General features: G+C 61.1%; 791 protein-coding genes, 3 tRNA genes, 40 pseudogenes and 2 riboswitches (2 of these 836 only partly in view). Of the genes and pseudogenes, 327 read left to right on the top strand and 507 right to left on the bottom strand.

Annotation, left to right across the window (positions count from 1 at the left end; genetic code table 11):
- From ACVW17_RS18020 to ACVW17_RS17950, 15 genes and pseudogenes are all read left to right on the top strand, one after another.
- Positions 1 to 105: the end of a CgeB family protein gene (locus ACVW17_RS18020; RefSeq protein WP_456797749.1), read on the top strand. The gene continues 999 nt to the left of window position 1, outside the view; the window shows 105 of its 1104 coding nt (coding positions 1000-1104); the start codon falls outside the window, past its left edge; its stop codon occupies positions 103 to 105.
- Position 106: 1 nt separating this feature from the next.
- Entirely contained in the window at positions 107 to 895 is a 789-nt protein-coding gene (locus ACVW17_RS18015) for a sugar phosphate nucleotidyltransferase (protein WP_456797748.1), read from the top strand.
- The gene (locus ACVW17_RS18010; protein ID WP_456797747.1) at positions 892 to 1659 is read left to right on the top strand and encodes a TIGR04290 family methyltransferase; all 768 of its coding nucleotides are present in this window, start codon (positions 892 to 894) and stop codon (positions 1657 to 1659) included. The genes ACVW17_RS18015 and ACVW17_RS18010 overlap by 4 nt, the downstream gene beginning before the upstream one ends.
- Positions 1656 to 2610 (top strand): annotated as a pseudogene (locus ACVW17_RS18005) (beta-xylosidase). The gene ACVW17_RS18010 and the pseudogene ACVW17_RS18005 overlap by 4 nt, the downstream one beginning before the upstream one ends.
- Positions 2598 to 3806, top strand: a complete 1209-nt coding sequence (locus ACVW17_RS18000) for a phosphopentomutase (RefSeq protein WP_456797746.1) — start codon at positions 2598 to 2600, stop codon at positions 3804 to 3806. Before ACVW17_RS18005 ends, ACVW17_RS18000 begins: the two are co-directional and overlap by 13 nt.
- A gap of 212 nt (positions 3807 to 4018) precedes the next feature.
- Entirely contained in the window at positions 4019 to 5131 is a 1113-nt protein-coding gene (locus ACVW17_RS17995; protein ID WP_456797745.1) for an NAD-dependent epimerase/dehydratase family protein, read from the top strand.
- Positions 5128 to 6195, top strand: coding sequence for an NAD-dependent epimerase/dehydratase family protein (locus tag ACVW17_RS17990; protein ID WP_456753124.1), 1068 nt, complete (start codon positions 5128 to 5130; stop codon positions 6193 to 6195). Before ACVW17_RS17995 ends, ACVW17_RS17990 begins: the two co-directional genes overlap by 4 nt.
- Positions 6192 to 7478, top strand: coding sequence for a TIGR04295 family B12-binding domain-containing radical SAM protein (locus tag ACVW17_RS17985; protein ID WP_456753123.1), 1287 nt, complete (start codon positions 6192 to 6194; stop codon positions 7476 to 7478). The genes ACVW17_RS17990 and ACVW17_RS17985 overlap by 4 nt, the downstream gene beginning before the upstream one ends.
- A complete protein-coding gene (locus tag ACVW17_RS17980) occupies positions 7475 to 8587 on the top strand; it encodes a glycosyltransferase family 4 protein (RefSeq protein WP_456797744.1) in 1113 nt (370 codons plus the stop codon). Before ACVW17_RS17985 ends, ACVW17_RS17980 begins: the two co-directional genes overlap by 4 nt.
- Complete coding sequence (locus tag ACVW17_RS17975; RefSeq protein WP_456797743.1) at positions 8584 to 9714, top strand: CgeB family protein; 1131 nt, start codon at positions 8584 to 8586, stop codon at positions 9712 to 9714. The genes ACVW17_RS17980 and ACVW17_RS17975 overlap by 4 nt, the downstream gene beginning before the upstream one ends.
- A complete protein-coding gene (locus ACVW17_RS17970) occupies positions 9711 to 10799 on the top strand; it encodes a CgeB family protein (protein ID WP_456797742.1) in 1089 nt (362 codons plus the stop codon). The genes ACVW17_RS17975 and ACVW17_RS17970 overlap by 4 nt, the downstream gene beginning before the upstream one ends.
- Entirely contained in the window at positions 10796 to 11911 is a 1116-nt protein-coding gene (locus ACVW17_RS17965; protein WP_456797741.1) for a CgeB family protein, read from the top strand. The genes ACVW17_RS17970 and ACVW17_RS17965 overlap by 4 nt, the downstream gene beginning before the upstream one ends.
- Positions 11912 to 11921: 10 nt before the next feature.
- Positions 11922 to 12987 (top strand): annotated as a pseudogene (locus ACVW17_RS17960) (UDP-glucuronic acid decarboxylase family protein).
- Complete coding sequence (locus ACVW17_RS17955) at positions 12984 to 13652, top strand: NUDIX domain-containing protein (protein ID WP_456797740.1); 669 nt, start codon at positions 12984 to 12986, stop codon at positions 13650 to 13652. The pseudogene ACVW17_RS17960 and the gene ACVW17_RS17955 overlap by 4 nt, the downstream one beginning before the upstream one ends.
- Before the next feature lie 838 nt (positions 13653 to 14490).
- Positions 14491 to 14961: a hypothetical protein gene (locus tag ACVW17_RS17950; RefSeq protein WP_456753116.1), complete on the top strand. Its 471-nt coding sequence runs from the start codon at positions 14491 to 14493 to the stop codon at positions 14959 to 14961.
- A 263-nt stretch (positions 14962 to 15224) separates the two neighbouring features.
- Here the strand turns inward: ACVW17_RS17950 and ACVW17_RS17945 are convergent, their stop codons facing one another.
- Both ACVW17_RS17945 and ACVW17_RS17940 read right to left on the bottom strand, forming a co-directional pair.
- Positions 15225 to 18212, bottom strand: coding sequence for an FAD-binding and (Fe-S)-binding domain-containing protein (locus ACVW17_RS17945; RefSeq protein WP_456797739.1), 2988 nt, complete (start codon positions 18210 to 18212; stop codon positions 15225 to 15227).
- Positions 18213 to 18392: 180 nt separating this feature from the next.
- Complete coding sequence (locus ACVW17_RS17940; RefSeq protein ID WP_456753114.1) at positions 18393 to 20162, bottom strand: thiamine pyrophosphate-dependent enzyme; 1770 nt, start codon at positions 20160 to 20162, stop codon at positions 18393 to 18395.
- A gap of 136 nt (positions 20163 to 20298) precedes the next feature.
- Between ACVW17_RS17940 and ACVW17_RS17935 the strand changes: the two genes are divergently transcribed.
- Together ACVW17_RS17935 and ACVW17_RS17930 are read left to right on the top strand one after the other, a co-directional pair.
- The gene (locus tag ACVW17_RS17935) at positions 20299 to 20742 is read left to right on the top strand and encodes a PPC domain-containing DNA-binding protein (RefSeq protein WP_456753113.1); all 444 of its coding nucleotides are present in this window, start codon (positions 20299 to 20301) and stop codon (positions 20740 to 20742) included.
- Positions 20742 to 21782, top strand: coding sequence for an SDR family oxidoreductase (locus ACVW17_RS17930; protein WP_456753112.1), 1041 nt, complete (start codon positions 20742 to 20744; stop codon positions 21780 to 21782). The genes ACVW17_RS17935 and ACVW17_RS17930 overlap by 1 nt, the downstream gene beginning before the upstream one ends.
- Before the next feature lie 41 nt (positions 21783 to 21823).
- On the opposite strand, the gene ACVW17_RS17925 is transcribed toward ACVW17_RS17930, so the two are convergent.
- Positions 21824 to 23191, bottom strand: a complete 1368-nt coding sequence (locus ACVW17_RS17925; RefSeq protein WP_456797738.1) for an alpha-hydroxy acid oxidase — start codon at positions 23189 to 23191, stop codon at positions 21824 to 21826.
- A 223-nt stretch (positions 23192 to 23414) separates the two neighbouring features.
- Between ACVW17_RS17925 and ACVW17_RS17920 the strand changes: the two genes are divergently transcribed.
- Positions 23415 to 23852, top strand: coding sequence for a peptidoglycan-binding domain-containing protein (locus ACVW17_RS17920; protein WP_456797737.1), 438 nt, complete (start codon positions 23415 to 23417; stop codon positions 23850 to 23852).
- Positions 23853 to 24041: 189 nt separating this feature from the next.
- Positions 24042 to 24815 carry an SCO family protein gene (locus ACVW17_RS17915; protein ID WP_456753109.1) on the top strand — a complete coding sequence of 258 codons (774 nt, stop codon included), beginning with the start codon at positions 24042 to 24044 and terminating at the stop codon, positions 24813 to 24815.
- Here ACVW17_RS17915 and ACVW17_RS17910 read toward each other — a convergent pair.
- Genes ACVW17_RS17910 through ACVW17_RS17885 form a run of 6 tightly spaced genes read right to left on the bottom strand, consistent with a single transcriptional unit; the run spans position 24781 to position 31812 of the window.
- Complete coding sequence (locus ACVW17_RS17910; protein WP_456753108.1) at positions 24781 to 25854, bottom strand: hypothetical protein; 1074 nt, start codon at positions 25852 to 25854, stop codon at positions 24781 to 24783. The genes ACVW17_RS17915 and ACVW17_RS17910 overlap by 35 nt on opposite strands.
- Positions 25851 to 26381, bottom strand: a complete 531-nt coding sequence (locus ACVW17_RS17905) for a c-type cytochrome (protein WP_456753107.1) — start codon at positions 26379 to 26381, stop codon at positions 25851 to 25853. The genes ACVW17_RS17910 and ACVW17_RS17905 overlap by 4 nt, the downstream gene beginning before the upstream one ends.
- Entirely contained in the window at positions 26378 to 26908 is a 531-nt protein-coding gene (locus ACVW17_RS17900) for a DUF3341 domain-containing protein (RefSeq protein WP_456753106.1), read from the bottom strand. Before ACVW17_RS17900 ends, ACVW17_RS17905 begins: the two co-directional genes overlap by 4 nt.
- Positions 26901 to 28256 carry an NrfD/PsrC family molybdoenzyme membrane anchor subunit gene (gene nrfD, locus ACVW17_RS17895; RefSeq protein WP_456753105.1) on the bottom strand — a complete coding sequence of 452 codons (1356 nt, stop codon included), beginning with the start codon at positions 28254 to 28256 and terminating at the stop codon, positions 26901 to 26903. Before nrfD ends, ACVW17_RS17900 begins: the two co-directional genes overlap by 8 nt.
- Positions 28253 to 31159, bottom strand: a complete 2907-nt coding sequence (locus tag ACVW17_RS17890) for a TAT-variant-translocated molybdopterin oxidoreductase (RefSeq protein WP_456753104.1) — start codon at positions 31157 to 31159, stop codon at positions 28253 to 28255. Before ACVW17_RS17890 ends, nrfD begins: the two co-directional genes overlap by 4 nt.
- On the bottom strand, positions 31156 to 31812 hold the full coding sequence (locus ACVW17_RS17885; RefSeq protein ID WP_456797736.1) for a cytochrome c3 family protein: 657 nt from the start codon (positions 31810 to 31812) through the stop codon (positions 31156 to 31158). Before ACVW17_RS17885 ends, ACVW17_RS17890 begins: the two co-directional genes overlap by 4 nt.
- Before the next feature lie 118 nt (positions 31813 to 31930).
- Between ACVW17_RS17885 and ACVW17_RS17880 the strand changes: the two genes are divergently transcribed.
- The 5 genes from ACVW17_RS17880 to ACVW17_RS17860 are packed head-to-tail and all read left to right on the top strand — an operon-like array spanning position 31931 to position 35776.
- Complete coding sequence (locus ACVW17_RS17880; protein WP_456753102.1) at positions 31931 to 32284, top strand: hypothetical protein; 354 nt, start codon at positions 31931 to 31933, stop codon at positions 32282 to 32284.
- A 40-nt stretch (positions 32285 to 32324) separates the two neighbouring features.
- Entirely contained in the window at positions 32325 to 33263 is a 939-nt protein-coding gene (gene coxB / locus ACVW17_RS17875; RefSeq protein WP_456753101.1) for a cytochrome c oxidase subunit II, read from the top strand.
- Positions 33260 to 34867 (top strand): cytochrome c oxidase subunit I, encoded by a 1608-nt coding sequence (ctaD, locus tag ACVW17_RS17870; protein WP_456797735.1) that lies wholly within the window; start codon positions 33260 to 33262, stop codon positions 34865 to 34867. The genes coxB and ctaD overlap by 4 nt, the downstream gene beginning before the upstream one ends.
- On the top strand, positions 34860 to 35504 hold the full coding sequence (locus tag ACVW17_RS17865; protein ID WP_456753099.1) for a cytochrome c oxidase subunit 3: 645 nt from the start codon (positions 34860 to 34862) through the stop codon (positions 35502 to 35504). The genes ctaD and ACVW17_RS17865 overlap by 8 nt, the downstream gene beginning before the upstream one ends.
- A complete protein-coding gene (locus ACVW17_RS17860; RefSeq protein WP_456753098.1) occupies positions 35501 to 35776 on the top strand; it encodes a cytochrome C oxidase subunit IV family protein in 276 nt (91 codons plus the stop codon). Before ACVW17_RS17865 ends, ACVW17_RS17860 begins: the two co-directional genes overlap by 4 nt.
- Position 35777: 1 nt before the next feature.
- On the opposite strand, the gene ACVW17_RS17855 is transcribed toward ACVW17_RS17860, so the two are convergent.
- The 4 genes from ACVW17_RS17855 to ACVW17_RS17840 all read right to left on the bottom strand — a co-directional run bounded on the left by ACVW17_RS17855 (position 35778) and on the right by ACVW17_RS17840 (position 39959).
- Positions 35778 to 37007: a c-type cytochrome gene (locus ACVW17_RS17855; RefSeq protein WP_456753097.1), complete on the bottom strand. Its 1230-nt coding sequence runs from the start codon at positions 37005 to 37007 to the stop codon at positions 35778 to 35780.
- Positions 37000 to 38778, bottom strand: a complete 1779-nt coding sequence (locus ACVW17_RS17850) for a GMC family oxidoreductase (protein ID WP_456753096.1) — start codon at positions 38776 to 38778, stop codon at positions 37000 to 37002. Before ACVW17_RS17850 ends, ACVW17_RS17855 begins: the two co-directional genes overlap by 8 nt.
- Before the next feature lie 9 nt (positions 38779 to 38787).
- Positions 38788 to 39516, bottom strand: coding sequence for a gluconate 2-dehydrogenase subunit 3 family protein (locus ACVW17_RS17845; protein ID WP_456753095.1), 729 nt, complete (start codon positions 39514 to 39516; stop codon positions 38788 to 38790).
- Positions 39517 to 39755: 239 nt separating this feature from the next.
- Positions 39756 to 39959 (bottom strand): CsbD family protein, encoded by a 204-nt coding sequence (locus ACVW17_RS17840; RefSeq protein WP_456753094.1) that lies wholly within the window; start codon positions 39957 to 39959, stop codon positions 39756 to 39758.
- Positions 39960 to 40174: 215 nt separating this feature from the next.
- Here ACVW17_RS17840 and ACVW17_RS17835 point away from each other — a divergent pair, with 215 nt between their 5' ends.
- The 5 genes from ACVW17_RS17835 (at position 40175) to ACVW17_RS17815 (ending at position 43939) form a co-directional block, all read left to right on the top strand.
- Positions 40175 to 40663 carry a YciE/YciF ferroxidase family protein gene (locus tag ACVW17_RS17835; RefSeq protein ID WP_456753093.1) on the top strand — a complete coding sequence of 163 codons (489 nt, stop codon included), beginning with the start codon at positions 40175 to 40177 and terminating at the stop codon, positions 40661 to 40663.
- Positions 40664 to 40673: 10 nt separating this feature from the next.
- Positions 40674 to 41210: a DUF4142 domain-containing protein gene (locus ACVW17_RS17830; protein ID WP_456756463.1), complete on the top strand. Its 537-nt coding sequence runs from the start codon at positions 40674 to 40676 to the stop codon at positions 41208 to 41210.
- Positions 41211 to 41297: 87 nt separating this feature from the next.
- The gene (locus tag ACVW17_RS17825) at positions 41298 to 42503 is read left to right on the top strand and encodes an MFS transporter (RefSeq protein WP_456753092.1); all 1206 of its coding nucleotides are present in this window, start codon (positions 41298 to 41300) and stop codon (positions 42501 to 42503) included.
- 82 nt (positions 42504 to 42585) lie between these two features.
- Entirely contained in the window at positions 42586 to 43338 is a 753-nt protein-coding gene (locus ACVW17_RS17820; protein ID WP_456753091.1) for a DUF72 domain-containing protein, read from the top strand.
- Positions 43339 to 43507: 169 nt separating this feature from the next.
- Entirely contained in the window at positions 43508 to 43939 is a 432-nt protein-coding gene (locus ACVW17_RS17815) for a CBS domain-containing protein (protein WP_456753090.1), read from the top strand.
- Positions 43940 to 44167: 228 nt separating this feature from the next.
- On the opposite strand, the gene ACVW17_RS17810 is transcribed toward ACVW17_RS17815, so the two are convergent.
- Together ACVW17_RS17810 and ACVW17_RS17805 are read right to left on the bottom strand one after the other, a co-directional pair.
- Positions 44168 to 44323 (bottom strand): hypothetical protein, encoded by a 156-nt coding sequence (locus tag ACVW17_RS17810; protein ID WP_456753089.1) that lies wholly within the window; start codon positions 44321 to 44323, stop codon positions 44168 to 44170.
- Positions 44324 to 44493: 170 nt separating this feature from the next.
- A complete protein-coding gene (locus ACVW17_RS17805; RefSeq protein ID WP_456753088.1) occupies positions 44494 to 44652 on the bottom strand; it encodes a hypothetical protein in 159 nt (52 codons plus the stop codon).
- Between the two features lie 201 nt (positions 44653 to 44853).
- Between ACVW17_RS17805 and ACVW17_RS17800 the strand changes: the two genes are divergently transcribed.
- On the top strand, positions 44854 to 45573 hold the full coding sequence (locus ACVW17_RS17800) for a Crp/Fnr family transcriptional regulator (protein WP_456753087.1): 720 nt from the start codon (positions 44854 to 44856) through the stop codon (positions 45571 to 45573).
- A gap of 257 nt (positions 45574 to 45830) precedes the next feature.
- Here the strand turns inward: ACVW17_RS17800 and ACVW17_RS17795 are convergent, their stop codons facing one another.
- Both ACVW17_RS17795 and ACVW17_RS17790 read right to left on the bottom strand, forming a co-directional pair.
- A complete protein-coding gene (locus ACVW17_RS17795) occupies positions 45831 to 46610 on the bottom strand; it encodes a hypothetical protein (protein WP_456797734.1) in 780 nt (259 codons plus the stop codon).
- Positions 46611 to 46982: 372 nt separating this feature from the next.
- On the bottom strand, positions 46983 to 49289 hold the full coding sequence (locus ACVW17_RS17790; protein ID WP_456753085.1) for an FdhF/YdeP family oxidoreductase: 2307 nt from the start codon (positions 49287 to 49289) through the stop codon (positions 46983 to 46985).
- A gap of 220 nt (positions 49290 to 49509) precedes the next feature.
- Here ACVW17_RS17790 and ACVW17_RS17785 point away from each other — a divergent pair, with 220 nt between their 5' ends.
- Positions 49510 to 50475: an SDR family oxidoreductase gene (locus ACVW17_RS17785; protein ID WP_456753084.1), complete on the top strand. Its 966-nt coding sequence runs from the start codon at positions 49510 to 49512 to the stop codon at positions 50473 to 50475.
- Positions 50476 to 50530: 55 nt separating this feature from the next.
- Here the strand turns inward: ACVW17_RS17785 and ACVW17_RS17780 are convergent, their stop codons facing one another.
- Complete coding sequence (locus ACVW17_RS17780) at positions 50531 to 51607, bottom strand: flavodoxin family protein (protein ID WP_456756462.1); 1077 nt, start codon at positions 51605 to 51607, stop codon at positions 50531 to 50533.
- 261 nt (positions 51608 to 51868) lie between these two features.
- Positions 51869 to 52213, bottom strand: a complete 345-nt coding sequence (locus tag ACVW17_RS17775) for a hypothetical protein (protein ID WP_456753083.1) — start codon at positions 52211 to 52213, stop codon at positions 51869 to 51871.
- A 133-nt stretch (positions 52214 to 52346) separates the two neighbouring features.
- On the opposite strand from ACVW17_RS17775, the gene ACVW17_RS17770 reads away from it, so the two are divergent.
- The 4 genes and pseudogenes from ACVW17_RS17770 (at position 52347) to ACVW17_RS17755 (ending at position 58462) form a co-directional block, all read left to right on the top strand.
- Entirely contained in the window at positions 52347 to 52847 is a 501-nt protein-coding gene (locus tag ACVW17_RS17770; RefSeq protein WP_456753082.1) for a DNA-binding protein, read from the top strand.
- Positions 52848 to 52903: 56 nt separating this feature from the next.
- A pseudogene (locus ACVW17_RS17765) lies at positions 52904 to 55286 on the top strand (phosphoketolase family protein).
- Complete coding sequence (locus ACVW17_RS17760) at positions 55286 to 56452, top strand: acetate/propionate family kinase (RefSeq protein ID WP_456753080.1); 1167 nt, start codon at positions 55286 to 55288, stop codon at positions 56450 to 56452. The pseudogene ACVW17_RS17765 and the gene ACVW17_RS17760 overlap by 1 nt, the downstream one beginning before the upstream one ends.
- A gap of 132 nt (positions 56453 to 56584) precedes the next feature.
- Positions 56585 to 58462 carry a DUF4396 domain-containing protein gene (locus tag ACVW17_RS17755; protein ID WP_456756461.1) on the top strand — a complete coding sequence of 626 codons (1878 nt, stop codon included), beginning with the start codon at positions 56585 to 56587 and terminating at the stop codon, positions 58460 to 58462.
- Between the two features lie 425 nt (positions 58463 to 58887).
- Here ACVW17_RS17755 and ACVW17_RS17750 read toward each other — a convergent pair whose 3' ends face one another.
- The 13 genes and pseudogenes from ACVW17_RS17750 to ACVW17_RS17690 all read right to left on the bottom strand — a co-directional run bounded on the left by ACVW17_RS17750 (position 58888) and on the right by ACVW17_RS17690 (position 69510).
- Positions 58888 to 59220 (bottom strand): hypothetical protein, encoded by a 333-nt coding sequence (locus ACVW17_RS17750; protein ID WP_456753079.1) that lies wholly within the window; start codon positions 59218 to 59220, stop codon positions 58888 to 58890.
- Positions 59221 to 59409: 189 nt separating this feature from the next.
- A complete protein-coding gene (gene dhaK, locus ACVW17_RS17745) occupies positions 59410 to 60393 on the bottom strand; it encodes a dihydroxyacetone kinase subunit DhaK (protein WP_456753078.1) in 984 nt (327 codons plus the stop codon).
- 32 nt (positions 60394 to 60425) lie between these two features.
- On the bottom strand, positions 60426 to 60851 hold the full coding sequence (locus ACVW17_RS17740) for a hypothetical protein (protein WP_456753077.1): 426 nt from the start codon (positions 60849 to 60851) through the stop codon (positions 60426 to 60428).
- A complete protein-coding gene (gene ptsP / locus ACVW17_RS17735) occupies positions 60841 to 62460 on the bottom strand; it encodes a phosphoenolpyruvate--protein phosphotransferase (RefSeq protein ID WP_456753076.1) in 1620 nt (539 codons plus the stop codon). Before ptsP ends, ACVW17_RS17740 begins: the two co-directional genes overlap by 11 nt.
- 1 nt (position 62461) lies before the next feature.
- On the bottom strand, positions 62462 to 62764 hold the full coding sequence (locus ACVW17_RS17730; protein WP_456753075.1) for an HPr family phosphocarrier protein: 303 nt from the start codon (positions 62762 to 62764) through the stop codon (positions 62462 to 62464).
- Positions 62765 to 62795: 31 nt separating this feature from the next.
- Positions 62796 to 63188, bottom strand: a complete 393-nt coding sequence (dhaM, locus tag ACVW17_RS17725; RefSeq protein ID WP_146989240.1) for a dihydroxyacetone kinase phosphoryl donor subunit DhaM — start codon at positions 63186 to 63188, stop codon at positions 62796 to 62798.
- Complete coding sequence (gene dhaL, locus ACVW17_RS17720) at positions 63185 to 63808, bottom strand: dihydroxyacetone kinase subunit DhaL (RefSeq protein ID WP_456753074.1); 624 nt, start codon at positions 63806 to 63808, stop codon at positions 63185 to 63187. The genes dhaM and dhaL overlap by 4 nt, the downstream gene beginning before the upstream one ends.
- Positions 63809 to 63829: 21 nt before the next feature.
- On the bottom strand, positions 63830 to 64855 hold the full coding sequence (locus ACVW17_RS17715; protein WP_456753073.1) for an ABC transporter ATP-binding protein: 1026 nt from the start codon (positions 64853 to 64855) through the stop codon (positions 63830 to 63832).
- Positions 64848 to 65945: an ABC transporter ATP-binding protein gene (locus tag ACVW17_RS17710; RefSeq protein ID WP_456753072.1), complete on the bottom strand. Its 1098-nt coding sequence runs from the start codon at positions 65943 to 65945 to the stop codon at positions 64848 to 64850. Before ACVW17_RS17710 ends, ACVW17_RS17715 begins: the two co-directional genes overlap by 8 nt.
- A gap of 3 nt (positions 65946 to 65948) precedes the next feature.
- Positions 65949 to 66149, bottom strand: coding sequence for a hypothetical protein (locus ACVW17_RS17705; protein WP_456753071.1), 201 nt, complete (start codon positions 66147 to 66149; stop codon positions 65949 to 65951).
- The gene (locus ACVW17_RS17700) at positions 66146 to 67108 is read right to left on the bottom strand and encodes a carbohydrate ABC transporter permease (protein WP_456753070.1); all 963 of its coding nucleotides are present in this window, start codon (positions 67106 to 67108) and stop codon (positions 66146 to 66148) included. Before ACVW17_RS17700 ends, ACVW17_RS17705 begins: the two co-directional genes overlap by 4 nt.
- On the bottom strand, positions 67105 to 68079 hold the full coding sequence (locus tag ACVW17_RS17695) for a carbohydrate ABC transporter permease (protein WP_456753069.1): 975 nt from the start codon (positions 68077 to 68079) through the stop codon (positions 67105 to 67107). The genes ACVW17_RS17700 and ACVW17_RS17695 overlap by 4 nt, the downstream gene beginning before the upstream one ends.
- A 68-nt stretch (positions 68080 to 68147) precedes the next feature.
- A pseudogene (locus tag ACVW17_RS17690) lies at positions 68148 to 69510 on the bottom strand (ABC transporter substrate-binding protein).
- Between the two features lie 84 nt (positions 69511 to 69594).
- On the opposite strand from ACVW17_RS17690, the gene ACVW17_RS17685 reads away from it, so the two are divergent.
- The gene (locus tag ACVW17_RS17685; protein ID WP_456753067.1) at positions 69595 to 69918 is read left to right on the top strand and encodes a hypothetical protein; all 324 of its coding nucleotides are present in this window, start codon (positions 69595 to 69597) and stop codon (positions 69916 to 69918) included.
- Between the two features lie 58 nt (positions 69919 to 69976).
- Here ACVW17_RS17685 and ACVW17_RS17680 read toward each other — a convergent pair whose 3' ends face one another.
- The 10 genes from ACVW17_RS17680 to ACVW17_RS17635 form a co-directional block, all read right to left on the bottom strand.
- Entirely contained in the window at positions 69977 to 71485 is a 1509-nt protein-coding gene (locus tag ACVW17_RS17680) for a glycerol-3-phosphate dehydrogenase (protein WP_456753066.1), read from the bottom strand.
- Positions 71482 to 72228: a class II aldolase/adducin family protein gene (locus ACVW17_RS17675; RefSeq protein WP_456797733.1), complete on the bottom strand. Its 747-nt coding sequence runs from the start codon at positions 72226 to 72228 to the stop codon at positions 71482 to 71484. The genes ACVW17_RS17680 and ACVW17_RS17675 overlap by 4 nt, the downstream gene beginning before the upstream one ends.
- Positions 72229 to 72263: 35 nt before the next feature.
- On the bottom strand, positions 72264 to 73304 hold the full coding sequence (locus ACVW17_RS17670) for a 2-hydroxyacid dehydrogenase (protein ID WP_456753065.1): 1041 nt from the start codon (positions 73302 to 73304) through the stop codon (positions 72264 to 72266).
- A complete protein-coding gene (locus tag ACVW17_RS17665) occupies positions 73297 to 74877 on the bottom strand; it encodes an FGGY family carbohydrate kinase (protein WP_456797732.1) in 1581 nt (526 codons plus the stop codon). The genes ACVW17_RS17670 and ACVW17_RS17665 overlap by 8 nt, the downstream gene beginning before the upstream one ends.
- Positions 74878 to 74879: 2 nt before the next feature.
- On the bottom strand, positions 74880 to 75995 hold the full coding sequence (locus ACVW17_RS17660; RefSeq protein ID WP_456797731.1) for an ABC transporter ATP-binding protein: 1116 nt from the start codon (positions 75993 to 75995) through the stop codon (positions 74880 to 74882).
- A 12-nt stretch (positions 75996 to 76007) separates the two neighbouring features.
- Positions 76008 to 77105 carry an ABC transporter ATP-binding protein gene (locus ACVW17_RS17655; RefSeq protein WP_456797730.1) on the bottom strand — a complete coding sequence of 366 codons (1098 nt, stop codon included), beginning with the start codon at positions 77103 to 77105 and terminating at the stop codon, positions 76008 to 76010.
- 4 nt (positions 77106 to 77109) lie between these two features.
- Positions 77110 to 77967 (bottom strand): carbohydrate ABC transporter permease, encoded by an 858-nt coding sequence (locus ACVW17_RS17650; RefSeq protein ID WP_456753061.1) that lies wholly within the window; start codon positions 77965 to 77967, stop codon positions 77110 to 77112.
- 14 nt (positions 77968 to 77981) lie between these two features.
- Positions 77982 to 78911 carry a carbohydrate ABC transporter permease gene (locus tag ACVW17_RS17645; RefSeq protein ID WP_456756460.1) on the bottom strand — a complete coding sequence of 310 codons (930 nt, stop codon included), beginning with the start codon at positions 78909 to 78911 and terminating at the stop codon, positions 77982 to 77984.
- 117 nt (positions 78912 to 79028) lie between these two features.
- Positions 79029 to 80468 (bottom strand): extracellular solute-binding protein, encoded by a 1440-nt coding sequence (locus ACVW17_RS17640; protein WP_456797729.1) that lies wholly within the window; start codon positions 80466 to 80468, stop codon positions 79029 to 79031.
- A gap of 28 nt (positions 80469 to 80496) precedes the next feature.
- A complete protein-coding gene (locus ACVW17_RS17635; protein WP_456797728.1) occupies positions 80497 to 81513 on the bottom strand; it encodes a sugar-binding transcriptional regulator in 1017 nt (338 codons plus the stop codon).
- A 136-nt stretch (positions 81514 to 81649) separates the two neighbouring features.
- Here ACVW17_RS17635 and ACVW17_RS17630 point away from each other — a divergent pair, with 136 nt between their 5' ends.
- From ACVW17_RS17630 to ACVW17_RS17605, 6 genes are all read left to right on the top strand, one after another.
- A complete protein-coding gene (locus ACVW17_RS17630; RefSeq protein WP_456753058.1) occupies positions 81650 to 82930 on the top strand; it encodes an FGGY-family carbohydrate kinase in 1281 nt (426 codons plus the stop codon).
- A complete protein-coding gene (locus ACVW17_RS17625; RefSeq protein WP_456753057.1) occupies positions 82927 to 83796 on the top strand; it encodes a TIGR01459 family HAD-type hydrolase in 870 nt (289 codons plus the stop codon). The genes ACVW17_RS17630 and ACVW17_RS17625 overlap by 4 nt, the downstream gene beginning before the upstream one ends.
- A 9-nt stretch (positions 83797 to 83805) precedes the next feature.
- Complete coding sequence (locus tag ACVW17_RS17620) at positions 83806 to 84834, top strand: class II aldolase/adducin family protein (RefSeq protein WP_456753056.1); 1029 nt, start codon at positions 83806 to 83808, stop codon at positions 84832 to 84834.
- 225 nt (positions 84835 to 85059) lie between these two features.
- On the top strand, positions 85060 to 86517 hold the full coding sequence (locus ACVW17_RS17615) for an SLC13 family permease (protein ID WP_456797727.1): 1458 nt from the start codon (positions 85060 to 85062) through the stop codon (positions 86515 to 86517).
- 32 nt (positions 86518 to 86549) lie between these two features.
- Positions 86550 to 87827 carry a CaiB/BaiF CoA transferase family protein gene (locus ACVW17_RS17610; RefSeq protein ID WP_456753054.1) on the top strand — a complete coding sequence of 426 codons (1278 nt, stop codon included), beginning with the start codon at positions 86550 to 86552 and terminating at the stop codon, positions 87825 to 87827.
- 22 nt (positions 87828 to 87849) lie between these two features.
- On the top strand, positions 87850 to 88683 hold the full coding sequence (locus ACVW17_RS17605) for a citryl-CoA lyase (RefSeq protein ID WP_456753053.1): 834 nt from the start codon (positions 87850 to 87852) through the stop codon (positions 88681 to 88683).
- Between the two features lie 11 nt (positions 88684 to 88694).
- Here the strand turns inward: ACVW17_RS17605 and ACVW17_RS17600 are convergent, their stop codons facing one another.
- Positions 88695 to 89693, bottom strand: a complete 999-nt coding sequence (locus ACVW17_RS17600) for a LysR family transcriptional regulator (RefSeq protein WP_456797726.1) — start codon at positions 89691 to 89693, stop codon at positions 88695 to 88697.
- Between the two features lie 128 nt (positions 89694 to 89821).
- Between ACVW17_RS17600 and ACVW17_RS17595 the strand changes: the two genes are divergently transcribed.
- Positions 89822 to 91129 (top strand): MFS transporter, encoded by a 1308-nt coding sequence (locus ACVW17_RS17595; RefSeq protein WP_456797725.1) that lies wholly within the window; start codon positions 89822 to 89824, stop codon positions 91127 to 91129.
- Positions 91130 to 91179: 50 nt separating this feature from the next.
- Here ACVW17_RS17595 and ilvA read toward each other — a convergent pair whose 3' ends face one another.
- The 5 genes from ilvA to ACVW17_RS17570 all read right to left on the bottom strand — a co-directional run bounded on the left by ilvA (position 91180) and on the right by ACVW17_RS17570 (position 97929).
- Positions 91180 to 92727, bottom strand: a complete 1548-nt coding sequence (ilvA, locus tag ACVW17_RS17590; protein ID WP_456797724.1) for a threonine ammonia-lyase, biosynthetic — start codon at positions 92725 to 92727, stop codon at positions 91180 to 91182.
- A 138-nt stretch (positions 92728 to 92865) separates the two neighbouring features.
- Positions 92866 to 94056: a M24 family metallopeptidase gene (locus tag ACVW17_RS17585; RefSeq protein ID WP_456797723.1), complete on the bottom strand. Its 1191-nt coding sequence runs from the start codon at positions 94054 to 94056 to the stop codon at positions 92866 to 92868.
- Between the two features lie 19 nt (positions 94057 to 94075).
- Positions 94076 to 95488, bottom strand: a complete 1413-nt coding sequence (locus ACVW17_RS17580) for an MFS transporter (RefSeq protein WP_456797722.1) — start codon at positions 95486 to 95488, stop codon at positions 94076 to 94078.
- An 18-nt stretch (positions 95489 to 95506) separates the two neighbouring features.
- Positions 95507 to 96232 carry an alpha/beta fold hydrolase gene (locus tag ACVW17_RS17575; RefSeq protein ID WP_456797721.1) on the bottom strand — a complete coding sequence of 242 codons (726 nt, stop codon included), beginning with the start codon at positions 96230 to 96232 and terminating at the stop codon, positions 95507 to 95509.
- A 77-nt stretch (positions 96233 to 96309) separates the two neighbouring features.
- Positions 96310 to 97929, bottom strand: coding sequence for an FAD-dependent monooxygenase (locus ACVW17_RS17570; protein WP_456797720.1), 1620 nt, complete (start codon positions 97927 to 97929; stop codon positions 96310 to 96312).
- 109 nt (positions 97930 to 98038) lie between these two features.
- On the opposite strand from ACVW17_RS17570, the gene ACVW17_RS17565 reads away from it, so the two are divergent.
- The 8 genes from ACVW17_RS17565 (at position 98039) to ACVW17_RS17530 (ending at position 104745) form a co-directional block, all read left to right on the top strand.
- Complete coding sequence (locus ACVW17_RS17565; RefSeq protein WP_456797719.1) at positions 98039 to 98935, top strand: LysR family transcriptional regulator; 897 nt, start codon at positions 98039 to 98041, stop codon at positions 98933 to 98935.
- Between the two features lie 177 nt (positions 98936 to 99112).
- Positions 99113 to 100486 (top strand): aromatic ring-hydroxylating oxygenase subunit alpha, encoded by a 1374-nt coding sequence (locus ACVW17_RS17560; protein ID WP_456797718.1) that lies wholly within the window; start codon positions 99113 to 99115, stop codon positions 100484 to 100486.
- Positions 100486 to 101001, top strand: coding sequence for an aromatic-ring-hydroxylating dioxygenase subunit beta (locus tag ACVW17_RS17555; RefSeq protein ID WP_456797717.1), 516 nt, complete (start codon positions 100486 to 100488; stop codon positions 100999 to 101001). Before ACVW17_RS17560 ends, ACVW17_RS17555 begins: the two co-directional genes overlap by 1 nt.
- Positions 101002 to 101009: 8 nt before the next feature.
- Complete coding sequence (locus tag ACVW17_RS17550) at positions 101010 to 101333, top strand: non-heme iron oxygenase ferredoxin subunit (RefSeq protein ID WP_456797716.1); 324 nt, start codon at positions 101010 to 101012, stop codon at positions 101331 to 101333.
- 23 nt (positions 101334 to 101356) lie between these two features.
- Positions 101357 to 102670, top strand: coding sequence for an MFS transporter (locus ACVW17_RS17545; RefSeq protein ID WP_456797715.1), 1314 nt, complete (start codon positions 101357 to 101359; stop codon positions 102668 to 102670).
- Positions 102667 to 103260 carry a MarR family winged helix-turn-helix transcriptional regulator gene (locus ACVW17_RS17540; RefSeq protein WP_456797714.1) on the top strand — a complete coding sequence of 198 codons (594 nt, stop codon included), beginning with the start codon at positions 102667 to 102669 and terminating at the stop codon, positions 103258 to 103260. Before ACVW17_RS17545 ends, ACVW17_RS17540 begins: the two co-directional genes overlap by 4 nt.
- 147 nt (positions 103261 to 103407) lie before the next feature.
- Complete coding sequence (locus ACVW17_RS17535) at positions 103408 to 103689, top strand: hypothetical protein (protein ID WP_021079000.1); 282 nt, start codon at positions 103408 to 103410, stop codon at positions 103687 to 103689.
- 102 nt (positions 103690 to 103791) lie between these two features.
- Positions 103792 to 104745: a helix-turn-helix domain-containing protein gene (locus ACVW17_RS17530; RefSeq protein WP_456797713.1), complete on the top strand. Its 954-nt coding sequence runs from the start codon at positions 103792 to 103794 to the stop codon at positions 104743 to 104745.
- A 17-nt stretch (positions 104746 to 104762) separates the two neighbouring features.
- On the opposite strand, the gene ACVW17_RS17525 is transcribed toward ACVW17_RS17530, so the two are convergent.
- A complete protein-coding gene (locus ACVW17_RS17525) occupies positions 104763 to 105629 on the bottom strand; it encodes a DUF2066 domain-containing protein (RefSeq protein WP_456753038.1) in 867 nt (288 codons plus the stop codon).
- A 203-nt stretch (positions 105630 to 105832) separates the two neighbouring features.
- Here ACVW17_RS17525 and ACVW17_RS17520 point away from each other — a divergent pair, with 203 nt between their 5' ends.
- Complete coding sequence (locus tag ACVW17_RS17520) at positions 105833 to 106846, top strand: zinc-dependent alcohol dehydrogenase family protein (protein WP_456753037.1); 1014 nt, start codon at positions 105833 to 105835, stop codon at positions 106844 to 106846.
- A gap of 18 nt (positions 106847 to 106864) precedes the next feature.
- Here the strand turns inward: ACVW17_RS17520 and ACVW17_RS17515 are convergent, their stop codons facing one another.
- On the bottom strand, positions 106865 to 107638 hold the full coding sequence (locus ACVW17_RS17515; protein WP_456753036.1) for an enoyl-CoA hydratase-related protein: 774 nt from the start codon (positions 107636 to 107638) through the stop codon (positions 106865 to 106867).
- Positions 107639 to 107761: 123 nt separating this feature from the next.
- Between ACVW17_RS17515 and ACVW17_RS17510 the strand changes: the two genes are divergently transcribed.
- Together ACVW17_RS17510 and ACVW17_RS17505 are read left to right on the top strand one after the other, a co-directional pair.
- Positions 107762 to 109351: a gamma-glutamyltransferase gene (locus ACVW17_RS17510; RefSeq protein WP_456797712.1), complete on the top strand. Its 1590-nt coding sequence runs from the start codon at positions 107762 to 107764 to the stop codon at positions 109349 to 109351.
- An 823-nt stretch (positions 109352 to 110174) separates the two neighbouring features.
- Positions 110175 to 110489 carry an NIPSNAP family protein gene (locus tag ACVW17_RS17505; protein WP_456753034.1) on the top strand — a complete coding sequence of 105 codons (315 nt, stop codon included), beginning with the start codon at positions 110175 to 110177 and terminating at the stop codon, positions 110487 to 110489.
- Positions 110490 to 110561: 72 nt separating this feature from the next.
- On the opposite strand, the gene ACVW17_RS17500 is transcribed toward ACVW17_RS17505, so the two are convergent.
- The 4 genes from ACVW17_RS17500 to ACVW17_RS17485 form a co-directional block, all read right to left on the bottom strand.
- Complete coding sequence (locus tag ACVW17_RS17500) at positions 110562 to 111854, bottom strand: NAD(P)/FAD-dependent oxidoreductase (protein ID WP_456753033.1); 1293 nt, start codon at positions 111852 to 111854, stop codon at positions 110562 to 110564.
- Positions 111855 to 111868: 14 nt separating this feature from the next.
- Positions 111869 to 112600: an amino acid ABC transporter ATP-binding protein gene (locus ACVW17_RS17495; RefSeq protein WP_456753032.1), complete on the bottom strand. Its 732-nt coding sequence runs from the start codon at positions 112598 to 112600 to the stop codon at positions 111869 to 111871.
- Complete coding sequence (locus ACVW17_RS17490) at positions 112597 to 113250, bottom strand: amino acid ABC transporter permease (RefSeq protein ID WP_456753031.1); 654 nt, start codon at positions 113248 to 113250, stop codon at positions 112597 to 112599. Before ACVW17_RS17490 ends, ACVW17_RS17495 begins: the two co-directional genes overlap by 4 nt.
- A gap of 184 nt (positions 113251 to 113434) precedes the next feature.
- Positions 113435 to 114202, bottom strand: coding sequence for an ABC transporter substrate-binding protein (locus ACVW17_RS17485; RefSeq protein ID WP_456753030.1), 768 nt, complete (start codon positions 114200 to 114202; stop codon positions 113435 to 113437).
- Positions 114203 to 114366: 164 nt separating this feature from the next.
- On the opposite strand from ACVW17_RS17485, the gene ACVW17_RS17480 reads away from it, so the two are divergent.
- Positions 114367 to 115044, top strand: a complete 678-nt coding sequence (locus ACVW17_RS17480; protein WP_456753029.1) for a cupin domain-containing protein — start codon at positions 114367 to 114369, stop codon at positions 115042 to 115044.
- Between the two features lie 111 nt (positions 115045 to 115155).
- Here the strand turns inward: ACVW17_RS17480 and ACVW17_RS17475 are convergent, their stop codons facing one another.
- From ACVW17_RS17475 to ACVW17_RS17465, 3 genes are read right to left on the bottom strand one after another with little or no spacing between them, the layout of a single operon-like run.
- Complete coding sequence (locus ACVW17_RS17475; protein WP_456797711.1) at positions 115156 to 117423, bottom strand: xanthine dehydrogenase family protein molybdopterin-binding subunit; 2268 nt, start codon at positions 117421 to 117423, stop codon at positions 115156 to 115158.
- 3 nt (positions 117424 to 117426) lie between these two features.
- On the bottom strand, positions 117427 to 118473 hold the full coding sequence (locus ACVW17_RS17470; RefSeq protein WP_456797710.1) for an FAD binding domain-containing protein: 1047 nt from the start codon (positions 118471 to 118473) through the stop codon (positions 117427 to 117429).
- Positions 118470 to 118967 (bottom strand): (2Fe-2S)-binding protein, encoded by a 498-nt coding sequence (locus ACVW17_RS17465; RefSeq protein WP_456797709.1) that lies wholly within the window; start codon positions 118965 to 118967, stop codon positions 118470 to 118472. Before ACVW17_RS17465 ends, ACVW17_RS17470 begins: the two co-directional genes overlap by 4 nt.
- A gap of 153 nt (positions 118968 to 119120) precedes the next feature.
- On the opposite strand from ACVW17_RS17465, the gene ACVW17_RS17460 reads away from it, so the two are divergent.
- Positions 119121 to 119768 carry a TetR/AcrR family transcriptional regulator gene (locus tag ACVW17_RS17460; protein WP_456797708.1) on the top strand — a complete coding sequence of 216 codons (648 nt, stop codon included), beginning with the start codon at positions 119121 to 119123 and terminating at the stop codon, positions 119766 to 119768.
- Between the two features lie 105 nt (positions 119769 to 119873).
- On the opposite strand, the gene ACVW17_RS17455 is transcribed toward ACVW17_RS17460, so the two are convergent.
- Together ACVW17_RS17455 and ACVW17_RS17450 are read right to left on the bottom strand one after the other, a co-directional pair.
- Positions 119874 to 120230: a hypothetical protein gene (locus ACVW17_RS17455; protein ID WP_456797707.1), complete on the bottom strand. Its 357-nt coding sequence runs from the start codon at positions 120228 to 120230 to the stop codon at positions 119874 to 119876.
- Positions 120231 to 120285: 55 nt separating this feature from the next.
- The gene (locus ACVW17_RS17450; RefSeq protein ID WP_456797706.1) at positions 120286 to 120696 is read right to left on the bottom strand and encodes a hypothetical protein; all 411 of its coding nucleotides are present in this window, start codon (positions 120694 to 120696) and stop codon (positions 120286 to 120288) included.
- On the opposite strand from ACVW17_RS17450, the gene ACVW17_RS17445 reads away from it, so the two are divergent.
- The gene (locus tag ACVW17_RS17445; RefSeq protein WP_456797705.1) at positions 120683 to 123817 is read left to right on the top strand and encodes a multidrug efflux RND transporter permease subunit; all 3135 of its coding nucleotides are present in this window, start codon (positions 120683 to 120685) and stop codon (positions 123815 to 123817) included. The two genes, ACVW17_RS17450 and ACVW17_RS17445, sit on opposite strands and share 14 nt — an antisense overlap.
- A 15-nt stretch (positions 123818 to 123832) precedes the next feature.
- Here ACVW17_RS17445 and ACVW17_RS17440 read toward each other — a convergent pair whose 3' ends face one another.
- From ACVW17_RS17440 to ACVW17_RS17430, 3 genes are all read right to left on the bottom strand, one after another.
- The gene (locus ACVW17_RS17440; RefSeq protein WP_456797704.1) at positions 123833 to 124279 is read right to left on the bottom strand and encodes a GNAT family N-acetyltransferase; all 447 of its coding nucleotides are present in this window, start codon (positions 124277 to 124279) and stop codon (positions 123833 to 123835) included.
- 100 nt (positions 124280 to 124379) lie between these two features.
- Complete coding sequence (locus tag ACVW17_RS17435) at positions 124380 to 125645, bottom strand: D-amino acid dehydrogenase (RefSeq protein WP_456797703.1); 1266 nt, start codon at positions 125643 to 125645, stop codon at positions 124380 to 124382.
- Between the two features lie 106 nt (positions 125646 to 125751).
- On the bottom strand, positions 125752 to 127080 hold the full coding sequence (locus ACVW17_RS17430) for an aminotransferase class III-fold pyridoxal phosphate-dependent enzyme (RefSeq protein WP_456797702.1): 1329 nt from the start codon (positions 127078 to 127080) through the stop codon (positions 125752 to 125754).
- 159 nt (positions 127081 to 127239) lie between these two features.
- Here ACVW17_RS17430 and ACVW17_RS17425 point away from each other — a divergent pair, with 159 nt between their 5' ends.
- The 3 genes from ACVW17_RS17425 (at position 127240) to ACVW17_RS17415 (ending at position 129884) form a co-directional block, all read left to right on the top strand.
- Positions 127240 to 127788, top strand: a complete 549-nt coding sequence (locus ACVW17_RS17425; protein ID WP_018273259.1) for a cupin domain-containing protein — start codon at positions 127240 to 127242, stop codon at positions 127786 to 127788.
- 67 nt (positions 127789 to 127855) lie between these two features.
- Positions 127856 to 129382 carry a lysozyme inhibitor LprI family protein gene (locus ACVW17_RS17420; protein WP_456797701.1) on the top strand — a complete coding sequence of 509 codons (1527 nt, stop codon included), beginning with the start codon at positions 127856 to 127858 and terminating at the stop codon, positions 129380 to 129382.
- Positions 129383 to 129479: 97 nt separating this feature from the next.
- Positions 129480 to 129884: a DUF4864 domain-containing protein gene (locus ACVW17_RS17415; RefSeq protein ID WP_456797700.1), complete on the top strand. Its 405-nt coding sequence runs from the start codon at positions 129480 to 129482 to the stop codon at positions 129882 to 129884.
- Here ACVW17_RS17415 and ACVW17_RS17410 read toward each other — a convergent pair.
- The 3 genes from ACVW17_RS17410 to ACVW17_RS17400 form a co-directional block, all read right to left on the bottom strand.
- A complete protein-coding gene (locus ACVW17_RS17410) occupies positions 129862 to 130947 on the bottom strand; it encodes an alpha/beta hydrolase family protein (protein ID WP_456797699.1) in 1086 nt (361 codons plus the stop codon). The genes ACVW17_RS17415 and ACVW17_RS17410 overlap by 23 nt on opposite strands.
- Positions 130948 to 131427: 480 nt before the next feature.
- Positions 131428 to 132048 carry a MarR family winged helix-turn-helix transcriptional regulator gene (locus ACVW17_RS17405; RefSeq protein ID WP_456797698.1) on the bottom strand — a complete coding sequence of 207 codons (621 nt, stop codon included), beginning with the start codon at positions 132046 to 132048 and terminating at the stop codon, positions 131428 to 131430.
- Positions 132049 to 132519: 471 nt separating this feature from the next.
- A complete protein-coding gene (locus ACVW17_RS17400) occupies positions 132520 to 134073 on the bottom strand; it encodes a porin (RefSeq protein WP_456753015.1) in 1554 nt (517 codons plus the stop codon).
- A 145-nt stretch (positions 134074 to 134218) separates the two neighbouring features.
- On the opposite strand from ACVW17_RS17400, the gene ACVW17_RS17395 reads away from it, so the two are divergent.
- On the top strand, positions 134219 to 134878 hold the full coding sequence (locus tag ACVW17_RS17395; RefSeq protein WP_456797697.1) for a MarR family winged helix-turn-helix transcriptional regulator: 660 nt from the start codon (positions 134219 to 134221) through the stop codon (positions 134876 to 134878).
- A 131-nt stretch (positions 134879 to 135009) separates the two neighbouring features.
- On the opposite strand, the gene ACVW17_RS17390 is transcribed toward ACVW17_RS17395, so the two are convergent.
- The gene (locus tag ACVW17_RS17390) at positions 135010 to 136158 is read right to left on the bottom strand and encodes an MFS transporter (protein ID WP_456797696.1); all 1149 of its coding nucleotides are present in this window, start codon (positions 136156 to 136158) and stop codon (positions 135010 to 135012) included.
- A gap of 194 nt (positions 136159 to 136352) precedes the next feature.
- Positions 136353 to 136796, bottom strand: a complete 444-nt coding sequence (locus ACVW17_RS17385; RefSeq protein ID WP_456753012.1) for a hypothetical protein — start codon at positions 136794 to 136796, stop codon at positions 136353 to 136355.
- Between the two features lie 268 nt (positions 136797 to 137064).
- Here ACVW17_RS17385 and ACVW17_RS17380 point away from each other — a divergent pair, with 268 nt between their 5' ends.
- The 4 genes from ACVW17_RS17380 (at position 137065) to ACVW17_RS17365 (ending at position 140669) form a co-directional block, all read left to right on the top strand.
- On the top strand, positions 137065 to 137274 hold the full coding sequence (locus tag ACVW17_RS17380) for a hypothetical protein (protein WP_456753011.1): 210 nt from the start codon (positions 137065 to 137067) through the stop codon (positions 137272 to 137274).
- A gap of 191 nt (positions 137275 to 137465) precedes the next feature.
- Positions 137466 to 137675 (top strand): hypothetical protein, encoded by a 210-nt coding sequence (locus ACVW17_RS17375; RefSeq protein WP_456753010.1) that lies wholly within the window; start codon positions 137466 to 137468, stop codon positions 137673 to 137675.
- A 307-nt stretch (positions 137676 to 137982) separates the two neighbouring features.
- On the top strand, positions 137983 to 140115 hold the full coding sequence (flhA, locus tag ACVW17_RS17370; RefSeq protein WP_456753009.1) for a flagellar biosynthesis protein FlhA: 2133 nt from the start codon (positions 137983 to 137985) through the stop codon (positions 140113 to 140115).
- 353 nt (positions 140116 to 140468) lie between these two features.
- Positions 140469 to 140669 (top strand): hypothetical protein, encoded by a 201-nt coding sequence (locus ACVW17_RS17365; RefSeq protein WP_229188127.1) that lies wholly within the window; start codon positions 140469 to 140471, stop codon positions 140667 to 140669.
- Between the two features lie 313 nt (positions 140670 to 140982).
- Here ACVW17_RS17365 and ACVW17_RS17360 read toward each other — a convergent pair whose 3' ends face one another.
- The 4 genes from ACVW17_RS17360 to fliI all read right to left on the bottom strand — a co-directional run bounded on the left by ACVW17_RS17360 (position 140983) and on the right by fliI (position 144592).
- On the bottom strand, positions 140983 to 141957 hold the full coding sequence (locus ACVW17_RS17360; protein ID WP_456753008.1) for an anti-sigma factor: 975 nt from the start codon (positions 141955 to 141957) through the stop codon (positions 140983 to 140985).
- A gap of 3 nt (positions 141958 to 141960) precedes the next feature.
- Positions 141961 to 142506, bottom strand: coding sequence for a sigma-70 family RNA polymerase sigma factor (locus tag ACVW17_RS17355; RefSeq protein ID WP_456753007.1), 546 nt, complete (start codon positions 142504 to 142506; stop codon positions 141961 to 141963).
- Positions 142507 to 142741: 235 nt separating this feature from the next.
- Complete coding sequence (gene fliJ, locus ACVW17_RS17350; protein ID WP_456753006.1) at positions 142742 to 143161, bottom strand: flagellar export protein FliJ; 420 nt, start codon at positions 143159 to 143161, stop codon at positions 142742 to 142744.
- A gap of 105 nt (positions 143162 to 143266) precedes the next feature.
- On the bottom strand, positions 143267 to 144592 hold the full coding sequence (fliI, locus tag ACVW17_RS17345) for a flagellar protein export ATPase FliI (protein ID WP_456753005.1): 1326 nt from the start codon (positions 144590 to 144592) through the stop codon (positions 143267 to 143269).
- Positions 144593 to 144959: 367 nt separating this feature from the next.
- On the opposite strand from fliI, the gene ctrA reads away from it, so the two are divergent.
- Entirely contained in the window at positions 144960 to 145661 is a 702-nt protein-coding gene (gene ctrA, locus ACVW17_RS17340) for a response regulator transcription factor CtrA (RefSeq protein ID WP_016848562.1), read from the top strand.
- 63 nt (positions 145662 to 145724) lie between these two features.
- Here the strand turns inward: ctrA and ACVW17_RS17335 are convergent, their stop codons facing one another.
- The 3 genes from ACVW17_RS17335 to ACVW17_RS17325 form a co-directional block, all read right to left on the bottom strand.
- Positions 145725 to 147317 (bottom strand): S53 family peptidase, encoded by a 1593-nt coding sequence (locus ACVW17_RS17335; RefSeq protein ID WP_456753004.1) that lies wholly within the window; start codon positions 147315 to 147317, stop codon positions 145725 to 145727.
- 10 nt (positions 147318 to 147327) lie between these two features.
- A complete protein-coding gene (locus tag ACVW17_RS17330; protein ID WP_456753003.1) occupies positions 147328 to 148515 on the bottom strand; it encodes a hypothetical protein in 1188 nt (395 codons plus the stop codon).
- A gap of 70 nt (positions 148516 to 148585) precedes the next feature.
- Entirely contained in the window at positions 148586 to 148945 is a 360-nt protein-coding gene (locus ACVW17_RS17325) for a hypothetical protein (protein ID WP_456753002.1), read from the bottom strand.
- A gap of 109 nt (positions 148946 to 149054) precedes the next feature.
- Between ACVW17_RS17325 and ACVW17_RS17320 the strand changes: the two genes are divergently transcribed.
- From ACVW17_RS17320 to ACVW17_RS17310, 3 genes are read left to right on the top strand one after another with little or no spacing between them, the layout of a single operon-like run.
- A complete protein-coding gene (locus ACVW17_RS17320) occupies positions 149055 to 149459 on the top strand; it encodes a DUF350 domain-containing protein (RefSeq protein ID WP_074132099.1) in 405 nt (134 codons plus the stop codon).
- A 16-nt stretch (positions 149460 to 149475) separates the two neighbouring features.
- Positions 149476 to 149907: a hypothetical protein gene (locus ACVW17_RS17315; RefSeq protein WP_456753001.1), complete on the top strand. Its 432-nt coding sequence runs from the start codon at positions 149476 to 149478 to the stop codon at positions 149905 to 149907.
- A 30-nt stretch (positions 149908 to 149937) separates the two neighbouring features.
- The gene (locus ACVW17_RS17310) at positions 149938 to 151095 is read left to right on the top strand and encodes a glutathionylspermidine synthase family protein (RefSeq protein ID WP_456753000.1); all 1158 of its coding nucleotides are present in this window, start codon (positions 149938 to 149940) and stop codon (positions 151093 to 151095) included.
- A 177-nt stretch (positions 151096 to 151272) separates the two neighbouring features.
- Here the strand turns inward: ACVW17_RS17310 and ACVW17_RS17305 are convergent, their stop codons facing one another.
- The 6 genes from ACVW17_RS17305 to chpT form a co-directional block, all read right to left on the bottom strand.
- Positions 151273 to 152145 carry a CheR family methyltransferase gene (locus ACVW17_RS17305; RefSeq protein ID WP_456752999.1) on the bottom strand — a complete coding sequence of 291 codons (873 nt, stop codon included), beginning with the start codon at positions 152143 to 152145 and terminating at the stop codon, positions 151273 to 151275.
- Positions 152142 to 153308: a protein-glutamate methylesterase/protein-glutamine glutaminase gene (locus tag ACVW17_RS17300; protein WP_456752998.1), complete on the bottom strand. Its 1167-nt coding sequence runs from the start codon at positions 153306 to 153308 to the stop codon at positions 152142 to 152144. Before ACVW17_RS17300 ends, ACVW17_RS17305 begins: the two co-directional genes overlap by 4 nt.
- Before the next feature lie 75 nt (positions 153309 to 153383).
- The gene (locus ACVW17_RS17295) at positions 153384 to 153749 is read right to left on the bottom strand and encodes a response regulator (protein ID WP_021081912.1); all 366 of its coding nucleotides are present in this window, start codon (positions 153747 to 153749) and stop codon (positions 153384 to 153386) included.
- A 51-nt stretch (positions 153750 to 153800) separates the two neighbouring features.
- Complete coding sequence (locus ACVW17_RS17290; protein ID WP_456752997.1) at positions 153801 to 154271, bottom strand: chemotaxis protein CheW; 471 nt, start codon at positions 154269 to 154271, stop codon at positions 153801 to 153803.
- Positions 154272 to 154300: 29 nt separating this feature from the next.
- Positions 154301 to 157030, bottom strand: coding sequence for a hybrid sensor histidine kinase/response regulator (locus ACVW17_RS17285; protein ID WP_456752996.1), 2730 nt, complete (start codon positions 157028 to 157030; stop codon positions 154301 to 154303).
- 204 nt (positions 157031 to 157234) lie between these two features.
- A complete protein-coding gene (gene chpT, locus ACVW17_RS17280) occupies positions 157235 to 157882 on the bottom strand; it encodes a histidine phosphotransferase ChpT (RefSeq protein WP_456752995.1) in 648 nt (215 codons plus the stop codon).
- A 150-nt stretch (positions 157883 to 158032) separates the two neighbouring features.
- On the opposite strand from chpT, the gene cysQ reads away from it, so the two are divergent.
- Positions 158033 to 158860: a 3'(2'),5'-bisphosphate nucleotidase CysQ gene (gene cysQ / locus ACVW17_RS17275; RefSeq protein WP_456752994.1), complete on the top strand. Its 828-nt coding sequence runs from the start codon at positions 158033 to 158035 to the stop codon at positions 158858 to 158860.
- Here the strand turns inward: cysQ and ACVW17_RS17270 are convergent, their stop codons facing one another.
- Entirely contained in the window at positions 158861 to 159325 is a 465-nt protein-coding gene (locus ACVW17_RS17270; protein ID WP_456797695.1) for a YHS domain-containing (seleno)protein, read from the bottom strand.
- Between the two features lie 153 nt (positions 159326 to 159478).
- Here ACVW17_RS17270 and ACVW17_RS17265 point away from each other — a divergent pair, with 153 nt between their 5' ends.
- From ACVW17_RS17265 to ACVW17_RS17250, 4 genes are all read left to right on the top strand, one after another.
- Positions 159479 to 160084: a DUF1134 domain-containing protein gene (locus ACVW17_RS17265; protein ID WP_050420523.1), complete on the top strand. Its 606-nt coding sequence runs from the start codon at positions 159479 to 159481 to the stop codon at positions 160082 to 160084.
- A 166-nt stretch (positions 160085 to 160250) separates the two neighbouring features.
- A complete protein-coding gene (locus ACVW17_RS17260; protein WP_456752993.1) occupies positions 160251 to 161534 on the top strand; it encodes a hypothetical protein in 1284 nt (427 codons plus the stop codon).
- A gap of 110 nt (positions 161535 to 161644) precedes the next feature.
- A tRNA-Val gene (locus ACVW17_RS17255) sits at positions 161645 to 161719 on the top strand.
- 466 nt (positions 161720 to 162185) lie between these two features.
- Positions 162186 to 162347, top strand: coding sequence for a hypothetical protein (locus ACVW17_RS17250; protein WP_456797694.1), 162 nt, complete (start codon positions 162186 to 162188; stop codon positions 162345 to 162347).
- A 316-nt stretch (positions 162348 to 162663) separates the two neighbouring features.
- On the opposite strand, the gene ACVW17_RS17245 is transcribed toward ACVW17_RS17250, so the two are convergent.
- The 4 genes from ACVW17_RS17245 to ACVW17_RS17230 form a co-directional block, all read right to left on the bottom strand.
- The gene (locus ACVW17_RS17245) at positions 162664 to 162906 is read right to left on the bottom strand and encodes a hypothetical protein (protein WP_456797693.1); all 243 of its coding nucleotides are present in this window, start codon (positions 162904 to 162906) and stop codon (positions 162664 to 162666) included.
- Positions 162907 to 163524: 618 nt separating this feature from the next.
- Positions 163525 to 163764 (bottom strand): hypothetical protein, encoded by a 240-nt coding sequence (locus ACVW17_RS17240; RefSeq protein WP_456797692.1) that lies wholly within the window; start codon positions 163762 to 163764, stop codon positions 163525 to 163527.
- A gap of 274 nt (positions 163765 to 164038) precedes the next feature.
- Positions 164039 to 164185, bottom strand: coding sequence for a hypothetical protein (locus ACVW17_RS17235; protein ID WP_456797691.1), 147 nt, complete (start codon positions 164183 to 164185; stop codon positions 164039 to 164041).
- A gap of 164 nt (positions 164186 to 164349) precedes the next feature.
- Entirely contained in the window at positions 164350 to 164535 is a 186-nt protein-coding gene (locus ACVW17_RS17230; RefSeq protein ID WP_456797690.1) for a hypothetical protein, read from the bottom strand.
- A 142-nt stretch (positions 164536 to 164677) separates the two neighbouring features.
- Here ACVW17_RS17230 and ACVW17_RS17225 point away from each other — a divergent pair, with 142 nt between their 5' ends.
- The 6 genes from ACVW17_RS17225 to ACVW17_RS17200 all read left to right on the top strand — a co-directional run bounded on the left by ACVW17_RS17225 (position 164678) and on the right by ACVW17_RS17200 (position 168528).
- A complete protein-coding gene (locus ACVW17_RS17225; RefSeq protein WP_456797689.1) occupies positions 164678 to 165049 on the top strand; it encodes a hypothetical protein in 372 nt (123 codons plus the stop codon).
- A 36-nt stretch (positions 165050 to 165085) separates the two neighbouring features.
- Positions 165086 to 165262: a hypothetical protein gene (locus ACVW17_RS17220; RefSeq protein ID WP_456797688.1), complete on the top strand. Its 177-nt coding sequence runs from the start codon at positions 165086 to 165088 to the stop codon at positions 165260 to 165262.
- Positions 165263 to 165324: 62 nt separating this feature from the next.
- A complete protein-coding gene (locus ACVW17_RS17215; RefSeq protein WP_456752984.1) occupies positions 165325 to 165519 on the top strand; it encodes a hypothetical protein in 195 nt (64 codons plus the stop codon).
- A gap of 45 nt (positions 165520 to 165564) precedes the next feature.
- Positions 165565 to 165819 carry a hypothetical protein gene (locus ACVW17_RS17210; protein ID WP_456797687.1) on the top strand — a complete coding sequence of 85 codons (255 nt, stop codon included), beginning with the start codon at positions 165565 to 165567 and terminating at the stop codon, positions 165817 to 165819.
- Positions 165785 to 166243, top strand: a complete 459-nt coding sequence (locus tag ACVW17_RS17205; protein WP_456797686.1) for a hypothetical protein — start codon at positions 165785 to 165787, stop codon at positions 166241 to 166243. Before ACVW17_RS17210 ends, ACVW17_RS17205 begins: the two co-directional genes overlap by 35 nt.
- 698 nt (positions 166244 to 166941) lie before the next feature.
- Positions 166942 to 168528, top strand: a complete 1587-nt coding sequence (locus tag ACVW17_RS17200) for an acyl-CoA dehydrogenase family protein (protein ID WP_456797685.1) — start codon at positions 166942 to 166944, stop codon at positions 168526 to 168528.
- Positions 168529 to 168866: 338 nt separating this feature from the next.
- On the opposite strand, the gene ACVW17_RS17195 is transcribed toward ACVW17_RS17200, so the two are convergent.
- Positions 168867 to 169937 (bottom strand): cytochrome-c peroxidase, encoded by a 1071-nt coding sequence (locus tag ACVW17_RS17195; protein ID WP_456798984.1) that lies wholly within the window; start codon positions 169935 to 169937, stop codon positions 168867 to 168869.
- A 679-nt stretch (positions 169938 to 170616) separates the two neighbouring features.
- On the bottom strand, positions 170617 to 170862 hold the full coding sequence (locus tag ACVW17_RS17190) for a hypothetical protein (RefSeq protein WP_456797684.1): 246 nt from the start codon (positions 170860 to 170862) through the stop codon (positions 170617 to 170619).
- 763 nt (positions 170863 to 171625) lie between these two features.
- Here ACVW17_RS17190 and ACVW17_RS17185 point away from each other — a divergent pair.
- The 3 genes from ACVW17_RS17185 to ACVW17_RS17175 all read left to right on the top strand — a co-directional run bounded on the left by ACVW17_RS17185 (position 171626) and on the right by ACVW17_RS17175 (position 174786).
- The gene (locus ACVW17_RS17185; protein WP_456797683.1) at positions 171626 to 172255 is read left to right on the top strand and encodes an FMN-binding negative transcriptional regulator; all 630 of its coding nucleotides are present in this window, start codon (positions 171626 to 171628) and stop codon (positions 172253 to 172255) included.
- 685 nt (positions 172256 to 172940) lie between these two features.
- Entirely contained in the window at positions 172941 to 173621 is a 681-nt protein-coding gene (locus ACVW17_RS17180) for an HAD family hydrolase (RefSeq protein ID WP_456797682.1), read from the top strand.
- A 265-nt stretch (positions 173622 to 173886) separates the two neighbouring features.
- Positions 173887 to 174786, top strand: coding sequence for a TauD/TfdA dioxygenase family protein (locus ACVW17_RS17175; protein WP_456797681.1), 900 nt, complete (start codon positions 173887 to 173889; stop codon positions 174784 to 174786).
- A gap of 169 nt (positions 174787 to 174955) precedes the next feature.
- Here ACVW17_RS17175 and ACVW17_RS17170 read toward each other — a convergent pair whose 3' ends face one another.
- From ACVW17_RS17170 to ACVW17_RS17080, 19 genes are all read right to left on the bottom strand, one after another.
- Positions 174956 to 175198 (bottom strand): DUF2274 domain-containing protein, encoded by a 243-nt coding sequence (locus tag ACVW17_RS17170; RefSeq protein ID WP_456752976.1) that lies wholly within the window; start codon positions 175196 to 175198, stop codon positions 174956 to 174958.
- 3 nt (positions 175199 to 175201) lie between these two features.
- Positions 175202 to 176404 carry a TrbI/VirB10 family protein gene (locus tag ACVW17_RS17165; protein ID WP_456797680.1) on the bottom strand — a complete coding sequence of 401 codons (1203 nt, stop codon included), beginning with the start codon at positions 176402 to 176404 and terminating at the stop codon, positions 175202 to 175204.
- Positions 176401 to 177435, bottom strand: coding sequence for a P-type conjugative transfer protein TrbG (trbG, locus tag ACVW17_RS17160; RefSeq protein ID WP_456797679.1), 1035 nt, complete (start codon positions 177433 to 177435; stop codon positions 176401 to 176403). Before trbG (ACVW17_RS17160) ends, ACVW17_RS17165 begins: the two co-directional genes overlap by 4 nt.
- Positions 177432 to 178115: a conjugal transfer protein TrbF gene (gene trbF, locus ACVW17_RS17155; protein ID WP_456797678.1), complete on the bottom strand. Its 684-nt coding sequence runs from the start codon at positions 178113 to 178115 to the stop codon at positions 177432 to 177434. The genes trbG (ACVW17_RS17160) and trbF (ACVW17_RS17155) overlap by 4 nt, the downstream gene beginning before the upstream one ends.
- A gap of 99 nt (positions 178116 to 178214) precedes the next feature.
- The gene (gene trbL / locus ACVW17_RS17150) at positions 178215 to 179441 is read right to left on the bottom strand and encodes a P-type conjugative transfer protein TrbL (protein ID WP_456797677.1); all 1227 of its coding nucleotides are present in this window, start codon (positions 179439 to 179441) and stop codon (positions 178215 to 178217) included.
- Positions 179438 to 179806, bottom strand: a complete 369-nt coding sequence (gene trbK-alt, locus ACVW17_RS17145) for a putative entry exclusion protein TrbK-alt (RefSeq protein ID WP_456797676.1) — start codon at positions 179804 to 179806, stop codon at positions 179438 to 179440. Before trbK-alt (ACVW17_RS17145) ends, trbL (ACVW17_RS17150) begins: the two co-directional genes overlap by 4 nt.
- The gene (trbJ, locus tag ACVW17_RS17140) at positions 179806 to 180534 is read right to left on the bottom strand and encodes a P-type conjugative transfer protein TrbJ (protein ID WP_456797675.1); all 729 of its coding nucleotides are present in this window, start codon (positions 180532 to 180534) and stop codon (positions 179806 to 179808) included. Before trbJ (ACVW17_RS17140) ends, trbK-alt (ACVW17_RS17145) begins: the two co-directional genes overlap by 1 nt.
- Positions 180531 to 182972, bottom strand: coding sequence for a conjugal transfer protein TrbE (gene trbE / locus ACVW17_RS17135; RefSeq protein WP_456797674.1), 2442 nt, complete (start codon positions 182970 to 182972; stop codon positions 180531 to 180533). The genes trbJ (ACVW17_RS17140) and trbE (ACVW17_RS17135) overlap by 4 nt, the downstream gene beginning before the upstream one ends.
- Positions 182973 to 182981: 9 nt before the next feature.
- The gene (locus ACVW17_RS17130) at positions 182982 to 183245 is read right to left on the bottom strand and encodes a VirB3 family type IV secretion system protein (RefSeq protein WP_456797673.1); all 264 of its coding nucleotides are present in this window, start codon (positions 183243 to 183245) and stop codon (positions 182982 to 182984) included.
- The gene (locus ACVW17_RS17125; RefSeq protein WP_456797672.1) at positions 183245 to 183571 is read right to left on the bottom strand and encodes a TrbC/VirB2 family protein; all 327 of its coding nucleotides are present in this window, start codon (positions 183569 to 183571) and stop codon (positions 183245 to 183247) included. The genes ACVW17_RS17130 and ACVW17_RS17125 overlap by 1 nt, the downstream gene beginning before the upstream one ends.
- Position 183572: 1 nt before the next feature.
- Positions 183573 to 184487, bottom strand: coding sequence for a P-type conjugative transfer ATPase TrbB (trbB, locus tag ACVW17_RS17120; RefSeq protein WP_456797671.1), 915 nt, complete (start codon positions 184485 to 184487; stop codon positions 183573 to 183575).
- Positions 184488 to 184716: 229 nt separating this feature from the next.
- Positions 184717 to 186039, bottom strand: coding sequence for an MFS transporter (locus ACVW17_RS17115; RefSeq protein WP_456797670.1), 1323 nt, complete (start codon positions 186037 to 186039; stop codon positions 184717 to 184719).
- Between the two features lie 120 nt (positions 186040 to 186159).
- Entirely contained in the window at positions 186160 to 186585 is a 426-nt protein-coding gene (locus ACVW17_RS17110) for a ribbon-helix-helix domain-containing protein (RefSeq protein WP_456752966.1), read from the bottom strand.
- Between the two features lie 6 nt (positions 186586 to 186591).
- The gene (locus ACVW17_RS17105) at positions 186592 to 188580 is read right to left on the bottom strand and encodes a conjugal transfer protein TraG (protein ID WP_456797669.1); all 1989 of its coding nucleotides are present in this window, start codon (positions 188578 to 188580) and stop codon (positions 186592 to 186594) included.
- 36 nt (positions 188581 to 188616) lie between these two features.
- Positions 188617 to 190380: a relaxase/mobilization nuclease domain-containing protein gene (locus ACVW17_RS17100; RefSeq protein WP_456797668.1), complete on the bottom strand. Its 1764-nt coding sequence runs from the start codon at positions 190378 to 190380 to the stop codon at positions 188617 to 188619.
- Complete coding sequence (locus tag ACVW17_RS17095) at positions 190377 to 190634, bottom strand: hypothetical protein (protein ID WP_456797667.1); 258 nt, start codon at positions 190632 to 190634, stop codon at positions 190377 to 190379. Before ACVW17_RS17095 ends, ACVW17_RS17100 begins: the two co-directional genes overlap by 4 nt.
- Entirely contained in the window at positions 190631 to 191320 is a 690-nt protein-coding gene (locus tag ACVW17_RS17090) for a lytic transglycosylase domain-containing protein (RefSeq protein ID WP_456797666.1), read from the bottom strand. Before ACVW17_RS17090 ends, ACVW17_RS17095 begins: the two co-directional genes overlap by 4 nt.
- 194 nt (positions 191321 to 191514) lie before the next feature.
- Positions 191515 to 192027 carry a S26 family signal peptidase gene (locus tag ACVW17_RS17085; protein WP_456797665.1) on the bottom strand — a complete coding sequence of 171 codons (513 nt, stop codon included), beginning with the start codon at positions 192025 to 192027 and terminating at the stop codon, positions 191515 to 191517.
- The gene (locus ACVW17_RS17080) at positions 192024 to 192488 is read right to left on the bottom strand and encodes a DUF2840 domain-containing protein (RefSeq protein WP_456797664.1); all 465 of its coding nucleotides are present in this window, start codon (positions 192486 to 192488) and stop codon (positions 192024 to 192026) included. The genes ACVW17_RS17085 and ACVW17_RS17080 overlap by 4 nt, the downstream gene beginning before the upstream one ends.
- Positions 192489 to 192934: 446 nt before the next feature.
- Here ACVW17_RS17080 and ACVW17_RS17075 point away from each other — a divergent pair, with 446 nt between their 5' ends.
- On the top strand, positions 192935 to 193237 hold the full coding sequence (locus ACVW17_RS17075) for a hypothetical protein (RefSeq protein WP_456797663.1): 303 nt from the start codon (positions 192935 to 192937) through the stop codon (positions 193235 to 193237).
- 356 nt (positions 193238 to 193593) lie between these two features.
- Here ACVW17_RS17075 and ACVW17_RS17070 read toward each other — a convergent pair.
- The 3 genes and pseudogenes from ACVW17_RS17070 to ACVW17_RS17060 form a co-directional block, all read right to left on the bottom strand.
- Positions 193594 to 194248, bottom strand: a pseudogene (locus tag ACVW17_RS17070) (replication initiator protein A); the annotation flags it as partial.
- Positions 194249 to 194251: 3 nt separating this feature from the next.
- Entirely contained in the window at positions 194252 to 194530 is a 279-nt protein-coding gene (locus ACVW17_RS17065) for a helix-turn-helix transcriptional regulator (protein WP_456752960.1), read from the bottom strand.
- Between the two features lie 832 nt (positions 194531 to 195362).
- Positions 195363 to 195683 (bottom strand): DUF736 domain-containing protein, encoded by a 321-nt coding sequence (locus ACVW17_RS17060; RefSeq protein WP_456797662.1) that lies wholly within the window; start codon positions 195681 to 195683, stop codon positions 195363 to 195365.
- Between the two features lie 393 nt (positions 195684 to 196076).
- Between ACVW17_RS17060 and ACVW17_RS17055 the strand changes: the two are divergent.
- Positions 196077 to 196174, top strand: a pseudogene (locus tag ACVW17_RS17055) (DUF736 family protein); the annotation flags it as partial.
- Positions 196175 to 196286: 112 nt separating this feature from the next.
- Here ACVW17_RS17055 and ACVW17_RS17050 read toward each other — a convergent pair.
- The 7 genes and pseudogenes from ACVW17_RS17050 to ACVW17_RS17020 form a co-directional block, all read right to left on the bottom strand.
- Positions 196287 to 196718, bottom strand: a complete 432-nt coding sequence (locus tag ACVW17_RS17050) for a hypothetical protein (RefSeq protein WP_456797661.1) — start codon at positions 196716 to 196718, stop codon at positions 196287 to 196289.
- A gap of 140 nt (positions 196719 to 196858) precedes the next feature.
- A pseudogene (locus ACVW17_RS17045) lies at positions 196859 to 197777 on the bottom strand (DUF2493 domain-containing protein).
- A 375-nt stretch (positions 197778 to 198152) separates the two neighbouring features.
- Complete coding sequence (locus tag ACVW17_RS17040; protein WP_456797660.1) at positions 198153 to 199214, bottom strand: DUF7146 domain-containing protein; 1062 nt, start codon at positions 199212 to 199214, stop codon at positions 198153 to 198155.
- Positions 199214 to 203539 carry a strawberry notch-like NTP hydrolase domain-containing protein gene (locus tag ACVW17_RS17035; RefSeq protein ID WP_456797659.1) on the bottom strand — a complete coding sequence of 1442 codons (4326 nt, stop codon included), beginning with the start codon at positions 203537 to 203539 and terminating at the stop codon, positions 199214 to 199216. Before ACVW17_RS17035 ends, ACVW17_RS17040 begins: the two co-directional genes overlap by 1 nt.
- Positions 203540 to 204022: 483 nt before the next feature.
- Complete coding sequence (locus tag ACVW17_RS17030; RefSeq protein WP_456797658.1) at positions 204023 to 206149, bottom strand: ParB/RepB/Spo0J family partition protein; 2127 nt, start codon at positions 206147 to 206149, stop codon at positions 204023 to 204025.
- A 373-nt stretch (positions 206150 to 206522) separates the two neighbouring features.
- A complete protein-coding gene (locus ACVW17_RS17025; RefSeq protein ID WP_456797657.1) occupies positions 206523 to 207716 on the bottom strand; it encodes a DUF932 domain-containing protein in 1194 nt (397 codons plus the stop codon).
- Between the two features lie 278 nt (positions 207717 to 207994).
- Positions 207995 to 209527, bottom strand: coding sequence for a Fic family protein (locus tag ACVW17_RS17020; RefSeq protein WP_456798983.1), 1533 nt, complete (start codon positions 209525 to 209527; stop codon positions 207995 to 207997).
- Between the two features lie 231 nt (positions 209528 to 209758).
- Here ACVW17_RS17020 and ACVW17_RS17015 point away from each other — a divergent pair.
- Positions 209759 to 210050 (top strand): annotated as a pseudogene (locus ACVW17_RS17015) (hypothetical protein).
- Between the two features lie 322 nt (positions 210051 to 210372).
- Here ACVW17_RS17015 and ACVW17_RS17010 read toward each other — a convergent pair.
- The 3 genes from ACVW17_RS17010 to ACVW17_RS17000 all read right to left on the bottom strand — a co-directional run bounded on the left by ACVW17_RS17010 (position 210373) and on the right by ACVW17_RS17000 (position 211958).
- Positions 210373 to 210693: a DUF736 domain-containing protein gene (locus ACVW17_RS17010; RefSeq protein WP_456797656.1), complete on the bottom strand. Its 321-nt coding sequence runs from the start codon at positions 210691 to 210693 to the stop codon at positions 210373 to 210375.
- A 601-nt stretch (positions 210694 to 211294) separates the two neighbouring features.
- On the bottom strand, positions 211295 to 211594 hold the full coding sequence (locus ACVW17_RS17005) for a glycine cleavage T C-terminal barrel domain-containing protein (protein ID WP_456798982.1): 300 nt from the start codon (positions 211592 to 211594) through the stop codon (positions 211295 to 211297).
- A complete protein-coding gene (locus ACVW17_RS17000) occupies positions 211566 to 211958 on the bottom strand; it encodes a hypothetical protein (RefSeq protein WP_456798981.1) in 393 nt (130 codons plus the stop codon). Before ACVW17_RS17000 ends, ACVW17_RS17005 begins: the two co-directional genes overlap by 29 nt.
- Before the next feature lie 837 nt (positions 211959 to 212795).
- On the opposite strand from ACVW17_RS17000, the gene ACVW17_RS16995 reads away from it, so the two are divergent.
- Entirely contained in the window at positions 212796 to 213095 is a 300-nt protein-coding gene (locus ACVW17_RS16995; protein WP_456797655.1) for a hypothetical protein, read from the top strand.
- 819 nt (positions 213096 to 213914) lie between these two features.
- On the opposite strand, the gene ACVW17_RS16990 is transcribed toward ACVW17_RS16995, so the two are convergent.
- From ACVW17_RS16990 to ACVW17_RS16865, 26 genes are all read right to left on the bottom strand, one after another.
- Positions 213915 to 215249: a glutamine synthetase family protein gene (locus tag ACVW17_RS16990; RefSeq protein ID WP_456797654.1), complete on the bottom strand. Its 1335-nt coding sequence runs from the start codon at positions 215247 to 215249 to the stop codon at positions 213915 to 213917.
- On the bottom strand, positions 215246 to 216535 hold the full coding sequence (locus ACVW17_RS16985; protein WP_456797653.1) for an ATP-grasp domain-containing protein: 1290 nt from the start codon (positions 216533 to 216535) through the stop codon (positions 215246 to 215248). The genes ACVW17_RS16990 and ACVW17_RS16985 overlap by 4 nt, the downstream gene beginning before the upstream one ends.
- On the bottom strand, positions 216532 to 217401 hold the full coding sequence (locus tag ACVW17_RS16980) for an EamA family transporter (protein WP_456797652.1): 870 nt from the start codon (positions 217399 to 217401) through the stop codon (positions 216532 to 216534). The genes ACVW17_RS16985 and ACVW17_RS16980 overlap by 4 nt, the downstream gene beginning before the upstream one ends.
- A gap of 162 nt (positions 217402 to 217563) precedes the next feature.
- Entirely contained in the window at positions 217564 to 218382 is an 819-nt protein-coding gene (locus ACVW17_RS16975) for a gamma-glutamyl-gamma-aminobutyrate hydrolase family protein (RefSeq protein ID WP_456797651.1), read from the bottom strand.
- Positions 218379 to 219437: a dhydrorhizobitoxine desaturase gene (gene rtxC, locus ACVW17_RS16970; RefSeq protein WP_456797650.1), complete on the bottom strand. Its 1059-nt coding sequence runs from the start codon at positions 219435 to 219437 to the stop codon at positions 218379 to 218381. The genes ACVW17_RS16975 and rtxC overlap by 4 nt, the downstream gene beginning before the upstream one ends.
- A gap of 31 nt (positions 219438 to 219468) precedes the next feature.
- A complete protein-coding gene (locus tag ACVW17_RS16965) occupies positions 219469 to 222048 on the bottom strand; it encodes a 2-aminoethylphosphonate--pyruvate transaminase (protein ID WP_456798980.1) in 2580 nt (859 codons plus the stop codon).
- A 1335-nt stretch (positions 222049 to 223383) separates the two neighbouring features.
- Positions 223384 to 224397 (bottom strand): hypothetical protein, encoded by a 1014-nt coding sequence (locus ACVW17_RS16960; protein ID WP_456797649.1) that lies wholly within the window; start codon positions 224395 to 224397, stop codon positions 223384 to 223386.
- Between the two features lie 844 nt (positions 224398 to 225241).
- Complete coding sequence (locus ACVW17_RS16955; protein WP_456752929.1) at positions 225242 to 225439, bottom strand: hypothetical protein; 198 nt, start codon at positions 225437 to 225439, stop codon at positions 225242 to 225244.
- A 129-nt stretch (positions 225440 to 225568) separates the two neighbouring features.
- A complete protein-coding gene (gene cysN / locus ACVW17_RS16950; RefSeq protein ID WP_456797648.1) occupies positions 225569 to 227455 on the bottom strand; it encodes a sulfate adenylyltransferase subunit CysN in 1887 nt (628 codons plus the stop codon).
- Entirely contained in the window at positions 227455 to 228354 is a 900-nt protein-coding gene (cysD, locus tag ACVW17_RS16945) for a sulfate adenylyltransferase subunit CysD (RefSeq protein ID WP_456798979.1), read from the bottom strand. The genes cysN and cysD overlap by 1 nt, the downstream gene beginning before the upstream one ends.
- Positions 228355 to 228606: 252 nt before the next feature.
- Positions 228607 to 229869: a nodulation protein NoeE gene (gene noeE / locus ACVW17_RS16940; protein WP_456797647.1), complete on the bottom strand. Its 1263-nt coding sequence runs from the start codon at positions 229867 to 229869 to the stop codon at positions 228607 to 228609.
- A 998-nt stretch (positions 229870 to 230867) separates the two neighbouring features.
- Entirely contained in the window at positions 230868 to 231482 is a 615-nt protein-coding gene (locus ACVW17_RS16935; protein WP_456797646.1) for a UPF0149 family protein, read from the bottom strand.
- Positions 231479 to 233029 carry an IS66 family transposase gene (gene tnpC, locus ACVW17_RS16930; RefSeq protein ID WP_456798978.1) on the bottom strand — a complete coding sequence of 517 codons (1551 nt, stop codon included), beginning with the start codon at positions 233027 to 233029 and terminating at the stop codon, positions 231479 to 231481. The genes ACVW17_RS16935 and tnpC (ACVW17_RS16930) overlap by 4 nt, the downstream gene beginning before the upstream one ends.
- Before the next feature lie 50 nt (positions 233030 to 233079).
- Positions 233080 to 233433, bottom strand: coding sequence for an IS66 family insertion sequence element accessory protein TnpB (gene tnpB, locus ACVW17_RS16925; RefSeq protein WP_456797645.1), 354 nt, complete (start codon positions 233431 to 233433; stop codon positions 233080 to 233082).
- The gene (gene tnpA, locus ACVW17_RS16920) at positions 233430 to 233867 is read right to left on the bottom strand and encodes an IS66-like element accessory protein TnpA (RefSeq protein WP_456797644.1); all 438 of its coding nucleotides are present in this window, start codon (positions 233865 to 233867) and stop codon (positions 233430 to 233432) included. Before tnpA (ACVW17_RS16920) ends, tnpB (ACVW17_RS16925) begins: the two co-directional genes overlap by 4 nt.
- 489 nt (positions 233868 to 234356) lie before the next feature.
- Positions 234357 to 234521 carry a hypothetical protein gene (locus tag ACVW17_RS16915; protein WP_456797643.1) on the bottom strand — a complete coding sequence of 55 codons (165 nt, stop codon included), beginning with the start codon at positions 234519 to 234521 and terminating at the stop codon, positions 234357 to 234359.
- Between the two features lie 2324 nt (positions 234522 to 236845).
- Positions 236846 to 237013 (bottom strand): cbb3-type cytochrome oxidase assembly protein CcoS, encoded by a 168-nt coding sequence (gene ccoS / locus ACVW17_RS16910; protein WP_456797642.1) that lies wholly within the window; start codon positions 237011 to 237013, stop codon positions 236846 to 236848.
- Complete coding sequence (locus ACVW17_RS16905) at positions 237013 to 239199, bottom strand: heavy metal translocating P-type ATPase (RefSeq protein WP_456797641.1); 2187 nt, start codon at positions 239197 to 239199, stop codon at positions 237013 to 237015. The genes ccoS and ACVW17_RS16905 overlap by 1 nt, the downstream gene beginning before the upstream one ends.
- A 12-nt stretch (positions 239200 to 239211) precedes the next feature.
- Positions 239212 to 239712 (bottom strand): FixH family protein, encoded by a 501-nt coding sequence (locus tag ACVW17_RS16900; protein ID WP_456797640.1) that lies wholly within the window; start codon positions 239710 to 239712, stop codon positions 239212 to 239214.
- 21 nt (positions 239713 to 239733) lie between these two features.
- Positions 239734 to 241191, bottom strand: coding sequence for a cytochrome c oxidase accessory protein CcoG (gene ccoG, locus ACVW17_RS16895; RefSeq protein WP_456797639.1), 1458 nt, complete (start codon positions 241189 to 241191; stop codon positions 239734 to 239736).
- A gap of 89 nt (positions 241192 to 241280) precedes the next feature.
- Positions 241281 to 242153, bottom strand: coding sequence for a cytochrome-c oxidase, cbb3-type subunit III (gene ccoP / locus ACVW17_RS16890; protein ID WP_456797638.1), 873 nt, complete (start codon positions 242151 to 242153; stop codon positions 241281 to 241283).
- A gap of 6 nt (positions 242154 to 242159) precedes the next feature.
- Positions 242160 to 242324 carry a cbb3-type cytochrome c oxidase subunit 3 gene (locus tag ACVW17_RS16885; protein ID WP_456752919.1) on the bottom strand — a complete coding sequence of 55 codons (165 nt, stop codon included), beginning with the start codon at positions 242322 to 242324 and terminating at the stop codon, positions 242160 to 242162.
- 11 nt (positions 242325 to 242335) lie between these two features.
- Positions 242336 to 243070: a cytochrome-c oxidase, cbb3-type subunit II gene (gene ccoO, locus ACVW17_RS16880; RefSeq protein WP_456797637.1), complete on the bottom strand. Its 735-nt coding sequence runs from the start codon at positions 243068 to 243070 to the stop codon at positions 242336 to 242338.
- Positions 243071 to 243078: 8 nt separating this feature from the next.
- Entirely contained in the window at positions 243079 to 244731 is a 1653-nt protein-coding gene (gene ccoN / locus ACVW17_RS16875; protein WP_456797636.1) for a cytochrome-c oxidase, cbb3-type subunit I, read from the bottom strand.
- Between the two features lie 824 nt (positions 244732 to 245555).
- A complete protein-coding gene (locus tag ACVW17_RS16870; protein WP_456797635.1) occupies positions 245556 to 245783 on the bottom strand; it encodes a hypothetical protein in 228 nt (75 codons plus the stop codon).
- A 479-nt stretch (positions 245784 to 246262) separates the two neighbouring features.
- Positions 246263 to 246604 carry a hypothetical protein gene (locus ACVW17_RS16865; RefSeq protein ID WP_456797634.1) on the bottom strand — a complete coding sequence of 114 codons (342 nt, stop codon included), beginning with the start codon at positions 246602 to 246604 and terminating at the stop codon, positions 246263 to 246265.
- Between the two features lie 345 nt (positions 246605 to 246949).
- Between ACVW17_RS16865 and ACVW17_RS16860 the strand changes: the two genes are divergently transcribed.
- The 7 genes from ACVW17_RS16860 (at position 246950) to hemN (ACVW17_RS16830) (ending at position 254349) form a co-directional block, all read left to right on the top strand.
- Complete coding sequence (locus ACVW17_RS16860) at positions 246950 to 247183, top strand: hypothetical protein (protein WP_456797633.1); 234 nt, start codon at positions 246950 to 246952, stop codon at positions 247181 to 247183.
- A 113-nt stretch (positions 247184 to 247296) separates the two neighbouring features.
- Entirely contained in the window at positions 247297 to 248727 is a 1431-nt protein-coding gene (locus tag ACVW17_RS16855) for a PAS domain S-box protein (protein WP_456797632.1), read from the top strand.
- On the top strand, positions 248724 to 249329 hold the full coding sequence (gene fixJ, locus ACVW17_RS16850; protein WP_456797631.1) for a response regulator FixJ: 606 nt from the start codon (positions 248724 to 248726) through the stop codon (positions 249327 to 249329). Before ACVW17_RS16855 ends, fixJ begins: the two co-directional genes overlap by 4 nt.
- A 355-nt stretch (positions 249330 to 249684) precedes the next feature.
- Positions 249685 to 250515, top strand: coding sequence for a universal stress protein (locus ACVW17_RS16845; protein ID WP_456797630.1), 831 nt, complete (start codon positions 249685 to 249687; stop codon positions 250513 to 250515).
- Between the two features lie 479 nt (positions 250516 to 250994).
- A complete protein-coding gene (locus ACVW17_RS16840) occupies positions 250995 to 251825 on the top strand; it encodes a helix-turn-helix domain-containing protein (RefSeq protein WP_456797629.1) in 831 nt (276 codons plus the stop codon).
- Positions 251822 to 252361, top strand: coding sequence for a hemerythrin domain-containing protein (locus ACVW17_RS16835; RefSeq protein WP_456797628.1), 540 nt, complete (start codon positions 251822 to 251824; stop codon positions 252359 to 252361). The genes ACVW17_RS16840 and ACVW17_RS16835 overlap by 4 nt, the downstream gene beginning before the upstream one ends.
- A 635-nt stretch (positions 252362 to 252996) precedes the next feature.
- Positions 252997 to 254349 carry an oxygen-independent coproporphyrinogen III oxidase gene (hemN, locus tag ACVW17_RS16830; protein ID WP_456797627.1) on the top strand — a complete coding sequence of 451 codons (1353 nt, stop codon included), beginning with the start codon at positions 252997 to 252999 and terminating at the stop codon, positions 254347 to 254349.
- Positions 254350 to 254977: 628 nt separating this feature from the next.
- On the opposite strand, the gene metE is transcribed toward hemN (ACVW17_RS16830), so the two are convergent.
- Positions 254978 to 257323 (bottom strand): 5-methyltetrahydropteroyltriglutamate--homocysteine S-methyltransferase, encoded by a 2346-nt coding sequence (metE, locus tag ACVW17_RS16825; RefSeq protein ID WP_456797626.1) that lies wholly within the window; start codon positions 257321 to 257323, stop codon positions 254978 to 254980.
- 102 nt (positions 257324 to 257425) lie between these two features.
- Positions 257426 to 257624: riboswitch (cobalamin riboswitch) on the bottom strand.
- Positions 257625 to 258912: 1288 nt separating this feature from the next.
- Between metE and ACVW17_RS16820 the strand changes: the two genes are divergently transcribed.
- Positions 258913 to 259758 carry a nodulate formation efficiency C protein gene (locus ACVW17_RS16820; protein WP_456797625.1) on the top strand — a complete coding sequence of 282 codons (846 nt, stop codon included), beginning with the start codon at positions 258913 to 258915 and terminating at the stop codon, positions 259756 to 259758.
- Between the two features lie 536 nt (positions 259759 to 260294).
- Here the strand turns inward: ACVW17_RS16820 and ACVW17_RS16815 are convergent.
- On the bottom strand, positions 260295 to 260477 hold the full coding sequence (locus ACVW17_RS16815; RefSeq protein WP_456752905.1) for a hypothetical protein: 183 nt from the start codon (positions 260475 to 260477) through the stop codon (positions 260295 to 260297).
- Between the two features lie 92 nt (positions 260478 to 260569).
- On the opposite strand from ACVW17_RS16815, the gene ACVW17_RS16810 reads away from it, so the two are divergent.
- The 3 genes from ACVW17_RS16810 (at position 260570) to ACVW17_RS16800 (ending at position 262982) form a co-directional block, all read left to right on the top strand.
- Entirely contained in the window at positions 260570 to 260914 is a 345-nt protein-coding gene (locus ACVW17_RS16810) for a hypothetical protein (RefSeq protein WP_456797624.1), read from the top strand.
- A 584-nt stretch (positions 260915 to 261498) separates the two neighbouring features.
- A complete protein-coding gene (locus ACVW17_RS16805) occupies positions 261499 to 262224 on the top strand; it encodes a thermonuclease family protein (protein ID WP_456797623.1) in 726 nt (241 codons plus the stop codon).
- 47 nt (positions 262225 to 262271) lie between these two features.
- Positions 262272 to 262982: a carbonic anhydrase gene (locus ACVW17_RS16800; RefSeq protein ID WP_456797622.1), complete on the top strand. Its 711-nt coding sequence runs from the start codon at positions 262272 to 262274 to the stop codon at positions 262980 to 262982.
- 1076 nt (positions 262983 to 264058) lie between these two features.
- Here the strand turns inward: ACVW17_RS16800 and ACVW17_RS16795 are convergent.
- Positions 264059 to 265201, bottom strand: coding sequence for an 8-amino-7-oxononanoate synthase (locus tag ACVW17_RS16795; protein WP_456797621.1), 1143 nt, complete (start codon positions 265199 to 265201; stop codon positions 264059 to 264061).
- Positions 265202 to 266203: 1002 nt separating this feature from the next.
- Between ACVW17_RS16795 and ACVW17_RS16790 the strand changes: the two genes are divergently transcribed.
- Positions 266204 to 266527: a hypothetical protein gene (locus ACVW17_RS16790; RefSeq protein ID WP_456797620.1), complete on the top strand. Its 324-nt coding sequence runs from the start codon at positions 266204 to 266206 to the stop codon at positions 266525 to 266527.
- 719 nt (positions 266528 to 267246) lie between these two features.
- Here the strand turns inward: ACVW17_RS16790 and ACVW17_RS16785 are convergent.
- Positions 267247 to 267828: a LabA-like NYN domain-containing protein gene (locus ACVW17_RS16785; protein WP_456797619.1), complete on the bottom strand. Its 582-nt coding sequence runs from the start codon at positions 267826 to 267828 to the stop codon at positions 267247 to 267249.
- A 353-nt stretch (positions 267829 to 268181) separates the two neighbouring features.
- Positions 268182 to 269042, bottom strand: coding sequence for a Crp/Fnr family transcriptional regulator (locus ACVW17_RS16780; protein WP_456797618.1), 861 nt, complete (start codon positions 269040 to 269042; stop codon positions 268182 to 268184).
- Between the two features lie 762 nt (positions 269043 to 269804).
- On the opposite strand from ACVW17_RS16780, the gene ACVW17_RS16775 reads away from it, so the two are divergent.
- The gene (locus ACVW17_RS16775; protein WP_456797617.1) at positions 269805 to 270113 is read left to right on the top strand and encodes a hypothetical protein; all 309 of its coding nucleotides are present in this window, start codon (positions 269805 to 269807) and stop codon (positions 270111 to 270113) included.
- A gap of 1051 nt (positions 270114 to 271164) precedes the next feature.
- Positions 271165 to 272901, top strand: a pseudogene (locus ACVW17_RS16770) (MFS transporter).
- A gap of 197 nt (positions 272902 to 273098) precedes the next feature.
- Here ACVW17_RS16770 and ACVW17_RS16765 read toward each other — a convergent pair.
- A complete protein-coding gene (locus ACVW17_RS16765) occupies positions 273099 to 273272 on the bottom strand; it encodes a hypothetical protein (RefSeq protein WP_456797616.1) in 174 nt (57 codons plus the stop codon).
- Positions 273273 to 274136: 864 nt separating this feature from the next.
- Between ACVW17_RS16765 and ACVW17_RS16760 the strand changes: the two are divergent.
- The 8 genes and pseudogenes from ACVW17_RS16760 to ACVW17_RS16725 all read left to right on the top strand — a co-directional run bounded on the left by ACVW17_RS16760 (position 274137) and on the right by ACVW17_RS16725 (position 285030).
- Positions 274137 to 275256: pseudogene (locus tag ACVW17_RS16760) on the top strand (branched-chain amino acid ABC transporter substrate-binding protein).
- Between the two features lie 1815 nt (positions 275257 to 277071).
- On the top strand, positions 277072 to 277365 hold the full coding sequence (locus ACVW17_RS16755) for a Crp/Fnr family transcriptional regulator (protein WP_456797615.1): 294 nt from the start codon (positions 277072 to 277074) through the stop codon (positions 277363 to 277365).
- A 1216-nt stretch (positions 277366 to 278581) separates the two neighbouring features.
- Positions 278582 to 280096 (top strand): FAD-dependent oxidoreductase, encoded by a 1515-nt coding sequence (locus ACVW17_RS16750; RefSeq protein ID WP_456797614.1) that lies wholly within the window; start codon positions 278582 to 278584, stop codon positions 280094 to 280096.
- Between the two features lie 28 nt (positions 280097 to 280124).
- Positions 280125 to 281084 carry an aminotransferase class III-fold pyridoxal phosphate-dependent enzyme gene (locus tag ACVW17_RS16745; protein WP_456797613.1) on the top strand — a complete coding sequence of 320 codons (960 nt, stop codon included), beginning with the start codon at positions 280125 to 280127 and terminating at the stop codon, positions 281082 to 281084.
- Positions 281047 to 281436 carry a hypothetical protein gene (locus ACVW17_RS16740; RefSeq protein WP_456797612.1) on the top strand — a complete coding sequence of 130 codons (390 nt, stop codon included), beginning with the start codon at positions 281047 to 281049 and terminating at the stop codon, positions 281434 to 281436. The genes ACVW17_RS16745 and ACVW17_RS16740 overlap by 38 nt, the downstream gene beginning before the upstream one ends.
- 29 nt (positions 281437 to 281465) lie before the next feature.
- Positions 281466 to 282407: a sulfotransferase family protein gene (locus tag ACVW17_RS16735; RefSeq protein ID WP_456797611.1), complete on the top strand. Its 942-nt coding sequence runs from the start codon at positions 281466 to 281468 to the stop codon at positions 282405 to 282407.
- Complete coding sequence (locus ACVW17_RS16730; RefSeq protein ID WP_456797610.1) at positions 282404 to 283651, top strand: MFS transporter; 1248 nt, start codon at positions 282404 to 282406, stop codon at positions 283649 to 283651. The genes ACVW17_RS16735 and ACVW17_RS16730 overlap by 4 nt, the downstream gene beginning before the upstream one ends.
- Positions 283652 to 283668: 17 nt before the next feature.
- Positions 283669 to 285030: a condensation domain-containing protein gene (locus ACVW17_RS16725; RefSeq protein ID WP_456797609.1), complete on the top strand. Its 1362-nt coding sequence runs from the start codon at positions 283669 to 283671 to the stop codon at positions 285028 to 285030.
- 1043 nt (positions 285031 to 286073) lie between these two features.
- Here the strand turns inward: ACVW17_RS16725 and ACVW17_RS16720 are convergent.
- Positions 286074 to 286721 carry an FkbM family methyltransferase gene (locus ACVW17_RS16720; protein ID WP_456798977.1) on the bottom strand — a complete coding sequence of 216 codons (648 nt, stop codon included), beginning with the start codon at positions 286719 to 286721 and terminating at the stop codon, positions 286074 to 286076.
- A gap of 482 nt (positions 286722 to 287203) precedes the next feature.
- On the opposite strand from ACVW17_RS16720, the gene groES reads away from it, so the two are divergent.
- Together groES and groL are read left to right on the top strand one after the other, a co-directional pair.
- Positions 287204 to 287518 carry a co-chaperone GroES gene (gene groES, locus ACVW17_RS16715; RefSeq protein ID WP_456797608.1) on the top strand — a complete coding sequence of 105 codons (315 nt, stop codon included), beginning with the start codon at positions 287204 to 287206 and terminating at the stop codon, positions 287516 to 287518.
- An 83-nt stretch (positions 287519 to 287601) separates the two neighbouring features.
- Positions 287602 to 289242 carry a chaperonin GroEL gene (gene groL / locus ACVW17_RS16710; RefSeq protein WP_456752886.1) on the top strand — a complete coding sequence of 547 codons (1641 nt, stop codon included), beginning with the start codon at positions 287602 to 287604 and terminating at the stop codon, positions 289240 to 289242.
- Positions 289243 to 290730: 1488 nt separating this feature from the next.
- On the opposite strand, the gene ACVW17_RS16705 is transcribed toward groL, so the two are convergent.
- The 15 genes from ACVW17_RS16705 to ACVW17_RS16635 form a co-directional block, all read right to left on the bottom strand.
- Positions 290731 to 290943: a hypothetical protein gene (locus ACVW17_RS16705; RefSeq protein WP_456752885.1), complete on the bottom strand. Its 213-nt coding sequence runs from the start codon at positions 290941 to 290943 to the stop codon at positions 290731 to 290733.
- A 295-nt stretch (positions 290944 to 291238) separates the two neighbouring features.
- Complete coding sequence (locus ACVW17_RS16700) at positions 291239 to 291910, bottom strand: hypothetical protein (protein ID WP_456797607.1); 672 nt, start codon at positions 291908 to 291910, stop codon at positions 291239 to 291241.
- Positions 291911 to 291978: 68 nt separating this feature from the next.
- A complete protein-coding gene (alr, locus tag ACVW17_RS16695) occupies positions 291979 to 293151 on the bottom strand; it encodes an alanine racemase (protein WP_456797606.1) in 1173 nt (390 codons plus the stop codon).
- Positions 293152 to 293181: 30 nt separating this feature from the next.
- A complete protein-coding gene (locus ACVW17_RS16690) occupies positions 293182 to 294252 on the bottom strand; it encodes an NAD(P)/FAD-dependent oxidoreductase (RefSeq protein WP_456797605.1) in 1071 nt (356 codons plus the stop codon).
- A complete protein-coding gene (locus tag ACVW17_RS16685; RefSeq protein ID WP_456797604.1) occupies positions 294249 to 294581 on the bottom strand; it encodes a cupin domain-containing protein in 333 nt (110 codons plus the stop codon). Before ACVW17_RS16685 ends, ACVW17_RS16690 begins: the two co-directional genes overlap by 4 nt.
- 56 nt (positions 294582 to 294637) lie before the next feature.
- Positions 294638 to 295948 carry a lysine N(6)-hydroxylase/L-ornithine N(5)-oxygenase family protein gene (locus ACVW17_RS16680; protein ID WP_456797603.1) on the bottom strand — a complete coding sequence of 437 codons (1311 nt, stop codon included), beginning with the start codon at positions 295946 to 295948 and terminating at the stop codon, positions 294638 to 294640.
- Positions 295949 to 295973: 25 nt separating this feature from the next.
- Positions 295974 to 296636, bottom strand: a complete 663-nt coding sequence (locus ACVW17_RS16675; protein ID WP_456798976.1) for a hypothetical protein — start codon at positions 296634 to 296636, stop codon at positions 295974 to 295976.
- 468 nt (positions 296637 to 297104) lie between these two features.
- Positions 297105 to 298847 (bottom strand): class I tRNA ligase family protein, encoded by a 1743-nt coding sequence (locus ACVW17_RS16670; RefSeq protein WP_456798975.1) that lies wholly within the window; start codon positions 298845 to 298847, stop codon positions 297105 to 297107.
- A gap of 750 nt (positions 298848 to 299597) precedes the next feature.
- Complete coding sequence (locus tag ACVW17_RS16665; RefSeq protein WP_456797602.1) at positions 299598 to 299900, bottom strand: hypothetical protein; 303 nt, start codon at positions 299898 to 299900, stop codon at positions 299598 to 299600.
- A complete protein-coding gene (locus tag ACVW17_RS16660) occupies positions 299897 to 307438 on the bottom strand; it encodes a shikimate kinase (RefSeq protein ID WP_456797601.1) in 7542 nt (2513 codons plus the stop codon). The genes ACVW17_RS16665 and ACVW17_RS16660 overlap by 4 nt, the downstream gene beginning before the upstream one ends.
- A gap of 1856 nt (positions 307439 to 309294) precedes the next feature.
- Positions 309295 to 309477, bottom strand: coding sequence for a hypothetical protein (locus ACVW17_RS16655; RefSeq protein WP_456797600.1), 183 nt, complete (start codon positions 309475 to 309477; stop codon positions 309295 to 309297).
- Between the two features lie 354 nt (positions 309478 to 309831).
- Positions 309832 to 310521 carry a YopT-type cysteine protease domain-containing protein gene (locus ACVW17_RS16650; protein ID WP_456798974.1) on the bottom strand — a complete coding sequence of 230 codons (690 nt, stop codon included), beginning with the start codon at positions 310519 to 310521 and terminating at the stop codon, positions 309832 to 309834.
- Positions 310522 to 311146: 625 nt separating this feature from the next.
- Positions 311147 to 311485: a DUF7694 domain-containing protein gene (locus ACVW17_RS16645; RefSeq protein ID WP_456797599.1), complete on the bottom strand. Its 339-nt coding sequence runs from the start codon at positions 311483 to 311485 to the stop codon at positions 311147 to 311149.
- Between the two features lie 63 nt (positions 311486 to 311548).
- Positions 311549 to 311719: a hypothetical protein gene (locus tag ACVW17_RS16640; protein WP_456797598.1), complete on the bottom strand. Its 171-nt coding sequence runs from the start codon at positions 311717 to 311719 to the stop codon at positions 311549 to 311551.
- A gap of 3663 nt (positions 311720 to 315382) precedes the next feature.
- Positions 315383 to 316060 (bottom strand): hypothetical protein, encoded by a 678-nt coding sequence (locus tag ACVW17_RS16635; protein WP_456797597.1) that lies wholly within the window; start codon positions 316058 to 316060, stop codon positions 315383 to 315385.
- A 675-nt stretch (positions 316061 to 316735) separates the two neighbouring features.
- Here ACVW17_RS16635 and trpD point away from each other — a divergent pair.
- From trpD to ACVW17_RS16610, 5 genes are all read left to right on the top strand, one after another.
- A complete protein-coding gene (gene trpD, locus ACVW17_RS16630; protein WP_456797596.1) occupies positions 316736 to 317746 on the top strand; it encodes an anthranilate phosphoribosyltransferase in 1011 nt (336 codons plus the stop codon).
- Between the two features lie 247 nt (positions 317747 to 317993).
- Positions 317994 to 318179, top strand: a complete 186-nt coding sequence (locus ACVW17_RS16625) for a hypothetical protein (RefSeq protein WP_456797595.1) — start codon at positions 317994 to 317996, stop codon at positions 318177 to 318179.
- A 643-nt stretch (positions 318180 to 318822) separates the two neighbouring features.
- Positions 318823 to 319947 carry a M20 family metallopeptidase gene (locus ACVW17_RS16620; RefSeq protein WP_456797594.1) on the top strand — a complete coding sequence of 375 codons (1125 nt, stop codon included), beginning with the start codon at positions 318823 to 318825 and terminating at the stop codon, positions 319945 to 319947.
- A gap of 942 nt (positions 319948 to 320889) precedes the next feature.
- Positions 320890 to 321153, top strand: a complete 264-nt coding sequence (locus tag ACVW17_RS16615) for a hypothetical protein (RefSeq protein WP_456797593.1) — start codon at positions 320890 to 320892, stop codon at positions 321151 to 321153.
- 286 nt (positions 321154 to 321439) lie between these two features.
- On the top strand, positions 321440 to 322756 hold the full coding sequence (locus ACVW17_RS16610) for a preATP grasp domain-containing protein (protein WP_456797592.1): 1317 nt from the start codon (positions 321440 to 321442) through the stop codon (positions 322754 to 322756).
- Between the two features lie 8 nt (positions 322757 to 322764).
- Here ACVW17_RS16610 and eutB read toward each other — a convergent pair.
- Both eutB and hisN read right to left on the bottom strand, forming a co-directional pair.
- Positions 322765 to 323247, bottom strand: a pseudogene (eutB, locus tag ACVW17_RS16605) (ethanolamine ammonia-lyase subunit EutB).
- A 70-nt stretch (positions 323248 to 323317) separates the two neighbouring features.
- A complete protein-coding gene (gene hisN, locus ACVW17_RS16600; RefSeq protein WP_456797591.1) occupies positions 323318 to 324187 on the bottom strand; it encodes a histidinol-phosphatase in 870 nt (289 codons plus the stop codon).
- Between the two features lie 39 nt (positions 324188 to 324226).
- On the opposite strand from hisN, the gene ACVW17_RS16595 reads away from it, so the two are divergent.
- Positions 324227 to 324514, top strand: a complete 288-nt coding sequence (locus ACVW17_RS16595; protein ID WP_456797590.1) for a hypothetical protein — start codon at positions 324227 to 324229, stop codon at positions 324512 to 324514.
- 799 nt (positions 324515 to 325313) lie between these two features.
- Here ACVW17_RS16595 and ACVW17_RS16590 read toward each other — a convergent pair.
- Complete coding sequence (locus tag ACVW17_RS16590; RefSeq protein ID WP_456797589.1) at positions 325314 to 325991, bottom strand: 2OG-Fe(II) oxygenase; 678 nt, start codon at positions 325989 to 325991, stop codon at positions 325314 to 325316.
- A gap of 6 nt (positions 325992 to 325997) precedes the next feature.
- Positions 325998 to 327098 (bottom strand): GFA family protein, encoded by a 1101-nt coding sequence (locus ACVW17_RS16585; RefSeq protein ID WP_456797588.1) that lies wholly within the window; start codon positions 327096 to 327098, stop codon positions 325998 to 326000.
- Between the two features lie 994 nt (positions 327099 to 328092).
- Here ACVW17_RS16585 and tcuC point away from each other — a divergent pair.
- Together tcuC and ACVW17_RS16575 are read left to right on the top strand one after the other, a co-directional pair.
- Positions 328093 to 329436: a tricarballylate/proton symporter TcuC gene (gene tcuC, locus ACVW17_RS16580; RefSeq protein ID WP_456798973.1), complete on the top strand. Its 1344-nt coding sequence runs from the start codon at positions 328093 to 328095 to the stop codon at positions 329434 to 329436.
- Positions 329437 to 330220: 784 nt separating this feature from the next.
- Positions 330221 to 331455, top strand: a pseudogene (locus tag ACVW17_RS16575) (DUF3422 domain-containing protein).
- A gap of 988 nt (positions 331456 to 332443) precedes the next feature.
- On the opposite strand, the pseudogene ACVW17_RS16570 reads toward ACVW17_RS16575, so the two are convergent.
- The 3 genes and pseudogenes from ACVW17_RS16570 to ACVW17_RS16560 form a co-directional block, all read right to left on the bottom strand.
- Positions 332444 to 334636, bottom strand: a pseudogene (locus ACVW17_RS16570) (non-ribosomal peptide synthetase); the annotation flags it as partial.
- Positions 334637 to 335520: 884 nt separating this feature from the next.
- A complete protein-coding gene (locus ACVW17_RS16565; RefSeq protein WP_456797587.1) occupies positions 335521 to 336984 on the bottom strand; it encodes a hypothetical protein in 1464 nt (487 codons plus the stop codon).
- A gap of 643 nt (positions 336985 to 337627) precedes the next feature.
- Positions 337628 to 338470: an electron transfer flavoprotein subunit beta/FixA family protein gene (locus ACVW17_RS16560; RefSeq protein ID WP_456797586.1), complete on the bottom strand. Its 843-nt coding sequence runs from the start codon at positions 338468 to 338470 to the stop codon at positions 337628 to 337630.
- Positions 338471 to 339676: 1206 nt separating this feature from the next.
- On the opposite strand from ACVW17_RS16560, the gene ACVW17_RS16555 reads away from it, so the two are divergent.
- A complete protein-coding gene (locus ACVW17_RS16555) occupies positions 339677 to 339979 on the top strand; it encodes an HU family DNA-binding protein (protein WP_456797585.1) in 303 nt (100 codons plus the stop codon).
- Between the two features lie 926 nt (positions 339980 to 340905).
- Here ACVW17_RS16555 and tnpC (ACVW17_RS16550) read toward each other — a convergent pair.
- From tnpC (ACVW17_RS16550) to tnpA (ACVW17_RS16540), 3 genes are all read right to left on the bottom strand, one after another.
- Positions 340906 to 342366, bottom strand: a complete 1461-nt coding sequence (gene tnpC, locus ACVW17_RS16550) for an IS66 family transposase (RefSeq protein ID WP_456798972.1) — start codon at positions 342364 to 342366, stop codon at positions 340906 to 340908.
- Between the two features lie 122 nt (positions 342367 to 342488).
- Positions 342489 to 342845, bottom strand: a complete 357-nt coding sequence (gene tnpB / locus ACVW17_RS16545; RefSeq protein WP_456798971.1) for an IS66 family insertion sequence element accessory protein TnpB — start codon at positions 342843 to 342845, stop codon at positions 342489 to 342491.
- Entirely contained in the window at positions 342842 to 343273 is a 432-nt protein-coding gene (gene tnpA, locus ACVW17_RS16540) for an IS66-like element accessory protein TnpA (RefSeq protein ID WP_456797584.1), read from the bottom strand. Before tnpA (ACVW17_RS16540) ends, tnpB (ACVW17_RS16545) begins: the two co-directional genes overlap by 4 nt.
- Positions 343274 to 345237: 1964 nt before the next feature.
- Here tnpA (ACVW17_RS16540) and ACVW17_RS16535 point away from each other — a divergent pair.
- Positions 345238 to 345963, top strand: coding sequence for a helix-turn-helix transcriptional regulator (locus ACVW17_RS16535; RefSeq protein WP_456797583.1), 726 nt, complete (start codon positions 345238 to 345240; stop codon positions 345961 to 345963).
- A gap of 688 nt (positions 345964 to 346651) precedes the next feature.
- Here the strand turns inward: ACVW17_RS16535 and nifA are convergent.
- The 4 genes from nifA to ACVW17_RS16515 all read right to left on the bottom strand — a co-directional run bounded on the left by nifA (position 346652) and on the right by ACVW17_RS16515 (position 351073).
- A complete protein-coding gene (nifA, locus tag ACVW17_RS16530) occupies positions 346652 to 348475 on the bottom strand; it encodes a nif-specific transcriptional activator NifA (protein ID WP_456797582.1) in 1824 nt (607 codons plus the stop codon).
- Positions 348476 to 348654: 179 nt separating this feature from the next.
- Positions 348655 to 349491, bottom strand: a complete 837-nt coding sequence (locus ACVW17_RS16525; RefSeq protein ID WP_456797581.1) for an SDR family NAD(P)-dependent oxidoreductase — start codon at positions 349489 to 349491, stop codon at positions 348655 to 348657.
- 974 nt (positions 349492 to 350465) lie between these two features.
- A complete protein-coding gene (locus ACVW17_RS16520; protein ID WP_456797580.1) occupies positions 350466 to 350657 on the bottom strand; it encodes a hypothetical protein in 192 nt (63 codons plus the stop codon).
- Positions 350658 to 350824: 167 nt separating this feature from the next.
- Positions 350825 to 351073, bottom strand: coding sequence for a DUF3551 domain-containing protein (locus ACVW17_RS16515; RefSeq protein ID WP_456797579.1), 249 nt, complete (start codon positions 351071 to 351073; stop codon positions 350825 to 350827).
- 732 nt (positions 351074 to 351805) lie between these two features.
- On the opposite strand from ACVW17_RS16515, the gene ACVW17_RS16510 reads away from it, so the two are divergent.
- From ACVW17_RS16510 to ACVW17_RS16500, 3 genes and pseudogenes are all read left to right on the top strand, one after another.
- Entirely contained in the window at positions 351806 to 353134 is a 1329-nt protein-coding gene (locus tag ACVW17_RS16510; RefSeq protein WP_456797578.1) for a type II toxin-antitoxin system HipA family toxin, read from the top strand.
- Positions 353135 to 353137: 3 nt separating this feature from the next.
- The gene (locus tag ACVW17_RS16505; RefSeq protein WP_456752845.1) at positions 353138 to 353434 is read left to right on the top strand and encodes a helix-turn-helix domain-containing protein; all 297 of its coding nucleotides are present in this window, start codon (positions 353138 to 353140) and stop codon (positions 353432 to 353434) included.
- A pseudogene (locus ACVW17_RS16500) lies at positions 353421 to 353663 on the top strand (transposase); the annotation flags it as partial. The gene ACVW17_RS16505 and the pseudogene ACVW17_RS16500, both read left to right, overlap by 14 nt.
- A gap of 441 nt (positions 353664 to 354104) precedes the next feature.
- On the opposite strand, the gene ACVW17_RS16495 reads toward ACVW17_RS16500, so the two are convergent.
- The 8 genes from ACVW17_RS16495 to ACVW17_RS16460 form a co-directional block, all read right to left on the bottom strand.
- Positions 354105 to 355097 carry a nodulation protein NodZ gene (locus ACVW17_RS16495; protein WP_456797577.1) on the bottom strand — a complete coding sequence of 331 codons (993 nt, stop codon included), beginning with the start codon at positions 355095 to 355097 and terminating at the stop codon, positions 354105 to 354107.
- 533 nt (positions 355098 to 355630) lie between these two features.
- A complete protein-coding gene (locus ACVW17_RS16490) occupies positions 355631 to 356422 on the bottom strand; it encodes an ABC transporter permease (protein WP_456752842.1) in 792 nt (263 codons plus the stop codon).
- A 3-nt stretch (positions 356423 to 356425) separates the two neighbouring features.
- On the bottom strand, positions 356426 to 357346 hold the full coding sequence (gene nodI, locus ACVW17_RS16485; RefSeq protein ID WP_456752841.1) for a nodulation factor ABC transporter ATP-binding protein NodI: 921 nt from the start codon (positions 357344 to 357346) through the stop codon (positions 356426 to 356428).
- A 1-nt stretch (position 357347) separates the two neighbouring features.
- Complete coding sequence (nodU, locus tag ACVW17_RS16480; RefSeq protein WP_456797576.1) at positions 357348 to 359057, bottom strand: nodulation protein NodU; 1710 nt, start codon at positions 359055 to 359057, stop codon at positions 357348 to 357350.
- 13 nt (positions 359058 to 359070) lie between these two features.
- Positions 359071 to 359703: a nodulation methyltransferase NodS gene (gene nodS / locus ACVW17_RS16475; RefSeq protein ID WP_456752839.1), complete on the bottom strand. Its 633-nt coding sequence runs from the start codon at positions 359701 to 359703 to the stop codon at positions 359071 to 359073.
- Between the two features lie 12 nt (positions 359704 to 359715).
- On the bottom strand, positions 359716 to 361086 hold the full coding sequence (gene nodC, locus ACVW17_RS16470) for a chitooligosaccharide synthase NodC (RefSeq protein ID WP_456797575.1): 1371 nt from the start codon (positions 361084 to 361086) through the stop codon (positions 359716 to 359718).
- 15 nt (positions 361087 to 361101) lie between these two features.
- Entirely contained in the window at positions 361102 to 361761 is a 660-nt protein-coding gene (nodB, locus tag ACVW17_RS16465) for a chitooligosaccharide deacetylase NodB (RefSeq protein ID WP_456752837.1), read from the bottom strand.
- On the bottom strand, positions 361758 to 362390 hold the full coding sequence (locus ACVW17_RS16460) for a NodA family N-acyltransferase (protein ID WP_456797574.1): 633 nt from the start codon (positions 362388 to 362390) through the stop codon (positions 361758 to 361760). Before ACVW17_RS16460 ends, nodB begins: the two co-directional genes overlap by 4 nt.
- A gap of 848 nt (positions 362391 to 363238) precedes the next feature.
- On the opposite strand from ACVW17_RS16460, the gene nodD1 reads away from it, so the two are divergent.
- From nodD1 to ACVW17_RS16415, 9 genes and pseudogenes are all read left to right on the top strand, one after another.
- Positions 363239 to 364183 (top strand): transcriptional regulator NodD1, encoded by a 945-nt coding sequence (gene nodD1, locus ACVW17_RS16455; RefSeq protein WP_456797573.1) that lies wholly within the window; start codon positions 363239 to 363241, stop codon positions 364181 to 364183.
- A gap of 638 nt (positions 364184 to 364821) precedes the next feature.
- The gene (nodD2, locus tag ACVW17_RS16450; RefSeq protein WP_456797572.1) at positions 364822 to 365817 is read left to right on the top strand and encodes a transcriptional regulator NodD2; all 996 of its coding nucleotides are present in this window, start codon (positions 364822 to 364824) and stop codon (positions 365815 to 365817) included.
- A gap of 925 nt (positions 365818 to 366742) precedes the next feature.
- Positions 366743 to 367456 (top strand): MerR family transcriptional regulator, encoded by a 714-nt coding sequence (locus ACVW17_RS16445; RefSeq protein WP_456798970.1) that lies wholly within the window; start codon positions 366743 to 366745, stop codon positions 367454 to 367456.
- Between the two features lie 345 nt (positions 367457 to 367801).
- Positions 367802 to 368914 (top strand): branched-chain amino acid ABC transporter substrate-binding protein, encoded by a 1113-nt coding sequence (locus ACVW17_RS16440; RefSeq protein ID WP_456797571.1) that lies wholly within the window; start codon positions 367802 to 367804, stop codon positions 368912 to 368914.
- Positions 368915 to 369500: 586 nt separating this feature from the next.
- Positions 369501 to 369776: a hypothetical protein gene (locus tag ACVW17_RS16435; protein WP_456797570.1), complete on the top strand. Its 276-nt coding sequence runs from the start codon at positions 369501 to 369503 to the stop codon at positions 369774 to 369776.
- Positions 369777 to 369836: 60 nt separating this feature from the next.
- Positions 369837 to 370094 (top strand): annotated as a pseudogene (locus ACVW17_RS16430) (transposase); the annotation flags it as partial.
- 167 nt (positions 370095 to 370261) lie between these two features.
- A complete protein-coding gene (locus ACVW17_RS16425; RefSeq protein WP_456797569.1) occupies positions 370262 to 371290 on the top strand; it encodes an LLM class flavin-dependent oxidoreductase in 1029 nt (342 codons plus the stop codon).
- A gap of 1119 nt (positions 371291 to 372409) precedes the next feature.
- Entirely contained in the window at positions 372410 to 372784 is a 375-nt protein-coding gene (locus ACVW17_RS16420) for a NolY (RefSeq protein ID WP_456797568.1), read from the top strand.
- A gap of 1675 nt (positions 372785 to 374459) precedes the next feature.
- Entirely contained in the window at positions 374460 to 375185 is a 726-nt protein-coding gene (locus ACVW17_RS16415) for an outer membrane protein (protein ID WP_456797567.1), read from the top strand.
- A 322-nt stretch (positions 375186 to 375507) separates the two neighbouring features.
- Here ACVW17_RS16415 and ACVW17_RS16410 read toward each other — a convergent pair whose 3' ends face one another.
- Complete coding sequence (locus tag ACVW17_RS16410; protein ID WP_456797566.1) at positions 375508 to 376317, bottom strand: LuxR family transcriptional regulator; 810 nt, start codon at positions 376315 to 376317, stop codon at positions 375508 to 375510.
- A gap of 50 nt (positions 376318 to 376367) precedes the next feature.
- Positions 376368 to 376520, bottom strand: a complete 153-nt coding sequence (locus ACVW17_RS16405; RefSeq protein WP_456797565.1) for a hypothetical protein — start codon at positions 376518 to 376520, stop codon at positions 376368 to 376370.
- Between the two features lie 1291 nt (positions 376521 to 377811).
- On the opposite strand from ACVW17_RS16405, the gene ACVW17_RS16400 reads away from it, so the two are divergent.
- Together ACVW17_RS16400 and ACVW17_RS16395 are read left to right on the top strand one after the other, a co-directional pair.
- Positions 377812 to 378528: a sulfite exporter TauE/SafE family protein gene (locus ACVW17_RS16400; RefSeq protein WP_456797564.1), complete on the top strand. Its 717-nt coding sequence runs from the start codon at positions 377812 to 377814 to the stop codon at positions 378526 to 378528.
- Positions 378529 to 378842: 314 nt separating this feature from the next.
- Positions 378843 to 379229 (top strand): hypothetical protein, encoded by a 387-nt coding sequence (locus ACVW17_RS16395; RefSeq protein ID WP_456797563.1) that lies wholly within the window; start codon positions 378843 to 378845, stop codon positions 379227 to 379229.
- Positions 379230 to 379642: 413 nt separating this feature from the next.
- On the opposite strand, the gene ACVW17_RS16390 is transcribed toward ACVW17_RS16395, so the two are convergent.
- Together ACVW17_RS16390 and ACVW17_RS16385 are read right to left on the bottom strand one after the other, a co-directional pair.
- A complete protein-coding gene (locus ACVW17_RS16390; protein ID WP_456797562.1) occupies positions 379643 to 379864 on the bottom strand; it encodes a hypothetical protein in 222 nt (73 codons plus the stop codon).
- A gap of 185 nt (positions 379865 to 380049) precedes the next feature.
- On the bottom strand, positions 380050 to 380181 hold the full coding sequence (locus tag ACVW17_RS16385) for a hypothetical protein (protein ID WP_456752821.1): 132 nt from the start codon (positions 380179 to 380181) through the stop codon (positions 380050 to 380052).
- A 478-nt stretch (positions 380182 to 380659) separates the two neighbouring features.
- Between ACVW17_RS16385 and ACVW17_RS16380 the strand changes: the two genes are divergently transcribed.
- The 7 genes and pseudogenes from ACVW17_RS16380 (at position 380660) to hemN (ACVW17_RS16350) (ending at position 386201) form a co-directional block, all read left to right on the top strand.
- The gene (locus ACVW17_RS16380; RefSeq protein WP_456752820.1) at positions 380660 to 381508 is read left to right on the top strand and encodes a type IV toxin-antitoxin system AbiEi family antitoxin domain-containing protein; all 849 of its coding nucleotides are present in this window, start codon (positions 380660 to 380662) and stop codon (positions 381506 to 381508) included.
- Complete coding sequence (locus ACVW17_RS16375) at positions 381505 to 381801, top strand: nucleotidyl transferase AbiEii/AbiGii toxin family protein (RefSeq protein WP_456797561.1); 297 nt, start codon at positions 381505 to 381507, stop codon at positions 381799 to 381801. The genes ACVW17_RS16380 and ACVW17_RS16375 overlap by 4 nt, the downstream gene beginning before the upstream one ends.
- A complete protein-coding gene (locus ACVW17_RS16370; RefSeq protein WP_456797560.1) occupies positions 381753 to 382454 on the top strand; it encodes a nucleotidyl transferase AbiEii/AbiGii toxin family protein in 702 nt (233 codons plus the stop codon). The genes ACVW17_RS16375 and ACVW17_RS16370 overlap by 49 nt, the downstream gene beginning before the upstream one ends.
- Before the next feature lie 75 nt (positions 382455 to 382529).
- Positions 382530 to 383045: a restriction endonuclease gene (locus tag ACVW17_RS16365; protein ID WP_456798969.1), complete on the top strand. Its 516-nt coding sequence runs from the start codon at positions 382530 to 382532 to the stop codon at positions 383043 to 383045.
- Positions 383042 to 383545, top strand: a complete 504-nt coding sequence (locus tag ACVW17_RS16360) for a hypothetical protein (protein WP_456797559.1) — start codon at positions 383042 to 383044, stop codon at positions 383543 to 383545. The genes ACVW17_RS16365 and ACVW17_RS16360 overlap by 4 nt, the downstream gene beginning before the upstream one ends.
- A 341-nt stretch (positions 383546 to 383886) precedes the next feature.
- A complete protein-coding gene (locus ACVW17_RS16355; protein WP_456752818.1) occupies positions 383887 to 384009 on the top strand; it encodes a hypothetical protein in 123 nt (40 codons plus the stop codon).
- A gap of 858 nt (positions 384010 to 384867) precedes the next feature.
- Positions 384868 to 386201: pseudogene (gene hemN, locus ACVW17_RS16350) on the top strand (oxygen-independent coproporphyrinogen III oxidase).
- A gap of 382 nt (positions 386202 to 386583) precedes the next feature.
- On the opposite strand, the gene ACVW17_RS16345 reads toward hemN (ACVW17_RS16350), so the two are convergent.
- Entirely contained in the window at positions 386584 to 387096 is a 513-nt protein-coding gene (locus ACVW17_RS16345) for a hypothetical protein (protein WP_456797558.1), read from the bottom strand.
- Between the two features lie 950 nt (positions 387097 to 388046).
- Between ACVW17_RS16345 and ACVW17_RS16340 the strand changes: the two genes are divergently transcribed.
- Positions 388047 to 389498 (top strand): carbohydrate porin, encoded by a 1452-nt coding sequence (locus tag ACVW17_RS16340; protein WP_456797557.1) that lies wholly within the window; start codon positions 388047 to 388049, stop codon positions 389496 to 389498.
- 156 nt (positions 389499 to 389654) lie between these two features.
- On the opposite strand, the gene nolL is transcribed toward ACVW17_RS16340, so the two are convergent.
- From nolL to ACVW17_RS16320, 4 genes are all read right to left on the bottom strand, one after another.
- Entirely contained in the window at positions 389655 to 390761 is a 1107-nt protein-coding gene (gene nolL / locus ACVW17_RS16335; protein WP_456798968.1) for a nodulation factor fucose acetyltransferase NolL, read from the bottom strand.
- A 657-nt stretch (positions 390762 to 391418) separates the two neighbouring features.
- Positions 391419 to 393635 (bottom strand): hypothetical protein, encoded by a 2217-nt coding sequence (locus ACVW17_RS16330; protein ID WP_456797556.1) that lies wholly within the window; start codon positions 393633 to 393635, stop codon positions 391419 to 391421.
- A 375-nt stretch (positions 393636 to 394010) separates the two neighbouring features.
- Complete coding sequence (locus ACVW17_RS16325; protein WP_456797555.1) at positions 394011 to 394997, bottom strand: pectinesterase family protein; 987 nt, start codon at positions 394995 to 394997, stop codon at positions 394011 to 394013.
- A 262-nt stretch (positions 394998 to 395259) separates the two neighbouring features.
- On the bottom strand, positions 395260 to 396558 hold the full coding sequence (locus ACVW17_RS16320; RefSeq protein ID WP_456797554.1) for a glycoside hydrolase family 28 protein: 1299 nt from the start codon (positions 396556 to 396558) through the stop codon (positions 395260 to 395262).
- Between the two features lie 279 nt (positions 396559 to 396837).
- On the opposite strand from ACVW17_RS16320, the gene ACVW17_RS16315 reads away from it, so the two are divergent.
- The gene (locus tag ACVW17_RS16315; protein ID WP_456797553.1) at positions 396838 to 397056 is read left to right on the top strand and encodes a hypothetical protein; all 219 of its coding nucleotides are present in this window, start codon (positions 396838 to 396840) and stop codon (positions 397054 to 397056) included.
- A gap of 208 nt (positions 397057 to 397264) precedes the next feature.
- On the top strand, positions 397265 to 398134 hold the full coding sequence (locus ACVW17_RS16310) for a LysR family transcriptional regulator (RefSeq protein WP_456797552.1): 870 nt from the start codon (positions 397265 to 397267) through the stop codon (positions 398132 to 398134).
- Positions 398135 to 398319: 185 nt separating this feature from the next.
- On the opposite strand, the gene ACVW17_RS16305 is transcribed toward ACVW17_RS16310, so the two are convergent.
- Positions 398320 to 400083 (bottom strand): hypothetical protein, encoded by a 1764-nt coding sequence (locus ACVW17_RS16305; protein ID WP_456797551.1) that lies wholly within the window; start codon positions 400081 to 400083, stop codon positions 398320 to 398322.
- A gap of 125 nt (positions 400084 to 400208) precedes the next feature.
- On the opposite strand from ACVW17_RS16305, the gene ACVW17_RS16300 reads away from it, so the two are divergent.
- Complete coding sequence (locus ACVW17_RS16300; protein WP_456797550.1) at positions 400209 to 400898, top strand: nodulate formation efficiency C protein; 690 nt, start codon at positions 400209 to 400211, stop codon at positions 400896 to 400898.
- A gap of 10 nt (positions 400899 to 400908) precedes the next feature.
- On the top strand, positions 400909 to 401682 hold the full coding sequence (locus ACVW17_RS16295) for a hypothetical protein (RefSeq protein WP_456797549.1): 774 nt from the start codon (positions 400909 to 400911) through the stop codon (positions 401680 to 401682).
- A gap of 972 nt (positions 401683 to 402654) precedes the next feature.
- Here the strand turns inward: ACVW17_RS16295 and ACVW17_RS16290 are convergent.
- The 13 genes from ACVW17_RS16290 to ACVW17_RS16230 form a co-directional block, all read right to left on the bottom strand.
- The gene (locus tag ACVW17_RS16290; RefSeq protein WP_456797548.1) at positions 402655 to 403965 is read right to left on the bottom strand and encodes a type II toxin-antitoxin system HipA family toxin; all 1311 of its coding nucleotides are present in this window, start codon (positions 403963 to 403965) and stop codon (positions 402655 to 402657) included.
- Positions 403962 to 404255: a helix-turn-helix domain-containing protein gene (locus tag ACVW17_RS16285; protein WP_316397030.1), complete on the bottom strand. Its 294-nt coding sequence runs from the start codon at positions 404253 to 404255 to the stop codon at positions 403962 to 403964. The genes ACVW17_RS16290 and ACVW17_RS16285 overlap by 4 nt, the downstream gene beginning before the upstream one ends.
- 376 nt (positions 404256 to 404631) lie before the next feature.
- Complete coding sequence (locus ACVW17_RS16280; protein ID WP_456797547.1) at positions 404632 to 405534, bottom strand: terpene synthase family protein; 903 nt, start codon at positions 405532 to 405534, stop codon at positions 404632 to 404634.
- A complete protein-coding gene (locus tag ACVW17_RS16275; RefSeq protein ID WP_456797546.1) occupies positions 405531 to 407081 on the bottom strand; it encodes a hypothetical protein in 1551 nt (516 codons plus the stop codon). The genes ACVW17_RS16280 and ACVW17_RS16275 overlap by 4 nt, the downstream gene beginning before the upstream one ends.
- A gap of 211 nt (positions 407082 to 407292) precedes the next feature.
- Positions 407293 to 408300 (bottom strand): polyprenyl synthetase family protein, encoded by a 1008-nt coding sequence (locus ACVW17_RS16270; protein ID WP_456797545.1) that lies wholly within the window; start codon positions 408298 to 408300, stop codon positions 407293 to 407295.
- A 122-nt stretch (positions 408301 to 408422) separates the two neighbouring features.
- Positions 408423 to 409766 carry a cytochrome P450 gene (locus tag ACVW17_RS16265; RefSeq protein WP_456797544.1) on the bottom strand — a complete coding sequence of 448 codons (1344 nt, stop codon included), beginning with the start codon at positions 409764 to 409766 and terminating at the stop codon, positions 408423 to 408425.
- Positions 409766 to 410611, bottom strand: coding sequence for an SDR family oxidoreductase (locus ACVW17_RS16260; protein WP_456798967.1), 846 nt, complete (start codon positions 410609 to 410611; stop codon positions 409766 to 409768). The genes ACVW17_RS16265 and ACVW17_RS16260 overlap by 1 nt, the downstream gene beginning before the upstream one ends.
- Complete coding sequence (locus ACVW17_RS16255) at positions 410598 to 410906, bottom strand: ferredoxin (protein ID WP_456797543.1); 309 nt, start codon at positions 410904 to 410906, stop codon at positions 410598 to 410600. The genes ACVW17_RS16260 and ACVW17_RS16255 overlap by 14 nt, the downstream gene beginning before the upstream one ends.
- A gap of 1 nt (position 410907) precedes the next feature.
- Positions 410908 to 412197: a cytochrome P450 gene (locus ACVW17_RS16250; RefSeq protein WP_456797542.1), complete on the bottom strand. Its 1290-nt coding sequence runs from the start codon at positions 412195 to 412197 to the stop codon at positions 410908 to 410910.
- 95 nt (positions 412198 to 412292) lie between these two features.
- Positions 412293 to 413495: a cytochrome P450 gene (locus tag ACVW17_RS16245; protein ID WP_456797541.1), complete on the bottom strand. Its 1203-nt coding sequence runs from the start codon at positions 413493 to 413495 to the stop codon at positions 412293 to 412295.
- Positions 413496 to 414480: 985 nt separating this feature from the next.
- Positions 414481 to 414879 (bottom strand): hypothetical protein, encoded by a 399-nt coding sequence (locus ACVW17_RS16240; protein ID WP_456797540.1) that lies wholly within the window; start codon positions 414877 to 414879, stop codon positions 414481 to 414483.
- A gap of 267 nt (positions 414880 to 415146) precedes the next feature.
- The gene (locus tag ACVW17_RS16235; protein WP_456797539.1) at positions 415147 to 415563 is read right to left on the bottom strand and encodes a hypothetical protein; all 417 of its coding nucleotides are present in this window, start codon (positions 415561 to 415563) and stop codon (positions 415147 to 415149) included.
- A gap of 581 nt (positions 415564 to 416144) precedes the next feature.
- Positions 416145 to 416351: a cold-shock protein gene (locus tag ACVW17_RS16230; RefSeq protein WP_456797538.1), complete on the bottom strand. Its 207-nt coding sequence runs from the start codon at positions 416349 to 416351 to the stop codon at positions 416145 to 416147.
- 1238 nt (positions 416352 to 417589) lie between these two features.
- Between ACVW17_RS16230 and ACVW17_RS16225 the strand changes: the two genes are divergently transcribed.
- Positions 417590 to 417826: a hypothetical protein gene (locus ACVW17_RS16225; protein ID WP_456797537.1), complete on the top strand. Its 237-nt coding sequence runs from the start codon at positions 417590 to 417592 to the stop codon at positions 417824 to 417826.
- 740 nt (positions 417827 to 418566) lie between these two features.
- On the opposite strand, the gene ACVW17_RS16220 is transcribed toward ACVW17_RS16225, so the two are convergent.
- From ACVW17_RS16220 to ACVW17_RS16200, 5 genes are all read right to left on the bottom strand, one after another.
- On the bottom strand, positions 418567 to 420369 hold the full coding sequence (locus ACVW17_RS16220; RefSeq protein ID WP_456797536.1) for an oleate hydratase: 1803 nt from the start codon (positions 420367 to 420369) through the stop codon (positions 418567 to 418569).
- A gap of 45 nt (positions 420370 to 420414) precedes the next feature.
- A complete protein-coding gene (locus ACVW17_RS16215; RefSeq protein WP_456797535.1) occupies positions 420415 to 421173 on the bottom strand; it encodes a glucose 1-dehydrogenase in 759 nt (252 codons plus the stop codon).
- Between the two features lie 26 nt (positions 421174 to 421199).
- Positions 421200 to 422819 (bottom strand): oleate hydratase, encoded by a 1620-nt coding sequence (locus tag ACVW17_RS16210; protein ID WP_456797534.1) that lies wholly within the window; start codon positions 422817 to 422819, stop codon positions 421200 to 421202.
- Between the two features lie 1023 nt (positions 422820 to 423842).
- Complete coding sequence (locus tag ACVW17_RS16205) at positions 423843 to 424607, bottom strand: hypothetical protein (protein ID WP_456797533.1); 765 nt, start codon at positions 424605 to 424607, stop codon at positions 423843 to 423845.
- A complete protein-coding gene (locus ACVW17_RS16200) occupies positions 424604 to 425407 on the bottom strand; it encodes a nodulate formation efficiency C protein (RefSeq protein ID WP_456797532.1) in 804 nt (267 codons plus the stop codon). Before ACVW17_RS16200 ends, ACVW17_RS16205 begins: the two co-directional genes overlap by 4 nt.
- A 682-nt stretch (positions 425408 to 426089) precedes the next feature.
- Between ACVW17_RS16200 and ACVW17_RS16195 the strand changes: the two genes are divergently transcribed.
- The 3 genes from ACVW17_RS16195 to ACVW17_RS16185 all read left to right on the top strand — a co-directional run bounded on the left by ACVW17_RS16195 (position 426090) and on the right by ACVW17_RS16185 (position 428768).
- A complete protein-coding gene (locus tag ACVW17_RS16195; RefSeq protein ID WP_456797531.1) occupies positions 426090 to 426647 on the top strand; it encodes a hypothetical protein in 558 nt (185 codons plus the stop codon).
- A 47-nt stretch (positions 426648 to 426694) separates the two neighbouring features.
- On the top strand, positions 426695 to 427171 hold the full coding sequence (locus tag ACVW17_RS16190; protein WP_456797530.1) for an HD-GYP domain-containing protein: 477 nt from the start codon (positions 426695 to 426697) through the stop codon (positions 427169 to 427171).
- A gap of 652 nt (positions 427172 to 427823) precedes the next feature.
- Positions 427824 to 428768, top strand: a complete 945-nt coding sequence (locus ACVW17_RS16185; RefSeq protein WP_456797529.1) for a hypothetical protein — start codon at positions 427824 to 427826, stop codon at positions 428766 to 428768.
- Positions 428769 to 429797: 1029 nt separating this feature from the next.
- Here ACVW17_RS16185 and ACVW17_RS16180 read toward each other — a convergent pair.
- Entirely contained in the window at positions 429798 to 429995 is a 198-nt protein-coding gene (locus ACVW17_RS16180; RefSeq protein ID WP_456797528.1) for a hypothetical protein, read from the bottom strand.
- 129 nt (positions 429996 to 430124) lie between these two features.
- On the bottom strand, positions 430125 to 430448 hold the full coding sequence (locus ACVW17_RS16175; protein WP_456797527.1) for a hypothetical protein: 324 nt from the start codon (positions 430446 to 430448) through the stop codon (positions 430125 to 430127).
- A gap of 1258 nt (positions 430449 to 431706) precedes the next feature.
- On the opposite strand from ACVW17_RS16175, the gene ACVW17_RS16170 reads away from it, so the two are divergent.
- From ACVW17_RS16170 to ACVW17_RS16160, 3 genes are all read left to right on the top strand, one after another.
- The gene (locus ACVW17_RS16170) at positions 431707 to 432243 is read left to right on the top strand and encodes a GNAT family N-acetyltransferase (RefSeq protein WP_456797526.1); all 537 of its coding nucleotides are present in this window, start codon (positions 431707 to 431709) and stop codon (positions 432241 to 432243) included.
- A gap of 962 nt (positions 432244 to 433205) precedes the next feature.
- Positions 433206 to 433682 carry a hypothetical protein gene (locus tag ACVW17_RS16165; RefSeq protein ID WP_456797525.1) on the top strand — a complete coding sequence of 159 codons (477 nt, stop codon included), beginning with the start codon at positions 433206 to 433208 and terminating at the stop codon, positions 433680 to 433682.
- 1071 nt (positions 433683 to 434753) lie between these two features.
- Positions 434754 to 435122, top strand: a complete 369-nt coding sequence (locus tag ACVW17_RS16160; RefSeq protein ID WP_456797524.1) for a hypothetical protein — start codon at positions 434754 to 434756, stop codon at positions 435120 to 435122.
- Between the two features lie 1041 nt (positions 435123 to 436163).
- On the opposite strand, the gene ACVW17_RS16155 is transcribed toward ACVW17_RS16160, so the two are convergent.
- The 6 genes from ACVW17_RS16155 to ACVW17_RS16130 form a co-directional block, all read right to left on the bottom strand.
- Positions 436164 to 437207, bottom strand: coding sequence for a cache domain-containing protein (locus ACVW17_RS16155; protein WP_456797523.1), 1044 nt, complete (start codon positions 437205 to 437207; stop codon positions 436164 to 436166).
- Positions 437208 to 437286: 79 nt separating this feature from the next.
- On the bottom strand, positions 437287 to 439167 hold the full coding sequence (locus tag ACVW17_RS16150; RefSeq protein WP_456797522.1) for a glycosyltransferase: 1881 nt from the start codon (positions 439165 to 439167) through the stop codon (positions 437287 to 437289).
- An 89-nt stretch (positions 439168 to 439256) separates the two neighbouring features.
- Positions 439257 to 440462 carry an HlyD family secretion protein gene (locus tag ACVW17_RS16145; RefSeq protein WP_456797521.1) on the bottom strand — a complete coding sequence of 402 codons (1206 nt, stop codon included), beginning with the start codon at positions 440460 to 440462 and terminating at the stop codon, positions 439257 to 439259.
- 1238 nt (positions 440463 to 441700) lie between these two features.
- The gene (locus tag ACVW17_RS16140) at positions 441701 to 443320 is read right to left on the bottom strand and encodes a putative bifunctional diguanylate cyclase/phosphodiesterase (RefSeq protein ID WP_456797520.1); all 1620 of its coding nucleotides are present in this window, start codon (positions 443318 to 443320) and stop codon (positions 441701 to 441703) included.
- Positions 443321 to 443939: 619 nt separating this feature from the next.
- Positions 443940 to 445343, bottom strand: a complete 1404-nt coding sequence (locus ACVW17_RS16135) for a GGDEF domain-containing protein (RefSeq protein ID WP_456797519.1) — start codon at positions 445341 to 445343, stop codon at positions 443940 to 443942.
- A gap of 295 nt (positions 445344 to 445638) precedes the next feature.
- Positions 445639 to 445962: a hypothetical protein gene (locus tag ACVW17_RS16130; protein WP_456797518.1), complete on the bottom strand. Its 324-nt coding sequence runs from the start codon at positions 445960 to 445962 to the stop codon at positions 445639 to 445641.
- 511 nt (positions 445963 to 446473) lie between these two features.
- Between ACVW17_RS16130 and ACVW17_RS16125 the strand changes: the two genes are divergently transcribed.
- A complete protein-coding gene (locus ACVW17_RS16125; RefSeq protein WP_456798966.1) occupies positions 446474 to 446551 on the top strand; it encodes an oleate hydratase in 78 nt (25 codons plus the stop codon).
- 121 nt (positions 446552 to 446672) lie between these two features.
- On the opposite strand, the gene ACVW17_RS16120 is transcribed toward ACVW17_RS16125, so the two are convergent.
- A complete protein-coding gene (locus ACVW17_RS16120) occupies positions 446673 to 446969 on the bottom strand; it encodes a hypothetical protein (RefSeq protein WP_456799038.1) in 297 nt (98 codons plus the stop codon).
- Here ACVW17_RS16120 and ACVW17_RS16115 point away from each other — a divergent pair.
- The 3 genes from ACVW17_RS16115 (at position 446860) to ACVW17_RS16105 (ending at position 448574) form a co-directional block, all read left to right on the top strand.
- Positions 446860 to 447159, top strand: a complete 300-nt coding sequence (locus tag ACVW17_RS16115) for an SDR family NAD(P)-dependent oxidoreductase (RefSeq protein WP_456797517.1) — start codon at positions 446860 to 446862, stop codon at positions 447157 to 447159. The genes ACVW17_RS16120 and ACVW17_RS16115 overlap by 110 nt on opposite strands.
- Positions 447156 to 447350, top strand: a complete 195-nt coding sequence (locus ACVW17_RS16110) for an SDR family oxidoreductase (RefSeq protein WP_456797516.1) — start codon at positions 447156 to 447158, stop codon at positions 447348 to 447350. Before ACVW17_RS16115 ends, ACVW17_RS16110 begins: the two co-directional genes overlap by 4 nt.
- A gap of 99 nt (positions 447351 to 447449) precedes the next feature.
- Positions 447450 to 448574: an oleate hydratase gene (locus ACVW17_RS16105; protein WP_456797515.1), complete on the top strand. Its 1125-nt coding sequence runs from the start codon at positions 447450 to 447452 to the stop codon at positions 448572 to 448574.
- 342 nt (positions 448575 to 448916) lie between these two features.
- Here ACVW17_RS16105 and ACVW17_RS16100 read toward each other — a convergent pair whose 3' ends face one another.
- Positions 448917 to 451595 (bottom strand): hypothetical protein, encoded by a 2679-nt coding sequence (locus tag ACVW17_RS16100; RefSeq protein ID WP_456797514.1) that lies wholly within the window; start codon positions 451593 to 451595, stop codon positions 448917 to 448919.
- Between the two features lie 329 nt (positions 451596 to 451924).
- Positions 451925 to 454333, bottom strand: a complete 2409-nt coding sequence (locus tag ACVW17_RS16095) for a hypothetical protein (protein WP_456797513.1) — start codon at positions 454331 to 454333, stop codon at positions 451925 to 451927.
- Positions 454334 to 454797: 464 nt separating this feature from the next.
- On the opposite strand from ACVW17_RS16095, the gene ACVW17_RS16090 reads away from it, so the two are divergent.
- From ACVW17_RS16090 to ACVW17_RS16060, 7 genes and pseudogenes are all read left to right on the top strand, one after another.
- Positions 454798 to 455373 (top strand): deoxynucleotide monophosphate kinase, encoded by a 576-nt coding sequence (locus tag ACVW17_RS16090; RefSeq protein WP_456797512.1) that lies wholly within the window; start codon positions 454798 to 454800, stop codon positions 455371 to 455373.
- 84 nt (positions 455374 to 455457) lie between these two features.
- On the top strand, positions 455458 to 455967 hold the full coding sequence (locus ACVW17_RS16085; RefSeq protein WP_456797511.1) for a terminase small subunit: 510 nt from the start codon (positions 455458 to 455460) through the stop codon (positions 455965 to 455967).
- A 315-nt stretch (positions 455968 to 456282) separates the two neighbouring features.
- A pseudogene (locus ACVW17_RS16080) lies at positions 456283 to 456579 on the top strand (phage terminase large subunit family protein); the annotation flags it as partial.
- Between the two features lie 71 nt (positions 456580 to 456650).
- Positions 456651 to 456983: a phage terminase large subunit family protein gene (locus ACVW17_RS16075; RefSeq protein WP_456797510.1), complete on the top strand. Its 333-nt coding sequence runs from the start codon at positions 456651 to 456653 to the stop codon at positions 456981 to 456983.
- Positions 456984 to 457149: 166 nt separating this feature from the next.
- Positions 457150 to 457425: pseudogene (locus ACVW17_RS16070) on the top strand (terminase gpA endonuclease subunit); the annotation flags it as partial.
- Complete coding sequence (locus tag ACVW17_RS16065; RefSeq protein WP_456797509.1) at positions 457349 to 457804, top strand: terminase gpA endonuclease subunit; 456 nt, start codon at positions 457349 to 457351, stop codon at positions 457802 to 457804. The pseudogene ACVW17_RS16070 and the gene ACVW17_RS16065, both read left to right, overlap by 77 nt.
- On the top strand, positions 457708 to 458094 hold the full coding sequence (locus ACVW17_RS16060) for a terminase gpA endonuclease subunit (protein WP_456798965.1): 387 nt from the start codon (positions 457708 to 457710) through the stop codon (positions 458092 to 458094). The genes ACVW17_RS16065 and ACVW17_RS16060 overlap by 97 nt, the downstream gene beginning before the upstream one ends.
- A gap of 217 nt (positions 458095 to 458311) precedes the next feature.
- On the opposite strand, the gene ACVW17_RS16055 is transcribed toward ACVW17_RS16060, so the two are convergent.
- A complete protein-coding gene (locus tag ACVW17_RS16055) occupies positions 458312 to 458437 on the bottom strand; it encodes a hypothetical protein (protein WP_456797508.1) in 126 nt (41 codons plus the stop codon).
- A 138-nt stretch (positions 458438 to 458575) separates the two neighbouring features.
- Here ACVW17_RS16055 and ACVW17_RS16050 point away from each other — a divergent pair.
- Positions 458576 to 459324 (top strand): annotated as a pseudogene (locus tag ACVW17_RS16050) (oleate hydratase).
- 132 nt (positions 459325 to 459456) lie between these two features.
- On the opposite strand, the gene ACVW17_RS16045 reads toward ACVW17_RS16050, so the two are convergent.
- The 7 genes and pseudogenes from ACVW17_RS16045 to ACVW17_RS16015 form a co-directional block, all read right to left on the bottom strand.
- On the bottom strand, positions 459457 to 459843 hold the full coding sequence (locus ACVW17_RS16045) for a hypothetical protein (protein ID WP_456797507.1): 387 nt from the start codon (positions 459841 to 459843) through the stop codon (positions 459457 to 459459).
- Between the two features lie 512 nt (positions 459844 to 460355).
- Positions 460356 to 460922 carry a hypothetical protein gene (locus tag ACVW17_RS16040; RefSeq protein ID WP_456797506.1) on the bottom strand — a complete coding sequence of 189 codons (567 nt, stop codon included), beginning with the start codon at positions 460920 to 460922 and terminating at the stop codon, positions 460356 to 460358.
- Between the two features lie 64 nt (positions 460923 to 460986).
- Positions 460987 to 461487, bottom strand: coding sequence for a hypothetical protein (locus ACVW17_RS16035; RefSeq protein WP_456799037.1), 501 nt, complete (start codon positions 461485 to 461487; stop codon positions 460987 to 460989).
- Positions 461488 to 461518: 31 nt separating this feature from the next.
- A pseudogene (locus tag ACVW17_RS16030) lies at positions 461519 to 461749 on the bottom strand (acyltransferase family protein); the annotation flags it as partial.
- A gap of 132 nt (positions 461750 to 461881) precedes the next feature.
- The gene (locus tag ACVW17_RS16025) at positions 461882 to 462217 is read right to left on the bottom strand and encodes a hypothetical protein (RefSeq protein ID WP_456797505.1); all 336 of its coding nucleotides are present in this window, start codon (positions 462215 to 462217) and stop codon (positions 461882 to 461884) included.
- Positions 462218 to 462250: 33 nt separating this feature from the next.
- Positions 462251 to 463060 carry an outer membrane protein gene (locus ACVW17_RS16020; RefSeq protein WP_456797504.1) on the bottom strand — a complete coding sequence of 270 codons (810 nt, stop codon included), beginning with the start codon at positions 463058 to 463060 and terminating at the stop codon, positions 462251 to 462253.
- Between the two features lie 51 nt (positions 463061 to 463111).
- Complete coding sequence (locus ACVW17_RS16015) at positions 463112 to 463570, bottom strand: outer membrane protein (RefSeq protein WP_456797503.1); 459 nt, start codon at positions 463568 to 463570, stop codon at positions 463112 to 463114.
- A gap of 1236 nt (positions 463571 to 464806) precedes the next feature.
- Here ACVW17_RS16015 and ACVW17_RS16010 point away from each other — a divergent pair.
- The 3 genes from ACVW17_RS16010 to ACVW17_RS16000 all read left to right on the top strand — a co-directional run bounded on the left by ACVW17_RS16010 (position 464807) and on the right by ACVW17_RS16000 (position 469512).
- Complete coding sequence (locus ACVW17_RS16010) at positions 464807 to 465022, top strand: hypothetical protein (RefSeq protein ID WP_456797502.1); 216 nt, start codon at positions 464807 to 464809, stop codon at positions 465020 to 465022.
- A gap of 1986 nt (positions 465023 to 467008) precedes the next feature.
- Positions 467009 to 468730 carry an outer membrane protein gene (locus ACVW17_RS16005; RefSeq protein WP_456797501.1) on the top strand — a complete coding sequence of 574 codons (1722 nt, stop codon included), beginning with the start codon at positions 467009 to 467011 and terminating at the stop codon, positions 468728 to 468730.
- 317 nt (positions 468731 to 469047) lie between these two features.
- Positions 469048 to 469512, top strand: a complete 465-nt coding sequence (locus ACVW17_RS16000; RefSeq protein WP_456797500.1) for a hypothetical protein — start codon at positions 469048 to 469050, stop codon at positions 469510 to 469512.
- A 144-nt stretch (positions 469513 to 469656) separates the two neighbouring features.
- On the opposite strand, the gene ACVW17_RS15995 is transcribed toward ACVW17_RS16000, so the two are convergent.
- Positions 469657 to 471198, bottom strand: a complete 1542-nt coding sequence (locus ACVW17_RS15995; RefSeq protein ID WP_456797499.1) for an acyltransferase family protein — start codon at positions 471196 to 471198, stop codon at positions 469657 to 469659.
- 829 nt (positions 471199 to 472027) lie between these two features.
- On the opposite strand from ACVW17_RS15995, the gene ACVW17_RS15990 reads away from it, so the two are divergent.
- The 3 genes from ACVW17_RS15990 to ACVW17_RS15980 all read left to right on the top strand — a co-directional run bounded on the left by ACVW17_RS15990 (position 472028) and on the right by ACVW17_RS15980 (position 476198).
- Positions 472028 to 474268 (top strand): tetratricopeptide repeat protein, encoded by a 2241-nt coding sequence (locus ACVW17_RS15990; RefSeq protein ID WP_456797498.1) that lies wholly within the window; start codon positions 472028 to 472030, stop codon positions 474266 to 474268.
- Positions 474269 to 474637: 369 nt separating this feature from the next.
- Entirely contained in the window at positions 474638 to 475816 is a 1179-nt protein-coding gene (locus ACVW17_RS15985; RefSeq protein ID WP_456797497.1) for a hypothetical protein, read from the top strand.
- 16 nt (positions 475817 to 475832) lie between these two features.
- A complete protein-coding gene (locus ACVW17_RS15980) occupies positions 475833 to 476198 on the top strand; it encodes a DUF3088 domain-containing protein (protein WP_456797496.1) in 366 nt (121 codons plus the stop codon).
- 14 nt (positions 476199 to 476212) lie between these two features.
- Here the strand turns inward: ACVW17_RS15980 and ACVW17_RS15975 are convergent, their stop codons facing one another.
- The 8 genes from ACVW17_RS15975 to ACVW17_RS15940 form a co-directional block, all read right to left on the bottom strand.
- Positions 476213 to 477256, bottom strand: a complete 1044-nt coding sequence (locus ACVW17_RS15975; RefSeq protein ID WP_456797495.1) for a LysR substrate-binding domain-containing protein — start codon at positions 477254 to 477256, stop codon at positions 476213 to 476215.
- Positions 477257 to 477636: 380 nt separating this feature from the next.
- Complete coding sequence (locus ACVW17_RS15970; protein ID WP_456797494.1) at positions 477637 to 479796, bottom strand: prolyl oligopeptidase family serine peptidase; 2160 nt, start codon at positions 479794 to 479796, stop codon at positions 477637 to 477639.
- A 600-nt stretch (positions 479797 to 480396) separates the two neighbouring features.
- A complete protein-coding gene (locus tag ACVW17_RS15965; protein WP_456797493.1) occupies positions 480397 to 481128 on the bottom strand; it encodes a trehalose-6-phosphate synthase in 732 nt (243 codons plus the stop codon).
- 62 nt (positions 481129 to 481190) lie between these two features.
- On the bottom strand, positions 481191 to 481514 hold the full coding sequence (locus tag ACVW17_RS15960; RefSeq protein ID WP_456797492.1) for a hypothetical protein: 324 nt from the start codon (positions 481512 to 481514) through the stop codon (positions 481191 to 481193).
- A 209-nt stretch (positions 481515 to 481723) separates the two neighbouring features.
- Complete coding sequence (locus tag ACVW17_RS15955) at positions 481724 to 482089, bottom strand: hypothetical protein (RefSeq protein WP_456797491.1); 366 nt, start codon at positions 482087 to 482089, stop codon at positions 481724 to 481726.
- Between the two features lie 341 nt (positions 482090 to 482430).
- Positions 482431 to 482781, bottom strand: a complete 351-nt coding sequence (locus ACVW17_RS15950; protein WP_456797490.1) for a hypothetical protein — start codon at positions 482779 to 482781, stop codon at positions 482431 to 482433.
- A gap of 11 nt (positions 482782 to 482792) precedes the next feature.
- On the bottom strand, positions 482793 to 483800 hold the full coding sequence (locus ACVW17_RS15945) for a hypothetical protein (protein WP_456797489.1): 1008 nt from the start codon (positions 483798 to 483800) through the stop codon (positions 482793 to 482795).
- Between the two features lie 1186 nt (positions 483801 to 484986).
- Entirely contained in the window at positions 484987 to 485238 is a 252-nt protein-coding gene (locus ACVW17_RS15940) for a hypothetical protein (protein ID WP_456799036.1), read from the bottom strand.
- Between ACVW17_RS15940 and ACVW17_RS15935 the strand changes: the two genes are divergently transcribed.
- The 3 genes from ACVW17_RS15935 to ACVW17_RS15925 all read left to right on the top strand — a co-directional run bounded on the left by ACVW17_RS15935 (position 485121) and on the right by ACVW17_RS15925 (position 488190).
- A complete protein-coding gene (locus ACVW17_RS15935; protein ID WP_456797488.1) occupies positions 485121 to 485459 on the top strand; it encodes an HNH endonuclease in 339 nt (112 codons plus the stop codon). The genes ACVW17_RS15940 and ACVW17_RS15935 overlap by 118 nt on opposite strands.
- A 1059-nt stretch (positions 485460 to 486518) precedes the next feature.
- Complete coding sequence (locus ACVW17_RS15930; protein WP_456797487.1) at positions 486519 to 486869, top strand: helix-turn-helix domain-containing protein; 351 nt, start codon at positions 486519 to 486521, stop codon at positions 486867 to 486869.
- The gene (locus ACVW17_RS15925; protein WP_456797486.1) at positions 486856 to 488190 is read left to right on the top strand and encodes a type II toxin-antitoxin system HipA family toxin; all 1335 of its coding nucleotides are present in this window, start codon (positions 486856 to 486858) and stop codon (positions 488188 to 488190) included. The genes ACVW17_RS15930 and ACVW17_RS15925 overlap by 14 nt, the downstream gene beginning before the upstream one ends.
- An 839-nt stretch (positions 488191 to 489029) precedes the next feature.
- On the opposite strand, the gene ACVW17_RS15920 is transcribed toward ACVW17_RS15925, so the two are convergent.
- From ACVW17_RS15920 to panD, 3 genes are all read right to left on the bottom strand, one after another.
- Positions 489030 to 490019, bottom strand: a complete 990-nt coding sequence (locus tag ACVW17_RS15920; protein WP_456797485.1) for a DUF4238 domain-containing protein — start codon at positions 490017 to 490019, stop codon at positions 489030 to 489032.
- 382 nt (positions 490020 to 490401) lie between these two features.
- Positions 490402 to 491037, bottom strand: coding sequence for a dethiobiotin synthase (locus ACVW17_RS15915; RefSeq protein ID WP_456797484.1), 636 nt, complete (start codon positions 491035 to 491037; stop codon positions 490402 to 490404).
- Between the two features lie 969 nt (positions 491038 to 492006).
- The gene (gene panD / locus ACVW17_RS15910; RefSeq protein WP_456752619.1) at positions 492007 to 492360 is read right to left on the bottom strand and encodes an aspartate 1-decarboxylase; all 354 of its coding nucleotides are present in this window, start codon (positions 492358 to 492360) and stop codon (positions 492007 to 492009) included.
- A gap of 610 nt (positions 492361 to 492970) precedes the next feature.
- Here panD and ACVW17_RS15905 point away from each other — a divergent pair.
- From ACVW17_RS15905 to ACVW17_RS15895, 3 genes are all read left to right on the top strand, one after another.
- On the top strand, positions 492971 to 493330 hold the full coding sequence (locus ACVW17_RS15905) for a Dabb family protein (RefSeq protein WP_456797483.1): 360 nt from the start codon (positions 492971 to 492973) through the stop codon (positions 493328 to 493330).
- A 115-nt stretch (positions 493331 to 493445) separates the two neighbouring features.
- On the top strand, positions 493446 to 494840 hold the full coding sequence (gene pabB, locus ACVW17_RS15900; protein WP_456797482.1) for an aminodeoxychorismate synthase component I: 1395 nt from the start codon (positions 493446 to 493448) through the stop codon (positions 494838 to 494840).
- A complete protein-coding gene (locus tag ACVW17_RS15895; RefSeq protein WP_456797481.1) occupies positions 494837 to 495421 on the top strand; it encodes an anthranilate synthase component II in 585 nt (194 codons plus the stop codon). The genes pabB and ACVW17_RS15895 overlap by 4 nt, the downstream gene beginning before the upstream one ends.
- 877 nt (positions 495422 to 496298) lie before the next feature.
- Here ACVW17_RS15895 and ACVW17_RS15890 read toward each other — a convergent pair.
- The 14 genes and pseudogenes from ACVW17_RS15890 to ACVW17_RS15825 all read right to left on the bottom strand — a co-directional run bounded on the left by ACVW17_RS15890 (position 496299) and on the right by ACVW17_RS15825 (position 511569).
- Positions 496299 to 496448 carry a hypothetical protein gene (locus ACVW17_RS15890; protein WP_456797480.1) on the bottom strand — a complete coding sequence of 50 codons (150 nt, stop codon included), beginning with the start codon at positions 496446 to 496448 and terminating at the stop codon, positions 496299 to 496301.
- Between the two features lie 305 nt (positions 496449 to 496753).
- Positions 496754 to 497380: a pantoate--beta-alanine ligase gene (locus tag ACVW17_RS15885; RefSeq protein WP_456797479.1), complete on the bottom strand. Its 627-nt coding sequence runs from the start codon at positions 497378 to 497380 to the stop codon at positions 496754 to 496756.
- The gene (locus ACVW17_RS15880; protein ID WP_456797478.1) at positions 497358 to 497636 is read right to left on the bottom strand and encodes a pantoate--beta-alanine ligase; all 279 of its coding nucleotides are present in this window, start codon (positions 497634 to 497636) and stop codon (positions 497358 to 497360) included. Before ACVW17_RS15880 ends, ACVW17_RS15885 begins: the two co-directional genes overlap by 23 nt.
- A gap of 154 nt (positions 497637 to 497790) precedes the next feature.
- Positions 497791 to 499272: a pentapeptide repeat-containing protein gene (locus ACVW17_RS15875; protein ID WP_456797477.1), complete on the bottom strand. Its 1482-nt coding sequence runs from the start codon at positions 499270 to 499272 to the stop codon at positions 497791 to 497793.
- 813 nt (positions 499273 to 500085) lie between these two features.
- Entirely contained in the window at positions 500086 to 501834 is a 1749-nt protein-coding gene (locus tag ACVW17_RS15870) for a dipeptide ABC transporter ATP-binding protein (RefSeq protein ID WP_456797476.1), read from the bottom strand.
- A 52-nt stretch (positions 501835 to 501886) separates the two neighbouring features.
- Positions 501887 to 502684 (bottom strand): ABC transporter permease, encoded by a 798-nt coding sequence (locus ACVW17_RS15865; protein ID WP_456798964.1) that lies wholly within the window; start codon positions 502682 to 502684, stop codon positions 501887 to 501889.
- Between the two features lie 2 nt (positions 502685 to 502686).
- Positions 502687 to 503643 (bottom strand): ABC transporter permease, encoded by a 957-nt coding sequence (locus tag ACVW17_RS15860; RefSeq protein ID WP_456797475.1) that lies wholly within the window; start codon positions 503641 to 503643, stop codon positions 502687 to 502689.
- A gap of 4 nt (positions 503644 to 503647) precedes the next feature.
- The gene (locus ACVW17_RS15855) at positions 503648 to 505336 is read right to left on the bottom strand and encodes an ABC transporter substrate-binding protein (RefSeq protein ID WP_456797474.1); all 1689 of its coding nucleotides are present in this window, start codon (positions 505334 to 505336) and stop codon (positions 503648 to 503650) included.
- 48 nt (positions 505337 to 505384) lie between these two features.
- Positions 505385 to 506707, bottom strand: a complete 1323-nt coding sequence (locus tag ACVW17_RS15850) for an NtaA/DmoA family FMN-dependent monooxygenase (RefSeq protein ID WP_456797473.1) — start codon at positions 506705 to 506707, stop codon at positions 505385 to 505387.
- On the bottom strand, positions 506707 to 507027 hold the full coding sequence (locus ACVW17_RS15845) for a hypothetical protein (protein ID WP_456797472.1): 321 nt from the start codon (positions 507025 to 507027) through the stop codon (positions 506707 to 506709). Before ACVW17_RS15845 ends, ACVW17_RS15850 begins: the two co-directional genes overlap by 1 nt.
- Before the next feature lie 1405 nt (positions 507028 to 508432).
- On the bottom strand, positions 508433 to 508666 hold the full coding sequence (locus ACVW17_RS15840) for a hypothetical protein (protein ID WP_456797471.1): 234 nt from the start codon (positions 508664 to 508666) through the stop codon (positions 508433 to 508435).
- Positions 508667 to 508677: 11 nt separating this feature from the next.
- Positions 508678 to 509580: an amidohydrolase family protein gene (locus ACVW17_RS15835; RefSeq protein WP_456797470.1), complete on the bottom strand. Its 903-nt coding sequence runs from the start codon at positions 509578 to 509580 to the stop codon at positions 508678 to 508680.
- Positions 509581 to 509791: 211 nt separating this feature from the next.
- Positions 509792 to 510788: pseudogene (locus tag ACVW17_RS15830) on the bottom strand (aminotransferase class V-fold PLP-dependent enzyme); the annotation flags it as partial.
- A 208-nt stretch (positions 510789 to 510996) separates the two neighbouring features.
- Positions 510997 to 511569, bottom strand: a complete 573-nt coding sequence (locus ACVW17_RS15825; RefSeq protein ID WP_456797469.1) for a hypothetical protein — start codon at positions 511567 to 511569, stop codon at positions 510997 to 510999.
- 275 nt (positions 511570 to 511844) lie between these two features.
- On the opposite strand from ACVW17_RS15825, the gene ACVW17_RS15820 reads away from it, so the two are divergent.
- Complete coding sequence (locus tag ACVW17_RS15820; RefSeq protein WP_456797468.1) at positions 511845 to 512966, top strand: type III polyketide synthase; 1122 nt, start codon at positions 511845 to 511847, stop codon at positions 512964 to 512966.
- Between the two features lie 159 nt (positions 512967 to 513125).
- On the opposite strand, the gene ACVW17_RS15815 is transcribed toward ACVW17_RS15820, so the two are convergent.
- Positions 513126 to 513446, bottom strand: a complete 321-nt coding sequence (locus ACVW17_RS15815; RefSeq protein ID WP_456756433.1) for an HU family DNA-binding protein — start codon at positions 513444 to 513446, stop codon at positions 513126 to 513128.
- 266 nt (positions 513447 to 513712) lie between these two features.
- Positions 513713 to 514204 (bottom strand): hypothetical protein, encoded by a 492-nt coding sequence (locus ACVW17_RS15810; RefSeq protein WP_456797467.1) that lies wholly within the window; start codon positions 514202 to 514204, stop codon positions 513713 to 513715.
- A gap of 601 nt (positions 514205 to 514805) precedes the next feature.
- Here ACVW17_RS15810 and ACVW17_RS15805 point away from each other — a divergent pair.
- The 4 genes and pseudogenes from ACVW17_RS15805 to ACVW17_RS15790 all read left to right on the top strand — a co-directional run.
- Positions 514806 to 515102 (top strand): hypothetical protein, encoded by a 297-nt coding sequence (locus ACVW17_RS15805; RefSeq protein WP_456797466.1) that lies wholly within the window; start codon positions 514806 to 514808, stop codon positions 515100 to 515102.
- Between the two features lie 833 nt (positions 515103 to 515935).
- Positions 515936 to 516736 carry an ATP-binding cassette domain-containing protein gene (locus ACVW17_RS15800; RefSeq protein ID WP_456797465.1) on the top strand — a complete coding sequence of 267 codons (801 nt, stop codon included), beginning with the start codon at positions 515936 to 515938 and terminating at the stop codon, positions 516734 to 516736.
- Positions 516733 to 517670 (top strand): annotated as a pseudogene (locus ACVW17_RS15795) (ABC transporter permease/substrate-binding protein); the annotation flags it as partial. The gene ACVW17_RS15800 and the pseudogene ACVW17_RS15795, both read left to right, overlap by 4 nt.
- Before the next feature lie 63 nt (positions 517671 to 517733).
- Positions 517734 to 517910, top strand: a pseudogene (locus ACVW17_RS15790) (transposase); the annotation flags it as partial.
- On the opposite strand, the gene ACVW17_RS15785 reads toward ACVW17_RS15790, so the two are convergent.
- From ACVW17_RS15785 to tnpA (ACVW17_RS15770), 4 genes are all read right to left on the bottom strand, one after another.
- Positions 517856 to 518008, bottom strand: a complete 153-nt coding sequence (locus ACVW17_RS15785; RefSeq protein WP_456797464.1) for a hypothetical protein — start codon at positions 518006 to 518008, stop codon at positions 517856 to 517858. The pseudogene ACVW17_RS15790 and the gene ACVW17_RS15785 sit on opposite strands and share 55 nt — an antisense overlap.
- Before the next feature lie 19 nt (positions 518009 to 518027).
- A complete protein-coding gene (tnpC, locus tag ACVW17_RS15780) occupies positions 518028 to 519632 on the bottom strand; it encodes an IS66 family transposase (protein ID WP_456797463.1) in 1605 nt (534 codons plus the stop codon).
- A gap of 73 nt (positions 519633 to 519705) precedes the next feature.
- Positions 519706 to 520059, bottom strand: a complete 354-nt coding sequence (gene tnpB, locus ACVW17_RS15775) for an IS66 family insertion sequence element accessory protein TnpB (RefSeq protein WP_456797462.1) — start codon at positions 520057 to 520059, stop codon at positions 519706 to 519708.
- The gene (gene tnpA, locus ACVW17_RS15770) at positions 520056 to 520427 is read right to left on the bottom strand and encodes an IS66-like element accessory protein TnpA (protein WP_456797461.1); all 372 of its coding nucleotides are present in this window, start codon (positions 520425 to 520427) and stop codon (positions 520056 to 520058) included. The genes tnpB (ACVW17_RS15775) and tnpA (ACVW17_RS15770) overlap by 4 nt, the downstream gene beginning before the upstream one ends.
- Positions 520428 to 520546: 119 nt before the next feature.
- Between tnpA (ACVW17_RS15770) and ACVW17_RS15765 the strand changes: the two are divergent.
- A pseudogene (locus ACVW17_RS15765) lies at positions 520547 to 521165 on the top strand (glycine betaine ABC transporter substrate-binding protein); the annotation flags it as partial.
- Between the two features lie 687 nt (positions 521166 to 521852).
- Here the strand turns inward: ACVW17_RS15765 and ACVW17_RS15760 are convergent.
- The 4 genes from ACVW17_RS15760 to ACVW17_RS15745 form a co-directional block, all read right to left on the bottom strand.
- Complete coding sequence (locus tag ACVW17_RS15760) at positions 521853 to 522677, bottom strand: glycoside hydrolase family 12 protein (RefSeq protein ID WP_456797460.1); 825 nt, start codon at positions 522675 to 522677, stop codon at positions 521853 to 521855.
- An 825-nt stretch (positions 522678 to 523502) separates the two neighbouring features.
- Complete coding sequence (locus tag ACVW17_RS15755; protein WP_456797459.1) at positions 523503 to 524315, bottom strand: prephenate dehydratase; 813 nt, start codon at positions 524313 to 524315, stop codon at positions 523503 to 523505.
- 623 nt (positions 524316 to 524938) lie between these two features.
- The gene (locus ACVW17_RS15750) at positions 524939 to 526471 is read right to left on the bottom strand and encodes a S10 family peptidase (RefSeq protein WP_456797458.1); all 1533 of its coding nucleotides are present in this window, start codon (positions 526469 to 526471) and stop codon (positions 524939 to 524941) included.
- 346 nt (positions 526472 to 526817) lie between these two features.
- Positions 526818 to 527564 carry an alpha/beta fold hydrolase gene (locus ACVW17_RS15745; protein WP_456797457.1) on the bottom strand — a complete coding sequence of 249 codons (747 nt, stop codon included), beginning with the start codon at positions 527562 to 527564 and terminating at the stop codon, positions 526818 to 526820.
- Positions 527565 to 528431: 867 nt separating this feature from the next.
- On the opposite strand from ACVW17_RS15745, the gene ACVW17_RS15740 reads away from it, so the two are divergent.
- Together ACVW17_RS15740 and ACVW17_RS15735 are read left to right on the top strand one after the other, a co-directional pair.
- Positions 528432 to 530135 (top strand): outer membrane beta-barrel protein, encoded by a 1704-nt coding sequence (locus tag ACVW17_RS15740; RefSeq protein ID WP_456797456.1) that lies wholly within the window; start codon positions 528432 to 528434, stop codon positions 530133 to 530135.
- Between the two features lie 460 nt (positions 530136 to 530595).
- Positions 530596 to 532398: an ABC transporter ATP-binding protein gene (locus ACVW17_RS15735; RefSeq protein WP_456797455.1), complete on the top strand. Its 1803-nt coding sequence runs from the start codon at positions 530596 to 530598 to the stop codon at positions 532396 to 532398.
- A 479-nt stretch (positions 532399 to 532877) separates the two neighbouring features.
- Here the strand turns inward: ACVW17_RS15735 and ACVW17_RS15730 are convergent, their stop codons facing one another.
- Positions 532878 to 533249, bottom strand: a complete 372-nt coding sequence (locus tag ACVW17_RS15730; RefSeq protein WP_456798963.1) for a TIGR02301 family protein — start codon at positions 533247 to 533249, stop codon at positions 532878 to 532880.
- Between the two features lie 508 nt (positions 533250 to 533757).
- On the opposite strand from ACVW17_RS15730, the gene ACVW17_RS15725 reads away from it, so the two are divergent.
- A complete protein-coding gene (locus ACVW17_RS15725; protein WP_456797454.1) occupies positions 533758 to 535341 on the top strand; it encodes a citrate-proton symporter in 1584 nt (527 codons plus the stop codon).
- An 897-nt stretch (positions 535342 to 536238) separates the two neighbouring features.
- On the opposite strand, the gene ACVW17_RS15720 is transcribed toward ACVW17_RS15725, so the two are convergent.
- From ACVW17_RS15720 to ACVW17_RS15710, 3 genes are all read right to left on the bottom strand, one after another.
- Entirely contained in the window at positions 536239 to 536640 is a 402-nt protein-coding gene (locus ACVW17_RS15720; RefSeq protein ID WP_456797453.1) for a hypothetical protein, read from the bottom strand.
- 385 nt (positions 536641 to 537025) lie between these two features.
- Positions 537026 to 537232: a hypothetical protein gene (locus ACVW17_RS15715; protein ID WP_456797452.1), complete on the bottom strand. Its 207-nt coding sequence runs from the start codon at positions 537230 to 537232 to the stop codon at positions 537026 to 537028.
- 897 nt (positions 537233 to 538129) lie between these two features.
- On the bottom strand, positions 538130 to 539848 hold the full coding sequence (locus ACVW17_RS15710; protein ID WP_456797451.1) for an NEL-type E3 ubiquitin ligase domain-containing protein: 1719 nt from the start codon (positions 539846 to 539848) through the stop codon (positions 538130 to 538132).
- 728 nt (positions 539849 to 540576) lie between these two features.
- Here ACVW17_RS15710 and nopM point away from each other — a divergent pair.
- Both nopM and ACVW17_RS15700 read left to right on the top strand, forming a co-directional pair.
- Positions 540577 to 542286 (top strand): T3SS effector NEL-type E3 ubiquitin ligase NopM, encoded by a 1710-nt coding sequence (nopM, locus tag ACVW17_RS15705; RefSeq protein WP_456797450.1) that lies wholly within the window; start codon positions 540577 to 540579, stop codon positions 542284 to 542286.
- A 55-nt stretch (positions 542287 to 542341) separates the two neighbouring features.
- Positions 542342 to 542635 carry a hypothetical protein gene (locus tag ACVW17_RS15700; protein WP_456797449.1) on the top strand — a complete coding sequence of 98 codons (294 nt, stop codon included), beginning with the start codon at positions 542342 to 542344 and terminating at the stop codon, positions 542633 to 542635.
- A gap of 460 nt (positions 542636 to 543095) precedes the next feature.
- Here the strand turns inward: ACVW17_RS15700 and ACVW17_RS15695 are convergent, their stop codons facing one another.
- From ACVW17_RS15695 to ACVW17_RS15680, 4 genes are all read right to left on the bottom strand, one after another.
- The gene (locus tag ACVW17_RS15695; RefSeq protein WP_456797448.1) at positions 543096 to 543335 is read right to left on the bottom strand and encodes a hypothetical protein; all 240 of its coding nucleotides are present in this window, start codon (positions 543333 to 543335) and stop codon (positions 543096 to 543098) included.
- 514 nt (positions 543336 to 543849) lie between these two features.
- Positions 543850 to 546099, bottom strand: a complete 2250-nt coding sequence (locus tag ACVW17_RS15690; RefSeq protein WP_456797447.1) for a hypothetical protein — start codon at positions 546097 to 546099, stop codon at positions 543850 to 543852.
- A 633-nt stretch (positions 546100 to 546732) separates the two neighbouring features.
- Positions 546733 to 547113 carry a hypothetical protein gene (locus tag ACVW17_RS15685; RefSeq protein WP_456797446.1) on the bottom strand — a complete coding sequence of 127 codons (381 nt, stop codon included), beginning with the start codon at positions 547111 to 547113 and terminating at the stop codon, positions 546733 to 546735.
- 249 nt (positions 547114 to 547362) lie between these two features.
- Positions 547363 to 548607 (bottom strand): cytochrome P450, encoded by a 1245-nt coding sequence (locus tag ACVW17_RS15680; protein ID WP_456797445.1) that lies wholly within the window; start codon positions 548605 to 548607, stop codon positions 547363 to 547365.
- A gap of 988 nt (positions 548608 to 549595) precedes the next feature.
- Between ACVW17_RS15680 and ACVW17_RS15675 the strand changes: the two genes are divergently transcribed.
- Positions 549596 to 550480 (top strand): SPASM domain-containing protein, encoded by an 885-nt coding sequence (locus tag ACVW17_RS15675; RefSeq protein ID WP_456797444.1) that lies wholly within the window; start codon positions 549596 to 549598, stop codon positions 550478 to 550480.
- Between the two features lie 116 nt (positions 550481 to 550596).
- On the opposite strand, the pseudogene ACVW17_RS15670 reads toward ACVW17_RS15675, so the two are convergent.
- Positions 550597 to 551862 (bottom strand): annotated as a pseudogene (locus ACVW17_RS15670) (NAD(P)/FAD-dependent oxidoreductase).
- A gap of 313 nt (positions 551863 to 552175) precedes the next feature.
- On the opposite strand from ACVW17_RS15670, the gene ACVW17_RS15665 reads away from it, so the two are divergent.
- A complete protein-coding gene (locus ACVW17_RS15665) occupies positions 552176 to 554497 on the top strand; it encodes a hypothetical protein (protein ID WP_456797443.1) in 2322 nt (773 codons plus the stop codon).
- A gap of 561 nt (positions 554498 to 555058) precedes the next feature.
- Positions 555059 to 556225: an acyl-CoA dehydrogenase family protein gene (locus ACVW17_RS15660; RefSeq protein ID WP_456797442.1), complete on the top strand. Its 1167-nt coding sequence runs from the start codon at positions 555059 to 555061 to the stop codon at positions 556223 to 556225.
- A gap of 333 nt (positions 556226 to 556558) precedes the next feature.
- Here the strand turns inward: ACVW17_RS15660 and ACVW17_RS15655 are convergent, their stop codons facing one another.
- Positions 556559 to 556999 carry a VirK family protein gene (locus ACVW17_RS15655; RefSeq protein WP_456797441.1) on the bottom strand — a complete coding sequence of 147 codons (441 nt, stop codon included), beginning with the start codon at positions 556997 to 556999 and terminating at the stop codon, positions 556559 to 556561.
- 171 nt (positions 557000 to 557170) lie between these two features.
- Positions 557171 to 557386 (bottom strand): hypothetical protein, encoded by a 216-nt coding sequence (locus tag ACVW17_RS15650; protein ID WP_456797440.1) that lies wholly within the window; start codon positions 557384 to 557386, stop codon positions 557171 to 557173.
- Positions 557387 to 557693: 307 nt separating this feature from the next.
- Between ACVW17_RS15650 and ACVW17_RS15645 the strand changes: the two genes are divergently transcribed.
- From ACVW17_RS15645 to ACVW17_RS15630, 4 genes are all read left to right on the top strand, one after another.
- Complete coding sequence (locus ACVW17_RS15645; RefSeq protein ID WP_456797439.1) at positions 557694 to 558662, top strand: hypothetical protein; 969 nt, start codon at positions 557694 to 557696, stop codon at positions 558660 to 558662.
- 2059 nt (positions 558663 to 560721) lie between these two features.
- Positions 560722 to 561411: a response regulator transcription factor gene (locus ACVW17_RS15640; protein WP_456797438.1), complete on the top strand. Its 690-nt coding sequence runs from the start codon at positions 560722 to 560724 to the stop codon at positions 561409 to 561411.
- A gap of 28 nt (positions 561412 to 561439) precedes the next feature.
- Positions 561440 to 562894: a type II and III secretion system protein family protein gene (locus ACVW17_RS15635; RefSeq protein ID WP_456798962.1), complete on the top strand. Its 1455-nt coding sequence runs from the start codon at positions 561440 to 561442 to the stop codon at positions 562892 to 562894.
- A gap of 10 nt (positions 562895 to 562904) precedes the next feature.
- On the top strand, positions 562905 to 563570 hold the full coding sequence (locus ACVW17_RS15630; protein ID WP_456797437.1) for a CpaD family pilus assembly lipoprotein: 666 nt from the start codon (positions 562905 to 562907) through the stop codon (positions 563568 to 563570).
- Between the two features lie 236 nt (positions 563571 to 563806).
- On the opposite strand, the gene ACVW17_RS15625 is transcribed toward ACVW17_RS15630, so the two are convergent.
- From ACVW17_RS15625 to ACVW17_RS15575, 11 genes are all read right to left on the bottom strand, one after another.
- Positions 563807 to 564844 carry an EscU/YscU/HrcU family type III secretion system export apparatus switch protein gene (locus ACVW17_RS15625; protein WP_456752573.1) on the bottom strand — a complete coding sequence of 346 codons (1038 nt, stop codon included), beginning with the start codon at positions 564842 to 564844 and terminating at the stop codon, positions 563807 to 563809.
- Positions 564841 to 565662 (bottom strand): type III secretion system export apparatus subunit SctT, encoded by an 822-nt coding sequence (sctT, locus tag ACVW17_RS15620; RefSeq protein WP_456797436.1) that lies wholly within the window; start codon positions 565660 to 565662, stop codon positions 564841 to 564843. The genes ACVW17_RS15625 and sctT overlap by 4 nt, the downstream gene beginning before the upstream one ends.
- A 10-nt stretch (positions 565663 to 565672) precedes the next feature.
- Positions 565673 to 565948, bottom strand: coding sequence for an EscS/YscS/HrcS family type III secretion system export apparatus protein (locus ACVW17_RS15615; RefSeq protein ID WP_456752571.1), 276 nt, complete (start codon positions 565946 to 565948; stop codon positions 565673 to 565675).
- Positions 565949 to 565950: 2 nt separating this feature from the next.
- Positions 565951 to 566616 carry a type III secretion system export apparatus subunit SctR gene (gene sctR, locus ACVW17_RS15610; RefSeq protein ID WP_456797435.1) on the bottom strand — a complete coding sequence of 222 codons (666 nt, stop codon included), beginning with the start codon at positions 566614 to 566616 and terminating at the stop codon, positions 565951 to 565953.
- A complete protein-coding gene (gene sctQ / locus ACVW17_RS15605; protein WP_456798961.1) occupies positions 566609 to 567610 on the bottom strand; it encodes a type III secretion system cytoplasmic ring protein SctQ in 1002 nt (333 codons plus the stop codon). The genes sctR and sctQ overlap by 8 nt, the downstream gene beginning before the upstream one ends.
- A gap of 113 nt (positions 567611 to 567723) precedes the next feature.
- Positions 567724 to 568260 (bottom strand): hypothetical protein, encoded by a 537-nt coding sequence (locus ACVW17_RS15600; protein WP_456797434.1) that lies wholly within the window; start codon positions 568258 to 568260, stop codon positions 567724 to 567726.
- Positions 568236 to 569591: a type III secretion system ATPase SctN gene (gene sctN / locus ACVW17_RS15595; RefSeq protein WP_456797433.1), complete on the bottom strand. Its 1356-nt coding sequence runs from the start codon at positions 569589 to 569591 to the stop codon at positions 568236 to 568238. Before sctN ends, ACVW17_RS15600 begins: the two co-directional genes overlap by 25 nt.
- Positions 569588 to 570211, bottom strand: coding sequence for a type III secretion system stator protein SctL (gene sctL / locus ACVW17_RS15590; protein ID WP_456797432.1), 624 nt, complete (start codon positions 570209 to 570211; stop codon positions 569588 to 569590). Before sctL ends, sctN begins: the two co-directional genes overlap by 4 nt.
- Positions 570208 to 570840 (bottom strand): nodulation protein NolU, encoded by a 633-nt coding sequence (locus ACVW17_RS15585; RefSeq protein ID WP_456797431.1) that lies wholly within the window; start codon positions 570838 to 570840, stop codon positions 570208 to 570210. The genes sctL and ACVW17_RS15585 overlap by 4 nt, the downstream gene beginning before the upstream one ends.
- Before the next feature lie 11 nt (positions 570841 to 570851).
- A complete protein-coding gene (gene sctJ / locus ACVW17_RS15580; protein WP_456798960.1) occupies positions 570852 to 571718 on the bottom strand; it encodes a type III secretion system inner membrane ring lipoprotein SctJ in 867 nt (288 codons plus the stop codon).
- 9 nt (positions 571719 to 571727) lie between these two features.
- Positions 571728 to 572246 (bottom strand): nodulation protein NolB, encoded by a 519-nt coding sequence (locus ACVW17_RS15575; RefSeq protein WP_456797430.1) that lies wholly within the window; start codon positions 572244 to 572246, stop codon positions 571728 to 571730.
- A gap of 194 nt (positions 572247 to 572440) precedes the next feature.
- Between ACVW17_RS15575 and ACVW17_RS15570 the strand changes: the two genes are divergently transcribed.
- Together ACVW17_RS15570 and ACVW17_RS15565 are read left to right on the top strand one after the other, a co-directional pair.
- Positions 572441 to 573124 (top strand): secretin N-terminal domain-containing protein, encoded by a 684-nt coding sequence (locus ACVW17_RS15570; protein WP_456797429.1) that lies wholly within the window; start codon positions 572441 to 572443, stop codon positions 573122 to 573124.
- Positions 573125 to 573434: 310 nt separating this feature from the next.
- A complete protein-coding gene (locus ACVW17_RS15565) occupies positions 573435 to 574232 on the top strand; it encodes a hypothetical protein (protein WP_456797428.1) in 798 nt (265 codons plus the stop codon).
- A 290-nt stretch (positions 574233 to 574522) separates the two neighbouring features.
- Here the strand turns inward: ACVW17_RS15565 and ACVW17_RS15560 are convergent, their stop codons facing one another.
- From ACVW17_RS15560 to ACVW17_RS15545, 4 genes are all read right to left on the bottom strand, one after another.
- Positions 574523 to 575596: a ribonucleotide-diphosphate reductase subunit beta gene (locus tag ACVW17_RS15560; RefSeq protein WP_456797427.1), complete on the bottom strand. Its 1074-nt coding sequence runs from the start codon at positions 575594 to 575596 to the stop codon at positions 574523 to 574525.
- Positions 575587 to 577521, bottom strand: a complete 1935-nt coding sequence (locus ACVW17_RS15555) for a ribonucleoside-diphosphate reductase subunit alpha (RefSeq protein ID WP_456797426.1) — start codon at positions 577519 to 577521, stop codon at positions 575587 to 575589. The genes ACVW17_RS15560 and ACVW17_RS15555 overlap by 10 nt, the downstream gene beginning before the upstream one ends.
- A 103-nt stretch (positions 577522 to 577624) precedes the next feature.
- Positions 577625 to 577841, bottom strand: a riboswitch (cobalamin riboswitch).
- 410 nt (positions 577842 to 578251) lie between these two features.
- The gene (locus ACVW17_RS15550; protein ID WP_456797425.1) at positions 578252 to 579205 is read right to left on the bottom strand and encodes a class I SAM-dependent methyltransferase; all 954 of its coding nucleotides are present in this window, start codon (positions 579203 to 579205) and stop codon (positions 578252 to 578254) included.
- A gap of 190 nt (positions 579206 to 579395) precedes the next feature.
- Entirely contained in the window at positions 579396 to 579902 is a 507-nt protein-coding gene (locus ACVW17_RS15545) for a nodulation protein NolB (protein WP_456797424.1), read from the bottom strand.
- Positions 579903 to 581501: 1599 nt separating this feature from the next.
- Between ACVW17_RS15545 and ACVW17_RS15540 the strand changes: the two genes are divergently transcribed.
- The 7 genes from ACVW17_RS15540 to ACVW17_RS15510 all read left to right on the top strand — a co-directional run bounded on the left by ACVW17_RS15540 (position 581502) and on the right by ACVW17_RS15510 (position 589270).
- The gene (locus tag ACVW17_RS15540) at positions 581502 to 583289 is read left to right on the top strand and encodes an HrpF/NolX family T3SS translocon protein (RefSeq protein ID WP_456797423.1); all 1788 of its coding nucleotides are present in this window, start codon (positions 581502 to 581504) and stop codon (positions 583287 to 583289) included.
- A gap of 990 nt (positions 583290 to 584279) precedes the next feature.
- Entirely contained in the window at positions 584280 to 584513 is a 234-nt protein-coding gene (locus ACVW17_RS15535) for a hypothetical protein (protein ID WP_057018243.1), read from the top strand.
- 116 nt (positions 584514 to 584629) lie between these two features.
- Entirely contained in the window at positions 584630 to 585520 is an 891-nt protein-coding gene (locus ACVW17_RS15530; protein WP_456797422.1) for a SctD/MshK family protein, read from the top strand.
- 33 nt (positions 585521 to 585553) lie between these two features.
- Positions 585554 to 586093 carry a hypothetical protein gene (locus ACVW17_RS15525; protein ID WP_456797421.1) on the top strand — a complete coding sequence of 180 codons (540 nt, stop codon included), beginning with the start codon at positions 585554 to 585556 and terminating at the stop codon, positions 586091 to 586093.
- Positions 586094 to 586113: 20 nt separating this feature from the next.
- On the top strand, positions 586114 to 586521 hold the full coding sequence (gene sctY / locus ACVW17_RS15520) for a type III secretion apparatus assembly chaperone SctY (RefSeq protein WP_456797420.1): 408 nt from the start codon (positions 586114 to 586116) through the stop codon (positions 586519 to 586521).
- 8 nt (positions 586522 to 586529) lie between these two features.
- Positions 586530 to 588647 carry a type III secretion system export apparatus subunit SctV gene (gene sctV / locus ACVW17_RS15515; protein ID WP_456797419.1) on the top strand — a complete coding sequence of 706 codons (2118 nt, stop codon included), beginning with the start codon at positions 586530 to 586532 and terminating at the stop codon, positions 588645 to 588647.
- 215 nt (positions 588648 to 588862) lie between these two features.
- The gene (locus ACVW17_RS15510) at positions 588863 to 589270 is read left to right on the top strand and encodes a tetratricopeptide repeat protein (RefSeq protein ID WP_456797418.1); all 408 of its coding nucleotides are present in this window, start codon (positions 588863 to 588865) and stop codon (positions 589268 to 589270) included.
- A gap of 736 nt (positions 589271 to 590006) precedes the next feature.
- Here ACVW17_RS15510 and ACVW17_RS15505 read toward each other — a convergent pair.
- Entirely contained in the window at positions 590007 to 590327 is a 321-nt protein-coding gene (locus tag ACVW17_RS15505; protein WP_456797417.1) for a hypothetical protein, read from the bottom strand.
- Positions 590328 to 591140: 813 nt separating this feature from the next.
- Here ACVW17_RS15505 and ACVW17_RS15500 point away from each other — a divergent pair.
- The 7 genes and pseudogenes from ACVW17_RS15500 (at position 591141) to ACVW17_RS15470 (ending at position 598015) form a co-directional block, all read left to right on the top strand.
- Positions 591141 to 591851 (top strand): hypothetical protein, encoded by a 711-nt coding sequence (locus tag ACVW17_RS15500; protein WP_456797416.1) that lies wholly within the window; start codon positions 591141 to 591143, stop codon positions 591849 to 591851.
- Positions 591852 to 591968: 117 nt separating this feature from the next.
- Positions 591969 to 593338 (top strand): annotated as a pseudogene (locus ACVW17_RS15495) (M16 family metallopeptidase); the annotation flags it as partial.
- Positions 593339 to 593375: 37 nt separating this feature from the next.
- Complete coding sequence (locus ACVW17_RS15490) at positions 593376 to 593639, top strand: hypothetical protein (RefSeq protein ID WP_456799035.1); 264 nt, start codon at positions 593376 to 593378, stop codon at positions 593637 to 593639.
- Between the two features lie 56 nt (positions 593640 to 593695).
- Positions 593696 to 595060, top strand: coding sequence for a M16 family metallopeptidase (locus ACVW17_RS15485; RefSeq protein WP_456798959.1), 1365 nt, complete (start codon positions 593696 to 593698; stop codon positions 595058 to 595060).
- Between the two features lie 446 nt (positions 595061 to 595506).
- Positions 595507 to 595659: a hypothetical protein gene (locus ACVW17_RS15480; protein ID WP_456752545.1), complete on the top strand. Its 153-nt coding sequence runs from the start codon at positions 595507 to 595509 to the stop codon at positions 595657 to 595659.
- Between the two features lie 826 nt (positions 595660 to 596485).
- Positions 596486 to 597235 carry a hypothetical protein gene (locus ACVW17_RS15475; RefSeq protein WP_456797415.1) on the top strand — a complete coding sequence of 250 codons (750 nt, stop codon included), beginning with the start codon at positions 596486 to 596488 and terminating at the stop codon, positions 597233 to 597235.
- Positions 597236 to 597295: 60 nt separating this feature from the next.
- Positions 597296 to 598015, top strand: coding sequence for a hypothetical protein (locus ACVW17_RS15470; RefSeq protein ID WP_456797414.1), 720 nt, complete (start codon positions 597296 to 597298; stop codon positions 598013 to 598015).
- Between the two features lie 194 nt (positions 598016 to 598209).
- On the opposite strand, the pseudogene ACVW17_RS15465 reads toward ACVW17_RS15470, so the two are convergent.
- Positions 598210 to 598575: pseudogene (locus tag ACVW17_RS15465) on the bottom strand (IS5/IS1182 family transposase); the annotation flags it as partial.
- A 21-nt stretch (positions 598576 to 598596) separates the two neighbouring features.
- The gene (locus ACVW17_RS15460; protein WP_456797413.1) at positions 598597 to 600435 is read right to left on the bottom strand and encodes an NEL-type E3 ubiquitin ligase domain-containing protein; all 1839 of its coding nucleotides are present in this window, start codon (positions 600433 to 600435) and stop codon (positions 598597 to 598599) included.
- 93 nt (positions 600436 to 600528) lie between these two features.
- Here ACVW17_RS15460 and ACVW17_RS15455 point away from each other — a divergent pair, with 93 nt between their 5' ends.
- On the top strand, positions 600529 to 600735 hold the full coding sequence (locus ACVW17_RS15455) for a hypothetical protein (protein ID WP_456797412.1): 207 nt from the start codon (positions 600529 to 600531) through the stop codon (positions 600733 to 600735).
- A gap of 529 nt (positions 600736 to 601264) precedes the next feature.
- Here the strand turns inward: ACVW17_RS15455 and ACVW17_RS15450 are convergent.
- Both ACVW17_RS15450 and ACVW17_RS15445 read right to left on the bottom strand, forming a co-directional pair.
- Complete coding sequence (locus ACVW17_RS15450) at positions 601265 to 601510, bottom strand: hypothetical protein (protein ID WP_456752540.1); 246 nt, start codon at positions 601508 to 601510, stop codon at positions 601265 to 601267.
- Between the two features lie 159 nt (positions 601511 to 601669).
- Positions 601670 to 603298, bottom strand: a complete 1629-nt coding sequence (locus tag ACVW17_RS15445) for a hypothetical protein (RefSeq protein ID WP_456797411.1) — start codon at positions 603296 to 603298, stop codon at positions 601670 to 601672.
- Positions 603299 to 605974: 2676 nt separating this feature from the next.
- Between ACVW17_RS15445 and ACVW17_RS15440 the strand changes: the two genes are divergently transcribed.
- The 7 genes from ACVW17_RS15440 to ACVW17_RS15410 all read left to right on the top strand — a co-directional run bounded on the left by ACVW17_RS15440 (position 605975) and on the right by ACVW17_RS15410 (position 611643).
- Positions 605975 to 606367 (top strand): cytochrome-c peroxidase, encoded by a 393-nt coding sequence (locus ACVW17_RS15440; RefSeq protein WP_456797410.1) that lies wholly within the window; start codon positions 605975 to 605977, stop codon positions 606365 to 606367.
- Entirely contained in the window at positions 606336 to 606890 is a 555-nt protein-coding gene (locus tag ACVW17_RS15435) for a cytochrome-c peroxidase (RefSeq protein WP_456797409.1), read from the top strand. Before ACVW17_RS15440 ends, ACVW17_RS15435 begins: the two co-directional genes overlap by 32 nt.
- A 1158-nt stretch (positions 606891 to 608048) precedes the next feature.
- Positions 608049 to 608279 carry a hypothetical protein gene (locus ACVW17_RS15430; protein ID WP_456797408.1) on the top strand — a complete coding sequence of 77 codons (231 nt, stop codon included), beginning with the start codon at positions 608049 to 608051 and terminating at the stop codon, positions 608277 to 608279.
- Between the two features lie 32 nt (positions 608280 to 608311).
- Complete coding sequence (gene modC / locus ACVW17_RS15425; RefSeq protein ID WP_456797407.1) at positions 608312 to 609508, top strand: molybdenum ABC transporter ATP-binding protein; 1197 nt, start codon at positions 608312 to 608314, stop codon at positions 609506 to 609508.
- Complete coding sequence (locus ACVW17_RS15420; RefSeq protein WP_456797406.1) at positions 609492 to 610163, top strand: DUF2478 domain-containing protein; 672 nt, start codon at positions 609492 to 609494, stop codon at positions 610161 to 610163. Before modC ends, ACVW17_RS15420 begins: the two co-directional genes overlap by 17 nt.
- A gap of 370 nt (positions 610164 to 610533) precedes the next feature.
- Positions 610534 to 611088 carry a peroxiredoxin gene (locus ACVW17_RS15415; protein WP_456752535.1) on the top strand — a complete coding sequence of 185 codons (555 nt, stop codon included), beginning with the start codon at positions 610534 to 610536 and terminating at the stop codon, positions 611086 to 611088.
- A 6-nt stretch (positions 611089 to 611094) separates the two neighbouring features.
- Positions 611095 to 611643, top strand: a complete 549-nt coding sequence (locus tag ACVW17_RS15410) for a carboxymuconolactone decarboxylase family protein (protein WP_456797405.1) — start codon at positions 611095 to 611097, stop codon at positions 611641 to 611643.
- Between the two features lie 221 nt (positions 611644 to 611864).
- Here the strand turns inward: ACVW17_RS15410 and ACVW17_RS15405 are convergent, their stop codons facing one another.
- From ACVW17_RS15405 to nifH, 7 genes are all read right to left on the bottom strand, one after another.
- The gene (locus ACVW17_RS15405) at positions 611865 to 612161 is read right to left on the bottom strand and encodes a ferredoxin family protein (RefSeq protein ID WP_456797404.1); all 297 of its coding nucleotides are present in this window, start codon (positions 612159 to 612161) and stop codon (positions 611865 to 611867) included.
- Between the two features lie 39 nt (positions 612162 to 612200).
- Entirely contained in the window at positions 612201 to 613508 is a 1308-nt protein-coding gene (locus ACVW17_RS15400; RefSeq protein WP_456797403.1) for an FAD-dependent monooxygenase, read from the bottom strand.
- Positions 613509 to 613521: 13 nt separating this feature from the next.
- On the bottom strand, positions 613522 to 614628 hold the full coding sequence (locus ACVW17_RS15395) for an electron transfer flavoprotein subunit alpha/FixB family protein (protein ID WP_456797402.1): 1107 nt from the start codon (positions 614626 to 614628) through the stop codon (positions 613522 to 613524).
- Positions 614629 to 615575: 947 nt separating this feature from the next.
- Positions 615576 to 615890, bottom strand: a complete 315-nt coding sequence (gene nifW, locus ACVW17_RS15390; protein WP_456798958.1) for a nitrogenase stabilizing/protective protein NifW — start codon at positions 615888 to 615890, stop codon at positions 615576 to 615578.
- Between the two features lie 212 nt (positions 615891 to 616102).
- Complete coding sequence (nifV, locus tag ACVW17_RS15385; RefSeq protein ID WP_456798957.1) at positions 616103 to 617290, bottom strand: homocitrate synthase; 1188 nt, start codon at positions 617288 to 617290, stop codon at positions 616103 to 616105.
- 369 nt (positions 617291 to 617659) lie between these two features.
- Positions 617660 to 618376 (bottom strand): nitrogen fixation protein NifQ, encoded by a 717-nt coding sequence (locus ACVW17_RS15380; RefSeq protein ID WP_456797401.1) that lies wholly within the window; start codon positions 618374 to 618376, stop codon positions 617660 to 617662.
- A 148-nt stretch (positions 618377 to 618524) separates the two neighbouring features.
- Entirely contained in the window at positions 618525 to 619409 is an 885-nt protein-coding gene (gene nifH, locus ACVW17_RS15375; RefSeq protein WP_456798956.1) for a nitrogenase iron protein, read from the bottom strand.
- Positions 619410 to 620255: 846 nt separating this feature from the next.
- Here nifH and ACVW17_RS15370 point away from each other — a divergent pair.
- Together ACVW17_RS15370 and ACVW17_RS15365 are read left to right on the top strand one after the other, a co-directional pair.
- Positions 620256 to 620658: pseudogene (locus ACVW17_RS15370) on the top strand (ArsC/Spx/MgsR family protein).
- Between the two features lie 479 nt (positions 620659 to 621137).
- Positions 621138 to 621869, top strand: coding sequence for an OmpW/AlkL family protein (locus ACVW17_RS15365; RefSeq protein WP_456797400.1), 732 nt, complete (start codon positions 621138 to 621140; stop codon positions 621867 to 621869).
- A 532-nt stretch (positions 621870 to 622401) separates the two neighbouring features.
- Here the strand turns inward: ACVW17_RS15365 and ACVW17_RS15360 are convergent.
- Complete coding sequence (locus ACVW17_RS15360; protein WP_057018214.1) at positions 622402 to 622749, bottom strand: (2Fe-2S) ferredoxin domain-containing protein; 348 nt, start codon at positions 622747 to 622749, stop codon at positions 622402 to 622404.
- 192 nt (positions 622750 to 622941) lie between these two features.
- Here ACVW17_RS15360 and ACVW17_RS15355 point away from each other — a divergent pair, with 192 nt between their 5' ends.
- A complete protein-coding gene (locus ACVW17_RS15355; protein ID WP_456797399.1) occupies positions 622942 to 623283 on the top strand; it encodes a hypothetical protein in 342 nt (113 codons plus the stop codon).
- A gap of 401 nt (positions 623284 to 623684) precedes the next feature.
- On the opposite strand, the gene ACVW17_RS15350 is transcribed toward ACVW17_RS15355, so the two are convergent.
- The 11 genes and pseudogenes from ACVW17_RS15350 to ACVW17_RS15300 form a co-directional block, all read right to left on the bottom strand.
- Complete coding sequence (locus ACVW17_RS15350) at positions 623685 to 624146, bottom strand: Rieske (2Fe-2S) protein (protein WP_456798955.1); 462 nt, start codon at positions 624144 to 624146, stop codon at positions 623685 to 623687.
- Positions 624147 to 624645: 499 nt separating this feature from the next.
- A complete protein-coding gene (locus ACVW17_RS15345; protein ID WP_456797398.1) occupies positions 624646 to 625848 on the bottom strand; it encodes a DegT/DnrJ/EryC1/StrS family aminotransferase in 1203 nt (400 codons plus the stop codon).
- Entirely contained in the window at positions 625845 to 626114 is a 270-nt protein-coding gene (locus ACVW17_RS15340; protein WP_456797397.1) for a hypothetical protein, read from the bottom strand. The genes ACVW17_RS15345 and ACVW17_RS15340 overlap by 4 nt, the downstream gene beginning before the upstream one ends.
- A 34-nt stretch (positions 626115 to 626148) precedes the next feature.
- Positions 626149 to 626508, bottom strand: a complete 360-nt coding sequence (locus tag ACVW17_RS15335) for a DUF3024 domain-containing protein (protein WP_456798954.1) — start codon at positions 626506 to 626508, stop codon at positions 626149 to 626151.
- 248 nt (positions 626509 to 626756) lie between these two features.
- On the bottom strand, positions 626757 to 627077 hold the full coding sequence (locus tag ACVW17_RS15330) for a nitrogen fixation protein NifZ (protein ID WP_456797396.1): 321 nt from the start codon (positions 627075 to 627077) through the stop codon (positions 626757 to 626759).
- A 527-nt stretch (positions 627078 to 627604) separates the two neighbouring features.
- Complete coding sequence (locus ACVW17_RS15325) at positions 627605 to 627835, bottom strand: 4Fe-4S binding protein (RefSeq protein WP_456797395.1); 231 nt, start codon at positions 627833 to 627835, stop codon at positions 627605 to 627607.
- Between the two features lie 9 nt (positions 627836 to 627844).
- A complete protein-coding gene (gene nifB / locus ACVW17_RS15320) occupies positions 627845 to 629404 on the bottom strand; it encodes a nitrogenase cofactor biosynthesis protein NifB (RefSeq protein ID WP_456797394.1) in 1560 nt (519 codons plus the stop codon).
- A 350-nt stretch (positions 629405 to 629754) separates the two neighbouring features.
- A pseudogene (locus tag ACVW17_RS15315) lies at positions 629755 to 630619 on the bottom strand (SIR2 family NAD-dependent protein deacylase).
- Complete coding sequence (gene nifT / locus ACVW17_RS15310; RefSeq protein ID WP_069277625.1) at positions 630616 to 630840, bottom strand: putative nitrogen fixation protein NifT; 225 nt, start codon at positions 630838 to 630840, stop codon at positions 630616 to 630618. The pseudogene ACVW17_RS15315 and the gene nifT overlap by 4 nt, the downstream one beginning before the upstream one ends.
- Entirely contained in the window at positions 630837 to 632030 is a 1194-nt protein-coding gene (nifS, locus tag ACVW17_RS15305) for a cysteine desulfurase NifS (RefSeq protein WP_456797393.1), read from the bottom strand. The genes nifT and nifS overlap by 4 nt, the downstream gene beginning before the upstream one ends.
- A 316-nt stretch (positions 632031 to 632346) precedes the next feature.
- Positions 632347 to 632667 (bottom strand): HesB/IscA family protein, encoded by a 321-nt coding sequence (locus ACVW17_RS15300; protein WP_456797392.1) that lies wholly within the window; start codon positions 632665 to 632667, stop codon positions 632347 to 632349.
- Positions 632668 to 632933: 266 nt separating this feature from the next.
- On the opposite strand from ACVW17_RS15300, the gene ACVW17_RS15295 reads away from it, so the two are divergent.
- On the top strand, positions 632934 to 633524 hold the full coding sequence (locus ACVW17_RS15295; protein WP_456797391.1) for a hypothetical protein: 591 nt from the start codon (positions 632934 to 632936) through the stop codon (positions 633522 to 633524).
- A 7-nt stretch (positions 633525 to 633531) separates the two neighbouring features.
- Here ACVW17_RS15295 and ACVW17_RS15290 read toward each other — a convergent pair whose 3' ends face one another.
- The 37 genes and pseudogenes from ACVW17_RS15290 to ACVW17_RS15110 all read right to left on the bottom strand — a co-directional run bounded on the left by ACVW17_RS15290 (position 633532) and on the right by ACVW17_RS15110 (position 672390).
- The gene (locus ACVW17_RS15290) at positions 633532 to 633927 is read right to left on the bottom strand and encodes a Rieske (2Fe-2S) protein (RefSeq protein WP_456798953.1); all 396 of its coding nucleotides are present in this window, start codon (positions 633925 to 633927) and stop codon (positions 633532 to 633534) included.
- A 671-nt stretch (positions 633928 to 634598) separates the two neighbouring features.
- Positions 634599 to 635420 carry a host specificity protein gene (locus ACVW17_RS15285; RefSeq protein ID WP_456797390.1) on the bottom strand — a complete coding sequence of 274 codons (822 nt, stop codon included), beginning with the start codon at positions 635418 to 635420 and terminating at the stop codon, positions 634599 to 634601.
- A gap of 778 nt (positions 635421 to 636198) precedes the next feature.
- Entirely contained in the window at positions 636199 to 636498 is a 300-nt protein-coding gene (gene fdxB, locus ACVW17_RS15280; RefSeq protein ID WP_456752512.1) for a ferredoxin III, nif-specific, read from the bottom strand.
- A 13-nt stretch (positions 636499 to 636511) separates the two neighbouring features.
- Positions 636512 to 636712: a CCE_0567 family metalloprotein gene (locus ACVW17_RS15275; protein WP_456797389.1), complete on the bottom strand. Its 201-nt coding sequence runs from the start codon at positions 636710 to 636712 to the stop codon at positions 636512 to 636514.
- 8 nt (positions 636713 to 636720) lie between these two features.
- On the bottom strand, positions 636721 to 637191 hold the full coding sequence (locus ACVW17_RS15270; RefSeq protein ID WP_456752510.1) for a NifX-associated nitrogen fixation protein: 471 nt from the start codon (positions 637189 to 637191) through the stop codon (positions 636721 to 636723).
- Between the two features lie 6 nt (positions 637192 to 637197).
- Positions 637198 to 637593 (bottom strand): nitrogen fixation protein NifX, encoded by a 396-nt coding sequence (gene nifX / locus ACVW17_RS15265; protein ID WP_456797388.1) that lies wholly within the window; start codon positions 637591 to 637593, stop codon positions 637198 to 637200.
- A complete protein-coding gene (nifN, locus tag ACVW17_RS15260; protein WP_456797387.1) occupies positions 637590 to 638999 on the bottom strand; it encodes a nitrogenase iron-molybdenum cofactor biosynthesis protein NifN in 1410 nt (469 codons plus the stop codon). The genes nifX and nifN overlap by 4 nt, the downstream gene beginning before the upstream one ends.
- 9 nt (positions 639000 to 639008) lie before the next feature.
- On the bottom strand, positions 639009 to 640655 hold the full coding sequence (nifE, locus tag ACVW17_RS15255; protein ID WP_456798952.1) for a nitrogenase iron-molybdenum cofactor biosynthesis protein NifE: 1647 nt from the start codon (positions 640653 to 640655) through the stop codon (positions 639009 to 639011).
- A gap of 124 nt (positions 640656 to 640779) precedes the next feature.
- The gene (gene nifK, locus ACVW17_RS15250) at positions 640780 to 642336 is read right to left on the bottom strand and encodes a nitrogenase molybdenum-iron protein subunit beta (RefSeq protein ID WP_456797386.1); all 1557 of its coding nucleotides are present in this window, start codon (positions 642334 to 642336) and stop codon (positions 640780 to 640782) included.
- Between the two features lie 88 nt (positions 642337 to 642424).
- Positions 642425 to 643927, bottom strand: a complete 1503-nt coding sequence (gene nifD / locus ACVW17_RS15245; protein ID WP_456797385.1) for a nitrogenase molybdenum-iron protein alpha chain — start codon at positions 643925 to 643927, stop codon at positions 642425 to 642427.
- 491 nt (positions 643928 to 644418) lie between these two features.
- Positions 644419 to 645666 (bottom strand): cysteine desulfurase, encoded by a 1248-nt coding sequence (locus tag ACVW17_RS15240; protein WP_456797384.1) that lies wholly within the window; start codon positions 645664 to 645666, stop codon positions 644419 to 644421.
- Positions 645666 to 646985 carry a Fe-S cluster assembly protein SufD gene (sufD, locus tag ACVW17_RS15235; RefSeq protein WP_456797383.1) on the bottom strand — a complete coding sequence of 440 codons (1320 nt, stop codon included), beginning with the start codon at positions 646983 to 646985 and terminating at the stop codon, positions 645666 to 645668. Before sufD ends, ACVW17_RS15240 begins: the two co-directional genes overlap by 1 nt.
- A gap of 19 nt (positions 646986 to 647004) precedes the next feature.
- The gene (sufC, locus tag ACVW17_RS15230; RefSeq protein ID WP_456797382.1) at positions 647005 to 647757 is read right to left on the bottom strand and encodes a Fe-S cluster assembly ATPase SufC; all 753 of its coding nucleotides are present in this window, start codon (positions 647755 to 647757) and stop codon (positions 647005 to 647007) included.
- A 69-nt stretch (positions 647758 to 647826) separates the two neighbouring features.
- Positions 647827 to 649323, bottom strand: a complete 1497-nt coding sequence (gene sufB / locus ACVW17_RS15225; RefSeq protein WP_456797381.1) for a Fe-S cluster assembly protein SufB — start codon at positions 649321 to 649323, stop codon at positions 647827 to 647829.
- Positions 649324 to 649513: 190 nt separating this feature from the next.
- On the bottom strand, positions 649514 to 649708 hold the full coding sequence (locus ACVW17_RS15220; protein WP_456797380.1) for a 4Fe-4S binding protein: 195 nt from the start codon (positions 649706 to 649708) through the stop codon (positions 649514 to 649516).
- 720 nt (positions 649709 to 650428) lie between these two features.
- Positions 650429 to 651541 (bottom strand): alanine dehydrogenase, encoded by a 1113-nt coding sequence (ald, locus tag ACVW17_RS15215; protein ID WP_456797379.1) that lies wholly within the window; start codon positions 651539 to 651541, stop codon positions 650429 to 650431.
- A 202-nt stretch (positions 651542 to 651743) separates the two neighbouring features.
- Positions 651744 to 652790, bottom strand: a complete 1047-nt coding sequence (hypE, locus tag ACVW17_RS15210) for a hydrogenase expression/formation protein HypE (protein WP_456797378.1) — start codon at positions 652788 to 652790, stop codon at positions 651744 to 651746.
- Positions 652787 to 653929 (bottom strand): hydrogenase formation protein HypD, encoded by a 1143-nt coding sequence (hypD, locus tag ACVW17_RS15205; RefSeq protein ID WP_456797377.1) that lies wholly within the window; start codon positions 653927 to 653929, stop codon positions 652787 to 652789. Before hypD ends, hypE begins: the two co-directional genes overlap by 4 nt.
- Positions 653926 to 654162 carry a HypC/HybG/HupF family hydrogenase formation chaperone gene (locus ACVW17_RS15200; protein ID WP_456752498.1) on the bottom strand — a complete coding sequence of 79 codons (237 nt, stop codon included), beginning with the start codon at positions 654160 to 654162 and terminating at the stop codon, positions 653926 to 653928. Before ACVW17_RS15200 ends, hypD begins: the two co-directional genes overlap by 4 nt.
- A gap of 1 nt (position 654163) precedes the next feature.
- Positions 654164 to 656419, bottom strand: coding sequence for a carbamoyltransferase HypF (gene hypF / locus ACVW17_RS15195; protein WP_456797376.1), 2256 nt, complete (start codon positions 656417 to 656419; stop codon positions 654164 to 654166).
- Positions 656416 to 657375 carry a hydrogenase nickel incorporation protein HypB gene (hypB, locus tag ACVW17_RS15190; RefSeq protein ID WP_456797375.1) on the bottom strand — a complete coding sequence of 320 codons (960 nt, stop codon included), beginning with the start codon at positions 657373 to 657375 and terminating at the stop codon, positions 656416 to 656418. Before hypB ends, hypF begins: the two co-directional genes overlap by 4 nt.
- Positions 657375 to 657716, bottom strand: a complete 342-nt coding sequence (hypA, locus tag ACVW17_RS15185; protein WP_456797374.1) for a hydrogenase maturation nickel metallochaperone HypA — start codon at positions 657714 to 657716, stop codon at positions 657375 to 657377. The genes hypB and hypA overlap by 1 nt, the downstream gene beginning before the upstream one ends.
- Positions 657709 to 658800, bottom strand: a complete 1092-nt coding sequence (locus ACVW17_RS15180; protein WP_456797373.1) for a hypothetical protein — start codon at positions 658798 to 658800, stop codon at positions 657709 to 657711. Before ACVW17_RS15180 ends, hypA begins: the two co-directional genes overlap by 8 nt.
- Positions 658797 to 659519: a hypothetical protein gene (locus ACVW17_RS15175; protein WP_456797372.1), complete on the bottom strand. Its 723-nt coding sequence runs from the start codon at positions 659517 to 659519 to the stop codon at positions 658797 to 658799. Before ACVW17_RS15175 ends, ACVW17_RS15180 begins: the two co-directional genes overlap by 4 nt.
- On the bottom strand, positions 659516 to 660379 hold the full coding sequence (locus ACVW17_RS15170; protein WP_456797371.1) for a hydrogenase expression/formation protein: 864 nt from the start codon (positions 660377 to 660379) through the stop codon (positions 659516 to 659518). The genes ACVW17_RS15175 and ACVW17_RS15170 overlap by 4 nt, the downstream gene beginning before the upstream one ends.
- A complete protein-coding gene (locus ACVW17_RS15165; protein ID WP_456797370.1) occupies positions 660376 to 660822 on the bottom strand; it encodes a hypothetical protein in 447 nt (148 codons plus the stop codon). Before ACVW17_RS15165 ends, ACVW17_RS15170 begins: the two co-directional genes overlap by 4 nt.
- 197 nt (positions 660823 to 661019) lie before the next feature.
- Positions 661020 to 661310: a HypC/HybG/HupF family hydrogenase formation chaperone gene (locus ACVW17_RS15160; protein WP_456797369.1), complete on the bottom strand. Its 291-nt coding sequence runs from the start codon at positions 661308 to 661310 to the stop codon at positions 661020 to 661022.
- A gap of 15 nt (positions 661311 to 661325) precedes the next feature.
- On the bottom strand, positions 661326 to 661907 hold the full coding sequence (locus ACVW17_RS15155; protein WP_456797368.1) for a HyaD/HybD family hydrogenase maturation endopeptidase: 582 nt from the start codon (positions 661905 to 661907) through the stop codon (positions 661326 to 661328).
- Between the two features lie 11 nt (positions 661908 to 661918).
- Positions 661919 to 662641 (bottom strand): Ni/Fe-hydrogenase, b-type cytochrome subunit, encoded by a 723-nt coding sequence (gene cybH / locus ACVW17_RS15150; protein ID WP_456797367.1) that lies wholly within the window; start codon positions 662639 to 662641, stop codon positions 661919 to 661921.
- Positions 662631 to 664421 carry a nickel-dependent hydrogenase large subunit gene (locus tag ACVW17_RS15145; RefSeq protein WP_456797366.1) on the bottom strand — a complete coding sequence of 597 codons (1791 nt, stop codon included), beginning with the start codon at positions 664419 to 664421 and terminating at the stop codon, positions 662631 to 662633. Before ACVW17_RS15145 ends, cybH begins: the two co-directional genes overlap by 11 nt.
- 13 nt (positions 664422 to 664434) lie before the next feature.
- Complete coding sequence (locus ACVW17_RS15140; protein ID WP_456797365.1) at positions 664435 to 665535, bottom strand: hydrogenase small subunit; 1101 nt, start codon at positions 665533 to 665535, stop codon at positions 664435 to 664437.
- 344 nt (positions 665536 to 665879) lie between these two features.
- A pseudogene (locus ACVW17_RS15135) lies at positions 665880 to 667143 on the bottom strand (serine hydrolase domain-containing protein).
- Positions 667144 to 667253: 110 nt separating this feature from the next.
- Positions 667254 to 667940: a molybdate ABC transporter permease subunit gene (locus ACVW17_RS15130; protein WP_456797364.1), complete on the bottom strand. Its 687-nt coding sequence runs from the start codon at positions 667938 to 667940 to the stop codon at positions 667254 to 667256.
- Positions 667941 to 669065: 1125 nt separating this feature from the next.
- Positions 669066 to 670047 (bottom strand): annotated as a pseudogene (locus tag ACVW17_RS15125) (PDR/VanB family oxidoreductase).
- Between the two features lie 11 nt (positions 670048 to 670058).
- A pseudogene (locus ACVW17_RS15120) lies at positions 670059 to 670812 on the bottom strand (GntR family transcriptional regulator).
- 3 nt (positions 670813 to 670815) lie between these two features.
- A pseudogene (locus ACVW17_RS15115) lies at positions 670816 to 671867 on the bottom strand (aromatic ring-hydroxylating dioxygenase subunit alpha).
- A 238-nt stretch (positions 671868 to 672105) separates the two neighbouring features.
- Positions 672106 to 672390 carry a helix-turn-helix transcriptional regulator gene (locus ACVW17_RS15110; RefSeq protein ID WP_456797363.1) on the bottom strand — a complete coding sequence of 95 codons (285 nt, stop codon included), beginning with the start codon at positions 672388 to 672390 and terminating at the stop codon, positions 672106 to 672108.
- Positions 672391 to 673415: 1025 nt separating this feature from the next.
- Here ACVW17_RS15110 and dctA point away from each other — a divergent pair.
- Positions 673416 to 674738, top strand: coding sequence for a C4-dicarboxylate transporter DctA (dctA, locus tag ACVW17_RS15105; RefSeq protein WP_456797362.1), 1323 nt, complete (start codon positions 673416 to 673418; stop codon positions 674736 to 674738).
- A 71-nt stretch (positions 674739 to 674809) separates the two neighbouring features.
- Here dctA and ACVW17_RS15100 read toward each other — a convergent pair whose 3' ends face one another.
- Positions 674810 to 675130 (bottom strand): hypothetical protein, encoded by a 321-nt coding sequence (locus ACVW17_RS15100; protein WP_456797361.1) that lies wholly within the window; start codon positions 675128 to 675130, stop codon positions 674810 to 674812.
- Positions 675131 to 675635: 505 nt separating this feature from the next.
- Here ACVW17_RS15100 and ACVW17_RS15095 point away from each other — a divergent pair.
- The 4 genes from ACVW17_RS15095 (at position 675636) to ACVW17_RS15080 (ending at position 680751) form a co-directional block, all read left to right on the top strand.
- On the top strand, positions 675636 to 678308 hold the full coding sequence (locus ACVW17_RS15095) for a PAS domain S-box protein (protein WP_456797360.1): 2673 nt from the start codon (positions 675636 to 675638) through the stop codon (positions 678306 to 678308).
- Complete coding sequence (locus tag ACVW17_RS15090; RefSeq protein WP_456797359.1) at positions 678305 to 678982, top strand: response regulator transcription factor; 678 nt, start codon at positions 678305 to 678307, stop codon at positions 678980 to 678982. Before ACVW17_RS15095 ends, ACVW17_RS15090 begins: the two co-directional genes overlap by 4 nt.
- Before the next feature lie 94 nt (positions 678983 to 679076).
- Positions 679077 to 679463 carry a response regulator transcription factor gene (locus tag ACVW17_RS15085; protein WP_456797358.1) on the top strand — a complete coding sequence of 129 codons (387 nt, stop codon included), beginning with the start codon at positions 679077 to 679079 and terminating at the stop codon, positions 679461 to 679463.
- Between the two features lie 403 nt (positions 679464 to 679866).
- Positions 679867 to 680751, top strand: a complete 885-nt coding sequence (locus ACVW17_RS15080; protein ID WP_456797357.1) for an Effector protein NopP — start codon at positions 679867 to 679869, stop codon at positions 680749 to 680751.
- A 484-nt stretch (positions 680752 to 681235) separates the two neighbouring features.
- On the opposite strand, the gene glmS is transcribed toward ACVW17_RS15080, so the two are convergent.
- Positions 681236 to 683062, bottom strand: a complete 1827-nt coding sequence (glmS, locus tag ACVW17_RS15075) for a glutamine--fructose-6-phosphate transaminase (isomerizing) (protein WP_456798951.1) — start codon at positions 683060 to 683062, stop codon at positions 681236 to 681238.
- A gap of 1367 nt (positions 683063 to 684429) precedes the next feature.
- Here glmS and gmd point away from each other — a divergent pair.
- Both gmd and fcl read left to right on the top strand, forming a co-directional pair.
- Positions 684430 to 685515: a GDP-mannose 4,6-dehydratase gene (gene gmd, locus ACVW17_RS15070; RefSeq protein ID WP_456797356.1), complete on the top strand. Its 1086-nt coding sequence runs from the start codon at positions 684430 to 684432 to the stop codon at positions 685513 to 685515.
- Positions 685487 to 686455, top strand: coding sequence for a GDP-L-fucose synthase (fcl, locus tag ACVW17_RS15065; RefSeq protein ID WP_456797355.1), 969 nt, complete (start codon positions 685487 to 685489; stop codon positions 686453 to 686455). Before gmd ends, fcl begins: the two co-directional genes overlap by 29 nt.
- A 331-nt stretch (positions 686456 to 686786) precedes the next feature.
- Here fcl and ACVW17_RS15060 read toward each other — a convergent pair whose 3' ends face one another.
- The gene (locus ACVW17_RS15060; RefSeq protein ID WP_456798950.1) at positions 686787 to 687926 is read right to left on the bottom strand and encodes an MFS transporter; all 1140 of its coding nucleotides are present in this window, start codon (positions 687924 to 687926) and stop codon (positions 686787 to 686789) included.
- 947 nt (positions 687927 to 688873) lie between these two features.
- Positions 688874 to 689791, bottom strand: a complete 918-nt coding sequence (locus ACVW17_RS15055; protein WP_456797354.1) for a sulfite exporter TauE/SafE family protein — start codon at positions 689789 to 689791, stop codon at positions 688874 to 688876.
- 370 nt (positions 689792 to 690161) lie between these two features.
- Between ACVW17_RS15055 and ACVW17_RS15050 the strand changes: the two genes are divergently transcribed.
- Positions 690162 to 690341 carry a hypothetical protein gene (locus ACVW17_RS15050; protein ID WP_456797353.1) on the top strand — a complete coding sequence of 60 codons (180 nt, stop codon included), beginning with the start codon at positions 690162 to 690164 and terminating at the stop codon, positions 690339 to 690341.
- 164 nt (positions 690342 to 690505) lie between these two features.
- Here ACVW17_RS15050 and ACVW17_RS15045 read toward each other — a convergent pair whose 3' ends face one another.
- Positions 690506 to 693598: an efflux RND transporter permease subunit gene (locus ACVW17_RS15045; protein ID WP_456797352.1), complete on the bottom strand. Its 3093-nt coding sequence runs from the start codon at positions 693596 to 693598 to the stop codon at positions 690506 to 690508.
- An 815-nt stretch (positions 693599 to 694413) separates the two neighbouring features.
- On the opposite strand from ACVW17_RS15045, the gene ACVW17_RS15040 reads away from it, so the two are divergent.
- Positions 694414 to 694489, top strand: a tRNA-Ile gene (locus ACVW17_RS15040).
- 346 nt (positions 694490 to 694835) lie between these two features.
- On the opposite strand, the gene ACVW17_RS15035 is transcribed toward ACVW17_RS15040, so the two are convergent.
- The 10 genes from ACVW17_RS15035 to ACVW17_RS14990 all read right to left on the bottom strand — a co-directional run bounded on the left by ACVW17_RS15035 (position 694836) and on the right by ACVW17_RS14990 (position 708485).
- Positions 694836 to 696539: an amidohydrolase gene (locus ACVW17_RS15035; RefSeq protein ID WP_456797351.1), complete on the bottom strand. Its 1704-nt coding sequence runs from the start codon at positions 696537 to 696539 to the stop codon at positions 694836 to 694838.
- A gap of 96 nt (positions 696540 to 696635) precedes the next feature.
- The gene (locus ACVW17_RS15030; RefSeq protein ID WP_456797350.1) at positions 696636 to 697355 is read right to left on the bottom strand and encodes an SDR family oxidoreductase; all 720 of its coding nucleotides are present in this window, start codon (positions 697353 to 697355) and stop codon (positions 696636 to 696638) included.
- Between the two features lie 32 nt (positions 697356 to 697387).
- On the bottom strand, positions 697388 to 700924 hold the full coding sequence (locus ACVW17_RS15025; RefSeq protein WP_456797349.1) for an indolepyruvate ferredoxin oxidoreductase family protein: 3537 nt from the start codon (positions 700922 to 700924) through the stop codon (positions 697388 to 697390).
- A complete protein-coding gene (locus ACVW17_RS15020) occupies positions 700897 to 701223 on the bottom strand; it encodes a RidA family protein (protein WP_456797348.1) in 327 nt (108 codons plus the stop codon). The genes ACVW17_RS15025 and ACVW17_RS15020 overlap by 28 nt, the downstream gene beginning before the upstream one ends.
- 62 nt (positions 701224 to 701285) lie before the next feature.
- On the bottom strand, positions 701286 to 702134 hold the full coding sequence (locus ACVW17_RS15015) for an alpha/beta fold hydrolase (protein WP_456797347.1): 849 nt from the start codon (positions 702132 to 702134) through the stop codon (positions 701286 to 701288).
- The gene (locus ACVW17_RS15010) at positions 702124 to 703509 is read right to left on the bottom strand and encodes an amidase (protein WP_456797346.1); all 1386 of its coding nucleotides are present in this window, start codon (positions 703507 to 703509) and stop codon (positions 702124 to 702126) included. The genes ACVW17_RS15015 and ACVW17_RS15010 overlap by 11 nt, the downstream gene beginning before the upstream one ends.
- Entirely contained in the window at positions 703499 to 704242 is a 744-nt protein-coding gene (locus ACVW17_RS15005; RefSeq protein ID WP_456797345.1) for an ABC transporter ATP-binding protein, read from the bottom strand. Before ACVW17_RS15005 ends, ACVW17_RS15010 begins: the two co-directional genes overlap by 11 nt.
- A 2-nt stretch (positions 704243 to 704244) precedes the next feature.
- Positions 704245 to 706053 carry a branched-chain amino acid ABC transporter ATP-binding protein/permease gene (locus tag ACVW17_RS15000; protein WP_456797344.1) on the bottom strand — a complete coding sequence of 603 codons (1809 nt, stop codon included), beginning with the start codon at positions 706051 to 706053 and terminating at the stop codon, positions 704245 to 704247.
- Between the two features lies 1 nt (position 706054).
- Entirely contained in the window at positions 706055 to 707083 is a 1029-nt protein-coding gene (locus tag ACVW17_RS14995) for a branched-chain amino acid ABC transporter permease (RefSeq protein ID WP_456797343.1), read from the bottom strand.
- 4 nt (positions 707084 to 707087) lie between these two features.
- On the bottom strand, positions 707088 to 708485 hold the full coding sequence (locus ACVW17_RS14990; protein ID WP_456797342.1) for an ABC transporter substrate-binding protein: 1398 nt from the start codon (positions 708483 to 708485) through the stop codon (positions 707088 to 707090).
- Between ACVW17_RS14990 and ACVW17_RS14985 the strand changes: the two genes are divergently transcribed.
- On the top strand, positions 708469 to 708993 hold the full coding sequence (locus tag ACVW17_RS14985; RefSeq protein WP_456797341.1) for a flavin reductase family protein: 525 nt from the start codon (positions 708469 to 708471) through the stop codon (positions 708991 to 708993). The two genes, ACVW17_RS14990 and ACVW17_RS14985, sit on opposite strands and share 17 nt — an antisense overlap.
- Positions 708994 to 708997: 4 nt before the next feature.
- Here ACVW17_RS14985 and ACVW17_RS14980 read toward each other — a convergent pair whose 3' ends face one another.
- Positions 708998 to 709657: a Crp/Fnr family transcriptional regulator gene (locus ACVW17_RS14980; protein WP_456797340.1), complete on the bottom strand. Its 660-nt coding sequence runs from the start codon at positions 709655 to 709657 to the stop codon at positions 708998 to 709000.
- 25 nt (positions 709658 to 709682) lie between these two features.
- Between ACVW17_RS14980 and ACVW17_RS14975 the strand changes: the two are divergent.
- From ACVW17_RS14975 to ACVW17_RS14965, 3 genes and pseudogenes are all read left to right on the top strand, one after another.
- Positions 709683 to 710054 (top strand): annotated as a pseudogene (locus ACVW17_RS14975) (hypothetical protein); the annotation flags it as partial.
- A gap of 376 nt (positions 710055 to 710430) precedes the next feature.
- Complete coding sequence (locus ACVW17_RS14970; protein ID WP_456797339.1) at positions 710431 to 710994, top strand: hypothetical protein; 564 nt, start codon at positions 710431 to 710433, stop codon at positions 710992 to 710994.
- 28 nt (positions 710995 to 711022) lie between these two features.
- Positions 711023 to 711436, top strand: a complete 414-nt coding sequence (locus ACVW17_RS14965; RefSeq protein WP_456797338.1) for a RidA family protein — start codon at positions 711023 to 711025, stop codon at positions 711434 to 711436.
- A 250-nt stretch (positions 711437 to 711686) separates the two neighbouring features.
- On the opposite strand, the pseudogene ACVW17_RS14960 reads toward ACVW17_RS14965, so the two are convergent.
- Positions 711687 to 712500 (bottom strand): annotated as a pseudogene (locus ACVW17_RS14960) (prephenate dehydratase).
- 342 nt (positions 712501 to 712842) lie between these two features.
- Between ACVW17_RS14960 and ACVW17_RS14955 the strand changes: the two are divergent.
- Positions 712843 to 713091: a phospholipase effector Tle1 domain-containing protein gene (locus ACVW17_RS14955; protein ID WP_456797337.1), complete on the top strand. Its 249-nt coding sequence runs from the start codon at positions 712843 to 712845 to the stop codon at positions 713089 to 713091.
- A 205-nt stretch (positions 713092 to 713296) separates the two neighbouring features.
- Here ACVW17_RS14955 and ACVW17_RS14950 read toward each other — a convergent pair whose 3' ends face one another.
- Positions 713297 to 713569: a hypothetical protein gene (locus ACVW17_RS14950; RefSeq protein ID WP_456797336.1), complete on the bottom strand. Its 273-nt coding sequence runs from the start codon at positions 713567 to 713569 to the stop codon at positions 713297 to 713299.
- A 279-nt stretch (positions 713570 to 713848) separates the two neighbouring features.
- A complete protein-coding gene (locus ACVW17_RS14945; RefSeq protein WP_456797335.1) occupies positions 713849 to 714052 on the bottom strand; it encodes an SANT/Myb-like DNA-binding domain-containing protein in 204 nt (67 codons plus the stop codon).
- Between the two features lie 494 nt (positions 714053 to 714546).
- Here ACVW17_RS14945 and ACVW17_RS14940 point away from each other — a divergent pair, with 494 nt between their 5' ends.
- The 3 genes from ACVW17_RS14940 to ACVW17_RS14930 all read left to right on the top strand — a co-directional run bounded on the left by ACVW17_RS14940 (position 714547) and on the right by ACVW17_RS14930 (position 717696).
- The gene (locus tag ACVW17_RS14940; protein ID WP_456797334.1) at positions 714547 to 715422 is read left to right on the top strand and encodes a sensor histidine kinase; all 876 of its coding nucleotides are present in this window, start codon (positions 714547 to 714549) and stop codon (positions 715420 to 715422) included.
- 117 nt (positions 715423 to 715539) lie between these two features.
- The gene (locus ACVW17_RS14935; RefSeq protein WP_456797333.1) at positions 715540 to 715698 is read left to right on the top strand and encodes a hypothetical protein; all 159 of its coding nucleotides are present in this window, start codon (positions 715540 to 715542) and stop codon (positions 715696 to 715698) included.
- 246 nt (positions 715699 to 715944) lie between these two features.
- Complete coding sequence (locus ACVW17_RS14930; RefSeq protein ID WP_456798949.1) at positions 715945 to 717696, top strand: recombinase family protein; 1752 nt, start codon at positions 715945 to 715947, stop codon at positions 717694 to 717696.
- Here ACVW17_RS14930 and ACVW17_RS14925 read toward each other — a convergent pair.
- The 4 genes from ACVW17_RS14925 to mnmA form a co-directional block, all read right to left on the bottom strand.
- Positions 717653 to 717729: transfer RNA gene (locus tag ACVW17_RS14925), tRNA-Met, on the bottom strand. The genes ACVW17_RS14930 and ACVW17_RS14925 overlap by 44 nt on opposite strands.
- A gap of 116 nt (positions 717730 to 717845) precedes the next feature.
- Complete coding sequence (locus ACVW17_RS14920) at positions 717846 to 718217, bottom strand: hypothetical protein (protein WP_456797332.1); 372 nt, start codon at positions 718215 to 718217, stop codon at positions 717846 to 717848.
- Positions 718218 to 718270: 53 nt separating this feature from the next.
- Positions 718271 to 718909, bottom strand: coding sequence for a class I SAM-dependent methyltransferase (locus ACVW17_RS14915; RefSeq protein WP_456752469.1), 639 nt, complete (start codon positions 718907 to 718909; stop codon positions 718271 to 718273).
- A 75-nt stretch (positions 718910 to 718984) separates the two neighbouring features.
- Positions 718985 to 720181, bottom strand: a complete 1197-nt coding sequence (gene mnmA / locus ACVW17_RS14910) for a tRNA 2-thiouridine(34) synthase MnmA (protein ID WP_456797331.1) — start codon at positions 720179 to 720181, stop codon at positions 718985 to 718987.
- 360 nt (positions 720182 to 720541) lie between these two features.
- Between mnmA and ACVW17_RS14905 the strand changes: the two genes are divergently transcribed.
- The 4 genes from ACVW17_RS14905 (at position 720542) to ACVW17_RS14890 (ending at position 725717) form a co-directional block, all read left to right on the top strand.
- Complete coding sequence (locus tag ACVW17_RS14905; protein WP_456797330.1) at positions 720542 to 722125, top strand: flagellar hook-length control protein FliK; 1584 nt, start codon at positions 720542 to 720544, stop codon at positions 722123 to 722125.
- A gap of 10 nt (positions 722126 to 722135) precedes the next feature.
- On the top strand, positions 722136 to 722855 hold the full coding sequence (locus ACVW17_RS14900; RefSeq protein ID WP_456752466.1) for a flagellar hook assembly protein FlgD: 720 nt from the start codon (positions 722136 to 722138) through the stop codon (positions 722853 to 722855).
- A gap of 1003 nt (positions 722856 to 723858) precedes the next feature.
- Positions 723859 to 724038, top strand: a complete 180-nt coding sequence (locus tag ACVW17_RS14895; protein WP_456752465.1) for a hypothetical protein — start codon at positions 723859 to 723861, stop codon at positions 724036 to 724038.
- A gap of 362 nt (positions 724039 to 724400) precedes the next feature.
- Positions 724401 to 725717, top strand: coding sequence for a TIR domain-containing protein (locus ACVW17_RS14890; RefSeq protein WP_456797329.1), 1317 nt, complete (start codon positions 724401 to 724403; stop codon positions 725715 to 725717).
- Positions 725718 to 725806: 89 nt separating this feature from the next.
- On the opposite strand, the gene ACVW17_RS14885 is transcribed toward ACVW17_RS14890, so the two are convergent.
- Positions 725807 to 726586, bottom strand: coding sequence for an alpha/beta fold hydrolase (locus ACVW17_RS14885; RefSeq protein ID WP_456797328.1), 780 nt, complete (start codon positions 726584 to 726586; stop codon positions 725807 to 725809).
- Positions 726587 to 727082: 496 nt separating this feature from the next.
- Between ACVW17_RS14885 and sciP the strand changes: the two genes are divergently transcribed.
- The 6 genes from sciP (at position 727083) to flbD (ending at position 732683) form a co-directional block, all read left to right on the top strand.
- Positions 727083 to 727358, top strand: coding sequence for a CtrA inhibitor SciP (gene sciP, locus ACVW17_RS14880; RefSeq protein ID WP_002714638.1), 276 nt, complete (start codon positions 727083 to 727085; stop codon positions 727356 to 727358).
- Between the two features lie 174 nt (positions 727359 to 727532).
- Entirely contained in the window at positions 727533 to 729161 is a 1629-nt protein-coding gene (fliF, locus tag ACVW17_RS14875) for a flagellar basal-body MS-ring/collar protein FliF (RefSeq protein ID WP_456752462.1), read from the top strand.
- 1 nt (position 729162) lies between these two features.
- Positions 729163 to 730248, top strand: a complete 1086-nt coding sequence (fliG, locus tag ACVW17_RS14870) for a flagellar motor switch protein FliG (RefSeq protein ID WP_456752461.1) — start codon at positions 729163 to 729165, stop codon at positions 730246 to 730248.
- Positions 730248 to 730871, top strand: a complete 624-nt coding sequence (locus tag ACVW17_RS14865) for a FliH/SctL family protein (RefSeq protein ID WP_456752460.1) — start codon at positions 730248 to 730250, stop codon at positions 730869 to 730871. The genes fliG and ACVW17_RS14865 overlap by 1 nt, the downstream gene beginning before the upstream one ends.
- A 20-nt stretch (positions 730872 to 730891) precedes the next feature.
- Positions 730892 to 731242: a flagellar motor switch protein FliN gene (fliN, locus tag ACVW17_RS14860; protein WP_050631817.1), complete on the top strand. Its 351-nt coding sequence runs from the start codon at positions 730892 to 730894 to the stop codon at positions 731240 to 731242.
- A gap of 55 nt (positions 731243 to 731297) precedes the next feature.
- Complete coding sequence (flbD, locus tag ACVW17_RS14855; protein WP_456752459.1) at positions 731298 to 732683, top strand: sigma-54-dependent transcriptional regulator FlbD; 1386 nt, start codon at positions 731298 to 731300, stop codon at positions 732681 to 732683.
- 41 nt (positions 732684 to 732724) lie between these two features.
- Here flbD and ACVW17_RS14850 read toward each other — a convergent pair whose 3' ends face one another.
- A complete protein-coding gene (locus ACVW17_RS14850) occupies positions 732725 to 732880 on the bottom strand; it encodes a hypothetical protein (protein WP_456752458.1) in 156 nt (51 codons plus the stop codon).
- Positions 732881 to 733149: 269 nt separating this feature from the next.
- Here ACVW17_RS14850 and ACVW17_RS14845 point away from each other — a divergent pair, with 269 nt between their 5' ends.
- Complete coding sequence (locus tag ACVW17_RS14845) at positions 733150 to 733527, top strand: hypothetical protein (RefSeq protein WP_456752457.1); 378 nt, start codon at positions 733150 to 733152, stop codon at positions 733525 to 733527.
- A gap of 26 nt (positions 733528 to 733553) precedes the next feature.
- On the opposite strand, the gene ACVW17_RS14840 is transcribed toward ACVW17_RS14845, so the two are convergent.
- The 7 genes from ACVW17_RS14840 to ACVW17_RS14810 form a co-directional block, all read right to left on the bottom strand.
- The gene (locus ACVW17_RS14840; protein ID WP_456752456.1) at positions 733554 to 734144 is read right to left on the bottom strand and encodes a flavin reductase family protein; all 591 of its coding nucleotides are present in this window, start codon (positions 734142 to 734144) and stop codon (positions 733554 to 733556) included.
- A 7-nt stretch (positions 734145 to 734151) separates the two neighbouring features.
- The gene (locus ACVW17_RS14835; protein WP_456756421.1) at positions 734152 to 734991 is read right to left on the bottom strand and encodes an ATP-binding cassette domain-containing protein; all 840 of its coding nucleotides are present in this window, start codon (positions 734989 to 734991) and stop codon (positions 734152 to 734154) included.
- An 8-nt stretch (positions 734992 to 734999) separates the two neighbouring features.
- Positions 735000 to 735806 carry an ABC transporter permease subunit gene (locus ACVW17_RS14830; RefSeq protein ID WP_456752455.1) on the bottom strand — a complete coding sequence of 269 codons (807 nt, stop codon included), beginning with the start codon at positions 735804 to 735806 and terminating at the stop codon, positions 735000 to 735002.
- Positions 735803 to 736984, bottom strand: coding sequence for an FMNH2-dependent alkanesulfonate monooxygenase (gene ssuD, locus ACVW17_RS14825; RefSeq protein WP_456752454.1), 1182 nt, complete (start codon positions 736982 to 736984; stop codon positions 735803 to 735805). The genes ACVW17_RS14830 and ssuD overlap by 4 nt, the downstream gene beginning before the upstream one ends.
- Positions 736966 to 737919 (bottom strand): sulfonate ABC transporter substrate-binding protein, encoded by a 954-nt coding sequence (locus ACVW17_RS14820; protein ID WP_456752453.1) that lies wholly within the window; start codon positions 737917 to 737919, stop codon positions 736966 to 736968. Before ACVW17_RS14820 ends, ssuD begins: the two co-directional genes overlap by 19 nt.
- Before the next feature lie 62 nt (positions 737920 to 737981).
- The gene (locus tag ACVW17_RS14815; protein WP_456752452.1) at positions 737982 to 738932 is read right to left on the bottom strand and encodes a sulfonate ABC transporter substrate-binding protein; all 951 of its coding nucleotides are present in this window, start codon (positions 738930 to 738932) and stop codon (positions 737982 to 737984) included.
- Between the two features lie 217 nt (positions 738933 to 739149).
- The gene (locus tag ACVW17_RS14810) at positions 739150 to 740355 is read right to left on the bottom strand and encodes an LLM class flavin-dependent oxidoreductase (protein WP_456797327.1); all 1206 of its coding nucleotides are present in this window, start codon (positions 740353 to 740355) and stop codon (positions 739150 to 739152) included.
- 197 nt (positions 740356 to 740552) lie between these two features.
- Between ACVW17_RS14810 and ACVW17_RS14805 the strand changes: the two genes are divergently transcribed.
- The 5 genes from ACVW17_RS14805 (at position 740553) to ACVW17_RS14785 (ending at position 744116) form a co-directional block, all read left to right on the top strand.
- A complete protein-coding gene (locus ACVW17_RS14805) occupies positions 740553 to 741662 on the top strand; it encodes an ATP-dependent DNA helicase (RefSeq protein ID WP_456752450.1) in 1110 nt (369 codons plus the stop codon).
- Between the two features lie 307 nt (positions 741663 to 741969).
- The gene (gene msrA / locus ACVW17_RS14800; protein ID WP_456752449.1) at positions 741970 to 742686 is read left to right on the top strand and encodes a peptide-methionine (S)-S-oxide reductase MsrA; all 717 of its coding nucleotides are present in this window, start codon (positions 741970 to 741972) and stop codon (positions 742684 to 742686) included.
- Between the two features lie 146 nt (positions 742687 to 742832).
- On the top strand, positions 742833 to 743246 hold the full coding sequence (msrB, locus tag ACVW17_RS14795) for a peptide-methionine (R)-S-oxide reductase MsrB (RefSeq protein WP_456752448.1): 414 nt from the start codon (positions 742833 to 742835) through the stop codon (positions 743244 to 743246).
- Positions 743247 to 743437: 191 nt separating this feature from the next.
- Positions 743438 to 743602, top strand: a complete 165-nt coding sequence (locus ACVW17_RS14790) for a DUF3309 family protein (protein WP_016844323.1) — start codon at positions 743438 to 743440, stop codon at positions 743600 to 743602.
- A 223-nt stretch (positions 743603 to 743825) separates the two neighbouring features.
- Positions 743826 to 744116: a hypothetical protein gene (locus ACVW17_RS14785; RefSeq protein ID WP_016844322.1), complete on the top strand. Its 291-nt coding sequence runs from the start codon at positions 743826 to 743828 to the stop codon at positions 744114 to 744116.
- A gap of 123 nt (positions 744117 to 744239) precedes the next feature.
- Here ACVW17_RS14785 and ACVW17_RS14780 read toward each other — a convergent pair whose 3' ends face one another.
- The 6 genes from ACVW17_RS14780 to ACVW17_RS14755 form a co-directional block, all read right to left on the bottom strand.
- On the bottom strand, positions 744240 to 744803 hold the full coding sequence (locus tag ACVW17_RS14780; RefSeq protein WP_456752447.1) for a DUF4112 domain-containing protein: 564 nt from the start codon (positions 744801 to 744803) through the stop codon (positions 744240 to 744242).
- Positions 744804 to 744889: 86 nt separating this feature from the next.
- Positions 744890 to 745258, bottom strand: coding sequence for a Crp/Fnr family transcriptional regulator (locus tag ACVW17_RS14775; RefSeq protein ID WP_456752446.1), 369 nt, complete (start codon positions 745256 to 745258; stop codon positions 744890 to 744892).
- A gap of 57 nt (positions 745259 to 745315) precedes the next feature.
- A complete protein-coding gene (locus ACVW17_RS14770; protein ID WP_456752445.1) occupies positions 745316 to 746938 on the bottom strand; it encodes an inorganic phosphate transporter in 1623 nt (540 codons plus the stop codon).
- Positions 746939 to 747087: 149 nt separating this feature from the next.
- Positions 747088 to 747522 (bottom strand): DUF5413 family protein, encoded by a 435-nt coding sequence (locus tag ACVW17_RS14765; RefSeq protein WP_456752444.1) that lies wholly within the window; start codon positions 747520 to 747522, stop codon positions 747088 to 747090.
- Positions 747523 to 747719: 197 nt separating this feature from the next.
- Positions 747720 to 749273 carry a hypothetical protein gene (locus tag ACVW17_RS14760; RefSeq protein WP_456752443.1) on the bottom strand — a complete coding sequence of 518 codons (1554 nt, stop codon included), beginning with the start codon at positions 749271 to 749273 and terminating at the stop codon, positions 747720 to 747722.
- A gap of 35 nt (positions 749274 to 749308) precedes the next feature.
- The gene (locus ACVW17_RS14755; protein ID WP_456797326.1) at positions 749309 to 750601 is read right to left on the bottom strand and encodes an adenylosuccinate synthase; all 1293 of its coding nucleotides are present in this window, start codon (positions 750599 to 750601) and stop codon (positions 749309 to 749311) included.
- Between the two features lie 350 nt (positions 750602 to 750951).
- Here ACVW17_RS14755 and ybaK point away from each other — a divergent pair, with 350 nt between their 5' ends.
- Positions 750952 to 751434 (top strand): Cys-tRNA(Pro) deacylase, encoded by a 483-nt coding sequence (gene ybaK, locus ACVW17_RS14750; protein WP_456752442.1) that lies wholly within the window; start codon positions 750952 to 750954, stop codon positions 751432 to 751434.
- Between the two features lie 9 nt (positions 751435 to 751443).
- On the opposite strand, the gene ACVW17_RS14745 is transcribed toward ybaK, so the two are convergent.
- Genes ACVW17_RS14745 through ACVW17_RS14735 form a run of 3 tightly spaced genes read right to left on the bottom strand, consistent with a single transcriptional unit; the run spans position 751444 to position 753681 of the window.
- Positions 751444 to 751647 carry a hypothetical protein gene (locus ACVW17_RS14745; RefSeq protein ID WP_456797325.1) on the bottom strand — a complete coding sequence of 68 codons (204 nt, stop codon included), beginning with the start codon at positions 751645 to 751647 and terminating at the stop codon, positions 751444 to 751446.
- A gap of 53 nt (positions 751648 to 751700) precedes the next feature.
- On the bottom strand, positions 751701 to 753065 hold the full coding sequence (locus ACVW17_RS14740) for a cytochrome P450 (RefSeq protein ID WP_456752440.1): 1365 nt from the start codon (positions 753063 to 753065) through the stop codon (positions 751701 to 751703).
- A complete protein-coding gene (locus ACVW17_RS14735) occupies positions 753025 to 753681 on the bottom strand; it encodes an acyl-homoserine-lactone synthase (RefSeq protein ID WP_456752439.1) in 657 nt (218 codons plus the stop codon). Before ACVW17_RS14735 ends, ACVW17_RS14740 begins: the two co-directional genes overlap by 41 nt.
- Before the next feature lie 81 nt (positions 753682 to 753762).
- On the opposite strand from ACVW17_RS14735, the gene ACVW17_RS14730 reads away from it, so the two are divergent.
- The 5 genes from ACVW17_RS14730 to ACVW17_RS14710 all read left to right on the top strand — a co-directional run bounded on the left by ACVW17_RS14730 (position 753763) and on the right by ACVW17_RS14710 (position 758803).
- Entirely contained in the window at positions 753763 to 754536 is a 774-nt protein-coding gene (locus tag ACVW17_RS14730; RefSeq protein WP_456752438.1) for a LuxR family transcriptional regulator, read from the top strand.
- Positions 754537 to 754894: 358 nt separating this feature from the next.
- Positions 754895 to 755278 carry a hypothetical protein gene (locus tag ACVW17_RS14725; RefSeq protein WP_456752437.1) on the top strand — a complete coding sequence of 128 codons (384 nt, stop codon included), beginning with the start codon at positions 754895 to 754897 and terminating at the stop codon, positions 755276 to 755278.
- 177 nt (positions 755279 to 755455) lie between these two features.
- On the top strand, positions 755456 to 756382 hold the full coding sequence (locus tag ACVW17_RS14720) for a DMT family transporter (RefSeq protein ID WP_456752436.1): 927 nt from the start codon (positions 755456 to 755458) through the stop codon (positions 756380 to 756382).
- A gap of 245 nt (positions 756383 to 756627) precedes the next feature.
- Entirely contained in the window at positions 756628 to 757437 is an 810-nt protein-coding gene (locus ACVW17_RS14715) for an MlaD family protein (RefSeq protein ID WP_456752435.1), read from the top strand.
- A 211-nt stretch (positions 757438 to 757648) separates the two neighbouring features.
- On the top strand, positions 757649 to 758803 hold the full coding sequence (locus ACVW17_RS14710) for an alpha-hydroxy acid oxidase (RefSeq protein WP_456756420.1): 1155 nt from the start codon (positions 757649 to 757651) through the stop codon (positions 758801 to 758803).
- Here ACVW17_RS14710 and ACVW17_RS14705 read toward each other — a convergent pair.
- Positions 758800 to 759204 carry a hypothetical protein gene (locus ACVW17_RS14705; protein ID WP_456752434.1) on the bottom strand — a complete coding sequence of 135 codons (405 nt, stop codon included), beginning with the start codon at positions 759202 to 759204 and terminating at the stop codon, positions 758800 to 758802. The two genes, ACVW17_RS14710 and ACVW17_RS14705, sit on opposite strands and share 4 nt — an antisense overlap.
- 74 nt (positions 759205 to 759278) lie before the next feature.
- Between ACVW17_RS14705 and ACVW17_RS14700 the strand changes: the two genes are divergently transcribed.
- Positions 759279 to 759902, top strand: a complete 624-nt coding sequence (locus tag ACVW17_RS14700; protein WP_456752433.1) for a TetR/AcrR family transcriptional regulator — start codon at positions 759279 to 759281, stop codon at positions 759900 to 759902.
- A 304-nt stretch (positions 759903 to 760206) separates the two neighbouring features.
- Here ACVW17_RS14700 and ACVW17_RS14695 read toward each other — a convergent pair whose 3' ends face one another.
- Positions 760207 to 760611: a DUF1330 domain-containing protein gene (locus ACVW17_RS14695; protein ID WP_456752432.1), complete on the bottom strand. Its 405-nt coding sequence runs from the start codon at positions 760609 to 760611 to the stop codon at positions 760207 to 760209.
- 112 nt (positions 760612 to 760723) lie between these two features.
- Between ACVW17_RS14695 and ACVW17_RS14690 the strand changes: the two genes are divergently transcribed.
- Together ACVW17_RS14690 and ACVW17_RS14685 are read left to right on the top strand one after the other, a co-directional pair.
- Complete coding sequence (locus tag ACVW17_RS14690) at positions 760724 to 761569, top strand: metal-dependent phosphohydrolase (protein WP_456752431.1); 846 nt, start codon at positions 760724 to 760726, stop codon at positions 761567 to 761569.
- A 247-nt stretch (positions 761570 to 761816) separates the two neighbouring features.
- Positions 761817 to 762758: a DMT family transporter gene (locus ACVW17_RS14685; RefSeq protein WP_456752430.1), complete on the top strand. Its 942-nt coding sequence runs from the start codon at positions 761817 to 761819 to the stop codon at positions 762756 to 762758.
- On the opposite strand, the gene ACVW17_RS14680 is transcribed toward ACVW17_RS14685, so the two are convergent.
- Positions 762755 to 763711 (bottom strand): LysR family transcriptional regulator, encoded by a 957-nt coding sequence (locus ACVW17_RS14680; RefSeq protein WP_456752429.1) that lies wholly within the window; start codon positions 763709 to 763711, stop codon positions 762755 to 762757. The genes ACVW17_RS14685 and ACVW17_RS14680 overlap by 4 nt on opposite strands.
- 118 nt (positions 763712 to 763829) lie before the next feature.
- Here ACVW17_RS14680 and ACVW17_RS14675 point away from each other — a divergent pair, with 118 nt between their 5' ends.
- On the top strand, positions 763830 to 764213 hold the full coding sequence (locus ACVW17_RS14675) for a nuclear transport factor 2 family protein (RefSeq protein WP_456752428.1): 384 nt from the start codon (positions 763830 to 763832) through the stop codon (positions 764211 to 764213).
- A gap of 374 nt (positions 764214 to 764587) precedes the next feature.
- Here ACVW17_RS14675 and ACVW17_RS14670 read toward each other — a convergent pair whose 3' ends face one another.
- The gene (locus ACVW17_RS14670; RefSeq protein ID WP_456752427.1) at positions 764588 to 766273 is read right to left on the bottom strand and encodes a methyl-accepting chemotaxis protein; all 1686 of its coding nucleotides are present in this window, start codon (positions 766271 to 766273) and stop codon (positions 764588 to 764590) included.
- Between the two features lie 299 nt (positions 766274 to 766572).
- Here ACVW17_RS14670 and ACVW17_RS14665 point away from each other — a divergent pair, with 299 nt between their 5' ends.
- The 4 genes from ACVW17_RS14665 to ACVW17_RS14650 all read left to right on the top strand — a co-directional run bounded on the left by ACVW17_RS14665 (position 766573) and on the right by ACVW17_RS14650 (position 771071).
- Positions 766573 to 767616 carry a C-terminal binding protein gene (locus tag ACVW17_RS14665; protein WP_456752426.1) on the top strand — a complete coding sequence of 348 codons (1044 nt, stop codon included), beginning with the start codon at positions 766573 to 766575 and terminating at the stop codon, positions 767614 to 767616.
- Positions 767617 to 767748: 132 nt separating this feature from the next.
- On the top strand, positions 767749 to 769095 hold the full coding sequence (locus ACVW17_RS14660) for an ABC transporter substrate-binding protein (protein ID WP_456752425.1): 1347 nt from the start codon (positions 767749 to 767751) through the stop codon (positions 769093 to 769095).
- 130 nt (positions 769096 to 769225) lie between these two features.
- Positions 769226 to 770182, top strand: a complete 957-nt coding sequence (locus ACVW17_RS14655; RefSeq protein WP_456752424.1) for a carbohydrate ABC transporter permease — start codon at positions 769226 to 769228, stop codon at positions 770180 to 770182.
- A 46-nt stretch (positions 770183 to 770228) separates the two neighbouring features.
- Positions 770229 to 771071 (top strand): carbohydrate ABC transporter permease, encoded by an 843-nt coding sequence (locus ACVW17_RS14650; RefSeq protein ID WP_371818069.1) that lies wholly within the window; start codon positions 770229 to 770231, stop codon positions 771069 to 771071.
- 21 nt (positions 771072 to 771092) lie between these two features.
- Here ACVW17_RS14650 and ACVW17_RS14645 read toward each other — a convergent pair.
- Positions 771093 to 771429 (bottom strand): annotated as a pseudogene (locus tag ACVW17_RS14645) (antibiotic biosynthesis monooxygenase family protein).
- A 255-nt stretch (positions 771430 to 771684) separates the two neighbouring features.
- On the opposite strand from ACVW17_RS14645, the pseudogene ACVW17_RS14640 reads away from it, so the two are divergent.
- Positions 771685 to 773038 (top strand): annotated as a pseudogene (locus tag ACVW17_RS14640) (esterase-like activity of phytase family protein).
- A gap of 284 nt (positions 773039 to 773322) precedes the next feature.
- Positions 773323 to 773766, top strand: a complete 444-nt coding sequence (locus ACVW17_RS14635) for a hypothetical protein (RefSeq protein ID WP_456752423.1) — start codon at positions 773323 to 773325, stop codon at positions 773764 to 773766.
- Between the two features lie 118 nt (positions 773767 to 773884).
- Here the strand turns inward: ACVW17_RS14635 and ACVW17_RS14630 are convergent, their stop codons facing one another.
- Both ACVW17_RS14630 and ACVW17_RS14625 read right to left on the bottom strand, forming a co-directional pair.
- A complete protein-coding gene (locus ACVW17_RS14630) occupies positions 773885 to 775552 on the bottom strand; it encodes a mucoidy inhibitor MuiA family protein (RefSeq protein ID WP_456752422.1) in 1668 nt (555 codons plus the stop codon).
- 175 nt (positions 775553 to 775727) lie between these two features.
- On the bottom strand, positions 775728 to 777161 hold the full coding sequence (locus ACVW17_RS14625; RefSeq protein WP_456752421.1) for an MFS transporter: 1434 nt from the start codon (positions 777159 to 777161) through the stop codon (positions 775728 to 775730).
- An 84-nt stretch (positions 777162 to 777245) separates the two neighbouring features.
- Between ACVW17_RS14625 and ACVW17_RS14620 the strand changes: the two genes are divergently transcribed.
- The gene (locus ACVW17_RS14620) at positions 777246 to 777704 is read left to right on the top strand and encodes a MarR family winged helix-turn-helix transcriptional regulator (RefSeq protein ID WP_456752420.1); all 459 of its coding nucleotides are present in this window, start codon (positions 777246 to 777248) and stop codon (positions 777702 to 777704) included.
- Positions 777705 to 777776: 72 nt separating this feature from the next.
- On the opposite strand, the gene ACVW17_RS14615 is transcribed toward ACVW17_RS14620, so the two are convergent.
- From ACVW17_RS14615 to ACVW17_RS14560, 12 genes are all read right to left on the bottom strand, one after another.
- Positions 777777 to 778949, bottom strand: a complete 1173-nt coding sequence (locus ACVW17_RS14615; RefSeq protein WP_050423239.1) for a thiolase family protein — start codon at positions 778947 to 778949, stop codon at positions 777777 to 777779.
- A 261-nt stretch (positions 778950 to 779210) separates the two neighbouring features.
- Entirely contained in the window at positions 779211 to 780800 is a 1590-nt protein-coding gene (gene serA, locus ACVW17_RS14610) for a phosphoglycerate dehydrogenase (RefSeq protein WP_456752419.1), read from the bottom strand.
- A 207-nt stretch (positions 780801 to 781007) separates the two neighbouring features.
- Positions 781008 to 782180: a phosphoserine transaminase gene (locus tag ACVW17_RS14605; RefSeq protein WP_456752418.1), complete on the bottom strand. Its 1173-nt coding sequence runs from the start codon at positions 782178 to 782180 to the stop codon at positions 781008 to 781010.
- 78 nt (positions 782181 to 782258) lie between these two features.
- Entirely contained in the window at positions 782259 to 782471 is a 213-nt protein-coding gene (locus tag ACVW17_RS14600; RefSeq protein ID WP_456752417.1) for a hypothetical protein, read from the bottom strand.
- A gap of 167 nt (positions 782472 to 782638) precedes the next feature.
- The gene (locus tag ACVW17_RS14595; RefSeq protein WP_456752416.1) at positions 782639 to 783109 is read right to left on the bottom strand and encodes a GNAT family N-acetyltransferase; all 471 of its coding nucleotides are present in this window, start codon (positions 783107 to 783109) and stop codon (positions 782639 to 782641) included.
- An 18-nt stretch (positions 783110 to 783127) separates the two neighbouring features.
- Positions 783128 to 783718, bottom strand: a complete 591-nt coding sequence (locus tag ACVW17_RS14590) for a glutathione S-transferase family protein (RefSeq protein ID WP_456797324.1) — start codon at positions 783716 to 783718, stop codon at positions 783128 to 783130.
- An 89-nt stretch (positions 783719 to 783807) separates the two neighbouring features.
- Positions 783808 to 784698, bottom strand: coding sequence for an outer membrane protein (locus ACVW17_RS14585; RefSeq protein ID WP_456752414.1), 891 nt, complete (start codon positions 784696 to 784698; stop codon positions 783808 to 783810).
- 191 nt (positions 784699 to 784889) lie between these two features.
- Positions 784890 to 785741 (bottom strand): outer membrane protein, encoded by an 852-nt coding sequence (locus tag ACVW17_RS14580; protein ID WP_456752413.1) that lies wholly within the window; start codon positions 785739 to 785741, stop codon positions 784890 to 784892.
- A 307-nt stretch (positions 785742 to 786048) separates the two neighbouring features.
- Complete coding sequence (locus tag ACVW17_RS14575) at positions 786049 to 787305, bottom strand: MFS transporter (RefSeq protein ID WP_456752412.1); 1257 nt, start codon at positions 787303 to 787305, stop codon at positions 786049 to 786051.
- 231 nt (positions 787306 to 787536) lie between these two features.
- Positions 787537 to 788868, bottom strand: coding sequence for an IS1182 family transposase (locus tag ACVW17_RS14570; RefSeq protein ID WP_456756305.1), 1332 nt, complete (start codon positions 788866 to 788868; stop codon positions 787537 to 787539).
- Between the two features lie 220 nt (positions 788869 to 789088).
- Complete coding sequence (gene glmM / locus ACVW17_RS14565; protein WP_456752411.1) at positions 789089 to 790435, bottom strand: phosphoglucosamine mutase; 1347 nt, start codon at positions 790433 to 790435, stop codon at positions 789089 to 789091.
- Positions 790436 to 790651: 216 nt separating this feature from the next.
- Positions 790652 to 790825, bottom strand: coding sequence for a hypothetical protein (locus ACVW17_RS14560; protein WP_456752410.1), 174 nt, complete (start codon positions 790823 to 790825; stop codon positions 790652 to 790654).
- A 136-nt stretch (positions 790826 to 790961) separates the two neighbouring features.
- Between ACVW17_RS14560 and ACVW17_RS14555 the strand changes: the two genes are divergently transcribed.
- Entirely contained in the window at positions 790962 to 792098 is a 1137-nt protein-coding gene (locus ACVW17_RS14555; RefSeq protein ID WP_456752409.1) for an alpha-hydroxy acid oxidase, read from the top strand.
- Positions 792099 to 792256: 158 nt separating this feature from the next.
- Here ACVW17_RS14555 and ACVW17_RS14550 read toward each other — a convergent pair whose 3' ends face one another.
- The 8 genes from ACVW17_RS14550 to ACVW17_RS14515 form a co-directional block, all read right to left on the bottom strand.
- A complete protein-coding gene (locus tag ACVW17_RS14550) occupies positions 792257 to 792865 on the bottom strand; it encodes a hypothetical protein (RefSeq protein WP_456752408.1) in 609 nt (202 codons plus the stop codon).
- Positions 792866 to 793036: 171 nt separating this feature from the next.
- Positions 793037 to 793615, bottom strand: coding sequence for a hypothetical protein (locus tag ACVW17_RS14545; RefSeq protein ID WP_456756419.1), 579 nt, complete (start codon positions 793613 to 793615; stop codon positions 793037 to 793039).
- A 117-nt stretch (positions 793616 to 793732) separates the two neighbouring features.
- A complete protein-coding gene (locus tag ACVW17_RS14540) occupies positions 793733 to 794575 on the bottom strand; it encodes a shikimate dehydrogenase (RefSeq protein WP_456752407.1) in 843 nt (280 codons plus the stop codon).
- Positions 794576 to 794606: 31 nt separating this feature from the next.
- Positions 794607 to 795248 (bottom strand): YoaK family protein, encoded by a 642-nt coding sequence (locus ACVW17_RS14535; protein ID WP_456752406.1) that lies wholly within the window; start codon positions 795246 to 795248, stop codon positions 794607 to 794609.
- Between the two features lie 202 nt (positions 795249 to 795450).
- Positions 795451 to 797499 carry an elongation factor G gene (locus ACVW17_RS14530; RefSeq protein ID WP_456752405.1) on the bottom strand — a complete coding sequence of 683 codons (2049 nt, stop codon included), beginning with the start codon at positions 797497 to 797499 and terminating at the stop codon, positions 795451 to 795453.
- A gap of 293 nt (positions 797500 to 797792) precedes the next feature.
- Entirely contained in the window at positions 797793 to 798275 is a 483-nt protein-coding gene (locus tag ACVW17_RS14525; RefSeq protein ID WP_456752404.1) for a DUF992 domain-containing protein, read from the bottom strand.
- A 260-nt stretch (positions 798276 to 798535) separates the two neighbouring features.
- Positions 798536 to 799057 carry a DUF992 domain-containing protein gene (locus ACVW17_RS14520; RefSeq protein ID WP_456752403.1) on the bottom strand — a complete coding sequence of 174 codons (522 nt, stop codon included), beginning with the start codon at positions 799055 to 799057 and terminating at the stop codon, positions 798536 to 798538.
- 254 nt (positions 799058 to 799311) lie between these two features.
- Positions 799312 to 800514, bottom strand: coding sequence for a pyridoxal phosphate-dependent aminotransferase (locus ACVW17_RS14515; RefSeq protein ID WP_456752402.1), 1203 nt, complete (start codon positions 800512 to 800514; stop codon positions 799312 to 799314).
- A gap of 633 nt (positions 800515 to 801147) precedes the next feature.
- On the opposite strand from ACVW17_RS14515, the gene ACVW17_RS14510 reads away from it, so the two are divergent.
- From ACVW17_RS14510 to ACVW17_RS14500, 3 genes are all read left to right on the top strand, one after another.
- A complete protein-coding gene (locus ACVW17_RS14510) occupies positions 801148 to 801798 on the top strand; it encodes a glutathione S-transferase family protein (protein ID WP_456756418.1) in 651 nt (216 codons plus the stop codon).
- A gap of 180 nt (positions 801799 to 801978) precedes the next feature.
- Positions 801979 to 802155 carry a hypothetical protein gene (locus ACVW17_RS14505; RefSeq protein ID WP_456752401.1) on the top strand — a complete coding sequence of 59 codons (177 nt, stop codon included), beginning with the start codon at positions 801979 to 801981 and terminating at the stop codon, positions 802153 to 802155.
- 62 nt (positions 802156 to 802217) lie between these two features.
- Complete coding sequence (locus ACVW17_RS14500) at positions 802218 to 802373, top strand: hypothetical protein (RefSeq protein ID WP_456752400.1); 156 nt, start codon at positions 802218 to 802220, stop codon at positions 802371 to 802373.
- A 10-nt stretch (positions 802374 to 802383) separates the two neighbouring features.
- Here the strand turns inward: ACVW17_RS14500 and ACVW17_RS14495 are convergent, their stop codons facing one another.
- Positions 802384 to 802737: a DMT family protein gene (locus tag ACVW17_RS14495; protein WP_456752399.1), complete on the bottom strand. Its 354-nt coding sequence runs from the start codon at positions 802735 to 802737 to the stop codon at positions 802384 to 802386.
- Positions 802738 to 802948: 211 nt separating this feature from the next.
- On the opposite strand from ACVW17_RS14495, the gene ACVW17_RS14490 reads away from it, so the two are divergent.
- Positions 802949 to 803764 carry a PAS domain-containing protein gene (locus tag ACVW17_RS14490; protein WP_456752398.1) on the top strand — a complete coding sequence of 272 codons (816 nt, stop codon included), beginning with the start codon at positions 802949 to 802951 and terminating at the stop codon, positions 803762 to 803764.
- Positions 803765 to 803856: 92 nt separating this feature from the next.
- Positions 803857 to 804318 (top strand): N-acetyltransferase family protein, encoded by a 462-nt coding sequence (locus ACVW17_RS14485; RefSeq protein ID WP_456752397.1) that lies wholly within the window; start codon positions 803857 to 803859, stop codon positions 804316 to 804318.
- 388 nt (positions 804319 to 804706) lie between these two features.
- Here ACVW17_RS14485 and ACVW17_RS14480 read toward each other — a convergent pair whose 3' ends face one another.
- Positions 804707 to 805936 (bottom strand): DUF1501 domain-containing protein, encoded by a 1230-nt coding sequence (locus ACVW17_RS14480; protein WP_456752396.1) that lies wholly within the window; start codon positions 805934 to 805936, stop codon positions 804707 to 804709.
- Positions 805933 to 807504, bottom strand: coding sequence for a DUF1800 domain-containing protein (locus ACVW17_RS14475; protein WP_456752395.1), 1572 nt, complete (start codon positions 807502 to 807504; stop codon positions 805933 to 805935). Before ACVW17_RS14475 ends, ACVW17_RS14480 begins: the two co-directional genes overlap by 4 nt.
- Before the next feature lie 315 nt (positions 807505 to 807819).
- Between ACVW17_RS14475 and ACVW17_RS14470 the strand changes: the two genes are divergently transcribed.
- Positions 807820 to 808494 carry an HAD family hydrolase gene (locus ACVW17_RS14470; RefSeq protein ID WP_456752394.1) on the top strand — a complete coding sequence of 225 codons (675 nt, stop codon included), beginning with the start codon at positions 807820 to 807822 and terminating at the stop codon, positions 808492 to 808494.
- A 27-nt stretch (positions 808495 to 808521) separates the two neighbouring features.
- Here ACVW17_RS14470 and ACVW17_RS14465 read toward each other — a convergent pair whose 3' ends face one another.
- Entirely contained in the window at positions 808522 to 808701 is a 180-nt protein-coding gene (locus ACVW17_RS14465) for a hypothetical protein (protein WP_456752393.1), read from the bottom strand.
- Positions 808702 to 808899: 198 nt separating this feature from the next.
- Here ACVW17_RS14465 and ACVW17_RS14460 point away from each other — a divergent pair, with 198 nt between their 5' ends.
- Entirely contained in the window at positions 808900 to 809112 is a 213-nt protein-coding gene (locus ACVW17_RS14460; RefSeq protein ID WP_456752392.1) for a hypothetical protein, read from the top strand.
- Between the two features lie 381 nt (positions 809113 to 809493).
- Here ACVW17_RS14460 and ACVW17_RS14455 read toward each other — a convergent pair whose 3' ends face one another.
- On the bottom strand, positions 809494 to 810816 hold the full coding sequence (locus ACVW17_RS14455) for a peptidase M15 (protein ID WP_456797323.1): 1323 nt from the start codon (positions 810814 to 810816) through the stop codon (positions 809494 to 809496).
- Between the two features lie 8 nt (positions 810817 to 810824).
- Positions 810825 to 811421, bottom strand: coding sequence for a TetR/AcrR family transcriptional regulator (locus tag ACVW17_RS14450; RefSeq protein ID WP_456752389.1), 597 nt, complete (start codon positions 811419 to 811421; stop codon positions 810825 to 810827).
- A 91-nt stretch (positions 811422 to 811512) separates the two neighbouring features.
- Here ACVW17_RS14450 and ACVW17_RS14445 point away from each other — a divergent pair, with 91 nt between their 5' ends.
- Positions 811513 to 812304, top strand: a complete 792-nt coding sequence (locus ACVW17_RS14445; protein ID WP_456752388.1) for a crotonase/enoyl-CoA hydratase family protein — start codon at positions 811513 to 811515, stop codon at positions 812302 to 812304.
- 112 nt (positions 812305 to 812416) lie between these two features.
- Here ACVW17_RS14445 and ACVW17_RS14440 read toward each other — a convergent pair whose 3' ends face one another.
- Entirely contained in the window at positions 812417 to 813124 is a 708-nt protein-coding gene (locus ACVW17_RS14440; RefSeq protein WP_456752387.1) for a glutathione S-transferase N-terminal domain-containing protein, read from the bottom strand.
- 48 nt (positions 813125 to 813172) lie between these two features.
- Between ACVW17_RS14440 and ACVW17_RS14435 the strand changes: the two genes are divergently transcribed.
- Genes ACVW17_RS14435 through ACVW17_RS14425 form a run of 3 tightly spaced genes read left to right on the top strand, consistent with a single transcriptional unit; the run spans position 813173 to position 815112 of the window.
- On the top strand, positions 813173 to 813310 hold the full coding sequence (locus ACVW17_RS14435) for a hypothetical protein (RefSeq protein ID WP_456752386.1): 138 nt from the start codon (positions 813173 to 813175) through the stop codon (positions 813308 to 813310).
- Between the two features lie 48 nt (positions 813311 to 813358).
- Positions 813359 to 814474, top strand: a complete 1116-nt coding sequence (locus ACVW17_RS14430; RefSeq protein WP_456752385.1) for an MBL fold metallo-hydrolase — start codon at positions 813359 to 813361, stop codon at positions 814472 to 814474.
- An 8-nt stretch (positions 814475 to 814482) separates the two neighbouring features.
- Positions 814483 to 815112 carry an SCO family protein gene (locus tag ACVW17_RS14425; RefSeq protein WP_456752384.1) on the top strand — a complete coding sequence of 210 codons (630 nt, stop codon included), beginning with the start codon at positions 814483 to 814485 and terminating at the stop codon, positions 815110 to 815112.
- A gap of 12 nt (positions 815113 to 815124) precedes the next feature.
- Here ACVW17_RS14425 and ACVW17_RS14420 read toward each other — a convergent pair whose 3' ends face one another.
- Complete coding sequence (locus ACVW17_RS14420; RefSeq protein ID WP_456752383.1) at positions 815125 to 815358, bottom strand: hypothetical protein; 234 nt, start codon at positions 815356 to 815358, stop codon at positions 815125 to 815127.
- Between the two features lie 263 nt (positions 815359 to 815621).
- Here ACVW17_RS14420 and ACVW17_RS14415 point away from each other — a divergent pair, with 263 nt between their 5' ends.
- The 5 genes from ACVW17_RS14415 to uvrB all read left to right on the top strand — a co-directional run bounded on the left by ACVW17_RS14415 (position 815622) and on the right by uvrB (position 821737).
- On the top strand, positions 815622 to 816524 hold the full coding sequence (locus ACVW17_RS14415; protein ID WP_456752382.1) for a LysR substrate-binding domain-containing protein: 903 nt from the start codon (positions 815622 to 815624) through the stop codon (positions 816522 to 816524).
- A complete protein-coding gene (locus ACVW17_RS14410; protein WP_456752381.1) occupies positions 816517 to 817737 on the top strand; it encodes an NAD(P)-binding domain-containing protein in 1221 nt (406 codons plus the stop codon). Before ACVW17_RS14415 ends, ACVW17_RS14410 begins: the two co-directional genes overlap by 8 nt.
- A gap of 358 nt (positions 817738 to 818095) precedes the next feature.
- Positions 818096 to 818332: a hypothetical protein gene (locus tag ACVW17_RS14405; RefSeq protein WP_456752380.1), complete on the top strand. Its 237-nt coding sequence runs from the start codon at positions 818096 to 818098 to the stop codon at positions 818330 to 818332.
- The gene (locus ACVW17_RS14400) at positions 818329 to 818535 is read left to right on the top strand and encodes a hypothetical protein (RefSeq protein ID WP_456752379.1); all 207 of its coding nucleotides are present in this window, start codon (positions 818329 to 818331) and stop codon (positions 818533 to 818535) included. The genes ACVW17_RS14405 and ACVW17_RS14400 overlap by 4 nt, the downstream gene beginning before the upstream one ends.
- A 289-nt stretch (positions 818536 to 818824) precedes the next feature.
- Complete coding sequence (uvrB, locus tag ACVW17_RS14395; protein ID WP_456752378.1) at positions 818825 to 821737, top strand: excinuclease ABC subunit UvrB; 2913 nt, start codon at positions 818825 to 818827, stop codon at positions 821735 to 821737.
- Positions 821738 to 822819: 1082 nt separating this feature from the next.
- Here the strand turns inward: uvrB and ACVW17_RS14390 are convergent.
- From ACVW17_RS14390 to ACVW17_RS14380, 3 genes are all read right to left on the bottom strand, one after another.
- Positions 822820 to 823206 (bottom strand): hypothetical protein, encoded by a 387-nt coding sequence (locus ACVW17_RS14390; protein WP_456752377.1) that lies wholly within the window; start codon positions 823204 to 823206, stop codon positions 822820 to 822822.
- Between the two features lie 875 nt (positions 823207 to 824081).
- Positions 824082 to 824273: a hypothetical protein gene (locus tag ACVW17_RS14385; RefSeq protein WP_456797322.1), complete on the bottom strand. Its 192-nt coding sequence runs from the start codon at positions 824271 to 824273 to the stop codon at positions 824082 to 824084.
- Positions 824274 to 824371: 98 nt separating this feature from the next.
- Positions 824372 to 824611, bottom strand: coding sequence for a hypothetical protein (locus ACVW17_RS14380; RefSeq protein ID WP_456752376.1), 240 nt, complete (start codon positions 824609 to 824611; stop codon positions 824372 to 824374).
- Between the two features lie 195 nt (positions 824612 to 824806).
- Between ACVW17_RS14380 and ACVW17_RS14375 the strand changes: the two genes are divergently transcribed.
- The 7 genes from ACVW17_RS14375 (at position 824807) to ACVW17_RS14345 (ending at position 829551) form a co-directional block, all read left to right on the top strand.
- Entirely contained in the window at positions 824807 to 825598 is a 792-nt protein-coding gene (locus ACVW17_RS14375) for a hypothetical protein (RefSeq protein ID WP_456752375.1), read from the top strand.
- A gap of 448 nt (positions 825599 to 826046) precedes the next feature.
- Positions 826047 to 826490, top strand: a complete 444-nt coding sequence (locus ACVW17_RS14370) for a nuclear transport factor 2 family protein (protein ID WP_456752374.1) — start codon at positions 826047 to 826049, stop codon at positions 826488 to 826490.
- Between the two features lie 123 nt (positions 826491 to 826613).
- The gene (locus tag ACVW17_RS14365) at positions 826614 to 826874 is read left to right on the top strand and encodes a hypothetical protein (RefSeq protein ID WP_456752373.1); all 261 of its coding nucleotides are present in this window, start codon (positions 826614 to 826616) and stop codon (positions 826872 to 826874) included.
- Positions 826875 to 827071: 197 nt separating this feature from the next.
- On the top strand, positions 827072 to 827506 hold the full coding sequence (locus ACVW17_RS14360) for a nuclear transport factor 2 family protein (RefSeq protein WP_456752372.1): 435 nt from the start codon (positions 827072 to 827074) through the stop codon (positions 827504 to 827506).
- Between the two features lie 147 nt (positions 827507 to 827653).
- Entirely contained in the window at positions 827654 to 828610 is a 957-nt protein-coding gene (locus ACVW17_RS14355; protein WP_456752371.1) for a hypothetical protein, read from the top strand.
- A 154-nt stretch (positions 828611 to 828764) separates the two neighbouring features.
- Positions 828765 to 829187, top strand: coding sequence for a hypothetical protein (locus tag ACVW17_RS14350; protein WP_456752370.1), 423 nt, complete (start codon positions 828765 to 828767; stop codon positions 829185 to 829187).
- Between the two features lie 226 nt (positions 829188 to 829413).
- A complete protein-coding gene (locus tag ACVW17_RS14345; protein ID WP_456752369.1) occupies positions 829414 to 829551 on the top strand; it encodes a hypothetical protein in 138 nt (45 codons plus the stop codon).
- Positions 829552 to 829639: 88 nt separating this feature from the next.
- Here the strand turns inward: ACVW17_RS14345 and ACVW17_RS14340 are convergent, their stop codons facing one another.
- The 3 genes from ACVW17_RS14340 to ACVW17_RS14330 form a co-directional block, all read right to left on the bottom strand.
- Positions 829640 to 829783: a hypothetical protein gene (locus ACVW17_RS14340; RefSeq protein WP_024584466.1), complete on the bottom strand. Its 144-nt coding sequence runs from the start codon at positions 829781 to 829783 to the stop codon at positions 829640 to 829642.
- A 171-nt stretch (positions 829784 to 829954) separates the two neighbouring features.
- Positions 829955 to 830437, bottom strand: coding sequence for a MaoC family dehydratase (locus ACVW17_RS14335; RefSeq protein ID WP_456752368.1), 483 nt, complete (start codon positions 830435 to 830437; stop codon positions 829955 to 829957).
- Between the two features lie 8 nt (positions 830438 to 830445).
- Positions 830446 to 830904 (bottom strand): MaoC family dehydratase, encoded by a 459-nt coding sequence (locus ACVW17_RS14330; protein WP_456752367.1) that lies wholly within the window; start codon positions 830902 to 830904, stop codon positions 830446 to 830448.
- A gap of 265 nt (positions 830905 to 831169) precedes the next feature.
- On the opposite strand from ACVW17_RS14330, the gene ACVW17_RS14325 reads away from it, so the two are divergent.
- Positions 831170 to 831466 (top strand): DUF4282 domain-containing protein, encoded by a 297-nt coding sequence (locus ACVW17_RS14325; protein WP_456752366.1) that lies wholly within the window; start codon positions 831170 to 831172, stop codon positions 831464 to 831466.
- A gap of 363 nt (positions 831467 to 831829) precedes the next feature.
- On the opposite strand, the gene ACVW17_RS14320 is transcribed toward ACVW17_RS14325, so the two are convergent.
- From ACVW17_RS14320 to ACVW17_RS14310, 3 genes are all read right to left on the bottom strand, one after another.
- Positions 831830 to 832510, bottom strand: coding sequence for a ParA family protein (locus tag ACVW17_RS14320; protein ID WP_021081815.1), 681 nt, complete (start codon positions 832508 to 832510; stop codon positions 831830 to 831832).
- Positions 832511 to 832690: 180 nt separating this feature from the next.
- Entirely contained in the window at positions 832691 to 833023 is a 333-nt protein-coding gene (locus ACVW17_RS14315) for a hypothetical protein (RefSeq protein WP_456752364.1), read from the bottom strand.
- Positions 833024 to 833181: 158 nt separating this feature from the next.
- Entirely contained in the window at positions 833182 to 833520 is a 339-nt protein-coding gene (locus ACVW17_RS14310) for a hypothetical protein (RefSeq protein ID WP_456752363.1), read from the bottom strand.
- Positions 833521 to 834409: 889 nt separating this feature from the next.
- Between ACVW17_RS14310 and ACVW17_RS14305 the strand changes: the two are divergent.
- From ACVW17_RS14305 to ACVW17_RS14295, 3 genes and pseudogenes are all read left to right on the top strand, one after another.
- A pseudogene (locus tag ACVW17_RS14305) lies at positions 834410 to 834607 on the top strand (DUF7379 domain-containing protein); the annotation flags it as partial.
- A gap of 486 nt (positions 834608 to 835093) precedes the next feature.
- On the top strand, positions 835094 to 839416 hold the full coding sequence (locus tag ACVW17_RS14300) for a CHAT domain-containing protein (protein ID WP_456798948.1): 4323 nt from the start codon (positions 835094 to 835096) through the stop codon (positions 839414 to 839416).
- Between the two features lie 270 nt (positions 839417 to 839686).
- Positions 839687 to 840967, top strand: coding sequence for a tyrosine-type recombinase/integrase (locus ACVW17_RS14295; RefSeq protein WP_456797321.1), 1281 nt, complete (start codon positions 839687 to 839689; stop codon positions 840965 to 840967).
- Between the two features lie 77 nt (positions 840968 to 841044).
- On the opposite strand, the gene ACVW17_RS14290 is transcribed toward ACVW17_RS14295, so the two are convergent.
- The 7 genes from ACVW17_RS14290 to ACVW17_RS14260 form a co-directional block, all read right to left on the bottom strand.
- The gene (locus ACVW17_RS14290; protein ID WP_456797320.1) at positions 841045 to 841605 is read right to left on the bottom strand and encodes an SDR family NAD(P)-dependent oxidoreductase; all 561 of its coding nucleotides are present in this window, start codon (positions 841603 to 841605) and stop codon (positions 841045 to 841047) included.
- 233 nt (positions 841606 to 841838) lie between these two features.
- Positions 841839 to 842228 carry a tautomerase family protein gene (locus ACVW17_RS14285; protein ID WP_456797319.1) on the bottom strand — a complete coding sequence of 130 codons (390 nt, stop codon included), beginning with the start codon at positions 842226 to 842228 and terminating at the stop codon, positions 841839 to 841841.
- A gap of 83 nt (positions 842229 to 842311) precedes the next feature.
- A complete protein-coding gene (locus tag ACVW17_RS14280; protein WP_456797318.1) occupies positions 842312 to 842725 on the bottom strand; it encodes a tautomerase family protein in 414 nt (137 codons plus the stop codon).
- Positions 842726 to 843209: 484 nt separating this feature from the next.
- A complete protein-coding gene (locus ACVW17_RS14275) occupies positions 843210 to 845276 on the bottom strand; it encodes a molybdopterin cofactor-binding domain-containing protein (protein WP_456797317.1) in 2067 nt (688 codons plus the stop codon).
- Between the two features lie 224 nt (positions 845277 to 845500).
- Positions 845501 to 845974 carry a (2Fe-2S)-binding protein gene (locus ACVW17_RS14270; RefSeq protein ID WP_456797316.1) on the bottom strand — a complete coding sequence of 158 codons (474 nt, stop codon included), beginning with the start codon at positions 845972 to 845974 and terminating at the stop codon, positions 845501 to 845503.
- Position 845975: 1 nt separating this feature from the next.
- Entirely contained in the window at positions 845976 to 847340 is a 1365-nt protein-coding gene (locus ACVW17_RS14265; RefSeq protein ID WP_456797315.1) for a c-type cytochrome, read from the bottom strand.
- 20 nt (positions 847341 to 847360) lie between these two features.
- A complete protein-coding gene (locus tag ACVW17_RS14260) occupies positions 847361 to 847654 on the bottom strand; it encodes a hypothetical protein (protein WP_456797314.1) in 294 nt (97 codons plus the stop codon).
- Between the two features lie 309 nt (positions 847655 to 847963).
- Here ACVW17_RS14260 and ACVW17_RS14255 point away from each other — a divergent pair, with 309 nt between their 5' ends.
- Entirely contained in the window at positions 847964 to 848872 is a 909-nt protein-coding gene (locus tag ACVW17_RS14255) for a LysR family transcriptional regulator (protein WP_456797313.1), read from the top strand.
- On the opposite strand, the gene ACVW17_RS14250 is transcribed toward ACVW17_RS14255, so the two are convergent.
- Entirely contained in the window at positions 848869 to 849849 is a 981-nt protein-coding gene (locus ACVW17_RS14250; RefSeq protein ID WP_456797312.1) for a GlxA family transcriptional regulator, read from the bottom strand. The two genes, ACVW17_RS14255 and ACVW17_RS14250, sit on opposite strands and share 4 nt — an antisense overlap.
- A gap of 111 nt (positions 849850 to 849960) precedes the next feature.
- Between ACVW17_RS14250 and ACVW17_RS14245 the strand changes: the two genes are divergently transcribed.
- The 4 genes from ACVW17_RS14245 to ACVW17_RS14230 all read left to right on the top strand — a co-directional run bounded on the left by ACVW17_RS14245 (position 849961) and on the right by ACVW17_RS14230 (position 853540).
- The gene (locus ACVW17_RS14245; RefSeq protein ID WP_456797311.1) at positions 849961 to 850758 is read left to right on the top strand and encodes an SDR family NAD(P)-dependent oxidoreductase; all 798 of its coding nucleotides are present in this window, start codon (positions 849961 to 849963) and stop codon (positions 850756 to 850758) included.
- Between the two features lie 69 nt (positions 850759 to 850827).
- Positions 850828 to 851694: a type 1 glutamine amidotransferase domain-containing protein gene (locus ACVW17_RS14240; protein WP_456797310.1), complete on the top strand. Its 867-nt coding sequence runs from the start codon at positions 850828 to 850830 to the stop codon at positions 851692 to 851694.
- Between the two features lie 97 nt (positions 851695 to 851791).
- Entirely contained in the window at positions 851792 to 852544 is a 753-nt protein-coding gene (locus tag ACVW17_RS14235; RefSeq protein ID WP_456797309.1) for an SDR family NAD(P)-dependent oxidoreductase, read from the top strand.
- A gap of 120 nt (positions 852545 to 852664) precedes the next feature.
- Positions 852665 to 853540 (top strand): NAD(P)-dependent oxidoreductase, encoded by an 876-nt coding sequence (locus tag ACVW17_RS14230; RefSeq protein ID WP_456797308.1) that lies wholly within the window; start codon positions 852665 to 852667, stop codon positions 853538 to 853540.
- Positions 853541 to 854030: 490 nt separating this feature from the next.
- Here ACVW17_RS14230 and ACVW17_RS14225 read toward each other — a convergent pair whose 3' ends face one another.
- Complete coding sequence (locus tag ACVW17_RS14225; RefSeq protein ID WP_456797307.1) at positions 854031 to 854144, bottom strand: hypothetical protein; 114 nt, start codon at positions 854142 to 854144, stop codon at positions 854031 to 854033.
- Between the two features lie 428 nt (positions 854145 to 854572).
- On the bottom strand, positions 854573 to 855460 hold the full coding sequence (locus ACVW17_RS14220; RefSeq protein WP_456797306.1) for a LysR family transcriptional regulator: 888 nt from the start codon (positions 855458 to 855460) through the stop codon (positions 854573 to 854575).
- A 101-nt stretch (positions 855461 to 855561) separates the two neighbouring features.
- Between ACVW17_RS14220 and ACVW17_RS14215 the strand changes: the two genes are divergently transcribed.
- The gene (locus tag ACVW17_RS14215; RefSeq protein ID WP_076829835.1) at positions 855562 to 857061 is read left to right on the top strand and encodes a CoA-acylating methylmalonate-semialdehyde dehydrogenase; all 1500 of its coding nucleotides are present in this window, start codon (positions 855562 to 855564) and stop codon (positions 857059 to 857061) included.
- 69 nt (positions 857062 to 857130) lie between these two features.
- Here ACVW17_RS14215 and ACVW17_RS14210 read toward each other — a convergent pair whose 3' ends face one another.
- Positions 857131 to 857565 (bottom strand): MarR family winged helix-turn-helix transcriptional regulator, encoded by a 435-nt coding sequence (locus ACVW17_RS14210; RefSeq protein ID WP_206601526.1) that lies wholly within the window; start codon positions 857563 to 857565, stop codon positions 857131 to 857133.
- A gap of 237 nt (positions 857566 to 857802) precedes the next feature.
- Between ACVW17_RS14210 and ACVW17_RS14205 the strand changes: the two genes are divergently transcribed.
- The gene (locus ACVW17_RS14205; RefSeq protein ID WP_456797305.1) at positions 857803 to 859479 is read left to right on the top strand and encodes an MFS transporter; all 1677 of its coding nucleotides are present in this window, start codon (positions 857803 to 857805) and stop codon (positions 859477 to 859479) included.
- Positions 859480 to 859593: 114 nt separating this feature from the next.
- Entirely contained in the window at positions 859594 to 860043 is a 450-nt protein-coding gene (locus ACVW17_RS14200) for a tautomerase family protein (RefSeq protein WP_076830070.1), read from the top strand.
- Between the two features lie 200 nt (positions 860044 to 860243).
- On the opposite strand, the gene ACVW17_RS14195 is transcribed toward ACVW17_RS14200, so the two are convergent.
- From ACVW17_RS14195 to ACVW17_RS14175, 5 genes are all read right to left on the bottom strand, one after another.
- Positions 860244 to 860879 carry a TetR/AcrR family transcriptional regulator gene (locus tag ACVW17_RS14195; RefSeq protein ID WP_456797304.1) on the bottom strand — a complete coding sequence of 212 codons (636 nt, stop codon included), beginning with the start codon at positions 860877 to 860879 and terminating at the stop codon, positions 860244 to 860246.
- A gap of 558 nt (positions 860880 to 861437) precedes the next feature.
- The gene (locus tag ACVW17_RS14190) at positions 861438 to 862640 is read right to left on the bottom strand and encodes an alpha/beta hydrolase family protein (RefSeq protein ID WP_456797303.1); all 1203 of its coding nucleotides are present in this window, start codon (positions 862638 to 862640) and stop codon (positions 861438 to 861440) included.
- A gap of 151 nt (positions 862641 to 862791) precedes the next feature.
- The gene (locus ACVW17_RS14185) at positions 862792 to 863250 is read right to left on the bottom strand and encodes a hypothetical protein (protein WP_456797302.1); all 459 of its coding nucleotides are present in this window, start codon (positions 863248 to 863250) and stop codon (positions 862792 to 862794) included.
- 79 nt (positions 863251 to 863329) lie between these two features.
- The gene (locus ACVW17_RS14180; protein ID WP_456797301.1) at positions 863330 to 864430 is read right to left on the bottom strand and encodes an alkene reductase; all 1101 of its coding nucleotides are present in this window, start codon (positions 864428 to 864430) and stop codon (positions 863330 to 863332) included.
- Positions 864430 to 865692, bottom strand: coding sequence for an FAD binding domain-containing protein (locus ACVW17_RS14175; RefSeq protein WP_456798947.1), 1263 nt, complete (start codon positions 865690 to 865692; stop codon positions 864430 to 864432). Before ACVW17_RS14175 ends, ACVW17_RS14180 begins: the two co-directional genes overlap by 1 nt.
- 352 nt (positions 865693 to 866044) lie before the next feature.
- Here ACVW17_RS14175 and ACVW17_RS14170 point away from each other — a divergent pair, with 352 nt between their 5' ends.
- On the top strand, positions 866045 to 866668 hold the full coding sequence (locus ACVW17_RS14170) for a TetR/AcrR family transcriptional regulator (RefSeq protein ID WP_076829817.1): 624 nt from the start codon (positions 866045 to 866047) through the stop codon (positions 866666 to 866668).
- A gap of 357 nt (positions 866669 to 867025) precedes the next feature.
- On the opposite strand, the gene ACVW17_RS14165 is transcribed toward ACVW17_RS14170, so the two are convergent.
- Positions 867026 to 868027 (bottom strand): NmrA family NAD(P)-binding protein, encoded by a 1002-nt coding sequence (locus ACVW17_RS14165; protein ID WP_456797300.1) that lies wholly within the window; start codon positions 868025 to 868027, stop codon positions 867026 to 867028.
- Positions 868028 to 868148: 121 nt separating this feature from the next.
- Between ACVW17_RS14165 and ACVW17_RS14160 the strand changes: the two genes are divergently transcribed.
- A complete protein-coding gene (locus tag ACVW17_RS14160) occupies positions 868149 to 868793 on the top strand; it encodes a TetR/AcrR family transcriptional regulator (protein ID WP_076829811.1) in 645 nt (214 codons plus the stop codon).
- Between the two features lie 461 nt (positions 868794 to 869254).
- Here ACVW17_RS14160 and ACVW17_RS14155 read toward each other — a convergent pair whose 3' ends face one another.
- Together ACVW17_RS14155 and ACVW17_RS14150 are read right to left on the bottom strand one after the other, a co-directional pair.
- A complete protein-coding gene (locus tag ACVW17_RS14155) occupies positions 869255 to 870580 on the bottom strand; it encodes an amidohydrolase (RefSeq protein WP_456797299.1) in 1326 nt (441 codons plus the stop codon).
- A gap of 433 nt (positions 870581 to 871013) precedes the next feature.
- Entirely contained in the window at positions 871014 to 871235 is a 222-nt protein-coding gene (locus ACVW17_RS14150; RefSeq protein ID WP_456797298.1) for a hypothetical protein, read from the bottom strand.
- A 269-nt stretch (positions 871236 to 871504) separates the two neighbouring features.
- On the opposite strand from ACVW17_RS14150, the gene ACVW17_RS14145 reads away from it, so the two are divergent.
- The 3 genes from ACVW17_RS14145 to ACVW17_RS14135 all read left to right on the top strand — a co-directional run bounded on the left by ACVW17_RS14145 (position 871505) and on the right by ACVW17_RS14135 (position 874458).
- Entirely contained in the window at positions 871505 to 872353 is an 849-nt protein-coding gene (locus tag ACVW17_RS14145; RefSeq protein ID WP_456797297.1) for an AraC family transcriptional regulator, read from the top strand.
- Between the two features lie 84 nt (positions 872354 to 872437).
- Positions 872438 to 873373 carry a DMT family transporter gene (locus ACVW17_RS14140; protein ID WP_083715102.1) on the top strand — a complete coding sequence of 312 codons (936 nt, stop codon included), beginning with the start codon at positions 872438 to 872440 and terminating at the stop codon, positions 873371 to 873373.
- 173 nt (positions 873374 to 873546) lie between these two features.
- Complete coding sequence (locus ACVW17_RS14135) at positions 873547 to 874458, top strand: LysR substrate-binding domain-containing protein (protein WP_456797296.1); 912 nt, start codon at positions 873547 to 873549, stop codon at positions 874456 to 874458.
- Here ACVW17_RS14135 and ACVW17_RS14130 read toward each other — a convergent pair.
- The 14 genes from ACVW17_RS14130 to ACVW17_RS14065 all read right to left on the bottom strand — a co-directional run bounded on the left by ACVW17_RS14130 (position 874422) and on the right by ACVW17_RS14065 (position 887223).
- Positions 874422 to 874679, bottom strand: a complete 258-nt coding sequence (locus ACVW17_RS14130) for a DUF2274 domain-containing protein (protein ID WP_456797295.1) — start codon at positions 874677 to 874679, stop codon at positions 874422 to 874424. The two genes, ACVW17_RS14135 and ACVW17_RS14130, sit on opposite strands and share 37 nt — an antisense overlap.
- The gene (locus tag ACVW17_RS14125; protein ID WP_456797294.1) at positions 874676 to 875884 is read right to left on the bottom strand and encodes a TrbI/VirB10 family protein; all 1209 of its coding nucleotides are present in this window, start codon (positions 875882 to 875884) and stop codon (positions 874676 to 874678) included. The genes ACVW17_RS14130 and ACVW17_RS14125 overlap by 4 nt, the downstream gene beginning before the upstream one ends.
- Positions 875875 to 876954, bottom strand: coding sequence for a P-type conjugative transfer protein TrbG (trbG, locus tag ACVW17_RS14120; RefSeq protein ID WP_456797293.1), 1080 nt, complete (start codon positions 876952 to 876954; stop codon positions 875875 to 875877). The genes ACVW17_RS14125 and trbG (ACVW17_RS14120) overlap by 10 nt, the downstream gene beginning before the upstream one ends.
- Positions 876951 to 877640 carry a conjugal transfer protein TrbF gene (gene trbF, locus ACVW17_RS14115; protein ID WP_456797292.1) on the bottom strand — a complete coding sequence of 230 codons (690 nt, stop codon included), beginning with the start codon at positions 877638 to 877640 and terminating at the stop codon, positions 876951 to 876953. The genes trbG (ACVW17_RS14120) and trbF (ACVW17_RS14115) overlap by 4 nt, the downstream gene beginning before the upstream one ends.
- A 3-nt stretch (positions 877641 to 877643) precedes the next feature.
- On the bottom strand, positions 877644 to 879005 hold the full coding sequence (gene trbL / locus ACVW17_RS14110; protein ID WP_456797291.1) for a P-type conjugative transfer protein TrbL: 1362 nt from the start codon (positions 879003 to 879005) through the stop codon (positions 877644 to 877646).
- Positions 879002 to 879322: a putative entry exclusion protein TrbK-alt gene (trbK-alt, locus tag ACVW17_RS14105; RefSeq protein ID WP_456797290.1), complete on the bottom strand. Its 321-nt coding sequence runs from the start codon at positions 879320 to 879322 to the stop codon at positions 879002 to 879004. Before trbK-alt (ACVW17_RS14105) ends, trbL (ACVW17_RS14110) begins: the two co-directional genes overlap by 4 nt.
- A 10-nt stretch (positions 879323 to 879332) precedes the next feature.
- Positions 879333 to 880088, bottom strand: coding sequence for a P-type conjugative transfer protein TrbJ (gene trbJ / locus ACVW17_RS14100; protein ID WP_456797289.1), 756 nt, complete (start codon positions 880086 to 880088; stop codon positions 879333 to 879335).
- Entirely contained in the window at positions 880085 to 882523 is a 2439-nt protein-coding gene (trbE, locus tag ACVW17_RS14095; RefSeq protein ID WP_456797288.1) for a conjugal transfer protein TrbE, read from the bottom strand. The genes trbJ (ACVW17_RS14100) and trbE (ACVW17_RS14095) overlap by 4 nt, the downstream gene beginning before the upstream one ends.
- A gap of 7 nt (positions 882524 to 882530) precedes the next feature.
- Positions 882531 to 882806 (bottom strand): VirB3 family type IV secretion system protein, encoded by a 276-nt coding sequence (locus ACVW17_RS14090; protein WP_456797287.1) that lies wholly within the window; start codon positions 882804 to 882806, stop codon positions 882531 to 882533.
- Complete coding sequence (locus ACVW17_RS14085; protein WP_456797286.1) at positions 882806 to 883147, bottom strand: TrbC/VirB2 family protein; 342 nt, start codon at positions 883145 to 883147, stop codon at positions 882806 to 882808. Before ACVW17_RS14085 ends, ACVW17_RS14090 begins: the two co-directional genes overlap by 1 nt.
- Positions 883144 to 884142: a P-type conjugative transfer ATPase TrbB gene (trbB, locus tag ACVW17_RS14080; protein ID WP_456797285.1), complete on the bottom strand. Its 999-nt coding sequence runs from the start codon at positions 884140 to 884142 to the stop codon at positions 883144 to 883146. The genes ACVW17_RS14085 and trbB (ACVW17_RS14080) overlap by 4 nt, the downstream gene beginning before the upstream one ends.
- Positions 884143 to 884624: 482 nt before the next feature.
- On the bottom strand, positions 884625 to 885035 hold the full coding sequence (locus tag ACVW17_RS14075; protein ID WP_456797284.1) for a hypothetical protein: 411 nt from the start codon (positions 885033 to 885035) through the stop codon (positions 884625 to 884627).
- A 40-nt stretch (positions 885036 to 885075) separates the two neighbouring features.
- Entirely contained in the window at positions 885076 to 886878 is a 1803-nt protein-coding gene (locus ACVW17_RS14070) for a S1 family peptidase (protein ID WP_456797283.1), read from the bottom strand.
- Positions 886879 to 886920: 42 nt separating this feature from the next.
- Complete coding sequence (locus ACVW17_RS14065; RefSeq protein ID WP_456797282.1) at positions 886921 to 887223, bottom strand: CU044_2847 family protein; 303 nt, start codon at positions 887221 to 887223, stop codon at positions 886921 to 886923.
- Between the two features lie 339 nt (positions 887224 to 887562).
- Between ACVW17_RS14065 and ACVW17_RS14060 the strand changes: the two genes are divergently transcribed.
- Both ACVW17_RS14060 and ACVW17_RS14055 read left to right on the top strand, forming a co-directional pair.
- Complete coding sequence (locus ACVW17_RS14060; protein ID WP_456797281.1) at positions 887563 to 888546, top strand: S1/P1 nuclease; 984 nt, start codon at positions 887563 to 887565, stop codon at positions 888544 to 888546.
- A gap of 33 nt (positions 888547 to 888579) precedes the next feature.
- Positions 888580 to 889281 carry an SGNH/GDSL hydrolase family protein gene (locus ACVW17_RS14055; RefSeq protein ID WP_456797280.1) on the top strand — a complete coding sequence of 234 codons (702 nt, stop codon included), beginning with the start codon at positions 888580 to 888582 and terminating at the stop codon, positions 889279 to 889281.
- Between the two features lie 65 nt (positions 889282 to 889346).
- On the opposite strand, the gene ACVW17_RS14050 is transcribed toward ACVW17_RS14055, so the two are convergent.
- The 14 genes from ACVW17_RS14050 to ACVW17_RS13985 form a co-directional block, all read right to left on the bottom strand.
- The gene (locus tag ACVW17_RS14050) at positions 889347 to 889784 is read right to left on the bottom strand and encodes a CopG family transcriptional regulator (protein ID WP_456797279.1); all 438 of its coding nucleotides are present in this window, start codon (positions 889782 to 889784) and stop codon (positions 889347 to 889349) included.
- Between the two features lie 7 nt (positions 889785 to 889791).
- Positions 889792 to 891774 (bottom strand): conjugal transfer protein TraG, encoded by a 1983-nt coding sequence (locus tag ACVW17_RS14045; protein ID WP_456797278.1) that lies wholly within the window; start codon positions 891772 to 891774, stop codon positions 889792 to 889794.
- A gap of 42 nt (positions 891775 to 891816) precedes the next feature.
- Positions 891817 to 893556 carry a relaxase/mobilization nuclease domain-containing protein gene (locus ACVW17_RS14040; protein WP_456798946.1) on the bottom strand — a complete coding sequence of 580 codons (1740 nt, stop codon included), beginning with the start codon at positions 893554 to 893556 and terminating at the stop codon, positions 891817 to 891819.
- 680 nt (positions 893557 to 894236) lie between these two features.
- Positions 894237 to 895145, bottom strand: a complete 909-nt coding sequence (locus ACVW17_RS14035) for a lytic transglycosylase domain-containing protein (RefSeq protein ID WP_456797277.1) — start codon at positions 895143 to 895145, stop codon at positions 894237 to 894239.
- Between the two features lie 4 nt (positions 895146 to 895149).
- Positions 895150 to 895485, bottom strand: a complete 336-nt coding sequence (locus ACVW17_RS14030; RefSeq protein ID WP_456797276.1) for a DUF736 domain-containing protein — start codon at positions 895483 to 895485, stop codon at positions 895150 to 895152.
- A gap of 35 nt (positions 895486 to 895520) precedes the next feature.
- The gene (locus tag ACVW17_RS14025; RefSeq protein ID WP_456797275.1) at positions 895521 to 896066 is read right to left on the bottom strand and encodes a S26 family signal peptidase; all 546 of its coding nucleotides are present in this window, start codon (positions 896064 to 896066) and stop codon (positions 895521 to 895523) included.
- Complete coding sequence (locus tag ACVW17_RS14020) at positions 896063 to 896581, bottom strand: DUF2840 domain-containing protein (protein ID WP_456797274.1); 519 nt, start codon at positions 896579 to 896581, stop codon at positions 896063 to 896065. The genes ACVW17_RS14025 and ACVW17_RS14020 overlap by 4 nt, the downstream gene beginning before the upstream one ends.
- Positions 896578 to 896832, bottom strand: a complete 255-nt coding sequence (locus ACVW17_RS14015; protein WP_157343576.1) for a hypothetical protein — start codon at positions 896830 to 896832, stop codon at positions 896578 to 896580. Before ACVW17_RS14015 ends, ACVW17_RS14020 begins: the two co-directional genes overlap by 4 nt.
- Positions 896829 to 897467 (bottom strand): ParA family partition ATPase, encoded by a 639-nt coding sequence (gene parA, locus ACVW17_RS14010; RefSeq protein ID WP_456797273.1) that lies wholly within the window; start codon positions 897465 to 897467, stop codon positions 896829 to 896831. The genes ACVW17_RS14015 and parA overlap by 4 nt, the downstream gene beginning before the upstream one ends.
- Positions 897464 to 898579, bottom strand: a complete 1116-nt coding sequence (locus tag ACVW17_RS14005) for a replication initiator protein A (RefSeq protein WP_456797272.1) — start codon at positions 898577 to 898579, stop codon at positions 897464 to 897466. The genes parA and ACVW17_RS14005 overlap by 4 nt, the downstream gene beginning before the upstream one ends.
- 14 nt (positions 898580 to 898593) lie before the next feature.
- Positions 898594 to 898845, bottom strand: coding sequence for a helix-turn-helix transcriptional regulator (locus ACVW17_RS14000; RefSeq protein WP_456797271.1), 252 nt, complete (start codon positions 898843 to 898845; stop codon positions 898594 to 898596).
- Between the two features lie 198 nt (positions 898846 to 899043).
- On the bottom strand, positions 899044 to 899559 hold the full coding sequence (locus ACVW17_RS13995) for a DUF2285 domain-containing protein (RefSeq protein WP_456797270.1): 516 nt from the start codon (positions 899557 to 899559) through the stop codon (positions 899044 to 899046).
- Between the two features lie 61 nt (positions 899560 to 899620).
- Positions 899621 to 899830 carry a transcriptional regulator domain-containing protein gene (locus ACVW17_RS13990; protein WP_157343568.1) on the bottom strand — a complete coding sequence of 70 codons (210 nt, stop codon included), beginning with the start codon at positions 899828 to 899830 and terminating at the stop codon, positions 899621 to 899623.
- Positions 899831 to 899946: 116 nt separating this feature from the next.
- Entirely contained in the window at positions 899947 to 900210 is a 264-nt protein-coding gene (locus tag ACVW17_RS13985; RefSeq protein WP_456797269.1) for a DUF2285 domain-containing protein, read from the bottom strand.
- A gap of 231 nt (positions 900211 to 900441) precedes the next feature.
- Between ACVW17_RS13985 and ACVW17_RS13980 the strand changes: the two genes are divergently transcribed.
- The 3 genes from ACVW17_RS13980 (at position 900442) to ACVW17_RS13970 (ending at position 901249) form a co-directional block, all read left to right on the top strand.
- The gene (locus tag ACVW17_RS13980; protein WP_157343564.1) at positions 900442 to 900675 is read left to right on the top strand and encodes a helix-turn-helix domain-containing protein; all 234 of its coding nucleotides are present in this window, start codon (positions 900442 to 900444) and stop codon (positions 900673 to 900675) included.
- 163 nt (positions 900676 to 900838) lie between these two features.
- Positions 900839 to 901036, top strand: a complete 198-nt coding sequence (locus ACVW17_RS13975) for a hypothetical protein (RefSeq protein WP_456797268.1) — start codon at positions 900839 to 900841, stop codon at positions 901034 to 901036.
- Positions 901037 to 901078: 42 nt separating this feature from the next.
- Entirely contained in the window at positions 901079 to 901249 is a 171-nt protein-coding gene (locus tag ACVW17_RS13970) for a hypothetical protein (RefSeq protein WP_456797267.1), read from the top strand.
- A gap of 114 nt (positions 901250 to 901363) precedes the next feature.
- Here ACVW17_RS13970 and ACVW17_RS13965 read toward each other — a convergent pair whose 3' ends face one another.
- Positions 901364 to 901690, bottom strand: a complete 327-nt coding sequence (locus ACVW17_RS13965; RefSeq protein ID WP_456797266.1) for a DUF736 domain-containing protein — start codon at positions 901688 to 901690, stop codon at positions 901364 to 901366.
- Here ACVW17_RS13965 and ACVW17_RS13960 point away from each other — a divergent pair.
- Complete coding sequence (locus tag ACVW17_RS13960) at positions 901680 to 902039, top strand: hypothetical protein (RefSeq protein WP_456797265.1); 360 nt, start codon at positions 901680 to 901682, stop codon at positions 902037 to 902039. The two genes, ACVW17_RS13965 and ACVW17_RS13960, sit on opposite strands and share 11 nt — an antisense overlap.
- Before the next feature lie 261 nt (positions 902040 to 902300).
- Here the strand turns inward: ACVW17_RS13960 and ACVW17_RS13955 are convergent, their stop codons facing one another.
- A complete protein-coding gene (locus tag ACVW17_RS13955; RefSeq protein WP_456797264.1) occupies positions 902301 to 902735 on the bottom strand; it encodes a hypothetical protein in 435 nt (144 codons plus the stop codon).
- 296 nt (positions 902736 to 903031) lie between these two features.
- On the opposite strand from ACVW17_RS13955, the gene ACVW17_RS13950 reads away from it, so the two are divergent.
- Entirely contained in the window at positions 903032 to 903700 is a 669-nt protein-coding gene (locus tag ACVW17_RS13950) for a hypothetical protein (protein WP_456797263.1), read from the top strand.
- Positions 903701 to 903773: 73 nt separating this feature from the next.
- On the opposite strand, the pseudogene ACVW17_RS13945 reads toward ACVW17_RS13950, so the two are convergent.
- Both ACVW17_RS13945 and ACVW17_RS13940 read right to left on the bottom strand, forming a co-directional pair.
- A pseudogene (locus ACVW17_RS13945) lies at positions 903774 to 904055 on the bottom strand (DUF2493 domain-containing protein); the annotation flags it as partial.
- Positions 904054 to 904215, bottom strand: a pseudogene (locus tag ACVW17_RS13940) (DUF7146 domain-containing protein); the annotation flags it as partial. The pseudogenes ACVW17_RS13940 and ACVW17_RS13945, both read right to left, overlap by 2 nt.
- 497 nt (positions 904216 to 904712) lie before the next feature.
- On the opposite strand from ACVW17_RS13940, the gene ACVW17_RS13935 reads away from it, so the two are divergent.
- Positions 904713 to 905651, top strand: coding sequence for a fatty acid desaturase (locus ACVW17_RS13935; RefSeq protein ID WP_456797262.1), 939 nt, complete (start codon positions 904713 to 904715; stop codon positions 905649 to 905651).
- Positions 905652 to 905706: 55 nt separating this feature from the next.
- Positions 905707 to 906996 carry a M20/M25/M40 family metallo-hydrolase gene (locus ACVW17_RS13930; protein WP_456797261.1) on the top strand — a complete coding sequence of 430 codons (1290 nt, stop codon included), beginning with the start codon at positions 905707 to 905709 and terminating at the stop codon, positions 906994 to 906996.
- Positions 906997 to 907295: 299 nt separating this feature from the next.
- On the opposite strand, the gene ACVW17_RS13925 is transcribed toward ACVW17_RS13930, so the two are convergent.
- Complete coding sequence (locus tag ACVW17_RS13925) at positions 907296 to 908381, bottom strand: NmrA family NAD(P)-binding protein (protein WP_076829756.1); 1086 nt, start codon at positions 908379 to 908381, stop codon at positions 907296 to 907298.
- Positions 908382 to 908493: 112 nt separating this feature from the next.
- Between ACVW17_RS13925 and ACVW17_RS13920 the strand changes: the two genes are divergently transcribed.
- Both ACVW17_RS13920 and ACVW17_RS13915 read left to right on the top strand, forming a co-directional pair.
- Positions 908494 to 908988 (top strand): winged helix-turn-helix transcriptional regulator, encoded by a 495-nt coding sequence (locus ACVW17_RS13920; protein WP_076829753.1) that lies wholly within the window; start codon positions 908494 to 908496, stop codon positions 908986 to 908988.
- 497 nt (positions 908989 to 909485) lie between these two features.
- A complete protein-coding gene (locus ACVW17_RS13915) occupies positions 909486 to 910646 on the top strand; it encodes an iron-containing alcohol dehydrogenase (protein ID WP_456798945.1) in 1161 nt (386 codons plus the stop codon).
- Between the two features lie 102 nt (positions 910647 to 910748).
- Here ACVW17_RS13915 and ACVW17_RS13910 read toward each other — a convergent pair whose 3' ends face one another.
- The 7 genes from ACVW17_RS13910 to ACVW17_RS13880 form a co-directional block, all read right to left on the bottom strand.
- Complete coding sequence (locus ACVW17_RS13910; protein ID WP_456797260.1) at positions 910749 to 911333, bottom strand: TetR/AcrR family transcriptional regulator; 585 nt, start codon at positions 911331 to 911333, stop codon at positions 910749 to 910751.
- Between the two features lie 118 nt (positions 911334 to 911451).
- Positions 911452 to 912456 (bottom strand): NAD(P)H-dependent flavin oxidoreductase, encoded by a 1005-nt coding sequence (locus ACVW17_RS13905; protein ID WP_076829750.1) that lies wholly within the window; start codon positions 912454 to 912456, stop codon positions 911452 to 911454.
- A 20-nt stretch (positions 912457 to 912476) separates the two neighbouring features.
- Positions 912477 to 913664 carry an acetyl-CoA C-acyltransferase gene (locus tag ACVW17_RS13900; RefSeq protein WP_456797259.1) on the bottom strand — a complete coding sequence of 396 codons (1188 nt, stop codon included), beginning with the start codon at positions 913662 to 913664 and terminating at the stop codon, positions 912477 to 912479.
- A 15-nt stretch (positions 913665 to 913679) separates the two neighbouring features.
- Positions 913680 to 914810, bottom strand: a complete 1131-nt coding sequence (locus tag ACVW17_RS13895) for an acyl-CoA dehydrogenase family protein (RefSeq protein ID WP_456797258.1) — start codon at positions 914808 to 914810, stop codon at positions 913680 to 913682.
- A 23-nt stretch (positions 914811 to 914833) separates the two neighbouring features.
- A complete protein-coding gene (locus ACVW17_RS13890; RefSeq protein WP_456797257.1) occupies positions 914834 to 916015 on the bottom strand; it encodes an acyl-CoA dehydrogenase family protein in 1182 nt (393 codons plus the stop codon).
- A 12-nt stretch (positions 916016 to 916027) separates the two neighbouring features.
- Positions 916028 to 916762, bottom strand: a complete 735-nt coding sequence (locus tag ACVW17_RS13885) for an SDR family oxidoreductase (RefSeq protein ID WP_456797256.1) — start codon at positions 916760 to 916762, stop codon at positions 916028 to 916030.
- Between the two features lie 193 nt (positions 916763 to 916955).
- Positions 916956 to 917588 carry a DsbA family protein gene (locus ACVW17_RS13880; RefSeq protein ID WP_456797255.1) on the bottom strand — a complete coding sequence of 211 codons (633 nt, stop codon included), beginning with the start codon at positions 917586 to 917588 and terminating at the stop codon, positions 916956 to 916958.
- Between the two features lie 219 nt (positions 917589 to 917807).
- On the opposite strand from ACVW17_RS13880, the gene ACVW17_RS13875 reads away from it, so the two are divergent.
- A complete protein-coding gene (locus ACVW17_RS13875; protein WP_456797254.1) occupies positions 917808 to 918320 on the top strand; it encodes a winged helix-turn-helix transcriptional regulator in 513 nt (170 codons plus the stop codon).
- Positions 918321 to 918335: 15 nt separating this feature from the next.
- On the opposite strand, the gene ACVW17_RS13870 is transcribed toward ACVW17_RS13875, so the two are convergent.
- From ACVW17_RS13870 to ACVW17_RS13855, 4 genes are all read right to left on the bottom strand, one after another.
- Positions 918336 to 920138, bottom strand: a complete 1803-nt coding sequence (locus ACVW17_RS13870) for an AMP-binding protein (protein ID WP_456797253.1) — start codon at positions 920136 to 920138, stop codon at positions 918336 to 918338.
- A gap of 116 nt (positions 920139 to 920254) precedes the next feature.
- Positions 920255 to 921457: an ABC transporter substrate-binding protein gene (locus ACVW17_RS13865; RefSeq protein ID WP_456797252.1), complete on the bottom strand. Its 1203-nt coding sequence runs from the start codon at positions 921455 to 921457 to the stop codon at positions 920255 to 920257.
- 413 nt (positions 921458 to 921870) lie between these two features.
- Entirely contained in the window at positions 921871 to 922209 is a 339-nt protein-coding gene (locus tag ACVW17_RS13860) for a hypothetical protein (protein WP_456797251.1), read from the bottom strand.
- Positions 922206 to 922746: the 3' portion of a DUF2493 domain-containing protein gene (locus ACVW17_RS13855; RefSeq protein ID WP_456797250.1), read on the bottom strand. The gene runs 383 nt beyond the window's last position; 541 of the gene's 924 nt are visible here — the last part of the coding sequence; the start codon falls outside the window, past its right edge — the gene reads right to left on this strand; it ends in the stop codon at positions 922206 to 922208. The genes ACVW17_RS13860 and ACVW17_RS13855 overlap by 4 nt, the downstream gene beginning before the upstream one ends.

Raw genomic sequence — 922746 nt, 5'->3', positions numbered from 1 at the left:
GTCTTGGCTCAACACTCGTCGGAGCGGCGCGCAAGCGAGTTGGTCGCTTTGCTGGAGCAAGCGACGCAACGCGAGATTGATCAACCCGAGCCTATGGAGGCCTGACATGTGGGGCATCGTGCCGGCCGCCGGCCGCGGCAGCCGTATCCAGCCGCTGGCGTTTTCAAAGGAGTTGCTGCCGGTCGGAAGCCGGCATGACAACGGAGCGGATCGTCCCTGCGCTGTGGCGGAATATCTGGTCGAACGGCTGATCCTCGGAGGCGCCGACAAGATCTGCTTCGTCATTGCGCCCGGAAAATCCGACATACTCGAGTATTTCGGCGACCACTACCATACTGCGCAGCTAGCCTATGTCGTCCAGCCCGACGCATCGGGCTTGTGTGACGCTGTCTTCCGGGCGAGCACTGTGGTCGGGGATCGCGAGGACGTCGTGGTCGGCTTACCCGACACGATCTGGTTTCCCAAGACTGCGCTGCGTGCGCTGCCTGAGGTCGATCTCTCGTTCCTTCTGTTTCCTGTCGAACATCCGGAATTTTTCGATGCGGTGGTGCTCGAAGGCGAGCAGGTCCAGGAAATCCAGGTCAAGCGGCCGGATGCGGCGACCAACTGGATCTGGGGCGCCTTTCGGATGTCGGCGGCAAAGTTTCGGGACTTGCGGCAGCTTTGGGGACTGCGCGATCGTCGCGACGAATATTTCGGGACATTGGTGAACGCCTACCTCGCGGCCGGCGGCCGCGGCGTCGGGGTGAAGGCTGGCGATGCTTATGTCGACGTAGGGACCGTCAACGGCTACCGCACGGCGATGGCGCTGCTTTCCGATGGCGCCATCGAAGTCGCGGACCATGGTCGGCCACCTCCACACCCATTAGCGACCAACAAGCGAGGAACTGCATGACGCGTGCTCCGCTCTCCCTGGAAGAAATTCGACAGCGTGTCGATGCACTTGGACCGTGGTTCCACAATCTCGACCTCAACGGGATCAGCACCGCTCCGTCGCATTTTCTTGGAGACTATCCGCGTGTGAAGTGGCTTCACTTCGCCGAAGTGATTCCCGACAATCTCGAAGGCAAGACCGTCCTCGACATCGGCTGCAATGCGGGGTTCTACGCGCTGGAAATGAAGCGCCGCGGCGCCGCGCGCGTACTCGGACTCGATACCGACGAGGAATACCTGGCGCAGGCACGCTTTGCCGCTGAAGTGACTGGCCTCGATATCGAATTTCGCAGGCTCTCGGCCTACGACGTCGGGCAGCTCCGCGAAAGATTCGATCTCGTGATTTTCATGGGAGTCTTGTATCACCTGAGGCACCCACTGCTCGCGCTTGACATGATCCACGAGCACGTCGCGGCTGACCTGCTGTTGTTCCAGTCCATGCAACGTGGCGACAGTGGCGTCGATCACATCGACAGCGACTACGACTTCTGGACGACCGACCAGTTCGACTCGCCCGGCTATCCCAAGCTGCACTTCATCGAGCACAAATATGCCGAAGATCCTACCAACTGGTGGATACCGAACCGCGCCTGCGTGGAAGCCATGCTGCGCAGTTCCGGCTTTTCGATCACTGCCCATCCCGAGGATGAAGTCTACCTCTGCAAACGGCTGGCACAGCGTGAGCCCGGGAGGTGTATCCTTTCAGAAGAGGCTGCCGTGCGATGATCGAAGCGGCAAAGATTTGGAACGAACCAAACAATAAATCGCATTGGGACATATTGCTCGATCCGGATTGGACAAGATTCGCCGAGTTGGCCATCGCCGCGGGCAAGGCCATTCGGAGCGCGCACCCCACATTGCCGAGGGTCCTCGGCGGCATATCGCCGATTGATCCCGGCTTCATGCGCTCCATGCAGGCGCGCGGCGTGCTGGATCAGGTCGATGCGGTGGCGGTTGCACGGCTTCCCGTTGGACTGGAATCTTTGGCAGATCGACCAATGGCCGAGCAAGCTCTCCGAAATTCAGGCCGAAGTCGTCGCGCTTCCCGTCTGGGTAACGGAAGTGGGCGTATCGTCGTTTGGCGCCGAGCAGGTGCAGGCATGGGGCCTCGAGCGCACCGCCGATCTGCTCATCGGCCGCACGCCGCGCATTCACTGGTACAGCCTGTATGATCTGCCGTCGACCTGGGAAGCGACAACCCGGCACAGGGAGGCGGAAGGCTCGTCCTACTACAGGCATTTCCATATGGGCCTACTGCGCGAGGATGGATCGCCCAAGCAGGCTCTCAAGCTCTATGAGCGATACGCGCCGGTTATGGGATTGTGTCAGTGGTTCCACTTCGAGGACCACCGATTGGAGGACGCGGCCAGCTGGATGCGCCGGCTCGGCGTAAGGCATCTGCGAACCGGGCTGTCATGGGCCGATAGCTTTCGCCCCGGCGCGCTCGCCTGGTTCGACCGACAGATGGAGGCGCTCGCCGAGTTCGATGTTACCCTGACATTCTGCTTCACACCGGAACATCGCGGCATCGCATCGCACCACACCAGTCCGCCCCTTGATGCGAACGAGTTCGCCGACTTCTGCGCGCAGATGGTCGAACGCTATTGCGCGAGGACCGGTGTAGCACCGCCCCCAGTGAATGCAGATCCGGAAAGCAAGCCGATATGCGTGCTCTAATCCTCGTGATGGATTCGGTCGGGATTGGGATGAGCCCCGATGCCGAGCTGTATGGCGATGGCGGCGCCGATACGGTCGGTCACATCGCTGAAGCCTGCGCGCGTGGTACGGCCGACAACGATGCTCGCAAAGGTCCGCTTGCAATACCGCATCTGGTCGGCTTGGGACTGGGTCAGGCCTGTCGGCTCGCCACTGGCCGTATTCCGCCGGCGCTCGGCGGACCGGTCCATCCCCTTGCCATGTTCGGCTGCGCCAGCGAGCTTTCGAAGGGCAAGGATACACCCTCGGGGCATTGGGAGATCGCCGGCGTGCCGGTCCCGTTCGACTGGGGCTACTTTCCAAAGATCAAGCCATGCTTCCCACAAGACCTCGTCGAGCGTCTTTGCGAAGAAGCCGGCGTTAGCGGCATCATTGGGAACTGTCATGCCTCTGGCACGGAGATTATCCGCGAACTTGGCGAGCGCCACATGCGCAGCGGCGAGCCGATCTGCTACACGTCTGCCGACAGCGTATTCCAGATTGCCGCCCATGAGCAGACGTTCGGGCTGGAGCGCCTCTATCATGTGTGCGCGGTCGCTCGCCGCCTGGTCGACCGATTCAATATCGGCCGCGTCATTGCCCGCCCCTTCGTCGGTCCAGCGGCCGCGCACTTCAAGCGAACAGCACATCGTCGCGATTTTTCCGTCCCGCCGCCCGAACGGACGGTTCTCGACCTTGCGACCGATGACGGCCGCGATATCGTTTCGATCGGCAAGATCGACGACATTTTCGCGCACCGCGGCACCGGCCGCAACGAGCGCGGCGACGGCAACGATGCGCTGTTCGACTGCACGCTGGATGCGATCAACGATCTCTCGGACGGCGGGCTGCTATTTGCAAATTTCGTCGATTTCGACACGCTCTACGGCCATCGACGTGATGTCGCCGGATATGCCGCCGCACTCGAACAGTTCGACCGTCGCCTGCCCGAATTGCTGGCGCGCCTGAAAGCCGACGATCTGCTGATCATAACTGCCGATCACGGCTGTGATCCCACCTGGAGCGGGACGGACCATACCCGTGAGCAGGTGCCGATCCTGGCGCGAGCGAACGATCGGACGATGGTTATCGGCAGGCGCACCGGCTTCTCGGACATCGCAGCAACCGTTGCGCGCCATCTTGGCCTGCCTGCCGTCACACACGGCACGGCATTCTAGCTTGCGCGCCGTGCGCTTCACCAAGGTTATTGATCCAGGTTAGGCGAAGCATCGTTTGTACATTTCGCAGGAACAAACATTCCCTCCGCGGGCGTCTTTCCTCCAAATGTGATTGGCGCGCGGTCAACCGACCATTTTCGTAGCGTGCTTCCACTCTCATCTCCCGGCCAGACACGCGGTCTGGCCTCATCCCGGATAGGGAGCAACGGCGCATGACTCGTGTTTTGATTACTGGCGGCGCAGGGTTTATCGGCTCGCATGCTGCCGACGCGCTGCTTGCCGCAGGCCACGAGGTCCGGCTGCTGGACAATCTGTCGCCGCAGGTCCATGGCGCGGATGGCGAACGCCCGCCCTACCTGAACAAGGACGCAGACCTTATTGTCGGCGACATCACGGATGGGTGCGCCATTGAGCGCGCGTTACGAGGCGTGGACAAGGTGCTGCATCTGGCTTCATCGGTCGGCGTCGGTCAGAGCATGTATGATATCGCGTCCTATGTCAGGACCAACGAGCTCGGTACGGCGCAGCTGCTCCAGGCTTTGTCGCGGTGCCCCGTGGAGCGTCTGGTCGTCGCTTCCTCGATGAGCGTCTACGGGGAGGGATTGTATCGAGTCGTCGATCATGGCGCCCATGCCGTCGGCGATCGCTCGATCAATCAGCTCCGCGACGGTGAATGGGAGTTGCGAGACGGCGCAGGCCGGAGCCTCGAGCCGGTGCCTACTCCCGAATCCAAGCCCCCATGCCTCAGCTCGATCTATGCCCTGAATAAGTATGCACAGGAACGGATGTGCCTGATCACGGGAAAGGCCTACGGCATCCCGACCGTCGCACTCCGCTTCTTCAACGTATTCGGTCCGCGCCAGGCTCTATCTAATCCCTACACGGGCGTTCTGGCGATCTTCGCCGCGAGGCTGCTTAACAACAGGTCGCCCCTGGTGTTCGAGGACGGACTGCAGCGCCGCGACTTTGTTCATGTTAGCGACGTGGCGCGAGCTTGCAGTCTTGCGCTCGAGTCGAACCACGATTCGTCTATCTTCAACATCGGTTCAGGTCAGAGCCGAACAATCCTGTCCGTCGCAAAGAGCCTCGCCGAGGTCATGGGGCGCACCGATATCGCGCCTGAGATTACCGGAAAACATCGTGTCGGTGACATCCGTCATTGCTTCGCCGATATCGGCAAGGCAGCTGCGGAGCTGCGCTTCACGCCAAGCGTCACCTTCGAGGATGGCCTTGACGAACTGTCCAGTTATCTTGCCGACCAGATCGCCGACGATCATGCCGAGCGAGCTCGCGAAGAATTATCACGCCGGGGCCTCGTGGCATGATGGGCGCACAACAGAACAAGCCCGTGTTGGTAACCGGCGGCTGCGGCTTCATCGGCTGCAACCTTGCTGATCGCCTGGCCGCCCGCGGCGATTCCGTTGCCGTATTTGACAATCTCGCCCGCGTCGGCGTTCGCGAAAACGCGCATTGGCTCAAGTCGCGACATGGTGGGCAGGTTGAGATTGTCGTCGCCGACATCCGCGATCCCATTCCCGTCATCGACGCCGTTCGTGACGCGCGCGCCGTGCTGCACCTCGCGGGCCAAGTGGCCGTTACCGACAGTCTGTCCGATCCAGCGGGCGATTTCGAGACGAACGCGCGCGGGACCGTCAACGTGCTCGAGGCCGTCCGCTTGCACAATCCGGCAGCGCCTGTCCTGTTCGCTTCGACGAACAAGGTCTACGGCCAGCTTGGCGATGAGCGCGGCGTTGCGCGCGTGGACCGGCGCTACGTGCCGGTCGCCGACGGCCTCGCGCAGGGCATCTCTGAAGGCGCGCCGCTCGATTTCTATAGTCCGTACGGCTGCTCGAAAGGAACCGCCGATCAGTATGTCCACGACTACGCCCGGGTGTTCGGGTTGCAAACTGTCGTGATGCGGATGAGCTGCATCTACGGGCCGCGGCAGTTCGGTACCGAAGATCAGGGCTGGATCGCTCATTTCCTCAGAAGCGCGATCGAGAACCGGGCCCTAACGATCTACGGTGACGGATATCAGGTGCGCGACGCGCTGCACGTCAGCGATGCCGCCGAGGCCTGGCTGTCGGCGCTCGATCGGATCGCTATCACTCACGGCTGCGTGTTCAATCTCGGCGGTGGCGCTGCCAACGCGGTAAGCCTCCTGGAACTGATCGATGAGATCGCGCGGCTGATCGGCCGTGAGGTGGAATACGGGTTCGCCGATTGGCGGCCCGGCGACCAGCCCTGGTACGTCACTGACACCACTGCGCTCTCCAAGGCGTTGGGCTGGACGCCAAAGGTCCCGCTGCGCGAGGGCCTGCAGTCGCTGCACGCCTGGCTTGACGGCCGGTTCGGGCCAATCGTCGCACACAAGGAGGCGTCGGCATGACCCGTGTCGCTCTGATCAATCCAAATTGGAATTTCGACGGCAGCATCTATTTCGGCTGTCGCCAGCCTCACTTGCCTATCGAATTCGGCATCTCGGCCCACTACCTGCGCAAAGCCGGACATCCGACGCTGCTGCTCGATGCGCAAATGTTCGACCTTTCGTATCGCGACATCGAGGCCGAGCTCCGGGCCTTCAGGCCTGATCTGATCGCGGTCACCACTGCTCCGACCTACCTTTTCTGGCGCTGTGCGCCGCCCGAGCTGCGCATCCCGCAGGAACTGCTGCTCTCGCTGGTCGGTCTGGCGCCAACACTGGTCGCCGTCGGCCCGCACGGATCGACGACGCCAAGGACGGCGCTGCGCAAACTCGGCGTCGATATTGTCGTGATGGGCGAGTGCGAGCAGGCATTGGTGCGCCTTGCCAACGGTGAACGGGATTTCGCGGGGCTCTGCTTCCTCGACGGCAGAACCGTTCGGGTCAACGGCGGACCGCAGGCGGTCGCCTTCAAGGACCAACCCGCACTGCGATGGCCGGCCGAGATGATCCAGAGTCACCATCACCATCATCACCGCTTCGAGGCGGAACCGGTCGGCCCCGGCGCCGAGGTCGAGGCCTCGCGAGGTTGCCCCTACAACTGCACGTTCTGCGCCAAGGAGAATTTCCGCAATGCTTATCGCCGGCGTCCTGCCGCGACGGTTCTCGACGAGATCGACGGCCTGCGGCGGCACGAGATCGAGTACCTCTACTTTATCGACGAGATCTTCCTGCCGAACGCCGAACTTCTGCACGGGCTGACCTCCCGCGGCATCAAGTTCGGCATCCAGACCCGGATCGACCTCTGGAAGCCCGAGATGCTGGCGCTGCTCGGTCGCGCCGGCTGCGTGTCGATCGAGGCTGGCGTGGAGAGCCTGACGCCGGAGGGCCGCGAGGCGCTGGCCAAGAACTGCAAGATGACAACGGAAGAGCTAGCGGACCGGCTGGTCGAGGCGCGCCGACACGTTCCCTTCGTCCAGGCCAACCTGATCGAGATGCCCGAAGACGATGATCCGGTCGTGCAGCGTTGGCGACGGCAGATGCAGGATGCGGGCATCTGGGCCAACGATCCAGTGCCGATCTATCCTTATCCGGGTTCGCCGGATTACCGAAAGCTCTGGGGCGAGCCGGACGACTTCGCCTGGGAGCGAGCGCACCAGCACTACCTCGCGATATTCGATCGGTTCAGCGACGTCCAGGATGAACGTCCGGTCCCGCTCGCCGCGCTCGAGCTGCAGGTTGCGCCATGACCCGGACTTCGCGCCTCACGGTTATGATGACCACCGATGCCGTTGGCGGCGTCTGGAGCTTTTCGTGCACGCTCGCCACGGCATTGGTCAGCATGGGTGCGGATGTCCACCTCGTCACGCTGGGGCCGCATCCGAGCCCCGAGCAGCGCCGCATGTTGCGCGACTTTCGCGTTCACCTGATCGAGACCGATCTCGCGCTGGAATGGCAGGACCCGGGCGGAATCGACGTACCCAATGCCAAACGCGTACTCGCCGGTCTGGAATCGCATATCCGGCCCGACGTCATTCACGTCAACAGCTTCCGCGAGGCCTCGTTCGAATGGACGGCACCGACAATCGTGGTTGCGCATTCCTGCGCAAATTCGTGGGCGCTCGCGTGCAACGATACGGCCTGGCTCAATGACCCGGCATGGCGGCATTACACCAGGGCAGTCCGGCAGGGCCTTAATGCCGCTAACAGCTGGGTAAGCCCCAGCCGAGCACTACAGCAGGTCATCCGTGAGCTCTACTGCCCAAGCTCCCCCGGCGTCGTGATCTGGAATGGCACGCTGCCTACCTCTCTGCCGACACCCAAGCGCGCCTTTCTGCTGGCCGCCGGACGGTTTTGTGATCGTGCCAAGAACCTCTCGGCTGTCGTCGAGCTCGCACGAGGATTGGAATGGCCGGTGCTGATGGCCGGTCCAACCTCGAGCGAAGTCCCGGCTGGCCCGATTTGGCTCGGGTCGCTTGATTATGATGCGCTGCAGGCGCGCATGAAGCAGGCCGCGATCTTTGTAAGTTTCGCGCTTTATGAACCGTTCGGCCTCGCGGCGCTCGAAGCTGCCTCGGCCGGTTGCGCGCTGGTTCTCTCGGACATTCCGACGTTTCGCGAACTCTGGGATGACGCCGCTCTCTTCGTCGATCCAGCAGATCAACGCGAGCTTAATTGCACGGTGCGCCGGCTGTGCGCCGACTACGATTGGCGCGCACGACTTCAACACGCAGCATACGAGCGGTCGCGGCGTTACTCGTTGGCGCAAATGGCCGGTGCCTATCACGATCTCTATGCCGCTCTGCCGACGGCTCGAATTGCCCAGCCCCACTCGCCTGCCTTGGAGATGATGGCATGAAATGCGTCTTGTTTTGTCATGCACTCACCTCATGCTGGAACAACGGCAATGCGCACTTTCTCCGCGGAATCGCCCGCGAGCTCGATGCGCGCGGGCACGACGTCGTCGTCTACGAGCCGATCGACGGCTGGAGCCGGCTCAACGCGCTTCAGGACGGCGGCGAACGGACTTTCCAGGAAGTGGTCGCTCTGCTGCCCGGAGTCGATATCAGGCAGTATCATCCCGGCTTCGATCTCGAAGGCGCTCTCGATGGCGCGGGACTGGTGATTGTTCACGAGTGGAATCCGCCCGAACTGGTCAAAGCGATAGGTCGGCATCGTGTCCTGACGGGCGACTACACGCTGCTGTTTCACGACACACATCATCGCGCAGTCACCGCGCCGCAGGAACTCGCCCGCTTCGACCTGTCCGGCTTCGATGGCGTGCTAGCCTTTGGCGAAGTCCTACGGGAGATCTATCTCGGGCTCGGGTGGGCTGACCGGGCTTTCACCTGGCACGAAGCCGCCGACACCAGGCTCTATCGGCCGATGCCGCAGATCGCACGACGGAACGATGTGATCTGGATCGGAAACTGGGGAGACGGCGAGCGGGCCGCCGAGCTCATCGAATTCCTGATTGCCCCGGTATCCCAGCTCGGATTGCGCGGCGAAATTCACGGCGTTCGATACTCGTGCGACGCGCTGCGCGTGATCGAGGCCGCCGGCATCGACTATTGCGGTTGGTTGCCGGCGCATCGGGCGCCGGCGGCATTCGCCACCGCACGCGCAACGGTCCATGTGCCGCGCGGCCCTTACGTGCAGGCGCTCCCTGGCATACCGACCATCCGGATGTTCGAGGCGCTCGCCTGCGGCATTCCGATCGTGTCCGCGCCTTGGAGCGACGTCGAGGGCCTGTTCCCGGAAGGCAGCTACCTGAGCGTGACCAAAAGCGATCAAATGCAGGCAGCGCTAAAGGGGCTACTGCACGATCCGGCGCTCGCGCAGGCAATGGCGAACTCAGGCCTTGACGTGATTGCAGAACGGCATACGTGCCGCCATCGCGTCCTTCAGCTGCTCGACATTGTCGAGCATATCCGCGGACCTCGGCGGCAAGTAGCCCAATCGCAGCGGGAAGGAGCGCTCACATGAAAATCTGCTTCTTCGGCTCCAGCCTGGTCTCTTCCTACTGGAATGGCGCCGCCACTTATTACCGCGGCTTGCTCAAGGAACTCGCAGCCCTCGGTCACGATATTACGTTCTTCGAACCTGACGCCTTCCAGCGCCAGCAGCATCGCGACATCGCCGACCCGCCTTGGGCCAAGGTTCTGGTTTATCCGCCGACGTCCGAAGGATGGCAAAGTTCGCTAGAGACTGCCGCGCAGTCCGCCGACCTTCTGATCAAGGCAAGTGGAGTCGGCGTATTCGATGAGGAACTCGAGAATGCGGCCGTCGAGATCCCGTCCCGCGCGATTCGTGTTTATTGGGACGTCGACGCGCCGGCGACGCTCGATGCGATGTCGCAGCAATCGCACCATCATCTGCGCAAGGTGATCCCGCATTACGACCTGGTCCTGACCTATGGCGGCGGTGACGCTGTTGTAGCCTCGTACCGCGCGGCCGGTGCGCGTGATTGCGTTCCGATTTACAATGCCCTGGACACGTCGACGCATTTTCCAGCGCCGGCGAGCCCGAGGTTTGCCTGCGATCTCGGCCTGCTGGCGAACCGCTTACCCGACCGGGAGCAACGGATCGACAGCTTCTTCCTCGAGGTTGCGCGCGCCATGCCGTCAAGGCAGTTCGTGCTGGGCGGCTCGGGCTGGGACAACAAGGACACACCCGCCAACGTGCGCAGCGTCGGTCACGTCGGCACCGGCGATCATAACGCGTTCTTCTGCTCCGGCCTCGCGACGCTGAACGTCAATCGCGAGAGCATGGCGCGGTATGGCTTCTCGCCGCCGACACGCATTTTCGAGGCGGCCGGCGCTGGCGCATGCCTGATTACCGACGACTGGAAGGGCATCGACACCTTCCTGGAGCCGGAACGCGAGGTCCTGATCGCATCGAGCGGCGCCGCCGTCGCCGAGCACCTGGACTCACTAACAAACGATAAGGCGCGCGCAATCGCCTCTCGCGCCAGAGCCCGGATCCTTTCGCACCACACTTATCGGCAGCGCGCGCGCCAGTTCAACACTCTTTTTGCGGAACGAACGATGAGAATCGAGGCAGCGGAATGACTCTCAGCATTGTCGTCATCGGACTATCGGTCACTTCGTCTTGGGGCAACGGTCACGCCACCACCTACCGCGCCCTGATCGAAGCCTTGGCGCAGCGCGATCATCGCGTGACGTTCCTGGAACGGGACATGCCATGGTATCGCGAACATCGCGACCTTGCCAACCCGTCGGCTTGGTCCGTTGAGCTCTATCAGTCACTGCCGGACCTTGCATTCAGATTCGGCAAGCTTATCAAAAGCGCCGACCTCGTGATCGTCGGATCGTACGTTCCCAATGGCATCGCGGTCGCGGATTGGGTGACGACCTACGCCCGGGGCATAACGGCCTTCTACGATATTGATACGCCTGTTACCCTCGCGGGGCTCGATCGAGGCCTGCCATATCTTTCCGCGGCGCTGATCCCGCGATTTGATCTTTATCTGTCGTTCACCGGCGGCCACGTGCCAAGCCATGTCGAGACTGAATATGGCAGCCCGCTCGCGCGCGTCCTCCATTGCAGCGCCGACATTGACATCTATCAGAGCCAGCAGCGGCAGCCGAAGTGGGAACTGGGTTATCTCGGCACTTACAGCCTCGACCGTCAACCGTCGATCGAACGGCTATTGATTGCCCCAGCCCATGCAATGCCGGACTTGCAGTTTGTCGTCGCCGGCTCGCAGTATCCTGACATCAGTTGGCCGGAAAACGTCGCGCGGATCGATCATCTCGCTCCCTCCCTCCATGCGGGATTTTACTCCGAGCAACGCTTCACGCTGAACATCACACGCGCGGACATGCGAGCCATCGGCTTTTCGCCTAGCGTGCGGCTTTTCGAGGCAGCGGCGTGCGGAACGCCGATCATCTCAGATCGCTGGACAGGTATCGAGACGATCCTGGAACCGGAGGCCGAAATATTGCTCGTTGACGACACCAGCGACGTTATTGAGATCCTGCGCGAGATGCCGGACGACGCTCGCCGATCTCTAGGCGCAAGAGCACGCCGGCGCATCCTAAGCGAGCACACCCCGACACATCGAGCACGCCAGCTCGAATCCTATTTTCAGGAGGCGCTTCGTCGGCGGAGACCGGTCGACCGACCAGCCGTCCGTACTAAGCACGCCGTCGAAATCTGAGGAGGATCAATTGACGTACCAAGCACACATCCCGGGCGTGCCGCCTTCACGCACCGTGCTGATCACGGGTGGCGCCGGCTTTATCGGATCGCATCTTTGCGACGCACTCTTGCGGCGCGGAAACCGCGTGATCTGCGTCGACAATCTTTTCACCGGAACGCTCGACAACATCAAGCCGCTTCTGAATCATCCCAAGTTCGACTTCATCCAGCATGATGTCCGCGAAGCCTTGAGCATTCCCGGGGAAGTCGACCAGATCTACAGCCTGGCCTGCCCGGCCTCGCCACGGCATTATCAGCGGGATCCGATCGGCACCATGAAGACATGCGTCATCGGCACCATGAATGTACTCGAGTTGGCTCGACAGAAGACCGCGCGCATCCTGCAGGCTTCGACCAGCGAAGTCTATGGCGACCCTGAGGTGCATCCGCAACCGGAAAGCTATGTCGGTCATGTCAACATGATCGGCCCCCGCGCCTTGCTACGACGAAGGGAAACGCGCGGCGGAGACGCTGATGTTCGACTACCAACGGACCTATGGTGTAGATGTGAAGGTCGCACGCATCTTCAACACCTATGGACCACGCATGCTCGAGAATGACGGACGCGTTGTCTCGAATTTCATCGTCCAGGCGCTGCGCGGCGAACCGATCACGATCTACGGGGAGGGTCGCCAGACGAGAAGCTTCTGCTTCATCGACGATCTCGTCAGGGGACTCGAAATGCTGATGCAGAGTCCGTCAACGGTGACAGGGCCTTGCAACCTCGGCAATCCTCAGGAGATCACCATCGAGGCCATCGCGCGAACGGTTCTTGCATGTACCCAGTCGGCCTCGCCGCTGCGGTTCGAATCGCTCCCGGAAGACGATCCCAAGCGCCGGCAGCCCGTCATCGAAACCGCCGAGCGATTGCTTGGCTGGCGTCCACGCGTCACATTGCAGGAGGGGTTACAGGCGACGATCGCCTACTTCTCGCTCCGCATGGCGACACCTTCTCCCGCGCTGGTGAGCGCGCGTCCGTCGGCGAACTCTGCACGGCGCAGGCGGGCGCAACTGACCCTGGCCGGTCATCAATGACACTGCCAGAGACGGTCTGGATCGGCGACCGCGAACCGCGATCGATCACTGTATCTTCTCCACAGCTGATCGGTCGCGGCTATCGCGACTATCATCGATTTGCCATTGCAGACCGGCGAAGCGCCGAAGCCGGCTTTCCGCTCGAACGCGACGTACTCCGTTCCGGTCGCGTCGTTGGCGTGCTGGCGCTCGACCTTGAGCGCGATGAAGTCGTTCTGACCCGTCAATTTCGGATCGGCGGTCATCTCGCCACCCGACGCAGCGAGATGATCGAGATCGTGGCTGGTCGGGTTGATCCCGACGAGATGCTCGAGTCGGCAGCACGACGCGAGTGCATCGAAGAGATCGGGCTCACGCCGTTGTCGATGCTGCGGCTATTCGACTTCCTGCCGGCGCCAGCTCTAGCTGACGAAGTCATGACGCTCTTCTTGGCTCACATCGATGCCGGTGCAGCGCCTGTTCGGGCGGGTGCATCGTACGAAGGCGAAGACATTGAGGTCGTCCGCTGCCCGATCGGGCAAGCCATTCAACTGATGAAGCGAAACGAAATCCAAAGCGGTCCAACGATCATTGCCCTACAGTGGCTGCAACTGTCATTCGCGTCGCTCCATGATTCGATCCCGCAGCCACACGGCGACGAGGTTTCGAGTTCTGCTCCGCGCTGACGGGCGTGCATGCACTCACAACCAACAGGAATGGTCGGTGAATTTGCCATTCGCACCTACTCGACGATACGCTTTGCCGAAGCACAGCAACGTTCTGACGCAGGTCCGAGGGGAGCTTGATGGGCAACCCTATGCTTGGGCCGCCGCCCGAACGCTGCACTGGGCCCGTCCCCCCGGCAGGGTTATGTGCTACAGAACAAAGCGCGGTCGACTACCTCGCGTAAAAGAGGCACGGATCGCCATGCATCAGCTTATGGCAGCTCGCAGCAAAAGATAAAAAAATTGTGTTCGTTCAACATATTATGCATTTCGACGGTTATCAAATGAGAGCGCCAATCGGAAAACAAACAAGGGAATGAGCAGATGGCTCGCGAGAACGATGGCGCGGCGGGCAATCGTCCATGGCGCTGGGGAACCTCGCCGAGATTTCTGACGTGATCGGCGGCCCGCGAGGATCGCATAGCGACGAAGCGAGGTCGCTTGGCTGAGCACGGCCGGTTAGCCCCTATCCGCGGCAGCGATTGGAATTCGAGTCTCTGGAACGCCTCCGCCGTCCTACTTTCATTCACATATGCTAATGCGGGAACTCTCTGGGTCAGCATCAATCAAGGTTGCCTGTATCCAACACCTCAACCCGGATGTTCAGGCAACGGCCTCAGCACTGGCCTCCGGCCCCCAGAAGTGTTGAGGCCGTTTCGCTGCGCGCATTGGCCGCATGCAGCCATTCCCGCGACGAGGCGATATTCCCGTACCTTCCCGGTGCAATTGGCGCGCGCGGATCGCTATAGAACGCGCAGCGAACCGACACGGTCGGCCGCTTTCAAAGGGCGGACAAACCATGCCGAAGCACTGGTCAACGGAAGAAGAGCGGCGACTGCTCGAACTGCGCGAAAACGGGCTGACATGGATCCGCGTGGCCCGGCTTCTGGGCAGAACCGAAGCCTCGGTCGTGGGCCGCTATCTCAAGCACCTGAAAAACAAGAGGCAGCCGCGCAAAATCGTCTGCAGGCCAAAATTGCGCCTACCATCCCGGAATCCGCTGCTCGAACTTGCTGCAGCGGTGTTGGCCCGAAACAGGCAGCTACGAGCCGAGTTGATCGACAGACGATGGAGAGCCGTGGCACTCGAAAGCCGGCTGCAAGCGCTTAGTGATAACTTAGCCAGAGAAATGCAGCGCGCCAAAGATAACGTCGGCATGCGATCAACCCTCACTGCGGGTTCAGCAGAGCATATTCTCTGTATCACCGTTTCGCGCTCGGTATCCTCAAGCCCGCCGAACGAGAGCGAAATCCTTGTCGACGAATGGTGATCTGCTTGACTCTTCGTCGGGTTTTCACATCACGCGCTCCAGTTGGAAGCAGGAGCGTCAGCACTCTCGCTGGAGTTGCGACGACAACCTCGAGCGGACCGGCAAAGCATGAGCCTCATTGCGTCCGGACGCATTCAAGTATGAAGCGGGTCCAGCGAGCAGGCCGACGATAGGAACGGCGGCACGTGTGAATCGGCACCACATCGAACCGCGAGGGATTTCCGGCTCGGATGGTTTCAGTCCGGATCCTACCTCCGACGACATTATGCTACCGGCCTGGATACGCCAGTCGAGTTCGCCAACAGTTCCGCGACGTGCATCGTCTTCCGGCCAGTGCATTGCTCGATCTGCTCTCGGCAGCTGAACCCGTTGGCCAGAATTGAGGTGCCACTTGGCGCATTCCTGATCCTTGGCAAAAGGGCACGTTCGGCCGCAGTGACGGATAGGTCGTACTTGTCGCGTTCGAATCCGAATGCTCCCGCCATTCCGCAGCATCCTGACTTCATGATCTGATAATCCAATCCAAGGTGATCGAGAACGTGTCGTTCTGCCGACGGCGTGAGCACCGCGTGATGATGGCAGTGAAGCTGCACCAGCGCCGCGCCTGACATTCGGCCGAGTTGCTCGCCCGAGACGTGGCGATCCAGGAACTCGGTGAAGTATAGCATCTGCCGCGACAGCCGTCCGGCGTGCTCGTGGCCTGGAAAGAGGTTCGGCAATTCATCACGGAATGCGCTAACGCACGCCGGTTCAAGGCCAACGATCGGCATACCTGCCCTCGTAGCCGCCGCGAGTGACGCAAATGTGCGTTCCCAAAGCGTCTTGGCACGATCGAGCATACCCCAATCGTAGAGCGGCCGCCCGCAACACAGAATCTTGTCCGGAATCGTCACTGTGAATCCGAGCGCTTCCAGAACCTGCGTCGCCGCTATCGCGGTTTGCGGCCTGAAATAATTGTTGAACGTGTCCGGCCACAGCATGACCCTGTTGCTGCCGGTTCGCTCACCGCGGGCTTGAAACCATTGGACGAAGGATTGGCGAGCATAGCTTGGAATCCTGCGTCGCGGCGAAATTCCTCCGGCCCATTTGGCCGCTGCTGATAGACCTGGCGATTGTAGCACCGTGTTGACCAACCAAGGCATGGTGCTTGCCAGCCGCGACCATTGATGGATCAACCCCATGGAATAGGCGGCGCGCGGACGCATACGCCCCTTGTAGTGATGCGCGCGGAATTCGGCCTTGTAGGTCGCCATATCGACCTGCACTGGGCAGTCCCTCTTGCAGCCCTTGCAGCCAAGGCAAAGATCCAGCGCCTCCTCCACCTCCGAGCTGCGCCACAGGTCGTCGATAGGTCCGCCATGCAGCATCTCGAACAGCAGCCGTGCGCGACCTCGTGTCGAGTGTTTCTCCTCGTTAGTTGCCATGTAGCTCGGACACATCACGCTCTTGTTGCTGTCGCGGCGCCGGCAAGCCCCGACGCCGACGCATCGGCGCGTCGCCTTCGCAAAGCTGTTGTGGTCGTCCCTGTAGGAGAAGTAGGTGGACACATCGGGCGGCTGATAGTTCGGCCCGATCCGCAAATTCGAGGTCGGCGGGAACGGATCAATCACCTTGCCCGGATTCATCCTGCCCGACGGATCCCAGATAGCCTTGAATTCCCGGAACGCCTGCATCAGTTCCGGCCCGTACATCTTCTCCAGCAAACTAGCGCGAGCCTGGCCATCGCCGTGCTCGCCAGACAGCGAACCTCCGTAGCGAACGACGAGATCGGCGGCTTCGTCGAGGAATCGCTGCCAGTTGGCAAGGCCAGCCTCGGTGCGCAGGTCGAACGGCACGCGGCAATGGATGAGGCCATCGCCGAAATGTCCATAAACCGATGCTTCGTAGCCGTGCTTGTGGAAGAGCGTCTTGAGCTCGCGCAAATATCGGCCGAGGTCTTCACGCCGGACGGCGCTATCCTCCCAGCCAGGATGCGATTCCGGAAAGTTCGGCACATGGGCGGTCGCCGCCAGCGCCGCCTCCCGCACTTCCCAGATCTTGGCCTGCTCCTTGTGATCGGCTACCAGCTTCGTAGCGTGCCCGCGTCGCCGAAATTCCTCGGCCAGCGGATTGGCCTTCGCCGTTGCTTCGTCGCGCGTGTCGGCCCCGAACTCCGCGATCAGCCAGCCGCCTCCTGACGGCAGCGCCTTCACATTCTCAGGATGAAGATGCTTCCGCTGGACGAACTCGACCAGCAAGCGGTCGATCCCCTCCAGCCCGATCGGGTTGTAGGGCAACATATCGGTCACGGCATCCGCCGCGAGATAGATGTCCTCGAAGCCGACGATGACAAGTACACGGTATCCCGGGCTGGGCATCAGGTTGAGCCCGGCGCGCAAGACGATTGCACAGGTGCCCTCGGTTCCGACAAGCGCTCGCGCGACGTTGAACCCGCGCTCCGGCATCAGCTCATCCAGATTTTCGTATCCTGACACGCGGCGCGGAATTCTGGGATACTTCGCCAGAATGAGATCGCGGTAACGGCCACGAAATGCATCCAATTGCCGGAATATCTCTGCTCGGCGTCCGCCTGCGGCGAGATGCTGGCGGAATTGCTCCTCGCTGGTCGGGCCGACCTCGAGGCGAACGCCGTCATAGGTGAGGATATCCAGCGAATGGACATTGTCCGAGGTCCGGCCCGCTATCACCGAGTGCACGCCGCACGAATTGTTGCCGATCATGCCGCCGATCGTGTTGTGGTCGTGCGTTGCGGGATCGGGTCCGAAAGTGAGTTGATGGCGTTCGGCTGTCGCGCGCAGATTATCGAGAATACACCCGGGCTCGACCTCGGCAATCCGCGAAACCTCATCGATTGAGATCACGCGGTTGAGGTATTTCGAACAGTCGATCAGGACTGCAAAGTTGCAACCCTGCCCGGCGAGACTTGTCCCACCGCCGCGCATGACGATCGGGGCGTCGAACTTGCGACAAATCTCGAGAGTTGTGGTGACGGCCGCCGCCGAACGCGGGATCACCACGCCGATCGGCACCTGCCGATAGTTCGATGCGTCCGTGGCATAAAGCGCTCGGCTGCCGGCATCGAACCGCACCTCTCCATCGACTGTACCGGCGAGTTCGCGGCCGAGGTCCCCATATTGACCTGGGGGGCGAGGCGCCACTTCCTCGCTGGTGATCCGGCCGCTCGGCGTTCGCTCGATGCGCCGCTGTGAGCCCCGCGCTTTGCGATGGTCGATTTCCAGAGTGTGGCTCATCGAGCCTCCTGTGCTCAGAAACGCGTGGCCCGACCGAGATAGCCATCGGCCAAGGCCACGCCCGCGTCGACAGGGCGAGGCGCGTTGCAGATTTGACTAGGCGGCCGATCGCCACGATGGCCCCCGGATCCCCCGCCATGGGCACCAGAACGCGTACGGTATTCGTCGCCGGCGTTCGGGTCAGATGATCTCGCGGACCACGTCGGACGCCACCGTCAGGGCGATCTTCCCGCCTGCCGGGGTGCCTCGAACCAGCGATTCGGCGAGGTTCTTGAGCTGGCTCATGCTCGCCTTGGGCGGCATCGGCGGCTCGTGCGGATCGACGGTGGCTTCGACCAGCACTGGGCCACGGGTATTCAGGGCCTGATGCAACACTTCGCCACAACGCTTCGGGTCGTCGACGCCAAACGCATTGAGCCCGAAGCCGCGCGCCACGGCAACAAAGTCGATAGGTTGCAGATCGCAGACGTATTCCGGATTGCCCAGAAACACCATCTGCTCCCATTTGATCTGGCCGAGCGTATTGTTCTTGATCACGACGATCTTCACATCGAGGCCATATTTCATGCAGGTTGCGAGCTCGCCCAATAGCATGGTGAGGCCGCCATCGCCGACGAAGGCCACAACCTGCCGCCCCGGATGAGCGACCGCGGCGGCAATCGCATAAGGCAAACCGCAGGCCATGGTCGCGAGATTGCCGGAGCACGAGAACATCATGTTTCCACGTATTACGAGCTGACGTGCGATCCAGGTCGTGATCGTTCCGGAGTCGGTTGTCACGATCGCATCGTCGGACAGCAGCTTGTTGAGCTCATGCGCGACGACCTCAGGCTTCATGGGTTTGTCTTCCCTGGTGCCCCGCTCGGTCATCAGCTGGGTCCATTCCTTCATTCCACTCTGGACTTCCTCCAGGAACGAGCGGTCGTCCCGATAGTTCAGCCGGCGCAGCAGCGCCTGGAGGGACTTGGCGGTGTCGCCGACGAGACCTGCTGCGACGGGATACCGTAAACCGATCCGCTTCGGATCAAGCTCGATTTGGACCGCCTGCGCCTGTCCGGGCTTGGGATAGTACTCAATATAGGGAAACGTGCTGCCGGCGATCAGCAGCGTGTCGCAGGCCTCAATCGCCTCCTGTGCCGGCTTGGTGCCGAGCAGACCGATACCTCCTGCCGAGAATGGACTGTCGTCCGGGATTACGCCTTTGCCCAGCAGCGGCTTGATCACCGGCGCCCCGAGGCGCTCCGCCACGGCCAACACCTCATTGCGTGCGTCAAGCGCGCCGCGGCCGGCGAGAATGGCCGTCTTCTTGCCGGCGTTGAGAATGTCGGCGGCACGGCCGAGTTGCTCGTCACTCGGCGCCTGTGCGGAATGGACCATCAAGTCGGAAACATGACGGGGGATATTGCGCTCCGACTTTCTAGCGGTCTTCACGGGCTGAGACTGCATGTCGACCGGGACCGTCACATGCGCGACACCGCGATAGGCGAGCGCAGATCGACAGGCCAGCTCCATCACGTTCTCGACATGCTGTGGCCCCATGACGCGGCTGTTGTAGACACAGACATCCATGTAAAGCTTGTCGAGTTCCACGTCTTGCTGGGTGAATGTGTGGAGCAGATCGTGGAATTGCAGTCCGGTGATCGCAAGTACCGGCTGCCCATCGAGCTTGGCGTCATAGAGACCGTTGAGGAGATGAATGCCGCCGGGGCCGGACGTTGCGAGGCACACGCCGAGACGGCCGGTCCACTTCGCGTAAGCGCAGGCATTGAATGCTGCCGCCTCCTCATGGCGCACCTGAACGAACTTGATCTGGCCCTGACGCGTCCGCAGCGCTTCGATGATTCCATTGATACCGTCGCCGGGGATGCCAAAGACGGTGTCCACGCCCCAGTCGAGCAGCGTTTCGACCAGCACGTCTGATGCAGTCGGAGATGCCATGGTTTCTTCCATTCCTAGTCGCCCGCTGATCGGAAAACAGAATGCGGCGAGGAGCGTTCCTAGCGACCTCCGGTGAACTGCAGTGGCACCGAGCTTCTGGAACCCTTCCTTGCCGTGCGCTGTTGGCTTCGCAACGGGAGGACGGCACATGCGACACAGGCTTTTGCATGAAAGCAGCGGACAGAAGACCTATGCGGTTATCCTCGATACCGACGAGGAGGTGATGGCGTCGCTCAAACGTTTTGCTGCCGCCGAGAAGGTGCGCGCGGCCCAAATCACGGCCATCGGTGCCTTCCGCGATGCCGTCCTGCTGTACTTCGACTGGAGCAAGAAGGAGTACTTGCGGATTCCGGTCTCGGAACAAGTTGAAGTCGCCTCCATGATCGGAGACGTCGCCGAGGGGCCGTCCGGCGAGGCGGAACTTCACATTCACGTCGTACTCGGCAAGAACGACGGCAGCGCGATGGTCGGACACCTCGGTGAAGCGCACGTGCGGCCGACGCTCGAAGTCATCGTTACGGAAAGCCCCGCTCACTTACGCAAGCGAAAGGATCCGGAAAGCGGCCTCGCCCTCATCCGGCCGGAGGCGTGATGATTCCGATGTCGCGCGCGCTTCGAAATCGCACAGTCGTGATAACGGGCGCATCGGCAGGCGTCGGAAGAGCTGCCGCGCACCGATTCGCCCGCGCCGGCGCGAGGATCGGTCTGATTGCCCGCGACGAAGCTGCCCTGAACGGCGTGAAGGAAGAGATCGAGAGCCTGGGCGGCCGCGGCTTCGTGGCGTCGGCCGACGTTGCGGATGCCGACCAGGTCTTCGCGGCAGCTGATGCCATTGCGCAGCATTTCGGGTCCATCGATATCTGGATCAACGATGCGATGGTCACCGTCTTCTCGCCGGTGTGGGAGGTGACGCCGGCCGAGTTCCAGCGCGTTACCGATGTCACCTATCTTGGTGTCGTCCACGGCACGATGGCCGCCTTGCGCCACATGCGCCCGCGCAATCGTGGCACGATCGTTCAGGTCGGCTCCGCCCTGGCGTTTCGGGGGATTCCGCTGCAAGCCGCCTACAGTGGCGCCAAGCATGCCATCCGCGGCTTCACGAATTCGCTGCGTGCCGAACTCATCCACGCGCGGTCGCACATCAATGTCACGATCGTGGAGCTGCCGGCCGTCAACACGCCGCAGTTCGATTGGGCTCGCACCCATATGGCGCATCAGCCCCGCCCGGTCCCGCCGGTCGTCCAGCCGCACGTCATCGCAGACGCGCTCTATCGCGCGGCTCTGCGCCCGTCGCGGGAATATTGGATTGGCGTCAGCACGCTGGTGGTCATCCTTGCAAATATGCTGGCGCCAGCGCTTTTCGATCACTATCTCGCACATGCGACGGTCGACGGGCAGCAGACCAAATTTCCCGTGGTTCCCTACCGAAAGGACAACCTGTTGGAACCCGTCCGTGACCTGCATCGCACCCGCGGCAGCTTTGGCGACGAGTCACGAGATCACGCGATTCTGATACGAGGAACGATCGCCCGGATCGTTCCGGTCGTCGCAGGCGGCGCCGCGCTCTTGGTGGCGGGTCTGCTGGCCCGTCCACGTTCGCGTCGAGCGCTCCCGGCCCGGCACCGGTGGTAGAAGCCGGTCACGAGCTTGACCATTCGCCAGTGAAGGCGGTCTTAGGTGACCCGTCCCCTATATGCCAGCAGATGCGGCCCGAGTTCGTCAATTCGACTCGCACCGAGCAGCCCCATTGCATCCAACGCCTCCGATTGGAGGATTTCGAATGCACGCAAAGCACCTGAGGTTCCAGCGGCACAGAGGCCATACAGAGGAGCGCGCCCGACCCAAACGGCGTCGGCGCCTAACGCGCAGGCCTTGAGCAGGTCGGTTCCTCTCCGCACTCCACCCGACATGTAAAGTGCGATCTTGTGCCCGACGACATCCCGCGCAAGCGGTAGCAGATCGAGCGGTGAAATCGTCCAGTCCAGTTGCCGGCCGCCATGACTGCTCAGCACGATCCCATCCACGCCACTGTCGCACGCACGGCGCACGTCCTCGAGACAGAGCAGTCCCTTGAGGATGAACGGCTTCTTCCAGCGCCTCCGTATCTTCGCGACAGTATCCCAGCTCAACGACGCCGGCTGATGGGCGCGCACCCAGTTGGAAGCCGCGAAGAAGCTGCGCTGGTCTTTGGGCACGAAGTCGATGATGTTGGCGAAGCTAGGAATCCCGTGCGACAGCGGGTTCCGCGCGAGCCACAGCGGGTGCGCAAGACTTTCGAGGGCCGCGGACGACGACAGCCGCGCTTTTCCGACCTGGTTGCGGCGCTGCCACTCGCGGTCGCCAAAAATCTGCGCATTAGTCGTCAGCACCAGCGCTTCGCAGCCCACCTGGTCGGCACGCTGCAGCAGCTCCTGCCAGATTTCATCTCCGCCAAAAACATAGAGCTGCCACCAGTGGCGTACGCCCGGCGCGGCGCGGGCCACCTCTTCCATCGTGTCATTCGACATCGTGCTTTGCACGAACGGAACGCCGGCACGCGCCGCGGCCTGGGCCAGCATGCAATCCCCATGGGAGCGAAAGATGCCGTTGAGCCCGGTGGGTGAGACCACCAGCGGCATCGCCGCTGAGCGACCGCCGATCTCTGTCGCAAGCGTCCGCTGCGAGACATCGACCAGGGTACGAGGCATCAAGCGCCAATTGGCGAAGGCGCGCTGCTCGCCGTCCATCGCGGCTTCATCCTGCGCCCCACCTTCCAGATATTCGAGCGCAAAGCGCGGCAGCCGCTTATGGCTCATCGCGCGCAGATCGGAGATGGCGACGGCGCGTTGCGGGTTGAAACCGGTATAGTAGCGGCGCGCCGGTGTCCCATCGAGCTGCGCCAACTGCGTGTGTCGATTGGGCTCGCGCCCGGCCGGCCGCGATCGGCGCGCCAGCGCAACGCCGGCAATGCCGCCAGCCAGCCCCGCGACGGCGCACGCCAGCATCTGAATGAGACAACGTTCCGATTTATCGTGAGCAAGGGGCCGATCTGGAGCCTGCATGACAGCCTCAAATTTGCGCGTTCTTGAACAGCGGCGGCCTCTGCTTCGGACCAAGCTTCCTCGCGCTTCGTTTGTTCCTGTTTCCGAAGCCGGCGCGCGACCTTCGCCGATCCTCGGACGTTACGATTTTTTCATCTCGCCCTGGCCCGTGTTCCAGCAACACGCCCGTTCTGCACGCGTTGAACGGCAAGGGCAAACGTCGTGTTCAAGAAGAGGAAGCATCATGAAGAAGTTCGCTGTCGCGCTCCTCGCGACCACCGTCTTGGGCGCTCCGGGCGCCTTCGCTGCATCCGACAATCAGCAGCCACAGCAAAGCAAGCAGATGCAGCAGAACCAAAACGGACAGCAACGCCAGAGCGGCGAGAACGCTCAGAACCAGTCGAGTCAGCAGAATGGTCAGCGGCAAGCGGCCCAAAATGACCAGATGATTTCGCCTGACAGCCTTTCGCGGGGCGAGATTCGGCAGATTCAGCAGGCGCTCGACAAGGACGGCTTCAAGGCTGGCCGGACCGACGGCCGTTGGGGCCACGAAACCGAAAATGCTGTGAAGCAATTCCAGCAGAGCAAGCAGCGCCAAGCGACTGGACAGCTAGACCGGCAGACCGTCGCCAACCTTGGCCTGGACAGCTCGCAGTTCTCGCAACAGAACCAGCACAAGTAAGCCGGCCTCGCCGACTGCGCGGATGAGATCCGCGCAGTCGGTGTAGCAACGGGATACGTGAGTCCCAGGCATATAAGCGCGTGTCACTGGAACCATCTCGGCTATCCGTGCTTCTCTTACGGGAGAGAGCGGTTCACCACAATGCGCGGTCGGCCAGCCACACCGTCAGTTCTCTGGATTTGCGCAGGAGTGTTCGTTGCCCTCGCGAGCCTCGCGCCTAGCGCGCATGCCACGCTCAACGAAACTCAGTTGGAGCAGGTGGGCGTCTCCTCGAAACCGGGCGAGCAATTGCCGCTCGACATGGGGCTCACGAATGAGCTGAACTACACCAAGCCTCTTAGGGCATGGTTGCAGGCGATGCCGACCGTTTGGGTCAGCGCCGATTACACCTGCTCGACGCTTTGCGGACCGCTCCTGTCGATTGTATCTAACGCGCTGGCCGATACCGGACTGCGGGCGGGTGCCGATTTTCGGCTCGTGGTGTTCGGCCTCGACCCAAAGGACACGATCGCGGACGCCCAAGCCATGAAAGCCGAGCAAATCACCACCCGCGGAGCGGTCGCGGACCATGCGACATTCTTGCGAGGAACTCCTGCCGGCGTGAACGAGCTCTTGGCAGCTTTCCATATTCGGACGAGTTATGATAGCGAACGCGATCAATTCGCCCACCCAGTTGCCGCGTTCGTGGTTACGCCCGAGGGCCGCATCTCGCGCGCGCTGTCCGGCCTCGCGATCGATCCCGGAACTCTGCGACTAGCGCTGGTCGAGGCCGGCCGCGGCCACGTCGGTAGCTGGTCGGATCAGGCCCACCTGCTCTGCTACGGCTTCGATCCAGCAACCGGCATCTATACCCTGGCAATCCAGCGAATGCTGACTGGCGCAGTGACGATCACGATGGCCGCGCTCATGGTGCTGGTAGCCCTTCTGATCAGGCGGGGTGGCGCCTCACCCAAGCCGGGCTGAAGAGGCGACCCTCATTGGCCAGCGCCCGGTCGAAAGCCAGCCAGAGCAGCGTTCCAATGAAGAGCACCGCGGCGAGCAGCATCAGCGCCGTCATCAGCGGCGCGATATCGTGGATCGCCGGCAGAATTAGAATGGTGGCTTCGCAGCAGCGCATCAGCAGGGTCAACCCGCAGAGCATCATCAGAGCGCGGGGATCGGAGCGAACCCTCGCGCTCAGCAGGCCGAAGAACGGTAGCACGAACTGGCCGAAGGCCACAGCAGCAAGCAGATATTGCCAGCCCTGCTCCGATCGGGCCTGATACCACGACACCTCGTCCGGGATGTTGCCCGACCAGATCACGATGTACTGCATGGCATGAAGGTAACCCCACAGCAGGATCAGCGAGAGCAGCAGTCCGCTATAGCCGGCGCTGCGTCCCGTCGGGCGTCCCGCGAGCAGACTGACGCCGAGCACAAACGCAAAGCTGCTGAGCAGCGTGAAGCTGAGATAAAGAAGGCCGTAGACCGAGGAATGAAACTCCGGCTCGAGCGATTCCATCCAATCGATGCCGGCGAGCGATACGGTCAAGGCGTAGACGACCAATCCGGTCGACGCCGCACGCACCATGGCGACGTCGTCGCGCCATGCCCGGCGGAGCCAAACCGCAAGCCCGATCCAGAGCCCAAAATAGATCGCGCCGCGCAATATGAGGAACCAGGGTGCAAGATAGTGCGCCTTGAATGATGGCAAACCGCTCGGATCGACCATTGCCGGATAAATCTGCTTCATGAAAGGCAGGACCGGCACCGACGCCAAGGCAATGACTGGCAGCAACCCCGCTGCGGCGACAAATTGCGCGTGCAGCGCTTCGGTCCAGGCGCGACGAACCAGATAGCTGGTCATCCACAGTGCCAGAGCTCCGATCGGAACCGCACCCCACGTCACCCACGCCACGAGATACGCCGATGCGGTGGAACGGCCATCGAGAATAAAGCCGGTCACCAGGGGCAATCCCGTAACGACGAGAACGATCGACCTGATATCGCGGCGCATGCTCATGGCTGCCCCGTGAGCTTGGCGCGCGCGTCCGGCGGAACGTCTTCGATCGAAGTACGGCGGCTCAGCTGCAGGGCGCGGAGATAGGCCACGATGGCCCAGCGGTCCTGGGCTGGCACGCGCGCGGCGTAGGAGTACATCGCGCCATAGCCGTTGGTGATCACGTCGAAGAAGTGCTGATCGTCCGCCGCCACCAACCGGTCGACGTGGTAGCTGGTCGGGTGCGGCATCCCGCGACGAACGATGATGCCATCGCCGTCGCCGCCCGCGCCGTGGCACGGCAAGCAGAAGATCGCAAATCGCTGCCGGCCCCGGTCCAGCAGTTCGGCCGATAGTGCGGGTTTGGTCGTCGCCGCCCTCTCCCGCTCCGGATCGTCGCGCGCCACGGTGTTGGCTGGAGCAGGACGCAATACGCTGCCACGAAACAGTGGCGCCCGGGAATACTCGCTGTATTTCGGCTGCACATCCATATTCTGGTCGCAGGCCGCGAGGGCAAAGGCGAGCGTGACGGTGAACACCGACCTGATCATGGCGGCACGCGCTCCACCGACGCCGCGCCTACGCCGGTCAGGAACGCTGCAGTCGCCCGGTCGTCGAACATTGGGTCCTCACCCTTGATACAAAGGAAGAAGCGGTCCTTGCTGGCGAGGTGGAAGCGCGACGCCGAGAAGACTGGATAGTTGAGCCGCGGCAGGCCGTTCCAGCAGAGCATGGCGACCACCATCGCAAGTGCTGAGAACAGGATAGTCAGCTCGAATGTGACCACGGCGAATGCCGACAACGCGTAGATCGGTCGGCCCCCGACATTCAGGGGATAGTCATAGCTGACGAAAATCTGCATCAAGAGCGCGGTGCCCGCTCCTGCAAAGGCGCCGACCAGGCCGACCACGGAGATCCAGGGATGCGGGATATTCAGGATGCGCGCCAGGCCCTCGACGGGAAACGGCGTAAATGCATCGAGCTTGCGATAGCCGGCGGCGCGCGCGTGCCGTGCGGCGGTCAATAGCGCTTCCGGGCTCTCGAACTCTCCGAGCATTCCGTAGGCGCGCTCAGCCATGATGCGCCTCCGCCTTTTCCTCGTGGAGGAGCTCCTTGGTCTCGAAGACCGAGATCATCGGGATCAGCCGCACGGCGATCAGGAACGGCACCAAGAACAGACCGATCGTGCCAAAATAAGTCGACCAGTCCCAGAAGGTCGGCGTGAACTTGCTCCACGACGACACCAGGAAGTCGCGATAGAGGCTCGTGACCAGGATCATGTCCCGCTCGAGCCACATCCCGACCGCAACCGAGATCGAGATTAGGAGCAGCGCCCAACCGGAGCGCCGCACGCCGCTCCACCACAACGCTTGCAGTGGGACGAAGTTGAACAGCACGGCGCCCCAATAGGTCCAGGCGTAGACACCGGCGACGCGGTCCAGCAGCGTCCGCATCTCGTGCGCCTCGCCCGAGTAGAGCGCATCGAACACCTCGAACACGTAGCCGTAACCGGTCATCAGCCCGGTCGCGAGCAGGACCTTGCCGAGCACATCAAGATGATCGTCGGTGACCAAGTTTTGCAGCCCGAACCAGGAGCGCAGCGCGACAGCGATGATTGCGACCACTGCAAAGCCGGAGAACGCGGCACCCAGCACGAAATACGGCGGGAAGATCGTCGAGTGCCATCCCGGGATCTGCCCGGCTGCGAACAGCAGCGACACCTCGCTGTGAACGGACACAACCAGCGGCACGGCGAGCGCCGCGGTTACCCGATAAGCCTGCGACCAGCGCAGCCAATGTACGGCAGAGCCACGCCAACCGAGCGACGTGATGCCGAAGAAGATCTGCCAGCCCCGTTTGGTCGCGCGGTCGCGCGCGGCGGCAAGGTCCGGGATCAGCCCGGTGTACCAGAACAGCAGAGAGACCGTCAGATAGGTCAGCACCGCCCAGATGTCCCATTCCAGCGGGCTGCGGAACTGCGGCCAGACCCCCATCGTCGCGGGATAGGGAAACATCCAGTAGACGTACCAGGGTCGACCAAGGTGCAGGATCGGGTAGATACCGGCGCAGACAACCGCGAACAGCGTCATGGTCTCCGCGAAGCGGTTCAGCGAGTTGCGCCACTCGCTGCCGGTCAGCAGCAGCAGCGCCGAGATCAGCGTGCCGGCATGACCGATGCCGAGCCACCAGACGTAATTGTGGATCGCAAACGCCCAGTTGACAGGAATGTTGATGCCCCAGATCCCGACGCCACGCGTGAACAGCTCGGTCACCGAGATCACCAGCAGCAACAGCAGAGCGCTCGCCAACGCCATCGCGATCACCCAGCGGCGTTCCGCCGGAAAATGCAGCGGAATGCCAGTGAGCTGGTCGGCGATGCCCCCCATGCTCTGGCGCCTTGGCAGGATGTCGGAACGATCGCTCATCCCTGCCCGCTCCCAGAGCCGTCCTCGCGCCAACGCGCCAGATATGTGGTGCGGGGACGGGTACCGAGTTCTTCGAGCAGGGCATAGTGCCGACCATCGCGCTTCAGCCGCGCCACCTCGGAATTGGGATCGTTGATGTCGCCGAACACGATCGCCTTGGTCGGACAGGCTTGCTGACATGCGGTCACGACCTCGCCGTCGCGCAGTGAACGGCTCTCCCTATCGGCCGTGACATGGGCCGCCTCGATGCGCTGGACGCAATACGTGCACTTCTCCATCACGCCGCGCGAGCGCACCGTCACCTCGGGGTTGTGCGCGGCCTGAGTCGGGGAATCCGCCGGCGCCCGGTAGTCGAAGAAGTTGAAGCGTCTCACCTTGTAGGGGCAATAGCTCGAACAGGTCCTTGTGCCGATGCAACGATTGTAGACCATCTGGTTGAGCCCTTCCGGACTGTGCGTGGTCGCATGCACCGGGCATCCCATCTCGCAGGGCGCGGCCTCGCAATGCATGCATGGCACCGGCTGAAAATAGCTTTTTGGCTCATCGATGCTGCCGTCATAGTACCGGGCGATCCGCAACCAATGCATCTCGCGGCCAACCTTGACCTGCTCGGCCCCCACGACGGGCACGTTGTTCTCAGCCGTGCAGGCTGCCACGCAGGCATTGCAGCCGATGCAGGCGTCGAGATCGATCACCATGCCCCATGCGTTCTCCGAGGACGCCCATTGCGGATAGAAGCTTGCCTGCTCGGACGACGACGACTTCACTGCTTCGCCGGGGCCCACTTCGCGAACGAGATCGAAACCTTCCATGCGGTGGTGCAGCTGCGTCACCGCGAGCGTCTCGGTCCCATCGACCTTCCGCAAGCTGCCCCTGGCGAGCCACAGTTGATCCGCCGGCCGCAACCGGTAGGCATCGTAACCAAGACCGTCGCCAACCCGCCCGGCCCGGGTGCGGCCGTAGCCGAGATAGAGCGCGACCGTATTGCCAGCCTGGCCCGGCATGATCCAGACCGGACCGGTGACACTGCGCTCGCCAATTCGCACCTCCACGTGATCGCCATTGGCGACCGGGATGCGCCTCGCCAGATCGGGAGCGATCGCGACAATATTGCTCCAGGTAACCGTCGTGAGCGGCTTCGGCAGCTCCTGCAGCCAGCCGATATTGGCATACTGGCCATCCCAAATGGTCGGATCAGGCCGGAAAACGATATCGATTTCACCATGCGGCAAGGGCGCGGTAACAGTTCCACTTGCCGGCCGTGCGTCCACAAAGGACGCTGCGCCCTGCACGAAACCATTATGCAGCGCCTGCTTCCAGCGCGTCGAATACGTGTCGCCGAATCTGGCCCGCCAGGTTTCACGGACGGCGGCATCAGAAGCTGGATCGATCTCGCCGAGCAGCATCGCGATGATCTGGTGGATGGTTCTCACGTCGTAGAACGGTGCGATCACCGGCTGGATGATGGTCGTCGTCCCATCGACCGCACGCGCGTCGCTCCAGCTCTCCAGCGCATGCGCCATCGGCAGTTGCCATTCGCAGAGCGTGCCAGTTTCATCGCGCTGCAAGCCGAGATGCAGCGAGGTTCTGACGCGCTGAAGCGCCTCCGCCGCCTTGAGCTCGCCGGGCGCACTGTAGGCCGCATTGCAATCGATCACGATCAGCGAATGGACTTTTCCAGCGTCGATGTCGGAGACAAGCTCCGTGAGCGTCCCGGCGTCCGCCGGACCAGCAATCGGCTCTGTGAACTTCAGAGTCTGCCCGGCATTGCCGAGAGCATCATTGATCCTTGCCACCCAGATGGCTGCCGCCTGTCCTGCGACCGGGCCGGCGACGATCAAGGATTTGCCGCGCGCATTGCCGCAGGCATCAGCCGCGCGCTTGATCCAGTCGCGCTCACGTTCCGTGATCTCGCCCGCGGCGGCGCCCGAAACGCCAAGCGCGTGCGCCAACGCTTCCGCGAGAACGGGCATACGCGAGGCGTCGGCGATCAGCCGGGCAGCAGCAATGGCGCCAGTCGCCGAAGGCACGCTTTCTGCCATGAGCAATCGATTGCCGGGACGATCGCCAAAGCGATGCCGCGATGCTGCCCAGCCCCGCGCATTGCGCACCTGGTCGAGGCCGGGGCCGAGGACATCATCGTCGAGGCTAACGATGACGTCGCATTGTTCCAGCACGTAGTGGAGGTCTAACGGCTTTCCATAAGCGGCGTTGGCGAGCGATCGCTGGGGAGATGTCGCGACGGGAGCATGGAGATGAAGCCGTGCCTTGGGAAATTGCTTCATCAATTCATCGAGCTGTCGCAACAGGGTCGGCGAGGTAATCGGACCGGCCAGCAGTCGCAGCCCCTCGCCTCCGTCCTTGCTGAACCCCTCGCGCAGGACACCGACCGCCGCAACCACGTCGTTCCAGCTCACCGGTTCGCCGCGGCGTGTCGGAGCCTGGGCGCGGTCGGGATCGTAGAGCCCAAGCACTGCGCTCTGCATGAAGATGTCGCTTCGCCCGCCAGTCACGGGGTGGTCGGGATTGCCGTCCAGCTTGGTCGGCCGGCCCGAATAGGTCGTGGCGATCACCGGCTGCGCATAGCCGTCAAGGACGACAGCGGTGGCGTAGCGACGCGGCACTCCGATCGTCGCGTCGTCGGGTTGATCGACATAGGGTAGCGCCGCCACGAACGGACTCTTCTCGCAGCCCGCGAGCCCGGCGAGCGCGAAGGATGCGCCCATCAGCTTGAGGAACTCGCGCCGCGCGGTCGGCGAGAATGTCCGAGCGGCTGGATATTCGGCATCGACGAAGGCCTGGAACGCGGGATCGTGAGAGAGTTCCTCGATGCCCGACCACTGGCGCCGCCCACCGTCCGGCGCGATGGGCTGGTTGTGGTATTGGCGGGCGTTGCGCGTCATCGGTGACACACCGTGCAGTGGGTAAGTTCGCCGAAGCGGATCTTTTCGTGCGCCGCGATGGTCTCGCCCTTGGCGCGAGCATCCGTCGGCGGCACCCATGCCATATCGGTGATGTGCTCCGGCGGCCGCAGCTTCGGTGCCGGGTCGCGATGACAATCCAGGCAAAACTCCATGGTGAATGGCTTGGCGCGATAAGTCAGCGCCATTTGATCGATTCGGCCGTGACAGTCTGCGCATCCAACGCCTTTGGCGATGTGGATGTCATGGCGGAAATAGACGTAGTCCGGAAGCTTGGCGACGCGCGTCCATTGGATCGGTGTGTGGCGGGCAAGGCTTTGCCGGACCGGTTCCAGCATGGGGGCGTTGGTCCAGATCTGCGAATGGCAGGTCATGCAGGTTTCCGTCGGTGGCAAACCGGCCTGGGGGCCGCTCTCGACATTGCTGTGGCAGTAGCGGCAATCGATCCCGAGTTCGCCCGCGTGGTGGCGATGACTGAACGGCACCGGCTGACGTGGGCGGACGCCGGTCGAGGTCATGTAGGACGACCGCGCAAAGCCAATGATGCCAACCGTGCCACCGGCCATCAGCGAAAGACTTCCGACAAGGAACAGCCGCATCCACGCATCGGCGGCGGGTGAAAAGAGCTGAGCCATCCGTGGCCGATCAGCTGGCGGGCACCTGATCGTCAAGCTCGGCTTCGTCGATTGGTTCCTAATCGAGGAACGCCAGGGCCCGCTCGGCATTGACCATGGGCGCGCTAGGACCCGGAACATGGCTCAGACCAGCGGATTCGACTTCGAACGGTCGGACATCGCGACCAATGCCGTCGCCTGGATCGCAGCCGGTCTGGGTGCGTTCGTGCTGATTGTTCCCATCGCAATGCCGCTGATCTTTCCGCAATCGTTACGCCACGCCAGTCCCGCCGCGCGGCCGGCACTGAGCTCAAACGCTCCGCCACTCGAAGTCACCCCATCGGACGAACTCGAACGCGCGCGCCGTGAGGATGCCGAGATGACCGGCAGCTATGGCTGGGTCGATCGCGACCGCGGGATCGTGCGCGTGCCGATCGAGCGCGCCATTGAGATGCTGCTGCGAAAGGGCCTGCCGGGATGGCCTACCGCATGAACTGCGATCTCTCCGCCTTGTCACCGGCGGTGACCTGAGCATGTGGCGCCAGTGGATTCCGTTCTGGCACCCCGGCGTGTCTCCGGAAGGCGGCGACGTCGATCTGCTGTTCGCCGGCCTGTTGATCGCCAGCGCGCTCGTGCTGGGACTGCTGTTCTTCCTGCTAGCGCTGTTCTGCGTACGCTACCGCGCCGGCAACGAGGTCGACCGCGAGAACCACGAGGCCAAGAGCTGGCACTGGGAGGTCAGCTGGACCACGGCGTCCCTGCTCTGCTTTCTCGCGCTGTTTGTCTCGGGCGCCGGCGTCTACTTCGAAATCTACCGCAGGCCACCTGACGAGCTGACGGCTTTCGTGGTCGCCAAACAGTGGATGTGGAAAGTCCAACACCCCGGAGGCCAATCCGAGATCAACGTGTTGCATATGCCGGTCGACCGGCCGATCCGGCTGGTGATGGCCTCGCAGGACGTCATTCACAGCTTCTTCGTTCCCGCGCTCCGGCTGAAGCACGACGTGGTTCCCGGCCGCTATCAGGACCTCGAACTCACCGCGCAGAAGGCCGGGCATTATCACCTGTTCTGTGCCGAATATTGCGGCAGCGCGCATTCCGGAATGACCGGCGAAATCGTGGTGATGGAGCAAGTCGAGTTCGCCGACTGGCTCACGCAGCAGGCGCCTGCGAGCCCGCTCGCGGATGAAGGCGGCGCCCTGTTTCGCGAACTCGGATGCAGCGGCTGTCATAGCGCAGGCAGCAAGATCCATGCTCCGCAGCTGGACGGGGTTTACGGACGCCCGGTGCCGCTGTCCGACGGCAGCACTGTGATTGCCGACGACAAATATATCCGCGATTCCATCCTGCTGCCCCGCAGCCAGATCGCCGCGGGTTACGAGCCCCTGATGCCGTCTTTCGCGGGGAAGGTCACCGAGGACCAGTTGCTTCGTCTGGTCCTCTACATCAAATCGCTGGGTCGAGTGCCATGACCGAACCCGATTACCTCACCGTCCACTACACGCTTCGTTCGTGGTTCTTCACCACCGACCACAAGCGGATCGCGATCCTCTATTTCGCGAGCCTCACCTTCTTCTTCTTCGTCGGCGGCGCGGCAGCGACCGCCATGCGGATCGAGCTTGCCACGCCCCAGGCCGATCTCGTCAGCGACGACACATACAACCGCCTGTTCACCATGCACGGCATCATCATGGTGTGGTTCTTCCTGATCCCGTCGATCCCCAACACGCTCGGCAACTTCATCGTGCCGCTGATGATCGGCGCGCGCGACCTCGCCTTCCCACGGCTGAACCTGCTGAGCTGGTACATCTTCATGCTCGGCGGCAGCGTGACGTTGTTTGCGATCCTGGCCGGCGGCATCGATACCGGATGGACCTTCTACACTCCGTTCTCGACGCTCTATTCCAACAGCTACGTCATGGTCGCCGCAGCAGGCGTCTTCATCGCGGGCTTCTCGTCGATCCTGACCGGGCTCAATTTCATTGTCACCATTCACCGGCTGCGCGCGCCGGGATTGACCTGGTACCGGCTGCCGCTGTTTCTCTGGTCCCTCTACGCGACGTCGGTGATCCTCGTGTTAGCCACTCCGGTACTGGCGATCACGCTGGTGCTGATTGCGGTCGAGCGCTTCTTCGGCGTCGGCTTCTTCGACCCGCGGATCGGTGGCGACCCGTTGCTGTTCCAACATTTGTTCTGGTTCTACTCGCACCCCGCCGTCTACATCATGATCCTGCCCGGAATGGGCGTGATCAACGAGTTGATCTCATGTTTCTCTCGCAAGCAGGTGTTCGGCTACAAATTCGTGGCCTGGGCCAGCCTTGCGATCGCAGCGCTCGGCTTCCTGGTCTGGGGCCACCACATGTTCGTGACCGGGCAATCGCTGCTGGCAAGCCTCGTATTCTCCTTCATGAGCTTCGTCGTCGCCGTCCCCTCGGCGATCAAGGTGTTCAACTGGACCGCCACGCTGCACAAGGGCTCGTTGCGGTTTGACGCGCCGATGCTCTATGCGCTCGCCTTCATCGGTCTGTTCACGATCGGCGGGCTCACCGGCCTGTTCCTCGCCTGCCTTGCCTTCGACGTGCACGCCACCGATACCTATTTCGTGGTCGCGCACTTCCACTACATCATGGTCGGCGGCATGGTGACGGCCTATTTCGGCGGGCTGCATTATTGGTGGCCGAAGATCACGGGCCGGCTCTATTCGGAGTACTTGGCGCGGGCCGCGGCAATCCTGATCTTCCTCGGATTCAATCTGACCTTCTTCCCGCAATTCATCCTCGGCGTGGAAGGCATGCCGCGGCGTTATCATGTCTATCCGCCGGAATTCCAGGTCTGGAACGTATTGTCGTCGGGAGGCGCGACCATCCTGGCCGCCGCCTATCTGCTGCCGCTGTTCTATCTCGGCTATTCCGTTTTCTTCGGCGCGCGCGCGTCGGCAAATCCGTGGGACGCGCCGGGGCTCGAATGGCAGACCTCGTCGCCTCCGCCGGAGCACAATTTCGACGTCCAGCCCGTCGTGACACGTGCGCCCTATCAATACTCCCGCAAGTTCGAAGCGGAGCCGCAGAATGCCTGAGAGTCCCGCCTTTGCACCGCAGTTCACGTCGGTCAGCCATCGCGATGAGTCCGCCGAACTCGGCATGTGGGTCTTCATCGCGACCGAGGTTCTGCTGTTCGGCGGCCTGCTGCTCAGCTATTTCGTCTATCGTCACGCCTATCCACAGGGCTTTGCGGCAGGCAGTCGACACACGGAGATCGCGGTTGGAACGGCCAACACCGCGATCCTGCTCACCTCGAGTTTTCTGGTCGCCTGGGCCGTCGAGATATTCTCGGCGGAGACGCGAAGATTGGCCGCCGGGCTGCTCGCCGGCGCGATCTGTCTCGGGCTCGCCTTCATCGCGCTCAAGGGCTTTGAGTATCATGGCGAGTACGAGGAGCACCTCGTGCCGGGTGTCGACTTCCAATTCAAAGGCGACCTCGCAAACGGTGCTCAACTGTTCTTCATCTTCTACTTCATCGCGACCGCAATCCACGCGCTCCATATGGTCATCGGCATCGGTCTGTTGGCAGTGCTCGCTCTGCTCTGCCGCAATGCCCCTTCGACTCGGCATCGCGCGGCACTGCACAGCGCGGCACTGTACTGGCATTTCGTCGACATCGTCTGGATATTCTTGTTTGCGCTGATCTACCTGCCGGGAAGGTCGACCGCATGACGCAATCCCGCCCCTCGCTCCCACTGGTCGCCGCATGGCTTGGCCTGCTTGGCCTGCTCGCACTGACCGTGACGATCGCCTATGTTCCGCTCGGCAGCGCGAATGCAATCGTCGCCATCGGGATCGGCACCGCCAAGGCGGCCGTGGTCGCCGCCATCTTCATGGAGCTGCGACATCGCGGCGCCCTGACCCTTTTGTTTGCCGGCGCCGGATTGTTCTGGCTCGGCATCCTGCTATGGCTCGGCTTGATGGATTTCCTGACCCGGACCTGAATTAGTTGGTTCTGGCTTGCAGCGCCGCGCGTTCCGTCCTGGCCTGTGCCTCGCTGACGGCCGGCCCCTTGCCCAAATGGTTGCGGACATAGGTGGCAACGGCGGCGACCTGCGCGTTGTTGAGCTGCCAGCCGAACGCCGGCATCGCGGGCCCGGTCGGCTCGCGATCGGTCGCCACGCTCTGCGCACCCTGCAGGATCACCCGCAACACGGTCGTCGGGTCGCCGGTGTCGACGGTTGCCGCGTGCGAGAGATCAGGGATCAGGTTCGGCACGCCGGTGCCGTCGGATTTGTGACAGGCCGAACAGAGGTCCTGATAGATCGCGCCGCCGGCCGTAAGCACCTTTTGGTCAGTCGAACTGTCCACCGCGGCCTTGGGTCCGCTGACGTCCTTGAGATACGTCGCCATCGCCTTGACGTCCTCGTCCTTCAACTTCGAGGTCGAGAGATCGACGACCTCGCCCATCAGGCCGGCGGCCGCGGCAAAGCGATTGTGGCCGGTCTTGAGGTACTGCGCCAGATCGTCCGCGGACCACGATGCAAGCGGCCCCTCTCCACTGGTAATGTCGGGTGCCACCCAACCTTGCAGCGTATAGCCCTGCAAGGACGCTGATGCCTTGTCGCCGCCAAGCAGCGTCTTGGGCGTATGGCAGGCCCCGCAATGGCCCGGCCCCTGCACCAGGTAGGCGCCTCGATTCCAGTCCTGCGATTTGGCAGGGTCGCCGTGAAACTCACCCGGCGCAAAGTACAGCCTGTCCCAGGCGGCCATCATGAACCTGATGTTCAGTGGAAACGGCAGCTTGTTGCTGGCAACGGCATTGCGCGCCGGTGCGATCGTCGAAAGATAGGCGCGAACGTCCTTGACGTCCTGGCGCGACATCCGGGTGAAGTACGGATACGGCATTGCCGGATACAGCCTCTTGCCGTCTCGGCGGATTCCCTGTCGCACCGCCGCATCGAATTCTGCATCGCTCCAGGCGCCGATGCCAGTGTCGCGGTCCGGCGTGATGTTCGGCGCGACCAGTACGCCGAATGGCGTCTCGATCGGTCGGCCGCCGGCGAACGGCTGTCCGCTGCCCGGCATGGTGTGGCAGCTGCCGCAATCGGCGGCATTGGCGAGATAACGGCCGCGCTCGATGGCGGCAAAGTCCTGCGAGCCCGCGCCAATCGCCGCTCCGCCGCTTGCCACCAATGCAGCAGCCATCAGCGCGAGTTGCGGCGGCCTAGGCATCGATCAACTGTCCCGGGCTCTTCAGATACTTGCCGCGGATCGCGTCCGCGGCCCAATAGGCCAGCGCCGCGACCGTGCCGGTCGGATTGTAGCCGGCGTTCTGCGGAAAGGCGCTGGCGCCCAGCACGAACAGATTCGGCACGTCCCAGCTCTGCAAATAGCGGTTCAACGCGCTGGTCGCAGGATCAGTGCCCATGATCGCGCCGCCGCACAGATGCGTGGTCTGATATTTCGTGATGTCGTAAGGCCCTCTGCGGTACTCCTTGTGCACCTGTCGGGCGCCCATCGCCTGGAATATCTCGGCAAACTTGTCGGTCAAGAACCTGTTCTGCTTGATCTCGTTGTCATGGAAATCCATGGTGATACGCCCGAGCGGGCGGCCGAAGCGGTCCTTGTAGGTCGGATCGAGATCGACATAGACATCGCGGTAGCTGTACATGCTGCCGTGCACGCCGGTGCCCGGCTTCAGGGCGCTCTGATAGTTCTCCTTGACCGCCTTCTTCCATTGCGCGCCCCACAGCGGCGTTCCCGGCGGCACCGGGGTGGTCTCGATCGGCCGGCCGTTGGTCTGCACCTGCCCCATATAGCCGCCGCCGACGAAGCCATGCGGCCCGTGATCGAAATTGTCGCCGTTGAATTCGTCGATGCACATCCCGATCGCACCCGATGCGATGAAGGGATTGAAGATAAATCTTGCCGGGTCGAAGAAGCTGACGACATCGGAGATGGTCTGGTGGGTGAAGTTGCGGCCGATCACGCCGCTCTTGGCATTGGGATCGTAGGGTTTGCCAATCCCGGACAGCAGGAGCAGTTGCACATTGAAGATCGTATAGGCCGACAACACCACGAGGTCAGCCGGCTGCTCCCACTCGTTGCCGTCAGTGTCGACGAAGGTGACGCCGGTCGCGCGTTTGCCCGAGCTGTCGCGATCGATCCGTACCACCTCGCTGTTGTCCCGCGCCGAAAAATTCGGCTTGCGGATCAGCGCCGGAAGGATCGTTGTCTGCGGCGAGGCCTTCGAATAGTTGCCGCAGCCGAACCATTCGCAGAAGCCGCAATAGGTGCAGGGTCCGAGCCGAACTCCGAGCGGATTCTGGTAGGCGCGTGACATGTTGCCCGATGGCTGCGGGAACGGCTTGTAGCCGAGGTCGCGGGCTGCCTTGGCGAACAGCGTGGCACCGAACGGCTGGTCCTGCGGCGGATTTGGATAGGGCCTCGATCGCGGTCCCTCGAAGGGATTGCCACCCTCGATGATCTTGCCTTTGACATTGCCAGCCTGCCCCGATGTGCCACACAGATACTCAAACTTGTCGTAATGCGGCTCGAGCTCGTCATAGGGGACGCCCCAGTCCTGGATCGTCATATCCTCGGGCATGAAGTTCGCACCGTAGCGCTCGGTCAGATGCGTGCGCAGCACGAAATCCGACGGCAGAAACCGCCAGGTCTCCGCATTCCAGTGCACGCCGCCGCCCCCGACGCCATTCGGCGGCATGAACGCGCCCCAGCTGCGGATCGGCAGCGCCGTCTGGTTCATCTTGTTGCGGAAGGTGAAGGTGGTTTGGTCCGGACGCAGGAACAGCTCATGACGGATGCGGTAGCGCAGCTCGTCCGCCGCATAACCCGGCGGAAAATCGGTCGCGGTGTTACGCCACGGGCCGCGCTCGATCGCCACCACGTCGAGCCCGGCCTCGGCGAGTTCGTGGGCCATGATCGAGCCGGTCCACCCTAAACCGACGATCACGACATCCTTTCTTGGCAGCTTGCGGGCCATGGTTGGTGCTCAAGATTTTGCAGGTGTCCAGTCGGCGCGGCCGGCAATGCCGACGGGGGGATAGGGATAGCGTTCGTTGTGCCGCTTCACCCAGTCGCGATAGTCGTAACGGATGCCGGGAAAGCCGATCATCTTCCAGCCGACCATGTCGCGGTTGCCGCCATGGATCGGATCCGAGAAGAAGCCTTCCGGCACGTCCTTCAATAGGGCGTCGAAGAACCCCTGCGCATCCACACCGTCGAACTTGGCCTCGCCGGCCTCAATCTTCTTGAGCACCGCGTCCTGCTGATCGGCGCTCAACTCGGCAAATGGCCTGCCGCCCTGGCTTGACCGGCAGAAAGCATCGAGCTCCGCCAGTCCCTTGCGATAGAGCTCGGCATGCGGGGTCTGCGATTGCGGTCCCTGCTCCTTGCTGCCCTTGATGTAGGGACCGAGCATGTATAGACCCTCATTCGCGCCATAGGCGCCCTTAAGCTGACGATCGATGAACACGGCGCAGCCAGCATCTTTGCCACCTGGTGTCTCGGGATCCGGCGGAATGATCCGATCGACGATCGCTTCCATAGCGCGCGCCTCGTCGGCGGTGAAGAATTGCCAGGGGCCCAGCGGCTCGATCGTCGGCACCGACATCGGGTGCGGAGCCCAGGGCACGTGATCGCGGATCAAAGCCGCCCGGCTCAGCGATGTCGTGCTCGCCAAGGAGGCTGCCAGCGAAAGCAGGAATGATCGACGCTGCATGGGGGAAGCCCGTCGCACCCAACCCTTGGCAAACGTGGGCCACTTGCGCCGGTTCCTATGCTGCGGCTTGGTCGGGATACTCCTTTCGGACCATTCTTCATGCCCGCCTTCATGCCCGCGCGCGCCCGCCGACGCCTGTTACTTGCCGGGTCAGCCGCTCGCCCCGTATCAAGCTGCGCCTCGAATTCGGCAGCATGGTACGCAGAGGCCCCGCCAAGGCGGGGCCCCGAATGCGATGCTCACCATTTCTGGCGGCCATACCAGTCGTTCACTTCCCTTGCGGCCTGATCCTTTGCATAGCCGTAGCGCTGCTGCAGACGGCCTTCGAGCTGGTCCTGCTTGCCGGCGATCACGTCGAGGTCGTCGTCGGTAAGCTTGCCCCATTGCTCCTTGACCTTGCCCTTCATCTGCTTCCAGTTGCCTTCGACACGATTCCAGTCCATCGCGGTTCTCCGTTGAAAGATGAGACCATCCAACTGGCCCGCTGAAGCTTCGTTCCGCAGCTGACTTGCGGCAAGACTTCGCAACGAGGCGAGACCTCGTACCACGCCGAACCGAGAGACCCGGCGACGCCTTGTCGCGCCGCAACCAGCGATAGGAACTTGCTCTCCGCAACCGTGTTGAGACGTCCGGACCACCCCAACCCACGGAGCGAGCTATGCCGGAGAAAGACCTCAGCGCCCTTTTCCTCGAAACCCTCAAGGACATTTATTACGCCGAGAAGCAGATCCTCAAGGCGCTGCCGCGCATGGCGAAGGCGGCCGATTCCGACCAGCTGCGCGCTGCCTTCGAGAAGCACCATGACGAAACGGAAGGACAGATCGAGCGGCTCGAGCAGATCTTCGATCTGATGGGCAAGCCCGCGCGCGGCAAGAAGTGCGATGCCATCGAAGGAATCCTCGACGAAGGCAAGGAGATCATGGAGGAGTACGCCGACACGCCCGCGCTCGATGCAGGCCTGCTCTCGGCGGCCCAGGCGGTCGAGCATTACGAGATCGCCCGCTACGGCACTTTGAAGGCCTGGGCCGGCCGGCTCAGCATGAAGGACGCCGTCAAGCTCATCGACCAGACCCTGGCAGAGGAAAAGAAGACCGATGAGACGCTCACCAAGCTCGCGGTCAGCGCCATCAATGCCGAAGCGGCTTGAGGAGCGGGCGATGAAGAGAACCATCATGGCTCTTGCAATGTGCTGTGCTCTGGCCCCGCCGGCGCTGGCGCAATCGGTGAGCGAGAAGACCGGCGTCAATTCCGTGCTTGGCGTTGCACCGAAGACGGCAGACTTCATCAAGGAAGCCGCGACCAGCGATATGCTGGAGATTGAGGCAGCCAAGATCGCCCAGCAGAAGGGCAATGCCGCGGAGAAGAAATTCGCTGATCAGATGGTGACCGACCATACCAAGACCAGTACCGAGTTGAAGGGGTTGGTCAGCGGCGAGATGAAGACGGCATTGCCGACGGGCCTGGACGACAGCTCTCAGAAGAAACTCGACGTGCTGCGCAACACCAAGCCGGACGATTTCGCCAGCGAATATGATCCGATGCAGGTCAGCGCCCACAAGGACGCAGTCTCTCTGTTCGAGCGTTACGCCAAGGGCGGCGACGATTCGAAACTGAAGGACTGGGCCGGAACGACCCTGCCGACACTGCAGCACCATCTCGCGATGGCGCAGGACCTGAATAAGAACCGGAAGTAGCAGGCCGGCGGTGGCCGGTCGTTTCGGTTGGAACGAACGGCCACATGACGGATTGCCTTACCATCCCGGCTTCGTGAGGCAATTCGAATGGCGCAGCTCGACGCCATGCGCACCCAACGAATGGAACTCCGGCATACCGCGGCGCTCGCCGCGGTCGGCATGCTGCTTGGCACGGCCTTCGCTCTCAGTACCCTGATCACGCCGCTATACCTGATCTATCAGAAGGCCTTTGGCTTCTCGCAGATCACCCTGACACTCATCTATGCGGCCTATGCGATCGGCAATATCGCCGCGCTGCTGTTGTTCGGTCGCGTCTCCGACCGCGCAGGCCGGCGGGTGACGGCATTGTCTGCGACCGTGGTGCTGATCGTCGCCGCTTTGGTCTTCCTGTTTGCCGACGGTATCACCTGGCTATATATCGGCCGTGTCCTCAGCGGGCTTGGCATCGGCCTTGCGAGCGGCACCTGCAATGCCTGGCTCGCCGAACTGGTCGGCGAAGCCGAAAAGGGGCGCGCGGCCACCATCGGCACCAGTACCAACTTCATCGGCCTCGGAATTGCTGCACTGCTGTCAGGGCTGCTGGCGCAGTACGCGCCGTGGCCGCTGCAGCTCTCGTTCGTGATCTATCTCGTGGTGGCGTGCGCGGTTGCGGTGCTGATCTGGTTCACCCAGGAGACCGTGCGGAATCCCGATCATGGCCAGATCGAGATGCGGCCGAAATTGGCGCTACCGCGAACGATCCAGGCGCAATTCGTGGCTCCTGCCATCACCGGCTTCGGTTTGATGGCACTGGTCGGCTTCTATGCCTCATTGATGCCCGCGATTCTTTCGCACGATCTTCATATCGAGAACCGCGCTGCCGGCGGAGCACTGTTGTTCGAACTCGCCATTGTCGTTGCGCTGGTCATCGTGGCGACCCAGACGCTTGCCAGCCGGACCTCGATGCTATGGTCGCTCGCGCTGATGATCCCTGCAGCCGCGGCGATCGTGATCGCTCAGGTTTCCGCGTCGCTTTGGGTCATGCTGGCAGCGACTACCATCGTGGCCGTATCCGCCGGGCTGGGTTATCGCGGCAGCCTTCAGGTCGTCAATCAGATCGCGCCCGCCGACCAGCGCGCGGCCGTCGTCTCGACCTATTTCGTGTGCTGCTTCATAGGCAACGCGGTGCCCGTGATTGGTGTCGGCGTGTTGTCGAGCCTCACCGATACGATCGTCGCCGACATCGCATTTTCCGCGACGATCGCGGCTTTCGCGCTGGTCGCGCTGATCTTCGGCGCCATCTACCGACGCTGACCACAGCCGCGGCTGAACTTGTCGTGCGCAAACGCATCAGCAAGTCCTCGACGATGGCTCGATCGGGAGGTTAGATCATCGCATGGCGCGCATCCTGATTGGTACATCCGGCTGGCACTATCGGTCATGGCGCGGTCCGTTTTTTCCCGAGGGATTGCCGCTCAAGCGACAACTCGACTACTACGCTCGCCAGTTCCCGACCACGGAGCTCAATGGCGTCTTCTATCGCACGCCCACGGAGAATGCGGTCGTGGCCTGGCGCGAAGCCACCGATAAGGATTTCGTCTTCGCCTGGAAGGCATCAAAGTTCATCACGCACTGGAAGCGCCTCTCCGATAACTCGATCAACAGTCTCGAATTGTTGGAAGATCGTCTGTCGTTGCTGCGCAACAAGGCCGGCCCGATCCTGTTTCAGCTGCCGCCGAATTTCACGGTTGACGCCGACCGCCTGGCGTCGTTCCTTAAATTGCTGAAACGGCGACGGCGTTACGCCTTTGAATTCCGTCACCCGAGCTGGTACGAGCCGCGCATCCTTAAGACTTTGGCAGCACGCAACATCGCTCTGTGCATATCCGATCACCACGACGCACCCGCGCCCTGGAGGCGCACGGCCGACTTCGTCTACGTCCGCGGCCATGGTCCAGGCGGACAGTACCGCGGCCACTACAGGCCAGCCGAGCTTTCGGAGTGGGCGAAGCGCATCCGGAGCTGGAAGAGGCAGGGATGCGACGTGTATGTCTATTTCGACAACGACCAGAAAAGCGCGGCGCCGGCCGATGCGAAACGCCTGCGCGAATTCCTTGGCTCGGCTGGCCCGCAGCCGGCCGGACGATAGGAGCCAAGCGTTCTGGTCCGTTCGCGGTGATGGACTTGATGCGGCCCCCGCTCGGCGTCCTGACCGGCGTCGCCACCGAGAACGGCAAGTAAACGCCGCACAGAGTTAGGAACGCCGCTCCGGACCGCCTCGTTGGGCCAGTACGCACCAATCAAATGGAGAGGCGATCATGAAAATATCCGACGCAATGACGTCCGAGGTCCAGCTGTGCACTCCCGACGACACGCTCCGCGACGTTGCCGAAGCCATGGGAACGCTGGGAGTTGGCATGCTGCCGGTTGCCGACGATGATCGTCTGGTCGGGATGATCACCGATCGTGATATCGCGGTTCGTGGCATCGGAACGGGCCGCGGCCCGGAGTCACGGGTCGGCGACATCATGACCGCTGAAGTGAAGTATTGTTTCGAGGATCAGGAGATTGAGGACATCGCGCAGAACATGGGAGCGATCCAGGTTCGACGCCTGCCCGTGTTGGACCGTGACAAGCGCCTGGTCGGCATCATTGCGCTCGGAGATATCGCCCAAATCCAGCCGAACGATGGCACAGGTGCGGCTCTGAGCCAGATCTCCCGGCCGACGACCCAACACGCACAATTCTAGCTACCCGATGTTCCATGCTCCGCTTCGCGAATTGGCTCGCGGAGCAGAGCGCTGGTGATGGACCAATGGCCGACTATGTAGCGTGGATTGCAATTGCCGCTGGAATCGTCGCGCTCGTCGCCGCCGCACTGCTTTGGCGCGCCAACTACGTCAGCTCCGATTGAGCTGGATTGAGTCCGATTGAGCTGAACTGACGATTCTCCATTAGCCGATCGCACGGCTTGCTCTTCACGTCTCGTTCCGCTCGTATCGTTCGCGGACGACCTCATCTCCTGTCTGCACCGCCCGTCTGTTGCGGAAGTGATACTGCAGCACTCCGAAAATCAAGGCTGTGAGGAGAACGAAAGCTGCGATGCCATAGATGATTTCCAGGCCCATATCCATCAGTCTTCTCCATGCGTTCCGACCACGAGTTCCCGGTCCGCCCTCACCGGCCGTCGCAACGGTCTAACCACAATCATCGAGCGGCTGACCGGTTTGGTCGATCACAGGCTTATCGTTGACGATCGCGAAGTGAAAGGCTGCCCTTGGGCCAGCCCTTCTGTTCTCGTCCACTATTGCGTGTTCGATTCATGCCATTTTTCCAAGTCGGGCTTCTCGTCTCCGGAGCGCTGTTCCTTTTCGGGATTGCCTTTCCAGGGTTTATCGGTTTGCGCATGTGAACCCCAGTCGTTCGAGCGGCCGGAATCCTGCGTCACAGGCTTTCTATTCATGTCGATCTCCATAGGAACAGAAGCGCAGACGAGGCGATGGGTTCCTAAGCTGCCGCCGGAGGCCGCGCGCAATCTACCGGCTGCCAGGATTCTCGCCTTTCGCACGTAAGGGTTCCGAACTTAACTTATGTAAATCCCACAACTGCGGCGGTTCAATACAAGTCTTCAGAGTTGCCGAGTTCGACGGGCGGGGAGCCGAAGATGCCAATTGATATGATGATCCGCAAGGTCAGGCTTCATACGGCTCTCGCCGAAGAGGACATCGTGGCTCTGCGTTCAATCGTCTCAAGCGTCAAAGAGCTTGGCCCTGGGACATCCATCGTCCAGGAAGGCAGCATCAGTAGCCATTGCTGCGTCATGTTGAGCGGCTTCTCCTACCGCGCGAAAGTCTCGGACGGTGGCAAACGGCAAATCCTGTCGTTTCACATTGCGGGCGACATGCCGGATTTGCATGGAATGCTCCTCAAAAGAATGGATCATGACCTGACCACGCTGACGGACGCGCGCGTCGGCTTTATTGAGCATCGAGCCCTGAGGAAAGTCATCGATGCCCGGCCTGCGGTAGCCGAGGCCTTGTGGCGAGAAACCTTGATTGACGCAGTGCTGTTTCGTGAGTGGATCGTCAGCCTTGGCACGCGCACCGCCGCTGCGCGCATGGCTTACCTTGTCGCTGAACTGCGTCAGCGCCTCGCCGCGATCGATATGGTCGCCGAGGATCAGTTTCGTTTCCCCGTTACGCAGGCGAAACTTGCCGAGGCCCTCGGCTTGAGCACGGTGCACGTTAACCGGGTTCTCCAATCATTTCGGTCTCGCGGCATTCTCGACATCAACGGTCAGCTCGTGACGCTACGCGACATTGAAAAGATCGTCGAAATTGGCGGGTTCAACGAACTGAACTTGCAACTTCCGAATAGCCTCTAGGAGAATACGGATCGGACTTCCGCCATGGCCTCGATGACTTCCCAGTAATCCAGGACGTATCAATATAGGTGAGCCGCCGTCCGGCACATCTCCGAGCAGGCGAGCTAGAGTCGGTAGGCATCGTGCTGACGATCCCGCGGCCTCGATCTTTTCATAGGTATCCCAACGATTCCGGCTCGCAACCACAATCGCGCACGCCGTGCGGACAGGACGCCGCAGTACTGATCACAGAAAGACATCGCGCAGACCGAATTACATCAGACCACCGGCACAGCCGTGGTCGGCCTGCCGCCCATCCACTCCGGCAGCGCGGCACCGTCGCGATGCCTGCCGCCCGCACAGGCCGCGGCCCAGGCGGCGACCGCGCCGAACAGCAGCGCTGCGGCAATCGAGAATGCTAGGATCACCGCACTGCGCCGCGACCGCTGGATGGCGGTTCGGGCATCGCCAATGACGCTGTCGACACGCTTCTCAGCCTCGGCGGCGGCGAGCCCGGTCGCGGCGGCAACCTGCTGGATCAGATAGCTGTGATCCTCGGCGCTGATCCCGCTATGGCCGGAACTGGTCAGTAGAATGCGGCCGGCTTCCGCGCGCTCGTAGCCGATGTCGATATTGGCGGGACGCCGCGCCGATCGATACAGGTGGTCGAGCTCGGTGCTCAGCAACGGCTCCGCGGCCGTCGCGGAGGGGCGGCTCTGGACCACTGGGCGCGCGGCGGACAGGCCGACCAGCGCCACGATCGTCGTCCCCAGAATGACAGCGATCGCCCAGGCTGTCAGGCCATGCAATCCATCGCTGCCCTCGATCATGTCGGACGGTGTCGCTCCGATGATGCGGTGCGCGCGGCCGGCGATATAGCCGCCGACGCCGAAGCTGGCCAGCGCCTGCAGGATCAGATACAGCCCGGACAGCAGAGCAAGCGCCGCCGATGCGTCACGCCATGACGGCGAGCTGGAACTCACGCCCAATCCGAGCGCCGCACCAAATCCGATCAGGATCACCGACAGGGCCGTTGCGACCAGCGCACCGGCGAACACGGGGCTCCATTGCACCCGAAGGCCGGTCCTGCGGTCGGCCGACGCGGCAAGCTCTCGCTCGTTATTCATGATGCGCCTACCGCAATCCGAAGAACGACAATATCGCGAGAATGACGACGATCAGTCCCACCAGATAGATCAGCTGGTTCATGCAAGCCTCCTCAGCTCGAATTCGCCATGACAAGCTGGCCGCCATGCCAAAGTTCCTATGCGGACACGCGGTCAGCAACAAAGCCCAATCTCGCCGGGGAGAGCACGAATAAGCCCCATCGCACAGGCAAAGCCGGATCGCTCCGGTTACACTTGCGCGTTTGCAGTGGAGGCCTCGACGCAGACGGGCTTTTTGACGGCTTTGCCCACGTCTGAGGGACCTCAGGCAGCAGGAGCATCCGCCCTCACCCGCACCGGGATCGATTTCGCCGCCGGTGTCTTCGCCTTCGTCTCGTGATGCCATAGCGGCAACAGCGGATTGCACTCGGGATAGTAGCCGGCGATGCATCCCGGTGGAATGTCATAGGCCACGACGCGCAGCCCGCCAACCTCTCGTGTCACACCATCGCTCGCCGCAGTTGCCAGCGTCACCATCGCGCCTTCCCTCAGCGCAAAGCGGTCGATGTCCCTTGGGTGCATCAACACGACTTGGCGCGAGCCATAGATGCCGCGGAACCGATCATCATAGCTGTAGATCGTCGTGTTGAACTGGCCGTTGCTGCGCAACGTGATCAACTGCACCACGTCGGGGTCGCGCGTTTCCGCCTTTGGATCGCTGGCGAGCGACGTCGGCACAACGAAATTGGCTTTCCCCGTCTTCGTCTTCCATTGCCGTTGACGCGCCGCGAGCGGCCGGTGAAAACCACCGGGTTGCCAGAGCCGTGCGTTGAAGTCGTGGAAGATCTCGGGATAGATCGCCGCGATCGCGTCGCGGATCCGGCTGTAATCGGCCACCCAATCGTCCCAAGGAATACTCGAGCGTCCTGGCGCCGCCGCCTTGGCCAGTTCCGCGATGATCCTCGGCTCCGACAGCAAATGCGGGCTGGCCGGTGCCACCTGGCCTCGGGAGCCATGCATGCAGCCGGTCGAGTCCTCCATCGCCACCGCTTGCCGGCCGCTAGCCTGCTCATCGAACTCGATACGGCCGAGGCACGGCAGAATGAACGACACCTCGCCGTGGACCAGCGCGGAGCGGTTGAGCTTGGTCAGGATGTTGACGGTCAGGCGCAGCTTGCGCCATGCCGGCTCGACCAGCCGATGCTCCGGAACGGCGCGGACCAGATTGCCGCCGAGCAGCACCATCGCCCGCACCGAGCCATCGATCACCTTGGCGCAGGCCTCGACCGTCGTGACACCCCTATTTTCCGGCACGGCGAAGCCGAACTGCTGCTTGATCTTGTCGGCCGGCACCATCGAGGGCTTCTCGGTGATGCCGACGGTCCGTTGCCCCTGGACGTTGGAATGGCCGCGCACCGGAGTGATACCGGCACCGGGCTTTCCGATGTTGCCGCGCATCAACGCCAGGTTGATCAGGGTCTGCACGGTCTCGACGCCTTGCTCGTGCTGCGTCAGGCCCATGCCGTAGATGAACATCACGGCCTTGGCCTGCGCATATACCGCGGCGGCCGCTTCGAGCGCATCCCGCTTCAGGCCGGATCGTTTTTCGATCTCCGACCATTCGCACAGATTCACAGCTTCAGCGAAATCGTCCCAGCCGTGGGTGTGCTCGTTGACGAAGGCCCAATCGATCACAGGATCCTTCGGATCGGCGCGGTCCTCCCGCGCCAGCAGCGCCTTCGCAATGCCCACGATGGCGGCGGTGTCGCCCCTGGACCTGACCTGGTGATATTGCGAGCTTATCCGGGTCGGCGCGTCGGCCAGCATCTCGCCGGGTGCCTGCGGGTTGACGAACTCCTCCAGCCCGCGCTCGCGCAGCGGGTTGAAGGTGACGATCGGCACGCCGCGCCGCGTGGCGTCCTGAAGCTGGTGCAGCATGCGCGGACTTGACGTGCCGACATTCTGCCCGAAGAAGAAGATGCAGTCGGTCTGGTAGAAATCGTCCAGCGTGCAAGTGCCGACCGGAACACCGATGCTCTCCGGCAGCGCCACCGAACTGGTCTCGTGACACATGTTGGAGCTGTCGGGCAGATTGTTGGTACCGTAGGCGCGCGCGAACAGGCCATACATGAAGGACGCCTCGAGCGAGGCGCGGCCGGAGGTGTAGAACACCGCACTATCCGGGTGCAGCGCCCGCAGTTCCCGCCCGATCTCGGCAAAGGCATCTTCCCAGCTGACCGGCACGTATTTGTCGGTCCCCGCGTCCCAACGCATCGGATGGGTCAACCGGCCGGCGGCTTCGAGGTGATGATCATCCCAACTTTCGAGCTCGGTCACGGTCCTTGTCGCAAAAAATTCCGGTGTGACGCGCTTGTGTGTGATCTCCCATGTCGTGGCTTTGGCGCCGTTCTCGCAGAACTCGAACACACGGGGGTCTGCGGGCTTGGCCCAGGCGCAGCTCACGCACATAAAGCCGCCGGTCTTGTTCTGCTGGAACAGAACACGGCTGCCTTTGAACGGGACATGCTCCCGCGTGAGGCTGTTCGCCAGCGATCGCACCGAACCCCAACCACCCGACGGTCCCGAATAGGGCTCGACCTCGAGCGTCTCGCTCAGCCGCTTCCTCGTCATGATCTATCCTTGATGAACTGCGTCCGCGGACGTGACCATTGGCATGTCCGGCAAAAGCTTCACGGATCGACCAATCAAGGTCGGCGATGGTCAAACGTTCCTATCGCGATGGGCTGACTGATGATCGGCTCGTGCGACAGGAACGGTTCAACAGCCTGGGAATTAGCGAGCGATTGACAAAGCCGCATTGCCGGTTCCGCGATAACGACACGAGGCGTCCATGACCGACTCGATAGGAGAACAGCGACCGAGGCGGGCCCTCACGGCCAACACCGGTCTTCGGCGCGGAGCGGAAGCGGGGCACGAAGGCTTGACGGACCCGACCATCCTCCATCCGAAACCACCGTTCCGGAAGCAGTCGCAACCATGGCCGGGTCTTGCGTGCCGGATGGACCCCCGTCCCGATCACGGCGAGACCAGCTACAAGGGGTCGGATCGGCTGGCAGGCCGCAAGGCGCTGATCACCGGCGGCGATTCCGGCATGGGCCGGGCCGCGGCCATCGCGTTTGCGCGCGAGGGCGCCGACGTTGCGATCAACTACTTCCCGAGCGAGCAGCCCGACGCACAGGAGGTCATTGGTCTGATCGAGGCGGCGGGCCGTCGCGGCCTCGCGATCCCCGGCGACATCAGGAGCGAGACCTTCTGTCAGGAGCTGGTGGCGCGCGCCGTCGAGGGGTTGGGCGGTCTCGACATCGTCGTGTGTAACGCTGCCCGCCAGCAGTCACGAGAGTCCATCCTTGATGTCTCATCCGACGACTTCGACGCGACGATGAAGACCAACGTCTACGCCCCGTTCTGGATCATCAAGGCTGCGCTGCCTCACTTGAAGCCCGGCGCATGCATCATTGGGACGACCTCGGAGCAGGCCTACGACCCTTCACCCGAGCTCTACGACTATGCCCAGACCAAAGCCGCAACCATGAACTATGTGAAATCGCTGGCCAAGCAACTCGGCTCGAAGGGAATCCGGGTGAATGGTGTCGCGCCCGGTCCGATCTGGACCCCGCTGCAAGTCTCCGGCGGCGCGTCGATGGAGAAGCTCGAGCAGTTCGGCGGCCAGACGCCGCTCGGTCGTCCCGGCCAACCCGCCGAGCTCGCATCGATCTACGTCCAGCTCGCTGCTGGTGACGCCAGCTATGCGACAGGTCAGGTTTATGGATCGGCTGGCGGATCTGGGCAGCCCTAGCGCTGACGGATGACGTCCTTCCCGGTCCGGGCGCCGATCGGGTTTGACGGGAGCATCACTTCGGAATCGGATCGGAGATATCCGCGCCTGGATTTTCCAGCTTGCCCGCGCGGGCGAGCTGCACGGCGTTTCCGAGCGCACGGGCAACGTTCACGACCTCCTGCTGGAATGCAGCATCCCTGTCGAGCGCCTGGTGTGACGTTGCGTAGGGTTCCATATACCCGACGTAGCCGTCCGCCTCACCGGTGCGCCCGCTCGAGAGGAGACTCATGTCGGTGAGCCAATCTGACAATGATCGACGCAGCGTCTCGGCGCCAACGCTATCCCCATGGACCACGAGGCCGAAATGGCGGCCGGCCAGATGGCGCGGATACGACCAGCCTTTTAGCTCCAGCGCCTTGGCCTCATCAGCTCGCTTGCCGTGCGTCGACGACGGATCCGGATTTCCGCCGTCGGCGCAGACCAGCCGGTCGATCATCGCCTTCAAGCCCGCGGGAGCGTGGTACCAGTTCACCGGTGTAATGATGAGAATTCCGTGGGCCGCCACCCAAAGCGGATAGATGTCGTTCATCCAATCGTCGGTTTGCCCCAGTGAATAGTTCGGGTAGCAGCTGCATGGCCAGTGGCAAAGCGGCATCGCGGTCGCGACGCAGGACTTGCAAGGATGGATCTGCTTGCCGAATTCCGAGGTCAGTCTCGACAGGTCCAGAATATCCACGGCAAGACCCATTTGCCGAAAGACCGGCTCGGCCAATTCGACAAGCCGCCACGTCTTCGACATCTCACCAGGACAGGTGTGGTCACTGCGCGGTGATCCGTTGACGATGAGAATACGCATCGGCTCGTCAACCTTGTCATGACGGCGCTGTGCCTCCAGGATCGCCTGCCGTGCCACCAGCCAGTCGTTCGCGATCTCATAGGACGGATCGGCAAACCCGGGCCCCGCTTGACGCGTCGCCGGCGCTTTGCGCGAATGACTATAGCCGTCCCACGCCGCAGCGACGATCGCATCGACCTCCCGAGTCAACAGCTTGAACGCAGGATCGACGAAGCGACTTCGATACCGCCGCTCAAATTCGTCGCGCGACAGTTTGACAGAAGGCATGCCCTTCCGGACGTCGGGTTGCATCATAGGGGACCAATTATGGTGTCCCGGCATCAATGCGACGGCAACCTCGACCGTTCCAATATCGCGCATGACCATGGCGTTCCGGACCCGATCGTTAGAGACAGTGGAACGCAGCTTGTTTCAACATGAGGAACCTGCTCAAGCAGGCGCGTCAACGACCGGCCACTAATGGGCGCGGTGCGCACCGTACTCCGGCCGAAACCAGCATAGGAACGAGTGCCCCGTGTTGTAGTTGGAGCCAGATCGCGCCGCCAGTATCGATGCTCAAGGCTCCGAGATGAGATTTCCAAGTCGAAGGATGATCCTGGCCGGCGGCGGTGGCTGGCCGAAAACCTCGGATTCCCCACGCCGACCTTCGATCGGATACCCGGAGAGGAACTGTTCATCTTCCGGAGTGAGGTCCCGCCTCCGCTTGCACAAGATGCCGTCGATGGCGCGCGCGCGCATGTGCGGCAAAACATGGTGTTCAAGTTGATGGAGTTGCCGCCAATGGCGTCGCCGGGTGGCCGCGTACGCATCGCCGACACCCGCAACTTTCCGATTTCGACCGACGTCGCTGCGGCACTTGTCGAGGTCGATGCTGGCCGTATGCGCGAGATCCACCGGCATCCGAACGCCGCACGAATTGGTCGCGGCGCATCTGAATATTCAGCGCGGGGTGCTCGACGGACTACGCAGCGACAAGCAGCCCGTCATCTGAACGACATTGCATCATTCCCACAATGAGACGCGGAGACCGTCGATGCCAGAACGCAGGACAATTCAAAAGGCGAAGCAAGACCGGCGCCAGGGCAAGTCTGCAACCACCCAGGCCGGAGAGTTCGTGCACGAGGAGATTCGCAAGGTCCGGCGCGGGCAACACGGAGCGAGATCACCGCAACAGGCGATCGCAATCGGCTTGTCCAAGGCGCGGCGCGCGGGTGTTCCGCTCCGGCCCCCCAAGAAGGGCAAGGCAAAGGCGAAAACCCGCAAGAGCGCCGAATATGCCTATGAGGCAGGTCAAGGCAAGCGGAAGCCCCGCCGCCGGCCCGGTGCTTCGCGTGCCGTATCTCGCGCCCTGAAGCGGGAGCCCCACCGCACAGCATCGCGGTCCGCACTGTCGAAACAGGCACGACAGGCGGCGTCGCACCGCTCGGCCTCGGCGCGCTCGGCCGCCTCCCGCAAGGCAGCCAAGACCAAAGGATCGGCGCGCCGCTCCGCCGCGGCAAAAAAGGCGGCCCGGACGAGGGCGCGTCGACGCTAGGCAACGGTTCAATCGTCTAAGATTGGCCTGCTGATGCTTCTCCAAGGACGCTTCCGATGGACGCCAGCCCACTCGACAAAGCCGACCTGACCGCACTCGACCAGTACTGGCAGGCAGCGAACTACCTATCCGTCGGTCAGATATATCTGCTGGACAATCCGCTTCTGCGAGAGCCGCTGCAACCCGAGCACATCAAGCCACGGCTGCTCGGGCATTGGGGGACAACGCCCGGGCTCAATTTCATCTACGCGCACCTCAATCGCGTCATCAGGGCGCGCGATCTCGACATGATCTACATCTGCGGACCGGGCCACGGCGGACCCGGCATGGTCGCCAACACCTACCTTGAAGGAACCTATTCGGAAATCTATCCGGATATCACGCGTGACAAGGACGGCTTGCGAAAGCTCTTCCGGCAGTTCTCGTTTCCAGGCGGCATTCCGAGCCATGCCGCTCCCGAGACGCCCGGATCTATCCATGAAGGTGGCGAACTCGGGTATTCGTTGCTGCATGCCTACGGGGCGGCCTTTGATAACCCGAACCTCATCGTTGCCTGCGTGATCGGCGATGGGGAAGCCGAGACCGGTCCCCTCGCCGCATCCTGGCATTCGAACAAATTCCTCAACCCGGCGCATGACGGCGCCGTCCTCCCGATCCTGCACCTCAACGGCTACAAAATAGCCAACCCCACGATTTTCGGGCGCATGCGCGACGAAGAGATTGCGGATCTGCTCAAGGGGTATGGCTATGACCCGCTTTTTGTCGAAGGCAGCGATCCCAACGACATGCATCCAAAGATGGCGCGGGCTCTCGACGAGATGCTCGATTGCATCGGCGATATTCAGGATCGAGCCCGCGATCACCAGCGTGGAGGCCGCCCACGCTGGCCGATGATGGTCTTGCGCACTCCGAAGGGATGGACCGGTCCGAAAGAAGTCGATGGCAAGAAGATCGAAGGCTTTTGGCGTGCGCATCAGGTTCCCATCGAAGGGGTCCGAACCAACCGCGCGCATCTCGGGATTCTCGAGACCTGGATGCGGAGCTACCGGCCCGAGGCATTGTTCGACGAGGCTGGCTGCCTGCGCGCCGACCTTCAGGCGCTGGCACCAGCGGGCCCGCGCCGGATGGGCGCCAACCCGCACGCCAACGGCGGAACCCTCAAACGAAAGCTGACGCTTCCAGATTACCGCAGCTACGCAGTCGATCTCGTGTCGCCCGGCTCCCAAATCGGCGAGGCCACGCGGACCGTGGGCGGTTATCTCCGTGATGTCATCGGGCTGAATGCGGCGGACAGGACATTTCGACTGATGGGGCCGGACGAAACCGCCTCGAACCGGCTCGACGCGGTTTTCGAGGCCACCGATCGCGTCTGGATGGAAGACATTGAGCCATTCGACGTGGGCCTTGCCCCCGATGGCCGCGTCATGGAGGTGTTGAGCGAGCATCTGTGTCAGGGCTGGCTCGAGGGCTACCTGCTGACCGGACGCCACGGTCTCTTCAACTGCTACGAAGCGTTCGTTCACATCGTCGATTCCATGTTCAAATCAGCATGCCAAATGGCTCGAGGTCTCTCGCCGCCTGCCCTGGCGGCGACCGATCGCATCGTTGAACTATCTGCTCAGTTCGCATGTCTGGCGTCAGGATCATAATGGATTCACGCATCAGGATCCGGGCTTCGTCGACCTCGTCGCGAACAAGGATGCCGACATCGTTCGCGTCTACTTTCCACCCGATGCGAACACCTTGCTCTGCATCACGGATCACTGTCTCCGCACCTACGATCGTATCAATGTCATCGTCGCCGGGAAGCAGCCGTCGCCGCAATGGCTCTCGATGCAGGAGGCTGAGTCGCACTGCAGGGACGGCATTGGTATCTGGCAATGGGCGACCTCGGAGGGGAGCGATGAACCAGACCTGGTCATGGTCTGCGCCGGCGACATTCCAACGCTCGAGACCCTGGCCGCGGTCAGCCTGCTCCGCGAGGCGATGCCCGATCTGAAGATCCGCGTCGTCAACGTCGTCGACCTGATGACGCTGCAGCCGCGCGAGCAGCACCCGCACGGCCTCTCCGACAAGGAATTCGATCGTCTGTTTACGCGTGATCGACCGGTAATCTTCGCCTATCACGGCTATCCCTATATGATCCACCGCCTGACCTACAATCGCGCCAACCATGACAATATCCACGTGCGCGGCTACCGGGAAAAGGGAACCACGACCACGCCATTCGACATGGTGGTGATGAATGAGCTCGACCGCTTTCATCTCGCGATAGAAGCGGTCGAACGCGTTCCCGGCTTGCAGGCGAAGGCGACCGCGATCCGACAGCTCTGCGAGGCAAAGCTGACCGAGCATCACCGCTATATTCGCGAGCATGGTGAGGACATGCCGGACATCCAGAACTGGCACTGGCGTCCCATCTCCGGGCAGGACGAGTGATGGCCAAGGCAATTCTCGCTCTGAACGCCGGCTCATCGAGTATCAAGTTCGCAGCCTATCGGGCCGATGGAGATGATCCTGGGCTCTCGTTGATTTGCAGAGGGCTTTTCGACCGGCATGCTGCGAGTGCAGGGTTCACCATCAGGGATGCCGCGGGCCGGATACTTGATCAAGCGCGGCCTGCCTCCGATGACCAGGCTGATTCCATTTCCTCGTTGCTTCCGCGGCTGCAACCCATTCTCGGCAAGGACGTCCTGGCTGCGGTCGGACACCGGGTCGTGCACGGAGGCGCGCACTTCTCCGCTCCCGCCCTGATCGAGGGCGACGTGCTGCAACGGCTCGATGCGCTGACGCCGCTGGCGCCACTCCATCAACCTGCCTGCCTTGCTCCGATTCGGGCCCTGCAACAGGCGCGTCCCGACCTTTTGCAAATTGCCTGCTTCGACACTGCATTTCACGGCGATATGCCCTCGGTCTACAAGCGGCTGCCAATTCCGGACGTCGGAGACGGCATTCATCGATATGGATTTCACGGCCTCTCGTTCGAATACGTTGCTACCCGACTTCGCTCCCCCCAACAGCGCACTGTCATCGCGCACCTGGGCAACGGATCGAGCGTATGCGCGCTTCAGAACGGCAGAAGCATCAACACGAGCATGAGCCTCACGCCTCTGGACGGCTTGATGATGGCGACACGGTGCGGAGCCATTGACCCGGGCGTTCTGCTCTACCTGCAGAAGTCGAACAGACTCTCGGTCCAGGAACTCGAGGATATTCTTTATCGTCGATCAGGATTGCTCGGCGTCTCCGGTATTTCCGCCGATATGAGGGCACTTCTCGCGACAACCGAGCCTAACTCGAAACTGGCGGTCGATCAGTTCTGCGCGCGAACGGCGGAGTACGTTGCGGTGATGGCGACTAACCTCGGCGGCCTTGATGTTCTCGTGTTTACCGGCGGCATCGGCGAGAACAGTTCGCGAATTCGTGGCGATATCTGCGCGAGACTTCGCTGGATCGGCATCGAAATCGACGAGATTGAAAATGAGCGGGGCTCGACCACGATTTCCTCGCCCGGTAGCCCGATCGAGGTTCGGAGGATCCCCACGGATGAAGAGGCAATGATCGCCGAGCACACTCTGGTTCTGCTCGCCGGATTGAGCCGATGAGGCCGTCGGCGTGGCCGTCTGCGCTGCGCCTCCATATCGCAACGACCAAGGGCTTCTGGGAGACAAGTTCAGGAATGAGCCCCGGGGGCCGAGTTGCGACAGTGAAGTGACCCCGACCGGAAAGTGATCACGATGATCGCAATGCCCTATGACTATTTTCTGATATCGTGGTTCGCACTCGCCTTCGCTTCGACGGCGTACGTCGCTTACGATCAGTTTGCTGGCAATCCCGAACCTACCGTGATGAAATGGGGCTTCATTCTCATCACGCTCTACATGGGGCCGTTCGGGCTTCTCCTCTATGTCCTGACGGACAAGGAGCCGCGGCCGGGCGAGCATGAGGCATTCACCGCTCCCTTATGGAAGCAGGGCGTCGGCAGCACGATCCATTGCGTCGCGGGCGACGCAACCGGTATCATCCTGGCGGCGGTGATCACCGCATCGCTTGCCCTGCCGATGTGGGTCGACCTGATCGTCGAGTATCTGACAGGGTTCTCGTTTGGCCTGTTCGTCTTCCAGTCGCTCTTCATGAAACGCATGATGGGTGGCAGCTACTGGGACAATGTCAAAGCGAGCTTCATGCCCGAGTTCATCAGCATGAATGCGATGATGGCCGGTATGGCCCCCACGATGAGCACCTTGATGATGGGCCGCGACATGCGCGCGATGGACCCGCTCGAGCTTGTCTTCTGGGGCGTGATGTCAATTGGCGTCATGGTCGGATTCTCGACCGCGTATCCCTTTAACGTCTGGATGGTCAAGAATGGCATCAAGCACGGCCTGATGACCGAGCGCCCGCATGCGAAGCAACAGCAGCACGCACATCAAGACCACAAGCAGCATCGCCACGGCGAACAGCAGAGCGCCGGGCAAGAGCACCGCGGGATGGCTGGCCGAGGCATGAAAAAACAAGCAACGATCGCACAGCAGGCCGCCCTCGCCGCTGTCACGTCATTGCTCCTGATCTCCGGAATGGTCCTGCCGGGCTTCTCGGTCAATCTCGGCCTGAGCGGGCACGATGTCGATGATGCGATCATGCCGCCGGGCATGATCGGTACTTTCGATCTCTCGGGCGATGCGATGAAGGACATGGCGGCCGTCAAGCCGCGGCAGGTCGGCTATGTGGCGCCAGCCGACGCCCGTGGCGACCGGGTGCTGGAGCCGCGGATCGAGAACGGCGTCAAAGTGTTCGATATCGATGCGTCCGTCATTCGCTGGAACATCCTGCCCGATGTCGCGGTGGACGCCTATGCCTACAACCGCCAGATCCCCGGGCCGCGCTTGCAACTCACCGAGGGCGATCACGTCCGGATCAACTTCCACAACAATCTGCCGGAATCGACGACGGTCCACTGGCACGGGCTGATCGTACCGAACGCGATGGACGGCCCGGCCGAGATTACGCAGCCGCCGATTCCGCCGGGTGGCTCGTACACATACGAGTACGAGGTCGGTCAGCACGGAACCTATTTCTATCACAGCCATGATCGCCCGGATCGCCAACAGGCGCTGGGGCTGTATGGCGCGCTGATCATCGCGCCGAAAGATCCGAACTCCGAAGTCGCGGCCGATCTCGACTATGTCGTCCAGTTGCAGGAATGGCTGAAGCGCGAATGGCGCACTTACCCGGCGATGCTGATGGAAGGCGAGATGCCGAACTATTTCACCATCAACGGCAAGGCCTATCCGGCGACCGACACGATATCAATGAAGGTCGGTCAAACCATCAAGGTCAGGTTCATTGGCACCAACAACAATTTCGTGCACCCGATGCATATCCACGGCGGCCCCTTCGAGGTCGTGGCGGTTGACGGGGTGACCCTGAGTGACACCGCGCGTTACCAGGCCGACACAATCAATGTCGGACCAGGGCAGCGTTACGATGTGATCTGGACGGCGCGCAAGCCGGGCAAATGGCTCGTGCATTGTCATATCCCGCATCACACCGAGAATAACAACACCGAGCAGAATGGCGGCGGTGGCTTGATGCTGGTCTTGAACGTTGAATAAGAATCTTCGGGGCATTCGCCTCAAAGCCGCGCGATGGCATCCATTTTCTCGAGAGTTGACGTCTCACATGATCTCGACCATCCCATAGCGTCTGCACCGGGTTTCAGCCACTCCCTCCCGACCTCGTTCCATCATTGAGCGCACCGATGCCCCGGTGCGGAACCTGATGAGGCGAATGATCGCTCCATGCCGCGGCAGAGCAATCGGATCCGGCTACAGCCGCGCCAATCGCGCGGGGGCACGGCATCATTTCGGAATAATAGAATAGTACCGCTGATTTGCCCGCCATGTCAAGTTCCGTGACGAATGCCGGATCGAACACCGGGCTACCGCCCGGCTCCTTTGCATGGGGTTGTTTTCGCTGTTTTGGCCGTGCGCCCCGCGAACGAAGATCGGCGATAACCTCGGCCTGTCGCGGGGCGGATTCAGGCGCGCAGCCGCAGCGAGATCTCGGTGCTGGCGAACGTCCTGTCCGGCGTCAGCACCACCATGTCGACGACGGTCATCGAGCCGGGCTGGCTGTAGACATATTTGACGTGCCAAAGCGGCCCGATATCGGGCGAGATGACAAAATCACCGGATTCGAGCGCCCTGGCGATCGTCCTGACCGCCTCGCTATTCCTGATCGGAAGCGAAAACACCGCGTCCATCAGCGCAGCAAGGCTGACGCCCTCGGCGAGGAAGGCGCGCGCAACATTGTCCCCGTGCGCCTGTCGAAGGGCCGACACGATCGCGGCGACAGCTTCCGGGTTCCTCACGCGACGCGCCTTGTTGAGCAGAGTTCGCCGGCCCTCGACTCAACGGGCTGGCTCCAGGCATCTTATAATGCAGGAAACGGCCCGTTGGTAAGGCTTCCGAAGTGCGATTCGCTGCGGCGATCACGCTTCCGTTGACACGCCTTCAACGGACCGCTCGTCACGGTTCGGTTCAGGATTCGAGAGGCGCGATCACCATTTCAACGCTGCCGTGCGGACCGGGTCGTCCCACAACGCGGCCGTCTCGGCATCGAGCAGGCTCACCGTGAGCGAGCAGCCGGCCATATCCAGCGAGGTGACGTAGCTGCCGACCAGCGAGCGCGCGATGCGCAGCCCGCGCTGCTCGAGCATGCGGCGCGCCGCATTGTACATCAGATAGAGCTCGATCGTCGGCGTGCCGCCGAAGCCGTTGACCAGCAGCAGGGCTTCGGAGCCCGTGGGCGCCGCAAGATCGTCGGCGATGGCGGTCGTCATTTCCGACGCGATCGCGTCGGCGGCTTCGAGCTTGACACGGCGGCGGCCCGGCTCGCCGTGGATGCCGACGCCCACCTCCATCTCGTCCGCACCGAGCGCGAAGGTCGGCGTGCCAGCGGCAGGCACCGTGCAGCTGGTCAGCGCCACGCCCATCGAACGCGTCCGCGCGTTGACGCGCTCGCCGAGCGCCACACAGGTCGCGAGATCGGCGCCCTTCTCAGCGGCCGCGCCGACGATCTTTTCGACGACCAGCGTGCCGGCGACGCCGCGGCGGCCGATGCTGTAGGTCGACTTCTCGACCGCGACATCGTCGTCGGTCACGATGGTGGCGGTGCGGCATTCGGCGATCTCGTCCGCCATCTCGAAATTCATGCGATCGCCGGCATAGTTCTTGACGATGAACAGCACGCCGGCATCGCCCGCGACCGCCTGCGCGGCCTCGACGATCTGGTCCGGCGTCGGCGAGGTGAACACCTGGCCGGGACAGGCGGCATCCAGCATGCCGTGGCCGACGAAGCCGGCATGCAGCGGCTCATGCCCGCTGCCGCCGCCCGAGACCAGCGCGACCTTCCTGCGGTTCAGCTCGCGGCGGCGAACGAATTTGCGCTCGGCGCCCAGCGCGACCAGATCGGCATGCGCGGCCGCAAAGCCGTCGAGGCTCTCTGCGAGAACGTTGTCGACCGCATTGATGAACTTCTTCATGGTGTCCTCCCCGCCTCGTTCGGCGTTTTCGCCTATTTTTCCCGCATGACGGCAATCAGGCGCCGCGTGAACTCCTGCAGCAGCGCGTCGAGCTCGGCATTGCGCTTGGAACTGCCGAGATCCGGCAGATGCAGGGTCAGCGTCCGCTCATGCGAGCCTTCGCTGAGCCGGCCGACGCGGCGCGGATGCGCGCGGGCATAGGCGCGCAAGAAGGCCGTCTTGGCCTGCGGCGGGAAGTGGCAGACATCGAAGATCGTGTTGAGATGCTGCACCGGGATCGGCACCGGATAGGCCGGGTTGCTGATCTGGCTGACGAAGCTGCGGTTCTTGCCGATGGCATGGGCCAGCCGCAGCCGCATGCCGGACGGGCGGCTCTCCAGCACTTCCTTGAAGATGCGCTTGTAGACCGCAACCGCGCCGGCTTCGGGCGCTTCATCGGCCGCCGTGTCAGCCAACACTGCCTCCGCTGCTCAGCCGATCGATGGTCTGCTTGATCTGCGCCAATGCCGAGGCGTTCACCGACAATTCGCGCAGCCCGCAGTTCAAAAGCGCGGGCAGACAGCGCGAATCGCCCGCCATGTCGCCGCACAGGCTGACGCTGACGCCGGCGCGGCGGCCGTGCTCCGCGGTCCGCGCGATCAGTTCGAGCACTGCGGGATGCAGCGGATCCATCAGGGGGGCGAGAGCTCCGTTGGAACGATCGCAGGCCAGCACATATTGCGCGAGATCGTTCGAGCCGATCGAGAAGAAGGCGGCCTTGAAGCTCGAGACCGCCAGGGCCGCCGCCGGGACTTCGACCATGATTCCCAGTTCGGGAAGCATTGCGGCAATGCCGTCCGCCTGCAAGCGCTGCACGGTATCGGCGAACAGCTTCCGCCCCGCCTCGAGCTCGTCGGCCGAGGTCACCATCGGGAACATGACCTTGAGATTGCCGCGTACCGCGGCGCGGGCCAGCGCGCGCAGCTGCACGGCAAAAATCTCCGGCCGCGCCAGGCACAGCCGCAGGCCGCGCACGCCGAGGAACGGATTGGCCTCGCCATCCAGCGTGAAGCCGGGCACCGGCTTGTCGCCACCGGCATCGAAGGTGCGGATCGTCACCGGCCGCTGGCCGGCCCAGCGCAGGACCGCATCATAGGCCTGGAACTGGGTTTCCTCGTCCGGTAGCTCGCTCCGACCGGCGAGCAAGAATTCGGTCCGCATCAGGCCGATGCCGTCGGCATATTGCGCGTCCGCGTGATCGAGGTCGTCGACGCGCTGGATATTGATCAGCAGCTTGATGTGCTCGCCGCGCCACGACGCCGTCGGCCGCCGCAGGATGGCGCGCGCGGATGCCCTGCTCTTGCGATGGCTCTCGCGCCGCTTCTCGAAGATGCGCACCTGCTCGGCGCTGGGATCGAGCTCCAGCGTCGCGCCCTCGCCGTCGAGCAGCGCCGTGGTGCCGGCATCGGGAATGCTGCCGAGCTGGACCACCATCGGGATGCCGCGCGCGCGCGCCAGCATCGCGACATGGCTGGTCGGACTGCCGTGCAGCAGCGCGAGACCGCCGCCGCCGGACCAGTCGATCTCCAGGAAGCGCGACGGCGGCAGGTCGTCGGCACAGACCACGCCGCCGCTCGGAATCTTCAGCGGCTCGCCCGCGTCGCCGCGCAGGATGTGGACCACACGGTCGCGCAAATCCGCAAGGTCCGACGAGCGAGCCTGCAGATACTCATCCTCCGCCGCATTGTACTCCGCGATCTGCTCGTCGAGCGTCGAACGCCATGCGAGGTCGGCCGGGCGCCCCTCGCCGATCGACGCGAAGATCGCCTCGATCAGATCCTCATCCTCCAGCAATGCGACCTGAAACTCGAGGATCTGCGCGGCTTCGCCGCCGGCGCTGGCGGCAAGATCGGCAATCTGCCCGCTTGCGAGATCGATCGCCTTGCGCAGCGCGAGCGCCTCCTCGACCAGCGTGCCGGCGACCCGCTCGCCGCCCGCGCCGGCGTCGACGCGGACGAGCGGACCATGGGCAAAGCCGATCGAGGCGGTCCTGCCGCGGTAAGCCAGTCCTGCAGCGCCGCCCTGCATGCTAGCCCGCTCCATCCGGAAAATCGCTGGCGACCAGATCGACCAGCGCGGCGACGGCAGCCTCGGCATCGCTGCCGGACGCCTTTATCTCGATCGTGCTGCCGTGCGTGGCACGCATCGCCATGATCTTGGCCACGCTCTTGGCATTGATCCACTCCGGTGCACCCGCGACCCGCACCGAGATCTGGGCCTGGAATTTCTTGGCGAGCTTGGTCAGCTTGACCGCGGGGCGCGCATGCATGCCCACCGCGTGCACCAGCCGCACATTGCCGGTGAAAATCTGTTCGTCCGCTTTATCAAGCATGCTCATCATCCATCATCGCTTCGCCGACATCTCAGTCGGCCGAGAGTTCTTCGGCCACCGCCTTGACCTGGGCCAGCGTGCTGCCGCCCGCCGCTTCGGTCGCCGCCATCACGGCGCCCTCGACGATCGGCGCGTTGCAGACGACAACGAGATCGCGCCGCGCAGGCTCCAACATCTCGACCGCCATTTCACTGTTGGTCTCGGCACCGCCGAGATCGACCAGCACCGCGACGCCCTTGGGAGACCAGGCGGCATTGATCGCGTCGATGATCAGCGGCACGCTGGTGCCCAATCCGCCGTCCGGATTGCCGCCACAAAAGGCCACCTTGACCTCGCTGCCGACCATCTGCCGCACCATGTCGGCGGTTCCCTTGGCGATGTCGCTGGAATGCGAAACGATCACGATTCCCACGGTGTCGGTCATGCGCGTGCCTCCAGGCCCGCGCACACCGCCTGCACCAGCACGCAGCTCGACCGCGCGCCGGGATCGACATGCCCGACGCTGCGCGCACCGAGGAACGACGCGCGTCCCTTGGTGGCCTGCATCGGCGCGGTCCGCTCGACCGCCTCGGTCGCGGTGCTGCGCACCCGCGCGATCAGATCCGGCTGGCCGGCCGCCGTCTTCAACGTCTCCAGCACGGGAACCAGCACATCCAGCATCGTCTTCTCGCCAACCTGCGAGCGGCCGCGCGCGCTTACCGCGTTGACGGCGCTGCCGAACACATCGGCGATATCCTCGGGCAGCTGCTTGTCATGCGAGAGCGCCTCGCCCGCGGCCAGAAAGAAGCTGCCATAGAGCGGCCCGGAGGCGCCGCCGACCGTCATCACCAAGGTCTTGCCGATCATCTTGAAGGCCTCGTCGAGCGGCTGCGCCGAGATGACATCGAGTTTGCCGAGCACGGCTTCGCAACCGCGCTTCATGTTGGTCCCGTGGTCGCCGTCGCCGATCGCCTGATCGAGGCTGGTCAGCTCCGGCGCGCTGGCGATGACCTGCTCTGCGGCCGCCTTGACCAACGACTTGAATGTCTCTGATGGCACCGACATCTGTTCGATCCTCTCGCCCCTCTAATGAACCGCAGCGGGAATGCGCTGCCCCGCACGGTCGAAATACAGCGGATGCACGAAGTGCAAATCGACCTCCTGGCCGGCCTGCAGCGGCCGATGCGGATCGGCCAGCGTCACCAGCGTCTCGCCCTTATAGTCCAGGTGAATATGATTCTGCTCGCCAAGGTGCTCGACCCGATGCACGCGGCCGACCATCTGCCCGCCATTGCGCGCAGCGAGCTGAAGATGCTCGGTGCGAATGCCGATCGTCTCGGTTCCCGGCGGCACCATGACATCGGAAAGCAGCCTCGCCGGCAGGAAATTGATCTGCGGCGTGCCGAGCCGCGAAGCGACGTAGCTGCTGGACGGGCTTTCGTAGATCTCCCGCGGCGTGCCGAGCTGAAGCAGCTGTCCGTCCCGGATCACGCCAATGCGCGAGGCCATCGTCATCGCTTCGACCTGATCGTGGGTGACGTAGAGGATCGTGGCGCCGAGCTCGATCTGGATCCGCTTGAGCTCCAGCCGAAGCTCGCTGCGGAGTTTTGCGTCCAGCGAGGACAGCGGCTCATCCATCAGATAGATCGAGGGGTCGCGGACCAGCGCCCGGCCGATCGCCACGCGCTGCATCTCGCCGCCGGACAGCCGGGTGGCGCGGTTATTCAGCTTGCTTGCGATGTGCAGCAGCTCCGCGGTCTGCTCGACCCGCTTGCGGATGATCGGCTCCGCCACCCGCCGCGCCGGCGAGCGCAGCGGAAACGCCAGATTGTCGTAGACCGTGAGATGCGGATACAGCGAATATTGCTGGAACACGAAGGCGATGTCGCGCGAGCCCGGCGGATCGTGCGTCACGTCGCGCCCGTCGATCACGACCGAGCCCGCATCGGGGGTCTCCAAGCCGGTAATCAGCCGCAGTGTCGTGGTCTTGCCGGCGCCGCTCGGTCCGAGCAGCACCAGGAATTCGCCGTCCTTCACCGCCAGCGAGAGGTCGCGGACCGCGTCCACCGCGCCGAAGCGCTTGGTGACGTTGCGCAGGGTGACGTCAGCCATGGCGCAGGCCCTCGTCGCTCGCGGTCCTGATCGCAAGGCCGCTGCCGATGTCGAACAACGCCAGCCGCGCTGCGTTGAATTCGAGGCCGATGGTCTCGCCGATCCGCACCGACGCACTCGACGGTAGCCGCGCCGCGACCCGGCCGTAGGCCGTGTCGACGGTGACGATCTGGGTGGTGCCGAGATATTCCGCGCCGAACACCTCGCCGCGCACGGCGCCGGCGTCGGCGAAGCGGATATGCTCCGGACGGACGCCGAGCGCCAGCGGCGCGTTGGCGCGGTCCTCGCGGATCTCCGGCACCGCAAGCCTGGTTTCGTGGAAAGAGATCGCGCGATCGCCGGAGCGCAAGCCGCCCTCGAAGCGCAGGAAGTTCATCGGCGGCGAGCCGATAAAGTCGGCAACGAACATGCTGGCGGGCCGGTCATAGACCTCCTGCGGCGTGCCGATCTGCTCGACGCGTCCCTTGTTCATGACGGCGATCTGGTCGGCCATCGACATCGCCTCGAGCTGGTCATGCGTGACATAAACCGTGGTCGCCTTGATGCGATCGTGCAGGTCGCGCAATTCGCCGCACATCAGATGGCGGAATTCGGCGTCAAGCGCGCCGAGCGGCTCATCCATCAGGAACGCCTTCGGCCGGCGCACCATGGCGCGCCCGAGCGCGACGCGCTGCCGGTCGCCGCCCGAGAGTTTCGAGGTCTTGCTCGACAGCAGATGCTCGATCCGCAGCATCCGCGCGGTCTCCTGCACCCGCTCGCGAATCTCGCGCCTCGCCATGCCCTGGCACTTCAGCGGGAAGCCGATGTTCTCGCCGACATTCATGTGCGGATAGAGCGCGAACAGCTGGAACACGAAGGCGATGTCGCGGGCGGCAGCGCGGTGGAACGTGACGTCCTCGCCGTCGAGCAGGATCTTGCCTTCGGTCGGCAATTCGAGGCCGGCGATCATGCGCAAGGTGGTGGTCTTGCCGCAGCCGGACGGCCCGAGCATCGCGAAGAACGTGCCGTCGTCGATCGTGAAGGTCGAGCCTTCCACCGCGGTGAACTGATCGAACGACTTGCGCAGGTTTTCGATGCGGATCTGTGCCATGGCCTATTCCGGAAAATGGCTGACGATGACGAAGCCGACCGTGCCAGTCAGGATCGTCACGAAGGAGTAGCTGTAGAGATCGATCGACCACGGCTGCACCAGCATGAAGATGCCGCCTCCGATTAGGGTCATTGCGACGGCCTCCCACGGCCCGCGACGGAACCAGCGCGCTACATAACCTTTGGCAACCACAGAGCCGCTCATTTGCGCACCGCTCCGAAGGTGATGCCGCGCAGCAGATGCCTGCGCAACAGCACGGTGAACATGACGATCGGGACGACGAACAGCGTGGTCGCGGCCGCAACCGCCGGCCAGTCCTGCCCGCCTTCGCCGATGATGAACGGGATGAAGGGCGGCATAGTCTGCGCCTCGCCGCTCGTCAGCAGCACCGCGAACGCATATTCGTTCCACGAGAAGATCAGGCAGAAGATCGCGGTCGCCGCAATGCCGGTAACGGCCTGCGGCAACACCACCTTGCGCAGCGCCTGCAGCCGCGTATAGCCGTCGACCAGCGCTGCCTCCTCGTACTCGCGCGGAATCTCGTCGATGAACCCCTTGAGCAGCCAGACCGCGAGCGAGACGTTCACCGCGGTGTAGAGCAGGATCATGCCGAGCCGCGTGTCGGTCAAATTGAGCTGCCGGTACATCAGATAGATCGGGATCGCCACCGCGACCGGCGGCATCATGCGCGTCGAAAGGATGAAGAACAGCAGATCGTCCGCCAAGGGTATGCGGAAGCGCGAGAATGCGTAGGCCGCGAGCGTGCCGAGGAAGACCGCAAGGAAGGTCGAGCCGAAGCCGATGATCAGCGAGTTGACGAAGCGCGGCACGACTTTCGACGGCCCGGCGATCACCATGTCGCGCTGCCGCACCAGCTTGTCGTACCAGGTCTGTGGCGGCGGCAGCTTGGCAATGAAGTCTGGCGTCTGGCGGGTGCGCACGGTGAACAGGTTGACATAGCCTTCGAGGGTCGGCTCGAAGATCACCTTGGGCGGATAGGCGATGGCATCGCTCTGCGACTTGAAAGCGGTGGCGACGATCCACAGCAGCGGCAGGATCGTGATCACCGCATACAGGATGACGAGACCGCCGGCGAACGCCTTGGCGCACGGCGAGGCCTCGACGATGGAATGCGCGGTGGATCTGGCGGCGGCAGCGGTCATCGTTGCTTCACCTTGTTGAGCGTCTTGACGTAGATGTTGGCGGCACCGAACACGGTCACGAACAGGATGATGGCGAGCGCCGAGGAATAGCCGGTGCGCCACTTCTCGAACGCCGCGCGCTTCAACGAGATCGACACCAGCTCGGTGGTCGAGCCCGGCCCGCCCGAGGTCAGCAGGTTGACCATGTCGAACATCTTGAAATTCTCGATGGCACGGAACAGTACCGCGAGCATCAGGAACGGCACCGTCATCGGCAGCGTGATCGACCAGAACTGCCGCCATGCCGAGGCACGATCGACTTCCGCCGCCTCATAGATGTAATCGGGGATCGAGCGCAGCCCGGCGAGACAGATCAGCATGACGTAGGGCGCCCACATCCAGGTATCGACCAGCACGATGGTCCACGGTGCAAGCGACACCTGCCCGGTCATGCTGAACGAGCTTGGCGGCACGCCGGTAAACAGGCTGATCAGGTAGTTGAACGGACCGATCTGCGGCTGCAGCAGCAACGTCCAGAAATTGCCGACCACCGCCGGCGACAGCATCATCGGCAGCAGGATGATCGTGGTCCAGAAACTGTGGCCGCGAAACTGGCGGTTGATCAACAGCGCCAGGCCGAAGCCCACGACCACCTGCAACGCCACCGACGAGATCACGAACTGCGCCGTGGTCTGCAGCCGGAACCAGACGTCCTCGTCGTTGAGGATGTCGCTGAAATTGTCGAGACCAACGAACCGCAGCGGCAGATAGGACATGCTGAGGTTGAGGTTGGTGAAGGACAGCCGGATCATCCAGATCAGCGGAAAGATATTGATCGCAAGCAGCAGCGCGATCGTCGGCGCGACGAACAGCCAGGCGATGGTCCGATCCGACAGACCGTGGCCGCCCCGGGCGATGCGGGATGTAACAGGCTTGCTCACGCCTGGGATCGTAGCATGATCGGGTTGCAGGATCGTCGTCATCGTGTCCATCAGCTGGCTGGATCGGCTTCCCCGAGATCTAGTCGGGGAAGCCAGTTCAGGTGGAGTGTCGGCGCCTTCTATTGCGAGGAGGCGACTTCCTTGCCCTGCTCCTTGAACACCTTGGTCCAGTCCTTGACCAGGAGATCGAGCGCTTGCTGTGACGTGCCCTTGTCGGCGACGACGTAGTCATGCACCCGCTTCTGCATGTCGAGCAGCAACTGCGCGTAGGACGGCTCGGCCCAGAAGTCCTTGACGATGCCCATCGACTCCAGGAATTGCGGCGCGAACGCCGCGCTCTTCGGGAAGTCGGGCGCATCGACCACCGCCTTGAGAGCGGAGTAACCGCCGATCTGCCACCATTTCTGCTGCACGGCGGGCTGCGCGAACCACTTGATGTAGGTCAGCGCATCGTCCTTGTGGTCGGAGGTTGCCACCACCGAGATGCCCTGCCCGCCGAGCTGGGTGAAGTGCCCCTTCGGACCGGCCGGATTGACGAAGAAGCCGATCTTGTCGCCGCCGACATTCGGATCCTTGTAGAGGCCGGGGAAGAAGGCGAACCAGTTCATCTGCATCGCGACCTGGCCGGACTTGAAGGCATCAAGGCCTTCCTGCATGTAGGCGTTGGTCATGCCGGGCGCCGTGCAGCACTTGTAGAGCTCCTTGTAGAACTCGAGCCCCTTGGCCGCGTCGGCGGAGTTGACGATGCCCTGCATCTGATACGGCTTCTTCGGATTGTCGTAGGCAAAGCCGTAATTGTAGAGCACATTGGTCACGCCCATCGTGATGCCTTCCGAGCCGCGCTCGGTGAAGATGTAGGCGCCCGTAGACCTTCTTGCCGTCGATTTCGCGGCCCTGGAAGAACTCGGCGATCTGCTTGAGCTCGTCATAGGTCTTCGGCGGCGCCAGGTCGCGGCCGTACTTGGCCTTGAACGCGGATTGGATCTCGGGCCGCGAGAACCAGTCCTTGCGGTAGGTCCAGCCCACCGCGTCGGCCATCGCCGGCAGCGCCCAGTAGTTCGGCGTGTTCTTCGGCCACTGCGAGTAGCCGACGACCGTCGCCGGGACGAAGTCGTCCATCGAGATCTTCTCCTTGTCGAAGAAGTCGTTGAGCTTGACGTACCACTTGTTCTCGGCGGCGCCGCCGATCCACTGGCTGTCGCCGATGATCAAATCGCAGAGCTTGCCGTGGGAGTTGAGCTCGTTGAGGAAGCGATCGGCATAGCTCGTCCAGGGCACGAACTCGTACTTCATCTCGATGCCGGATTGCTTGGTGAAGTCCTTGCCCAGCTCGACCAGCGCGTTCGCCGGATCCCATGCCGCCCAGCACAGCGTGAGCTGCTTGCCTTGTGCTGCGGCTTCGCCGCCGCCGAAACCGGCGAGTGCCGCGGCCGCAACAACCGCGGACGCCGCCGTACTGCGTAACCATCCCAGTGTTCGCATATCCATTCCTCCCTATCGTTGAAGCACCTAACCCGCTCGACGCATCCCTGCCGGATCGACGCCGAGGATTTCGAAACCGAGTTGATGAGCGATGCTGGAGGCGAGACAGAGCGTTTCCGGACGTTGGGGTCCGGATCGGCTGGGCTCCTCCCACACATCTGCTCGATGCGCGATGTTTATCGTTTTTGTAATACTAAACGTATTACTAAATTCACGAAGTCGTCAAGCCGGTTTTGCAAGCCCGGCGAAAAGTCGGTCGACACGCGCACAGAAGACGAGCCGATTGCGGTGCAGCAAAGGCCTTTTGGCTCTTTCAAATCCACGCTCACGACGCGCGGCGCATTCGGGCAACCACTGGCGAACAGCGAGGCGCTGTTCGCCATTCTGTTTAATAAATTATTTTACTGAACGTTCAGCGCGCCGTGGTGCATGGCGACGCGTCACGGCATGCGAGGTTTGCGATCGCCTAGAGATAGCTTGCGAATGCGAGCCGCTGCGCCGGTGTCAGATGCAAGCCGTGCTTGGTGCGCCGATCCAGGAAGTCGGCAGGACGTTCCGCCCATTCGTTCTCGCGCAGATACACCGCTTCGCGTTCATAGAAGTCGCCGCCGAAATGACGGCCGAGATCGGTCGCACTGCGGGCCGAACCCAATAGCTCGCGCGCACGCGTGCCATAGAGCCGGGCATAATGACGGACGAGCGTTCGCGGCAGATCGGCATAGGCGCGCGCCAATCCCTTCTCGAAATCAGCGAAGCTGCCGCCGATGTCGCCGCCCGGCAGCGGCCGAATTGCGGTCCAGGCAGGTGACAGCTTCGGGAACCACGGTACGAGGCGCTGCATCGCCTGCTCCGCCAGCCGGCGATAGGTCGTGATCTTGCCGCCGAAGATCGAGAGCAGCGGCGGCGCCCCTTCGGCGCCGTCAACCTCGAACACATAGTCGCGCGTCACGGCCGACGGATTGTCGGCATTGTCGTCGTAGAGCGGCCGAACGCCCGAGAAGGCGTGCACGATCTCGCTCGCCTGCGGCGGCGTCCGGAAATAGCGGCGCAGTACCTGCAACAGATAATCGGTCTCGTCCGCGCCGATCGCGACATCCTCGGCGCGGCCCTGATAGGAAATGTCTGTCGTGCCGACCAGCGCAAGATTATCTTCATAGGGATTGACGAAGATCACCCGGCGATCGGTATTCTGCAGCAGATAGGCCTGCGGCCCGTCCCAGAATTTCGGCACCACGATGTGGCTGCCCTTGACCAGCCGCACGCTCTGCGCCGAGTTCAGCCCGGCCACGCCCTGGATGACATCCTGAACCCACGGCCCGGCGGCGTTGACCAGCGCGCGCGCCCGCACGATCTGCGCGGTGCCGTCGCCGCCCTGCATCTCGAGCCGCCAGGTTTCGCCGTCGCGGCGCGCGCGCACCGCCCGCGTCCGCGGCAGGATGCGGGCGCCGTTCCGCGCCGCATCGATCAGGTTGAGGATCACCAGCCTGCTATCGTCGACCCAGCAGTCCGAATATTCGAAGCCTCGCCGGAATTCCGGATGCAGCGGCGCACCCTCGGGGGACCGCGCCAGATCCAGGCTGCGGCTCGCCGGCAGCTGCTTGCGGCCACCAAGATGGTCGTAGAGCAGCAGCCCGGTGCGGACCAGCCAGGCCGGCCGCTGCTCCGGCGAATGAGGCAGCACGAATCGCATCGGCCAGATTATGTGCGGCGCGGACGCCAGCAGCACCTCACGTTCGATCAGCGCCTCGCGCACCAGGCGGAACTCGTAATATTCGAGATAGCGCAAGCCGCCATGGATCAGCTTGCCGGAACGCGACGAGGTGCCTTCGGCGAAATCGTCCTTCTCGCAGAGCAGCACCTTCAACCCGCGGCCGGCGGCATCGCGGGCAATGCCGGCACCATTGATGCCGCCACCGATGACAGCGACATCGACCAGCCCGTGATCCGTGCCTGCGACCGGCGCAGTGCCCGTCATCGCTTGCTGCTACGCCGTTTCTCGGCGCGGCGCGGCGCCGCCTTGGCCGTCGCGCGAGCCTTGGTTGTCGCGCGAGCCTTGGCGGGCTTCGGCGCCTGCAAGCCGTAGGTCGAGAACCCCTTCGCGGTCTCGGCGATCTCCTCGTCGGTCAGGATGACGCGCGAGTCCAGCGCGAGCGAGAGGTAATACTGCTTCGCGATGGTCTCGAGCTCGACCGCGAGCCACATCGCCTTGTCGAGATTGGCGCCGAGCGCGATCATGCCGTGGTTGGCGAGCAGGCAACCGTTGCGGCCTTCGAGCGCGGCGATCGCGTGATCGGACAATTCCTTGGTGCCGTAGCGCGCATAGCCGGCGCAGCGGATCTCGGTGCCGCCGAACGCCGCCATCATGTAGTGGCAGGCCGGGATCGGCTTGCGCGCGATCGCCAGCACGGTCGCATAGGTCGAGTGGGTGTGGACGATGGCGCCGACATCGGGCCGGGCGCGCGTGATGTCGAGATGGAAGCGCCATTCGGTGGACGGCTGCAGCGGCCCTTCCCAGGCGCCGTATTCGCCCTCGAGCGGCATCGAGGCGATCATCTCCGGCTTCATCGAATCGTAGGGCGTCGCCGACGGCGTGATCAGCATCCGGTCCTTGTAGCGCGCGGAGATGTTGCCCGATGTCCCCTGGTTCAGACCCGACGCGTTCATCCATCGGCACTTGGCAATGATCGCCTCGCGCAATTGTCGTTCCTCACGGGTCATACGGACTGCCTTTCTCTTCAGCACGGCTTGCCTCTTCAGCACGGATTGCGCGGCGGTTCGCCGGCCAGGTAGCGGCGAACCTCCTCGGCCGCCTGCTCGGCGGCCACGGTGACGGTGCGCACGGAGGCGCCGGCGATGTGTGGCGTCAGCGTGACGTTGGGAAGCCGCAACAACGGCCAGTCCGCCGGCACCGGCTCGACGGCGAAGGTGTCGAGCATGGCGCCGCCGAGATGCCCCGATGCCAGCGCATCGTACAGCGCCTCGTAATCGACCAGCGGACCGCGCGCGGTGTTGATCAGGAACGCACCTTGCTTGATCCGCGCCAGCGCGTCGCGTCCGATGAAATGGGTGGTCTCGGGCGTCACCCGCGCATGCAGCGTGACGACGTCGGCGCGGCCGAGCAGTTCGCCGAGCGCGACATGCTCGACGCCGTCATTGCGGTCCTGGGCGCTGAGCTGGACATAGGGATCGGCGACCAGGATCTTGCAGCCGAACGCCTTCAGCAGCTTGACCACACGGCTGCCGATTGCGCCGTAGCCGACAATGCCGACCGTCATCTCGCCGAGCTCGCGCCCGGTGCGGTCGGCGCGATAGAGATCGCCGCGCCATTCGCCGCCGCGCAGCGCCTCATGGCCGCTTCGGATCAAACGGGTCTCGGCGAGAATGGCGCCGATGGTGAACTCCGCCACGGCGCTCGCATTGCGGCCGGGCGTATTGACCACCAGCACATTGTGGTCGCGCGCCGCCTGCATGTCGATATTGACCGGGCCGCCCCGCGACACCGCGATGAATTTCAGCATCGGCAGCCGCTCCAGCATCGATCGCGAGATCGGCGCCAGATGGGTGACGAGCAGTTCGGCGTCGCCGATGAAGTCGATGATCTCGTCCGGCTGCCCCATGAATTCCTTTAGGCCGTCGAGCTTCGAGCCGGCATAGCCGTGCTCCATCGGCTCGTCCGGCCAGGGCTGCTCCAGCGAGCGGATATCGACGCCGTTGCCGCAGGCTGTGCGGATATGCTCGGCGAACACCGAGGGCAGCATGAAGCGGTCGCCGACGATGGCGATGGATTTAGACATGGTCGCCTCCGGCGCGCAGTGCGGCGAGTTGTTTCCAGACCGGTCGCGATGCCAGCCGGGCATCGAGATAGGTCGGGAAGATGCTGGCATAGCGCTTCGCCAGCGCGGCGTCGGGCGATTGTGGCGCACTCAGATGCGGCGCAACCCACCGCTCGGCGCAGGCGCGCATGTCGGGATAGGCGTCGGTCGCGACCGCAGCGATCATTGCAGCGCCCGCGGCACCGGCCTCGGCGCGGCTGCAGATGCGGACGTCGCAATCGAGCGCAGCCCCGAGAATGGCGCCGAGCGCACGGCTCTTCGCCGCGCCGCCGGTGATCCTGAGATCGCGCGGCAGCGACCCCATCGCGGCGTAGCAATCCCGTGCGGCGAAGGCCAGGCCCTCCATCACGCCGCGCATCAGATCGCCATAGCGGTGGCGCGTGCGCAGGCCGAAAAACTGCGCGCTGGCCTCGTGCGCGACGAACGGGCCGCGCTCGCCGGCATCGGAGATGAACGGATGGAACAGCACCTCGCCGGGCCTGGCCCGCAGCACCTGATCGTCGAGCCGGCGGATCAATTCGGCGCGCGTGCGCGTCACGCCTTCCGCCGCCAGCATGTCGCAGGCGAGGTCGAGCATCCAGTCGATGTTCAGCGTCGCCGCCATGTTGGACTGCATCTGGGCATAGTGACCCGGCACCGGGAACGGCATGGTGTAGCCGGTGGCCTCGCGGTTCAGCGTCACCGCGTCTGCGCTAGGCACCAGCCGCATATGCATGCCGGTCGAGCCGATGATGGTGCAGCCGACATCGGGTGACGGATCGTACAGCCCGGCCCCGAGCGCATTGCAGATCACGTCGACATAGCCGAGGCAGACCGGCACGCCTTCCGGCAGGCCGATCTCCATGGCCGCTGCGGCTGAGAGCGGATGCGTCGTCACCGCGCCGTCCACGACCGGCGGGAAGAGATGCGTCAGCTCGGCGATGCCGATCAACCGCGCGGTCTCGGCATCGAAGCCGCGCTTGCGGAATTCACCGCAGGAGAAGGTCGCCTCCGACGGATCGGTGGCGCGCTCACCGGTCAGCAGGAAGTACAGCCAGTCCTTGCAATGGAACGCCGTTGTCGCCCTTGCGATCGTCTCCGGCATATACGCCTGCAGCCAGGCCAGTTGCGGGCCCTGCTGGCAGGCATTGAGCCCGGAGCCGGTGCGGCGGTAGAGCGGCGCGTTGCGCTCGCTGGCGCGAATCTCCTCGACCAGCCGGCCGGCGCGCGAGTCGAGCCACAGCAGCGCCGGTGCAACCGGCCGGCCGTCGTCATCGATCAGCCAGGTGCCGTCGCCCTGCCCGGTCACCGCAATCGCCGCGATCCGTGCTGGCAAGTCGGGCACAGCGTTCGCAAGCGCGCGAATCACTGCGACCGTATCGCTCCAGGTCCGCGCCATGTCCTGCTCGACGTGGCCGCCGGGCGCGCTGCTGTACGCATTCGGCCGCGAGACATCGGCAAGCTGCTCGCCGGCCAGCGTGAACGCCACCGCCTTGATCAGCGAAGTGCCGGCATCGATGCCGATGATGACGTCGCGGCGTGCGGAAGCGGCCATGGTCAGGACACCTCCGCATGACGGATGCAGGTTTCGTCGCGGCCGAAGATGTGCAGGTGACGCGGCTCCAGCGCGAACGGGATCATGTCGCCCGGCCGCGCGGCGACGCGGCCCGGCGTGACCGCGATCAGCATGCGACCGCCGCAATCGCCGGCGACATGCGACTGATCGCCGAGCCACTGGTTGGAGACGACCTTGACCCTGACGTCGCCGGTCCCGACTGCGATCTTCTGCGGACGAATGCCGATCCGCACCCGCGGCGTGCCGGCGAGCGCCTGCGCCGCCTCGCTATCCAGCCCCGCACCACCGATATCGAAGTGCATGTCGGCGCCAACCGACAGGCGGAAGCCGCCATCCGATCGCGCCACGCCAGCGTCGAGCAGGTTCATCGGCGGCTCACCGATGAAGCTCGCGACGAACAGGTTGGCGGGCCGGCCCTTCAGCTCCTTCTCGCTGGCGAACTGCTGCAGCACGCCACCTTCCATCACCGCGATGCGGTCCGCCAGCGCGCTGGCTTCGGTCTGGTCATGGGTCACGAAGATCGCGGTCATGCCACGCTCGGCGAGCAGGCTCTTGATCCGGCCGCGCAGCACCGCGCGCAATTGCGGCTCGAGCTGCCCCATCGGCTCGTCGAGCAGATAGAGATCGGCGTCGCGCACCAGCGCCCGCGCCAGCGACACGCGCTGCTGCTGGCCGCCGGAGATCGCGCGCGGATAGCTGTCGAGGATGTCCTCGATCTCGACCAGACGGGCGATCTCGTCGACCCGACGCGTGACCTCGCCGCGCGGCAGCTGGGCCGACTTCAGCGCGAAGGCGATGTTCTCGCGGACCGTTAGCGGCGGATAGAGCGAATAGCCCTCGAACGCCATCGCGACCCTGCGGCGCGCCGGCGGAAGCTCGTGGATCCGCCGGCCGCCCAGCGCGATCGATCCGGCCGAGACGTCCTCGAACCCCGCGATCATCCGCAAGGTCGAGGTCTTGCCGCAGCCCGACGATCCCAACAGCGCGACGATCTCGCCCTTCTCGACCGCCATGTCGAGCGCGCGCACCGCATGCACCGGCGGCTTGCCGCGGCTCTGGTAGACCTTGTCGATGCCTCGAAGCTCGAGCATGTCCATGACCATCTGCTCCTATGCCGCCCTGAGCCGGTGCGTCTGCCCGATCCTCAGCCCGGTCGCGCGATCGAACAGCATCGCAGCCTCAGGCGCGAAGCGGACGAACACGTGATCGTCGGCCGCGCCTTGCGGGGCATCCGGCGGCAGCGCCGCCAGCCATTCCGTTCCGTCGGCGAGACGGAGCAGCAGCACCGCCTTCTCGTGCATTGGCGTGATCGCGAGGATACGCGCCGGGATGGCGTCGTCGCCGGACGCGGACGACACCGAAAGATCCTCCGGCCGGACGCCAAGCCAGCATGCGCCGGGCGAGGCCAAACCATCGGCGGCCCCGAGCCGCATCCTGGCGCCGGCGACGTCCGCCGACAGCATGCCGTGCTCCGCGACCGGCGAGACCTCGGCGAGGTTGATGGTCGGATCGCCGAACAGCCGCGCGACCGCGACCGACGCCGGCTGGGCGTAGATATCGGCCGGCGTCGCGACCTGGACGAGCCGGCCGTCGATCAGCACTGCGATGCGATCGGCGATCGCCATCGCCTCGCGATAGTCCTGGGTGACGTAGAGCACGGCGGCCGTGCCGCGCCGCAGCAGGTTCGGCAGCTCGAGCCGCATCTCGTAGCGCAGCTTGGCGTCGACGTTGCGCAGGGGATCATCCAGCAGCAGCACGTCCGGATTGCCGATCAACGCGCGGGCCAGCGCCGTTCGCTGCTTCTGCCCGTTCGACAGTTCGCGCGGCGCATGGCCAAGCACGTGCTCGATCTTGAGCAGCCTGCTGATCGCGGCGACGCGGCCCGCAACCTCGCTGCCGCCGCCGCGCAAACCGCTTGCGATGTTGTCGCGGGCGGTCATGTGCGGAAACAACGCAAAATTCTGGAACGCCATTCCGATGCCGCGCCGCTCCGGCGGCGCACCGACGACCGAGCGACCGCCGACCAGGATGTCGCCCTCGTCAGGCTCGAACATGCCCGCGATCATGCGCAGCAGCACGGTCTTGCCGCTACCGGAGGGGCCGAACACCGCGACGATCTCACCGGGTTCGACCGCCAGCGACAATCCGTCCGTGGGGCGTGTCGCACCGAACGCCTTGCTCACCGAATTGATTTCGAGACGCGCCATCGGATCAGCCTTTCACCGCGCCGAGCGAGAGCCCCTCGACCAGGTAGCGCTGCGCATAGAGCGCCAGCAACAGGGTCGGCGTCACCGACAGCACGATCGCCGCCGCGATCTGGCCGTACTGGATTCCCGACGCCGTGACGAACGCGAGCGCGCCCACCGTCACCGGCTGCTTGTCGGCGGAGGCCAGGATCAACGCGAAGACGAAATTGTTCCAGCAGAAGATGAATGACAGCAAGCCTGCCGCGGCGATCCCGGGTCCCGCCAGCGGCACCGCGATCCGGGTGAAGGCCTCGCGCCAGGAATGCCCGGCGAGCCGATAGGCATGCTCGATATCGGGGCTGATGTCCTCGAAATAGCCGCGCACGATCCACAGGATCAGCGGCAGCGCGATCAGCTGATAGACCCAGACGATGCCGAAGTAGGTGTCGTTGAGGCCGAGCTCCTGGTAGTACAGCGACAGCGGCAGCAGCACGAGCAGCGGCGGCGCGAAGCGGAACGACAGCAGCGTGAAGGCGATGGTCTCGCCGAGGCGGAATTTGAAGCGTGCAAAGGCATAGGCCGCCGGCACGCCAAGCAGCAGCGCCAGCAGCACCGCCGCGCTCGACAGCACGACGCTGTTGAACAGATTGCGCATGAAGGAGATCTGCAGATTGCCGGCCGCCGTGCGCAGCTGGCCCGAGATCAGCGCCTCGTAGTTCGCAAGCGTCGGCTCGAACAGGATACGCGGCGGAATCCTCAAGATCTGGTCGTTGTTCTGGAACGACATCATGAAGATCCAGACGATCGGGAACATGAAGAAGATCAGGATCAGCGTGAGCGCCACGCCGCGGAAGATGCGACCGGCAAGGCTGGAATGTTCCATCGTGCCCCTCCCTGTCACGCGTGGCCGTGCGCACGCTCGCGCAACCGCAGCCAGTTCTTGATGAAGATGTTCGACAGGATGTTGGTGATCAGCCAGAGGATCATCAACAGCGCCGCCGACCTGCCGACATTGGTGTACTGGAAGAATTCCAGATAGGCCTGGACCTGGAACACCATCAGCCGGTCGCCCGGCCCGCCCTGCGTCATGGCATAGATGATGTCGAACTGCTGGATCGAATCGAGCAGCCGGAACAGCGACGCCGTGATGATGTAGGGCGCCAGCATCGGCAGCGTGATGCGGAAGAACACGAAGCTCGCCGGCACGCCGTCGAGTGCCGCGGCCTCGAACGGCTGCCGTGGCAGCGAACGCAGGCCTGCCAGCAACAGGATCATGATGAAGGGCGTATAGACCCAGACGTCGACCAGCACGACCGTGAACAGCGCGCTCGACGGATCGGAGGCCCATTTGAAGTCGGTGACGCCGAACAGGCTGACCATGTAGGACAGGATGCCGAAGCCCGGATTGGTCATCAGCTTCCACATCAGCGCGGCGATCGCCGGCGCCGTCATCAGCGGCAGCAGCAGCATGATCGACACCGCATTGTGAAAGCGGGTCGGCCGGCGCAGCAGCAGCGCGATGCCGAGGCCGAGCAGCAGCTCGAGCACGACCGTCAGCACGGTGTAGGTGATCGATATCTGGAACGTATTCCAGAACGCCGGATCGGACAGGAAGTCGATGTAGTTTCCGGCGCCGATGAAACCGCGCAGATAAGGCAGGTTCAGCCGGTAGCGTTGCAGCGAATAGACCGCCGCCGTCACGAACGGAACCAGAATCGCCACGCAGACGAGCAGCGCCGGCAGGCTCAGCAGATAGGGCAACAGGCGCACGCGCGGCTTCGGTTTGGCCGGCGCTGCCTGCGCGTTCGTCGGGAGGGTTTGGACCATGCTCATGATGATAAGAGATCGCGTTCCGCTGGCAAACGCCGCCGGCTCGGATGGGACAAGGGTCCGAGCCGGCGGACGGACGCGGTGCGGGGGATCATGCACCGCGGGTTTGATCGGTCAGCCGAGACCGGCCTGCTTGAGCTGGCGGTTGATGCTGTCGGCGAGCTTGTCGAGCCCCTCGTCGACGCTGACCTCCTTCGCCACCATCTTCTGCAATGAGGCGGCCCATTCCGTCGTCAGGTCGAAGAACAGCGGCTGCGCGGTGAAGTAGATTTTGGCGCCGGGCGACGACATGTCGTGCTGCTCGAGATAGCCCGGATAGGATTTCGCGATGCGGTCGCGGAACTCGGTGTCCTTCCACACCGACGCGCGCACCGGATTGACGAAGTCCATCTTGCGCGCGCCGAACAGGTCGTGCTCGACGGACGCCGCCCACTGCATGAACAGCCACGCCGCATCCTTCTGCTTGGAGAAGGTCGACATCGCGAGCGACCAGATCCAGACGTTCGGGGTCGGCGCCTTGGCGGCCGGATTGGCGGCAAACGGCGCATAGCCGAGATGCCCCTTCTCCTTGTTGTCGCCGCCGTTCATGAAGTAGCCGAGGATGTCGGCATCGAAGATCATGCCGGAGGCGCCGGCGCCGACGTCGGTGCCGACCTGGTACCAGGTATAGGTCGACCAGTTCTTCGGGCCCGAGGTCTGGATCATCTTGACCCATTTGTCGTGGAATTCCTTCGAGGCCTTGGTGTTCATCGCGGCCTTGAGCTTGCCGCCCTCCATCACGAAGTCCTTCTGGCCGAAATTCGAATAGGCCGACAGGAAACCGGGATGGATGGTCGCCCAGGAACGCGAGCCGCGCACGCCGACGCCATAGGGGCCGCCGGCGTCCTTGGTGATCTTGGCCGCGACCTCCAGCATCTCGTCGAGGTTCTTCGGCGGCTTGACGCCGACCTTGTCGAAGATGTTGCGGTTGTAGGTGATGTTGTTGAGCTCATAGCCCCACGGGATGCACCACTGTTTGGCCTTGCCCGAGCCGAGCTCGGAGCCGGCGACGCCGTCCCACGCCGTGGAAGCGCGCAGGCCCGGCAGCACATCGTCCCAGGCGAAGGCCGGGTTGGTCTTGGCCGGATCCTTGATGTAGGTGTTGAGGTCCTCGATCCAGCCCGCCGGACCATAGGTCCAGGTCATGTAGGCGCCGGTCATGAAGGCATCGTACTGGTCCGACTTCGACGACAGCGCCGCCGTCACCTTGTCGAAATAGACGTCCTCCGGGAAGATGTCGTAGGTGACGTTCATGCCGGTGAGCGACTTGAACGCCTCGATGTCGCCGATCATCGCGTCGACGTAAGGATGCTTGTTGAGCAGCAGTTTGACGGTCTTGCCGCTCTGCGTCTTCCAGTTGAAGTCCGCAGCCATCGCCTTCGACATCGATGAGGCGAAAGCGGCGTTTGCGGCGATGCCCGCGATGCCGAGCTTGGCCGCGCCGTCGAGGAGATCGCGGCGGCTGATGCGTTTGGCAGCGTAGGAGTCGAACAGATTCTTCTCGCGATCGAACATGTATTTCCTCTCCTTGTTGACGCTTGTTTTATGTGTCCTTCCGGGTCTTGCTTCTTGTCTTGCCGGATGTGGTCTCCGGCTTGTCTGTTGCGAGCGCCTTTGCGGTCGCCTCGTCGATGATGAGGCCGTGCAGAACGCCGCTGCGCAGCACCCCGCGCAACGCGGTCACCTTGGCCGGCCCGCCGGCGATGGCGACGATGCGGTGCTTCCTGAGATCGGCCATGCTCATCGAGGTGGCGCGCGCCGACAGGTCGGTGTCGAGCACCGCGCCGTCGGCGCTGAAGAAATGCCCGAGCAGGTCGGCACAGGCGCCGACGCGCTTCAGCTCGGCGACCTCGTCCGGCTTGATCATGCCACTCGACACCAGGAAGCCGTCGCGGCTGACCTGGCCGATGCCGACGAACAATAGCGAGGCCTGGCGCGCCAGCGCGAACACGTCGGCGATGCCGAATTGCTGCATCAGCACGGCGCGATCGGCGACCGAATTGGCGAACACCGGCACCGGCAACAGATAGGCTTCCGCGCCGGTGCGCTCGGCGAGGCGATGAATCACGTCGAACGGATTGGCGGCAAATTTCCGCGTCAGTCCGCCGAGCAGCGACACGAACTGCGCATCGCGCGCCGGCGTCTGCGGCATCTGCTCGACCACGGCGGCGAGCGTGCGGCCGTGGCCGACGCCGATCACCTTGTCGTCGCCGCGCTCGAGGATCTGGCGCAGGAAGCTTGCGCCTTCCAGCGCCAGCGCCTTCAGCGGCAGATCGCTCTCGCCGAGATCGGGCGCGACGCGGCAGAACGCAAGCCCGAAACGCTGCGTGAGATCGTTCTCCAGCGCGACGCATTCGGCGACCGGTCCCTCGACGAACACCCGGATCATGCCCTCGCGGCTGGCGCGCGCGATCAGGCGGTGCGCCTTGGTGCTCTGGATGTTGAGGCGGTCGGCGACCTCCGACTGCGTCAATCCTGCCGCGAAATACAGCCAGGCCGCTCGCGTCGCGAGCGACGCCTCGCCGTCGATCACCGGCAGCCTGTCGGGCGGAGGAGCCATGTCCGGAAAAGTCCGCTTGCAAATTTCTTCACGTCCTGCAAAAAATTGCAGAGGCCGAACGGGGCGTCAATCCCCCAAACGTGCTGCAGCGCAACCAATGTCGACGCGCGCCGGCACCAGAGAGCGGTGAAGTCGGATGGGAGGTTTGTATCTCGGCATCGATGTCGGAACCGGCGGCGTGCGCGCCTGCGCGATCGATCCGCAGGCCGGCATCCGCGGCTTCGCATCGGTCGCGATGCCCGCACCGCGCGTCGACGGCAACGCCATCGACCAGAACCCGGAGCTGTGGTGGCAGGCCGCGGAGGCCGCAATCCGCAAGCTCGGCGAGACAGTCGGTCTCGACGACGTCACGCGCATCGTCGTCGACGGCACATCGGGCACGTTGCTGCTGGTCGATGCAGCCGGCCGCCCTTGCTCGCCGGGGCTGATGTACAACGACGCGCGCGCCACGCATGAGGCCGCGCGCGTCGCAGCGGTCGCGCCGCGCGAGAGCGGCGCGCATGGCGCGAGCAGCGCGCTCGCCAAGCTGCTCTATCTCCAGAATGACGGCTATGTCGGCGATGCGCGCCACGCGGTGCACCAGGCGGACTGGATCGCCGGCCGGCTTGCCAACCATCATGGCGTCAGCGACGAGAACAACGCACTGAAGCTCGGCTACGATCCGGTCGCGCGCGCCTGGCCGTCGTGGCTCGACCAGCTCGGCGTGCGTGACGATCTGCTTCCCGAGGTGCTGGAGCCGGGAACGCCGTTTTCCGAGCTGGATCCGCAGATCGCGCGTGCGCTCGGGCTGCCCGCCACGGCTCACGTCGCGGCCGGCACCACCGATGGCGTAGCAGCGTTCATCGCGACCGGTGCCGACCAGCCGGGCGATGCCGTCACCTCGCTCGGCACCACGCTGGTGGTGAAGCAGCTTGCGACCCAGCCGATCTTCGCGGCGGACCAAGGCGTCTATTCCCATCGGCTCGGCGAGCGCTGGCTCGCCGGCGGCGCATCGAACTCCGGCGGCGCCGCGCTGCTGATGCATTTCAGCGCAGATGAGATGGAGCGGCTGACGCCGCAGGTGATACCGGACCAGCCGACCGGGCTCGACTACTATCCGCTGCCCAAACCCGGCGAGCGCTTCCCGATCGCCGATCCGGCGTTGGCCGCGCGGATCACGCCGCGGCCTCCGGAAGATTGCCGTTTCTTCCAGGGCCTGCTCGAAGGCATCGCCGCCGTGGAAGCCCTCGCCTACCGGCAGTTGGCGCGGCTCGGCGCACCGGATCTGCGCCGCGTCATCGGGATCGGCGGCGGCGCGAGGAACGATGCGTGGACCAAGATCAGGCACCGCGTTCTCGGTGTCCCGGTCTCGGTCGCCGAGCAGACCGAAGCAAGCTACGGCGCCGCGCTGCTCGCACTGAACGGAGGTCCGCCATGAAGGCCGATGCGACTGCGATCGCCGGCCTTCACGCCATCGCCGACCGCTTCGATCACGTGCTGCTCGACCAGTGGGGCACCCTGCATGAAGGACTGGCGGTGTTCCCCGCGGCACTGGACTGCGTGGCCAGGCTGCGCGAGGCCGGCAAGCATATCCTGATCCTGTCCAATTCCGGCAAGCGCGCCGGCAGCAACCAACGGCGCCTCGCAGCACTCGGCCTGCCGCCCGAGGCCTATGACGGCGTGCTGTCTTCGGGCGAAGTCACCTGGCGCGGCTTGCATGCGCGCGAGCAGGCGCCCTTTGCCGAGCTCGGCCGCACCTGCTTCCTGATCTCGCGCGATGGTGACCGCTCGATCGTCGACGGCACCGGCCTCACGGTCGCTTCGACCGTCTACGAGGCAGACTTCATCCTGCTCGGCGGGCTCGACGATGATGCGGCGGAGCCCGAGCGTTGGCGCGCGCGATTGACCGCGGCCGCCGCGCGGCACCTGCCGATGCTGTGCGCCAATCCCGACCTCGTGATGTTCGGCGCCGCCGGACTGATTCCAGCGCCGGGCGCGCTCGCCGCGTTCTATCAATCGCTCGGCGGCGCCGTGCTGTTCGTCGGCAAGCCGCATCCACCGATGTTTGCCGCCGCACGCGATCAATTGGGACATCCCCCGCCGGAACGGATCCTCGTCATCGGCGACTCGCTCGACCACGATATCGCCGGCGGACGCACCGCCGGCATGCTGACCCTGCTGATCGGCTCCGGCGCGCACCGCGCATCGCTTGCGCAGACGAGCGATCTGCCGAACGCGATCAAGAGCGTCGCCGGCACAGCGGCGCGCACGCCGCACTGGACGATGGACCATCTGACCTGGTGAGAACAGCCGATGCAACCGCCTGAAACACTCAACGAACTCCGCCGCATGTCGGCGCGCGTCGGCAGGAACATCGAGCTGGTGCAAGGCGCCGGCGGCAACTCGTCGATCAAGGATGGCGACGTGCTGTGGGTGAAGGCCTCGGGCACCTGGCTGGCCGATGCCGAGGACAAGGAGATCTTCGTGCCGGTCGCGCTGTCGGCCGCGCGCGCGGCGCTGACGCAAGGCGACGAGCGCGTGCCGCTCGCGCCTGACGCCGGCACCACGCTGCGCGCCTCGATCGAGACCTCGCTGCATGCGCTGATGCCGCACCGGATCGTGCTGCATGTCCACTCCGTCAACACCATCGCATGGGCGGTGCGGACCGACGCCCGCGATGAATTCGCCCGGCGACTGGATGGGTTGGCATGGCGCTACCTCGACTATCATCACCCGGGGCTGCCGCTCGCCCGCGCCGTCGGCGAGGCCATCGCGCAGGATGCGGTCGACGTCCTGATCCTCGGCAATCACGGCCTGGTGGTCGGCGTAGACACCTGCGACGCTGCGGAGGGTTTGGTCGCCGAGATCGAGCAGCGCCTCGCGCTGGAGCAGCGTCACGCACCGGCAGCCAATCATGACGCGCTTCGAAGCATCTACGCAGGCACGAACTATCGCCTGCCGCGCGATCCTCGCAGCCACGACATTGCCACCGACCGCTACAGCCGCGCGATCGCGACCAGCGGCTCGCTCTATCCCGATCACGTCGTTTTCCTTGGCCCGGGCCTGCCGGTGCTGGAGCAGCACGAGAGCCTGAACGCCATGATCGCGCGGACCGCCGCGAACGGACTACCGCCGCCGGTTGCGCTTCTCGTCCCCGATATCGGCAGCCTGATCCGCGCGGATGCAAGCGACGGCGCGGAAGCCATGCTGAGCTGTCTTGCACTGGTCACGTGTCGGGTGCCCCTGACTGCGCGAGTCCATTACCTGACGGCAGAGAATGAGCATGCGCTGCTGAACTGGGACGCCGAGCGCTATCGCCGGCAACTGACCGCGGATCGCTGATCCGCCAGCCAATAAGTCCTGCGTCAGGCCGAAGCCGCTGAGACCAGGCGCCCGATCGCGACGGCCGCGGTCGCGGCCGGCTGAGCACATTCCCGCCGGTTATCGTCTCCTGAAAACTTGCGATTGGACGCTGGTTCGACCCGCGCGCTAATCCCACCACGAAGCACAAATCAAAAGCCGCGCTGGCAGCGATCCATCGCCGAAAGCTTCGTCAGGGAGAAAACATTGTCAGCTCACGCGCACGCGGAGACCAGCGACGACGCGCCCCGTTCGCTGGAGGCCACGCTGAAGGCGATCGGTGTGCCCCTCGCCCTCGTCGTCGCCGCCGCCATCTGGTTCAGCCCGACTCCGGAGACGCTGTCCTTGCAGGGCCACAAGGCACTGGCGCTGTTCGGCGGCATTTTCGTGCTCTATTTGACCGAAGCGATACCCTTGGCGATCGCCAACCTGATGGTCGTGCCGCTTGCGGTGCTGACCGGAACGGCGCCGCTGCGAACCGCGCTCGACGGCTTTGCCGCCTCGCCGGTGTATCTGATCGTCGGCGCCTTCATCCTCGCGACCGCCATGGTGAGGACCCGGCTTGCCGAGCGCATCACCTACATCATCCTGGCGAAGTTCGGCAGCGCGCCGACGCGGATCACCCTCGGGGTGACGCTGGTCAATATCGCGCTTGCCTTTCTCGTGCCGTCGTCGACGGCGCGTACCGCAATCCTGCTGCCGGAATGCCTCAGCATCCTGACGATCTTCGGCGCAGCCGCCCGCTCGCCATTCACGATCAACCTGCTGCTGACGCTGACGATGACCAACGCGACGATCGGCGCCGGCGTGTTGACGGCGACGGTGCCGAACCCGGTCACGGTCGAGTTCGTCGCCAAGATGAGCGGCCACACAATCACCTATGCCGAATGGCTGCTCTACGGATTCCCTCCGGCGCTGCTGATGACCATGTTCACCTGGTGGGTGATCCAGCGGGTGTTTCCGCCGGAGTTCACCGCCGGCCATGAGCAGGCCGATACACGGATCTCGCAGAACCTCGCTGCGATGGGACGGATGTCGTCCGCCGAGTGGCGCGCTCTGACGGTGTTCGTGCTGGTGACGTGCCTGTGGGCGACGCAGGGGCTGACCGGGCTCGACACCACGGTGGTCTGCCTGATGGGCGCCTGCCTGCTGTTCCTGCCGCGCTTCGGCGTCATGGACTGGAACGACGCCAACAAGGGCGTCTCCTGGCAGGTGCTGCTGATCGCCGGCGGCGGCGTGTCGCTCGGCGATATCCTGCTCAAGACCGGCGCCGCCAACTGGCTGGCCAATTCGATCTTCCACGCGCTTGGCCTCGCCGGTGCATCGGCGCTGGTCGTCATCGTGGTCGTGATGTTCATCGTGCAGTTCATGCACATCATGTTCGTCGGCACGACCGCCATGGCGACCGCGCTGTTGCCGATCATCCTGGCGATGGCAGGCACCGCGGGCGTCAACCCCGTCGCACTGGCGCTGCCGGCCGGCATGATCATCGGCGGTTACCCGCTGCTGATGTTCTACAACACGCTGCCGAACATCCTCGTCTACGGCACCGGCCGGCTGCGCGTCGAGGATTTCCCGCGCGTCGGCGTGATCGTCTGCGTCGTCGCCTGTCTGCTTTATGCCCTGTGCGCCGCGACCTGGTGGCACTGGCTTGGACTTGTCTGATCCCTCAAACATCGTCGTCCGGAGAACATCACATGACACTGCCCCTCGCCGGCATCCGCGTCCTCGATCTTTCGAACGTGCTTGCCGGTCCGTTCTGCGGCTATCAGCTCGCCCGCCTCGGTGCCGAGGTGATCAAGGTCGAGAATCCCAAGGGCGGCGATCTCGCGCGCCGGCTCGGCGCCGATCCGGCGATGGCGAAGCACCTGATGGGCCTGTCGTTCGTCGCTGTCAACGCCGACAAGCAGTCCGTCGCGATCGACTTCAAGGCCGACGACGGCAAGGAGATCTTCCTGCGCCTGGTCGAAACCGCCGACGTCGTTCTGGAGAATTTCCGGCCGAAGGTCATGGAACGGCTGGGGCTCGGCTATGAGGTGCTGGCCAAGCGCAATCCGCGCATCATCTATTGCGCGATCTCGGGCTTCGGCCAGGACGGTCCGTGGGCCGGCCGCCCGGCCTACGATCAGATCGTTCAGGGATTGTCGGGCGTCATGAGCGTCACGGGCGATGCCGACAGCGCGCCCCTGCGCACCGGCTTCCCGATCGCCGACACCATCGCAGGTCTCACCGCATCCTTCGCGATCACGGCCGCCCTCGTCGAACAACGACAGACGGGACGCGGGCGGCAGATCGATGTCTCGCTGCTCGAATCGACCTTGGCCGCGATGGGCTGGGTGGTTTCCAACCACCTCAACGGCAATGTCGATCCGCAGCCGATCGGCAACGAGAACTTCACCGCCGCTCCCTCCGGCACGTTCGCGACGGGTTGCGGACCGCTCAACATCGCGGCCAACGAACAGAAGCAGTTCGAAGCGCTGTGCGACATCGTCGGACGGCCGGAGCTGAAGACCGATCCGCTGTTTCGCGAGCGGCAGTCACGCAAGGACTACCGCGTCGCCTTGAAGCGCGAGCTCGAGGTCGCCCTCGCCGCCAAATCCGCCGCCGAATGGGAAACGCTGTTCAACGCCAAGGGCGTTCCGGCGGGATGCGTTCTGACCGTGCCGCAGGTGCTGAACGAAGCGCAGATCGTCGGCCGCAAGTTCGTCGAGAGCCTGAAGGCCGAGGTCTCGGGTGGCCAGACCATGCGGGTCACGCGCCCCGGCTTCCGGCTCGAGACGGACTATCCGGAACCATCGCCGCCGCCCAGCCTCGGCCAGCACACCGAGAAGTGGCTCGGCCAGCTCGGTTTCACGCGCGACGAGATCCGGGCGCTCGGCGAGCGCGGCGTCGTCGCCATCGACAACCGGCCGACGGTGAAGGAGAGCGCCAGGATACCGGACCTGAAGGCGCGCGCCGAGACTTCGAGCACCTGAGAGGACATCGAGGACAGTTGTCATGACCAATCAAGATCCCGCAGACCTGCTGCAAAAGGCCACCCAGTGGTGGTCGACCGACATCATCGACATGAAGCCCGGCGTGATCCGCTTCCGCGGCTTTCCGATCGAGCAGTTGATCGGCCGGGTGTCGTTCCCGCAAATGATCTGGCTGATGCTGAAGGGCGATCTTCCATCTCCCGAGCAAGGCGCGCTGCTGGAAGCAGCGCTCGTCTCCGCCGTCGATCATGGTCCGCAGGCGCCGTCGATCGCGATCGGACGGATGGCCGTGACCTGTGGCCTTCCGCTCAATGGCGCGATGGCGTCGGCCATCAACGTGCTGGACGACATTCACGGCGGCGCCGGCGAACAATGCATGGAGCTGTACGCCGACATCGCGCGCCGGCAGGATGCGGGCGTCGAGCTGAAGGCGGCCATTCAGCAGGGCCTCGACGCTTTCGCGGCGACGAATGGCAAGATCGTGCCGGGGTTCGGTCACCGCTTTCATCCGGTCGATCCGCGCTCGCCCCGGCTGCTCGAGCTCGTCGACGCCGCACGCAGCAACAACATCGTGTTGGGACGCTTCGCCGAGATCGGCCGCGGCGTCGAGGCCGAGATGCAGCAGCGCAAGGGCCGCAAGATCCCGATGAACATCGACGGCGCGACCGCCGTGATCTATTCGGAGCTCGGCTTTTCGCCTGCGCTGGGCCGCGGCCTGTTCATCCTTTCGCGCTCGGTCGGCATCCTTGCGCATGCCTGGGAGCAATCGCAACAAGGCGGCCGGATCAAGGGACCGATGCCGCCGGGCATTCCCTATCGCTACACCGGCCCTGCTCCCCGGGATTTCGCGAAGTGATCCGATCGCGTTCAGCGGGACTGCCGCACGCGTTTCTGGGCTCGCTCGGTGCGGCTGACCACGATGGCCGGCATGGCGGCTGCGCCATCCGTCATGCCGGGCGGCGTGACTTGCTCGAGGAAGTCGCGCCCCCTGGATTTGAGCAGGCCCACGACCCGTTGCGCGGCCGGCGACAGATAGCCGTCGCGGCGGGTGACGAAGCCCAGCGGCCTGCGCATCGTGGTGGCGTCGATCATCAGGCGGTCGAGCTGGCTGCCCAGCCGAAGCGGATGCAGGTTCCGCGTCGACGTGAAGCTGAGCAGCGCCGTGTCGGCGATCAGCTTGGGCAGCGTCGTGATCGAATTGGTCTCGATCTGCACCGTCGGCGGCGCAAGACCATGCGCTTCGAACACATTATCGAGCCATTGGCGCATAGCGACGGTGCGGGCCGGCAGCACCCATTTCGCGGCAACCAGGTCCTCGATCGCGAGCGGCTTGCCGCACAGCGGGTGGTCCTTTGCCGCGACGACGACGACATCGTCCATGCCGAACGCCTCGTGACTGAACTCCTGCTCGTCGGATGGCAGGATCGGGCCGATCGCAAGATCGAGTGTCCGCTCGCGCAGCGCCGCCCTGACCACGCCGCTCATGCCGATCTGCACCTCGATCGCCAGCCCCGGCGCGTCGGCGATGATGGCGCGGCAGATCTGCGGCAGCAGATACTCGCCCATCGTCGCCCCACAGCCGATGCTGACGCGACCGGCCGCACCGGCAGCGAAATCGGTGACCTCGCGCAGCGACTCTTCCATGGCCTCGCGCATCCGCCGGGCCCGCGCCAGCAGCACTTCGCCGACCCGCGTGAGCGTGATCCCGCGCCCGGTCCGCTCGAACAGGTCGGCACCGACGGCTTCCTCGAGGCGCTGGATGCATTTGGTCAGTGCGGGCTGGGTGCGGCCGAGCTTGTCGGCAGCCCGGCCCATATGACCCAGGTCGGCAATCACCTCGAAATAGGTGAGGTCGCGAAGGTCCACGTCTTCCTCCCGGTTATCGGTTCTTGAACATTAGCGATTGGACCGCTGCCCGCTGTTTCTGGCACTTTTGAACCTAACACAGCCGGGCCCCATCGGGGTAACCGGCCACATGCAGGGAGGATCGGCAGATGACCGAGATCGCGGCCAACGGATCGCTCGCGGAAGGCAATCCGGATGCAGGGTTGCTCGCCAGCGCGCTTGCCAAGAACACCTGGCGCCTGGTCCCGCTGCTCGGCCTCGCCTATCTCTTCAACTATCTCGATCGCACCAGCGTCGGCTTTGCTGCGTTGCAAATGAACAAGGACATCGGCCTCAGCGCCACGCAATTCGGCTCGGGCGCCGGCATCCTGTTCTTCAGCTACTGCCTGCTGGAAGTCCCCAGCAACATGATGATGTACCGGTTCGGTGCCCGGCGCTGGCTCGCCCGCATCATGATCACCTGGGGCCTTGCGGCTGCGGCGACCGCGCTGGCGACGGGACCCTACAGCTTCTACCTGATCCGTTTTCTGCTCGGGGTGTTCGAGGCCGGCTTCTTTCCGGGCGTGATCTGGTACCTCTCGATCTGGTTTCCCGAGAAGCACCGCACCGGCGTGCTGGCCCTGTTCATGGCCGCAACGCCGCTCTCCTCGCTGCTCGGCAGCCCGATCTCGGCGGCGCTGCTCGGGATGGACGGCTTCTGGGGGCTCGCAGGCTGGCAGTGGATGTTCCTGCTCGAAGGCCTGCCGGCCTGCGTGCTCGGCATTCTCTGCCTCGTCCTGCTCGCCGACACGCCCGAGCAGGCGGGGTGGCTCACCCGCGAGGAGCGGCAAGCGTTGCTCGCCGCTCTGGCTAGCGACAAGCACGACAAACCGAAGAAGGATCTATGGGCCGCGATGCAGGATGTGCGGGTGCTGATGCTCACCGCGATCACCTTCGCCTTCACGATCGGTTCTTACGGCATCGGCATCTGGCTGCCGCTGATCCTGAAGAGCCACGGCCTCTCCAACATGCAAGTCGGCTGGCTCTCGGCGATCCCCTATTTGTTCGCGACCATCGGCATGTTGTTCTGGGCGCGTCTCGTCGACCGCAAGGGCCGGAAGATCTACAATCTCGTGGCCGCGTTGATCCTCGGCGCGCTTGGCCTTGCGCTCTCCGTTGTCTTCAGCTCGCTGGTTCCGGCGCTCGCCTGCCTGACGCTGGCGCTGGTCGGCACGATTTCGGCACGCACGGTGTTCTACACGATCCCGCAGAGCTTCCTGACCGGCGCCGCGGCCGCCGGCGGCATCGCGTTCATCAACTCCGTCGGTGCATTCGGCGGCTTTGTGGGCCCTTACATGGTCGGCTTCCTGAAGGACGCGACAGGCTCGTTCAACGCCGGGATGATCGGGATGGCTGCGATCCTCGTGGTGGCGACGGCAATTGCCGGCTCGCTCAAGCTGGTCGCCGGCAAGATGTGAGTATGGCTGGCGAATATCGCCTAGCCGACCAGCCCGTAACACCGGCAGCGTCATCCCTGCTCGGCGGAGAGGAACAGGCGATAGGCCGGATTTTCGCTCTCGTTCCAGTAGGGATAGCCGAGTGCATCGAGCGCTTGCACGAACCGGGCGCGCTCCCCGGGCTTGACCTCGATACCCGCCAAAATGCGTCCGTAGTCGGCGCCGTGATTGCGGTAGTGGAACAGCGAAACGTTCCAGTCGGGCGCCAGGCTCTCGAGGAATTTCAGCAACGCGCCGGGGCGCTCCGGAAATTCGAAGCGATAGATCACTTCGTCCTTGAGCAGCGGGGCGCGGCCGCCCACCATGTAGCGCACATGGTCCTTGGCCATCTCGTTCTCGCTCAGATCCAGGATCGGATAGCCCTCGCGCCGGAGCAGCTCCATCACTTCGCGCTTCTCGGCCTCGCCGCGGCTCAGCGCGATGCCGACGAACAGTTGCGCCGGCGCGGTGGTCTCGGCAAAGCGGTAGTTGAATTCGGTGATGGCCCGCGAGCCGAGGATCCGGATGAAGTGGCGATAGCTGCCCGGCTTCTCCGGCACCGTCACCGCGAGCAGTGCCTCGCGATGTTCGCCGACCTCGGCGCGGTCGGCAATGGTGCGCAGCCGGTCGAAATTCAGATTGGCGCCGCTGTTGACGGCGATCAGGCCGCCGTCGCTCAGCGCGCCGCGCTCGGCATAGGCCTTCAGGCCAGCGAGCGCCAATGCGCCGGAGGGCTCGGCCACCGATCGCACGTCGTCGAAGATATCCTTGATGGCGGCGCACATCGCGTCGGTGTCCACGGTGACGACCTCGTCAAGCAGGTCGCGGCAGAGCCGGAACGTCTCGGCTCCGACCTTGCGCACGGCAACGCCGTCGGCGAACAGCCCGACCTGGTCCAGCGCGACAACGCTGCCCTTGGCGAGCGCCGCCGCCATCGACGCCGCGTCGGCCGGCTCCACGCCGACCACCTTGATCGCGGGATTGAGGAACTTGACGAACGCGGCGACGCCGGCCGCCAGCCCGCCGCCGCCGATCGGCACGAAGATCGCCTCGATCGGATCGGGATGCTGGCGCAGGATCTCCATCCCGACGGTTCCCTGGCCGGCAATCACATCGGGATCGTCGAACGGATGCACGAAGGTCAGGCCGCGCGCAGCCTCGATCTCCCTGGCCTTGGTTTGTGCATCATCGAACGTGTCGCCATGCAGCACAACGTCGCCGCCCAGGCGCCGCACCGCTTCGACCTTGATGGCGGGTGTCGTCCGCGGCATCACGATCGTCGCGGGAATCCCGAGCTTGCGCGCCGACAATGCCACGCCCTGCGCGTGATTGCCCGCCGATGCGCAGATGACGCCCAATTTGCGCTGCGCGTCCGGCAGTCTGACGATCTTGTTGTAGGCGCCGCGCAGCTTGAACGAGAAGATCGGCTGAAAGTCCTCCCGCTTCAGCAGCACGGCGCGCGACAGGCGCTCCGAAAGCCGCGGCATCGGATCGAGCGGCGTCTCGACCGCCACGTCGTAGACGCGGGCGGTCAGGATGCTTTGGGCGTAGTCGCGGAGCGCGTTGTCGGCAGCAGTCATCTCATGTGCTTCTGTCGATGGGGAAGCGATCGATATCGATCGCGTGCATCAGGCTCGAAGCATCGCATGACGGGAGGCCGGAGTGAAGTAGAGACAGCCGGGACAAACACGCCGGTCAATCAGCAGCCTCTGACCGCTTCACCCCGTGAGCCGCGGCGAAATCCACTCCCGGCCATGATCTCCGGGCGCTTCCCAGCCCGATTCCGTGACGATCAGCGTGTCCTCGAGCTTGATGTAGCCGCGCGCCGGATGCAGCAGCGCCGTTTCGATCGAGATGACCATGCCGCAATCGAGCAGCCGGTCGGCGTCATACGGCGCGTAAGGCACCGGGCCGGTCGCGGTCAGGCGCGGCGCTTCGTGACTGACAAGCCCGATGCCGTGTGCGGTGAAGTCGAGCACGGCGCGATGCGGCGACGTTTTCACGGCAGCCTCGCCCGCCGCGATGATGTCGCCACCCAATGCGCCCGGCCGGATCGCGCGCCGGGCCACCTGCTGGATGTCCTCGACCTCCTGCAACAACTCGCGCAACTCGCTGTCAGGCTCACCCAGAATGCCCATGCGGCTGAGGTCGCCGATATAGCCGCGATAGTTTCCTCCGGAATCGATCGAGATCACGTCGCCCTCTTCGAGACGCTGGTTCGACGGCGCGCGGTTATGGCTCTTGCCTGCGGCAATCAGGCAATATTCGAAGACGAGATCACGCTCCTGCTCCTCACGGAGGAGACGAGCCACGACATCGTTCTTGGTCATCCCCGGCGCGCAGGCCTTGAAGGTCGCCATCATCGCATCGACGACCCGTTCGGAAGCTTCGCGGATGAGGTCCAGTTCGGCGGGAGACTTTATGGCGCGGAGGCGCTCAAGCGTGAAGTGGGCCTCGCGGAACGCGACATTGTTAAACCCGGCAAACAGATGATCCCTGGCATCGGCCGGCAGGAAGCTTGCCTCGATGCCGACGCGCTTGGCTGCGCCGCCCAGTTTTCTCACATAATCGATCGCAAGCCCGATCGCATCGATCGTTCCCCAGCTACCTGTCTTGACGATCGGCGTCCATATCCGTCCGAGCTCGTGCTCGAACTTTTCCATGCGGTTGCCGATATAGGCGGAATGTTCCGGACGCCCTTTCTGATAGACGAACACCGGCAGATAGCGGCTGGTGCCGATCGCCTCCATGACGTCGAAGAAGAAGAAACGATATCCGCCGAGCAAGTACTGCACATTGTGACGCGAGGTGACGATCAGGATGTCGAGTCCGGCCTCGTCCATCAGCCGATCGAGTTTTGCGGTGTCGAACGGCGCCGTCGTTGCGATCGTGTCGAGTGCATTGTCCATGGGTTGACCTTCCGTCCTGTCAAGTTGCGGTTTTCGCCGCCAGCGGCTTCGATGTTGCGCCCAAGCCGGCGCTGTCGCCGAACAGCGCCACCGGGCGTCCGTGCGGCTCGACGCCGAGGAACGTGAAGGCAAGCCCGATCAGGAGACCCGCGCCGGCAAGAAAGCAGAACGCCGGCATCACCGCCGCGGCGGTTGCGTTCGGATGCACGAGATTGTCCGCGCCGGCGATCAGCGCGAGACACAGCGGGCCTACGATCTTGCCGACCCCGTTCGAGAGCTGCGCAAGGCCGACCGCGCGTCCCGACAGCTGGACCGGAAATATCTCCGCGGGATAGGGTCCGATGTTCGAAAATCCGCCGTCGAAGAACACGGCACCAACGATCAGGAAGACCAGGAATAGCGGCACCGAGCCGACAAAGTCGTTGTGGAAATAGGCGGCCAGCGCCAGCGAAACCGCGGTGCCGTACCCCATCAACTGCCCGCACGGCTTGCGGCCGATCCGGTGCGCGAGGAAGGCGAAGCCAGTCCGGCCGAGCACGCCGGCGAGGCTGACATAGATGAACATCTTTGCCGCGTCCTGGGGCGCGACGCCAAGCAGCAGCGCCACGATCGTCGGTCCCCACAGGAACACACCGTAATTCGCCGTGCTCGCGCCGAGCCAGATCAGGACCGTCAGCCAGAAGCGGCGCTGCTCGGCGAAGAGATCGGCGAAGGTCGCCGGGTTCGCCGGCGGCAGCGTGGGCAAGGCGACCCCATCGCCGCCGACCCGATAGAGCTTTCGGATGCTGGCCTGGGCCTCGCGCACACGGCCCTTGCTGATCAGCCAGCGCGGCGATTTCGGCATGATGATCACGGTCAGAATCGCGAGGATGATCGGCAGGAAGCCGACCGCCGCCAATCCGCGCCAGCCGACCAGCGGCAGCAGGAAGCTCGCCGTGACCGACGCCGAAAGCACGCCAAAGGCGACAGGGACGACCACGAGGCTTGTCACCAGCGTCCGATGGCGGGTGGGCGCAAATTCAACGATGGCCGGGACTGCCGCCGCGGCGCCGGCGGCAAGGCCGAAGCCGACGAAGAAGCGCAGGATTGCAAACGCAACCCAGCCGTCTTCGGGAATGAACGCGATCGCGCCCGAGGTCATGCCGCAGAGCAGAACGCCTGATATCGCCAGCGGCTTGCGCCCGAAGCGATCCGCGAGGACACCCGCGACGAACGCCCCGAGCATCGCCCCGATGCCGGCGCTCATCAGCATGATCGAGGTTTGCCCGAACGTCAGATGCCACTTCGGCGCCAGCACCGAGACCAGGAATCCGACCACAAAGAAATCGAAGAAATCGACCACGCCGGTGACGGCGAAGATGATGATCGATAGCCAGTAGCGCGTCGTCACCGGCGCTTCGTCGAACGGCACCGCATTCGCCTGCTCGGGCATGGTCTCCCCCTGTTGTTGTCAAGCCGCCTTCTTTTTTGAATTCAGGAATGCCGTCACCGCCTCCGCCACCCGATCGGGGGCCTGGATCGACGCGACGTGGCCGACACCCGCGATGGTCCTGGTCTCGACGCGCGCGAGATCGCGGGCGAGCGCGAATGTCTCCGCATTGGGGATCAGGCAGTCGTCGCCACCCGCCAGCAGAAGCGTCGGGCGATCGAAGCCGGTCAGGTCGGCGGCGACCGGCTGCGCGAGCAACGCGCCGCGTCGCGCCTTCTGGCGGTCGTCGCGGGCCGAACCACGGAAGATGTCGATCAGTTCGGGCCGCGCGCGCAAGTAATCCGGCGGGAAAAAGAACTCCGCAATCTTCGGCGCATTGACGATGGTGTCCGCGCGGTAGGACGCGAGTTTTCGGAAGACATCCGCATTGACGTCCAGCGGGCTTCTGTTGACCTTCCAGGTGCTGCTGAGGATCAGGCGGTCGATCCTGCCGGGATGGCGGGCCGCCAGCACTTGCGCGATCTGCCCGCCCAGCGAGGTCCCGAAGACATGGGCGCGATCGTAGCCGAGCCCGGTGATCAAGGCCGCAGCATCATCTGCCAGATCGGCCAGCGAATAGGATAACGATGGATTCGTGGTGGCGCCGGAATCGCGCTGGTCGTACGCGATCACGGTGAAATCAGCCGCCAACACCGGCACAAGGCCATCGAACATCGAATGGTCGGCCTCACCGCCGTGCAGCAGCACGATCGGCTCGCCACGTCCCATCTTCTCATATGCCGTGACGACGCCGTTGGATTCGAACGATTGCATCGGAGCCCCCGCTAGTGCAGCAGCGTTGAAAGCGCGCCGGCCAACTCCTTCGCCGGGTCCGACGGCAGCCACGGCATCCGCCACGCCACATGACCGTCGGGACGCACCAGCACCGCGCCGCGCATGCCCAATTGGAAACCGTCCGCCGGATCGGCTGACGGCAACTGCTTCAGCGAGAGCGGCAAACGGATCTTCTCCGACACCTGCTTCCCCGCCTCCAGCCACTCGCCGCCGAGCGGCCCCGTGACGACGGTGAACTCCTTGTCGAACCAGTCGAGCGTGGATTTCTTGCGCGACGGCTCGAGCCACATATGCGGAAAGCGCGCCCCGGGACGATCTGTCGGCGTGTAGTAACGGGAGTTCAGCGCCTTCGTGACGGTGCCATCGGGGATCACCGCGCCCTCCTCGTAATTGTGTCCGAGGTTCTGGCCGATGCTGTGCAGATGATTGTCCATGTCGTTGATCCAGAACTTGATCCGGTCCGGATCGCGCGATCGCACGGCGTCGTCGGTCAGACCAAAGCGCAACCGGTTGCCGTAGCTGAAATTGGCGTTGGACTGCGCGATCGGGCGGCGTTCGCTGGAATAACTGTCGAGCAGCTTTTCATCCGCGAGTCCCTTGAGGACGAAGGCGAGTTTCCAGGCGAGATTATGCGCGTCCTGAACACCGGAGTTCAGGCCGAACCCGCCGGTCGGCGGAAAGCGGTGCGCGCAGTCGCCGATCAGAAACACCCGGCCCTTCCGAAAGGTCTCGGCTACCTGCATGCTGACGCGCCAGATCGATCGGTTCAACAGCGTGACGTCGAGATCCGGAATGCCGGCATGGCCGCGCGCGATCTCAACGAACTCCTGATCGGTCCACGGCCGCTCGCGATCGTCCTTGGTCAGGCCGATCTGTGTCACGGTCAGCCAGCGATCCCGGCCATTGGTATTCAGGACGGCGGCGCGCGGCAGATCGGGTGTTTCGGGGACGATGATGAAGCCGGCCGCCTCGCGCGCGATCGGCAGCCGCGACAGATCGGCGCGCCAATATTCATTCGACATCACCGCCAATGTGGACGGTCCGACCATGTCGATCCCGGCGCTGCGGCGGGTCTGGCTGCCCGCACCATCAGCGGCGATCAGATAGGTCGCCGTCCACTGCGTCACCTCACCCGTCTTCTGGCAACGTGTCGTGACGTTGACCCCGCTGTTGCTTTCCTCGAACGATTCACAGGCCGTATTGAACAGGACGGTGGCGTGCCGGGATTTCTCGACCACCCGCAGAATTTCCTCCTCGACGGCGTCCTGGGCGACCAGACTCTTCCAGGCCGGCGTATGACCGACATTCGGTTCGGGACGGGTGCGGCCGAACTCCTGTCCCGCGATGCTGTCGAGGAACACGAACATGTCGGAATTATCCTGCAGGCCGCGGTTGCGGATCGCCTGCTCGATACCCCACTGCCGGAAGATCTCCATGGTGCGGACCCAGCAGCCGCGCGACTTGGGATGATCCGTCGTCGTCGCGCTCTTCTCGACCACCACGCAGTCGATGCCGAAGCGATCGAGCAGCAACGACATCGCCAGCCCAACCGGCCCGCCGCCGGCGATGAATACGGATGTCTGGCGTGCCTCGTCGGTGGCGATGCCCATGCGCGCGTCTCCTCGGTTTGATCGTTGCGAGCAGACTGCTCTCTTTTCGATATCTCACAAGAATATGTTTGATATGGTATCCATCTCAATCTGAGATGGAGCGACCATCATGGACCTGCGGCAGATCCGCTATTTCGTTGCCGTCGCCGAGCGTGGCGGCTTTGCTGCGGCCGCGAGCACATTGAACGTCGCCCAGTCGGCGCTCAGCCGCCACGTCAAGGAGCTCGAAGTCGAATTGGGCGGCGCCCTGCTCGAACGCGGCGCGCGCGGCGTCTCGGTCACGGAATCCGGCAAGGTGCTGCTCGCGCGAGGACGCTGGCTGCTCGGGACGATCGACGACATCAAGGCCGAGGTGCGCACCGAAAACCGCGAGCCCAGCGGCACGGTGCGGATCGGCGCGCCGCCGAGCCTCGGCGATATCCTCTACCCGCCGCTCGCCCAGACATTCGTGAAGCAGTTTCCGCGCGTGTGGCTCGAGTTGAGCGAGGGCCTGACCGAGAATGCATCCGAACGCCTGCTGCGGGGTGAGCTTGATCTGGGAATCGTGACGACGCCGTCGCCCAACGATCACCTCGACTATGAAATGCTGATGACCGAACAGGTGTTCCTGATCGGGCCGCCGCGCGATCCGCTGCTCAAGCGCGGCCGGCTGACCCGCAAGGAGTTCGATGCCCTGCCGGCCGCCGTGGCCCCGCTCAGCCGCAACCCGTTCCCATCGACCATGCTGTGCGCGGTACGCGTCGACAACAGCACCCCGATGAAGCGCATGGTGGCCGCGGGCCTCGGCTACGCCTTGCTGCCGTTCTCCGGCATTCACCAGGAAGTGGCGAGCGGAACGCTATCGGCGGCGCTGTTGCCGTGGATGCGCGCCGAGCGCGTGCTGGCGCTGCCGCGCGGGCGGCCGGTGAGCCGGGCAACGCGGGAAGCGATTGCCGTGCTGAAGACCATCTGCCGCGCGCTGATCGATCAGGGCATCATCCTCACCGCACCGGCGCGCAAGACCTGAACGCTCCCCCCAACTCCGTCCTTCCGGTCGACCAATCATCTTGACCATGGTTGTCATGACAACTATAGAGTCATTCCAAGATTGGCGATCAAGCCGGCTGTTCCCGTCGCGCAAGGACGTGCGAACCGCGAACCGGTCCACCTGGCACAGCCGGTGGCAAGTCGAAGGGAGGACGTGATGAATGCTGCTTCGCAGAACCGCGCGGCCAAGCTGCGGGAGATTTCCCGCCTGATTGACGATCGCCCCGCCGAGCGCATCTTCCAGGTCGATCGCCGGATCTTCACCGATCCCGACGTGTTCGACGCCGAGCTCCGCCATATCTTCGAGGCGACGTGGAATTTCGTCGGCCTGGAATCCCAGGTCGCCCGTCCCAACGATTTCGTCACCACCCATATCGGTCGGCATCCCATCCTGGTGATGCGCAGCGCTGAAGGCAAAATCGGCGCATTCCTCAACACCTGCCGGCACCGCGGAACGATCGTCTGTCCGTTCAAGCAGGGGCGGCAGAAGTTTCACGTCTGCCGCTATCACGGCTGGGCCTACGATTCGAGCGGCCGCAACATCTCGGTGACGGAGGAAGCGAGCGGACAGTATCCGCCGTCCTTTTCGAACCAGAATCACGACCTGCTTCCGGTGGCGCGGCTCGGCTCCTATCGCGGCTTTCTGTTCGCGAGCCTTTCGGCCGATGTTCCGCCGCTGGAAGAATTTCTCGGCGACACCCGCGCCTTCCTCGACCTCATCATCGATCAGAGCGACAGCGGCGAAGTCGAGTTCGTGCCCGGCGCCAGCACGTATACGTTCGATGGAAACTGGAAACTGCAATTCGAGAACGGTCTCGACTACTATCATTTTGCAACCACCCACAGCTCCTACGTCGACATCCTGAAGAAGCGCAACGCCAGCGCCGGGCCGGATGCCGGTTTCACCGTCGAGCCGGAGGGCGAGCAGGAAGGGCAAGGCAGCTTCAGCTTCGATTATGGCCACGCCGTCAACTGGTCGATCAAGCGCACCCAGCTCTATGGCCGGCCGCTCGGCATGGATTCGGCGCGGCTCGATGCCGTGCGGCAGCGCGTCGGCAGCACCCGCGCCAAGTGGATGCTGCGCCAGCGCAACCTCACGATCTTCCCGAACCTGCAGGTGATCGACATCCTGTCGGCGCAGGTGCGCACCTGGCGGCCGCTGGCGCCGGACAAGACCGAGATGGTGTCGCATTGCCTTGCGCCGGTCGGCGAAAGCGCCGCGGCGCGCACGCTGCGCATTCGCAATTACGAAGATTTCTTCAACGCCTCCGGGCTCGCAAGCTCCGACGATAACGTCATGTATGAATTCTGCCAGACCGGCTACGAGGCGACGACCGCCGCGCCAACCCAAGGCTATCTGCGCGGCGTCGCCGAGATCGGCCGCGGCGACAGCGTCCATACGCGCGAGCTCGGCGTAGCCCCATCCGAATGGTCGTTCGGCCCGACAAGCTTCGGCGGCGAGACCAATTTCCATCCCGGCTATCGCGAGTGGCGCAGACTGTTGCAGCGCGCCGCGGGGGAGACGGCGTGATGGCTGGCAGTGCAATCAGGCAAGCAGATGCTCATACGATCGCAGCCGCGACCATCTACCGCGAGGCCCGCCTGCTCGACACCGGCGAATGGACCGATTGGGTCGCCATGTACAGCGAGGACGCCGTCTATTGGGTGCCGGCATGGCTCGACGAATACACCACCACCGGCGATCCCGACACGCAGGTCTCGTTGCTCTATCACGATGCACGGCGCGGGCTGGAAGAGCGGATCGCGCGCATCGAATCGCGCAAATCGATCACGGCGCTGCCGCTGCCGCGCACGGTGCACCAGATCTCGAACCTCGAGGCATCCGAAAGCGGACCCGACGAGATCGTTTGCCACTCGGTGTTCTCGGTCCACGTCTACGACCAGCGCGTCGCCAAGGAACACCTGCGCCACGGGCGCTATCAGCACACGCTGCGGCGTGAAGGCGACACCTGGAAGATCGCACGCAAGGTCATCACGCTGGCCAACGACCGGATTCCGACCGTGCTCGATTTCTACAGCATCTGAGAGGGAACATGACGGATCAGGGGACCTGGCACGAAGCTGCGGCACTCAGCGCGCTGAGCGAAGGCGAGCCGTACGGCATCGAAATCGGCCAACATCACATCGCGCTCTATCGCGTCGGCAATGAATACTACGCCACCAGCAACATCTGCACCCATGCGGAGGCGCTGCTGTCCGACGGCCTGCTGGACGGCTGCGAGATCGAATGCCCGCTGCATATGGGCCGCTTCGACATCCGAACCGGCGAGGCACTGACCAGCCCGGTCGAGATCGACATCCAGACCTATCCGGTCCGCGTGGCAGGCGACCGGCTGGAAGTCTGCCTGCCGGCATAGAACAACAATCGGGGGAAACGGCAATGAGCGAAGTCGTGATGGACAAGGCGGCGATCGCGACCGCCGATCCGGAGATCGAACGCACCGCGATCCGCAAGGTCGCGCTGCGCCTGATGTGGTTCGTGATGGCGATGTACTTCCTGGCCATTCTCGACCGCGGCAACATCTCCTTTGCCGCGCTGCAGATGAACAAGGAGCTCGGGCTCAATGCCGAGAAGTTCGGCATCGCGGTCGGGATCATGTACCTCACCTATTCGATCTTCGAGATCCCGAGCAATCTGATCCTCGCCAAATACGGCGCACGGATCACGCTGACGCGGATCGCGATCCTGTGGGGCATCGCCACGGTGCTGATGGCCTTCACCCAGGGCCCGCTCAGCGTTTATACGTTCCGCGGCTTCCTGGGCTTTGCCGAGTCCGGCCTGTTTCCCGGCGTGATGCTGTTGCTGAGCCTCTGGTTTCCGTTCAGCTACCGCGCCCGCTACAACGCGATGTTCAATTATGCGGTGCCGATTTCCTACATCTTCGCCTCGCTGATCTCGGGCGCGATCCTCGAGCTCAACGGATTTTTCGGCATTTCGGGCTGGAAATGGCTGTTCATCCTGGAAGGCATGCCGCCGATCATCCTGGGGATCGTCGGCATCTTCTACCTGACCGACCGCCCGCAGCAGGCGAGCTGGCTGTCGGCCGCACAGCGCAACTGGCTGACCGGTGCGCTGGAGCGCGACGCCAAGGCGACCGGCGTGGTGCATGCCGAGGGCGTGCTGCGGACCGTCACCAAGCCGATGGTGCTGCTGTTCGGCCTGTGCAATTTCGGCTTGTTCTGCGGGCTGGCCTCGCTGTTCCCCTGGCTGCCGCAGATCATCAAGTCGTTCGGCCTGCCGAATTCGCAGGTCGGCTTCGTCACCGCGATCCCGCCGATCGCCGGGCTGATCGGCATGATCGCGTTGTCGCGCCACTCCGACCATGTCGGCGAACGCTTCCATTATGCGGCGATGACCTTCGTGATCGCGGCCGCGGGCTTCGCGATCGCCGCCTTCTCGACATCGCCCGCCTGGATCATCATCGGGTTCATGGTCGCCAATGTCGGCGTCTACGGCACGCAGGCCGTGTTCTGGACCATCCCGCAGTCCTACATGTCACGGCAGAGCGCGCCGGGCGCGATCGGCCTTGTCAGCACCATCGGAAGCATCGGCGGTGCGACGATCCCGATCGTGATCGGACGCGCCAAGGACGCCTCGGGCAGTTTCACCACCGGATTCCTCGTGGTAACAGGCGTTCTCCTCCTCGCGGCGGTCCTGGTCTTGATCGCCCGCTCCCAGCTCGTGAAAGAATGACAAGCCGGACTGCCACAAGCCGTACCAAGCCCGCTGCCCCGCGCCGCGCCCCGCAGGAGGACGCGCGCTCCGAACTGGTGATCGATTTCGAGCGCTACGTGCCGACCGTGCTGTCGAGCCTGGTCGCGAAGCTGCGCGCCAACGCCAACGCGTTCTTCCCGCAGGCCTATGGCGTGTCGCTGGCGGAGTGGCGGGTGCTGTCGTTCCTCAGGGAGCATGAGCCCGCCAGCGCCTACGACATCTGGACCAACGCGCAGCTCGACAAGGCCGTCGTCAGCCGCGAGACCACGTCGCTGAAGAAGAAGGGACTGATCGAGCTGACCCCGGTTCGCGGCAGCGCCCGGAACCGGACCGAGATCCGGCTCACGGCCGAGGGCGTCGCGCTGCTCGACCGCAGCCTCGACGAAATCCTGCGCCGGCACAGCAACCTCACAGCCGGCCTCGACGCCAAGGCGCTCGATGCCTTCTTCCGTGTCGTCGATCACATCGAGCAGCGCATTCCTCACATGGCCGACCAGCCCGGAGAGACCGTGCCGGCCCACGCACCGGTCAAGCGGATTGCGAAGCGAACGCCGCCGCGCAGCACCTGAAAGCGGCAGGCCGGGACGACGGCGATCGCGCGGATCGAAATACGAGTCACGTGGCGGTGAGTGCACAGGGGAACCGGCCGTAATTTATGTTTCAGTAAGCAAGTTGTAGCAAGAATCGATCAGTGAGTTGCGTATAGGAGACTTCCAGTGATCGACTTTGACGAACTTCGTAGTATCGCCGCGGATGTTCGTATCTTCATCGACGCCTCGGAAGACAAGGGTGGCGCCCTGAAGGCGATCGTCGATGCCTACGACGTCGTTCTCGGCATCTTCCCGGCCGGCCCTGGCATGGATCTTCACGTGGTCAAGGGCAACGAGGTGCTCAACCACATCGCGCAGACCCAGGCCTCGTCGGGCTTCACGCACACCGCCATCGCATTCCAGACTCGCGAGCAGGCTGTTGCACTTGAGCAACTGATGGCGGCGTAGCCACCGGCACCGCGGCCTGGTGAGCCGGCGCGGGGGACACTTTGTGCAGGCTCCAAGCATTTGATATGATTCGGCCAATCGCGCTATATTGCGAGCGTGGATATGGGCGAGCACCTGACGGTTCATACCGGCGAGCTTCATGGCTTCGAGGGACTCCACGATGCCGTGAAAGGCTCGCATGTCGAGGTCATGCAGCTTGAACGCGGCAAGCTGCGCGGCACGCTGTCCCATGTCGGGATCGGCGATTTCTCGCTCAGCATCGGTGCATTCAACGTCGGGGTCCGCACCCAGCGCATCTCGACCGATCCCAAGCTGATCATCGGAATGCTGCTGAACGCCACCGACCGCGTCACGCATTTTGCCTTCGACATGCAGCCGGCCGACGTGCTGGTGATTCCTCCGCTGGTCGAGCATGACGGCGTCTTTCACAAGGCCTCGTCCTATGCGGCGATTCGCTTCGACATGGCCGATCTGCCCGACGTCTTCGGCGGCGAGCCGCGGCTGGCCGATGCCGAGACATGGAGCGCGAAGAACCACTTCCGCGCCGACCCTACCGTCGGCATGGCCGGGGCGGACAGGCTGCCGCAGATCATCGCGCATCTCGCGCGCTATCCGGACGCATTGTCGCAGACGTCGGCCGAATTCTGGAAGCGCGCGATCGTCGATTGCGTGACGGCAACGGTCGTCACCTCGCTGCCGCCGGACGGATCGAGCTATTTGCCGTCGGCGATGAAGCTGGTGCGCGATGTCGAGGACTATCTGCACGCCGCCGGCACCCGCCCGGTCCATGTCTCGGAAATCTGCACCGAGCTGCGGCTGTCGCGACGCAGTCTGCACCGCGCCTTTCACGAGGTGTTCGGCGTCGGCCCGGTGACGTTCCTGCGCTACAAGCGGCTGTGCACGATCCGCTCGATCCTGCGCGAAAGCACGCCGGAGCAAACCACCGTCTCCAAGGTCGCGATCGAACAGGGTTTCATCGAACTCGGCCGCTTCTCGCAATACTACCGCGCGATGTTCGGGGAATATCCGTCGCAAACGCTCGGCTACGCCGGCTAGAGCGTTTTCGCGCAAGCTCATTTCGACCGCCCGGGATCGCCGTTGCCGGACAACACCTGCGCGGCGCCGCCGATGCCGCGGCGGAACGCTTCATCGAAGGTGACGCCGCGGAACTGCCATTTGTAGTCCCGGCCGTGCCAGGCCATCCGCCATTGCGTGACCCAGCCGAGATCGTTGTCGTCCCAGACCAGCCGTCCGATCAGGACGGCCTCGCCGCCCTGCGGCGCGACGATCGCCGCCAGCTTCGCCGGCGGCATCTTCAAGAGCTCGCCTGCGCTGAGGCTGGCGCTCGTCAACGCCGCGGCGGCCGGCAGCACGACGCGCATGCCGCGCTTGCCGGCCGCCGCCGCCAGCGCGTCGCGCTGCAAATCAGATTGCGTGCCGTCCGAACTAACGATGTAATCCTTCGGACCGTGCTGCATCTCGACGAAGATGCCGAGCACCGGACGCTGCGACCGCCACGGCTTGAGGCCGAGCTTGGCGAGAATGCCGTCGATCTTGCTTTCGTCGAAAGCAACCGTCAGGTCGTAGGGCCGGTCGCGGGTGCCCTGCTCGTCATGATGCGGCTTGCCGGCATACTGGTCGTGATAGTCGAAACTGCTGACGAACGCCTTGGCCTTCGATTTGTACGCGGCCAACCTGTGGTCGCCTGCGAGTGCCGGCTGACCGGAGACCTTGATCAGGACGTCCTCGAGGCATGCAGCGAAGCCGATGATCCGGTTCGGCTCACCCTGGCCGGTGACCACGGTCTGCGCCCGATAGAGGCTGTCGTCCGCCGCCATCGCAGCACCGCAACAGATCAACGCGGCGGCAAGCAGCGCTCGAACCATGCCGCGCGCGAGCGCGGCAAGCGGATTGAGTGTCGTCTCAAGCAAGCCTGCCATGGTCACCTCCGCACGGTCGCTGCACCGTCCGGTACAGATTGGCGGTATTTTCCGCGGGCGCCAACACGTTCAGGCATGGGCGCCATTCCATTGGCCCCGCCGCGCGCTCTGGTCACGCGCGGCAAGCCTGACATATGCTGAGCGGATGCACAGCGGCGGTGGTTGCGTCGCCCAAGATGAGAACAGTCAGCAGGAGACGTCCCGTGAAATGCTACGAGTTGCAAGGCCCCGGCGGCGTCGATGCGCTGGCGCTGGTCGACAAGCCGATTCCGCAGGCCGGCCCCGGAGAGGTCCTGGTGCGGCTGAAGGCAGCGACGCTGAACTATCGCGACCTGCTCACGGTCAAGGGCGGCTACGGCTCGCGCCAGAAATTTCCGCTGGTGCCGGTCTCCGACGGCGCCGGTGTGGTCGAGGCGGTCGGCGCCGGCGTAAAGAATTTCGCGCCCGGCGACCGCGTGATCGGCAGCTTCTTCGAAAGCTGGCTCGGCGGCGAGCCGAGCGAGGCGCGGATGCGCGCCGCACTCGGCGGCAGCGTTGACGGCGTGCTGACCGAGTACCGCGTGTTTGCGGCGCATGCGCTGGTGCGCACGCCGGAGCATCTCAGCGACATCGAGGCCGCGGCACTGCCATGCGCCGGGCTCACGGCGTGGAGCGCGGTGGTCAAGCTCGGCGGCATCAAGCCGGGACAGACGGTGCTGACCCAGGGCACCGGCGGCGTCTCGCTGTTCGCGCTGCAATTCGCCAGGATGTGCGGCGCCCGCGTCATCGCGACCTCGTCCAGCGACGCCAAGATCGAGCGGCTCAAGCAACTCGGCGCCGATGTCACGCTCAACTACAAGACCACGCCCGACTGGGGCAAGAAGGCGCGCGAAGTAACCGGGCGCGGCGTCGATCTCGTGGTCGAGGTCGGCGGCGTCGGGACGCTGAACGAGTCGATCCGCGCCACCCGGATCGGCGGCACCATTGCCTTCATCGGCGTGCTTGCCGGTCCCGCCTCGTCCGATTCGCGGCTGCCGCTGATGGTGATGCAGCAGCAACGGCTGCAGGGCGTCACCGTCGGCTCGATCGAGGATCTGCAGGCGCTGTGCGACGGCATCGGCATGCACGGCGTCAAGCCCGTGATCGACAAGGTGTTCGCTTTCGACCAGGTCAAGGATGCGTTCGCCCACATGGCGAGCGGCGCGCATTTCGGCAAGGTCGCGATTGCGATCGGCTAGCGTACCTGCGATCAAGGACTACCTTCCCGTGAACTGGGCCTTGCGCTTCTCGACGAAAGCCTGGCGGCCCTCCTTCGCGTCGGCGCTCTCGCGGATCACCTGCTGCAATTCGATCTCGCGGCGGAACTGGTCGGCATAGCTCGTGTGCTCGCTTTCCTCGAGCAGTTGCCGCGTCGCGACCAGCGCGCGGGTCGGGCCGTCGGCGAGGCGGCCGGCGAGCGCTCTGGCTTCGTCGAGCAGCTTTGCGTCGTCGACGACATCGCGCACCAGGCCCCACTCCTTGGCCCGCTCTGCCGACAGCGGCTCGTTGAGCAGCATCAAATCGAGCGCACGCTGACGGCCGACCAGCCGCGGCAGCAGCCAGGTCGAGCCGAGATCGGGCACCAGGCCGATCCGGCTGAACACCTGGATGAAGCTCGCCGAGCGCGCGGCCAGGATGATGTCGCCGGACATCGCGAGGCTGAAGCCGCCGCCGGCGGCGACGCCGTTGACCGCGACCACCACCGGCGTGCGGCATTCGCGCAAGGCCTGCATCGCCGGCCAATAATGCCTCATCACGCCGATGTAGATGTTGTCGCCGAGCGAGTTGAACGCCTTGAGGTTCTGCCCCGAGCAGAAGCCGCGTCCCGCCCCGGTCAGCACCAGCGCGCGGACGGCAGGATCGATGCTCATCTCGCCGACGGCGCGCGCGAGATCGCCGAGCAATTCCGGCGTCATCGCGTTCAGGCTGGCGGGATCATTCAGCGTCAGAATGCCGACCTTGCCGTCCCGTTCGCGCGTCACACTGCTCATTTTCCTCTCCCTGGAATTGCTTGTTATTGTGCTTATCGTGCCGCTCTATTGCGCTTAATGTGCCATGCTTGGCATGCTACGCCAACGTGCCCCGCCCGCAACAAGAACAGCGAAAGCAACGCCATGTCCGACCAGTTCTCCAACTCGCAAGTGATCCGTAAACCCGCCGTCCAGGCCAAGGGCGGCATCGTCGCGGCGCAGTCGCGCAGGGCGGCCGAGGTCGGCGCGGAGGTATTGGCAGCGGGCGGCGATTGCGTCGACGCGGTCATTGCAACCACCTTCGCGCTCGGCGTGCTGGAGCCGTGGATGAGCGGCGCCGGCGGCGGCGGCGCCATGGTGCTGTACCGCGCCAGGGAGAACCGCGTCGAGGTGATCGACTACGGCATGCGTGCGCCCGACGGCCTGCGCATCGAGGATTATCCGCTGACCGGCGGCGCGGCCTCCGACCTGTTCCCCTGGGCGCGGGTCAAGGACGACCGCAATCTGCACGGTCCCGGCTCGATCGCCGTGCCAGGCGTCGTCGCCGGCATGGAGGAGGCGCATCGCCGCCACGCCAAACTGCCGTGGAAGGAGTTGCTGGCGCCAAGCGTCAGGCTCGCCGGCGAGGGCCTGCTGGTCGATTGGTGGACCACCGCGATGATCGCCAGCTCCGCCGCCGATCTGCGGCGCTATCCCGCGAGCGCCGCGGCCTATCTGCAGGACGGCCTGCCGCCGAGCGCGCCGTGGGGCATCAAGTCCGTGGTCCGCATGCCGCAGGACAGGCTGAAGGCGACGATGGCGCAGCTCGCCGCCGCGGGGCCGCGCGATTTCTACCAGGGCGATCTGGCGCGCAGCATCGCCGACGACATCCAGGCCGCAGGCGGCGCGCTGTCGGTGCGCGATCTCGCGTCGTTCCGCACCCATCTGCGCGAGCCGCTGAAGATCCCCTATCGCGGCGGCACGGTCTATGCGACGCCGGAACTGACCGCGGGTCCGACCATGGCGCGCACGCTCGGCCTGTTGCAGAAGGCGCTCGCGCCGGCGCAGGGCGGGCCGGATGCGGTCGCCTACGCGGCCTATGCCGAAGCGCTGCAAGCCGCCTATCGCGAACGGCTGAAGGACATGGGCGATGTCGACGGCCGCCGCGCGCTCGGGGCCGAGGCGATCGCACCGAGCTGCACCACGCATTTCTCCGCAGTCGACCGCGACGGCAACATGGCCGCAGTGACGCAGACGCTGCTGTCGACCTTCGGATCCAGATTCGTGACGCCGAACACCGGCCTCACCATGAACAACGGCATCATGTGGTTCGATCCGACGCAGGGCGCGCCGAACTCGCTGGCGCCCGGCAAGCGCTGCCTGACCAACTACACGCCCGTGGTGGCGGAAGCCGCCGATGGCCGCCGGCTTGCCGCCGGCGCATCGGGCGGCCGCCGCATCCTGCCTGCGGTGTCGCAGCTGTTGTCGTTCGTGATGGATTTCGGCATGGATCTCGATGCCGCGATCCATCAGCCGCGGATCGACGCCAGCGAGGGCGCTGTGGTGATCGGCGATGTGCGCCTGCCGCAAACCGTGCGTGACGCGCTGCGCGGCCGCTTCGACTATGAGGAGGCGCGCATCCAGACCCAACCGAAGAAGTTCGCCTGCCCCAGCATCGTGCTGCGCGATGGCACCACAAACAGCGGCGCCAGCGAGCCGTTTCATCCGTGGAGCGATGCGGTGGCGGAGGGATGACGACGCTGAGGAAGTTTCTCGATTCAATTGGCCACACTCTCGGTGTCATCACCCGCGAAAGCGGGTGATCCAGTATTCCAGAGGCAGTAATGCTTGAGCCGAGAAGCCGCGGCGTACTGGATCGCCCTCCCGTCTTCGCCAAGGCTTCGACGGGGCTTGCGGTCTTGGGCTCGCCGAAGCTTCAGCGGAGGCGGTGAGCCGGGCGATGACAGTGTGAATGAGGACGCAGGCTTCGCGTTCTCGCGACATCATCTGTCCGAAGTTTTGCATCTCGTTCCGCCCTCCTCTCAGTGAGGGCGCAGGGAAAGCCGGGTGCCGATCGCACCCATGGGCCCCGAGCAAAAGGGTAGAAAGCTCGGGGGTAGGACCACAGGTGTAACCGGAGCAATCCGGCTTTCCCTGCGCGATGGCTTACGGCTTATACGTGCTCTCCCCGGCGAGACTGGGCTTTGTTGTCACCGTCTTCGCAACGCGCGTTCGCGCAATCGGAAGAGACACCTACCACTAGGGCGTCAGGCCTGCACGACTTCGCCGTCCGCCTCATGCGCGTTCGTCAACTGCGCAATCGGCGTCCACCGCATCTCGACCCGCGTTCGTGACGACCGCGAAGCGCCCCTCGATCGGGCGAGACTGGAAATTCATACACCGAATTGTGCTTCGGATAAAGCGAAATATTTTCGCGAACGGTGATTGACAGGTTTTGCTGAGTTGCCCGTCGTGTCGAATGGGCAACACTATCGGGCGAACACCGCTGCGTGGTGAGAACTCCGCCGCTGCGCTATAGTGAGGGGCCCTGGTCAACGATGGATTGGAGCATTGCGGAATGATTACCTGTTACCTGCGCTATGAGGTCAGGCTGGGCAAACTCGCCGAGTTCGAAGCTTACGCTGCCATGTGGCTCGAGCTGCTGCCGCGGTTTGGCGGCATCCATCACGGCTACTTCCTGCCATCAGAAGGCGCAAGCGACGTCGCGTTGGCGATGTTCAGCTTTCCGAGCTTCGCCGCCTACGAGCAGTATCGAAAGGATTCCGCCGCCGATCCCGACGTTCAGAAGGCGATTGCCTTCGCAAAGGAGACCGGCTGCTTCACGCGCTATGATCGGTCGTTCTTCCGGCCGTTGTTTCCGAAGGCGGCTTGAGGTCTGAGACCTGCCGCGCGATCAGTCGCCCCGATCGACCGCGTTGCTCTATCACCTCGCGATGTCCATCGCCTACACCCCGAGCTTGTCCCGCACCCGCCCGGTGAGCACCGCGGCGGTGACGCCGACCCGCCAGAACGCGTGCATCGGCATCGGCTTGATGCCGGTCACCGGCATGTCGATCTCGGCCTTCGGCCCGCCGATCAGGCGGCGGGCGAGTTGCGCGCCCATTGCGGTCGAGAGCGCGACACCGCGGCCGTTGCAGCCAAGCGAGATCAGGAGATTCTCCGCCGGCTCGTGCACATGCGGATAATGATCGGGGGTGATGGCGAGGCGGCTGTTCCAGCCGTGGGTCCAGCTCATGCCCTTGAGCTGCGGCCACAGCCGCTCGGCGTAGCGGATCAGATAGGCGACGTCGGTCGGCTTGCTGATCCAGCGCATCGGACCGCGGCCGCCCATCAATAGCCGGTTGTGCTGGTCGATGCGGTAGTACACCGTGATGTGGCCGCTCTCGTAGAGCACCGGGCGGCCCGGCATGATCGCGCGCGCGATCTCCTCGGGCAGCGGCGCAGTCGCTGCGATCGACGAGAACACCGGCACGATGCTGCGGCGAAGCGCCGGCCAGAGATCATCGGTAAAGCCGTTGGTCGCGAGCAGCACCTTGTCGGCGTGCACGACGGCGCGCGGGGTCTCGATCCGCCAGCGGCCGCCGTCACGGCGCAGCCGCAGCGCCGGCGTCTCGCCATGGACGGCAACGCCCGCCCCGATCGCGGCGCGCGCCAGGCCCCGGGCGTAGCTCAGCGGATGCAGATCGCCGCCGCGGGCATCGAGCATCGCGCAGAGATAGCGATCGCTGCCGGTCATTGCGCGCAGCTCGGCGGCGTCGAGCAGCTTCACCGGCATGCCGCGCCGGATGCACTGCTGCGCCGTCGTCGCGATCGCGGCCGCGCTGGCCTCGTTGTAGGCGGCGCGCAGCGTACCGTTCTGCCGCGCCTCGCACGGAATCTGGTAGCGGCGGATCAGGTCATGCGTGAAGTTCGTGGTGCCGTAGGAGAATTCGATCATGCGGCGGCCGAGATCGGCGCCGAAATCCTCTTCGATCCGGTCGGGGTCGTGCTTCAGCCCGGGATTGGTCTGCCCGCCATTGTTGCCGGAGGCGCCCCAGCCCGGCTCCTGCGCTTCCAGCACGGTGGCGAGCACGCCCTGCTCGGCGAGATGCAGCGCAGTCGACAGACCGGTGAAGCCGCCGCCGACGATCGCGACCGGCACGTTCTTGTCCGACACCAGCGGTGGTGTCGGCGTCGCCTCCACCGCGGTGTCGGCGTAAAGGCTCGGCGGGAGAGGAAGGCGGGTGGAAGCGTTCATTGCAGGAGACCGGATCACAACGGATGCAGCACGCGGCGCAGGAAATCCTGGGTGCGCGGGTGCTGCGGTTGGTTGAGGACGGATTTGGCGGCGCCCTGCTCGACGATGACGCCGCCGTCGATGAACAGCACGCGGTCGGCGACGTCGCGGGCAAAACCCATCTCGTGGGTGACGACGACCATGGTCATGCCGTCGTCGGCGAGCTTGCGCATCACCGACAGCACCTCGCCGACCAGCTCGGGATCCAGCGCGGAGGTCGGCTCGTCGAACAGGATCGCTTTCGGCTGCATCGCCAGCGCCCGCGCGATCGCGACGCGCTGCTGCTGGCCGCCGGAGAGTTTTGGCGGATGCACCTCGGCCTTGTCGGCGAGGCCGACCTGCGCGAGCAGCGCGCGGCCGCGCGCGATCGCCTGCTCGCGCGGCTCCTTCTTCACATAGAGCGGCCCTTCGATGACGTTCTCGAGCGCGGTGCGATGCGGAAACAGGTTGAAGCGCTGGAACACCATCGAGACCTGGGTGCGGATCGCTACGATCGAGCGGTCGTTGCTGTCGACGCGCGCGCCCTCGACGCTGATCTCGCCGCGGTCGTAGCTCTCGAGCCCGTTGATGCAGCGCAGGATGGTCGACTTGCCGGAGCCGGACGGGCCGATGATGCAGACCACCTCGCTCCTGGCGACCGAAGCGGTGATGCCCTTCAGCACCTCGACCTTGCCAAAGCTCTTGTGGACGTCGTTGAGGTCGATCATTTGCGGTTCGCCTTATTCTCGAAGTGCCGAACCAGCAGGATGAGCGGGATGCTCATGGTAAGATACATCAGCGCCACCAGCGTGAACACGCTGGTGTTCTTGAAGGTCGAGGAGGCGATCAGCTTGCCCTGCAATGCGAGCTCGGCGACCGTGATGGTCGAGGCCTGCGAGGAATCCTTCAGCATCATGATCATGATGTTGCCGTAGGGCGGCAGGATGATCCGCACCGCCTGCGGCAGCACCACGCGGCGCATCGTGAGCCACCAGCCCATCCCGATGGTCTGCGCCGCCTCGATCTGGCCCTTGTCGATCGCCTCGATGCCGGCGCGGAAATTTTCCGCCTGATAGGCCGAATAGGCGATGCCGAGCCCGATGATCGCAGCCTGCAACGCCGACAGCGCAATGCCGAAATCCGGCATCACGAAATAGATGTAGAACAGCAGCACGATGATCGGGATGCCGCGGATCACATTGATCAGCGCGGCGCTGAGGCCAACGAAAACGCGGATGCCGGACACCCGCATCAGCGCCCACACCAAGCCGAGCACGGTCGACAGCAGCAGCGAGCCGACGGTGACGACGATGGTCAGCCAGACACCCTGCAACAGGATCGGCACGAACTCGACGGCGTCATGGAAGAATTTTTGCATCGGCTCTACGTATCTGTTCCGTCACCGGCTGAATATTCCGTCGCCCTGAGGAGCGCGCAGCGCGTCTCGAAGGGTCGACGGCCACCGGCCGGGCCGTGCATCCTTCGAGACGCGGCGAAGACGCCGCTCCTCAGGATGAGCGGTCATTGACCTTGCGTAGCCCGGCAGGTTCAGTCGCGCACGCTCACGACGCGCCGCCCTTCTGGCCCCATTTCTCCAGGATCTTCGCGATCGTGCCGTTGGCCTTCAGCTTCGCCAGCGATGCGTTGATCTTGGCGAGCAGTTCGGTGTCGCTCTTGCGCACGCCGATCGCGACGGTACCGACGGTGACCGGCTTGTAGCCGTCGACCAGCCGGACGTCGGCGAAATTGCCCTGCTGCAGATTGTAGGCGAGGATCGGATAATCGGCGAAGCCCGCCTTGAGGCGGCCGGCATTCACATCGCGCAGGATGTCGGGAATGGTGTCGTAGACCTTGACCTCGCTGAACAGCCCGGTCTTCTTCAGCGCGTCGACGAACGCAGTGCCGACCTGGGCGCCGACCACCGTGCCCTTCAGATCCTCCTGCGAGGCGTAAGCCTTGGTGTCGGACTTCGGCACCACGAGGCCCTCGCCATAGGTGTAGACCGGCTCGGAGAAGTCGATCACCTCCTTGCGCGCGGCGGTGGCGAACATCGCGGCGGCGATGATGTCGATCTTGTTCGATGTCAGCGAAGGGATCAGCGCGGAGAACTGCATCGGCTCGATCTGCACGGTAAAGCCGGCATCCTTGCCGATCTCGGTGGCGAGATCGACCATGATGCCCTGGATCGAGTTGGTCTTGGTGTCGAGGAAGGTGAAGGGGATGCCGGTCGGCGTCGATCCGACCTTGAGCACCTGCTGCGCCGGCGACGGCGCGCTCACGGCAAGGGCAAGCGCCGCGACCGCGGCCTGGACGAAACGCTGAAAGGACATCGCACCACCTCCCGAGATCGGCCCCGGTGCCGCTGCGCCCGCTGTGTCAGCGCTTTGGGTTGCGGGCGACGCCGTTCCGGCCTATTTTCACCAATATGAAATTGTGGTCACGAAACCGCGGCCAATGCAAGCGGTTTTCATGCACATGAAGGAAGCGGACTGACGTGAGCGGCAGCAGGAGATTGCGCAAAGGCGCGGCAGCGAAGCCCGTGACAGCCCGCCGCACGGCCAAAAAGCCCGTCAAGAAGCTGGACAAGAAGCCGGCCGAGCCCGCGATGGATCTCGCGGTCGGCCGCCGGATCCGCGACCTGCGCCGCGACAAGGCAATGTCGCTGGAGGCGGTCGCCGCGCGCACCGAGCTGTCGATCGGCTTCGTCAGCCAGATCGAGCGCGGTCTGTCGTCGCCGTCGCTGCGCGTGCTGGCGACGCTCGCCGACGTGCTCGGCGTCGGCATCGCCGCGCTGTTCGGCGCTACGCCGAAAGACGGTGGCGCCGGCGGCGTCGTGACCCGCGAGGTGCAGCGCGCCGAGCTGAAGCTGTGGCGCACCGGCATTTCAAAGCAGCTGCTGAGCCCCGCCGGCAGCGAGAGCCGGCTCAATCTGTTCCTGGTGCATCTCGACCCCGGCGGCAACACCGGCGACGAGTTCTACACCCATGACGGCGAGGAAGCCGGCCTCGTGCTTCAGGGCGAGATGACGCTGACGGTCGACACCGAGACCTGGACGCTGAAGCAAGGCGACAGTTTTAGATTTGCCAGCCGGCGGCCGCATCGCTTCTCCAATCCGGCGCGCGATGCCAAGGCCGTGGTGCTGTGGGTGAATTGCGTGACGGCGGCGGGGTAAGGCCCCACGTCGTCCCGGCGAAGGCTATCCCACGTCGTCCCGGCCTAGTGCGCAATTGCGCACTAGGCCGGGACGACACCTGTTATTGCGGAGCCCTCACGTCACGCCGCATCACCTCAACCCCATCACGACGTCCTCGATCTTGATCGGGAAATTGCGCACGCGGATGCCGGTGGCGTGGAACACGGCGTTGGCGACGGCGCCGGCGCTGCCGGTGATGCCGATCTCGCCGACGCCCTTGATGCCGAGCGGATTGACGTGCGGATCGTGCTCGTCGACCGTGATGACCTCCATCGGCGGCACGTCGACATTCACGGGCACATGATACTCGGCGAGGTTGGCATTGAGGATGCGCCCCGAACGATGGTCCATCACCGCCTCCTCGTGCAGCGCAAAGGAGAGGCCCCAGATCATGCCGCCGCGGAGCTGGCTCGAGACCATCAGCGGATTGATGATGCGGCCGGCGGCGAACGCACCGACCAGCCGGGTGGCGCGGATCTGGCCGAGCTCGGGATCGACCTTGACCTCGGCGAACACCGCGCCATGCGCGTGCATCGCATATTGCGATTGCGCGGCAGGATCGGCCGCGCCGGTGCCGGAGGCCTCGACCTCGGCGACGCCGGCGCGCGCCAGGATCTCGGCATAGCTCTCGCTGCGTGCATCGTCGTCGCGTCGGTGCAGCCGCCCGGCCCGCGCCACCACGCCGGCATTGCCGGCGCCGAACAGCGGCGAGCGCTGGTCCGAGGTCGCAAGCTCGGCGAGTTTTGCGATCACGGCCGCACCGGCATTGTGGATCGCGGCGCCGACCGTTGCGGTATGCGCCGAACCCCCGGCGATGCCGGCATCCGGCAGATCGGAGGTGCCCGAGCGGAACGATATCTGATCGAGATCGAGCGCGAGCGCATCGGCCGAGATCTGCGCCAGTGCGGTCCAGGCGCCCTGCCCCATGTCATGCGCGCCGCTCTCCATCACGCCGCGCCCGTCGGCGCGGATCACGGCGCGGGCATTGCCCTGGAACATCAGCGCCGGGAATGTCGCGGTGCCCATGCCCCAGCCGACCAGAAAGCCGTTGTCGTCGCGCATCTGCCTGGGTTGCAGCGGACGTCCCGCCCAGCCGAAACGTTCGGCCGCTCTCGCGTAGCACTGGCGCAGCGCCTTGGAGGAGAACGGCTTGCCGGTGGTCGGCTCGACCTCGGCGTAGTTCTTCAGCCGGAATTCCAAGGGATCGATGCCGCAGGCGAACGCCGCCTCGTCGATCGCGCTTTCCAGCACGATCGATCCGGTGGCCTCGCCCGGGGCGCGCATGAACAGCGGCGTGCCGGTGTCGACGCGCACCGCTTCATGCGCGGTGCGGATCGCAGGGCTGGCATAGAGCGTGTGCGAGGCGTCGGCGGCGGGCTCGTAGAAATCGTCGAAGCTCGACGTCGTGATGCGCGCCTCGTGATCGATCGCGGTCAAGAGGCCTGCATCGTCGCTGCCGATCCGGATGCGCTGCCTCGTCGCCGAACGATGGCCGACCGGGCCATACATCTGGCTTCGCCGCAGCACCAGCTTGACCGGACGCCCGACCAGCTTCGCCGCCATGACGCCGAGCACCTGCGGCCCGGAGACCAGCCCCTTGGAGCCGAAGCCGCCGCCGAGGAACGGGCTGTTGATGTGGATGTTGCCGGGCGGAATTCCGAACAGCCCGGCGATCCGCATCTGCGCCATCGCCATGCCCTGGCTCGGCGTGTCCAGGAACAGGCGGTCGCCGTCCCACACCGCGACGATCGCGTGCGGCTCCATCGCGTTGTGATATTGCGCCGGCGTCTGGTAGGTCGCATCGATCCGTTTCGAGGCCGCGGCGAAGCCCGCATCGATGTCGCCGTGGCGGACTTCGGCGGGATTGCCGATCCCGACCACCGGCGGCACATAGGCCTCGGTGGCGTCGAGGCCGACGCGTGCGATCTCGACCTGGTAGCGCGGCGACAGCAGCGCCGCGCCTTCGGTGGCGGCCTCCAGCGTCTCGGCGATCACCACCGCGATCGCCTGGTTGGCGTAGCGCACCTCGTCGCTCTGCAGCAGTTCCATGCGGAACGCGAACGGGTTGCCCTTGGCGTCCGGGTCTTCAGCAAGTTCCGGCTTGTGCGCCGGCGTCATCACGTCGATCACGCCGGGATGGCGCTTGGCGGCGGCGACATCGAGCGATTTGACGCGGCCACGCGCGATGCAGCTGGTCGCGATCACGGCATAGACCATGCCGGGCGGATGATTGTCCGCGGCATAACGCGCCTTGCCCGTCACCTTCAGCACGCCTTCGGTGCGGGTCAGCGGCTGGCCGATGTTCGAGCCGTGCCTGAGATGGGCGGGGTCGCGGGTCAGATTGAGTTCAACCGTCATGCGTTACGCTCCTGCAACGGATGAGAAGGGAGAGCCCGGCAGCGCGGCAATGCGGTCCGGCGTGCCTGCGGCGGCAAGGGTGAGCGCGCGCACGACGATACGTTGCGCGAGCTCGATCTTGAAGGCGTTGTCGCCGGACGGTTTTGCCTCCGACAACGCGGCGCGCGCCGCCTCGCGGCAAGCCGCGGCATCGGGCGCAACGCCTGCGAGCACCTGTTCGGCCTCCCGCGAACGCCACGGTTTTGCGGCGACGCCGCCGAGCGCCAGTCGCGCCTCGCGGATCCGGCCGTCCTCGATGCGCAAGCTAGCTGCGGCCGAGACCACGGCGAAGGCATAGGACGTGCGCTCGCGGACCTTGATGTAGCGCGCATGCGCGGCGAAGCTGTTCGCATCGGCCGGCAGCCGCAGCGCGACGATCAAATCGCCCTGCTCCAGCGCGGTCTCGCGCTCCGGCGCATCGCCGGGCAGACGATGCAGCGCCTCCAGCGGCAGCTCGCGCCGGCCGCCCTTGCCCTCGATCTCGACGATCGCATCGAGCGCCACCAGCGGCACGCAGAAATCCGACGGGTGGGTCGCGATGCAGCCCTCGCTCCAGCCGAGCACCGCGTGCAGGCGGTTCTCGCCCTGCAGCGCGTCGCAGCCGGCGCCCGGCCAGCGCCGGTTGCAGGCGCTGCCGGCGTCGTAGAAATAGGCGCAGCGCGTCCGCTGCATCAGGTTGCCGCCGACGGTGGCGGCGTTGCGCAGCTGGGCGGATGCACCTGACAGCAGCGCCTCGGCGACCGCCGGATAGTTGCGCGCGAACTCCGCGTCATGCGCGAGATCGGCGTTGCGCACCAGCGCGCCGATGCGAAGCGAACCGTCGGCGAGACGTTCGATGCGATCGAGCCCGGGCAGATGCGTGACGTCGACCAGGCGGCTCGGCCGGCTGACGCCGCCCTTCATCAGGTCGAGCAGATTGGTGCCGGAGGCGAGATAGCTCGCGCCCTTTTCGGAAGCCGCCGCGATCGCGTCCGCGACATTGGCGGGCCTGACATAATCGAAGTTCATCATGCGGAGCGCCTCTGCCTGCTGGCGGTCATGTTGGATTGGGCCTCGAGCACGGCTTCGGTGATGCCCTGATAGGCGCCGCAGCGGCAGAGATTGCCGCTCATGCATTCGCGCACCCGCTCCGGGTCGGAGCCCGCCTGTCCCTCCTGGATCAGGCCGATGCCGCTCATGATCTGGCCCGGGGTGCAGAAGCCGCACTGGAAGCCGTCATGGGCGATGAAGGCGGCCTGCACCGGATGCAGCTCGCCGCCGCGCGCGACGCCTTCGATCGTGGTGATCTCGGCGCCGTCATGGCTGACGGCAAGCGCGAGGCAGGAATTGATGCGGCGGCCGTCGACCAGGATGGTGCAGGCGCCGCACTGGCCGCGGTCGCATCCCTTCTTGGTTCCGGTGAGGTCGAGCCGCTCGCGCAGCAGGTCCAGCAGCGTGACGCGGGGGTCGTCGAGGACCATTTCCCGACGGACGCCGTTGATGGTGAGACTGAGTGGGAGATTCATGCAAGGCGCTCCGATCCGTGTATGGTCGGGTTGAACCGAGGCAGCGCGAACCCGTGGCCGCCGATCCATGGGTCGGCGCGCCTTGTCAGGCCCGGTGCTGGTCGCCATATACGGAGGCATCCTCCGTTTACAAGGGAGGGGAAAAGAAAAAGGATGGCCGGCTCGTCACCAGAAATTGTCCGCAAGCCGCGCGCCGATGCGGTGCGCAATCGCGAGCGCGTGCTGGAAGCCGCCAAGGCCGTGTTCTCGGCCGGCGGCAGCGAGGCGAGCCTGGAGGCCGTGGCGCGCCATGCCGGCGTTGGCATCGGCACGCTGTATCGCCACTTCCCGACCCGCGAGGCGCTGTATGAGGCGGTCTATCGCCGCGAGGTCGAGCAGCTCGGCGATCTGGCCGAGCAATTGCAGAACGCCCCCGAGCCGGTCGCGGCGCTGCGGCGCTGGCTGCGCGCCAATGTGGAATTCGTCGCCACCAAGAAGGGCATGGTCTCGGCGCTTGCGCTGGTCGCGGCCGGCTCGACCGAGCTGCACGCCTATTCGTTCGATCGCCTGACCAAGGCGATCGGCACCCTGCTCGCGCGCGCGGTCGCAGCCGGCGCGATCCGCGACGACATCAGCGCCGAGGACGTACTGCGCGCGCTGATCGGCATGTGCTACATGCACGACCAGCCGGGCTGGCAGACAAACGCGCTCAGGCTCCTGGATGTGTTCGTGGACGGCTTGCGGGTGCAGCCGGCAGCGAAAGCGGCAGCGGCAAGGCCTGCGAAGAAGGCAGAACGAAAAGCCCCGCGCAAAGCGCGATGACATGAAGTTCAATCGTCATCGCGCTTCAGCTCCTTGTTGGGCATGATCTTTTCGGAAAACCGCTTCGCACTTTTCCGGATCATGCCTGAGGCGGGGCTCTCGCGATCACCGCGGATTGGTCCGCGTTCCGCTGTTGTTGCCCGGCAAGTTCGACGTCCCGGTGCCGGTCGCGGAGTTGTTATTCGGATCGGTCGAGTAATTCGGCGTCGAAGTGTTCGGGCTGTTCATGTTGCCGGTGGTGCTGCCGGGCGGATTGCTCATTCCCGAGCCCGTTCCCATGCCGGTGGTGCCGCCGGTGCCCGAAGAGCCGGTGCCGGTTCCTGTGCCCGAACTTCCCGTTCCCGCGCCCGCACCCGCGCCGCCGGCCGATCCGCCTCCTGAGCCACCACCGCCCTGCGCAAAGGCGAGTGACGTTGATAGCATCATTGCCGCCGCCAACCCGATCGTTGCCAGTTTCTTCATGTGAACTCCTTTCCTGGTTCGAATCGGAGCAACGGGTTCCGCGAGGCCATCGTTCCTAGGCGGTCGGACGCGCGTCCGGCTCCCATGGGACGAGGAACATGACCGGGCTCTCGGCGGCCAGCGCGAGACTGCGTTGGATGAGGCAGAAGAAAGTGTACTTGGCAACACCGCCGGACCAACCAGCTTCTGTAACTATATCGTAATCAGATATATCTTGTGCAACTGCACGGATTCCGACGATTGAACGAAGGTCGAATGGGCCATTTGACGTTTCCATTCGCGCGCCGTCCCTGAGAATGATTATGCTGGCGAAAAACAGGTAGACGCGAAGCTCGGCTCCGCGATCTGCCGATCGGCCATGGCGAGGAAAACGCGCGTTCGCGCTCGAGCTTTCGAGGACGACTCCCGGCATTCGGGAAAAGATGCGCCTGCCGTTCATTTGGATTGCAGAAATGAACGAGAGCATCTCATCTCCGTTTATCCGCTACCCGATCGGCACGTCGCTGCTGATGGCCGGCATTCTGTTCGTCGGCATGGTGGCCTATCCGCTGCTGCCGGTCGCGCCGCTGCCGCAGGTCGACTTTCCGACCATCCAGATCTCCGCGAGCTTGCCCGGCGCCAGCCCTGAAACCATGGCGTCTTCCGTCGCGCAGCCGCTGGAGCGGCAGTTCGCGCAGATTCCAGGCATTGCGCAGATGACCTCGACGAGCTCGCTCGGCTCGACCGCGGTGACCATTCAGTTCGACCTGAACCGCAACATCGACGGCGCCGCTAACGACATCCAGGCCGCGATCAATGCCGCAGGCGGCCAGCTGCCGAAGAACCTGCCCTCGCCGCCGACCTATCGCAAGGTCAATCCGGCGGACTCGCCGATCCTGCTGTTGTCGGCGACCTCGGACACCTTGCCGCTGATCAAGGTGAGCGATGCGGTCGACGCCCAGCTCGGCCAGCAGATCAGCCAGATCTCGGGCGTCGCCCAGGTGTTCATCGGCGGGCAGCAGAAGCCCGCCATCCGCGTGCAGATCGATCCCGCCAAGCTGGTCGCCAAGGGGCTTTCGCTGGAAGACATCCGCAGCCAGATCGCGATCACGACGGTCGACAGTCCGAAGGGCAACATCGACGGCACGACACGCGCCTACACGGTCTACGCCAATGATCAGCTCACGGAGGCCAAGGACTGGAATGATGTCATCGTCGCCTACCGCAACGGCGGCCCGTTGCGGATTCGCGACATCGGCCAAGCCGTCGCCGGGCCGGAAGACATGAAGCAGGCCGCCTGGGCTGACGGCAAACGCGGCGTGTTCCTGGTCATCTTCAAGCAGCCCGGCGCCAATGTCATCGGCACGGTCGACCGGATCAAGGCGCAACTTCCGAGGCTGATCGCCGCGATCCCGCCGGCCATCAAGATCAAGATCATCAGCGATCGGACACTGACCATCCGTGCCGCGGTGGAGGACGTGCAGATCACGCTGCTGATCACCATCGTTCTGGTCGTGATGGTGATCTTCATCTTCCTGCGCAGCTTCTGGGCCACGGTGATTCCCGCCGTCACCGTGCCGCTCGCGCTGCTCGGCGCCTGCGCGCTGATGTGGGTGTTCGGCTATACGCTCGACAACCTGTCGCTGATGGCGCTGACGATTGCGGTCGGATTCGTGGTGGACGACGCCATCGTCATGCTGGAAAACATCACGCGATATGTCGAGCAGGGCATGCGGCCGCTCGCCGCGGCATTCCAGGGCGCCGGCGAGATCGGGTTCACGATCCTGTCGATCAGCATCTCATTGGTCGCGGTGCTGATCCCGCTGCTGTTGATGGGCGGCGTGATCGGCCGCCTGTTCCGCGAGTTCGCGGTGACGCTCGCGATGGCGATCTTCGTTTCACTGGTGGTGTCGCTGACGCTGACGCCGATGATGGCATCGCGCTTCCTGCGTGCGCATGGCGAAGCCAGGCACGGCCGGCTCTACCAATGGAGCGAGGCGGCATTCGACCGGATGCTGCGTGGCTATGAACGCGGGCTCGACCTGGCGCTGCGCTGGAGCCGGACCACGCTGTGCATCTTCTTCGCGACGGTCGCAGTGTCGGTCTACTTGTTCGTGATCATCCCCAAGGGCTTCTTCCCGCAACAGGACAACGGCTTCCTGAACGCCGTCTCGGAGATGGCCCAGGACATCTCGTTTGCCGACATGAAGCAGCATCAGGAGGAGCTCAGCAGGATCGTCCGGGCCGATCCCGCGGTCGAGAGCATGGCTGAGTTCATCGGCGGCGGCGGCACCGCGCTGAACTCGGGCCGCATGTACATCACGCTGAAACCGCACGAAGAGCGCAACGCCAACGCGCAGCAGATCATCGCGCGGCTGCGGCCGAAGCTCGAAGCGGTCGAGGGCGCGCGCCTCTATATGCAGGCGTCGCAGGATGTCCGGCTCGGCGGCCGCGCCACGCGGACGCAATTCGAATACACGCTGCAGGACGCCAACCTCGCCGAGCTGAACGAATGGGCGCCCAAGATCCTGGCAAAAATGAAGACCCTGCCCGAACTGCGCGACGTCGCCACCGACCAGCAGACCGAGGGCACGACGGTGACGATGACCATCGATCGCGACACCGCGTCGCGTTTCGGCATCCAGCCGCAATTGATCGACGACACGCTATACGACGCGTTCGGCCAGCGCCAGGTGGCCCAATACTTCACTCAGCTCAACAGCTACCATGTCATCCTGGAGATCCTCCCCGAACTGCAGGGCAAGCTCGACACGCTCAACAAGCTCTACATCAAGTCACCGACGACGGGCGACGAAGTGCCGCTCTCCGTGTTCGCCAAGTGGACGACGGTTCCGGTGCGCCCGCTCGCGATCGCCCATCAAGGGCAGTTTCCTGCGACCACGATCAGCTTCAATCTCGGGGAAGGCGTCGCGCTCGGCCAGGCGACCGATGCCATTCAGAACGCCGTCGCCGATCTCGGCGCCCCGGCCACGCTCAGTTCAAGCTTCCAGGGCACCGCGCAGGCCTTCCAGCAATCGCTGAGTTCGGTGCCGCTCTTGATCGTGGCCGCACTGGTCGTGGTCTATCTGATCCTCGGCATTCTCTACGAAAGCTATATCCATCCGCTCACGATCCTGTCCACGCTCCCATCGGCCGGGGTCGGTGCTCTGGCGATCCTGATGGCGTTCGGATTCGACTTCAGCCTGATCGCCCTGATCGGCATCATCCTCCTGATCGGGATCGTGAAGAAGAACGGCATCATGATGGTCGACTTCGCGATCGCCGCCGAACGCGAGGAGCATCTGTCGCCGCAGGAATCGATCCGCAAGGCGGCGCTGCTGCGCTTCCGCCCGATCATGATGACGACGATGGCAGCCCTGCTCGGCGGCGTCCCGCTGATGCTGGGCACCGGAACGGGATCGGAAATCCGCCAGCCGCTCGGCTATGCGATGGTCGGCGGCCTGCTCGTGAGCCAGGCACTCACCCTGTTCACCACGCCGGTCGTGTACCTCTATCTCGACCGGCTCTCGAACGCGCTGTCGAACTGGACGGCGAAAAGAACCGACCGCGACGAAGAACCGCCGACGATCAGGAACGCTGCCGAATGACGACTGACGAAGCCATCAACGCGCGCGATAGATATCCGGCCGGAGGATCTCCATGAAACGCGACGGGTTGCCGATCGGCTCGAACCCGAACTGGCTGTACAATCCATGGGCGTCCGAGGTCAGCAGCAGGAAGCGACGCAGGCCCTGCAGGTCCTGATGCTCGACGACGCTGCGCATCAGCCGCTTCGACAGGCCCTTGCCGCGATGGGCTTCGAGGACAAACACGTCGGCGAGCAATGCGAAGGTGGCCTTGTCGGTGACGACACGCGCAAAGCCGACCTGCGCCGTGCCCTGATAGACGCCGAAGCAGAGCGAATTTGCGATCGCGCGCGCCACGGTCGATTTCGGAATGCCCTGCGACCAATAGCTCTCCTGCGCCAGGAAGCTGTGAATGAGCTCGAAGTCGAGGCGCTTTGGATCGGCTGATATCTCGTAGTCGGCAAGCATCTGCGGCATCGGCATTCGCACTTTCCTCTGATCGAGCCACCGTAGCCCGCATGAGCCAACGGGGCGCGCGTTCGCGCAAGCCGTTGGCTCATCCGGGCTACGTTTGATCGAGCCGTTACCCGAACCTGACATCGTAGCGTCTGATCGACAGGTCCTTGGTGTCGATCTCGGGCGTCTTCCCGGAGAGCATGTCGGCCAGCACCCGGCCCGAGCCGCAGGCCATGGTCCAGCCGAGCGTGCCGTGGCCGGTGTTGAGATGCAGATTGGCGTAGCGCGTCGCGCCGATCACCGGCGGGCCGTCCGGCGTCATCGGGCGGAGGCCGCACCAGAACGTCGCCTTGGCGAGATCGCCGCCGCGCGGAAACAGGTCGGTCAGCGAATGATCCAACGTCGCGCGCCGCGCTGCATAGAGCTTGGTCGAATAGCCTGAGATCTCGGCGGTGCCGCCGACGCGGATGCGATCGCCGAGCCGCGTGATCGCGACCTTGTAGCTCTCGTCCATCACGGTCGATTCCGGCGCGCCGGACGCGTCCTTGATCGGTACCGTGATCGAATAGCCTTTCACCGGATAGACCGGCAACGAGATGCCGAGCGGCCGCACCAGATGCGGCGAGTAGCTGCCGAGCGCCAGCACATAGGCGTCCGCGGTCATCACGCCGGCGCTGGTCGCAACGCCGGTGATGCGGGTTGCGTCGGCGTTCAATCCGTCGATGCCGACATTGAAGTTGAAGCGCACGCCGAGCTTCTCGGCTTCCAGCGCCAGGGCCTGCGTGAACATGTGGCAGTCGCCGGTCTCGTCATGCGGCAGGCGCAAGCCGCCGGCGAACTTCTGCTTGACGCCGGCGAGCGCCGGCTCGGCTCTGATGCAGCCCTCGCGGTCGAGCACCTCGAACGGCACGCCGTACTGCTTCAGCACCGCGATGTCGTCGCCGGTGCCATCGAGCTGCGATTGATAACGAAACAGCTGCAACGTGCCCTGTGCGCGCTCGTCGTAGCGGATGCCGATCTCGCTGCGCAGCGCCTGCAGACAGTCGCGGCTGTATTCGGCGATCGGGATCATCCGGCTCTTGTTCACCGCGTAACGCTCCGTGGTGCAGTTGCGCAGCATCTTCAAGAGCCACAGCCACATCACGGGATCGAGCTTCGGGCGGATCACCAGCGGGCCGTGCTTCATCAACAGCCACTTCACCGCCTTCACCGGCACGCCGGGACCAGCCCAGGGCGACGAATAGCCCGGCGAGACCTCGCCGGCATTGGCGAAGGAGGTTTCAAGCGCGGGCTTCGGCTGGCGGTCGATCACCGTCACCTCATGGCCTGCACGCGCGAGATAATAGGCGGAGGTGACGCCGATCACGCCACTGCCGAGAACAAGGACCTTCACTTTTCTTCACATCCTGCAGCGAAAACGCAATCGCCGCTGCGAAACCACTCTGCTTCGCAACGGCGACAGCAATTTGTAGAGCTAGCTAGAAATCAGCTAGCAATTATCAGGCCACGCGCTTGATCGAGTCGCCGAGGATCGAGACGATGTCGTCGATATGCGACTTCTCGACGATCAAAGGCGGCGACAACGCCAGCGAGTCGCCGCTCATGCGGAAGTAAAGACCGCTGTTGAAGCAATCGACCATCACGTCATAGCCGCGCGCGCCGACGACGCCGTCACGCGGCGCGAGTTCGACCGCACCCATCAGGCCCTGGTTGCGGATGTCGACGACGTTCGGCAGGCCCTTCAGCGAATGCAGCGCATCGCGCCAGTAGTCGGCGATCGAAGCGCCGCGGGTCAGGAGACCCTCGTCCTTGTAGATGTCGAGCGTGGCGAGACCCGCCGCGCAGGCCACCGGATGCGCCGAATAGGTGTAGCCGTGGAACAGCTCCATGGCGTTGTCGGGGCCGACCATCAGGCCGTCATGGACCTGGCGGCTGGCGAACACCGCGCCGCACGGCACGGTGCCGTTGGTGATGCCCTTGGCGGTCGTCATCATGTCGGGCGTCACGCCGTAGAAATTGGCGGCGAACGGGGTGCCGAGACGGCCGAAGCCGGTGATGACCTCGTCGAAGATCAGGAGGATGCCGTGCTTGGTGCAGAGCTCGCGCAGGCGCTGCAGATAGCCCTTCGGCGCCGGCAGCACCGCGGTCGAGCCCGGCACGGGCTCGACGATGACGGCCGCGATGGTGTCGGCACCATGCAGCGCGACCATCCGCTCGACATCGTCGGCGAGCTCGGCGCCATGATCCGGCTGGTCCTTGGCGAAGGCGTTGCGGGCGAGATTATGGGTATGGCGGATGTGGTCGACACCGGGCAGATGGGTCGCGAACTGGCGGCGGTTGGCGACCATGCCGCCGACCGACATGCCGCCGAAGCCGACGCCGTGGTAGCCGCGCTCGCGGCCGATCAGGCGGGTGCGGGTCGGCTGGCCGGCGGCGCGGTGATAGGCCAGCGCGATCTTCAGCGCGGTGTCGACCGATTCAGAGCCCGAGTTCGTGAAGAAGATCCGGTCCAGCCCCTTCGGGGCGATCTCGGCGAGACGCTCGGCGAAATCGAACGCCAGCGGGTGGCCCATGTTGAACGAGGGGGCGAAGTCCAGCGTGGAGAGCTGCCGCTCGACCGCGGCCGCGATCTGCGGGCGACCATGACCGGCGTTGACGCACCACAGGCCGGCGGAGCCGTCGATCACCTGCCGGCCGTCGACCGAGGTGTAGTACATGCCCTTGGCGGACGAGAACAGCCGCGGCGCTTTCTTGAACTGCCGGTTGGCCGTGAAGGGCATCCAGAACGAGTCGGTCTTGATGGTGTTCGGAATTTGATGAACGGTCACGGCGGCGCTCCATTATGGGTTTCCATAGTCGGACCACGCTTCCCAGCACTCAACAAGTCCTTTTCTGCCGCAGTACAAGCCATTGATCTTGTTGAGGCGGTCTGCGACTATTTGTTCGATCCGCAACACCTGCAACAGCGGCTTGCCAAGGGAATTGTCATGAGCGTCGATATCGGCGGACGGCTGCGATTCATCCGCGCACGGCACAAGCTGTCGCAGCGCGAGCTCGCCAAGCGCTCCGGCGTCACCAATTCGACGATTTCGCTGATCGAATCCAACCAGATGAACCCGTCGGTCGGCGCGCTGAAGCGGATCCTCGACGGCATCCCGATGGGGCTCGCCGAATTCTTCGCGATCGAGCCGGAGCGGCCGCGCAAGGCGTTCTACCGCGCCGACGAGCTGACCGAGATCGGCAAGAAACCGATCTCCTACCTCCAGATCGGCGACAGCCTGTTCGGACGCGCATTGCAGATCCTGAAAGAGCGCTATGAGCCCGGCAGCGACACCGGGCGGGTGCCGCTGGTGCATGAGGGTGAGGAAGGCGGCATCGTGGTCTCGGGCCGGCTCGAGGTCACCGTCGACGACGAGCGGCGCGTGCTCAACGCCGGCGACGCCTATTATTTCGAGAGCCGCCGCCCGCACCGCTTCCGCTGCATCGGCGCGAAGCCGTGCGAGGTGATCTCGGCCTGCACGCCGCCGACATTTTGAACCCGGCGCGCACGGCCGGCGACCCAAGGCGCAGGGGCCGCATGGCGCGGCCCTGCGGATGACGTCGATGCCTTGTGGTTCACGGCTTGCGGCCGCCGTCGCGGCCATCGCGGTCCTTGCCTCCGGCCCGTCGGCTGCGATGGACGATGATCTGCGCGCCTCGAGCAGCGCACCGACCGCGATCAGGCTGTGCGGCAATAGCGGCGATGACCGGATCAAGACCGCCGACTGCAAGAAGGCCGGCTATGACAGGCTGGTGGCGCAGATCGACAAGGCGTTCGATGCGGCAATCGGCAAGTTGCCGGCCAATGTCAGGCCGCTGCTGAAGCGCGACCAGGCCTGGTTCAACGAGATGATCATCGACGCAGCGGAGGTGCTCACGGACGCCAACGAGGACGAGCTGAAGCAGGCATTTGCCGAGGCGTTGCGACGCCGGGCGGCAGCCCTCAACGGAATCGCATCCGGCCGGCCCGGCCTGTCAGGCACCTGGGTCAATGCCTTCGGCAGCATCACATTGACGCCGGCCGATAATGGCGCCTATCGCCTCGCCGCCGATCTGCGCGGCGATTATGGCGGCGACCGCAAGCGGAGCTGCAAGCTGACCGCCGCGCTGAAGCCGTCGGGGACTGGCTGGCTCGCCGGTCCCGCGGTGATCGAAGCCGACGCCTCCGCCGACAAGGCGAAGACCGACGCAACGGCCGCTCCAGCCAAGCCGCCGTCATTGAAACTGCGCCGCCAAGGCGAGACCCTGCGGATCGTCGGAAGCATCGATGACGAGGATTGGGACGGGCTCAACGACTGCTCTTCGATGTGGCAGATCACCGGCAGCTATTTCGCCGCCGGCAAGGACAACGCATTCGACAAGGCCGACACCGCCTTCGTCGCCCCGACCTTCGACTGCACCAGACCGGAGAGTGCGACCGACGAGGAAATCTGCGCCGACCCTGATCTCGCCGACAACGACCAGCGGCTGAACCGCGCCTGGAAGGCGCTGCAGCCGCGGCTCGACGACGCGACGCGGCGCGCGCTGATCGACGACCAGCGCAACTGGGTGAAGAGCCAGGGCGCGCAATATCCGGAATTCCTGCATCCAGCCTGGAATAAACAGAGCTCGCAGGTCCACTTCACCGTCGACGCACGCGATCACGTCAACGGCTTGCAGCGGGAGCGGCTGGCGCTGCTCGAGGACTTTGACGACAAGCGCAGCGGGCTTGACGGCATCTGGCTCGCCTACAACGCCATCATCAAGGTCTCCACCGACAAGGACGGCACGATGAAGGCGGTGGGATGGAAGTGGGACCAGGGCGACTGGAAGGCCGGCTGCGACTACGAGATGACGGGCAAGATGGTCGGCGGCGCCTTCCGCTCCGACGAGCAGCGCAAGAACCCCGACACGCTGGAGCGCGACCACGCCATGCTGATCGTCAACCGGCAGGACGACGCCTTCGCCAGGAAGCGCACCGGCAAGGACGGCACCGAGGACAGCGCCGACGAGGCAAAATGCAAGCGCCGGCTCGACAACTCCTCGACCGCACGGCTGTTTCCGGCCCGCCCCTCGCCCGACATCGACAATTTCAAGGGCTCGATCCGCTGACGCAGGCAGGCCAGCGCCCTGCCTGCGATCATCTCAACCGACGGAAACCAGCCTGTGATAGGGTGCGTATCTGCCGGTATCCGAGAAGGAGCCCCGCATGCGCGCGATCGCCCTCATTGCCGCCATTCTGTTCGCCCTCGCCGCGCCGGCCATCGCCGACGACCTCAGCGCCGCGCAGGACGTGATCCGCGCCCAGGAGCAGGCGTTCGGCCGCGACGATGCCGCCGGCGCCTATTCCTACGCCGCGCCCGCGATCCGGCAGATCTTTCCGCAGGCCGACATCTTCATGTCGATGGTGCAGAACCAATATGCGCCGGTCTATCGGCACCGGAGCTTCGAGTTCGGCGCGGCGCAGAGCGCGGGCGACCGGATCGCGCAGCGCGTCCACATCGTCGACGCCAACGGCGAGGCGTGGGAGGCGCTTTACACGCTGGAACGGCAGGCGGACGGCAGCCTGAAGATCACCGGCTGCTCGCTGCTCAAGGCCGGCCAGGCGGTGTGATCGCCGGATCGGATCGTTGCGCGAGGCCCTTTCCCGGCCCAAGCCTGTCTTCAAGCCAGTCGAAGATGACCTCATTGGCCAATGTCGGGTTGTCGATATGTCCCTGCATGGCGGCGGTTTCGCCACGCCGGAACAGGATCAAGCTGGCGTCGCGATGGACGCTGCTCAGCTGGTCGCCGAATTTGGCCAGGGCACCCGGCAGCAGCCAGCCGGCTTCACCGGCGGTGACGAGCAACGGGCAGTCGATGCCGCGTGAAATCGCGTTGGCTTCTTCGATCCAGCAGATCTGCCTGTCGTCGCCGATCTGCCGATGGAAGAAACTTCTTTCGTGCAAGTCCCACATTCCGGCGTCGCAAACCGCCGCGGCAAACCGGGCATCGCTGGCCGCCGCACGGGCGACGAGCGAGGAATTGCAGGCATCCGCCACGATGGCGATCCGCGTGCGATCGACGCCGGGCATTTCCGAAAGAAAGTCCAGCACACGGCTCATGGCGGCTTCGAACTTGTGGCCCTCGAGCCGTTCCGGCGGCAACGCCGTCTGGCTACCCAGCAGATCCACCGCGAGCAGCGCGAAGCCGCGCTCGTTGGCGTGAGCAGCGTATTTGGTGATCAATTCTTCCTTGTAGGAGCCCGGCTCGCCGATGCAGACGATGACCGGTCCATCGTCGCGAACAGCCGGCGGCAGGTAGCAGGCCTGAAGCGACAGGTCGTCGGTCCAGGGAATCGAGAGCAGCCGGCCGGCAGGAACGCGGTTCTCCAGGAACTTGAGCGCGCATCGCCGCATGCCGTCGACGGCGCGTTTCAACAGATCGTTAGAGTAGCCGGGAGGTCTCGCGGCGGCGTGAAAGTAAGTCGTGGCGCGAAGCCAGTTGCGACGGGCGGTGATCATGTTGCCGCTCAGCGACGACAATTCGGCCCTCGCCTCGTTCAGCTCCGCGGTCTTGATCCACTCCGCCGACCACGAACTCTCCGAAGCGAGGTCGATCTTGCTGAGGGTCAACCAGCATTCGGAAACCGTCGAGCCGCCCTCCTGGGCGGCGGCCAACAGCTTGATGAACTCCACCGACAGATCCTCGCGATCCGGCCAGGCGGGCCAGCCCTTGTCATCGAACTCGACGCTGCTCGACGAGACGCCATGCGCTTCATGGTGGTCATGCATGTTTCGTCAACTCGTTCGCACCCGGCTCCGCTGCCGGTACGCGTTATCGATACGAGTCCGCCAAATCGCGTCGACGATCCACCGCTTCGGCTGCCGCGCGACGTTGGCGGCGAAATCGCAAACGCCAGTCACCCAGCTCTCCTAAGAAATTATTCCAATGCGGCTTCATATAATTGAAGTAATTCAGCGGCAGCAATCGTCGATATGGCGGCGCAGGAATGCATTGCGCTTATGCCTGAGGGGCCGAATGTTGCCGCAGCAATCATTTGCCTAGTGGATGCTCAATACACCTCCCCTGCGTTGTCCAGCTCGCCTGTCGCGTGTGGCGAACCTGCTCTCGGCGCAGGCACGCTCACGGGATCGCGAGAATTGGTAGGCCGCCGGTCACTCGACTGTGACTCTGCCGCGTAGCCCTACGGACGCGCGACGACATTGCGCCGTTCGATCAGCACCGGACAGCTGGAAAGCGACGGTATTGTTGTCCTTGACGAGGTAGCCTTGCACCGCCAGCGCACGATCGCTCGACTTGATGAATCGCTCGACGAGATCGAGGAAGATCGAGAATTCCTCATCGTTCATGCAATCGAGCCAAACGTCATTGACGTCGGACTGCATCGGCGCGAGCGAGTCGAGAAGGGCGCAGCCGGCCGGCGTGACGGTCAGCTTGGTCCGGCGCCGATCATCCAGATCACCGGCCTTTTCGACCAGCCCCAGCTCGGTCAGGTGCTGGATCGTTTTGGTGACACCCGCGCTGGTCAACCGGAGATACGCAGCGACGGTGACCGGGAAGACGTCGCCGCTGGTCTCGAGATAACGGATCGTGGTCAGGATCGTGTACTGAATGCCGGCGATGCCGGCTTGCGCCGCGTAACCCTGGGTCAGGTGGTGATGGCGCGACGACAACGAATGCAGGCAACCCGTGAGGCGCTGCACTTGCAGCTCGGTCGTCTTCACGGGTCGATCGGTTTGCTGCGCCGAACCAGACGCCGCCGCGGAATGGGCCATCGAAGGTCTGCGGTGGCGGTTCGATCTCGCAATTGCCTTCGGCATACTGTGCCGCACTCCAACCCTAATTAGATGATATAGTCATATAATATTTTGCTCGTATCGCACATCACGATGCGGAGCAGTTTTCGATGCCGGGCTTCACGAGTCCGTGCGCCGCGGCAGCGCGACGGTTTTGCGCCGTGGGATCGGTTCACAGCCCTGAAGCGCGCGCGATTGGATCGCTCAAAATGAAGAACCTCCGGCAGGGCATTGCCGGAGGTTCTGGAGGTTAGTTCATGAAGATGTGTAATGTCTCCTCATCATCACGGCCGGCAGAGCAACCGACGCTTGGTTTGTACATGATAGACTAATGTTAGTAAATCATACAACAGGCTCTTCTTTCAAATTCGGAAGACGCTTTCAAAATCAAAGCCCCGACAGTTTCCCGTCGGGGCTCTGTTTGGCGATCAAGTCCGGATCAGCCGGATATTACCAGTTGCGCTGCGCGCGGAGCAGCAGGGTCAAGGTGTCCTGATCCTTCAGCTCGTACACCGCTGCCGGCTTGCCGATCGAGGCGCTGCCGGGATAGGTGATCGTGCCGGCGTACTTCTGATCGAGGTGGGTGTAGGTCAGGTCTGCCGAGAAGGTCAGGTTCTTGACCGGAGTCCACTGCGTCTGCGTGCCGATCTGCGCAATGTTGTAGTCCGGGTTGCACGAGGTCAAGCCGGCGGTACCGAACACCGCGCCGAACGAACCGCCAACACCGCTGCCGGTTGGTCCGCAGATCGCAGACTTCGCCGTATCGTTGTAGTGAATGCCCGCGTAAGCACCGTAGATGCTGGTGTTCCAGTTGGGGCTCCAGTTATGGATATACGCACCGCGCATGCCCCAGGTCTGGATCAACTGCTGCTGGCCGCCGTTGACGAACACGCTGTCCGGAGCCATGCCAAAGCCGATGCTCTGATAAGCGCCAGGAATGTTGGTCCCGCCGAAGTAGGTGACAGCGCCGGCGATCGACAGATCCTGGATGTTGTAACGGGTTGCACCGTCGGTGTAGACGCCCTGGATGTTGATGGTATCGCCAGGTCCGGTCGGGATGTTCTTGATCGACAAGGCCAGCTGAGCAGCCCAGCCCCACTTGTCGTCCGGATGACCGGTCAACTCGGTGCCGCCATAGTATGCTGCGTGGTTGTCATGCGCCGCGAACGACGCCTGGAACAGGCCCCAGGCCTGGTCGACGCGGAGAGCCGCGACGAGGTCCGGAGAAATCGTGCCGGCATAGTCGCTCGCGCCATACGCACCGAGGGCACCGCTACCGAGCGTACCGAGATTCTGCACGCCAGCCTGATAGTAGGCCGACTGATCCTGAGCCGACAGGGCGAGCGACACGCCGTTGCCGAACTGCGCGGTGTAGGTGAACTGGTTGACACCCGTGACCGTGCCGCCGCCGCCGACGAGACCGTCGAAGTTGTTGCCCGGATAGTTGGTCCACGGCGCCGAGAACTGCGAGACCGCCTTACCGATAGTGAAGCCCGCGAACTGGATAAAGGCGTAGTAGACGCCAAGCGTACCGGCAGCAACGCCGCCCGAGGTCGCGTTGTTCGGAGCGGCCGCCGTTCCGATCGGCGAGTAAACCGTCGCGCCGTTGCCTTGCCCACCGTAGGTGTCCGACGTCCAGCTGAAGGTCAGGTCGACATAGGTGCGAACCACGCCGTACTCGGTCGCGGTGCGGGTGTCGACGTTGAGGTCTTCACGCGAACGCCAGGTGTAGCCGTTGGTGAAGCGATTCTGTGCGCCACCAGCACCTGACGTGTTGCCGGAGGCGTCCGAGTTCGTGTTCGCGAGAACGTCGGCGCGCAAATAGCCGCCCAGCTTGATGCAGGTGTCGGTGCCGGGGATGAAGTAGAAGCCCGGACCATAGAGCGAGCAGACCTTCACGTACTCGACTGCCTTGGCCTTGACCGGAAGGTCGGCCGCCATGGCGCCGCTGCTTGCGACGAGAGTTGCCACCGAGCCCAACAAAAGGCCCTTAACGATCTTCATGCTATCCTCCAAGTGATGCCTTGCACTGCTGGCAAAGCGACAAAAGTTCCCGTTCCCGAAAACCGCTGCCGCGCAGCCATTTTCAAGATGCTCGTGGTCAACTCGGCCACTGCAGGCGTGAGATGGTGGATGCCCCCCATCTACGATGCGGAACAATGCAATTGGGCAGTCACATATTCAACTTATATTAGTTAGTCATTCTATCTTTGTGCACCCCTGTGTCATTCGGGCAACGCATCAACCAACATTTTTGTCAGGCCAGCTTCAAAAATCGCTCGATATCTGTGAAGATGAATTTTTGTTAAGGATGGTCATGACCGAGCGCAGATCGACCGACAAACTGCAAGACGCGGCCGAGCGACTGGCTTGGGAGATCGTCTCGACCAGCATGCGCCTTGAGGAATTGCGCAGCATCTGGGCCAAGATGATCGGAATCACCGGCCCACAATGGATGATCATGACTGTGCTGGCGAATGCCGAGGACCGCAATGTCGGCCTGCCCGTCGGCGCGGTGTCACGGGCGCTACGCGTCGATCAATCGTTCGTGGTGACGCAGTCAAAGCTGCTCGAAAAGAAGAACCTGCTGCGCCGGAAGAGTTCGACCGAGGATGCCCGGGTCGTGAACCTGTCGCTGACCGAGCACGCCAAGAAGCAGATGGCGAACCTGTCTTCGCAGCGCAAGGAATTGAACGAGTTCGTCTATGCCGATCTCGATCTACGTGAATTGCTGCAACTGACGGGCAAGATGGATTCGATCAAGAATCGCCTGGAAAAAGCGATCGCGAAAATCTCGGTCGATCTCTAACCGCTGCGCACTTTTCCGGATCATGGCATTTGCTGGGCATGATCTCCTCGGAAAACCGCCGCGCACTTTTCCGGATCATGCCAGTTGCTTGGGCATGATCTCCTCGGAAAACCGCCGCGCACTTTTCCGGATCATGCCAGTACCAGCCGATGTCGCGCCCGCATCAGCAGCAGCAGGATGATGCTGACATTGAGCAGGTTCCAGGCGAGGCCATTGGCGAAGGCCGCGGCATAGGAGCCGGAGGCGTCGAAGATCACGCCGGAGATCCAGCCGCCGAAGGACATGCCGAACACCGAGGCGAAGATCACGATGCCGATCCGGGTCGCGGCCTCCGAGGCCGGCATCGCCTCGCGCACGATGATGGCGTAGCTCGGCACGATGCCGCCCTGGAACAGGCCGAACATCGCCGAGATGATGTAGAGCGAGGTCAGGCTGTCGAAGAACAGGTAGAACAGCAGCGCCGCGCCCTGCGCGATCGAGCCGATCAGCAGCGTGCGGATGCCGCCGATCCGGTCCGCGAGGAAGCCGGAGCCGATCCGGCTGATGATGCCGAATCCGAGCATCAGCGACAGCATCTCGGCGCCGCGCGCCACGCCGTAGCCGAGATCGCCGCAATAGGCGACGATGTGAACCTGCGGCATCGACATCGCCACGCAGCAGGAGATCGACGCCAGCGACAGGATCGCGGTCAGCGCGTTGGTGGACAGGCGAAGGTCGACGCGCGGCGGCGGCGCGTTGACATGGCTGCGCCGGGTCGCCGCCCCCATCAACACACGGAGCACCATCAGCGCGAGCGTCATTGCGACCGCGGTGAAGATGCCGATCGCGATATGGGTGGTGCGCCAGCCGACACTCTGGATGCCGAAATTGACCAGCGGCGGCCATACCGTGCCGCCAACATAATTGCCGCTGGCGGCGATCGCGACCGCGAGGCCGCGGTAGCGCTCGAACCAGTGCGAGGCTTCCGCCATCAGGGGGCCGAAGGTCGCGGCCGACGACAGGCCGATGGCGAAATGCAGCAGGATGAAGGTCCAGATCGACGGCGCATAGCCGGCGCCGACATAGCCGAGGCCGAGGATGCCGATCCCGGCGCCGATCGCGGCGACGATGCCATAGCGATCGCTGATCTTGCCGGTTACGACCTGGCCGATGCCGAAGCCGAGCATCACCATGGTGAAGGCGAGCGAGGCCGTTCCGCGCGTCGCGCCGAAGTCGGCTTGCACCACCGGCAGCGCCACCACCACCGACCACATGCCGACGCTGCCGAGCGAACCGATCACCACGGCGACGACAAGACGGAGCCATGCCCGACGCGAGTCGGGAATGAATGATGCGACTTCAGGAGAAAATTCAGAAGAAATTGCCACGGCAGCCGGAACTTCGTCGGCATTTGCCTCAAGGTCAAGCGCATTGCCGAGAGATTAGGCATGCAGCAGCAAGGGGACGCGCCGAACTCACCAACGCGTGAAGTGCCTCAATTGCCGTAGTTCGGATCCTGCGCCTGGAACGGGCCGCAGCTCGCGCCGATGCCGAACCGCTGATCGAAATCCACGATGCCGCCGCTGACCGGGATGCGGGTCGGCGGCAGGCCGCGGGTGTACTGGTCGACCGTGACAGATTTCTTGTCGGCGCTCATCGTCACATGCACCGGCTCAAGGCCCTTGCCCTTGTTGAGCTCGGTCAGATCGAGCGTGTAGAAGCCGTCCGCTGTCTTGCCGGCAGCCATGCCGCCATGCGGCGCGAACACGACCGATTGCGGCAGGTAGACCTCCATCAGAACGCCGTTCCCCTTGCAGGAGATCATGCGGATCAGCCAGGTCCGGTCGTCCGGCAGCGTTGCGGCCGATGCCGGCACCGAAAGCAGCGCAATTGCCGCAGTAAGAGCTGCCGTGACGGTTCGTCCGGCCCGGTTCGACATGGAGGCCTCCGGCGGCTGAGTGGCGTTGTTGGCGTTTGGTCGGAGACTGCGCCGCGAAAGTTCAAACGGCGTCGTGCACTGCAGCGGTCGCGACGACCCGATCGACCGGGAATATCGCCCATCGTTCCGCGATCCATGCTGACGAGAAAACTGCTACAATGCGAGCCGGTTCACATTGGCGTCCCGCCACCCGGACCTATCATCCCGCCGGATGGCGCGCAGCTCGCAAGGTATCAGGATCGAAGCGCTTAACTGTCGGAGGGTCATCATGCATTCGTCGTCAGCAGAGTGGTTGCCCGTTGCGTCGGCGCCATCGGACCGGGAGCTCGAGGTCTGTGTCCTCGACTATGATGGCATGGTGCATGCGCTGATGTTCCCCTGCCACCGCGACGGCGCCGCGTGGGTCGACCATGCCGGCAGCAAGCATCCCGACATCCAGCCGACGCATTGGCGCAAATGGATGCCGTCCGCCAACTAGCGCCATCATGACCGGACCGAGACGGCCACCGCCGATCTCGCACCGCTCGTGAAATTGAGCTAGACTTGCCGTGTGAGGTTCAAGGGTGGGCCAGGAGGCTCGTCATGGAATCACACGTGATCCCTTTTGAAAATCGCTGGACCAACGGCAAGCATGCCTGGGAGTAGCATTGCGAGCTCGAATGGCTGGGCGTGCCGGTCGTTCGGACGATGTATTGCGAGCATGAGACGCACCGTCCCAACAAGTCGGCCGTGGTGTTCGATATCCCTGCGGGCTTTGTCCACGACTGGCTGGCCTTCCACGACCGGCGCGACGCCCGGCGGCAATTGCTGTGGCGCGCCAGCGTCATCACGCTCGGCCTGATCGCCGCGTCGGGCGCGGTGCTCGGTGTGCTGAGATAGGCCGCGATCCCGCCCCGGAACAGCCGGACGGTCCGCCCCGCCCTTTCCGGCCGGGAATCCTTAGGCCAATCCCCTGCTCGAACGCCTGCGACGTCCGGCGCGGCCCTTCCACGGCACTTATTAACCCTTTGCTAACCATACACCCGGCAAGAATTGCCGAGTGAAGTCGAGTGTCGTCGAACGCGTCTAACGGGCGGAGATCCCCGTGAACGCCAGCGCGGTGCCTCACTTTCGGAACGGCGGCCCTGCGGCCGTCGCGCAGACGCTTGGCGGCCGCGGCCGCCAGTCGCGGGGGAGAGCGGCTACCATGGTCGACGTCACGGCGGGTCAGGGCACGGCAGGCAAAAGCGGATTGCCGAGCCTCGGCGAGATCGGCGACATCCTCAAGCGCGGCGACCTCGCGCTGGCACTCGGCGTCCTCACCATCCTGGTGGTGCTGATCCTGCCGCTGCCTTCGATCGTGCTCGACCTCTTCCTGGCGGTCTCGATCACGGTCTCGATCCTGATCCTGATGACCTCGCTGTTCATCCAGGCGCCGCTGGAATTCTCCTCGTTCCCGACCATCCTGCTGATCTCGACCATGCTGCGGCTGTCGCTGAACATGGCCTCGACCCGGCTGATCCTGAGCCATGGCCACGAGGGCACGGCTGCTGCCGGCCACGTCATCGAGGCGTTCGGCAATTTCGTGATGGGCGGCAACTTCGTGATCGGCATCATCGTGTTCGCGATCCTGGTGATCGTGAACTTCGTGGTCATCACCAAGGGTTCGGGCCGCATCGCCGAAGTCGCGGCGCGCTTCCAATTGGACTCGATGCCCGGCAAGCAGATGGCGATCGACGCCGACCTGTCCGCCGGCCTGATCGACGAGAAGGCCGCCAAGGAGCGCCGCAAGGCGCTGGAGGACGAGAGCGGCTTCTTCGGCGCGATGGACGGTGCCTCGAAATTCGTCCGCGGCGACGCCATCGCCGGCCTCCTGATCGTCGGCATCAACATCGTCGGCGGCATCATCATCGGCGTCGCCCAGCAGGGCCTCTCCTTCAGCGAAGCCGCCCGCACCTACACCGTGCTGACGGTCGGCGACGGCCTCGTCACCCAGGTGCCGGCGCTGATCGTCTCGACCGCGGCCGGCCTGTTGGTCTCCAAGGCCGGCATCACCGGCGCCGCCGACAAGGCGCTGATGCGCCAGCTCTCCGGCTATCCGCAGGCGCTCGGCATGTCGGCTGGCGTCATGCTGGTGCTGGCGCTGCTGCCGGGCATTCCGACGCTGCCGTTCCTCGCGCTCGGCTCCGGCGCCGCGGTGTTGGCCTGGAACGCGCGCAACCAGAAGCGGGCGGCGAAGGCGGCCGAAACAGCGGCAGCGGCTGCACCGGCTGCGGCCGCGGCCGCCGCCGCTGCCGCCGCGGAGGAGCCGATCGCCGCCGCGCTGAAGATCGACGACCTCAAGATCGAGCTCGGCTACGCGCTGCTGCCGCTGGTCAACGGTCCCGACGGCACCGACCGCCTCACCGAGCAGATCAAGGCGCTGCGCCGCTCGCTTGCGATCGAGATGGGTTTTGTGATGCCGGCGGTGCGCATCCTCGACAACGTCCAGCTCGAGGCCAACAGCTACGTCATCAAGATCAAGGAAGTCGACGCCGGCACCGGTAAGATCTGGCCGAGCCAGTTCATGGTCATGGACCCGGCCGGCAACCAGGTGCAGCTCCCCGGCATCCACACCATGGAGCCTACCTTCGGCCTGCCCGCGACCTGGGTCGACGCCGGCCTGAAGGAAGAGGCCGCGCTGAAGGGCTACACCGTGGTCGATGCCGCCACCGTGCTGTCGACCCATCTGACCGAGCTGCTCAAGACCAACATGGCGGATCTGTTGTCCTATGGCGAGGTGCAGAAGCTCCTGAAGGACCTGCCGAAGGAGCAAGGCGAGCTGATCAAGGACATCGTGCCGAGCCAGGTTACGGTGTCAGGTATCCAGCGCGTGCTGCAATTGCTGCTCGCCGAACGGATCTCGATCCGCGACCTTTCGACCATCCTCGAGGGCATCGCCGATGCGCTGGCGTTCTCGCGCAACCCGGCCACCATGGTCGAGCATGTCCGCGCCCGGCTGGCGCGGCAGATCTGCGCCCAGAACACCTCGCCGAACGGCTATCTGCCGCTGATCGCGCTGTCGGCGCGCTGGGAGCAGGCATTCGCGGAGTCGATCGTGGGCCAGGGCGACGACCGCAGCCTGGCGATGCAGCCCTCGAAACTGTCGGAGTTCATGACCGCGGTGCGCAATGCCTTCGAGCAGGCGGCGCGCGAAGGCGAGGCGCCGGTGCTGGTGACATCGGCCGCGATCCGGCCGTTCGTTCGCTCACTGGTGGAACGGTTCCGCTCGCAGACCACCGTCCTGTCGCAGGCCGAGATCCATCCCCGGGCCCGGCTGAAGACCGTCGGCAGCGTGTAGAGCGTGCGTTCTGATCGGATCGGAACGCTCTAGCGGCCGCAAATCATTTGCGTTTTCGTCTGTGTTTTCTCGCCACAGGCAACTGATTTATGTGGAACGGACCGGATCGGCCCCATCTGGAATGCAACATTCCAGCGTCAGACCAAGCTACTGATATTACAAAGCTTTAGTTCGATCCAGGATTACCAAAGCGTCATTTTTGATCGCGACCGATCACGTCTCATCACGCCCTTGTGATGGCCTCTAGGGAACGGAATCGGCAAATCCTACGTTAGCGAGGCACGAGACGTTGAACCGGGCAACAGACCAGACCGACAGATTTACTGAGAGCAGGAAGGCGGCAGGAGACTTCCATGAACCACTCGATCTACAGCGCTGATCGTACGACGCACCTGAAGATTGTGGTCGTGGCCTTGGTCGCCGGTATCCTGGTCGCTGGTTTCGGCATCTCGGCGCACAATTCGTCGGACGAGGGTTACACCCAGACCGCACGTGTGATGAAGGCCGGTAAGCCGGTCGCGATCACGAGTTCGGGCACGTCGCTGGTCCGCTAACAGGAGAGTTTCACGAATTCACGTGGTGTTCTTTACAGCCCCCCAAAGTCGCTACGTGGATATTTAAGACCCCCAACTACCCCCAAGTTGACTATCGAAAACGCCCGCTCCCCACGGGCGTTTTCTTTTTTGTGCGGATGGTGGGTTCAACGCCGGTGCCGACTGACGGCGCGCACAGCTCTCTCCACGTCATTGCGAGCGTAGCGAAGCAATCCATCGTTCCGCGTGCTGGGTGACCATGGATTGCTTCGCTTCGCTCGCAATGACAACGAATAGCCAATGCCCACGGCCGCGCATGAGGGAGCGGCAACGCCTACCGGGGCGGCGTGTTCGTCCCGCCCGGCACGGTCTCGATCAGCTTGCCGGTGAAGATCGGCGCCGAGGTCGGCTGGCCGTTCGGCGAACCGCCGGCCTGTTCCACCGTCACCGCGTAGGTCGCGCCGTTGACCACGTCGGGGTCGTAGCCCGACAGCACCGGCCGCGCGGTGAACTCATCGGCGCCGATCACGCCGAGCGAGCGCGGCTGCGGCAGCTTGTCGGAGATCAGCCAGAGCTCAAAGCTCTTGCCGGGCTCGGCGGTGGCGCCGACCTTGCGGACGGTAAAGTTCTTGGTCGCGCCGTCGATGGTCATGATGAAGGCAGGCCCGCCATTCGGCCCCTGCAGCAGCGCGACATATTGCGCCGAAGGCGTGAGTGCCGGCGCCGGCGTCTTCACTTCCACGGTCTGGATCCGCGGCTTCGGCCGGATCGCATTCGGCAACGCGTCGGGCTTGTAGATCTGCAGGCCAAGCGTCACCAGCAGTGCCGCCGCGATCGCGGTCGCCGCCGACGCGATACCGCGCCAGCGCCTCACGCGGCCCGCCAGCGCGATCATGTTGGTGCCGTCGTTGACGCCAAAACGCGGCTGGACCGGTGGCCGCCGGATCTCGGCCGGCTGCGGGATTTCTGACGGCCGAGACGGCTCCGGATCGAACGCAGAGCCGAATTCGGGATCGTCGGCAAGCGGCGGCGCTGTCGTCGCGGCCGGCGTCTCCGGCAGCACCAGCGGCGCCTGCGGCGCGCCGGCATGGCCGATCGCCGTCTTGATGTTCTCCCAGACCACCGGACGCGGCTCGACCAGGCCGACCATCTGGTTCAGCGGCCCCAGCCTGAATTCCCAGGCCTGCACCAGCGCGGCGAATTCGCTGTCGACGGCCATCATGGTCTCGACCCGGGTGCGCTCATCGGCATCGAGCGTACCGAGCGCATATTCCGCGGCGAGCGCGATATGGTCTTCGCTAATGGCCATCAATCAGAGTCCAAGACACTCCCGGATATCCATCAGGCTGCGGCGCAGCCAAGTCTTCACCGTGTTCACCGGCGTCTCGAACTTTGCGGCGAGTTGCTCGCGGCTCCAGCCGTTGTAATAGGCGAGCAGCACGAGCTTCTGACGATCCGGCTCCAAACGACCGACGCACTCCAGCAATCGCTTCAACTCTTCCGTCATCTCACGCCGCGCCAGCGGATCGGGCGAGTCGGCGGCAACCTCCGTCGCAGCCGGCTCGTCCTCCAGCGAGGTTTCGCCGCGCTTGCGCACCACGTCGATGGCCCGATTGCGCGCGATCGACGTCATCCACGTGATCGGGGAAGACAGCGCCGGATTGAACTGCCCGGCGCTGTTCCAGATCTTGACGTAAGCCTCCTGAATGACCTCCTCGGCGAGGTCCTGTCGCCGCAAGATACGGAGCACGACACCGAAGAGTTTCGCGCGGGTGGCGACGTACAGCCGCTCGAAGGCGGCCTCATCGCCCTTGGCGACGGCGGCGATCAGCCAGACCAGCTCAGCCGGCGTCAGCATCTTGCGCCCCCCAAGCCCGCCCCCAAGCCTGCATCCCCCATCGCTTCCTTGCCACCCGCGCTGCCGATCATGGTCTGGACCGGTGGTAGCATATTTTGGGACACCGCCATCCGCCAAGTGCGCTGACGAGTGCTGACAAGTGGCTGAGAGGCGGCCGGCTTGTGGACAGTGCCCAGCAAAAAGCCCGGGCGATCGGCCCGGGCTCGCAAATCTGGTCAGCGGAGGGAGCGAGACTTCAGGCGATGACGCCGAGACGGGCCCGCATCAGGCCGATCGAATCCATGTCGGCTTGCTCGCGGGCGCTCTCCTCCGCACGTTCGCGCGCCTGGTCGCGCTCGTCGAGCAGTTCGACCTTCTTCAATTCCTCGAACGCCTCCGACAACAGCGCCTTGGCGTCGTCGAGCTGGGCGCGCAGTTCGTCGGCCGAGCGGGTCAGGTTTTCCCGGCGCTGGATCGCGGCCTTGGCATAGGTGGGATAGGCGAAGTGCGTGGGGTCGTTGATCCCGGCGCGCTCCTGCTCGGTCTGGATCTCGCGCTCGAGTTCGATGGACATGCGCTGGAAGTCGGCGATCATGCCCTCGATCTGGGTAACCCGGCGGCGCTTTTCATCGACCTGAAATTTCTTCAGGCGGATCAGCGTTTCACGTGACTTCATCGACTCATACTCCCCAGAAGTCCCAAATCTGAACGCGGGACAGAGCCGGCTCCCCGCTGGGCCCCGCCGGCATAGCTATGGTCCGGAGATGATGGCCTGACAAAGTTAGCGTTCCGTTTCCAAACCCGACAGGATTTGAGCGAGTTGCCGGTAGCCGTCGCCGAGGCTGGTCGCCTCCTCCTTGGCCTGGCGCAGATAGGCCTCGAGCGGCTCATGCAGCCGGATCGCCTCGTCGACCTCGGGGCTGGAACCCGGCCGGTAGGCGCCGAGCCGGATCAGTTCCTCCATGTCGGAGTAGGTCGCCATCACCTGCCGCGCCTTGTTGATGAAGGGCAGGAAGTTGGGATCGGCCGATTTCGGCATGGTGCGCGAGACCGACTTGAGGATGTTGACCGCGGGGTAGCGGCCGCGCTCGGCGATCGCCCGCTGCATCACGATATGGCCGTCGAGGATGCCGCGCACCGCGTCGGCGATCGGCTCATTGTGATCGTCGCCGTCGACCAGCACCGTGAAGATCGCGGTGATGGTGCCGTTGCCGGTGCCCGGCCCCGCCCGCTCCAGGAGTTTCGGCAATTCGGTGAACACGGTCGGCGTGTAGCCTTTGGCGGTCGGCGGCTCGCCGGCCGAGAGCCCGATCTCGCGCTGCGCCATCGCAAAGCGCGTCACCGAGTCCATCAGGCACAGCACGTCCTGGTCCTCGTCGCGGAAATACTCGGCGATGGCGAGCGTCAGATACGCTGCCTGGCGCCGCATCAGCGCCGGCTCGTCGGAGGTCGCGACCACCACGACGGAGCGCGCCAGGCCCTCCTCGCCGAGATCCTCCTGGAGGAATTCCTGCACCTCGCGGCCGCGTTCGCCGATCAGCCCGATCACCGAGATCGCGGCATCGACATTGCGTGCCAGCATCGACAGCAGCACCGACTTGCCGACGCCGCTTCCGGCGAAGATGCCGAGCCGCTGGCCGCGGCAGCAGGTGAGAAAGGTGTTGAGGCCGCGGACGCCGAGATCGAGCGGCGGACCGACCCGCTTGCGCGAATGCGCCGGCGGCGGCGAGTTGCGGTAGGACATCGGCGAGGCGCCCTGCGGCAGCGGGCCCTTGCCGTCGATCGGCTCGCCCATCGCGTTGACGACGCGGCCGAGCCAGGCGGGCGACGGCCGCACCTGGCTCGCCGCATTGGCGATCACGGCGCGGCAACCGCGCCTGACGCCCTCGAGCCCGCCGAACGGCATCACCACCGCGTTCTCGCCGGAGAAGCCGATCACCTCGGCCGGGATGAAGCGGCCTGCGCCGACGTCGATCACGATGCGGGCACCGACCGACATCGCGTGAATCGGGCCAGCGATCTCGACCATGAGGCCGCGGACGCCGACCACGCGGCCATATATATTGACGCCGTCGATGTCGCCGATCTGCTCCGCGAGCGCCTTCATTGCGAAAACCTTAAGTTTCCGCGATTTTGCTCCAGCCGCTTAACTTCGTGTTTACCCGCATCATTAATCATTGCGTCACTGTCTTTGGTGACTGAGGTCGCTTGCCCATCAGAAGAAGGGCGAGTCGCGAGAGTCGGTTAGGCCCGGCTCTTAATGTGGAATCTGAACGGGCACGGTTAGGAAAAGCTTCTTCTACGCAATATCTTAGGGCGATTCGACAAAAATTGCACGGTTAGAGCTTGCGTGAAGGAATCAGTTTTTGTTAACCATATCTCGTCAGGATCCGAATCAGTTGTTCAAAGGCGTTTTGTGAGTGCCGCAAGTGCGGCCGACCTGACGCCCGGAGCGGCGACTATAGGGGACTGGCATGCGCGTTTTGCTAATTGAAGATGATAGCGCCGTCGCGCAGTCGATCGAATTGATGCTCAAATCCGAGAGTTTCAACGTCTATACGACGGACCTCGGTGAAGAAGGCGTCGATCTCGGCAAGCTTTACGACTACGACATCATCCTGCTCGACCTCAACCTGCCCGACATGTCCGGCTACGACGTGCTCAAGCAGCTCCGGGTCTCGAAGATCAAGACCCCCATTCTGATCCTCTCGGGCCTCGCCGGCATCGAGGATAAGGTCAAGGGTCTCGGCGTCGGCGCCGACGACTACATGACCAAGCCCTTCCACAAGGACGAGCTGGTTGCCCGCATCCACGCGATCGTGCGCCGCTCCAAGGGGCACGCCCAGTCGGTGATCCAGACCGGCGATCTCGTGGTCAATCTCGACACCAAGACGGTCGAGGTCGGCGGCCAGCGCGTGCACCTCACCGGCAAGGAATACCAGATGCTGGAGCTGCTCTCGCTCCGCAAGGGCACCACGCTCACCAAGGAAATGTTCCTCAATCACCTCTACGGCGGCATGGATGAGCCGGAGCTGAAGATCATCGACGTCTTCATCTGCAAGCTCCGCAAGAAGCTCGCCAACGCCTCCGAGGGCCGCAACTTCATCGAGACCGTGTGGGGCCGCGGCTACGTGCTGCGCGAGCCGCACGAGGCCGACGAGCGCATTCCCGCCTGACGCTTTCTACAGCAAACCTCCTCAGCCCCGCCGCAAATGGCGGGGTTTTTGTTTGTGGCGATGTCATGCCACCGGGATCGCGCTCAGGACGGAAACCAGATCCGCCCCCCTGGGAACGCCGAGCCCGGTGCAGGCGCTCCAGCCGGGACCGGCATCGTAACCCTTGCCGCCGACGCGGTTGTTGCCTTGCTGGACCGCACGGAAAGCGCCGGGGTTGGCATAAAGCGCCGAATTGAGCATGCCGATCTGCGCGCCGCGCGCGGCGACCGCGATTGCGACCAGGGCCGCCCATAGCGGTGTCGCGGCGCTGGTCCCGCTCATCGCCATCGCCTGTCCGTTGACGATGATGCGATAGCCCGGATTCGCCGCGGCGGCGCAAGCGACATCCGGGACGCCGCGCCTGACGGCGCCGTCGTTCTGCGACATCGGCAGCGTCAGATGCGACTGATAGTCGGGGACGGGATAGGCGTCGCTGATGCCGCCGCCGGTGCCGATCGCGCCGGCATTCCAGACCGCCTCCGCCGCGCCCGACGCTGCACCTTGGGCAAGCCCGGGCTGCGTGCCGCCGCAGCTCGTCGCATAGGGGCTCGAGGCGGGAAACCAGACATGGAGCTTGCCGTCGGTCAGGCCGCTGGTCGCGAGCTGATCGCCGCTGGCGAACAGCACGCTGACGCGCAAGCGCGCCGCATCGGCCAGCACGGCCTGCATCGCGTCGCGCCCCGGCGCGGTCCAGAATTTCTCGGCGCTGCCCCAGCTCACCGAGATCACCTGCGGCGCGTGCACGTCGTCGAACACCGCCCGATGGATCGCGTCGGTGAGGCCGGCGGCGGAGTTCTCGGCGAAGTAGACCACGATCCTGGCCTTCGGCAGCAGCCCGGCGAGCACCTGGAGATCGAGCGCGAGCTCCTGATCGGCGACATCGTTGCTGCCGAGACCGCCATTGCCGGCCTGCGGCACGTTGACGACATCGGGCGGCTGCCTGTTCATGCCGGCCAGCGCCATCGCGAGGTCACTCTCGAGATAGCCGCCGCCGAGGGCGACGATGCCGACGCAGATCGACGACACGTCGCGATCCAGCGGAATGCCGTAGCGGGCCGCGATGTCGGTCGGCCACAGCCCGTCGCCGCCGCCGGGGTCGGCCTGGGCCCGCGCCAGCGGCGCTCTGGCCCGCAGCGACCGCAGCGGCCGCTGATCGAAGCCGAGGATGGCGCGGGTCCATGGCGCGATCTCGGCAGGCACGGTCAGGCCGCCGACGCGCGCACGGAACTCGCGCGTGCCGTCGCGATAAATCCGAAGCGTCGCGCCGAAGATCTCGGCCATCTGCCGCGCGGTGCCTTGCAGTTCGACCGTGCGCGCGACCGGATCGCTGCGGCCGACAATCAGCCTCCGCGCTTTCGCCAGCCGCACGATGCGGGCGATCGCGGGGGCATGGCTGCGATGGCGCTGCGTCGCAAGCTGGCGCCGGGTGACCGGCTTGGCGAGCCGGGCGAGGTCACCGGCGCTGCCGGGCTGAAACGCGTCCGGCGTGCGCCGCTTCACATAGACCACGATCGAGATCGGTTCATCGGGATCGACATCGCCGACCAGCGTCGCACCGTCAGGCGCAGCGCGGTTGCTGCCGGCCAGCGGAATCCTGTGTTCGCGCGAGCCCGCCATCGGTGCGGCCTCACTTGCCCGCGCACGGGCTCGGCTGTGCGGGTGTCTGCGTATCGTCATAGGCGCAGAACGGGATCGACCAGACGAAGTCCGCCGCGGTCGCGATCCGCGTGAGGCCGGGCTTGCCTTCGAAGATCGGCGGCTGGCCCGAGAACTTCCAGTACCATTCCGGCAGCAGCGGCCCGAGCGGCGCGACCGGGCCGTTGGGGCCGAACGACAGGAAGCCGGCCTGCGACGATGGCGTGCCGTCCGCCTTGAAGGCCGCCCGGCCGTGGCAGGTGATGCAGGACGAGGTGGCGACGAAACCGTCCTCGGTGACGGAATTGCCGAGCCTGATGTCGAGCCCGACATTGTCGACGAAGTCGGCCTGCGAACCCTTCAGGCAGTAATTGCCGTAGACGGGATCGATGTCCGCGCCCGACAACATCGCCGTCAGCGCTGATGTCTTCGCGCAATCCGGATAGCCCTGACCGGCGGTGCGGTTCGACGGCACGAACGCGGTCTGCGCGCCGAAACTGTCGCGACAGCCGATGATGTCGCAGCGGCCCGGATTGAAGCGATGCTCGAATGTCGCCCAGGTCCAGTTCGGCACCTGCTTGCTGATCACATGCATCGAGACCAGCGCGTATTGCACGCCGGCCGCGCTGTTGACGTGATAGAGCTGCGGCACCTGCGCCGCCGTCACCTTGTTGTTGGTGAATTGCGGGATGTCGCTGACCGGCACCCAATTGCCCTTCACCTCGATGGAATCGACCGGGAACGACAGCGCCTTGCCGAACGCGGCCTTCACGCCCGACAGCTTGTAGAGGTTGTTCTGCACGATGAAGTCGAAGGTCGGCTTGTTGTGACGGGTCTCCTCCATCTGGCCCTGCCCGGCGCCGGGCGGCAGCGCCGGCAGCAGGCCGCCGCTCTGCTGCACGCCTTCGCGCGCCACCTGCGGCAGGATCGGCGGGCGCAGCACCAGCGGCGTCGCGGCTGCCGGAAACTGCGGATTGGGCTGGAACAGATCGGTGTCGCTCGCCCAGGTCTCGAATGTCGAATTGCTGCCGCCGGCACGGGTGTTGGCCTGGATGAACAGCTGCCAGGCGACCTGGTCCGGCGCGGTCATCGCCGGGTTCGGCGGCGATTGCGCCGCGGCCGGCAGCGCGGGAAGCAGCAACAGACCACAGACGAGCAGCGTGTCGATCGACCTTCTCATCTTGCTCTCCACATCCGGTTCAAAAAAGCTTGGGGTTCAAGAAAGGCTGGCGTTCAAGAAAGGTTGGGGCTCAAGGTTGGAATCCGTCCCCTATCCAGCTCGCATAGATATCGAGCTGGTCCTGCGACCAGCGGTGACCTGGCGGCATGAAGCCGGACGACAGCGCGGCGAAGACGCGGCGTGCATTGGCGTGATCGGCAAAGTCGTCATTGCCGGCCGGGTCGCCCATCCAGTCGGCGTCGCTGATCCGAACGCCCTTCGCCGCCATGCAGGCGATGTCGCCCGGTCGAAACATCGGGAGGATGTCGTTGCCGAAGCTGGTCGTCATGGCGATCACCGTGCCCATTCGCGACATGAACTTCTGGTTGCATATCGTATAGACGACCATCGCAGCGGCCGCTGTGAAGCGGCTCACACCGCCGCGCAGCAATTTTTCCGTGGCTCGCCACCGGAGCCCACAGGTCACATCGAACCGAAGCTTCGCGAACCGCGACCAATCAGCTATAGGATGGCGATCTAGGGCAATTCGGGCGCATCACATGATCCTGCAATCCCTCGCCGGCCTGCCGGCGTTCCTGGTCTATTTCTGCACGGCGCTGATCGCCGTGGTCGCCTATTTGTTCGTCTACACGCGCGTTACCCCGCACGACGAATTCCAGCTGATCCGCGACAATGATTCCGCGGCGGCGATCGCGCTGGGCCTCAGCCTGCTCGGCTTCGTGCTGCCGGTGGTCAGCGCCATCGCCCACTCGGCCAACGTGATCGACTGCCTGATCTGGAGCATCATCGCGCTGATCGTGCAGATCATCGTCTATTACATCGTGAAGATCCCGGTGCCGAACCTGTCGGCGCGGATCGCCTCCGGCGAAATGGCGGCGGCGATCTGGCTCGGGCTGTCCTCGCTGGCGGCGGGCGCGCTGAACGCGGCCTGCATGATCTACTGAGCCGTTGAGCCGAAGCATGGCGCGCAAACCCAACCCGGAATTCGGCAAGCGGCGGCCGGTCGTGCCGGCGGTGGCGCCGCGGCCGGATCAGCCGTCCAAGCGCTCCAACCATGTCGCGCTGCTGATCATGGGCACGCTTGCGGTCGGCGGCAGCGCCTATGCGCTGATGCCGCGGCAGAATTGCCAACCCGTGCAGCCGGCGCCGCCCGGCGTGACCGCACCGGGGGTCACCGCGCCGGTGCCGCCGCAACCCGGTGCCGATTGCGCGCCGCGCAGTTCATCATCCGGGTCGGGCGGCGGCGGCAGCAGTTCGTCACGCAGCAGCTTCTACAGCGGCGGCTCCTCGTCGAGCGGCGCGTCATCCTCGTCGAGCTCGTCGTCAAGCTCGTCGGTGAGCCGCGGCGGCTTCGGCTCGTTCGCGCATGCGTTCGGCTTCGGTGGCGGCTGATGCGAAGCTGACAAACATCACGGTCCCCTCATGCAACGCATCGCATGCCCCGAACGCGACGATTGGCAGGCCTCCGCCGAAAACGCCGGCTTCACCTTCCACACCATCGACGGCGAACGTTACTGGGACGAGCGCGCCTATTACGCCTTCACGCTCGACGAGATCGAGCGCGACATCGAGGCTCCGACCGGCGAGATCGATGCGATGTGCCTCGAGCTCGCCGGACGCGCGGTCAAGGATGAACAATATCTGCGCCGGCTGAAGATACCGGAGGCGTATTGGGATCTGATCGCGGCGAGCTGGCGCCGCAAGGACCCGAGCCTGTACGGCCGGCTCGACCTCAAATTCAGCGGCAGCGGCCCGGCCAAGCTGCTCGAATACAATGCCGACACGCCGACCTCGATCTTCGAGGCCGCGGTGTTTCAATGGACCTGGCTCGAACAGGCGATCGAACGCCACATCATCCCGAAGCGCGCCGACCAGTTCAACTCGATCCACGAGCGGCTGATCGAGACCTGGAAGACGATCGGCGCCAACCATCCGCTGCATCTCACCGGCCTGACCGGCAACGCCGAGGACGCCGGCACGCTCGCCTATCTCGAGGACACCGCGGCGCAGGCCGGGCTGAAGACCACCCTGCTCGACATCGAACAGATCGGGCTACGCAGCGACAATCAGTTCGTCGATCTCGACGAGATCCCGATCAGGCTCGCGTTCAAGCTCTATCCGTGGGAGTGGATGTTTCACGACGCGTTCGGCAAGAATCTATCGACCGCACCGACGCAGTGGATCGAGCCGCCGTGGAAGGCGATCCTGTCCAACAAGGGCATCCTGCCGCTGTTATGGGAGATGTTCCCGAACCACCCCAATTTGCTGCCGGCCTATTTCGAGGACGACCCGCAGGCCGCGCAGCTCGGCAGCTCGTTCGTGCGCAAGCCGATCTATTCGCGCGAGGGCGCCAACGTCGAGCTGGTCAGCGCCGGCCTCACGCTGGTCGCGGAGCAAGGTCCCTACGGCGCTGAAGGCTTCATCCGCCAGGCGCTGGCGCCGCTGCCGAATTTTTCCGGCCAGTATCCCGTGCTCGGCAGCTGGCTGGTCGACCACACGCCGTGCGGGCTCTCGATCCGCGAAGACGAGAACCCAATCACCGGCAACGCCTCGCGCTTCCTGCCGCACGCGATTTTGTGATTCGTGTTCGTGGAAACGAAGGCAGCTTTTTCACCGTCATCCTGAGGAGCCGCGAAGCGGCGTCTCGAAGGATGCACGGCCCGGCTGGTGGCCGTCGATCCTTCGAGACGCGCGCAAGTGCGCGCTCCTCAAGATGACGGAGCAGACAGCACCGGGCTCGTAGGTCGGAAGATGGGGCTAGCGCGCCGCAGACGCGACCGCCTTCAGCGCATGAACCGCGGCACCGGCGCGCGCGACCGGGACGATGCTCGGCTGATAGAGCCCGCGCCGGTCGGGATAGGGCTTGAACAGGGTCGTGATGCCGACCACCGATTCCGCCGCGCCGAGCGCCAGCACGCCGTCGGGCTCGAGCATTCGTGCGATCTTGCCGAAGATCGCGGCCTTGGTGCGCTGATCGAAATAGATCAGCACATTGCGGCAGAAGATCACGTCGAAGGTGCCGAGATGCGAGAGATCGCCAAGCAGGTTGAGCTGGCGATGCTGCACCATGCCGCGGATGTCGGCGTTGAGCTGCCAGTGCTCGCCCTGCTGCACGAAGTACTTCACCAGCAGCTGGATCGGCAGGCCGCGCTGCACCTCGAACTGGCTGAACAGGCCGGCCTTGGACTTTTCCAGCACCGCCTGCGACAGGTCGGTGGCGACGATCTCGATGCGCCAGCCGGCGAACAGCGCGGTCATTTCCTTCAGCAGCATCGCGATCGAATAGGGCTCCTGCCCGGTCGACGACGCCGCGCACCAGATGCGAAGGCTGCGGCGCGCGGCGCGGGCCTGCGCAAGTGCCGGCAGCACGGCGTCCTTCAGATGGTCGAACGGGATCTTGTCGCGAAAGAAGAAGGTCTCGTTGGTGGTCATCGCTTCGACCACGTCAGACGTCAGCGCCTCGGCGCCGCCCTTCAGCCGCTGCACGAGCTCGGCAATGCCGGCGAGGTTCGACCGGCGCGCCAGGGGCAGCAGGCGGCTTTCGACGAGATATTGCTTGTCGGCGGACAGATCGAGGCCGGAACGCTCTTTCAGCAGCCTACGCAGATACTCATAGTCCAGCGGCGTCACGAACGGTCTCCCGCAAACACGCGAACAAGCTTCGGTGCGATCTGATTGAGCGGCAGCACCGCGGCGCAGATGCCGGCATTGACCGCAGCACCCGGCATGCCCCAGACCACGCTGGTCGCTTCGTCCTGCGCAATCACGCTGCCGCCGGCGGCGACGATGTCCTTGCCGCCGCGCATGCCGTCGGAGCCCATGCCGGTCAGGATCACCGACATGATGCTGCCCTGCCAGACATCGATCGCGGAGGTGAACATCGGATCGACCGCGGGCTTGCAGAAATTGACCGGCGGCCCGTCGTCGAGCGCGATCACCGCATCGATGCCGTGGCGCGCGATGCGCATGTGCCGTCCGCCCGGCGCCAGATAGATCCGGCCCGGCTTGATGCTCTCGCCGTCGATTGCCTCATGCGCCGGCCGCTTGCTGGCGCGCGCCAGATGCTCGGCAAGAATGGTGGTGAAGGTCGGCGGCATGTGCTGGGTGATCAGCACCGGGACGCGGTCGATCACCGGACCGATCTCCGCGACCAGCGACATCAGCGCCTGCGGGCCGCCGGTCGAAGAGCCGATCAGCAGCACCTTCGGTGCCAGCAGGCCGAACGAACGGCGCGCGATCGGAGCCGGTGCGAGATGCGGAGCCGCGGGCGCCACCGTGCGCACCTTGTCGTGACCGGGCGCGAGCGGTGGGCTTGCCGTGGTGTGCGCGGTGCTGCGGCGCGCCTTGGCGCCGAGATGCCGGATCTTCTGGATCAGGTCGTGGCGGAAGATTTCCGCGGCGGTAGCCTCGCGCGTGCTCTCCGGCTTTGGAATGTAATCGGCTGCGCCGAGCGACAATGCCTTCAGGCTGATCTCCGCGTTGCGGCGGGTCAGCGTGGAGGCCATGATGATGACGAGATCGCGCTTCTTCGCGAGCAGCTGCGGCAGCGCCGAGATGCCGTCGAGATCGGGCATCTCGATGTCGAGCACCGCGACATCGGGATTGATGCGTTCGAGCTGGTTGACGGCGTCGAGGCCGGTGCGCAGCGAGGCCACGACCTCCATGTCGGGCTCGGCACCGATCCAGCGCGAGATCATCCCGCGGATCACCACGGAATCGTCGACCACCATCACCCGCACCTTGTCGGTACGGGTCGAGGTCGGGACCGCAGAACTTGTCAACGCAACACTCATGACTTCACCAGCGACGCAACACGACGCACAACAACCGTTGAGCCGAAGGCATCTGCCGCCGGATCGAACAGAAACCTAAATGAGCCCGACTTCCTGGAACTTCGCGGTGACGATGTCCCGGTCGAACGGCTTCATGATGTATTCGTTGGCACCGGCATGCAGCGCGCGGGCGATATGCGCGACGTCATTCTCGGTGGTGCAGAACACGACCTTGGGCTGATCGCCACCGGGCATGCGGCGGAGATTGCCGAGAAACTCGTAGCCGTCCATGACGGGCATGTTCCAGTCGAGCAGCACGGCTTCGGGCATCGCGCGCTTGCAGGCTTCGAGCGCCTTGGCGCCGTCCTCGGCCTCGACGATCGTGAAATCGAGTCCTTCCAGGATGCGGCGGGCGACCTTGCGAATGACGCTTGAGTCATCGACTACAAGACAGGTTCTCATCTGCGACCTCTTCCTCATCCCCGGTGGGATGTTTCAGTTCTTCAGTTCTGCTCACGCCGCCTTGGCGTCGGGCACCAGTTCGAGCACGCGATCGACATCGAGGACGACCATGAGCTGGCCGTCGAGACGGTGGACGCCGCCGGCGAGCTTGGCCATGCGGGGATCGAGGTTGACCGGATTGTCCTCGCGGCTGTCGTCGGGCAGCCGCAGCACCTCGCCGATCTGGTCGATCAGCAGGCCATAGGATTCGCCGCGCTGGTCGACCCCGACCGCCATCGGCGGCTGGCCGTCATCGGCCTTCGGCAGCCCGAGCCGGGCGCGCATGTCGACCACGGTGACGATGCGGCCGCGCAGGTTGAGCACGCCGGCGATCTCGCTGGACGACAGCGGCACCCGCGTCAGCCGCTCCGGCATGAACACGTCCTGGACGCGCGAGATCGGCAGCCCGAACAGCTGGCCGCCGATCACGGCGGTGACGTATTCGGCGACCGCGCCTTCAGTTGTCTCGGTCTTGCTGGTCATCACTTTGTGTTCCTTCAAGCCAAGTCCGATTACGCGGCCCGCCGCATCTCGGCGGTCTGCTCTTTCAGCGCCGCGATCAGCCCGGGACGGTCGAATTTTGCCACGTAGTCGTGGAAGCCGGCCTGCCGGCCGCGCTCGATCGCCGCCGGAGACACCATCGCCGACAGCGCGATGATCGGCAGCTGGTTCAGATTGTGGTCAGATCGGATGTTCTCGGCGAACTCGAAACCGTTCATCTCGGGCATCTCGATGTCGGTCAGCACGACGTCGAAGGCCTGCCCCGAGCGCAGCGCGGCAAGGCCCTCCTGCGCATTCGGCGCGGTCCTGACCTTGTAGCCGGCAGCCTTCAAGACCGGCGCCAGCATGTTGCGGAAGAACGCCGAGTCGTCGACCAGCAGCACCGACTGTGCCGACGCCGACGGGCGCATCTCCTTGCGCGAGAACCAGTCGGCGAACGCCATCGGCAGGAAGTGGCCGACGTCGATCACCTCGGTGGCCTGGCCCTTGATCACCGCCGAGCCCAGAATGCCGTCCTGGGAGCCGGCGACCTCGATATTGAGCCGCTCCTCGACGATGTCGATGATCTCGTCGACCACGAGCCCCATCGAGCGGCCGTCATCGGCGAACACCAGGATCGGCTGCGCGCCCTGGCTTTGCACCTCGACCCCGGCCATCTGCACCAGCGGCATCAGCTGCTCGCGGTACTGCACCATGTAGCGGCCGTTGCTGAGCTCGATCTTGTCGGTTGCGATCTCCTCCAGGCGCGTGACGAGGCCGAGCGGCACCGCCTTGGGCTGGCTGGAGCCGGCGCGGAACACCAGCAACGAAGTCAGCTGCTCGCCGCTTGCGGCATGGGCATTGGCGCTGTCGTCGGCCATGTCATGGGCCGAGGAGCCGGAGGCGCCGAGCGCCTTGGCAATCCCGTTGGGGTCGATGATCATGATCACGGCGCCATCGCCCAAAATGGTGTTCCCGGAGAACATGTCGATGTGCCGCAGCTTGGTCGACATCGGCTTGACCACGATCTCCTCGGTGTGGAACACGCCGTCGACCACGATGCCGAAGGTCTGGCTGCCGACTTGCGTGACCACGATGAAGCCGTTCTCGGCATCTGACGTGGTGGCGCCGTCGTCGATCTTCAGGAGCTTCTTGAGATGGATCAGCGGCAAGAGCTTGTTGCGCAGGCGCAAGACTGCGGTGTCCTTGATCCGCTCGATGCGGTGCTCGGAGTTGGCGCGGGCCCGCACCAGCTCGACCACGGACAGCTGCGGGATGGCAAAACGGTCGCCGCCGGCTTCGACGATCAGCGCGGAGACGATCGCAAGCGTCAGCGGAATCTTGATGGTGACACTGGCGCCCTCGCCGGCCACGCTCTTGATGTCGATGGTGCCGCCGATCTGGTCGATATTGGTGCGCACCACGTCCATGCCGACGCCGCGGCCGGACACCGAGGTCACCTGCGCTGCGGTCGAGAAGCCCGGCGCGAAGATGAACTTGTGGATCTGGGCTTCGGTCATCTTCTCGAGCTCGGCCTCGGTGACGAGGCCGTTCTGGAGCGCCTTGGCCTTGATCCGCTCGGTGTTGAGGCCTCTGCCATTGTCGGCGATGCAGATGATGATGTGGCCGCCTTCGTGATAGGCGGAGAGGCGAATGGTGCCCTGCTCCGGCTTGCCGGCGGCGAGGCGCTCGGCGGTGGTCTCCAGCCCATGGTCGGCGGAGTTGCGCACCATGTGCGTCAGCGGATCCTTGATCAGGTCGAGCACCTGGCGGTCGAGCTCGGTGTCGGCGCCGTGCATCTCCAGCTCGATCTGCTTGCCGAGTTCGCCGGAGAGGTCGCGGACGATGCGCGGCAGCTTCTGCCAGGCATTGCCGATCGGCTGCATCCGCGTCTTCATGACGCCCTCCTGCAGCTCGGCGGTGACGTTGGAGAGCCGCTGCAGCGGCACCTTGAACTCGGTGTCCTCGTTGCGCCTGCTAATCTCCAGCAGCTGGTTGCGGGTCAAGACCAGCTCGGAGACCATGGTCATCAAATGTTCGAGGGTGTCGACATTGACCCGGATCGACTGGTTGGCGATCTTGTCGCCTTCCTGGACGTCGGTCTCGGCGGCCGCCTTGCGGGCCGGCTTCTTTGCGGCTTCCGCGGGCTCGGCGACAGGTGCCGCGGCCACCGGCTTGGCAACCGGCGCCGATGCGGGTGCAGTCACTTCGGTCTCGGTCTCGCGGAAGGCGCGCTCGAGCTCGTCGAGCGAGACCTCGCCCGGACGCAAGGGGCGCTCCAGCGTCTGCACCACCAGCGTGCCTTCGGTCATTGCCGCCTGCACCGACGGGGCGTCGACCACCGGCACATCTTCTTCGGCGACATCAGCAGCCGCCATTGCGGCCATGCCGCGATCGACCATGGCCTCGAGCTGATCGATCAGGTCGCGGTCATTGCCTTCAGGCTCGGCTTCGGTTGCCTCGAGCCCGGCCAGAATCTCCTTGATGCGGTCGATCGAGGACAGGATCAGCGTCACGGCTTCGGCCTTCACCGGCATGCCGTCGCGGAATTTGCCCATCAAGGTCTCGCCGGCATGCGCCAGCGCTTCCAGCCGCGGCAGTCCGAGGAAGCCGCAGGTCCCCTTGATGGTGTGCACAAGGCGGAAGATATTATCCAGGATCTTTGCGTTGTTCGGATCCTGCTCGAACTGCACCAGCTGGTTGTCGACCGTATCCAGGCTCTCGCTGCTCTCCGTCAGGAACTCGCGCAACAGATCGTCCATGAAAACCAACCTTCGAAAAACGCCGAAAACGCAGGCGGCGCGCGACATCGACGCGCCTGACGGAACCGAGGTCAGCTTCTCCGCAAAGCGTTTAAGTTTGGTTGAGTAATTGGAAAAGAACGGGATCAACAAAGAGATAAGGCCGCACGATTGAATCGCGCGGCCGGTCGTAACCTTTGATTAATGATCTCCGCGCGGCCGCGTTCAGGCCGCGGCGACAATGACCTTGTCGCCGTCGAGCGTGAGCGTCACCTTGAGCCCGCAGGCTTCCGCCAACAGGCGCGTGTAGTATGGCTGCACCGCATGCGCATCGACCGTGTTCGCCGAGGTCCCGCTGAGGATATCGACGATGTTCTGCGGCACGCGGGCATTGAGCCCGGCGGAGGTGATCCGGAAGATCGTCGCGTCACCCTCGCCGACCGGATCGACGGTGAGCGTGCCGCCGCGCGGGATGGTCTGCTGTGCGACCACCAGCATGTTCAGCAGCAGCTTGACGCGATTCTTGGGCAGCAGCAGCCGCGGCAAATTCCAGACCAGCGTGACCTTGCCGTCCTCGATGTGCCCCTTCGCCATGTTCTGGGCGTCGCCGAGATCGATCTGGGCGCCGGAGGAACCGGCTGCGCCGAACGCCAGCCGGCAGAACTGCAACCGGGCCGACGCGGTCTTGGCGCTCTTGCGGATCAGATCGAGCGCGAAGTCGCGATCTTCCGGCTTCGGATTGTCGTCGAGGACCTCAAGCCCATTGACGATCGCGCCCACCGGACTGATGAGATCGTGACAGACCTTCGAGCACAGCAGCGCTGCGAGCTCGAGCGCATCGGGAGCGGGACCGGGAGACGAAGTGCCAGACATCAATTGTTTCCTGGAAAGCCGCACGCCGACCGAGGAGTGCGAATCACGCATGCCTGTCGGCTTGATACACCGCGCAGACGGATGCTGCCAGCTTGCGGCGGGACTGGCATCATGATCTCAGGGGAAGACGAACAGGATTGAGACCCGCTCATGAATAAGGCACAATCGGCCACCGTCGACTGCGACAAGGCCGCCACGCTGCTCGGATCGCTGACCGAACTGGTGATCCGGGCCGGTGAGGCGATCCTCGCGGTCAACCGTTCCGCCATGCAGGTCACCGGCAAGAGTGACGGCTCGCCGGTCACCGAGGCCGATCTCGCCGCCGACCACATCATCGTCGAGGGGCTGACACGGCTGGCACCGCATGTCTCGCTGCTGTCGGAGGAGCGCGTCCATCTGGCGACGCCGCCCTACAAGGACAGTTTCTTCCTGATCGATCCGCTCGACGGCACCAAGGAGTTCGTCGCCGGCCGCAATGAATTCACCGTCAATGTGGCGCTGGTCACGCACGGCGTGCCGCTGCTCGGCATCGTCGGTGCGCCGGCACTCGGCTTGATCTGGCGCGGCATCGTCGGCAAGGGCGCCGAGCGGCTGACGCTCGAGGGCAATCAGGTTTCGCAGATCGCGCCGATCAAGACCCGTCGCTGTCCGCCGCGCGGCGCGCCATGGACGGTTGCGGTCAGCCGCTCGCACGGCGATCCGCGCACCGAAGCCTTCATCGACCAACGCGGTGGCGCGGTCCGTGCCGTGCTCGGATCGGCCGTCAAGTTCGGCCGCGTCGCCGAGGGCGAGGTCGACATCTATCCGCGGCTGTCGCCGACGTCGGAATGGGACGTGGCGGCCGGTCATGCGGTGATCGTGGCGGCCGGCGGCAAGGTCACCGATTCGAAGGGCAACCAATTGCATTTCGGACTCGGCCGCGAAGACTTTCTGGTGCCGGAATTCATCGCCTGGGGCGACCCGGCCGCGGCGCCGTGATTACTGTGCGAGGCTTTCTTCCAGCTCCGGCCAACGCGCGGCGGCTTCCTTGAGGAAGCGCGCGGGATCGGCGGCGAAGGCATCGCGGCTGTGTTCCCGGTTGAACAGATAAAGCCTGTTCCCGACCACGGCCCAGAAGCGCGGATTGCCGGCGCAGGTCACGCCCCGCACCAGATCGGTCGGATCGTAGCCGCCGAACTGCGGGCCATAGATTTCCGGATGTGCCACGAACGAGGCGCGGTTGCCCTCGTTGCGGAAGCGCCAGATCGCGCCGCTGTCGGCGGCCTCGAATTCCGGCCGCCCCAAGGTGGCGGCGGCGTCGGTGAAATAGGCGACGGGATCGAATCCCTCGATCGCCAGTCCGGAGTAACGGTTCGTCACCACGCGTTCGGTCGTCGTGGCCTGAACCGGCAAACCGGGGCCGATAGCCGCCAAAATGCCCGCCAACAGGCCGAAAAACGCCATGCCCCGGCACGATCGATATCTTTCCTGCCGTTGTGCCGTCATAGTTGATACCGATAACATCCGAGTCGAGGGGACACTGGGCGCAACCTAGAGCCGTGCCTGTTGGCATCAGGTTAAAGGGCAGCGCCCAGATTTCGATAGCAGGGGTTCTTTATGACTTTCGCATCACGCCTTGCCGCGGTCGCGTTCGCCGCGCTGATGTGCTGGAGCGCAGGGGCGTCCGCGCAGCAGCCCCCACCGCCGCAATATCCGCCGCCGCAGCGTGAGCCGACCCCGTATACTTACGGGCCAGACGAATTGGTCGGCGCCGGACACAAGTTCTTCGGCAACGTCTCGCGCGGGCTCGCCTCGGTGATCGAGCGCGCGGTCAGCCAATGGGGTCTGCCCAACGGCTATGTGCTCGGCGAGGAAGGCTCCGGCGCGTTCGTGGCCGGCCTGCGCTACGGCGAAGGCACGCTCTACACCAAGAACGCCGGCGACCTCCGGGTCTACTGGCAGGGTCCTTCGGTCGGCTTCGACTGGGGCGGCGATGGCGCCCGCACCATGACCCTGGTCTACAACCTGCCATCGACGCAGGCGATCTATCAGCGCTTCGTCGGCATCGACGGCTCGGCCTACATCGTCGGCGGCTTCGGCATGACGGCGCTGACCGCCAACAACATCGTGCTGGTCCCGATTCGCTCGGGCATCGGCCTGCGGCTCGGCGCCAGCGTCGGCTATCTCAAATACACCCCGCGCGCGACCTGGAACCCGTTCTAGGTTACAAGCCCCGCCAGGTTACACACGCCCCCGGCCGGGTGATGCGCCGGAGCGCGCCGGCTCGGTTGGCGATTCACCTTAACGCGGCAAACGGGCTGGCCTTCGGCCGGCCCGCCGTGGCATTGTGATTAACAAATTCTTTCTTCTGTTCTCGGAGTGATCCTTCATGATCGAGCCGATCATGTACGCGGCGATCGGTTTCCTGATCTCGATGCTGTGTGGCCTGATGATCGTGCCGCTGGTGCATAACCGGGCGGTGCGGCTGACCACGCGCCGCATGGAGGCGGCCACCCCGCTGTCGATGGCCGAGATCCAGGCCGACAAGGACCAGCTCCGCGCCGAATTCGCGATGTCCGCCCGCCGGCTCGAGATGAGCGTCGAGCAGCTTAAGAGCAAGACCACGAGCCAGCTCGCCGAGCTCGGCAAGAAGACCGATGCGATCAACCGCATGAAGATCGAGCTCGGCGAGAAGAACGCCGCCATCTTCGCGCTGGAGGCGCGCGAGAAGGCGATGAAGGAACAGCTTCGCGCCACCGAGGAAGAATTCGGCGCCAAGAGCGAGCTGCTGCGCAACGCCGAGCAGGCGCTGACCGACAAGCAGAGCGAGCTCGGCAAGATCAACGCCGAGCTCAGCGACCGCTCGATGGCCGCCGACAGCCGCCAGGTCGAGCTGGTCGCGGTGCGGACCCAGGTCGAGGAATTGAAGAACCGCGTCGGCGATGCCGCCAGGGAATTCGCGGCGACCGAAGCGCGCCTCGCCCAGGAGCGCAGCCAGTCGGAAACCGTGACGCGCGATCTCGCCGAGGCGCGCGGCCGGGTCGAGAATCTGAGCCAGCGTGTCACCGATCTCGACCGCCAGCTGATCGCCCAGGTCAAGGAAGCCGAGATGCTCGGCAACCGCGTCACCGACCTGGAGACGCGGCTTGCGACCCAGGGCAAGCTGCTGGCCGAGCGTGAATTCGAGAACAGCCAGCTCAAGCAGGCCAACGCCGCCGCCGAGCGGACGGTGCAGGAGCTGCGCGAGGAGATCGCCGCAGCAGGCGGCGGCAAATCCTCGGTGCTCGAGAAGCTGCGCCAGGAGAAGGCCGCGGTCGAGGAGCAGCTGCGCACAGCCCGCGACGAGCGCGGCAAGCTGCAGCGCGACATCAACGCGATCCAGCAGCAGGCCGAGAGCTCCTGGGCGACCGAGCGGATGGAGAACGCGCTGCTGCGCGAGCGCATCAACGACATCGCCGCCGAAGTCGCCAAGCTCGCGATCCAGCTCGAGGGCCCCAATTCGGCGATCGAGGCGATGCTGGCGGCGGAGCCGACCGTGCCGGCGAAGACCGCCGCCAAGCCTGCCAATGGCGCCATACCCGGCAGCGGCATGCCCGAAGGCGGCGGGACGCTCGCCGAACGCATCCGGGCGCTGCAGTCCCACGCCTCCCGCGCCCGCCAGCAAGGCGCCTGATTTACGCAGGGTTTGGCTTGACACCCCTACCCGGCACTTCGTAAATCGCACGCTCTGACGAAGCGCCACTTTTCGACCGGCCGGCATCGGCCGTCGGCACGTCAGATCCCGGACGCATAGCTCAGCGGGAGAGCGTTCCCTTCACACGGGAGAGGTCCAAGGTTCGATCCCTTGTGCGTCCACCACTAAGGCAATAAAATCAATAACATATCTAACCGCCTCCCGTAGCATGTGCCCCAGAAATCGCGGGGCACAGCCGGGGCACAGACGCCATCTGATATGTGATCGCACGCTCTCTGCCATCGTCCCGCGCCAGTGCAGTTGCTATCGACCGCGATCGACTCGAAATCGCTGGCGCGGTCCCATTTTCGTCGGCCAAAAGCCGAGCGCGCTCGCGTCCCACGCCTGCGATCGGCAAATTGAGGCCACGAGACGTTTGCCGACAAGAATTACCCGGTGTTCGGGTTGGGGGCGCGATTAACAGCTCATCAGCGGCTGCCGTCATCGCCGAGCCATGGCGCGCGATGAAGGCCGTGCATTTCGGCGTGGAGTTCCGCTGCATGCCAATGAACTTCGTAACCCAACAGCTGAGCAGCTTGATGCCTTGTCAAGGTTTTCCGCGAGCAACAGTTTGCGCGCCTTGCGGTGACGATGTCGGATTCGGCTGTGCTGCCGACCGGCAAGACGCCGTTAGAAATCATCACCGGTTTGAGCGCGGACCTCCGGAACTTCAGCATAGGGCTCAGCTGGCCGATAGGAACAAAGCAGCAAACGAAAAAATCAACAAAAACAACGAAGCTCGATCCGGCTTGACCACTATTATCGCTGTTTGTTCACGGTGTTTCGGCGGTCAATCGGTGGTTGGCGAAGTCCAATCCCGGACACGAGTAGCGGATTTCTACTCCGCAGGTTGCAGGTTCGAATCTGCCGGGATCGCCAGCGGCAAAAGCGGGGCTTGAAATCACGACAGAAAACGCCCCTCAGTTACCCACTTTTTAGAACCTTTGTTCTGGTGGGTAACATTGGCTTGCGGAACATCGCTGCGCGGCCGGCCACCCTGCAGGGCTTCGTCGACCGGCGATCGGGCGGCAATTGAGTTTGTGCCTCGTCTAGCGACGCAAGAATTCGCTCACATAGCTTTCCGGAAGATCGCGACCGGTCGGGTAGCCGAGATCGCTGCGCTGGATTCGACCTTCTTCGCAACGGCGCGGACCAAGGCTCCAGGCGCAAAAATGCGTTTTTCGGCCACCTCAAGCGCGTTCGCCGCTCCGAGGAGCTGCATCTTGTTCTGAGGTTCAGCCTTGGTCGCGAGCTGCTTAAGGCAGCTTGCGGCGTGGTCGAGCCGCATCTGATGGGTGAGGAATTCCGCCACGAAATGACCCTCCTATTTGCAACGGAGGGGAGATAGGCGCGCCCGCCGGCGCGTCCAGTCACCATCCACAGGATTCTCAAGTCCCGCCCCCTACCTACCGGTCATGTCCAAGCCCGTCCTTCAGCCCTGCGTACCGGTCGCTCCAAGACTGTCCCGACCGGCCCAGATTGCTGCCCCGTCAGGCGAAGCGCGACCCAAAACCGTGCGCGTCAGCTCGAAGTCCGGCCTTGGTTGTGGCGATTTCCGTGGATCGTCGAGAGCGCCGTGAAGCTACCGGCGACGCGCTTCGCAGTCGACGGCGAGATCTGCGCGCTCGACGTGCGCGGGATCTCTGATCCTCAACGCCCTGCACTCACCAACCGGAACAACTATATCCTCTGCGATGACACAGGCTGGGTCTGCGAGAACACCAGGACCAACCCTCGGACCGGCCCGCATCCTGTACTTGCGCCGGCGCCCCGTGCCCGGTCCGCAATAGGCCTGACGACGGCGACATGCCGTGGTGCCGCTGGGATTGGCCGTACCCGCGAACGGAACAGGCTGTGACCTAACGCATTGACAATCATCGCAATCGCCCCCTTTAAAGGGTTGGCACTTGTTCCCGTCTCCCATCGGCGGTCATTCGAGCGGCAGAGAAAACGTCGGCAGCGACTTATTGCCCTGCTCGCAACCTCCTCGGCCCTTGGGCGGCATCGGTGAGGCATCCGCGGCGGTCCGGCTCATGAAATGGGTCAGATTGACGCCCGATGACCACTCCACATAGCCAACGACCGCAAAGGCAATCGCTCCCACAGTGACTATACCGAGCACTGAAGTGGTGGCTGCCGCCGACAGGCTTTGGCTGCTAAAAAGCGGCATCACGATTCTCCGATACCGATCTGCCACCCGCCCTTGCGCTAGACCAACTCGCGATCATCGACTGTGAACTGTCTCACATTTCACGCGCTTTTTATGCCAAGGCAGCACTGAAGCCTCACCGGGCAAAACCCGGCCATGGTTGCCGACTGTCATCAACCCGTGGCTTGGTTCGTGCAGGACAATCATGGCTGGGGATTTTAGCGTCCCAGTTCAGGAAGAAAACGCCGCCGGGCGTGTATTTTTGAGACCGGCGGCGTCTTTTCTTAGGATGGCTCTAGGCAAATTGGCCCCGAAGCTCCATCGCCGGCTCGCCGCCGATAAGGTCGATAAGCAGTCGGCGAGCCATCAGCACATGGTGGTCGACGAGGTTATCTTGGTCGCACCATTCATCTCGCAGCGCGCATGCGAGAACGACCGACATCTTCGCCTTCCCGCCGATCGTAGTATGAGCTGGGATGATGGCCCACATTTGCTGTATGAGCTTATCCATCCGATCAAGGTGCTGATAGCTCAGATCAACCAGTCGCTCTCGCTCTTTGGACTCCGGTGGCCTAGACGGCCTGCCACCGCTGCTCCTCGGTGAAATCACTTCTTCATCAAGAAGCCGCTCGGCATGGCGTGCCAAATCTTGTCCAGCCGCTCGATTTCGTCATTGTACGCATTGGCGGCCCCCAAGCGTCGAAGTTTTTCTTCCAAATGCAATAGCATGCTGTCGTCGGACAACGCGAGAGCCGCTGCTGCGGGCACTGCCGCAGCATTGACGCCGGCCACAGCCGCCCGCAACCATTTAGAGAACTGCCGTCGTGTGGTGGTGTTTGGATAGCCTGCATCTCGGGTTCACTCCATGTGTGAGTTAGGGCCGGCTTGGAAGTTCGCGCTTCCGTCCGGCCTGTTTTTGAGATATCCTTAATTCATGGCGAAGCCAATTAGCGATATCTCGAAAGGGCGCGGCCGTCCTAAGACGACCGGCCCAGGAACCGGCATTCTAGTGAAGATGCACGATCCGGAGCTCGAGGCGATTGACGAGTGGATCGAGAAGCAGGCCGATGAGCCTTCCCGCCCCGAGGCGATCCGCAGGCTGCTCCAGATCGCGTTGACGTCGTCAACCGCAGTGCGGCCCAAGACTGAAAGCCAACGCCAGCGCGCTCGCGACATGGCCGGCAAAGCAATCGATAAAGTTGCGGACAGCACTGCCAGTTCGGAGGAGCAAGCCGACCGCAAGCGCCGGCTCGTCAAGGGACCCGAGGAATTCCAAAAGGTACGACGCGATCGAAACCGGAAATGAACCGGCCGAGGCGACCGGACATCGGGGAGACGACAAATGGCTGCTATTTCACTTCTGATCGGTATTTTGATCATCGTGGTTGTGGGGGCGATCTGCTTTTGGGTGATAGATAGGTTCGCGCCGGACGGTCGCCTGGCGCAGCTCCCGAAGCTGCTGGTAGTGCTCGTGTGCCTCGGCGCTATTGTGCAGCGGCTGCTGGCGCTGACCTATTAGGCCCGTCAGGATCGAAACGCCTCTCCGCGCGTTGACTGTTGAGCCCAGGTGGGAGGTCAATAATGATCAACCGAGAACGGCGTACAACGACAGCTGCGGAGCGCGAAGCCCACAAGATATTCAAAGCGGTCAAGCCGAAGGAAGCCATGACCGATTACGCCAAAGAGCAAAAAGCACTCCACGACAATCGAGACCGCCTAAAGGCAGAACGGTTGGCGCGGGAAGCTGAAGCTGCCAACCGCACAAAAGCAGGTTGAGCGTCCGTCCGGGTATCAAGTTTTGGCCTCTCCGCGGAGGGCGACGTGGCCCTGCACTTCCGCCAAGTCGATGCTGAACTGGAGATATGGATCGCGAGCAGCGACGACTATTCATTTGTCATCAGCAACGAGAGCCAGACCGGACCCGGCTTGCATGGAGAGCCGGGTTTTGTTGCATCATATCGCCCCGACTTCCTGAATATGCCTGCGGCTCAAGTGTCCGGATCGCCCTTCAACACGCTCGCTGAAGCCGAGCGGGCCTGCAATGCTTTCCTTGGTCGCCTCATCATTAGGGGATGACTACCGTTATACGCCTTATCTCATTGGCAGTATTGGCAAGCTAGCCCCCGTAAAACCCCCGGCCTACCCTCTACCTCTGGCTGCGGAAGCCTTGCGCCTTCCTCCCGTTGGGGCAACGGACAATGGGAACAATTGTGGATGGGTGATCTTTGCGATCATCGTAGCCATCGCGGCTAATTCCACAGGTCGAAATGGCCTGGGCTGGTTTGTCTTGGCGGTGATTATCTCGCCGTTGCTAGCTTTCGTTCTGCTGGTAGGGATGCCTACGCGCACCAGTGACAGCGGGCCTACGTGGATGGAAAAGCACGAAGGGAAAGCCAGAACGTGTCCGTTCTGCGCCGAATACATTCAACCGACGGCGATTGTTCGCAAGCACTACGGTCGCGATCTCATCACCGAGGGCGCAAAACCCGAGCGAACCTGATTAGGAAGCAAAGTAGCTCCCTCTGAGGCTAGCTTTCGCGCCTCTGCGAGAACCGTTACTCTCCATCTTTTCCCTCCGGGATCACCAGCAAAATGAAACCTTCGCGGCCTCGCGCAGAAATCATTTAGCACCTCGAGCGACGTCGAGCCGCGTTGCGGGCCTCGTGCCAAGGCCACGACAGAGGCGGTGTTTGGGAAGTCGAACGAATTGCGACCGAGGTTTGCAATCTCGTTTTCGATGACGGGGCCAAGATTACTTCCTGGGATCGCCTTGCGCGTTGAGCGATTCACGAGTGTGCGAGAAATGTCCTGCACTTGAGCTGATCACTGTTGAGTTCGTTGGTTTCTATGCGGGATCTTGGGTGACGATCAGGCTGCGTGGTCCGCCGACGCTGGATGGCCTCGATACCATCATTGAATTCGAGACCTGCAATGAGCTTCGGCAATGACCTGTGCTTTGAGCCGGCGCCATCCTTGATGCGGCGATCACGAACTTGAACATCATCAACTCAGCGGCGGTCGGCGATAACGACTCCCTGCAGCATATCGCAAGGCCGCGAACACGCCTTCGATGGGTTAGTCTGCAAGATGCATCTTGTGCCCGCCGCGCAGTCCTGACGATGACTCCCAATCTGGGTAATCTGCATACGCTTCGCCCGCATCTAACTATACCAATGTCTATTCGAGCCAGCCACGAAGATGATTGTCACAACGCACGCGCGCAATCAATCTGCCGTTATGGATATGCACACTCAAGCTCACCCCTTATGCGAGGAGGCGCAGGAGCGCACATCTGACTTTGGTGCAGCTACCACCTTATATTCCCGCTTGATCGATGACCTGAGTCAGTTGAATTTCGCAGACGCGGATGACCGTCGGGCATTCCCTCCGACCCTACACAGCATATTGGCAAGGCATGGGCTATTCGGGCTCACTACACCAACAGAGCACGGTGGGTTAGCTCTTCCTCTGCAAGAGGCCATCGACCTCATCTCCGCGACTGCATCCTTCGATGTCTCAGCTGCCTCTACCCTCGTGATCCATAACTTTCTGGCCCTGCCCTGCATCGAAGCGGCACCGCACATCCCTGAACAAAGGCAGGTCATGTGGGGCGCAACACGCGGCGACCTTTGCGCTTTCGCTTTAACAGAGCCTGGAGCTGGCTCTGCCCCGCGACATATAGAAGCGTCGGCCTTCATGCATGAAGATAGAGTCCGCATCTCTGGCCGCAAAATCTGGATCGGCCTCGCTGACTGGGCTCGTTGGATCGTTTGTTTCGCGCGAGCCGCTGGTCCCAATGCGAAAGGACGGGTCGTTGGCATTCTAGTTGATAGGCAGGCTCCGGGCCTAAAGGTCACGCACGAGCATCGCACCCTCGGTCTGCGCGGCATTATTCAAAACACCCTAGAGTTCCACAATGTCGAGCTGTCGAGCGCTTACGTGCTTTCTCGCGATCAAGACGGCTGGGGAGCAGCAGCATCTAGTATGAACCGCGGGCGCATCGGTGTGGCTGCTATGGGTCTTGGAGCCCTTGAGCGCGCTATTCAGGTCGCGGCCTCATACGCAAGACGTCGTCGACTAGGCAAGCTGCGCATGATCGAGAACAGCTATATCGAGCAGTCATTTGGACAGATGGTGCTCCGACGGGAAGTCGTGAAGGCAATGCTGGGCGCATCCTGCCGACTTGTCTCAGCGCAGGGCGCACCGAACGTCCACCTTGCGTCAGCAACGAAGGTTTTGTCCTCGGAGTGGTGCGGCCTCGTTGCCGATCAATGCGTCCAATTGTTAGGTGGCCGCGGTTACGATGAGGGAACTCCTGTAGCTAAAATCTATCGAGACGCTCGCATTCTCCGCATCTTCGAGGGGCCGACTGAGACGCTCCTATCACATCTCGGCCGCTGCCTTCTCTCTCGAGCCACACGTGACGAAATAGCTGATCTTTTTCTGTCTCTTGATGCGGCACCATTCCACGCTGCTGCAATTGAGGAACTCTCTGGACTCAATGAGACAGATGGCGCCGTACTAATCTATGCGGGTTGGCTCACCACATTAGGACTGGCACAAGCTGTCATGTCTACTGGTTCGTTTTCGGCCTCAGATTGTCTCGCGGCTGACCTCGTCAGTTCCGAACTGAACACCCTCCGTACTCGCAAACCGGCAAGGCTATCTTTCGAAGGCCGCATTCGCGCTAGTAGGACTTTGAATACTTTCCTTCACGACGCAGCGTCTTCCATCCGTTCACCAGTCCTTACAGACGATTACCTCCGATTGGTACAGTATGTTTGAGACCACCCCACGCGAACGGTTCGAAGTGCTGGTGCGAGACGATCCGGAACTCGACAGTAACGAGCTTTCGGTAACGCCGGCGTAGCAGGATTTAGCGATTTTCCTCAGCACAGCATCTCTTCGACGCCAAGCCATCTTGTTGCAAGTCAGAACTCCAGTCCAGGCTTGGGACGAACGCGATGGATGAGAAATTCAAATGCTTCACTGATTTGCGTTGCTGAGGCGAGACGAACTGGGGCGTGTAGTCGCGTGGACAACAACAATTAACACAGTTAGCGACGCGCACATCCTGAATGTCAATGAACCAAGGACGCACGGCATCCGGCTTATCGGTGGTCCTATTTGTCTAGAGAGGGCCGTGGCGTCGCATCGCTCCGCGTGGGCAGTCTCGGATATTCGATCTTGGGCAGCTGCCCAGTTAGCGAATTTAAAAACGCGACAATGTCGTTTTCCTCTTTATCGCTGAGCTTCGCGCCAAGCTGGGTCTCACTCATTACGCCAACCGCTAGCTTAAGGCTCCAGGCGTGGCCCGAATGGAAGTACGGGGCCCGCAACGCGACGTTGCGCAACGGCGCGGCGCGGAAAACGTATTCGTCGCTGGCCACCTTGGTAACCGCAAAACGGCCCTTGTCGGCGGAGGGAAGCAGCGTTCCGTCCGGCTTTTCAACCACGCCGAACGGGAAGTAATCTTGTCCACCGACGTTGATTCCATTGTGGCAAGACGAGCATCCTTTTTCCATGAACAGCTTTAGTCCCGCCTTCTGCTGATCATCGAGAGCATGCGCATCGCCCTTGAGGTACTGATCAAACGGGGCTGCGGGCGTAATCAGAGTCGCTTCGAACGCCTCGATCGCCTTGGCGGAATTGTCAAAGGTGACGGGCCTCGCCTCGTTCGGGAACGCTTTCTGGAACATGACGACATAGTCGGTCATCGAATTCAACGTGTTGAGCACCCTGTCTGGCGTGGCATTCATTTCGACACTCGCCTGGATGGGGCCGGTGGCTTGCGCCTTGAGATCTGCCGCGCGCCCATCCCAGAACTGCGCCACATTGAATACTGCGTTATAGACGGTAGGTGCCCGACGTGGACCCCGCTGCCAGCCATGCCCCACCGACGTTGGACCGGCATCGACGCCGCCCGCGCCAAGGTTATGGCACGTATTGCAGCTAATGACCCCGCTTGCCGATAGCCTCGGATCGAAGAACAGTGTCTTGCCAAGTTCGACCTTTTCGCGGGTGACTGTGTTGTCCTTTAGCGCAGGGACGACCGAAGGAATCGGTTTAAAAGCCTCCCTGGCAGCGCTCATCAAATCGTCAGTTGCGCCAGCTACTGAGGAGACCAGCACCCCAATGCTCAGAACGCACACTTTGTAGACCAGGGAAAGCTTTCGTATCGCTGACTTTTTCATTGCGTGCATTACCAAATTCATAGATGCCGGAAACCGCCGAAAAGCTGCACGCGACCACCCTGCTGGAAAGACACAGTCACCAGAAGGAAAACGCCGCAACGGCAGCCCTCGAAGCCGCGGGCCGCCTCGGGTGCCACCGACGAACAATGGAGAGGCGGTCAACTACAGCGGTTATGATCCAGGATCGCCGAACACGCAGTCTCACAGGCCCATCCCAGCATTTGCTGCCGGTGCAAAGACGTCTGCGTGAGATCTGGGTCGTCGAAGCTGTTGATATCGTCAAAGCAATCCATCCGATTCTCCTCTGCCAGATCTGGGCAAATCAAGCGGCACCTGTCGCCCGTTAGAGACCTTCCCATGCTGTGAGCCTTAGCTGTCGAGAAGCTGACAAGCCCCGGAACAATTCACGATGAGGGTCTTGCACGGCAACTCTCGAGTTAACGCCGTTCGGTTAAGCGATTGACAGCTAACTACGGGGCAACTGAGCGAGCGCAACGCCGCCATTGAGAAGCTCAATCCCATGATGTCCCTCAAGGAACCGGCCTTGAAGGCGAATAGCCGAGCGGCGGCTGTCACGGTGTTCGCGCGATCGGGTGGGGCAGCTTGATGGCTGAGCAGCAACGAATGTTGAGGAACATCGCATTAAGCCGGTTTATCAGCTAGTAGGTAAGTGTCCCTACTAGGTGGGCACGCGCCGTTCGCGCTCAGCCCTATTTGCAGCCCTGAGCCGCTCTCCAATGTACTCAGAGATATCGCTCATCTCAGCCTGCAAGTCGGCTTCGGAAATATCCTGTTCTTTGGCAGCCTCGACAAGTCGCTGCGTGAGTTCGGCCACATCCTGCGACGCGCCGGGAGTCCGATACTGCTCGACGGCGTGAACGCTATTCTCGATCCAGAAGTCGATAAATTCGCGAGCTTTGCTCACTGTATACCCTTAAGCACCAAACCAATGGACCAGCGTTAACCCCAGTAACGGAACGGAGCAAGGCCGTCTTAGCGGCGTCGGCGTATACCAAGGTTTGGCGAAGGCGAGATTTAGGAAGTGACAATCGAGCAGCGGATTGCCGATGAATGAACGTGATCAGAAAACAAAAGAATTGCCGCAATCGCGATAGGCAAAGGCCGAGCAGAACAATTCCTGCGCTGAAAAATAACTCGCTTATGACTCCCCTTCGCCTCGGACACACTGTGCCTTAAATAGAATAGAGTACTTGCCATCGTTCATAACGGGTTGTTCCTCCCGCATTCAGCTCGATTAGATCAAGCTGATCCGAACCTCCGACATTCATAAACTTCGAAGCGCCACGAGAGATATCGAGTTGGCATTGAGGGAGCCGTCGGCTGAGCCAGATGGAAAGTTATCAGCGGCGCTGTCCGCCCTGCTCTCGGTAAGCCGGCTATTGGCAGGTTTAAAGTTGAACGTGGAACGCACCAATCGGTAAGCAGCCCTGCGGCCGCTTGTCCGAGGAAGCTCAGGCGTTCGGAGCGGCGAATGAAAGAGAGCGCCCCATAGATGGCGCGTCATAATTTTGACTTGCTCGGTTACGTCAGCGGGCGATCATGAGGCGGCCAAGCAACGAGCAAGGCGGGGATCCAACGGCGAACTTCCAAGGGGGGCGACTGAAACTGGCAGTTTTCTCGCATATTGGCCTGTGTTTATCTCGACGACGTCTAACCGAGAGCCTTCCATGTACATACCATGCCCTTTTCGAGATGACGACCTCGAGAACATTCGAGCGACAATCCGCTGCGCCCGATTGGCCAACCTGATCACGGCCACGTCGGGTGGGCCCCTTGCGACGCCACTTCCGCTCTTCCTCGATGAGAGCGAAGGCGAGCACGGCACGCTGTACGGGCACCTTGCGAAGCGCAATCCGCAATGGCGCACCGCCACGATCGGAGATGCGATGGCGATCTTTACTGGCCCGGACGCTTACGTGACGCCATCCTGGTATCCCAGTAAACGACAAGCTGAGCATGTGGTGCCGACATGGAATTACATCGCGGTCCATGCCCATGGGCCGATTGAGTTCTTCGAGGATCCCGATCGCCTGCTTGAGATCGTGACGCGCCTGACGAATATCCATGAAACGTCACGCGCGACGCCTTGGGCCGTCAGCGATGCTCCCGTGGATTTCATTGCCGCGCAGTTGCGTGAAATCGTCGGCGTGCGCATCCCGATCACCAGGGTCGAAAGCGCGCGCAAGATGAGCCAAAATCGCCCGATGCCTGACCGCATTGGTGTCGCAACCGGCCTAGCGGCGAGCAAACTGGCGCGAGACCAGGAAGTTGCACCTCTTATCCTAGTTCAGGCCTGAGACGACAATAAGCATGGCCGTTACCAACAGCGGCGGTCGACACATAGCGATCTTACATGTGCAGTTCTCTCGGGAACAGCGGCATCAGTCTAGCCGTTGCGCCGCTCAAGACATTTTTTTCGTCGTCGCATCAGTGGTTGCTGGCGCCAGTATGGATGGACGAAACTTCAGCATTGGCTCCAGTCCTCTCAATGGAAAGTCGTTGAAGCCCCCGACTTTCGATTTAGCCACTCAGGTGGAAGCCCATTCGCCTCACTGGCCGGACAGATGGGACTACCCCAGTATCAATCGCGCCGAACTTCACGAACGGGTCAGTGGGCTCGCACTTACCGCACCTTTTGGACTCTTGTCCTTATTCTGACAGAGGTACAATCTCGTGTAAGGTCCAGTACAGCGCGCCTACCACGCGTTTAGACCGTCGAAAGCCCATTCGGCCTTGATGGCCGGCTGGCATGACCATTGCTTCAAGCAAATCGATCCAGAAATAGAGCCGTCAAAGCAGCAATGCTCACGCTCTCCGCCTCCATCTCGCCTCAGAATCACGGTGCGCCCGTTGAGCTCACTGGCGGGCGTTGCTTCCCCCGACAACTCTGTATGGGCCTAACCCACCAGGACCGCACCGGACCAACAAAACAGCCAGTCTCGAACTCTAGAATATCCCACGACTACTTGCCTAGGTTCACGCATGAAATCCGCCGTTGTATTCGACTGGAATGGCACGCTGCTCGATGATGCCAATGCCGTGCTGCAAACTGTTAATGCAATTTTGAGCCGCTTCGGTCGCGCAACCGTCGATATGCACAGGCTTCGAGAGGAGTTCGAACTCCCTCTTTCGGTTCTTTTCCGCAACCTAGACATGTCGGAAGATGAAATCGAAGTCGTGAATGGTAACGACAGCGCCATTTTCCACGATGCCTACGAATTTTTGGCGCGCAACGCTGCCTTACGTAAAGGCGCACGAAACGTTTTGCTCGCTCTTGATCAGAGATCAGTTCAAACCGTCATCGTTAGCAATCACATTGTTGAACCGATCCGCACACAGGTGCGAAGACTCGGAATCAAGACTCAAATTAGCGATATCTTGGCATTTGAGAGCCGCGCTACCCAGTTTAGGAGCATGAGCAAGCAAGAACGGCTGCGTTTGTATATGCAGGCCAATGATCTATCGCCAGAAAGAACCGTGATCGTAGGTGACATGCCAGTTGAGACTGAGATTGCCCGCAATCTGGGTCTCATTAACATATCAATCACGGGCGGATTTGTTTCCGAAGCGCGCCTGTGCGCGGCAGACCCCGACTACATGATTCAAGACCATCATGAATTATTGCCGGTTTTGCAAAAGCATTGTTTTATTCAGAGCAGTTAAGTGACCATAAGAACTGAAAATCCGCCGTTCGCCCGCTGCTGCTATCCGCTTCGTCTTCACGATCCGATGATATTCGAAGAGGAGATCGAAAACCGAGTTCTTTTACTCGGTCAAACCGCGGATCAAGTCCGATAGCTCGTGTCAGATATCGCGATCCGCTCAGTACCATCTTGCGCCGCATGTTCGGTCTTTCGCCTGGCATGATGCTTGCTGCAGATCACTCGTTAAGAAGGGGCAGGAAACTGAAAGGCCTTGGAAAAACGGCATGAGCACAGCGGCTTTGATCACTGACGTCATTCCTGGCAGCGATGTTGTGAAACGTGCAGCGCGCATCGGTGCCGAAGTCAAAAATATCAAGCTGTCGGGCGATCTACCGAACCACACGATCGCCGCGATTAACAGCTTGTTGCTCGAGCACAAGGTAATCTTCTTTCGCAATCAAGGACATCTCGACGACACCGAGCAGGAGCGCTTTGCCGCTCGTCTCGGAAAGCTAGTGCCGCATCCGATGCTCGGTTCCACCAAGGGAACGACGGCGCTTCTCGAACTAGACTCTACTCGCGGCGGCGGTCGTGCCGATGTCTGGCATGCCGATGGGACTTTCGCCGAAGCCTATCCCAAGATTTTAGTCTTGCGAGCCGTGGTAATGCCGACGTTCGGAGGCGATACCGTGTGGTCGAACACAGCTGCCGCATACCTTGACCTGCCGCCGCCGCTACAACGGCTTGCCGATGAGCTATGGGCTGTTCACAGCAACGTTTTCGATTACGCTGGGATCGCGCGCGTCCGCGACGTCGACAAGAAACACTTTGACGATGTGTTCACCAGCAGGACCTTTGAGACTGAGCATCCCGTCGTGCGTGTCCATCCCGAAACAGGCGAGCGGACGCTAGTGCTCGGCGTCTTGGTGAAGCACTTTATCGGGGTACCAAAATACGACGGACAAAAGCTGTTCGAGCTGTTCCAGTCTCATATCACCGCGCCCGAAAACACAGTGCGGTGGAACTGGTCAGAAGGCGATATCGCGATATGGGATAACCGCGCAACACAACATTACGCGGTCAACGATTACGAGGACCAGCATCGCGTCGTACGTCGGGCCACGATCGATGGTGACGTGCCCGTCAGCGTGGATGGCCGGAGAAGCGTAACGCGCATGAAGTGATCTACGATCAGCGCCCTCGCATCTGAAAGTGGACAGAGCCTGGCTAGCGGAGTTGTTTGGGACGGACGTGGGAACGCTACACGATATCTCGACTGTTAGGGCAAATCGGCAGCCCTAAGTTGACATCGCTGCTATTTAGCGTTCAGCGAAAGCTTCGAGAAACTGAGCATCACTTGCCTTCACCAGCAGCTGGTACGTGGACCTCACGCTTCAGTTTAGAAAACCCCCGATCCGTGGCCATAAAGCGCGCCAGCATGGGCGCGATCAGCTTCGCCGGATCGATACGCTGCCCATTTTCGCGTGCCAGGGCTTCTGCATAGGCGACGAGATCCCTATGCACTAAGGCTGGCAATTCAGTGGTGACCTTGACCGGCTTGTCGTCTGGCAGTGCTCCTATTCTAAGCTTGGGCATCCCCTACCCTCCGTACGGTGCAAGTATGAGGTCGCGATTGACGACGACGCGAATCGGGAAACCAGGTCGCACGGTCAGCGTCGGCTGGATATTGAGACTGCGCCGAACTACCTGCTGTCCAGTCTGGTTCAGTGAGTCCGAGGCGCCGTGCCGCAATGCCTGGATGATCGCGCTGTCGTTGCTGTTGGCGTCCGAGCCGGCACCTAGCTCGGTCCCGACTGCTAGAAACGTCGACAGTGCCGCAGCCTTGAAGAGCTCACCCCAGTGATTGTCGACCTGGTCTTCAAGGCCCGCATATCCAGCTGCGTCAGCGCCAGGCTGCCGCTCGAGAACGATAGAACGTCCATTTGGCATGATCAGTCGGGTCCAGACGAGCAGGACACGTGACTGGCCGAAAGTGACCTGGCTGTCGTAGATTCCGATCAGACGCGCACCTTGAGGCACTAACAAGAACCGACCGGTGGGCGTGTCGTATAAGTTTTCGGTGACCTGCGCCGTTACTTGGCCTGGAAGGTCTGATCGAATCCCGGTGATAAGGGCTCCCGGAATGACCGTCCCAGCCTGCACGATATACGGTGAAGCTGGCCTAGTGATGCGGTCAGGGCTGACCGTACGACGGTCCGCAGGGGCGTTCACGAAGGCAAGCTTGCGGTCCTGACCGTTCTGCGCATATCCATCGTCGCCAGTGCTAGTTGCGCTCGGTGGTACGACGCGCTCGCCTCCAACAGCCGCATCGGCGGACGGACGCACTCCTCCTCCATTGGTCGAAGCGAATAGATGACTGATGCGGGCTGCCTCGGACTCTTGATCTCGGCGCTGCTGGTCCGGATCAGCGCCGATCTGGCCTTGGGCGGCAAGGATCGGTCGACCGAGGTCCCCGGGGAGTGGCGGACCAAGCTGCGGGATTGGCTCGCGCGGAACACCAGCATAGTCCTTCGGCAGCGTCGTAATGCCGTCGGCAACATTGTGGTGGTCGGTACTGTAAAGCTCATCGGCCGCTTGATTGCGGGATCGATTGCTCTGTAGCGACCACAGCACCGCTCCGCCGATGACAAGCATGGCAACTGCGCCCCCTCCGGCCAAGACCTTCCGCGACAACCGCGTCACACGCGGGTGCTCAGCTCTCAAGCGGAAGCTTTCGGACTGCTCCCCTTGTGTCTCCGCCGGAACTGCTTGCCCCTGATCGTTAGCATTCCGAGTGTTCATGACGAGGGCCTCCCGTCGGTCCTCACAATCCTGACCTTCTGCTGATGCTCGCCGCCAAGCCGCAGTTCGGCGGCAGCAAACAGCCGATCGACGATCAATACGTTGCCGTAAGCGCGATAGTTGACGAGTTCGGTCTTGCCGTCTGGACCGATGACGAAGAGCGGAGGCATCTCGCCCTGCACGATGCCTCGCGGGAATTCGACGTAGACCTTGCGGCCATCGTCATATGCGGCGAGCGGCCGCCAGGGAGGACTGTCCCCTTCAATGACATAGCGGGAGATGCGCTGCGCCGGATCCGGAAGAACGGGCTTCAGAGCAGCTGAATGCGACCGTTCGCGTACCGCATCAGGATAGTACCAGGCAACGGATGGCATGTATGGCCGCTCGCGGGAGCGGAGCTCGATCAGGTAAGTGCGCCGGTCAGTATTGACCACCAGATTGGTCTCGATCGAAGCTCGGGTCGGCTTGACCAGGATATGGACGCGTCGTGTATCGCCGCTGCCGCTCAGGGTATCGCCCACGACCCAGCGTACGGTATCTCCGGCCGCGATCGGCCCTGATCCCGTCAACTGTTCTCCCTCCTCGAGCGCGATATCCGTGATCTGCCCCGGTGCGGCGTAAATCTGATAGAGCGCTCCGGGACTGTAGGCGTAGATCTGCGCCGCGTTGAAATACCCGCGCTTGCGCGGTTCGACCCGGGCTGCGCTGTTTGCGGTCTCAACCCGGCTCACGGGTTCAACGTCTTCCCTCCCTCCCAATTTGCCGCCAAGAGCCGGCTTCCAGAGGGGTGGAACGTGAAGTGGTCGCGGCCTGTCGTCGAGAGGCACAGGCGGCGCGGGCACCGAAGGAACTTCAGCGTCATAGCTGATCTCCGGGGGAATGTAGGTCGCGCACCCACCAAGCGCCGAGGAACCAAGCAGCAGAGCAAACAACACTGGTCGCTTCGCGGTCAAGAATTCGGGCCAAGTCGGACCGTCCCCACTGTGCGGGACGGGACGCTTCGAATAAACCTCAGACGGCGTCTTAGTCACTGACTCAACTCCTTTGACCAGTTGATGGCGCGGACGTAGACGCCAAGAGGATTCTTGCGCAGGCGCTCGGCATCCCGCGGCGTTTCGATCACGATGGTGAGAATGGCAGTCCAGCGCTCGGTCGAGCTCAAGGAGCCGTTGTCATAAGTGCGCTCGGACCACGCGACCCGAAAGCTCTCCGACGACGCGCGAATGACGCTCGAGACGTCCACGGAGATTTGGGCCTTACCCAACTTGGCAAGGGGGTCATTGCTGCGCGCATAGTCGTTCAACGCGGCGGCGCCGCGATCGGTCGTAAAATCATAGGCCCGGAGCCAGTTTTGGCGCAGAACGATGCCGTCGGCCGGTAGGCCTCTGACGTCCTCGATGAAGCGCGCCAGATGGTAGGCAATCTGCGCATCAGTGGGTTGATAGTCGATATTAGCCGGCGCAACCCTTTGGGCTTGGCCGAGATGATCGACTTCGACCACCCAGGGTGTGATCGAGCCTTGGCTCGATTGCCAGACAAGACTACCAGCGAGACCGGCTGATAGCATGAGGCAACCGAACGCCATCAAGCGCCAATTTTTGGCCTGCACGCGGGCAGATCCAATGCGTTCGTCCCAAACCTGCGCGGCCTTTTGGTAAGGCGTGATCGGCTCGGGCATGCGCCCGTAGTGTACGGAAGGTCGTTTGAACATCGATAGTTGCCCCTGAGATCAAGTAATCGTTTTCGAGTTGTTCGGTGTCCGCGTTTCAGTCGGCCGCGCAGCGGCTGGCGAAGGCGCAGTGGCTAAGTGTCAGCGCTCTCCTTCAGACAACTCGACGGATGAGCCGCCGCCACCGTGATCACCTGAGCGAACCGCGTGGCTGACTGCCGATGCCCCGTGCCGAATAGTCTCGGCACGCTTCATGCGCCGCGCCCAATCGGGCTGCGCGCCAGCCGAAGTGCTGGCGGCCTGCTCGCTGGTTTGCCCACCTCTACCGAGCGCAGCCGCTGCACGACGCAACGGGCTAATCGCAGCGGAAGCGCCTGCCTCCGCGACGCCGCCAAGGCCGCTGCGGTAGGCGGCGGATGCTCCGCTCATGGCAGCGCCGCCACTACGCGCGGCGCCCGCAATCGCGCCGCCAGCGAGACCAGCACCGCCAGCGGCAACACCTACGCCTGCCGCGACAATGCCACCGGCAGCAAGGCCTGTGCCAACCGCGGCACCGGCACCGAGCTGAGGTCCACCCGACACCAGACCGTTCGCGATACCTGGACCGAAGATACCGAGGCCAAGCAAGGAGAGCGCTGCAAGGACCAGGGTCATCGCGTCTTCGATCGTTGGCTGAGCGCCGCCGAAGCCAGTGGTGAACTGCGAGAATAGGGTCGAGCCAATGCCGACGATGACGGCCAGGACCAGGACCTTGATCCCTGAAGAAATGACGTTACCCAACACCCGCTCTGCCGCGAAGGCAGTCTTGCCAAACAGTCCGAAGGGAATGAGCACGAAGCCGGCCAACGTCGTGAGCTTGAACTCGATCAGGGTGACAAAGAGCTGGATTGCCAGAATAAAAAAGGCGAGCAGCACCACGACCCAGGCGAACAGGAGAACGACGATCTGGACGAAATTCTCGAAGAAGCTGATGTAGCCCATGAGGTTCGAGATCGAATCGAGCAACGGTCGACCGGCATCGAGTCCGACTTGAGCGATTTTTCCAGGTCTCAGGAAATCTGATGCGGACAGGCTCGCACCCGATGCTTTCAGTCCAAGACCGGCAAAGCTCTCGAAGACGATGCGCGCGAGGCTGTTCCAGTTGCCGATAAGGTAGGCGAAGATCCCCACGAAGAGCGTCTTCTTGACGAGGCGCGCGATGATGTCTTCGTCCGGCCCCCAACTCCAGAACAACGCAGCAAGCGTGATGTCGATCGCAGCAAGGGTCGTTGCGAGATATCCGACATCGCCGCTGAGCAGCCCAAAACCGTTGTCGATATAACGCGTGAACGTTTCCAGGAACTGGTCGATGATCCCCGTACCAGTCATGGCTTGCTCGCCTCAGGTGTCGCCAGGTTCGGATATCCCTGCGGAATTCGGCTTTGATCCTTTGGGGCAGGCGTCGTACTGGCCGAGTCATCGTGGCCGGGAACTACAACGCCGTCTTTCTTGCCAAGGAACTGACGCCGGTTTTCGGCCCAAATCTGCTGGCAGTAGCGATAGCCTGCCGTCTCCTCCGGAGTGACGCCGTGGCAGCGTGCGAGGTCAGAGCTGATTGCATCTGTTGTCTGCTCCGCCTTCGGTGCCGGCGGAGAATCGTCTCCGCCACGCAGCTGAATCGTGCAGGCAGCGACGGCCACCAGGCCGATTGTCGTAAGCAGCGACAGCGCCTTAAATACTTTTACATCGGTCATCAGTGGAACATCTGCACATTGGAGGATTGATAGCCCTGTCCTGGCGTCAGGAAACGCCTGAGCTGCTCTCGCCCCTGATCCTGAGCCGAAGCGCGCTGAGCCGCTTCGAGGCTCTGCGCCCTGCCCTGCGCCGCCGCAGCCGCTGTGAGATCGGCAAGTTGTTGCGCTTGAAGCGCGAGGATCTGGTTGCCGGCCTGAGTTGCCTGCAAGGCGCCACTGGCACTCTGGCTCGAGGTTACGAGGGCAGACGTCTGCATGCGATTGTTGTCGAGGTTGCCAACGATGCCGGCCTGGACACGAAGCGCGTCTTGCGTCGCTCCAAAGGAATTCTGCCATCGCGATTGAGCGTTGGAGATCAGCAACTGGCTCGACTGGCTGCTGGTCGCTGGCGCATAGCTTGTCGAGAAGGCATGATCGATCTGCTGCACGTCGTACGCAATGCGCTGGGCCTGGGCCAGCAATTGCTGGGTGCGCTGGATCGATGATTGCAATTGCTGCAGCGACGAATACGGCAGGTTTGCTAGATTCCGTGCCTGATTGATCAGCATCTGTGCCTCGTTCTGCAACGAGGTGATCTGATTATTAATCTGCTGGAGCTCCCGGGCGGCCGTCAGGACATTCTGGACGTAGTTGGTAGGATCGAAGACGATCAGCGCCCGTGCAGGCACCGTGACGCCAAGCAACAGCGCGAAGGCGGCAGTGGTCGCCAATAGGCCAAGAGGTCTCATAGCGATTTCTCCAGATTGACGAGATTGGGGATCAGATCTGTCGCCCAGGCGACGCGACGATGCTGGAGCCAGGCAGGCACGAAGTCGTCGGGTCCATGTTCGGCGATGAGTTGCGTGATGGCGGCCTGGTCTGTCTTGGAAGAGGCCGCGGTAAATGCGAGCGCAACCTCACCAAGGCCGAGTTCGAACATCCGATTGCCCCGACGAGACTGGCAATAGTAATCGCGCTTTGGCGTTGCCCGGCTCAGAAGCTCGACTTGACGGTCATTGAGGCCGAAGCGGCGGTAAATGGCAGTGATCTGCGGTTCGATCGCCCGTTCGTTCGGCAGCAACAAGCGCGTTGGGCAGCTTTCGATGATCGCCGGCGCAATCGCAGAGCCATCAATGTCCGAAAGCGACTGGGTGGCGAAGATGACGGACGCGTTCTTCTTCCGAAGCGTCTTCAGCCATTCACGGAGTTGCCCCGCGAAATGCTCGTCATCGAGGGCAAGCCAACCCTCGTCGACAATCAGGAGTGTCGGCCGGCCATCGAAACGATCACCAATACGATGGAAGAGGTACGCCAGCACGGCCGGCGCCGCACTCGTTCCGATCAAGCCTTCGGTCTCAAACGCCTGAACCGAGGCCTCGCCGAGACGTTCGAATTCGGCATCGAGCAGGCGCCCGGAAGGGCCGCCCAGGCAGTACGGTTGCAAAGCGCGTTTCAGGGAATTCGATTGGAGCAGGACTGAAAGGCCCGTGAGGGTGCGCTCCTCCCTCGGCGCCGAAGCGAGAGATGTCAGCGCTGACCACAGATGATCCTTGACCTCCGGGATGATCTCGACCTTTTCCCGTGCCAGGATCGCGCCGATCCATTCCGTCGCCCATCCCCGCTCGGAAGGATCGTCGATCCAGGCTAGCGGCTGCAGGGCGACGGGATTTTCGTCCCCGTCCGACAAGGCACCACCTAGATCGTGCCAGTCGCCACCCATGGCGAGCGCGGCCGCCCGGATCGAACCACCGAAATCGAACGCGAAGACCTGAGAGTTCGGATAGCGGCGGAATTGCAGCGCCATCAGAGCCAGCAACACGGATTTGCCGGCGCCAGTCGGGCCGACCACGAGGGTGTGGCCGACGTCGCCAACGTGGAGGGAGAAGCGGAACGGCGTTGATCCCTCGGTCCTGCCGAACAACAGAGGCGGGCCTTTGAAGTGGAAGTCCCTCGCCTCGCCCGCCCACACGGCTGACATCGGAATCATGTGGGCTAGGTTAAGAGTTGAAACCGGAGGCTGCCGCACATTACCGTAGACGTGCCCCGGCAGACTGCCGAGCCAGGCTTCGACGGCGTTCACGGTCTCGACCATGCAGGTGAAATCGCGGCCCTGAATGACCTTCTCGACGAGACGGAGCTTTTCATCGGCGGCACCGGCATCTCTGTCCCAGACAGTGATGGTAGCCGTGACAAAGGTCTGTCCGATCTGATCGGACCCCAATTCCTGCAACGCCGCGTCGGCATCAAGCGCCTTGTTGTGGGCGTCGGTATCGAGCAGCGTCGACGCCTCGTTCGTCATGACCTCCTTGAGGATGGCGCCGATGGACTTTCGCTTGGCAAACCACTGCCGGCGGATCTTGGTCAGCAGCTTGGTGGCATCGGTCTTGTCGAGCATGATCGCGCGGGTCGACCACCGATATGAAAACGCCAGCCGATTCAGGTCATCCAGAATTCCCGGGGTCGTCGCCCCCGGAAAGCCCACGATCGTCAGAACCCGAAGATTGGCTGAGCCCAACATCGGTTCTAATCCGCCGGTCAGCGCTTGGTCGGCCAACAGGGCATCGATGTACATCGGAATTTCGGGCACCCGAACGCGGTGACGCTTGGTCGAGACCGTCGAGTGCAGGTAGGTCAGCGTGTCCTGATCATCGAGCCAGGCACATTCGGGCATGAACCCTTCGACGAGTTGAAGCACACGGTTTGTCTGGTCAATAAACCCACGGAGGACCTCGCGCGCGTCGACTCCGACGGTGCGGTCGCGACCCTCGTAAAGCAGTTGCTCTGCCCTGGCGGCCCCTTCCTCTGGAGGCAGATAGAGGAAGGTCAAGAAGTAGCTGGACTCATAGTGCGCGCCCGCCTCCTCGAATTGAGCCCTGCGTTCCGCGTCAACCAGCGCAGACGCGACATCCGGAAAGGTGCTCGGAGGATAGGTCCCCGCAAAATGACGCTGCGCCTCGACGAATACGGCCCAGCCTGATCCCAGGCGACGCAAGGCGTTATTCAGGCGACCGGCGACGCCGACAAGTTCGGCCGGCACCGCGCTCTCGAGGTCAGGCCCCCGGAACTTCGCCGTCCGTTGGAACGAGCCGTCTTTGTTCAGGATGATTCCCTCGTCGACGAGGGCCGCCCAGGGCAGGAAGTCGGCGAGACGCGCGTTGGAATGACGATATTCGGCAAGATTCATCATGACCGAGGCTCAGGTGTTGAGGTGACTGGGAACGCGCAGATGTCGGCGCACCACATCGACAAAGGCGGGATCGCGTTTGGCGGCCCAGACGGCGGCCACGTGGCCGATGAACCAGAGGACAAGACCCGCGATCCAGAGCCGCAATCCGAGCCCCAGGGCTGCCGCAAGCGTGCCATTGACGATCGCAACCGATCGCGGCGCGCCGCCCATCAGGATTGGCTCGGTGAGCGCGCGGTGAACGGGCACGACAAAGCCTGCCACATGATCATCCATCAGATCACCACGCCGCCGCCGAAAGAGAAGAACGACAGGAAGAAGCTCGAGGCGGCAAACGCGATCGACAAACCGAACACGATCTGGATCAGCCTGCGGAAACCACCTGACGAATCGCCGAATGCGAGCGTGAGACCGGTCACCACGATAATGATGACAGCGATGATCTTGGCGACCGGACCTTCAACCGACTGCAAGATCTGATTGAGTGGCTGCTCCCACGGCATGTTCGAGCCAGCCGCCCATGCCGGCGCTGACGTCAAAAGAATCAGCCCGGACGTGGCCAGTGAAGCGACATCTCGACGAAAGCGAAATTGCTGACTCATGTCAGTCTCCTGCTGATGAAAGGTTGTAGTCGCCCGCGGCGCCAAGGCTCGAAACGAGGGCGAGCTCAGCAAGGCGACGGTCAGCGCCGCGGCCCGTAAGGACGGCGACGAGGTTGATTGTCTCAGCGATCAGGGCCCGCGGAACCGTGATGACGGCTTCCTGAATAAGCTGCTCGAGCCGCCGCAGCGCACCGAGCGCGGTGCCCGCATGAATAGTGCCGATGCCACCGGGGTGACCGGTGCCCCAGGCCTTGAGCAGATCGAGTGCTTCCGCACCGCGAACCTCGCCAACCGGGATACGATCAGGACGCAGTCGCAGCGAGGACCGAACGAGATCCGATAGCGTGGCCACGCCATCTTTGGTCCGCAGCGCCACGAGATTGGGCGCATTGCATTGCAGTTCGCGCGTGTCTTCGATCAGAACGACCCGATCGGAGCTCTTTGCCACCTCGGCCAGGAGGGCATTCGTCAGCGTCGTCTTGCCGGTCGATGTCCCGCCGGCGACGAGGATGTTCTTCCGTGCGGCGACCGCGCCCCTCAGGACCTTGGCCTGCTCCGAGGTCATGATCCCCCTGGCGACGTAGTCGTCGAGCGTAAACACGGCCACTGCGGGCTTGCGGATAGCAAAGGCCGGTGCTGCAACGACCGGAGGCAAGAGACCTTCGAAGCGCTCGCCGGTCCCAGGCAATTCGGCCGAGACCCGTGGCGAGCCGGCATGCACCTCGGCACCGACGTGATGCGCTACCAGGCGAACAATGCGCTCGCCATCCGCTGCGGACAAAGTTTCGCCCGTGTCGATCAGGCCATTCAACAACCGGTCGATCCACAACCGCCCATCCGGATTGAGCATCACCTCGATGATCGATTCGTCTTCGAGGTAGCCGGCAATCGCAGAGCCAAGCGCGCTACGCAGCATTCGCGCGCCGCGCGAACTCGCTTCCGATTGAATGGAATGGATTACCACCGTTCGCCCCACCGAATGAGGACATCCAACGAGCGTCCTCATATGGGGATGATTAGAAAAGGCACTGACGGACTTGGCGCAACAAGCGCTTTCGGTAATCGTAGACTGGCGTAGAAAAAGGAAGACTGACGGCTGATATTGGACGGCTACTCAATCGCACCGGTTCGCGATGAGTTATTGCTCACCACTCCGCGTCGTCCGCGGGCACCAGAATGACCGAATCCTCATACAACCCAACTGACTCGACAGCATAGGAAACATCAGCCGGCTTGAAGAAGAGGATTGAACTCATCCACGAAGCGATGGATCGGCGCCAGGGCATCGCGAACCAGACGAACGTCGCGATCTGCATTGCTACGTTGAGACCGAACGCGACTTGATAGGCTTGGAGGGGTCTATGGCCATCATTCGCAGACCATTGCTCCAAGATAAGACCTGTCGCGTATTGTGCCAGAAACGCCCAACCAAAATGCAAAACGTTCAAGGCGCCGTTGGCACGACCGGCAAGCTCCGGCGGAAAGTAATCCGCTATCACCGCGAAGCTGACCACGGTTGCCGTTCCGACAATTGCGACAACAGACCAGGGAAAGATGGATGGCACCGGCGCTCGCAGGATCAAGGCAAACTCGGCTGCAATAAATAGTACTGCAACGATCGCCAATATTGTCTCCGCCCCGATTCCCCTTCGTTTGATGCAATGGACCGTCATTCCGAACAACCAGGCACCACCGCTAAGTACGATTGACATCATGAAAAGCTGTCTGACGAGACTTGCGCGATCAAGCCCCTCCACGTCGGTCAGCCATGGCGATGCCCACAATCCCTGCAGGGACCAGGCCGATCCAATGCAAGTCGCCGACAAAGGGGCCATTCGCCAAAAGCGCCGATCGCCGAAAACGGAGCTAAGAGTGGCGCGCTCTGCTGATGGGACAATGCCTCGCTCAGGCACGACGGCATAGATGAGGATGGCCGTCGCACCGGTAGCGGCCGCTAGGACCTTAAAGAGTTGCCGCCAGCTCATCCAGGCGAGCAGGTGTTCGACGGGGACCGTAGCAGTCACTGCTCCTAGCGATCCCAGCATGACCATGTAGCCGTTCAGCAAGGCGACACGCTCCGGGGGGAGCCAAAGGACGATCGACTTCAATCCTGCGGTCAACGCCGCCGCCACGCCAAGGCCGATCATTGCACGCGCGATCAAAAGCGACAGGAAGCCAGTCGATATGGCGAAGAGTCCGGCGCCCGCTGCGGCAAGCAAGAGCAGAACACTATGGACGCGACGTGGACCAAAGCGATCCAACAATATACCGATGGGGATCTGAGCGGCCGCAAATATTAGGAAATAGACTGACGTAAGCAACCCGAGGTCGGCAGTTCCAAGCCCGGTGTCCGAGTTGAGATGGCTTGCGATCAGAGCGTTGATGGTTCGAAACAGATACGAGAGGTAGTACCCAGCTGCAAAAGGTAGAAAAACGCGCGCGATTTGCCATGCTGGTGAGAATTGCATGCTAGCCCCTCTTGCTGTCAGCTCGTACGAGCCGATAGCGCGACCAGCTTTTCGTCGGGTCGGCTAAATCGCTGCAGTCGCAGGCAGGCGTAGTGAAAAGAAGGATTGGCGAAATGGCAATCAGGTTTCTTCGGCCGGTTCCTGACGGCGAATATCTTCTGGAATCTCGCGCAGAAAGCTTTGCCCTTTTTGCAAACGGCGCCCGAGCGCTTCGACAAATCCTTCAAAACGCTCGCGACCCTTTGCCTGCGCGGCCGCCTGCGCGTCGTTGGGTAGCGGCGGCGTGATCGTTAACCAGAAGCGAATGAAAAGCGCCAAGCTCTCAGCCGTCAGACCGACGTCGCGCTCCAGCCTCTGCATCTGACGCGACAGCCGATCGAGGCGCCGGGCGAACGCCGCCTCCCGCCTGTCCGCTCCATCCGGTGACAGAAACGAAGCGACGGCCGCTTCCACGATCGCAGACCGGGAAAGCTTCTTGCGATCGGCAAGTTCGGAGATCTGTTTCAGCAGCTCTGGCGGGAAGTAGACGTTCATCCGGTCGCGCATGTCGCCTCAGAGCTCCATACCGTCATTCGGGTCCATAGCGGCCTGACGGGCGACACCTCGCATCTGTTGGCGTATGAGCCGGGACTGACGGACCGCATCCTCGTCATCGTCAAGGACGATGGCGAACTCCTCTGCCGGCGTCGGTGCTGTCGTCTCCTTGGCGATCGCGACGTGATCCGGAAGTTCAGGCTCACGACGGAGCCCACTGTTCGCCGTGTCTTGCTCGGCATCCGCAGTTTTGTCAGTTGGGCGTGCCGTCGACTTCAGAGGTCCGAGCGCCGACCATCCGTCCGTTCGCGAGGAACGGCCGGCGCTCGCTGGATCGGGCGGCGGCAGAACCCGCTCGGTGAACCGCCGATCCTCATAGTAGCGAACTTTCTTCGCCCGGATTGGCGGCGTACCCGCCACCATGACGATCTCGTCCATAGGCGGAAGCTGCATGACCTCGCCAGGAGTCAAAAGCGGCCTCGCCGTCTCCTGCCGCGAGACCATCAGGTGACCCAGCCAGGGGTTCAACCTATGCCCGGCGTAGTTCTTCATCGCCCGCATCTCGGTCGCCGTCCCCAAGGCGTCCGACACCCGCTTGGCGGTCCGCTCGTCGTTGGTCGCGAAGCTGACCCGGACGTGGCAGTTGTCGAGGATGGCATTGTTTGGCCCGTAGGCCTTCTCGATCTGATTGAGCGACTGCGCGATCAAGAAGCTCTTGATGCCGTACCCCGCCATGAAGGCGAGTGCGGACTCGAAGAAATCAAGCCGCCCAAGAGCCGGGAACTCGTCGAGCATCATCAGAACTCGATGCCGGCGGTCGCGGGCATGCAGATCCTCGGTCAGACGACGGCCAATCTGGTTCAGCACCAGGCGGATCAACGGCTTGGTGCGCGAGATATCGGAGGGCGGCACCACTAGGTAAAGCGTCGTAGGGCGGCTATCTGCGATCAGATCGGCGATCCGCCAGTCGCAGCGGCAGGTCACCAGAGCCACGACGGGATCACGGTAAAGCCCGAGGAACGACATCGCGGTGGACAAGACGCCGGAGCGTTCGTTCTCGGACTTGTTGAGAAGTTCGCGCGCCGTCGAGGCGACCACGGGATGGGCGCCGTGCTCGCCGAGGTGGGATGTGGTCATCATCGCCTTCAGCGTCGCCTCGATCGGCCGCTTCGGATCGGACAGGAAGCCGGCCACGCCCGCCAAGGTCTTGTCTGCCTCGGCATAGAGGACATGGAGGATGGCGCCGACGAGGAGGGAATGACTGGTCTTCTCCCAATGGTTCCGCTTGTCGAGCGAGCCTTCGGGGTCGACCAGGACGTCGGCCACGTTCTGGACGTCACGAACCTCCCATTCCCCACGCCGGACTTCGAGCAGCGGATTGTAGGCTGTGGACTTCGGGTTGGTGGGGTCGAACAACAGGACGCGGCCATGCCGCGAGCGGAAGCCCGCGGTCAGTTGCCAGTTCTCGCCTTTGATGTCGTGAACGATGGCCGAGCCGGGCCAAGCGAGCAGCGAGGGGACGACCAGACCGACACCCTTGCCGGATCGGGTGGGCGCAAAACACAATACGTGCTCCGGTCCATCATGGCGGAGGTAGTCGCGGTCGAGTTTGCCGAGCACCACACCATCCGGACCAAGAAGTCCCGCTGCTCGGACTTCTTCCACACCAGCCCAGCGCGCCGAACCGTAGGTCGCGACATTCTTGGCTTCACGCGCGCGCCACACCGACATGCCGATCGCCGCCGCGATCGAAACGAAGGTCCCTGACGCGGCAATGAACGCCCCCTCGACAAAGACCTGCGGGGCATAGGCATCAAAGACGAACCACCACCAGAAGAAGATTGGCGGGAAATAGATCTTGAAGCCCAACAGCTCGAACCAGGGCCGCCCAAGCTCCAGTTGCCAGGCGAGCCGCCAGGCCGTCCACTCGGTTGCTCCCCAGATGGCCAGCAAAACGATCAGGCCGACGACGATCACCTGACCCCAGAGGATTTTGGTTCCGGACATCCCGAACATCCTTCCGCAACTGGATTGGAGAGATTGCTAGAGGCCAAGGTCGCGCTTCCGACCAAAGCCCCATTCGATGCCACCGCCGTCCTTCACGACACCAGTGACGTGTTGGCCGAGCTTCTTTTCGAGTTCGCGCGACCAAGGCACGAGCTGGAAACCAAGCCCATTATCGACCATGGCGAAGCGTCCCGAAGTGAGCGTCAGGCGCTGGCGATAGGTGCCCACCACATGCTCCCCGGAAGCGGCATTCACGCGAGGCAGGCCGTTGTCGGCCGAGATTCTAGCGGCCACCTCGTCCAGTTCGCGCCGGCTCAACGCGTTCAGGAGGTCGCGCTGCAGGATGATGCGTTGGCCCTGCCGCCGCGCCAGCCCCTCCTGGATCAGATGCTCGGTACGGGCTTCCATGGCTTCGCGAGTCTCGCGGCCGAAGCCGCCCGTGGCGAGTGGCATGGGATCGCGTTCGACCAGCCGGTGGTCGAGCCAGGTGGCCCCTCTTGCAGTGACCTGCTCGGCAAGATCGAAATCGGAACGGGCTGCGAGCACCATGGTCGGCCGCGGATCGCCGGCTTGACCGAGGCGTCGGACTTCGACGATGCCGCCGGCCCGTGGCGCCTGGTCCAAAGCCTCCAGCCCTCGGAAGCGCACGTGATGGGCGCGCCCGTCCGTTCCGTCGATCAGGGCGTAGGCCTCGCCAGTCAGTTCGTCATGCAACCCGCGGTCGACCAGTCGCCCGATGATCTGGGACGTCGGCTCTCGGCCTTCGATCACGAAGTCGGCAACACCGCGCGCTTCCCCACGTTCGGTAAAGGCGCGATGCATGGTCTTGATGATGTCGCCGCGCATGCCAAGCTCGCGCAGGCTCCGCTCAGCCTCGAGCCCGACCATCCATTCCCCCGGCGCGGCCGATGCGGCAAAGCCCATCTTCTCCAGGTGCTGAAGACGACCGATCATCAGGCGCCGGATCTCGGGATCGGACTGGCCGGGGTTCTCCGGGCGAAGATCGATAGAGCCGGTCTCATCGGCCGCCAGCCGGATCTCCCGATCCAGCCGCGTCCATCGTTCCGCCGTGACTTCTCTCTCCAGTGAATTGCGGATCTCGTGCTCCGGCTTTGGACCCAATTCGATGGCGGCCAGTTCCTCGGCGCGTGAGCGCAGACCCTGGCTGATGTAGTCGCGGGAGATCACGAGATCCGCCCCTTCCTCATCGACTCCCCGAACGAGAAAATGGATGTGGGGATTGTCGGTATTCCAATGATCGACGGCCACCCAGTCGAGCCGTGTGCCGAGATCGGTCTCCATCTGATTGGCAAGGTCGCGGGCAAAGGCCTTCAGGTCGGTCATGTCACCGGCATCCTCTGGCGAGACGATGAACCTGAAATGATGCCGGTCGTCATTGCACCGTTCTGCGAAAGCCGCGCTATCGGCGCGGTCGCTGCCGGCATCGAACATCTCGGCCCGCTCACCACTCCGGGTCACGCCGTCGCGCTTCAGATATGAGAGATGGGCGGTCAGTGGCGCTGAACGGAACGCTCGCCCCTTATGACGAACCACGCGCGCCTTCACCACGACGCGCCGCGTCGGGCTGAACAATCTGGCGCGGCTGAAGGCGAGCCGCCCGCGACCAAACGTCGAGCGCCCATAGGCCGCGGAACGCCCGCCGGCCATTGTCTGACCTGAGGAATGTCCTGCTTTCTTCGCCGCCCGCAGCACCTGGTTGATGAAGCTCTTGGGCTTCGGCGCGCGGGTACTGCGGATGCGCCCAGGCCGAATACGTAGATCGCTGTCGCGCACACTCATGGCAGGGCCTCCGAGTGATCCAAAGTGCGCACGGTGCCGAAAACGCCTTTGATTGCATTCGTTAAAAAGCAAGGCGCGGCACGCGCCGCGACCGACCGGTACGCCAGAACCCAAGCCATGCCAATGGCTTGTGGTTCGACCGGCGAGCCCTTTTTATCTAGCAGTCCAGCTGTCGTGCTTGTGCGCTCTGCTCGTTCTTTCGCCAATTGCTCGCTGTTGCACGCCAGGGCTCGCGAACCTGCCAATATGGTCATTGCGATCCTCCCGCCTCCGACCCAGGGACGAACACACCAACAGGCCGGGGGACCATGGGCGAGACACCGTGCACCGAGATTGCAGCCTTGGCGCCACTCGAAGGCATGAGCTCTGCCGATCGATCGCGCATTCTCGTCCGATCAAACCATGTGACGAACAAAGTTTCAGCCGTGGATGGCTGCCTGGCGGCTCTCCTCGTCGCAGGCATTTCGATGTCAAGCAGAGCTGCAAGCTTTGCCACATACGCTTGCGTCTCGGCTGGCAAAGCGCCGCTCGCAAGAAGTGCTTCATAGCGAGATGGTCCCGCGTTGTACGCCGCAAACATACCTGGCGAGCCATAGCGATCGAGCAATTCACGCAGATACGCAGCCCCAGCCAGAATGTTGTCGTGTGGATCGTAAGGATTGCTGCCTAGATTATAGCGCTTGCGAAGTTCCGCCCAGGTCGCCGGCATGATTTGCATCAGGCCAATTGCGCCCTTGGGCGATTTGGCATGCACGTCTCCCGCGCTTTCGACGCTGAGCACCGAGCGTATCCAGGCTGACGGGATCGCAAAGCGTTGTGCTGCTTCGTCGATGAACCCCGCGAACGAGCGGGTGCCCTGACGGATCGCTGAAACTGCGATCGGCCCGTTCTCGGCTGAAACAGCATCGCCCGATGCGGTCAGTAGGAGCCACAGGGGCATCACACGCGCGACGGATCGAGCCACGCAGGCCACCGTGCTCGGGCCCCTCCAGGGTAAAGCTGCTTCGTGCCAGCCGCTCGGCCGACCTGGACCGCCCCTGCGCGCGTCGAGCTTGATATCGATCGGAACGGAGGAATGGTCCCGCAATGGACCGAACAAAGGAATGGCAAGGTGAACACGTGGAACACGCACGCTCATTCCTCCCGCGTCCAGACTGGGAACGCACGTCCGATTACAGCGGAAGCCGGGATAAATCCAAAATATCGACCGTCCAGGGAGTCGTTGGACTGCCAGTTCATCAGAAAAAGTTCGTCTGTGCCGAGGACGCGACAGCCCTGCCATTTCGGCAGCGGACGGCCGCGTCCGTCGCGATCGCGGGCCTCGCCGACTGCAATCTCATCAACCGAAATCGTGGGGCCGGATCTGCAGACCGTCTGTCCGCGCAGCGCGAGCACCCGTTTAAGCATGGGGACGCCGATGGGCAGGTAGCCGTTAAGGTCGAGGAAGGTCGCAAGCGGCTCTGGCGGCTGAACGGCGACCAGTTCGGTAACCTGGAAGCGCGTTGCCGGTCGTAAGCGATAAAGACCGATTGGCACGCTCTTCGATGCATTCCAGATGTAGAGGGGAAGCGGCTCCAGAGCGACAGTCGCGACCAGCGCAGCTGCGACCCCAAACGTCGTTGTCAACGTCATCAGGCGGTTTCTCATCGCGTCACTCTCCGGCGATGGAGCCACACCTGGTGGCGGGCTTTCGTGTAGGGACGCGGCTTTTCATTGACGGATAGACGGTTGTGGACGTGATGCCAGTGATCTGGAGCGACGTCGGCCGGATCGATGCTGAGCGCCTCGACGGCGTCGATCATCTGCAGCACGCGTTCGACCTTCGGCCACCCGGAGAGCCGCAGCAAAATTTCTCCGCCGGGCTTCACATAGGGCACAGTCGAGCAGCGCTGTCCCGGCGCGACCGAGCGCAAGATGTCGATGCGCGAAATGACCGTACCGAAGTCGTTGGAGGTCCAACGGACAAATGCAAAGATGCTGTCTGGCGCGAATGATAGGACACGCCGATGACGATCAATCTTCCGTTCCTCGACGATACGACCGAACCGAATGCGGTTTTCGATTCGCTTTTCGAGCCACAGCAGTTCCACTTCGGTGAAATCGCTCATGCCGCCGCTCCCCGACGCTCGAACTGGGAGCCGTATGCTTTGAGCGGCGTTAAGCACGCGTGACGCTTCTGAAGGTTAGCAGGACTGGCGCCGCGGCGTTGCCAATCACCTCTCCCGGAGCATTTCTGGGCAATCGGGGTACCGACTTGTGTCCCCTCGCCAGCCGCATTGCGGCGACGGTACCTCGCAATGATTCGCGAACGCAGCGCGCGGCGCGCGCCGGCGACCGACGGTGAAAGCGAACGATGGACCTCCATCCAGGTCCTGACGTGTCGCTGGAGGCGACGAACGTTTGCCTGGTGTATAGTGACGGCAAGCTCGTCCTGGGGACGACGCTTGAGACCGCCCCTGACGCAATCGAGCTGATCCTGCCAGACTGAGGAATCCGCCTCAAGCGCGTCGACCTGGAAGCGTTCTCGTACAGCACATGGCTGTTCACGGCGCTCGTGCAAAAGCGCTTCCCCGTGATTTGCATCGAGGCGCGCCATGCCGAGGCGGCGGTGAACGCGACGTGCCGGAACGACGTCAAAGATATTGCGCAGATGATGCGGACCGGCTGGTTCCGCGCAGTCCACGTCAGGCCGGAGAGCGCGCAAACGTTGCAGGCGCTGCGGGTCGGGCGGACGGCGCTGCTCGTCAAGCTGCTGAATATGGTGAACACGATCCGCGACTCGTTGCGCACGTCCCGGCTCAAGGTCGGCGACATATCGGCAGGCCGCCTTGAGGCTATCAAGCATTGCGCTTGTTAGCCTGACCGCCCATTCTCCAGATTCCCGCATGTGGTGGCCTTGGTGCCAACCACGGATGTCGCCGAGTTCTCCTCGACTAGCGAGCTGCCGCAAAGGAACACAACGAGTGTAATATGGTGACGCCGACGTTGGTGATCGCGCGGTATTATCCGTACGTTCTAGAAACGAGTTGCATCGCAGGAACGCGTCGCGCGTGGGAATGCAAGTGCAAGTGGCATCGCTCCAGGCGTGGCCTACTTGTTCAAAATACAAGGATCCACGATTAGAAGTTGGGGTCTGAAGGTGAGTGAAGTGAGCGCGGTCGTAAAGCGCGGAGAAGCAAGCAATGAAGCTCAATTTCGGCCCTCGACAGCATGTTGGCGCCCACCGCGCTTGCCCAAGAGCGAGTAAAGCCGACGGGCAAGTCCGCCTGTCAGATTGAAATGGGGTACGACCGATCGTCAGCACGAGCCCGTCATCAACCACCCCCGTATGCAACCAAGCAGGCAGGATCAGCTCGAGACCAAATCGACGCTCGTTTACATTGACCGTCTCCTTCCACTCGTTGATCCAGGAGCGACGATACGGTCGCCATTCTGTCGGTTGGCGGAGCGAAGTCTGCACTGTCACAGATCGCGGTCTGTCGAGCCCGGTCTTTAGCCGGTCATATTCCCGCGCGCTGGTATCGCGAGCGACAAAAGTCGAAATCTCGTAACGCGTTGCAGCCATCAGGCGCGACATTCTCAAACCGGCGTCACGGGCTTCGACGATTTGGCGCACGGCCCAGACCGGAATATCTGCATCCGAAATGGCCGCCATGCCGTGTTTCCGCATGGCTTCGACGTGAATTACGATCGCGCCGGCGCAGAAATCGATTGGCACGATGCGATTTGTCTTCACGCGTGAGAAGAACGGATAAGCTATGAGATCCTGCGCATCGCGCGGCGCGAGGTCGCCAGGATGCGCACGAAACGGGGGAATGCGCTCGCGCTCTGAACGGCGGCGGTGCGCCGGGGATTTGCTAACGGACATTGCTTAGCGCCGCTCTTTACCTGCATAAGGAATTGGCGCGTGCCGTTTTGCGGGCAGTACCGTGCCGGCACCGGGATCGGAAGTCGATTTCTTCTTGCCCAGTTCGGCCCAGGCTCTCAGGTCAGCTACTGAGTAGACCACACGCCCACCGATCTTGTGATATTGCGGGCCGGTTCCGTACGTTCGATGTTTCTCCAAAGTGCGGCCGGACAAACTCAAAAAGCGCGCGGCTTCGGACGTTCGTAGGTAACGCTGCGTCTTATCCGCGTACGGATCGGACATTTGAAAAGCTCCGTGATCGTCTGGAGCGCGAACGAGGTTCGTCGCGCGTCGACGGCCACCATCGCGGAGTAGCAGTGCTTAGGGGGATGCCGAAGATGACGGGGTGATTTTCGATACCCCTACAGAAGACCTATTCGTCCTCGCGCCCGGGCCGCAGAAGCTTGCGATAGAAGCCGCCGATCAGCGATTGCGCAGGCGAGCGCGCGGATAACGGAGCTAAGGCGCTTGCCCCTGCTATTTAAACGATTGATCCAAGCTTGGGCTTCGCGCGCTCCCGTTCATCATGCGCCAGAGTAACTGGCTACATATGCCCGTTAGTCGCCTCAAACATCAACTCGGCTGCTTATGACGAGCCGACTACCGGCGGCTCCTTGGACCAGATGCGGTGCTCGACCGAAATCGACACGCAGAACCGCAGTCCAGACATTGGGCGCGACGCACCTGCCCGGCCGCATGATCGAGCCGTAGCCGAGACGCTGATCTTGCGAGATACAGGCGCTGCGGCTGCTGCGATCAAGATCGGCCACGCCTGTCGCGTCGCCGGAGCCGGTGAGATCGTTCGACAACAATAGGAACGATCGTTCGGCTCAGCTCCCGTATAGCGTTGGAAAGGAGATCATGGCCGAAAATCCGCGTCGGAGATACGACGATCTACTTATTACGCAGGAGGAGCGAGCGGGCTTAAGCCGCCCACCGTGCTCGGACAGATTGCTGAAGGGTCGGATCGAACCGGGAGCCTGCTCAAGGCGCCGCGCAGCCTGGCAATCGTAAGCCGCCTCAGGCCGGTTGCGAAGCGCCCCGCCAGATGGCGGGGCGCAGCACTCGGCTCAACTCACTCGCCGTTCTTGCGCGGCCGCGACCAGAGCAGGGTGTAGCCTTCACCGCCTTCGTCGTCGAACAGGTTCGCGTAGATCGGTGCGGTGAAGGAGGGATCGTCGAGCTTGAGCGAGAGGTAATCGCGGCCCTCTTCGGAGCGCTTCGACCAGGCAGCCCCGATCTCGGGCCGGCCCACATAGATGCGGTGGCTGGGGGCGTTGTCGTTGGAGCGGTTGGTCTCGGCGACGATACGGACGCCCTTGGCTTGCAGACTCAGGGTGACGATCTCGCCCTGGAAATCGTTGCCGACTTTCTTGAAGGAACCGATGTTAGCCATGTCACTTCTCCTGTTGTGTTTCGAGCCCGCGACCACCGCGGCCTCGATGGCGATCTAAAGGCCGGGGACGATCGGCGACGCACCCGCTCGGGCCGGAGCGCAGCGGAGGACGCCGTTGTGGCGACTTTCTTGTCTCGCGAGGAATGGGCTTTAGCCCAGGGGAAGAAAGTCGCATCAACGGCGTTGCGGCTCAGACGATCGAGGCGAAGCCGGTCTTCGGCCAGATCAAGCCATCAAGGAGGCCACGTGCGTCCGCGTGCTGAACCGCAATCGCAAGGAGAAGACTGGCGAATCTCGGTTGGGCTGCACAAGATGTTGGAACGATTCAGCGAAGAGAAAGAAACAATCCGCCGCAAAGGGCGGTATCGTCCATGAAAGAACGATCGAGCGCGCGCCACACGCTACCGCATCTATGTGGGCCGGGCCGAGATCGGCGCCGCCTGGTCGAAACACATCGACGAGGGCGCGATTACCTCTCGCTCCAGTCACCTTGACCCGCATTCGATATCGCGATCTACGCGAACCTGTTCGACGAGGAAGCTGACGAAGGATCCCCCCCGCGCGCGGCGGCCGCAAGAACGGTTGAGGCGTTGCTTCACCAGCCTAGCCGACTTTAACAGGCGGGCCTCCGCGAGCAAGAACAGTCAAGCGCATCCACGTCGTGCCGCCAACGCAAAACGCGCCCAGACAGGCGAAGGCCTCACGCCAAGCCAGCGACGGCACCCCGATTCGGGACAGGGCGAACACCACATTGTAGCCGGCCATGGCAGCTGGAACGGCGAATATGGTCGCGATCACAAGGCGCAGCGCCACCGATCGGGTAATAGCGAAAGCGGCCTTACCGGCGGTAAGTGTCAGCGCGCCTGCCGCACTTCCGACAAGCAGTGCGCCGATGACGCCGGCGCCTCCATGGAACGCACTCATCCCGCAAATGAGTGCGACGAAAAACGGCAAGGCATGCACTGCCAGCGCGAACATCGCCCAGCAGAACAAGCCGATGCCGAGCGCATTCAGAATAAGCCCAAGGGCGGGCATGGTGGCGGCTCCATTTGCATGGTTTGCAAGTCGCGCCTTCCACCACCACCACAGCGCAACTTCGGATATACGGTCTGAACGAGGCGGAGTTGCGGCGCGCACAACTCCGCCTTGATGGTTTGGAGACGAGAAGACGGCGCTCACGCGCCGCCGAACCTCCAAACCGGGATGCCCGAAACGCTTCGCCTTGTCGGCAAGGTTGTCCTGAATCCCTGTACCCGGAAAGTGCATGACGCCGATCGGTAACAGTTCGAGCATGGCGTCATTGCGCTTGAAGGGTGCCGCCTTGGCGTGCTTCGTCCAGTCGGGCTTGAAAGCGATCTGGGGCACCTTGCGGGTGGTCGCCCATTTGGAGGCGATCAGTTCGGCCCCTTTGGGCGAGCCGCCATGGACCAGGACCATATCGGGATGCTTGGCATGAACCTTGTCGAGGCGATCCCAGATGAGGCGATGGTCGTTGAAGTCGAGCCCGCCGGTGAGTGCGATCTTCACTCCCTGCGGCAACATGACCTCGGTCTCGGAACGACGCTTGGCGGCGATGAAGTCGCGGGAGTCGATCATCGCTGCGGTGAGCGTGCGGTGGTTGACCAGCGAGCCCGACCGAGGACGCCAGGATGAACCGGTGTGGACTTCAAATCGTTCGATCGCCTGGTCGCGGAAGAGTTCCAAGCAATTTCGGCGCTCGATCAGCGTGGCGCCCTCACCGGTCAGGCGCTCGAGCTCAACCGATCGCACCTCCGATCCGTTCTGCTCTCGCTGGCTCTTGTGCTGCGCTTGTTCATTGTCGTCGAGCTGGCGTTCGATGCGGTCGACGGCACGATGAAACAGGTTGACAGTCGACCAAAGGAGATCGTCGAGGTCCGGCTCAAGCCGCGTATCGCTCAGAGTGGCAACCAAGGCGTCAAACAGATCGACAACGGCGCCGGCGATCATCTTGCCCTCGGGAAGAGGTCTGGGATCTGGCTGGTCGTCGAAGGGACGATAGCCGAAGAGCTGCAATTCGCTCAGGACGTGGTCGGTCGGAGACTGCGCTGGTTCGATGTCGTCGTGGTCGGTCATGGGAAGAGGTCCTTTGCCGGATTGGCCGCGCCCATCGCGGCCTTCGTGGCGATCACTCAGACGGCGGGCGGAACGGGCCGGCACCCGTAAGCGGCTCGTCCGCCGAAGCCCGGCAGGGCGTAGGCGGAAGCGGAGGGCCGAAGCGGCAGCGGAGGATGGCGGAGGCCGGCTATTTTGCTTCGCGATGCAAAGCGCGCGCATCGGATCACTGGCGTGCCTCCCATCGCCTGCGCGCGGCGGAAAATAGCCGGACGCAGCCATTGCCGGCCCGGACCGCTTGCCGTCCGATCGCCCTCTAGAAGGCCGTGGTCGCGTGCTCTTCCGGTATCGGCCTAATCTACGACCGAGCCATCGCGATCATCGAAGGATAGCGGCTTATTCAGCGGCCGGCGTGGGCGAATGGAGGAAGCGGTCGACGTCTTCTGGTACGAGTTGAAGCCGCAACGCTGCTTGGAGGGCCTCGCGGCCGAAGATGTGCAGATCTTCATTGAAGTCGCCCAGCCGAGGCGACAATGCAATCGCTTCAACGCCGGCATCTGCCGCGCGCTGGGTGAGGATAGCCTGTACGGCATCTCCGGCGGCATCGGCGTCGCGGGCGATGTAGAGGCGACGCAGCCCAGACGGCAGCAACATGGCCGACAGGTGATTGGCCGACAACGCGGCGGTCATCGGCAAGGTCGGCAGTACGTAACGCAGCGACAGCATGGTCTCGATGCCCTCGCCGGCAGCGAGCACGTCGTCCACCCGGCCGAAACGCACGGCGTTGCCGAGCAGGTCGCCCATGGCCCGTCGTGGCGTGTCGATCGGAGCCTTGCCGAGCCGGACGCGATCGAAGCCGTCCGGATCGAGCCAGGTGCGATGCACGCCGGAGATCCGCCCGTCGAGATCCGTGACGCAGGCTATCATCGCGGGCCATATTTCGGTTGGCAAATGGTCGTCCGGTCGATAATAACAGCGTGGGTGGAAGCGCAGACTGTCGCCATGGTAGATGCGGGCTATTCCGCGACGCTGCAAATAAGCTTCGACCATCGTACCGTCGATTGGGCTGGACATGGCAAAGAGGCGACGGGCGGCTTCCTGCGATCCGGCCGGCACTGCTGGATCCACGAGTTCCGGGGCAGGTTGTCGCTCGGAACGAGGTAGCATCAGAAAGCGTCTCGCCTCCTCGGCGACTTCGCGAAAGTCTCGCAAGGCCAGACTTTCGCGGATGATGTCGAGGAGGTCACCATGTTCTCCGGTCGCGGCATCGGTCCACTTACCGGCGGGACCTTTCGACGACTGCTGCAGCCGTACGAACAACGAACGCCCCGGCGCGTTGTGGACGTCGCCGACCACCCAATACCGTCCCACCCGCTTGCCATTAGAGAGATAGTGCCTGCATACCGCCTCGGCCTCGCGCGCGAGGCGGCGTGCCAATTCGGAAGGCTCGCGCCGCATCACGCGGCCTCCCGCCCGCCAATGCGCGCAACCGGATAGCTGTCGAGGACCTTCGACAGGATCTCGACACCGCTTGCGTCCGCGGGCACGAACATCCGCAGCTTCCAGGAGATGATCTCGCCAAAGAGCCCATAAGCCCGCAGACGATCGCGCATGGTGTCGTTGAATCCCGACAGCTCGATGCGGGCCGCGCCCATCACCCGAACACGGCGAAGCTGGAGCCCGTCCGCGAGATCGAGGACGATCTGTCCCTCCATCAGCGCCGCAAAGGCGGCGTCCGGCGCCATCGAGGGCGGATCGGCGGCAAGGACGTTCGCGACCCAGGCGGCGGAGACCTTGCGGCCGATGATGCGTTCGCCCGCATCGGTCTGGAGACGATAGACGCGGGTCGATTCGTTCGGCAGCCGCTTCCAGATGGGTAGTAGCAAGCCCGCCACGATGTGGATCGTACTTTCCGAGAACTCCGGTACCTCGGCGAGTTCCGCCAGCCAGGCGGCGGCAAAGCGTTCGCGATCCGCTTCGGCCCAATGGCTTTCCGCAATCATGTCGAGGGCGAGGCTGTGCTGCTCCATCGGCCGTACCAGGCGGATGCGCCGCTCGATCTCACCATCGTCGAGCATGAGACTCGGGGCGGGAAGCTGCACGGCAGCGCGGCCCGAGCGCCCATTGAGCAACAGGATCGCGTAATGGTCGGAACGGCGAGCCAGGGCGTCATCGAGACTGATGGGATGATTGCGCTGGCGCTGGACGATGGTGAGCAGCCGGGTCTCGGCACCAGTGCCGGGGTGGGCGTAGATCGTCCGCCGGTCGGTGACGACAAAGCTCTCGGCGCGGAGCGTTTCCAGTCCAATGTCGTAGGTGCCGGAGCTAACCGCGCCCTCGATCCGAGCAGTCAAAAGCTGATCGAAGGCGGTGAAGAGAATGTTCTGCAGGTCGATGGTGAGCGCCAGCAAACGATTGAGGAACGTCGTGATCGGCGGCAGGTCGTCCCTCAGCCCATTGGCATCAGTCAGCTTCAGGCCGGTCGCATCCTCAAATCTCGCGAGCGAGCAGCCGTCGATCTTGCCTCGCACGAGCAGGACATAGAGTTGACGCAAGGCATCACGCCCGTACTGGCTTTCGAGATTATCCTCTGGCCGGAACAGGCCCTGCCCTCCGGTCTGGCGCTGACCGCGCGTGATGGCGCCCAGTGTGTCGAGCCGACGGGCAATGGTGCTGAGAAAGCGTTTTTCGGCCTTCACGTCGGTCGCGATGGGACGGAACAGCGGCGGCTGCGCCTGATTGGTGCGGTTGGTCCGGCCAAGCCCCTGGATCGCGGCATCGGCCTTCCAGCCGGGCTCGAGCAGGTAATGGACCCGCAACCGTCGATTTCGGGCTGACAGTTCGGCGTGGTAGCTCCTTCCCGTGCCGCCCGCGTCGGAGAACACGAGGATGCGCTTGACGTCATCCATGAAGGCCGTGGTCTCCGCGAGGTTCGCCGAGCCAGCTCGGCTCTCGACCACCAAGCGGTCGTGCGTGCGAACGATGCGGCGCGAACGGCCGGTCACTTCTGCGACAAGTTCGGTCCCGAAACGCTGGATGACCTGATCCAGCGCCCCGGGTACCGGCGGTAGCGATGCGAGCTTTTCGATCAAGCGATCGCGGCGGGAGACGGCATCCCTGCTCTCAACCGGTTGACCATCGCGATAGACAGGCCGCGAGCAAAGATTGCCCTCCGAGTCGGTGAATGGCTCGTAAAGCTGAACCGGGAAGGAATGGGCGAGATAGTCGAGCACATATTCGCGAGGCGTGATGTCGACCTGGACATCGCCCCACTCCTCGGTCGGAATCTCGGCGAGGCGACGCTCCATCAGCGCTTCGCCCGTTGACACGATCTGGATCACGGCGGCATGGCCCGCGTCGAGATCGCGCTCGATCGATCGGATCAGCGAAGGGGTCTTCATCGAGGTCAACAGATGCCCGAAGAAGCGCTGCTTGGCGCTTTCGAAGGCGGATCGCGCCGCCGATTTGGCCTGCCCGTTCAGTGTTCCGGTTTCGCCGGTGATGTTGGCGGCCCGCATCGCCGCGTCGAGATTGTTATGAATGACGCTGAACGCGGCAGCATAGGCATCGTAGATGCGAACCTGCTCCGGCGTCAGCGTGTGCTCGACCAGCTCGTACTCGACGCCCTGATAGGACAGCGAGCGGGCGGCGTAGAGACCGAGCGCTTTAAGATCACGCGCCAGCACCTCCATCGCCGCCACCCCACCCTCCTCGATCGCCTCGACAAACTCGGCGCGGGTGCCGAACGGGAAGTCGGCGCCGCCCCAAAGGCCGAGGCGTTGGGCATAAGCAAGGTTGTGCACCGTGGTGGCGCCCGTCGCCGACACATAGACCACGCGAGCATTCGGCAAGGCGTGCTGGAGCCTCAGCCCGGCGCGCCCCTGCTGAGAGGCCGCCTGGTCGCCGCGCTCGCCTTTGCCCCCGACCGCATTCTGCATGGCGTGGCTCTCGTCGAAGACGATCACTCCGTCGAAGTCGGAGCCCAACCATTCGACGATCTGCCTGACCCGCGAAAGCTTTTCGCCACGCTCGTCGGTGCGTAGCGTGGCATAGGTGGTAAATAGGATGCCCTCCGAAAGCCGGATCGCCGTGCCCTGGCGAAACCGCGACAGGGGCGTAACCAGCAGGCGCTCCATGCCGAGCGCTGACCAGTCGCGCTGCGCATCCTCGATCAGCTTGTCGGATTTGCTGATCCACACCGCACGGCGACGGCCCTTGAGCCAATTGTCGAGCAGGATCCCGGCGACCTGTCGTCCCTTGCCCGCACCGGTGCCATCGCCCAAGAACCAGCCGCGACGGAAGCGGACGGCGTTCTGAGCGCCCTCGCAGGCGGCGGCCACGACATCAAATGTCGCGTCGACCGTCCAGAAGCCTGCCAGCAACTCGGTATGTGCTTCACCAGCATAAATGACGCTCTCGAGCTGGGCGTCCGACAGAAGTCCATCTGCCAACACACGCGACGGCAGATGCGGACGATAGGTCGGCTTCGGTGGCGCGACGGACGCCATCGCCGCGGACTGCACGAGTTCGGTCGGATGCGGGCACGATCCGGGAATAAGGATCGACTGCAACCCATATGTCTCATAAAGGGCATCGGTCAGCCGGGCTTCTTCCGGCGGCGACCACTCGACTGTCCCGTAGTCGAGCTCCAGGCCTTCTGACGCCGCGCTTCCCGAGGTTGACGGTGAACATAGTGCAGCGGCGGCGCTCGATTTCGACTTGGCGGGATGACAACGGCCAAGGTCGATCGCTAGCGACGTCGCAATGGGCAGCCTCGGAGGCACATGCTGGGTCACCCAGTCAAGCAAGGTCCCGACATGGCTCGCCATGCCCAAGGAAGCTGGAAAGACCTTCGGATCAGCCGCCGGCAGCTTGTCGATCACAAGCAGCCTTGTGTCCGTTTGTGTTCCGTGCCTGGCGTACACGGCGCCGTCAATGGCGGCAGAAAATGCCACCCGCCCGCGTTCCTGGAGACGAACAAAGGCTTCCGTCCATGCCGGATTCTCCGGCGCGAGGCTCGCGCCAACGATCGCGACAAGACGCCCGCCATCGCAAAGGCGTGCCAAGGCCGAGGTGATGTGCCGGAGGGCCGCATCTGGCATCGGTCGTTCGACATTCGCCACCGCCGAGAACGGCGGGTTCATCAAGACGACGCTCGGGGCGACGCTCGCATCGAGATGGTCATCGATTTGGGCGGCGTCGAAGCGAGTGACTTCAAGGTTGGCGAAGAGATGATCGAGCAATGTGGCGCGCGCCTCGGCCAACTCGTTCAACACCAAGGCGCCGCCCGAAAGCTCGGCAAAGATAGCGAGCAAGCCCGTCCCCGCGGAGGGCTCGAGAACGCGATCGGCGGGCGTCACGCCCGCCGCCGTAGATGCAACAAGGCCGAGCGAAATCGGCGTCGAGAATTGTTGGAGTGCCTGGCTATGCTCGGAACGCCGCGTGTGGGTCGGCAGACAGCTCGCGATCCTCGCGAGCATCGGCAGCATGGCGGCCGTCGAGCCGGCCCTGGCGCGCATGGCCGGGCCGAACTTGCGCAGGAACAGAACGGTCGCCGCCTCGCAGGCGTCATAGGCGGTCTTCCAGTTCCAGGCGCCGGCCGCGTCCGAGCCGGCGAACGCCGCCTCCATGGCGCTGCGCAGGACGGCGGCATCGATGCGACGGCCGCGTTCGAGCTCGGACAGGAGATTCTGTGCGGCGCGAAGGGCAGCGGAGGTGAGACTTGCAGCGGCACGCATCGAGAGCGGCGCGGCGGCGACGCCGCCGGCGAGAGATTCGGTCATGTCAGTGTCTTTCGGAGAGCGGGAATGGGGCGAGCCGGCTGGCGCTCTCTCTGGACCGTGCCGGCTCAAACCCATCCGGCCGCTCTCTGCCTCTCATGACCCGGCCGCCCCTCACGGTTCGCCCACAACCCTCGGCCGGGCGAACAAGGCGAATGCACCGCCGGCACGGCGTGGGCTGACCCGCCGGCCTCACGGCGTGACCTGAGCGATGAACTCCTCGAGGAGATCGTTGGTGGACTTGCCGAGGATTTGATTGGCCGAGATCACAACGAGCGCGCCGCCAAAACCATCGGCGCGCATACGCTAACAGGCAAAGGAGAAAACGGCCGATACATGCTCCAGCGTCAGCGAGCGCCACACAATGTCCTGAGCGATGAATTCCCGCGCATTGGAAAGCCGAAAGCCCGGCACGAAGCCGGGCGCGAATTGTGAGAATTGCGATGGAAGGCGTGCGGGACGGCCGGAGCCGTCCCGCGATAGGCTTCATTCGGCGGCATCGAGCTGTGGTTCGGCGTCGTCGTCGCTCCCGTCCTCCTGCCCTTGGTTGGCGAGGAATTCGGGGAGCGGGCCAGCCTCCGCCTCCTGTTTCGTTGGCGCGGCGGTGGCGTCGACAAGACGCAGCAACTCCGGCAACCAGCCCGAACCATCGAGAAGACGCTCGGCCTCCTTGGCCATGTCGACCTTCTTCAGGTGATCGATCAATTGCGCGGACGATTCACCTCGTGCCTCCCGCACCGCCTCCAGAATACGAGGCTTGGTGACGCGGCCGAGATAATTATCGACTGTCGGTCTCCAGCCGGACTGAACCATGTCGAGGCCGACGGCGCGTGCCAGCACATCGGCCTGGCGGAGACGAGAGCTGACGCCGTCGGCTAAGACACGGCCCTGATTGTAACGGATGGCCGGCTCATGGACGGCGTTGACCGCAAATGACGCACAGTGAGCGAACAGGGACGCCTGTGCGGCACCGTCAAGGACCGTGAGCGCATCCCACAGGTCGTTCTCGCTCTTGGGCAGCTGCGCCCTCCAGGACTCGTGCCGGGCCTCAACGGCCTTGGCAGACGCGCTTTCCCTGAGCCCGGGGGCTTGAGCGGGAAAGGTCGGCGTGCGCAGTCCGATCTCCAGACACGTGCCGGACGATCCGTGTCGGTAAAAGGCCGTCAGCACGAAATTGTGCAGCACCGCCTGGAACGCGATTGCCGGGTTTTCTGCCAGCGCATCCCGCAATGCCAACGTGCGATGGGCCGTCAGTTCGGTGATGAGCCGATCCGGCAATGGCCGTGCCACATCCTCATCGCCCTCCTCCGACTCGCTCGATGCACCGGCGAGCGAAATCGTCGTAGGCTGGACGAAAGCGCCGGGCTCCCGCCCTTGGGTCAAGGATGCATCGATGCCTCGCTCGCCATCGTCGGCCACAGACACTTCGTCCTCCGGCCGGACATAGCCCCGATCGATGGAAAGTCGCCCTTCGCCATCGATGCTGACGAAGACGCCGGCCCTGGCTATCTGGTCCGGCTCGAAGGCGCCGGGCCGGTCGTTGAACGCTTCGAGCGCCTGCTCGAGTTCGCCGAGCCGGGCGTCGACCTCGTCGGGCAGCTCGTCAGCGCCTTCAAATCTCGTCTGAAGCGCGTCGTATTCCGCCTGGAGAGCATCGAAGCGCGCCTGCTGCTCGGCGGTGAGAGCCGCCGGATCTGCGTCGAGCCGACGGAGACCGTGGTCATGGCCATAGGGAAAGCTGGCGGCGGTGACCTCGATCCAGTTCCAGCCTTCGGCGGCGATCGTCTCAGCTTCTGTCCGCAGCTTCTCAGCCACGAGACGCTCCAGCAAAGCAACATCCTCGAGCCAGCCGCCGCCATCTTCTTCGAACAGATCACGCAGCACCTTGCCGCCGGCCGCTTCATAGGCCGCGAGGCCGACAAATCGGACGCGCTTGTCGGATCCCCGCACCGCGCGCTCGGTCAGAAGACGCCTGATCTGATATGGCTCGTGGTAGCCCGACTTGCTGACGTTCTCCCAGACCTGTTCCTGTCGGTCGTGGTCGTCGGTAACGGAGAACGCCATCAGCTGTTCGAGCGACATACCCTCGTCGGCGTAAACGTCGAGCAGCTTCGGGCAAACCGCCGCAAGCCGCAGCCGCTGCTTCACCACGTTGACCGATACGAAGAAGATGGCGGCGATATCCTCCTCGGACCGCCCTTGCTCAAGTAGGGTGTGGAATGCCCGAAACTGGTCGAGGGGATGAAGCGCGACGCGGTGCACGTTCTCGGCGAGCGAGTCCTCTTCCGCGCTGATCTCGCTACCCATCTCACTGACGATGCAGGGCACTGGCGCGGTCTTCGCCAGACGCTTCTGCGTTACCAAAAGCTCGAGCGCGCGATAACGGCGGCCGCCGGCCGGCACCTCGAACATGCCGGTTTCCTGGCCTTCGCCGTCGAGCACTGGCCTGACGTTGAGACTTTGCAGCAGGGAGCGCCGAGCGATGTCCTCGGCAAGATCCTCGATCGAGATGCCGGCCTTGAGGCGCCGTACATTGTTCTGACTCAAGACGAGTTTGCTGAAGGGAATGTCGCGCGACGGCGACAGCTTGATCTTCTGAACGGCCTTTGCCATGTCAGTTTCTCCGGAACGGGCGGCCGGGAGCCTCTCTCTCGGCCTCCAACCCGTTCGCGAACAGGCCTGCCCTCCTCTCGCTCTCGCTTTTCCAACGAACGATGGCGATGATTGGCGGCCGCCGCGCTGTCGGAAAACTGGATCGCGCCCTCGGATCTTCGTGGGTCTCGATCCCGGATGCCATCGATGACCGGCGGGACCGTCACCCAGTTTGGGCTGAGACGTGGGCGACCGCGCTACCGCCCAAGCCCCGCCGCGGATCGTCGCCCGCGACGGACATGACCGTTTCCGCGAGAGGGCAGCGCGCGAACTCGCGAACCGACCAAGCGCAGACGGGCCAAGCCGGAAAGCGCAATCTCCGGCTCGGCCGAAGTTACGCCACGCGGTCAAGCAACTTCTTGGCCTTGGCTTCCATATCCAGGCGGACATCCTGATGCGGCTTGTCGCGCGCGAGCGCGGTGATGCCCTGCACGAAATCGAAGATGCTTTCAGGGGGGCGGCCTTCCTCCACCAGCACCGCGTCGATCACCTTGCCTGCCTCGGCCTTGGAGAAGCCGCGGCGGCGCAGAAACTCGGTGCGATCTTCGTCGCTGCGTGCCACGATCCGCTCGCGGGCGGCCTTGATGCCGTTGACGAACGGCATGGGTGAGGAGTTGGCGAAGCCTAGCAGTGCGGGGGCTGCCTCGTGAGCAAAGCGGGAGGCTGCGTATTTGGAATGACGAATGGTCATCTCCTCGAAATCTTCCACGCCCCACAGATTGCGATTTTGACAAACCGCACGAAGATAGAAGCTCGCCATGCCGAGCGTCTTCGCGCCGACTTCCGAGTTCCAGCAATAGAAGCCCCGGAAATAGAGGTCGGGCGAGCCGTCCTTGAGACGACCGGCTTCGATCGGGTTCAGGTCATCGACCAGAAACAGGAAAACGTCCCTGTCGGATGCATAGAGGGTCGTCGTGTCCTTGGAAATGTCGACGCGGGGATTGTAGATGCCACTTGACCAGTCGAGCACACCAGGGACCTTCCACCGCGTATCGCCTGTGCCATTGCCAGCGATGCGCTGTACGGCCTCAACCAGCTCGTGGTCGTAGATCCGGCCATAGTCGGGACCGGTGACGGCACGAAGCTCAATCCGCTTATCCTCGGTCTCGAGCGTCTTGATCTGCTCGACCCGATTGGCGGTCAGGCCATATTGCAGGTTGATGGCTGCGAGCGCCGCGGGGAGCTGCCGCAGGTAGGCGGCCGGAGCGCCAACCTGGCTTGCAAGCTGGCCGAAGCTCCAGTGGGTTGGCGCGACTGGCCTGTCCGAGCCGGGCAGCATCAGGGCCAGGCGCTCGGGATCGGCACTCCTTGCTTCGACATGGATGAGCGCGCTATCGACCACGCGCGTGCGGCTGCGGTTCGCGCGATCGCGCACCGTACGGGCCAGGTCGTCGAGCGACAGATAACGTTCATCGGCCGGACGACAGAACCACTCCGAGGACACCCGGCCAACCCGCTCGCCGCGGCTGACATCCACTCTGTAACCGCAGTTGGCGTTGCGGCTGGCATCAACTATCTGCGTATTCATGGGAGCAATCTCCATGACGGGCGCCGGAAGACTCTCCTCCGACCTTCAACCCGTCATGGCCAAGGCCGCTCCCCTCTGCCTCTTCTGTACCGTCAGTCGCCAACGCCCGCGGCCAAGACTCCAACCAAGACCCACGGCATCCAGCCCCGCCGCAGCTTCCCGTCAGGGATGGAAGCCCGAAGGGTGAAAACCCGGCACAAGGCGGGGTTTCAGCGCCAGCCGACAGCCCGGTCCCGCAGGGAGACGGCAATAAACTCAGCAAACGCTTGCAAAGACATCTAACCGGAATCGAAGGCAGCTTGATAAAGCTGCTCGATCTTCGTGACTTCGTCTGGTGTCAACTGGGAGAATTCGTCGTCACGGGCGCGCTTTGACAGTCGCCCGTCATTCTGTTGCAAGAATCCAAGGAGGTTGTTGAGGGTCCGCTCCGGCATGTCGATCATGTTTTCGATGCCCGAGCGGAATCTATCGAAGCTCCGCAAGAAGCGGGTTTCGTTGGGAAGATCCTGTTCGATGGTCCTCTGGACGCATGCGTAGAGAAATTCCGCGTGCAGCGTTGCGTCGAAGAAGCGATAGAAGTCGGCCGTATCGTTCAAGACCTTGACGTTGCCCTGTGGGGTCTGCTCCCATTCGATGCATGGAAGCAATCTACTCGAATAGCTTTCCAGCACCTCCTTGTATTCGCCGATCTTGTCGAGAATGGCTGCTGAAACAGGAAAATGGATCCCGGCAGGATTGAATCCGCGCCGTGCCAGAACATGGTGCATCAGGTATCGGTGCATGCGGCCATTGCCGTCCTCGAACGGGTGGATATACACGAACCCGAAAGCCAGCACGGCGGCGGCGACGACGGGATCAAGCTCGTTTTCCGCCGCCTGATCGAACGCGATCAATCCGCGCGTGAGGGAGGCGATATCCTCGTGACGCGCGCTGATATGGTCCGGAATAGGTCTTTGGGTGTCGCGGTCATGCTCGCCGACGAAGCCGCCTTCGCTACGGAAACCGAGCTTTACGAAGCGCTCGTCGCCAATGACGATCCGCTGCAGGCGCAGCAACTCCGCCTCATCGAGCGGTGCCCGTCCTGCTTCGCCGATGACCTTGCCCCAGCGCTGGATGCGATCCTGCGGCGGTCTCTCGCCTTCGATGACGTAGCTCGACTTCGAATCCTTGCGGAGAAGGAAGGCGGCGGCTCGCGCGAGCAGATCTTTCGGGACCTGGCTCACCACGACGCGGGCGCGCTCCTTGAGGTCCTGTGCAACGAATTCCGTCAGCGCTCTCGTCTTGAACACGAGCGGGCAGAAGTCGGGTGTGCCCGGCAGATTGTTGCGGACGCGATGCCGTATCGAATTTTGCCCGGAGTTCGCAAACTGCAGTTCGGTATCGACGGCATCGACATAGGAGACCTTGTCCGCCGCGGGCAGATTGAGCTCGCGTCCCAACAGCCATTCATAGAGAAACCAGATGCGGCGCGTGTAGAGGCCGGTCGGCGTCTGCTTCACAAGCTCCGCAATCTCGTCCTCGGTCACGGCGAGAAAAAGCCGCTTCAAGATGGCGAGGTCGAGCCCTTCGTTCTTGAGCGCGAAAGTCAGATGTCCCTCAAGCGTCGCGGCAGGCGCATGACGCGGCGTGTAGATGCGCCATCCCCCGTGCTCAAGGAAGCGGTGCTTTGTTCCGATGGCGGAGAGCACGCGCGGGACTGGGACGGACAGCTGGTAGGCGTCAATCAGCGCTGCGTAGCCGGCGGGGATTGCGGCCTCTGGCAGCCTCCGATCATGAAAAATGCTCACGGGACCTGAAAAACTTGGTTGCATTGGCTCGATCCGTGAAAAACGCTCTCGATCGTGAATTTCGTTCGTAATCTTGCCTTCGGGCCGAATCAAGATCCCACGCCACGAAAAACATTCTCATAAGGCACATCTCGTGAAAAATCTTCACAATCTACATTTCACTGCGTCTGCGCCGGGAGCAGGGACAGGGAGCTTGGAGCTGGGAGGCGCCATGTAGGGGCGCGAGCGAATCCCCCCGCCGCCGTTCGACGGGCCATGCGCAAGCTCGGCGCCGACATCCACGACGCCCGCCGGCGTCGGCGGCTGCCGATGGCAGTCGTGGCCAGCGCGCCTTCACATCCCGCTCGACCCTGCAAAGAGTCGAAGCCGGCGATACCAGCGGCAGCATTGGCAACTATGCCGGCGTCCTTCAGGCGCTTGGTCTACTCGACGGTCTGAGCCAGATCGCAGACATCAGCAAGATCGCGTTGGACAGGCACTGGCCAGCGCCGAACTGCCCAAGCATGTCCATCTCAAACGCAAGCCCGGAGCTTCACGTCATGGCTGATTTCGAGGTGCTGCGGCCGCACGTCGTATCGGACTGGCGAGGAGCAATCGCGTTCGCGGCGCGGAGATCATTCTCTTCGAATATGTTGGCGTCATCATACGCGCCCTGTGCCTTCATCGTCAGTCCTCCGCCGCCGACGAGCCTTATCGGATGCACGGTACTCATACGCGCCCGAAGCCTGCGCTCGCCCAGACGCGAATGCGTCGCGCCAGATCGCGCAGTGCATGCGAGTGGCCCATTCAGCGCCGAACGGATTCGTGCTGGCTCGTGCATAGAAAAGAACCCCGCCCGAGACCGGGCGGGGCTCTGAAGGGATCCCGTCTCACTCGCCGTTCTTGCGCGGCCGCGACCAGAGCAGGGTGTAGCCTTCACCGCCTTCGTCGTCGAACAGGTTCGCGTAGATCGGTGCGGTGAAGGAGGGATCGTCGAGCTTGAGCGAGAGGTAATCGCGGCCCTCTTCGGAGCGCTTCGACCAGGCAGCCCCGATCTCGGCCCGGCCCACATAGATGCGGTGGCTGGGGGCGTTGTCGTTGGAGCGGTTGGTCTCGGCGACGATACGGACGCCCCTGGCTTGCAGACTCAGGGTGACGATCTCGCCCTGGAAATCGTTGCCGACTTTCTTGAAGGAACCGATGTTAGCCATGTCACTTCTCCTGTTGTGTTTCGAGCCCGCGACCACCGCGGCCTCGATGGCGATCTGAAGGCCGGGGACGATCGGCGACGCACCCGCTCGGGCCGGAGCGCAGCGGAGGACGCCGTTGTGGCGACTTTCTTGCCTCGCGAGGAATGGGCTTTAGCCCAGGGGAAGAAAGTCGCCTCAACGGCGTTGCGGCTCAGACGATCGAGGCGAAGCCGGTCTTCGGCCAGATCAAGCCATCAAGGAGGCCACGTGCGTCCGCGTGCTGAACCGCAATCGCAAGGAGAAGACTGGCGAATCTCGGTTGGGCTGCACAAGATGTTGGAACGATTCAACGAAGAGAAAGAAACATTCTGCCGCAAAGGGCGGTATCGTCCATAAAGAACATCGAGAACACGCCGCACACCACCGCTACTGGTGGGCCGGGCCGAGATCGGCGCCGCCTGGTCGAAACACACCGACGAAGGCGCGATTACCTCTCGCTCCAGTCACCTTGACCCGCATTCAATATCGCGATCTACGCGAACCTGTTCGACGAGAAAGCTGACGAAGGATCACCCCCGCGCGCGGCGGCCGCAAGAACGGTTGAGGCGGTTGCTTCACCAGCCTAGCCGACTCTAACAGGCGGGCCTCCGCGAGCAAGAACAGTCAAGCGCATTTCGTTGACGTCCCTTACTCGATGGTGGTGGGGATCGTTAAAGGAACGCAGGGATGCGCGTGCGGATACGCGAACGCCGGCGACCTCGACTTCGAACCTAGCGTTCTCGCGAAAGGAGGCGTCAACCGTACCGTCTGGATTATTTATATACCCAAGCCCCGAGCAGGTTCCGATTGTGTGTCCGAACATGCCGGACGGGACGCGGCCGAATAGCTGACCATCACACCAAATCGGCTCGTTGTGATACATCAACATGGCAGGTGCTCAGCGCGACATGGACCATTCTCCGCTTTGGTCCCGCCTTCTTCTGACGCTCCAACGCATCTCGCCCAATGAATTCGTCTGGTTTTGACCACGCCACGGCAAAGCCGAGTCCGCACTCCAATGGAGTATCATCGTCCGTGATGTCATTGCCCCAATGACGATAGCCCTTCTCCATTCGTAGAGAGTTCAACGCATGGTACCCGGCCGAGCGCATGTCGAAAGCCGCGCCCTCCTCCACCAGCAAATCGTACGCGCCTTGAACGAATTCGGTCGGAATATAGAGCTCCCAGCCCAACTCGCCGACATAGCTAATACGACTTGCTCTGACCTTTGCATAGCCGAGGTCAATGACCGGCGATGTTGCGAATGGAAATGCTGAATTGGAAAGATCCGCATCTGTCGGTTCGGCCGGCAGAGCTCTCGTATCGTCGGGGACGTCACGTCCCTACGAACAAATGAATAATTCAAGGCGCGGCTGCGGACGGAATCCTCTGCCGGGACGAGACGGTGATAGCGGAATGACCTTGGAAAGCGCCGCCGACCGCGGCTTCGGTCCGATAGCTCAAATTGCAAAAACCGCTTGAACCTCACGCCACGTCAGGGTGTAGCCTGGAATCTGCTCGCGAGCCTTTCGGTAAGCTTGAGAGACGCGACGCATCGGGACCGGATGTGGCAGCAGCCAAATGACAAAGCAGGCATCATCGAACACTGGCGGACCGTGAATGTTTCTCAATGGATGCACGAAAGAGCATGAAACGCGGTTTCAGCCGCGGCCCTTTCCTGGATCTGCATCCAGCCAGCGCGAAGAACAAGCCCAAGACTTCCCTCGAATCTCGGAGGTAAAGCGATCGCGGGATCACACGTCTCGCTGCCGTCTCATGCGAAACGCTTAGTGTCGAGATGGCAGCGTGGACTTCTACGGATGATTGGGCTGGCCGCAATTTATCAGCCGTGCAACGCTTCCGCTACAATCCTTCAATAGCGCAAGATCGGCAGGATGTGTGCCGCCACACTTAAGATGGTCACTTCCCGAATCCACCCCAAATCTCCTAAACGATGACCACATAGGAGAGAGATTATGTGAAGTCGCACCGTTCGTACTTGAACGCGACCCGAACGGCGCCGGCGGGTGGCGGCATTAAGCCAAGACCGTTCTGTCGCAAGCAAGTCGAACAAGGAGACATGGATGAAACTGGTGAAGACCATCGTAATCGCGGGCGGCATCTCGGCTTTCCTTGCGTACCCTATCATTGCGCAAAGCCTCGCCGCCGACGCCAAGGCTCGCAAAGGCGTGCAAGGTACGAGCCTACAGAGCGACATGAGCGATGATGAGGACCCGTCTCCAAAGCTCAGGGCCTCGGGCCTAAGGATGGGCAGGAAGTCGACCAAGGGCGCAAAGAGCGCAGCCGGCGGCAATCCGCAGGACGAGGACACGCCCAATAACTCCCCGACCAGCAACACGCCAACAAGCGGCAAGCGACACTGACGCGAGGCCCTGTCCGGATAAACCTTCGGTCGCGCTCTGCGGCCGGAGGTTCAGCTCGCATAGCGTCATTTTCCGACTGCAAACGACGAGCACGCGCGTCGATCGCAACTCCCTGATCTTGTCACTGGCCTGTCGGGTAACGAGATGCGTCTTACGCTTGGATCTCGTACGACCGCGTCGTCTTACTGACATACATGTCTGGAAGCTGTCCAAGCGGTCGCTGACCTCGCTGAAAGAAGGCACGTTTTTCTCATCGACCTATCCTTGTCTGGCACGCTGATTGCCCTCCGCGCATGGCTTGATTGCTCAATTCGCCCCAAGCCGGCTCGTCGCGCACCTCCCGCGGGCGGCATCTTCCCGCTGCCTGCACGCTTTGTTGGTCCCGTTCCTGGACCCGCGCTTCACGAGCTCATGCTTTACTCGCGAAAGGGCTGCGCACGTGACTGCGTGGCATGCATGTTGCTGGGAGGAGTCTGGACTTGGCTTCTCATACGTTCGAGCCCCCGGAGACGGCCAAGCCTCCTCCCAGACTAGCGCGGGTGGTCCCCCAAGCCGCCCGCGCGCATTTTCCTTAGCCGCCGCCAAGGACGGACTTGCCGAGGGTGCAGCTCGGATGTGACGGAGTGAGATGAGCCTCGTAGGCCACCAATACGATCCAGGTATCTGCTGATCCGCATCCCGCGATGCGGCTACCATTTGCCGTATAGCGGCGGGATCATTGCATCCTGGCGATCAAAGCTCACGCAGGCACGGCGCGATGCTCGACAGGCCTGCATCGCGACAAGTGGCGGCGGCAATCTTTATACTGTCACAGGGCTACTACACGATCTCGAAGTACCGTCGACGTTCGAATTCGGTAACCCGATGCTGAACCGCCTCCCATTCCCACCTGCGAGAGCAGGAGAACGCTTCAACGAACCTTTCTCCGAAGACATCATTGGCTGCCGGGGACTGCGCAAACCGATAGGTTGCCTCTGACAGGCTTTGAGGCAGTCTATCAGACGGACGGCAGATCTCCGCGCTCGCGTCACCGACGATCGAAGCCTGGAGCGCCGCATTCGTCTCGATACCCAATATGCCGGAACCGACGGCAGATGCGAGGGCAAGATATGGGTTCAGGTCCGCGCCGGGCAGCCTGTATTCGAGGCGATGCGCAGACGGCTCTCCCGGAATAACGCGTACCGCGCAGGAGCGGTTGTCAATTCCCCAACTCGAACAGATTGGCGCCCAGCTGCCAGGTACCAATCTCTTGTAGCTATTGAAGTTCGGCGCAGCCAGCACGCAGAAGTCATTCATGTATTTCAGTTGTCCCGCGATGAATTGCGCCATGAGCTTCGAGACGTTGTGAAGCGCCTCACGGTCGTAAAACGCATTCTGACCATCTGCGGACATCGAGATGTGAATATGGCCGGACTGGCCTGGCCAGTTCTCGGAGACTTTTGCCATGAACGTAGCTATCATGCCTCGGGTTTGCGCCCAGGCCTTTATCATCGACTTTAACATGATTGCTCGATCGGCAGCTTCCAGGGCATCACAATGATGAAGTGATGCTTCGATCACGCCAGGTCCCGTCTCGAAGTGCAGCCCGCTGAGAGGTATTCTGGATTCCTCGCAAAGTGCCAAGATCTCGCCGAACAGATCCTGGTGCGCGAGGGAACGCGCAATCGAGTAGCCGAACGGGCCCCGCGTGAACGGAGCCCATTCGCCAAACGGCTTGTCTTCGATCGTGTCGGCGTTCTCCTTGAACAGCATGAACTCAAACTCGAACCCGGCAGTGCAGTCGTACCCATGGTCAGCAGCCCTTCGCAGGACCCTACGCAGAACACCGCGCGGGCAGACGGCCTCATGCGCGCCCATAAACTCGGCGAGGTAGAGGTAGTGATCGCCGACACAGGATACTGAACGGCCGGTACTTGAGAGGATACGCAGATCGGCGTCCCCAAATGCCGACAGCGGCTTTTGCGTGAAATGCGCCGGAATGACCCGGTCGGAACAATCCCAGGCAAGCACCGCTTCGGAGAACTTGATGACCTTGTCCCCACCCGAGAGATTTTCTCGGAGAACGTGTTTGCCTCGAAGAATGCCATCGAAGTCACTCACGCCGACCATCGCCGCGGCGGCTGAATTCGCGCAACCTACCCGGCTGTCGGTCATTGGTTTGCTTCCTGCGCCACCAAATCGAACACCTGGTTCATCCGCATCGCGCGCAATTGCCGATAATCATCCTCGAGTTGCATCAGGTCGTTATTCACGAGGTACACAATGCCTGGTGTCGATACCAGGTCGATCGTCGGAACCAATTCTTGACCGATCGGAACGAATGCGATGGCGTCCGCGAAGCTCGGGAGCTTGCGGATTTCATCGAGTCCGGAATAACCGGTCACGACGCCGCCCATGTCGGAAATCAGCGAGACACACAGTGCATGAGCCTGCCGCTTGTAGACCCCGCGCCGCCTCATATACTCGGCGAAGCCTTTGGGATCCGCGTAGCGCCAAGCCGTGAGCGTCAAATGGTTATGGCCCAAAGCCATCGTCCGAGCTTTCGCCGACATGGTTCCTTGCAGCCTCGCTCCGAAATCGACCAGAACCGGTCCCCGACCATCGACGATGATCTCGGCATGAGCGGGCCCGTCGGCGATCCGAAGAGCCCGCAATGCACGTACAAGGTAGTCGGACAACTCCTGAACGATTGGCTCCTTGCCACCCAATAACCGCTCGAGTGAGCAGATCGATGACGCGCCCTCGACGGGGACGGTGTCATAGGTCCAGGCCTCCGTGACGAAGGCATCTCCGTCGATCGAGACGGCATTTACGGTATATTGCTGGCCGTTTATCTTTTCCTGTGCGAGCGCCAGTTTATTGAACGCTCCGACCCGGTTCGTCTTCCCGACGATCGCAGTCACGGCGCGCTGAACATCCGCGTCCGTCGAGCAAAAGAACACGTCTTCCGTGCCTGTGCTGTTCAGGGGTTTGATCACGATCTCTTCGAAACTCTCCTCACGCTTCCAGCTTGTGATCTCTCCAGCATTGTCGGACACGATCTGCCTGATCGATCGCACGCCAGCTGAGGCCAACGCTTCGGACAAACGCGACTTGTCGCGCCGGGCGGCCGAAAGGGCGGTCCCATTCGAAGGTAGGCCCAGCTGCTCCGAGATGGAATCGGCGAGCTCAACTCCGGTCTCGCATCCCGCTATGACGAACTCCAGCTCCCTGCCATGGAGAGCCTTAAGGTGATATTCGACGATCTCCTCGAACCCCATGTGCTCGGGCGGACGAATGAACTCATCATACAGATCCGCATCGAAATGCGATTGGAAGATGGCTGGAATCCGTGCAGCCGACATCACATGCACTGTTCCAATCCCGTACCGCTTGAACTCTTCCGGCAGAAATCGGCCAGTCGAATATGCGTCGACGATTACACACTTCCGTTCGTTCATGCGGACCTCCGGTATTGCAGGCAGACGTTGCCGACGGCGACAGTCGTAATGAGAACATTTCCAACGAACGTATGTGGCGAGGGCACGATGCGAGAATCGAAGTATTGAAACAGGAACGTGACGACAGGGGCGGTGGAGAGGACCATGTTGACCGTGAAGGGCTCCACGCGGCGAATGCCCTCCTGGATCAAGAGCAAAGGAACGATGATCGTGGATAGTCCAATCGTTGCGATCGCAAGCCAATGCCGTGAGATCTCGAGCGCAATGGAGGAATGGTCGACCAGTCCCAGCAGCACAAGGATTGTTCCGTAAAACCGATGCGCCAGCACTTGTCGACCGGAAAATCCGCGGTCAAACAGCAATTTGACGAGTATATTCGTCAGGGCGAGCGACAGGCCGGCCACCACTGCCAGGACGATACCGAAGGACGACCGAGCTCCCCACGCCACCCCGGCGTTGCCGGTTGCCGAGATCCAGATCATGTAACCACCGATCGCCGCGATCGTGACGCTCACGACGATATCGGATAGCGGAGGGACGCCCTGCCGCCTGATCAGCGCGTTTAGCCACACCGTCGCGGCGGGCCCTAACGCCACCATGAACGCGACGACGATCGCTGGCTCGGCGTATTTCAGCCCGATAAACAACCCGATCCAGCTCATCGCGGTCACGATATTGAGCGATACAAAAACCAGGAGCGCCGACTTGGCGCCCCGGGCCGTTGCCCCCTCGTGACCTGCCAGGAGATTGAATGTCAGGCACACCGCGGCAAAGGACACAAGGAGAGCGACGAACACATCGGCCTGCTGAAAATACGATGCCGCATAAACCTCGCCTGCCGCGCTCAGGACGACATAAAGCGCCACGAAGAGAACTCCCAGCGCGAAGCGCCCCGTCAATCGCCCGCCCTTCCCCTGCCGGTGGCGCGGCGCAGCGCGCCCCCCGAACCATGCTTGTGCATCGGTTCCCAGAGAGTCGTCCTTCGACCTGGGCGGACCGCGCTTGGTTCGAAACGTCACAATCAGCCTCTAATGTTTCTTGGCGTGGCAATACGCAACGCACGCTTCTCCAAATGCCGTGAACAGCCGCCCGCTCAGGGGATCGGTTGAGACGTGCCATTCGGGGTGCCATTGCACGCCGATTTGCAGCGTCGGCGCGCCAACGACGGAAGCGGCTTCGACCAGACCGTCAGGCGCCCACGCCTCCGGCCTCAGCGCGCTGGCAAGCGCATCTATGCCTTGATTGTGCAGGGAGTTCACTTGCACTTCGGAGGCGCGCGCGATCGGAGAAAGCGCACCGTCGGAGCATACCCTCACGCTGTGCGCGGCATCGTACTGGCGGTCTCTTGGACGATCCGGCTTCTCGGCATGCATCAGGGCACTTCCCAGCCTCCATTCCGCAAGCGATGGATGGAGTGTGCCGCCGAAATAGACGTTAAGCTCCTGCAGCCCGCGGCAGATGCCTAGAATCGGCATTCCGAGCGCGATGGCCCTATCGATGGCTATCGCAGACAGCCTGTCCCGTGGGCGGTCGCGGATACCATCCTCAACATCCTGCTGATCGGCTGCTGGATGGGATGCAGGCGCTTTCAAGACGGCAGGATCAAGATTCGATTCATCTCCCGTCAAGACCAGGCCGTCGAGCGTGTTCATGATCGCCCGGGCAGCATCGCCCCGCGCATCTTCAGCGTCGATCGTCGGCAGTATGACGCACGCCACACCCGCGTGTTGAAGGAGAGCCTTGACGTATTTGCGCCGCAACCAGTCGCGATGCACGCCATCGACCAAAAGACGGTTCGAGGTGACGCCGACCACGGCGCGGGCCTTGTCTGACCGCTGCAATGTCACGCCATCTGCCCCTTTGCACGGCCATCGGCCACCGACTGCTCGTACAAGCGTCGATTTCGCTCCTTCAACTGGGTCATGACACTGGGTTGACCTTGCGGCCCCTTGACGAAGAGGCCTCCCCAGCTCGCGGCAACCTTTGCGTAACCCGGATCCTGCATCCGGATCTTCTGGGCTTTGTGCAAAAGCCAGAACGGGATGCCCGGCGACAAGTGGTGCTCGAGATGGTACTCGTCCAGGTTCTGTCCAAGGATGGCGCGCTCGAGGAAATTCCCTTTCCGATTCCGGGTCAGATAGACGTTCTTCGTTTCGGTCTCGCACATCGGTGAGTGCTCGGCGAGTTCGACAAACCACCCGAGAACCTGAAACGTGGTGAGATAGGGCACGACCCAAAACAGGATCACGATATGGAGCAGCCCAAGAGTATATGATCCGGCCAGGATGCTGATCCAGAAGAGGTAGAAACCATACCTGTCGACAAGTATGCTCGAGCGGCTCTGGTCTTCGGGATCCGCGATCGAAAACCGATTGGTCCAGAGATACTTCAGATAGGCCAGCGTCGCGCCACCAAATATCGGCTTCCAGATGATGTTGAAGGCGTACCGCTCAGGGGGCTGGACGTCGTAGACACCATTGGCCATGAAGAACTTCAGGTCGGGATCCTTCTCCGGGTCGCCGAGATAGGGATGATGCAGATAGACGTGCGAGATTCGGTAGGCCCAGTGGCGCTGGAACAAGGGATAGGCAGCGAAAATAATGCCGAGGACGTAGTTCCAGGTCGTGTTCTTCGCCAGCGTACGGTGAGCCGCATCATGAGCGATCGTCGTCAGACCTCGCTGGTAGGCGCCGATCAGAAGAACGGCGACCGGGTAGAGCCACCAGGAGACGCAGACCGTCGCGAGCGTGCAAGCGGCAATTACAGCGTAATCCTTGGCGATATAGGCGAGCCCGGTTATATTGTCGGGCCTCAGGTCGGAGAGTTGCTTATTGATCTCGCGGCTGAACTGAACAGCCTCATAACGGGACGACCTCAGTTTCCAAGCGTCTGCCTGATTCATGAGAACCTCTTCCTGATGGCCTTACAAGTTGTCAGATTGCGGAAAGCGCCCTGTCCAGGTCGCGCACGATGTCGTCGACATCTTCGATGCCGACGCAAAGTCGGATTGAGCCGCCGAATATTCCGGCGGCCTCGCGCTTCTCCCGTGGAACGGTGGTGTGAGTCGTCGACACAGGATGCGTCACGAGCGTACGGGCATCGCCGACATTCGAAACGTGATACATCAGGTCGACGTTCTGGATGAACTTGCGCCCGGCCTGCTCGTCCTCGACCTCGAACATGACCATCGCACCGTGCCCGTATGCGGGATTGAGCGTCTGGTCGACGGTTTCCTGATCGGCGCCTTCGAACAGCCCCGGGTAGACGACACGGCGTACTTTCGGATGCGCCTTAAGAACATCGGCCACGATCCTGGCATTCGCGCAGTGCTGCTTCATGCGAAGGGGCAGCGTTTCAAGACCCTGGATCAGCTGAAAGCTCGCAAAGGGGGCAATCGCCGCACCGGTATCGCGCAACCAGGTCATGCGAGCTTTCAGGAGAACCTCGCTTTTTCCGAGATCCTCGACATCTTGCAGCGCGTTGCGCCAGATGATTCCGCCATGCGCCTCGTCAGGACTGTTGAACAAGGGAAAGCGAGACGCTCCCCGGTAGCTGAACTTGCCGTTGTCAACGATCAGGCCGCCCAGCGTCGTGCCATGGCCGCAGATGTATTTCGTTGCGGAGTACGTCGTAATCGCAGCACCGAGATCTGACGGCCGGCATACCAACGGCGTCGTAGTATTATCCACGACCAAAGGAACGCCGTGCTTTCGGCCGATCTCGGCCAGCTGTTTGACCGGGAGCGGTATCAGACAGGGGTTTGAAATCACCTCTCCGAACAGGCAGATCGTACGATCATCGATGGCACGCTCGAAAGTCTCGGGCCGTCGAGGGTCTGCTGTCCTGACGCTGATACCAAGACGCTTCAGGGTGTTGTGGAGCAGGTTCCACGTATTGCCATAGAGATACGGCGAGGCGACGACATTGTCCCCCACTTCGCCGCTCGACAGATTGACGATGGCAAGGAAAGTCGCTGCTTGACCAGATGCGACGGCGAGCGAGTCGCGTCCCATATCGACCGCCGCATACCTTCTTTCCAGCGCGCGGGTCGTCGGATTGATGATCCTCGTATAGGTGAACCCATCAGCCTTGACGTTGTAGACGTCGGCAATGTGATTTAGATCGCCATCGAGTTCATAAGCCGTGTTTTGATAGATCGGCACCGCGACAGCTTTCGTCACCGGATCACGTCGGTAGCCCGCGTGCAGCACGGCGGTCTCGGTGGAATATGGAAGCTGCGCGGTCCTTGCGAACTGCGGTGATATCTCGACGCGGCGGCCGCACTCCTTCGCTGGTGCCGACCCGGCCGATGGAGCTGGGCCGGAGCGAAAGTATGTACGAAAGGCACAGCCCAATTGTTCGATCCAACTGGGGTGGATTTCGCCAATGCAACCGACCCGAAAACTCCGCGTCGCGACGTGCAGCTTCGAGTAGACGTAAAGGTTATGGGCCGCAAGATGACGATATAGCCCATCAAATCCTGCCTGATCCACGATTCCGGATGGCGCACTGAAGGCGACGCAGACCGGAGACTGCAAGTCGGCGGACAGCAGCGGAGACACTATGCCTTCGAGTTCCTGGACGAGATCGTCTCTGACCTTCTCGTACCTGCGGCGCCTGGCATCAATGCCCTCGTCCTGCAGAATCTCCAAGGCCTTCGTTGTTGCCTGAACAATGTGGGTGGGCGGCGTCGATCGCCATTCACCTGTACGCTCGAGCGAGAGCCATTGATCTCTCACGTCGAGCACAAATGACCTTGGTTTTTGAACCGCATTTTCCAGCAGCCCGCGAGTCGCGATGACAAACGCCACTCCTGGCGGACCTTCGATGCACTTGTTGCTCGACGTCACCAGGACGTCCGGCCCACCCCTGCTCAGGTCAACGTCAATCGCGCCAACCGAACTCATGCCGTCGACGATCGTCCTGACACCACGCCGCCTCGCCTCCTCTATGATGGCGTCAAGCGGGTTGACTATGCCAGTCGTCGTCTCGCAATGAACAAGACACAGGTGGGTAACACCGGGATTTCGGCTCAGATGCTCGGCAACCACCTGGGGGTCCAGGGGCTCGGTCGCTCGGTTGACAAGCTTGAGCGCCTCGACGCCCCACAGCTGCAGAATCTTGAAAATGCGCTCGCCATAGATGCCGTTTATGCAAACGAGCGGCCTGTCGTCCCTGGACACGAATGACGACAAAGCGGCTTCCATGGCAAAGGAGCCACCTCCCTGAATAGGGACCACCGAATAGCCCTCGGCATTTCCCAGCAGATTGAGCATCAGCCGCCTCATCCGGGCGGTCACCTCCTTGAACTCGCAATCGCGCGATGCGAGATCGAACTGCATCTGGCTCCTGACCGCTGGCGACAGCGACAGTGGACCAGGCGTCAGCAGTGAGCGCTGTCTTGTCACACCATTCCCCCTAAACCGTGTTTCGTCGAAGATTCTGATAGCGCGATGACGCGACCTGACTCCGTTAGGCGCGAGATCCGTCGGCTCATCTGCCACAGCCGTCATGCACGCAACGATTCGAGCGCCCTCGCCAGCTTTCGCTGCAAACCAGGCATGTTGATCGATCGGCTTGCGCACGACCCATGTCCTTCAGACGAATGTTGACGCTCGAACAAAGGTGCACGTCGGAACCATCGCGCACGGACATAGATCCACGCGTGGCGCACCCTGCGAGTTGGTTTGCTGACGCGCCTGATCCTGCGTGAGCCTGAGACTTGGGACAATCGCATACTGTCACTCATTGGAGAATTCCGGACGCTGACGACCTTTGACATCATTTTCAGATCGTACAACTTGACGTTAGGTGCGTTTCAACCCTCTTCCAAACTCTTCTCGTGTGAATTTTTCCTGACGTGCTCGTAAGCGTCCATTGGGAACGGCGACCGAAGGCTGGCCACCGGTTGCAGAAATCAGCAGCAAGCCAGTTGAGAGGATCGTTTCCGATGTTGGGTCGCGTTGGACCGGCGCGGCACGAGAAGAGGAGCCCTCAGACTGAACTCTTGATCGTGATGGCAAGATCGATAGTTGGCCCGTTTCACCGGCAAGACTTCGTCCGGACCAACATCACCAACCCAATGACGCTGGAGCCGCGCCAGCACTCGAAACCGGAAGTAAGCCCTGCTGGCTGGAAGCTGACGCGCCATCGAAAGCATGTGTAAAAGGACTATGATCGGAAGCCGGCAGGCTGTGCGGTGCGATGCCAGACGAGCCGCCTGACCGGGCAAACGCCGCTTAACGAACGCAATCCGCCTGCTGAACCTCCATGACTCATCGGTGTCATCGAGGTTCTGGCCGCAGCCAACGTGGTTCGCACTCATCAGCGTGCGCCATTTGGCGGCCTATCCTGATCACGACCAATTCGTCATCCAGCGGCAAGAAGACGGCTTTCCGGAACCCGCATGACGCTCGCCATCATCGATCGTCTCATCGGGCACGTCACCATTGTCGAGATGAACGTCGAGCGCTGTTGGTGACGGACCGCCCTCCAATGATCGCGGTCCCGGACGGCCGACAATGGGCGCGACATCGAAATTGTCGCTGATTGCCCAACATGGAACGCGACAAGCATTGCGGGAATCACCGCCGCGCCGAGAGGCGGCCGGCTTCTCCGCTTGATGTAGCGGCGGATCGCGCACACCCGCGAGGCCGCCTCCGCAATGCCGTCAATATGGTCCATAGCTGCGGCCTTCTACGGCTTCCGCCGCCTCATCTGGTTGCTGGCGCCCTTGTTGTGCCAGCTGCCCTCCCTATTCGCCGCGCGAACCAGTTCATGCCAGGCTGAGCCCACGTTTTTTCAGGGACGATCGATTGGTGTACCAGTTGCGAGAGGTAGCCCTGTCGTCATAGTCCCTGTGCGACCAGCGCAAGCCGAAGCGCGGCCAGAACGCTGATGTCATTGCGGTGTTCGACGGCGTCCCCCGCCGCTTGCGCGGCCTGTACGAGGGCGACCTCTTTGCGTTCGGTTATTAATTTGTCGGATTCGATTTGGGCCAGCTGCTTTTCACGCTCATTCGCCGGGAGCGCGGCGGCATCGTCGCTGTTCGCATCGATCAGTTCGCTCACCTTTTCGACCAAAGTGTCGCGGAGGAGCCAGCAGAGCAGCCCAATCACGTCAGGAACTTGGCCAGACGCCCTGCCTACAACCCGCGTGCCCGCGCCGAGGACGACAGCCATCAGATTGTGCTCCTGCAGGGTGAACGGCCATTTGATATCACGCGCGTCTTCGTCAATCATAGCCGAGACAGACGGTGCCCCACGTTCCGCCAGTTGCGCGATGAACGCAACAGCATCTCGCTTCTTCGCCTCACTGGGAAACGGCGCATTGCGAATCCGCTCGGCATCGGCTTCGAGCTCGCCAATTCGCAGTCGCAGGCGCCCGAGAGCCTGACTGATCGATTCGCCTCGCTCTAGAATATCCGCCAGCGCGATTGGTGAGACTGAGGCAAGACGCATGCCGGACGGCAGGCCGCTGCGCACCAGAAAGGCCCGGCAGCGGGATGCCAGGCTTTCGCAGTTCCGCATGCGTGCGGCGGCGGCCGCCTCCTGGGTGATAAGGCGACGTAATTTTTCAGCGAGGCTGGCGGCCCGCATGTCGAGGTCACGGATTTGCGCCGCCTCCCTGTCCGTACCGAGGCCTCCCGCAGTACGGGCCAATATCAGCTGTTGGCGGCGGGTCTCGACGCGATGAAGATCGGCACGAGCTGCACGCATCTCCTCCTCAAGCGGCAACCACGATGAGCGCGCATCCGCTGCGCGATGAATAATTGCCTCGAACCGTTGCCGTGCGCCCTCGTCGGGAAGCAGGTCGGCAAGGTTGATTTGAAAGTCACTCTTGAAACCTATCTGGTCATTCACGTGTCGTCTCGCAGCGGTTGTATGTCAGACACCCCGGATTTTCCGGCAATAATCAACCGAACCGGTCCGTGACCCGGATGGAGAACAAAGCAGGATGGAAAATGGGGACCGTCGTTTTGAAGCACGGGAGGCGATGCCGCGTGCGACCGGCGTAATCACCCGCTCACATCAAGTCGCCACATCAGTGCTTCCCAAAAAAGGTGAGACACCGCTGTCGAACCTCGCTACTTGACCAAGGGCGCAGTTTATCAAGTGAAAGTGCGGCGGCAGAGCAATACCGAGTTGTTGGCGTGAGTGAACACGGTCGCAGCCCCGATGACCGCCTCCCCTCGCTTTTGACCTCGATCATTGTATTTGGATTGGATTCGAACACTGAACGTCGAACCCATAACGCTAGGCGAGCCAGCTGACGAGAAGCTGACGCGCGGGCCGTCGGGGCGCCGCTCAGGAGAGCCATGCCATCGCGCTCGCGCCCGTCCAACTTTTTTCGCGCGATACCAGGATCGCGGCCGCGACACCGAGATTTCGATCGGCGCGTTGCGTGACATCAGATAACCGACCGTCCGCCTCGTCCCGAAGAGGTTGGCCAAAACGCAGCAAGTAGCCACCCGACGGTCGCCATACCAGTAACGGGAGGGATCAGAACAAATGCGCGCTTCATAACCTCGCTAAGCAACCGCCGGTTTGCCGGATGCGGGCAGCCCCGGGGGAAGGAGGGATACCTTGATTGATACCCTTATCCTGCGCCGGAGGTCGAGGGCAGATCGTCGAGCCCACTGCGCGGCTCCGCTAGATGAGAGCTCGCCGCGGCACGAGCCCGCAACAAACAGCGTGAAGCGAAAACTCAAGCAACCGGAAGTCGGACTTCTTCTCTGGCCTTTGTCCTGGCGTCGTAGATTCTGACCTGGAGCATGGGACGGCGCTTCTTGAGCTCCTGCGCCCCTGCCCAAGCTCCGTCTCTGGTCGCGAATTCGGTTTTCAATTGACCATCGACTTCAAGCACATAACCAGAAGCTGGCAGGCGAGGAGTGGCTGCGATCATGTTATTCCTTTACGTGATGAGTCCGCTCAATGCCCTTGCCTAATCTGAGTCGCCCTGGCCTGCCAGCACGCTGGTGAGGGGCGTATCCAGGCAATTGATGGCACGAAGCCGATTTGAGAGGAGCGATGACTACTGACCGCCGAGAATCGCGCGCGCGATCAAGACATCGACTACGGCTCGCGCCATTTGTTCAGGGCCCTGCTCCATGGTCTTGAGATGAATTTCTGGTCTTGTCGGCGCTTCGTAGAATGCGTCGATGCCGGTGAAGTTCTTGATCTTGCCCGACTTGGCCTTCGAATATAGACCCTTGGGATCGCGCCGTGCGCATTCTTCGATCGGCGTGTCGACAAAGACTTCGATGAATTCCTTCTGGCCGACCAGGTTGCGCACCATGGCTCGTTCGGCTTCGTAGGGTGAAATGAAGGAACAGATCACGATCAAGCCGCTGTCCACCATCAACTTAGCAACCTCTCCAACGCGCCTGATATTCTCCACGCGATCGGCTTTGGAAAAGCCGAGGTCCGCATTAAGTCCGTGCCGGAGGTTGTCCCCGTCCAGCAGCATGACATGCTGCGACATTGCATACAGCTTTTGATCGACGATGTCGGCAATCGTCGACTTTCCCGCGCCGGACAGCCCGGTGAACCAAATGATGCAAGGCTTCTGGTTCTTGAGGGCGGCCCGCTGCTCTCTTCCGACTGCAAGGGGTTGCCAGGAGATGTTGGCCGCCCGGCGCAGCGGACATACGATCATCCCGGCTGCGACCGTGCGGTTGGTATAACGGTCAATGACGATGAATGATCCGGTCTTGCGGTTCAGCGCGTAAGGATCGAATGCCACAGGCAGCGCGGTTGAGACATTGCAAAATCCGATCTCGTTAAGACCAAGCGTCCGGGTTGCCAGGTGCTCCCGCGTATTGACGTCGATCCGATGGTTGATCGCACTAATGCTGCCGGCCGTCGTCTGCGATCCGATGCGCAGAATGTAATTGCGACCGGCAACGAGCTGGTCCTCATCCATCCAGATCAGATGAGCGGCGAATTGGTCGGTCAGCTCCGGCCGCTCGGTCGGACGCGCCAGGAGATCGCCGCGCCCAATATCGATTTCGTCTTCAAGAGTAATCGTGATTGCATCCCCGGTCTCGGCCCTGGACAGGTCACCGCTATGCGTCACAATCCGCCGGACGCGCGCGGTCCGCCCAGACGCTGCGACAACGATGTCGTCTCCCACCGCGATGCTTCCCGAGGCGACGGACCCGGCATAACCGCGAAAATCCAGGTCGGGCCGGTTTACCCACTGCACCGGAAAGCGGAAGGCCTGCAGGGAGCTGTTGGACTGGATATCGATGCTCTCGAGGTGGCCGAGCAGGCAGGGACCATCGTGCCAGTGAGTGTTGTCGGAGCGATTGACGACATTGTCGCCGTACCTGGCAGAGATCGGGATCGGAACGATCGATTCGAAGCCAAGATCGCCGGCAAAGGCCACATAGTCGGCGACGATCCGATCAAAGGCCTGTTTGCTGTAGTGGACGAGGTCGATCTTGTTCACTGCCACGACGAGATGGCGGATGCCAAGGAGCGAACAGATGAAGGAGTGGCGCCTGGTTTGGACCAGCACGCCCTTGCGGGCATCGATGAGGATGATAGCGAGCTGAGCATTTGAGGCACCCGTCGCCATGTTGCGAGTATACTGCTCGTGGCCAGGCGTATCTGCCACCATAAACGAGCGCCGCTCCGTCGCAAAGAAGCGGTAAGCCACGTCGATCGTGATACCTTGCTCTCGTTCGGCTTCAAGCCCATCGACGAGCAGCGCGAAATCGATCTCACGGCCGGTCGCGCCGTGCTTGGCGCTGTCCCGTTCCAGCGCCGTCAGCTGATCCGTGTAGATCATCTTGCTGTCGTGCAGCAGCCGGCCGATCAAAGTCGATTTGCCGTCATCCACCGAACCGCACGTGATGAATCGCAGCTGATCCTTTGGCTCGGCCTGGACAGATTCCGCTATCGACTTGACAAGCATCAAAAGTAGCCTTCCCGCTTCTTTCTCTCCATCGAAGCGGCTTCATCGGCATCGATCAGGCGGCCCTGGCGCTCAGACACCGTCGCAGTCCGCATCTCTGCGACAATGCCTTCGATCGTCGTCGCATCAGATTCGATAGCCCCGCTCAAAGGATAGCATCCCAGCGTGCGAAAGCGGATCATCCGCATTTGTGGCGTCTCGCCAGGCAGAAGCGGCAATCGCTTGTCGTCGATCATGATCGCCGCGCCATTTCGACGCACGACCGGTCTTTGCTTTGCGAAGTAGAGCGGGACGACCGCGATCTTCTCGCGCATGATGTATTCCCACACGTCGAGCTCAGTCCAGTTTGACATAGCGAAAACGCGCATTGTTTCGCCCTGGCGAATCCGGGTGTTGAACAGGTTCCAGAGCTCCGGCCGCTGATTACGAGGGTCCCATACGTGCCCGGCCGAACGGAAGGAGAGAATCCGCTCTTTTGCGCGGCTCTTTTCCTCATCACGGCGGGCACCGCCGAAAGCCGCATCGAATTCGTGGAGGTCGAGCGCCTGCTTCAGGGCGTCTGTCTTCATCACCCGGGTATGAAGCGCGGAGCCGGAGTCGATCGGATTGATCCCGCGCTCGATGCCCTCATGGTTTACATGGACGATCAGATCAAGGCCGAGCCGCCTGGCTGTCGCATCCCGGAAGCTGATCATCTCGCGGAACTTCCAGGTCGTGTCGACGTGGAGCAGGGGAAAAGGCAACTTTGCGGGATAGAAGGCCTTGATCGCAACGTGCAGCATCACGCTCGAGTCTTTTCCGATCGAGTAAAGCATGACCGGCTTTTTGAACTCGGCGACCACGTCTCGCATGATTTCGATCGATTCAGCTTCGAGACGACGCAGATGTTTGGGCAGCATATGGTGCAGGATCTCTGTTGCTCGCCGGTCTACGGCTGCGGCCATGAGAAATGCCGGGGAGGAAGACCGCTCGCCATGACGCATGGCTCGCCGGAGGGTCAAGTGCAACCTGTGATCCGCCGATCACAGCGCATTCCACCGCTGGTGCGAACGCAACCCGGCGCCTGTCATCCGGCGCGCAGATCGGCTCACTACGGGCTGCCTATTGGCTAAACAATCCAGCGTGTTTTGATCGCAAGCATCCAGATCACCCTAGGGCATATTGAGGGTCTGCTCAAGCCGCGCGACCTCGCCGCGCAAGATCTCAATGGCCACATCACGATCTCGAATGGCATTCAGCACCGCAACGCGCTCAGCTTCCGAGGCCACCAGCACTTGTTGCAACTGAGCTGCCATTGAATTGTCCAGCTGCAGATTCTCCTCGAGGTTGGTGCCCGACAGACCTTGCATCTGCACCATTGATCCGTCGGAACCTACGCTAACGTCCTTTGAAACTTTCGGAACAGTGCGGACAGATTCACCCGTTTGAGGCGGGCCGGACAATGCTTCTACCTTGCTGCTGCGCAAATCCCACCAGGCCCGGAATATCCGACGATACAGTTCGGTTACCTCTCGACCCCGATCCACCACTCCGGCTTGCCGTGCATGCAGCAGGTCCTGCTCGTATCCGAGTTCTGTCAAAAGCTCGGCGCCGACCAGATCGGTAACCGTTTGCATCTCTTCAGGGCTCAATTGGGACTGCCACGCCTTGACAGAGCTTTCGTCGACGGCGCTTCGCTCCAGGATCTTTCGGTCTCCGAAGCTGCTGGATCGAAGATAATCTGCCTGCTCCATCCCCGGCGATGCGACGGCCGCGGGGTCGCAGCCGAGCGCCGTCAATAAGCGGGGCACTTCCTGATCCGGATGCGCCACGAGCGATTCGTATTTTACCAGGTGAGTGCACGGGCGACGGCGATGTGCGGCGAGGCTCGGAAGGCCCAGAACCAGATCGGCGAGTGACGATATGATGTCATCGGGCAGGCGGAGCATGAGCTCGGCGAGAGCAGATACGCTGACAGAATGGGAGATCTCTGCCCGCAATGGGATGCCCCACGTCGATTTCAGTGAAGCTGCGATGGCATAGGGGTTGCGCATCAGGAGGACGTGTGGTGCTTTTGGATAGACCGATTCAAGAAATTCGAGCGCGGTCCAATAGCGCGGTGTCTTGTCTATGATGATGCGCTTGCCCGCTGCTGTCAGGTATTGACTGTACGCAGTATCGGCAAAAGCTCTGCACACCAAGGCGCGATCTATCCGTCCCAAAAATTCAGACGTGGCGGCCTCGATCAGTGAGGGTCCGGCTGGATGTCGCTGATCGACCCTGCCAAATGCCTTAAGTGCCAGCATCAACCAGGGTTCGGGCGGAGCCACAATGTCAGGATGGTGCTGAAGCAAGTGCGCCAGGAGTGTCGTCCCGGATCGTGGAAGGCCGAGAAGAAAGCAGACCGCCGGCGAACGGTCAAAACCACTGCTCATTATTCAAACCTCTTGCTTAGAGGCGAAGCCCAGGCGCGACCCGTTTGATTGAGCGGATCGAGCGAGCAGCGAGATGACTTGAGGCGACCGCTTGCGCAGCACGCATCTACGAGAGCATATTCGTTAGCGACTTTCCTTTGAGACGTGTTGGACTTCGATTGATTTGGCGGGATCACAGAAGTATTTCACACCGGCAATCGCTGTCCGCGTTGTTCATGCAGTTGAGGCGAAGTCAAGGCCCAGCTCAAGCCTACGAAGATTGGCCGCGGACATGGAATGGTTGGTCGTAACTATACGGACGTTTATCGGATAGACGCCCACGCCGATCGACGCGATGCCGCGTACTGGCGCCTGAAAACGTAAATGCGACATGCGCATCGCTGGTGCTCGGCATGGACCAGAACTCGGCAAAATGGCCGACAGGTCGACGAGTGCGGGAGCAGCCAGACCACAATCGCGGAGCCAATGAGCCCCGAACCCAGAGGAGCCATGGCTGTCCTATCATTCGCACGCATCCGGATCTGTCCGAATCGTACCAAGTATTTGATTTGGTTGCTGTTGTTACGGCGTTGTCCTTCCGAAAACTAAGCGCACGACCATCAGAGACGACGCTTCGTAGTCATGCCGACGCTTCCAGTCTTCGAGTTTTTCTTGAAACAGCGCGGACGAAGATGGTTGTGGTCGGTCTGTACCGCCGAAGGCACCCAGGTGATGACGGGCTCAGCACTCAGCCGCTCCGCCGCCAGGTATCAAGCCAACCGCGCGCTGTTTCTATTGCTGCTGAGCGCACCGTATCGCTGTGAAGCTCGAGCTAACCAGCAGGCTCGGCGGCGCACGCTTACACCCAAATCGTAGCCTGCAAAGATCGTCGAGAAACGCGCCACTCGCAGGGTCGCCTATCCTATAAACTGTCGCCTATCCTATAAACCAACGGCCCATCGCGGCGCGCCGGCTCGGATTTTAAATGTAACCGGTATGAGCTCCCACGTCCGGGGTGATCAGCGGGCGCGCGGGTAGCGGATCGGCATCCAGTACTGGCGCAGCGCCTCGACAGCTGCTGGAATATCGGCGTAGGCGTTACGGTGGGTGTCGGGGCTGTTTCGTGGCGGCCCGAGCAGCGGACGGCCTTGATCGTCGCGACAGTGCCGCAGGATGGGCCGCAGCAGGCGGTGATTGACGTTGCTGGCGTCCAGCAACGGCGCCCACGCCGGTAGCCTGAGCCGCATCGCGGCGTAGAACCCCTGGCACCAGGGACGCGCGTCGACATCGCCATTGGCTTCACGCCGGTGCATTGGCGCGAACTGGTTCGGCGCGCTCGAAAGGGTCTGGCTGATCTCGTTGTGTCGCAATGCGACGGCGGAGATCGCCGCGAACTCCGGCGTGTCGCCGTGATTGAACGCATCAGCATCGATGGCGAGCAGCGGGCAGATCCAGTCGAGCGGGCTCATCGACACCGGTCCGGCCACGATCGCGGCGACGTAGCCGTCGAGTATGGGAAGGCTGGTGGCGGCGGGGTGCCGGTCGAGGCGAGGCTGGAGCCATCGCTCGAGCTCCGCAAGGGGCATGGCGGCGGCCGCCATCGACGACGAAGCTTTGCGGCGACGCGGGCTCATGCGGCTCGCCGGTGCGCCGCCTTCCAGTTCCAGGCAAGCAGTTCGTGCAGCTGATGGCTCCTGGTTCGCCCGGACACGATGCGCTCCAGCACGTCGGTGAGATAGGCCTGCGGATCGAGCTCGTGCAGCTTTGCGGTGCTGAGAATCGAGCTCAGGATCGCCCAGCTCTCGGCGCCGCCTTCGCTGCCGCTGAACAATGAGTTGCGTCTTCCAAGGGCAATGGGGCGCATGGAACGCTCGACCGTGTTGCTGTCGACCTCGACGCGGCCGTCGTTGAGGAACAGCGTCAGTCCGGCATAGTGATTGAGCGAGTAGTTGATGGCCTCGGCCAGCTTCGACTGGGAGAAGAGCTGGCCAACCATTGTGGTCAATCGTGCCTTGAGCGCCGCCATCAACGGAGCGGCCCTGGCGCGGCGGACGGCGAGCCGCTGCTCGGCGCTCGAGCCGCGGATCTCGGTCTCGATCGCATAGACCGCCTGCAGGCGTTCGATCACCTCGCGCGCGAACGGCGACTGCGTCGTCTTGAACACCTCGACGAACTTACGTCGGGCATGAGCAAGACAAAAGGCGAGCTGGATCTCGCCGCCATGATCGCGGGCGAACGCCTTGTAGGCGGCATAGCCATCGACCTGCAGAATGCCGGAAAAGTCCGTCAATTGTTCGGCGATCTGCTCCGTGCCGCGGCCGGTCGCGAACACGTAGGCAACCGCCGGCGGCGAAGGTCCGCCCCATGGTCGGTCATCCATGGCATGCGCCCAGAACTGGCAGATGCGGGTCCGATGCAGTCCGGGGTCGAGCACCGGCATCGGCGTCTCGTCGCAGAACACGCGCGGCGCGCTCTGGATCGTCCTCAGCTGAAGCTCATAGAGGCTTTTGAGCCACCAGGCGGTACGCTTCACCCAGCCGGCGAGCGTCGCGCGGTCGAGCTGGATGCCCTGGCCGGCCAAGATCTGCACCTGCCGGTACAGCGGCAGATACCAGGCGAACTTCGAGACCACCACGTGGGCCACGAGAGCCGTCGACGCCATGCCGCTCTCAATCAGGCGCGGCAGCACCTTCGCCTGCACCACGCCGTCGGTGCAGCTGCGGCAGCCGTACTTGGGACGAATTGTCCGCAGCACGCGCAGAATCGCCGGGATCACGTCCAGCACCTCGCTGACGTCCTCGCCGATCTTGTGAAGCCGACCCTGGCAGCACGGGCACGCGGTCGCCTCCGGCTCCAGCACCTGCTCACAGCGCGGCAGATGCCTGGGCAGCGCGCCGATGTTGCGCCGCGCCTTCTTCCGCGGCGGCCTGCCAAGCGGCTTCGCCGCTGCCGCATCGTCGTTGGCAGCGGCAGGTGGCGTGACGCCGGTCTCAAGATCGTCGAGATCAAGCGCGAGCTGCTCGGCCACGAGCGCGGCAAGCCGCTCCGAGCGCTTCCCGAAGATCAGCTCCTTGAGCGTCTGCATCGCCACGCGCAGCTTCTCGTTCTCGGCGTCAAGCGCGAGCACCATCTCGGTCAGAGCCGTCGGATCGGTCGGGAGAGCGTCGGGGCGAATCGTCATGATCAGACGATACAGGCCCACGCGACACGCTCCAGCGAAATCCTCACCTCTCAGCCGACAACGGCCGGCTGCTTCACAGGCTTGGGTGAGACACGCGTCCACTCGAGCCCGTCGACCAGCATCGCGAGCTGCGTCGCACTCAAATGCACCACGCCGTCGCGGATCGGCGGCCAGGTGAAATGCCCTTCGTGCAACCACTTCGTTACAAGCACCATGCCGCTGCCGTCCCACGCCAGCAGCTTCACTCTGTCGGAACGTTTGGAACGGAAAACGAAGACGGTGCCGTCATAAGGACTCGTGTGTAACGCTTCACTCACCAGCGCCGACAGCGTGTGCACCGACTTGCGAAAGTCGACCGGCTGGGACGCCAGCATCACCTTGAGGTCGGGCCGCAGCGCTATCATCGATCGCCTCTGAGCACCGACAGCACCGTGCAAAGCGTCGCAGCATCCACTTCTCCCTCGACGCGAATGCGCGCCCCACTCACCTCGATCTCGACCACCCCACAGGCCCTGGTCAGCGGCGTGGTCACCTCAAAGGGCCTCGCTTGCGCCGACGCTGAGAGCTGGCCGCTCTCGGTGCCAATCTGGATCGGCACGAAGCTCGGTGCCTTGCCGACCACTGTCGTAATCTGGCGTCGCCACACCGTGAGCAGCCCGCGGGAAACGCCGTTGCGCCGCGCCACCTCGGAGATGTTCGTGCCTTCTTCAAAACTCTCCGCCACGATCCGGGCCTTCTCCTCGCCCGTCCATCGTCGCCGCCGGCGCTCCCCGGTGATCACCTCGACACGACGATAGGAGTCACCTTCCTGCCTGGCATCAAGCATGGCATTTACCATCGATCCACCTCCTCCGATCAGCTCATGCCAGGCTCTATCGCGCGGAAGCCCAGCGAGGGCTAGGTGGGTGCCTCATGCCGCTTACTTTTAAATAATCTAGTCTCAGACCGCAATGAAACTTTCTCCACTGTCATCAACCGACGCGCCGATCGCACTAACGAGACAGCTGCATCTGGCACTTAGGCAATCGCGCAAGAAATGGTGGCTTGGCCGCAACTACCAGGCGGCCCTTCAACTACCTCATCAGAGATGCCGGGCGCTGGAGGCCGCTCCACAATCGCGACGCTTCAGTCAGCACGTGAGTGAAAAACTCATCTATCGATCTGCAAATCGATCATCGGTCCTGCGAAGCCACAAAGATCTTGAACGCGGCGCCGATCACGGACACACCTTCTGTCCTCTGTCAGCCAGGCTCTTGTCGGGGCAGCCGCCCGTGACGTCGTAAGCGGCAATCTCTCCTCGATCAGCCAGCTGAGGGCGCTGTCATGTTCATTGCTCTTTCAGCTTGTTGCGTCGTTCAACAAGACGTCCGATTGCTGTCATCGTGTCCCTACGCTCTTTGTGGTTATCCAGTTTTTGCACTTTGCGTTTTAGTTGATCGATCTCCTTGTTGATCCGCTCGATCTCGTTGACAGTGTGATTGGATTGTTTCATGGGCGGCTTCCGGGTTAGCGCTATTCCGAACACGCTCGCTTCGGGTCCTTAGCCGGCTCTATGTTTTCGCTTATGGAGAGCTGCCAGCCGTTCCGCCTCAGCGAGTGCTGCAGCCTTGGTTCTAAATAGACCAACGTCGTGTTCTTGCGTGTCGGGTAGCCAGGCAGGCAAGAACCACCAACCGCCCGGGCGGCAACTAGTGCGGCTCCTAATCGACCCGATGTGTTCGGCTGTAAACCATCCGGGATCGACCCCGTCCTGTTGCCACAAGATGTTCTTGTCGCTCACTGGGTGCCTCAAGAATGTCAACTCGTCGATTTTCTTCGCTCCGGCCGCATTTTAGCCGTTTCCCATAGGACCATGGCAACAAACTGTCGAGCTGGCGGTTCGGGGACTGTTGATGATGCTGGTGCGCACATCGGTGATGTACGCCAGCGGACCTATCTGATTTCGCTTGATGAGGTGGATAGCTCCCGCTCCCGGCGTCATAGCCTAGAAGCGGTCGCGGCGATCGCCTTAAAGGAGATGCCATCGGGTTCATGGGGCGGATGCAAAAGACCGTCCTGTTCTCCAGAAGCTTCGCCGTGAGGAAGTTCTGAGCTTTTTCGCCAAGTTGCTGCCTTGTGTTGTCGTCATGGAAGCATGTCCATCGTCGCATTACTGAGCGGGCAAGATTCGAGCGCTTGGCCATGATACCAAGATGATTCCGGCTTCGTACGTGAAGCCCTATGTCGCGCGCAAAAGAACGACTCTTTGGGCAGCGTGTTTCGCTGATCAACGCAATTCGGAGCCATATGGCGCAATTCGGTGTAATCGCCGCTGCAGGCCCTCAGCAGGTAGGCTCTCTCAAAGAGGATATCCGATCCGGCGACACTGATCCCCGATGCGGTGCGAGCACCGTTGAATATCCTGGCTGACCAGCTCGTCGCCCTAACTGCTCAGAGCAATGCTCTCGAACCTGTGCGGCTCATTGAGCCGAAAATCACTGCGCTTAAAGAGCAGCCGGTGCAACCCAAGCAGAATTCGAACCCTTAGACCGTTCGCGGAAATCCACCAGGCGTATCGCGACACGAATCCAACAGACAATAACTCCAACAAACAATAAGGGCGGCCCGCGAGCCGCCCTACTGTACCAATCGCCAGCGCAGCCAATAAGCTAACGCTGATGTCCCAGTCCAATTCCAAGATGCAAAGCCTTCTGGCGTAGCGCACCCACTGAGCGTTTGGTCATTTTTGATATTTTTATGACCGGGGTCCGAGCCTTTGAATGGACCTTGAGCTCTTTGATATCAGCCTTGGTCCACTCGCGCCGCTTAACGCGTTTCTTACTTGCTTTTTTCACAATGAATGCTCCTTCTGAGAGAAGCGGCTTGTAACATAGATTTATCACAGGGACGACCTAAAAAAGATGCAACGTAAAGCGCGCAAAGATGCAAGCTCGGTCATATCGTCAGAAGATAATCCCTCGGGTATGAATGGCGGCGGTCCGGTTGTAAATTTCGTGTAACTTTATGTGAAGAGACTTCCCATAAAACAGGCGAATGCAGCCCTCCTAATCGACGCACCCCGAGCAGATCATAACAAGCCTCTGAAAAACTCTTGGCAGGCGAATTGCGAGTAGTCTAAGAATTTCCCAGATTAGTACTTTATACAAGCTTGGAGCTATCAACTATCGGATCTCTATGAGACGCGGTCGCGATTTCTTACGAATGGCTCCTGCCACACTTGACGGGCTGCGTCATCCAGCTGCGGAGCCTCGGACTGATCGAGTCAACCAGATCGGAGCTCGTCTTCCATTGCGCCGTCTCGGCTCAACCTATCGGCGGGGTACAATCTTGTCCGAATGAATAGCTTTCACCTCTCTAGACAAAGAAGTGAACGCAGCAAAATCGTTGTTGCGTTCGTGATGGTCTCTTAGAAAGAGAGGCTGCAACCGACGTCGTGATCAACGGCCACCGCTCTTAGTTTAAATCGCGGCGTTCGTAGCCGGCCCGATCCTCGCGGGAGAATGGGACATCGTCAGCCCGATCGATCGTGCGATCGGAGTAACGATAACCGATTAGCTGCAGTGCGCCATGTTAGAAGACGACGGCTTCTGAAGAGACCCGACTATGCTATTGTCGGTCCGGACAAATTGCTCGCCCTGCGGCCGGAAGGGCCACCGAGCAGCCGTTGCTGATCGCGACAGCCTCAAAGGGCTGCTCGCTGTCCGATCGTTGCTACCGCATGCTCAAGCAGTTGCTGCGGTGGACCGGCTGGATGCGCGAGCGAGCACTCTCCTGCAACGCGCACGGCCGCCTCCGCAATGCGCTGGTCCATTTGCACTATTTGGCCCGGCGCCCAGGGCCCGCTGGCTCGTCGTCGGTGATTGCACGCCAGGCTGCTCCGTCGAGATCGTCATACTGGCCACTCGTCAGCGACCACAGAAAGCCCAGCAGGCCGACGAAGCCGAGCGAAAGAGCGAGCGGAACCAGATAGACCAGGACTTCCATCAGGGTACCTCGCTCCTTCGAGCCCGTAGCGCATTGAGCATGACCAGTGCAGACGAACCTGACATTGCTGCAGCGGCAATCAGCGGCGTCACCAGGCCGGCGATCGCAATAGGCACGGCCAGGACATTGTAGACGACAGCAAGCCAGAGATTTTGCCGCATCAGCTGCAGCGCCCTGCGCGAGCCCCTGACCGCCGTCATCACGGGCTGGAGACGCTCACCGAGGAAGATCGCATCCGCGACGGCCTGGCTCATATGGGTAGCGGTAACAGGCGATATCGAAGCATGCGCCGCGGCGAGCGCGGGCGCGTCGTTCAAGCCGTCGCCGACCATCAACACCTTGTACCCCTGGCTGGTCAAACCTTCGATCCGAGCGACCTTGTCCGTCGGTGAGACGTTAGCGCGCCACTCGAGAATGCTGAGCGTCTCGGCCACGCGCCGAACAGCTGGCTCTCGATCCCCCGAAACGATTTCCACCATGATACCGAGGCGTGCGAGACTTGCGACGACCTCGGCCGCGTCTGGTCTTATCCTTTGCCGGATGGCGAAGACATGCTTGGCGTCGCCATGGCTGAACGCGACGACAGAGGACTCGGGATCGCGACACAGGATCTCGTTCGCGAGGCTGTCAGCAGCGCAGAACGAAGGGTGGCCAAGCCGGATCGGCGCGCCTTCATGGTAACCGTGGAGCCCCCGCCCGGGCTCCTCTTCGATATCGGCCAGCGGCTCGCTTACGCCTGCAGCTCGCACGACGGCAGCGGCGATCGGATGGCGGCTCGAGAGCGCCAGCCGGCCCGCCAATTTGACGACCTCGCCGGGAATGGTGGCGAGGTTGGCGACGTCGAGCTCGGGCTGCGTCAGCGTACCGGTTTTGTCGAAGATCACGCGATCCACCTCGGCAATGCGCTCGATCGCATCCCCGGCATTGAGCAGCACGCCGGAACGGAATAGCGCGCCGGAGGCCACGGTCTGCACCGCAGGAATAGCCAGGCCCAGCGCGCAGGGGCAGGTGATGATCAAGACCGCGATCGCATTGACGACCGAATCATGGAATGTTGCGCCGAAGGTCAGCCAACCCAGCATCGTCAGAAACGCCGCTGTGTGAACGATCGGTGCATAGAGCCGCGACGCGCGATCGGCGAGACGCAGATAGCGCGAGCGCGATTGCAAGGCATGATCAAGTAGCCTGGAAATCTCCGCAAGCAGTGTGCCGTCCGAGGCCGTCGCCGCGCGGACGCGCAGGGTGCCTGATCGGACCAATGTGCCGGCGAATACCGCGCTGCCAGGACCAGCAACCGCCGGTAAGGTCTCGCCGGTAATGAGGCTTTGATCGACCTCGGAGTGTCCCTCGATCACATTGCCGTCGACGGTACAGCACTCGCCGGGTCGCACCAGCACGATATCTCCCGGTTTGATCGCCGCCACCGGAACGGTCCTGATCTCGGTGGGGCTTATGAACTTCGCTGCAGTCTCCGCCTTCAGTGCAGCAAGGTTGCTGGCGAAGGCCCGGGTACGCCGCCTCATGTTCTGGTCGAGATAGCGGCCTGCGAGCAGGAAGGCGATCAACATGATCGCCGCATCGAAATAGGCGTGCTCGGCATGGCCGATGGTCTCGACCACCGAAATTGCCAACGCGAGCAGGATCCCGATGCTGATCGGCACGTCCATATTGGTTCCGCGTGCCCGCAGCGCAGCAAAAGCGGAAGAGAAGAACGGTTGCGCGCAATAGGCCGCGGCCGGCAGCACGATCAGCGCGGAGAGCCAATGAAAGAAGTCGCGCTGCTCCGGCAGCATGTCCGAGATATTTCCGGACCATACCGGGATCGACAGCATCATCACGTTCATCGCGGCAAAGGCGGCGACGGCCAGTCGCCGCAGCAAGCTTTGCGCTCTCACCGCCTCCAGCGTCTCCGCATTGTCCCGCTGAAAGGGATACGCCCTATAGCCTAGTTCGGCGAGCCGTTTGACAAATAGCGCCGGGTCGAGCGCTCCTGCCTTCCATTCGAGCGCCAGCCGGCTTTCGGTGAGGTTCACGCGTGCCGAGATCACATCCGGAATACTCGACAGATTGCGCTCGATCTTGCCCATGCAGCCTGCGCAATTGATGCCCTCCACCGCGAGGTCGAGCTGAACGAGGCCGGCGCCAGTCCTCTTCATAAAGTGAGAAAAATCGATCTCTGCCGGCATGGGCATCAACTCTCAGTTCAGGATAATGCGGTTTTTCGATAGGAACAGGCGGCGGCCATCGGCGGCGGCCTCGATGACGAGATCCCACTGCCCCGCGGCGACGCCCACGGCGCTGCCGCGGTAAGTGCCGACATTGGCCTGCGAGACTTCAATCGCCCGATCGGCCCGGCGGTCGACCGGCCGCTCGAGCCGTCCGATGAAACTTATTCCGGTGACAGGCATGCCCGCGCGGTCGCGCGCCTCGATTGCAAGCACGGCTTCGCCGTCCGACTGCCGATTAATATGTACCTGAACCTGCCAATGTCGCTCGTTCTGCTGTCGTGCCGCAATGATCTCGCGGTCATAGGTGAGGCTCGCGCTATAGGCGCTGTCGACCTCTGTCCCCGGCAAGGTCGTGATGGCAAAGCGCATCATCACCAGGTTGGCGCCCATCACGACCGAAAAGAAGGTCAGAATGGCGATCAGGACGAAGCGTCCGGTGATGGGCCGCGCGACGCGAATTGATGCGGTCATGATCAGGTCCGGTCAGTGATCTTAGGGGAGAACGAAATGGTCCATTGCGGAGGCGACCTCGCCAAGGCCAACGTCGGTGACCCGAAACCTCACCGGCATCGAGTGCTCCGACTTGTCGTCGACCGGCGCTGTCAGCAGCACACGCAGCTCCGTCGTACTATCGCGAGCCAAGACGATCATCGGTCGATCCACGGGCCCCGAATCGGCGCCGACGACGTGGACTGACGTTTCGGTCGGCCCATCGACGTCGATCGCGATCACGCGATCGAAGCCGCGCTTGTTGAGCAAGCGCACGGTATAGCCGTTGCGAACCGAGCCGTCGCTGAGCTTGACTGCCACGGGATTACGGTCGTGGAGGATGCTGAGATCGAGCAGAGTTCTAGACGATAGCCCATAGAGCATCACGGCGCAGACGAGCGCGATCAAAGAAGCATAGACAATCGTGCGCGGGCGTACCGGCTTGAATAGCTCCGGCTTGCCGTCCATCCGACGCCGAATATTGATGTCGTTGTCATAGCCGATCAGACCGGTGTTGCGCCCGATCTTCCTCATGACGGCATCGCAAGCGTCAACGCACAGCCCGCACTGGATGCAGCCCATCTGGGCGCCATTGCGGATGTCGATCCCGGTCGGGCAGACCGCCGCGCATTGATTGCAATCGATGCAGTCTCCGACCCGTTCGCCCCGCGCGCGCAGATCGAATGATTTCTTCAATGAGCAGCGCTGCTCGCCACGGTCATATTTGTAGGTGACATTGAGGGCCCATTCATCGGTGAGCGCGGCCTGGATGCGCGGCCAAGGACACATATAAACGCAAACCTGCTCGCGCATGTAGCCGGCCAGCAGATACGTCGAAGCGGTCAGGATCAAAATCCAGATATAGGCGATCGCGGGCGCCTGGAACGTTGACAGATCGCGCACCAAGGTCGGCGCATCGGCGAAGTAGAGCACCCATGCGCCGCCGGTCCACCAAGCGATCATCAACCAGATCGCGTGCTTCAGTAGGCGCTTCGCCGCTACCCTCGCTGTCATTGGGCGTGCGGCGGCCTTCAGCCGATCGCGACGGTCGCCCTCGACCCAACGCTCGACCGCATAGAACAGGTCGGCCCAGACCGTCTGCGGACAGAGATAACCACACCAAATCCGCCCGCCCAGCGCGTTCATCAGGAACAGTGCAATGGCGGCAAGTACGAGCAAGCCGGTGAAGTAATAGAGCTCTTGCGGCCAGAGCTCGATGAAGAAGAAGTAGAACCGCCGGTTCGGAAAATCGAGCAACACCGCCTGCTCGGGAGCACCGGGGCCACGTTCCCAACGCACGAAGGGCAGCAGATAGTAGACGCACAGGCACACCGTCATCAGCCGCCATTTGATGGTGCGGAAAGTGCCGCGGATGCTCTGCGGATAGACCTTCCTGTGGGCTACATAGAGGGGTCCATCCTCGTCGATCACCGGATCATCGCGCGAAACGGTCTTGTTCACGGCGGTTTTCATGCTGACCTTGCATCGGGCGCGGATGGCTCAGGTTGGATCCGAATTAACGGCGCAGCAGATTTTGCGGCGCATCTCGCCTATTGTCCGCCGCCGAGCGAATGCACATAGACGGCAAGTGCCTTGACGGTGACAGGATCGAGCCGCCGGCTCCAAGCCGGCATGATGCCGGCGCGGCCATAGCTGATGGTCTCGATCAGCGTGTCCTCGTCCGAGCCGTACAGCCAAATCCGGTCCGTCAGATTCGGCGCGCCGAGTGCCTGATTGCCCTTGGCGTTCTCGCCATGGCAGACCGCGCAGTTCTCGGCAAAGATCCTTGTGCCGGCCGCAGCATCGAAATTCGCCGCCGTGGTCAGTCCCGACAGCGATCGCACGTAATTAGCTACGGTGCCAATCTCGGTTTTCGTGAGGATGCCGTCACGGCCGAAGGCCAGCATTTGCCCCTCATGCGCCTTCGCATCTCCGGAACGTGCGCCGAACTGGATGGTGTGCAGGATCTGGTCGAGCGATCCGCCCCACAACCAGTCATCGTCATTGAGGTTGGGATACCCTTTGGCACCTGCGCCGCCACTGCCATGACATGGCGCGCAATTGTCGGCGAACACCGTCTTACCGCGCGCGCGGGCCAATGCCAGCAGGGCCGGATCCCTCTCGATCTCGCCAAGAGACGCTTCGCCGAGCACGGCCATCTTCTCGCCGCGCAACTTCTCAAGACTTGCAAGGTCGCTGACTACGCTGGCGCGGGTCGAATAGCCAAACGCACCAGTCGTGTAGCTTGAGACGAGCGGCCAGGCCGGATAAACGACCCAGTAGCCGATCGCCCAAAGGATCGTGGCGTAGAAGCTCAGAATCCACCAGCGCGGCAGTGGCGTGTTGAGTTCCTTTATGCCATCCCATTCGTGCCCGGTCGTGGAGCGGCCGGAGACGTGATCGATGTCGTTGTGCTCGGTCATGATCGGTCAGTCCCGGCGCAGCGGCATGCGCGCCGCAGACTCAAAATGCTTCCTGTTGCGGGGCCACAGCGCGTAAACCACGATGGCTACGAAGATGCCGACGAATAGCGGCGTCCAGAGCGTCACGACGAAGCTTGATGCCAGGTTCTCGATGGAAATAATGGCTTTCATCCGAGGGTCCTTCAGCGCAAATTGGCTTTTTCGTCGTAGAGCTTGAAATCGACCAGCGTGCCCAGCATCTGCAGGTAGGCGACGAGCGCAACGAGTTCGCTCGGATTGCCGGCCCTGCCGTCGAAATGGCGCACAGCCGCCTTCGGATAGCGTTTCTGGAAGGACGCGACGTTTGGTCCGTCGGGATCCAGCTGCGCCTTCAGGTCGGCGACAGCGTTCTTGATCTGGTCCTCGGTATAGGGGACGCCGATCGCCCGATTGGTACGCAGATGCGCGACCATGTCGGTCAGGTCGACCTCCGTGTTCGCCAGTGACGGATAGCCTGGCATCACCGATTGCGGCACGATGGCGCGCGGATTGATCAAATGCGTGACGTGCCATTCATCGGAATATTTCCCGCCGACACGTGCGAGGTCGGGACCGGTCCGCTTCGAGCCCCATTGAAACGGGTGGTCATACATGCTCTCAGCGGCCAGCGAGTAGTGCCCGTAACGCTCGACCTCGTCGCGCAACGGCCGGATCATCTGCGAGTGACAGAGATAGCACCCCTCACGTACGTAGATGTTGCGGCCGGCAAGCTCGAGCGGCGTATACGGCCGCACACCGTCCACCGCCTCGATCGTGCTCTTGAGGTAGAACAGCGGCGTGATCTCGACCAGGCCACCGACGGCTATCACGGCAAGGATGCCAGCGATCAGGATGATCGAGTTTTTCTCAAAGATCTTGTGTCGGTTCCATAGCGACATGCGATGGCCTATTCCGCGCTTTGGAGGGCTCTAGCGTCCTGGATTTGATCGGTTTCCCGCGCATTCACCGTCATCCAGAGATTAGCGACCATGATCAGCGCGCCGATCAGGAACAGTGCGCCACCAGCGGCACGGATGATGTAGAAGGGATGCATGGCCTCGACCGACTCGATGAACGAGTACTCGAGGAAGCCAAGCGAGGTGTAGGCGCGCCACATCAGCCCCTGCAGGATGCCGGACACCCACATCGCGGAGATGTAGAGCACGATCCCGATCGTGGCGATCCAGAAGTGCCAGTTGACGAGCTTGAGGCTGTACAGCTCGCGATTCCAAAGCCAGGGAATCAGACAATACAGCGCACCGAATGATACGAAGCCGACCCAGCCCAACGCGCCCGAATGCACATGGCCGACGGTCCAATCCGTGTAATGACTGAGCGAGTTGACGACCTTGATCGCCATGGTGGGACCTTCGAATGTCGCCATGCCGTAAAAGGCTACGGAAACCACGAGCATACGGAGCACCGGGTCGGTGCGCAGCTTGTCCCAGGCGCCAGAGAGCGTCATCAGACCGTTGATCATGCCGCCCCATGAGGGCATCCACAGCATAATCGAAAACGTCATGCCCAGCGTCTGTGTCCAGTCCGGCAACGCCGTGTAGTGTAGATGGTGCGGGCCGGCCCAGATGTAGAGGAAGATCAGCGCCCAGAAGTGGATGATCGACAGACGATAAGAATAGACAGGACGTTCGGCTCTCTTCGGAATGAAGTAATACATGATCGCCAGGAAACCGGCGGTCAGGAAGAAGCCGACCGCGTTATGGCCGTACCACCACTGGAACATGGCATCCTGCACGCCGCCCCAGGCGATGTAGGATTTCGAGCCTAATACCGACACCGGCAATGCGGGGTTGTTGCCAAGGTGGAGTACCGCAATGGTGACGATAAAGGCGAGATAGAACCAGTTGGCGACGAAGATATGCGGCTCCTTCCGTTTCAACAGCGTCGCCAGGAACACAACGAGATAAGTGACCCAGACGATGGTGAGCCAGAGATCGGCGTACCACTCCGGCTCGGCATATTCCTTCGATTGGGTGACACCGAACAGATAGCCAGTACCCGCGATCAGAATGAAGAAATTATAGCCAACTACCACAAACCATGGCGCAAGATCGCCGGCCAGGCGGGTACGGCAGGTCTTCTGCACGACGTAGAATGAGGTCGCGATGAGCACGTTTCCGCCGAATGCAAAGATCACAGCCGATGTGTGCAGCGGGCGGAGCCGGCCGAAGCTGGTCCAGGGCAAATCAAAATTCAGTGCAGGCCAGGCAAGTTGCGAGGCGATCAATAGACCGACGGAAAAACCCGCAATACCCCAGAACATCGCCAGCACCGAGGCAAATTTGATCGGACCGAGATTGTAGTTCGGTCGGCCATTGATCTGCGCAGGCGGTAGTTGCGCCGGCCGTTCATAGTAGCGATTGAGAATGACGGCTGCGGCGGCAAGACTGGCGGCGGAAGCCAGCAATGCGTGGAAGGTAAACGCAGAATCGTGCCCCATCGCTCCAGCGAAAAAGCAAACGTAGGCCGACACCGCGAATACCGACATCAGGCCTGCTTCACCCATCGTCGTGGATTTCGAGGCTGGGGACGGGCTTGTCATGGCTAGGCCTTCCTTCAAAGCGGCATGCTTGGGGAATTATTTCGGCGAGCTGCGATTTGGGCTCATCGATGACGAACGCGCTGTGGGAGACCGTCATTGACCTCACGGCCGAGCGCGCGCAGCGTGTGTTCGTTGGGGCAGTCTCTCAGCGGATTTCGATACTTCTCTGTCTTGAGATCGGCGGCGCAACGGGCTTTAGCCGGACATAGGCCGCATACCCTCTGCAGATCGCGCAAAACGTCACCATGGCATGCGGCAAGTGCATGTTCGGAAAAGCCGGCACGTGCGAGGCGCTTGCTCAACAGTTCGGAACGGCTCGGACTCCGCGCCAGGGTTCGAAAAGCGGATGTGGACAGATTGAGCTCTCGCGCGATCGCATCGATGTCCTGCGGGCTCAAGTAAGCGAGCTCGGGCGTCCGAGACAGGCTCGCTCGTAACCGGCTGAGCAAACTCCTAAACCGCCCACGACGACCGATATGTGCAGGTTGGCTAACCATGTGTCTTATCCCTCGACACAGCCATAGCTGCTGGAGACAGATTTGTTTTTGACCTGCATCAAATAAGATTAACGTCGAAGCGGATCGTTCGATCCGGATCGTCCTACCGCGGATGGTGCTGGGTCGAGTGGCGCAGCGAGCCGGCTAAACGAGCACCCGGCAAGAGTACGGGCAAGGCCCATTTCGTGTCGCGGCCTGTGTGGGGCGACGGTATTCGCGAGCGCCTTCAAATCGGCGCTCAGAGCGACGTTTTACGAGACAGCGATTAAACTCGCGGATTGACCATCGCGATCAACATTCGAAGGACCCCTGCTGGCCGAACTCGAACTAGCCACCCCATGACGGCGGCAATGCAGGCGGGGTTCGAAGCTCCATCGCATCGGCGAAGATGGTCCAGTCGCGGACACCTTTTTGCTTGCAGAAGTCGGTCTCCGCCTGCTGTGCAGCAGCACTCAGCGACGCCGCATCGACCTTGAACGCCGCCTGACAGGCGCGATGCTCGTGGCCGGTATCGTCACAAACGGTCTTAATGAAGCGAACGTTAAATGAAGGCATGACTACCCTCTTTTCGGTGGGTCTCGTATCCTTGCCTATTCTGGCACTCCCGCCGGGACGGTATTTGATTTGTCTCAATCGGCGGCCCGAATTATGGCCAATCACCTTGGTTTCTACCGAGTGTCGGCGGCCCGGTGTGATTGTCAGCCAGACCTACGCTCCCGTGATCGTGAGCAAGAAAGCCGAACGGCTCCTGTCTCGCTCCTGACGGCCCACCCTGCTGCAGCAACGGCAAAGCCGATGATCAGGCTCGCGGTAGTCAGGGTTTCGATCAGGCCCAGGTTCAGGGCTTCCGCGCCAATGCCTATGGCAGCGATCAGTGCCGGCAAGGCCAGCGACAACGCGAGGCGAACAATCAATTTACCGTCTCCTTTGCGCCTCTCACATCATTGCTGACAAGCGTTGTCACTGTCCGGTGAGCCTGAGGTGTGCTTCAATATTCTCATGATTGCGCGTCATGCATTTTGATTTCCATCAACTCAGCTGCTTTCAGGCTTGTCGGACTGAAGCGCGGCCGGGCGAATCACCCGCGATCGAACATGCTTGCCCATCCTGAGCACTCGCGGCGGCGCGTCGCCATCGGTCGTTCCAGACGCGCGTCGTGCTTTTTTGACCTGGATCAATACTTCATCGGCCAGCTGGCGATAAAAAACACTATTCCCGTCAAGGTCGGACACATGACTCACAGAACGATTTGGCGCCCCATCCTCTTTTCGTGCCCAAATACAGGCGACCGGGTTCAAGGACTGCTGCCGAACGGCCCGGCCGAGCCCGCCAACCAACTGCACCAAATCATCTGCGTCGCTTGCGATGGTGTCCACTTTATCGACCCGAGGACCGGCTCGATGCCCGGAGTCCAGTGCAGCTAGTGACCCGCTCCCAATCAATGCCGTGGCAAGGAGACGAGACGTTCCGCCAACAATGGATGTTCGATATGACAGTCTACGGCAAACTTTGTTCCGGGGGGGCATAATTTCGCAGCCGTCAATCCCGATATTTGGATTGGCAAGTTTTCATGGCCCAACGCAATGGGTTAGACGATGCCTTCGCCGACAGTACAGAGGCGGCGACGGCCGCAATCGAGACCGAACGGCGCGTGTGCAATATTGGGCTGAAGCTGTTCGCGCGGCGGACAAGCGATGTGGTTCGGACTGTCTGGAAGGTGATTGAATTTGTCAGTCGGCGGCGACGAACACCGTCCAGGGTCTAACGGCGACGTGACCTGGGAGCGAATCGAGACGGCGCCCTTTGATCGGGACCTGGAGATTGGCGTGATCGAGGGCAATACCATTCATCGGCTGGTCTTCCCCTGCCGCCGAATCTTCGGCGGCTGGATCAGAGCGACGAGCGGGGAGCACGTCGCTGTGCAGCCCACGCACTGGCGCATTTGGTTCAAATAAAGATCCCGCCTTCCTGCACAATATATCGGCGTAAATCGACACGCGTCTGCCTTCGGTGGCCTGCTGCGGCCAAACGATGTAGGGTCGATCGAATGAGAGGTCTGCCGGCAAATATGTCCGACTACATCTGGTATCGTTATGGCACTGCCGCTGCAGCCGCCGCGCTCGCCCTCGTGCTCCGCGCGGCGCTAAATCCGTATCTCGAGAATCGCTCATTTACGATCATCTACCTTCCGGCAATCGTTTTTGCCGCTTTCGCCGGCGGGCGCGGACCGGCGAGCTTCGCTACCCTGCTCTGTCTTGTCATCAGCGGGGCAGTTCTTGGGAAAGGCCTCATCGCCGTTTCCGCGAACATGATCGATATGGCCGCATTCGTGGTACTTGGTCCCATGCTTGGCTTCATGGGCGACCGGCTGCGGCAGGAATCCGAGCAGGCGCGGTATCGGCAGGCCCATCTGCAGTCGATCCTGGACACCGTACCGGAAGCGATGATCGTGATCGACGAGAAGGGTATCATTCGCTCGTTCAGCGCCGCGGCTGTGCGTTTATTCGGCTGGATCCCGGACGAAGTGGTTGGAAAGAACGTGTCCAGGTTGATGCCGCAGCCGTACCGAGCCGAGCACGATCGCTACATCGAACGTTATCTGACCACCGGCGAACGGCGCATCATTGGCATCGGGCGCATCGTGGTCGGCGAGCGGAGCGACGGCTCGACTTTTCCGATGGAGCTTGCCGTCGGCGAGGCCAAAGTGCGCGGCGAACGCTTCTTCACCGGCTTCATCCGGGACCTGACCGAACGGCGGGCGCAGGAACGCAGGCTACAGGAGCTGCAGTCTGAACTCGTCCATGTGTCGCGGCTGACCGCCATGGGTGAGATGGCATCGTCCATCGCCCATGAAATCAACCAGCCACTCTCCGCCATCACGAATTACATGCGCGGCGCAAAAGTTTTGCTAGCGGCAGAAAAGCCAGACGCCAGCCGCATCGGTGATGCACTCGAACACGCCGTTCAACAGGCACTGCGGGCGGGCGATATCATCAAGCGCCTGCGGGAATTTGTTGCCAAAGGCGAAACACAGCATTCTGTGGAAAATCCGCTCACGCTTCTTGAAGAGGCCGTGGCCCTGGCCCTGCTCGGCGCCAAGGAGCAAGGCGTGCGGGTGACGATGCACAGCGATCGCGATCTGCCTTCCATGATCGTAGACAAGATCCAGATCCAGCAAGTCGCGCTGAACCTGATACGCAACGCGATCGAGGCGATGGCCTCCTGTCCGCGCCGCGAATTGACCGTCGGAGTTGACAAGGTCGACGGTCTCGCCAGGTTCACCGTCGCCGATACGGGTTCCGGCATCAGCCCTGATGTCGCCGACCGCATGTTTCAGCCTTTTGTCACAACAAAGGAGCATGGCATGGGTGTTGGACTGTCAATCTGCCGGACAATCGTCGAATCCCATGGCGGTCACATCGTCGCGCAAGCGAATCCGGGCGGGGGCACGATTTTTCAGTTCACGCTGCCATTTGCGGAGGTCTGTGAAGAAGCATGACCGCGCGGCGCATTCTTGTGATCGACGATGACGCCGCGATGCGGGATTCTCTGGCGTTTCTCCTTGATATTAGCGGTTTCTGGGTGACAACCTACGAGACGGCGCTCGAGTTTCTCAATGACATCGCGAGCGGTCCGGTCGACTGCGTCGTATCGGACATCCGCATGCCGGGCATGAGCGGCCTTGAACTGGTACGCAAGCTGAAGGCCGATCGCATCGACTGTCCGGTCGTGCTGATAACCGGTCATGGCGACGTATCGCTGGCGGTTGAGGCCATGAAGGCGGGTGCGATCGATTTCATCGAGAAGCCGTTTGAGGACGAGGTGCTGTTGCGCGCCATCAACGCGGCCTTGGAAGCGCGACCTGTGAAGCCAGCCGGTGACGCAGCGAAACTGCAGGCGGAAGCCCGCCTTGCGGAGCTCTCTTCGCGCGAGCGTGATGTCCTGCGAGGACTATTAGCCGGGAAGATCAACAAGGTAATCGCGCACGACCTTGGCATCAGCCCACGAACGGTCGAGGTTTACCGCGCCAACCTCATGGCCAAGACCAATGTACGCAGCATGTCCGAGTTGATGCGGATCGCCATTGCCGCCGGACTCTAGCAGGGTCGCGAGCGCGCGCTATAAGCGACGAACGTCGGTTTCGCGGATCTTGGATGAATTTGTCCATGAATGATCCTCGATCGCGTGGGCGCGGAGCGGATTGCCCAGCGAGGACTTGCGCACAGGCCAGGGCCACGGACCTGCGATGTCGGAAATCAAGGCGAGACCCGGCAAAAGATGCACGCGCAAGTCGCGCCGGAGTCCACCCCCATCTTCGACGATGGATCTGCACAAGCTGTCCGTCGCTGCCTTGATCCTGCCTGGACAAACCAACGATCGTACATGTAGCAGATCAAATGCCGGGCCCAGATTTTTACTCCGATGAACAGCAATCCTTTCACGCGCGGAGAACGCAATGTTCGGGAATATATTGGTCCATCTTCCCACGGAGCTCCCGGTTCGGGCTGCGGTGAACGGTTCGATTTCCTTCGCACTGAGCACGGGCGCGCACCTTGACGCTGTGGCAATCGGTTACGAGAGGATCATTGTTCCGCTCGCTGCACTCGGCGGGGCGGCCGTTACTTCGGTCTTTGAAATCGAGCAGGCGCGTGCGCTGGAGCGAGCCGAAGCGGCGCTTCGTATCTTTAATCTGCGGGCAAGGAGCGCCGGCATTTCCTATGCGAGCCGCGCCCTCAGTGCGGTTCCAGCGGAGGCGCGTCGAAGCATCTGCACCAGCGCACGCGTGCACGACATGACTATCGTCACACAGCCTCAGAGCGGCTACGACAGCTATGACAATGTTATTCCCAACGAGATTCTGTTCCAGGCCGGCAAGCCAGTTCTGTATCTGCCAAACGTCCATCGCGCTCTTTCGGCCAGACGGATCGGGATTTACTGGGACGGCAGCCGCCTTGCGGCCCGCGCATTACACGACGCGATGCCGCTGCTGCGCGATGCGGATGCGTTGACCATCATCGCGATCAATTCTGCGCACAAGATTCCGGCGGAATGTTCCACCGATCGCCTGGAACAGTATCTGGCACGGTCAGGGCTTTCCGCAAAGATCGTGTCGCTTCCAGCATCCAAGGCGGCGCACCGTGCGCTCTTGTCGCTTGTCGCCGACGAAAGCCTCGACCTGCTGGTGATGGGCGGATCCGGCCGCTGTCGGCTCCGCGAAAGGCTGCGCGGGGGCCTCTCAGGAGACCTGCTTCGTGCAAACATCATCCCGGTCTTGATGTCGCAGTGAAGGCAAGAATTGGAGACGCGACATCCGGCGGGTTGCGGTCTGAACGCGGTCCATCGGCGCAGGGAAGTGCCGGCCGACCGCCCATCTGAAGGACAGGAGCGCCGTCTGCTGACTTTCGCGGCCCCGCCGCCGCACCATCGAGGCGACGTGTAACCGCTGAGCAGGCGCCGATGTTTACGAACACTGCACCTGCGCTACCGTTCTGAAGGAGCGACGATCTGGTCACCGCCCCCGACGATAATCGAGCTCAAGCTGAACGACCGGTAAACTAGCATGCAGCTTCCCAATTCAAACTAAGCGTGGTCGACTTTAGGCCGTATTCGATCAACCAAAGGGCCGCGCCGCACATATTGGAGAATCCAGCTCTCGGCATACGTATAGATACCTAGTGGGTTCTACTTAGGGGAAACATCCAAATTTTCCAATTCGTTGGAAGCGGCCAATCTGCGTCCTATCGACGTTCGAGGATCGAGTCCGCCATGTACGTACAGGCCGCGAGTATTCACGAGATCAGCCATCCGAGCAGGGTTTTGCGCGGCCAGCCTCGTACTTATGGTCCGTTTGGTATGGTTGCGACCCCCATGCGGTTCGCCCGCAACAGCGAGATCTATGGCGAAGACGAAGCAGCGGAATATCTGTACCAGGTGGTATCGGGTGCTGTCAGAAGCTACAGGATTATGGTGGACGGACGTCGTCAGATTGGTGCGTTTTATTTGCCCGGCGACATCTTCGGCTTTGAGGCCGGAGACAACCATATCTCTTCGGCGGAGGCGGTCTGTGAAACGCACCTTTTGACGGTAAAGCGCAGTGCCCTCATTGGTCGCGCCAGCCACGAGAGCGAGTTCACACGGCAGCTCTGGGACGCGATGGCACTTGAGCTCCGCCGCTTTCAGGAACATGTGATGCTCCTGATCGGCAGCGCTGAAGAGCGTGTTATGGCATTCCTGCTCGATATGTCTCGTCGTGCCACGAAGAACGCTGCGATCGAGCTGCCCATGTCACGGCAGGATGTTGCCGATTATCTCGGTTTGACCATTGAAACCGTCTCACGCACGCTCACTCAACTTGAGCACAATGGCGTGATCGCGCTGCCGACCTTGCGCCGAATCGAACTCCGTAGCGACAAACTGCCCAGCCGCGTTGCGCAGACTGGGCTAAGCTCAAGAGGCGCCGGGGACTACGTAAATTTCCGTGCACCGAACAGCCGGCAACTCGCAGCGCACGGCGGACACCAGAACCTCTGCTTGAGCGATCCAGGGCGGATGGCGGGATCGCCAGCTACATTGTTCCTCCGTGGAGCACCGCAATGATCATCGACTTTTTGCTTCGAGAACATCGCAATATTGATCTGCTTCTGGTCGCCCTCCAACGTGAATTGGAGATTTTTGAGCATGGCATCCGTCCAGACTATGAGGTCATTCGCGCGATTATCAGCTACTTTGAGGTTTACCCGGAGGTGTATCATCATCCTCAGGAAGATCTGGTTTTCTCCAAACTCAGAACTCGTGACCCGGACGCGGCTGCAATCGTCGGCGATCTGGCGCACGAACACCGGGAAGTCATCGACCGCCTGCACCACTTCGCTCGAGCTATTGATGGTATCCTCGCGGATCGTGAACTCGTTCGGCAAGACGTCGGCAACATCGTGCGCGACTTCATATTGCGGGAGCGGCGCCATATGATGTGGGAAGAACGAGATTTCTTCCCCGCCGCCGTCAAGGCTCTATCGGCTGAGGATTGGACCGAAATCGCATCCGCCCGCACCGATGCCGGGGATTTACTATTCAGCAAGACAGCGGAAGCGACATCCGATGCGCTAAGAGCGCATATTGGAGCAAGAAGCTGAAGCCGAAAGGAGCTCAGTCGCGGTTTCGTCCACCAAAGCCGATGGACCGTAGCTGATCGCTGATGTTTCACGATGGAAAGTGGACGTCAGGATCGTTCTTTTGAAATGAAGATGATAATTTTCCCGGCGCCCGCACGCTGCGCACGGCCGGGACGAACTCCGCGGTCGCGTTCCTTCGGTCAGCCGATTGCAAATGACATGGCCGAAATCCATGCGCTCCGGGTCCGGCAGGTTCCATGGCTGAGCGTCGGTAGATGCAAGTGCCAGAGCATGGCTCGGCTTACGCAACACTGATAACGCGCCAGACGAGCCCTACACGGACCTATCAAGATGGCCGGGGGCGGCCACTCGTCGAGCGCTGCGCCGACACGGAGTAGGATCTCAACCGATTGCAGCTTGGTTCGCTGACCGGATTGAATCACCAACGAAATACCGAGGCCCGCGCGGATAGGATGCGGCTCATTGCGACCGGTCAAGCGCTTGATTGCATTCCCAAAGTGCAATGCATAGGCCTCGGGTATGCCCTACCAATTTCGGCTTGATGGCTACGATGGTTGGGCGCGATATTTGAGCCAGCGCAAAGCTTATCTGTTGCGTGTCCGGTAATCGGCCCAAAGAGGAAGAAAGGCATCCGAATGCGACCGGACTTGGCAGAATCCTACGGGCAGCACCGGCTGCCGCGCTACACCAGCTATCCGACGGCCCCCCATTTCTCAGCATCGGTTTGCGAATCCGACTACCGAACCTGGCTCAAGTCGTTGGACGCCCAGCAATCCGCCTCGATCTACGTTCACGTGCCGTTTTGTCGAAGGATGTGCTGGTATTGTGGCTGCCACACATCCGTCGCGAAACGCCAGGAGCCGATCGCGATCTATGCAGCGGGACTGCGGACTGAAGCTTACCTCGTTGCAGAAACCGTTGGTCGACGGCAACCGATCTCTCACATCCACTTCGGGGGTGGTAGCCCGACGATCATGACACCTGAAACATTTGCTGATCTGGTCGGTTCGTTGCGCCATTCCTTCGCTGTCCTGCCTGATGCCGAGATCGCCGTAGAGATCGATCCACGCACGTTGAGCGAGCCGATGGCCGAGGCGCTGGGCTTTTGCGGGGTCAACCGCGCGAGCCTGGGTGTACAGAGCTTCGATCCAGTTGTTCAGCACGGCATCAATCGTCTGCAGAGCTTCGGACAGACCGCGATCTCGGTCGATCGATTACGCCGCGCAGGCGTCGGCCGGATCAATTTCGACCTGCTCTATGGGCTGCCCCTGCAAACGGTCGCTTCGTGCCTGGACACCGTCGCCAAATGCCTCGAGCTTCATCCGGACCGGTTTTCGGCCTTTGGATACGCGCACGTTCCTTCGTTCAAGAGACATCAGCGCAAGATCGATGCGTCCACCCTGCCCGACAGCGTCACGCGCCACCTCCAGTCCGAAACGATCGCGGAAGCTTTGGTCGATGCTGGATACGTTCGGGTGGGCGTCGATCACTTCGCCTTGCCGAACGACAATCTCGCCCAGGCGAGGCAGGAAGGCAGGCTGAGGCGCAACTTCCAGGGCTATACCGACGATTGCGCCGACGTCCTGATTGGTCTGGGAGCCAGCGCCATCGGCCGTATGCAACAGGGGTTTGCCGCGAACGCTGTCTCGACAAAGGACTACCTTGCTCGCATCGCCATGGATCAGCTCGCCGTCGCAAAGGGCTATTTGCTGACCGATGACGATCGCTTCCACGCCGAGCTCATCGAGCGAATCATGTGCGACCTGGCAGTCGATCTTTCCGAGACATCCCGTCGTTACGGCCGGGATCCGAGATTGGCCGTCGTCGATCATTCTCGTCTCGGCAGCCTTATCGCTGACGGCGTCGTGGCGATCGATGATGGCCGGCTCACTGTAGCCCGTGGCGCAGAGTTCCTGGCCCGGAGCGTCGCATCAGTCTTCGACGCTCACCTGCTTCGGTCCGGGGCTACACATAGTCAGGCGGTCTAGCGACCAAGCGGAACCCAGCGTTTCATATCCGAGCTCGGCATCCCCGCAACCGGTGCATGCTTTGGGTGGCGACCAATCGCACCGCTGAAGAACGCGTCGGTTGGTTATCCCGTTCGCCGCCCCGCTGCTGAGCCGCTCATTGGAACGGTCAGATGATGTTTTTTCCGTCGGCAGTATAGTGGCGTTGATCCAGCCCAGCGTTTTCCGGCAGAAACCCGTACCAACGTGCGCGCCTGATGCCGGGCCATGTTAGGGCGGCACTCCGCCCGACGTTGCCCAACCCCGTGCCGCGTTGCGAACGTACACATCGACGACAAACCTTGGTGTAGAATTTTAATCCCGGCCAATATCGACGGCATACCACGGCATAATTGAGCTCCGCTGAGCTTGTGCTTTAACTGGGGTCAGATTCCGGCGGATGTCCTCGCCGTGATCGAACCATCGGCTGGCTTCCCTCCGCCGACGAACGTCGGTGCGATGCATAGCAGCGTCGCTCCTCCCGGACGCACTTCGCCCGGCCGCTAAAGGCGGCCGGGCGTTTTTTCCTTTCCCAAGGCCCCTCACGATTACCGAGCGCGCAAGGCCCCAAAAGCGATCGGTTTCTCGACGAGAGACACCGGGCCGAGGATCAACGGTCGAAGGGAGCGGATCCAGCGCGCAGTTCGCGCGCGGCAGCGACCATGTTGGCCAGTGCTGGGCGGATCTCCTCCCATTTCCGCGTCTTCAGGCCACAGTCCGGATTGACCCAGAGCTGCGAGTCCTGCAGCCGCTTTCGGGCCAAAGCCATGAGTTCCGTCATCTCGCTCGTCTCGGGCACGCGTGGAGAATGGATGTCGTACACGCCCGGCCCGATTTGATTTGGATATTTGTAGTTCCGAAACGCGTCGAGCAATTCCATCTTCGAGCGCGAGGTCTCGATCGAGATGACATCGGCGTCCATTGCGGCAATCGCATCGATGATGTCGTTGAACTCCGAGTAGCACATATGGGTATGAATCTGGGTTTGATCGGCGACGCCCGATGAGCAGATGCGGAAGCAATCCCCGGTCCACTCGAGATAAACCGCCCACTCCGATCGACGCGGTGGCAATCCTTCGCGCAGCGCTGCTTCGTCGATCTGGATCATGGTCGCACCAGCATTCTCGAGATCGCTGACTTCGTCTCGGATCGCGAGCGCAATTTGACGGCAGGCCTCGCTTCTCGGAATATCATCCCGAACAAACGACCAATTCAAAATTGTTACCGGTCCGGTCAACATCGCCTTCATCGGCTTGTTGGTTAGCGATTGCGCGTAGCTCCACCAGTCCACGGTGATCGGCTTCGGCCGCGAGACGTCGCCAAACAGGATCGGTGGCCGGACGCAGCGCGATCCATAGGATTGTACCCAGCCGTTTTTGGTAAACGCGAAGCCGGCGAGTTGCTCGCCGAAGTACTGCACCATGTCATTGCGCTCAAACTCGCCGTGCACGAGGACGTCCAGACCAATGTCCTCCTGCCAACGTACGGCACGCGCAGTCTCTTCCTTGAGGAACGTGTCGTATTGCCCGTCGCTCATGGAGCCTCTCGCGTGCGCCGCGCGGGCACTGCGGACCTCTGCGGTCTGCGGAAACGAGCCGATCGTTGTGGTAGGAAACGCCGGTAGTTTGAAGCGCTCGCGTTGGATCTCGGCACGCCTGACAAATGGACTGGCGCGCCGTCGCGCGGTCTGATTGATCGCACTCATCCGGGCGGCGACATTGGCGTCACGGATCTTCGGCGAAGTTCCGCGGCGGATGGTGACGCGCTCCGATTCCGCGAGAGCGTCGGCGACATTCAGATCGCCTGCGAGTGCCCGTGCCAACGTCGCAAGCTCGCGAATCTTCTGAACCGAGAACGCAACGCAGCTCTTGACGTCGGAAGCAAGCTCCGTTTCGAGCTCAACATCGACCGGCACGTGAAGCAGCGAACAGGATGGGGCGATCTGTACGCGATCCCTGCCGAGTTTCGCAATGGCGGGATCGAGCCGCTGGCGCAGCGCCGATAAATTCGTCCGCCACACATTGCGGCCGTCGATCACGCCGAGTGAGATAACGAGATCACTTCGCCCGGCAGCAATGATCTGGTCCAATAACTCTGCCGCCCGAACCAGATCGACGTGCAGGCCAGCAACAGGTAGGCGCAAGGCCGTGTGAAGATTTTCGCCAAGGCCACCGAAATAGCTGGCGACCATAATCTTGATGGCCGGCCCCTCCTTGACGAGCCGGTCATAGGCATGCAGCAAAGATTTTCTTGTCCCCTCATCGAGATCAAGGACCATGCAGGGCTCGTCAAACTGGACCCAATTCGCCCCGCGTCGGGCCAATTCCTGCAGAACCTCGATATAGACCGGTACCAGGTCATCCAGTAGTGCCAGTGGCTGGAACGCGGGATCAGCACTCTTGCCTAGCTTCAAGAAGGTGACCGGGCCGATCAGGACAGGGCGGGTTTGAAAGCCAAGGGCCTTGGCTTCCTCATACTCCTCGATAGGCTTGCGAGAGGAGAGCCTGAAAGTCTGCCCCCGATGAAATTCCGGGACCATGTAGTGGTAGTTGGTATCGAACCACTTGGTCATCTCCTGCGCGGGTGCGCCATAGCCGCGAGGTCGGTGACCGCAACTCGCATCCTGGCTGTCGCTTTGAGAACCGCGTGCCATGGCGAAATACGTCTTGAGGGAAGCAGGCTCGACTTTCGAGGCATAGACGTCCGGGATGGCGCCGACCATGACACTGGTGTCGAGCACCTGGTCGTATAGCGAGAAATCGTTCGACGGAATGATGGTGACACCGAGGGATTTCTGGCGCGCCCAGTTCGCCGCGCGCAGGCCGGCTGCGTCCTCGAGCAACTGCTGTTCGTTGATTCTTCCGGCCCAATAGCTTTCGAGCGCGAGTTTGAGCTCGCGTCTTGGACCGATGCGCGGCGTTCCGAGCGTGGCAACCGGAAGTGAGAGAAGAGACATACCGTTAACCCCATGTTGGGGGCAAAGGCCATGGCGGACGCAGGCAGGAGACGTCACGCGAGCGACGGCTGCTTGGCGTACCACCGGGACACCCCGCCCGTGGACGAACATATTGTCGGGGCAGGTCTCCTGGCTCGCGGATCATCGCCACTGTCCGGTCTTCCCGAAGCCGCGCGGGCTTCAGTGACTCTGTTGGACAGCGGCTCGCCGCTTACAGTTGCGGGGGCAGCGCCGGCATCACCGGCTTCCCTCTTAGCTCCGGATCAAGCCGAACCGGAGAACCTCGACGACTTCGATTATCGGAAAGACAACTCCGCAGTCAACCTGTCAAAGTGATGCTGTTGACGATACACGGCCACTCTTGATCGCGACGTTGAAGCCACTCTCCAAGCATGGATATCGGGATGACCATCTCCGAGGCGCGTTCGCGTCGGACCGCGTGTCAGATCGTGCAAGAGACGCATGCGGCCTTCGCGATGAAGGTCACGGTGCCGGGACAGGCCGCTCTTCACGCGATCCAGCTTTCGAAGCGCTCATCTAGCACGCTTCGATGCGCCCCCGGTTCTCCACCAACGACCAAGGATCAGCGTGAACAGGCACAATATGCGCAAAATCGGCAGCATACTGAGCGAGCATGTTGATCTACCACCAATCCTGGTAGGCGCCATGCGGATGCTTTTGGCGATACTGCGCAAAGCAAGCATAGTGACTCACCAACGAAAAGAGTAGCCCGTAATGAAAATGGCTGTTTGGAGTGCCCTCGGCGTTTTTGCTGCTGCCGTCTTTACGGTCGGCCTGTTCGGCTGGATAGCAAAGACATTTATGAACCCGGCCGTCAGGCAGATGCTCTCGAGAATGTTGAGCAGCTCAAGCCGAAGCTAGCCCGACCTGAGACTTCCCTTCTTATCCGGTCGATACGACTGCATGGAAGTGCAACTCCCCAATGTTGACTACGACGACGACCACATAGGCGCCCGCTAACGTGTCCTACGCGAGCGACGAATTTCATATCGCTTCGCCTGCGTGACTTTTGAACTTCCTTAGCGCCGATTCCAAATCGCTCGCCGCTGACGAGCGGCTTCGCCGCACTTTCCATCTCCGCAGCAGCGACAACGACCTCCGACCACATGGTTCGATGGCGGCAATCCTGCACCCAACTGTCGTCAGGCTTCCGGCAGCAAGGTTTCCCAACTGCGTTGCTCGAAGATGCAGTGCGTGACAGGAATCAGCCATTAAAGTCGAAAGTCGCCGCGAACAGGCTTAATGGCAACATAAATGAGGTAAGCAGGTCGGGAAGTCGACACAGGCGGCACAAATCTGGTGCCAATTTCCTGGCACGAAGAATGCAAGTCTTCGCTCGCCCAGGCTTCTCCTCCTGGGCAGGTCCAGCATCGCAAGTTGAAGCTTTGGCTGACCACTGAGGTTAGCGGCGCGTGACATCGAGGGACGCGCCTGCTCGCGCGGGACATCAGCAGGTGCTCGCGTCACGTTGCCGCTAACTTCCAACGATCTCGCAGGCACGTTGAAGATTGTCCTCTTTGGAATTGACGCGTGGACGAGAACCAGATGGGCCGGCAGCAATGAAGGGAATGGCTGGAACGCGCGTACTCTGGTTTTGTTTCGCTCGATCGCTGATTTGCCTGGCCGGGCTGGCAGCGACGAACAACAATGTTCGTGCCAACGACAGCGCTCTCGTCGAAAGGGTCAAGTCAACGTGGCGAGCGCAAGACGGCGAGACCATAGAACAAATCATCTCCAAGGTCTCGAAGGTGGCTCACTTCGTCCCTCGCTCGTGGGGAGTAGCCGAAGGGATTGACCGAACAGAGTATGTGTACTTTTCCTGGACCAAGCACCAAGACAACAAATCAGACGAACAGTACGCAATCACTTGGACGATCGCGACCGACGGAACGATCAGACTTGCGTCGCCATATGCAAAGCCGATTGAATTGGGTTGGCGCGCCTTTGCCCTCTCGTTGATTGCCAGTGAAGTCACTGATGGCGAAAGGGACGCAAATCTTCGCTTTCTGCACGATCCTGTTAACTTTAACTTCGTGACGACCGCACGAGGCAAGCTCGGCATTCTTCTGCGGCGCGGCCGCTGCGATATCATTGAGCCCGTTGTGGTGGATTACGTGGCGAAATCGAATGACAAGCCGACAGCGAAGGGTGATCTGTGGCGCGTTTTGCTTTTGGTGAACTGTAAGATTCCCGGCCCCCGCTATTTTACCCACAACGGCGTCATCACTTTCGAGAAGCGCGAAGAACAGGATTGGCAGCCGCAATCTTTCCTTGCCAAGCGTATCGCGGCCTTTCCTCCAGGCTCCTGGTTCGATCGGATCGAGCCAAATGAACGAGAAACAAGAGAGAAGGCGCGAAGGGCCTCAGTCAATGATCGCACGGAGCAAGATCGCGACGCACGCCCTTGGCGCTGAGCAGCTCCGAGCAGCAGCCAAAGCACACGCACTCGGAAGCGTTGACCTGTGCTGATCTGTCTTTGCAACAGACCGGCAGCCTCTCTCGCATCTCGTCACAGGACAAAGGCAGGCAGCACCGTTGCTAGCGGCCCAATCCGCTAGAGAATCGATACCATGACCAGGCGACGACGTGCCAGCTTACGAGAGCCGGCTTGGTCCGGCCCGCACACGTGCGGTGAGCGGACGCAATCTGTGGCGCGGCCATCTCTAAATCCCATGTTGCAGGGGAATTCGCCGGGGCCTCCTGATCAGGCGTGCGCGTAGCGCATCGCCTCAACGCAAAATGGCACCCGCAGGAGCGTGAGCATAGCGACGCCGAAGGCGGCACGCGGGACCGAGTGCAGCGACGAGACCGGTTAAATGGGTACCCGGGAACGGGGCAGTGATAGCGACGCCGTCATTCTTCATGGCGGCGGGCCCCTTTCCCGAGTACCCCCGGCGAGGAGCTCCGCAGCCATCCGCGATGGATGGACCACAGAATGGAGACGGAAGATCTAGATTTCCTCATGTGCATTCGTCTGCGCGTCATAAATCCTGATCTGAAGCATGGGAAAGCGCTTCTTTAATTCTTCTCCACCCGCGCGGGCACCATCTCTCGTGGTAAATTCGGCTTTGAGTCTGCCGTCCACTTCAAGCCCGTAACAAGAGACCGGCAATTCACGGCTGGCTGCAACCATTTCGTTCCTATTGCGCAGTGAGGTGCTTGAGAACGATGCGTACGTGAGTCGCCCAAACTGCACCAGAGCAGGCTGCCTGAGTGCGATGACGCATGTTGTGGATCGATGCCTCGCACTGGCTGCGCCTGGGATGGGAATTCGTCCAGACAGGCGGCGCATTCAAGCCATCGGCTCGACATAGCTGCCCTCCCAGCCTGGGCCACGCGCACCTCGTGCTGAGCTTCGTGGTATCTGCCCTTCCGAATATTCGGGCAATTCAACGCAAGACCGTTGCGCACAAGCAATTCAGCAAGATCCCGCCCGCGACCGAAAAAGTCGTGGCCGTTCCCGCGGCCTGCTGGGCGGCGAGAGAGGGACATCCACCCACGTACATCTTCGTCTCGATCTGGATCTGCTTCGGCAACATGTCTGTTGAAGCTCGCGAGCTTTTCGATTGAGAAGGTAGGCGGCTGGCCGCCGGAATCGGATGCGATCCGTCTCTTTGGGCGGGATGCCTAGATAGCGCGGAGACGTCTGGGACAAATCGGCGCCATCGGGATCGATCCTTCCGGCGATGAGAAGCGGTGGCCCGAAGCGCTCCAATCCGATCGGCCACAGCGCCTCTCGGGGCCGCGCTCCCGACGGGAGTTCGAGAATTCCACCAAGAAGTAGAACGACCGCACCTTCGACGCGTTCGAGGGCTTTGCTATCGCCGACCATTCTACGCGAGAAGATCCGATAACCGACATCCAAATACCTATTCTCCAGATTGCCTGGGCGAGGGCTACGGTGTCGCGGGGCTTGTCGACATCGGATGAGGCGAACCCGTGCCAGCTCTTGGCTCGCCCATACTGGAAGAAATCACTTGAACCTCACGTCACGTCAGGGCGTAGGTTGGAAATCACAACCAAGCTTTCACTAACTGACGTCGAATGATGCAACACAGGTCAAATAACAGACATGGCGCGATCAAGCAGTCGAATGTAGCGACGCCGGATTGCACGTGGTGCTGAGCGGATGGACCAAGAGAAAGGCTGTCGGGATGAAACTGCGCGCAATGATGGCTGCATTGCTCGCGGCCATCGCATCTCCGGCCTGCGCAGCGAAACTCAGCGGCCCTCCGCGCATCGTCGACGGCAATACGATTGAGATCGAGCAAACTAAAATTCGGCTCTCGGGCATCGACGCGCCGGAGACGGATCAGATTTGCCTCGACGCCCATGGTCAGAAATGGACTTGTGGCATAGTTGCTCGCGATGAACTTATCAAGCATTCGAACGGACGAAGTTGGGATTGTCATACCACCGGGCGAGACGAATACGGCAGGTCACTCGGGAGCTGCTTCATCGAAGGCGAGGACGTGAACGCGTGGATGGTACGCTCGGGTTGGGCACTGTCATGGGGTCGAAATATCCATGTCTACGCCGTCTATGAGGTTGTGGCGAGCCATGCCTATGCCGGCCTATGGTCGGGGGCGTTTATCACGCCTTGGGATTGGCGTCGCCGCAACAAGGGAACGATCATCATTGGCGCGAGCTCGGTACCAACCGATGCCCAGGAGCTCCTGCTCGGACCCGCCTTGCTATCGGACCCGCCCTCGCCCGAGTGTCTGATAAAAGGCACCGTGAGCGGCAACGGCGAGCGCATCTATCACTTGCCCGGGCAATTCGGTTACGCACAAATCGACATGACAAAGAAGCAGGGTGAACGCTGGCTCTGCAGCGAAGCGGAAGCTGAAGCCACGGGATGGCGTAAAGCCGCGCGATGAGGCGACACATGCATGCCCACCATTCCCCGAATATATCTAGCGCGCTCATGAAAAAGCCTACGCGTCGGTCACTTTTGCTATCGCTGTTGGCATTTTCGGCGGTTGGCATGCGGCTTGGCGACAACATAGTTGACGCCAAGGAAGCAAAAAGGCCACCCAAGCCGGATAATATCCTTGCGCCGGATGGCGCGCTCAGGCGCCTAGTCGAAGGCAATGACCGGTTTGTCCAAGGCATATCACGAGGCGGCGATTTCAAGCGCGAGCGTCAGGTTTTAGTCGATGGACAAAATCCATATGCGGCGGTTCTGAGCTGCGCCGATTCTCGCATAGCGCCTGAACTTGCCTTCGACAGCGGACTTGGTGACCTATTTGTCTGCCGCCTCGCCGGCAATTTTGCCAACGATGACACGATCGCCAGCATGGAATATGCGGTCGCTGTGCTGAAAACGCCATTGATCCTGGTACTCGGTCACGATCATTGCGGCGCAATAGACGCCACGATCAAGTCGCTCAACGACGACAAGCCGGCGCCAGGACATATTCCGTCCCTCGTCGCTGCGCTTTCGCCTGCGGTACGGGAATCCCGACAGCAAGCCGGTGATGCGTTCGCCAATGCCATCCGGCAGAACGTAATCGATAACGTCAATAAACTTAAATCAGCGGACCCGGTTCTGAAGGCGGCAGTTGAGCAGAACAGACTAAAGGTAGTCGGGGGTCTGTACCGGCTCGACACCGGCAAGGTCGATCTGCTCAACTGACGCCGGCACCTTCGCACTGTCTGAACGTCTAACGCGCCTTCGGTCGAGCCGTAAGCGTAGCTCTGCGGTCCCTTGATTGACGTTTGACGTCAATTTGAGCCGCGTGGCGCGACGCCCGGCTTTCAAAATCCGGACAGTGCGTTGACGGCGGCCTCGAGCGTCTTCCGCTTGGCGACGCTGGGATCGAACTGTTAGGGTCTCCAGAGGCGTATATTTTCATGTCCTGGATGAGTAGGTCGTCGAGGTAGTCGGCGTACCCTGGCGCACCGCAGACGTCCTCGGACAACGACTCGCGGCCTCGAGGAAGTCCCTCCATCGTCGCGTTGTCGAACCATTTTTCGAGTTTGATCATATGGTCCCAGCTGTCGCCGACGCCTTAGAAATAGCGGATCGTCTTGGCGCCTGTCTCTTGAACGATATCGGTGGGCCGCGCCTTGCGGGCATCGGTCGTCCGCGACGGACAGTGTCCGTGCCATCGTTCATGCCCTTACCAACACGAGTGACTGAAGCCACAGAATGCACTTCGATATATAGTCGGATCTAAGCGCGGTCTCGGCGATACGAGATGAATTTGAGCAAAAATATCCTCGCCGGATCATTTGTCATGGAATCGATACACATCGTCCGGTTGAGGGCCCCGGCTCAGCTGGGGCTAAAAATGACATACAGCAGAATTACGACCACGACGGCTGCCCAGCCCGCTGATGTGAGGAACACTGTTGCTCGCGACGGCATCGGATGGTCTCTCTCCTGCATCAACTAACGAAGCGATCGCCGGTCTCGTAAACGCGGTATCGCTGGATCTGTTTTAAGACCATGCTTTGGATCCGGCATAAGCCGTAACTTTCTCGCACGCAATGGCTGCGATCACCGGCTGGAACGCGGTCTTCTGCGCCCTCGCTTACACGCCCTGAGCCTGGCACCTAAGGATCGATGGACTCGTGAGAATGCTACCGGAAACGCCGGTGGCCCGCACAGGTGAGCCTTGCCAATCTGATTTCCAAAGGGCTCCATTTAAAAAGGAGCATCTGCGTGCGTCGGGCGCGCTTTTGACATCAGCCTCATGATGCGCGGCCTCATTGCACCTGTCCCCAGGTCTCTTCGACAAGCGCGTCGATCATGTCGGATACATCATCTTGCCCGACGTTAAGTGTCAGCGAGATCCGCAACCGTGCCGTTCCCACTGGCACCGTTGGCGGCCTAATCCCACGAATATCAAAGCCGCGCGCCTGGAGTGCGGAGGCGAGCCGCATCGCGCGGGCGTTGTCGCCTACAACATAAGGAATGATCTGCGAGTTCGAAGAGCTCGCGCGACCGCACACAACGAGCTGCTGATGTGTAAAGTCGATCAGATCGATCAGACGTCGTTGCCGCTCAGGTTCTTCCTGCAGAATTGAGATTGCCTCGCGTACCGCGACCGCCATCAGCGGTGATGGAGCGGTAGCGAAAATGAATGGACGGCACCGATTGACCATGAAGTCGCGCAATACGCCGGAAGCCGTGACAAGCGCGCCCGCCGCGCCCAGCGCCTTGCCGCAGGTGTGGACCACCAAAAGATTTTCGCGCCCCTCATAGGGCGCGGTGAGCCCCCGTCCCTGCTGGCCGTAAACACCTGTGGCATGAGCCTCGTCCACGACCAGGAACGCCTCGTAGCGCTCGGCGATCGCGACCAGATCTTGAAGCGGCGCGAAGTCTCCGTCCATACTGTAGAGACTCTCCACCACGATCCAGACGCGTCCCGTCCCGCCCTGCGCGCGCCAGTTGCCAATCGTGTCTTGGACCGACTGGGCGTCATTATGGGGGCTTATCCGGACCTGGGCTCGGCCCGCTCGTGCGCCGTCATGAAGGCTGGCATGTACGAGCGAATCGAGGACAAGCAAATCGCCCTGCTGCGGCAACGTCGTCAGAACAGCGAAATTTGCGATGTAACCGCTGCTGAAGAACAGCGCTGTCTGCGCTCGGAAGAACCGCGCGGCGTCAGCTTCGAGAGCTTCGTGCTCCTCGCAATTACCGCGGAGGAGCCGTGACCCACCAGCTCCTATTGGCGTGCCGGCATCCAGCGCGATGCACAGGGCTTTCTTCATACGAGGCGCGCTCGCCAGCGCCAGATAATCGTTTGAAGCAAAATCGGTCCCTGTGCGCGGCTTCAGGCCGCGCAGCTGATCGACTTCGTTCAAGGCTTCCAGGGCTGCGACGTACCCATTGAGCGGCGTATTCATTGATCAATTATCCCTACCGCCCGCAGCAGGGCGCGATCAATCGAGCCTTCGTGGCACGTATGTTGGATTGTGTCACCTGGACGCGACAGACCTGCAAGAAAATCGAATCGCACCGGCCGCAGAACCAGGGCGCCTCCAGTCCATCGACAAGGGGACTGTAGTCCGGCGAACAAGCTGCATGTTCGGCTGGCTCACAATTCAGACCGTCGCGACCAAGCGAGCCATGCTCGCTCAGCGGCATCACTAAACGCGCGTCCTTGACTTCGTTCCATAACGTGAATGAGCCAGCAAAACGAGCGTGCCGGCGCGATCGATCCCCCTCGCGCAGCTATTCGCAGATTGCGTATCCGCATGCGCGCGCAAACTTCGTGCAGAACGGACAAATACGCGTTCGCTCGGCCATCGTGATCGAATTGTATCATAAGTGCGCGTTCTGCACCCCGGCGCTCGCTGGCGCCATACTCAATCTTGGCGCGTCAAATCACCGATCTCCTTGGCACGCGTCACGACAGCCGCGCACCTGCATGTGGCGCGGTCAATCTCATGTTTGGTATCTCAGAATGCATCGTAACAGATGACCGCGCAGATTGTATGATCGTTTCCGTAAATTTAGTCGGCGTGCTGTGCTTGTTCAGATGTCACCAATTGCGCGGTTCAGCCAAAGTGATATGCGAGCGGCCAAATTTATCGTAGACCAGACCACGCCCGAACTTCGTATTCGCAAACGCAGTCGCGCCGTTGCCTGATGCGCATCGCGCCGGAACACGGCTGCCAGCTTTGTACGAAACGGACGAATTCACATTGCTGTCACCGTCGACGTGCTCAAAGGGACCACAAGAGTACATCCTGAAGCGTCCGCGTCATGGTTATCGGACGCGAATAGTCGAGCCGTTCCGCAATGGCGGGCTCAAGCAGTAACAATTGTTAGTGCTCGATACCACGGGGCGGTACAACAATCTTCTACCACCCTGGGGTCCTTCCCGGGCATAGGGGACCGGCGACATGTACGGGTACGTCGAGCGTGCCAACATTGATCGCTATCTCAGCGTGCTCTACAGCACTGACCTTACCCATCATGAGAGACAGACGGTCACGAAGTTGTTGCTCGGCGAGTTGGACAAGCTCCGTCATGACCCCGCGCAGCTAGAGTTTGTCGAAAAGCGCGCCGCGAATGGCCGCGAAAGGGTGAACCACGCCAAGCGCCTGCGTGAATCCTACGCACTCGGCACAACAGAACGTGAAGAATCGGATAGGTTGTTGGTAGACGTCGAAAATCTACAAAGCCTGCTGGATGCTTTCATCGTGGCTTTCTTGCGCGGCATCTAAGACGGCGACTTGATCGTCGAATAACACCGGGTGCGGCGCGAGACGACTTGATCTTCGTCACATCCCCGCCTGTCCATCCGCTTCCAGCTCTGGCTCAGCATGGATCTCCATGGCGGAGGTCGACTTTGCTGACCGCGGCTCTATGTCGTGAACCACGATCCGTGGGATGAAAACCACCGAAATAGGCGCTACAAGGCCGGTTTCTAGCGTCACCTGGGACCAAATTGCATTCAAACATCGCGCTCAGTGAAGACAATGATGCGATGAAAAGCGTCTCGCTGGCGAAATCTAAAATGGTCCAGGAGCAGCACATGGCCTGTCATTTCTGCCGATTGCTTTACCGATTCCGCATGCGCGCATATACTGAAACACTGTTTCGATGTAGCAGGCACGAGAAGCCGAGAAGCAGGAAAGACTCTGGCTGCAGTGCTGCTTGATGAGGCTTGGCAGTGAATTACGACAATCCGACCACTGGTCCGGGGCAGCCGGTGCAGAGCGCGGCCGACGCCATGTTCAGTCCCATCTGAGGATGCGCGAGGGCATGCTGTCGAGAACAGCGCGTTAGGCCGCAACAAGCGCCGCTGATGCCGGCGTTGCGAGCGGATGGCATCGGCATCTACAAACAACATGAACAGGTCCGAGGAGCTGTTGGATGGAGCCGACGCGCCGCTCGGCCTCACGGCCACTTGCCATCAGCCTGGACCGCATCACCGCATGCGCTATTCTGCGCTGGCTGCCTCTGGCTTGCCGGCACCTGTCGTGGGCCCGAGCCGTTCAGTCGGATCGCGCCTCAGCTTCGACTTCAGCTGCGCTAGTTCAATAAATTCGTCCGCCTGCCGGCGAAGCTCGTCTGCGATCATCGGCGGCTGGATCGCAATGGTGGAGATGACGGTGACACTGACGCCGCGGCGCTGCACCGCTTTAACCAACGAACGGAAGTCGGCGTCACCCGAGAATAGGACCATCTGCTCGATATGCTCGGCGAGTTCCATGGCATCGACTGCCAGCTCGATGTTCATGTTGCCCTTCACCTTACGCCGACCGCTAGCGTCGAGGAACTCCTTGGTTGCCTTGGTGACGACGGTGTAGCCGTTATAGTCCAGCCAGTCGATGAGTGGCCGGATCGACGAATACTCCTGATCCTCAGCAATCGCCGTGTAATAGAACGCCCTCAGCAACGGGCCCCGCCTTCGATACTCCTCGAGCAGGCGCTTGTAGTCGATCTCGAAGCCCAGCGCCTTGGAGGTAGCGTGGAGGTTGGGACCGTCGATAAAGAGGGCGAGCTTTTCGAATCGGGACATGATTGCTCCAACTTCCAAAATGGATGCGCGGGACCGCGCAGGTTGCGCCACTAGCCGTCTGCGAGGAAAAAGCTGGAGGATAGCAACCAGGATTCCTTCCAATGCGCCGGGACGAGATCTATGTCGTGCTCATGCGCCGTGGCAACAACCTCGTTACCTATCCAAGCATCTCATTCGGACCTTCAGCCCGAGGATTGACCACCTCCGATCAGGTCTTTGACACATCATGACCGAGCTTATGGTTCCCCAGTCCAAATGCCGCCGTAGCAAACCAGCGCAGCAACCCGGTCATCAGGGGTTGCGAAGGCTGGTGCAGTTGCGGCCCACAATAGAGTCAGCACCTTGTTCCTAAATCACCCAGGCGGGCCTCTCTTAGAGGTTGACGGATGGACTGTCCCAAGGAATCCACTCGTCTCAAGACAATGAACTGAAGAAGCATAAGCGCTCGAGACAAGCTTATAGCAAGAGCATGCCTTTTGCTCGAGGGAGTTGCGATTATCAATCTGCAAAGCGCCGCGCATCTTGCGAATAAGCCCGTGTTCTTCGAATCGGCCGAGCATCTCACGGCGCAATCCGAAGGCTTCGGAAAGATAGTCATAGGTAACCGGCAGCATACGGGCATCCACAGCATCACTTGCCAAACAGAGCCAGGAGGCCAGCCGCTGTTCGCGATCGTGCCGAACTCCGCACAATCCTGCCTGAACGCACTGAAACGTCAGAGCTTGGATGTACCCAAAGAGATGCTTTCGGATCTCAGGGCGTTCCTTTGTCACTCGACGCAAATCCTCGACATGGATCCGCCGCGCGCTTCCGGCAACGAGCGCGACCGATTGATGCGTCGAAAGGTGCCCTCCCCACAAGAATGAAGCGCCGACCACCCCCCGATATCCTACGACTGCCGTTTCCAGCATGCTTCCCGCCGTGACAATTCTCAGCGAAGCGAGACCCGACTCTATGAAGTAGACGTGCTCGACCTGCTTATTCGGCTCATGCCGAGCCATGCCTTTTTTGATGGTGATCGGCTCGAGCGTCTCCCCTATTGCCGCTAGGTCTTGCAAGGAAAGTCGCGCCAGAATCGCATTCTTGACCAAGGGCCGCTCCTTGGGGTCGACCAAGGGAGGCCAAAGCGTCGGCCGCGTGCTGAACGCCCGCTTGTGAGCTGTACTTTTCGAACAGTCCAGCGCGTCGATGACGGCGGGCAGGTGGTCGGCCATGGTCCCTCTCCTGGTGTGCGTTTTTTGTACCCCGCGCGGTGAGTGGCCCCGCCCCGCCCCTGCGGAGATTGAGAGCGGAGCCTGACCCCTTGCCCTAAAGCGGAAAGCCAAGCTGTGCCATAGACTCACGGGCGTTCTGGTCTTCCGCACGTTTACGATGTCGCGCAAGACAGTTTTAGATCGCGACACAACCAGCTCTTTGAAACGCGCATTCTCCAGCTTGCAACGTTCCGGGTGGCAGCCCTCGTCTGTCAATGCCGATGCTTCGCAGAGAACTTGTTGTCACGGTTCAGTCATGTACATCTAGAATCCACGCGGTTAAGAATGCTCCCACAAAGACCGTACGCAAGGTACAAACAATCCAGCTTCTCGACAGAGTGCGTCATCTTGGCCTCAGATCAGGATCATTTCGTGCGATGCTGAGAGCTTGGGACAGTTTCCATGCGCATGGTCAGAACAAAATATTCGCTTGAGCTCGGCTACGCCGGATGTCGGGATGTGGATGAGCCTCGGCAGCATGTGCTACGTCACCGCAAGCAGCTTCGATCGATGCGACGCCTGCGTGGTCTGTGTCGCCGCAAGTAAGACGAGCAATTCCGCGAAATGGCCCAAAAATAACTAAACCATGACCACACGAAGCGGATTTTTATGACAATCGCGCCGTTCGCATTGTTGACGCGATATGACCGGTCCGGTGGAGGCGAATGGCGCGGGGAATCACCGAATCGTTCCGTCGCAAAACAATCAATCCAGGAGACATGGATGAAGTTAGCGAAGACCTCTGTGATCGCATGCGCCCTTACGGCCTTGCTTGCGGGCCCTGTGCTCGCGCAAGGCCTCTCAGCCGATACCAAGGGTCGCAACGGCGCAGAGAGCGTACAGGGCGGCATGAGCGACGATGAGGATTCGTCTCCTGAACCCCGCGCCGCGAGTCAAACGGCCGGCACGAAGTCGACGAAATCGACCAGGGACACCAAGGGTTCAGCGGGCACCACCGGGACCGCCACGCACAAGGGGATAGCCGGCGGCTCCGCAACCAGCGGCGCGCCGACAAGCGGCAAGCATCAATAACGCGCCCCCTCATCGGCAAAACCTCCGGTCGCGCGCTGCGGCCGGAGGTTTTATGCGGCGCCGATGGGCGACCGCCATGCGACACCGGCGCGATCATCGTTCGCGCCTCCTGTGAGAGCGGTGACTATATCCGTCCAGCGAACCGACGGTTGAATGGCATACGTGCTCGTCGGCGCCCCGATGAAATTGGGGCAGGTGATACTGCGCGCTGGCCGGGCCCATTGTCGGCTCAAGGCGACGACCGGCAGGGAAGAGAAGCTCTGCAGAAGACGACAAACGGCGGATCGCGGGATGCGGCGCGAACCGTATGTTGCTGCCTGAATGCCCTGCCACACGCAGGTGCCGAGTAGACATTGAACCGAATGTGCTTGAGCTGGCTGCAGGAACAATACACGCATCTGCTTTGCAGCGCGTAATCGCTCCCAAACCGATGACCACAGCGGGGCTGCGGTTGGACACGTTGTTCCACGTACGGCGCGAAATAGACGCACGGAGGCTCGATCCAGAACCCGATACTCCTGGCGATGGCCTCCAATGCTCCACACTGACGGGAAACCACTTGGCAAGCGATAATAGTCTCCGTCAATCACTGCGCAGCTGAGAACTTCGGCGAGATCGGGTTTCGGTCGTTCGGCTTCTCGCGACGCAAATTGTTTCGCGCTTTAGAGATCCCGCGCGTTTGTCCGATTCGTACAAAGTTTGCAGCTGCCAGCGCAGCCCACTCTATCAATAACACCATGCAAGCAAGTGCGCTGGAGCGAATAGGTATGAGGCAGGCCAAAGATCATTCGATCTTTAGCGTCTGCTGCGGCACGATGAAAGGTGATTCTATTGCTTGGAGAGCACGCCGGTGGTGGAGACTATTCCTGCTTTTTGCGGCGCTGCCTTTGCTGTGAGGCGGAAGGCGACGGAGGCAGTCGATCACTTTCAATCAAACGCGATCGAAGCATCTGATTTCACGGCCACGTCAGGATCTGAACGCGATATCGCGACAGGAACTTCCTTGTGATCCATACCAAGATCAAATCATGGTACATCATCATGAGTTGATATGACCGATTCACCCAAAGCCCAGACGCATAGTGCCGACGGGCATCACGGCGCCGCTGCGGCACGCGACCTTCAGGCGCATCTGGCTTGCGAGCCTCTTGTCTAATGTCGGCATCTTGATTCAAGGCGTTGGTGCCGCCTGGGCTATGACGCAGATGACGTCGTCGGCTGACAAGGTCGCGTTGGTGCAGACTGCACTCTTACTGCCAGTGATGTTGATTTCGATGCCAGCCGGGGCGATCGCGGATATGTATGACCGCCGTATCGTGGCGCTGGCCTCCCTTGGATTGGCGCTCGTCGGGGCGACCGGGTTGACGCTAGTCGCTTGGCTTGGCTTGGCTTGGCTTGGCTTGGCTTGGCCACGCCAAACCTCTTGCTGATGCTTTGCCTCGTTGTCGGCAGTGGTATGGCGCTGATGGGGCCCGCCTGGCAATCGTCGGTTAGTGAACAAGTTCCGCTGGAAGCACAGGTGCCTGCGGCCATCGCACTGAATGGCATCAGCTACAACATTGCGCGGAGTGTAGGTCCGGCAATCGGCGGGGTCGTGGTGGCAACCGGGGGTGCGGTGGCGGCATTTGCGCTCAACACGTTGCTCTATCTGCCGCTGATGATCGCGTTGTTGCTCTGGAAACGTATCAGCACGCCCCCGCGCCTGCCGCCTGAAAGATTGAGCCGGGCGATGGTGTCTGGCGTACGCTATATCAGCAATTCACCATCGATCAAGATTGTGCTCACCCGCAGTCTGGTGACCGGCATCGTTGGCGGTGCAATCACCGCTCTAATGCCGCTGGTAGCACGCGATCTCTTGCATAGCGACGCCCAAACCTACGGCATCATGCTTGGCGCCTTTGGTCTGGGTGCGGTGGTCGGCGCATTGAATATCACCGAACTGCGCCGGCGGTTGAGCGGCGAGGCGGCGATCCGCGCCTGTGCGCTGTCCATGGGCGCGGCAATCGCTGCGGTTGCGCTCAGCCGCGAACCGGTGTTGACCGCAGCAGCACTCGTCCTGGCGGGGGCTGTGTGGATGATGGTGTGGGCGGTATTCAACATTGGGGTGCAGCTGTCGGCGCCGCGCTGGGTGGCCGGACGCTCGCTTGCAGCCTATCAGGCGGCGAGCTCAGGCGGAATTGCCGTCGGCAGCTGGGGTTGGGGCCGTCTGACCGACGCGGCCGGCGTCGAAACCGCGCTGCTGGTGGCGGCCGGCCTGATGCTCGCCTCACCACTCATCGGCCATTGGCTGCCCATGCCCCGTATCGGCGCACGCGGTGAAGAGCCTGAGCCGCTCGCCGATCCCGAGGTACGACTCGCCTTGACCGGACGCAGCGGCCCGCTCGTCGTCGAGATCGAATACCGCGTTGCACAGGAGAATGCGAGAGCGTTTCATAATGTGATGCAAGACGTTCAATTGTCTCGTCAGCGCAACGGCGCCTACGGCTGGTCGATTGCGCGGGATATTGCCGATCCGGAATTGTGGACCGAGCGCTATCACTGTCCGACCTGGCTCGACTACTTGCGTTCGCGGAACCGCTCCACGCGATCGGAACGCACACTAGAGCAGCGGGCCATTCACTTCCACGTCGGCCCTGCGCCGGTACGGGTCCGCCGCATGCTGGAAAGGCCGTTCGGCTCGGTGCGCTCGAACGACGACACGACCGAGCGCGCGACCGGTGAAATGGGAGCGGAAATCGCAAACCCGCCAAAGGCACTCCGTAGCCGGCCGCTCCGCACCATCAAGTGACCCAGCTTGCTGGCAGGGTTGGGCCCGACGACAGCAATCGACGCGCGTCACACGAAAGAAGGTACCCAATATGGACGCTCTGTACATTGCTCTCGCGACAATCTGCAGGAGCGTCGGACCGAGAAAGCGACAATCGCGGGGAGATTTCCGTCGAGAGCGACGAAAGGCCCGGGCTTTTGTCCACTCTTTTTCAAAACTCACGCTTGCTGCACCTTCGGTGGCTTCGTAGTCGGCCAGCCGTACATTTCCAGCATTTTGGCCGCGTCGTCGAGCTGATCCAGCAATACGTCGTGCTCACGACGTGCCGTCGGCAGACACGCGATTTCCCGGGTTACGAACCTCGGTTCCACCCGAGGCGTTTTTCTGGTCATTCCGAAACTCGTTCTGCTCTTCTCCTGCCGAACTTCAACAAAGTACGGCCGAATAACGCCGCAAAAATGCAGCGCAACCCGGGCAACGCAGAAATAGCGCAATCAAAAGCGCATAGCTTGCTTGCGAAACTCAAAGTGACGAACTGCCGCTTCGGTCTCTTCTTAGGTGCATTCGAGGGTGATTCATGGGCAATCATGACCTTGTCTCCGGTAGCCTCCTCGCGCTGACCGCAACCAGCTTCGCGCTACTCTGCTCGAGCTTGCTCGTCTTTGCCTTCATTTGAAGCCGTGCTGGTTGCCTGGCTCGCGCTATCGGGGCGATCAGGCTGTCGGAGCATGAAGTGCTTCTACGCCCCCCAAGGGACAAGGTTCGCACGACCTGAACGACCGTCTCTGCTTTCGGCTCAGCCGAGCGCTTGGTCTCAAGTGGTGGCGCTTCAGACGCGACAAGCTCCGTACGTTCCGGACTGATCTAGTCCTTTCAGAAACGCTCTGTTCAGTTAGTGTCCGGCAAGACAATCCTGCCACTGAGCTTGTGGGCGGTATGGGATCGGACGCGCGGCGAAGATGAGACTGGACGAAGGTTGTGTACGTTCTCGTTGCTTACTCCCGTGCGCGTCGGCTCGTTGCCCTGCGGGAACGACATCGTACTATTTCTGAGCGAGGAGCGGTCTGCCGGCAGCTCCCGAACCTGGTCTCATCAGGTCAAGGTCGGTTCCTGCTCGCTCGTGGCGGTGCAATCGAACGGTTTGATGCGCGATCATGACTTGATATCTGGTTGCTTCCTGGCACTAACCGCCGCCGGGGTCGCCCTGCTCTGCTCGAGCTTACTCGCCGTTGCGTTCACCCTGTGAGGACCGCCCCATGAAATCACTCAAGCTGATCGGCTTTGCACTTGGAGCATCGATTGCAATGTCGACCGCGGCGTTGGCTGAGGAAATCACCATCGCGGTCGCCGGACCAATAACCGGCGGCGAGTCCGCCTTCGGGCGGCAAATGAAGAACGGTGCCGAGATGGCGGTAGAGCAGATCAACGCTTCAGGCGGCGTACTCGGCAAGAAGCTCGCCCTCGACATCGAGGACGATGCCTGCGATCCCAAGCAGGCGCGATCGGTATCGGAAAAGGTCGCTGCCGCTAAGATCCCGTTCGTTGCTGGGCAATTTTGCTCTTCGTCATCGATCCCAGCCTCGGAAGCCTATGCGGATGGCGGTGTGCTGCAGATTACGCCGGCCTCGACCAACCCACTTTTCACCGAGCGCAAGCTATGGAACGTGGCACGCGTCTGCGGCCGCGACGACCAGCAGGGGCAGGTTGCCGCCCGGTACATCACGAAGCACTTCGGCGGCAAGAACATCGCAATTCTGAATGACAAGACCACTTATGGTAAGGGACTCGCCGACGAGACGAAGAAAGCACTCAACAAGGCCGGCATCACTGAGAAGATGTACGAGTCCTATAACAAGGGCGACAAGGATTTCAATGCAATTGTCTCGCGACTGAAGCATGACAATATCGACCTCGTCTATGTCGGCGGCTATCACCAGGAAGCAGGCCTTATCTTGCGCCAGATGCGCGATCAGGGCCTGAAGACCGTACTCATGTCGGGTGACGCCTTGGCCTGACAAGGAATTTGCCTCTATCACCGGCGCAACTGGAGCAGGTACGCTCTTCACCTTCGGACCCGACCCGCGCAAGAAGTCGACAGCAGCTGCGATCGTCGATAAATTCAAGGCCAAGAACATCGATCCCGAAGGCTACACGCTTTATACTTACGCTGCGGTGCAGGTCTGGATGCAAGCCGCAACCAAAGTCGCCACCATCGACCCAAAGAAGGTGATGGACACGATCAAAGCGGGCTCTTGGGACACTGTGATCGGCACACTGGAATACGACGCCAAAGGAGACATCAAGCAGCTCGACTATGTCGTTTATAGGTGGGACGACAAAGGCGGCTACAGCGAGACTGACCCGACCGCATTCTGACGCATCCTGGCGCGAGACATCAAAGTCAGCGTCCCCACGGAGGGTCGGACGGTAATGCCGATTGATTGCTAAGATAGCAAGCTGCGGCCGGAAGAAATTGAATGTCTGAGCTCGGCCTATGCTCGGACCCTGCGCTCGCTCTGCCTGGTTGATTGAGACGATCCTATCGCCGGAATCATCGCAAAAAGGTCATCGAGGTCGGCGTAAGCGGGGTTGGCGATCCAGCGGGGATATCAAAGCGCGCCATCGAGCGGCTTGGTGTCCGCAGACCGCCATCGGTCCAAAGCGGGCACGCCCATGCGCAGTGTTGATCCTATTCCCGGACGCATAGTCTGCCACGGGTTCAATGCTCACGGGCTGGACTAAATGGCAGCTGGTCACTTGGCCCTAGGCAGATCTTTTGTGGCGAGCACGAGAGGTGTCGCTCGCCGGACTGCGGTCATCGGTTTCGGCTTATGGAGAGTTTCGACTATCGGACCGCGCGACGCGCGTTAGCTCAGGCACTCATCGTTCCACGAAGATGCTCGACCGGCAATTACGCGGCCCCGCCCCGTGGAAATCAAGGGCGGGGCCGCTCCCCCCGGGGAGGCCGCGCCGCCGATGACAATTGAAAGTCCAACTGCGATCTTCTGTCATTTATCTCATACGCCCAAGCGATTCACCTAGACCGCGGCTTTCGATCCTCAGTAACTTCCGCGACGTGCCGCAAGACCAGTTGAGAAAGCTGCACAACCAGATCTTTGAGACGCGCTATTTCCTGCCTGCACCGCGCCAACTCACATTCTTCTTCTGTCACTTTCGATACTTCATAGCGGTCCCCAGCCGCATGATTCATGTTGGACCTCAATCCGAGCAGGTAGTCACGAACGACAGCTAAAACATATCGTACCCCCGCACAATGCCAGAAAGCCCGTATTTTTACGTGGATAAACACCGTACGAAACGATCAAACGATATCGCCATCTCGGGTCAGTGTGCCATCGCAGCTACAGATCTGAGCGTATCGTACAGAATCTCCCTGCCTGGCATGAGGGGCCGCGATCGAACTTTGTTCTTCTTCGAGTCCGGGCTTGCGCGGCGACCTCAATTGCCCCCGGCTGATCCGCGATCCACCAACCTGGAAACCATGCTCTATCCTGGGCCGCTTCGATCGCCGCTTCGTTGGGACCTTTCGCGGTCATACTCCATAGTTATCGAAGGCTCTTCGGTGCAGCGGAGGTCCACATCATGCGCGCAGTTCTATCTCGCGAAATGTCCGTTCCTTCCTTGATTGAGCGGTGACCACACTCGCACTCGCACCGACTACGCCGCGCGATTGCATCGCCAACTCCATGGTGGGAATTGAGTTTGTTTGCGATACGAAAGATGTCAGTTGAGCCGACGTCAGCAAAGCCTTCCTGAACATTGACATCTGGTCGCTTTGGGCGACTGCGGCTGTGCTTTGGCGGGATTGCGCTCCCAAGAACGAGCTCGGCTCGAAAACATGTAGCACACCATCAAACGTTTTGCGAATGGCGAGTACTTGGCGCGCCAGGGAGACCGGCCTCTCAGCTGTGGCGTCGTGATCGGTGGCTTTCTGTCTCGTCAAAGAGTGGCGTCCGATCGAAATCAGATAACGTCCTTCTATGTACCGGGGAATATCCTAGATTTGCATACTCTTCACCTGCCGGAAATGGATCGCGATCTCTGCAGCATTGGCACGAGCACTATTGCCCTTGTGCCTCACTCATACCTCAAGGATGTCTCTGCAAGGTCCGCTGGGCTCATTCACGCATTTTGGCGAGAGACGCTGATTCACTCGGCTATCTATCGCGAATGCATCGAAAAGCTTGGCTCCCCAGAGGCGCTGCCTCGACTTTCGCACTTCTTTGCGAGATTGCTGCGCGGCTTGAGCTCGTGGGGCTGCTGGACAATGGTCGCCTTCATGTCCCTTTCACACAGCAAGACATCGCCGATGCATGCGGCCTTTCGACCGTGCATGTAAACCGGACAATCCAGGAGCTTCGGCACAGAAAGCTTATTGAATGGAACGGTCATGCTGTCGATCTTCTTCAGCGCGATCGGCTCGAATTGCTAGCGGAATTCCGCCCCTCATATCTCCTGCGCTGAATTGCCTCGGGTCTGCGCACTCTTCGCGCCAAAGCAAATCGACGAACGCCCCAGTGCCGACCCGCTCCGAATCTATTCGACTTGCAGTCGCGTTTGTCAGGTTGGTGTTGGCTCCAATTATTTGCACGCAGTTGCGGCCTGCGACCAGCCTGAGGTTGCCGTCACGAAGCTTCGTCGCTGTAGAGGCCTCTGCGGAGAGTACGACAAATCGAGCCGGAGAAATCGCTCAATGTTCACGTGGTACAAACCCCATGCACCTAAGCAGATGCGACATGCACCCTTGCGGATCGCGCATTACTTAGCTGCCCGCGAGAGATCGGGTGGATTTTCATGGTGCACGCCGCAGCTCAAGCGACTTGATTCGCACCTAGCGTCACGTTGTAGCATTTCAAAGCAGGACGCGAAGGGTTCCGGGCGATCTGGCGGGGCCGCTCGGCCAGAGGCGTGACAACGATACCCATGAGGTCGACGCTGCTCTAGGAGGATCTTCGAAATCATGCCGATCAGATGAGTGACGATGAACAGATGATCCGGGTGTCCGTGCATTCGGTGAATATCGACTTGGTAAAAGAGAAGCAACACCAGACTATTCGACATCGATCCTTTCTAGAATTTGCGGTGAACGCTTCGCCGCAAACAACCGTCGGCAGCCCTCCCTCTGTCGACGGGAGCTGGCGCGACGCTTAGCAGCCTCGTGCGCCCAGACTGACTTCCGTCCGGCCCTCGAAATGAGGCCGGGCTTTTTTTCCGCATGATGTGCGGCTTTGATGTTCTGCCACCCGGCGCTTGGTGGGTTGCGAAGAATTCGGGAGATTCGATAGCCTTGGTCTGCAAAACGCGAGCCGCATGGCCTTAATCCAAGAAACTCGCGAGCGCCGCTCATCACACCAGGGACGCAGGTTAGCTGGACCGGACAACTGCCTGCCTGATCCCATAATTCTATTCGATGGTCTCGCGGCTTCTGAAGAGCCATTAGTTATATTCATGCGGTTGCGGCTTGGATGGCCTTGAATCGTACGTAACGTCACATTGTACGATCTTGCGGTAGTTCACGATGATACTCGGGAGATGATCAGCTGAGCGAAACCACACCGGACAGTCTTGGGTAATCGTACAACTGCTGCGCGTTCACTACGGCAGCTGTCTCAGGCAGCCGGTCACTGATGAATGGGGCTTTGATTGCGCATCGTCGATATTTGTTGCTAAGGGCGGGATCATGAGGGCCGATATCGTTGATGTATGCGTAATCGGGAGTGGTGCGAGCGGCTCGACCGTTGCTTACGAGATCGCCCAGCACGGTTTGCGAGTGCTCCTCCTCGAGGAAGGTCGGGCGCTTCCTCCCGACGCCTCGCTGGCGAGCGTCCAAGATAGTATGGATACCGCGCTGGTGAAGTCTGCGGAAGATACGTTGACGCCGTTTGGACGTCCTTGGACCGCGTGCGCGCTCGGCGGCGGAATGACTTTGTACGCCGGAATAGCCTTCCGCTATCGGACCACCGATTTTGACGCGCGAGCGCGCGTGGCCGGAGACGCGCTTGACCCTACCTGGCCGATCAATTACGCCGAACTACGTCCGTTTTACGAGGAGCTAGAACGGCGCATGGGAGTGGCCCGCCTGGCCGGCGCAGATCGGTTCGAACCACCGAGCGATCCTCCCGTTCTGCCCCCGCATGATTACAGCGCGAAGGGGCGGCTGATCGCCGATGCCGCCGGGCGCCTCGGCCAGTTACCGTTTCCCACCCCATTGGCTATCAACTCCGTACCCTATCGCGGCCGGCCAGCCTGCCATTGCAACGGAGCTTGCAACGAGCATCTGTGTCCTACCGGCGCGCGGGCCGACGCACGCTCGCCATTCACGGATGTCGCCCTTCCGCCCGGCGCGCTGACAGTTGCACCCGGCAGCAAGGCTGTGCGCATCGACCTGGCTAACGTCAGCCGCGCGGATTCCGTGGAATGGCTGGATACTCTCAGCCGACAACGCGCTCGGATCCGCTGCCGCTGCGTGGTGCTCGCCGGCAATGCAGTGCAGTCTGCCGCCCTGCTGCTAAGGTCGGCTCAGCGGGCGGCGCCCAACGGCATCGGCAACGCCTCCGGCATGGTCGGTAGTGGTATCTCGTTCAAGATCAGCGGCTACGTGTCCGGCAGCACCGCAATAGATGCAATGCCCGCACGCCCCGCCGGCGGCCCATTCTCCACCGTTGCGATTTCCGATCACTACCTGGACGACGAGGCTCCTTCGGGACTCGGCGGAATGATCTACGAAGCAAGTCGGGTTGAGCGCACGGACTGCGACGGGAAAATAACACTACGGCTGCATTTCCTGGCGGCCGACCAGCCGATGCGGAACAATGCGGTCCGACTGGCTACCAGCCTGGACCGGCTGGGTTTGCCGAAGATCATTCTCGATTACCGGACCCATCCGCTGGACATACGTCGATTAGGCTATTTGTGCCGACGTGCGTCGAACGTGCTGTCGGAGGCCGGGGCGAAACAGGTCGAGTATCAGGACTCCAATTATCAGTTTGGCAGCGGACACCTGCATGGTGGCTGCCGTGCCGGTGTCGACCCGACCCAATCCGTGGTCGACCGCTGGGGCCGGGTACATGACATCGACAATCTTTACGTCGCGGATGGCGGCTTCTTTCCCTATTCGGGAGGCGTCAATCCGACATTCACCATTCAGGCGAACGCGTTACGGATCGCTCGAAGAATAGTCACGCAGCTCGCCTAAGGGCATGATTATCAAACGGAGACGGCTCATGTCCATCGCCACCCCGACTGCTCCTGCGGCCGTGACCGACGCGCGCGGATCACCACTACGCCGCGCGCTGCGCGTCACCGCGTCGGAGAAGTGGGATCTCAACAGGCGCTTTCCGGTCGTAATGACGCGCGCTTCGGGTGCGCATGCATGGGACATCAATGGAAGGCAATATGTCGATCTAACCTCCTGTAGTGGAGCTGCGCCGCTAGGAGCCGGATACGAGCCGGTCGTGGAGCACGCAGCCGCCGAGATGCGCCGTACTGGCGGCATATTGCCCGGCCCCCTGTCCGTGCATCGGGTCGAATTGGCGGAGCGGTTGGCGGAGATCTTCCCCGTCGCGGAACGTTCAATGTTCTTCCGCACAGGATCGTGTGCGACCACCGCCGCCGTCCGCCTTGCCCGCGCGTTCACAGGCCTGAACCATGTGCTTACCAGCGGATATCATGGCTGGCACGACTGGCAGTTGCAGGACCGGCCCGAGATGGGGTTGCCCAATCGGGATCGAGACAGCGTGGATTTCCGCTACAATCTGGACTTGCTCGACGAGCTGGCAAGTGTCCAGCGCGTCGCCGCGGTGATCATCACTCCGGAAGTCAACTTCTTTCCGCCCGAATACCATCAGGAATTGCAAAGGCTGGTGCATCGGCACGGCGCCTTGCTCATCCTTGACGAGGTGATGACCGGATTCCGCTACGGCATTGGCGGCTACCACATGGCGGTCGGCCTCACGCCCGACCTGATCACGCTAAGCAAAGGATTGGCCAATTGGAATGGCACTGTCCGCGGTCGCGGGGCGCGCGGACGTGCTCGCCGCCGCCGAGAAGACATACATGGGCAACACTTACCAGCGCGAGGTTACCCCGTTCGCAGCCGCACTGAGCACCCTGCACGCGCTGCGCGACGGGACCGTGCTGGCCCGGATGCGCGAGGTTGGCGATCAACTGATCAAGGGGCTTAACGAGGTCTTCGCCAGACAGCAGGTCGCGGCATGGGCATTCGCCTGGCCGACTATGTTCGATGTCGTATTTGCCAACGCCGAACTTGGCCACGGCTTTTTCCAGGAGATGTGGGCGCGGGGCTTTCTTATGCAGTACGGCGGCCGCTTCATGCCGTCGGCGGCGCTATCCGGCGCCGATGTGCAGGCGGCCATCGAAGCCGCTGGAGAGGCTTTGCCGGCGGCGCTATCCCGCACGGAAAACATCGGCGGCGATCCGGATCCAGTCGCAGCCGCTGTACGGTTCGCCAGGGACCATTTCGTGGCCACTCCGGGGGCGGTTCGGCGCTGGTTCACCGCGCCCGGCTGCGGATGAGCACGCATTTTCCAACGGAGAACACGGCCATGCCGCTGCCCAATCCATTTTCCACATCCCCGGTGCTGCTCGGCGGCGAGAACCGCTCGGGCACCACATTGCTGAGCATCGTGCTGGATTCGCATCTGGATTTGGTAGTCGGACCGGAGATAGACTTCCTCGAACCACTCAATCTCGGTCCGCACGTCTTGCGCGCGATCGACCTGCTGGCGTCCGGCGATTCCCGGGTCGCGGGCATGACCAAAAACACTGTCGACCCGTTCTGGTATGACGGGGTGCATTTCGTGGTCCAGTGCCGCCGCTTCGGCCTCGACTTCGATGACATGCGTGAATTGGTCAGCAAGGTGATGGCCAAGACGGGCGACGATATTGTTTCGTTCGCCGCCCGATGCCGCCTTATCAACGAGATCGGCGAATTGCGTCGAGCACGTAGCGGGGCCCAGCGCTGGGGCTTGAAACTGCAGCGTAAGATCGCCCAGACCGACGACTTCGCCCGGCTGTGGCCACGCGCACATTTCGTTCATATCGTGCGGGACGGCCGCGACGTAGCCGCCTCTCATCTGAATACCGTTCCTGATTGGGGATATCGAACGGTTTCCGATGCCGCGCGCGGTTGGCTCGAAGTGGTGTCCCGGCCGCATCGAATTGCGCCGCCTGACCGTTATCTTGAGGTGCGTTACGAGGATCTTGTAAGCAGTCCCCGTCCCACTCTGGCTCGAATTCTGGACCACCTCGGCCTGCCTTGGGATGAGGCCGTGCTGCGTCACGCTGAATACGAGCACGTATTGTTCGAACAACCGCACGGCCATCCGGCGGCCGAGGCTGCGGGCAGGCCGCTGCACCAGGGCAGGATCGGTCGGCACGTCCAGGATCTGGCGCGAGCCCAGATCGATGAGTTCGAGCAGATCGCGGAAAGTGAGCTGAGCCGACTGGGATATCTGTCGGTTCGCAGCGTGTCTGGCGACGCGTGAGCCGCCCGCGCAATCCCGCTCCGCTGCGCGGACTGCCGCGAAGTTATCTCGCGTTGCTCGTCGGCCAAACTATTTCGCTGCTGGGCTCCAATGTAACCATGCTGGCGCTGCCGCTAACCGCAATCACCTTGCTGGATGCTGGCCCGACGCAAACGGGGCTCCTGCTGGCCTGCGGTCGGGCGCCGTACCTGGTGGTGAGTCTGTTCGCCGGGGTCATCGTGGACCGCCTCCCGTATCGGCAGATCCTTTTGACCGCCAATTTGGCGATGGCGACGACGCTTGCCACGATTCCCTTGTTCGCCCGCCTTGGACATCTTGGACTGGTTCAGTTGTACATGACAAGCATGCTGGTTGGGGTCGCTGCAGTGATCGCCGACGTCGCATATCTGGCGTGCATACCCACCGTTCTGGAGCGCTCCCAGCTGGTTCGGGCGCAGAGTTCATTGGAGCTCAGCCAAGCGGGCGCGATGGCGGCAGGTCCGTTCCTGGCCGGTTGGCTCGTCACCGAATTCTCCGCCCCGTCCGCAATACTGGCGGACTCGGTTTCGTTTCTGGTTGCCGCCGCGTTGCTGTCGCTGGTGCCGATGCGTAGCGGTGGGGGCTCGGAGGCCGCATCGAGCGCGGTGCTCGGCCAAGTGGCAGAGGGGCTGGCGAGCGTGTTCGGCAATCCGATTTTGAGGGCAGTCACGTTGGCCAGCGCGACATTCGTCTTTTGGCACAACGCGTATTCTGCGGTCTTTCTGCTGCATCTGACCAAGGGTCTCGGGTTCGACGCCCGGATCGTCGGCATGGTGCTCGGCATCGGTGCGCTGGGCGGAGTGGTCGGCGCGGCGATCTCCCCGCGGGCGGGCCGGGCAATTGGCCTCGGCCCAATTTTAATGGTTGGTCTGGCAGTGAGCGCCGGAGGAATGGCCGTGACGGCCCTCCTCACCCAACCCTTGTGGGCCGCAGTCGCATGCGTGGCGCTCTCCCAATTCATTCTGTGGATCGGCCAAGGAATTTACAACGTGCAGCAGGTCCCCATTCGATATGTGTTGGTGCCGCAGCACTTGCAGGGCCGGGTCAATGCGAGCATCCGCAGCGTGGTGTGGGGATTGGCCTCATTGGGTGCGCTGGCCGGCGGCGCGGCCGCTGCTGCAACGAGCCTGCGTACCACGTTACTCGTGAGCAGCGTGCTTGGCACGGCCTCGATAGCGTGGATTTTGCGGTCGCCGCTGCGCACCACGCGCAGCTTGCGTCCGTGACTGCGAGGCACCCGCTCATGGACCTCAAAGAGTTCGTCGATCTTGATCGGCGGCCGGGCCGGCTCCTGGTGTGGCGAGTCAACGTCCCAGCTCCTGTCAGGTGGCGCCCTGACCCACGCCGGCCCTCCTATGTTCAAGAGGAACATCTTCGCTCTGCGGACGATGGCCAGCCGGGTTGGCTTGGCGCAGCATTCGAGTTGCCAGGTGAGTTCAACGCCGCCGCGCTACGCAAAGCGATCCTCGGCTGGGTCAACCGGCACGAGGTATTACGCAGCCGCTTGACCAAGGAGGGATCTACAATTCATCGCACAACGATTGATCCAGACGCGGTCGCGCTTGAGAAGACCGTTGAGGGTGAGCAGGTCGATGCCGACGACTTTGCTCAGCTCCTGGAAAAGCTGTTCGACGCGGAGACCAATCCCCTGCGCTGGCCAGCATATGTCTTTGTTACGATCAGCCGGCCGACATCGACGAGCCTCCTGCTCGCCTGCGACCACTCTGTTAGCGATGCCTATTCGATGGCCTTGGTACCGCATGAGATCCGCGAACTGTACACAGCCGCGATCCATGGAGTGGCCCCCCTGCTGGCACCGGTGCACAGCTATCTGGATCACGCCGAGGTCGAGCGAGAGCGACTGACAGGCCTAACCGATGACCATCCCGCGATCGGCCACTGGCGCGAACTGATCGGGGCGAACGGCGGTCAATTACCCGACTTTCCGCTACCATTCGACGTTCCGGAGCGATGCCTGCAGCGCAGCGGGCAAATGTGGCTACTCGATGCGGCTGGGGCATCCGAATTCGATCGCGGCTGCAGGTCTCAGGGCGGAAACGCGGCGACGGGAATATTCGCCTGTCTGGCGCTGGCAGGAAAAACACTGGCGAACCAACGGCAATTCCACGCCGTTGCGCCCTTTCACACTCGGTACGATTTGCCATCGATGCGTTCGGTTGGATGGTATGTCGGGATGAGCCCGGTGAGCTTCCGGGTGGCCGATACGTTGCCCGAAATCCTGCACGCCGCCCGGCTCGAGCTCAAACGCGCCAAGAAAACAGCTCAAGTGCCGTTTTCGAAGGCCATGGAGCTGATCGGCACCACGCTGCGCGACCGCTTTATGGTCTCTTACATGGACAACCGGACGGTGCCCGGGTCGGACTGTTGGCGCCATTGGCGGACGAAGTTTCTGATCAGCCGCAGCTCTGATGCTTGCGAGACGTACCTATGGGTCAGTCGCTGGCAGGACGGGATTTCCGTGAACTTCCGCCATCCTGGCACAGCCACCGCGCGAAGCGCAATGGACCACTATCTTGCTGAAGTGGCTGCGCAGGCTCATCTGATCGGCCGCGCACGTCCACCGCCGCGACGCTCCATCGATTGACGAAGGCAGCTGACAGTTGACCAAGAGCCGCCCGCGCTACAATCAGATCATCCGCGATTGGGTGATCCGAAGCGAGGTCAAATCCGGGAGGTCCGATCAAACCCTACCGGGACCGGTACCTGCAGGGAGGCCGGCGCAAGCATATGCCTATGCGCTCCATCTTCTGGTTTGGACGAACTTCTCACGGATGGCTTGCGAGCGATCAAGATGATCGTGATCAGCCCGACTCGACACAATTCGTATTCCTGAAAGTAACAAACACAGTGCCGACCTGCATGTCGGATTTAGAAACCGATCAACTGCGAGGCAGCATCCCCGTATGCGGTTTTTCCAAATCGGGTTAGACTATGGCACGGCCGTTGCAGGTCTACGTTCAATGAATGGATTCCTTCCTGCATGGAACGGATTTTTTCGCGATTTGTGCTGATGCAAATGTATTGGCAACGTGATGACGCAGAGGCACCCATCGACGATGCTTTCTAACAGCTATCCAGAATACGAGCTGCAGCTGACGAAGACGACCAACGCGCTACCAACCTCACTGGGCGATTGACTTGGGCTGAACAGGACTGCTTCAGCATGCCTTCTGATCGACACAATAAAAGTACTAGGCGCGCAATCGAAGTGGCGAGCCTAAAGGATCTACGAGAACTGACGCAGTTGCTCTGGCATTTATTCAAGACAGTTGACCGGCTTCCCAGAGGGCCAGAGCATGCAGCAGCAGTTCAGACGATCAAGCGCTTAGAGCGTCGGCTGGCGGTTCTGGTTCATGCATCTGAGAAAGCTCGAGCTGCTGGCCCCGGGGTCGCTAGCCCTGCCAGCTCGCCGAATAAATGATTGCCACACGATCAACAAAATCATCGAAAGATCCTACCTATGGAGCATCGCCAAGACCCGCATGGCGACTGGAGATCGTGAAAGAAATGTTCAAAGCGCACCTATCCGGACGACAGCATCGTTGTAATCGGCCGTCGTGCAGCGGCACGCGGGAGATTACGCGGCAAGTCTTACAAGGCTGAATGAGGGCCGGATAGTCGCGGGCGCTAAAAGCGCGTATTCCTGAGCAGGATATCACCTTCCACAGCGCGTGGATAATGGGCCGCCACTTCGAACGACGGCAATAGTTCGAGAATGGCTTGCATCGACAGCTGCCCTTCGTAGAGCTCTCTGTCGCTATATTCCGTGTAGACGAATCGCGTGTTGCTCAAGGTCTGCATGCCGCCGGCGATGACGTCGGCCTCCGCGCCCTGGACATCCATCCAGATGAAATCGACCGTATTCACCTTGGCGTCGCTGCACCAATCGTCCAGCCGTCGGGTTTCAACCGAAAACGGGCGATCGAACCGAACCCAATCATACTCGGTAAGATGGTTTTTCGGCCGGCGTATTGAACCGGAAAGATCCCATTCTTTTGCATCTCCATCCGCATTGCTTGGATGGAAATCGATCGTCCCGTTGCGATCACTGATCGCGATTTCAAGCAGCTTCACCTTCTCGAGGGAAGGACCCAACTTCTGTTTGAAGCGCGCGATCGCCCGAGGGTCCGGCTCAAAGCAGTAAAGCCGAGCTTGTGGGCACAGGGCAAGAAAATGCTGCGTATCGGTTCCGTCATTGCAACCGATATCCAGGATGACCGGATCCGGCTTCTGAAGAAGCGAGATGATGTGCTGATGTACTTCTACAGACGACACAGGTTGTTTTTCCATTGGCGCGGAGATTGGTTGAATTCGTCCTCAAACCCGCAATCACACGGCAGACGCTTCGGCACAACGTATATCAACGTATATTAATTTATACGCTGATCCGATCCCTCAGCGAAATGCCGTCGATATCAACCAGGCCGGCCGCATAGTTGCTCCCCAGCCGAGTTCGTACGAGCAGATTTGGTCGCGGGCCGAGAAAGAAGAACCGCGGAGAAGCTATGGAAAGAGACTGTCGGCGCTCGATTACCGTCAGGTCGCCCTCCTGACGAAACGCAATGTCGGATTCGTAACAGCCTGGGAAGCTGTGTACATGAGAGTGCTTGCTTCCGAACGAACACAGAGCCGGCCAATACGCGATTCAGCAGAACTGCAGGCGGATTACTCTGCTCATCTCTGGCCTGGCTCTTGCAACAGTGGGGCTGTTCACAATGTGCCCATCGTCCACTTGTTCAAATGCTCAGGAGGCCTGCATGAATTTCCGTCCGCTTCACGACCGCGTCGTGGTCAAGCGCATCGACGCTGAAGAGAAGACAGCTGGCGGCATCATCATTCCCGACACAGCCAAGGAAAAGCCCTCGCAAGGCGAAGTCGTCGCGGTTGGCCCAGGCGGACGTGACGACAGCGGTAAGCTGATTCCGATCGATGTGGAGGTCGGCGATCGCGTACTTTTCGGAAAGTGGTCAGGAACCGAGGTCAAGGTCGACGGTCAGGAGCTGTTGATCATGAAGGAGAGCGATATCATGGGCGTTCTCACCGATGTGTTTTCCAAGAAGAAAGCCGCCTAGTCCAGCGCTCCCACCGCTCACCCCCGACGAGCGCCCTGCCGGGCGCACCGCAGGATGAGAAACTACACAGAGGAATTCGATTTATGACAGCCAAGGAAGTCAAATTCGGCGTAGAAGCGCGAGACCGCATGTTGCGTGGTGTCGACATCCTCGCCAATGCCGTGCAGGTCACCCTCGGTCCGAAGGGCCGCAATGTGGTGCTCGAGAAGTCGTTCGGCGCTCCCCGCATTACCAAGGACGGCGTCGCCGTCGCCAAGGAAGTGGAGCTTGAGGAAAAGTTCGAGAATATGGGCGCCCAGATGGTGCGCGAAGTCGCGGCCAAGGCAGCGGACGCGGCCGGCGACGGCACCACCACGGCGACCGTGCTTGCGGCGGCCATCGTGCGCGAAGGCGCAAAGTCGGTTGCCGCCGGCATGAACCCGATGGATCTGAAGCGCGGTATCGACCTCGCGGTCGAAGCCGTCGTGGCCGACCTCCAGAAGAACTCGAAGAAGGTCACCTCGAACGAGGAGATCGCCCAGGTCGGCACCATTTCGGCCAACGGCGATGCCGAGATCGGCAAGTTCCTCGCCGACGCCATGAAGAAGGTCGGCAACGAGGGCGTGATCACGGTCGAGGAAGCCAAGTCGCTCGAGACCGAACTCGACGTCGTCGAGGGCATGCAGTTCGACCGCGGCTACATCTCGCCCTACTTCGTCACCAACGCCGACAAGATGCGCGTTGAGATGGACGACGCCTACATCCTCATCAACGAGAAGAAGCTCTCCTCGCTGAACGAGCTGCTGCCGCTGCTCGAGGCCGTGGTGCAGACCGGCAAGCCGCTGGTCATCGTCGCTGAAGACGTCGAAGGCGAAGCGATCGCCACCCTCGTCGTCAACCGCCTGCGTGGCGGCCTGAAGGTCGCGGCCGTCAAGGCTCCGGGCTTCGGCGATCGCCGCAAGGCCATGCTGCAGGACATCGCGATCCTGACCGGCGGCCAGGCAATCTCGGAAGACCTCGGCATCAAGCTCGAGAACGTCACGCTGCAGATGCTCGGTCGCGCCAAGAAGGTGATGATCGACAAGGAAAACACCACGATCGTCAACGGCGCCGGCAAGAAGGCCGACATCGACGCCCGCGTTGCCCAGATCAAGGCGCAGATCGAGGAAACCACCTCGGACTACGACCGCGAGAAGCTGCAGGAGCGTCTCGCCAAGCTCGCGGGCGGCGTCGCGGTGATCCGCGTCGGCGGCGCGACCGAGGTCGAGGTGAAGGAGCGCAAGGATCGCGTTGATGACGCGATGCATGCGACCCGCGCGGCTGTCGAGGAAGGCATTCTCCCGGGCGGCGGCGTCGCCCTGCTGCGTGCTTCCGAGCAGCTCAAGGGCCTGCGCACCAAGAACGACGACCAGAAGACCGGCGTCGAGATCGTGCGCAAGGCGCTCTCTTGGCCGGCCCGGCAGATCGCGATCAACGCCGGTGAAGATGGCTCGATCGTAGTCGGTAAAGTCCTAGAGCAGGGTGAGTACTCTTACGGCTTCGACGCCCAGACCGGCGAGTACGGCAACCTTGTCTCAAAGGGCATCATCGACCCGACCAAGGTCGTGCGCATCGCCGTCCAGAACGCTTCCTCGGTAGCGGCACTCTTGATCACCACGGAAGCGATGGTTGCCGAGCTGCCGAAGAAGATCGCGCCGGGTCCCGCAATGCCTCCGGGCGGCGGCATGGGCGGCATGGACTTCTAAGGTCCGGCCGCTCAAGGCGATCCACGAAATGCAGAACCCTGGCAGCAATGCCAGGGTTTTTCGACTTCGGCCAGTCTTGCACCCGCGGGGGGCTATTGCCAGCCGGAAGCTGACGGCTGGCCCCGAAAAACCCGACGGCCGACCATTGAGCCATTATATCAGCGCCTAAGTTAGCTAGCCTGACGTCTTCGGGCGCCGCTCGGCCTTGAGCAGAATGAATGGGCATCAGCATAGCGGCGGATGAACCCGTAGTGTATGCTACGGAAAATACGCTGACTGTGCTCCACCGCGTGCCCGAATGCGTTTTGCCGATCACCACCGAATATTGATGACGTTCCATGAGCACATGTCCTCGGATCGCGGGTTTCGGACCTCTCAATTCGAAGCCAACGTTCCAGATCGATCCAGGGATCTGGTGTGTGTCAGCATGTTATCTAGTTGAACTGCGGGGGGCACAGGGCCGCTTAGATGATGGGGTATGAGTTTTGACTAAGGAGCAACTTGCTCGAGACGCCGCAGAGATCTTTCGATTGCTGCGTGCATTTCGATCGATCAAAAATCAAGCCGCGCGGCGCCGCGTTATCGAGGCTGTAGAGGCAATGGTCGAGGGCCGCAGAGCCGACGAAGCTCTGAACGAAGCCGCGAGCGATGTACATTTACTATAGAGTTGCGTTAGCAAGCCGCGGACCTCGACATTCGGGTGGACAACGTTTTCTTCCGAACACGGTGTTTGGCATTGTCGCAGCTATCTGACCAGGACAGTTGTGGCGGCGTGCCAAGATACTTCTCGGGAAAGCAGGGCCATCTGGCGGTGGCCAGGAATAAGTTCGGCTCGGGCGATAGGAAGTCGCTGCGGAGGACACCGCGCTAACGGATACGTCACGAGCGCGCTCGTTACTCGATTTCCTTCAGGCATGGACGATCGATCCGGCTGATCGAGCTTGGGAGAAATAGCGCCGACAAGCTCTCTGGTAGCGCCCTGATTAGCCACAACGCACCAAGATCACGTAAAGAAGCGGCCCACCGAGGGGTTGAAGCTAAGCTCACCGAGCCGCCGGTCGCCGAAATCAGCGGCCGCGCTAGGGCTGAAGAACACGAAATGAAAACAGCTCCCGCTGCGCTCGCATCATCGGAATGCATTTGGGTTCCGCAAATGACGCGTGTGAATCTCGGCCAATACGCGTCAACGTCCTGACGGGTACCCCGATCCTGCCCTTTTGTTTGCTCACCGGTGTCTTCGCGTACATCGGTTTGGACGAGCATGCCAAATCGCGTCCACTCCGCGAAAGCGGGAAATAGTCCCATAAAGCCGCTCGCTATCACTGTAGGCAGGTGCGATCGTTTGGGTTGTTGCAAGCGCTGACGTCTCGTCCGGATCACTGGAAGGCGCTCGCTCGCGAAAGGAGCTTTGGCACTCTCGGCCCGCCAATAAAACGCCGCGAATTTACGGTCGTTCGCAACCTATTTGCAGATCACTCGTTGTAAGTATCAAGCCGGCGTGCCAGCCAAGGTTTTCATCGAGCGACTTAGCGGGAGCTTTCGCCGATGGTAGCCATGGATTCGGACATCTTCGCGGATTTGCTCGCTGACCGAGCGAACGACACGTTTCTTTCGCCAGTTCCTGTTGAGATCGATTGGAATGCAACTGCCTCGAGGAACGACGAGAAGGTCGTTCCGTTCGTTCAGGTAGACGTCGTACATGGAAGTCCTCTCTCCGGCTGAACATAGGCCGAAGCTCAGACTCTTTGGTGACTTGGACGACACAGTCTCGAGAAAGTGCACAAGGGATTTGCACGGAACGCCGAAGGCTGCGCAGTACGATTTCAGCCTCATCGCAAGAAGCGGAGCGAAGCCGAAGCAACACTCCGCGACGCCGCCTCGATCGGCACGAGCCTCAGCTCTCGGTTTGGCACGGCCCTATGCTCGTCGTTGCCTCATTGGGCCGACAAATGACGGTAGCATTCCTTGTTGCTTGTTGCCGCCTGACGTCGACGATCTAACATCTGCGTTCAGCATCTTGACCAGCTATTTCCTGGTGACTCTTCTTGAAATGGAGGAAGTTACAGACATCAAAATATTCTATGTCGTTCAAGCGGAAGCCATACGCCGATACGTGGTTCACGAGAACGATCGGATCGAAAGCGAACGCTTGGAACCCGTTCGAGCAATCTAACCGAACATAGTCATCCGTGCGCACCACCTCCCGAACGGCAATGCCGCAAAGATCATAGTATTCGCGGCGAGCCAATGTTGCCGTCTCGCTCGTCGAAAAAAGCGACAAAGCTAGATCAAATGGCGTTTTACAGACCAGCGTCAGAAAGTCGATCGGCGCATCCATCGTACCAAGAAAATTAAATGGCAGTATGCAAAGCACCCTTTCCTCATATCGGCGCATTATCTCCTCGATCAGCCGTGTTCTTTTGAAGAACTTTCCGGCCTCACAACGGATCACTGCTCCTCTCCTGCTCTTTAACCGGCGCAAACGAGGTGGACTTATATCGATGCCAAGATAATCATTGTCGTCGCTTTTGATGCCGATAAGGCGATAGCCGCTGCAACCTACTTCTATGATCAACTCGTATCGGGTCGCATCCAGGAGATCGAGGTAGAACAGTTTCTCGCGGCGGTGGAATCGACGCACCTCAGCGGTGAAATAGGTCGGACGCATGAGACGTACGCCTTCATCGCCTAGATAAATCGCCCGATTGACTTGCTGGGATCTGCAAGTGGAGGAGTTCACCGGTGCCTCATATCATTTCGTTCGGATGAGACGTAAAGCCTGCGGCATCGCCATCCGATGCCTGTGGTCAATTCATCGCTCAGCATTTTCGCGGATGACGCCATATCTCCAACGGTTTGCTCGGGGCAAATGAGGTCCACCACCGTACCGGGCCGCGTCCAATTCTCGTGCAGGTCAGTTACATCAATGGTAATAACATCCATTGAAACGAACCCGACGATAGGGACGCGACTCCCACATATGAAGACATGCCCCCGATTGCCGAGCGTACGCGGAAATCCATCGGCATAACCAATAGCGGCCGCCGCGATCCGCATCCGCCTCTTCACAGTGTAGGACCTGAAGTAGCCAATGGTTTCTCCGCGCTCGACTACACGGGATTGGATGATTTTCGTTCGTAGACGGACGACTTGCCTTGGTTTGAAATCGGGATCATCGGACGTCGAGAAGCCGAAGATTCCTCCACCGGCTCTTATGAGATCAAAGTGAAATTCATACCCGGCGAGCAATCCCGCCGAATTCGATAAAGAAAGAATCGCATTCGGGAACAAATGGGCAAGTCTGCGAAACCGATTTAGTTGCTCGAGGCAGACCTCGTTTCGCCACTCTGCACAAGCGAGCTGGCTCATGAACAGCACGACAGGCATTTCCGATAACGCGCTTCCATTCCCGGCGATCGTGTGCAGCTCATCAACGGAAAAGCCCAACCGAGACAGGCCCGTGTCGACATGAATTCCTGCTGGCAGCGCACGATTCCGAAGCCGGCAATGCCGAAGCCAAGCCTCCAATTGCTCCCTGCTGTTGAGGATTGGCAGCAAATTGTGCTGCTCGGCCGCCGGCTCCATGCCTGGCATAGCGCCGTGCAGCATATAAATCTTTGCGAACGATGGCACCTCATCGCGGAGGGCAATGCCTTCCTCCACATCGGCTACGAAAAAGTGCGCGCAACCGAGCGAAGCCAGGAAGGGCGCGATCCGTGCCGCGCCAAGACCGTAGGCATCAGCCTTGACAACGGCGCCGCAAGCGCTGCGAGGCGCAAGCGCCTGGCACTTGCGATAATTGGCTTCAATGGCGCTGAGATCGACGATCATGGTCGATCTCGACGTCTCGCGGCCAGCAGCTGCAAGATCATGCTGGGGATCGGCTTCCATACCAATCGTATCTGGCATTCGTCTTCTTATCACGGCACGCCGGCGAACCTATCGGTGGTGAGAATACAGAGATCCTATTGCGTCTTCCGCACACGCGGGCCCGAAGCGAAACCCGTTACCCGCTCCGCCGCCAATGACATACAGTCCGGCGACATCTTGAGCCGGACGAGAGAACGGAACACCATCGTCTGAATAGCAATCGCAAAACACACGCGCTGATGCCACCGCAGGCATGTCCGGGGAAAACCATTTTGCCAGGATTGCGTTGGCTCGCGCCAGATCGTCCGAACTGACCTGCAGCCCGCCGGCGTCAGGCCTCACATCCCATTCTTGCGATGTGAAGCTGAACAGCCAATACCCCTCCTCCATCATGGGAATGAGGAATGCGTAGTCATCGAACAAGCCGATCATTGGACAGTTCGCGGTAGGACGCGCCGCCAAGTGAAGTGCAACGACCTTTTTTACTCGCAATCGCGGCTCGTCCGCGAGATGCGCGCGCAACGGTGATCCTTGAAGCCATGGACCGATTGCCAGAATGGCTCGCCTTGCCGAGCGTTCGGTATCATCAGCGGCCTGAAGAAGGATACGGTTTGACCCCTGCCGTATCCGTTCGATAGATGTGCCCTCGCATATCGAAATTCCCCCGGCTTTGAGCCTTTGGGCCAAATCCTGAAGAATGGAACGGACCGGGCAGTAAGACCCACGATCCAGCATCACGGTCATATCGTCGGGAACCAAAAACCGCGGCAGCGAGGAAAGCCTCTCTGTGAGCGTGAAGGATGCTGATGGGACGGTATCGCCCACGCAATTCATCTGAGCGAGTTCAGTCGGATGACGAGTCAACCAGAACACGTCACAGTTCCGACCATCGGGCCACCGCCCATCGGGATACAGCTCTTGCCAAATCTTCGAACCGCGATTGAACAGGCTTCTTTCCTTTTCATTACGGCCGATGTTGATTTGGATTCCCGGAGCAAATCCACTGGCACCCGCCCCTACCGTCTCTCGTTCGAAGATGACGATTCTGTCCCGAGGACTACTACGCGCTGCAATGAAGGCGGCACTCAGGCCCATGACGCCGGCTCCAATGACCGCCAGGTCATAAATGCTGTCGGTCATCTGGCCCGCTCCCAGGCGATGGACAAAGCACTCAGAACTTCGCTGCCACGATTTTCAAGATAGTGGGTTCGATCTGGCTGCAAAAACACCAGATCGCCTTCCTTAATAGCCAACTCTCCATCATCCGTTATCACCCGACCGTGGCCGCTTGTGATGCGCCAGATCTCGCAGGAAGGATGGGAATGAGGCGTCGACACCGCGAACGGATCCAGTCGGAATTCGATGAGTTCGACGGGACAGGCGGTCTCGGAATCTCGGACGGGTTGCAAGATTACACCAGGACTATAGACCGTCATTTCACCCAAGGTCATCAACTGTGCGTTCTTCATGATATACTCCGAATGACTAAAGGCTGGTCGTGACATGCCGCGGACCCGTTCGCCGGTCAGCAGGAGGTCTCAAGATCAACGCCACCCCACTTGACCGCACCCGTTGCAGGCCCGCAATCGTAAGCTGCGCGGCCGATGATCGAATTGAGGATCAGCGAAGCGCGCCAAGGAACCAGGCTCAGATTTGTATCAGCGATGCCATGTTGAAAGCGTGCGCCGTTTTGGACGTACAAACGACACTTTCCGGGACCGTCAAAGCGCGCCGAGAACTCCCTGTCGACCATGATCTCTTGGGAGCCACCCGGGGCATCCAAGACCGTGAGCCGACCTTCGATCGGCTTTAGAAACGAAGGGATTTCGGTGCGGTAGCCTGTCGCCAAGACGACAATGTCTGCGACATGCTGTGAACAAGTGCCCGTCTGCTGGTGGTGCAAGCGCAAGCGAACGGGAGAGAGCCCGCGCAAGTCTTCAGCCGTCGTGGCCACGCGTATTTCCACATGCTGCGGGTAGGACCGCTTATGAACTTCGCGATCGTACAATGCATTGTAGATAGCGCGCAGTGTCGAGCCATTGACGCCGTCGCTGGCCAATGACTGTCGCTCAAGAATTTCCTTCCGGGCCGCCGCACTCTTGTCAAAGAACCAATCACTATATTGTGGAAAGAACCATTCATTGACAAAAGGACTGTCTTCGAGCGCGAATATGTTTGCGCGGCGCGTCACCCAGGTCAGAGTTGCCAACGAACCGCACGCGCCCCCGAGCAGATGAAGAAATATTTCGGCTCCGCTTTGGCCGCCGCCTACGACCACAACGCGCTTGCCGGAAAGCTCACGCCGCCGCAGGAGAAGGGTGCTCCCGTGAAACACCTCGTTTGGTGGTGCATTACGGCCCCATTCGGGGACAGACGGTACCCTGCCCACGCCAACCACAATCGTACTGGTTTGGTAATTGCGGCAACCCGTTATGATATTGAAGAGCTCGCCGCGCAATTCGACTGCGGTAACGTGCTCGCCAAATCGAATGTTTGGGAGCTTCGCCGCTGCCCAGCGCAAATAGTCTTCAAATTCACTGCGGCCGACACACGCCAGTCCCCGCACAATAGCTTGATAAAGTCGCCGTTTATCACGCAAATAGGCGAGGAAGCTGTATGCGCTCGTCGGATCCGCCGGCGTGACCAGGTCTTTTAGCGGGCTGGTTTGCATGACCGACCCTGCTATGAGCAGGCCGGGATGCCACTTGAGGTTCTCCGAACTCTCGAGGATGTTCAAGGAAACTTCCGGAATTGGAGTTGCGAGCGCTGCCAAGCTCAGATTGGCCGGACCCGCGCCAATCGCGACTACGTCATGGTTATCGCTTTGCTTCGGCATCCCGTGATTCTCCGCAAGAAGCTGGTCAGTGCGTCCGGCCGGCCGAGAACACCTGTGTCGCAAGAATTACCGTATTGGCGACGACAAGCGTCATCATGCTCATCAGAAGATGATCGAAGCTGCTGGCCTTCACGATTTGTCCAGCGATGATCGGAAATCCGAACAGCCCGACGAAGTAGGAAAGCGTGAATACCTGAGACGCAATGGCAAGGGGGGTCCCATCCTGGTCGGCAAGATCGACGGCCATGCTGTTCAGCGTCGAATAGCTTAGACCGTATCCCAGCGCGAACACCATTGTTCCGAAGATGTAGATCGCCGTACTGTCTACATTTACGAAGAGGATCAGCAGTCCGGCAATTGTGCACATGAAGAGCACCGCGATCGTGTGTTCAATGCGGAATTTTCCAATGATCGGCGCCACCGCAAATCGCATGAAAACGGCAGTCAGCGTGAAGACGAGAAAGAACGTGTCGGCAGATTGCGCCCGAGACGCCGCGTAAAGCGTTTGGAACGTGAAAAGACCGGCGAAAACGCATCCCCCTACGCCAATCATGATGATCGGATAGCGCGTGCTCGATCTGAAGACCTCCATCACGCTGTCCAGGGTGAGACCTACATTCGGCGTTCTCGGTTGAGCAGCGTGGGCCACCCTGCTGCCGGCAAACTCGAAAAAGGTCGCGCCGACAATACATGCCGCGGCGAACAGGGCATAAACCGCAATATAGGATCCTGCAGTCTGGCGACGGCGCGCGCGAGAGGAACAGCAAGTCCAATACCCAGCATTTGAGACCCTGAAAGCAGGGTAAGATACTTGATACGAGCCTCAGACCGGACGTGCCTCAGGACTTCGAGCGGCGCCAGCATATAAAAGCCGGACCATCCAACGCCGAGAAAAAATCCACCGAGGTAAGCGAAGAGCGTCGAAGTTGATGCTGATGCGAAACATGCCATCGCGATCGTCATCATCACCGCGGCCGCGCTGATAGTTCGCGTCAAGCCCACTGAATCCGCGACACGGCCGACGACGAGCGAACACAGTATTGTCGCGATCGTACCGGTCGAAATGACGGCGCCAGCGGTCGTGGCGCTCTGCCCAATCGCCCCCAGGGCGTCCACGAGGAAGAAGCTTGAGCCATAGGATGTGGCCAGACTGATACTACCAAGCATGAAAGGGATGGAAACTTCCAAGGGGACTGTACTGGGCAGTTTCTCCGCAGGAGCGATGTTTGCGGCGCGCGTCATGCTGCAATCTTCCCCGCAAGGCATCGTTCAATATCCGCAGCCGCCATCCTGCGCCACCGATCTGCGGTGCGGTCCCGCATCGTTGGAATGAAGGTGTCGATGCACGTGCAGCGACGGGATGTCCATCATGCCCGAGCCAGTGCCACAAGGCTCCTGCTATCTTAGGCATCAGCGGCCAAGCCAATATGCTGAATCCCATAAGCCAAGTGTAAGCGCACTGATGGTCCGACGCGTCGTCAAGATGATCGACCCAATCGATGACCGGTCGCGACGCTTGTGATACGCGCAGATGATCGAGCGAAAGTGCGGCGCACTGTTTCTCGTAGAGCCCATCCAGCGTGACCATCATCGCGCCATCGACGTGACATCCAGCAAGAGCCGGCATCGCGTCGATGGCCTCCGTGCAACGGTCGATGGCCGCAGATGTCTTATCGAGAACAGCATTGTAACGGTGGACCAGTTGCTCTGGCACCAAATCGGTCTCAGCTTCTTCCGGGCAGATTTCGGACAGGTACACTCTAAGTACATCGACGGATATATCTGGAATCCTGGCGATTTCACCTGCCCAGATCACGTGCCCGCGACTGGTCGAGAACTTCGATCCGTTCAGCCGAAGGAAGTGATTAAAGAAAATTCGATCGAACGAGCGAAACGAGTTCTGGCCTAACGCGCATCCAGTAACTCCGACAAGCATCGGAATGGTGTTATCGATACCGGTACCGCCGATGAGAAACGCATCCGACTCGCGCGCAAAAGGACTTGGCTTGCCCGCGTCCTCCGTGTCCTTTTGCCCGCAATAGAGAGAATGAGCGTAGAGCAACGAGGAGTAGCTAAACAGTATCTGCTGGGTGTCGAAATGCTGCGACTTCCAGGCCACCCCGTGGAGTCCCGGCACGGTCAGACGCATCTGCTGTCCTTTGCGCGCGACATAGCGATGTCCTATCTCCAGAAAGCCGGCTTCGATGGCAGTATCGTCCCAAGCTCGTAAAAGCAGGTCCTTTTCCGAAATTGAAAGGAACGCGGAAATATTCTCCGGCCACTCGACAATCCGCCCGCGCCTCGATAACGGATTCAACGCTTCCTCGGGCTCGAAATGATGTCCACACCGTTCGCAGAAGAAGCTACCTGCTGCGGCCAGGCAAACCGGACAAGTGGCACCGAACCAGCCTCCGATGCAGAACCGCTCTTCTCGTGGTGTAGCGGCAGAACCCGCATCGTCCATTGGCAAGTGCACGGCGGGGAAATGCAGCGAGCCCGCTGCAGACAAGGCCCCCATGAGCGCGTTGCCGACCTTCGTAAAGCGCCGCAAATTCCTGCCATACGCCGGATCATCGAAATGATCGAAAGCGATACCTACCGAGGCGAGATCCTCGACGATTTTTGTATGGAAAGCATGGGCTAGGTCGGATGGATCGACGTTCTCACGGGCCGCTCGAACCAGGACATGATTCTCGAAACCGTCGGTCGTCAGCCCCGAACGGACATGATGGCCCGCTCTCTTGAGGTGCTTCTGCACAATATCCATTCTGAGATACGGCCCCGCGGCATGGCCCAGATGTGCTCTGCCATTGGCCGTCAAGTTGACGGGAGATACGTACACATCGACGGGACGCGCATTCGCTACGTTTATCCGTGAGATCGTCGGGCTTCTTCTCATATCCGCACGAGTGACTTTTATGAACAGATATCTGGAGCGTCCAATCTCTGGAAGCACCAGGGCGCACGCGGCTTGCGGGCTCGTGGACGCGATCGGGCTGCGTATTTCCAACTGGGCTTCAGACGTCGAAGACTTGCAACGTTCTGTTCGAGATTCAGTGCAGACGACGCTCTTTCGCTGGATACTCGACGTATCGCTCCACCACAGCTAGCAACATAGGTAATCTCCTGCTGACGCCGTGAATGAAGCAAGCGGCGCGCCAACCGAAGTCGCTGTTCTGCGCGCGTTCTCAGGGCCTAAGTACGTCAGCTTTCCGACATTCGTCACGAATCGCCGGCGCGGCTTCCATATTTCCGACAATGCGTTGAGGGCAGCCCGAGCGCCCTCCGGTCGAGACGTCGGGATCGAACTGCTCGGGGCTGCACGGGCCCGGGCCACTCTCATTGTGCGAATCGTTCAACCAGGGTCCGCGTAGCATCCTTACAATCGGAGCCGTTCTGCTGCTGGGTCATGCGAGCTGACTGCAGCCGGCGCGCAGTCTCTGCGAGCTGTTCGGCAGCGGTGCTGTTGCGCGATCCGGCGGAATCGCAGTGATAAGCAACCACTCGTTCCGGCGCGTGGCGATCCAGCAGGAGTGGCGACCAATGGGCATTGGTCACCTAGACCGTCGTCATTCAATGACAGAAACAAAAGCTGGCTGTGTCGTTGCCATTCTGGTCGTGGACAATGCCCATTGAGGTTTACTGATGATCATTTCGCTGCCAGCAGATGACTTTGTGTGGGCCCAACCAGCCGCGTCTGCGCCGCAAGAAACTGATCATGCCTCTGCAACTGCTCGTGCAGCAGAGCGTAATCGGCCGCGATATCGTGACCTGGCAAATCCGTGGCCCCGTCCACGAAGCCGGCATCGGCCAGGGCTCCCGGGTACAAACCCAGATTTGAAATGTTTGACATCACAAGTCGTACGGTGTCGGCGGAAAATCGAGCACAGATCCGGCACTGCGATGGATGTCTGACCGGGGAGCCGTAGCACTCGATAGTGACGCGGGTCATGGCATCTGCTCCTGCGCAACCGAAGCTCGCGCCCTCACGGCGCTTGAGGCAGCGGGCTCCTCCTTAAGCGAGCCAGATTGCCCAGCGTCTAGCCCGCCGCCGGCGCAGAGATAGCCGTGCAGCTCGCTAAGACAAGCATCCGCGCTCTTGAGTTCCCGCCGATCCTGTGGGGCAATCGTGAGATTGGCGAGCTTATACACAGGATTGCGCTGCTCCATCAGCTTTGTGATCATCTCGTCGCGGTCTGCGGTTTGTATTTTCGGACGGTTGGTGTCGTGTCGCAGGTTGCGCCTGATCACGTCCTCGTTGGTATTAAGCCAGATCGAAACCGCCTTCTCGCCGACACGACGCCGGACTTCTTCGGACATGAAGGCTCCACCACCGGTTGCGAGCACCAGCGGCCCCCGATCGAGCAGCCGGCTGATCTCATTCGCCTCGAGATCCCTGAAATGCGCCTCGCCGTCCTCCGCGAAAATCTTGGTTATGGACTTGCCAGCCTTCGCCTCGATCTCTTTATCGGAGTCGACGAACGTCAGCCCCAGCTGCTTTGCGAGTGCAGGTCCCACAGTGGATTTCCCGGCCCCCATCATGCCAACGAGCACGATCGGGCGGTTGTCGAGGGCGCCCACAATCTCTGTTGCGCGCGCCGACCGCGGTGCGCGTGTGGGCCGGGCCACGTTCGACACACGAGCAGGGCCAGCGCCAACGCTGTTGCCGGCTTTGGCTTCCCAATGGGGGATCTCTGCGGCACCCTCTGGGATCACAACCTCGGTGCACGCCCGTCGCGCGCGCTCCAGGAGTTGCTCGGCTATAGATTCATCCCAGGGCTCTTCGCTCCCTCGCTGTAGCCGTCTGAGCTTCTGCAGCTCCTTGTACGTCACATGATTGTCGAGCTTGGCCTTGTAGCTGTCTGCCGTGTGAAACTCGAGCTCAAAACGGTAACCGCCAGGGGTGGCGAGCACTGTCTTGATGCCAGCGAAGGTCCGCGATCGCGTCCTGAACCAGTTAGTCGTGCTGACCTCGCTATACCCGCTCTCCTCGAACGCTAGAATGGCTTTCTTGAAGGCACGTGTAAAATCCCTGTCAGAGAATTCGAAGACGTGTCGTACAGCGTTGTTGAAAAGCTGGACGCCGGTCTCAGAGCTGGCCTGGATTCCGGTGAGCTCGTCTGTCATTGAGCTTGGCGATCTAAGACGCTTTGCCAAATGGGGCATCTTCACCTCGATGCCGGCACCCTTTAGGGCTTCGGCAACCGACTTTGCGGTCCGGGTGATGTCCTTCTCTTCGGCTTGAGCGCGAGAAGTCTCCATTTGGGCGCGCTGTGCCGCCTCCTCGCGAGTCAACGTGATTGTGGTGGCGACATCTTCGGCAGCAAGCGTTAGAGCCGAGGGTTCGCGCAGAATCCCCCGCTCGGCAGCAAGCTTGATCGAGGCTTGCATGACCGAAGCCGCCAGCGTCGGATTGTCCTTGAGATCCTCCAAGGCCGCATCGACATCGAAACGACCTTGGTTGAGGGTAGCCGCCAAGCTCTTGGTGTATGGAGCCGATTTCAACCCGGGTGTCTGTTGCAGCAGGCGCTGAAGCTGCCTGCTCTTGATCATAAAGGCGTAAGCGCCAGTGTCGGATTTGTAGGCGTCAGTTCCGACCTTGATGCCGATGCTCAGCAGGTTTTTTGCACTTTGCACGAGGTCGTGCGGCATGTAACCATCCGGTCGGGGGTCGATGCGCGTAGGGTAGCGATCGACCAGAAGCTGGACGCGGTCCCGTGGGTGAGCCGTCGCCGGATAGGTCTCGGCTAGCGGCGGAAACAGCTCGCAAAGCTCTTGGCTCATTACGAGCTGTCTTTCATTCGCAGTGGCGGCTGTTTCGGGCGGGAGTTCGGGCGGGACTTGCCGGTCGAGACCTGCGGCCCACGCCTCGAGTTCGGTGAGAAGCAACTCGGCCGTCTCGCGCGCGACGGGATGGTGTGCGAGCTCGATATCGTGCCGCGCCTTCTCGAGCTTGTCCCGGACGTCGTGAGCACTAACCTGTTCCTGCTCCAGGAGGGCGCGGATGTCTCGCTTGAGCTCTCGGTCAATGCCTTCGTACGTGCCGAATATGGCACGTTCGGCAAGCCACTGCCGGGCTTCATGTGATTGAGCCAGAAAACCTCGCTGCAGGCCGGTATAGGTTTCCAGAACGTTCCGCGTGGCGGCGAGAATCTGGCTAGCGCGACCGAAATTATAGCGACCGTCCTCAATCGCGGGGGTATGGGATTTTGGCGGCTTGAGCGAGCGGAGGCCGCGAGCTTGCTCCTCTTGGTCGAATTGCCTGACATGCTCGTAAAGCTGCGGCCGGTCGGCAATGATAATGGCCGTATCGCCATCGAAGTCGCCGTCGAGTTTTTTCTGTTCATCAGGCGGGATGGCAACCAGGGACCCCGGAGCGAAGATCTCAGTAGCCTGCAGGATCCCGATACAATCGAGCGCGCTGTCCGCCGTTACGCGGTCCTTGCCCTTGATCCAGCTCGAATGGCACTTGACGTCCTCGGCGGACATCACCAAGCCACGGTCGGCGAAGTCGGCCGGCCACATTTCATCAGGCACCACGATCAGAAGCCCCTTGGCAAAGAAAGTCGGATCATCGACTGCCAGATCCTCCCCCGACTTCTGCGCGACGTTGAAGCTGTATTGTATGGTCACGCACTGATCGAGAAACGCCGCAGTCGGGTCCCCATCCGCGGCTGACCTGACCCGATCGAAGGCGAACGGACGGAGGTTGGGCTTGTCGTAGGGCGATCGCCCGATCAGCACGCCACCACCGGTCAATGTTTCGCTCTTGAGCCTCGGCACATGCAGACAGCCATCACCGGATGGGATGGCGATGGCGCCCGGACCATTGATGTTCGCGGCTGTCACGACGCGAAACAGCTCCTCCGACGTCAGTTCTTGCTTTACCCGACTCTCAAGCCAGCTCATCGCCTTCTGCCGGGCCTCATCGGCTACTTGCTCGCTGCGCGGATAATGTTGCAAGGCCATCGCTGGCAAGGACGCTCTCGTTCCCTCGGCAAAGGCATGCACGCGGTCAGAACCTTCCTGCTCACCGGCGCGGCGAACAGCTGGCATAAGCTTGGCCAGCGAGGCCCGGATGAAGCCGCAGCCGTCGTGCGGTCGCAATGCAATGGGTCCGTCCGGCCCCCTCAGCTGGAACGGATGCCCCTCGTTCGCAGGGCGGTCCGGTAGCAGCGCCAGTTTGAAGGCGCCTTCCAGCGCGGAGTCGTGGGGTGACAGGCCTTTGATCGCCGGAGGCGCCGCAAAGCCTCTGCGCTGAGTATAATAATAGGCCTCTTTGAAAGGGGCCCACGCGCGCGACAACTGCTCGAATGCTGTACCCGGCGCGGTTTCGGCATAGGGAATCGCCAGCAGCTTTCCCCCCGACGGCTTTGCCTGCTCGTCACGAGTGCGGCTCGCAACTTGAGACACAGTCAATCGTGGCGGCTTTAACCTGCTGCCGCCGAACAGGTCCATCCGGTATGGGATACCGTTCACATTTACCGTACGCGCTAGCATGAATGCGCTCGGGGGTGCCGGGAGTTGTACCGCGACGACGGGTAGGACCCCCGAAGTCAGGCGATGGAAAATCGAATACCGCGTCTCCGGCTCCATGGCCAACGGGCCCCCATGCATGTCCACGACCGGCAGCTGCATCAGTCCCGCCTCACCCTGCGGAGACTTCGGGGCGTGGTCCATGGCTCGCAATACCTGATGCACGTCGAACACCGACGGAGGATGTTGCGCCTGGATCGCCGTCGCATCCTGCTCCATGAACAAGTCCAGCGCGTCCACCGGACTGTCCGCCTCGATCTGCGCAATCAGATTCCAGCTCATGCTGGACAGATCACCTTGAATCAGGTCGCGAGCGCTTGCCAGAATCTCTCTCGTGCCGCGCTGCAGCTCTTTCTGCCTGGCCCGTAAATTTGCCCCGTTGCCCTCGACATAGGGTGACCTGAACAATCTCTCCAGCGCCGCACGGGCCTTGAGCGTCTGATAGATCGATAAAGCGGGGCTCCGGCTCGCAAGGGGCCCACGGATCCGCTCGGCATCGCCCGCGTTCAGATGCGCCTTGATCTTTTGCTCGAGCACGGGCTGAAGATCGTTGAGCACGTTGAGAGCCTGCCTGCGGTGCCAGCGCAGTGGCTTCTCTAGGCTGCGCGCGAGCGGCAGCAGAGCAGCACTCAGATTACCCATGGTTTCGAGGTTGTTCTCGGCGGAAAAACCAGGAGCTGAATGCAATTGAGAGAGCCGACTCAAGCCGGTCGGCGCGAGCAAACCGAGATCATCGAATAGGCCAGCCTTACCCAGCGCCTTGAAAATGTTCGTGATACTCAGAACCTCAGCCTTCGACAGGCGATCATTATCATAGTGCAGGTAGTGGGCGAGCTTGTGCAACCGATCCTTCGGCAGAGCAGCATCCGTAATCTCCCCACTCTCCTCCGCCCTCATGATCGTTCGGGACAGAGCGTTGGCGAGCATGGCCAGTTCAGGCGTGGTGAACACACCAAATCGCTGCGCTCCAGCTCCCAATTCGCGCGCGATGTCCATGGTGGACTGCCAGCATATAGGCTCCTCAGGCCACTTGCTGAAGCCGTTCAGAAGGTTCGCCACTGCCTGTGGAGGGAAATTGGAGAGCTGATGCTGACGGGTTTCCCGGGCGATTGCCATCGTGGCTTTGAGACAATCCTCACTCTCCGGCCATTTGCTGAAGCCGTTCACCAGGTTCGCAAAGTCCTGACTATTGAAATCAGAGAGTGCAACCTCACCGCGCGCGCCGCGGCGGAGGACCTCACCCGCAATGGCAAACGCAGCCTTGCGACAGTCCGGCGCCTCCGGCCACTTGCTGAATCCGTTCACCAGGTTCGTCAATCCCTGGGGGGTAAAATCAGGGAGTTCGGCGCGGTGAAGGACCTCATGCGCGATCGCACAGGTCGCGCCGCGACAGTCCGGCGCGTCCGGCCACTTGCTGAACCCGTTCACTAGGTTTGCCAGTGCCTGCGGAGCAAAATCGAGGAGTTCGGCGCGAAGGACCTCACGCGCGATCGCAAACGTGGCCTCGGGACAGTCCGGCGCGTCCGGCCATTTGCTGAAGCCGTTCACAAGCATCGCCAAGTGCTGGTCGCTAAAATGCCGGGTACCGCGACGAAGGATCTCACCCGCGATCGCAAATGTGGCGCCGCGGCAGGCCGGCGCATTCGGCCATTTGCTGAAGCCGTTCACCAGGTGCGCAAAGTCCCGACGATTGAAACCAGAGAGTGCGAACTCACCGCGCGCGCCGCGGCGAACGACCTCACCCGCGATCGCAACCGTAGCGTCGCCACAGTCCGGCGCGTCAGGCCACTTGCTGAAGCCGTTCACCAGGTTCGCAACCTCCTGCGGAGTAAAATGAGAGAGCTGGGTGCCGCGGCGAAGGACCTCATGCGCGATCGCAGACGTGGCCTCGCGGCAGTCCCGCGCGTCCGGCCACTTGCTGAAACCGTTCACCAGATTGGCGAGGTGCTGGTGGGAAAAATGGGAGAGCTCGGCACGGCGAAGCAGCTCACCCGCGATCGCAAACGTCGCCTCGCGACAGTCCGGCGCGTCCGGCCACTTGCCGAAGCCATTCACCAGGTTCCCCAGCTCCTGCGAAATAAACTGAGAGAGCCGGGCCCTGCGGCGAAGGACCTCACCCGCGATCGCAACCGTTGCGCCGCGACAGTCCGGCGCATCCGCCCACTTGCTCAGCCCATTCACCAGGTTAGCCAGTTCCTGGTAGGTGAATTCAGAGAGCCGGACATGGCGGTCGCGGCGAAGGACCTCACCCGCGATCGCAAACGTGGCGTCGCGCGTATCCGCCTCGTCCGGCCACTTGCTAAAGCCGTTCACCAGGTTGGCCACTTGCTGGTGAGTGAGTTTAGAGAGCGAGGCATAACGGTCGCGGCGAAGGACCTCACCCGCGATCGCAAGCGTAGCGTCACGACAGTCCCGCGCGTCCGGCCATTTGCTGAAGCCGTTCACAAGCATCGCCAAGTGCTGGCTCTCAAAATGCCGGGCGCCGCGGCGCAGGACCTCGCCCGCGATCGCAAACGTCGCATCGAACGAGTCCCGCGCGTCCGACCACTTGATGAAACCGTTCACCAGATTTGCCAGTTCCTGCGGTTTAAAATGGAAGAGCTCGTCGCGGCGAAGGACCTCACCCGCGATCGCAAGCGTAGCGTCACGACAGTGCCGCGCGTCCGGCCATTTGCTGAAGCCGTTCACCAGGTTAGCCAGATTCTGGTGATTGAATTCCGAGAGCCGAGCACGGCGGTCGCGGCGGAGCACCTCACTCGCGATCGCCAACGTGGCCTCGCGCGAGTCCGCCTCGTCCGGCCACTTGCTGAAGCCGCTTACCAGATTCGCCAGTGTCTGCGGCTCAAAACCGGACAGAGCGAACTCACGGCGGCGAAGAACCTCAGACGCGACCGCAAATGTGCCGTCGCGACAGTCTGGCGCGTCCGGCCACTTGCTGAACCCGTTCACAAGCATCGCCAAATGTTTCTGCTCAAAATCAGAGAGCTCGCTGTTGCGGCCGGCACGACGGACCACGCGAGCGATAGCTTCCGTGCCCTCACGAGTTCCCGCCTCCTGCGTCCACTTGCTGAAACCGTTCACCAGCAGCGAGAGATTTTGGCTATTCGCCGCGACAAGTACGTTGGGTTCATCGCGACAAAACTCGGCAATTCTGATGACTCCATTGCGGCATGTCTTCGACTGCTGTTGCCGGCCGAATGATGTCGCGAACAGCGCAAGAGCAGCGGGCTTGAGTTCGCGCAGTAACGTATTGGAAAGCTGCGACACCCGAGATGCCACCGCCTTGCAAGCTTCAACGCCTTCCTGACCGCCGGCCTCGCGAGTCACAGCGTTGCATGCCGTGGCGTGGCCGAAGGATTCCCTGCGGCGGATATCGTCCTCGAAGTGGGTGACAAATTGGCTTCTGAACTGGGCGGCAGCCTTTTGCATAAAGGCCGCATGGATCTTCTTGTCCACCCGCTGCAGCCGCTTGTCGTTTTCCACCACTGCACGTGAGAATTCGGCAATGTCGCGAGCGAAATAAATGGCGTCCAGAGCGGCGTTACATTGCTGTTCTGAAATCGCAGCTTGCGTGCCCTGCGGCGCGACATAATCCAGGCGCCGCCGCTTTGGACCTGCCTCCAGGTCCGATATAGATTGCCCGTGCGAGGAAGAGGCACCTCGTGAACTCCTGGGCTGATCGGCACGGCGGCTCTCGGCGCCAGAACGCGACGAACTTTCTTCCCAATTTGGCGCGCCGCGATCCGCCAAATACCGCAAAGCTGGCTCGTCGACATGCCTATTCGCGGAAGGATCGGTTGACGTGCGGCGTCGGGCATCGCTGGCCGAAGTCGGCCTTCGGGCCGATCCCGCAGCCAGGTCCTGATTTTCAGAGCGCAAGCCCTGCAAGACAGAACTGAACTTCGAGCGATCGTTTCCGCCGCCAAGATCTGCTTCAGGGCTGGACGAGTCCACCTCTGATCCGCGGGCTTCCTTCGCTCTCCAGTCGGCTCTCGTCAAAATCAATCTCCCATGCGAGCTAGAATGCGCCGATTACGACGGTGGCATAGAGGCCCGCGGCGCCGGCCTTAACGACTTTAGTTTCAGAGCGGAGCCCCTTGCCCGCGTCGACAGGACGCCACTCGCCGCTAACCTGACGTGCGAGTCAGTTTTGTACGATTGTGCGCTCTAGCGCCGAAGATATGCCCTGCACCTGACGGAAATCTGATTAGCGTACAGCCGATCGGGATTCATCGGAGTGGTTTCATTGGATTGGCTAAGTCGGATGAGAGTGGTCATAGGCGGTTCGACTTCGCATGCGCGACGCCATTGGGCTGGCCATAACCGGCTGTTGGTCTTCGACGACCGGGCATCAACCGTGTCCGCGCTTTAGGCTGTTTCAGCAGACGAGCTTGTTAGGGATTCGACGGCGTCAATCGGTGGATTCGATTGGTCAGGATCGTCCGGGCTAGTTCCGGGCGCCATTCACAGTGGACTCGCCGCTGATAGTCGGCTTGGTGACATCGATTTTGGCCGCCACGATTTTGTGCCTCGCCCTCGAACTGCCACCCTGGCCGGCATCGAGTTCGTTGAAAGTGGTGTGCCTCGCACACGGGGTCTATGCCCGAGCCGTGCTCCCGGGCCATAAGTGACGGCAATCGGTTGGCGCCTAGACCCGGCTCGACGAGGGTTCCGGCAAAGGTGCTTCGATATCGGATGGTTGATAGTGGGCCACCGGATGCCGAACGACGTATCTGCTGGGTCATGGAGCTTTGCAGTTTCCAGCAGCACACAAAGACGTCGCCGATCGTAAATTTTGCCGTTCGGCCACTTTCAGAGCCGCGAACTTGATCGCTTGATCGGTCGGATTCGCTTAGCAAGTAGCCGCAACCGAAGGCGCGCCTTGCCCGTGGATCTCAAGGTTTTGGCAAATCCAGATCACTCCGTCACGATTTCACCCCGATGGCGATTTCGAGGAATCCATCCACGTCCTCGCCAAGGCTAGCGCGGCACCCAAGATAGCCGCGATCCGCCAGGGGCCGATGCCGTGCACCCGCTGGCGGCGCGGAACAGTTCATTGCTGGGTCTCTGAACGGTCGATAGCTCGAACCGACGGCCGCAAGGCAAGCTCTAGCAAGGCCCGGCTCCGCTGGTTCGACGATGGCCCGGCGCTCTCACGCAGCCCGCCTGAGCCTGACGAATCCTCCATCCATTAACTCGGCATTGTAGGCCCGACCGTTAAGCGCAATGGTTGTTGGGTTGTTCGGGCTAGGCATGAAACCCGTTTCCCGCAGCTTCTCGATTAGGGCTAGCGGCGCCCACTGCTCCGGGAGCGGGAACCCCCTACGCCGGGTCTCCAAAATAAATGCTCCGAAATCTGGTAGGCCCGCCGGCCCAGCTCCAACATTTTGATCCTCCGGAGGGTTATGGATGAGATGCACGGCGTTAGACGGGTCGAGAGCGGCCGTGTAGCGGTGCCCCTGGATCTCATAAGTCATGATCGGCTGATCGGTGTCAGGCAGGAGACCCAAGTGGCCCAGTCTCTCGACCATTCGGCCGGGAGCGGATTGAGAGCCGTGGCCAAACTTCTCGGGAACGGCGAATGAAACATCGTACGCCGTCTCCTCGGGCACGGCGGGCGCGGATGGCCCGGGTTCATTGATGATCCGACTGAATAGATCCTGATCCTCTTGTGTCCAGGTGAACGCTCCTGGAGACCCCGGGGACCCTGGGGATCCCCTGCCATCGATCTGGTTAAAATCCATACAGCTCTCCTTCTGTTTTGAGAACATAATCTCTTGCAGATCCGCCCGGCTTCTACTGTCGCCAGTTCAGTCATAGGCCGCATCAATCGAGAGACGAGAGCCTATGCTAAGAGGCTTGGCTTTCGAAAAGCTGACGAGGGGACAAGCCAAACGCTCGCTGCAATTGTGGATCACGGCAAAGGTGATGTCGCAGATGCGCGCTTCCCGAAACGAAGTCCAGGCCGTTTGTGATTTCTCGAAGCCGAACACGCTTTCAACCAGAGGCTGTGGTTCCTGACGGTTCCTCGCCGACCGCGCCGGAGTGTCAGCATCGCAGCCAGGAACACTAGTAGTCCAAGGAATGCACGAGTTATCCGACGTCCGATATCCGCCGCGAAAGCAAACGGCTGGATGGGGCACCTATCGATGTCGGGCGGCCGCTATGTCAACGCGCTTTCATCGTCGGGGCCGCCATGAGCTCCATTACAGCAAATTTCCGCGAGCTAAAGGAGGACGCAGCTGTCAGCACGCCCCCACTTCAACGTAGCGCGCAGCCGCTCTCGATCCGGCTCCGTTCCGCGAAAATCGGGGAAGGACATCGGAACGCGACTGAGAGCCAGATACTCAGGTCATCCTTTGCGTGACGACCGTCGATATATCATGCCCGTTCAGGTTGCCGTAGCGGTCGGCGAGGCTTTTGAACAGCTCACCCATTTGGTCCGATCGAACGGTAAACTCGCCATAATTCGGATCAAAGAGCGTCGTCACTCCATTCGACGTGGACGTTGCCATAGTGTGTGCACCACCTGCGGCGAAACGTAAGCCAAGCAAATAGATCGACGGGTCCGCGGTAACTTCGTTCACTATCTGGGCAATGCGCGAAGATGAGCCAAACTTGTATCGCGCCTGTTCGTTAGATGGCTCCAAACCCGCTTCGCGCAGCATTGTGCTTTTTGCCTGAAGGTTGTGAGACCCCCCTGCCCTGTCGTTTCGTAACGCAGTCTTGAGATCTTCATACCGCTGCTGCCGCACCGCCGCCGAGGCATGGTTTTCCGCGCCCGGGTGCAGCGCGCCCATTCGGGATGCAGGGCTGCTGTGCTGATTGAGGAGCCACTCCGCCGCCAAACCGACACAGATACCGTTGACGTTGGCCCCAGGCAATTCAGCCGTCCTATATTGAAACAGGGGACGAATCGGCCCTCCCGAAGAGGACGGATTGGAACCCGAGGACAGAGAGGACGTACTCGGGCTCGAAGCCCCCGGGCTGTAAACGTTTGCGTCTGAGGTATGAGGTCTGCTGCAACAGAGTCCCATTCGATCAGACAACTCCTCAGGCGGCAAGCTCTCCCGTTGCACTAACCCGGTAAGCGCTTGTTCAAAGCTGCCACTGTCAACGGACTGACTTGATACGTCGGCCTGATCAGAGCGTATCGATTGGCCACCAACTCGATTATACATGATGGTTCGCCTCTCTTCAGCGTACGTTAGTCAAAAGCGAGTGCGGGATGCTCACGCTCTGCCCACGAATGATATTGCTGTAAGCTGTCGACGAGCTGACGAACTGATAAGCTTTGAAAGAGCTGCCGCACTCGAGCCCGACCATTCGGCAAGCGCACGCTTGGCTCGCCGTTTCCGATTTCAAACGCAGGGCGGCGACCGACAAGCACGCAGTTCTGGCCCGAGTATTTGCCCGTGAACACAAGCATCATTCCGCACGCAATGGAACGGGCTGCTCCAGCATATGAAGCATCTGTTGCGCCACTTTAGAGCACCTCCTGACTGGTGTACGGATATCAGAGGCAGAACTTCCGCGCTCGCGACTGGCGGAAATCCCCGACATGCCCGCCAGCCCCCCCCCCCCCCCCCCCCCCGCCTTCCGGCGGTCCAGAGCAACCTCTCCGCAGTGGCTCACTCTTTCTCCAGCAAATCGTTGCCCTCGTCATGCCATCGCGCTCAATCGTGCGAACACTATTGCCGCTTCGGATGGCTCCAACCCGACAATGCCTACAAAGCTTGCCGGCGGCATCGGAATGTCCCGATGAGTTGGCTTCCACAGATGCAAACAATACCGACTGTTATTGACATACTGCGAATGCGGCGGATGCAATTGCATCACGCATTCTTCTTCGTTCCAAAACAGGTCCTTTACGAAGCACATCTCCTCCCAGTTCGGACAGCGACGCGGCGCTCGAGACAGCGACGTGCTCCCAGCCAGGTCGAACTGATCCACTGATTTTGAGTTCGCATCCGCACGGCCCCTGCACAAGGAACAGGCCATGAGGGCCTGATCCAGGCACACTCGCGAACCGGCCGTCTTTTACCCGGCCGGCCTCCAGCTTCTCTACGATCTGCGCGCGCACGCCCGCTCCTTTGCTTTCCGCATCGCCTTGAAGTCCACGTAGATGACGTTGTCCGGCAGCTGATGAACTGGCGCCAGCTCAGTCCTCAGCGCAGCATTCCAGAACCACTCTTCAGCGAACCATCTGCTGAGGAAGCCGCAGATGTTCATCATTACTCCCCCCTACTATCGGTTTTCGGATGCTCGCATCTTTCGAGAACAAGATGCTTGCTCTCACGGACGCTGCTACACGCCCCGCTCCATGCGAAACGGCCCACAGATGGATTTCCGAGCTCATCGTAACCCGAGGGGCACGCCCGCCGGACAACACCATCACGAGGTCAAGCCTCACGCGCGCCCTGTTGCTTACTGGTGCCAGCAGGCAGACCTTATACCGCCGAACATAGCCGGCCCTAGCAATGGCACATCTGCCTTTGGCCTCTGACCGGTCAAAACAATCGTTTCATTGGCCTGCCCGTTCGGATCATCGGACCGATGTATTCGAACATATGAAGCGCGCCGACAGTGGCCCATCAAATCTTGGCCGATGGATCGATCGTCATCCTGGCAGCTCCCTATGATCGCAACTGATCCGTGCGTGTTCATCTCATGACAGCTCGCAAACAACGTGACAATTCGAGGCGGCGCCTCCGTCCGTGCTGCCATGTTGTACCCGCACCACTTCTCGCCGAGTGTGAAACCGTGCCAATACGTCATCTATGTGACCATGATCGAGCGGCATGAGCGTTAAATGGCCGAGCTCGCGTTAGAACAAGTGCGGCGGGCAGCCCAAGATCTTGGGGCTTATGCCATCGAGTATGTCGAGCGATTCTTCGTAAGGTAGCGGTCAGGGAAGATGACTAGTCCATCTCATCGACTCAACGTCGACCATCGCCGAGCACCTCTAGAGTACCAACAGATGCACCTCTCAACGCACTGTCGCCAGTATAGCGCTGGCGACGCATTCACCCTCCGCCAGTCAGCCGATGTTTGATTTCATGCATCGACGTCGCAAACTCTACTGCGGGCAGCCAATCCGTGACACGGAAGCCGACGAACACCATTTTTTCATCTGTCAAAGGGGAGGCGGCATCTCTCTGGTCATGGCATGCTGATTGCTCCGTGACGAGACACGAAATCAACAAGACGGGCTGTATACCGGCGCCACTTGACGCCGCGACGCAGGTCTTCAATTCGCAAACGCCCCGCCTGAGCTGGCGAAGCACGATTCAAATCACCAAGCCGGATGCCTGTCACGCGGCAAACCGCTCCTTGACGCTCGAGCCTTGAAAGAACGACGCGAACTCATGAGTGATACGAGACCTCTAACGAGATGCCATTCCTCGCGTGCCGGCGCGTCGTGCGGTGAATGATGCATTGGCGCACACCAAAGCGACCCATGACGAGGCATTGCGTCGCTGATTTCGGCTCTTTGCAGGCGCAGCGGCGATGGAACCTGTGGCCGCTGGTCGGGCTGCTCTTACATGCGCTCCTCTGGGCCGGTATTTACTGGATCACTACGGCGTTCCTTTGAGCGAGCGAACCCGATACACCGGCGACGGCCACGAAGAACAAGGTGGCGCGCGCGAGCTTCTCGACGGCTCTTTGGGCCCGCACTGATCCAATCGTGCGGGGGATGGAACAGACGCGCCGTCAGTTTGACAGTTGACTCTGGGTTCTCGGCGAGCCTCAGGGCGATACTTAGCGCAACTACCTGGCAACCCATCGGGGCTCTTCCGACGCGAACGAAATAGCAAACGCAAGAGGACGACATATCAGGGGCGACGAACCGGGCTCGTCTCGCCTCCTGAGATCCCGGCTCCCCACTGTGCAGATCGGCGCACGCTCCATACAAGCCATGCAGTTGGCATGGCCCGAGCGCCGAGCATATCTCCCTGACAATGAAATTGCGAGCCGATCGGCGGGACCGGTTGTCGAAGCAAAGCGATCCCCTACGACTATTAGTCGGGCCAACTATCGTCTGCTATTCTGCCCGCTTGCCAGTCTTGGGCCCGCCGAGCGAGCTTCTCGTATTCCATCGCGATCTTGAGAAGCCTATCTCTGGGTCTTCCGCAAGCGAGTGCTTCCGCTTTCTTTCGCGTTGCTTCAGCTCGGCCCCGCCAGTGATCGGGTTCGTAGAGTTTGCTTTTCGGGTTCATGGTGGTGAGCATGCAATTCGCAGATCAAGGAAATGCGACACCAGAACTCCGCACAAATACGTAAGCGCGACGCCCACGGCCACGGCGCAATCGACAGCAGTATCTTATACGCTGGCGCTCGCGCCGTCCCGGCGCCGCGGAAATCCGTCGTTCAGAGATACGACCTGCCATCTTCCAGCCGATTCCAGCCGAGACGCTCTCACAGCATCAGTGTAGAGGTGTAGGACGTAATATGATCATCCAAAACATCTTGAGCTAGCGGCCCTAAAGAGGCTTGAATCGCACGTCGCGTCAGATTGTACGATCCTCGACAGTTGGGGATTGCCTTCGACAATCTAGCTGCTTCCCAACAGCGATAATGCTCACCCCGGACCGTTTCCGCGGTTAAAAGGTCCCCTTCGCCTGATACAGGGGGACAATCGCAGCCGCATCGACTTGAAAGGATATCATGACTAAAAGCCAGCGGATCGCTTTGTCCTCGCTCTTCAACGCTACCTACTGCGCGATCGCTCTTGCTGCCATATTGTGGGCTGCAATTCCCGCTCCCGGGCATGCGCGCGATCAAGCGCCGACGGGAGAGGAGAAAGTGGCTTGCACGGAGGACGTGTTCCGCCTTTGCAGACACTACATACGGGATCATGTCGCCATCATTTCCTGCCTAAGATCAAAGCAAGCGAGCCTCGGCCGGCAGTGTCGATATGTGATGTCAGGTCGAGACAACGGCATCAAAAAGAGCGATTCGAAGTGAGGATTGACAACTAAGCAACTGCCGTTAGCTCGTCGGTCGAACGGCAGTTCCAGCCCACCCAGGCAATCTGCGAGCATATGAGTGCCGCCGATCGAGAGTGGCACTGGTGCTCGCGGTTGACAGAGGCAGCAGCCTCGGCGCGATTTCCGCATGGACGAATGCAGCATTTTTTCTCCGATACGGGTCTGGTCGCCAATGGCGGTAAAATTGCGAACGCACTCTGCGACCTGCTTTTCTAGTCGCCGAAGCCCCTCTGACACGAGCGAGACTGGCGATTGCGCGGCTGGATCATCCAGAGAGTCCACCATTCGTCGAAGCTCCCCGTAACGGAGCTGGTCTGAGCCAGATGCCGCTCGCTCCTCAATGAAAGCCGACGGCGCGGGTTGATCATTTCGCCAATCCCGAGGCTCCTCTGGGCGAGTACTGGCGCCGTGCGAAGTGCTGTGCTGCGCAGCGGCATCGTCGCGCCCTGGACGCACGATGGGTGCGACGCCCCCCGGTGACCGAAACGTCCGCAGATGTTCCAATGCTCTGACGAGTCTGTTGGCATCAGAGCCCGCGCTGAACTCGTGCACGTCACAACCATCGGTTAGCGACTTGCCGTCCAGCCGAGCAATAATGCTTGGTTTATTCTTTTCAAAGGGCCAACGGCTGAAGCTAATAAGCGAGTTCGCGTGCTTCTTCGCGTTAGATGCGGTCATGCTGCGGCCCTCGATGAGAGCCTCCTTGAGCCGCAAAATATCGGCGGCATCCTCGGGATAAAGAGGCCGCGTGTCGTCAGAACTCCCCCGGATTATAACACCTGCTGAGGCAACCGGCGCTGCTTGGCTATTTCCTCCAGAAGAGGCATCTGCGCCTGGCTGTCGGTGTACCACAACATCTTCCAGATCGTTCAGCCTCCGTCGCTTCGCTGCTGTCGACTGACCAGGGTCATGATACGCCCGAAGGACGGTCACCCCCTGCCTTCATCAATGCGTCCTGAGAGCAAGTATTCACGTAATCAAGCACGGAATTGTCCGCCAGATCGGCCATTTGGCCGTGGGCGCGGAGATCATTGGCCAGTCGCCGAAGTGCCGTAGTATAATATTTAACCGAACTAGACTTTAGGTTTGTCTCAGCCGCGTATTGAGTAATCATGCTATCGATAAGGCTCCTGTCGTCTGTAGATAAATAGGGATGGTGGGGGTCGAAGCCATGGTACGCACGAAGGACGGACACCCCGCTCCTGATTCGTGCGTCTTTCGGAAAATAAGTATTTGCGTGATGGAGCAGGGACTTGTGGTCAGCTAAATCGGTCGTTTGGCCGCGCGCGCGGATATCATTCGCGAGTCGGCGAAGTGCCCGAGTATGATCTCTGACCGTTTCAGGTTTTGGTTTTTTCTGAGCCGCATATTGAGCAATCACGCGGTCGATAAGGTTCCGGTCTTCTATAGACAGATATGGATAGAGGGATTCAGAGCCCCTGCTGACGACGGGAGCGGCTTGGCTTGCCTCGGCCAACCGCTGCTCGAAGTCGCCTTGTCGGGCCTGCCCCATCTGCGGCTCTTCCGAGACCGCGTTCTGCGGCCAAGCTGGTACATTACATGGATCAAAGTCTTGCGAGTCCACGCTACCATCGCCTCCAGGATCATCCGAACAGGGCTCCATACTCGGGCAAGCTTTCGGCAACCTGACGAAGGCCGTGGTCTCCTAACGGTCACACCGGCCAGCACCAACGCCGCCTCGCACAGTGTCCTCTGCCATCGTCGACCACGAGACAGATGCGCTCAATTGCCGTCCGTCGAACGCGTCGCTATGCGACAAACTCGTGTTCTACGCCATGATGACAGTTGGCGCCGCTTGCCCTTGCGAAGGTGTAGTGCGCATCAGATCGGCCGGGTGGCGATACCCGGCGTAGCTGTCGCGATCGTTGTTTCGCCTAAGCAATCGCTCTCCCCGTTGCTGTAGCCCAAACGACACGAATTTATGCCAAGTTGAGGAACGCGCGTTGATCGTCGGTTCGTGTTCCGACGACCCCGTTCTTGGGATGCTTATCGAGTTCGTCGACCGACGATTTCGCGTTGATACGACGCCGAATCGAGAACTTGACCCTCACGTAGCGTCAGGTTGTAGCGTCACCGAATGACCCACATCTTCACTGCCCGTTTCATTCAATGAGGCGCCTGTTCCTCGCGAACGTGCCGCTGCCTGCAAAGCCCGCCGCCACCGATGACATGCCTCCCCAACGAAAGTCCCCGTTGAGCGCAAGCGCCTGAGGTTTGGACAGGGATGGTGTAAAGTTCGATGGAAGCGCTCAAATCGATTATTAGCAAAGTTGCCACCGGCGCGACTCTGACTCGAGAGGAGTCCGCATTGGCATTTGACGGCGTGATGTCGGGCCGCGCGAGCCCCTCGCAGATTGGCGGCTTACTGATGGGATTGAGGGTCCGCGGGGAAACAGTCGAAGAAATCACCGGTGCGGCCTCCGCAATGCGGAAGAGAATGCGGCTCGTCGAGACTGGATGTGACCCAATCTACATCGCCAGCACGAGCGATTCCTCTTTGTGTGCGGTCAACGTGTGGACCTGCGCCTCCTTCATCGTCGCGGGAGCGGGCGTTGCTGTCGCAAAGCACACCAACTGCGCTGCGTCTCCAGGTTCGGGCAATACTGCAGACGTGCTTGCGCGCGTCGGCGTGAAGATCGATCTTGGGCCTGACGCCATTGTGCGTTGTATGCGCGAGGCCGGCATCGGCTTCACGTTTGCATCGACCTGCTATCCGGCAATGCAGCGTGTAAGCCAGATCCGAACCGCGCTTGGCACCCACACTATCTTCAACCTGATTGGACCCCTGTCGAATCCGGCCGAGGTTAAGCGTCAGATTGTCGGGGTCTTCTCTCGTGAATGGGTACAGCCTCTGGCGTACGTATTGAAGAACCTGGGCGCCGACTCGGTGTGGGTGGTTCATGGTTCCGATGGCCTCGATGAGATGACCCTCGCCGGGCCAACCGTTGTTTCCGCGCTTGAGGCGGGTTCAGTCCGCACCTTCGAAGTGACGCCGGAGGACGCCGGATTCCCTCGCTGCCCTAGCGAGGCACAGGATAGCGGCGATGCCGACAACCTCGCGCTGCAAAGCATACTCGATGGCGCACCAGGCCGAATTCGCGACGCCGCACTTTTTACCGCCGCGGCTGCATTGATCGTGGCCGGCCGGGCTTCGACGCTGCAGGAGGGCGTAGGGATGGGGCGAGAATCGCTTGATGGCGGCGCAGCGGCCGCCCGACTTCAGCACCTGATCGCGGTTTCCAACGCGTGACAGTTGAATTCGTCGATTTTCCAATCTTCCGACCGAGGACGACATGCACGAGCGTCAAGAGATTGCAAAGGCTAACGGGCGCCGCTTCCGCGAGGCCTGAGGAGCATGCGGCGCCTACCGGCCTAACTAGCGCAATCCCGTCGAGTGCCTGCGAGAGGTCCCCTCCCTCTTTGGCGAGAGACATTGCAACACCTCGTTGCGTTCTGGCGGCTTCAAAGTGCGCGCTGCGGCTTAAAGGAGATATTCGATGACGGCCCCGCAGGACATGGAAGCTCTCGGCTCTATAGCGATGATCGAACACATCATTCGCAAATTTCGAGAACTGATCGATACAGATAGCTCAATTCCGTCGGAGCTGCGGGGCGCGCTACACGCCACGCTCGACGAGCATCTTCTTGATGCAAAGAAGCGCGTCCTCTTAAAAATGCATTAGCATCAGGCTGCGACCAGAGTTGGAGAGCATCAGGACGGCCCCGACAACCGGATCATCCGCACGGGGTCGCATGAACACTCCAATCCGACCGCAGCCCGCCCCCCCGCTTCATGAGCGATGGGCGGGCTCTTTGCCGGACAGATCGGCGCGCTTTCTCGTTGGCCGCCCCTTAAACACAGGCGGTGGCAGCTCGCATTTCCGCCTGCTATGACTACGCTCCGCGCGTTACCGTCCTACGCATCACCCTGGTGGCCGAGGCTGTTGAGCTGTAGCGGATCTCAATGTGCGTTCGCTTGTGACGCACAATTCCGACATCGCGCATCAATGTCGAACGCGCCAGCAGGCGCCAAAATTGACGCGATGGAAATGCAACTTATGCAAGCATCGAAACAATAGCAACAGCCCCTATTCGCCCCACAATCGCCAGACCACGACAGTTCCTCAAGATCAACTATTGCTTCAACACCTACCAGCTCTGGTAGCTCCGTTATGGGGAGCCGCGTAGCATCATCCGCTGCGGCAAGATCAAGCTCAGAGGTACATCCGACACTTCCACGGCTGCGCCCCTGACGGCTGTCCACGCTGGATCCTGGCGCGATTGAGTGGAACAAGTGATGTACGTCGCATCGGAAGGCATCAGACAATGTCCAGCAACCCGTTCGAAGCCGCGATGATACTCGACGGCATCCACCGCTGGGTCGAGATCGAATCTCCGACGGAGCGGCCAGATCAGGTCAACAAACTTGCTGATCTCGTGGCGGAGGGCTATCGCGACTTGTCCGCTTCCGTTGAGCGCGTGGCGGGACGTGACGATCGAGGCGATCATTTGATCGCGCGCTCGTCCTGGGGCCAGGGCGAGCCAGGCATCCTGGTGCTGAGTCATCTCGACACCGTTCAGCCGATGGGATTCATAAAGCGCCTGCCGTTCAAGGTCGAGGGCGATAAGGCATTTGGGCCCGGCATTTACGACATGAAGGGCGGCGCATATCTCGCTTACCATGCATTTCGGCAGATTTGCGCCGATGATGTCCGCCCGCCGCTAGGCATCACCCACATCTACGTATCCGACGAAGAGATCGGCAGCCCGACTTCGCGAGCGTTAATCGAGGCAGAAGGCCGCAAGGCCAAATATGTGCTTGTGACCGAGCCCGCGCGCGACGGCGGCAAGATCGTCACGGGCCGCAAGGGCATCGCCCGCTTCGACGTTTTTATCAGAGGCACGCCGGCCCACGCCGGCGCGCGTCCCGTAGACGGCTGCAGCGCAATCCGCGAACTCGGCAATGTGATCCAGGCTCTTGAGACGATGAACGATCTTCAGCGCGGGATCACAGTCAACGTCGGTGTGGTCCGCGGCGGCACCAGGCCGAACGTAATCGCCGAGGACGCTTATGCCGAAGTCGACATGCGGGTGCCGACCATGGCTGACGCCCACAAGTTAGTACCGACAATCCTCGGCATTAAGTCGCGCACCAAGGGCGTCACAGTAAAGATCTCAGGCGAATTGACGCGCCCGCCCTATGAGAAGAGCAGCGCCGGCGCGGCGCTTTATCAGCATGCCAAGGAAATCGCAACCGGGCTCGGCTTCAAGCTGCTCGACGTCTTTAGCGGTGGCGGCTCGGACGGCAATTTCACCGCGGCCCATACTGCGACCCTCGACGGCCTGGGTGTCGACGGCAAGGGTGCGCACACGCATTACGAGCAGCTTTACATCTCGTCGATTGAGCCGCGCGCCCGGCTCCTCTATCGCCTCTATCAGACGCTTCAATGATCTCGACCGGCCGCAATTCCGACGCCTACGGACAAAGAGCCAATCGCGCGGTTCGCTCGACGGGCGCAGGATAATGCGCTGCTCTACTATCAGGCGCACTTTATCAAACAGCTCCGCCGGAAATCGGCATCCGTCTCGTCAGCGCGGGATGGATCCGACTGAATCATGCAATGACAGCGCAACGGTCAGAACGAAATCCGCTGCGGCGCTGACATGAGCGAGCCTTGGATCGGGGGAGCACGGATTATCGTCAACAGGCGCTCATCGGCTGCGAATGTATGGCGGCGACCTTCTGACGCAGTCCACGGTACAGAATGCTCTCGATGCCGGAGCCTTCCGCGCTACCCTCAGAGTATTGGCTGACTGATACTGGCAAGCAAAAGGACTTGAATCAGACGTAACGTTAAGTTGTACGATCTCGGCAGTGGCGCGAGGTCTCTTCTGCCGTCGGTCTTGTGAAGGATTGCGAATGTCTGGCTTGATGAGAACCAAGTCACAGTGGTTGATCATGATCCCCATCTCCGAGAACGAAGCGGCCGAGACAGTCGTGCAGCGAGGCCTGATCGCGTTGCGATGTCTCGCAGGTGATCGCAGATGGCCCGGCATTCCAGAAGCGGTACTAACAGGCTGTCTTAGGCTGCCCAATTTGAGGACTCGTGAAATCGGAGGCGATCAACCTAAACCTCGCTTCCGACCTCTTGCAGAGGGCCGTTGCCTCCTAAACCCCGAAACTGACGGCCGGCCACAGTACCGAAAAACAGTCAAGAGGCGGCCTTTGGCTCCGTGCACGCCAACTTCCCGCGCTGGCACGACGTTCTCCTCGCGCGCACGCACGCCAGGCCATGCGGCGGCAGGGATCTTCAAGAAATTCGAGCTGCAAGCGTCGTTCGGCCTGACCGGTGCGACTTCGGAAGAGATTGCCTGGTATTCTGGAGCAGCAAGTTGAAAGAGCCTGATGGCGCCAAACAGGTCCTGCTAGTTGACCATATTGAAGGCCAATGCCGGGCCATTGTCGGCTTCAAAGATGACGATCCGAGATCGGCATATATGTGCGGCGAGCCTGTCTATCAAAGACGAGGCAAGAAGCAGTCATCGTGGTGCGCCTATCACTTCCGGCAGATGCACGCGACCGCCGTCGATCAGCAAGGGGTGACCGATCAAGTGCGTGACATACCAAAACTAACATCGATTGCTCGTAACCCATGACTGCCATCAAGACCACCGCCGTTCTGCAGAGGCCGCGCGCAAATAGCCAGGGTCGCGCTGCAATGACGCGATCGAGGCCTTTTCGACGCGATGCCGAACTTCCATCCAACTACCCTCGAGAGAAACATTCAAGCATACAATTATTAAGCTCGCGAAATATTGGTTCGACGGAATGCGGCACAAAGCCGATTTACGCTCACGGCCTCTGCGCAACGCGCCGCAGCGAGTTCGTCGTTATTCGCATGGCGATCTCTTCTGATCGTGCAAAAGGCCTTGGAGATCGGTATTGCCTCGTATCCTGATCATGAATGCCGGTACGCCACAAATGTCGGGAGAGGGTCTGACAGCGGCTCAAATCTCCTTCACCGCCAACTCGGCTTCGCGCTCGGCATGGTTTGCACAGGAGGACGACCTTATAGTCTCACCGGTAGCCCTCCGGCCGGACTTGTTGTCCTTCATTGGTGAAACGCTTGATTTCGATGCCTCGAGCCTTTCGCTGTTTGTGCCTGAATGCGGCGGCACGGCCAGCGTTCTTGACGACTGCACGCTGCTGTCAAATTCCGTTGTCGAGAGAATCAACAGCCATGTTCGGCAGAAATCGTCCTGGAGAATATATCCATGCTATCCTAGTGAAGGCGTCGCGCGCCTGGCGGCCTTGCTGCGTATTCCGCAGAGCGGGAGCGGATTCGCTCTGCAACGGGGGCCAGATCTATTGAACCGTAAGAGCCACTTCCGTCAATTGGCTACAAGTGTCGGACTCCCGTTGCCAAACGGATGCGTAACCACGAACTCAGACGATCTATTGCGAGCGGTTACGTCGCTGAGGTCTGAGACCGGCAACGTCATCGTCAAGTTGGACAATGGAGCCGGTGGAGTCGGAAACGTTATCCTGACCGCCCATGAGAGTGGTCCACTACCCGGGGCAAGAGATACAAGGCAAGTTACTTGGCCGTCATTTAATCCAGAAGAACTTTGGTCTGAGATGACCACAGCATCGTGCAATACACTGGTCGTGGAATCGTACCACTTGGCCCGGTCTCCCTTCTATCTTGAGTACGAAATCGAGGAGGACGGTTCGATCGGCTTCATCAACAGTGGAAGCATTCGCCTGCGTCGAAGCAGCGACCAATCCGAAAGATCTCTCATTTGGACGGGACTTGAGCTGCCAAGCGATTTGACAAATGAACAATGGCTGGCTGCCCAGACACACGCCTACCGATTTGCGGAGCTCGCGCGAGGCCTCGGATACCGCGGAATGATCAACATCGATGCCATTTTCACGAGCCATGGGCGGCTGCTATTTAACGAGGCGAACGGGCGGTGGGGTGGAGGCTCGGTGTTACACAACATTGCCGTTCGGCTGCTGGGTGTCGACTACTCTGGATTCTACGTCATTTCATCCGTCAGAAATGTTCGATCACGCTCTCTTCAAGCGGCACATGACCGTTTCGTCAAGGAACGCTTTCTGTTCGACCGCACGCGCAAGGATGGTGTGATCCCGCTTGCTGCTGATGAGGATGCAGGCACGGTCGAATGCCTTGCAATTGCGCGCGATCGGGCCGCATCACGCGAGCTACAGCACCGACTATTGACAATGAATTGAACGAGATCTCAACGTGCCTTCTTGCGTCGATTGCGAACTCGCTCGTGTAGCCACTCGCTAGGACTGGTGGCAATCGATGCATAATTTCGTTCATGGGCACGGAGTTTGTAGTCCAGGCAGATGCTATCGCGGATAATTCCGCGAATACGGTATCGTCGCGTGCACGTCGAAATCCGTCCCTTGAGCGCGATCGTCGAGCGGAATGTTGTGACCACTTCCCGCTTCGACGCCACCAAGATCAGATCCTGCAACCGCATGATCTTCGAGAACGCAGGGCATTTCAGACATCAGGCTGGCGCCACCGCCTCAAGCTACCGTTGGGTTTCCGGCTTCAGCAGCCATTCGCGGAACTCGCCGACGGTGAGCGATGAGACGATCGCAAAGGCCGGCGGATCATGTCGATCCAAGATCAGGCGAGAGAGGTCGTCAGTATCGGCCGGAATCAGTTCCCCGGCTAGGAACGCCTTGAGCGACAGATCGGCGAGGGCCATTGGGCCGCAAGCCGCTCGACCGAAACGTCAGCGCCGATGCCGGCTAGCTGATCGTCCGGCCGCTCGGGCGTCACCTTGGCCATCGGATCCCTGGGGTCGGCAAAGCCAACGTCTGTGCCTCCAATGGCTGTCCTGTAGGGCATGATCGTTGGTTATCCCGGATCAAGGCGAGCGCTTCGGCATGAAGCCGCGGCGTTGCGGTCGCTAGGACGCGCCCTTCCGAGTGAATCGAGAGCGGGCATCCCTCCCAATCGGTGATGCAGCCGCCGGCGCCCTGCACGATCGGCACCAGCGCCATGTAGTCATATGGCTGAAGCCCTGTTTCCAGAACGATGTCACAGTGTCCCGACGCAAGCAGGCCATAGATGTAGCAATCGCCGCCGAAGCGGCGCATCCGCGCAGCGCGCGACAACCGCTCGAATGGCACCATCTCGCTTTTGCGGAACATGTCAGGCGATGTCGTGTAGAAGCGCGCTTGGGCGACGCTCTCGCATGTGCTGGTCCGCGCCAATCCATCGCCGAACCGCGCCAAACCGGGCTTTGCCACCCACCGTTCGCCGGTAAAGGGAACGTCGATCACGCCGCAGAACGGCTGCTGCTGATAGGTCAACGCGATCAGCGTGCCGAATAAGGGAAAGCCGCTGATAAAGCTCCTGGTGCCGTCGATCGGGTCGACGATCCAGGTGAACGCGCCGCCCGGCTTGGCTCCGCTCTCCTCGCCGATGATGCCATGCTCCGGAAAGCGCGCCTCGATCCTTTCCCTGAGAAGCAGCTCGACGGCTCGATCGGCGATCGTCACCGGGCTGGCATCCGACTTGGCGACGACATCCAACGGCGTGCGGAAATAGGACAGCACGATGGGCCTGACCGCATCGGCAAGCTCGGCGGCGAATGACAGATAGAAATCGGCATCGTCTGCCGTAACGGCATATCGGGTCATTACAGCGCCTTCAGGAACAACGGCCATCGCGGATCGCGGATGAAGGAGCGCGTCCGCATATGCTTCGAGACGCTGAATTTGCAGAAATCGAAATCCAGCTTCGAGCTCCGGTTCTGCAACATCGTAGTGCTCCACTTGATGTCCGCGAGCGCCTCGTGGACGATGGGACCGCTCCTACGCCTGACAGGAATTGAAAACCTCAACCGCATCGATGCGGCGTGTGCCAAACCGCCCATCCTTCGCGAACGCTCCATTACCCTTCCAGATCAACATGCCCGGCGGCTATTCACCCGCACACGTGATCATCCTCTAAGAAACATCACCTGACCGAGCATGATCGTTAGGATTCCCCAAGCCGTCTTCGCGCCTGACTAACCCAGCCCCCTGACCAAAAGCTGACGGCCGCGATCAATTCCGCGGATTCCGGACCTTTCGCGGGCGTGATCCACCACGATCAACTTAAAACCAGATGCGCCGCAAGCGTCCAACTTGTGAGGGTTTTCCAGCCGCGCAGCCGGTCTCTGTCCAAGCCTCTCCACCAATCGTCGAGACTTAATGGACCTTGCCGCCGTTAGGTTACGGCAGCGGCTGCGAGTTCAAAACTGAAGGGCTGGCCGTCAAAGATAGGGGCGACCTCCCCAACCTCGGTTCGATTTTTGCGATTTCAGCCCCCGCAATGAGGTTGTTGCAATCATGTCCGGAGTTATCCGCATCGGATGGATACGTCGAACACACGTCCTCAATAGCGGCTGTCGCGTGCATCGAAAGCGGCCCCCAATATTGCGTCAGATGACAATGTTACCGAGCGCCCCCTGTGTCTTCTGAAGCCGCCGCCACGAGCGGTTTCCGTCCCGAACGCCACGCCGTCACGCCGACGGTGCAGACCAGGTCGTGCCGTCCTGTTCGTACGGCCGTATGTCCGCCTGTGCCGAGAAGGTGCTTTCCTTCCACACTCGGCGCCCCGTGATTGCTAGGCCAAGCCACGTCAATCCCGGGTTTGACGTTGCCTTTATCAACGAAGGGTGTCAGGCATTGTCAGCATGAGGCGCACCGCAAAATATGGTCTCGGTCCGCAACCGATCCTCTCGGCGGTTCGCCCGTCGTCAAGCCATTCGGCCAATCCGGCTCATAGACTACCAGACGTGCTTTCGATGGTCCTTCGGTTTACGCCGTCGCGTTTTGAACAGAAGTAGACCAGGGATCGGCGCTCACCAGTATGCACAGGTTTCACCTCGTGGCGGAGCTTACACGTTGTGATCAGCACGGCTCCAAATGGCGGTCGGAATACCTGCTGTTCGTAGGCGCTTGGATACACCACGAACTCTCCCCCTTTGAAGTTCTTCGCGAGCTGCACAATCACGGCGTACTCGAAATCGGGGTCGCTCGCAGCATCCAAATGGATGCCAACAAAAGAACCAGGAGGCATCCGATGCATTTGGCATCGGCGAATGACATAGTCTGATGATGCTCCCAATATTTTTTTCAGTGCGAAGCTGCGGTCTTTTCTTTGGAGGAGTTCGACAATCTGCCCCGGGGCTGCACCATCCGCGTTGCTGGGAGGGCGACCCGGCGGGTCTACGCGCACGCGTTTTACGAAGACATTGTGCGAGTCGCCGGCATCTCCCTCCCGCACTTCTTCCTCGGGAATCTCAGTCTGCAGCTGATCAATCCTTGCCAGGTCATCTTGGGTGAACAACGTCTGCGGACCGATCACCACCGTGCCCTTCACCAACAGCTCTATGCGATATTTCGTCAGATGTTCCTCTGAAAGCAGGCGGGCCTTTTCATTCGCTGCGCGCGGCATTCGTGGTCACTCCAAGATGTGATCTTCAAGACGGTATTCCAAGCCGCCTTCGTGCATTGAGCGGAGCGCTTGCTCCCAGTGCTCGCCATCGAAGTCGTCTATTCTTGCGATTTCGATGGCTTTTCTATCCAAACATCGAACATTGACACTGAATCCAGAAGGATCCGATCGCGGCCTATAGAAAGGCTTTACGCCGCAAAACCGACAAAAAGTGTGCCGGGCGATATTCTTGTTGAACTGGTAGGTCGTGAGGGATTCTTCGCCGCGCTCTACGCTGAGCTTGTCGCCAGTCACGAGCAAGTGCAGAAATCCGGACATCCTACAGATTGAACAATTGCATCGAACTACCGGGACCTTTCGCGGCGCGCGCACGCGGAACCTAACGGAACCACAATGGCAGCGGCCACGATGCTCGATCTCCGCTCGGCCACCTGCTTTCCCAGGCGGGAGAATTCGAAGTAGGTCGCGGCACCACTGTACATTGAGCTGATAGGCTTGATTAAACTCGCCCATGAAGCGAACATTGCGGTCGACCGGGACGAGCTCGCGGACGAGCCGGCTTGTCATCTCTCCGTGATATTTCTCTGCCGGATCGTCACCGCCGACATGACTCCGGAAGTATTCGAGATCACCGGCCTGCACATCAAAGATCCTGGTCAAAGTGGACCAGAGTACCTGGATCATTTCCGCAGCATGTAGCTCAAAAGCGACCATGTAGGCGCAACGGATTAGGGGATCTATCGATGACAACCCATCATAGAGGCAATGCAGGTAGCGTTTCGTCGTGGCGCTGTAGTTAGGCTGTATTGTTCGGCCGAGCAATCGCGACGCATCTTTTCTAAGCAGGTTCGAGTGGAAGCTTTCGGTAGCCAGAATTTCGGGTAGCGCCGCCTTGCCGCCCTGGATAACTCGGCCATAGCCGCCGGTCTCATCCCAACAGATGAAATTTGCGACCACGCTGGTCAGCTCAATATCCCTGGTAACGTCCCGATTGTGATGCATGGCGTCGAATATGAGGTCCTTCTGCGAGCCCGCCTGCAGGTACGGGAACGCCTGTGACATCGCCAGGTATTCAGGCAGCAGGCTTACAACCTGTTCTTTGGACATCTCCGCAGCGAATGGATGCGGGCCACACTGAACTCGTGCGTGCTCAGCCAAGTGCTCACAGAATATGTGCGAAGGCTCATCTTGTTTGAATTGAGACGTTTGAGAAGACCTCATTTGGATCCTGTCATGAGGAGAGAACGATCACTCGAGCGAGGGCCATGGGTTAGCAGCGAGATCAAATAGTTCGCTGGTTCGACGCTTTTGGCCGCATCAAATCGTGGCGCCCCCGCCATCTTCGCAGTATCGACGCTTGCCCGATGAGCTTGGCCGGTTCATGAAGGCGTCGGAGAAACGCGCCGTCCGGTCGAAGCGGCGCCGCGCCGGCTTCCGATCCACAAGCAATCCGATGCCGAGAGTAACCTGGGCGCTACTCATCGCTCGCAGAATCGTGGTGAAATACGGCAGCCGCCCGGCTCGCGGGCCTCAAGACCAAAGAGATCACCGCTGGATTTGGCTTGTTCTGCTTGCATTCCGTCGCCGTCCTGTGTTGTTGCATCCTTGCAGCAAATGCCGTGCCAATCCGACACTGCCCCATAAGTTCCGGAGCACGTTGAGAGACCCCTCACGACCGTCCCTCGTTGCAAATGTCTTGAAGCTGACAGGGCTCTGCACGGCGGTCAGAAACCGGACAGCGAAAACAGACACGCTTCCAATCTACAGGACATGGGCTAATAGACTGCCAAAGACTGCTTGAGCAGCGCCGCGTACCCGACCTTATGAACAACCGGCCGTCACGGATGTTTGCCGAACTTCATCTCGAGTCAGGCTAACTCGCGGCCATTTATGCGGAGGAACACTCGTGCTTCCGCCAACACAGCCTGAAAAAACCGTGCACCGATTTGGCGGCCGCCGAAAATATGCCCCAAAGATAGGGCGCCTTCCGGTCGGTCGCTAATGTCTTGAACGACAAAGTCACGGCCTGATTGCAATTGGGCCGGCGTAAGGTTTTGCCGCGACCGGCCTTCGACTGGGAAGGAAACTCGCGGTGTCACAAATGTTCGTTCAGCACGCCTCGGTCAAATCGCGTCTAAATGCGATCCTCCGTGCGACCAGCGGCAATTTCCTCGAGCAGTTCGACTTCTTCCTATTTGGCTTTTACGCGACCGCCATTGGGAACGCTTTTTTCCCCGCAGAGAACGAAACCGCCTCATTGCTTAACACGTTTGGCGTGTTCTGGCTGGGCGCTTTAATGCGTCCGGTGGGCGCGATTGTGCTGGGAGCCTATATAGACAGGATTGGACGTCGCCAAGGCCTGATCATCACCTTGTCGATCATGGCAGTCGGCACTGTGATTATCGCCTTCTGTCCAAGCCATGCGACAATCGGAATTGCCGCTCCCGTTATTGTTCTAGCCGGACGGCTGCTCCAGGGCTTTTCCGCCGGCGTCGAAGTCGGCGGCGTTTCAGTCTATCTGGCGGAGATCGCAACCCCAGGCAATCGTGGTTTCTACACTTCGTTCCAGTCGTCCAGCCAGCAGGTCGCGATCTTTGTCGCGGCGATCGCGGGTTACCTGCTGAACGAATCGATGCCGGTGGAGGCCGTGGCCTCCTGGGGGTGGCGAATTCCCTTCTTTCTTGGTTGTCTTATCATCCCCCTCATCTTCTTCCTTCGTCGAACGCTGGAAGAAACTCCTGAATTTCTGGCGATGAAGAAGCATCCCACAGCAGGCGAAGTTATGGCCTCTGCGCTTGCGAATTGGCGCCCTGTCGTCCTCGGGATGATGATGGCTATGCTGAGCACGGCGACCTTCTATTTCGTTACCGTCTACACGCCCACGTTCGGCAAGACCGTCTTGAAGCTATCCGCCCAGGATGCGCTCTTGGTGACACTCCTGGTCGCCGTGACCAACTTCATCTGGAATCCAATTGGCGGCGCCCTCTCCGACCGTGTTGGCCGCAAGCCAGTTCTACTCGCCATTGCTAGCCTTGCCTTGATAACGGCCTATCCGGCTTTGAATTGGCTGGTAAGCGCCCCCACTTTCGGCAAGATGTTGGCAGTGGCGATGATGTTCTCTTTCTACTTTGGCACCTACAGCGGAACTATGCTGGGCGCCCTGGTCGAGATCGTACCTGCGCATGTGCGCACAACCTGCTTCTCCCTGGCCTTCGCACTCGCGGCCGCCCTGTTTGGTACTTTCACTCCACTTGCCTCGACTTGGCTCATTGAACGAACCAATGACAAGGCTTCGCCCGGGTTCTGGCTGATGTTTGCAGCCGCACTTAGCGTGATCGCTGCACTCTCGATCTATCGAGGAACTTCTAAGCCATCGAAAGCCGCGCAGCCTGTGCGCCCCGAACCGCCCGACAGCGCTTTAGGCGTGCAGGCCGCATCGCGCTAACGTGTTGTTCTCAGTCGCTGACTGCCGGTCTTCGTTCATGACGACCTCATGCGGAGCTCAGCCACGACGCCTGGCAGTCACCTTACAGCGCGTGTAGTATTATTGCCGGGGAATGCTTGACCGCTGAAGAGGGATTCGCAGCCGTTAGTCGGCAGCGGCCGATCGTCGTATCAGCATTCCCCGGCCGAAGCGCGGAGGCAGATTCAGCGCGCAAACCTCCTACGTGAGGACGGCACGGCTGAATGTCGCCGCGTTTCATGTCCGACATCTTTCTCTGACAGTTTTCAACGGGTCATATCGCTGCCAAAAGCACAGCTTTTCGCTCGTTTCGTGCTGGCCCAGATCCTGCATCCCGTCCAATTGCGAGACGAGATGAGCGACGCCAGGATGAGAGTCATGATTGCGCTATTGATTCATTCATCGACGGTGGGGAGCCGGCGACGGCGATTGGCAATGTCACGCGAGCGGAAGAATAAAAGCCGTGCGAACGTCGGTGGTGCCACCGGGCTATTCTGGTGGCAGGTCTACGCTCCACGACACGTGCGCCAACCCATCGACACCAAGCGATATTTGTGCGGGTCGGCTGGCAACCACCGACACTTGGCGCGGCTTGCGCGAATCGGTGCGACTTCGAGCTGACCCACCACGCCGCATTGCGGGCCTGCGCAAATGCAGTTTCTGAAATGAGGGGCTTACAAACGTGCTCGATCGACTGGATCCTCACACTTTCAAGCTGCATCCGCAGCGCGACGTCGTGCTCAACGAGGTGCATGCGCGCCCGTTTATGCAGCTTGTTCCACCATTCAAGGTGATCCACTACGCATTTCTTGCGAAGGACGATGCGGCGCAAGCGATCGCCGCGGCTTCGTCGCATTTTGTCGGGATCGCGACCTTCCCTCACCGCGGCCCTCAGCGAAACATCACCAGATTGCTATCGGACCCGTGACGCTTCGTTGGGAACAGCATGCCGAGTTCGCCACCTTCACATGGATAGTCAGTAGTTCGGCCGATCGCCAGGCGGAGGGCGCCCCGGGCGCGGTTCACTGTCTGATGCGAGCGTTGCGGCAGGGAGGAGGACAATTGCTGGTCGCAATCAAGTTGGATGTAGAGCAAGACGCCTGCCCATTGAGACGAGCCGAGCAACTTTTCGACAAGAGCAGCCTGGCTATGGCCCGCATAAAGGGCGGAGAAAGTGTCATGGCTTCTGATTTTCGCGTTGACCAAAATGGTTTCACCAGGATTCTCGTCTGCGACCTCGGCTTGACACCGCACAATCTCGGCGCATTGGTGCAGCGCCTGCTTGAAGTCGAGACATATCGTCCGCTGGCGCTACTTGGTCTATCGACAGCACTTGAGCTCGGTCCATTCGTGGATCGCATCAATAGACGTCTTGGCGAGGTACTCGAAGAAATGCAGGGCGCGGAGGGATTGAAACTCAACAACCATCTACTTGCCGAACTGACCTCGTTGGCTGCCTCGTTCGAGCGAGGTGCGACCGGAAGCCTGTTTCGGTTCGGCGCCAGCCGAGCCTATTACGAATTGGTCCAATCCCGTTTATCTATCATCGAAGGCAGCGAGATTGCGGACTATCCGACCTGGTCGTCGTTCCTCGCGCGCCGGGTGGCACCTGCGATGCGGACTTGCGACACGACTGCGGATCGCGAGGCAACCCTGTCGGTCAAGCTGGCGCGTGCCGCAGATCTGTTGCGAACCCGCGTTGACGTCGAAATCGAATGCCAGAATCGGGATCTGCTGCACGCTATCAATGAACGCGCCGGGCAGCAGCTTCGGCTGCAATGCACGGTAGAGGGTTTATCAGTCGCGGCGATAGGATATTACGTGGTCAGCCTGTTTGGCTACCTTGCCAAGGGAGCCCATGATGTCGGACTTCATTTAGAGCCCTCTTATCTAACCGCAGGGTCCGTGCCGATCGCAGTCGGTGTGATCTGGCTGGTCAGCTACAATACTCGGAAGAGACATCTCAAGCACCGCGACGAGCCGTCCGCCATGCGCGAGTAAGCACCCGTTTCAGCTATAAACAGGAGAACTTAACGACGTTAATCCCCTTGGCCGCCGGATGCGCTCCCTCGCACCGTCAACAGTGCGCAAACCCGACTTTGGCCCATTGCTGCGGTAGGATCAAAGATGCTGCTGCCGTTTTCCGCAAGCTATCAGCTCGCGGGCGGGATACGACGGCAGCGTGACAGATTATCCCTTCTCCCGAGGCAGTGGACGGACGGGGTGCCGCCAAACTGCATCGCTGAGAATGGCTGCAGGCGACCTCTCCGGATTGGCAGGCGAGACCGTTCGGGTTCGGCGAAGAAAAATCTCGTTCTCGAGGCCAGGTGGTCCTAGCATGGCCGTGTAGTTCACACCCGAAATTGTCAAATTGTCTCCGGCTGAGAAGCGCTGGGCAGCAGCGTCGTGCAGGCGCATTCCTTCTTTGAGGTCTGCCGACGCCCATTGGTCGCCGGGCTGCCGGCCCGTTGGGAGGTACAGCTCTCCATCTCGCACCCCAAGGCTGGGAGCGCACCGCCTCCTATGGTGCGCCTCTGGTGCCGCATCCCACAACGCACGGCAGCGGGACGAACGTTCAAACTGATCGCACCCGTGATGCTCCTATCCGACCTTTGCAAGATATTTCAACAGACATCGTTTCTCATCGCATCGACCACAACGTGCTGCCCTGATCTGCGCAGCGCAGAATTTGGAAAACGAGATGGTGAGGACGCAACAGGCGGCATTAGGCACCTCGAAATCGCAGAGCTAATGCAAGAACTCCTCCCAAGAATGGGAAGTAGTCCATTTATCGCTCGACTGCCGAAGCTCATTGGCTTTTCCAAGTTGACAATCTCCGCCTCAAACACCCCATTCTCGTCATTCGTCCTAACCATGACATCGTGAAACTCCAGGAACTCCCCGGTGCGCCCACATGCGCCCGCAACGTGGCGGCCAGCTCAGCTCCAGCGCCATCCAGCCCATCCGATCGAGCTTCAGGCGCACACTCCACATAGGCCACCAGCCGCTTCTCGCCGGCGCCATCCTGCTGCGCCACCACCACCGCATCGCGCACCCAGGCATGCTCGATGAGCCGCGCCGCAATCTCGCCCGGCTCAATCCGGAAGCCGCGGATCTTCACCTGGTCGTCGTTGCGGCCCAAAAACTCAAGATTGCCGTCCGGCAGATAGCGCGCAACATCCCCGGTCCGGTACAGCCGGTCGCCGCCCACAAATGGGCTGGCGATGAATCGCTCCGCCGTTAGCTCCGGCCGGTTCAGATAGCCGCGCGCAACTCCCGCCCCGCCAATGTAAAGCTCACCCACCGCGCCAAACGGAACGGGCTCACCATGACCATCCAGCAGGCGATCGGACGGCCGATCGGAGGCAATTGCGGCCAGCATGATGGATCAGCCGCGAGATGGTGCTCAGTAACAACGTGGGTTTCCGTGGGCCCATACTGATTTATCAACCTTGCTCTCGGGTGCGTTTTGAAGAACGACCTGATCTCGGGGGTGGCTCGTAATTGCTCACCCGCTGTATAGACTTCCCTCAAAGATGGCAGCAGCGTTCCTCGAGCGCACCAAACTTCGGCAAAATGATTCAAGGCCACGAATGGGAGGAAAAGCCTTTCGATCTCTTCTCTCCACACAAAGTCCAACAACTCGGAGAAATCGGCACGGATCTCTTCACGCACTAGCATGAGTAGGCCGCCGTCCCTCCAGCAACCGAACAATTCCTGGAACGAAACGTCGAAGTTCAAAGTCGTGAACTGAAGTGTACGTCGTTTTAGCGCGTCACACTCCGGCGAGGAGCAAATTCATAAGCGACCTGTGGGGCATTTCCACGCCCTTAGGCATGCCTGACGACCCCGAGGTGTAGATCACATAGGCCAGATGACGCGAGGTCAGCCCAAGCGCGCGCGGGTCCGGATCCGTCGCCGGCAGCGCCGCCCAGGCCGGGCTCGCCGTCGCCAGATCGACCATCGTCAGATCGAGTCGTGCATCGTCGCCCAGCGCCGATCGTCCCGCCGCATCGGCCAGCAACAGGTGGGGCGCCGCATCCTCCAGCACCTGGTGCAGCCGCGCACTCGGATCGGCCGGGTCCAGCGGCAGATAGGCCCCACCCGCCTTCAGGATCGCCAACAGCCCCACCACCATCATCGGACTGCGCTCAAGGCAGATCGCCACCGGCTGATCCGGCGTCACCCCGAGCCCGATCAGATGATGCGCCAGCCGGTTGGCCCGCGCATTGAGCTCGCCATAGCTTACGCGCTGGTCCTGATAGACCACCGCCACCGCATCCGGCGCACGGCGTACCTGGGCCTCGAATAGCTCATGGATGCACTGGTCCGACGGATAGGCCACAGCCGTCCGGTTCAGCTCCTCCAACAGATGCGCCCGCTCAGAGGATGACAAGAGTTCAACCTGCCACACTGGCTGCTGCGCATCGGCCTCCACAGCACACAACAAATTCTGCAAATGCTGTGTCATACGCTCGATCTGATTGGGCTCCAGGCGACTTGCATCAAAGTGCCATCGGAAGCTCCCATCCAGAGCGCCAATTTCGAGCGTTAGCAACTCGCCGGAGCGAGCTATCTCAGAACTGGAGCTCGAAGCCAACTCTTCAGCAGCAGAACAGCTCTCTCCGGTAAACGTAACGCCAACCGGCCAGGGACGGCGCAATCGTAGCGCCTCCACACCGCGCAACGTCGGGCATCGCGCAATAAGATCCCGCGCAAAGGTACTCTGCTCGCTCAGCTGAGCGAGTTCGGCCGCGACCGCCGTGCGCGCCTCTGCAAAAACATTATCGAGGTCGATGGTAATTGCCATCGGCACGACAGAAGCGACGAGCCCCCCGAGCGCTTTCACGCCGGCTCGCGATCCATCCGGCACGGGAGTCCATCCCAATTGAAGCTCTGATTCCCCCGTGATGCGGGCGAGGTAGACCAACCAAGCAGTTAGCAAGAATTCCGCGCGATCACTGGGAGATAACTCAGCCAACGCACTCGGCGTGAGCCAAGCGCTCGACTGCCATGTCGCCGGAGCCCTGCCTTTTAACGACGAAAACGGAAGCTGAACTACCTTGAACTGCTCCAGTCGCTGTCGCCAGAACTCTTCACAAGGTGCCAACAATTCATGGGCAGTTGCTGTGCTCCGCGCCTCAGCTTCGCTTAAGACCGGGAGGCGGTGGCCTATATCCATGCCGGAATTCCTCGCGAGCTTCTGCGCATCCACGGGTCGACCACCGCCGAACCGGACATCAACATCCTCCGTACCTGTCGCCACACGCCAATGGTCGGGGTGATTTCAAGGAGAGAGAGCCCGCAGGTAAGCCCGAGCGGTTAGTCGACACCTCCAAGCATCTGATTGTGACAACGTCATCGTCCCTACATTTGGACAGATTGAGAACGCCTAATCCGAACTCTTTGGCTGCGCCTGCGAAGCGAGATGATCGTCAGAGGGTTATACGCATCTTAAGCAACCGACGTGCCAACGATGTTTGCGCGTGAGTTCCTCAAAGAACAACGCGCCTATGGCCGCACAGAGGAGTTTTGCTGCTCGACTCGAGACATCGATGTTGTGAGCCAGACATAGCTCAAACAATAACACCGACGACAAGGCGACGATCACCGAAACAAGCAACTGCCTGGGCAAAGCTCTCTGCCCGCGAGAAGACCTCTCCTATCGAAGTCGATTGCCCTCAAAATATCGGGCGCTGCAGCATCACCATGGCAATGGCTTGGATGAAACAAGCAAGTTTCATCTACCCGTTTAGACAAGTTGCTGCGATACCCCCATCGTCGCAACAAGCGACCGACGTGCCAATGACGTTTGTGTATTCTCTTGACGAGCCAATGCACCTCCGGCTGCCTGACTGAATACTGCGGTCTTACTGTCTCGGTTTAGGCGAGCGTGGTCGGGTGCCGATCTCCATCGCCACTTTTATCTGCTTCAGCGTCCCTGATAGGTGTGATCCGCACCACGATATTGTCGCCAAGATCGCGTTCTAGGCCTACCAAATCGTTTCTAACGATTCCCATCTTACATCAGTAGCAAGCGTGCAGGTTGCACACGCAGTACTCGAGCTAGAAGTCAAAACCGGAGCTTGAGCCGCCCACATCCCACTGCGGCGAAGGATCTGGTTGATGAACGCTGTCGGTTGGCGAATGTCCGGGTGAAGTAAAGATCTCCAAAAGCTTCGCCGTGTCGAAACTTTCCACTGGCGAGGAGCCGGCTTGACCCATACTCGGCCAAATCTCCACCGGATCGACAATTTGCACCGGCGACAGAGGGGCTGGATCTGGCTGATTCACACTGTCCGATGGGGATCCGACAGATGAAACGAGCATCTCCCGAAGCGTTGCCGTGTTCAAGTTTTCAGCCCGCAACTGATTCGGATCATCCGAGGCATTCCGAAACCCCGCTGAGTTGTGGAGTGGCAGCGAGGGGACCGGTTGATCTTCCAGTAGCCGCCAAAGCTCCTCCGGGTCGAAACTTAAGTCCAGTGACGCGGCGGCCAGATCATCCTCCGCATGCCAAGGGGCGGCCCTACCGGAAGCGCGCTCCGTGTTGCGGTAATCACGAACCATGCCCAGCCCGCTGACAATGCTGCCGTTGCCGGGAAACCGCTCTTTTGCAAGTTTCACCAGCTCCGGATATTCCAAATTGGTGATTCGTTGGCCATCTGCGTTGAGCGCCCCGGCAAACCTGAGAAGATTTTTGACGTAGACGTCGATGGCCTTCTTGGGGCGGGTGCTGGTACGAGCCGCAGCCTCAATGAGGCATTTGTCTTCGACGGCAGGAGCATGATCTTCACGGGCTCGCCGTGCAGCCAAGATACCGGGCTCACGATGCTCGCGAAGCACCTGCAATGCGGCCTCCATCTCATTGTCATTGCCGAACATCCCTTTGGCGTGGGCTAGCAGCGCGTTGTGATCGAGCGCGGCCATCGTTTGCCCCTGCGACTCGAGCGATTTCGCCAGCCTGCGAAGAACACGATCGTACTTCTCCGCGGTGAGCGGTGCCCATCCCCGGCGTGCCGCAGCTGCCTGAACTGCGCTGTCGATCAGACTCTTGTCTTCCGCAGGGGGAACATAATGTCGATCTCCATCGGCCACCTTAGGCTCGCGGTATTTGTGAAGCGCCCCCAAGGCATGGCGCATTTGCTCGTCGGCGGGAAAGTACAACCAAGCGTGGTCAAGCAGGGACGTCTGATCGAGACCGGAAATGGTCTTGCCTCGGGAGACAAGATCATTCCCAAGTTTTCGTAGGGAAAAGGCATAGTTTCGAGCCGTTTGCTCCTGCAGATTCCTGCGCACAGCATCTGTTTCAACTGCCTCTATGAGGCTCTCGTCTTCGCTCGATAGCTGAGGATAGGCGGGCCGTTGGGTATCTCCGGGGACGGCGGCTTCGGCCCCCTCACCTAGCCGCTTCTCAAAATCGGTTTGCGCAGCTTCGATCGGTTGCGACCCCTGAGCTGCCTGCTGTCTCCCCAACAGATGGGAACTTCGCGGATCCGAAGAGAATGGATCGCAGTTGCTCGGGTCCATGGCGGCCTCATTTGTTTTAGGAAACTCAAGAAACGGAGATTACCTGTTACCCGTGACTGCTGATGAAAAGCTGACGAGGCCGATGCCTCTGACGAGGAGCTCGAAAACTACATTCCTTTATGTGCGTCTGGTTTCGCGCGATCCGCTTGATGACCGGCGTGAGGCCCGCCTCAAAGTGACGCAAACGGCTGGACAGCTCGGCAAGACCTGATTGACGGAGGCGGCCGCGATGGCGAATGCCAAGCAGGTGATCCCAATTGCAGTGACGAGATCGCGAGGAATAAGGACCACAAGCTTCACAGCCACGTTCTGGCAGAGCGGGCAGCACCGGGCAGGTTGCGTCATTCTCAGTTAGGACAACAGGTGGCCCGGCGGGGCCGCTTTCGCTTTTGGATCGGCAGTAGATTGCAGCCGCTCGTCTCGACAGCCACCGCGAGCAGCATAAGCCGCCGAGCGCGGAACAGATGACGACTAGCGTGGGACCCGCTCGGTTTCGTCACCTCGGAGCGCGCCGGTGCGAGGATTGCGCCAATCTCGCCTGAATCATCAGCGCCAAGCTCTGCATGCCAACCTTGCACGTCGGAGTGACGAGTGGTGCGAGGCGTTGACGCGCTCGGGAACTTTTTCGCCAGGACTTTCAAGATCAGGCATCGCGGACTAATGCGGCAAGATCGGACTCGAGCTTCGGCTGATGCTTAAAGATTGCGTCAATCAATGCCTGCGCAGGTTGCTCGGCGGCCTCAACCAGTGCCGCTTTCTCGGCGCGCGCAGAGGGCGCGAACACTCGCTTCACGACGGTCGGCGAGCCCTTGAGACCGCATTTGGAGACGTCCTCGACGCCGGCATCGTGCGCGCTCCATTTTACAATCGGCGCACGCGCAGCCCGCAGCGCATCCGCCATTGCACCGCGCCGAATCTGGTTGGTAGCCTCCAGCATGGTGACGAGACAGGGCAGCCTGGTATGCAGCACCTGGACACCACCTTCGGAGCGCCGTTCCGCTTCAATCGTACCCGCCGCGAGATCCAAGGATCTCACCTTGGCGACGTAGGTTAGCTGCAGCACGCCCAGTCGCTTTGCAATGCCGGGTCCGACCTGCGCCGTATCGCCGTCTATAGTCTGTTTGCCGGTAAAGATCAGGTTCGGCGGCCCATATTCCTTGCCAATCTTTCGGATCGCTGTTGCCAGTGCATACGTTGTGGCTAGGGTGTCGGAGCCCGCAAAGCAGCGATCGGTGAGCAGAACGGCACGATCCGCGCCAAAGGTCAGCGCTTTTCGCAAAGAGTCTTCGGCCGATGGCGGCCCCATTGTCAGCACGGTTATCTCCCCACCGAAACGATCGCGCAACTCCAGCGCGGCCTCGAGCGCGAACAGGTCATAGGGGTTAATGATGGTAGGCACGCCCTGGCGCATGATCGTATTGGTCACCGGGTGCACGCGGATCTGCGCTGAATCCGGGACTTGTTTGATGCAGACGACAGTGTGCATGGAGTTGCTCCAAAAAGTTCGACAGCTGCGAACGAAACAGCAAATGTTGTACCATCGTGCTTGTTTTTTGGATTTCTCAGGAGTTACGTATATTTACATGGGACAATGTAGCCCCTTTAGCTCGCTGCTCCAGATGGAGGAACACCGACGCGCGTCGGGGCTGCGACAGCGCCATCCAGCTGCGAATGCCGGGTGACTGATGGCAAAATCGGCTTGCGAGATCACCTCCGCCCGTTAGGCGCCGGCAGAATTGCGATGCAAGCAAATGCCCCCGCTCTGGAGCTCGGCCGGCTCGATTCCCGCATCGTTCTGATACTGCCGCGCTCAAGATGGATCCTTGAGCCAAACATGACTGCAAAGAGGTCGGGGCTGGTGCCGCTCAATATGTCGACCAGCATTTGCAATCATCAAGAAAACCGAGTAAGGGCACGCAGATTCTCGCGTCAGAATGCAAGACCGCGCGTATCCTGCCGACGCGCTGCACTTGACCGCGTTAGCGTTCTTGCGATTCTGGAGCTCCTCCCGTGGAGTTCTCCGAGAGGCCATGGCGCTCGCGCAATGGTCCCATTATGCTGCTGCTTTTCATAATGGCTTCCCGCGTTTTCAAGTCTCTCAGCAAGCGGCATGCCACGCGCGCACACGCCCTCTTAAGCTGCTTACTTTGCTAGAAAAATCATCACGCTCGCGAAGAGCATGAGTCTCGCGGCTTTGATCGCACCGACGTTCAACGCAGCCATAGTTGGATATGCGACACGAACGAAGCGAGGAGCCGGTAGGCCTCTTTCGGCTATCGACGCATCGCCTGGTGACATCCGAAGCTGCACGGTTCTTTTTCGGCCTGACTGCCTTGGGCCTCGTCGTTGGTGAACGCATACAAAAGTCAGCGACAAAAACGAGTTGCGCGGCAAGACATTGGGCTAATGGCTTTCTCCACTATCGATCCCCCGATTGGTGGAAGCGGCTGGCAATACGCGCCGCTTGGCCCAATCGGTCAGGTGAGACACGACCAATTTTCTGACGTATGAACCGGCAAAGCGCCGCATACGGAACTGAGCCTTGTGTTTTGGCTTACGATAGCTTTTAAAGCCATCGCTTCCGGAGCCTGTCCAACGGCCTTGCAATTTGCACGTTGCCGGGCTCAACGTGAGTAGCATCGGCGGAATTCGGGATATTGAAAACGTTCTCCGCCTCGTAGAGGGTTTCATGATGTCCAAGATGACCAAGAGCCGGCTCATTGACGCGATTGCTGATGGTACCCAGCTTCCCAAAGCTGACGTAAGGGCCGTGATTGAGCAACTGGCGATTATAGGCTACAAAGAACTGCATCAGTGCGGAGAGTTCGTCATTCCCGGCATGGTGAAAATGTCCGTTGTGAGCAAACCTCCTACTGAAGCGCGCATCGGCATCAATCCTTTCACGAAGGCACCGATGGAGTTCGCGGCGAAGCCGGCTCGCAAATTCGTTAAGGCATCACCGCTCAAGGTCGCTAAAGACGTATTCGCGGCATAGTTCATCCGTGATGTGCCGCGAATTAACTTTTCGGGTGGCGACGCTCCTCCATTAAGGCCGACCTCAGCGGAGGGCCATTGTCGCATCACTGAAAAACTGGCTCAGTGCCCGCTCAGTTTTCCAGTTATAATTCCGAAACGCGCAGGGACATCTAGGGCGAGTGAAGCAGTACCCGCTCACCCAATGGCGTCAGTGGCGAACCGATTCATGCCCGCGTATTCCAAGCATCAGGCTACACAATAAGTGTCGTTCCGTGTGATGACAGCACGGCTTTGTCGATCTTTGTAGACATTCTCGCGCTTGCCCTACTTTCAATCGCCTTGCGGTTTGCATCCTCGCTGGCAGACCGGGAGTGGCCGCACAGCAATGAGACCTGCTTAGATTACTCACGCGGAACAGTCGCTTCCTGCACGTGTTCGTTCCTCTGCGGCCGTCGACCAGTTCACCAAATTTTAATTGTGCGGCATCTTGTACCACACATGAACTGGCAACTCGCACATTCAGAAGGCCTGCTCTATGCGTGAGGTAAGATCGTGGTTGCGATCTTGTCCAAGGCACGCCGCGGACTGTGAATGATCGAAGCTGAAGAGGGATTATTCGTAAGCGCTGTTCCGAATACACGGGTTCGAGCCGTTAGCTGATCTCTACGTTTTTCGTTTGTGGAGGGCTGCCAGTCGTTCTGCCTCAGCTAGTGCCGCAGTCTTGGTTTTAAAAGGACCAACGTCGTGTTCTTGCGTGTCGGGCAGCCAAGCAGGCAAGAACCACCAACCGCCCGGGCGGTAACTCGCGCTGTTCCTAACCGATCCGATGTGATCGGCTATAAACCAACCAGGATCGACCCCGTCCTGTTGCCACAACATGTTCTTGTCGTTCACTGGGAGCCTCAAGAATGCCGGTTCGTCGATTTTCTTCGCTCAGGCCGGATTCTAGCCGTTTCCGTAGGCCCATGGCAACAAACTGTCGAGCTGGCGGTTCGGGTGACCGTTGACGATCCTGGTGAGCACATCGGTGATGTAGGCCAGCGGGTCGATATGATTCAGCTTACAGGTTTCGACCAGGGAGGCGATGATGGCCCAGTGCTCGGCACCGCCGTCGGAGCCTGCGAACAGCGCATTTTTGCGGTTGAGCGTGATCGGACGGATCGAACGTTCAACGGCATTGTTGTCGAGTTCGATACGTCCATCATCGACGAAGCGTGTCAGGCCCTCCCAGCGTGAGAGCGCATAGCGGATGGCGTCGGCGAGCTTGCCCTTCTGGCTGATCAGGGTGAGCTTTGCTCGTAGCCACTTCTGGAAGTCATCGGCAAGCGGCCAGCTTTTCTGCTGCCGGACGAGGCGCCGCTCTTCGGCGCTGCGGCCGCGGATGTCCTTCTCAATCGCATAGAACTCGGCGATGTGCTTGAGCGCTTCGCTCGCGATGGGGGCCGGGCCAGGGGTTGCGAGCTCATAGAAGTTGCGGCGCATGTGCGACCAGCAGAATGCAAGCTGAACGTCGCCACGCTCGGCGAGCTTGCCATAGCCCGCATAGCCGTCGACCTGCAGAATCCCCTTGAAGCCTGCCAGATGGGCGATTGGTCGATCGGCCTTGCGATCGGGGGCATAGACATAGGCGACGCCCGGCGGATCGGCTCCGCCCCACGGCCGGTCGTCCGCAGCATAGGCCCAGAGCTGGCCGGTCTTGGTGCGCCCTCGACCGGGATCGAGCACCGGCATCGTCGTCTCGTCGGCGAACAGCTTTGGCCGTTGCCTGAGCTTGCCGAGGAGGCGCTCATGTAACGGACGCAGGTGGAAGGCTGCCTGTCCCACCCAATCCGCCAGCGTCGAACGATCGAGCTCAATGCCCTGGCGGGCGTAAATCTGGGACTGCCGGTAGAGCGGCAGGTGATCGGCATATTTGGACACCAGTACCTGGGCGACAGTGGCCTCGGTCGGCAACCCGCCCTCAATCAGCCGCGTCGGGGCCGGTGCCTGCATGACGCCGTCCTCGCAAGCCCGGCAGGCGTATTTGGGACGCCGGGTGACAAGGATCCGGAACTGCGCCGGGACCAGGTCCAACCGCTCGCTTCTGTCCTCGCCGATCCGGTGCAACTCGCCCTGGCAGCAGGGACAGGTCTTCTTGTCGATGTCGATGACGACCTCGATCCGCGGCAGGTGCGCCGGCAAGGCGCCTCGGTTGCCGCGGCGCTTGCGAACCCGAGCCTCACGACCTTCAGGCGCACCAACGCCCTGCGCCGTCTCGCTGTACGCTGCCACCTGCTCGACGTCTTCCAGGCCCAGCAGCATCTGATCTTCCGGCAGCGTCTCTGCCCGCCGGCCAAATCGATGCCGCTGCAATTCCTTGATGATCTGACGCAGCCGTTCGCTCTCGCATCGCTCGGCGAGCAGCATCGCTTTCAGCGTCTCGGGATCGTCAGGCAGGGCGTCGCTCACACCCGATTCAGAGCATATTCGCCATCATCTGGCGACGCGTCCGACGTTCCTGATTCACTTCGCCGCAGCGCTGCCAACAATTATCCAGCTTGCGTCGGCGCCGGAGTCTCCCGTGCTTCATGGACACGCCGCCAGTCGAGCCCCTCCAGCAGTGCCGACAATTGCGCCGCTGACAGGCGCATCACGCCGTCCTCGATCTTCGGCCAGCGGAAGATCCCATCCTCGAGCCGTTTGACGAACAGACACAGGCCTGTTCCGTCCCAGAACACAAGCTTGATCCGATCCGCCCGCTTGGCCCGGAACACATAGACAGCACCCGAGAATGGATCTGCTCCCATGCCCTCGCGCACCAGGGTAGCAAGCCCCTCCATTCCCTTGCGGAAGTCCACCGGTTTGGTCGCCACCATCACTCGAACCGCACCCGACGGACCGATCACCGGCACGCCCTCAGCGCCTGGACGATCGACGCAATCATCGTCGGGTCCGCACCACGGCTGGCCCGGATCGTGATGCCGTCAACTTCGATCTCGATGATCCCGGCATCGGGCTTGCTACGCACCGCTTTGCGCTCGCGCCCAAGAGCGGGCGCCGGCGCCACGGCATCCACCACCGCCGGCACGAACTGTACTTCTTCTATCTCGGAATGACCGCCCGCTGCTTCTCGCAACTGACGGCGCCACCCAAACAACTGCTGCGGCGACAATCCGTGCCGTCGCGCGACCGAGCAGACCGAGTCGCCACTCGCCACGATCTCCGCAACAATCCGCGCCTTGTCTTCGTCGCTCCACTTCCGCCGACGGCCGGCCCCGGTGAAGACCTCAAGCCGGCGCACCGGCTCCGTGATAGCAGTATGCACTGTGTCCATTCTAAGCCTAACGGTCCAAACCGAACCGCAGACTCGCAGATCACCCCGTCACCCGGTAGGTGGCCCCTGAACAGCGCTTACGATTATTCGATGAAACGAGTTACGTTTTCTGTGGTGGCCGCAGCCGCAGCTCTGATTGGCTTGCCTGAAGCAAACGCCGAGTGGACGCGTTGCGCCAAACACGGCCCTTGCCGCACTCCCGTCGCCCCCTGGACCTATGATGGTTGGCAAGGTTCGGTTACTCACCATCGTAGCTTGATCGGTGCACTACCGTGCAGCAACGACGTCTTCGGCGACCCTATCAACAGCTGGAGGGAATGTTTCGTGACAACAAACTGAAAGCACTCCGCCCCGTCTGAGGAGCGTCGCGGCGCATTTGCTGCTAGGCGCGATCACGGCAATCCACTGCAACCGAACGGCTGCTGTCTCGCGGTTCGCGGATAGGCAATTGTCGTCGCTGCGTTTTCAGCAGCGGCTCTCGTGGCTTGGTCTAGTCGTACCCTGAATGCGTCAGCGCAAGTCGCCGTGATCAAGCCGCTCGGCGAACAGGTACATTCACTTCCCGCCGGTGCCGACTCTTAACTGATAGCACTACTGGCAAGGACATTGCTATGGAGATGCGGCACGGAGCAAGGCACGTGTGCGACATCGCCCCAGATGTTGCCAGCGTAAGAGCGTGTAGGCTCGCGATTGGCGACAACGAGGTAGGCATTCCTACAGAATAGACTGGGTTCAAACTTAGGCCGATTCTCCTCCGGTTGAGAACCGACAACGTTACATCGAACCGCGCCCGCATTATCAACCGTAGCCAGTCGCGCGGCGCGGTTCATCCGGTTGGCAATCGCACTATTACGCGCGCATTTGCAAGCGGTGGAAGCATCGACCTCACCTCCCCCTTACGGGCCAGCATCGGCAACCACGGCGGCGTTTCTCAACATGAGACATGTCGATTTTGACAGACGCGTTCCTATCATCTGCCACCGCACGTCCTCGCGCGATGAGGAATGGCTCGGTACCCGAGCAACCCTCGTGCTCGCAGTATACGGCCAGATCATCGGAAGAAGCGGACAGACGGTACTTGACCAGGCTGTGAGAGGGGAACGTTACCTTTTTCCGGATCGGTTCGAAGAGAAGGCAAGGGCTGCAAAGCTACCTTGGTTTGGGCCAACTTATGCGTGGGCTTACGCAAATGGTACGTCGCGTTTTCCTCGAATGTCAGCATTAGCGCAGTGCGTTCGCGATACTCCGGACCCGACTTGCCGGGAAGTCATTGTTTCCAGCTTGTTTTTTACTAGCCCTGCAGTTGGCACGACAGTTGCTGTTGTTAGATTCACGATCTCTCTCCTTTGGAGATGCGCATGCAAAGTATCCTCTGGATCAAGCAGCTCTCGTTACTGTGCGTATCTCCCGTTGCACCTTCAGCGCGGGGATCACCTACGTGGGTTCTGCATGCGCGCTGGACGTCTCCAACGCACCTGCGCAGCAGGCGTCTGGCCATCATGAAACAGTCACCGTGCTGCTCCCGGGCGCGTCCATGAGACCATCCAAGAATGCAGCATCAGCGAACCGCTCACGATCCCGCTCGCAAGGGGAGTAGGAAGAATAACGCTGCTGTTGGGTTCGGCGGCAAATACAGGATTGATGTCTGAACCGTAAAGGCCAAGCGGCGCACCGCCTGGTTCACCAGCGCGCTCTCTCTCCACTGAATCCCGAACCGCGACGTTCAGCATCTCGACGAAGAGCAGGAACAGAAGCCCCGCTCCTTGATGGCACGATTGTGCCGCCACAGCTTGCGGACGGATAACAAACTCCGGGATCGGTGTGACGCAAAGCGACGTGGGCGTCCCTGAGCTCTCATGAAGACAAAAGGTAAGAGTGCAAGCCATGGAACGGAATTTAGCTTCCCCTGAAACAAGCGCCACTCCCCACACTGATAGTCCTGAGTGACCTGCAAGGCTACGATCATGAATCTTTTTAGTTTCACCGAATGCGCAAGCCAGACCCATTCGCTCAGAGCGCTGTTCGATCTCCTGGTAAACTTCGCCACCAAAGAGGGATTCAGTGCAGTTGCCTACGGGACGCTTAATTTCGACGCGCCGCTCCAGCTTAGCGAGTGTCTACCGCCCACAGTGGCTGTGAAGTGGCCACCCGAATGGTGCGACCGATATTTCAAAGGCAAATACCATACGATAGATCCGGTGGTCCGGCGAACACCGACGCTTGCGCAACCGTTCCTTTGGGATCGTCTCGCTGATCACTATCAGCTTCAACCCGACGAGAAACGCGTGCTCGAGGAGGCGAGGGACGCGGGCCTGAAGCATGGAATGAGCGTGCCACTATTTGGTCCATTGGGGCAAGTATCGGTTGCGTCCTTTGCATCACCCTTCGATGACGCTGATCCTCAGAATCGCATCGGCCATCTGAACACACTAGCCTGGCACTTTCACATCGCCTATCGCGAGATTGCTCGCCCCTCTAGCAGTGGCGGTGACAAACGGGTTGCACTTTCACATCGCGAGATCACCTGCCTGCGCTGGGTGAAAGAGGGCAAATCGTCATGGGAAATCGGAAAACTCCTCGGAATCAGCGAGAATACCGTCAATTTTCATATCAAGAACGCGATGCGAAAACTGGGGGCGAGCAGACGGACCCAAGCGGCCTTTACGGCTGATCATCTCAATCTTCTCTGAATTCGTTTAAGGGAGCGACTGACCGACCGGCTAAGATGCTCCGCGATGAACCTCGTAACAGTCTTTGGGCCCCGCGTGTAGGACAGCCCCTTCGACCGGATTTTATCTGCATCGTGAGAAATGCATAGCAGTTGCTCGCGCGAACGCGAGCCGCGCTTGTGTTTACTTCATCATCGCTTCGACCTCTACTCGAAAAGCTCGGCGCGAGGCATCTCGTGAATAGAACATGTGGCCCTCGGAAAAACGCCAAGTTGAACGCGCCGTGCCGAGGGGCGACTGAAAGCCCTGAAGCGCCTCACGGCAAACGCCGGGGACTAAACACCTAGCTCGCTGCTCCAGACGAAAGAATACTGACGCGCGTCGGAGCTGCGACAGCGCCATCCACTACGAGTGCCAGGTGAGTGTCGCCCGGACCGCTTGCGAGATCACGTCCGTTTCCATCCGGCGCGTGTAGATCGCGATGTACACACTGACACCCTGCCCTGGAGCACGGCCGGCTCAATTCCGACGTGGTTCTGATATTCTGCGCTCAAGATGGACCGTCGCATGCCGCCTCACCAAGCCGGCATCTCGAGCAAGCTGATCCTGTCACGCATGGTAATCTGCGCGGCCGAGGGCGGACGCGCCTTCAGATTCGAGCGCATTGGATGCGTCCCCAAACCCATTGTCCTCTCATAGGGACGTGCGTTCAGAACCGTTTGATCTCGATTCCGTACTTCCTTAGCGCGTAGCCAATCTGGCGCGGCGTTAGTCCGAGCAAGCGCGCGGCTTTTGCCTGCACCCAACCAGATTTTTCCATGGCGGCAATGACCCGCTCCCGATCGGCCATCTTTGCGCCGCTTACGAGAACTGTGCCGGCAGGCGCCAGCGAGGCCAGTTCGCTGCGGACGGGCGGGACCAGCGCAGCCGCTTCAGACAGCGAAGTGATCGGCTTGGCCGCCACTGGCACGGTGGGTGCCGACTGGACCGTCGCCTCCTCCGATGTACTCTTCCACAACATCGCGGAAAGGCACTGACCATGACAACATGCAAAGTCATTTCTCACGATCGATGCTCCGGACGACAGGGTCGCTGTGCGCTCGATACAGTTCTCCAGCTCACGGACATTGCCCGGAAAGCCGCAGTTCATCAGCACATCGATCGCACTCGCTTCCAAGGTCAGCGTGCGGCCGTTCTCGTTGTTGAAATTCCTGAGAAACTCTCTGGCCAGCAGCGGAATGTCGCTGCGTCTTTCGCGCAGCGGTGGGAGCAGCAAGGGAACGACGCTGATGCGGTAGTAAAGGTCCGCGCGAAACTCGCTTCTTGCCACAGCCTCTTCAAGGTTCTTGTTGGTCGCAGCTATGACTCGAACATCGACCTTGATAGTCTGGTTGCTGCCGACCCGTTCGAACTCCTGCTCCTGCAGGACGCGCAGCAACTTCGCCTGGAACGGCGCTGAGATCTCGCCGATCTCGTCAAGAAACAACGTGCCTTTGTCAGCAAGCTCGAAGCGCCCCTTGCGCAAGCTGAAAGCGCCAGTAAAAGCACCTTTCTCATGACCGAACAGTTCGGACTCCAGCACCGTCTCAGGGAGTGCCGCGCAATTCAGCTTAACGAACGGCCGCTTGGCCCGAGAAGACGATTCGTGAATGGCCTTGGCTACGAGTTCCTTTCCTGTACCGGATTCGCCGCGCAGCAAAACCGTGCTGTTCGATTTGGCGACGACCGAGATCTTCTCGAGCAGCCCGCGCAACGCCGGGCTATCGCCAATGATCCCATGGATGGGTAGCTTCTTGCGTTCCCGTGGCGGCTGCCTAAGCTCGAACAATTGCTTCTGCAGACGGTCCTTCTCCCCCATCAGCCGCTCGCGGTCGCAGGCGACCAAGCGATGCAGCCTCACTGCTTGTCCCACCAGGTTGGCGATCATGGCAAGCAGCCGCGCATCATAATCAAGCCGGAGGCTCGACCTATCGTCACGGACTCGGTCAACCGTCAAGGTACCCACGACTTTGGGGTCAATCCGGATCGGAACACCGATGAATGATACCGGCATATTTTCCGAGGCACCTAGCACTTCCAGGTCAGCTGCGCTGAACGCCGGTTCGGCTGCCACGTTCTCGGCGACAAGAGGCCTGTCGGTCGCAACGATCTGGTCGATCGCCCTCTGCGGCAGGCGCATCCGGTAGCGCTCGTCGCTGCCTTCGGTCCAACCGGCACCCACCGTGATGTCCGGCATCCCGTCATCGTCGAACAGTGAGACGATACCGTGTCGCATCTGCACGAACGATTGCAGAAGGCCCACTGCGTTGGCCAACGTGACCTCGAGCCGGCAGGGAGCGGTGAGCACCTTCGATATTTCAAAGATGCCGGTCAGCGCGCTTTCGCCCAGCGGCTCGCCCGAGATTGCGCGCTCCGCCTCTGCGTGAGAGGCAGGGCTTTCGCGCGCGGAAGCGATATGCAGCATGAGGCGGTCTCCGTTATCTTGATCATCCTCCCTCTCACTTTGTTCGAGTTTACGGGCTTCGTTTTGCATGTCACGCTCAGTCTAGGGCTACGAGTTGACGAGATGACATAGAAGCGTAACACCTTCATGGCACGACGGTAAATCTACGGTGCCGTGATTTCACTTTTTCGGAATGGGTGGGTGACGTCACGCAGAACAAGAGCTTCAGAGCTGAAACTCAAGACAGCAGCGTTACCAGCTTGCTCGATTCACAGATGTTGCCCACCATTGATCGGCACCTCGGCGCCCGTGACATAGCTTGCGGCATCCGAACATAAGAAGAAGATGACCTTGGCCACTTCGTCGGGCGTACCCACTCGGCATAGCGGAATGTTTGGCACGAGACGCGTTTCCGTATCGGGCGACAACATGTCCGTCCTGATCTCGCCGGGCGCGATCGCGTTCACGCGAATACCATGCGGCGCGTAATCGTGGGCCATTTCGCGTGTGAGGCTCGCAAGCGCAGCTTTCGACGTCGCGTAGGCGCTGCCGGCAAACGGGTGCACCCGCGAACCAGCGATCGATGTCACGTTGACAATCGATCCTGATGCGGCCCTTAATTCGTCAAATAGACCCCGCGCCAGCAGGATCGGAGCCACCAGATTCAAGTGGAACACCCTCATCCAGGTTTCGGTTGACGTCGACAACGAGGTCAGCCGGTCTCCATCGGGCGCCTTCGGCGAGATGCCGGCATTGTTCACTAGCGCGTGCAAAGGTGCGCCCGCCAGCCGCTCCCTAACCTCCGTAATCAAGCGCGGCAGCGCTTGATGATTGCTGAGGTCGGCCTGGACATGATCCTCGCGCCCGGACTCCCACGGGCACCGCTCGCCGTCGAACGGCCGCCGCGCGCAAGAAATGATGCGCCAACCCGCCTCCGAAAACAGCTTGGCGGTGGCATGACCGATTCCACGCGAGGCCCCGGTCAGCAACATCGTCTTTTGTTCACCACGATGGACGCGAGCTTTATCGGCGTGAAAGGGACAGCTCAAATGTGCCTCGGGCAGCGGAGCTCCGACTGGACCGTCATTTGGTAGATCGAAACCCACGCCCGCGTCCTCTCCTGTAGCGCTGGCCAACGCGTAGCAGGATTTGGGCCACTACGATGCACGCAAAGACGCTCCCATTTTGCGTCCTAATGTCGCGCACTCAAAACGCTTGGCGGATTCGAGACACGGTGCGTGCGCTTTGCGACAGCGATGGCGCATCGCCGACACACGCCTGAGTGTGCGCTGTCTACTACTCAGACCAACACTCAGTCGCGCTGTTGTGATCGCCGAACCGAGCAAGGCGAGCGGACGAACAGCTCCGCAACGTGTCGAGGCAACGATGGGTCAGGAAGGCGGAGATGCCCATGGCCGGGTCTTTGCGATCCGAAAACTGACGCGAAGCCGCCATACGTAAGGTATCGCCGCAACGTACACCGACCTCATCGCAGCTGTGAAAAATCAGTCCAAGCCCTCCATCTAGAGCGGTTTCGAATTCGATGCCAACTTATGTGCCAATAGGAGAATATTCTAACCCCTCGGCGCCGCCGGCGCCAAGTGAAGAGAGAGACGTTCGCGGCGAGGCTTCGGCTTCGCTGCGAAATTGCACCAACGAACGAATCATAAATCCGAGACGCAATGCGATGGGCTCGGCTGCAGAGATTGAAGAAGAGCAGTCACCGGCGCCGCCGCCGCGCACCGCGAGGAGGTGCCGAGGAAGATCGAGAACATCGTCTGGGCCAGCGTCGCGGGCCGCTGCCAATATGCCGGCTGTAATAGGCTGCTAATCGGCGACCAAGTCTCCGGAGCGGCGAACGCCAACAGCGCCTACATCGGATAAAGATTATCACGACATGGGAGGGGCGTATGCCTCTCTGATTGTCGAAAGATTAATCGTCGTAGTTGGGAAACGCCAACAAAATTCATCCGTCGTCCCTGCCTCTCGGGCAATCCAAATCGTTCCGAAAGCAGCGATTTCGCGGCGGTAAATGCCCGGACTGGTTTCCGATCCGAGTCATGCCGAATTAGAACCTGCGCTAGGCGATCATCTCCATCCATCTGAAAAACGACGTGGAAAGAGTGCTCGCCGATTTTGACCTCGGGAATCGATATCTACGAATAGAAAGGGCCATATAGTCGCGCGGGGCGATCTTCAAATTTTTTGAGCCAACTGCGGCGATGATTTCCATGCTTTGCATTCCCCAGCGGATGCTCTGCCAGCCGGGCACGTGATGCCTCCGTGGCAACGACCGCCGCACACCAACGAACGACAGCGCGGTGCTACTGCCGATAATGGCGCGGTGTCGCATTCGAACCCACTCTAACCCGGAGACCATTGGCGATTTCTAGGCCTGTCCAGGCTCGGACAGTGCCAGGGCCGCCCTTCCGACATGCACTAGCGATGTCGATCTCTGTATTGCCGCCGCTGCTGGCCAAATGCCGCGCGTGGATTGAGCCCGCACGTCACGTTTCGCCCGGACGCGGATGCGAGGCACTGTGCATGGGTCTGGTACATGCAATCGCCGGGATATCCGACTCCTCTCCCCTGCACGCACCATGGAAAATCCCGAGCGCTCGCCGGAATAACGGTTACGTACCCCGCGATCCCAAACGCCAGAGCGGCAAACGATAGAGACACACGCATTGGTGACTCTTCAGCTCGAAGCCCGATTGTTCCAACGGAGCGAACGATGCGTAGTTCCCCTTAGAAGCTCATTAAAAAGATGGCTTGGGCGGGCTAAGACTCTCAGCTCTAAATTCCCGCGTCGGCGTATGCATGCAGAATTCCCGGCGTTCAAGTGCGTGCTCGTGCCAATGTCACGATACCCTGCCCTACACGACGCATCGATTATCCAATACGCGAACCGCATCACATCCATTTGCACTCAACCTGCTTGCCCAGAGCCTTTTCGGACTCCAGATGCTCAATTTCCGCGACTGCTCGCCGATAGAAGAGGACAAAAACGGGTGTCACTGCATCAACTGTAGCTCGGGGCCCGCTGGCGACTCGCCTTGGTGCAGTGGCTTCCGCGCGTCAGGTCGGGCCATACGCTGGGCGCGGCACCAGATCCCCAAAGATAGGCGAGCGGCAAGTCGCCGGCCGATGGGCGGGCTCGGAGGGGCCGCGGCGACTATGCCGAGATCGACGTTATCCTCAACTATCTGCTGCAGCGGATGGGCGAGGCCAGGCTCAACCAAACTCATTCGAGCCGAGTCCGGCGGGCTCCCAAGCGGCCATGGCGGTACGTGTCCTCGGCGGCCACGTAGCTGACGGGTCGCCCGAGACCATAATCAGGTTCCAATTCTTGTTTATAAGCCCTATAATGGGTTGATTATTGATGTACGGCAGAATAAATAGCCCTTAAAGGGGTCGATTGTGAAGCTTACCGTACAAACGTTTTTGGACGGCACGTGGCATGACGCTGCCGTCGTAACGCTTGCCCAGGCCGAGACTGGGATCGGAAGCCGGTCTTCGGCCGGCTACGAGATGAGCTATTTCTATAAGCACGGAACGACAAAGAATCCGGTTCGCGACCTTCGGGCGTACTCGGTGGCCGCGCCAATCGACCTCGAGGACCGGACGGCGGACACTTGGCCGGCCTTCCTGCTGGATCTGATCCCTCAGGGGAAGCAGGCAGAGCGTATGGCCGCGTTTCTCGGTCTCAAAGCAAGCGATCCAGCGACCCAGATCAAGCTGCTGCTGCGATCGGCCGGCGCTCCAGTTGGCAATCTCCGCATAAAGGAAGCACACGAGGAAGAAGACCAGCGCATCGAAAAGATGGTCCGGATCGGCGTCTCAATGGACGACGTTTTAGCGCGTACAGACCATTTCCTCGCGATGGCGGACGACTTTGCCCTTATCGCCTCCGGCTCCAGCGGTCTTCAGGGCGACTGGCCGAAGGTCGCGCTCACAAAGTCGATGGCGGACGGTCTCTGGTATCCCGATCCGATGGTAGCCGACGATGATGCCGAGGACCATGTGATCGCCAAGTTGCTTCGAAGCGAGGAAGGAATCGACCAGCGGATCCTTCAATCAGAGGCCGCCTATGCGAAGGTCGCAAAGGATTTCGGGTTGCATGTCGAGCGGACCAGCACACACGGCAACGGCGTGCTGGTCGTGCCGAGGTTCGACCGCGGACGAGATTCCAACGGACTGATCCGGTACGGTCAGGAGAGCCTCGTGTCCGCGATCGGCGTCGCGGCGTTCGGGCATCTGGAGAACCACGAAACCTATGTCGCGCAGCTTCAAGAGGTCTCTTCTGACCCGCTCGCGGACACGATCGAATATTTGCGTCGCGACATGCTCAATCTCGCGATGGGCAATCCGGACAACCACGGCAGAAACACCGCGTTGCGCAAGTTCCCCGACGGCCAGGTGCGTCTGTCGCCGCTATTCGATTTCGCGCCGATGCGCATCTCGCTCGCGGGGATCGTGAGGTCCACGAAGTGGGCCTGCATGGCTTTTGCCGGCGGCAGTGACATCGAGCCGGATTGGCGCCTGATCTGCGACGCCGTCGCGAGGCCCGGCGTGCCGGCGGACGATCTCATGGCCGCGCTCGCCGAGAAGGAGGACTTACTTCGCGCGCTGCCTGAGGCGGCGCGCATGTACGGCGTGCCGGACAGCGTCATTGCCAGCGCCGTTGTGCGCGGCGACGATATGGCCGACAAAGTGGCGAGGCTGCGGAATCGACCGACTTACGGATAGACGATGCCGAGGATACGAAAGCCCACTCGGGAAGAGATATGGGATCGCCGCGCCGCGATAAACGAGAAAGCTCGGAGCGCGCGACTGCGGCTGCCAGAAGGCATCGCCGAAATGCGGCATGCGCTCGGACTTTCTCAAGCTGAATTCGCGAAGGCATTTTCACTCACCACTCGACAAGTCTCCGAGATGGAGCGGGGCGGCGCCAATCCGACGGTAGCGACCCTCGAGCGCATAGGTCGCGTATTCGGTTTCCAGATCGGCTTCGTACCGCGCGCAACGCCCCGCGACCTTCATGGTTGAGGTCGGTGACGTCCGCCGCTTTACGAGCCCGCGGCAGTTAATGGCCTATCCGGGCCTTGTACCTTCGGAACGCTCGACCGATGATGCCGTACGCCATGGTGACATCACCAAGACCGGAAATGCCAGAGCGCGCGGGGTTTTGGCTGAGACCGCCTGGACTTACCGCTATCCAGCCAAACTGGGAAAACGAAAGTATTCGCAAGCCGGCACATGCCTGAGGCCGCGCGAGAGATTGCAGCCCCATGGCCGCGCCGATTGGTCCCACGATCACAAGCCAGGACGCTGAATGGTCAGCCCGGCGTCAGCGCGATCCCCAATGTGCTGCTTCGCGCGAGGGCGTGGCCGGCGGCCGCGACGGCACTCGCCGGCTGAACGTCGGACCTTTCGATAACTTAGTCCGTGAGCAGCCACGGAAGGCTATCAGTTTCGATCCCCCCCGTGGCGAAGCCGAAGCCGATTCCACCTGTCTAGCGCGGTGGCAGTACGTTACGGCCACTATCGTCCAGTTCCAGCTTCCGCGAATGCCTTCCGGCCGCCGGATCTTTCTTCTCTCCAGCGCAAGGGGTCGCTGGAGCGTCGGTTTGCGCAAGCAGTTACCGCGCGGAACAATAACGGCAGTACTGCTCGATGCGAAAAGCGGTCATCAGGTCGATAAAACGGGTTACGACGTTCATGAAGCCACGAGCTCTCGTGATGGCTCCTCAATCAAGATCAATCGGTTCGGATCGTTCAAATCGAACTCTATCACGCGCGGCGCACAGAGACGCGCATAGCGTGTGAAGGCGCTCGTCGGGGGAAAACGGATCACGGTGTCGCATCGCCCAAGGAGATACATCTCGATCAGGGCGGAAACGCCGCCCTCGGCTCCGAGGGCCGCACTATGCAAAGGCCCGGCTTGAGGCGCCTGGAAGCGCTTTGGGATCGTGAAAACATCGGGAAACAGTGCCGACACGTTCTCAAGTACGAGCGCGCTGTCCGTGCATAGGAATGCTCTGACCGGTTTCGCATGCGGTAACGCCTTTGCCTTATCAATGGCATCACAGACCTGTCGCAAGGCGCGCTCCGGATCAGCCCAGTAGGGCGCATGCCCCATAATATCTTCGCCGTTGCCGTGCCGAACGTGAATGCCGATCACGCTGTACGGCTCAAAGTGCTCACGGAAGATGGCATCGATCCGCGCCTGCACTTCGGATCGCGGCTTGATGCTCCGAAAGATCTCTCGTTCAGCTTCCTCATCGCAGCGCCACATCAGGCAGGCGTCACATACGACCGTATTTGCATCGCAATCTTGCTCGCTTTGAAACAGTTGATCGAGTTCATCGCGCTCCCGGAAAATCTGCTCATCCGGCCGATAGACGCAGTCGATGGTCGGCCTGTTCCACCATGCCGGGAAGAACGGCCCCGGAAATGAGAGCTCACTGATCTGGTCGTCGCAGATCACCCTTACACCGCCAATCTCTTGAACTGGCTCGAAGAAAGCCGGAAAGGCATTGGTGAACGGTTGATCGAGATAACAGGACCCGCGCCAATCGATGACCAGGTTCCGTCCGGTCCGCTGCGCAAAACGCCAAGCTGCCGCCAACGACCATAGACAGTCGCCTAAACCGGTACGTCGCCGGGAAACAACGAAACGATCATTTTGCGCACTAACAAACATTTGCATTACGTCCCTGCGGGCTCCTGGTTGAGCGGATATCATCGGAAACACCTCACATATGATTTTGGCCGATGTTATGGTCGGCACTTGCGCTGCTCGCGATCTGCGTCGGTAAAACTTCATGGCAGCGCTATCCTCCTAGCGGGTGCTCTCAGCTCTTTTTTCTCTGTTCAGAGCGGTTGCGTCGATATATCCGATTTCAGCCGAATAGCTATTCTGTCCTGACTACCTGAGAACTGGTGGAGTGCTTGACCCGCTTTAGTCGCTGCTGTTCGACGTAGCGGTCACACAGCCATGCCGCACGAGAAGCGTGGTGCCCTCGCCGCGAGACACCTATTGGGCAATCGGGCTCGCTTTCATGGATCCTGTCTGGCTTTCACTCACTTCCCGACCCAACATCGCGCTCTCCATTTTGACCATCTCGGGAAGGCAACCGCCGCTCCACCTTAATCGCCTGTGCCGTCACGATCCGCCACGCTTTCGGTGGCTCCTGCCGCGCTTCGCGCCGCCTGGACCGATGCAGCGAGCCTGTCAATTCGTCAGCGCAGTAGGCGGCGCCGAAACAGTGCCGTCGACATAAAGAAGGGCAGCACCGCGTAAATACAAAGCGCTCCGACATGGACGGCAACGCCGCCGGTGACCGCGCGCTCAAGCATCGCCGGGCGAATGAGATCGACCGAATGTGCGAGCGGCAGCAAGCCTGCGACTTGCTGAAAAGAACTCGGCAGCTGGCTGTTCGGAAAGACCACACCACACAGAAACACCATGGGTGTAATGATGAGCGTCTGGTAAAATACGAAGTAGTCGTAACTTGGCGCAAGAGATATGACGACCATAGCCAGGCTTGCGAAGACAAGACCGGTAAGGCCGACCGTCGGCATCACGTACAAAACGGAAGGCCAGGAAGCGTAACCTAGCACGGCAGCGACTATTCCGATTGCGGTTCCGGCCAGAATGGACTTACTGGCCGCCCAGACCAATTCGCCCAGAACAATATCGCCAAGCGTGAGCTGTGTCGACAGAATCGCTTCCCAGGTGCGATTGGCGCCCATCCGGGCAAAGGTCGCATACATGGTTTCAAAGGTCGCGGATGTCATGGCGCTGGTCGCGACCATGCCCGCCGCCAAAAATGCGATGTACGAGGTCCCCTCAACGCGGCCCACGATTAGCCCGAGACCAAAGCCAAGGCCAAACAGGTTGGTTATTGGATCTGCCAGGTTGCCGAGAACCGATGCAAGTGCGACTTTCCTCCATGCTAGGAAGTTTCGATGCCATACCGCGGTCCAATTGTAGGCGTTGGCGGGCATCAGCGCGGCAAAACTTTCACCCATCTCTCATTTCTCCATCTCGCGTCCGGTTAGCCGCAAAAACACGTCTTCGAGATTCGGCGGCCGCTGCAGAATGCGAAGGCCTGCTCGCCCGCGCAGTTGCACACGTACCTGCTCCGGATATGGCGCATAACAGAACAGCGTCTCTCCACTCACTTCGATGTTCCGCGCGTAAGGCCTGATCAACTCAGCGAGCTCATGTGGATCACCGCCATAGACCTCGATCACGTCGCATCCGATATGCTCGCCGATCAACGCTTCCGGCTTTCCTTCGGCGATCATGCGTCCACTCTCGAGCACGCACAGACGATCACACAGACGTTCCGCTTCTTCCATGAAGTGAGTAGTCAAGAGGATCGTCTTGCCGCGCGAAAGCAGGACACGCAGGCGTTCCCAGATCAGGTGACGGGCGTGCGGATCAAGACCAGTCGTAGGCTCGTCCATCACGAGCAGATGCGGGTCATTGATAAGAGCGCGCGCCAGCGTGAGCCGTCGCTTCATGCCACCTGACAGTGCAGCGGCGCGCACGTCCGCCTTGCTTTCAAGACGCGCAAACTCCAGCAACGAGGGTACGACCGCCTCGATCTTGCTGGCGCTCATGCCGAAGTAACGGCCGAACATCCGCAGATTCTCTCGTACGGTGAACTCGAGTTCAAGGTTATCGAATTGCGGCACTACGCCGATGCGCATACGTGCGACGCGAGCCCGTGCAGGCACAGCTTCGTCAAGGACTGTAATTTTGCCGGCATCCGGCGAGATCATCCCGAGGAGCATACGCGCGATCGTGCTCTTGCCGGCTCCATTCGGCCCGAGCAGGCCGAAGCATTCTCCGCGCGCAACCGAGAACGACAGTTCGTCGACAATGACCTTGCCGCCAAATGACTTTCGTACGCCGGCAAGGTCGATTGCTGCGGTGGACATGTTCATCTTAGGCCGACAGAAGCCGTTCAGCCGACGTTGGCTTTCCTACGGGCGTTCTGGTCCAAAGCAGACCGTCGCACCAAACGTGCTCCACGCGTCCCCATTCGCAGGCGGCGGCGGCATCCGGGAAGAATCCTCGGCCGTTCAGGTTGGCACTCGTATTACAAAGCAGTGGAATGCCCGTGAGCTGCTCAAATTCGACGAGGAGCTGTGCGATCTTGTGCGGAGAGTTGCGGGCGACCGTCTGCAGCCGCGCGGAGCCATCCAGATGGACGACGGCGGGGACCTTATCGCGCCATTCCGCCCGGGTCTGGTGATCGAACAGCATATAAGGATCTGGCGTGCCGGGGCTGAAGATCTCTGGCGCTCGATCCTCCAGGCAAATCGGCGCTACCGGCCGGAAGTGCTCGCGACGCTTGATGTCGTTGAGATGATCTTTCATTGCCGCCGAGGTCGCTGCCGCAAGAATGCTTCTGCCACCCAATGCGCGCGGCCCGAGCTCGGCGCGTCCCGAGAGAAATATCACGGGCTTGTTGTCGGCGAGTATGGCCGCGAGCTCTCGTAGACCGCACGGCGCTGCCTCCCATTCTGACGGAATCTCGCTGGTCTGTAGCGCCGGGCCGCTGTAGACTGACCATTCGAGTGGCCCGAACCCATTTTGCGCTGCCATCGCACCGCAGGCAGCGCCGATCGCCGAGCCGCTGTCATTTGGAAACGGCGGCACCCAGACCTCATCGAACAATCCCGTCGCGCGAAGCGCACTATTCCACTTGATATTGAGCCCACACCCCCCGGCGACACACAGGTTTCTCGCGCCCGGAAGCGACGAGTGCCGCAGCAGAACCATCACGATTTCCCGAACAAGAAGACGCTCAAGGAATACATGAAAGGACGCCAGAACGTCCTCCGCACGCTTGCCCGTCAGGCGCGGCGCGCTCGCCTCGAAAAATTCGTGCACAGCCGCAAGCGACGCCTCCGCATTATTGATATCGGCGCGGTAGCGACGCGCCTGCTCCGTGTCGGCCGCGAAGCGCTTTTCGTAAAGCTCCTGAAACACTGTCACGATGGATTCATCGACAGAGCCGAGCGCGATATAGGCCATCAGCTTGCCGGCGATGCCCAAGTCCCAATTGGTGCGGTTCGGCTGCCTGTAAGGCCCGAAATGAAGGCCCGCGGCAGCATAGGCATGACCGATCATCGGAAACAGGCTCGCGATGAGCCGCGCACCCCGCGGTTCGACATAGTAGAGACGTGGAAAGATACAGCCATCCCACACCAGACAGAACGCAGGTTTTTCGGCGCCGGCAAAGGGGCTGGTGCTATAAGCCGACGCGACGTGGCCCGTCACGTGGGGGTAACTCTTATAGGGAAATACCTTGCCACCGAGGATCAGGCCGTAGCCGTCGACGGAATCAAGAAGGCCCTCGGCGTGCCGCTCGACATATGGCGCCCCTTTCAGCGCGATCGGAACCGCCCCACTCAGGACCTGGAATTGCGACTCGATCTCCCCATCCCAGCCATCGATGACGAACTGATCAATATCTCGAGGGTCAAGGCCGTGTTCGGCCAATGCGAGCACGACTGCATCGAGGTTATCGACGGATTGGTAGCGTGGGCTGTTGGCGCGCTTCTCCTGCTCGGTGCAAAAGACAAGCTTCCCGTCCTCGACGACGGCAATTGCGCCATCGTGTGTTAACTTAATGCCGCAGATGCGCATACGACCCCCTGACCTATTGACCCAAATTTGGTTGTTCTGACGAGTTAGTCGGCTTCCGGAACAGGACGAGCAAACAGTCTTCGTTGACCGACTCAGTGTGGCAATGCAGACGCTCGACCTCGAATAGCTTCTCCTTGAAGAGAGCAATCACCGTTTCCGCGCCGGCCGCATGGCCCCAGCGTTGACACGTGGCATCACGTGCCGATCCGAACACCAGAGCGCCATTTGGTGCAAGCATGCCCGACAGATTGCGGATGGCCGCGTGCATCTCGGCGACGTCCTTGAGGTAGTAGAGAACCTCGGCGACGACGATCAGATCGAACCGCTCAACAGTCGAGAACTGTTTAATGTCGCAGGTTCTCCACCTGATATGTGACCATCTCTTGGTCCGTTGCCGCGCCCGCTCAATCGCCTGTGGCATGACATCCACCACGGTGAGCTGTTGGCAGTGTGGCGCCAGCATTTCGGTGAATGCGCCGGCAGCACATCCGACCTCAAGTGCATGCGCAACATCCCCGTTGCAACGCGAGATCCGGAGCATTTGCGCATAGCGCTCCTGCTCGAACGAATTACTATCGAGACGCCACGGATCGTCGACAGCCAACTCGCGTTCCAGTAGCTGGTAGTTGTTGTTGTCCGGCGTCATAGAGCGTTCAACCTACTTGTAGGCACTCGATCGATCGTGACCACAAATCTCAGTCGCGGCCACGCTCGATGGAAGGTGCGAACGCTCGGACTTGCGAATTGCGCCGGAGCTCGCCCCGCTGCTTGCAGACCTTATTGCGGCGGTCGCGTGCGGGATGACAGCCTTCTTCTCTGCTTCGCTCGTCACAATGACCTTTCGCGACAGCCAGTCGCTATTGCTCAATGTACAAAGCGCATAAGCCTTCAGCGGCAGCAGGAGAAAGATGTTGATGGGTGTGTGGAGCGAGAAGCCGAGAAAACGCAGATCGCGAGCACGGAATGCCGCCACGCTGCAACGGACCATCGTCATTGCCGCAATCGTCAGTACTGTCCACCAGGCCACCGACCCCGCGATGACAAACTGAGTGAATGCAGCCAGCGACGACAAGGCGAGAAGCAAGGGGCCGAGATTTTGTCCGACGACATCCAGCGTAAGATAGCCATCGAGCTCGGGCAGCAAACGCAATGCAAGGAACGTGTCCCGAAAGGTGCTGCGGGCCCAGCGAAGTTGCTGTCGCAGATATGGCCCGAGGCTGTCGGGCACCACGGTGGCCGCGATTGCGTCGGGAACATACTCGGTTCGAAATCCAGCCTTGAGCATCAGGATCGTCAGATGACGATCCTCGCCGAAATCGCTTGGCTTCCCACGGAAGAATTGCGTTTCGTATTGATCAAGCAGCATCGCGAGCGCCGAGCGACGATACATCGCACATGGGCCACAGCAACACATCACCGCACCGAATCGAGCCTGGGCCGCTCGCTCCTCGTTGCAGGCCAGCCAGTATTCCATATCGATCAGCTTGGTCAGCCAGGTTTGGTTGCGATTGCTGGCTACCAACTGCCCCATGGCCGCGCCGACCTCGGGGTGCTGCATCTTCGATACAAGCTTCGTTACCACGTCGGCGGCAAGTATCGTATCCGAGTCAACGTTGAGCACCAGATCGCCGGAAGAACTGCGTATCGCTGCAATCTGCGACTTGCGCTTTCCGACGTTCTTGGCGAGCAAAATAACGCGAAACCTCGAATCGTTCTCGTAGATTTTGTGTACAGGCGCCACAAGGTCGCGATTTGCGGATCCGTCGTCGACCACATGAACTTGCAGCATTCCAGCGTAGTCCTGGCCTGCGAGCGACGCGAGGCATTCAGAGAGCGTATCTGGATCCTCGTTGAAACAGGGCACGATGACATCTACGCTGGGCAGAACCACCTCGGCTTGTCCTGGATCGTCCTGCAGCTGCGAGGTATTGACCGGCTGAGCGTAAAGCGCTTGCGCGCTCTTGTAGACGGTCGAGAGCAGCGCATAAGACGAAACGGCGACAGCGCTGGTTGTAGCGAGCAGATCCATGGGGTGCCAATTTTTTCAGTGAAGTTGAGGAAGCGGATGGATTTCGAACCCGCGCAGCTGCAGTGCCGGAATCAGATATGACAGCGCCCTCACCGTCTGATCACGCGACGTGGCATCCGTGCACGATATCGCCTCATCCGGAGGATATCCGTCGTGCAGGAGCACAATTGCGCCCGGGCGAACGGCCGCCAGCACCGAGTTCACGATGCGATCGACCCCGGGACGTGACCAATCTCTTGGATCGACCGACCAGTGCACAGCTGCGAGGCCTGCCTTGGCTGAGGTAGCGAGCACGTCTTGGGTCCATATGCCGTAGGGGGCCCGCACGTGCCTGGGCAACGCCTGCGGACATGCCGATCGAATGGCCCTGCTTGCCGTTAGCACCTCATCGTGTACCTCGGCCGGCTCGCATCTGGACAGATCCGGATGCGTCATCGTGTGGTTTGCAACCTCGTGCCCTTCGGCGATCATTCGCCGAATGAGTTCAGGCTGGTCGGCCGCATACATGCCGATCACGAAGAACGTCGCCGGCACCCGATGTTGGGTCAGCACATCGAGCACGTCCGGCGTGCAGAATGGGTTGGGCCCATCGTCGAAGGTCAAGTAGACCGAGCGACTTCCGCTGACGCCGCCGTAGTCGCACCGCGCAGCAGATTGGCGGATGAGTTCGTTCACAGCTCGGGCCCGTTGCGATCGATAATCGTTCCGGCCGGCCACTCGCCCATTGAGCGTCCAACCGGGAACACCACCACGAGCACATCTTCGACGCGGATCGGCGACAAATTGGGGTAGACATCTGGCTGGGTGGAACGGACACGAACCCCGGACAAGAGGGTTGCCGCCCCCTGCCTTCCGACCAGCCTGGTAAGATGCTTCTCAAGCGCGGGCCGGACCGTGCCAAAACCGAACGGCACCCCAAGCTCCTGCAGCACAGGAAGCATCACCCGCATCGAGTGGCTGACTCCAAGCCCCTCAAGGTCCGGACGTACGGCATATAGTCCGAGTTCGCCCACGAGAAGGTCGACGCCATCTATCTTGATGAAGCGGCGTAATAGACCGACATGAGCCGCGACGCCGCGCGCGTCGTGACCGATTATCCGGACTTCGGGCCTTGCACCGGCCCAACTCCGATTGCCTTCGAATGGCTGCGCATTGAACGCGCCGGTCGGCCCGTAACTCTTGCGGAAGAAGTCGGCAAGCTCGGCATGATCGGCGAGCTGCAACTCGTGTTCCCAGCGGCGGCTCCACTGGACTTGAGTGCGCGGGGAAGGCGATTCCGCAGTCCTGGATGCAGCAATATTCATGACGGACTTCCCTGCGCCAGTGTGGGTGAGAGCGGAGATGGTCACGTAATCAACTCTCTATTTGCCGAGCCGGTGATCAGTCTGAACTTCGAAGGGATACGACGTCCGCCCTCGGCTCTCCTCGCAGACCCCGCCGGAGCAGAGCGACTCGGAATGCCGCCTCATCACTGGCCATACGACCGCGCAGCTCACGCGCGTCGTTCCGGCCAGTCCATGGTCGACAAATTCCCGGACATCCCAATGAGGGGGTTGGATCGACCAGAGCCTATCTGCACGATGGAGAGGCTGCGCCGCGTCCAGGATCACGATCGGCGCGGCCATATCGGAGGGCTGGGCATCGATGCGTGGGGCCTCATCGAGGGCCCGCCCGGCTGGCACCAGATCAACTTCGGTCCTATGCATCTTCGACACGCCTTGAATTGCGATGGACAGGCGCGCCATTTGGCCAGTCGCCGGAACTGTTTGGCGTCCGCAATCTGCGCACGCCGATTGGTCGTGACACTAAGGTGAGGCTGAGCACGCCCTCAAGTGTACGCGGGTAAACCCCCGATATGGAAAGGGATGAAACGCACATACGAAGGTTTAGCGGGACCGGCCTGGCGTCGCATCGCGTGCTTATCGAACAGAGAAGCGGCGCAACTCGCATGCGGCAGCAACACCCACTGCTCGCACCGATTCGGTGGCCGCTCGCACGTCCAGGAGTTCGTCTTCGAGCTCGCGTGCGACCAGCAGCCATCGTGGTATGCCTAATTCATTTTCCAAACTCATGTTTGCTATCCAATATTCCGCAATTTGGTAAAATCGATTGTTTCGATAGAACACATCCACACGATGGATAGACTCACAAGATGCGGTTCAAGGGACTTGATCTAAACCTTCTCGTTGCGCTCGATGCTCTGATGACCGAGCGCAACCTCACGGCGGCGGCACGCAAAATTAACCTCAGCCAGCCCGCTATGAGCGCCGCAATCGCGCGGCTGCGCAGCTACTTTCGCGATGAATTGTTTACGATGAGGGGTCGCGCGCTCGTCCCGACGCCCGGCGCCGAGGGGCTTGCAGGCCCCGTTCGCGAGGCCCTGCTGCACATCCAACTCTCGATCATCTCTCGTGAAGCATTCGACCCGATTCAGTCGAGCCGACGCTTCAGGGTCATTCTCTCCGATTTCATGACCATCGTTTTTTTTCGGCGGATTGTCGATCGTATCGCGCAGGAGGCGCCCGCGGTGCGTTTCGAATTGCTGCCATTTTCCGATGAGCCTGGTGAGCTGCTCCGCCGCGGCGAGGTCGACTTCCTTATTCTGCCGGAACTGTTCATGTCGAGTTCGCATCCGAAGGCGACGCTATTCGAAGAGACCCTCGTGTGCGTGGGATGCCGCACGAACAAGCAGCTATCACGGCCACTTACTTTCGAGAAATACAATTCAATGGGGCACGTTGCTGCCAAGTTCGGACGGGCGCTGAGGCCCAACCTCGAAGAATGGTTTTTGCTCGAGCACGGCTTGAAAAGACGGATCGAGGTTGTTGTGCAGGGCTTCAGCCTTATTCCGCCCATATTGCTGGATACGGGCCGTATAGGGACAATGCCGTTACGTCTTGCCAGACATTTCGAAAAGCGAATGCCCTTGCGGATCGTGGAGCCACCGCTTCCCCTGCCTTCATTCACCGAGGCAGTGCAGTGGCCTGCGTTCCACAATACCGATCCGGCGAGCATCTGGATGCGGCGAATCTTGCTGGAGGAGGCATCCAACATGGCATCTGGGGGTTGGGAACCCACAGCGCGCAGGCGCAGCTAGCTTCACCACCAGCCCCCCCGCAGTTAAAACAATCATACACGATCATTCGGCGGGCTTTCCGGCTTTCTCATTTCAATGTCACGTACAGCCATTGGCAAAGTGCGCGCGCGAGCCGGCAATGGGCTTGCGGCTCGCGCACGTCATGATTCTCGAAAAATGTCGTTTAGTACGCGTGTACCGCGGGCACGATCCGGCACCGTCGCGGAAGGACCCACTTCGTCGGGTACCATGATATTTGACGAGGCCAATTTAACTGCTTGAATCCGACACTGCGTCAGGTTGTAGCTTCGCCTCCTGACCAACGCTGCGCTGGTGGACGTTAATGGGTTGCATCGGGCGAACTCACGAATATACGCGATAGCCACTTCGGCTGGTCTGTCACTGACAACTCGACCAGGCCGAGTTGTCAGTGTGGCCCAGGATCGACGGAGCTCGATCAGGCTGCCGCCCGACGAGTCCAGAGGTAGGTCGGTGCCCCGGTCGCCCTGCCGGCCACTCTGTGATGATCCGCGAGCTTTCTTTGCGCGATCGCGCCAGACGAACGAAGTTGATTCGGGCGAACCAGTGCTGCCTCTTCAGATGCAGCCGTGGCCGCTCATTGTATGCACCGTAAAGACGATCGCGTCGGATAATTGGATATGCGCTTCAAAGGCCTGGATCTGAATCTTCTCGTTGCCCTCGATGCTCTTATGGCTGAGCGCAGCCTTACCGCAGCGGCACGCAAAATTAACCTCAGCCAGCCAGCCATGAGCGCAGCGGTGGCTCGGCTGCGCTCCTATTTCCGCGATGAGCTGTTTGCAATGAGGGGCCGGGAACTTGTCCCTACCGCACGCGCAGAAGGACTGGCGGCTCCCGTTCGCGAAGCTCTGATGCACATCCAACTCTCCATCATCGCCCGAGACGCGTTCGATCCGGCGCAATCGACCCGGCAATTCAGGATCGGCCTTTCTGACTTCATGACGGTCGTCTTCTTCCGACATGTCGTAGAGCGGGTCGCACGAGAGGCCCCTGCCGTCAGCTTCGAACTGGTGGCGCTCACTGATGAGCACGATGAGCTTCTTCGGCGCGGCGAGGTTGATTTTGTTATCCTTCCGGAACTATTCATGTCCAGCGCGCACCCACGGATAGCCCTGTTCGAGGAGAGGCTGGTGTGCGTTGGCTGCAGCACGAACGGCCTGCTGCAGCGACGGCTTACATTCGACCGATATATGTCAATGGGGCACGTTGCGGTTAAGGTCGGAGTTGCGCGCAAACCTCCCATCGAGGAGTGCTTTTTGCTCGATCGCGCCCTCAACCGACGCATCGACGTTTTCGTGCAGAGCTACGGTATGATCCCGCCCATGCTGGAGGGCACGAGCCGCATAGGGACCATGCCATTCAGGCTCGTTAAGCATTTCGAAAAGATGGCCCCCCTTCGGATTGCCGAGCTTCCGCAGTCATTCCCCACCTTCACCGAGGCGGTCCAATGGCCCGTCCTCCACAACAGCGATCCGGAGAGCATCTGGATGCGAGAGATATTGTTGCAGGAGGCGGCTCGCATGACATCTGTACCTGACGAGTGCTCAATGACCTCGGCCTCGGGACAAGCGGAAACCGACGGACGCTTGGCGAAAGCTGCCTCGCGGTTGTCGTAGGACCTTTGCAGCCTACCGAGTTTACGCATGTTTCGGCAGCTGCCGATTTGGACTTCTCTGCCGACATCCATTCTTTGCTCATGAAAGTCCCGCGGCTTCGCCGGCTGAGCCGCCATCACGACGCTGTCGTGAGGCCTGCACATGAGTATCGCAACCGACATGCGGGCGATGGATCAAGCCGCCCGTCGCATGTTTCTGAGAGGGACGCGCATCAGAGACGAAGCACCATACGCCTGACACTCGCTCAAGCCAGGCGCAACACAACACTGTCTCGCCTGGCAGTTATATATAGATGACTGAGATCGGCTCGGAGTTCGCCGTCTACTCTCAAAGCTAGCAGCTCTCTTGACGCGCGCGGCCGATTTCGTTTTCGCCGAGCCGCAGAGCTCTCACACCGACCGGTTACGGAGGTGGCGAGATTCGCTCGTGCGATTCTAGAGCACCGCGCACCTGTGTTGCCCTGTCGCATCACCTTAAAGTGCATCGCATCTTCATTGCTCTGCGCCGCCGGTCTGACTTCTTTTCGCCCTACCGCGGCCAAACGTCTTGACGACGTGCGCTGCTCTGGCGCAATGACAACAAGGAGCTGAACGTTGGAACAGTGCAGCGGCGTATTCGATCCGGAAGAACTTTCTGTCTTGGGACGCCTCTTTGACAGCGCAATCGCCGCGTTACCGCCATCGATGCGAACTTCTGAAAATCGCGCTGCGGTAGCCAGACTCATCTTGGAGCGTGCAGCGATCGGCGATTCTGGGCTGGCATGCCTGACGAACTTGTTGACCACCATTTCCCCTCAGGGTTGATCGCCAGCCATTCTAAGGATAGTCACCATCTCTTACGCTGGAATAGAAGACGATCCAGCTAGAGCTTTGAAATAGCTTGAATCACACGTGACGTCAGGTTGTAGGCTTTGAAATTGAACAACATGAGCAAAGCTACACCACGTAGGCGTCGATGGCGCATTGGCGAACTTGCAGAGGCGACCGGAGTGACGGTACGCACGCTGCATCATTATGAACATACGGGACTGCTAGCCGCATCAGAACGGACTGACGGCGGTCATCGGATGTACGATCGCGAAAGCGTTCAACGGGTTCATCAGATTCGAGCGCTACGTGAGCTTGGCTTCTCCCTTCATGAGATCCGCAAGGCTATGGAGGGCACGACTTCACTGATTGATCTGCTGCGCAAACATTTGGAGCGAATCGAACTTCAAGTCGCTCGAGCAACCCTGTTGCGAGATCGTTTACGTGACATGACGACGGACAGCGAAATCCAGGTCAGTGTAGACGAGCTGCCTGCCACCTTAGTCGCCATGTCGCGGGTTGAGACGCGTAGTCAAACCTCGCGATGCACCTGTAAGCTGGCCGCCGAGCGCGACGAGAGGTGGTGGCGGATTCGCGACGATCTGCGCGATTGCTTGGATAGAGGCGAACACCCCTGCGGTGAGCGAGCAAAGGCTGTCGCAGTCGCGGCGCGGTTGCTAATCGGCGAAATCGCCGGGGCTGATTCACGCGTTTCCACGATCCTCAAGGTCCTTGCGCGGTTGAGTGCCCCGCGCAGTCTCGCGGGTTGGGACCCCAGTCTCATGCAGTATCTCGATCTCGCCCTTGCCGGCTTGGAAGATCAGCCGTACTGACGAGCCTGGCGCAGGCACGCGCGCGGAATTGTCCCTCGGTCTTTGGCCTTCGGGATGAGAGCCGACGACGCCTCGTAGCACGAGCTCCAGGCGCGGCAGCCGAGTGCGCGGCTGAATCAGAAAACTCTTCGCGCCTGGCCCCAAGAGCCCCCATCGAGGCCATGGTCAGACGCATCCTCAAAAAGAGCTTGAACCGCACGTAACGTCACATTGTAGGCTCTGGTTGCGGTGTGGCCGAGCTGACGCGCACGACTTCGCTCGGCAGCAGCAACCGCATCGTCGTCCGGAGACAAGTCGGACCGCCAACGCAGGCGGCTCACTTCAGGTGAACATTGGAGCTCTACAATGTTGGGTAGGCGCTACGCTTTGGCTGCAAGTGCAGCACTGCTCTTCAGCGCTCTCGGCCCGACCACGCGCGCCTCCGACGTCAATATCGCCGTGGCTGGTCCCATGAGCGGAAGCAGCGCCGCATTTGGCGCACAAATGCGCAATGGAGCGGCTGCCGCCGTCGAGGCCTTGAACGCATCGGGCCAACTTCCAGATAGCAAGCTTATATTGACGGTCGTCGACGACGCATGTGATCCCAAGCAAGCTGTCGCAGTCGCGAACAAGCTCGCAGCAGACCGCGCACGGCTGGTCATTGGTCATTTTTGTTCTTCTTCGTCGATTCCAGCCTCCGATGTCTACGACGAAGCGGGCATCCTTCAAATGTCACCTGGTTCGACAAATCCTCAGCTGACGGAACGCGGTCTTAAGACGGTATTTCGGATCTGCGGCCGAGACGACCAACAGGGGCTCGTTGCAGCTGAGTACATTCACAAAAACTACCGTAACGAGACGATCGCAGTGCTCGATGACAAGAGCACGGCGGGCAAGGGCATTGCCGACGTGGTCGCGGCACAGCTTCAGAGGTCAGGTGAGTCCGTCATTCGACAAAGCTATGTGGCGGGTGAGAAGGACTATGCTGCACTAATCTCAAGAATGAAGAAGGACGGGGTACGGGTCGCCTATATCGGCGGATACCATGCCGAAATTGGACTGATCGTGCGCCAGGCATCGGAAGCGGGTGCCGGCCTCACCATCATGGCGAACGATCCGCTGATGACCTCTGAATTCTGGGCCATTACCAGCAGTGCCGGAAATGGCACGTTGTTCACCTTCATGGACGACCCTACCAAGAAGGCCAACGCGGCAGGCATCGCGGCCACACTCAAAGCTGCCAACCTCTCGGCCGAGGGCTACACGCTTTACGCCTATGCCGCCGTCCAAGCATGGGCAGAGGCGGTGAAGCGGGCCGGCTCGTTCGATGCTCGACGGGTCGCGGACGCCCTTCGTTCGCGCCCGACCGATACCGTAGTCGGCCCAGTTCTGTTTGATTCCAAGGGAGATAACGCAGCCCCTGGCTTTCTCGTTTACCGTTGGCGCGACGGGCATGTTGAAGCCGTCGAACAGAACTGATCGGGGCGATGCGTAGCCTCCCACAATTCAACCCGGGACACAGATGATGAGACACCCTGACGACCTTGGCGCGGCGATACTCGGGTGCTCTCTTGTACTCGCGGCTTTCGGAGCATTTTTTGCGCTCGCTGCGGCGCTCGCACAGCTACCTGACGTCGATCCGCAGGCAGATGAGTTACGGCAGATGATAGACAAATAGTACCCGTGCCAACCCTCGGTGTTGCTAGTTTCGATCAGTTCGATGCTTGCTCTCTTTGGTTCGCCGCATCTTCCTCAAACAAGCCTTCGATGGCTTCTGCGGCGGCTAGGCGAAAGACGGTTCAGTCGCAGAACCTAGCTATGAAATTCGCTTTGCAGGGACAATTTGCGCTATCGAGCGCGCACGCTGAGAAATGCACTTGCGCGCTGCAACCCATGGCCATTGCCGCGCCGCGCGAAACAGCGCGAACTGCGCACGACAAAACGACCAATTGGCCTTGCGGCCAACCCCCTCTTCACGAGACTTGCGTCAAACCTGTCGTCAATGAGACCCCATTGTCGTTAGCCGCCGCCTCAGTCGGAGGCCTGGTGTTGCCCTTGCACAGCAATGCCGGTCTGCAAGGAGCGGATCCACCTGGAGGCGAGCCGCCAAGCCGCCCGCAGCGAGCTGCAAACCGGCGAGATTCGCGCGGCCCGGAATATTTTCAGCGTCAATGCGATCCGCCAAGCCATCGGCGTCCGCATCTTTGGGCGCCGTTTCGTGTTCAAGGACAACCTTCGGCCTATCGGGCCTGAAAGACGGAAAGTTGCAGCAGACTTCATTGAGCTCGAGCCTTCTGGAGCACCTTCCGACCCAGGCTTCGCCCTGGTGCGCGGCAGGTGACCTCTCATTGGGCATTTGCTCCAGCTGGCGAGCAACTCCTGCCGCAAGAGGGGCGGACAAATGAAGCGATCAAGGTTCACGGAAGAGCAGATCATCGCGATATTGAAGGAGCATGAGGCTGGTGCGAAGGCGGCCGACGTCGCTCGCAGACACCGGACCTCTGAAGCGGCGATCTACAATTGGAAAGCCAGGTTTGGCGGAATGGACATTTCCGCGGCCAAGCGATTGAACGCCCTGGAAGAGGAGAACGCGAAGCTAAAGATGCTTCTCGTCGAGCACATGCTCGGTGTGGCGGCGCTTCGCGAGCTCCTGCCAAAGTAGTGGTCAGGGCTCTGGCGATCCTCAGACCCAATCACCTCGTGCAAGCCCCGGGCCACCATACGACAGCGAGCAGATCAAGAGCAGTCAATTACCGGAGAAGCCATCCTTGAGCAAGATGGCATCGGGCAACCCGGGACTCCTGTTCTGAAAGCGGAGATGATCAAGTGAAGAGCAGCCCTCCTTCAAAACTGACGTGCGGAATCTTCGACCATTTGGACGACGACGGCCGGGATATCGCGCGACAATACGAAGATCGCCTCAAGTTGGCGGAGGTCTGCGATTCCCTGGGCTTCTACGCGTATCATCTGGCCGAGCACCATTGCACACCACATGCGAGAGGGCCGTCGCCAAATCTTTTTTTATCTAGCGTCGCGCAACGCACTCGGAGGCTCCGCGTCGGTCCGCTGGTCCTGTTGCTCAATCTCTATCATCCTTTGCGCGCTTTCGAAGAGATCTGCATGCTTGACCAATTGAGCGGCGGCAGGCTTGAACTCGGTATCGGACGCGGTTCGCTGCCGGCCGAATGGGGCTATTTCGGCATCAGCGCGGACGCGGCGCCAGAACGCTACGAGGAAGCCAGCAAAATCCTAAATGCCGCGCTGAAGGGGCACCGGCTATCCTATCACGGACGCTTCTTTGAGCTCAGCGAGATACCTTTGACGATGAGACCTCACCAGCATCCGCATCCGCCGACCTGGATCACGAGCAATCGGACGGAGTCGGCAGAGTGGGCTGCAGCAAATGGCGCCAATCTGGCGTGTCTGGGCCGCTCCTCAGCTGTCCGAAACATTACGGATGCGTTCCGTTCCCAGCGAGCGCGCATTGCGCCCCCGGGCGATCGGGAGCCGTTTCTTGGCCTACTCCGCATGGTCGTGATCGCGCAGTCCGACCGGGACGCCCATGCGGCGGCGGAAACGGCTTATCAACGATGGCTCGAGACCTTCAAATTCGCTTACGAGCTGAATGCCATTCCGACGCCATCTGCCCTACCGCTGACCTTCGATGCAGCGCTCGATAGCGAATTATGCGTCGTCGGAACGCCAGCTTCCGTCCGACGACTCCTTCTTAGCCAGATGGACGAAGCAGGTGCCAACTACCTACTTTGCCAGCTTGCCTTCGGGAACCTTCCATTGGAAGCTTCTCTATACACCGCAACCGCAATCAGATCTGAAATCATCGCTAGCTGTGGCTGACAATCACTATCCGAGCTTGGCAACCAGAGGAGCTGCGCTTCGCGACCTGCATCCATGATCGGCGGTCCTGCGGAACGGGCGAATTCAGAGCCTCTGCCTTGATCGGCAGGAAATCCACAGAGCGATGAGGACACGATCGCATCGATCAGCAGTCATAGCGGTCTGTCTACCGGTATCGTCGGAGGTGACGTTAACCGGCTTCGAGGAGCGACGACATGACAAGCCGGCCCGATTCGCATGCGGTTGGCATTGTGCGTCATCGAAGAACAGATCCGCTTCGATCAAGGGCGCTATCCGCGGGTTGGATGCATCCCATCAAAACTTTCGATTTTACCGGTTTTAACCAAATGTCCCATAGTCGGTCGCCGGTTTCCGGAAAGCTTCGCGAATCACGTGTGACAATGAAACCATTTTGCTTCGAGCATGGTTGCAGGGCGACTCCATCCGCCCATGTCTGCATCCCCAACGACATTCCCTCAGCTCGCAAATCCCGGCATCCGCCCACTTTCGGCTGGATGGCACATCGCAACCTCTCACACGCGATCTACCGCTTAGTCGCCGACCTCATTGTCATCATGCTAAAGGCGTCCCGCGACATTGGCTCTCATATACGCTTAAGGGCTGGGGTCCATGCGTGCGCCGGCTAGAATTCCGACAGGCGGCCTGCGCTCGCAGCCAAGGCGAACCGGACCTATCGCCCTGAACCTCCTGCCCGCGCGATCAACCTGGCGCTGTGACGGCTCGCAGACGATACAGAGCCGTCAGCGATCTGACCGCCCAATTTGCGAGACACATATTCTCAGGCCACGACGAAGCATTGCACTCGATTTGTGTAGCAGGATCGGCCACACAGTATCACTGCGCGATCCACTAAGTTGCCTTTGGCGATCCTTACTGCGCTCGCCGGTTGAGTGCTGCTCGGCACCGGGACCCCTTACTCGCGTCCTGCAGACTTGTACCGTGGTCATCTCATCTCATGCACCGCTCGCGCCTGAACGCTCGCATGGACACGTTCTGCTGGCGCAACCCGTTCTAGCCGCGCACCTGCGGACCTTACGGGACAAACGACGTACCACTTTACTCAGCCTACCCTGCTTTTAATTACTCTGGAGCAACACCGTGGAACTTGACCCTTCCAATTCACGCATAGAAGACCTGACGAACCGCATCGAGCTGCAACTGGACATCGTGACCGCCCTCGTCAGCGAGGACGGTAAGGAGTTAGAAGCGATCAGACTGCTTAATGCACACACAAACGAAATGATAAATGCGGAGCTCGCCCTCGGTCAGCTCGCCGATGCGAGGGTCAGCGGCTGCATTGGCGGCGGGCAGGCAGCGCGGACACCCCGAGACCGCGGCGTCTATCATCCAGAGGACCTTCAGATTTTGGGACGCCTTTTCGATCAAGCGGTGGCGGCCTTGCCAGAAGCTCTGCGCACTCCTGCCAACCGGATAAAGATCGCCATCCTGATTCTCTCGCGTGCGGCGGAGTGAGGTTCTATTTCGACTTTTCCGTCGGTTGACGGCGCGCTCAGGGCCCGATCAGAGTTGGGACAACAACGGCGTGCTGCGGTTCAACGTACCCAGCACCGCAGCAAGCCTCAGATTGGATTTACTTTTGGTCTCGCGGAGCGAGGCGCCGCCACGCTTTTTCCGTTTGCAGCCGTCAGGACCGTTGCCGGATTCGAACGGATGCCGTCGCACCAAGCGATCTTGCTGGGGAAAGGACCCGGTTGCTCCTCGAGCTCAGCTGGGCTTTTCCTGTATCAAGTATTTCATAGCTATAATATTCTATATGCCGCAGCCAGCTCCACGGCGGATAACGAATGAACGCAACGCATGTGACGCCGTCTGTGGTTGAACAGAAGAACGACGGCTACATCGCCGACATATGTCGCAAAGCAACAAGTCCTGTCCAGAACGCATCCAGCACTTAGAAGATGACATCTTACAAAACGGCCATTGTACAAAACGGACAATACTCGGGTTCTAGCGCTTCTTAGCTCGAGGTTGCGGAAAAACATGTGGTGAACGGCCTTTTTTCAGCAACGACTGTTGCGTGGATCGGTCCGGGCCGTTCTCCTGATTTCTTGGACGAGCCGCTACTGACAGCAGGTGATGCGGGCAAGCGGCAGAGAAGCGAGCGACAATAGCATGCTCGCCTTCAAATGAATCAGAATCATTCGAATTGAAGCGCACCACCGCGTTAGGTCATCCGCGCTTCACCAAGCATCTATATGAATTCCCTTGCGGCGCCGAGATCAGCTCGCACGCGAGCCCGCCTAGGGGTCCAACCCTTGCCAGCTGGATCGATCACGGGCGCTCGGTGCTTTGAACAAGTTACTTCTTTATGTTCAGGATATCGCGGGAGTTTGAGATGACTCTGATCTCATCCGAGCAAGTGGAATCGCCAGAGGTTCTCGCAAGCGCCGCATTTGATAAGGCGTGGCGCTTTGTCGAGAAGGACCCGCTCCTGGCGCATAATCACAAGGCAGTGCTTCATAGTCGCTTGCGAGCTTCCCTGGAGTGTTCGATAAGGAATGGCGAACGGAACGCCTTGCATTTGGCAAACGAGGCGATACGCAACTTGCGCGCAGAATTGGCATTTCGACCAAACAGTAAGGTTGCTCCCACTCCACTAGGAACCGAGCGGCAACGCTACAGTTCTCCCTGATCCCGAGCGGCATGTGAGCTATCTCGATATATATCGCGGTCGAGTCTTCCCAGACCATTCCGCTTCGCTGAACCGCGCCCTCGGCTAACGGTTCCGGTACGAAGCTCCTGAGATACCAGTCAGCCAGAGCCATGATCGTAGACGGTCGCGAGACCGTCAACGGCAATGCGAGTTCGTCGCCAGACGGGCTGCGTCGCACCGCAGGCCATCATCAGCAAATCGTTTTCTGGAAAGGAGACGCTCGGCGATTCATCGCTTTCTGTTCATGGAGCGCTGCTTAGTCCGCAGATGACTTCGCCCACTGTTTGTACCTTTCCGTTCGAAGCATCTTGATCAGGTCTATGCATTGCGATGGTTTCCCAGCTCCACAATCTGACGCAGCGTTCGATTCAGCTCATTTCTTCCGAAACGATGTGGTGCCGCAGTTAACAGCAATTCGCGATGATCTTGTTAAGACGCATCGCGCCGGGCGGTATCAAAAGGAACGACACTCGAATGAAGACTTTGCTGATTCTGACTGCAAGCATCGGCGCACTCACTGCCGCCGCTCCCGCATTTGGCGCGGACTTCGCCGCGCAGCCTGTTAACATCAAGGCGGCACCGGCGCCGCTCGTAGCCACAATCAATGACTGGTCCGGCTATTACATCGGCATCAATGGCGGCTGGGGATCGAGCCAGAATTGCTGGGACTTCAATGCCATCACTCCCGAGGGTTGCCATAATTCGACTGGTGCTACCGTCGGCGGCCAGATCGGTTATCGCTGGCAGATCTTCAAAACGGTCTACGGCATTGAAGGTCAAGGCAACTGGGCCGACTTCAGCGGCTCCAATGTCAGCACCGCCTTCCCGGCAGACATCATTGGCACCAAGACAGATGCTTTCGGCTTGCTGACCGGCCATGTCGGCTATGCATTCGATGCCGTGCTGCTCTATGTCAAGGGCGGTGCTGCGGTGACCAGCAACACTTATCACGTCAACTCGGTGGCTACTGGGACCGAAATTGCCAGAAACAACGATGTGCGTTGGGGTGGCGCCCTCGGTGCCGGTATCGAAGTCAGCCTCACTCCGAGCTGGTCGGCTGGCGTCGAGTATGACCATTTGTTCATGCAGGGCAGCAACGTAACCTTTCCAACAGCGGTTGGCGGTGATCGCGTCCACCAGGACGTCGATCTCATCACAGCGCGGCTCAATTACAAATTTGGCCCGGCGTTTGGTCGATAGCGGCCTTCACGCGCTTGCGGTCAATCAGAACCCCGACCGTCGGTCGGGGTTCCTTCTTCAAGCGCTCGTGTCGCATCCATCGATACCTCGCGGGCGGTCGGAACCAGATCATGCTGGAAGTCACAAGGTTACTGGAGCTCCAAGGCCGGCGGTCCAACTCACGATCCGACACGCCGATGGTTGTCGAGCTTCATAATCCGAAGCCGGGCCTGAACAGAGCGTCGTGTGCGTAATTTCGATAAATAATGCGCAGCTGAGGTTTGCCGGAAGCTGCGGCAACAATTCTTAAGCCGGCCGGTGCTTGCTCAAGCGAGTTGGGAATTCAAAGAACATTGAGGCGTGTTGCCAGGACGATCGCCTGGATCCGGTTGGTGGCGCCCAGCTTTCGTATCGCATTCTTGATATGAAAATTGACCGTATTCTCGCTGATTTCCAGGATCATCCCGATTTCCCACGATGATTTTCCTTCCACGACCCATCGCATGCAGCTGATCTCCCGCTGCGATAGTGCCACTTTCTTCTCACCGCCATCGTTGCGGGGACGCGCGATGTCGCCATAGGCGGTGTGAAAGTGCCAGGCCAATGCATTGAGATGACCGATGCGATCCTGAGGATCGGCGTCGTCCGACGGAGATGCAAACGACACCACAGATACTCGGCCCAGCGGCCCAAACAACGGCACGCTCATGCCATGCTTCAGGCCCGCCTCTCTGGCTTCGTCCAGTACGCGTCTCTCGTCAGGTTGAAGACGACAGCGGTCGGCCAGTTGATCCCATAAAAACGGCCTGGAAAGCATCGGCGTCCGCCGGACCACCGGATCGATGGTGTGGTACTTGCGTTTGAAGTATCGCTCGCACCAGTCTGACGGCCATTTCACGGCCACGGTCGGGGGTGGATACTCCGCCAGGCGAAGCGGCTCGACGAAATTGAGGGCGCCGTAAGCAACTTCACTGAAGCCCTCCTCGGTGGCGCAGCTGACAAGAAGCTCGAACAGCGCTCTGAGCGAATGCGTCTGGTTTGCGCATTCAGTAAAGCTAAACAGGTCCGTAACGGGCGGCTCAGGACGCCGATCCAGGTCGCTGTCGCTGCTTTCAATTGTGGTTGTTTCAGGCGGAGTCAAGTTCCGTTCCATGACCTGAATTCCCCGGCTTGCTCTTAGTGAAGTCTGGAGCGCATGCTGCCTCAGATGCCATCCCGAATTCGGTGCGCTACGCCCACTTCGGTGACGTGATCGAACAGCACGACACACACCATGGCGCTCACGTCATTCAATATGATCTGCCCGGCTCGCAGGCCACGCGCCGACGGATTGAAAATCACGCCAGAGACGGCCATGTTGATAGTCTGCGTTCGCGATGCACAATTGACCTGCTGAACCGCCAGTGGCGGAAGGTCGGAGCGCCGGTTTGGCGGGCGTGCGGGCGCTACGGCTTGGGGGCGGTCGGGCGGCTCTCCTAACGGTTCAGTCGGCGGTACGAGCCACCAAGCCCGACCCGCTGCGACGTCAGCATAAATAAGATTCGATTGTGCAAGAGCTATGTCCGGCTCGAGTGAGGCTTCGCTGCGGCCTGACGGCGAGCGCGGGCAGACCCTAGATGCTGAACTTCGCGAGCCAAGCGAGCTAGAGCACGCGAGCCCGCTCGGCGGCTCTGGCTTCGACCTGCGTGGCGACACCGCCGATGCTCTGCTTGCCGACGGAGATGACAAGGGCATCATTTCTCTTCCCCGTCCTGCGCGTTGTTGGCATCGCTTTTCCTCGGCCGGTCCTTCGTTCGTCCACGACGTCGAGGGTGCGGGCGATGAGCAACACGCAGCAGCCGTCGCAAAAGGTGGTTTCCCAGCATCAGCGGACGGCCTCTGAGAGGCTCGGTCGCGTAGGTTCGGCGCGAATAGATCGAAGGGACAAATTGCAACCACGTCAGGGGCGCAACGGGAGATACGCTAAGCCACGAGAGCTGCTTGATGCAGCGGACACTTTGCATGCGCATCTCCATCGGAGAGGACCTGGGTCCGGACCAGCAAGTGCCATACCAACATTTGGATTTCAGAATCCAACCGCGGAATCACCGGCTTGAAAGAGCGGGCGGCGCTGCGTTATCTCGCATTGAAGCGATCATGACATCGGGAGGACATCCGACAGAGCATTTGCGCGAGCCCCGGCACCAGTTGATTTGGATCAAGAAAACTATAGCTCTCACCACAGCCGTCCCGAGACGCTCTTGGCTTTAAACTCGTCAATGCGCTCAGCGCAGCGTCAACACACCGGTAGGAAAACACGGCGAGTGGCCGATCAGCGATGACGAAAAAGCAGGTCAGACGACGTGACAGGTGCAGCGGCTCGGGATGCGACCGTTGACGTCAAGGACGGCCGAGAGCATTGCCCATCTGACCGACCTTGTCCGTCCACCGCCAACTACCAAGGTCTCGCCCTACCCAGTCAACTACAAGGCTTAGCAATTGATGGAGACGATCGCCACATGGCAATCGTGACCGACTATGGGTCCGGCCGCATGCACTCCGACTAAAACTCGGAATGCAAAGCCAACGTCCCGACAGAACGAACAATTGCGCCTCGCCCTAGCGGGCCGTCGCAACCAAGGCGAAGAGCTTTGCCGAGATCGGTGAGATGTTTTCTCTGCTTCTGGCGATCATCTCACTGCTCTATACGACCGTTGGTCAGGCAGGGGGTACTGCATTCCTGGCGCTGATGGCTTTTGCTGGTCTGCCATCGACAGAGATGCGCCCAACGGCGCTTGGTCTCAACATTGTTGTCGCGACTTATTCTACGTGGGTTTTCAACCGCAACAAGGTTGTTGACTGGATAATGCTGCGTCCGCTTCTGCTTTCATCGATGCCAACGGCGCTAGCCGGTGGTCTCATGGTGCTAGAGGAACACATTTACAAGACGCTTACCGGGTTTGTTCTTCTTCTGGCGGGCGGCGTTATGATTGTGCGGCACGGACGCACCGTCGAGCGCGGTTGCGAAACTCCGCTTTGGGGAACCTTGAGCATTGGAGCAGTCACGGGCCTCGTTTCCGGGCTGACCGGCGTGGGCGGCGGAGTGTTTCTCGCCCCCACGCTCATCGCACTGAATTGGGCATCACCTAAGCAGACCGCCGCGCTGTCGCCGCCTTTTATCCTGGCCAACTCCGCTCTCGGCTTCGCCGGAGTTCTTTTCACCGGTCAATTTCCGTCATCGAATCTCGGGCTTTATGCAGTCGCCGCACTGGCGGGCGCAGTGGCAGGAACAGTTATCGGCCTGAAGTGGATGAGCCAGACAACGTTAAGGTTCATCCTGGTGGCGGTTCTGCTCATCGCCGGCATCCAATTGGTTCGCGCTTGAAAATCTTGCGTCTCACTTTTCACAGCGGTCAGGTCGAGGTTCAACATGATGCAAACCGCGGCTGAAATCGAGCTTGAGAATCTGACGCCGTTTCAAAGCCTGCAAGTAGCGATCGAGCAGCATGTCTCAAACCTGGAAAAGCTGTATGGCCGGGCAACGGCGGGGCACATCACCGTTCGGTACCCGGCTAATCGTCACGGACCGGAATGGTCAGTATCAGGTGAGCAGCCAGCTCGCGCTTCCCAACGGGCGGAAGGTCAATGTCGGGCGTGGCATGCGGGTGAGATAGACGGCACGCCGACCTCGCCTCCGTCGTGCACGACGGCTTCAATCAAACGCGCATCCAGCTGCAAAACCGGGAGCACCCGATGATGGGCGCGGGTCAGGCACGCCATCATGAAGGAGAGCCGCTAGGTACGGTCGTGCGCATCGATCCAAGGGGGACATTCGGCGTTCTGAAGAGCGATGAGGGCCATGAGATGTACTTCAATTTAATCAGCGTGTTGGAAGGCCGCGACAATCTCGTTATTGGCTCGCGCGTCAACTATGTCGAGGTGCTGGATGAAGACGGCCTGCAAGCGTTCGCAATCAAACATTTGAGCAGGCCGGCTTATGAGCCTGATGTGGTACCAGCGAGCCCAACCCGCGGCAAGTTATGCGAACGATCGATACGAGGCCATAAACGGCGGGATCGATGGTAGCCGAACGAGCCATCGAGTTCGGCGCGGGCGCGCCATTCCAATTTCCGAGATCCGAATTCAAGCTCGCATATCGGTCCGACTTGCCGGTCTCGATCCTGAAGGCATGCTCGGGAGGGATTTCTCTTCGGGCAAGTCGAGGAGCGCACGTAAATCCGGATCCTCTGCTGCATCAAAACGACGCCTCTCGCGGCAGCGAAGCACTCAATTAGCGATAAAGCTCTCAATATGCCAACCGTGATCGCCCGAAGACTTTTTCCTCTACAGGCGTAACAAGCGTCATCTGGCTAAATTTCGGTGTTGTGGCGATCGGTAACACAGCCGATGTATCATGGCGCCCCTTGGGATTTACATGAATAGGCGCTCAGCGAGAGGCTTCATTCGCTCTCGGCCAAACGGCGCCGGAATTTCCTCGGCTACTTGTCCTTGGAGTTGCCAGTCATGTCCCAGCTGTACCCTACATAATACCGATCCCTCTTCAATTGCACGACGGGGTCGGAGCAGGTATCGGAAATAGCCCGGAGGAAGCGCTCACTGTTCTCGGAGCGAATAAAGCGGGTGCGGCGCAAGGATTGAAACCGGAAATGCCAAAAACCGTCGCAGCGTTCAAATGTCTCAGGCGTGTGCGGATCAGTCATCGGCCTTGATCTCCGTGAGCGAGTAGCTCGTATCGCGCCCTCCCCCCTCGTCTTTCGTAAGGATGCCGCGATTAACGAGCTCATTGATATCGCGCAGCTACGAAGCCCGCCAGACAGGGGTGTCGGGTGATATTTCGGCGCCATCCGGACCCATCACGTGGCACTTGCCGGCGGCGCGCCGGCGACTATTCGAACGCGGGCCAGCAGCCGTCTTCCTCGAGCCGGCCGGTGCGCTGCGTGCAGGTGACTTCGAGCAGCTTTTGGCCGACGTCCTTCCAGACCGCATCCGGACCGTAGAGACGGGTCGCGTCGACCATTCGGATCTCGACGGTCCGGGCGCGGCGGCTGCAGCCGACCCGAAAAACGGTGCCTGTTGATGTCGCAGAGCCGCCGCTTCTGGATGGGATAGGCGGCAGGCCTGGTGTCGGCGCTGACATCGTCCAGGACGGCCTGCCAGTATTCGGGCGGCATCGGGTCGCCCGGACCGATAGCCGGCGATCCGGGTGCGTTTCCGCCGACGGGATGCCTTGCCGCCCATTTCTCGAATTCTTTTCGGCTCGGCATGCGCCAGCTCGCGGGTCGATCGGACATGCGCAAGATAAGAACACAACAAGAACAAGGAGTCGAGCCTGCGGAGTGAGCCGTTGGGCCAGCAGCGACGGAATCATGATTAAAATATATTTCTTGTGGGTTTCTCGAGAGATAACATCATATACATTCTAATCTTTGGGTTGCGCATCTGGAATGATTGGATTAGATTATACTCCATATTCGTCACATGAAAGCAGATATGCCATGAATTTTAATCTAAGGACGCTCGGCGCGGAAGAGGCCAAACTGGTACTGTCGCTTTCGTCCCGCCATGCTTCGACCGTAACGGTCGCGGAGGCGGCCGATCTCCTCGGTGGGGAGAGTCGTGCGCGCGGTGTCCTGCGGCGGCTTCACGATCGGGGTTGGCTGCAGCGCGCGAGCGCCGGCCGATACGTGTTGCTGCCTGCGGAATGGGGCGCCGAGAAGGTCGAGGACTTCGACGTCTACGTGCTCGCTTCGGCGACGGTCGCGTCCGGATACATCGGTTGGTGGGCCGCCGCCGGCCGACACGGCTTCACGACTCAGGTGCCGTCGATCCTTCATGTCGCCACCGAGCGCCAACTCGCCCCGCGCGAGATACAGGGCACCGAGGTCCGCTACGTCAAGCTGACGGCGAAGAAGTTCTTCGGGTGGCAGGACATGGATTCGTTCGGCCGGACGTTCCGGATCTCGAACCCGGAGAAGACGATCGTCGACTGCGTCGATCGGCCGGATCTCTGCGGGGGCCTCGTCGAACTGACGCGCATCGTCGCGGCCGGCACGCATTCGGTGTCCGAGGACGCGTTGGTGGATTGCGCCCTGCGCGTCGGGTCGGTTTCGACCTGCCAGCGGCTGGGCTACCTGCTCGACCTCGTCGCGCCGTCCTACCTATCGAAGGCCGAACGCGAGCGGATGCGCGGCTTCATTCCGCCTTCCGCCCGATCGATCGTAGGCCGGGACCGGGCGCACGAGGACGACGTGGGTTACGTCCGCGACTGGGGATTGCTGGTCCATGCCAGCCAGTCCGACCTGCTCGCCGAAGTGCCGCAGTCTTCACGGAGTCCGGGACCATGAGCTCCTTCTTCGACAATCCCGCCTCGCTTCAGAAGGCCGCCGCTCTGCTCGGCGCGCGCCGCGTCGACTACGTCGAGATCGACGTCATCTTGACGCACCTGCTTCAGCGCATGAGCGAAGCCGGCCTGATGGATCATCTGGTGTTCAAGGGCGGCACCATGCTGAGGAAGATGATCTTCGGCCAGACCGGTCGTCTGTCGACGGACCTGGACTTCGTCGTCCGCTCGGCGTCGAGGCCGACGACATGGCGCTCGAGATCGCTTCCGTCTTCGCTGACGACTATCGAGGAATGAAATTCGGTCTGGACCTGAAGGATGTCGACAAGACGCAGGGCGCCTGCCGGGCGAACCCGCGCTGCATGACGAGGGCGACTCCGTCGGGCCACGTCATCAAGATCGAGGTGAGCTATCGCGCAGATCCGATCCTGCGACCGGTCGCGATGCCGCACCTGAAGCAGCCGTATTTCTCCGAACTTGGCTTCGAACCGGTTGCTATCCCCTGCCTGCAGCTCGAAGAGGCCGCGGCTGAGAAGATCAGGGCCGCCTTCCAGCGGCCGAAGATCCGCGACCTCCACGACCTGCAGCAGCTGCGCAAGCAGAGGTTCGATCCCGAGTTGGTGCGCCGGATGGCCGTCCTGAAAATCTGGGAATCGCCGGAGGGGCGCTCGTTCGAGCCCTTCGCGTTCGACACCTTCGTGGCGCGCATGCAGCGGCGGATCGAGGAAGGCAGATACGAAGAGGGCGACCTCAAGGGTCTGCTTCGCCGGGAGGATAGCGTCGACCTCAAGCGGATGGTCGCCGACGTCTCCGATACGTACGCGTTCCTCCGGAACCTGACGGCGGACGAGCTTACGTTGACCGCCGACCAGTACAAGAAGGAAGCCGGACGCTACGAAGTCTGTCGCGACGCAGTCAGGGAGGCCGATGCCGCTACTCCGGAGATATAGGAGGGCTCGCGCCGGATTCGGGGCGGGGAGTCCGATCGCAGTCGGGACGACGATGATGGTACGATTTCCGAGTTGGTGAAGGATTGGGGCGGCTTCGAAGAATTCGGCCTCATGCTGTTCAAGAACTCTTCCGACGTGACGGTCGAGCGCAACGTCACGCTCTACGGGCGTTCGGTAGCGCCGCGCGTCGTCGACATCCTCATCCGCCAGCGGACCCCGCCGACGTCGGAGATCCGGACCATCATCGAGTGCAAGTACCTGAACAGGAAAGTCGAGCGGACGGAACTCGACGCGCTGCGGACTGCCATCAACGAGACCCAGTGCCACAAGGGCGTCATCTTGTCGCGCGTCGGCTTCCAGAAGGGCACGATCGCCGCGGCCAAGGAACTCGACATCGATCTCTTCACCGTCCGCGATTTCAAGGCGTCCGAGCTTGCGGCCGACTCGTCGTTCGACACCGTTGTCCTCCTCGTTCACCTCGGATTCGGCGACGTCTCGGTGGATTGTCCGGCTCTCGCCGAGCCCCCTGGATCGTCCTCGGCGCAAATCCGACCGAGAGCATCATCTCTCTTGCGGACAGCGGCACCATGACGCTCGAGGCATTTCTGCTGCAGATGGCCAGGAACGGCGTCGAAAGCCATCTGCCCAAGGGCACCGTCCGGTTCGAAGGAAAGGAAGTCGATTGCACCATGTCTGCGGTGCGGGAAATCGTCGTGCAGGCGGCCGAAGGCACGCCGATTCCCGCCACCTTCGACATGGATACGATCGTTCGGCATCCGCATCTCGCAGGTAATCCTATCGTACGAGGACCTGAACGACTTTCTGTTCAGGGTCGCGGTCGAGGATTGCGTTTCCAATTCCGTCTACAGGGCCGCGCGGAAGAAGGATGCGCCGGCGACGTCGTTCGAGAGGCTGGACGCCTCTGCGGTCGAACCGAGATTTCAGGGCACGATTCTCGCGGCACGTTTTTGCCGTTCTCGGAATTCGACGGCCTCGCACCCGGCGACCCGTCGAGGCTCGACGGACGTTCGGCCCGCGATTCCGAGACCATCGCTTCCGTCAGGGAGATACTCGCCGGCCGGCGGCTCTGACCGCTACGGAAGAACCGCTCGACGGCTTCGTAGGTGCGCACGCGCTTCAGGTACGTGACCAGAGAGGTGCGGGTCTACTGATCCGCCCTCCCGCACGATCTCGAACACATCATCCAATGAATCACGCTCGCCGGTTGGCGGCGAGTACCTCTTTCAACAGCCTGCTAGAAGGAGCAGAAAAGGCCCGCTTCCGCCAGGCCGACAATCAGAGTTCGCGGAGAACGAGGCCTTCCTCCTGAGCGACACAACCGCGCGCTGTACGCCGACGCCTATGAGCGCAGCAGGGCACTCTACCACGCTGCAAGCCAATCGTTGTTGGTCGATGATGTCGGCGAGCCTGGATGAGCGCATCGTTCCTAACCTCGTCGCACACCAATGCTGGAGACATCCTGCGCTCGATGCCGGTTGGCACCGAGACCGACGCGATGATCGATGCTTCCTTGGCGGACTACGTCAAGCAGTGAGAGCCGCAGGGGCGTCGGATTGATGCGGGACATTGCTGACGAGACCCGAATTGCACAATTGCGCGGCTCTTGCGAGAATCGATAACCGCAAGCGATCGCAAGAAACAGGCGAAATGAAGTGCAGAACCGCAGCAGAAATATATCGGAGATAGTGTCGAGCTCGCCTTCGCGGTCACTAGCGCCTGAAACCTGGTTGTGGAGAGCCACTTGTCTTCGGCGAGGAGTCGCCTACGAGCCAAGGCGCCCCGACGCACTTGCCGGGCTTGGAAGTGCGCCGGGCCCGCCCCAACATCATCAGTACATCCGTGACGATGCTCGCGGCAATGAGACAACCAGCGTGGCGGAATTGAGGCCCATCCATTCTTTTGCAGTGGCGTCCAAAATGGTTTCGTGCGGCTCCAAAGGTCTTGAATCTCACGTAGCGTCAAGTTCTATGATCTCGCACTTGTGTCGGCGTCATCCAACAGCAACTTGCTGTCGCATGGCATCGCCAGCCGGACGCATCCTGCTCGCGGCATTTCATCCGCCTGGCGAGGAAAAGGAGCGACACGCCTCTCGGCCCATCGACCCCACTGAATAGTCCCAAGCCTTGCGAAGTTCTTGCGCGCAGGTTGGTCGGAAGACCGTCTGGCGGCTATTGATCATGGGCATGCGAGAAGTTCATCCTTCCGAGGAGCATTCAAATGATTGCCCGTGGATGTCTCTCACGCCAACCTCCGTCCCTGACAGCGGTGGCAATGATATCGAGAACGTGATCGGGATTTTCACGACCAGGTTTGGCCGAGTTGACATAACGCAAAGACACAGGAGAGCGCATAGTTCAGCTTCAGATCGGAATGAGCATGGGAACGTCAAGCCTTGCAGACCGCACTCCTGAACAAGTATTGCGATGCTCGCCTGCCTTGGTACACCATCTATCCAACTGTGCCGGATTTCTCCACGGCGATCGGCGCCAATACTTATGAGACATGGTTGAGGTGCGGCTGCCGCCCGATGAACCCGTATCGCTCTATCTCCACGTTCCTTTCTGCCAGTCGATCTGCTGGTACTGCGGCTTTCCCACGAGCGTTGTTCGCAGCGAGCGGCCGGTTCGCAATTATTTGGCGGCGCTGCGGGAGGAGATTCGTTTGGTTGCAGACCAACTGCCGCGCGCCCTGCCCGTCTGCGACGTGCATTTCGGCGGCGGGCCGACCAGCATTGCGGCGGTCGATTTTCTGGCTCTGATGGAGCTGCTACACCGCTATTTTGCCTTCAGTAAGTCGCTTGCTGTCGCCATCGAAATCGACCCGCGCGCGTTCACGACCGAGATGGCGGAAGCCTTGGGGGCGGCCGGCGTGAACCGCGCGAGCATCGGCGTGCAAAGCTTCGATCCCGTGGTCCAAAAGGCGGTCAACCGGCTCCAAAGCGAGGATCACGTGGCTTCTGCGGTCGAAAGCCTTCGCCAGCATGGAACAGGCCGCATCAACCTCGACCTGCTCTTCGGACTGCCACATCAGACGGTGCAGTCCTGTGTGGACTCGGCGAGGACGGCCGTGGCCATGCGGCCCGACCGGCTCGCAGTTTTCGGCTACGCCCACGTTCCCTCCTATATGAAACGTCAGCGCCGGATCGATGACGCGGCGCTGCCTGACAACATTGCCCGCGCCGACCAAGCCGCGGCCGTCGCAGCTACGCTGGTCTCCGCCGGCTACCACCAAATCGGGCTCGACCATTTCGCCTTGCCGGACGACGAGCTGGCGCTGGCCCAGAAAGCCGGTCGGCTGCGCCGCAACTCGTTGGGCTATTCGGCCGACACCTGCAAAAGCGTGATCGGCTTTGGTCCGTCAGCCATCGGCCGTCTCGGTGACGGCTACGTCCAGAACGAGCTCGCAACTGCTTCCTATGACCAGCACATCAGAGCGGGTCGCCTGGCTATTTCGAAAGGCCACCTTCTCACTGAGGAAGATCGGCTGCGGGCTGCAATCATCGAGCGCTTGATGTGCGATTTGCAGGTCGACGTGCCGGCACTATGTGCCGCCCACGGATTTGATCCGATCGCTTTTCTTGATTCAGCTGACCGCTTGGAAGTGCTCCCTGAGGACGGGATAGTAGAGATCCAGGACGGTTTCATCCGCGTCAAGCAGGAGTACCGTTTTGTCATCCGCGCTGTGGCTGCCGCATTCGATGCTCATCTCGACCGCACACCCTATTAGCAAAGCCATCCATGTGAGCAGATCGAAAGCATGGCAATCCTCGCGAACGAGAGTGATCTGAAGAAGCGCCGCAGGCAGACGGTTGAAGGGAAGATCTAAATTCGGTTCATGCCGAGAGATGCGGATCGAAATAAGGGAGGCATCTTTGCCTGGCTCGGAGATATTGAGAAAACTTGCTCGCACGCCGACTAATGCGGCACCGTTTTTTTATCGCCAGGTTGAGGCGTAGACGTGCCCACGGGAAGATCAGCCGCTCGCGCCTCCAAGGTCGGCAGCCGCGAACAATGCGATTAGTTCACGATACCAATCGTCGGGTAGAATATTTGCAAATCCGACATTTTGTATCGAACGTGGCCGGCTGCCCGCGCAGGGGCCTGAGGCTTCAAGGCTTGCCCGTCTTCTGTCCTGCGATCACTGGTGCACCTCCGACGGAAACAGGCCCCTGTGGTTTGGACCTCTCGACGCGCATCCGGGCCCGACTCGAAGCAGCTTGTGCCGGCGAAGAAGAAATAACGGAGGGGTTGGAAGGGACAGGTGCTGGAATCTGCAAGGAATCAATCCGCGAAGTCAGCACCGTGATGTGATCCGAGATCCCTTTAAGGTCCTTCCGCTGAGCATCGATGAGGCGGCTGAGTTCTGCAATATCCTCGCTCGCCTTCTGCTGCGCCCAACGTATCTCGATCATGGATGTCCTGTCCTCCGGTGATAGGCCCGCCGCCGAATCGGCGAACCCGGCTGGCGGCGTCTCGACAAACCCTGCGAGGCTCCCTCCAAAATGGGCTGCGGCTGAACACAAGCCGACGAGGACAACCAGAAACATCAAACCCCCGCGAATGCGTCCTGACGTGCCGTATAATAACGGCCGCAACTCCGAAGCGGCCGCCTGATCAATCATCTCCATTGTCCCCTACCCGACCGCCCCGTTTCGACTGGCTTGTTTCCTTGACGCGAGAGCTGGCTGAACTCACTGCTCCCAGCAAACCGCGACCGCGACAACGTCATTCTTCGCAAATCGCTGGCTCCGAGGAAGCGATCATGTGCGATCACGTTACGCGAGCTCCTGCGTCACGGTGGCCAGCGGTAGACATACTTCTCTTCTTCATCGGTTATGGTGCAGCATTTTCGCATCATTCAAGAGAACCTTGCAGGTTTTCTCACCTTGCCGGCCGTTGATGTGAACCGACCGCTATTTCCCTTCCAGATCTGCCTCTCGCCTTTCCGTGCTGCAAAGACCGGCAACTTCACGGCCGACCGCTGCACAAGGCGCACCAGCTGGCGCTCAAGCTATCTCGCCATTGGAGCGGCAAGCGTTGGACATGGCCAACTACCAATTCCAGCAGGTTGATCGAGACGACGGACACATGGCAAGCGTGGCCTACCAACGCCGCGCGTCAGAGGTCTAGGGAGTCGGAATGCATCACAGATTTTCCGCGCCGACGGAGCGGGCGGGCTCATCAACTGTTTGCCCACAGCCACCAAGGTAACTCGAAGCCGGATTGCTCCGATCTCCTGGGCAAATCATGGACGTTGGGACACGATCTGTGCGCGCACAGATTAGAGATGACCTCGCCGGGATTACGAACCTCCTGCCCGTGCGGCGGCGCGCCGCGCCTCAGAGGCCAGTGCTTGGGATGCCGCTCTGGCCATCGAGGCCGGCTTTCAATCCGTTCATGGCTCGCAAGAGAGGACACGAAGTACACTGTGGGTGATTGCATTGTTGCGGCGACGACGCCTCAAACATCTTTGGCTACCGCCGCACTTTCCTGCAGCTTGCGATCAAGCGAGACGCAGCGGCGCCTTACCGCCGCACTTTCGCTCGTGGCTTGTCTGGCTGGCACGCCTGTCTTGGCACAAACTGCCGACGAGCCTGATGCCAAGAGCAACTCCGCGGCACAAGCTATCAGGAGGAGAACGCCGACAGTCCACGACATGGGCACAAAGCTCCGGATCGGCGCGGTCAATGAGCCAGTTCAACTTCGCGCCTCGGCGCTGGCATCAGCTCCCAACCCGCCTCTCGTCAAGCGCGGCGGCTCCGATCGGGGTGCCCAGACGCGAACGCAAAAATGGATTGGTCCCTTCGCACGCTTCGATACTTTCCGGGAAAAAGGGATCTGGCTCAACATACCCGGCCCTGCCGACACGGTTGATCAGGACAAGAGCGGCGTTAGATCCGCGCTGGCAGACGTTGGCATCGGCTATATCGGCTGGACGCACAACATCTTTGCAAACAACCAGCTGCCGAATGCGGCTAGAACCAGCATCGCCAACCAGCTCTACATGGGGCAGAATCCGACGTTTGCTACGGCGAATTTCCTGATCGTCACTTATGATCTCAGCCGGCTTGGCATTCCCGATGGCCAGATTGTCGTGGGTGCCGAGCAGCAATACTGGACATGGAAGCGCCCGGGGCCGGATCGAGTGGGATTGAATACACTCGCCTATTATCAAACCTTCCTCGACAGGACGTTCGAACTCAAATTTGGCTATCTCCGAAATGCGAACGAGTTCACCGGCACGTTGTTCGCAGGCATTTCAGGATCGAATATGTACACCTTATTCCAAGCCGGGATGAGCACCAACGCCGCGCCGACTCCCGCCGTCAACCTGAAGTACAATCTTGATGACTACCTGTACAACAAAGTCTCCGTGCAGCGCTCCATCAGTCCAGATGGTCCTTATGCCGAAATAACGGAGAATCCGACCGGCCTGAACTGGAGCACGGCCAATGCAGGCATTCTTTTCGTTGATGAATTTGGTTACAAGCGCAAGGCCGCTCCGGGGGTTCCTGACACGTGGCTGCGGGCGGGCGTCGGTTTCAACAACAGCCGTTACAAGAATTTGGCAGATCCGGATCAGCAAAGGCAGAGCGGGAATAACTTTCATTACATCGCTGCTGACAGGCAGCTCTGGCAGAGTGACGTCGAGAGGACGCCATCTCGCGGCATCTATGGCGGATTCTCGATCATGGGAGCTCCACCTGATCTCAACAGGATCAGCCAATATTACGAGCTTCGTCTGTATGCGAAAGGACCTTTTGATAGCCGGCCCACTGATCTGATCGGTCTCGTCGCCAGCAACACCGCCTGGAGCAAGTTTGCAGTGGATGCTGCTTTAGCAAAAGGAGAGCTTGCGCATCGCGACACCACTGCAGTTACGGGGACATACACCGCCCATCTCGCTTCAGGTATATATGCAACGCTCGGACTGTCATACGTGCATAACCCGACGAGCGTCACGCACACGCCCCAACCGGAACACGCCCTCAATCTGTTGGTGTCCACGCTGATATTCTTCTAGTTCACCGAGGACGCACACCAGTTCGGCTTGCCGCCCCGGGCTCGTTAAAACTATGTGCTACTTCTGTCAGCCGCCGGCTGGAGGTTGCCAGGGAGCCGACCAGAAGGTGGCTTTCCAATGACGGGGCACCTCCTGACCAATTTCGGCGAGCTTTACCTACGCGCGGGCTGACTCGCAAGGGCGAGGTGACGTTCCTAGAATGAACTGAGACAGATAGGGAATGTCGCGCACTGTTCGGCGCACCACTAGCGTGACGAGAACAATCGCTCCGCCTAAAAGTCCCGCCTCAGCCAACCTGGTTGCGAGATTCGGCAGTTCCACGTACTGCATCAAATCCATGAGGCGAAATATCGTCCCCTGAATCAAGTACAGCACCAGCGTGCTCTGTCCCATTTCCATGGCGATAAAGCGGACCACTCGATTTGAGCGGCCAAGTCTCCAGCACTGCAGGAATAACTCAATCATGATCGCCGAGGCAGCTGCAGAGCCGAAAAACATCAGAAGCACGTTCTTCGCCGACTGCACATCCTGGACCAGGGCGAGATTGTTGTAGACGTAAGTGTCTTTGCGCCAGGCCAGAAAACACACCAGCGCCACTATGGACAGAGACAGGATCAAGAGCACTTTGTAAGAGCGCGTTATGCTCATCCACCAGTCTCTCGACCGCGCAACCGAGAAGCCGAGGCAGAAGAACGGGTAAGTATATTTTATAAGGGGAAATATCGAGAATGTCAGAGGCGCAAGCACGACCGGTACGACTGATACGAACAGGATCCAGGGCGTGCAACGATCGAAGATCGAAAGGATCTTTACGAGAAGAAAGCAAACGAACGCTGCCCAGATAAACCAGTATGCGCCGGCGGCATCATTTAGAAACAGCAGAATCTCGCTTTTTAGGTCAGGTGCGGGCGGAAGCAAGGCAAGCTTTGCTATCTCCAGGAGAGCGCACCAAAATAGCATGGGCAGCAAGAGCTGCATCGCCCGATCGCCAACCGCTTGCGTCAACGACTTTCGCGACAATGCGCCGCAAGAAAGATATCCGCTTATCGCCATAAAGAGAGGCATGTGGAACATGTAGATCCATTTGAAGCATGGCGAATCCCAGAAGCCTTCATCTCGGTAGAGGATGTACTGGATCAGGTGACCGACGATCACCAAAACGATCAACACTCCCTTGGCGAAATCCAAAGCAAGATCGCGATCGTTGACCTCTGGCGTACGAGGCACAGCCGATCCGGTTACATTTGGAGATGCATCAATCATTTGCTGCTGCGGCTTGGCTCCAGGGAGTTCGATCCAAGCGATGATCGTGGAGGCAATTGCCACCTGGAGAGCGCCCGAATAGCGGGCTGGATGCAAATGTTCAATTATATGCAGGTGGGTGATCCGTATAAAGAAAGAGGGAGCGAGCTATACGAGCGTTTGCTGGTTCAAGCCCACCTCACTTCTGTCGGCTCGCCGGACCGAGCGTCACCTTAAATGGAGGCGTCGAGCGAAAGAGGTGATTGCAACGCACTGCAAGGCCCCTCAACTGCGGCAAGCCCGGCTCCAGCATGAAGTCAAAGTCTCAGCGAAATTCGGCGTTGCCATAGCGGATAGCCGGCGTCGGCGAACTCGTATTGTTGGCGAGCTCGCACGCATACTTCTTGCGCTTGCAATCGTCTGCACTCCGGGCTGTTGGACGCACGAGCACGAATAGGTTCGAACTGTTGCGCTTTTTGAGCAACGGCTTCATTGGCGGGCGATTTGTGAAAGCCTGAGAGGTGGAGCACAGGATCCACCGAGCTGGATGGTTCTGCAAGGCTGGACTGCTCTGGCCATGCTCTTTCCTCAACTTGAAATGGACACATCCTTCCGCAGGGCCGGGCGGTTGAACGCGCGGAGCCGGCCAGGCCCGAGATTGCAGCCGACCTACGTCCCTCAGGCAAGCTCGGGATGAATGCGAACGCGCCGGCGCCCCTCGCTTTCGACCAACTCGCCCCTGTAAGGCACGCCGCGGATGTTGAAATAGGTCGGGCGTCCTGCCTCCGGCATGATGCGCTGGCCCTCGAGGACGCGCACAAGGTAGGGCGGAAGGAACCGTTCGCGGTGCTCCCATCCGCCGCGGATCAGATACCCAAGGTCCACCGCACCTTCACGAGACTGACTGGCTGCGACTATCTGCGGGGGCTGATGGAACGGTTCAGACGGGCCAGGTTGATTTAGCTGGCTTGCGCGCGGGTGATGGATCAGGCGGACATCCCCGCGCCCTCCCGGTCCGAAGGTGGCCGAGTAGCGCTCATCGTTGATCATAAACTGACTTGGCCCGAACTGGTTTGGCAGCAGATTGATGTTGCCTAGGACGTCAACCAGGACGTCTTCGGCCGCCTGGGAGCCGTGGCGCCAGTCCGACCCGACGATGGCCCCAATGTCCCGCAGTCCCTCCACGGCCTCCGAGGGTCGGGCGAACGATGGCGTTGCACCAAATTGAGGAGCCGGCGTTGAATGTGCATCGTCTCGCAAGTCTTGCGGTGTGGGTGGATCCAGATCGACCAAGGGATCGAGACCGCTGTAGATGTTTGATGACCGTGGCCTGACGGACGACGGTGATCCACCTTCTTGCATATGTTGCCCGAGCCAGTCCCATGCGCCCTGGCTCAAACTGGCTGGAGTCGCAGGAAGCCCGAGCGGTAGATCCGTCTGCGGGGCCCAGCGAGGCGCCGATGAGGCTGGTCCGTGGGCCTGCGCGCTCGTCCAATCCCACGCGGCACCGCTGGGGGAGGCTGGCATTACCGGACGCTGCTGTGAGGGACCGGCCTGCGAAGTGTGGTACGGCGCCGGCAGTGATGAGCTCGGTCCGTGAATCTGATCGCCGAGCCAATCCCAAGCTCCCGCGCTCGGCGTGGCAGGCGTCGCCGGCAGTTCCTGCGGCGAGTGCGCGTGTGCACCGCGTTCGCCAGCAGGCTGCCCACCGTCCTCAGGATCCAATCCGAGCGCCCTGTTCGCCTCGAGGATTTGCTGGTAGCGCCCAAGCCTGAGCAAATCGGGGTTGATTTTGCCGTCCTGGGTTTCTTGCTTGTACGCCTCGACATCCTGGGCGAGCTCCGGGGTGAAGAGCCGGCCAGCCATCGCGGGCCGGTGGTGCGATCGCAGCCAGTCACTCAACCTCGAAAGGCGGCGCGCCTGACGGTCGGCCGTCTCCGGCTCGACCCTGCCCGTCGCCCTTTCGGCTGCGGCCCACATGCGGATGAGGGTCGCGTCCGCAGGATAAGGTACCAGACGGCGGATGTCGGCGAACAAGGTGTTTCCGGCACCGACCTCCCGGAGCTTTTTCAAGGCCGCCTTGATGCGCCTGCCGCGGTCATTTGCATACGTCTCCACATCCGCATCGAGCTCAGCTTCGAGCTGATAGTTTTCCACCTCCGGATTTTCCAGTTGCGCGTTTTCCAATTCGCGGCGAATTCGATCGGCAATCGATGGCCTGCCGTTCGCACTCAGGCGCGCGCTCAAATGGCGCAGATCGGCTGCCGCATTCTTGATGGTACCATCGCTCAGGTTGCCGGCCGCCCTGTTTCTGAAATCCGTTATGAGCGTCTCGTCCGCCGCAGGGACTGGCCCGCCGCGAGCACGGCCCGGTTGCCTGGCATGATCCACGCGAAAACTGGTCGAATAGACCTCAGGCTGCGCCTCTTCACGCGACGGCCTTTCGTTGCCGCTACCTCGGAAGGCTTTGCCCACTCCGGACTTGAAGCGCGACCACAGTCCACGGCTTTTGCCGCTCATGGCCTGAGCTGCGCGCTCTGAGTCCGGCACGGTGTAGCGCGCGCTGCTGAACAGATCATCCTGCAGACTGGACTGCGGCAGTTGCGCCGAAGCTCCGATTTGAATGCGGGGAATGTCGACGCTGCGACGAGTCCCGCCGAGCGCGCTGTCCCCAAGAGCGGCATGCGGCGGCATCCGCATCGAGCCGCCGAAATCGTCCCGCCGGACCGTTCGACCGCCTCTTGCAGGAGCCTGATCCGGTGAAGCCGACGGCACATAGCTCGCGTCAGATGAATCGAGCTGCAAATCCGCCATCTGCCGCTCAAAGCTGCCTTGCTGGGTTGCGTTGCCCCTTCGTTGCCCCGCCCGCTCCTGTTGGGCGGCGTACTGCTCCATCCAGGCTCCTGAATCGAAGAATGGGTCGACTGGATCCATCCTGCTTCCTTCCAACGGTAGAGGTCCTGCACAAGCCGGCCGAAGTTTGAACTCCGGTCAGGCGGCAGTTTCGGCGACAATCAGGCCCGCGATTGTGCGGCCGCAAGCTTTCGACAAGCTGACGAGATCAAGATTTCGCCGCAAGCCGCGGCGAGCGCGTGATTTCTTTGGAAAGACGCAACATGAAGCTTGCCTGCTGTGGCATCGCACCCTGCCTGCAGCTGAGCTGGCACGGATAGTCCGCTCGACGCCAACAAAGGCTCACCTCGCCGTCGTCCATATACGGACGGGGTCATGGCATCAAAAACACCTTCTTCACGAACGCTTCTCTAAGTCCTATCTTGGTGGTACGCCGGACAGCCAATCTGGGGCATCTCCGAAGAACGCTCTGAGCGACCATTTCGCGGCTTCGCTATCCGTCAGCTGATGAGAGTGAGGCTCACGGTCTGCGGGATTGGCTCCAATGCCGGAGGATTTGTATTCGGCATAGTTGGCGGTCCTCAGTTTATTGGTTTGGCCCGGAGTCCATTCGCGCCAGCCTTCCGCGATGACCGGTGCATCCATCTTCGTCGACAGGAAAACCACCGTGGCATAGGGGCGCCAAGGCCGGCCAAGCGCCACATAGCCCGCGGCGGGATCGGCAGTCAGCCTGCAATGGTCGAAGACAAAGGCGCTGTCCTCGTCCGGCGTGCCTTTGCTCTGTGCGGTATACACGACCGCTTGATTGGCTAAGCCGTGTAACTCACACTGCCGGAAATAGGCCTTGGCGTCGCCAAATATGAAATCGACATGTCCCTCGATGTAGCAGCCCGAGAAGTATTGCCGCGACATTCGGCCGTTCGGCCCCTTTCCGGCAAACAGCGTGTCCTGGGCGCCGAGCAGGCGGACCCGGGTGATAACGTCCCTGTCTCCGGTAACCGACAACGCGACCGCCTGCGAAGGTGAATTGGCCGGATTGAGCGCGTAGTCGTTTTGGATCGTCAGGTTATCGAGCCGGAAATCATCGCCGGAGGCGTCCAGCGTCGCTGAACGAGCCGTTCCTCCGGCATTGATCGCCGCATCGCCATACACAATGACCGTATCATCCGGGCTCCTGCCGGAGCCCTTGATACGAACACCAGATTTAGAAACCTTGACCTTCTCGCGGTAAATACCGGGCGCGACCTCGATATCCCCACCCTGGCCCGGTAATGCCTCGATCGCTGCCTGAACGGAGCGATAGGCTGCCCCTTCGGCGTGCGAGACAAAAAGTGGCCCTGCGTGGCATACCCGGATGCAGAGACATGCGATCAGGACCGCAGCGAACAGCGCGAACAACCGCATATGATATCTCACTCCGGTCGAACGCGTTGCGCGTTCGATTCAATCGGTACAAAGGGCCGCGGCGATACGGCAGCTGAGTCTGGTCGATACGTTTCCTCACCGAGCCGGAACTCGCGCGCAACTGACGGAAATCCGACCGCGCCGACCCCGTCGGTGGTCCGCAATGAGGCGCCAGCGTCGAGCCGCTTGTTCGCAACGCCAAGAACTCAAAGCCACATCAAAGGGGGATCTGACCGGCCTGAGGTTCGGCATCGAATTGCACTTACTCAATACGGTCGCGGAATGCTCTGGCACATCCCTCCCATCCGCGCGACAGCTGTCCTGTGGCTCGCCCGGGCAGAGGCGGCGACACGTCAGAATGCTCGGCCGTCACATTGGCATGCTCGAGCTGCCAGGTCGCGGTGTCGGCAAACCGAACATCCTCGAGCGCCACATCAAGGGCGTGCCGCTCGTCGACCCCGCGCATCAGCAGCGCACCATTTTCGCCATGCACGTGGCGCAGAACGATCTGGCGATAGACTGGAATTCTCATGCCTTGGGCACGTGGATCGTATTTCGTGTCGAACGCGACCGGCCAACGGTTGCCCCGCAGACATACGTTCTCATAAGTCACTCGCTCGACCATGCCGCCTCGACTGACATCGCTCTTGATGCGCAGGCCAGATGTTGTTCCATCTAGGGTCAGGTTGCGCACCAGTATGTCGCTGGCACCGGAATTCACTTCGCTGCCGATCGACATTCCGTGCCCCCAGCCGAAATAGTTGTCGGTGATGGAGATATGGCGGGTTGCGCCATTGTCGCCCGCTTTGATGGCCACGTTATCGTCGCCGGTGCGGATGAAGCTGCGGGTGATGGTCACATCCTGGCTGGCGCCGGGGTCGATGCCGTCGGTATTGCGGGCATCAGCCGGCGCATCGATCGTGATGCCCCAGAACGTGGCACCTTCGACCCGGTTCATCGCGACATGGAAATTGGGCGCATTGCGCAAGGTGACGCGAGACACCGTAATGTCCTGCGCATGATCGATCTGGATCAAACGCGGGGCGTTCTGGTTGCCCCTCTCGGCTTGCGCGCGTCGCGCTAGCTGCCACCAGGATTCAGGGCTGCCGACCATGGCTGCACCGCCCTGGCCATCGATGATGCCGTCACCATAGATGCCGCCGCCGCGTGTCTTGGAGAAACTAATGAACGGCCGGCAACCGTCGCCCTTCGCCGCGATGCGACCACACTGTCCGCGGCCCTTGTCGTAAGCAGCCGGTTCGGGGATCGCGAAAAGCGATGCACCGCGTCCAATCCATAAGGTCACGCCTGATTTCATCTCGAGCGGGCCCGACCGGAACTCCCCACGGCCCAGATAAACCGCAGCACCGGCGGGGCAATTGTCGATGGCATCTTGCACCCTGACCGTGTCGTTCTTGCCGGATGGCACTGGGCGGTCGCAGACCGCATGGGGTGCAACAGGCTCAGTGACAATCCGGCGATCTTGCGCTTTTGCGGCGGAGCAGAGAACCATGAAGGCGACGGTGGCCAACGGGACCCATTCACGAAAGCGCTTTGTCATCGACCTCGTCTCTTTGCCTCTTCGCGTGATTGTCTGACCGGGGTTCAGCGCCGGTCGATCGGCCGGCCGCTTGCGCTCACTGGCCCGCGCAAGATGACATTTATAAGACCGCAAAGGAGAGCGTGGGCCTCACCATTGTCAGCAAGGACTGCACGCCCTTGATGCACCGAGGTCGAGTCGAAGCACCATGTCAGGTGTCGCTTCGCGAGCGAGGGTGCCAATAAGAAACCAAGGGAGGCGGCGCAGTGAGCTCGGAGAACTCGGGGATCCCTGGACGGAGTGCGAAGCAAGATCAGGCCGCTCAATGGCTATGCTCATGAAACCGAATACCCGGCCTCGGCGCTGCATTTGTCCGTGATTGAACAGATTGTCGGCGACACCTCGAAAAGAGAAAATTTCAGGCAATCACCGTCGCCAGAACCCGAAACACAAGACTGTCTGTTGCGCGTTGCGATCGACATCAACGAACTGGATGCCGGGTCAAATAACTATCAATGATTCAAATCAGAGAGAAGTTGCCTTCAGGTGCGAGAAACCGAGAATGCCAACCGCTGAGCGGAGCTGAAACGACACGCTGCCGTGTGGCGGCCGCCCCTGAGGTGTGTACGCTTTGTACAGATGATCTTTTGCACCGTTAGCCGCACTAGCCGAATTTTGGATAGCGCTTTGGCTGCGGTGTGATATTGCGACTACGATGATAGAGCCAATGCAAGTTCGTGATTCCGTGCGGAATAATGCTACGAGCTTAAACCTTCCAATCGAGTCAATTCGTACTGTTGTAGCCATTTCCGAGACAGGCAGTTTGACCAAAGCCGCAAGCAAACTCGGGCTTAGTCAGCCTGCGGTGACAGCTCAAGTAAAACGATTGCAGGGACTGATTGGCGGGCAACTGTTCGTCAAAACGCCCAACGGCACGACCGCCACCAGCCTTGGCGAACTCGTCCTCCGACAGGCCCGTATAATACTCGAGGCCAACGATCAGATGCTCAGGCTCGCCGGTCATGGCAACGCGACCGTACATCGCGTTGGCCTCAGCAATTTCCTTGCTCAAAGACTTTTGGAACGCGCCGCCAGCGATGAGTTTTCGGATCTCTTTATTTGCGCGGATCATTCCAGCACGATCCGCAAGGGCTTGATCGAGGGTTACATAGACGTAGGTTGCATTTTCGCTACAGACGTGGATTCCGATCTTTTAAAAACCGTCATTGAACAACGCGCATTCGCGGCCACCTGGGTTCGCTCGCGCGAATTCGTCCTCCGTCCGGGCACTCCTATTCCGATCGTAACGCTTCCTGACCACGATTGGATGATCGGTCCACTGGACAGGATGGGGTCGGCTTACAGGATTGTTCTTCACACCACTGACCATTTGGTGAGATTGTCAGCCGTGCGCGTTGGCCTGGGCTTGACTGCATTGCCTACGTTCTGCGTGCCGAACGATTTGGTTCAATCGACAGAATACTACTTGCCGGCACTGCCCGATCTCAGGGCTGTCATTTGTGCGAGGCCGGGGCTACGAAAGGAAGTTGCGGCCAAGCTTGTGCAGAGGGTGAAGCGAATATTCGACGACCGATAGTATCAACCTACTATGTCGACTCGGTAACGACTTTGCCGATCGCAGGAGATCCCCGCGCACGGGTCAGCCTCAGGTCGGAATCGGACATCGTTCCCGGTACGCACGGACAACTCGTCGGATTCCATTGACATGCTTAGCTTGACACGTCGGCGGCCGCAGCATGCTCCGGAGGTGATCATGGTGCTCTAGCTATCACTTGGCAACCGGCGCGGCACATCATGAGCCTCCAAATCGGCCGGATCGTCACGGAGCAAGCGTTGAAATTCCAGTGAGGGAAACGGCTCTGGATCGAAAGCGAGATCCCCTCGATCAATAGAGGCGACCACTTGGCTGTCTGGCGGCTCTGCCTCCAATTGCGCGGGTTCATCATCCAGCAGTTGCCGGAGCTCCCCTGGAGGGAACTGTTCGGGATCGAAGATGAACTCCTCTGAATGCACCGGGGCTGGGGGCAATTGGCGGGTGACCTGATCCGCCCCTGACGAGATCGGTTCATCGTCCAGCAGTCGTCGAAGCTCCCCAGGAGGAAACTGCTTCGGGTCGAAAGTGAACTCCCACGGATCGATGAAGATGGGCGGGTTGGTGATTTGATCGTCGCGACGATTCTGAATCTCCTGATGCAATCGTTGAAGCTCCTCTCGGCTTGCGGACACCGGCGAGTGCGTTGATTCATCCATCAGCAGTCGCCTGAGCTTCGCCGGACGGCCAGTGAAGTCCCCAGGATCGGAGTTCAACTCGCCCGGATCGCGAGAGCCCGACAGCGGAGACTGTTGATCTCCAATCACCTGGCGCAGTTCCTGTTGCCGCCGCAAAAGCTCCGGATGGTCCGCCGTGATAAGCGCCTCGTCCGCTTCATCATCCAGCCAGTGTCGAAGCTCCTCTGGAACGACATCTAATGCCGGCGACGCGCTAGCCTCACCCCCAGGCTGTTGAAGTCCGGTTGCCGCTGAAGATCCCTGCCCCGAAGCTCCTGAGGCATTCGCCTCACGATACTCACGAAGTGCACCCAGCGAAGCAGTCATTCTTTTCCAATTTTTCGGGAACGCTTCCTGAACGTAATCGAACAGCGCACTATCACTGGTCCCGGCAAGCGTCATGTCCCGGGTCCCGAGGCTGTTCGACAACTTTCGAAGAATCGTATCATGGTGTTGGACAGTGGTCGAAGCCCAATGCTTGCTCTTGATGCCATCCGCTATGATGCTTTCAATGAGCGGCCTGTCAGCCTCGGTCGAAGCAGTAGGTATGCGCCCAGTAACAATCGAACCATCTGGGGCGTCCGGGGCACGTCTGCTTGCAGATGAACCGCCACGATGTTCTTGAAGGGCCCGCAACGCAATACCCACATGCTTGTTCGTCTTGAAGACCGAACCGGAGAGCTCGTTCAAGACAAGATCGTCACTCGCTTTGAGCGACTGGCCGCGCTCCCCGAGATAATTCGCGGCCTTGTAGAGCATTTGGGTATATTTCTCGGCCGTCTCCGATGACAGGTTCCGGCGTTTGGCAGTGCCCTTGACCACCGTGTAAATGTAGTCGCGATCCTCGATAGACACATTGGGAGGAGGTTTACGGCCGGGCCGCCGATCGAGCATCGCCGTCACGGCCGATCCCGCCGCTTGCAATTGCCGTTCAAAGTCCTCTTGTTCCGGCCGCAGATCTCCCGAGACGTCTTGCTGTACCGGCGAAGACGCTGCCACGCTGGATAGGTCACGATCGTGCGAGTCCACGCTTGCCTCACGTTCACAGTCACTTGAGCTCGCGTCTAATCGGACAAGCTTTCGAGAACCTGACGAAGCGGAGGTTTGGGCCAAGTGGCATTCGTCGCCCGCTCTATCGTTGGTCGCCGCAAGCCTGGCAATGGCCGCGATCAGGGCGCGGGCAATGGCGACCAAACTCGCCAGCCCGCTGCCGGAGAGATCGTTGCGAGTGGTACGTTCTTTCAGGCGTTCCAGCACACGGCATCCAGAGGCGATTTTCACAGCCTGCAAGGACGGCGTTCGGTGATTGTGGCGCCGAACGTGCACCGCGTGTCGGCGTGGCCGTTACAACGAGCAGTGTACGCGCCAACGATAGCGCTCTCGTGCATAAGGTCAAATCAACCTGGCGATCGCAAGACGGCGAGACCGTTGAACAGATTATCTGCAGGGTCTCGCAAGTGGCGCACTTGGCTCCCCGAACGTGGGGCGTTGCTGGGAGAGCCGGCCGAAACGAATATGTTTTCTTTTCGTGGACCAGACACGGCGACAACAGATCGAACGAAACGTATGTCATCACGTGGAAGTTTTCGCCTGATGGGACGCCCGAGATCGCCTCGACATATGCAAAGCCGATGGAGCTGGGCTGGCGCGCCTTCGCGCTCTCACTGATCGCAGTTGAAGTCACCGACGGTGAAAAGGACGTGAATCGTCACTTTCTGCATGATGCGGTCAATTTCAACTTCGTGACGACCCCACAAGGCAAACTGGGCGATCTGCTCGGCCGCGGCCGTTGCACGATCGTTGGACCCGTCGGCATGGATTACCTGCCGAGGATGGACGACGCGAATCAGACCACGAAAGGCGATCTGTGGCGCGTACTGCTTTTGGTGAACTGCAATATTCCCGGGCCTGATTACTTCACTCGCAAAGGCGTCATCACCTTCGAAAAGCGCGAGCGACAGGATTGGGAGCCGCAATCCCTTTTTGCCAGGCGGATCGCGACATTTCCCCCGGGCTTCTGGTTTGATGATATAGGGCAGAATGAGCGGGACGCTCTGGAGAGCGCGCGATAGGTCTTGAAAAATGAACGCAGAGAACAACTTCGCGGCGCGGCTCCTTGACGCCGGACGTCTCGCGGCAATCGCACGTACATGCGGCCTGGAGGCCGATGTTTCGTACTACGTCGATGAGGCGCTCAAGGAGCTTTGGCGCACCAGGCCGCCCGCAGAAGCAAAAGCGATCGCAGAGCGCTGGGTCCTGCGGGACGCAAAAGGGAGACCGTGGCCGCGCATGCCCTCGCTGGAAAACGTCATTCGGCTTCATCGGGCAGGCTCGACAGAGACATCAGTCGTCAACCGGCCGACGACGCCTTTGCAGGCAATCCGCGACTGGTTCGAAAAACAGGATGAACAGGTTCGATGCGAAGTCGCCGGCATGGCGGCACTCTTGATCTTTGAAGGCAGCAATCTTCTCGACCTCAGCAGCCGAGAGTGGTGTGACTGTTTGCGGAAGTGGCTAAACGAGGCGGGCCTGCCAAACAACGCCGCTATCGGCCGTACTTTGACGTTCCGCACCTGCTTTGAGTATTTCGGCGAGAGCAGGTTCACTGAAGCAGTGTGGACGCGGTCCGAAGAGGCCGCTTGCAAAATTCTTGAAGATGCGAGGCTCGACCCGAACTCCGAAACCGCGCATCTCGCATCAATTGCCCGGAAAGTGCTGGATACCTCACCCTCGTGGAAAGGCAGTTGGATCGAAGCGGGCAGGTCCTGGAGAAAACTGACCGAAACAAGCCTCACACCCCGGGCTCTCAGAGTTTGGAGCGCCTCGCAGATGGAAAAGAGGAATCTTGAGACCTGATCGAAAACCGCGGCGGCTCCACGGCTATCGGTGCAGATTGTTTCTCTCGCGCATCTGTGTGCCTCGATCACGTCGCAGCGACGTCGATAGCCGAGGCTGTGCAACTCTTCTTCCGGCCCGCACCGGCGCGTCCGTCCGGGCCTGTTTGCACCGGCCTCGGTCTGGTGACGCAAGCGCGTGGCGCTCGTCGGCTTCGCTACCGCAAAAGGTGCGCCCCGCCTCCTCCGTCGCTGGGCCGCGACGAGCTCTGCAGCCTCGATAGCGACACGCGGCAGGCTATGGCGGGTTTGACCCGGCAGCATCGAACGCGGCGATATTCTCTGCAGTTTCGACATCATCCGCCCCAGTACCCAATTTGGGGTGCATAGTACCCAAAATGGGATCGATATGACGAAAGAGCTAAGCCTGGCGAGTGCGCTTTTTTCCAACGTACAGCAACGCGTGCTGGGGCTCATCTTTGGCAATCCTGAACGCACCTTCTATACCTCGGAAATCGTGCGAAGCGTTCATTCGGGTAGAGGCATCCTCGCGACGTAGTTCTCGTCGATCGCGATGGTGATCAGCGCCAGTGCACCGGCCAATCAATTAAAACTAAGCACTATTTCTTGCTGATCCGGGATGAACAACCAGTCGTTCGGATGATTGCCCTACTTGGCGCGACCGATTTTCTTCGCAGCCGTAGCCAACAAATTTGCCTTCTCTCCGAATCTGTTCGAAATTTCTCGAAGTTCCCGGCTGGGTACACCATAACTTTCGATACGTATCCAAGAAGGCCCACCAGTGACTTCAAAACTCAGAGGCGGAGCGGCGAGCAGGTTCAATCCACCGTTGCCGAAGTGGTCCACTTGATACGTGTGCAGGCGGCTGCGGCCGATATCCTTTAACTGGATAACGACGACAACGGCCTCGAGATTGCGCCTCGCCCGTTACGGGTCACTCACTTCGGGCGGTGACCGCAAAGAGCATTACATGTCACGGCGCCGGCGCAGCGGTCGCTCCGTATTGTTTTGCGATTGCCTTGCAGCGTGCCGAAATGCCGTCCAGCATCGCATCAAGCACCGGTTCCTTCAGTCCGCCATTCCGCGCTTCCTTCACGACGCTGCTCAGCGCGTCCGGTATCTTTCCGGCGAGCGCGACCAACCGCGCGATCATCTCGTCGGGATCCATCTGCATAAGCTTGGCCTGGCGCTCCCAATGCCGCGGCTGGATTTCGGAAAACTTGTAGTAGCCACCGATCTTCATCGCCATCCGCAGCCTGCGCCGCTCATGTTCGTCGTCGTCATAGGGTACGAAGCTCAGGACGTCGTACAGCGGCGCGAGATACATCCTCCGTCCCGGAAGATGGACGACCGAAAAGTTCTTCGCGTGCGCGTCGGTGCCGAGCACGAGGAAGTTGAACGCGACCATCTCGGCGAACTTCGCCTTGTCCGCCTCAGGGTCGGTGGCATAACGCAGCACTTCGTTGGAGATCTGCTCGATCGAGGGACCGCCTTCGCTTTGATACTTTGTGGCGGGATGCATCCCCAGCGCCTGGCACATGTCCTCCTGATGAAAGCGTCGGACGACTCCGTCGGCCCCGATCTCGCGGTCGTATCTGGTGACGACGATCGCGATCTCTTCACCGAACTTTCCGACCTTCACTTCGGCTGACGTGATTCCTACGCGGCTCGCCAGACGCAGGCATGCGTATTCGTTCTCGATCGTGCCCCGGAGATGAGGCATGGGCGGCTTGAGGATGTGCGTGGTCGCGCGGCGGCCGCTTGGTACGCCCCATCTCTTTCCGTCGAACAGCAAGGCCATCTTTGGCTGCGCGCCGGCGAGACTGAAATGCCCCCGGTCGCTGTCGCGACGCCCCGTCCACGTCCTCTCCTCGCGCAGGCGCTTGAGGCGACTTCCGACCTCCGCGTCGTCGATCCACTGGACCTCACCGGGCGAGCCGGCACTGGCGGCCATCCATTCGTCGGTAACGATCTGGATCGCGCCCGCGCAGTCCTCTCCGACCTTCGACAGCAGAGCGAACGCACTGTTCGGCGATACGCCGTAGATCTGCCCCCACCTCTGCAGAGTCTGGTCATTGTCCGGAAGCAGATTCCAGAGATAGTTGGCCACCTTGGCGCCTGACTGCTTCCTCGCGGCGAGAGGCAGAGACATAGAGAGCGGAATCTGGATCCTGTCCGCCGCGAGCCAGCGGTCGGCATACTGGAGGCCGAGTATGCCACTATCCATCTGCTCGAGGCGACCGATCAGGACGCCGCCCATCAAGACATTCAGGAATTTGCTCATCGGCCCGGACCTTTAATGAAGCTTGGCTCGTCGAGCGCAAGGTCACCACTGTCCAAGGCCTCATCCCGAACGGACTTTGGAAAGTTGTCGATGCTCAGATTCACCCCCAGAATGGCCATCGCCTTGAGCACCGTCCCGAGGCTTGGATTCTCGAGGCGGCCTGTCTCGAACTGGGAGATCCATTCCTGGTTGGTTCCGAGTTTGGCGGCGAGCTGCTTCTGGGTCAGGTTCCGCTCCTGGCGGGCCTGTCTCATGGCCAGTCCGAAATCATTGATGGTTTTCAAAATCATGGGATGGTCCCATTATGCGTTTTAGCTAATATATGCGAGATATGAGCTATACGCAATATCGCGCGCAAATATTAGCTTTATCTCATAATCCCAAAATATGCCTTAAAACTAATATCGAAAGCGTTTCTTACCGGCATATTGAAAAGCTGGAGACCGGCCTGGCAGGAGATATTGGGTTGCGACTTCAGCCGTATTCCCCAGCCGCCGACAAACGCTGCGCACCGACGACCTTGCCGGCGAATACATCCTCGATCCTAAGCGCGATGACCGGCCGCGGACACATTGCGGAATACGCGATCGCAGCCGCGACCGGCCAAGTGTCGCACCGATATGCCGATGTCGCAGAAGGCAAGATATTCCGTGAGGCCAGGCGCGTTCAGGCCGGCGCACGCTGGCCTCTCCCTGCAGCGTCGATGCGATAGCGGCCGGTCGAGGTCTGGTAGTACTGCGCGCTGATGGCCGCCATGGCCTCGATCAACGGTCCCCACGGCGGGGGAAAGCGTTCTTCCGCCATCACCCGGTGCAGCATGCGCGCATGGCCGGCCAGCTCGTCGTTGAGGAACTCCATCACAGGCATAACCGGATAGCGCTGCAGCAGCAGGATCGCCGCATTATCGGTCTCGCCGCACGACCTGTCCTTGTCGCGTCCATGCAGATCGTTCTGCAGGCGCCCTATCGCGGAGATGAGCCGCAGGACTTCGCGAAACGCCGGACGCGCGCGCAAGGTCGCCATATCCAACCCCCACAGCAGCGACAGGCAACAGAACACGTTCGCGTAGGCGATCGAATCGATGCCGTTATGCAGATACTCAGCGTAGGACCAGCGTTCCGCCCCTGCCGCCTGCGCGTGTCCGGCGCGCAGCGCCGCGCAGTAACGCCTTGTATCGTCGAGAAGCTGAGCATAGTCGCGAGGATCGTAGGCGAGCGCGCCCAGCGAAGCGCGCAGCACGGCGCAGCCCTCGAATCCGGGGAGCGCGCACGGCACGCCCTGCCCCAGCGCCTGCTCTACCGCGGCGAGCTGCTCAGGCGCGATCAGGCCAAGGTCGTTGCAATCGTCGAGCCAGAACAGCAGCGCCAGTTCGCGATAGAACGCCACGATCAGCGTTTCGTCGTGCGGATCGCGGCCGGTGCGGGCGCTGGTGTCGCGCAGGCTCGCCTGGATACGCTGCAGGATGTACTGGCCACCCCTGACCGCTTCCACGGCATGCTCGTCGGCGAAGGCGGTCAGGGAACGCCCCCACTCCAGCACTTGTTGCAGCGCGCTTTCGGTCTTCATCATGGCGCTGCTCCTGCTTCCTCGGCCAGGACGCGCTGCCCCCAACGAAGCGCCAGCAACAAGCCGGCGAGTTCGGCCACGCGCACGACCCGGGTGGGGCAATACAGTTCCTTGCCGATCCAAAGCGGCGTCTGCGGCAATGCACGCGCCGCATAGCGGGCGAGCATCCACTCCAGCGCGCCCGCCACCGCCTGCGCGATGTGGCGGCGCCCTGTCGGCTCTTCGCTCCCGTCGATCACGGACAACGCGAACAACGCGTAGGCGGTTTCCTCAAATGTGGAGGCGCGACCGGCGCCCCAGCCGCCGTCGTTACTCTGCGCCTGCAGCAGCGCCGCCAGCGCGCGCTCGTCGCGCCACCGGGACTTGCCTTGCGCCAGCGCGGCGACTGCATGCGCGGTGGGATACAGCCACGAAACGTGCCATTTTTCGTTGTCCCATAGACCGTGCCGGTTGCGATTGGCTTCAACGTAGGCGCTGGTGCCGACGGCGGGCTTTCCCGACAGTCGCAACGCGTGCAGGGCATGGATGTTGGTCGACACGGAGGCATTGCGCTCGCCGGGGAAGGTGACGAACAGCTCGCCGGTTTCGAAATGGCGCAACGGATCGACGGCCGGGTCGCGGCCTGCAAGGCGCAGGACGCACAACGCAATGGCGGTGTCGTCCGCATCGGCCGCGAAGTGCAGGGCCGGGCCCAGACCGCGCGCGCCCAGGCGGGCGTCGAGCTGCGCGACGATCACGCGCACCGCCTCGGCGAGCGCGGGATGCGCGAACAGCCCGGCCAGATGCAGGGTGTACAGCGACCAGCATGGCTCGAAAACATTGATCGGCCAGACGTTGGGAACGACACCTTCGATGCCGCTGCGCGTCGCCCGCGACGCCGCCTGCAGATACGCGTCGGCGCGCCCGAGTTGCAGCGCGCTCCCGGGTGTCGCGGCGTGAGCACGCCACGCGGCGGTGGCCGCCGGACTGATGCCGATGCTGCCGTCCTCATCCGGGCATGCGCTGATCGCCGACGTTCCCCAGGCTTCCCAGGAGTGCAGCAACGGATGGCCGCTCGGCAACTTCGCCATCGTCTCGAGCTTGTCCAGGCGCGCTTGCCGCAACGGCAACAGCGCCGGGTGGCGGGGAAACGCCACGCCGCCCGGCAAGGATGCGGCCTCGTTGCATAACTGCGGCAGGATCAGCTCCGCGCCGATCGGCGCATCCTCCGGCACCACATGCGCGTAAGGATCGGGCTGGCGCTGAAGGAAGCGGGTTGCGGCCTTGACTGCGGCGGCAGCGCCGGGAAGATGATCGGCACGCTGCAATGCCAGCAACGCCGCCCAGGTGGGCGCATGGCGGAATAGCGGGAAGTCCACGCTTCCCCATCCGCCATCGCCCTGTTGCTGCGCGATGAGCCACGCGTATGCGTGCTGCTGACAGGAAAGGTAGCCGTGGAACTGCAGAGCTCGCGCCGTGTCGTAGACGGACGGGCCAACGCTGCCGCCATCGCTCATCTCGCCCAGCAGGTGGCACAATTCGGAAACGATCTGTTCGGACAGCGCGTTCACGCAGGATGTTCCTTCTGCAGACGGTCGACGAGAGCCGGAATCGGGCAGATGCGGCGCCGTCGCCGCAGGTCCGCCTCCAAACTTGCGCATCGCCCCGTGGGCGCGGCACTGGGCGAACAACAGCGATCCCGGACGTGGGACACGGTGCAGCATGCACCGCTGCCGCCGGCCGATCGCAGCGGCAAAGGTGCTGCTCCATGCGAGCGGGCGCTTATGGGCATGGCGCATGCTTGAACAGATACGCGTGAGCCCGCTGCAGCATCTGCGCCAGCCGTTCCGAACGCGGCCCCAGCGGGGCGATGGCCTCCCCGGCATCGCGCAACAGATCCGGTACGAACTGGCGCGCTGCCTCCAGCCCCATGATCGAGGCGCAGGTCGGCTTCTGCGCCGCCGCATCCTTGCCAGGGGTCTTGCCCAGCGTCGCGATATCCGCTGTCGCATCGAGAATGTCGTCGATCACCTGCAAGGCCAGTCCGAAACAGGCGCTGTAGCGATCGAGCGCATGGTACAGCGCAGCGTGCGCGGCATCCTCCGCTACGACGCACAGCACGCCCATGCGAATCGAGGCGCGCACCAGCGCTCCGCTCTTCATCCGGTGCATCGCCAGGATCGTGTCCAGCTCGACATGCTTTCCAACCAGCGACAGATCAATGGCCTGCCCCCCTGCGGCCCCCTCGGCGGACACGGCCTGCGCCAGTTCGCGCACGAGCGCGATGCGCTTGTCGGGCGGCGCATCCAGACTCGCCAGGGTCAGGAAGGCGTGCGCCTGCAGCGCATCACCGACCAGGATCGCAGTGGCTTCGCCGTACTTGACGTGCACGGTCGGAAGGCCGCGGCGAAGCACGTCATCGTCCATCGCGGGCAGGTCATCGTGGACCAGGGTACAGGCGTGCATCATCTCGATGGCGGCACCGACGTCGTCCAGCGCGCGCGCCGGCGTGTCGGCCAGTGCGCCGGCAGCCAGACAGAGCAAGGCGCGGATGCGCTTGCCGCCTTGCAAGGTGGCGTAGCGCATCGCCGCCATCAGCTCGGTCTCACCGTCGTTGTCGGCGCAGAGAAGACGGACCAGCACCTGTTCGACCCGCTTTGCGCCGTCCTGCATCCAGATCTCCGGCAGCAGTTTGCCGGATGCACCGGGCGCCTGCGCGTCCAACGCGCCGAGGGCGGAAACGCGAGCTCCGCGATCCGGCAGCGTGGAATCGGTCTGCTTGTTGTTCATGTCCTCGTACCTGACAGGAGAGGGCCACGCCGATCCGCGGCGGTATTGCCGGCGTCGCACTGGGCACGCGTTGGTGCAACAATGCCGCGCGTCGCTGGCGCTGCTCCCGGGTCAATGCCAGCTCATGAGAATGCGATGCGGCTCGTCATGGACGGATGTGCGGTCGGGTAATAGCGTCGGCCTTTTTCGGCGTCGCTCAGCAACCGCGGCCGCACTCCGGCCTTGTGCATGGTCAGCGCCAAGGCAACGGAGAACTGCACCAGTTCCAGCCATGCCAAATGGTAGCCCATGCAGACGTGCGGGCCGGTACCGAACTGCAGCATGTCTATCGGCCGGATCGGCTCGGAGCGTTGCAGCCACCGCGCCAGGCGGAACTGATCAGGCGCATCGTGCAGCAGCGCCGAGGTCGAGAAATGCAGCAGCGGGATGCACAGATCGGTGCCCGCGGGAATGCGCCGTTGGCCGAGCCGCAATTCACGCAGTGCGCGACGCACCAGGAGCGGCGTCGGCGGATGCAGGCGCAGCGTCTCGCGGAACAGCGCCTCGGCGACCGGACACTGGGCCAGGTCCGCGTGCCGGGTCGGTACCGCGCCCACACGTTGCGCCTCCTCGACCAGGGCGTCCCACAGGAGAGGCTGCCGCGCCAGCTCGATCACCATCCAGGCCATCGTCGAGGCGGTGGTGTCGTGACCACCAAGCAGGAGCAAGCGGATATTGGCGACCAGGACGTCATCGGAGAGCGCATCATCGTTGCGATCGAAGGCGCTCACCATGTCGTTGATCAACCCGGTGCGCGCGGCATGTTCGCGCGCGGTGCGGACGAACTCGCGCAACCGCGCGTCGATCCAGTCGCGGGCGGCGCGGCCGCGCCGCAGGGGCAGTCCGGGCAGGTCGACCGGGGGCGCTATGATCAATTGCAGCAGTTGCCGGTACTTGCGATGCCATCCCGGCAGCTCCTGCGTGGGGATCCCCACAAGGCTGAAGATGAGCTTGAGCATCAGGTCGCCGGTTTCGCGCAGGATGGCTACCTCGCCGCGGTCGCGCCACGCCTGCACCCGCGCCTCGATGATGGGCGCTAACAGGTCGCCGATGCTGGCCTCCGTCAGCCCCGTTGGCAGGAACGCCGCCTGGATCGCATCGCGCGCCTTTCGGTGCGTGCCGCCGTCCTGTGTGACCAACGTTCCGCGGAACAATTCGGGCGCGATCTCTTCAATCAGCGCCGAGGTCACGTCCTTGTGCCGAAGCAGTGCGAACGCATCCGGATCCAACCAGGTCATCAGCTGTCCGACAGGGCCGAAATCCAACCAGAAGTGGCTGCCCAGCGTTCGTTCCGCGTGCCGCAGCAGGCGCGGCAGGCTGCAGACGACGGCGGGAAGATGCCCGACCATGGGGAAAGCACCGGGCAAGATGGGGATGTCGTTCCGCAGCCGGTGCCGACGATTTAGCGGGTTGAGCAGCATGTTCATCAACCGCGCGGCGCCGCGGCCGGTTCGGTGGTCTCACCGGCAGGCCGCACGGCGCGGCTGTTGCCACCGTCGGCGTAAGTCGGCACATGTGCCAGCATGCCGCCGTCGATGCACACGACCTGGCCGGTGATGAACGCAGCATCGTCGGAGAGCAGGAACGTCACCAACGCGGCCACGTCCTCGGGGCGTCCGACGCGCGGCAGGAGCTGGTGCCGGCGCAGATGCCGTTGCATGCAATCGTCCAGCTTGGCATGGAGACGATCGGTCATGATGAGACCCGGCGCAACCGCGTTGCAGCGGATCTGCGCATGACCGTACTGGGTGGCAAGCGAGGCCGACAGCATGTTCATCGCCGCTTTCGACGCGGCGTAGGCTGTCAGCGCGGTGTCACCGCTGAGCCCCTGGCACGACGACATGTTGATGATCGCGCCACCGCCACGGGCAATCATCCGCGGGATGGCCTGCCTGCAGCAGAGCAGCGTGCCGCGCAGATTGGTCGCCATGGTCTGGTCCCAGACCGGCAGGTCCAGGTCGAGGATCGCGCAGTCGCGCGGGGTCAGATCCATGGCGCTCGCGTTGTTCACCAGCAGGTCGACCCCACCGAAGCGCCGCTCCGTCGTCGCGAACAGCGCTGCCACCGCTTGCGGATCGGCAATGTCCATGGCGAAGGCCAGCGCGTGGCCCGCTTCGGTCGCGATCTTCGCGGTGCAGGCGATGGCCGCCGAGCCATCAATGTCGGCCACCACCACGCTGCCGCCCTCGCGCGCGATAGCGATGGCGCATGCCTTGCCGATACCGGCGCCGGCGCCGGTCACCACGGCCACCTTGCCTTCAAACCGTCCCATCGTCTCTTCCTGGATTGCATTGATCTTTGCCGGCATGCCGCTCGGCCTCCGCCGGAGAAGGCGCAGGGTCGGCGTTGGCGCTCTCGTCGTCACCAGCGTCGCGTTCGATGACCCGAATGGCGGCGACCGGGCACTGGCTGGCCGCGAGCCGCACGGCGGCGTGCAGCGCCTGTGGGACCGTCGTCACGCACACTTCGGCCACGCCGTCCGGTTCGCGCTGGCGAAAGGTGCCCGGCAGCGTCAGTGCGCACTGCCCGGTGGTTCCGCACAAATCCTGGTCGACCACGACGCGCATCTCAGTCCGCCTGCACATGCAGCCGCACCGGCAGCGCGCGGAACGTCCTAAGAAACGCAGAGGGCTCCCGGGTCGGCCGTCCGGCTAATGCCAGCGTGGGGAAGCGCGCCAGGATCCGCGGCAGGCTCTCGGCCAACTGCACCCGGGCCAGTTGCGCACCGAGACAGAAATGAATGCCGTGACCGAAGCTCAGCATGATCTTCCCGTCGGTTGATATGCCAGGACTGGTGCCGTAGAACCGCGCCGGATCGAAGCGGTCGGGATCGGGGAAGGCGTCGGGGTCGCGATTGCCGGCCGCGATCAGCACGCGCACGTCCGCGTTCTTCGGGATCACCACGCCGCGCAATTCGATGTTACGCTGGGCGATCCGCGGAATGGAGCTGAACATGGCGGGCGCGTCGGAGCGCAGGACTTCCTCGACGAAGGCCTTCACCCCCGCGGCGTCTTTCTGCAGCCAGTGCCGCTGTTCGGGATATGCCAGCATCGCCAGGACCGCATGGTCGATGGTCGCAGCCGTGGTGGCGAAGCCACCCAGCAGCATGCCCCACAGCATGCTGATCAACTCCGCATCCGACAACGTGTCGGCATCGCCGTCATGTGCGCCGACCAGCATCGACACGATGTCGTGGCGGGGATCGGTGCGCTTGCGCTGAATGAGGTCATCGAAGTAGGCCTTCACCCTGGCGCTGGCCGCGTCCGCCGCGGCGAGCTGGGGATCGCTGGCATGCGGGCTCAGGCCTTCCAGAATGGCGCCGATGCCGGCGGCGAGGGCGAACATGTCGTCCTGGGGCATACCGAACAGTTCGGCGAAGACCAGCATGGGCAAGGCCAGCGCGAATTCCCGATGCAGGTCCACCGCCTCCCCGCGCTCCAGCGCGGGCGCCATGCCGTCAAGGCGCGCAGCGACGATGCGCGCGATCCTCGGCCGCAGCTTGTCGATCTGGCCCATCGTGAAGTCGCGCGAGATCAGCCTGCGCAGACGCGTATGCGTCGGTGGGTCCTGCATCGCCAGCGTGGACGCCAGCAGATTGAGCGACAGACTGGTCGCCGCACGCGGGAAATAGCGCGCCAGTTCGCCCGGCGCAGGTCCCCGAAACGCATCGCCCGTGGCCTCGAGCGCCCAGCAGATGTCGGCATGACAACTCAACAGAAAGAGGCCCGACGCCGCGCGATGCACCGGATCGTGCTCGCGCAACCACCGCATGAACGGATACGGGTCGTTGATGCACGCTGGCGAGGCCAGTTCGGCGAAGGCGTCGCGGCATGCTGCCGTGGTTTCTTGCACGTCCATCTTGGTTACCTGTTGGCTGGCTGATCCGACCGGCGCGTGCCAGGCACGTCGGCAAATTGCGAAACAAGATCGCGATCCCCGGCGACCTCGCTGCATCACCAGAGCACCGGCAACGCCTCGAACCCGCCAGTGATGATCTCCTTGCGCAACTTCAGTTCTTCGGGCGCCACGGCCAGGCGCAGGCCGGGAAAACGCTGGAAGATCGAACCGAACACCACCTTCAGTTCAAGCCTGGCCAGCGCCGCGCCGATGCAGACGTGCGGCCCGCAGGAGAACGCGAGGTGCAGCTGCTCGTCGCGTCCGATGTCGAAGCTTTCCGGGTCGTCGAAATGGCGCGGATCGAACGACGTCGCCGGCAGGCCGACCAACACCTTGCTCTCCGCGGGAATATGCACGCCCGCAATGGTCACGTCGGTCCTCGGATAGCGCATGATGCCGTCCCAGCCGGCGCCCGGCGGGTACATGCGCAGGATTTCCTCCACCGCCTTGTCCACCAGGGATGGATCGCCGACCAGTCGTTCGCGCTGTTGCGGATGGCGGAACATGGCTAGCAGGCCGAATTCGATCTGCGCAGCGGTGCTCTCGTGTCCCGCCACCAGCATGCCGGCCGCCAGGCCTAACGCCTCTTCCTCGCTCGCCTTGCCCTGGTCGACCGCCGCGAGGAGATCCGTCAGCAGGTTGTCGCCCGGATTCTGGCGCTTGTCCCGCATCTTGCCGCAAATGTAGGCACGCAGTTCTTCCCAGGCTAGGCGCGACGCGCTGCGCGGGCCGCTTTCATGCTGGTGCGTCATCACCTCGTCGGACAGGTTGGCAAAAAAGGCGTGATCCTCGTAGGGCACGCCCATCAGCGCGCTGATGACCATGGCCGGAAGCGGAAAGGAAAGGTGGCGCCGCAGGTCGGCGGGCTGGGGCTGGACCGCCAGCGTCTCGAACAAGTGCGCGGCGATCGCCTCGACCCGCTGCGCGAGCAGCGTCAGTCTGCGGTTGCTGAAGGCCGGGGCCACGATCCTGCGTAACCGGGCATGCTCGTCGCCCTCGTGCGAGACCAGCCAGCCCGGCGAACCGAGCATCACCGAATCCGGGGTGAAAGCCGCCGGCGGCATTCCCGCGGGCCGGAACGCCGCGTCGGCCAGCACCGCCCTGGCCTCGTCGTAGCCTGTCACCCACCAGCCTTCGTGCCCAGAGGGGAAGCGCACGCGGTGGATCGGACCGTTGGCGCGTAGCGCCAACATCTCGGGCGAGGGCTCGATGTGATCGACGCGCCACATCGGCAGCGTCGGCAAATGTTGTTCGGACATGGTGGCACTTCACTCTCTAAGCGATGGAAGGCGGAAGGTGACCGGCACGCGCTGCGGGCAGCGGATGACGTTAAGACGGCATGTAGACGACCTCCGCCGCGGCGACGTGCCAGATCCTCCAGCCGCACGAACAGCGCGGGCAAGCCGCATCGCAATTGCGGGCGCGCCAGCGCAGCGCCCTGACGGATATGCGGCCCCTGGCCGAACGACGGGCGCGGATTGTGCCGGCCGGTGACATCGAACCTGTCGGCATCGCCACAGATCGATTGACCGCATAGGATGCGATGAAGGAGGCTCGACCGCACCCACCCCGACGTGTCCGCCAATATGTCCTTCGGTCCGATGTCACAACGCCGGTGGCGGCGTCACTGCTGGCTCAGCTCAAGGTCTGCCGGTTTGGTTGCATCGCTCGCGATGAGCGCAATTGTTGTGGCTACCAAAAAAAGAACTCCAGATCGCATCCAACTCTTTCCTGCATTTTCTCGGTTCGGAACCGAGCGCCAAGTCATTGCCAGAAGGCATTGCCACAGCAAGCCATCGGAATGGACCGGACGCGAACAGCGACGCGCGGGTGTCCGTCACGAAGACCACCACACTGCAGTTGGTGATGCCTTGAACAGAGCAAATCGCGTGCCGAAGTGAATTCGTTAGTCTCAGCAGCCATTTCGTAGCGGCGCTTGTGTCATGTTTCTGGCATCGAGTCTCAGTGGCGACAACCGGCGCACACGTTCCCGACAAAGGCCTGCTCTCGCGCTTACTGTGCGGGGCGGTCCTTGCGCAAGATATGAAGCATCCGGATTGGCTGCAGCAGGTGTGTTTTGCGGGAAACCACTCAGATGCCGGCGGTAGCTACCCGGAAGTCGAAGCCCGCCTCTTTCGGATATCTTGCTGGGTTGGATGGCGCATGCAGGCAAGCGAGCAATGCGGTCGCTCGTTCGCAACATTCCAGGGCCGATGATTGTACTGATAAGCTCCGTCTCTGAAATTAGGACGGGCGGATGGGCGGCCTGCATGCCAGCAGGTCAGCGCGATCTCGCTCTGCTCTTTCTGGCCGATCAATGCGCCGTTCGTAATTGGCGGCCAGCTGCAACAAGCGCTTCTTGATGAACGGGTCAGCTTGCTCTGCAAGTTCCCGCACGATCCGCGCCCTCTCTCTACAAAACTCGTCGTCCATGGCATCCCACCAGAATTGCCTTCCAGATAATGCAGTTGAGAAGGTGGGGTGCATATGACCCAAGTTACACTGCAAAAGATATTTTCCCGCAGCTCTTCGGCCTTGGAAGCTTGCCCTCGCGTCATTCAGCACAAGCGCAACACTTAGCGTTGCCCCTTTCGGCAGACGACTTTGCACGACAGCTCCTGTTCGGCGGACCACGACGATCATGAACTGTTCAAGAAGGGGCGATGGACAGCCGTCCTTCTTGCTGTCCCCCCCTGATGCCTCGCCGGTTCAGCCACAGTGAGCGGGACCAAATCTGATCATGACATTATCGCAATCACGCGCAGGCTTTCTCCGCCCGGAAAGCCGTCATTCCGGGTCAATCAAGAACCGATATATTTTGATCGACCTCGGCAAGAACATCGCATTTTCGCGCAAATTTAGCGCCGCGGGCCTCGCATGGGGTTCAGGGGACAGTTAGAGCCAGCCGCTTCATGCGGTACGTCGATTGGATCCACTTTTCCTTCGGCGCCGCCGCGAGCTCTGCTGGCGCGTGCGGGGAGGAATAAGTGATTTTGCCGCATCCGTGACCGCTTGCGCAGCGACGTCGTTGGATGAGGGATCGATGGTCGATCGAGGCAGCTCTCTTTGATCGGCGACTGCCTTTTCGAGCGCAGAGAGGAATCGCCGCCCTTCTTGCGTGATTTCCCATCCGAGAGCATCGCGAATGATAAGCTTCTGCGAAAAGATATTCAGATCCGGCGCCTGTTCGGCCAACCGCTTCATGCGATCGGTCCAGTCACGGCCGCTGTTCATCAGGATCTCCACGGCCCGTCGGATTTCGGCAATCGACGCCCGCCCAGCGGACTGGCCGGCCAGCACTTTCAGGACGGTCAGTTGAAAGGACACTTGCCGTGTCTCCGATGGGCCGTGCGCGCAGTTCCCGTCCAATGGTTCAAGATCAGGCGAACATCGTCAACAACATGCGGTGGTTAACCTCAACTATATTGGCTAACCCGAGAGCGTCGGCGTCCTCGAATTGTCTGCCCGCCACCTCAAGCTCATGCCGACTGGCCCTCGAGCGCGCAGGGACGGCACGCGCAGCAGACCTTGGGCCACAGCGCCGCCGGGCCAGTATCGTCCATAACGGACGAACTCTCCCGCTGTGAGCTCCATCATACGCAACAGCACAACGCTTGCGTTGCGAGCACAGGCCGACACGAGTTGCTGTGAGCCATGCGCGGCGCACACCTCTTGGCCGGCGAGGAGCGTACGCTCCGGACCGTGCACGCACCAAGAAAATCGGCCGGCCCCACCACCAAGGCGGGCAGAACTGCTGTGGCATCGGCGATGCAACACCTTGAATGAAGCTGTCACCCAGCTTCCCGCATTACCTCAGTGGAGGCGACGGTCTTACCGCACGGCGCACCAGATACCAGGGATAGGCGCGAGATCACACGTTGCACGGGGCGGCCCGGAGGCGCACTTCATCAACCAATCCGAAGATCCTCAGCTGACGTCTTGCCTGAGCGCCCGCTCTTGACCTCGTAACTCACCCGAGTCCCCTCTTCGAGGGTGCTGTAGCCGGCCTTTTCCACGGCACTGATGTGCACGAAGACATCGGCACTTCCGTCCTCCGGCCGAATAAAGCCATAACCCTTGCTGGAATTGAACCACTTCACAATGCCCATTGCCACGGTGTCATCTCCATAGTGAACCTTCGTCATCTAGCGAAGAGTCTCGGAGCCATCAAGACGCGTGGCAAAAAGACGCTCTTGCTGGAAATCACATCCGTAAACTTTTTCTCCCAATAACTGAAGTGCCGGCTGTTTTGTCCACCGTCACCCCTGATCTCGAAACCTCTTCGCTTCAGAGCTCGGGATCCTGATGGGCGTCCAGGCTGCGGCTCATTCATTGCGGATTACGGCGTTACGACAGAATTGCACAGCCAAAGGCGTAGCGTGGCATCCGGGTGCCGAGCTGCAGCAGATGCTCCGGTCTTCCTAGCAGAACCGGCCGTAAACTCCTTTGCGCAACCCGGAGCAGGATCAGCAGCCCGCGTCATCTCTGCACAGAACGTACACTCACCCTCGGCCATGTAGACAGTTGCCTCCTAGCACGACGTGATCGCGATGGCGCTTGAACAAGCCGGTCGAGATCTTCAGCGGCAGCGTGCGCGTCGCGAGGGCGTTCGTGCGGTCCCGGAGCGGCGGCATCTCTGAGCACGGACCGATGATTTTTAGAAATCCGTGTCAGCCTTCCGCCAGTCAAAGCCGCGTGAGGCGATGGAGACCATGTTGGTCGCCGCGATTTTCGCGGTCCTTCTGCAGATGAGACCGCTTCTTCTCGTCGGCAGTCGACGATATCTTTGTTATCGAGGCCGAGTTCGATCTCCGCATAGAAGTCGAATGCCTTCTCTGCGAGGTCGACGAGGGTAGCGACCTCATCGATACCCAGAAAATCGAAGCCGGCCCTGAGCGCCCACGTCGATCCATCATCATGGTCGCGGCTTCGTCACGACTCATTCGTAATGAAGCGCAACTGAAGGTCTTCGGCCGCGTCGTTCTTCTCGAAGCCGGGAGAAGCGAACTCCGAGATGTTCAAACGCGCTCGCTCCTGATGTTCCCGAAGAGAGCACTTTGGCTGGGTGCGCCGGCGCCGCTCGGGTTTTGCGCGAACCCCAAAAAGGGATTTGGCCCGTTGCTCGATTGGCCAAGCGAGGAATGGGGGTGACGAGCGGGTTAGTAATGGTCGAGAAGCTCGGCATGTTGCCTCGGGCCCCCATATCACTGCGATGACTATTATTATCAAAGATAGCTTATGATAATGATACCTATCGAATTTGAGGTCCTCCTCCGCACCCCGATCGCCGGGCGCCGGTCCTGTCACCGCCTGCGACCTGTTGTCGACCATACCGTAAATCGCGGACGACAAAATGGCTTTGAACTATTCGAGCACGAAGGAGATGGCGGAATTCTCCAAAGATGAGCTCATGCACTTGGCGGCGAAGGCGAAGATCTCGGAGAAGCTCGTCATCGATATGGCTGCGGAAACCCTCCAGCGATTCAAGAAAATGTGGGCGGAGCGCAAGGCAGATCTTCCACTGGAAAAGAACGTCGTTGACGTCGTCGATGCGCACGCCGCCTTGATCCCGCTTTACAACGAGCTCTGAATGGTGGCGTACGATTGCGGTAACTTTTGCCGGCGTACTTCGAGGAGCTGGTGGGAGGATCTCCGGGAATTCGGCGCTAGATCCGCGGCATTGGCGGCAGACCCCGACGGAGGCATGGATGGATGCCAGCGCGCGCTGCCACGATTCGACAGGTGAAGCACCGGAACATCATCCTACACCGGGTCGCTCTCCCCGACAGGCGGACGGCTTCCGCTTCTCCGACTGTCGATTATCGACAGCGCCGAGTTCTCGCCGAGAGGTGCATCGCGCATCCAGGCGCCGCGAGCAGCGAGCAGACTACTAACGTTCAGCGCAAGTGAGAGAAGCGACGCAAGATCACGGCAGCGGACTTTGTGACCCAAGGCGGCCCCGCGACGCGCAGAGGGAGACCGACAATGACAAATGCTGACGATCCTGAACAAAGTCAGGCAGAGAGCGCGATTTCATCGGCCTTGTCGAGGACCCAGGCTACCACCGCTCATGGCGGAGCTGCTCACGAACCTGTGCGGCGAGGCCGTCGGCACCTTTAAGGAAGTCCACGGTCACGATCTAGCTCTAACACCTTGGCGACAAGCTGAAGACCGGGTTGTGAAGGCATGCGGGCGTGGCGAAATGGTAGACGCAACGGACTTAGCAGCCAAACTTGGGTGCTCCCACTGCTCAAATCGGAGAAGCCTTCGCTGGTAATCCGGGCCAATCGTGACTGGCAAGAGAATTTGTTGGGCTTTGCCCGCACCGGTTCAAGTCCGGTCGCCCGCACCACTATTTTTCAGTTGTTCCCTCCGATTGATATCGCGCCTACGTACAGCTGTACTGGCCTTTGTAGTGCCGATAGTGTTGAGCATTAGCTCACGCAGGACTGCCGGTTCGAGGATTTGGACTTCCTTGCCATCGCGCAGCCTGCCGATAGCCATAAGCAGCTTGCGAATATCATAGGTCGAGTTAAAGACCTCCGGCACACCACGTTCGACGTTGAGGAGCGTGTAGACGGCCTCCATCGCCGTGCGAACCGAATATTCGGTCGTGAAGATGCAATCGCGCTCCGCCGACTCAGCAAATTGACCGATGAAAGCAAAGTTGACCGCGCCTGTGGGCACAACATTTGGCCGATCCCCCGCCTGCCGCGGCATGAACAAAGAGGTGACATACGGCATCATTACCGGCACTGTCTTTGCTCCCGTCGCGGCGAATTCCGGTATGTCCTCAACCGGCACGCCGAGGTGGTACAGCCACTCCTGCGTGATTTCCTCGCCCGTGCAATCTTGCATCGATTTGTTGACGTAGTCTCCGGGTTCGTCGACAAAAAGTGAGTAGACCCAAACGACGATCTGATTGCTGGGCTGGTGCTTGAAATGCGGCTGGCGGTTTACGGTCCAACTGAGGAGCCAACTCGAATCCTTCGCCGTAACGATCCCTCCTGTGACGACCTTGCCGCTGAACGGATCGCGTTTGGCGATCTTGCGGATATATTCCGGAATGCGCGCGTCGAGAGTCGTGACGGTCGCCGATTCCCATTTGGTTGCGGGGATTTTTCCTCCGAATACGTCCGGGCGGCCGAAAGCCGCGTCCTTGGCCGCTATGCGGCGCCACAGATCCCATGCAGGCGCCGGGCCTTCATCGAGCTTGGAGGGCGTGTGATGGTCTCCCTCGTCCGAGTTCTCGGTGAGCGATCCGATAGTCATGAATACAAGATCATCGGCGCCAAGGTCGACGCTGCCAGCGACGCCGTCCTCCAACCAGTGGATGGTGGTGGCCTGCTTGCGTCCGGCCTTTATGTCGAAATCGACATCAGTAACTTCGACATCGTAGCGGAAGCTGACGCCTTCTTCCAGCAGCCATTTGCACAGCGGTAGAACCAGGGATTCATACTGATTGTACTTCGTAAACTTCAGCGCGCTGAAATCCGGGAGGCCTCCGATATGGTGGACGAACCGATGGAGATAGAGCTTCATCTCCAGTGCGGAATGCCATTCCTCAAAGGCAAACATTGTGCGCCAATAGAGCCAGAAATTGCTGCTCAAGAAATCCGTTCCGAATACTTCATCGATCCGCTTATTTTCCATCTCCTCGCGGGAGGCCAGAAAGATAGAAATCATTTCCTTCTGCGCGGCTTCGTTCAGTGTGAAGAGGCCATCCGTATGCGCATCCTGCCCCCGGTTCACCGTCGCCCGCTGCAGTGAGTAGTTCGGATCATCCTTGTTCAGCCAGTAGAATTCGTCGAGTACACTGGCCCCCTCGATTTCGAGCGACGGGATCGATCGGTACAAATCCCACAGACATTCAAAATGATCTTCCATTTCGCGGCCACCGCGGATCACGAAACCTCTCTCCAGGTCGTGGCTACCGTCGAGCGCCCCGCCCGGTATCTTCAGCCGCTCCAATATAGTGATCCGATCGCCGTGCATGTGGCCATCTCGGATCAAGAAAGCCGCGCCTGAAAGCGCGGCCAGGCCCGAACCAACGAACCAAGCCGTCTTATTGTCCACACCTTTAGGTTTGCGCGGGCGCGCGAATGCTTCGTAATTTCCGCTACAGTAATACATGGCGGCAGTCCATCCGATTGGATTGATCGACTAACAGACGGCTCATCAAAAGACGTTCTCGGGCGCCAGGCATTTGCGTGGGACGCCGACCGTCAGACCGCCATCGATGACGATCTCGGAACCTGTTAGGTAGCTGGAATCATCGCTGAGCAGGAACAAGACGGCCTGCGACACCTCCTGCGGCTCCGCTGGTCGGCCGAGCGGTATGGGGAAAAGCGAGGAGTCGAAGCTCTCGGCCATCGGGCTCGCGACGAGGCCGGGATGGATTGAGTTGACGCGTACGCCGGAGGCCGCGGCTTCCAAGGCAGCGGACTTGGTTATGCCTCGCACGCCGAACTTGGAAGCAACATAGGCATGGAGCCCTGCACTGCCCCGCAGCCCCTCGACCGACGAGATGTTGACGATCGAACCTCCGCCCGCACGCCTGATGGCCGGCAGAGCTGCCTGCATTCCGAGAAATACACCGGTGAGATTGACGGCCAGGGTCTCATTCCACCGATCGAGCGGGAACTGCTCAAGCGGGGCCATGTTGGCGATTCCCGCATTGTTGACCAGGCCATGCAGCACGCCGAAGCCAAGTTCGGCGCTAGCAACCGCCTTGGCCCAGTCCTCCGGCTGGGTAACGTCTTGACGGACATAGACGGCCGAACCGCCAAGTTCGGCGGCGAGAGCCTCTCCCTCTGTATGAAGAATATCAGTGATTACAACCTTGGCTCCCTCAGCCACCAGCAGGCGCGCATGAGCCGCCCCCAAACCGCGGGCCGCGCCCGTCACCATAATGACTTTGTTATTCAACCGTCCCATGACGGATCCTTGCTTTGTCCTGCGGATCAATGGCGATGCATCGTCTTCCAGGCATCGAAGAGGACGCGAGGATCGTGCTGGCCCTTGTAAAAGGGTGAGACCGGACGTTGGAGATCGAGTAAGCCGAACACGGCGATCTGTGCCGCGCGCACTGAGTATTCGACCGTAAAGACAACGTCGTCGGGAATCTCGCAGAATTGACCTATGAAGGCCAGATTGCGCGATCCATTCGGGATGACCTTCGGCCGGTCAGTCCTCGCGCGCGGCATGAACTGCGCGGTGATGTAAGGCATCATCGCCGTAACCACACGCGACGTTTTCAGAACGTGCGGGATGATCTCGTTGAATCGCAGGTGCGAAAGCAGTTCGACGAGGATTTCACGCCCCGTGCACTGCGACATCGGCTTATGCACGAAATTGCCCGGCAGGTCGGGGAAGAGCCCGTAGCCCCACCACACCCAGACATTCTTCGGCTGTTCGTAATAGTGCGGTTGACGATTAAGGACGATGGTCAAAAGCCAATTGGAGTCCTTGATCGTCACCAGTCCGCCGTTGCCCGCCTTACTGCCGGAGAAGACTTCGAGCCGGTCGAAGAAGCACGCGTCGTCCGCCGTGACGGTGAACGATTCCCATTTTGAACGGTCGATTTTGGAAACGAAAGCCGTAGGGTTTCCGAAGTCTGGGCTTTTGGCGGCCAGTAGCTCCCAGAGCTTCCACGAACCTCCGCTTCGCGCCGTCTTCAGCACTGGAACCGTGTCCATCGAGCCGTAGCTGGTATCGGATGTCATTGAACCGTTGGTGACAAACACCAGATCGCGTTCAGCCAGATCGATGGCACGGTCCTCGCCACCCTGCCGATAGTGCAACCGCGTTGCAATCTTCCGCTGGCCTTCGATCACAATATCAATATCGATCACTTCCGCCGCTATCTCGAGGCGTACGCCGCGGGCCTTCAACCATGCGACGATCGGGCGGACCATGGCGTCGAACTGGTTGAACTGCGTCCGGTAGATCCCCGCCATGGTGTCGATCGTCGAGAACAAATGCAGGAACCGCAAACAGTAGCGCTTGAACTCGACCACACTGTGCCAGGGCTCAAAAGCGAAGGTCGTTGACCAAATGATCCAGAAGGTGCTCTGGAAGAAGTGGGATCCAAACCAGTCCTGGATCGTCCGGAGGGCAAGCACTGACTCTGGAGTCCCGCAAAGCACGATTAAGTCTAGTCGGTCTCGCTCGCTGAAGCCCAGATCGGAAACATCGACGATCAGACCGCCGGATACCAAGCGAGCTTTGTCGTTCCAGAAGAACTCCTGATGGAATTCCTTCAGTTCCTCCGTCACCGATTTAGACGGATCCGCAATCGACGGAATGAACGACAACAAATCGTACGTGCAGTTGAACTTTTCCTCGAACATGCGCCCGCCGCGCATGACATATCCGTCCTTCGGGTCCCCATGCGCGTCAAGGCTTCCGCCGAATTGTTCCGTCTGCTCGAACAAGACAATATTCTGGCCTAACAGCCCCCCCTCCTTGAGGAGGTAGGCCGCCGCGGCCAGGGCAGCGATTCCTGTTCCGACCAAATAGGCCCGGCGAGGAGCCGCCTGCGTCGCTGGATCAGGGCGAGAGGCGAGAGGGTCAGAGCACATGAAGTTCTCCAGCCTGGTAGCGGTTAGACCATTCAGCATTGAGCCTGTGCAATCCGCGCGCCGAAGGCGGCGCGTGCAAACAATGATCGCAAAGCACGGCTCCTGGAGCGGTCCACCGCTACCATTACCCGAATCTGGTAGATTTCAGCCGGCGTGCTGCCTGGAGTTTGCAAGCTTGGCGACGGAATTCGAGCATCGTCACGTCAGCTTTCCGACCACTACCGTCATTACCCAGACAAGACAGAAGGCAACCGCACAGGACGGCCTCGTACAAGTCAGAGCAATCGGTTCCAGGAACCATGCGTCATCGCCTTTGATGATGACTCCCTGTTGAAGTTCTCTGAGACCAGCCCCAGATGAAGCTCGACACGAAACGTCTACGCTATCCGACTGCGGTGCGGCCCGCCTCATCACGCAAATTGTGCCAGACTTGCATCACCTCTGGCCAGGCAGTTGCGTGAAGCCATTATGCCGTCAACCGCCATCCTACACCGGCATCAACCGCTTGCCGGCACGTCCCGTAGATTCCGTTTTCTATCTCCAGAACGTCCTGTCTGCGGCCTGATTAACGGGAGTATTTCATGACAAGCAAAGGTAAATCGAGGAAACCCAGTCACGAGGCCTTCATCGTAACTGGCGAGGGGAAAGTCCTTGGAAAAAGGTCGACGGTGCCTGGCCCACGACGACGGGAAGGGCTTCAACGTCGAACTGATCGCGCTACCCGTTGTCGGCCGACTCGTCATCCGCGAACGCAAGGATGCCAGTGCGTAATCGTCTTCCCTGATCAGCGTGCGATCCTACCCGGAACAGCGGCGAGCCATCTTACGGATGGACGAACCCCCGTTGAGGACCGGCGCCCCAACGTGCAGGGCTCTTGCCCCGCACTGGACACGATGTCGGCATTTCCCATGACCTAGCCCACGACCTAGTCTTGCGCAAAAAGTCGTTCAAATATCGGCTGCTCCAACCGCTTGCGCTGATGCCGCTGCCGCGCAGTGCCGTGCCCTCGACACGGGCTAACGCCTATGATTTTGGCTTCACCTGCAAGGCACCCCAAACCCTGAGAGCCCGGGCAGTAAGCTTGGCGCCGGCCAGTTCTCTCCAGGACTTACCCACTTCGATCCAAGTGCTTTTCCGGGCCGGCAAGTTATCCAATGTTTTTCGTGCAATTGGTGCGAGATGCGCGGTTTCGGACTTCGGATCACGGTTCGCATCTTCTAGAATTTTGAAAGCTGCCTGCTCTGATCGTGCCCACCCTGCTTCGGTGAACCTGCTTTCGCCGAAGTACTCCAAGCATGTGCGGAATGTCAAAGCACGGGCGATGACCGTATGGTTTGGCAGTTCAGCCTCGTTCAGCCACTTCCGGAAATAGTCGCACCGCTTTTCGCTGCTGAAGTCGAGAAGATCGCGGCCTTCAAAGATCAAAAGCGCAGCCATACCGGCAATTTCGTATCGCACCTGTTCATCCTGCTTCTCGAACCAGTCGCGGATCGTCTGCAAGGGCGTCATAGGCCGCGTCACGACCGATGTCGCTGTCTCGCCGGTGCGATTGAACGAAACGACATTTTCCAGCGGGGGCATGCGCGGCCAGGGCCTCCCATTCGCGTCCCACAAGACCCACCGCTCTGCGATCGCTTTTGCTTCTTCGGGCGATCTCGTTCGCCAAAGCTCCTTAAGCGCCTCGTCGACGTAGTACGAAACATCCGCCTGCAGGCCACACGTACGCGCGATCGCCGCGAGGCGTCCAGCGTCAAGGAGCCGCGCCGCGAAGTTGTTCTCTGCGTTCATTTTCCGAGGCCTTTCGCGCCCTTTTCCAGCGCGTCCCGTTCATTCCGCTCCATGTGATCGAACCAGGAGCCCGGGGGGAATGTCGCTATGCGCTGGGCAAAGAACGATTGCGGCTCCCAATCCTGTCCCTCGCGCTTCTCGAAAATGATGACACCTTTGCGGGTGAGGTAATCGGGCCCTGGGATATTGCAGTTCACCAAAAGGAGAACCCGCCACAGATCGCCTTTCGTAAGCTGAGCCTCATCCACCTTCGGTAAATAGTCCACAGCAACAGGTTCTACGATATTGCAACGGCCATGCCTGAGCAGATCGCCTAGCTTGCCTTGTGGGGTGGTCACGAAGTTGAAGTTGGCCGGATCATGCAGAAAGCGAAGGTTTGCGTCCTTTTCACCGTCCGTGACCTCGGCGGCGATCAGCGAGAGAGCGAAAGCGCGCCAGCCCAGTTCCAGCGACTTCGCGTATGTCGAGGCGATCTTTGGCGTTCCCTCAGAAGAACACGTCCAAGTGATGACAGACACTTCGTGTGATCGATTGTCGTGGTGTCTGGTCCACGAAAAGAAAACATATTCGCTTTGGTCGGCTCCTCGAGCGACACCCCAGCTTCGAGGGACCAGGTGGGCTACTTTCGAGACTTTGGAGATAATTTGTTCGACGGTTTCACCGTCTTGCGCCCGCCAGATTGATTTGACTTTATGCACGAGAGGGACGTCGTTGAGGCGAACACCGCTGTTCGAGACAGCCGGGTCAGCAAAGCAGATCAGCAAGAGACAGAGACAGAAGAAGGGGCGCGCATTTTCCAACCATGTCTCACCTGCTGCCCGCTCTCCGCGGCGAGCTCAATAAAAAGGGGACCGCAACTACGCTCTCCTCGGCCCTGAAAGTTAGCGGCGACGTGACGACGCGCCCGTCGGTATCGGCCGAGCAGACGCCGTCCTGTCCTCATGTCACGCGCCGCTAACCTCAGTGGCCAGCCACGGCCTCAACTTGCGAGGATCTGCATTCTTCGTGCCAGCCGATAGTCGGCGGTGCTCGATGTTTTCGTGTTAGCTTTGGCGACTTTCCGACATGGTCAGGTCCCGATCCCTGCACTCAAGCGGGCCTTTAGCGGCCTCTTATGCCGATGGCATTAAACATCGACACCCTAATTATGCATGTCACGAGCGGCGAACACGGCTCAACCGTGCGCTCAGATGTAAACGTCTGTATGTATTGGATAGATGCCTCAGAGCGATCAGTTTTATCAGCAGCCTTAACGACAACCGTCGCGCAGCGCGCCAACCGCCGTGATAACCGTTTAAGTAAAAACAATTCTTTGATCGCTGATGGGTACCGGCATTGGTCGCAAGAGCCGAGATCAGCCTGTCTGATTGCAACTCAACTGACTGCATTCCCAAGCGTTCCTAATTGACGTCGACGAATACACCTGTGCAACACGCTAGGCGTGAGGGCCAGCCGCGACCGGACTCAACAGGAAGGCGCGGATTGCGGATGAAAGAATACCGACGAACTGTTCCAATTTCCGTTCACATTGTCGCTGATAGCCGTGCCAAGCTTGGCGCCACTTCCGGCATGCCGGACCACGAATACGACGTTACGGCTGAGTTGCTCGGCACCGGTGCTACCGGCTACGCCACAAACGAAGCGGTGGTTGTTAACGTCGATTTGCGCGTCGTCGAGAACATTGAAACCCTGAAGGGCATGCTGCCGAGCATTTTGCGCGCGCCCAAGCGTGTCTTTGTCGTTGACCAATCCACACGTCTCGCAACGGTCCAAGCCTATGCGCTGGGCGCAACACACGTACTGGTGAGTCCACTCAAGCCAAATCAGCTTCTTGAGACGCTCTCCAACCCAAAGGCTTTGCCAGGCGGTTCAACCAAAGTACTTTTGAGCGGCGAAAAGATCGCTTCTGAAGGAGCTGATTCTCTTTCAGCGATGTTTCGAGCTGCCGCAGGCGGCTTTACGATCGATGTGCGGAGACATGTCGCGCCGGCAATGCTATCGCCGACTACATTACCGAGCACGGTCTTGCGAAATGGCTGACGGTCGTTCGTCGTCACCACGAAGGTACCTATCAGCACTGCCTTCTGGTGACGGGCATTGCAGTAAACTTTGGCTTAGATTTTGGCATGGCCAGGCACGACATTGATCGCCTGCATGCTGCGGCGATATTTCACGACATCGGTAAAGCAACGATACCACTTACGGTGCTGGACAAGCCCGGCAAGCTCGATGAGCGCGAACGATCCCTGATTGAAACTCATCCCGCGGCCGGGTACGAGATACTCTTGGGAACCGCCGAGGTCTCGCGGGAAATCCTCGATGCGGTACGGCATCATCATGAGTATCTCGACGGCAGCGGCTATCCGGACGGTCTCTGCGCCGAGAATATTCGGGACATTGTCCGCATCCTAACGATCTCCGATATCTTCGCGGCGTTGATCGAGCACCGAGCGTACAGGACGACCATGTCTCGCGATACCGCTTACGAGGTCCTGGTCGGCATGAAGGGCAAACTGGAAAGTCCGCTGGTCGATGCGTTCCGGCATGTCGCGCTCAGCAGATAACTCCCGACCACTCTCAACACTCGCGATGCCACGAGCGCGATTCGAACACGGTATTCTGGTGTGCAGAAAATCGGAATTCGATGAGGGCTGACAAGCATATTGGCCGACATGCGGTTGGCGCGAGTGCCGGCTCAACGCCGGATACTCGCGTACGATAGATATGCGCGAGCCGGTCTATGACCGGAGATCAGGCCAGGCGATTAGAACCGGGTGACTATGTTTGCTGGCAAGGCACTCCTGATATGGACGTTGGCGTCATCAGGAGTGTGGGTTCGGTTTGGAGTTGTATCCCCGGTGGGCCAACGATCAACAAACCTCGCCGCTCTTCAGCAGCAAATTCTGCAAGCCAGCCTCCAAAATTTACCTCGGTGTCAACCTGCCATGTGCGGTTCGATACCGCAATGTCGCGAGTCCGACCCGCGCGAACACAAGCTTCAGGAGCTTCGTGCCAAGCCCATGTTTTCTCTTCTGCTCGAATACGGTCTCGCAGCACTTGCGATGGCACACCGCTTGCTGAGCCAGTGAAGCGATCCGGTTCGCGCTGTCAACCCGACTCGCAATGGCGAGCCGGCGCTCGGATGAGCCAGCCCAGAGCCGAGCTGCTCGACGAGCGGCCGCGGAAACTTAACATGTCAGAATTGAGAGGAACGTCATGGCTACTACCATCACAATCAACGTGCAGAACGACAGCCCCTCGCTTCAGAACTTCTTCTTTTTCCAGCAGCCGGCGATCTACACCGGCGGGCCCGAAGTATATACCAATAGCTTATATTCGCAGGCGCTATTACCCTACGGGACGTCCGGAGCAATCCTGACGTTTTCACTGGTGCTGCAAGATTACGCCGGCGTCCAACAACAAGTAACACCGCCGACAGTCGGCAAACCATCGGGGCAACTCGCCGCCACGCAGGCGATCACCGTGACCCCTGCAGCCGGCGGAGCGCCGACCAGGAACACTACGACCATGACGGTCACGCCATCGCTCGGGCTTTCGCCGCCGGTATCCACGGCTGGTCCGCAGGCCGGATCTTTCCGCATCATCACGCCGATCTACAACCCGACCTTGGAAAACTACAATGCCGGATCGGCCCTGCGGACGCTAACCGGTGGCGTCACACTATCCAACTTCGTGACAGCCCAGCCCAACAACAATCTGGACTGCCAGCCGATTCGCATCTTTTACGTGCAGACCGGCACCTACACGGCGGGCACGGTGATGAACTTCACCGCATCCTCAGCCACGGCCGCCGTCTGCGACGCGACCCCGGGATACGCATCCTTCAGCGTAGTGTATAACGCCGACGGTACATGGACGATCAAACCGTTTGCGCTTTTTCGCGGGTCGGGTGGCCACGGCAGACTCATTCCAGGCGCGACCGCTACAAATGCCGAGGTTCTCAACGAAGCCGGCACAGCTACGGTCTCCACCGGGTATGTTGCGGAAAATAACTTCAGCCCACCCATCCTTGTGCAGAATCTAAGTAATGCTGCCGCGATAAAACTGCTTGGGGACTATCAAGTCGGCCCCATCGGAGGCGCGAAGCTAGGAACGACGTGCATTGAAAAACAGGGAAATTCAGCAACTTTCGCGCCCTAAAGCTAGCCCGTGTCACGGGCCGCTAACAGAGATCTTCAACGTAAGTGCCCCTCGGGGCACTTACTCGTCCTCAACTCCAAGGCTGTTCGCTCCTTGGTCTGGAGCCACCCGGCATTGTTTTGTGATCTCCGGTACGCGGGTCGGCGAAAGAGCGTTGCAATCAAACAGGCGTGAGAACATCGATGTCAAACCCGGATTGATTCCCGTGGTACACCATTCCATTCTTTGCGCCACTTAGCTGAGCCCCGACCCAGGACATCGTAAGACCATATGTTCTTTCTGGATGCCGTCGGTGGGGTGGTTCTCCCTACACTGGCCGTGTTGAACGAGCGTTGCTGAGGGAGCCGATCCTCACGCCAGGAGTACGAACCATGTAAGATATTAGCGGTCCTTTTCGTAGGTCGGGATGTTCTCAAAGATCGACATGCAGTTGCGGTTGCCGAGAGCGGACACCACGGTGAAGTTCGTTATCTGGGTGACGTGTCCTCTGACTACGCGTCGGTGGGGCGGCTCGTCCGCAAACTCGCGGCCAAGTTTACTTTTCGGCCGGTTAAGCGAAGCTGTACGTTGACGCCTTCGAAGCGCGCGGGCATTCACTTACACATCGTCGATGTTAGCTTTTTAGGGCAACGCGGGCCTGGGCTATTCCCGCTCGCACGTACCGGATTTGTGAGTACACGTCCTCGACGACCCCGACAAAGAGCCCGTCGGATCCGTGGTGAGAGCTGGGGAATGTCGTAAACATTGCTCCAAGTCGGTCAATATTGGTTTTTGATTAGGCACGGCCGCGGCCGCTAACCCTTAGAGAAGAACCACTGAAGGTGCTTTTCTTCCCCACGCGGCCAAGTACCTTCGAGCACTTGTCCTGCCAGCCTTAGCAAGCATGCAACTGCGCCAGGAGAGTGGGCCCGGCGCCGGCCGCAGCTGCTCGGGTCTATAACCCAGCGCTAGGGACATCGCCAGGGATTCGTCGGCGGATCGGTGTCCCAAGGTGCCGTAGAAGGTGGAAGAGCCTCGGGCGGTCCTTTGTCAGAGCCAGGGCCGTGAGAAACTGGCCGGCATGTCAGAGGTGTGATCCAAGTCGCGCGATTGAGGTTGTGACGCCGCCTCCACCTTCATTAACTGCTTTCGATACTCGCTGCGGTGCATCGCGCGAACTTCTCGCTGGAAATCCAGCATCTTGCTCTCTGAACCGAACATCTCCTGCACGGATTTTCCATCGGTCATGATCTGGTAGCCGTTCGGCAGGTTTCTAATGGCCTCGTCACCTTCTTGAGATGGTCGAATTGCACCGATCAGGGCAAGTGCCAGGACTCGAAAAACGACGGAAGAACGAAATCGCTGACCGCGACGCTGTCAATTCGTATTCCTCGCTCTCGACGGCATCGCGCACATTTCATAAGCGTAGAGCTTTCCGCCGACATTTTTCGCCCAAAGCCGTGCTCCCGGATCGATCAACATCTCCAGTAATTCATGCGATGCTGTCGTGCTGACTCTTTGACTGGCAGCCAGTGTCGTCTTGACGAAGACCATGGATATGGGCTGCCCGTCCTTGGTGATGTCGTGATAGCCGAGCGCGTAGAGCGATGTGCCCAGTCCATCGTACCAAAGGATCTTGGTGAGCTTGCCGCTTTGCCCGCCGGCCCGTGTCAACGAGCTCAAGCCGTTCGACTTGCGCACTGCGCCTATCACTGTCCATAAGGACAATTCTCAACAATCCGCCTCATTCGGCAAGGCGGCCTTCACCGGCTCACCGAATAGATACGATCCTGCCAGAGCCGTTGTCCGAGCTGAGGTCGGGAGTCGACTGATCCATACTAGTCGGTAAAGTCGAAGGAAGCGAGACGGATGGTAGGAAGGCAGCCTGCCCGACGGGAGGCCGATGACGTAGGCGTGCCGGAATAGATCGGAGCCAATTTCGCCCCGCCCGAGCGCGGGCAGCTACGCTGCGGCGTCGTCAGCTTTTCGAAAGCTTGCTCTGGTAGGATGTCTGCTCAGGTGATCTTGGACATGAGGCTACGTGAACCCGCACAATTGTCACCCCGCCAATGTAATAGTTCGGTCGCAGGTGCAGCTTGCCACCTCGGAAGAGCTGCAAAAGGGGCGGCGACGCAACAGGCGTTTGAGCCGTCGTTGGCGACGGGGCTCCCAGCAAGCACCGGTACGTGCCCTCATCAGTCTGAAGAAGACCGGCGCCGCGTTGATGACGCGACCAATAATGCTGCGGCTCGGAATCATCAAATGGGGCTCATTTAGGCAATACTATCGAACTTGGCCGAGTGCAGGCACGTTCTGCGCTTTCGATTGTCAAGCGTTTGATCTGCGCAATCGGCAATCTTATCGTTCACGCCAACAAATTCTAATCGCTGAAGGATGAAGGTGCCGTTGGGCAATCCTGCCGTTCGCTGCGAGCCTGCCGCTCGCCGTGCGACCGGCCCAGGGGGCCATCTCAGAGGACGACGAGAGTTTCAGTGAAATGATGACGCGTGCCAATAGGCGCAGCGAGGCCGCCCTTGACCAGTATCGCCCTGCTCTTCGCAGATTGTCTGAGGCGCTTATTCTAGAGGGCCAAACGATATCTGGACTGGACCACGACTCGCGGGTCAAATCCGCTCGGAGGCTATTCCCGCACGACAAGAGTCTCATCTCCGCGTTAACTCTATTTCGTGCTGCGGAGCTCTGCGCTAAATTTGGTTCGTGATGTGGAGCGCGCCTCCGGTCCAGGCGCTTCGAGCGGGCAGCAGAGCATCGCCGCTTGGCGGAGTCGTCCTCCGTAGTCATTTGCCAGCTTCGGTTAGGTTGGGCGACGCGGCACGTGACTCCCTTTTGCCTTCAAGAGCATGTCGCTCTGTGGAAACTCGCTATTGCCGTGGCGCTGGCAATGAACTCACCGTCAGACCTTGCCCGGGGGCGATCGGCTCGCTCTGTCCGAAATCAGATGACCGACGATATTCAGGTACGGCGCATCGGCGCCGATGAAGTGGATAAGCGCTTGGAGCGTCTTGCCGACATCCTCATTGACTGCGTCGCCCTCGGCGACGCGGTCAGCTTTCTGCCACCGCTAACTCGACGACGTGCGCTGGCGTACTGGCGTAGCGTCGCCGATGCAGTCATTTTGAATGGATGCGTGTTACTAGCTGCGGAAGATGGTGCAGGTCAGATTGTTGGCACAACCCAGATGGTACCTGCGGCGTCTGAGAACCAATTGCATAGTGCTCGAGTCGTCAAAGTCCTGGTCGCCAGAAGCGCACGCCGTCGCGGCATCGGGCGCCGGCTAATCTCGGCCATCAGCGAGTTAGCACGAAAGGAGGGAAAGACGTTGTTGACGCTCAGCACGACCACAGGTTCTGCTGCCGAGCGTCTCTACGCCAGCGAGGGATGGCAGCGGGTGGGTATCATACCCGGATGTGTGCTCGCCCCTGACGGTACATATCGCTCAGCGACCTTCTTCTACAAGCATCTCGATACTGCGTAGCTGAGTTGGCGCTTGCCATTCACCGACAAGATTTGTTCGGTCCCGTCCGGATAACTCATTATCGTCAGGGAGCATTGACATTGCCGGTTTGTTTTATGGCTTGTGAACAACGACGACTTGGGTTGTCGAGATAAGAAATCAAACGGATCAGACGGTGGCTCACTCAACTGCCGCACGGGCGGTTATCACAATGCCGAGCCCACGATTGGCACACTCACGTCGATTTGCCGATCTGGTTCTCATTCAACGTCCATAGCGCAGGGGCGCGGAGCTTGAAGAAATCCCACCATTGCGCTTGACATACTGAGCCAGCTCCTGACGACTTTGGCTTGAGGCCTAAAGATAGTAGGTATGTCGCCCCAACCTCAATATGGAGAAAAGGCGATTAGCGAATCCTGAACGAGCTCTGCGAAGCAGTCGGATTATTTTGTTGCCGCTCGGGCAGCCGATGGGTGAAGTGCGCGAGCCAGGCGAACGACCGACATAAACTTTCGTTTGGCTACGTGCCCCTTGAGCCAGATCTTTACCAAGGTTCAATCGAGCCGTTGATCACGCTCCTCTTAACTGCATGTGCGGCTGGCCACAGCGACATCTCATTCGTCTTCGCCGGCTTCGTCAACTGATAGGTATCAGGAGGTATTTTCGTCGGCATGGCAACCTTGGCCGAAACGTTGATAGGGATACTGATGAAACCATTCGAGCTTGCGTGGTGCGAGTTCGAATACCAACGGGCTCTCAGATGCCTCGAAGAGAAGGAGAACAGGGGACGACGTCTGCCCCAGTGTTGTCTGGTGCCTTTCTCCTAACCATCGGAGTTCATCCATCCATATCAAAATAGCGCGCAACTGCGCCAAGGTCAGTTGGATAATCGGCCGTCGCTGTCTGCGGCCCTGGGCCGACTTCGCGGCCCGAGCAGATGAACTGGCCGCTAATTTATGTTGCGCTCTAGCAAAGGACGCCACGTGCGCGACATCGGCGGATCCTTGCGATCATCGTATATGGCGATAAGTTCACCCCCCTTTAGCCCAAGGCCCCTCAAATCGGCCTCGCCGAGTTCGGAACTCGCGATCGTTGTTTCACCTGCCCCGGCCGCCAACGATGCTGCCATGGCATCCGCCCGCCCCGGTATTGCGACGGCATATACGACATATCGAAGCTTGCCGTTCTTGGCGACACCTATCGAAACCATCCACCCGGCTGCCATCGTAGTGTTCATCCGATATTCTGATAAGCGAGCACTTTACGCGTTTATCTGCGAGCAGCCAGCTCCCAATTATGGGGGCTACATAAGGGCAGCGGCCAAGACGGTAGAATTATCGATCGCGAGGATGACGCTCGGCGCCGCGAACAGCCGCGCCAAGCACCTAGCCTTACAGCTCGATCAAAAGTTCTCCCGCGAAGCGCCAGTTGCCATCAGCGCTCTTGCTTTCGCCCCCTAATGCGCGCGCGGCCGCAGCAATCGTGCGGCGCTGGGGACATTTGCGTTGTCGCTGTCAGCGCACGCCAGCCGCCTGCTAAGCGAGCTTCAGCGAGTGGTCCACTATTGTGACCAAGGCCTTCGTATCGGGTGCCCTTCTCGTGCTACACATGTCTACATGCGACCCACAAAAGGAATGACGGCAACTGATCACGACGCCGCGCGCGCAAGCAATCACGGCATGTCCATCTGGTCTAACCTCGCCTTCCTGGAGCGCAGCAAAATGGATGCTTGTTAGTGACAGCTGTGGTCTTCAAGGAAAGACGGCGACGACGAAGAATATAGGCACGTAGTATCCGCAGTCGCCGTCGCTGGCCCCGCGGAAGCAGTGAGGATGACGATGGCAAACTGCGGCGCAAGCGCCGGAATGCTGAATTGTCCGCTCCAGAAAGAGCAACAAGATGGCAATCAAAGCTAGGGGATTGGACCTAGGCGTCATTAGACGCACGTCTGCTTTCGTTCAGACCCGTCGGGTTGGCGACAGTGACGAACCGACGCATGCACAAAATCCAATCATTTCTCGCTTCATGACTGGCACACCGGTTGCTGAGCCAAGTATAGCTTGGTCCTTATCGAATGCCCCTCGTGGGGGCCAAGCCTGTTCGCGACGGCGCGCGGGCGGTCGTGACAGCCGCCCGCACGCTTTTTATGGATCAAGACCATCTGGCACACGAGTTGCTGAGAGGATTATCGGCTTGGCCGTTTATCATTACGCAACCCCAGACAAACCAAGCTTGGCGTAGCAAACTTCGCGCGGGTGGACCTCCAGACGCCCGCGCGTCTTTTCCGCAGGCCGCACCGCCTTGGGCAGCAAGCGCTGGAGAGATCGTTCCATGAACCATGATGAGGCTTTGGAGAACGCGATAGCGTCGCTCGAACAATGGTCCAAAGAGAATGCTGCACCGAGCCGCTTGCAGCGATAGCGGAGCTTATCGAGGCTAAAGGCGAAAGGCGCGCGCAACGGCCAGCCCGTCTTCGACGGCGTGACGGGCTCAGCGCAATTTGGCCACAATGAATGAGGGTGATGTCCGCCATGTCCCCACTCATCGTCATCGTCGCTTCGACGCACCTGAGCGTCTTAGCCTCGATCAACATCACTGCTCAGCCCACACAAAATATAGTCGAGTGCATGAAGATGGGCGAGGCAGCGATCAAAGCCGCGACCATGAAGCCCGGCTCTTCTGCTTCCTATGTCTGCCACCATACCACCCTCGAACGGGGATTGTCCGGCGCGTTAGGCGTCGTTGCCTACCAGGACGAGGATGGCGGAATAACGATCCTAGAAGGATACATGGCGACGCTATCGGACTGCAAAGTTGCTGGAATGGTGGCAGTCGGCAGCAAATTTGTTCCCGGCGCAACGGCTTGGGCGTGTTACGAGCTAACTAGCTTTGCGCGGTGAGCCGTGATTGGTGAAGCACGCACTTCGAAGCTGCCGCTTCATTTGGGTCGGAGACGAAGAGAACAACATCCCTTCTGATTCGACCGGATCGATAGACGCGGTCAACAACGGCGGTCGGACGACTCTCCAATTTAACGGCTGTCTTTTGCATTCTCAGCTGGCGCGTCATCTGGCGCACCATGCTCAATCGCAAAGCCCCCAGACGCCTCCAACCTCGCATCGATGGACACAGAGACCAACAGCCATCGACGATGTCGCGCTGGGCTCCTTGCATATCTACCAAGCTTGCACGACTTGGCCAAGGCCTGTGATCCCTCACCGGGACCTGTTGTCATCTGGCGCGGCCTCTCGAGACCCACAGATATCGAATTTGGCGCCGAAATCGCGTCGGTTCGAGATGTGGGTAATTGAAAGCGTCACGGGGCGCTCACGATCGACGTCTTTCATAAGATCTGCAAATCGCGCTGCAACGCAGAGGATTCAAAATGCGAACTGCTGAGCGTCTGGTCGATCTGGTCGCGGTCTTCTAGATCGTTGCTCAATCTCTCCTCGCTGAATGCGGTACCGCTAATGGTGCTGACGGATCCCGAAATCAGGCGCCTTGATCATTTGATGAAAGAATGGGGTGGTGATTGCTCTTGGCGAAGCACGCTCTCGCACTATGTTGTCAAGGTCGCGAGGGCTCGGTGGATACCTGCCCCGAACCAACGATCCGCCTCCAGGAAATGCCTCGATACAACAATTATGGATAATCGAAAGCTTCACCAGAAGCGTACTCTTCTTATACAGACCCTGCCTTCCGGCTGAAGCCCGTCGATCTGACGCGGATATACCTTAACGTTTGTTCTGCCGCCTGTTGCCTGATCGGCGCTCTGATTCCTCTGCGATGCCGGTGGCTGCGATGAACCAGAACTTTCCCTTCTGCAAAAACCTTCAATTGATCTGAACTGTTTCGGCGACTACCGGATAGAACATTGCCACGCAAGCCGACGCCCGACGCGTCGGGGATCCGCCGGCAAGATTGTTCTGGTCGTCGTTGAGCTAGTCGTCTCCACCCGGTGCTTGAATCCGATTGCGACCAGAGTGCCCCATCAGCTCCGACTGGATGCGAGCTAGTGCGTCACTGAGCCTCGCTGCTTCATTAAAGCGTGTTTCCGGGTATGGTGGGCGTGCGGACGGGTCATGGACGAGAGCTTCCGCTGTATTCGAGAGCCGACCGAGGGGCGTCCTCAGCCATTGCGCGGCACATAACAGCAGCGCTAGTGTGGCAATGGCGCAAGCACCGAAACTAATCCAGAATGATCGGATCAAATTTCGGGTGGACGCAAGCGCCTCGTCGGCGCTCTGCCGAACCAGAAGAGACCAGCCAAAGCTTGGAAGGTTCGCGAAGCCGACCGTCGGAACGATCACCGTGAAGTAGTCCCTGCCGTTAGGCCAACGTTCGCGTAGAGACGCAGTCGTGACGCGGCTAGCCGCAAGCGCGGAACCGATGTTAAGCGGCTTGTTGATGAGATCCGGCGGACCAAATAGGACGGTTCGATCACCCGAAAGCAGCAGCACGTCGATGCCGGCTACCTGTAACGAGTCCATGCCTTCTGCGACCCATTTCCAGTCAAGGTGCGCGCCGATGACTCCGGCAACGGAGCCGGCGTGGTGCAACGGCGCAGCCAGGTCGATAAACCGATAGGGCTCACGAGCTGCAGGCAACTGGGCGGCCAGTAGTTGAGCAGCATGGACATCGATAGCCGTCGGCGAGACAAGGCCCCGCCTAAACCAGGGTCGCTGCGCAACGCTTACTCCTTCGAGCATGCCGTCTTTAGCCGCAAGAATGGTCCCTTCGAGATCTGCCACGCCGAGCCAAGTGTAGCGCCCATCAAGGCGACTCAAGAAGTCTATGTGTTCTCGCGCATTTTTAAGATCCGTTAGGTCAATGAGCTGAGCGGACCGAGCTACATCCATCCAGACGCCATAGAGTCGGCGTGCCAACAGCGCGGAGCTTAATTCGCCGCGAATCCTTAACGCGTCGAATTGCAGCTGCTCTCCCCGTTGCTGCAGCAAAGCCGTGTAGACCGTTGCGGTCACCATCGCAGGGACCAATATGAGCAACGCGCCTCCACAGAACACCAAGGAAAGTAGGCCAGGTCTTTTCGGCATATTGCGCTCCTCAACTCGTTAGAGCTCGCGCCAACTCACGGATCATTTGCAAGATGTTCCCTCGATCAGCTCCTGGCATGGCAGATTCGGTGTGAAGCTTCTTGATAAGTTTCGCGGCTTGCTCGGGAGTTGGGTTGAATTTAAGTCGATAGCCATCACGCGTTGTCGCAGCAACATGCGCATCTACTCCGCCAATCCCGGGCAGATTGAGCTTCCCTGCCGCTCCGGTGGAAAGTCCGGATGGACCACTGATTCGCGCGCCCCCTCGGCCCAGATTGAGAAGCCATCCGCGGTGATTTTCACCTTGGATCACCAGCGTGACGGGTTCTGGGATCTGGCGCTGAGGTCGATCGTATCGCGGTCGTTCGATACACACCACGACTGCCACGAGCAACACTAGAATGTTGTAAACCGTCCAGAACATCACGATAGCCGTGCCGTCGCCGGCTGTCGGGGACGTATTCAAGACGAAGTCGGCGTTCAGCGGCACGATTAGGCCGCCGATCGTCAGTCCGAGCAGGAGTAGGAATGGGCGCATCAAAGTCCATTGAACAACGACTTTGGTTCGGTCGCCGCCTTTGGCTGTCACCGAGAATCTAGGCGATCCCCCAGTCAGCAACCCACGCGCAGCTGCCTGGCTGATGGGCCAGGCCGCAATCAGCTGAGCCGTATCGTTGAGAAGCGGGACAAACAATCCCTTTGAAAGCCAGTTCAGGGACACCAGAACCATCAGGTAATAAGGTATGTAATATTTGATCATGTCGACCAACGACGCGTTCACGATGGTAATGCCCAACCACCAGTACAAGAGGGGGAGAATCAGGCTGGCAAGTCGGAAAGGAAAGGTACTGAGCCAGTAGAGCAATGAATCAATGATGCCGATTCGATGCATCGCACCAAGGCTATGTATGCCGAAGGGGCTATAGGAGTTGCGGACGATCTGCATCAAGCCAAGACACCACCGTCCACGCTGAGTGATATATTCTTTCAGTCCTTCGGGAGCCAAGCCTTCACTTAGGGGCTCGTTAAGGTACACGGTTTGCCAACCGCTTTCCGCAAGCTTAAGCGTGAGCAGGAAGTCCTCGGTTACGCTTTGTGTCGGAATCCAGCCAATCTGCTCGACTGCCGAGACCCGCATTACGGAAGAGGTTCCGCAGCAGATGGCGATGCCCCAAGCATCCCGCGCCGGCTCAACGTTGTCAAAGAAATGACGTTGCTCATCCGGATACGCGGTGCTTATTCCCAGGTTGTGTTGGATTGGGTCGGGATTGAAGAAGTGCTGCGGGGTTTGCACGAGCGCGACGCTTGGCTCGTGAAACAACGCTAGCGTCCGCTCGATGAAGTCCGCATGGGGAACGAAATCGGCATCAAGTACAGCAACAAAGGCTGGGGGAGCGGACTCTCGAGCGCGCGCGCGAAGTGCATGGTTGATATTCCCCGCCTTAGCGTGCTCCTTATCCGAGCGAGCGAGGTATCCGACTTCGTGCAGTTCGCAAAGTTGCCGCACCCAGTTCCTCGCACCATCGTCGAGAACGAAAATCCGAAGCCCTGGATAGCGGATTTCTGTCGCGCCAACGATCGTGCGCTCGAGTACTTCCGACGGCTCGTTGTAAGTCGTGATGAAGACATCAACGCGCGGCGCTTCTCCCGGCAGCCACCATTCGCAGTACTGGTCTGCTTCGCCCGTCCGGTCCTTCACCCGCGACAATATAAAAAATGAGATAGTCGACGACAGCACTGTCAGAGCTTCGAGCATGGCGAGTCCCCAACTGAACAATGCGTCAGCAGTCCAGTCGAGCGGCGCCAGCGTTTCGGTGAAGCGCCAAGCCGTATACCGCCAAGACAGCAAGGCAGCCGTTCCCAGGAGGAGAGCGCGCCAATACCACTTCATCGGATTGAGCAACGGAAAGACGGTAAGGCGGAGGCCTATTATGAAAGCAGCGCCCGCGAAGGCAGCAGCGATTGGCGACAGTAGAAGCATCAGAGTCCGTACCGCGTAAAAAACCGGCGGAATTGAGCGATTGGGCCACCTGTGAAGATAACGCGTCCAGTACGCCCAATCGCACAGGCGAGATCTGGCTCTGTCGCGAGGTCTGAAACTGCCACGGTGACGTCAAAGCGCTGGAGATGTTGCGCACTCGGACCCACCGCAAGATTGGTGTAGAGTGAAGCTGCACCGGCTCCCCCAAGGCGGGTTATGGTTCCATTGAAAATCCGGTCATCCCCAAACAACCGAAATTGGACGGCCGTTCCCACCGAAAGACTATCGTATAGAGATTCGCTGACTCCCGCGGTGACGATCAGGGTATTGCAGTCGACGATCTTGACGAGATCCTGGCCGCGCCGCGCATATTGGCCGTCGTCTATTAGTACGTCCCAGACTACACCAACGACGTTGGCATTTAGCGTAGCGAAGCTCAGATTATTGACACGAAGACGCTCGGCATTGATTTGCCCGTCGAGCTGGACAATACGCGCTTTCACCTGCTCGTTGTCGACATTCAGCTCGGCCAGCCGCTGCTGGAGCTCCCGGATACGTTGAGCCGATGAGGGCGCGTCGTTATAGGACTCCCCGATGAAGACGCCGTCGCGAGCGGACGCAAGTTCGGTCTCTAGGTAATTTACTCGCTGCTGCGCACTCTCCAGTTCTTGTTGCGCGACGTCGTAAGATGCGCGAGCGCGATCCAGATTCGCCACCGTTTGTACACCACGCGTGCTTAGTTCGTTTGCCCGCTTGAATTCTGCGTCAGCTTGACGAAGGCGCGCGGCCGCAGCGTCTTGAGCCGCTTTCGCTTCTGCAATTCGGGCCTCGATCTGCCGAACCCTGCCACGCTGGTATTCAGTTGATTGAGCATCGAATCGAGACCTGGATGCCGACAAGGCCTCTCGCTGGCCAAGGAGGCGGTTGAGCTCAATTTGCTGGTTTGCGCGATCGCGATCGAGCTCGAGTAACCTCGCGGTATCAAAGCGTTGGTCGTTGATTTCTGCTATGAGCTCTCCGGGACCAATGCGCGCACCGATGTTCTTTACAGCAAGTGTTACCTTTCCTTCAATTGGGGCGCGAACGATATAGAGTCGAGCATTGAGCGTCGCATCCGCCGATGTTCCAGCGAAGTGCTCACCGATAATAACGTACAATCCCACTGCCAACATGGCCAAGCCGACGATTGCACGTACGAGCCTCATATGAACGTTCCAACTAGGTCTATGATGGGAAGGCCGCCCAGAAGTATTGCCAACCCGGCGCAAACATAGATTGACCAGCCTGAGGTCGACGCATTTTCCTCTAAGCGACCCTCCGCCCCCGCTCTGGATTGCCAAGCCAGTGCCGCTCGGATACGAGTGTTAGCGGCTCAGGCATCATTGATCAGACTAAGAGGCTGGTAAAGAAGTGCCTCGTGATCTCGGCGGCGGGGGGATCCTTCTCGTCAGAAGGGCCAAGAGCGACGAATTCGTTCCTGCAGTTCCAGCAGTGCCAAAGATATTGGACCTCCCGCGCACCGATGCGTTCACGCCACTCAAGGTGGACCAACGCGGAGCCACACTGAGGGCAGGTTTTGTGACGTGCTATTGAAACGGACTCCATGTGGTAGCTCGTATCATTGCGAAAAACGGGCCATAGCCGAAGAAGCAGTGTTGTAGCCTCGGTTCGCGTGCAACTGCGGCGGCTGGCCCCTTCTCTTCAAACCTTGTGCCAAGTGCGAGAGCTTGATCAGCAAAGCAAATTTCTCAAGCAAGCGGACCAGACCGACAGCATGTCAGAAATCGGACAGCCTACGTCATGTCCTCCCGCTAGACCGCAAGTCAGATTAGGTTTCGATTGGGAGCCTTGGCCAGTTCGTTTGCTGTTGAGTGATATTGATCATAGATGGCTCCATCGACAGGGTTCCACCTCGCGGCACATCCGGATGCTCGTGGCGGTGTGCTTCGGACTGCTCGTACGGTAGTGCTTGACCGATCAGGAGATCGACTGGAACATCGATCTCCGGCACTTCAATCGGAGGGTGTCGGGCGCATTAGACGATGTCCGGACTTCGGACAGCCGACCGCGGTGCCTCCACCAATGCACGTCTGCAGACCGCGGGGGCGAAGAGAAGATCAGGCCTGGCCGCTCGCGCGGCTTGCGGGAATAGGGCCGTCCCCCGAGTCCCTCTACGTTCACGCAAGCTGTTGAAAAGATGAGCCAGGACAGGCACACCGCCACTGATCGAGCCGATGTGATTTCTCAACAACTGCCGCCTGTCCAAGAGAGTGCGCTTACCCTGAGCAACAACGCAATTCGCGCGCTTATTCAATGCAGCGTCGCAAATCTAAAGACCCTTTCCTGATTAAGCGCTTGCCGAGCCGAGGTGTTCTGGCGATAGCATGATTTGCTCGCAACGCCCTCTTGTGGCGGGCGCCCCTCAAGAACTCAGCGCGTCGACTCAGGCAAGCAGACTTCCCGCTCCATCATCACTAATCGCTCTGCGGCCAGCTTCGCGATCGAGCAGCGCGGGAATACTGGCGGCTGGAACGGCACCACTGAATAGATAGCCTTGTCCTTCTGTACAACCATTGGCCGCCAGATAGACCAGCTGGCCTTCGTCTTCGATCCCCTCGGCCGTCGTCGTCAAACCAAATCCTTTAGCAAGGCCGAGTATGGCACGAACGATCACCCGGCTGTCGGTACTGTCGTCGAGATGCGACACAAAGCTGCGGTCGATCTTAATCTTGTCAAGACGAAACGAAAGCAGCTGGCTGAGCGTAGCATAACCTGTTCCAAAATCATCGAGCGCGATGCGGATGCCGGCTTGACGAAGTTCGTCGATCACGGCCTTCGCAATGCCAGCTTTTTCCATGAACGCGCTCTCGGTAATTTCAATCTCCAGCCGGCGTGGACTGAAGCCGGTTTGCGCAAGGGCCGATAGAATGCGCTGTCGAAGCGCGGAATCCAGCAATTGAACAGGCGAAATATTGAAGGCAAGCGAAAACGTCTTCGGCCACGCATTTGCGTCAAGACAGGCGCGGCGAAGAAGCTGATCTCCAAGTGCGTTGATGAGGCCCGTTTCTTCTGCAATCGGAATAAACACGCCGGCCGGGACATTCCCCAATGTCCTGTTTTCCCAACGCGCTAAGGCCTCGAAACCGATAATGCGCTTACTTTCGAGTGAAACCAGCGGCTGATAGTGCGGTTCGATAATATCCGCCGCGACAGCGCTGCGAAGCTCACGCTCGATTTGAGCGCGCCGCTCGACATGCATGTCCATGTCTGGTTCGAAAAAGCGCACGCGCGATCTGCCTTCCCCTTGCGCACGATAAAGCGCGCGTTCTGCGCGCCTGACCAATTCGTGGGGATCGACGCCGTCAAGCGGAGCGATAGCGATGCCAATTCCAAGACCAAGCTCGGCTGCGCCAGTCTCAATCGCGACAGTGTCGGCGGCGGACGCCACGATGCGGCCCGCCAGATTGGTGGGGTCTTCGAGGGAGCTAATGTTTGGCAGGACGATCCCGAACTCGTCGCCTCCGACCCTCGCGAGGACGCCATCGTTGCGCAAGATGTCGGAAAGTCTCTTGGCAACTTCGCCGAGCGCCTTCTCCCCCGCTGCGTGGCCATGCGTGTCCTTGATTCGCTTGAGGCCCTCGAGGCCAAGCATTAGAACGGCGACTTGATGCGTGTCGGTGGCGAGCCCAAGGCACAGATCAAGTTCTTCATTAAACAAGCGGCGGTTCGGCAAGCCGGTCAATGGATCGTGTCGTCCCAAATCGCGGGCTTCTCCTTCTGCTGTGGTTCGTGCTTCAATTTCACGGGCGAGTTCTCGACTACGCCGAACACTAAAGATTGTTAGCGAAACGCTGAGTGAGAACGCAACGAATATGGTGAATACAATGTCGTCGAGTGCCGAATCTAAGCCCCGCCCCAGCTGGACCAGGCGAGGGCCAAGCTCATAGAGATGCGCTAAGACCGAAGCGAGAACGAGGCCGGCGAAGAGAACAATGAAGTCCCTCGTGGCAGAACTACGCCAAACGAAGTGCAATGGTCGCCAACGTGGTATCGAGACTCTCATCTCAGTCAAACCTGATGCTGATTGGACCAGTGACGTTCTCGCCCGCAGCATCACTCTTGACTGGACCAGATGTCGGGCTCTGATTGCCGAGCGTCAGCTACGGCATCGTAAGCTGTGATGCGCCATCGGCGGCGCGAAAGTGGCTCCCGGCAAAGTCATGCTCAACGGACCAGGAAGTGTGCACGTCGTTAACGCTTCAGAAGCTGCAATCCTCAACATGCCGCTTCAAGGCTTTCAACATCTGGTGCCCGCAAGCGCGAACGCCAGTTCACGTGCGACAGCGGTCCGTGCGACCAGGTTTCTGCCGGTAGTGCCCTTCCGAAGCAGCCCTTCTGCCAATTGCCTGAAGCGGCGACGCGCGCCGGGCGTGGTGAGGCGATCGGCAACTGAGCGATCGACGGAGCGAAGGCTCTCGAGCGCCTGAGCGAAGCAACGATATGGCAGCTTCGGCGGCTAGTGGCCGCAACCTGTTTCGGTGCGAACTCACCCGCAAACATTGCAATTGATGGACCATGACCGAATACCTGTTAGTAGGGTTGTGGCTCTGACCCGGAGAATGACGGCGAGAACCGGCGTCGGGCCAAGGCGGATTGAGGCGAAGCGCGCGGTCAACGACACCCTAAGCGACTACCACACGGTTGCGACCTTCAAACTTTGCGCGATAGAGCCGCTGGTCGGCGACGTTCAAGAACTGGTCGAGCGTGTCTCCATCGCGCCCGAACTCCGACACCCCAGCACTGATAGTGACACCAACCGACGGTTCGGCTCCGACGTCGAATGCGGTGCGTTCGATCACGGACCGAACGCGCTCGGCTACCGCGCTAGCCGCGTCGAGCGTCGCCCCCGGAAGCAATACCATGAATTCTTCGCCGCCCACGCGTGCGACAGAGTCGTAAGGCCGAATCGCCTCCAGACATTTTCGTACGAAGACGCGCAGGACTTCATCGCCGACGCTGTGGCCGCGGGAGTCATTGATATCCTTGAAATGGTCCAGATCGAGCGATAGCAGAGACAATGGGGCTCCAGTCCGCTTGGCCCGCGCGATCTCGGCGCCGATATGCTCGATGAAGTGACGCCGATTCCCGGCACCAGTCAGTGGATCGGTGGCGGCAAGCCGCTCCAACCTTTGATTGCTCATCTGCACTTGCTGGAGCGCCTTTTGGGTGTCGGCCATTGATTGGGCCAGGCGGGCCGTCATTTCTTCCTGGCTATAGATGGTCGCAAACGATTGCGTTGTTCGGAAGGCCTGGACAACTCCGTAGCTGAGAAAAAAGAAGCCGCCAGCAAAGATCGCATGGGCTAGCCACCACATATGATTCCATGGCGCCGCCAGAATGAATGCGAGCGACGATAGCGCGAACCACGCGACGGAAACGCCGAAAACAAGCATGAGCGGCGAGTGAATCCGTCGCATGAGCATGACCAAGACATTGAGCACACTGAATAACAATGCGCCGCCCTCCAAGGACAAGCGAACCGCTGGGTGCCCTGCATATGAAGAATGGGCGAGCAGTGCGACGGCGATGTCCATCGCTAGGAACAGGCCAATCCACATCAGCCATGCGCGTGCGTCCGAACGCGTCTCGAACTCATCTGACGGCTGACTGTAGCTGAGCAGCCCAACGAAGAGCAAAATCGACATCGCTAGACGCGAAGCCGGCCCATAGAGCAGAAAAAGCCAAATATTGCGGTGTGCCATCCCGGTGAAGGCACCATGCAGCGAATAGATCAGCGCGAACGCCAAAAAACCAAGCGTCAACCATCGCAACAGAGGCTCGCCTGAAGACCGGTAGCAACGCCAAGTCACGTACGTGACGAACAGCCCCTCGAGGGTGGCGACGGCGATGGCGAGCTCGTGGAAGAGGTGATCCTCAAACTTGAGCGCGGGATCTTGCTGGAAATAAAGATAAGCGATGAACTGAGTGGGCAGGAGAGCGAGGCCGATGATGAGAAGGCTCGTATAGGCCTCTGTGACCAGCCGCAACGTGTTGGGCGACTCGTGCACCGTAAGATTGGTACTCATATGTTATACCGTCATTCCAAGATGACCCACGCGGCCCTTTCATGAACTCATGAGCTTTTCTTCAGAGATCTTGGAGTCCTGCTGTACAAGGTGAAGGCATCACTGGTTCGTCTCCTCCGAACACAATCTATCAGCCCGACGCGGATGATCACTGCTGACGAGCGCGGAGGTCATGAGCTTCACCTTTCGGTCCATCTGCGGCACCCACTTGAGCAGGATGGCGGGGCGCCAGCGTCAGCTTGTCATCTACAAGCGGCCGAATTCCGCCGCGGCGGGATCGCTGGCGCCTGACGGGTTATGTGTTCGAGCCCACCACGTTCAGTCCACCCGCTCCGCTAAAGGTAAGGGTATCGTGCGTGTTCAGTAGGGTATCCCAGCTGCTGCCTCGGTTCGTCACGATCTGAGACCCGTTCGAAAACGCACCATCGGAAGATGAGGAAATCACAAGCCCATTGAGAAAAGGATTCTGCGCATTACCGTACTCAATCGTCTGCTTCCCACCCACCGGTAGCGCCGCTGCGACGATTGGCCCGGACTGGTTCGGCTCTGAGCCGACGCGCGTGATGAGCGACACCGTAAGTGCAAGTCCACTTTGATTGACGAGTTTTTTGTGTGCCATCTGTGGCCTCCGTTATCTGCTGTTGGTCCCCGCGCCGAAAGGCAGGTCAGGCTTCAGCTATATACAAAAGCGGTTTGAGCTAGGCCTCCCAACTCTTGTAGGCGGCTAATATTTGGAGCCTGCCAGATAGTTTTCAGCACATAGAAAATGCGGTGCCGCTTCGGTGTAAGCGCGCCAAATCGCGCGGTGTTGCAGAATAGTCGGTATCCCTGGTTATTTGGAACTGGCCAAGCTGGTCGTCCTGGAACGTTGGTATAACGTCGGCACAGGCCCCCACGGGCAGAACATGAACTGTTGTGTTGCCGCCCCTGCCTGGTTGAAGACGGCGAAGTCAGAAACCCTACATGATTATTCTTCCATTCCGTCTTCAAGCAATGCCTCCAATTAGTTTTTGCGCGCTGCGAAGCTCTGGTGGCATGACTTCGATTGTTCCTGATCAACGCGGCGCAGTTGCTGCTTATGATCTTGCAGGGATTCGTCCGGGAGATGTGATTCGCGTACGGCTCAGCTCATGCCGCGCGCGAGGTCCGACCGACCTGAGGTCATTCCAAATGGGTCGCGCAATCTCGCCTTCATCGGCCAATCCTGAGAGTTCCGTGGAGGACGCCACTGATCAACGGCCGGAAGCAGGATTCTGTCATGGAACGTGTGAACAACAAAGTCATTCTCGTGACGGGCGCAGCTCGCGGAATGGGCGCGGCACATGCCGTCTATTGGTGGCCGAGGGAGCCAAGGTCGTAATCACTGATATTCTGCATACACAAGGCCAAGGTCTTGCCGCCCGGCTTGGCGAATCCGCCATCTGTGTACGTCAGGGCAATAACCAGTCGGGGGAGTGGACCGAAGCGATCGTAAGCGCCGAACGGCGACTCGACGCTCTGTACGGGCCAGTCAACAATGCGGGATCGCCAGTATGGCCCCCTTGAGGAGTTCTCTTTGGAGAACAAGACCATCGCCGTTAATTTGACCGGTGTATTCCTTGGAATGCAGGCGGCCTTGCCGGCCATCAGGCCGTGCCGGCGGAGGCCCGATGGTCAACATTTCGTCGGTCGAGGGGGGCGAGGCAGTGCCGGCCTCAATGCCTATCGAGCTTCCAAGTTTGGCGTTCGGAGCAGAATCAAATCCGCTGCGCTGGAGGCCGCGGCCTCAGGGGTCGGCATCAACTCGATCCGTCCCGGCTTCATCGCCACTCGATGACCGAGACCTTCGAGTCCTCGCTTTTCCCCGTTCCGCTCGGCCGGTCAGCCGAGCCGCAGGAAGTCTCGCAGGCAATCTTGTTCCTACTCAGCGATGAGTCCAGCTATCTCACTGGTTCCGAAATCGTCATCGATGGCGGCCCGACGGTCGGCGTCCCGCGCAAATCCCCGGCGCCCGAGAACATTTTCTGATCAGCCCAACGGATCGTCAATTGCACCCGGACGGAGTGTTCCATGTAATATAGTAGCGGAAATTACGAAGCATTTGTCCGTCCCCCCAAACCCGAAGGTGTGGACGGACATAAGACGGCGTGGTTCGTCGGTGCAGGCCTGGCAGCGCTTTCCGGCGCAGCCTTTCTGATCCGCGATGGCCATATGAGCGGCGATCGGATCACCATCTTGGAAAGGCTGAAAAGACCGGGTGGGGCGCTCGACGGCAGCCAAGACCTGGAAAGCGGATTCGTGATCCGGGGTGGCCGCGAAATGGAGGACCATTTCGAGTGGATTTTTATTCCGATCGTTTCTTCGCTCGAAGTAGAAGGTGCAAGCGTCCTCGACGAATTCTACTGGTTAACAAAGATGATCGGAACTACTCGCCGCACCGAGCGACCGTGGATCAGGGCCAGGATGGGCGCACCGACGGCCTTTCAGGCTGAGCCAGATAAAACTTTTCGAGAGCAGAATGCCATTCCTGAAAGGCGGACATCGTGCGCCAGCCGGAAATTGCCGTTCAGGAAATCACTTCCGAATACTTTGTCGATGCGCTTGTTTTCCGTCTCCTCGCGGGAGGCGAGAAAGACTGCAATCAACTCATTGAGTGCCGCTTCGCCATCCGAATTTCGTGAACCTTTTCCAGGAACTCCGAGAGTGGTTCGACAACGTCAACCATGCTCTTCGAAGGCGGAAATCCCGAGCCACTTCGTTCTGCGCCGCCCGTGGATCGTCAACGGCATCCGGATTAAACCGGCGAACGGGAACAGCCTCAACGCCCAGGTCGTCTCCATCGACAAGTACATGGAGCGTCACGTCATCGGCGCAGGCAAGGAGAAGTTTCCAGACAACCCGCTATCCATCCGCGCAAAGCGCGATTGTCGCGGCCGTCTCGCGTCTGGCGGCATTCTCATTCAGCCCTACGGATCGATTGGCGGCGCGCAAATCCATACGGTGGTCCGCCGCCGGTTGAAGCGCATGGAAGCAACAAGCGAAAGCCGTTCCATATCGTCGGCAAGGGCGGCAGTGTGTTCGTCGCGCGTCGCAAGACGAAGAAAGCGCACGCCGCTACAATTCATCGCCAAGGTTCAGGACAATACCGTCATCAGCGAGAGTTGGGATTTCTTTGGCACCGTGAAGGGTGTCGTTCACGCGCGCTTCGAGCATCACTTCTTCCGCGCGATCTTCAACGCATCGAGCCGGTGAGGGAAGGGTCCATGACGGAATCAACTTCACCCCCGTGGCGTCGGAAGGGGCCACCACGAAATTGACACCACTCCCCCCCTCCACTGTAGGGCTATCGCATATGGAAATCCCGCGTCTATTCCGCGGCTTAGTCGGCGATGCGGTTGCGCGACACTGCCAAGCCGCGGAATCAGATCGAGAACAAAACGGAATCGGACCGCGAAGTTGGAGCTACGCATCTCGAACGTGTTCGTTACAAGTGCCGATCGCGCTTCGCGTTTTTCCATATGCGATTCCCCTACCCTCCACTGGGGCGGAAGTGGACGAGGGGATCGTGTCCGGCAATGTCTCGCCGATCATTCGTTACATGCGTGGATGACATTTCGCCTCCTCTGCGGGCTCTTCATCAAGTAGTCGCCGAAGCTCCCGCGGAGAGAACCGCTCGAGATCAAAAGTTAGGTCTTCCTGATCGACAGAAAATGACAGAGCAGGATGATTGTCTCCAAGTCCGTGAAACTCGTCACGCAACTGTTTTTCCAGACGCTGAAGCTCATTCGAAGCGACTGAGGCTGGCAACGGCATAGCTTCATCCTCCAGATGATCCAGCACTCGCCGAAGCGCCGCCTGAGGAAGCTGCTCTGAGTGGGATGCGGCTTGCGCCTGCACGAAAGCCGATGGCGCGGGTTGATCATCTCGACTTTGCTGAAGCTCCTCTGCTGGCTCGTCGGAAAGCGGTCGCAGGAGCTCCTCTGGAGAGAACAGCTCGCGATCTAAAGTGAGGTCTTCCGGATCAGTAGGAAACGACAAAGCAGGATGATTGACTCTTGGCTCGTCGGGAAACTGTTTTTCTATTCGCTGCAACTCCTCTAAAGCAACGGAGACTGCCGACGGCATGGCTTCATCATCCAGATAATCCAGTACTCGCCGAAGTTCCCCCTGAGGGAGCTGCTCTGAATCCAATCCGGCTTGCGCGGAAGCTGACGGGGCCAGGTGATCATGTCGCCTTTGCTGAATCTCCTCTGCCGGCTCGTGATCAAGTAGTTGCCGAAGCTCCCCTGGAGAAAACTGTTCGAGCTCCAAAGTAAACTCTTCCGGATCGACCGACGGAGCTGGATGATTGGCTCCTAGCGCGTGAAGCTCGTCATGCAACTGTCTCTCCAGACGCCGAAGCTCCTCTGCAGGTTCGTCATCAAGCGGTCGCAGAAGCTCCTCTGGAGAGAACAGCTCGCGGTCCAAAGTAAACTCTTCCGGATCGATGTAAAACGAAAGAGCAGGATCATTGTCTCCAGGCCCGTGAAGTTCGTTATGCAACTGTTTTTCCAGCCGCTGGAGCTCCTCTGAAGCCAGGGAGGCTGGCGGCGGCATGGCTTCATCATCCAGATGATCCAGCACTCGCCGAAGCTCTCCCTGAGGGAGCTGCTCTGTATCCAATGCGGTTTGCTCCTGAATGAGAGACCAGGGGGCGTGTTGACCGTCCTGTCCCTCCCCAAGCTCCTCTAGCCGAGTACTCGCTTCGTGCCGCGCGCTGTGCTGCGCAGCGGCGTCGTCGATGCGCCGCGGTAGCATCTGCACAGCGCTTTCTGGATTGAGCGCCACGTTCTGGTCGGAAGCATTAAGCTTAGCGCTTGCGCGACCGGGTTGCGTGGGCACGACCACTCCCGTGGTCCGAAAGGTGTGGAAATATTCCAGGGCTTTGAGGAGAGTGGCATTATTCCCTCCTTTGTACTTAAGTATGGCACCATCGTCGCTCAGCGCCTTGCGGTCCAGCCGAGCAACAATGCTCGATCTGTTGTTTTCGAACAGCCAGCGGCTAAAGCCAACGAGGCTGCTTCCAAGCTGCCCTGCCCATCTGGAGGTCATGCCGCCCTTGATGAGCGCCTGCTCAAGCTCCGAGACGGCGGCAGCATCCTCGGAATAAACAGGCCGCCTGTCCGACTGCCCCCGGATTATGACGCCTCTTGAGTCAACCTGCGGCGCTGCGCTACTTCCTTCTGAAGCGACGTTTGCACTTGGTTGTCGGTATACCGCAATCTCTTCCAGATCGTTCAGCGTCCTCAGTCTCTTCGCTGCTCTCGAAGGAGCGGCGTTATCATCGGGGGCATAATACTTACGAAGGACTCCTACCACTGACCTCATCTGCCCGTTGTTCGGAAAATAAGCATTTGCGTATTCGAGCAGGGACTTGTGGTCCGTTAAATCGGTCGTTCGGCCGCGACCGCGGAAATCATTCGCCAGTTGACGAAGCGCTCGAGTATAACGTTCAACCGTTTCAGGTTTTGGGTTTTTCCAAGCCGCAAATTGAGTAATGACGCGATCGATAAGGTTTCGGTCCTCTGTAGACAGATTGGGATAGGCGGGGTCACGGCCATAATATGCAAGAAGGACGCTTAGCCCTCTCTTCATATATTCGTCTTTCGGGAAGTAAGTATTTGTGTGATCGAGCAGGAACTTGTGGTCCGCTAGATCGATTGTTTGGCCGCGAGCGCGGACATCATTCGCCAGTCGACGAAGTGCCGTAGAGTACTGTGTAGCCGTTGCAGGTAGTACGCTTTTGTGAGGCGCATATTGAGTAATTATTCTATCGATAAGGCTCAGGTCCTCCGGAGACAGATGGGGGTAGTTGGAGTCAATGCCATGATACGCACCAAGAACCCTCAGCCCCGCCTTAATATTTGAGTCGTTCGGAAAGTAAGTATTTGCGTATTCGAGCAGGGACTCATGGTCCGCTAGATCGGTCGTTTGGCCGCGCGTGCGAAGATCATTCACCAGTCTATGAAGTACCTGCGTATAGTGTCTAACCGTTCCAGGTGTTGGCTTTTTCTGAGCCTTATATTGAGTGATCACGCGCTCGATAAGGTGTTGGTCTTCTGTAGACAGATTGGGATAGGCGGGGTCCCTGATGGCGACGGGAGCGGCTTGGCTTGCCTCGGCCAAGCGCTGCTCAAATTGCACGGCCTCGTCCCTCTGCGGCGCTTCGGAGACCGCGTGCTGCACATGCGACGAAGCTGGTACATTAAATGCATTAAAGTGTTGCGGGTCCACGCTAACCTCACCTTCAGGATCATCCGAACAAGTCACTGTGGGCGGGCAAACTTTCGAAAACCTGACGGGGCCGCTGGTCACGTACCGGTCGCACCGGCCAACCTCTGAAACGACATCGCTCGGGATCAGCGTCTCCTCATGATCTGGGCTCTTCGCGCCTACTGGCAGCTTCGAACATTTCGCAGAGTTGTAACACTTTGGGCACTACGAGACCCTTCCCCACTCGGGTGGCGTCCCCACCCCGGCGCCTGCTCAGGATCAGCGCGCCGCAGTACTGGCGGACGAGTCATGAACGGGATCGTGTCAGACATTGTCGCGCCGATCGTCCGCTACATAGGCGGGTGGTCATCTCGCCCTTCCTGAAGCTCCTCTGCGGGCTCTTCATCAAGTAGTCTCTGAAGCTCCCCTGGAGAGAATTGCTTGAGATCAAAAGTAAACTCTTCCGGCTCGATGGAGAACGACAGAGCAGGATGATTGTTTCCTAGCCCGCGAAGCTCGTCATGCAACTGCTTTTCCAGACGCTGAATCTCCTCTGGAGCGACGGAGGCTGCCGACGGCATGGCGTCGTTCTCCAGATGATCTAGCACTCGCCGAAGCTCTCCCCGAGGGAGCTGCCCTGAACAGGATGCGGTTTGCTCTTGCATGAAAGCCGACGAGGAGCGTTGATCGTCCCGTTCTTCCTGGAGTTTCTCTGCCTGCTCCTCATCAAGCGGTGCCAGAAGCTCCTCTGGAGAGGGCGGCTCGCGATCCGAAGTAAACTCTTGGGGATCGATGGTGGACGACAGAGCAGGATGGTTGTGTCCTGGTCCGTGAGGGTCGTCATGCAACTGGTTTTGCGGTCGCTGAAGCTCCTCTGGAGGGTCGGAGACTGCCGACGGCATGACCGCGCTTTCGGGATTGACGAGCGCCACGTTGCCGGGAGGAGGATTGATCAGCGTCCTCTGTCTCTTCGCTGCTCTCGATTGGGCGATATCATGTTCATGATTCATAAGGACGCCGTCGCTCGGCAGGAGATTGCCCATGGCGCGTGCATCCGGCCTTTCGCCAAGGGATTGTTGGACATCGTCAGACGCGTCTTTCGCTGAGGAGGCCGCGCGCGGTCGCCCGCGAGAAACTAAATGATTGGGGTCATGATACGCACGAAGGATGCTCAGCCCTGCCTTAATCTTTCGGTCTTCCGGTAAGTAAGCAGCTGCGTGTTTGAGCAGGGGCTCGTGTTCCGCTAGATCGGTCGTATGGCCGCGAGCGCGGAGATCATTCACGAGGCGACGAAGTGCCTGCGTATAGCGTCTAACCGTCCTAGGTTTCCGTGTTTCCTGAGCCGCGTATTGAGCGATCGCGCTATCGATATGATTACGGTCTTCCATCGATAGATGGGGATAGGTTTCAACGTGCGTACGAAGGATTCTCACCACTGCCGTCATACGTGCGTTGTTCGGAAAGTAAGTAGTTGCGTGTTCGAGCAGGGAGGCGTGGTCCGCTAGATTGGTCGCTTGGCCGCGAGCGCGGAAATTATTCCCAAGTTCACGAAGTGCCTGCGTATAGCGTCTGACCGTTTTCGGTTTCCGCTTTTTCTGAGCCGTGTATTCACTCATCACGCTATCGATAAGGTCCCGGTCTTCTTTAGATAGATTGGGATAGGTGTCATGCGCACGAAGGACGCTCAGCCCACCCTTAATCTGTCGGTCTTTCGGAAAGTAAGTAGTTGCGTGTTCGAGCAGGGACTCGTGGTCCGCTAGATTGGTCGTTTGGCCGCGAGCGCGGAGATCCTTCGCTAGTCGACGAAGTGCCTGAGCATAATTTCTAACCGTTCGAGGTTTTGGGTTTTCCTGAGCCACATATTTAGCCATCGCGCTATCAATAAGGTTCCGGTCTTCCATCGGCAGTTGGGGATGACCAGGGCCCCTTTGGGGATGGCCAGGGCCCCTGCGGCCAGAGCTGGCGTCGATGCGCCGCTGTTCCATCTGCACCGGGCTTTCGGCATTGAGGGGCACGCTCTGGGAAGAGCTATCGCGCTTAGCGCTAGGGCGCCCTCTACGCAGGACGAGTTCTCCCGTCGCCCGAAAGGTCCGGAAATAACCCAAGGATTTAAGAAGATTCGCAGTACTCCCACCGTACGTGTGTATGGCACCGTCGGCGATCAGCGACTTGCTGTCGAGCCGAGCGACAATGCCTGGTAGGTTATTTTCGAACAGCCAACGGCTATAGTTAATGAGGCGGGTTTCGTGTTCATGCGCCGTTCGGCTGTGCATGCCGCCCTTTAAGAGGGCTTGCTCAAGCTCCAGGACGGCAGCATCCTCGGAATAAAGGGGCCGGTTGTCCGAATGCCCTCGGACGATGACGCCTCTTGCTACAACCTGCGGAGCACCACTACTTTCTCCTGAAGTTGCGGTCGCGCTTGATTGTCGGTATATCACAACCTCTTCAAGATCGGGCGGCGCCCTCCGTCCCTTCGCTGCTCTCGATCTAGCCTCGTCATGCTCGTCATTGATAAGGACACCTTCGCTCGGCAGGAGATTGCTCCTGGCGCGTGCATCGGGCGTTTCACCAACGGATGGTTGGACATCATGGGGATAGCTGGTGGCCCGGTGCTCGCTGGCAACGGGAGCGGCTTGGCTTGCCTGAGCCAGTTGCCGCTCAAATTGACCGGTCTCGCCCGTCTGCGGCTCTTCCGAGACGGCCTGCTGGACCTGCTGCCAAGCTGCTACATTGAATGGATCAAAGTGGTGCGGGTCCACGTTAGCCTCACGTTCAAACTCACCTCACCAAGTCTCCTACTCGGGCAAACTTTCGAGAACCTGACGGGGCATTGTCTCGTAGCGGTCGCACCCGCCGACCTCGGAGCTGACATCGCTGGGGATCAGCATCTGCTCAATGAGCTAGGTCTTCGCACCTACTGCGAGCTTCGAACATCTCACAGGTTGTAACGCTTTGGGTCCTCCCTAGGGCCCTACCCATGCGGGTGACGCGCGACCCCGCCCCCCTGGCTAGATGCAAAAAAATCAAAGTGACTTTCTGTTCTCGGATCGGTTGCAGGGAGAGGGGAATGGCCATGCAACCGAAAAACATCGAATTGCGATTTTCCGAGCCAAATTCGCGGTTGTCGGCGATCTCCGTCCGTCGATGCCTGAAAGGATACCGGATCGGCCTCGAAAGAAAGTAATACGGATTTACACCGGAAGCTCTAAGGAGCTTTCACTCAATGATCGTTATCGGCATCAAGGGCTTCATCGGGTCCGGCAAGACCACCGTGGCCCGCCATCTCATCGAGCGGCACGGGTTCGTGCGTGGCCGGTTCGCTGGCGCGCTGAAGGACATGCTGCGCGCCTATCTTCGCTACCGACACTGCGACGCCGCCACCATCGAGCGCATGATCGAAGGCGATCTGAAGGAAAAGCCGACGCCCTGGCTTGGTGGACGGTCGCCCCGGCGCGCGATGGAAGGGTTCGGCGGCCTCCGGGGCCGCGATTTCATGGGGTCCGAGTTCTGGATCGGCACCGAGGCCGACAAGCTCTACATCGAGAACCCGCAGAGTGTCGTGTTCGAGGATGTGCGGCACGCCAATGAGGGCGAGGCCATCGACCGCATGGGCGGGTTTGTCGTCGAGATCGTGCGCCCCGGCCTGATCCCGCAAGATCACCGGACCGAGAAGGCGCAACTCGAAGTCAAGGCGCATCGTTCGGTCCTCAACTACCAGAGCGACATGGAGTCCACCTTCCGCCAGATGGACATTGTAGTCGCCGATCTCGCCGCCAGGGTGGGTCGCGGGCTCGTCTGATGGGCAAGCTCGTCAACCGGCAAGAGCTTGCCGACATCTTCGGCTACTCGCTGCCGACGATTACCGGCATGGGTCGAGAACGGGATGCCCGTCAAGACCCACGGCAGTCGCGGAAAGCAGTTCGAGTTCGATACCGAAGAAGTTCTGAAGTGGTTACTGGTGCGCGAGCGAGCCGAGCGCAAGGCGCACACCGCCGCGTCCGTGAAGGACGGCGAAGAGAACATCACCATCGACAAGGCCAAGCTGCGTTACGAGATCGCGCGCGCAAAGACGGCTGAACTAGAACTGGCGAGGCAGATGGGCTTGGTGCGTCCCATCGATATGATCGCCAAAGTCCTCTCGAATGAGATCGCGAACGCGTGGGCGCGACTACTCGGCATCCCCTCGAAGGTATGGCCTGCGATCCATCTCAAAGTCGGCACTTCCGAGCAGACGAAGAAGCTCGTCAACGAGGTCGAACGGCTGATCCTTGAGGCGTTGGGCGAGATTAAGTCCTACGAGCCCATCGTGGGCGCGGAAGAAGAGCCCCACCTTGAGCCGCCAGCCGTGGACGCGCTCATCGAAGAAGACGGCGAGGACGACGATGTCGAGTGAGTCCACGCCGTTCCGCCCATCGTGGATGAGGTGGCCCCCGAACATTTGTGAAGTCTGCACCGGATGGAAGCAGGAAGGTGGTTGGAACGACGTGTGCCAGCGCCATCGAGTCCATTCACTACGGCGAACCGACCGACGCACGGCAGCGATGCTTCGCATACAGCCGCAAGCCGGATGTCTGATGTCTGTCGCGGTCGTCGAAGAGTTCCACACCGACGCCGCGTATGAAGCCCGGCTTCCTTCGTGCGCAGGTTCGCGAGATCATCGCGCAGAGCTTCAGCCCGCCGCCGAAGCTGACCGTCTCCGAATGGGCGGATGAATACCGGCGTGCTCTCGCCGGAAGCATCTTCGGAGCCCGGCAAGTGGTCCACCGCGCGCGTTGAGCCGTCGCGCGGTATCATGGACGCATTCGCTGATCCTGACATCGAGATCATCACTTGTATGGTCGTGGCGCAGACGGTGACGACGGAAGTCATCAACAACGTAGCTGGCTTCCACGCCCATCTCGATCCTTGCCCGATGCTGATCCTGCAACCGACGTTGCAGATGGCGGAAGCGTACTCGAAGGATCGTCTCGCGCCGATGATCCGCGATACGCCGCCACTCGCGGCGAAGCTGGGCAACCATGCGCGCGATTCCGAAGACACTATCCTACACAAGAAGTATGCGGTGGTCATATCACGATGGCGGGCGCTAACTCGCCCGCATCGCTGGCGTCGCGTCCGATCCGTATCCTGCTCTGCGACGAAGTTGATCGCTATGAGGCGAGCGCGGGAAAAGAAGGCGACCCTGTCTCGCTCGCTATCGAGCGAACGACGACCTTCTGGAACCGCAAGATCGCCCTGGTCTCGACGCCGACCATCAAGCGGGGTTCGCGCATCGAGTCGTCTTATGAGGAAAGCGATCAGCGTCGGTTCTTTGTCCCGTGCCCGAAGTGCAATCATCTGGCAACATCTGCGCTGGCCGCAGGTCCGGTGGCCGGACGGAGATCCTTTGGCTGCTCGTTACCATTGTGAATACAGCGATAGCGAGACCGGCGAAGTCTGCGACTACGGATGGAGCGAGGCCGAGCGCTTGCGCGCCATCGTAAAGGGCATTTGGATCGCGACGCGCCCGGAAGTGAAGGGACACGCTGGCTTCCACCTGAACCGCATCGCATCGCCCTGGCGCGCGCTCGGCGAGATGGCGCGCGACTTCGTACTGGCCAAGAAGCCCCCCGAGCGGCTGAAGACGTGGGTCAACACGCGCCTCGCCAAAACGTGGGAAGTGCGCGGCGAGCGTGCCAACCCGGACTCGATCTATCAGCGCCGTGAAGCCTACAACGCTGCTGACTACCTGCCATCAAGCGTTGGGGCCGTCACAGCGTCGGTCGATATTCAGGATGATCGCGCCGAAATCGAGTGGTGCGGTTGGGGGCTCGACGACGAGTCGTGGTCGCTCGACTACAAGGTCCACTATGGCGTACCGAACACGCCGGGCTTTTGGGAAGTCGTCGATAGCGCGCTGTTACGCACGTTCAGCATCGGCCGGTGTAGAGATGAGGGTCGAGGCGGCGTGCATCGACGCGGGCGGTCACTTCACCCAGCACATTTACAACTTCGTGCGGACGCGCATGGCTCGCTGTGTCTACGCCATCATTGGTCGCTCCGGTGCAAACCGCCCAATCTGGCCTGCGAAGGAACGGTCAATAAGGCCAAGAATGTTACGGTATTTGTCCTCGGTGTCGATCGGGCAAAGGATATGCACTACAAGCGGTTGGAGATTAAAGAGCCCGGCCCTGGATACTGCCACTTTCCGATGCTCGAAAACTACGACAAGAAGTATTTCGACGGTCTGACCGCCGAAAAGGCAATCTTGAAGACTGACAAGCGTGGGTTCACTACAAAGGAGTGGCATAAGGTCCATCAGCGGAACGAACCGCTCGACTTGCGCGTCTACAACATCGCCGCCCGGCTTTCGCTGGACATCAACATGGAGCGTCGCTTGACGGCCCTCCGGGCTGCGGCGGCGAACATTCTCAATGCCGCGCCGCGAACGACCAGCGCCTCGCGATCCGAAGAGCAAATCACGGCCTCGACCCAGGGCGGCGGCAGACGCCGCGTCCGCAATCGTGGCGTTGAAAGATAGGCGGCGTCGCGCTATGGGTCGAAGCATGATGTCAAGCGACGAAGTGCGCGAGGCTCGCGCGACCTTGGGCCGTATGTGGAAGCCCGGCGGAAGTCCGCTGACGTCCAAGAAGCGGCTTGTCGCGCGAGTGAGAGAGCTCCAAGAAAAGGTCCGAGAATACGAAGGTCGGGAGACACCGACTGCCAAGGATGAATAGCCTAAGTGCAGCACTCTACGTCTAGCGCGCGCGCTTGCGGTCCACGTCCTTGAAGATCACGACATCGTCAGGCGGCACTCCACCGGCGAGATAGATACGCAGAAGCATCTCAATCGTTCCGGACACGGCCGATTTGCCCTTCTCCATGTTTTAGACATCGTCGGTGCCGTGCTCTTCGGACAGCCCGAGGGCGCGCACAAGCTCCTGACCAACTTTTTTTCCATATTGGCGGCCTGCTGGATTTCAGCGAGTTGAAGTTCAGTTAAGTATACTCAGGATGAATCAATGGTTCTGCCGCTGTGCAAATGGCTGCTGGAGCAGAGCGTTAAACTCCGCTACGACGTCGAAGTCACCAAAGTCGATTTCGACGCTAAAGTCGGATGCAAGCAGGCCGCGGCCATTCACTGGCTGGAGGATCGCGTCGTGGACGGTACCGGCGTCGGCGCCGACGATCTTGTATTCATGACGATCGGTTCGCTCACTCAAAACTCGGACAAGGGAGACCATCACACGCCCGCCAGGCTCGGGCAAGAGCCGCGCCCGCTTGGGATCTGTGGCGACGGCGCATAGCTGCGCAGGACGCGGCCTTCGGCTGCCCGGACGTCTTCGCCGGCGATATTCCTGCAACCAAATGGGAATCGCGACCATCGGGACTTTAGACGCGCGCATTCCCGCTTATATCTACAAGATCGCTAAACGTGACCCGTTCAGCGGGCAAGGTCGTCGCGGGAGGGATCGTCACGGCGAAGGACTCAAGCTGGCTGCTCAGTTGGACCATAAACCGCCAGCCGCAGCAATAGATCTTCGTCCGACTCTATTCGCTCCTTGTTGATAGGCTCGGCGGTTAGGTGAACAAGTCAATGCAACACTGCACCGGCGAGGAAATTATGCAGGAACGGCTTTATCACCTGGGCGTCCGCGAAGCGGTTCGCTGCTGCGATCCTGGCCTTATGCAAAGGGCGGGCATTAATGACTGGTTGGCTTTGCTGCCTTTGCCCTCGTGTCCGTTGTCAGCAATGGCCGCAACGAGCTGACCGCTCGACGAATGCTTCGCTTCTACCGAAAGCGCATTGCAAATAGAATTGGCTGATCAGGCGATCTTGGGGAAGTATTAGGCGACTGCCCCAAGCTCTTCACTTATATCAATTATCGATCGATTCGACTGCTCACCGCTGATGTTGTTGTATCTTGAGATTATCCAACACCTTCGATCCTTCACTGAACGACCTCGACCAAGATCGCTCCGCCAAATCCAGATAGCCTTTGAGCAACTCGGAGGGATTTTTGACCTCGGCAACGACTTTTAGAAAATTGGCGTGATCGTGCAACGAGGAAGCAGTCAATCTCAATCCGTCTTTCAACATCGCCGCGAAGAAGTTTGTCGTTGCTTCGATCGACTTCTGCCATTCTGGAAACACGAATGAAGCGCGCGAGGCTGCCGTCGACTCTCTAGTGTGCTCGGCGGCGCCACTTGGCCCAGCGGCCGATGCCTGAGCCGCTTGCGGCCCTGGTTGTGTACGGCGTTTCTCGTCTTCGGCTATACTCGCTGGCATTGTGCATCTCCTCTCTGAAGAACTGTTGTGATTGGTTTCGTGGCTCAACCTCCCATCAATTTTCAGAGGGTAACACGATCTCCAATATGTGCCCCCTACCTCTTTTGGTAGGTTTGATCGCGCGTCGCAACAGAGTCCTGACCAAATCCAAAGCGACGATCGAGACTTAAGCTTCAAGGCGCTTCTCGCCAGATCGCAGGCTCGACTAGAAGCGCACGGGCGAGTGGAAGTCACGCGCTCAACTTTTTTGCCCGATGACCAAAGTGCTGACTCGTTTGCGCGGCGGCCGATGGCAACACCCTGATGTCGGAGATGCTCGCTTCGGGGACGGGATCCGGATGGCGTTCAGCCTGCGGCTCAATCATCGCGCGCCGCCTTGTTACAGGAGAGCTGCAGAGCCGACGACGTAGCATACGCATCCGGAGCCCAGCTGGAGCGAATGCTGCGGTCTCCCTTGCAGAACCAGGCCGCCACAAGCTCCTTTGCGCAACCCAGAGCAGGATCAGCAATCCCTACCATATCTGTACGAAACATACATTCGCCCTTGCCATTACACGCTTCTGCAAGCGCATCCGTGGCGTCGCCGCGCGGTGACATCCAGCGGCAATTGCCGCCATACGTGCCGGAAACAACAGAAATACCCGATTGCGTGATGGCATCTCCGGTCGCATCCCGCAGTGCATACACGGCCGCCGCACCAACCAGCGCGGCAAAGCCGACAGTTCCCAATCGCACGAGGAGCCAGCGCTGTGCCGCCGAGGCCGCCCGATAGGCGCCACGATCGCCGTCGGCACTTCGAAGCCGAAATGCAACAGGATCGCAGCGCAAGCCGCCAGGGCGAAAGCAAGAGCGAGCGCGCCGATATGGCCAAGCAGTTGGCTCGCCGTTTCCCAACGCACCACTGGAAAACGTCGGAAGATGATGATGTGTATAAGATAGAGGGCAAGGCTGGCCTCGCCCAGAAAGACAAGCCACCTTGCAGACAACAGCCGTGCTGCTGGGCTGAGCCCAGCAACAAGGATAAGCGCAACCGGCGCCGCCAGCGCGATATTGTTGCGTGCAATATCGAACAGGCTCATGGACGCCCCAAATGGAGGCCGGTGAACCAGAACACCCAGCCAATCGCGCCGACGCCCACAATCGTCATGATGTTGAGCAGAGAGCGAGACGGTCTAAACTTCTGCGCCGACCACACTTCATGGAGCCGCGCCAGACAACAGCCGAGAACGAACTCCCACACCCTGCAAAACGGCGAAAAAGCAGACGATCCAGAGGATAAGCGTGCTTCCGGTTCGGCAGAGCCGCGTCCGTGCCATAGGCGCGAAGCGCAAACAGGTTGATGCGGCCCTGCAGCATGAGCACCGTAAGCTCGATGCCAAGCTCGATTGCAGCGGCTCCAATGGCGCAAACAACCGCGGCGGGCACAGTTCTGATCCGCGCAAGGAGAGGACAAACGAGCGGAAAAACGAGATAGGCGCACCATTCGGTGCTCACTGACCAGGAGACGATGCCGACCTCTTCGTATTGCCAGACGGGCGCAACAGCGGCGACATTTGCGAAAAAACCAGCTTTGAACCATCCCGTGTTGAAACGGGACGAGGTGCGTTGAGACTCCTTGCCGGCGCCTTGGTTCCGAGAAGCCACGGCCAGACCTCGGTCCGGTCAGTAATTCGACGAGAAGGAGAGCAACAAACAGAGGATAGATTCGCACTATGCGCGCCATGAGAAAGTCCGGCATCGCTTTCCGCGGACTGCCCACAATCGAGCTGTCATAGTTATATTGAATGACAAAACCACTCAGCGTGAAGAAGACGGACATCCCGAGCAGGCCGAGCGTCCCGGCGCTGATATCAAGCCAGAGACTGGGTCCCTGCAGGAACAGGCTGCCGCCGTGAGACAATGCCACTGCTGCTGCCGCGGATACCGGTCAGCGCGGATACCCACGACGTCGGCGCCCGATTGTGGCGCCGACGTCGGTACTCACGAGCCGGCTTCGGATGGGTCGAGAGGAGTCTGGAGCTCGACTTTGATGGGTCTTTCAATCGAACTTATAGGAGGCTTGGAAGAACGTACCCCAGCGCTCCATGCTGTACTTCCCAAATCCGGACGGCTCACCCACGCCGCCGCTGCTGCTGCACAGAGAGTCGCCCCGTTTACTGGTCCACATGGCCCAATAGCGACCACCCACGCCGACGCTGATGTTCTTTGTGAGGAAGTAGGACAACACGCCTTCAATCTGGACTCCGCCACCACCATTGCCGTGGTGTTCGTCAAAGGTGGTCTTGTCGCGCAAGAGACGGTAGTCACGTCCCTTGAAATCGGTCCAGGGCAGGTAAGCGATATCAGCGCTCAAGCGCCAACGCTCGGTCAGCATAGTTTCGGCGCTCAGGCCGATCCGAGGCGCATTTCATTGAGTATCCTCGCCGCCGACGACCGTTCTGTCTCCAGGCATTAAACATGAAGACAGCGGGTTGGCCACCTCCACGCATCGTATCGAGTCCGAACTCTGGCCATAGTAGGTCCAGCCCATAAATCCACCAACCTTGAAGTCGCAGCCGCGCAGGAAATCGTAACCGACGTCACTCGTGTAATAGGTGAACCGTCCATTTGCTTGCCCTGATATCGTGTTGACATACGAGCCGCCCCAATCTTCATCGTTCATGTTTCCTTTGTTGAACTGCCCAAGACCAATATTGCTCTTCAAGAACACTCCCCAAGGGCTATCAAGGCGGCCGAATAACTCCCCGGACAGTCCATCCAGTCCGTGATAAGTGAGCCTCGATATGAGCATGCTGGGCTCATCCGGCCAGTCATGGGGCACTGCGCTGTGGTCCCACTGGAATCGTCCTCGGCTCAACCAGAGCCGCGAGCCGCCTTCGAATGACCAGCCGGACGCGTAGGGAATGGGCGATACGTTGCTGGCTGACTTCGCGTACAGCGGCGCATTGGACCATTCCGTCGCTTTTGGGTCCGCGTCAAAATGGTAGTTCAGACCAATCTTTCCGATGTGATAGTTGCTGGACAGGTTGGTTGTGTTCGGCGGCAGAATAGCAGACGGGTACTGTACTGTCGCAGCGGTCGCGACACCAGGCCCGCCAAAATGCCAATAGTCATACTCAACGTTCACCGACCCTGCAGGCGTAAGGGCTTGCTCGACGCCCAGCCCGATGACACCACCAACGCGACCGTAGTCGAAATGCGTTTTCTCCTGTGGCATGTCGCCGCCTTCGGACGTTGTTGACGACGTCGCCCCGATTGTTTTGCCAGGCTAGCCTGCCTTGAGATAGGCCAGCGTGTGCCCGAGCGCGCCAAAGGCGTAACCAGCGCGACCGGTCCCGCTGGCAAAGAGGTTCGGACCTGCCTTGCAGTTCGCGCTCACAACGAAGCCGGAAGGGGCTAGGCAAGTATTTGTGCCGTCGGAGACAGCACCGCTGGCATCCAGTTCGATGCCAAATACCCAGCGGTTCTTCTGCCAGTTGTAGCCGATCTGACCACCTGCAAGGAACGTCGGGGTATCGACGATGCCGCCGTAGATTGATGGACCACGGGGATTGCTGAAGGAGGTTCGGCCGTACCCACCGCCGACGTGTCCGCCAATATAGCCGCCCGACCAGTTCCACACCGCCGCTGGCAGTTTCAGTTGTGGCTCAAGGTCCGCCGCCTTGGCTGCGCTGCTTGCGACCAGCGCAATTGTTGTCGCACCACAAACAATAATTCTCGATCGCATCAAAGGTTGCCCTGCACTTCCCGGTCCATAATTCGGCTCCTTAAGTTCTCGTCGCACGGCAAATCGTTGGGGCAGACCAGACACTACCGCTGCCCGCGCCAAGTCGGACCCGACGATCACCATACTGCGACTGGTGATGATGCTCTGAACGGAGCAAGCCCCGTGCCGAGCCAAATTCGTATGCTGTGCCGGCATTTCTTGAGAGTGTGTCGCGTCACCTTAGTGACAATGGTCTGGAGTCTGACCATCGAAGCGCCCGACGATCTCACCATCGCGCAGTGAATGTGCGAGGCAGGCCCAATGCGCGACATTCGCATTTCGTGGAGGGGGCGCGCGGCAAAGCGGGGTATCGACCAACTAGTTTCGGAGTAACGTGATAAGAAAGCCATCTTATGAGCAAGCGAAGCTCCGCTTCACTGTTGCGCTCGTATCGTCTCCACGCTGAATGGCCGACTCGACATGCCGTCGATCATGAGCTTGAGATACATGTGGTGATTTTCGAGGTCGAGGGACTCAATCGCGTCAAAACGGGATTGACACTCGCGGGCGACGTATCGCGCATCCTCGCCGCCTGCTCGGAACGAAATGATGGTCCCTGCCGAGAACGGCATACCGAATATTCGGATCGAGGTTGATGCAGGTACTGATGGGCGACCGTAAACCTAACCCGATACTTGCGCAGTTCCGAGAGCATGTTCGCGAGCGCGAGCGTCGTGAAGCTCTGAAATTCGTCGACGTATACGAAGAACTCTCGCCGACGAGTCGGAGGACAATCAGCGCGCGTGTACGCTGCGAGCCCGATCATGGTGACAAGGAGCCCACCAAGCAGGGAAGAGGTGTCGTCTCCGATCCGACCCTTTGCAAGGTTTACGATGAGGACCTTGCCATCATCCATCGCCTGCCTAAGACGCAAGTCCTGCTTCGAGGAGGTTAGGATACGGTTCGGCAGGGGGTCCGTCAGAAAGGCGCCGATTTTGTTTTGGATGGGCGCGATGCCGTCCGCGCGGCATCCAGAGGACAATCGTTCGAATTCTATCTCAAGGAAGCGGCGCACCGCTTCATTCTGCAGTGATCGCGAACTGCCGCCGAACGCCTAATTCGAGATCACATCCAGCACATCGTGCATCGTCGCAGAAGGTTGCTCCAGAACGGCCATGAGCACGTTGCGCAAGATGTGCTCCATACGGACGCCCCAGGCGCCGGCCAAGTTCGCTTCCGCGCCAGAAGGGTACCGTCGTGAACTACGACTTGCCCGATCGCGGTGTAGAGCGCCTGCCGCCCGCAACTCGACTTCACCTCGTAGATTTCGCGCAAGACGCCGCCGGCCTGGACCCCGAGATCAACATAGCCATCCTTGAAAATGGTCCCGTTGCTGCGAAGCTTGCGCTCTCGCCAGTAGTGCACCGCGCGAACGATATCGCCATGTCGGGAGACGTATTCGACCTCTTCTAGGCGACGCCTCCGCTTCTTGCCCGAGAATTCGTCGAAGTCTGTTCCGAGACGCCGCTGTGCAGCGAGCGCGTGCGGAGTCGTCTCTCACGGCGGCTTCCTTGAAGTCGATCGCCAGCTGTACGAAGCGCGCAACTTCGGCCGCCACCAACCCCACCGTCGTGCATGAGGTAGACGGCACCCGTCTCGGCATCTTGTGCGAAGAAACCTGATTCGACAGCAGCTTCAAGATTGCCGTCCTCCCGATATCCTCCAAACGGGTACCAACGGCGGGGATCGAAATCTCCTGCGACCCGAGCGGAAGCAACCCGTACCAGTATCGGTCGTTGTGGTGCACGGTGATTCGCCGGCTGTCCGGACGCCAAATCACGACGCGCTTTTCCTGTCCCCGCCACGTCTTTTGAAGCCGCGCCTCTAGCTTTTCTTGCGCAAAGACCTTTTCTATCGTCGAATCGATCAGGTTCAACATGCGCCCTCTCCTACATCCCGCGATATCGGATCACCTTTTTGGTTTTGTTGCACCGGGAACATAGGTCTATGCGTCGGTCAAACCCGGCGGCTTTAGCAAGTTCATTGGTCTTGTGATTTGCATGTTGCCGGACGGACAGCTTGAGGTCCTCTGTAATGCAGTCATCGCAGATTGCTGCCGGCGCGCGGCACCTTACGAGATTACTAACGTCCTCCAAAACGGTCATACCAATCTGCCTTCCCGCGCGGCATATGCTTTAGCGCTCTATCAGCCCCATTAGGATGGCTTTGGCGCGTATCGAGACTTCCATGTAGTGCTGCGCCGCCTTGATGGACCTATACCGCCCCGGATCATTTTGAGCGATGTTGGGATCAGATAGCAGACGCTGGAGCCGCAGCCGGCGCCATGCCTGTATGCGACGGAAGCGCGGGAGGATGGCCGGATCTATCCTATCGGTCCTTTGAAGCTTTCTCGCCATGATTGTGAGAGCTTAACGCAACTCGTCGGGACTATGGAAGGCCGTTCGGTGATCTTACGGACGCGATAGCGCACTGGTCCCCGGGGCCTTGCCGAGAGAAGCGATGGGCGCAACCTCGGCATCGCCCAGCTTGACACCCAATTCATCCGTCGGTGGCGACCTAAAGCAAGCCGGTCCCGCAGGGATACCATGAACTCTCGCTCCACTTCGGCTGAAGTGCTTATCTGCGCTGCTGCTCTGATGGAAAGATCATCAGAAGCTACCGGCACAATGCTGCTATCGCTCCAAGCGGTGTCAGGCATGAAAGCGGAGAGCCATAGAGAAGGTCAGGAATTCATCACCTCAACAAGTACGTTCGCGAATCGGCGGCCGCGCTTACCGCCGACGCTGTTGCTGAACGAGCGAAGCATCTCCTAGACCATCTTGGGGCGAAGGGGTTTGGCGCAAAACCGAGGGATATTACGGCGTCACCTTTTTGCCGTCCGACACGCCTCAGTGGAGATCGGAGAAAACGAGCGTGTAGGTGAAGCTCTGCCTCAGAAAGGCTGCACCGCCAAGGTGGCGATGCTAAACTGCCCAACGTATAGGAGCAGCTGGAAAGGCAGGGTGAGCTGATCTTGATATTCGAGGGCGCGGTCGATCCGATCACCGCAGTGATCGGGGGCGCTAAACACTAACGTCTGATCTCATTCGGAGGTGTCCGGTTGATAACAAGTCTGTCCGAACGCCCAGCGCTACAAGTAGTCAGCCTGACAGTCGTGAAGGCTGTGATCTTCATTCTCTTCATCCTGTGATGATGAACGGCGCGGCTTCGCCCGAGCCCCACCTGGACGCGCAGTGTAGGGCGAGCAAACCGACCGGCAGAGCCAGACATAAAGTCTTACGCATTGCCGCGTAAACGATGTTGCGGTCGACACTCTGGAAAGCCAACCGCGATCACTGGCATGGATTCTGCAGACCACAAACAGCATGGAAGCGACATCACAACGTCGGCTGTTTGATGTTCGTTCGAATGGTGCGCACGTCGTGTTCGTGAGGTGATATGCGATCTGGAGTTTTCGTTTGGGGCGCGGCAATTGCACTTGCCGCACGCGGTGTCGCTCATTCTGCGGATCTCGATCCGGTGGCGAGGCTCCCGCCTGCACTGTGGAGCTGGACCGGAGGGTACATTGGCGTGCACGGCGGCGGAGGTTATGGCCGGACATCCTTCAGTGATCCCTACGGCCCATCAATCTATGGTGACATCGTCAGCACCCCCGTATTCTTGGCCGGAGGCCAGGTCGGCTACAACTGGCAAACGGATAGGTGGATTTTCGGCACCGAACTCGATGCGAGCCATGCTGTCTCCGATGGCACAAACAGCTGTCTTGCCTTCTCGGGCGCTGTTGTGATCGCTACTTGCAAGGCAGGTCCAAACGCCTTTGTCACAGGGACTGCCCGTATGGGTTACGCCTTCGGCCTAACAGGCCAAACGCTGGGCTACATCAAGGCAGGCATGGCCTGGCAACACAACCGAGGCAACATCGCCAACAACAACGAATTCGAGGGGCGCTTTGCTGGCTTCCCGCAGCATACAACGCGGTTCGATTATAGTCGCTTCGGCTGGACCGTCGGAGTCGGCCTTGAGCAAGCGCTTACATCTGCTTGGTCTGTCAAATTCGAGTACGACTACATGAGCTTCGATGGAACGCGTCTGGCGACCCCGCCGACGGCGCAGTTCCCGCCCCCTGCCATCATTGCCCCCAGCATAACCAGCTTGTCCAGCAACTATCACATCGGAAAGATCGGATTGAATTACCGTTTCGGCGGCGAGGCGAGCGGGGCGGAATGGTTCGATGCATCGGTCTATCCGGGACGAGCGGCCGCCAAAATGAAGCCTGTTTTCGATACGAGCGACTGGTCGTTCGAAGGGGGCTCGCGGGTCTGGCTCAGCAGAGGCACATTCCAGTGGGACTACACGAATCCGCCGCCGATACCCGGAGATAGCGGCATTCCCAATTCAAGGCTCACCTATCACGGCTTGGACGGCATTTCCGGCGAGCTCTTCGCACGTCTGGATAGTCCTTGGGGGATATTCCTGAAAGGCAACATTGGCATCGGACGCTTCAACAACGGAAGGATGAACGACGAGGACTCGAGCATCGGCAACACGGCCTATAGCAACACTCTGTCAGATCAGGCCAACGGACGGTTCATGTACTACACCGCCGATGTCGGTTACGATTTTATGCGCGGTAGCACCTACAAGCTGGGCGCTTTTATCGGCGGCACTTACTTCGGCCAAAAGTCGGATTCGATCGGATGCGTGCAGACAGCCTCTCCGTACGGGGCATGCGGGGTTCCGGTCCAGCAAATCATCGGCAGTCAAGATGCCAATTGGGATGCGTTGCGCGTCGGCCTTAACGCCGAGACTAAGCTGTTTGAGGACTGGCGCGTGAGCGCAGATGTTGCTTACCTGCCATGGACCGACTTTAACGGTCGCGATAACCATCTCCTCCGTCCTGAAACAACTTTCTACCATCAGCGCGGGCAAGGTGGTGGGGGCGTACAGATCGAAGGAACGCTGTCGTACTTCCTCAGCAGAAACTTCAGTATCGGCGTCGGCGCTCGGTACTGGGCAATGTGGACCAAGAACGACAGCGATGTCATGTTCAACTGCAGTGGCTGCAGCGGCCGAGGCACGCTCGTCCAGATCCCTGCACTCGCGAAGTACAGCATGGAGCGATGGGGCACCTTCCTAGAGGCGTCCTACAAGTTTGAGTGAATCGGTCTGCAAGCGCGGTTGCGCCCCATAAGTCTTCTAGACAATCTAATCGATGACACGATGAAAGCCTGCAACGCGTTGGCTGCGCCGCAACTGCCTCAGGGCGAACCGCGCACGGAGGGCCGTTGTCGAGCTTCGAGCAGCCTTCATGCCTTCTTTTTGTGGAAGAATGAATCCAGATGAACCGTCGGCAGCCAATGCAAAAGCAAAGATGGTTCTCGTACCTTTGTAGCTCCGCAATCATCTTCTCTTCGCCTTCGCCCGCATTGGCAGCCGATGTACGGCGGGCCAGTCTGCAAATGACGGACTGCGCGCCAGTGAAGAACGACAAGCAAGGCTTGTTGTTCTTCGACAAAGCGGCCGCAGCCCAAAGGACAGCTCGCCTTCTCAGGAAATTGGGGACAGCTCACCTTAAAGAGATCGTTGCCAGTCCCAGTCAGACCGCCCTCAACCTCGATGTCGCCCTTGAACCGTTCGTTGGTAGGCTAGTCGAGATCCGAAACGTGAGATGCCTCTACTCGACTGATGGCTACCGCTGCATTGCACATCGGCGCGAAATAGCTCCTGTTGTTTTCACCCAGGCTGTCGAACCAGCGGCAGAACAGGAAAGCCTGAAAACGGACTGCGCCCTGCTCGACAGGGTCCTGTCTGCCGCCTGCAAAAGGAATATTCGGATAGTCACGACCGACTACAGGGGAGATCTCTCGCGCGATTCTGCAAAGGGCCTCGTCCTGAAGGTGCCGAAAATTGAAATCATAGCGGCGTCACTACCGAAGCGATAGCTGAAAGTAGAAGAGGTCCTGGTCAGGACGCTTTCCGCCTGTGGGGAGCGGGTCGCTGCCGGCCCGGAATGAGCCGGAGTCGAGGATCCTGGGCACTATCCATTCTGCGCAGGGCTTGCAAGAAGCTCGACGCGCCGAGACTTACTAATGCGCATTCATTGACTCTGGAGCGAATGCTCCGGTCTCCCTTGCAGAACCAGGATCACCAATCCGCGCCATGCCTGCATTGAAAGTGCATTCGCCCTTGCCGTTACAGGCTGCTGCGAGCGCAGCCGTGGCGTTGCCGCGCGCCGAGATCCAGCGGCAGTTGCCGCCATACGTGGCAGAAACGACCGAAATATTAGATCGCGGAACGGTAGCCCCGGCCGCATTCCGCACCGCATACGCGGCCGCCGCACTGACGAGAGCGGCAAGGCCAACACTTCCCAATCGCACGAGGCGCCTGCGCTGTCCCGGCGAGGCCGCCTGATAGCAGCTGCGAATTCGCCTTCGGGCCGGCACCTCGAAGCCGAAATGCAGCAGGATCGCGACGCAGGTGGACAGAGTAAGAGCAAGAGCGAGCGCGACGAGATGGCCAAGCAGCTGGGTCGCGGTTTCCCAGCGTACTACCGGAAAACGCCGGTAGATGGTGATGTGTACAAGATAAAGGGCAAAGCTGGCCTCTCCGAAGAAGACAAGCCACCTTGCCGACAACAATCGTCCCACACTGCTGACGGGCTGAGCCGCCGCGACAAGGATGAGCGCAACCGGCGCTGCCAGGGCGATATTGTTGCGTGCAAGATCGAACAGGCTCATGGTCGCCCCAAATGGCGGCTTGTGGGCGGTAAACCAGAACACCCAGCCTATCGCGCTGACACCAACAATTGCGGCGATGTCGAGCAGAGCGCGAGATGGTCTGAAATCCTGTCCCGACCACACTTCATGGAGCTTCGCCAAACAACAGCCGAGGACGAATTCCCATACCCTGCAAAACGGCGAAAAGTAGACGATCCACAGGATGAGCGTGTTCTTCCAGTTCGGCAGAACCGCCTCCGTCCCATAGGCATGAAGCGCAAAAAGATTGATGCGGCCCTGCAGCAGGAGCACGACAAGGTCGATGCCGAGCTCGATTGTGACTGCTCCAATCGCGCACAAGATCGCGGCAGACACGGTTCTGATCCGCGCAAGTAACGGGCAAACGAGCGGAAAAAAGAGATAGAAGAACCATTCAGTGCTCACTGACCAGGAGACGATGCCGATCTCTTCGTACTGCCAGACGGGTGCAACACCGGCGACATTTGCGAAGAACCACGTTTGAATCATCCCGAGTTGAAACGGGACGATTTGCCACGAAAATCCCTCAGCGGCCGCCTCAGTTCCGAGAAACCAAGGCCAGACCATCGGTCCGGTCAGTAATTCTACGAGAAAGAGAACAACAAACAGCGGATAGATTCGCGCTATGCGTGCGACGAGAAAGTCCGGGATCGCTTTCCGCGGGCTGCTCACGATCGAGCTGCCATAGTTATACTGAATGACGAAACCACTCAGCGTGAAGAAGACGGACATTCCGAACACGCCCAGTGTCCCGATGCTGATATCGAGTGCGAGACTGGGTCCCTGCAGGAACACGCTGCCGCCGTGAGACAAGGCCACCGCTGCTGCCGCGACAAACCGGATACCGGTCAGCGCGGGTATCTGCTTAGCCATCGATGTCGCTCGTCATTTGCGAATGCGGTACAAATCCTGGCGATCGATGGCACAGGCAGGCAGCTGGGGAGAGAGCGCAATAGAGGTAAGGAGTGCCGGTCGCATCGCGCGAGCGTGCCAAGCGATCAGCCAGCCTCCTTCGGTAGCTCAGATCCTGATCAGAGCGCTCGCGCACCTTACTGGGAAGCCGACTGGCGCTGAAACTCTGACTTCTGGTGGGGCTGTTCGGATTCGAGGCCCATATTTGGCGCTAACCGGCCCTGCCAGGCGCGTCCCTGGACCAGTCACCACATGCTCACTGAACTGCGCATTCCGCCCCGACCGCTTCCCGAATGGAGGGCCGTGGCCAGCCAACTTGCTCGCTATACGAGGCGGAGGTTCGGGCGCCACAGGTCTTCGCTGCAAGTCCACGTCAGAGCGGAGCAAGAGACTGGCATTGGCGACACACGATTAATCCCAGCCTCCAGTCACAACGGGACCAAACGACAGATCGGGTCCTTTGGTAGCGCCAATCTGCGCGCGCTTTCATTTTTTTTGACAGCGACTGTCAACGAATCTCGCTGCGGATCGGCGCAGCAATTCATTATTCTTTTCCTGCACGACTGGCTGCGCTTTCGCTTGGTCCTCGTGCCAGAGAAGGAAAGGAAAACGCGATGAGAAAGAAGATCGCTGAGATCAAGACCACGATCCGCACCACCACTCCGTACACGGGTACGCTCTAGGCTGGTGCGACGGATGCCTTGAATGCATCTACCTGATGAAAGCATAGCGGCATCGGAGGGTGGTCCTATCGACCACCCTCCTTTGTGACAGGTTTCGGGAGAGTATAATGGTCGATTTGATCCAGCAGCGCGTGCTTCCAGCGATATCATCATCTGTCGAGCTCAGTCCAATCACGATTTTGAAGGTAGAAGCGGGCATGGCTCCGGTGCCGACGATCAAATCGGCCCTCGCGAGCTCCAATTCCAACTTCTCCATCACCGACGGCGACTGGCGGACCGGCGGCTGTCTTGCCGGGCTGCAAGCGCTCATCGACGTGGAACTGAGGTGGGCGAAGGAAAATAGGCACGAACTGATTGAGGAGGCGCAACAATCCTTGAAGCGGCTATTCCCCCTCCTGGTCAGCGACGCCTTTACCGTGCCGAAGGATCTCACCAATACTTCGAGCAAGGAGGAGCGTACCCGGTTCTACCATCATGAATATCAAAACAAGCTCCTGGTCGGACTAGCCGAATTCCTGATCAAGTGTGCCAAACAGCTCAACGAGCGTCACATCATCGTCATCGACCGGGCGGCGGCCCTGTCCGGCTCGGCCAAGAATCTGATCAAACTACTCGTCAGGCTGGACGACAATGCGCGGCTGTTTCGGTTTGTCCTGATCGATTACGAACAACGCCTCTATCTTCCGGAGGCCAGCGAAGTTCATTTCGGCAGATATAGCTCGCAAGAGCTGGGCACGATCCTTGATCGGGACCAGCCTGCCGAGAAACGACGGCAGATCTATGAGACAAGCGGCGGCAATCCGTTGATTGCGGAGGCTTTGAGCAAATGCGCGGCAGCAGGATTGCCGGTCGTCGGCTATCTCGATTCGACCGCGACCGTGGATCTCTATCTGGCGAGCCTCAACACCGGGGAACGGCATAGCCTTCTCAAATCGTACATTGAATCCGATTGCACGACGCCTGATCTGATCGCGCAACGAAACTATGCAATTTTTGAGTACGCGACAGCGGACCATCTGCACGAGCAGTTGCACCGCGCTCGCCTGGACCGCTATTTGGCCGGCGAGGCGCCACTCGTGATGCTTCATGCGCTATCGATACGGGACAAATTCAAGCGTCTGGAACTACTTGCAGAGCCGAGTCAGATCCTTCAAAGCATCGGCCTGTATGATCTCTGGTTTAGCTACTTCGGCGAACTTGTCGCCGATCCTGCGCTTCGCACCTACGGCTCGGGAGATGCTCCAGTGAACGCCGCCTTCATCAACGCGGCTTTTGTGCTGTATTCGCTTGGCTGCGGGCGGGTGTCGGTTCCCTATCTGGATGAATTCTACAAAACCTTCCCAAAGAGCCGATACACGCCGACGGTTCTCTACGCTCAATCAATGACGTATGGACGCTATCAGCAGCCGGTCAACCTCACGGTGGCCGAAGAATATGCCGTGCGAAACCTGGAAGTTATCGAGCGTGATTTCAAGAATCATGACAAGTACGATTACATCAAGGTGTTTGCAGAGAACGCCTATGCCTACATCAAGGCCAAGCAGGAGAAGTATCAGGAAGCCCTCGCCCTTTGCGCGGAAGGCCTTGGCAAGATGCTAAAGGCGTATGGCGACGAGCGCTTCAGGCTTCACCAGTCGATTCTGATCTACAACACCAGCCAGGTCTATGAACTCGTCGACGAGCTTCCCCGGGCCGAGAAGCAGTTGCGTGAGGCCATTGCCTACGATCCCTATTATGGAGAGTATCACAATGACATGGGTAACCTGCTTTCGAAAGTAGCCGGAAGGGACGCTGAGGCTCTCGAGGCCTATGCACGTGCCATCGAGCTTTGCCCACCCTATTACGAAGCTCATCTGAACAGGGCCGCCCTTCGCAACAGAATGGGAGATGCGGCGGGCGCCCTGGCCGATCTCGACAGAACACTCGTCATCAAGCCGAATGAATGGCGAGCTCACTTCGAGAAGGGTAACATCTTGCTGCGGCAAGATCGGCCGAACGCTGCTCTGGAGTCCTATCTGGCGGCGGCCGAGATCAATCCCAACAATCCCGATTTGCAGAGCAATCTCGGCCTTGCCTATTCCGAGCTTGGCAAGGCGAACGAGAGCATCGCGCACTATCTTCGGGCCCTTGAGCTCAACCCTCGGCATGCGCCGACGCACAACAATCTCGCCATCGAGTACTTCAACGAGGGCCGGCCGGATATATCGCTAAACCACGCCACGGTCGCCGTCGAGATTGGGGGAGATCCAGATTACCTCCTCACCCGTGAGCACATCCAGAAAAGTCTGCAAGCTGACCAGGCTTCGCGGCGGGAGCGAGCTTCTGTTTCTTCCGCAAAGCCAAGATGAGCTCGCGGCTCATGGCAGTCTTGCTATCGAATCCGGGCGGCGCGCAACAGGAATCGCCAAGGAAATGGGTGCTGCACTGGAAGATTCGACGGGGTCTCGCGAACGTTGTTGCGGCAAGCGCTGCAAGTGAGGCTAGCCGGCAAGGGGAATGCGTTGGCCGGCATTTTCTGGCGAATGATTGAACTCCGCGAGCAGTTGACAGGTAAGTATGATGCCTTTTGCCAAGTCGTCCCATTGCGAGAGGCTTTGTCATCCGCTTGTGGGCTCAGGCTCATCGCACCGATTTCACCTCACTAGACCAATGCCACCCATCTTCGGGTTTGTGTCAAGGGATATCCACTCGACGATGCTCGACGAGCCAGGTCAACAATGAGTGGGGCGGGCACACGGCAGTTCGTCTATCTCTCGCATTTGATCATCCAGATCGGCGGCTGGGCGTTCCGGATCGGTATCCTGATCGGCCTTCTGCAATCCGGCACGAGCGCCGCGGGTATAGGCATTGCGGTCACTTTTGCGCCTATCATGCTGGGGAGCCTCTTGCTGTCGCCGCTGGTCGACAGAGGCGACCCGATCTCAGCCATGATGATCGTCAATTCTGTTCGCATATGCGCGCTGCTCGCCATCTTCGGTACCGGCGAAGCCGATTCATTTCTGAGCTATGCCGCGATGGCCGTCCTGAGCCTGGTCCAGCCCGTCTACCTATCTGCGGAAGTTTCCTTCTTCCGTCGTATTACGTCGGAAGACGGCATGATCTCGGTTCTGCGCAACATCGCCAATATCGACTGGCTCACCTATCTCTTGGGAATGTTTGCAGGTGCCATGCTGTCCGATCAATTGCACCTGCCCGGCGTTTTGGTCTTCAACATATCGGCGATCATATTCTCCTTGATCGTGCTCCTTGGCATCAAGCAGCAGTTCAGAAGGACACCGGCAGTCCTTGAGGCGCGGCCTTCAGGTACCATCCTGGACCTGGCACCACTCTATCCCGCATTCCTTGCTGTCTTTCTGCTCAATCTCGGCGCCGGCATCATCAATGTCTATCCCGCGATACGTGCCACAGCTGACGGGGTTCTCGACAAGAGCGTGTTACTGACGATCGTCATGAGCAACGGTGTTTTCGCCTTGCTGGGCGCGCTAACCGTCAAGCCGATTTTCGAGCTGTTGGGCGCCTTGCCAACCATCGCGGGGGCCGCAGTGCTGCTTGCGGCGTGCCTTGCAATGATGTCACTCGATGCAGGTCTGTCTGTGGCAATCGCGTCCAGCAGCGTGATGCTTGGCTTTGGCCAAATATTTGCGGCTGCCGCTCACGCGCACATGGTCTCTTCGGTGGCTCCCGACCGGGCCGGTCGCCTTTCGGGGCTATTTCAAGGTTGCACCTATAGCGGCGTTGCGGGAAATGGCATTGCTTTGTCCCTTTTGGGTGATCGTCTTTCCTTCGCCATGGTCGTCCTCCTATGCGCCGCGAGCGCCTTTGTTGCTTTTGCGGTCGCGGCCGTTGCCGTGGTCACATCACGCGGCTCTCAAGCTTCACGTCCTGGCGATCACTAGATCAGGTGTCCAGACCATGCCATGGGATCAGCTGTTCCTTTTAGAACGTCCCTTTGCAGATCCGGCCCTTCCAGGACGGGAATTCTATTGCTGGCACTGCTTGCTGCTGGACGGGTTGCTGTCCGCATTTCCAGGCTGCGCTGCGAGGCTCGACGTCCGTCGAATTTCCTGGGCGAGGCCACGAGCCGCCCTCATCGAGAGGCTTGGGCAGGATCATCAGTCCGCGCCAGTTCTGATTTTAGAGAAAGGAAGCTCTTTACCAGAGAATGCGAAGCACACGAACGGCCTCGCCTATGTCGACGAACCATTTGCAATTCTTCATCTTCTAGCCGCGCGCCACGGATTTCCAGAGCCTTACCCTCGAACAGTCCGCACCTTGTAGGCCCATGATGGCCGTTAACGACTTGATGCCAGCAGGGGCCTATCCGGAAGCTTCGATTGAGCGGCTTGCTTGATCTGCCGAGTTGGGGCCTCGAAGGGCGATGGCTGTTGATCCCGGCTCAGTATTTCTGACAGCGCCCAGCGCTCAAACTGTTTGACAGCCGCGTTATTTCGCGCTTGCTCATTGACAAACATGTAGATTGAGCGGTTGACCGGCACAAAGCCAAATGGAGCTACAAGCTCTCCTTTCTCAAGGTTGCTTCTGACCAGGATTTGCGAGGCTATCGCGGCTCCCAGCCCACTTTTTGCCGCCTCCATCGCCAGGGAAAATGTATCGAACACGACCTTGCGAGATCCCTGCAAGCATATTGCAGCTGCGCTGGCCCATTCGCTCCAGGCGTCCAGCCTCTCGGCCTCGTGCAACAGAGAGATAGATCGAATATCTTTCGGGTTCTTGATCGCCTCGAGGGTGGCAGGCGCACAGACGGGGCCAATCATCTCATTTGAAGCGTGCGCCTCGCGGACAGGAAGCGGCCACTTCAGCCGGCCGCCGACAAACAATACGTCCAACGCGCCAACAGCGAGCGCGTCAAGATCGCCTTCGGTTTCAAAGAGAAGGTCAACGTCCTGATGGAGTTGGCGGAACCGACCTATACGGGGTAACAGGCCGTGCGACAAAAAAGTGGCCGAACACCCGACCACCACGGAACGTCCCGCATGGCGCCTTCGTAGCTCATAGCATCCTTTCTCGAGCATCGTGAACGCGCTCGCACAGCTGCGCTTGAGCTGTTCGCCGTCGGATGTCAGCCGCACGCCCGAACTGTGCCGAATGAATAGCCTCCTGCCGAACCAATCCTCAAGAAGGCGCATCTGGTAGCTTACCGCGCCGGTCGTCATGTTTAGCCGCTCGGCCGCCCTCGAGAAGCTTGGAAACTCGCTGACCGCCTCAAACAGATGGAGACTTTTCAGGATCGGTAACTTGCGCATCTTTCTTTCCTGCCTCTGGCTTCGATAGCCGCCGTGCAGCCGTGCTGTGTGCTCCGCCTTTTTCTCCAGCACGACAACCGCCGTCACTGACTGCCGGAGCCGCGCACGACTGGGACCTCTTTCGGGATCGGCCTGTGCCGGAGAACTCAACGGACCTCGCTCCCTGCCCGGTCGGATCTCGATCCCGAACCACAGCTCGCTTCGATATCCATTCGGATACAGCGTTCATTGCGGCACGATTTGTCCAGAAGCCGGAGCCGAGCTTGACGTGGAAATGGCAACTCATGAGCAAGTCCGCCTCCGCAATGCTTCGACACTCGCCGGCGAGGCGCCTGGCCAGCCATCTTGCACGACGAACTGAAAGTTGAGGGAGAATCGAACACCCATGGCGGCGTGTGAACTGCTTCGGTTGCCCCCTTGAATCCGTAGCGGCTTACCCGTCGATTGGCTGTTCAGTGTATTTCGTCCCATCCCAGCTTGATGAATTCAGTCGGTTCTTCAGAACAAAGCCGCCTCGATGCATAGGTGTATTCAAGGGCCAGTCGACGCGCCACTTCGATGAAATTGGCCGCAGCGCTGTGTCCCCCATCGATGTTCTCGTAGTAGAAGTAGGGCTGGCCGAGGGCAGCGAGCTTTGCTGCAGCCTTGCGGCCGTGCGCGGGATGCACGCGATCGTCCTTGGTGGAGGTGAGAATCAAAGGAGCGGGGTAGGTCTTGCCCGGTATCAGCTTCTGATAGGGCGAGTAGGCCTCGATCCACGCGCGCTGCTCGGCGATAGCGGGATCGCCGTACTCGCCGATCCAGGAGGCGCCTGCGCCCAATTTGGTGTATCGAAGCATGTCAAACAGCGGCACCTGGATGATCGCCGCGTTGAAGAGCTCGGGGCGCTGGGTGATTGCGGCGCCGACGAGTAGCCCGCCCTGGCTGCCGCCTATCACTCCTAGACGCCGCGGACTTGTGATCTTGCGGCGGATCAGGTCCTCGGCAACGGCGATGAAATCATCCCACGTCGTCTGCTTCGTTGCCCCCTGGGCTGCTTGATGCCACTGGGGGCCAAACTCGCCGCCCCCACGCAGATTTGCAACGACATAGGCATTGCCCTGTTCGAGCCAGAGCCGTCCCACGGGTCCGAGATAGGAGGGCAGAAGCGAAGCCTGGAACCCGCCATAACCATAAAGAAGTGTCGGAGTGGCGCCGTCAAACCTTGCGTTCTTCGGTCGCACCAGAGAATAGGGAATTGACGTGCCGTCACGCGAAGTCGCCTCGAACTGCTCTACGACATGATTGGACGCATCAAAGGCGGTGGGGGTCGTCTTTAATTCCTCAAGTTCTTGAGTTTCGGCATCAAAATACCAGACTGACGTTGGCTTGAGATAGCTTGAGACGGCGAACATCGCCTGATCCGCGTCATCCGAGGTGGCCGATACGCTGACATTCGTATGTTCCGGCAGTGGGATCGGCGTCGCCGACCAGGCTCCTTGGTCGTACTTGTAAACGAACGCTTTGCTTTGAACGTTGTCCAGGATCGTCAGGATCAACAGGTTCTTTGTGAAGCTTAGCCCGCTCAGGGCCTGGCGCGGCCCAGGCTGGAAGACGAGCGAGGCTTTGGCGCGCAGCGGATCCTGTTTCCATTCGCTCAGGTCATACGAAATCAGCGAGCCGGCACTGAAGCTGACATCACCGGACGGCGTCCACTCCTCATCAAGCTTCACAAGCAGACGGTCACTTATGAGGCCTGTGATGGAGGCCTTCTTCGGCAGATTGAGCCTGACGGGCCCGTCGGGCCGGAAAACCACATGCTCATGCTCGAAAGAGCTGATCACGCGGATGGCGCCGGTCGCATGAATATGACCTTCACTGTCACGAAGTACGAGGGGCTGCGTCACAACATCGCCAGCCTCGCCCCGAAAGATCTCGCGAGCTTCGCCGAGCGGCTGACCGCGCTTGAGCTCCTTCACCACAAAGGGGTAGCCGGCCGGCGTCAAAGAGCCCTCGCCCCAGTCCCGTGCAACAAGCAGGGTGTCACGATCGATCCAGCTGACGTACTGCTTGCCCTCCGGAAGATAAAAGCCTTCCGCAACGAAGGCCTTGGCCTCGCAGTCGAACTCGCGTACGGACTCGGCATCCTTGCCGCCATCGGAAAGACTGATCAGGCAGAGCCGCTCATCCGGCGGAAGGCAGTCGCCACCGTGAAAGACCCAATTCCTGTTCTCGGCGACAGCCAGGGCGTCCACGTCGAGGATGGTTTCCCACTGTGGATCCTGGCTACGATAGCTCTCCAGCGTGGTGCGCCGCCAGATGCCGCGCACCTGCTTCTCGTCTTTCCAGAAATTCTCCAACCCGCGCCGTCCGAGCGAAACGTATGGAATTCGATCCTTGGCTTGCAAGATGGTGAGCGCCTGCTCGTAGAAACGTTGATAGCGGGGGTCTGATTGGAGCACCCCGAGCGTCTTCTCGTTCTCGGCGCGGACCCAAGCCAATGCGTCTGACCCTTCGATCTCCTCAAGCCAGAGGAATGCATCATCGGGCGCCGCCATAGTTGTTCGCTCCTCCGAAAGCGCCGTGGAGGAGGCAATCGAAAGCAGCGCTGTGGAGAGGACTGATGTGTTCATGGACTTGCTCCGGCTGAGGTCGAGGGCCACGCTGGCTCGGTACGTCAAGCAGGAGATGTGGAAAGTACGCAACGCATGACATGGCTCGGCTCGCGCTACCGCCTCGTGGACCATCCATTGCAAGCTGCGTGCCGGCTCAAGAGCCGCAAGTTTCAGCCGCTCAGGGCTGCACGAGATGTCCGCTTGCCGACACTGGTTGCCAAGCAGACGCTGAAGTCTCGGCGGCGCCGAGCTCTCAGCACTGCCATTATTATCGGATCTTCACCAGCCAGGAACGGAACACAGACGCGTTGCCTGCCCGCAATCGTAACGCTTAACTCCACATATGAGGTAAGTTCTTCCGGGCTGGTCGCCGGGCAGATTTGTCGACTGGGGTCGTGGCGACAAAGAACAGTGCGTTGATCAGCAGCCAGCTCGCGATCAAGCTAAGGGCTGCGTGCATGGCGATCTCCGATTCCTGACTGCCCATCTGCCGAGACGTTCCGCTCATCTTGCGGGCGGCTGCGGGGCCCGCAAGAACTGTCTCAGCCGCCAAATCTATATTGTGCCTCTGTCCTGTTACAGAAGCCCGTCATTCGCCGTGCTGTTCCGCTCGCCCGGTCAATCCTCCCCGGCACCAGGCTCTTGTTCGGGACGAACACCAATCGGAGCTGTGTCCACCGGCAGATTCCAGAGTCTGTCCTGGGTATGTATCAGTGAGGCCTCTAACGCCTCATAGGCCTTCTTCTCGTCTTCAAAGGCCGCCTCCTTCAAGGCGGCATCCGCGGGGTCGATCTCGTTATAGGTGGCCAGCGCCTCGGCGTGCCTTCGGAACAGCGGCATTTGGGCCTCGTTGGTCCAGCCGAGACCGAGACGGTGGAACTGATCAGCCGGAACGGTGGCCCGGCTTTTATCGAGCTCTCGAACGTTGTCCGCCGACCAGTCGTGAATGGTGAAAGATTCGATTTTATCCATCATCGACCGCCAGCGCGTGACACGCTCCTCGAGCGGCATGTTGGCGGCCTTCGAAATAGCGGCGGCGATCTCTTGAGGGTGGTTCGGATCCACCAACAGCGCCTCATTCTCGTTGAAATCTTCGGCCGCACCGGCAAATTTGGATAGAAGCTCACGCAGCACGATTTCGGCCTGTGCGCCCCAATAGCCGGGAAGCGCGTCTCCGACGGTCTCAATGGCCCGCGTGCCGGCCCGCATGCCATCACGTATCCACTCCGGCTTGTAAAACAGCACGGCTCCCAGAAGCACCCACGTCAGTATGGCGGTGCCGATCCTGAAAGAATGTACCTTTGCGTGATGCTTGAAACCGAGTTTCTGTGATTCGTCGCTTTTGCCCATGTTGCGTTTTCGTCAATGGTCGTGATTGGGTCGTTGGTTTTGCTCCGCGCCAGCCGCAAGCCTTAGGTCTTAACCCGCTTCCACCGACGTGCAGGGGGACGAGACATCACGCATTCGAAGCATTTGCCGGTACGCAAATTGACATACACAGCTTTGCCCAGCTTTAGTCTGGATTGGTTGAGGTTCGCTTCGATCGCGTTGCGCACTTGACGCCACGAAGACTTGGCATACGGAGCCAGGAGGATCGTCGTTTTCGTCTGTACATGGCTGATCTTGCCTCTCCTGGAAAGAGCATCCAGCATGGCAGAAGAGTCGGCTGGCGAAGGGTTGTCCCAAGTGATCAGCCACTGCCATTTGTTGACTTCAGAAATCAGCGGTCTAGCCACTTTGTTTCTCCCTTTACCCGACATGCCGTCCGCTGTGATTTGACGCCGTTTGGGGACCGAGGCTGACTTCGCCTCCGTCCCTGCTATCTTCCATCAGGACCGAGCGATGTTCTTGCCCGAAGGACACGGCCTCTTTTTCGGGGCCACATCCCGCTTACCTGCGAGCACTAACAGGGGCTCCTCATGAGACCGCGGAGCATATGAAGGCTTTATGCAGAAACGGCTGTTGCCCATTTGAGCCGCGGGCCGCCTTCATCGAAAATGTCGTTGGCGATTGTGGCGATGTCTTCCTTGGTTGGCTCCCAAAGGTTTTCTCGCTCCCACTTGTCGCGAGCCAGCTTTGGCTTGAGGTCGATGACTGTTGAACTTCCTGTTCTGCGCCGCTTCCACCTTTCAAAATCGTCGAACGTTTCCATCGCATCAACGAATTTGCTCAGTTGGGCTTCGCGGATCCCGCCGTTCCTGTCGAATTCAAGGTAGTAACCATCCAGCTTCAGGAATCGGACAGGTCTGCGCTGGCTGAGCTCAATGATTGCGTTTGCCACTTTCAGCTTGGCACCCGCAAATTGGGGCATGCGCTTTCGCTCATTGTACAGATCAGCCAGGATTCGCTGCGAGACCCGCTGGACGCCCTCGGGAGAGAAAATAAAGAAGCGAACGGATATTGACATCGGCCACCAGGAAACTTCGACACTCTCAAACCGCACTGTCGTTTAATTCTTCCGCAAGGCCCCCTAGCTGAAATACAGGTCAGCTTTCTCCACAAGAAGAATTCTTGAGTGCCGGACATTCAAGATGAGCCCGGGCCACTGACCGCGAGCCTTGCGTCGAAATCACTGGCCCGTAGCTCGGCACCAAAGGCGAACGCCGGACCGTTTCGCGGCCCGGTCTCTTCGTCGCTACTCGCCAGCGCGACCTAGCCCGGAATGTAGACGCAACCGGGATCGTCGGGTGGACAGTCACATTCTCCGATCGTCCTGGCCAAATTGATGAGCTGCGGCTTGTCCTTCACGAATTCTTTTATCGCCGTCAGGCTTTTCCGACGCACCTTGACGAACTGACCGGAATCCCTGAGATGAGCATTGAGTTCTTCACTCAGGCCAGCGTTATGTATGGCACTCATGATCTTTCCCAAGCCGTGCACACCAAAGTCGACGTGGGCTCCTCCTGCACGGGCGGGCTTTGGCGCCGCGCCGGTCCTGGCAGCTTTTCTCGCCTTCCCAACGTGCGATGGTGTGCGTTTCTTAGCTTTTTTAACTTTTGCCATGTCGGAATCTCCTACAGTGCCGGTTTGAAGATCTTTAGTGCCAGAAATTGCTGAACTGCACGAGCTGCGCCTTGCTCGGCCCTTCCGCCTGTCGCTGTGATAAGCGACCCTTCATAAATCGGGCCTCTGGCCGCCTCGAGAATCTTTCCCTCGCCCTTGTCCAGATATAGCCCCACCGTCAGCTGGTGCGTATCCTTGCGCGACAACGCAATGGGAAAGCTCACATCAGTAACCTGTAACGACGCTCCCTTCGGCGCGAAGACAATTTTAGGCGATGCGCCGCCACCTATAGTCGTGGTGAACTGAAGCTGCTGAACCATGCTCGGCGGTCCTTTCTTCACTGCCGCCACGTCCTTGTTGACCGCATCGAGATTTTCAAAAAGGCTCATCAAGGTGAATTCCTTGATCATCTTGGCGAGGCCAACCTTTCCGGCGATGGGATAGACATAATCTTCAGCTCTAGCCAAATGGTTGGTGCAATAGCTCTCGCTTGTCTTCTGAACGAGGTTTCCGAAGTTGTCGGTGATCGTAAACGACCATTCATTCTGTCTCTGCCTGTCGAAATTTCCGGTAAGGCCGAGGGTCACAAGTGATGTGATAGGCGTCGGCCGAATCAAATTCGCAGCCGGATCTATGTTGTTCGTTTCCAGGCCCGTCAGATCGTAATAGTAGGCTATCCCTGTGCTGTAGAGGAGCCTTGTCACAGTGCGGGCAAAACCGGTCACCTGAGAAGGATCGAAGGTTCTGATCGACTCGGGATTCTCGTTGTAGGCCCGCTGCAGTTCGACACCAACAGCATACGAATAGTCGTCGAGCTTGTTTTTATTCATGTTGTTGTCTGGACTTGCGAGATAACCAAGCAACGCATTGATTACGGCCTGCCGGGCTTCACAGCGGACCTGCCTCGCAATATTGGACGCTGAAATGTGCGCAACGTCATCCGTGACTGGCGCAATGGCGCACCCACTCAACACCAAAAACGCGCTAAACAAACACAGGCGATTTGCGTTCGTCTGCATGCTCATAAAATCCCCCAATATAAACTAGTCAAATAAGCTAGCGCACTCAAAATTCGTCAGTAGAAGACCGGCCTCGCGCCAAGCCTAGTCGGCAATGGCTCGCTCGCCTTATAGTGTCCAGCCTTCCGCGGCTTCAATGTCCGCGCCGGACTTCACAATACCCGGCCCTTCGGAAAATTGGACGGCTTGCTCAACGCGACGCTGCACAACCCGGACGCGAGCCTAGTCCGGATACGTCTGACCAGACAACCAGAAAGTGTCGGCGTATCCCATGTCTTCTGATTATCTGCTCCAGGGATGAATTGCTTCGCGCCTGAGGAGATCGTCTGGCCCGGCCGGATCAAAAGGACCTACGACAAATCGGCAAGCGCAGATAGTGTTTTCACAAGTCAGCAGATACTCCGTTTGGTACTAATCGTACCATTCCTCTGCCAGCCTCATCCTGAACCGAACTGTGATTTGTCGTGATGGGACCGGAACGCCAAGGAATACGCAGGCAACCAATACAAACGTGCGCTGCTCGCGCGCTCGGTGCACTTGCCGCCGGAAAGATCTCCTGCAATGGAAGAATGCCTTGCTGATGCTCGCGCGCAGGAACGGGTTGCCTGACGAAGTGAGAGTTCGGCGAGATCTCCCCGACTTTGAATAGGCGTCCACCCGTACGACTGCCTGACTCGCTGCCACGATCGATGCGCTCACAGACCTGGATAGCCCCAACTTGCTCGTTGGTTCGCACGCGGATTGCTTATCAAATTGACGGTCAGCATGCTGACCGAACAACTTACGCACCATCACACGCCATGGCTCTCTCGCTTCGTTGTCGCCGAGGGGACAATCGGGCAGATCGATTGCAGCCGCCTGGCGTCGAGCCCTTCACCGCCACCCACCGACACGTTCGTGATAGTAATCCCCGCGCTCATTGTGGCTACGCGACTTCGCCAAGCCCCACCCTTTGGAGTGCTGGTATTCAAGCAGCCGCGGCTTTCAGGCATCCTCTTTGAAGGGGCATCTGACTCGTCTATGGCAATTATGTCGAATTCGCCGTGGCGAGGACTGTCGACGACGCAAGCTCCGTTCTGAAGCCCCTCGCTGGACATCGGTGATGTTCGAAGAGACTCGTTGCGTGGCATCTGAGGATGCCCACGAAGCTGCAGCACAAGCCAAGTGTCAGTTCGTCGGCGCCCCATCAGAACACAACAGGAACATTCAAGGCCAGCAATCCTTTCCATCTCGGCCGGAGATGGTCAAAAAGCAAATCTCCACCAGAGCGGCGATTTACTGCCCTGCTCGTAAAGCGCGGATTGCGTGGATATTCGTCACATGCAGCTGCAAAGCTGCCCGATGTGCGGATCGTCCGTGACTGGAAGCGTGGACCATTTTCTTCCGAAAGAAGACTTTCCGGAATTTTCGCTGATGGCGGCGAATCTGGTGCCGGCATGCTCTCACTGCAATTCAGGCGCTAAGCGTCAGACGTACAAGGGGGCGTCCGCGGATGAGCGCTTTTTGCATCCATACTTCGACGCCCTTGCTGCCAAGCCACTTTGGCTAACGAAGATCATCGGCCCGTATTCCGCAGCGCGATTTGAGGCGGCCCCCCCCTGCCGAAGTTCAATGCAAAGGAGCGCAGCCGAATCGGCTTTCATCTGCGCAACGTTCTAGGGCCGCAGTTTCATCGAAACGCAGAGAACCTCTGGGCAAACTATCCACAGAACTTGCGAAACCAGGTAGGCAACATCGTCCCCATCCCGCGATCAGCTGTTGTCGCGGAGATAGAAAGGTCGTTGCTGAGCAGTATGGTAACTCAGGGCGAAAATAGTTGGAACGCGGCGTTCTTCAGGGGGCTTCGAGAAAATGCCGCCGCTCAAGCGCACGTAGCCCACGCCGCTCAAGGTCTCCAAGCGATGGCGATTCCTCGCATCTAGGTAAAATAAGCATCCGGGAAAAGCGGGCGACCTCGGCAAGGGCCCGTTCTCGCCGGGCAATTCGCGCCATTCGGTTGGCTCCGGCGACTTCGGTCGAGTACCAAGGCATCTCAACACTTGGCATTGGTAATGGCACAAACGTAGTGGGAGGAGACAAGAACGTGTCGATGGATCCCAGCCGCCAAGCCGAGGTAGCGCTAGTCGAATCGAGCAGTTCGCTGGCTTCAAACCGCAGCGCCCCAAAGCAAGAATGACAATGCTTCGAAGACAGCAATGCCGAGCCTGGTTGCCCGTGCGGCCGGCGTCCGCTCATCGGCGCGCGAAGCGTTGGACGGACCGGGGTTAGGTTTGATCTCCATGCGAGCCGCAAACCTGGTCTTTTGGGCCGGGTCTAGGCGCGCCTCTGGCTCTCGATTGTACTGCGTCACGATAGCTATCGGGGCTCCGCCGCAGGATGCGGCGGCTCGAAAGGTGGGCCGACGCCAAAGAAGGCGCGACGTCATCTACAGCAACGTCCAGACCGCCTTCGTCCCGCGGCCGGAACTAAAAGGTGTGTGGTACTGCGTCGAGCGACAAGGCCGTGGCAGACCCCTGGGGCACCTAATGCAGCCGCAATGATGGCCTCCAAGGCCACCCTGCATAGGTGTACGGCGTCACGGCCCCCTACCAAAACACCTCTTGTGCATTATATTATAATTTCTTGGAGATGTTACATTTTAGTGCAATACCGCGCTTGACCTGTCAGAAATTTCCATATATTGTACTTTCAACCCTATCTTATCATATATGGAAAGTCATGGAGCAGTTCGACACACGCAAGCGCTTGGGTGACCAGATCGCGCAGGCTCGTCGAAAACGCGACTGGCGGCTGAACGACGTCGCTTATCGGTCTGCGAACACGGCTGGACGGATTAGCGTCATCGAAAACGGCAAGGCGAACGTGACCGTCGACACTTTGGCCCAACTCGGCGAAGCCGTGGGACTGAGCCTAGTTTTTGTCCCGACGGACAAGCTAGCGCAAGCTTTAGCCCTCGGCGACCCATCGCCGACGGAGACGCACGTCCCGGCCGAAACTCCGAGCGTGTACGACGAACTGTTCATCCCGGATCCGGCCGAGGACGAGGAGATCCCAAATGCCCGTCCGTAACCGAGCCGGCGTGTTGGGGGTCTTCCTCCGCCCCGGGCCCAAAACGGAGATCCGCGTTGGCACGCTCACCCGAAAGACCGACGCAGAGGTCGAGTTCAAGATCGACAGATCCTACCTCGATCTCGGCGAGAGCCGCCCGATCGCGAGCCTCGCCTGGAAGGGAGCGGACGAAAAGCAGACGCTCGACCGTCTGAAGACGTCGAACGACAAGATTTCGCGCGGCACTCACCTCATGCCGTTTTTCGACAATCTGCTGCCAGAAGGCGCACTGCTCGACCTCGTGGAGCGCGAGTTCGGCACAGGCGCGTTCGACAGGTACGACGTCCTCGCCCGGTTAGGCGCCGATCTTCCCGGCGCGATCCTGACCAAGCGGGAAGCGGGTGAGGCTGCGCCGACAGCCCCAGTCGAGCACATGCCGGCGCCGAAGAAGCCGATCAGCTTTTCGATCGCGGGCGTTCAGTTGAAGTTCTCGATGAAAGAGATCGTCGACAGACTGACAGTGCCCGCCAAGGACGAACAAGGAGACATCATCCTCAAGATACCGACGAACAAGTATCCATTCCTCGTCGAAAACGAGTACACCGCCCTTCAGCTGGCGAAACTGGCCGGCGTGACCGTGTCGGATGCCCGGTTGGTCGAATCGAAGGAAATCGACGGACTTCCCCAGCAGATGATTGAGGCCGGAACTCACTCCCTGGCGATCCGGCGCTTCGATCGCGCGCAAGGCGGCGTACGCATCCACACCGAAGACTTCTCGCAGATTCTCGGTGCGACAGACGACCAGAAATACTTCTGGGCCAACCAGGACACGATCGTCAACGTCGTGAAGCGTTTCTCCATGGACCCACTGGGCGACGCGTTTGAGGCCATCAGACGGTTGGTCGTCGACATAATGCTCGGCAACGGCGACGGGCACCTCAAGAATTGGTCATTCCTCTTCGCAGACGGCCGCACTCCGCGCCTCACGCCGGCCTACGACATCGTATCGACGTTAACCTATCAGCGCGATCGCATGGCGCTGAAGCTCTCTGGATCTTCGGACCCCACGATCATCGATGTCGCCCGGATCGCGCGGTTGTCCAAATTTTGGAAGATCGAGGAAAGTCTCATTGAGCGCGAGGTTCGACGTACGGTCGAGGCGATCCTCGACATTTGGCCGGTGGCGCTCAAGGACCTACCGGCCCCTGACCGGATCACGTCGCCAATCCTCGATCGCTGGCAAAAATTGAGCTTGGTGAAGGACGTGCGCCCGACACTCATCCAAGGAAGCGAATTGTCCGAAGAAATGGCGCCGGCGCCGCCGACGCCCGGTATAGGTTAGACACCATGGGCTCACTGGCGCATCCACTAACATGGGTCGGCCTGCCACGCGCGATCGCCTGGCTATAGATCGATTACATCGACACTACAGTCTGCGAGAGACAGCGCGAGATCCGCCACATGCCGGTGATGAGTAAAGATGATCATCTGTCGTTTTTGCTCCGGCCGCCGCGAGCAGACGCAAGGTCGCTAACGTTCGCTTCTCGTCGAAGCTAGCGAGAAGATCATCACCAATGAACGGCATCGGTTCCGAACCTCTGCGTTCCAACAATGCAAGCCGCAGTGTCAGATAAAGTTGGTCACGGGCACCTTCACTCAGTCCCGTTATAGCTACACGTTCTTCATCCGAGCGCCGGGCCACAAGCATCGGCTGATCTTCGCCATCGTAGTCGATACCGAGACCTGCGAACGCTTCCGCGGTCGCCAGCGCGAAAATCGCCGGCCCGCGCTATCATCGGATCCTGCACTTTGGCGCGATGCAACTGGCATGGCGAGCCAACAACGAGGCCGATCAGCAACCAGGACTCCGCAATCGCTAGCATCTCAGCTTCGGCCTCCGCGCGCTTGGTGGCCGCCCCAACAGCATCGCGTCCCTTGGTTGCCCCATGGTGTGCAGCCGGTCATCTCGTGAGGGACGACGGCTTCCGATTAGGTCCACCAATTGCAGCAACCGCCTGACAGGACATTTGCTTATCGGAGGCAAGACTTCCGCTTGGGCAAGAGGAGCGTTGCCCAGGGTATGGTCCTGCGCAACGTCATCAACTTCCTTCAATCGGTCGAAGTCCATCTAGCTGCGGCACGCTAACGATCCACTGGCCAGCATCCCCGCCTTTGGCACGCTCACCTTTGCGGTTCGCCATCGCTTGCCATCCCGTCAGCGGGCGGCGCGAATCCTTTGTCCCCAGCATCTGCACATATCTCGGCGCAAACGATATCGGGATGCCTGGAGGAATACATGGCATTGATCGCGCACCGCCAAAGCAGTCCATTCAAAGCGCCAGGACTGGCCGTAAACGGATAATATTGCCCGTCAGGCTCTGACATCCGGTTGTCAATATGAAGCAGACGAGTGGGGCTGAGCGGGAACAGCATGGTAGTTTCGGCATTCCGCAATCCTCTGAACTCAAGCGATGGATGAATCACGACGACCGCATTGTCGGTCGTAATGAAGACGGGCTCTTCCGAAAAGAGGACGGCCCATCGCATGCTGACAAGTATCTTCGCGAGCCAAGTCGCTGAGCCAACCTGATCGAGCCACATGCGCTTGATGTCATCTTCGCTCGCACTCCGGTAGGAGGGCCAGCTATCCTTGTCGATCTCATAGCTCTTGCCGGCGATTTCAACTGCATCGGGCAGCTTGGAATGCTGCGAATAAAAGCCAACAATCTGTTCATGCATCGCATGCATCTGCTCGAGCTGCAGAGGGTTTCGCAAGTACATCACCGCGACAAGCAGCGACAAGATTTTTCGCGTCGCGGCATCGCAAAGATCAACAAAACCCGTCGTAACGGACTTCCAGAATGGACCACCGAACTGCTGCTCGAGCGATGCCAGCTTGTCTTCAAAGGTGTAATCTCGCCCGTTTGGGCCGAACGGCGCGTAAAGATAAAACTGTGTCGCCACCTTCTTGATTGGCTTGAGTTCTGGATCCTCGCGGCTATCGCGCTTCATCACCCAGACCCGGCGGCGCTCGTCGTCCACCGAGAAGGGGCGAAGATAAGATTGAGATACCCAGTGGTTTCGCTTTTTCTTTTGCTGCCTAGCCACGCGCGCCGCTTTTGTGACTCGATTCGCCAGAAAAATTATGCCACTGGCGGGCTGCGCCGTCACGCGGTGCGCCCATGCCGACAAATCACCCTACGTTCTTACCTGACTGCTCTGGTCCGTGGAGTCCACTCCACGTAGCGCGCTATGACGTCGCGAAGGCATCCATCTGCTTCAGCGCCCTTTTCTTTGAAATCGGGCCGCGCCTCCTGGAGCCAGCGAAGGGAAGCGCCTAGTATTGCGGCGCGGTTTGCCGTGATTTGCGGGCCAACATACGCGCCCTGCGGACAAACTATGCCTTCATCTACACTTGGGATGGCATCCATGATGTGAACGGTCTCATCTACCATGTCAAAGACAAGCCCCATCACAGCGAAAGACCTTTGGCATCCTGTCCCGAAGCAGGATTCACGTGCCGGACGCCAGATCAACGACCTCTTCTTTAGCATCATGGCCTGAAATCATCGCCCCGGAAGGATGCGCTGAACGTGGCATGCAGCGTATCTGCCGACAAGGGAGCGATCCAGGGCAAGCGCCCCAGCCACCTCACCCGGCCAATCTCGCAAATCGCTCTCACGGCATCCGAATTCCTTTCGCCAATGAAGGCTATGCCGAGAATGTCGATCTGACGTTTTCGAAGAACTTCTATCGACAGCAGCGAGTAATTGATCGTTCCCGGAGCAGTGCCGGCGCAGAGCACGACTGGAAGCCGCCATTTTTCGAGAACGTCAATGTAGACCGAGCCGCAATTCAGTGGCTCCATCAATCCGCCGGTGCCCTCGATCACAAGTGGCTGCCCTCCGGTATCCGGCACTTCCAGCGAATCGGTATCGATGCGAACCTCTTCGGCTTCTGTTGAACAGTGGAGCGAATCGGCGGCCTGCAGACGGTAACGCTCGGGCAGGATGCGATCCGATGGAAGAACGCCAAGCCGGGTGACACGCTCGGCGTCCGTCTCTCCTTCGACCCCAGCTTGAACCGGCTTCCAGAACTTCGCACCAATGAGATTAACGAGCCCGGCGCAGAAAACGGTCTTTCCGACGCCGGCGCCCGTACCCGTCACCACAATTCTCTGCGGCCTCACCGAGCTTGACCTTTTGTCCCATCGACGAGAATGTCCAGCATTGTACGCACTTCATTCTCCACGATACGCAATACCAGTTCTCCACGATACCCAATGCCGGCTCTCGAGCCTGTGCCCGTCGAGAGAACCGCCCTTACACTTAGGAAGATTACCTCCTGCGATGATCCGCATACGGAAACACCCGACCTTCCCGGCAGTCGGGCCGGAGCCTGCCAGGCGATTCCCTTCACTCGCTCATGCGAGGCAGCGACTGCACGGTTGACTGGTTGACCACATAAGTTTGTCGCGCACGCGGTTGCGGCTCCTCTGAGTTGCATTTTATGCGCTGTACCAGGTCAGGATTGTTTTCGGGGCGCAAATATCGTCCGGATCGGACGACGGCGTTCAGAATTTGGCAGGATGTATCTCAATGGATGCAGAACGGTACACTTCGAACTGCAGCTTTACGATTGGTGACTGAATTTACGCCGTTTGGCTTCATTGCCTGGACGCAGGCCGGCCAAGACAAAACGATTTGCGAGCATTGATTTATTCGCGCGAACATCTACCGGGCGGCGCCAGCGGGTCGCACCCCACAGCCGATCAAGATGATCCTGGCAAAGGATAGGTCATCTCAGCCCCGAAGAAAGTCGCAGCTTTCGCTTTGACACTTTCGGACTTCTCGCGCTGCGGCTCGGGAGCCTGGCCTCGTTGCCCCAGCCGTGCACCCGCCAACCTCGAACCCGGCCAAAATGACCTCACACACGCGGCGCGCTCGCCGGCGCAAGATGATCGTTCAATGCATGGTTAGCCCTGTTCGCGGCCTGAGACTGCACACCGGGCGCGGGGCGTTTCGAAACGCTCGGGTCGCGGCACGAGTTGCTCTCCCTTGGACGATCACATTGACCTCGTTGCCTATTTCCTTGAGGTCTCGCAGCATCGTCAAGAAGGCTCATTGACGCGAAGACCGGCGGCTCGGCTTTTTCGAATTCAGGCCGGCAATATCCGGTTTTCTCGATCTACCAGCACAACGCGGGGCTTGAATCTAATCGCTTCCGCCTCGTCGAAGGAGGCATAGGCGACGATGATCACCTTGTCCCCTGTCATCGCGAGCCGCGCAGCGGCTCCATTCAAGCCTATCGTGCCGGATCCTTCCGGCGCCTCGATCACGTAGGTGGCAAACCGGGCTCCCGTTTCGATATTGTAGATTTCCACCCGTTCGTTGATGAGGAATCCTGCCGCATTCAGCAGCGTACGATCTATCGATATCGAGCCTTCATAATGCAGATCGGCCTGGGTCACAGTGGCGCGATGAATCTTTCCCTTCATAAGCGTAATCTGCATGGATCTCCTGTCCTGACGTCTGTGCACAGGCCACTTGCTGCTCTGGCCTGGCTTGAGCACGGTTGCGGACCTGATCGCGTTGCAGCCCGGGCATTGTGTCGCGGTCCGCTTACGGGATTTTGCCAGCGAAAAGCAAGTCAGCCTTGATGCGCCGCCAGGCGCTGAAGCGAATTCCGGCGACGAGCGTCCCCCACCGAAGCATCGATCGTTGCGGAGCCTTCCAATCAACTCCAGCTTTCGTAAGATCCTGATGGCTTCGTACGCAAAGACATGGCGGCCTATCAGCCAGGATCGACAGAAGACCGCATCATGGATTGGTATTCGCGATGGCACATACCAGCGCAGGGCCTGTGATCCCAGTCGTCGCCCTGATCTTACAAAGCGCCCGGAGCATTGCGCCAATTAGGGTTCGCCTGTTCGTACGCCGTGGACGGAGCGCCGGGCCGGCAGACACCCCGTATCCTGCTCAAGCTTCTGTAAACTTCTGCGGCACGGCTGGAATGACACGAGCAGCGAACAGCATTCCTGCTGACGGTGCCATTCGAGCATTGCGCTCGGCTTGATGCAGATATAAGACACGACCGGGTTGCGGCGTACCTTTGCGGTTATCATGATCCGTCACATCGTCTTCTTCACAGCCAAGGATAGCTGCGGTATCGACCAGATTGTTGAAGGTCTGTCGGTTCTCACCTCAATCCCCCACGCCCGCCGGCTCGAGATTGCGTACAACCGCAAAAGCGATCAGCTCGGTAATGAGATCGATGTCGTGGTGTATGGTGAATTCGACAGCGAGACGGAACTCGCTGCGTACAAAACGCACGATTTGTATCGACAAGCGATCGGGCGCGTCCGGCCGCTTCGGGAATTGCGGTTTGCCGCCGACTACGATCTCTCCGCAGACGTGCAGTTCGCCGGGATGGCAGGGGTAAGCCAGGTCGCGCGACGCAGCCGACCAGCTCGTGGTGGTTAGCTTGATCATCAGCTTCGAGGCTTCGCACGTGTCGGACGAAAGCATCCCCTGTTCACGGCGGGCCTACGATCAGATCCGGCTTCGCAGCCCGCTGATCGTCGGCACTCGATAGCCGATGCACGTCCGCCAGTTTCAATGGATTGAGCCTGTCAGGGCGCTGCGATGCCTGGCCCTGCGACCTCATCTTACCTTTCTCGACAGCGCGACAGGCCACGAACCGCTTGGCCGGTACTCATATCTGGCCTGCGAACCGTTCAGCACCTATTCGGTGGTCGATGGACAGGCAATCTGGAATGGAGGAGCGCTTGCAGGCGATCCCTGGGCAATCCTCCGCGACCTTCTCGCCAGATACCCCGCAACGCATCGTTCCGATCTCCCTCCGTTCCAGGGCGGCGCTGCCGGCTTCCTTGCTTATGATCTGAACCGAACCGTGGAGCGGCTGCGCGCGCCGTCAATGCCAAGTCTCCAGCTGCCCCAATCTATTCTACATTTCTATGACGTCGTGGTCAGCTTCGATCATCGGGACCACAGGTGCTGGATCGTCTCGACCGGATGGCCGGACCCGGACCCCACTAGGCGAGCCGAGCGCGCGCGACGTCGCGCCGACGAGTTTGCCGCCCTGCTTGCCAGGCCAAGGTCGCCACGGATTATCATCCCCGGCACGGCGGGCGCGTGGCATTCGAACTTCAGTCGGGAAGGCTTCGTAGCAGCGGTCCAGCACGTCGGCGAGCTGATTCTGGCAGGGGACATATTTCAGGCGAACATCGCGCAACGCTTCAGTGCCAAGGTATCGCCCCTGTTCGATCCCGTCACGTTCTATTGTCAGCTCCGGTCATCCAACCCGGCACCGTTTGCCGCCCTCTTGCGCTACGACAAGCTGACGATCGCATCGAGCTCACCCGAGCGGTTCCTGAAGCTCGACGGACGACAGATCGAGACGCGCCCGATCAAGGGAACAATCGCGCGCGCCGCTGATCCGGATGAAGATCGGCGTCGCGCCGACATTCTCGTCGCGTCCGAAAAGGACCGCGCCGAGAACATCATGGTCGTCGACCTCCTTCGCAATGACCTGTCTCGCGTTTGTACGGACAGCTCGGTCGAGGTGACGGCACTGTGCAACCTCGAAACCTATGCCTCGGTCCACCACCTCGTCTCGATCGTCAGAGGCGAACTCGCCGCAGACCATGACGCCGTCAGTCTGCTCCGCGCCTGCTTTCCGGGGGGCTCAGTGACCGGAGTTCCAAAGGTGCGCGCGATGGAAATCATCGCGGATATCGAGAAGGTGGCGCGAGAGGTCTATTGCGGGTCGATCGGCTTTGTCGGATTCAACGGGCACATGGACACCAACATCGCGATCCGCACCGTGACGATCGACGATGACCTGGCTGTGTTCCATGCAGGGGGAGCGATAACGGCGATGTCGAATCCCGAAGCCGAATATGAGGAGACGCTTGCCAAGGCACGGCGGCTTTTCGATGCCTTCGGCGCCGATCTGTCTGGTGCGTTTTGATCTACATCATCGACAATTACGATTCCTTCGCGTTCAATATCGCGCGCTATTTCCGCAAGCTTGGCGCAGAGACGAAAGTCGTCCGCAACGACGCGATCGGCGTCGCCGACCTCGTTCGATTCCAGCCGCGCGCCATCGTCATATCTCCCGGCCCATGCACGCCAACGGAGGCCGGCATATCCACTGCTGTCGTCCGCGAGCTTTCAGGCCATGCTCCGATTCTCGGCATCTGTCTTGGACACCAGTGCGTCGGCAGCGTGTTTGGCGGACGGGTAGCGCGTGCGCGTCGTCCCATGCACGGCCGGGCGTCACGCGTAACGCATGACGGTCGTGGGCTATTCGAGGGGCTCCCGTCCCCACTTTCCGTTGGACGCTACCATTCTTTGGCGGTCGAACTAGATGCATCAGAGACGCGGCATCTGCTGGTGACGGCCCGTTCAGACGAAGGCGAGATCATGGCTCTGGCACATCGACATCAACCAACCTATGGCATACAATTCCACCCGGAGTCGGTCCTGACCGAGCAAGGTCACGTATTGCTTATGAACTTTTTGCGATTGGCAAAAAACTTCCGGGCGTGAGATCGAAACGTTCGTCGCGCGAATGGCGGCCCGCTTCGATAAAATGGCAAGCTGCGCATTTCATGCTCGGCGTATCCGTGATGCGAAGCACGCCCTGCCCGTGGAAGACGTAACGAAAACGCGAAAAGAACTCGGTCGGTACGCCGCGTACGCAACTTTTTCTTTTAGTGCAGTCTCAATTGAATTAATTGGAGCCAACGATGCGCAGACCTCTTCGCATCACGTCCATCGCGATGAGTACGGCAGATCTGCGCCGGTCTTGCCGCAATAGAGATCTTCACTCGAGATCCGCCAAGAGATTGGCGGTGCCTTGCGGTAGTCTCGCTACCGCTGCCCTAGCGGGCGTTTCCTCCCTAGACTTGGCCGCCGATCCGACAGGATCGGCGGCTCCCTTCACCATCAGCTCAACGTTCTCACGTGAAGCCTCCCGGATCTGGCTGCACTCGACCGACGGCGGCGCCGGCCGGGACGACGTGAGCGATCAGGGCTGAATTGTTTTATGCAACACAGAGGCGTGCAATACAGCATTCGGGAAGCCTCGCCGGGCGAATGGCGTTACACTTTTAAGGTCGATGGCAAGACGATCAGTGGCAAGACCCGAACGCGACTGCAGCTTCTTGCTGTCCGCCGAGTCGAGGACCGCATCAATCGTGAGCTTAATCGGAGTACGGAAGGCAAAAACTCGATGTTGGAGCGGACTCCTCGCTCATAGTCTCATTCGACGAAACGCCAAGTCGTTCACGCGCAAAAGCGCAATGGCACGAATACTCACTCCTCTTCCGCCCGTATGCCGTTATCGACCGTTCCTTGACCTCAACAGGTCGCGGCATGCGAATGGATTTGGGAAGAAGCGTCATCACTTCGCGGCGGCTTTCGATCACTTGTGAATGACCACATGGTCCGCATCGAAGAGGCGAACGCCGGCAATTGCCGCCTCTTCGAGCACGGTCGATGGCGCGTGCCGTGATCGCCGGCCTTTGCACGACAAGGCCGCGGGAATCCCCGCCCGCTCGGTCATATCGAGCATGCTCATCTGCCGAACAATACTGGTTTTGCACACCAATGGGCCAGGCAGAGTTGCCGCATCTGGTTGCGAGCGGGTCGGCGCTCCAGCAGCGTATTCCAAAAGCGCAGGCAGTCTCCCCTGCCCTTTCCGGCGGCAAGGATCGCATTGACTTTTCCGAAATCAATCTGAGGCGGGAATATGAGAGCTTTCGCCGGAAGGCGGCGGTGGTCCTTTGCCGCGGCAAGATAACCCGGATGCACCGCCGCAAGCCCGCTCGTGCGCCCGGACCGGCTCTTCGGCCGGTATCCCGCCATGCAGAAGTCTGGCTACGGCTGTTCCGGCAAATCGATCCAGACGTCGGGAGGCCCATTCAGGAGCGTATCCTGATCCGGAACGTAGATGCTGTCGAAGACCCTGAGCCCATGAGCCATCGCCGCGCCGACGACGATGAAGGGGAGCTTGACTTGCTGCAGATCTTCGAAGCTATCAGCATCAACGATCCGGATAAAATCTAGTTTGAACTTTCGGAACGCTACTAGAGATACGGCCGATATTGTCAGATCCTTGACGCACGAGGCTCCCTCGGCGACCTCCTTCCTCGCATGGTCGAGCGCCGTGAAGAGACACGAAAGCTCGTCGAGCTCGGAGCGGCTAAAGCGTCGTAGCCGCGACGAAATCGGTACTCCGTTCCTGTATCTCACCGTGGGCACAAATCGTATCTCGCAATCAAGAAGTAGGTCTGCGACGGCGCGCTTCACCAAGATCGCCTGACCGATATCCTTCAGGCCGAAATAACTGCGGGTCGGCCGCGCATAACAAATCCAGCGGATTGCCCCGGTAACCGCTTCCTTCAAATACGCCTCAGGCCCATCTAAACGCAATTGATGGTCGCCTTGCGATACAAATGTTCGATAGCCAGGCGGGAACATTTCAGCGTCGTTCGAGGAAATCACGGCAGTTGCTCCCGCCACGCAGGGCAAGTCCAATATCGTCGTCCAAATTTAACTCGTAGCTCCCACCCGGTCGAAGCTGGATTTTGTTTGGGTAGACTGTGACAATTGCGACGTCATTCTCTGATGCCGCCCTTCTGATTAGTGCTGCATGCCCAAGATGCAGGGCACCTAAGGTGTGTACCGTCCCAATAGTCTGACCCGTTCTCGCCACCTCCCGGATGAAGGCTTTGCCTGCAGAAAGACATGCCAGATGCATTTTACCGCTCCAGTTCTTCGACCGCACAAATAGCCCTGATTAGTCAAATCGCAGACAGCCCTTGGTATGGACCACGCACGCGAACGAATCCCAAGGACGCTTCTCTCGCTCACCGCACAGACTACCGCACCAATGCATTCCAAGCTCTGGGAGGTCAGGTTGAGCCTTCTCGACCACGTCTCATCAATGACGAGAATTCAGCCAAATAGCTTGATTGCTCGTGCGGCTGATCACCCTGCATAGCGACTTGAAGCCCCGGACATCGATCTGCAAAAAACGGCGGCTCGAACGTGGTTATCTTTGCGCCCGAAAAGTCGACCTTCACGAAGCTGGCCTGGAACGGCGATATCCCACTCAGATTCGCGTCGCGCAAGGACGATTGATTCATTCGAATGTATGCGACGCGCGCTGCCTCCAGATTGCTGCCGGTCATTCCCGCCGCCAGATATGCCTGAACGAGATTGGCTCCTTCGAGATTGACGTGGGTCAATGCCATTGATTGCGGAGGATCCCCGGTGATCATCGACCGGTAGAGGTAAGCCTGCGATAGGTCTGCATTTTCAAGATCGCAGTCGCGCACGAATGCACAGCGGCCACGAAAGCCCGTGAACTTGGCGGCTCGCATCGTGCTTTCTGTTATCGAGATGCTTTCGCCTGATGCCTCGGACAGGTCTGCTCCATCGAGCTGGCAGGAGCGAATTGATGCGCCGTTCAACACGGCACCGACGAGATTGGCGTCGGACAAGTTTACGGACAGCAACCGCGCCTCGGTCAGATCTGCCTGTTCAAGCTCCGCCCTTGAGAGATTTGACAGGTGAAGATCAGCGAATGGGGCGCTCAGTGCTCGCGCCGTGATCTGGCCGCTCACCTTCGAGAGTCTCAGATACGGAAGATGAGCGCCTTCCAGCACAAGACCCTCGACCGAGGTGGGACGCATGATCGATAAACAGTCGCCCTTTGCCTGCAAGAACGAGCAGGCAGCCAGATATGACTTCGTAATCGTGACCTGGCTCAGTCTGGCAAAGCGAAAAGACGCGGAAGAAAGGAAGCATTCATTGATGGTCGAGCCTTGCAACTCCGCGCCATCGAACACAGCGTAGCTCGCGTCGCATTGATAGGCGAGAAGTCCACTGAGCATCGCGTTATCAAAACGCGTTCTTTTCATGCTGCAGCCGTGAAACAGACTGCCGGTGGCATCAACTAAATTGCGCAGACTGGCATCATCGAAGTTGCAGACCTGTGCCGCAATCGCGTGCATATACGCACAATCGAGCTTGGCGCCACGGAAGCTCGCTCTCTCTAGCCCAGGACATATAAGGTTGGCCTCGGAAAGGTCTGCCCGATCCAACGTTATTCCGTAGAGTTGCGCGCGATTGAGTGTGCAACGCCGCAACGGGAAATCGGAGAGGTCGAGACCCCTGAAGTTCTCGGAGGAGAGCTGCAGGCCGATCCCCGTTCTTCTGATCGCCTCCTCGGTTCGTCTTCCGACGGCCACCACTGCGCGCGACCGATCAGCAGCTCGGCTCCAGTATCGAACAAATTCTCCATCGGATGAAAAGCTATTTATCGGCCCGGCCCAGTTCTCTGATTCTTCGGTTGCGCTGCACTCGTTGTTAGCGCCGATCGTTTGCGACATGTCGACGCTTCCGTATAGCCCGGATTACGAGTTGTCTTTTTTGTCGTGAGCTCTTCCCGCTCGGCAAATGCGGGTAAGCCACGCGATTACTCCACCGCCATCCGCCGAACTGCGGCTGGATCGGTCGATGACGCAGTAATTGCGCGGCGGCCCTTCGCGGCCGCGGTGGTACGCGCGTCGGCAGAATTTATCATCCCCTCCACCACTGCTTGTTGCGATGGCTCGCCGAGCCCGACCAACGTCGACAAGCAGGCTTGTTGACTACGCCGATATCCCAAAGACGCGATTTGGCTCGATACGGCTCTTTCCGGAAAATGCGTCCGTCGACCGAATGCGCGAAGTTCACGTTCTTGTTTCTTTCTCAGAGTGAAGCCACGGCTTGCGGCCGAAAGTGATCGCTTATGTAGCGCCGTACTCGGCATTACCGAGCAATGACCGTGCCAGCCGATCAGCTGCGACAAGGGACTGAATAAATGCGATGAAATCGACATCGCCAGATCGACGCCAGGTGTTTTGAACCTGACAAAGGCCGTCTCTTGTCAGGGATCGCACCAGGTTCGCAAGGATCTCGTAACAAACCAGGTTCCGAGCTCGCTCGCGAGAGGGCGATGGCCCAGAAGGCTTACGGCACATGGTCAAGGAATTCGGCACGTTCCATCGTCGAGTTCGCTGGTGCACGAGTCCACTGGCCCGCTTCGAGCGCCGGCCGATTCACCGCGAGCCACACACTGTGCTGGCGGAGCGATGAACGAGCGCGCAATCGTGACCACACCGGCGCGCAAAACGGCAAATACCTGCGCGATCGAAGATCAGCTATTTATGATCCAGAAAAGTCGAAACCGGCAGCATTCGGGCGATGCCTTCTTCGAGAATCGTCGACGAACGACTTATCTCAGGATCGCGCACGAGACGGGGCATGGCGGCGATAAGGCTTCTGGTATATTCAGATCGTGGATTGAGAAATATCTCATCAGTGGCGGCACAGTCGACAATTCTCCCGTGATGCATGACGATGACGCGATCGCTGATATGACGAACAACGCCGAGATCATGCGAGATGAAGAGATAACTCATGCCGAGGTGGCGCTTGAGATAGCCGAGCAGGTCCAGGACCTGGGCCTGGATCGAGACGTCGAGCGCCGAAACCGGCTCGTCGCAGACGATTACGGCAGGATTTGGCGCGATCGCGCGGGCGATCGCGACACGCTGGCGCTGACCGCCCGAGAGCTCGAGCGGCCGTCGGTCAAGCAACGCCCGGGACAGTCCGACCAGATCAAGCAGCTCGAAAACGCGCTCGTAACGCTTGCGCGATGTCTCAACGTTACTCCAAAGGCTGTCGGATAAAATGCGTCCGACGGTCCAGCGTGGATCAAACGAGCTAAGAGGATCCTGGTAAATGACGGACATCGACCGCCGGCGAGCCCGCCGTTCGCGTTCGGCAAGCGTGGTCCAAGCTCGGCCTTCAAACTGAACGGCTCCCTCGTCGGGAGCCTCGAGCGCGAGGATCATGCGCGCCATCGTGGACTTTCCTGATCCGGACTCGCCCACGATGCCCAACGTCTCGCCGGATCGCAATTCAAAGGAGACGCCGTCGACAGCCGCCCGTAAAGTGCCATCCGGCCCCTTGAAGCGCTTCACCAGGTTTGTCGCTTCGAGCACGACGGGAGGAGATGTCGGCGGCGATCCCTCGGGTGCCTCCGTTCGCCCGCCAATAGTCGACGACGAGAGACGTGAGCCGCGCGGCCGGCCTGATGGCACGGCGTCCAGCAGCTGGCGAGTATAGGAGTGTCGCGGATCTCCGAATATCTGAGCGGCGGTACCGCGTTCGACGACCTCGCCTTGATGCATGACAAGGACCTCATCCGCCACGCGGGAGACCACTGCCAGATCGTGACTGATCAGGAACAGAGCTTTGCCTCGCGTTTTGGTTTCCTCGAGTAGTGCCAGCACCTGAGCCTGCGCCGTCACGTCGAGAGCGGTGGTCGGCTCGTCCGCGATAAGGAGACGTGGATCGAGCGCAAGTGCTGCAGCGATGAGAGCCCGTTGGCGCTGACCACCGGACAATTGATGCGGCATTTGCCGGGCCTTGATTTCGGGCTCGGGGACGCCGACGAGCCTGAGGAGAGCAATCACCCTCCGTGCGAGCTCCTGGCGCGACGAGACGGCACCATGCAGGAGCAAGCCCTCGCCAATTTCTTTGCCGATCGGACGAAGCGGGTCAAACGAGACGAGCGCATCCTGCAACACGAAACCAATCCCGTTGCCGCGGATGCGCCGCCAGCCACGATCGTCGAGGCCGGTCAAGTCCGTCCCGTCGAAGCTGATTTGGCGTGCATGGACATTGGCGTGGCGACCAGCGAGGCCTATGAGAGCCCGCGCGGTCACGCTCTTGCCTGAGCCAGACTCGCCGACGATCGCAAGGCACCGGCCCGGTTGCAAGGAGAAGGATACATTGCGCACGACCGCTTTGGCCGCGATATCGCGCCCGAATGAAACACGCAGTGAATCGATCGTGAGGAGGTCTGCCTGCTGCGAGACAGGTCTCGGACTAGCCTGCAACACTCAGCTTTTTCCTTCCAGGCGGTCCTGCAGGTGGCGCCCGATGACGGTGAGACTAAGGGCAAAAAATCGTCACGGCCAAGCCGGGTATGATTTCCAGCCACCAGGCGTAGATCACATAGTTGCGCCCGGCATTGAGCAGCGCGCCCCATTCAGGGGCCGGGGGAGCAACGCCAAGACCCAGAAAGGCCAGGCCGGAGGCCCAGATGATCGCTTGACCGACGCCGATCGTCACCATTGCGGTCAGCGGGCTCATCGCGTTTGGAAGAATATGCCTCCAGACGATGCGGGGAAAGGGATGTCCAAGCGCCTTGGCCGCCTCCACATACGCCGTCCCTTTGACAGAAAGCATCTGGCCCCTGATCATGCGCGCATAGCCTGGCGCCGTACCCAGACCGACGGCTATGATCTCAGTCGATACCGACGGCCCAAAGATTGTCACGAACACAAGAGCGAGCAAGAGCGTGGGAATTGCGAACAGCAAGTCGAAAAACCGGCTGAGAAGGCTGTCGCATACACCACCAGCAAGTGCGGCGGCGACGCCGAGAATGAGCGCGATGGACATGCTCAGCGCGGTCGCACCAAGTCCGATGGCAAGCGACTGGCCTGCCCCCTCCAGCACTCGGGAGTAAACATCCCGGCCCAATTGATCTGTGCCCAGCCAATGGGTGATCGAAGGAGACCGCAATGACGAGCTCAAATCAATTGCGAGCGGATCGTGCGTCTGCAGCACCTTTGGCGCGATGGCCGCGAGGCCAAAAAACACGATGATCGCAAGCGAGGCAGCAACCCGGAAGGGAACGTGGCGGACGAATGCCCGCAGTTCTCGAGACAGGGTGACTTCTGCGAACATGCTCACGTCAGCTTGATCCTCGGATCAAGCATCCGGTAGGCAAGATCGACAATCACACTGACAAGGACGAACAGGCCGGCAGAGATCAAAACCGCTCCCGAGACAATCGGGACGTCTCGCGAGGACGTCGCGGCGACAAGAACTCCGCCCAGCCCTTGACGGGCGAAAACGACCTCGATCAAAATCGCACCTGAAAGGAGCCTGCCGAGCGCCCAACCTGATAAGATAATTGCGGGCAATACGGCATGGCGCAGAACATGGTGAAGCCTGACGCCGAAATCACTCATACCTCGGGCACGCGCGGACGTCACGAAGGGCTGCTCGAGCACGCGCGTGAACTCATTCAGAACGACTTGTCCGAAAAAGCCCGACAGTTCGAGAGCCAGCGCAAGGGTTGGCAGAACGAGTCCCATCGGCGAACTTTCCCCGACGACGGGAAAAATCCGCAAATTCACGGCAAAGACGACGAGCAGAATTGTAGCCAGCCAGTATGGCGGCACGGTTGCCAAGAAGACTTGCGCGGCGCCGAGGAGCTTTGACCATGCGTTGTCTCTGCCGGCGATCAACAGGGTGGTCAATATGGCGATAGCCCATGCCGTCAGCAGCGCGGCGAACGCCAGAACGATAGTGGGGCCAATCTGCTCTGCGATGATCTCTGCGACGGGTCGATGCTGCAGGTATGAATCACCAAGATCTCCGTGCAGGATGTTCCATATGTATTTTGCGTATTGAACCACGAGCGGTCGATCAAAGCCGTACTGCGCATTGATGGCTGCGAGCTCTGTCGGAGGCGCTGGCCCGACGTTGCCACTCCGTATGTTGATGATGATCTGGGCACGATCGCCGGGCAGCAAACACTGTATCAGGAACGCGAATGTTGCCGCAGCCCAGACCACGACCGCACCGGCAAGTATGCGGCGCGCGAACCAGACAAGCGGGTTGCGGAGTACGAGCTTCACGGCGTCATTTCTTCTCATCAAAATGAGCGTCATAGAAGACGGGTTCACCCACCGACCCATGGTCCAGCCAGACGCCTTTCAGGTTGGGACCGATGGCCAAAGTCACGTCAAGCACTGTGAGGCCAATCACAGGAGCCTCGTCCACGATCTTCCGTTCCGCCTGCTGATAGAGGTCGGTACGTTCAGCGCTATTGAAATTCTGCTCCGCCTTTTGGATCAGCTCCCAAAGCGCCGAATCCTGGAAACGCGACGGATTGAAGCGATTGGGTTCGCCATTCTGGTCCGGCTTCCATGAAATCCGGAATATCTCGGCGCCAGGTGCGACCCAATAGAGCAGCACGATCTCGTAATCATCGGGGCCAAGGTTTTTTCCGGCGAAGAAGTCAGCCGGATTGGTGGGTTGAAAACGCACGTCGAAACCAGCCGCCCTTGCCTGCTGCTGGATAACTTGCAAGGCTTGCTCGCCATCCGGCTTCAGAAAAGCGTTCGAATAGGAAACGCGCACGATCAGTGAATGACCGTTCTTGACGCGGACGCCGTTACGGTCGCGTTCGGTCCAACCCGCCTGGTCGAGCAACTGATTGGCTTTCTCAATATCGTAGGCATACGACTGCCCGAGCTCGCGCAGGTATTCCGGCGAGCTCTGACTTAGCGCACCGTTGCCCTCAAATGGCAAAGAGCCAAGGAAGGATGTGCCGACCGCGGCCTCTCGGTCAGTAGAATAGGCAAAGGCCTTTCGGACGAGCACGTCGTCAAAAGGCGGCCTGGCCGCATACAACGCAAGGCGCAGAGGGGTGCCGCCGGTAATATGCCGCAACACTGTAAAGCGGGAATGAGCGTCTTTCCAGGCGATGGCCGGGATATCGTATATGGCATCGGTCTCACCCGTGATCAGCGAGCCGTATCGGACAGTCTGATCTGGCAGAAACTTCCAGCTGATCCCGTCAACGTAAGCCGGGCCCTGATGTTTCGCGGTTGCCGGCGGCGAATTGTAATCGGGATTGCGGCGGGAGGTGACCTCCCGCCCATGGCGCCACTTGTCGACGATGAACGGACCTGAGCCCACCGGGTTCTCGCAATTCACTGCAAGTCCACGCTTGAGCGCGGATGGCGACAGAATACCTTGTGAGGATTGGGCGAGCACGTTGAGCAAGGGTTGGAACGGCACCTTCAAGGTTACCTGCAACCTGAGAGGAGCGATTGCCTTCGCCGATCCGAAGCTGTCGCCAAGATATGGAGCGGCAGTCGGATTGCGAAGATCGGGGTCATTGCTGAGCCATCCGTTGATATTGTCGGCGATGGCCTGCGCATCCAGGGGTGTCCCGTCCGTGAACTTCACATTCGGCTTTATCTCGAATGTGTACACCTTCTTATCGTCGGAGATGGTCCAGGACTCGGCGAGCCATGGCACGATCCTGCCGTCCTCGTCGCGCGCAACCAGATTATCGCTGTACTGGCGTTGCAGATACCATTGCTGCACCCACCCACCGAACAAGCAAGCAGGCTCTTGAAAATGCCCGTAACGAATAATGCCTCCTTGTTTCAGGCTGACGGCTGCCCCTCCTTGAGCATGAACGCTGGGCGTCCATTGCGAGAGGCCTGAGAGCGCGACAAGGATAGCCGCCAGTTTTCTTCCTGGATGGCTCGACCGGCCAGGGAAGCGCCTCGTTGATCGCGCGTTCGACAAAAGCATATCCAGGCTCCGATGTATTTGGTGTTGAGGAAGCGTCAGCGCGGTGAGCTAGTTGCGGCTCTTGCCGGTTTGGAAAGGAATCCCGAAGTGCTCGCGCAAGGTCTGCCCCTCATATTCTTTGCGAAACAGGCCGCGCTTCTGCAGGATAGGCACCACATTGTCGACGAAGGCCGGAGTGCCATCTGTCAGCACGTCCGGAATGATGTTGAAACCATCGACCGCGCCAGCGCTGAACCATGCCTCGATCGAATCCGCGATCTGCTCGGGTGCGCCCACGAACAGGCGGTGGCCAAAAGCTTGAACGCTGCTAATGATCTCGCGAACCGTCCGGCCTTGGCGGGCCAGAGTTTCAATCGTGCGATGGTGACCGACAGAAAACGGAACCTTATCTGCATCGGGCAAAATCTCCTCCGGGATCGGCCTTTCAAGACTGAGCTTCTCGGCCTCTACCCCCATGCTTCGTGCAAGAGCGGCGATGGCGCGCTCCAGATCGAGCAGCCCATCAAGTTCATCTTTGCGACGAGCCGCTTCTTCCTCGGTTCCCCCGATGCACGTGACAAGTCCTGGCAGGATGAGCGGAGCTGCAGGGCGGCCGAACTGCCGAGAGAGCGCGCGCAGGCGCTCCGCCTCCTGCAATGCCGTTGTCAAATCCCCGGCTGCCGCAAACACGACATCCGCACTGCGGGCACCGAGCCGTAATCCGGGATCCGAGCCGCCCGCTTGAACAATGACTGGGTGGCCTTGGGGCGAAGCGGGATGCGTAAGTGGACCTCGGATGCCGAAACTATTCGTATCGGGTTCGAGCAGCTGGAATTGACTCTGATCTGCGTAAACTCCCGCAGCCTGATCGGCGATGATCATCTCGCCGCCCCAGCTCAGCCAAAGAGCACGGACGGTTTCCACGAAGTCCTCGGCGCGTCTGTAGCGATCCGCTCGCGGGACTTCTCGACCGCCAAAGTTTGCCACCGTCGCCGGGCTCGACGTCGTGACCGCATTCCAGGCGACGCGCCCGCCGCTGATGACATCGAGCGATTGGAAACGGCGGGCGAGATTGTATGGCTCATTGTAGGTTGTCGACGCCGTCGCAATCAGCCCAACCCGCTCGGTTTCGCGTGCAATCACAGTGAGGACCAGCGTAGGCTCAAGTCCATTGAGCGGCGGCTGGCGCGTAATGTCGAAACTTATCGCGGGGGTGTCGGCGAGGAATACGGCATCTAGCAGACCATGCTCCGCAACCTTCGCAGCCCGGACATAGTGCTCGATATCGAAAAAGGCGCTTGGATTTGTGCCCGGCCAGCGCCACGCGGCAGAATGACCACCGGCGCCATGAAGATTTAAGCCAAGATGAAGCATGGAACGAACCGAAGACATCACAGCACCGAACGGGGCGGCCTTTGAGCCGCTTGGTAGACCTTGAGTACAAACCGATCTCCGCCAGCCATTTCGGCGGCCACCTCGCCCTTTCGCGCAGGCTCGCTCTGAATGCTCCCCGGACAGCCGATTCGAGGAACAGATAATAAACTGTCGACTGATGTAAGAGCGATGTCACCAAAGACGTCTTGGCTACGTCCTATGATGTTCTCCGAGCGGGCGCGGCCAACAAGAGCTTCGACCACGACGGTCGCCGAACGACGCTGGGGTGCGTGCAGCCTTTTTCCGAAGATGAGTTGATTCCACACGAGTGCACTCACATCGGTTCTCCAGAATTCGTCAAGAGGCCGGCCCCTCTCAGGACGGTGTTTCGGATTCCCATTCGCGATCGAAACATTTGGACTCCCGGCCGATCGAGCACGGCTTAAGATCAAAGGATCTGTAGAGGCCGAGAGCATCCAAACGCAATAGTTGAGTATTTCAATCTACTATCCACGGTTGGCATCCTCTTCTATTGCGATGCCTATCTTTGCGTCGCTTAATCAAAATGGTCTCTGATCAGGCTCACCGAACACGCCGCTACCTGATTGCAGCGGCTTCAATTGACGGCGCCGACTCGAAGCCGAACGACATGATTGATGCCTTCGAGGACACACAAGACATTTGGCGCGATAGTGTTGATCAACCGCTTGCTGCCGCGTTGCAAAGCTAGACTCGGCCAGTAGCCTGCGCACGAAGCCAGCCATCCGATAATGCGATGAAACATTCTAGATTTGCGATGCCTCTATGAGGCAACGCCTGGCAGCTGAAAACTGTTCTGCACCAGGCGTGCCACCGCCTGCAGCATTCTAGAATGCTGCAGGCCTTCGGTTCATTATCTTGCAGGCGGCGGATGTCGCCGCGCCTTCCATCGGCATGGTTACCGAGGCTAACACTGTAGGAACGCCGTCTTCGCACCCCTTTTCGTCAACCGCGCCGACACGTCCACGGAATCAGCTAGCTCTGTACATAAGGCTCATGCCTCGAGCGCCACAATCGCTTACATCAACCGAAATCTAGTAATTCGGCATCGGACTGCGCCACTTACCGGCACATCGGGTGAGGCATGCGCCTCGTGATGAATAGCGCGCTATTCTGCGTCAACAATGCGAGATCGGAACGCCATGCCCAATGTCGACGTCTGCGGCCGTCACTGACGGGAGGAGACGCCGCGATCGATATTGCATTTTTTGTGACGTGGTGGTCAGCTTCGCGATCCGTCCAGGACTCGAGCGGCGTGGGGGCACGCACAAGCCTGGCAGGGATGGTAGACGGCGTTAGTGCAGGGAGAATCCGGCCGGCATTATTCGCCGCATAGACCGTGTCCCAGGCGCCCGCGCGCTTGAAGAGCCACGGCGCCTCGAAGAAGTCGGCGAGTGCCTTCACTGGCACGGGTTTGCCTACTGTCTCCCCAGGCGAGCGCCGCGCAGCTGGGTCGAAATGTTCGCCCATACAGATAGGCGGCCCCATCGTCGTCCACGAAGACGGTTGGACCAATATTCTGGATGCCGTTGGCCGTCGGCAGGCGCTGCGAAACGGCCCTTCATGTCGTATATATCTGCCCCGTTTATGTCAGCCCACTACCCGCGAGTACCATCGTCGCGGTACCGATCGTCATTGCAACCTATTTCATGGCTGCAAAGCCTTCCGGGGGTCGTCGACACACTTTGAACGGTTGTCCGTCGTTCACGGCTGAGTCGTATCCTCCCGATTCGCCTTCCGAAAGAACTGCAGTGCGTTACCGCGCATGATCCGGTCAATCAGTTCACGGGTATCCTCAAGCGCGATCCAGCCCTCGGCGACCAATTGCGAGAGAGCTCGTGCGATTCCACGGCGCGCTACGCACGTATGGCCATAAATTGGCTCGACAGCGACATAGTCGCCACCGAAGGTGAAGATCTTGTTGGACGGCACCGCCATCAAGAACTCCTTCAGAAAGCGAACGCCCGCCACCGGATTAATGATCCATGCCCAGCACATGTCGATCGCGGCGTTAGGGAAATGTTTGGCCAGTGCGATAAATCGTGCTCGTATGGATATCCGATATGCATCAATACGAATCGGGTTTCGGGAAACTCCTGCAGCAGACGGCAGACGTCTGCTGCATTGCCGCGAGTACGGGCGAGTTGCATCACGCCGTAGCCAGCCAAAACACCGGTGTGCAGTTTGACGGGTAAGCCGTACTCGCCAGCCTTGCCGACGCAATAGCGGAATAGATAGTCTTGCAGCGCTTTGAGGTCTTCAGGACCAAGGGCGTGCAATGCGCCGGCTCTGTCGGCATGGTGGGGGAATAATCTTGCGGCATGCGCCTTGGCGACCGGCGCGAAATCGAGAGCGCGCGAATAGGCAATCTGCGATTTTACAGCCACGGCTTTGGCGCCGTATGTTGTGAAATAAAGGTCGATAACTTCGAGCCATTCATCGAGCGTCGTCGGGCGTCGCCCCGTCTCGGCTTCCACCCACGCAAAATCAGCGGCACTACACCGGCACAATTGAAGGATGCTTATGTCGTGGTCGAGCAACCCCGGCTGCTCGGTCTCCATAAAGATGCGCTGTAGCGAATTGACGTGGCAGCCTTTGATGTTTGCCAGATCCAGAATGCGTGCGTAAAAACCTGGCCGAACTGTTTCATGGTATTTCTCGGCTATGCGGGGCAGGCTTTCGGCGGTCAGGTGCGGTTCTGCACGGTTCGTGCCTATACCGACGACGACTCCAATTGCCAATGCAATCCACCAGCCGAAGAAGGCAAGCGCCAACGCCCAACCAAGACCCGAAAGCAGCCAGTCGATGTAACGCTGACCATCCATGGTCTTTTCAAGAAGAACTCCGAACATCGCGAACCTCACGATTGCAGGTTTGCACGACGACCATGCTCCGCATGGTCGCTCATCGTGCGTGTTGTGCCGGTACTAATCGATCGCGTCACCTGAATGCCGGATCCTCTCACTCAGCGTACCGGCAAGCGGAAAGCCATGATCTTCGCGCTTGGGCTTGATCAGGCCGCCCGAGCCGAGCGCTCTTTCTCGAACGGCTTCTGCCGACTCCTTACGCGGCCTTGAATGAGTTTTTTGACAGGCGTCCGCGGATGAGATGCATCAAGCGATCTACATCGTTGATCGTGTTGAACATGCCGAACGATATACGGATGCCGTCGCGCTCGGGGGAAACACGCACGCCCTTCTCTTCGAAGTAGCTGAGCCATTCTGCCGCGGGTAGACCAACGACGTAGATGTGGCGCGATCGATGTTGCCGCTGATGCGGACCGATGAGATCAAGGTCGAGTTCGTCTAGCTGGGCGACCAGATGATCACCTAAATCGAAGCAATGGTTCTGAATGTTCTTCACGCCGATCTGCTCTATCATGTCGAGCGAGGCTCCGAGCGCATGAATTGCAGGAAGATTGAAGTTGCCTAACGCGAAGCGTCGCGCGGTGGCAGACGACGCCACGCGGTCGGGACGAGCGATAAGGTCGCGGGGAATCTCCGCCAAACTGGCAGCGGCAAGATAGGCGGGCTCCAGTTCCTTCTGAGTCTGGTCCCAATAGAGCAGTCCGAGACCTTGAGGGACGAGCGATCCCTTGTGACTTCCGGAACCCACGGAGGTTGCTTGGATGGCCTTCGCATCGATCGGAACGACCCCGATTGACTGCATGACGTCGACGACGAAGTAGAGCTTCTTGTCCGCGCAAAGAGCGCCGATACTCTCGATATCGAGCGATGTCCTGCGTGGAAGGTCACGTGCGACAGCGAAATCGCGCGGGTCGTGTCGTCAATGTGGGGAAGGAAAGCGTCGGCGTTTACGACATCCGTCTGGGAAGGAAATCAATCCGGACGCCCTTCTTCTTCAAATTGAGGAAAGCATAAGTGTTGTCTGGATGATCGCCATGGATCATCAAAACGCTATCACCGGCTCGCAGAGGCAACGCGTTCGCCGCGATGTTCATGCTTTCCGAAGTGTTCTTCGTGAAGGCAATTTCGTCGGCCGACACCCCAAGGAAACGGGCTACTTTGGCGCGCGTTTGCTCAACTCGATCGAGCCATATGTCGGCGGCCACTCCCACCTGATTGCGGGCGCCGCACTCGAGCCTCGCCCATGCAATCGATGTTCATGCGTCGTCGCGGCTCAACCCATCGACGATGGCAAAGCGGCTCGGCGCGACAAACTGATATGACCCACACAGAAGAAGACGAGCCATTTAAGCCCAGAGACGGATGCAATCTTTGTAGTCACCTACCAAACCTATCAATTGATCAAGAAGACAGACACATGGCATACATCTGCGTTCCGTGAACACCGTCAAGAGGTTTGAGTTCGGAACCTGGTCGAGAAGAATGAAAAGGCGCCTCCTGGGTATCACAGTCATCATATTGTTGGCCGCAGCTGTCGCTGGTCTGACCGTGCGGCTTTGCAAGCGAAGCGGTTCTGACATCGATATTGATCGCGGCAGCGGCCGTCGACGCTGGGAGTTCGTCAACGCTGGCGATGCGGTCCGTACGTCTCCTCCCGCCATGAGATGTCCTGGTGGGACAAGAAGATCGCTGGGCGGCCAAATCGGTTTCCGCTGGCAGATAGCCAATTCGGTATTCGGCATCGCGGTGAACGGCACTTGCGCCAATCCCGAGGACTCCGACGATAACATTGTTCTGCTGAGCCTTCAGGATGAACGCCAGGTAGCTACGCGCGGCCCGGTTAAGGATCCACTCGGTTACACCTGGAATGACGTCCTGGTGTACGTAAACGGCGCCGCTGCGGTCGCCCGCAATAAATATCAGCCCTGCGAGCTGGCGACTCCGCTGCATCTCGTCAACGGCAGCGAAAGCCAACGGGACGATGCAGCTGGAGTAGAGGCCGTAAGGTCTCCTTTTCCGCCCACCAGGCCGTCAGCGCTGAGTACGATTGCGTGCTCATGGGTCCTGCGCTCACTGGTTTCTGCGCAACCGGGATCGCAGGCGTTTCCAACGGGAGGTACTGCAGGAATCGCCGGCACTGGGCAGGGCATCAACATAGGTTTGGTCCACGTGAACTAACGGCCGGAAGTCGCGGACGTCCTTGGTCTTCGCTTTTTGTGTAAATTCATGTCGAACGACAAGAGTAACTGATGTCGAGAATTTTGGCTGTTGGGACGGCTTTGCCACCATTCCGGTTTTCGCAGACTGACGTCAAAGCTTTGGCGGGTCGCCACTTCGGATCCAAAATGGAGAAGCTTAAGAGATATCTTACAGTATTCGATCATGCGCTCGTCGATCAACGCTTCTTTTGTGTTACGCCAGAATGGCTTCTCACCGATCATCGCATAAGTGAGACAAACCAAATATACCTGGATTGGGCAAAGGAGCTCGCGTGCAAAGCGACATTGCTCTGTCTCAACCGGGCTGGCGTTAAGCCCGAGCAAGTCGATCGGGTCATGTTCGTCTCGACGACAGGGATAGCGACCCCTAGCCTCGACGTGGACCTGATCTCCAAAGTCGGATTGCGAGCAGACGTGGGACGGACGCCGATATTCGGCCTCGGATGCGCTGGGGGAGCATCGGGAGTAAACTTGGCGGGAGCCCTTTGCCGAGCAACCAACGAACGCATTCTCCTCGTTGCCGTGGAGTTGACTTCCCTTACGTTCCAGCCAAATGATCTCACCCCGAAAAACGTTGTCGCCTCAAGCCTCTTTGGAGATGGCGCTGCTGCATTATTAATCGGGCCAGCCGAGAGCGGCTCTGGCAAACTGGACGTCGTGAGAAGTACGAGTTTGCTTCACCCGGACTCGACTTCTCTCATGGGCTGGCATTTTGGCGACTCCGGATTTGAAGTCGTGGTCTCCGAGCGCATTCCATCAATGATTAGCGAATTGATGCCACGTGCAATGGAATCGTTGCTCGCGGAGGATGGCATCCTGCCAAGCCAGGTGAAGAGCTTCGTCTTTCATCCCGGAGGAAGAAAAGTATTGGAGGTTTGTGAGCAGGGCCTTGGGCGGTCCTCTGAGAGCTTCTTTTCGAGCTATGAGACGCTTCGACTTCATGGAAATATGTCCAGCGCAACTGTGCTATTCGTTCTGGAACACGTTCTGGCGCATGAGGAGCAAGCGCCGGGATCATACGGCATCTTAGGCGCCTTTGGGCCAGGCTTCTCGACCGAACTGTCGCTACTGAAATGGGCTGACACCGAAAGGGCACAGCCAACGCCCGCAAATCTTGAGCTGTTGGGTGACCGATCGAAGCACGTCGCTTAGTCGTGGTACCCGGCATCACCAAATTCGTTGCCGGTGCTGTCTGACGCCCGCGTACACGAGATACTACCGCTGGTCTGCTCTGTTCAACGGTACCCCAGAAGCGCCCGCAAGACGGTGTCAGTCACAGCATCGCTCGGGAACCGACCTGGACGTCCTCTCTTAGACAACCTCAGACGGCGAGTTGATCGATTTGGAGTTCTCGTCACGGTTAAGGCGCTCATGCATTGCCCTGCTGGTCTTGAAGACCGGAAAGCGCTTTTGCTCGATTTGCATGTACTCGCCCGTTTTTGGATTACGGCCTATGCGAGCCCGCCGATGGCTGACCGAAAATACGCCGAAGCCCCGCAATTCAACGCGGTCACCGCGCGCGAGCCCCTCAACGATCTCATCGAGGATTGCGCTCACAATATTGTTGACGACGCTCTGATAAAGATGCGGGCAGCTGTCGGCGATACGTTGGACGAGTGTGGACCTGATCATCGGCGCCGCTGATGTGTTTTTTTGGGAAGTGGCCATTTGCTCGACGCATTGGCAATTGTCAAGATCGCTTTGTACCGACGTTGACGAAGAAACATCGTCGCCCGATGAACAACCAGCGTTTGCTAGCGCCTTTCAAATGGAACGCGCGACATGGCCTCGACTTATGTTTGATCGGTAACCGGACCTCTCAATGTTGGCAACGACAGATCCATAATGTTTGCAAAGCGGCGCCCCCCGGCATCGACTCCACTATCGATTGCTCCAGCTCAAGCCACATGGCGATGGCTGGCAACGCTGTCTCTGTCTGATTGATCGAACGGAGATAGGAGTGCCGCCCGGTCCGGTGGTCCGACACGGAATGAGCCCTTGGCGTCGATGGCAGCTGGTTTCGCTCTCGAACCCTTTAGCCAATCCGGCACTTGCCTTGGGCCGGCGATCCACGACACAGGGATGATCCCAGCAAGCGCGATCAAAGGCAACCGCCAGCACGGTGACACCTCGCTGTGGCCCTGGATTTCCAAAGGACCGATCACGGCCGGTGCTTGTCCGATCCGCTGCAGAGCCATCGCGGCCAGATCACCCGGGCGTTTCATCAATGTCGGCGAGCACTGGATAACCGCGTGCTCGAGCGACGCCAATGCATCGCTCCGCGGATGGCCTGCCACCGATAGGTCAATTCCGGCGCGCCACGCCTTGTCGAACGTGGCGGTGACGGCCGCCGGCATTCCCGGCAGATCCTTGATGGGAAGTTTGCCCATCTCAACGTCCGAAAGCGTGCCGCCGACGACTTCCGGAGGACGTTGAGATCGACCGGTTGAGGAAGGCAGCCCGCAACTCGCCGCAAGCTGCGCGATACGCCTCCGTACGAAACGTTCCAAACTGTGGCTGAGAGAGCACGCTAACAGACACAACTGGCGACCCCTCCAATGTTCCAGACCTCGTCGAGTTTCTGGGCCGGAAGCATCGCACTCCTGAAAATGCAGAGCGGCCCTCTCCAAGATCACGAACGGCCAGCCGCCAGTCCTCAAGAAGGACGGCAGGGACGCCGACAAGAAAGGGAAAAAAACCTACGGACTCGACGATCTCGACGGCTTCGATCCGGTCGGCACGGCCAAACCTGACGACGACGCCATATCCAAGGCCTTCAACGAAATGTCAGCGTTCGACGAACATGGCACGCTTTCGACATAGGAGATCGAGCCCCCAGGGACCGGCAAGTCCAGTTTGGATAAAGGATCCGTCATCCTGGCGTTCACATAGCCAAGCCGCAGTATGTTCGGTCATGGAATTAGGACCTAGCCCGGCGCCGACTTAATATGGTTTGGTGTGTGGGATAGAAATAAGAAGCGTGGTGCTTCAATGTACATGGTCATTCGCAAGTACACCAAGGTTCGTTCGGTTGCGGATGCCGCCTGCCGCGCGAAAAGCGGCATCGGCCAACTCCTAACGGAATCATATGGATTCAGATCGTATTATGTGCTGGACGGAGGAGACGGCGTCGGTGTCGCTGTGATGATATTCGAGGATCGCGAAAGCGCCAATGCGGCGAGCAAAACGGTCCTGGAGTTCGTTCAAGCAAGTCTGCATGATCTCAATCTTGGAGACCCCGAAATCACCGCAGGGGAGATATTGGTGAATATCCAATCCGATCAGTAGCGCGTATCGTGAAACGATAACTCCAGAGCCCTAAAAACAAGCACAGCTTGCCCGTATCGTTGCGGCTACAGATTGGATCGTTTCGTACAGAAGGATCCGCTAATTAGCTTGGGATTTGTGCCTTTTCGAGAGCGGCTGATGGCAACAAATCAGTGATGCATAAAACGCTGCCATGCACATCGGCATCACCCAGACAAAATGAAGTGCCAAGACAATCACCATAATTTGTCATGCCATAGATCCCCACGATCCCGAGGTCGCGGACACGGCACCCTCAGATCCGGTCCTCACCCCTTACGACCACGAACACGCCGTCACCTCTATGCGCCTTCTGGACGCAGATGCAGATGCGGATGACGCCAACGGGCGAGAGGTTGCAAAGATCGCGTTGCATACGGATTTTGAATATGAACCGCAGTGAGCCCGCCGCGCGTACGAAACCCATCTCGCTCGTGCCAAGTGGGCAGCAAAATATGTGGCAACCGCTGCAGAGCGGTCGACCGCGTTAGAACTAAGATAAACCACTACATTCCTTAGACCTTTGCCTGGCACATTGTTCGCGATCGCGGCGCGAACAAACTTTGTGGCCCGGACGAACGGGCACGGCTCCTCCGGCTAGCCAATCTTAAATGAAGTCGTTCGGTACATTTCGTACCGAACGACTTCAGCGCCATTACCAATTTCGACATCCCGAACCACCAACCGTCGTGCCGCGGGTCGTGGTGATGCATGGACTTGCTAGTGTCCTTCGAAACCGAAGTTCGCTAACGTGCGCACGGCTGAACGAAACGAAGTTCGGATCCCGAACACTCGCGCACTGGTCTAACCTAACCATGACACTCGCACCGCTGATTACCTATGCGCATGTAGTGAAGAGTTTTGCCAGCGGTCGCGACGCCGAGCGCGTCAACGCGGTCGACGACGTCTCGCTCGATATTACGGCGGGCGAATTCCTCGCGATTGTCGGCGCCTCCGGCTCCGGCAAGTCCACCTTGCTGCGGCTCGCCAACCGCCTGCTCGATGCCGACAACGGCCGCGTCATGGTGGAGGGCGAGGACGTGCGCAGCGTCGACCCGGTGGGTTTGCGCCGGCGCATGGGCTTCGTGTTCCAGAGCAGCGGGCTGTTTCCGCATATGCGCGTCGCCGACAACATTGCCGTCACACCGAGACTGCTCAGCTGGCCCGCCGCCGAGATCGCCGTGCGGGTCGATGAGCTCCTCGAGCTGGTGCGGCTCGATCGCTCCCTCCATCGTGATCGCTTTCCGCATGAATTGTCGGGCGGCCAACAGCAGCGTGTAGGCGTGGCGCGGGCGCTCGCCGCTCGTCCGCGTATCATGCAGCTGAACGAACCCTTTAGCGCGCTCGATCCGCTGACCCGCGACACCATGGGCGAGGAGTACCGCGTCCTGCATCGCAGCCTCCGTTTGACCACGGTAATGGTCACCCATGACATGACGGAGGCGTTGCTGCTTGCCGACCGCATCGCGGTGATGCGGGCCGGACGGGTTGTGGCGCAAGGCCGGCCAGCCGAGCTGGCAAACAACAAGGATCCCTACGTGGCGGAGCTGTTGAGCACACCCAGGCGGCAGGCCGAGCGGCTGAACGCCCTGCTCCCGGGAGCAAGCGCGGAATGAGCTTCTTGTCCGACCCTCGCTGGCACGACGCGGCGGCGCACCTGCCGGACTATCTTGGCAGCCACGTTCAGGTCAGCTTGGCGGCGCTAGCGCTCGGGCTTGTGATCAGCCTCCCGCTCGCGATCCTCGCGCGCAATCATGCCGTGATCCGCGGCATTCTGCTGGGCCTCGCCAGCATCGTCCAGACCGTGCCCGGACTGGCCCTGCTGGCGCTGTTCTACCCGCTACTGCTCGCCATTGCGTCATTGACGCTTCGCTGGTTCGGCTTCGACTTTTCCGCGTTCGGATTTCTGCCCTCCATGCTGGCACTGGCGCTCTATTCCATGCTGCCGGTGCTGCGCAACACCATCACCGGGCTGAACGGCGTCGATCCCGCGTTGCTTGAGGCGGCGCGAGGGGTGGGCATGACGCCACGGCAATCGCTGTTCACGGTGGAACTGCCGTTGGCGCTGCCGGTGATCATGGCCGGCATCCGCACCTCGGCGGTATGGGTGATCGGGCCGCGACATTGTCCACGCCGATCGGGCAGACCAGCCTCGGCAATTACATCTTCGCCGGCTTGCAGACCCAAAACTGGGTGCTCGTGCTGTTCGGCTGCGTCGCCTCAGCGCTGCTGGCGCTAGCGGTCGATCAACTTTTAACGCTGATCGAACGCGGATTGCGCCAGCGCAAGCACCTCCGTACTGCGCTCGGCAGCGTCGGGATCGCCGCACTGGTCGCGGCCACATTGATCCCTTCGATGTCACGCGCCCCGTCGACCTACGTCATCGGCGCCAAAACGTTTGCCGAGCAATATGTGCTCTCCGCGCTCATCGAGCAGCGTCTGCAGGCCGCGGGATTGCAGGCCTCGACGCGCGAAGGTCTCGGCTCCAGCGTGATCTTCCAGGCGCTCGCGGCCAACAACATCGACGTCTATGTGGACTATTCCGGGACCCCTGTGGGTCAACCGTAAGCGGTCGTTTTCCCCCACCTTGTTGTAGACGAACTGGCCTGCAATATGCTTTCCGTTATGAAGAGAGCGGATCGCAGCATGATTGCGGATGTTGTTGACGCATTGCGGGCTCGGGTTCGGCGCCGTCGTTGGTGCGACGATGTCAAGGCAGAGATCGTGGCGAAGTCCTACGCGCCAGGCGCGGTGATGTTGGAGGTCGCTCGTCGGCACGAGATCTCGCCGCAGCAACTTTCGGCCTGGCGCAGGGCGGCCCGCGACGGCTTATTGAAGCTGCCGGAGGGCACCGTGCCGGTGGCGACGAGGCCCTCAGGTTCGAACACGATCCAGGATCGCAGTTCGTCAAGCGGCGAGGCTTCTGCCGCGCTCGGCGGCCCACGCGCACGGCATCAGTTCGTCCAGACGGGAGACCGGCCAGAGATTGACCAGCTTGGTGAGGACGTCGGTCAGATAGGCCTGCGGCTCGACGCCGCAGAGCTTGCAGGTCTCGATCAGCGAAGCGAGGCAGGCCCAGTTCTCCGCGCCCTGATCATGCCCCGCAAACAATGCGTTTTTGCGATTGAGGACAAGCGGACGGATGCTTCGCTCGACGATATTCGAGTCGTGTTCGATGCGGCCATCGTCGAGGAGCCGCGTGAGCCCGTCCCAGTGGTTCAAGGCGTAGCGAATGTGCTCGGCGATCGTCGCCTTGCCCGAGACGCGGGTGAGCTGCTGCTCGAACCAGGCCTTGAGCGCCAGCATGAGGGGCTTGCTGCGTTCCTGGCGGACGGCACGGCGCTCATCAGCGCTGCGGCCCCTGATCGTCTTCTCGATGGCATAGAGAGCGGCGATACGCTCGAGCGCCTCGCTGGCGATCGGGGCAGGACCGGCCTGGACAACGTCAAAGAAGCGCCGCCGCAGGTGAGCCCAGCAGAACGCCAGCGTGATCGCCGCGTCAGGCGCGGTTTCGGCAATGGTCTTGTAGACGCTATAGCCGTCGCATTGCACGATGCCGCGATAGCCGTCGAGCAGCTTGAGCGCGTGGACCGCGCCACGACCGGGGGCGTAAGTGTAGGCCACTGCCGGCGGGTCAGCCCCGCCCCACGGCCGATCGTCGCGCGCGATCGCCCAGAAGAAGCCCTTCTTGGTGCGGCCGCGACCGGGATCCAGCACCGGTGCCGTGGTTTCGTCAACCGCGATCTTGCCCGCGGTCAGGATGATCTCGCGCAGCCGCAGCCAGAGCGGATGAAGCTCCGCGGCCGCATAGCCCACCCAGAACGCAAGCACCGCGCGCTTGATGTCGATGCCTTGCGCAAGCAGCATCTGGGCCTGCCGATAGAGCGGCAGATGCCAGGCATATTTGGCGACCAGCACATAGGCGACCATCGCCTCGGTCGGCAGCCCACCCTTGATCAGCCGCTCTGGCGCCGGTGCCTGAACCACGCCATCCGTGCAGGCCCGGCAGGCATATTTGGGACGATGCGTGACGATCACGCGGAACTGCGCCGGGACGACGTCGAGCCGCTTCGACGTTTCCTCGCCGATCACATGCATCGGCGCGCGGCAGCATGGGCAATTGGTATCCTCCGGAGCAATCGACACGTCGATGTGCGGCAGATGGGCCGGAAGCGCGCCACGATCGGCGCGTCGCCTATCAGCGCGCTTGCGTGCGCGCGCAGGGTCCTTCTTGTCCTCAGCCGCCTCGTTGGCCGCAACGGCCTGCTCGATGTCCTCGATTGCCAGCAGCAGTTGTTCCGGATCGAGCTTCTCCGAGCGGCGGCCGAACTGCGCGCGTTGCAGCTGGCGCAAGAGGTGGCGCAGCCGATCCATCTGCGACAGCGCGTGGTCGCGCTCGGCGATCGCAGCGTCGCACTTTGCGATCGCAGCGTCGCGCTCCGCGCGCGCTGCCGCTACCAGCGCCTGCAGCGCGTCGATATCGGTCGGAAGCTGATCTGTGATGTCATCCACATCGACCACTCAATCTGATTCGCGGGACGTTGTGGCATGCGAAGAGCGACCTGATTCAGTTCGTCGCGGCGGCTCACGATGTCGCTGTCGGCGGCGCAACGTCGTGGACATGTAGACGCGACCAGTCCAGACCGTCCATCAGCGCGGCGAGCTGCGAGGCGGAGAGCCGCATCACACCATCGCTGATCGGCGGCCAGCGGAACGCGCTTTGCTCCAGACGTTTCCACAGCAGCACCAGTCCGGACCCGTCCCAGGCCAAGATCTTCAAGCGGTCCGCACGCTTCGAACGGAAGACAAAAATCGTTCCCGAGAACGGATCATGGCGGAGCTGCTCGCGAACCAGCGCGGCGAGGCCGTCGGCACCTTTACGGAAGTCCACGGGCTTCGTCGCGACCATGACCTTCACGCCCGCCGAAGCCGCGATCATGTGGCTGCCCTCACGGCCCGCAGCACATCGCGCAACCACGCCGGGTCGACCCCGGCCGCGGCGCGAACCACCACTCCGCCAATCTCGATGCTGACCGTCGTCGAGCTCCGTGCCGCCACTTCCACCGCGGGACCAGCGCCACACAGCTCCGTCACCACCGGAACGAAGAGTGGCGCCTCGTCGACCGGCAGGCTGAGCACGCCGGAACGCGCTGCCTTACGCCACGCGAAAAGATGTTGCGGCGAGATGCCATGCCGGCGCGCCACCTCCGACACGATCGCGCCCGGCGCATAGGACTCCGCCACGATCCGCCCCTTGACCTCGTCGCTCCACCGACGACGACGTCCCGCACCGACCTGGATATCCACCCGGCCACGCGGCTTCGAAGCGTCAACTATATGGTCAACCATATATGCGAACCGTACTGTTCTGACGGTTCGTATCTTGCCGGTCAGCTCGCTCCCGACAAGGTGGGGACAGAGAACCGCTTACGGTAAACCAGCTTCACCGCAGCGAGATGCTGCCGCGTGGAGCATTGCTCGCCGAGCTGAAGAAAATCCTGGCAGAGCAGGACATCACTCTGCTCGGCGTGCTCGGTTTCGAAAACGCCTACGCGCTGGTGATGCCGCGGCAGCGCGCCGAAGCACTCGGCATCCATTCGATCACGGACCTGGCCGCGCACGCGCCAACGCTGTCGATTGCGGGCGATTACGAGTTCTTCTCGCCCGGAATGGACTGCCCTGCACAAGGCCTACGGACTTTCATTCCGTGCGCAACGACAGATGCAGCCTGATTTCATGTATGCGGCAGTGGCGAGCGGCAACGTCGACGTCATCGCGGGCTATACCAGCGAGGGGCGGATCAAGGAATACGACCTGGTGACGCTGGCCGATCCCATGCAGGCGGTCCCGCCCTATGATGCGGTCCTGCTACTTGCACCACGACGCTCTCATGATACGGCGTTGCTGGACGCGCTAAAGCCACTGCTTGACCGGATCGACATTGCGACGATGCGCGAAGCCAATTTGCGCGCCAGTGGCAGCAATGCTAACTCCTCGCCCGCCGCGGTGGCGCGCTGGCTGTGGCAGAGGATCGGTGGGCAGTAGACGTACGTCCATAGCCCGCTAGGAACGCATGGACGCGGCTCGGTTGCCCATTGCGCATCGGCCGCTCACGCGCGCGCCGAACTGGGCCGCGTGGTCTCCTCAACGCTCGAAACAGCCTAGGATTGTCAGCGAACCGATCTACCTCTTTTGGAGATTGCCAGTAAAAATCCGTCGCTCGATCCGGATGTCAACGATGCGGCGCCAACTGATTCGATCCTAACTGCCTACATCCGGGAACACGTCGTCATCTATTAGCGTCTCCTAGACGCAGACGCGGAAGGTGTCGACTGGAGAGAAGCCGCCGAGATCGTGTTGCGCATCGATCCCAAACGTAGGCCGCAGCGTGCTCGCCGTGCCTACGATAACCCATCTCGCTCGTGTCAATTGGATGGCCAAGCATTATCGGCATCTGTTGCGGAGCAGTTGGCTATGTTCGAACTAAGCAAAGATTGCATGCCAATCTGGCGCGAAGAGCGCAGCGATCAGGATAGCAAGTGGCATCGCCGCGGTATCGATGATTGCCCAGAGATTGTTGGGTGCGAGAGCTTTGTTGGATCTGGTTGTCGCGGAGCGTCAAGCGTGGCGTCCTGGGAACCTGTGGACTTCGGCTGCACGGTAGTATGGACCGTGATCCGCTTGGATCTTGGCTGCATAATGCGTGGGCCCCGTGCGCCGAAGTCTCTCAGATCACCTTACCAAGCGGGACCTCACTTTGATGTTACGCTCCAGTTGTTTGAAATTGAAATTCATTCCCCCTGGGGATGAGGTGACCTCGACGCCATATTGAACGCTGCCGACGTTTATATCGCCGAAGTAGCCCTTCGACTTGATCCACTGCAGAATGCTCTTGATGTCCACCGTTCCGCTGTTGGTCTTGGAAGTGCGCAGGAGTGAGATGACCTTGTGACCGTTGAAGCCTTCGAACACGTTCCAAGTCGCTCCGCCCACGTCGACGTTGGTGTAGACCGGGATTGCCGCGCCGGAACGATCCGGGCGATAATGATAAGAAATTGGTTTGACGTTACCGCTGCCGTCTGGATTTCCGGTGTAATTCGTCCAGAGCATTATCTCATGCTGCTGTGAGCTGTCCCAAATATCGTAGGCGACGTCCCAGGCACCGCTGGTCGGAACATCCTGATTGAAGTTCGAGCTCAGAGCGTTGATTGAACTGAGCGGTTTTCCAATATTGAAAGCCTCGTGCGGATAGCTCTTGATGCCAGCAGTATTGGGCTGGTTCGACCACACGCTCCACTGGTTGACTGCACGCACCGAAATCGTCTGAGGCCCAGCGCCTGCGCCCCACACGTCGTTGTTCCAAGAGTAACCATCGCGCGAAAAGCTCCCGTATGGAGCGCTCGAACTCCAAATCGGAGCCTTCGCCGGTACAGGCGCCGCAGACAGTGACCTGGCTTCATTCACGGCCTGCCCAAATAGACTATGATCCTCCTGTCCGAAAGCATACGTCGTTTGGGATCCTGGCGAGCCGGCATCGTTTATCCGATTGGAATTCATAATGCTCTCCTTGCTCTTGAGTAACAAAATCTCTCCGCCGAACCACCCAGCGGGTACCCTGGGTTCGTCACCAGTTCAGTTGTAGGCGGCATCGGCACTAGAGATCAGGTTCGAATACTAGGAGGGCTGGCTTTCGAGAAGCTGACCACTACCCCGACACGGAGGTTTTGATTCGTTGAAGATGGTTTGATTTGGTTGAGGCCTTGAATAGCCGAGCACCATTTTGCACGAGCCTCGCCGGTTGAGTACAATCCATTTGACGCGAGCGCGATCGGCATTGTGGCGGTCTGGGCGACTAGCCCGGGGAAACTATCGACCGCCCATAGAGGCGTTGGCGACCAGAATGCCGATCTCGATCTCAACCATACAGGCACCCGGCGTACCTTGGGACCTAGCGGAACTCCAATCGGCGCAATATCCGCCGCACGTCGTCGGCGGGGAAAGGCCTGGTAGAGCACTCCGGCCGAATGATCGAGAGATTGTCGAGCGCTATTTGGCCCTCATCGAAGCCCGATCTTCGTCTGCGCTCTCTCGGATAAGCGGGAGCGGCGGAAAAATACGAGCCCTGCGGCTCGATACGCTAGCGGTTTGCTCGGATCGCAGCCTATCCGTCGACGGACATGCCTTGCCCGGCTGGCGGTCGGGGAGCTTGCAGCTTATCCTCATTCTCAAGGTAGTTCTGCAACCCATTGTCGACAAATTCTGCCAGAGCATGATTGCCGCGCGGCAGCGCAAGCAACCCGCTCACATGAACGGTTCCGCCACCTCCTTCGTAGAGCTACTGAAGAGCTCCGAAACGGCTCGCATAACGCTAAGTAGAAACTATCAGTAACGACGCGAGTATGAGCCGAGCACGCGAATGTCTGCGCGCTCTCGAAGCAACCCGGCAATACTATCCGTCTGCCCATGCCCCGCGACCTCGATCAGGTATCGATGGATTTCGAGGGCCGTCTTGGCCGGTCGCTCGTAAATCGCCAGGATTTGGATTCGGGCACCGGCAAACGACCCAAGCAAGGAAGCAAAATCCGATTCATCTACAGTTGCGAGCAACGACGTCTTGTCGTTTTCGGTCGGCGGAGGCATATCCTTGCCTAGCACCCACCAGCGCGTCACATTGTGCGGGCCTTCTTCGATCCCATCCAGCAGCGAATCCAGCCCATAAATCGCCGCGCCAATATGGGGGCCAACAGAAGCCTTGTCCAAGGCTTCGCTGTTGGCAACGGCTTGCGCCGCGGCGCCACTACTCGCTACCGCGGTACGTCGAACCCGCGGCAGCTCGTGATCCAACCAAGTCTTGAGTTCCTCAAGGGCAACCGGATGTCCGAAGACCTCTTCGATATCCTCCAGACGGGCTCCATGACGAGCAAGAAAGCTATAACCCAGCATTTTGGGATATTCGGCCACGACGCTTACATTCGGCAGGTCGAGGATCGGATCCAGATACGGGGTAGCTCCAACCAGGGAGGTCGTTACAGGCAGGCAGGCGCGGCCGATCTTCCCGCTTTGGTATACTGAGAGCAACTCGTCTTGGGACATAGGGACCAAGTCAGACGGACCGAACAGCTCAAGGCAAGCTTGGTGTGTCCATGATCCAGCTGGCCCAAGATAGCCAGTTTGACCCGCCGTCGCAGCTGTCATGGTGAGCAATCCAGTGCGCCCCTTGCTGCCGCGGCAAGGCGGAGCGTGCCTAAGAACAATTGTGCGATCCGCGACAACATGGTCAAGGAGCCGCCTTCCCGGATATCACGATCTCAATTTATGCGGTCGTCCCTCCGCTATGGTCCAAGACGGTCCAAGGGTCGCAAATGGCGTCTTGGCCAAAAAGCGCTGTCTGTGGCCAGCACCAAGTGATGCACCAAGTGCCTGGTCGATGCTCGGTGATGGGCCAGTCCTCCCAAAGGCAAAGGCGACCAGGCTCAAGGCAATCATCAAAAATCACTTGGCGAACCACTAGTAGTTCCATGTGCCGATCTTCACGCATGATCGTTTCCGCTCGTCTAGACGAAGTCACCGGGCGCTCGATCGGCAGCAGTCGTTGAAATTTTTGTGCAGCCGACGAGCCGGTGCGAGACGTTCGACAGCGCGGGCTCAGGTTGGAAGCCATTTAGAGATACCGGGTTCTAGCGAAATTTCCGTCGAGCCAAATGATTGAAGACGAATGCGTCTGGCAAATTGGAGCGAGCGCTTGGGTTTCCTCCGCACTTTGAGGAGTTAATGCTTTGCGCACGCCAGGTTGCTTCTGACCATGTTCGTCGTCGGCATTACTTCATCATCACTTCGACTTCGGCACGAAAAGCTTGGCGCGAGACGTCTCGTGAATAGAACATGTGGCCGCCCGGAAAGACCACAAGTTTAATCCGCGGAGTGGAAGCAAATGGCGGCAATTGATCGAGCACGATCTGTGATTCGAAATATGGCGTGGCAAGGTCAAACAGCCCGTGCGCGACCAGCAACTTCATGTGCCGATCCGTTGCCAGGATCTGGCGCAGCTCCGAAACTGACTCCGGAGGGCTACGGCCGAAATCCCAAGCCTCCATGACCTTGCGGTTGCCCAGTTCATAGGAGCCGTCCGGCCGCCAGCTTAGTTTCCGCGTGACGAGATCGACAGTGGCGCTGGTCAGAGGCGCCACCAGCGTATCGCTAGAGGGATCGCCGGAAAGTTGGAAATCGGACTCCGGATATGGATCGAGGCCACGCACAGAGGCATCATACCTGCCGATTAGCTTGCCGTTCTTACGGTCGAACTCACGTCGAAACTCGGCGACTTCGAAGCGGCCGGCGAGCCTACGACTGACAGCTTGGTCGATGCCGGTCAGCGCCGCGACCTTGTCGGCCAGACGCGTTGTCGCTTCCTTATCCGCCTGGCCTTTGATGAGATCAATCAGAAACTCGCCGCGGGCATAGCCTTCCACGTCGCCGAGATCGGCTCGGCTTACCGGACCCTCGGCTTCACGCAGGGTCGCAACATAGCTGGGCAGCGTTGCGGCGTAGCGCAGTGGGCTCCTGTGGGCACTGTAGTCGAACGTTGGCGAGACCATGATCAGACCCTTGACGCCTATGCCCTGCCGCACCTGCAATTGGTGGACAACCTTTGGCCCACGAATGCCGCCATAGCTTTCACCCGCGATGTACTTCGGCGATAGCAGCCGGTCATGCTTTTCGAGCCAGCGGCGGATCACCAGCGCCAGCGCGTTGACGTCACCCTCAACGGAATAGAGCTGCTTGCGCGCATCATCGCTGGTCGCGACGAAACGGCTATAGCCGGTGCCTACGGGGTCGAGAAACACCAGGTCGGTGAAATCGAGCCAAGTTTCCGCATTTGGCCTCACCTCCGGAAACGTCGATGGCGTGACCTCGTCAGCATTGATCGGCAACCGCCACGGTCCGGCATTGCCGAGTTGCAGCCAGGCCGATGATGAGCCTGGTCCGCCGTTGAAGAAGAATGTCACCGGGCGCGTGCCGCGATCGGTGCCCTCAAGCTGATAGGAGGTATAGGCGATGTCGGCCAGCGGCTCGCCCTTGTCGTCGAACAGGCGGATGGAGCCGGCGGTCGCGACGACAGAAAGCGTCCGCCCAGGGAGCTCAAGCGAGTGCTTGGTGCTGGAGTCCGGCGGCAGGCGATGCCGCTCGGCAGCCGACGGTATGCTCGGCGTTTCGCCAGCCCCGCCTTGCTGCCCGGCCGGCGTCGTGACTTGGACGGGCGGCGGCGAATCTGTGGCCCTAGCGCTCCCCATTGCCCCGCAGGCAAGCAAGATCATCGCAAGCGAGGTGCGGCGCGGCGCGATCAAGTGCATCGAATTTCTCCTGTCCCGGCGCGCACTTCGGTGCGCGAGGCGCTTCCATCAACAGCTCCAACAACTACCTCATGACCGGGAACAACAAACCTACTGGATCCAGTAGTTGTCACCATCGCCGGCGCCCTATCATTCACGACGCGAAACCTGCCGTTCCAGCCAGAACCAACAGAGCGCGTCTCCACAGCTCCAATCGGGGCCGCTACGGAAGGCGCAATGTTATTGAAAGTTAGTTCCGCCGGCTCAGGGTTTTCCGGCACGCGGCAGCCCCTATGACAAACATGTCAGAGATTTCCCGGTCCGCGCCGTAATCGTCTCCAATTGGAGATCAATTAAGACCTGCGTCCTAGTTCAGCTCTGCCAAGAACGAATTGATCGCGTCAGCACCTAGCTTTGGCTGCTGACACATCCACCAATGACCGCCCCCTTCCAAAACAGCAACCTTCGCGCCGGCGCGTTCGGCGCACCGGCGCGCGAGCCTCTCCCCGCCACAGTAACGGTCTTCTGTCGCGATTAGCGCCAGGCCAGGTTTGGCGGCCGCCCGCGGCAGGCCGAGCCCGAGATCTCGAATGATCGGCTGCGCGGCCGATCTGTACAGCGCGAGAATTGCCCTGCCCATATCCCTGTTTGCACCAGCAGCCACCTTCCGTGCGATTGCCGCGGTCATGCCCAGTCCCTCATACCCCTGGGCTAACGCCTCGGCCGGCATGCTTACCATCTGCGCGACAGCTTGCTCGCCGACCTTTGGCGTCTGCCAGGCCTGCGCCAGGCCGTGCCAGACGTAGTCGGGATCGAAGGCGCCCAGCATATCGCTCGCCCAGGATCGTATCAGAGCGGGATAGTCCATTGCGACTCGCATGACATGTCCCCCACCCCAATCATGCCCCACGAGATCGATTGGTCGCGCCAATTTCCCGAGTTCGCCCACAAGCCAGTTGCGGTAAGCATCAATAGAACAATCAAAGCCAGGCGGGACATCTGACCCAAATCCGGGTGGACAGAGACGGACAATATTCCGGTCGCTCAGAAGCGGGACCAGATCGTCCCAGATCGTCTCGGTTTCAGGATTTCCATGAACCAGAACGATCGTCATCCGTGTTTCTCTCCAAAGAGTTCTGCCTGTCCACCACTCGTCGATAGCACTGCCACCTAGCAAAGATGTTTGCTGGTGATAGCTACGGGGCATATGAACGCGGAGGTTCATCGCTTGGCAAGTATGTGAACAGGTAGTGCAAAATGCCTGGAAGGTCGAATTTCCAAAGCAACACGGCCAGAGCAACGTGAGACGATCGTTGGCCCACCTACGAACTCGACGCGCGGGTTCTTCGCAGCGGTATCGGGACTGGACGAGTGGACCAACACGCAGCACATGACGGATCAAATGGGGCTCGACCACAACATCCGCTTTCTGATCAGCCGAATTCGATCAATTGAGCTCCAGTTATAAGAGCGGCCCCCGACCTTTTGTTGTGGAAGTGCTGTTTCGAAGCTGTTCCATGTTTTGTCATCAGCACCGAGATTGCGCTCAAGGAGCCAACTTCAGGAAAGTCCTGTGCTCTTCCCAATTTCGGCCGCCACTCAACCGAGTTGTGTTGCTTATGGGATCCATCCCCAAATACTGATCGTTGTCCGCTTGGCAACGGTTTGCCGCGCGCGACTCCGCATCGGGCCAGCGCTCGCAAATGTCCGGCTATGGACGGACCGTTGAAAGCTCCGATGTCAGACTCGAGACAACAGTCGGCAAGTTAATGCGACAAACTCGTACGAGATCTCCGCAAAACATCCGAGTTCAGTCTGGCATATGCCTTGCTTCATTCTGTGCCTCATCACCAATCGCAGTGCGGTGATTTCGGAGTGGATCTGGCGCGCGTTGCCGCGAATGTCAGCTCTGGTGCGACGATTTTTCGTGCGACGATATTTTAGGAAGGCCGGCGTGGACCGGGAAAGTGCAGGATCTTTGATGAAGTTGAGAGTTCTTCTGTTGGGTGTCACGACGATTGCGGTCATAGCGAGCGGTGCGGCCAACGCGCGCCTTGAACCAGAACCGAAACTGCCGCTGGTCGTATGGAACTGGTCGGGTGGCTATATCGGCGGACACGTCGGCGGTGGGTACGGCCGAACTTCCTTCAGCAATCCTTACGGCCCATCGATCTATGGCGGCATCGTGGAAAGCCCGCCATTTTTTGCAGGTGGCCAGATCGGCTACAATTGGCAGAACAACAGTTGGGTGGTTGGCTTCGAATTGGATGCCAGCGGTGTTATTTCGGAGGGCACCAATACCTGCCTCGCTCATTCGGGCCTGATTGTGAGCGCAAACTGCATCGCAGGTCCCAACCTCTTCGCCACCGGGACTGGCCGCATTGGCTACGCTTTTGGCGCACTCGGCCACACGCTGACCTATCTCAAGGGAGGCGTAGCCTGGCAAAACAATAGGGGCGACGTCGTCAACAACTTTGAAGCCGGCTACCTGCCCCAGGAAAAAACCCATTTCGACTATGGTCGTCTCGGTAGTGTCATCGGTCTGGGCATCGAGCAGGCGATTACGCCTGCATGGTCGGTGAACGTCGAGTATGACTATCTGCATTTTGGCGGGCCAAGTGTGCGGACGGCTTCGACCGTACAATCTCCACCGCTTGCGTTCCTGCCGGCGAACACAACCAGCCTGTCCAGCAACTACCACATCGGGAAGATTGGCCTTAACTACCATTTTGACGCCGAACTGAAGGCCGGAGAATGGTCCAATGCGCCGCTGTACACGAAGGCAACGGCGAGTGCGCGGCCCATTCCCTACACGCCCGGATGGTCATTCGAAGGCGGCTCGCGGCTCTGGCTTAGCCGGGGACGATTCCAGTGGGATCACAGCGCAGCCGATAAAGACCAGGATCCCGGCTTGCTGATATCGAGGCTCACGTATCACGGACTGGACGGACTCTCCGGGGAGCTCTTCGGTCGTCTTGACAGTCCATGGGGAGTTTTCCTGAAGAGCAACCTTGGTACCGGGCGCTTCAACAAAGGAAAGATGAACGATGAAGATTGGCTGCCCCAAGATGAACGGTCCTACCAGAACACCCTTTCAGGCCAGTCCAACGGAAGGTTCACATATTACACGGCCGATGTCGGTTACGATTTCCTGCGCGGCACCAATTACAAGGTCGGTGGATTTCTGGGCTGGACCTATTACGGCCAGAGCTCGGACACGACCGGCTGCGTCGAGTTCGCCAATCCGCGGCATCGATGTCTGAAGCGGGGTGACAACAGGATCGTCGGCAGCGAGGATACACAATGGAATGCTCCGCGAATTGGCCTGAGCGCTGAAACCATGCTGACCGAACGCTGGCGGCTGAACGCCGATGTCGCTTATCTGCCCTGGACCGATTTCATCGGGAGGGACAATCACCTGCTGCGCGACATGACCACCTTTGTGGAACAACGCGGCAATGGCGGTGGCGGCGTCCAGATCGAAGGCGTGCTCTCCTACTTCATCACCAACGACATCAGCGTCGGCGTTGGCGGCCGCTATTGGGCCATGTGGACCAAAAGGGACGCCAACTCCATGGGCTGCAGCAACGGCTGCATAGATCACTCGCCCTCATTTGCGAAATACAGCATGGAGCGCTGGGGTACATTCTTTCAGGCCTCTTACAGGTTCGACTCAAAGACTTGATCTTGGTCAGCTCGAGACTCCGATTTGGAGTCATCCAAAGCCTACTTGTGAGCACGACGTCGGCGCAAAAACCGTGCGCAGACATCGTGGGTAATGATGGTGAAGCACCTCGAAATCGAGCAGCGCTCAGCTTGCCTACAAGCAACGAGTGTCAGCCGGTACGAGACCTACGCTCTCTCGACTGCCTTCCCCCCGGACGCCTCAGGACCGACACGATTGCACTCACCACCCGCCGATCCTTGGGGACTCTCGTCGAGCGCTTCTATAAGTATGAGACTAGTGTGTAAGCGCGTTCACTCGTCCTTGAACAATAGTTTCAATCGCAGCGTCCTCATTCCTGATTGTCGCCTCAGAAACTCAGGCATCGTTGGTTCGTCACAGGCTGCAGGCCCGAGCACCGGGCACCTTGGCGATTGGTTTAGAGGGTCTTGCACCCAGTGCGGCACAAACCTCTAGAGCTATGATCATTCACAATCGCAAGCGATTCATCGCGATCAAAGTGGTACTCCCCTTTGTCGTGGAGCATTGGCTGAAACAGCCTGCGCTTGCCGCGATAATCCTGGTCGGCTCTCTCGGAGCGACGGCTGCAGACCTTTTCATGCCGTTGTATTCCGGACATCTAGTCGATGCAGTGAGTTCAGGTCCGTCTAACGACGTAGCGTGGCACGCCGCGCTTGTTGCCTTTGCAGAGATTGTAGCGCTTGGCCTGCTCGCGATCGTATTGCGACTTGCATGCTCGCGGGCAATCATATCGTTCACGCTGAAGACGATGTCCGATGTCGGCCAGCAGGCCTTCATGCGGGTGCAGCGCTTCTCGACCGACTGGCACGCCAATTCGTTCGCCGGCTCCACCGTGCGCAAGGTCACGCGCGGCATGTGGGCGCTTGATCTGTTGAACGACACCATCCTGATGGCGCTGTTGCCGTCGCTGGTCGTGCTGCTCGGCTCGATGATCCTGCTCGGGCTGCACTGGCCGCAACTCGGTGCCGTGATTGCGGTCGGCTCGGTGATTTATGTCGCGATGACCATGGCGTTCCAGGTGCGTTACGTCGCGCCCGCCGCGCGCGTCTCCAATGCATGGGACACCAAGGTTGGCGGCACGCTGGCCGATGCCTTGACCTGCAATGCAGTGGTGAAGTCGTTCGGCGCCGAGACGCGCGAGGACGTCAGGCTCGACGGCGTCATCAGCCGCTGGCGGCGGCGGGTGCGGCGGACCTGGCTGCGCTACAACCACACCTCGACGGCGCAGCTGCTTGTGCTGCTGTGCTTCCGCGCCTCGGTGATCGGCGGCGCCATCCTGCTGTGGGCGCAGGGCGCCGCCACGCCCGGCGACGTCACCTATGTCTTGACCAGCTACTACATCATCCATGCGTATCTGCGCGATGTCGGCATGCACATCAACAATCTGCAGCGCTCGGTGAACGACATGGAGGAACTGGTGCAGATCCATGGCGAGCCGCTCGGCATTGTCGATGCCGTGGATGCGAGAGCGATCGACATCGAGGGCGGCCGCATCGTGTTCGACGACGTCACGTTCCACTATGGCGGCCATCGCCGGCCGCTCTATGAGGGGCTGTCGGTCGACATCGATGCCGGCGAACGCGTCGGTCTGGTCGGGCGCTCCGGCTCCGGCAAGACCACCTTCGTCAAGCTGGTGCAGCGGCTCTACGACGTCTCCGGCGGCAAGATCCTGATCGACGGTCAGGACATCGCGCAGGCGACGCAGCAATCGCTGCGCAGCCAGATTGCGATCGTGCAGCAGGAACCGATCCTGTTCCACCGCACGCTGGCGGAGAACATCGCCTATGGCCGGCCCGGCGCCAGCATGGATGCGATCGAGCAGGCGGCGCGCCTTGCCAACGCGCACGACTTCATCATGCGGCTGCCGAAGGACTACGGCACGCTGGTGGGCGAGCGCGGCGTCAAGCTGTCGGGCGGCGAGCGGCAGCGCGTCGCGCTGGCGCGTGCCTTCCTGGCGGACGCGCCGGTCTTGATCCTGGACGAGGCGACCTCGAGCCTCGATTCGGAATCGGAGGCGCTGATCCAGCAGGCGATGGAGCGGTTGATGAAGGGCCGCACCTCGATCGTGATCGCACACCGGCTGTCGACCGTGCGCAGCATGGATCGCATCCTCGTGTTCGATCGCGGCGAGATCGTCGAGCAGGGCACGCACGAGGTGCTGGCCGCACGTCCCGGCGGCATCTACCGCGGCCTGTTCGAGCGTCAGGCGAGCGAGTTCAGTCAAGCCGCGGCGGCGGGCTAGGGCCACAAATCCCATCATTTTTGCATCAGTGACTGATCCCGAGAACGTTGCGCAGCTAATCATTTCGAGGCTGCGCACCAAATATGCAAAATGATCATTGCCTGTTTACGAGCGCCCCGGTACGCATCGCCCCCCGGGCGGACGGCTCTGCCGCAGAGGTCGGGCACTCGTCCTGGACCGTTCACGAGAGCAGCTCGACGGCGACAATTATTGCTCGTCGAGCAGACCTCCCTTCGCGACGGGTAGGGAAGACAGCATTGCCACGGGAAAAGCCCGCCTTTGGACATTCTTGTCGAGAATCACGTCTGCAATCGAAGCTGAACGACTCGCGCACGATCACTCCACGATAAATGGCTAGCGGGCGGACATGTTCGGCGTCGGACTGGCAACATATCGCAAGGATCAACGTCGTCTGTTCACTTTTTGCTTCTTGTTCGTTACGGGCCAGGCGCGACCAAACGCCGAGGAAGACCCCGCCGTCAGTTAGAATAGCGGTCAGTCAGGTCGTGTGAGATCTTCAACCCTTCCTCTATATAGAGTCTGATTGCCATGTTAGCTGCGGGCGTGCAGGTTCGGTAGGTCTGCGCGAACCCGTTGTAACCGCGGTTAAAGCCCGCGACCATGCGGGTACGGCGGGCACCGGAGGGAGTTTCGGCATCGATCAGCGCCTGCATTTCGTCGCGCCATTTGGCGGCCTCGTTGGAGCCGCAGATGCCGCGCAGATAGTGCAGCGCTCCGAGGATCTCAGCCAACCGCTGCAGGTCACTGTCGAATGGAGCAGGCGCGTCCTGAGCGCGGGTCATCGCAACGAATGCCGATATCAGAACCGCAACGGCGAGAAAGGTTTTGATCCCAGACGCTCCGGAAGCCGGTTGGTACGCTCTGTCGACGCGCCCGAGGCAAGGTTGACGAGGCCCCAATAGCGCAGAACGTTTCCTGCTGCAGCAGATCAAACTCAAGAGGCGGACGGCTGCTCGCAATGAGCAGCGGAGCAAAAGCCGGACCAACTCGCCTGATACCTCTGCCAATGCCCAACTAGCTGAACATAGCGTGCGCGAGTGGCAGGCCGTTCTGTGTGAGAACAAACGGTCCCTGTTCGGCACTTACCAATACTGTCGCACAGTCGCCATTGCCCGGGAGCAAAACATGACCCAGCCCGCCAACTGCAGCGCGTTCCTGTGTTCATCTTCTGCCGGCGATTGCCCCATTTAGTTCAACGCTGGAATGAGACTGCAAGATGCAGGCACTTTTATTGCATTCGTCCATGGGATCTTCGTTCTAAACCTGCTCCAGGTGTGGACCTTCGGATGGTACGAGGCCGCCTCAAGGTAAACGACCTATGGAGCAATGGAGTGCAACGTGCGCGGCCTGACTGGTCGAAGTGCTCAGGCCAGCGATGGCGCTTCGAACGGGTCGAAGATCGCCAGCCAATATACTCGGGAGAAGCCGGAGCCCGTCCTCGGTGCGGCACACGAACGCTTGGCCGGTCGTGCCGTGTGGGCCGCAACCATCGGCAATATTCTCGAATTCTACGACTTTGGGACCTATAGCTTTTTCGCGATCCAGATCGGTCAAGCGTTCTTCCCGGCAAGCGACACGTTCGCCAGCCTTATGCTGTCGCTTGCAACCTTCGGCGCGGGTTTTGTCACCAGACCGGTCGGGGCCATCGTGCTCGGTTCGTGCTCGGATCGACTGGGGCGCCGGCCCGCGATGACCGCCAGCTTTGCAATGATGAGCGCCGCAATCCTCGTGTTGGCTATTATGCCGTCGTACGAGACAATAGGAATCGCCGCTCCGCTGCTGGTCATTTTCGCACGTCTGGTGCAGGGTTTTGCTCTGGGAGGTGAAGTTGGTCCGACGACCGCCTATTTGATGGAAGCGGCGTCGGAGGAACGGCGTGGTCTTGCCGTCTCGTTTCAGCCCGCCAGCCAACAGATTGCTGCGACAGCCGGCGCGTTGGTTGGAGAACTACTCTCACTCACGATGACAACCGAGGCACTCAATGCGTACGGATGGCGGATCGCGCTGTTGCTGGGCGCCGCTACGCTGCCGTTCGGATTCTGGTTGCGGCGCTCCCTTCCCGAAACGTTGCACCGCCCTGAGACGCCGGCTCTGGTCATCCAGCCTGTAGGGAGATCGCCCGCGGTTCGCCGCATCATGAGCTTGGGATTTGTCATCCTGGCCAGTTGCACGATCATCACCTATGTCACGGGATATATGACCACCTATGCCCTGAACACCCTGCACGTTTCCGCGCCTCTCGCCTTTGGCACGACGCTCATCAGCAATGCGGTAGGAATCGCCGCAGCACTGCTGGGCGGCTGGCTAGCGGACCGCGCGGGCCGCCGGCGCATCATGATCTGGCCGCAGATCACCGCGTTGCTGATGACTTATCCGGTGTTCTTCTGGATCTCGGAGAGTCGTAGCACTCTCGCACTTCTTGGAGGCTTCGGCGCGCTCACCCTGATCGGAACGATCCCGTATAGCGCCTTCTACGTGAGCATGGCCGAGGCTTTGCCCAAGAACATTCGTGGCGGCGCCTTCGCGACGATCTACGCTTTTGCCATAGCGATTTTCGGAGGTACCGCTCAAGCCATCGTCACCTGGCTGATCCACCTGACCGGGAGCGCGCTGGCGCCCGCCTGGTACATGCTTTTCGCTAGCGCTGCCGGGCTCTGTGCCATGCTTATGATGCCCGAGACCGCTCCGATCAAAATTCAGAGCGCGCGCACAAGTAGAGGCCGTCATAGCGCGGGGCAGTTTGAATGCGGGTCTCGTTTGCCTGACATCGCGCGGCTTTCGGGGCAGCAGGAATGTAGGTCTTCGCCTTCGACGCGGCCGTTCGCGCGAGCCATCGAGAGCACCGGAAGCACAGAACGCTCCGAGAGCGGATCTCGTCGATGGCTTGCCGGCTTCTTCAGACTGAGGCACTCGCGGCGCTGAACACGACCCGATCGGTGCAGCGCCTGGAGCTGAGAGCGAAGTACAAGCCTGGATTCGAGCCGCGGTTCTTAGCGCGCTCAACGCCGGTCCTGGTTAGGTCGATCTCGCCGCGGATCTTCGGTTAAATGTCTCGACGCCTGCGCTGGTACCAGGTTCCATTGAAGGAGGATCTTATGATCAGAAGTTCCAGCCCGCAGCAAGCCAGTCCGCTTACGGCACAGTTACCTTGCATGGGCTTGCAACAGCTGCCCACGAAAGGTGCTCAAAGGCATTTGAGCCGGCTGCCGCTCTTTCGTCCAGATCGAGAAAGTGGCGATAGCGGGGCAACTGACCATTGATCTAGCCTCGCTTCAGCCGGACGATCAACCTATGGTCGATCCAAAGCTCGATGAAATCGGGGACTCTAAATAACCCCCGCCGACTCCTTGGCTTACTCGGCGCTATGGCTGATAAATTCATAGGTAGCTCGCGCGATTGCTGCGGCATGGACCGCGGGACGTCGCGCACAATCTAAGTCCTTTACCCATTCTCGTTGATTGGAGCGAGCAGGATGTTCCAACCCAGCCTGGAATTTGAGAGAATTATAGATAAACGAACGTCTCGGGCGACTGCTCACTCAAGTCCGACGCGCAGATTCACATAGTACAATTGACTTGTATGCTGATGGCGAGCCTAATTGATTTTGCTGCAAGACTTATAGAGAGCACCAGTGAATTTTGGAACGCCCGCGCAGGCCAGATTCCTCGTTCGAATGGGGACTTCGGGCTGGATGGTTTATGATCGAGAACGCAAAGGACCAGCGCTGATAAAGGACAGCCGCCTGGCCGAGAAACTGACAAGGGAACAGGCTGAACACATCAAGAATATCCCGACGAATACTCCGGGCAGCCAGCAAACTTAGCCCTTCGTCGTCCATGGTGTTCGGTTGGCGCCCGCAATCCAGCGGGAGTCAAATCCTTGAGCTTCGATTGGGCAAAAGTAGTCCCGCTTCTTTTGATCGGTGCCGGCATCGTACTGGTGCTCGTAGGCCTCATCGGCACAATGCGGCGCCGGCGTTCCGAGGGACGCCGCGCAGCGCAAACAAAAAACGATATGTCCGGATCCAGCGAACCGGCGAAAATCCCAAGCGCGAAAGCGCGGCCTACTGAGAAATCTCCCGCAGAGGATCTGGACGCCCGGCAGGCCAATGAAGAATAACATTGAGTGGCAGCAAAGCTCCGTCCAGGCCGCCTTGCGCTTTTGCTGTCGCTTTCTCTCGCCGTTGGCGATCTCTGTGTCAGGCCGCTTGATACCCGTCATGATCGGAGGCGCGCTCCCTGGCTGATGCTCTCTCAGGCATCTCGGCAAGCCATAAGGCTACGGAATAAACGGATCTTCGGTTTCGGCTTAGCGTTAGATCACCGGCGACCTCCACCGGAGGACGCGTTCGTATTGCTTTCAATCGCTTTGAATTCTTGTCCCGCGCTGGGGTGGCAACTTGCAGCTCGAGAGTGTGCGTTGCCTGATCCTTGATGGTGTGCTGGAAGATCCGTTCCACCGGATTCTGCTCCGGCGGCGGAACTTGAACGGCTTCGAAGGCTGGGTCGCGATTCTCGTTACGCAAAGAGGACACGGCCGCCGTTCCCGCGAGCGGCCGGTCTGCGAGGCCTCTATCCTCACTCTCTGCTGGTTCGCAATCCCGCGCTTAGTGCTGGACGCACGCTGGATCGGTCAAACAAAAAAACAGGTCGCAGATGCCGTCCAGCGGGTCCTCCGCGCACTGAGGATATGACGTATCGGCTAGCTGCACCTTGGTGGCGACGCGTTGAGGGGCGGCCTCGGCAACAAAGACCGGCAGCGCCGTCGTTGCAAGCGCGGCGGCGCTCGCAGTTACAAACAGCAATTTTTTCATTTCAGAGTCGCTCCCGTGGATAGGCCCCAAGCCGTGCTCCACGGATATATGAAGGCGCCATAAGTGGTAAAATTGATTTTCTTGATCAGGCCCATCTACGGAATGGATGAATTCGCAAATCTTCGCTGCAGTCGCTCGGAATCAACGAAGCCAATCAATCGAGCCTCGATGCGCCCCTATGGCGAGGGGCCGCACGACGTAGGACATGCGCCTCACGTGGCTCCTCGCCGGCTTCGAGGTCCGCGCATTAATCAGAGCAATCGGAGAACGCGGTGCTGCATCGTGCGGGCCCGGTGACTTGCGTTCCTTGACCGGACGCGTGACGTCCGACCGTCGAGTCACGTCCCCGATTGAGTGCACGAGCGATCTCTGCGTGGTGCATGCGATCGGAGATTCCGTTCGTTTGTTTGGCACCTGATCATCGTCGACGACCCATTGATCAATCCTCCCGCCCTTCGGCTACACTTCGCGAGCTCCGCGCTCACAGCAACCAGCCTGCCTGACCTTTCCGGAGCTCAGCCGTCGATAACAACCAACTAACCAGTCTGGCCATCTCCCTTTGGAGCGATTCCTGAGGATTCGGCGCAGGATCTTCTTCGCGCCGATCTGGTCGCACCGGATCCGGGCAGACCTCGGAATACATTTACTAGCCCCTCCTGCTTCCCGCACTTGTAGGCTGTGGACGCCAACACATGAGGTCGCCGCGCCCTGTCCCGCCAGACGTCTTTGGCCTTGGTCTTGCGGGCCCGTCGGCACTCAATGAACCGTGAGATTGCAGTTGCGGCAATCAGAGCGCCAACGAAGAAGTTCTGGGGAGCCAAAATGTTTGGCAAAGCGGCAAAAATCTTTATCAAGGGTCAAGCAGCGCTCAATCGGCTTAAGCTTCCTTTAGCCGCCTCAGAGCTTCAGACCGTGATCATTGAACACCTTGTCTCTTAGAGCGCCCTTGATCTCGCGGGCGATATCCTTGCGAATCTCAGCGCCCAATTCTCGCTTCGCATCCTCGACGAGATCAGATGCACTCCCGGCCAAGCCTCTGTCGGCGAGCTGTTGCTCCAGCCTGTTGTCGAATTCCTCGCCCATCGCATCAACGAGCTGGCCCTGCATCACGGCATAGTCTTCAGGAGCGATTCGCCGCACCAGGCCGTCCCAAGGCTGCCAGTCCGTCGCCAAATAGCCGGCGAATTCGGCCGCCTCCCTGTTCAGGACGGAGGTCTCCGCACTGTCAATGTCGGCATCGGTGACGCCGGAGACGTCAAAATAGCGCATAGCGGGCGCGACGTGTTGCAGTCCCAGCCGGTCGCGCAGCCTGTTCTGATAAGCAAGATACACCTCAACGGCGTCGATGTCTTCGACGTTGGAGGCGGAGTGGAGCGAGTGAGTCTGTTCGCGCGCAATCCGCTCAAGCGCGTCCAGACGGAACATGATGCGCCCCAGATCGACGAGATCGGGAAGTCGAGCCGTATCGTCGTAGGCCCCGTTCTCGACGTCTGCGACGAGGCGCGCGGCCTGCATGCCGTTCCAAGTCAAAGTTCTCCGATCCTCGCAGCTTTGGTTGGCGTCGAGGGCGAGTTGAAAGTACTGCGCGCGCAATTGCGGGTTAGTCGCCGCCAGGCGCAGATCGTCAGCGACGGACTGCTGGAATTGTTCATTGCCGGAATTGACCGAGTCGAACAGTTTTTCGAGGAAAAGCGCGTATTCTTGGGCGCCAGGCTCTTCTGCAAAGTTCTGCCAGGCGGCCAGTACCTCTCGATCGCCCGGCTTCGGATTACTCCTGAGCCAGCCTGCGACAGTTTCAGCGAGATCATCGACCTGTCCGTCGTCTGTCCCGGACAGATCACTTTCGTCATCGCGCGAAAGGTAGACGGTCGGACCGGTATATCCTTCGGCGCGAAGGGTCGTGTCCAGGTTCGTCAGCACCTGCTCAGGCAGCGGATTTTCACGCAGCTCTATCCTGGCACCAGCGCCCAATTGCGTCAGCAGGTCCTCGGGTAGACTCGCCAACTGGTTTTCGCTGACGTCGAGAAACCGGAGCGTGACGGGGAGAGATTCCGGCAAACCCGTCAACCGGTTTTGGCAGACGTCGAGAAACTGGAGCGTAGCAGGCAGATCCTCCGGCAGACCCGTCAACCGATTGTGGCTGGCGTGGAGAAACTGGAGCGAAGCAGGGAGGGTCTCAGGCAGGTTCGGCAACTGATTGTGGCTGACGTCGAGGAACTGGAGCGCTGTAGGCAGGACCTCGGGCAGGCTCCTCAGTCGATTTGAGCTTGCATCAAGCCCTCTGAGCTCGGCCGGAAGCGCCGACAGACTGGTCAGCTGATTGCCCCTGATGTCGAGACGCTGGAGCGAAGGAGGCAAGCTATCGGGCAGACTGGTCAGCCGATTGAAGGGGACCTCGAGCACGGTGATTTCGGTCGGAAGTCGAGGCAGACTGGTAAGAGACAATGATTCGAGATCCAGTCTCGCGACCTCATCCCGGGCATTCACTCGCCTTACCGCCTCTTCCCGGTCCTCCAGCGGGCCCACCTGCTGTTCAGCAGCCCAATTCTCAAGCGTTTGGTCTATTTCGCCGTTCGCATGAGCTGAATCCGCCGGGCTTTCTGCATACCCTGACACAACTCCATCCCACTGCGCCGCCGCTTCGTTTTCCCGATCGGTTTGGCCCGGAAGACGCGGAAAGGCTGGCACTGCCCCGCTGTATCTGTCCTTCTTGAAAAGAATCCATCCCCACCCCCTACGAGACCGAGCCTACTCAGTCCATGACGACAGGTAGGAGGGTCTAAGACATCTAGCTTTCCATAAGCTGACAGGTCCGATCGGCAAAAGTTGGCAACCACGGCTGCGGAAAGCCGACACTGCTGTCGTTACCTGAAACTGGGCTGTTGGTCCTGGGTGAGAAACGATCCTCTCCTACCTGCAACAGGCGCTGCGATCTTCCCAAGCGTGCGGCGTCTCTCCGCAAGCAACAAGCAGTCCGCGCCCTTAGCTTAAGAGGTTGACCCGCTCAGCCGTCAGTGTGACCTGCTTTGGCAACAAGGTTGAGCGAACCTGCTGCCCTGCAGCAAGACTCGTCAGCTGATCGACAGGTGGGCCTGCTAAGGTCAGAAAGCTTCCACGTTGACGGTCTTCAGAACTTATCTGGTCACGAAGTGGCAGCAAGCCTGGCAGCAGGATCGATCCAGTTGCCTCGGAGGGCCTCGTGTGAGGCTTACCGGCTCGGCCAGGAGTCGCTAGCCCCGGAGCGTCTGCGTTCGCTCGAACGATCATTGCGCTGCGCAACGGCCTGCTTCGCGGTCTTGAGAAGCGCCGGGCGTACTCCTTGATTCTAACAGTGAAGAAGGTTGATGAACACAGGACAGGCACAGCGAAGTGCAAACTCCTCCCTCGACACTTTTGAAGATGGGGAGCAGGAAAGCTACCTCGGCGGCTTCAACCGAGCCTTGGCGGATTGGGTCGAAGCCTTGACAGGATATCGGACCCCCGCCTCTTCGCGTACGCGCATCCTGGAAAACTGGGCCGCCGAAGAGGGCCAGGGCGAAGCCGAGAATCGGCGACAGGGGCGCTCACGAATTAGGGCTGCGGAGAACATTGGATCGCATTCGGTACATCTGTCATCCCTCTCCCTGACCGCTTTGCCCGACGCCCTGCCGCCCCGGCTGAGGGAACTGCGCGCCATGCACAACGAGCTACGCAGCCTGCCCGCTCGGCTGCCCCCGGGTCTCAACGAACTTCTTGTTAGCCATAACCAGTTGACCAGTTTGCCGGACGCGCTCCCGGCGAGCCTCTATCGCTTGGAAGCGAACGATAACAGGTTGACCAGTCTGCCGGCAGATCTCCCGGCGGGGCTCGGGATCCTAAGCGCAAACAATAACCGACTCGTCAGCCTGCCCGACGCTCTCCCGACCAGCCTCACCTCGCTCGCGGTTAGCGGCAATCAGCTGACCGAGCTTCCCGTCCTCCCATCGGGGCTTATCGAAATCGATGTCAGCAGCAATCAGTTGAGCAGCCTTCCCGAACCCCTTCCCGGCTGGCTTCAATCACTCAATCTGAGCGGCAACCGGCTGACCAGCCTGCCCGAGGATCTCCTATCGAGTTTAAACTACCCGAATTTGGAGCTTGCGTTCGGGGACAACCCGCTCCCGGACGAGGTCCGCGCTCACCTGGCGGCACCGCATCTTGAACAACGGTCTCTGCACGAGGCTGCGGCGCAGTGGCTCGGGAACGACCCCGCAGCGCTTGCCGAATGGCAGCACTTTGCGGATGAGCCGGGCGCTCAGGACTACGCCCGCTTCCTTGAGAGGCTACGAGGGACCGTAAACCAGAGCAGCGACGAGTTTCGGCAGGCAGTGGCTGACGATCTGCGGCAGGCGGCGGCCGATCCGAGACTGCGCGAGCAGTTTTTCATACAGGCCTCCGAGGCCAACGCGAGCTGCGAGGATCGTATTACCCTGCACTGGAACGGTATGCGGAGCGCGCGCCTCAATGCTGAGGTCGAGAATGGGTCGTATGATGATCGGCTCAGCGAGCTGATCCAGCGCGCCCGCATTGCTTTCCGCCTCGAGGCGCTGGACGGGATCGCGCGCGACAGGGTTGAATCGCTCCTCAGCGTCGACCCGAACGTAGACGACGTCGAAGTCTACCTTGCCTATCAACACCTCCTGCGCGAGCCGCTGGAGCTCAGTCACGTCGCCCCTGAGATGCGTTTCCTGTCGGTCTCTCATGTAACCCCGGATGATGCGGCGCGGGCGCTGGACCTGGTCCGGGAGCAGGAGGCGAGCCAATTCACCGACTACATGGCAACCCGCTGGGAACCCTGGGAGACGGTGTTGAGGCGCATCGCTCCGGACGAATATGAAGCGATGCAAGATCGGCTCGTCGAAGCCATGGGCGAGGAGTTTCAAAGCCGCCTGGATCAGCGATTGACCGAGCACGGTCTGCTAGGCGACCCGGATGCCGAGCGCGTGCTCGGAGCCCAAATCCGAAACGAAATCGCGGGCGAGATCAAAGGCGAGGTCGTGCACCGGCTGCTCGCAGACCGTGGGATCGAACAATAAGACTTCTCAGAGCCGCCGCGCAGATATCTTCATTGCTCTGCGGCGCTGATCGATCATGTCAACTGACATCATCCTCGAACTGCCGCTGACGATCACCGATAGAGATTGGTCAGCGGATCGAATAACGCACGCCGACGAGCAACGTCGGTCTGGCTCAAAAGTGATGAGCAAGGATCGGTCGGTAAAAATGGTGATCGAAGGCGCGCAGTGGCAGCATAAAGGGCTGTCTGAGAGACTTGCAGTGCTCGCAGGCGTGGGACTCAAGCTATGGACTGCCGGACGTGACGCGATGTGGCCAAACCTGAGGACGCCAGATTGCTCAGGCCTGGCCACGCCGGAACTGAGCTAGGGTACATACGTAGCGGGCGAGTCCGCCCGCCATGACCGGCAAGTCGCACTTGCGTGAACCCTGGGACCTGAATTGCCGATGCTCTCACGGCTTCGGCTGGCCGAGGCTGTTTCAATAGCGCGATTGATGAATTGCCTTAGGCGCTAAACAGCCGACCGGCGCGCCATGTTGGGAAAGCCCGCCGGGAGCTGCTCGAAGAGATCGAGCGCGCCATTGGCGCCACTCCCGACGAATCCTTATTCGAATATGCCGAATGGAAAACGGCGACCGTGCACCCGCTTATCGTGTCAACGTCGAAAAGACCTTTTGGCGCCGCGCCGGCTGATCGGTCGTCCGTGGACATCCGGCCTGCCTGTCGCGCGGTCGAAATCTTGCAGGATCGCCACACCGCCAGCCAGCGCGACGTTCCCAGCGCAGCCCACCATGTTACGTTGAACGAGCACACCCAATCCCATCAGCCTTACGTCAGTATGACGCCGGCCAGCTTGATCAAGATGGCGGCGCGGAGCGCGTCTGCTTTGCCATGGCAGTCGAGGGGTTGATGCGCGAGCGTCCGCATTCCGAGCAGTATTTTTATTTCGCCATGGGTATCACCGCTCTGGCGCAACGCTATGAGTGTAATCGGCTGGAAGCAGCCTGCAAGAGGGCGCTCAATGCGATGAGCTGCTATGAGCTGCTTCTCCGTGAGCGCCGTCGTCAACGCAGGGCTCGACCGCGCGAGCCCGCGACGCGCTACTATCAGACCGTCGGGATACTGAGCCACCCGGCCCTGGCCCGAATAGTGGCGACCCACTGACCTCCCGCATCGATCAGGGGCAGCCGCCATATAAAGCTGGCTGCACCAGTCATAGGCGTCTGCCTACAGGATGGCGTTATCGAGCCAGATGTTGAGGATTTCAGCCGAGCGGTCGTGGGAGTAATAGAACATTGATGCCGCTGGGCCGGTGCGACACTAGACCCAGCACCGGCGGATCGAGATCAGGCGCGCCCCCAACGCGCTCGAGGAAGAACGAAAAGCCCCAGCACCTTCTGGGGGCCGTGGAAGCCTGGATGCTGGGGCCATCGTAGCCTCATCCAAGAGTAGCATGGATAGGCGACCGTATTGTGCATCGCCAATTCGATTCGTCAAACTGGCCCGGGATACTTGTCTTCCTGGGGGTCTCATAAAAAGCCGCCCTGAAATCCCGCCGAAGCTTTGCCCACCACGTATCGGGTCACCTGCGTACCCCGTGCTCCGTCTCGGCAAAAGGATAGCCTGGGTAGCTGCTAAAAGCGGCACCTAACAAGGATTTGCAGAACGCAGGCGTGAGCTTGCCGCGGTGAATCACGACGTCATCGTGGCCCGTTGCAGCTCGAGCGTTCTGCCAGAGGCGATTATAGCCACGCTGTTCGTTGGATTTCACGTGGCAAGCGGCGAACTCGGCGTCATCCAATGTCGCCAGCTGCCATGCATAGACCGGCCGCTTCGTATGGATGTGCACCCACATCGGATTTGGCACCGTACCATTGCCCAGTGGCGCAGGCTGCAGCTTGATCTCGAACAGCTTTCCTGGCTCGCCCTTCAACGCGCGCGGTGGCTCCAGAGGAGTCAGCTCCTCGGCCGCCTGCAACCGTTCGAGGTACTTCTGCGAGGGGAACGCGTAGGTCTTCATGCAATCGATCTCGATCGACGCCTTTCGTGCCTTCAAAGCATGTATCTGCCCCTGAACCTCCGACAACATCGCCTTGAGGCGGACTATTTTGTCGTGCACCTCCGGCACTTGCACAGGCGTGAGTAGGCCGCGTCGGCGAGGTTCGTCGAGCGCGGCTACACACGCCTCTATCTCCGCGGATTGGCTCTGCAGCCGCTCGACCACAGTGCCCACGACGTGGTCGGCATCTTCCGGCTTCATGTGGCGCGCATGCGAAATGGCTCTTTGCTGACTGCCCAGATCGAATTGCAAGAGTTCGTCCAAGCGCTTGAGCAGGCGTGTCAGTGCCTCCTTCGATGGCGGAGCCTGCCATATCGCCAAGTGTCCCCTCGCCGACAATGACGTCCTCGCATGCGCCTCCTCCGCGCTCGCGAGTTTCTTCGTGCCCAGATCCGAGAGCACAATGACCTTGGCGGCTCGTGCCGTGTCGGCATCGGGCATAGCGGGCTGCGGCTCGGGCTGCCCGGCTACCGAACTCCCCGCACCTCCGGCCTGCCTGCGCTTGCCCTTCCCTTTCCTGCGCGCTGCACTGCCTTCGGCGACCGGGGCGTTGCCGGCGGCGTCGGCCGGTATCGCGAAGCCAGCCTCCGTTGTCGGTGCAACGATGGCTGGCGTCTTCGGCTGCACTGCCAGGAGACGCATGACCTCATGGCCAGTGACCCACGCTCCTTCCACGATCTGATCCAACAGTTTCAACGGAAGCTCGGGACTTGCTCCCCTATTCCTTAGCTCGGCGACCATGTTGGGCAACGCCGACCCGAATTCCGATAGCCGCTCCATGACCCCTTCCAGAACGGCGCAGTGCTCTGCGTCGAGGGCTTGTCCTTTGCTGTTCAGAACAGCATCGCCTGTCGTGAGGAATGCCGGAATAACATCCTCCATGAAGGTTCCGAGTAGACGTGCCCGACCGTTCTCACCCAAGAGGATTTGCCTGACGGCCGGGTCGAGCGTGCTCGCTTGCGACTCGATCATGACCCGCGCGAGAGCGACCTGTGATTGCAGATGCACGCACTTCGTATACAGTGCCCAGCCGGTGTGCAGCCGTAGTGCCGCCTGCTCGGCCTGTCGCATTTCGGCCGTTGCACTTGGCAGGTTGGCAGTGGCTGCGCAGACCGACTGCATCCGTTCGGAGCGCAATGCCTTCGTTTCCCACCACTCCGTGCAAGCCGAATAGTGCTTTGCCGCACTGGAAGCCGTTCGGATCAGGTGGTCTGGCGGAGCATTGGATTGGCGCATCCGCTCGAGTATCTTTCCCGCATTCTTCCTGCTCTGCTCCAGGGCGTAGATAGTCGGCGCGGCCAACGCGTTGCATTGGTTCCCCGCATCCAGCGTCTGGTCACGAACGCGGCGAGCCTGACCGTCGGACAGAATGCTGCGCGCCACATCTGGGGCCAGGCTCGCGTAGTAGTCCAGAACTGCCGCGCCCGCTTTGACAACCTGATCGATCAGCTCTTGTGCCTCAGACGAGCTCCGAGCGCCCATGGCAGCAATGTGGCAAGCATCAAGTTCCTCAAGCAGGCCGTCCATATTTCGTTTAGCTGCGTTGATCCCCTCACCGCTCGAGAAAATGGGGACTGCCACACCCGAACCTGAGGGCAGGCTCGCGAGCGTCGCCATTCTGTCTTCAGGCGCTAAGCGCATCCGCTCCACGACGGAGTTGAAAACTCGGTTGCCTTCCACAGGGACAAAATTAGCCTCCGAGCGCGCGCTGCTCGATCCCGACGTGCTGTCGGCTCCTGCAGCCCCTTCGTCAGGTCGGCCAATGCCCGTCATGTTCCATCTCCCATAGGGTCAACAATGCGCGGTCTACCTGGATAGACCGCCTGGCTGACGGTTGGCTGACGAAAGATGCTCCCCAGATGAAACCCCCGGCTGCCCAAGTTTCAATCAGCAATACGGGATGACCCATGACGTGCGGGATAGGGGGTTGTAACGCGTGTCCGCATTCGGCGCTGCCTCGCCATAAGCAACATGGAAATGCGCGCTGCCAGGCCGCGCGGTATCGGCAGTGACGGCGATCCCTTAAGGACTCGGCGATGGCGGCGGCTTGTCTAGGGCTTAGCCCTACCAAAGCCTTTTCGAACACTGAAGGCGCTTAGCATGCCGGACCATGGAACGGACTGGAAGACTGCGGCGAAGGAAGTACCGGAGGGACGTCGATTTGCAGGTTTTCGGCAGCAGCAAACCTATTGCTAACGGGCAACGGGATGCGTTGTTCGGCCGAAGAATTACGAATCCAACGACACGTAAATCCGGCTCAATGTGGAACGGTCCGTCATAACAAACCTGATCTTATCGCGTTCGAATTGAGTCGGAACCGACGTTGCGCAAGTCCTTTTCAGGATAGGACCCGTTCAGGATAAGACCCGCCGAGATGCCGCCCATCCAAGCGTACTTAGAATATGCTCATAAAAATAACGCAGCGAGCGTGCCAAGCACACCGAGCGCCAATCCGATCAGCGAACCTACCGTCGGCACGTCTCGAAACAGCAGAAGCGTGAGAATCGGTTCCACCACTAAAATTGCCCCCACCGATGTCGCGATGATGACCCAGATATTCTCAAGATACCTGTAACCCAGTGCATATCCGAAGACGAGAAGGATGCCGCCCAAGAATATCAGCAGGAACATCGGCAGGAGAGTTGTCAAATCGCCGTCGTCCTTTCCGAACTGCTTTGAGGCAACCAACTCTGCAATGATCGAAAGCGCTTCTCCAAAGAAAATCGCGCCCACCGCTACAATCTTCAATGTTGAGCTCATCGCTTGACACATCACGATCGCTGTCAACGATTCCTTTCAATACTGGCATTGGTCTCTGGCCTGCCTCACACAGCAGGAAATACCGCGGCCCTCGATCAAGCACCTGCGCTCATCGCTTGTCACAGGCACTCAGCGTTTGCCGAAAGCCGCCCGGCTCCCGAGACGCCAATACGCGTCGCGCCACTCACCGCTTTCGGTGCTGCGCGGCGACGAGAGTGGTCAAAGAGGGAGACGAGACCGCGCAGCTGAGCGGCTGCTAGCCGGAGGCATCACGACCTAAGCTGCAATCCGCACAGGAAGGGCGGAATACCCGTGGACAAAGTTGGACGCAATTCGCTCGGGTTCGCCGACAACCTTGATCTCCAGCCGCGCCTTCAAGATTTCTTCCCAGAGGATTTTCAACTGCAGCTCGGCAAGATGTCGTCCAACGCAGCGATGGATCCCGAATCCGAACGAAAGATGTTGCCGCACGTTCTTGCGGTCGATGACGAAGCTGTCGGCATTCTTGATGACCTCCTCGTCCCGGTTACCGGAAATATACCACATCACGACTTTGTCGCCCTTTCTGATGTGTTTCCCACCTACGACTATATCGGCCGTGGCGTTGCGGCGCATATGTGCGATGGGCGTCTGATAGCGAATAATCTCGGACACGGCGCTTGAGACCAGCTTGGGATTATCGCGTAGCTTTTGCAGCTCGGATGGATGCTGGTTCATGAACAGAAGACCGCCGGTAATTGAATTGCGCGTGGTATCATTTCCCCCCACGATCAGAAGAATTAGATTGCCAAGAAATTCGCTCGGCTCCATGTGTCGAGTTGCAGGCGAGTGAGCCATCATGGAAATCAAGTCGAGACGCGGATCGGCATTGATGCGCTCGTTCCAAAGCCGCGTAAAACACGCCAAGCACTCAGACAAGATCGCGCTTCGCTTGTCCCAGCTATCGACAGGCTGACCAGTTTTCGGAATTGCAACGGCTACGTCCGACCAATAGGTCAAGAGCCGCCGATCCTCGAATGGAAAGTCGAATAGCGTAGCAAGCATCTGCGTCGTCAACTCGATGGAGACCCGATCAACCCAATTGAAGTCATCGTTGCGCGGCAAGCCGTCCAGAATCGTTCTGACGCGGCCGCGGATCAAGCTTTCGAGTTTGGTCAGGTTTTCCGGCGCGACGATGGGGCTTACGGTATCGCGCTGCTCGCGATGCTTGGGAGGACCCATCTTGATGAAACTCTGAGTCCAATGCTTGTCAGGCACGTCGGCGATAGTAACACCCCGCTCCGACGAGAATATCTTGTGATTGGTATCCACCTCCACGATATCGCGGTATTTCGTTAGCGACCAATAAGGACCATAGTGGCTGTCTTGGCAGTGGTGGACGGGATCCTCCCTTCGCAGCCGCTCGAAGTAATCCCATACGCGATCATCTTGAAAGCGCTTGGCTTCGCTTACATCCAGCTTGCTCAGCGGGACATTGGAGGCGTCATCGTCGGCTCGAAAGTCCGCCAATTGCGTTTTCATGATTGTCTCCGCAGATTTTGCTCTCTCGAGAGCCAAGGGATCCACAGATCGCGATCGATAGTTTCGAGCTGCCGTGGCGTGCTGCGAGCGGGTCGTTGCTCCAACAGAGTATCGCAAATCCTGGGCGGTCTCCCCTACCATTTCCGGCAGGTAAGTATCGCATTGACTTTCTAACTCCGTCCGCCCCACTGGGCCGATGAGCACTGTCCGCGCTACGCAAGCGGTGCCTGATGCCCCAGACGTGGCTGCTCGAGCTATCAAACAGGACGCAATGCGACCGCAGCCCCCCTTTGAGAGGCCAAATTGCGAAGTCTTCAGCTCCTAACTGCCGCACTCAATTCCTTGCTTGGCCGCTGGATCGTGACCGCGCGCGCTGATCCTTGTCCACGAAACGGTTACCCCGCCGCTCCGCCGGGAAAAGCCAATTTGTTCATCGGCATGCAACAAGGCTGCTTCATTCATCATCCTGACCAGCAACTTGCATTTGGCAGGACGGGAAGCCCTCGCGGACGATCGCCGTCAAGGGCTGCGCTGATTGATCGTCCGCACCATCACTTTCACATCGTCATGACCATTGTGGGCTATCGCTCTGCCTGACATACAAGAAGGAGCGCCTCGGATCCGTACCGCCCATCAAGAGGAAATACGAAGTCCCGCGTTAGGGCGGGCGGGTCAGATGCTCGTTCCGCCTCGCCAGGCTGCCGTAAACTATCCCCGCCAAGGTTACCGGGTCCAGCATCAGGTAGTGCGAAACAAAACCATGATGCGAATGACGGCCAACGGTGCCAAGTGGCGGTCGTTGCGAGGAGGAGGAGCTGACGCGCATCATCGAACTCGGCTCGTCGTTAGCGATGAGGCAGGAGCTTATTCCATCATTTCGCCAAGCGACCTATCGCGGATTTGCAACCATGAGAGGCAAACCAGGCCGCTTCGCACCAAATGCTGCGCTCCTTCTCCAATTCTCCGGCAGCTGAAAGGACCAGACGAAATGATGGCATATCCCACAGTGTTACAAAGCCTACGCGCCGTCAATCCTGGCCGCAGGGTGTTGGAGATAACCACGACCGCAGGATGCATCGTCCGATGTTCATATTGCTCCCAGGACAAGTTCGTCGATCGTCAAAGACCTGTGTCTCAAGCGAAGTATCTTGGCCTTCACGATTTCGAGCGATGTTTGGCGCGCGTGCCGACGGCTACCGACATCAGCTTTGCCGGCTACTCGGAGCCCTGGCTGCATCCGGCATGCACCAGCATGGTTGAGCATGCTTACGCACGCGGTCACGACATCCGAATTTTCACGACCCTTGTCGGAATGAACGGGAGTGACGTCCGGCGCTTGCAAATGCTCCAGTTCAGGGCTTTCGTCGTCCATGTTCCCGATGACGGCAGTTATATGAACAGCCGCCTCGTTGGAAAGTCCTATCTCAATGTCATGCGCCAACTTCTCGACGCGAACATCCCCTCAATTCGATTCGTCGTGCTGGGCAAAATCCATCCCGCTCTCGCCGACCTCATTCCCGCCAAAAGCCTAGAGCGCTTGCGGCCACTGAGTAGCGGCCGAGGACGTCTCGATCCGGATATCATCAAACCACGACGGCCGGTCATCGGAACGTTGACATGTATTGGCAAACAACAATATCGCAATGTCCTTCTTCCAAACGGCGATGTTACTCTGTGCTGCATGGATTTCGAGCGGCGTCATGTCTTGGGCAATCTTTTGCGCGACGAATACGAATATCTCTTTGAAGGAACAGCCTTTCGCGAAGTCGTCGATCGCATGAACGGAATGGGTGGTTTTCTGCTCTGCAGGAGGTGCGAGTTTGCCAGTCCGCAGACGTCAGGACGGCGTATGGACGCCGACCAACAAGCTTGACGGCAGGGCCACGCGAGTGCGGATGTCAAGAATTCACGTAGATCGCTAGGTGCCGGAAATGGCCGTACCGACGGGGAAACTCGCCTTGATCGGATATAAAACTGCCACCAGGTGGATCAGAGCCGCGCTCCCGCGAGGTGAACCAGTTGGGAGCCTCCTCTATAGAGGGCCTCACGGGCGGCACGAACTGCCGATGTTCAACAGGCGCCGCGGGAAGTGGTAGATCCTTCTCTGCAAGGTGGCCGAGGACGTATGACGCCAACACACGCCCGAGGACGGTGCCGGGTGCAATGCCACGCCCGTTGTAACCACCGAAGGAGACCAGGTTACGGCCGAGCTTGTGAAAGCGCGGCAGGTGGTCGGAAGTCATGCCGATCGTCCCGAACCAACCGGTTTCGAACTCAAAGTCATCGAGCTGCGGAAACAGCCTGCGAAGCGATCTGATCGCCCAGGCTCGGTGAACCAAGGCACCGATACCTTGTAAAGCGCCCACGCTGCCGAACACCAGACGGCCTGACCGATCGAAGCGAAACGAGGAAAGGACCACGCCGGTGTCCCATGCTCCTTGCCGTTCGGGCAAGATCGAGGTCCTGAGACGATCTGACAACGGCCGCGTGGCCAAATTGAAGTAAGGTAGACGGATCTGCGATCGAGGTCTTTTCCCGTAAGCGTCGGTGGCGACGATCACCCACTCAGCACATACGGACCCCATTGCCGTGCCGACCCTCCAGCACAAACCCATGTCGCTGACTGCGAGGACCTCAGTCCGAGTGAGTATGCTCGCGCCCGCTGCAAGCGCAAGGCGTGCCAAACCCCGCGCATAGGCCAGCGGCTGTATCGTACCGGCGCGCTTGTCTAGCAGCGCGCCGGTATAGTTGCCCCCGCCAATCCTTCTGTGGGTCTCCTCCGCATCAAGCAGCACGACCGGAGCGCCGCGCTTTTGCCATTGTTCGGCACGTATCTGGATTTCCTGCAAGCCCCTATGGCCGACCGCAATGCAGCGTCCCCGCGCGCTCAACTTCGCAGTCGACCCCATGTCTCTCGATCAGCTCAAAAACCTCTTGCGGTGCTCCACCCAGCAATTCGATGAGCCGTTCGCCAAACGGAGGGCCAAGCGTACTCGATAGCGTGTCGGGCATGACCTACAAGCCCGCATTGACGAGCCCAACGTTGCGCCCAGACCCACCGAACCCAATTTCGTATGCCTCCAGCACGATGGCGTGCGCGCCAGCCTTCGCAAGGTGAATGGCTGCGGACAGACCACTGTATCCACCGCCGATCACGACCACATCAGCTCGCGCATCGCCCACAAGAGGACCCGTATTCGGCGGCGCGGGCGCCGTCAGTTCCCACAAGCCATGCGATTTGGGATTGCCGTGCATCCGACGAACTCGTTCTGTCCATGATCATAACTGATCTCGACCTACACATCGTGGCAGGCGGCAATAGAAATCAACTCCAACATTTGTGCACTCGCTCTTCTCCTCAAAGGAGGTACAAGAGCGTTGGCCAATTACCGTGCTCCTCCCCTCTTTGTCGCCAACTTTATCTTGAGGGCACGACCCACGCAGCAGCACCTCGGAGAAGGCATTTGCCGACTCTCATTGATTCCTACATCTGGCGAGCCCACGTCAGGTTTTGGAAAGCTGACGGTACTAGCGAGAGAGCACGAGGGCGACACCAGCAGACGAGACCATGGACCGATTCAACAATATCAACCCAGCCGATCAGGAACCCGCTGCGTCCGAAGCAACGGTGGAGCAACCGCAGCAGCAGCAGCAGCAGCAGCAGCAGGCCGAATTTGAGCAGCACCTGGGAGGAGCAAGTCAGGCTGGCCCTATATATCCACACAGCGAGCTTTATGATGTCTCTGAGGAAGACGATCGCCTGATCCAGGCAGCGTCCAACGCTGCCCTCGAGCGGGGACCGCCGCCGGGCTCTACGACCGTGAGCATCTATGACCGCCGACTTCGTAAATTGGCCGAGTTGCTGAAGCAGTCGCGCAAATCAATTGCTGAGCTCAATGACGATACGTTGCTCGGTTATGCCAAGAAGCTGCTGCCAAATGACAAGGTCATCGCTCCAGCATTGTTGATGGTCAGCCGCTACCGCAATCCTGATGCCATCGCTCGGCTCACCACAACACATTACCGTCCTTGCAAGGAAGATGAACAGCTCATCCGGGAGGCCGCTGAGGCAGGCTTCGGTCGAGCAATCGACGCGAAAACGGCAGGAAATTATGCTAGCAGTCTCCGGAAGCTAGCGGCAGCACTGCGACCCCTGTCAATGGCTAAGCTCAGCGACAAAGCGCTGCTCGGTCATGCCAACGCTTTGTTTCGGGGTGACGATAAACTTATCTACGCCTTGAACAGGCTCCGCAACTATCGCGCGATCATCGGGCGGAACAATTTGGGAGGACAGGCAGCCAGCTCGCGTCTGCCGACACAGCCAGCCGCTCATTCACCGCTGCAGGCTCTCGAGGAGCAGCCTTTTGGGAACGCTGCGGATCGGGGCGCATTGGCGGTTGATAGTTTCAATGCTCCGCAGGGTTGGCATGAAATGGGTTTAGCCACTTATTCTCCCATCAAAAGTGTAGCCCAGGAAATGCTTTTCGACGACGCGGAGCGGAGCGGCGAACTCACGGCTTCCAGCTTCGATGCACCGCCGCTTTGGCAGGGAGTGCGCCATCCCGCTTCCTCGCCCGTGCAAAGTTTCGCTCAGGAAGAGCTTTTCGATGCCGCGGATCGCGAGAGCCTGCTGCCAGCCGGGCCCCACGATGCATCGGCGTCTTGGCCGACGATGAGCTCCGCCGGCCAGTCTCACCTGCAAAGCGTCAATGACCATGTGCTTTTCCATGCTGTCGATCGATCGGACCCGCTGCCAGGGACGACCTTCGATGCACTGGAACTGTGGCCGCGGGTGAGTTCATTCGCCCCCTCGCCCATGCAAAGCGTCGCCCAGGTAGATCTTTTCGATGCCGCGGATCGGGAGGGCTCCATGACGGTGGACCGTCTTGTTGTACCGGAGTTTTGGGAAGTGGACTCAACTGTCCACCCACCGATGCAAAGTGTTCATCGGGTAGAGTTTCTCGATGTCCCATCCTCACAGCCGAGCTCGCGGCCGCCAAATCCTGCCGCTGAAGAGTACCTTGCACGAATGGTGGACCAAGGCGGTGCTGCGCTCGCCACGACGTCCTCCCCAGGCAGCGAAAGCTTTGATGCTTCCTGGGCCGTTCCAGACGACTTCTCCCACGGCAACCAGCCCGCGCCGGATATGATGCGCTCCAAACTGGGGCACTGGGGTCTGTTGCCCGACGCCGCAGAGCGGGTAAAGACCTACGACATTGCCGGTGAGCGCTATACAGCGGTGTTAGGACCGGGAGGTCGCAATGATGTTCAGCTGATCCATCTGCGGTCTCCCGCCACCGGTGACACGTTCGATGTTTCATTCGCAGTCCCCAAGGGCTTTTCCCATGGCACCCAGCTGGCGCCCGACATGATGCTATCCACCCTGGGCAAGTGGGACTTCTTGCCTAATGCGGAACATCCGATCATAAACTATGAGATTGGCGGCGAGCGCTACACGGCTATGTTGGGACCGAAAGGATCCGAGGACGTTCAACTCATTCATCACCCGAAGTTCGCTTTGCCGGGTGACGCTGCGCTTTGGACACCGACGACTGTCGCGCATACGTACGGCGGTCTTTTACCCGAATTTGATCCGCCCGCGTCGCTCGAACTGCGAAAGGCGGCAAACCCTCCACCGCCGTCTGCGGCGCAGGCATCTGGCCATCAGCCGCTACGGCAAGTGCCTGAAATCGGAGAGTTGTTCGGCCACGACTGGAGGCACGGCCCCCAAGAGGCTTCGCCTGCCGTGATCGACATGCTCCAAAATTTGGGTCTTTTGCCGAGCCAGTATGCCCCGATGACCCGTTTTCTAATCCACGGTCAGCCCTACACCGCCGAAAGCCTGCCCGGAGGCCGCGTTCTTCTCTTCCATCGGCCGCAATTTGGCTGAACGAGGCCGCCCTCGGCCTATGCCGTTGCGGAATCTCAACTCGAAAAGCAATGACAGATTTTTCTGTCGGATCACTCGGACCTGCGAGGGGCGCAATTGGAATGGGCCGCAGTCGGGGCCTGCTTCCATTCTGCTCAGCCCGTCGTGTTCGTTTGACAACGTTCCATGCCTGAAGTCGGACATCGAGCCGCGAAGCTCAGCGTGCATCACCTTGTCTCGGTCTCTTCGGCAAAGGCGCCAGATGATATCTCACTGGCACGCCGATTGCTGGGGAGATGGCAGATGCGCTCCGCTCGTTTATGTCGCGGCAGGAGTTCGCGACGTGAGCGGCCGCACAGACGGCAACGAAGGTGACAGCATAGCCCCAAATTCGAGAAGACCATGACAAATCATGCGCTGCGGTCACCCGCGAAAATGTAATCTCGCAATGCAATCCTCCAGCCGTCTCATATGGTGCAATGATTACGCTCGAGGCGAATCCGACGCATTTGCGATGCGCCAGGAGATCCACTCTTCACCAATGGCGCGCAGTAGCCCCGGTATAGGCACCAAGGAGAATTTATGAACGCTCCTCCAGAGACGATCCCATCAGAAGCCGACGCCGAGCCTGTCGGTGGGGATAACCTCTCCTCGCTGCTCGCCGAGATCCGAAGTCGTCGAAACAAGTTCGCCGTCGCGCAAAAAATTCCAGACGACATAATCGACGGCTTTAAACGAGTTGGCGTCTATCGGGCTATGGTCGCCAAGCGCTTCGGCGGCGAGGAGAAAACGCCGGCCGAGTTTTGTCAGCTGATCGAGCGCATTTCCGAGGTGGATGGCTCGGCCGGTTGGGTCGCCAGCTTCGGCGATGGGGCTTGCAATCTCGCTGCTCTTCCGGACGAAACGCTCGCCAAAGTCTATGCGAATGGACCCGATGTGGTATTCGCGGCTGCCCTGTATCCCCTACGGGCCGCCAAGCGCAGTACCGGCGGATTTGTCGTGAACGGCGTGTGGCCATTTGCCAGCGGCTCGCCCGGGGCGGCTTTGATCGGCGTCGGCATCAAAGTGGAAGACGATCCCACCGGCGGACTTCCGCGTGTAGCCGTAGTGCCGGCCGAAAAGGTAACTATCCGCCCCAATTGGGACGTCATTGGGCTGCAGGGAACCGGCAGCCATGATCTGGTTATCGAAGATGTCGTCGTGCCGGAAGAATGGACCCTGATTCGCGGCGGCTCGCCGACACTCGACGGTCCGATCTACCGTTATCCGTCAGTAACGTTTGCAGCCCAGGCGCATGCGATCGTGGGCGTCGGCATCGCGCGCTCCGCACTGAACGAGGTGATCGCGATGAGCAGGAACCGCGCCTCGATCACCGGAGCGCCTGTGATGGGAGAGCGGGGCTACATCCAGCTAGAAGCGGCCAGAGCCGAGGCTATGCTGCGGTCCGCGCGGTCCTTCTTTTATGAGGCCACCGAGGAGCTGTGGAACGAAGCACTCGATGACGCGGTCAATCCGAACACCACGACGCTGATGCGGCTCGCGGCGACTAACGCCGCGCTCCAAAGCGCGGAGGTCTGTAAGATCGCGAGCCGTCTCGCCGGCACTGGCTCGCTGTACACGACGAGCAATCTGGCGCGCGCGATGTGCGACAGCTTCGTGGTTGCCCAGCATGCGGCTTTGAACGAGGGGACACTTCAGCGTGCGGGCCAGCTCCTGCTCGGGGGTGCAGCGCAGCCAGGCTTTCCATGACGTGGTTCGGGAGCATTTTCGCGCGAATTGCTGCGAGCAAAGGGCCAAGAGCCATCAAAGCGGCCAAAGCTTAGCGACGGTTTCTCCGCTCGCTCCGATCTCGCTATCTCCAGGACCGGAACGGAACCCGCTGTCGTCGGCGCGTATTCGCACGGTATCTTGAGCGACTGCAACAATTTTCGTGCAGCCAGATGAGCCTCGCGGAAAAGACGGCCAGAAGAAATCTGGCCGTCTTTCATGATCGATATGATCCGTGTCGTGGCATTGCAAAGATGCCCGCACGGTTAAAGGGTCGAGGTTTCGAAGCGCATCCCCGTCCCGGTGCTCTTTCGTTTACCAGACGAACTTTGCGCCATCCGGCAGTTCACAGATGAATTCGCCCTGGTTCACGAGTTCGGTGGTCCCGACCACAAGCTTTGAGGCGCGCACCGTGAGCTTACCTTCGCGGCTGAGGCTATGGCGAATGTATTCGGTCACCGCATGTCCGGAGCTGTCCACCGTTTGGTGCGCATTGGCGAAGCCGATGCCGTTCTGCGGGGTCACCCTGAATGCATTGATGACCAGACCGGCCTGTGTCGCCGAGGCCAGCTTGCCACCCTCCGCAGCAGCACAGCGGCCCATGTCCAGGATGAGCTTCACGTTTTTGCCGGCCTGGAGGGCATTGAGCACCTCGGTGTATTTCGGTGAGGGCTCATCGGCTCGCGCCATCGAGCTCACGCTGATGGCCGAAAGCAAAGAGAGCAGGATCGCCAGCCCTCTGCCAATAAATTTCATATGCTCTTCTCCCTCGATGAGTACCACAGATCACACGTGGGAAGACGCTGTGCTCGCAAGCCGTTTGGCGGGAACCAGACATCAAGCGCACGCGCGCCTGCGACAAAAACAACCTGTCGTAACCAGACGCAAGTGGTTGCGGCGACTATCCCTACCTCACAACCTCGTAGGTCAGGTTTGCCAAGGCGCCCTATCCTTGCGCGACACCGCTGGAACGATTTGATCCGTGGCGGCCGCTTGGAACCACAAACGGCAAGCGGTCCCGCCGATCCAATGGAGACCAATACGATTGGTGGGCACCACGATCTCGACGATGCGGTTCTCACATGCGCGTAAACGGACGATTTCCAGCTGCTTTTTGACCAGCCACATCGTCAACTCGTCCACGTTGATACTCTCGCAAGGCTCGCTGCCACCCAGACGACAGGCCCGCAATGAAGCGGATTAGGCGCCGCGCTGTGAAAAAGCTCTTCGAGACCCCGATCTCGCCTCGTCCATAATGGCGACCGCACAAGCAGCGCCGATTTATGATTCGTCGATTTGCGTCGCTTCCACCCGGCTCGGCTTCGCCTCACTGAACTACAATTCAGCCGGTGACGACAAACCGACACTGACTCATCGCCTGGTCCGTCAGCTTCTCGAAAGCTGCACCTGCAACAGTCCGCACTAATAGCCGGCACTCCAGGAGAGAGAGATGAATGTTGATCCACGGAATGCTGCAGACGCTCTCTTTGAGCTTCAGGACATGCCGCAGCAGCCACATCGGACGGACCGGCAACCAAATGAGTTGAGCGCACAAACCAGCGCACCGGCACACAGCTCCGAGGCTCAAGCAAGCTTTGAGCAGCAGCTGGATGATTTGGATCCAGATGAATTGAATCCGGTCCATCCTGCCTCCCTTCCGGCAAATAATACGACTGCTACGTCCTCGACCGCGCCGAACGAGAGGCCTCCGGAAACGGGTTCCTATCCAGCCACAACATTTGTCAGCGCGCGCGCTCAACTTGCCGCGACGCTGACAGGCGCCACGCTTGAAGCGCTCAGAAACGAGATCGATCTCGCCGTGCGTCAATCAGCACGTCGGTCGCCGACGACCGCAGCTTCCGTCGATCGGGACGTCGTATTCGAGGACGTGGCGGGGTCGTCATATGTCACGCTGCGACGTTTTCAGAACCAGGACAATGATTGCAAGCCGCGCGCGGAAGAAAACACGAGAGCAATCTCCCATATCCGTAACACGGCTCGGGATTATTCTTCCGTCGGAGATCCTCTGGAGCGATATACAATGGACCGGGCACGTCAGGCCGGATGGCATATGCGCGGAAAGACAGCAGAATCTCCTTTCGTGTCCCTGGTTGAGGATCCCGCAAAACTGGTTGTTTCGCGCGACCACTGGGCGAGAGCGATCGCCAACAATGCGAACATGCTGCACAGCTACACCGTCCCGAAGACCGCGGTCTGGACGCCCGACGACGTACTGAGCAGTATCGGGCTTGGAATGAACGTGGAGGACCAGGACAATATCGATGCGGATGTGGATCTGATGTGCTCGCTGGGCAGAACGCCAACCCGAGAGACCGAGCGATTGTTTCTAGGCGGCGACCTCGACGACTACCGGACGAACAGCGAGGCAAATCCGTACAAGCGCGACAGCGCTGATTAGGTACGTGCTAAGCGTCCCACGGCAGCGGTGTCTTCATTTCCAACCACAAAGGCATCTCCCATAAGGACAAGTTGAAGGACGCGCGCCAGCTTAACGAACAATAGCTTTAGCAGTTTGCGCATCAAGCTATCAAATGCCTCAATCGCCACCGTTATGAGGCGGACTCGACGCCCTGCAGCTTATCCAACTCGCTCTTCCAAGTGATTCTTTGGCGGTGCTCAATCGTGCCTTCGGCGATTGCTTGACATCGATCCAATCGCCGCAATCACATTCGTAGCCGAGCTCGCGGCTCGGGCCGGTGAAAAACCTGCCTTCACCCGTGGCCGGCTAAGCCCGACGCTGGAGGCGCATTCAACCAGAAGATGGCCGGACGCGACCGCATGGCCAGCGCACTAAAAGCTGCATCACCTATGGTATGGTAAGCCGCATCAAGCGCCGCGCCTATCCGCCGCTTAAATGTGTTCCATCAAAACAATTGATTTTTCCGATCCCGCCTGAAGCCCCCATAGTCGGCCGCAGTCTTTGGAGCAGCATTCAGGAACGTGGTGTGACAGTCGGCCCTCTCTTCAATCCATTGCCAGTCAATTCAACTTGGCAATCGCGCCTCTGCACCCACGACGTTAATTTCTGTGCATCAGGTCAGCCTATCTCGCAGCCGGCCATAGTCCGCCTGCCAATCGCCACGTGTGAGGCAACCAGGCAATCTCATACTCGCGCGCGTTGTGGCTTGCCTTGACGCGCACCGATGACGACCGGGCTCACGCAATCGCTACAGCTGAACTGCACATCGCAGAATTTGGAGAGGCGAAATGCTCACAACTTTCGAGAACACGAGAGCGACCGCGCCTCACAAGGCCATGACTGTGTTCAAGCTGCGTCGCGACCGAGGCAAGACGCACACAAGATGGAGGGTACTCGTAACGAACTGTTAAAGACACTTGATCCTCACCTGACGTCAGATTGTAGGATTTCCGACAGCTTCGCGACACCAAACCCGCGCGCGAACACTTCCTGACAGGTAGCAAGAATTGCGAACGTCTCTCAAACTCAACGACGCTCCGCTCCGCCCCATCGCGCGGATCGATCACGGCTGTGGGCGACGTGTTCTCCGCACCGTCTATGTGCAGAACCGGCAATCCAGCGGCACCTCTGTTGCGGCCCGGGCAGAATTTAGCGGCCGAGTAGAACTCGCATTCCGTTTGCCTTGGCCTGACCGAGCACCACGCAGCTCCAGATCCGCGCTTCGATTACTTTGCCATCGATCATCGCAAGTGAAGAGATGCGACTGGCGTAGCGATATCAACCAGATGGGCCTTCGCCCTGAAATACGGCAGTCCGGTCCGTCTCTCGTTCGCTACTTTCGGGGGGATCACGCATCGAAGCTGACCGAAAGTTGGGAGCGTCGGCGTCCTGCGTATCTATCACCGGCTGGGGAGAGGCTTTTTCAGTAGCCCAGAGGCCCATCATCGTTCGTTCATCGCGCAACGCGGCTCACGAGACATCGTCCAGACGCGTAGCGTGAAACTGTCTTCACGCGGAACAGCTTGCCTTGTCGGCGACACCACAGGCTCGACAGCATGGCAAGAACTGACCGCGGGACTGGGGAAAAGTGGGAGTTCCCAATGCCGCCTTCGCTAGACTATCCAGCCACGCCTCCATCCGCTCGCTCCTGCGCCCGGGTGTCGAGGTCGATTGCGCGGTCCAGCGCTATTGAGATCGAAGGCTGCTGTGCAGTCCGTGCAAACACGGAGGCGATCGACGCGCACATGCGTCAACCTGGGGCGACGGCTTTCGTCCCGGTGAATGATTTCGAAGGTCTTTCCGAGCCCAGGGGTCTGCTGGACATCGCCGATGACGCATTCAGTCCGCGACACCCGATCTCACCGCGCAACCCGATGACGGGGGACTCACTGGGATTGATCGCCCGCCACCGCGCTCTGCTTCTTCGCTGTCGAACTTTGCCGCTCACGACGAAGCCGACGTCGGTCAGCTTCATCGAACCTCTTGGCCGTCCGTGACGCGCTCAAGGTCTCCGCGTGGATGGACGAGAGGCGATGAAATGCGAATTCTCCTGGTTGATCATCATCCGGACTTTTCCCGTGCGGTGAAGGAAGCGCTCCTCGATTGCGGGTTCGCCGTCGACGTGACACCCACGCTGGACGAGGCCTCGGCCGCGCTGGACTGCGCCAACTACCACATTCTCCTGCTCGAATTGGTTCTGCCCGATGGAGACGGCATGGACTGGCTGAAGCAGCTCCGGCGCGAGGGACGTTCAATGCCGGCCATCATGATGAGCAGTCTCAACGATCTCGGCCTGCGGATTGCGGTTTTCAACGCGGGTGCCGATGATTTCCTCCCCAAACCCGTGTCGACCGAAGAACTCATCGCGCGCATGCGAGCCATTTTGCGGCGGTCAACGCAAATGACAGCGCCGGTCGTGACATTCGGCAATCTGCATTTCGATCCGATCGCGAGGCAAGTCGCGGTCGGCGGTCAGATACTGAGGATTGCCCGCCGGGAGGTGTGCATTCTCGAACATTTGCTCAACCGTGCCGGCCGCACCGTGCCGCGCGCATCCCTGGAGGATAGCCTTTATGCGTTCGACGACGAGGTCTCGACCAATGCGCTGGAGGTCGGGATCTATCGCTTGCGCACCCATTTGAGTCAATCGGGTGCGACGCTCAGGATCAAGACCGCGCGCGGCGTGGGTTACACCCTTGAACTCATCAGCGCAGCATCGGCCGCCTAACCAACTCGAACTCGAAAGCAACGCCCCCTTGAATGTCCTTGACAATGCTGCCCGCGCTGATGAGCCGTCGCCGGTCGTCGGGGCGACGCGCTCTGCCGTTTTGCCTGGCCTCTGCTACGTCCTGTGCGGACTTGCTCTGCTATTTCCCCTTGCGGCAGCGGCTCAAACAAAGCGGGATGGCAAGGGAGAACCGCCGCGTAGCGCGCCTGGCAGCGCCACCGGTACGCTCAGCCTGACTTCCTCGCAGGGCAAGACAGTTCATCTAACCGCCCCGGCCGCGAGCATCTTTGTTGCCGACCCGACTATTGCTGATTATCAAGCACCGTCGAACATGACGATCTTCGTGTTCGGCAAGAAAGCCGGACGGACCAGCCTGTTCGCCCTCAATGAGGCTGGAGAAGCTCTCGCCGAGCTGCGCGTTGTCGTCACACAGCCGATCGAGGATCTGCGCGCCGCGCTGAAAGCTGAGGTCGGCGACTATCCGATCCAGGTCAGCTACACCCCGCGCGGAGCGATCTTAAGCGGTACCGCGCCCAATGCCGAGGTCGTCGAGACAGCCAAAAAGGTCACCGAGCAGTTTCTCGGGGCGGGTGCGCTCGTCGTCAACAAGATCCAGGTGGCCGGCTCGCTGCAGGTGAATCTTAGCGTACGGGTCGCAGAAGTGTCCCGCAGCGCCGTCAAGGATCTCAATATCCACTTCACGGCCTCCAGCCCAAACGGCGCTTTCCTTATCAGCGGCAAGGATGGCGGATCCGCCGCAGCGAACGGCGGCGGCACGATCGGCATCGGGCTCAGCGCGGGCAATACCAACCTGAGCGCTGTTCTCGATGCGCTCGCCAGCGAGCATCTCGCCTCGATCCTGGCCGAACCGAACCTGACGGCGATGTCCGGCGAGTCCGCGAGTTTCCTGGCCGGCGGCGAATTCCCCATTCCTGTAATGCAGGATAATCGGCAGGTTTCGGTCCAATTCCGCCAATTCGGCGTGAGCCTCGAATTTGTCCCGACAGTGCTCAACAATAATCAGATCAATGTCCGTGTGAAGCCCGAAGTCAGCGAACTGACGAGCGAAGGCCAAGTCAAGATCAATGGCATGGAAGTCCCTGCGCTTTCGACGCGGCGAGCCAGCACCGTGGTCGAGCTCGCCAGCGGTCAGAGCTTTGCGATCGGCGGACTGATCAGGCGCAATTTCAACAACGACATTGGCGAGTTTCCCTGGCTCGGCGACGTGCCGATCCTCGGCGCGCTGTTTCGCTCCTCATCCTTTCAAAAGCGCGAAACCGAGTTGGTCATTATCGTCACGCCGTACATCGTGCGGCCCGGATCGAACCCCAGTCGGATGAGTACGCCGAGCGACCGCATCTCACCCTCTTCAGACGCGGGCCGCGTTTTGACGAACACTCTGGCGCGGCCGCCGAAGGATCGCGATGCGCCCCGCGCCAGCGTACCGGGATTGACCGGCAGCGCCGGCTTTATCATCGAATGAGGATCATCAAATGACCTTGCGACGTCTGTGCCATTTGATCGTGATGGCGGCAACATTAGGGGGATGCGCAAATACCGCTTCGGTCCATCCTGGTCCAGCTGAGCAAGCGATCCAGGTGGAGCAGAAGAGCAATGTCTTGTTCCTGCAGAGCCTTCGTGGCTCCGAAAGGCATCGGCTGCGGAGTTTCATTGCGAGTGCTAGTGGCGGCCGGCGGGACGCACTCCATGTCGATGTCACCGGCTCACCCCGGCTCATTGCACAGGTGGCCCACCAGGCCCGTGCCATGGGCGTTGCCCCTTATAACATCCGCCTGTCCGCCTCCCCGCTCGATCTGCCCGCCCGTTTCGGGGTGCGGATCGAGGCGATCACCTTTGAAGCTCATCCTCCTGTCTGTCCGTCGCTTTCCATCGTCGGGCCCGCGGTAAACGATAATTCGTTCGACCCCACGCTCGGCTGCTCGACCCGAAGCAATCTGGCGGTCATGGTCAACGATCCGCTCGACCTGCTGGACAATCGATCTGTGACGACAAGCAATGGCGATCGCGCCGCCATTCCGGTTGCCAGCTATGGCAGCTTTGCCCAGGGCAATAAGAGCAACGGAGAAGGCGGACAGAGCAACAGGGCCGCGCCGGAGGCCCAGGCGGCCGGAACGGGGGACACACAGCCTCCTCAATGAGGGGCGCTGCAATCGCAAGCGCCGGATCGAAATGAGCTCGCGTTTTTCATTCGGCGGAACCGGAACGGAACTCTGGGCTCTTGTTCTGGCACGTTTTCTTCACGCGAACCGGTACCGACTTCGCGCGAAAGCACTCCAGATCATGATGCGCTGTCACGGAATCGCGTCATGCTCTCATCTCTATGTTTGGGAATGAACTTTCGTAAAGACCCGTTTCCACTCTTGCGGGCCATGCTCTACACCAGCCCGGCAGCGTAGAGTGCTTTTGCAATCGACTCGAAATATTGCGACGGAACCGGCTTGCCGAGTTTTGCTTTGCCGAGCAGTTGACTCGCCAGGACCTCGTCATCCACAATCTTGAGCCGCAGCGCGCGTGCCTCGCCAAGCAACTTTAGTGCAGCTTCGCCCTCGCCGCGGCAGACCACGACCGGCACGCCGGTTTCGCCGCGAACATAGCGCAGCCCAATCAGGATTGTGGACCCGCTTAGTATTAAGTTGGCGCGACCGACGCCAAGCGGAGCCTCGTTCGCCGACTCCTGGCGCAGCCGGCGGTGTTCACGCTTCACCTGCGGATTGCCTTGTTGTTCCTTGTTCTCCCGCTTGGCCTCGGTTTCGGTCATGCGCATCTCCTGCATGAACAACCAGCGCTGGATCAATAGGTCGGCCAACCCGCCGACGAGAAACGCCCCGGCAGCAATCCCGGCCAGCAGCTTGACCTCGGTGAAGACTATTCCGACACAGCCCATGCCGCAGACCGGCAAATACACCAGCGCCTTCCAGCTTGCGGTCACGGTAAGGAAAAAGCACGTCCCTAGGAGAACCACCTTAACCAGCGTCTTGCCAAGCTCGACCGCCGAACGTTTCGATGCCAGCCGCGTCAAGCCCTTGATCGGATCCAGCTTTTCAAGCTTCGGTTTGATCGGCTCCAAAGCGAACATGAAACCGCCATTGGCTAGAACATTTGCCAGAAGAGCTGCTGCGACGGCAGCCGCGAGCAAAGGACCGATCGCTGCCATCGAAAGTTCCAGCAAGCCGTTGAGCGCCTGCGGAACTGCGCTCGTGAAGGGTTGCTCCTGCAGTTTGTCGATCAGCCGGACCGTTTCATGCCACTTGTCTTCGATCGCACCCGCTCTCCACCACAGACAGGAAAAGCCAGCGCAGGCGCTGACCCCGCTCACCAGGTCGGAGCTGCGCGCGCTCTGGCCTTTCTTGCGCGCATCGCGCAGCTTCTTGGGGCTCGGGGGAAGCTTCTTCTCCTCGCTCGTGCCGCTCATTTCAAGAGCTTCTTGAAGTACTCGAGCACGTTGTTCGACGTGAGGATTTCAGCTCCCGCGTATTCGAGGAGATAGACGGTATAGCTGACCATGATGACGCCGAAGGCAACATTCTTGATCGTGGGCGAAATATCGTTCAGCTTAAGCTGCGATGCAAAGCGGCCGAGTATCATGACCGCCACGTCGATCAGCAGCAGCAGGGCCAGCACCGGCCCGGCGACCAATAGCGTGGTCAGCATGATATGATCGAGAAGACTGAGGCTTTCCATCGCCCCTTGCGCCGTCACCCGAGGCAGGAACTGATACACGGGCCAGATCAGATAGCTGCCATAAAGACTGCTCACCATGGTTTGGAGGCCGCCGACCAGAACGAAGATCGTGACCGCAGTGACTCCGAGAAAAAGCCCGGTTCCCGACGCCTGACTGTGCGTCGCAGGATCTTCGGCTGCGACCTGGTTGGAGATTCCTCGTTGCGTATCGATGATGTCGCCGACTGCCTGGATGCTCCATAGGGGAATACTGAGCAGGATACCGAGCAGAAGGCCGACGAACACCTCCTTCAAACCGAGCATGGTGACGCTGACCAGACGCGTGTTCGGGTCTAGCGCCTCCAGGCCGAGCTTGATCTGCGCCAGACACGGTAGCCCGATCGCGATCGTCAGACTTCCGCGGATCAGACCGCTGATGCGCGGCCTGGTGAAGACGGGAAGCACAAGCATGATGCCCAAGGCGCGGGCCGCGCTCAGACCAGTCGCTGCGATAAATTCGATTCCGCCCTGGACGAAAGCGTGTGCATCTGTAGGTGACAGGCCGGCCATCCAAGCCCTGCTAGTATCTTGCGGTGAGTGCAGGAAACTCGCTGAAAATGCGTTCGGCCTGCTCGATGAGCGGAGCGCTGAGCACCGGAGAGAATCCGGCGAGTACGGCGACGACGACCAGAAGCTTCACCGTCAGCGGCAAGGTTTGATCCTGGAGCTGGGTTGCCGCCTGGATGAGGCCGATGATCAATCCCGAGATCAGGGCTGCCAGGAGCGGCGGCAGCACCCAGATCATGAAAAGTACAAGCGATTCGCTCAGGTACATGAGGATGCTGGCTTCGTTCATTATCAACCTCCCGGCGTCGTGTAGCTCAAAACCAGCCCGTGCATGAGACGTGACCAGCCGTCGATGGTAACGAACAAAAAGAGCTTGAAGGGGACAGATATCACCGTGGGCGACACCATCGACATCCCCATGGCCATCAAAATCGTCGTGACGATCAGGTCGATGGTGATAAAGGGAAGATAAAGAAGAAAGCCGATTTCGAAGCCGCGCTTGAGCTCCGAGATCAGGAACGACGGCACGAGAATCACAAGATCATCAGTTGTGGCGCTGCCGCGCATCTCCTCCGACCAGACATGTTCGGTCGATGACAGGAAAAACCGGCGCTGCTCTTCATTGGTGAACTTCTTCAGATGCGCGCGCAACGGCTCTTGCCCCTCCTTGGCGGCCGTCACCCAGTCATCAAACGTTTGGTACCGAAGTTGCGGATCCGCCAGGCGGTTGTAGGTCTGCTCAAACACCGGCGCGCTGATGAAGACGGTCAGGATCAGTGCCGCCCCATACAGGACGATGTTGGGCGGTATCGATTGAGTCCCGAGCGCGTTGCGCACCAGGAAAAGCACGACGGAGACCTTTATGAAGGCGGTCGTCGTCACGACGGCGAAGGCGAGCAGGCCGAGGCCGGCCGTGACCGCCAAAAGCGCGAGGATGCTGGGTTGAATCTCAGTCATTGACCGCCAGCCTGCCGCGTAACCTGACGGCAAGTTCGTCGCCGACCCGCACGATATCGCCACGCCCGATGCGCTGTCCGTTGGCAAGGATATCGACCGGGCCGTCAAGCGATCGGCCGAGTTCGAACACGTGGCCTTCATTGATGCTCCGCAAGGTTCCAATCGGCATCGGCCAACGGCCGCATTCGAATACGAGTGTGATCTCGAGGCTGTCGATATCGGCCTCGGAGGGGAGTTGCTGCGCTTGGGGTTGTGTCGTCATGTGTCCACTTTTCAACGGGTGAGATTGCGAGCGGAATGGTCCCCGCAGGACCAGTCGCTCGCCGGAAACCTCCGCAGGGGCCCACAATGTGCCGGCAGTGACGATGATCTGGCCGCGAGCACGGTAAATTGCGTCCGGCAGCAGCGCGTCGCCTTGCTGGGCCTGGCGAACAAGGCCGATCGTGATGCGGAGCGAGCCAACCTCGCCTGCAACGATCACAGGGAGTTCAGGGCGGAGGCTAGGCACCTGTCGCGGCAATCGACCAAGCAATTCGCCTAGGATGCCGAACGCTGGCGGAACCGAACCTTCAAGAGACGAGAATAGGAGCAGGCGAACCTTGCTGGTGAGCGGACCATAGGCGACATCGAATTCGAGGAATGGACCTGGCTTCGCCGCTTCATCGGTACGGAGAAGCTGCAAATGGCGCTGCGTCAGTTGCTCCAGGGAAGAGAGCAACGGATCTAGCGCGAGTTCAAGGACCAGCGAACGCGTCGGCTCGGAAGGTAAAGTCAGGCCATTCTGCACGGTCGCAATCAGCGCTTCGGCAAGCGGTCTGGGCACGGACAGGACGAGCGTTTCTCCGCCGGCGTCAAAGACGCAGTCAAGCATCGATGTCTCAGGTGGCTCGGCCTGCCAGACGAGCCGGTCCATTCGCAGCGACAGCGGCTGATCGCCGAGACGGCTTTGCAGAGGTCCGCGGAAAGCTGCGATCTCGTTGAGCCACGAGACCACGGCACGAGATAGGGCCAGCTGTGGTCTGAATGGTACGGGTCCGCCCAGCCTCGGTGTCGCAGGCGGCGCCTGCCCATCGCAGCACGCTGTCGCCGGCAAAGCAGAATTGGCCATCAGCTCGGCTCGCCTCCGGTTTGGATGGTCGCGCCTCTGCGGTAGCGAAGCAACACCTCGTCATCGGCTTCGATTTCCGCCGCGGCTTCAACATCAGCAATGGTGATGCGCTCGACGTCACGTTCGATCTCTTGCCATTTGTGGCACGCAGCCGAACGTTCGGCCCATAGCGTCCGCGCCTCACGGACCGCCGCCTCGGCCTGATCTTGAGCGGTGTGCGCCTCGTCAAGAAGTAGCTGCGCCGCCGCGATATCCTCCGTGAGCCGCCCCATGATAAGATGATGGCGGCGCTCGAGTTCGCTGACGGAAATCGCATCGGCCGATAACATCTCCCGATAAAGCTCGGCTTCGACCCTTGCGCGGTGTCTTTCGGCATCGGCAAGCTGCTCGGAAGCCTGTTCGACGGCTTCACCTGCGATGCGGCGCTTGGCTTCCATGTTGGACAGTTCACGAAGGGCGCTGCGCTCCCTCATATCCTTGACCAACCGCAATCTCGACGCATGAACGGTGTTCAGGCGGTCAGACGTGACATCCATGCGATCGTCTCCTCAAATTTGCACGCCTCGTCCTGGCCCTGGCGCAGGAACGTCCGCAACTCCTCGATCGAGGCGATCGCCCGGTCGGTCAGCGGATCAGCGCCTTGCTTGTATTCGCCGACCTTGATCAAGAACTCGGCCTCGGCGTAGCGCGAGAGCAGGTCACGAAAGAAAGATGCCGCCTTGCGATGCGGTACGGACACGACCGCATCCATGACGCGGCTTCGGCTCGACAGCACGTCGATGGCCGGAAAATGCTCTCGCGAAGCCAGTGCACGCGAGAGAATGATATGTCCGTCGAGAATGCCGCGGGATTCTTCGGCGATTGGATCGCCCGTACCGTCACCTTCGACCAGCACGGTATAAAAGGCCGTGATGGAGCCCTGCTCGCCCATGCCGGCCCGCTCCAACAGGCCCGGCAGCAGCGCAAAGACGGAAGGCGGAAATCCGCGCCGGGTCGGAGGTTCTCCTGCGGCGAGGCCGATTTCGCGCATCGCACGGCTAAAGCGCGTCAAGGAATCCATCATCAGAACGACGCGCAGCCCCTGATCACGAAAGTATTCGGCCAGCGCCGTCGCCATATGGGCGCATTGCGCCCGCTCCATGGCCGAACGGTCGGAGGTCTCAACGACGACGACCGAACGGCGGAGCGCCTCGCCAAGATGGCGCTCGATGAATTCACGCACCTCTCTGCCACGTTCGCCGATCAGCGCGACAATCGTGACGTCGGCGGCTGCGCCTTTGACGATTTGCGACATCAGCGTCGACTTGCCGCAACCGGCGTCCCCATAGATTCCTATCCGCTGGCCTTCACCACATGTCAGAAGCCCATCCAGGACACGAACGCCGAGCGGAAAAGGCTGTTCGATTCCGCGCCGTTTCATGGGGTTGGGCGCCTTGCCGCGCAGCGGGCGCACTTCGCCAGCCTTTATAGGGCCCTTACCATCGAGCGGACGACCGAAACTGTCGATCACGCGGCCGAGCAAATCGGGGCCGACTGGAACCTCCTGCATTCGCCCGGTCGTGACGACCTCGGCACGGTTGGACAAGCCGACCATGTCACCGATTGGCGTGAGCAACACCCCGTCCGGCAACAAGCCGATCACCTCGGCCTCGAGTGACCACCCGCTGCGGGGATCCCGCAATAGGCATAGCTCCCCAACGCGGGCTTCCGGCAAGACGGCATGGAGTAGCGTACCGATCGCCTTCGTGATCCTGCCGCGGACTGCGCGCGTATCGATATGCTTGGCGGAAGATCTCAAGGAAGACAGTGCGGCGTGGACAGCCCCTTCTTCAGCCGCAGCACCATGGGTCGGTCGTTGTGCGGTCACTGCCCACCTTCCCGCGAAGGCAAGCCAAACCCCAAACGAAGTGCGCGGAGCTGCGCCGCAAGTCCGAGATCGACATTGCCAAACTCGCTCCACAAGACGCATTGGTCCGCCTTGAGCGCCGGATCCGGCTCGATTCTGACCTTGGGCCGGCCCTCCTGTCCGTTGTAGGCTGCGAATTCACTGGCAAGCAGATCGGCTTTCAGGGGGGACACGTGAAGGCAAACTTCCGTGTTCTTGTACTTTTGCTCGATCGCGTGACGAACACTGCGCACCAGCATCTCGCCCGGATCAAAGGCGCCGAGCAGATCCCGCACGATCTCGATGACCAGCTCCGGCAATTCCTGCTCCAGAACGGCCTTTCGCTGCGCGAGTTCGCAAGCAGCCTGCGCGGTCAGCCGCGCGATTTCCTCTGTGCCCGCTTTTACCCCCTCGGCATGGCCGCGCGCCCGTTCCCGCTCGAAAGCTTTGCGTCCCCAGCCGCGAACGCGCTGCAGATGCCGCTCAGCAGTGGCCCGCGCGTGCACGGCTTCATGCCAGATCTCGAGCTCGGCTGCCGGGATCAGGGGCCCAAGCGGACGGATCTGCGGGGCCACAGGCAACGCTGGGACGTCGACCGTCATACCGTGGCAGCCTCCGTCCCCAAATGGGCCACAACCAAGGAAAGCAGCGGGCCTGAAGCACGACGGTGCTCAGCCGCCGGATTGTCCGCTGCCGTCCCACGAGGCAAGCGTAGAAGCACGCGGAGGCGCTCAATCGCTGGAGCCTGGTCGAGCCAGGCGCCGAGACAGGCATGTCCATCGTGTTCAATCTGTCGCGCCAGGTGTTCCGGATCGACAATGCGTGCTGTTGCAACCGCGCTGGGTAAATGCCGGATGGCGAAGGCATGCGCTTCGGCGCCGATCACCTCGATGAGGATCGAAAGATCGCGCTTTGAAACCAGCTTCAGGACGGAATGAGCATGCCAGATACCACCGGCGAGCAGGGCAGCCCGATGCGGATCATGGCCGAGCAGAAGGTCGTCGTTCCAGCCAGCTCCGCTCACATCCACTTCGCTGCCGAGCAGCAGCTCGGCCAGCCTTGCCTGCAACCTGGAACTCTGCTGCAGCCGGAGTAATGTAGCGGTCGACAGCAGCGGATCGAGACACGCGGCAAAACGGCTCGGATGAATCGAGGCAATAAGCTCGCGCAGCCGTTCTGAAGGCAGCGTGAACGAACGATTGGGTTCGGTGGGTGATATCGATGACGACATGAGTGTCCTGATTATGTCGCATCGGAGGTAATCTTTTTGCCCGCAGCCTCGACAGCGGTCACATTCGAGCGCCTGCCGAACATCGCAAGTTTGCGCGATATTTGACCGAACCGACGAAGACGCGCGCCAAGCAACAGATAGGATGCGATGACGAATGCGGCACTGGCGCCCCCCACCCCAAGCGCAAGCCACGGTGTTGAAGCCGGTCTTGTTGATTGAGACGAAGCGGCTGCCGACGGCGCTGGCTGCTCAAGCGGAGCCCGCTCAACCGGCACGAAGACCACCGCCACCTTGTCGTAGGACAGCCCTTCGATGCTGTTGGCGACGAGCATCTTGATCTGAGGCAACAGCACCGAGAGCTTCGCGTTCGAACCATGTCGGATGAAAACCGACGCCGAAGATGGGGTCGCATCTTGCCGCAGAAGATCGTTCTTCGGCAGAACCACGTGCACTCGCGCCGAAAGGACGCCATCGATGTCGCTGATGGTGCGCGACAATTCTTCGCTGAGGGCGTAAACGTAACGGGCACGTTCCTCGATCGGGGAAGCAACGAGGCCCGATCCCTTGAACACCTCGCCAAGATTCTTGAAAGATTGGCGTGGCAGCCCCTCAACATTGAGCAGGTCAATCGAATACGCGAGCTGCCTTTCCTCGACCTGGATCGTGCTGGTTCCATCCTTGGCGACAACGCGAACAGCATCGACACCCTTGCCGAGGAGAAGCGCAAGCATCTCATTGGCCTCACGCTCTTGAATCTTGCTGTAGAGATCAGCCTTGCAGCCGATCAACGGAACAAGAAGCGGCATAGCAAGGCAAACACGAAGCCGGCGCCACCATTGACGGCCGCCGCACCCCCCACTGCGCATCACACCAAGCATCAGCTCCACTCAGCCCGCCGACAGCAGCTTGTTCAGCGAGGAGCTTACGGCGCTGGTGCTCTTGGAGACGAGGGAGACCTGAACGACGTCCCGGTAGACATCCCGCAGATTTACCATCATCGAGTCGAAATCCGCGGCCACCGGTTTAGCCGCCGCATGCGCGCTGATGTCAACCGGCGGCAACAGCGGCCGCGCGGCGGGTCCCGCATGTACGGCACTCGCAGCAGAAGACGCGCCACCGACCGCGGGAGCAACGGCACGGCTGCGATACATGGTGGAAAGAGTTTGAAGAACGCGATCGCCCGGCGGCACTGCCAGCGTGTTCGCGCGCTGCACCTCCAGTACCGGCGAAACGACTGCAGCTCTGTCCGCGACCGGTGAGGCAGCCCCCTGACTTGAGACCGCTTGCGCAAGAGACTGCTCAAAGTGTGCCTGCTCGACGGGAGCTGCCGGCGAACAGGCATTGGAAAGGCAGTCGGCTGAATTGGGAGAGATCGGCGTTGCGCCTAACATCATATAAGGAGTCATTGTGCTCGCTGATGAGACCAAGCGTTCTCGACGGATAAACAGATCAAAATCTGTAGATTGGTGAGCTGACGAAAACCTGACGAAGATGGAGGTTATACCGCCATCTAATGATCACGTTTGGCTTCCAAGCTGGAACGAAATTCCAGGTTTAGTTCTCAGGTGGAAGGCCTTCGGGAATGCTCGTACGATCCACGATGGAGCAAATTTTGAAGAGAGTTCTCTATGCCGGAACTCTCGTTTGTCTTGCAACGGTGAGCGCGTTTGGCGCGCCCCTGTCGCTGCCTTCGACTCCTTATAGCTATACGGTTCTCGATCAGGACCTTGCTGCCGCGCTGCAGGAGTTCGGCAACAATCTCAATATCAGGGTCAATGTCAGCACTGAAGTAAAGGGCCGGATTCGCGGGCGAATGCCGGACCTGCCACCGCGCGAGTTTCTCGAGCATCTGACCAACCTGTACAATCTTCAATGGTACTACGACGGCCTCGTGCTTTACGTATCCGCAGCCCACGAGGCGCAGAGCCGGCTGATTGTGTTGAACCCGATCAGCTTCGACGCGTTCAAGACCACGCTCGACGCGCTCAACATCGCCGATGAGCGCTATATCGTGAAGCCGGCGCCGGGGGATGGCCTTGTCCTGGCTTCGGGCCCGCCACGTTTCATCGCGCTGGTGGACCAGACGTTGAAGGGCCTTGTGACCGAGGCGCAGTCGCGGCGCGATCCCGCCGTCGCCGAAAAGCCGCCGCGGGATTCGGTTTTGATGTTGTTTCGCGGCTCCTCCAGCGTGGTTATTCGGGACGGGCGCCCGGAAGGGCATTATGTGTCCGATGCGCCGCGTCAGGACGGCACCGTGCGTGGAGCCGACACAGGCCAGAAATGACCTGATTGATGCGAGGCAGCTTGGGAGGTCGATCCAATCTGCATTGGCTCAAATCCTTCCGATCGTCAGCTTTTCGAAAGCTAATGCTCCCAGCATGGGCGTGCGGACGTCTGGAAGGCTGCCCCTCCTACCGACCGCAACGGATGTGGGCAATCACCTCCTGGACGCGAGGGGAAGTTGGCAAGCGCCACCTTTGACGGAAGCTCGGGGCCTCAAATATCGACGAGCCTTCGAACCGGCTGCGTCAGAGCCGCAGGGCACGTGTCTTCGTCTCGCTCGGTCCGCTCCATCATCGAAAAGGAGTAACAGGATGGATTTCAATGCGATCGGTTCAGGGAATACGGACCCGGAGCCCTACTCAGCTGAACCGTCTATGGACGCGACCGGCTTTGAGCGGCGGCTCGGTGGCGCGCAAGCTGGTACTCTGCTGGACGCAGGCCATCCTTATTCGCCCTACTTGGATGCTGGTCACCCCTATTCGCCATACCTGGATTTAGCGCATCCCTCGCCGGACTTGGATCGGGAAGATGATCCGTTTGCGCCGGGCACGGACCACGTCGCGCCAGAACCGGAAAGCTCCCCGCAATATCTCCCCCAGCAGACGATTGCTCAGGCGATTGAGGCACATCCTGGTGTCGATCAGGATCTGATATGGCAGAATGTGGATGCCAGCGCTTCGCACGCCGGGCCGTCGAACGCCGGACCACTGCAGGCCGGCCCGCCCCGCGCCGGGCCTGCGCATGCCGGCCCCTCCCACGTTCGGCCGTTGCCAGCCGGCCCCTCTCACGCTGGTCCGCCCGAAGGTGCACCGCCAGAACTTTCCGAGTTCCGAATGCAGAACGGACATCTCGCCAAGGATTACTGGGTTTTCACTGGCCAAACGGCCACAGGCGCTCAGATCGATATGCTTGAGCGCAGCGGAGTGAAGCCGAACAAGGATCACCCCACAAAGGTTTTCTGCCTTCTCGGGGTGCCTCACACGGCCGAATGGAGAGAAGAGAGTTTCATTCGTCTTACACCGTCGCTGGACCAAACCCTTTGGCCTGAGGACCCGACTGAAAATGGATCTGCGGACACCGACTCCAGGGAAGATCCACCTGCCCGCTAACGGCGGGCAGTGCCTTGGCTGGGCCACGTCCTGGAAGCGAATAGATTAAAATCGCGGAGGCAGAGGTACGGGCCCGCAGCCGGCGAACATGCCAATATTCCTGTTTAAGTCCACGCGATCAGCACAGAATCCGGTCAACTCAGGATAAACTGCACGGCTCAAGACGAACGATCGCAACCGTCCTCTTTAGTCTCTCCGTCCCGCTGTACCGACGCCACGAAGTCGGCCGCCTTGATCATCAACGCGATCGTCACATGCCCAATCGCCCTTGATGATTGACTCCAGCACGGCTACGTCCGGCCGAAAGCTGCCCAGACCCCGTCTTCACCATCCCAGCTGCCGCGGCTCGCCGCCTTGGAGTACTCCGTGGCGCGCTGCTCGAAGAAATTGGCGTGCTCGACACCATTGAGAATCTCCACGAGCCATGGCAGCGGATGTGCCTTGAGCCGGGTGAACCCGCCCTCCTTAGCCTCAAAGAAGCCGAATACCGGGGCAATCTGCAGCTGGGTCAGTCGCCAGTCGGCGACGTAGCGGACGTAGGCATGGATCTGCTCGGGACTCATGCCTTCGATCTTGCCGAGGCCAAAGGCGAGGTCGACGAAGTTCTCCTCCAGCTTCACCATGGTCTTGGCGACGTCGATGATATCGTCACGGACGGAACGCGTCACCGCGCCAGTTTCACGGTGCCATTCGTGAAACAACGTGATGAGGCCCTCACAATGCAGGCTCTCGTCGCGAACTGACCAGCTTACGATCTGTCCCATACCGTTCATCTTGTTGTGGCGAGGAAAGTTGAGCAGCATCGCGAAGCTCGCGAACAATGCCATGCCCTCGGTGAAGGCGCCGAACATCGCCAAGGTCCGAGCGACATCGGCCACGGTTCCGACGCCGAACTCGTGCATATAGTCGGCCTTGGCGCGCATCTCGGCATAGCCGCGGAATGCCTCGAACTCGGTTTTGGGCATGCCGAGCGTTTTGAGCAATAGCGCATAAGCATCGATGTGGACCGTCTCCATGTTGGTGAAAGCCGCCATCATCATCTGGACGGTGAGCGGCTGGAAGATCGGGATGTAGCGCTTAAGATAGTTGTCGCCGACCTCGATGTCCGATTGAGTAAAGAAACGGAAGATCTGGGTGAGCAACGCGCGTTCGCTGTCGGTGACGCGGTCCGACGCCCAGTCCTTGAGGTCTGCACCGAGCGGCACCTCCTCCCCCATCCAATGGGTCTGCTGCTGGCGCTTCCAGAACTCGTAGGCCCAGCCGTAGCGATCGACGTCGTAGCTCCCGGTCGAGTCGAGGAGGCCGACGCGCTGTTTGCCGATCAGCGTACGCGGATCGACGGACGAGAGATCGATCACTGACATGCGAGACACTCCTCATAGTCGGTGCGCTGCTGCGAGCGTCGCGGTGGCGCAGCCTCGTCGCCATCGGCGGTGTTCCCGGCGAAAGCCGCGCGCGAAATAGATTTTGAACGACAGTAGTAGAGGCTCTTCACCCCCCGCTTCCATGCCGTCCAGTGCAGCATGTGGAGATTCCATTTATCGACGTCAGCCGGCAGATAGAGGTTGATCGATTGGCTCTGACAGATGAACGCGGCGCGGTCGGCGGCAAGTTCGACGATCCAGCGCTGGTCGATCTCGAAGGCGGTACGAAAGACCGCTTTCTCGAGCTCCGAGAGGATGTCGAGATGGGCGACCGAACCCTCATGGGCGAGGATCGACTGCCAGATCGCCGAATTATCGGCACCCTTGACGGCCAGCAGTTTGGCGAGATACGGATTGCGCACCGAGATGGCGCCGGACAAGGTCTTATGGGTGTAGATGTTGGCCGGGATCGGTTCAACGCAAGCGCTGGTGCCGCCGCAGATAATGCTTATCGAGGCGGTCGGCGCGATCGCGATCTTATGGCTGAAGCGCGCCATCACGCCTCGTTCCAGGGCATCCGGGCACGGCCCCCGCTCGCGCGCGAGCGTCACGGATGCCGCATCAGCATCGCGACGGATTTTCCGGAACATGTTCAGATTGAACGACTTGGCCACGACGCTTTCCATCGGAATGCTCTTGGCCTGCAGGAACGAGTGGAAGCCCATGACGCCAAGGCCGACGGAACGCTCACGCAAGGCGGCGTAGCGGGCACGCTTCATGACGCCCGGCGCCACCGTGATGAAGTGGGTCAGCACGTTGTCGAGGAAGCGCATGACGTCCTCGATGAAGCCAGGCTCCTCATTCCACTGGTCCCAGGTCTCGAGGTTGAGCGACGACAGGCAGCACACCGCGGTACGCTCCTCGTCGCGATGATCGATGCCGGTCGGCAGAGTAATTTCGCTGCACAAGTTCGACGTTGAGACCTTGAGGCCGAGCTCGCGCTGGTGCTTGGGAAGCGCGCGGTTCACTGTGTCGATGAACAAGAGATAAGGCTCCCCCGTCTGCAGCCGGTTCTCCAGGATGCGTTGCCACAGCTGGCGGGCATCGATTTCGCGGATAACGTCCCTGGTCTTTGGACTGCGCAGAGCGAACGCAGTGCCGGCGCCCACGGCACGCATGAACTCATCGGTGACGTTGATGCCGTGATGCAGGTTGAGACTCTTGCGGTTGAAGTCGCCGGACGCCTTCCGGATCTCGAGGAACTCCTCGATCTCGGGATGGTGGATATCGAGATAGACCGCAGCCGAGCCGCGCCGCAACGAGCCCTGGCTGATCGCCAACGTCAGGCCGTCCATGACGTGGATGAACGGGATGATGCCGGAGGTAACGCCGCCCTTCACCTGCTCGCCGATCGAGCGAACATTGCCCCAGTAGGTGCCGATGCCGCCGCCGTTAGAGGCAAGCCATACGTTCTCGTTCCAGGTGCCCACGATGCCTTCGAGCGAGTCCGACACCGAGTTAAGGAAGCAGGAGATCGGCAGGCCGCGTGTGGTGCCGCCGTTGGAGAGCACCGGCGTGGCTGGCATGAACCACAGCCGAGACATCGCATCATAGAGACGTTGGGCATGCGCGACATCGTCCGCGAAGGCGCAAGACACCCGCGCGAACATATCCTGGATCATTTCGCCGGCGACCAGATAACGGTCGCTCAGCGTCAGCTTGCCGAACGGCGTCAACAGGTCGTCGCGCGTCCGATCAAGCTTGAGATCGGCCGGCTTTGGCGATGGCGCAAGGGGCTGCGGCAGCGGAGCCGGCGATGGCGGCGGCACAAGACACAAGTCAGGCGTGCTGGGGTCTGGCTGCGGCTGCACGCGCTGCGGCTCGATGAGATGACCATGCTGATCGAAATCGTAAGACGGCGACATCGGCGACCCCGCGATGTTAGGCGGGGAACCGCGCGGACGACTTGCGAGGAAACCGGTCAAACGTCCCCGGCTGCAAGCGACCCAACGGGGCACCCCGCCCGAGGACTTTCGTTCAGTCGCGGCAGGTCTCCTGGCTCGCGGGTCATTACGGCTGTCGGCCTTCCCGGCGCTGTGTCGCGCTAGTGGCCATGATGACAATCGCTCGCCGCTTACAGTTGCGGGGGCAGCCCCGGAGTAGCCGTCTTCGGCGCACCGGGTTCCCTCTTAGCTTCCGACCTACAAGATCTGGTGGACGGAAGACCGTGACTGGCTAGAAATAGGCACGACTCGCAGGGATTCGTCAACTGGGGGATCCAGATTCAAAAGGCAAAAAACCTGGCCGCCCGGACGACTCTGTCGCCGCGGTCGCTTCTGCTGCAGGTGATTGGAGACGCCGTTGGGCCGCATTCCGGTTTCCGTAGCTTGCGCAAGGTCCAGGAAATTCCTGGCTCGCGCGTCGCATTGATGGAATCTGTGAGACCGCGCTTCAGCGGAGAAGGAATTCGGCAAGGCGCTCTCCGACCTGAATCACAGCGCTCCCGCTCGCCGCGACAAATGGCATCTGGACGAAGTCGTTATCTAGTCGCGGGCGAACAATATCGGCTCTGGCGCGCCGCCGACCAGAATCGCCTCGCGCTCGACGTCTTGATCCAGCGACGAAGAGACTCGCGCTGCACAGTGGTCCCTCCTGTCACGGCTCCAGCGCGACCTGCAAGCCCTCCTTACTTTCAACATGAACGTAACGGGGGCCGATCGGCCGTCCCCTGCCGCTGGCGACGGTGACAACGTCTTCCAGAGGCGCGGCGCGCGCATCCGCCTCGGGGCGAGACAAGATCAGGTCGGCGTGAAACAGCCCTTCCGATTCGAGGCCGGTGGCATCCACGCCAAGGGCCGCCAAGCTGGCCAAACAACTTTCAAACTCTTCAGCGTCGCGAAAGCGACGCTGGATAAACGTCGCGCCGGCAAGACGTTCTGTCACAAGACCACGGTTTGCGAATGTCGCGGCCAGCGATTCAAATGGGAACATTCGCAGCACGAAGGAGATGATCCATGGTTGCTTCTCTGTCGCATCGAGAATCTCGCTGAACGTCTTCTCGGTAACGTAGCCGATGCATCCGGTCGACATGATAACATCCACGGAGCGGAGAATGCCCGCGCTGTCCGCCGATAGCGCCTCCTTTTCAAGGTCAGCGACAATGCCCTGCTCCAAGAGGCCAACACTCTTTGCATAGCTGATCGCCCGTGCCGACACATCGAGGCCGATAAAGCGTGCCAACCCGACATCAGGCCAGGCTGCATAAAAACTGCGATCGAGACTCACCAGTGTCTCAGAACTGATTGCTCTCATCTCACGCCGGGCGTAGCGGTGCCGCAAGCCCCCGAACGTCAGCGGAAAGCGATGCACCGCTGCATTGATGCCGTACGAACAACCAACATCGAGCACGACGGGCTTGAGGCCGGTTGCCGACGCTTTCGCTGCCAGGATTTGGCGCACAACCGGCTCAGCTACGTCCGGGATCATATAATCCAGGTCGCCGAGGACCGAGAAATATGCCCTCGGATCATCCGAAGCATAAATATCGTGGAATGCAGCTTTAGACCGATTGATACGCGAGAAATCTATCCGCAACGCAATGTCTCCCATCTCATCTGCAAGCAACTCGACGGCTGGCGCCTTCGCACTCGCCTACGCTTTGGTTATATAGGGTGTATAAATCGATCTTCTATCCGCCGATGCGATAGCAGAAGCGGCAAGCGGACAAGAGCATGAAACCACCCTCTCTGCGTCGCGGCGTGAGCGACCGTGCTGTTGCGTGAAGAAACCATCAGCCGGCTCAGCCCACCGATAGAAACTTATTCAGAGATGAGCTGACGGCGCCGGCGCCCTTGGAGATGAGCGAAACCTGAATGACGCGGTCATAAACATCCCGCCGGTTCGTCAAGGCTGAATCGAAATGATCTCCACCTTCCGGTTTGCCTGCCGGATGCACCTCGACTTGCTGCGAGCGCAAGAGCGGCTGCGCGGCCGGCCCGAGCTGAAGACTCTTCGCAGGATCGGGCTCGGCAGAGCTGGCGGAGCCGCCCCCCGGAGAAGATGGCTTGCGCCGGTGGATTGCAGAAATGTTCTGCAGGACGCCATCGCCAAGCGGACTCGCCGCCGTGACTGTACACTGAACCTCCGACAGCGTCGGAGCCGGCGGGCGGTCGGCCACCGAAGAAGCTGCACCTTGCTTCGAAGCTGCCTGCGCACGACTACCATGACACTGGTCCCGCACCGATAAATAGCCGCTGGAGAGGCATTCAGCCGGGTTAAGAAATATCGAGGCAACGGCAGGCAACATGAGAAGAAGAACCGTTTTGTCACGTGATAAGATTGGCTGCTTTGTGAGCGCGAATGGGCCAGCACCCTAGAAACGCAAGCTGACCGAAAGCTGACGAGCCTTCGTCACCTGATGATCAGGGTTGGCTTCCATTTAGGAAGAAGCCATCGGCCTCCAAATTTGAGACAAATTTTGGTGTCGATCCTGCCGTGAAAAAATAGCAGGAATACTCATCCGATCTCGGAGGCTGTCATCTTGTATGAGCGCGCCGTGTTTGAGAGGGCGGCACCGTCGCGAATCGCAACGACGCTACAGGCTCCGAGCAACAGATGTCCGAGCTAGAAGGTACCGACATTCTAGATCGTGGCTTGAGGATTTATTCCTGATGCGAGCCTTTGAACTGCTCTCCAGGATTCGTCATGCGAATGAACTTCGTCGAATAAGGATGAGAGACGTTCGGCTGTCAAGAGCAAACGTACTGCAACGGACCAATAACTAGTAGATGCGCGGCCGATCCAAGGGATTTGAGCAGGAACAGGCGGGACGGCATGAAGCGGACGAATTCAACTAGGATCTGATTTGGCCGAAGCGGCAGCTGCACTGTCACGCGCCGAGCCATTGGATGACAGCGAACGGTCCAGCTCCCGGACGTCCCGCCGAGGACCACTGGGCCCTCACTCGCCCAGCCGCCACATTCCTTAAATCGACATCTGAGAAGCTGCAATGCGATGTCGAGCAAGCATCCCCGGTCACACGGCGGAATGGCGAAGAGAAGACGTCGCCCAAGTCGCTAGAGCGATTTTCGATCACGTTGCGTCGTATCCGGCTGCGACGAGATAGTTTTGACATTTAAGAAGCTTTGAGAGCACTAGACCTGCTCTTGGGGCCGTTTGCGTCCTATCCTCATACACCGCGTGATCCAACAGTTATCTCGTACTGAGCCCGGGACGCGGATTCGTCAGGATCGAACGAGCGCAGCGGCTAAGTACGAATAAAAGGATAGAGGCGCGGGGGCGTCCGAGCTTTGATGTTTGTCAGAGTAACCTGGGTCCACGCAACGTCTTACGATCGAGTTTTTTAGGATTGGTCAACCACCGGCTGATCCAACCATGCTGGATGCGCAAATCAGAAGGGCGCCGGCAATTTTTTGGGGCAGGCGCGCAGTGGCGACCGCGAAATCAGCGCCCCACCTTAGAGATGCTCCGGGAGATCTTGCGAGATCGTTGGACCAAATCGACGACTGCTGCGGATCGCCAGACGGGGGGCCGCTAACTCGACAGACATGGCACCAGGCCATGTGAACGCAACCAAACGAAGCTGGCACCGGCATTGAAAATCTGTCCGCCCTTACTGGCAAGGCCCGTCACATCAATCACCTCGAAATCGTCTGAGTGCCGTCAGCTTCTCGAAAGCTTGTCCGTCCTACCGTACCGCGTGAATATCTAGACGGCGGTGCTCCCATGGACGGTCGCGGAACGGAGCGCTGCAGGCGCACCGAGCAACAGGATGTAAGTGGCAGGACCTGTTGAACTCTGCCGCTCAACACCCCTTGTTCGTCGCGATCTCGGGCCGCACTACGTGACCGTCTTGTCGTACACTCTTATTATCGGAGGACCTGTAATGTCAGTCGACCTATCGCCAACCGCCAACTCAACTGTGGCTTTATCTGGAACGCACGCCCCGCCCTCTTCGGCGCAGGACTTTTCCAGCTTTCAGGCGATGCTGGTCAGCCTCGCGTCGAAGGACACGACCAGTGATCGTTCCGCACCGCAGGAGCCGGTGCCCACAGACGCAGCCAAGCAACTGACAGAGGAACTCACGCGGGAGACGCGGAGTATCCTTCCACCAGAGATTAGGTCAGCGCTGGATGCATATCAGGATGACCCACAGCCGTCCTGTGCGGCGAGCAGCCCAACCATTGCGGAGGCACCCGTACAAAGCTCAAGGATCACCTGGAACGGTGGCACGCTGACTAATGCGGAACTGCAGATTGTCTCTGTGTTGAACCGCCACAAGGACAAATGCCCGCTTGATTGGAAGTCTCTGGGAGATTTGGCCAACGATCCCTCGACCCCGCCGGATCTAAAGGCGGCGATCGAGGCGCTGCAGCAGGACCCCGAGCTCTTCTATGCGATCGGTTCGCAAGGTGACGGCCGCTGTGGCGGCAAGATCAAAGCGGGCGATCTCTGCGGCTTTTCCGATCACCACCCCCAAGTTGCCGCGTTCCAGGAGCAGCGGGCGCGGACCTACGAGCAGAACTACATACCATCCGACGGGACCGGGAATGGTGAGCCATCAGTCATGGCCCTGACCGATGCCCTGCGCGAACTCTACCGCTATTCCGATAACCTGCCCAAGAACTTGAGCCTCGCGGATTTCAGGCACATCGTGGACGGCAACGCCGACATTGGCAAATGCCCCCCACAGGTCCTCGCGGCGGCTCAATATTTTCTCGACCACCCGGATCAATGGAAGCAGTTGTACGGCGGCTCGATCGATCAGGTTCATAAAGAGGACTTTCTGCAGGTCGCTTCATCATCGATGAGTCTCACTCGACCCGAGCTGGATACACTAAACACGATTAACAAGAACCAGGACGCCTTCTTTGGAAATGGCGTTCTGACCCGGGAAAAGCTCGTGAGTATGGTGGACGACAAGAGCCTTTCCCCCGAGGTACGAAAAGCGGCCTCCCAGCTGCTCTCGGATCCTGTGCTGTTCGGCTTGATGAACAACGCGATTACCGGTTACAAAACCCACCACAAGTTTTTCGACTTCGGCGGCGGCCATACTGTTGACTCAGGAAACATCAGCAAAAACGATTTCAACCAGTTCTTCAACAACATGTCTGGTGCGAACCGCGCCGCTCCACAGTCGAAGACGCATGCCGCTCAAACGCCAGCCGAACAGGAGGCTACCGCGGACATGATGAATGGCGTGGCAGACCAGCCCGACATCAAATCTCCCAAGAAGAATGGCGGCGCCTTCATGCATGCACTTGAAGACGTGCTGAAGGTAGGCTCGAAGGTGCTCGACTGGACAGCGACCGCCGTTGGTGTACTCGGCTTCATTCCAGGGCTAGGCGAACTGGCCGATCTAGCTTCAATGGTGATCGAGGCCGAGGCGCAAGCTGCAAATCTTCTGCACACCGCGATCAGCGGTGGCAACATAAAGCAGGCGCTGGAGGAAGCCGGGCTCAGTCTCGCGGCGCAGGCCGTGGGCTGCATCGCCGGCCCCGAGGTCAAGATAGCGATACGGGAAGGCTTGGTGAAGCAGGCAATTCAAGAAGCGGCGACGGCCGGCATCAACCTGCCGGTGTCGATGGCTCAGTCCTACGCGGAGAACTATCTGGATAACCTCAAGGCACGGATTGAATCCGAGCGCACGCAAGCTACGGGTGCCTACGCCTAGCCGTAGCGGCAGCTATCGATAGAGGGTGAAGCTGGAACGAAAGTGAGCTTGCGGGGCCACCGCGCGGTAGGGTCGTCCGCGCGGTGCAGGTTCCGCAAGCTCCGCCGGCATTCGATGCTTACACCGACGAGCGCATTTGGCGCTAGCCAAACCAGCGCATTTGTCGGCTGTACTCGGGCGCCCGACGACATTCTCACATCGCGTGCGCCAACGCGAAGATCTCGTCGGGCTGATTGCGCCACCCATCGCAGATTGTCAACTTTACGCCGCCACAAACCGTACGGAGCGGCGAACCTCACCAGTTTACGTCATCGGATCGAGAGCACATTAGTGATTCGTGAGGCTCAAGGTCGTTGTCTCCAGCGCCTCCTGATCGCGTCCGACAAAGTGGTCCAAGTTTTATGGTTCTACCACGAGCGGAACTGGAGGATCGCTCTTCGTTGCTGACTCGTATAAGTAACTTTAACCTGCCGCCCCGCCATGAGGCAGCCTGAGTAGAAGCAGCGTCAATGAGATCGGCTCACTGTATTTCTGCGGCTCGTCAGCTTGTCGAAAGCTAACGCTTGCATAGTAGACGCGATGGAGACTCCTTCCACCGCACGAACGAAGTTTGAAGTAGGAGAAACCCGATGCGTATTTCCAGCTCAAGCGCCGCTGGGCACCTTGATTCCGACCTCCATGCGGCTGGCGGCGCCAAAAAGGGATCCCGGGGCCCTGGTGAGCACGATGATCACGGTCGATCGACTGGTGCAGGAGCTCCCGTAGATGGCGGCACGTCTAGTCCAGACGCTGGCTCGCAAGCCGCCGCTATGCAGCAAGCGTTCAACGTCGCTCTCGGCGCCGTCCTTTTCCAATTTGCAAGTAATGCAATGGGCGAGCTCGACGATACCATGGCCGAGACCGAGGAGGATTCCTGATCTCGCATGTTGCGGCGTCAGGAAAATCAGAGCCGCAAGTCGCGGCAATGTTCGAACAAACAGGAGAGACAATATGGCTGATAAGGTTGGTGCGTCCCATTCCTCGACTGCAGGTGGCGCAGCTGGCACTGTCGCTGCAGCCGCTGGTTCCACCGCTGCTGAAGCTGCCGGAGAAGCGGCATTCAACAGGCAACTCGCCGCACTGACTGCCACCAGCACGAAGGCTGCTGAAAGGGATGTAGAGCTTCGCGTCGTCACGACAGAGCTCTCCACCGTCAAGAAGGTGGCCGACGAGCGGGTGCAGTAACGGATGAAGCGGGACGGCGTTATATCCTCCCGCTTTTGCCGGCCGCATGATCTGTGAAGTCGCAACAGGCCGTACGGCTTTGCCGTACGGTCTCGTTCTTCATTCAGGAGGCGACCGTGAATGAACCAGCTTCCCCGCTTTTCGAAGTATTGTCGGGGTCTTATTCCGGGCTGACCGGCAAGGCGGGCGGCGGCTCGTGCTTGATTGGCAGCAGCCTCGATGCTGATTTGGTCTTCGTCGAGCAAGGCCTCGAACCGCACCATCTTCGCGTCGGCTGGCATGTCAGCTCGATCGAGATCGAGGCCCTTGCCGCAGACGTCGCGATAGAGGGCCACGACTCTATCTCGCCAAATGAGATCGTTGTTGTCCCTCTTCCTGCCGTCATCCGCATGGGCGCGATGTCCATTCGCTTGTCGATCGAGGGCTCTCAACAAGCCGGCTCTGCCGGCCGCCGGCATGTATCGATTACCGTGCTCGCCTTGGTCTTGATCAGCTCTGCCGCAGTTGGCATTGTCTCAACGAGCCTTGTCCAGTCCGACGGCGCCGCAGCACTGAGTACTTCGTCCTCCGCCGCGGACATTGGCCCCAAAGTCGCGCTCGCCACCCCTGATGCTCCGGCCGCCGACGCAGCTGCTCGACGACTGCAAGGGGAAGTTGATGCAGCGGGCCTGCTCGGTATCAAAGTCGGTTCTGGGCCTGGCGTTGTGACAGCCGATGGCACCATTACGCCTGCCTTGCTCGCTAAATGGCGGGAAGTCCAGCAGCGATTCGATGTCGACAGCAATGGTGCTTATACGCTCGTCAGCGCGGTCGCCATCAAGGACGAGAAGACGCCCCCCGCGATTGCCGTCCAGGCAGTTTGGCGCGGAAACGACCCTTATTTGGTCATTTCTGGTCAAAAGTATTTCGTGGGTGCGCTCTTGAGCAATGGATGGACCGTAAAGGAGATCGAGGACGGGCGTGTGCTGCTGACACGCAATGGCCAGCTTGCTGCTCTGTCTTTTTAGAGTTTTAGCCCGCGGGCAACAAAGGAACGTTTCATGACTAGGCTGCCGCAGCGGTCCGTAGAGCTTGGCACCGCCTTTCAGGTTATCAACAACGAGCATCATGCACCTGTCGTCACCCCGGCGATACCTCAGGCCAGTGACATCGGCATCGACAAGGTTCATGGAAAAGGCGGCAAGGGCCACATGTCAGTTGTCCAAGACCGCGCGGCGCAGGATCGGTTGGCTGCCAACACGATCGATAACGCGCTCGAACTCAAGTCAATCGATCCAATTTCGCGGATCAATCCCACCGATGGCAGCGAGCACGCCGAAAAGATCGGAACTAATTCGGAACTTGCATGGCTGAACGGTCCCAATCTCGCGGATAGCCTGCTCTCGTTCGTCACGCCCCGCCTGCGTCATCCGCATGTTGTGCGTCCAGAGCAACACGGCCTTCTCCTCGAGCGCCTGGCGGATGCGCTGTCAGCCGCGCCAGAGGGCTCGGCGGCACGCGAAGGGGCCGCGCTTCTGCGACTGGAGCTACGGCGGTTAATCCTGCTCCGGCAGAATCACAACGGCTTGATCCAAGGTTAGCAATGCAAGATCCGCGCGGAGTGCAAGACTTCACACCTACCCAGTCGTCGAATATTTTGAAAACCGATGGGGCGCTGCCGATCTCTGGGCCCGAGCGCGATTTGCTTTGCGCGCTTTCCTATGTCCACCTTGCGTGCGGGCAGAGCGCACACAGTCTGGCTCTTTTACGGCCCGTGGCTTACGAACATTCTCAAGATGTCGAGCTGCTTCGTATCCTCGCCTATGCTCTCATCTCAGAGCGCCTCGGCGAGGAAGCGCTATCGGTATTGGACAGGCTGGACATGCTTGATGATCAGCCATCGTCGCGCCCACCATTGCTGCTGTTACGCAGCCATGCTCTGCGTCAGGCTGGCCGCATGGTCGAGGCGCAGGCCACCTTCAAGCGCTATGTTTCATTGCGGAGCAGTATGGCTCCGGTCCAACAATAAGGCTTTACATGGCCACACACCTACGAAATCTCGTCGCCCGCGCGCCGTCCCACCCGGATTTGATGGTCGCGTTGATGCTGCTTCTGGCGATCGGAATGATGATCATGCCGATCCCGATTGTGGTGCTCGATATGCTGATCGGCTTCAATCTTGGCTTTGCCATATTGCTGCTGATGGTTGCCCTTTATCTCAATACGCCTCTCGACTTTTCGTCGCTGCCGGGCGTCATTCTTATCTCCACCGTCTTTCGTCTCGCTCTTACCGTTGCAACGACGCGGCTGATACTCGCCGAAGGCGACGCCGGCAGCATCATCCATACGTTTGGCGATTTCGTCATATCGGGCAACATCGCCGTCGGCATTGTCATATTCCTCATCGTGACCATGGTGCAGTTCATGGTGCTCGCCAAGGGTGCCGAACGCGTCGCAGAGGTTTCGGCGCGCTTCACGCTCGACGCCCTGCCCGGAAAGCAGATGGCAATCGACGCGGAGTTGCGTAACGGCCACATCGACCAGCACGAAGCCCGCAGCCGGCGCAGCGCGCTGGAGCGAGAAAGCCAACTCCACGGGGCCATGGACGGCGCTATGAAATTCGTCAAGGGCGATGCCATCGCCGGCCTCATCGTCATCTGCATCAACATGCTGGGCGGCATCACGATCGGTTCGCTTTCGAAGGGCATGTCCCTTGAAGAGGCGATGCATCAATACACCATCCTGACTATAGGTGACGCGCTTATTTCGCAGATTCCGGCTTTGCTGCTCTCAATTACAGCTGCAACCATCGTCACTCGCGTCAATGGGCCCTCCAGGCTCAATCTTGGCGCCGATATCGTCAACCAGCTTACTGCCAGCACACAAGCGCTTCGGCTGGCCGCCTGCGTCCTCGTCGCGATGGGGCTTGTTCCCGGCTTCCCTTTGCCTCCCTTTTTCATGCTGGCCGCACTCTTCGGTGCGGCGAGCTTTCTCAAGGTTGGCGTGCAGCATGGCAAAGCGGACATCAAGACAAGTGCCAGTGCGACCGGTTCGGCTCCCACTCCCGCACAGAGTCAGAAGCAAGCCGTCCCTGCGGAAGCACTTCCGATCACGCTCTTGCTAGCACCGAACCTGATACAGGCGATCAACAAGGCAGACCTCGATCAGGGAATCGGACGGGTTTCGGCACTGGTCTCATCCGATCTTGGCATCACAATTCCACGCATTCCAACCCAGGTCGACCAGCAATTGGCAGATTCGCAATTCAGGGTGGATGTCGAGGGAGTGCCCGTCGAAGCGGACAGCCTTAGCCCGACACAACTCTTGCTCAACGACGACCCGGTAAACATTGAATTGAGCGGAATCCCCTTTCGGCAGGACCCAGACACGAACCGGATCTGGATTGAACAAGCTCATGCTCCTGCTCTCAAAGCAGCCGGAATAGGGTATCACCCTGCAAGCGATGTAATCGCATTGCGGGTCCAGTCGACGTTGAGGCGCTATGCTCAACGCCTGGTGGGTATTCAAGAAACCCGTCAGCTGCTCGGACGGATGGAGCAAGAATATGCTGATCTCGTGAAGGAGGTGCTGCGCACGACGCCGATCCCCCGCATCGCGGACGTCCTGCGCCGCTTGCTGGATGAGGGCATCCCGATCCGCAACACTCGCCTAGTCCTGGAGGCGCTCGCAGAATGGAGCGAACGGGAGCAGAATGCCGTGCTGCTGACCGAATATGTCCGCTCCGGTCTGAAGCGCCAGATCTGTCATCGCTATGCCAACGCCCACCGTGTTGTCGCTGCCTTTATCGTCGAGCGCGAAACCGAGAATATCGTGCGTGCTGCCGTGCGAGAAACCCCTGTCGGCCCCTATCTTGTTTTGGAGGATCGGCAAAGCGAGATGCTGCTTTCACAATTCCATCAGATTCATTCAAGCCTCGCGCGGAGTCAAAGCCAGCCGGTCATTCTTGGCTCGATGGATATCCGGCGCTTCGTCCGCGGCTTTCTCACTCGCAACGGGATAGATCTTCCAGTTCTCTCGTATCAGGATCTTGCCGCCGACTTCACGATCCAGCCGATTGGCTCCGTCAAACTTTCCGCTGGCAAGGACAAGGCCCCCACGGGAGAGCATCGCGATCTTCTCCGTGCGGCAGGATGACGAGTACAGCTGTGGGCGTGAGATAGCTTATGAAATCATATGAGATTGACGTTCCGCGGTGCCGGCGCAGCTTTCGTCCGCACTCGTGCTCAGCCCTTCTCCCAATTCTCGCCGTTTTACTGCTCGCAGGCTGCGCTAACCTGGACCACCCGGATCTTTCATCGCAGCAGACGTCCACAGCAGAGCCGGCGGGCGTTGCGGAGATCGATCCCGCCATGCGAGAGCGCATCGCTCGCGCCCTCGTTCGAAACGCTGACGAGCAGCAGCATTTGTGCGATACGCTGAAGCAAAAACCAGACAACGCCGATGCGGCGATTCCTCTGGCACGGGCACTGCTGGCTCGTAAATGCCCCGGCGAGGCGATTGAGGTACTTGACACCGTCTTGTTGGCGTCACCCGGCGACCTGCGCGCACTGAACGCCAAAGCCGTCGTCCTCGATCGCCAGGGCCGCCATCAGGAGGCCCAAGCGCTATACCGCAAAGCTCTCGCGACCGAGCCGGCAAATCCGATGTTGCGCAACAATCTCACGCTATCGCTCGCACTTGACGGCAAGGCAGAGCCAGAGAACGCCAGCTCCCAACCGCAGGCGGACGTCCGACAGGCATTGGCCCGATCGAGATAGACCAGCGACCAATGCTTGAAGCCAGTCCCATCGCCTACCGATAGCGAAGGCCGACTATTTGCGCGACGCTCGAGGACCGCATTCTTGGGAAGTGTTGTCTTCGGTGGAATGGAAATAGTGCCGTATAACCGCACCAGTGACTCAGCGCGCAATAGTTCTCAAGTGTTTCAGAGGCCGATGCAGATGAGACAGCGCCCTAAAGGGCCATCCTTGGGCAGGAAGACAGCCATGCCATTGTCTCGAATCAAGGGATTGCATCGGCCAAACTTGCGAGCAACTTGGAACTCGCCGCGCGTCCTCCTCCTTCGCGTGCACGATCGTGAGACGATCTGCAATCAAGCGCGTGCGCAACGAGTCCATTTGCATTCGTTCACTCGGTCTTGAAATGGCGCAGCCGAATGTTACGCGGGACTTCGCGCACGCCAGGCACGGCTGTTGCGATGTTGCGAAACAATCTCAAGCTGTCGTTTGCGCTAAAAGGGAAGACGGAGACCGACTCCCTCCCACAACCGCAGAGCGACGGCAGGCACGCCGTGGCCCGATCAAGATAGCACGGCCAGCGCTTGAGCGGCGACTTGTCGACACTAGGCTGACTATAAGCCCCTTGCTAAGGCTCAGGGAGTGACAATATCTGGTCGATAGGAATACGAATCGCCCGGCGCGGCACCGCGGTTCACCCGTCCCCCTCTCTCCCAGGCGTTTATGAGGCCGCTACCTTGCGGTGGCCGGGAACCGGTCAAGCCTGCAGTCCGACATTTGTGAGAGCTTTCGCGGTTTCAATTGAGTAGATAAAATCCTCCGTGCCCCGCTGCTTGGCGCCTTTCATCCAGGCCTGAAGAACGCTGATCTGATCGGGCGCTGAAATCTTGGAGGAGACTTCCTTGAAGAACTCTGTCAATTGTGTCGATTCGGTTTGAATTCGCTCCTGCCAGTGCCAATAGGCCTCTGAGTACGTTTTCAAAAGCTCGTTTTGCGTTCCGATGACTCGCTTGGTGAAGTCCTGGAACGCGCCGGCTGCAACGCCGATGTCATCGTTAATTCCGTTCTCTTTCGTCATCACCGTCTCCTGTGTCGTTGTATATGGACGACGACGCCTGAGCAGAGCCCCCGCGCGTCATTCGTGGTCACCAATTGGCAAGTCTGCACTCTAGTTCACAATGCCGGACCAATCTGGTCCCTTCGTTCGACGAGCAAGCGACGTGCCATAAAAGACGCTGAGAAGCTGCCGTCCCTGAACAGGAACGACACGTGCTTGATATAGCGCTCCGGAAGCCCTGCTGACGCGCGTCGCAGTCGAGACATGAAAGTATCAAATCGGACACGGCAGAGTGCGACAGCGGCGGAGGGCGAATGGCAGCATGACGTTTTCACGCGCTCGTGCCTGATCAGCTCTCGTGCCGAACAATGATAAAGATTGACCGGGAGCAATTGCTCATAGTTCCAATGTTCTGGATCTATTCAACCGCGGGCCAGTATCCTGGAACAATACGTTGCCCGGGCGCGTGCCCATTGCTCGAAGCTGCGCGACGGCAATTGGTAGCGGTTCGAGATATACGGCGCCGGAGCAGTCGGCCGACGGTGGGCTAGCGATGCTATGCGTATAGATCGGTGCGTCTGGTCCAGTCGGCTTCGCGGAGGCGGCGCTCGAGCCAATCAGCGGTCATCATGAATATACTCGGCGTGCTTTGCGCCGCGATGAGCTTGTGCTGGCTGTTCACCCGAACGCTGGATTGGGCCGAGAAGTGTATTGCCCGGTATAGCCCCCACCAACACATGGAGGCGACGACGTGCCTGTATGTGGCTAATATGGTTCTACCAAAGTTCGGGAAGACAGCTTGTCCGCTAGAGCGCTCGCGACGAGGGGACTCGGATGATCAGGCCGGTTCGACGGAACTGGAGTCCAAAAGAATTGTTCAGCGCTCTTACGCCTGCGATGTTCGCCGCCGAACCATCGGCCATACGCGCACGCTGGGATAAATTGTGGCCTGATCTGTACACGGAGTATGATGCCCGATATTTGAAACAAGAACTTGCCGACCGAAACCTCGTCGCTACCGATGAAGCTGCGGCATTTTTCAACGCTTGGGCGATCGATGAAGAGCGCCACACCGATGGCTTCATCCGCATCATTGAACTTGTCGCTCATGGATCCGAAAGGGATCTTCGAGAGAGATTGGACGCTCGACCCCATGATTTTGGTCTGATCACCGAGCACCTGACTGACGAATTCTCCCTCATGGTTATGATCGCATTTGATGAGATGTGCACTTGCCGCGCCTACGCCGCGGAAAAGCCGTTTTACGACGCGCTTGGGAACAACACGTTTCATCATTGGCTGCGGGAGGTCATTGCCGACGAGGCGGTTCACGCGATGAACGCTGTTAACGTTATCCGCGCGCGCTATCCCGACCGCATTGGTCAAGTCGGTCCAATTCTCGATAGCCTAATCCGCGCGAGCGCAAATCTACGCTATTCTGGCACCTTCGTCCTAGACTACTTCGGCACAGTGTACTCCAAGGAGCTCCTCGCCACCTCTCGCCTCGCAACCATGAGAAATATTGCCAAGCCACTTACGGTGTAGAGCGAGGCTGTACCGGCGAGCCCTCGCGAAAGTTGATCCGGCGTCATTTCGCGGCTCAATCGCTCCTTCCCTGTAAGTTGCCAGTTGGCGCTAAAGGGTCGTGGTGCTTCGTGCGCAATGTCGTGTTCACGACATGCCGGCGCTCGATGTTCGGGCAGAACGACCGGGCCGGGTCTTTTTCGCGCCCCGTTGGCGCGTCGTCCGGCCCCGCGCGGGCCATCGGGCAATTGGCCCGGCCTTTGCTCCATTGCTTGCCAAACGGTGCGCAGCTTGCCGCTTTGTCGGCCTGTCCGCCACAGCACGCGAATCTCTATGGAATGGAAGGCGGCCATGAAGAACGGGCGTTCGGTCACCGCCACGGCGGGAGGTATCGCCACTGGCGCCATCGGTTCGATGACGCACACCGCCCTGGCGATCGAACACAGAACCGATGATAGCACGGATGGTAACCTATACTTTCCTGAGGAGGAGAGCGTCTTCGCCCAGAGCACGGTCACGTCAGATCGACCAGCTAGCTTCGCGCTTCATAACGGCATACAGGCGGTGGTGATTCCGGATCATCGGATACCCGTTGTGACACAGATGATCTGGTATAAGGTCGGGGCCGCCGACGAGCCGCCGGGCAAATCGGGGCTGGCGCATTTCCTCGAACACCTGATGTTCAAGGGTACCTCCAAACATCCGGCGGATGAGTTTTCCCAAACCGTGTTGCGCGTCGGCGGCAACCAAAATGCCTTCACCGGAACCGACTATACCAGCTATTTCCAGCATGTGCCGCGCGAGCACCTCGGCAAGATGATGGAATTTGAAGCTGACCGCATGACCGGTCTCATGCTCAAAGATGAGAAAGTGCTGTCCGAGCGCAACGTCGTGCTCGAGGAATTCAATATGCGCGTCGCAAATGATCCAGCTGCGCGGCTCGCCGAGCAGATGGTGGCGGCGCTTTACCTCAACCATCCCTACGGCCGTCCTGTGATCGGTTGGCGGCAGGAGATCGAAAAGCTCGACCACGAGGATGCGCTCGCGTTCTATAAGCGTTTCTACGCACCGAACGCCATCCTTATCATCGCGGGCGACGTCGAAGCCAGTGAGATCCACCCGATGGTGGAGAAGAATTTTGGCGAAATCCCCCGCAGCCATCGATCCCCGCGCAACGCCTGCGACCGCAGGAGCCGACCCCGACCGCGCTGCGCACCGTAACGCTGGCCGATCCGCGCGTCGAGCAGCCAGCCTTGCGCCGCTGCTATCTCGTACCGTCGGCTCGCACCGCTTCTGCCGGGGAGAGTCCAGTGCTTGAGGTGCTTGGAAAATTGATGGGCAGTGGCGTCAACTCATATCTCTATCGCGCGCTGGTAATCGACAAGCAGCTCGCGGTCGGTGCCTGGGCGGGGTACTACGCTGCCGCGCTCGATCCCTCGCAATTTGCGATTTCTGTCACACCAAAACCTGGTGTCAAGTTCGGCCAGATTGAGCGCGCCCTCGACGAGGTGATCGCCGACATTGCGCATCATCCGGCGAGCACCGATGATCTCGAGCGGGTCAAGGACCCGGCTGATCGCGCAAGCAATCTACGCCCAGGACAATCACGAAATGCTCGCGAGCTGGTATGGCCGCAGCCAGGCGACGGGGCTGAGCATCGACGATGTCCGAGGCTGGCCCGACGGCATCCGCGCCGTCGGCGCCCAGCAGGTGCACGAGGCGGCGCGGAAATGGCTCGACAAGAAACGCTCGGTGACCGGCTATCTCATCAAAGAGTTAGCGCCACAGCACGGGCAGAAGCTACAGTGACATATTCTTGCACACGACGTGGAGTTCTCCTCGGCGGGGCGTCGCTCTCAATTGCGATGCTCGCTTCGCCAACTTCGCTTGCCGCCATCACGACCACGGTCAAGCGTCTGGTTTCGTCTTGCGGTATAGAAGCCTGGTTCGTGCAGGATTCCACGGTCCCGTTGATCGCGATGGAATTCGCTTTCGGCGGCGGCGCGACCCAGGATCCCATCGACAAGCCCGGCGTAGGCCACATGGTTGCTGGCCTGCTCAACGAAGGTTCCGGCGATCTTGACTTCAAGACCTTTCATGAGCGTCTCGACCGTCGTGCGATTGAGCTGAGCTTCGGATCGCCCCACGATCACTTCCGCGGTGCCTTGCGCACCCTTGGGGACAACGGAGACGAGGCCTTCGACCTTTTACGGATGGCGCTAACCTCGCCGCGCTTCGACCCGGCCGACGTCGAACGGATCCGTGCCAGCGTGCTTGCTCGCCTTCGGCATTACTCGACCGATCCATCGTCGCTCGCCAATCGCAAGCTCCTCGAGGTCGCCTTCAGCGATCATCCTTATGCTCGCCCAGCCGCAGGCTCGATCGAAAGCGTGCCGAAGATCGAGGTTGCGGATCTCAAGGGCTATCTCCGACGCGTGATCGCAAGAGACACGCTCAAGATCGCGGTGGTCGGCAACGTCGATCCAGAGGTTCTCTGCAGACTTCTCGACAAGACCTTTGGCAGCCTGCCAGCCAAGGCGGAGTCGGTGTCGGTATCCGACGTGGTCGCAGCAAAGCCGCCGCAGCGTGTGTTCATTCCGTTCGATGTGCCACAGACAGTTTTGGCTTTCGGCGGTCCCGGCATTCGCCGCGGCGAGCCCGATTTCATGGCCGCCTATGTCGTCAACCACATCCTCGGTGGCGCCGGTCTGAGGTCACGGCTGTTCCGCGAAGTCCGCGAGAAGCGCGGGCTGGCCTATTCCGTCCGTGAGCACCTGGTCTGGAGGGATCATTCGGCCATGTTTGTCGGCAAAAGCGCGACCCGAGCCGATCGCGCCGGCGAGACGGTCGAACAGATCGAGAAGCAAGCCCGCCACATCGCCGAGGCGGGTCCCACCCAGCAGGAGCTCGATGATGCAAAGTCTTACCTGAAGGGCTCGCAGATGCTGGCTCTCAACACATCATCAAAACTTGCGCGAACGCTGCTGCGGCATCAGCTTGATAAGCTACCGATCGACTATTTCGAGAGGCACAACGCCGTTGTCGATGCGGTGACGTTGGAGGACGCCAAGAGGGCCGCGCAGCGGTTGTGGGGCCAGGGTCTGCTCACCGTTATCGTCGGCCACTCCCCGCTGGGCGCAGCACAGTCGCCCCCTGTCCCACCGGCCACGACGTCTCCGCCACATGCTGAGCAGCTGAGCGCCACACCATCACCCACCTTACCGAGGTAACCCAATTAGCTCTCTGGCAACATCGGCGGCGTGACCACAAGGCCCGCTCTCCTTCCGGTGGAGAACTGGCAGTTGGCTGCGGCGGGCACAGCTGAGCCACACGAATAACCGCTCGCCGATTGGCTTGTTGCTCATCTCTCACTTCTGGCCCAAGCAGCGCCGCCGGGATTCGGAGGCTTCGCAGCGCGAGAGGTCGAGCCTTTCGGCAGACCCGGAGCAGAGAAATAGGCGCTATGAAGTCGACGCTTCTAGTTCCGCTCCTTACTCGATTTGCCGCCGTAAATATCTTGCCTTCAGGCCTTACAGTTGTGCGCAGCTGGTGCTACCGTGGAGGGCCTGGCATTATGTACCGTGGTGCCAGCGGATCGATGCCTCCCCTAGATCGCAAGCTCTAGGGGAGGCATCTGAAAGGCTTCGGTCATCCCATGAAGGACATGGAGGCGAGCGTGAAGAAGCTTCATGCCGAAGCCGAATATGCGGATCAAATAGCAAAAAGCGCGACCGACCAGAAGAAGCGCGACCTGTACGAGCACCTCGCCGCCCATTTTAGGCAGCTTGCCGACCATATCGAAAGGGCCATGGCCGAACGGTCAGAGTGAGCGCTCAACAGACGGTGCTGTCTGTATGAATAAGGACTTGTCCGGTCTGCACAATATCAACATCAGATGCACAGATCATCCGGTGCGGGTCGTCGAGGGTACGCCGTGAAGAATCCCTGCGTCGGGCGTGGCTGGGCGCCCCTAGAGACACTCAAGCGGCTTCACACTCTTGCGCGAGCGCGCGCTCCATGGCGACCGGATCACGATCGATAATCGTCAGATAGGCGCGCGCGGTCCATCGTGGCCGTGTCAGGCGACAATGATGGCGGCGATCGTTGCCTCGACGGTGCTGCCGGTAATGCGTCTTGATCGGCCGCATTGCGGCGGCCCATCCCGATTAATGTATGCACGAAGGACTCATTACCTCGACCCATGATTGTCGAGCTGAATGATCGACCAGGTCATCACAGCCGTGCGACCCGGCTAAGGAAAAGCGTCTGCGCAACGGCGCAGCACCGGCTCGATCGTGCTCCCACAAGCCCACTATCTGACGTTACGTGCGATTCAGGCCATTTCATGCAGAAATGTGCACATGGTGATCGCGATGATCGTCACCGCGCACAGCCGACTCTTCGACGAACTGCTCGTTCAGCTCCTCACAAACCTCACGTGAAGCACGATCACGAGTGATTAGCTGCTGTTCACGACTGCATAGTCGTTGCAATCAGAACGCTCTGGTGGCTCGACGTTGGAAAACCCATCCGTTGCGCCGCTCTCGTGTCGAATATTCGATTGCCCCTTCTTTCTGCCATGTTCGCACCCAAAGCAGAGACTCGTCGATTGCGCACGTCGCGCGCGGCAATAGCGAGTGTCTCAGGAGAATTCCATGGTGAAGCCAGTTGTGATTGTAGTGGGCGCAGACAAAGGAGGGGTCGGCAAGACGACCGTGTCACGAACGCTTCTGGACTACTTCAACGTCAACAACGTGCAAACACGTGCATTCGACACGGAGTCGCCGCGAGGAACGCTGAAGCGCTTCTATCCCGCGATCACCGAGATCGTCGACATGACGACGACCGCGGACCAGATGAAGATCTTCGATACCCTGAACTCAGGGCTATCCGTCACCGTCATTGACGCCCGCGCCGGCTTACTATCCACAGCATTGGCCTCCTTGCGCGACATCGGCTTTTTGGATGCGGCGCGGTCCGGACAGATCACCTTTGCCGTATTCCATATCCTGGGATCATCGATTGCTTCGCTGGACGAGATCGCCGAGACCGCCACCTTCATGGGCGGCGCAAAGTACTATCTGGTCAAGAACTTCATCAACGACACTCAGTTCTTCCAGTGGGACCAGTCGACCTATAATTCCTATTTTCACGGCATCAAGCATGCGACCGAATTGACCATACCGAAGCTCAACGAGATGGCCTATGAGCAGGTCGAAGTCGCTTCTGTTCCCTTCGTAGACTTCGTCGCAAACAAGGGACGGAACGATGAGCCGGCGAACAACTCCTTCGTCCTGCGCGGCTATGTACGGCACTGGCTGGCAAACGTCTGGAGTGAATTCGATCGTATCAACTTGACGGAATTGGCCGGCGCCAAGTCTGCGCCCCGGAGCGGCGACAAGTAGTCGCCCTATCGGCAAGCGACGGGTTGAGACACACTACGAAGCGACATTGATCTGCTGGCTATGTTAGCGACCCCCATCTACATCATCTGCTCTCCTAGCCCGCAGGTCGGCAAAACCCTCGTCGCTCGCCTCGTGAGCGAGTACTTGCTGCTGAAAAATGGCACGGCGCTCTCCCTCGATGTCAATCTGAAGGAGCCGTCATTGCTCGATTATCTCCCCAACATCACGGAGACCGCGGATATAATTGACACTTACGGCAAGATGCAGCTGATGGACCCGCTGATCATCCACGATCGGGTCGCCAAGGTAATCGACCTCGGCTTCCATGCCTTCGACGAATTCTTCAAGATGTGCGAGGAGATCGGCTTCATGAAGGAGACTGCGCGCGGCCATGTCGTACCTATTATTCTCTTCGTCGCGGGCGCTGACCGTATCTCCTTTCGCGGTTATGAAATGCTGCGGCGGCAGATTCCTCCGGCGGCTCTGGTCACCGTCCACAATGAATTCGTGCTGCGCGGAGGATTACCTGAAGCGATGGAAGGCGAGCGAGTGCTTCGAATTTCCGCGCTGCCCCTGTTTCTGAAGAGATATATAGATCGACTTAGCTTTTCGTTCACCGGATATCTGCGCAACGAGAAAGACTGGTCCTCCGAGCTCCATCAGTGGATCCGACGAAATTACACCATGCTTCGCGATCTGGAATCGGGGGTGATGCTGCGGGGGCCTTATCGATCTCGGGCGACGAATATCGAGAGCCTACGGCGCACAAGGGTAACTTGAAGTTCCGGTTCGCCATCTATTTCGATGGGTGGGTGGTCAAATGCAATTGCGATATAGGATTCCATCTGGGTTATGCAGTCGTCCCGTGAAGATCCGGTGCAGCGCCCGGCTCAAGCGATGTTTTGAACCGGGAGAGTTTTGACGAAGATGCGGATGACGCGCAAAAGCTCTCCCAGCCATCGGAGGAGCAGTCAGAAGTTGTTGCCGGCGGCGGCAAGGACGACGTTAATGCGGTCGCCAAGGCGGCCCTTAAGATGGTTGCGGTCCATGCGGTGTTCGGCCTTCGTCGCGGATGACGGGCTCGACAGCCGCGCGATGCTTCATTTCACGACCGATGAGAGCGGTAACGCGGCGGACCTGACCCGAGAGCCTGAGCCGAGGCCGGTGGTTGTGACCACGATGCCCTTTGTTGCTTGATCCGGTGAGGCTACACGCCGGTGAGCTTCTTTATGTGGGCAATGACAAGGCCGAGCGTGTGCCGCGAAGAGATTGCCATGCAGTGCTTTGGCATGGAGGAAGAACTGTCTGCCCTTCGGGGACGTCACGGGAGTGGCGATACTGCCTTGGAATTGAATGGGGCTTCACAGCTGGAGGCCGCGCTCAGCAAGCACCTGACGCATTAGGTCGCCCTTGATCTCGCGGGCGATCTCATTTGATATCTCGGGTCCGAGCAACCGCTCGGCGTCCTCATCGCCGGTCAGTTGAAGACCCGCGAGCCGGTGATTCAGCCGGCGCTTGAACTCCTCCCCCATTGCATCATGGAGTCGGGTCTCCATGACGTTATGGGCTTCCGGTGCAATGCGCTCCACCACCACCTCCCAAGGCTCCCAGCGCGTCGCCAAATAGTTGGCGAATTCAGTCGCCTCCTTGTCCCGCACGATCGTTTCGGCCGTGTCGATATCAGCGTCAGTGACGTCCGAGACGTCGAAAAAGCGCATAGCGGGAGCGATGTGCTCCAGTCCCAGGCGCTCCCGCAGCTTCGTCTGATAGGCAAGGTAGACCTCGATATCGTCGACATCGCCGATGCGACCGTCGGTTTGCAGCGATTCGACCTTCTTGCGGGCAATCCCCTCCAGCGCGTCCAGGCGGAACATGACCCGGCCCAGATCGATGAGATCGGCAAGGCGACCGTCATTATCATAGACGCCATTCTTGACGTCCTCGATCATGCGTGCGTTTTGCATGGCGTTCCAGGTCAACGTGACTCGATCTTCGCAGGTTTGACCGGCGTCAAGGGCCAGGTCGAAATACTGCTCACGCAAGTTGCTGTTCGTCGTAGCCCGCCGCAAATCATTAACCACCATCCGCCGGAACCCTTCATCGCTAGAGTTCACTGTTCTCGACAGCCGGTCGAGGAACCGCGCGTATTCCGGGGCCCCCCTTTCTTGTTCGAAGCGCTGCCAGGCGGCCATTACCGATGGCTCGGCCTCGAACCAGTCCGCGACAACCTCTTGCAGAGACCGCGGCTCGACTTCCACAGTTCCTTCGGCGGTCGAGAAAAAAACCTGCGGACCTGCATAGCCTGCGGCATGTATCGCTGTCGCCAGGCCGGCCTGCACCCAATCGGGGAGCGGGTTATTCTCCAGATCAACGCTCGAGTCACGGCTTAGCTGTGTCAGCAGGGTCTCGGGCACGCTGATTAACTGGTTGTTGCTGGCGCCGAGCCATAGCAGTTCGGGAGGCACCGCTTCGGGCAGGCTGGTCAGCTCGTTATGGCTGGCGCTGAGCCATTCGAGTCCGCCCGGAAGAGGCTCGGGCAGAGCCGTCAACCGATTGTAATCGACGTTCAGGCGCTGGAGCCCGGCTGGAAGCTCCGGCAGACTGGTCAGGCGATTGCCGCTGGCGTCCAGTTCCTCAAGCGTCGCCGGAAGGCGAGCAGGCAGACTGGCCAGCTGATTGTTATCGACGTTCAGGCGCCGCAACCCGGGCGATAGCTGTGCGGGCAGGTTGGTCAGCCCGTTGCTGATGACATAGAGCCGTCGCAGGCCAGCCGGCAGCTCAGGCAGGCTGGTCAGCCGATTATTGCTGGCATAGAGCCGCTGGAGACCTGCCGGAAGGTCTTCAGGAAGGCTGTTCAGTTGATTGTCGTCGACATTCAGGCGACGCAGCCCGGCCAGGACCGGCGCAGACAAGGCGGTCAGGGACAGGGACGACAGATCGAGGGCCTCATTGACATCGCCTGTCTCCCGCCAAGCCCTCGTACGACTTACCGCCTGTTGCCGATCCTCGTGTTGCCCCTGCCCGTCTTCGGCGGCCCAGTCCGCCAAGACGTCGAGCTGCGAGCTAGACGCCTCGTCGGCGGACGCCAGCGTATCCGTCAGCGCTTCGCGCCACTGCGTTGTGGCCGGAGACCCCGGCTCGGAGGTTTCCGAATCGGAAGTTTCGGAAGGAGTGCCTAAGCCAAGTTGCTCTGTATTCATCGACGCCGTTTCTTCCTGTCCAAATGAAGCGAATGCGTCCGCAGCCGCACCTTTAAGCCGTCAGACCTCACCATGGTTGGCGCTCATCGGCTGATGACAAAGCTGTCGATCATACCGCGCGATCACCACCCACGGCTGGCGCGAACACCCGGCCGGTTTGCGGCCGAGCGACTGCAGCCGGACGCAGCACGCCCGCACGAAGTCTCGGCGGTGGATCGCTTGACGATGGAACCCATCCAATTCTCTTCCGCCGGAGCCGAGCACATCGACCCGGACCTGCCAGCCAGTAAAGACCTCTAGCTAGGAGACGTAGCTGTCGATGAGCTGACGGGCTGCGTAGCGACGAACAATGGGCGGAGGGCTAGTCATCGGCCTCCTGGAAACTCAGCTGCCGGCTTGGCTGACGAGAAGCGGGCGAGACCAAACGGAGCTTCGAGATTGGCAAATTGGGCGCTGTTTACGGCGCGTCGGCAGCGCGGCGATGAGTCGGCCAGTTGCAGGCCCAGTGCGCGCGAGGCGACAAATCCTCCCCTGCTCGCTCAGATAGCCGCATTGGTGCCCTAGCTAGCTTGAAAGCCCGCAATCCCATGTAGCACCGCTCGCGCTTCACTGCGAGGCGGCATGCCCCGACGCAATCGGCGAAGGCTGGCTTATGTCTTCCTGGATGAGGAGCTCCCACCTGTTCTGACTTAGGCGGCGAGGATCGATCCTGCCAGAGGCTCACGCTGCCGCAGGTTTCGGCCAGCAGAAGCTGATGATTTGGCTCTTGCCGGGACGCCTTATCAGTTCAACAATTGAACAGCGGCATCTCTAGTGATCAACATGAAACTCAATGTAGTAGATCCGCCCCGCGACCGACAAACTCGAGCACCGACTGCGCCTCGTTGATCTCGCGTGAGACGCGCTTCAATATCCGGATTGCCACCTCTTCCGTCGCGATCAGCCCCGCTCTCTCGCAGGCTAAGCCAAAATGGTGCATCACCTGTTCGTAGGAAGGCGCAACACGATTCTGCAACAAGCTGATCGTCAATGATGAGAGCATCTGCTCGACTACATCCTTCTCAGCCTGGATCAAGAACAACGTCCTTCTATTGTTTACTCGCTTCTGTGAATTGCAGACGCTTCCGATTGCGTCGTAAGAGCGTCGCTGCGTCGGATCGTCGTATTGCTCCGTCGCGGCATCATGCGCGTTGAACAGCGCTTAAGAAGAGACTTCCTTGGTCGATTGCCTCGTCTAGTGAGACCACTTCTCCCCTGTACTGGGCGGCGTGGATTCACTTTGTATGAGTTGCAGTTCCCCGATGATCTTCGCTACCGCCTCATGGCCCTCTGCGCCTCGCGGCCATCTACTGAAACCGTTCATCAGGCTCTCCGATTCCGACTTGGTAAAGTCAAAGAACCGTACACCGCGGCCAAGGACCTCATGGACGACCGCCATCGTGGCTTGGCGAGCGGCGCTCTCGTTCGGCCATCTGTTGAAACCGATCACGAGGCCCCTGAGGTCCTGGACAGTGAAGTCTGAGAGTCCCGTCCTCCGGCCGGCGCGGCGAACGATCTCGCCCGCGAGCACAACGGTCACTTGACCACAGGGCGGCTCCTCCGGCCAATTGCCGAAGCCGTTCACCAAGTTCGCGAGCCCCTGCTGTGAAAACTCGTAGAGCCGAGTGGCACGGCGCAGAACCTCACGAGCGAGTGCGACTACTGCTCGGCAAAACGCCGGCTCTTCCGGCCACTTGCTAAAACCGTTCACCAGGTTTGCCAAGCCCTGCTCGGTAAGATCGGACAGTTGGGCAGCGCGCCAAAGTACCTCACCCGCGATCGCAACTGTCGCCTTACGACAGGTCCCATGTTCAGGCCATTTGCAAAACCCGTTCACGAGGTTCGCCAGCCCCTGTTGGCTATAATGATGAAGTTGGTCGGCACGGCGCAAAAGCTCATTTGCGATCGCGACTGTGGCCTGACGAGAGGCCGCCTCATCGGGCCATTTGCTAAACCCATTCACCAAGTTTGCCAGATCCTGCTCGCTAAACTCATGAAACCGGGCGACCCAGCCAAGAACTTCGCCTGCGATCGCAATCGTGGCTCGACCACAGGCCAGCTCTTCCGGCCACTTGCTGAAACCGTTCACCAGGATGGCTAATCCCTGCTGAGGAAATTCGCAGAGCCTGCCGGAACGACGCAGAATTTCGCGTGCGAGCACGGCTGCGGCCTTGCACGAGGCCGCATCATCCGGCCATTTGCTGAATCCGTTGACCAGGCTCACCAATCCTTGCTGTGTAAAGTCAGAGAGCTGGTGATGGCGGCCTGCGCGCCGAATGACATCGCCCGCGATCGCAACCGCCGCCTGGCGAAACTCCGCTTCTTCCGGCCATTTACTGAAGCCGTTTATCAACGCCGCTAAGCTCAGGTTGTTCAACTCTTGAAGCGGTCTGCTTTCGTCGTGACAAAACTTGCCTATTCTGATCGTTCCTTTGCGACATTCCGCCCTGTGGGAGTGCCGTCCGAATGATGCTGCAAATATGGAAAGGGCTCTTATTCCGATTTTCCCGATCAGCGCATGGTCGAGCAGCGACAGACGAGAAGCTATTCTCTCGCAAACGTCCCGGCCGGCTTGACCTCCGGCCTTTCGGCTCACTGCATTGCACGTCGTGGCATAGCCCCACGACTTCCCGGCACGGATGCTGTCCTCGAAATTTGGCAGGAATCTAGATTGAAACTCAAGGGCCGCCTTTTGCAAAAAAACCGGATGGTCCGTCTTGCGCAGCTGCTTGTCGCGCGCAACCACCACAGTTGAGAATTCTGCAATGTCGCGAGCACGATCGATTTCGCTTAGCGCCGCGGTCAGATTGGCTTGAGCAGACATGGGATCTTCCGAGTTGCAGCGCCTTGTGCGCCCACGAGTTCAATGCTACCTGTTATCGCTTGCGGCCGATATTAACCGCCCATGCGGTTCAAGCACCTGCTGGAGAGCGGGGCTGGTCACCGGGGCGCGCTCTCGCCGCGGAACAAGAAATGCGCTTGTGTTGTCAGCAGCATTCTACGCGCGCACCGTTCCATCACATCATCGCATATCGCGACTCCGGTTGTTACAGCGCGAATGACAACGGCCAACACGGTATCGTCCCGCCGATGGATGCACCTTCTTGCCCACGGCCCACGAGTGAAACAACCGGCAACTGGGAAGCCCGGCTCCCGGATCATATTGAATCACTCGACGGCCGCTCAGCCTGCCTTTTGTCTTTAAGGCTTTGCGACCCTACAACCTGACGCAGGGTAGGATTCAAGTCATGAAATATTGGCTTGAACTTTGCATAGCCGGCCATCGCGATGACTATCAATGGAGGCCTTATTCAGCTCGAATGACCTCGACGGACATTCTGCTTCTGAGATCCAAGCCCCCCGCGCGTTTCATTCGATCGATTCGCGCGCAGGATATCGCGGTGAAGCTCGTCTTATCTGGAGGGAAACCACTTCGCGATTTCCTTGATGTCGGTTAGTGCGCGCCTCCTACTAATGGACATTCCCATTGAGAAAACGATTGTGACTGTCCGGCGACAAGCGCAGGACGACCGCGTCGGGGGGACCGGCAAGCACAATGAAGCTGCGAGATCGCTGCGCCGCCCGAGGCCGATATCGATATGCTTGCAGTCGTGAGCCTCCCGTCCTGAGTTACGTCACTGCACGCCGATCGCCCCGTGGAGCGCAGGAATTCCACAACTAGCATGATCGTGACGCAGAAAAGCCGCAACGACTTGCGGCAAATTCCTGTCGCGCACTTAGCATAAGGTGATATCGCTTGATCGGATCCTTGAATAGATCGAACCGCTCGCCACATCCGCCGGGCGATGACGACAAGTCCCAGGTTCAGGCACAGTCATCGGCATGAACGCGGATGGAGCGACTGAGCAGTGCTGAGGCGTACGTATTGTAGTTTTTATGCCAAGTGAACCTGCATCTGTGATGACTTCGATTGATAATAGATTAAGTGAAATCAGATGGGTGCGGAACGAGATCTGGCGCTGTCGTAGGCTGCTAAAAATGGAACTGCCTCGCGAGGAGGGTGAGGCCGTTGAGAAGCGTTTGCTTGAACAGCTTTCCGACTTCGCACGGCTCCTGACGACCGCATTTCCTCTGGTCTTGGGTTCTGGGGTGCACTCAACCAGAGGCAGTCCCATCGGTTCAAGTGACTCCACTGAACCGCTCGTTGAGGAGTCCGCAACGGCACCAACCGATTCCTTCGGAAGCTCGATCGACGGCTAATTCAACCCGCTTCCCGTGCTCAAGAAGCCGACGCCTTCGGCACCTCACTCCCGATGCACGACGATTGGAACGGTGTTGACGCCTCGTTTTTTCGACCCGCCCGTTCTTTCCGCCGCGATTGGCATTACCCGGCGACATTCGACACGCAGCTCCTTGAAATTATCCCTCAGACAAAACAGGGCCGCGTCCACATCGCCACGTCCTGTAAAGCGATCACAGAAGCGCATCACGTCCGGTCTGCAAGACGTCAAGATCTCTTCCGACCTTCGTTCCCGTGCGCGAGCGTATCCTGCGCACCATGTAGCTGCGACCGCAATCGCAACAACGGTGGTTACATGGCGAGGCGCACGGTAAGTCCAATCCCTTCGTTGCTTTTGTTTCAACAGATCTCTCGTAAGCTTCATACCCTTCACTGTTGCCCCCCGTATCATCTGTTTAGGAAAAGCAAGTCGCCGCATCGGTGGACGCGGTCGCGCCACTGCGAACGCGGCATCATCGTTGCGGCGCTTACCAATCATCCGTGCATCGCGCGCACAAGGTTATGCCGCCACGCCAACGCGGCCGGCATAGCGCATGCAGCCCCAATTTTATTTGCCGCGTGTAGGTCTTGTGACATTCGCGACGTTCGTTCCTAACACGACATTTCTGCAAAGGACGGCCCGATCCACCTTCGAGCTGCGTACAACCTAACGCTACGGTCGATTCAAGGTCCACGATGGGCATATCCACACTCTAATTGAACAGTAAGGCGAGCCAGCCGACGATTACATTCCTTAGCGCGTTGTCGCGCGTACGCGACGTCATCCAACGGTGGCCGATAGCGGCCGAGCTGGGAAGCAACGCATTGTTGAAGGGATTTCGCTAGGGCGCATGATTTCATCGCGCCGATCGCGCGAGGGTTTGCGTCCACGCAACTCGCTTTGTTCGGTGCTCGGCTTAGGCTGCAAGCCCGCCCCTCAAAGTCACGGAATCGACAGCCTACAACTTGACCCAAAGATCCTGGATCGCCGGACGTCAGAGCGGTGATCGTGGGACAATTAATCGATTCCAAATGTTCGGGCCGACTCCCGCTATTTCCGTAATCGTTCAAGACCAAATCAAGGGCCCAGACCATCAACTCCACTGGCACGGCCGTTGCTACGAACAGCGACAGCTAATGAGACTTTGGTAAGCACCCGAAAAGACGCCATTCGTCTTTGACTGCAGAGACTCGTTGCATGTCAACGGCTACCCCGCTCTGTTCGCGACTTCCACAAATGACGACAAAGGCGAGGTTTAGATGAGGAGATCAGCCGCACGAGAGCTTTGCATCGTCGGAGGGTTATGCGTTCTCGCCGCTGGAATTCTCTCGTCGTCAAAGGCAGGCACTGATGATACCTTGATGAGTGCGGCGAGGCAGATTTTCAAGCCGATCCCACCTGTCGTTCCTGCGGTCAAGGACAACCCCATCACCCACGAAAAAGTCGCACTCGGCAAGACCCTGTTCTTCGATCCGAGGCTATCGGCGAGCGGCGTGATTAGCTGCAATACGTGTCACAACCTTGGAACCGGTGGAGTAGATGCCGGCCCGAGGTCGATTGGTCATCGCTGGCAGCTAGGTTCGCGCCGCGCGCCAACGGTGTATAAACGCAGTCTTCAATGTGGCGCAGTTCTGGGACGGGCGCGCGGCTGACCTCAAGGCGCAGGCCGTAGGTCCCGTCCAGGCCAGTGCTGAAATGAATGCGACGCCCGCTCGCGTTCTGAACACATTGAATTCAATGACCGACTATATCCTCATGTTCAGCAAGGCGTTCCCTAACGATGCGACGCCCATCACCTTTGACAATTTCGCCAAGGCCATCGAGGCTTTCGAGGCAACCTTGATCACGCCCGCCGCCCCGTTCGACCAATACCTCGAGGGCGATGCGTATGCTCTCAATGATCGGCAGAAGGCAGGATTAAAGCTATTCATGGAGAAAGGATGCTCATCCTGCCACAATGGTATCAATATAGGCGGTCAGGATTACTTCCCGTTCGGTGTGATGGAACGGCAAACCGCAAGCCTGCTGCCGAGGGACGACAAGGGCCGTTTCGCCGTCACCAAGATGCCCGGCGACGAGCATGTTTTCCGCTCCGCCCCGTTGCGCAACGTCGCATTGCGTCCCCCTATTTCCATTCGGGTCAAGTTTGGAGCCTCAAGCAAGCTGTTGGCGTGATGAGTGAGATACAACTCGGCGCGAAGCTCAACGATACAGAACAAGACGACATCGTCTCGTTCTTAAACTCGCTCACCGGACAGCTGCCTCAGATCGATTATCCGATATTGCCCACGCGTACCGACGCAACGCCAAAGCCCTCTACGGACCAATAGGTTATTCACTTGACCCAGCCATGCTCTCGTCGACTGCCACGGGAGTGGCACTCATGCTTCCCGCAGCGAAGTTAGAATCCGGCTCCGAATCGTTCCGGTTAGCCCCTCGGTTTTCAGCAACCGCTTACCTGAGCGCCTCCGCCTCTCGCCTGTCATTTGGAGCAAGCACCGGGCGCGTCGTCTCGGGGCTTCGGGAATGCCGACCGCCGCGCGCGCGGCGTTATCGCCGTGATCAGGAGTACAATTGATGAGGCCGCCGCAAACCCACCTTTGATCGTCAGCGTCGGCAGGTTCGTGCGCCGATCAGGACGGAATTACGTACGCCAGCATTTAGCGATATTCGAGAGACCTCGTCGGAAATGGCAACGAGCATACCACAGTTTCGAGAACGCGCTCGTGGACCGTCACAAGCTGCGTCAGCTCGCTGATGTGGCGCCAATCGAACGGCATCCTAGTGACGACCTCCGCATAAGAGTGAATGTCACGGTCGTGGCCTCTGCAACTCAGCAAGAGCCGACAGTATCATCTTCAGCTTCTATCCCGCCTCTCCTGCATGGTTGGTTCGCTACGCGAACGTCCGAAACTCAACGACACGATGGAGGATTCCACACACGCGGGAGGTCATACGAGCTTCACCATGAACGAAGCCTCCCCCCGCACCATACTGTTAACCGGCACGCAGATTGCTGGGGGAGGAGCAGTGAGCTGCCGCAAGTAGAAATGGCCCCGGCGGGGTCCCAATGAGACTTATCCGATTGATCCTATTCGACCTGGCCTTGATGCTGCTTGCACCTGAAGTCGCAGAAGCCATGAATGCGGACGTCGGCGCACACTTCACATCAACCACCAGCGCTGTGGCGCCGTTCGAGCGGATCGCCGGCCATGAGGCGGTAGTATCAAGCCCTGGGGATAACCAACGCGTCTACAGCCAAACGACGCAAGCCGCGCCAGTCCAGCGGCGGACAAACTGAGTCCGACCAAGCTGGCTGAGGATTCCGCGATATTGGACGCCCGCCTTGCATGTGTGATCCGTCAGCCCTTCCGGCAGCGTTCGATTGCCACGATCCTCGATGACAGGGAGATGCTCAAGATGCCGGCCGCCGTAACACCGTCGATCTGCAATGCTGCCGCGGCAACTTTGGGCCTCCTCGGGGCGGAAACGCCGGGCTGGAGCGAAACAGACTGGATTGTCGGCAGCAAGGCGTTCATCGCCTTGCGATCATTCTCGTCGTGATTTGATGGAAAGATGCAGCAGGGCGCGGGCACGTGAGAGAAGCAAAACCGGGCTACATAGAAGTCGCCTTCAACGGCGCTATCGCAGGGATCCCGCTGGATGCGCAATTCAGCGCTCCGGCCAACGGTGTCACGGCCGTCTTCGGTCCTCCAGGGTGCGGCAAGACCACACTCGCGCGTTGCATTGCGGGCATCCAGCGTCTGCCGAGTGGATTCTGCGGCGTCGATGGTGAAATTTGGCAGGACGAGACAACGTTTCGGCCGCCCCATCTTCGTCCCGTCGCATACGTATTCCAGCGACCAATTCTTTTCTCTCATTTGTCCGTCAAGCGCACCCTTTTGTACAACGCGTCAAAATCGAAAGCGTCACTAATTGATTTTAATGGCGTCGTCGAATTGCTCGACCTGGCACCGCTGCTTGACCGTGCGCCATCACATCTTTCTGGCGCCGAGCGACAGCGACTTGCGCTGGGCAGCGCTCTGTTGTCCCAGCCTCGGCTACTTCTCTTGGACGACCCGCTCATTGTGCTCGACCGACCCGCCAAGCGTGAGGTACTGCCGTTTATCGAGCGCATTCGTGAAGAGCTCACGTTGCCGATGATCTATATATGCCACGACATGGCTGACATCGAGCGCTTTGCCGACTATCTCGTCATGATGAAAGATGGCATTGTGACCGCGTCTGGGCCGCTGCATGTCGTCCAGAGCGATCCAGCGCTTGCTGCTCGAGGTGAAGCGGTTGTCTGCGTCGACACCGTGGTCGGCGGCTATGACGGGCGTTATGGGCTGATCATCCTCCGCCTCAAAGGTGCGCGTCTATTGATACCAGGACCACCGCTCAGACCGGGCGCGCGGCTAAGGCTGCGGATCGCAGCCGGCGATGTCAGCATTGCGCGCGAACCACCGCGCGCAAGTTCGATCCTCAACGTTTTTCCGGCACGCATCAAAGCCTCTCTGCCGTTCGACGAAGCTGAGGTGACGTTGGTTCTGGCGCTCGAAACTGGCCGCTCGGGCGTGCCGCTTTTGGCCCGCATCACGCGCCGCTCCTTTGATGAGCTACGGCTTGGCATTGGAACGGACGTGTTCGCCGAGGTCGCCCGGGCCTCGCCGGTCGCGCCCCCCGAACGATTGCTCACAACACCATCTACGCCAGTACGAGACGTTCGACGGCTAGGCGCCGACACGAGGGACGAACAGAAATTGGGACACGGCCATGATCGACCATCTTGACGATATCGATCCGAATGATGTGGCGGCGATTTTCTGCCAACCGGAAGATGACGTTGATAAGCTGCTTGCCGATTTCGCCCAGGATCTCGCGCGGCAAGGCGTGCGCGTCGGCGGCATCGTCCAGCGCCACTTGAAGGACGCAAACGGCACGCACGCTATGCTCGCAGTCGACGTTGCGACTGGGCAAGAGATGTCGATTTCCCAGCCACTTGGTAGCGGAGCTATGTCCTGTCGGCTCGATGTGCATGGACTGGCCGAGGCCGCCGCTATCGTTTCCCGGGCGCTACGCGACGGAGTCGATCTCCTCGTAATCAGCAAATTCGCCCAACAAGAAGCTGGTGGCTGCGGTCTACGCGCTGAATTTGTCAATGCAATCGCCTCGGGCGTGCCGCTTCTGACAGCCGTTCCAAGGAAATGCCTTGCCGACTGGCGAACTTTTACCGGTGATATTGGCACGCTGCTACTTTGCGATCCTTTAGCCGTAGAAGAATGGTGGCGCGACACGCGCATGGCGCGCAGCCGTGCCTATAGTCCCAGCTGGGGCTACTTGGGGACGATGATCCCAGAAAGCTTGATGACGGCTGCGAGAATATCGCCGACGTTGCCTCCGAAATCACCGGCCCGGCTCCTTCGCGGGCAACCAAAGGAGCCCTAGCTTCGGCTTCCGTTTCACACGGCATCCATATGCCCCGTGAGGGCGCCGAGGATCCATTCTCGGTCGGCAAGCAGCCGTTTTCCAACCAGCGGTTCAATCGCTGGTCGAGGATTCTGGCCGCTAATTTTGGACTGCGGCAGCCAAACCGTTACATAGGTGGCGACTCACCGACTTTCAAGCGATCGAGCATTGCGCATCCAAGCCGCATGATTCGAGGTGGATGTGATCACCGTCGGACCTCAAGATCAAATGCCTGCAGCCAAGCCGCTCGTGAGCTTAGTTGCGACAATCGGATCTTGAGAACGGATGGCATATAGCTTGCTTCACCAGCGGCGGCACAACTTACGCAAAGCAAACTTGTGAGGTCAGTATGCTCGGAATTGGAAGTCAGTTGCCGCCGTTCGAAATCACAGGCGTGAAGCCCGGATTTCAGGCGCAGGAAGAAGAAGGACACAGCGCGTTCGAGACGTTGACCGAAGCGAGCTTCCCAGAAAAATGGAAGGTCATCTTTTTCTACCCCAAGGATTTTACGTTCGTCTGTCCGACCGAGATCGCCGAGTTCGGCCGACTATCCAAGGAATTCGCCGATCGCGATGCTGTGGTACTGGGCGGCTCGACTGACAACGAGTTCTGCAAGCTCGCCTGGCGGCGCTCCCATGCAGACCTGCACAACCTGCCGATTTGGCAGTTTGCCGACACAAAAGGGACCTTGGTCGATGGCCTCGGCGTGCGTTCGCCCGAGGGCGTCGCCTATCGCTACACCTTTATCGTCGACCCCGGCAACACAATCCAACACGTCTATGCGACCAATCTCAATGTTGGGCGCAGCCCCAAGGACACGCTCCGCGTTCTGGACGCACTGCAAACTGACGAACTCTGTCCCTGCAACCGCGAAGTCGGCGGCGAAACCCTGAAGGTTGCATGAGGCAGCATGTCGTCGATTGAACGGTTGAATGAGACGATTCCCGATTTCGCCAAGGACGTCAGGCTTAACCTGGCGTCCTTGATAGCCGATGATACGCTGTCGCCGCAGCGACAATACGGCTTGCTACTGGCGAGCGCGATTGCCACTCGCAATGCAGACCTGATTGCCGCGATCGAAACGGCAGCCGCCGGCGTGATGACGCCCGCGGCGATCACGGCCGCGAAATCCGCGGCCTCTGTGATGGCGATGAACAATGTCTACTACCGATTCGTTCACCTCGCGTCCAACCCGGAATATAAGGCCATGCCGCCGCGATTGCGGATGAACGTGATCGGCAATCCTGGCGTGGATAAGTCCGATTTCGAGCTGTGGTCGCTCGCGGTCTCGGCCATAAATGGCTGCGGTGCCTGTATCGACGCTCACGAGAAAACGCTGCGGGCTGAGGGCGTCAGTTCCGGAGTGATCCAAACTGCTGTGCGCTTTGCCGCGATTGTGCAATCAGTGGCGGTTGCGATCGAGGCCGCCGGGCACGCCCTGTCCGAGCCGACGGGCTGATTCCTTTGCCGCCATAGGATCGACACCGCTAATGGCGCCATTCCAGTGCGGCACGACCAATTCCTCGGCATCCCAAGCGAGCATCCTCAGGCTCCGTCTTGCGGGCGCTCCTCCGTTGCCTCGTTTGAATCTTACCTTGAGTGCAGACGAGCCAGAATGCGCCACAAAGCCGGTGAGACCCTCCGTGTGATGGCGATCTCACCGCAGCTTTTCTTGCACTCTCACCCAAACTTGAACAGCACGCCGTAGCCACCGCGCGGATGGCTCCATTTGATGTCGCCGGTGGGCTCAGCGATCACGCGGCAGGTGCCGCACTCGATGCAACCATCGACGGTTATCTCAACTTGCCCGTTGTCGTTGAGCTCGTAGCATCGCGCAGGGCAGGCGTTCAAAAGTGCAACTAGCTGCGGCGACGGCGTCGTGTGCGCGCGCACGGTGACGTGAGGGCGACCGACATCGACAAGATAGCGGTTGTAGTACAGCTTGTCTTCGACGCGCACTGAGGGCTCGACATTCATACTTTGACCTTCCATTGCCGGATTTCACACTGTTGCCGGTCAGCGCCAGGCCCTGGCAAAGCGGCACGCATCTCCGAACAGACCTGTCCATGACCGCGCCTTGACGAAGGATTTCAGGGTCGCCTTCTCCTTCTCGACTTTCGGTGTACCGTCGACACGTACAAAGTTCTGCATCGCCTTGGAGATAAGCTGCGGATAGGTAAGAAAGAAGTTTTGCGAATGGGTATGCATCAGCGTCGGCATGTCTTTGTACTTCTTGAGATCCTTGATGACGAAGGACTCGTCCAGCATCGTCTTGTAGAGCGACAGATTCTTTGCGGTCATCGGCTCGCGGCGCGATTTCACCTGGGCGATCGCTTCGGCCGCGATGCGGCCTGAGGTCATCGCCAGATTGGAGCCTTCGCGATGAATAGCATTGTTGAGCTGTGCCGCGTCCCCCACCACCACCCACCCCTCACCGTAGAGCTGCGGGATTGCTTTGTACCCGCCTTCGGGAATGAGATGCGCCGCATATTCCTTGACTTCGGAACCCGCGATCAGCGGCGCCACGGACGGATGCTGCTTGAAATGATCGAGCATGCCGTAGGGTGTCTGGCCGGTGCGCTGGAAATCGGCGACGAGGCAGCCGATGCCCAGCGAAATGCACTCCTTGTTGGCATAGATGAAACCCATTCCGGTCATGCCGCGGGAAATGGTGCCGGCAGCCTCGATCACGACGCCTTCGTCGCCCTTGAGATTGAAACGCGCCTCAATCGTCTCGCGGGGCAAGAAGTGCATTTCCTTCACTGCGAGCGCAACATTATCGGGCGTCGGCCGCGGGCGCAGCCCCGCCCGCGTCCCGAGGAGACCATTGACCCCTTCGGCCAGCACCACGACGTCGGCGTGTATTTCGCCGTCGCGGCGATCCGTGCGAACTCCGACGATCCTCTCATGGTCGTTTCGTACGAGCTCGGTGACTGTCGTCTCGCAGAGTACGGTCGCGCCAGCCTCCCGCACTTTCGAGGAGAACCATTTGTCAAACTGCGCGCGTATGATCGTGTATCGGTTCGGCCGCGCCTCGTTGAAGTCATCCGAGCGGTAGTGCATACCGACATGAGAGCGATCGTCCATCATCCAGAACCGCTGTTCGACCAGATGCCGTTCGAGCGGCGCCTCCTCGCGAAACTCGGGGATCAGCTTTTCCATCATGTCGGCATAGAGGATCGCGCCCTGCACATTCTTCGATCCGGAATATTCGCCCCGCTCGAGCTGCAGCACTTTCATGCCGCGCTTGGCCATGGTCAACGCCGCCGCGTTGCCGGCCATACCGGCCCCGACTATGATCGCATCGAACCTCTCTTCAATCATCACATCATCTCCTCTAGACCGCGAGCCGGGCGCGCGAATTCGGCAAGAGCCTGGCGCGAAACGCGGCCGTCAACGACGGGAGCAACTGCATGGCATCACTGACGATCGCGACATGAGCGAAATCGAAGATCGGCGCGTCCTTGTCGGTATTGATCGCGACGATCAGGTCCGCTCCCTCCACGCCGACCCTGTGCTGGATCGCGCCGGAAATGCCGGCGGCAATATAGAGCTTGGGGCGGATAGTCTTGCCGGTCTGGCCGATCTGCCGGTCAGACGTCACCCATCCCTTTTGCACCAGAGGACGCGAGCAGCCGTACTCGGCGCCAAGAAGAGTTGCTAGCTCGCGCACCAGCCGAAAATTCTCGGCCGATCCCAGTCCCAAGCCGCCGGCGACGACGACATCTGCGTAAGCCAGATTTGACGTTTCGGAATCGCGATCGGGAATGAACGTCAGTACTTTCGTGACGATATCGTCTTCGACAAGACCGAGCGGATGGATGATGATACGAGCGGCGTCGCGCACGACACGCTCCGGCATCGGCATCACGCGCGGACGGACGGTTGCCATCTGCGGACGGTAATTCAAGGTATAAATCGTGCAGAGCAGCGAGCCGCCAAAGGTCGGACGCGTCGCCGCAAGCGAGCCATCGGCGTCGACGTCGAGCGCGGTGCAGTCGGCGGTGAGCCCCGTCGACAAGGTCGTCGCCACGGAACCTGCAAGGTCACGACCGAGCGTCGTCGCGCCCAACAGCAAGATTTCAGGCTTGTAGGTGTTGACGAGTTCGGTTAGCGCTTTGGTATAGGACTCATTTCGGTAATCCGACAAAACATTATCGCTCACGAGATAGGCCAAATCGGCGCCATAGCAAAAGGATTCGAGTGCGGCGTTACGCGTCGGCTGCCCCTCCGGTCCAATAACGACCGCGGCGAGGTTCACCTTCAGCCTGTCGGCAAGTCTGCGCCCCGCCCCCATGAGCTCCCAGGAGACCGGATGCACGTGGCCACGCTCCTGCTCGACGAAAACCCAGACATGCTTGTAGGCCTTAAAGTGCTCCGGCAGTTCCTTTTTGGCCGCCGCGCGGCCGGCCGCCGGCGCGGCCGTTTTGGTGACATTGCTCATGTTTTGAATTTCCCTCAATAGTGCGCGCGCCCGCGCCACAGGATTCGGTTGGCTGAAGATCACTTTTGCTCAGCAGATGGCCGGCTGATCGGCGGTCCCGCCTGCTTGGTGCGGCCCGACCGCACGACGAGAGGCGTCATCCGGGCCGAACGTGCAGAGCGAGCCAGATTCCGAGAGGGCCCAGAGACAAGCTTCCTGCGCGCTTCGTTCGACAAGCGCCAGCGAGGCGGCCAGGCCGCTGCGATCACGCTGGTTGGCCCTCTCCATGTTTGAGTACGCGGTTCAACTTGCTTCGCAAGGGCAGCACCTCGCTTTCGGTCTAGCGCTCCATATCGGCTGTAACGCCCCGGGTGATCTTGCCACCGCGCGATCATGCGATGAGTGCTCGGCCGCCAGCGCCGATGACCCGCGTGGGCCGACGTTGTCCGCTCTTTCTGGCGCATGTTGCTATCAGCTATGGGACAGACGTAGATTCGCGCACAAGCGGGCACCCGCCTGATGCCGACGAAGATGTGCATAGGCTTGCCAAGTGAAACGTGGACGGGCGACCTACCCGGTGGCCGCCCTCCCGGGCCCGATAGTGGCTTTAATCGAATTAAAGACCCTCTGGCATGGCACTGCGCGAGCGGGAGCCACGAGATGATACCGCACAACTCGGTGGGCAGTAGACGCAACGTGAAAGGTCTTCCTTCAGATCTCATTTCGGACGGCTACCATTTTTTGCACCGATGACCGGATCAACACGACAACAGCAAGTGTCGTACCAGTTGCAAGAACCAAGTAAATCACGCGAACCCAATGGCTTATGAGGCACTTGGAACGGCTGCCAATCCCCAGGACACGACCAGTTCGGACATGGGTCGGGAATACGACAGCGCCGCGCGGGTCCTGGCGGAGAGAGTTGATGGAAGGAGACGAAGCCTGCACAAGGAGCCGTCAGCGCAAGATCACTTCAACTCACTCAATGGAATAAAGGCCGTCGGCTTGCCACGGTCTGAGACGGCATCCTTCAGAACCTTGAACACCCGTTGCTCGATTGGCGACGATGATACGAAGTCGGCATAGGCCTGCTCCAGCATCGCTTTGCAACGAGCCCTGATGTCAAGCTCTGCGACACCGGCGAATTGCTCATCGGCAAAATATTGTCCCATGCGCTTTAGGATGTGAAGGCGTGCGACATCGACGATCATGGGGTCGTAATCGACGCCCAGCAGTGAAAAGAACTCTTCCGCCGACGAAGCCTTGCTGAGCCGATCCAGGATACCGGTTCTCTGGGTGCGTGTTACTCATCGAAAAAGTCTCCTTCGAATCAGCGGGTGGACGGTCGCGAAACGGCGGCAGAGCCTGGTCATCGTAGAGGATGCCCCCCCTCGGGCAACATGCGGAGCCAGGCCAGCCTTGCCCCCGATCAACGATTCCGTCCTCGCGCACTTGGCTTTTGAATAGTCTCCCAGACGTTGCTTGGCAGGGCTGGTCACGCCGGGTGGGTCGCCGAGCATCTGCACACATCGCGCCAGATCGCCACCACGGTTTCGCGCTCGACGGGTAGCTTGTGCTCGACGGCATGCTTGCGCGCTTGCGAAAGGATCTGTCTGGCCTGATCGGTGCTGGCGACGAGCTGCAACTCTTTGAGCAACGCGGTGATCGCCGACAGCCCGGAATGCTTGCCGATCACAAAACGGTTGCGGCGCCCAAGCAGAACCGGATCAAGCGACTGGTAGGTGCGTTGATCCTTTAAAAGGCCATCCACATGAATGCCCGATTCATGCGTAAACACATGCTCTCCGACGATGGCCTTGTTCAGAGGAATCGCGCGTGCGGCTGCGGCTGCAACCACCGCAGCGACGTTCTCGAGCTCCGACAGTATGACGCCAGTCTCGCGGCCATAGAGCTGCTTGAGCGCGACCGCGACCTCCTCGAGCGGTGCATTTCCGGCCCGCTCGCCGAGGCCGATAACGGTTACCGAGGCGTGGCTCGCACCCGCCTTGATGGCGGAGAGCGTATTGGCCGTGGCGAGACCAAGATCATCGTGACCATGAAACTCGAGTTCGAGATCCGTGGCCGCACGCAAATTTCCAACCAGCGCGAAGGTTGTGTCCGGGTCGAGCACACTGAGCGTATCGGCGATACGAAATCTACGCGCTCCCGCCTCTTTTGCCGCTGCTACCAGTCTGATGAGAAAATCGATGTCGGCGCGGGAGGAGTCCTCGCCGCCAACGGCGACCTCAAGTCCCTGCTCACGGGCGTAACCTACTACTCGCTTCACTTGTTCCAGCGCCAGTTCGCGACAACCGCCAAGCTTGGCCGCGATCTGCACATCGGAACTCGGGATCGACATATTGACCATGGACACCTTCGCTTCGATCGCGGCATCGATGTCCGCTTGCCGCATCCGGCACCAGCTTATGGTGGTCAGCGGAAGCTCCGCTTCGACGATTGCGCGGATGGCGGCGATCTCCTCGTTGCCCATCGCGGGCGTTCCCGCCTCGATCTCCGTCACGCCCGCCCGCGCCAAAGCCTGCGCGATCGCCAGCTTTTCCTCCGTGGTGAACGCAACACCAGGCGCCTGCTCACCGTCGCGTAATGTCGTGTCGTTGAGCACGGTCGGCCTGACACGCGCTTGCTCGGACCAAGCCGGTTTGGCGGCGGTGGTGGCGGCTATCACGAAAGGGGCTCCTCATTGTGTTGGACTACATACGCTTCAGCAACCCGCATGCCAGCCCGCCATCCTTGACAACCCGTTGAAAATGATGCGCTCTTCTTTTCGGCTAACCTCCTTTCGCGATTGCATTGTCGCAAACGCGACAGGTTCACGAAGCGGACGCCTCACCTTGCCTCTTGCCTCGCCGAACTCGAATGTCGACGCGATTGCACAACGGGATGCGGAAAACGTTGCGAAGGCCCGGTGGCTCGACATCGCATTGCGCGTCCGCATCGAATGGCGTTAGCGGCGTCCTCCAGCTCCCGCGAAGTTCGCCGAGCCCGCGACGCGCTATCAGATGACCGGGAGATCGAGGATCCCTGCGGCAAGTCAAATAGGCCAGTCGCCGCTGACGACCGGGCGAGCTGCCTGCAACAGAAGGTCGCGCCGGCGCACGGCCATCCGGCTCTCGCCGCTTTCTTCGCCAAAGCAGAGATCGAAGTCGTCACATTGCGTGCACACGGGGGTTGTGCACATGACCAGGCCTTCATCCTCGCATAGCGAGCGGTAAAAGAAGCGCTTCCAGCGCATATTGTTGATATTGCGTGCGGCGAGGGGCGCGAAGTGGCGGCTTAGTAGCCGCGAGAGTTCGCCACGATTGCGCAATCCGAGATCTTCCCACAAGTGGTCTGGCTCGATGGAGCGGCGGGCGATCATCGCGGCCAGCCAGCCGCCGATATGCCCTTCCGTCGAGCGTTGCTTCAGCAAGAGATCGCGCAACATTGAGATTTCGTCATTTTCAACGCAATTGGACGCCAGGAGGCGCTCCGAGATCTTGACCTCAACCGACGGAAAATAGAGCCCCAGGAGAGCGGCCAGCTCGTGGCCGGACAGGCCAGCCTTCTCGGGAAGCGCGCCACCATCCATCGAGGCGGCCGCCAGGATTGACGCCAGGACATGGCAATCGAAATTGCTGTCGGTGGCAATGTCGGCCTCTTCAGGAGGCACGCCAATAAGCGCTCGGTAGGTTGTAATTCCTCGCTGCACATCGCTGCTCGCATCGACAGCGCAAGCAGTCATAAACGGAAGGAAGTGCATTTCGGGCATGATGTTTTGGGCTCTCGCAGCGGTCACGTTTGCCCCGCCCCGTTCTGGCTGGTCGGGTGCCGTCAGAATGCCGGTCTCCTGGATGGGGGTGAGGAGACCGGCATCCGTCGCGCGCCTTCGCAAGGCCGCGACCCGCGACCTGCGACCCTTACGAGGCCGCGAGTTCGGCGGCGGTCTTGCCAATGATGGATTCGTCGACGGCCTTCATTATGCCATGCTCCATCAGCATGTCCTCAAGCTCGTCCATGGAGATCGGGGTCGGAATGATGCCCTTGCCGCCATTGTTGTGAACCTTGGTCGCAAGATTGCGATAGTGATCGGCCTGCTGCGAATCGGGCGCATACTCCAGCACCGTCATGCGCCGCAGCTCGGCATGCTGCACAACATTGTCGCGCGGCACGAAGTAGATCAGCTGAGTGCCTAACTTTTTCGCCAGCGCCTCCGCCAGTTCCAGCTCCTTATCGGTCTGCCGCTCATTACAGACCAGGCCACCCAGCCGCACGCCGCCCGAGTTGGCATATTTCAGGATGCCCTTGGAGATGTTGTTTGCGGCATACATCGCCATCATTTCACCCGACATGACGATATAGATTTCCTGCGCCTTGTTCTCGCGGATTGGCATCGCGAAGCCCCCGCAAACGACGTCGCCGAGCACGTCGTAGGAGACATAGTCGATGTTCTCGTAGGCGCCGTTCTCCTCCAGGAAATTGATCGAGGTGATGACGCCGCGGCCGGCACAGCCGACACCGGGCTCAGGACCACCGGACTCCACGCAGCGGATGTCCTTATAGCCGACCTTCATTACATCCTCGAGTTCGAGATCTTCCACGCTGCCGGCACTCGCTGCAAGGCTCAAGATCGTGTCCTGCGCCTTGGCATGCAAGATCAGTCGGGTTGAATCCGCCTTCGGATCGCATCCCACAATCAGGATTTTCTGGCCCATCTCGGCCAGTGCCGCCAACGTGTTCTGGGAAGTGGTCGACTTGCCGATGCCGCCCTTTCCGTAGAACGCGATTTGTCTCAGTGAAGACATGTAGTTCTCCATCAACCGATTTGCCAAAAGTTGCGTGCTTCCTACACGCGAGCTTGTTTCTCTTGCAGAAACGAGGCACACGGGTTCAAGGGAAGGAGCGCAACGCTCGTCTTACGCGTCGGCGTGCACCCAGCCCTCACTCAGTGTTGCTGCCGGTTAATAGCAACCGCCATGCCAACGCAATCCCCGCCCAATAAGCTTCTGATTAAGTTCTAAAAAGCCACCGTAGAGTAACCCCAAGGCGTTTTGGACCGGACAGGATCTTCGCGGCTGTCAGGAAACGAACAACGGCAACACGCATCGACTGGGAAACCGCAGCTTGGCATGACCTGATCCAATGCCCTTGAATGGAACAGGACTTGCTCCTGTTGTTGCAAGCTGGTGGTCGGCAATTTGCGGAGAATGAGATGCAGGCCGAAGTCGGAACAAGGCAAGTGGCCCGGCGAGAGTGTTCGTGGCCGAGGATGACGAAATCAATTGTACGGCGGAACCCAACTCCTGACCCAGTTAGTCAGATCGACGCATGATACCTTGCTGACAGCAAGTAACGCGCGATCGCCTACGAAATCGAAGCTAACTGAGGCCCTGTTTCGCGCTTCGCTATCCGACATAAGAGCCCGATGCTCGTTGATAAGCTGACGGCCCAATTTCTAGCTGGTTCGGATCTTGCTCGTTTGCGAGCCCCCCGGGAGATCACGGCCGTCGATCGCGCTAAGGCCGGTGCACGCACGGCGCGGCACTTAAGTCACTGACGGGTGATGGTGCGCAAAAGTGTCAAGATGTGCTTTCGGACGTAGCGGAACCGCCGCCGACCCTTCAGCTCGGCGCAGCCAAATGAGGTACACCATGGCGACAATCCTTTTTTATCAGAAGCCCGGCTGTGTCACCAATGCGCGTCAGATGCTGGCACTGAAGGCCGCTGGCCACGACCTGATAGCCAAGGATATATTGAAGGAGCCGTGGGCTGCGGAGGACTTGCGAAGCTTCTTCGGCGGTATGCCGATCGCGTCCTGGTTCAACCGAGCCTCGCATCAAGTCAGGGAACATTAATCCTGACACAATCGACGCCACGAGTGCACTCGCGGCGATGCTGGCAGATCCGCTCCTGATCAGACGACCGCTGATCGACGCCGACGGCGCAAGATGCGCCGGATTCGATCATGAATCCGTGTTCTCGCTTCTTGGTCGGGATGCGCAAGATGATCTTGAGGCGTGCTCCAACGAACAACAGGGCACGCACTGTCCATAGATGCGAGGAAACGATCGATCATACTATTATTGGGACGCCAACATCCGAACAACAATCCTCCCGCTTCCGCCCGTTTTCAGAATGGCGGTACGGTCACTGAGAACGCCGGCTTGCGTGGCTTCTTCTTAGCCAAAGCGGCCCAGACTGCTCGGCTTGAATACGATCTTTCTGTCGCCCGCTTGTGTGAAGCCGCCGCAGTTCGATCGCGTTGGTCGCACATGATGTCTTCAGCTTGAATCCGACCGGAGCTTTACGCCGAGACGCGGTTTATTGAATAGATTTGGCTCAGACAGAACATTGAACCGAATAACGACCCGGACAAGAGGACGCGAACCTTCGCAGTCGTGATCCTTATGCAACGTGGCTGCAGAATTGCGCTACGTCCGCCGCTATTTGATCAGCATCAAATCCTTCGCCGTCTGCCCTGTGTGACAGAGATCTCGCGCGACTCCTCGCGCAACTTTGGAGTGGAGAATTCGATGAGGACAACGACAATTCTGACAACGGCGTGGCTACTTGCGCTCGCGACCCCGCTGGCCAGCATCCCGGTACAGGCCGCGGACCTGGCGCGGGCCCCGATCTACTACAAAGCACCTCAGATTGAGCCCTTCAATCCGTGGATGATCCGCCTGCGCGTGCTTGGCGTTTTGCCGGATACCGCCGGAAGCTCCGTCAATGTTGCCGGAGCGCCGGCGCTGTCCTCGCCCGCCTCCGGACTATCGATCAGCGACCAAGCGGTACCGGAGCTCGATATCACCTATTTCCTCACAAATAACGTTGCCGCCGAACTCATTCTCGGCGTAACCCGTCATCACATCAGCGGCACGGGCGCGCTAAATGGTCTAGATGTCGGCAAAGCTTGGCTGTTGCCGCCAACCCTGACTTTGCAATATCACTTCACCGATTTCGGCCGGTTCAAGCCCTACATCGGCGCGGGCATCAACTACACCGTATTCTTCAACCAATTCGCGGCCAACACGTCGCTCGCTGGCTCTACCGTGACGGATTTGCACATCAGCAACAAATTTGGTGCGGCGGTCCAATTCGGCTTCGATTATATGCTTGACCGTCATTGGGGCCTCAACTTCGACGTGAAGAAATTGTGGTTGCGACCGAATTATTCGGCGACCGTAAACAATGCAATTGCTGTCACCGGCCGCGCCAATATCGACCCATGGCTCGTTAGCGGCGGCATCACTTACAAGTTCTAAAGCTAAAAACTGGTTTCCGTGAACTTCTCGGACGCGCCGCGTCGTCTGGCGCGTCTCCCCGCTGCAGTGCAGTACAAAGGCGAGAGGGACGATGTGTAAAAAGACACGTCGTCTCGCCGAAGGCCGGGATCCATTCGAAGCATTGCTCTCGCTGTGAACCGCGGATGTTGCGGAAAATGACGCAGCATAAACAGATCGAGGCAATAGCGGTCAATAAAATCCTAATCGTGTTTACCCGCTTATCGGAGCCGAGAAGTCAAACCGAAACGCCCACCGCATGAAAACGATCGCGCTTGCAACAGACTCGAGTTCAGGCACCGGCCCCGATCATGAACAGGACTCCGGTCGAGGCTTTCCTGTTACCGGATGATCCGGATCCAGGGCCATGAGACGGTCAGTAGTCCGCCGCTGCGCACGTGCTGGAAGCGTCAGGGGCGTCGGGTCATCATGAGACATGCCGAGATGCCAGCTGCTGGGCTTATAAGCTGCGCATATTGTCGACGCCCGGGCAAGCGGCGGTAAAGAGGAGCCTTTAGCTTCGCCTCAGCACCATCACGAGGCGATCGACACGTTTGCCCTGCTTGAGATGGGAGTCTACGATTTCATCAACGTCCTCAGGCGTGGTGGCGCGATACCAGACCCCGTCTGGATAGACGACCATCAAAGGACCGGAGTTACAAAAGCCAAGGCAGCCCGCCACGGTGAAACCGACATCAGTGAGACCTTGGGCTTCGATTGCCTTACCCATCCGATCCCAGAGAGCCTGCGCGCCAGAAGCGCCGCAGCTGCCGTGCGGATGATCGGGCGGACGCTGCGTATGGCAGGCAAAGACGTGATGCCGATAAAGTTGAGGAAGCTCGAATTCGGTTTCTGCGTTCATACGCCCATCCTGAAATCAACGGCTTCATTTGAAAGAGACAAGATCCGGGGCGCATCCGCCCAAAGCCTCTTCTCTTTGATCGAACGCCGCATCGACCGTGACCAATTCCCACTCGTGCTTGCGAAGACAGGCGAAATGAGCGGGCGATATATTGATGATCATCGCTGATGATCAGCGACAGATGCTTGCCGTATGAAACAACCCGCCATGATCGATTTCAGCGGCGTGACCTTCTTTGCCCGGATCACTTACGCGACCATCCAATTCCCCAAGCAAATTCCGCACCAGATACGTGGCTCTTGTTTCTCCAACAATCTCATTCTCCGCTCCCACACATCTGACAATTATGCCGAGCTTGCGACAATGTCGCCCTCCTCTGTTTCGTGCATGACAAATGTTGCATCGCGTTCGACACTCTCCCGCTTCAGCCTTTCGCAGTTCGTACGCAGCGCGCCCACGTCCCCATTAACGCTTCGACCTTGGCCGTCGCCGTCGGCTGATGCGGTGGCGGCGACCGCCAAGGCCAACGCATGAACGGGGGCTTGGCATTGCAATTGCTACGCCCGCTTCAGCGGTCGCTAAAAAATCGGGACATAAGGAAAACTCGGAACACAGGATCGTCATTCCTCAGACTAAACGGTCCTGTCAGTCTGGGCCTCCCCATTTCACGCAGCCCAGACGGTGCCCTCGGCGAAGTTGTAACAGCCGAGGGCATTTCCTTCGAAAATTCTATCCCTCGGCCGCAATGGCCCGGCTGAATCCATCCTCGCTAGTGCCGCTAAGATCGTGATTGCTGTTCGGAATCGGGCGACCCGCCAGCTTTCACCCTCTGTTCATACGCATTGACGTGGGCCTGGGCCAGTAATCGTGAGTACGATGGCTTTATTCGGCGATGCCGCCTTAAAGCGACTTGAGTAGCGGCCAAGTGACGCCTGTTAATCAGGATGGATCGTAATATCCATAGTTTCGTCGCCGTCCTCGAACGAATCGTACAACCGATCGTCCTCCAGTAACCTGACTCCGCACAGGCACAAATCACCGTCGATGATGGTGAGCGCGACCGGTTCGAGCGCTTGTCCATTGCAGGGACCTTCGATGCATAGCCCGGTGTCGATCTCAAACCTCGCACCGTGCCTGCCACATCTGAGAAAGGAGCGGTCAGAGGAGAAAAACTCGCCGGAGCCGATGTTGAGCCATAAGCTGTCATGCGGACAGCGATTGACGTACCCTAAATAGTCGCCGTTGAACGTGCGAACCACAATAATTGGAAACGGGCGGCTCTCGCCGCCTTCGTCGACTCGCGACAAGCTGAAGCCCCTGGCGCCACTTCGCTCGATGGCGTCGGCGGGACACACGGCGAACACCGGGATGTGGTCACTCAGCGGGTTGCCAATCATCCCTTTTTGCTCATCCGGGCCTCGCAGTTTCCTGCTTGAAGGCTTCCACTGTAGTCCGGGCCAGCCGAAAAGCGCCGCGGCCACGAGCGAGCGGTCGATAATTTGAGCCGGCACGGGTGTTAAGCACATCAAACCACTGGTCCGGAGTGAGTTTCGCCGGGCGCTCGCTGATTTGGATGACCCTCCCGTTCGGACCGAAGCGGACGTGAATGATGACTTGTTGCGGGTCCATTGCAAGTCCTTATTTAGCCGACTTTAAAGACCCGAGCCGAGACTGAGGATCTCAATTGCGAATAGCTTGGTTTCCAGCAGCTTCGCGCGTGGCCTCGAGCCGTGGATTTCGGACCGCGCCTCGCTAGTTTCAAGCAAGTCTTCTTCGTGCTCACGGGCCTGCCCTTAGTCGTTCGCCTTGCTCATCTGGCGCGATGAAGCAAAACTGTAAAACTACGATCATCGCTAATCAAATGCTCGTCCTTCCGTGTGGTGGATGACCCGCATCTCAGTAGATCGCTGCACCCGCGCCCACGTTGATCGACGCATCTTTCATGGTTTCGACAATAAATTCGATCTTGTCGTTCGAGAGATGGGCGTGAAACGGCAGCGCCAGGGCGCGATCGGCGATCTTTTCGGTAACCAGCAAATCGCCACGTCGATAGCCGAGGTCGAAATAGTGGCGGTGCAAGTGCAGAGGATGGCTATAGGCGACGGATTCAATTTGTGCGGCGCGCAGATCCTCGACGATGGCGTCGCGGCCGGATCGCGTGAAGCGCGTTCCTAGATGGACGAGATAGAGCAACCAGTTCACCTCGGTCACATGAGGGCCTATGTAAGGCGGCTTGATACCTTCAAATGATTGCATATGCGCGCTATAGAGCTGCTCCACCAGTCGACGACGCTCTAGGATTTCATCGAGACGATTGAGCTGCGCCAGCCCCAAGCCTGCCGTAAGATCGCTCATGCCGGCCTGGTACGGTGCTGCGGCACCGTCGATCACGGAAGAGCGCTCGTGCAGCCGGTGGGCGCGATAGCGACGCAAGCCAAACGCGAGATCGATATCGTCCGTTACTACCATTGCGCCTTCGCCACAGCTTAGGGCCAAGGGTTGGGCAAGGTCGAAAACCGCCAGATCGCCAAACCGGCCGACGAGTTCGCCCTTGTACCGCGATCCGATTGCTTCGGTGGAGTCCTCCAAAAGCGCCAGATGATGGCGCTGCGCGATCTCCCGCAGTTCCGACCACGGCGCGGGATGGCCGTTGGGATTACCCGCGACAATCGCCCGCGTGTTGGCCGTGATGCGCTCTTCGGCTTTCTCTGGGAGCAATGTTCCCGACCAATAGTCGATGTCGGCGAACACCGCTCGCGCGCCTGCAAGACCGATCGCATGGACCGTCTCGCGAAAGGAATAAGACGAGGCAATGACCTCCTGCCCTGGCCCGACGCCGAGCGCCTTGAGCGCCAGCAGCAGCCCGATGGTACCGCTCGACACCGCTATCGCATGTTTACGGCCAAGATAGACCGCAAAGGCCTGCTCGAACGCCTCGGTGACCCGCCCGTTGGAGATCTGCGGCGAGCACAGAAGCGCTTCCACGGCGGAGAGCTCAGCGAAGCTGATATCGGGATCGGACAGTGGAATGAAGGATGTCTTTGCATCCTTCCCGTCCGGGCCATCAAGTCGATGCTCTGCCAGTTCAATTCCGTTCATCCTACAGTATTCCTCTCCGCTAACACGATAGCGGTCGCCCGCTTCGGATCGGCTGTAATCTGCACGCAGTGATCCGACCCGTCGAGCAAATGCAGATCAAAACGAGGAAACTGCCGGAACGGCTGATCCGACACATCCGACGCATCGCAGCGAACGCATGCAAGTTGCGGAAAGCGGCGCCGCAGCTCGACGAAGGGGCCAGTGTCGGCGTCATCGACCGCCAGCAGCCGCTCGATTTCGATCAGTTCCTCCGCAGTGAGCGCCATCGTGACGTCTCCATGATTGGTCGACGGCAATTCGTCACTGCCAGAACAAGCGCTCGGGATCCGCGTTCAATTCGTCGATCGCTGAACCCAGTCGGTGGTAAAGGCTGTAAAACTCCCAGATTCCTTGCGCGTGGTTCTTGCAAAACACCTTCCAGATCCCGCTCACGGCATCATAAAGAATCAGCGCGACATCAATGAGGCCGCCATCCTTGTCAATATTGCGCGAGCAACAGGGACTCTCGACCAGATAGCCACCTTTCACCGGCGTCACGTTCGGCGAGACATAGAGATAGTGATTGCGCGAGCTCAAGCCGCGCTCGATCCGCTTGCGATCCAGCTCGTTTGGGTGAGGGACCAGCCCGGTCTTTGCCTTCCTCATCACCCCGGCATTCATCGCGAAAGCCCCCTCAAAGCAACGTGATTTCCTCTTGAAGACAGCCAGCGAGCCGCCGCTCACCAAAATCGACAGTATAGACCGGCACGCCCGCCTCGGTATGGATAGCGACCTTGACGATCTCGCCGGTTGCTCCAGCGCCGAGCACGAGCCCGTCGGGCTCGGTATCGGGTAACGAGCCTTCATTGATGAGGCCGACTGCGGCTTTGCCGGGCTGGCCCGCCGATACTTCGGAAAGCGGACCTCAGTCATGACACAGTCTCTTCCGGCAATGGCAGATCATCGATCTCCTCGCATGCGTCCACCGACTCAAGCTCCTTGCGCTTCATGCCAACGCGGTAACCGCTTTCAAGAAACTCGACGCCGTAGATGTAGAATTGCTGCAGGAACGTGCCGATCGAGACGACGTAACCCACCTCTCCCTTCCTGACCAGAATCTCGCCAATCTCCTTGCCACGATATGTGCCATCGTTGCGGATGGTACGATTTGCGCGCACCTTTTCGCTATAGCCGAAGACGGGCGGCCCACTGAGCTCGACGACGTCGCTGTCGCGGGCGATTTTATTCACGGACCGCTCCCTCGTGGACATGCAGGGACGCTGCCGTATCAGCGCAAGCGAGGTCTTGCATCGATTTGTCTTTATCTCCACCTGCCGATTCACCCGCGGTAATAGAGCGCGCCACTGCATGGTAGACGTGCGGGCCAAGGCACCCTATGGAACAGTTAGCGCCCCCGGCAACAGGCACTGTATGTTCTCGAACCGCACCGGGGGCGTCCAGGTCGTTCGCTGCGGCTAGCGGCCGCTCACTGGAGACACCGCGCGCTACGATGTAGCGGAAGTCGAGCGCCTCGTTGCCCATCAATCGGCCGAGCGGCCGCGGCGCGATGTGGTGCGCCACGGCGCAACTAAGCTCATAGGTATGGTCGGCCAGCATCAGCGTCACTCGGTTGCATCAAATGGAGCTCCAGCCCGGATGGCAAGGATGCGATGGCCTCGGTTCGCCGCCGCAGAAGCAGGCGCATGGCCCTGCGTCGCATTCCCGGGTCCGGTTTCGTCCATATCATCAAGCAGCGGCAGCAATCCGTTCATGAAGCTCACTCTTGGGCTGGCGCGTGGTAGCGCGGCCATGACGTGTCAATGACGCAGGTATTGTCGACCGGACAGGCAGCAACACATTGCGGCTCTTCGAAATTGCCAATGCATTCGGTGCATTTCGCCGGTTCAATGACAAAGCTCCCGGCCTTCTCCGAGATTGCAACGTTCGGGCACAATGGCTCGCAGGCCTCGCAGCTCGTACACTGCGAGGCGATGATCTTGAATGGCACACAACCTCCTCACGCCGCAGAGTTCAGGGCTCCCTGTCGAATCGAAGCATCGCCGCGCTTCACGTGCTGGATCTCACCGCTTTTCACCTGGTCGAGATAGCACCGGAACCAGGCGATCGCCGACTTCTCGATGAACTCATGCGCGTGCTGATCGACCGGCTCGATTCCAGCCTTGATCAGTTTGCTTTTCGGGCCGCCGCCGATCCTGGCCACGAAGACCGCATGGCAATCATTGATACCCCGGATGATGGTCGAAAGCCTATCCTGCTCCCCATAGCCGCCCTGGCAGTAGACGTCCACACGGCGGTGGCCGACGAATTTTGCGCCGGAAGTGGAAAGTTCGTAGATTTGGAATTCCTTTGCATGTCCAAAGTGCTCGTTGATTAATCCCGAGCCTTTGGTTGCGACTGCCACCAGAAGCGAGATCTCACTCGTCTCCCCAGCCAATTTCCCGAGTTCCTCGTTGTTGGCCGCGCCTTTGGCGGCACGCTCATCCTCTACCCGGTCTCGATAAGCCTGGCGCACATCGAGGTCATATTCGACATCCATCTCCATGACTTGGTCAGTCGTAAACTCTGCGCTGCGATCATCTCCGAGCAGACCCACAGCATCGGCCCGGCACTGACGGCAGTGGCGCATCATATTTATCTCCCCTTCACACGCATCCTGCAGCGTCTTCAATTCCCGCGCTGTCGGCCCGCGCTGACCGTTGAGGCCGAATACAGTTCCGTACTCGGGTGCAGAGATCAGCGGCATGATATTGTGAAGGAAGGCGCCTCGCGACTTCACCGCCTTGTTGACTTCGACCAGGTGATGATCGTTGATATGCGGGATCATCACAGAGTTGACCTTGCACAGGATCCCCCGTTCGCTGAGCATCTCCAGGCCTTGCAGCTGGCGATCAGTGAGTATCCTTGCCGCGTCGATGCCGATGTGGCGCCTGTGGTCGAAGAAGATCCATGGATAGATCTTGGCCCCGATTTCGGGATCGATCGTGTTGATCGTGATCGTGACATGATCAATCTTGGACTTGGCGATGACGTCAACATATTCGGGCAGGCTCAACCCATTGGTTGATAGACACAGCTTGATGTCCGGAGCCGCTTTGGCGACGAGTTCGAACGTCTTGAACGTCTTCTCTGGATTGGCCAAAGGGTCACCGGGACCGGCGATGCCAAGCACGGTCATCTGGGGAATGGTGGCCGCAACCGCAAGCACTTTCTTAACCGCCTGTTCAGGCGTGAGTTTCTCGCTCGCCACGCCCGGGCGCGATTCGTTGGCGCAGTCGTATTTGCGGTTGCAGTAATTGCACTGGATGTTGCAGGCTGGGGCCACAGCGACGTGCATGCGGGCATAGTGATGATGCGCCTCTTCGCTGTAGCAGGGATGGTTCTTCACTTTTTCCCAGATCTCGGTCGGCAGATCGCCTTGCCCCGCCCGCGAGCCACAACTCGCTTGGCCAATGTTGGACGAGGTGCGGCAGCCCTTATGCTCGGCGGCCGGCTGCGCCATCTTGTCGGCATCTACCGCAGCTTCGGCATGTATCCCGCGTCCAACGACCGCGTTCATTTTCCATTTCTCCCTGCGCGCAATCATCGGCTTCCCGGGACCGGCCCCGGGAGCCTCAAGAAGATCAGTAGCAACTCGCATGCCATAGCGGACACAATGACGTTGCAGCTATGTGCCAACGAGTTAGCGGAAGTCTCAACACCCAGGCATGCAGGACCAGCAATGATGCGGGTGTAGGAAGCGCGACAAGCGCGACAAGTACGTCGTGCTTTTAACGCAGAGCTCCACGGCTGTTGCATTCATTTACGCACCAAGCTCGCGCGCTCCGGCGCCATCTCTGTTGGCCTTGATGCGATGCGGCCCCTCACAACAGGCCAATGCGGACGGGAGGATCCGGCTTCGCAACGCCGCTAATGGGTGAGCAGTATCTCGACCGCGCGAGGCAATCCAATCACAAGCGGCATCATGCCCTGCTCGCGCAGAAAACGGAGCTCATTGCGTGAGAGCGCATCCAGATCAACGATCGCATAATGGGTGTTGGCCGATCGCTTGATGACTTGCCGGGCGTAGCTACGCAACAGTTGATCGTTAAATCGACAACCGACGAAGAGAAAGCCCTGTCCGATCCGCCTTTCCTTGATGATGTCCGGAATCGGTGGCTGGATGTCGATTTCGGTCAGCACCCCGACATAGTCGGCGTCGGAAATCAGGAAGCTATTCGCCGGCTGCACGCCGCCGTGCGGCTTATATAATACCGTCGTCCAGCTGTCCGCCACGACAGTGTCGACCTCGTGGCCAACCGAGTCATAAAAGCTATACCAGCGATTCTCACCAATGCCGACGCGGCTGATACCCTGCCACTTCGCCCCATCCATCGCGCTTATCCAGCGCCGCGCGCATCGCCCCATCATACCATGTGTCGACTATGATGGGCAGCGACAGAGACGCAAGATGATCGTGCAACCCGGTCGGCTCGACTGGCCGAGCGAAGGCCTGCGCCATCAATGCCGTCACGGTGGAGCGATGTTTGCTGATTTCGATGTGCTGGGCCGCGGCCCATGCATTGCCCTTTGCCCGCCGCGGCAGCGCAACCTTGCTGGCGAAGAACCCGGATAACGCCTCCAGTGTCGTCGGCACATCGGGTCTGGACAGTTCGGCGAGGCCAGGACCAAGATAGGGAACAACGGTCGCGGCCCTCAGCCCGGCAGCGACGTCCGCGAGAATGGCCTTGGCATCGGTCCCATTGACGAAATCGATCTGTGGGGTCGCCTTCACGGATCGTCACCGTTCTCGCCCCGCTTTTTGGCGTTGATTGTCACCGGCAGGCGGGTATCGCTCGCCATCTCCGGCAAATCGAGCACCCAGCCATTGGCTATTTTGATCCAGCCGCCCCATAGCGTCTCGTGCTCCGATTCCACAATCGGCTCTTCGAGATCCTTTTTCGGCACGTAGATCGACAGGCCCGCGTCTGGAGAGCGGCGGATCATGATCTTCACGAGTTCACCCCCCTCGACTGCGGCGTATAGTTGGTCAGACTGGCCGATTCCCGCAAGTTAGCGCGCAGGCGAGCCACGATGTCGGACAGTGCGCACACGACGTCATCGACTTCCGCAACAGACGTTTCACGCGACAGAGAAAAGCGCACCGCGCCGCGCATGCTCCGCGCCGGTACCTGCATGGCGCGCAGAACATGTGATGGTTCCATTGAGCCGGAGTTGCAAGCTGATCCGAGCGACACGGCGATGCCAGCACGATTGAGATGATGGACGATTGCTTCGCCGTCGAGATCATCGAAAGCGATATTGGCCGTGTTCATTAGCCGATTGCTGACATCGCCGAGCGCCGCGCACTCGCCATTGTGCAAGATCCCCTGCTCCAAGCGGTCTCGCAACGCACCAATGCGAACACGCTCCGGCTCGAGCCGCTCCAACGCCAGCTCCGCCGCTTTTCCAAGACCGACGATGCCGGGGATATTCTCAGTTCCGCCGCGGCGCCGACGTTCCTGTGATCCGCCCCAGATCATTGGTCGGAATTTTGTTCCTTTGCGCAGATAGAGCGCGCCGATCCCTTTCGGACCATGCAGCTTATGCGCTGAAAGCGACAGCATGTCGATTGCGCTGTCCTTTAGGTCGATACGTACCTTACCGATGGCCTGGACCGCATCTGTGTGAAACAGCGCGCCTGCCTCACGGGTCAACCCGGCTAGAAACTCCAAGGGAAAAATCGTACCGGTCTCGTTATTGGCCCACATGATCGAGGCGACCGCCGTACGGGGCCCGAGTGCGCAGCGAAACGCCTCGATGTCGAGCCGGCCGCGGGAATCTACCGGTACGATACGCGTCTTGACGCCTCGCGTCGCCAACTGCTCGACCAGCGAAAGGATGGCGGAGTGCTCAACCGATGTGGTGACGATCTCGTCGCGGTCCTCTTGGGTCGCAAGCGCCGAGAGGATGGCGGCATTATTCGCCTCGGTACCACCGGAGGTAAAAACTATCTCATGATCGTGGGTATTGCCCAACAGATCCTGCAGGCTACGGCGCGCCTGCTTCAGCGCGACCGCGACCTCGCCGCCAAAGGTATGGCTGGATGACGCATTGCCGAAATGCTCGGTGAAGAATGGCAGCATGGCTTGCACAACGGACGGATCGGTCCGCGTCGTCGCGTTGTTGTCGAGATAAATCGGCACTTGATCCCTCGCTTAATCTCACGCCTTGGCTGCGGCAGCTACCGGGATTAAGCGGACGAATTCGCAGAGCCTGTTGACAAGCCAAGCCCGAATGTCTTCAAGCGGCCTCCTCGAAAGCTTGCAGAACGCGCAGACACCAAGGCTGACCACGATCCTGCTGTGATCGATCCGGTTCAGGCGATTGTCGCAGCCTCGTTGCGGAGTGGGTCGGAAATCTTCGATTACGACACGAATGGGTAGTTCTCGGCCGCTCGTGGCGGCCGGTAACTGCCTCAGTTGCTCTGATTCGGTCAGCATGCTTGACGTCTCCTCTTTGTTAGCTGAACGATTTTCCGCACGAGCAGCTCGAAGTGGCGTTGGGGTTATGAAAGGTGAAGCCTGGGCTCTCCAGCGCCATCACGAAATCGATGGTGGTGCCGACCAGATGCTCATGGCTCTTGCTGTCGACAAACACCTTCAGGCCATCGCACTCGATCACTTTGTCGTCCGGCTTCGGTTCCTCGGTCAGACCCATCATGTATTTGAACCCATTGCAGCCGCCCGCTTCGACCATAATGCGCAGGCCGCTAGCTGGCTGCGTCGATGATGAAATCGCGCTCTTGACCGCAATCACCGCGCTGTCGGTTAGGTTGATCATGGCTTATCCTTCATCTGCTTAGGACTGCCTGCTAATGGCAAGTCATGTGCCAGCGTGCAGACGTTTGATGATGCTTGCCTTTTCGGAACGCGCCTGTTGGCTTTGGAACTCGTGTCGAGTTTACGACAAGGCCGCTTGGGCGGTCAGAGCCCATTTACGCCTTCCAAGCTACGCCGAAGACCGCTGCGCATGTTCGGCAAGCAATTTGCATTGCGTCTCGCACCGGCCAAGGCGTCGGTAAAACGCTTAGATCGAGGACGATTTTGATGACGACAATCGAGAACACCGCACTCGGCAGACTTGAGAAGGAGGGTCGCTTGCTCAATGCCGTATTCAAAGGCGGGACCGTCAAGCCTGGCCGGTTCGGCTTTCGCGGCGACGTCGCACTGAAATTCCAAACCCAGGTCGCGGACGAGAAACGGCCGCCGGACTACTCGATCGAACAGGTTTTGACGATCGCGCAAGACGGAGAACGAACCATTCCGGTGCTGGCCGGTTATCTGCATTCCTTCGCGTATCTTGCCGACGTTGCAGGCGTGCTGGACGGCGCGTTAAGTCCCGACGGCAGCTACTTCATGTTCTGCAATAACATAGATCTGCTGGCGAAATACCGAGTCAAGCTTGGCGACGCTACTTTCCACGTCCTCCCGTGCGACGAGTCCACAGTTTGGAAGGAGATGATGGACCTGGTCGGGATCAGCAAAGACGACATCAAGAAGCTCGATCCAGGTGGCAAGCTCGACTACCTGCTCGATGCGGCAAAGGATCTCGATCTGTCCGATGACGAGATCTCGTACGAAGATGCACTGAAACGGATGGCCCCCGTGAAAAACCGCAACGAGAATCGGCCGGTCTGAACCAGCTTCATTCGTTGCGGGAAGCATCGTCTTCGACAAGACGCACGCCGATGACGCAGATATCTCCATCCAGAACTGTCAACGCGATCGGCGTGAGCGCTCCGCCCCTACAGGGACCTTCGATGCACAGCCCGGTGCCGAGTTCGAAGGTCGATCCGTGCTTTCCGCACATTAGCCGAACGCCGTATGGATCGAGGAATTCGTTTCGCTCCCAATCCAGATTGACGCTGTTGTGCGGGCATTTGTTGACATAACCAAGCACTTTATTACCCCATCGGATCACAATGATGGACCACGGCCGTCGATTACCCTCGTCATCGCTGACCATAAGATGGAATCCCATGGCTTGGCGGCTTGGAATATCTTTGAAGCCGCAAATCGCATAGACGGCATCTGGCTGGATTCAATGCTCGCTTAATGTTAGACGTCTTTTACTGTCGTCGTGCAACAACCATGCAGTGCAACATCCTTGTTGGCACGGTTCTACGGGTTAAGGCCAATCCGCGCGAGCATTTGCCTTGCGCTGCGACATCACTACGCGGCACAGCCTTCACAACCCTTCTGGAACTACTTACCGGCCCATCAAACGCACTGTCGCTCGCAGAACGTCAATGCCTTTCCGATAGCGCCGAATAAGCCAGATTGCGCAGGTGAATGCCACGACAAGTGACCTTGGCATACTTTTGAATGAGTGAAGCGTCTGGACTTTGGTGTTCATGCCACGACGCGCCGATGCGATTTGCGGCAAGATTGCAACCGCAAAACCACACTTAACCGTCGCCGATGGAATTCGAGTTTTTCCGGCTCACACTTCACGGTTTGCGACCGTCAAGTATGCTGCAACAACTCACGATCGCAGCTCGCGGGTGTCCGCTCCTTCCGATCCACCGACGGGGGTATTGCCAATTCGACGAAGCACAACGCTAGGCGTCTTCAGGCAAGGACCGCAAGCCCGAGATCCAAACGAAAGGGAGCGCGAGCGGGCACGCGCTCCCTTCTGGAGATTAAGACTTTTGCGTTAGCAATGACGAGGGACCAGTCATTTCCGAGCCAGTCGCGTCATTCCGAATCGTCTTACGTCAGACCCATTCTTTCCATGGCGCGCTCCAGATAGAACGCAGGATCATCGTCGGACGATACCGTCTCGAAATTGCCGGCATCATTACCATCAGCACTGGAAAGGTACTTTGTAGGCTTGTCCGTTCGCTGCCACTGATTGTTCTCGTTCTTCGTCCACACATCGGGATGCTCGTGAGGATCGAGCACCCAGTAATTGCGGCCGAAGTGGACAAAACCCATTTCTGCCAGGCGAGGTTCCATGCCTTCCAAGGCAGGACGTGACAAGACCAGCGGATAGTCGCCATCCATTCGCAATTGATATTCCAGCAGAATATCGCCAGCATTCTCGACGAGCGGATGGGTAACGCGAAGATCTACCACGGACGTGACGTCGCTACGCCCAAACTGCCGCAGAAAACGTTCTCCTTTGATCGTGGCGGGGCCGCCTGCCCTTAGCAGCCCGACACTTTCGTCACCTAGTTGATAGCTGTAGAATTTTGCCTGTTTGTCCGGATCATCGTAAGTGCTGGCATAGCTTCCAGCAACCGTTGCGGCGCGCTCCGCTTTCTCGGATACGAAATCCGAGTACTCTTCTGGGTTGCTTGCGATTTGCATGATGTCGCCACGCATATATCTCCTTACTCCATCCATGAAAGAGGATCGGTCAATGTCGATGATCGGAGGACCGGAAGCGAGAGTGTATCGCATCGTTGATGAGGACTCACCGGGATCCATACCTGCCACCGCCTCCGAAAAGCGGGAGCTGTCTCCCGCCTCTTCCCATTCGGCCTGGCTAGCGCTTGTGGACTCGTTCGCACCAACGATTCTGCCATACATCAGATTCGCTCTCCTATCGGCATAATTGCCTGTTGTTGAGCTCGTGCCACGCAAGCTCTGCGGGTGAGGGTACCCAGACTAGCTGACCACAACCTGACGCACAGGCAAGGCATCTGTCCGAACTTTCACGCGAAGGCTAAGCCATCAGCAGCGCATTGCGATCCGACGATATTGTTTTCTCCTGTTGAAGAACTGCACTCCTATTGCGCTAGACTGATCGCGCCTGAGCTGGCCCTCCGCGCAGATCCGACTGCTAGCACCGTTCCTCGCAAGGCATATTGTCAGTCCACCACCGGCCAGGACTTTGTCGGTAAGCCCGTTGGAGAAATAGGACCACCCATCAAGGCGGCAGATTCTCCTCCACAATTGGCAATTCCCCTGGCGAGATCGAACCCCGCGGTAAATTGCCGGGCCATGGCGACACTCACACAAGCCGTATCCCAGCCAGAGCCGAAGATCGGACCAAGCGTATCGGCCGTGATCACGTCGGATGGAGCTAGAGATCAAATGGAGCGCAAGACTCGGTCGGGGACGATCTGGGAATAGATCTGTCCACGGCAATACCATGACCAACGTACGCTCCTACTCAAGGAAATACTAATGCTACCACTTGCCCGAAAAACGTGTCCCCGATCGGAGCCACATAATCCGTTACGATGAATCGGCTCAGGTTATGCCAGGCTCCGGCCCGATCTTTGTTGCGGTCACTGCTCAGGAAGTTCAACAATGGCAATATTTTTGACCGTGACGCCTTGCCGGGGAGAGATACGACGCTGGGTCAAGCAGCTTCAGCTTCGGCCGGAACGTGGGTTTGGCAGTTGGCCGGACAAACCCTGGCGCAGGCGCCGCAGCCGATGCAGGCGCCCTGATCACTTAGAACCATGACCTTCTTTTCGATTTCATCATCCTCGTCATCATCGAGATCGACAAGTTCGCCCTCCTCGTTAATTCCTTTCAGTGTCATGACGTCTCGCCCGCAAACCTTGAAACAGCGACCACAGCCAATGCACTTCTTGGCATCGATCGAGATCAGGTAGTCCGGCGTCCAGTCGCGGCCATCGCGCGTTGCAAATGACATGAGGCGAAACCCTTCAGGTGTTTTCCAGCGCCTTCAAATCATGGCTCTTGCGGTCGAGCTCGGCATAGGCATCATACGCCTTCTGCGCTATCGCCATAATCGACGTCCAGCTGACGGGAAGCTCTTCCGACAGGTCATGCAGATCCATTTTGGCTTGTAGCGCTTTGGCCGACAGTTTCTTGAGTTCTGCCTTTAGTGTTTCACGATCGCTCATGAGCTCCCTCAATAGTTCGCCACGTCCGGAAATTTACGAACCAAGTCGATCCCGCTCCTGACATATTTGTCTCCCTCCTGTGCGAGCATTGCGAGATTATCGAAGCCGAATCGATGTACATCGCGCAGCTGCCTGTTCACTGCGACCAGCCGACCTCCGATCAGCACCATCCGGCCAAAGCCTTCATGATGCATCTTCAGCATCGGCTGGATCATTACGCCGGTGGCTTTCTCGATCGATAGTGCCACCGCATTGAAAAACAACTCCAGCCGCCACAGGGTATCGGGATCAGGATCGCCGACAATCGGCAGTGCTCGCCGTTTCTCCTTATCCAAAACATAGGGTTCAAGCAGGTCGAAATCGCTCCTGGCCTCCCAAGCTCCGTTGGTGTCCTGAGCGCGCCATATCTTGACCAACTCCTTGAGGAACGGCAAATCGAGGGTACCGCTCTGCTGCTTTCTTTCTGCGGCCTCAGTCATATTACCTCATTCGTCGAACTCGAATGTGCGCCGTTGGTCCTTCGCCAAGGCCTTGCGGAGCCAGGGCGGCGGCGTGCCCTTCAGCACCTGCTGGAGCTTTTCGAGCAGCATAAGGATGTTCTCTGGCTTATTCACTTTGATGGGATGGATGTTGTTAGCGACCACCCGTGCAGCGCCGGCGCCGCCGATTGCGGCAACGTACAGGATTGCGCAACCCTTGATCGCTTCGATCTTCGGCGCCAACTTGTCGTCATTGCCATCTTCCTTGAGATCTCCCTCAAACTCGACCGCCTTGAGAAACACGTGTCCGCTTGGCGCGACATCGTAAATCGCGATATTCTTTGCCCAACCAAAATGGGCATCGACCTGTCTTAGGTCTTGTGTGGCGAACGCGACCTTCATGCAGTCGACCTCTCGGTCGATCCCGTGGAGCTGCGGTTGCCCGCTCCCCCTGAGAATGCGGCCCGACGCCGCCATCTATCGGGCGTCGGCTGATGATTATCCTCGCGGTCCGCGATCAGGAGATTGGCGATATCGAAGATCAAATCGCGCGTACCACGATAGCCGATGGATAATCGGTGCCCTGCGCCAAGCCGATCGAACATCGGAAAACCGGCTCGATAGAACGGAATTTTCAGCCGGGCCGCCGCTTGCCTACCATGCGAATGCGTGATCAACAGGTCGCAATGCTTGGTTCTGGCGAGCTCTTCCAGATCCTCGAGATCGCCGATCAGCACCTCTTCGGTCCTGATCCGCTCGATCACCGCCGACTGCGTGGTCGTCACCGCCGCGGTCACCCGCGCGCCCATGTCGTGCAGCATACTGGACAGGTCGAACAGCAGGTCGGGCTCCGCCGCGATCGCAAGTCTACGACCGCCGATATGGAAGTGCGCATCCAGCATTGCATCGGCCAGCTGGCCACGCTGGCGCCGATACTTCGACGGGACGGGGCGACCGCTGATCTCGCTCAAGAAAGTCATCAAGTCGTCGTTTGGCTCGAGACCGCACAGCCGCTCGAACAAACGAATGGGCACGCCCGTCTTGGCCTGCATGACCTCCGCTGCTCGCCGCATTTGCTCGCCGACCGCAATGGTCCATCCGGCACGCCCCATGCTCGCGATTTCGTCGACGCCTATGCCGCCGATGGTCGTTGCCGTAAACTCATCGGGGATATGCCCGTCGAGCGACCCCGCCAGATCAGGCAGGAAGGACGGCCGCAACCCAAAATCCTCCAAGATGGTGCAGAGTTCATCAAGATCACCGGGCGTGAGGTGGCATCCTGGAAGAACATTCACCCTCGATGGATCGCGCAAGCCGCTGACGTTTGGCGTTTCCACCAGCGCATCCACAATGCGCGCCACGGCCTTCTCCCAGCCGTCCTGAAACGTACCCTTGAAATCAGGCGTCGAGACATAGACCAACGGTAATTTCGCGAGCAGCGGATGCTTGTCGCGGATCAGCTTGAGGTAGGCATCTACGTCGTCGCCGTTGGTCTCGGTGATCCCCGTCGAGCAGATTCCGATAACTTTCGGCCTGGTCCGGTTGTAGATATTGAGTATCGCCTGCTCGAGATTCTCGTAGCCGCCGAGCACGGTCGCGATTTCGCTCATCGCAGTGGTCTGCAGCGGTACAGCTTCTTTGAAATGCCGCACGAAGAGGGTGAGCCCGAAGGAGGTGCAACCTTGTGAGCCGTGCAGAAGCGGCATCGCGCCACTTAGCCCCATGAAGGCAAATGCGGCGCCGATCGGCTGACTCATCTTCAACGGGTTAACCGCGCACGCTTTTGTCGGTACCTTGGCAATGGCCATGACACGTCCCTATTCGGCGGATTGCAGCCCAGCAGGCGACGACGATGACAGAACGTCCTCGATGCGTTGCTTGCAGCAGCCACCGACGGCATTGGTGTGGGTTCTGACTGCATCGACGCTCCTCAGGCCATGCGCGTAGACCGCATCTTCGATTGTGCCGAGATCGACTGTGTTGCAGAAGCAGATCTTTCTCGCCCGCCGCGCCGCCTCCGTGACCGCCGGATCGCAGGCGATCGCGGCCACCGACGATTGTATCTCCACCATCGCCTTGGCCAATGCCTGCCATGGCGCTGGTCGGCGTAGCTGCTCCCAGATCGGGTTGGAGAGCGACTTGTCGATCTCCTCCACCAGTCTGACCATTCCGACATAGCCCATATAGGCGTGGCACCGCTCCTGGTTGATATCCAGCCAGGGCATCGCCGCCTTTAATGCGACGAACTGCGATTTGCCGCCCGAAAGCATGATGTCCGCCTTGGCGCCCTTCAACATGTTGTACATTTCGCGCGGCGTCATATCCTCGATCATGTGGGCATCCTGCCCCATCAGCTGCCTGATGCGATCCTTGTCCTCCCTAGTCGATTTCTTCACACTGGTTCCGACCAGTTCGAGACCGGCTTGCTGGAGTGCAGCAACGACCGACCAGGACTTGACGCCGCCGGTGATCAACAACGCCTTCTTGCCCTTGAATCGTGGCTTATACGGTCCGATCGCAGCCCACGCTCTCGCTTCCTCGCGGGCGATCACAGCTTCGGTGCGTCCGAGCAAATCCATCGGCGCGCCGCGCTCAACCAGCAAGCGGGCAATCTGGCGCAGCGATTCGCTTGAGTCCTGGATACCGTAGAACGAGCCTTCGAAGAACGGAATGCCGTAGCGTTCCTCCATCGTGCGTGCGACGTTGATCATGGCTTTCGAGCACACCAACATCGCCGCTCGTGCCCGATGGGATGAAGCGACTTCGCGATATTTGGCATCGCCCGAGATGCAGGAGAGTATCCTTATTCCGAGCTCATCCAATAGAGGCTTGACTTGCCAGAGCTCTCCGAAGAGATTGTATTCTCCAATGAGGTTGACATCGTACGGTGTGGTATAGTCCGGCTCTTGCGTCCCGATCACATAGTCGAGCAAGGCCTCGCCGGCGAGTTTGTTACCGAGGTTCTTCGAACCAACGAACCCCGGGGAATTGATCGGGATCACCGGCTTGCCGAACCTTTGAGACGCCGCCTTGCAGACCGCGTCGATATCGTCGCCGATCATGGCCGGGATGCAGGTCTGATAGACGAAGATAGCGGGCGGGTCGTGCTTGTCGATGATCTCCTTTATCGCCTTGCAGAGCCGCTTCTCGCCTCCAAATACGATATCGGTTTCGCTCATATCGGTCGTGAATGCGGTGCGCCACAGACTAGAGCCGGAAGACGCCGCGCCGCGATTATCCCACGAATTTCCTTCGCAAGCGATCGGGCCATGTACGAGGTGAGCGACGTCGGTGAAGGGCTGCAGCGCAACCTTTGCGCCGTCGAACGCACACCCTCCCGCAGCGCTGCCAGGCTGCAGCTGTTTGGTGCAGCCCTTTTTGCGCTCAGCCTCCGACTTACTGCCATTACTGGCGCAGCCCGGCTCGTTGAAAATACTCTGGACCCTGGCCGCCAGCGAACTCATTCGTTTTTCCTCTCGATCGAAATCAAATGCAAGGTCAACCATCATGGTCAACCATCATGGCCAACCACCAGCCTCTCGCGACATCGTCGAAGTCCTCGGCGATGTCGCAGCGCATCGTCTACCATCAACGAATGATGTCGAAGCTGTAGTCGGTTTTGCCTAGAACATTTGTTTTCTTGTCGATTTCGTCGAAGATCTTGTCGAGGATCTTCACCAGCACATTCAAGCCGCCCTGATAGCCCCATACAGGGGAGCGGTGATGGTGATGTCGATCGAAAATCGGGAATCCGATGCGAATCAATGGCGTTCCCGTATCGCGCTCCAGATACTTGCCGTGGGTATTGCCGATCAGAAAGTCAACCGGTTCGGTGAACAGGAGCGAACGCATATGCCAGAGGTCCCGCCCCGGATAGGCTTGGCAAGCCTGTCCAAATGGCGAGCTTGCAAACAGCACCTGCATTTTTTCCTGCCATGCCTTGTTGCCGTTGGTTGACAGCACATGAGTCGGTTCGGCACCGAGTTCGAGCAGAAAGGCAGCCAGCCCATAGCAGAGATCCGGATCGCCGTAGATCGCGAACTTCTTGCCATGGATATGCGCGCTGGAATCCGCGATGGCATCAACCAGGCGGCCACGCTCTCGCGCGAGTTCCTCAGGGATCTCCTTGCCGCTGATGCGCGATAACGCCACGAGAACATCATCGGTTGCGGACACGCCGACCGGGTAATTGAAAGACACGACGTCCTGGCCATGCTGGGATACGAACGGCAGGGTTTTTTCCGTACACCATTGCTGCATGGAGATTGTCGCCTTCGCGTGAACCGCGTTAGCCGCATCTTCCAGCGTGGTACCGCCGTCATACATCCGGAACTCGCCGTCGGTCGGAGTGTCGAAGACTTCGGAGTTATCGGCGAGAATCGTGTGCTTGATGTCCATCAATGCCAAGATTCGCTTGATCTCGCGAAGGTTTCCAACGGTATTGCCATCGAAACCGCCGATGATGTTGATTGCCTCGTCTGGCTTGCGTTCCAGCTTCGGCGCTGTTCCTGCCTTTCCGTCCCAAAAATGCTCCAGGATGCCCTTGAGCGCATTGTCATAGCCGGTGACGTGGCTGCCGACGAACGCCGGCGTGTGTGCGAACGGCACGTCGAACTCTGGCGGAACCGAGCCCTTTTCCTTCGATGTCTTGATGAAGGCGTTGAGGTCATCGCCGATCACCTCGGCCATGCAGGTCGTCGAGACCGCAATCATCTTGGGCTTGTACATGTTGTAGCTGTTGGCGAGCCCGTCGATCATGTTGTTCAACCCGCCGAAGACGGCGGCGTCTTCCGTCATCGACGAAGACACGCAGGAGCTCGGCTCCTTGAAGTGCCGCGACAGATGGCTGCGGTAGTAGGCCACGCAACCTTGCGAGCCGTGGACGAAGGGCAGCGTACCCTCAAAACCGACCGAGACGAATACGGCCCCAAGCGGCTGGCAGGCCTTGGCCGGATTTACCGCGAGCGCCTCCCGCGCGAAATTCTTCTCGCGATATTCAGCCGTTTTGGTCCATTCCTTGATACGTTCGACCTCGGCAGGATCGCGGGGATCCTCGAACATCTTCTTGTCGGCCAGCATTTGCTGGTATTCCGGACCACGGAACAGTTCGACATGATCGAGCACACGCTCTGCACTCTGCGCCATTGTTAAGATCCTTTACTATCAAAAGTGACGTCGCCCGGCTCTCCCCAGAGAGCGGGATTGATTGCTCTGCTCTGGAACCAAGTCCGGATTATTCTGCAGCCAAGAGCTTCGGCTTCGCAGCTTCCTTCCAGGGAGCCTTCATCTTCTTCCAGATCGGCGAGTTGACGGCCATGTCCATGTCCCGCGCGAAGATCGCAAAGCCGTCATAGCCGTGATATGGGCCAGAATAGTCCCAGGAATGCATCTGCCGGAACGGCACACCCATCTTTTGGAAAACGTATTTCTCCTTGATGCCCGATCCGACCAGATCGGGCTGGACCTTTTCGACGAAGCGCTCGAACTCATAGCCATTGACGTCGTCGTAGATGAGCGTGCTGTCCTTGACGTAATGCTGGGCGGTGCGCTGATAGTCGTCGTTGTGGCCGAACTCGTATCCGGTGCCCACGACTTCCATGCCGAGATCCTCGTACGCGCCGATCACATGACGCGGACGAAGCCCGCCGACGTACAGCATCACCGTCCTGCCCTCCAGGCGGGGGCGATATTTGCCGATCACGGCGTTCACCAGCGGTTGGTATTTTTCAATCACCCGCTCGGCGCCTTCCTTGATCCTGTCGTCGAAATAGCCCGCAATCTTGCGCAGCGATTCCGCGATCTTTGAGGGTCCGAAGAAGTTATACTCGCACCAGGGAATGCCGAACTTCTCTTCCATGTGGCGGGAGATGTAGTTCATGGAACGGTAGCAGTGCAGAATATTGAGCTTCGCCTTCGGCGTCGCTTCGAGCTCGGCGAGCGAACCGTCGCCGGACCACTGCGCAATCACCCTCAGGCCCATCTCCTCCAGCAGAATTCGCGATGACCAGGCGTCGCCACCGATATTGTAGTCTCCGATGATGGCAACATCGTAGGGCGTCGATTCGAACTTTGGTTTGGCGTCGGGCTCGAGCTTGTCGAAAATCCAATCGCGGACCGCGTCATTGGCAATGTGGTGGCCGAGCGACTGCGACACGCCGCGAAAGCCCTCACAGCGCACGGGCACGATGGTCTTGCCGCCGTATTCCTTGGATTTCGCTCTCGATACGGCCTCGATGTCGTCCCCGATCAGTCCGATCGGGCATTCCGATTGGATCGTGATGCCGTTGTTGAGCGGAAACAGCTCTTGGATTTCGTCAAGGATTTTGATCAGTTTCTTGTCGCCACCAAATACGATGTCCTTTTCCTGGAAGTCGGAGGTGAATTGCAGGGTCACGAAACTATCGACGCCCGTCGTGCCAACGTAATAGTTACGACGCGAGCCCCACGAATATTGGCCGCAGCCAACCGGGCCATGGCTGATATGGACCATGTCCTTGATCGGTCCCCAGACCACCCCCTTGGATCCCGCATACGCACAACCTCTGATTGTCATCACACCGGGTATTGATTTGATGTTGGACTTGACCCCGCAGTCGGACTTGCCCGCTTGGTGAACGTTGAGGTGCTTGGCACGCCGCTTCGCGGTCTTCTCCGGATAGACTTTCAGCACCTCCTCGATCAGCTCTTTGTTGCGAGCCTTGATTTCCGCAATGCTCTGGGTCGTAGCGAGACTCATGCTGATGTCCTTCAAGGGTTAGCTGTTGGAGAGCGGCTTGCTGTCCAAGACTTTTGCAACGAGGACTTTTGCAACGAGCATGCCAGCCTGTCGCCTGCGCAAAAACCGACGTAAATAAAGGCGGTTAGCGCGCTTCGCCCGGTGGGGCGGATTGTTGTTGCGAACGCGACATCGCAGTTTGCACGGAGACTTCTTCGTTAGCCCTGTTCGAAATGGAACAAGTGCCGGCTATGCGCAAACTCGCGTCGCACAATTCTCGAAGGCACGACGCAGCCGCCGATTCCAGTACTTGGCGATCACGCTCGCCGGGACTGCCGCTAACACAGACAACAGGCGGGCTGAGCGGCTTCCGGCTTGCGAGTACCATCCACGCTGCAGAGACTACGGAAGCTTTACCTTCAACAACGACGATGACGTCCTCTTGCATGACGTCATCGCTCCCGAGATCGACGCAAGCTGCCCGGCCGCCTAGACGTGGCAAGCTCGCCGGTTCACGACAATAGCCGGCGCGCCTTGATCAGCGCGGCCACGAGCGTATCAATCTCTTCGTATGTGTTGTAGAGGCCGAAGGATGCACGGCACGTCGCCAGAACGCCGAAGCGCCTGAGCAGCGGCATCGCGCAATGGGCCCCCGCCCGAACCGCTACACCTGCGCGGTCGACCACGGTGGCAATATCATGCGCATGCGCCCCCTTCATATCAAAGGAGATAATTGGCCCCTTCTCGGCCGGTGTCCCGATCATGCGCAGGGAGTTGATGTCTCCCAGCTGCTGCCGTGCGTAGGCAAGCAACGCACTCTCGTGCTCGCGAATCTGCCCCTTGCCTATTGAATTGATGTAATCCACAGCCGCCCCGAAACCGACCGCCTCCACGATCGGTGGCGTACCCGCCTCGAACCGGTGCGGCGGATCACCGTAGATGACGCCGGCACATGACACCTCACGGATCATCTCGCCGCCGCCATTGAAGGGTGGCATCAACGCCAGATGCTCGGACTTGCCGTAAAGCACTCCGATACCGGTCGGACCATAGAGTTTGTGGCCCGTCATCACGTAGAAATCGCAATCGATATCGCCGACGTCGACATTCAGATGGACGCCCCCTTGCGAACCATCGATCAGCACCGGGATACCACGCGCGTGTGCGATTTTCGCCACCTCCTTTACCGGCACAACGGTCCCGAGCACGTTCGACATCTGCGTGATCGCAACCATCTTGGTGCGCCGCGTCAGGAGCTGCTCGAATGCATCCAGCAGGAAGTTGCCGTCATCATCGACTGGCGCCCATTTGATCACTGCGCCGTTCCGTTCCCTGAGAAAGTGCCACGGCACGATGTTGGAATGGTGTTCCATCATCGAGAGAATGATCTCATCCCCTGGAGTGACGCGTTCACGGCCGAAGGTCTGGGCGACCAGATTGATTGCCTCTGTGGCGCTACGGGTGAAGATGATCTCTTCGTTCAGGCGAGCGTTTACAAATCGCGCCAGCTTCGCACGGGCATCTTCATACGCCTCGGTCGCCGCGTTAGCGAGGTAGTGCAAACCGCGGTGCACATTGGCATATTCGCTGGAGTACGCCTGCATCATACGGTCAAGTACCGCCTTGGGCTTCTGCGCCGAGGCAGCATTGTCGAGATAGACCAGCGGTTTTCCATAAACCGTCATGCTCAGGGCAGGAAAGTCCGTACGCAGACGGTCGACCTCGTACCGGCCCTTGTTCATCGCGGGATGCACGCTCATCACCGCGCCTGCAACCAGTGCTCAGCTTGCGCGGTCACAAAATCGCGCAGATCCTCGGCACCGATTTCCTCAATCGCCTCACCCAGGAATGCTCTGATCAGCAACGCCTGCGCTTCCTTCTCGGATAGACCGCGAGCGCGCAGATAAAAAAGGAGAGTGCCGTCCAGCGCACCTGATGTCGATCCGTGGCCGCAAGTCACGTCGTCGGCCAGAATTTCAAGTTCGGGCTTGTTGTCGGCGCCGGCCTCGTCGGACAGAAGCAGCGCTCGCGTCGTCAGCGTGGCGTCCGTCTTCTGCGCGGCAGGGCGCACGACGATCCGGCCTTGGAACACCGAATGGCCGCAATCATCTATAACCGAACGGAACTTCTCCCGGCTGGCGCAATGTGGCGCGGCGTGGTCGACGACGATTGTCGTGTCGAAGTGTTGCTTGTGCCTGATGAGATTGATCCTGTTCGCCGAGAGCTTGGATCCCTCGCCGGCTAATGTGATGAATCCCTGATAGCGACTGACCGAGGCGCCGCAGATCATGCTGAAGAGATCAAGCCTCGCCCTGGCACCGACCGCGATGATCCCCGACGAGATATTCACGGCGTCAGCGGCGTCGGCTGCTAGTCGGACATGCGAAAATCTCGCCTCATCGCCAATCAGGGCGATTGTCGCATCGTTCGTTTGATACCCACTCGCGCCTTCGTTCGAGACGAAGCTTTCCAGGATGACCGCATCTGCACCTTGGCCGAGATGCAGATAGGAACGCGTGAAGTTGGACGCCCGCGATCCGGTCGCGACGTGAACGATCTGTATCGGACGCTTTACCGCTTTGCCCTCGGCGGTGGTAATCACCAAGCCATCGGTCGCCATTGCCGCGTTGAGCGAGATCATCGCATCAGTCGTCGTCGAGAGTATCAGACCGGCCATAGCTCTGTCCGCGGAATTCTCCAAGACCTCTCGGAGCGACCGCACATCGATCCCATGTTCCAGCCTGCCGACATCGGATGGCTGCGGGGCGAATATGCCATCCACCAAGACGAGCTTGACCGCCTGCTCGACTGCCGCTCGCCGAACTGACGCCCCTGCGCGCACCAGCGGCGCCGCATCCGGTCGCGGAGCGAGCGGCAGGACCTCGCCAATCAGGGCGCGCAGATCGGTGTATTTCCAGGCCTCGATGCGCCGATGCGGGAGGCCGGCGCGCTCGTAGGCCTCGAATGCCCTTGCATGGATATGAGCGACGGTCCCGGAGCCAGGCAGCCGTCCATGTGCCGCGGCGAAGACATTGTCCATTGCGCGCCCAGCGGCGGTTTTGGCTACAACCTGATTCATCTGGAAACCCTTTGAGCCGTCACGCCACGTCCTCGAATTGGGCGTAGCCAGAAGCCTCAAGCTCCAGTGCAAGTTCCTTGCCGCCGCTCTTCACCACTCGGCCCTTCGACATCACGTGCACGACATCCGGCACGATGTAGTCGAGAAGCCGCCGATAGTGGGTGATCACGATCATCGCTCGTTGCGGCGAACGCAAAGCGTTGATGCCGCCCGCGACAATCCGCAGTGCATCGATATCGAGGCCGGAATCGATCTCGTCCAGGATGCACAGGCTCGGTTCGAACAGCGCCATCTGCAGGATCTCGTTGCGCTTCTTCTCACCGCCGGAAAATCCGACATTGAGGCCGCGCTTGAGCATGCCTGGCGGGAAGTTGAGCGACTTGGCGACCTCGCGGACTCGCTTCATAAAATCGGGAGTGGAGAATTCCCTTTGTGCGCGCGCCTTGCGCTGGGCGTTTAGCGCAGCGCGCAGGAAGTTCATGGTGGTTACGCCAGGGATTTCCACCGGATATTGGAAGGCAAGAAATACGCCCTTGGCGGCGCGCTCGTCTGCTTCCATCGCGAGCAGGTCGTCATCCTTGAATAGGATTTGGCCCGCGATCACCTGATAGCCGGGTTTGCCGGAGATAACGTGGCTGAGTGTAGACTTTCCGGAGCCGTTCGGCCCCATGATCGCATGCACTTCACCCGCATTGACCGTGAGATCGAGGCCGCGAAGAATTTCGCAGCCCTCGATACCGGCATACAACTCTCGGACTTCAAATAGCGCCATTGTGATCTAATCCTGAAATGCGTGATCCGGAACGCAAGCCGCAATCGGGAGGGCTCGCGGAACAATTAATTATCCGACGGATCCGTCGAGCGATATCGAGATCAACTTCTGCGCTTCCAGCGCGAATTCCATCGGCAGCTTTTGCAGCACGTCCTTCGCGAAACCGTTGACGACGAGGCCAATGGCGTGTTGCTCGCTCAAGCCTCTTTGCGCGCAAAAGAACAGGATGTCCTCTGAGATCTTCGACATTGTCGCTTCATGCTCGAACGTCGCCGAGGAATTCTTGGCCTCGACATAGGGCACGGTGTGCGCGCCGCATTTGTCGCCAATCAGAAGCGAGTCGCAGGCGGTGTAGTTGCGCGCGCCGGTGGCCTTCCGATGTGCGCTGACGAGGCCGCGATAGGTGTTCTGCGATTTGCCGGCGGCGATGCCCTTGGAGATGATCCGGCTCGACGTGTTCTTGCCGAGGTGGATCATCTTGGTGCCGCTATCGACCTGCTGGAAGCCGTTCGAGATCGCGATCGAGTAGAACTCACCGCTCGAATTGTCACCGCGCAGGATGCAGCTCGGATATTTCCAGGTGATCGCCGAACCGGTCTCGACCTGGGTCCAGGAGATCTTGGAATTCCGGCCGCGGCAGTCGCCACGCTTGGTGACGAAATTGTAGATGCCGCCCTTGCCTTCCGAATTGCCCGGGTACCAGTTCTGCACCGTCGAATACTTGATTTCGGCGTCATCGAGCGTGACGAGCTCAACGACGGCGGCGTGCAGCTGGTTCTCGTCGCGCTGCGGCGCGGTGCAGCCTTCGAGATAGGAGACGTAGGAGCCCTTGTCGGCGATGATCAGCGTGCGCTCGAACTGGCCGGTGTTGCGCTCGTTGATGCGGAAATAGGTCGACAGCTCCATCGGGCAGCGCACACCCGGCGGCACGTAGACGAACGAGCCGTCGGAGAACACAGCCGAGTTCAGCGTCGCGAAGTAGTTGCCTGTGGTCGGCACCACGGTGCCGAGATATTTCTGCACCAGCTCGGGATGCTCGCGGATCGCCTCCGAGATCGGCATGAAGATCACGCCGGCGGCCTTCAATTCCTTCTGGAAGGTGGTCGCAACCGACACCGAATCGAACACGGCGTCGACCGCGATCTTGCGGCTCGGCGACGGCGCGCCGCCGGGCGGCGGCTCGACGCCCTCGAGGATCGCAACCTCGCGCAGGGGAATGCCGAGCTTCTCGTAGGTCTTGAGGATTTCCGGATCGATCTCGTCGATCGAGGACAGCGTCTTCTTCGGCTTCGGCGCCGCGTAGTAATAGATGTCCTGATAGTCGATCTTCGGATAGTCGACGCGCGCCCAGGTCGGCTCGGTCATGGTCAGCCAGCGGCGATACGCCTCCAGGCGCCATTCCAGCATCCAGGCCGGTTCATTCTTCTTTGCGGAGATGAAGCGGACGGTGTCTTCCGACAGCCCCTTCGGGGCCTTGTCGGACTCGATCTGCGTCTCAAACCCATATCGATACAGGTCGACGTCGATGCGCCGGACGCGCTCGACCGTCTCTGGCACGGCTACCATTGCCCCCTCCGCTCGCGCACGAACAACTCCGGCCGACGACGGTACGCCCGCGCCCCCTCCGAGCTGATCGCGCAAGTGACAGCCAATTGGCCAGCGAGTGAGAAAATCGGGTGACCGATCCAGATAGACACCGCCTTCGCCAGGGTCTTCATCTTGTCTCGTGCCCGAGCGCCACGAATCGGCTAGTCTCTTATGCCGGCACGCAGGTGTCGGGCACTGGGCAAACGACAGCGCATTGCGGCGCCTCAAAACGCCCCTCGCATTGCGTGCACTGGGCCGGATTGATCACATATATGTCGTTCTTCAGGCTGATCGCCGCGTTGGGACATTCGAACTCACACGCGCCGCACACGGTGCACTGGGACGCGATGATCTTGTAGGGCATTACTGCGATTCCATAAGCAAAAGTGAGGGACCGTTTCTTGCATTCAAGTCTTATGCCAAAGATCCTGGACTTGATTTGTCTCGGTTATTTTCCAAAGCACATGTCGCGCCTCAACGGTTGTCGCAAATGCGACAATCTGCCCGACGGCAGGACGCCTTAGCTTGAGCCCAAGGTCGATCCGGCGGCGGTCGGCCAACGAGGTGCCCCCCTCCACCGGCTGTTCTTTCTCATGGCCGCGGTAGCGCAGCTACAGATCGGCACCGTCTCCTCCGAGTGGTTTGCTCCTGCGTCATGTTCGCCTGTGCCGATCATCGGTTCTGCTGACGGATGGCGGCTGATTTCGCGACATCGCGCCAGGATCAAGAGCCGGTGCAGTCGTCACCAATCCGAAGCGATCTCCACCGCACGGCCAGAAACGTCACGCCGATCGCGCAGACAGCAGATAAAAGTCGCTTTGATGTCACGGGCCCACCGGCGCGCCGTTGCAAACACTATTCAATCCTATCGGATTACCCGCAGACGTGCCTTCATGTGCCCTGTATCGGACGAAACTGGTTTGTCTCGCATGACGCGGGACGATTGAACGACAAGCGCGATCGGCCTTCGCTCCGCGTTCCAGGGACATACCAGCGGCGCTCTGCAGATTGAGGGAGCGAAAAAAAAGCCACCCCGAAGGGTGGCCCAAGTCAGGGAGGAAACGCCCGTGTGGGGCCTCTGGGATCAGGCCGCAGCCTGTTCGATCGGAGAGAAGGGGAGCCCGAGGCTCTCGGCAACCGCCTTGTAAGTGAGCCGGCCTCGATGGACATTGAGGCCCGCGCGAAGATGCGGATTCTCGATAACGGCGGAAAAACCCTTGTTGGCCAAAGCCAAACCAAATGGCAGAGTCGCGTTGTTCAGTGCCTGGCTCGAGGTCAACGGCACAGCGCCGGGCATATTGGCTACGCAATAATGGATGATGCCATCCATCTCGTAGGTTGGATCGGCGTGGGTGGTCGGGTGCGATGTCTCAAAGCAGCCGCCCTGATCGATAGCGACATCCACGATGACCGCCCTCTTGCGCATTGAGTTCAGCATGCTCCGGCGGACCAGCTTTGGTGCGCTCGCTCCTGGAACGAGCACTGCACCAATTACCACATTGGCCGCAAATACTTCCTCCTCTACGGATTCGAGGGTGGAAAACCTGGTGCGAACGCGACCTTCGAACAGCTCGTCCAACTCGCGCAGCCGGGGTATCGAACGGTCGATGATGGTGACCTCTGCGCCCAAACCGACCGCCATGCGTGCAGCGTGCGTGCCAACGACGCCTCCCCCGATCACCACGATCCGAGCTGGCTGAACACCGGGCACTCCACCAATCAACAGCCCTCGTCCGCCTGCACTGCGCTTCAGCGCACTACCCGCCGCTTCGATCGCAAGCCTACCCGCGACCTCGCTCATCGGCGCCAACAGTGGAAGGCCACCATGAGCATCAGTTACGGTCTCATAGGCGATCGCGGTGCACCCAGATTTGAGGAGTCCCTTGGCCTGCTCCGGGTCTGGCGCCAGATGCAGGTAAGTGAAGAGGATCTGGCCCTCCCGCAGTTGGCTCCATTCCGATGGCTGAGGCTCCTTAACCTTTACGATCATCTCGCTCGATGCGAATACCTCGCCTGCAGAAGCTAGGATCGTCGCGCCGGCGGCGTGATAATCGTCATCGGTTGCACCCATGCCGGCGCCGGCATTGGTCTCGATCATCACGCGGTGGCCCGCGGCCACGTATTCGCGGACGGCTCCAGGGGTAAGGCCCACGCGATATTCGTGCGCCTTGATTTCCTTGAGGACTCCGACCTTCATTTGAAAACTCCCTGCCTAGAGGCGCTTTTTAATCGGACGAGCGCAGCAATATTGCGATCCAGGCGCGTATATGGCGCAGGAATTCAGCGATCTTTCGCTAGCGACGCAGGATTTCGAACGCACAGATGCGAAGCGGATTGAATGACCTGCTCTCTGAGCTTCGCCACCATTCCCGCATGCTCCCCGCAAATGGGTGGCGTGTTCAACAGATCCGAGGCAATTGTTCACCCGACAACCAGTCGACGATTCGTCCGCCGCCGAAGCTGGTCGCCATTTGCACAAATCTGTGATCGTCAGCGATCGCTTCGCCAATATCGGCGGCATCGCACCCCAGCGGATGCGCCTTCATGGCTGCAAGCACGGCGTCGGCCAGGTCAGGCGCGACGATCGCAACGAGCTTGCCCTCGTTGGCGACATGGATCGGATCGAGCCCAAGAAGCTCGCAGGTGGCCGCAACGGCGGGCTTTACGGGAATGGCCGCTTCCTGCAGGCGAAACCCGAGGGCCGATTGATGCGCGATCTCGTTGAGGGTGGCGGCCAGTCCGCCCCTCGTGGGGTCACGCATCACCCGGATGCCGCGCCCACCGGCCGCCATCATGACAGCCACCAGGTCATGCAGCGATGCGGAATCCGAGATGATCTCTACTCGAAGAGCGGTGCTCTGGCGTGTTGACATGATCGCCACCCCATGGTCGCCGAGACTGCCGGACACCAGCACGCGGTCCCCGATCCTTGCCTTGTCGGCTGAGAGATCGAGGCTATCGGCCAGAAACCCGATGCCAGTCGTAGAGATGAACAGACCGTCCGCCTTGCCGCGTTCGACGACCTTGGTATCTCCAGTGATGATGTAAACGCCGGCGTCGCGCGCCGCCGCGCCCATCGACTGCGCAATCGTCCTTAGATCCGAAAACCGGAACCCCTCTTCGATGATGAAGCTGGCCGATAGATAGAGCGGACGCGCCCCGGCCATCACGACATCATTGATCGTGCCGTGCACCGCCAGCGACCCGATATTGCCTCCGGGAAAGAACAGGGGCGAAACGACATAGCTGTCGGTCGTCATCACCATCCTGCCTGCCGCGACATCGAACGCCGCCTGATCGTCGCCTCGGGCAAGCCATTCATTACCGAAGGCTTGGTGAAAAACGCCGGAGATCAGCTGCGCCATGGCACGGCCCCCGGATCCGTGGGAAAGATCGACGCGTCCGTTCTCGACGTCGAGCCTGCCATGATAGGCCTTTACGCTCATGACATCCGCCTCGCCTGATCATCGCGAACTCGGCCATAGGTCCAATACGCGGCACAAGCGCCTTCCGAGGAAACCATGCAGGACCCGATAGGTGTTTCCGGCGTGCAGACGGTTCCAAACAGCTTGCAATCGACCGGCCGCTTGGCGCCGCGCAGGATCGCGCAACACTCGCATGCCGGATTGTCGGCGACACGCAGCTCGTGCATCGCAAAGCGCGCCTCGGCGTCAAATCCCGCGTAAGCCCGCTTCAACCTCAGCCCACTGTTGGGGACGAGCCCAAGCCCACGCCATTCGAACTGCTCACGCAATTCGAATACCTGCGAGATTTCGTCCTTGGCGCGTCGATTGCCTTGGCGCGTCACCGCGCGGCTGTATTGGTTCTCCACCTCGTAGCGGCCTTCGTTTACCTGCCGCACCAGCATCAGGATCGCCTGCATCACGTCGAGCGGCTCAAATCCCGCGATCACGATCGGCTTGCCGAATTGCTCCGCCAGGGGCTCGTAAGGCTGCGTACCGATGATCGTGCTGACATGTGCAGGACCTACGAAGCCGTCGATTCCGACCCCACCGATATTGCGCATCTTCGGGTTATCGAGAATGCTGTGCATCGCGGACGGCGTAAGCACATGGTTGCAGAACACGCTAAGGCCCCTCAGCCGCTTCTTTTCGGCCGTCCGGATCATCACCGCGGTCGGCGGCGTCGTGGTCTCAAATCCGATGGCAAAGAAGACCACCTCCCGGCTTGGCACCTGTTCGGCGAGCCGGATAGCGTCGAGCGTCGAATAGACTATCCGAATGTCTGCGCCGAGCGCTTTGGCTCGCATCAGGGACTGCCCCCGCGACCCGGGCACGCGCATCAGGTCGCCATAGACGCACAGAGTGACCTCTGGCCGCTCGACGAGCCGGATTGCCATGTCAATCCGGCTGGCGGGCAGAACGCAGACGGGACAGCCGGGCCCGTGGATCATTCGAATGTTCGCGGGCAGCAAATCCTCGAGGCCGTAGCGGGAGATCGCATGAGTGTGTCCGCCGCAGAATTCCATGAACCTGTAAGCCCGTCGCGCGCCGGCTTCGGCGCCAATCGCCCGCGCTAGTCCCTGTGCGATGGTCTTGTCACGAAATTCGTCGGCATACTTCATGGTCGGGGTTCCTGCCCTGCACTGCCCAACTCATGCAGGAGCTCCAACGTGCGCTTGGCTTCGGCCGGGTCGATCTTGGAAAGCGCATAACCGACATGGACAAGAACGCTGTCGCCGACGTCGAGCTCCTCGATGAGAGCGATCGATATTTCCAGGCTGACCCCATCAAGGGACACGATCGCCATATCGTCGGGAAGAATTTTCGATATCATCGCCGGGACCGAAAGACACATATCAGGCTACTCCTTCCAGGGCTGCAGACCGCTCAATGATCTGCAGAGCGGCAATCCAGGCCTGGCCGAGGCTCAAACCTCCGTCGTTGGGCGGCAGCTGTCGTGGCACCAAAGGGGTGAGGCCTGCGCTGCGGCAACCGCGCTCAATTTCATCCGCCAGCACCGCGTTCAGAAAGCAGCCGCCGCTGAGAACGATGGTCTTGACGCCTGTTTTCCGTGCAGAGCGCCTGACCCAGTCAATGCAAGCGGCGGCAAAGGTGCCATGAAACAGCCCGGCTCCATCCGCTGCTTCGATCTTGTCTGCAATCAACCGCGCAAATAGCGGACGAAGCGATAGCACGCCGCGGTCGATGGTCCAGCCGGCATGGAAAATCGCAGTTCGCCGCACCAACGCCTCGAGCTTCATCGCGGCTTCGCCCTCATAACTCTGCACACATGCGACCCCCAGCAGCGCCGCCGCGGCATCGAACAACCGGCCCGCGCTGGTCGTGGTGGCCCCACCCGGCTGATCGAGCAATGCCGACATGCGCTCAGCCTGCCGCTGCGCAGCAAAGCGATACCCGATTTCGTTACCCCGACCGAGCGCCTGCAATATTGCGCTTGCCATACGCCACGGCTCGCGCGCGGCCCGCTCTCCACCAGGCATTTGCAGGGGCGCGAGATGCCCGATGCGTCGATACCTTGTTCCTTCGCACAACAACAGCTCGCCACCCCAGTTTCCGCCGTCGGAGCCGAAGCCATGACCGTCGAGCACCAGGGCAAGCGCGGGTCCGGCATGGCCATGCTCAGCGATGACGGCGGCAGCGTGGGCGTGGTGATGCTGAACGGCGACAAGGGCCCGGCCGCTTGCTTCCGCAAAGCGGGTCGACGCCATATTGGGATGCAGATCATGGGCGATGGCGACCGGCTCCACATCAAGGGTCGATATGAGGTGCCGGATCGTCTCCTCGAACACACGGATGCCTTCTGCCGTATCGAGATCGCCTATGTGCTGGGAGACGAAGGCTTCGTTGCCCCGCGTGACGGTGACGGTCGATTTCAGCGCACCGCCGACGGCGAGCACGACCGGCACAGACCTCGCAAGCCGGATCGGTTCGGGGACATAGCCACGTGCGCGGCGTACGAATTGAGTCCGGCCGGCCACCACCGACAGCACGGAGTCATCGGCACGTGTCAGGATATCGCGATCATGGGTCACGACAAGGTCCGCAATCCCTTCGAGCCGCCGCAGCGCCTGCGCGTTGTCGATCACGAGCGGTTCGCCGCCAGAATTGGCGCTGGTCGCGACGATGACCGGGTCCGGCCCCGCAAGGCACGCTGCTGTCGCGCGAAGCGCATGAAAGATCAGGTGATGCAGTGGCACGACCGGCAGCATGACACCAACGCGCGACAAGCCAGGAGCTATGGCGGGCGCCAGATTGTTGCGCGAAGGCAGAAGGACAACGGGACGTGCAACGGATTCGAGCATCGCAAGCTCGGCCCCATTCGCTTCCGCGATTTCGTTGACCAGTTCTGTGGAACCGATCATGACCGCGAACGGCTTCTGAAGGCGCTGTTTTCTGCTGCGCAAACGCTGCACGGCATCCTGGTTGCGTGCATCGCAGAGCAGTTGATATCCGCCGAGCCCTTTTATGGCCACGATTTGGCCGCCGGCGATCGCCGCGACAATGGTGTGGATCGCATGGCTGAGCCGAGGACCGCATGTCGGACACGCGATCGCCTCCGCATGAAACCTGCGGCTCGATGGATCGGCATATTCGGTCGCGCAGGCAGCGCACAGCCTGAAAGCTTTCATGACCGTGTTGTTGCGATCGTACGGAAGCTGTTCGGCGATCGTGTAGCGCGGACCGCAATGGGAACAGCTGACGAAGGGATAAAGGTAATGGCGATCTTCCGGATCGAACAGCTCACTGAGGCATTGCTGGCAGGTCGCGGCATCGGCAACGATCCGCGCTGATGACTTGCCACCTTCGCTCGTGCCGATCGAAAAGCCTTCTGCCGCGAGCGCCCAAGTCTGCTGAACGCGGATGTGGTCGATGCGTGCCAGTGGAGGCGGTTCGATCGGCAAAGCGGCGACAAACTCGGGCGCGCGGCGACCCTCGACTTCGATGGTGACGCCTTCGGAGTTATTGACGACAAACCCCGCTAATCCGTACCGCGTGGCGAGGCGATAAACGTAGGGGCGAAAGCCGACCCCTTGCACGGCCCCGCTCACGCGCACGCGCAGCCGTGTTCGGTCACAGGTGGCGACGCTCATCGCCTCGTGAGCTCCGAGGCGCGCCTCTGATGCGCTGCCTGCTTATCGATCCAGGCATAGAGCCTGCCAAAACCCTCGCCGGTCCGCGCCGAAACCGTGAGTACTTCGATTTTCGGATTGACGCGTCTTGCATATTCGATGGTCTTGCCCAAATCGAATTCAAGCAGCGGCGCCAGATCAACCTTGTTGATCAGCATGAGTGAAGAAACGACAAACATATCCGGATATTTGAGCGGCTTGTCTTCCCCCTCGGCGGTCGACAACACGACGATCTTGCAGGCCTCGCCAAGATCGAAGGCCGCGGGACAGACCAGGTTACCGACGTTCTCGATGAAGAGGATACCGCAAACGAGCGGCGGCAGGCGGCGATAAGCCTCGCCAATCATAGCAGCATCAAGATGACAACCCTTTCCGGTATTGATTTGAATGGCTGGCACGCCGGTCGCGCGAATGCGTTCGGCATCGTTCGAGGTCTGCTGGTCGCCTTCGATGACCCCGATCGGACGGCTGCGCTTGAGCTCGGACACGGCGCGGACCAGTAGCGAGGTCTTGCCTGCACCGGGACTGGACACGAGATTGAACACGAGGAGCTCGTCGGCCGCGAAGAGCGCGCGGTTATCCGCCGCGATCCCGTCGTTCTTGTCAAGGATGTCGCGCCCGATCTGAATCACCCGCTCGCGGCTCATGCCCGCGACCTTCAAGCCAGCCGGGCCGGCGCTGCCGCCGGGAAGCGCCTGCCCAGCGTCCGCCTTCCGACGGCTAGGATGATGATCGTGATCATGGCTGCGGCGTGCATGGTTTGAATCCTGTAGGTCCTGGCCGTCATGCAGATGCGCGTCATGGCGACCGCGATCGTCCTGCACACGAGGATCGTAGCGAGCGCGGCCTTGCGCATCATGCGGTTCGGAGGGCTGGGGCAACGGAGTTCCTTCGATGCAGCCGCATACGCCACACATCAGTCGATCTCCAGCTCTTTCACTCGCATCTCTTCGCCTGCAGTGACCTGCAATTGATAGCTACCGCAACAAGGGCAACCTTCATCGCGCCGCGCAATCTCGACGCTCTTCGAACAGCTCATGCACCAGGCCTCGCCGGGACGTTCTATGATTCTAAGAGCCGTGCCCTCGGCAATGGTCCGCATTGCGACGACAGCAAAACAGAACCTGATCGCTTGCGGTGCGACATGGCTCAAGGCCCCGATCTCCAGACAGATGCTCCGCACCACCGAAAACGATCGGCGATGCGCTTCTTCCTCGACGATTTCGATGATGCTCTGACAAAGCGCCATTTCATGCATCGTCAACTTTGCGAAACTTGAGCGTGAATCCGACGCAGGGATCGAGCGATTCGATCACCGCGCGAACCGCTTTCCGATGCCGTCTCGCCGTCAGCTCCGCGCCCAGCAGATTCCGAACAAGCGGTCCGCTCCTATGGAAATTCCATTCCGTCGGAGCAAGAAATTCGAAGCGGTATATCTGGCCCCGAGGATCAAGCTCAACCGCGTGATAGAGCCGGCCCCTGGCGCATTCGACCGCGGCCGCTGCACGTCCAGGACCTAGCCTGTAGCTTTCGATGATCCCAGGCTCCGCTGCGTCGATATGAGCACCGGACTTGAGCCAATCGCATAGCCGAACGATTTCTGCAATTCTGGCCTTCAGCCGCTCGACCGCACCCGAGCGCCCCAGCCAGAGCCGGTCACGGGTCATTTGGCGCGCCCAAGGACCCGTCTCGGGCGCACGTCCCCCAAGTTCGGGACAATGGCAAAATGTCGGATCGTCGCCGAGCAGCCGTTCATTGATGTTGCGGTCGTCGGCGACGGACAAGAACGCGTGCGCGATCCGAATGGACTTCAAGTCCATCTCATCAAGCGCCGCAATGCAAAGCGCGGAGGGGCTACCGGGCCTCGGTGCACCATCTTCATTTGACATGCCAAGGGCCGCGAGCGCAGCAACAATCTGCGCTATGGCTTCGCGTCGAGCGGAGCCGCGAGCTGGCTGAGCGCTACCGACGAGCACGGACAATCCCCGGATAAGGGACCGGATCGCCGCCGCACTGACGTTCGGCATAGGCTGCCCGACAAAGAGGGCCCGCAGCAATTCTGAGATGCGCTCGGCAACGACCAGGATCATACGACGCTGCTTTGTCGGGAGGATGATCTCTTGGTCACGCGCCGCCTCGATCGCGGACAACAATGCGGTTTGCTGCGCAGCCGCGCATAAGGTGAAGAGCTGCGGCAGTGCCCTGAGCAACGATGATGGCGGTTTGCCGGCGAACCACCGCGCCAGCGGCGGCCTGGCTCGCGGCAGGATCTCGACCGCGGCTATGACGTCGGCAGCAAGCGATATGGTGATATCGATTTTGTTGCGAGCGATAAGGCTCATACGCGCCGCTCCGGCATCATCTCGCGCAAGAAACACAGGCCATCAATCAAACAGAGACGTGATGCATGGAAATGATGCTGCACCCGGCGATCGTTCGGCCACATCATGGCACGGACCGCTGCTTCGGCAACTCCGCCGCCCATGGCTTTGCGTGCGGGAATCGCGGAGAGCAGGAAGCAACAGGTACCCGAGCTCAATGACCCGATTTCGCTGAAAGGAATTTCAATGTCGCCGAATCGAACTGAGCGGGGGTGCGAACTCTGCCCAGCGCGCCACGGGCGGGCGCCGTTACCCAGGCAGACGGCCACCTTCATGGCCCAAGGCCCGCCCGTTGCGCAATCGTGCCTGCCTTCTGCGCGTGCGAAACCCGATCGTTTCGACTTTCGACGCGGATCGTTCACGACCGATCGCGTGCGTATGGCTCGATCGGCGGTATCACGATAGGTTGCTACCGGCATCTCGTCAGACGCCGACACATCGAAGTGCTTGCACCTGCGAAAGTCCTGTTCCGACTCAAGCATCACCTTCAGCCGACGCGAAGCTGGCTTTGGACCTACGAAAGCCGAAGAAGCTTTTAATTTTTCGCGCGCAACGCGCTCGTGCAGCGGTCTGCGTCGACATCGTTCTCCGGTCGCCGCGCGCGATCCCGCTAACGCCACGTTGCGCGCGCGCCGGCTGCGAGAACCGACCAGGCCCCAAACAGTCTCCAGGCTCTTCATGCGCCGTAAGCCTTCATGATTTCCTGCAGACGTTCGGCAGAATCCTCGAAATCCTCGTCGGCAGCCAACGCGACAATCGGCGCGCCGCCGACCTCCAGTGTGTCGAGAATGATGGTGTCCATAGAGTTGAAGAACTGGACCGCCCAGACATTGCGGATCCCGGTCGCCTGCACTCGGCATGTGCCGTAGCCGCGGAAGATAAGTTGGACCGGACCGTTGCCCAGGCTTTGCTGCAGAAACGCCAGATCAACTGCGTTCATCGGCAGCAGTGTCAGATTGATGACATGCGCGCGCATGCCATGCCGCCAGACGCGGGCCCGCTCGCGTATTTCGGCGAGCACCGGCAACACGTTCATTGCGCCGTCCGGCACCGCACCGATCACCAGATTGGTCGACGTCAGGTCCGTTGCGGCGCGTCGCACGATCTGCGGGATCGCCCCGATCTCAAGGTATTCGTGCGCCGGTTCCGTCCCGATGCGCACGCGCCAGATTCCCGCAAGCACGGACTCCTGGATTTCGGCCAGAGAGCCATCTGGTAGCGCAACGAAGCCGGCGACTTCGCCTTCCCCGAGCACTTCGGCAATCAGCTTGCGCTCGGGATCACTGAGATCCGCGAGCCAATACAGTTGCGTGCGTGCGTCGCTCTTCTGGCCGCGAGCGGCAGCAGCGGCGTTCGATAACAGAGCGATGGCATTGGGACAGTTTCTTGCAAGCTCGCCGCCATCGCGCCAAGCGCGCTCGGCGAGCGCCCCCACAGCCGTGGGTCCGCCATGGATGACGTCAAGACTCTCCGCATCCCCAGCAAACTCGCTCATTGCCGGCGCAGCGCTTTCGTCTCCGTTTCGGGCGGCGGATTTCATGATGCGACGTTCCGGTGAACGTGCGGAGTGGCAATGCTATTGGCGATCCAGGCGCTATCGGCTTGTGGTCGTATGATCGATGCCGACGCGGGGGCGATCTTGACCAAACGGACCCGACTCTTACCGACCAGGCATAGTGGACCGCGCTGAGGGCATTCGATCGGCTTCGGCAGGCCACGCTGGCCGAGCCGCCGGCCCGGTGCGCTACGGGCGCCACGCGCGGTTACGACCCATTGCACCGGCAGCCCGAGCGCCTTGATCCGTTCAGAAAGCGCGGTTGCGACGTGGATGGCCCAGCTTGAATATAAGGGGCCCGCTGCCGACGGCAGCTCCACGCCTCCCTTCCCGGGATCCTGCCGGGCGACCTGATCATGGGCGCCCACTCTCTCCACCTCGGACAGACCGGGCCGCGCCAGATCGTGCTGAGCCGGCTGGAACTTCATCAGACGCCTTTCTGACAATCTTCTGGTTCTTCTCGGCGAGGTATTAGCAAGGCACATGCCAATCATCGTCTCGCTGCGACCGCATTCGCGACCGGATCAGCCGCCGTCAGCGCTTGACATTTGTTCCGTAAAGGTTGCGCACAACTGCAAATCGGTTCGTGAGCAAGGGCCGGCAACGCGATGTCCGCGCGCGGCGTTTAGCGTAGATGGTCGGGCAATTTCGGCTCGTGACCAATCAAGTCCGCAAAGAAGCGATCGCAGTTCTCGCCGTCGAGGCTGGCCTGGAGCCCGTCGAGTGCTTCCGAGATCCGGCTTGCTTCATCCTCCTCCAAGAGCCGGACCGCTGTGTCGATATGGACGAGCACCTTGGCGCCGACCGTCGTGTCGGAGAGCAGCACGACCGAGACACGCCGCTTTTCATCGCCATACTCGCATAGTGCCGTGATGCCGTCGGTCTCGACAATCGTCATTGGTAAGCCAAGGCACATGAATAACTGCGGCCGCTAGATCGGCTGCCCCCTTTCATAATTGACATGGTCGATACTGTTTCCCAACAACCGTTCTGATGCAGACAACGGCGAGCCTCGCGGTTTTGCCGGTGAGCCCCACTGGGCCAGCAGTTTGCAGGCCAGTTCGATTGCAGGCGTGATCTGAAAGCGCACCGGTGCGGTCAGCGAACCGCCCCAATGCTCCAGGTCCAGCGGCTGACAGCCGATCAGAGCGAGCTCTCGCGGGCAGCGGCCAAGCAGGTCGGCTGCACTCAAGACCTCCTGAAAGCCGGTCTGATGCAGGCTCAGCTTCTTGGCAGCGGCAAATTTCGGCACCTCGTCATCTCGCACGAGCTTCAACTGTCCAGGCGAAAGTCCATAATCGACGGCATCAAACACGATCAGGCAATCGGCCTGCTCGAGAAAACCGACGAGATAGAGCCCCTGCGTGCCACCATCGAGGATGGAGACGTTGTCATCGATGGTGTAGCGACGATAAAACTCCTCTACCACCCGCACGCCGAATCCCTCATCGGCCCAAAGGATATTGCCGATGCCGAGCACAAGGATCCTTTTCTTGTTCTTCGCACTCAGCATCCGCCTCCCAGTCAATCGCGAAACTGACGGTGACCCGAAATCATCGAGGAGATGCTCCGGCCCGACATGATGTCTTCCCGGATCACCGCGTAAACGTGGACCAGCGCAAAGGTCACGATCACCCACAGGCCGAGATGATGCCAGGTATGGACGTCTTGACCGTTCGGCCAGATTGCGAATACCCAGCCGAACAGCTTGTCCAGCCAGTTGTCACGACCGGCGCCCTGCCCGTACAGTGCAAAGCCTGTGACGATCATGAACGTGGTGGTCTGCGTGAACATGAAGAACATCGCGAGCTGCGCCAACCGATTGTGCCCGACGTGCTTTTCGGGCTCAGTTGCGAGGAAGGCGTACCAACGCATTTCGTCGTACACTTCGCGCCAAAAGCATCTGCGCCAGAGAGGCACGCAAAAGATCTGCATGGCATGCGGGTTTCCCATCAAGGCCCAGTAGATGCGCAGCAGAAATCCGACGCCGAGCAAATATCCCGCCAAGAAATGCGCAAAGCGGATGTAGCCGAACAGGAAATTGCCGCTGGCCTTCCCCGGCATTGCCGGTGTGCCAGTTCCAATGAGATAACCGGTTACGCCGAGCACCAGAATGGCCGCCGCATTGACCCAATGCCACACTCGCACCGGCGCTTCATAAACGTAGTCGGCGCCGTGAACAGTCGGCGCTGCATCGACGATGGCAACGGTTTTTGGAGCCTTGTCCAGTATGGACCTAACGTACATTGACCGAAGCCACTTCTTGGCCGGAAGGACTGATCACGTGGGTCGAGCACGCCAGGCACGGATCAAAGGAATGGATCGTGCGCAATATCTCCAAGGGCCGCTGCGGATCGGCGACCGGAGTACCGATCAGGGAGGCTTCAAAAGCGCCAATATTGCCCTGGGGGTCGCGAGGAGAGCCGTTCCACGTCGTCGGCACGACACATTGGTAATTGTCGATCTTGGTGTTCTTGATCTTGATCCAGTGCCCGAGCGCACCGCGCGGCGCTTCAGTGAACCCGTAACCCTTGGCCTCATCAGGCCAGCTCTCCGGCTTCCACTTGCTGACGTCGGCAGTTGCACTATTGCCTGCCTTGATATGGACGATCAGCTTGTCCTGGAAATAGCGCATCTGATGCGTCGCCCACTGGCATTCGAGTGCCCGCGTCGCGGTACGGCCAAGCGTCGAAAACAGCGCGGCCAAGGGAAGATTGAGCCCCTTGAGCAGTCTCTCGGCCGGCTCCTTGAATTCGGCTTTGCCTTGCGCATAACCAATGATATATCGCGCCAATGGCCCGACCTCGACGGCGTGGCCGCGCCAGCGCGGCGCCTTGATCCAGGAATACCTGCCGCCTTCGTCGAGCTCCTTGATATCTGTTCTGCTGCCTTTGACCTTTGCCCCTAGCTCAAAATTTGGCTCGGTGATGCCATCCCAGGGATGCAGGCCGCTGAACTCGCTAGGGTATTTGTACCAGGAATGCGTGACGAACTCCTGGATCTGCTCGGGATCGCCATGGTCGATCGGTAAAATCTCCTCAAGATTGCCGCCAAGAATGACGCCGCGCGGCAGCTTGAGACTTTTCGCGGAACAGTCGTTAGCGTTTTCGGGGATGTCGCCATAGGACATCACGCTTTTGCTAGAAAGCCCGCCGCCATGCAGCCAGTCCTTATAGAAGGAGCCGATCGCTGCGATGTCGGGCAGATAGACCTGCTCGACAAATTCGATCGAACGGTCGATCACCGAGGACACCAGGTTAAGCCGCTCCATATTGATTGCACCGACCGCACCAGTCCCGTCGATGTTGATCGCGCAGGCTACGCCGCCGACCAGCCAATTCGGATGCGGGTTCTTGCCTCCATAGATGGCTTGGATCTTGACTATCTCCTTCTGGAAGTCGAGCGCTTCCAGATAATGCGCCACGGCCATCAGGTTCATTTCCGGCGGTAGCTTGTAAGCCGGATGCCCCCAATAGCCGTTCTTGAACGGACCGAGTTGTCCTGACCCGAAGAATTTGGTGAGCCTGATCTGCAAATCCTTGAAATAGCCAGGAGACGACAGCGGCCAGGGCGAGATGGACTGCGCCAGCGCCGAGGTGGACCTGGGATCAGCCTTGAGCGCGGAGGCCACGTCGACCCAATCCAGCGCGTGCAGGTGATAGAAATGCACGAGATGATCATGCACAAGCAGGCACAGCTGCATGATATTGCGGATCGAGTTGGCATTTTCCGGAATGGCGATCCCTAGCGCATTTTCAACGGCGCGCACGGAGGCGAGCGCATGGGTGCCGGTGCAGACACCGCAAATCCGCTCGGTGAACGCCCAAGCGTCGCGCGGATCCCGCCCGCGCAGGATGACTTCGATGCCACGCCACATCGTCCCGCTCGAAACCGCGTTGCGGATCACGTTGTCCGAATCCAGGTTGGCTTCGACGCGCAGGTGGCCCTCGATTCGGGTCAGCGGGTCGATCACAATTCGCTTGCCGGAACGATCGAGGTTGAACCCATTCGGTGTCTGGACGGCCACCGTCGTCCTCCCCTCAAGTTGGCTTATTTTCATGAGCTGCGCGATCCGGCTTGCGGGTCAATCGCTTCGCGGCCGTGACTGCCGCATGTGCGGCGACGGTTAACCCAACCACGCCGGCAGCGGCCATGCCGATCTGATCGGCGTTCTTCTCGATGCCGAACTGCTGGATGGCCGTGAGCCGGTCGTAGAATGAACCTCTGTCCCAAAAGCCGTCTTCGGAGCAACTGAGGCAGCCGTGGCCGGATTGAACAGGAAATGAAACGCCGCCGTTCCAGCGAAGCGCCGAACAGGCATTGTAGGTGGTCGGCCCCTTGCAGCCCATCTTGTACAGGCAGTAACCCTTGCGGGCGCACTCATCGTCCCACTCCTCGACAAATTGGCCGGCGTCGAAATGCGAACGCCGATAGCACTTGTCGTGGATACGCTCGGAATAAAACATCCTTGGGCGCCCTTGGCGATCGAGTTCAGGAAGCCTTCCGAACGTGGTGATGAAGGTCACGAGGCCGGTCATGACCTCTGCGATGGGGGGGCACCCGGGAACTTTGACGATCGGCTTGTTGGAGATCACCTTGTCGATCGGCACAGCACCGGTCGGATTGGGCCTGGCCGCCTGCACGCAGCCCCAGGATGCGCAGGTCCCCCAAGCAATGACCGCCATGGATGCTTCCGCCATCCACCTGAGCCTCTCAACGAACGGCTTGCCGCCGTCAATGCAGAACATGCCTTCCTCGTTCAGGGGCGGGTTGCCTTCGACGGCAAGCACATACTTGCCTTTATACCTCGCACGGCTTTCCTGCAGGACGGCTTCGGCCTGGTGACCAGCCGCGGCCATGATCACATCGTCGTAGTCGAGTGAAATCATCGACAACAGCACGTCTTTGATCAGCGGATGCGCCGAGCGGATAAAGCTTTCGGAGCAGCAGGTACACTCGAGCCCGTGCAGCCAAATGACGGGTATACGCGGTTTGCTCTCCAGGGCATTGGCAATACTGCTTGCTGCGTGCGGACCAAGTCCGAAGCTCGCGGCCGTCAAACTGCAGAATTTGTGGAAGCTGCGACGCGTGATACCCTGACGTCTGATCACGCTGTAGAAGGTTTCCTCTATCCCGCCCATGAACCCTTCCAAGTGACGCGTCAGTCGTAACGATGCTGACGTTCAGCAGCAAGAAACAGGCCACCGCACAGCAAACATCTAACGGATACCAAGCAGTCGCTTGGGGGCCTTCAGCACGATTGGCAAGCTGGGCGCAAGCTGTGCGATTGACCGCTTGTCGTGCTCACGGTGTCCGGTTTGGACCGTCGACGGTGAAAACTCCAACAATGCATCACAATGGTCGCTGCTGGCGGCGGCAGCGTCAGACTCGCTGCAGACGACATTGTTTTACTCTTATTTTTGATGTCGATCCGCAGCAGCAAGCACCATTTGGCACTCATCGAAGCTGTTCATCGAGCGGAAAGCTATCGAACTATTCCGGCATAAACGATATTCTGGACCTGCTCGCGGTAGTACTTGCGGATCTCTCCGGGCGCGGCCGTTCCGACCACCACGACCAAGCGCTCCTTTGGATCACAGAAAAATTGTGTTCCGTAAGCGCCGGTCCAGGCGAACTCACCTGGACTGCCTGGAACGGCCGAAAGACCCTCGCTTATGCGCACAGCCACTCCGAGCCCGAACCCGAAGCCGGCGCGGTGCGGCTCCACATGAGCGACCTTGTTTTTGATCTCTGGCCCAAGGTGGTTGGAGATCATGTGATGCACAGTCTTGGGACCGAGAATTCGCCGACCGTCGAGCTCCCCGCCATTTAGCAGCATTTGCCCAAAGCGCACGTAGTCACCAACTGTCGCGAATGCACAGGCTCCGCCGCAGTCAAACTTCATCGGACTGTCAAGGAGCTCGACGCTTTGTGGCTTTCCGGTCAGCGGGTCGTCTTTAAACGGACGCGCGAGCCGCTCGCGTTGCGATCCAGACAAGTGAAAAGGTGGCATCCCGCATTCCAATCGGCTTCCACACGTTGCTGAAAAGATACTCGCCCAATGGCTGCTCGCTAACCTGCTCCACGACAGCTCCGAGCACGTCAGTCGAGAAGCCGTATTCGAATTCCGTGCCCGGTTGGTGCGCCAACGGCAGCTTGGTAATGGCTTCGATGAAAGCCTGCTTATCGCCCTTGACCGGCGGAGCTGCGAAATCCGGATAGAGACGCGCCACTTGGTCTGCGCTATCCGGTGGCGCGCCATAGGTGAGCCCTGATGTGTGGCGATAAAGATCGTGGACGTAAATTGGAGAACTCTGCGCTTCGTATTTTAATGAGCCGTCGGGCTGCGGCACTCCCACCTTCATGTCTGCAAATTCGGGATAGTAATCCACAAGTTTGGCCCGCAGAGGCAGGCGACCTTGTTCCGTGAGGGTAAGGCCGGCAGCCGCCACCATCGGTTTGGTCATAGATGCGAGCGCGAATATCGCATCGACCCGCATCGAGGTCCCTTTTTCAGGATCGAGCTGCCCATATGCCTTGTAGTGAATCAGCTTGCCGTCTCTGGCGATTGCAACCACTACGCCAGGCACTCGTTTGGTCGCGATTTCCCGAGCGAAGAAATCGTCCAGTCTGGCAAGGCGCTGGCTGGAAACTCCGACGTCGTCGGCCCTCGCCTCGGGCAAAGGCGCGCAGTGTGCTGAATTGAAGCTGATACCGGCAGCCGCCGCGGCCGCAACGAGTTTGTTCATGGTATCCTCGTTAAGAAAAGGGCCGATCTGACATGCGATACTGCCGCTTGGTTAGGACCGGACATGCTTGGCCAGGACACCGAAGGTGCTTCGATCCGGCTTGCGGCCCCTCATGCACCCCTCCTGGCAGACCGTTTGTCAATGAGGGTTAGGGTGAACATGACCGCAAAGGCGAACATCACCATCCCCCCCGCAACCCAACCTGCCTCGCGCCAGCGCGATGCTTGGACGTAGTCAATGACGTAGGCTGACAACACCTTGGTGCGCCCAGGAATGTTGCCGCCGATCATCATGACGACACCGAATGTGCCGATCGTGTGAGCAAAGCCAAGGATGCCAGCCTTGAGGAACTCCAGCCGCGCCAGTGGCAGGCCGACGGTAATGAAGGCGTACAGCGGAAAAGCACGCTGACTTTCCGCAACTCGCCGCGGCCGGTCGCCCATTGCAACAAAGGCGCTATGGATCGGCTGCACCACCAAAGGGAGCGCCGAGAGGACCGACCCCACCACGATTCCCGCAAAGGTAAATGCGAGCGTGTGCTTGCCCCAAAAAGAGGCGAGAAGCCCGCCGGGTCCGCTCGGGCCGAGCAGGACAAGGACGCAGAAACCGAGCGCCGTCGGCGGCAGCACAAGCGGCAGCGCGATCATTGTCGCGACCGCCTCGCTCAAAACCGTCTTTGAGCGTGCAAGCCACCAGGCGAGCGGCGCGCCAATCACCAGCAGGATCATTGTCGTCACGCAGGCGAGCTCGACCGTAAGCGCAACGGATTGCCAGATCTCCGGCGAAAGGATGTCCATGTGTGTCAGCCCACCGGTGAGAGCACGTCGCCATGCCCGCGCAGGGGTCGCTTGCACGCTTGGCCCGCCGAGGACTCTCGCGCGCATCGCGTTTTGATCGGGTCCAGGCCACACGAACTGGGCGCCGTGCCTGGCTTCGGCTGCACCGCTTGCAGGATGGCGACTGCATCCGTTGTTTCAACTGTCCATCTTCGAGCCACGAGGCGGCTGCGGACCGAAAACATCGTGAACGACGACGGCTCGCGGGTCTCCGCGCCATTCACGACGCCTGACGCCCAACTAGCCGCAGTCGTGAGGTGGATTTCTGGAACCGCAGGAGCATTCTCAACAAGCTCAATGGGGCGAATGCTGTCGCTCGAGCGGAACGCCTGACATGTTGCAGTTTGCGTGCCTTGGCTATCGAGCTTGGTGCTTGCGTTGCCGCTCAACGCGAGCTCGGACCTTCTCGCAGGCTTTGGCGAGGTGGTACGCCTGCCGTCCGGCGTGCGCGATCTCGTGGCGGCCACCACATTTATACGCGTTGTTTCTGCGAGCAACAGCGGCATCGCAAACCTCATCGGAAACTCCCGTGACGGGGCTGCACCGACCGATCGGACGGCGGCAGCCCCTCGCGCGCCATCCAGCAATCCCCGTGCCGCTTGCGAAATGTGGTGCGCTTTGTGCCTAAGCTGAGAAAAACCGACATGGACGCCAGCGTCACTGTGCAGTGAACCCAACCCGCTGTCAGGTTCCCGGCATCTTTGTTCTCAAACAGACAGCGTCGGCGGAATGAACAGGAGAGCTGGCCGCCGACAGATGTCGGCGCTCTGAAATCAATAGATGCAAATCCTCACGTGTTTCCGCACCGAAGTATTAATTGGTTTATTTGTCTCCCGAGGCGAGCGTGTATAAGCGCCGAAGCCCGCTAAAGTCCTTCTGCGAGAATGGACGCGACCGAAAAACAAAGGTTTCGGAGTCCATTTCGTGTTCGGCTTGCGTGTTGCAGAGGACAAAGACAGGAGCTGCCGACCGTCACCCGGCAATCATGCGCGCACTGTTCTATGATAACGGAGCATACCGTGGGACATGCGTTAGTCACCGAGTCTCGGCCAGAACCTGCCGCCCAAAACACGTGTCGCAGCGAATCTATGGCCCGTCCGGGTGGTGCAGTATATCGACCGTAATGGTGCCGCGGGCTCGAGAGACACAGGCACAGGTCTTTTCGTTCGCGTGCTTTTGCTGCTCGCTGAAGAAAACGTCGCGGTGGTCGAGATCACCGTCGATTTCGACGAGATCGATGACGCAGACGCCGCATTCGTCGCGCCGGCAATCCGAAATCACCTCGCAACCAGCCTCATTGAGCACGTCCAGCAATGAGCGATCTCGCGGAATCTCGATCTCAAGAGACCGATCTGCAAGGCGCACCCGGAAACCTTCGGTCGGCAGTGAGCCGCTCGAGCCAAAGGTCTCGTAGCGCAGGTCGGATAGTGCGCGACCTGCACAGGTCCAGGCGCGGCGGGCGGCATCGAGCATCCGGATCGGACCGCACAAGAGGGTAAAGGCGTCGGGCGGCAGCGAGGCGAACAGGCCGTCGAAATCGAGCCGGCGCCCTTCGCTGCCTGGATGGACAATGAGCCGCTCGTGCAGCAAGGGGGCGGGAACGTCCAAATAGACGACTTGCTCACGGGAAGACACTGCATAATGCAGAGTGAAGTCGGCATTGCGACGTGCCAGCGCCTGAGCAGTCCCGATCAGCGGCGTGATACCAATACCGCCCGCGATCAGGCAGTAGTGCCGGGTAAGCCCAGTTAATCGGCAGCAGCGAGGCGGGCGACGTAATTGCGAGCCGCGCGCCTGGCGCGAGCGACCACATGTATTGCGAGCCGCCGCGGAAGTCCTCCGCGCGCCGCGCGGCGATGCGATATCCGACAGCGTCGGCTTCGCCGACCAAGGAATAGGACCTCGTCTCCGGGCGCCCATCGATAGTGACGGCGATATTGATATGGCTGCCGACCGGATAGGCTGCGCCATCAAAGCTTTCCGGTTTGATCAGGAACTCGCGGATCGAAGGAGTCAGATCGCACGTCGCGACGAGCGCTGCTTGTGTCCAGTTTTCAATAAAGCGCATGGAGATTTCCGTTAATCGCCTGCCATCCTGATGAGCGCCAGTCCTGGCAGCAGGTCAGAATGCGTCTTATTCCTGAGCACCAAGCGCAGATCGCGCGCCGCTACTCGCGCGTGCTCGCGCATGATTGCCTCGGCCCGCGCACCTTCGCGGTTTTCGATTGCATCGACCACGACGCGGTGTTGATCTTGCGCAATCAAGAGTGTGTGGCGCGCATCCGGTAGTGTCGATTGGGTCGTCACAAAGCCGCCGGGCGAGGCGAATGGTAGCGCCGACGCGCGATCGACCTGCCGGATCAAGGGCGGACTGCGCGACAATTCGGTCAACAGTGCATGAAAACGCGCATTGAGGGCGACGTAGGAGAAGAACGCCTCGACGCAGATTGGATCCTGCCGAATCAGTCCATCAATCTCGTCAAGACATCCTTTTAGAGGCTCAAGATCGCGCGACGAAACACCGCGTTCTGAAGCAAAACGCGCGGCCAGACCTTCCACGGAGCCGCGCAGTTCGATCGAATCCAGGACATCTCGTTCGGAGAATGCCTTCACCATGAAGCCGCCAGAAGGGATCGCTTCCAGAAGTCCTTCCTCCTCCAGCCGAACCAATGCCCATTCGCACCGGAGTGCGAGATGCGCCGGTCGTCTCCACGGCCTGCAACTCGGAGATCCGTTCGCCCGGCCGCAAGTTGCCCGACAGCATCAGATCGCGCAAGCTGAGCTGGGCGCGTACCGACTGTGAGACGGAGCGGTCATTGTCGCGCTCGACCATGCCCTACTCCGCGGCCTGCCGACCGCGCTGCGGATTCTCGGCCTCGATCATGCGATCTATCAAGCGGCGGGCCCACATCGCGCCGGCATCGATGTTGAGGTTATAGAATAGCCGGTCGGGATTGTCGTCGATCGCGCGCTGCTGCGCCTCGAGAATGACCTCGTCCTCACGGAAGATGCCGGAAACACCTTGGCGAAGTTCGGTGGTCAGGCGCTGTTCGTTCAGGCGATAATTGCGCACGAAGGCCCAGAAATAATGGCAGCTCGTTTCCGTTTCGGGCCTAATGGTATTGAGGACAATACCATTGACGCCAGCCGATCGATCGCCTTCGGGCGCGCCGGTTCCTGCGGGCACCACTCCGACGTCGATATTGATCGTGCACGGCGCCTCGAAACGGATAATTTGGCAGCGGTCCACCGGACCAGGTTTTTGCAATTGCTTGGCCCAAAACGGCGGCGCGGCAATCCCCTTCATCCAGCGCGTTACGGTAGCGGTCTTCTCACCATGGGTGACGTCAAACGGCGCTTCCGTGATGGCGTCATTGACAATGCTGGCGCCATGCACAAAAGTTTCGTGCGTCAGGTCCAATGAGGTTGTCGACAACCAGACGATAGTCGCATTTCAGGTGAATGGTGTGACCGTCGCCGGCCCAAGCGGAATCATCATTCCAGTGCATGTCCGGCACCAGGCCCGGGTCGGCTAGCGCCGGATCACCCATCCACAGCCAGACGAAGCGATCGCGCTCGACCACAGGATAGGCACGTACACACGCAGAGGGGTTGATCGTCTCTTGCGAGGGCATGAAGGTGCAGCGGCCCTGCGCGTTGTATTTCAGCCCATGATAGCCGCAGACGACGCTGTCGCCCTCAAGGCGCCCCTTTTGAGAGCGGCACCAATCGATGCCAACAGGCGTCCTCCAGTGCTGTCACCTCGCCGGTAGCGCGCCGATACATCATGACGTGCTTGCCGCAGATCATGCGCGGCAAGAGTGCCTGCCTCACTTCTGTATCCCAAGCGGCCGCGTACCAGACATTGGTCGGAAAGCAATGGCTCATGCGCCGATTCCTTACTTAGGGACACCACCGGTAGACATTCACTCGAAACAGGCCAAAAAAGTAACGGTTATGCGAGCTTACAGTGAGGTTCTTGTATACAGAAACGGCGACTGTCGTTTCTGCGCGGCCATAGCGAAGCATGCGGTGCGCGCACCAAAACAGCTGCCGCCTGAATTCAGGCTTGCCATCGCGCACATCCGACGGGATCTCGCCCTTGCGCTGACGCGGCCTTGCAGGGCTATCGACGTGGTTCCTGGCCTGCATAGGGACGCAACATTGGGCGTTTCTTAGCCGGCAACACCGTCCCTTTGCCGGGGTCGGACGTCGACGACTTGGTGCCGAGATCGGCCCATGCTCTGAAGTCATCCAGTGCGTAAATGACGCGACCGCCGATCTTTCGATACGCTGGCCCCGTGCCATATGTGCGGTGCTTCTCGAGCGTGCGGCCGGATAGGCTAAGATAACGCGCAGCCTCCGGCGTACGCAGGAACCGCGTCGACAGACCTGACATCGGATCGGGCATTTGAGAACTCCAGGTGAGAGGCTGGCCGCGAGCGGCGGCACTTTGTCGTGCCATCATCATGGAGAAGCGCGCTCTCTGGAGGGATACCGAATATCGAGGAGGCGACTTTCGGCACCCTCAAGTTGAAGGGCACTATTCGTCCCCTGCGCCCTGCCGGCAAGCCTTCTTGTATTTAGCGCCCGCTCCAGCCTACGACATTGGTCAATCACGGCTCGCGGCTGCGAAGAGGTATCTTGCACGGATGGACATCCATCAGGTGATCAGGCGCCATCGCAAGGCGACGCAGAAACGCTCTGCGCAGAAATTCTGCCGAACCCTCCGGTTTCACCAGATCACCACTTCTGTACTTGAGTGCGCGCACCGTCGTCCGATTGTCGCAACTCATTCGAACTCGCCAGTACGTTCGCAGCCGGAACAAATCACATTGGTCTCGTCCTACCTGGCAATGCGGTTAGAAAAAGAACGCTCAAAATGCCAAAGCGGAATGATCGAAGCTCCATCGTGACGCCAAGGCGACCAAACGGCTCAGCGACCGCCCGATGCAGATACGCCTCACGTCGAGCAACCCGCTAGATGTCGCACGCTTCCATCGCATGGATGCTTCCGATCCAAACAATCAACTTTATCAATGAAGCGTACTGTCGCATCAACGTCAGCGGGCGAAGCGTACCGACAACTCCAGGAATTCCATGCCGAGACATGACTCGGGCAATTTGCCAGCAAGACGCGGCGATGATGAGCAACCTTCGCGATCGACCTCACAAATGCCATTCGAAGATTCAAACAGACCTCGTCAGAAGAAAAGCGGCTTGTCTGATAGCGACTCGATCGTCTGGTTGGGCCTCTGGTGCAGATCTTGCTTGACGAAGCGCGATAACGTAACTGAACGCCTGCCTTTGGAATGACGCGCCGGCTGTCGGAACCGTCTTCTATCGGACACGGCTAAAATGACAGCCTCGTATGATGCCGCCGCCTCTCAACGACGCAGCGGCTCGCATGCGGGTGTATTCTGGGAAGGAAACGTCATGACCACCATGGCAACTGCGGTGCCCGCGCGCGCGCCGCAGACTTGGTATAAAATTCTCTACGTTCAAGTGTTGATCGCGATCGTGCTTGGCGCCATCGTCGGCTGGCTGTGGCCGTCGGTCGCGACCAACGACTGGGTAAAGGCACTCGGTGACGGCTTCATCAAGCTGATCAAGATGGTGATCGCGCCGATCATCTTCTGCACCGTCGCGTCCGGCATCGCGCATATCCAGGATGCAAAGAAAGTCGGGCGCGTCGGCATCAAGGCGCTGGTCTATTTCGAGATCGCATCGAGCTTTGCCTTGGTGTTAGGCCTTGTCATGGGCAATCTGGTTCAGATCGGCCATGGTCTTGCGGTCAAACCGGACGCTGCGGCGGTCGCCAATTACGTCAAGCAGGCGGAAGCCTCGAAGACCGTCGACTTTTTTCTCAATATCATTCCCGATACTGTGGTCGGCGCCCTCGCTCGCGGCGATGTTCTGCAAGTGCTCCTGTTCGCGATGCTGTTTGGCTTTTCGCTGATGGCGCTTGGGGAGCGTGGAGAACGGCTGCGCGGCATGATTGACGACGTCGCGCACGCGGTGTTCGGCGTGATCGCCATCATCATGAAAGCGGCCCCGATCGGTGCGTTCGGCGCGATGGCTTTCACGGTCGGCAAGTTCGGGCCGGCGGCGCTCGGTAATCTGATCGGGCTCGTCGTCCTATTCTATGCGACTGCGGCGATATTCGTGATCGTCGTGCTCGGCCTGATCGCGCGGATCGTCGGCTTTTCGATCTTCAAATTCATCATCTATATCAAGGACGAGCTTCTGATCGTGCTCGGCACCTCGTCCTCGGAAAGCGCGCTGCCGCAACTGATGGAGAAGCTCGAGCGGCTGGGCTGCTCAAAACCCGTAGTTGGCCTCGTGGTTCCAACCGGCTACTCCTTCAACCTCGACGGCACCAACATCTATATGACGCTTGCGACATTGTTTATTGCCCAGGCACTCGGGGTCGACCTCACCTTTGGCCAGCAGCTCACGATCTTGCTCGTGGCAATGCTGACCTCGAAGGGGGCAAGCGGCGTCACCGGCGCAGGCTTCATCACACTCGCCGCGACATTGTCAGTGGTCAACCCGGCGCTGGTGCCTGGCATGGCGATCGTATTCTCGATCGACAAGTTTATGAGCGAGGTGCGAGCCCTTACCAATATCACTGGCAATGGCATCGCCGCTGTGTTCGTGTCGTGGTGGGAAGGCGAGCTCGACGACGCTACGCTGCACGCTCGGCTCAAGCAGCACACAGTTTCCACCAGTATCGATACACGAACATCAAGGAGGTAGGCTCCGGGTCTTATTCGTGATTTCAAGGCACGCTCAACCGAGCGCGGCCAGCTCCGTGGTTCGTTCGCAGTTCAAAGCGGCACAGCTGACTTGAACCGCGAGTTGCGCTTTTTTTCGCGGATCTGCGGTTCACACCACTTGCTCCATGTCGCGCGCCAACCACGTTTGAGAATTCCGCGCAAACGAAGTCGTTTTTTGACGGATATTTTTGGCGCGCCGTGACGCGAAAGCTGCCAGTTGTTGAAATGCTGGCGCAAGATTTGCGCGGGGCAACCCAATAAGATTCCGACAGAACCTGCCCGGCCTGACTGACCAAGGTACCGGGTTTGCTCACAAAATAGCTTGGTGCGTGGCCGCTGAGCTTGGTTCTTCCGCCCACTGGCGGCGCTCATTCAGCCATCCGCTTGCTCCGGTGCGCGTTACGACATCGCGTCGGGCTTGGTACCTCACCAGGCTAAGATGGTGTTATCGAACTAACGTCATGGCGCGCCAGGCCTCATCGCGGTCCTTTGGGACGTTGGCGACGACGTGCCTCGTTGTTCAGCGTTAGCATCTTTGTGGAATTGATGAAGTCGTTCGTTGTGCGCGTCATTGGATGGACCTTGGCGCCACGCAGCTGCATTCGTACACAACTCCGGTGCCCGCCTAGCGATTACCGGCCGCGAAGGAAACGGACATCTCCGGCCCGGTTGTACGCGGGTCAGCGCGCCACATTGCAAGGTTTAGAACAAATATACCTACGTTTGTAATGCGCCTTTCTTTGGTACGTGCTGAGTTCAGCTGGAAGCAATCAATTGACCCGGAATATGGCGAGCCTCGCCTGGGCCGAAAGATTTGCCCCATTTTTGACTAAAATGTTATAACTCTCCCGCTGGAGAAAGGCCGGACGGCCAAAGTATGTATAACCAAGTCAATAACTTCAAGCGTTCAGCCGCGCAGTTCACATTCGGCAGCATAACGCTGACGGGGGTGACGTTGGCCTCCTTGTACCTTCAAACACATTTCGCTGCGACGGCGTTCGGCTATCTGCTGGTAATATTGCTGTTTTCGTTGATCGGCAGCTTTATTGCGTCGTCTGCCCTTTCCATCTTGGCTATCGCTGCTTTGGCGTATTACTTTGCGCCGCCAGCATTCAGTCTTGGGATCGAGGACCCCCAAGTTCTTCTGGTGGTTGTCGCCTTCTTTACTGTCTCGATTGTCGGAACGCACCTGATTGGAAAGGTCCGCCAGGAAAGAGAGGCCGCGCGAGAGACTGCGGCCGAGCTCCGGCGCAGCACTGCCGATTTGAAAGATCGTGAAAGGCTGTGGCGCGCAATCTTTGAGCACAATCCGTCCATGTACGTCATGGTCGACGAAGCCGGTACCGTCCTCAACGTCAATACGCTCGGCGCGACACAGCTGGGCTATGCAGGCTCCGAACTGATCGGTCAATCCATCCTGGGAGTCTTTCTGGACGAGGATCGCGCGTTCGCCCGCAAATGCATTCGGACCTGCCTTGAAGATATCGGTCGATCGCAAACTTGGGAGGCCCAGAAAGTTCGGAAAGACGGCTCGGTGTTGTGGGTACGCGAAAACGCCAAAGCAATGCTCTGGGCCGATGACCGACCCGTTGTCCTCATAGCCTGTGAAGATATCACGGAGCGAAAGCGGACCGAGCTTGTCCTGCAGCGAAGCGAAGCACATTTGGCCCAGGCGCAGGAGTTGAGCAATACAGGCAGCTTCGGCTGGAACGTCGCCACCGGCGAAGTCTTTTGGTCAAAGGAGATGTTTCGAATTCTCCAGTTGGACCCGCAGACGGTTCCGTCGCCAGAACTGGTCGTCACGCGCACGCATCCGGACGATAGGGCGTCGGTCCAGGAGATCATCGATCAAGCGATGCGAGATGCAGAAAGCTTCGAGCATGAATACCGGTTACTGCTGCCGGATGGATCGGTGAAGCACATCCATGCGCGGGCACGCGCCACAAGAACCGCGACTGGTGACATCGAGTTCGTCGGGGCAGCGACTGATATCACGGCTGCAAGGCAAGCAGAGCAACAATTACGCCGTAGCGAGGCTTATCTTGCGGAAGCCCAACGTCTCAGTCACACGGGCAGTTGGTCCTGGGACGTCTACGCTCTCGATTTTATCTATCGGTCCGCTGAAGTGGACCGTCTATTCGGCTTCGAGCCGCAAGAGGCCGTATCGATAGAGACCATTCGGTCGCGTATTCATCCAGACGACCTCCCGCGACTTCAGGAAGTGCAGCGTCTGGCCAGAGAAGACAAGGACGGGCACTTCGAGTACGATTTTCGAGTTCTCATGCCAGATGGCTCGATGAGGCACATACATTCCGTTGCCCATGTCGTGGTTGGCGGCGACGGCAATGTCAGCGAACTCATCGGCACACATATGGATGTCACTGAACAATACGCGGCCAGGGAACGTCTGGAAAGCACACTTGCCGCGCTTCGCGAAAGCGAGCAGCGCTTTCGCGACTATGCCGAAACAGCTTCCGACTGGCTGTGGGAGACCGGGCCAGATCATCAGGTGACCCGCTTGTCAGAGCACACCAGCGCTGCGGGGATCCTGGCGACAGGATTGATGGGTCTGCTCCGTTGGGACATCGCGTGCGACGTCGAAGAAGAACCTGAGAAGTGGCGGGAGCACCGGGCGACGCTGGAGGCGCATCTGCCGTTTCGGGATCTGGTCTATCGCACCGTCAATCGGATGAGATCTCCGATCTACGTCCGAACGAGTGGCAAGCCTTTCTTTGACCTCGACGGCAATTTTTTGGGCTACCGCGGCGTAAGCACTGACATCACGGCTATCATTCGCGCAGATCAAGCCGAACAGGAATTACGAAAGGCGCAGGCGGAGCTGGCGCATGTGACGCGTGTAACGACATTAGGAGAGCTGACAACGACCATCGCCCACGAAATCAACCAGCCACTCGCCGCGATTATCAGCAACGCCGACGCGTGCCTTGGTTGGATGAACCGCGAAACCCCCGATCTTTCCGCCGCGCGCTCATCGGTCGAGTGGATAATCGAAGACGCAATCCGAGCAAGCGAGGTGATCCGTCGCGTTCGCGCACTTGCGAAGAAAGGCGAGATCGAGATGCTGCCGCTCGACATCAATGACGTCGTCAAGGACGTCATTGCGCTTGTGACACGCGAGCTGATTAGCCACCAGGTGACACTAAAAACCGATTTGGCGGCAGCGCTACCCGTAATTCTCGGAGACCGGATTCAGCTGCAACAGGTGATCATTAATCTGGTGATGAACGGGATCGAAGCGATGGACGCAGTTACGGACCGGCCGCGCGAACTAGTGATTCAGTCGTCTAGCGACGATATGGGGCACGTGCGGGTCGCCGTGACTGACAGCGGCATCGGGATCGCCGAGAAAGACGCCGACCGAGTGTTAGACCCATTTTTCACGACAAAACCGAGCGGCCTTGGAATGGGGCTTTCGATCTGCCGTTCGATCGTGGAAGCTCACGGAGGGCGTCTTTCGATCGTCTGCAAGCAGGCGCCGGGAGCCACCTTTCGGTTTGACCTGCCGCTGCACAAGGAGATCGTGTCATGAGTGAACGCTCCAACTCCCAGCGCGAAGGCAGCAAGACCGAGGCGTCGGCGCATGCGATCGTCTTCGTTGTTGAAGATGACGCCTCGATGCGTCGGTCGCTTACGAACCTTTTTCAATCCGTGGGCCTGGACGTCGTTGCATTCGGATCGGCCCGAGAAATGCTGCAGAGCAAGCTTCCCGATGTTGTTAGCTGCCTGGTTCTTGATGTCCGGCTGCCAGGCTTGAGCGGCCTTGAGTTTCAGACTGAGCTAGCCAAGGCGAACGTTCATATTCCCATCATCTTCATTACTGGCCATGGCGACATTCCCATGACCGTCAGGGCTATGAAAGGCGGAGCGGTCGATTTTCTCACCAAGCCGTTTCGCGATCAGGAACTGCTGGACGCCGTAGTCGCAGCGACCGAACGCGATCGCAAAAGGCGCGAGGACGAGCAGACCGTCGCGAAGCTGAAGTCCCTATTTGAGACCTTGAGCCCGCGCGAGCAGGCGGTGCTGAAACTGGTCGCTACCGGATTAATGAACAAGCAGATAGCTGCCGAGCTGGGGCTCGCCGAGATTACGGTCAAGATCTACCGTGGACACGTGATGAAAAAGATGCGCGCCCGATCGCTGGCGGATTTGATCAGAATGACTGAGACGCTGGGAATCCGCGGTAACCGTCCTGAGCAAACCTAAGTATGATTTTACAATTTAGCCACTTGAGCCCACTTTTCGCTCAACGGTGGCTAGTGCCTCGGCAGCCGCTAGTCCCGCGCCAGGAGAACCTGTCTTGTCCACGCCTTTGATTTCTGTCGTTGATGACGACGCATCGGTCCGCGCGGCGACGGAGAATCTTCTGAAATCGCGTGGCTACGTCGTTCAAACGTTTGCGTCGGCCGAGGAGTTCTTGAGGTCGCCGCGGTTGAACGAGACCTCCTGTGTAATTACCGATGTTCAGATGCCGATTATGAATGGCTTGGACCTGCTGGCGGAAATGCGGACCCGTGGCTATGGTGTGCCATTCATTTTTATTACTGCCTTCCCCAATGACCGCGTGCGCGCCTCAGCTCTGAGCGCGGGAGCGACTGGCTTCTTAGCCAAGCCCTTCGCCGGACATACGCTGATCGAGCACCTTGATGCCGCACTGGGTGAGAATGGCGACGGTACAGACGCTTGAAACGATCGGCCGGCCGCCAACTTGATATCCGGCCTGGCCGTCTCGCACGAGAGCCGATCTTTGGCCCTGCCCCTGTCATTAAGTTACCATTGGTCCGGACTGGGGCTCTTATTGTGCATTGACCAGTCCTGTCGGCTTACCGCTCCCGAGCTCGCCTGAGCCAATTTCAAACCCACTGTGGTGATATCGTGTCGCGAACTCGGGCGAACTCTCCAAGGTCAGGCGAAGCCACTGTGGACGCCCACGGCACAGAGATCCGATCACTTGGCCTGCTACGGCTGATCCGTAAGATACTCGAAAACTTGCAGTCAGCTTCTCGTCAGACAGTCTGAATATCACGTCCCGTCGGCCTAAGTGGCCCTGACACTCAAGACGACCTTGTTGGATGGGAGCGCGAACGTCCATGTACAATCGACTAGATGGCTCACCCGGCTTTGGATGGATGGGTAGTTACGACTTTGATGGAGTGACACAAACTGAAACTGGCGGGACGCAGACAAATCAAGATCGAAGCTTCGAGGACGTCTTTTCCGGTATGCAGATAGCGCCACAAAGAGCTTATGCCGGTTCATCGTCGGCAGCAGCGCGGCCGTACTCACTAGCTGTCCAACCACCTGTCGTAGAGATCTCAAGCACCTCATTTCACGACCTGTTGGAAGACTTCTATGGAGATGAAATCCAGCATATCGCGGCCAATCCCCAGCAATACTCGCGGTCGGTGGCATTGAAAGCCGAGCGCGCTGTGGACGTCGCCTATACTCATGGCAGGAAGGTCGGTTCGGACGACGCACGACATTTCAGCTATCAATTAGGAAACAAGAGCGTCGGACTTCTCCGAACGGAAGGAGGAGCCACCGTCGATGATGTGTTCAAGGAGGAAACCGCACGCGCCCGCTGGCAGGAGCAGTTTCCCGGACGATCGGATATCACCTCGACGATAGACTTTCGGGTTACGCATCCCCTGGTCGACAATGCCGGCGATATCTTGCTGGAGTATCAACTTCGGCTTGATGGAGATGAGCCCTTGGTCCTTTCTCACCCTGTGAATCCAGAAGCGAAAGCCCGCGCGGCAGCGTTGGGCTTTGTTGAAATAGGTCACTCGCTGATGGTCCTCGATCCTACCCAACATCCCGACAAGTGGGGTAAGAACAGCCAAGGAGAATGGCAGCGAGCGAACAAACCTCGACTTTACCTTTCCAAAGCGGCCGAGAGTGAAGGCAGGGGCACCGAACGTTCCGAGCGTGCAGGAAATACCTCACCGGGTTGGGAGGATGATGACTTTATGTAAGGCAACGTTTTGGCGCTTCGCGAGGGCACGATACGCCCCCGCGAAGCTATCTGCACTCTGCATCCCGTTAGTTCGTCAGTTCGACAAGCGCACGAGGATTGGAGGTAGGGACAAGCCTTGGTGCTCCATCAGGCATACTGATTAGGCCTGTGGAACTGATAGGTGCCCAGCTTACAGCGCGAGCTGGGCCCCCAACTGGACGCCGCTATCCGAACGTAACGGGCGCGGCATTGACGTAGCAGAGAGTTATGAGTGCAGCCATGCATCAATTATGAATGGAATTTGTCTATAGTTCGTCTACTGAAGCGATCCGATCGCCTCCTCCCGATAGCGGTTAGATCAAACCGGAGTCGCTTCCAGATCGTAGCCTCGATAATTTCGGGGGCGCGGCGAGCAGCGAGCAGTCGTTGATAGGAGGCACGATGCCACGTTCTTGTATTCGTGGAACTAACGCGAGTTAGCAAATCGACGCTGCCGCGGCCATCTATTCAACAGTGACCGATTTTGCAAGATTGCGCGGCTGATCCACGTCTGTCCCCATAATGGCGGCGGTATGATAGGCTAACAATTGCGCCGCGATGGCATAAACCATGGGCGTAAAGCTTGCAGCCATATCTGGCAGCACAATGGTCATGAGCGTATCCACCGTCGCTTCCGAGGCCCCCCTTGCATCGGTGATCAAGATGATGTTGCCGCCTCGAGCAGCGACTTCTTGCATGTTCGAGACGGTTTTCTCGAAGACCCCGTCGTATGGCGCGATCACCACCACGGGCACGGTCTCATCGATCAATGCAATCGGTCCATGCTTTAGTTCGCCGGCGGGATAGCCTTCTGAGTGGATATAGGAGATTTCTTTCAGCTTGAGCGCGCCCTCCAAGGCCAGGGGCGCCGATGTGCCTCGGCCCAGATAGAGTACATCGCTCGCCCCGGCGATATCACGCGCGAGTTTCTCGATCTGCGACTCGACCAACAGCGCTGCAGCAATCTGCCGCGGCACTTCGATGAGCTCGCGCACAAGCTTCGATTCATCGATCTCGGATAGCTTACCGCGCGCTTTGGCTGCTGCCACGGCAAGGACCGCCATCACCGCCAGCTGGCAGACGAATGCCTTGGTGGAAGCCACGCCGATTTCTGGACCCGCCAACGTCGGTAGCACGGATTCACTCTCGCGCGCGATGGTCGACGTCGGGACATTGACCACGGACACCGTGTGTAGACCCTGGCTCTTGGCATAGCGCAAGGCGGCCAGTGTGTCGGCGGTTTCCCCGGACTGCGAGATGACGATCGCGAGATCGCCCTGGCGCAAAGGCGCCTCCCTGTAGCGGAACTCGGACGCCACGTCGACTTCGACAGGCAAGCGGGCCAGCCGTTCGAACCAGTATTTGGCAATGAAACCAGCATAGCATGCCGTGCCACACGCTGTAATTGAAATGCGCTGAATAGAATTGAAGTCGAACGGTAGCGTAAGCGGCAGGACGACGCGCTCGGCTGCCATATCGAGATAATGTGCCAACGTCTGTCCGACCACAGTCGGCTGCTCGTGGATTTCCTTTGCCATGAAATGACGATAGTTCGCCTTGTCCACCAGGAGTGACGACGCGCCAGACTTGGATGTTTCCCGATGGACGACAGTCCCGTCTGCGCCATAGATCAAGCAGACCGCGCGGGTAAGCACGGCCAAGTCGCCGTCTTCAAGATAAGTAACGGCATCGGTCAAGGGCGCCAGTGCGATCGCGTCCGATCCTAAATAAACTTCGCCGGGACCATGCCCAATCGCAAGGGGCGATCCCTTGCGCGCGCCGATCAAAAGATCCTCATGGCCCTTGAACAGAAATGCTAGAGCGAAAGCTCCGCGCAGCTTTGGCAACGAGGCTTGTACCGCGTCCTGCGGCGAGTAGCCATTCTTGAGGTAGGAGTCCACGAGATGCGCCACCACCTCAGTATCCGTCTCTGAACTGAAATGAGCTCCATTCCGCTCCAGGTCGATTCGCAGCTCGCGGAAATTTTCAATGATCCCGTTGTGAACGACCGCGACATTTTCCGTCGCATGCGGATGAGCATTGCTCTCGGTCGGTTTTCCATGCGTCGCCCAGCGGGTGTGACCAATACCGCTACGACCTGACGGCGGACAATGACGCAGCCGCTCCTCAAGGTTTCTCAACTTACCTTTCGCGCGCCGGCGCTCGATACGGAGACCGTCAAGCGTCGCTACGCCAGCGGAGTCGTAGCCACGATATTCCAAGCGCTTCAGCGAAGCGACCAATTGTCCGGCGACCGGACCACGCGCTAAGATGCCGACTATTCCACACATATTGATCGATGCAGCCCAGGTTGAAGAGGCGGGCGTTTCCACAGAGGAACCCGTAGAATTTGCCTGGCCAATGGTCATAGGTATCAGGTTGCTCATTTATTGCGGCTTCACGTATCGCCGCATTCGCAAGTGTGGGTGCTCAGGCTATTTCAAACATCATCGCTTTCTCCGGCCACGCTCCCGCTTTTGGTTGCCTCCATCGAATACAAACGGCGGTGACTGCGAATGTCGTTGCTCCTTCCGGCTGGGCCCGATATGCGGGCACGCTTGCATGGCTGGGTACGGCGTCCAATCCCGACACAAACAGACTCTTTGCTCGAGGGCGGCGGCAACTGTCGCCATCGCATGGTATGCCCGGTTGCGAGGATATATCGCGCAAGCGGCCAGGCTTCATGGATTGAGGAACTTTGGACCAGATCGGCGGACCCATCATTTCGGGGTGAAGCGTCATGTCCTATTGGCTCATCATCTCTGATGAGCCATTCACGGCTCTTCAGCTCAATCCCAGCAAAGCGAGTGGCGACGAGGCCGATCAGGCTAGCTGCCGCCGCGAGGCGACGGTCCCGACGCCGCACTGAGGATCTCCTCGAGAGCCCTGCACCGGCTGCGCTCCTTTGGATAGCTAGGAGAATGCAGCCTCGCCGCGCTTTCCACATGTCTGCTATCTGTGCATTACGCGGCCGCTCTCGTGTGGGTCGTCTCTGTCGTTGCTCGTCGGCATATGAGACTACACGATCGCATCAAACTCTCTATTGTACGAACGTAAGCTTTCGATATCGAAGCGTTCGAAGAACTATACCAACGTTTGCCATTCTTTTCCATTCCGGCTTGCGTCGACTTACGGATATTAAAAGAAGCGCTGAGATCGAGGACTATTGGCCGGGTCGCGTGCTCTGTCCCGAAGTCAACGGTGCGGGAGCGCTCTTGAAATACGATATCGACGCACAAGCTTCATTGTGTGTTGCATGGCGTCATTCCGACGAGTACGTCGACTTGCACCTCAGCTCCGCCGGCCATGGCGAGACGACGCGAATCTAACGTGCGCCAAGATGGACAAGGAACATGGACCATCGGCATCCATCTCGTTGGAACATCGCCGGAAAAGCGCCCGGCTGCGCGTGATGGCGGTTGTGCTCCGGCTCGTTCGCTTAGGGGCATGGGGTGTAAGCCTGTCGCGTGTGTTAGTCGAAATCAACTCCGGTCGAGTAAATCAACGTATGTAGTGCGCATTGTTACATGATGTGTATGACTCGATCTGACGATCGTTCTCCTCCAATTGCGGGTGGTGCTCGCACTAGATATCGCGAGAAAGCGCTCGCAAAGCACGCTCGAAGGGGGCTTTCTTTCCGGCGCAACTAAGAGAGACCATGGCGGCTCAGGACTCAAAGCGGCGCGTTGCGCTGATCACTGGTGTGACCGGGCAGGACGGCGCGTATCTCGCCAAATATCTGCTCGGGCTCGGCTACACCGTGCACGGGATCAAGCGCCGCTCGTCCTCGTTCAACACCGCGCGTGTCGACCATCTCTACCAGGACCCGCATGCCGGCAATGTGCCGTTCCTGATGCACTACGGCGACATGACCGATTCGACCAATCTGATCCGGCTGATGCAGCAGATCCGGCCGACCGAGATCTACAACCTCGCCGCGCAGAGCCACGTCCAGGTCAGCTTCGAGAGCCCGGAATACACCGCCAACGCCGACGCGATCGGCGTGCTGCGTCTGCTGGAGGCGATCCGCATCCTCGGCATGGAAAAGGAGACGCGGTTCTACCAGGCCTCGACCTCCGAGCTTTACGGGCTCGTGCAGGAGGTGCCGCAGAAGGAGACCACGCCGTTCTATCCGCGCTCGCCCTACGGCGTCGCCAAGCTCTATGGCTACTGGATCACGGTGAACTACCGCGAGGCCTATGGCATGTTCGCCAGCAACGGCATCTTGTTCAACCATGAGAGCCCGATCCGCGGCGAGACCTTCGTGACGCGCAAGATCACCCGTGCCGTCGCCCGTATCGAGGTCGGCCTCGAGAGCAAGCTCTATCTCGGCAATCTCGATGCCAAGCGCGACTGGGGCCATGCCCGCGACTATGTCGAGGGCATGTACAAGATATTGCAGGCGGACGAGCCGGGCGACTTCGTGCTCGCGACCGGCGAGACCCGCTCGGTCCGCGAGTTCGTCGAGTTGGCGTTTGCGGAAGTGGGCCGCAGCATCGAATGGCGCGGCAAGGGGGTCGAGGAGGTCGGTGTCGACAAGGCATCCGGCAAGACCCTGGTCGAGATTGATCCGGCCTATTTCCGCCCGACCGAGGTCGATCTTCTGATCGGCGACGCCAGCAAGGCGCGCGCCAGGCTCGGCTGGGCGCCGAAGACGCCGTTCGCGCAGCTGGTGAAGGAAATGGTCGCCAGCGATCTCCTCGAGGCCAGGCAGGATGCGGCCAATGGCAAACACGGCGTTTGAACTGAAGGGCAAGACGGTCTTCGTCGCCGGCCATCGCGGCATGGTCGGCTCGGCGCTGGTGCGCCGGCTGGCGCGCGAACAGGTCGATCTCCTGACCGTGTCGCGCGGCGAGGTCGATCTGCGCGACCAAGGGGCGGTCAACGCCTGGTTTGCCGCGAAGCGGCCGCAGGCGGTGTTCCTTGCCGCCGCCAAGGTCGGCGGCATCGTCGCCAACAACACGCTGCGGGCCGAGTTTCTCTACGACAATCTGTCGATCTCGACCAATGTGATCCAGGCGGCGCATGCCAATGGCTGCGAGAAGCTGATGTTCTTCGGCTCGTCCTGCATCTATCCGCGCCTCGCGCCGCAGCCGCTGCGCGAGGACTCGATGCTGACCGGCCCGCTGGAGCCGACCAACGAGCCTTATGCCATCGCCAAGATCGCCGGCATCAAGATGACCGAGGCCTATCGCAACCAATATGGCGCCGATTTCATCAGCGTGATGCCGACCAACCTCTACGGTCCCGGCGACAATTATCACCCCGAATACAGCCATGTCGTCGCCGCCCTGATCCGCCGTTTCCACGAGGCCAAGGTTTCGGGCGCCGGCAGTGTCGTGGTGTGGGGCACCGGCACGCCGCGTCGCGAATTCCTCTATGTCGACGATCTCGCCGACGCCTGCATCCATCTGATGAAGACCTATTCCTCGCCGGAGCTGGTCAATATCGGTACCGGCGAGGATATCACCATCGCCGAATTTGCACTCATGGTCGCCGCTGCCGTCGGTTTTCGTGGTGAGATCAGCTTCGATACCTCGCGCCCGGACGGTACGCCGCGCAAGCTGCTCGACGTCGGCCGGCTCGCCAAGCTCGGCTGGCGTGCCCAGACCTCGCTGGAGGACGGCATTCAGCTAGCGTCCCGGGCGTATCTCGCCAACAGCAAATGGACGGCACCTGAGTGAACTGGTTGTCCCGACAGCAGGTGCAAGCAGATCCATCCGAGCATCAGCGGACATTGGATATTCCAGCCTGGCCCCGGCCGCCGTGGATAGATTAACCTTGCCGCGCGTTGCGCAACGGTCTTCATCAACAACAGCACTCAGTTAAATGTCCGATCACCCGAGTGACTCGCATATCCTAGTTACGGCTCAGCCAGCCAACTTGCAGAAAAAGAAGTATGGCCGTGACCGAGGCGTACCGCTCTACTGCTAAAGTTGCGACCTGATCGACTCTCAGCCTCGAACGCCGCCCCGCGAACGATCATGCCAAATCTCTTTCTCTCCACTAACGGCCTTAACGACCGTCTGTCATCACCATCCGTGCCGACAGCGTGACGATGCACATGAGCGTACCCAACATCGCGAACGCCAAAGGCAAGCCAGTCAGGTGTGCGACCAGCCCGATGCCGGCGGGCCCCACCAGTATACCCGCGTAGCCAGCTGTCGTGATGACCGCGATCGCAATGCCTACCGGCATCACCTTCTGTTTGCCAGCGCGTCGACACAGTACGGGTACAACATTTGAAATACCCAATCCAATAAGCAGGAACCCTGCCATGGCAATCAACGCAACCGGTGCGACGACCACAGCCAAGAAGCCTATCATGATCGGCAGTGTTCCGAGCATCAATGTGGCACGATCACCGATTCGCTCCACAACGGCATCTCCGCCGAGACGCCCTGCGGTCATCGCGATGGCGAACAGCATACATCCGAGACCTCCGTGCGCCTCCGTGAGAAGACCTTCCCCAACGAGGAGCAAAGCGCTCCAATCAAGCATCGCACCTTCGACAAGAAAGGTGATAGCCGCGAGCGCCGCTATTAGCAGCACACTGCGATCGGGCAAGACAAACAATGGCCCCTGATGTCTCAAGCTCGTCGCAGTCAACCGCGGCCACGCCGACATTATCGCGATCATCATAAACGTCGAACAGACCAACGTCGAAAAAAGCGAACCAAGCTGAAGCGACAGAAGCAAGGTCACGGCAGCAGAGCCGGTGAATTCTCCAATGCTGTAATGGGCATGGAAGCCGGACATCAACGGACGGCCGGTGGTGCGCTCCAATTCGATCGCATAAATGTTCATGGCTACGTCGATCGCACCGAGTGAAAAGCCGAAAGCAAACAGCGTAGTAGCCAGACCAAGAGGTGTTCCGGCGATAGCCAGCCACGGCAGGATAAGCGCGACGCCGAGTCCGCCCACGAGGATAATGGGCTTGCTACCGTACCGCGCGTTCGACACGCTGGTCAGAAGCATAGCGACAACGGATCCTGTTCCGAGACAGAGCAGCAGAAGACCAAGCATGCGGTCGTCTACCGCGAGCCGCTCCTTGGCAAGCGGCACCAAAGGCGCCCACGCCGCGAGGCCAAATCCGGCGACAAAAAACGCAAGCCGCGTCCCAAGCAGGCTGGCAGCCCAATTGGCAGATGATATCACTGGCACTCCTGAGAGAACGGCTCGTAAGCGCGTTGCCCCCTCATCCTGTGTGCGTCGCCTGCAAGCGGTCGCAGCTCGACGAGGACGTTGATATTTCTATCTCTGCAAATGCGATGCCATCGCAAAAGCTCGGGCCACCTCGAAAGGTGCGAGTCTTAAAGTGAAGTGATCGTCAAGCAACCCGGATGCGTGTTTCGGCCTGTCTTTCCCGGATGAGCGCCCCCTACGAGCACGCCAGCCTTTGCGTTTCTCCGCCAGTCAGAGGCGCAACAACTTGATATCCATTGTCACAAAGCCTACAAAAATCGCCGGGACGTCCTTGTGTATATTTCGAGGAGAAAGCTACGGCTGGCGAACACGGCCGCAAGTTCCGCGGTTGCACTTGCCCACTCCACCGAGCATTGCCGCTGACGCTAGCATCTTTAAGAACGCTTGAGGTAGTTCCGACCTTGAGGAGGCGAGGACACAAGGCTGGTGTTCGGATCGTCGGTTAGCAGGCTAATACCGATTCTGCATCGCTCCTTGTAAACGCGGACCGTAATCCAGATCGGCAGAATGGGAGCGCTTCACGTCCCTGCCCGAAGCTGCCGGGCAACCTATGAAAAGTAGAAATGCGCCCGGCTGCTCTTTGGCAGCAGATTCGATGATCGCCGCACAATGAGCGGTGTTGCTACCGATGACCGACGAGAGGGCGACTCGAGTGCTTGTGTCTTGAGTGATCCTTTTCCTCGATCAGCGCCCGCGAGCAACGATCACGAGCACTTCGAATGACAAGTCGCCAATATCTGCCTCCGACGGTTCAGAACCGAGATTCCAAATTCCCCGCCTCGGAACACCGGATAGTCGTGGAGCAATCAGCCAGTTGTCATGCCCTTGTCGTTGGCGCCGACAGAGCCACATCGGCGTCTCGCGCAGTCATCGATTCTGCTTTCGGGCTGGTAGGTTCAGGGCGCGCGTGCGTTCGATACTGGGGGCCCGCCGACATCGTTCAATCGCCGAGACCGTCGCTCTGACCGGGTCGGACCGTGTGTGGTAAAGAACGAGTATAGCAGGCAAAGATCGATCAGTATCGTCGCCGACATCACGCTATAAGCCCAGGAGCTCCGCACTAGATCGAGCTCGATCAGCACCCGTGTCAGACCGAATCCGACGATCCAGGCATCAAAGCTCATGCAGATGCGTCGGAATATCTCGGGATCAAGCCGGCGGATGGCGTAGGATCCCAGCGGAATGCCGAACATAACGCTGGGTATAAAGGCATAGAGTAGGCTGCCGCTTTCGGGGATGAACAGGCCCAGCTTGTAATAGACGAAGGCGGTCACGCTCGATTCAACCACGCGAACCAGGGCTAGACCGGCGCGAAATTCGCTTCTGACCAGGCCTTGGTTGTTAAACAACATCGCCAAAGGCGGACCGGAGATGGTCGTCACCGAATAGAGGATGCCCAGCATCGAACCGAATGGCAGACCGATCAGCCAGCTCGCTTCGATAGGGCGGCGCCAACCCGCGGCCTGTAGCAGGATCAGGGGTAGTATGATCGTGTAGGTGGCGAATTTGATCCAGCCAGGCTGCAGCGAGGCTAACGCATAACCTCCGAGCGCAATGCCCGGCAAGAGTCCAAGCAAGATGGGAAGCACTCGTCTCCAAACCGCCGGCACGCCCTTCAGATTGATGAGGAGGACGTAGACGTTGATGAAGACCTCGATGATAACAATGGCGGGGTTGAGAATGCGATTGGTGTAGAAAAGTAGCGCAAGAGGTACAGTGAGCGACGAAAACCCGTAGCCGATGGCTCCATTTACAAAGGCCGCAAAGCACGTCGTTGCGGCTAAAAAAAACATAGCTGCATCAAACTCAGGCATTGGATAACTTTCGCACTTCGGAGGGCGTCGGACCATGCGTCAGGGAATCAGACCTGAACATTGGTGCCATCAGGACTGAGGCAGATTCTGGCCACGCTCTTGGCAGCTCATGCCGCCTTCATTGTGGCAGTGAACGTGGTCATGTGCGTCGGTTCAACGTCTGCTCCTTTATCGGCTTCGGTTGAGAAGCCGTGCCGTACTTCCCGCTACCTGACCCTGATCACTCAGCCAATACGGCGGCGACGCGGGGTAAATAATTCTATTTCTAGCGGAATTTGGATATTGGTAACGCCACCTTTTCATCAAGCGATGCATGAATTCTCTCCACCGTCCCGTGGCGAGTACGGAATTGAACGTTCTGCGGCCGTGAATGTCCCAGCAATTTGGCGTAGCGGAGCAGCAACGGATCGTTGACGTGTTCTTTGCCGAGGATCTGATGCTCGCCAAGCTCGGCAGCACAGGTATGAAGATCTCGAGGTACAGGGAGCAAGAAACCGTCTCAGGCTCCTTCGCTCACCGCACCTGCGTCATGAACGATCGTATTTCTTGACGGTTTAGTCCTACCGGCTGGCGAAAGATGGATCGATACCGGAGCAGCAACCAAAAATCATCATTCGGCCCCCTCACGAAATTCGGGCCCATCAAATCACCACGGCCGGCGGACAACGCGCCAATCCAGGCCAGCAATCTCGCCAACCCGGATTGGTTTTGGCATCATTGCTCGGCCAGCTGGGCATTAGCGGCTCCCGAGAGGCCGCCCTTCTCGTGGCCGCAACTCGCGTCGGCACGGTGATCGGATGCGATCGCGACATAGACCGCCGGCAACACGAAGAGCGTGAACAGCGTGCCGACAGACATCCCAGCGACGATCACGAGCCCGATCGAGAAGCGGCTCGCGGCTCCGGCTCCCGTTGCGGTCAACAAGGGTATCAGGCCCGTGACCATCGCCGCCGTCGTCATCAAGATTGGACGAAGTCGGACGCGCGCCGCCATCTCGATCGCCGAGCGACGGTCAAGTCGCTCCTTGAACTGCAGCTCATTTGCGAACTCAACCATCAGGATCCCGTGCTTGGAAATCAAGCCGACAAGCGTCAGCAGTCCGACCTGGGTGTAGATGTTCATCGTCGCCCAGCCAAAGAATAGCGGGATCAAGGCGCCGACCATCGCCATCGGCACACTGATCATAATGATGGTGGGATCGCGCAGACTTTCGAACTGCGCCGCAAGGACCAAGAATATGACGATCAATGCAAATGCGAAGGTGATGGCCAGCTGGTTACCCTCATGCACATACTGCCGAGCGTCTGCAAGGAAGTCGTGGCTGAAGCCTGCGGGGAGCTTTTTTGCCTCTACCTCGAGGAAATCCACGGCTTGCCCGATCGTCACGCCAGGCATCGGTACGGCCTGAAAGGTCGCGCAGTTGAGCTGGTTGTAGTGGGTGAGCGCGTTCGGATCAGTCGCAGTCTCGACCGAGACGACGGTGGACAGCGGAAGCATCGAGCCCGTCGCAGTCTTCACATAATAGTTCCCGATCGCTTCCGGGGCCAGACGTTTCTCACGCGGCACCTGCGGGATCACCTGGTAGGAGCGACCCTCCAGATTGAAGCGATTGATGTAGTTTCCACCAAGTAGGATGGCGAGCGCGTTACCGACATTCTGCATGGTGATGCCAAGATCGTTGGCCTTGGATCGATCGACCTTGATTCGCACCACCGGCTGATTGAACTCGAGATCAGAGTCGCTGATCATGAACAGGCCGCTGTTGCGTGCGGCGTCCTTCAGTTTCGACATCTGCTCATAGACGGATTGGAAGCCGAACGTCGAATTGATCACCATCTGCACTGGCAGACCGTCCGATCCGCCCGGAAGCGCCGGCAAGCTAAACGCAAATGCGCTAATGCCTTCGATCTTGGACAGTTCGGCTTGAAGCAGGGACTTAAGCACGATCGATGATCGATTGCGCTGGTCCCACGGCTTGAGCAACATGCCGGCCATACCCGCCTGCGAACCGCCATTACCGTTGAGTACGAAGCTTAAATCGGTCTCGGAAAACTCCCGAAGCGCCTTTTCGAGCTTGGCGCCGTAATAGTCGAGATAGTCGATGTTAGCGTATTTGGGCGCCTTGGTTAGTGCGAATACAATCCCTTGATCCTCCTCCGGCGCGAGTTCCTTGGAGGTGTGCACATAGAGAAAGCCGCCGAGGCCCAGCATGGTCACGGCAAACAACCCGGTAATTGGCCGATAGTCCAGCGAGCGGTCGAGCTTGCGGCCATACCAGCGTGTCATGGCACCGAACACGCGATTCACAAATCTAGCAAACCGTCCCTCCTCAGCGCTCCTCAGGAAGACCGAGCACATCATGGGCGACAGCGTCAACGCGATTACGCCCGACACGATCACCGCCCCAGCCAGCGTAAACGCGAACTCACGGAACAGTGCCCCGGTGAGACCACCGAGAAAACCGATGGGGGCGTATACAGCGGCCAACGTAATCGTCATGGAGACAACAGGGCCGACGATCTCGCGCGCGCCCCTCGCAGCAGCCTGCGCGGGCGGCGCACCTTCTTCTAGGTGGCGATGAATGTTCTCCACCACGACGATCGCATCGTCGACCACGAGACCGATTGCGAGCACCATCGCAAGGAGGGTAAGCAGATTGAATGAAAAGCCCATGGCCAGCATCATGCTGCAGACACCGACGAGCGACAACGGGATGGTGACGACAGGAATGATGACCGACCGCAGCGAGGCCAGAAACAGGAAGATCACCACGACCACTATCACGACCGCCTCAATGAGCGTCCTTCTCACTTCATCGATCGACGATTGAATGAACTTGGTGGAGTCGTAGGCCACTTTCATCTTCAGGGATGGCGGCAGGTTGCGCTCCATTTCTGGAAACATCGCCCGAACGTCTCGCGCGATGTTTAGCGGATTGCCTTGCGGGCTCGCCCGCACGCCAATGAAGACCGCGTGCTCGCCGTTCAGCGAGACGCTGACGTCTGCGGTCTGCGCGGCAAGCTCGATTGTCGCAATGTCCTCCATGCGCACGAGGCCGGCGTCATTGGCTTTGACAATCATGCGCTTGAAGTCATCGACACTTCGCAGATCGGTGTTCGTCGTGACGTCGGAGATAGTGAAATAACCCTTGGTCTGGCCGGCCGCGGTCTGGAAATTGTTGGCAGCGATTGCAGCCGAAACATCAGCAGGCGATACGCCGCGCCCCGCCATTTTCGCAGCATCGAGCCATAGCCGCATCGCAAAACTTTGCCCGCCCAGGATGTCCGCCGCCGCGACGCCGTCTACCGTAGACATAACTGGTTGCACTACCCGCGAAAGATAATCGGAGATCGCGCTGGCCGTCAGTTCCTCGCTGGAGAAAGCGATGTACATCACAGCAGTGGCCTGGCCGGTTGACTTAGTGACGACCGGGTCGTTGGACTCCTTCGGGATCAGATATTTCACTGAGTTGACCTTAGATAGCACCTCGGTGAGTGCCTCATTGGGGTCGAAATTGAGCTTGACGTAGACCTGAATCGTCGAGGTGCCGAGCACCGACGAGGAAGTGACGTAGTCGACGCCCTCTGCCGACGCGACTGCTTGTTCCAGAGGAGAGGTGATGAACCCCTGGATCATGTCGGCAGATGCGCCAGGATAGGACGTCGTGATATTGACGACCGTATTGGATAGCTTGGGATATTGCCGGATCGGTAGAACGGCAGCGGCGCGAAGACCGATCAGCAGGATCAGGAGACTGACGACGATAGACAACACCGGACGTTTGATGAAAAGCTCGGTAAATGCCATGTCGACTCACATTCAAAGAGGGTGACGCAAATTCGCGGCTATGTCGCCCCAAGACATTTGTCAGCCAAAGCGACTGCGGCGGAGCCACTGTTATGAGGGACGCGGAAACGGCTGCTCTAAAGAGCTACGTGCTTCCCAAGCAGAAAGCTCAAGTCTGCGCTTCTAGCATCCTGGTTTCTTGGATGAACGTCACCCCCGCGATTCGATCGCGATCTCGGACAAGAGAGCAGCGTCGCAGATTAAGACCATGTCTTTCGCGCACAATCACCTGAGGTCCACTTAAGAAGTGGAGGAGAGCTCACGGGTTTTCATCACTCTGTCCTTGGGTCAAATGGGACGCAACTACTTCCGGTAGCGGCTCACAAAGCTTCGACAGTTCGATCGAATGCCTAGCTTCGACATCGAAACTAAAAACAACGTGACGGATGCACAACTCTACAAAGGTAAGCGGGTGATATCGAATGGGCTGCAAGCCGTATACCAAAGTTTGTCAGAACGGACGCTGGTCGCCACCGCGTGAGACCTATAACCTCCCTAGGCAGAAAGTTCGCGGTCCGTTTTAACCGACTGAAGTGAGTCGCTGACTCTACCGAAGAATAAGCAACCTACTGACTCTCCTCACGTCCCGCGATTACGCGACGACGCATGATAACTGCGCCAAAAACAGGCTTGAGGTTGAATTCAAGTTTCCAACCGCGAACCGACGGTAACTCCCGTGGAGAACTCCGAGGCGCACGATCGCGTGGGCGCAACCTTGCAGGAGCTTTAGACAAGTTGTAAACGATGCAGGCCGTCACGCCGCCGCCCTCAGCAGCGGGCCTGTAGCTCAATGGTTAGAGCCGACCGCTCATAACGGTCTGGTTGCAGGTTCGAGTCCTGCCGGGCCCACCAATGAGATCAATGCTGCCTTACTTGGTTCTCGGTGTTCGCAGAACGACGACTGCACCAGATACGTGCACTTTTCGTTCGTGCGCAAGTTCACGAAGACGACGGGCGAACTCGCACGGTGAGTGCGATACGGCGACTCCACATGGAAGGTCCACGGCTTTTCCGCCGAGGAGAAGATCTGACAGGAGGCAGGCCCTTTCTACGCAATCAGGAGCGCGCCATCTTGCTCCCTGATTAGATATCGTTCGGCAAATCAGCGGCGCAGGGGCGCGATACCGCCGAAGGTGCAACTTCAGCGCACGGGAGACGTACCCACGCGGCGAACGACGGTAGCAACCGTCTTCCTGAGTCAGCGTTGAAAGACGACCTTACCTCCAACGAGCGTGATGTCTGCCTTGATATCTTTGATCTGTTCTTCCGGAACGGCCATGTAGTCCGCGGAAAGGACTGTGAGGTCGGCAAGCCTGCCGGGTTGGATCGTACCTTTCCGTGCTTCGTCGAACGTGTAACGCGAAGCCGCCGACGTGTAGAGGCGGAGCGCCTGTTCGCGACTGATGGCTTCCGCCGCGCCGTAGACGCTCCCATTGGGATCTTTCCGAGTGACCATGATGTACATATTGAGGAACGGATTGATCGGGTTGACGGGGAAGTCGGTTCCGGCGCCGAGGTTGTCCAAACCCATTTTCGAGATCAAGGTCTTGGTCGGTACGGCGCGGTCGGCGGTTGGACGCCCCAGGAAGCGCTCGACGGTCGCGGCCTTGTCCCACATAAAGACGTTCTGGAAATCGACCCTGACCCCCAGCTTGTGAGCGCGCTCCATCTGCTCGGGCCTGATCAGACTAGCGTGGATGAGGACAAAACGACGGTCGCGTATAGACCTTTCCTTGTCGGCGGCCTCGAAAGCATCGAGTACTTGGTCGATGCCGAGATCGCCTACGACGTGCACGCCAACGCGCCAGCCGTAGCGATTGCAGATTGAGACGAGTTGTGTCAGCCGCTCGGGAGTCTGCTGGGCGATGCCGTGGTAGTTGTCGTGCGAATCCGGATAGACGTCGCGCATCAACGCCGTCTTCAACGTCATGCCGCCGTCGTAGAAGATCTTGATGCCGGCAAACCTGACCCAGTCGTCGCCAAAGCCGGACGAAGCGCCATTACCCGACATGATCGCTTCCCAGGCTCCTAGATCGGCTGGCGGCTCGGGTCTGTACATCAATCCCGTCCGCAGCGTCGCTTGTCCGGACGCGGCGAGCTTCTGCAGTGTACGGACGTCGCGCGCTTCCGTGGCGCCTTCGACCGCGCTCGTGATCCCAAAACTGTTCAGCGCGCCTTCCGCAAGTGTGAACTGCCTGATTTCATCCTCTTCGGTCCACGGCGGAACGGCCTTCTCAACCCGGTCGATCGCGGTCTCGACGAGGACGCCGGTCAGTTCGCCGGCCGCGTCGCGCTCGAAAGAGCCACCGTCCGGGTTTGCGGTGGTCTTATCGACGCCTGCCTTCTGTAAAGCCATCGTGTTTGCCATCGAGAAATGCCCGACGGTGCGCAAGTAGACCGGATTGTTCGGAGCGACGCTGTCGATCTCCTGCCTCGTCAGATAGCGCTTCTCGGCGAGTTGTGACGGCGGGTGCCACGCGCCCCCAACGATCCACTCGCCCGGCTTCTTCTTGGCGACGAAGGCTTTGATGGCCTCGAGCGCTTCCGCGACCGTTTTCGCCCGGCCCATGACGACGACATAGTCGCCAAGTCCAGCCGCCTTGAAGTGCGCATGCGTATCGATCAATCCCGGAACGACGGTCTTACCGGATACGTCGAGCACCTGCGTGCGCGCTCCGGCGAGCGCTCGCATGGACGCGCTGCTTCCGACCGCGAGAATCTTTCCGTCCCGGACCGCGATCGCTTCGGTCACGCTGGATTGCTCGTCAAGGGTCAGGACCTTTCCGTTGACGAGAACGAGATCGGGCGAATTGACGTCCGCCTGCTGTGCTGTAGCGGGCGCTGCGGCTGCGAACAGAAATCCAGCACCGAGTATCGCGAGCGCCGTCGACCTGCAGACCATTCCAACCTCCCGATTATCTTGTTCAATAGGCGAACATCTGGTCTTTCTTCGATGATAGCCGCGCGTATCGAAGCGGTCCAACGATCCGGCAGCCGCTCACGCCGCGACGGTGGCTCCCCCATCGACGACAACGGTTGAACCGGTCGAGAAGGGATTGCATGCGAGGAAGAGGACCGCGTTCGCGATGTCCGCTGCCTCGCCGATACGACGCAACGGCAGGCGCTCCGCCGCGCCGACGAACATCTTCTCGCGCTCGGCGTCGGCCATGCCGGTCCACATCGGCGTAGCGACCAGGCCAGGCGAAACCACGTTGACGCGGACCGGCGCGAGTTCGAGCGCAAGACCGCGCGTCATCGCTTCAAGCGCCGCGTTCACAGCCCCTTGCAACACGGTGTTCGCCGAGGGACGAGCGCTCCGGAAGCCGGAGACGAAGCAGAGCGAGCCACCGTCCCTGATCTTCGCCGCCCGGGCCACGTGATAGGCGCCCCAGAACTTGCTCTCCATAGTGGTGCGGGCGTCCACCAGGTCTGATTTCCGGAGCGGACCGCTGCTCGTCTGCGCCGCCGACACCACGACGTGATCCCATGCCGGTTCGCCGGCGAAGAAGGCTTCGACCGAGGGATAGTCGGCGGTATCCATTCGCTCCGCCCTGGCGGTCCGGGGCAGTCCGGCGAGCGCGGCGTCGAGTTTGGTCGTGGAGCGGGACGCGATGGTGACCGACGCTCCCGCCTCGCACGCCTGCTGCGCCACCGCCAATCCGATGCCCGAACTGCCGCCCACGACCAAAACGCGGTGCCCTTGCAGACTATCGTACATGCATCCTCCTTACGCGGCGTTTGCGGCCACCCTCACGCTGCCGATGTGAGATGGCTTCGCGCCCCCTCGGCGAAACGGGCTCTGAGTTCCTTTGCTTTCGGTTCGACGCGCGCGATCGAAGCTTCCTTGACCGGGCCGTAGCCCCGGATCTCCTGCGGATACGACGCGAGAGAAATCGCGGCATCGAGATTCGAGCCGTCGAGCGCGGCGGCGATCTCCTGCACCGTTGCCAGATACTCGTCGCGCAGCCGGCGTTCCGACTTCCGCTCGCTTGTCCAGCCGAACGGGTCGAATGCTGTCCCGCGCAACCGCTTGAAGCGCGCCAGCAGCCGCAGCGCAGGCAGAAGGAAGGTGGCCGACAACGCCATCTTGCGCGGACGGCCGCTTGCTGGATCGCGGCCGGCGAGCAGCGGCGGCGCGAGGTGAAGCTTGAGCGAGCCGCCGTCGAACCGCCGCCGAATCCCGCCCCAGAAGGAAGCGTCCGTTAGAAGCCGCGCAACTTCGTATTCGTCCTTGTAGGCCATCAGGCGAAACGCGTTCGTCGCCACCGCCTCGGTCAGACGGCGTGAGCCTGGCGACGCCCTCTCCTCGGCCTCCTGCACGCGCTCCACAAGGGCACGGAAACGCTCGGCGTACGCCGTGTCCTGGTAGGCCCGCAGCGCGTCGACACGGACGCTGATGCGCTCCTGCGGGGTCCGGACCGGTGCGGGCGCCGTGGCCGTCGGAGCTTCGTCCGCCTCGAGGAGCGCTTCGACGGCCTGCGGATCGGCGAAATAAAGCCGGCCCAGGCGGAAGGCGCGCAGCGTACCGTCCACGTCCGCGCCGTTGATCCGGATCGCCTGCTCCATCGAGCGCCAATCAACCGGGAGCATCCCCATCTGGAACGCGTAACCGAGCATGATCATGTTCGCGGAGATGGGATCGTCGAACGCCCGGCGCGCGAGTTGGTTCGCCGGGATGCGCACGGCTCTGTGGCCCGCGCGCTGCTCGAGGCCGCGGACGAGACGTTCGGCATCGAGATCGACGTTTCCGTTCTCATGGAACGCCTGGGTAGCCGCGACCTGGCCGTCGAGCAGAATTTCGGTCGCGGGTCGGACCGTCTTCAACGAGTCGGGTTGGGTGGCGGCGACCGCATCCGATGCGATCAAGAGATCGGCATCGTCGAGACCGAGCCGCATCGGCGCGACGCCGGACGGCGACGGGAAGATACGCAGATGGCTGTAGACGGCGCCTCCCTTCTGGGCGAGCCCCGTCATGTCGTAGATGCCGACGCCCCGTCCTTCCAGGTGCGCCGCCATGCCGACGATGGCCGAGGCGGTGACGACGCCGGTGCCGCCGATGCCGGCGAGCAGGATGCCGAAGGCGTCGGGCCGGAGCTTGCGAGCGGCCGGCGCCGGCAGCTTTCCGGCTGCAGCCTCGATGTCGATCGGAGCAGGCTTCTTCGTTTCTCCGTGCTCGATGGTCACGAACGACGGGCAGAAGCCCTCGAGGCAGGTCATGTCACTGTTGCAACTGGCCTGGTCGATGCGCCGTTTGCGGCCGAACTCCGTTTCAAGAGGCTGCACAGACATGCAGTTCGACGCGGAAGAGCAGTCTCCGCATCCCTCGCAGACCGCGGGGTTGATGACCACGCGTTTCGCGGCGGCGGGTGCCTTGCCACGCTTGCGCCGCTTGCGCTTCTCGGTGGCGCAGATCTGGACGAACACGATTACGGTAGTCCCTGAAATTTCCCGAAGCTCGCGCTGCACGTTCTCCATCTGCGTGCGGTGGACGAGTTCGACCTGCGAAGGCAAGGATTGGCTGGATCGGACGGATTCGGGGTCTTCCGCCACGACGACGACGCGCTTTGCACCCTCGAGCAGGACCTGGCGGACCATGGCGCCGACCGACAGGCCGCTCTCGACCGTCTGTCCTCCCGTCATGGCGACGACGTCGTTCGCCAGGATCTTGAACGTCACGTTCGCGTCGGAAGCGGCCGCGGCACGGATCGCCAGCGACCCCGAATGCGAGAACGTTCCGTCTCCAAGATTGACGAAGACGTGCTTCGTCTCGGTGAAATGCGACAGTCCGATCCAGTTCACTCCCTCCGCGCCCATGTGCGTACAGGGAAGCGGATTGCGGTCCATGAACTGCACCAGGCCGTGGCAGCCGATGCCGGCCACGCCGAACGAGCCATCCGGTAGTTTGGTCGAGCGGTTGTGAGGACATCCGGAGCAGAATACGGGACGACGCGCCAACGGTGCGGCATCGAGCCGACCGGACGACACGACGCGCCCGGAAAGCTCCTCCAGCGCGAGGCGCAACACGACGATGTCGGGCTGCTCGGCCGAGCCGGTGTCGAGAATGCGACGCCCGATAGCGACGGCAGCGGTGGCGGCGTCCAGCGGCTCGTCGGACGGCAGCAGAGCCTCGTTCTCCGGCGTCGCCTTTCCCGAGATTTTCGGCCGTCTGTCGGAGTGGTACAGGAGAGCCGCCGCCTGAAGCTCCATGTGTGCGCGCTTCTCTTCGACGAAGAGGAGCTCCGGCACAGCCTTCGCGAACGCATTCAGCGGCTCGGGATCGAGCGGATAGATCAGGCCGACCTTAAGCACGCCGAGGCCCAGCCGCCGTGCAATGGCGTCGTCGATGCCGAGCAGTCTCAATCCGTCGATCACGTCCTGGAAGGCCTTGCCGGCGGTCACGATGCCGAGCCGTGAGGGGCTGTCGGAGCCGAACGCGACGCGGTCGATCGCGTTGCGCCGCGTGAAGGCGTGCACACGTGGAAGCTTGTTGCGGACCATGCGCCGGTCCTGTGCGGTCACTGCGAGCATTTCGACGCGGATGCTGACCCCGTCGCGCGCCGGAGGAACGGCGTCGAGCACTGGAGCGAACTCGTGCAGTGAGATCTCCACCACCTGGGTGCAGTCCGCCGTCTCGTTAACAAGCTTCAATCCCGCGAGAAGTCCGGTCTCGCGGGACATCGCGATGCCGGCCAGGCCGAACTTGAAGATGTCGCGCGTGTCCGACGGATAGAGGATTGGGACTTCGTGCGCGGCGAGCGCCAGGTCGCTCTGATGGGCGAGCGAAGAGGACTTGCCGGCATGGTCATCGCCGAAGACCAGCAGCACGCCGCCGTTCGGGTGGGTGCCGGACATGTTGGCGTGCTTGATGGCGTCTCCGGACCGATCCACGCCCGGACCCTTGCCGTACCACATGCCGAACACGCCATCGAAGCGCCGGCCGGGCACGAAGTCCAACTGCTGGCTGCCCCACACTGCGGTCATCGCCAGGTCTTCGTTCAGACCGGGCTGGAACACGATGTCCGCGGCCTTCAGGCGGTCCGCGATCTTGAGGAGCTCGCTGTCGATGGTCCCGAGCGGAGATCCGCGATAGCCGGAGATGTAACCCGCCGTCCGCAGCCCGCGCCTGTCGTCCAACTGCCGCTGCAGCAGAGGGACCCGCGACAGCGCCTGCTTGCCGGTGATGAAGATCGTCCCTTCGGTGACGTCGTACTTGTCCGAAAGAGAAAGCTCGCGCATGGCAGTCGTACCCCGAAGCTCAGTCAGTTTTGCGGTATCGCGGCGGTGCATTCGATCTCCACCCGGACATCGGGACGAACGAAGCCAGAGACCTCGACCAAGGTGCTCGCCGGTGCATCGAGGTCCGCGAAGAATTCCTCGCGGATCCGGTTCGTCGCGGGATAGTCGGCGATGTCGAGCACGAACACGTTCATCTTCAGCACGTGCTGGAATCCTCCGCCCTCCTCCGCGAGAACGGCTTTGATGCGTTCGTAGATGACCCGCGTCTGCGCCTCGGCATCCACGGCACCGGATTCGCGGGCGGTGACGCCGGAGACGAAGACGAGCTTCGTTCCGGCGATCGGAAGCACGGTCGCATGGGCGAACTTCCCGAACGGAGCCGGCAGCGCATTGTAAGTTCTGGATCTGCTCGTCACGCGGACACCCCTTGCGTCGTATGCGGCGCGAGCGCGCCTTGGAGAAACGCCAAAGCGCACTGCCGGAAGCCGGGATCCGCGAGAGCCTCGGCGTGACCGATGCCCGGCACCGTCGCTCCGGTCCCGGACCCGAACGCCGCTGCGACCGGCTGCGGATCGCCGGCCAGCTTGTCCCGTCCCCCTACGACGACCAGCGTCGGCGCGACGATGGACGAGAGCGCGCCGAGGTCGAAGCGGGCCGATTGTCCTCGCAGGCAGGCAGCGAGAACGGACAGATCGTTGTAGGGCAAAGACTCGGCATGCCGCCTGAAACGGACGGCGTAGGACGGAAGCGCTCCGAGCCGCTCCTCGTCGCGCGCGTCGAGCGCATCGGCGAACTCAGGAGCGAGGCCGACCGTCGCCGCGATGCAGTCTCCCATGCCGCCCAGCACCAGCCTCTTCACGCGGTTACCGAGCGCAAGCGCTGCGGACATCGCCACGTGAGCACCCATCGAATAGCCGGCGAGAACCAGCTCGGCATCTCCCCAGCAATGCCCGCACAGCGCAACGACGTCTTGAGCGAACGCATCCAACCGATAATCGGCGGGATCGGACGATTTGACGCTTTTGCCGTGACCTCGCAGATCCGGTGCACACACGTCGTATCCGGCTGCGACGAGGGAATCGAGCCAACCGGTCCCGTCCCAATCGTCCGCAGCATCGGAAGCGAAGCCGTGCAGAAGGATTACCGGATGCCCGCGGCCGGCCCTCAGAAACGACAGGCGCGCAGGTTCACCCGATGTCAGCGGACCGGTCTGTAGCGTCCCACGCACGGGCGTTGATGCCGTCGGATCGTCAGGAGGCATCGTTCGCAGTCCATGACCGCCGCGCCGCAGCCGCCTCGATCATCGCGGCAGCTGCGATCGCCGCACCGTCCCGTCCAGATGCGGCGCCGACCTGCAAGCCGATGGGAAACGCTCTCGCACTGCTGCGCCATGGCACCGAGACGGCCGGGCCGTGCGAGAGATTGAACAATGGCGTGAACGGACACCAGGCGAACCAGTCGGAGGCCGCAGCCGCTGCGGCGTCCACGCGTGGCGGCAGTCCGGGCATCGTCGGCGTGAGGAGTACGTCGATCCTGTCGGTCAGCAACGCCGAAGTCTGGCTCGCGATCTCTTCCCGCCTTCGCTGCAACAACAGCAGCTCGTCCGCCCGGAGGCCCATCACCGGCTCGATGAAGTTCAGAATATCGGCATGAAGATCCGCCCGACGCTCCTTCGGGACCTGCGCAACGGCATAGGCGCAGCCGAGCCGATAGAGGGTGGCAACGATGTCACGCGACTCCTCGACCGGGATATCGACAGTAACGATCGGCGAATTCGGAAAGAGGACCGAGAGCGCGTCTTCCCAAGCGTCCCTGACCTCCGGAGCGAGATGGCCGGCCACGCCGGCGGGAACGCCGATCCGGAGCCCCGACGCATCCCCGGAATCGGCCAAGCGTTCGCGCAGCGGAACCTGGCCCAAGGATGACGGGTCCGCTCCCGTCGCGCCGCTCATGACGGTCGCGACCAGCGCCGCATCGGCTACGGTCCGCGTGATCGGTCCCACGTGCGGAAGCTGCCAGAACGCCGACGGGTATGGGACGAGCGGGATCGTCCCGAGCGTCGGTTTGTAGCCCACCACTCCGCAGAATGCCGCGGGAATGCGCACCGAACCCGCCGCATCGGATCCGATGCCCGCTACGCCGAGTCCAAGCGCAGTCGCCGCCGCGGCGCCCCCGCTGCTGCCGCCGGCGTGCAATGCCCGGTCCAGCGGATTCGTCGTCACGCCGTTCAGAGGACTTTCTGTCAGCCCCTTCCAGGCGAACTCGGGCGTCGTCGTCTTGCCGAGGAACACCGTGCCGGCCGTGCGAAGGCGGGCCATCGAGACCGCATCGTCGGACGCAACCGTTTCGGAAGAGGTCCGCGATCCGCGGCGCGTGGGCCAACCTGCGACGTTGAGGGTATCCTTGACGGTGATCGGAACTCCGTCCAACAGACCGAGAGCCTCGCCCTTGCGATAACGTTCTTCGGATGCCCGCGCCATCTTCAGCGCGACCGCCTCGTCGACCAGAACGAAGGCGTTGATGCCTTCGTCCAAGCAAGGGAGCGCGTCGAGCTGCGACCGCGTCACCTCGACCGGGGATATTTCCCCTCGCTTGTAGCGTTCGTGGAGCTGGACGGCTTCACCTTCAATCGACATAGACCTGATCCCTTGCTGCGGCGTAGTCCGAGCCGCCTCCCAGATAGGCTTGGCCGAGACGTGGATCCGCCGCCAGTTCGGTGCTCGCCCCCTGCAGCACGATGCGTCCGACCTCGAGCACGTAGCCCCGATCGGCGACCGACAGCGCGAGCCGTGCGTTCTGTTCGACGAGAATGATCGTCAGACCTTCCGACTTCAGCTGGTGGACGACCCGAAGGATCTCCTGGACGATCAGCGGCGCCAGGCCGATCGAGGGCTCATCGAGCATCAGGAGGCTGGGCTCAGCCATCAGCGCACGGCCGACGGCCAACATCTGCTGCTCGCCGCCCGACAAGGTCGCCGCCTTCTGGCGCCGCCGCTCGGCGAGCTTCGGAAACAGCCCGTAGATCCTCTCGAGCGACTTCGCCGGCGCTCCTGTCCGATAGCCGCCGAGCCTGAGGTTCACCTCCACCGGCAGGTTGCCGAAGAGTTCGCGCCTCTCAGGCACCAGCACCACGCCCCGACCTACAAGCTGCTCCGGACGAAGACTAACGAGCTCGACACCGTCGAGCGAGACGGATCCCGCGCGCGGCGGGCAGAGACCCATGAGGCCGTTGAGCAATGTCGACTTGCCCGCCCCGTTGGCACCGAGAACGGTCACCAGCTCTCCGGGCTTCACCTCGAGGTCGAGGGATTCGAGTACGGTCGCCCGGCCGTAGCCCACGTTCAGTCCGCTGACGCGCAGATGAGGCATGATCAGGTTCCCAGATAGGCCGCGATGACGCGCTCGTCCCGTCGGACTTCATCGGGATGGCCGGTCATCAATCCCTGCCCCCGATCGAGTACGACGACCCGGTCGACGCAGTTCATGACGAGGTCCATGTCGTGCTCGACGAGGAGAACGGACATTCCGGCGCGCTTGAGACGGTGCAGCAGCGTGACGAGTCGGAGCTTTTCGCCAGTCCGCAGGCCGGCCGCAGGCTCGTCCAGCAGCAGCAATCTCGGCCGACTGACCAGCGCACGCGCGACCTCCAACAGCCTGGCCTGCCCCATCGCCAGGCGGGAAGCAGGTTCATGGGCCAGTCCTTCGAGCTCGACGATTTCGAGTGCCCGCCAGGCCTTCGCGAAGGTCGCGGCCTCCTCGGCACGGTCCAGGCCGAACATGCCGGCGATCATTCCCGATCGACCCTGCGCGTAGGCGCCGAACGCGACGTTCTCGAGGACCGTCCGTTCCGGAACGATCCGCACGTGCTGGAAGGTGCGGGATACGCCGCGATGGACCAAGTCGCACACCCGGGACGGCGGCGGCGCGCCCATAAGCGAAACGCTTCCTTCCGACGGATAGAGAAGGCCGGTCGCGATGTTGAACGTCGTCGACTTTCCCGCGCCGTTCGGTCCGATGAGACCGACGATTTGGTCCGCAGGAACCGAGAACGTCACGTCGCGAAGTGCCTTCACCCCACCGAAGTTCTTCGCGATCCCCTTAACCGACAGCAGATCTTCGCCGTCCGCACCGCGCTTCGACGGCGTCAGTTCGATATTGCGCGTCGGCCGCACCACCGAGAAGTCCGGCCAAAGTCGCTGCAGCGCCGACCAGATGCCGCCTGGCCAACGCAGCAGGACCCCGACCAGCACGACGCCGAACACGATCATCTCGACGTTTCCGGAAAGGCCCAGCATGCGCGCCACAATGTTCTGGAGAAACATCTCCAGCGCGGTGACGGCCGACGCGCCAAGTACGGCCCCGAACGGGTGCGACATGCCGCCGAAGATGCATGCGATCAAAAGATTGACGCTCGAAGTCAGCCCGAAGGGCGCCGGGCTGATGAACTTGAAGTAGAAGGCGTACAGACCGCCTGACAGCCCCGCCAGCGTGGCGGCCACCACGAAGACCAGCAGCCTTAAGCGCGTGGCGTTCACACCGAACACCTCCGCCATTTCGATGTCGGACTTCAGCGCCGCAATCGCGCGTCCCGTCCGGGTGTTGAGCAGCCGCGAGAGCCCTCCGCCTGCGATTGCGACGATGGACCAGACGAGGATCGCGAACCCGCGGTCGTCCACCAACTGGAACGAACCGATCGACAAGGGCGGGATCTGTCCGAATCCGGAGGCGCCGCCCGTCACGTTGCCGGCGGCGACGATACCGGCGCCGCAGGCCATTCCGATCGCCAACGTCGCCAGCGGCAGGAAGTGCCCCTTCAGTCTCAGCGTGATGGCCCCGATGATCATCCCCATGATCGCGGACGTCGCGACGCCGGCGAGCAGCGCGAGCACGGCCGGCACGCCGTGGTCGCGCGCGAGGATCGCCGAGACGTAGGCGCCGACGGCCATGAACGCCGCTTGTCCAAGCGAGACCTGTCCCGCGATCAGCAGCAACGTGAGCCCCATCGCGGCGATGGCCGACAGCCCTACGGTCACCAAGAGCGTGACGTCATACTGCGGACCAAGAGTGGCGATCACGGCTGCCACGACGAATAGCGCAGCGGCGACGACGAACGAGGCCACGCCGGGGGTGCGCCACGACCGCACGTCCGACGCCCGCTCGAGCTGGGAGGAGGAAGGCATGTCAGTGTCCATGGGTTTCGGGAGGACGCGCCGCGTTCCGCCACAGCAGGATGGGGATCACCATGAGATAGACGACGACGTCGCGATAGGCGCTGGCCTGGTAGGCCGAAAAGGACTCGGTGAGCCCCACCAGCAGCACGCCGACGAGCGCCGTCGGATATTCGACGATCCCGCCCAGCGCGGCCGCGACGAAGCCCTTCAAACCGATCGGCAGACCCATGTCGTAGTTCGCCGTGATCAGCGGGGCGAGCAAGAGGCCCGAGAGCGCACTGAAACCGGCGCCGATCGCAAAGCCCATCTGGCCGGCGACGCTCACCGGGATGCCGCAAAGCTGCGCGCCCGTCCTGTTCACCGCAGTCGCCTGCAGCGCCTGGCCGATCAAGGTCCGCTCGGAAAAGAGATACAGGCCGACCATCGCCGCGACCGACGACAGGCAGATCCAGAGGCTCTGATAGGTAACGAACACCGGCCCCAGCGCGAAACCGCCATCGATGACGGGCGGAACGGACCGCGGCTCGGCGCCCCAGATCACCACCGCAACCCCGTGCAGCACCATATAGACGCCGACACTGACGATCAGCAGCACGATCGACGACGCGCCCGAGACGGGCTCGACCGTCAGACGATAGGTCAGCGTGCCGAGCGACGCGGTGGCGACGAGAGCCGCCAGTACAGCAAACCAGTACGATCCCGGCAATAAATTCGCGATAGCTGCACTCGCAAGGACGGCGGATATCCAGATAGCGCGCGACGCGAGAATCCGCAGGCGCATCCGGTTGTTCAGCCGTCGATCGGCAACATCCTTGAGTGCGAAGGCCGCAAGGCCGCCGGCTACGATGGCACTCAGGCCATTGAACGATCCCGAAAGCGCACTCGCGAACGAGAGTGCCCCCAGCGTCACATACTCGCCTTGGGCGATGTTGACCACGCGGGTGACCGTATAGACGACGATCAGACTAAGGGCGAGCAGACCGTAGACGGCGCCATTGGTGACGCCGTCAGAGATCAGGAAGAGGACCGTGTCCAGCAACGGATCATTCCTCGATCAGGACGAACTTGCCGCCCTTGATGATCGACAGGAAGGTGGATCGCTTGTCGAGGCCGAGATGATCGGTCGGCGTGACGTTGAAGACGCCGTTCACGCCTGCCCAATCCTTCGTACGCTCCATCGCATCCTTGACCGCGACCCGCATCGACGCGAGATCGTCGGGCTTCGCCCCTGCGGCAAGAGCCGATTGAAAGGCGTTGACGGACAGCATCATCGCGTCCCACGATTGACCGGCGAAGAGATCGGTCTTTCCCTTGCCGTAGGCGCCGTCGTAAAGCTCCGCGAACTTGGTCAGCACGGGACGGAGCGGATTGTCCTTGCTGATCTGATCGTAAACGTTCGGTGCGCCCACGCCGACGATGGCACCTTCCACGTTGGCCTTGCCGATATCGACGAACGCGTTGATGGAAGAACCGCCGCCGTGATAGATCGGCCCGGTGTACCCGACGCGCTTCAGCGCTTCATGGGCGAGGTCCGCGGACGGCGGAATCGCGTGCACGTACACCGCATCCAGCCCCGCCTGCTTGAGCCGCAACGCCTGAGGAGTGAAGTTGGTGTCCTGCCGGGCGAAGCGCTCGGTCGCGGCGAGCTCAATTCCGAAATCCTTCGCGATGTTCTGGAGCTCCTTGAGCCCGCCCTCGCCGTACGCATCCTCCAGGCCGAAGAAGCCGATCTTCTTGATGCCCTGCCGCTTCATGTAGTCCAGCGTGCGCTGGAGCATCAGCTTGTCGGACGTCGGCGTCTTGAAGGTGAACGGCCTCGCGCTCGCGGGCTCGATGATCGTCGCGGACGACGCCATCGAGATCATCGTGACCTTGGCCGCACTGACCGTGTCGATGATGGCCATGGAACTCGGGGTCGTCGTGCAGCAGACCACGACTTGCGCCTTGTCCTCCTCGATCGCCTTTCGGGTCAGGCTGACAGACTTGGTCGGATCGGAGCCGTCGTCGTACGCGATGACCTTGATCTTGAAGGGCAGATCGGTCCGGGCCGACCAGATCTTGTCGAAGAGTTCGACGGCGTTGCGCTCCGGAGCGCCGAGCGCCGATGCCGGGCCCGTCACGGCGACGATCGCGGCGATACGCAGTTCAGGCTTCTCCTGAGCGACCGCAGGGCCCGATACCGGCAACCCGATGGATACTGCGGTCAGTAGCGTCACGCCCAGCGCAGTGAGGCGTCGCATAGTCATCATTCTCATGTTTCCCTCGCGGTTGCCGTTTCCGCTGGCAATGGTGGCAGCGCCGGAGGGGGTGCGCTGTATCTGAGGATACATCGGCCAATTTGTGCCGCCCGATACAGACCGGACGTCTACAGACCGGTAGCTCTTTGCTCCGAAAACGGGCGATTCTGCAGGAGGCAACTGGACTATGGACGGAAAAATCACGCGGGAATTCCGCACGCTGTTCCGCAGGCTGACGACCGGCGTGACGTTAATTGCCGTGGCGGGAGAGACGTCGCCGGTAGGCATGACGGTGAACTCGCTGACGCCGGTCAGCCTCGATCCGCCGCTGCTGTTGTTCTGTGCATCGCTGACCAGCAAAACGGCGGAGAGGATCGCCAAGGTCGGCTCGTTTTCGGTAAATATTCTCTCGGCCGATCAGCAGGACGTTTCGACGCACCACGCCGGGAGACCTCTCGCAGAGCCTACGTGGCGCTGGCAGGAGAGCGAATCCGTGCCGTGGATCGAAGGCGCGAATGCGACCTTCCGTTGCCGATTGGATGCCGAGCATCCCGGCGGTGACCACCGCATCCTCATCGGCCGCGTCGAGGAGATGTTCGGTCCGTCGGCCCCGGCGACCACTCTGCTCTATCACGGGGGGAAATACGCGCGGCTATCCTACGAAGACGCAGAACCCGCTGGGCGCATCGACGAGCTCTGGTGGACGGGCTAAGACCCTACTTGCGCAGGTCCTTCATGAGAATCGTGAAGCCGTCCTCGACCGAAAGCAGTCCCCTCTCGCGCAATCGTCCGAGAGTACGGGTCACGGTGACGCGGGACGTGCCCGTCATCGAAGCGATCTGTTCGTGGGTGAGGTGTGTCAGAATCTTGCGGCCTCGTTCGTGATCGACCGCGAACATCTCGCTCAGGCGGCCGAGCAGTTCGAGGATCCGCTCCTCCGGATCGTTGGAGACCAGATGCTCGAGCCGGAGCGCAAGAATGCGCTGCTTTAAGCTGGTCAAGCGTAGCAACGCCAGTGCGAACTCCGGGTCTTCCCGCATAAGCCCTTCGATGCGAACCGTATCGAACACAAGCGCTTCCGTCGTCTCGACGGCCACCGCGCTCGAGAACCTAGGTAGCCCGTCGAAGGCCGCGCCCTCTCCGCACAACGCGTTCGGCCCCATGTTCTCGAGCACGACCTCGGTACCGTCCCGCCGGAAAATTGAGACCTGAACCAGACCGGACTTCACGAAGTAAAAGGACGAATTGATCTCGCCCTGCCGGTAGAGCTGCTCGCCCTCGGTATATCGGCGCGACCGCACCTTTCCCTCGAACGACAACAGTTTGGCCGCCAGCGCGTCGGTCATTCGCCAGGTAGCGGCGGGCTTCTTCGTCATTTGGGCGATCCGTCGATTCTTCGAAATGAACGGCCTACGGGTATCCGGCGATACAGCGGGCCAGGCACGGTCAAGTTACGTCGGGAGAATGTTAGCGCGAGAGGAGACAATCGCAATGGCCTTGGCCCAACGGACCGCCGGCTCCGCTTCGATCGAAGCAGGGCCCGAAAAGGTGATCGAGAAGACTGCAGCGCTCGTTCCGTGGCTCAGCGAGCAGGCTGGCCGGATCGAGGAGGCGCGCCGAATTCCGGCTGACGTGGCAGAACGGTTGTTCGAGACCGGTGTGTTCGATCTGATGCGGCCCTCCCACTTCGGTGGGTACGGAGCCTCCCCGCAATACGCATGGGAGGCCACCTTCCACGTCGGGAGAGGCTGCTCATCGAGCGCCTGGCTCGCCGGATTGACCAGCGCCAACATCATCATGCTGGGCAAGTTCTCCGCGGAAGCACAGGCCGATGTATTCGCCGACGGCGTTTCTCCGATCATCCCGATGCTGACCGGCGGCGTCGGCCAGGACATCGTCGTCGAGCCGACGCTAGATGGAATCGTGCTGAGCGGTCGCTGGCGATACGCATCAGGCGTCGACGTCTCCGACTGGCTGGGCATCCTCATCAACATCCCCGACAAGGGCGGCGCGCCCACCCCGCACGTAGTGCTTGTGCCTCAATCCGAATTCACGATCGATCATCAGAGTTGGCGCGTGATGGGCATGCGAGGCACTGGTAGCAAGAACGTCGCGCTCGCCCAAATCCTTCGTTCCCTCGCATCGATTCATGAGCTGGGCCGAGCTTCAGGCAGGAAAGAAGCACCCCACCTGCCCCAACACCGAGCCCGTCTACGATTTTCCGCTGAACACGGCCAACGCCATGTCGGTCCTCGCCCCGACACTCGGCGTTGCGAGCGCCTGCAGCGAAGAAGCCATAAAGATCATGCGCAGCCGCATCAGTTCCGGCAACCAGCAAGCTCAAATCAACGACAAGATCGCCCAGGTCGATGCTGGAACCAGCGCGGCGAACATGAGCTTTTTACGCGAATTTCTGTTGTCCGAGACAGAGTCGATCGAGCGGCAGATCCGCGCGAGTGGAGCCTTGTCTCTTGAGGAAAGAGGCCTCAGCCGAACGAAGGTCGCGATTGCATCCAGGCAGGCGCTCACCTCGGCGCAGCGGTTGTTCGCGTCGCTCGGCGGATCGCTGCTTCCGGAAGGCACGCGCATAGAGCGCCTGTTTCGCGACATTCACGCGATGAGCTCGCACTTCCTGCTTCAGCCCGAGCCGATCTCGGAGGCCTACGGCCGCCTCTTGCTCGGTCTCGAACTAGCTCCCGGCACCCGCCTTTGAACCACCGATCGAAAAGCAAGGACGTTCCATGACCAAGAAGACCTACGCCTCCAAGGATCCGATATTCGCCGCAGCCAGCGGCGGCACGATCTTCGATAAGTTTCAGTATTCGTCCGCAGTGAAGGCCGGCGGTCTCGTCTTCGTGGCCGGGCAGATCGGCCTCAACCCTGACGGTACGATCCCGGAAAAACCGGAACAGCAATTCGTCAACGCTTTCGAGCGGCTGAAGCTGGTGCTCGAGGAGACCGGCTGCGAGATGGGTGACCTTGTTGAGCTGGTTTCCTATCACGTCGGGCTGACATCCCATTTGGCCGACTTCATGAAGGTCAAGAAAAAGTACGTGCCGGGGCCGTTTCCGACATGGACGATCCTCGACATTGCTGGCTTGGCGCGACCGGGCCTGATTATCGAGATCAAGGCGGTCGCCTCCGCCCGCGACTGACGAGTTCGCGCGAGTGCTTCCTCCCAGACTTCGCGCCCCGGCTTCGCTGCGAGGCCGGGGCACTTTTTTCCGGCGTATTGCTGGCGGATTCGCGCCTTGCGAAATGCCCTATACGACAACGCCTCTTGAAGTGAGGCTTCTTTGGCACGACAGAGTGGCCGACGACCCCTCACAAGAGTGGCTTCACGATCTCCTTCGTCGAGCGACAGAAGAGCTTCGGAATGGCTCGGATCGCGATCAGTAGGATCTGTCAGTATCGACGCGGATATGACCCAAGCACGCGAATGTCAGAGTGCCTTCCGAGCAGTCGGGCAAGACCATCCATCTTCTCATTCCCAGCGACCTCAATCAGATAGCGATGCCTATCGAGGGCTGCTTTTGCCGGTCGCTCATAAATCGTCAGGATCCGGACTACAGCACCTGCAAAAGAAGCGAGCAAGGAAGCAAGATCCGCATCACTCACAGTGGCGAGCAACGACGTTTTGTCGGTATCGGTTGGCGAAGGGCTATTCTTGCCCAGTACCCACCAGCGCGTGACATTGTGCGGGCCCTCCTCTATCCCATCCACCAGCGAATGCAGCCCATAAACCGACGCGCCAATTTTTGGGCCGATGGATGCCTTGTCCAAGGATTCGCTGTTGGCCACGGCCCGCGCCGCCGCTCGCCGCCGCCATCCGTCGAACCTGCGGCAACTGCTGATCTAACCAGGGCTTGACCTCGTCAAAGGCAACGGGATGCCCGAGGACCTCTCTGACATCTTCCAGACGCGTCCCATGTCGAGCAAGAAGGCTATAGCCAAGCATTTTGGGATATTCGGCGACGATCCTGACGTTCGGCAGGGCGAGGATTGGATCCAGATACGGCGTAGCTCCAACGAGCGAGGTCGTGACAGGAAGGCAGGCACGCTCGATCTTCCCGGTCTGATATGCTGAGAGCAATTCGTCTTGAGACAGAGGGACCAGGTCCGACGTTCCGAACAGCTCAAGGCAGGCCTGGTGAGTCCATGATCCGGCCGGCCCAAGATAGCCGATCTGCCCGGCCGCCGCAGCAGTCACGGTAAGCATGTGCAGTGTGCCACTCGCTGCTGCGACGAGAGAGAGTGCGATCTGGAAAAACTGTCTGAACCGCGGCAAAACGCCATGGAACCTCTCCTAGAGATATCACGATCCCACCTTAAGCAATGGCCCCTCCGCCGCCGACCAAAACGGTCGAGCCGCTTGCAAACGGCGTCTTCGCCAAAAAAAACACTGCATTCCCCATGTCTTCGGGGCGCCCCCACGCGGTTCTTCGCCGCGTTGCCAAACATGGTCGCGCGGTCGCCCTCCGACTCTGACCGCCTATTCGCGGCCGACCAAGGTCAAGTTCGTCGGTGTGCGGGACACGGTCGGTTCGCTCGGGCTCCCCATGTGGAGCATGGCGGCCAAGGTCCGCAAATATCGGTTTCTCGACACGCTCTGCGGCTCGATAACAAGTACGCCTTCCATGCGTTGGCGTTGGACGAGCACCGGAAGAATTTCGAACCCACATTCTGGACCAGGACGGATAGGGCCGGGCACGAAGGAGCCGCCGAACGGCAAATCGACAAGGTCGAGCAGCGCTGGTTCGTCGGCGCACATGCCATCCATGCGTTGGTTTCGCTGAAATACGAGTTGTGAGGACCTCGAGAAGCAGATGCGGGACGAGTATCTCGGGGCAAATGCAATCCCCTTGTGTGATGGCGATACCGTAGAAGGCATCTTCGATACGGCCTCGCCATTTTGGGGAACGATACACCGAATTCGCCGAGCCTACACAAAGTATGTGGAGTGTTCAGAAACGCAATCAGCGCGACAGCGGATCTAGATCTGGGCAGCACCAAGCTCAGGGGTCAGCCAGGGAAGGCTTCGGAACGTGGCCTGGATGATTTAAAACCAAGCTCATCTCCTTGATTTTGGCATCGATCTTACTAAGAACAGCAGCTGGAAAGACTTCCCGCTCTGGGAGGCGCCACCAATGGTCGTTCGCCAACGATACGCCCCCCTCGATGGCCGAGAAAACCGCCGGTTCGGGTAGACGCGCGCGATTGGCGAACTTTCGCCAGCGATCAGGAATAAGCGCTTTGAAGGATTTCTCTTCTCCCAAAGAGAGCGCCATGTCGTCCTTCGGAAAATAAGCAGTGGTTGATCCATAACTGGAGAATCTCCACCCTTGGGAAGACGGCCACATATTAGATCGGGTTGACCTTCCCGTTAACGACGATGACGCGGCGATGCGCGAGGCAAGGAAACTAGCTATCAGACAGCCGGTAGAACTCTGGAACCGCGCGCGTAAGATCGCGACGTTTCAGCCGCCAAATCCCGACTCGTGAGGAGAAACTCGTTCGCGGGGAGGCCGAGCCTCCCCCGTGCAAAAACGGGCAGCATGAGATCGAGATCAGTCGAGAACAGTCTCGCTTCGCCGCGTATCCTGTGCTGCATCTCCTGCCGAGGCGCGCCTTTTGACGATGGTCAGCCGAGCGACGACAGCAGCCTCGGTGCGCCCGAGCTTCTGAGCAATCTCTCGCTGCGTCAGACCCGTTTTACGTATCAGCTGCAGAAGTCGATGTTCTTCCTCAGCGGACCACGATCCTGCTGCCATGCGAAAACTCTCCAAATCGTTTTGTACTGAAAATGCCAGCAACAATTGCAGTTTTCGCTAGCTGCGTCTGTCCGGTGTTTTGCGGGGGATACGCTCGGCCTGGGATTGACCGCGTATGCCCGATGTCGTGACTGGTGTTCATTATTGAACAAAGCAACCCCTTCATCGTTAGTAGATCATCACCGGCCAAGCTCTTTCCGTAGGCGTCGGCGGCCGAGAGACCCAACGTGCTCCAGCCTCATAAGCGAGGGAGCGCGGCCATGGCCGATTGGCATGTGATCAATCGCATCTACAGGTCTCAACTGCGGGTGCTGTGCATATTTAACCCAATGTCCTGAGTTGAGCTTGAAGTCCTCGGGCCGATGCTTGGACCTCGCCAAGGCGAGGAACGGTTGCCCCGGATAAGTGGTTTTCAGTTCATAAACAGGCTCTTCTCCCTGGTTCTGCAGCACGGGCTTCCCACTCCCGTCCGGTACGGCATCTCAGCGAGCATCATGCTGACCTGCGCTGTACTGCAGATCGCGCTGCAGATGCATACCGGCTCGCCTGGCTATTTCCTGCTGCTTCCGGGCGTGTTTCTCTCAGGCCTGATCTTCGACCGCGGCTCCGGAATATTCGCAGCCATCATCGCGGTCGCGGTCGGCGCCTACGTCAGCTATGCCGGCGGCAACGGCATCGACTATTTGGCGGCCAATGCTCTCTTCGCGATCACTGCAACCGGGACGGCCGTCGTCGCAGAATTTCAACGTGCCGAACTGCGGCGGGTAGTCTTGGCGGACAAGACGAAAGCCTTGCTTCTGCAGGAGATGGCCCACCGCACCAAGAACAACCTGGCGATCCTCGGCGGGATGATCAGGTTGGAGGCACGGCACGGAGGTTCAGAAGCTGCGGCCGCGCTGGAAGCCACGGCGCGCCGGCTGCAGGTCATGGCGGAGGTTTACGACCACCTCTCGCCCACGCGGGACTCGCGCTCAGTTAACATGCGCTATTTCCTGAACGACGTCGTCGAGAAGGTGTTCCAGTCCTTGGCTCCTTCCGGACCGATCGCATTCCAGGTGGTCTGCGACGACGTCGACCTCGCCAGCAACCATGCGCTCGCGATCGGGATGATCACGAACGAGCTGGTGACGAACTCGATCAAGTACGCTTTTCCCGGCGATAGACCCGGCCACATCGCGGTCACGTTCTCAAGTGGCAGTGACATCGAGCTCTCGGTCTCCGACAACGGAGTAGGCCTCCGGGAGGCGGAAGAGCCGGGCGGATTGGGATCGCGGATCGTTCAGCTGCTCGCCCAACAGCTCGAAGGCGTTACGTCCTACGAACGGCTCGATCCGGGCCTCAGGGTCCGGGTGCGGGCGTATCCTCGATAGTGGCGCGTTCGGCGCGAGAAGGATGTCCCGATAAGTGTAGGCTGGGGATCGTCTTAAGCAGCCCCTGGGCAGAGGTTCGCGGCTTTCACCCGCGGATCCCTGCAGTGTTGCACAACCATGATTCCGCATGAGGATCAGCCGACGGCGGCAGCGAAGAAGAAGACCGCGCGTGGCGCAATCAAGACCAAGCTCGATAGCCACGGAACCAGCAAAATCGCCAGCTGGGTAGCGCTCGTCGACGACGGCATCACAACTTTCGCTCTAGTTATCTACTAAGTTGCAAATAAAGCCGGCTGTGCCGCTTCCCCGCAGCATCATTTTGGCTCGAAGCCGTTCCCAGCCCCCCTTTTTCTTCGCCACAACATCCGGTTGCACGACTAGCTCATAATGTTCGTTCCTCTTAGGCAGCAGCCGAGCATAATCCTGGATATGATCAGTTCCCCACATCTTTGCGGATTCGCGCCAGGGCAGATGCACGCGCCTCGTTGAGTTGCTCGATCATCAGAGGTTCGATTGTGCGGGATGCACATCGCAAATTGTCCTTGCAGACAAAACCAGATAGGGCGATCCTACAGCTCGCGCGCGCACTTGCTCGTCTGGCCGCAAGGGAAGATCATGAAAAGCACCTCGCCCATCGACGCGACAAGGAAGAGAGCGACGATCTATGCTCGATTCTCAACCGATCTTCAGAACGAACGATCGATTGAGGATCAGCTTTCACTTTGTCAAAGCTATGCCGAGCGCGAAGGCTTAACTGTTATCAGCACCTATCAAGACCGGGCTCGTTCGGGCGGCTCAGTCATGGGGCGCGAAGGCCTTCTCCGAATGTTGGACCAAGCGCGGGAGAAATCCTTTGACGTATTGATCGTGGAAGCACTCGATCGCCTCTCTCGCGACATGGAAGATCTTGCGGGGATTCACAAGCGGCTCTCTTTCCTCGGGATCGAAATCCGGGCGGTCCACGAAGGCGTTGTAAACACCGTGCTAGTCGGCCTTCGCGGCCTGGTAGGGCAACTCTACCGTGAGGACAACGCACATAAAGTGCGTCGTGGCCAAGCGGGGCGGATCAAACAAGGTTTGGCTGGAGGCGGCCTGACATACGGATACGTCCCGGTCGCTGGAAGGAATGGCGAACGAGCCATAGTCGAGGACGAGGCACAAGTGATCCGGCGCATCTTTCAGGAGTACGTGAACGGCCGTACGCCTCGCGAAATCGCGCACGATCTCAACATGGATAGGATATCACCGCCGCGGGGGCGGGCATGGAATGCCTCAACAATTAATGGCAACCTTCAGAGAGGTGCCGGCATTCTGCAGAACGAGCTTTATGTGGGGCGGCTCGTCTGGAACAAAGTCAGGATGGTGAAAGATCCCGACTCGGGAAAGCGCCTGTCACGACCAAATCCGAAGGACGACTGGCAGGTTGCTGAAGTGCCGCATCTCGCAATTGTCAATTCAGAACTATTCGCGGCTGCCCAGCATCGCAAAGAAGAGCGGAGTCACGCGCATCCCAGCCATCAACGTCGGCCTCGTCGGATGCTATCTGGCCTGCTCCGTTGCGGCTCATGCGGCTCGGGTATGGCAACCAATGGGCGGGACAAATCAGGGCGTGTTCGTGTTCGCTGCTCCGCGGCGACCGAGAGCGGCACGTGTCCTGATGCCAAGACCTTCTACTTGGATACGGTCGAAAGTGCGGTCCTCAGCGGGCTAAGGGCCGAATTGCGCGCCCCAAAAGTTATTTCGGAGTACGTACGCACCTATCTGGAGGAGCGGAAGCGCCTCGCAGCGACATCACAGGCGAAGCGCCAGCGCCTGGAGCAGCAGCTTGGTCAACTTAATCGAGATATTGAACGACTGGTGGATGCAATAGCGAAAGGACACGGCGATCCGTCGGTCCTCGGACCGCGATCGACAGCGTTAGATGCCGAACGAAAGCGGATCTCTGCGGAGTTGCAGAGCGAACCACCTCCTCCAAATGAAATCGCGCTGCATCCCGCCATCTTGGAACGATACGAGCGGCAAATCCGTCGGCTTCAAGAAGCACTGGGAAAAAGCGTCAGGGCTGGCGACGGAGAGGCCGCAGAAGCTATCAGGGACCTTGTGGATACGGTCACTGTGTTCCGGGATCCTGCCAGACTTGGCGGAGTAGCGATTGAGATAGCAGGTCGTTTGAATGCCCTGCTCGGCCCAGCTGCCTACCCCAACTTGGAGAGGGGAGTGTGGGGAAAGATGGTAGCGGGAGAGGGACTTGAACCCCCGACCCCAGGATTATGATTCCCGTGCTCTAACCAGCTGAGCTACCCCGCCACGGGCTCGCGATCGGCGGCGTCGAGCCGCACCTTGCGAACGCGCGGCATATAAAGAGCGGCATGCGCGCCTGTCAAGCAAACCCAAGCGTGACTGCAACTTATTGCAGACAGGGGCTATTTCGGCCGGACCGTCGGGTCGCCGCCGGGGCTGCCGGGCGGTGGAATCACCGGCGTGTTGCCGCCCTCTGGGGTCGGCGCACGCATTTCGGGATCGACGCCGGCCGGCGGGCACAACACCCCGTCCGATTTGGCGAGCTTATCACCCAGCGGCTGGCTGGCCTGCCCGGTGGTGGTTCCCTCGGGAGCCGCAGCCCCCGGACGCGACGGCTGCTGTGGCGCGCAATTCTGATTCTGGGCGGCGCGCTGCGGTGCCGGCGGCGCGGTCTGCGCCGGCGGCGTTGCGGGTGTCGGCGGCGCCTGCGCCGCGGCAACAACCGGCGCCAGCATCAGCACACAGGACAATGCGAGTGTTCGGTTGAATCTCATGACGAGAAAACCGGGACGAGGCGCCGATGTTCCCTGTCAAAATCGCCGCCGTCTCACGATTTGCGGAAGCGGATCAGCGAGAAGTGCCCCATCGGCGGCATCGGCCTGCGTTCCGCGAGGCTGACGCCGCCATGCTTCGCGGCCCAATTGGTCAGCCGCTCCCACGGAAATTCCGGACGCCAGCCGAGCCGCCGCGCCAGCGGCGCGAAGGCGAGCTCGAAAATGCGGCGCGGGCCGCTTTCGGCGCCGATGTGATTGACCAGGATCAACTCGCCGCCCGGCTTCAGCACGCGAATGAAATCGTCGAGCGTCGCTTCGGGATCGGGCACCGCGGTGATCACATATTGCGCGACCACCGCGTCGAAGAACGAATCCGGGAATGCGAGGTTCTTGGCGTCCATCACCGCCAGCGTCTCGACATTGCCGAGGCCCAGCGCGCGCACGCGCTTGAGCGCGCGCCGCAACATCGGCTCGGAAATATCGACGCCGTAGAGTTTCGTGCTGCGCGAGTAGTCCGACAGCGACAGACCGGTGCCGACGCCGACGTCGAGCACGCGTCCGCCGATCCGATCGGCTTCCGCGATCGTCGACTGACGGCCCTGATCGAACACCTTGCCGAACACGAGATCGTAGATCGGTGCCCAGCGGCCATACGCCTTTTCGACCCCGTCGCGGTCGATGTCCCCAGCCATTCCCCTGCCCCGAATTCAGCTTTGTTTGCGCATGATCGCTTCGGAAAACCGGTTCCCACTTTTCCGGATCATGCGCTATCCGCGAACCGCTTCCGCAAGCGGCGCCATCGCATCCTGCGCTGCAGCGCGCGCGACGCGGCTCGCACTCGCACTCCTGATGAAGCCGCCGCCGAGCACGCGCGCCTGCCCCGACGGCGCGTCGTAAAACACGCAGGCCTGGCCGGGCGACACGCCCTCCTCGCCGGCGACGAGCTCGACCTCATAACCGCCATTGGCGGCGCGCAGCCATGCCGGCTGCGGCGCACGCGTCGAGCGCACGCGGACATAGATCTCGATGCCCTCGCCGATCACGCGATCCAGCGCGCCGTCGCCGATCCAGTTGACGTCGCGCAGCGCGATGCGATCCATCCGCAGCGCCTCGCGCGGTCCGACCACGACCTGGCGCGTCGCCGCATCGAGCTTGACCACATAGAGCGGGTGGCCGGATGCGATGCCGAGGCCCTTGCGCTGGCCGACGGTGAAATGAACGATGCCCTGGTGCTGGCCGACGACATTGCCGGCGAGATCGACGATATCACCCGGCGCGATCGCATTCGGCTTCAGCCGTCCGATGATGTCGGTGTAGCGGCCGGTCGGCACGAAGCAGATGTCCTGGCTGTCCTGCTTGTCGGCAACCTCGAGCTCGAAGCGCCGCGCCAGCTCGCGGGTCTGCGGCTTGGTCATGTCGCCGAGCGGGAAGCGCAGGAAGTCGAGTTGCTCGCGCGTGGTGGCGAACAGGAAATAGCTCTGGTCGCGATCGGCATCCGCCGCGCAGACCAGCGAGCGCGATCCGTCGGCCAGCCGGCGCGAGGCGACATAGTGGCCGGTGGCGAGCGCCTGCGCGCCGAGCTCGCGCGCGGTCGCCAGCAGATCGCGGAACTTGACCGAACGGTTGCACTCGATGCACGGCACCGGCGTCTCGCCGAGCGCGTAGCTGTCGGCGAAATTGTCGATCACCGACTGCTTGAAGCGGCTTTCATAGTCGAGCACGTAATGCGGAATGCCGATCCGCTCGGCGACATTGCGGGCATCGTGGATGTCGCGGCCGGCGCAGCACGCGCCCTTGCGATGGGTCGCAGCGCCGTGGTCGTAGAGTTGCAGCGTGATCCCGACCACGTCATAGCCCTGCGACTTCAACAGCGCAGCCGTCACCGACGAGTCGACGCCGCCGGACATCGCGACGACGATCCGTGTGTCTTCAGGGCGGCCTTCAAGATCCAGACTGTTGAGCATCTCTAAGCGGTCATTGGTCACTGTCGCGGCGACGTCATACGCTCCGCGACGGAATTGGAAAAATCCTTTGTCCAGAGAGCCTTAGAACGTGTCCAAGACCGGGTCGGTCGGTTCGGGACGCGTCGGCGGCCACTCTTAATATAGGCCGTATTCCGACGAGGCAATCCGGCCGACACCGTGCCTTGCCGCGCGCGGACGGCAAATCTTGCCGCCGGGCAAAAAAGGAGACCCGCCGGGAACCCGCTTCAGGGCTCCGAGGCTACTCATAACCAGCTGAAATAACTCACCATTTATTGCACCCGCGGGTTGGCCCGCTCCTTGCTGACATAACGCCGGAAGTCTCATTTGCGAGGGTTGGCAGTGGTCAGCGTGACGTCGGAAGCATTGGCAAGCCGGTCTTTTCAGGCCACGCGGTCGGCGCGGCCCGATCCCGCCCCGCAGGCGGGGAACGACGGCTTTGCCGCGCTGGTCGACAGCAGCTCTGCGTCCGCGAGCGACAGCAGCCGCTACGACTCGCCGCCGGCGCCAGCGCCGGCGCGCCGTTCCGACGATTCGTCCTCGACCACCGACATCCGCTCTCGCGACGACAGCACGGCGCCCGACCGGACGTCGCGGGATGACAAGACCGTCGACGACGACAGCGACACCGGCACCCCGCGCAAGACCAAGTCGAAATCGAAAGCGGACGGCTCGAGTTCGAGTACCGATGCGCCATCCACTGGTGACAAGTCCGCCGCGACACAAGCGACCCCGGCGCAGGATCCGGCCGGTGCGGCAGCCGCCGGCGCCTTGATTGCTCCGGTCGCCGCGGCGGCGACTGCCGCTGCAACAACGGCCACCACGCCATCCGACCAGCCCACCGCACCGCTCGCGATTGCAGCAGCGGCCATCGCGGCAAGCTCCGCCATCGCCGGCACCGGGGCCGCGACCGGCACCGGCGTGCCGGCCGCCGCGGACCCCGCCATAGCGGCAACCGGCACCGCGAATGCCGACAAGGTCGCCAAGGCGGCCGGCGTCAAGACCGAGGCTCAGATCGTCACCCCCGATGCGGCCACGGTTTCCGGCGCAGCAACTGCGACCGGCGATGCGACGCTCGCCGCCACCGTTGCCGCCGGAACGCCGGCCGCGAAAGCACCGACGCAGACCAAGGCACAGGTCGCCGCGAAAGACGCAACCGCCGCAGCGCCCGCCGACCCCGATGGCGCGGCCCCGAGCAGCAGCACCACCGCGCCGGCCAATCCGACGACGGTCGTTCCCGCGGTCGCGCAGGCGGCTGCGGTCTCCGGCAAAGCCAAGGCCGCCGCGGACGGTGCCGCCGATGCCATCAAGGCCGATGCGAGCAGCGGCGACGGTGCCACGCCGACGCCGGCGGTCGGCGGCCACGCAGCGGCGCAGGCCCAGGTCACGACACCAGATCCGAGCGCGCAGGCCGCGAATACATTCCAGGCGCAACTGGCGAGCAGCCAGACGACACCGTCTGCGACCGCGCAATTGACCGTGACCAACGCCGCGCAGAACGCCGCCGTGCCGCTCAGCGGCCTTGCGATGCAGATCGCGGCCTCCGCCAAGAGCGGCAAGAGCCGCTTCGAGATCCGGCTCGACCCTGCCGAGCTCGGCCGCATCGATGTCCGCATCGATGTCGACCGTAACGGCCAGGTGACCTCGCATCTCACCGTCGAACGCCCGGAGACGCTGTCGATGCTGCGCCAGGACGCCAACCAGCTGCAGCGCGCGCTCGACAACGCCGGCCTGTCGACCGGCAACGGCGGATTGCAGTTCAGCCTGCGCGATCAGTCGCAGTCGGGCCAGAACAACAATAGCCAGTCGAATCCGAACGCCCACCATTTGATCGTCGCCGAGGAGGACAGCGTTCCTGCCGCGGCGGCCGGCCGCTCCTACGGCCCCGCAACCGGCGCCCTCGGCGGCGTCGATATCAGAGTGTAAGGAGTTCACCATGGCAGTCGATGCAACCATGCCGACGCCGGTCGTCTCGGCACCCGCCACCAACAATGGAACGAGTTCCGGAAGCAGCAGCAGCAGCAGCGGCCTGACCACGTCGTCGCAGGGCATCGCCGACAATTTCCAGACCTTCCTGACGCTGCTGACCACGCAGTTGCAGAACCAGAACCCGCTCGACCCGCTCGACACCAACCAGTTCACCCAGCAGCTCGTGCAGTTCGCCGGCGTCGAGCAGCAGCTGAAATCCAACGACCAGCTGAAGCAGTTGATCGCGATCGAGAAGAGCGCGCAGTCGACCCAGGCGCTGGTCTATGTCGGCAACACGGTCGCGGTCGACGGCAGCAAGACGCAATTCGACAAATCGGCGACCTGGAATCTGGTGTCCCCGCAGGCCACCAGCGCCACCATCACGATCACGAGCTCGACCGGCCAGACCGCCTACTCCGGCAATTTCAACCTGAAGCAGGGCAACGCCAGCTTCGTCTGGGACGGCAAGGGCAATGACGGCACGCAATGGCCGGCCGGCACCTACACACTGACCGCCACCGGCAAGGATTCCAAGGGCAACGACCTAGCGATCTCGACCGAGATCCAGGGCATGGTCGACTCCGTCGACCTCACTGCCTCCCCACCGCTGCTCTCGATCGGCGGCCAGACCTACACCACCGACAAGATCAAGCGCGTGGTGCGCGGTGCGACTGGTGGCAGCAGCTAGTTCGAGACTTGGCTGGATTCTGCCGACACGGCTCTGAACTTCGCAGAAGATGCAGAGGCCCTTTGAGGGTCGCCGGTGCGCGTCGCACACGTCTGTCGTCCCCGCGGCAAGCAGGGACCCATGCGCCGGGGCTTGTGTCGTGAACGAGACTCGTCGTTCCAGCATCGCACAACAATCTGCATTTGTGGTTATGATTCCCTGTGTTCGCCGGGACGACGATGCTGATGGTTCTCGCGCGGTAGAGCTCAACCCGTCATCGCCGCTCAAAGGCTTCGCCTTTGCGCGGGGATGACGGGGATAGGTTTGCGCACGCATCCGCACTCTCGCGACATCATCTGTCCGAAGTTTTGCATTTCGTTTCGCCGCTCTGGAGGCAGAGGGCGCAGGGAAAGCCGGGCGCCGATCGCACCCATGGGTCCCGCGTAATAAAAAACGCGGGAGGTAGGACCACAGGTGTAACCGGGAACACCCCGGCTTTCCCTGCGCGATGGTTTTACGGCTTATACGTGCTCGCCCCGGTGAGACTGGGCTTTTTTGTCACCGTCCTTCGCGAGAACGCTCACGCGTTCCGCCAGGAGACACCTGCCGCTAGGGCGTCAGGTCTGCACGACTTCGCCGTCCGCTACATTGCGCACGTCGTCAGTGCGCAAGCAGCGTCCACCGCATCTCACCGCAACACTCCTGACGATGCGCAGCGCCCCTCGATCGGGTGAGACCGGCGAACCATACACTGAGTTATCGTTACGATAAACCGAAATATTTCACTTCCGAGAGCTTGCGCCGTCGGGCAACTCAGGATTATATTCCGCAGTTTTGCGATGGCAGCGGTCTCGCGCGCCGGTGCAACGTCCCACCCACGGCAGACACGATCAGAAGTAAATGCGGAACGTCAGCTATCTGTAAGCTAGCCGACGCTATCGTGATTTCCCGCGCCTGACCGGCCCTTAAACCTGCGCAGCGACCCGAACCGCCCGCCTTCGACCACCCGGGAAAGAGTTAGCTCGTGAATCCGATACGCCCTCCATCGCCCGACAGCGCCCAGAACGCACCCCGGCAGGCGATCGCCCTTCCTCCCCAACTCGCCGAGACGATGGCCGAGAACGCGCGGCTCAAGACCATCGCCATCACCGTCATGCTGGAGATTGCGGCGCTCCGCGAGCGACTGCCGGCGGCCGAAGAGTAGTCGCCGACAGCCCTCGCGCGACCGCGACGCGCTCCGATCTTCTGGATCGGCGGGGGCATTGTGCCTGGCTGCAATCGCAATCTGCCTTTGGTCCGATGGCCTGTCCTGGCGGCCGACGCCGAGCCCGCAATGAGGCATTGGTTGAAACCGCGCCAATTGCTCGAATGGCTTTTGGCGCACAACTGATCGTCAGCTCCTTTCCAGTCTCCAACGCTCCCCTCGCGAACGGCGCGACGGCTGCTCCACGGCAAGCCGGCACCCTCAACCAAAGGGTGAATCCGGCACTCACCGCAGTTGGCAAGGTATGCCGGGTGGGTTGTAATCGGAGACCACGAGATTTGTCAGCAGCTGGGAGACTGCCGATGCGGCCGCCTGTGACACTCAAGTACCGAGCTTTTCTGTCCTACGCACGCGCGGACACCAGCTGGGCGACGTGGTTGCATCGGCGGTTGGAAGGATACCGGATCGACCCGAATCTCGTTGACGGAGAGACAGACATTGGTCGGGATCCGCAAACGTTGCGACCCATCTTCCGCGACCGCGAGGATTTTGCCGCGGGACGCGGGCTGACGGAGGCCACGATCGCTGCCGTCGACCAAGCGGCGGCAATGATTGTGGTGTGCTCAGCTGTCGCGGCGGGCCGCCCCGCGGTCAATGAGGAGGTGCGGCTGTTTCGATCGCGTCATCCGAAACGGCCTTTGATCCCCGTGATCGTCGACGGGACCTTTCCGGACAATTTTCCGCCTGCGTTGAGGTTCGAGCTTGGAGACGACGGCAGTGTCACTGAGCGCCCCATCACCATCCTTGGGCCAGATCTGCGTGAGACCGGCGACGGGCGCGAACTCGGGTTGGCCAAGGTGATCGCAGGCCTGACGGGGCTCGACACCGACGTCGTCTTCCGCCGTGCAGAGCGCGCCAGGCGCCGCAGGCGCAAGTACGTTGCCACCGCCTCGGCGGTAGTCCTTGGCGTGGTGACTTCACTTGGCTTCTGGTCGGAACTACAACGTCGTCGCTTCGTCGATTTTTTCGAGCTAGCCAGTACATTCCAGTCATTCGAGATTCCCGATGCAACCGCAGACGTGGCTGCTCGCAAACCGGGTTGGGGCTCTCCACGTGAACTCGCACGAGAGACCTTGGACGCGGCACGGCAGATCGCTTCGACTCCATGGAGCCGAAGGAAAATTCTTTGGTTTGATGATAAGCCGCAGCTGAGTCGGGCTGCGAAAGATGAGTTTCGTCGGAGGATGCAGGGGGTTGGCATCACAATCCGGGAAATGGACGACATTGAACTTGCAAAGAAGAGCCTAATCGATCGTTACGATGCGATTATTGCAGACTACGGGAATCCGAAGGATCGATTCGCCTATCAACTTCTGGCTGAGGTCAGCCAGCGGGGACTGAGCACCCCGCTAGTCGTCTATGCAATGGCTGAAGAGTCCGCTTATGCCAAAGAGGCGATATGCTATGGCGCTGTAGCGAGGGTGACTGAAATTGATGCTCTCTTTGCAGCCGTGCTACGAGGCATGGAACGCGCTCCCGTTACACGTATCTCGAGTGAGCAGCTGCAGAAATGCATCGATGAAAAGGTCAAACCTTTCGATACGCCCGATTGGCGCCAATGGCTTCTTGAAACGAAAGCCGGGCAGACGCCGACAACGCCAAAGTTGAACTGGGATTGAAAGGCGGCCTCCGCGGAGTATCGCCGCTACCCGGCTGTTGCGTCATTTCGAGCGGCGGCCGTGGGCCAAAGTACGCTGGCCGGCGCCACTCACTCCGCCAGTCCCGCGGCAGCGAGGATCAGCCGCGCGATCGGCTCGGGCTGCGAGATCAGCGCGAGGTGGCTCGCCTTCACCTCGATCGTGGTGGCACCCATCCGCTTCGCCATGAAGCGTTCGAGATCCGGATTGATGGTACGGTCTTCGGCCGAGACGGCGTAGTAGCTCGGCTTGCTGCGCCAGGCCGCGTGGCTGGTCCTGCCGGTGAGCAGTTGCTTATGGAACGGCTGCTGCACGGCATAGAGCACCTTTGCTTTTGCTTCCGGCAGGTCGCCGGCGAAATCGCGCAGGAAAGCCGCTTCGCTCAAGCGGCCCTCGTCGCCGTCGAACACGATGCCGGCGCTCGCCGGCGGCGTCGGATAGGTTTTTGCCAGCGCAGTGTAATCCTCATTCGCATCGGGCGCGCGCGCCGCGACATAGACCAGCGCCGACACATTCGGATGCACGCCGGCCTCGGTGACGATCATGCCGGAGAAGGAATGGCCGACCAGCACGGTCGGACCGTCCTGGCGATCGAGCACGCGCTGCGCCGAGGCGACCGCCTCCGGCAGCGTGGTCAGCGGATTCTGCACCGACGTCACATTGAGCCCGGCCGCCTGCAGGCGCGGAATGACTTCGGACCAGCACGAGCCGTCGGCAAACAGGCCGTGCACCAAAACGACGTTGCGCGCCTTCACCGGCGGCGTGGTTGCGGCCATGGCGCGCGAGGACACCAATGAGGCTGCCGCGCCAGCAAGCAAGGCAGCCGAGAAAGTGCGTCTGTTCATGATCATGACAAGGGCTCGGGGTGGTCGGTGGGTGAAATGCGCCCACCTGCGGTGAGCGGACAAGTTCTCCTACGCACGCCAGGGCACGTGGTTACGCGCGGCGCCGATGTGACGATCAAGGATCGGTGAACGGGATGCGGACGCGACTTTTCGACAGGCAGCGTGGCGTGGCGCAGAGATTGCGAGAGCAAGTCTCAAATCGATCATCTCGCCCGGGGCTTACCCCTCTCCCTAACCCTCCCCCGCAAGCGCAAGAAATGTGAGGGACGCGCTGGCGGATGGGTTCTCTCCCCCCTTGCGGGGGAGGGTTAGGGAGAGGGGTACCGCTTGCTCAGGAGCCCGACGTAAGGAGCACAGCCAGGATGTGGCTGCCCTCGCCGCCCCCCTGTTCCCGGCCATTCCAACGAGATTCGTATTGAACGCTTGGGCTTAGGCAAATTTTAAACCGGTGGGCGTAGGTTACCACTTGCGAGTTCAGTGGTTGAGAGTTTGTGAGTACGCCATGACAGAACCCCATCGCCCGAGGGTGAAATACGTCATCGGGCCTGACGGCAGCCCGTTAACGATTGCGGATTTGCCAGCCCCCGGTACCAAACGGTGGGTCATCCGCCGCAAGGCCGAAGTCGTCGCTGCGGTCCGCGGCGGCCTGCTCTCCCTTGAGGAGGCCTGCAGCCGCTACACATTGACCGTCGATGAATTTCTTTCCTGGCAGTTCTCGATCGACCAGCATGGTCTGGCCGGGCTGCGCACCACCCGCATTCAGCAATATCGGCAGTAAGTCCCCGCCGATCCTGTGGCATTTGACGAAAACCGGCCTCGCTTTGCGAAGCCGGTTTTTTTCATGTCCGCGTTTTTGCCGCGGTCCTTAACCTTCGTTAACCATATGGAAACCATACCCTAGGCAATATTTGCCCAGTCGGACCCGCGTGGGCCGAATCCCTGGGGGCCGTTGGTGCAAAGTCTGGTTGCTTTCCTGAGAGGTCTTGGTGCGGCCCGCCTCGCGGCCATGGTTGCGGTCACCGCGGCCCTGATCGGTTTCTTCGCGTTCGTCATCATGCGCGTCACCACGCCGCAGATGACCACCCTCTTCACCGACCTGTCGACCGAAGATTCCTCCGCCATTATCAAGGAGCTGGAGCGCCAGGCGATCCCGTTCGAGCTGCGCAATGACGGCGCCGCGATCATGGTGCCGAAGGACAAGGTGACGCGGCTGCGGATGAAGCTCGCCGAGGGCGGCATGCCGAAGGGCGGCGGCGTCGGCTACGAGATCTTCGACAAATCGGACGCCTTGGGCACCACGAGCTTCGTCCAGAACATCAATCATCTGCGGGCATTGGAAGGCGAGCTCGCCCGCACCATCCGTGCCATCGACCGCGTGCAGGCCGCGCGCGTCCACCTGGTGCTGCCGGAAAAGCCGCTGTTCTCGCGCGAGACGCCGGAGCCGTCGGCCTCGATCGTGCTCAGGGTGCGCGGCGCGCTGGAGCCGCAGCAGATCCGCGCCATCCGCCACGTCGTCGCCTCCGCGGTCAACGGGCTGAAGCCGCAGCGGGTCTCGATCGTCGACGAAGCCGGCCAGCTCTTGGCCGACGGCGCCCAGTCCGACGCCGACGCCGCGGTCGGCGACGAGCGCCGCGCCGCGTTCGAGAAGCGGATGCGCAAGCAGGTCGAGGACATCGTCTCCTCGGTGGTCGGCGCCGGGCGCGCCCGCGTGCAGCTCTCCGCCGACTTCGACTACAACAAGATCACCCAGACCTCGGACAAGTTCGATCCCGAGGGCCGGGTGCTGCGCTCGACCCAGACCCGCGAGGAATCGAGCCTCACCGCCGACAATTCCGGCCAGGTCACCGTCGCCAACGAGCTGCCGGGCAACCAGAACCAGGACAACGCCGCCCGCGCCCGCGACCAGAGCAAGAAGAGCGAGGAAACCAACAATTACGAGATTTCCCGCACCACCAAGACCGAGGTGACCGAGGCCGGCCGCGTCAACCGCATCTCGGTCGCGGTCCTGGTCGACGGCGCCTATTCCAAGAACGAAAAAGGCGAGATGGTCTACCAGGACCGCAGCAAGGAGCAGCTCGACCGTATCGCCGCTTTGGTCCGCTCCGCGATCGGCTTCGACCAGAAGCGCGGCGACCAGGTCGAGGTCGTCAACCTGCGCTTCGCCGAGCCGCCGGCCGCCCAGCCGATCGCCGAACCCACCGGCCTGCTCGGCATGCTGCAATTCACCAAGGATGACGTGATGTACGTCATCGAGCTCGGCGTTATGATGATGCTGGGCCTGGTCGTGCTGTTCATGGTGGTCCGCCCGCTGGTCAAGCGCATCGTGGCGGCCGACGCCATTCCGTCGCTGGCAGGCAGCGGCCTGCCGGCACTCGCCGAAGCCCATGCCGAGAGCGCCGGCGCGACAGGCCAGGCGCTGATCCCGAGCGGCAGCGGCGCGGCGCAATTGATCGACGTCGCCCAGATCCAGGGCCAGGTCCACGCCCAGGCCGTGCACCGGGTCGGCGAGCTCGCCGAGCGCAATCCGAACGAAACCGTCTCCATCGTCCGTCAATGGCTGAGCGAGCCGGTAGAGAACTGACATGGCCGCCGTACCCCAGACCACCAACGCCAACGACATCGCCACCGTCCTCTCGACGCTGGCGAACCGGCAGAGCGCGCGGCCCAAGGGCAAGCCGCTGCCCGGCCCGAAGCGCGCCGCGATCCTGATGCTCGCGCTCGGCGAGCAGTATGGCGGCAAGATCTGGTCGATGCTCGACGACGAGGAGGTCCGCGAGCTGTCGGTCCACATGTCGACGCTCGGCACCGTCGAGGCCGACGTGGTCGAGGATTTGATGCTGGAATTCGTCTCGCGGATGTCGGCATCGGGCGCGCTGATGGGCAATTTCGACGCCACCGAGCGGCTGCTGCAGCAATACCTGCCGGCCGAGCGCGTCTCCGGCATCATGGACGAGATCCGCGGCCCCGCCGGCCGCAACATGTGGGAGAAGCTCTCCAACGTGCAGGAAGAGGTGCTCGCCAACTACCTCAAGAACGAGTACCCGCAGACCATCGCCGTGGTGCTGTCGAAGCTCAAGCCGGAGCACGCCGCCCGCGTGCTCGCCATCCTGCCCGAGGACATCGCGCTCGACGTGGTCGGCCGCATGCTGCGGATGGAGGCGGTGCAGAAGGAAGTCATCGAGCGCGTCGAGCAGACGCTGCGCACCGAGTTCATGTCGAACCTGTCGCAGACCCGGCGCCGCGACGCCCATGAGGTGATGGCCGAGATCTTCAACAATTTCGACCGCCAGACCGAGACCCGCTTCATCACCTCGCTGGAAGAAGAGAACCGCGAATCCGCCGAGCGCATCAAGGCGCTGATGTTCACCTTCGACGACCTGATCAAGCTCGATTCCGCCTCGGCCCAGACGCTGATGCGCAATATCGACAAGGACAAGCTCGGCGTCGCGCTGAAGAGCGCCAATGAGGAGGTGCGCAGCTTCTTCCTCGGCAACATGTCCTCGCGCGCCGGCAAGATGCTGATGGACGACATGGCCGCGATGGGCCCGGTCAGGCTGCGCGACGTCGACGAGGCGCAGGCGCTGCTCGTCAACCTCGCCAAGGACCTCGCCGCCCGCGGCGAGATCACGCTGACCAAGAACCGCGCCGACGACGAGCTGGTGTACTGATGGCCGCACCTGCGAAATTCCTGTTCGACACCGACTTCTCGGCTCCCGACCGGGCCCGCGAGCGCGCGCCGACCCCGGCCGAAGTCGCCCAGAAGGTCGCCGACGCCGAGGCGCGGGCCTACCGCGCCGGCTACGAGGCCGCGCTGCGCGAGGCCAAGGTCGAGAGCGACCGCCGCATGGCGCAGGCGCTGGAGGAGATCGGCGCCGCGATCAAGGGCATCGCCGCGCGCTTTGCCGGCATCGAGACCCGGATGGAGACCGAGGCCGTCGACGTCGCGGTCGCGGTCGCCCGCAAGCTCTGCAATGAACTGGTGGCGCGCGAGCCGCTCGGCGAGATCACCGCGCTGGTCTCCGACTGCTTCTCGCATCTGGTCGCAACCCCGCATCTCGTGGTCCGCATCAACGACGCGCTCTACGAGGCGGCGCATCACAACATCGAGCAGATGGCGGCGCATTCCGGTTTCCAGGGCCGGCTGGTGATCCTGGCCGAGCCGACGATCGCGACCGGCGACTGCCGGATCGAATGGGCCGACGGCGGCGTGGTGCTGGAGCGCGCTGCGATCGAAGGCAAGATCAACGAACTCGTCGGGCGCTATCTGGCGTCCCGCGGCCAGACCGGCTGAAGGGCATTGAGGGCTGAACCATGAGCGACACCGACACCCAAGTCCCGCTTCCCGATCTCAACGCCGCCGACGCGCCCGGGATCGACGACATCGGCTACAACGAGGACGAAAATGCCGCGCGCATCGCGGCCGACCTCGAGGCCGTGTTCGACGTGCCGGTGCAGGTCTCGGCGGTGCTCGGCCGCTCCAAGATGGACGTCGGCGACCTGCTGAAGCTCGGGCCGGGCACCGTGCTCGAACTCGACCGCCGGGTCGGCGAGGCGATCGACATCTACGTCAACAACCGCCTGGTGGCGCGTGGCGAAGTGGTGCTGGTGGAAGACAAGCTCGGCGTGACCATGACCGAAATCATCAAGGCAGAACGCTCTTAAACGAATGCAACGGTAGCGCGCGGAACCTGCGCGACCAGACCAACAGGAGATCATCATGCGGCTTCTCATCGTAGGCACCCTGAAGGGCCAGCTCACGACCGCGACCAAGATCGCGATGGACAACGGCGCCTCGGTGACCCACGCCGAGGCCGCCGAACAGGCGATGAACGTCCTGCGAGGCGGCAAGGGCGCCGACCTGCTGCTGGTCGATGTCGGCCTCGACATCCGCGACCTGGTGATGCGGCTCGAGGCCGAGCACATCCACGTTCCGATCGTCGCCTGCGGCATCTCCAACGACGCCCGCGCCGCGGTCGCCGCGATCCATGCCGGCGCCAAGGAATACATCCCGCTGCCGCCCGACCCCGAGTTGATCGCAGCGGTGCTCGCCGCGGTCGCCAACGACGCCCGCGACCTGATCTGGCGCGACGAGGCGATGGGCCGGGTGATCAAGCTGGCGCAGCAGATCGCGGGCTCCGACGCCTCGGTCATGATCACCGGCGAGTCCGGCACCGGCAAGGAAGTGCTGGCGCGCTATGTCCATTCCCGCTCGGCCCGCGCCAAACGGCCGTTCATCTCGATCAATTGCGCGGCGATCCCGGAGCACCTCCTGGAATCCGAACTGTTCGGCCATGAGAAGGGCGCCTTCACCGGCGCCGTGGCGCGCCGCATCGGCAAGTTCGAGGAAGCCACCGGCGGCACGCTGCTGCTCGACGAAATCTCCGAAATGGACGTGCGGCTCCAATCCAAGCTGCTGCGCGCGATCCAGGAGCGGGTGATCGACCGCGTCGGCGGCACCAGGCCGGTCCCGGTCGACATCCGCATCATCGCGACCTCGAATCGCAATCTGTCGGAGGCGGTGCGCGAGGGCACCTTCCGCGAGGACCTGCTGTTCCGCCTCAACGTCGTCAATCTGAAGATTCCGCCGCTGCGCGACCGTCCGGCCGACATCCTCGAGCTGGCGCAGCACTTCGCCAAGAAATATGCCGAGGCCAACGGCCTGCCGGTCCGTCCGATCTCGACCGAGGCCCGCCGCGTCCTGACCGCGAACCGCTGGCAGGGCAACGTCCGCGAGCTCGAGAACACCATCCATCGCTCGGTCCTGATGGCGCAGGGCGACGAGATCGGCCCCGACGCGATCCTCACCCCCGACGGCGATCGCCTCGACCTTGCCAAGACCGCGCCCGCGGTGGCGCATGCGACGCTGGCCGCCGAGCAGGTCACCCGCGCGCTGGTCGGCCGCACCGTCGCCGATGTCGAGCGCGACCTGATCCTGGAAACGCTGAAGCACTGCCTCGGCAACCGCACTCATGCCGCCAACATCCTCGGCATCTCGATCCGCACGCTGCGCAACAAGCTGAACGAGTATGCCGACGGCGGCATCCCGATCACCCCGGCGGGCAACGGCGCGCCCGACTATCAGCGCATGGCGAACGCCGGCTGAGCAACGGAAGGCGGCGGAGCGATCCCGCCGCCTGCCCCAGGTCACGAATAGTTCGGCGCGTCGGGCTTGCGAAAGATCCGGATCGGATCGCCCGGCGTGATGTCGCGGCCGGTGAACGTCACATAGGCATACAGCGCGAGATAGGCGACGGCCATCGCACCGACGAGATAGAACAGCCAGGTTCCCACGCGCTTCATCGAACCGTCATGCCTCCGAAATCTCGCGCGCTAGAGCATGATCCGGAAAAGTGGAAACCGGAATTCCGAAAAGATCGTGCTCAAACAATGAGATGAGAATCATGATGCGATTCCGTGGAAACGCATCATGATCCGATCTGCTGATCAAGGAAGCGCCCCGGCCAACATGCCGCGCCAAGCGCTTTGGCCGTTCCTCCCTTGAATCTTGGGAACAGTTGCCGTATTCAATCTCCTATTGCGCTTTTATATTTTGACAACTGGAGAGTGATATGGCCCTTTACGCGCAGACCAGCGGCACCCTGTCCACCAACTCCGGCACTTTCACGCCGATACAAGGCCTCAGCCTGACGATCCCGGAGGGCGTCGGCACCACCGCGATCGTTACGCTCAACGTTCCGAATCCCTACGCCACCGGCACCGATATCCCGGGCGGCATGTTCGGCGTCACCATCAATGGCAAGGTCTCGCCTGTCGTCGCGAGCTTCACCTATAACGAAACCCCGTCGAGCTTTGGCCGCATCCCGACCACGCTCGTGGTCGGGATTGCGCTGGGCAATACGGCTCAGACCATCCAGGCCGTATGGGGTGGCGTTCGCGGCAGCACTGTGATCATCGACAGCCCGGCGTCACTGAGCGCAGTCTTCTAAAAGCCGATCCGGACACGCAACGCGGGCTAGCGCACGCCGCGGGCATGGACGTGACGCGACGGCAGGCTGACCTCGGCCAGCCTGGCTGCGTCTTCGTCATGGTCGATCGCGACGTATTCGCCGTGCCAGTAGGCCAATGCGGCGGTGCGCTCTGACGCGATCACGTCGAGCACGCGGCCGATGACGATCGCGTGCGAATGCCGCTCGATGATCTCCTCGACCTCGCAGTCGATCGCGGCCAGCGCCCCGACCAGCAGCGGCACGCCCGATGCGCGCGTCGTCCATTCGGCGCCGGTGAACCGCTCCGCGCCCTTCAGGCCGCCTTTGCCGGTGAAGCGCTCGGCGATCTCGAGCTGGTCCGCGGTCAGGATGTTGACGCCGAACGCGCCATGGCGCGCGATCAGGGGCCATGACGAGGCGGCGCGGTTGATGCTGACGATCAGCGACGGCGGCTCGACCGATAGCGACGACACCGAGGTCACCGTCATTCCCGAAATCTCCTTGCCCCGCCCGGCCGTGATGACGCTGACGCCGCCGGTGAGGTGGCGCATCGCGCCGCGGAAGTCGGCGGCCGCCACCGCTGATACGATCGAAGCATTGCGGACGAGGGAATTCATCGCGACCTCACAGGTTATCTTCGCTGCCTTCGAGCAGATGCTTCAAAATCTCTCCTTCCAGCGCGGCGAGTTCGGCCGAGCCGCGCCGGCGCGGCCGCGGCAGGTCGATCGTGACGTCCTGCGCGATGCGGCCATCCTCGATCACCAGCACGCGGTCGGCGAGCGCAACCGCCTCGGCGACGTCATGGGTCACCAGGATCGCGGTGAAGCCCTGGTCGCGCCAGACCCGCTCCAGCAATTGCTGCATCGAGATCCGCGTCAAAGCATCAAGTGCGCCGAGCGGCTCGTCGAACGCCAGCACGCGCGGCTGGCTGACCAGCGCCCGCGCCAGCGCCACGCGCTGCTTCTGGCCGCCCGACAGCACCGACGGCCACTGGGTGCGCTTGTCGCCAAGGCCGACCTCGACCAGCGCACGCTCGGCGCGCGCCTGCGCATCGGCTGAGGAGCGCTCGCGCCCCAGACCCACCTCGACATTGGACAGCACCCGCGCCCAGGGCAGCAGGCGCGGCTCCTGGAACATGACGCGGACATCCTGCGCCCGCGGCTCCTCGCCGAACGCAATGCTCCCCGCCGTCGGCGCGTCGAGCCCGGCGACCAGGCGCAGCAGCGTGCTCTTGCCGCAGCCGCTGCGGCCGACGATCGCGACGAACTGGCCGGAGGGAATATGCAGGTCGATGCCGCGCAGCACCTCATTGTCGCCGAACGATTTGCGCAAGCCGCGAATGGTCAGCGACAGGCCGCGGGCCGCGCTGTCCGATCCTCGCCGCAACTGCCGCGCCTGCACGACGATGTCGGCGCGCTCGACCGGCTCGGCACCGGCGGACTGGAAACGAAGCGCTTCTTGCATGCTCATTCTCACTTCTTCTGGAAAGCTGGGTGCCACGACAGGGTCAGCCGCTCCAGCGCCCGCGAGGCGCTGTCGGCGAGCTTGCCGAGCAAGGCGTAGATCAGGATCGAGAGCACGACGACGTCGATCAGCATGAACTCGCGCGCCTGCATCGCCATGTAGCCGAGGCCCGACGAGGCCGCGATGGTCTCGGCGACGATCAAGGTCAGCCACATGATGCCGAGCGCAAAGCGCAGGCCGACGAAGATCGAGGGCAGCGCGCCCGGGAAGATCACCCGGCGGAACAGCTCGCCGTCGGTCATGCCGTAGATGCGGCCCATCTCGATCAGCTGCGGATCGACCGTGCGGATGCCATGCAGCGTGTTGAGATAGATCGGGAAGAACACGCCGAGCGCCACGAGAAAGAGCTTCGCCGTTTCGTCGATGCCGAACCACAGGATGACGAGCGGAATCAGCGCCAGATGCGGAATGTTGCGCACCATCTGCAGCGTGGTGTCGGTGAGCTTGGCCGACAGCTGCGACAGGCCGTTGGCCAACCCGAACACGAAGCCGATGCCGCCGCCGATCACAAAGCCGATCGAGGCGCGCCAGAAGCTGACCCAGATGTTGCGGATCAGCTCACCTGACAGCAACAGCTTCCAGCCGGCGAGTGCGACGTCGGTCGGCGCCGGCAGCACACGCGACGGCACGTAGTCGGTGACGCAGGCGAGCTGCCAGATCAGCACGATCGCCAGCGGCACGATCCAGGGGATCAGGCCGTCGACCTTGGGCAATTTGGGTGCGCCGACGCGCGGGAGTGAATCGATCAAGCTCATGATTGCGATGCCTGTTTCTGCGGCCGATATTCATTGCCGATGGTCTCGCCGAACGGCCCGGTGTTGACCCGGATCGGCGTCACATTGTTGCCGTGCCCGAGCGACAGCAGCGGGAACACCAATTCGGCGAAGCGATAGGCTTCCTCGAGATGCGGGTAGCCCGACATGATGAAAGTATCGACGCCGATGTCCTGATACTCCTTGATCCGTGCCGCGACGGTCTCGGGATCGCCGACCAGCGCGGTGCCGGCGCCGCCGCGCACCAGACCGACGCCGGCCCACAGGTTCGGGCTGATCTCGAGCTGGTCGCGCCGGCCGCCATGCAGCTGCGCCATGCGCTGCTGGCCGACCGAGTCCATCCGCGAAAAGATCTTCTGCGCGGCGGCGACGGTGTCGTCGGTGACGTACTGGATCAGCTCGTCGGCCGCTTTCCAGGCCTCGGCATTGGTCTCGCGCACGATCACATGCAGACGGATGCCGAACGACAACTTGCGGCCGCGCTGCGCGGCCACGGCTTTCACCTTGGCGATCTTCTCGGCGACCTGCGCCGGCGGCTCGCCCCAGGTCAGGTATTTGTCGACGGTATCGACTGCGACGTCGATGCCGGCGTCCGACGAGCCGCCGAAGTACAGCGGCGGCCGCGGCGTTTGCACCGGATTGAACAGTAGGCGGCCGTCCTCGATCCTGATGTGCTTGCCTTCGACATTGACCGTCTTGCCGGCGAGCAGATCGCTGTAGACGTTGAGGAACTCGCGGGTCACCGCGTAGCGCTCGTCATGATCGAGGAAGATGCCGTCGCCCTTGTTCTCGACCGGATCGCCGCCGGTGACGACGTTGATCAAAAGACGGCCGTTCGACAGCCGGTCGAGCGTCGCGGTCATGCGGGCGGCGACGCTTGGCGATTGCAGACCGGGCCGCACCGCCACGAGATAGCGCAGGCGCTCGGTCCAGGGCGCGACGGCGGAGGCTACCACCCAGGAGTCCTCGCAGCTGCGGCCGGTCGGCAGCAGCACGCCGTAATAGCCGAGCTGGTCGGCGGCCTGCGCGATCTGACGCAGATAGTTGAAGTTCACCTCGCGGCCGCCGATCGACGTGCCGAGATAGCGGCTGTCGCCGTGGGTCGGCAGGAACCAGAGGATGTTGGCGTTGGTTGCGGTGCTCACGTGCCCGGCCTCCATGCGACGTCGGAAATCTTGATTTGTTTGGGGATCAGGCCGAGCGCGAAGAACGTGTCGGCGACCTGTTGCTGATCGGCGACCACGCTGTCGGTGACCGGCTTGATGCCGTAGGCCTGCCGCTTCAAAGCGACCTCGACCACCGGCACCGACAGGCCGATGCTGGGCGCGAGCTGCTCGGCAACGGCGTGGATGTCGCCCTTGGCCCAGTCGTCGACCTCGCTGAGTTGCGCCAGCACCAGCTCGACGATCTTCGGATCGGCCTGCAGGAACTTCTTCGAGGCGAAATAGAACTGATAGTTGGCGACGACACCGGTGCCGTCGGCGACGGTGCGCGCGCCGGTCGCAGCCTCGGCCGCGGCCTGGAACGGATCCCAGATCACCCAGGCATCGACCGCGCCGCGCTCGAACGCCGCGCGTGCGTCGGCGGGCGCCAGGAACACCGGCTCGATCTCGGAATATTTGACGCCGGCCTTCTCCAGCGCCTTCACCAGCAGATAGTGGACGTTGGAGCCCTTGTTCAGCGCGATCTTCTTGCCCCTGAGGTCGGTGACCGACTTGATCGGGCTGTCCTTCGGCACCAGGATCGCCTCGCCTTTCGGCGCCGGCGGCTCATAGGCGACATATTGCAGCGGCGCGCCGGCAGCCTGCGCGAAGATCGGCGGCGCTTCGCCGGTGTTGCCGAAATCGATCGCGCCGACATTGAGCGCTTCAAGCAGCGGCGGCCCGGACGGAAACTCGGTCCAGACCACGGAGTAACCGACCGATTTCAGCTTCTGCTCGAGCGAGCCCTTGCTCTTGAGCAGCACCAGCTTGCCATATTTCTGGAAACCGATGCGGACCACCTTGTCCTGGCCATAGGTGGCGCCGACGCTCGCAGCGACGATGCTGACCGACAGCACCGCGCGGGCGACCCAGCGTCGAAACAAACGCGTCATGGGAATATCCTCTGCATTGAATGGACCAAGGAACTGAGCAAGGAATTGAGCAAGGCGCGCGATCAGGTCTGGGTGTTGCGCCAGACGATGTCGCGGATCGCGATCTGCTTCGGAATCAGGCCCAGCTTGAAGAAGCGGTCGGCGACGCCCTGTTGGGTCGCGACGATATCGTCGGTGATGGGCCCGACCGAGAAGCCCGCCCGCCGCGCCGCGATGGTCTGGATATCGAGCGGCACGCCGGTGACGGCGGCGAGCGATTGCGCGACCTCGTCGGGATGCGCCTCGGCCCATGCCGCCGTCGACGTCGTGACGTCGACGATCTGCTGCAACAGCGCGCCGTGCTTGTTCGCGAAGTCGCGGTTGGCGATATAGAACGAGTTGGTCTTGGTGATGTCGCGGGTCCTCACCAGAATGCGGCCGTTCTGCCTGGTCTCGGCGATCGCGAAATACGGATCCCAGATCGCCCAGGCATCGATGCCGCCATTGGCAAAGGCCGGCCCCGCATCCGGCGGCGTCAGATAGACCGGGGTGATGTCATCGTAAGTGAGCCCCGCCTTCTCCAAGGTCTGGATCACGACGTTATGGGCGCTGGATCCCTTGGTGAAGCCGACACGCTTGCCCTTGAGACCGGCGATATCCTTAATTGCCGAATTTTGCGGCACCAGGATGCCTGAGCCGTTGATGATCGGCTGCGCGGCGGCATAGACGATGGCCGCACTGGCGGCCTGCGCGAAGATCGGCGGGGAATCGCCAACCGCGCCGTAATCGACGCTGCCGACATTCATCGCTTCCATCATCGGCGGGCCCGAGGAGAACTCGACCCATTTCACGCTGACGCCCTGCGGCTTGAAATGTTTTTCCAAGGCTTCGCGCTGGCGCGTGATGACCAGCACGCCGTTCTTCTGGTAGCCGATACGAATTTCCTTCGCGTCGGCCTGTGCCTGCGCGCCTCGTGACAGCGCAGCGGCGGCGGCTGTGACCAGCGACAGTTGAAGGAACTCACGACGCTTCATTCCAAGACTCTCCTGACGATCAAGCGCGCATTCGCGCTGCACGATCATGCGAAGTCAGGATGATGGGGCGCGCGAATGAAGCTGTCGAGCACCGCACAAAAATAGCGATGCCTGCACTTCGATGCAGGCATCGCGCGTGTCGTTTCTTTTAAGGCGCAGAGCGCATGTAGCGAATTATTTTCCTCACGGAAACGCGAGGTCGCTGCACATCAATTGATCAGCCGGCAGCGGCGGCTTTTGGACCGACATTGACGGCGAGTTTACCGTAACGGTCGGTGAACGCCTGGGTGTCGATCTCCTCGAGCTGGATCGAGCCGTCGAGCACACCCTTCTTCCAGGCATCGTGCTCGGGATCGTGCTGGAACTCCGGCATCACTTCCTTGCCGAACAGCTCGAGCGACTCGCAGATGTGCTCATGCGTGTTCTTGCCGGCCTGGTTGAGCAGGATCACCTGGTCGATATGCGACGCGCGGAAGCGGCGCAGCTTCTTACGCAAGGTCTCCGGCGAGCCGATCAGGCCGCCGCGCAGCGCGGCCTCCTGCGCCTCCGGATTGTCGCGCTTCCACTTGTTGTACTCGTCCCACATGTTGACGGTGCCGGGCGCCGGCCGCTGCCGGTTCTGCGCCTGACCGTAATAGCGCAGCGCGAACTGGAAGAAGGTCGCACCGTCGGCACGCTTGCGTGCTTCCTCGTCGGTCTTCGCGCACATAAAGAACGAGACCAGTGCCATGTTCGGATTGATCTCGTAGTCGGCGAGCTTCTTCAGCCGCTTGGTGATCGCGTTGTAATAGGCGTGCACCCAGGCATGCGCCGCCTCGGCGCTGACGAACTGGAAGCCGAGCGCGCCGAATCCGTTCTGCCCGGCGCGTTCGATGGTCGGCAATTGCGAGCAGGCCATCCAGAGTGGCGGATGCGGCTTCTGCACCGGCTTGGGCACCACATTGCGCAAGGGGATGTCGAAATACTTGCCGTGATGCTCGGTGCCGATCTTGATGAACATCGGGAAGATCGCTGCGACAGCCTCCTCGAACACCTCGCGCTTGGTCTCCATGTCGCGGCCGAATGGCGTCAGCTCGGTGATCGAGGCGCTCTCGCCCATGCCGAACTCGCAGCGGCCGTTGCTGAGCAGATCGAGCACCGCGACCCGCTCGGCGACGCGCGCGGGATGATTTGTCGTGAGCTGGAAGATGCCGTGGCCGAGCCGGATGTTCTTGGTGCGCTGGCTGGCAGCGGCGAGGAAGGATTCCGGCGCCGGCGAGTGCGAATATTCCTCGAGGAAATGATGCTCCACGACCCAGGCGTAGTCGTAAGCCAGCCGGTCGGCGGTCTCCAATTGGGTCAGCGCGTTCTGGTAGAGCCTGAGCTCGTCGCCATCGTTCCAGGGACGCGGCAGTTGCAGCTCGTAGAAGATGCCGAATTTCATGGCGTCACTCCCAAGGTCCGTCCCCGACCGTTTGTTGTTTTCGGCAGTCTAGTGTCGCGGCGACCCAAGTCTAGCCTCGGGGACGAAACCCCAATTCCGCGCAGCGGAAGCACGCTTGATTGGAACGCGCGAATGGTTAGCTTGTACTGGCCTGAGTCGCGGCGTTATTGATTGCGCGCTCATCCCTCCGAAAGCTCATGACCACCTTTACGCCGCACCAGGATTCCGCGCTGAAAGCGGTCGCCGATTGGCTGAAAGCCAAGCCCGGCAAGAACGGCACGCCGCCGGTGTTTCGCCTGTTCGGCTATGCCGGAACCGGCAAGACCACCCTCGCCCAGCACATCGCCGAAGGCGTCGACGGCGAGGTGAAGTTCGCGGCCTTCACCGGCAAGGCGGCGCTGGTCATGCGCAACAAGGGCTGCGACGGCGCCTCGACGATCCACTCGCTGATCTACCGCGCCCGCGAATCCGGCGTCGAGCAGCCGAGCTTCGAGCTCTGGGACGATGCGCCGGCGTCGAAGGCCAAGCTGATCGTGATCGACGAATGCTCGATGGTCGACGCCGAACTCGGCCGCGACCTGATGTCGTTCGACTGCCCGCTGCTGGTGCTGGGCGATCCCGCACAGCTGCCGCCGATCCAGGGCGGCGGCTTCTTCACCGACGCCGAGCCGGATGCGATGCTGACCGAGGTGCACCGCCAGGCGCAGGACGATCCGATCGTGCGGATGTCGATGGATATCCGCGAGGGCCGCGAGCTCGAAATCGGCCGCCATGGCGAGAGCGAAGTGGTGTCGCGCAAGGAGCTCGACCCGGATCGCGTGATGAGCGCCGACCAGGTGCTGGTCGGCCGCAACAACACCCGCCGCGCCTACAACATGCGGGTGCGGCAGCGGCTGAACCTCGAGGATCCCCTCCCCGTCGCCGGCGACAAGCTGGTCTGCTTGCGCAACAACCGCAAGAAGGGCCTATTCAACGGCGGGCTGTGGCGGGTCAAGGCGCGCGCGCAGTCGAAATCCAGGATCATCACCATGCGCGTGATGCCGGACGAGGATTTCGGCCACAAGGTCACCAAGGTCTCGGTGCGCGGCGAATGCTTCGACGGCGGCGTCGAGGGCGTGCCGTGGGAGCAGCGTAAGCCGTATGACGAGTTCGACTACGGCTATGTGCTGACCGTGCACAAGTCGCAGGGCTCGCAATGGGACGACGTCGTGCTGTTCGACGAAAGCTTTGCGTTCCAGGATTCGCGCGCAAGGTGGCTGTACACGGGGATCACGCGGGCGGCGAAGCGGCTCAGCGTGGTGGTGTGAAAGTGCGACGCACTTTATAGACCCGTCATCCTGAGGAGCCGCGGAGCGGCGTCTCGAAGGATGCGCGGCCCGGCTGGGTGGCCGTCGATCCTTCGAGACGGCCGCTTTGCGGCCTCCTCAGGATGACGGGAGCACGTCACCTACCCCCCGTTGAACCACCACCATTTCCCTCACGAAACCGTGTGGCCGATCCCGTAACAAATCGCCCCCTCGCCCGTATTTTGAGACGTCGGAGCAGCCCGGCCTGATTTGCCAATGCCGGCTCCCGCTCTAGACTGGCCCCCAATTGCGATCCCACGAGGAACCCATGTCCAAGAGCTCCCTCAGCCGCCTTTCGCTTTGCGCCGCCGCGATCGGCGCGCTGGCCGTCACAGCTTTTGCCGTCGCGCCCTCGCTTGCTGCCGAGGACGCCGTGATCATCCCGCCGCCGGTCGCGAGCGCGCCGGAAACCGGCATCAAGACCGCGGTGCTCGCCGGCGGCTGCTTCTGGGGTGTGCAGGGCGTGTTCCAGCACACCGCCGGTGTCGTCAGCGCGGTGTCGGGCTACTCCGGCGGCAGCAAAGCCAACGCCGATTATGAGAAGGTCTCGACCGGCACCACCGGCCACGCCGAATCCGTCGAGATCAAGTACGACCCGCAGAAGATCTCCTACGGCAAGATCCTGCAGATCTTCTTCTCGGTGGTGCACGACCCGACCCAGTTGAACCGCCAGGGCCCGGATTCCGGCACGCAGTATCGCTCGGCGATCTTCACCACCAGCGACGAGCAGAAGAAGGTGGCGGACGCCTATATCGCCCAGCTCAACGCCGCCAAGGTCTACAAGAGGCCGATCGTCACCAAGGTCGGCGCGCTGGAGGCGTTCTATCCGGCGGAGGGCTACCACCAGGACTACCTGACGCTGCACCCGAGCCAGCCCTATATTGCGTATAACGACATCCCGAAGGTCGAGAACCTGAAGAAGATCTTCGCGGAGAACTACATCGAGAAGCCGACGCTGGTGGGCAGCAGCAAGGTCACCAACTGAGGCGATAGTCATCGTCATTGCGAGGAGCCAACGGGTCCGGCCTTGGCCGGCCCGATGATAAACTCCGCGAACGAAGCAATCCATCGTGCGTCCCCCACACTGGATTGCTTCGCTTCGCTCGCAATGACGACAAACAGGGAGTTTCCATGTCCGATACCAAAACCGACGGCAAGGTCCGCAAGAGCGAGGCCGAGTGGCGCAAGGAATTGACGCCGATGCAGTATGCCGTGCTGCGCGAGAAGGCGACCGAGCGGCCCTTCACCGGCGAATATGAGCATGATCCGCGCAAGGGCACCTATGTCTGCGCCGGCTGCGGACAGACGCTGTTCGAGTCCGACCAGAAGTTCGATTCCGGCTGCGGCTGGCCGAGCTTCTCCAAGCCCGCGGTCGAGAGCCATGTCGACGAGGAGCGCGACATGAGCCACGGCATGATCCGCACCGAGGTGCTGTGCTCGAAATGCGACGGCCATCTCGGCCACGTCTTCAACGACGGCCCCGGCCCGACCGGCCTGCGCTACTGCATCAATTCGGCGGCGCTGAAGCTCAACGAAGCGAAGTAACCCGCAGCGATCAACGCCCCGCGCGACCAGATCCGGTCCCGCGGGGCTTTGTTTCGGCGGCCGGCGCAACTACATCTTTGAGGATCGGCCGGAGGCCTTAACGACTCGCGGGCCGGAATGTGCTTTGATCCGGAATCGCGGGGCCGTAGGCGTCTCGCCGTGCGGCTGCCGCCTGTTCTGAGGAGGGCGCCATGTCGCTTGGACTGATCCTCATCATCCTGCTGCTGATTATCCTGCTGGGCGGCTATAGCGGCCGGATCCGCGGCTATGGCTATGGCCTCGGCCACTCCGGAATGGGGCTTTTCGGGGTGATTTTGATCGTGGTCGCGATCCTGGCCTGGCTCGACAAGATCTGAGAGCCGTAACGCATTGAAATAGAAGGGCTTATTCGATCGGACCCCGTGCTATGCGCGGATTCAGCATGTGCCCTGTCGAGGGCGCTTCTGGGGTCGCATTTTTGTCAAAGAGGCCTATATTAGGGATCGAAATGACATGTACGGCGCGTCGCCAAGGTTAGGCCGCCGTCCCCCAAATCCCTTACGCCACGCCAACTGACAAGAACACAAGAGGTCGTCGACCATGCGTCCCCTGCGTCCGTTCAACTACAACACGTCCGCCGAACTGTTCCCTGCCGCGATCCGCAAGAAGAAGCGGGCGGGCTTCGCCTACCGCCGTTTCGGCACTGCTGCCGAGGCCGTGCAGTTCGCGATGGAGCAGCTGCCGGCGGATTCGCTGAACGGCGCCTATCTGCAGGTCGAGGAAGCCCGTTTCGACCAGAATGGCATCCGCTCGCTCTATGAAAGCGAAGCCTTCCCGCTGCCGCGCCGTCCGCGCCCGGCTGCCAGCCAGACCGACGCCGACGCCGCATAAGATTTCTGCTCCTCGTTTAACGAAAAGCCCTCGGACCGATCCGGGGGCTTTTGTTTTTGGACGAGTCCTTCTAGCGAATAATCTGATCGGAAAACCACTGCACACTTTTCCGGATTGTTCGCCCTACAATCTCGGCTGCTTGTCCAGCCAGCGCCGCAGCATCCGCACATTGCGGATATTGGCGCGGAACATGACGTCGAAGGCGTCGCCGGCCACCGGCACCATGCCGATCACGCCGTCGACCGCGACATTGGCGAGCATCCGCGCGGTGATGTGCCAGGGCGCACCGAGCAGCCGCGCCTCGCGCACCAGCCACAGCGAGATCGCGGTCGTGATGATATCGCCGACCACCGGGATCAGGCCGATCAGCCCGTCGATGCCGTAGCGGACATTGGTGCCCGGCACCACGAAGGCGACGTCGAGCAGCCTTGCGATCATCTCAAGCCGCTTGAGCCGCTCCTCGCGGGTCAGATTGCCGAACGGATTGGCGCTGGAATTGCGGAAGTCGAAGCGGAAGCCGTCCTGAAAGCCTTGAAACTGCGAACCTCGGAACTGCGGATGCAGCGGGCCATCGCCGAGCTCGCGCCCGTCCTGATCGATCACCTTGCCGCGCGCCTGCGCCCCGCCGAAGGGCGGCCGCGATCGGGTGGCGTGGGGCGTGAAGATGTCGTCCTCGGGCATGGCCATCACATGGTAACGCAGGCAAGCGGTTCAAGTTGCGTCACATTACCACTGAGTCACGTTACCACTGAGTCACGTTGCAGGCCGGTTACCTAATACACGCCCTTGTTCATGGTCCTGAGCCGCTGCGCAAGCGTCCTCATCACCTTCAAGGCAAAATGCGGCGTCTGGCCGACGAGGAAGAGAAACTGCTTTTCCGAGACCGGAACCAGTTCGACATCAGTGAGCGCCGTCGCGGTCGCGCTCCTCGGCTCGTTGTCGATCAACGCCATTTCGCCGAAGATCGTGTCGGGCGCGAGGTCCGCCATGGTCTTGTTGCCGACCTGGATGCGCACATAGCCGCTCTTGATCACGAACAGCTCGTTGGCCTGCTCACCTTCGCGGAAAATCACGCCGCCGGCGCGCACCAGCCGCGTTTCGATATCGTTGCCTGTCAGAAGGCTGAAGCTTGCGTCTGCCACTTCAAATTCCCTTTCTCCGAACCGGGACGCAGACGTCCCTGTTGTCTGCGGCGCCGGCTAGAATAAATGCGCGAACACAAAGTAGAGCGTGCCCGAGATCAACATCGCGACCGGCAAGGTCAGCACCCAGGCCATCGCGATGTTGCGGATGGTCGACCATTGCAGGCCGGAGCCGTTCGCGGTCATGGTGCCTGCGATGCCCGACGACAGCACGTGCGTCGTCGACACCGGCAGGCCGTAGCCGTCCGCCGCGGCGATGGTCGCAGCCGCGGTGATCTCGGCGCAGGCGCCCTGCGCGTAGGTCAGATGGGTCTTGCCGATCTTCTCGCCGACTGTCACGACGATGCGTTTCCAGCCGACCATGGTGCCGAGGCCGAGCGCGATGGCGACCGCGATCTTCACCCAGGACGGAATGAATTTGGTGGCGGAATCCAGCGAGCCCTTGTAGCGATTGAGCGTCGCGACATCGGCATCGCTCAGTCCGTGGTCGCTGCTCTTCATCAGGAGACGCAACGCCTCCGACACCAGATACATGTCGTTGCGCGTGTTGCCGACGGTCTCGGCCGGGAATTTCGCCAGCGACCCGTACTGCACGACCTGGTCGCGGATCTCGCTGACCAGAACGGCGAGGGACGGATAGGTCTCGTCGGTGAGCTGCCGGAGCGTGATGTAGTTCGTCACCGCCGGACGCGGATTGCCCGCGATCTTGCGATCGGCGCCTCTGTCCTCGATCACCTTGCTCGCCGCCGCCGAGTTCGCGGTGAACGCCTCGATCTGGCTCGCAGGCATCGCGCGGTTGAGCGCATAGGCCGTTGGCACCACGCCGATCAGGATCAGCATGATGAGGCCCATGCCCTTTTGGCCGTCGTTCGATCCGTGAAAGAAACTGACCAAAGTGCAGGTCAGGATCAGGATGCCGCGGATCCACCACGGTGGCGGCTGATCGCCCTTCGGCTCGCCGAACAGCTTTGGCGTCGCGCGCAGCAGCACGCTCTTCAGGCCAAAGAGCAGGATCGCGGCCAGCAGAAATCCGAACAGCGGCGACAGCAGCAGCGCCTTGCCGGTGTTGACCGCCTGCGACCAATCCACGCCGGACGTCCCCTCCCTGCCGTGCATCAGGGCGTTCGCGATGCCGACGCCCATGATCGATCCGATCAGGGTGTGCGAGCTCGAGGCGGGCAGTCCGAAATACCAGGTGCCGACGTTCCAGATGATCGCGGCGATAAGCAGCGCGAACACCATCGCGAAGCCGGCGCTGCTGCCGACCTGGAGGATCAATTCGACCGGCAGCAGCGAGACGATGCCGAACGCAACTGCGCCGCTGGAAAGCAGGACGCCGATCAGATTGAACAAGCCCGACCAGACCACGGCGATGTGAGCCGGCATCGAGCGCGTGTAGATCACGGTCGCGACAGCGTTGGCGGTGTCATGGAAGCCGTTGACGAATTCGAAGCCGAGCGAGATCAACAGCGCAACGAACAGCAGCAGGAACGCCGCATAGGAGGTCTTGCCCGCGCCCGTCGACCCGACATCGGCGTAGATGCTGTAGGCCACGAACAGCAGCGCGGCGCCGATGATGCCGAGATAGAGGATGCCGGTAAGCGGATGAAAGCCCTTCTCGAGATCAGGCCCGCCACGCCGCGCAGGCTCGATCGAACCAGGTAACGCCAAATCGCTCATGTAAATGCCCTCATAGCCGCGGGAGGACAAAAGCGGCCATGTGACATTGGGACTACGTTTACATGACGCCCATGTGACAGTTACGTGAAGGATAGCGCAGCCGCGCGCGGCCAGCACCTAATGCGTTGATAGGATTGCTGTAACTGGCGCTAATGCTGGGATGCCGGCTCAGCCGGCGCATGCAGCTCTTCGGCATATTTGTGCGCCAGCCAGGACGTGATCACGCCCGGGATGAAGCCGACCATCCCGTACAGGATGAACTGCACCGCGCCGCTCTCGGAGCCATGCGAGGCGTAGGTCAGCGCCGCGCCGACGAACGCCACCGCCCCGACGATCAGCATCCGCACCGTCGGCGCGATCCGCCGCACATGCATCAGGATGTCGTCGATCGCGCCAAACATCAGCGACGGCACGATGCCGAACAGATAGTTGTATTGCAGCGACTTCACGAACACGACGAGCAGCTTCGTCACCTCGCCGCCATTGGTCTCGGTCCAGTAGCCGGACTGATAGGTGGTCATCAGCAGCAGCAGAAAGCCGCCGATGAACGGCCCGATGGCTGCGAAGATCAGATAGCGTTTCATGGCGTGCCTTTGCCCGACGTCGGCCAAGTGTAACGCAGCCACGCGATGGTTCTAGGGAAAATAGAATGCGCCCGGCAAATGTTCGGCGAGTCGGCGTCGATGCGCTGCAACAATCCGCCGCCTATGTCGCTGCGATACGGAATCGCCCTGATGAAGCCGGGCGATGACGTCGTGCATCAAGGTGAGGGCGAGGCGCTTTACTCACCCCACGCCGCGAACGCGTCGTTGAACGCCCGTTCGCCGGGGGCGCCCTTTTCGATCGCGATGATGGCGCGGCGCTGGTTGGTGTAGACCAGCGGCACGTCGAACCAGGAGCGCTCCTTCAGGAGCTGCAGATTGCGCGAGCGGTCGGCGTCGACGTTGGAGAGGCCGACCAGGAAGAAGCCGTCGGTGACCTTGACCGCGAGGCCGGCCAGCGGCGTGCCGCGCGCCTGCTCGTTGGACTTCATCAGGATGCCCGGCACGTTGCCGACGCCGCCATTGGCGAAGTCCTGCGGCAGGATGAAGGTCAATTCCGCGGTATGGCTCGCCGGCAGCGATGAATCGGTGTTGCGGCGGAACGACATCGTCATCTTGAACTTGCGATCGGGGATGTCGATGTCGGCGCGCACGGCGATGTCGGGCTTCTGGTTGCCCGAGCCCTTGACCTGCTCGGTGCGCCAGACCACCGACCCGACATATTGCTTGCCCTTCGGATCCGACGGGTCCTCGTCATAGAGCACGACGCGCTGCGCCACTGGCGCGACCGGCTCGCCCGACGACGACGGCTGGCCGACGCGGTCGGTGATCTTCTTGCTCGCGGGCGCCGTCGAGGCATCCTTCGGCGCCTCGACCGGAGAAGAGGACGTGAACAGGCTGCTGGCCAGAGTGGTGAGCTGCTGCCGCATCAGGATGCCGGTACCGACCAGGATCAGCAGGATGCCGATCACGATCGCGGTCTTGAACGGGAACATCGAGCCGACGCGCGGCTTCTTCGGCTCGCGCTCGGCATTGCTGACGCGCGAGCGCTGCGGCGGCGCCCCCGGCGCCTGCGGCGTGTAGCGCTCGGCCTCTTCGATCGACTCGTCGTAGGAATATGGCGCCTCGGGATCGCCGCCGCGGTTTTCCAGGCTCGGCTCGAGCCGGTCGAATTCCGGCGAGGGCGACGGCACGTTGGCGTAGGTCTTGCGCGCGTTGCGGCTGGCTTGCGCCGCAGCACGGCCGAGATCGTCGGCATCGGCGGTGATGTCGCGGAAGCCGCGAACGCCCGGTGCGGCCGGCGGCGGTGCGCCTTCCGGACCGCGGCGCGGCGGACCCGGCGGCCGGGCCTGCGGCGCCTGGGTCTCGGGAGCGGGCGGGTTTTGCGGCCGCGGCGGGGCCGGCGGCGCTGCATCGGGGCGCAGATTGCGCGGCGGACGAGGCTCCGCCGGTGGCCGCGCACGCGCGGCAGGGTCGGCGGAACCGGCCTCGGGCCGTGCACCTGGCTCCGGCGGCCTGGCGTTGGCGCGGCTGCTACGGGCAGCACCGCCGCCGCCCGGGCGCGAGGCGTCGCGGGCGCGCTGCGCGGCCTCGGACTCGACCTTGCGAACCGCCTCTTCCAGCGACAGCCGTTCCCGGGTGATCTCGGATTCGGAGAGCGGCGGCTGCACGCCGCGGAGCTGCTGGATCAACGCCGTTCGCGCCCGCGCATACAGCGCGCGGCGGGCTTCGCCGGGGGCGTTGGGGTCCAATCCGGCGATGGCGCGGGCGATCAGCGGGTAGTAGTCAGCCATTTCCACACAATTGGAGGGATATAGGTAATATCCCGTTAAGCCTCGAACGGATTCTGTACCAGAATAGTATCTTCACGTTCCGGGCTGGTGGACAGCAGGGCGATCGGGCACCCCACCAGCTCCTCGACCCGGCGGACATATTTGATGGCCTGGGCCGGCAGGTCCGCCCAGGACCGCGCATTGGCGGTCGGCTGCTTCCAGCCCTCGATGATCTCGTAGATCGGCTCGACCCGGGCCTGCGCGCCCTCGCCCGCCGGCAGATGGTCGATTTCCTTGCCGTCGAGCTTGTAGCCGATGCAGACCTTGATGCTGTCGAAGCCGTCGAGAATGTCGAGCTTGGTCAGCGCCAGCCCGGCAATTCCGCAGGTGCGGACGGTCTGCCGCACCAGCATGGCGTCGAACCAGCCGACCCGGCGCTTGCGCCCGGTGTTGACGCCGAATTCCTTGCCGCGGCGGCCGATTTCCTCACCGATCTCGTCATGCAGCTCGGTCGGGAACGGACCCTGGCCGACGCGGGTGGTGTAGGCCTTGCAGATGCCGAGCACATAGCCGACCGCGCCCGGGCCGAGGCCGGTGCCGGTCGCGGCCTGCCCCGCCACGGTGTTGGACGACGTCACATAGGGATAGGTGCCGTGGTCGACGTCGAGCAGCGCGCCCTGCGCGCCCTCGAACAGGATGCGCTTGCCCGCGCGGCGCTCGAGGTCGAGCAGCCGCCACACCGTCTCGGCATAGGGCAGCAGCTTCGGCGCCATCGCCGTCAGCTCGGTGAGAATGCCCTTGCCGTCGATCTCCTCCAGATTGAGGCCGCGGCGCAGCGCGTTGTGGTGCGCCAGCAGGCGTTCGATCTTGTGCGGCAGGGTGTCGAGGTCGGCGAGGTCCATCAGGCGGATGGCACGGCGGCCGACCTTGTCCTCATAGGCCGGGCCGATGCCGCGGCGGGTGGTGCCGATCGAGGTGATGGCGTTGGAGGATTCGCGCAGCGAATCCAGCTCGCGATGCAGCGGCAGGATCAGCGTGACGTTCTCGGCGATGCGCAGATTGTCCGGTCCGACCGCAACCCCCTGCCCCTTCAGCTTGGCGACCTCGTCGAGGAAGGCCTGCGGATCGAACACCACGCCATTGCCGATCACCGCGAGCTTGTTCGGGCGCAGCACGCCGGAGGGCAGCAGCGCCAGCTTGTAGGTCTCGCCATTGATCACCAGCGTATGGCCGGCATTGTGGCCGCCCTGGAAGCGCACGACGATGTCGGCCTGTTCCGACAGCCAGTCGACGATCTTGCCCTTCCCTTCGTCACCCCATTGGGCGCCGACGACGACAACATTGGCCATTGCGAAGATGTTCCCTTCAGGTGTTTCAGAGACCATGATCGCGGCGAAAACGCGTCCGCCCACAGCGATCATGCATTGGTATGTCCAGCCCCAATCGCGGCGCCGGACCGCGCGCACGCAAGGCGCCTACCGGATAACGGAAGCGGCTCGGCTGCGCAAGCAAGAAGGGGGTCGTTTACGCCTTTTAGATGAGCTACAACCCTTTGATATCCCCTGAAAATTCCATGCGGCGCCTGACGGAACCGGGCTGGCGACAATTTAATGTTGGCGCGGCCCGAAGCTGGCCGCACGGCCGATTGATCGCCGGGCCCGTTGCGGCGATCATCCGGCCCGATCAACCGGCAGGATCCATGCCCAATTCGACACCAGCGACGATGGCACTGCGCAAGCTCGGCATTGCCTTCAAGCTCCACACCTATGTCTACGATTCCAGCGCCGAGAGCATCGGCCTGCAGGCGGCCGAGGCGCTCGGCGTCGAACCGAACCGCATGCTCAAGACGCTGATGGCGGAGGTCGACGGCAAGCCGGTCTGCGCCGTGGTGCCGTCCGACCGAGAGGTCAGCATGAAAAAGCTCGCCGCGGCCCTCGGCGGCAAGTCGGCCAGGATGATGCGCCCGGCCGATGCCGAGCGGCTCACCGGCTACCATGTCGGCGGCATCAGCCCGTTCGGCCAGAAGAGGAAGGTGCCGACCGCGATCGACGAGACCGCGCTCACCCACGTCACCGTGTTCGTCAATGGCGGCCAGCGCGGCCTGCAGATCGAGATCGATCCGAACGACGCCGCGCTTGCCGCCGGCGCCTCGATGAAGGCGCTGGTGGCGACGCAGGACTGATTGCTGCGATCAATGCGAGGATTTGTCGCGGGAAAACTCCGCGCCGACGAAGTCGGACAGGCCGGTCAGTTCCTCTGCCGAAATATCGTTGACGTTGAGCCTGAGCTGCATGATCGCGAGGTCGAGCAGATGTGCGGCAAAGCCCGCGCCCGCCGCCGTCACGATGCTGCGTTGCTCGATCAAGACAGCGATGACGTCGCGCAGACTGCGCATTTGCACTTGATCCATGGCCCTTTGCCCGATGCTGGCCGTTGTTATCTGAGTTGTCATGGGGATACCGATTGTAGTGTGCTGATGGACGCCGCGGCGACCGGTGGAATGTAAGGCAGATGCTCCGCTTCCTCGCCGAGATGCGGGACGCGCGACGGCACCTCGCGAACTTCGATGTCGATCTTCATCGGCGGCGGAATCAGCGTCACCGAGGCTTTCGGCCACGGCGCCGGATTCGGCGTGACGGCGGTGAAGCGATAGGCGGCGGCGATCTCGAGCGCGAGCAATTGCAGCTCGAGCATCGCAACTCCCATGCCGGCACAGGCGCGCGGGCCGGCGCCGAACGGGATGAAGGCGTCGGTGTTGTAGCGCCGCGTCATCAGGAAACGGTCCGGCTCCTCGAAATGCCTGCCGTCGCGCTGCAATTGCCAGGGGCAGATCAACAGCGAGGTGCCGACCTTGAGGTCGCGTCCGCCGATCGTCACCGGCTGCATCACCTCACGCGAGAACCACCAGGCGCTGGGATAGAGCCGGCAGACCTCCTTGACCAGCGTCGCGCTCAGATTGGCGTGTTTCACCGCGTCGAGCCGCAGCTCGCCGTCGTCGCCAAGGCACTCCGCCGCCTCGTCGGCGATCTCGTCCATCAGGGCCGGGTTGGCGGCCATCTGGTAGAACATCCACGCCGCCGTCGAACCCGTGGTGTGATGGCCGGCCAGCAGCAGGGTCAGGATCTCGTCCTCGAGATCGCGATCGGTCAGGCCGAGCGCCTCCAAATCGCGCAGCGCGCTGCTCGAGCCCGCCTTGCGGCGCAGGCGCTGCACCACGGCCGACATCGCGAGCTTGGCGCAGACCCGGTTCTGGCGACGCCGGTACCAGGCCAGCGGACCGAACGGCAGGGCGCGGAACATCTCCTCGGCCAGATCGTCCTCGATGGTGCCGACCGCCTGGACCAGGGCTTCCTCGTCGCCCGACGACATCACCTGGGAGCCGAAGATCGCGACGCAGATCGTGCGCAGCGCCAGCATCGCGGTGACATGGTGCGGATCGAACGAGCCGAGCCGCGCCAGGCTGGCGCCGACCGCGCGGATCTCGGCGCACATATGCGGCAGGAATTTCTCGACGCTGCCCTTGGCCATGTGCTTCTGCAGCACGGCCCGCCGCCGCTTGTGCTCCTCGCCGCTCAGCATCAGCGAGCTGCGGCCGAGCACCGGGGTCAGCTTCTTGATCAGCTTGCCCTTGCCAATATCGGTCTCCGGCGCCTTGAGGATCGGGCGCAGCAGGCCGGGATCGTTCACCAGCAACACCGGTGCCGGACCGAGCCGCAACGGCACGAGCCCGAGCTCGGCCTCGTTGCCGCGCGTCAGCAACAGGCGCAGCGGATCACGCTGGAATGCTCGAACGTCCGAGAACATGTGTGGCATCGTGGATCTCCAATTGCCGTCCAAGGTCGAGGAATTTGGTCAGGCCGGGATTGTCGGCGAGACCGAGCGGGATTTCTCCGGCGAGCGCCGTCAGCGGGCGGCCCGTGCGATCGTTGCCGATCACCTGCGGCGGGCCGTAGCGGCGGGTGCGGATGTCCATGCGGGTGAGAAAGCGCTCATAGGAAAGGTCGGCCAGCGCCACCAGCGCCTTCGCGCCGCGCAGCTCGGCGAAGCGGAACATCAGCGCATAGTTGACGCGTGCCGTCTGCGGCCGCGCGACGTTCGACAGCACGCCGAAACGGCTGATCTCCCACACCTCGCGGCTGCTCGGAAAGCGCAGCACCGCAAGCTGCGGGAACACCGACTTGGTGAGGTAAGGATAATCGGTGCGGATCGCCCGGAAGCCGCCGACGAGCTCGACCCCGGAGAACAACAGGCAGTGCTCGGTATACCAGCAGTCGAACTGATCGCGTTCGACATCCCCGGTCGTGGTCAAAAGCCAGCCGCAATGGTCGACGAACAGCCGCTTGCGCAGCCGCATCATCGCCTCGACATGGGCCGGATCGAGTTCTTCCCTGGTAATGAGCGCGTGAAAGCCGTTCAATGAATAAAGCATTTGTCCCTTCCTCCAAATGCGGGAACATCTGGGACAAAAGGGGTCAACTGTGATACCCCCGGAAACCGGGGGTTTTAGGCAATGGGCCTGGTAGACGCGATTTCGACCATCGAGGCGTCAGATACCATCGACGAGCTGAGCTCGTCCCTGCACCGTATTGTCCAGGACTACGGCTTCTCCGGCTTCGCCTTTGTCGATGCCGGCCGGCCCGATCTCGATCTGCCCTACCACGTCGGCACATTTCCCGACGCCTGGAAGCGGGCGTATGTGCAAAACGAGTTCGTCCACGCCGATCCGGCGCTGGCGCGGTCGCGACGCACCAACACGCCGTTCAGCTGGAGCAGCCTGAAGCTGCCGGAGCGAAGCGGGCACAAGCGCGCGCCGGAGGCCAAGACGATGGATGCCGCCCGCGAATTCGGATTCAGGGACGGTTTCGTGGTGCCGTTCCACTATCGCGACCGGCTCGGCGCCGTGCATTCGAGCTCGACGGTGTTCTTCTGGGAAGACGAGCAGCGCGAGTTCGACAAGCTGTTCATCTGCCATCGTCACGAACTGCATCTGTTGATGATCTACTGGGTGCAGCGGGCGATGGACATCGTCAACCGCGACCAGCGCAACGCACCGACCATCCTGAAGCCTGCGGACGCCGCCGAGACCATCAAGCTCACGGGCCGCGAAAAGGAAGTGATCGCCTGGGCCGCGCGCGGCAAGACCGTGGCCGACACCGCGCAGATCCTCGGCATCTCGCCGGAGACGGTGGAAGGCTTCATCAAGCAGGCGCTGCGCAAGCTCGAGGCCTCCAACAAGACGCACGGGGTGGCCAAGAGCATCGCGCTCGGGATCATCGACCTGTGAGCGACGCCGCGACATATGATGAGGTCACACATCAGGATTGGGCTCTTTTCAACCATCCCTCCAAGGTTGCATTCGGGCGCGCTCTTGGTAATAAGGTCAGGCCGATAAGGCGAAAGCCGGATGACGCGAAAGCGCGCATCTCAGACTATGGGCGCGGACAATACCGCCCGCCCTCCACGACGGCCCGGCCGTCGTGGAGGCGCGGATCGACCTGTACGCCGCCGGTTGCGGCACGACCAGTCGTCGATCCCGATGATCCGTAGAAGTCCCGTCACGACGAACCGCAGTTCCATTTGCTACCAATCCATCTCGGGGAATTGCTGCCCACGGACGTAGCTGGAGATCGCCTGAGCGCACCATGAGCACATCGCAGGACGACCAGATCGATCAACTGGTGCAGGCGCGTTGGCGCGCGATCGGGCTGTCGCAGGCAGATCTCGCCGCGATCCTGTGCGCGGGCGCCTCGCTGCAAAAGAACGGCGTCGACGGCACGGTGAAAGTCGATACCGGCCGCCTGGCGACCGTCGCCGAGATGCTCGGGATCGCCGCCGACATGCTCAATCGCCGGCCCGCCGCGACAGCGCACACCCACGGCGGCCAGGCCGCGGAATCGCTGCAATCCCTGCTCGAACTGCGCATGCTGCGGGTATTCCGCGAGGTGCAGGACCCCGACACCAAGCGGATCCTGATCGAGCTCGCCGAGCAGATCGTCAAGCGCCAGACCACGCCGCAGACTGGCTAGGGAACGGCAAAACGCCGGCAATCTCTCCGTAAGGGGCCTTCGCGCATGGTCGCGATGCGTCCATCCCCATTGATGGAATGGCGGAATCCGTGTCTGTGACAGGAGCCGGGGAAATCGATACCGGCCCGGCGCCATCGGCCGGGCGGGCCGCGGCGTCGTGAACCCGGGCCTCATCGAATGTCTGCCTCCGATTCCACCACAACGCCTGCCTCCGGCTCCTGGATCGCCAACCAGCCGTATCTTCTGCTCAGCATCACCGCGCTGTGCTGGGCCGGCAATGCGATCGTCGGCCGGCTCGCCGCCGGCCACATCCCGCCGGTGACGCTGTCGTTCCTGCGCTGGTCGGCGGCGTTCCTGATCATCCTGCCGTTTGCCTGGAAGCATCTGGTCCGCGACTGGCCCGCGATCCGCAACAATCTCGGCATCATGATGCTGCTGTCGATCACCGGCATCAGTGCCTTCAACACGCTGCAATACTGGGCGCTCGAGCACACCCAGGCGCTGAACACGCTGCTCCTGCAATCGGCGGCGCCGCTGGTGGTGGCCGTATGGTCGCTGATCCTGCTCGGCACCCGGCTGACGCTGGCGCAGCTCTGCGGCGTGTTGCTGTCCCTGTGCGGCGTGCTCGTCATCCTGCTGCACGGCGATCTCACCACGCTGTCGAAGATCGACTTCAACAAGGGCGATCTGATCTTCACCGTCGCGCTGGTGATCTTCGCGCTGTATTCGGTGCTGACCTTGAAGCGGCCCAAGATCCACGGCCTGTCGGTCGCCGCCTTCACCTTCGGCTGCGGCGCGCTGGTCCTGATCCCGTTCTTCGTCTGGGAACTCGGTGCGCGGCCGGTGATGCAGCTCACGACCAACAACCTGCTGTCGCTGTTCTATGTCGCGGTTTTCCCCTCGACCCTGGCCTATCTGTGCTTCAACCGCGGGGTGCAGCTGATCGGCGCCAATCGCGCCGCGCCGTTCTTCCACATGGTTCCGGTGTTCGGCACCATCATGTCGATCGTGTTCATCGGCGAGCATCCGCAGGCCTTTCATTTCATCGGCTTCGCGCTGGTTCTGGCCGGCGTGTTCGCGGCATCGCGGCAGCAGTCGGCCTGATCCTTCGGGTGCATCTTTTCCCTCTCCAGTTCTTACGGGGAGAGGGTCAGGGTGAGGGGCTCGCTCCGCAGAGTCGGCAAGAGATGAATGCGCGGAGACTCCCCCTCACCCGGAACGCATTCCGCTGCGCTGCATGCGTTCCGGCCTCTCCCCGCACGCGGGGAGAGGCAAGCACGGGCGCGATGACTAACGGCGCCAAATCCGCTATGTTTTGAAGTCTTCTGCTTCGCGGACAGGTTTCACGCATGGCGCGCGCCAGCAATCTCATGATCGGCACCCTGACGCTGGCCCTCGTCGCCGGCTCGCTCGGCGGCTGGCTGGGCTATCAGCGCTATGCCGGCATCAAGCGGATGGTGCCGTTCCGCGTCGTGTTCGAGGGCTCGGCGTCGGGCCTGCGCCGCGGCGCCAGCGTCAACTTCGCCGGCGTGCGGATCGGCGAGGTGGTCTCGATCCGGCTCGACCGTCACCGCGTGGTTGCGATGACGCGGATCGAGGGCAACGCCCCGATCAAGAAGGACACCCAGGCCGGCCTCGAATTCCAGGGCCTCACCGGGATCGCCTCGATCTCCTTCACCGGCGGCACCGACGAGGCGCCGCCGCCTGCCGTCGGCGCCGACGGCATTCCGGAGCTGACCGCCGACGCCGAAGGCACCATGGGAATCCAGGAGAAGCTGCGGGTCGCGCTGCGCAATGTCGACCGCGTCATCACCGAGAACGAGGCCGACATCAAGGACTCGCTGCTCGGACTCGAGAACTTCACCAACTCGCTGTCGGGCAATGGCGAACTGATCGCCGGCTTCATCGACGCCGCCGACGACGGCATCAGCGCGGTCGACGCCAAGATGACCTCGGCCGACAAATTCCTGAAGAGCTTCGGCAGCGACAAATATGGCGGCGAGCTGCTGCCGACCGTGATTTCGCTGCGCGAGCTGATCCAGAGTTTCGACAGGAAATCCGGCGCCATGATCGCCGAGACGCGCAAGACGCTCAGCGACGTCAGCCAGTCCGTCAACGCGTTCAACGCGAAAATTGCCGGGCCCGCCGCCAGGCGCTAAGGCACGTCAGCGCGCTTCAGCCCTGTGTCGAACCATGATCTCCGCGCAACGCGTTCCGCGTTTGCCGCGAAGCAAAACCGCTTCGCACTTGTCCGGTTCGTGCTCTAGACTGCCGTGTCAAGAACCAAGAACAACGGAAACATCAGACGTGCACGACCGGACCGCAGCCCTTTCCCCGCCTCCCGCCACCGTCAACCGCGCAGCGCCCGCCGTGCCCCGGCATCTGCGGCGCTATCTCACGCTCGACGATTTCGAGCCGCAGGCGCGGCGGCTGCTGCCGAAATTCCTCTACGGCTACATCTGCGGCGGCGCCGAGACCGACACCGCGCGGTCAGACAATCGCAGGGCGTTCGACGAATACGGCTTCGTGCCGCGGGTCTTGAACGACGTTTCCGGCCGCGACCAGACCACGACGCTGTTCGGCAGGAGCTACGCCTCGCCGTTCGGGATTCCGCCGATGGGCTCCTCAGCGCTGTGCGCCTATCGCGGCGACATCGTGCTGGCGCGCGCCGCGGCAGCCGCCGATATCCCGATGATCCTCTCGGCCTCCTCGCTGATCCGGCTTGAGGACGTCCGCGCCGCCAATCAGCAGGCCTGGTACCAGGCCTATCTCGCCGGCCTCCCCGAGCGGATCGAGCCGCTGGTCGATCGCGTCGCGGCGGCCGGCTACGACACCTTCGTCGTCACCGCCGACGTGCCGGTGCCGCCCAACCGCGAGAACAACATCCGCAACGGCTTCCAGGTGCCGCTCGAGATCACCCCGCGAGTGTTCTGGGACACCATCACCCATCCGGACTGGCTGCTCAACACCTGGGCCCGCACCGTGTTCAACCACGGCATGCCGCATTTCGAGAACATGGACGCCAAGCAGGGCCCGCCGGTGCTGTCGAAGAACCTGATGCGCAACATCGGCAGCCGCGACCAGCTCGCCTGGAAGCATGTCGAGCTGATCCGCAAGCGCTGGCCCGGCAAGCTCGTGGTCAAGGGACTGATCTCGCCGGAAGACGCGCGGCTGGCGCGCGAGCACGGCTGCGACGGCGTGATGGTCTCCAACCATGGCGGCCGCCAGCTCGACTACACCGTCTCCGCGCTGCGCACGCTGCCGGAGATCGCGGCGCAGAAGGGCGGCATGACCGTGATGGTCGACGGCGGCATCCGCCGCGGCACCGACGTGATCAAGGCGCTGGCGCTCGGTGCGGATTTCGTCTGGGTCGGCCGTCCGTTCCTCTATGCCGCCGTGGTCGCCGGCGAGGCCGGCGTGGCGCGCGCGATCTCGCTCTTGCATGCCGAGATCGACCGCGATCTGGCGCTGCTCGGGATCCGCGGCCTGAAAGAGATCACCCCGGACCTGGTGCGGAAGTTCTAGGCATAGCGCGCCGCGCCCATGCAGAGCGCGGTGATAGCGAGCAGGCCGGCTGCGATGCGCTGCGCAATGGCCAGTCGGGAGCGCGCGGCTGAAACATCACCCGCTTCGCTGCGCAACTGCCTGATTGCGCCACCACCGACGATGATCTGCACGGCAATCGCAGCCAGAGCTGCGGTCGCGCCGCCGGCCAAAATCTGCTCCGACAACGCGAACGTACCTTCATGAACCAGGTGCCACAGCGTGGCGCCGGTCACGATCGCAACGGTCGCGGCACCGATCTGCGGAATCAGCAGCTTTTCGCCGCCGAGGCCGCCGGTGCGCGCCAACGTGAAGCTGGAGCCGGCCCAAAACACCGATGACAGGACGTGAAGGGACAGCGCTATGATGAGGACGGTCTGCATGATCTCGCTCCAAACGGCGTTGGAAATTAGATATACATAATGTATAGTCAATCTGACGAAAGCAAGGCCAGCCGATGCCGCCGCGCAGCTATGTGAGCCCGGCGCGCAGCGCCGCCGCGGCCGAGACGCGCGAGCGCGTGATCGAGGCCGCCTCGCGCACGCTGCGCGAAGGCGAGAGCATCGCGCGCTTCTCGCTGGATACGGTGGCGAAGGCCGCCGGCGTGACCCGGCTGACCGTCTACAACCAGTTCGGCTCGCGGCGCGGGCTGCTGGAAGCGGTGTTCGACGAGATCGCGCGTCATGGCGGGCTGCATCAATTGGCCGACGCCATGGCGATGGCCGATCCGCGCGCCGCGCTCGACCGCATGGTCGAGATCTTCTGCGGCTTCTGGAGCCGGGATTCCGCGGTCGGACGCCTGCACGACGCGATGGCGACCGATCCCGAATTCGCTGAGGCGATCCGCGAGCGCAACGAGCGCCGCCGCCGCGGCGTCAGCGCGCTGATCGAGCGCATCGCCGACAAAGGCGCCTCACCGCAGGCCCGCCGGGACGCCGTCGACCTGATCTTCGCGCTGACGAGCTACCCGACCTTCGCCTCGCTCAGTGCCGGGCGGTCGAAGGATGAAGTCTGCCGGGTGGTGCAATCGGCCTGCCGCGCGGCGCTGGCGCCGCTGACGCTCCCAAACCCGTCATCCTGAGAGGATGTGAAGCTTTCGCCGCCGTCATTGCGAGGAGCGGTAGCGACGAGGCAATCCATGCTTCCGCGTGTGCCGTGCGATAGGTTGCTTCGCGGAGCCTGTCATCCGGCGGCGCTTCGCGCCGACCGGGTGGCTCGCAGTGACGAAGATAGACCCGTCATCCTGAGGAGCCGCGAAGCGGCGTCTCGAAGGATGAATCGGCCACAGTGGGGCCGTCGACCCTTCGAGACGGCCGCGTTGCGGCCTCCTCAGGATGACGGAGATGGGTTTGTAGACGCGGGGGCAGTCAAGAGGAGGCGCGTCTCTACGCGCCCACCTTGAACTTGCTGTAGGCCTCGCGGGTCGCGATGATGACGTGCTCCTCGCAGCCATTGCGGCGATGCGGGTCGCACAGCGTCTCGTAGTCGGCCGAGGTCATCATGTCGATGAAGGCGGCGACGCTCGGGTAGTAGACCAGCGCGAGATAGTCCCAGCGCTGGCCGGCCGGCTCGCCGAGCGCGACCGTCTCGGCATTGCCGGTCCACAGCAGCGTGCCGCCGCGCGCCTTGATCATGGGCACGGTGAGCGCGCTGTAGCGCAGATAGGCGTCCCAGCCCGAGCCGTCGCCGTCGAGCGACCGCGCGCGAAATCGCATCAGGTTGACCATCACGACCGGCGCCTGGCGATCCAGTTCGCTCAGGCCTTTGACGTTCAAGAGATCGACGCCCATCACCTGCTCCCGGGCCGGATCGGCCCGGCCGCAACGATTATGTCACATCGCGGGACTACCCTGAAATGCCGGCAGGCCGTAAGCTCACCCCCCGATCTCGGAGGTCAATGCCGTGATGACCCTTCCCGAACTTGCGGCCGACGCGCTCGGCAAATTCCTCGGCGAATACATGCAGCGCCGGTTCGGCTCGTCGCAAACCGAGCTGGTCGAGATGGTGCCCTCGATCGCGCGGATCGCGCTCGAATGCATCGGCAACAGCGATGCGCTCTATCACAATGTCGAGCATACCATGCTGGTGACGCTGGCCGGCCACGACATCCTGCGCGGCCGCGCGCTGCATTCGCACATGAGCGCCGAGGATTACGCGCATGTCATCATCGCCTGCCTCACCCATGACATCGGCTATGTGCGCGGACTGTTCGACGCCGACGACCAGACCGGCTATCTGGTCGATGCCGACGGCCGCAAGGTGATCCTGCCGCGCGGCTCGTCGGATGCGGCGCTGATGTCCTGCCACGTCAACCGCTCCAAGATCTTCGTAATGGAGCGGCTCAAGGGCGTCCCCCAGCTCGACAAGGAGCGCATCGCGCGCGCCATCGAGGGCACCCGTTTTCCGCTCACCGCTCCCGAAGACGATGAGGATTTCGGCGAAGAGGCCACCCTGCTGCGGGCCGCCGATCTGATCGGCCAGCTCGGCGATCCCCATTACATCCGCAAGGCCAACGCGCTGTACCTCGAATTCGAGGAGGCCGGACTGAACCGCCAGCTCGGCTACGATTCGCCGGCCGATCTCGTCGATCTCTATCCGCGCTTCTACTGGGACAGCGTCGCGCCGCATGTGCAAAAGGCGATCCGCCACCTCAACATCACCTCCAGCGGCCGGCAATGGATCGCCAATCTCTACAGCAACGTGTTTCGCGCCGAGCGCGACATCTCGCTGTCGGGACCGCAGAAATAGGCTGGGTTTTCGAGACACGTGCACGAGCTAGTCCCGTCACCCTGAGGAGGCCGCACCGCGGCCGTCTCGAAGGGTCGACGGCCACCAGCCGGGCCGTGCATCCTTCGAGACGCGCTACGCGCTCCTCGGGATGACGGAATCCAGTTCTCGTGCTGCCGCAAGTGCTGTCGAGTTCGGCCACGCATGGCTCCAATCCGCACTCTCATCTTGTCGCAGCAGCAGATTCGGGCACAACATCCGCCGAACAATGACCGCCTTGCCCGCACCTGCCACCACCCCGCGCCGCTCCCCGCTGCACTGGCTCAACAACCAGCCCTATCTGCTGCTCAGCCTGACGTCGCTGTTCTGGGCCGCCAACATCGTGCTGGCGCGGCATGTCGGCAGCCATGTGCCGCCGGTCACGCTGACCACGATCCGCTGGTTCGGCGTCTTCCTGATCCTGTTGCCGTTCGCCTGGCCGCATTTGAAAGCGGACTGGCCGAAGCTGCGCGGGGCGCTGCCGCTGATGCTGCTGTTGTCGGCGGTCGGGTTCGCGTTCAACAACGCGATCTCCTACTGGGCGATGCAGTACACCGAGGCGCTGAACGCGCTGTTGATCCAGTCGGCGGGCCCGCTGTTCGTGGCGCTCTGGTCGCTGATCCTGTTCGGCGTGCGGCTGACGCCGGCGCAGCTGGCCGGCATCGCGATCTCGCTGGCCGGCGTGCTGACCATCATCCTGCGCGGCGACTTCTCGGCGCTCGCCAGCATCTCTTTCAACCGCGGCGACATCATGTTCGGCGCCTCGCTGGTGTCGTTCGGGCTCTATTCGGCGCTGATCCCGCGCCGCCCGAAGATCCATCAGCTCTCGCTGATCTCGTTCACCACCTGCTGCGGCGCGCTGATGCTGCTGCCGGTGGCAATCTGGGAATTCCTGAGCGGCGTGACGCTGAAGCTCGACATCCTGACCTTTGCAACGCTGGGCTACGTGCTGATCTTCCCGTCCACGCTGGCCTATCTGTTCTTCAACCGCGGCGTCGCGCTGATCGGCCCGAACCGCGCCGCGCCGTTCTTCCATCTGGTGCCGGTGTTCGGCTCGGCGATGGCGATCCTGCTGCTCGGCGAGACGCTGGCCCCGTTCCATTTGATCGGCTACGCGCTGGTGCTCGCCGGCGTCATCATCGCTTCGCGGCAAGGATCGGCAAAGGGCTAGCCGACCTTGCGCAGGCCGGCGGATTTGCGTGGCGATTGCGGCCTTGCCGCCAGCGTTTCCGTGATGAAGTCGATAAACCGCCGCACCTTGGCCGGCACGTGGCTGCGCGAGGCGTAATAGACGTAGAGCGGAAAGCGCTCGTCGGGCCAGTCCGGAAACAGATCGATCAGCGCGCCGCTCTTCAGATGATCGTCGAGCCCGATATCGATCACCTGCGCGATGCCGAAGCCGGCGAGGCAAGCGCCGAGCTTGGTGCCTGAATCGGTCACGGTGAGCCGCCCGTTGACCGCGACCGGCACCACCTCGCCGCCGCGCCGGAACTCCCAATCGAACGGGCGCCCGGTCGCCGCATCGATGGCCAGGATGCACTGATGGTCGCGGCTCGCCAGCTCCCGCGGATCGCGCGGCCGGCCGTGTCGTTCGAGATAGACTGGCGAGGCCACGGTGAGCACGCGCGCATCGAGCACGCGGCGCGCAATCAGCGCCGACGGCGCCGGCTCGCCGAAACGCACCGCCAGATCGAACCCGTCGCTGACCAGGTCCGCGATCCGGTCGCGGGTCTCGATCCGCAGCTCCATGCCGGGATTGTGCAGCAGGAATTCGCTCAGCTTCGGCGACAGCACCACGCGGGAGAACAGCGGGTCGACATTGACCCGCAGCCTGCCGCGTACCGCATCGCGCGATTTCGAGGTCTCCGCCGCCGCCTCGCCGATCCCGGCGAGATGCGCGGCGACCCGCTCGACCAGCGCGCGTCCGTCCTCGGTGAGCTCGACGGCGCGGCTGGTGCGGTGAACCAGCCTGGCATCGAGGCGCGCCTCGAGCTTGGCGATCGCCTTGCTGACCCCCGATTGCGTCATGCCGAGCCGTTCGGCGGCGCGCCCGAAACTGCGCGCATCCGCCAGCGCCGCAAGCACCACCAGGCCGCCGACCAGCCGACCGTCAACTTCGTCCATGCCGATGCCTCTCGGTCATCCAAGAGATGACCGCCCAGTCGTAGCACTCCGCCACCAGATCGGCCACTGTCGGCGCAGATGAGGCCACCGCCACATCATCGCCTGAGGAGATTTTGCAATGAGCGACATCCAGGCCATCGCAGCCGCGATCGATGGATATTTCGACCTGATGTATGAAGTCGACGACAGCCGGTTCCGCGATGTGTTCGCCGATGCCGCCATCGTGCACGGCATCCGGGACGGCAAGCACACCGTGCGCTCGGCCGCGGAATTCCGCGACTTCATCCAGAGCCGTCCCTCGCCGGCGTCGATGAAATCGCCGCGCGAGGAGGCGATCATCAGCGTCGACCAGACCGCGCCCGATCTGGCCATCGCCAAGGTGCGCGTCAGGGCCGGCCAGACCGGCTTCATCGACCATCTGGTGTTTCACCGGATCGACGGCCGGTGGCTCATCACCACCAAGGCGTTTCACGTCGCGCAGGTGTTTCCGGAGGGATCGTAACGCCCGACATTTTTCGGAATATTAGAAATACGACACTGATTTGCCGACGTGTCAAGTCGGCCGGTGGTGAGCCGGCCAGTCGCAGGCCGGCCGGCTCCGGCTCCTTTGCATGGGGTTGTTTTTCGATATTTGGCAGCGCGCCCCTGCGACGGCGCGGGAGTGGCAGTAAGCGCCGCCCTTCTGCGAGTAGCGAAACGACAAATCTCCCAACTCCGTCATCCTGAGGAGCGCGCCGTTGCGCGCGTCTCGAAGGATCGACGGCCACCGGCCGGGCCGTACATCCTTCGAGGCTCGCTCCGCTCGCACCTCAGGATGACGGATGCGAGAAGCGCAGGGTGGGTTACGCCTTTGGCTAACTCACCCTGCGCAATCCGTTACGCCGCGCGCACCTTCTCCAGGAACTCGTCGACCGCGTTGCGCAGCATGCCGGACTGGGTGTCGAGCTCGCGCGCGTTCGACAGCACGTCGCCGGCCGCGGTGCCGGTGGCGGCGGCCGCTGACGTGACGCCGCCGATATGGGCGGAAATCTCGCTGGAGCCGGCCGCGACCTGCTGGATGTTGCGCGCGATTTCGCGCGTCGCATCGCCCTGCTGATCGATCGCGGTCGAGATCGAGGCCGTGATCTCGCTCATCTGCGCGATGGTCGCGGTGATGCCGCCGATCGAGGTCACCGCCTCGCCGGTGGAGGCCTGCATCGCCGCGACCTGCGCCGAGATCTCCTCGGTCGCCTTGGCGGTCTGGTTGGCCAACGCCTTCACCTCGGAGGCGACCACGGCGAAACCGCGGCCGGATTCGCCGGCGCGCGCCGCCTCGATGGTGGCGTTGAGCGCGAGCAAATTGGTCTGCGCCGCGATCGAGTGGATCAGCTTGACGACTTCGCCGATCTTCTCGGCGCCGGTGGAGAGCGCCTGCACCGTCGCATTGGTGCGCTCGGCGTCGGCCACCGCCCGGCTCGCGACCTCGCTGGAGCGCGCCACCTGGCGGGAGATCTCCGCAACCGAGCTGGAGAGTTCCTCGGCCGCGGCGGCAACGGTGCCGACATTGTTGGAGGCCGAGTCGGAGGCGGCGCCCACCGTCGCGGCCCGCGCGCTGGCGTCGCTGGCGGTCGCGGTCATCGACTGTGCCGTGGTCTGCATGCCGGCGGCGGCGGAGGCCACCGTGCGGACGATGCCGTTCACGCTGCGCTCGAAATCACTCGCAAGGTTCTGCATCGCGCTGCGGCGCTCGGATGCGGCGCGCGCCTGGGTCTCGGCCTCGGCCTGCTCGAGCCCGCGGATACGGATCGCATTGTCCTTGAAGACCTGGACGGTTGCCGCCATCCCGCCGACCTCGTCGCCACGGCCGACTCCGGGAATGTCGCCATCAAGCTTGCCGTCCGCGATGTCGCGCATGCGGGCACCGAGCAGATTCAGCGGCCGGGAAATGCTGCGCCCGATCAGCCAGGCCACCGAACTCGAGATGACGCCGATGCCGATGATCGCAAGGCCGAGCAGCCAGGCAATGGGGCGCATCTTGGCGTCGATATCGTCGAGATAGGCGCCGGTGCCGAGATACATGTCGAAGCCGGGGACCGCGACGGCGTAGCCGAGCTTGCGGATCGGCGTCTCCTGGCCGGGCTTCACATATTCATAGAACAAGAGGATGTCGCCCTTGGCCTTCACGCCGTCCATCAGCTCCTGCGACAGCTTGCGGCCGTTGGTCACGACGTCCATGCGGTTGGTTCCGACCTGTTTCGGATCGGGCGCCAGCACCGTGATGCCGTTGTAGTCGGTGCCGAACAGATAGCCCGAGCCATTGTCGTAGGTCATCGCGTTGCCGCGCTTGCTCAACTCGGCGAGTGCCGCCTCCTTGGTCATCTTTCCGGCGTCGACATCCTTCTTGAGGCTCGCCGCCATGTTCTTGGCCATCTCGACCATGGCCTTGGCCTGGTCGATGCGCGCGTTCGTCATCTCACGCTGCATCAGATTGATTGCCAGGATGCCGGCCGTGCAGAGGCCAAGGAGCGCCACCCCCACCAGAATGCCGAGCTTGGGGGTGATCTTCAGATTTGACAGCTTCACGGGGATCTCCAGGAGAGGCGGGGAACGCGACGCGATTGGCGGATTGATTCCATTCACCGTAATGTGAGACCCTTTACCCGATGGTTACGCAGGTTCCCCGTAGAAGCCCGGAGAATCGGACCGCGGACCAACCGGCAATTGTGGAGAGAACAGCAGAGCTCGCGTAGAAGTATGGCAAGGCGGCGCGACAAGCCGCGCTCCAAGAATCTAGAAGACAAGAATCAAGAAGACCAAGCACCAAGACCAAGAAGCAAACCAGCAAGAAGCAAGAACAGAAGACCTCACATCGGGAGCAGACAATGTCGAAATTCAGGGTGGTGACGCCGAAGGGCGCGAGCTTCACGGTCGCCGGCGGCGGCTATGATTACGAGCGCGAGGCGCTCGATCCGATCGGTGCCGAGATCATCGAGGCGCCGGCCAACGAGGCCGAATTCATCGCCGCCGCCCGCACCGCGGACGCGATCTACGCCAAGGGCATGCCGATCACCAAGGCTGTGATCGACGCGCTGGAGAACTGCAAGGTGATCACGCTCGGCAGCGTCGGCGTCGACTCGGTCGACGTCAAGGCGGCGACCGCCCGCGGCATTCCGGTCACCAACATCCCCGACACCTTCATCGAGGAAGTGGCCGACCACGCCATGATGCTGCTGCTGTCAGGCTTCCGCCGCCTGATCGAGCAGGACAAGATGGTGCGCAGCGGCCGCTGGTCCGAGGGCCGCCCGGCGCTGTTGAAGATTCCGCGGCTGATGGGCCAGACGCTCGGCTTCATCTCGTTCGGCCGGGTCGCCCGCGCGGTCGCGAAGCGCGCCGCGCCGTTCGGGCTCCGGATGATGGCCTACGACCCCTTCATCCAGGAAACGCTGATGTACGACCACGGCGTGATCCCCTCGACCTTATCGGAGGTGCTGTCGCAGTCGGATTTCGTCTCGATGCACGCCCCGGCGCGGCCCGAAGTGCATCACATGCTGACCGAGAAGCATTTTCGCCAGATGAAAAAGTCGGCTGTCTTCATCAACACCGGGCGCGGCGCCACCGTCGATGAGGAATCGCTGATCAAGGCGCTCCAGGAGGGGTGGATCGCCCATGCCGCGCTCGACGTGCTGGAAAAGGAGCCGCCGTCGCACAACAATCCGATGCTCGGGATGGATAATGTTACCTTGACCGCCCATGTTGCCTCGGCCTCGGCACGTTTTGACGAGGCACGCAAGCGCCGGGTGGGCTACGAATTGTCACTAGTGCTGCAAGGCATGTGGCCGGTAAGCTGCGTGAACCCGTCGGTGCTGCAAGACACCGCGCTGCGCCGCTGGCAACCGGTCAGCATGGATCGCGGTCCGAACAGCTAGGCGGAACGCCGCTCTTCGCGCGAGGGCCCGTCTGATGCGGGCCCTTCGCGCGGCGGGCGCACCGAGACCACAAGACCCTTCACCGGCGGCCAAACGCCGGGAAGGAACAAGAAAAAAGGGAGTGCGAACGACATGAAGTACGAGATCACGCGTCGCGACGCGCTGGCGCTGGGGGCATCCGCGGCGGCACTGGCCGTCACCGGCGCCGCGGCGCAGGAGGCGTCGAAGGTCAAGGCGGCCGACGTGGCGGCGCCGTCGCTGCCGATTGAAAAGGGCGCGACCCTGCGCATGCTGCGGCCGGTGCGCTTCGTCCAGGCCGACGAAGACGTGTTCCGCGCCAATGCCAAGCGCTTCACCGACAAGACCGGCGTCGAGGTCAAGGTCGACTTCGTCGGCTGGGAGGACATCAACCAGCAGACCGCCGTGACCTCGAACTCCGGCGCCGGCCCCGACATCATCATCGGCTTCGGCGACGCGCCGCACATCTATATCGACAAGCTGATCGAGCTGACGGACGTCGCCGATTATCTCGACAAGCGCTACGGCGGCTGGCTCACGCTGGCAAAACGCTACGGCATGCGCTCGAAGTCGAAGAGTTGGGTCGGCCTGCCGTTCGGCGCCTCCGGCGGTCCGCTGGTCTACCGCAAGTCGCTGGTCAACGCGGCCGGCTTCGACAAGGTGCCGGAGGACCACGCCGGCTTCCTCGAACTCTGCAAGAAGCTGAAGGCGGCCGGCAAGCCGGCGGGATTCGCGCTCGGCAACGCCGTCGGCGACGGCAACGGCTTCGCCAACTGGCTGTTGTGGTCGCACAACGCCGCGCTGCTCGATGAGGAAGGCAACATCATCATCAACAGCAAGGAGACGATCGCCGCGCTGAAATACCTGAAGGAGCTGTATCCGACCTTCATCGCCGGCACGCCGTCCTGGAACGACGTCTCCAACAACCGCGCCTACTCGTCGCAGGAAATCGGCCTGACCGCCAACGGCGTCTCGCTGTACTTCTCGCTGAAGAACGATCCCGCCACCAAGGCGATCGCCGACGACACCGAGCATCAGTTCCTGATCAAGGGGCTGGCGCCGGTCTCGCCGATGTCCGGCCTGACGCTGAATGCGATGGCGTTCAAGCACAGCCCGTATCCCAATGCGGCGAAGGCGTTCCTGCAGTTCATGCTGGAGCACGAGCAGTACGAGCCGTGGCTCAACGCCAACTCCGGCTACTGGTCGCAGCCGCTCGCGGCCTATGCCGACGCCGCAGTGTGGTCGGGCGATCCCAAGGTCGCGATCTTCAAGGACACCATGAAGAGCCCCTACTACAACGGCTACAAGGGGCCGATCTCGACCGCGACCGGCGCCGTCAACGCCGACTACGTGCTGGTGCAGATGTGCGCCTCCGTCGCGACTGATGCGGCAACGCCGGAGGCCGCCGCAGCGGAAGCCGAGCAGCGCGCCAAGCGTTACTTCCGGCGGCAAGGCCGGTAACGGGGGTCGTTGCAGCTGTCATTCCGGGGCGATGCGCAGCATCGAACCCGGAATCTCGAGATTCCGGGTCTGGTGCTGACGCACCATCCCGGAATGACCTTTCAAAAAATCAGACCGGGACAAGGATCTGATGTCTGTCACGACACTGCCTTCACGGGGACAAGCCCTGCACCAGCCGGGCTGGCTCGCGCGCCTGTTCGACTACAAGCCGTTCCTGATCGTGATGTGCCTGGCGCCCGCGGTCGGCCTGCTCTTGGTGTTCCTCACCTATCCGCTTGGGCTGGGCATCTGGCTCGCCTTCACCGACACCACGATCGGCCAGCGAGGCATCTATATCGGGCTGGAGAACTTCCAATACCTACTCAAGGATCCCTTGTGGTGGAACGCGGTGTTCTACTCGATCTTCTACACCGCGGTCGCGACCTTCGGGAAGTTTGCGCTCGGCTTCTGGCTGGCGCTGCTGCTCAACAACCATTTCCCGTTCAAGAGCCTGATCCGGGCGATCGTGCTGCTGCCGTGGATCGTGCCGACGGTGCTGTCGGCGCTGGCGTTCTGGTGGATCTACGATCCGCAGTTCTCGATCATCTCCTATCTCTTGGTCGACGTGCTGCATTGGCGCGACAGCAATGTCGACTTCCTCGGCTCGCCCTGGCCGGCGCGGTTCTCGCTGATCGCGGCCAACATCTGGCGCGGCATCCCGTTCGTCGCGATCTCGCTCTTGGCCGGTCTGCAAACCATTTCGCCCTCGCTCTACGAGGCGGCGATGCTCGACGGCGCCACCTCATGGCAGCGCTTCCGCTACATCACCTTCCCGATGATGATGCCGATCCTCGCGATCGTGATGACGTTCTCGATCATCTTCACCTTCACCGACTTCCAGCTGGTCTATGCCATCACCCGCGGCGGCCCGGTCAACTCGACCCATCTGCTCGCGACCTTGGCGTTCCAACGCGGCATCGCCGGCGGCGAGCTCGGCGAGGGCGCTGCGATCGCGGTCTCGATGATCCCGTTCCTGGTGTTCGCAACATTGTTCAGCTACTTCGGCCTCGCCCGCCGCAAATGGCAGCAGGGAGAAGCCAATGACTGACATTGCAGCCCAATCCTCCAACGTCGCCAGCGCCACGCCGGACACGATGGCGTGGGACTCCCGCGCCCGGCGCGTGGTGATGATCTATCTGCCGCTCGCCTGCTTCATCCTGATCCTGCTGTTCCCGTTCTACTGGATGGCGATCACCTCGTTCAAACCGAACGCCGAGCTCCTGAACTACAAGGAGCACAACCCGTTCTGGATCACCTCGCCGACGCTCGCGCATGTCAAGCATCTGTTGTTCGACACCTCGTATCCGCGCTGGCTGAAGACCACCATGCTGGTGGCGATCGGCTCGACCTTCCTGTCGCTGTTCGCTTCCACGCTCGCCGCCTATGCGATCGAGCGGCTGCGCTTCCGCGGCAGCCCCTATGTCGGGCTCGGCATCTACCTTGCCTATCTGGTGCCGCCGTCGATCCTGTTCATTCCGCTCGCCACCGTGATCGTGCAGTTCGGCCTGTTCGATTCGCCGCTCGCGCTGATCCTGGTCTATCCGACCTTCCTGGTGCCGTTCTGCACCTGGCTCTTGATCGGCTATTTCAAGTCGATCCCCTATGAGCTCGAGGAATGCGCGCTGGTCGACGGCGCGACGCGGCTGCAGATCCTGTGGCGGATCACGCTGCCGCTCGCGGTGCCGGGCCTGATCTCGGCCGGCATCTTCTCCTTCACGCTGTCCTGGAACGAGTTCATCTACGCGCTCGCCTTCATCCAGAGCGGCGCCAACAAGACCGTGCCGGTCGCGATCCTGACCGAGCTCGTCACCGGCGACGTCTACCAATGGGGCGCACTGATGGCCGGCTCCCTGCTCGGCTCGCTGCCGGTCGCGCTGTTCTACTCTCTGTTCGTCGACTACTACGTGTCGTCGCTGACGGGGGCGGTGAAGGAGTAGCAGGGAATTTGAGCAATTGGGTCACGCCGTGACGCCCTTGGAGCGCTCGGTCATCAGCACCTCGAAGCCTTCGAACCTGGGATGGTCGAGATAGAGGCTGCCGCCGGTCTCGTTGCCGGCGCGGGAATGGGCACGGCGGAACGCTTCCGATTTGGTCCAGTCCTCGAACGTCGTCCTGCTGGACCACACGGTGTGAGTGGCATACAGCGTGTGGTCCTCAGCCGCCGGCCCCTTGACCAAGTGAAACTCGATGAAGCCCGGAACATCGCCAAGATGGGAATCCCGCGTGCTCCAGACCGTTCTCGAACGCCTCCTCCCTGCCCCTGATCACTTGAAACCGGTTCATTGCGATGAACATGAATGGGTTCTCCTGTTAAGCGGCGGACATCCGCGAGTGATCCGCCGGTTGATCCCGTTGATATCATGGATGGCTCAAGGCCGCGCTGGGAAACCAGCCTCACGGAGACCGGCACAAGGTCGGGCATGACGGAGGAAGGCGACGTAACGCCGCAAGCCTTATCCCGCCGCAACACGCGTCATTCACAAAACTGTCAGCCGGTTGTAACAGGCGGCTCGGAGAACACCGCATCGTTTATCCTTTGGGAGATCAACCATGCGCCTGTCGCTGCTCTGCTCCGTCGCCTCGCTCCTGCTCGCCACCTCGGCGTTGGCGCAGAGCGAGGGTGAATTCCCGGCAACGCTGGCGGGACATGTGGTGATGCCGGCGGAGAGCTTCATCGACGCGCCGGCCGACGCCCCGAACGATTTGAAGACCTCGGGCAAGTACACCACCGGCAAGCGCGTCGACGACATCGGCACCGTGATGGGCAAGTCCTACGAGCGGCCGACCGGCGTGTCGCTGCCGTTCAAGGGCCAGCCGCTGCAGGGCCACTCCGGCATCAAGGCGATGCCCGACGGCTCGTTCTGGGTGATCACCGACAACGGCATGGGCTCGCGCTACAACTCGGCGGACTCGATGCTGTATCTGAACCGCTACAAGATGGATTGGGCCGGCGGCAAGATCGAGCGCCAGGAGACCGTATTCCTGCACGATCCCAACAAGAAGGTGCCGTTCCGCATCGTGCATGAGGACACCGCCAAGCGTTATCTGACCGGCGCCGACTTCGACACCGAAGGATTCCAGATCATCAACGATACATTCTGGATCGGCGACGAGTTCGGGCCCTACATCCTGAAGGCCGACAAGACCGGCAAGATCCTCGCGGTGTTCGAGACGGTCGCGGACGGCAAGCCGGTGCGCTCGCCGGATCACTGGGCGGTGCAGTCGCCCCGGCGCGCCCGGCGCCACCTACAGCAACGTCAATCTGCGCCGCTCCAAGGGCTATGAAGGCTTCGCCTCCTCCAAGGACGGCAAGTTCCTCTATGGCCTGCTCGAGGGACCGCTGTGGGATGCCGACAAGAAGGACTGGGAGAAGGTCGATGGCAAGGAAGCCTCGCGCATCCTCGAATTCGACGTCGCGGCGGAGAAGTTCACCGGCCGCTATTGGCAGTATGTGTTCGAGCAGAACGGCAACGCGATCGGCGACTTCAACATGATCGACCCGACGCAGGGCCTGGTGATCGAGCGCGACAATGGCGAAGGCACCGCCGACAAGGCCTGCCCGCAAGGCCAGCGCGGCGAGACCTGCTTCCCCGACCTCGCCAAGTTCAAGCGCGTCTACAAGATCGAGCTGTCCGACGCCAATGTCGGCAAGCCCGTGCGCAAGATCGCCTATATCGACCTCCTGAAGATTCGCGATCCGAACAAGAAGGCGCGCAAGCCGCTGAACGACGGCGTCTACACCTTCCCATTCTTCACCATCGAGAACGTCGACCGCGTCGACGACACCCACATCATCGTCGGCAACGACAACAACCTGCCGTTCTCCTCGAGCCGCGATCCGAACAAGGCCGATGACGACGAGTTCGTGCTGCTTGAGGTCGGCGACTTCCTGAAGGCGAAGTAATGCACTTCTCGCCACAAATAACGGCGTCGTCGCCCGGTTCAACCGGGCGACCCAGTATTCCAGAGGCGCTCGAGTTCAACAGATAAGCCGCGGCGTACTGGATGCCCCGCTCAAGGCGGGGCATGACAGCGAATTTGGGGAAGCCGGGTCCGATCCAGCTTGGATTGGCTAACGCATGGCTTCTGGCCTCGCCCATTCCCAACGGTTGTTCTACAATTGCGCTTCTATCAAAACGCTAGATGATGATAGCCTCGACCGATACTTGAATCGCTTCGGGGCAAATCATGAATGAGAAATCCGCTTTAACCTATATTGAGGCCCTGATCGCCGCGGGCTTCATTGCGTGCCTGACCTGGGACCAGAGCTGGGGTCTGCCGCCGCCGTGCATCGCCTTGATGCTCGGCGTGATCGTCTGCTTTGCCTATCTGTGCCTGATGCGCTGGTTGGTGCGGCTTCATCAGAACACCTATCAGGTCGTGGCGACGATCCTGGCTCTTGCATGGGCCGCGCTGGCCTATTGCGCAACAGGCGCGCTGCAGGAGGGATTTGCCAACCAGATCCCCGGTACGCTGCTGATGCATCTATGGCCCTGGATTGCGGCGATCGCCGCGTTCCTGGGAGCGCTCGCCAGCAAGGTGCGCTTCATGGACGATGCCCGCGACTATGTGCTCGGCCGCCGCGCGCACTGGGATAACCAGCAATGGCTGGAGGAGAATGCCGGCTTCTAGCCGGCGTTCTCGCGGCAAGGCGCGTCATTCCTTCTTCGCCCGATAGTCCGATCTCAGGCTTTTGCTTTTGGCAAACTGATGCCCGAGATCGGGATTTGTCATCGCCGCGAGATGCAGATCAGCCCGCCGGCACCATCACGACGCCCTTGTCCTTGGGCCAGCGCATCCGCCAGGCGAAGTTGATATCACGGACCTCACCGGCCTTGGCCTCGAACGCCCATTCCAGCACGCCGCGCTTGTCGCGCAGATTGGTGGTCGTCGCAGCCGTCGACGACGGGAGCAGCTCGACCACGATATCGTCGTTCTCGCTGACCGGGAGCTGATCCTGGATCGCGACCTTGATCGGGAAGTCGTGGCCGTTGCGAACCGTGGTCTTGAACGCGCGCTCGTCGGTCTTCGATGTGGTGACGATCAGGCCGGCCGAGCCCTCGTTGCGTTTCACCACCGTGCGCTCGATCTTGACCTTGTCATCGGCGCCGAAGCCGAGCCGCACGGTCTCGTCCTTGGCGGCGCTCGCCATCCGGCTGCGGCCGACAAAGATGCCGTCGCGATAGATCGCGACCTGGCCCGGCAGCAGCGGCGCGTCGTCGGTCTGCACGAAGCTCGCCTCCAGGAACGCGGTCGGATCCAGCACAGGCACCGCACGCACCGCGAGATCGGGGGTGATGGTCGCGGTCGAGATGCGCAGGCTCTTTGCTCCCTCATTGGCGGCAACGCTGACGCGGCCGGGAATCCTGAAGCTGGCCTGGAAGGCGCTGGCTTGGGCAGCCGCTTCCTGCTCCTCGGCCTTCTTGAACAGATGCTGCTCCATCGAAGGCGCAGCCGGTGCGGGCATCAGTGCCGAGGGCTGTTGCACGCTGTCAAACGCTCGGCCAGCCGCCAGCGGTCGCGGCGGCTGCGGATACTGCACGATCAGCGAGCGGAGGTCGGGCGCATTGCCGCCGCGGGCGACGCGTACGGTGGAGACGTCGAGCGCGACATTCGACCAGTCCTCGCCGGTCGACTGGGTGATCTCGGCGCGGCGCACCAGTTCGATTGCGGGCTTGCGGTCCTTGGCGCCGGTGTCGAGCCGGGCGTCATAGATCGGCGTCCAGCGCGCGTTGGGAACCGCATAGGTGACCCGCAGCGTGGCCCTGGTCGCCGCCGCTGATGCCAGCTCGATGCGGACCTCGAGCTTGCTCGGCGGCTTGGCGGCGCGATCGGCCTCAAGGCGCGCGATCTCGCGATCGATATCGCGCTGCTTGCGCGTGGCGTCGCGGATCGCGTTGTCGGCGGTTGCGACCTCGTCCCCAACCGCAGAGAACGCAGCACGCCATTCGCTCACCGGGCGCGCCTCGCCCTTCTCGCCGATGCCGACCGGCGCGGCCTCGGCGAAATGCTCGGCGAATTTGCGCCGCGCCTCCGCCGACGTGATCATCCCCTGCAAATCCTCGCGCTGGTCGCGCAGCGCCTCGATCCGCTTGTCGATCTCGGGCAGGTTCGCCGGCTCCGCCGGGCGTGGTGGCCGCGCGTCGATCGCCCCGATCGTGAGCTTCGCTCCACCCTCGCCCTCGACCCGCAGCGAGGACGGATCGAGCCCGAGCGGGAAATCCTTCGCGACCAGCGTGTTGTCGCCGGCGGGCAGATCCATCGTGATGACGCGGGTGACGCTCGCGCCGTCGGGATAGACGGTGACGGCATCGACCTGCGAAGCCGCGTCGAGATTGGCCGCATGCAGCGGCCCGGCAACCAGCGCTCCCGCCAGCACCAGGCTGGTGGTGACGAGATAATTCGCAATCCTTGACATGACATCCCTCCGGAAAAACGCACATCGCGCGCGATGAACGGCCGCCGAACTCATTGGCGCGCCGTTTCTCGTGGTGAGACGCAGCGAGGAAGGGACTGGTTCGATTGAGGTTTCGCTGCGGCGCGACGATGGCGCTGCCGCGGCTGCAGAATGGCGCGGCGATGTCTTTCGGGTGTTAGCGACCTGTCCGGCGCCGGATGAACAGAACATTCGGCACGAAACCGGCAAGCGTGATCGCGATCATGATCCACCAGCCGCGATGAAACGCCGCGATCCGCTCGGTCATCGTGGCGGGGCTAGCCAGGATCGCGACAAAGATCGCGACGCCGATCGCCAGCGCCGCCTGCCGGATCATGTTGATCACGCCGGAGCCGGTGGCGAACGACGACGGCGGCAGCGAACCGGCGCCGACGCCCATCAGGGTCGGAAACGTCAGCCCGACGCCGACACCGGTGAACATCATACCGACCACGAAGGCAGGCATGTTGGGCTGTGCATCGAGCAGCGTTGCCCAGATCATAAGACCGCCCGCGAACGACATGATGCCGGCGGACACCACGGCCGCCGCGCCAAATCGCGCGATCAGGCGACCGGCAAACAACAGCGAGGTGAACGGGACAAGCAACGGACCCGGCGCGATCGCAAGGCCGGTCTTCAGCGCCGACCACCCCCACACGGTTTGCTCCCACAGCGCCACCGACAGCAGCATCGCACCGAAAGCCGCCGAGTAAGGCGCCATGACCAACGTCGCCCCGGTAAACGGCCTGACTGCGAACAGCGCCGGGTTGACGAAGGGGTTCTGCGATCGGAGGCAGTGCCATGCGAAGGCGGCGAGCGAGAGGCCTGCGACGGCAAAGCCGAGCACGACGCCGCGCGAGCCCCAGCCCCAGTCATTCGCCTTCACGATGGCGAATGTCAGCGCGCCGATGCCGGAGGTCACCAGCAGCGCCGCCCACCAGCTCGGCCGCGGCACGTCGTGGCCAGGCACCTCGGGCAGTTTGAGCCAGCCGACGATCAGCGCCACCACGCCGATCGGGACATTGACGATGAAGATCCAGCGCCAGTCGAAAGTGACCAGCACGCCGCCGGCCAGCGGCCCCAATGCTGCGGCAAGGCCGCCGATCGCGGTCCAGGTGCGCACCGCGCCGGCGCGCTGCTCGGGCGGGAACGAGGCCAGCAGCAGGCCGATCGAGGTCGGCGTCATCAATGCGGCGCCGGCGGCCTGCGCCACGCGGAACAGGACCAGGAGCTCGACACTGGGTGCCAGCGCGCACGCTGCCGAGGCGGCCGTGAACAGCGCAACACCGAGCAGGAAGCTCAGATTGCGGCTGTGGCGCTCCGCCAGGCGGCCGAAAAACACCAGCAGTGCCGCATAGACGATCGCATAGGCATTCAGGATCCAGGACAAATCCTCCAGCGAGGCGCCGCGGAATTCCTGCGCGATGTTCGGCAGCCCGACATTGACGATGAACAGGTCGAGATTTGCCAGGCAGATTCCGACCGAGACGATTGCCAAAACCTGCCGCGGAGTTGCAGTCGCGGCGTGGGACCGCGGCCGTGCTTCGGGTCCGGCCGTCAGCCCGATGGTCTCCGCCTCGACCTCCGACATCACACCCTCCAGGTACGTGCATATGCATCTATTGCCATTAGGTGCATATGCATGTATCTGTCAAGCCCAGTTTGGAGGCAGCCAATGGCGAAGACGGAAGCCACAAGGTGCAATCTCACGGCGTTGCGCAAGGCGACACGGCGGGTGTCGCAGCTCTATGATCAGGTCCTCGCGGCGTCGGGGCTGCGCGGCACCCAGCGGGCCATCCTGGTCCATGTCAGACGAACGGGCGCCCCGACGATGGGGGAGCTTGCCGCAGCTTTGGTGCTCGACCGCACGGCGCTCAATCACAACCTCAAGCCGCTCGCGCGCGACGGCCTGTTGACCATCACTGTTGACAAGAATGACCGCCGCAGCCGGCTGGTGCGGCTGACCAAACGCGGCGAAGCCAGACTTGCGGAGTCGCAGGCCGCCTGGCTTGAGGCGCAGGACCGCTTCGAGACGGCGTTCGGCGCCAGGCAGGCCGCCGATCTCAGGCAGACGCTCGAACTGGTCGCCGCGCTCGAATTCGGCGAACCCGCCGCGGATGTGCCGGCATCATGACGGGCCTCAAATGAAAGCGGCCCGGCGATACCGCCGGGCCGCTCGTTCGCACGCGATCGTGTCGAAGCGCGCTTAGCTGTAGATCTCGAACAGGCCGGCGCCGCCCTGGCCGCCACCGATGCACATGGTCACGACGCCCCACTTGGCCTTGCGGCGACGGCCTTCCTGCAGCAGATGGCCGGTGAGCCGGGCACCGGTCATGCCGAACGGATGGCCGATCGCGATCGAGCCGCCATTGACGTTGTACTTCTCGGGATCGATGCCGAGCTGGTCGCGCGAATAGAGGCACTGGCTGGCGAAGGCCTCGTTGAGCTCCCAGAGGTCGATGTCATCGACCTTCAGGCCATGGCGCTTCAGGAGCTTCGGCACGGCGAACACCGGACCGATGCCCATCTCGTCGGGCTCGCAGCCGGCCGAGGCCCAGGCGACGAAACGGCCGAGCGGGTTGAGGCCACGCTTCTCGGCATCCTTGGCTTCCATCAGCACCACGGCGGCGGCGCCGTCGGAGAGCTGGCTGGCATTGCCGGCGGTAACGAACTTGCCCGGGCCCTTGACCGGCTCGAGCTTGGCGAGGCCCTCCAGCGTGGTCTCGGGGCGATTGCACTCGTCGCGATCGACCACGTAGTCGACGATCGACTCGGCCTTGGTCGCCTTGTCGACCACCTTCATCTTGGTCTTCATCGGGACGATTTCGTCCTTGAACTTGTTGGCCTGCTGCGCGGCCGCCATGCGGCGCTGCGACTCCAGCGAATACTCGTCCTGGTATTCGCGGCTGAGCTTGTAGCGCTCGGCGACGATGTCGGCGGTGTCGATCATCGCCATGAAGATGTCGGGTGCCGTCTTCAGCAGATCCGGGTCGATCGATTCCTTCGGCGAGCCGCCGCCGGGAATCGAGATGCTCTCGACGCCGCCGGCGACGATGCAATCGGAGCCGTCCGAACGAATCGAGTTGGCGGCCATCGCGATGGTCTGCAGGCCCGACGAGCAGAAGCGGTTCACCGAGACACCGGCGGTCGACTTCGGCAGGCCGGCGAGCAGCGCCGCCTGGCGGCCGATGTTCGGGGCGCCATGCGCGCAATTGCCGAGATAGCAGTCCTCGACATACTCCTTGTCGACGCCGGCGCGGTCGACCGCGTGCTTGATGGCGTGCGCGGCGAGCGACATCGGCGGGGTGATGTTGAATCCGCCGCGGCCGGATTTCGCCAGGCCGGTGCGCGCGTAGGAAACGATGACAGCTTCACGCATTGTTTTCTCCCTCTGAGATGACGGTCATTGTGGCGTGTCGTGGCCCGTTCGTACACATTTTTCGACGGGCGCAACAGCAATACCGGAGGCTCCGGAACGACAAACGCCGCCTCCGGGGCCGGAGACGGCGTCATGTTCCGCAGATCGGAATTTGGACGTACCTGAGCGGTATCTTCGTTCGTCACGCCCGGACGCTTCCAGGCGATGACAAGACCGTTCGAACAGTGTTTAAAACGTCAGCGCCTTGAGAACGTCAGCGCCTCAGAACGTCAGCGCCTTGGCCTGCTTCACCTGCGGCAGCGCCTGCACCTTGTTCAGCAGCTCCGCCGGCACCGCACCGTCGACCTCGACCAGCGCGATGGCGTCGCCGCCCTGCTTGACGCGGCCGAGATGGAAGGTCGCGATATTGATCTTCGCATCACCCAACAGGCTCGCGAATGCGCCGATGAAGCCCGGCTTGTCCTCGTTGGTGACATAGATCATCGATTTGCCGAACTCGGCGTCGACCCGGATGCCCTTGATGTCGACGAGGCGCGGCTTGCCGTCGGCATACACGGTGCCGGACACCGAACGCTCCTGGCGCTCGGTGGTGACGGTAACCGTGATCAGGCTTTCATAGTCGCTCTGCGCGGCGCGGACGACCTCGTCCACCACCATGCCACGCTCCTTGGCGACGACCGGCGCCGAGACCACGTTGACCTCGCCCAGCATCGGCCGCAGCAGGCCGGACAGCACCGCCGAGGTGATCGCCTTGATCTTCATCTCGGCGACGTGGCCCTCATAGGTGATCGTGGTCTTGAGGATGCCGCTCTCCGTCAACTGGCCGGCGAACGAGCCGAGCTTCTCGGCGAGCTCGATGAACGGCTTCAGCTTCGGCGCCTCTTCCGCCGTGATCGACGGGAAGTTGACCGCGTTCGAGATCGCGCCCGACAACAGATAGTCCGACATCTGCTCGGCGACCTGCAGCGCGACGTTCTCCTGCGCTTCCGTGGTGGAGGCGCCGAGATGCGGGGTGCAGATCACGTTGGGATGGCCGAACAGCACGTTGGTCGTCGCCGGCTCCTCGACGAACACGTCGAAGGCGGCGCCCGCGACATGCTTGGAATTGAGCGCATCGACCAGCGCCTGCTCGTCGACCAGGCCGCCGCGGGCGCAGTTGATGATGCGCACGCCCTTCTTCATCTTGGCGATCGCGGCCGCGTCGATGACGTTGCGGGTCTTGTCTGTCAGCGGCGTATGCAGCGTGATGAAATCGGCGCGCTTCAAGAGATCGTCGAGCTCGACCTTCTCGACACCGATGTCCTTGGCGCGCTCCGGCGACAGGAACGGGTCGAACGCGATCACCTTCATGCGCAGGCCGAGCGCGCGGTCGGCGACGATCGAGCCGATATTGCCGCAGCCGATCACCCCCAGCGTCTTCGCCGTAATCTCGACGCCCATGAAGCGGTTCTTCTCCCACTTGCCGGCCTGGGTCGAGGCGTCGGCCTGCGGGATCTCGCGCGCCAGCGCCAGCATCAGGGTGATGGCGTGCTCGGCGGTCGTGATCGAATTGCCGAACGGCGTGTTCATCACGATGATGCCCTTGGCGGTCGCGGCCGGAATCTCGACATTGTCGACGCCGATGCCGGCGCGGCCGATCACCTTGAGCCTGGTCGCCTTCTCGATGATCTTGGCGGTCGCCTTGGTGGCCGAGCGGATCGCAAGGCCATCATAATTGCCGATGATCTCGGCGAGCTTGTCCTTGTCCTTGCCGAGGTTGGGCTGGAAGTCGACCTCGACGCCGCGATCCTTGAAGATCTGCACGGCGGCGGGCGACAGCGCGTCGGAAATCAGAACTTTGGGCTTCGTCATGTGACTGTTCCTCTGCCCTGCAGCGGGCGGGTCTCTTGGACCAATGTGGTGAAGTCTCTGATCACGTCTCCACTCCCCGTACTTGCAGGGAGAGGGTTGGGGTGAGGGCAGCCACAGGCGAGGAATAAGTCGAAAGGGCCCCTCGCCCGGATTGCTGCGCAATCCGACCTCTCCCCGTAAGAACGGGGAGAGGTGACAAGAGAAAACTCAGGCCGCCTTCGGCAGCGCGGCCTTGGTCTCGGCAAAGGCCCAGTCGATCCACTGCGTCAGCAGCTCGACGTCCTTGGCCTCGACGGTGGCGCCGCACCAGATGCGCAGGCCGGCCGGCGCATCGCGGTAGTACGCGAAGTCGAAGCCGGCATTCTCCTTCTCGACCAGCGCGACCAGCTTCTTGCAGAAGTCGGCCTGCGCGTCCGATGGAAGCGAGGTGATCGCGGGATCGGTGAACTTCAGGCACACCGAGGTGTTGGAGCGGATCGCGGCATCCTTGGCCAGGAAATCGATCCAGGGCGTCTTCGCCTTCCAGTCGGCAATCGCCTTGGTGTTGGCGTCGGCGCGCGCGATCAGGGCCTTCAGGCCGCCGATCGACTTCGCCCAGTTCAGCGCATCGAGATAGTCCTCGACGCACAGCATCGACGGCGTGTTGATGGTCTCGCCTTCGAAGACGCCCTGGTTGAGCTTGCCGCCCTTGGTGAGTCGGAAGATTTTCGGCAGCGGCCAGGCCGGCTTGTAGGTCTCGAGCCGTTCCACCGCGCGCGGCGACAGGATCAGCATGCCGTGCGCGGCTTCGCCGCCGAGTGCCTTCTGCCAGGAGAAGGTGACGACGTCGAGCTTGGCGAAATCGAGCGGCTGCGCGAAGGCGGCCGAGGTTGCGTCGCAGATCGTCAGGCCTTCACGGTCCGCGCTGATCCAGTCGGCGTTCGGCACGCGCACGCCCGAGGTGGTGCCGTTCCAGGTGAAGACGACGTCCGACTTGGGATCGACCTTGGAAAGATCGGGGATTTCACCGTAAGCCGCGTTCAGCTTGGTGACATCCTTCAGCTTCAATTCCTTGACGATGTCGCTGACCCAGCCTTCGCCGAAGGATTCCCAGGCGAGCGTGGTGACCGGCCGCGCACCGAGCAGCGACCACAGCGCCATCTCGACCGCGCCGGTGTCCGACGCCGGCACGATGCCGATCTTGTAGTCGGCAGGTACCTCAAGCACCTCGCGCGTCAGTTCGATCGCGAGCTTGAGTTTGGTCTTGCCAACCTTCGCACGATGCGAGCGGCCGAGGGCGGCGTCCTTGAGATTGTTGGGGTTCCAGCCGGGGCGCTTGGCGCAGGGGCCGGAGGAAAAATGCGGCACGTTGGGCCGCGAAGCGGGCTTCGCTGCAGTCATAATCTACCCTTCCAGATAGCTGCCTCTCGGTGGGGAGAGGTTTCCCGCCGCCGGGGATATTGGAAAGGGGCCAGAACGTCAAGGAAGTTCGGACTTGTCCGGAACAATCGCGCGATCACGGCTGATTGATGGGGCGTCCCCGACCTGCTGCACCGTCTCCTGGTCGAGCAAATCCGCCGCCAGAGTCATGATCTTAACCGCCCTGCGCCGGCTCGATATTCTCAAAATGCGCTTATCGCCGGCCTGCACGATGTACTCGTTGCCGACCCGCACGATCGAATATTCCGACATTCCAATCCCCAGTTGCCCGCGCCCCGTGGGAGACGTCCGACATACCGGACTCGTTCCGCCCCGTAAAATCACGGAGGCCGGCTTAGTTTACCGGCTGTTAACCGGATCGCCGAGCGGCGGCTACCGCAGGCATTGCCTTGTGTGCGGCACAACTTCGCGCGCGGATATCACAAGCGAAGCGTCATGCCGACATGACTGCGCGCAAACCCAAGCCGCTCATAGAAGCGCTGCGCATCGACGCGGGTGTGATGCGTCAACAGTTCGACGAGCATGCAGCCTTGCGCCCGCGCCTCCGCGACCGCCCACTGCACCAGTTTCTCGCCGATGCCGCGGCTGCGGCAATGCTTTGCGACACGGACATCCTCGAGCAGACCGCGCGAAGAGCCCTGCGAGCTGATGCCCGGCAGCACCGCGAGTTGCAGGCAGCCGACGACGGCACCCTCCCCGTCGACGGCGACGACGAGCTGCAAATTGGCATCGCGCTCGACCCGCGCGAAGGCGTCGTAATAGCATTGCGGCAGCGGATCCTCGATCCGCTCGCGCGCACTGCCGAGCGGATCGTCCGCCAGCATGCCGACGATGGCGGCGACGTCCTCGCGGCGCGCGCGGCGGATCGTGATCGACGAGGGTTCGGTCATGGCGGCATTCACCTGCGATCAGCGGACCGGCGGCAGCGCGAGCACATGCTCGGCATCCGCGATCCAGCGGCGGATCGTGGGGTAGCCCTCGAGCGCGAGGCCGCCGTCCTCCGCCATCCGCGTATAGGCAAGCAGCGACACGTCGGCGAGCGAGAATTGATCTCCGACCAGGAATTGCGCACCAGCAAGATGCCGCTCCAGATGATCGAGCGCCCCATAGCCGCGCTTGATGAGGTTCGGATCGATCTCGGAGACAGGCTTGCCGAGATAGACGGCCTGAAAACGGCAAACCGCGACGTAGGGCTCGTGGCTGTTCTGCTCCCAGAACATCCAGCCATCCATCTGCGCCGCGCGATAGGGATCGCCGGGAATCAGATCGCTGCCGCGCGCGAGATAGCGGATGATGGCGTTGGACTGCGCCAGCGTGCGGCCGTCGTCCAGCTCCACCGTCGGCACCTGGCCCCAGCCGTTCAGCTTGAGGAATTCCGCGGTTCGGCTGCCGCCCTTCATGGTGTCGATCTCGACCCATGTGTACGGCAGCGCCAGCCTGTCGCACACCCATTTCACCTTCAGGCAATTGCCTGAATTGGCGTCGCCGTAGATTTTCATGCGAGGTCGCTCCGCTTGCGGAGCGATATCGGACCAGCCGCGCCATACGCTGTCAAGCTGCGCGGCTTTGTCTCAGAACTTGTAGCCAATCAGAACTTATAGCCAAGACCAGCGCGCACGCTGTTGAGCGAGATGCTGGTGTCCTTGATCGGCGAGAACTTCACGTATTCCCATTCGCCGCGCATGAACAAGCCGCCCCACAGGCAGTATTCGAAACCAAGGCCGGCGGTCCAGCCTGCCACGAAGGCGTTGGTCTTCTGCTCGCTGGCGGTCTGCGACAGCGATGGGATCTGGGTGAACGACGTCGACACGATCGATGTCGTTTGGTTTCCGAACGCATCGGTGGTCGTCGCGGTCACGTCGTCACGCAGCACCACATTGGTGGACACCGAACGCGACACGTCCATGCGCCCGACCGCAAGGCCGCCGAACATGTAAGGCAGGAAACCGTCGAACGCCCAGCCCGCGCGGCCGCGGAACGTGATCACGTCCTTGATCGTCGCGGCGGCAGCGCCATCCAGCGACGTGTTGTAGGTGTAGGTGTGATTGGGCGGCGCGGCCGAGCCCGGTGGGCTCACGATCGCGAGCGCCATCGACCCTTTCGACGAGCTCGAGATCCTGTTCATGTAATTGTAGTTGGCCTCGACGCCGAACACGACATCTTCCCACTGCCAGTTGCGGCCAACGAAGGCGCCGAAATTGGTGCCCTGCGCGGTGTTCTTGTTCAACAGCGTCCATGCCGATGTCGGCTGCGCAAGCACGCTGTTGCGGAAGATGAAGTTGGTCAGCGACACGATGCTGTTGTCGAAGTTCATGTCCGCGGCCGAGTAGCCGACCTGGCCGCCGGCGTACCAGCCCTCCCAGTTCCTCGTGGGCGCCGGTTCGGCCGGAATACTGCCGCGCAGGAAATCGGGCATGTCGGCCGCATGCGCGCCGGTCACTGCCCCGAACATCATCGCCGCCAGCAAGAACCTACGCATCGCAACGCTCCAATCCACTCACCGAATGCGCGCTGATCATCGCCTGTTAACCTTAACCAATCGTTGTCGCCGACGGATTTCGAGCACGCAAGTTGCAGAACTTCGCGAGGACGAGACGCAAAGCAAAAACGGCGCGGGATGATCCCGCGCCGTTGCAATCGTTAACCGTGAAGGGCCGAAATTAAGCCTTATCAGCCCTTGCGGATCAGCGGGGGCGGCGGCGGCGGAGGCGGCACGTCGCAGCACGGCAGGTTGAAGCGCACGCCGAGCTTGACGTCCTGCGAGGTCATGTCGCGGTACTGGAAGCTCGAAGGCCCGGTCGGCGTGTTGTCGAAGAAGTGACCCTGGCCCTGCCCGACGGTGCCCATGTCGAGGTAGCGATAGGCCAGTTCAACCGTGAAGTTGTTGGTGACCTTGTAGGCGACACCGGCATGCAGCGCCCAGGCGAAGTTGGTCTTGGTCGCACCGTCGGCGATGTAGGAGCTGGTCAGGCCGGACCCGCTCGGGAACGTCGCATTGTCGGAGAAGGCCGAGGTCTTGAGCACGGCGGCACCGACACCGGCACCGATGAACGGGGTCAAGCAACCCCAGGTGCCGAGATCGGCGTAGACGTTGACGAGGCCGACCCAGCTCTGGACGCCGCCATGATAGGTGTCGGCCAGCGAGCTCGGCCCGGGGAACGTGAAGAAGTCGGTGCCGTTGAAGCTCACCTTCGAGCGATACTCACCGGTGATGTCGGCGCGGAACCAGCTGTTGAACTGATAGCCGACGCCGAGGCCGAACAGCATGCCGCTGTCGAAACCGTGGCCGTACTGGTTGAACGCGGTGCCGGCCGGCAGCGTGTCGTAGGCGTTGACGTGCAGCTTGGCCTGGGTGTTGGTCATGCCGATATCGCCGCGCAGATACCATCCGCCGAAATCCTGGACCGGCGGGGGAGCATACGCCATCGGGGGCGGCGGCATGATGGGCATGTCGGCGGCGAACGCCGCCGAGGACAACAGAGATGCCGCTCCTGCGGCAATCAGGGTCTTTACGCTACGCATTGGCTTCGTCCTTTTGGGCCAAGTGAGGCGACACGAAAGCCCCACGTCTGAAACTCACGGGCGGACGATGGCAGCAAATGTTTAAGCGGCACTTAACCCTAATTTTTAAGGTTGATTTTCTCTCACCTATTTCCGTGGCTGTTGCTTATGGGTCCATAAATGCGCGCGCGTGCCGTGAAAAATGGCGACCTCGCCACAAGTGCTAATGAAGCGTTGACGCAAGGCGCGCCGTTTGCGGCGCACGCAAGCCGGGCTCGTTAGCGAATGCTTAATCGGGGCGAAGCGTACGCCCCCGCCGCCGGGAGGCTCAGCGAACCGCCTTCGGCATCTTCGGCAGGAACACCGCGAGCAGGCCGATCGCCGGCAGGAAGGCGCACAGCTGATAGACGAAGGCGATTGAGGTGTGGTCGGCGAGCTTGCCGAGCACGGCAGCGCCGAGACCACCGATCCCGAACGCAACGCCGAAGAACACGCCGGAGATCATGCCGAAGCGATGCGGCATCAGTTCCTGCGCAAACACGATGATCGCCGATGTCGCCGACGAGATGATCACGCCGATCACCACCGTGAGCACGGCGCTGGCGAACAGTCCGGCGTAGGGCAGCGCCAGCGTGAACGGCAGCGCGCCGAGGATCGAGAACCAGATCACGTATTTGCGGCCGAAGCGGTCGCCGAGCGGCCCGCCGATGAACGCGCCCGCGGCGTTGGCGGCAAGGAAGATGAAGAGATAAAGCTGCGCGGCCTGGGTCGAGACGCCGAACCTGTCGATCAGATAGAAGATGTAGTAGCTCGACAGGCTCGAGACGTAGAGCTGCTTGGAGAACAGCAGCGCGACCAGCACGATGAGCGCGATCATCACGCGCCGCTGATCCGGATGGTCCGGATGCCGCGCGATGGCCGTAGCCTTCTTGCCTGCGATCTGCGGCTTGTACCAGACGCCGATGCGCCACAGGATCACGATGGCGAGGAACGCGATCGAGGAGAACCAGGCGATCGAGGGCTGGCCGAACGGCACCACGATCAACGCGGCGAGCACAGGCCCCATCGAGGTGCCGAAGCTGCCGCCGAGTTGGAACACCGATTGCGCGAAGCCGTAACGTCCGCCGGACGCCAGCCGCGCGATGCGCGAGGATTCCGGGTGGAACACCGCTGAGCCGAGACCGACCAGCGACGCCGCGATCAGGATGATCCCGTAACCATGGGCGACGCTGAGCAGCAGCAGCCCGAAGAAGGTGAAGCCCATGCCGATCGACAGCGAGAACGGCTGCGCCTTCTTGTCGGTGAAGTGCCCGACCAGCGGCTGCAGCAGCGACGCCGTAAATTGAAACGCCAGCGTGATCATGCCGATCTGCGCGAAGTCGAGCGCGTAATTGTCCTTCAGGATCGGGTAGACCGAGGCGATCAGGGACTGCATCGTGTCGTTGAGGAAGTGCGAGAAGCTGATGCCGGCAAGCACGACATAGGCCGGCCCGGCGGCGGCCACTTTCGTGGCCTGCGCAGAGGTCAGTTCGGCGACCTCCACCGGTTCGCCCAGTGCCTGTTCGCTCACGACGGGTTTGTTCACTGCAGCATTCCCGGATAGTTTCGCAAAAATACCTCCGCGTCGTACGACGCGAAGGTGAGCCGGACCAGTTGCGTTAGCCGATGGCAGCGATGCGCTGTGGGCTCCGCAACAACAGTGCGGCCTCCCGTCATCCTGAGAGCTTGTGACGGATTCGGCTCCTGCGGAGTTTTTGGCGGCTGTTCGTCGCAGCAATTGGCAGGTTTGAGTTCGAGTTCGGCGATGACCCGTTGTTTAGGCTCTGGAGAGGCGGTTGCCTTGCAGGATGTTGTTGACGAGGGCGTACCAGAGCACGACGGCACGGACCTTTTCGATGCCGCGCACGGTCAATTGCCGCAGGTCCCAATTGCGCCAGCGGGCATGGATGCACTCGCAGATCGACCGGGACCTGTATCGGGCCTTGCCCTCTTCGCTCGCCATTCGCGCACGCCAGGCCAACACCCCCGGACCGTCGCCGCGCCGCGGTAGATAGGGATCGGTACCGTGCTTGGATTGAGTGGGCGGACAAAAGATATCGATGCCCTCGGCATAGGCCCATTCGATGTCCTCGGCACTGCCAAAGCCGCCATCGACGAGATGGTCCTTGGGCAACCCTCCGGGCCGCGCACGCTGCCGCTCCAGCATGGGACGCATCAGGCCGCGATCGGATCCGATGTTGCAAATTCTGGTGTCGACGACGATCTGCTCGCCGGCCACGCTCGTCACCTGCACGTTGTAGGCGGGGCGGAAGCCGCCGTTCGCCATCTTCATGACCCGTGCATAGGCGTCCGTCGTGGAGGCCCGCGGCTCCTTCGGCGTCTTGCCGTTGCCGCGACTTTCTTCGCGCTCCTTGCGCTGCTGCTTGATCTCGGCGAGCGCCGTCTGCGCCGCCTTCACCCGCGCGCTGCGTTCCCGCGCGGCCCGCTCCTTGGCTGCCCGGGCACGCTTATTGCTGGCGTCCGAGCGTGTGTCGACCTCGCGCTTGAGGTCTTCCACCACGGCCTCAGCCTGCGCCAAATGCTTATCCAGCGTCGCCTCGCGCCGGAACGAGGCGGCCCCGGCGCTGGCCCGGACCCGCATGCCATCCTGCGCCAAGGTCTCCAGATCGACGAGACCGGCCTTTGCCAACGCTGCCAGATGCTCACTGAGCAGTCGGTCAAGCAGATCGGCGTTGCCGACCCGGAAGTCCGCCAGCAGGTGATAGTTCACCGACACCCCGCCGCACAGCCAGCGATAGGCATCGTGGCTCTCGCACAGCCGCTCCAACGCCCGCGCGCTGCCAACGCCTTCGCTGGCGGCATAGAGCCACAGCGCCAGCAAAAGCCGGGGCGAGGTCGCGGGGTGACCGGGACGATCGCCGCGAGCCTTGATCCGGTCCTCCAACTCACTCAGATCAAGCTCTTCGACATAAGACCAGATCAGCCGCACCGGATGGTCTTCCCCGATCAGGCTCTCAATATCAACCGCTCGCAGCGCAATCTGGTCGCGCTGGGGCTCACGCAGCCGCGGAGCGCCGGGCAAGCCCGCTTCGACTGGTGGCTTCGCCTGCTCCGGCAGGTCCCCAAACAACTCATCGGCAGCCAACATCACCTCCCGCGAATCCATCATCGCCAGAGAATCACACCGCGCCGGCTTTCGGCTATAATGCTCGCTGAAACCCCAAAAAAATCACACCCTCTGAGGAGCGGCCACTTGGCCGCGTCTCGAAGGATGAATCGGCCACCGGCCGGGCCGTGCATCCTTCGAGACGCGCGCAAGGGCGCGCTCCTCAGGACGACGGATCACGAGCTGATGCGGCCGGACGCCCTTACGCCGCCGCGGCGTGGCCGAGGGCGCTGACGATGTTGTCGACCACCTCTTCCACCAGGATGCGGTCGTCGCCCTCGCCCATCACCCGGATGACGGGCTCGGTGCCGGAGGGACGGATCAACAGGCGGCCATGGCCGTTGAGGCGCTTCTCGCCGTCGGTGATCGCGGACTTGACCTCGGCATCGTCGAGCGGCTTGCCGCTGCGATAGCGCACGTTCTTCAGGATCTGCGGCAATGGTTCGAAACGCCGGCAGATCTCCGACACCGGGCGGCGCAGCTTCTGCACCACGGCCAGCACCTGCAGCGCCGCGACGAAGCCGTCGCCGGTGGTCGAATAGTCCGACATGATGATGTGGCCCGACGGCTCGCCGCCGAGATTGTAGCCGCCGCTCAGCATCTGCTCGAGCACATAGCGGTCGCCGACCGGCGTGCGGACCATCGAAAGCCCGATGCTTTGCAGGAAGCGCTCCAGCCCGAGATTGGACATCACGGTCGTGACGATGCCGGGCTTGGCGAGACGCCCCTCTTCCTTCCAGCTCTGCGCGATCACCGCGAGCAGCTGGTCGCCGTCGACGATGTGGCCGCGCTCGTCGACCAGGATGACGCGATCGGCGTCGCCGTCGAGCGCGATGCCGATATCGGCGCGCATCTCGCGCACCTTGCGCGACAGCGCTTCCGGCGAGGTGGAGCCGCATTCCTTGTTGATGTTGAAGCCGTCGGGCTCGACCCCGATCGGCACCACGTCGGCGCCCAGCTCCCACAGCGCCTCCGGCACCACCTTGTAGGCCGCGCCATTGGCGCAATCGACCACGACGCGCAGGCCGTCGAGCGAAAGATCGCGCGGCAGCGTGCGCTTGGCGAATTCGATGTAGCGGTCATGGACGCCGTCGATGCGGCGGGCGCGGCCGAGGCTCGCGCTCTGCGCCAGGCGGCGATCGAGCGATTCGTCGAGCAGTTGCTCGATCTGCTTCTCGACATCGTCGGAGAGCTTGAAGCCCTGCGGGCCGAACAGCTTGATGCCGTTGTCCTCGAACAGATTATGCGACGCCGAGATCATGACGCCGAGATCGGCGCGCATCGACTTGGTCAGCATCGCGATCGCCGGCGTCGGCATCGGGCCGACCAGCAGCACGTCCATGCCGACCGAGGTGAAGCCCGCGACCATGGCGTATTCGATCATGTAGCCGGACAGCCGCGTGTCCTTGCCGATCACGACGCGATGGCGATGGTCGCCACGCTGAAACACCAACCCTGCGGCCTGCCCCACCTTGAGCGCGAGCTCCGGCGTGATCAGCCCATTGGCGCGGCCCCGAATTCCATCGGTCCCGAAATATTTGCGGCTCATGATACCCCCAAGGTGGACCTCTCGAACCACCCGGCGAGAGCGTCCCGAACGCCTACCAGTGTAGCGTGCATCGGCCTTATAGACTGCCAGGCGCTAAAATGACTTCAAAAAATATGATGAATCATTACCGCGGCCGAACCGCCTCTTTCGACCTTAAGGCACTGAAAATATATCATTATTTCTCTTTCGGCAATCCCCGGGAAGGCGCGCTGTCCCCTACCCTTTGCCGTCGCGCTTGACGTGCCGGTCGCCCTTGGTGGGGGCCGGCTGGGTGACATTGACGGGATCGGAACCAGGAAACGTCTCCTCAAGCCCCTCTTCCAGGGCCTCGTCGAGCCGGCGCTTTTCGGCGCTGTCGTCTGCCTTCGGCTTGGAGCCTGATTGCGTCATCGCACTCTCCCATCCGTCTCCGATTTGGCAGGCCACCCAACCATGTTAGATGACGGCAAGACCGAACAGCTGCAAGGCTGATTACCGGGACTCGTTACATAGAACTTGCGACATAGAAGAAGGGCCGGGAACGTCCATGAAGCACATTACCTGCATCGAAGACCTGCGCCAGCTGCACAAGCGCCGGGTGCCGAAGGCGTTTTTCGACTATGCGGATCGCGGCTCCTACACCGAGGATACGCTGCGCGCCAATTCCGAGGACCTGCAGCAGATCAAGTTCCGCCAGCGCATCCTGGTCGACGTCTCCAGGCGCAGCCTCGCGACCACCATCCTCGGCGAGCCCTCGGCGATGCCGCTGATCCTGGCGCCGGTCGGCCTGCTCGGCATGCAGCATGGCGACGGCGAGATTTACGCCTGCCGCGCCGCGCAGGCGGCCGGCATTCCCTTCACCCAGAGCACGATGTCGATCTGCTCGATCGAGGACATCGCAGCCGCCGTCGACAAGCCGTTCTGGTTCCAGCTCTACGTCATGAAGGACCGCGGCTTCATCAAGTCGCTGATCGAGCGGGCGATCGCAGCCAAGTGCTCGGCGCTGGTGCTGACGGTCGACCTCCAGGTGATCGGCCAGCGCCACCAGGACATCAAGAACGGCATGACGGTGCCGCCGGAATGGTCGCTGTCGAAGCTGATCGACTTCGCGACCAAGCCGGCCTGGGTGTCCGGCGTACTGCAAGGCAAGCGCCGCACCTTCGGCAACATCGCCGGTCACGTCAAAGGCATGGACGACATCGTCAAGCTGTCGGAATGGACCGCGTCGCAATTCGACACCACGCTGAACTGGAAGGATATCGACTGGATCCGCAGCATCTGGCCGGGCAAGCTGATCCTTAAAGGGATTCTCGACGTCGAGGACGCCGAACTCGCCGCCAAGAGCGGCGCGCAGGCGATCGTGGTCTCCAACCATGGCGGCCGCCAGCTCGACGGCGCACCGTCCTCGATCGAGGTGCTGCCGGAGATCGTCGACGAGGTCGGCTCCAAGCTCGAGATCATGTTCGACGGCGGCATCCGCACCGGCATGGACGTCATGCGCGCGCTCGCGCTCGGCGCCAAATCCTGCATGATCGGCCGCGCCTATGCCTACGGCCTCGGCGCCGGCGGCCAGGCCGGCGTCGCCAAGGCGCTCGACATCCTCGGCAAGGAGCTCACCACCACGATGGGCCTGTGCGGCATCAACACCATCGCCGAGATCGACGACAAGGTGCTGGCGGTTTAGGGACAGCTCTCCCTTCCCTTCTCCCCTTGTGGGAGAAGGTGGCGCGGATGAAATCCGCGACGGATGAGGGGTCTCTATCCGCGGAGACAGACCCCTCACCCCGCTTCGCTTCGCGAAGCGACCCTCTCCCACAAGGGGAGAGGGTGAAAGAGCAAACCTCACATCGGCGGCGCAATTCCATCGCGGCCGACATTGACGCGGTTGGCTTCCAGCGTGCCGTCGTCCTTCTTCACCGCGCCGAAGATGATGATCTTGGCGCCCGGCTTCAGCTCCGACTTGTCGCCGGAGACGAAGGTGACGACCGGGGTACCCGGCGGCACCACGACCTTCTTCTCACCGTCCTTGTATTTCACCGTGATGTTCTGACCGTCGGTGCCCTTCACGGTCTCGGCGACGGTGGCGTTGGTCATGGTCGAGTTGGCGCGCAGATCCCACGGGCGGAAGCCCTCGGCGGCGCCGCGCTGGTTCTCCGGGAAGATGTGAACCGCGATCGCCTTCTGCGTTCCGTCGGGCTCGGGCATCGCGGTGACGCCGATATAGGAACCGGGCTTGATCTCCGACAGATCGGTCTTGGCAACGCCGAACACCGCGACATTGTCCGTCGTCCGCACCTTCATGTCGGCACCGTCGCGCGACTTGATCGACAGCATGGCGCCGTCGACGGCCTCGATGGTGCCGCGAATGCGCACCGTCGGCGGCTGCTGTGCGGAGGCGACGGAAGCAAAGGCAACGACAAGCATTGCGGCGAAGAGCGGCAATTTCGACATGGTGTCCCTCATGGGTTGGCTGGCGAATCAGGGAACACCGGGGAGTTGGTGGTATTCCGTGCAAGCCACAACTCCGCGCGGGAGCGGCGGCTCGCAGGACAACTACGCACGGGACCGGCGGCCCGTTACTGCGGTAACGGACAGGTGATGCTGCGCAGCCGTCGCAGCCCGTCACATCGGCGGCGTGAGGCCGTCGCGGCCGACGCTGACGCGATCGGTCTCCAGCGAACCATCGGGCAATTTCTTCATGAAGGCGATGATCTTGGCACCGGCCTTCAGGTCGGCCTTGTCGCCAGGAACGTAGGTCACGACCGGCGTATCGGGTGGGACCTGGACCGTCTTCTCGCCGTCCTTGTACTTGACCTGCAATGTATGACCGTCATTGCTGACCACGGATTGCGCGACGGTCGCATTGGTCATGCTGCTGTTCGGCTTCAGATCGTAGGGGCGCGAGCCTTCGCCGGTGCCGCGCATGTTCTCCGGGAAGACATGCACCTCGACCGCCTTCGGCGTGCCGTCGGGGCCGGGCACGGTGGTGGTGCCGATGAAGGAACCGACCTTGATGTCGGACAACGCGATCTTGCTGAGACCGAGCACCACCATATTGCCCGTCATATGCAGCTTGACCTCTTCGCCGCTGCGCGACTTCACCGCCAGCGTATCGCCGTCGACGCTTTCGACGGTTCCGCGCACGCGGGTCGGCGTCGGCGGCTGCTGCGCGAGCGCGTAGAGCGTGGATGCCGTCACCATCGCAAGCGCAATGAACGGACGAACGAGATGGAAACGGCGGGCAGTCATGCTTGATCTCCGGGAGGGAACGCGGGGGGACTAACACGAGACCCCGCCCCGGAGACGCTATTCCAGGCCTCAAGTCTTTGTGAGATCGGCTTCGACGATCGCACGCAATTCCGGCGTGACCTGCGGGCGCTGCCCGAACCACAATTCGAAACCGCGCACCGCCTGGTGCAGCAGCATGCCGAGCCCGTCGGCCGTCTTGAGGCCGCGTGCCTGCGCGGCGGCCAGCAGCGGCGTCACCAGCGGCACATAGACAATATCAGAAACAACCGCGCCCTGGGCCAACAGCCCGACATCGATCTCGAGCGCCGGCTGGCCGTGCATGCCGAGCGACGTCGTGTTGACGAGCAGGCCTGAGCGCGGCAGCAGCTCACCGACCTTGTCCCAGGTCGTGGGATGAACACGCGCGCCATATAGTTCTGCCAGCGCGCGGGCGCGATCGATGCTGCGGTTGACCAGATGGACGCGCGCGATGCCGCGCTCGATCAGGCCGAACACCACCGCGCGCGACGCACCGCCGGCCCCTAACACCAGCGCGTCCTCGGTCTGGTCCCAGCCGGGCGCACAGGCGTCGAGATTGTTGATGAAGCCTTCGACATCGGTGTTGGTCGAGCGCAACTCGCCGTCGGCAAACCAAAGCGTGTTGGCGGCACCGACCGCGCGGGCGCGCTCATCCGGCGCCGTCAGCGCCAGCGCGTGTTCCTTGTGCGGAATGGTGACGTTGGCACCGACGAAGCCGCGCAACGACAGGCGGAACAGGAAATCCTTGAAATCCTCCGGCGGCACCGCCTCGATCACGTAGCCGCCCTCGAGGCCGAGCGTGCGCAGCCAGTAATGATGGATCAGCGGCGAGCGGGAATGCGCCGCCGGCCAGCCGATCAGGCATGCGGCGCGGGTCTTGGTTGCGGAGGTCATGACCGTGACATCGGCCAAGGCGGGCGCGCTGTCAATCCGTCCGCTTCGCGGTTGCGGCAACCAGCGCGCTGAGGGCGAACGCGGTGGCCGCGGCGAACCAGATCGCACCGAGATTGATCCAGTGGTAGGCCAATGCGCCGGTGAGCGCGCCCGCGACCAGCGCCGCCCACAGCAGGACGTTCGGCAGCCAGGCCCGGGGCGCGCCGCCGGTCAATGCGGCTGCGATGAGCTGACCGGCCTTGATCAACGCTCCGGTGACATAGGTCAGGCCGAGCCCGGCCCCGCCTTCAAGCTGGAACACCGCGTTCTCAAGCCCCATCGCCAGCACGATGGCCGCGACCGCAGCATTCGGCAGGCCGTAGGCATAGGCCAAGGCCGCTGCCGTCAGCAGCAGCCCCTCGCCGAACAGGATCACCGGCTGCCGATGCGCGATGCGGCTGAGCACGACGAGGCTGCCGGCCGCAGCCCCCGCGACGAACAGCACGATCAGCGCCAGCGCCTCCATCGCGTGCTGCCAATGCCCCTCGGCCAAGGTCACGCCGAGCCGCGTCGAGTTGCCGCTCATGAAGGAGACGAACAGCCCGCCGAGATGCAGATAGCCGATGCCGTCGACATAGCCGGCCAGCGCGCTGAGCGCACAGGCCAGCGCCAGGTTGCGGCGGGATTCAAGCATGGGGGCGGAAATCGCTGCCTTTGTTCAGAGCGACAATGTTCATGAAACCGATCGGCTTGGGAAGAGAAGGAAGAGAAGCCCCCCTCCCCGTCATTCCGGGGCGATGCGACAGCATCGAACCTCAGATGCGCAATTGCGCATCGGGGAATCTCAAGATTCCGGATTCGCTCGCTGACGCGAGCGCTCCGGAATGACGGTAATATCACGCCGCGTCGCGATGCGCGGCGATGATCTGGTCGGCGGCGCGGCCCGTCACCTCGGCCATGCGGTCGAACTGACGGGTGAAGGTGCCGGCGCCTGCGGTCGCCGAGCGCAGCTCGACGATGAGGTCGCCGATCTCGGATTCCGGCATCGTGGCGCGAACGCAGTCCCAGCCGCTCCAGCCCTCGCGGGTATCGAAGCCGAGGATCTGGCCGCGGCGCGCCGACAGGATCGCGTTGATCTTGGCGGTCGCATCGGTCGGACAGACGATCTCGACCATGTGAATCGGTTCCAGCAGCACCGGTTGGCACTGCGGCAGCCCTTCGCTGACGCCGATCCGCGCCGCGGTGCGGAACGCGAGATCGGAGGAGTCGACGCTGTGATAGGAGCCGTCGGTCAGCGTGACGTCGACGTCGATCACCGGGAAGCCGAGCGGTCCCCGCGCCAGCGCGTCAACGACGCCCTCCTCCACCGCACCGATATAATTGCGCGGCACCGCGCCGCCGACCACCTTCTCGTGGAATTCGAAGCCGCTTCCGCGCGGCTTCGGCTTGATGTCGAGCACCACGTCGCCGAACTGACCGTGGCCGCCGGACTGCTTCTTGTGCCGGCCGCGCTGGGTGATGGCTTTGCGGATGGTCTCCTGATAGCCGATCGCCGGCGGATGCGATTTGACGTTGACGCCGTAGCGGTCCTTCAGCCGCTCCTGCGCGACGCGCAGATGCATCTCGCCCTGTCCCCACAGCACGGTGTCGTGGGTGCGCGGGTTCTGGATCATGGTCAGCGAGGGATCCTCCTCATTCAGCCGCAGCAGCGCCTGGCCGAGCTTGACGTCGTCCTTGCGGTCGATCGCGGCGATCGAGATCGACAGCACCGCCGCCGCCGGTTCGACCTTGACCAGCGATGCCGGCGCCGTCTTGCCGCTCGAGACCGTATCGCCGGTCTTGATCGCATCGAGCTTGCCGAGCGCAACCGTGTCGCCGGTCTCGGCCTGCGGCCGCTTGCTGTCATGCGCGCCGGAGACCGCGAGGATGCCGGAGACCCGTCCGCTCTCGCCGGATGAGGATTGCAACGTCGCACCGTCGTCGAGCCGGCCCGCCAGCACGCGCGCCAGCGACAGCTTGCCGCCGTGCTGCAAATGCACGGTCTTGAACACATAGGCCAGCGCGTCCTTCTGATCCTTGACGCCGAGCCGGCTGGCGGTCTCGGCGACGCCGGGCGCTTCGTGACGCAGCGCCTTCATCAAGCGAAGCACGCCGTTCTCGCGGCTCGCGGCACCCAGCAGCACCGGACAGATCAGCCCTTCGCGCAGTTCGCGGGCGAGATCGTCGAACACGGCATCGCGCGGCGGCTGGATATCCTCCAGCAGCTGCTCCATCAGCGCGTCGTCGTGATCGGCGAGCTTCTCCAGCATCGAGAAGCGGGCTTCCTTCTCGCGGTCGAGATTGCCGCCCTCGAGCGCCATCACCTCCGACGGCTTGTGCTCGCGATAGACGAAGGCGCGCTCCAGCGCGAGATCGACAAAGCCCTCGATCAGATCGCCGTTCCAGATCGGGATCTGGCGCAGCACCAGCGGCACGCGCGACGCCGGCTGCAGCGTCGCAAGCGTCTCGCGGACGCGCTTGTTGGCGCGATCGATCTTGTTCAAAAACAGGAAACGGGGAATTGCGAGCTCCTCGAGCTCGCGCAGGATGATCTGCAGCTGCGGCAGCTTCTTCTCGTCAGCCTCGCAGACCACGACTGCGGCATCGACGGCCGGCAACGCGGCACGCATGTCGTGCGCGAATTCGATCGAGCCGGGGCAATCGATAAAGGTGTAAGTGTCCCCCATGAAGCTGGTGGTGGCGGCGGTCAGGCCTACGCCCATCTTGTGTTGGCGCGCCTCGGGGCTGGCATCGCCGACGGAGGTTCCGGCATCGACGCTGCCGCATGACTTGATGGCGCCGGTGCGCGCCAGGATAGCTTCCAGAAGTGTGGTTTTACCGCTTTGGAAAGGGCCCACCAGCGCGATGCACCGTGGACCTCGGGGACTTCTGACGTCTTGTCCCATTGCCGCCTCCTCGTTTTGGAGCTCGGCCCATGATTGGGTCGGCGACCGTTCATGCTCTGCCTGCGTTTGACTTTTGGCAAGCGGGAAAACGTCGCTGCGGTGCGGCGTCGCGCAGGTTTGCGATGGCGGAGCGAAGCGACGAAGCGCCCGGGATCGTTGCCGAAGAAGTCCGAGGCTTCTTCGGCGGATTGCAGAACGGTGTGCGGGATCAGAGCGTGATCCGGAAAAGCGCCAAGCGGTTTTCCCGCGACAAACGCGGAACGCGTCTGTGCGGAGATCATGCTTGGACGGCTTTAGCGGCCCGGACGCAGCTCCAGGCTTTCGAGGCCCGCGGCGACGTTGACGCCGACCTGACCCTGCACGCTGAGCGGCTGCAGGGCGATGGTGTTGTCGGAGCCGCCGACCAGCACGTTGCCGCCGACGCCGACACCGAGCGTCGCGCTGCCCTGTGCGCCGGCGTAATTGCCCGAGAGCGCACCCGGTCCGAGCCGTTCCACCGGTGCGTAGACGCCCCAGGCCAATGCCGACTCCTGCGTGATGCCGAGATCGATGCCGACCTTGTGGATGGTCGCGATGTAGCGATCCTCAGGCATGCCGTTGGCGCGCAGCACGCAGCCGAGGTTGGTCACGGAACCGACGATGAAGCCGATGCTCGCGCCACCGCGGCATTCCAGGACACCGACCTGCACGCGCTGGCTCGGCTGTTGGGCGTTGACGCCAACGATTGCGGTCAGCGTGGCGATGGCGGCACCGGCGAGGAGAGTGAAGCGACGCATGTTGCGGGGTCTCCGGCTGAGAGGCATGACGCGAGCAGAGAACAGAACGGCGCCGTGTCTGCGGCGCCGTTCGCATCCTATGCCATAACATCGAATGGTCAGCCAGAATTTGCGGTGCCCGGCCACCGATTGTTGGGGGATGTTGCGGTGCTGCTATGTTCCACCGGGCCTGCCGCTCTGGCCGGGCAACGGACAGCAAACCACCGACAACAAAAAAGAGGCCCGCTTTGGCGGGCCTCCCTGATCGAACACCGGCCGACTTAGCGGTGGTGATGGTGACGGTGATGGCGATGATGACGGCGCGGACCGTAGGCAACCGGCTCGAGATCGATCCCGGCGATGCCCGCCGCAACGTTGAGGCCGGTCTGGCCCTGCACGCTGATCGGCTGCAGCGCGTAGGCGTTGTTCGGGCCGCCGAACAGGAAGTTACCGCCGGCGCCGAGGCCGACCGAGGCGTTGACGCCGACGCCGCCGTAGCTGCCGGCGAGCGCACCGCGCGGAAGCTGCGTGGTCGGGGCGCTGACGGCCCAGGCGAGCTGGGTGGTCGCGGTGACGCCGAGGTCGACGCCGATGCGCTTCACGGTCGCAACATAGGGCTCGGGGCGGCGGCCGCCGCTCTGGAACACGCACTCGAGGCGGGCAACAGAGCCGACGACGAAGCCGACGTTCTCGCCGCCCTGGCATTGCAGAACCCCGGCCTGAACCTGCTGAGGTGCCGCGTTGGCGGTGGCGAACGGCGCCAGCAACGCAAGCGCTGCAAGGGTGAGAGTCGAAAGTCGCATTATCTGTCTCCGCAAGGTGAACTGAACTGGAATTTGTGCGGCGGACACAATGCAAGGCTCGTGTCCAAAACAAGGCAGTTCGCAAAGCGGCCGTAAAAACTTCCCGCGTGTGGCATCGATGTTCGCACACACGCGCGTGAAGTGAGCAGCTTGTGATTTGACTCTGCGATTTTACCGGCAGGCGATTGAACGCCACAAACAAAAACGCTCCCGCATTCGGTGCGGGAGCGTTTCTTCTATTAACTCAGAAACAATTAACGCAGATTGCCGCAGAAGCGCTGGATGCGCTTGCAGGCATCCTCGAGATCCGAGGTCTTGGTGGCGTAGGAGATACGGAACGCCGGTCCGAGACCGAACGCCGATCCCTGCACCACGGCGACGCCTTCGCTCTCGAGCAGCTCGGTGACGAACGCCTCGTCATTGTCGATCACCTTGCCGGTCGGCGCGGTCTTGCCGATCGTGCCGGCGCAGGACGGATAGACGTAGAACGCGCCTTCCGGCCGCGGGCACTCGATGCCGCTCGCCTGGTTGAGCATCGACACCACGAGGTCGCGGCGCTCCTTGAACACCTTGTTGTTCGCGGCGATGAAGTCCTGCGGACCGTTCAGCGCCTCGACCGATGCCCATTGCGCGATCGACGACGGGTTCGAGGTCGACTGCGACTGGATCGTCGCCATCGCCTTGATCAGCTGCGCCGGGCCGCCGGCATAGCCGATGCGCCAGCCGGTCATGCAGTAGGCCTTCGACACGCCGTTCACGGTCAGCGTGCGGTCGTACAGGCTCGGCTCGACCTGCGCCGCGGTGGTGAAGACGAAGTCGTCATAGACGAGGTGCTCGTACATGTCGTCGGTCATCACCCAGACATGCGGATGCCTGACCAGCACGTCGGTCAGCGCCTTGAGCTCGCTCCTGGTGTAGGCCGAGCCGGTCGGGTTCGACGGCGAGCACAGGATCACCCACTTGGTCTTCGGCGTGATCGCCTTGTCGAGATCTTCCGGACGCAGCTTGAAGCCGGTCGAGGCCGGGCACACCACCGCGACCGGCTCGCCGCCGGCGAGCGCGACCATCTCGGGATAGCTGACCCAGTACGGCGCCGGGATGATCACCTCGTCGCCCGGATTGATGGTCGCCATCAGCGCGTTGTACAGCACCTGCTTGCCGCCGGTGCCGACGATGATCTGGTTCGGCCTGTAGCTCAGGCCGTTCTCGCGCGAGAACTTGTTGATGATGGCTTCCTTGAGCTCCGGAATGCCGCCGACATCGGTGTACTTGGTCTTGCCGGCCTCGATCGCGTGGATCGCAGCCAGCTTGATGTTGGCGGGCGTGTCGAAGTCCGGCTCGCCGGCGCCGAGGCCGATGACGTTGCGGCCCGCGGCTTTCAGCGCGCGTGCCTTGTCCGTGACCGCGATCGTCGCGGACGGCTTCACACGGTCGAGCGCAGCGGACAGGAAGGCCATTATCATCTCCTGGCAAACGTCGTGAGCGGTTGGGCCACGACTTGATTTGAATGGGATCGCGGCACCCTAGGCCGGTCGCCGCTGCACCGCAAGAAGCTTCGCGGTAAAGCACGAAAACTTTCACGCACGGCTCGCGACACGCGCAATATTGCGCAAGTTCCGGAGCCGAATGACTCATATCCGGCAAGCGCGGCCGTGGCCGCTAGCGCCCTGTCGGCAAGCCCTCCGGCGGCATGCACCGATGCGGATTGCTCCGAGGACAATGTGCCGCGCGGCGCTTGCCCGACGGCGGCGACCGGGAGGCCATCAGGCGCAGCGGCCGGGCCGTCTCGCGATCGGAATGGCGCGTTAACGTTGGTGAATTTGCAACGTGCCGGGCCATAGCGTCGATCATGGCAATTGATCAGGCATCGACCGGCACCGTGCACACGTCGCGCAACCGTGATCCCCGGTGTTCGGCCGTGTTGATGGAATCGTTCTGCACGCGTGCAGTGCGGTAGAGGTTTCGACTTTTTCCACTCTCCAGGGCTTGCGACACCCCTCTGTCGGCATCATTGTTTAGCGGCGTTGCGGTGTGACAGGCCGCGCAATCTCGAGCGTACCGTCTCCCTGATCCGAGTGAACACCAACGCAATGTACAAGCTCTATTCGATGCAGCGCTCCGGCAACAGCTACAAGGTCCGGCTGGCGCTTGCCGTGCTGAACACGCCGTACCAGGCAGTCGAGATCGACATCCTGCGCGGCGAGAGCCGCACCCCGGACTTCCTGGCCAAGAATCCGAGCGGCCAGGTGCCGCTGCTCGAGGTCGCCGACGGCCGCTATCTCGCCGAGTCCAACGCCATCCTCTGGTACGTTGCGATCGGCACGCCGCTGGCGCCGGAGTCGCGGATCGAGCGCGCCGAGGCGCTGCAATGGATGTTCTTCGAGCAGCATGCGCTGGAGCCGAATATCGGCGCCGCCTATTTCTGGCTCTCGCTGGTCAAGGGCGGGCGCGACCTGCAAACCCATTCGCTGGAGGACTGGATGGAGCGCGGCTATGCGGCGCTCCAGGTGATGGAGAACCACCTCAAGGGGCACACCTACTTCGCCGCCGAGCAGTTCACCGTCGCCGACATCGCCCTCTACGGCTACACCCATGTCGCCGACCGCTGCGACTTCGACCTGACGACTTTCCCCTCGATCCGCGCCTGGCTGAAACGGGTCGAGCAGACCCCCGGCTTCGTCTCGATGGACTGGCAGCCCGACGCCGCCGAACCGCAGGCCCGCCTTGTGGCAGGCCTCTGAACAATGGGGGTTGGATAGCGGGAAGAACGGGGAAACTGCCTGAACAGCGGGCAAAACCATCCCTTTTGCCGTATTTTGGCCATTTTCGGGGGGCTTCGCCGCCGCAATGTTGCCGGTGACCATCGGCAGATTCGCTCGGATGTCGCGAGTGATTCGCTCGCGGCCTGAGGGATTTAGACCATGACACGGTGGTCCGGCACGGCAGGCTTCCACGGCCGCCCTGCCCCGGTGGCATCGTCCCGGCTGACGAACGCGATCGCCGCGTCGCTCGCGCTTGGCGCGCTGACGCTGTGCCTGGTCGTCGCGGTGACGGTGCTGTCGAGCAACCTGAGCATGGCAATAGCGATCCCGGCGTAATCAGACAATTCCAGTTGGCACCTTGATCCGCGGCAAGGCGCGGGAGGGACAGCGGCGCGACCATGATGAAGACCCCAGTCGGACTTGTGACCGTGACGCTGTCGGCGGCGATCCTGCTGGCCGCGTCGCTCCTGATCGTGACCGGCACCCAGGGCGAAGACCGCGCCCACCCCGCGCCGGTGACGGCCCCCGCCGCCAAGCCGGCTCCGCATCGCTAGCGCAGCGGCACTAGCTCCATTTGTGGAAGATGAAGAACGCGCCGGCGGCGATGAAGGCAAATCCGAGCGCGTGATTCCAGCCCAGCGGCTCCTTCAGGTACAGCACCGAGAAGGCGGCGAACACGACCAGCGTGATCACCTCCTGCATCGTCTTGAGCTGCGCCGCCGAGTAGACCGCGCTGCCCCAGCGATTGGCGGGCACCGCAAGCCAGTATTCGAAGAAGGCGATGCCCCAGCTCACCAGGATGACCAGGGGAAGCGAATGATCCTTGAACTTGAGATGGCCGTACCAGGCGAAGGTCATGAAGACGTTCGAGGCGAACAACATCAGGATCGGCAGCAGCGACGGCGAAATGGCGGGCATCGATGTCCTCTTGAAAGCAAAGCAGGCGGCAACCCGCAGGCCCGGAACCGGGTTCCATGGCGATCTGCATAGCATTTGATTTGAAAGCAGCGAAAGCTGGTTCAGCCCGCGCAAGATGCGCTTAACGGTCGAGACCGAAATGCCGGCGCCGTTGCGGCGCTGTCGTCAAACTAACGCTTTATCGTTTGTTCGACAGATAGCGAGAACGCGCATGCGGTTCGACTGGCGTGCCATTTCAGGTCCGGCCCTGACGGCGATCGCGGCGCTTGCCGCCTTCCTGATCGATCGCCTGATCGTCACCGTCCCCAATCCGGCGCCGCTGTTCGTCTGCATCGTGGCGCTGGCGAGCTCGATCAGCGGCATCACGTCCGGGCTGATTTCCGCTGCGATCGCGGTGGCCGGCTCGGCACTGTTCTTCCTCGATCATCGCGCGCTGCCCGGCTACGACACCGCCGACGTCGCGCGAATGCTGCTGCTGGCGGCGACCGCGGCCGGCACCGCCGTGATCACCGGCATGCTGCGGCAGAAATGGATCGACGCCTTCGCCGCCGACCGGCAGCATCACGCCACCTCGGAGCGGCTCGCCGCCGCGCTCGACCAGGTCGACATCGGCATCGTGCTGCTCGACGCCGACACCCGCGCCGAATTCATCAACCGCGCCTTCCGCGATTACTTCGCGCTATCGGATGCGCAGGCCGAGAGCAAGCCGCCCTTCGTCGCGCTGATGTATCATGGCCGCGACACCGGCGCCTATGAACTGCCGGAAGACGAGCTCAGCGCGTTCATCACCGAGCGCATCGCGATGATGCGTTCAGGCGATTCCACGCCGATCAACCTCAATCTCGCCGACGGCCGGGTGCTGCGCTTCAGCTGCACCGCACTGCCCGACGGCGGCCGCATGCTCAGCTATACCCCGGTGACCGACCTGGTGCGGCACACCGACGATCCGGCAAGGGCCGATGAATATCGGGCACAGCGCGCCGGGCCCGAGCGGCATCCGGCGCGATTGCTGCGCGCCGCGAAGTGAGGCGCGACCTCCACAATTGATCCCGCGGGATAGCGACGGTAGAAGCTTGCGAGCGATGCACACGCATCGTGCAATGCGGGATCATCCACCCCATGTCCGACGACGTCACCATCCGCTTCGTCACATCAGACGATTACGCCCAGTGGCTTCCTTTGTGGGACGGCTACAACGCCTTCTACGAACGGTCCGGACCGACCGCGCTCGCGCCCGAGATCACCGCGATGACGTGGCAGCGCTTCTTCGATGCCTACGAGCCGGTGCATGCGCTGGTCGCCGACGCCGGCGGCACGCTGCTCGGCTTGACGCACTATCTGTTTCATCGCTCGACCACGGCGATCGCGCCGACCTGCTATCTGCAGGATCTCTTCACCAGCGAGGCCGCGCGGGGCAGGGGCGTCGGCCGCGCCTTGATCAACGGCGTCTACGCGCAGGCCAAGCTCGCGGGATCACCGCGCGTCTACTGGCAGACGCATGAGACCAACCACACCGCAATGCAGCTTTATGACAAGGTCGCGGACAGACCCGGCTTCGTGATCTATCGCAAGATTCTCTGAGCGCGCATGCGCGGCCTGTGGATCGAATAAAGATGTCACCGGCACGTTACAAAGCCCGGCTAGGCTTCGCCCTGCGTAAGATCAGGCCCCCCGTCTCAGATCTTCGCCCCGAGCGGTCCCCGTCAGTCGCCGCGTCTGACCGGGACCGCTTTTTACCGCACTGCTTTCGTGACATTCCGTTTGTGACACTGCCCGCGCGGCAGGACGGCACCTTGCTGGCGCTTGTTCTTATGACAGTGCGCAGCATCCTTGCCTGCCCCACATACCTTCGTCATTCGGGGATGCGCCGAAGGCGCAGGCCCGGAATCCATTTCACCGCCTGCGCTGCGGCCCGATGGATTCCGGGCTCGCGACTTCGTCGCGCCCCGGAATGACGGTAGAGCGAGATCTAAACCACCAGCCCCTTCATCGGCTTCACCGGGGCGCTGTCCGGAAACACCGCATCGGCCAGCACGCGCTCGCCGAGGCCGAACTGGTCGTGCAGCAGGCCCTTGATCACGGCGCGGAGGTCGGTGGTCGGGGCGAGATCGCGGGCCTGGTAGAGATTGGCGGGCTTCAGCCCGGGCCAGTCGGTGATCATGCGGCCGCCGTTCACCGCGCCGCCGGCGAGCAGCGCGATGGTGCCGGTGCCGTGGTCGGTACCCTCGGTGCCGTTGATGCGCGCGGTGCGGCCGAACTCGGTGGCGACCACGATCACGGTGTCGCGCCAGCGTGCGCCGAGGCCGCTCTGGAATTCCGCCAGCGCACCGTCGAGGCCGCCGAGCAATTGCGCGAGCCGGCCGACCGGCCCGCCCTCATTGGCATGGGTATCCCAGCCGTCGAAGGCGAGCGCACCGATCCGCGGGCCGTCATCGGCTGACATCAGTTTCGCGGCGCCGCGCGCGACCAGCCGCATCGCCGCTGCACCGCCGCCACCGGGCTTCGGCTTCATCTCGTCGCCCTGCGCCTGTTTCTCGAGCTGCAAGCCCTGCGTCAAAGCACTCGCGAGCATCGGATCGCGGTGCTGATAGAGATCGAGCAGCCGCATCGCGGTATCGTCGGCGGCCTGCGGCAGCGCGGTCGGCGCCCAGCCGACGGTCGGCGCCGCGCCGCGCAGCACCAAAGGCGTGGTCGGGCCGACCGCGAGTGCGCTGGTCACCCGCTCGCCCTTCGGAAGCGCCTCCAGCGCGCGGTTGAGCCAGCCGGACTGCACCCGGCCGGGACCGGGGAAGCCGCTCTCCAGCACATCCTGACCGTCGAAATGCGAGCGGTCGCGATACGAGGTCGCCACCGCATGCACCACCGCGGCCTGCTTGGCGCGATACATCCTTGCAAACTCCGGCATCGCCGGATGCAGGCCGAAGAACGGATCGAGCATCACCGCCGCGTTCGGCCCATCGGCGCGCAACGCGATCGCGCCATGCAGGCCGGCATAATCGGGATCGCCGACCGGCGCCACGGTGGCAAGGCCATCGAGTGCGCCGCGCAGGATGATGGTGACGAAACGCGGATCGCGGCCATCGGCGGCGCGGGCGAATTTCGGCAAATAGGCCCAGGCGGCAAACGAGGCGCCGCCGAGCAGCAGCGCGCGGCGCGACGTCGCCTGCATCATCAGGCTCTCGGAGCAATCCATCGTCATCTCCTCTGGAATTCCGGCGACATCAGCAGCAACGCCAGCGCCTGTTGCCGCGATTCCGCGCGCTCGATGGTGCGTCGCGTCTCCGCCGACGCGGCGTCGGCAGCCACGAGTTCAAGCAGGTCGCGCGGATCGAACTTGTCGGCGAGCTGGGACGCCACCTGCGCCGAGATGTCGAGCCTGAGCTTGAGGCCTTCAGGCGCCGCCCAGGCCGCGCTGGTATCGGGAAAGCCGTTCGGTCCGGCCGGCGACCACAGCGGCTGGCCGAGCACGTTAAGGCCATTGAGGTAGCGCCCCGGATCCTCCGGATTGCGTGCCAGCAGGCGGCCGGAGGCAACCAGGAATTCGTAAGGCGAGCGCATCTTGGTCGGCGGCGCCTGCCAGGCCTCGTTGGACTGGACCAGCGTCGTGGCCAGCGCCCTGAGATCGCCGTCGGTTTTGGTGAAGCTGTCCTGCAGCTTCGCCACCAGCGCCGGCGGCGGATCGTCGGCGACGAAATGACGGGCGAATTTGGTCGCGATGAATTTCGCGGTGGAGGGATGCCGCGCGATGTCGGACAGCACCGCCTCGCCCTGCGCGACACCGACCTGCGCGTAGGTCTTGCCCAGCACCTGCTGCGGGCCGGGCTGGTGCGCATTGGCGTTGAACACGAAACTACCGGGCGTGCCGAGCTGGCCCTGGCGGCCGGCAAAGGTCCAGCCGGTGATGACGCGCGCCAGCGCCGTCACGTCGTCCTGGGTGTAGCCGCCGCCGACGCCGAGCGTATGCAGCTCCATGATCTCGCGCGCGAGGTTCTCGTTCAGGCCGCGGTGGCGGTTGATGCCGGCGCGCGACTCCGGCCCGAGCGATTGCTGGTTGTCGAGGAAGAACAGCATCGCCGGATGCTGCTCGACGCTCTTCAGCATGTCCGCGAAACGACCGAGCACATGAGGGCGGATCGCCTCGCGCTCGAACGAGCCGGCCCACATCCGCGCCAGCGCGCCCTTGTTGGCGGAGATGCAGAAATGGTTGGACCAGAACACCACCAGCCGCTCGACGAAGCCGCAGTCGGCGACCACGCCGCGCTGCAGCCGCGCCAGCGCCTCGGCGCGGAACGTCTTCTGGATGATGTTGGGCGGCTCCGCCGGCGGCTTGGGCGGATTGGCCACCGTCTGCATCGTCGAAGGCTGCATCGCGGCGGACGGCATCATCGCCGCATTGGCATTGTCGACCGCCTGTGGATCCTTGCCGGCGATCTCCTTGGCGGCCGTCGAGAGCGACAGATTGCGCCGCTGCGGCGGCGTTGCATCGGACCCTTGCGACGGTGTCTCGCTCGCGCCCTGCTGCGCGACTTTCGCGGCGTTGCGTGCCTGCTGGATCTCGAACTGATAGTCGAACACCTGCCGGCCGAGCTCTGGCGTCGAGAGCAGGCCCGGCACTTCGAGCAGCGCGCCATTCGGGCGCGCCAGTTCCGCCAGCACGAAACCGCGCGGATCGGAGGCTGCGTTGATGAAGTCGCCGGCCGCCCCGCCGCGGGCACCAAATCCAAACCGATTGAGCGCAGTCAGCGCGGCTTGCGAATCACGGGCCATCAGATTTCCTTTGGCGGCCTATTCCGGCTATACCTGTTGCAGAGCATGATAGCGCGGATCAGGATGAACCCGAGATTAATTCGCGCATTAAATCGCGGTTAGAATGGACCTCTCTTCACGTGATCGTTCCGAACAAGCATCACCGCGCCGGCTGGCCTGCACGGCGTGCGGCAGCGAATTTTCCTGCTCGCCGACAGGACCGTGCTGGTGTTCCGACGAGAGCTTCCGGCTGCCGATGCCGACCGACGGCAGCGACTGCCTGTGCCCGTCATGCCTGCGCAAGCTCGCGGACCAGCAAGCTGACGTGAGCGGCACGTGAACGCACCCTGGACCGTCGACGCCATCCTGCTCGACATGGACGGCACGCTGCTCGACACCGAGAAGGTTTACTTCGACAGCCTGGTCGCGGCGCTGAACGCGTGCGGCTACACCGATGATGTCGTCGCGCTGTGCCGTTCGATGGTCGGCCTTCCCGGCCCGGTCTGCGAGGCGATGCTGCTTGACCGCTATGGCGCGGCGTTTCCGCTCACCGAGGTCAACCGCACCTTTGTTGTCACCCGCGATCGCATGTTCGACGCCGGCCTGCCGCTCAAGCCCGGCACGATCGAACTGCTCGACGGCCTCGCCGCCGCCGGCTGCCGGACCGCGATCGTGACCTCGTCATCGCGCCGCACGGCCGAACGCCATCTCACGCTCGCCGGAATCCGCGACCGCTTCGAGACGCTGCTGACGCTCGACGACGTGACCCACGGCAAGCCGGACCCCGAGCTCTATCTGAAGGCTGCCGCGCGGCTCGACGTGACGCCGACGGCCTGCATTGCGGTGGAGGATTCCAATCACGGCGTCACCGCGGCGCACGCCGCCGGCGCGATCACGCTGATGGTGCCGGACATGGCACCACCGACGGAAGAGACCCGCGCGAAATGCGCCGCCGTGCTGCCCGACCTGAATGCCGTGCTGGCGCTGCTGCAAGAGCGCGGCGCGCTTTAGCGTCATTGGGAGCGGCAGCGAAGCAATTCATGTCCGTGCGGGGAGTCGATGTCGTGATCGCGCTTCTTCAAGGCAAATCGAGCCGGTCTTCGCCGCGCTGCTTCCTCTTTTGATGGCCAGGAACGCAGGCACCCCTGCGGCAGCAGTGCCCGCGAAGAACACGGTCAAAGCGAATACCACGGCCGCAAGTTCGTTCTGCGTGGTCATTGGAACAGCTCCGCAGATCGCTACTCTGCCAAGCTAGCCATGGGTACACCGGCTTGCAGCTCACAACTTTGAAACCGTTTGAGAGTCATGGTTTATGGTCACCGTCTGCGTTTGGACCCATCGCCGTCATCCGCTGTATAGTATCGTCTCAACAGGCGAGCCACCGGGTTGACGAAATGCGGGCGGAAGGATCAGAGAATGACGAGTTCAGCCTTGATTTGCTCCTTCTGCGGCAAGGAGCCGGAAGAAGTTGTTTCCATGATCAACGCGTCATCCGTGAACGCCAAAGGTCAGCAAACCGCCGGCGCGATCTGCAACGAATGCGTCGAACTCTGCGTGCAGGTCATCGGTTTGCAAAAGCCGGAGTGGCTTGAGCGACATCGCCAGTTTGTCGCCGCGTTAGGAAAGTAAGGCCGCAGTGCTACCCAACGCCGTGGTGGCTTTGCTGCAGCAGCGCGGCGCGCTTTAGCCGAGCGCTTCGGGTACCACGCTGTCGGGCTACGCCGAAGCCGCCATCGGACCGCGACTTTTGCGTAGACCGGTGGGCTAATCTTACTGCGTCATAAATCCTGCCTCCTCCGTCATTGCGAGGAGCGATAGCGACGAAGCAATCCATCCAACCGCGTTTGCGGGCCGATGGATTGCTTCGCGGAGCCTGTCATCCGGCGGCGCTTCGCGCCGAGCGGTGGCTCGCAATGACGGATGAATTCGTTTACGGCCTCTCAGGATTGGCTATAAGAGTGCTTGTGACGCAGTAGTACGAACCCAGCATACGAAGCATCGCGAACCCGCTCAGGTCGTTCGCACCTTCGATGACTTCGCGGTCTTTGCGCGTTTCGCCGCGGCGCGATTGTCGTGCGCTGCGTGGCGGCTGCGCGGCTTCGCGTCCCGCGCCGCCTGCCGCGTTTTGTCGCCACCGCGGTGAGCGGCATATTCCTTGCCGTCGATCGGCGCCAGATGAGGCGGGTCGAAATCGAGATAGGGGCGCGCGACGCCAAACTCCTTGCCGTGCGCGTCGACCCATTTCCAGAGCCTTTCCGACGATTTCCAGCGGTCGTCGCGAGTCGCGCCGTCGATGCTGACGATGTCGGCCGCGAGCCCATGGCCGTAGCCGCCACGGAAGCTGCCGCCGTGATACGACTTTGTGCTGGCCGCCTTCAGCCCGCTCGCAATCGACTGGCGGTAGTCGTCGCGGAAGGCGCTGGTGATGCCGGGCGACAGTCCGGCCTGTTCCGCCGCCAGCAGCGCACGAAAGAGCTTCAGCTTGAAGCTGCGATCGACGCCTCCCACGACGTAGTCCATCATCGGCATGCCGGCTCTTTCGGCCGCCTTGGCGTCCTTCCAGGCGAAATCCTCATCGACGAGCTTGGTGAAGGTCCTGGTGACCGTCACCATTTTCTTCTTTCTCTTGACCGTCACCTGCCTCTGCTCAGGCACCTTGATGGTGTCTTCCTTGGGCGTCCTTTGATAGAGCGCCCACAGATAGCGATCGACGCAGGCATTGACGTCCCAGCACTCGTCGAGGATTTCGACGGAGTCCACCGCGGGCTTGACCACGCGCGGCTTCGGATCCGGCGCGTTCGCTGCCGGCGCTTGCAGCGGTTGAATGTCCGGCGGCAGCGCCGGATCGGTCAATGCGGCCTCGACGACAGGCTCCGTCTCGCGCGCGGTCGGCGCGGCATGGGCAGTCGCCACCGCTTCCTGTTCATTCATGGTCGGTGCACGAGGGCCGTCGACAGCTGCGTTCGACGTGGCAGTCGCCGGCGATGTCGCCGATACGGCATCGGCGATAACAGTGGGTGCGCGGGACCCATCAATCGATGCACCGGCAACTGACGCATCGGCGACTGGCGCATCGGCGACCGATGCACCGATTTTCTCGATACCAGCCGAACCGAACGCCGCAAACCACGAGACAATGCAGCCCGACAGAACGACCGTGCCGCCCAATGTCGCCGCCCGCACCCGCCGCGAGTTCATCATCCCAGCCTCCACGGCTCCTCGGGAGCCAGATTGCAAGCATGTGACGATGCGATCATCGGCTACGGGAGTGGTCGCGCAATGGCGAAAGAAGGTTAACGACCCATCTTTCCGAACGATGTTGCCCGAATGCAACTCGCGCCCTAGCCCCGTTTTTGTCCCTTCTTCTTGAGCGCTATCTCGATCAGCGTCCGCGCGGCTTCGCCCGCGGTCTCCATGTAGCTGGCGTCGCGATGCAGCAGCACCACGGCGAATGATCCGTCCAGCAGCAGCAGGATCTGCCGCGCCAGCTTAAGCGGATCGGCGATCCCTTCGACGGCGAAGGTCGCACGCAGCCAGTCCTCGAACTTCTTCTTGTGCGCAGCGCCGATTTTGATCGCGGGATGGCCGGGCATGTTGGCGAGCTCGGCCGAGGTGCGCAGGAAGCCGCAGCCCTTCCACTTCGGGTGCCGCGCCGAGCGCGCGAGGTTCTTGAAGATGACCTCGACTTTCGCCGGCAGGCCGCCCCCGGCCTCCGCGAACCATTTTCGGAACAGCGCCAGGTTCGGCTGATCGCGCGCGGCGAGATAGGCGGCGACCAGATCGTCCTTGCTCTTGAAGTGATAATACAGCGTGCGCTTGGTGAGGCCGGCCTTGGCGGCGACCTCGTCGACGCTGACGCGGCGGATGCCTTCGCTGTAGAACAGCGAATTCGCCGCCTGGACAATGCGCTCGCGGGTCGGTTCGGAGGCTCTGGGCATGCAGTCGTATGTATACTAACCAGTGAATATACTCAAATTGCGGAAGCCTCTAGGTTCGGCTGCGCGAAACGCCCATGCCGGAGACTGCACCATGTCCGAACCCATCCTGCTCGAGATCACCGACGGGATCGCCCTGATCACGTTGAATCGTCCCGAACAGCTCAACGCGCTGAACTACGCGCTGATCGACCAGCTGATGGCGGCGCTCGGCCGCATCGAGGGCGATGCGAGCGTGCGCGCCGTGATTCTGACCGGCGCCGGCGAGCGCGCCTTCTCGGCGGGCGCCGACATCAAGGAATTCTCGGACAGCGTCAAGCAGGGCGCCGCCGTCGCGGTGCGCGACTTCGTTCGCCGCGGACAAGCCATGACCGCGCGGCTCGAGGCGTTCAAGAAGCCCGTGATCGCCGCGGTCAACGGGATCGCCTTCGGCGGCGGTTGCGAGATCACCGAAGCCGTGCATCTCGCCGTCGCCAGCGACCGCGCGCTGTTTGCAAAGCCCGAGATCAAGCTCGGCATGCCGCCGACCTTCGGCGGCACGCAGCGGCTGCCGCGGCTGGCCGGACGCAAGCGAGCCCTTGAGTTGCTGCTGGCGGGCGATCCGTTCCCGCCCGAGCACGCGCGCGAGATCGGGCTGGTCAACCGGATCGTGCCGCACGATCAATTGCTGACCGCCGCGCGCGAGCTCGCCGGCCGCATCACCAGGCATTCGCCCGGCTCGGTCGCCGGCACCATCACCGCGGTGACGCGCGGGCTCAACATGCCGATCGCCGAAGGCCTGCTGGTCGAAAGCGAACAGTTCGCCGCACTGGTGCCGAGCCGCGATCTCGCCGAAGGGCTCACGGCGTGGAAGGAGCGGCGCCCGGCGAAGTATGCCGAGGCATAGAGCACCAACGCTTCCACGTCATTGCGAGGAGCGAAGCGACGAAGCAATCCATTGCTCAGCACGCGCGGACAGATGGATTGCTTCGCTTCGCTCGCAATGACGGCGACGAGCCCTACCGCACCACGGCCGCGGTCTGCCCGAACAGCAGCTTGCGCTCTTCCTCGGTGCGGATCGCGGGCTGGCCGAAATTCGGGTTGACCTCCTTGGCCTTCGCATAGGCACGCTCGGTCGCGGGACGCTTGCCGATCGTCTCCAGCCAGCGCTTCAGATGCGGGAAGTCGTCGATCTCCTGGCCCTGGTTCTTGTAGGGCACGACCCAGGGATAGCTCGCCATGTCGGCGATCGAATAATCGCCGGCGATGAATTCGCGGTCGGCCAGCCGCTTGTTGAGCACGCCGTAGAGCCGGTTGGTCTCGTTGACATAGCGATCGATCGCGTAAGGCAGCTTCTCGACCGCGTAATTGCGGAAGTGATGGTTCTGCCCGGCCATCGGCCCGAGCCCGCCCATCTGCCAGAACGTCCACTGGATCGCGTCGTAGCGGCCGTAAATATCCTGGGGCAGAAATTGTCCGGTCTTCTCGGCGAGATAGAGCAGGATCGCGCCGGACTCGAACAGCGAGAGCGGCTTGCCGCCGCCCTTCGGCGCATGATCGACGATCGCCGGAATGCGGTTGTTCGGCGCGACCTGCAAAAAGTCCGGCTTGAACTGATCGCCCTTGCCGATGTTCACCGGGAAGATCTTGTAGGCGAGGCCGGTCTCCTCGAGGAAGATCGTGATCTTGTGACCGTTCGGCGTGGACCAGTAATGGAGATCAATCATGGGCGTGATCCTGGATGTCAAGGGATTGCCGGCGCATCGGCGAGAACGATGCGCGAGAAAGATGCGATTGCATTGACTTGGGCGCATAACCGCACCCAAGTCAATGGCGCCCGCATTGCACCGCGCGCGAATGTGATCTGCAAACAACGCAAGCGCCCGATTGAGCCGCGCCCCGATTGCACCTAGGCTCCGCATGCTTCGTATTCAAGAATTTTCAGAACATGGGGGATTGCGATGACACGGGATTTGGCACGACGTGAATTCCTGAAGGGCTCGGCGGCGATCGCCGGCGCTGCGGCGGTGGGCGCATTCTCCTGCGTCGAGATCGCGAGCGCGGCACCGATCCAGGTGCCGAGCGTCGACAAGCTCTCGATCCGCGTGCTGGTCGATTCCAGCTTCGACCTGTTCCTGCGGCCAAAGCAGGCGCACGGCGTCTCGATCGCGCCGGCGGCGCGCGGCGCCGACTTCCGCAAATCGCTGCACAATGAATGGGGCCTGTCGCTGTGGCTGGAATCCGAAGCCGCGGGCAGCCAGCGCAGCCTGATGCTGGACTATGGCTATACGCCCGAAGTGCTGCTCAACAACATGGAGCTGGTCGGCGTCGATCCGGCCAAGCTCGACGCGCTGATCGTCAGCCACGGACACTACGATCATTTCGGCGGCCTGAACGGCTTCCTCGACAAATTCCGCGACAAACTGCCGGCCGACGTCAAGCTCTATGCCGGCGGCGAGGACAATTTCTGCCACCGCGTCAACGCGACGGCGACCAAGGGCCAGTTCACCGACTTCGGCACGCTGGACCGCCGCCAGCTCGCCGCGCAGCGCGTCACCACCGTGCTGTGCGAGACGCCGACCGTGATCGCCGGCCACGCCTTCACCACCGGCAAGATCACCCGCCGCAGCATCGAGCGCGTGCTGCCGCAGACCTGGGTCGAGTTCGGCATCAAGGACGGGCTCGGCTGCAACGCCAGCCACTATCTGCCGGCCGAGATGGACGGCAAGATCGTGCCCGACGAGCACATCCACGAGCATGCGACCTGCTTCAACCTGAAGGATTTCGGCCTGGTCGTGATCTCGTCCTGCGGCCATGTCGGCATCGTCAATTCGGTGAAGCAGGCGCAGGAGGTCTCGGGCATCCAGAAGGTGCACGCGATCGTCGGCGGCTTCCATCTCGGCCCGGCGCCGAAGGACTACCTCGCCGAGGTGGTGGCCGAGATCAAGAAGCTCGATCCCGACGTGCTGATCCCGATGCATTGCTCCGGGCTCAACTTCGTGCAGGAGGCGACCGCGCAGATGGGCGACAAGGTGCTGGTCACCACCACCGGCAGCCGCCTTTCCTTCGGCATATGATCGCGCCGATGCTGCGCGCTATCGCATGCGCCGGCGCCGGCCTGTGGCTGACGCTGGCGGCGGCGCTGGCCGGCGATCCGCCACAACAGCAACGATCGGCGCGATCGGCCGCCGAGATCATGGACATCCTGATGTGGAACAGGGAGCCGGTCGGCGGACCGTTCGCGCTGACCGATCAGGCCGGCCATGAACGCACCGACCGCGATTTCCGCGGCAAGCTCATGCTGATCTATTTCGGCTTCACTTACTGCCCCGACGTCTGCCCGACCGATCTGCAGGCGATCGGGCTCGCGCTCGACAGACTCGGCCATGACGGCGATCAGGTGCAGCCGATCTTCATCACCGTCGATCCCGAGCGCGACACCCCTGCGCATCTCGCCGACTACGTACCGATGTTTCATCCGCGATTGATCGGACTGACCGGCAGCGCCGATGCGATCCGCGAACTCGCCGATGCCTACAAGGTCTATTACGCCCGGGTGCCGCTCGAGGGTGCCGGCGACTACACCGTCGATCACACCGCCTACATCTACCTGATGGACCGCGACGGCCATTATCTCGGCTTCTTCCCGCCGGGCACCTCGGCCGACCGCATGGTCGAGATCATCCGGCCCAGGCTCGCGGAGCCGGGACGCTGACTTCCCGCTGCGTCAATGCATCCGCCCGTGCACGCGCAAAAACGTCTCGCCGCTTTCCGTCACCATCACCCGCATGCCCTCGACCGAGGGACGACGCGCGACGTAGCCGCGGTCGACGGCGTCTTCCCAGATCGTCAGCCGCGGGCACGAGGTGCGCCAGACCTCGAGCACCTCGGCATAGCGCCGCGGCTCGCGCGCGACCCATTCCACGAGATCGAGCACCAGGGCGTCCGTGGTTTCGGTCATCGCATGTCTCCTTCAACGACCCGAGCGCGATCGCGACTTCCCCTTCTCCCCGCTTGCGGGGAGAAGGTCAGGATGAGGGGGAGTCTCCGCAAGGGAAGTTGCAGTGGGACTCGCGGAGGCTCCCCCTCACCCGGCGCTTCGCGCCGACCTCTCCCCGCAAGCGGGGCGAGGCGTCACAAACGATCGCTGCATATTACTGCGCCGCTTGGCCTCTGCCCGCAAACCGAGTTATCTTGCCCTTGCATCAGTTTTCCTGAGGGTTCATGCGGCGGCTGCTCTTTCTCAACGGCATCAAGGCGTTCGAGGCCGCGGCGCGGACCGGCAGCTTCGCGGCCGCAGGCAGCGAGCTCAACGTCTCGGCCGCCGCGATCAGCCGGATGGTGCATCTCTTGGAAGAACGGCTCGGCGTCGCGCTGTTCGAGCGCAAGGCCAACCGCCTCGTCACCACACAGGCCGGCCGCGCCTATCAGAGCGGGCTGACGCCGATCTTCGATGCGCTGGCGAGCCTCACCGCGCAGGTCACGGCGTCGGCAAGCGCGCGGGTGCTGACCGTCGGCGTCGGGCCGACATTCGCGATGAAGTGGATGATCCCGCACCTCGCCGAGTTCCGCAAAGCCGAGCCCGACATCGAGGTGCGGATCACGACCGGCGGCATGGCGGTGCCGTTCGCCGACGACTGGAGCTGCGGCATCCAGCTCGGCGACGGCCAGTGGCCGGGCCTGGTCGCCGAGCCGCTGTTCGCCGCCGACCTGATGCCGGTCTGCACCGCGCGGCTCGCCGGCACCTTGAAGCGCCCCGCCGATCTCAAGGGGCCGAGCCTGATCCGCGTCGCGCATTCGCCCGACGACTGGCCATCCTGGCTGAAGGCCGCCGGCGTGCCGCGCCTGACCGCGCGCGGGCCGGAATTCCAGTTCTACGGCCAGGCGCTGCAGGCAGCCAGCGACGGGCTCGGCATCGCGATGGGCATCCGGCCCTATATCGATGACGATCTCGCCGCCGGCCGGCTGGTGGCGCCGTTTGCGCTCAGCGTGCCGAAGGGCATGCGCTGGTATCTGGTCTATCGCGGCTTCCACGCCGAGCAGCGCGACTTCGCCGCGTTCCGGCGCTGGATCATCCGCGCCGCCGCCGAACCCGCCGCCCGCCGCAAGGGAGCGCGCAGTGCCTGAGGAGACCATCGACACGCTGGTGATCGGCGGCGGCCAGGCCGGACTCACCATGAGCCATCGGCTGAAGCAGCGCGGCATCGCACATCTGGTGCTGGAGCGGCGGCGCATCGCCGAGCGCTGGCGCAGCGAGCGCTGGGACGGATTGATGTTCCAGTTTCCGAACTGGTCGGTGCGGCTGCCGGAGTTTGCCTTTCCGCACGGCGATCCCGACGGCTTCTCGGACACCGCGGCGATCATAGCCTTCATCGAGGCCTATGCCGCCTTCGTCGCGCCGCCGCTCCGCTGCGGTGCCGAGGTGTCGAGGCTGCGCCGCGACGCCGCCGGCTTCGTTGCCGAGATCGCCGGCGGCAGCATCCGTGCCCGCAATGTCGTGGTCGCCACCGGCCCCTATCAGCGGCCGCTGCGGCCGGCGCTGCTGCGCGATCACCCCGGCCTGTTTCAGGTCCATGCCAGCGCGTACAAAAATCCTGCGCAATTGCCCGATGGCGCGGTGCTGGTGGTCGGCGCCGGCGCCTCGGGCGCGCAGATCACCGACGAGCTGATGCGCGCCGGCCGCCGGGTCTTCCTCTCGGTCGGCCGTCACAACCGGCTGCCGCGCCGCTATCGCGGGCGTGACCTGTTCTGGTGGCTGGCCGAGATGGGCATCGACCAGACGCCGGTCGAGCAGCGCGGCCCGTCCCGCCTGCTGCCGGTGATCTCGGGCGCGCATGGCGGCCACACCATCGATTTCCGCCGCTTCGCCGCCGACGGCGTGATGCTGCTCGGCCGCATCATTGCGGCACGCGACGGCGTGCTCGAGATCGCGCCCGATCTCGCCGTCAACATCGCCAATGGCGACGCCTACTGCGCGACATTCCTCGGCATCGTCGACGACTTCGTCGCGGCCCGCGGCCTCGATCATCCCGGCGATCCCCTGGCGCGCATGCGCTTGCCCGACCCATCGTGCCTGTCTGCGCCGCTTGCGACACTCGACCTCAGCGCCGAGCGGATCACCTCGGTGATCTGGGCCACCGGCTATGGCCTCGACCTCGGCTGGATCGACATACCGGTGCTGGATGCCGATGGAGCACCACGACACCGCCGCGGCGTCTCGGACGTGCCGGGCCTTTATTTCCTCGGCCTGCAATGGCTGTCGAAGATGAAATCCTCGTTCCTGTCGGGCGTCGGTGACGACGCCGCCGATCTCGCCGACCACATCGCGGCCCGCCGATAGGGACGAGCAAACTTACCTCAAATCAAACGGCAGCCTCTGCTTCACCTCGCCCCGCGTGCGGGGAGAGGCATAAGCCGCCTTCGGCGGCCGTTCTCGATAACGCCGAAGCAGAGCTTCGGCTATGAGGCATCGTCAGATGCGTTCCGGGTGAGGGGAGTCTCCGCAAACACAGCTCTGACCGTAGCGCGGAGACGGCCCCTCACCCCAACCCTCTCCCCGTAAGAACGTAAGAACGGGGAGAGGGAGCCCAGCGCCAAGTTCCGCCACTCTGCGGAAATAAACCGCGCGATTTGTGATCTGGTTCACATAGGGCACCGTGCGCCCGTGCTTCCTATGAGAAGGGCATCCCGAGGTCGCCATGATTTACAGCGGTTTTGAGATCACGTCGTTCGAAGTGGGGAAGGGGCAATGGCACGCCAGGATTCAACGGGTCGATCAAAGGCCGGTCGTCATCGATGGCATGCCGTTTCCGACGCTCGACATCGGCTTTGCGTGGTCCGATCCGGATGCGGCGATCGACGACGCGAAGAGAGCTATCGACCGATTCCCACAACGGTCTGGCATGATGCTGCCGGTGGCCAAAGTGTCGGCGTGACCGGCAACGTCATGATTGCCGCCATTCCGCAATGCGAGCCGGATCCGGTCTGGCCGGCTCAGGTCCGCACCGATTGCCCGGAATGCGCCGCCCGGCTCTCGCTGCTGCGCGTCATCCCGGGCCGCGCCGCCGAATACTGGACCATGCGCTGCGACGGCTGCGGCGGCATCCATCTCGACATCGTGGACAAGCCGCGCGCCTGAGAGGGTGTGAAGCTTTGTCCTCATCCACCGTTGTCGTCGCCCGGCTTGGCCGGGCGACCCAGTACGCCGCGGCTTATCGGCTCAAGCCACGACCGTCTCTGGAATACTGCATCACCCGCAAATGCGCGGGTGATGACACTGAGCAAGCTGCGTAAACCGATCCGGTCATCCTGACGCGCTGCACCGGCCTTTGCCCTGCTGCCACCCTGCTGTCAGCAGCCTCGGCTGCGCGCCAATCCAGCCGTCGTTTGCCCTTTTCTCGCTGCCGGACTCGTCCCATATTCCCGGCATGGCGAAGACACCGAACACCCCGAAAAAGCCCGGCAAATCCCCCAAATCCAAAGCTCATCGACCAGACGTGCTCCCGATCGGACCGGCGCTGGCCGAACTGCTCAATCCCGCGATCAACCGCGGCGACGCCGGCATGGGTTCAGGCACCGGCCTGCAGCCGCCGCCGGACAATTCCTGGGACCGCCGCGCCGGCGGCGAGGCTGCCGCGCATCGCGCGCGGGCGTCGACGCGCGAGACCAGCGAAGGCGTCGCCAAGCGCGATGCCTCCGGGCTCGAGGAGGCCCCGCAGGCCAATTACGGCACCTCGGCCACGATCCCGACGCTGGATCCGGAACTGGCGCGGCAGCTTGGGCTGCCGACCGCCGAGGACGATGACGAGGCGCTGGCCCGTCCGCCGCGCAGCAAGATGGAGGCGCTCGGCGTCAAGGCCACCGCCGACGCGCTGGAGAATCTGATCCGCGACGGCCGCCCCGAGTTCCGCAAGGATGACGGCTCGATGCGGGTGTGGACCCCGCACCGCCCGCCGCGCCCGGAGAAATCCGAAGGCGGCGTGCGCTTCGAGATCAAGTCGCCCTACGAGCCGAAGGGCGACCAGCCGACCGCGATCGCGGAACTGGTCGAGGGCATCCAGCGCAACGACCGCACCCAGGTGCTGCTCGGCGTCACCGGCTCGGGCAAGACCTACACCATGGCCAAGGTGATCGAGGCGACGCAGCGCCCGGCGCTGATCCTGGCGCCGAACAAGACGCTGGCCGCGCAGCTCTATGGCGAGTTCAAGAGCTTCTTCCCCGACAACGCCGTCGAGTACTTCGTCAGCTATTACGACTACTATCAGCCCGAGGCCTACGTCCCGCGGACCGACACCTATATCGAGAAGGATTCCTCGATCAACGAGCAGATCGACCGCATGCGCCACTCGGCGACGCGCGCGCTGCTCGAGCGCGACGACGTCATCATCGTCGCCTCGGTGTCCTGCATCTACGGTATCGGCTCGGTCGAGACCTACACCGCGATGACCTTCGCGTTGAAGAAGGGCGAGCGCATCGACCAGCGGCAATTGATCGCCGACCTGGTCGCGCTGCAATACAAGCGCACCCAGGCCGAGTTCACCCGCGGCACCTTCCGCGTCCGCGGCGACGTCATCGACATCTTCCCGGCGCACTATGAAGACCGCGCCTGGCGCGTGAACCTGTTCGGCGACACTATCGAGACCATCGAGGAGTTCGATCCGCTCACCGGCCACAAGCAGGACGAGCTCGAATTCATCAAGATGTACGCCAATTCGCACTATGTGACGCCGCGCCCGACGTTGGTGCAGGCGATCAAGTCGATCAAATCGGAACTGAAGCAGCGGCTCGACCAGCTCAACGACCAGGGCCGCCTGCTGGAAGCGCAGCGGCTGGAGCAGCGCACCACCTTCGATCTCGAGATGATGGAAGCGACCGGGAGCTGCGCCGGCATCGAGAACTATTCGCGCTACCTCACCGGCCGCCGCCCCGGCGAGCCGCCGCCGACGCTGTTCGAATACGTCCCCGACAACGCGCTGATCTTCGCCGACGAAAGCCATGTCACCGTGCCGCAGATCGGCGGCATGTTCCGCGGCGACTTCCGCCGCAAGGCGACCTTGGCCGAATACGGCTTCCGCCTGCCCTCCTGCATGGACAACCGCCCGCTCCGCTTCGAGGAATGGGACATGATGCGGCCGCAGACGATCGCGGTGTCGGCGACGCCGAGCGGCTGGGAGCTGAACGAAAGCGGCGGCGTGTTCGTCGAGCAGGTGATCCGCCCGACCGGGCTGATCGATCCGCCGGTGGATATCCGCCCGGCCCGCACCCAGGTGGACGACCTCGTCGGCGAGGTCCGCGCCACCGCCGCCGCCGGCTATCGCTCGCTGATCACCGTGCTGACCAAGCGCATGGCCGAGGATCTGACCGAATATCTGCACGAGCAGGGTATCCGCGTCCGCTACATGCACAGCGATATCGACACGATCGAGCGCATCGAGATCATCCGCGACCTGCGCCTCGGCGCGTTCGACGCGCTGGTCGGCATCAACCTGTTGCGTGAAGGTCTCGACATTCCCGAATGCGCGCTGGTCGCGATTTTGGACTCCGACAAGGAAGGTTTCCTGCGCAGCGAGACCTCGCTGATCCAGACCATCGGCCGCGCCGCGCGCAATGTCGACGGTAAGGTGATCCTCTATGCCGACGGGATGACCGGCTCGATGGAGCGCGCGATCGCCGAGACCAATCGGCGGCGCGAGAAGCAGGTCGAGTACAACGAGGCCAACGGCATTACGCCGGAGAGCGTCAAGAAGTCGATCGGCGACATCCTCAACTCGGTCTACGAGCGCGACCACGTGCTGGTCGAGATCGGCGACGGCGGCATGGCGGACGACGTCATCAGCATCGGGCACAATTTCGAGGCCGTGCTCAGCGATCTCGAAACCAGGATGCGCGAGGCCGCCGCCGACTTGAACTTCGAGGAAGCCGCCCGCCTCCGCGACGAGGTCAAGCGCCTGCGCGCCACCGAAATGGCCGTGGTCGACGACCCCACCGCCAAGCAGCGCAACGTGCAGAAGCAGGCCGGCGCCTATGCCGGCACAAGAAAGTACGGCGATGCCGCCAACCTGCCGGTCTCAGCGCTGAAAAACAAGTCCGCGCAGACCTCGCTCAAGGCCAGCCGCGGCGGCAAGTCCGGCTCCCGCGTGCACAAGCCCGACCTCGACGAGATGCACGGCCCGGAATCCCTCCCCTTCCGCCCCAGCGGCGCGCTGCCGGCAAAACCGTTCGGCACCACGAGCCGCATCATCCAGCCGACCGACTCGCGGCAGTCGGGGCCGGAGTTCGGGCCGTCGCCGCGGTCGAGCGGGGGAGCGCCGGGGAAGCGCGGTGGGTGGAAGAAGAGGTGAGCGTGACGCGCGCCAAGCTCTGTAAAAGCAAGATCAAGAATGGCTCGATCAAATGAAGCGAAGCCACATTGTCGAAGCATACAGTGAAGGCACCGAGCCGCCACGTCCTGAATTCTTAGACGATCCAGTCAGGTCTCTTTCCTTGGCTGACATGCATCGAGTCGCCAACAAATTGGATCTCGAGCATAGTTGGAGAGAATTTGTTGGCTGGATTGGCTTTTCAGTTCTTTCCAAATCTTTAGCGAGAAAATCAACTTCGATAGACCAAACGTCTTTGAGACTTCTCTCTGAACAAATTTTTTCTATCGAAATTGGATTAATCAAGATCATCAAACGCTGGTCTGCTCTTAGGAAGTTGGGGTACGGGTTTCTTCGTAACTATAGAAGCTGAGGTAAAGAGCCCCCACCCAACAGGACGAGCTGTCCCTTTTTTCAAAGCTCAGATCGAGCAGACTTATTGGACGGGCCAAGGCATTGTCACACCCGAACTCACGACGCGAATTAGCTTTCGGCCGATCAACGAAGTAACAGACGAATTTGGGCCGATTGAGCACAATTCCTCGAAAGTGTTCGGAAAATATCGGCGCCAGTTTGGAGACTTCGGATTCTTGACAGGCGATCAATATGAGTGCGTCTTCTTGAACATAGTTCCGCTATCACCACGCACGACACTCAAGAAAATGATGAGGATAATCAGCGACGCTGCGGAACAATTTAGCAAGACACGTCCATCAATCCTATGGCTCCATCTATTGGGAATGCCCGACTATCAAAGCGCAGCTGAAGACGAAGACATGCTAGATATGATGGATAGCCTGCTTGATCACGCATTCAGTCGCAAGCGGGATCATATTTCCATTGTGGTATTTTCAAGCGATACACGGCTAGTGAATCGACGTTCTTATGGAGAATCGAAAACGATTCGAGCCGCCGACGGCAAAAACCATAAGAGATTCTATGCTAACCCACACGCAAGATTTCCGCTAACCGACTCTCGGAATCAAGGGCGAAGACCGCCTGTTCGTCCCTAATCTGTAGATCGCAGGTAGGACAGGTTGCCTGTAATGGCAAGATGGGACTGCTTACCCCACGCTCGCCACCGCGACCGCCAACAGCGACAGCATGATCATCGTCGTCACGAGTTGCAGCGAGACGCTGGGCTGGGCGCGCCATTGCGCGATCTTTTCGGAGAACGACAGGCCCGCGTCGAAGAACATCGGCGCGTAGGCGTTGCCGAACCGCCTTGGGAATTTGGCAGCAAGCTGCGGCATGATCGCGGCGTAGACCAGCGAGGCGAGCACGACGAAGATCGCGGCGCCGTAGCGTTCGCCGACGATCTCGCGCGCGCCTGATATCTTCAGCACGAGCACGGCGGCGGCGAAGGTCGGCAGGCCCTGCAGGATGGCGGCGAGCGCGAAGCCTTCGAGCCGGTTCTGCGCGGGCGATTTCGGTGCAGTGATGGCGTTCATGGCGGCGTTTCCTTGGCAGTGGTCCGACGCCGCCAATCTAGCCGCGCCCGGCCACCCGCGACATGATGCGCGTCACGCGCCGGCACGAGATCGCCGGGTGCGACAAATCACCCCGACGGGCAAAATAGCGCTTCCGTCGTCGGGCAAATCAGATGTTCAATTCCGCCCGTCTCACCCGACACGAGGGGCGCTTCGCGGTCGTCACGAACGCGGGTCGAGATGCGGTGGACGCCGATTGCGCAACTGACGAGTGCGCATGAGGCGGACGGCGAAATCGTGCAGGCCTGACGCCCTAGCGGTAGGTGTCTCTTCCGATTGCGCAGTGCGCGTTGTGAAGACGGTGACAACAAAGCCAAGTCTCGCCGGGGAGAGCACGTATAAGCCGTAAGCCATCGCGCAGGGAAAGCCGGATTGCTCCGGTTACACCTGTGGTCCTACCCCCGAGCTTTCTACCCCATTGCTCGGGGCCCATGGGTGCGATCGGCACCCGGCTTTCCCTGCGCCCTCTGAACGAGAGAGGGTGGAAAGAAAGAGCAAAGCTCGGACAAATCATGTCGCGAGAATGCGGAGCTGTGTCCTCATCCTCAACTGTCATCGCCCGCGAAAGCGGGCGATCCAGTACGCCGCGGCTTCTCGATTCAAGCACTGCTGTCTCTGGAATACTGGATCACCCGCATGCGCGGGTGATGACATCGAAGAGGCTGTTTGACAGGTGAATCAGATTCCCAGCGTCCCGGCCTGGTGGCCATTGCGCACGGGGCCCATTGCCCCAAACGCGCGACGCTGTGGCTACGATCCCGTTCACAATTGAATGCGGTGGTTATGAGTCCTGGCTTTCGCCAGGACGACCCGGGGATATGGCGCCGCCTCGTGCCCTACCCCGATCGCTTGTTGCTGGTGTTCTGGGTCAGATTGCCGTGCGCGGCCTGCTCGCGGATGTTGTGCTTCTCGTCGTCGCGATGGCCCTTGGTGGTGTCGAGGGGAACGCCGGGGGCGCTGCCGGGGCCCTTGTGGCTCTTGTTGTCGTCGGGAACGGGCTGGATGGTCTTTGTCTTTGGTTTCGTCATCATCGTCTCCGTTACGCAACGAGACAACGCCGCCCGAGCGGGCGGCGTTCCCGGAACGTGCCTTCACGTTCCACGACGACTTCACAACTGATCTTGCCTTACAGCTTTTCCTGCTGCGACGGCTGCGCCTGTTGCTGCTGGCGCTGGCGTTCCTGCTCCCTGGCGTGATGGCGGCCGTAGAGGCAGCCGGCCGCGGCGCCGAGCATGCCGTGATGGCCGGCATAATGGCCGGCGACGCCGCCGACAACAGCGCCCTTGATGCAGCCCTTGGCGTCGGCCGGGGACGCTGCGGCAAGCGCGGTGACGGCAATGGCGGATGCGAGAAGAATTGATTTCATGATGCGGCTCCAATGCAATGATGCGGCATCAACGATCGAGCCGCCGCCCGGTTCCCATCGGCCTCGCCGCAGAAATTCGCTGCGCGGAGCTCGCCATCGTGCTCTAAATGCCGCCGCATTGCGGACAGCGTTTTGAAGATCATGCGGACACCACATACTGCTTTGGCCTGCTTCGCCCCGGCACTTTGCGCGGCGGTGCTTTTCGCCGCGTGCCTCATCGCAAGCCCGGCCCGCGCCGAGGACAGCGACCGCGCGCTGCTCGCGACCTTCTGCGCCGCCGGCAATATCAAGGGATCGAGCTGCACGCGGGCAAAATTCTATCCGAATGGCGGGGGCCGCGCCTGCGACGTCAAGCTGACCCAGGAGCGCTACGCCGGACGCTTCCTCGCCGCCGGCCCTGCGCTGCTCGCCGTCAATTATGAAAGCGAATGCGAGCCGCACGCGACCGATTTCGGCGGCGTCGCGCTGTTCGAGCAAGCCGGCAAGACGGCCCGCTTCATCCGCTTCCTGCCCGGCGCGCAGGGTCACGATTGCATCGTGCTGCCCAACGACCAGCCCAAGGACGACCAGCAGGACGCGCTGGTTTGCACCGTCGGTCACATGGGCCAGGGTATCGTCGAAAGCGCGGTCGCGCGGATGGAGTTCAGCAGGAAGTCCGGCAGGCGGATCGAGATCACGCCGGACTTCCTGCTCCGCGCCGAGGATGCGGTCAGCGCCTATGGCTTCAATGTCGTGATGTGCAACGAGGGTCCGAAATATTTCGGTCTCTCAAACCTCGCCGCCGGTCCGCGCCGCAACACGGTGGCGGTCGACGTCGACTACGCCGACGACGAGACCATCCGCACCGCCTGCGGCGCAGGCTTTGCGAAGCCGAAGGAACTGTTTCACGACCTCTTGCCCGGCGAGGCTTTCGTGCCGGAGGGCAACGAGAAGAAGAAGCGCTTCATCATCGATCTCGTGACCGGCAAGGCCGCGCCGGCGGATTGACTAGCTCGCTGCAGGATTGCGCACCGCGACAGCGAACCGGCGTGATCGCTCGGGTCGGCCCCGGAGGAGCTCAAGGCCTCGACCGGCGTCGGCGCCGGCTCACCGTCGCGCGGCGCGCGCTCGGATGGGCTATCCGGAGGCAAGAACAGCGGCGACCGCACGCGACATGGTATTGCTCATGAGGAACTCCTGATCGCGGACCCGTCGCCCATGCCGGTCCAACCGGGCGCGCGCGGCGAGGTTTCATTAATTCGCGGCAACCTGCCCCGCGCGCTTCACGTCTGCGGACCGCCGCGCCGTGTGCAAATTGTGCCACAATGCACGTGTTGGTTGCCGAACCTAATCCGGTTCCGCGCGTCAAACATGTGTTTGATTGTGTGACACTTCGGGTCACAATGTGAGCCAGGGCAAGCCAGAGGCGAGTCGGACGGAACCGGCGGGGTCGATCATGGGCGAGGATTTGAACCGGCAGCGCGTCCTGAACTTCCTCGACGTCTATTATGCCGGCGGCATCGAGGGCGCGCTCGATCGCTGCAGCGACGACATCGCGTTTCTCGCCAATGCCCCGATCGACATTCTTCCGCATATGGGCCAGCACCGCGGCAAGGCCGCGCTGCGTCAGATGTGGACCACGATCCATGAGCGCTATTCCGACATGCGCTACGAAGCGCCAACCGTGGTGGCCGAGGGCGACATGGTCGCAGCCCAGCTGCGCGTGTTCTTCCGCAAGCGCAACAACCGCCGCGTGGTGCAGTTTGACGTTGCGGTTTTCTACACGCTGCGCGACGGCAAGATCACCGAGATCCGCGAGATCATCGACACGTTCGACCTGGTCCAGCAGGTGCTGGAGCGCGACGTCGCCGCGGCGCTGCTCGGCCAGACCGCGGAATAGCTGCTCGAAGCCGGACGACACACCCCGGCATCTCGCCGGCAAATTTGCACAGCCCAGCGTTGAACCTCGCCGGCCCGGCGCGGACCTATCACTGGGCTTGTTGCGGTCGGGGCTGAAATCATCATGAAAGTCGCATTGCTCGCTGTGCTTGGCCTGGCACTGGGTGCCCTCGGCGGCGCCGCGCTCGGCATCGGAGCCGGGCTGACCTGGATCGGGATGGCCAAAACCTCGGGAATCGACAGCGGAACGCTGGTGTTCTTCACCTTCATGCCGCTCGGCGCCGCGATCGGCGGCATCGGCGGTGCGCTGCTGTTCGCTGTCGTCGCGATCCGCGACGCCGAGATCGTGATCGAACGACAGCCGATCCGGCAGCGCGACCGCTGAATTGCGGTCACAATCTGGCGGCGGCCACATTCCGGCAAAGACCTCCGCAATTGTGCATTGCAAAAATGTCATTTGCGTTTTTGCCGCTCGGCCCTATTTCAGCCGGCAATAGCGATGTGCAGCAACCTGGCAGGGCGTCGGCGCTGACCCCCTGCCATTCGTTTGCGTTGAAAATCCAGTTTCAGGACGAGACCAAAATGACAGAGCATAGCCTCTGGCGTTTTTCGCGCGCATTGCATCGCGCGATCAACGAACGCCAGCTTGCAGATATCGAGCTCATGCTCGACGACGAGGTCGAATGGGCCATCTATGGACCGATCGACCTGTTTTCCTTCTTCGGCGCGCGCCGCGGCAAGGCCGCCGTGCTCGAGGTGATCAAGCAGATCGGCGAGAACCTCAGGGTTCACCGCTTCGACCGGGAGCAGATCATGCTGGGTGCGGATTCCGCGGCGTCGATGCTGCGCTATTCGCTGACCGCGCTGGACTCCAACAAGCCGATCTCGGTCCGGATCGCGCATTTCGCGCAGTTCAAGGCCGGCAAGCTCATGAGCTTCCGCGCGCTGATCGACAGTTTCGACCTGGTCGAGCAGACTGTCGGTTACCCGATCCATCTGCCGCGCATCGCGGTCTGACGGCGTCACGCCTTCGTCATGTCCGGGGCCCTTCGCGCGGTCCCGGTCATCGCGATCACGCGTTGCTCACTTGCCTTTGCAGGCCCGTTGCCGCAATTTTGCGCCACGGCAAATGCATGCTGCCGCTTTGGAATTTGCGGGCTGGGAATGACTTCCACATTGCGATTTGGCTGGGCCAGGCTGCCGGTGCTGGCGGCCGGCTTTTGCATGGCGCTGGCGCTTTCGGCCGCGGCGCAGTCTCCGCCGGTGCAGCCCGCGCCCTTGCGGATCACGCCCCCGGCGCAGGACGCTCCTGCCGATAGTGCCGAGGCCACGCCCGACGCGACGCCGCCGGCGGCCGATGCCAATGATGCCGACCTCCTGAAGGACATCGACGAGAGCAAGCTCGACTGGAGCCAGCTCGACACCGATTCCACCAGCCTGCCCACGCTGGCACCGAAGAACGCGGCCAGGCGCGCCAGCGTCACCGGCAACGATCCGTCCTGGACCACCAACAGCAACGCCAACGGCTCGTCGGCGGTGTCGGTCAAGCAGTCGGTCTCGCCCTTCCTCGACACTCGCATCGGCGCCGACATGACTGTCGCCAGGCAGGGCACGATGACCACGTCGGAGCAATTGTCGGAGCGGCTCGCCAATGGCGGCAGCCTGCCGCAGTCCGGCGGCTCGGCCTGGGCATCGATCTCGACGGGCGGCGTGGCGTCGATCTGGGACAAGACCTCGGTCGAGGCGCGGGTCGACCCCGGCGCCGACCAGAGCAAGGTCGGCACCTCGCTGAGCAAGTCGGTGCCGCTGTCGGAGCAGTATTCGCTGACGCTGCAGAACGGCTACAATGTGATCCAGCAGGGCGTGGTCCCGGTGCCCGGCATCGTCGGCCGTCCATCGAGCAGCTACAACACCGATCAGTCAGCCAGCCTGTCGGTCAACGACACCGGCACCAGCATCACCGCGGGCCAGACGCTGTCGACCACCGACGACAAATGGCTGCGCCGGGTCGGCGCCGAGCAGAAGCTGTTCGACGGCGTCACCGTCTCCGGCTCGGTCGGCGAGACCCCCCAGGGCACGATCAGCAAGAGCATCGGCGCCGGCTACAAGCACTCATGGTGAACGATCTGTTAGCCCTGTCGCGCTAATGATCAGGCATTGCCCCAACTTGGCCCAGATGCGGTCAAATTCGGCGGCACTGATAGGTCCGTAACTTCATCAATTCGTCGTGCGGGGGACAAGCCGCGCTTCGCTATTGCGATCCAGGGGAAAGCCGATGAACGCCACCAACCGTACCGAGGAAGCCGAAGTCGAAACGACGTCCGAGGTCGACACCAACCTCGCCGCGGTTTCGGAAGTCGAAGCCGGCATCCGCGACTTCGTGCGCAACGATATCGCCTATCTGCGCCGGCCGGTGGCGAGCCCGGAGACCGCGCCGGCCGACACCAACACCGATGCCACCGTCAGCAACGTCAACTCGCTGATCCAGCGCGTCGCCGGCACCTCGCTGGCCGAGATCGAGAAGCTGATCGGCGAGCTCGAGAGCCTGCGCGACCTGCTGCATGCCGAGGGCCAGCGCGTCCAGCGCGAGATCTCCGGCTATGCCCAGCTCAGCCAGGCCGCGATGAAGTCGACCCGCATGATCGCCGACAACGTCTCGCAGTGGAAGCGCGCCGCCGACGGCCTGCGCAACAGCTGAACCCGATCAGGTCTGCGAACCGACAAGCCGCCGCCTCCCCGGGAGGCGGCGGCTTCGTTTTGCGTGCCCGCCTCCTGCGCAGAACGATTCGTTATGCAGCGCGGTGTACACTCCGCGATGTCGTTTTTGCCGAAGCCGATTTGAACCGGAGATGCCGGGCCCGCGCCCAATCCGGAATTGACCGAGCGGACCGCGCCTGAGCAGGGCATCGATTTGGAGAGCATTCATGCAGAGCGTCCGGCCGGACAACGCCGATCCGATACCGCTGCGCCAGCCGCAGCAGGGCATCGGCACGATCATGATCCGCTTCGTCGGCATCCTGGCCGCCGCGACCGTCGTGATGGTGCTGATCTGGAATCGTTAATCCGGAGACGCGAAGTGTGACGTCGTCCGCCGACGGGTCACATTGAAACAGGCGCCACCCTGCGCTCCCGCGAGCAACAGACGGTCGCTCAGCGATCGATGCTCGCGGTGGTCTCGAAGGAATAATTGCCGTCGGCAAAGCCCTTCACGACAAGTCCGGTCGCCAGCATCACCACCAGCGTCACCGTCGCGAAGATAATGCCGACGAGTTTCAACGCGCTGCGATCTGCCATGGTATCCCCAGTAGTGCTTGCCCAGATGTCCGAGTCCACAAACCATAGGCAGGGACAAAGGTTCAAAATGCGTTAGCAAAATATGGATTCCGCGCAACGCACAACTACGTCGGCAGCAGACTTAGTCCGCCACCATGGCGCCCGGGCAACATCAGAGGTGCGCGGGCCACATCAGGAACCGGGCTTCCGGCGCGGCACGAATGCGATCGCCAGGAACGAGAACACCACCTCATTGCGCTGATTGACGCCGGTATTGCGGGCCTGAAGGATGCCCCATTCGGGCCGCTTCTCGGACGTGCGCTTGGTCTCGACCTGGTTGGTGAAGCTGATCGTATCGCCCGCCAGCACCGGGCGGATCCAGCGCAGCTCGCGGAAGCCCGGGGACGGGCCCCAGACCGCGACCGTCTCGCCGCGCGCGGCGGCTTCCGCGGCGAGCTTTTTGCCGTCGGCGACGAGCAGCTTCATGCAGACGCTGGCGACGTGCCAGCCCGACGCCGCAAGCCCGCCGAACAGCGAGTTGCGCCCCGCCTCCTCGTCGAGATGGAACGGCTGCGGATCGAACTGCGCGGCAAAGCGCTTGATGTCCTCGGCCGTGAAGGTGAAGGAGCCGAACGCGCGCCGGGCGCCGATCTCCATGTCTTCGAAGAAGCGCATGATGCCCCCTATGCGGTCGCGCCGGCACGGCGGCTGATGATGATCGGCGATTCCATCTCGCACAACATCTCGCCGCGCGCGTTGCGGATCGTGCCCTTGAAGGTGACGATGCCGGTCTCGGGCCGGCTCTTCGAAACCCGCGCCTCGACCACATCGACATCCAGCGTCAAATCGTCGCCCGGACGCAGCGGCGCCACCCAGCGCATCTCGTTGACTCCGGGCGAGCCGAGCGAGGCGGTGCGGCCGATGAAACCGTCGAACAGCATCCGCATCATCAGCGAACCGAGATGCCAGCCCGAGCCCGACAGGCCGCGGAGCATGGATTTCTTCGCCGCCTCCTCGTCGAGATGCATCGGCTGCGGGTCGAATTCGGCGGCAAAGGCGAGTATCTCTTCGCGCGAAACGTGGCGCGGGCCGAACGTGCCGAAACGGCCGGGCTTGAAGTCTTCGAAGGTCAGCGTGGTCATTGGATGAGGATATGCCGGAGGGAAGCCCGATTGTGGCCGTTATTTGCGGCAATCACAACCGGCCTGCTCGCATAGCTCGCCCCTGGACTGCCGGCGCCCGGTCCGGGCTCGCCACCGGCGGGACATGGGGCTCCTGCGGTATCGATTCCGGTGGTGCAGCGGCGCTTCGGCGCCGTGGCGCACCATTGGCCCGGCGCAACGCCGGGGGTGACGCAGTAGGATGAACGAGACGCGAATCATATTTCGGCCTGCCGGGAGAACCACGATGTTCGATTTCCAGGATCTGTTTCAGTGGGACCGCTTCATCACGCCCACGATCATCAAGACGTTCTACTGGCTGGTGATCGCCGTCATCGTGCTGTTCGGGATCTCCGGCATCCTGTGGAGCCTCACGGCGATGGCGATCAGCCCGTTCGTCGGCTTCATCCAGTTGCTTGCGTCGATCGCCAGCATCTTCGTCGGCATCGTATTCTCGCGCATCGCCGCCGAGTTCATCCTGATCGTGTTCCGGATCAACGAGCATCTCGGCGCGATCCGCGATCGCGACGGGGGCATGCACTGAGGCTATCGGAGGGCCTGCCGGATGCGGCCGGCCGCGCCGGCCGTGGTTAATCCGAAGTAGCGCCCGCGCGCAAATGCCTGCGAAATTCCAACCGGGATATTAAAGCCGCTCGCGTATCAGCCTTGCGCATTGCATGAGAGCAACGCGGGGGCGTCGTGAATTCGAGGAATGGTTTTGCCGTGAGGTCCGGTGCTGAGCCGGGCTTTACGACCGAGGATATTTTGTGGGCTGTCGGCATCTGGTCGGTGATCCTGACCCTGGCGCCGGTGATCGTGTTCTATCTGCTGATGGTGGCGTGAGGCCAGTCGACAAAAAACGCGCGAGTGCCGCGCGTTCTTCCAGTTCGAACGAGAAGCGGCGTTGTTACGCCGCCTGCTTGTGCATCGCGCCGGAGGCCGACGCCGTGCCGCGGATCGCCTTGATCGAGCGTTCGATCGCAGCCCACAGCCGGTTGATCTCGGCGGCGGCGCGGCCTTCCGCGTAATATTCGCGGGCACCTTCGCCCTGGCCGAGCGCCATCAGCAGATCGGCGCGGTTGGTGATCTGGCCGCTCCACACCGGGGCGCGGAATTTCGCCAGCGCCTCGCGTGCGATCGCGACGATGCGGCTCTCGGCGCCGTCACGCTGCGCGGGCGCGCCGTTGATCACGACGGCATAGGGCTTGCGCATCGAGCGGCAGGTCTGAATGGTTTCCTGCACCGCGTTGACGTCGAACACGCCGGGCCGCGCCGGAATGATCACCATCGTGGCGTTCTTGATCGAGTCGTCGACCACAGCCGACAGGTTCGGCGGCGTATCGATGAACACCCACTCGATGCCGTCACGCTTGGCTTGGGCAATGATCCCGCTGACCGAGTTCACCGCCGTCTTGATCGCCGGCTCGTTGGTGCCGCGCAGCTTGTGCCAGAGCGTCAGCGAGCCCTGCGGATCGGCGTCGATCAGCAGACATGGTTTCGTCGCCTTGTGCACTTGCGCGGCGAGGTGAGCAGCCAGGGTACTTTTTCCCGAGCCCCCCTTACGCGAAGCGAAAACAATCACGTTCATACGTTGGCCTCCAGATTGACCCCAGGAGGCGAAAATGAATCAGAGCGCTGATTCGCGAAAGAAAAAATTTCTTGCAATCCGCAAAGTGGCCAAGATTACCGGTGCATTTTGCTTTTTGAGTCACACTCAACTTATGACACAACCGAAAATGGAAGCGCTAAGCGCTTGATTTGACTCGGCCTAGCGCTTTTCGGCAGCCTTGGCGCGCTCACGCGCGATCCACTTGCGCTCGATCCAGCCGAGCAATTGCGCGGTGGGTTTCTGCAACATCGGAACATCCTGCGCGAACAAAAGGAGTCCGAGCGGCAGCATCCAGAGTCCGAGCACCGGCAGGAAGCTGAAGATGCCGCCGACGATCAAGAGGATCGCCAGCGGAATCCGCACATAGCGCGACGACGGCCGGCGCAGCCACGCGACGAAGCGCGCCGGCCGTTCCGGAAGCTTGGCCTCGAACCAGGCGAAGTGCCGGTCGATCTCTTGCTTGTAGTCTTCTGGCTTGCAGTCTTGGCTCACGCGTCCCACTCCATCCGTTCCACTGGCGGGAACGGATCTGGCTGACAATACAAACCCCAGAGATGATGCTGCGTGACAGCGTCACAAGGCGTCAGTCTGTCGCGTATCGCACCCTTGAAATCGCAGCCGGGCGACCCGTGCGCACGATGGGAACAAGGTCAGTGCGTGGACTTCTTCGCCTTGTGCGATTTGTGGACCTTCCGCTTGGCTGCGACCGGACGCCGCTCCTCGCGCTCGCTCGCCTCACGCGGCTCAGGACCTCCGCGGAAGAACACGCGGCAGGCCGGCGACAGCTGCGCCTTGTTCCTGATCATGCAGGCGGTGATGCGATCGACGTCGGGGATATCCGAGCCACAGAGCCGGAATGCATCCGGCGTACAGGCCTGCTGCTGGTCCGGCGTGTAGGCCTCGCCTCGGCCCGGCAGCAGGAGCAGCAGCGCAACGGCGAGCCCTGATATCAACGCAAACGAAAAACTCCTTGAACCGGCGGTCCCCATGCGTCCCCCCAAGGTGTCACCAAGCGTGGTTAAGGTGTCGTTTCGGGGAGTGTGGGTGAAGCAACGCAGAAGTGCAAGCGGGCGTGATGACACGCCGAGGACGGAGGATCTGTCGCCCCGAGCCGCAACGCTTGCCAATTCTATTAGAGCGAGTATCGTTGCGTCATTGCTCGTCGATACCTTATTTCAGTGGCCACCTCCCCGGCCGAGTAGGCTTGCTCCGCTCGCGCCCGGTGTCTTGTGTTGTGGCCCGGCCATTGCGGGAGCGTCACATTGTCCGAACCAATCGCATTCGTGATGACCGGCGTTCGTCCGGGAGGAACGGCCCGCGGCGCGCGCGGTCCGGCGCCGTCCACAATGGGACATCTGAAGGACTCCGTGATTGTGACGGCGCAACGCGGCGCCGGCGACGCGGTCATCAAGACCGCGGCTGCCGTTCCCAACGAGGACATCGTCGTCATTGATATCGCAGGCGGGCCTTCGCTTTGGCTTCATCCCGAATCCGCGCGAGACCTTCTGCAAGCGCAGCAGGATCCGCTCGCACGCGGCGGACCCGCGCTCGGCTCGGGAGAGGTGCGTGTGCCCGGCCGGCTGCAGTGGCGCCTCGAGGACACCGCTCCGGTGTCGCGCGGCACGCGCAGCATGTTCGGCGACGTACAGGTGGGGGCCCTCCACATCGTCACCGGGCTGGTCGAGGACAAGGCGGCCGACTTCGTCGCCTCGAAAGTCGTCAAGTCGTTTGATTCACAGGTCGATCCGGGTGTCTATCGGCTGCAACCCGACAAGCTCGAGTCGCTCAAGGGGCACGCCACGTCCGCCATCGCCGCGGACGACGGGGCGTCGCTGGTCCTGATCCACGGCACCTTCAGCCAAACGTCCGGGCACGTTCGGCAAGCTCTGGACCGAGCACCCGCAGCGGGTGGCTTCGCTGTTCAAGTCCTATGGCAACAGGGTCTACGCCCTCGATCATCCGACGCTCGGCGCGAGTCCGATCGCCAACGCCATCACGCTCGCCGAAGCTGCGCCCAAGGGCGCGCGACTTCACCTGCTGACGCATTCGCGCGGCGGACTGGTTGCGGAAGTGCTGGCACGGGTGTGCGCCAATCCGCGCCTGTCCGATCTCGACCTGTTCAAGGACGACGGTACGAGCGCGGCCGAGTTGAAAAGGCTCGCCGAGATCGTCTCGGACAAGCGGATTTCGATCGAGCGGGTTGTCCGCGTCGCCTGCCCGGCGCGCGGCACGCTGCTCGCCTCCAAGCGGCTCGACGCCTATGTGTCGGTGCTGAAATGGGCGCTCGAGCTCGCCCAGATTCCGGTCGCGCCGCAGCTCGTCGACTTTCTCGGCGAGGTCGCCCGCAGACGCGCCGATCCCGACAAGGTGCCCGGTCTCGCGGCGCAGATTCCGGACTCTCCGCTGATCCGCTGGCTGCACTCGGCAACGAACCCGATCGCCGGCGATCTGCGCGTCATCGCCGGCGATCTGCAGGGCGATTCGGTGGTGTCCTGGGTCAAGGCCTTGCTGTCCGACGCGTTTTTCTGGACCGACAATGATCTCGTCGTGCAGACGCGATCGATGTATGGCGGCTCGCCGCGGGAGAAGGACTCGACATTCGTCCTCGACCAGGGCGGCAAGGTCTCGCACTTCAACTATTTCAGCAACGCGCAGACCGCAGCGGCGGTGGTCGACGCCCTCACCAGGACGGGCGGTAGCTCCCCCGACGGGTTCAGCGTGATCGGCCCGCTCTCCTGGGCCGGACAATCATCGAGCGGGGCGCGCGCGGCACTGCCCACACGTCCCGCCAGCAAGGCGGCCGAATTGCCGGCGCTGTTCGTGCTGCCCGGAATTCTCGGCAGCAATCTCAAGATCGACGACGAGCGGATCTGGCTGGGATGGCGCGTCGTCAACGGCCTCAAGCGGCTCGCCTACCTTCCGGGCAAGGACAAGGTCGCGCCCGACGGGCCGATCGGCATCTACTACGACGACCTCGCGACCGCGCTGTTCAACGATCATGACGTCCAGCCGTTCGCATTCGACTGGCGGCGCCCGATCCTGGCCGAGGCACAACGGCTCGCCGCGGCGATCGCAACGGCGCTCGACGCGCGCAAGGCGTCAGGGCAGCCGGTGCGGATCATCGCCCATTCGATGGGCGGGCTGGTTGCACGCGCCATGCAGATCGTCGACCCCGCGACCTGGAACCAGATGATGGCATCCGACGGAGCGCGGCTTCTGATGCTGGGGACGCCGAACGACGGATCCTGGACTCCGATGCAGGTGCTGTCCGGTGACGACAGCTTCGGCAACCTCCTCGTCAATGTGGGCGCGCCGTTCGCCAGCAACGAGACGCGCCAGTTGATTGCCGGCTTTCCCGGATTCGTTCAGCTCCAGGCGGGCTTGCTGGATCGGCTCGGTACGGAAAAAGCCTGGAGGGATCTCGCAAAGTCCGATCTCGATGCGATCAGCGCGCGCAGCACGTGGCACAATCTGGGACTTCAGCTGGCTCAATTCCAATGGGGTATTCCGCCGCAAGCGGTGCTCGATGACGCCGTGGAGCTGCGTCGCAAGCTCGACAAGCAACGCGACCATGACCTGGTCTCATGGGCCGACAGGCTTCTGCTGGTCGTCGGCAAGGCCGCAACCACACCCGCCGGCTACGAAGGCGCGAGCAACGGCGAGCGAGGACTGGCCTATCTCGAGGTCGACGACGGCGATGGCCGGGTCACGCGGGAGAGCGCCGAGCTTCCGGGCGTGGCGACCTGGCTTGCGGATGCCGATCACGGCTCGTTGCCGCGGTACAAGGCCGCATTCGAGGCCTACCGCGAGCTTCTGAACACCGGCAGCACGGAGCGGCTCGCCCGGGTCTCCGCGGCCGGCGCCGCCCGGCAAAAGGCAACCGAAACCGCCGGACCGGTCGCGCGAAGCCGTCCCGCCCGACAGCGGGTGCGGCAATCGCCGCCTCAGAGCGAGCTCGACGTGCTGTCCTCGGCCGTTGCGCGCGAACCGCAAACCGCGCCGCCTTCGGCATCCCTGCGCATCGACGTCGTCAACGGCGATCTCACCTTTATCGCCGAACCATTGCTGATCGGCCACTACCGGTCATCGAGCCTCACCGGCGCGGAAGCGGCGATCGACCGTGTCCTCAGCGGCGCGATGAGCGCGTCGTTGCAACGCGGTCTCTATGCCACGAGTCCCGGGACATCTCAGATCTTCCTCAATCTCACCCGCGATCCCGTCAAGCTGATGCCGCTGCCGGCGGCGGTGATTGTTGCGGGTCTCGGACCCGAAGGCGAGTTGCGCGGCTCGGATCTCGTCGACACGGTCCGGCAGGCCGTGATCGGATGGTCGCAGCGGCTCACCGAACGCAGTCCGGTCGCCACGGGATTTACGCTGGCGACCACGCTGTTGGGCAGCGGCGGCAGCGGCATCACGCCCGGACAAGCCGCCCAGCTGATCGCCCAGGGCGTGCGCGAGGCCAACGAACAGATCGCCCAAAGCGTGCGTGAGACCAGCGAGCGCACCCGGGACGAGGGCCTTGCAGGCACGCAGTGGCCGCGTGTCGATCAGCTCAAGATCATCGAACTCTACCTCGACCGCGCGAGCGACGCCTGGAATGCGCTTCAGGCCCTCGCGATCTCGGCACCCGCCTCCTACACGGTCGCCCCGACCATCGCACGAGAAGCCGGCGCACTGCGCCGGCCCCCGGAGGCCGGATACCGCGGCGCCGACTACGACTTCATCAGTGCCCTCATCCTGAAGACCGAGGATGACAACCAGGAGATCGGCTACACCATCAACTCGAAGCGGGCGCGCAACGACGTGCGTCCGCAGCCGATGCAGGTGCGGCTCATCAAGAACCTGGTGACGACCGCCTCCAACAACACCAACACCGACACCCAGATCGGCCGGACATTGTTCACCCTGCTCGTGCCGCCCGATCTTGAGTCGTTCCTGGGCGGCAGCACGGCGACGGTGCTGGAACTCGACGAAGGAACGGCCCCGATCCCCTGGGAAGCCCTGGAATCGCCGACGGCTTCGAACCGCCAGAAGCCATGGTCGATCCGCACCAAGCTGTTGCGCAAGCTGCGGACCGCGACGCCCAGCATCATGGTGAACAGCGCCACCGCCGACGACGACATCCTTGTGATCGGCGACCCTGCCTGCGATCGAAAGGACTATCCCATCCTGCTGGGCGCCAGGCGCGAGGCGCTCGAGGTCGCGACATATCTGACCACCGCGACCACCGCTCCGGGTGGCCGAAAGTTCGCCGCCGCGCGGGTGACGTCCGTGATCAGCGGTCCCAACCCGGGAGATCCCGAACCCGACACGACCGAAGTGATCAATGCGGCCTTCAAGAAATCCTGGCGGATCATCCATGTCGCCGGCCATGGCGAACCACCGACGAAGACCGACAAGGGCCTCGAGACAAGGGGCGTGGTGCTTTCGGGCGGTTCGTTCCTGGGAGCCAATGAAATCCAGGCGTTGCGGGTCAAGCCCGAACTCGTGTTCGTCAATTGCTGCCATCTCGGCACCGGCGCTCCAGGCCGGCTGCTCGAGGTCACCAATTACGGTCGCGCGCAGTTTGCATCGGGTGTCGCCCAGGCCTTGATCAACAGTGGTGTGCGATGCGTGATCGCCGCGGGCTGGGCGGTGGACGATGAGGCTGCGAGCGTATTCGCCACGGAGTTCTATCGCGCGCTGCTCGCAGGCAAGCGCTTCATCGACGCCGTCGCCGCTGCCAGGGAAAAGGCCTATGCCTGCGGCGGCAACACCTGGGCGGCGTATCAGTGCTATGGTGACCCCGACTGGAAGTTCCGGCAGGCGACCGGCGATGCGCAACGCCCGACTCCCGATCCGGGGCAGGAATTTTCCGGCATTGCCTCCGCCTTGTCGCTGATCTTCGTGCTCGAACAGATCGGCGTGGAAAGCGAATACCAGCGCAAGTCTCCCGACACTCAAGCCGGACGCCTGCGCTATCTGGACGCAACCTTCGGCCGGTATCGAGAGCAGGGAAACGTCGCCGAGGCGTTCGGAAACGCGTGGATGAAATCGGGGCGCTTCGCGGAGGCGATCGCATGGTACGAGCGCGCGCGAGCAGCACAGGATGGAACGGCGTCGCTGATCGCGATCGAGCAGCTGGCGAATGCGCGGATCCGCCAGGCCTTGAACGACATCAAGAACAACGCCGCTCCGTCGGCCAAGGCGTTCGACGCGGCTCGGGCGGCGATCAAGGATGCGATGGCCCTGCTCGACACGCTGCTGGCACTGGCGCCGACCTATGAGCGGGAAAGCATTTACGGCTCCGGCTTCAAGCGGCTGGCGATGCTGGAATCCCTGGCCGGTGATCCGTCCGCCGAAATGCAGGCGATCAATCGGATGTGGCAGCACTATAGCGCCGCAGAGACGATTGCTCGAAACACGAAGACGCTTCCGTTCTTCTACCCGGCGATGAACCGGATCGCGGCGCAACTGGTGCTCGCCAAGCCGCTCAAGAGCGATGACATCGCGGAGGTGCGCCAATCAATGTCTTCGGTCGCGCCGGACTTCTGGTCGACCGTCGGACAGACCGAACTGGACCTGTTCGAGTCGATCGGCGCCGGCAGCCTTGCGCAAGACGTCGAGCGCTTGGTCAAGGACTTCCAGAAGCACTATGCCCGCGTCGATAACGCCAGGATGTGGGGCTCCGTCCTCGATAACGCAGCATTCGTGCTTGCCAGATACGCTGGGTCTGCCGGGCAAAGCGAGAAGGGCGCCGCCGACCGACTCCTCGCCGAACTCAGGTCGCTCGCGGGAAGCGCGCCGCCGCCGGCCGCAGCGACGAAGCCCGGCACCGCCAAGCGGGCGCCGACGCGACGACCCAAGGCCGCCAAACGCGCCGCGAAAAAGCGGCGGCATCGCTGAGCGAGACGGGCGGCACGCATCGGCCACGTCAACGAGGGGCTGGAGAGACGATCGATACTGGCTATTTAACGTGATGGTACAGTTGGGTGGGCTCGAACCACCGACCTCCTGTTCCACAGACACAATAAGGGGTCCGCCGTCCCTACGCTGCTTCCGCGATTCCTACGAAAATTGCAGAATTATCAAATAATAAGTCTTGCCGTTTCCCGCCTTACCTGCGCTGCAATTAGCGCTATGGTGGTAGCTACGTGGTAGCTACAGAGGCGATCGATGGCGGTTTCGAGTATCACGATCCGTGCAGTGCAAGCACTCAAGCCGGGCGAGACTATTTGGGACGCAGATCACCGTGAAGCGGTGCGGGGCTTTGGCGTTCGGCGCCAACGCGACCAAGCGACCTACGTACTCAAGTACCGCGTGTTCGGCCGGCAGCGCTTCGTCACGATCGGTCCTCATGGCGCCCCCTGGACACCAGAACTCGCACGCAGGGAGGCCAAGCGCCTTTTGGGCCTGGTTGCTAATGGCAAAGACCCAGCAGACGAGAAAGCCAAGGCGCGCCTGCAGGCGGCTGACACCCTCCGGGTGATTGCTGATCAGTATCTCCGGAACGCCAAGCAAAGGCTGAAGCCCCGGACCTATTCTGAAGTTGAACGCTACTTGTTGGTCAGTTGGAAACAGCTGCACCCGATCTCGGTTTTCCAGATCAACCGTCGCCATATCTCGGCTCGTATTGCTGACATCGCTTCCGGCCATGGCACCGTCTCGGCAGCCCGCGCCCGTACAGCCCTGTCCTCAATGTTCAACTGGGCAATACGGGAAGGCTTCGACATTCCCGCGAACCCAGTTCTCGGCACTAATCGACCCGCGCAGCCGGGAAGTCGCGAACGGGTCCTCACCGAGAATGAGTTATCAGTGATCTGGTGGGCCAGCGGCGACGACGATTACGGACGCATTGTCCGTTTGTTGCTGCTTACAGCCCAACGCCGTGATGAAGTAGGCAGTATGCAATGGTCCGAACTTGATACTAGTTCGGAGCTCTGGACCCTGCCGGGTGCCCGGACCAAGAACCGTCGCGAGCACTTGCTGCCATTGGTTCCCGCCGCCTTGGCCCTGCTTCCGTCACGCCGAGACGGCCGAGACTTCCTCTTTGGTGACGGACCCCGCCGCAGCGGTGACCCGCATCGTGGGTTCTCCGGCTGGTCAAAGTCGAAGGCGGCGCTTGACGTGCGCATCGCCGAGGTCTTTGGCGAACCCCTGCCCCATTGGACAGTTCACGATCTCCGGAGATCGGCGTCTACGGTAATGGCCGACCGGCTTGGCGTGTTACCGCATATCGTGGAGGCGATCCTAAACCACGTTAGTGGCCACCGGGCTGGCGTTGCTGGCGTATATAACCGCGCTCGGTACGTCGCCGAGATGCGCGAAGCGCTCGAACGCTGGGCAAAATACGTTACGAGCTTGCGAGCCGAAACCGGCACATGTCACATTATGAAAGCGGGTGCCGGCCTCTCTGATCTTGATATCTCCCACGAGGCTGTCGGGATCCGCTCCTAGTTTAAGGAACTGGCCTGCGAGCGGCTCGATGTTTCGAGCGACGAGAGCGCGCCGCCTGGCCTCGATCGCTCGCACGATCAGGTCGCTGACGACGCGCGCGGGAGGCATCTTGCCCAGCCCGGTCGTGACACTCCGCATTTTGACCGCCGGGTCGGCATACGCTCCCTTGCCAGAGAAGCGTTCCGCCTCATCCGCAGCGATGCCCCCCATTCGGTCTCTATGCCACCCGGCTCGATGACTATGACGTCGACCCCAAATGGGCGCACCTCGTTCCGCAGCGAGTCGGAATAACCTTCGAGCGCGAACTTGGAGGCGTGATACCAACCGCCAAGTGGAGAAGCGACTTTTCCGCCGGTCGAGGAGATGTTGATAATCTTCCCGAACTTCCGCGCGCGCATGTGGGGCAGGACAAGTTGAGTCACGTGGGCCGCCCCGATCAGATTGACTTCCATTTGGCGACGGCCAACTTCGATTGGGACGTCCTCCAACGCCCCAAACTGACCATAGCCAGCGTTGTTGATCAGGACATCGATCCTTCCTCGCTCGGCGATGATGCGATCGATGGCGGCGACCACCGAAGCGGCGTCGGCTACATCCACCGACAGCGCCGTGCCGCCGGCGGCTTCGATGTCTTTCATCCGTTCGACACGACGTGCCGCGCCGTATACTGCGTAGCCCTTGGAAAATAAGTCTCAAGGCGATATCTTTGCCCATTCCCGAAGACGCGCCGGTGATGAGGGCTACGCTATCGGATTTTGCTGTAGTCGATGACAGCTCGTATCCTCTCGTCGACGCGGCCAAGTCGGCAAGCGTGCGGCTTTCGAAGTTTTCGGCGGCCGCGCGACACTCGGAAGGAGCCGTCGTCACGCCGTCATTTTGGAGCGTACTGCATCTCGCCGTTGCCGAACGACCAGTTTTCCGGAGACACATCCACCAGGCTGATGAAGACGTCCTGCTTGCGGATGCCCGTCTTCTCGTGGATGTCGTCAGCGATCTTGCGATAGAAGGCCTTCTTCACATCGGTGGTCCGACCAGCATTCCACGTGATTTGGATAAATACGATGCCGGGAGTGTAGTCGATGCCTAGGTAGCCTTCCTTCGGGTAAACTAGGTCACCCGGCGCATGCGTCGAGACGATCATAAACTTGTCGTGGATGGGGACCTTCGCGATGCTCGTCATCGCGTCGTAGACTATGTTGCTGAGCTTCCTGCGCACTTCCTGGGAAGTCGAAGCGTCCACGTCTATTCTTGCGAGAGGCATTTTCAAACTCCTTGTTCGGAGGGTAATAAGATTTCCGGTGCAGCGTCGCTGTCGGCGAGAATGATGACCTTCGAGATCGCCCGCTACGGAGCGTGACCGTTCAGCGTGTCCGTCTTTCCCGCCTGCCAGTCGTCGCTCAGGCCGCCGTACATCGTGTGGTACATCTCATCGCCCGCGTGCTGGGTAAACTCGACGTTGATTGTCGTCTCGTCGAGCCCGCAGATCTCGATGCATGCCGCCACCAACTGGCGGGCGAGCTCCGCGCGGACCTCCTTCTCGCGCCCCTGCCGGATGTCGCACATCAGCAGCGCCGCCGGCCTGGGCTCGCCGGGCCCGCATCGCCACAGGCCGCCTTCTCCGAGTTCGCGGATCGCGATGCTGATCCGATTGATGTTCGCGCTCATCACGTCCGCGTAGATCTCGCCCAAGCGCTTGGCGAGGCGACGCTTCTGGTCTGCCGAATGGGTGAATGGGGTGTCCAGCTGCAGATAAGGCATTTCGAAAATCCCTGAGGCTTGAGTTCGGATGGAGGATCTACCGGTTCGCGGCGAGCCTCTTCAGGTCGGACTGCAGGGACGCGGGAAGGCTTTCGAACCATTCCTGCTCCTTGTCTGGCAGCGCAGGACGCGTCCGTACTCGACCATGTCCAAGGCTCCAGGTTGCAGAGGTAGACCCAGACCGAATCTTGCGGAACCATCGCGATGATGCCGACATCCTGCGCGATGCTGACGATGAGCGCTCGAACCGACCGGCCCGGACGTCACCGCGGATCCAGATGTGACCGTCGGATAGCTCGCCGCCGAGGTAGCGCCTGGCCGACGTTTTCTCCTCGATGACGACCTGGGCGAAGTAGGACGGAGCGCCCGTCGCTTCTGTGGCGGCGACCGATGGCGAGCGCGATCCGGTCCTTCTGCTCGTCGCTCAGGAGATTCGGCGGAACGGCGCACACATATGTCGGCATGGGTCTTCCCTTCGTGCGAGCTAGGTGCGGGCTGCGGCGAGCAGATCGTCTGGCCTGATCGGGAGGCGTCGGAGACGGATGCCCGTGGCCGCGAAGATCGCGTTTCCGATCGCCGGCGCGACGACAGTGGTTGGCGGTTCTCCGAGGCCCATCGGTGCCTCGACGCTGTCGACGAAAGCGATGTCGAAATCGGGCACGTCGCTGATGCGCACCGGCGTGTAGGTGTCGAGATTGGTGTCGCAGACCTTGCCGTCCCTGAAGTCTGTCCCCTCGTGCAGCGCCATGCTGAGGCCCCAGAGCATCGCGCCTTCGGCCTGCGCACGCGCACCATCCGGATCGATGATCGTGCCGGCGTCGATGTCGAGCCACAACTTGCGCACAGCGACGACGCCCGTTCCCCTGTCGACCTCGACCTCGGCGGCGCAGGCGCACCAGGTCGGCATTCCACGCTCCTGACCGAAGGAGCTCGCCAAACCCAACCCGGTATCGGCAGGCATCTTCCGGCCCCAACGGGCCCGTTCGGCGACTCGCCGCAAGACGTTCGCCTGGCGGCTCGCGCCGCCGACCGCGTTGGGCACCGACCCTGCGTTTATGCCCCGTCCCGTCAGTCGCGCGAGGCGGAAGGACAGCGGATCCTGGCCGACGCTGCGGGCGGCCTCGTCCATGAAGGATTCGAGCGCCCAATTGGTCCAGCCCGGTGCCACCGCACGCAGCCAGCCGGGGCGGAAGCTCTTCTGCGCGAGGTCGTTGTTGATCGCGCGCACGCGGAGCACGCCGACATCGTACCAATGGTCGGCGCCCGCGATCGAGAAGGGATCATAGAGCGCACCGTTTGTGCCCTTGACGAGCCCGACCGGGAACATCGCCTTGGTCGGCCATCCGGCCACGGCAGCGTGATCCATCGCGACCGGCCTGCGGTCGGCGTCAAATCCGATCTTCAACCCCTGCACGGTCGGCGAGCGGATCGAATCGAGGACGGAGTCGTCGGAGCGCGTGAGGATCATCTTCACCGGCTTGCGGATCGCCTTGGCGGCCAAGGCGGCAGGGACGCTGTAGTCGCCGTTCAGCCGACGCCCGAACCCGCCACCGATGAGGTAGGTCCGCATGACGATGTTCTCCGGCGGCATTCCGAGCGCCTTGGAGAGAACGGGCAGGATGAAGCTCTGCGCCTGGTTGCCGGTATGGATTTCCATCACGCCGTCCTTCTCGAACGCCAGCGCGTTGACCGGTTCGAGCTGGAAGTGGAGAACGCCGGCGGTCGTGTAGGTCGCCTCGATCGTCGACTTGGCCCGACCGAAGGCGGAGGCGACGTCGCCTCCTCCGGTGTCGAGGACGGCGCCGGCCGCTGGATCGGCGATGAGGCGGGAGGCATGTTCCTGCAGATCCTTATCCGAAACCTGGGCTGTCTCGTCGTTCTGCCAAGCGACCTGGACAAGGTCGGTGGCCCGGATCGCCGCGGGGTAGCTCTCTGCGATCACCATGACCCAGCCCGGGACCGTGCCGGACGGATCGTCGAGCGCGATGCTGCGAACGTACCCCTTCACCTTGCGCGCGGCGCTATCGTCGATCGAAAGAACCTTGGAGCCGTAGCGCGTCGGCGGCAGTTTGGGGCGCGCGTAGACCAAGTTCTCGACTTCGGCGTCGATGCCGTAGACGGCCTCGCCCTTGGTCTTCGGCGGTATGTCGAGCGCGCGCGTCGGCTTTCCGATCAGGGTCCGCTTGTCGGGAGTCTTGATCTTCACGGCTTTGAGGTCGTCGGCGCTGAAGCGCCTGGAGACGTCGCCGCGACGTACGATGTCGCCGTACCCGATCGAGCGATCGCCGGCCTCGATACGGCCCTTGCGCGCGACGCAATCCTGCGGAGCGACGCCGAGTAGCTTGGCGCCTTCCTCGATGAGGGTGATGCGGCCCGCCGCTCCGGCCTGACTGAAGTCAGGATAGGTCGACCACACAGAGGTGCTGCCTCCGGTGATCATAGGCCCCCACCTCGCTTCGGTATCCACGCTGACGAGCCGCACCAGGCTCCAGTCGGCTTCGAGCTCGTCGGCAAGGATACGCGCGAGCGCAGTCCCGATGTGCTGGCCCATCTCGGCTTTGGCGATGTTGATCGACGTGACACCGTCGGTATCGATGCTGAACCAGATGGTCGGCTCGAACAGCGGACCGCTCGCGGTCTTGAGGGGATCCGGAAGCGGAAGAAAGTTGGCCGCGCCCGGTAGGAGGCGCGAAGGCGAACACGGCGCCCGCCGCGAGGCTCGAGATCAGGAAGGTTCTGCGCGAGAGCACCAGGTCTTCGTTCGATCGCAGCGCTCTATTCATGGCCCGCACTCCGGGAGAGGGTCGCCGCCGCCTTGATCGCCGCGCGGATCCGGGGATACGTCATGCAGCGGCACAGATTGCCCGACATCACGGCGTCGATGTCCGCATCGGTAGGTGCCGGAAAGTCCTTGAGCAGCGTCGCGGCCTGCATGATCTGTCCCGACTGGCAGTAGCCGCATTGCGGCACCTGCACATCGCGCCAGGCCTGCTGCACCGGGTGATTGCCCTCCGGATGCAGGCCTTCGATCGTCGTGACCTCAGCGCCCTCGACGGCACCGACCGGCGTGATGCAGGAGCGCGTCGGCCGTCCTCCGACGTGAACCGTGCAGGCGCCGCACAAGCCGATGCCGCAGCCGAACTTCGTGCCCTTCAGGCCGATCTCGTCGCGGATGACCCAGAGCAGCGGCGTCTCGCTATCTTCGCCCGCGCTGACGGAGCGCCCGTTGATCCGGAAATTAGTGGACATGTCATCCCTCTCCTTTTCCCTGCGCGCGGATTTCACCCACGGTCTTCTCGAGGACCGGCCAGGTCGGCTGGTTCGTGCGGGTGCGACGGAGATACGCCGCGATCCGGGCGACCTCCGCATTGCTGAAGCCCGAGCCGAAGGCGGGCATCACCAATCCGTTTGCGCCTTCGGACGCGCCGATCCCGAACAGGATCACGCGGATCAGGTTGGCGGGGTCGGCGAGATGGACGGCACTGTTGAGCGCGAGATCGGGGCGGCTCGCATTGACGCCTGCCGAGCCGTTGTAGTGGCATGATGCGCACGCTGCGGCGTAGAGCCCGGCATCTGGATCGATCTGTCGACCAGCGCTGGTCGCATCGACCTGCAACGCCTGGTCCACTGCGGCGGCGTCGACCCGAGATCGCGAAGCGCCGCCGCCGATGGAGGCGACGTAGGTCACCAGCGCTTCGCGATCGTCCGGAGACAGGGCGGCCAATCCGTGCGCGGCAGGCGACATCGGACCCGAGGGCGTGCCGTGAAAACGACTGAGGCCCTCGAACAGGTAGGCGCGCAATTCGTCCGCAGTCCAGGACAACGGGGACGGGTTTGCGGCCGTCAGCGCCGGCGCGAACCAGCCGTCCACGGCGGCGCCAGTGTAGCGAGCCGACCCGCTCCGTTCGGCCCCCAGCGGATTGCGCGGCGTGTGGCAGGCCGAGCAGTGGCTCAAGGCTTCGGCGATGTACGCGCCTCTATTCCACTTCGCGTCGTGATCCGGAGAAGGCTCGAACCTGCCCGAGCGGAAGAACAGCAGCTTCCATCCGGCCTGCAGCGCCCGGATGCCGAGCGGAAAGAGAAGCTCGTTCGGCCGCGCCGGCGCGCGGACGGCAGGCTGCGTCATCAGGAAGGCGTAGATCGCATCGACGTCGCCGTCGGAGACCTTCGTGAAGTGGTCGTAGGGAAAGCCCGGAAAGAGGTGCGAGCCATCCCGGGCGACGCCTTCGTGCATCGCGCGGCGGAAGGCCTCCTTCGACCAGGCGCCGATACCTGTCTCGCGGTCCGGCGTGATGTTGGTCGAATAGAGCGTTCCAAACGGGCTCTTCATCGCATAGCCGCCGGCGAACGGTTGTCCGCCCTGCACGCTGTGGCACGTCGCGCAATATCCCGCGGAGGACAGCATCGCTCCGCGCGACACCACCCCGGCACTGAAACTCGATGAGGGCGGCGTCGCGATTTCCGGTATCGCCGGCCGCCAGGCGAATGCAGCGAATCCTAATAGGCTGGCCACGCCCAAAGCGGCCGCACCCAGCGCCCACCGGCGCAGATTCCTGGCGTTCGCTCGCTCGTTTCGACGATTGGGCTGCGAGTGCGACGAAGCGGTAGTCGGCACGATCGTGCTCTCCGACGGATTTAGTTGGCGCGAGGGGCGAAGCCCCAATAGGGAGACAGCGGCACGATGACGGGAGCCTGCAGGACACCTGCGCGGACCATCGGCAGTCGGCCGAGCTTTTCGGCAGCGTCGTCGACCGAGGCCGCCTCGACGATCGCGACCGCCCCGCTGCCATCGCTCCGCAGCCAGACCTGTCGGATCAGGCTCTCCATGTAGAGGCCGCGAACCGCTTCGAATTCGGCCTCAAGAAGCTCTTGCGGTGGAGGTGTCTGCGCCTTCTCGGGGTTCAGGCTGAAGAGGACCATCAACTGCATGTCTGTCGTCCTTTGCGTGCGTGGCCCGGATGAAGCGGGACGGGCCCCCGGAAGTGGACCCGGTGTCTAGGCGCCAGCGGCCACGCATCTTGGAGTAGGCCCCTCCGGACCCGCCTCAAATGTCTAATAAACGACAATTTAGGACATACTGCCGGGCTCCGATCAGGGACTCCGTCCTGACGGTTTCCAAAAGATCCGCCCCTAGTTGATGTTCGCAGCTCATCAATCGACATTTCGAGAGAGGTAGCAACGCGGAACGTCGGGGATTATAAGCTCAAGGCCGAAAAGGCCTTTGAACTGGATTCATTAATGAAGCGGGGCGAGCTCGACGACCTGGTGGCGTATGGGACCATCGCCCGGGCTCGAAGCTTCACCCGCGCGGCTGCCGAACTCGGCGTGTCCCCGTCCGCCCTGAGCCACATGATGAAGGGGCTCGAGACGCGCTTGGGGGTCCGGCTGCTGGCACGCACAACGCGCAGCGTCGCCGCCACGCCGGCCGGCGAGCGCTTGCTGCGCTCCATCGAATCCGCCGTCGAAGAAGTCGAAACCGGTCTTGCCGCCATGGGCGAATGGCGCGGGGATCCTTCCGGAAACATCAGGCTCACGACCGCCCAGTTCGGTGCTCAGACGGTGTTGGCGCCGGTACTGCCGAAGTTTCTGCTCGAAAACCCGAAGATCTCCGTCGAGGTCAGCGTCGACAGCCGCGTCATGGATCTGGTCCGTGACGGTTTCGATGCCGGAATTCGGTGGGGAGAAAACGTCGCCCAGGACATGGTCGCCGTGCGCGTGGGCCCCAACACGCGTCTGATCGTCGTCGGATCTCCGGGCTACTTCGAACGAAATCCTTCCCCGAAGGCGCCGGCTGATCTGGAGCGACACAACTGCATTTTCTATCGACTAATTACCGGAGGTGGGCTTTTCCCGTGGAAGCTCGAGCGCGGCGGCAAGGAAGTGCGTCCCCGCGCCGGCGGCCAACTCATCCTCGACGATCCTGATCTCGCAGCCACGTTGATGTTGGCCGGTGCCGGACTGGGACTGATGCTCGAAACGAAAGCAGCGCCTCACCTGCAGGACGGGCGCCTCATTCGAGTCCTCGACGATTGGTGCATCCCGTTCGAAGGGCTGTACCTCTATTATCCGAGCAGACACGTAACGCCCGCTTTGCGGGCGTTGATCGATGTGCTGAAGTGGAAGCCGTCCGAGGGGCAGCGCGCCTAGCCCGCAGTCGCGTGATCGTCGACTTCGTCCTGGATGTCGATCGATTCTAGTCGCGCATTTCTCCGGAGCACCTGTGGCGGTTGCCCGAACGCACGCAGGAACGCGCGACGCATGTGATCGCGGTCGCTGAAGCCGGTCTGCCGGGCCACCTCGTCGATCGAGTGACGGCTCTGCTCCATCAGATTGCGCGCGCCCTCGACCCGGAGATTCTCGATCGCCTTGGCCGGCGACTGCCCCGTCTCGGCATGGAAGGCCCGGCTGAATTGCCGCGGGCTCAGACGAGCGGCATCGGCGAGATCGGGGACCGTCAGAGGCTTGTGCAGATTGTCCCGCGCGTAGGCGAGCGCGGCCTGGATGCGGTCGGACTTCGGCGACAGTTCGAGCAGCGCCGAGAATTGCGACTGGCCGCCGCCGCGGCGATGATAGATGACGAGCTTGCGCGCTACGGCTTTCGCGAGCTCCGGACCGAGGTCATTTTCGATGAGCGCCAGTCCGAGGTCGACGCCAGCAGTCATGCCGGCCGAGGTCCAGATCGGGCCGTCGTTGATGAAGATGCGATCCTCCTCCATCTTCATCGATGGGTACGCCCGCTGCAGGTCTCTGGCGTGCATCCAATGTGTGGTGGCCCGCCGGCCGTTCAAAAGTCCGGCCTCGGCAAGCACGAACGCGCCGGTGCACACGGCCGCGATGCGCCGGTGTCTCTTAGGGGCCTCGCGGACGAAGGAGATCAGACCCGGCGTGGATGGCTCGGGATAAGTCGCCCCGCCGACGACGAGCGTATCGAACGGCTTCTCGGTGAAAGCCTCGGTCTGAAGCATCATGCCGGCCGACGTCTTGACCGGTCCCCCGTGCTCCGAGACGAAGTGGAGGTCGTAAGGCTTTGGGTCGACCATCGAATTTGCGACTTCGAAGCCTGCCGTAACGGCGAGGGCCATCAGCGAATACCCGGGGTAGACGAGAAACGCGATATCGCGCATGGAGGTCTCCGATGTCCGAAATCCACGCTTATATGACATTTGAGACGTAAGGCCGCAACCCTATTCTTCGTCTGCAAGCTCAATCCCGAGCACCCAAGACGGAGAAGACAAATGAGCAATACTTCGCCTAGAGGAGTCGCCCTCATCACTGGGGCATCGACGGGCATCGGCGCCATCTATGCCGACCGCCTCGCAAAGCGCGGATACGATCTGATCCTGGTCGCGCGCAACAAGGATCGTCTCGACGCGCTGGCTGCACGTCTGCGGCTGGAGACCGGGCGCCAGATCACTCCATTGCAGGCCGACCTCAGCGACAAGACCGGCATCGCGAAGGTCGAAGCCGTCATTCATGAAGATCCCAGCATCACCATTTTGGTGAACAACGCCGGCGTCGGCTCGGTCGCGTCGATCCTCCAGGCCGACGTCGACAAGATGGAAGCGATGATCGAACTCAACATCACGGCTCTCACCCGCCTGACCTACGCGGCTGCGCCGGCGTTCGTCGAACGCGGCAAGGGCACGATCATCAACATCTCGTCCGTGGTCGGCATCGCGGTCGAGGCCCTGAACGGCGTCTACAGCGCCTCGAAGTCCTACGTGCTGAGCTTCGGTCATTCGCTGCAAAAGGATCTCGCCGACAAGGGCGTCCGCGTCCAGACCGTGCTGCCCGGCGCCACCGCCACCGAGTTCTGGGACGTCGCCGGCTACGCGCCGCAAAAATCTTCCGAGATCACCATGCGAGCCGAGGATCTTGTCGACGCGGCGTTGGCCGGCCTCGACGCAGGCGAGACGGTAACCATCCCCGGACTTCACGAAGGCGAGGCATGGACGCGATGGGAGCAGGAGCGCCGCGACCTGGCCCCCAAATTCCGCAACCCCAAACCCGCCGCACGCTACCACGTGGCCTGACGGGCTTTCCCCACCGAACCGGGGACCTCGCATCTCGAGCGCAGTCCCCTCCAAACTAAGGCAACCGAAATGTTTTTCCGCAAACTCGGCGGCGCGCTGGCGCTCGCCCTAACGATGGTGACTCCGATGACCGCTTCCGCACAAACCAAAGGCAAAGTTCTCGTCGTGATGTCGAGCGCCGACGCGCTCGATCTGAAGGACGGCAAGACCTACAAGACCGGCTACTATCTGAACGAGTTCGTCGTCCCCTACCGCAAGCTGATCGAGGCCGGTTACGAGCCCGTGATCGCCAATCCCAAGGGCGACCTGCCGGTCATGGACGTGAACTCCAACAACGCGATGTTCTTCGGCGGCGACGACGCTGCGCGGGCCGACGCCTTGAAATACGCCCAGAACCTCCAGGCGCTGAAGCATCCGAAGACTTTGGCTTCTGTCGTCGCGGACGGGACCAACGGGTATGTCGGTCTGTTCATTCCCGGCGGTCACGCGCCGATGGTCGACCTGCTCAAGGACAAGAACCTCGGCAAGATCTTGACCAGCTTCCATGAGTCCGGCCGTCCGACCGGCATCATCTGCCACGGTCCGATCGTGCTTTTGTCGGCGCTTCCTAATCCTGACGCTTTCATCGCTTCGATGATCGCCGGCGACGGCAAGGCAAGCAGCCTGACGAAGGGCTGGCCCTACGCGGGCTATCGCGTGACGATCTTCTCGACCGGTGAAGAGCAGGCTCTGGAAGGCCCGAACGGCCTGGGCGGAAATGTCCAGTTCTATCCGGTCAACGCACTCGCCGAGGCTGGCGCACGCGTCGAAAGCATCGCCAATTGGCACCCCAACGTGGTGGTTGACCGTGAATTGATCACCGGCCAGCAGCCGATGTCGGCGCCTGCTTTCGGCGACGCCCTCGTCACTAAGCTGAAGCAGCACGCTCAACGATAACGGCTCTGCTACCTCACGCTCCGGCGTTGGCACAAACCCACGCCGGAGCCGTACGACCGCTCACCTGTTTCAATAACCACACATCATGGAGCAAGCCATGTCTCGGCTTAAAGGGAAGATCGCTGTCATTACTGGAGCCAATTCCGGCATCGGCTTGGTGACGGCTAAAACGTTCATCGATGAAGGCGCGGAGCGCGTGTACATCACGGGTCGCCGGAAAGCTGAGCTCGAGGCAGCGGGGGCGAGCCTGGGGTCGCGTGCCGTCGCCGTGGCTGGCAACGTCACTGATCCGGCAGAAATGGATCGTCTGTTCGAGCTCGTGAAGGCACAAGCCGGTCGCATCGACGTTGTATTCGCCAACGCAGGTTATGCGGCACCGGCGCCTCTTGGCAATCTCACGGAAGAACACGTGGACGGACTTTTGAACACCAACGTCAAGGGCGTGATTTGGACGGTGCAGAAGGCCGTGCCGTTGATGGCATCCGGCGGATCGATCATCCTCGCGTCCTCGATCGTCGGCAGCAAAGGCTTCGCAAACTGGAGCATCTACAGCGCTACCAAGGCGGCAGTTCGTTCCTTTGCCCGCACATGGGCATCGGACCTAAAGGGCCGCAATATCCGCGTCAACGCCGTGAGCCCTGGAGTTATCGAAACCCCTGGTCACGACAAGTACGGCGCCTCGAAGCAGGAGGTCAGCGGCTTTTTCGGCTTCGCTGCGACGTTGTCGCCACTCGAACGGATTGGCCGCGACGATGAGGTTTCGAAGGCAGTCGCCTTTCTCGCATCCGACGAAAGCAGCTTCATGAATGGAAGCGAAGTCTTCATCGACGGCGGCGTTGCCCAAATTTGACACCGGATAGGTCGAAGTCCGTGCTTCAAGCAAAGTGCGTGCGGCACGGACATGGCCAGGTTTTAGATTGTTGGCCAAGCCTCAACTTCAGCCTTATCACCGAGATCGTAGGAGGAGCCAGTGTCGAAGAATATAGCTTTGCTCGGGTTGGGCGCGATGGGGGCTCGCATGGCCGCCAATCTCATCAAAGCCGAACACGCCCTAACGGTATGGAACAGGACCCCGGAAGCCGCTGCTGCTCTCGTCCGGATGGGAGCCAAGCAAGCGGCGACGCCGAAAGAGGCAGCCTCGGGCGTAGACTTTGTGTTCGCCATGGTACGTGATGACCAAGCTTCCCGGGATGTCTGGCTTTCCCCGAACCACGGCGCTCTGGCAGGGCTGAAGGAGGGAGCCATCGCGATCGAGAGTTCGACCCTCACACCTGGATGGATCCGAAAGCTCGGATCGGCCATCTCGGAGCGCGGAAGCCACCTGCTAGAAGCGCCCGTAGCCGGCTCCCGTCCCCAAGCCGAAGCGGCCCAGCTTGTGTATTTCATCGGTGGAGACGACTCGATACTGGAGCAGGCTAGACCGCTGCTCATGGCGATGGGGAGCACCATCACGCACGTCGGGCCTCTCGGATCCGGTGCGCTCGTGAAATTAAGTACAAACGCACTTCTTGGCGTGCAGGCGACCGCGTTGGCCGAATTGATCGGCCTTCTGAAAAGATCAGGCGCAGACGCGGCAAGCGCTGTGAAAGCTATCGCAGGCACCGCAGTTTGGAGCTCTGCGGCGACCAACCTGTCTGGCAGCATGCTGGCCGGCAACTTTTCGCCGCAGTTTCCAATCGAGCTGATTGAGAAGGATTTCGGCTATGCAATCGATGCCGCAGGTTCACCTGAGGCAGCACCCACCATTGCTGCGGCGCGCGGGGTCTTTCAAAAGGCTATCGCGAAAGGATTGGGTCGCGAGAACATGACCGGCGTAGCTCAATTGTTCATGTCAAAACACGTATGACGGAAGCGGAACGGGAAAAGGCTCGCCGAATGCCGGCGGCGGGCGCCCTTCAGTCCAAATGCAAACTCGCTTTTGGCCTGTTAGGCCATGACCGGTTATGCTCTTGAAGGCCAAGAGTTGCGCTGCTGCAGGAGAGCGGCACTGGGATTGTCCGGGCTGATTCTTGGCGCCGGGGAACGTTTAAGAGTAAGTCCCGTGACCGCATTGCTCTCATCAGGGCCTCCCAGATTGAAAGACTGGCCCGCCGAGCGTCTTGCGCCTGGGCCGTTCGGCAAGGTTCCCGAAAGAACCGCTATGGCGACAAGTGGGATCGGCCTGCGTTCATTCCGAGACTCTGTCACTTGCGTTATTCAGCTGTCCATACCTCCATCGATGAGCATCGATGAGCATCGATGATCCTGTTATAAGGCTGGATGCATCGCTTACGAGATAAATTAGCGCGCCGACTACGTCTTCAAAGCGGCCAAGCGACCCAGCTTGATCTTGGACATCACCTGGTCCTTGAATGCTGATCGTCGAAAAAGGGCTTTGTCATCGGCGTTTCAATAAAGGTCGGCGCAATGGTCTTGACGCGAATCCTGTACCGAGCCAGATCGAGAGCCATAGCTTTTGAAAGCCCTCCATGGCCCATTTCGAAGCGCAATAGAGGATCGGTTTTCAGCGCCTACGTGGCCCATCTGGGAGGAAATTTTGATAATGGACCCTGAGGCGAGCCAGCTGCAATGAGCCGTCGCGCCACGGCCTGCGCAACGAAAAAAGAATCGCGCACATTCAGATTCATGACGTAGTCGAAGTCAACGGCGGAGACGGCCGTCATGTAGCAGCGGGACTTCCGGTTCACCTCGAAGCGGCGTTCCCGATAGTCATAGAGACCGTCGGTTACGGGCCCCATAGCAGACTCGGGCGCGTCTTCACTGTTGTTCGCCGTCCCTCGATGAACAGACGTCTGAAGTTTGGCTGCAGGCGGAAAGTGCAACCGCCCTTGGATGGGCGATGAAGTGACTATTCCAGGCGAGCTCGAATTCCGCATGTTTACTTGGCTCCAAAATGAGACTTCGAAGCACGGACTGCCCCAGTGATCGCGCGATGGACTTCCTGAACGCGTCGAGTTTGATGAGTATCAGGATGAGACGTGATCCAATAGTTGCGAACGAAGCGAACGTCCGGAAGCAGCCTCCGTAACTCGGGATAGCGTCGCGCGACGTAGTCGTGAAGAATTCCGATACCGTGGCCGCAGCGAACCGCTTCCATCTGCGCGACCACGCTGCCGCATTCGTAGCGTCGTGACATGAGACGCCCGAGAACGGACGCATAGTCCAGCGCCCGGCTGTAGACGAAATCCTCGACATGAGTGACAAAGAGGCGCCCGGCGAGATCGGCCTGAGTTTTGATCGCGCCCTCCCGCTTCAGATAGGCATCCGCCGCGTAGACACTGAGAGTGTAGTCCGTCAGTTTTGATACGATCAGGCGGCCCTGCTGGGGCCGATCGAGCGTGATCGCGATATCGGCCTCCCGTCGCGACAGAGAGAACGTCCTCGGAAGAGGGACGAGTTGGATGACGAGGCCAGGATGCTTTGCGGCCAGCACGCCGAGGCGGTCCGCGAGAAAGTAATTGCCGAGCCCGTCGGGAGCACCGATTCGCACCGTTCCTGCGAGAGCCTCGGTGGCGCCCGCGATGCCGGATCCCACCTTGAGAAACTCGCTCTCGGCGCGCTCCGCAGCCCCCATCAACGCCTCGCCGGCGGGCGTCAGCGTGCAGCCGGACGTGTGACGCTCGAGGAGTTTGGCGTTGACGCTGCGTTCCAGCGCCGTGAGTTGCCGGGCGACAGTCGCATGGTTCAAGCGCAGGCTTTTTGACGCCTTTAGTATCTGCCCCTCCCGCGCGACCTGCAGGAAAATCCGGACCCGCTCCCAATCCATGACTATGATTTCCGCACAACCAAAGCTCAAACTATGCCGTTGAGGCTCAATTTTATGCGCCGCATATCTGGAGAGATCAAGATCATCGTCCAGGAGGAAACATGTCCAAAACCATTTCCAACTTCGTCGGCGGCCACGTCGCCCCAAGTAAGAGTTCGCGCTCGGCGCCCGTCTATAATCCGGCGACCGGCGAGCAATCGGGGGCGGTCGGGCTATCGACGGCGGACGAGGTCCGTGCGGCGGTCGCCGCCGCCCGCCAAGCATTTCCGGGCTGGGCGAACACGCCCCCGCTTCGACGCGCGCGCATTCTCAATAAATTTCTCCGGATCATCGAGGACCGCATCGACGAACTCGCCGAGGTGATCACGGCCGAGCACGGCAAGGTGCTGTCCGACGCAAAGGGTGAGATCCAGCGCGGCATGGAGGTCGTGGAGTTCGCCACGGGCGCGCCCCAACTACTCAAGGGCGAGGTGACAGAAAACGTCGGCACGCGGGTGGACAGCCACTCCCTGAGGCAGCCGCTCGGCGTCGTCGCCGGCATCACGCCGTTCAATTTTCCGGCGATGGTGCCGATGTGGATGTTCCCGGTAGCGTTGGCGTGCGGCAATACTTTCGTGCTGAAGCCGTCAGAGCGCAATCCTTCCGCGGCGCTCGTCCTCGCGCAGTGGCTGCAGGAAGCCGGTCTTCCCGACGGCGTGTTCAACGTCGTTCAGGGAGACAAGGAGGCGGTCGACGCCATCCTGCACAATCCAGATGTCGTCGCCGTGAGCTTTGTCGGCTCCACGCCGATCGCGCGCTACATCTACCAAACGGCCTCTGCCAAAGGTAAGCGCTGCCAGGCGCTTGGCGGAGCGAAGAACCACATGATCATCATGCCGGATGCCGACATGGATCAGGCTGTCGATGCGCTGATGGGCGCCGCATACGGCTCGGCCGGTGAGCGTTGCATGGCGATTTCCGTCGCCGTCCCGATCGGCGACACGACCGCGGATCGTCTTATCGAGATGCTGGCTCCGAAGGTGCGGGCATTGAACATCGGGCCCGGCACGGATCCCGAAGCGGAGATGGGGCCGCTCGTCACCAAACAGCACCTCGACAAGGTGCGCGGCTACATCGATGCCGGGGTCGACGAAGGAGCGAAGGTGGTCGTCGATGGCCGCGACTTCCGGCGTCAGGGCTACGAAAAGGGCTACTTCATCGGCGGCACCCTGTTCGACGCAGTCACGCCGGATATGAAGATCTACCGCGAAGAGATCTTCGGCCCAGTGCTGGCCGTCGCGCGAACCAAGTCCTACGACGAAGCAGCCGAGATGATCAACTCGCACGAATTTGGCAACGGTACCGCCATCTTCACCCGCGACGGCGACGCCGCGCGCGAATTCGCGCACCAGATCCAGGTCGGCATGGTCGGGATCAACGTTCCCATTCCCGTGCCGATGGCGTTCCATTCTTTCGGCGGCTGGAAGGCGTCACTGTTCGGCGACCATCACATGCACGGTCCGGAAGGCGTACGGTTCTATACGAAGCTGAAGACGATCACGACGCGCTGGCCGACCGGCATCCGCGCCGGCGCCGAGTTCGTCATGCCGACCATGAGCTGACGCAATTGCGCCGCAGACCGAGGACACGGGCTGCGGCGCGCTCGCCTAGAAGACCGGGACGCGACAGCGTCAATCGGAGAATTGCAATGACACCAGCAAATCGACCAGGCGCTTATTGGCCGTCGGCTTGCCCGATTGCCTCATTTGCGCTTCGAACTTCTCCTGCGCCTTCGACCATGACGGCATCGCATCGTTCAGCTTTTTCCTTCCGCGATCGCTCAACTCCAGGAGCTTCTCGCGTGCGTCGTTTTCGCCGGTCGACGAATCGATCCACCCGGCATCGATTAGCGGCTTCACGCCGCGCGACATCGTGGTCCTGTCCAGAGCAAGCTCGTCGGCAAGCTCAGAAAGCGTCGCCCGACCCAGTCTCTGGAGACCGCGCAGCATGGAGAACTGCGTGATCTTCAATCCCTGCGGCCGCAGCGCGTCGTCGTAAATCTTGGTCAGGCCGCTCGATGCCCGGCGCAGCTGGGTGCAATAGCAGTCAGTATACATCTGTTTCATCTTCAGTTCTCCGTTCGCCGGTCCAGCGTCGCAGCAGGTCGCCAGTGGAATCACGATCGCTTGACTCCCAAGTTAGTTGCGTGTACACGCATCTACATCGGACCTCGCGCTGTTTTTTTTGCGCATTTAGTTGTATGTACACGCAACTGCGCGCGCGAGCAAGCGGAGATGCGGTCCGGACGCCTTTGGCGCCGCAACGACAATGAAAAGCAGGAATTACACAGAGGAGGAACAGAGATGTCCGTAGCCACGATCGACGACCGATTAAGTACCGAGCAAATCGGCAGCGGTACCGCGAAGGTGATATTCGCCTCGTCCCTGGGGACGGTTTTCGAGTGGTACGATTTCTACCTCTACGGATCGCTCGCGACGATCATCAGCAAACAGTTCTTCTCCGGCGTCAACGAAACGGCCGGCTTCATTTTCGCTCTGCTGGCGTTCGCGGCGGGATTCGCAGTGCGCCCGTTCGGAGCTTTGTTCTTCGGTCGCCTAGGCGACATGATAGGCCGCAAATACACATTCCTCGTCACCATCGTGATCATGGGTCTGTCGACCTTCATCGTCGGCATCCTGCCGACCTATGCGAGTATCGGGTTCAGCGCGCCGGCCGCCCTGATCGCGCTGCGGCTCCTTCAGGGGCTTGCCTTGGGCGGCGAGTACGGCGGAGCGGCGACCTACGTCGCAGAGCACTCCCCGCGTGGCAAGCGAGGGCTCTACACGTCCTGGATCCAGACGACGGCCACGCTGGGCTTCTTCCTGTCGCTCATCGTGATCCTCGCGACGCGTCTGGCCATCGGCGAGACCGACTTCGCGGCCTGGGGTTGGCGCATTCCGTTCATAGCGTCCATCGCGCTGCTCGGAATCTCGGTGTGGATCCGGTTATCGTTGACCGAGTCCCCGATCTTCCAGCGCATGAAGGCCGAAGGAAAGACTTCCAAGGCGCCCGTCTCGGAAGCATTCGGCCGTTGGGCCAACGTCAAGATCGTTCTCATCGCGCTGTTCGGCCTCGTCGCCGGCCAGGCCGTCGTCTGGTACACGGGCCAGTTCTACGCGCTGTTCTTCCTGACCCAGACCCTGAAGGTCGAACCGGTCGCCGCGAATCTTCTGATCGCCGCGGCGCTCCTGATCGGAACGCCTTTGCTTGTCCTGTGCGGCGCGCTTTCCGATCGCGTCGGCCGGAAGCCGATCATCCTGCTCGGCTTTCTGGGCGCCGTGGTCTTCTATTTTCCGATTTTTGAAGGACTGACACGGTACGCGAATCCGGCGCTATACGCTGCGCGGCAAAAGGCCCCCGTCACCGTCGTCGCCGATCCGGATCGATGCTCCTTCCAGTTCAATCCGGTCGGCACGGCCAAGTTCACCCGCTCCTGCGACATCGCCAAGTCCTTCCTCGCCGGTGCCGGCGTCAGCTACGCCAACGAACCAGCGCCCGCGGGCTCGGTCGCCTACGTGAAGGTCGGCGACCAGCGTGTCGAAAGCTACGAAGCCTCCGGACTTTCCAAGGAGGACGCGGCTAAGAAGAGCGCCGAATTCGTCAAGTCTATCGCGGGCACCATTTCGGCGGCCGGTTATCCGAAATCGGCCGATCCGGCTCAGGTCAACTACTCCATGGTGCTTCTGATGCTGGTGGCACTCGTCGCGCTGGTTGCCATGGTTTATGGTCCCATAGCCGCTCTGCTGGTCGAGCTCTTTCCGACCCGGATCCGTTACACCGCGATGTCGCTTCCGTATCACGTCGGAAACGGATGGCTTGGCGGGTTTCTCCCGACGACAGCGTTCGCTCTGGTGGCGGCCTACGGCGACATGTTCGCTGGCCTTTGGTATCCGATCGTCATCGCGGCGATCGCCTTGGTCGTCGGCTTCTTCTTCCTGCCAGAGACGAAGGATCGTCCGCTGGACGACCAAGCCTTCTAGGACATCGGAAACGGCGCCGCGGCGATCGTCTGCGGCGCCAAAGCGAGTTTATTCGACGGAATTCGCCGCCAAAAGATGGCGACGCAGCAGCCTCTCACAGGAAAGGAAACGGACATGCCAAGCTACATCGTCACATGCGTGGAAGGGCGGTTGAACGCTGCTCAGAAAACCCGGATCGCGGAAACCGTGACCCGGACGCACGGGGATACGACTGGCGCTCCCTACTATTTCGCTCAGGTGACCTTTAACGAAGTTAAACCCGGCAACTGGTTTCTCGGCGGCGCGCTTCTCGCCGACGATCAGATCTTCGTGCACGGCACTATCCGAGACGGTCGACCGCCCGAACTCCTGGATGAACTGATGGTCCGTCTGGCAGCGAACGTGGCCAAGGCCGCCGAGATGACTCCGACATGCGTGTGGGTTTACATCTCCTGCCTGCCGCCCAACCAGATGGTCGAATTCGGCCGGGTCCTTCCGTTGCACGGCAAGGAAGCGGAGTGGTCCGCGGCGCTTCCTGAGACCGAGAAGGCCCGACTCGAAGGGATCGGCATCCTCAGGTCTTGACGGCGCAAGCTGCGCCGCCACCCGCGCACTTGTTCATGCGCGGCTCCTGCCAAGGGGCCGCGATTTCCAGCGCTTGACGCGTTTCGAACCGGGCGCTCCCGTAGCTCGATCGCTCAGAAGCAGCCGTTCCTCGCGCTGTGTAGTTGATCATGCTGAATGGCCAACGCGTCGAGGAAATCGCGCGCCTGCATCCGCCCGAACTACAGCAGTTCCCCCTTGGCGACTGCCAAGATCTCCTGCGAAAGATCCTCGTCGTCCACGGCGCGAGAAAGAATCAATGCGCCAACTGCCAGCGCGAGCGCGGCCAGGGCCTGGTTTCGCTCGGGCTTCGGACTACGCCACGAGAAGTTCGCGATCATGAAGGATAACACTGACCTGAGCTGGGACGTGAAGGCGCGCCGCACGCTCGGGTGCCGAGCGACGTCAACCCCAAGCGCCGCCATGGCGCAACCACCCAGATCGTCCCGGTTCGCCTCAGAGAGATAGCGGCGCACGAAATAGGACTTCGGGTCGCGCGACCGTCGGGAATGCTGGAGATTTTCGAGCTGTTCACGGAATGCCTGCTCGGTCGCAGCGACCGTCAGCTCTTCCTTGGATTCGAAATGGGAGTAAAACGCCCCGTGGGTCAGTCCCGCGGATTGCATGACCTCCCGGACGTTTACCCCGTCGAAGCCTCGCTGCCGAAACAGTCTGGCCGCGGCCTCGAGCACACGAGCGTGTTTTGCGGCCGTTTCGGAGGCTTTAAAGCGCATCGTTAACTCCAGTCCCTGAAAATCGCTTGAAACATACTGGGCAATCACCTTGATTGGAAGCATTACATCTGTAATGTTTTGCATAAGTGGCCACCTTCCAGATGTCCATAGGCATGCGACCACGAGCCAAGGAGGCTATTCGATGGATACGTTTGTTCTCGACAATCTCGTGATCAATCCGCAGGCGGAAAAGGAAATTGCTCGAGGGCTTTGACCGACTATCGCGGTGCCCACTCTGATCATGACGATTGTTCTGCCGGCCGCCTTTATAGGTATTGTCTATCTCGGATTTAACCGCGTCATTCCGCTGTGGCTTTGTACGCCCGTATTGGCGACCTTACGCGCGAGACAAGCGAACCATTTGATAAGGGCCAGGAAGACGCATGCAAGGTGCGATTGCAGGCAAAAATCTGGTCAGAGAAAGCGGTCGCGACGCGCTCTGGTGACGACCGGGAGACAGCGCCTGGTAGTCGGGCACGGCGCGACCATTTTGCTCAGGCCTCGCCTCACGAGGACGATCTGATCCGGTCGATCATCTCCACGCTATTGGAAGACCCGAGCCGCGATCGCGACGAAAGGGCCGAGGCGCTCACCGGTTCGCCGGCACCGCGTTGCCCATGCCCGCCATCGCCTTGCGTTGTCCTATCGCGCCTCCAACGTGTCGTCCAGCCAGTCAAAGATCACCTGGTGCAGTCTCGACATGGCGCCCATGTGACAGTGTTCTCCGGCCCCCTCTGCATCTGTGAGCGTCACAAGACGGCTGTTGGATTTGAGCGCGGCATGTAGCTTCTCGGGCTGGCCTTTGAGGAATTGATCATTCTCGGCGTCGAGAACCAGCGCCGGCGTGGTGATGGAATCGACGATACCCTTGAGCGTGTATTGTCTGGTCTGACGGACGAATTCCGCGATGGAGCGGGAGCCAAACGTCCAGGTTCCGTTGCTCAGCCCCCAACGTGACGAGCTGTCGATTGCCATCTTCAACTTCATCAGCGGAATCGCCTTGCGATCATCGCCATTGTAGATCCACTTGAGAAGAAAACCTGGAAGTTTCTTCTCAAGCGCTGCGTGAAAATCGAAGATGCCGTCGTCCAGGATGATGGCCGCGGCCCGGCGATCAAAAGCGGCCGCCCGCGCGACAAGGTAGGCGCCGAGACTGTATCCGAACAGTGCGAGGCGCCCCGCATCGATCTCGGAGCGGGTGTTCGCATAGTCGATAACGGGCTTGATGACAGCTTCCCAGTCGTGCCTGAACACCAGCTTCTGACGGCGGATCGCGGCCCCCTGCCCGGGCCCATCAAAGGTCAAAACATTGTAGCCACGCCGCAATGCCGCAGCACCGATCGCGACGTAGGACTCCTCTTGCGTGGAGTCGAATCCATTGTTGTAGATTACGGTCGGCCGGGGGGCGCCTGAATCGTCGACCAGGAACAGATAGCCGGGCAGCGTTGTATTCTCGTACGGAATCGTGACGACCTCGAACGGGCTGCCCAATAGCTTCGCGGCCGCAACAAATGTCTCGCAAGACCGGTTGGACAGCCGCGTGACCTCCCGATCATTCGCAGGATCGTGGCGGCGGAAGAACTCGGCCGTGCGGTAATAATTCGAGGCGCGTAAGAACGCTTCTCGCGCGCTCACCCGGTGTCCCTGGCTCAAGGATGTCTCAGCGATATTCGCCACCCGATCTGCGGTCGCGGTCCAGGATTTGAGCCAGGCTTCTTCATTGCCGTTGGGGATCAAGCGTGCGGTTGCGAGCACTTCACCGAGATCGGCGCCGCCATAGGTCGCAAATCCCGCTGTGCGAAGGGTCTCAAACGAAAAGCTCTCATTGCGAAACAGGAATTTCATATGGCTTCCTCATGAGCAAAATGTTGACGTGGAATTGCAGGCGGCCACGTCGCCCCCGAGACATTCGACAGCAGGCACGGCGCCTTGACGAGTCAGGAGCGGACGCCCACCGTCCACTCTCCTGCGCCGCGGTCACCCCCGCGCCGCGGTGTTACCGTGGGGTGGCATGGCCTGCGGCGTCCGCTGGCTGAGCTTCGTACGGCAGCAGCGGCAGAGCGGCATTGGCGCTGTCCAGAAACTCCACCGTTGTAAAGACGAGCTCTGTGTCGCCGGTGTTTTCCAGATCGTGGATCATGCACTCGCCTGCCACATAGCGACGGTGCTGGGTGTCTCCAGCTTGGTAGGCGACCTCCTTGGCAAGGCCGTCGCCGTAGTTCGAGCGGGCGCGGCCCGCGGTCACCGCAGTCCAGAAATAATCGAGGACATGGGTATGGAAGCCGATGCGCTCGCCAGGCCGAAGGCGTAGCAGCCAGACGCGAACCCGCTCGGTTTCCGAGACCAGAAGGCTGCCGACCTTGCCATTCCCCGCGCCGGCCGTGAATGCGTGCTGCAGTTCGAGCGGCCAACCGCTTGGGGCCGCCGGCCATTGATCGATGATGTGTTTGGTCATTGCTTTCTGCGCATCTCGAGTGAAAAGTCGAGGTTGATATCCCTCGACGGGCTCAAATCACCTGACGACCGGTAGGACATCAGTTCGATGACAGGGATGGATAGTCGGTGTAGCCCTCGGCTGAACCGCCATACCAGCCGATCGAGCGCGGCTCGTTGAACGGTGCAGCGTTGCGGATGCGTGCCGGCAGGTCGGGATTGGCGAGAAACGGGCGCCCGAAGGCGATCATGTCGACGGCCCCTGCCCCCACCATCTCCTGCGCGGCGGTCGGGGTGATCCCTCCATTGCCAATCAGCGCGCCGCGGAAGTGCGGCTTCGCCGCCGCAAGGAAGCGTGGCATGTCCGGCTGGCCGGCCCAAGCGTTTGTGTCGGCGAGATGCAGGTAGGCGATGCCGTAGCCGTCGAGCATGCGGCAGACCGCTGCCGTGGTTGCGTCAGGGTCTGGATCGCGCGTGTTGTTGTACGCAGCATAGGGCGAAAGTCTGACGCCGACCCGGGACGCGGGCACGTTTGCGCACACCGCTTCGACCACATCGCCGAGGAACCGCAACCGGTTTGCCAGAGAACCACCATACTCGTCGGTGCGCAGGTTCAGCGCCGGCGTCATGAACTGGTGCGGCAGATACCCGTTCGCGGCATGAATCTCGACGCCATCGGCCCCGGCCGCCAGCGCCTTGGCGGCGGCCCGGCCGTAATCTTCGATGGCTTCAGCGATGTCCGCCAGCGTCATCTCGCGCGACGGCGTCGCGGCGATGCGGGCATATCTGCCGTTCGCCATCAATCCCCAGACCTGCAAGGCATCGAGATCGTCGTTCACGCCGGATGGCGACAGCGGCGGTCGACCGTCCAGGATCGCATCGGAGCCGACCCGGCCGCAATGCCAGAGCTGGATGAAGATCGACCCGCCATTGTCATGGACCGCATCGATGATCGGTTTCCAACCTTCGATCTGGGCTGAGCTGTAGATGCCCGGCGCGCGTTCAAACGCGCATGACTTCGACGTGACATTCGTCGCTTCGGAGATGATCAGTCCCGCGGACGCTCGTTGCGCATAATAGGTTTGCGAGATCGATTGCGGGACGCCGGAAGCGTCGGCACGGCAGCGCGTCAGGGGTGCCATCGTGATGCGGTGCTTCAGGGTCAGTCCCCGCAAGTCGAACGGATCGAACAGCGTCGGCATCAAGGCCTCCTCTTTTGACTGCTTGGATAGTTTGTATTGATTGCGCTCCCCGTCCCCTCGAGGAAAGCCATCGACGCCGTCTCTGTCATCACGGCCTGGGGAGAGCGGTGTCGTTCCGCGGCCTGCTTTTCCTCGGGCGTGTGGATCTGCGCCTGCATGTAGGCGCCAAGGTGCCTGGCGCGGTCAACGATCGAGCGGCCAACCGCGAGACGCCTCGCTTCGAACGATTTCAAGGCGCACTCGAGATCGGCCTCGGTTTCGAGCGCCTCAACCAAAGCACAGGCGTCCGCAGCAGCCTTGGTCACCCCCGCCCCGACATGCGGCCGGGCGACGAAGGCGGCATCGCCAATCAGAACCGTTCGACGGCCGACCGCCATACTCGGCGTCTCGAGATCCAGAATCGCCTGGATGAAAGGTTGCCTGGTCTTTTGTACAACCTCGGCAAACTGGGGTGCCAGCAGACGGTGTGCGTCCCGCCTCAAGCCGTCAATAGCCTCGGCACGAATTCGGTTTGGCGGAATGGATAGCGAGTGCGAGACGCCATCGATATCCGTCAGCAGATCTCTCAGAGTGCCATCGGTCGCGGGACGATACCACACGAAATTGAACCGTCGCGCGCCAACCGCCGGCGCTTCGTCTGCCCCGGCCACCGGGTATCCGAGCATCTGCTCTCCTTCGGGCAAGGAAAACGAGAAATGCTCGCAGAGCGCATCGCGCGTTGCCGCCGACAGGTCCGCTTCGTCGACCAGACCACGCCAGGCAATGTAGCCCGCGTAGTTCGGCCTCACATCAGGCAGCAATTGTGCGCGCACGGTCGAGAAGATGCCGTCAGCGCCGACAAGCAGATCGGCCTCCGCAACCGCCCCATCGGCGAAATGCGCAGCGACGACTTTGTCGCTCTCTACGACTCGCTCAAGGGTACGGCCATGATGATAGGAATTGTCGCCGAGCGCGTTGCGGAGCAACGCGTGGAGATGCCCCCATGAGGTCAGGACCTGCGCAAGCGGCAATTTGCCAACCAGCGCGCCGTCCCGCGCCAGGACTTGACGGCCGCGGACGGCCACTCCCATCTTGGCCGCACCGCGGGTTATTCCAGCCCTTTCGAGAACGTCGAACAATTCGCGGTGAGTGACGATTCCGGCCCCGCGACCGGACAGATCCGCGCCGATCCGTTCGTAGACGCGGACCTGCCAACCCGCGCGCTTAAGCAGGAGCGCGGCGAACAGCCCAGCCATCGATCCACCAACAACTGACGCCTTCATCGCGTTTGGAAGCCCTGCTTTGCGCTGGACGGGTAGTGACCAGCCCTTCGGGGCGTGCCGGTGTCGCCGGTCGATCACCCAAGCCCCCTTATTTATCATTCGATAATTACCTAGAGGCTACGCAGCCTGTCAAGGCTTATTTATCAAACGATAATCCGCCTACCAGAATCCGACAGCGAGCAATTGGAGGCGCGTGTCGCCCCTTTCCAAAACCCCCTCAATCATTTATCAGTTGATCAATATTCGACAGGTGACCATGGCACGATCATCCAGACGGGACACATCCATCTTTGGATCACCGTTGACGACAACGAAGACTGGATCTGTAACCGACCCAGGTGAGTTGCGACGGATGCGGCGTCTGACGCCGTCGGACCGAGAGAAGTGTATCGCGGCCGCGGCGATCACGTTCTTCTCGACCCATGGCTTCGAAGGCCAGACGCGCGAACTCGCAGCGACCGTTGGAATAACCCAACCGCTGCTCTACCGCTATTTTCCGAGCAAGGAAGCGCTGATCGAACGCGTCTATCAGGATGTTTTTGTCGGCCGGTGGGATCCGTTCTGGGAAGAGATGGTGGTTGACCGGAAAGCCGCCCTCGAGCTGCGCCTGACCCGGTTCTACGTCAGCTATGCCAAGATCATTCTGACACCCGAATGGGTCAGGCTTTTCATGTTTGCGGGATTGAAGGGCCTGGATTTCAACGGCCGCTACTTGCAAATGCTGCGCGAGCGGATTTTTGAAAAAATCATCGGCGAACTACGCCACAAGTTTGGCCGGCCGCAGCTCACGGCCATCCCGCTCAATGACATGGAAGTCGAAATGATCTGGGGGCTCCACGCATCGATTTTCTATCTTGGCGTCCGGCAGTTCATCTATGGAATGCCGCTCGCGAGCCCGGTCGACGATATCATCGCGGCCAAGGTGAAGACGTTCCTCCATGGCGTCCGCGAGATCCTGCCGCCGGCCGGCGACTGAGTGTCATAGTCGACCTCGCTGATGATCCTGTGGCGAAGCGTATCGAACTGGAGGAACAGTTCGCGTCGCTGCAATCGCCCTTCCGTCAAGCTAAAGCCTTTGCCATTCACGATATCATCCATCCCCGCGAAATACGTTCTCGCCGAATGGATCGACATCGGCGCGCCGAGTTGGCTGACGAACTCGGCCGCCACGCTTCAACTGCCGCCCTACCGCCACGGCATTCCTTTGGCGAACGAGCTGACCCACGCGCGGGGTCGCCGACAGGCAGCGCCTCTCAGAGGCCAGCCTGGCCCGGGCATCGGCAGCGCTCAATTGCCACCAGCGCAGACGCTTACGCCCGGCGCGGCATTGAAATTACGCAAACAGCTTGCGATTCAGCTCGAAGAACCGCGGCATCAAGGTCGGCTCGGCGCCGGTCAAATCCTGAACATGGTTGGTGAGCGGCGATGGCGGCCTCTGCCGAATGGCAATTGATTGTGCCACCAGATGGTCGGCGCCACGGACATTCTCCTGTCCCCTGGCCCGCGATGTCGCGATCAGTTCCTCGCGCCAGTCCGCCGGGGTCAGCTCGACGTAGCGCACGGGCTTGCCGAGCACCGACGTCGCGATCTCAGCGATCTGCGCATAGGTCAATCTCTGCACGCCGCCGGCCAGCACCACGCGTTCCGTCGCGCGTGAAGGATCCATGAGCAAGGCTGCCGCCATGGCGCCGACGTCCGCACCGGAAATCCACGTCAGCAAGGTGTCGCCGAACGCATTGGAAATGCGCCCGCTGTCGCGGATCGTCCGGCCAGAAATGTAGGGAATGTTTTCCATGAAGAACGCGGCGATGCGCAGATGCACCGCATCGAAGCCGGCCCATTCGAAGATCTTTTCCGCGACCCATTGGGCTCGCCCCTGGGGGGACGGGCTATCGGGTCGACTGGACGCAAGCGACAGGTCGACAATTCGCTTAAGCCCTTGCTCCCGCCCTGCCGTCGCAAACAGCCCCGCGGCCTCGCTGATGCCCGGTCCGACAGGGTAGCAGAAATAGGCGCTCTTGATCCCGTCTAGGGCCGTGAGCATGCTCGCATAGTCGCCGAAGTCACCGACGACAATTTCAGCGCCGAGGCGCTTAAGGTGATCCGATCTTTCGTCGATGCCTCGAACCAACGCGCGAACAGCAAAATCCCGCTTGATCAGCTGCTCCACCACAACGCGACCCGTGCCGCCCTGTCGCCCTGTTCCTCCTGTGACGAGGATCGACTCCCTTGCGCCCATCGAATTCACCTCTTTGGCCAGACGGCGGTCAAAATCCTCTTCGACCATCCATTCATTGGATATATCGATATATCCAATGTCGTCAAGCGCGGCCAAGGCATCTGTGCGCCGGGCAACCCTTCTGGAGCCGGTTCGCAGTAACCCCTATATTACGAGCAGCGCCGATTTGAGATGCTTTCGACGCCGGACAAGAGCGATCAACTACCGAACTGGATTCATGCGATACCCAAAGGATCAGAAAGAGAAGACTCGTCGGCACATCATCGAAAGTGTGTCGATCGCATTGCGCCGCGATGGAATCGCAGCATCCAGCATCGTGCCCCTGATGAAAGAGGCAGGCCTCACGCAGGGCGCCTTTTACAAGATCTTCGCCTCGCGCGACGAACTCCTCGCGGAGGCCATCCTATTCGCAATGTCACAAACCCGCAGTCTAGCACGGCAATGGATCGCCGATGCTCGAACTGCCGGCGAGAACCCGATCGCTCGATTGATCGACGAATACCTGCACGAACGCCGACTGACGAACTGGGCTAAGGGGTGTCCGATCGCGGCGCTTGGTGCCGAACTTTGGCGCCAGTCCGACACGGTTCGCCGTGCTGTTTCCGAGGCAAGTGCCGAGACGCTGGACGTGATTTCCCTGGAATTGCCGCCCACACGAAAAAACAACGCGCGAGCCCTCTACATGCTCATGGCAGGGGTGCTGTCCAGCGCCAGGCTCGCGGTCACGCGCGAGGAGCAAATCGCAATCCTTGCGGATGGTCGACGCTCGGCGCGGTTCCTTGCCGGTTGTGAGCCGGAACCGACCAGTCCGGAAGTTGCTCCAACGGACCGCCGCGCTCACTCGCTCTACCGCCAGAACTGAGCCGCCGGAGCCTTGCGAACGAGCCAGATCTGACGCTTCAACTCGCGCAAACGGCCACCGTGCCTCCTGCCAGCGCATCCAACGAGCGACCGCGACGAGTGATCGTGTCAATGACCCGGCCGCTTCAGTGTACGGTCGATCAATGAGAAGTGCGTGTAGCGCTTCACGACAGGACTCGCACCGGTGAGCCGCTCGGCTAGTTCAACCACCAGCGCACGCAGCGCGGGAGGATGCAACAGAACGCCAGGACGCGCCTGAGCGCATCTTCGTCTTAAGTTGATCCGGCATGACAATCTCGCCATCGCAAAATTCACGATCGCAAACCACAAGACAACCCTGCCTACGCTACAACGGGGCCGGAACCGTGCCGCCGACAGTGCACGCTTTAAGCTGGCTCAACCTGGAGCGAAGACAGTTTTCGTATGCCGGGCGTCCGTCGATCTTGCGGGCTTCCTGCAGGCTCACTTGGCAGCAACGGCATTCAAAACGGTCAGCGCCGCGAGCGTCATTGCCTGTACACCTCGGCGAATCGTCGGCTCAGGTTCTGGCGCAAAGAACGGCGAATGGTTTCCGGGCAGGGGCTTGCCACCATCCCGTGCCTCCTTGACTCGCTTGGGATCCAGCGCGCCCAAGCCGAAGAAGAACGACGGAATTCCCACGTTACCAAACTCGGAAAAGTCTTCGCTGGCGGTCGTTGGCGAGCCGACAAGGATTGCATCGCCGCCAAACGCGGCACTGAACACCGGTCCGATTCTTCCGGCCAGGGCCTGATCATTGGTGACTGCTTTGACCGACTCGCGATCGATCACGACCTCGGGGGCGGGGGCATTGGCCATTTCCCCGATCGCCTTCGCCGTCCGTTGCACGCCTGCGATCAACTTCTCGCGCACGGCGGCATCGTAGCTGCGGATAGTGCCCTGCAACTTTGTCTCATCCGGAATGATATTTCCAGCGCTGCCGCCGTGGATATGACCAACACTGACGACCCCGAAGGCGGCGGGATCCTTCTCTCGACTGACGACAGTCTGAACGTCGACAACGAACTTCGATGCTTCGACGATTGGATCGATGGTCATATTTGGGGCCGAGCCGTGTCCCCCGACGCCCTTAAAGGTGATTTCCAAACTATCCATATTAGACGTCACCGTACCAGCCTTGTAACCCACGAGGCCCGCGGGGGCAGGACCGATATGCAATGCAAGGGCTACATCCGGCTTGCCGAAACGCTCGAATAAGCGATCGTTCAGCATTGCGCGGGCGCCCGATGCGACCTCCTCCGCGGGTTGGCCGATGAACATGAGAGTGCCGTGCCATTGGTTAGACAAAGCAAGCAGCATCTTTGCGGTGCCAACCCAGATCGCCATGTGGGCATCATGCCCGCACGTGTGACCGACAAAGGTCTCACCACCGTTCCAGGAAACGCGCTCGCGGCTTGCATATGCAAGGCCGGTCTTTTCTTCCATCGGAAGTGCATCTAGCTCGGTCCGAACCATGATCGTCGGGCCCGGTCCATTGCGCCGAATCGCAACGAGTCCGGTTTTTCCGACATGCTCGGTGACCTCGAAGCCCAGGGCGCGCATCTCGCTCGCGAGTTTCTCCGCGGTACGCGTCTCATGGAAGGCCAATTCCGGATGTTGATGAATATCCTTGTAGATCGCCTCAAGAGCCGGATAATCACGATCGAGTTGGGAGTCGATCTCGGACTTCGCTGCGGTAATCTCCAAGGCACGCGCACAATCCGGACTAAGCCAGACCAGCCCTGCGAGCGCGATGGCGACCAGGGTCATGGACGGTTTTCGTGCGCGGACACTAAACCGGTCCCGTTGCCCGGGGCGGTTCGCAGTCGGCAATAGGTACTTGATTGTCACCCCTTGACCTCGCAATAGGTTTGATGCCCGACGCGCGCCGTTCGCTTGTCCCGTTTTGCCCGCTGGCAGCCGAATCAGGTTGGACTGATCACAGCGGAGCTCATTGGATATACTTCTATATCCAATAAGGCGCAAGTGCACCGCTGTTGGTCGCAAACGAACTCGCGCGCGGGGGCCGACCAACTAGGCCGCGAGTCGAGAATCTCGACGATATCTTGCGGCCCCTTGATGGGGCGCGGATTTGCTCCCGCGATGATCGACAGCATTGCATTTTCGCCGATCAAGCCGAACTTGTCCTCGGTGACGCCGACTTTTGAAAGGCGGTCTGGCGCCTGAGGCGTTGAATGAGCGCTTAAAACGTCTCGGGGTGAACCTTGTCTGGCGCGCGAAAAGCCAGAGCCGAGCCATAACGACCATGATCATGATGCAGGAGGTCGGCCTTCATCTCGTGGTCGCCCCCTTTCGACACGATCGTCGTTGCCGCGGCTTGATCGAGCAGGCGGGATCCGACGAGCAGAAGCAAGGCCTGCCGGCCGCTGAACGGTGGAATGAATCTCGAGCTGGAGACGATCACTGACTGCCCTGAGTTCCCCACGCGCGGCAACGTAATCAATAGGCCCGCGGCCCCACTCTGAAGTTGCTGCAGCTCACCTTACCATGCAATATATTACGATCTTAATTTCATTCGCGACGATAAGATGATCGTGTGAAAGACAACCGCTGCCGCGCGCGGCACCCTTTCCCCAAATAGTCACGCCTGCGTGCCGCTGCCTGCACCCCAACCGCTGCGGAAAAACCGTTATGTCAGTGTCTCGTAACGAGCCCATCAACCGGTGGTGGCGTATGACGGGTGCGACGAAGCACGCCAACCGATCCCTGGCTTGGTCAGACCCGGCTTTCCCAGCGACTGAGTTTCTGTTTGCCGAGTACCGGAACTTCGTCTTTCCGCGGCACGTACATGAGTCATTCGCAATCGGCGTCATCGAATTTGGCGGCCAGCGTTTCCGTTCAGGCCGGTCGCCGTCTCTCGTCATGCCAGCGGGAACGCTATGCGCGATAAATCCCGGCGTCGTACATGAGGGCGAACCAGCCACCCCCGATGGCTGGCATTACCGAATGTTTTATCCGAACCACCTGCTCGTCGCCGACCTCTTCAGGGATACCCGCCCGCCTCGTTCCGGCGACTGGGGCATTGGTCGCCATGTCATTTATGACGCCGAGCTCTACCGCGAGTTCGTCGCCCTTCACGTGTCATCCCAACTCGGAGAGCCTCTGCTGCAGCGAGAAACGCTCGTGATGAATTTCCTCCGCCGCCTGTTCGAACGACATGGCAACCGCCTGCCCAACGCCGACCGGGCGCGGCGTTGCCCTCGCACGGCGGCAATCGTCAGGGACTATCTCCACAGTAGAAGTCATCAACCAGTTGCCATCAACGATCTTGCGCGCGCAGCCCAAGTCTCACCCACCCAGGTTATTCGGGCTTTCTCGGCCGAAACAGGCATGCCGCCGCACGCTTATCTCATTAGCTTGCGCGTTGAGCGGGCAAAGGCGCTGCTTAGGCGTGGTATCGGTCCGGCCCGAACCGCGCTGGACGTCGGCTTTGCAGATCAGAGTCAGCTCACCCGCCACTTCAAGCGGCTAACCGGTCTGACACCCGGCTGCTTCGCAGCCGGCCCTTCTTCACAAAGGTAAGGAATCGACAAGACAGGCGCACCTTCCTGCCGTTTCAAAGAGCGGAACTTCGCGCGGGAAATGGTAGTTCGTAGAAAGTTGCAAATGGCGCTGAACAGTCACGTAGCCCAGCGAGGTTCGCCATCCAAAGCCATATCCGGCTCCCCCCGAGTTGCCGCCCTGCTTGCGTTTTCCTTTCTCGGCATTACTTGGGGCAGCAACTTCATCTTCATGAAGTGGGCATCCGCCCAGATCACGCCAGCACAAATCGTGCTGCTCCGCGTGCTCGTCGCATTGCCGCCGCTCGCTCTGTTCGCATTTTCCCAGCGCGCATTGCGTTGGGACCATCTACGGTTCGTCCATCACTTCGTCGTCATGTCGTTGCTCGCCACGGCGATCTACTATTGGGCTTTCGCCAAGGGGACGCAGTTGCTGCCATCGAGCATTGCCGGCTTGTTGAGCGGCACTGCCCCACTGTTTACATTCCTGTGCAGCTATCTATTCCTGCGCGAGGAGCGCATCGGCCTGGCGAGCGCAACCGGTGTCGTGTTGGGATATCTCGGCGTGCTGCTCGTGATGCGGCCGTGGTCCGCCTCGGGTTCGCTCGACCCAGCCGGGGGCGGCTACATGATGCTGGGCTCGTTTTGCCTGGGATGCTCGTTCGTCTATGCACGCAAGTTCATTGGCCCGCTCAACCTTCCAGGTACTGCGCTAGCCACCTATCAGATGGCCTTCGCTGCCGTCTTCTTGCTGGCGGTGACCGACCTAGATGGAATCAATCGCATTTTCTCCGACACAAGGGCCTGGGTTGGGGTAGTTCTCGGGCTCGGCCTGTGCGGGACCAGTCTCGCATACATGGCGTATTATTTTGTTGTACGACAGCTCGGCGCGTTGGCAGCCTCCAGCGTCGGATACATTCCACCGGTCGTCGCACTGCTGATCGGCGTATTCCTGGCCGGCGACCCCATTGACGCTTTGGGCTACGCGGCGGTGTCCCTTATTCTTTCGGGAGTTGTCATCCTGCAGCTGCGGCGCCGATAACGCGATCCGCGGCGGCTTGATGGCACGCGGCCAATCAGAGCAAGGGGCGCCGCGTTAATTGGGTGCTAAGAGCAAAAGCGTGAGACGGGACTGAAGTCGGACATGCAATGGAGTGACCCATTCAAGAGAAATTCTGGTCGCCAGCAACCCGCCATAAGACTTCGACCGTACCAGTGGAATTGCGAGAGCTGCGCTGGGCTATCGTCGCGGCTCAACACCGAAGCCTTCGTCAGGCGGCAGACACGCTCAGAATCAAACAGTCGACGCTGAGTCGCTGCCTGCGCAATCTCGAGCACAAAGTGGGCAATACGCTGTTCGAGCGCACCAACGGCGGCACGCGACCAACCATCCAAGGCCAAGAATTCCTCGATGCTGCCCGACGCATCGTGGGGGAGACGGAAGCACTGGCTAATCGCCTCAAGATCCATACGCGCGGCGAGAGCGGTCGATTGATCATCGGCGTCCACGCTTCCCTCTCGGCGGGCAATCTGCGGGCCACCCTTCTGGACCACCGACACCGCTTCCCCGACGTCGATACGCATCTAGTTGACGGGGCGAGAGACCAATTGGTCTCCGATCTCATCAATTCCGCCATTGACATTGCTTTCGTGGCAGAACCAAATCCAACGTGGAACGATAAGTCCTTGGTGGTCTGGAGCGAACGCGTCGTCGTCGCTCTTCCCGAGAACCATCCGCTGACAGCGCGCAATATGGTTCATTGGGGCGAACTGAGGCGCGAAACACTATTGTTATCACAGCACGGCCCGGGACCGGAATTCCACAAGCTACTCATCAGCAAAATGGGAGGTTCCGATCCATGCGTTGTGCTTCGCCATGATGTCGCACTCGACCGGCTTCTCACCTTGGTCGGCGCTGGCTGGGGTGTCCTACTGGCCTTGGAGGGCGCGACTGGCGCGGCCTATCCAGGTGTCACCTTCCGAGAGGTCCACGATGCCGACGGGCCGACACGACTGAGCTTCCGCGCGTATTGGCGGCAGACGAACAGCAATCCATCGCTGCGTCCGTTTCTCGACCTGCTTCGCGAGCGCTATCCGGACCTTTCCGCCGACCCGGGGGAGGGTTGAGCAACACTTCGCCGCGCTTTCGCAAAGGCGCGGTCGGTTGCCATAAAGCGCTCGATCATCGGCGCGATCAATTTGGCGGGCTCGGTCGGTGTCACTGTGCCTCCGCTACGCGTCAGAATCTCGGCGTAGCTTTTGAGGTCCCTGAAAACTGCCGCCGGCAACTCGATCGTGAGCTTGACCGGCTTGTCGTCTTCGAGTGGTCCAAGCTTGAGCTTCATCACGGCCTTCCTCCCTTCGGGTACGGCACCAGCACCAGGTCGCGCGTGACGATGACGCGGACCGGGAAACCTGGCCGGATCGTCAACGTCGGCTGGATGTTGAGCTGTCGCTGAACGATCTGCTGTCCGGTCTGGCTGATGCTGTTGGACGCGCCGCTGCGGATTGCTTGAACAAGGTTGTTCTCATTCTGGCTCGTCCCCGCCTCGGCTCCGACGCTGAGCATGGTCGAGAGAACGGCGGCCTTGAACAGCATGCCCCAATGGTTATCGACCTCGTCCTCGAGCCCGGCATACCCACCGGTGTCGGCGCCGGGCTGGCGCTCCAGCACGATCGAACTGCCGTCTGGCATGATCATGCGGGTCCAGACCAGGAGGATGCGGCTCTGGCCGAACGCCACGGAGCTATCGTATTGACCGATCAGCTTGGTGCCTTGGGGCACCAAAAGATATTTGCCGGACGGACTGTCGTAGACCGCCTCCGTGATCTGGGCGGTGACCTGGCCTGGCAGATCGGAGCGGATGCCCGTCATGAGCGCAGCCGGGATCACGGTGCCAGCCTGCACAATAAAAGGAGAGACCTTGGCCTCGAGCCGGTCCGGACTGACCGTGCGCTTATCCGTCGCAGCATTGAGGAAGGCCGTCTTGCGGTCCTGCATGTTCTGGGCAGATCCCGCATCAACGGGTGGTGTCGTGGCCGGGGTCGTCGCCGTTGCGGCCGTGGCATTCGGGATGACTTGGCCGACGCTTTGCGGTTGCTGAACGGTCTGGGCGAATAGCCGGCTGACGCGCGCCGCTTCGATCTCCTGCGCTCTTTGCTGCGCCTGCGGATCTGGCGTCGCTCCGGGGACCACGGTATTCGGTGCAGCGCCTGCGTTGAGGATCGGCTTGCCGAGATCGCCGGGCAACGGCGGCCCGAGCGGCGGCGCCTGACGTGGCAGGCCAGTATAGTCCTTCGGCAAGGCGGCGAGACCCTCGGCCGAAGGGCTGTTCTGGGTGCTGAGCAACTCCTGGCCGGATTGCGGCTTATTGCTAGTTTGCAGGGCATAGCCGAGCGCTCCCGCCACTGCGAGGGCAGACACCGCGCCGATGCCGATCAGGATCTTGCGCGAGAGGCGTGTGACAGGTGGCCGCTCGCCTCGAAGCCGAAGATCCGGCGGCGCGACAGGTGGGATGTCGCTGTGACGTTCGTCTTCGCTGCCTATCGCCATGAGCGCGGCCTTCCGTCGGTGCGGACAATGCGCACGCGCCGCTCGCTATCCTTGTCGCCAAGACGCAATTCTGCAGCGGCGAACAGGCGATCGACGATGTAGTAATTGCGGTTTGCGCGATAGTTCACGAGTTCGGAGCCGCCGGCCGGACCAATGACGAACAGCGGCGGCATTTCGCCCTGAACGATCCCGCTGGGGAATTCGATGTAGACCTTGTTGCCGTCGTCGAATGCGCGCAGCGGACGCCAGGCCGGATCATCGCCCTCGATCGCGTAGCGGAAGTTGATCGAGGCGAGATCGACGCCGGCGGCAATCGGAGCTGCGGCCTCAGCCGTAGCGTTCTGCTGCCGAAGCGCGATGAGTTGGTCCTCGGGATACTGCCAGGAGACCGAAGCCATATAGGTCTTCTCCGTCGAGCGCAGCTCAAGGAGATAGGTCCGCCGGTCGGTGTTGATGACGAGATTGGTGAGCAATTCCGGCCGCGTCGGCTTAATCAGGATGTGGACCTTCTTGGTCGCGCCCGCGCCGCTCTCGGTATCGCCGATGATCCAGCGCACGGTGTCGCCGGCGGCGACCGGTCCTGAGCCGACGAGCTGCTCGCCCTCCTGCAGGGCGACATCGGTGATCTGGCCGGGCGCCGTATAGACTTGGTACAGGGCTCCGCCGGAGAAAGGATAGACCTGTACAGCGTTGATGAAACCAGTGCGCATTGGCTGTACCCGTGCCGCAGCGTTGGCCTGTTTGACGCGAACCCTGGGATCAGCGGCCTCCGGGACGCGCTTGGCCGCAGTGAGCGGTTTCAGCTGCCCGGGCAGTGGAAGAGGCTTTGGCAATTCCACGATCTTGACGGGCGACGGCGGATCGGCGGTGAGCGTTGCCGGCTCCGCGATATCGTAGTTGATGTCGGGCGGGATGAAATTGTGCGCACAGCCACCAAGGGCCGAGACGGACATCAGCAAAGCCGTAAGGGCGGATTTACGGAAGTACGTAGCGATGTCTTTCCGGCTTCGATGAACAACGGAGAGACACGAAGCCGGACCGCCGGCATTTGAGGAAAACGGCGGGTTCATTGTCCCAGCTCCTTTGACCAGTTGATGGCGTTGACGTAGATGCCGAGCGGATTCTTGCGCAGCCGATCGGCATCGGTGGGTGGCTGAATTGCGATGGTGAGGATGGCGGTCCAACGTGCGGTGCCGGCGAGCGCCCCGTCCTGATAGCGGTGCTCGACCCAGGCCACGCGAAAACTGTCCGGCGAGGCGCGGATGACGCTGGAGACGTCGATCGCGACCTGTTGCTTGCCGAGGCTGGCGAAGGGGTCATTGGCGCGGGCGTAGTCGTTCAGCGCCATCGCCCCCGCCGTGGTCGTGAAGTCGTAGGCCTTCAGCCAATTCTCCCGTACTATGATCGGATCGGCTGGAAGCGAGCGCACCATCGCGACGAAGTGGGCGAGATACCAGGCAATCTGCGGATCGCTCGGTCTGTAGTCGGCCACAGCCGGCGCGACTGCTTGTGCCTCGCCGAGCTTGTCGACCTGCACCACCCAAGGAATGACGGTGCCATGGGTGGATTGCCAGACGAGCCCACCGGCGAGGCCGCAAGCGAGGATCAGCGAGCCGAAGGCCATCAGTCGCCAGTTCTTCGCCTGCACGCGGGCGGACCCGATGCGATCGTCCCAAACCTGCGCCGCGCGTTGGTAGGGGGTTTCGGGTTCGGGCGTGCGGCCGTAGCGGACCGACGATCGCCGAAAGACTGACATTCGCTATTCTCCTCCCTTGAGGTCGACGGAGTGTCCGCCGCCGTGGCTGTCGCCGGATTTGAGGGCTTGCGCGGCTGTCTGAGCGCCGTGAATGACCGTCTGATTGCGCTTGACGCGCTGGGCCCAGGCGGGCGGACCGCTGTCGCTCGCCGCTTGAGAGGCGGCTCCATCGTTTGCGGCCTCGCCAAGCTCAATGGTCCCCATCGTCGAGGAACCACCCGTGTTTGCGACACCGGACCTGGCGCCTGAGGTGAAGCTATCCACCATTGACCCGGCTACTCGCGCAGCGGCGCGTCTGACGGGAGCTGCTGCGCTACTGGCCGCCGCACGGCCTGTGCCACCGAAACCGGACGCGACGCCGCTAGCGCCGGACCGACCGGCCGATGCGAGGGTGTAGGCGGAGGACATGCCGCCCGCCATCGCCGCACCACCACGTGCGGCCGCAGCAGTGCCGGCGCTTGCTGCCATCGCTCCGCTTCCGGCAAGCCCAAGCGCCGCGCTCCCGGCCATCGCCGTGCCGGCGACGGCAAGGCCGGTGCCGACGACAGCGCCCGCGCCAAGCTGAGGCGCCCCTGAGACGAGACCAGTTGCGATGCCAGGCCCGAAGATGCCGAGGCCGAGCATGGCGAGCGCTGCGAGCACGACGGAGAGCGCCTGCTCGATCGTCGGCTGGCCGCCGCCATAGGCTGACGTGAACTGAGAGAACAGCCCGGTGCCGATGCCGACAATGACAGCGAGCACCATCACCTTCACACCCGAAGCGACGACATTGCCGAGCACCTTCTCCGCAAGGAAGGAGGTCTTGTTAAACAGGGCGAAGGGAATGAGGATGAAGCCTGCGAGCGTCGTCAGCTTGAACTCGATCAGCGTGACGAACAGCTGCACCGCCAGAATGAAGAAGGCGATCAGCACCAACAGCCAGGACACCATCAGCACCGCGATCTGGACGAAGTTCGCAAAGAAGCTGGTGAAGCCCATCATCTGGCTTGCGGCGTCGAGCAGCGGCTGCCCGGCATCTAAGCCGACCTGCGCGAGCCGGCCCGGCCGCAGGAAGTCGGCCGTCGAGATCGACGAGCCGCCCGCCTTCAGGCCAAGTCCGGCGAAGCTATTGAAGATGACGCCGGAGAGATTGTTGAAGTTTGTGATGATGAAGGCGAAGAACCCGATATAGAGCGTCTTCTTCACTAGCCGTTGGAGAATGTCTTCGTCTGCGCCCCACGCCCAGAACAGGCCGGCCAAGGTGATATCGATGACGATCAGCGTCGAGGCGAGATAGGTGACCTCGCCCTTGATCAGGCCGAATCCTGAATCGATATAGGTGGTGAAGGTATTGAGGAAGGTGTCAATGACGCCGACGTTGTTCACGGCTGCTCTCCCTTTGGAACACTCGTCGTCGGCTGTGTGGCCGGCGCGACCTGCGGCAGAAGTGGCCGCGCCGGCCTGCCGAAGAAGCGCGCGCGGTTCTCCTCCCAGACCGCCTGGCAGTGCGGATCTTCGGCATCCTGGGGTCCGAGCGCGCGGCAGCGGCGCAGCTCGGCCGACAGATCATCTGATGTGGAGACAGCGGGAGCGTCAGATATCGTCCGCGGCGTCGGTTGCCGATGGATATAGGACAGCGCAGCCATAAAGACGGCCATCAGAATGACCATCGCAACGGCGCGTAAGATATCCGAGCGCTCCATGATCCGCGCCTCAGTTGCCGCTGAACATGGTGACGTTGCCCGGCTGATAGCCGCCGCGCGTCGAGAAGATCTTGTATTGCTGCTGGCCCTGCGCTTCGGTCGCTGTCGCGCGCGCCTGCTCCAACGCATCCGCCCGTCCCTTCGCGGCGAGCACCGCGACGAGGTCGGATAGCTGCTGGGAATGCAGGGCCAGGAGCTGATTGCCGGCTTGAGCTGCCTGCAGCGCGCCACTCGCGGACTGGCTGGCGGTCACCAGCGAGCTCATTGCGCTGGAATTGGCCGAGATATTGCCGACGACGCCGGCCTGGACCTTAAGCGAGTCCTCGAATGCGCCTACTGAGTTCTGCCAACGACTTTGAGCCGCGGCAAACATTGTCGCGTTGGAGCCGGTGGCCGCCGCCGTGCCGTATGTGCTGGAATACGTCGTCTGGATTCGCTCGACGCTGAACGCAATGTTCTGGGCCTGGCTCAGCAACGATTGAGTCCGTGCGACCTGTGACTGAAGCTGGGTCAGCGTCGACAACGGCAGGTTCGCAAGGTTCTTTCCCTGGTTCACCAGGCTCTGGGCCTGATTGGTCAGCATCTGGATCTGGTTGTTGATCTGCTGCAGTTCGCGCGCCGCGGTCAGCACGTTCTGACTGAAGTTGCTGGGGTCGTAGACGATCACCTGCGCAGACACCCGCGTCGTCAAAAGCGGCTGAAACGACAGGGTGAGCGACAGGGCGCTCGCGACGACTACGCTACGGCGCGTCTTGCGGATGCTCATGATTGCACCTCCAGGTTTGTCAGGTCAGGGATGAGATCGGCGGCCCAAAGGAGTTCGTGATCAGCGAGCCAGGCCGGCGTAAAATCCTCGCGGCCGTGCTCGGCGAGCAGCCGTTCGATTGCGGCATGATCGTCCTTTGAGGAGGCCGCGCAGAAGGCAAGCGCGATCGGCCCGAGACCCAGCTCGAACAGCCGGTTGCCGCGTCGCGACTGGCAGTAGTAGTCCCTCTTCGGCGTCGCGCGCGCGATGATCTCGATCTGGCGATCGTTGAGACCGAAACGCCGGTAGATCGCCGTGAGCTGGGGCTCGATCGCCCGCTCGTTCGGCAGAAAGATGCGCGTCGGGCAGCTTTCGACGATCGCGGGTGCAATGTTGCTGCCATCGATATCGGAGAGCGACTGCGTGGCGAAGACGACGGACGCGTTCTTCTTCCGCAGCGTCTTCAGCCATTCGCGAAGCTGCTGGGCAAAAGCTGGATCGTCCAGCACGAGCCAGCCCTCGTCGATGATGAGGAGCGTCGGCCGGCCATCGAGCCGTCCCTCGATGCGATGGAAGAGGTAGGTGAGGACGGCGGGTGCCGCCCCGGCGCCGATCAGGCCCTCGGTCTCGAAAGCCTGGACGGACGCGAAGCCGAGCTGCTCAACCTCGGCATCGAGCAGCCGGCCGGACGGGCCGCCGACGCAATAAGGTTGCAGCGCCTGTTTGAGCGCGGTTGATTGCAACAGGACGGTCAGGCCGGTGATTGTCCGTTCCTCGACGGGCGAGGATGCCAGTGAGGTCAAGGCCGACCAGACATGTTCCTTCGCGGTCGGGTCGATGGTGAGGCCTTCCTTGGCGAGAATAGCGATCACCCATTCGGCAGCCCACGCGCGTTCAGCGGCATCTCCTATCCTTGCGAGCGGTTGGAGGGAGACGGAGTCCTCGGCGCTGTTCGACAGACTGCCGCCGAGGTCGTGCCAGTCGCCGCCCATGGCGAGCGCCGCGGTGCGGATCGAACCGCCGAAATCAAAGGCAAAGATCTGGCTTTTGCGGTAGCGGCGGAACTGGATCGCCATCAGCGCCAGCAGCACGGACTTGCCGGCGCCAGTCGGGCCCACGATCAGGGTATGTCCGACGTCGCCGACATGCAGCGAAAAGCGGAACGGCGTCGAGCCCTCGGTCTTGCCGAAGAAGAGCGGGGCGCTTCGGAAATGCTCGTCGCGCGCCGGGCCCGCCCAGACCGCCGACAGCGGAATCATGTGGGCAAGATTCAATGTGGAGAGCGGCGGCTGGCGGACGTTTGCGTAGGCGTGGCCCGGCAGCGAGCCAAGCCAGGCTTCGAGCGCATTCACCCCTTCCGGCATGCAGGTGAAGTCGCGTCCCTGGATCACCTTCTCGACAAGGCGAAGTTTTTCGGTGGCGCGGCCTGCATCCTCATCCCAGACGGTGACGGTCGCGGTAACGTAGGCTTGGCCGACATCATCGGTGCCGAGTTCCTGCAAGGCGAGATCGGCGTCAGTGGCCTTATTGGCCGCATCGCTGTCGACCAGCGTCGAGGCCTCGTTCGTCATCACCTCCTTGACGATGGCCGCGATGGACTTTCGTTTGGCGAACCACTGCCGGCGGATTCTGGTCAGCAGCTTCACGGCCTCGGTCTTGTCGAGGAGGATCGCGCGTGTCGACCAGCGGTAGGGGAACGCAAGCCGGTTCAGCTCGTCGAGGATTCCCGGATGGGTCGCGGTCGGAAAGCCGACCACGGTGAGGGCGCGAAGGTGGTGGCTGCCGAGACGCGGCTCCAAGCCGCCGGCGAGCGGCTCGTCCGCGAGCAGCGCGTCGAGATGCATCGGCGTCTCCGGGACGCGGACGCGCTGTTGCCGGGTCGAGATGGTCGAGTGCAGGTAGGTGAGCGTGTCGCCGTCATCCAGCCACGCCACCTCGGGCATGAACCCTTCAACCAGTTGCAGCACACGACTGGTCCGATCGACGAACCCCCGCAGCAACTCGCGCGGATCGACGCCGTTCTGCGCGCGGCCCTCATAGAGCCAGGCCTCAATGCGCGAGGCATCCTCGGCCGGCGGAAGCCATGCGAAGGTCAGGAAGTAGCGGCTCTCGAAATGGGCCCCGGCCTCTTCGAAAGCATCCCGCCGCTCCAGATCGACCAACGCCGATGCGGGATCGGGAAAGGCGCTATACGGGTAGGTCTGGGCAGCGCTGCGCTGGGCTTCAACGAAGATCGCCCAGCCTGAGCCGAGACGGCGTAACGCGTTGTTGAGGCGGGCCGTCACGCCGACCAGTTCCGCAGGCGTCGCGCTATCGAGGTCTGGGCCACGGAAGCGCGCCGTCCGCTGGAAGGATCCGTCCTTGTTGAGGACCACACCGCGTTCGACCAATGCGGCCCAGGGCAGGAAATCGGGAAGGCTGGCGGGCCGATTGCGGTATTCAGCGAGGTTAAGCATGGAAGCCTCATGTTCCGAGGTAAGGCGGATAGCGGAGGTGGCGTCGAACGACGTCCACGAACTGCGGGTCGCGCTTGGCCGCCCAGACGGCCGCGATGTGGCCCACGGCCCAGATCAGTGCGCCGGGAATCCAGAGCCGCATCCCGAGTGCGATTGCAGCCGCCAACGTGCCGTTGGCGATCGCGACCGCGCGCGGCGCCCCGCCCATCAGGATTGGCTCGGTGAGCGCGCGATGAACCGGCGCGAAAAAGCCCGGCACCTCTGGATCGACAAGCACAGCCATCAGACCAGCGCCCCGCCGGAGAAGCTGAAGAACGTCAGGAAGAAGCTCGAGGCGGCGAAGGCAATCGACAGACCGAAGACGATCTGGATCAGCCGGCGGAAGCCGCCGGCCGTGTCGCCGAACGCAAGCGTCAGGCCTGTCACGGTAATGATGATGACTGAGATGATCTTGGCGACCGGGCCTTGCACCGACTCCAGGATCTGGTTGAGCGGTGTCTCCCAGGGCATTGAGGAGCCCGAGGCGTACGCCGCCGGTGCAGAAGCAACCGAGATGAAAGCAATGGTCGCGACGTCGGTGAAGCGACGGCGAATGCGAAGGACTACGGGCGCAAATTGGATCATGAGGGGTCTCCGGAAAGCGAGGATTCGCCGCCCGCCTCGGCGGATTGGACACGGTAATCGCCGGTGACGGGATCGAGGCCGGCGACGAGAGCAAGTTCAGCAAGGCGGCGTTCACTGCCGCGGCCGCGCAGCACCGCGACGACATCGATCGTCTCTGCGATCAGCGCCTTGGGAACGGTGAGGACGGATTCCTGGATAAGCTGCTCGAGACGACGAAGCGCGCCGAGCGCAGTCCCAGCGTGAATCGTGCCGATCCCACCGGGGTGGCCAGTCCCCCAGGCTTTGAGAAGCTCCAAGGCTTCGCTGCCCCGCACCTCCCCAACCGGAATGCGGTCGGGACGCAGCCGCAGCGAGGACCGAACGAGATCGGACAGGGACGCGACGCCGTCCTTGGTGCGCAACGCGACTAAATTCGGAGCCCGGCACTGCAGCTCGCGCGTGTCCTCGATCAGCACCACGCGATCGGTGGTGCCGGCGATTTCGGCGAGTAGTGCATTGGTGAGGGTGGTCTTGCCGGTCGAGGTGCCGCCGGCAACCAGGATGTTCTTGCGCGAAGCCACGGCGGCCTTCAGAGCTGTCGCCTGACCGGCGGTCATCGTCCCGGCTGCGACGTAATCATCGAGCGTGAACACCGCGACCGCGGGCTTGCGGATCGCAAAGGCTGGCGCCGCAACGACGGGCGGAAGAAGTCCTTCGAACCTCTCTCCCGTCTCGGGAAGCTCGGCCGAGACCCGCGGCCTCTCGGCATGCACCTCAGCGCCCACATGGTGCGCGACCAGGCGCACGATCCGCTCGCCATCGGCGGCAGACATCGTGCGTCCGCTATCTTCCAGACCACCTGACAGCCTGTCGATCCAGAGCCGGCCATCGGGGTTGAGCATCACCTCGACGATCGAGGGGTCTTCGAGGAACGTTGCGATCGCCGGGCCCAGCGCGGTGCGTAGCATGCGTGCGCCACGCGAAAAGGCTTCCGAATGGATTGAAGTGCCCGCCACGATCGTCCCCCGTCGAGCGCCAATCGCAGAAATGCGATCGGCGACGGGGATGGATAGAAAAGGCAGGAAATGGGTTAGTTCAACAAGTATTCAGCCGTCGTAGGGAGCCAGCGTAGAGCAGAGAAAAAATACTTGCTCTATCGAAAGCGTTCCGATCGCCGCGACTAAACATCTCTGCGATAAGTTGCGTCAATCAAGCTGTGGCTGCGCAGTCTCACCTTAGTCGGAAAGCCGATGTCGAAAAGCACGCGTCCCGCGTGCGTTATAGGAGCGAGCAATCGCACGCACTTCGGCATCCGCAACGGTGCCGCACACGGCTATGTCGACAAGAGGTTACGCCGGCGCCACGTGCCTCGCCGGCTGCTTTGGGGCGAAGGTGAACTCGGCCCTGCGATTCCGACCGCACCGCCGCTCGTGCGGCGGATGGGGTGCTAACCCGATCCGGAGAATGGTCAGGATATTCGCACGCAGCTGCTTGCCGACTAGTTGCCGTCGTTTTCGATTTGTTTGAGCGCCCTTATCAGATAGCCGAGTTTTTCGTTGTCAGCAGGAGCCAAAAAGAGAACGAGGCTGGTACGGCTATCGAGTCCCAGATTTTGCGCTGCAAGCCTTCGGGCCTGAGGAGTAGCAGGGTAGCCGGCTTGTTCTAAAGTTCGGCCCCACGCTTCTCCGATCGTCTGTCTTCCGTTGCCGCAATCAACTTCACCCGGCACAATGTCCTGAAAAACAGTAACGCCACACTTCTTCTTAAAATTATCCGCCGCGGTATTGATCTGCTCCAAAGTCGCTTTTGCGAGCGAGCGCCTTGCTTCGAGGCCGCTGCTGGCCTGAGCCATACAAGTGCGCGAACACGCCGAAGCGATAAGGATCACAACTAGACATTTCTTGAGCATGAGTTCTCCTGACTTTCTAATTCGCCCAATTCGGAACAGTTTAAGTGTGAGTAGGCTTGTTTGCATCACCTGCAGCTCTCCGGTGAGCGATGCGGACATTCCACACCCGATCGCCGACGGCAAAGAGCGCGAACACCACGAAAGCGTGCCAGACAGTTACAAGCCCAAAGAGAGTTGCGCCCGTGAGATTGGTCACTAACAGACTACGGAGATTCTCGGTTCGCGAGGCCTCTCGATTCAGGGTCGCCAGTGGCCCGATAACGCTGGAATATTCGAGCAAATCGCTGAGTTGGACCTCTTGCAAGGCCGTTCCCATATCGAGTGACGTTTCACGCAGAGAGATGGCCAATCGAAGGGCTTTTAGGCTACTGCCAACCGAGAATTGTGCGTCGAGGTATGGGCCGTCTCCCAATTCGGAGCCGACATCGGGCTCGCCCCGCGGAAGCGTAGCGCTGATTTGCGATCCATTCGGCACGAATTCGAGCTTGTTGAGATCGGTGGCTACACAGCGGAGAGATTTTTGGCAATCTTCCAGAGGAATGCTCAACCCGGTGAGGACGGAGGTGCTGACGAGCGGTTCGAGGAAATTGTTGTTGTTGGAATACCAGGTGCCCGCTGCGGCTTGAACATAGTAGAATGCGTGTTTAGCCTTATAGAATGTGGTGGCCTTCCATCGTCGCCAAGCCCTAAGGCGAGCGGTAGCTTCCGCAATATCCTTGGGCGGAGAGGCAACAAAAAGCCGGCAGATCTCAGGAGGATCCAATACACCTATCGAGTTAAAGGGCGGAGCAGCAATTTCGAGTTGGCGCTTTGCCGCTTCCTGCCGGCATTCATTCTGCACGGTGTTCGGGGTTGCGTAGGAGACGTCCCTCTCCGAAATGGCAATGGCCGGAGTACCCTCACGAAAACTTCGTAAGGACCTTCTAATCGGGGTAGGTGCTATTTGAACGAAATCGCCGTCGCGCCGCATGACGAAGATCAGATTCGAGAACTCGGACTCGCCTTGAGCCATTTCAAGGCCTCGCGCTCTCAGGTAGGACACTGGCGAAAAGTTCACTAGATCAAAAAGAGGTTGGGAGCCCAGAGGTCCCTCGCGCGAGAACAGGAGGCGGTTCGCCTGATACGTGCTCGAAATTATCGAGAGCAGAAAGAGAGCCGCAAAGCCAAGACCGCCGAGATACGCAATTCGAAAAGCGGTCCGCGGTCGGAAATTTAGACTGAAGATTCGAGCCAACCACACCAGTAGCTGCCAATACCAGTCCCTTCTTCCTTTGGAAGACCGCTGTAGTTCGGGAAACTCAGTAAAAATAACTTCTAACGGGCAGCCGATGCCGCCCGGTCCGGTGTTGAGCCGCCTGTAGAGCATCCCACATACCGCGAGCGTTTGACGATTGACGAGCGGCGATCCGCTTAGCTCATGGGCAAGGCGCGCCTCCGCCGCCAGGCAAAGCCCCTTGGAAGTGGCTTGCCCAAGGGCGACGCGAGTGCCTTTGTAGATCAACGGAATCGGTTCAAGCGTGACTTGCGAGGTCGACGTCTGAAAACCATAGCCGAGGAGGCTCTGCTCGTACAGCAAAGCGTCATCCAGCACGACATACCGATTGGAAAGATCCTCCATCCTCAGCAGCGCCAGATCTGCCCGCTCGGACACCTCGATCTTGATTGGCTTTTGCTGGGTAAACCTGCCGTCAGAAGAAATCTTCTTAATCACAACGTCGAGAAGTGCACCCTTTTCGTCGACAACGTTGTGCTTGCAGGTGAGAACAAGACCGGGGCCCACAAAGAAGCCAGTTCCGTTTACCGATGCCCCCTTGGCCTCGATCTTAACTGTGACCTCGAACATTCGAGGCATTACAAGGTTAAAGAGACGACCGCGCATCGCTCGTTACCAATCGAGCTTCACTTTCAGATTTGCCTTGCCAGTGCCCTTGGCCAGAAGCGCGGTCAGCGAACCAGTTTCCAAGCCAATTTCAAGCCCGAATTCCATGCTGGCTGATTTCGGCTTGAGGTCCACAATCGCGTCCCTCACCACTTCAGCGATGCCAGCGATCTTCTCTTTCAAATCAGAAAGGTTGATTTCCTTGCCCGCAATGTCTTCTTCGCGGTCGAGGAGTTGCACTTCGGCATAAATCATGGCGCCGTTAGGAAGCTTGATCTTCAAGATCTCAGTCGGGAGGTCCGTGTCCAAGGCTCTGCTCCTGTCAAAAAGTATCGTCCAGCATAATTTTGGTTTCCGATGCGGACAAGCCGACCGACGAGCGGATTTCGTTCAGGAAATTAGATTTTCCATGTCAACGAGCTGCGCCGCGAACTGAATTTGCCCCGACAAGCACGCTAGCGGCGATAGGCCCCGAAATCCCACGACTTGACGAAGACCAACTTGTCGCGTGGATCATACCCCTGCAATAGATCGCCATTATCATACGCCCTGTTGGGCTTTCCGTAGTCGGGTAGCTCGCCAACCATCGATGTCGGCCCTCAAATATGAGCGCGCCAAGAAAAATCATTTTGAACGATGGATTGCAATATGACGGACGTTCTAGCTAAAGTCGAGACATTGATCGAAAATAATAATCGCCTGAATGGAGAGCCAGTGATGAGCAATCGATTTCCCTTCTGGAAAGGTTGGGCTTTTCTGACACTGGTTTTCACTATTTTTGCTTCCGACGCTTGGGCATGGGGTGAGGAGGGCCACTCGATCGTCGCCGAGATCGCTCAACGACGGCTCTCTCAGAACGCGGCCCAGGCCATAACCCAAATCCTTCGAGCCAATCCTAACACGACGCCATATTCGACTCCCTCGCTGGCATCGGTTTCAACGTGGGCCGATGAGGTTCGTTATGACGGAGGGAAGCCGAACGGAACCTACAACTGGCACTTCGTTGACATTCCAAGGCAGGATACGCGCTACGATGCGGCGACGGAGTGTCCGAAGGAAAAGCCCGAGCAAGGCGACTGCGTCATCAACGAGTTGTCACGCTTGAAGAACGAGTTGCGTTGCACCACCGGCGATCAGCAGCTTCGCGCTCTCAAATTCGCCGTCCACTTCGTAGGCGACGTCCACCAGCCCTTCCACACGATCTGGGAGAACATAGGGGGCAACGGGATCACGCTCACGACCGATAAACTGCAGTTCAAGGGAAAGACATGCTCGGCCGACAAATGCTCGACGCCGCCCGACAATCTCCACAAGATGTGGGACACGACTCTGATCCGCGCGATGGAGTACAATTGGCCGACCTTTGTCGACGACCTGGAAGCGGGCTGGCTGACGACCGATGCAGCCAAGAACGACAACAAAGATGACCCGGTCGCGTGGGCCGAAGACGCCCACAATGCGGCGATCGCCTTCAACGTCTGGGTAGATACGGGCGGCACGATCGATCAAGCCTACTACGATCGAGTGACGCCGCTCATCAGCCAACAACTCGGCTTCGCCGGCCTGCGGCTTGCGCGGCATCTGAACGATGTCTTCAGCTCTTCGCAGTGCCCTTATACGCCGCGTCAGTGACGCCACGCGGCGATTGGCCATCGGGAGATCAAGATGCCGGCCCCCCCCAGCTGCGAGACGCCGCCGGAATTGACTTCGCTGGGGCAGCCGCTGCCCCGGCTCGCCGAGGCGTTGCGAAGTACAGGCGACGTCAGCATCGTCGCTATCGGTTCATCCTCGACCTTCGGGGAGGGAGCAAGCCCGGGCAACGGGTACGTAGACAGGCTCGCGGCCGCACTTGCCGGCCGCTTTCCGGGCCGCAAGATCAATATGCACAACGCCGGCGTAAACGGCGATGAAGCGCCGAACGAAGCCGCGCGGTTCAAGAAAGAGGTCATCTCGTTCGATCCAAGCTTGGTGATTTGGCAGGTCGGCACCAATGCGGCTTGGAAGGACTACTTTTTAGACGATGTCGGAGCGGCAATTATCCGTGGCATCGATCATCTGTCAGGAACGAACGCCGACCTCGTCTTGATGGATCTTCAATACGCCCCTGCGTTGCTTCAAAAAGACGAGACGCCGACGGCCACCACGCAAGACATGCTCCGGATCATCGAAACGATTGCGACCAAGCGCGATGTCGCGCTCTTCCGCCGCTTCGACATCATGCGCTACTGGCACATCAACCGCGGTATCCCGATCGACCAGATGATCAGCAACTTCGACGGCAATTGGCTGCACCAGAATGATTGGAGCTACAATTGCTTAGCTCAGGCCCTTTGTGACGGCTTGACCGAAGCGGCTGCCCCCGACTGAGCCAGGCGTCGCCACCGCGGTTGGATTTCCATCCACGCGGTGAGCGATCATTGGACGATAAGGCGCTACCCTCCCGTCGGCTCTCCCTCCTGAATATCCTCCGGGATTTCCTGTCGCAGTTTTGGCCCTTGACTGAGCCGTCGCCCGAGCGCCGCCACGAAATTGTCCCACCGCGCGCCCCCCTGCGCCCTCGCCGCCTTTGCAGCCGACTCGGGGAGCGGCGGTGTCGTCGTGAGCCAGAATCGAACGAACAAGGCCAAGGTCTCGACTGAGATCCCCATATCGCGCTCGAGCCGCGCGATGCGGCGATCGACTTGATCGAGTCGCTTGGCAATAGCCGCCTCCCGCCGCTCGTCGGAGTCCGGTGACAGGAAGGACGCGATGGCGACTTCGGCGATGAACGACAGCGATTGCTCACGCCGAGTCGCGTAGGCCGACAGGGACTTCATGACATCAGGATCGAGATACACCGACATCTGGGCCTTCTTCTTTGGCGCAGTCATGCCTGCCTCACAATCCGAGATCGTCGCCGGGATCGAGCGATGCCTGGCGCGCGACGCCCTGCATCATGTCGTTGAGACGCCCGATCCGCGGAGCATCTTCCTCGAGTTCGTCGGCAAATTCCGAGGCGAACTCGTTATCGAGGGGCTCTCTCCTCTCCACGGTGTCACGAGCCAGTTCCGGTTGCTGCCGGCGGTCAGCCGTCTTCGGGTCCTCTGTGTCGGATTCATCGATCGCCGAGGCCGGTGCCGCTACCGGGCGCGGCGGCAGTGGCCGCGAACTCCAATCGTCCAGCCGGTTGTCCTTGGGCTTGGTCAGCACCGGCGGCGCCAGGATGCGTTCCTGGAACCGTCGGTCCTCGTAATAGCGTGCCTTCTTGGCGCGGATCGGATGGAGCCCTGACATCATGACGATCTCATCTGATGGCGGGAGTTGCATCATCTCGCCGGGGGTCAGTAGCGGGCGGGCGGTCTCCGACCGCGACACCATGAGGTGACCAAGCCAAGGTGCCAGCCGGCTGCCGGCATAGTTCTTCATTGCCTTCATTTCGGTCGCCATGCCTAGCGCGTCGGACACCCGCTTGGCCGTCCTTTCGTCATTGGTCGCGAAGCTGACCCGGACGTGACAATTGTCGAGGATCGAGTTGTTTGGCCCGTACGCCTTCTCGATCTGGTTCAGCGACTGGGCGATCAGAAAACTCTTGATGCCGTAACCGGCCATGAAGGCCAGCGCCGACTCAAAGAAATCGAGCCGGCCGAGCGCCGGGAATTCGTCGAGCATCAGGAGAAGCCGGCGTCGGCCGGCCTTGGCCTGAAGATCCTCGGTCAGGCGGCGGCCAATCTGGTTGAGGATCAGTCGGATCAACGGCTTGGTCCGGTTGATGTCCGACGGCGGAACGACCAGGTACAGCGTCGTCGCTCGGTCTCCGCCGACAATATCGGTGATCCGCCAGTCGCAGCGCCGCGTCACTTCCGCGACGACGGGATCACGGTAGAGGCCCAGGAACGACATCGCTGTGCTGAGGACACCGGAGCGCTCATTGCCGGACTTGTTTAAGAGCTCGCGCGCAGCGGAGGCGACGACCGGATGCACGCCGGCCTCACCGAGATGTGCGGTGCGCATCATCGCGGCGAGCGTCGATTCGATCGGCCGCTTGGGATCGGACAGGAAGGCCGCGACTCCGGCGAGCGTCTTGTCCTCGTCGGCATAGAGGACGTGGAGGATTGCACCGACCAGGAGCGCGTGACTTGTCTTCTCCCAGTGGTTTCGCTTCTCGAGGCTGCCCTCGGGATCGACCAGAATGTCGGCAATGTTCTGGACGTCCCGCACCTCCCATTCGCCGTGCCGGACCTCCAGTAGCGGGTTGTAGGCCGACGATTTTGCATTGGTCGGATCGAATAGAAGAACGCGGCCGTGCCGCGCGCGAAAGCCGGCGGTGAGCTGCCAGTTCTCGCCCTTGATGTCGTGGACAATCGCCGAGCCAGGCCAGGTCAGCAGCGACGGGATGACGAGCCCAACGCCCTTGCCGCTCCGCGTCGGCGCGAAGCACAGGACGTGCTCCGGTCCATCATGGCGGAGATAGGTGCGCTCGAACCGGCCGAGAACCACGCCGTCGGGCCCGAGCAGACCAGCCTGCGCGATCTCTTTCGCCTCGGCCCACCGTGCGGAGCCATAAGTCTCGGCATTCTTCGCTTCGCCGGCGCGCCAGACCGACATCCCGATCGCGACAACCGCGGCGATGATGCCGCCGGATGCCGCGATATAGGCGCCCTCGATGAAGATATGTGGCGCATAAGCATCGTAGGCGTACCACCACCACAAGAAGGCTGGCGGAAAGTAGAACGGAAAATGGAACAGCTCGAACCAAGGCTGCCCCAGTTGTGCTTGGAAGCCGAGCCGCCATGCCGTCCATTCCGTCGCGGTCCAGAACGTCAGCAGGACGATCACCAAGACAGTGATGACCTGGCCCCAGAGTATTTTGGTCGCGGACATGATGGCGGCCCTTTCTCTAGATTCGATGATGGGAGCGATGGCTCACAGGCCGATTCCCCGGTTGCGCCCGAATCCCCAATCGACGCCACCGTCATCGCGGGTGACACCGGAGACATGCCGACCTAGCTGCTTTTCGAGCGAGGGCGTCCACGGCACGAGCTGGAAGCCGAGACCGTCATCGATCATCGCGAAGCGGCCGGAGGCGAGCGCGAAGCGCTGCCGATAGGTGCCGGCGACATATTCACCGGTCGCCGATGGATTGAAGGGCTGGCCCGTCTCGGCGGTGAGCCGCTCACCGAGAGCCTCTAACTCCCGGCGGCGCAGCGTACCGATGATGTTCTTTGCGAACACCAGCCCACGCTGCTGACGTTCGGCCAACCCTTGCTCGAGGAGCTGCTCTGCGCGGCGTTCCATGGCTTCTCGAACCTCGGCGCCGAACCCGGCCTGGCCAAGCGCCACCGGATCGCGGGCGATCGCTTGCCGGTCAAGCCATGTCGCGCCACTTGCCGTGACCTGCGCTTCGATTGACAGATCGGAGCGGACGGCCAATGCCACGCGACGCTGGCCTCGCGCGTCGTCGAACTTGCGGAGCTCGACGATCGACCCCGGGACACTGTCACCGGCGGCGTCGAGATCGGGGAACTTGATATGGTGAGTACGGCCATCGATTCCGTCGACCACGGCATAGGCGGTCGCCTTGAGTTCATCATCGAGACCGCGATCGACGAGACGTCCGATGACGGGGACGTCGAGGCTTTCGCCTGATAGTACGTAGCTCGCCGTCCCGCGCGCGATGCCGCGTTCGGTCAGGCTGCGGTGGATGCGCTTGATGATGTCGCCGCGATCACCGAGCTCGCGCAAGGTTGTCTCGGCGCCCTCGTCCATGACCCATTGGCCGGGCCCGATCTGATGCGCAAGGCCAAGGCTCTCCAGGCGCCGGAGCCGGCCGACTTTCAGCGTATGGAACTGATCGGGCTGCTGCGTCTGATTGGGCGCAAGGTCGATGATGCCGTGGCGACCCGCGTCGCGAACGAGCTGGCGGTCAAGCTGTGTCCAGCGCTCGGCTTCGACCTGGCTCTCGAGCGAGCGGTGAATGTCGAGATCGGAGCGCGGTCCGAGCTCCTGTGTGACCAGGCCCTGCGCGCGAGCACGCATTCCTTCCTTGATGTAATCACGGGAGATCACGAGATCCTGGCCGTCCTCAGCGACGCCGCGCACGAGGATGTGGACGTGAGGGTGCTGGGTATTCCAGTGATCGACGGCGACCCAGTCGAGCCTGGTCCCGAGATCCCTCTCCATTTGGCCGACCAGTTCACGGGCGAAGCCCTTGAGGTCCGCCATCTCAGGCGCGTCCTCCGGCGAGACGATGAACCGGAAATGGTGCCGATCATTCTGGCAGCGCTCACCGAAGCCCTTTGGATCGGCATCGTCGGTGTCGGGGCCGAACAGACGGGCCTTCTCCCCGTCCCGGGTGACGCCCTCGCGCCGGAGATAGCCGAGATGCCCGGCGAGCGGCGCGGAACGCGCCTTATGACGGACGACGCGGGTCTTGATTGTCACCAGGCGCGAGCGTCCCGTGAGCAGACGGTTCGCCCGTTCGCTGGCGACCCGGCCGCGGCCGAAGCGCGAATGACGGTGGCTGGTCAGATGGCCTGCTCGCGAAACGCCGCCGCCGGCGCGCTGAGCCGCGGCTAGCGCCTGGGCGATGAATGGCTTGGCACGCTGGCTCCGCGAGGAGCGGATGCGGCCAGGCCGCGGCTGAAATTCCTTCTCCTCAGCCATGGCCAACCCCGGCAATGTGCGAAATGCAGAATCCGTACAATGAGTTGATGGTGAGGCGCACATTGCGTGCCGAGGCCTCACATTGCCGGATCAGCCCAAAACCAAAGCAACAACAACCGACCGACCGAGCCGCACATTGCGGCCTTTTATCTCGCCCTCGTTCGGTCGTTGTCGTGGTCTCCCGGTCGCTGGTTCCCAGGGCCCAGCTTCCAAGCCAACAGATCCTCGGTACTCGCGGCGATTTGCGACAAAATGCAATTCGGGTCGTTGCGGTAGATTTTTCAATAGCGCCTGCTCGAACACGTCGGCTGGTGGCCGATTCATTGCGAAATGGCCGCGGCGACTTGTCAGTTGACTTGCGAAGCGGCCACCGTTTGCGAGCGAAGCGAGCGCTTGCGATAGCGATCGTCACCCGAAGGGCCGAGACACTCGCAGGGTGGTTCGGTGAGGAGCGAAGCGACGAGTAGAGCGCGGGCCGAAGGCATCGCCAGTATGCGCTCAGCACGTTATCTCCGCACTCCTCCGCGAACCCTTGCCCGTGTGAGCGAGGGTCGTTTAGTAGCAAGCCCGAAAGTTTGAGCGTCATGATCGTGTTGCAGCGTTTCGAATGAAAACCGAATGTCCGCCAAGGGGCGCCAGCGTGCGCCAATCTGAGCGTCGATGTTGATGATGCTGTCCAGTCATTGCGATCGTCCCGTTGTCGAGAGCGCAACGAAGAGGTCTTCCGACTGCGGCACGATCGCTGAGAGATCGTGCACGGGAACCGCAGCCGGCCTGTCGCGCGCCGGTCGATCGACTGTCACTTTCGCGGCAGATGACGGCCCGTCAACGTGGTCGAAAAAGAGCGGCGCCCGCGTCCAGGATAGACGAGAAGAGGCCGCGAGGAGGAGAGGTCCTGGCGCCCCTTCCGCATCGACAAAAGGGGCGATGGTCGCCACATAAGCGACGGTTTCCGCGGGCAGTGGACGATGTCGATCGCGAAACTCCTCGTAACGGCCGGGCCCCGCATTGTAGGCCGCAAGGAAGCCCGGCGAACCGTAGCGGTCGTGCAGTTCGCGAAGGAAAGCGGCACCAGCGAGGATGTTGTCACGGGGATCGAACGGATCGCGCCCGAGACCGTAGCGCGCGCGCAGCTCCGCCCAGGTCTTGGGCATGAGTTGCATGACGCCGAGCGCACCTTTAGGTGAGGCTGCACGCCGATCCCCGTTGCTTTCCACCCGCATGACGGCACGAATCCATGCAGTCGGAATGCCAAAGCGCTGTGCGGCTTCCGTCACGAAAGTAACATAGCGATCGGTCGCCAGTTGACCGCGCGCCGGCGGCTTCTCTGCTGACACTGCCGGCATTGAACCGCCAATCACCAGCAGGCCGGTAAGGAGGAGAACGGCCAAGCCCGCCGAGCCTCTGCCATCACGGCGAGGCGTCGTGCCACCTACCGGCGATGCGCACAGACCGGCGGTTTGACCACCCTTGTGCGCGGCGGCCAGCCGACGGTTGCGCGGACCGGAGGGAAGAGACGGCCTTGCCGCGAGCAAAGGGAAGAAGTTTCGATGGGCATTGTTGGCTGCACGCGTGACGGGTCCCTGCATGCAATCAGTCCCGTTCGGCGCGCTGAGGCAGACGATTCCAGTTCAGCGTCCAGGCCGATTTGTCATCGCCGGACTGGAAGAGATTGGCGCGGATTGGCCGCGGCAGCGCCGGGTCGTCGATGATGAGCGAAACATACTCGCCGGCCTTTTCGCCGGTGCGTTTCCAGCCAGCGCCGATCTCCGGGCCGTCGGCATCACCGAGGCGGATGCGGTAGTCCGGCGCGTTCTCGGCATCCGAGGATTCGGCCGGGACGAGGGTGAGAATCCGCTCGAAGAAAAGCGTCTCTAAGCGCCCGGTAAAGCCGGACTTATCGCGAGTGAATTGGCCGATTGGTGCCATGGGAGATCTCCTTACTTGGCGGGTTGAGAAGCGGGCTAATGGGTGGCCGCGCGCCAGACGAAGCGGCCATCGGCGGATTCATCGGTCCAAAGCGGGATCGCACGCGCTACGATGGAGCTGACGGGCAGTAAGCCGAAGTAGCGACCATCCAGGCTGTCCGGGACAGTCGGGTTCATGAGGAAGACCTCGTCAGACCGCAGCGTGTAGCAGCCGCTCCAACGCGGCAGTGGCCTGCCAAGATGGTCGCGATCGTGCGCGGCACCGACGTCGACGTCATCGACAGTGATGGCATCTCCGGACCGACACACAGTCTGTCCAACCTGCGCCATCACGTGCTTCAGCAGCGGCACACCCTTCGGAAGGAAGCCGCCATCTGCGAGGACGTTCGCGATCGGCTCTGGCAGCCGCACCACGACCAGTTCAAGGGCATGTAGCCGTCCTAGCGGATGCAGCGCGTAGAGCCCTATCGGCGTACTCGCGGTAGCGTTCCAGATCAGTCGCGTTGCCGGATGAACGAACACCAAGCCGCCGGCGACAAGCGCCGCGATGTACGTCAACAGGACGTAGCCAAATCGGCTCATGGCGTAACGCTCCGGCGCTTGAGCCAGGCGACATGCTGCTCGCGCGTGTAGGCGCGCGGCACGTGGTCGGCGGCGAGACGGTTGTGGAGATGACGCCAATATTCGGGGGCAGCGTCGGCTGGATCGATGGCGAGCGCCTCGATGGCGTCGACCGCCTGCAAGGCGCGCTCGACCTTCGGCCAGCTATCAACGCGCAGCAAGATCTCGCCGCCGGGGCGGACGAATGGCAGCGTCTGATAGCGCTGGCCGAGCTCGACCGCGCGCACGATGTCCATGCGCGACACGACGGTGCCATAGTCGTTCGAGGCCCAGCGGACGAAGCCGAAGATGCTGCCGGGTGCAAAACTTGAGATGCTGCGGCGACGGTCGAGGATCTTTTCTTCCGCGCGACGGCCGAAGCGCAGCCAGTGCTCAATCCGCTTCTCGATCCAGGTCAGCTCGACATGGGTGAATACAACGTCGCGCCGGTGCGAAGGTGGCACGGCACGCGGCGGCAAAGCCTCATTATCGTTCATGACCGCTCTCCGGTGTCTGCAGGGAACTCTCGCGCCAGCAATTCGCGCAGCATGTCGGCGACGGTGACGCCGCGATGGAAGGCGGCCACCTTGATGCGGCCGCGCAGCGCCGGCGTGACGTCGATGGTCAGACGTGCGGTGAATGCGGCCCCCTCATCCACGCGGCGTGGCGGTGCGTCGCTGGCCTTGATCCAGCTTTCGGCATCGCCGGGACGCGAAGCGAAGCCGCGCTTGTTGGAGCGCTCACTCATGGCGCGAACCTCGCAACCTCGGCGGCGAGCGCGGCGATCTCGCGAGCGGCAGCGTTCTGCTCGGCGAACTCGAAGACGAGCCGGCCCGACTGTGCGGCGTCGGCGAAGATGACGCGTTGGCCGATCGTGCTGGCGAGCACCGGCGGGTCATGATCGGCAAGAACCTCAGCCGCTTCGCGCGCGATAATCGTGCGCGCGCCGCAGCGATTGAGCACAAAGCGAGCGGCAAGCTGCGGACGATAGATGCGGGCTTCGCGTACCAGATCAAGCATCTCTGCCGATGCCCAGCCGTCGAACGGCGAGGGTTGCACGGGGATCAGCACCAGGTCGGCCGCCAGCAGCGCGGAACGCATCAATCCAGCGACGCGCGGTGGCCCGTCAATGACGACATGATCAGCGGTGCGTGCGATCTCCGGCGCTTCGCGGTGGAGCGTATCGCGCGCAAGGCCAACGACACCGAATAGCCGTGCGATGTTCTCGCGCGCCCGCTGCTGCGACCAGTCCAATGCCGAGCCCTGAGGGTCGGCATCGATCAGCGTTACGCGCTTTCCGCGTAGCGCCCATTCGCCGGCGAGGTGCAGGGCCAGCGTCGTCTTGCCGACGCCGCCCTTCTGGTTGAGCACCGCGACAATCATTGCTTGCCTCCCGCCTTATGGCCGGGACGCGGCAAAAATTGTTGGCTTGCGTGCTTGGTTGGCAGCTCATCAGCACTCGCGGCGTTATCCGCAGGAGGCACGCCCCCGCTACAGAAGTCAGATTCTAAGTTAGACTCTAAGTTAGGGCGAGAAATCGCCTCTTCTCGCCAGAGCGTTAGCTGTGGTTCGCACTCCCGAAATCCCGATACGGTCACGCCCGAAGTCCCGATAGCGCGAACGCCCGAAGTCCCGAGATGATTCACAGCGCCATCCACAGATGCTGTGAATGACTTGCCGGGCAAGATGCGCAGGAGTTCGCGACGTTCCCTGCGTTCGATGCTCAGGCGGTAACCTGGCAGCGGCTGACGGGCCGCAATGCGGCGGAGGTCAAAGGCGAAGTCAGTGGGCTTGGCGAGGCTGCCGGATTTCTCGTGGAGGTGTGCGACCTCGAACAGCCATCCTCGCGGCTGACGGCCGGCATGCTTGCGCGCGACGCGGTAGAGCCAGCGCTCGATCCCGCCCGTCAGGCTGAAGTAGGCCGGATCAATGCTAAGAACGAGCGAGCGATCGATGACACCGCGGTAGAACCAGTCGGGGAGGACAAATTCCATGCCTTCCACCCGGCCGTCGCGCCGCGCGCATTCCTCCCATTCGTTGATCCAGGAGAATTGGTGACGCCGCCAATGTTCGCCCTGCCGGATGCTGGTGCGGATGACAGTCGCCTGCAGACGGCTCAGTGCCCCCTTCAACAGCTTGTAGTCACGCGCCCCGGTCTGTCGGCCGACCGCAATCAGAAGCTGATAGGGTGTGAAGCGCAGGAAGCGCGAGGTCTTCAGGCCAAGGTTCTCAGCTTCGACGATCTGGCTCGCTGCCCAAATCAGCACGTCGGCATCCCAGATGGTCGCCATCCCGTGCTCAGGAACTGCGTAGACTTCGACACGCACGTCGCCGGCCTGATAGAGGATTGGGCGGGTGCGTTTGACCTTGGCGAGCGAGAAGAAGGGCCGCTCCATCAGGTCGCGCTGATCGCGGGGGCTGGCATCGCCCGTGGCGATGACGAACGGATCGAGCTTGCTTCGTTCGCTCGACGTGATGAGGCGGCGCGACGACATGGGCGAGCGCAGCCTCAACGATGCGCGTTGCCGGCGGCGCGCGCCTCGACGTAGCGCGGGTCCGATGTCGAACTGCAAGCGGACTGATCGGCCCAGGCTTCGAGATCGCCGATGGAATAGACGACGCGCCCGCCGAGTTTGCGGAAGGTCGGACCGTTGCCATGGCAGCGATACTTCTCGAGCGTACGCGGCGAGAGGCCGAGGAGGCGCGCGGCCTCAGAGGTGCGCACATAGCGCGTCGTGAGCTGCGCGGTTCGGTCGAGCATGGGCGATCTCCGTCTTGCCTTGAAGCGCCGCAGCCAAGTCGCGGCTTGTCGGGGCTAGAGTGGCGGAGAGCTTTGGCGTTGGGGGTGGACGAAAATTCGCGTTCGATTGTGTCCCCCAACGGTCGCAACCAGACGAAGCCAGGCGTTGTCAGCAAGGCGCTAGTTAGATCAGGGCGAACGGAGGGATCGAAGTGCCGGTCAGAGGCCGCGCAGGAGTTTCATATAGCCGCGCTCGACCAAGGCAATCGAGTCATGAATGAGGCGATTCGCCTTGCGTCGAGCGTGCGAATCCTTCCACTCGACCGAACGACGATGGGCGTGGTCCGAGGCGAGTACCTTCGCTGCCACGTCTCGCGGACCGCCGCCCAGGTCGTGGACGTCGAAGGCGTGAAGCAGCTGAATCAATCGCCGCTTCTGGAATGCTGTCAGCCGCAAGGCCGCCGGCAGAAGACCCACACGCTGGCCGGCAAGGTGGCGCGCGAAGTGTAGCGCTACGTCCGCCCGCAGCGCGCCAATGCTGTCGAGCGGCACAAGCACGGCGGGGCGGCGCGCGGCCTGCTCGTCGCGCAAACGGACATGCAGCTCACCCGAGCCGTCCACGATCACCAGAGCGCGGCCGTCAGCATCGGGCTGCTCGAGCAGCGACTGCCCGAAAGCGCTGCGATCAACCGAATGGGGAGTATCGAAGCCCGGCGGCGCGGGCTCCAGGATCAATGTTCCCGGTGAGGCCTCGGGGAGCCAGATCGGTGGCTCTGGCCCAACCGGAGAAACTGGGTCATGGGCGACACCGCAACCTCCATCGACGTGCGAAACTCATTCGGATGGTATCGGCATCGGAGTCGCCGCGCGCGATCTGGCGCTCGGTACGGGCGAAGTCGCGGCGGTAGTCAGAATTGCGGCGAAGGAATTCGAGGGCAAAACCCGGGCGCTCAAGGCGATTCAGGCGTTCGATGGTCTCCGGCGAGCGCCAGTACTGGGTCGGCATGGTCTGTCTTCTCGTTTTTCTCTGTGCCCCGCCCCACCTTCCGTAAAGACATTGCATGGGACTAGACCCATAGGTTGCATCACGCACGATCGCAATTTGTGTGATTGGGGCGCAATTCACTGCATCCGCGGTTGCAACAACTGCTGATATCCGGCGTCCACCATCCATCGCGCGCGGGCGAGATGGCTGTCATGGACGATTTTGGCGCGATCCGGCTCTCGCGCAGGGTCGAGACCGAAGATCACGTGCACCACCTCACGCCAGTCGGCCCCCTCTTCTTCGGCCATCAACAATCGGACATAGATCGCAAGATGTTTCTCGTCGTAAGCGTTGACGCGATCGGTTTTTGGTGGCCGGTCTTTAAATTGCGCTTCGTTCATTGCAATTGCCCCTCAGCATCGATGCAGCGGTTAGAATTCATCTAAGCTCCGGAACTTTGCAAGTTGGGAAATCGTCACATGCGATTTGCGCCGTGATGCGCAAACCGCATCGCGGCGCTCCCCGGAAGTGGCAAACCCGGGCCGCGCCAGAAGATATGAATAGCACGACGCTGCACGAATCGGAACGATCGTTCCTGGAACGATCGTTCCGATGTGAGTTCCCTTGTTGCCATGGATCTCAAGGAGGTCATGGCGATCAATCTGCGTCGGATACGTCATGTGAAGAAAATGACGCAGGAAGAGTTGGCCGATGGCGCCGGACTGAGCGTCCGTTACGTCGGCGCAATTGAACGCGCAGATGTGTCGGCCAGCGTTACCGTGCTTGGCCGAATCGCGGAGGCGCTAGGCGTCGAAGCAGCCGATCTCGTCAAGCGAACGACGGCCCATCCTCATCGCGCGCGATAACGCGAGAATTTTGTGCTCCATCGCAGCGCCAGCGCGTTATCAATCAACTCCGAGTCGCCTCACGCATAAGTTGATAGGCGGCTTTACGTAAATCTGATCTGTCTCCAAAACGCATGCCTGGTTCAGAAACGGACGGGCATGTTGGGTGAGATGGAGTGGCCTTATGACTCTGTACGAGCACTTGCCAGCCGACATTCGCGAGACGGTGGACGCTCTGGTCACGGAACTCAGGCCGCAGCCATGGCCAACGCGGTTCTTCGCGCTGATTGGCCTGCTTGGAGAAAAGTTGGAGGCGCGGCGCGAGGCGGAGCCGTGGCATCTGATCCAACAATGGATCGGCATCGTGACGGCAACACTGTAGCACTTGCGACCCGACAGTTCAGTCGTCGAATGCCTGGGACTGATGAGCATTAGTTTCAACGACCAATGGCGCGCTCAGGCGCTCGGCCAAATCGAACGGGATCCGACGGTGCTGGATCGTCTCATCGCCATTTGTCCCGACTGGGAAGATATCGTCGATAGCGTGGTCGAGGCCAACCAAAGACGTCCAATCAAATCCGCTCACGGCCGCTGATCGGCCTCGATTCCGCCCTCCCGTTTGTCCGTCACGGCACACGAGGTGCCTTCGCGGCTCTTGACCGCTGCAATGCCTCGCCCGGACTAGCAGGGCGAGGCATTGTGGGGCGGGTCAGTCGCCGTTGCGACGGCTGGGGCGTGACCATATCAAGCTGAAGCCCTCACCATCCTCGTCGTCGAAGAGGTTGGCGAAGATCGGAGCGGTGAAGCTCGGATCGTCGAGCTTGAGGCTCAGATAGTCGCGGCCCTCGTTGGAGCGCTTGGGCCAACCGGCTCCGATCTCCACTCGGCCGCAGTAGACCCGGTGACTGGGGCTGTTCTCGCCCGAGCGGCTGGTCTCAGAGACGATCCGGACGTTCCTGGCCTGGAGCGAGAGAGTGACGATTTCGCCGGTGAACTCGTTGCCGCCGGTCTTCTTGAAGGTGCCGATGGTCGCCATGGTGGTTCTCCTTGATCTCTGTTTTTCGAGCCCGCACCGTGCGGCCTCGATGGTGATCGACGGGCCGGAGGCGATCGACGGCGCACCCCGAAGGGGCCGAAGCGCCAGCGGAGGATGGCAGCAGAGCGACTTTCTTGTTTCGCGAGGAATGACGGCGCAGCCGGCAGGGGAAGAAAGTCGATCGGCGCCATTGCGCCATAGGCGATCGAGGCTTTTGCCGTCCTTCGGCCAGATCCACCCATCGGAGAGGCCGTTCGGTGCGCTCGAACTAAACGGAGCTGACATGGAGGAGAATATGGGGACGGTCGCGATGCCTTCGGCGACCGGCAAGACGTTTCACGGCGGATGAAACTCTCGATGTGAGAGGGACGAGATAGGCGTCGCCACTACGACCCTCCCCCCGAGACGCACTGGTCATCCCGGGCTTGTTGGTCACGTTCACCCCGAGTTCGCCGTGGTCCGCCATTGCACCGATGGGCGCATCAACATGAGCGTTTGCTTCAGATCAGAGCCTCACCGCGCTCATCGTCCCACTCACAGTCGTGGCAAGAGACGCATGTCGCGAAAGCCTGATCTGGCCAAACCACTGTTGCTGTGAGGGCTGTCAGCCCTACGCCATGCCGCGCCCGCTTGGCCCCGGCGCTGCCATCGCCGTGAAGCGGACGCACGCCGTGATGCTCACGGCAACGGCGCCAAGGACCGAGAAGATCAACTGCCAAGTCGCGGATGGAATCGCCATTTGTGCGATCCCGTGCGTGGCGCTGTATCCCGCAACCGTGGCCGGAGCGATGAAGAGGATAATGATCAGCACACGAAGCCATGTCCACGGTAGGAAGGTCAGGGCGAACCGGCCGACCCAGAAAGTCGCGCTGCCAGCAACCAGGCCAACGAGAATGCCGCCGAGGGCGCCGGCACCGGAATGAAAGGCCCCCATGGCCACGGTGAGGCCGACAAAGAATGGCAACGCGAAGACGGCAAGCGTGAACAGCAGCCAGCAGAAGAAGCCGATGCCGACAATGACAAGGAGTGGTCCGAGAGCGAACATGGTGGTGGACTCCGTGAGATAGACAAAGGTCTGACGGTCGCGCCTTCCACCACCACCACGGCGCGAACGCAGTATAGCAGCAAACGGCGGCGACGGAATCGTCACAAATCCAGTTGCGTGCGACAGCCAAAGTGGCCATATTGAGCGTCAGGAGCCGATCGCCTGGGCTGCAAGCGACCCAAAAGGCGGCATCTCGATTTCCCAATCGAACACCCCACGGCAACCATTCTGCCGGCGCGCGGTGGTCATGAAACGCTTGTGACTGCCATTAAGACGCCGGACTGAAATGGATTGCCATGTCTTCGATCCAAAAGAAATGCGCAGACTTTCTGCGTACGACATTCAACAATCTGACCGGCAGCAAGCTTGGGGCCGCTCACGCTCACGAGATCGTGGCCGCTTACTTTGGCTATTGCACCGCAGCGGCTTTGAGGGCCGAACCCACATACCAGCTTTCTGCTTTGAATGAAGCCGCGATCCTAATACCTGGTCTGCGCTTGATGGACCAGCGCCTGCAGCAGCTCAATGGTCTTCCCACAGGCCTAACCAACGTTGACGAACTGGCGTCGCAGCTGTCCAGCTTTCTCAGTGCAAACGGCTACCTTTCAGGTGAGGTTTGGTACACCCGAGATCTCGAGGAGTATATCAACGTGTCCTTCATTCAAGAGGATCCCATGATGATCGAGGACGCTCTCTCGGGTGAGATGGCGATGACGAACGCTTTTTTTGACGAGCTCTATATCGACAAAGTAAGCCTCGACGTCGGAGACGATGTGCTCGTGGCAAATGTCTCAGGCGCTCTCAATGGAGAGAACGATCCGGATAAGCCGTTCCACGGGGACTCCATCGTTTTCACGACGATGATGACATTTGAGCGTGTGGCCGGTCGAACCGGCTATAGACGGCCTGAGCTGGAGACATCGGGCGCCATTGATGACTCGCATTATTATGACGAGCACGCCTGAGCCTACTCGATATTTGTACCGCGATTGAGCCCTCAGCTCACGCGTCGTTTTGCACGACGACGTGCGGCGGCGTCTATGCGCCGCCGTACTTCCAGACCGGGATTCTGAGCTTCTTGGCCTTATCGGCGAGGTTGTCCTGGATGCCGGTGCCGGGGAAGTGCATCACGCCGATGGGTAAGGTCTCCAGCATCGCATCATTGCGTTTGAACGGAGCGGCCTTGGCATGCTTCGTCCAGTCGGGCTTGAAGGCGATTTGCGGCACCTTGCGAGTATTGGCCCATTTGGCAGCGATCAGTTCAGCGCCCTTAGGCGATCCGCCGTGCAGCAGCACCATGTCCGGGTGTCTGGCGTGCAAGCAGGTCGCCCATCGCCCGCTTCGGCGCGTCGATCCGCGCCTTGCCGAGCGTCGTCTCGCTGAAGCCGTCCGAGTCAAGCCAGGTGCGATGCGCGCCGGTCAAGTGGTCGGAAAGATCGGTGACGGCAGCGATCATCGCCGGCCAGGTCTCGGTCGGGCTCCCGTTCATGCGAGCGGCGCCTCTCCTCCCGTTCGTAGGCGTCGCAACCTTCCGCTCCGCCGCCTTGTCGAGGGATGGCGTATCCGCCGATATTAATTTCTGTTCTCGCACGATAGATGCTTCCGAACGCGATCCGCTTTTGGATTTATGGAGCGAAGCGATTTTCGGAGCAGCTGTTCGCGAAAGGCTAGGTCTGTTGCAGTTACAAGCAACTCCTTCTTCGATTGGAAGTGAGATTAGAACGTTCCGCGCGTCAGACCAGCAGCTTGCATTATCTCTAGAACGTTTCCGCTGTCGAACCCACGTTGCCTAAAGACATCGCGCTTCTCGGCGGTCTCGGAAGGTTTGAAGCGCATTCTCAAGTTCGTTGTTTTCGACAGGCAACCTAAAGCTAGCCAACAATTTGCTTGATTGAAAACATTACACCTGTACTATATGAGGCATTACAAACGTACTGCATCAGTCTTGTATAGCCCGATGACAAAGGACGACCGATTATGATTGCAGAAAACTGTACGGGTGCCGTAATAACTCCGAACATCGAACGGGAGATCGCCCGAGACCTGACTCCTGCGATCGCAGTGCCGACTCTCATATTGGCGCTGGTCCTGCCGGTTCTATTTGTCGCATATGCTAGCTTGGGCTTCCTTTGGATCGTCCCGTTGTGGAGCGCCGTGCCGGTTCTATCTCTCCTGTCTTACGCGCACTACACGCTTGTCCACGAAAGCATTCACGGAAATCTCGTGCCAGGATACCCCAGGTTCCGCTGGCTCGACGAGGTCGTGGGCTGGGTCGGCGCACTCGGAATGTCCATGGCGTGGCCGTTCCTAAAGCGCACTCATATCAAGCATCATTCCCATACCAATTCGCACGCTGATCCGGACATCCTCTGGAAAGGAACGTTGTCCGCGCTGATCGCTAAATGGTGCATCACGACCATAATGTTTTTGACGCCGCTGCCTCTTCTGCGATATGTCGCGCGGAGAAGATATGATCGGATCTCCGGCGCGCTGGTTGGTACCGAATTCTGGCAGGTCTCCGCCGTTCCTCTTTTGACGCTCGGCCTATTCGCACTCTCTCTGTATTTGGGACGAACCGCGGAGTTTTTCTGCCTTTGGTTCATCCCAACACGAGTGGCGATGTTGATCCTTCACATCTTCTTCCAATGGCTGCCACATCACCCCTTCGATAGAACAGAGCGATACTTGAACACTCGAATTAGTCTGTGGCCCGGAGGCGCTTTGTTCACCTTGCAGCAGAACTTACACCTTATGCATCACCTTTGGCCCAGCGTCCCATTCTACAATTACACTCGCCTGTATCGTCGTCTTCGACCTGTCTTGATCTCAAAAGGCTCTCGGATCGAAGGGCTGATGGTGGGACGATATGCACAAGACCTGAGAATGGAAGGCAATTTGAAGCATGTCTCTCCGTGATTTTGCTCTCGTTTTGACGTTAGCTTTGACGTCCTCGTTAAGCGTAACAAGGTCGATGCATGCGCAAGACTTGGAGCCGGCTGCACCGACGCCCACCGTGATTAAGCCTTCAATCGACTTGGCCTTCACGGCGCTAGTGACCGCACCGAAGATCCAGGAGCTTTTCGATGCATTGAAAGCCGACCACGATCGCACAGTCGCTGATATGATAGCGCTGACGGAGATCGAAGCTCCCCCGTTTCACGAAGAGAAGAAGGCCGAAGCATTTTTGGCTCGCTTGAAGGAAGCCGGCCTTACCGACGCAGCGATAGATTCCGTTGGCAACGTGGTCGGTTTCCGCAAGGGTGGCGGTCAGGGGCCAACTCTCCTGATTTCAGCGCACCTCGACACCGTCTTTCCTGCCGGTACCGACGTGAAAGTAAGGCAGCGCGACGGTAAACTTTATGCGCCCGGCATTTCTGATGACACGCGTGGCCTTGCGGTATTGATTGCTTGGACGAAGGCGCTCAATAACGCTCACATCGAGACCGTCGGCAACCTTCTGATCGTCGGAAATGTCGGCGAAGAAGGGTTAGGAAACCTCCGCGGTATGAAGCGCATTTTTGATGATCGCCGGAATATCGATGGAATGGTCGGGCTCGAACCGGCCGGTCAGGGACAAGTGCTCGTGCTCGGCGTCGCGAGCCATCGCTTCGACGTCGAATTCAAAGGGCCTGGAGGCCACAGCTACAATGCTTTTGGTGACGTACCGAGTGCCATCCATGGCATGGGTCGCGCGATCGCCAAAATTGCAGAGATTCAGACGCCCAAATCGCCTCGGACTACCTTCACGATTGGGACCGTGAGTGGCGGGACTTCGGTCAACACGATCTCCCCCGATGCGAAAATGTCGGTCGATATTCGCTCGGAAGCCATGGATGCGTTGATGGCCACAGAAAAGCGAGTGCTCGCAGCTGTCGATGAGGCGGTGTCCGAAGAAAACAAGCGTTGGAGCGTCACGACCTTGACGGCCGCTGTCAAGATGATCGGAGATCGGCCCGGCGGGCGTACGCCCGCGGATTCCCCCATAGTTCAGGCTGCCACGAGGTCGAACACCGCATTCGGGGTAAAGACGCTGCTGACGGGTGCGAGCACCGATGCCAATGTTCCAATGGGGTTTGGCATTCCTGCGATTGTAATCGGTGCAGGTGGTAAAACAGGCGGATTTCACGCGCCCAACGAATGGATTGATGTGACGGATGGTTGGAAAGGAGCTCAGGGTTCCCTTTTGACGGTCCTCGGCTTGGTCGGCGTCCAAGGCGTCAGCGAACCTGTCTTGGAGAAGCGTCCCCTGCGCGCGGACTGATTTCTGGCTGAGACCTCACGCCCGACCGGCGGATGTACAATTCTTGCGGGGATGTCACCGGGGTTGGGCGCTGGCCGAGGCTTCAGCCGCTGGTTGGCAGATATCGGCCAGAAAGGCGTTACCGGCGGCCGCTGCCCCCGGCCAATGTCTCGTGCTTTACGTGCGGACATCGCGACGCCAACAATCAACGCAAAGTGCAAACACATCCCAAAGTCCAGTCGCTCACCGACTGGACCAACGCGGCAAGTGATTCCGAGAGAGCATCACCCGCCTTCATCCGGAATGCTCACATCGACCCTTCAGCCTCGCCTCCGGTCCTCCCCTATCTTCAGGATCGTGTGAGACTGCAGTTTTTCAGGTTGTAGCCTCTCCCAGAGGCCGCCTCGTCCCGCTGCGCGTTCGATTTCCTCCTCCCTTCTGATCCATTGTTCGGCGCTTTTTATCCGTTGCGGGTGTATCTCGTCCAACAATCGGTAGTCACGCCGGATGATATTGTACTTCCATTGGTTCCAGAAGCCTGTGAAATTATCGCGGAAGCTCATCGTGCTCTTATCATTTGGGTCGGCTTGATATCCTGCAGGCTTGTCCGCAACTGGTTTGTAGGCCCCCTCGAAATAGCTATTCAAGTCTGTGTCGATGTACCGGGCCGCATGACCCGTAACCCGCTCGAAGGCGGCGGCCAGATCAGCGTACTTGACATGCTCGATCCCCACCTCCAAATCCATCCCGTTGGCGCGCTCGGAATTATCGAAGAGCCAGCGGACATAGTAGCCGCAATCTTCCAGCGCGACGTGCGCGACGGCCCCTTCTCCGAGGGGCAGGCGCCAAGTAACGACCCCATCTTCAATCCTCGGAGTCATAGGTGTTCTTGAAGAGAACGCCATCTCCATGTAGGGACCAGTGGTGAAGATGGCGGCACCCATTCGATTGCGATTAGCCTGATTTTGCAAACGTATCCACTCGCCGATGCGTCCCTTCCCGTCGTAGTGGCCAGTCCGAAACTTGGAATCGTAGCCTGCTTTTTTCAGCGTGTAATCGAGATTTCCATAGACAAAGAACCGGATGCCCTCCTCGAGAGCGATCTCGTAGGCACGGATCGCCCAGTACATTTCTGTTTTTTCCCCGACGGTAAAACCATCGAAATTGACGAAGGCTCCATCGCACTGGCGGAAGCCTGCCCGCAGAACCTCTTCATCGGCAAAGGTGCCCTCAAGGATGGAGACGTTAGGCAACTCAAGCAGGCCTTTGGCGCGACCAGAAGTGGGATCTCGGCTTAGCGCCAAGACCGAATACTTTCCATCGCCGGCAAGTCCGCGTACCACGGGCAAACCCTGCGCCCCCGTCGCTCCGATTACAAAAATCCTGGAAGCCGCCTGAACTGGCATTCGGTTCAACCCCTGTCTATGTATCAAACATCAGGTAGCTCTTATTATTAGACTTATCAAGCTCCAATAATTGGAGCAACGGAGCTGACCTATATCGGATGAGGCGAACAAAATGCGATCCAAGGGATTTGAGGGAATGGCCTGCTCTGTAGCGAGCGTGATGGGCGCCATCGGAGATCGATGGGGCGTTCTCATCATGCGAGACCTGCTTCTGGGTCTGAAACGCTTCGACGATCTCAAAAAGTCTACAGAGATAACCAATGCGACCCTATCTGATCGGTTGAAATCACTTGAAAGGAATGGGTTGATCGAGAGACGCAAATATGACGCACGGCGTGAACGTTACGAATATGTGCCAACCACGAAGGGGCGAGATCTCGCGCTCGTAATTCAGGCAATGGTCCAGATTGGAGACAAGTGGAATCTCGAGGAGCTTGAGGGGCCGCCGCTTCGGTTTGTAGACGGGACCTCGGGTCGGGGTCTGAAGCTCGCTTATGTCGACGCCGAGACCGGCAAACCGGTCAAGGAGCCGCGGATGAAAGCAGAAGCAGGCAGGGGGGCCGACATTTTAATGCAGTGGCGTCTAGCTCAAGCTCAAGGTCGGTGAGGTTAGAAGCTTGACGTGATCCGATTCAAGGCAATTCACGAATCCTTTCGCTGCTTTCTAAGCGCGCCGTGCTCCAGAACGTCATGGCAAACCAGGCGCGCGGGCTGCGATATGCGGCAGGTCCTTCTTATGGCGGGGCTCAGCGCGTTCTGTCTTCGATGACAAACTGCGCCAGTGCGAGTCGGCCTGGACCAGCACCAATCGCGCAGAGATGAAGACTCCCGCTCTGCATTGGGCCCGAACTGCCGATCCCTTTCAGCGGTGCTTTAAAAATATCTCTGCGGTTCGAGGGATTATTAAAATTCGCACGTATCCATCGACGATGCTCACATTCTCCTTCTGGCTTCGGGGCCGTCAGCTTCGCTGTTAGTCATAGGCTAGTCGCCTCGATCGGGGAGGACGCAACTCCGTATGGCCGAGTCCTAAAAGAGTGATTGAATGACGACTATAATATCATGGACAATCTGCTCCGCCAACATGTTAACGGGAGCATCGGGATGCGTAGCGCAGGTGTACACAATTTTCCGGCAATTGATCGAGTGATCTATGGCAGACCAGCGGCTGAGGCAATCAACGAAGAGGCGGAACGACTCAAAGCAAAGCGCGTCTTCCTCATCGTCAGCCGCACCCTAAACGGCAAAACGGAGGAAATTGATAAAATCCGGCATAGTCTTGCCGGCAAACATGCCGCGACGTTCGACGGAATTGCACAACATACCACGCGCAATCAAGCCGCCGAAGTTGCCCGCCACGCCAAGGAGGCGAACACCGATCTCGTCGTCGCCGTTGGTGGTGGTTCTGCCGTTGACCTCGCCAAGATCGTGATCATGGCGATGGAACATGACATCAGAGATGAAGCGGGCTTCGATGCGTTCCCGATGGGGCCGGGCGCGAGCCACTCTCCGTTTCGCGCGCCGGCAGTTCGGCAGATCGCCGTGCCGTCGACGCTGAATGGTGGCGAATACAACGCGGCAGCCCTTGTCACCGATGAGCGCAGCAAGTTGAAACAGATATTCTTCCATCCTTACATGATGCCGGTGGCGATCATTCTCGACCCTGCCCTCACGCTTCATACACCTTCGAATCTCTGGATGGGATCGGGCACACGTTCCATGGATCATGGTATCGAAGCTTTGTGCTCCCCGGCTGGCACCCCCCTTGCTGACGAAGTGGTTCTGGCGGGTATTCGCACATTGCGAGAGGGAATGCTCCGGACTCTGCAACAGCCCGACGACCTCGAGGCGCGCCGCTTGTCTCAATACGGCTCGTGGCTGGCGTCCTTTGGACTGCAGGCACGCGTTCCGATGGGCGCAAGTCACGGCATCGGCCATGTGCTTGGCGGGACTTTCGGGGTTCCTCACTACTATTGCACGCCCGTCATCATGCCGAGCCTTCTTCGCTACAACAGGCCGTTCACCGACGACGCGCAAAAGCGCTTGGCAGCAGCTTTGGGTGCTCCCGGCGGGGATGCGGCTGATGCCTTTGCAGAGTTCGTCAGGCAACTTGGACTACCAGGTCGCCTCGCTGAGGTTGGCATTGGAGAAGACAAGTTTGGCAAGATCAGCGAAATCGCAATCAATCATCGCTTCGTCAAGGCCAATCCGCGTCCCTTCAAGGATCAAGCCGAAATCGTGGAGCTGCTGCGGATGGCCGCGTAGCTGAAGAGACGGCGCTCGATGGTGGAGGCACAGCCATTGCCTCCTCATCGTTCCGGTTCAACGAGAAGCTGGAGTCGGTCCGAAGCAATCAACCTGCGATCGTCACTCGTCTGCAGCCTGATTGCTCAATGCCAGCCGGCCAGCCTCCAGCAGGAGATCAGAAAGACGCTTATCATTTACTGCACGAGCCAACACGATCGAACCGACCATGGTCGCAATTGCGCCAGCTGCCGCTTGTCTGGCGTTGTCCGCTGGCCGCGCCTGGGTGAACCCAGCGACGATTTCGATCATCTTGGCGAGTCCCCTTTCAAGAGTCCGCCGAGCCTCCGGGCCTGATCGTCCGATATCCGCGGCCAAAGCTGGAAGCGCGCAACCCCGTCCCGGATCGTCGCGGTGGCGGGGGCTAAGGTAGGAATCGATGAGTGCTTTAAGTCCCTTATCGGCGGGCAGCCCCTGCGTGAGATTGAGCCAGTGCATGATTGTTCGCTCCATGGCCAGAGCCAACCCTTCAACGACCAATGCATCGCGCGATTCAAAATAGGTATAGAAACCGCCATGCGTCAAATTGGCGAGCTTCATCAGATCGGCCACACTTAGGCCATCGGTACCGGCCTGGCGTAGACCGCGCGATGCGCTTTCGACGATGCGTCTGCGGGTGTGCTGCCCGTGGTCCTTTGGGTAACGCATCGTCTGCTCCGGCATGGAACAAAATACTTGCTGATAGCGATCCCATGGACCGCTGTTTCTGCCTGCGCTGAGCGAATGGGGATGTCATGCGCAGGGCGCGAGCTGCCGCGCCGTAGCTTCACGCAACTTTGAGGTCGGCCACTCTGTCGGCATCAAGGAACCCCGTCAGCCTGACCCTGATCAATCGCTCGGCGTCCGCCATAATGCGGTCGATCAGCTCCTTCACCGTCGGAATGTCGTGGATGAGCCCGACCACCATGCCGCAGCTCCACGCACCCGCATCCATCTGGCCATCCACCATGACCTTCGGATAAACGCCGGCCACCTGGTCGAGGATGTCGTCGATCTTCAGGTCTGCGCCCTTCTCGCGTTCGATCTCGAGCAGCTCGTCGACGCCCTTGTTCCTGAGCACGCGCTCGGTGTTGCGCAATGCGCGCATCACCAGAACGGTGTCGAGCTCGGTCGCCTTGACCAGCGCCTGCTTCACGTTGTCATGGACCGGGGCTTCCTTGGTGGCGACGAAGCGCGTGCCCATGTTTATGCCGGAGGCGCCCATCGCAAGCGCGCCGACCAGGCTGCGTCCATCCGCCATGCCGCCGGAGGCGACGAACGGGATTTTCAGTTCATCCGCCGCCCGCGGCAGCAGGATCATGTTCGGGATGTCGTCCTCGCCGGGATGGCCGCCGCATTCGAATCCGTCCACGCTGACGGCGTCGCAGCCGATCTTCTCTGCTTTCAGCGAATGCCGCACCGAGGTGCATTTGTGGATCACCTTGATGCCGGCCGCCTTCAGCGCAGGCATATAGGCTTCCGGGCTGCGGCCCGCCGTCTCGACCGCCTTGATGCCGCCTTCGCCGATCGCGGCGATATATTCCGGATAAGGCGGATCCGACAGTGTCGGCAGGAAGGTCAGGTTTACGCCGAACGGCTTGTCCGTCATGTCGCGACAGCGTGCGATCTCCTTCGCCAGGAGCTCCGGCGTTTTTTGCGTCAGCCCAGTGATGATGCCGAGGCCGCCGGCATTCGACACGGCCGCCGCCATCTCGGCGAAGCCGACGTAATGCATGCCGCCCTGGATGATTGGATGCTGAATGCCGAACAATTCGGTGATTGCTGTCTTCACGTGAAAACTCCGTTTTCCGATCAGTGGACGATTTCAAAGAGGCCAGCGGCGCCCATGCCGCCGCCGATGCACATGGTCACCACGCCATATTTCGCCTTGCGTCGCCGACCCTCGAGCAGGATATGCCCCGTGAGCCGCGCGCCAGTCATGCCATAGGGATGGCCGATCGCGATCGAGCCTCCGTTGACGTTGAGCTTGTTGGGGTCGATGCCGAGCTTGTCGCGGCAATAGATCACCTGCACCGCGTACGCCTCGTTGAGCTCCCAGAGGTCGATGTCGTCGATTTTGAGATTGTGGCGCCTGAGCAGCCGCGGGATCGCGGCAACCGGCCCAACGCCCATCTCGTCGGGCTCGACGCCGGCGGCGACGAAGCCGCGGAAGATGCCGAGCGGCTTCAGTCCCTTCTGCGCCGCGATCTTGTCGCTCATGATCACGCAGGCCGACGCGCCATCCGAGAGCTGGCTGGCGTTGCCTGCGCTGATGGTCTTACCCTCGAATACCGGCTTGATCCTGGCGAGGCCGTCCGCCGTGGTGTCGGGACGCGGGCCTTCGTCCTTTGCCAACGTCACTTGCTGGTAGGAGACCTGCTTGGTGTCCTTGTCGAGCACGGCCATCTTGGTCGTGATCGGGATGATCTCGTCGTTGAAGCGGCCGCCTTGCAGCGCGGCGCCGACCCGACGCTGGCATTCGAGACTGTATTCGTCCTGCTTGTCCCGGCCGATCTTGTAGCGCTCGGCGACCACTTCTGCGGTCTCCAGCATCGACATGTACATTTCCGGCTTCATCGCCATGAGATCCTGGTCGACGGCATGGAACTTGTTCATGTGGTCGTTCTGTACCAAGCTGATCGACTCGATGCCGCCGCCGATTGCAATCTCGACGCCGTCGAGCATGACCGAGCGCGCCGCGACCGCGATCGCCTGAAGGCCGGAGGCGCATTGCCGGTCAATCGTGGTGCCGGCAACAGTCACTGGAAGACCAGCGCGGATCGCACCCTTGCGAGCGACGTTCATCACCATGGTGCCCTGCTGCATGGCGCAGCCCATCACCACGTCCTCGACCTCGCCGGGCGCGATGCCGGCGCGTTTCACAGCCTCGGCCATCACGTGACCCGCCAGCGTCGGCCCGTCGGTGTTGTTGAGCGCGCCACGATAGGCCTTGCCCACGCCGGTACGGGCGGTGGAAACGATCACTGCATCAGGTGTCATGTTTGCCTCTCTGGATCAGGCGGCCGCGCCGAACTGCGCGTAGCGCAGAACGTGGTAGGCGGGATCGCCGAACTGGATGTTGATCGCGGAAATGCGCTTGAAGTAGTGACCGACATTGAGCTCGTCGGTCATGCCCATGCCGCCGTGGATCTGCACGGCCTGATCGGCGACGAACTTGCCGGCATAGCCGATCTTTGACTTGGCGCCCGAGGCGAGCCGCGAGATGCCCGCCTCGCCTGCGCCGAGGCTGAGATTGAGATGCTGCATCAGGGACAGCGCCTCCTGATGCGCGATAAACATGTCGACCATCCGGTGCTGCAGCACCTGGAACGCGCCGATGGTCACGCCGAACTGCTTGCGCGTCTTGGAATAGTCCAGCGTTGCGTCGTTCAGCTCGCCGATCGCTCCGACCATCTCGGCGCAGAGCGCACCGATGGCGCGGTCGCGGCAGGCTTCCAGCGCAGCGACGCCCTCACCCTCCCGGCCAAGCAGCTCGCCGCGGACATTGTTCAGGCTGATCTCGGCGGCCCGGCGGCCGTCGATGGTCCTGAAGCTCTGGAGATGCAGATTGGCCGCGTGGCGGTCGACCACGAACAGGCTGACGCCGCTGCGGTCATGGTGATGTCCCGAGGTGCGGGCGGAGACGATCAGGCGGTCCGCCCAGGGCGCGCCGATCACCGCAGCTTTCTCGCCGCTGAGGACGTACTCCTGCCCCTCGCGACGAGCCGCGGTGGTGACATCAGCCGGATCGAAGCGCGATCCCTTCTCGGTCGTGGCCAACGCCCAGATGCTCGTTCCGTCGACGATACCAGGAATCAGCGCCTGCTTCTGCGCCTCCGATCCCAGCCGCTCGATCAAGCCGCCGGCGAGCACGATCGTCTCGACGAACGGTTCGACCACGAGATGGCGGCCGAACTCGTGCATGATGATCATCGTCGACAGCTCGCCGCCGCCGAGGCCACCGACGCTCTCCGAGAACGGCGCAGCGAGCAGACCGAGCTCGGCAAACTCCTGCCATTGCCGGCGGCTCCAGCCCTCCTCGCTGGCCACGATCTTGCGCCGCGCGTCGAAATCATAGCGATCGCGCAGCAGGCGCTGGACGCTGGACCGCAGCAATTCCTGCTCTTCCGTGAACTGGATATCCATCCGATCCTCTCCTGGCTTGGCCGTCAGAGTCCGAGCACCGCTTTGGCGATGATGTTGCGCTGGATCTCGTTCGATCCGCCGTAGATCGAGAGCTTGCGCGAGTTGAGATACTTCTCCGAGGCGGTGTGGCCGTAATCCGGCCCCGGCATGAAGTGATTCGCGCTGACCGGATGCTCGCGGATCGCAAGCCCGTAATTGCCGATCGCCCGATGCGTCAGCTCGGTGATGTTCTGGAAGATCTCGGTGCCACGAATCTTGAACAGCGAGGCCGCAGGTCCCGGGTCGATGCCGCGCGCCATCTGCGCGACGACGCGCAACTCGGTCGCCTCCAGCGCCAGCACATCGAGCTCGACGCGGGCGATGTCCCTGATGAATTCAAGGTGCGCCGGATCGTCTTCCGGGATCTCGGCCTTGACGATCTTCTTCAGCCGGTTGAGATAGCGCGTCGAGCGGCCGATCCCGGCCATGCTGGTGCGCTCATTGCCGAGCAGGAATTTTGCGTAGGTCCAGCCCTTGTTCTCTTCGCCGATCAAATTCTCGGCGGGCACGCGGACGTTCTCCAGAAATACGTCGTTGACCTCGTGCGAACCGTCGATGGTGATGATGGGGCGAACGGTAACGCCGGGCGATTTCATGTCGATCAACAGGAACGAGATGCCGGACTGCGGCTTCGCCGTGGGATCGGTGCGAACAAGGCAGAAGATCCAGTCGGCGTGCTGCGCCAGCGTGGTCCAGGTCTTGTGGCCGTTGACGATATAGTGGTCACCGTCGCGCACCGCCTTGGTACGAACGGTGGCGAGATCCGAGCCGGAGCCCGGCTCCGAATAGCCCTGGCACCACCAGTCCTCGCCGGACAGGATACGCGGCAAGAACTTCTGCTTCTGCGCGTCGTTGCCGAATGTATAGATCACGGGGCCGACCATGGTGACGCTGAACGCCAGCGGCGGCATCGTGCCCGCACGCGTCGTCTCCTGCTCGAAGATGAAGCGGCGGGTGATCGACCAGCCGGGCCCGCCATATTCCTTGGGCCAGAGCGGCGCGATCCAGCCTTTCTTGTGCAGGATGCGATGCCACAGCAGCATCTGCTCCTTGCTGAGATCGGTCTCCGGGTTGGCGACGCGCATCTCCGCCGGATAATTGTCCTTGATGAAGGCGCGAACCTCGTCTCGAAACGCCGCATCGTCCGGGGATAGCGCGAGCTCCATCTGACCTGCTCCCTACCACTTCTCGCCGAACGGCCGGATCTCCAGCTCGAAAGTCCAGGCGCTCTTCGGCTGCTGGTAGAGCTGCCAATAAGCGCCGGCGACCGATGCCGGCGGCATCAGCAGATCGGGATTGTCGAGCGCGTTCGGGCCGAGTGCCTCGAGGCGGCGCTGCCGCACCCATTCGGTGTCGACGCCGGAATCGATGATCAGGTGCGCGACATGGATGTTCTTCGGACCGAGCTCACGCGCCATCGCCTGCGCCACCGCACGCAGGCCGAACTTGGCACTGGCGAAGGCGGCATAGCCGCTACCGCCACGCAGCGACGCGGTGGCGCCGGTGAAGAAGATGTTGCCCTCGCCCCGCGCCGTCATCAGCCGCGCCGCCTCGCGTCCGGCCAGGAAGCCGGAATAGCAGGCCATCTCCCAGACCTTACGGAACACCCGTTCGGTGGTCTCCAAGATCGGGAAATTGACGTTGGCGCCGATGTTGAAGATGCAGACCTCCAGCGGCGCATGCTTGTCGGCGTCGTTGAGGAACGCGGTGATCTCCTCCTCCTTGCGCGCGTCGAGTGAGCGCGCGTGGATCTCGCCGCCGGCCGCCTCGATCTCCTTGACCAGCGGCGCGAGCTTGTCGCCGCTGCGGCGGCCGGCGAAGATCGTGAAGCCCTCGGAGGCGAATTTCTTGGCAATCTCGCCGCCGATATAGTCGCCGGCGCCTATTACAGCCACTGTTGCGTTTCTCTTCAAAGGTCTACTCCCTGTAAGATAATGCGTCGCCCCAAAGGACTCTGCTCGGCAAGACGATCAGGCCTCGATCAAGACTACCCTGCGCGCCTTACCGAACGTTCTTTTTTAGAACTCGTTAATTGATATTTGGCGAGCGAGTAGCGGCAAACTGATGCCCTGCTCGCTCCAGTTCGATTCCACGGGCGCGGCCCAGTCAGGCCGTCCTGGAGCGCGCTCCACCGCTTTGCTCGACGATGGATTCCTCTACGTCGCGCAGTTGATCCTTTCCGAAGAACATCTCTTTGCCGACGAAGAATGTCGGCGATCCGAACGCGCCGCGGCGGACCGCATCGCCGGTGAGATCGATCAGCTTCTTCTTCACGTCGTCCTGCTGCGCACGCGCGACAATGCGATCGATGTCGATCCCTGAAGACACAAAGGCTCTCCGGAACGTTTCCGCATCATCCATCTTCTTCGGTTCTTCCCACATATGGTGATAGGCAGCGCGGAAATAGGGCTCAAACAGCCCCTCAAACTGCGCCGCGACCGCGCCGCGCATCAAGATCAGCGTGTTGACCGGAAAGAACGGATTTTGCCGGAACTTGGTCACGTTGTGGCGGCGAATGAAGCGCTGGGTCTCGAGCGCCTGATACTCCGGCTTGTTGATGATTCCGCGAAGCGAATCAAATGGCGACATATTGCCGGTCGCCTTGTAGATCCCGCCGAGAAGGATTGGGACATATTCGAATTTTGCACCGGTGCGGCGCTCGATGCCGGGAATGGCAGTCTCCGCCAGATAGGCGTTCGGGCTGCCGAAATCGAACAGGAATTCAACTTTCGGGATCATGTCGGCTTCCTCCGGAAGAGCCCGATGACTGGGTCGAGGTCGGGCGCCTAAGTCTGTCTATAGTTCTAAAATAGAACTGTCAACTTGCATCGGACTTTCCTCGGCCGATCAAGCGGCTTCGAGGTATTGTTTGGGGATTAGTACCTATCTAGAATGCTCTGGCATTAAACCGTTGCCGGCCCCGATTCGAACCGACCGGGGCCGGATGTGGAGACCGCAATGAAGTGGAAGGAACTCGAAGAAGAGCCATGCTCAATGGCCAGGACCATTTCCGTGATTGGCGATCGCTGGACCCTCTTGATCCTGCGCGAGTGCTTTCTGCGCACCCGTCGCTTCGAGGGATTTCAATCCGCGCTTGGAATCACGCGCCATCTGCTCGCCGAACGACTCAAGAAGCTGGTCCAGCAGGGTATTCTGCGACGGGTCCCGTATCAGGACTCTCCCAAGCGTCACGAATACATCCTGACGCAGAAGGGACTCGACCTCTATCCAATCATGATGGCAATCGTGCATTGGGGCGACATGCACATGGTGGACGAGCGAGGTCGGCCGCTGCTGCATCAACACCGCAAATGCGGCAAGGATTTCGATCCGGTCATGGTTTGCTCGGAATGCGGCGAACCCGTCACTGCCAAGGAGGTTCATACTCATCCTGGTCCCGGCGCCAGCAAGCGGCGCCTGGTTGTGGAGGCGGAAACGTCAAAGACCAAGGCGCGGCACCGGGCAGCTTGAGCGGACCGCACCTGCTTAGACTACGATCACATCCTCGCATGGTTCATTGCTGTAGAGACGTTCAACCTGCTCCGCGCGCCCTTTCAGCACCGCACGCTGGTTGATATACGCCTTGTCCGTGATCTCGCCGGCCGCGATCGAGGGAGGGTCCTTCAGCAGCGAGAACGAACGGATTCGCTCGCTGCTGCCGACAATTTGATTGTACTCCTGGAAGCGCTCCCGGAGGAATTGGATCACTTGAGAGTCGGAATTCAGATCGGTCGAGCGATCTCGCGAAATGCGCGCCGCCTCGGTCGGGTTGAGCCAGCACAACAAGCTGCAGCACGGGCGGTTCTCTCCTGCGACGACGACATCCAGCAAAACGCCGCGTGTCGCGGCCAGAATGGCGGCGCGCATCTGCCCGATCGCCACCCAGGTTCCGTTCGCAAGCTTGAAGTTCTCGGAAATCCGCCCGGTAAAGCGCAATCCCCGCTCCGGCTTTTGCGGATCCATGAAGGAGACCGTGTCGCCAATCCGGTAAAAGCCCTCGTCGTCAAACGCCTCCTCGGTGAGATCCGGCCGTCCGAGATAGCCGGGCGTGACGTTGGGACCTTTCACCCGCACCTCATAGGTATCGGACACGGGAATCAGCTTCAGTTGAAGACCCGGCGCCGGAAGACCGATTTCTCCGGGCTGGTCCGTCGCCCAATGCGTCGTGCTGATCGTCGGCGCGGTTTCCGTCGTACCGTAGCCCGACATGACGGGAATGCGTCGGCCGGTGATCGACGCGGTCAGCTGGTAAAGTCGCTCCAACGTGTTCTGCGAGATGGCCGCGCCAGCATAACTCAATCGGTCCATCCGCTTGAATATGCTCTTGCCGAGCTCCGCGTGTTTTTCGATGGCATCGCACAGTAGATTATAACCCGCGGGCACGTTGAACATCGCCGTCGGCGAGATCTCCTGCAAATTCGCCAGGGTCTTGTGGAACAGCTGCGGCAGCGGACGACCATCATCAATGTAGAGCGTGCCGCCGTTCTTGAGGATGCCATGGAGGATGACATTGCTGCCCATTGTGTGATGCCAGGGCAGCCACTCGACCTGGACCGGCGCTTGGGGAGGCGACACCAGCAAGCTGCCCATTTGCAGCGAACTTGCCATCATGCGGTGGGTATTCAGCACTCCCTTGGGGAAGCCAGTCGAGCCCGACGTGAAGAGAATCTTGGCGACCGCGTCGCACGAGACCTTGCGCGATGCCTCGGCAAATCCCGCACTTCCGGTTCTGTCGTTCATGGCGCTGAACGGCACTGTCCCCGGCGCGCCATCAACGCTGATCCATGTCGGGGAATTTAATTCGGGAATGACCCGGCCGGCGGAGAATTCATGACCGTTTTGAACGAAGACGAACTTCGGTCGCAGCACTTCCGCGATGTCCTTCAGACGCGCGAGGCCGCCGGGCATCAAGGTATAGTTCGGCGAGATCGGCGCCAGGACGACTCCGATGGACATCGCCGCAAAGGAAATCACCGCGTTCTCGATCGAGTTGCCAGACAGCACGGCCAGATTGTCGCCCGGCTTTGCGCCCATCTCGATTAGGCTCTGGCCGATCGCCTGAACCTGCGACCACGCCTGTCCATAGGTGATCTCGTCCCATTTCCCTTGCGAATTACGCTGGCCGAGGAAGGTGTGGTCCGGAGTGGCGGCGGCCCAGTGCGGCAGAAACTCTGTGATCCGCCATTCGCACGGCGTCCATTCGATTGGTGAGCTCAGGATGAGCGTGCCGTCGGGCCGCGGCGCGATGGACACTTCCCGCGCTGCAAACGTGAGTGCCTTCGTCGACATTGAAAATGATCTCCGTGAACTGGTGAAGGGCGATCGCGCGCTGCGCGCATGCCGTCTTGCGGATGGCAGCGCCGGGCGGCCTCCATGCCGCACCCGCGACCCTGACTGCTGCGCGCTCAGTCGGACTTGGCGTCCAGCACCTCGCCGAAAGCTTCCCAGGTCGTGCCGGTCCAGCGCTGCAGGCGCATCTGGGTCCAGATCGTATTCTCGGCTTCGCTGGTGTTGACCTTGATCCCGGGCAGCGCGGTCGGCACGACGAAATCCCTCAGGTTCTTGGCCTGCGCAAGGATGTTCTTGCGCGAAAGATCATTGCCGCATTGCTTGAGGATCTGCTCCAGCAGGATGCCTTGTTGATAGCCGGTCAGATAGCTGCCGTTGGTGATATCGACACCGGGCAGGTACTTGTCGAGAAACGCCCGATAGGCCTGCATCGCGGGATCGTCCTTCCAGGTGGGATCACCGATGTCCTTGTTGATGGTCCCGACGATCACGCCGATTGACTTGTCGAGACCGGCCGGCGCGAGCGTTCCGCCAACCGCACTGGAGGGAAAGTTGACGATGACAGTCGCCTTCCAGCCGATCAGGTAGGCCTGGCGGATCGCCTGCGCTGCAAACTTCGGCGTCCCCGCGATCACTAGCGCTTCCGCACCCGAGCTCCTGAGGATGTTGATCTGGGAATCTACCGTCGGTTCGGTGACCTCGTAGGAGGCGGTGGCGACCTTGCGATCGTAGTCCTTGCCGAGGAATGCTCTGAAGGCGTTGACGTAGTCTTTGCCGAGGTCGTCGTTCTGGTAGAGGATCGCGTATTTGGCACGCGGGAGCGCCTTGGCCAGATATTTGGCGTAGATCTTTCCTTCAGTGTCGTAGCTGACGAGCCCGGTGGTGGTCAGCGGGTAGGCCGAGACGTCGGTGAATTTGGAGGAGCCGCTGACGATCGCGATGCTCGGAATCCCCTTCGCCCTCAAATACTTTGCTGTGGCCGAAAGGCCCGGAGTCCCGAGTTGGCCGAACATGAAGGCGACTTCGTCGCTCTCGACCAGCTTGCGAACCTGCTCCACCGCTTTTGGTGGGCTATAGGCATCGTCATAGGCGATGTAATTGATCTTGCGGCCGTTGATGCCGCCGCGGTCGTTCACCGATTGGATGTAGGCGGTTAGTCCCTTGCCGACGAGCCCGATCGATGATGCGGGTCCGCTGAAGGGAAACACCCCTCCGATTTTGATTTCAGTCGCTGTAACTCCCGGCTCCTCAGCCGCGAATGCCGACCCGCTCAAGAGCAGGACGATTAGAGCGGTAAAATTCCTGCACGTCGTCCACATCGGAACCCCTCCCAGAGCAGCCCTCTTCGGGGCTTCTTCTCAGTTGACGGCGTCGCTCGGCATCAACCGTTCCCGTCACCATAACGTTCTTTTTTAGAACTCGTCAAGTTAAGAAGATTGCAAATCGGGCAGCGCGGCTGACTGCAGCGCCATATTTTATAGGACAGCAGCTAGGGGTGCGCCGCCCATGACGGCATGCATTATTAGTTCATTTAAAGAACTTACAATGAGAGCGCAGCGTGGGCTCCGTGCGCCTCCTCTGGAAGCAAGGCCCGACCGCGAGGCCGGCTCGCTCTTCTTCGTTACGGACGTTAGCCCCAAAGAGGATGAGATCGCGTCCGCTCCCGATGTCGGTATCGACTTCATCGATGCGGGAGAAGGCCTACCTATTGTCCGCTGGCCCTGCCTCCGTCTTACGCGACGTCCAGAACCGAGGCGTTCGGAGATCCCGCCTTCCCACCGGGCCTGTCATCTGAACCTGTCAGCCGGGTCATCGATGGCCAGTCGCGTGCGACGAAAAACGGCAGAGCATACACAGCGAGCGTAAAGATTGCCCAACAGAACAAGCCGATGCCGAGTGTGTTGAGAACAAGCCCAATAGCGAGCATGGTGGTGGCTCCATGTGCATAGCTGTACCAGTCGCGCCTTCCACCACCACCACGGCGCAACTCTGGATATGAAACCGAAACGAGGCGGAGTTGCGGCGTGAGCAATTTCGTCTCGACGACTTCAGTTGAAAAAGCGGCGCTCACGCGCTGCCGAACCTCCAGACAGGGATGCCGAGCCGCTTCGCCTTGTCGGCAAGGTTGTCCTGAATTCCCGTGCCCGGGAAGTGCATGACGCCGATCGGCAGGAGTTCGAGCATGGCATCGTTGCGCTTGAACGGTGCTGCCTTGGCATGTTTCGTCCAATCAGGCTTGAAGGCGATCTGAGGCACCTTGCGGATGGTCGCCCATTTGGATGCGATCAGTTCGGCACCCTTCGGGGAGCCTCCATGGAGCAGGACCATGTCGGGATGCTTGGCGTGAACCTTGTCGAGACGATCCCAGATGAGGTGGTGGTCGTTGAAGTCGAGCCCTCCGGTGAGCGCGATCTTCGGCCCAGCGGGCAGCATGACCTCGGTCTCGGCGCGACGCTTGGCCGCGATGAAGTCGCGGGAGTCGATCATCGCTGCGGTCAGCGTACGATGGTTCACCAGCGATCCCGATCGGGGGCGCCAGAATGAGCCGGTGTGAGTCTCGAAGCGCTCTATGGCCTGATCACGGAAGAGCTCCAGGCAGTTGCGGCGC

It is taken from the genome of Bradyrhizobium sp. USDA 4473 (assembly GCF_054063335.1).
Note: the sequence above shows the minus strand (reverse complement) of the source record. Positions and strands in the feature narration are given on the sequence as shown.

Coding starts and splice junctions, on each gene's coding strand:
- ACVW17_RS17805 (WP_456753088.1), bottom strand. CDS start 44,652: ATGAATAGAAAGCCTGTGACGCAGGATTCCGGCCGCTCGAACGACTGG.
- ACVW17_RS16840 (WP_456797629.1), top strand. CDS start 250,995: ATGTACGTACAGGCCGCGAGTATTCACGAGATCAGCCATCCGAGCAGG.
- ACVW17_RS14530 (WP_456752405.1), bottom strand. CDS start 797,499: ATGGGACAAGACGTCAGAAGTCCCCGAGGTCCACGGTGCATCGCGCTG.
- ACVW17_RS16805 (WP_456797623.1), top strand. CDS start 261,499: ATGAAACTGCGCGCAATGATGGCTGCATTGCTCGCGGCCATCGCATCT.
- ACVW17_RS15155 (WP_456797368.1), bottom strand. CDS start 661,907: ATGCTGAGTGCGAAGAACAAGAAAAGGATCCTTGTGCTCGGCATCGGC.
- ACVW17_RS13890 (WP_456797257.1), bottom strand. CDS start 916,015: ATGGAGCTCGCGCTATCCCCGGACGATGCGGCGTTTCGAGACGAGGTT.
- ACVW17_RS17065 (WP_456752960.1), bottom strand. CDS start 194,530: ATGTCCGATCCGTACGCGGATAAGACGCAGCGTTACCTACGAACGTCC.
- ACVW17_RS15540 (WP_456797423.1), top strand. CDS start 581,502: ATGTCAGTCGACCTATCGCCAACCGCCAACTCAACTGTGGCTTTATCT.
- ACVW17_RS15760 (WP_456797460.1), bottom strand. CDS start 522,677: ATGAATTCCAATCGGATAAACGATGCCGGCTCGCCAGGATCCCAAACG.
- ACVW17_RS15625 (WP_456752573.1), bottom strand. CDS start 564,844: ATGAGCGGCACGAGCGAGGAGAAGAAGCTTCCCCCGAGCCCCAAGAAG.
- ACVW17_RS16285 (WP_316397030.1), bottom strand. CDS start 404,255: ATGATTTTGAAAACCATCAATGATTTCGGACTGGCCATGAGACAGGCC.
- ACVW17_RS15615 (WP_456752571.1), bottom strand. CDS start 565,948: ATGAACGAAGCCAGCATCCTCATGTACCTGAGCGAATCGCTTGTACTT.
- ACVW17_RS15475 (WP_456797415.1), top strand. CDS start 596,486: ATGGTGAAGCCAGTTGTGATTGTAGTGGGCGCAGACAAAGGAGGGGTC.
- ACVW17_RS16020 (WP_456797504.1), bottom strand. CDS start 463,060: ATGCCACAGGAGAAAACGCATTTCGACTACGGTCGCGTTGGTGGTGTC.
- ACVW17_RS15170 (WP_456797371.1), bottom strand. CDS start 660,379: ATGAAATCCGCCGCCCGAAACGGAGACGAAAGCGCTGCGCCGGCAATG.
- ACVW17_RS16060 (WP_456798965.1), top strand. CDS start 457,708: ATGCACTACAAGCGGTTGGAGATTAAAGAGCCCGGCCCTGGATACTGC.
- ccoN (WP_456797636.1), bottom strand. CDS start 244,731: ATGACAAGCCCGTCCCCAGCCTCGAAATCCACGACGATGGGTGAAGCA.
- ACVW17_RS14240 (WP_456797310.1), top strand. CDS start 850,828: ATGTTTTTCCGCAAACTCGGCGGCGCGCTGGCGCTCGCCCTAACGATG.
- glmS (WP_456798951.1), bottom strand. CDS start 683,062: ATGTGTGGAATAGTCGGCATCTTAGCGCGTGGTCCGGTCGCCGGACAA.
- ACVW17_RS16565 (WP_456797587.1), bottom strand. CDS start 336,984: ATGGACCCGAGCAACTGCGATCCATTCTCTTCGGATCCGCGAAGTTCC.
- ACVW17_RS14490 (WP_456752398.1), top strand. CDS start 802,949: ATGCGGTTCGACTGGCGTGCCATTTCAGGTCCGGCCCTGACGGCGATC.
- mnmA (WP_456797331.1), bottom strand. CDS start 720,181: ATGCTCAACAGTCTGGATCTTGAAGGCCGCCCTGAAGACACACGGATC.
- ACVW17_RS15680 (WP_456797445.1), bottom strand. CDS start 548,607: ATGAAAACGCAATTGGCGGACTTTCGAGCCGACGATGACGCCTCCAAT.
- ACVW17_RS14370 (WP_456752374.1), top strand. CDS start 826,047: ATGGGCGAGGATTTGAACCGGCAGCGCGTCCTGAACTTCCTCGACGTC.
- ACVW17_RS17525 (WP_456753038.1), bottom strand. CDS start 105,629: ATGGCAGGCTTGCTTGAGACGACACTCAATCCGCTTGCCGCGCTCGCG.
- ACVW17_RS15360 (WP_057018214.1), bottom strand. CDS start 622,749: ATGAACGCAGAAACCGAATTCGAGCTTCCTCAACTTTATCGGCATCAC.
- ACVW17_RS14865 (WP_456752460.1), top strand. CDS start 730,248: ATGGCCGCACCTGCGAAATTCCTGTTCGACACCGACTTCTCGGCTCCC.
- ACVW17_RS16590 (WP_456797589.1), bottom strand. CDS start 325,991: ATGCCGCGCGCAGCGAATGAAAAGGCCCGCCTGCTTTCAGAGGAACAT.
- ACVW17_RS16670 (WP_456798975.1), bottom strand. CDS start 298,847: ATGAGAAGAAGCCCGACGATCTCACGGATAAACGTAGCGAATGCGCGT.
- ACVW17_RS14760 (WP_456752443.1), bottom strand. CDS start 749,273: ATGGCTGACTACTACCCGCTGATCGCCCGCGCCATCGCCGGATTGGAC.
- ACVW17_RS17975 (WP_456797743.1), top strand. CDS start 8,584: ATGAAATGCGTCTTGTTTTGTCATGCACTCACCTCATGCTGGAACAAC.
- ACVW17_RS14345 (WP_456752369.1), top strand. CDS start 829,414: ATGCAGAGCGTCCGGCCGGACAACGCCGATCCGATACCGCTGCGCCAG.
- ACVW17_RS16790 (WP_456797620.1), top strand. CDS start 266,204: ATGTACGGGTACGTCGAGCGTGCCAACATTGATCGCTATCTCAGCGTG.
- ACVW17_RS13970 (WP_456797267.1), top strand. CDS start 901,079: ATGAGCATTAGTTTCAACGACCAATGGCGCGCTCAGGCGCTCGGCCAA.
- hemN (WP_456797627.1), top strand. CDS start 252,997: ATGCGACCGGACTTGGCAGAATCCTACGGGCAGCACCGGCTGCCGCGC.
- chpT (WP_456752995.1), bottom strand. CDS start 157,882: ATGTCTGGCACTTCGTCTCCCGGTCCCGCTCCCGATGCGCTCGAGCTC.
- ACVW17_RS16215 (WP_456797535.1), bottom strand. CDS start 421,173: ATGGGACGGTTGAATAACAAAGTCATTATGGTGACGGGCGCGGCCCGC.
- ACVW17_RS15800 (WP_456797465.1), top strand. CDS start 515,936: ATGACACTCGCACCGCTGATTACCTATGCGCATGTAGTGAAGAGTTTT.
- hypB (WP_456797375.1), bottom strand. CDS start 657,375: ATGTGTGGCGTATGCGGCTGCATCGAAGGAACTCCGTTGCCCCAGCCC.
- trbF (WP_456797678.1), bottom strand. CDS start 178,115: ATGTTCAAACGACCTTCCGTACACTACGGGCGCATGCCCGAGCCGATC.
- ACVW17_RS14070 (WP_456797283.1), bottom strand. CDS start 886,878: ATGTTCGAGGTCACAGTTAAGATCGAGGCCAAGGGGGCATCGGTAAAC.
- ACVW17_RS17835 (WP_456753093.1), top strand. CDS start 40,175: ATGCCGGAGAAAGACCTCAGCGCCCTTTTCCTCGAAACCCTCAAGGAC.
- ACVW17_RS15045 (WP_456797352.1), bottom strand. CDS start 693,598: ATGGCATTTACCGAGCTTTTCATCAAACGTCCGGTGTTGTCTATCGTC.
- ACVW17_RS17935 (WP_456753113.1), top strand. CDS start 20,299: ATGCGACACAGGCTTTTGCATGAAAGCAGCGGACAGAAGACCTATGCG.
- ACVW17_RS15160 (WP_456797369.1), bottom strand. CDS start 661,310: ATGTGCCTTGGCTTACCAATGACGATTGTCGAGACCGACGGCATCACG.
- ACVW17_RS15715 (WP_456797452.1), bottom strand. CDS start 537,232: ATGAAAAAATTGCTGTTTGTAACTGCGAGCGCCGCCGCGCTTGCAACG.
- tnpA (WP_456797644.1), bottom strand. CDS start 233,867: ATGGTAAATGCCATGCTTGATGCCAGGCAGGAAGGTGACTCCTATCGT.
- metE (WP_456797626.1), bottom strand. CDS start 257,323: ATGTCTCTTCTCTCACTTCCGGTTGCCACGCTCGGAACGCCGCGCATC.
- ACVW17_RS14035 (WP_456797277.1), bottom strand. CDS start 895,145: ATGCAGGGACCCGTCACGCGTGCAGCCAACAATGCCCATCGAAACTTC.
- ACVW17_RS17485 (WP_456753030.1), bottom strand. CDS start 114,202: ATGTCCTTTCAGCGTTTCGTCCAGGCCGCGGTCGCGGCGCTTGCCCTT.
- ACVW17_RS14430 (WP_456752385.1), top strand. CDS start 813,359: ATGACACGGGATTTGGCACGACGTGAATTCCTGAAGGGCTCGGCGGCG.
- ACVW17_RS13870 (WP_456797253.1), bottom strand. CDS start 920,138: ATGTCGACGAAGGCACTCACGTTTGCAGCGCGGGAAGTGTCCATCGCG.
- ACVW17_RS17595 (WP_456797725.1), top strand. CDS start 89,822: ATGACCGAGATCGCGGCCAACGGATCGCTCGCGGAAGGCAATCCGGAT.
- ACVW17_RS17955 (WP_456797740.1), top strand. CDS start 12,984: ATGACACTGCCAGAGACGGTCTGGATCGGCGACCGCGAACCGCGATCG.
- ACVW17_RS14060 (WP_456797281.1), top strand. CDS start 887,563: ATGACGGACGTTCTAGCTAAAGTCGAGACATTGATCGAAAATAATAAT.
- ACVW17_RS17930 (WP_456753112.1), top strand. CDS start 20,742: ATGATTCCGATGTCGCGCGCGCTTCGAAATCGCACAGTCGTGATAACG.
- ACVW17_RS17760 (WP_456753080.1), top strand. CDS start 55,286: ATGGCCAAGGCAATTCTCGCTCTGAACGCCGGCTCATCGAGTATCAAG.
- ACVW17_RS16820 (WP_456797625.1), top strand. CDS start 258,913: ATGGCTGGAACGCGCGTACTCTGGTTTTGTTTCGCTCGATCGCTGATT.
- ptsP (WP_456753076.1), bottom strand. CDS start 62,460: ATGCAGGGCGGCGCTGCAGGACTGGCTTACCGCGGCAGGACCGCCTCG.
- ACVW17_RS15665 (WP_456797443.1), top strand. CDS start 552,176: ATGGACCGATTCAACAATATCAACCCAGCCGATCAGGAACCCGCTGCG.
- ACVW17_RS16135 (WP_456797519.1), bottom strand. CDS start 445,343: ATGAGTACCAATCTTACGGTGCACGAGTCGCCCAACACGTTGCGGCTG.
- sufB (WP_456797381.1), bottom strand. CDS start 649,323: ATGGTAGCCGTGCCAGAGACGGTCGAGCGCGTCCGGCGCATCGACGTC.
- ACVW17_RS18010 (WP_456797747.1), top strand. CDS start 892: ATGACGCGTGCTCCGCTCTCCCTGGAAGAAATTCGACAGCGTGTCGAT.
- ACVW17_RS14420 (WP_456752383.1), bottom strand. CDS start 815,358: ATGACCGAAACCACGGACGCCCTGGTGCTCGATCTCGTGGAATGGGTC.
- ACVW17_RS17335 (WP_456753004.1), bottom strand. CDS start 147,317: ATGGCGGGCTCGCGCGAACACAGGATTCCGCTGGCCGGCAGCAACCGC.
- ACVW17_RS17300 (WP_456752998.1), bottom strand. CDS start 153,308: ATGAGTGTTGCGTTGACAAGTTCTGCGGTCCCGACCTCGACCCGTACC.
- ACVW17_RS14560 (WP_456752410.1), bottom strand. CDS start 790,825: ATGACGCAATCAGGCTCCAAGCCGAAGGCAGACGACAGCGCCGAAAAG.
- glmM (WP_456752411.1), bottom strand. CDS start 790,435: ATGAGCCGCAAATATTTCGGGACCGATGGAATTCGGGGCCGCGCCAAT.
- ACVW17_RS16130 (WP_456797518.1), bottom strand. CDS start 445,962: ATGGCACACAAAAAACTCGTCAATCAAAGTGGACTTGCACTTACGGTG.
- ACVW17_RS16835 (WP_456797628.1), top strand. CDS start 251,822: ATGATCATCGACTTTTTGCTTCGAGAACATCGCAATATTGATCTGCTT.
- tcuC (WP_456798973.1), top strand. CDS start 328,093: ATGTTCGTTCAGCACGCCTCGGTCAAATCGCGTCTAAATGCGATCCTC.
- ACVW17_RS14585 (WP_456752414.1), bottom strand. CDS start 784,698: ATGCGTAGGTTCTTGCTGGCGGCGATGATGTTCGGGGCAGTGACCGGC.
- ACVW17_RS15690 (WP_456797447.1), bottom strand. CDS start 546,099: ATGACGGGCATTGGCCGACCTGACGAAGGGGCTGCAGGAGCCGACAGC.
- hypF (WP_456797376.1), bottom strand. CDS start 656,419: ATGAGCGTCGCCACCTGTGACCGAACACGGCTGCGCGTGCGCGTGAGC.
- ACVW17_RS17770 (WP_456753082.1), top strand. CDS start 52,347: ATGCCAGAACGCAGGACAATTCAAAAGGCGAAGCAAGACCGGCGCCAG.
- ACVW17_RS14780 (WP_456752447.1), bottom strand. CDS start 744,803: ATGGCCATGCCCGAGGACGACATCTTCACGCCCCACGCCACCCGATCG.
- ACVW17_RS17940 (WP_456753114.1), bottom strand. CDS start 20,162: ATGGAAGAAACCATGGCATCTCCGACTGCATCAGACGTGCTGGTCGAA.
- ACVW17_RS16705 (WP_456752885.1), bottom strand. CDS start 290,943: ATGTACGACGTCTACCTGAACGAACGGAACGACCTTCTCGTCGTTCCT.
- ACVW17_RS17785 (WP_456753084.1), top strand. CDS start 49,510: ATGACCGACTCGATAGGAGAACAGCGACCGAGGCGGGCCCTCACGGCC.
- ACVW17_RS13950 (WP_456797263.1), top strand. CDS start 903,032: ATGTCTTCGATCCAAAAGAAATGCGCAGACTTTCTGCGTACGACATTC.
- alr (WP_456797606.1), bottom strand. CDS start 293,151: ATGCCAGATACGATTGGTATGGAAGCCGATCCCCAGCATGATCTTGCA.
- ACVW17_RS17220 (WP_456797688.1), top strand. CDS start 165,086: ATGGCTGCTATTTCACTTCTGATCGGTATTTTGATCATCGTGGTTGTG.
- ACVW17_RS16265 (WP_456797544.1), bottom strand. CDS start 409,766: ATGAACATGCTGCTCAACCCGCTAAATCGTCGGCACCGGCTGCGGAAC.
- trbJ (WP_456797675.1), bottom strand. CDS start 180,534: ATGAGACCTCTTGGCCTATTGGCGACCACTGCCGCCTTCGCGCTGTTG.
- ACVW17_RS14485 (WP_456752397.1), top strand. CDS start 803,857: ATGTCCGACGACGTCACCATCCGCTTCGTCACATCAGACGATTACGCC.
- ACVW17_RS16965 (WP_456798980.1), bottom strand. CDS start 222,048: ATGACGGCTGTGGCAGATGAGCCGACGGATCTCGCGCCTAACGGAGTC.
- ACVW17_RS17235 (WP_456797691.1), bottom strand. CDS start 164,185: ATGTCGGTCGTTCTCGCATGCGCGCTGCGAGATGAATGGTGCGACCAA.
- ACVW17_RS15945 (WP_456797489.1), bottom strand. CDS start 483,800: ATGCAGACGAACGCAAATCGCCTGTGTTTGTTTAGCGCGTTTTTGGTG.
- fliI (WP_456753005.1), bottom strand. CDS start 144,592: ATGAAGGCGCTCGCGGAGCAGATCGGCGACATCGACGGCGTCAATATA.
- ACVW17_RS17105 (WP_456797669.1), bottom strand. CDS start 188,580: ATGTCCGGAACCAAAATCCTCTGGGGTCAGGTGATCGTCGTCGGCCTG.
- ACVW17_RS14140 (WP_083715102.1), top strand. CDS start 872,438: ATGGCGCTGAACAGTCACGTAGCCCAGCGAGGTTCGCCATCCAAAGCC.
- ACVW17_RS17620 (WP_456753056.1), top strand. CDS start 83,806: ATGCAACCGCCTGAAACACTCAACGAACTCCGCCGCATGTCGGCGCGC.
- ACVW17_RS14940 (WP_456797334.1), top strand. CDS start 714,547: ATGCTGACCTGCGCTGTACTGCAGATCGCGCTGCAGATGCATACCGGC.
- ACVW17_RS16985 (WP_456797653.1), bottom strand. CDS start 216,535: ATGAACGAACGGAAGTGTGTAATCGTCGACGCATATTCGACTGGCCGA.
- ACVW17_RS14525 (WP_456752404.1), bottom strand. CDS start 798,275: ATGCGTCGCTTCACTCTCCTCGCCGGTGCCGCCATCGCCACGCTGACC.
- ACVW17_RS17925 (WP_456797738.1), bottom strand. CDS start 23,191: ATGCAGGCTCCAGATCGGCCCCTTGCTCACGATAAATCGGAACGTTGT.
- sufD (WP_456797383.1), bottom strand. CDS start 646,985: ATGAATCAGGTTGTAGCCAAAACCGCCGCTGGGCGCGCAATGGACAAT.
- ACVW17_RS14920 (WP_456797332.1), bottom strand. CDS start 718,217: ATGAGATTCAACCGAACACTCGCATTGTCCTGTGTGCTGATGCTGGCG.
- ACVW17_RS14635 (WP_456752423.1), top strand. CDS start 773,323: ATGAATGAGAAATCCGCTTTAACCTATATTGAGGCCCTGATCGCCGCG.
- ACVW17_RS14665 (WP_456752426.1), top strand. CDS start 766,573: ATGTCGAAATTCAGGGTGGTGACGCCGAAGGGCGCGAGCTTCACGGTC.
- ACVW17_RS16445 (WP_456798970.1), top strand. CDS start 366,743: ATGAGCAAAGCTACACCACGTAGGCGTCGATGGCGCATTGGCGAACTT.
- ACVW17_RS14650 (WP_371818069.1), top strand. CDS start 770,229: ATGGCGTGGGACTCCCGCGCCCGGCGCGTGGTGATGATCTATCTGCCG.
- ACVW17_RS16775 (WP_456797617.1), top strand. CDS start 269,805: ATGAAGTTAGCGAAGACCTCTGTGATCGCATGCGCCCTTACGGCCTTG.
- ccoP (WP_456797638.1), bottom strand. CDS start 242,153: ATGACCGAGCACAACGACATCGATCACGTCTCCGGCCGCTCCACGACC.
- ACVW17_RS17125 (WP_456797672.1), bottom strand. CDS start 183,571: ATGAGTCAGCAATTTCGCTTTCGTCGAGATGTCGCTTCACTGGCCACG.
- trbK-alt (WP_456797290.1), bottom strand. CDS start 879,322: ATGGAGCGCTCGGATATCTTACGCGCCGTTGCGATGGTCATTCTGATG.
- ACVW17_RS15820 (WP_456797468.1), top strand. CDS start 511,845: ATGTCGAGAATTTTGGCTGTTGGGACGGCTTTGCCACCATTCCGGTTT.
- ACVW17_RS16065 (WP_456797509.1), top strand. CDS start 457,349: ATGATCGCGCCGAAATCGAGTGGTGCGGTTGGGGGCTCGACGACGAGT.
- ACVW17_RS14180 (WP_456797301.1), bottom strand. CDS start 864,430: ATGCCGACGCTGTTCGATCCGTTCGACTTGCGGGGACTGACCCTGAAG.
- ACVW17_RS16915 (WP_456797643.1), bottom strand. CDS start 234,521: ATGAAACAATCCAATCACACTGTCAACGAGATCGAGCGGATCAACAAG.
- ACVW17_RS16370 (WP_456797560.1), top strand. CDS start 381,753: ATGGCGCTCGAGATCGCTTCCGTCTTCGCTGACGACTATCGAGGAATG.
- ACVW17_RS17380 (WP_456753011.1), top strand. CDS start 137,065: ATGCATTCGTCGTCAGCAGAGTGGTTGCCCGTTGCGTCGGCGCCATCG.
- ACVW17_RS15380 (WP_456797401.1), bottom strand. CDS start 618,376: ATGCCCGAAATGCACTTCCTTCCGTTTATGACTGCTTGCGCTGTCGAT.
- ACVW17_RS14835 (WP_456756421.1), bottom strand. CDS start 734,991: ATGCAAGAAGCGCTTCGTTTCCAGTCCGCCGGTGCCGAGCCGGTCGAG.
- ACVW17_RS13910 (WP_456797260.1), bottom strand. CDS start 911,333: ATGCGTTACCCAAAGGACCACGGGCAGCACACCCGCAGACGCATCGTC.
- ACVW17_RS15240 (WP_456797384.1), bottom strand. CDS start 645,666: ATGAGCGTGCATCCCGCGATGAACAAGGGCCGGTACGAGGTCGACCGT.
- ACVW17_RS14930 (WP_456798949.1), top strand. CDS start 715,945: ATGCACATCGCAAATTGTCCTTGCAGACAAAACCAGATAGGGCGATCC.
- ACVW17_RS14900 (WP_456752466.1), top strand. CDS start 722,136: ATGGCAGTCGATGCAACCATGCCGACGCCGGTCGTCTCGGCACCCGCC.
- ACVW17_RS14700 (WP_456752433.1), top strand. CDS start 759,279: ATGCCGCCGCGCAGCTATGTGAGCCCGGCGCGCAGCGCCGCCGCGGCC.
- ACVW17_RS17700 (WP_456753070.1), bottom strand. CDS start 67,108: ATGACCGCTGCCGCCGCCAGATCCACCGCGCATTCCATCGTCGAGGCC.
- ACVW17_RS16490 (WP_456752842.1), bottom strand. CDS start 356,422: ATGGGTGAAAGTTTTGCCGCGCTGATGCCCGCCAACGCCTACAATTGG.
- ACVW17_RS13875 (WP_456797254.1), top strand. CDS start 917,808: ATGAAGTGGAAGGAACTCGAAGAAGAGCCATGCTCAATGGCCAGGACC.
- ACVW17_RS16045 (WP_456797507.1), bottom strand. CDS start 459,843: ATGCCAGCGAGTATAGCCGAAGACGAGAAACGCCGTACACAACCAGGG.
- ACVW17_RS15940 (WP_456799036.1), bottom strand. CDS start 485,238: ATGCCGGCACCAGATTCGCCGCCATCAGCGAAAATTCCGGAAAGTCTT.
- ACVW17_RS17825 (WP_456753092.1), top strand. CDS start 41,298: ATGGCGCAGCTCGACGCCATGCGCACCCAACGAATGGAACTCCGGCAT.
- ACVW17_RS17460 (WP_456797708.1), top strand. CDS start 119,121: ATGGCCGGCTCGTCACCAGAAATTGTCCGCAAGCCGCGCGCCGATGCG.
- ACVW17_RS13935 (WP_456797262.1), top strand. CDS start 904,713: ATGATTGCAGAAAACTGTACGGGTGCCGTAATAACTCCGAACATCGAA.
- ACVW17_RS14030 (WP_456797276.1), bottom strand. CDS start 895,485: ATGGCACCAATCGGCCAATTCACTCGCGATAAGTCCGGCTTTACCGGG.
- ACVW17_RS14915 (WP_456752469.1), bottom strand. CDS start 718,909: ATGGCTGGGGACATCGACCGCGACGGGGTCGAAAAGGCGTATGGCCGC.
- ACVW17_RS16110 (WP_456797516.1), top strand. CDS start 447,156: ATGACCGAGACCTTCGAGTCCTCGCTTTTCCCCGTTCCGCTCGGCCGG.
- ACVW17_RS17705 (WP_456753071.1), bottom strand. CDS start 66,149: ATGAGCGGCTCTGTGGTTGCCAAAGGTTATGTAGCGCGCTGGTTCCGT.
- ACVW17_RS15295 (WP_456797391.1), top strand. CDS start 632,934: ATGACGACAATCGAGAACACCGCACTCGGCAGACTTGAGAAGGAGGGT.
- fliJ (WP_456753006.1), bottom strand. CDS start 143,161: ATGAAGTCACGTGAAACGCTGATCCGCCTGAAGAAATTTCAGGTCGAT.
- ACVW17_RS16680 (WP_456797603.1), bottom strand. CDS start 295,948: ATGCCGAAGCAAAGCGATAACCATGACGTAGTCGCGATTGGCGCGGGT.
- groL (WP_456752886.1), top strand. CDS start 287,602: ATGACAGCCAAGGAAGTCAAATTCGGCGTAGAAGCGCGAGACCGCATG.
- ACVW17_RS14550 (WP_456752408.1), bottom strand. CDS start 792,865: ATGTCGAAATTGCCGCTCTTCGCCGCAATGCTTGTCGTTGCCTTTGCT.
- ACVW17_RS15585 (WP_456797431.1), bottom strand. CDS start 570,840: ATGTCGTCATCGATATCACCCACCGAACCCAATCGTTCGTTCACGCTG.
- tnpB (WP_456797645.1), bottom strand. CDS start 233,433: ATGATAGCGCTGCGGCCCGACCTCAAGGTGATGCTGGCGTCCCAGCCG.
- ACVW17_RS16595 (WP_456797590.1), top strand. CDS start 324,227: ATGAAGGAGCGCGTCCGCATATGCTTCGAGACGCTGAATTTGCAGAAA.
- ACVW17_RS17890 (WP_456753104.1), bottom strand. CDS start 31,159: ATGACGCGCAACGCCCGCCAATACCACAACCAGCCCATCGCGCCGGAC.
- ACVW17_RS14745 (WP_456797325.1), bottom strand. CDS start 751,647: ATGCGCAGTCTGCGCGACGTCATCGCTGTCTTGATCGAGCAACGCAGC.
- ACVW17_RS15985 (WP_456797497.1), top strand. CDS start 474,638: ATGAGTGGGGCGGGCACACGGCAGTTCGTCTATCTCTCGCATTTGATC.
- ACVW17_RS14145 (WP_456797297.1), top strand. CDS start 871,505: ATGACGGGTGCGACGAAGCACGCCAACCGATCCCTGGCTTGGTCAGAC.
- ACVW17_RS13915 (WP_456798945.1), top strand. CDS start 909,486: ATGCGTAGCGCAGGTGTACACAATTTTCCGGCAATTGATCGAGTGATC.
- ACVW17_RS17695 (WP_456753069.1), bottom strand. CDS start 68,079: ATGGACACGATGACGACGATCCTGCAACCCGATCATGCTACGATCCCA.
- ACVW17_RS14350 (WP_456752370.1), top strand. CDS start 828,765: ATGAACGCCACCAACCGTACCGAGGAAGCCGAAGTCGAAACGACGTCC.
- ACVW17_RS15355 (WP_456797399.1), top strand. CDS start 622,942: ATGAAACAACCCGCCATGATCGATTTCAGCGGCGTGACCTTCTTTGCC.
- ACVW17_RS17715 (WP_456753073.1), bottom strand. CDS start 64,855: ATGGCTGACGTCACCCTGCGCAACGTCACCAAGCGCTTCGGCGCGGTG.
- ACVW17_RS17185 (WP_456797683.1), top strand. CDS start 171,626: ATGTACATACCATGCCCTTTTCGAGATGACGACCTCGAGAACATTCGA.
- ACVW17_RS16055 (WP_456797508.1), bottom strand. CDS start 458,437: ATGGAGAAGGGCAAATCGGCCGTGTCCGGAACGATTGAGATGCTTCTG.
- ACVW17_RS14605 (WP_456752418.1), bottom strand. CDS start 782,180: ATGACTGCAGCGAAGCCCGCTTCGCGGCCCAACGTGCCGCATTTTTCC.
- ACVW17_RS16360 (WP_456797559.1), top strand. CDS start 383,042: ATGACGCTCGAGGCATTTCTGCTGCAGATGGCCAGGAACGGCGTCGAA.
- ACVW17_RS17440 (WP_456797704.1), bottom strand. CDS start 124,279: ATGCCGATGCCGCAGATGCTTGCCGACTACGAGATATCAGCCGATCCA.
- ACVW17_RS13975 (WP_456797268.1), top strand. CDS start 900,839: ATGACTCTGTACGAGCACTTGCCAGCCGACATTCGCGAGACGGTGGAC.
- trbE (WP_456797674.1), bottom strand. CDS start 182,972: ATGATGAATCTTGCCGAATATCGTCATTCCAACGCGCGTCTCGCCGAC.
- trpD (WP_456797596.1), top strand. CDS start 316,736: ATGGAAGCGCTCAAATCGATTATTAGCAAAGTTGCCACCGGCGCGACT.
- ACVW17_RS16345 (WP_456797558.1), bottom strand. CDS start 387,096: ATGATTGATCAGGCGGCCGCTTCGGAGTTGCGGCCGTTATTATACGGC.
- ACVW17_RS16390 (WP_456797562.1), bottom strand. CDS start 379,864: ATGACTGATCCGCACACGCCTGAGACATTTGAACGCTGCGACGGTTTT.
- ACVW17_RS14425 (WP_456752384.1), top strand. CDS start 814,483: ATGCTGCGCGCTATCGCATGCGCCGGCGCCGGCCTGTGGCTGACGCTG.
- ACVW17_RS14450 (WP_456752389.1), bottom strand. CDS start 811,421: ATGCCCAGAGCCTCCGAACCGACCCGCGAGCGCATTGTCCAGGCGGCG.
- ACVW17_RS16740 (WP_456797612.1), top strand. CDS start 281,047: ATGCGCGAGGTTGGCGATCAACTGATCAAGGGGCTTAACGAGGTCTTC.
- ACVW17_RS15110 (WP_456797363.1), bottom strand. CDS start 672,390: ATGCCCGATCCGATGTCAGGTCTGTCGACGCGGTTCCTGCGTACGCCG.
- ACVW17_RS15025 (WP_456797349.1), bottom strand. CDS start 700,924: ATGCACCGCCGCGATACCGCAAAACTGACTGAGCTTCGGGGTACGACT.
- serA (WP_456752419.1), bottom strand. CDS start 780,800: ATGACGAAGCCCAAAGTTCTGATTTCCGACGCGCTGTCGCCCGCCGCC.
- ACVW17_RS14250 (WP_456797312.1), bottom strand. CDS start 849,849: ATGCGCGATATCGCGTTTCTCGTCTACCCCGGGTATTCGCTGATGGCC.
- ACVW17_RS15005 (WP_456797345.1), bottom strand. CDS start 704,242: ATGCCTCATCTGCGCGTCAGCGGACTGAACGTGGGCTACGGCCGGGCG.
- ACVW17_RS17815 (WP_456753090.1), top strand. CDS start 43,508: ATGAAAATATCCGACGCAATGACGTCCGAGGTCCAGCTGTGCACTCCC.
- ACVW17_RS17360 (WP_456753008.1), bottom strand. CDS start 141,957: ATGGCCATTAGCGAAGACCATATCGCGCTCGCCGCGGAATATGCGCTC.
- ACVW17_RS17285 (WP_456752996.1), bottom strand. CDS start 157,030: ATGGACGATCTGTTGCGCGAGTTCCTGACGGAGAGCAGCGAGAGCCTG.
- ACVW17_RS15630 (WP_456797437.1), top strand. CDS start 562,905: ATGACCTTGCGACGTCTGTGCCATTTGATCGTGATGGCGGCAACATTA.
- nifN (WP_456797387.1), bottom strand. CDS start 638,999: ATGGCCATTGCCAAGGTACCGACAAAAGCGTGCGCGGTTAACCCGTTG.
- ACVW17_RS14630 (WP_456752422.1), bottom strand. CDS start 775,552: ATGTCAAGGATTGCGAATTATCTCGTCACCACCAGCCTGGTGCTGGCG.
- ACVW17_RS17470 (WP_456797710.1), bottom strand. CDS start 118,473: ATGATGAACTTCGATTATGTCAGGCCCGCCAATGTCGCGGACGCGATC.
- ACVW17_RS14815 (WP_456752452.1), bottom strand. CDS start 738,932: ATGAAGCGTCGTGAGTTCCTTCAACTGTCGCTGGTCACAGCCGCCGCC.
- ACVW17_RS14840 (WP_456752456.1), bottom strand. CDS start 734,144: ATGAATTCCCTCGTCCGCAATGCTTCGATCGTATCAGCGGTGGCGGCC.
- ACVW17_RS17540 (WP_456797714.1), top strand. CDS start 102,667: ATGACAAGCCGGACTGCCACAAGCCGTACCAAGCCCGCTGCCCCGCGC.
- ACVW17_RS17310 (WP_456753000.1), top strand. CDS start 149,938: ATGCAACGCATCGCATGCCCCGAACGCGACGATTGGCAGGCCTCCGCC.
- ACVW17_RS14020 (WP_456797274.1), bottom strand. CDS start 896,581: ATGAACGATAATGAGGCTTTGCCGCCGCGTGCCGTGCCACCTTCGCAC.
- nrfD (WP_456753105.1), bottom strand. CDS start 28,256: ATGAGCGATCGTTCCGACATCCTGCCAAGGCGCCAGAGCATGGGGGGC.
- ACVW17_RS16320 (WP_456797554.1), bottom strand. CDS start 396,558: ATGACAAAGCGCTTTCGTGAATGGGTCCCGTTGGCCACCGTCGCCTTC.
- ACVW17_RS17175 (WP_456797681.1), top strand. CDS start 173,887: ATGAGCACAGCGGCTTTGATCACTGACGTCATTCCTGGCAGCGATGTT.
- ACVW17_RS16280 (WP_456797547.1), bottom strand. CDS start 405,534: ATGATGAAGACCGAAAGCGCGCTGCAACAAGTGCTGGAGTGGGGGCGT.
- ACVW17_RS15645 (WP_456797439.1), top strand. CDS start 557,694: ATGAATGTTGATCCACGGAATGCTGCAGACGCTCTCTTTGAGCTTCAG.
- ACVW17_RS15270 (WP_456752510.1), bottom strand. CDS start 637,191: ATGACTGAGGCCGCAGAAAGAAAGCAGCAGAGCGGTACCCTCGATTTG.
- ACVW17_RS17085 (WP_456797665.1), bottom strand. CDS start 192,027: ATGAGAAACCGCCTGATGACGTTGACAACGACGTTTGGGGTCGCAGCT.
- ACVW17_RS15950 (WP_456797490.1), bottom strand. CDS start 482,781: ATGGCAAAAGTTAAAAAAGCTAAGAAACGCACACCATCGCACGTTGGG.
- ACVW17_RS14435 (WP_456752386.1), top strand. CDS start 813,173: ATGCGCGAGAAAGATGCGATTGCATTGACTTGGGCGCATAACCGCACC.
- ACVW17_RS15965 (WP_456797493.1), bottom strand. CDS start 481,128: ATGGGCAAAAGCGACGAATCACAGAAACTCGGTTTCAAGCATCACGCA.
- ACVW17_RS15460 (WP_456797413.1), bottom strand. CDS start 600,435: ATGAATACAGAGCAACTTGGCTTAGGCACTCCTTCCGAAACTTCCGAT.
- ACVW17_RS14945 (WP_456797335.1), bottom strand. CDS start 714,052: ATGGCAGCAGGATCGTGGTCCGCTGAGGAAGAACATCGACTTCTGCAG.
- ACVW17_RS14850 (WP_456752458.1), bottom strand. CDS start 732,880: ATGAAGCGCGTGGGAACCTGGCTGTTCTATCTCGTCGGTGCGATGGCC.
- ACVW17_RS16935 (WP_456797646.1), bottom strand. CDS start 231,482: ATGAGCCCGCGTCGCCGCAAAGCTTCGTCGTCGATGGCGGCCGCCGCC.
- ACVW17_RS14205 (WP_456797305.1), top strand. CDS start 857,803: ATGTCCGTAGCCACGATCGACGACCGATTAAGTACCGAGCAAATCGGC.
- ACVW17_RS13965 (WP_456797266.1), bottom strand. CDS start 901,690: ATGGCGACCATCGGCACCTTCAAGAAGACCGGCGGCAACGAGTTCACC.
- ACVW17_RS14515 (WP_456752402.1), bottom strand. CDS start 800,514: ATGGCCTTCCTGTCCGCTGCGCTCGACCGTGTGAAGCCGTCCGCGACG.
- ACVW17_RS15050 (WP_456797353.1), top strand. CDS start 690,162: ATGTCCCAGCAATTTGGCGTAGCGGAGCAGCAACGGATCGTTGACGTG.
- ACVW17_RS16990 (WP_456797654.1), bottom strand. CDS start 215,249: ATGACCGACAGCCGGGTAGGTTGCGCGAATTCAGCCGCCGCGGCGATG.
- ACVW17_RS14935 (WP_456797333.1), top strand. CDS start 715,540: ATGATTCCGCATGAGGATCAGCCGACGGCGGCAGCGAAGAAGAAGACC.
- ACVW17_RS14970 (WP_456797339.1), top strand. CDS start 710,431: ATGAGCTGGGCCGAGCTTCAGGCAGGAAAGAAGCACCCCACCTGCCCC.
- ACVW17_RS14445 (WP_456752388.1), top strand. CDS start 811,513: ATGTCCGAACCCATCCTGCTCGAGATCACCGACGGGATCGCCCTGATC.
- ACVW17_RS15655 (WP_456797441.1), bottom strand. CDS start 556,999: ATGAAATTTATTGGCAGAGGGCTGGCGATCCTGCTCTCTTTGCTTTCG.
- gmd (WP_456797356.1), top strand. CDS start 684,430: ATGGCGGCTCAGGACTCAAAGCGGCGCGTTGCGCTGATCACTGGTGTG.
- ACVW17_RS15930 (WP_456797487.1), top strand. CDS start 486,519: ATGGAGCAGTTCGACACACGCAAGCGCTTGGGTGACCAGATCGCGCAG.
- ACVW17_RS14000 (WP_456797271.1), bottom strand. CDS start 898,845: ATGCTCGACCGAACCGCGCAGCTCACGACGCGCTATGTGCGCACCTCT.
- ACVW17_RS17060 (WP_456797662.1), bottom strand. CDS start 195,683: ATGGCTAACATCGGTTCCTTCAAGAAAGTCGGCAACGATTTCCAGGGC.
- hisN (WP_456797591.1), bottom strand. CDS start 324,187: ATGACCCGATATGCCGTTACGGCAGACGATGCCGATTTCTATCTGTCA.
- ACVW17_RS15560 (WP_456797427.1), bottom strand. CDS start 575,596: ATGTCAGTGATCGATCTCTCGTCCGTCGATCCGCGTACGCTGATCGGC.
- ACVW17_RS17115 (WP_456797670.1), bottom strand. CDS start 186,039: ATGCAATTCTCACCAGCATGGCAAATCGCGCGCGTTTTTCTACCTTTT.
- ACVW17_RS17330 (WP_456753003.1), bottom strand. CDS start 148,515: ATGAGAAGGTCGATCGACACGCTGCTCGTCTGTGGTCTGTTGCTGCTT.
- ACVW17_RS15000 (WP_456797344.1), bottom strand. CDS start 706,053: ATGCCTTCCTCCTCCCAGCTCGAGCGGGCGTCGGACGTGCGGTCGTGG.
- ACVW17_RS16120 (WP_456799038.1), bottom strand. CDS start 446,969: ATGGCCGGCAAGGCCGCCTGCATTCCAAGGAATACACCGGTCAAATTA.
- ACVW17_RS17195 (WP_456798984.1), bottom strand. CDS start 169,937: ATGAAAAAGTCAGCGATACGAAAGCTTTCCCTGGTCTACAAAGTGTGC.
- sctJ (WP_456798960.1), bottom strand. CDS start 571,718: ATGCTTGGTGTGATGCGCAGTGGGGGGTGCGGCGGCCGTCAATGGTGG.
- ACVW17_RS14785 (WP_016844322.1), top strand. CDS start 743,826: ATGCGTCCCCTGCGTCCGTTCAACTACAACACGTCCGCCGAACTGTTC.
- ACVW17_RS16415 (WP_456797567.1), top strand. CDS start 374,460: ATGAAGACTTTGCTGATTCTGACTGCAAGCATCGGCGCACTCACTGCC.
- fcl (WP_456797355.1), top strand. CDS start 685,487: ATGCGGCCAATGGCAAACACGGCGTTTGAACTGAAGGGCAAGACGGTC.
- tnpB (WP_456797462.1), bottom strand. CDS start 520,059: ATGATCGCGGCTTCGGCGGGCGTGAAGGTCATGGTCGCGACGAAGCCC.
- ACVW17_RS14500 (WP_456752400.1), top strand. CDS start 802,218: ATGATGAAGACCCCAGTCGGACTTGTGACCGTGACGCTGTCGGCGGCG.
- ACVW17_RS17455 (WP_456797707.1), bottom strand. CDS start 120,230: ATGAAGAAACTGGCAACGATCGGGTTGGCGGCGGCAATGATGCTATCA.
- cysD (WP_456798979.1), bottom strand. CDS start 228,354: ATGCTGCCCAAACATCTGCGTCGTCTCGAAGCTGAATCGATCGAAATC.
- ACVW17_RS17475 (WP_456797711.1), bottom strand. CDS start 117,423: ATGACGGTTGAACTCAATCTGACCCGCGACCCCGCCCATCTCAGGCAC.
- ACVW17_RS17530 (WP_456797713.1), top strand. CDS start 103,792: ATGGGCGAGCACCTGACGGTTCATACCGGCGAGCTTCATGGCTTCGAG.
- nodU (WP_456797576.1), bottom strand. CDS start 359,057: ATGCGCATCTGCGGCATTAAGTTAACACACGATGGCGCAATTGCCGTC.
- ACVW17_RS16645 (WP_456797599.1), bottom strand. CDS start 311,485: ATGGCCTGTTCCTTGTGCAGGGGCCGTGCGGATGCGAACTCAAAATCA.
- ACVW17_RS16560 (WP_456797586.1), bottom strand. CDS start 338,470: ATGCACACTGTCGTCTGCATCAAACAAGTCCCGGATTCAGCGCAGATC.
- ACVW17_RS15810 (WP_456797467.1), bottom strand. CDS start 514,204: ATGGGCAAACTTCCCATCAAGGATCTGCCGGGAATGCCGGCGGCCGTC.
- ACVW17_RS16745 (WP_456797613.1), top strand. CDS start 280,125: ATGTCCATCGCCACCCCGACTGCTCCTGCGGCCGTGACCGACGCGCGC.
- ACVW17_RS17405 (WP_456797698.1), bottom strand. CDS start 132,048: ATGGCCCATTCCGCGGCGGCGTCTGGTTCGGCGCAGCAAACCGATCGA.
- tnpA (WP_456797584.1), bottom strand. CDS start 343,273: ATGGACACAGTGCATACTGCTATCACGGAGCCGGTGCGCCGGCTTGAG.
- ACVW17_RS16870 (WP_456797635.1), bottom strand. CDS start 245,783: ATGCCTTCATTTAACGTTCGCTTCATTAAGACCGTTTGTGACGATACC.
- ACVW17_RS14195 (WP_456797304.1), bottom strand. CDS start 860,879: ATGCAAAACATTACAGATGTAATGCTTCCAATCAAGGTGATTGCCCAG.
- ACVW17_RS17030 (WP_456797658.1), bottom strand. CDS start 206,149: ATGGCAAAGGCCGTTCAGAAGATCAAGCTGTCGCCGTCGCGCGACATT.
- ACVW17_RS15500 (WP_456797416.1), top strand. CDS start 591,141: ATGATCAGGCCGGTTCGACGGAACTGGAGTCCAAAAGAATTGTTCAGC.
- ACVW17_RS16905 (WP_456797641.1), bottom strand. CDS start 239,199: ATGCCGGCAGAGATCGATTTTTCTCACTTTATGAAGAGGACTGGCGCC.
- ACVW17_RS14225 (WP_456797307.1), bottom strand. CDS start 854,144: ATGGCTCTCGATCTGGCTCGGTACAGGATTCGCGTCAAGACCATTGCG.
- ACVW17_RS17660 (WP_456797731.1), bottom strand. CDS start 75,995: ATGGACATGCTCGAGCTTCGAGGCATCGACAAGGTCTACCAGAGCCGC.
- ACVW17_RS15955 (WP_456797491.1), bottom strand. CDS start 482,089: ATGCCCCAATTTGCGGGTGCCAAGCTGAAAGTGGCAAACGCAATCATT.
- ACVW17_RS16855 (WP_456797632.1), top strand. CDS start 247,297: ATGTCCGACTACATCTGGTATCGTTATGGCACTGCCGCTGCAGCCGCC.
- ACVW17_RS17880 (WP_456753102.1), top strand. CDS start 31,931: ATGGCTCAGACCAGCGGATTCGACTTCGAACGGTCGGACATCGCGACC.
- ACVW17_RS17905 (WP_456753107.1), bottom strand. CDS start 26,381: ATGATCAGGTCGGTGTTCACCGTCACGCTCGCCTTTGCCCTCGCGGCC.
- ACVW17_RS16995 (WP_456797655.1), top strand. CDS start 212,796: ATGAAACTGGTGAAGACCATCGTAATCGCGGGCGGCATCTCGGCTTTC.
- ACVW17_RS15445 (WP_456797411.1), bottom strand. CDS start 603,298: ATGTCTGCTCAAGCCAATCTGACCGCGGCGCTAAGCGAAATCGATCGT.
- ACVW17_RS17985 (WP_456753123.1), top strand. CDS start 6,192: ATGACCCGTGTCGCTCTGATCAATCCAAATTGGAATTTCGACGGCAGC.
- ACVW17_RS16295 (WP_456797549.1), top strand. CDS start 400,909: ATGAACGCAGAGAACAACTTCGCGGCGCGGCTCCTTGACGCCGGACGT.
- ACVW17_RS15035 (WP_456797351.1), bottom strand. CDS start 696,539: ATGGTCTGCAGGTCGACGGCGCTCGCGATACTCGGTGCTGGATTTCTG.
- ACVW17_RS16210 (WP_456797534.1), bottom strand. CDS start 422,819: ATGTGCTCTGACCCTCTCGCCTCTCGCCCTGATCCAGCGACGCAGGCG.
- ACVW17_RS16780 (WP_456797618.1), bottom strand. CDS start 269,042: ATGGCCGACCACCTGCCCGCCGTCATCGACGCGCTGGACTGTTCGAAA.
- ACVW17_RS17970 (WP_456797742.1), top strand. CDS start 9,711: ATGAAAATCTGCTTCTTCGGCTCCAGCCTGGTCTCTTCCTACTGGAAT.
- ACVW17_RS13930 (WP_456797261.1), top strand. CDS start 905,707: ATGCATGCGCAAGACTTGGAGCCGGCTGCACCGACGCCCACCGTGATT.
- ACVW17_RS17855 (WP_456753097.1), bottom strand. CDS start 37,007: ATGCCTAGGCCGCCGCAACTCGCGCTGATGGCTGCTGCATTGGTGGCA.
- ACVW17_RS15100 (WP_456797361.1), bottom strand. CDS start 675,130: ATGAGCGCCGCCAGTGGGCGGAAGAACCAAGCTCAGCGGCCACGCACC.
- ybaK (WP_456752442.1), top strand. CDS start 750,952: ATGCCCAATTCGACACCAGCGACGATGGCACTGCGCAAGCTCGGCATT.
- nolL (WP_456798968.1), bottom strand. CDS start 390,761: ATGATTGATGCATCTCCAAATGTAACCGGATCGGCTGTGCCTCGTACG.
- ctrA (WP_016848562.1), top strand. CDS start 144,960: ATGCGCGTTTTGCTAATTGAAGATGATAGCGCCGTCGCGCAGTCGATC.
- ACVW17_RS17810 (WP_456753089.1), bottom strand. CDS start 44,323: ATGGATATGGGCCTGGAAATCATCTATGGCATCGCAGCTTTCGTTCTC.
- nodC (WP_456797575.1), bottom strand. CDS start 361,086: ATGGATCTGCTCGCTACAACCAGCGCTGTCGCCGTTTCGTCTTATGCG.
- ACVW17_RS17290 (WP_456752997.1), bottom strand. CDS start 154,271: ATGACCAGCAAGACCGAGACAACTGAAGGCGCGGTCGCCGAATACGTC.
- sctR (WP_456797435.1), bottom strand. CDS start 566,616: ATGACTGAGATTCAACCCAGCATCCTCGCGCTTTTGGCGGTCACGGCC.
- fixJ (WP_456797631.1), top strand. CDS start 248,724: ATGACCGCGCGGCGCATTCTTGTGATCGACGATGACGCCGCGATGCGG.
- ACVW17_RS16795 (WP_456797621.1), bottom strand. CDS start 265,201: ATGAATACGCCGCTCAATGGGTACGTCGCAGCCCTGGAAGCCTTGAAC.
- trbL (WP_456797677.1), bottom strand. CDS start 179,441: ATGACTGGTACGGGGATCATCGACCAGTTCCTGGAAACGTTCACGCGT.
- ACVW17_RS14600 (WP_456752417.1), bottom strand. CDS start 782,471: ATGTCGGAATATTCGATCGTGCGGGTCGGCAACGAGTACATCGTGCAG.
- ACVW17_RS16250 (WP_456797542.1), bottom strand. CDS start 412,197: ATGGACGTGCAAGAAACCACGGCAGCATGCCGCGACGCCTTCGCCGAA.
- ACVW17_RS17840 (WP_456753094.1), bottom strand. CDS start 39,959: ATGGACTGGAATCGTGTCGAAGGCAACTGGAAGCAGATGAAGGGCAAG.
- ACVW17_RS17450 (WP_456797706.1), bottom strand. CDS start 120,696: ATGCTCTCGTTCATTTCTGCAATCCAAATGAACGGCAGGCGCATCTTT.
- ACVW17_RS15490 (WP_456799035.1), top strand. CDS start 593,376: ATGATCTCGAGCGGGTCAAGGACCCGGCTGATCGCGCAAGCAATCTAC.
- ACVW17_RS15405 (WP_456797404.1), bottom strand. CDS start 612,161: ATGAATGTCGAGCCCTCAGTGCGCGTCGAAGACAAGCTGTACTACAAC.
- tnpC (WP_456798972.1), bottom strand. CDS start 342,366: ATGCTGCTCGCCGAGCGATGCGAGAGCGAACGGCTGCGTCAGATCATC.
- nifH (WP_456798956.1), bottom strand. CDS start 619,409: ATGTCTTCACTGAGACAAATCGCGTTCTACGGAAAGGGCGGCATCGGC.
- ACVW17_RS15890 (WP_456797480.1), bottom strand. CDS start 496,448: ATGCTCGATATGACCGAGCGGGCGGGGATTCCCGCGGCCTTGTCGTGC.
- ACVW17_RS14655 (WP_456752424.1), top strand. CDS start 769,226: ATGTCTGTCACGACACTGCCTTCACGGGGACAAGCCCTGCACCAGCCG.
- ACVW17_RS16800 (WP_456797622.1), top strand. CDS start 262,272: ATGAAAAAGCCTACGCGTCGGTCACTTTTGCTATCGCTGTTGGCATTT.
- ACVW17_RS14280 (WP_456797318.1), bottom strand. CDS start 842,725: ATGCCTTATCTGCAGCTGGACACCCCATTCACCCATTCGGCAGACCAG.
- ACVW17_RS14220 (WP_456797306.1), bottom strand. CDS start 855,460: ATGGATTGGGAGCGGGTCCGGATTTTCCTGCAGGTCGCGCGGGAGGGG.
- ACVW17_RS15395 (WP_456797402.1), bottom strand. CDS start 614,628: ATGAGCAATGTCACCAAAACGGCCGCGCCGGCGGCCGGCCGCGCGGCG.
- ACVW17_RS17170 (WP_456752976.1), bottom strand. CDS start 175,198: ATGCCCAAGCTTAGAATAGGAGCACTGCCAGACGACAAGCCGGTCAAG.
- ACVW17_RS14545 (WP_456756419.1), bottom strand. CDS start 793,615: ATGGTGACGGCATCCACGCTCTACGCGCTCGCGCAGCAGCCGCCGACG.
- noeE (WP_456797647.1), bottom strand. CDS start 229,869: ATGAGCAGTGGTTTTGACCGTTCGCCGGCGGTCTGCTTTCTTCTCGGC.
- ACVW17_RS15570 (WP_456797429.1), top strand. CDS start 572,441: ATGGAGCAAATTTTGAAGAGAGTTCTCTATGCCGGAACTCTCGTTTGT.
- ACVW17_RS17200 (WP_456797685.1), top strand. CDS start 166,942: ATGATTGTCACAACGCACGCGCGCAATCAATCTGCCGTTATGGATATG.
- ACVW17_RS17500 (WP_456753033.1), bottom strand. CDS start 111,854: ATGAACGCTTCCACCCGCCTTCCTCTCCCGCCGAGCCTTTACGCCGAC.
- trbB (WP_456797671.1), bottom strand. CDS start 184,487: ATGCTGCGTAGCGCGCTTGGCTCTGCGATTGCCGGCTACCTCGAAGAC.
- ACVW17_RS14210 (WP_206601526.1), bottom strand. CDS start 857,565: ATGAAACAGATGTATACTGACTGCTATTGCACCCAGCTGCGCCGGGCA.
- ACVW17_RS15600 (WP_456797434.1), bottom strand. CDS start 568,260: ATGGATGTCACGTCTGACCGCCTGAACACCGTTCATGCGTCGAGATTG.
- ACVW17_RS16405 (WP_456797565.1), bottom strand. CDS start 376,520: ATGGCCGTCTCTGGCGTGATTTTCAATCCGTCGGCGCGTGGCCTGCGA.
- ACVW17_RS14275 (WP_456797317.1), bottom strand. CDS start 845,276: ATGGGCCAGCACATCGGGACTGCGCTCGCGCGTATCCTTGCCGACGAG.
- ACVW17_RS15700 (WP_456797449.1), top strand. CDS start 542,342: ATGTCAACTGACATCATCCTCGAACTGCCGCTGACGATCACCGATAGA.
- ACVW17_RS16665 (WP_456797602.1), bottom strand. CDS start 299,900: ATGACCCGCGTCACTATCGAGTGCTACGGCTCCCCGGTCAGACATCCA.
- ACVW17_RS14215 (WP_076829835.1), top strand. CDS start 855,562: ATGTCCAAAACCATTTCCAACTTCGTCGGCGGCCACGTCGCCCCAAGT.
- ACVW17_RS16845 (WP_456797630.1), top strand. CDS start 249,685: ATGTTCGGGAATATATTGGTCCATCTTCCCACGGAGCTCCCGGTTCGG.
- ACVW17_RS13865 (WP_456797252.1), bottom strand. CDS start 921,457: ATGTGGACGACGTGCAGGAATTTTACCGCTCTAATCGTCCTGCTCTTG.
- ACVW17_RS17130 (WP_456797673.1), bottom strand. CDS start 183,245: ATGGATGATCATGTGGCAGGCTTTGTCGTGCCCGTTCACCGCGCGCTC.
- ACVW17_RS14075 (WP_456797284.1), bottom strand. CDS start 885,035: ATGCTCAAGAAATGTCTAGTTGTGATCCTTATCGCTTCGGCGTGTTCG.
- ACVW17_RS17250 (WP_456797694.1), top strand. CDS start 162,186: ATGTCGGATTCGGCTGTGCTGCCGACCGGCAAGACGCCGTTAGAAATC.
- ACVW17_RS14175 (WP_456798947.1), bottom strand. CDS start 865,692: ATGAAGGCGTCAGTTGTTGGTGGATCGATGGCTGGGCTGTTCGCCGCG.
- ACVW17_RS15345 (WP_456797398.1), bottom strand. CDS start 625,848: ATGAACGGAATTGAACTGGCAGAGCATCGACTTGATGGCCCGGACGGG.
- ACVW17_RS14340 (WP_024584466.1), bottom strand. CDS start 829,783: ATGGCAGATCGCAGCGCGTTGAAACTCGTCGGCATTATCTTCGCGACG.
- ACVW17_RS15565 (WP_456797428.1), top strand. CDS start 573,435: ATGGATTTCAATGCGATCGGTTCAGGGAATACGGACCCGGAGCCCTAC.
- ACVW17_RS14625 (WP_456752421.1), bottom strand. CDS start 777,161: ATGTCGGAGGTCGAGGCGGAGACCATCGGGCTGACGGCCGGACCCGAA.
- ACVW17_RS16125 (WP_456798966.1), top strand. CDS start 446,474: ATGCCGCGCGCGAGGTCCGACCGACCTGAGGTCATTCCAAATGGGTCG.
- ACVW17_RS16040 (WP_456797506.1), bottom strand. CDS start 460,922: ATGAGCCTGTTCGATATTGCACGCAACAATATCGCGCTGGCGGCGCCG.
- ACVW17_RS14055 (WP_456797280.1), top strand. CDS start 888,580: ATGCCGGCCCCCCCCAGCTGCGAGACGCCGCCGGAATTGACTTCGCTG.
- ACVW17_RS14705 (WP_456752434.1), bottom strand. CDS start 759,204: ATGCAGACCGTCCTCATCATAGCGCTGTCCCTTCACGTCCTGTCATCG.
- ACVW17_RS17555 (WP_456797717.1), top strand. CDS start 100,486: ATGGCTGGCAGTGCAATCAGGCAAGCAGATGCTCATACGATCGCAGCC.
- ACVW17_RS15055 (WP_456797354.1), bottom strand. CDS start 689,791: ATGCCTGAGTTTGATGCAGCTATGTTTTTTTTAGCCGCAACGACGTGC.
- ACVW17_RS15640 (WP_456797438.1), top strand. CDS start 560,722: ATGCGAATTCTCCTGGTTGATCATCATCCGGACTTTTCCCGTGCGGTG.
- ACVW17_RS17025 (WP_456797657.1), bottom strand. CDS start 207,716: ATGAATACGCAGATAGTTGATGCCAGCCGCAACGCCAACTGCGGTTAC.
- ACVW17_RS15335 (WP_456798954.1), bottom strand. CDS start 626,508: ATGAATGCCGGGGTGATGAGGAAGGCAAAGACCGGGCTGGTCCCTCAC.
- trbJ (WP_456797289.1), bottom strand. CDS start 880,088: ATGAGCATCCGCAAGACGCGCCGTAGCGTAGTCGTCGCGAGCGCCCTG.
- ACVW17_RS16685 (WP_456797604.1), bottom strand. CDS start 294,581: ATGAAGAACGCACAGTTGATGACCTTGGGTGAAATGACGGTCTATAGT.
- ACVW17_RS17655 (WP_456797730.1), bottom strand. CDS start 77,105: ATGGCGCGTCTCGAAATCAATTCGGTGAGCAAGGCGTTCGGTGCGACA.
- hypD (WP_456797377.1), bottom strand. CDS start 653,929: ATGAAGTATGCCGACGAATTTCGTGACAAGACCATCGCACAGGGACTA.
- fliN (WP_050631817.1), top strand. CDS start 730,892: ATGAGCGACACCGACACCCAAGTCCCGCTTCCCGATCTCAACGCCGCC.
- ACVW17_RS17775 (WP_456753083.1), bottom strand. CDS start 52,213: ATGCCGGTGGATCTCGCGCATACGGCCAGCATCGACCTCGACAAGTGC.
- nifB (WP_456797394.1), bottom strand. CDS start 629,404: ATGAACGCGGTCGTTGGACGCGGGATACATGCCGAAGCTGCGGTAGAT.
- ACVW17_RS15275 (WP_456797389.1), bottom strand. CDS start 636,712: ATGAGCGATCGTGAAACACTAAAGGCAGAACTCAAGAAACTGTCGGCC.
- ACVW17_RS15350 (WP_456798955.1), bottom strand. CDS start 624,146: ATGATTGGCAACCCGCTGAGTGACCACATCCCGGTGTTCGCCGTGTGT.
- ACVW17_RS15525 (WP_456797421.1), top strand. CDS start 585,554: ATGACTAGGCTGCCGCAGCGGTCCGTAGAGCTTGGCACCGCCTTTCAG.
- ACVW17_RS17820 (WP_456753091.1), top strand. CDS start 42,586: ATGGCGCGCATCCTGATTGGTACATCCGGCTGGCACTATCGGTCATGG.
- ACVW17_RS15455 (WP_456797412.1), top strand. CDS start 600,529: ATGACAAAGCTGTCGATCATACCGCGCGATCACCACCCACGGCTGGCG.
- ACVW17_RS16435 (WP_456797570.1), top strand. CDS start 369,501: ATGCCGGTCTGCAAGGAGCGGATCCACCTGGAGGCGAGCCGCCAAGCC.
- ACVW17_RS14200 (WP_076830070.1), top strand. CDS start 859,594: ATGCCAAGCTACATCGTCACATGCGTGGAAGGGCGGTTGAACGCTGCT.
- ACVW17_RS16325 (WP_456797555.1), bottom strand. CDS start 394,997: ATGCGGTTGTTCGCGCTGTTCGCTGCGGTCCTGATCGCATGTCTCTGC.
- ACVW17_RS17980 (WP_456797744.1), top strand. CDS start 7,475: ATGACCCGGACTTCGCGCCTCACGGTTATGATGACCACCGATGCCGTT.
- ACVW17_RS17650 (WP_456753061.1), bottom strand. CDS start 77,967: ATGGAACATTCCAGCCTTGCCGGTCGCATCTTCCGCGGCGTGGCGCTC.
- ACVW17_RS14475 (WP_456752395.1), bottom strand. CDS start 807,504: ATGGCCCGTGATTCGCAAGCCGCGCTGACTGCGCTCAATCGGTTTGGA.
- ACVW17_RS17020 (WP_456798983.1), bottom strand. CDS start 209,527: ATGCAACCAAGTTTTTCAGGTCCCGTGAGCATTTTTCATGATCGGAGG.
- ACVW17_RS15815 (WP_456756433.1), bottom strand. CDS start 513,446: ATGATCAGGTCCACACTCGTCCAACGTATCGCCGACAGCTGCCCGCAT.
- ACVW17_RS13925 (WP_076829756.1), bottom strand. CDS start 908,381: ATGCCAGTTCAGGCGGCTTCCAGGATTTTTGTAATCGGAGCGACGGGG.
- nodD2 (WP_456797572.1), top strand. CDS start 364,822: ATGCGCTTCAAAGGCCTGGATCTGAATCTTCTCGTTGCCCTCGATGCT.
- ACVW17_RS15675 (WP_456797444.1), top strand. CDS start 549,596: ATGATGGCATATCCCACAGTGTTACAAAGCCTACGCGCCGTCAATCCT.
- ACVW17_RS14015 (WP_157343576.1), bottom strand. CDS start 896,832: ATGAGTGAGCGCTCCAACAAGCGCGGCTTCGCTTCGCGTCCCGGCGAT.
- ACVW17_RS17505 (WP_456753034.1), top strand. CDS start 110,175: ATGATTACCTGTTACCTGCGCTATGAGGTCAGGCTGGGCAAACTCGCC.
- ACVW17_RS17645 (WP_456756460.1), bottom strand. CDS start 78,911: ATGGTCCAAACCCTCCCGACGAACGCGCAGGCAGCGCCGGCCAAACCG.
- ACVW17_RS15750 (WP_456797458.1), bottom strand. CDS start 526,471: ATGCACTTGATCGCGCCGCGCCGCACCTCGCTTGCGATGATCTTGCTT.
- ACVW17_RS17910 (WP_456753108.1), bottom strand. CDS start 25,854: ATGAGCATGCGCCGCGATATCAGGTCGATCGTTCTCGTCGTTACGGGA.
- ACVW17_RS16160 (WP_456797524.1), top strand. CDS start 434,754: ATGTCCCCACTCATCGTCATCGTCGCTTCGACGCACCTGAGCGTCTTA.
- ACVW17_RS17685 (WP_456753067.1), top strand. CDS start 69,595: ATGAGCGATGCTGGAGGCGAGACAGAGCGTTTCCGGACGTTGGGGTCC.
- sctL (WP_456797432.1), bottom strand. CDS start 570,211: ATGACGGTCGACGTCCCAGCGTTGCCTGTGGCCCCGCAGATCCGTCCG.
- ACVW17_RS16640 (WP_456797598.1), bottom strand. CDS start 311,719: ATGATGAACATCTGCGGCTTCCTCAGCAGATGGTTCGCTGAAGAGTGG.
- ACVW17_RS17865 (WP_456753099.1), top strand. CDS start 34,860: ATGCCTGAGAGTCCCGCCTTTGCACCGCAGTTCACGTCGGTCAGCCAT.
- ACVW17_RS15420 (WP_456797406.1), top strand. CDS start 609,492: ATGATCGACCATCTTGACGATATCGATCCGAATGATGTGGCGGCGATT.
- uvrB (WP_456752378.1), top strand. CDS start 818,825: ATGGCGAAGACACCGAACACCCCGAAAAAGCCCGGCAAATCCCCCAAA.
- ACVW17_RS13920 (WP_076829753.1), top strand. CDS start 908,494: ATGCGATCCAAGGGATTTGAGGGAATGGCCTGCTCTGTAGCGAGCGTG.
- ACVW17_RS16205 (WP_456797533.1), bottom strand. CDS start 424,607: ATGAACGCAGAGAACAACTTCGCGGCGCGGCTCCTTGACGCTGGACGC.
- ACVW17_RS17215 (WP_456752984.1), top strand. CDS start 165,325: ATGATCAACCGAGAACGGCGTACAACGACAGCTGCGGAGCGCGAAGCC.
- ACVW17_RS15555 (WP_456797426.1), bottom strand. CDS start 577,521: ATGTCGCCGTCTTACGATTTCGATCAGCATGGTCATCTCATCGAGCCG.
- ACVW17_RS17995 (WP_456797745.1), top strand. CDS start 4,019: ATGACTCGTGTTTTGATTACTGGCGGCGCAGGGTTTATCGGCTCGCAT.
- ACVW17_RS14810 (WP_456797327.1), bottom strand. CDS start 740,355: ATGAAATTCGGCATCTTCTACGAGCTGCAACTGCCGCGTCCCTGGAAC.
- ACVW17_RS14590 (WP_456797324.1), bottom strand. CDS start 783,718: ATGAAAATCTACGGCGACGCCAATTCAGGCAATTGCCTGAAGGTGAAA.
- ACVW17_RS17110 (WP_456752966.1), bottom strand. CDS start 186,585: ATGCGCGACCGGATGAACGTCTACTTCCCGCCAGAGCTGCTGAAACAG.
- ACVW17_RS14480 (WP_456752396.1), bottom strand. CDS start 805,936: ATGACGATGGATTGCTCCGAGAGCCTGATGATGCAGGCGACGTCGCGC.
- ACVW17_RS16495 (WP_456797577.1), bottom strand. CDS start 355,097: ATGCAAATGTTTGTTAGTGCGCAAAATGATCGTTTCGTTGTTTCCCGG.
- ACVW17_RS14985 (WP_456797341.1), top strand. CDS start 708,469: ATGGACGGAAAAATCACGCGGGAATTCCGCACGCTGTTCCGCAGGCTG.
- ACVW17_RS17465 (WP_456797709.1), bottom strand. CDS start 118,967: ATGAATCTCCCACTCAGTCTCACCATCAACGGCGTCCGTCGGGAAATG.
- ACVW17_RS16700 (WP_456797607.1), bottom strand. CDS start 291,910: ATGCGTCCGACCTATTTCACCGCTGAGGTGCGTCGATTCCACCGCCGC.
- ald (WP_456797379.1), bottom strand. CDS start 651,541: ATGAAGGTCGGAGTCCTCAAGGAAATCAAGGCGCACGAATATCGCGTG.
- ACVW17_RS15850 (WP_456797473.1), bottom strand. CDS start 506,707: ATGTCTTCGGTTCGTTCCATGCTTCATCTTGGCTTAAATCTTCATGGC.
- ACVW17_RS17790 (WP_456753085.1), bottom strand. CDS start 49,289: ATGACGAGGAAGCGGCTGAGCGAGACGCTCGAGGTCGAGCCCTATTCG.
- ACVW17_RS14520 (WP_456752403.1), bottom strand. CDS start 799,057: ATGCGACTTTCGACTCTCACCCTTGCAGCGCTTGCGTTGCTGGCGCCG.
- ACVW17_RS17090 (WP_456797666.1), bottom strand. CDS start 191,320: ATGCCCCTGTGGCTCCTACTGACCGCATCGGGCGATGCTGTTTCAGCC.
- ACVW17_RS14085 (WP_456797286.1), bottom strand. CDS start 883,147: ATGATCCAATTTGCGCCCGTAGTCCTTCGCATTCGCCGTCGCTTCACC.
- ACVW17_RS17355 (WP_456753007.1), bottom strand. CDS start 142,506: ATGCTGACGCCGGCTGAGCTGGTCTGGCTGATCGCCGCCGTCGCCAAG.
- ACVW17_RS15470 (WP_456797414.1), top strand. CDS start 597,296: ATGTTAGCGACCCCCATCTACATCATCTGCTCTCCTAGCCCGCAGGTC.
- ACVW17_RS14335 (WP_456752368.1), bottom strand. CDS start 830,437: ATGCGCTTCTTCGAAGACATGGAGATCGGCGCCCGGCGCGCGTTCGGC.
- ACVW17_RS16330 (WP_456797556.1), bottom strand. CDS start 393,635: ATGGAGCAGTACGCCGCCCAACAGGAGCGGGCGGGGCAACGAAGGGGC.
- ACVW17_RS16245 (WP_456797541.1), bottom strand. CDS start 413,495: ATGTCCGAACAACATTTGCCGACGCTGCCGATGTGGCGCGTCGATCAC.
- ACVW17_RS16260 (WP_456798967.1), bottom strand. CDS start 410,611: ATGGGACGGTTTGAAGGCAAGGTGGCCGTGGTGACCGGCGCCGGCGCC.
- ACVW17_RS16180 (WP_456797528.1), bottom strand. CDS start 429,995: ATGACCGATGGAAAATCCGTGCAGGAGATGTTCGGTTCAGAGAGCAAG.
- ACVW17_RS16650 (WP_456798974.1), bottom strand. CDS start 310,521: ATGGGACTCTGTTGCAGCAGACCTCATACCTCAGACGCAAACGTTTAC.
- ACVW17_RS13960 (WP_456797265.1), top strand. CDS start 901,680: ATGGTCGCCATGGTGGTTCTCCTTGATCTCTGTTTTTCGAGCCCGCAC.
- ACVW17_RS14615 (WP_050423239.1), bottom strand. CDS start 778,949: ATGCGTGAAGCTGTCATCGTTTCCTACGCGCGCACCGGCCTGGCGAAA.
- trbK-alt (WP_456797676.1), bottom strand. CDS start 179,806: ATGACCGATGTAAAAGTATTTAAGGCGCTGTCGCTGCTTACGACAATC.
- ACVW17_RS15745 (WP_456797457.1), bottom strand. CDS start 527,564: ATGACGATCGTTCTGGTTCATGGAAATCCTGAAACCGAGACGATCTGG.
- dhaM (WP_146989240.1), bottom strand. CDS start 63,188: ATGACCGACACCGTGGGAATCGTGATCGTTTCGCATTCCAGCGACATC.
- nodD1 (WP_456797573.1), top strand. CDS start 363,239: ATGCGGTTCAAGGGACTTGATCTAAACCTTCTCGTTGCGCTCGATGCT.
- ACVW17_RS16900 (WP_456797640.1), bottom strand. CDS start 239,712: ATGACCGCATCAATTCGCGTCGCGCGGCCCATCACCGGACGCTTCGTC.
- ACVW17_RS17730 (WP_456753075.1), bottom strand. CDS start 62,764: ATGCTTGATAAAGCGGACGAACAGATTTTCACCGGCAATGTGCGGCTG.
- ACVW17_RS14505 (WP_456752401.1), top strand. CDS start 801,979: ATGACACGGTGGTCCGGCACGGCAGGCTTCCACGGCCGCCCTGCCCCG.
- ACVW17_RS14845 (WP_456752457.1), top strand. CDS start 733,150: ATGGCCCTTTACGCGCAGACCAGCGGCACCCTGTCCACCAACTCCGGC.
- ACVW17_RS15990 (WP_456797498.1), top strand. CDS start 472,028: ATGGTCGATTTGATCCAGCAGCGCGTGCTTCCAGCGATATCATCATCT.
- ACVW17_RS16290 (WP_456797548.1), bottom strand. CDS start 403,965: ATGAGCAAATTCCTGAATGTCTTGATGGGCGGCGTCCTGATCGGTCGC.
- ACVW17_RS14725 (WP_456752437.1), top strand. CDS start 754,895: ATGAGCACATCGCAGGACGACCAGATCGATCAACTGGTGCAGGCGCGT.
- ACVW17_RS14440 (WP_456752387.1), bottom strand. CDS start 813,124: ATGATTGATCTCCATTACTGGTCCACGCCGAACGGTCACAAGATCACG.
- ACVW17_RS14090 (WP_456797287.1), bottom strand. CDS start 882,806: ATGGCTGTGCTTGTCGATCCAGAGGTGCCGGGCTTTTTCGCGCCGGTT.
- ACVW17_RS17315 (WP_456753001.1), top strand. CDS start 149,476: ATGGCGCGCAAACCCAACCCGGAATTCGGCAAGCGGCGGCCGGTCGTG.
- ACVW17_RS17665 (WP_456797732.1), bottom strand. CDS start 74,877: ATGGCCGCTTCCGCACGCCGCGACGTCATCATCGGCATCGATGCCGGC.
- ACVW17_RS16625 (WP_456797595.1), top strand. CDS start 317,994: ATGACGGCCCCGCAGGACATGGAAGCTCTCGGCTCTATAGCGATGATC.
- ACVW17_RS16005 (WP_456797501.1), top strand. CDS start 467,009: ATGCGATCTGGAGTTTTCGTTTGGGGCGCGGCAATTGCACTTGCCGCA.
- ACVW17_RS17490 (WP_456753031.1), bottom strand. CDS start 113,250: ATGCAAAAATTCTTCCATGACGCCGTCGAGTTCGTGCCGATCCTGTTG.
- ACVW17_RS14190 (WP_456797303.1), bottom strand. CDS start 862,640: ATGAAATTCCTGTTTCGCAATGAGAGCTTTTCGTTTGAGACCCTTCGC.
- ACVW17_RS15575 (WP_456797430.1), bottom strand. CDS start 572,246: ATGACTCCTTATATGATGTTAGGCGCAACGCCGATCTCTCCCAATTCA.
- ACVW17_RS17755 (WP_456756461.1), top strand. CDS start 56,585: ATGATCGCAATGCCCTATGACTATTTTCTGATATCGTGGTTCGCACTC.
- ACVW17_RS14415 (WP_456752382.1), top strand. CDS start 815,622: ATGCGGCGGCTGCTCTTTCTCAACGGCATCAAGGCGTTCGAGGCCGCG.
- ACVW17_RS15805 (WP_456797466.1), top strand. CDS start 514,806: ATGTACATGGTCATTCGCAAGTACACCAAGGTTCGTTCGGTTGCGGAT.
- ACVW17_RS15030 (WP_456797350.1), bottom strand. CDS start 697,355: ATGTACGATAGTCTGCAAGGGCACCGCGTTTTGGTCGTGGGCGGCAGT.
- ACVW17_RS16535 (WP_456797583.1), top strand. CDS start 345,238: ATGAATCTTTTTAGTTTCACCGAATGCGCAAGCCAGACCCATTCGCTC.
- ACVW17_RS13880 (WP_456797255.1), bottom strand. CDS start 917,588: ATGATCCCGAAAGTTGAATTCCTGTTCGATTTCGGCAGCCCGAACGCC.
- dctA (WP_456797362.1), top strand. CDS start 673,416: ATGACCACCATGGCAACTGCGGTGCCCGCGCGCGCGCCGCAGACTTGG.
- ACVW17_RS14805 (WP_456752450.1), top strand. CDS start 740,553: ATGACCACCTTTACGCCGCACCAGGATTCCGCGCTGAAAGCGGTCGCC.
- ACVW17_RS17050 (WP_456797661.1), bottom strand. CDS start 196,718: ATGCCCGCCCTTGGGCTTATTCTGAATGCGCTCGGCATCGGCTTGTTC.
- ACVW17_RS14675 (WP_456752428.1), top strand. CDS start 763,830: ATGAGCGACATCCAGGCCATCGCAGCCGCGATCGATGGATATTTCGAC.
- ACVW17_RS14820 (WP_456752453.1), bottom strand. CDS start 737,919: ATGACGCGTTTGTTTCGACGCTGGGTCGCCCGCGCGGTGCTGTCGGTC.
- cysQ (WP_456752994.1), top strand. CDS start 158,033: ATGAATAAGGCACAATCGGCCACCGTCGACTGCGACAAGGCCGCCACG.
- ACVW17_RS13955 (WP_456797264.1), bottom strand. CDS start 902,735: ATGTTCGCTCTCGGACCACTCCTTGTCATTGTCGGCATCGGCTTCTTC.
- ACVW17_RS16750 (WP_456797614.1), top strand. CDS start 278,582: ATGAGGGCCGATATCGTTGATGTATGCGTAATCGGGAGTGGTGCGAGC.
- ACVW17_RS15300 (WP_456797392.1), bottom strand. CDS start 632,667: ATGATCAACCTAACCGACAGCGCGGTGATTGCGGTCAAGAGCGCGATT.
- ACVW17_RS16515 (WP_456797579.1), bottom strand. CDS start 351,073: ATGCGTGTGTCTCTATCGTTTGCCGCTCTGGCGTTTGGGATCGCGGGG.
- nifD (WP_456797385.1), bottom strand. CDS start 643,927: ATGAGTCTCGCTACGACCCAGAGCATTGCGGAAATCAAGGCTCGCAAC.
- ACVW17_RS15535 (WP_057018243.1), top strand. CDS start 584,280: ATGGCTGATAAGGTTGGTGCGTCCCATTCCTCGACTGCAGGTGGCGCA.
- ACVW17_RS17670 (WP_456753065.1), bottom strand. CDS start 73,304: ATGTCTAAATCCATCGCCATCGTCGGCGACCGCTTCATGCTGCCCTCG.
- ACVW17_RS16185 (WP_456797529.1), top strand. CDS start 427,824: ATGGCTACTACCATCACAATCAACGTGCAGAACGACAGCCCCTCGCTT.
- ACVW17_RS16400 (WP_456797564.1), top strand. CDS start 377,812: ATGTTTTCTCTGCTTCTGGCGATCATCTCACTGCTCTATACGACCGTT.
- ACVW17_RS17385 (WP_456753012.1), bottom strand. CDS start 136,796: ATGTCGAACCGGGCCGGACGAACCGTCACGGCAGCTCTTACTGCGGCA.
- msrA (WP_456752449.1), top strand. CDS start 741,970: ATGTCCAAGAGCTCCCTCAGCCGCCTTTCGCTTTGCGCCGCCGCGATC.
- ACVW17_RS17945 (WP_456797739.1), bottom strand. CDS start 18,212: ATGAGCCACACTCTGGAAATCGACCATCGCAAAGCGCGGGGCTCACAG.
- ACVW17_RS14890 (WP_456797329.1), top strand. CDS start 724,401: ATGCGGCCGCCTGTGACACTCAAGTACCGAGCTTTTCTGTCCTACGCA.
- ACVW17_RS15165 (WP_456797370.1), bottom strand. CDS start 660,822: ATGAAGTTCCAGCCGGCTCAGCACGATCTGGCGCGGCCCGGTCTGTCC.
- ACVW17_RS17585 (WP_456797723.1), bottom strand. CDS start 94,056: ATGGACAATGCACTCGACACGATCGCAACGACGGCGCCGTTCGACACC.
- sctV (WP_456797419.1), top strand. CDS start 586,530: ATGGCCACACACCTACGAAATCTCGTCGCCCGCGCGCCGTCCCACCCG.
- ACVW17_RS16310 (WP_456797552.1), top strand. CDS start 397,265: ATGCAAGTTCGTGATTCCGTGCGGAATAATGCTACGAGCTTAAACCTT.
- ACVW17_RS15415 (WP_456752535.1), top strand. CDS start 610,534: ATGCTCGGAATTGGAAGTCAGTTGCCGCCGTTCGAAATCACAGGCGTG.
- ACVW17_RS14155 (WP_456797299.1), bottom strand. CDS start 870,580: ATGACCCTGGTCGCCATCGCGCTCGCAGGGCTGGTCTGGCTTAGTCCG.
- ACVW17_RS16460 (WP_456797574.1), bottom strand. CDS start 362,390: ATGAATATTGCTGCATCCAGGACTGCGGAATCGCCTTCCCCGCGCACT.
- ACVW17_RS16150 (WP_456797522.1), bottom strand. CDS start 439,167: ATGAAGTGGTATTGGCGCGCTCTCCTCCTGGGAACGGCTGCCTTGCTG.
- ACVW17_RS15505 (WP_456797417.1), bottom strand. CDS start 590,327: ATGACGAAAGAGAACGGAATTAACGATGACATCGGCGTTGCAGCCGGC.
- ACVW17_RS14765 (WP_456752444.1), bottom strand. CDS start 747,522: ATGAAACGCTATCTGATCTTCGCAGCCATCGGGCCGTTCATCGGCGGC.
- ACVW17_RS15080 (WP_456797357.1), top strand. CDS start 679,867: ATGTACAATCGACTAGATGGCTCACCCGGCTTTGGATGGATGGGTAGT.
- ACVW17_RS14285 (WP_456797319.1), bottom strand. CDS start 842,228: ATGCCTCTCGCAAGAATAGACGTGGACGCTTCGACTTCCCAGGAAGTG.
- ACVW17_RS17270 (WP_456797695.1), bottom strand. CDS start 159,325: ATGGCGTTTTTCGGCCTGTTGGCGGGCATTTTGGCGGCTATCGGCCCC.
- groES (WP_456797608.1), top strand. CDS start 287,204: ATGAATTTCCGTCCGCTTCACGACCGCGTCGTGGTCAAGCGCATCGAC.
- nifX (WP_456797388.1), bottom strand. CDS start 637,593: ATGAAGGTCGCGTTCGCCACACAAGACCTAAGACAGGTCGATGCCCAT.
- sufC (WP_456797382.1), bottom strand. CDS start 647,757: ATGGCGCTATTTGAAGTCCGAGAGTTGTATGCCGGTATCGAGGGCTGC.
- ACVW17_RS14360 (WP_456752372.1), top strand. CDS start 827,072: ATGACAGAGCATAGCCTCTGGCGTTTTTCGCGCGCATTGCATCGCGCG.
- ACVW17_RS13990 (WP_157343568.1), bottom strand. CDS start 899,830: ATGCCGACCCAGTACTGGCGCTCGCCGGAGACCATCGAACGCCTGAAT.
- pabB (WP_456797482.1), top strand. CDS start 493,446: ATGCACGTCCGCCAGTTTCAATGGATTGAGCCTGTCAGGGCGCTGCGA.
- ACVW17_RS17640 (WP_456797729.1), bottom strand. CDS start 80,468: ATGTTCGATCGCGAGAAGAATCTGTTCGACTCCTACGCTGCCAAACGC.
- ACVW17_RS16725 (WP_456797609.1), top strand. CDS start 283,669: ATGGACCTCAAAGAGTTCGTCGATCTTGATCGGCGGCCGGGCCGGCTC.
- dhaK (WP_456753078.1), bottom strand. CDS start 60,393: ATGAAGAAGTTCATCAATGCGGTCGACAACGTTCTCGCAGAGAGCCTC.
- ACVW17_RS15130 (WP_456797364.1), bottom strand. CDS start 667,940: ATGGACATCCTTTCGCCGGAGATCTGGCAATCCGTTGCGCTTACGGTC.
- ACVW17_RS17830 (WP_456756463.1), top strand. CDS start 40,674: ATGAAGAGAACCATCATGGCTCTTGCAATGTGCTGTGCTCTGGCCCCG.
- ACVW17_RS14310 (WP_456752363.1), bottom strand. CDS start 833,520: ATGGGGACCGCCGGTTCAAGGAGTTTTTCGTTTGCGTTGATATCAGGG.
- ACVW17_RS14730 (WP_456752438.1), top strand. CDS start 753,763: ATGGGCCTGGTAGACGCGATTTCGACCATCGAGGCGTCAGATACCATC.
- ACVW17_RS14965 (WP_456797338.1), top strand. CDS start 711,023: ATGACCAAGAAGACCTACGCCTCCAAGGATCCGATATTCGCCGCAGCC.
- ACVW17_RS14885 (WP_456797328.1), bottom strand. CDS start 726,586: ATGATCATGAACAGACGCACTTTCTCGGCTGCCTTGCTTGCTGGCGCG.
- ACVW17_RS16140 (WP_456797520.1), bottom strand. CDS start 443,320: ATGAGAGTCTCGATACCACGTTGGCGACCATTGCACTTCGTTTGGCGT.
- sctT (WP_456797436.1), bottom strand. CDS start 565,662: ATGGCCGGCCTGTCACCTACAGATGCACACGCTTTCGTCCAGGGCGGA.
- ACVW17_RS14790 (WP_016844323.1), top strand. CDS start 743,438: ATGTCGCTTGGACTGATCCTCATCATCCTGCTGCTGATTATCCTGCTG.
- ACVW17_RS17415 (WP_456797700.1), top strand. CDS start 129,480: ATGCGCGCGATCGCCCTCATTGCCGCCATTCTGTTCGCCCTCGCCGCG.
- ACVW17_RS14740 (WP_456752440.1), bottom strand. CDS start 753,065: ATGCCACACATGTTCTCGGACGTTCGAGCATTCCAGCGTGATCCGCTG.
- ACVW17_RS14620 (WP_456752420.1), top strand. CDS start 777,246: ATGGCGAAGACGGAAGCCACAAGGTGCAATCTCACGGCGTTGCGCAAG.
- panD (WP_456752619.1), bottom strand. CDS start 492,360: ATGCAGATTACGCTTATGAAGGGAAAGATTCATCGCGCCACTGTGACC.
- ACVW17_RS14535 (WP_456752406.1), bottom strand. CDS start 795,248: ATGCTTGAATCCCGCCGCAACCTGGCGCTGGCCTGTGCGCTCAGCGCG.
- ACVW17_RS17095 (WP_456797667.1), bottom strand. CDS start 190,634: ATGACCATATTGGCAGGTTCGCGAGCCCTGGCGTGCAACAGCGAGCAA.
- ACVW17_RS16585 (WP_456797588.1), bottom strand. CDS start 327,098: ATGTCCAAAGAACAGGTTGTAAGCCTGCTGCCTGAATACCTGGCGATG.
- ACVW17_RS15545 (WP_456797424.1), bottom strand. CDS start 579,902: ATGTTGCCTGCCGTTGCCTCGATATTTCTTAACCCGGCTGAATGCCTC.
- ACVW17_RS15285 (WP_456797390.1), bottom strand. CDS start 635,420: ATGTATGGCAGAATCGTTGGTGCGAACGAGTCCACAAGCGCTAGCCAG.
- ACVW17_RS17675 (WP_456797733.1), bottom strand. CDS start 72,228: ATGACCCGTGAGGAACGACAATTGCGCGAGGCGATCATTGCCAAGTGC.
- trbG (WP_456797293.1), bottom strand. CDS start 876,954: ATGAACCCGCCGTTTTCCTCAAATGCCGGCGGTCCGGCTTCGTGTCTC.
- ACVW17_RS14680 (WP_456752429.1), bottom strand. CDS start 763,711: ATGGACGAAGTTGACGGTCGGCTGGTCGGCGGCCTGGTGGTGCTTGCG.
- ACVW17_RS17965 (WP_456797741.1), top strand. CDS start 10,796: ATGACTCTCAGCATTGTCGTCATCGGACTATCGGTCACTTCGTCTTGG.
- ACVW17_RS15720 (WP_456797453.1), bottom strand. CDS start 536,640: ATGACGGGTATCAAGCGGCCTGACACAGAGATCGCCAACGGCGAGAGA.
- ACVW17_RS17625 (WP_456753057.1), top strand. CDS start 82,927: ATGAAGGCCGATGCGACTGCGATCGCCGGCCTTCACGCCATCGCCGAC.
- ACVW17_RS17205 (WP_456797686.1), top strand. CDS start 165,785: ATGCTTTCCTTGGTCGCCTCATCATTAGGGGATGACTACCGTTATACG.
- ACVW17_RS15835 (WP_456797470.1), bottom strand. CDS start 509,580: ATGTTCGGAGTTCTTCTTGAAAAGACCATGGATGGTCAGCGTTACATC.
- ACVW17_RS16440 (WP_456797571.1), top strand. CDS start 367,802: ATGTTGGGTAGGCGCTACGCTTTGGCTGCAAGTGCAGCACTGCTCTTC.
- ACVW17_RS17605 (WP_456753053.1), top strand. CDS start 87,850: ATGACCAATCAAGATCCCGCAGACCTGCTGCAAAAGGCCACCCAGTGG.
- flbD (WP_456752459.1), top strand. CDS start 731,298: ATGCGGCTTCTCATCGTAGGCACCCTGAAGGGCCAGCTCACGACCGCG.
- ilvA (WP_456797724.1), bottom strand. CDS start 92,727: ATGACTGCTGCCGACAACGCGCTCCGCGACTACGCCCAAAGCATCCTG.
- ACVW17_RS14735 (WP_456752439.1), bottom strand. CDS start 753,681: ATGCTTTATTCATTGAACGGCTTTCACGCGCTCATTACCAGGGAAGAA.
- ACVW17_RS17780 (WP_456756462.1), bottom strand. CDS start 51,607: ATGATGCAACCCGACGTCCGGAAGGGCATGCCTTCTGTCAAACTGTCG.
- ACVW17_RS17180 (WP_456797682.1), top strand. CDS start 172,941: ATGAAATCCGCCGTTGTATTCGACTGGAATGGCACGCTGCTCGATGAT.
- ACVW17_RS16380 (WP_456752820.1), top strand. CDS start 380,660: ATGAATTTTAATCTAAGGACGCTCGGCGCGGAAGAGGCCAAACTGGTA.
- ACVW17_RS16025 (WP_456797505.1), bottom strand. CDS start 462,217: ATGCTGACCGAGCGTTGGCGCTTGAGCGCTGATATCGCTTACCTGCCC.
- nifE (WP_456798952.1), bottom strand. CDS start 640,655: ATGAGTTCGCTGGCGGCCAGGGTCCAGAGTATTTTCAACGAGCCGGGC.
- sciP (WP_002714638.1), top strand. CDS start 727,083: ATGACAGAACCCCATCGCCCGAGGGTGAAATACGTCATCGGGCCTGAC.
- nopM (WP_456797450.1), top strand. CDS start 540,577: ATGAACACAGGACAGGCACAGCGAAGTGCAAACTCCTCCCTCGACACT.
- ACVW17_RS14380 (WP_456752376.1), bottom strand. CDS start 824,611: ATGAAATCAATTCTTCTCGCATCCGCCATTGCCGTCACCGCGCTTGCC.
- ACVW17_RS16385 (WP_456752821.1), bottom strand. CDS start 380,181: ATGGTCGACGCGACCCGTCTCTACGGTCCGGATGCGGTCTGGAAGGAC.
- ACVW17_RS15220 (WP_456797380.1), bottom strand. CDS start 649,708: ATGCCCTACAAGATCATCGCGTCCCAGTGCACCGTGTGCGGCGCGTGT.
- ACVW17_RS14330 (WP_456752367.1), bottom strand. CDS start 830,904: ATGACCACGCTGACCTTCGAAGACTTCAAGCCCGGCCGTTTCGGCACG.
- ACVW17_RS15905 (WP_456797483.1), top strand. CDS start 492,971: ATGATCCGTCACATCGTCTTCTTCACAGCCAAGGATAGCTGCGGTATC.
- ACVW17_RS15090 (WP_456797359.1), top strand. CDS start 678,305: ATGAGTGAACGCTCCAACTCCCAGCGCGAAGGCAGCAAGACCGAGGCG.
- tnpC (WP_456798978.1), bottom strand. CDS start 233,029: ATGACGATTCGCCCCGACGCTCTCCCGACCGATCCGACGGCTCTGACC.
- ACVW17_RS17850 (WP_456753096.1), bottom strand. CDS start 38,778: ATGGCCCGCAAGCTGCCAAGAAAGGATGTCGTGATCGTCGGTTTAGGG.
- ACVW17_RS14555 (WP_456752409.1), top strand. CDS start 790,962: ATGAAGCACATTACCTGCATCGAAGACCTGCGCCAGCTGCACAAGCGC.
- ACVW17_RS15935 (WP_456797488.1), top strand. CDS start 485,121: ATGCAGCTGCAAAGCTGCCCGATGTGCGGATCGTCCGTGACTGGAAGC.
- ACVW17_RS16090 (WP_456797512.1), top strand. CDS start 454,798: ATGATCGTTATCGGCATCAAGGGCTTCATCGGGTCCGGCAAGACCACC.
- ACVW17_RS17225 (WP_456797689.1), top strand. CDS start 164,678: ATGGCGAAGCCAATTAGCGATATCTCGAAAGGGCGCGGCCGTCCTAAG.
- ACVW17_RS17165 (WP_456797680.1), bottom strand. CDS start 176,404: ATGAACACTCGGAATGCTAACGATCAGGGGCAAGCAGTTCCGGCGGAG.
- ACVW17_RS16255 (WP_456797543.1), bottom strand. CDS start 410,906: ATGCGCGTCGTGGTCGACCAGGATTTGTGCGGAACCACCGGGCAGTGC.
- trbF (WP_456797292.1), bottom strand. CDS start 877,640: ATGTCAGTCTTTCGGCGATCGTCGGTCCGCTACGGCCGCACGCCCGAA.
- ACVW17_RS15875 (WP_456797477.1), bottom strand. CDS start 499,272: ATGTCGCAAACGATCGGCGCTAACAACGAGTGCAGCGCAACCGAAGAA.
- ACVW17_RS16155 (WP_456797523.1), bottom strand. CDS start 437,207: ATGGTGACCGCAACGGTCTACACGGCTTTGCTGCAGCAACGGGGAGAG.
- ACVW17_RS16885 (WP_456752919.1), bottom strand. CDS start 242,324: ATGAAAGCCATTATTTCCATCGAGAACCTGGCATCAAGCTTCGTCGTG.
- ACVW17_RS14170 (WP_076829817.1), top strand. CDS start 866,045: ATGCGGCGTCTGACGCCGTCGGACCGAGAGAAGTGTATCGCGGCCGCG.
- ACVW17_RS17100 (WP_456797668.1), bottom strand. CDS start 190,380: ATGAGTGTGCGCGACAGCGATCTACGTATTCGGCCTGGGCGCATCCGC.
- ACVW17_RS17320 (WP_074132099.1), top strand. CDS start 149,055: ATGATCCTGCAATCCCTCGCCGGCCTGCCGGCGTTCCTGGTCTATTTC.
- ACVW17_RS17560 (WP_456797718.1), top strand. CDS start 99,113: ATGAATGCTGCTTCGCAGAACCGCGCGGCCAAGCTGCGGGAGATTTCC.
- ACVW17_RS17400 (WP_456753015.1), bottom strand. CDS start 134,073: ATGAAGATCGTTAAGGGCCTTTTGTTGGGCTCGGTGGCAACTCTCGTC.
- rtxC (WP_456797650.1), bottom strand. CDS start 219,437: ATGAATCAGGCAGACGCTTGGAAACTGAGGTCGTCCCGTTATGAGGCT.
- ACVW17_RS15175 (WP_456797372.1), bottom strand. CDS start 659,519: ATGAAGAGCCTGGAGACTGTTTGGGGCCTGGTCGGTTCTCGCAGCCGG.
- ACVW17_RS17420 (WP_456797701.1), top strand. CDS start 127,856: ATGCCTTGTGGTTCACGGCTTGCGGCCGCCGTCGCGGCCATCGCGGTC.
- ACVW17_RS16270 (WP_456797545.1), bottom strand. CDS start 408,300: ATGAACAACAAGCAGACCGATTCCACGCTGCCGGATCGCGGAGCTCGC.
- ACVW17_RS15015 (WP_456797347.1), bottom strand. CDS start 702,134: ATGCCTCCTGACGATCCGACGGCATCAACGCCCGTGCGTGGGACGCTA.
- ACVW17_RS15980 (WP_456797496.1), top strand. CDS start 475,833: ATGCCATGGGATCAGCTGTTCCTTTTAGAACGTCCCTTTGCAGATCCG.
- ACVW17_RS17885 (WP_456797736.1), bottom strand. CDS start 31,812: ATGGCTCAGCTCTTTTCACCCGCCGCCGATGCGTGGATGCGGCTGTTC.
- ACVW17_RS14465 (WP_456752393.1), bottom strand. CDS start 808,701: ATGACCACGCAGAACGAACTTGCGGCCGTGGTATTCGCTTTGACCGTG.
- flhA (WP_456753009.1), top strand. CDS start 137,983: ATGGTCGACGTCACGGCGGGTCAGGGCACGGCAGGCAAAAGCGGATTG.
- ACVW17_RS16015 (WP_456797503.1), bottom strand. CDS start 463,570: ATGCGATCGAGAATTATTGTTTGTGGTGCGACAACAATTGCGCTGGTC.
- ACVW17_RS17515 (WP_456753036.1), bottom strand. CDS start 107,638: ATGAGCAGTGTGACGCGCGAACGGGACGGCAAGGTCGGCATTCTGACG.
- ACVW17_RS17580 (WP_456797722.1), bottom strand. CDS start 95,488: ATGCCCGAGCAGGCGAATGCGGTGCCGTTCGACGAAGCGCCGGTGACG.
- ACVW17_RS13900 (WP_456797259.1), bottom strand. CDS start 913,664: ATGACACCTGATGCAGTGATCGTTTCCACCGCCCGTACCGGCGTGGGC.
- ACVW17_RS14025 (WP_456797275.1), bottom strand. CDS start 896,066: ATGAGCCGATTTGGCTACGTCCTGTTGACGTACATCGCGGCGCTTGTC.
- ACVW17_RS16955 (WP_456752929.1), bottom strand. CDS start 225,439: ATGATCGCAGCCACTCCTCGCCTGCCAGCTTCTGGTTATGTGCTTGAA.
- ACVW17_RS17570 (WP_456797720.1), bottom strand. CDS start 97,929: ATGGGCATCGCCACCGACGAGGCACGCCAGACATCCGTATTCATCGCC.
- ACVW17_RS15400 (WP_456797403.1), bottom strand. CDS start 613,508: ATGATTGAAGAGAGGTTCGATGCGATCATAGTCGGGGCCGGTATGGCC.
- hypE (WP_456797378.1), bottom strand. CDS start 652,790: ATGAGCGTAAAGGCCTATCATGGCAGGCTCGACGTCGAGAACGGACGC.
- ACVW17_RS16810 (WP_456797624.1), top strand. CDS start 260,570: ATGTTGTGGATCGATGCCTCGCACTGGCTGCGCCTGGGATGGGAATTC.
- ACVW17_RS16240 (WP_456797540.1), bottom strand. CDS start 414,879: ATGATCGTCGTGGTCCGCCGAACAGGAGCTGTCGTGCAAAGTCGTCTG.
- ACVW17_RS17510 (WP_456797712.1), top strand. CDS start 107,762: ATGTCCGACCAGTTCTCCAACTCGCAAGTGATCCGTAAACCCGCCGTC.
- ACVW17_RS14260 (WP_456797314.1), bottom strand. CDS start 847,654: ATGCAGTTGATGGTCCTCTTCAGCCTGAACCCCGAGAAGGCGCAGACA.
- ACVW17_RS14755 (WP_456797326.1), bottom strand. CDS start 750,601: ATGGCCAATGTTGTCGTCGTCGGCGCCCAATGGGGTGACGAAGGGAAG.
- ACVW17_RS14540 (WP_456752407.1), bottom strand. CDS start 794,575: ATGACCTCCGCAACCAAGACCCGCGCCGCATGCCTGATCGGCTGGCCG.
- ACVW17_RS15735 (WP_456797455.1), top strand. CDS start 530,596: ATGATCATTCACAATCGCAAGCGATTCATCGCGATCAAAGTGGTACTC.
- ACVW17_RS14720 (WP_456752436.1), top strand. CDS start 755,456: ATGTCTGCCTCCGATTCCACCACAACGCCTGCCTCCGGCTCCTGGATC.
- ACVW17_RS14365 (WP_456752373.1), top strand. CDS start 826,614: ATGAAAGTCGCATTGCTCGCTGTGCTTGGCCTGGCACTGGGTGCCCTC.
- ccoO (WP_456797637.1), bottom strand. CDS start 243,070: ATGTCGCTATGGAACCGACACAAGATCTTTGAGAAAAACTCGATCATC.
- ACVW17_RS17710 (WP_456753072.1), bottom strand. CDS start 65,945: ATGGCACAGATCCGCATCGAAAACCTGCGCAAGTCGTTCGATCAGTTC.
- ACVW17_RS16115 (WP_456797517.1), top strand. CDS start 446,860: ATGCGGGATCGCCAGTATGGCCCCCTTGAGGAGTTCTCTTTGGAGAAC.
- ACVW17_RS15440 (WP_456797410.1), top strand. CDS start 605,975: ATGAGGAGATCAGCCGCACGAGAGCTTTGCATCGTCGGAGGGTTATGC.
- ACVW17_RS16765 (WP_456797616.1), bottom strand. CDS start 273,272: ATGACCAGAAAAACGCCTCGGGTGGAACCGAGGTTCGTAACCCGGGAA.
- ACVW17_RS16075 (WP_456797510.1), top strand. CDS start 456,651: ATGGCGGGCGCTAACTCGCCCGCATCGCTGGCGTCGCGTCCGATCCGT.
- ACVW17_RS14570 (WP_456756305.1), bottom strand. CDS start 788,868: ATGTTGGCTGCCGATGAGTTGTTTGGGGACCTGCCGGAGCAGGCGAAG.
- ACVW17_RS15095 (WP_456797360.1), top strand. CDS start 675,636: ATGTATAACCAAGTCAATAACTTCAAGCGTTCAGCCGCGCAGTTCACA.
- ACVW17_RS14295 (WP_456797321.1), top strand. CDS start 839,687: ATGGCGGTTTCGAGTATCACGATCCGTGCAGTGCAAGCACTCAAGCCG.
- ACVW17_RS17080 (WP_456797664.1), bottom strand. CDS start 192,488: ATGAGCGATTTCACCGAAGTGGAACTGCTGTGGCTCGAAAAGCGAATC.
- ACVW17_RS14235 (WP_456797309.1), top strand. CDS start 851,792: ATGTCTCGGCTTAAAGGGAAGATCGCTGTCATTACTGGAGCCAATTCC.
- ACVW17_RS14255 (WP_456797313.1), top strand. CDS start 847,964: ATGAAGCGGGGCGAGCTCGACGACCTGGTGGCGTATGGGACCATCGCC.
- ACVW17_RS16815 (WP_456752905.1), bottom strand. CDS start 260,477: ATGGTTGCAGCCAGCCGTGAATTGCCGGTCTCTTGTTACGGGCTTGAA.
- ACVW17_RS17565 (WP_456797719.1), top strand. CDS start 98,039: ATGGACCTGCGGCAGATCCGCTATTTCGTTGCCGTCGCCGAGCGTGGC.
- ACVW17_RS14005 (WP_456797272.1), bottom strand. CDS start 898,579: ATGTCGTCGCGCCGCCTCATCACGTCGAGCGAACGAAGCAAGCTCGAT.
- cybH (WP_456797367.1), bottom strand. CDS start 662,641: ATGTACGTTAGGTCCATACTGGACAAGGCTCCAAAAACCGTTGCCATC.
- ACVW17_RS16355 (WP_456752818.1), top strand. CDS start 383,887: ATGAGCGCATCGTTCCTAACCTCGTCGCACACCAATGCTGGAGACATC.
- ACVW17_RS14510 (WP_456756418.1), top strand. CDS start 801,148: ATGTACAAGCTCTATTCGATGCAGCGCTCCGGCAACAGCTACAAGGTC.
- ssuD (WP_456752454.1), bottom strand. CDS start 736,984: ATGGAGGCCGGGCACGTGAGCACCGCAACCAACGCCAACATCCTCTGG.
- ACVW17_RS16170 (WP_456797526.1), top strand. CDS start 431,707: ATGACCGACGATATTCAGGTACGGCGCATCGGCGCCGATGAAGTGGAT.
- ACVW17_RS17445 (WP_456797705.1), top strand. CDS start 120,683: ATGAACGAGAGCATCTCATCTCCGTTTATCCGCTACCCGATCGGCACG.
- ACVW17_RS14770 (WP_456752445.1), bottom strand. CDS start 746,938: ATGAGCGATTTGGCGTTACCTGGTTCGATCGAGCCTGCGCGGCGTGGC.
- ACVW17_RS15340 (WP_456797397.1), bottom strand. CDS start 626,114: ATGGCGCTCACTGCGGAGGAACTGATCGAAATCGAGCGGCTGCTGGCG.
- ACVW17_RS16375 (WP_456797561.1), top strand. CDS start 381,505: ATGAGCTCCTTCTTCGACAATCCCGCCTCGCTTCAGAAGGCCGCCGCT.
- ACVW17_RS14270 (WP_456797316.1), bottom strand. CDS start 845,974: ATGTCCACTAATTTCCGGATCAACGGGCGCTCCGTCAGCGCGGGCGAA.
- ACVW17_RS14125 (WP_456797294.1), bottom strand. CDS start 875,884: ATGGCGATAGGCAGCGAAGACGAACGTCACAGCGACATCCCACCTGTC.
- ACVW17_RS17845 (WP_456753095.1), bottom strand. CDS start 39,516: ATGCAGCGTCGATCATTCCTGCTTTCGCTGGCAGCCTCCTTGGCGAGC.
- ACVW17_RS14660 (WP_456752425.1), top strand. CDS start 767,749: ATGAAGTACGAGATCACGCGTCGCGACGCGCTGGCGCTGGGGGCATCC.
- ccoS (WP_456797642.1), bottom strand. CDS start 237,013: ATGGAAGTCCTGGTCTATCTGGTTCCGCTCGCTCTTTCGCTCGGCTTC.
- ACVW17_RS14980 (WP_456797340.1), bottom strand. CDS start 709,657: ATGACGAAGAAGCCCGCCGCTACCTGGCGAATGACCGACGCGCTGGCG.
- ACVW17_RS17610 (WP_456753054.1), top strand. CDS start 86,550: ATGACACTGCCCCTCGCCGGCATCCGCGTCCTCGATCTTTCGAACGTG.
- nifA (WP_456797582.1), bottom strand. CDS start 348,475: ATGCAAAACGAAGCCCGTAAACTCGAACAAAGTGAGAGGGAGGATGAT.
- ACVW17_RS15200 (WP_456752498.1), bottom strand. CDS start 654,162: ATGTGTCTTTCGGTCCCGGCGATGATATCGAAAATTCTTCCCGACGAT.
- coxB (WP_456753101.1), top strand. CDS start 32,325: ATGTGGCGCCAGTGGATTCCGTTCTGGCACCCCGGCGTGTCTCCGGAA.
- ACVW17_RS16735 (WP_456797611.1), top strand. CDS start 281,466: ATGCCGCTGCCCAATCCATTTTCCACATCCCCGGTGCTGCTCGGCGGC.
- ACVW17_RS14460 (WP_456752392.1), top strand. CDS start 808,900: ATGACGAGTTCAGCCTTGATTTGCTCCTTCTGCGGCAAGGAGCCGGAA.
- ACVW17_RS14685 (WP_456752430.1), top strand. CDS start 761,817: ATGACCGCCTTGCCCGCACCTGCCACCACCCCGCGCCGCTCCCCGCTG.
- ACVW17_RS17900 (WP_456753106.1), bottom strand. CDS start 26,908: ATGGCTGAGCGCGCCTACGGAATGCTCGGAGAGTTCGAGAGCCCGGAA.
- ACVW17_RS14185 (WP_456797302.1), bottom strand. CDS start 863,250: ATGACCAAACACATCATCGATCAATGGCCGGCGGCCCCAAGCGGTTGG.
- ACVW17_RS17545 (WP_456797715.1), top strand. CDS start 101,357: ATGAGCGAAGTCGTGATGGACAAGGCGGCGATCGCGACCGCCGATCCG.
- ACVW17_RS15485 (WP_456798959.1), top strand. CDS start 593,696: ATGCTCGCTTCGCCAACTTCGCTTGCCGCCATCACGACCACGGTCAAG.
- dhaL (WP_456753074.1), bottom strand. CDS start 63,808: ATGTCGGTGCCATCAGAGACATTCAAGTCGTTGGTCAAGGCGGCCGCA.
- ACVW17_RS14580 (WP_456752413.1), bottom strand. CDS start 785,741: ATGCGTAGCGTAAAGACCCTGATTGCCGCAGGAGCGGCATCTCTGTTG.
- ACVW17_RS14300 (WP_456798948.1), top strand. CDS start 835,094: ATGTATGGCGGCTCGCCGCGGGAGAAGGACTCGACATTCGTCCTCGAC.
- ACVW17_RS15855 (WP_456797474.1), bottom strand. CDS start 505,336: ATGCTTTTGTCGAACGCGCGATCAACGAGGCGCTTCCCTGGCCGGTCG.
- ACVW17_RS15140 (WP_456797365.1), bottom strand. CDS start 665,535: ATGGGCGGGATAGAGGAAACCTTCTACAGCGTGATCAGACGTCAGGGT.
- ACVW17_RS15970 (WP_456797494.1), bottom strand. CDS start 479,796: ATGAACACATCAGTCCTCTCCACAGCGCTGCTTTCGATTGCCTCCTCC.
- nodS (WP_456752839.1), bottom strand. CDS start 359,703: ATGACGCCGGACAACAACAACTACCAGCTACTGGAACGCGAGTTGGCT.
- ACVW17_RS17265 (WP_050420523.1), top strand. CDS start 159,479: ATGACTTTCGCATCACGCCTTGCCGCGGTCGCGTTCGCCGCGCTGATG.
- ACVW17_RS17005 (WP_456798982.1), bottom strand. CDS start 211,594: ATGTATCACAACGAGCCGATTTGGTGTGATGGTCAGCTATTCGGCCGC.
- ACVW17_RS15995 (WP_456797499.1), bottom strand. CDS start 471,198: ATGGCTAAGCAGATACCCGCGCTGACCGGTATCCGGTTTGTCGCGGCA.
- ACVW17_RS13980 (WP_157343564.1), top strand. CDS start 900,442: ATGGATCTCAAGGAGGTCATGGCGATCAATCTGCGTCGGATACGTCAT.
- ACVW17_RS14320 (WP_021081815.1), bottom strand. CDS start 832,510: ATGAACGTGATTGTTTTCGCTTCGCGTAAGGGGGGCTCGGGAAAAAGT.
- ACVW17_RS14405 (WP_456752380.1), top strand. CDS start 818,096: ATGATTTACAGCGGTTTTGAGATCACGTCGTTCGAAGTGGGGAAGGGG.
- ACVW17_RS16620 (WP_456797594.1), top strand. CDS start 318,823: ATGTCCAGCAACCCGTTCGAAGCCGCGATGATACTCGACGGCATCCAC.
- ACVW17_RS16225 (WP_456797537.1), top strand. CDS start 417,590: ATGGCTTTGAACTATTCGAGCACGAAGGAGATGGCGGAATTCTCCAAA.
- ACVW17_RS16410 (WP_456797566.1), bottom strand. CDS start 376,317: ATGGAACGGAACTTGACTCCGCCTGAAACAACCACAATTGAAAGCAGC.
- ACVW17_RS14050 (WP_456797279.1), bottom strand. CDS start 889,784: ATGACTGCGCCAAAGAAGAAGGCCCAGATGTCGGTGTATCTCGATCCT.
- ACVW17_RS16220 (WP_456797536.1), bottom strand. CDS start 420,369: ATGTATTACTGTAGCGGAAATTACGAAGCATTCGCGCGCCCGCGCAAA.
- ACVW17_RS17240 (WP_456797692.1), bottom strand. CDS start 163,764: ATGCCGCTTTTTAGCAGCCAAAGCCTGTCGGCGGCAGCCACCACTTCA.
- ACVW17_RS15660 (WP_456797442.1), top strand. CDS start 555,059: ATGAACGCTCCTCCAGAGACGATCCCATCAGAAGCCGACGCCGAGCCT.
- ACVW17_RS14595 (WP_456752416.1), bottom strand. CDS start 783,109: ATGACCGAACCCTCGTCGATCACGATCCGCCGCGCGCGCCGCGAGGAC.
- ACVW17_RS15880 (WP_456797478.1), bottom strand. CDS start 497,636: ATGCATCTGGCATGTCTTTCTGCAGGCAAAGCCTTCATCCGGGAGGTG.
- ACVW17_RS17040 (WP_456797660.1), bottom strand. CDS start 199,214: ATGCGGCGCGAGCCTTCCGAATTGGCACGCCGCCTCGCGCGCGAGGCC.
- msrB (WP_456752448.1), top strand. CDS start 742,833: ATGTCCGATACCAAAACCGACGGCAAGGTCCGCAAGAGCGAGGCCGAG.
- ACVW17_RS17950 (WP_456753116.1), top strand. CDS start 14,491: ATGCCGAAGCACTGGTCAACGGAAGAAGAGCGGCGACTGCTCGAACTG.
- ACVW17_RS13985 (WP_456797269.1), bottom strand. CDS start 900,210: ATGAACGAAGCGCAATTTAAAGACCGGCCACCAAAAACCGATCGCGTC.
- ACVW17_RS15840 (WP_456797471.1), bottom strand. CDS start 508,666: ATGGCGGTGCCGTCCAACAAGATCTTCACCTTCGGTGGCGACTATGTC.
- ACVW17_RS14160 (WP_076829811.1), top strand. CDS start 868,149: ATGCGATACCCAAAGGATCAGAAAGAGAAGACTCGTCGGCACATCATC.
- ACVW17_RS17295 (WP_021081912.1), bottom strand. CDS start 153,749: ATGAGAACCTGTCTTGTAGTCGATGACTCAAGCGTCATTCGCAAGGTC.
- ACVW17_RS14325 (WP_456752366.1), top strand. CDS start 831,170: ATGTTCGATTTCCAGGATCTGTTTCAGTGGGACCGCTTCATCACGCCC.
- ACVW17_RS15365 (WP_456797400.1), top strand. CDS start 621,138: ATGAGGACAACGACAATTCTGACAACGGCGTGGCTACTTGCGCTCGCG.
- ACVW17_RS15925 (WP_456797486.1), top strand. CDS start 486,856: ATGCCCGTCCGTAACCGAGCCGGCGTGTTGGGGGTCTTCCTCCGCCCC.
- hypA (WP_456797374.1), bottom strand. CDS start 657,716: ATGCATGAAATGGCGCTTTGTCAGAGCATCATCGAAATCGTCGAGGAA.
- ACVW17_RS14390 (WP_456752377.1), bottom strand. CDS start 823,206: ATGAACGCCATCACTGCACCGAAATCGCCCGCGCAGAACCGGCTCGAA.
- fliG (WP_456752461.1), top strand. CDS start 729,163: ATGGCCGCCGTACCCCAGACCACCAACGCCAACGACATCGCCACCGTC.
- ACVW17_RS14045 (WP_456797278.1), bottom strand. CDS start 891,774: ATGTCCGCGACCAAAATACTCTGGGGCCAGGTCATCACTGTCTTGGTG.
- ACVW17_RS15180 (WP_456797373.1), bottom strand. CDS start 658,800: ATGAGCCTTATCGCTCGCAACAAAATCGATATCACCATATCGCTTGCT.
- ACVW17_RS17035 (WP_456797659.1), bottom strand. CDS start 203,539: ATGACCGAATCTCTCGCCGGCGGCGTCGCCGCCGCGCCGCTCTCGATG.
- ACVW17_RS14290 (WP_456797320.1), bottom strand. CDS start 841,605: ATGAAAGACATCGAAGCCGCCGGCGGCACGGCGCTGTCGGTGGATGTA.
- fdxB (WP_456752512.1), bottom strand. CDS start 636,498: ATGTCATTTGCAACGCGCGATGGCCGCGACTGGACGCCGGACTACCTG.
- ACVW17_RS18015 (WP_456797748.1), top strand. CDS start 107: ATGTGGGGCATCGTGCCGGCCGCCGGCCGCGGCAGCCGTATCCAGCCG.
- ACVW17_RS17365 (WP_229188127.1), top strand. CDS start 140,469: ATGAACCACTCGATCTACAGCGCTGATCGTACGACGCACCTGAAGATT.
- ACVW17_RS16785 (WP_456797619.1), bottom strand. CDS start 267,828: ATGTCCCGATTCGAAAAGCTCGCCCTCTTTATCGACGGTCCCAACCTC.
- ACVW17_RS16145 (WP_456797521.1), bottom strand. CDS start 440,462: ATGAGGCTCGTACGTGCAATCGTCGGCTTGGCCATGTTGGCAGTGGGA.
- ACVW17_RS14355 (WP_456752371.1), top strand. CDS start 827,654: ATGACTTCCACATTGCGATTTGGCTGGGCCAGGCTGCCGGTGCTGGCG.
- ACVW17_RS17635 (WP_456797728.1), bottom strand. CDS start 81,513: ATGGCTCCTCCGCCCGACAGGCTGCCGGTGATCGACGGCGAGGCGTCG.
- ACVW17_RS14040 (WP_456798946.1), bottom strand. CDS start 893,556: ATGGCTGAGGAGAAGGAATTTCAGCCGCGGCCTGGCCGCATCCGCTCC.
- ACVW17_RS14950 (WP_456797336.1), bottom strand. CDS start 713,569: ATGGCGCTCTCTTTGGGAGAAGAGAAATCCTTCAAAGCGCTTATTCCT.
- ACVW17_RS17010 (WP_456797656.1), bottom strand. CDS start 210,693: ATGGCTAACATCGGTTCCTTCAAGAAAGTCGGCAACGATTTCCAGGGC.
- ACVW17_RS16690 (WP_456797605.1), bottom strand. CDS start 294,252: ATGACCGACAGCATTTATGACCTGGCGGTCATTGGAGCCGGCGTCATG.
- ACVW17_RS16085 (WP_456797511.1), top strand. CDS start 455,458: ATGCCCGTCAAGACCCACGGCAGTCGCGGAAAGCAGTTCGAGTTCGAT.
- ACVW17_RS17260 (WP_456752993.1), top strand. CDS start 160,251: ATGATCGAGCCGATCATGTACGCGGCGATCGGTTTCCTGATCTCGATG.
- trbE (WP_456797288.1), bottom strand. CDS start 882,523: ATGCTTAACCTCGCTGAATACCGCAATCGGCCCGCCAGCCTTCCCGAT.
- ACVW17_RS14695 (WP_456752432.1), bottom strand. CDS start 760,611: ATGGGCGTCGATCTCTTGAACGTCAAAGGCCTGAGCGAACTGGATCGC.
- ACVW17_RS18000 (WP_456797746.1), top strand. CDS start 2,598: ATGCGTGCTCTAATCCTCGTGATGGATTCGGTCGGGATTGGGATGAGC.
- ACVW17_RS15410 (WP_456797405.1), top strand. CDS start 611,095: ATGTCGTCGATTGAACGGTTGAATGAGACGATTCCCGATTTCGCCAAG.
- ACVW17_RS17425 (WP_018273259.1), top strand. CDS start 127,240: ATGAGCGTCGATATCGGCGGACGGCTGCGATTCATCCGCGCACGGCAC.
- ACVW17_RS15510 (WP_456797418.1), top strand. CDS start 588,863: ATGCGAGAGCGCATCGCTCGCGCCCTCGTTCGAAACGCTGACGAGCAG.
- ACVW17_RS15550 (WP_456797425.1), bottom strand. CDS start 579,205: ATGGGAGACATTGCGTTGCGGATAGATTTCTCGCGTATCAATCGGTCT.
- ACVW17_RS14830 (WP_456752455.1), bottom strand. CDS start 735,806: ATGAGCTTGATCGATTCACTCCCGCGCGTCGGCGCACCCAAATTGCCC.
- ACVW17_RS17550 (WP_456797716.1), top strand. CDS start 101,010: ATGACGGATCAGGGGACCTGGCACGAAGCTGCGGCACTCAGCGCGCTG.
- ACVW17_RS17800 (WP_456753087.1), top strand. CDS start 44,854: ATGCCAATTGATATGATGATCCGCAAGGTCAGGCTTCATACGGCTCTC.
- ACVW17_RS14385 (WP_456797322.1), bottom strand. CDS start 824,273: ATGACGAAACCAAAGACAAAGACCATCCAGCCCGTTCCCGACGACAAC.
- ACVW17_RS17495 (WP_456753032.1), bottom strand. CDS start 112,600: ATGATCGACCTCAACGACGTCCACAAGAGCTTTGGCAAGGTCGAGGTG.
- ACVW17_RS16505 (WP_456752845.1), top strand. CDS start 353,138: ATGCCGAGGATACGAAAGCCCACTCGGGAAGAGATATGGGATCGCCGC.
- ACVW17_RS17860 (WP_456753098.1), top strand. CDS start 35,501: ATGACGCAATCCCGCCCCTCGCTCCCACTGGTCGCCGCATGGCTTGGC.
- ACVW17_RS16555 (WP_456797585.1), top strand. CDS start 339,677: ATGTCCAAGATGACCAAGAGCCGGCTCATTGACGCGATTGCTGATGGT.
- ACVW17_RS15010 (WP_456797346.1), bottom strand. CDS start 703,509: ATGTCGATTGAAGGTGAAGCCGTCCAGCTCCACGAACGCTACAAGCGA.
- ACVW17_RS14715 (WP_456752435.1), top strand. CDS start 756,628: ATGGCGCGCGCCAGCAATCTCATGATCGGCACCCTGACGCTGGCCCTC.
- ACVW17_RS15865 (WP_456798964.1), bottom strand. CDS start 502,684: ATGTTCGCAGAAGTCACCCTGTCTCGAGAACTGCGGGCATTCGTCCGC.
- nodI (WP_456752841.1), bottom strand. CDS start 357,346: ATGAACATGTCCACCGCAGCAATCGACCTTGCCGGCGTACGAAAGTCA.
- nifK (WP_456797386.1), bottom strand. CDS start 642,336: ATGGCGCAGAGTGCAGAGCGTGTGCTCGATCATGTCGAACTGTTCCGT.
- ACVW17_RS15740 (WP_456797456.1), top strand. CDS start 528,432: ATGAAGTTGAGAGTTCTTCTGTTGGGTGTCACGACGATTGCGGTCATA.
- ACVW17_RS17680 (WP_456753066.1), bottom strand. CDS start 71,485: ATGACGGGCACTGCGCCGGTCGCAGGCACGGATCACGGGCTGGTCGAT.
- ACVW17_RS17990 (WP_456753124.1), top strand. CDS start 5,128: ATGATGGGCGCACAACAGAACAAGCCCGTGTTGGTAACCGGCGGCTGC.
- cysN (WP_456797648.1), bottom strand. CDS start 227,455: ATGCTTGTCAAGTCGATAGCGGAATCTGTCCAGGCCGAGCCAAAGGAT.
- ACVW17_RS15755 (WP_456797459.1), bottom strand. CDS start 524,315: ATGACAGCTGCGACGGCGGGTCAAACTGGCTATCTTGGGCCAGCTGGA.
- parA (WP_456797273.1), bottom strand. CDS start 897,467: ATGATTGTCGCGGTGCTCAACCAGAAGGGCGGCGTCGGCAAGACGACG.
- ACVW17_RS17395 (WP_456797697.1), top strand. CDS start 134,219: ATGCGGAACAATGCAATTGGGCAGTCACATATTCAACTTATATTAGTT.
- ACVW17_RS16755 (WP_456797615.1), top strand. CDS start 277,072: ATGCATCGAAAAGCTTGGCTCCCCAGAGGCGCTGCCTCGACTTTCGCA.
- ACVW17_RS13895 (WP_456797258.1), bottom strand. CDS start 914,810: ATGGATATCCAGTTCACGGAAGAGCAGGAATTGCTGCGGTCCAGCGTC.
- ACVW17_RS17920 (WP_456797737.1), top strand. CDS start 23,415: ATGAAGAAGTTCGCTGTCGCGCTCCTCGCGACCACCGTCTTGGGCGCT.
- ACVW17_RS14245 (WP_456797311.1), top strand. CDS start 849,961: ATGAGCAATACTTCGCCTAGAGGAGTCGCCCTCATCACTGGGGCATCG.
- ACVW17_RS14495 (WP_456752399.1), bottom strand. CDS start 802,737: ATGCCCGCCATTTCGCCGTCGCTGCTGCCGATCCTGATGTTGTTCGCC.
- ctaD (WP_456797735.1), top strand. CDS start 33,260: ATGACCGAACCCGATTACCTCACCGTCCACTACACGCTTCGTTCGTGG.
- ACVW17_RS17630 (WP_456753058.1), top strand. CDS start 81,650: ATGGGAGGTTTGTATCTCGGCATCGATGTCGGAACCGGCGGCGTGCGC.